The sequence below is a fragment of the Curtobacterium sp. SGAir0471 genome, from assembly GCF_005490985.1.
Classification (GTDB): Bacteria; Actinomycetota; Actinomycetes; order Actinomycetales; family Microbacteriaceae; genus Curtobacterium.
Window position 1 is genome coordinate 620,890 of sequence record NZ_CP027869.1, and the last position, 922,746, is coordinate 1,543,635.

Genomic DNA, 922,746 nt, shown 5'->3' on the forward strand with positions numbered 1-922,746 from the left:
ACGAGTGGGAGGGCACCTGTGCCGCGACGCCGGGGGACGCGAACTGCGATGCGTACGAGATCGACACCGACGAGAGCTGCACCGCGGTCGTCACGGTCGGGTTCTTCGCGGGCGAGGACGACGAGCAGCCGAGCCGGGTCGAGGAGCGGACGGTCACGCTCACGGCGGACGTGCCGCTCGTGCTGGTCGAGAACTACGACGAAGCGGTCTCCGACGTCGGGGACGTGTCCTGCGTCACCGACGGCGGGGCGGACAGCGACCGCGTGTCCGCGACGCAGCGGGCCGAGGACCACGTCGACGCCGACGCGCCGGAGGGGTGTGACGACGCGCACTGCGTCGCCTTCGCCGTGACCGCACCGGCGGACTGCGCCGCTGCGGCCGTGCAGTTCCGGGTCGCCGCGGCGATCGGGACCGTGCACGCGCCGCACGACCTCGCGGTGGTCACCGCCCTGCGGGCCGGGAAGGCGACCGACGTGTTCGTCGGCGGCACCCGGGACGCATCGGACGTCGTCGCGGACGGCGTCACCTGCCGGGCGACCGAGGACACCGGGTCGACGCAGTCGTCCTGAGTGCCGTGGTCCGACGGCAGGCCGCGTCGCGGGAGCACGGGGCGCTGCGGGAGGATGGGGCGGTGCGCAGCCTCGACGACCGGAGCCCGGACCTCGTCGTGCTGGGCGACAACCTCGACGTGCTGCCGACGTTGCCCGACGCGTCGTTCACCGTCGTCTACCTCGACCCGCCGTTCAACACCGGCCGGAAGCAACGCCGGCACGCGGTGACCGCCGAACGCCGGACCGCCGGGGACGCCGGGACGATCACGGGCTTCCGCGGTCGGACCTACGAGCGGATCCGGGGCGACCTGATGCGCTTCGACGACCGCTTCGAGGACTACTGGGCCTTCCTCGAGCCCCGGCTGCTCGAGGCCTGGCGCCTGCTCACCGACGACGGGACGCTGTACCTGCACCTCGACTACCGCGAGGCGCACTACGCCAAGGTGCTGCTCGACGCGCTCTTCGGCCGTGACGCGTTCCTCAACGAGATCATCTGGGCGTACGACTTCGGCGCGAAGTCCCGCTCGCGCTGGCCCACGAAGCACGACACGATCCTCGTCTACGTGAAGGACCCGGAGCGGTACTGGTTCGACTCCGAGACGGTGGACCGCGAGCCGTACATGGCGCCGGGGCTCGTCACGCCGGAGAAGCGGGAGCGCGGGAAGCTGCCGACCGACGTGTGGTGGCACACGATCGTGTCGCCGACCGGCAGCGAGAAGACCGGCTACCCGACCCAGAAGCCCGAGGGGGTGCTGCGCCGCATGGTGCAGGCGTCCTCGCGCGAGGGTGACTGGGTGCTCGACTTCTTCGCGGGGAGCGGCACGCTCGGTGCGGTGGCCCGTGACCTGGGCCGCCGGTTCGTGCTCGTGGACGACAACCCGGTGGCGGTCGACGTGATGCGGCGGCGGTTGCCGCACGCGGTCGTCGAGTCGGTGCCGGACCGGAAGGGCTGAGCGGAGGCGACATCGACCGGTTCGTCCGGCCGAGGACGACGGAGGCGACATCGTCGACGTCGTACGACGTCGGCGATGTCGCCTCACAGCGGCTCCGGCGGACTACTCCGCGGAGTGCCGCCCGTGGTGCGCGGCCGTCGTGTCCGGTTGCGCGGCCCCGTCCGACGCGGCGTGCGCCGGGTGCGTCCGGATGGTCGACGTCGTCGCCGGAGGCTCGTCCACCGGGGCCGCCGCAGCGTGCGCGCCGTGGGTGGTCGCGTCGGGGAGCGGCGCCCGCGCGCCGTCCTCGGGGTCGCGACCGGCGCGGGCGGCCTCACCCGTGTCGGAGGCGGGCTGACCGGCGGAGGAGGTGGAGCCTCCAGGCCGGTCCTGCGGCTGCTGCACCGTGACGTCCGGCGAGGTCGGAACCGCCCGCATCGAGCCCGTGTCCGGGGTGACCAGCGACCCGGTGTTCGCCGCCGCCTGCTGCGCGTCCGCCGTCAGGCGGTCGGAGTCGCCCTTCGCGGCGTTCGCCTGCTCCTGCAGCGCCGACACCTTGCGGAGCGGCGGGACCCGGAAGAACCAGGTCAGGACGAAGGCGAGCAGGATCACGCCGAGGCCGACGAAGTAGACGACGACGGCCGACTGGCTGAACCCGACCAGGAACGGACGGGTGAGCCGCTGGTCCGCGCCGTTCAGGAACGACGTGTCGCTCGTGGCCGAGCCGGCGGACGAACTCGCTGCCGTGTCGCCGCTCTTCAGCTGGTCGATCAGCTTCGGGGCGACCTCGTCGACCACGGCCTTCCGCTGGTCGGCGTTGCTGTAGTCGACCTGCAGCGTGCCGTCGACGACCTCGGCGTTCGCCTTCGACGCCGCGGTCTCGAGCGCCTGCTGCTCGGCGGCCGACTTGTTCGCGGCGACCTGCTCGGCGATGACCGAGTCGGCCGACGAGGCGGGGATCGCACCGGCGGCGACCTGCTGCTGCACCTGGGCAGTGACCTGCTGCGTCACGGCCTGGTCTGCGGCCTGCTTCGCGGCGGCGGCACCCTGGTCGAGACCCTGCTGCACGTTCTGCTGCACCGGGTCGACGATCTTGGACCAGATCTGGTCCATCACGCCCTTGTTCTCGGACGCGCTCGCGACCGAGGGGGTGAGCGCGGCGTTCAGCGCCGACTTCAGGGTGGTCTCGTTCTGCATCGCGCCGGTGATGTTCGTCGGCATGAGCGTGAACAGGACCGACAGGAGCACCGCGGTGCCCATGGTGCCGCCGATCTGGCGGAAGAACGTCGCCGCGCTCGTGGCCACGCCGATGTCCCGCGGCGATACCGAGTTCTGCGCCGCGAGGGTCAGCGTCTGCATGAGCTGGCCGAGGCCGAGTCCGATGCCGAACATGCCGAGCATGAGGAACCAGAGGGGGCTGTCCGCGGTGAGGAAGGTCAGCAGCGTGAAGCCGATCGCGGTGAACGCCGTGCCGGTGACCGGGAAGACGCCGTAGCGGCCGGTGCGCGAGATGATCTGGCCGGACGCGATCGAGGAGATCATCAGGCCGAGCACCATGGGCAGCATCGCGAAGCCGGACTCGGTCGGCGTGACGCCCTTGACGATCTGCAGGTAGAGCGGGATCGTCAGCATCGCGCCGAACATGCCGAAGCCGACGAGCACGGACAGCACCGCGGCCATCGAGAAGACCCGCGAGCCGAAGAGCTTGAGCGGGAGGATCGCGTCGTCGCCCATCGAGCGCTCGACGATCACGAAGGCGATCAGCCCCAGCGCACCGATCGCGTAGCAGGCGATCGCGCCGGGGGAGTCCCAGCCCCAGTCGCGGCCCTGCTCGGCGATGAGGAGCAGCGGCACGAGGGTCACGATGACCAGCGCGGCGCCCCACCAGTCGATGCGGGGCGTGCCGCGGTCGCCGAACTTCGGCAGGTGCAGGAACGTCGTCACCATGATCAGCGCGACGATGCCGACGGGCACGTTGACCAGGAAGACCCAGCGCCACCCGCTGACGAACAGGATCTGGGACGCGCCGGCGAACAGACCGCCGACGAGCGGGCCGATGACCGAGGAGATGCCGAACACGGCCAGGAAGTAGCCCTGGTACTTGGCGCGCTCGCGCGGAGCGAGCATGTCGCCCATGATCGCCAGGGGCAGCGACATCAGACCGCCGGCGCCGAGGCCCTGCAGGGCGCGGAACCCGGCGAGCATGAGCATCGAGGTCGAGAACGACGCGGCGAGCGACCCGAGGATGAAGATGCCGATCGCCGTGAGGAACAGCGGGCGTCGGCCGAAGATGTCGGAGAGCTTGCCGTAGATCGGCGTCGTGATCGTGGACGCGATCAGGTAGGCCGTGGTCACCCACGCCTGCTGGTCGAGTCCGTGCAGGTCGTCGCCGATCGTGCGGATGGCGGTGCCGACGATGGTCTGGTCGAGTGCGCCGAGGAACATGCCGGCCATCAGCCCGTAGATGACGAGCAGGATCTGCCGGTGGTTCATCACCGCGTTCGAGGACGTGGTGGGGGCCGCGGGTGCGGTCGCCGTCTGGGTCATCAGGTCTCCCGTGCGTACTGGTGCTCGCGCGTCGCTCGCACCCGGGCGCGGGGGAGCGTTGTTGCGCGCACTGCAAAAATACAACCAGCGCAAACGGATTGTTCCCATCCGCCTCGTTCCTGTGGACATCGGCAGGGTGCTCAGGCGGATGTGCAGGAGAGACCGCGTGAGCGGGATGCCGTGGCGGGACGACGAGGGCGTCACCGGACGGATCCGGTGACGCCCCTGGTCGGTCGTCGGAGACTACGCGCCGAGCGCGGCGTCCACGATCTCCTTCGCCTCGCGCTGCACCTGCTCCAGGTGCTCCTGCCCCACGAAGCTCTCCGCGTAGATCTTGTAGACGTCCTCGGTGCCCGAGGGGCGTGCGGCGAACCAGGCCCTGTCGGTGACGACCTTGACGCCGCCGACGGCCGCGTCGTTGCCCGGCGCCTTCGCGAGCTTGGCGGTGATGGGGTCGCCGGCCAGGGTGTCGGCGGTGATCGCGTCGCCGTCGAGCTTCGACAGCCGGGCCTTCTGCTCCTTGCTCGCAGCGGCGTCGACGCGCTGGTAGACCGGCGCACCGAAGCGCTCCGTGAGCTCGGTGTAGAGCTGCGACGGGCTCTTGCCGGTCACGGCGGTGATCTCCGACGCCAGGAGCGCCAGGATGATGCCGTCCTTGTCGGTCGTCCACGCCGTGCCGTCCTTGCGGAGGAACGAGGCGCCGGCGGACTCCTCGCCGCCGAACGCCACGGAGCCGTCGATCAGGCCCGGGACGAACCACTTGAAGCCGACCGGGACCTCCCACAGGCGGCGGCCGAGCGACTCCGCGACGCGGTCGATGATGCTCGACGACACGAGGGTCTTGCCGATCGCGGCGTCGTCGCGCCACTCGGGGCGGTGCGCGTACAGGTACTCGATCGCGACCGCGAGGTAGTGGTTCGGGTTCATCAGGCCGCCGTCGGGCGTGACGATGCCGTGGCGGTCCGAGTCGGCGTCGTTGCCGGTCAGGACGTCGAAGTCGTCCTTGTGGGCCAGTACCGAGGCCATGGCGGACGGGCTCGACGGGTCCATGCGGATCTTGCCGTCCCAGTCGAGGGTCATGAACGCCCACGTCGGGTCGACCTCGGGGTTCACCACGGTGAGGTCGAGGCCGTAGTGGTCGCGGATGCGCTCCCAGTACGGCAGCGACGCACCACCCAGCGGGTCGGCGCCGATCTTCACGCCCGCGCGCTTGATCGCGTCGATGTCGATGATGTGTTCGAGGTCGGCGACGTACGTGCCGAGGTAGTCGTACCCCTCGGCCGCGGTCTCGTCCTGGCGGCGGACGTCGACGTTGCCGCCGGCGATGATCGCGTTCGCGCGGTCGGCGATCCAGGACGTCGCGTCGCTGTCGGCCGGGCCGCCGTGCGGGGGGTTGTACTTGAAGCCGCCGTCGCGCGGGGGGTTGTGGCTCGGGGTGATCACGATGCCGTCGGCGGTGTCGCCGTGCTCCGCGCGGTTGTACGTGATGATGGCGTGGCTCAGCGCCGGCGTCGGCACGAAGCCGTCCTCGGCATCGGCGAGCACGCGGACGCCGTTCGCCGCGAGGACCTGCAGTGCCGTCTGCTCTGCGGGGGCGGAGAGCGCGTGGGTGTCACGGCCGATGAAGAGCGGCCCGGTGGTGCCCTGCTCGGCGCGGTACTCGACGATCGCCTGCGTGATTGCGGCGATGTGGGTGTCGTTGAACGCGGTGTCGAGCGACGATCCGCGGTGGCCGGAGGTGCCGAAGACCACCTTCTGCTCGGGGATCGACACGTCGGGGACACGCTCGTGGTAGGCCGCCAGGAGGGCGTCGAGGTCGACGAGGTCGTCTGCGGTCGCGGGGGTGCCGGCGCGGTCGTTCATGCGCCCATCCTGGCACCAGCACCCTCCGCGCGCCGGCGTGTGTCGCGCGGTCGCGCCGCCGGGCGCCGCGCAGCTGCGCCCGGCGTGTGTCGCGAGCGGCGGCTCAGGCGGTCCGGAACGACCCGGTCGCCGTCCGCAGCGAGCCGGTCACGGTCCGCGTCGAGGACGTCTCGGTGCCGGGGCGGCGGAACTGCACGTCCACGAACCGGCCGAGCGCACGGCCCGCACCGGTACCGGTGTAGCTGCCGACCGGGCGCCAGGCGGCCTCGACCGCGTATGCGCCGAGCTCGTCGCGCTGCTCGAGACCGGAGACGTAGGCGCCGCGGAGGGGGTTCTGTCGGTTCTGCACGGGTGCTCCTCGTCGTCGTGCCGAGGTCCCGGAGTCGCCGGACCGACGACCAGGGCGCCGTCGGCTGTACGAACGACGGTACCTCGTTGTCTTGCACTGTGCAAGACAATGAGGCGGATCATGCCACGAGCTCGCAGAACGTCCGTCCGTCGGTGGTCCAGCTCTGCCGCGCCTGCAGCCCGGCTGCGGTCGCGTGCCGGAGCAGTGCGTCGACGCCGACCTCGGCCCACGGGAAGCCCTCGCTCCGGTTGCCGTCCACGTCGACCACGTGCGCGGTGAACGCCCGGTCGGCGGTGCGGTCGACGTGGGTCTCGACGACCACGCGGCCGCCGTCGCGGACGATCTCGCCGCAGCGGGCCAGGAGGGCGACGGGATCGCCGCCGATGCCGATGTTGCCGTCGATCACGAGTGCGGTGTCCCAGCGGCCCTCGTCGGGGATGGTGTCGAACACCGACCCCTGCACCGCGGTGCCGCCGGAGCGTCGGGCGATGGCGACGGCCTCGGCGGAGACGTCCACGCCGAGCGAGGGGATGCCCAGCGCCCGGGCGGCGACGAGCATGCGGCCGGGACCGCACCCGATGTCGATGACGGGGCCGTCGGCGCCCTCGAGCAGCGACCGGTCGACGCGGTCGGCGGCGGCGCTCCAGCGGCCGACGTCCATCGTGACCTCGACGTCGGGACGGTCCGGGTCGGTCAGGCGCAGGTGGCCGTCGGTCTGCAGGGCGCGGGCGTACGGCTCGCCGCCGCCGGCACCGAACGTGACGGTGTCGTGCATCGTCATCGGGCACCTCCGGTCGTCGTGGTCAGGGTCGTGTCGCGCTCGGCGGCGAAGGCCGTGGCGAACCGCGAGGTCGGGGCGAGTGCGGCGACCTGCTCGGCGTCCGCGACCGTGTCGACGTCGAGCAGCGCCGGGAGCGTGCCGACCGAGAGGCCGGCGTCCGTCAGGCGGGCGAGCTGCACGGCGCCGGTGTCGTCCTGGGACATCGGGACGCCGCGGAGCAGGGCCCCGTCGGGCTCGCGGAGGTACAGCGACCAGAAGCCGCCGTCGTCCGCGGGGCCGAACCACGCGTCGCGCTCCGGGTCCTCGAACACGGGCACGAGGTGCTCCGGCGTGGCCTGCGGGGTGTCCATGCCGACGAGCAGCGTCGGTCCGGTCATCGCGTCGAACATCGCCCCGAGCCGCTCGTCGAGGCCGCCGCCGACCTGGTGCAGGACCTCGAAGTCGTCGGTGCCCTCGGGCAGCACGACGCCGTCGTAGAGCAGCACGCGACGCGAGGCGGGCAGGGCGCGCACCGTCTCGATCGTGTCGGCCAGCGCCGCCGAGGCGACGCGGGCCGCGCCCTCCGGTGTCAGAGCCGGCGTGAGCCGGGTCTTGACCTTGCCGGGCAGGCACTCCTTGGCGACGACGACCACCGTGACGTCCGTCATGAGCGTGCTCCTTCCGTGGTGGACCCGGCCACGTCGCGGGCCGGACCGGGCGCGACGACGCGGGGTCGTGCCTCCCGTCCGTACTCGCGCAGCAGGCGGGACATGTCGCGGACGGCGTTGACCGTGCCGCGGAGCGTGCCGGTGACCTTGCTGTCGCCGACGCGCTGGGCGTAGCCGATGTCGGACTCGTCGACCCGCCAGCCGGCCGCGTGCGCGGCCAGGACCATCTCGAGCGGGTAGCCGCTGCGGCGGTCCTGCAGGTCGAGGGCGACGAGGTCGACGCGGCGCATGACGCGCATCGGGCCGAGGTCGCGGAGTCGGTAGCCGGTGGCGCGGCGCATCAGGACGGCGAGCACACGGTTGGCGAAGCGGGCGTGCGGTGCCCAGGCGCCGCGCGTGGTGGGGACGCGGCGTCCGAGGGCGAGGTCGGTCCGACCGTCGGCCACGCGGGCGACGAGGTCGGGCAGCTCGGCAGGGTCCATCGAGGCGTCGGCGTCGCAGAACGCGACGTACTCGGCGGTCGCGGCGGCGACACCGGCGGCGCATGCCGACCCGAAGCCCTTGACCGGTTCGGTCACGACGGTCGCGCCGTGGGCGCGGGCGACGTCGGCGGAACCGTCGGTCGAGCCGTTGTCGACGACGATGGCGCGGTACCCCTCGGGCAGGCGGCCGATGACGCGCGGCAGCGCGTCCGCCTCGTCGAGGCAGGGCAGGATCACGTCGACGGTCATGTGGTCCATTCGGTGCGGGCCGCCCTGGCGACTGGGCCGGTCTCCGGTCGCGCGCGTCGCGTCCTCGTCGGGCTGGTCGCCGGCGGGTGGGGTTCGGTCCATGCTCACGACGTAACACGATGACACGTCCCGGGGTACAGGATTCCTGTCCCCCGAGCGTGTCGAGCGCGGCGAACGGACGGCCTGACCCGTGAACGGGGGACGGCCGGGAGGCGCGGGTGCCGTCGGCGGGCCGCCCGCGCGCGTGGGTGGTCGGGTCCCGGCGCGTGGTGCGCGGTCCGTGTCCGCTCGCCGTGCTGGCGGGTGCTCGCCGTCCGGGCCGGTGCTCGCCACGCCGGCGGCTGCTCGCCGTCCGGGCGGGTGCTCGCCACGCCGGCGGCTGCTCGCCGTCCGAGCGGGTGCCCGCCGGGCGGGCGGACGAGTCTCGCCTGGACGGACACGGCTCGCGCTGTCGGGCGCGAGCCGTGTCCGCTGAGACGAGTCTCAGGTGGCGACGTCCGCCGTGCGTCGCGTCAGCGCTGCACGGCGGCGCGCAGGGGCGCGGTCGCGAAGTCGCGCATGCCCTGCTCGAAGTCGACCTGCGCCTGCCAGCCCAGCTCCGACCGGATGCGCTCGGACGACGCCGTGACGTGCCGGACGTCGCCCAGCCGGTACTCGCCGGTGACGACCGGCTGGGGCCCGTCGGGGCCGGCGATGGCCGCGGCCATGTCGCCGATCGTGTGCACGACACCGGAGCCGACGTTGTACGCCCGGAAGGTCTCGGCGGGCAGCTCGGCCGTCGCGGCGATGGACGCGGCGTTGGCGCCGGCGACGTCGTCGACGTGCACGAAGTCGCGACGCTGTCGGCCGTCCTCGAACACGCGGGGAGCCTCGCCGCGGGCCAGGGCCGAGCGGAACAGCGACGCGACCCCGGCGTAGGGGGTGTTGGACGGCATCCCGGGCCCGTAGACGTTGTGGTAGCGCAGAGCGATCGCGGTGCCGCCGGTTGCGCGGGCCCACGACGAGGCGAGGTGCTCCTGCGCGACCTTCGTCTGCGCGTACACGTTGCGGGGGTCGAGGGCCGCCGACTCGTCGATCAGCCCGGGCACGAGGGGGCGACCGTCGGGGCCGATCGGGTCGAAGCGGCCGGCGTCCAGGTCCTCGCGTCGTCGGGCCGGCGGTCGCATCGGCTCGCCGTCGGCGGTCTCGTACGCGCCCTCGCCGTAGACGACCATCGAGCTCGCGACGACCAGGCGGCCGATGCCGTGCCGGTCCATGCCCGCGAGCACGTGCGCGGTGCCGGCGTCGTTCGACGACACGTAGTCGGGGGCGTCCTGGAAGTCGACCCCGAGGCCGACCTTCGCCGCCTGGTGGCAGACGACGTCGATGCCGTCGAGCGCTGCCTCGAGTGCGACGCGGTCGCGGACGTCGCCGTGCACGAAGGACAGGCCCTGCTGCTCGTGGGCGCGGAGGACCTCGGCCGGGTCGCCGTGCACGTCGTCGCGCAGCGAGTCGAGGATACGGACCTCGTGGCCCTCGGCGAGGGCGCGGCGGACGATCGCCGAGCCGATGAAGCCCGCGCCGCCGGTGACGAGCAGGCGGCTCACGCGGTCGCCCCGAGGATGCTCGCGCTGGCGGCGGCGGGGACGAGTTCGCGCGGGGTGTAGTCGTCGGGCAGTGCGGCGACCACGTCGCCGATCGCGCGGACGATGACCTCGTTCGCGCGGGCCAGGCGCTCCATGACGGCGCCGTGGGTGACGGGGGCGTCTCCGTCCGCCGCGGTGCCGTCGGTCGCCGTCTCGTCCGCTGCGGGTGCCAGGCCGGCATCGGCGTCGGTGACGAAGGACAGGTTGACCGTGCCGATGCCGAGCTCGGCCGCGAGCGGCACCTCGGGCGTCATCGTCATGTTGATCGTGTGGCCGCCGGCCTCGCGCATCCAGATGGACTCCGCGCGGGTCGAGAAGCGCGGACCCTGGATGACGACGCACGTGCCGGTCGGCTTGAACGGGACCTCGAGTGCGGCGACGGCGTCGATCGCGGCGCGGCGGAGCACCGGGTCGAACGGGTCGGCGAAGGACAGGTGCTGCACCTGGTCCTCGAAGAACGTGTCCTTCCGGCCCCAGGTGCGGTCGATGAGCTGGTCGGTGACGACGAACGTGCCGGGTGCGTAGTCCGGGTGCAGGCCGCCGACCGCGCTCGAGGACACGATCGCCCGGACGCCGAGGGACCGGAGCGCCCACACGTTGGCGCGGTGGTTGATCAGGTGCGGCGCGACCGAGTGCTCGCGGCCGTGGCGTGTGAGGAACGCGACCCGCTTGCCGGCCATCGTGCCGACCGTGATCGGGCTCGAGGTCTGCCCGTAGGGCGTGTCCACGGTGATCTCGTCGGCGGTGCCCTCCTCGAACAGGCGGTAGAGGCCGGAGCCCCCGATCACCCCGATGCGAGCCGTCGTTCCGTCCACAGGTGCGGTCGTGGTCACGTGGTCCTCCACAGGTCCTCCGGATGTCCTCGGCGCGTGGTGCGCCCTGGATACGCTACTGACGCCCCTCCGGCTCCGACCGGGAACGGGGCGACCCCACGATGTTCGGAGGCACACGTGCGCACGATCGGTCAGCACCGCGACGAGGTCGCCGCGCTCCTCGCGCCCGTGCTCGCCGAGCGGGGTGCGGAGACCGTCGTACTCGATGCCCTGGCGGACGGTGCCGGCGCGGGCCGCGGGTACCGCGTGCTCGCCCGCGGGGTGACGGCCCCGGTGCCGCTGCCGGTGTTCGACAACAGCCAGATGGACGGGTTCGCCGTGCGGTCGACGGAGGCCGGTGCCGTCGTCCGCGTGGTCGACCCGATCCCGGCCGGTGCCGTGCCGGTGCCCCTCGAGCCGGGCACCGCTGCGCCGATCATGACCGGGGCGCGGATCCCCGACGGCGCCGACGCCGTCGTGCCGGTCGAGGCGACCCCGCCGGGCGCCTTCCCCGCAGCCCTCGAGCTCGGTGCGCTCGCCGTCCCGGACGGCACGACCGCCGGCACGTTCGTCCGCCGGGTCGGCAGCGACGTTGCCCGCGGCGCGGAGCTCGCCCGCGCCGGTGATCCAGTGACCCCCGCGCTCCTCGGAGCCCTGGCGTCCGCGGGTGTCGGCGAGGTCTCCGTGGTGCGTCCGGTCCGGGTGCTCGTCGTGTCGACGGGCAGCGAGCTCGCCGACGGTGGCGCTCGGGACGACGGTGGCGCTCGGGACGACATCGGCGCTCGGAGGGACGGCCTGGACGGAGCGGGCGCGGTCATCCGCGACGCGAACGGTGTGGCGCTGCGTGCGGCCCTGGCCGAGGTCGGAGCCGTGGCCCGCGGTGTGCGGCTCAGCGATGCGGCAGAGGCGTTCCTGCCGGGGCTCGAGACGGCCGTCGGCGAGTGGGCCGACGTCGTCCTGACCACCGGTGGGATCAGCGCCGGAGCGTACGAGGTCGTGCGCCAGGTGCTCGAGCCGCGTGGCCTCGTCGTCACCCCGGTCGCGATGCAGCCCGGCGGACCCCAGGCTCTCGGACGCGTCGAGCTCGCCGGGCGACGGGTGCCGGTCGTGGCGTTCCCCGGCAACCCCGTGTCCGCACTCGTGTCGTTCGAGGTGTTCCTGCGCCCGGTGCTCGCCGCCGCGGTCGGCGCGCCGGACCGCCCGGCCGCCGAGCTGCCGGCCGCAGAGTCGGCAGACTCACCGGTCGGCAAGCACCAGGTCCGCCGCGGACGGGTCGCCGACGGACGCGTGCACTTCGTGGGCGGACCGAGCTCGCACCTGCTCGGGCACCTCGCCGCCGCCACCCACCTCGTCCACGTCCCCCTCGGCACCGACACCGTCGAACCGGGGGACCCGCTGACCGTCTGGAGCCTCCGATGACCGACGACCACCCGAACGGCGTGCGCGACGCCGAGCTCTCGCACGTCCGCTCGGACGGCACCGCCCACATGGTCGACGTGTCCGACAAGGACGTCACCGCCCGGTCCGCCACGGCCACCGCGACGCTGGTGACCCGCGCCGACGTCGTGGAGCGGATCCTCGACGGGTCGTTGCCCAAGGGCGAGGTGATCGGCACCGCCCGCATCGCGGCGATCATGGCGGTCAAGAAGACCTCGGACCTGGTGCCGCTCTGCCACCCGCTGCCGATCGCCGGCGTCGAGGTCGACATCACCGGTGACGGCGACCGGGTCCGGGTCGAGGTCTCGGTCCGGACGACCTCGCGCACGGGTGTCGAGATGGAAGCGCTGACCGGTGCGAGCGTCGCGGCCCTGACCGTGTACGACATGGTGAAGGCCGTCGACCGGACGGCCGTGATCACCGACGTCCGCGTGCTCGAGAAGCACGGCGGGCGCTCGGGGGACTGGAGCAACCGATGACGTCCGGACCCACCAGGGGTCGAGCCGGTGTGGTGGTCGTCTCCACGCAGGCATCGACCGACGCGGCGCTCGACAGCACCGGGCCGGTTATCGCGGCGTGGCTGCGCGAGCGCGGGTTCACCGTCGCCGAGCCGACGATCGTGCCCGACAGCGGCCCCATCGCCGACACCGTCTCCGCCGAGCTGCTCGCGGATGCGAAGGTCGTCGTCACCACGGGCGGCACCGGCGTCACACCGACCGACCGCACGCCCGAGGCGGTCGCCCCCCTGATCGACCTCGAACTGCCCGGCATCGTCGAGGAGATCCGTCGTCGCGGACTCGCCGGCGCTGGTCCGGCCGCCCTGCTGACCCGCGGAGTCGCGGGCATCGCCGGCGGCCGGGCGGTCGTGGTGACCCTGCCGGGGTCGCGCGGCGGTGTCGCTGACGGCCTCGCGGTGCTCGACGGGGTGCTCGACCACGTGCTCGCGCAGCTGCACGGCGCGGGACACGCCCCCAGGAGCGCCTCGTGAGCGGGGAGCAGGGGACCGACGGGCGGGTCGTCGTCGCCGACGTCGTGGACCGGGTGGTCACCGTCGACGAGGTCTCCGCGGCCGTCACCACCGACCGCGACGGCGCCGTCGTCACCTTCGCCGGGGTCGTGCGCGACCACGACGAGGGCAAGGGCGTCACCGCGCTCGACTACGAACGGCACCCGAGCGCCGGTGACGTCATCGCCGAGGTCGCCCGGTCGATCGCGGCCGACCACCCCGAGGTCCGGATCGCCGTGCTGCACCGGGTCGGCGCGCTCGGGATCGGGGACGTGGCGCTCGCCGCAGCCGTGTCGTCGCCGCACCGGGCGGAGGCCTTCGCCGCCTGCGCCGCGCTGATCGACCTGGTCAAGGAGCGGACGCCGATCTGGAAGCGCCAGGAGTTCACCGACGGCACCGACGAGTGGGTCGCCGCCCTGTGACCCGCTGAGCACGCTCGCCCGGTGGACACCTGTGGAACCGCGCAGGAGACCGACGCCCGATCGTGACCCCGCCACCCGTTCAGGGCATGGCCCGGCACTCGGCGCGTTCATAGACTCCGGGACATGAGCGTTCTGCTGTACGGCGCGGGGATCGTGCTGCTCGTCTTCGCCCTGATCGACATCATCACCCGGGGTGAGGACCAGGTCCGTGGGCTCCCGAAGTTCGCGTGGATCCTGATCTGCATCTTCCTGCCCCTGGTCGGCAGCATCGTGTGGTTCGCCGTCGGACACGACTGGAGCGCGAACGACCGGAACCACGGTCGGTACATCGAGCCGAACCGCCACGAGGACCGCTACGCCAGCATCGGTCACACCCGTGCCGCCCACGGGGACCGGCGCGTGAACGGCACCGAGCAGGAGCTCGCCGCGCTCGAACGCGAGATCGAGTACTGGGCGCGGTGGAGCTCAGAGCGGCGCGCCAGCGACGCTGCGACCCCAGCGCCGAGCGAGCCTGCGAGCGAGGGGGCGCGCCTCCGCCGTGCGAAGGAGGCCGCTGGCGAAGGCGAGCCGACCCCGGGGAGCTGAGCCGCGCCTCCCGGCCGATCGGTCCCCGGCGTCGCCGCGCTCTCGCTGGGTCGAACCACGTTCTCGACATCGAACCAGCCGCCCGCCCTGGTTCGATGTCGGATCCCTGGTTCGACACCTCCGGCCCGCGCCGCGCACCGCCCGCGCCGCCGCCCCGCGGCGCGCACACGCGCCCGCGCCGCCTACCCTTGACGGGTGGCTCATCTCCTCGGCGCCGAGAACGTGCATCTCGAGTTCCCCACCCGTGTCGTCTTCGACAGCGTCACCCTCGGCCTCGACGAGGGTGACCGCATCGGCGTCGTCGGCCGCAACGGTGACGGCAAGTCGACCCTGCTCGCCCTGCTGGCCCAGCGCCTCGAGCCGGACGCCGGCCGCGTCACGCACCGCCGCGGCCTGACCGTCGGGTACCTCGACCAGCGCGACGTCCTGCCCGCAGGGGCGACCGTCGGCAGCATCGTCGTCGGTGAGCTCGCCGAGCACGAGTGGGCCGGCGACCCGAAGATCCGCGACATCATCGGCGGGCTCGTGTCGGACATCCCGTGGGACGCCACGGTCGACGACCTCTCGGGTGGACAGCGGCGGCGGATCGCGCTCGCGAAGCTGCTCGTCGGCGACTGGGACGTGCTGTTCCTCGACGAGCCGACGAACCACCTCGACGTCGAGGGCATCCAGTGGCTCGCCGACCACATCAACCGCCGGTGGTCGTCGAACCAGGGCGGCATGGTCGTCGTGACGCACGACCGGTGGTTCCTCGACGCGGCGTCGACCGACACGTGGGAGGTGCACGACGGTGTCGTCGAGCCCTTCGAGGGCGGGTACGCGGCGTACATCCTGCAGCGCGTCGAGCGCGACCGGCAGGCCGCGGCGAGCGAGCAGCGCCGCCAGAACCTGGCCCGCAAGGAGCTCGCATGGCTCCGCCGCGGCGCCCCGGCGCGGACGAGCAAGCCGAAGTTCCGCATCGACGCGGCGAACGCGCTGATCGACGACGTGCCGCCGATCCGCGACACCGTCGCCCTGTCGCAGATGGCGACCGCCCGTCTCGGCAAGGACGTCGTCGACCTGCTCGACGTCGGCGTCACGTTCGGTGACGACGTCATCCTGCGCGACGTCGAGTGGCGGATCGCGCCGGGGGAGCGGACCGGCATCCTCGGTCCGAACGGTGCGGGCAAGTCCACGCTGCTCAACCTGGTGTCCGGCAAACTGCAGCCGACCACGGGCCGCGTGAAGACGGGCAAGACCGTCCAGGTCGCGGTGCTCGACCAGCAGCTCGCCGACCTGCAGCAGTTCGCCGACGACCGTGTCCGCGAGGTCGTGGCCCGCAAGAAGACGAGCTACGTCGCCGACGGCAAGGAGATGACGCCGTCGCAGCTGCTCGAGCGGCTCGGCTTCACCTCGGAGCAGCTGTCGACGCCCGTGAAGGACCTGTCCGGCGGGCAGAAGCGCCGTCTGCAGCTCATGCTCATCCTGCTCGACGAGCCGAACGTGCTCATCCTCGACGAGCCGACGAACGACCTCGACACCGACATGCTCGCCGCCATGGAGGACCTGCTCGACACCTGGCCCGGCACCCTCCTCGTCGTCTCCCACGACCGGTACCTGCTCGAGCGCGTCACCGACCAGCAGTACGCGGTCCTCGGTGGGCACCTGCGGCACCTGCCCGGCGGGGTCGACGAGTACATGCGGCTGCGTGCGTCGGGTTCCGTCCCGCAGACGGCAGCTGCGGCTGCCGCCGCCTCGGCCGGGAGGCCCGACACCGCTCCGGCGGGCGGCCCCGGCGGGGCTGCGGCCGGGTCGAGTGCCCCTGCCGCACCCGGTCTGACCGGTGCCGACCGGCGCGCGGCGGAGAAGGAGATGTCGGCGCTCGACCGGAAGATCGCGAAGGCGGGGCAGGACCGGCAGAAGCTGCTCGACGCGTTCGCGGCCCATGACCAGTCCGACTACGCGGGGCTCGGGGCGCTGCAGACGAAGCTCGGCACCCTCGATGCCGAGGTCGAGCAGCTCGAGGAGCGGTGGCTCGAGGTGGCGGAGCTGCTCGGGGTGTAACGGGGGCCGCCGGTCGGATACCCGTAGCCCGACCGACGCAGCGTTACCGGGTGGCCCGGTTCAGGAACCCTCGCAGCCGAGTTCGGTCGGCTCGAGGTCCTCGCCCCGGCCCACGCCGTAGGCGGACGGATCCGTGACCGTGCGCAGCCGTCCGAGCTGGTCCTGTTCGGTGACGACGACGGCGCGGACGAACCCGGCGCGCTGGTCCGAGTCGAGCACGAACCGACCGACGACGTCGAGGTGCCCGTGCGGCGGGACGACGACCCCGCTGTCGACCGGTACCGTCCGGCCGTACTCCGACGGGCGCACGGCGTCCTCGGTGACGGTGAGCCCGGCAGCGTCGGCGGTCGGGTGCGGCGCGAGCGCGAGGTGTTCGAGCCGCACGCCCTGCACGGTGTCGACCCGGACCGTGCGGACGTGCACGCCGTGGGCGGTGTCGTTCGCGAACGCCGTCAGGAACCAGGCGGCTGCGTCGCTGTCGTCGTCGGCGAAGGTGCCGCTCACGCAGCCACCCAGGATGTCCGTCGACAGTCCCCGGGCGGGTGCGAGCTCGATCGCGAGGCTCGCCGCGAGCACGAGTGCCCCGACGATGCTCGCTCCGACGACGGCCCGCCCTCTGTCCATGTCGCAACCGTAGGGCAGGTCAGGGTCGGGAGACGTTACTCGATCGACTCCGGGTCGATGCTGTCCTGCTCGGGGTCCGCTCCGGCCGGGTCACCGCCACCGGGGTTCGCCACGACCTCCCAGAGGTGGCCGACTGGGTCCTGGAAGAAGCCGGACCACATGCCCCACGGGCGCGTGTACGGCGCCGCGAGCATCGTCGCTCCGGCGGCTGCCGCACGGTCGAGGAACGCCTGTGCGGCCTCCTGCGACGGCTCGAAGTGCCCGATGGTGGTGCTCGGTGCCTCGGCCAGTGCGACGCCGGAGTCCTTCCGCATGTCCTCGCGCCCGTAGACGCTGATGATCAGCCCGTCGTCGAGCGTGAACATCGCGGTGGTTCCCCCGGCCTCCATGTCGCCCGACGGGTACTCGGTCCCGATGACGCCGCTGCCGTCCATGCCGAGGAGCGCGCGGTGGGACGATGCCGAGCGTCCGGCGTCGGCCACGGCGATGGTGATGGCGTGCATGCCGCGCAAGCTACGCCGGACCGGCTGCCGTCAGTCGCCGAGCCCGAGGATGAGTCGTCGGAGCAGCCCGGACAGCTGTGCCTGCTCGTCCTCGGACACCCCGGACAGGATCGCGCGCTCGGCCTCGAGGAGGTCCGCGATCGCGGCGTCCACGGCCGCGCGACCGCTCGCCGTGAGGGACACGAGGATGCCCCGACCGTCCCGCGGGTCCGTCCGCCGGTTCACGAGCCCTCGCGCCGCGAGCCGGTCGACCCGGTTCGTCATCGTGCCGCTCGACACCAGGGTCTGCTGCAGCAGCGCCTTCGGGCTGAGCTCGTACGGTTCGCCCGCGCGCCGCAGCGCTGACAGGACGTCGAACTCCCACGGCTCGACGTCGCTCGCGTCGAACGCGGCCCGTCGTGCGCGGTCGAGGTGCCGGGCGAGCCGGTCGACGCGGGACAGGACCTCGAGCGGCCCGAAGTCCAGGTCGCCCCGCTCCCGACCCCACGCTGCGACGATCCGGTCGACCTCGTCCTGCTGCGGCATCCCTCCATCTTGGCCGAACCGGTGCCGCGCGGCCAGCCTCCGAACGGCGGCCCCAGGATCAATGCGTCGTGCGCAGCGCGGAGCGTACGAGCGAAGCTCCATCTGCGAGCAGGCGTCGGCAATCGTCGCGGGTCAGATGCCGCAACGCACCTCCGACAGCGTTCTCGAGCGTGTCGACGTCCCACAGCGGAACGTCGACCGCACGACTGAGGACCAGGTCGAGCGCGCCCCGCATCGGCTGCGGCAGCATGGGGTGGCGGAGAGCAGTCGTCCGGGAGTAGGCGCGGTTGAACGCGAGTCCGTGTTCGTCGATCACCCGGTCCTCGCCTCCAGCCAGAGCGAGGAGCAGTGCGTCGACGGTCTCGAGTAACTCAGCCTTCGCCTCTGACACTCGTCGATGTGTGCTCCACAAACTCCTCACCAGGGCGGTGGCCCCCGCGAGGACGACCGTGGCGAAGACCGCCGTCGTTCCGAAACCAGCTTCCGCTGCGACGAAGATCGCCGCCGCTCCGTACGCGATCGCGACGAGACTGGTCACGAGTACGGGGAACAGGACGCTTCCACGTCGGAAACTCAGGACGCCGGAGTACTCGGGCGCTCTTGCTTGTGCAGTCGTGAACACCATCGCGAGCGACATGAACGCGAGCAACGTGCTGATCGCGACGGTGGTGGGGGCGGGAGGAGCATCGTCTCCGAACCAGAAGCGCTGCGGTCCACCCGGAACCACCGCCGCGAGCGTCCAGGCGCCGAACACGCCGAAGCAGACCGCCAGGACACCGCTCGACCAGAAGAGGACGACGAGGACGCCGTCGAGCGCCGAGAGCGCTCGACGCCGATGCGCAGCCGGGATACCGGCTGCCGCGCAGTAGGAACCCAACACGACGAGCACCGCAGCGACCGGAACGGTCAACAGGCCCGCGAGTGAGGGCGTCGTGAGCGCCGCAGAGAGGAGCGCGATGGACACCGCGACCTCGACCGCTCCGACCACGGCGGCAGCGGTCCGAATTGCCTGAGGGTGATTCGGCCGACGAGCGCGATCTGGCATCACGACCAGGTCGACGACCTGCGGGAAGGTAGGAACAGGTCGGTGCGAGGACGGCCGTCGCCCCGAGACGGTGAACATGCCGGAACTGTACGAGGCGCGACCGACAGAGCCGGGCATGGGAGGATGGTCGGGCACTCCACGGGGTGTTCCGCCTTGGTGTAACGGCAGCACGACGGCCTTTGGTGCCGTTAGGTCCGGGTTCGAATCCTGGAGGCGGAGCGCGGCGTCGGTCCGGTCGACGCCGGGCAGCCTCCCTCCTCGACGGCTGTCGCGACGCGCCCCGTCGCCTCCTCGAGAGCCCCGACGACGACCTGTGGTGCGCCGGGTCCACCTCCTCGCGGCTCGCGGGGGCGACGGGGCGGTGCTGACCCGTGAGCGTGGCGACGATCGCGTACTTCGAGCGACAACGGCACATGCACTCGCGCACAACGGCCGGAGAGTGCGCATGACGCGCAGGGCCATTGCGCACTTCGAGCAGGTCTGTCAGGATGAGCGCGCAGCACCGATCCTTCGGTGCCCACCGTCAACGTCGACTGGAGGACCCCCGCATGAGTGACTTCGACGGGCTGTTGCGAGCCCGGTCCGACGGGGGCGCAGAAGCGCTCCTCCCGACCCCGACGGTGCAGTGTCACGCGGCGAACCTCGCGTTCCTGCCCGGGGGAGACCTCGCCTGCGTGTGGTTCGGCGGCACCCAGGAGGGCGTCTCCGACATCTCGATCCACCTGTCGCGCCTCCCGGCCCGCACGGACCGCTGGCTCGAGCCCGTCCAGCTGAGCTTCGACAGTGCGCGTTCCGAGCAGAACCCGATCCTCTTCACCGCGCCCGACGGCGCCGTCTGGTTGCTGTACACCGCGCAGCTCGCCGGGAACCAGGACACGTCCGAGGTGCGACGACGTGTCTCCCGCGACGGCGGCGAGACCTGGGGGGAACCGGCGCCGTTGCTCGGTCGCGATGCTCCGGTCGGCGTGTTCGTGCGCCAAGCACCAGTCGTGCTCGAGAGCGGTCGGATCCTGCTCCCGGTGTTCAACTGTCGGACGGTGCCCGGTGAGAAGTGGGTCGGCAACGACGACACGGCTTCGGTCTGGTACTCGGACGACGGCGGGCAGACGTGGTCCGAGGTCGCCGTGCCCGAGTCGACCGGGTGCGTGCACATGAACATCGTGCCGCGCGAGGACGGGGTGCTCTGGGCGTGCTTCCGCTCCCGCTGGGCGGACCACGTGTACGAGTCGACCTCGATGGACGGCGGGATGACGTGGGAGCCGTGCCGTCCGATCGACCTGCCGAACAACAACTCCTCGATCCAGGCGCGTTCCCTCGACGACGGCCGGATCGCGATGGTGATGAACCACTCGAGCAAGGACGACGCGACGAGCCGCCGTGTCTCCCTGTACGACGAGATCGACGACGAGGGCCTCGCGGCCGACAGTGGTCCGCGGGTCGCCGAACCCGCGCTCGACGCTGACGGTCCCAGCGCGTTCTGGGGTGCGCCTCGTGCGCCGATGACGCTCGTGGTCTCGAGCCCGGACGGACGGTCCTGGCCGACCGCCTACGACATCGAGAACGGCGACGGGTACTGCCTCTCGAACAACAGCCGCGAGTCACGCAACCGCGAGTTGTCCTACCCCTCGGTGCTCCCCGACCCGGCCGGGGGACTGCACGTCGCCTACACGTGGCACCGCAAGTCGATCAAGCACGTGTACCTCCCTGCTGACGTCCTCACGGAGATCGTGTCGACGCCGTCCACCTCCGCCGGTCCGGACCTCACTGCGAAGGAGCAGCGAGCATGACCCTCCCCATGGTCTTCGCCCTCGCGATCACCGTCTTCATGATCGTGCTGATCATGATCGACCGCCTGCCGTTCGGCGTCCCACCGTTGATCGCCTGCCTGTTGATGGTGGTGTTCGGCGTCGTGCCGATCAACGTCGCCTTCAGCGGCTTCGCGAACGCGACCATCATCATGCTCGCGTCGTTCATGGCGGTGATCGCCGCGTTGCAGAAGACCGACCTCGTCTCGGGCTTCAAACGGATGATCACGAGACTCGGGACGAAGGGCGGGTTCCGGGCCTACGTCCTCATCGTCGTGTTCGTCATGGTGGGCTGCAGCATCTTCGGCACGGGGTCCACGGCCTACTACGTGCTGGTCATCGGCCTGCTGTCGACGCTCGCGTACAACAAGAAGCTGCCGCCGTCGAAGGTCCTCATGCCGGCCGGTTTCGCCGCGAACCACCCGATGCTGCCGTTCAACGTGGCGCTCCAGTACGGCATCGTCGTCGCGGTGCTCGAAGCGGCCGGTGTCCGCGAGAACATCGACCTCGTCCGGTTCTCGATCGTCAACCTCGTGCTCAGCCTCGGCTTCCTCGTCTGGTGCCTCATCGCGTACCGGCTGCTGCCCGACCACGCCATCACCGACGAAGATGCCGGCACCGCGAGCACGACCGGTGCGAAGGAGCCGGCCCTGGCCGGTGCCCGGACGACCGCCGCCAGGACCGACCGAGCCGGCACGGACGGCGACCCGGCGAGCGATCCTGCGGCGCCGGGCCCGCACGCGGCCGAGGCGAACGCCACTGCGACCGCTGCGTCGAGTGCGACCGCCACGGTGACCCCGCCGACGCTGGACCGTCGGAAGCAGCTGGCGACGTACGCCTGCTTCGTCCTGGCGATCGCCGGCATGATCTCGTACAGCTACATCGGCGACGCGGGCTACGCGATCACGGGGCTCTCCGTGGCGCTCCTCCTGGTGATGAAGGTCCTGGACTTCACCGAGATCCGCGACGCCATCAGCCAGCCGATCATCATCATGTCCGCCGGCGTCATCGGCATCGCCGAGGCGCTCGGCGCGACCGGGCTCACGAAGCTGGTCGGGGAGTCCGTCGCCGGTCTGCTCGGCGGCAACGTCAGCCCCTTCCTGCTGGTGTTCGCCTTCTGCGTCCTGACGAGTGTCCTCGCGACCCTCACGGGGTCGACGATCGGCACGGTCTACGTCTTCGCGCCCCTGGCGATCGCGACCTGCGTCAGCCTCGGGCTCAACCCAGCGGCAGCGGCCGTTGCCATCGTCATCTCCGGGTGGAACGGGCACTTCCTCCCGATCGATGGGCTCCCCGCGATGGTGATGGGCGTCGGGAAGTACTCGCTCCTCCAGTTCTGGAAGTTCACGATCCCGATGTACTTCATCCGCCTGCTTGCACTGACCGCCGGCGCCCTCCTGCTCTTCCCGATGTGATCGAGCCCGACCATGACCGCCACCCCGAACAGGAAGCACGGCCTCCCGTGAAGAACACCTTCGAGCTCGCCCACGTGGGCATCAACAACCCCGACGCCGCAGCCGCGCAGGAACTGTGCGACCTCTTCTGCCTGATGTTCAACCTCGACCCCCGCCAGGGGAAGAAGTCCGAGTTCGCCGGCACTCTCTTCGAGTGCGTGCGGTCGCAGTACCTCGGCACGCACGGTCACATCGGGATGTCGACGGCCGACCTCGAGGCAGCGATCGACGAACTCACCGCCAAGGGCTTCGCCTTCGACGAGGAGACGGCTGCCCGCTTCGACGACGGACGGCTGCAGAACATCTACCTCGCGGGGGAGTTCGGCGGCTTCGCCGTGCACGTGATGCAGCAACCCCGTTCCTGACCCCCCCCATCCGCCCCCTGGCAACCACGCCGACAAGGAGCACCCGAAGTGACCACCACGATCCGCGGCAGCATCCACGCACTCGTCACCCCCTTCCACGACGACGAGTCGCTCAACCTCGACCAGATGCGCGTGCACACCGACCGCGCCGTCCGGGCGGGCGCCGACGGAGTCTTCTGCCTCGGCACCAACGGCGAGTTCTTCCAGCAGACCGAGGACGAACGACTCGCCGTCCTCGAGGCCGTCGTCGACGCCACCGCTGGTCGCGTCCCGGTCTACGGCGGCGCCGGCGCCGTCGGGACCAAGGAGACCGTGCGCATCGCCCAGCGCATGCAGGCGGCGGGTGCGGACGTGCTCTCGGTCATCACGCCGTACTTCGCCGCCGCGTCGCAGGACGAGCTGTACCGGCACTTCGCCACGGTCGCCGAGGCCGTCGACATCCCGGTGCTCATCTACAACATCCCCGCGCGGACCGGGAACACCATCGCCCCCGCGACCGTCGCCCGGCTGGCGGAGCTCGACACCATCGCCGGTGTGAAGGACTCGTCGGGGAACTTCGACGCGATCCTGCAGGTCATCGAGTTGACCGACCCCGAGCACTTCGCGGTGCTCGCCGGGACCGACTCGCTGGTCCTGCCCACCCTGCAGGCCGGCGGCGCGGGCGGCATCACCGCCGTCGCGAACGTCTACCCGCGCACGATGGTGGAGATCTTCCGACGCTGGGCCGCCGGTGACCTGGAGGGCGCCCGCGCCGCGCAGGCGTCGATCCGGTCGCTGCGCAACCTCTTCACGCTCGGCAACCCGAACACGATCGTCAAGGCGGCGACGAACGCTGCCGGCGAGGCCGTCGGACCCTGCCGCGCACCCTTCAACCTGCTCGGTGACGCCGCGCTCGCGAAGATCGCCGAGACCGTGCGCGCCGACCAGGCGGCCGGGCTGGGCTGAGGCGCTCCACCACCGCGACCACAGACGGACGGGAGGCCCGGTGCCAGCTGGCACCGGGCCTCCCGTCCGTCGCACGGTCGCGTCAGCGGTTGTAGGCGGGCATCGGCCCGCGGAGTGACGCGGCCACGTCGTCGACGGCCCCCTGCACGTCCTCCGGGAGTGCGCCCGTCGCCAGCGCCGCGAGGTTGGCTGCGATGTTCGTGATCCGCGACCCCCCGATCAGGACCGCGTCGACGACGGGTCGGCCGATCGTCCACCGCAGTGCGAGCTCCGCCATCGGGATGCCAGCGCCCTCGGCGATCGTCCGCAGCTGCTCCACGGCGGCGAAGACCTCGTCGTTCCAGTACCGCGTGCGGTACATGCCGGCGAGGGGCGAGGACCCGAACCGCCCCTCCGACGGCTGCTCGTCCGCACGGTGCTTCCCGGTGAGGAGGCCGCCGCCGAGCGGGTTGTAGACGACCGTCCGCAGGCCGGTGCTCCTGGCGTACTCGGCGTACTCGTCGTCGATCCGGGTCGCGATCACGCTGTAGACCTGCTGCCCGAGGACCGGTGCACCGAGACCGAGTCCCTCAGCCGCGTGCCGCAGTTCCGCGATCTGCCACGCGGAGAAGTTCGAGACGCCCCAGGTGCGGACCTCGCCCGAGTCGACGAGTGTCTGCACAGCCGCCAGCGTCTCCGCTACCGGCGTCGACCGGTCCGGCTGGTGGAGGTAGAGCACGTCGACGCGGTCGGTGCGCAGCCGCCGCAGACTCGCGTGCACGCACCGGTCGATCGCCACGGCGGACAGGGGAGCAGCGCCCACGGCATCCGGGTTGGGGATGCCGACCTTCGTCGCGAGCACGACGTCGTCGCGGCGTTCGGCGAGCACCGAGCCGATGATCTCCTCGCTCCGGCCACCGGCGTACCCGTTCGCCGTGTCGACGCCGGTTCCGCCGGCCGCCAGGAAGCGGTCGACCATCTCGGCCGCGGTGGACTCGTCGACGCTGTCGCCGAAGGTCATGGTGCCGAGGACGGCGGGGGCGAGCCGGCGGCCTCGGATGTCGATGTCTCGCACTGGGTTCCTCTCGGTCGGGTACCGACGGGCGACGCATCGTCGTGTCGCGCGCGTCCCGACCTGTCGAGCACACCACTCTTGCGTGTTTCACGCAAGTCGTATAGCGTGTTTCGTGCACGCCGACTCCACAGGACCGGCGGAACCACCGAGCCCGAGGAGGGGTCCGATGTCGAACCGCCTCGCCGCGATCGCTGACGACCTGTCCGGAGCCGCAGAGATCGCCGCCGTCCTCGGGAACAGCTCGGCGACCGTCGCCCTCACACTCGCCGCCGCGCTCGAGCACATCGCGCACTCCTCGACCGACCTCGTCCTCGACTGCGACACACGAGCACTCGAGCCGACCTCGCGTCGCGCCGCCGTCGCGCAGGCAGCGCTGCGGATGCGAGCGGCAGGAGCACCGGTCCGGCTGGTGAAGACCGATTCGCTACTGCGCGGCGGCATGAGCGACGTCGTCGACGGGCTCGCCGACGCCGGCGCACGCGTCGTGGTCGCCTCCGCGCTCCCGGCACTCGGACGGACGGTCGTCGACGGTCGGCTCCTCGTCCGCGGCAGGCCGGTCGCGGACGCCGGACTGCACGGCCTGGAGGCACGGGTCGTCCCCGGTCCGCTGGCCGCGGTCGGACCGCGAGCCCGTTCCGTCCCGCTCGCGGTCGTGCGCGCCGGCGGCGACGCCGTCCTCGACGCGGTCGAGCGGTCGATCGGCACCGGTGAGGTCCCCGTGCTCGACGCCGTCACCGACGACGATCTCGACCGGATCGCAGCGGCGCTCGACGGCGCGGACTGCACGGTCGTCGGCTCCGGCGGGATCGCTGCGGCAGTCGGTCGGCTCCGCGGCGCGCAGGCTGCGGACCCGATCGTCGCGGATCCCCGGGAGCGGTCGGCGCCCACCGGTGGATGCCAGCCCGTCCTGCTCGTCGTGGGCACGGCCAGCACCGAGGCGACCGCGCAGCTCGAGGCCCTCGCCGTGGGCGGGGTCCCCGTCGTGCCCGTGCCGCGCGACGTCCTGCTCCGCGCCGTCGACCGCCGCGAGGTCGACGACATCGACCACCCCGCGATCACCGCCGCGCGATCGGCGTTGCGTGCCGGAGCCGTGGCGATCTGCGTCGAGGACCGGCACGACCCGGTCCCGCACCTCGCCCGCCGGCTCGCCGACGGTCTCGGCATCGTGGCCGCCGCCATCAGCGGCCGGTCTGCCCTGGTGCTGACCGGTGGCGAGACGGCGCGATCCGTCCTGACCCGCCTCGACATCGCCACCATCGTTCCCGAGGGTGCCGTCGAGGTCGGCTGCGTCGTCTCGCGCGCCGACGACGGCCGTCGTGTCGTCACGCGACCCGGCAGCTTCGGGACCGCCACCAACCTGCTCGACGCGGCCGCGTTCCTCCAGGCCGCCCGAGACGACCCGTCCGCGGCCACGAGCCGTGTCGAAGCGGCCGAGGGCCGCACGAACCGAAAGGCAGCACTGAGATGAACGCCACTCCGATCGTCGCCGTCACGATGGGCGACGGGGCCGGTGTCGGTCCAGAGATCGTCGTCGAGGCCGTCATGTCACCGGACGTCCGGGCGGTCTGCCGTCCCGTCGTCATCGGCGACCTCGGGCGTCTCCGCCAGGCCGCCGCGATCCGTGGCGTCGACGTCACGTTCAACGTCGTCGAGGACGTTGCCGACGCCGGGCACCACGACGGTGTCGTCGACGTGGTGGACCTCGGACTCCTGCCCGAGGACCTGCCGTGGGGAAAGCTCTCGCCGGTCGCGGGCGACGCGGCCTTCCAGTACATCCGTGTCGCCTGCAGGGCCGCGGCGGCGGGGACGGTCCAGGCGATCTGCACGGCGCCGTTGAACAAGGAGGCGCTGCACGCCGGCGGCCACGTGTTCCCCGGCCACACCGAGATGCTCGCGGAGCTCATGGGCGTCGACGAGGTCTCGATGATGCTCTCGACGGCGAAGCTGAAGGTCGTCCACGTGACCACCCACCTCGGGCTCATCGATGCCGTGGCGCGCATCGAACCGGGCCTCGTCGAGCGGACGATCCGGCGGGGCAACGAGGCCCTGGTGCGCGCGGGCAACCCGCACCCGAGGATCGGCGTCGCGGCCATCAACCCGCACGCCGGCGAGAACGGCCTGTTCGGCTACGGCGAGGAGGCCGAGAAGATCGCTCCGGGGGTCGATGCCGCACGCGCCGACGGGATCGACGCCGTCGGACCGCTGCCGGCCGACACCCTCTTCTTCCTCGCCGGCCGCGGGGACTACGACCTGGTCGTCGCCATGTACCACGACCAGGGGCACGGCCCCGTGAAGGTCCTGGGGATCGAGGCCGGGGTGAACATCACGGTGGGGCTCCCGGTCATCCGCACATCGGTCGACCACGGCACGGCGTTCGACATCGCGGGCACGGGCAAGGCCGATGTCGCTAGCATGATCGAGGCGCTCCGCCAGGCCGCCGAACTCGCCCCGACGTCGGGTGCACCGAGTCCGGCCCGGGTCGCCTGACAGGTCCCGAGTCCCCGCTGTCCGGAAGGTGCCCGTGTCGATCTCGGCCAGAGCTCGGCGTGACGCGATCGTCACGCTCGCGACGACAGTCGGACTCGCGAGCGTCGACGAGCTCTCCGAGCGCTTCGGCGTCACGGCGTCCACCATCCGGCGCGACCTCGCGACCCTGCAGGAACAGCGGAAGCTCACCCGGACGTTCGGCGGCGCGATGGCGGTGGCCGCGCACCCCGAGGCGTCGCTGCGGCAGCGGCTCGGTGAGCACTTCGACGCGAAGCGCGACATCGCCAGACGTGCAGCCGAGACAGTGGCACCCGGAACGTCGCTCTTCCTCGACAACGGCTCCACCGTCGCGGCCTTCGCCCACGCACTGCCCGTCGACGCCGAGCTCACCGTCACCACCACCAGCGTCGGGGTCGTCACCGACATGGCCGACCGTGACGACGTCCGACTGGTCATGCTCGGCGGTGAGTACCGGTCGCTGAGCAACGGGTTCGTCGGACCTCTGACCGAGGCAGCGCTCGAGTACCTGACGTTCGATGCCGCCTACCTCGGTGCCGACGCGGTGTCGCCGGAGCGCGGGATCTGCGAGGCGGACCTCGGTCAGATCCGTCTGAAGGAACTCATCGCCCGTCGTGCGACGGCGGTGTACGTCCTCGCCGACTCCTCGAAGCTCGCGCAGTCCGAGTTCCACGCGTGGACCCGACTCGGTGGCGGTTGGACCCTGGTCACGGACGACGGCATCGCACCGGACCTCGTCGAGCGGTTCAGCGCAGTGGACGTGACCGTCGTCACGGCCTGACCAGCCGTACTCATCGGCCAGCGGCTCGGCAGCTCGTGCAACTCCGCGGCTCGACGCTCACCGGCCCGGCAGCATCGACAGCGCCCCCGACCGCTGCGCGAGCATCTCGTCGTACGTGCCGTCGCGCTCGGACCAGCGGAGCGGCCGGGCCCGCTCGACCACGACCTCGTGCGGCGTCGGGTCCTGCGAGAGCAGGCCGACCACCTCGTCGAGGAACGCCTCGAGGGGCAGCGCGTTCGGGTTGAGCTGCTCCTGCCCAGCGGTCGCGACGGCCGGCGGGACGAGTTCGCTGACGCCGACTCCCGTGCCCGCGAGGTGCGCCCGGAGCGACTCGGTGTACGAGTGCACGGCCGCCTTCGTCGCGCCGTAGGTCGGCATCAGCGGGAACGGGGTGAAGCCGATCCCGGACGTCACGGTGAGGACGTCGCCGTGCCCCTGTGCGAGTAGGTGCGGCGTGAACGCGTCGACCACGCGGATGGTGCCGAGCAGGTTCACGGCGACGGACTGCTCGGCCTGCGCGACGTGCGCGGGGTCCCGCAGGTCCTCGGTGAGCATGACGCCGGACATCGTGATGACGAGGTCGAGGTCGGGGTGCGCGGCGAGGACCTCATCGCGGGCCGCGAGCACGGATGCGGCGTCCGTCACGTCGACGGTGACCGACTCGACGTCGTCGAGGTCGGCGGTGCGCCGTCCGCCGACGACGACCGTCGAACCGGCGTCGCGGAAGCGGCGGGCGAGACCGGCGCCGATCCCCGAGGTGCCTCCGGCGATGAAGACGGTGCGGTTGCTGATGTCCATGTGGGTCGTCCTCCCGGTTCGGTGGTGGTGCACCGATGGTCGCTCCGCGCTCGGCAGGTCCGACAGGCCGCCGTCTTCCGGGGGAGTGGCAGGGCCCCCGCTCCGCACGTCCTGCCGGGATACCGTGTGCTCCGTGGAGGAGCGCGCGGACGACAACCGGCTCGGTCGGTACCTGGCGGCCAGGCGGGCGGTCGTGACGCCGGAACAGGTCGGGCTCCCCTCGGGGCCGCGCCGCCGGGTCGCCGGGCTCCGGCGCGAGGAGGTCGCGCTGCTCGCCGGCATCAGCGCCGACTACTACCTGCGGCTCGAGCGCGGTCGCGACCGCAACCCCTCGCAGCAGGTCGTCGAGGCGCTCGCTCGGGTGCTCGACCTCGACGACGTGGAGCGCGAGTACCTCACCGACCTCGCCGCACCCCGGCCCCGGCGGCGCCGGCCCCGTCGGACCGATCGGGTGCCGGACCGCCTGCACCACCTGCTCGCCGCCGTGGGCGTGCCCGCCTTCGTCGAGAACCGCACGCTCGACGTCCTCGCGGCCAACGCCCTGGCGACGGCACTGTCACCGCGGATGACCCCCGGTCACAACCGGCTGCGGTCGCTCCTGCTCGACCACGAGGAACGCGCGTTCCAGCAGGACTGGGACCGCGCCGTCGTCGACATGATCGCGGCGTTCCGGCACACCCTGGGCACCGAGGTCGAGGACGCCCGGGCGATCGAGCTCGTCGGCGAGCTGTCGTTGGTGAGCGCCCGGTTCCGGGAGGTCTGGGCGCGGCAGGACGTCCGTCCGCTCGCCGGCAACACGACCGTGGTCCGGCACCCCGGCGTCGGGACCCTGCGCCTGCACCGCGACAAGCTCCCCGTCGACGACGTCGTCCTGGTGCTCTACTACGCGGACGAGGGGTCGGCCGACGCCGAGAAGCTCCGCCTGCTCGGCGCACTCGAGCGGTCGGACCGCGGGCCGTCGGACGGCGCATCAACTCCGTGAGGCCGAGCCGGACACACAGTGCTGCGGGTGCTAACTTTTTCTTGTTAGCACCCGTTGGTCGGTGCTCGGCCCGAAGGAGCGCACATGTCCGTCCGTCCACCCACCACGGCGCAGGTCGCCGACCTCGCCGCACGGATCGGCTACGCCGACATCGCCGCGGCGCCCGAGGAGTACACCGCGATGATCGCGGGGATGACCGGGGTCTACGACGCCCTCGACGCGATCCCCGACCCGCAGGTCTCGAGCGGACGCGACGCAGTCCGGTACTCGGTTCCCACGTCCGCCGGGGACCCGCACCATGCCTGGGAGGTACGCACCTCCGTCCACGGTGCCCCGTCCGGTCCGTTGCAGGGCGTCCGGCTCGGCGTGAAGGACAGTATCCTCGTCGCCGGCGTGCCGATGCGCAACGGCTCGGCGGAGCTGGCGACCTTCGTGCCGGACGAGGACGCCACGGTCGTCGCGCGAGCGCTCGCCGCGGGGGCCGAGGTGGTCGGCAAGACCACGAACGAGTACTTCTGCATGTCCGGGGGGAGTCACACCGCAGCGACCGGGGTGGTCCACAACCCACACCGCCGAGGGTGGTCCGCCGGTGGATCGTCGAGCGGGAGCGCGGTCGCGCTCGTGACCGGCGACGCCGACATGACCCTCGGCGCCGACCAGGCCGGCTCGATCCGGATGCCGGCCTCGTGGTGCGGCGTGGTGGGGCTCAAGCCGACGTACGGTCTGGTGCCCTACACCGGCATCGCCACGCTCGACGGCTTCTTCGACCACGTCGGACCGATGACGCGCACGGTGGTGGACAACGCGCGACTCCTCGAGGTCATCGCGGGTCCGGACGGGTTCGACCCACGGCAGCGCGGGGAGGTCGGCGGCGGGTACCTCGACACGATCGAAGACGGCATCGAGGGGCTGCGGATCGGCGTGCTCACCGAGGGGTTCGGGACGGAGCACGCCGAGGCCGAGGTCGACCGGACCGTCCGCGGTGCGGCTGAGGCGCTCCGGCTGCAGGGGGCGGTCGTCGAGGACGTCTCGATCCCGCTGCACGCCCTCGGCCCGGCGCTGTGGACCGCGATCGCCATCGAGGGCATGGCTGAGACGGTCCTGCGCGACCAGGGTTTCGGCTTCGGCCGATCTGACCGGTACCCCGTCGACATGATGCAGCACCTGTTCGACCACCGGACGCCCGACGCTCACCCTGCGAACGTCCGGCTCTTCACCCTCGTCGGCGCCCACGTGGACCAGCAGGCCGGACGACTGCACTACGCGAAGGCCGTCAACCGTGCACGGGTGCTCCGCGCCGCGTACGACGACGCCCTCATGCGCTACGACGTCCTCGTCACACCGACGACGCCGCAGACGGCCCGGCCGCTCCCGGATCCCTCGCACGGACCCGGGGCATCGATCGGTGCGTCGATCGAGATGTCGGCGAACACGACCCCGTTCAACGTCACCCACCACCCGGCGCTCAGCGTGCCGTGCGGCGCCGTCGACGGGCTCCCCGTCGGCATCCAGCTCGTCGGCGCGCACTTCGACGAGGCGACCCTGTACCGGGTTGGTCGCGCGATCGAGCGACGCTGACGACGCCGGACCGGTGGGATCATGGACGACAGCCCGGCCCCACCGGTCCGGCCAGGAAACGGAAGGCGTGGGCGTGACCCGATCCGACGAGATGCGGCTCCGGATCCTCGAGACCGCGCACGACCTGCTGAACCGCGACGGCCGTGACGCCGTCACGACCCGTGCCGTCACGAGCGCGCTGCACATCCAGGCGCCGACGATCTACCGGATCTTCGGGGACAAGCAGGGGCTCCTCGACCAGGTCGCTCTCCATGGCTTCTCGGCGCACCTGGCGACCTGGACCGGGTGGACGCCGGGCGCCGACCCCGTCGAGTCGATGCGGCAGGGCTGGGCGATGCACGTCGAGTGGGGGCTGCGGCACCCGCAGGTCTACTCGATCGCATACGGCGACCCGAGGGTCGGTTCGTCCTCCCCGGCGGCCGACGCGATCGACGCGATCCTCCGGACGCAGGTCGAACAGGCGGCGGCGAACGGTGTGCTCGCCGTCCCGGTCGAGGTCGCCGTCAGCATGGTCCGGGCGGCGGGTGTCGGCGTGGTGTTCACCCTGCTCGCGATGCCCTCGGACGCACGTGACCTCTCGCTCTCGGAACGGATCCGCGAGTCGATCTTCGCCGCGGTGTTCACCGATCGCTCGCCCGGTGCGGACCGGGGCGGTGCCGCGATGCAGCTCAAGCGCGAGCTCGAGGACGCGACCGCGCTCAGCCCGAACGAGCGCGCCCTGCTCGGCGACTGGCTCGACCGACTCGTGCAGTAGACGGCTGTGAGGAGCGAGCTGGCGAGCGGGCAGGCCGGCTGACGGACCGGCACCGAGGCGTCGGACGGGAGGCCCGGATCACCGCCGCCGGTCGGCGCACGGTGATCCGCGCCTCCCGTCCGGACCGATCAGAGGGCTGCGTGCGCCTCCTCACGGACCGGACGTGGAGCGCCACCGGCGGCCGCCGGTGCCGTCCGTCGGACCCCGGCCATCTCCTGCAGGACCCGGTGGGCCTGCCGGCTGTACCCGGACTCGTTGTCGTACCAGACGTACAGCACCACGTGCTCGGATCCGTCCGCGATGGTCGCGAGCCCGTCCACGATCCCTGCTCGTCGGCTGCCGAGCAGGTCCGTCGAGACGATCTCGGGCGACTCCACGTAGTCGATCTGCCGCCGGAGCACCGAGGTGAGCGAGGACTCCCGCAGCACCCCGTTCAGCTCGTCGCGTCCGACCGGGCGACCGAGCGTCAGGTGGAGGACCGCGAGCGAGACGTTCGGCGTGGGGACGCGGACGGCGTTGCCGGTGAGCCGGCCGCGGAGTTCGGGAAGTGCCTTCTCGGCGGCCTTCGCGGCACCGGTCGCTGTGATCACCATGTTCAGGCCCGCCGCCCGCCCGCGTCGGTCGGCGGGGTGGTAGTTGTCGACCAGGTTCTGGTCGTTCGTCGCGGAGTGCACGGTCTCGACGTGCCCGTGGACGATGCCGTAGGCGTCGGACACGACCTTCAGCACCGGGACGATCGCGTTCGTCGTGCACGAGGCGGCGCTCACGACCGCGTCGTCGCCGATGCCGTCGTGGTTGATGCCGTGCACGACGTTCGGCACGTCACCCTTCGCGGGCGCGGTGAGCAGCACGCGGGCCGCGCCGGGGGCGAGCAGGTGCTGCCCGAGCCCCTCGGCGTCACGCCAGCGACCGGTCGTGTCGACGACGATCGCGTCCTCGATGCCGTGTGCGCGGTAGTCCACGGCGCCGGGGGAGTCGGCCGAGATGAACTGCACCAGGGTGCCGTTCGCCGTGATCGTGTCGCGCTCGGTGTCGACCGTGACGGTGCCGGCGAAGGGACCGTGGATCGAGTCCCGACGGAGCAGGCTCGCGCGCTTGACCAGGTCGTCGGGCCCCCGGCGCCGGACGACGACGGCGCGCAGGGCGAGCGGGGCGTGCTCCCCGGCGCGTTCGAGCAGGATCCGGGCGAGCATCCGACCGATCCTCCCGAACCCGTAGAGGACGACGTCGCGCGGAGCGTCGCGGTGCGGTCCGTCCGCCGTGCCCCGGTGCAGGAAGAACTCGTCCGCCAGGAACTCGCGCAGGGTGCTGCCGAGACGGTCGCGTCGGTGGCGGGCCGCGAGGTCGCCGAGGTCCACCGACACCGACGACAGTGCCATCGTGTCGAGCTCGGTCAGGATCGCCAGGCTCGTCGCGACGGGCAGTTCAGTCTCGTCGACCCGGCGGCTCGAGCGGTGCGCCTTGACGATCCCGATCGGGGACTGCCCGACCAGGGGACGGCCGTGCACGGACGGCACGACGTCGTCCCGCCGGTAGAGCCGTCCGATGAGCGGCACCATCGCCTCGGCGGCCGCGAGCTTCTCGTCCCACGCGCGCTGCAGGTCCGCGCGCTCGGCGGCGGTGGACACCCCGGTCGTGGTCGGGACGCCGGCGGGCATCAGGCCGCCTGCCGGACGGACGCGGACGCGGGCGCGGACTCGGGTGCGGACTCGGGTGCCTCGGCGTGCAGGGCTGCGCGGCGCTCGTCGAGGATCGCGGTGAACACCGGGGGCGTACGGTCGCCGAAGGCGGCGAGGAACTCCTCGGTCAGGTCGCACTCCTCGAGCCACGGCTCGGGCTCGACGGCGAAGAGCGCGTCGAGCCGCGCTTCGGTCAGATCCAGGCCGCGCACGTCCAGGTCGTCGAGGTCGGGGAGCAGGCCGACCGGGCTCTCGACCGCCGGCACGCTGCCCTCGACCCGGCGGGCGATCCACTCGAGCACGCGGGCGTTCTCGCGGAAGCCCGGCCACAGGAAGCCGCCGTCCGCGTCCTTGCGGAACCAGTTGACCTGGAACACCGCCGGTGCCCCGGCGCCGAGGCGCGCACCGGTCTCGAGCCAGTGCGACCAGTGGTCCGCCATGTCGTACCCGCAGAACGGCAGCATCGCGAAGGGGTCGCGGCGGAGCTCCCCGACCGTGCCCTCGGCCGCGGCGGTGCGCTCGGACGACACCGTCGCGCCCATGAACACGCCCTCGGCCCAGGTCGGTGCCTGTGCCACGAGCGGCACGTTCGTCGAGCGGCGACCGCCGAAGACGACGGCGTCGAGGGGGACGCTGTGCTCCCACCCGTCGGCGAGCGTCGGGACGCGGTCGAGCGCCACGGTGAAGCGGGCGTTCGGGTGCGCCGCGGGCGTCGGGCTGTCGGGCGTCCAGTCGGCGCCGGTCCAGTCGACCAGGTGCGCGGGCGGCTCGGGTGTGAGCCCCTCCCACCAGACGTCGCCGTCGTCGGTCAGTGCGACGTTCGTGAAGATCGTGTCCGCCGCGATGGTCTCGACAGCGACGGGGTTCGTGTCGGGGCCGGTACCGGGCGCGACGCCGAACAGGCCCGCCTCGGGGTTGATCGCGTGCAGCCGCCCGTCCGCGCCGGGACGGAGCCAGGCGATGTCGTCGCCGATGGTCTCGACGGACCAGCCCGGCAGCTCGGGCTGGAGCATGGCGAGGTTCGTCTTGCCGCACGCGGAGGGGAACGCGGCGGCGACGTGGAAGGCACGGCCCTCGGGCGAGGTGAGCCGGACGAGCAGCATGTGCTCGGCGAGCCACCCCTCGTCGCGGCCCATCACGGAGGCGATGCGAAGCGCGAAGCACTTCTTCGCCAGGAGCGCGTTGCCGCCGTAGCCCGAGCCGTAGGACCAGACCTCACGCGTCTCGGGGAACTGCACGATGTACTTCGTCGCGTTGCAGGGCCAGGCGACGTCCGGCTGCTCGGTGCCGGCGTCGTCGCGCAGGGGCATCCCGACGCTGTGCACGGTCGCGACCCACGGCACGCCGGCGTCGATCGCCCGGAGCACCTCCGGCCCGAGACGGGTCGTCTTGCCCATGCTCAGGACGACGTACGCCGAGTCGGTGACCTCGACGCCGAGCTGCGAGATCGGCCCGCCGACCGGCCCCATCGAGAACGGCACGACGTACATCGTCCGGCCGCGCATGCTCCCGGCGAAGCGCTCCTCGAGCTCGGCGCGCATCGCGTCCGGCTCCCGCCAGTGGTTCGTCGGGCCGGCGTCCTCGGGTGTGCGGGAGCAGGTGAAGGTCCGTCCCTCGACCCGGGCGACGTCGTCGGGGTCCGAGCGGGCGAGGAAGCTGTTCGGTCGGAGCTCCTGGTCGAGGGCGACCAGCTTGCCCTCGTCGACGAGCTGCCGGGTCAGGTGAGCGGTCTCGTCGGCCGAGCCGTCGCACCAGACGACGCGGTCCGGGCAGGTGAGGGACGCGATCCGGGCGACCCACGCGTCCAGGGCGACGCGGGGTGAGCCGGGGACGGTGTGCGGGGCGGGACTCGTGTGGTTGGGGTTCGTGATCATCGTCGATCTCCTCGTGACGGGGGACTACCGGCGGGTGGTGGTGGAGTGCTCGGGCTCGACGATGGTGCGGACGGCCTCGGTCGAGATGCGCTCCTGCTCGGCTGACGCCGGCGTGGCCGGGGCGCCGTGGTCGTCGGCGGACATCGTCCGTTCGTCGAACGGGGCCGCACCGGACAGCACCCGCTCGACCTGCTGCTTGTCGATCTGCTTCGTCCACGTCCCGACGAGCACGGTGGCGACGGCGTTGCCGGTGAAGTTCGTCAGGGCGCGGGCCTCGGACATGAACCGGTCGATGCCGACGATCAGGCCGACGCCGTTCACCAGGTCCGGGCGGTGCGCCTGCAGACCGCCGGCCAGGGTGGCGAGCCCGGCGCCGGTGACCCCGGCAGCGCCCTTCGAGGCGATGATCATGAAGACCAGGAGCGAGATCTGCTCCGGGACGTTCAGCGGGGTGCCGAGGGCGTTGGCGATGAAGAGCGACGACATGGTCAGGTAGATCGCGGTGCCGTCGAGGTTGAACGAGTACCCGGTCGGCACGGTGACACCGACGACGGGCTTCGAGACGCCGAGGTGCTCCATCTTGGCGATGAGGCGCGGCAGGCTGACCTCGCTCGAGGACGTCGAGACGATGAGCAGGTACTCGCGGCCGAGGTACTTCATGAGCTTGAAGATGTTGACGCCGGTCACGACCCGGAGCAGGACGCCGAGGACACCGACGACGAACACGATGCAGGTGATGTAGAAGGCGACCATCAGCGTCCCCAGGGCGACGAGGGCCGCGACACCGGTGGCGCCCACGACCGCGGCGATGGCACCGAACGCGCCGACCGGGGCGACCCACATCACCATCGCGAGGATGCGGAACACCAGCGCCTGCAGGTGCCGGATGCCGGTGAGGATCGGCGCGCCCTTCTCGCCCATGGCCTGCAGCGCGAAGCCGACGAGCAGCGCGACGAACAGCGTCTGCAGGATGCTGCCGCTCGTCAGGGACGACACCAGCGTCGCGGGGATGATGCCGAGCAGGAACCCGGAGGTCGACGACGCGTTCTCCTCGGAGCCGGCCGGCAGCTCGTACGTGGCCTTCGACATGTCGAGGTGGTCGCCCGGGTGGATGAGGTTGCCGACGACGAGGCCGATCGCCAGCGCGAAGGTCGACATCGCGATGAAGTAGCCGAGTGCCAGGCCGCCGACCTTGCCGACGGTCGCCGCCTTCGCGATGGAGCCGACGCCGAGCACGATCGTGCAGAAGATGACCGGGGCGATCATCATCTTGATCAGGGCGATGAAGCCGTCGCCGATCGGCTTGAGTCCGACGGCGAAGTCGGGGGCCGTCAAGCCCACCACGATGCCGGCGAGCACGGCCACGATGACCGCGATGTAGAGCCAGTGCGAGCGATCGAGACCGCGCCGGCGGGGTCGGGCGGTGATCGAGTGCGTCGATGCCATGAGACTTCCTTGTCGTCAGGACCGGGCGGCGTCGCTCCGGTCGGCTCGTCCTCGGGGGAACGCCACACACCCTCGCTCGGACGGGCCCACCGGCTCGACTTGTGTTCACAACGTTCACGGCCTGCTGCGCGGACGGGCACTCGTGCGCGAGGATGGTCGTCCCGCAACGGAGCGAGGAGGCAGCACAGTGGTACCCCGTCGGTGGAGCATCGCCGCGCGACTCTTCGCGCTGCAGCTGCTGTTCGTCGTGGTCGGGGTCGCCGTCGGGGGCGCCTGGAGCTGGGCGTCCGCGCGGGCCGACCTCGAGGCGGACGCGGCCGAGAAGTCCACCGCCGTCGCTGTGTCCATCGCCCGCAACCCGTTCGTGCTCGACCAGGTCGACACCGCCGACCCCTCGCAGCAGCTCGAGCCGTACGCCCTCGACCTGATGCGGCGCACCCACACGGACTTCATCACGATCATGGCGCCGGACCGGACCCGGTGGACCCACCCCGACCGCTCGGAGATCGGCAGGCCGTTCCGCGGCACCGTCCAGCCGGCGCTCGAGGGACGGACCTTCACCGAGACGTTCTCCGGGACGCTCGGCCCGTCGGTGCGGGCCGTGACCCCGATCACCGACGCCGACGGGCGCGTGGTCGGACTCGTCGCCGCGGGTGTCACCGTGGCGAACATCTCGACCGCCCTGGTGCCCCGGCTCACCTCGGTCGTCCTGCTCGCCCTGGCGGTCGTCGCGGTGGCCGCGCTCTTCTCCTGGCTGCTGAGCCGCTACCTCGGTCGCGTCACCGCCGGGCGGGGGCCGGAGGAGCTCGCCCGTGTGTTCGCGTCCTACGAGGGCGTGCTCCACTCGGTGCACGAGGGACTCGTGGTGGTCGACCGGTCCGGCGCCGTGGTGCTGCACAACGACCGCGCCGCCGAACTGCTCCACCTGCCCGTGCCGGGGGAGCGCCAGGAGCCGATCCCGCTCGCGGCGCTCGACGTGCCGGACGCCCTGCGCACCCTGCTCGCCTCGGGCGACCGGGCCGTCGACGAGACGTACGCGACGAGCGACCGGGTGCTCGTCGTGAACCAGGAGATGGCGTTCCCGCGCGGGTCGACGAAGCCCCTCGGCACCGTCGCGACGATCCGCGACCAGACGGACCTGCTGCACCTGTCGGGGGAACTCGCCGCCACCCGGACGCTCACCGACGCGCTCCGCTCGCAGACGCACGAGTTCGCCAACCGACTGCACGCGGTGGTCGCGCTCATGGAGCTCGGCCGGGTCGACGAGGCGATCCGGTTCGCGTCCGACGAGATCGAGCGGCACAGCGAGGTCGAGCGGCGCCGTGCGGTCGGGCGCCCCGAGACGAACGGACCAGGCGCGGCCGACCACCCCGACGACTGCACTGACGACCACCCCGACGACTGCACTGACGACCGCCCTGACGACCGCCCCGACGACCCCGCCCGGACCGCTCCCGAGGTGCTCGACGCCCTCCTCGCCGCCAAGCGTGCGCAGGCAGCCGAACGCGGGGTCGACCTCGTCGCCGACACGAGCGGCCTGCTCGGCCCCGTCCCGGCGGCCCCCGGTGACGTCATCACCGTGCTCGGCAACCTCGTCGACAACGCCGTCGACGCCGTCGCCGGAGCCCGCCCCGGCAGGGAGCGGGGCCGCGTCGAGGTCGTCGTCTCCGGGGTCGACGGCCCCGGGCTCGACGGACGCGGGCTCGACGGACACGTCCGGCTCGTCGTCCGCGATGACGGACCCGGCATCGCCGACGTCAACGCCGTCTACCAGCGCGGCTGGTCGACGAAGCAGGCCGGGCCGGAGGGGCGGGGCATCGGCCTCGACCTCGTTCGCTCCACCCTCACCCGCACCGGCGGCACCGTGGACGTGACGACCGGGCCGGACGGCAGCACCTTCACGGTGCACCTGACCCCCCGGAGCGTGCCGACGTGACCGCACCCATCCGGGTCCTCGTCGTCGAGGACGAACCCCTGACCGCCGAGGCGCACGCCGCCTACGTCGCGCGTCTCGACGGCTTCACGGTGGTCGGCACCGTGGGCACCGGGCGGGAGATGCTCGCGACGGTCGCAGCGGAGCGGCCGGACCTCGTGCTGCTCGACCTGAACCTGCCGGACGCCCACGGCCTGCAGCTGGTCCGCGCCCTGCGCAGTGCGGGTTCCGCCGTCGACGTCATCGCGGTCACCGCCGCGCACGACGTCCGCGCGGTGCGGAACGCGATCGCCCTCGGGGTCGTGCAGTACCTCGTCAAGCCGTTCAGCTTCCGGTCGTTCGCCGACCGGATGACGTCGTACCGCGAGTTCCGGCGCGGGTTCGAGGACCGTCTGGCACTCACGCAGGCCGACATCGACCAGCGGCTCGGGACGCTGCGCCCGGTCGTGCCGACCGACCACGAGAAGGGCATCGCGCCCGAGACGCTCGGTCTGGTCCGCGACGCACTGCTCGAGCGCCCGGACGGCGGGTCGGCCTCCGAGGTCGCCGAGGCGACGGGGCTGTCGCGGGTGACCGCGCGGCGGTACCTCGAGCACCTGGCCGCCGCCGGGCAGGTCGGCAAGGACGTCCGCCACCGCGGGCAGGGCCGTCCGGAGTACGAGTACCGCTGGTTGCGGTGACGGGCGCGCTGCGGACGCTCGCCGGTCCGGACGGGAGGCACGGTGCGGTCCGTCGGGACACGCTGCGGCCGTGCGCGGCGCCGGACGGGAGGCGCGGTGCGGGCCGGTGCCGTGCCTCCCGTCCGGCGTTGTGTCGCGCGGGTGGGGTCAGCGGGGGCGGGCCGTGCCGGCGTCAGCCCCGCTGCCGTCGCGGTCCTGCCGGAACCACTGCAGCAGCTCCCGCACCGACCCGAGGTCCGGCGCCCCACCGTGGTCGTCCGGCAGGAAGTCGAGGTCGTCGAAGGTCGTGCGGTGCCCGGGCACCGCGGCGCGCTGCAGGGTCGCCTCGGCGGTGTAGCCCATCGACCAGTCGGGGAACTGCCGTGCGGGGACGTGCTCCTCGAGCAGCACGGTGACCCGGTCGTGCCGAGGGTCCTCGGCGATGAACGCCATCTTCTCGCGCACCGCCGCCGACGGACCCTCGAGCAGCTGCAGGAACCGGTGGTCACGGAAGAGCAGCAGACCGGTCACCCCGACGCGGGCGTTCGCGGTGCGGGCGTGCTCCAGCAGCTCGTCGAGGTCGTCGAGGCCGAATCCGACGACCGCACGGCTGGCGTAGACGAGGGACAGCAGGGGGCCGTCTGCCGGGGGCGGCGTCGGTTCGGGAGGTGACTGCACGGTCCCACTCAACCCGGGCGGCCCGGGAGCCGACCCGGCGACCGGGCCGAGCCGTCCCCCGGTTCCCTGGGACCGGCGACGAGCCGCTCTCTACGGTGGACCGGTGCGAGAAGAGCTTGAGGCGGTCCTGTCGGCGCACCGCGTCACCCCGCTGCCCGACGGCGTGGACCGTGCCAGCGCCTGCGACCCCGAGCTGCCGAGCGCGGAGATCGTCGGCTGGGCGACCCTCGTCGCCGCCGGGGTGCCGCTGTCGGCGACCGAGCAGGACCGGCTCGCGGACACGGCAGCGAACGCGTTCGCCCTGATCGCGCTGCTCCCCGTGGGGGCGCGGCCGTACTTCGCCCGCCTCGGCCTCATCGCGACCCTGGCGTCGGCGCTCGCCGTGGGAGCCCCTGCGCCGCGGTAGTCCCTCGCCGCGCCCGCGTCCGCCGAGTGCGTGACTAGGCTCAGCACGTGCGGTCCGCGGGTGGTTCCCGTGGAGCCGACGAGCCGGACCGGCAGAGGGCAGGAGACCACGTGGCGCGATCGACGAGCATCCGCGACGTGGCGGCCGAGGCCGGCGTGTCGATCACGACGGTGTCGCACGCCCTGAGCGGCAAGGGCACCGTGAGCGCACGGACGCGGCTGCGGGTCGAGGAGGCGGTCGAGCGCCTCGGGTACGCCCCGAACCCCATAGCCCGCGCCATGCGGACCGACCGCCGAGCGGTGCTGGGCTTCGTGTCCGAGGAGATCGCCTCGACCCCGTACGCCGGCAAGATCATCGTCGGAGCGCAGGCCGAGGCCGCCGCGCACGATCACGTCCTGATGATCGTCGACATCGCAGCGGGGGAGTTCGACGATCCGCGCATCGACGCGCTGATCCAGCGCCAGGTCGACGCGGTGGTGTTCGCCTCGGCGTCGAACCGGGTCATCCGGCTGCCGCGGTCGCTCGACCCGGCCCGGACCGTGCTGCTCGACGCCTTCGACCCGGCGGCCCCGGTGCCGTCCGTGGTGCCCGACGAGCAGGACATCGCCGCGACGGCGGTCCGGGCGCTGCTCGAGGCGGGGCACCGACGCATCGCGCACCTGACCGTCGAGGGCGCCGGTCCTGCCGTGACGGGTCGCGTCGAGGGGTACGAGCGGACCCTGGTCGACGCCGGCGGCACCCCCGTGGTGATCCGCGCGGCCGGCGAGGTCGCGGACGCCGCGGCCGGTCACCGGGCGGCGACGGAGCTGTTCGGGCCGGTGTCGCCGGGAGCGGCCGACCGGCACGACGGCGAGCGCCCGACCGCGGTGTTCGCCTTCAACGACCAGATGGCGATGGGCGTCTACCAGGTGGCGGAGGAACGGGGCATGCGGATCGGGCGGGACCTGTCGGTCGTGGGCATCGACGACCTCCAGCTCGTCGCGGCGGCCCTGCGACCGGGCCTGACCACCGTGGCGCTCCCGCACGAGCAGATGGGGCGTGCCGCCGTCCGTCGTGCGCTCGAGCAGACGGGGGCGCTGACGCCGCCGCTCGCGCCACGTGCGGGGGTCGAGCGGCTCCGCGGCGAGCTCGTCGTCCGCGACTCGATCGGACCGGGAACCGTTACTCGTTCGTGACCTCTGCCCGTGGCGAGCGGCGACGCCCTGTGTGATGCTCTTCCTCGACACAAAACGATTTGGGTTTGTGCGAGTGAAAGGTCGAAGTAATGAGGCTTCGTAAGGGCATCGCCGTCGCCGCCGCGCTCGCGGTCGGGACCGGCTTGACGCTGACCGGCTGCAGCGCCGGCGGATCCGGGTCGTCGTCGGACGGCACCGTCACGATCTCCGGTGGGTTCACCGGTGCACAGGCCACGGCGTTCCAGAAGGACCTGGACACGTGGGCCAAGGGCCAGGGCATCACGGTCAAGTACTCGGGCAGCGACAGCTTCCAGACGTCGATCGTCACCCAGGTGAAGGGCGGCCAGGCCCCCGACATCGCGATCTTCCCCCAGCCCGGTGTGCTGAAGTCGCTCATCAGCCAGGGCATCCAGCCGCTCGACGACCTCATCGACGTCAAGAGCGTCACGGCGGACGAGGCGAACGGCCTTGCCGACATCGCGAAGGTGAACGGCAAGACCTACGGCCTGCCCTACAACATCAACGTGAAGTCGCTCGTCTGGTACGACCCGGCGGCCTTCAAGGCGAAGGGGTACGAGGTCCCGAAGACGGACGCCGAGCTCACGGCGCTGCAGGACAAGATCATCCAGGACGGCTCCGGCTACCCGTGGTGCGTCGGCATCGCGTCGCAGGGCTCGAACGGCTGGCCGATGACGGACTGGCTCGAGGAGTACGTGCTGCGCTACGGCGGCCTGCAGAAGTACGACGACTGGATCACCCACAAGGTGAAGTTCGACTCGCCGCTGGTCAAGAAGGCCGCCGGCAAGGTCGAGTCGATGATCTTCGCCGACGGCGCGGTCAACGGCGGCGGCAAGGCCATGGCCTCGACCGACTTCGGCGCGGCGGGCAACAACCTGTTCGTCGACGGCGGCAAGTCGGCCGGTCAGTGCTACATGATGCGTCAGGGCACGTTCATCACCGGTAACTTCCCGGAGACGATCCAGCAGCAGATCGCGAAGGGCGACACGACGAACGTGAACGCCTTCCCGCTCCCGACCCCCGAGGGCGCAGCGACGTCGGGCACGCTCGGCGGTGGTGACCTGGTCGCCGCGTTCAAGAAGGACGACGCCACCAAGAAGGTCGTGGACTACCTGGTCGGCAAGGAGTTCGGCACGAACGGCTACGCCAAGAACTGGTCCGCCGCGCTCTCGCCGCACAACGACTTCCCGGCCTCGGAGTACACCAGCCCGTTCCAGAAGGTGGCGCAGCAGGCCGTGAAGGACTCGAAGGTCTTCGGCTTCGACGCCTCCGACCAGATGCCCGGGGCCGTCGGTGCCGGAACCGAGTGGACGAACCTGACTGCGTGGACCGCGGGACAGCAGTCCCTCGACCAGACGCTGAAGGCCATCGACGACTCCTGGCCGTCGCAGTAACACCCTCCACCCTCGCCGTGGCGGTGCCGAACCGGCACCGCCACGGCCCTCGGCGCCTGCACGCCGCGACAGCACACCCCGACAACGAAGTGAGGTGACCCCTCGTGCAGCAAGTCCTCAGCGTCCTCGTCTCCGTCATCGGCGGACTGGCCGTCTCGTTCCTGATCTACCTCGGGCTCAACTTCCTGGTCTCGAAGACGCACGGCAAGTGGCACGGTCGCCTCCTGCCCTACGTCTTCATCGGCCCGGTCCTGCTCCTCCTGCTCGTCTTCCTGGTCGTCCCGACGGTGCAGACCGTCATCCAGAGCCTGCAGAAGACCGACCAGTACGGGCTGACGTCCTTCGGCGGCCTCGACAACTACGTCTCGCTCTTCTCGACCCCGTCGTTCCTGTCGACCCTGCTCAACAACCTGCTGTGGATCATCGTCGTCCCCGCGGTGGTGGTCGTGATCGGCCTGCTCGTGGCCACCCTGGCGGACCGCCTCGGCCCGAAGCGCGAGAAGACCTTCAAGTCGCTGATCTTCCTGCCGATGTCGGTGAGCTTCATCGCCGCCGCGTCGATGTGGTCGTTCGTGTACGCGTACAACGCTCCGGGCCAGCCGCAGGTCGGCCTGCTCAACGGCATCTGGACCGCGATCACGCACCAGAACCCGGTCCCGTGGCTGCAGAACGACTTCCTGCGGATGAACAGCTTCCTGCTCATGGCGGTCGTCATCTGGCTCAACGCCGGCTACGCGATGGTGCTGCTCTCCGCGGCGATCAAGGCCGTGCCCGAGGAGACGATCGAGGCGGCGCGCATCGACGGTGCGAGCGAGCGCCAGGCGTTCTTCCGTGTGATCGCACCCCAGATCCGGACGACGATCATCGCCGTCGGCATCACGGTGCTCATCACGGTGATGAAGATCTTCGACATCGTCTTCGCGATGACGAACGGGCAGTTCGACACCAACGTGCTCGGCGTCGAGTTCTACTCGCAGTTCTTCGCGTTCAACAACCCCGGGAAGGCGTCCGCCGTGGTCGTCATCCTCATCCTCGCCGTGGTGCCGGTCATCGTGTACCAGGTGCGCACCTACCGTGAACAGGAGGCCCTCCGATGACCGAGATCGTCCCGGTGGCCGGTGCCCCGAAACTCGTCGCGACGAAGCGCGAGCGGGTCACGAAGACCAGCGCCGAGCGGCGTCCCCGTGTCCTGCTCAGCATCGTGATGGGCGTCATCGCGGTGCTCTGGATGGTGCCCGCGATCGGCCTGCTCATCACGAGCTTCCGCACCACGACCGCCGCGCAGAGCACCGGGTGGTGGACCGTCTTCGGCAACCTGTTCGGCACCGAGTGGACCCTCGACAACTACTCGAACGCCCTGACCGGGGCGACCTCCGGCACCGGGCAGAGCCTGGCTGCCGAGTTCCTGAACAGCGTCGCGGTCGCGGTGCCGGCCACGATCCTGCCGCTGATGATCTCGGCGTTCGCGGCCTACGCGTTCACGTTCCTGCAGTTCCGGTTCAAGGAGTTCTACTTCGCGGTGATCGTCGGTCTGCTCGTGGTGCCGGTGCAGATCTCGCTCATCCCGGTCCTGCAGCTGTACAAGTCGATCACGCAGGCGACGGGGCTGCAGATCACGGGCACCTTCCCCGCGGCGTGGATCGTGCACTCGGCGTTCGCGCTGCCGCTGTGCATCTACATCCTGCGGAACTACATGTCGACCCTGCCGGTCGCGCTGATCGAGGCCGCCCGCGTCGACGGGGCGTCGCACTTCCAGATCTTCTGGCGGCTCGCGGTCCCGATGTCGGTGCCGGCGCTGGCGTCGTTCGCGATCTTCCAGTTCCTCTGGGTGTGGAACGACTACCTCGTGGCGTACATCTTCATCGGCAACACGAACCCGGTGCTGCAGCAGGGCCTGCTCGGTCTGCTCGGACAGTACGGGTCGGGCTGGAACCTGGTCGCGGCCGGGTCGTTCATCGTGCTCATCGTGCCCCTCGTGGTGTTCCTGTCGCTCCAGCGCTTCTTCGTCCGCGGCCTCACCGCCGGGTCGGTCAAGTGAGCACCGTGACGGAGGAGGGGACCGCACGGGAGACCGCGGTGCTCCGGCGCCCGCGGCGGCACTTCACCCCCACCCGGAACTGGATGAACGACCCGAACGGGCTCGTCCGCCACGACGGGCGGTGGCACCTGTACTTCCAGCACAACCCGAACGGCATCGACCACGGCACGGTCGGCTGGGGGCACGCGTCGAGCCCCGACCTGCTGACCTGGACGGAGCACGAGGTCGCGCTCGAGGCCGACGACGACGGCCAGGTCTTCTCGGGCTCCGTCGTCTTCGACGCGGAGAACACGAGCGGGCTCGGGTCGGCGGAGCACCCGCCCCTGGTGGCGATCTGGACGCAGGCCGCCGAGACCGAGCAGTCGCAGGCACTCGCGTCCAGCACGGACGGCGGGTACCGGTGGCGGAAGCACCCGGGCAACCCGGTGCTGCGACGCGGGTCCGCCGACTTCCGCGACCCGAAGGTGTTCCGGTACGAGGGCACCGACGGCCCCTGCTGGATCATGGTCGCGGTCGAGGCCCAGGACCGCCAGGTGCTCGTGCACCGCTCGACGGACCTGCTGTCGTGGGCGCTCGTGTCCACCTACGGCCCTGCCGGTCCGGTCGGCGGGGTGTGGGAGTGCCCGGACCTGTTCCCGCTGGCCGTCGACGGCGACCCGGACCGCGTGGTCTGGGTGCTGCTCATCAGCCTCAACCCGGGCGGGGTCGCGGGCGGTTCCGGCACGCACGTCGTGCTCGGGCAGTTCGACGGCGAGCGGTTCGTCCCCGACGAGCCGCTGCCGGCCGAGACCCGGCTGCCGGACGGTTCGTGGCGGCAGCAGTCCACCGAGGAGCTCGCGACGTACCGGTGGCTCGACCACGGTCCGGACGCGTACGCCGGCGTCACCTTCTCGGGCACCGAGGGACCGGACCGGACCCTCGTCGCCTGGATGGACAACTGGGACTACGCGAAGGAGCTGCCGACCCGTCCGTGGCGCGGCGCGATGACCGCCGCCCGGGTGCTCGGTCTCACCGAGCGGGACGGCCGGCTCAAACTGGTGCAGCGGATCGTCGGACCGGCGAGCGGAGCGGAGGAGGTGCTCCGGCAGCAGGACGACGCGGCCACCGAGCACGACCTGCCCGGTGTGGTCCGCGTCGAGGTCGCGATCACGCTGCGCGAGGCATCGGGCGTGGTGCGGCTGGACGTCGACGACGCCGACGGCCGCCGACGGCTCGGGCTCCGGTACGACGCCGCCGACGCCTCGCTCCGACTCGACCGGCCCGCCGCCGACGGGCTCCCCGCGGCGTTCGAGCGGCACGTCGCCGTGACGGTCCGACCCGACGGCGACCGCGTGGCGCTCACCCTGTGGTTCGACGAGTCGTCGGTCGAGGTCTCGTCCGGTGGCGGTACCGGCTCGATGACGGCGCTGCTCGCCGGGTCGGCGACCGACGGCAGGCGCCGCCTGCTGGTGGACCCCGGTCCGCACGCGGTCGCGGTGACGGCGTCCGCCGACACGGACGAGCCGACCCCGGTCGGGTGAGCGGGACCCGGTGACGGACGGGAGGCCCGTGGCGGCGCCGCCACGGGCCTCCCGTCCGTCGTCCGTACCCGTCAGCGCGCGGTGCCCCGCTCCTGCTCACCGGCCCCGCGGTCCGGCGCGTCCGGCGCCTCGCGCCGCCGCCCGCGCAGCAGGTCCGCCGACCGGATGATCCGGAGCGACGTCACGAGCACGACCCCGCCGAGGACGTTGAACAGGAGCACGTAGCCGAACCAGGCGGCCCACTGGCCGTACGTGATCGCCGCGCCGGCCTGGATCGCGCCGAAGACCAGCAGCGAGTCCAGGATCGAGTGGAAGAGCTGCAGGCCGGCCAGCAGGAAGCCGCCGGCGACCGCCGCGACGAGCTTCGCCGGGTCCGAGTCCGTACCCTGCTGCATCCGCGTCACCAGGGTGATGGTGCTGCCGCCGAGCACGGCGAGCACCGCGGTCTGCAGCCCGAAGGGGGCGTCGACGTAGTGCCGGGCGGACTCCTCGAGCACCGTGTGCCACTGCGGGAACGCCTGCACGACGAGCCACATCACGACCCAGCCGCCGGCGAGGTTGCTGACCAGCGTGCCGAGCCAGAGCCGGAGGAGCTGCCGCACCGTGCCCTCGCGGGCGACGAGCGCCACGATCGGCATCAGGAAGTTCTCCGTGAAGAGCTCGCTGTGCGCCAGGTACAGCGCCACGAGGCCGATGCTGAAGGCGATGCCCGCGAGCAGGTGGCTGTCGGTCTCGTGCAGCACGGCGAGGTAGCCCATGACGCCGAGCCCGATCTCCAGGCCCCCCGCGAACCCCGTCGCCAGGACGACCCGGGTCGTGCGCTGCAGCCGTTCGGCGCCCTCGTCGACCACCGCGTCGAAGGACTCCTCGATCTCGTCCTCGACCGGGGCGTCGCTGTCGCCGACCTCGCGGCGTCGTTCGTCCGTCACCGGTCCGACGGTAGCCCCGCCGGACCTGGGCGGCGGCAGGGTGCGCGTCGGGGCTCGGCGCACGCGGACGGAGGTCACGCATCACCACGCTTCCGGGACGGATCCTCACTTCTGCTGACGTCAGGGTCGAGGCTGCCGACAGGGGTCCGTGCGACCCGACGCACGCACCGCCGCCGAACCTCCGCCCCCGGAAGGGACCCCTCCGTGCACCTGGTCCGCACCGTCGTCGTCACGCTCCTGCTCGGCGCGCTCTCGCTCGCGCCCGTCGTCACCGTGGATGCCGCGTCCGCGGCCACCCCGCCGCCGGACCCCGCGGCCACCTCGGCCGCCAGGTCGGGAACCGCCGATCCCGCGCACCCGCCGGCGGAGCGGCTCGCGGCGACCGCTGCCGACCCGGCCGCGCCGAGCGTCGACGGCGTGCGCGTCGGCGACGGGTCCTACGCGCCGACGCCCCCGGCCGAGATCGCGTCCATCGCCGACGTGCGGAAGACCGTCGACCAGCACCTGTACGTCGACCCGTCGCAGCAGGGCAAGCCCGTCCCCACGAACCAGTGGTGGACCGACCTGCTCGTCAGCAGGTACTCCGGCGACATGTGGGCGTACCCCTTCGTCTCGTCGAACAGTGCGCAGGGGGCGAAGCTCACGTACCCGACGGCCTGGAACGCCGACGGCACCGCGATGCGGCTCGACGCCCCGGTCACCGTCGGCGGCACGGTCGACCCGACGCCCGACGCGTCGGACCGCGTGCTCGCCGACTTCGAGGACGGCCTGCCCGACGGGTGGACCACCACCGGCGACGCCTTCGGCGGGACCGCCTCCGGCACCGCTCCCGGACAGAGCGCGGTGTCCGGCTGGCTCGGCCGTGGGTTCATCGACTCGTTCACCGGCCGTGACGGTGACGGCGCGACCGGCACGCTCACCTCGCCGGAGTTCACCGTCGACCGGTCGACCCTGGCCTTCCTGGTCGGCGGCGGTCGGCACCCCGGTGCCGAGGCGGTGCAGCTCCTCGTCGACGGCGAGGTCGTCGAGGAGGCCACGGGCGCGGACAGCGAGGAGCTGCGCTGGACGTCGTGGGACGTCAGTGCGTACCGCGGTGCGACGGCGCAGCTCCGGGTCGTCGACTCGCTCCGCGCCGGGTGGGCGCACGTCCTGGTCGACCAGGTTCTGCTCACCGACGCCCCGGACGGCATCGCGCAGCGGTTCACCACGGCGTTCTCCGCCGATCGAGCCGACGCCCTGCGCTGGGGCGACTGGAACGTCAGCTGGCGGATGCCGCAGGCCGGACCGGGCGGGCAGTACATGGACGTCACGAGCGTGCAGGGGTCGCCGTACGAGTGGTTCGAGTTCCACGGCATGACCCCGCGGATCACGCTGCAGGACGGTGCCGTGCTCACCGACGGTGACGGTGCCGGACTGGCGGCAACGATCACGACGGACCGGTTCGAGATCCGGCAGGACGGGCACGTGTTCGGCGTGCACGCACCCACCGGGACGACCTTCACCCGGTCGGGCAACACGCTCGAGGCGTCCGCGGGAACGCCCTTCCTCGTCCTCAGCGCCGTGCCGGAGCGGGGGCTGACGCTGGACGACCTGCACCGCACGGCCTTCGCCGTGCCGCGGGACACCCGGATGGACTACTCGTACGACCCCGCGGCGGGACAGGTCGAGCAGCGGTGGTCGCTGCAGACCGACGTGCTGCAGGGCACGGACCACGACACCGTCCAGGGGTGGTTGCAGCACCAGTACGCGGAAGCGACGCACGACCTCGACTTCACCGGTGCGACCTACGCGACACCGCGCGGCACGATGAAGACGACCGTCGGGCACGACGGCTGGACGCTCCGGTACGCCTTCAGTGGTCTGACCCCGATCGGTGCCGAGCCGATGAGCACGGGCGACGACCCGTACCGCGAGGACGTCATGCGGCAGTACCTGTCGGACTACGCCGAGAAGACGACCTACGGCGGCGACACCTACTGGGGCGGCAAGGACCTGCAGCAGCTCGGCGCGTACATGAGCGTCGCGGACCAGATCGGGGACACCGAGGACGCCGACCGGATGCGGGCGACCCTCGAGCATGCGCTCACGGACTGGTACACGTACAGCCAGGGCGAGCGGGAGCACTTCTTCGCGATGTACCCGACGTGGAAGGCCCTGATCGGCTTCAGCGACTCGTACGGGTCCGCACAGTTCAACGACAACCACTTCCACTACGGCTACTTCACGCTCGCGACCGCGCTGCTCGGACGGGCCGACCCGGAGTGGGCCCAGCGGTACGGTGACATGGCGACCCTGGTCGCGAAGCAGTACGCGAACTGGGACCGGGACGACGAGCGCTTCCCGCACTTCCGCACCTTCGGGGTGTGGACCGGCCACTCCAACGCCGGCGGGGTGTCGTCGCCCGGCGGCAACAACCAGGAGTCGTCGTCCGAGGCGATCCAGTCCGAGGCCGGGTTGTTCCTGCTCGGCACCGTGCTGGGTGACCGCGACATGCAGGCAGCGGGTGCGGTGCAGTACGTCACCGAGCGTGCAGCCGTGCGCGACTACTACCAGAACGCCCACGGCAACCCTGCGTCGGCTTCGTACGACGGGAACGGTGCGTTCCCCGAGGCCTACGACGCCGGCCAGGCGGGCATCCTGTTCGACTCCGGCCAGGCCGAGGCGACGTACTTCTCCGGCGACCCCGCGTGGATCTACGGGATCCAGTGGATGCCGACCGCGCCGTGGTTCACGTACTTCGGGTGGGACCCGGACTTCTCGAAGGCGATCATGCGGAAGATGATGGCCGCCAGGGGCGAGGTCGTCGGGCAGGACGGCGTCGTGAACGGCAACGCCGGGCACGTGCAGATGCTCACGAAGAAGTGGTGGGGTGTCGGCACCTACGGGGACGTCGTGATCACGCGGGACCGGGTCGCCGCCATCGGCGAGCTGCAGGACGCGATCCGCGCCGTCGAGCGGAACCACCCGGGCTACGTGACGGCGAGGACCGCGTCCAACCCGCTGTACGACCGGTCGACGGACTCGCTGTACGTCTCGGTCGACGACGACGGCACCGTCGTGTTCCCGTCCCGCTACTGGACGCCCGAGACCCTGCCGGCGGCACTCGTGCCCGCGCAGCTCGACGGCCCGACGGCGGATCGGCAGCCGGGGGACTGGCCGACGCCGTCGCCGCTCCTGCCGTTCCTCGTGACCGACTACCGGGCGGACCCCGCCACGATCGACCGGTTGTACGGCGTCGACCTGACCGATCACCGCCCGGGCACCGACACGGCCCACGCAGCCGCGGTGTTCAGCGAGATGGGCGACGCGCTCGGCAACGTCGTCCTCGGGTTCCTCGCGCAGTACGACCCGGACACGTACGCCGACGTGCACGCCGCACTGTGGGAGGCGCAGGACCCGGCCGTGACCGGTCGGTCGATGGCCGGGATGGTCTACCACCAGGCGATGTCGAACCGCACCGTCGGCCACGAGGTCACGGACCGCCACACGACGAACCCGCTGAGCCAGGTGTTCCGCGCTGCCGACGGCACGTACTCCTACGTGATCGACAACATCGACGACGTCCAGCGCACGTACGACGTGGTCGAGGGCCAGCGGGTCATCGGGCAGATCGCGGTGCCCGCACGGACGCAGATCACGTCCCACCTCGACGCCCGGCTGGCGAAGGTCGTCGTCGGGACCGAGGGCGACCCGCGGACGGTCACCCCGGGCAGCACGACCGTGTTCACCGCGACCGGCTACGACCAGTACGGCGCGACCATGCCGCTCGACGACGTGCGGTGGTCGACCAGCGCGGGGACGATCGACCAGGACGGCACCCTGCACGCGGGAGCGGCGGCGGACGAGGTGTCCGTCACCGCGACCGTCGGCACGGTCTCCGACTCGTACGACCTCCGCGTCGCGCCGGCACCGGTGCTCACCGGCATCACGGTGACGCCCGACGTCACGCGCGTCGTGGTCGGCGAGCGGACGACCTTCTCGGCGACCGGGCACGACCAGTACGGCGACCCCGCCCCGCTGCCGACCGTCGTCACCTGGAGCACCACCGCACCCGGCACGGTCACCGGCGACGGGACCCTCACCACCTCGGCCCCCGGCGCGGGCTGGGTCGTGGCGACCGTCGGTGACGTCGAGGGCGCTGCCGTCGTGTCGTCGATCGCGTCGGTGCCCGTCGTCAGCGGGACCGCCGCCGTGGCGAGCTCGACGGACGGGGGCAACGCCGCGGCGAAGGCCGTTGACGGGGACCCCACGACCCGCTGGGAGAGCGCGCACGGCGTCGACACGGTGGACCTGACGCTCGACCTCGGCTCCGTGCGGGACGTCGAGGACGTCCGGGTCACGTGGGAGAACGCCGCCGCGGCACGGTACGTCGTGCAGGTGTCCGACACGGACGACGGCCCCTGGCGGGACGTCCGGACCGTGACGAACACGGACGCCTCGATCGACACCGTGCCGGTCGGAGCGACGACCCGCTTCGTCCGGCTGCACCTGACCGACCGGCTCACCCAGTACGGCTACTCGGTGTGGGACGTGCAGGTGACCGGGACGCCGACCGCGGCCGACGTGGACGTCCGTGACCTGCTGGTCGCCCCGCGCAGCGCCACGGTGCTGCCCGGCTCGTCCGTCCGGCTCGCCGCGTACGGGTTCGACGCCGACGGGTACGGCGGTCTGCTGACCGGTGACGCCCGGCCCGCCTGGACCGCGGACGAGGGCACGACGGTGAGCGCCTCGGACGCGGTGACCGTGCCGGACCGCGGCGGCGTCACCACCACCGTCCGTGCCGCGCGCGGTGCCGCGACCGGGCAGGCCGTCCTCAGGACGCTCGACCAGGGCGGGGCACCGGCCGTGTCCCGCGACGTCGCTGTCGGCAAGCCGGTGACGACCTCGTCGGACGAGCGCGGCGACCTGTCCGGCGACGCGGCGGTCGACGACGACGACACGACCCGGTGGTCGAGCACCGCCCGCGACGGGGAGTGGCTCGCCGTCGACCTCGGTTCGGTGCTGCCGCTCGACCGCGTCGAGGTCGTCTGGGAGGCGGCAGCGGCCGCGTCCGACCACGTCGAGGTGCGCGACCGGACATCGGACCCGTGGCGTACGGTCGCGACGACGACCGACGGCAGGGGCGGGACCGAGACGCACGCCCTCGACGGCGTCCGCGCCCGCTTCGTGCGCCTGGTCGCCGACACGCGCACCACGCAGTACGGCGTCTCCGTGTGGTCGTTCCGGGTGTTCTCCACCGAGGGTGCACCGACGCCGGACCTCGCCCGCCGCGCCGCGGTGTCGTCGTCCGGCGACGAGTCGGCGGGGGTCCCGGCGCGCAACGCCGTCGACGGGGACCCGGGCACGCGGTGGGCGAGCGAGCACCGGGACGACGCCCGGCTCGACGTCGACCTCGGCGCGCGGCACGAGGTGCACGAGGCGACGATCCGGTGGGAGGCTGCGTACGGCCGCGCGTACCGCATCGAGGGACGGGACGGGACGACCGGCGAGTGGACGACGATCGCGACGGTGACGGACGGCGACGGCGGCACCGACCGGGTGCCGCTGTCCGGCAGCTGGCGACAACTCCGTCTGCAGGGTGTCGACCGGGCGACGCCGTACGGCTACTCGCTCTGGACGTTCGAGGTCCGGTGACGGCGGCGGGCCCACGCGCGTGCGAGGATCGGTCGGTGCAAGCAACGCCCGTCGCCGTCGTCATCGCCGCGATGACCGAGGAACTGTCCGCCGTCGCCGCCCTGCTCGGGGGCGTGGTCATCGACGACGGCCCGGTCGGCGGACACGACGAACACCACCTGCTCGACGTGGACGGCTCGGTGGTCGCCCTGCGGCGCAGCGGCATCGGGTTCACGAACGCCACGGCGGCCGTCGCGCACTGCTACCACGACTTCGGTGCCGTCCCGGTGCTCAGTGTCGGGACCGCCGGGGGCCTGATGCGCGGCGTCGAGATCGGTGACGTCGTCGTGGGTGAGCACTACGTCAACATCAACGCGGACGCGACGGCCTTCGGCTACGCGCTCGGGCAGGTCCCGGGGATGCCGCCGCAGTACGCACCGGATTCGCGGATGCTCGCCCGCGCGGCGGCTGCGCAGACCCCGTACCGCATCCGTTCGGCGACCATCGGGTCGAGCGAGGTCTTCGTGACCGAGGGACGCGCCCGCACCCTGCGCGAGGTCTTCCCGGCGGTCGCGGCGGTGGACATGGAGTCGGCTGCGATCGCCCAGTTCGCACACGTGCACGACATGCCGTTCCTGTCGATCCGGGGGATCAGCGACCTGTGCGCGCCCGACGGCGACGAGTTCCGTGAGCACCTCGACGACGCGTCGGCGCGCGCCGCACGCGTGGCACACGACGTGCTGCTCGACCTGGCGGCCTGAGCGTCGGCCGCGGGCCGCCGCGGTCGGTGACCGGCTCGGCTCAGCGACGGCGGCGGCTGGCGATCAGGCCGCCGAACACCAGGACGACCGCGATCACGAAGACGATCAGCTGGGCCGGCTCGAACCCGTCGAGGTTCATGGTGCACTCCTTCCGCGCGCGGGACGTCCGCGCTCGCGTCGTCCCGAACGGTAGGACGCGGTTCCTGTACGCGTCGAGGGGACGGGGTACGAGTCCTCCACACCAGCCGGTCTCCGCACAGTCCTGCACGGATGGGTGTCCGCCGAGAACACCGGAGCGTGAGCGGTGCGAGGATGATCCGCGGTCGTCGCCCGGACGACCCCGACGGAAGAGACGAGCGTGACCGAGACCCGCTCCCAGTCGCCGACGACCGACGCGGTCGACGACGGCGCCCACGGCCCCGCCAAGGGCGTCGCTGCCCTGGCGCTCGCCGCGCTGGGCGTGGTCTTCGGTGACATCGGCACGAGCCCGCTGTACGCCCTCCGTACGGTCTTCACCATCGACGGCGGCATCGTCAAGGCGAACCAGGAGGACGTGTACGGCGTCATCTCGATCATGTTCTGGAGCGTCACGATCGTCGTGTCGATCAAGTACGTGCTCGTGCTCATGCGCGCCGACAACGACGGCGAGGGCGGCGTGATGGCGCTCGCCGCGCTGGCCCGGCGCCTGTACGCGAAGCGTCGCGGGGGAGCGACGGTATTCCTGGTCATCGGCATCATCGGCGTCTCGCTGTTCTACGGCGACTCCGTGATCACGCCGGCCGTGTCCGTCCTCTCCGCGGTCGAGGGGCTGTCGACCGCGGCGCCGTCGCTCGACCACCTCATCGTGCCGATCGCGGCGGTCATCCTGGTGCTGCTGTTCCTCGTGCAGCGGTTCGGCACCGGCAAGGTCGGCAACCTGTTCGGCCCGGTGATGCTGCTCTGGTTCGTCGTCATCGCGGTCGCCGGCGTGCCGCACATCGTGGCGCACCCCGGGGTCCTGCAGGGGCTGTCGCCGACGTGGGCGATCGCCTTCCTCGTCGCCCACCCGTACATCACCTTCGTGGCGATGGGCGCTGTCGTGCTCGTCATCACCGGAGCAGAGGCGCTGTACGCGGACATGGGCCACTTCGGTCGTCCGGCGATCCTGCGCGCCTGGTTCTTCGTCGTGTTCCCGGCGCTCGTGCTCAACTACCTGGGGCAGGCGTCGCTCGTCCTCGAGGACCCCTCGGCGGCGAAGGACCCGTTCTTCCTGCTCTTCCCCGATGCCCTGCAGATCCCGGTCGTGGTGCTCGCGACGATGGCCACGGTGATCGCGAGCCAGGCCGTCATCTCCGGCGCGTTCTCGCTCACGCGCCAGGCGATCCAGCTCGGGTTGCTGCCACCGCTCACGATCCGGCAGACCTCGCGTGAAGAGGGCGGCCAGATCTACCTGCCGGCGGTCAACCTGCTGCTCTTCATCGGTGTGCTGGCGATCATGCTCGCCTTCCGGTCGTCGGCGAGCCTGGCGACGGCGTACGGGGTGTCCGTCACGGGTGCGCTGGTCGTGGACACGCTGCTGCTGCTCCTGGTCGTCAAGCCGCTCTGGCACTGGGCGACGTGGAAGCTCGTGCTGGCCGCCGTGGTCTTCGGCGGTCTCGAGCTGACCTTCCTCGCCGGCAACCTGTCGAAGATCGTGCACGGCGGCTGGGTCCCGCTGCTCATCGCCCTCGCGGTGATCACGCTGATGACCACGTGGCGCCGCGGACGGCAGCTGGTGCAAGAGGAACGCAAGGAACGCGAGGGGTCGCTCGCCGACTTCATCGAGCGCATCAACACGAAGCACATCCCGCGGGTCGAGGGGATCGCGATCTTCCCGCACCCGAACAAGGAGACGACCCCGCTGGCGCTCCGGGCGAACGTCGAGCACAACCACGTGGTGCACCGGACCGTGCTCATCGTCTCGGTGCTCACCGCGAACGTGCCGCACGTGCCGCACGCGAAGGCGTTCTTCCGTGACGACCTCGGCTACGAGGACGACGGCATCGACCACATCACCGTGAAGTTCGGGTTCTCCGACGACCAGGACCTGCCACGCGCCCTGCACGCCGCCTGTCTCGCCGAGGTGCTCGACATCGACCCGGACGAGATCGCGAAGGCGTCGTACTTCATCTCGCGCGGCGCCCTCCGGCCGCAGCCGGGCAACCGGGGCATGGCTCGCTGGCGCAAGAAGCTTTTCGTCGGCCTGGCGCACAACGCGGCCGATCCTGCGGCCCGGTTCGGCCTGCCGGCCCAGCGCACGGTGACGATGGGCAGCGACGTCGAGCTCTGACCCTGGTCGCGCTCGACCCACCGTCCAGGTGGACGGCGTAGCGTCCGACGGGTCGTTCCGCCAACCGGGCTCCTGCGGCACCGAGCGGAAGCCGCCCCCCATGGCACACCGGAACGACCTCACCTGGCAGCAGGACGGCGACGACTCCTGGTCAGCGTGGGTCGACGGGAGGCCGGTCGCGCGGATCACCCACGGTCAGCAGTACGAGCTCGTCTCGCAGGACGGCACGGTCCGCGGCTCCCACAGCGCACTCGGCAGCGCACGGGCGCAGCTCGAGGCCTGGTACCTCTGGGCGACGACCACCGACCCGGACGCCTGAGTCCGCCGCCGTCGCAGGACGGAGGCGCGTCGGTCCCGCGATCAGTGCGTGCGACCGCGCAGCCGGCCGATGCCGAGGACGACGCCGACGACGACCATGCCGAGCACGAGCCCGAACACGGCCGACACGGCGGTGTCGACGATCCACGTGACGACCGGGCCGGCGGCCTCGACCGCGTGCTCGATCGCGTGCAGCAGGTGCTCCGGTCCGGCCCAGAACGTCTCGGCCAGGTTCGCGATCACCAGGTGCCCACCGACCCAGAGCATCGCGACCGTCCCCACGATGCTGATGACGCGGAAGACCGTCGGCATGGCGCGCACGATCCGCGCTCCCGCTCGACGGGTCCGTCGCGAGTCGTTCTTCATCATCTGGAGCCCGATGTCGTCGACCTTCACCAGCAGTGCGACGGCGCCGTAGACCAGCGCGGTCATCCCGAGCCCGATCAGCGCGAGGGCGCCGACCTTCGGCCAGAAGGCGAGCCCGGTGTCCAGGCTCGACAGGGCGATGAGCATGATCTCGGTGCTCAGGATGAGGTCCGTGCGGACCGCGCCGAAGACGAGCTTGGGCTCCGTGGTCGGTTGGGCGTCGCCGCCGGCCTCGTGGTGCACGCCGAACCACTCGGTGACCTTCTCAGCCCCCTCGAAGCACAGGTACGTCCCACCGATGACCAGCAACCACGGGAGCACCCACGGCGCGAACGCCGACAGCAGCAGCGCCAGCGGGATGATGATGACGAACTTGTTGAACAGGCTGCCGAGCGCAATGCGTCCGACCACGGGGAGCTCGCGGGCCGGTTGCAGCCCCTGAACGTACTGCGGCGTGACCGCCGCGTCGTCGATGACGACCCCCGCGGTCTTCGCGCTGGCCTTGAGGGCCGCGGAGAGGATGTCGTCCACCACTGCGAGCAACCCGACTGACATGTCGCTCACCCTACTGGAGCGGTCCCCGGCGCCAGGACCGGCGCCAGGACCGGCGTCAGGCCCGGCGCCGTCTCGCGCGCGAGGTCAGACCGTTCTGCCCGTGTGATCGGGGGACATCGCCGCGCCTTCCCTGACAGCTCGGGGTGGGTTCACTGACGGCAGCCCTTCCCGAGCCGACACAGCTGGGCACACCGAGCACCACCACGGTGCGGCGACGCCACCCACGTCGCCGCCCCCAGGCAGGAGCGCCCCATGCAGTCCTCGATCGTCGCAGCCCTCACCGTCGCCGTGCTCGCAGCCAGCACGGTCGCCGGTGTCTCGACCCCCGTGCCCGCGTCCGCAGCAGACACGTCGAGCGGCACGACCCTCGCGCCGTCGGGTGACGTCGTGTCGAACGGACGGACGTGGAAGCAGACCTCCGTGCAGGACTTCTTCCGGAACGCGCCCGCAGGCACCTTCCGGATGAAGTACCCGCGCATCGGCCTGTACGACGGGTTCTCCGACACGAGCGGGCAGGGGCGGTACACGCCCTCGAAGGTGTTGAGCGTGCACGACGGCGTGCTCGACTTCTGGCTCCGGTCCGACCGCGGGCAGCCGCTCTCGGCGGCGCTGATGCCCGACGGGTACGCCCCGCACCGCACCGGCCGGGTGTCGATCCGCTACAAGACCACCGCGACCCCTGGTTACAAGTTCAGCGTGATCCTCTGGCCGTCGAGCGACGACTGGGACCAGGGGGAGATCGACTGGCCCGAGGCCACCCTCGGCGCGGCGCCCCGTCCGGCGTCAGCGATCCCGGGCAGCCTGCGGAACGGTGCCATGACGTTCGAGCCGGAGCGCGAGACGTTCGCGGCGACCGACTCGACCAGCTGGCACGTCGCCACGACGGAGTGGGACGACGACGTCGTCCGCTTCTACTGGGACGGCACGCTGGTCGCGTCGACGACGAAGGCCGTGCCGACGGAGCCGATGCGGGTCACGCTGCAGGCCGAGACCGACACCGGCTCGCGGGTGCCGGCGACCGCCTCGGGGCACGTGAGCGTCGACTGGATAGCGATCTACGACTGACGGGAGGCACGGTGCCGGTGGGCCGATCCGCTCACCGGCACCGCGCCTCCCGGCTCAGCCCGTGGTACGTCTCGCGGTCAGCCGGCCCGCGCCGAGCGGCAGCAGCCAGCTGCGGTAGGCGAACCGGTCGGCGTCACCGACCGTGCTGCTGGCGGCGCCGAAGCGCCACAGGCGGTTGAAGCAGGACACCCCGATCCGGGTGGATCCGTCGTCGGCGACCGCCCACGTCCCGGTGCCCCACTGGGCGGGGTGACCGACGCCGTCGATCGTCACCGTCGGTCGGGCGCCCCAGGTCAGCAGCGGACGATCGAGGTCGAGGGTGATCCGGCGCTTCGTCGTGCCGGACGGCTGCGGGGTGTCCATGCGGTCAGGGTAACGGCGTCCCGCACCCTGAACGCGTCCCGGTGGCGGTCCGTAGGCTCCGCTGCATGGCTGACTTCACCGCTGCACAGGCTGCCGTCGTCCGCATCGAGCGCGCCGAGGAGGGGCGGTGGGACCTGACCGTGATCAGCGACTCCGGCGTGCGCATGGGGCACGGCGTCTACCTGTTCGACGCGGCGTCCGACGACGCTGAGGACGAGCAGGCCGCGGCACTCGACTTCGTGCGCGAGTACGGCTTCCGCTTCGAGCCCGACGCCGTGGTGGCGGACGGGTCGGACGCCTTCTGGGCACCGCTGCTGCCGCTCGGGGCCGACCGGCCCGCGGCGGGCTGAGGCGGCTCAGCCCTGCGGGTCGAGGGCGGAGCGTTCGAAGCCGATCAGCCAGGTGACGCCGAACGCGTCGCGCACCGAGCCGTCCCAGTCGCCCCACGGCCGTTCCCGCAGGTCGTCGACGACCGTGCCGTCCGTCGCCAGGTCGGTGAACCAGCGGCGGAGCGCCTCGGGGGCGGCGGTCCCGAGCAGCGCGAGCAGCAGGCCGGAGGCTGTGAACGGGGCGTCGTCGGGCCCGGCGTCGGCGGCGAAGAGCCGGACGGGGCCGTCGAGTTCGCCGTGCGCCACAGCCGCCGGGGGACCGTCCTCGCGGCCGGCGTCCTCGTACGAGGCGATCCGGACCGCGCCACCGAAGACCTGCTGCCAGCGGGCGAGCGCCGTGCGAGCGGTGCCGGGGAGCAAGAGGTACGGGGTGGGGGCGGTGCCGTCCGTGCGCCGACGCTACCGCCGGACCGGCCAGCCGGCCAGGGGCGGTCGCGGTCGATGCGGGGCAGGTTCATCCCCTCGCTGGTAGGATTTCACCAGAACCGGTAGTTTTCTACCTGGAGGGCCGATGCAGCTGCACGAAACGATGCGGACGGTCACGCCGACTGTCGACGGCGACGTCCTCTCCGCTGTGGTCCGTGCTGGGCGGCCGGTCACGCTCCGTGAGATCGTCGACCTGGTCGACGGCCGCTCCTACGCGGGTGTCCGGAACGCAGCGGAACGTCTGGTCGAGCAGGGGGTCCTGCTCGGCGATCGCGTGGGTCGGACCAAGACGTTCGTGCTCAACGCCGACCACCTCGCGGCGGGCGCGATCGTGGCCCTGGCTCGGCAACGTGACGAGTTGCTGCGACGGTTGCGCGACGGCTGTGCGGCGATCCCGCTACGGTTCGCGGCGCTCTTCGGTTCCGGGGCCCGTGGGGACATGCGCCCGGACAGTGACCTCGACCTCTGCTTCGTCGTGGTCGACGGGTACCGGGACGAGGCGGAGCCACTCGTCCACGAGCTCTGCGACCGGGTGCGGCGCTGGACGGGCAACGCGACGCACGCCGTGCTGTTCGACGAGGCAGACCTCGACCCACAGGACGAGCTGCTGTCCTCGGTGGCGTCGGAGGGTGTTGTCATCGCAGGTGATGGTCGTTGGCTGGTCCGGAGGCTCCGTACCCTGGCTGGATGACTCCGCGCACGGGCACGACCGCCGTTGGGGACGATGCCTTCCGGCGCGGTCGGCTGAGGAAGGCATCGTCGTTCCTCGAGGCGGCCGAGGTCCTGCGCGAGATCGGCGGTGATCGTGGGGTGCTCACTGCTGCCTCCACGTACGCCGACGCCTTCGTCGTGCAGTGCGTGCTCAGCGGCATCGCCTCGGCCGACGCGATCTGTGTCGCGCGCACCGGACGGTACTCGCGATCGGGAGCGCATGACGAGGCCGTCCCTGTACTGCGGTCGGCAGCGGGGAACGCCGTGGCGCGACACCTCGAGGTGCTGCTCGCGGTCAAGAACAAGGCCGAGTACAACGCGCGGTCGGTGAGCGACGCCGACGTCGCCCGCGCCCATGCCGCCGCCGCAGCGCTCGAAGCGTTCGCGAGGTCCCTGTGAGTCCCGCGCCGCGCTGGGGTGCCGGGCAGCGGTGGCGCGATCGGGCCGAGGTCAGCCGGCGGCGATCGCGCCCATCTCGGCGACGACGGACCGGAGCTTCGCCGCGAGCTCGTCGCTGTCGCCGACGGTGTCCCGGTGCGCGACCTCGGACAGCGCCGACAGCACGAGCCCGACGGCCGTTCGCGCGGTCTGCTCGTCGGTGCGCGCCGACACCGTGGCCAGGAGTGACTGCCGCGACTCGGCCATCCACTGCATGACCATCGGCGCCATCTCCGGACGGAGCACGAGGAGCTCCTTCATCCGGCGGCGGTCCTGGGAGAGCGGGACGGTCGCGGCGATCAGGACGCACAGGTCGTCGACGAGCCGACCGTCCGCCTCGGCGAAGCGCGTCGCCGCCCACTCCGGCACCTCGACGGTGTCGAGGCCGAGCGCGGCGTGCGCCTTCGACGTGAAGTAGTTGAAGAACGTCCGCGGAGAGACGTCGGCGTCGCTGCAGATCTGCTCGACGGTGACGCCGTCGAGGCCGTGCTCGGACACGAGCGTGAGGGCGGCGTCGTGGAGCGCCTGCCGGGTCTGCTGCTTCTTCCGCTCGCGCAGCGTGCACGGCGCGGTGGCCGGCTCCGGTGCTGCTGTGGTGGTCACGTGCACTCCTGTGGTGCTGGTCGGCCACCGTGTCCACCGGTGGCTCGGATCTCTGTGCCGGACGGGTCCGGCACGGGGAGGCCGCCCGCACCCCGGCGCGGGGTGCGGGCGGCCGGGGGTCACCGACGCTGGGTCGGCGTGGAGCCGGTCATCGGCCCGGTGAACGATCCGGCCTCGGCTGCGGCGAGTCCGGCACGGGCCTCGAGGTCGGCCTCGCCCGAGGGCGCGGAACCGTCCTCGTCGCCGGACGATGACCCGTTGGCGGCATCGTGCTGCTCCTGCAGCGCCGAGCGCTGGCGGAGCGGCGGCACCCGGAAGAACCACGTGAGCACGAAGGCGAGCAGGATCACGCCGAGTCCGACCCAGTAGATCGTCACGGACGAGGCGTTGAAGCCCGCCATGAACGGCCGGGTGAGGCGGCTGTCGGCGCCGGTGAGGAACGAGGTGTCGTTCGTGCTGGTCGCCGCGGAGTCCGAGCTGGCACCGTCGTCGATCTTCTCCGCGAGCGCCGGCGTCAGCTCGTCGACCCAGTACGCGCGCTGCGAGGCGTTCGACCAGTCGACGGACACGGTGCCGTCCTGCACGCTCGCGTGGGCCTGCTCCGCCACCGCGTCGAGGGCAGCGGACTCGGCGCCCGGCGTGGCCGCCGCGACCTGCTGGTCGATCACGCCCTGGGCAGCGGCTGCGGGCACGGTGCCCGCGGCGACCTGCTGCTGCACGGCTGCGGTCACCTGCTGGGTGACGGCCTGGTCGGCCGCCTGCTTCGCCTGCGCCGACGCGTCGTCGAGCTGGGACTGCACGGTCTGCTGGAGCGGGGTGGTGATCGGGGCCCAGATCTTCTCGATCGCGCCCTGGTTCGCCGGCTTGCTCGCGACGGACGGGTCGAGTGCCGCGGACAGCGCCGGCTTGAGGTCGGCCTGGTTCGCGGTGGCGCTCAGGATGTTGTTCGGCATCACCGAGAACAGGACCGACAGCAGGACGGCCGTGCCGAGCGTGCCGCCGATCTGCCGGAAGAACGTGGCCGACGACGTCGCGACGCCCATGTCCCGGGCCTCGACCGAGCCCTGGGAGGCCAGGGTCAGCGACTGCATGACCGAGCCGAGCCCGAGCCCGATGAGGAACATGCCGATCATGAGGAACCAGAGCGGCTTGTCGATCGTCATGAAGGTCAGGACGACGTAGCCGGCGGACACCAGGAACGTGCCGATGACCGGGAAGATCCGGTAGCGGCCGACCCGGGCGACGATCTGACCCGAGGTGATCGACGCGATCATCAGGCCGCCGACGAGCGGCAGCGTGGCGAAGCCGGACTCGGTCGGGGTCAGGCCGACGACGATCTGCAGGTAGAGCGGGATGGTCAGCATGGCGCCGAACATCGCGAAGCCGACCAGGAAGCCGATTACGGTGGCCATCGAGAACGTGCCCGAGCGGAACAGCTTGAGCGGGATGATGGCCGCGTCGCCCATCTTCGACTCGACGAGCAGCAGTGCGACGAGGCCGAGCGCGCCGATCACGTAGCTGGCGATCGCGGCGGGGGAGCCCCAACCCCAGGTGCGGCCCTGCTCGGCGACGAGCAGCAGCGGCACGAGGGTGACGATGACCGCGGCGGCGCCCCACCAGTCGACCTTCGGCTTGTCGCCCGTGCCGTGCACCTTCGGCAGGTGCAGGAACACGATCACCATGATCAGCGCGGCAACGCCGATCGGGACGTTGATGAGGAGCACCCAGCGCCAGCCGGTGATCCAGAGGATCTCGGACGACCCGGCGAGCAGGCCGCCGATGAGCGGGCCGATGACGGACGAGATGCCGAACACGGCGAGGAAGTACCCCTGGTACTTCGCGCGCTCGCGCGGGGCGAGGATGTCGCCCATGATCGCCAGCGGCAGCGACATGAGCGCGCCGGCGCCGACACCCTGCACGGCACGGAAGGCCGCGAGCATGAGCATCGAGGTGGACATCGACGACAGCACGGCGCCGAGGATGAACACGACGATGCCGAAGATGTAGAGCGGCCGACGGCCGAAGATGTCGGAGAGCTTGCCGTAGATCGGCGTCGCGATGGTCGACGTGATCAGGTACGCGGTGGTCACCCACGCCTGCTGGTCGAGCCCGTGCAGGTCGTCGCCGATGGTGCGGATCGCCGTGCCGAACACCGTCTGGCCGAGGGACGACAGGAACATGCCCGCCATCAGGCCGTAGATCACCAGGAGGATCTGGCGGTGCGTCATGAGCGGCTGCTGGCCGGGTGCGCCGGACACTCCGGGTGCCGCGTCGGCCCCGGCGCCGTGGCGGCCGGGCTGCACCGAGACGGGTGCGGTGGCGGTCATCGAACTCCTTTTTCGTACTGTGTAACTTTGCAGACCGCGCAACGATACATCGGATGGTTCCGGAACGCAACTAAATACGGGACGGACGGGAGGCGCGTGGCGGCCCCGCCACGCGCCTCCCGTCCGTCCACAGCGCACCTGTCCGCGTCAACGGACGTCCGCCGTCCGAGGTACCGTTTCCGCATGAGCACGGACACCGCCACCACCACCGAGACCACCGACGAGGGGCCCGTGGTGACCTTCGCCGACCTCGGCCTGAGCGACCCGGTGCTCAAGGCCGTCAAGGACATCGGCTACGAGACCCCCTCCGCCATCCAGGAAGCGACGATCCCGACGCTGCTCGAGGGGCGCGACGTCGTCGGCCTCGCGCAGACCGGTACCGGCAAGACCGCGGCGTTCGCGCTGCCGATCCTGTCCCGCATGGAGTCGGGCAGCAAGGTGCCGCAGGCGCTCGTGCTGTCGCCGACCCGCGAGCTCGCGCTCCAGGTGTGCGAGGCGTTCGAGCAGTTCGCGTCGCACATGAAGCACGTGCATGTCCTGCCCGTCTACGGCGGCCAGGCGTACGGGGTCCAGCTGTCCGCCCTGCGCCGTGGCGTCGACGTCGTCGTCGGCACGCCCGGTCGCATCATGGACCACATCGCCAAGGGCACGCTCGACCTGTCCGAGCTGAAGTACCTCGTGCTCGACGAGGCCGACGAGATGCTCAAGATGGGCTTCGCCGAGGACGTCGAGACGATCCTCGCCGAGACGCCCGACGACAAGCAGGTCGCACTGTTCTCGGCGACGATGCCCGCGCAGATCCGTCGCATCTCGCAGCAGTACCTGACCGACCCGTCCGAGATCACGGTCAAGACCAAGACGAAGACCGCCGCGAACATCACGCAGCGCTACCTGATGGTGTCGTACCCGCAGAAGGTCGACGCGCTCACCCGCATCCTCGAGGTCGAGGACTTCGAGGGCATGATCATCTTCGTCCGCACCAAGAGCGAGACCGAGACCCTGGCCGAGAAGCTCCGCGCCCGCGGGTACGCCGCGGCTGCCATCAGCGGTGACGTCGCGCAGGCGCAGCGCGAGCGCACGGTCAACCAGCTCAAGACGGGCAAGCTCGACATCCTCGTCGCCACCGACGTCGCCGCCCGTGGTCTCGACGTGGACCGCATCACCCACGTCGTGAACTTCGACATCCCCGTCGACATCGAGTCCTACGTCCACCGCATCGGCCGCACCGGTCGCGCGGGCCGCAAGGGTGACTCGATCAGCTTCGTCACCCCGCGCGAGCGCCGGCTGCTCTCGGCCATCGAGCGCCACACCAAGCAGCCGCTCACGCAGATGCAGCTCCCGACGATCGAGGACGTCAACGAGACGCGCCTGAGCCGCTTCGACGACGCGATCACCGCGGCGCTCGAGCAGCACGACCGCATCGAGAAGTTCCGCGACGTCATCGCGCACTACGTCCGCAACCACGACGTCCCGGCGGAGGACGTCTCGGCTGCGCTCGCGGTGGTGGCGCAGGGCGACTCGCCGCTGCTGCTCGACCCGAACGAGGACCAGCTCCGCAACCAGGTCGATCGCGACGGTCGTCGTGGTGAGCGCCGTGACCGGGACGACGACCGTGGTGGCCGTGAGGACCGCGGGCCGCGCCGTTCGCAGCCGATGACCGCGTACCGCATCGAGGTCGGTCGTCGGCACCGGGTCGAGCCGCGCCAGATCGTCGGCGCGCTCGCGAACGAGGGCGGACTGCGCCGCGACGACTTCGGCGCGATCCAGATCCGACCGGACTTCTCGATCGTCGAGCTGCCCGAGAGCATGGACCCCGGCGTGCTCGACCGCCTGTCGGACACCCGGATCAGCGGGAAGCTCATCGAGATCAAGCCGGACCGCCGCGGTGGTGCCCGTCGGTACGACCGCGACGACCGGGGTCCGCGTGGCCCCCGTCGAGACGACCGTGGTCCGCGTCGCGACGACGACCGTCCGCGCCGTGACGACCGGCGTGACGACCGTCCCCGCTACGACGACGACCGTCCGGCACGCAAGCCGCGCCACTGACGTCCGCGGGAGAGGTCGACCCGGCGGCTCCGTGACGCGACCGCGTGATCGGGCGGTCCGAGGTCGGGCGCAGACGGGAGTGCGCCGACCTGCCGGAGGTGGGTCGCGCCTCCCGTCCGTTCCGATCAGGCGGCCAGTCCGTCGACCGTGCGCCGGCAGACCTCGTCCCACGGCATCGGACCGAACCCGAAGTGCGCCCGGGTCTCGGTGTCGTCGACGACGTAGGGCGCCGTCCACTGGTACCCGAGCTGCGCGACCTCCCGCATGAACGGGACCACCGTGCCGACGGTGCGGAGCAGACCGATCGGCAACGAGCGCACCCGGACGGCAGGTCGACCGGCCGTCCGGAGCACGTCGGTCAGGACCTGCTCCTGGGTCCGCGGCGCGTTGGTCGGCACGATCCAGGTCCGGCCGTGCGCCCGCTCGTCGTCCGCGGCGGCGACGAGGAGCCGTGCGACGTCGCCGACGTCGGTGTACGAGTGCGGCTGGTCGGACCTCCCGATCACGGTGACGGGCTTCCCGCGCATCGCGGTCGGCAGCACGCGGGTGACGTGCCCGTTGTCCCCGGTGCCCGGGCCCACGTAGTCGGCGCCGCGGACCTCCACCGTGCGGACGCGACCGGCCTCGTGCGAGGCCAGGGCATCGGCCCACATCCTCGCCCGCAGGACGCCCTTGTGGTCGGTCGCGGCGTCGGGCAGGTCGGCGTGCATCGGACCGTCGACCGGGCCGTACGGGTACAGGTTGCCCGTGATCGCGTACACGGCGCCGGTGCGCTCGGCCGTGGTGAGGAGCGAGGACGCCAGCGGCGGCCACACCCGCTCCCACTGCGTGTAGTCGCCCGGGTTGGCGCAGTTGTGGAGCGCGGCGGCGCCGTCCGTGACGGTGGTCAGCGCGTCCGCGTCGGCGGCGTCGAGTGCGACGTGCCGGACGTCGGGCAGTCCGGTGTTGCGTCCGGAGCGGGTGACGACGACGACCTCGTCGCCGCGCTCGGACAGCAGTGCCGCGGTGTGGCGGCCGACCGGGCCGGCGCCGACGACGACGTGGTGACGGGACATGGTTCCTCCTGAGTTCGGGAGAGCACTGCTCTCGGAAGTCATCATGCGGCCTTGCCGCGAGCATTGCAAGAGCGGTGCTCTCGTTTGTGGTCGGTGCTCTCGCGTGGCACGCTGGAGACATGGCGGAGCAGGCGAGGACCGCGCGGTCCCGGGCACGGGAGGCCGTGCACGCGAGCATCCTCGCGGCTGCGCGCGCCCGCCTCACCGAGGAGGGGCCGGCGCAGCTGAGCCTGCGCGCCGTCGCGCGGGACGTCGGTCTGGTGTCCTCCGCCGTGTACCGGTACTTCCCGAGCCGCGACGACCTGCTCACCGCACTGCTCGTGCTCGACTACGACGAGCTCGGTGCCGCGGTCGAGGCGGCGGAGGCACCGATCGACCGTGCCGACCACGTCGGCCGGTGGGTCGCCGCCTGCCGCGCCGTCCGGCAGTGGGCGGTCGACCACCCCGGCGACTTCGCGCTCCTGTACGGCTCGCCGGTCCCGGGCTACGTCGCGCCGCAGGACACGATCGAGCCCGCCTCGCGCACGACCCACGTGCTCGTCCGCGTGGTCACCGACGCGTGGGCGGACGTCGCCGGGGCGGAGCTGCCGCCGGACTGGAGGCTCGGTTCCGGCCCGTCGATCGGCGCACGACCCGGGGCGCCCGCCTCCGTCGCCGACGCGGTCGCCTACACGCGGGCGCGCGGCTTCCACGACGACCCGTCGCCCGAGGTCGTCCTGCGGACCCTGATGGCCTGGACGACGGTGTTCGGCGTCCTGTCGTTCGAGCTCTTCGGCCACGCGGTCGGCTCGGTGACCGATCCGGAGGCCTACTTCGACGAGGTCGTCGTCCGCCTGGCGCACGACCTGGGGCTGGCGGACTCCCGCTGAGCCGTTCTCATCCCCCGATCGGGGCGTCTGGCTGACAGCGACGTTCGCCTGCGGTAGACAGGGCGGTACGGCGCACTCACCCAGCGCTGGCCGGCTGCAGCAGGAAGGACGCCGATGACCGCGCTCGACGTCAGCCGTCAGGACCGTCGCCGACTCACCACCGGCACCGCGACCAGGCGGCTCGTGACCGTGCGCACCGTCGCGCTGCTCGCGTCGATCGCCGGCGTGAACTACATCGTCTGGCGTTGGGCCGCGTCGGTGAACTGGCACTCGTGGTGGATCGCGGTGCCGCTGATCCTCGCCGAGACCTACAGCGTGATCGACTCGCTCCTGTTCGCCTTCGGGGCGTGGCGGCTCCGCGAGCGCGGGGAACCGCCGACGAAGCCCGCCGGTGACGTCACCGTCGACGTGTTCATCACGACCTACAACGAGCCGGTGGACCTGGTCGTCCGCACCGCCCGGGCCGCGAAGGCGATCACGCACCCGCACCAGACCTGGATCCTCGACGACGGCAACCGGCCGGAGATGCGCGCCGCCGCCGAGTCGCTCGGCATCGGGGTCATCACACGCGGCGCCGACTGGGTCGACCGGCCGCGCCACGCCAAGGCCGGCAACCTCAACAACGCGCTGCTCGCCACGCAGGGCGAGTTCCTGCTCATCCTCGACGCCGACCAGGTCCCCGAGCCGTCGATCCTCGACCGCACCCTCGGCTACTTCAAGGACGAGCGGATGGCGCTCGTCCAGACGCCGCAGTGGTTCGAGAACGTGCCGGAGGCCGATCTGCTCGGCAGCCAGGCGCCCCTGTTCTACGGCCCGATCCAGCAGTCGAAGGACGGCTGGAACGCCGCGTTCTTCTGCGGCTCGAACGCGATCCTGCGGCGCGAGGCGCTCATGCAGCTCGGCGTGACCCGGTACGTGCGCGAGGTCGAGGAGTCGGTCGAGCGGACGATCAAGACGTCGCGGAAGCTGCTCGCACGCGCCCGTGAGACCGAGACCGACCCGCGGGTGCTCGACGCGCTCGACGGGGCCGAGCAGGTCGTCGACCGGGCCCGTGACCAGATCGACCGAGGCGAACCGCTCGGCGACGTCACCTACGACTTCCAGCGCGGCATCGACGCGATCGCCTACCGGTTCGCGGCCGCCGACCTCGAGTCGGTGCGTCGCGACCTGCAGGAACTCGCGGCGATGTCGACCGAGGCGGACACGTTCGCTGGCCTCGACGACGCGGCCCTCGACGTGCTGGGCCGCCGCGACGCCTCGCCCGTGGCCGCCATCGAGTCGATCGCGGTGCTCGCCCGCGCGCTCGACGTCAACCGCGACGACGAGGCGCAGCCGATCATGCCGCTCGCCACGATCTCCGTGACCGAGGACATGGCCACCGCGATGCGCCTGCACGGGCTCGGCTGGCGGTCGGCCTACCACGACGAGATCCTGGCGAAGGGCCTGGCGCCCGAGGACCTGCCGACCATGCTCGTGCAGCGGCTCCGTTGGGCGCAGGGCACCATGCAGGTGTTCTTCCGCGAGAACCCCCTGGTGCAGAAGGGCCTGTCGTGGGGCCAGCGCCTCATGTACTTCTCCACGATGTGGAGCTACCTGTCGGGCTTCGCGGCGATCGTCTACATCGCGGCGCCGGTGCTCTGCCTGTCGTTCGGCGTGGTGCCGGTGCAGGCCTACAGCGTGGACTTCTTCGTGCGGCTCATCCCGTTCCTCGTGCTCAACCAACTGCTGTTCTGGGTGGTGGCGGCGGGCAGACCGACGTGGCGCGGCCAGCAGTACTCGCTCGCGCTCTTCCCGGTCTGGATCGAGTCCGTCACGAGCGCGTTCGAAAACGTCTTCCGTGGCAAGCCCCTCGGCTTCCGGGTGACGCCGAAGGTGCGCGAGGAGTCGGACCAGCGACCGCGGTGGGACCTCGTCAAGCCGCAGCTGTACGCGATGGGAGCGCTCGTCGCCGCCCTCGTGCTGATCGCGATCCGCTACGCGACCGGACAGGCCGACGGCATCGCGCCGCTCGTGAACACCGCGTGGGTGGTGTTCGACCTCTTCATCTTCAGCATCGTCGTCCGCGCGGTGCTCTACCGCGGACCCGAGGCAGGGACGGTGCAGTCCGAGCACGTGTCCTCGACGGCAGGAGGCCCGCTGTGACCGACCATCACCTGACCTTCGAGGTCCCGGCCGTCACGGAGTCGCTCGACGTCGTGCAGGACCGCTTCGGCGCCTGGTGGGACTCGCTGGGGATCGACGACGTCCGGCTCCGGTTCTCGCTCGAGACCGCCCTGGCCGAGATCGCTGCGAACATCGTCGAGCACACGCGCCGCACCGACGTCGAGGCCGGGCGCGGGTACTCGGTCACGCTCTCGGTGACCGACCACGAACTCGTCGCGGTGCTCGCCGACAACGGGCGCCCCGCGGACGTCGACCTGTCCGCGGTGACGATGGCCGACCCCGACGAGGAGAGCGGTCGCGGCCTCGCGCTCGCGATCGCCGCGCTCGACCGCCTCGAGCACGAGCACACCGGTGGACGGAACGTCTGGACCCTGGCGTGCAACCGGTGAGGGGCGCCCTGGCGAAGGCCGTCGCGTTCCTCGTCGTCGTGGGGACGCTGCTGCTCGGCGGCGCCCTGCCCGCCTCGGCGGTGTCCGCTCCGGACCGCGCCGGCGAGACCCCGTCCGACGGGCGCGTCTGGTTCGGTCCCGACCTCGACTGGGGGAGCGACGCCCCCGACGGCTACGAGGGCCGGCTCGGGGCGACGCCGTCGGTCTACGGCGTCGAGATCGAGTACCCCTTCGACCGCAGTGCGCGGGACGAGTTCCTCCGGGCTACCCGGGCCGCCGCGACCCAGGGTGCGGTGCTCGCCGTGAGCCTGGAGCCCTCGCGCTCGCTGCGGTCCCTCACGAAGGCCGACGCCACCGCGGCGAACCGGCTGTTCGAGGAGGTCCACCGGCAGTACGACACCCAGCTGCTCGTCCGCTTCGCCCCGCAGATGAACGGCACGTGGGTGCGCTGGGGCCAGCAGCCGACGGCGTTCATCCCGGCGTTCCGGACGCTCGCCGCGGCCGTGCACGCCGGCGACTCCGAGGCCGCGATGGTCTGGTCGCCCTCGTACGGCGCCGGCTACCCGTTCGGCGAGTCCGCCGGACGACTGCAGGACCTGTCGGACACCGACGTCGCCAAGCTCGACACCAACGGCGACGGTCGGCTCACCGCGGCCGACGACCCCTACGGCCCGTACTGGCCGGGCGCCGCGAGCGTCGACTGGGTCGGGTTGTCGATGTTCTCCTTCGGCAAGGGCAAGGCCACCGAGGCCGCCGGCCGCGACGTCCCGCTGACCAGCAACGAGGTCCCGGAGGACGGCGAGGTCGCCGGGCGCTTCGACGAGACCTGGGGCTACGAGCAGCCGCAGACCGAGGGCACCTTCACCGAGCGCTTCGCGCAGGGCGAGGACCGCCCGATGCTGCTCGACACCGGGGCCCTGTACGACCACTCGCTGCGCGGTGCCGCCGAGCTGTCGGTGAAGCAGGGGTGGTGGCGACAGGTCATCGCCGCGGTGCAGGACCACCCCGAGGTCCGGGGCGTGACCTTCCTCGAGACGAACCGTCGCGAGCCCGAGGCCGGCAACCGCGTCGCCGACTGGCGGGACACCGCGGACCCCGGCATCGCGGGGTCGTTCCGCACGGACCTCGAGCAGGCCGGGGACTTCGTCTTCGGGCCGGTGACCGAGCGCGTCACGCAGCAGGAGGGCGCGGCGGCGATCAGCCAGCAGTACGAGACCGGCGGCGACCAGATGGCGTGGATCGTCTGGTGCGCGTTCGGTCTGGCGGCGGCGTTCCTGCTCAGCGGCCTCGTCGGGCGACTGCTGCCGAGCTGGCGGTACCCCGACGACGGCAAGCCCGGCCGTGACCTGCGTCTCGACCTGTTCCGCGGGTTCATCATCCTGGCGGTGGTGATCACGCACATCGAGATCGGTGGGCCGTACTCGTACATCACGCTGCACGCCACGGGTGCGATCACGGGCGCGGAGATGTTCGTGTTCCTGTCCGGCATGGTGCTCGGCATGACCTACCCCTTCGCGATCAAGAAGTTCGGCGAGTGGGTCGCTGCGGTCGGCGCGTGGAAGCGCGCGCGGAAGCAGTACCTCGTCACCCTGGCGGTGATCCTGGTCGTCTTCGCACTGAGCTTCGTGCCGTTCCTCAACACGGACGCGATCACGACCTTCACCGACCGGGGGACCGGCACCGGGGGCGTCGGGGCCGAGGGTCGCGTCTACGACCTGTACCCGAACGCGATGCAGCTCCTGGCCTACCCGCCGCCCTGGTTCGCGATCCGGCAGTTCCTGCTGCTCGAGATGGGGCCGTGGCCGTTCAACATCATGGGCCTCTTCGTGGTGCTCAGTCTGTTCATCCCGCTGTGCATGTGGGTGATCAAGCGCGGCTTCTGGTGGGCGCTGCTCGTGGTGAGCTGGGGACTGTACGTGCTCCAGGCGCTGATGCCGGAGCTCCGGCCGCTGGACTCGCAGTTCGAGTCGGTGTTCCCGCTGCTGACCTGGCAGGTCGTCTTCACGCACGGGCTCGTGCTCGGCTACTACCGCCGACAGGTCATCGGCGCGCTGACCGGCCGGCTCGGCAAGGTGCTGATCGGCATCGGCGTCACCGGGTACGCGCTGTTCCTGGTCTACGTGTGGGCGGGGAACCACTTCGGCTTCACCCCGGTGCCGTTCCCCGCGTCGATGTACGACGACCTGTACAACACGGCCTACCAGCGCGTCGACCTGCAGTGGGGGCGTCTGGTCGACATCGCGTTCTTCGCGATCGTGTCGTACGCGATCCTCACGGTGTTCTGGAAGCCGATCAACGCCGTCATCGGGTGGCTGTGGATCCCGATCGGTCAGGCGAGCCTCTACGTCTTCGTCTGGCAGGTGTTCTTCGCGCTGGCCATCGCGTCGATCCCGGGCGTCGACTGGTTCAACGGCTGGATCGGCTTCGCGGCCCACACGGCCCTGATCCTGCTCGTCTGGTACATGATCCGGAAGCGGTTCATGTTCTCGGTCATCCCGCGCTGACCCGCGTGGCCGGCGTGCCCGTGCAGCGTCCCGTTCGTTCCGTGAAGGCGACAGCGTCCCGCGAACCATCCGCGGTCATCTGTCGCCTTCGCGGATGCGTGCGGCACCGCCTGACCGCATGACCGCCCGACCGCACGGACGGACCGGCCGATGCACGGGAGGCGCGGTGCGGGTCGGACCCGCACTGCGCCTCCCGTCCGTGCTCGCGTCAGGCGCGGCGGCGACGCACCAGGGCGATGCCCAGTCCCGCGGCCAGCGCCAGGGCGCTGCCCGCGGCGAGCGGCAGCACGTCGGCGCCGGTGAACGCGAGTGCCCCCGACTGCCGGTCGGCGGGTGCTGCCGTCCCCGGGTCCACGACGAAGGCGAAGGTGCCCCACGTGGCGACCGACCCGTCGGCGCGCTGGCCGACGAGCGTGTGCTCGCCCGCCGCGAGGTCGACCGGCAGCTGCAGGGTCAGCACCCCGTCGTCGTCGGTCGGGTCGTCACCGAGGTACTCGACGTCGGAGTGCACGAACCAGTCGAGCGGTGCGCCGGCGAGCTCGCGGGGGACGGTGACGGTCACGGTGCCCGCCTCCTCGTCGACGGCATCGACCCGCAGCGTGTGGGTCGCCTCGGTGAGCGTCGCGAGGTCAGCGGCGACGGGGACCTCGTCGGTCGGCGTGCCGGGGTCGGTCGGGTCGGTCGGCTCCGTGCCGGGGTCGGTCGGGTCGGTGCCCGGGTCCGTCGGGTCGGTGCCCGGGTCCGCCGGCTTCTGCAGCGTGACCCGGTCCACCACCGACACGTCCGCCGAGCGGTAGGTCGTCATCGTGATGGCGGCGTCCGAGACCTCCACGTTCGTGAAGTTCGGCGTGTACTCCTGGTTCTGCACCGCGGCGAAGTCGAACGGGCCGGGCTCGATGTCGTAGTACTTGCTCCCCGACGACGAGTTCGCCGTGACGTAGAGCACCTCGTCACCGGTCGGCGTGACCGTCTCCGCGGGGGCACCGGTACCGACCGGGGTCGTCCCGCTCATCAGGTAGCTGCGGACGTACACGTGGTCGTGGCCCATGAGCACCAGGTCGACGTCGAGCGCGCTGAGGGCCGGCGGCAGGTCGGCGCGTCGGGTGATGATGTCCGAGTCGTCCGAGTGCGACGCGGTGCTGTAGACCGAGTGGTGGAAGGTGACGACCTTCCAACGGGCCTCGTCGCCGTGCTCCGCGAGCACCTCCCGGGCGAACTCGGCGTGCCCGGCGTCGTCCGTGTCGTTCGAGTTGAACGAGATGTAGAGCGTGTCGCCGTACGTGAACCAGTAGTCGCCACCGGCACGGGCTGCGTCGGGCTTGCCGTGGTCGGCGGACACGTTCGGCAGGGTGAAGTGCTGCTCGTACGCCAGGCTCGCGACGTCGTGGTTGCCGATGTTCGTCACGAGCGGGATGCGCCGCAGCTGGTCGGGGGAGAGGAACCCCTCGTACTGCGCCTCGTTCGACGCGGTGTTCACCTGGTCACCAGCGGAGAAGATCATCTCCGAGTCCGGGAACGCTCGCTCGGCCACGTCGAGCGTGGCGTTCCAGCCCGCGGTGTCCGCATCCGCGTCGCCCGAGGCGCCGATCTGGGCGTCACCGATGAAGACGAACGAGTAGGCGCCGTCGCCGTCGCCGGTGCGGAACGTCGTCACGGGGCTCCAGCCGTCGGTGTCGCTGCCGACCCGGTAGGCGTACTCCGTCGACGGGGCCAGGCCGTCGAGGGTCGCGTGGTGGTACTGCTGTCCGTCGGTGGCGGTGCCGGAGGTGCTCGCGACCTCGGTGGCGCCGGACTCCGGGAACGCGCCGGCGACGAGCGACGACGCGGGGACGAGCTGTGCGACCTCGGCCGACGTCGAGTCCGAGTACCAGGCGAGGTTCCGCGAGCCCTCGTCGGACCCGACCGTCATGACCACGTCCGAGATCTGCGCGGGGACGTCGGCCGCCACGGGGACGAGCGACTCCATGTCGAAGTAGACGTCCGAGCTGTTCGAGCGGCCCTGGTACAGGGCGACGGCGACCTCGTTGGTGCCCTCGCGCAGGACCGAGGCGTCGACGGAGAAGGTGCTCTCGTCCGGGTCGCCGCCGTTGTCCCCGGCGTACTGCACGTTCTGGGTCACGCCGGAGTCCTCGAAGCCCGCGACCCGCTGGCCGTTGACGTACACGACCAGGGCGTCGTCGTAGGTGACGTCGGCGGTGAGGGACCTCCACGCGGCGAGGTCGGTGGCATCCGCCTCGAACGAGGTCCGGAAGAAGTACGTCGGTACGTCCTTGCCGTCGGCGAGGTACTGCTCGAGCAGGGTGTCGACGGCGTGTCCGCCGCCCATGCCCGTCGCCGCGCCGTTCTTCGCGCCGAACGAGCCCGTCCCGGTCTTCCACGCCCCCTCGGGCAGCGCACCCGTGGTCCACACGGTGCGGTCGGTCTGTCCGGCGGCGGGGTCGGAGCCGTCCTCGAGGTACTGCCAGGTCGTGGTGCCGGAGGCGATGAGCGGTGCCGCTGCGGCGGAGGCGCTCGGTGCAGCGCCGACCAACGTGGTCGCGGCGATCGCAGCGATGGTGGCGGTGGCGGCTCCGAGCGTGCGCGCGGTGCGTCGGCGTCGGGCGGGGTGGTGCGAGGTCATGGTGTCCTTGTCGTCGTGACCCCCTCGTGGGGGCCTCACGACATCCGACCCTGCTGCGTTGACGCACAGGTTTCCGGCGGTCGTACGGACATGGAACTGTCAGGACGCACAGCTCCCGTGGTCCGGTCCCGTGGGTGCGTCACGAGGACGGACGGGAGGCGCGGTGCCGGCCCGCACCGCGCCTCCCGTCCGCCGTGTGGTCGCGTCAGCGCGTGGCGGTGACCAGCGGCTGCGGGTCCACCGGGTCCGGCGGGACCGGCAGGGAGCCGCGGACCTGGTTCTGCGCCTGGCAGTCGCTCGTGCAGTTCGTCGCGCCCTGCGAGAGCTCGACCGCGTCCTCGCCGAGCACGCCGCCCATCCGGCCGCCGGGCTGGACCGTCCAGGTCGTGGTCGTCGCGGTCTGCGAGGTCTTGGTCGCGACCTGCGGGCTGTCCTTGCCGAGGAGCATCTGGTGCGCGTCGCTGCCCGAGGACACCGCCGCGACGCCGTCGCCGAAGTTGATCTTCCCCGTGTAGGGGTTGGTGAAGTAGAACAGCCCGGCTCCGAGGGTGTGCGTGAAGGTCACGGGCTGGGCGAACTCGGTCTCCATCTGGAAGATCCCGCCCTGGGCGCCGTCCTTCGCCTGGATCTTGAACTTGCCCGCGCCCGTGCCGAAGATCGCCACGAGCGTGTCGTCGCGGACCTCGAGCGAGGACAGCTTCGTGCCGGCGAGCTGCGCGGCGGTGAGCGACGGCACCTTCGACGCGAACACCACGGTCGGCTTCGTCACCATGCGCTGGGTGTCCGGTGCCCCGGTCAGCGTGTAGTCGTACACGCCGAGGTCGGCGACGCGGATGTCGAAGCCGTTGTGCTTGCCGCGGACCGCGATGGTCCCGGAGACGGCGACGTCCTTCAGCCTGAAGTCCTTGCCGACGGCGGGGTCGGTCGTGGTGCCGTTCACGGTGACGGAGTAGTCGCCGCCGGTCGACGTCTTGCCGGACGCGTTCGCGGGGGAGACCCCGACGAGTGCCGCTGCGGCGACGGCGCCGAGCGCGATCGCGGCGGCGACGCCGGTGGTGCGGCGGCGCGTGCGCTGGGTGGTCATGGGGTGCCTCCTGGGCTGGTCCGACGCGCCGACGGTGGTCGCGTCCCTCGCACCGATCGTCGCCCGACGGCGGGGGCTGCACCATCGGACCTTGGTACTAGTACCCGTCGGACCCCCGTGCACCGGTCCCGCTCGTCACCAGCCGTGGTCGCGGGCCCAGAGCGCCGCACTCGTCCGGTCGGCGACCCCGATGCGGCGGAACAGCGAGCCGACGTGCACCTTCACGGTCCGCTCGGCGATCCCGAGCTCGGTCGCGATCTGCCGGTTCGACAGGCCGCGTGCGATCCGGACGAGCACGTCGCGCTCGCGCGGGGGCAGGTCCGGGCCGCGGTCTCGTACCGGGACCGGGGTGCCGGGCAGCAGAGCACGTGCGACCCGGGGGTCGACGGGCACCTCGTCGCGCGCGGTCGAGCGGACCGCGGCGATCACCTCCTCGGGCGTCGCGTCCTTGAGCAGGTAGCCGGTCGCCCCGGCGGCCAGGGCTGCGCGCACCCGGTCGTCGTCGGAGAAGGTGGTGAGGACGAGCACCCGGACGGCCGGCATCGTGGTGCGGATCACCCGCGTCGCCTCCACCCCGCCGGCGCCCGGCATGGAGAGGTCCATCACGACGACGTCCGGGTGCAGGGACGCGGCACGCTCGACGGCGTCCTCGCCCGTTCCCGCCTCGCCGACCACGTCGCAGTCGGTCGTCGTCGCCAGCACGGAGCGGAGCCCCTGCCGGACCAGGGCGTGGTCGTCGACCAGCAGGACCCTCACCGCAGCGACTCCGTCCGCGCGGGCAGCGTCAGCTCCCAGACCGTCCCCGTGCCCGGTGCGGTCCGCAGCACCAGCGACCCGCCGGTGTCCTCGGCGACCTCGCGCAGGAGCGTCGTGCCGAGGTGCCCGGCGGGGGCCGGACCGTCGAGGAGCCGCGGGTCGAACCCCGTCCCGTCGTCGGACACGCGCACCACCAGGTCCCCGCGGTCGGCCCGCACCGACACCCGGATGCGGGCGGCGTCGGCGTGCTGCACGGCGTTCCAGACCGCCTCGCGCACGAAGCGCACGACCGCGGTCCGCGCGGCCGAGGAGGACTCGAGCGGCTCCGGCACGTCGACCTCCGTCACCACCCCTGCGGCCCGGGCACGGGCGCAGGCGTCGTCGAGCGCGGCACCCAGGCCGTCGCGACCGGGGGCGGCTGGGCGCATCGTCGCCATCGAGGTCCGGAGTGCGGACACCGCCTGCCGGAGCGTCTCGGCCGCGGCCCTGGTCTCGGGCACCGAACCGAGGGACAGTGCGAGCCCGGCGACGTCCTGCACGGGACCGTCGTGCAGTTCGCCCGCGAGCCGTCGGCGCTCGGCGGCCTCGGCGTCGAGCGCGCGTCCGAGCAGCCGCTCGCGGAGTCGCTGGCCCGTGCGGATCCGCACGAGCAGCCAGAGCAGCAGCGGCACGAGCAGCAGGAGGACGACCCCGACCGTACCGCAGGCCAGGGCGGCGAACGCGGCACGCAGGTCGGCGGCTCGGGCGAGGACCTGGTCGTACGGCCGGTACGCCTCGAACAGCAGGGCCTCGCCCGACGGCGTGTGCACCGCCTGGTACGCCTCGAGCAGCGGCCCGTGCCCGCGTTCGTACCGGTTCTCGGGCTCGTCCAGGTCGGACACCTCGGCGTCGGACCGATCGGTCCGGAGCGCCGCGAGGTCCTCGTCGGAGAGCGGGAAACGCTCGCCGACCAGCCGGGGTTCGTCGGACCAGAGCACGGTGCCGTCCGCACCCCAGAGCTTCAGGCGCACCGTCGAGCCGGCGCGGGACTCGCCGACCAGGGCGTCGTCGAGTCGTGCGCGGGCGACGGTTCGGGCGTCCGGGTCGCCGCTGGTGACGTCGTCCACGAGGGCGGGCTCCACCACCACCCGGGCGAGCGCGGCCGTGTCGGCGGTGGCGTCCCGGACGGCGAAGGACTCGGCGACGCGTTGCGACACGAGGGTGCCCGCGGTCGCGACGACGGCACCGCCGAGCAGCGCGGCCACGACGACCCCGACGAGGACCCGCCGCCAGGGGGTCCGTGTCGCGCGACGACGCGGGTCAGCGGTGACGAGCACGACCGGGGTCGGCTGCTCGCTGGTCGACGCCCGGTGTCCACGCACGGAGCAACCGTAATCGCCCTGAGCTGCACTCGCGTCCCGGTCGCGGCTGCCGGACGAGCGGGTCCCGCGTCGTGCCCGTTCATTCCCATGACGCCTGGAGTGGGAAGCGTGATCGGGCGTACCGGGTCGGGATGAACGACCCCGTACGCCCGATCCTGCTCGGTACGCCCGATCACGCCCAGCGTGCCAGCGTGCACGTGCTCGCGTCAGCCGGCCGGTGTCCGGTCCGGCGCGGAGGCGAGCGCCTGTCGGACCGACCCCCACGCGGCGAGCCGCTCGCGGACCGCGTCGTCCCGCTCGACCTCGAGCGCCGTGGCGTGCGCCTGCTCGAGCACGTCGTCGACCACGACCCGCTGTCCCGAGCGCGCCGAGGCGATCGCCGCGTCGACCATCACCAGGCTCATCACGTTGCCGTGGACCTCGCCGTCGGGGGTCGTCCCGGTGCGGACCGCCCGGACGAAGGACGCGAGCGCCCCGGCGATCTCCGTGCCGGCACCCGGCGCCGCAGCGGGGGCGCCGGGGAGACCGTCGACGACGCTCGACGGGTCGTGGTCGCCGTCCCACGCCGCCGAGCCCGATGCCCCGGTCGCCCGCCAGTCGCCGTTCCACGAGGTCTCGTCGCCGGGCGCGCACCACGACCCGTCGTAGACGTAGCGGACGTCGTCCTCGAAGGTGAAGACCGCCGAGGCGTTCGCGTCCCCGCGGTACCAGGACCACGAGGGGTTCCACGACTCGCAGTACACCGACACGGGTTCACGCTCGAGCACGTACCGGGCGGAGTCGAACGCGTGGATCGCCATGTCGAGGAGCAGCACGTCGTCCATCTCCTCGCGGAAGCCGCCGAAGTGCGGGGCCTTCGCGAAGCGGGTGTTCAGGCTGCCGACCCCGCCGAGCGCGCGGACGTGCTGCCGGAAGGCGACGAGCTGGTCGTTGTACCGACGCGACTGCGACACCATGAACAGCTGCCCGGTGGCCTCGGCGGCGGCGGCCAGCGAGAGCGCCTCGGCGACCGTCTGCGCCGCGGGCTTCTCGCCGAGGACGGGCAGCCCGGCGTGCAGGGCGTCCATCGTGACCGGGTGGTGGGCGACCGGCACCGTGATGTCGAGGACCGCCTCGGCGCCGGTCTCCGCCAGGAGTGCGGGCAGGTCACGACCGACGGGGACGGTCGGGGCGCCGGCGAGCTCGGCCCCGGCGCGCGCGGCGTCGAGGTCGAGGTCGACCACGCCGACGAGTTCGACGTCCGGGTCGGCGGCGACGGTGCCGAGCCAGGCGCGGCCCATCCCGCCGGCGCCCACCTGCACGACCCGCAGCGGGGCGTGCTCGGTCATGCGCGGGCCTCGGCGGTCGCCTCGGCCGCGGCGGTGTCGGTCGTCGCCTCGGCCTCCGGAGCGTCGTCGAACGGGCCGCGGTAGTGCTGGCCGTCGAAGTACTCGCCGAGGTCGTAGCGGCGCAGCGTCGGGAGTTCGCGCTCGCGCTCCGGTCGCGCCCACTCGGCCCCGTTGGCGACGACACGACGGACGTCCGGGTGGTGGTACACGGGGAAGTCCTGGTCGCCGGGGGAGAAGTAGAAGATCTTCCCGAGGCCGCGGCGGTAGGTCATGCCGCTGCGGAAGACCTCGCCGCCGGTGAACCCGGAGATGAAGACCAGCTCGTCGGGCGTCGGCACGTCGAAGTACTCGCCGTACATCTCCTGCTCGGGGATGACGATCGGGTTCGGCACTCCCCGCGTGATGGGGTGCTGCGGGTTCACCGTCCACACGAGCTCCTGGTCGTGCTCGCTCCGCCAGCGCAGGGTGCACGTGGTGCCCATGAGCTTGCCGAAGATCTTCGACCAGTGGCCGGAGTGCAGGACGACCAGGCCCATGCCGGACAGCACGTGCTTGTGGACGCGGTCGACCACGGCGTCGTCGACGTCGGCGTGGGCGGCGTGCCCCCACCAGGTCAGGACGTCGGTCTCGGCGAGCACGGCCTCGGACAGCCCGTGCTCGGGCTCCTGCATCGTGGCGGTGCGGACGACGGCGTCGGGCAGGTTCTCACGGATGCCGTCGGCGATCGCGCCGTGCATGCCGTCGGGGTAGCGCTCGGCGACGTGCTGCTCGACCTGCTCGTGGACGTTCTCGCCCCAGACGGTGATGCGCAGCGGGGTGGTGGTCATGGTGTGGGCCTTCCTGGAGGGGTGGCGGGGTGCACGGCGGGGACGGTCGTCACTTGACCGCGCCGCCGAGTGCACCGGCGGAGATGTAGCGCTGGGCGACGATGAGGAGCACGGCCGCCGGCAGCGACGCGAGGACCGACGTGGCCATCACGGGCCCCCAGTCGGTGACGTTCGAGCCGATGTAGTTGTAGATGCCGAGCGTGATCGGGCGGACCGCGTCGGTCGAGGTGAGCGTGAGCGCGATGAGGAAGTCGCCCCACGCACCGAGGAACGTGAACAGCGCCGCGGTGACGATCGCGTTGCGGCTGATCGGGAGCACGATCGAGATGAACGCACGCAGGTCGTTCGCGCCGTCGACGAGCGCGGCCTCGACCAGGCTCGGCGGGATCGACTCCATGAACGCCCGCATGAGCAGGATCGCGAACGGCACCTGCACGGCGCTGTCGGCCAGGATCAGCCCGACGTAGCTGTTGAGCAGGCCGACGTTGTTGAAGAGCGTGTAGAGCGCGTTCGCGATGACGATGCCGGGGATCATCTGGGTGACGAGCAGCACGAGCAGGAACACCTTCGTGCCGCGCATCCGGAACCGTGCCAGGCCGTAGGCGGCGGGAGTCGCGATCGCCAGCGTCAGGACCACGGTGCCGAGTCCGATGATCATGCTCGACACGAAGTTCTGCCCCTGCTGGGCGAACGCGGCCCGGTACCCGGCGAACGTCGGGTTCCACGGGAACCACGTGGCGGTGGCGGCGCCCGAGGTGGCCTGCAGGCTGGTGTTCACCATCCAGTAGACGGGGAAGATCATGATCGCCAGGAAGACGATCCCGAGGACGGTGAACGGCAGACCCTTCGCGGTCCGGCGGGGGCGTGGCGCTCGTGCGCTCCGCTTCGTCGTGATCGAGCGGGTGACGGTCACGGTCTGGTTCGCGAGTCCGACGCTCATTCGTCGACCGCCTTCCGGGAGATGGCGATGTAGACCATCGCGAACACGAACGAGACGACGATGAGCACGTTGCTCACCGCGGCTCCGATGCCGAACTGGAAGTTGATGAACGACTGGTGGTAGGCGTTCGTGGCGAGGGTCTGCGTCGAGTTCGCCGGGCCACCGCCGGTCAGGCCGAGGATGATGTCGACGACCTTGAGGGTGTAGACCACCCCGAGCACGACGACCACGCTGACGACCGAACGGATGCTCGGCCAGGTGATGTACCAGAAGGCCTTGAAGCCCGTCGCGCCGTCGAGGGCACCCGCTTCGTAGAGCTCCGGCGGGACCGACTGCAGCCCGCTGTACAGGATGGTCGTGTTGAACGGGATGCCGAGCCAGACGTTCACGCCGATGACCGCGATGAGCGCGAGGCTCGGGCTCACCAGCCACGGGACCGGGCCGATGCCGACGACGCCGAGCAGCTGGTTGAGGGCGCCGCTGTCCTGGTCGAGCAGCCACTTCCACACCGCGCTCGAGGCGATGAGGGGGAGCAGCCACGGCAGGAGGAGCAGGCCCCGCAGGAAGCCCGACAGCGGGAAGTGCCGCCGGAAGAACAGCGCGAGGCCGAGGCCCAGCACGAACTGCAGGACGATCGAGCCGGCGGTGAAGAGCGCGGTGTTGACGACGCTCGTGGTGAAGACGGCGCTCGTGAACACCGACACGTAGTTGCCGAGACCCACCCAGGGGGCCTCGCCGGTGAAGAAGGTCTTCGTCGTGTAGTCCTGGAACGACATCAGGACGTTCTTCACCACGGGGTAGCCGAAGAACACGGCGACGAACACCGCGGCCGGCACGACGAAGAGCCAGCGGGTGATGGACGACCGGAGGCGCGCGCGGCGCTGTCCGGGGCGGGCGGGGGCCGCGGGCGTCGTCGCCCGGGGCTGGATCTGTGTGGAGGCGCTCATGTCAGGTCCTTCCGTCGGGGGCGGGGAGCCGGTCGTGCGACCGGCTCCCCGGATCCGCTACTGGTTCTGGGACTGCGCCTGCTCGAGCGCCTGTTCGGGGTCGGCCTTGCCGGTCAGCGCGAGCTGGACGGCGGTGTAGATCTTCGTGGCGGCCTTGGGCCAGTCCGGTCCGAGCTCACCGGTGCGGGCGCGGGCGGTCTGCACCGTGGTCACGAAGGACGCGACGTCGGCGTGGTCGGCGGCCCACTGCTTGCCGACCTCGAGGTTGGTCGGCACGTTGCCGCTGACCCCGGCGAGGACGGCCTGCATCTTGTCGCTGTTCAGGCAGCCGACGAACTTGCCGGCGAGCTGCATGGTGTCCTCGTTGCCCGTCTGCGGGACGGTGAACGCCTCGCCACCGAGCGGCGCGACGGTCTCGGAGCCGGTGCGGGTCGGGATCGGGACGCTGTCGAACTCCAGGTCCTTCGCCTTCTTCAGGGCGGGCAGCTGCCACGGACCGTTGATCATCATCGCGGCCTTGCCGGCGATGAACTGGTTGTTGACGTCGGCCTGGGCCCAGTTGATCGAGCTCTTCGACATCGAGCCGTCCTCCTGCAGGTCCTGCACGAGCTGCAGCGCCTGAGCGGCCTCGGGCGTGGCGATGTCCTTCTCGTCGCCGCCGTTCGACCAGAAGAAGGGCAGGAACTGCCAGGTGCCCTCGTAGGTGTTGATGTTGCTCATCGCGAAGCCGTACGTCGACCCGTTCGTGAGCTTCTTCGCCGCCTCCTTGAGCTCGTCCCACGTCTTCGGGGGCTGGACGCCCGCGTCGGCGAGCAGCTTCTTGTTGTAGTACAGCGCGATGGAGTTCGTGTTCGGCTGCAGCCCGTAGAGCTTGCCCTCGTAGGTGTTCGCACCCTTGACGCCGGGGACGTCGTCGTCCGCGTCGAGGCCGTAGTCGGCGAGGTCGGACAGTGCGCCCGAGGCGGCGATCTGCTGCACGTCGGGGTTGTCGAGCATGAGCACGTCGGGCAGGGTGCGCGACGACGCCTGCTGCAGGACCTTCGAGATGAGGCCGGCACCGGCGACGTGGTTGATCTTCACCTCGACGCCGACGTCCTTCGCGCACTGCTGGTACACGGGGTCGTAGTTCGCGTCGTAGTAGTCCTCGATCGTGAGGGTCTTCCCGCCGCCGCCGGACGACGACGCGTTGCCGGAGCCGGAGCACCCGGCCAGGACGAGGGGGACCGTCGCGACGATCGCGGCGACGCCGACGAGGGCGCGGCCCCGGCGGGACGTGGAGCGGAAACCAGGCTTCATTGCACTGCTCTTCTCTTCGCGGATGCGGGGAAGGACACGGTGCGTCGACTCCACTGACGTCGTCGTCGCGGTGGTCCTGGGGCGAGAAGCTAGCAGGAAAGCGCTTTACCTGTAAAGCGCTTTTCTGGTTCCGGTGCGGGACTATGCTCAGGCGGTACCGATCGATCAGGAGGCTCCGATGGCCACGATGCAGCAGGTCGCCGACCGCGCAGGCGTCTCCATCGCGACGGTGTCGTTCGTGGTGAACGGCACGAAGTACGTCACGCCGGCGACCACGGCGAAGGTCACGGCGGCGATGCGCGAGCTGAAGTTCCGCGGCAACGTCGTGGCGCGGGCGCTCGCGAGTCGACGGACCAGGATCGTCGCGCTGCTGTTCCCGACCACGGGCAACCGGTTCAGCCCGACCACGTCGGAGTTCTTCATGAACGCCGCGGAGCGGGCCTCCGAGCGGGGGTACCACCTGGTGCTCTGGCCGGTCGACCCGGCAGGCGACGACCTCGACGACCTGGTCTCCGGCGGCCTCGTCGACGGCGTCGTGCTCATGGAGGTGCGGATGGACGATCCGCGCGTCGTCAAGCTGTCCGAGCTCGGGGTCCCGTTCACGCTGATCGGTCGGACACGCGACGCCGCGGAGCTGCCGTACGTCGACATCGACTTCGAGACCACGATCGAGGACGGCCTCGACCACCTGCAGGGTCTCGGGCACCGGCGCTTCGGGCTCGTGCTCGAGAACCTCGAGGGCACGCCCATGGCCGGGTACGCGCCGCACCTGCGGGTCGAGGACACCTTCCGCCGCTCGGTGGTCGAGCGCGGCTGCGCGGGCAGCGTCGTGTACGCCGGACCCGGCAGCGAGGGCGGCCGCGACGCCGCTCGGCGCCTGCTTGAGGCGGACCCCGACGTAACCGCGGTGCTCGTCATGAAGGACGACTCGTCCGCCGGTCTGCTGGTCGGGCTGTACGCCGCGGGTCGACGCGTACCGGACGACGTCTCGGTGCTGAGCATCGCGTCGTCCGCCGCCGCGGGGGACCAGCACCACCCGCGGTTGTCGACGATGATCGCGCCGGGTCGCGAGCTCGGCGTCCGTGCGGCGGACGCGCTGATCGACCGCCTCGACGGCACGTCGACCGAGCTCCCGCACTTCCTGCTGCCCTGCGTGCTCCGCCCCGCCGAGTCGACCGCCGCCGCGCCCTCGCGCTGACCCGCGCTCACCTGCCACCGTCGACGAGTCTCGCGCCCAGCGACACACCTCGGGGCGCGAGCCGCGAGAACGGTCGCGCAGTGCGAGTCTCGCCCGCGCAGTGCGAGTCTCGCCCGCGCCACCCGCCGGACGGGAGGCCCGTGGCGGGCCGGCACCGCGCCTCCCGTCCGACGCGTACTCACGTTCTCTGTGTGGTCGCTCAGGAGCGCTTGGTTCTGTGGGGCCACGTGATCGCCGGGTGCGTACGCACCCTTCGTCGAGGAGGACGGATGGCAATCGACCGCAGGCTCTTCCTGCTCGGGGGCGCGGGGGTGCTGCTGCTCGCCGGCTGCTCCACCCGGCCGGAGCGCACCACCGTCGAGGAGTGGCCCACCGACCCGCCCGAGGGCGACGTCACGATCAGCTGGTGGGCGGGGCAGGTGGCCTCGAAGGATGGCGGTGACCTCCGCCGCCGGCTCATCGCGGAGTTCCAGAAGGAGCACCCGAACATCCGCGTCCGCATCGTCAGCGCCCCGAGCGACACCGACACGAACCGCACCAGCCTGACGACGCAGATCGCCGCGGGCAGTCCGACGCCGGACGTGTACCTCGGCGACGTCGCGTGGCCCGGGCAGTTCGCGAAGAACAAGCTGGCGACCCCGGTGAACCGGCTCGTCGGCGAGGACTTCTTCGAGCAGTTCCCGGAGGGGCTCCGCCTGGCCGCGAGCGTCGACGGGACCTACTACATGTTCCCGCTCTACATCGACGAGTCGTTCTTCCTGTACCGGCAGGACCTGCTCGACAAGCACGGGTTCCAGGTCCCGCGCTCGTGGGAGGAGGTCAAGGACACCGCCGCGAAGCTCGTGGACACGGGCGACGTCGACTACGGGCTCGCGTTCCAGGGCGACGTCTACGAGGGCCTGACCTGCAACGTGACCGAGTTCGTCGCGGACGCCGGCGGGTCGCTGCTCAACGACGACCTGACGGCGCCGGCGACGACGAGCTCGGAGACCAAGCGTGCGTTCGAGTTCATGCGCTCGCTCATCACCGACGGCGCCGCGCCCCGAGCGACCCTGACGTACCAGGAGCAGGACACCAACGACGCCTTCGCGGGCGGTCGCGCCGCGTTCCTGCGCAACTGGTCGTACGCCTGGGGCATCGCGAACGGCCCGGACTCGGCCGTCGCCGGCAAGGTCGGCCTCGCGGCCCGCCCGACGTTCGACGGGATGGACGAGCACCACTCGACGATCGGCGGCTGGGGGAACTACATCAACCCGCACACCCAGCAGCCCGCGGCGGCGCTGACCTTCGCGGCGTGGATGTCGAGCGAGACGGCGCAGCAGTTCCTCACCCGCGAGGGCGGTGTCCTGCCGGCCCGCAGTGCGAGCCTGGTCAGCGACGACGCGAAGCGGCAGAACCGGCCGACCTACGACACCGCGGCGGGCATCACGCTCGTGCCCCGACCGACCTCGACGGCCTACTACCCGAAGGTCTCGCAGGGCGTCTACCAGAACGGCAACAGCATCCTCGGCGGCCAGGCCTCGGTCGACGGCGGCACCCGGTCCATGGCCTCGGCGATCTCCCTCGCCCTGACCGGGGACGCACTGTGAGCGCCGGCACCGCCGCCCGCCCGGCAACGCGGACGTCGGGCGCAGGGAAGCCCGACGGGTACCGCCCGACGAGCGCACGATCGCGGATGGAGCGGGTGCGGGCCCGCGGCGCGTGGGGCTTCGCGGCCCCGGCGCTCCTGGTCGTCGCGGCGGTCACGATCTTCCCGGTCGTCTACTCGATCGTCCTGAGCTTCGCGGACGTCGAGATCGGCTACGACGGCTTCTCGATCCAGGGCTTCGGCCTCGGCAACTACGCGGCACTGCTGCAGAGCGCCGACTGGTACCGGGCGCTCGGCTTCACGGTGCTCTACACGGTCGTCACGGTGTTCGTGGAGCTCGTGCTCGGCATGCTCGTCGCCCTGGTGCTCGAACGGCTCGGCGTCACCCGTGGGTGGATGCTCGCGCTGCTCCTCGTGCCGTGGTCGCTCGTCACGATCGTCAACGCGCAGCTGTGGAAGTACATCTACGACTCGACGTACGGCGTCGCGACGTGGTTCTTCGGCCTCTTCGGCGACGCCCCCGTGATCCTCGGCGAACCCGTGCCGGCGATCACGGGCCTGATGGTCGCGGACATCTGGAAGACGACACCGTTCGTCGCGATCATCCTGCTCGCCGGGCTCGTGCAGATCTCCGAGGACCACTACGAGGCTGCCGAGCTCGACGGTGCGAGCACGTGGCAGACGTTCTGGCGCGTGGTGCTCCCACAGCTCACCCCGACGCTGACGATCGCGGTGCTCTTCCGCATCCTGCAGGCGTTCGGCGTCTTCGACCTGCCGTTCGTGCTGACGAACGGCGGGCCGGGCACCGCCACCCAGTCGCTCGCGATCATGGGCTACAAGGTGCTCTTCCAGGACATCAACATCGGACCGGGCGCCGCGATCGCGACCAGCACCGCGGTCATCGTGGCCGTCGGGTGCCTGCTCTTCCTGCGGGCGTTCCGGAACCAGGCGAAGGGAGGGGATGCCTGATGCCCCGTCAACGTGTCCGCAAGGGCTGGCGGAAGTGGGTGAACACCGTCAACGTCAGCGGTGTCGTCATCGCCGTGCTCACCGCGCTGCCGCTCTACTGGCTCGTCTCCACGTCGCTCAAGCCGTCGTCGGAGATCGCGCAGTCGCCGCCGACCGCGGTCCCGCAGGCGCTGACGTTCGACAACTTCGTCGTGGCGTTCCGCGACAACGCCCTCGGGCAGTACATGGTGAACAGCGTGGTGGTCGCGGTGTCCACCACGGTGATCGTGCTCGCGCTGTCGTTCCTCGCCGGGTACGCGCTGGCGGGCCGGTGGATCAAGGGCCGGACGGCGATCATGACCTCGCTGCTCATGCTGTCGGTGTTCCCGGCGATCGCGGTCCTGACACCGCTGTACCTGCTCGAGCGGAACCTCGGGCTGCTGAACTCGTACCCGGGCCTGATCGTGCCGTACGTCGCGTTCAACCTGCCGTTCGCCATCTGGATCATGCGGAACTACCTGCAGGGGATCCCCTCGACCATCGAGGAGGCCTCCGAGATCGACGGCGCCGGCGCCTGGCGCACTGTGCTGTCGGTGATCCTGCCGATGGCGAAGCCCGGGCTCTTCACGGTCGGGGTGTTCACCTTCACCGCGTCGTGGAGCGAGTTCCTCATGGCGCTCACCTTCAACAGCGAGAACTCGTTCCGGACCATACCCGTCGGCATCGCCCTGTTCGGCACCCAGTTCACGGTGCCCTTCGCGCAGATCTTCGCGGCGAGCGTGGCGGCGACGATCCCGATCGTCATCCTCGTGCTGGTGTTCCGCCGGTCGATCGTCTCGGGGCTCACCAGCGGCGCGGTGAAGGGGTGACGTCCACGGCGTCGGTGACCGCGGACCGGTCACCGACCCCGTGACGGACGGGAGGCCCGTGGCGATCCCGCCACGGGCCTCCCGTCCGTCTGCGGTCCGGTGCGCGCACGGCGCGGCCGGACCCGTGTCGTGCCGTCAGCGACGTCGGTCGCGGGCGGTGTCGGTGAAGAAGTCGGCGTACAGGCCGTTCACGTCCTGCAGCTCGCCGTACTTCCAACGCTTGCGCATCCGGCGGAACGTCTCGATGCGCACCGGGTCGATGCCCGGCTCGGACTGGTACGAACCCATGGTCCCTCCCGTTTCCCTGATCCACCCCCGTGCGGGGGTACCCAGGGGTGACGGTACGTGGCACGCTGTCCCACGTCCGCCGATGTAGGTAGGGAAGTTACCTAACTGCGCTTGTTGGACAAATGTTCGAGGTGGGTCCTCGGCCGCCCGTAGCCTGCCGTCAGGGGGTCGGAGCGCCGTACTCGAGCGCCTCGACCACCCGGTCGATCACGCGGACGTACCGCGCGGTCTCTCGCTCGGAGAAGGAGGACAGGAGCTCGTGCAGGTGCTCGTTCGTGCTGTCCATCGCGGCGGCGTAGGCGCGCTGGGTCTCCGGGGTCAGCTCGATGTACCGGCTGCGACCGTCCTCCGGGTTGGGGACGCGGCACAGGTGTCCCGCGCGCTCGAGCCGGTCGACCGTCCCGGTCACCGCCGGGCTCGTGAGTCCGAGGTGCGCCACGAGGTCCTTCACCCGGACCCTGCGGTCGGCGGCGGCGGCCCGCGCGACGAACTGCAGCACCGTCAGGTCCGAGCCGGACACGGAGAGCCGTTCGCGCAGCCGACCGCGCAGCGCGCCCATGGCGGCTTCGAGCCGGGTCAGGGCAGCGGTCAGGTCGAGCTCACTCACGTGGTCGCCCCCTCCGTGCGGGTCGGTCGAGCGCGACACTACGCCGCACCCACCCCAGAACCGTATCCGGATAACGAGGAAGCATGCGCCATGTGGACAGGTGGTCGCGGACGGGATCGTCGTGGCTGATCCCCTGATCGAGGCGTTCGGCGCCGAGGAGACGATCGCCCCGGTGCGGTTCGAGGTCTCCGGCACGCGGCCGGACGCAGCCGTCCGCGACCTGGGCGGCATCTACGCGGGGGAGCGGTGGAGCGCCGTCCCGTCGCAGGGGCGGTTCGACTACCGCTACACGGCGATCGGCGACAGCGAGGTCACGATCCGTCGCTCGCAGATGCACGGCGAGATCCGGGGATGGATGCCCGCTGGGTCCGCCGACTACGTCGTCACCTGGATCACCACGGGCACGGGTGAGCTCGAGATGCGCGGGGAGCGCTGGCCGATGCTCCTGGACGTGCCGGTGATGTTCCCCGCCGACGACGAGTACAGCTTCGTCACGGCGGACTACGACCAGCGGCTCGTGCACTTCGACCGCGAGTTCGTCCGGCGGGTGGCCGCGATGCGGGCGGAGGTCGCGGACCGACCGCTGCGCTTCGGCCCGCGACGCGGTGCCGACGAGTCGATCGGGCACCGGTGGCAGGGTGCCCTGACGGCGCTCTCCCGCGCGCTCCGGGTGGGCGGGCCGGACTCCGACGTGTGGCAGGACGCCAAGGTGACCGCCGCCGAGGTCTTCCTCGACATGTTCCCGCCGCAGAGCGACAGCCTGCCGGACGTGCTCGAACAGCCGCGGAACGCCCGGCTCCGTGCCGCCGTGGAGTACATCCACGCGCACGCCGCCGAGCCCGTGTCGATCGTCGACCTGTCCGAGGCTGCCGGGCTCAGCGTCCGGTCCGTCCAGGAGTCCTTCCGGCGGGTGTTCGACGTCTCCCCGCTGACCTACCTGCGCCAGGTGCGGCTCGACCGCGTGCACGAGGAGTTGCTCGAGGCAGGGCCGCAGGCCGGTGCCGTGGGGGACATCGCGCGGCGGTGGGGGTTCGCGCACCTCGGGCGGTTCTCGGCGTCGTACGCGGAGCGGTTCGGCGAGTACCCGAAGCAGACGCTGCGGCGCTGACGCGCGGCGCGCGCTGCGCGGCCGCCGCTCGGTGTCCGGTGTCCGGTGTCCGGTGTCCGGTGTCCGGTTTCGAACCAGGTTCCCGACATCGAACCAGGCGGCTCGGCTGGTTCGACGTCGGGAACCTGGTTCGTTCTTGGGCGCGGGCGCCGCGGGGCCGCGCCGCTCAGTTCCGCGAGAGCGACACGCTTCCGTCTCCCGACGGCGGCGCACTGTCGCTTCCGCGGACGACTCGCCACCGCGCAGCAGGCGAGAACCGCCGGTCGGGAGGCGCGGTGCCAGGGGACCGCGCGCCTCCCGTCCGCAGGCTGGTCACGACGGCTGACCGGGCACGGAACGCCGCGGCCGAGCGTCGAGCGGGTGCCATCTGCTCCCAGCGGCGCCGAGCGTGACAGATGCGGCCCGCCCGTCGTGCCGACGGCGCGCGGCGCGCGGCGCGCGGGCGCGTCAGGAGCGAGCCGCGGGCGTCAGACGCGCGCCGGCGCCGTGCTGCTGCGGACGCGCAGCGTCGAGCGCAGCCGGACGTGGTCGCTCGTGGGCTCGCCGCGGAGCATCGCGAGGAGCATCGTGACCGCGCTCGCGCCGAGGTCGGCGAGCGGCTGGGCAACGGTGGTGAGCGGCGGGGTGGTCGTCGACGCCTGCGGGACGTCGTCGAACCCGACCACCGACAGGTCCTCGGGGACGCGCAGACCCAGCGACGACGCGGCGTGCAGCACGCCGATGGCCGAGGAGTCGTTCGCCGCGAAGACCGCCGTCGGCCGGTCCGGCAGCGTCAGGAGGTCGTGCGCCACGGCTGCCGAGCGCTCCTCCTGGTAGTCACCGGCGCGCACGAGGCGCTCATCGACCGCGATGCCCGCCGCGGCGAGGGCGTCCCGGTACCCGGTCTCGCGGAGCTGCGACGACGCCAGGTCCCCACGGCCCTGCACGTGGGCGATGCGCGTGTGCCCGAGACCGAGCAGGTGCTCCACGGCGTCCCGCGCCCCGGCGACGTTGTCGGTGTCGACGGTGGCGTGGCCCTCCGGCCCGGTGTGCGGGTCGATCGCCACGACGGGGATCGACGCGGCGGACATCGCCTCGGACGGGGTGACGACGATCGCACCGTCGATGAGCGTGCCGGAGAGTCGGGAGAGCGACCGCCGCTCCCACCCCGGTCGGCTCGACCCGGTGAGCAGGCCCGCGTAGGCGAGCAGCTCGTACCCGGTGCCCGTCGTCGCGGCGGAGATGCCGCGCAGCAGCTCGGTCGAGAACGGCTCGAACTCGGTGACCAGGATCCCGATCACGTTCGTCCGTGTGCTCCGCAGGCTCCTGGCGACGAGTGAGGTCTCGTAGCCGAGTCGCTCGACGACCTCCTGCACGCGCAGCATGGTCGCCGGTGCGACGCCGTCGCGGTTGTTGACCACCTTGGACACGGTCGGGATCGAGACGCCCGCGGCGCGAGCGACGTCCGCGATCGTGACCCGCCCTGGTCCGGGCGCGGGGTCGACGGCGGTCTGCATGTGCTCACCGTACCGCCGGAGCCGTGTTCCGCCAGCCTGCGCACCGCGGTTAGAAAACGTTATCGATAACGATTGACAAGGCTGCGCAGCACCTGGCACGCTCTCCGCAGCGGCATCGACTGCCGCGCACGTCAACGACGACACCGAGGAGTTCCACGATGACGAGGAAGATCCGTGCCGCGGCGGCCATCGCGCTGATCGGGGCGACCGCCCTGACGGCGGCGGGCTGCTCAGCCGGCGGCAACGCCGACCCTTCGAGCGACGGCGGGAAGGTCACGATGACCTTCTGGCACAACTCGACCACCGGCCCCGGCAAGGCGTTCTGGGACCAGACCGTCAAGGACTTCGAGGCGAAGAACCCGAACGTCACCATCAAGATCCAGGCGATCCAGAACGAGGACTTCGACGGCAAGCTCCAGACCGCCCTCAACTCGAACTCCGCGCCGGACGTCTTCATGCAGCGCGGCGGCGGCAAGATGGCCGCGATGGTCAACGCCGGCCAGGTGATGGACATCTCCGACGCGATCGGCTCGAACGCGAAGAGCGAGATCAGCAAGGGGTCGTTCAAGTCCTTCGAGCTGAACGGCGGGACCTGGGCGATGCCGACCAACGTCGACCCCGAGGGCATCTGGTACAGCAAGGACCTCTTCGAGAAGGCGGGCATCTCCGGGACGCCCACGACGATGGACGAGCTGAACGCGGATATCCAGAAGCTCAAGGACAAGGGCATCGCGCCCGTGGCCGTCGGAGCCAAGGATGCTTGGCCGGCCGCGCACTGGTACTACAACTTCGCGCTCCGCGCCTGCTCGTCGAGTGTCCTCACGAAGACCGCGCAGGACCTCAAGTTCGACAACGCGTGCTGGAAGCAGGCGGGCGAGGACACCAAGGCGTTCTTCGACACGAAGCCCTTCAACGACGGCTTCCTCACCACCTCGGCGCAGCAGGGTGCCGGCAGCTCCGCCGGTCTCATCGCCAACCACAAGGCCGCGATGGAGCTCATGGGTGCCTGGGACCCGGGCGTGATCTCCTCGCTCACGCCGGACGGCAAGCCGCTGTCCGACCTCGGCTTCTTCCCGTTCCCGGAGGTCTCCGGCGGCAAGGGCGCGCCCGGTTCGATGATGGGCGCCGTCGGTGGGCTCTCCTGCTCGGCGAAGGCCCCGAAGCCGGCCTGCACCGACTTCCTGAACTTCGTCACCCAGAAGAGCGTCCAGGAGGACTACTACAAGGCGTTCAACTCGATCCCGGCCAACCAGTCGGCCCAGTCGGTCGTCACCGAGCCGTACCTGAAGACCGTGCTGGAGGCCTACAACGACGCCCCGTTCGTCTCGAACTACCTCGACACGCTCTACGGCCAGAACGTCGGCAACGCGCTCAACACCAGCGTCGTCAACCTGCTCGCCGGCAAGGGGTCCGTCTCGGACATCGTGTCGACCGTCAACCAGGCCGCAGCGAAGGGCTGACACATGACCACCTCCGTCGCACCGCGCTCGAACGAGGCGCGGTCCGGGACGGGGCGTCGCACGGGCGGGGCCGACGGTTCGCCGTCGGCCCCGGCCCGCCGGGTCCGCAAGGGCACCGACGTCCGAACCCGGGTCGAGATCGCCGTCCTCGCCGGCCCGGCGGTCATCATGTTCGTCGGGTTCGTCATCCTGCCCGTCGCACTGGCCGCCTACTACGGCTTCTACAAGTGGCAGGGCTACGGCGCCCCGGTCGACTTCGTCGGCCTGCAGAACTACAAGGTGATCTTCACCGACCCGGACTTCCGGGCCGTGCTCTGGCACAACCTCTTCATCGTCATCGGCTCCCTCGTCGTGCAGGGCCCGATCGCGATCATCCTCGCGCTGCTGCTCAACCAGCGCATCCGCGGCCGCGGGCTCATCCGCGTCCTCATCTTCCTGCCCTACGTCATCTCCGAGGTCATCGTCGGTACCGGCTGGAGCCTCATGCTCCAGTCCAGCGGCGCGGTGAACGACCTGCTGCAGTCGCTCGGCCTCGGGTTCCTGCGCAACGACTGGCTCTCGAACCCCGACATCGCGCTCTGGACCCTGCTCGGGATCATCTCGTGGAAGTACATCGGCTTCGCGGTGATCCTGTTCCTCGCCGGCCTGCAGAGCATCCCCGAGGAACTGTTCGAGGCGGCGCAGCTCGACGGCGCGAGCTACTGGCAGATCCAGCGGCGCATCACGCTGCCGCTCCTCGGCCCGACGCTGCGCATCTGGGCGTTCCTGTCGATCATCGGGTCGCTCCAGCTGTTCGACCTCGTCTACATCATCTGGGGCCAGTACATCGCCTCGACCGCCGGCACCTCGACGATGGCGACCTACATGGTCGGCAACGGTCGGCTCTCCGGCAACTACGGGTACGGCAACGCCGTCGCCGTGGTCATCTTCCTCATCTCGCTGGTCGTCGCCCTCGTCTACCAGCGGTTCGTCCTGCGCCGCGACACCGCCGGTGCCCTGACCGAGAAGGGCGACCGATGACCGCCACCGCCTCCCTCGTCGCCCCGAAGCGCCGCCAGCGCGACAGCCGCCCCGTCAAGAGCGACCGCAACCTCGGCACCTACTTCATCGCGCTGCTGTTCATCGCGGTGTGCATCGGCCCGGTCGCGTACATCGTGCTCGGCGGGTTCCGCACGAACGCGCAGATCACGGCGAGCCCCGCCGGCCTGCCGAACCCGTGGCAGATCGGCAACTACGTCAACGTCCTGACGAGCGGCGTGTTCTGGCAGCAGCTGGGCAACTCCGTGATCGCGGGTGTGACCACCACGATCGGCGTCGTCGTGCTCGGGCTCATGGTCAGCTTCGTCCTCGCCCGCTACCGGTTCCGGGGGAGCGGCGCGCTCTACTCGCTCTTCGCCGCCGGTCTGATGTTCCCGATCACGGTCGCGATCACGCCGCTCTACATCCTCGTGAAGGACCTCGGCCTGACGAACAACCTCGCCGGCGTGATCCTGCCCCAGATCGCCTTCGCGCTGCCGACGACGGTGATCATCCTCGTGCCGTTCCTCCGCGCGATCCCGGACGAGCTCGAGGAGGCCGCCGCCATCGACGGCGCGAGCCGCATCGGGTTCTTCTTCCGCATGGTCGTGCCGCTGTCGCTGCCCGGCGTCGTCACCGTCGGCATCCTCGCGTTCATCGGCAGCTGGAACAGCTACCTCCTGCCGCTCTTCATCCTCAACGACGCGGCGACCTACACGCTGCCGCTCGGCGTGCAGGCGTTCGCGTCGCAGTACTCGGTCGACACGGCCCGGGTGCTCGCCTTCACGTCGCTCTCGATGATCCCGGCCCTGGTGTTCTTCGCGATCTTCCAGAAGCGCATCGTCGGCGGCCTGACCGGGGCGGTGAAGGGGTGACCACGCTCGACCACGCCGTCGCCACCGACGGCCAGGAGGCGCGTGGCGCAGCCGCAGCACCGGTCGCGTCCGCCGTCCGTGACGGACGCCAGGCCCGTGGCGGCGCCACCACGGGCCTCCCGTCCGACCCCGAGCACGTGACGGACGGCACCGCGTCCGACCCCGTCACCACGCTGCTGGCCGCGATGACCCTCGAGGAGAAGACCGCGCAGCTGGTCGGCTACTGGCTCGACCAGAACGGCGTCGTCGCCCCGATGCAGGGCGAGATGGCCGCGGCCCAGCAGGACACGACCCTCGCCGACGTCACACGGCACGGCCTCGGCCAGTACACCCGCGTCTACGGCACCCGTCCCGTCGAGCCCGACGAGCGCGCCGCCTGGTTGTGGGCGGAACAGCGTCGGCTGAAGCGCGAGACGCGGCTCGGCATCCCGGCGCTCGTGCACGAGGAGTGCCTGACCGGCCTCGCGGCGTGGAAGGCGGCGACGTTCCCGACGCCGCTGGCCTGGGGTGCGTCCTTCGACCCCGAGCTCGTCGAGCAGGTCGGCGCCGTCATCGGCCGCTCGATGCGGGAGCTCGGCGTGCACCAGGGCCTCGCGCCCGTGCTCGACGTGGTCCGCGACCCCCGCTGGGGCCGGGTCGACGAGTGCATCGGCGAGGACCCGTACCTGGTCGGCACCGTCGGCACCGCCTACGTGCGCGGCGTGCAGAGCGCCGGCGTCGACGCGACGCTCAAGCACTTCCTCGGCTACTCGGCCTCGCGGGCCGGACGCAACCACGCGCCGGTCCACGCCGGACCGCGCGAGGTCGCCGACGTCTTCCTGCCGCCGTTCGAGATGGCGCTCGTCGACGGCGGCGCCCGGAGCGTCATGAACTCGTACGCCGAGATCGACGGCGTACCCGTCGCGGCGGACCCGGCGCTGCTCACCGACCTGCTGCGCGACCGGCTCGGCTTCGACGGCACCGTCGTGGCGGACTACTTCTCCGTCGCGTTCCTCGAGGTGATGCACGGCGTCGCCCGCGACCGCGGTGAGGCGGCCGCGACCGCGCTCGCGGCGGGCGTCGACGTCGAGCTGCCGACCGGCGACGCCTACCTGGCGCCGCTCGTCGAGCGGGTCCGCAGCGGGCTCGTCGACGAGGCCCTCGTGGACCGTGCCGTGCTCCGGGTGCTCCGCCAGAAGGAGCGGCTCGGCCTGCTCGACCCGGACGTCTTCGAGGACGAGCCGCCGACGGGCATCGATCTCGACTCGCCGGAGCACCGGGCGCTCGCGAAGCGGCTGGCGGCCGAGTCGCTGGTGCTGCTGTCGAACGACGGCGTGCTGCCGCTCGGCGCTGCGGGCGGCGCCGGCAGTGCTGCTGCCGTTGCCGACGGCGTCGGCGGCGCTGCCGCAGTCCCCGTCTCCCTGACCCCGGGCGCCGTCCTGCAGGGCCCGATCGCGGTGATCGGCCCGAACGCCCACCGCGCCGAGGCCCTGCAGGGCTGCTACTCGTTCGCGAACCACGTGCTCGCCACCCACCCGGGCCTGGACCTCGGGTTCGCCATCCCGACCGTGCTCGAGGCGCTGCAGGAGTCGCTCGGCCCCGACGCCGTCCGGTACGCCCGCGGCGCCGAGGTCGAGGGCGACGACCGCTCCGGCTTCGCAGAGGCCGTCGCGACCGCGCGGGAGTCGGCCGTCGCGGTCGTCGTGGTCGGCGACCAGGCCGGCCTGTTCGGTCGCGGCACCGTCGGCGAGGGCAACGACTCCGAGTCGCTCGAGCTGCCGGGCGTGCAGCGCGAGCTCGTCGAGGCCGTCGTCGCCACCGGCACCCCGACGGTCGTCGTGCTGCTCACCGGTCGGCCGTACGCGATCGGCTGGGCGCTGGACGGCGAGCAGCCGGAGCCCGCGGCGGTCGTGCAGGCGTTCTTCCCGGGGGAGGAGGGCGGCACCGCAATCGCGGACCTGCTCACCGGTGCCGTCGCGCCGTCGGGCCGTCTGCCCGTCTCGCTGCCGCGGTCCGCCGGGGCGCAGCCGTACTCGTACCTGCACCCGCGCCTCGGCGGACCGTCCGACGTCACGGCGACGGACTCCACCCCGGTCCGACCGTTCGGTTTCGGCCTGACGTGGACGTCCTTCGCGTACGAGGACCTCACCGTGGCGGGGACCGCGACCACGGACGGGGCACTGACCGTTGCGGTCACGGTGCGGAACACCGGTGACCGTGACGGCGTCGAGGTCGTCCAGCTCTACGGGCACGACCCGCACGCGTCCGTCACGCGACCGGTCGCGCAGCTGCTCGGGTACGCGCGGGTCGCCGTGGCGGCGGGGGAGTCCGTGACGGTCCGGTTCGACGTGCCGCTGGCTCGGTTCGCGTTCACCGACCGAGCGATGCGGAAGGTGGTCGAGCCGGGTGACGTCGAGGTGTGGGTCGCGTCCGATGCGGGGGCGTCCCTGCCGGGAGGCCCGCTCGAGACCGGCGGGATCGTCGCGTCGGGCGACGGGCCGGTCCGGCACGAGTTCCCCCGGTCCGCGACGGACCGCGCGGTCGTGCGGGTGACGGGTACGGTGCACGAGGTCACGCCGGCCGACCGGAGGGTCGTCACCTGGACGACGGGTTGAGCGGGTCGGCTGACCGAGACGGCGACGCCGTTGCCGTCGCCGTCGCGGAGTGACCGGATCAGGGTCCTCCGCGACGGCGGCCGCACGCCCGGGGACGTCGGGCCGGTACGGTGGAAGGAGTCCCCCACGGGACCGCGTCCCACGGTGTGCCACCACGCACCGCGGCCCCGGTGGACCAGGAGGAGGACGACACCCGTGAGCACGGACGACCAGGCACGCGTGCGCAGTGCGCTCGTGGCGGCGCTCGACGTCGTCGACGCGGCCCCGTCGGAGCGCTTCGAGCGCATCGTCCGGGTCGCGCGCGAGGTCTTCGACGTGCCGCTGTCCTACGTCAACGTGCTCGACGACGACCTGCTGCACACCCTCACCCCGAACGTGCCCGACGAGATCGTCTCCGGGCCGGTCGGGTGGTCCTTCTGCCAGCTGACGGCGCAGCAGGCGGAGCCGACGATCGTCCCGGACACCACCGCCGACCCCCGGACCGCCGACCTGCCGGGTGTCACGCGGCGCGGCATCCGCTTCTACGCGGGCGTCCCGCTGACCGTCGCCGGCGGGGAGCCCGTCGGGACCCTCTGCCTGATGGACACCCGACCGCGCGCGTTCACCCCGCAGGACACCGCCGCGCTCATCGACCTCGGGCACTGGGCCGAGCGTGCCCTCGGGCAGGGGCTGCACCACGACCGCCTGCTCGAGGTCGCCACCGCACTCGCGCCGGACGCGGTCGCACCCGCCGGGTACCGCATCGCGGCGGTCACGGTGCCCTACGGGGACCTCAGCGGTGACCTGCACGACTGGTCCGTGGTCGACGGCGACCTCGTGCTGACCCTCGCCGACGTGATGGGCAAGGAGCAGCCGGCGGCGCTGCTCGCGGCGGGCATCCGCGCCGCCCTCCGCCAGCACCGGACCGTCGCGCCCGTGTCCGCGGTCGCCGCCGTCGAACCCGCGCTCGCCGAGGACCTCGGCCGGGCGAACGCCTTCGCCACCCTGTTCCACGCCCGGCTCGACCCGGACAGCGGGGTCGTCGACGTGGTGGACGCCGGCCACGGTCTGGCGGTGCACGTCCCGGCGGACGGGGCGCCGCGGGTGCTCCGGTCGCGCGGCCTGCCGCTCGGGCTGCACCCCGAGGGGGCCCCACGGCACGCGTCGAGCACGGTCCTGGCACCCGGCGACGCCCTCGTCGTCGTGAGCGACGGCGCACTCGACCTGGGCGACGGCACGATCGACACGCTCCTCGACCTCGCACGCACGCTGCGCGCGGCGTCCGGCATCGAGGCCTTCCTCGAGACGGTGCGGCTGCGCGCGGCCGAGCGGGCCGAGGACGACGTCACGGTCGTCGTCCTCAGCCGCGCCTGACCGCGCGCAGGGACCTCCGGTTCAGGCGGCCATCGGGCCGTACCGGCGGTGCCCCTTCACGTCGTAGCGGTCGAGCATCATGACCTTGTCCCACGCGGCGACGAAGTCCCGCACGAAGCGCTCCTGACCGTCGCTGCCGGCGTAGACGTCGACGATCGAGCGGAGCTGGGCGTTGGAGCCGAACACCAGGTCGTTCCGCGACGCCGTCCAGCGCTCCTCGCCGGTGGCCTGCACGGTCCCGGTGAAGGTCGTCTCGGTGTCGTCGGTCTTCTTCCACACCAGGTCGGTGTCGGTCAGGTTGACGAAGAAGTCCGTCGTCAGCGCACCGACCCGCTCGGTCAGGACGCCCGTCGACGAGCCGTCCCAGTTCGCGCCGAGCACCCGGAGCCCGCCGGTGAGCACCGTCCACTCCGGGGCGGTCAGCGTCATGAGGTTCGCACGGTCGAGGAACACGGCTTCCGGCGCGACACCGGGGGCGAAGTCCGCGAAGCGCTCGGACACGTGGTTCCGGAACCCGTCGGCGATCGGCCGGAGCCACTCGAACATCTCGACGTCGGTCTGCTCCTGCGAGGCGTCGACGCGGCCCGGGGTGAACGGCACCGTTACCTCGACGCCGGCGGCGCGCGCGGCGTCCTCGACCCCGACGCAGCCCGCCAGGACCACGAGGTCGGCGAGGGAGACGTGCTTCCCGCCCTGCTCGAACGTCGCCTTGACGCCGCGCAGCGTCTCGACGACGGGGACGGTGCGCTGGTTGATCGACCAGTCCTTCTGCGGCGCGAGCGCGATCCGCCCACCGTTCGCGCCGCCGCGCTTGTCGCTGTCGCGGTAGGTCGAGGCAGCCGAGTACGCGGTGACGACCAGGTCGGACACCGGCGTGCCGGTCGCGCGGATCGCCTGTCGCAGGGCATCGGCGTCCGCGTCGGTCAGTGGTTCGCCGACCGCGTCGGGCAGCGGGTCCTGCCAGAGCAGGTCGTCCGAGATCGTCGTATCCGGGCCGAGGTAGCGGTGCTTCGGCCCCATGTCGCGGTGCGTCAGCTTGTACCAGGCCTTCGAGAACGCCGTCGTGAACAGGTCGAAGTCGGCGAGGAAGCGCTCGCACACCTCGCGGTAGGCCGGGTCGACCTTCAGCGCGATGTCCGAGGTCATCATCATGAGCGCGTGCGTCTCCCCGGGCACGTGGGCGTCGGGGGTGCGCGGGGCGTCCGGGTCCGCCGGCGTCCACTGCAGGGCGCCGGCGGGGCTCTTCGTCTGCTCCCACTCGTGCCCGAACAGGTTCTCGAGGTAGCTGTTGTCCCAGCGGGTCGGGTCCTGGGTCCAGCTGCCCTCGATGCCGTTCGTCATGGTGTCCTTGCCGTTGCCGGCACCCTGCGGGTTGTGCCAGCCGAGGCCCATCGCCTCGATCGGGGCGATCTCCGGCGGCGGGCCGATCTGGGCCGCCGGCACCTGGCCGTGGCTCTTGCCGAACGCGTGGCCGCCGGCGATCAGGGCGACGGTCTCCTCGTCGTTCATCGCCATCCGGCTGAACGTGATGCGGATGTCGCGGGCCGAGCCCATCGGGTCGCCGTTCGCGTACGGGCCCTCGGGGTTGACGTAGATGAGCGCTTGGTGGGACGCGGCGAGGGGGCTCTGCAGGTCGTAGTCGGCGTCGCCGTTCTCGCCGTGCCACCGTTCGTCACGCTGCACCATGTCGTCGTAGCTCTCGACGTGGTGCGGGTCCCAGACCTCAGGACCCCACCATGTGCCCTCGTCCGGCTCCCAGGCGTCGAGGCGACCGCCGCCGAAGCCGTACGTCGGCAGGCCCATCAGCTCGAGCGAGCAGTTGCCGGTGAGGACCATCAGGTCGGCCCACGAGAGCGCGTTGCCGTACTTGTGCTTGATCGGCTGGAGCAGGCGCCGTGACTTGTCGGTGTTGCCGTTGTCCCACCAGCTGCTGATCGGGGCGAAGCGCTGCATCGCGGTGCCCGCGCCGCCGCGGCCGTCCGCGATCCGGTAGGTGCCGGCGGCGTGCCAGGCCATGCGGATCATCTGCGGGCCGTAGTTGCCGTAGTCGGCGGGCCACCAGTCGACCGAGGTCGTGAGCAGTTGCTTGATGTCGCGCTTGAGCTCCTCGAGGTCGATCGTGGCGAAGGCCGCCGCGTAGTCGAAGTCCGCGCCGAGCGGGTCGGCGTCGACCCCGTTGCGGTGCAGCAGCTCGACGCGGAGCCGCTGCGGGTACCAGCCCTCGAGCGACGACGGCGCCTGGCCGAACGTGCCGCCCAGGTGGTCGCCACCGGCGGGCAGCGAGCCGGCCATGTGGAAGCTGCAGGTGTCCGTGCCGTCGGCGTCCCGGGCGTGGCTGCCGTGGAACGAGGCGCCCTGCGGGGTCGCGGTGTCGTGGTGGCCGTCGTGCTGCTGGCCGGTGTCGTCCGTGCCGGTCGTGCTGTCGTCGCTCAACGCTGCTCCTGTTCGATGACTGTCCGCGGAACGCGGGGGTCACCCGTCACGCTCCGCCTCGCCGCTGTGAGGACGGCGGGAACGGTGCGCAACGCGGTGGGGGGTCCTGTCAGCCCTTCCAGACCGAGACGGCGCCGGCGTGGCCGATGACGACGACCTCGACGAGCGAACCGATGCCGGCTGCGACGAGCAGCACGGGGCCGACGATGCCCACCGCACGCACGAGCCCGGAGCTCGTCACCCGCGGGGCGGCGAAGCGGTGCCAGCCCCACCACAGCGTCAGCAGCACGAACACCGCGATCGACCACGGCAGCAGTCCGTCCGCGAGCTCCGTGTGCCGCTCGAGCAACGCGGTCTCCCGCTCACGGTGTTCGAGCCACTCCCCGGACGAGGTCGCGAGCGGCACCGACACCAGCGCCACCAGGGCGATGACCGGTGCGCCGACCGCGAGCCACCGTCGGGCCGCCGGCCACGCCGCGGTGACGATCGCGGTGAGGGCCGCGACCGGGACGCTGACCGTGGTCAGGTGCACGAGGAGCGGGTGGAGGGGGATGCCGTCGAACTGCCAGTCCATCGTGGCCTCTCGGGTCGCGCGCCGGTGGTTCCGACGACCTGCGACCAGCCAACCGGCCCGGTGCGCGCCCCGCTCGTCCAGCAGGCCGCTCGGCGCACTCCGCGATCACTCGAAACCTCACACGGAGGGACCGGGAGGCGGCTCCGACGCGACGCCGTCAGGGGCGGTGGTCGTACCGGCCCGGCGGCGGGTCGAGCGGCAACTGCCTGGGCGACTGCCCGCCGTTCCGCGCTGCGCCCACGGCGGTGACGGAGCGCGTCACGATGCTCACGGCCGTCGCGAACAAGCCGCGCTTCCGCGGGTACTCGAACGCGTCGTCGCCCCACGGTCGGTCGCGGTCCTGTTCTCCCATGACGCCCCTCCTGGTCCCGGTGGTCGTGAGGCTACACGGCCGCGGACCGCACCGGGAGGTCCGGGATCCGACGCCGTCCCGGGAACCCCGGGGGAGCGTGGGTACCGTGGCCCTCCTCACACCGTGAAGGAGCACGCCATGTCCGACGCACACGCCCCCCGCGACACCGTCAACGACCCCGAGGGCACCGAGAAGCCCGGCGGCCTCGGCGAGGACGGCACCATCCCCGCACACCCCGAGGGCGTCGCCGCCGGCTTCGCCGGGGACGACTCGCACTTCAACCCCGAAGAGGACGACGAGACGGCGGAGTAGCCGACCCGAGCACCGACGCAACGGGAGGCCCGTGGCGACGCCGCCACGGGCCTCCCGTCCGTCCCGGATCGCCGCGTCGTCGTCGGACCGCACCGTGGGTCGGTACCGTGTCGGGCATGGCCCGCTTCACGCCCCCCGCTGCCGACGCGATGCGCGCGACCCTGCTCGCCGCCGCCCGCGACGAGTTCGCCGCCCACGGGCTGGCCGGGGCGCGCGTCGAGCGCCTCGCCTCCGAGGCCGGCAGCAACAAGGCGCAGGTCTTCCACTACTTCGGCGGCAAGGACGGGCTCTTCGACGCGCTGCTCACGAGCGAGCTGACGGCCGTCCACGACGCTGCGCCGCTCGACACCGCCGACCTGGCCGCGTGGGCCGGGCGTCTGCACGACGTCCTGGTCGAGCGTCCGTGGGTGGAACGGCTCGCGACCTGGCACCGGCTCGAGCGGCCGGAGGTGCCGCTCGAGGCGCTCGCCGAGCAGTACGCGGACGCGGTCGCCGAGGTCGAGCGGGCCCAGCGCGCCGGGGTGCTCCCGCGACGCTTCCGCCCCGCGGTGCTGTACGGACTCGTCGTCCAGCTCGCCCGGGTCTGGCCGACGCTCCCGCCGGAGGCCGCCGCGTCGGTCGCCGCGGTGGTGCCGCAGCGTCGCCGTCAGGTCGTGGTGGACGCCGTCGGCGCGCTGCTCGGGGACTGACCCGTCGGCGGCGAGACCCGTCGCTGCAGGGTGGCCGAGGGGCGCTCGCCGAAGGCGCCGGCGTAGGTGCCCGCGAACCGGCCGAGGTGGGCGAAGCCCCAGGCCCTCGCGACCTCGGCGACCGTGGTGGTCGTCGGGTCCGCGGCCTCGAGCGCGGTGCGGATGCGGTGCAGGCGGACGTCGCGCAGGAACTGCATCGGGCTCGTCGCACCCGCCCGGTGGAAGGCCGCCTGCAGGCCCCTGGCACTGAGACCGGTCACGCGGCAGACGTCGGCGGTCGTCAGCGGGCGGTGGGCGTTCGCGGCGATCCACTCCTGGGCGGCCCGGACCGCTCCGCGCCCGGCCGCCGCGACGCCCGACAGCGGGGTCTGGTCGAAGGCCGCGAGGACGGCCTCGGCGATCCTGCGGTGCTGCGTGTCCCGGACGGACGGCAGGGCGGACGGGTCCCACAGCGTCGCCGCGGCAGCGGCGATCGTGCGGCGCAGCGCGGGCAGGGCGTCCTGGTCGGCGGTCGTCCGGAGGTCGAGCGGGCCGGGGAGGTCACCGCGGAGCGCGGCCGAGACCGATTCGAGGAAGTCGGCGTCGAAGCGGACCACGTGCTGGACCGCCGGCGCGGCGTCGAAGGCGAAGGGGCGCCCCACCGGGTAGGTGACGGGGACGTTCGGGTGCATCGTGATCGGGTCGCGGCGGTCGGCGTCGAGCACCATGCCGGGTCCGGTGGCCCAGGCCAGGGTGTACTGGCGTCCGGGGTTGATCGTGCCCCAGCGGTGCGCGGCGACCGCAGACGTCGCGATGGTGACCCGGTCGTCGCCGACCGCGCGGTAGCGGTAGGAGAACCCGTCGGACACCGGTTGCCCGACGTTGATGTCGTGACTGCTGTAGACGCCCTCGAACAGCTCGACCGCGTCGTCGACGACGGTGCCGTGCTGCGCGGTCGCAGTGGCGGTGGGGGTTCGGGGATCGGTACGCATGCGGGAGCCAGTCTGCGCCCCGCCGCCGGGAACCCGTTGGGCAGTGCGCGTCGCGGCGTTCCGTCCTCCGTCGCGGATCAGCGCACGTGCGGCCAGTCCGTGGACAGGTAGGCCTCGACGGCCCGGTTGCGGAACGAGTAGGGCTTGCCACGCACGATGATGCCCCGCACGGTGTCCAACCGCTGCGAGAACGGGCCGACGTTCGCGGCCGACGCCAGGCCCATCTGTTCGGCGATGGTGGTCAGTGTCCGTTCCGAGGGATCGAGTGCGGCCATCGCCTCCACGAACTCCCGCTCACGCGACGGCAACCGGTTGAGGATGCGTTCGACGTGAGCGGAGGCCTCGCCCTCTGCACCCTGCCAGCCGCTCCGGACGTCGTCGTCCGTGATCACCGGGGAGGCACCCGCGTTCCACGCCCGCTGGCCCGCGAGCTGGAAGAGGAACGGTTCACCGCAGCACAGCGCGATCAGGGCGCGGACCGCGTCCGGGGTCATGTGGACCACCTCGGTCGATCCGTCCGCGGCCGGGGTCGTCCACCCGTCGATCACGAACGGCTGGAGCGCCTGGGCGAGGTCGGGCTCGTCGATCGAGGTGAGGGTGACGGTGCGGAAGCGCCGGGCGAAGGTGGCTCCCTTGCGCGCCCCGGCCATGTCCTCGAAGTCGGGCAGCCCGGTCAGGTAGACCGCGATCGGGAGGAACCGTTCGATCACCACCCCACCGGGAGCGACGACGTCGACCTGGTGGGCGAGGGCGTCGCCGAGAGCGATGAGCAGCTGCGAGAGCGCCGCCTCGTCCGAGATGTTCTGCACCTCGTCGATGTGGACGAGGACGACCTTGTCCTGCTCGATCGCTGCCTGCCCGATCTCGACGAGCAGCTCGAAGAGACTGGTGAACGCCTCCGGGCCCTGACCCTGGCGGACGGTGACCGAGAATCCCGAGACGGCGAGTTGCTCGACCCGCGCGAAGAGGTCGAGCAGACCCTGCCGCGCCGAGGACCGGAGTCCGGCGGAGTCCGCGAGCCGGAGGAGTGCCGCAGCAACGATGCGGAGCGGATCGGCTCCCGCGGGCATCCTGAGCTGCGGCGTGACCCAGTCCCCGGAATCGATGGCGTGACGGGCGATCCGACGGACGAGACTGGACTTGCCCGTCCCTGGCTCGCCGAGGATCGTCCGCCCGGTCTCGTAGAGGCCGGCGTGCCGACGTGGACGGACGACGTCACGCCAGTCGGAGAGCTGCTCGACCCGCCCAGCCCACACATCAGGGACGACGTCGGAGCCAGGCTGGAACGGGTTGGTGACCGGAGAACGCACGCGTTAACTTTATCAACGACGCAGGCGCGCCGATAACTTTAACACTGCGACTGGTCATCCGAGCCGCTCGGCCAGGAACGCCGCCTGCCGTTCCCAGTGCCGGTGGCCGCCGCCCTCGTGGCCGTTGTACGGGTAGACCTCGATCTGCTTGTCCGCCGACGCGAGCGCGTTGTACGCCGCGAAGGTCGTGCGCGGGGGACCACGTCGTCCATGAGCGCGACGGAGAACAGCGCGGGGGCCGTGATCCGCGCGGCGAGGTTCACGCCGTCGAAGTACGCCGTGGTGTCCCACACGGTGTCGACCGCGTCCCGGTGCACGGCGAGGTACTGGGCGAGCTCGAGGTACGGACCGCCTACCGCGACGTCGGTGCCGTGCTCCCAGTCGGACAGGAACGCGACGTCGGGCATCACCGCGACGAGCGGTGCGGTGTGCGCCTCGACCAGGGCGGCGGCGGCGATCGCGATGCCTCCGCCCTGGCTGCCGCCGGTCAGCGCGATGCGGTCCCGGTCGACGCCGGGCAGCGTGCGGACCGCGTCGACGAGCCGGACGGCGTCCGTGTAGACCCGGCGGTAGTAGTGCTCGGCAGGCGAGGCGATGCCGCTCGCCATCCACCCACCGCCGTTCGGGCCCGAGCCGTGCGGGTCCGGGGTGTCGCCGCCGGAACCCCAGCCGCTGCCCTGCCCGCGGGTGTCCATCACGACGTGCACGTACCCGGCGAGAGCCCACGACACCCGCTCGCCCGGGAGACCCCGGCCTCCGCCGTACCCGATGAACTCGACCACGGCGGGCAGGTCGCCCGTCGCGCCGGCCGGACGCGAGACCCAGGCCCGGACGGGGTCGCCGGCGAAGCCCGGGAACATCAGGTCCTGCACGTCGAGCGCGGTGACCGGGGTCGTCGCGGGGACGAGCACGGGCTCGGTCCCACTGCCGGCCGCCCGGGCCCCGGCGATCGTGTCCGCCCAGAACGCGTCGAGGTCGTCGGGCTGCCGCACCGTCGGGCGGTAGGCGCGGAGCTGGTCCAGGGGCAGGTCGGTGAGCGGCATGGGGGTCCTCAGTGGTGGTGGGTCGTTCCGGGCGTACCCGGTCGGAACGGGCGTACCTGGTCGGAACTTCCGACCAAGTACGCCCGATTCCACCAGGTGGGCGGCTGCTGCGCGACCGTCGGGTCAGCGTGCGGCGGCGCGGTACTGCTCGAGCACCTCGGGGTGCGGGTCCGCGGGCACGACCGTCGCGGAGACCTCCCACGACGGCAGGCTCCCGGTCAGCACCCACGCGGCCTGTCGTGCGGCACCCGAGGCGACGTACTCGCCGGGCTCCGGGATCGACACGTCGCGGCCGAACACCTGCGCGGCGACGGCACGGACGGCCTCGTTCCGCGCGGCACCGCCGATGAGCAGCAGTCGCGACACGTGCACGCCGGTGTCCTCGACCGCGGCGAGCCCGTCGGCCAGGGCGCACAGCATGCCCTCGACGGCGGCGCGTGCCAGGTGCGCCCGGTCCGTCGTCGCGGGCGTCATGCCCACGAGCGAGGCGGTCGCGTCCGGCCGGTTCGGCGTGCGCTCACCGACGAAGTACGGCACGAGCACGAGTCCGTCTGCCCCGGCCGGCGCCTGGAGCGCGAGCTCGCCGAGCTCGCCGTGGTCGACGGAGAGGAGTCCGCCGATCACCTCGAGCACGCGGGCCGCGTTGAGCGTGGTGACGATCGGGAGGCGCGACCCGGTCCCGTCGGCGAAGCCCGCCACGGTCCCGCTCGGGTCGGTCACCTCGGTGTCGGTGACGCCGAAGACCGTCCCGCTGGTGCCGAGGGACACCGCGACGTCGCCCGGGCCGAGCCCGAGGCCGAGCGCGGCGCCCGCGTTGTCGCCGAGCCCCGGCCCGACGACGAGTCCGGCACGGGCGACCCCGCCGCCCGGCAGCTCGACGTCGGAGGACAGCGTGCCCATCGCCTCGTCCGGCGCCACGACCCGCGGCACCACGACCGCATCTGAGGAGCCCGCGGAACCAGGTTCCGGTCGCTGCACCGCGCTCTGCCGTGGTTCCTCGTCCGGAACCTGGTTCCCAGCGACCCGTGCGCGACGACCGAGCGCGGCCTCGAACAGCTCCCCGTCGTACTCCCGGCGCACCGGGTCCCAGTAGCCGGTCCCGCTGGCGTCCGAGCCGTCGGTCGCCAGTGCGTCGAGGTCCGGGCCGAGCGGGCTCTCGTCCGCCGGGCCGTACCCGCGCAGCCGCCACGACAGCCAGTCGTGGGGGAGCGCGACGGCGGCGACGCGCGCCGCGTTCTCCGGCTCGGCGTCGCGGAGCCACCGCAGCTTGGTACCGGTGAACGACGCCACCGGGACAAGACCCGTGCGGGCGACCCATGCCTCCCGGCCGAGCTCCTCGACCATCTGGGCGGCCGCGTCGGCGCTGCGGACGTCGTTCCAGAGGAGCGCGTCGCGGACCACGCGACCGTCGGCGTCGAGCGCGACCATGCCGTGCTGCTGCCCGGCGACCGCGACCGCCGCGACGTCGTCGAACCCGCCGGCGTCCGCGATCGCGGAGCCGAGCGCGTCCCACCAGTGGCGGGGGTCGACGGACGTGCCGTCCGGGTGGGACGCGCGCCCCTCCCGGACGACCGCACCGGTGCCGGCGTCACGGACGGTGACCTTGCAGGACTGCGTCGACGAGTCGACCCCGGCGACGAGGCGACGCTCAGCCACGAGCGCCCATCAGGTGCTCGATCGCGAGCTGCTGGAGGCGCACGAAGCCGAAGCCCTTGCCCCCGAAGTACGCGTCGGCGTCGAAGTCCTCGTACGCCGAGCGGTCGGCGAGGAAGTCGTCGTACGACTCACCGCTGTTCAGCGTCGGGGTGCTCAGCTCGTCGACCTTCGCGGCGGACAGGGCCTCCTGCACCTCGGGGTCGGCGCGGAACGCCTGCGCACGCTCCTTGAGGAGCAGGTACATGCGCATGTTCGCCTTCGCCGAGTCCCAGACGCCCGTGATGTCCTCGGTGCGGCTCGGCTTGTAGTCGAAGTGCCGGGGGCCGTCGTACGCCTGGCCACCCTGCGGGGCGCCGTGCTCGAGCAGGTCGACGAGCGAGAAGGCGTTCTGCAGGTCGCCGTGGCCGAAGACGAGGTCCTGGTCGTACTTGATGCCGCGCTGGCCGTTGAGGTCGATGTGGAAGAGCTTGCCCTGGTAGAGCGCCTGGGCGATGCCGGCGGTGAAGTTCAGTCCAGCCATCTGCTCGTGGCCGACCTCGGGGTTGATGCCGAACAGCTCCGGACGTTCGAGCGTCTCGGTGAAGGCGATCGCGTGGCCGAGGGTCGGCAGGAGGATGTCGCCGCGGGGCTCGTTCGGCTTCGGCTCGATGGCGAAGCGGATGTCGTAGCCCTTGTCGGTGACGTACTGGGCGAGCAGGTTGACGGCCTCGCGGTAGCGCTCGAGCGCGGCCTGCACGTCCTTGGCGGAGTCGTACTCGGAGCCCTCGCGGCCACCCCACATGACGAAGGTCTTCGCGCCGAGCTCTGCGGCGAGGTCGAGGTTGCGGAGGACCTTGCGGAGCGCGAAGCGACGGACGTTCCGGTCGTTCGAGGTGAAGCCGCCGTCCTTGAAGACCGGCGCCGAGAACAGGTTCGTCGTGACCATCGGCACGATGATCCCGGTGGAGTCGAGCGCGCCCTTGAGGCGGTCGATCTGCGCCTGGCGCTCGGCGTCGGTCGAGCCGAACGCGAACAGGTCGTCGTCGTGGAAGGTCAGGCCGTAGGCGCCGAGCTCGTCGAGCTTCTCGACCGCCTCGACCACGTCCAGCGCGGGACGGGTCGGGCCGCCGAACGGGTCGGAGCCGTTGTAGCCGATGGTCCAGAGACCGAAGGAGAACTTGTCGTCGCGGGTGGGCGTCGTTGCCATGGTGGATCACCGTTCGTCGTCGAAACAAAATGTTGCCGCGCCCAACATAAGCGGTAGGGTGGATCCTGGCAACACCGGATCGCAAAGGAGCGAGTGGATGGCACAGGACGGACACGGACCGGGACGACTGCGCGTCGCCATGGTCGGGCACGGTTTCATGGGAGCGGCGCACTCCCAGGCGTGGCGGACCGCACCGCGGTTCTTCGACCTCGGCGTGGAGCCCGAGATGGCCGTGGTCGTCGGCCGTGACGCCGAGCGCACCGAGGCCGCGCGACGGCAGTACGGCTGGCAGGCCGCGTCGACCGACTGGCGGCAGGTGGTGGCGGACCCCGACATCGACATCGTCGACGTCGTGTCGCCCGGGTCCTCGCACGTCGAGGTCGCGATCGCCGCACTCGAGGCCGGCAAGCACGTCCTGTGCGAGAAGCCGCTCGCCAACACCGTGGACGAGGCCGAGGCGATGACCGCCGCCGCGCAGGCCGCCGCCGAGCGCGGCGTCCGCGCGATGGTCGGCTTCAGCTACCGGCGCGTCCCCGCCATCGCGTTCGCCCGGCAGCTGGTCGCGGACGGGAGGATCGGGACGGTCCGCCAGGTCCGCGCGCTCTACCTGCAGGACTGGTTGGCCGACGAGGACGGTCCGATGACGTGGCGCCTGGACAAGGCGCTCGCCGGCTCCGGCTCGCTCGGCGACATCGGTGCGCACGCGATCGACCTCGTCGAGCACGTCACGGGCGCACAGCTGTCGACCGTGTCCGGCACGCTCGAGACCTTCGTGCACGAGCGCCCGCTGATGGCCGAGGGCGTCGGGCTCTCCGGCACCGCGTCGAGCGAACGCGGGCAGGTCACCGTCGACGACGCAGCGTTCTTCCTCGGTCGGCTGACCGGCGGCGCTGCCGAGGGCGCGATCGGCACCTTCGAGGCCACGCGCTACGCGACCGGCCGGAAGAACGGACTGACGCTCGAGGTCAGCGGGTCCGAGGGTGCGATCCAGTTCGACCTCGAGTCGATGAACGAGCTGCGCCTGTACGAGTCGTCGGCGCCCGCGGGGGAGCAGGGCTTCCGCCGCATCCTCGTCACCGAGCCGGAGCACCCGTGGATGGCAGCGTGGTGGCCGACCGGGCACCTCATCGGGTACGAGCACACCTTCAGCCACCAGGTCACCGACTTCGTGCGGGCGATCGTCGCGGGCACCGACCCGCAGCCCTCGTTCGCGGACGGCCTCCACGTGCAGCGGGTCCTCGATGCGGTCGAGCGCAGTGCGGCCGACGGCAGCGCCTGGACGGTGATCTGATGGCTCCGGACAAGAAGGCCCTCGTCGTGCGCGGCGGGTGGGACGGGCACATGCCCGTCGAGACCACCGACCTGTTCGTCCCGTTCCTGCGCGACAACGGCTTCGACGTGCGCGTCGAGGAGGGCACCGCCGTCTACGCCGACGAGGCCGCGATGGCCGACGTCGACCTGATCGTGCAGATCGTCACGATGTCGACGATCGCGGACGACGAGTTCGCCGGACTGCAGCGGGCGGTGCTCGGCGGCGCCGGACTCGCCGGGTGGCACGGCGGGATCGCCGACGCCTTCCGGAACACCGCCGACTACCTGCACATGGTCGGTGGGCAGTTCGCGCACCACGCGGGCAAGCACCCGTCGGAGCGCACCGGCGAGCAGTCCGACAACTACATCCCGTACACGGTGCACATCACCGAAGCGGGGCACGAGCACCCGATCACGCGGGGCATCGAGGACTTCGACCTCGTGACCGAGCAGTACTGGGTGCTCTCCGACGAGTACAACGACGTGCTGGCGACGACCACGCAGGAGGCCCGGGACTTCGACGCCTGGAACCGCCCGGTCACCGCGCCCGCGATCTGGACCCGGCAGTGGGGGCAGGGGCGCGTGTTCGTCTCGGCGCCCGGGCACCGGCTCGAGGTCGTAGAGTCGCAGCCGCTCCGCACGATCATCGAGAGGGGACTCCTGTGGGCAGCCCGGTGAACGACCGTCCGTTGCGGGTGGGGGTCGTCGGTGTCGGCGTCATCAGCCAGCAGTACTTCGAGCACTTCCCGGCGCTGCCCGGGCTCGCGCTCACCGCCGTCGCGGACATCGACGTCGACCGGGCACGAGCCGTGGGCGAGACCCAGGGCGTGCGGGGGACGAGCGTCGACGAGCTCATCGCCGCGGACGACGTCGACGTCGTGCTCAACCTGACGATCCCGGCCGCGCACGCCGAGATCGCCACGCGGGCGCTCGAGGCCGGCAAGCACGTCTACGGCGAGAAGCCGCTCGCGATGTCGACGGCCGAGGCGCAGCCCGTGCTCGACCTCGCCCGCCGCGCGGGCCTGCGGGTCGGCAGCGCGCCGGACACGGTGCTCGGGACCGGGATCCAGACCGCCCGCCAGGCGCTCGACAGCGGCGCGATCGGCACCCCCGTCGCGGCCGCGGTGTCGTGGTCGGCACCCGGGCACGAACTCTGGCACCCGGCACCCGCGTTCTACTACCAGCCGGGCGGCGGCCCGCTGCTCGACATGGGGCCGTACTACCTGACGAGCCTCGTGTCGTTCTTCGGCCCGGTCGTCCGGGTCAGCGGTGCCTCGACCCGGTCGGACCGCGAGCGCACCATCGCGACGGGGCCGGCGGCGGGCACCCCGCTCCGGGTGGACGTCGACACGCACGTGGTCGCCGTCCTCGAGCACGCGGACGGCGTCGTCTCCACGGTGACCGTGTCGTTCGAGGTCTGGGCGACCCGGGCGCCGCTGTTCGAGGTGTACGGCACCGCGGGCACGCTCGGCGTCCCCGACCCGAACCGGTTCTCCGACACGGTGTCGATCGCGGATGCCCACGGGGGAACAGCACAGCCCCGCGAGTGGCGGGACCTGCCGACGAGTGCCGGGTACGCCGACGCCGGGCGCGGGTACGGGCTCGCCGACATGGCGCACGCGATCGCGACCGACCGTCCGCACCGGGCGTCCGGGGAGCTCGCGTTCCACGTGCTCGAGGTGATGGAGGCGGTGTCGACCGCGGCCCGGGAGCACACGGTGGTCGAGGTCCGGTCGCGTGTCGAGCGGCCCGACACCGTCCCGGCGGGTGCCGCACCCGGGTCCTGGTGAGCCAGACTCGGCAGCAGCACGATCCGGCAGCAGCCGCGCTCGGCAGCAGCGCGGGTCGGCAGCACGACGCGAGACGACACACGACAGGCGAGGAAGGACGACGACGATGACGACGACGGACGGAACCGGCGAGACCGAGGTGGGCAGCGCCTCCAGGCCGGACGGCGGTGCCCGGTCGACCAGGCCGGTGACCCTGTTCACCGGGCAGTGGGCGGACCTGCCCTTCGAGGAGGTCGCACGCCTGGCGGGCGAGTGGGGCTACGACGGACTGGAGATCGCCTGCTGGGGCGACCACCTGGACGTCCGGCGCGCCGCGACGGACCCGGAGTACGTGACCGACCGGAAGGCGATCCTCGAGCGGAACGGGCTGCAGGTCTGGACGATCGCGAACCACCTGACCGGCCAGGCCGTGTGCGACGACCCGATCGACCAGCGGCACGAGGACATCCTCGCGCCGCACGTGTGGGGTGACGGCGATCCCGAGGGCGTGCGGCAGCGTGCGGCCGAGGAGCTGCAGTGGACCGCGCGGGCGGCCAGGGCACTCGGCGTCGACACCGTGACGGGCTTCTCCGGGTCGTCGATCTGGAAGACCGTCGCCGGGTTCCCACCGGTCCCGGCGAGCATGATCGAAGCCGGGTACCAGGACTTCCACGACCGCTGGTCGCCGATCCTCGACGTGTTCGAGGAGGTCGGCGTCCGCTTCGCGCTCGAGGTGCACCCCTCCGAGATCGCCTACGACTACTGGACGGCGAAGCGGGCGCTGGAGGTGTTCGCCGACCGGCCGTCGTTCGGGTTCAACTTCGACCCGTCGCACTTCGTGTGGCAGGACCTCGACCCCGCCGCGTTCCTGCTCGACTTCGCCGACCGGGTGTACCACGTGCACTGCAAGGAGTCGGTCAAGCAGCTCGACGGACGCAACGGTCGACTCGGGTCGCACCTGCCGTGGGGCGACCCCCGCCGCGGGTGGGACTTCGTGTCCGCCGGGCACGGGGACGTGCCGTGGGAGCGGGTGTTCCGCGTGCTGAACCACATCGGCTACGCGGGGCCGACCAGCGTCGAGTGGGAGGACGCCGGCATGGACCGGCTCGTCGGCGGCCCCGAGGCGCTGGCGTTCGTCCGCCGACTCGGCACGATCGCCCCGCCCGACGCCGCCTTCGACGCCGCGTTCTCCCGCTCGCGCTGAGCGACGCGCGTGCTCCGCGCGCGTCGGCACCGGGTGCTTCCGGGCGTACCGGGTCGGAACGGGCGTACTCGGCCTTCCGGAACGACCAGGTACGCCCGTTCCCGTCTCCCATCGCAAGCGTTCTGGGAAACTCCGTACGCCCCACACCACGACCACCCCACGAGGAGGACCCATGGCCCGACCGGCCACGACCACGCCCGGCAACGTCGCGCGCGTCCTCCGCATCGTGCACGAGGGCGGACCCGTCACCCGCGCCGAGCTCACCAGGAGCACCGGGCTCAACCGGTCGACGGTGCTCGCCCTCGTCGGGGAACTCGTCGAACGGGGCCTGGTGCACGAGGAGTTCCCGGCCGCCGGAGCCGCCGCTGCCGACCGTCCCGCCGGGGTCGGCCGGCCGAGCGCCGTCGTCCGGGCCTCCGCCGACGTCGTGGCCGCCGCGGTCACGGTCGAGATCGACACCGTCGCGGTGGCGCTCGTCGCCCTCGACGGCACGGTGCGCGACCGGCTCGTCGAACCGCAGCCGAGCGTCCCGACCGCGGCCGTGGCGATCGACGCCGTCGCCCGGCTGCTCGGCGTCCTGACCGCGCGCGCCGCTCCGGCGCTGCGGCTCGTCGGGGTCGGCGTCGCCGTCCCCGGCATCGTCCGGGTCGAGGACGGGGTCGTCCGCGACGCCCCGCACCTCGGGTGGCGGGACGAGCCCTTCGCCGGCCCCCTCGCCGAGCGTCTCGGTCTGCCGGTCCGTGCGGCGAACGACGCCAACCTCGGCGCATGGGCCGAGCGGCTCTACGGCAGCGCGCGCGGCGTCGACGACCTCGTGTACCTGAACGGTGGTGCGAGCGGCATCGGTGGCGGGATCGTCAGTGCCGGCCGACCGTTCAGCGGCGCCGACGGCTACGCGGGCGAGCTCGGGCACACCTTCGTCGCGGCGAACGGCATCCGCTGCCACTGCGGTGCCGTCGGGTGCCTGGAGACCGAGGCCTCCCGCGGGGCCCTGACCGCCGTGACCGGGACCGCGCCCGACGACCTCGACGCCCTCGCCGCGGCGCTCGCCGAGCGGCACGACGCGGTCGAACGCGTCGTCGACCGGCAGGTGGCCGCGCTCGCGACGGCGATCCGGAACGCCATCCACACCGTCGATCCCGAGGTCGTCGTGCTCGGTGGGTTCCTCGGGGTGCTGCTCGGGCACGTCGGGGCCCGCGTCGAGGACGACGTGCGGGCGCAGACGATGGCGGCGATGACCGACCGGCTGCGCATCGTCCCCGCCGAACTCGGGCGGGACGTGCTGGTGCGCGGTGCCGCCGAGCTCGGGTTCGCCGACCTGCTCCGCGACGGGGCACTCCCCACCACGACCGACACCGACCAGACCACGACCGACCGCGAGGACGCGATCGAGGAAGCGAGATCCGCATGAGCACCACCCCCGACACCCAGCGCGCGAGCGTCCTGCTCGGCACCGAGGACCTGACGGTCGAGGACCGCCCGGTCCCCGAGGTCGCCCCCGGCGACGTCCTCGTCCGCGTCGCCGCCGTCGGCGTGTGCGGCTCCGACGTGCACTACTACCGCCACGGCCGCATCGGCGACTTCGTCGTCGAGGAGCCCCTCGTCCTCGGCCACGAGCTCTCCGGCACGATCACCGCGGTCGGCGAGGGCGTCGACCCGGGACGGGTCGGCGAGCGCGTCGCCGTCGAACCGCAGCGTCCGTGCCACCGTTGCGCGCAGTGCCTGGCCGGCCGCTACAACCTCTGCCCCCACATGCGCTTCTACGCGACGCCCCCCGTCGACGGCGCCTTCGCCGAGTACGTCACGATCGAGGCCGAGTTCGCGCACACCCTGCCCGACTCGGTGTCCTTCGAGGCGGGCGCACTGCTCGAACCGCTGTCCGTCGGCATCGCCGCCGCGCGCAAGGCAGGGATCGTCCCCGGCTCCAGCGTCCTCATCGCCGGCGCCGGACCGATCGGCGTCATCTGCGCCCAGGTCGCCCGGGCGTTCGGCGCGACGCGCGTGGTCGTCAGCGACTTGGTCCCCGAGCGCCGCGAGCGCGCGCTGTCGTTCGGCGCCACGACGGTCGTCGACCCCGTGGCGGTGGACGTCACGTCGGACATCGTCCCCGTCGACGCCTTCATCGACGCCAGCGGTGCGCCGCGCGCCGTGTCGGACGGCATCAAGGCCGTCGGACCCGCGGGGGCCGCGGTGCTCGTCGGCCTCGGCAACTCCGAGATGGTGCTGCCGGTGGAGCACATCCAGAACCTCGAGGTGACGGTCACCGGCATCTTCCGCTACACGAACACGTGGCCGGTCGCCATCGGCCTGGTCGCCTCCGGCCAGGTCGACCTCGACGCGCTCGTCACCGGACGCTTCGGCCTCGACGACGTCCGCGAGGCCCTCGAGAGCGACACCGACCCGGCCTCGCTCAAGTCGGTGGTCTACCCGAACGGTGTCCCCGCGGGAGAGTGACGACGTGGGCCGACGTGCGCGAGGCGGGTCGCGCCGTCGGGTGACCGGTCGACGGACGGGAGGCGCGGTGCCGGCGGGTGCCGCGCCTCCCGTCCGTCGTCCGGTCACCACGGAGAGCCGTGGCCGGGTCGTCCCCGCCCGGCCACCGGGACGCGCTACGGTTCGGCCATGACCGCGACACCGGCGGCGGCAGTGCCGCAGCGCACCGACCGGCGGGCCCTCGTGTCCTGGGCGCTCTGGGACTGGGGGTCCTCGGCGTTCACCGCCGTCGTCACCACCTTCGTCTTCAGCACGTACCTGGCGAGCCGGGCGTTCGTCGACCCGCGACTCGTCGCTGCCGAGGACTCCTCGGCGACCGCCGCCCGGGCCGTGGAGCGGGAGCTCGCGCACAACGCGGCGACCGTCTCGACGGCGTTGACGCTCGCGGGGATCGTCGTCGCACTCGTCGCGCCCGCGGTCGGCCGGCTCGCGGACTCCTCTGGCCACCGCCGTCGGTCCGTGCTCATCGGCACGATCGGCGTCGCGCTGTCGATCGGAGCGATGGTGTTCGTCGCGCCGCAGCAGCCGTACCTGGTGCTCGGCGCGGCGCTCCTCGGCATCGGGACCGTCGCGTACGAGGTCGCCACCGTCGGCTACAACGCGATGCTCGGCCAGGTGGCGTCCGGACCGCAGACGGGGCGCGTGTCGGCGGTCGGTTGGGCGGCCGGGTACTTCGGCGGGATCGTGCTGCTCGTCGTCCTGCTCCTGCTCTGCATCCAGGACTTCGGCACCGAGGGGGTCGCCGGACTCCTGCAGCTGCCGTCGACCGTCGCGGACGGGTCGTGGGACGTCCGGGTCGCGATCGGCATCGCCGCGGTCTGGCTCGCGGTCAGCTCGGTCCCGCTCTTCCTGACCGTGCCCGAGGCGGCGCCGGACCGCTCCCGCACCGGCGGGCTGCTCAGCGCGTACCGCGACCTCGGCCGGCACGTCGCCCGACTGTGGCGCGAGCGTCGGAACGTCCTGGTCTTCCTGCTCGCGAGCGCCGTGTTCCGCGACGGGGTCGGCGCGGTGTTCACCTTCGGCGGCATCGTCGCCGCGCAGGTCTTCGGGTTCAGCCCGTCGCAGGTGATCCTCTTCGCGATCGCGGCGAACGTCGTGGCCGGTGTCGCGACCTTCACGTCCGGGCGGCTCGACGACCGGTTCGGCTCGCGGGCGGTCATCACCGTGTCGCTCGTCGGACTCGCGCTGACCGGCATCGGCGTGTTCCTCATCGGGAACGCCACCGCCGGGTTCTGGGTGCTCGGCCTCACGCTCGCGATCTTCGTCGGGCCGGTGCAGTCGTCGTCCAGGGCCTACCTGGCGCGGCTCGCCACCCCGGGGCGCGAGGGCGAGCTGTTCGGCCTCTACGCGACGACGGGTCGGGCCGCCTCGTTCCTGGCGCCGGCGCTGTTCGGCATCGCGGTGACGATCGGCGGGTCGACGCGGTTCGGGATCATCGGCGTGGTCGTGGTGCTCGTCGCGGGGCTCGTGCTCATGGCGTTCGTGCAGCGGGAGCCCGCGCGCGCGTAGTCCGCCGGTCGGGGCGGCCTGTCTGCGCGCCCGGTCCGCGCTCCTCGTCCGCGGTCTCGGTGCGGCCGCGGCACCCGGTCGGGGCGCATGCGCCAGGATGGGGGCATGACCGACCAGCGGATCGCCGTCGTCGTCCTCGCCGCCGGGCAGGGCACGCGCATGAAGTCCTCCACGCCGAAAGTGCTGCACCGCCTCGCCGGCCTGCCCCTGCTGGCGCACGTGCTGCGCACGGCGTCCTCCATCGAGCCGGAGCACGTCGCCGTCGTCGTGCGGCACGAGCGCGAGCGCGTCGCGGCCGAGGTCGCAGAGCGCGCCCCCGGTGCGATCGTGGTCGACCAGGACGAGGTCCCCGGCACCGGGCGTGCCGTCGAGGTCGCCGTGCAGGCGCTGCCGGCGGACTTCGACGGCTCGGTCGTGGTGCTCTCCGGCGACGTCCCGCTGCTCGACACGGCGTCCCTCCGGCGCCTCGTGGACGCACACGCGGGCAACGCGGTGACCCTGGTCAGCGCGATCGCCCCCGACCCCACCGGGCTCGGCCGGGTCGTCCGCGACGCCGACGGTGCCTTCGTCCGGGTCGTCGAGCACAAGGACGCCACCGAGGACGAGCGGGCCATCACCGAGGCGAACGCCGGCATCTACGCGTTCGACGTGACCCACCTCCGTGCGGTGCTGCCCTCGCTCACCACGGCGAACGCGCAGGGCGAGAAGTACATCACCGACGTCCCGTCCCTCGTCGCCGCGCGGGGCGGGACGATCGACGTCGTCACGCTGACCGACCCCTGGCTCGTCGCCGGCATCAACGACCGCGCCCAGCTCGCCGACGCCGCCCGCGAGCTCAACGCCCGCATCGTCCGCCGGCACCAGCTCGCCGGTGTCTCCGTGCAGGACCCGGCGACCACCTGGATCGACGTCGACGTCACCATCGAGGCCGACGCGGAGGTCCTGCCCGGCACCCAGCTCGTCGGGGCGACGGCGATCGCCGCGGGCGCGGTGGTCGGGCCGGACACCACGCTCCGCGACACCGAGGTCGGCGCCGGCGCGGTCGTGAACCGCGTGGACGCCACCCTGGCGGTCGTGGGCGACGGTGCCACGGTCGGGCCCTTCGCCTACCTGCGACCGGGCACGATCCTGGGCGAGCGGGGCAAGATCGGCACGTTCGTCGAGACGAAGAACGCGGTGATCGGTCGCGGCAGCAAGGTCCCGCACCTGTCGTACATCGGCGACGCCGAGGTCGGCGAGGACTCGAACATCGGCGCCAACACGATCACGGCGAACTACGACGGCGTGCACAAGCACCGCACCGAGGTCGGGTCGCACGTCCGCACAGGCTCGCACAACGTGTTCGTCGCCCCGGTTAGGATTGGTGACGGGGCGTACACCGGCGCGGGTACGACCGTCCGCAAGGACGTACCGGCCGGGTCGCTGGCGATCAGCTACGCCCCGCAGCGCAACACCGACGGATGGGTCGAGGAACACCGACCCGGTTCGCCGGCGGCCGAGGCGGCTCGGCGCGCGCACGGCGAACAGATCTGACGGCGGTCGGGTCGATCGAGACGGCCCCGAGCGGGTCAGGGAGTGAGCACCGCACTTGTCCGGAATCAAGACCACGGGCCAGAAACGACTCGTCCTCGTGTCGGGCCGGGCGCACCCGGAGCTCTCGGCGCAGATCGCCGAGGAACTCGGGGTCGACCTCGTCCCGACCGACGCCCGGACCTTCGCGAACGGTGAGCTCTACGCCCGCTTCGACGAGTCGGTCCGCGGCTGCGACGCGTTCGTCATCCAGTCGCACACCGCGCCGATCAACGAGTGGCTCATGGAGCAGCTCATCATGGTCGACGCCCTCAAGCGCGCGTCGGCGAAGCGCATCACCGTCGTCGCGCCCTTCTACCCCTACGCCCGCCAGGACAAGAAGGGCCGCGGCCGCGAGCCGATCTCGGCCCGGCTCGTCGCCGACCTGTTCAAGGCAGCCGGCGCCCACCGCATCATGAGCGTCGACCTGCACGCCGCACAGATCCAGGGCTTCTTCGACGGCCCCGTCGACCACCTGTTCGCGATGCCCGTCCTGCTCGAGCGCTTCCAGCAGATCCTCGACCCGGCGACCCTGACCGTCGTGTCGCCCGACATGGGCCGCGTGCGTGTCGCCGACATCTGGTCCGAGAAGCTCGGCGCCCCGCTGGCGATCATCCACAAGCGCCGCGACCCGCTCGTGCCGAACCAGGTGTCCGTGCACGAGATCGTCGGCGACGTCTCCGGCCGCGTCTGCCTGCTCGTCGACGACCTCATCGACACCGGCCGCACCATCGCCAAGGCGGCCGAGGCCCTGAAGGCGAACGGCGCGACCGGCGTCGTCGTCGCGGCGACCCACGCCGTGTTCTCCGACCCGGCGACCGAGCTGCTGCAGAGCGAGTTCATCGACCGCGTCGTCGTCACCGACACCCTGCCGCTGCCCGAGGACAAGCGGTGGGATCGTCTCGAGGTCCTGCCGATCGCGCCGCTCATCGCGCGCGCGATCCACGAGGTCTTCGACGACGGTTCCGTCACGTCCATGTTCGACGGTGCCGCGTAGCCGGACCGGCCACGTGCTCAGCGTGACCCGTCCGGTGCGGTGAGCCGTGCCTCCCGTCCACCCGGCGCGCGCCGCGCTGGCCGCCCGACTGCGGTCGGCGGGAAGCGTCTTCGCCGAGGACGAGGCGGACCTGCTGCTCGAGGCCGGTGACGGCGACCCCGTGAAGCTGCGCGGGCTCGTGCAGCGCCGGCTCGGCGGCGAGCCGCTCGAGGTCGTGCTCGGCTGGGCCGCCTTCGACGGGCACCGCGTCCGGGTCGCGCCGGGCGTGTTCGTCCCACGGACCCGGACCACCGTCGTGGTGGAGCAGGCGGCACGGCGGCTGCACCGCTACGACCGGGTCGTCGACCTGTGCTGTGGGGTCGGCGCGATCTCGGTGGCGTTGCTCGGTCGAGTCGGAGCGCTCGACCTGGTCGCAGCGGACGTCGACCCCGACGCGGTGGACGTCGCGGCGGAGAACATCGGTGACCGGGGATCGTCGTCCTGGGTGACCTCTTCGCGCCGTTGCCGGAGCGTCTCCGCGGAGCCGTCGACGTCGTCGCGGTGAACGCGCCGTACGTGCCGTCCGGGGCACTGTCGACCATGCCGGCCGAGGCGCGGGAGCACGAGCGGCTCGTCGCACTGGACGGCGGGCCCGACGGGCTCGACGTGCACCGACGGGTGGCGGCGGGAGCGGGGGAGTGGCTCCGGCCGGGTGGCGCGGTCGTCATCGAGGCGTCGTCCGACCAGGCGCCCGTGTCGGCGGCCGCGTTCGAGCGTGCCGGCTTCGCCGTGACGATCGCGTCCGACGCAGCGGTCGACGGGACGTGCATCGTCGCGGAGCTGCCCGTCTGACGCCTGCGCCGCGGTACCGTCACGGCGTGCAGTACTCGTTCACACCACCGACCGCAGCGGAGTTCCGGGCCCTGTACGACGAGACCGGGTGGGCTTCGTGGGACCTCGAGCGGTTCGACCGGGCACTGGCCGGCAGCTGGGTGGTGTGCAGCGCGCGGGACGAGGTGGGTCGTCTGGTCGGGATCGGGCGCCTGATCAGCGACGGTGCCCTGCACGCCTTCGTCACCGAGATGATCGTGTCGGAGGGCGTCCGTGGAAGGGGCGTCGGCGGCGAGGTCCTCGCACGGCTCGTCGCCGAGGCACGACGTCGCGGTGTCGAGGACGTGCAGCTCTTCGCGGCTCGGGGCCGAGCGTCGTTCTACGAGCAGCACGGCTTCGTCCGCCGGCACGAGGACGGACCGGGCATGGACCTCGACACGGCCCTCACGACGGCCGCGACCGGTGGCCGTGGCGACGGCGACGGCGACGGTGGTGGTAGCGGCGGCGACGGCGACGGCGACCCGGTCAGCCGGCGCTGACCTGCACCTCGTGCCACCCGGTGGCGCCGTTCGGGGCCGGCGGCCGCTCCACGCTCGTCTGCACCTGGCCGTCGGCGCTGACCGCCCGGACCCGGATCGTGTGCGAGCCCGCGTCCGGCGTCCAGCGGACCACCCACTGCCGCCAGGTGTCCGCCGAGACCGAGTCCGCCAGGTCGGCGTCCTGCCACTCGCCGTCGTCGATGCGCACCTGCACCGCCTTGACCCCGGTGTGCGGCTGCCACGCGACGCCGGCCACCGCGACCGGCTGTCCGGCGGTCAGCGAGGCACCGCCCCGAGGGGTGTCGATCCGCGACTCGAGCTTCACCGGCCCACGTTCCGACCAGCCGCGCGGGTCCAGTACCCCTGGGCGTCGGCGAACCGGGTGACCTCGAGCTCGGTGACCCACTTCGTCGCCGAGACGTAGCCGAACAGCCCGGGGACCACCATGCGCACCGGGAACCCGTGCTCGGCGGGGAGCGGTTCGCCGTTCATCCCGATCGCCAGCAGTGCCGCCGTGCTCTCGTCCTGCAGCACGTCGAGCGGTGTCCCGCGGAGAACCCGTCGATGCTGCGGGAGAGCACCATGTCGGCGCCGTCCTGCACGCCCGCGCGGGCGAGCAGATCACGGATCGGGTAGCCGAGCCACAGCGCGTTGCCGATGAGGTCCCCGCCGACCTCGTTCGACACGCAGCTGAGCGTGGCCATGTGCTCCTGCAGGGGAAGCGCGAGCAGCTCGTCCCAGGTCAGGACGACCTCGCGGTCGACGGCGCCGTGGATGCGGAGCGACCAGTCGGCCGGATCGATCGACGGAACCCGGAGCGCCGTGTCGATGCGGTAGAAGTCGGCGTTCGGGGTGACGTAGGGCGTGATCCCGTCGACGTCGAGCGACGCCCCGGAGGGGACGGCCGGAGCGGTCGTCGCGGCGCGGGGGAGCCGGACAGCGCGTCGTGCGGCCGCCGCAGCCTGCATCGCCGCCGTTCCGGCTCGCGACGCGCCGCCGACGACGATCGCCGCAGCGGCAGCCGTCGCGCTCCACACCAGGAAGGCGCGTCGTTCGGTCGCCGCGGGGCGCGGCGACGCCGACGGCACGGCGGCCGCGGCCTCCCACCGGCGGAGTCGACGCAGGAGCACGCGGAGCACGACGATCGCTGCGGCGACACCGAGCACCGTCGGAGCGCCGTCCCAGGTGCCGCTGCCCGAGCGGGTGGTGACGGCGACCAGCGCGAGGACCGCGCCGGCCGCCAGGACGAGCGCGCCGAACGGTGGCCGGGCACGTTCGAGCACGCCGGCGCCCGCGCTGATCGCTGCCGTGATGACGGCCATGAGCACGAAGAGGGCGATCTTGTCCCCGGTTCCGAACAGCCCGACCATCACGTCCTTCGCCGCCGGGGGAGCGAGGTCGATCACGGCGGAGCCGACGGCCACGAGCGGACTGCCCGCCCCGCCGAGCAGCAGCGCGCCGAACTCGGCGACCGCCAGGAACGCGGCGATCGCGATCACACCACACACGGCCGCGAGCAGGGCCGGACGCCGGACCCGTGTGGGAGTCGGTGCCTGCTCGGCGGTCGGTGTCGCTGTCGTGCTCACCCGTGCAGCGTAGGTCGACGTCGCCGCGGACGGGCTGACAGCCGCGTGCTCGTGGACGGCGGGCGTCCGCTCCGCGGCTGTGCAGGGATCGTCACCCCGACGGGTTCGTCGAGCGTTCACTGCTCACGGACAGCGCGGCCGACCGGACCCGTGCGAGGATCGGGAGCGTGTTGGACCGACCAGACCGCGTGCCCCGCCGCGGTCGCGTGCGGCGGTCGCGCTCCGCGTGGACGGTCGGACGGCGCTTCGCGGTCCTGCGCTGGAGCATCGTCGGCATCTGGACCGCACTCCTGGTCGGCCGGATCATCGTCGTCTCGACGGCGCCGCAGACCGACCTGACGTTCTTCGGCATCGCCGAGCTCGTCGCGATCACCGTCGGGGTGGTCGGCGTCGTCGTCGCCGTCGTGCGCGCCCGGGCGATCCGCCGTCGCCGTGCGGACGAAGCGCTCGCGCTGGCGATCCGTCGCATCGACCCGACCGTCTGGCTGGTCCCGGCAGCGCCGACTCCGGAGCTGCGGCAGGACGTGCAGCGGACCCGACCCGAGGCCACCCTGGGCGAGCGGGTGACCTGGGCGTTCGGAGCCACCGAGGCATCGCTGTGGGAGCTCGAGGAGCGCCGGGCGACCCGGTTGCTCGTGATCCGCTGGAGCCGCATGGTGCACGTCGGCGTCGAGGACGTCCTCGGGGAGCGGAACGCGAGCGCCGTGGCCATGCACTACGTGCGACCGGACGACAGCGCCGCCGTCGCGACCTTCTTCGTCCGCTCGTCCCCGGGATCCCGTCGACTGCTCGGGCGGGGTCCCAGGCTCGAGCGGCTCGTCGCCGACCTCGCGCGCGAGCGCATCGTCGCCTGACCCGCAGCGCCCGTCCGCAGGCGGGAGCGCGGGCGTGGGCGGTGGTGCTCGACCGCCTCGCACGCAGCAGGCCCCGTCGGATGACGGAGCCTGCTGCGCACCCGGGTCAGTGCGTGGAGGGTTCCTGCTCGACCTCGCGGCGGCCGTCCTCGGACCACAGCGTGTGGAAGGTGCCGTCCTTGTCGACGCGCTGGTAGGTGTGCGCGCCGAAGAAGTCGCGCTGCCCCTGGATGAGCGCCGCCGGCAGGCGGTCGGACGCCAGCGAGTCGAAGTACGCCAGCGCGGACGAGAACCCCGGGGCGGGGATGCCCGACGCCGCGGCGATGCCGACGATGCGGCGCCAGGCCGCCTCGCCCTCGGCGACGGCGTCCGCGAAGTACGGGTCGACCAGCAGGCTCTCGAGCGAGGGGTTCTTGTCGTACGCCTCGACGATGCGGTTGAGGAACTGTGCACGGATGATGCAGCCGCCGCGCCAGATCTTCGCGATGTCGCCCAGGTTGATGTCCCAGTCGTACTCCTTCGCCCCGGCGATGATGAGGTCGAAGCCCTGCGCGTACGCGACGACCTTCGACGCGTACAGCGCCGCGCGGACGTCGTCCTCGAAGGTGTCGGGCACGTCGACGACGTCCGGACGGCTCGTGACCGAGCGCTGCACGGCGGCGCGCTGGGTCGGCTTCGACGACACGGCCCGGGCGAACACGGCCTCGCCGATGCCCGACACCGGGATCCCGAGGCCGACCGCGTTCTGCACGGTCCAGACGCCGGTGCCCTTGGAGCCGGCCTCGTCGCGGATGACGTCGACGAGCGGCTTGCCGGTGTCGGCGTCCTGCTGCTTGAGGACCTCGCCCGTGATCTCGATCAGGTACGACTCGAGGTCGCCCTCGTTCCACTTCTCGTAGATCTGCACGAGTTCGTCGACCGAGTGCCCGCCGGCACGACGGAGCAGGTCGTAGGACTCGGCGATCAGCTGCATGTCGGCGTACTCGATGCCGTTGTGGACCATCTTGACGAAGTGACCGGCACCGTCGGTCCCGATGTGCGTCACGCACGGCTCGCCCTCCGCCACTGCGGCGATCGACTTCAGGATCGGTCCGAGGGTCTCCCACGCCTCGTCCGAACCGCCGGGCATGATCGACGGGCCCTTCAGCGCGCCCTCCTCGCCACCCGAGATGCCGGTGCCGACGAAGTTCAGGCCCTTCTCGCGCAGGTCGTGCTCACGGCGGATGGTGTCGTGGAAGTTCGCGTTGCCGCCGTCGACGATGATGTCGCCTTCCTCGAAGCGGTCGGCGAGCTGCTCGATGACGGCGTCGGTACCCTTGCCGGCCTGCACCATGATGATCGCGGTGCGCGGCTTCGACAGCGACGCGACGAAGCCGTCGATGTCCTCCGACGCGATGAACCCCATGTCACCGTGCTCGTCCATGAGCTCCTGGGTCCGTGCGTAGGTGCGGTTGTAGACCGCGACCGTGTTGCCCTCGCGCGAGGCGAGGTTGCGGGCCAGGTTCGAGCCCATCACCGCCAGACCGACGACACCGATGTTCGCTGTGCCGCCGTCGTGCTGTTCGTTGTCCGCCACCTGAGTCTCCTTCGTCCTGACGTGTCGCGGCCCACCGTACGACCGACACCTTGGGTCGGCACGGGTGTTCCCGTGACTGGGGACGGGAAGCGGACGACCCGTACTGTGGAGGGATGACCGACCACGACGTCCTCCCGCCCGTGCTCGTGATGGGCGTCTCCGGCTCGGGCAAGTCCACGATCGGCCAGGCCCTCGCCGACGCGCTCGCGGAGCAGGGCCAGCCGAGCACGTTCGTGGACGCCGACGACCTGCACCCGGCCGCCAACAAGGAGAAGATGCGGCAGGGCACGCCCCTCACCGACGAGGACCGCTGGCCCTGGCTCGACGCCTGCGCGGCGCGCATCGCCGAGGTGCAGGCTTCGGGTCACCGCTGCGTGATGGCGAACTCCGCGCTGAAGCGGGTCTACCGCGACCGCCTCCGCAGCGCGGCGCCCGACCTCGTCATCGCCTTCCTGGACGGCTCGTACGAGCTCATCGCCGAGCGCCAGTCGCACCGTCACCACGAGTACATGCCGTCGTCGCTGCTCGACTCGCAGTTCGCGACCCTCGAACGGCCGCAGCCCGACGAGACCGCCGTCGCGGTGTCGATCGAGGGTTCGGTCGACGACACCGTGGCGACGATCACGTCGGCGCTGTCGGTCACTTCCGGCTGAGCTCCGCGAGCCGCGAGCGGTACTCGTCAGCGTCGATGTCGCCGCGCGCGAAGCGGTCGGCGAGGACCGCCCTCGCGTCGGACCGCGCGCGCCAGCCGCCGCGGCGCAGGACGCCGAACACGACGGCGACGGCCAGGAGCACCAGCAGGAAGAACGCCGGGAAGAGGAAGAAGGGCGGGCCGCCGTGCCCGTACGGGCCGACGGCGGCGATGGTCGAGAGAGCGGTGTGCACGGTTGCCTCCTGTGCGGGTCGTGCCGCCCGGTCGGGCGACGTTCCAAGCGTCCGACCTGGAGGCTCGTCCCGCGTCCGCCACGAGGGCCCACTCCCGCCTGCTCCCCGCAGCCGTAGCGCCGTCCCTCCTGCACTCCCGGCTACTCCCCGGGGAGTAGTCCACAGCTCCTGCCACGGCCCGATGCCGTGGTGTCCGGCCGACCCTAGGCTCGGACCATGCACCGCACTCCCAGTGCCTCCGCCGAGGCGACCGACGACCAGCGGGACGGCGTCCGCCGCTTCGCCCGGGTCGGGCGGGTGCTGCCGGTCGCACTCCTGCAGATCGCGGGACATTGCTGGCGGCGCGTTTGCCGAGCGGTCCGGCCGACGGTTCCACCGTCGGCCCTCGCAGCGGCCCGCCGTGGGCGTCCCACGTCCTCGGGTCCTCGATCGCGGACCCGGCGGTCCCGGGTCCGCTCGCGATCGTGCTGCTCGTCGCCGGGGTGCTCGTCCTCCCGTGGCGGTGGCGGTGGCCGACGGCCGTCCTGCTGGTCACCCTCGCGACGACGATCGGCTACGCCCTGCTGGTCAGCCCGCGGGGACCGTTCGTGGCCGCGCTGACGATGGCCGCGGTGAACGCGTGGCTCCGTGGGCGCCGCACCATCACGGGGATCGCGCTCGGGGTGGCGGTCGCCGTGCTGCCGACCGCCGACGAATTCCTCGGACGGAAACCCGCGCGGGACCTCGACGCGGTGTTCCTCGCCGTGGCGTGGGCCGTGGTGACGTTGGCCATCGCAGAGCTCGTCCGGGTCCGACTCGAGCGCGTCGCGGAACGTCGTCGCCGACGTGCGGCTGCGGAGCGGGACCGTGCGCGTGACGAGCGCGTCCGCATCGCCCGGGAACTCCACGACTCCGTCGCGCACAGCATGTCGCTCATCAACCTGCAGGCGGGTGTGGCGCTCCACCTGGGGTCCGAGCTCCCCGAGCAGACGCGCAGTTCGCTCGCCGACATCCGCGACACCAGCCGCGAGGCCCTGGTCGAGCTCCGGACGATCCTCGGGGTCCTGCGGTCGGTCGACGGACCCCGCGATCCTGATACGGGCGAGTCGGGCGAGTCGGGCGAGTCGGGAGAGCCGGGCGACGAGTCGCGCGACGGCGGATCACCGAGGGATCCGTCGATCGGCATCTGGGCTGCTGGCGGAACGCCGGCCCCGAGCGCTCCGGATCGTAGCCCCGTGCCCGGGCTCGACCGCCTGGCCGACCTGGTCGAACGGGCACGTGCAGCCGGTGTGGACGTCACGGCCGACGTCGAGGGCGACCTCGCGCAGCTGGACCGCACCGTCGACCGCTCGGCGTTCCGCATCGTGCAGGAGTCCCTGACGAACGTGATGAAGCACGCTCCCGAGCACCGCGCGCGCATCGCCGTGCGGGTCGAGCCGGACGTCCTCGAGCTGTCGGTGCAGGACACACCCTCCCCGGGCCGCACCGTGACCGCGGAACGGCGGACGCCGCTGCTCGGTCCGTCGGGCAACGGCGTCATCGGGATGCGCGAGCGAGCGACGTCCGTCGGCGGCACCCTGTCCGCCGGACCGACGCCCGACGGGGGATGGCGCGTCGCCGCTCGACTGCCGTCGGCTGCGGCTGCGGCTGCGGCTGCGTCGCCGTCCCGCCTGGCCGAGACCGAGGAGCGACCGTGACTCCAGCCGATGACCCGATCCGCGTCGTGCTCGTGGACGACCAGGTGCTCATCCGCGCCGGGTTGCGGGCACTGGTCGACGCCGAACCCGGCATGACCGTGGTCGGTGAGGCCGGCGACGGCGACCAGGCCGTCGCGACCGTCCGACGCGAGCGTCCCGACGTCGTGTTGATGGACATCCGCATGCCGGGGACGGACGGACTCGTCGCGACGCAGCGCATCTCGGCAGACCCGGACCTCGACGGCGTGCACGTGGTGATCCTCACCACCTTCGAGGAGGACTCGTACGTGTTCGAGGCGATCCGCGGCGGTGCGGCCGGGTTCCTCGTGAAGGACACCGAACCCGCGGAGCTGCTCCGCGCGGTCCGCACCGTGCACGCGGGGGAGTCCCTGCTCTCGCCCGGGCCGACACGGTCCCTGGTCGCCGCCTACGCCACGCACGCCAAGCCGTCGGCGCTCGCGCCCGCCCTCGACGTGCTGACGGAGCGCGAGCGGCAGGTGATGCAGCTCGTCGCCCTCGGCCTCACCAACACGGAGATCGCCGAACGGCTCTTCGTCAGTCCGATGACCACGAAGACGCACGTCTCCCGCGCCATGATCAAGCTCGGTGCCCGGGACCGCGCGCAGCTCGTGGTGTTCGCCTACGAGACCGGCCTGGTGACGCCGGGCTGGCAGCCGTGATCAGGACCGGCGCGCGATGACGGCGGCGTGCGGGCGAGCACCGACGTCGGCCCGTCGCTGCACCGTGTCGACCGTGAACCCGGCGTCCTGCAGGACGGCGACCATCCGCTCGACGGGCCAGCGGTACGCCGTCGTCACGGCGTGGTCGAACGGTTCGAGGGTCGGCCCCTCGAAGAACCCGACGAGCAGTGTGCCGTCCGGTGCCAGGACACGGTGGACCTCCGCAAGCGCTGCCGGCACCCGGGTCGGTTCGTGGTGCACGAGTGCGTACCAGGAGAGCACCCCTCCGGCACCGGCGTCGGGCAGCCCCGTCGCCTCCGACGTCCCCGGTCGGAACTCGACCTCGGGGGCGGCTGCACGCGCGAGCGCGACGAACCGTGGCACGGGCTCGATGCCGACGACGACGTGGCCGCGACGGTGCAGGTGCGCTGCCCAGTGGCCGGGGCCGTACCCCACGTCGAGCAGGAGTCCGGGCGTCGCGTCCGCCCACGCCTCGACGAGTGCCCGGTCCTCGGGGTGGACCGCGCGCATCGAGCCGAGGACCGCGGCGTACTCGTCCGCTCGGTCCCCGTAGGCGGCCACGACGTGGTCGACGCCGTGGCCCGGTGCGCTGGCCGCGTTCGGTGCGCTGGCCGCGGTCGCCGGTGGGTGCTGCACAGCTCGACGGTACCGACGGGCACCGACGTGACCGCGCTGACGTGACCGCGCTGACGTGACCGCGCTGACGTGGCCGCACTGGCGCGTCCGCACTGACGTGGCCGCGCCGGTGGGCCGCACCGACCAGGCCGCAGCGACCAGGCCGCACCGACGTGACCGCAATGACGTGGCCGCGCCGCCCCATCCGTCCCGACCTGTCGAGTCCGCGCTCGACCCCGGGCCGGACGCACGACGGCGAGGTCGGGCCGCCCGGCAGCGACCCGACCCCGCCGTGCGCGGTGTCCGACCGATGTCAGTCGGACGACGCCCGGGACCGACGACGGCCCAGCAGCAGGGTCAGCCCGGGCACGAGGAGCCCGAGCGCCAGGGCCACTGCGGCGCCGACAGCCGTGCCCGTCCAGGCGAGCCGCCCGGCCGTCGGAGTGTCCGCCGCTGCGTGCGGTGCGTCCCCGCTGCCCGTCGACGTGTCGCCTCCGCTCCCGGGGGCCCCGCCGGCACCGTCCTCCGGACTGCCCGGACTGCCCGGACTGCCCGGACCGCCCGGGTCGCCCCCGGGTCCGGGACCCGTCCCACCGTCGCCTCCGTCGCCCCCGTCGTCGCCCCCGTCTCCGGCCCCTGCAGCGACCAGTCCGGCGTCGACGGTCGTGTCCCGGCGCACCCCCTCGAGCGCACCGGTCGCACTCGTGACCCGGTCGATCGCGACCGGCGCGGTCTCGCCGTCCGGACCGGCGTCGGAGTCGAGCGCCGGATCGTCACCGACGTGCTCCTCGGTGAAGTGCGTGCCGTCTGGCGCCGTGAAGTGCACGCGGTAGTCACCCGGCCGCAGGCCGTCGAACCGGTACTCGCCCTGCTCGTCGGTGGTCGTCCGGCGCTCGACCTCGTCACCGCGGTCGTCCGTCCCGGAGAGCGCGACGGGGACACCGCCGACACCGCGCTCGTCGTCGTCCTGCAGACCATCGTCGTTCCGGTCGTCCCAGACCCGGTCGCCGATCGCCCCGGCGACGACCCGGACGGTCGAGGGGTTGGACTGCACCGGCAGCGCCAGGTCGGCCGTCCTGAGCCCGAAGCGGTTCACGTAGCGGTCGCCGTCCTGCTCGCCGCTCGTCGCGAGGGTGAGCCGGTGCGTGACCATGTCACCGGCCGCGACCGGGGTGCGCCGTTCGACCCTGACCGCGGTCACGTGCGCGAGTGCGTCCGGGCAGCCGTCCGCGCCGAACTCGTCCTCGGCGCACCAGCGGGTCGCTCCGCCTGGCTGGTTGCTCGGGTCTGCACCGTCCAGGGAGACAGCGGCGGGATCGGCGTCGGTGTACCGCACGACCTCGTCCCCGGCGGGGTCGGTGGCGACCGGCTCCGCGAGACCGACGCTGCCGTGGAAGTCCGAGCCCCGTGTGTCACCTCGGTGCGGCAGCACGTCGATGAGGTCGAGGTCGCTGATCGGGGTGTCGTCGGTGTTCGTGACGTCGAGGTCCCACTCGGGGTGGTCGCCGGTCACGACGACGGGGGCCGGTGTGCGCTTCTCGACCCCGACACCGCCGGTGGTCACGACCTCGAGTCCGCGCTGGGCGGTGCGCCAGCGTTCGTCGGACCGGTCGGCCGGTGACGCGACGGTCACGGTGTTGGTGACGCGCCCTCCTGGAGCCGAGCGGTCGATCCGCGCCGAGTAGGTGATCGGGGCGATGCGGCTGTTGGGGTCGACGTCGTGCAGGGTCCAGGTCAGGCGCTGGTGCTGCTGGCCGTCGTCGCCCTGTACGGTGTCGACCTCCGGCGTCACGGATGCGCTGTCCTCGACGTAGGACGTGTGCGCTGGCAGGACGTCGCGGACGGTGACGGTGGTCGGGTGTCCGTCGGCGAAGCCGTTCGTCAGGGTCGGTCGCAGCGCGTAGTCGACGGTGTTCCCCGGCACGACCGCGCTCGTCAGGTCAGGGGTGTCCGCGGCATCGTGCCCGGGGTCGACGACCACCTTGCCGACGCGGACCAGGTCCTCGGTGAGCACCACGCTGTCGGCCAGCCCGCCGGCGGCGTGCTCGGGGTCCTGCTGGTCGTGCACCCACCCGGGCTGGTGGTCCCCGAAGCGGGCGTGTCCGAAGTCCCGAGCACGGGTCCCGTCGGGAGCCCACTCGGTCGTCACGGTGGAGTACAGGCCGGCGGAGGCACCGCCGGGCAGGTCACCGGTCACGCGGACCGCCCCGACCGCGGCGATCCCGCCCGGGACGTCCGCCGGGTCGTCGTACCAGGGGCCGTCGCCGTCGTCGCACGTGCGCACCTGTCCGGCGGCGGGTGACACCATGTCGTACGCGGCGTACTGCACGTGGGCGGGTGCGAAGCCGCTCGTCCAGGCGGGTGCCCGCCCGCCGACCGCCGTCAGACGCTGCGTGCGACGGTCGAACGTGTCGCACAGGGCCGCGTTGCGGAAGGGCGCGAGCCCGGGGTTCGACATGGTGACGTCACTGCGGAGCCGCGTACCGGCTGTGGCCCACGGATCGCCGTCCTTCGCCGATCCCGCGGCGACGCTCGTGCCGTCGCTGCCGAGACGCCAGAGTCGCTTGCCCGCGGTGCCCGGTCCGAGCTCGACGAGGTTCCGCCGCGCGCTGTTGTCGGCCGTCGGTTCCGTACCGCCCGGGAAGTTCGGCGTCCCGCCGACGGACGTCGTCTGCAGCGGCGTGAAGGTGTTGACTGACTCGACGGACGTCGGGGCGGACGGCGTGGGCATCCACAGCGCGATCCACCCGCTCACGACGTACGGCTTCGCGCCGCCGCTGATCGGGCCGCCGCCGATGTTCCGCCCGGGCATCCGCGCGGCGTCCGTCACGGCGCCGTCGATCGCCACGTCGACGTCCCCGCCCGGCTCCGCCTGCGTGCAGGTGATGGTGCCGGAGTCGGCCACGGCGCGGTCGCCCCCGCCGCGGCCACCCGGCAGACCGCTGAACCGCACACCGTCCTCGCCGTTCCGGCCGCAGGCGGGCCGACCACCGTTCCAGAGCACCGCGTGCGACGGTCGGTCACCGAGCAGGTGGGACAGGTCGTCGGTGAAGTGCATGGCGCCCGTGCTCCGCTCGAACCCGAGCAGGCCCTGCCCGGGGACGGGCGACTGCCAGTGGACGGTCATCGGGTAGATCAGCTGGACGCCGGGTGTCCCGTCCGGACCGGGGACGTCGGTGCGCAGGGTCGAGCCGACCACGGCCTTGCTGAGGTCGTACCGCGGCGCGGCCGACACCACGGTCGTGGCCGAGGTGACCGGCGCGGTCGTTGCGGCGTCGTCCGCGGAGGCGGTGCCGGTCACGGCGATGCGGTCGCCGTTCCGCAGGTCGCCGGAGACGTCGAGCACTGCCGGGACGGCGACGGCGTGCCCCGAGGCGACGTCGCCGAGGTCACAGGTGAGCCGCTGGCCCTCGACGCCGGACCCGGAGCCGGTGCACGCGAGCGGGACGCCCGCCCAGCTCGTGCCCGTCGGGGCGTCGAGCACGAAGCGCTCGTGGTGCGCGGTGCCGTCGCCGGCGTTCACGGTGACGCGGTAGGTCACGGCGTCGCGGGTCCGGACCACGCCGTTCGTGGGACCCCGGTCGGAGCCGGGACCGTCCTCCGGGGTGAAGGGGCCGTGGCCGTCGGCGGCGACCTCGACGGCCAGGCCGATCACCGACTCCGGCGCGGTCACGGCAGCGGCAGCACCGGTCGGACCGAGCAGGACCGAGGGGACCGCCAGGGTGAGCGCCCCCAGGGCACCGGCCGTACGGCGGGACCGAGCGCGACGGACCGACGGCGCACGACGAGCGGACGGAGGACGCGGGGTGGGCGAGGGGTGGCGTTCGGGTGACGGGCGTCGAGACATGGCGCTCCTCGATCGGGATCAGGGTGGACGACGGACGCCCCACCTTGTGACCGTGAGGACCGCAGCGTCGAACACTCTGCATGTCACATACACGCAGTCCCGCTCAGAGCTTGAACGTCGCCTTCGGTATGTCCGACACGATCCGCCGTGCGGTGTGCACCGCGTCCTCCTCGCTGAGCTGGTGCGTCACCACGAGCGACGCCAGGTACGCCGCGTCCGCCCGACGGGCCATGTCGTGCCGCGCGGGGATCGAGCAGTAGGCCCGGGTGTCGTCGATGAACCCGGAGGTCTTCGTGAACCCGGCGGAGTCCGTGACCGCCGCCCGGTAGCGTCCGATCGCCGCCGGGGTGTCGATGAACCACCACGGGGCTCCCGCGTACACCGCCGGGTAGAAGCCGGCGAGCGGCCCGATCTCCCGCGAGAACACCGTCTCGTCCACCGTGAAGAGCACGAGGTGGAAGCCCGGTGCGGTCCCGAACGCCTCGAGCAGCGGGCGGAGCGGCTCGGTGAACGACCCCACGCTCGGCAGGTCGTGCCCGGTGTCCGGGCCGAAGCGCTCGAGCGTCGGCGTGTGGTGGTTCCGGAGCACACCCGGGTGCAGCTGCATGACGAGGCCGTCCTCGACGCTCATCTCGGCCCACCGGAAGAGCATGTCGTGGCGGTAGGCGACGGCCTCGGCCGCGGTGACACCCGACGGTCTCCGCATCGCCGCCGCGTGGATGCGCGCGCGCTCCGTCGCGGACAGCGGCGTCGACCCCGCGTCGAGCACCCCGGTGTCGGTCGCGGTCGCCCCGTGCTCGATGAAGTACCGACGCCGGTCCCGCAGCGCTGCCAGCAGCCCGTCGTGCGTACCCGTGTCGATGCCGGACGCCTCGCCGATCGACGCGACCACGTGCCTCCAGTCCGGACGCGACGGGTCGAACACGGCGTCGGCGCGGAACGTGGGGAGCACCCGCCCGCTGAAGGACGGGTCGGCGGCCAGCCGCGCGTGTGCGGCGAGGTCGTCGGCGGGACCGTCGGTGGTGGCGAGGACCTCGATGCCGAAGGAGTCGAACAGCGCGCGGGGGCGGAGTGCTGGCGTCGCCAGCGCCGCGGCGATGCGGTCGTACTGCTCGTCGGCGTTGGTGACCGACGGCTGCTCGGTCAGGCCGAAGACGTCGTGGAGCTCCGTCTCGAACCAGTACCGCACCGGCGTGCCGGCGAAGTCGTCCCAGTGCTCGGCGAGGCGGCGCCAGACCTCGCGGCCGTCGGGGAGCGGGTGCGCGCCCGATCGGTCGGGGCGTCCGAGGTCCTGCAGCCCGACGCCGTTCGCGTGCAACAGACGGAGGACGTAGTGGTCGGGCGTCACCAGCAGCGCGGCGGGGTCCGGGAAGGGCTCGTCGTCCGCGATGAGCGCCGCGTCGACGTGCCCGTGCGGCGAGATGATCGGCAGGTCGCGGACCGCGTCGTACACCGTGCGCGCGACGGTGCGGGCGCCCGGGTCGGCAGGGAACAGCCGGTCGGGGTGCGGTGCGAGCGGCGTGGTGGTGCGGGTGGAGGACATCATCGGCTCCTTCGGGCGTAGGCGGGACGGGCGAGGCGGGACGGGCGGTGAGCGGCGGGGCGGGACGGGCGGGGGCGGGCAGGGCCTGCTCGCGGTCAGCGGGGACGGACGGGCGCCGGCCCCGTGGACCCCCGGACGGTCAGGTGGGTGGGCAGCGCGACGGCGCCGGAGGCGTGCTCGCCCGGCACCTCGTCGGCGGGCAGGGCGTCCAGCCGTCCGAGCAGCATCCGGATCGCAACCCGTCCCGCACGCTCGATCGGCGAGGTCATCGTCGTCAGCGGCGGGTTGCAGAAGTCGGCACCGAAGATGTCGTCGCAGCCGACGACGCTCACGTCCTCCGGCACCCGGATGCCGCGCTCCCGGAGGCGGGTGAGCATCCCGATCGCAATGAGGTCGTTGAACGCGATGCAGGCGGTCGCACCGGCGTGCACGGCGGCATCGGCGGCTGCCGCTCCGGAGTCCACGAACGGTGCGTGCGGACCGATCCGGGCGACCCGCACACCCAGGCGCTTCGCGACGCGCACGAGCGCACGCCAGCGGCGCTCGTTCGACCACGAGCTGTCCGGGCCGGCGACGTACAGCACGTCGCGGTGCCCGAGTGAGACGAGGTGCTGGACGGCCTGCTCGACCCCGCCGGGGGTGTCGATGAGCACCGACGGCACCCCTGCCGGGCGCCGGTTCACGACGACGAGCGGCGTGCGCTCGGCGAACCGGGCGATCTGCGCGTCCGACAGGCGGGAGGCGGTGAGCACGGCACCGTCGGCCTTGCCGGCGACGGCGCTCAGTGCGGCGACCTCGGCCTCGGCGGACTCCTCGGTGTCGACGAGCAGCTGCGTCCACCCGGCGGCGGAGAGCTGGTGCTGCGTGCCCCGGATGACGTCGAAGTAGAACGGGTTCGTGATGTCGGACACCAGGACGGCGACCGCCCGGGTCCGTCCGGACGTGAGCGCCCGGGCCTGCGAGTTCGGGACGTAGCCGAGCTCGCGCGCCGCCTGCTGGATCCGCTGCTGCGTCGCGTGGTTCACGCGGTCCGGCAGCGACAGCGCGCGCGACACTGTGGACGGTGCCACCCCGGTCGCGTCGGCGATGTCCCGGATGGTCACCCGCCGCGAGGTGTCCGTGTCTGCGCTGCTCACGAGGCGAAGCTAGGCCGGGTTGGCAACAAGTGGCAACCGGTTGCCGGTTGTTGCCACGAACGGGACAGTGGTGGCACGTCGGCAGCGCAGCCGCCGTCCCGGGCACCGTCGCCCGGGGGAGATGTCGAGGAGGACACCCCCGCATGAGCACAGGAAGACGCAGGACCCGCGTCCTGGTCGGTGCCGCCGTCGTCGCCGTCGCCGCCCTCTCGCTGCAGGGCTGCGCGATCGTGGACGGCAGCGGTGACGACCCGGACACCCTCCGCGTGATGATGGGCGCGGACACGACCTACCCGAAGGAACGGGCGCAGTGGCAGCGGGAGACCGCCGCCGAGTTCGAGCGCACCACGGGCGCCGACATCCAGTGGGAGACCTACTCGACCCCGCAGGAGGAGCTCACCGCCATCCAGACCAGCGTCATCTCCGGCCAGGGTCCCGACGTGTACGCGATCGGGACGACCTTCACCCCGACGGCCTACGCCACCGGCGCGTTCGTCGAGATGGGCGCGGAGCAGTGGGACGCGGTCGGCGGCAAGGACCAGTTCGCACCGGCGTCGCTCGGCATCTCCGGACCGAGCACCTCGAAGCAGATCGGGATCCCCTTCGCCAGTCGGCCGTTCGTGATGGCCGTCAACACCGACCTCCTCGCACGCGCCGGGATCACCGACCTGCCGACCACCTGGGACCAGCTCACCGAGGACGCCCGGAAGACCACCGGTGACGGCACCTACGGCATGGCGATCGCCTACGCCGACGGCTTCGACCCGTGGAAGTTCGTGTGGGGCATGGCGCAGAACGCCGGCAACACGGTCGTCGACGGCGGGAAGGCCGAGATCGATGCTCCCGCGGTCGAGCAGGCCTACCGCACCTACTTCGACTGGGTGACGAAGGACGGCGTGGTCGACCCGGCGGCGATCGGCTGGAACAACCCGCAGGCCCTCGCGCAGTTCGCCGACGGCAAGGCCGCGTTCTTCCCGATGACGACGACGACGTCGCTCAACTCGCTGAAGGGCTCCGCGGTCGACGGCAAGTACGAGTACGCACTGCTGCCGACCGTGCCGCCGGGTGCGACCGAGCGCCCCGCCGACGGCATCGAGGCGGCGAGCATCCTGTCCGGGGACAACCTCGTCGTCGCCGACTACGGCTCGAAGCAGGACCTGTCGTTCGCGTTCGTGAAGCAGGTGTCGTCGCCCGAGGCGCAGGAACGCTACTTCGAGCTCTTCGGGCAGCTGCCGACGAACACCGTCGCCGCCGACCGCATCGCCGAGCAGAACCCCGACCTCGCCCCGATCGTCCGCGCCGGCGAACTGTCGAAGCCCACCGCCTTCACCGGCGCATGGTCCGACATCCAGCTCGACCTCGTCGACGTCGTCGTGCAGTCGATCCCGTCGCTGAAGAGCGGCGAGGTCAGCGACGACCAGCTCCGGAAGCGCCTCGCAGCGGCGCAGCGGGACGCCCAGGCAACGCTCGACCGCCAGAAGAACGGAGGGCTGTGATGACCACCACCGAGGCCCGGCCCCGCCAGGAGACCCCGCGCGAGGTCCGCCCGCACGGGAAGACCCCGCTGTACAAGCGCGAGCGTCCGCTCTGGATGCTCCTGCCCGGCGGCGTCCTCATGCTCGCCGTCATCGTCGTCCCGCTGCTCGTCGGCGTGTACATCGCGATGCTCGACCTCGACCAGTACACCCTCCGCCAGTGGTTCAGCGCTCCCTTCGTCGGGTTCGCGAACTTCGCCGAGGCCTTCACCGACTCGCCGCTCCTGCACTCGATCTGGATCTCGGTGTCCCTGTCCGTGCTCGTCACCGCGGTCACCGTGCCGATCGGCGTCGCCGCGGCGGTCTCCACGCAGAACCGGTTCCCCGGACGCGGACTCGTCCGGTCGATCTACCTCGTGCCCTACGTGCTGCCGGCGTTCGTCGTCGGGACGTTCTTCCGCACGATGCTCCAGCCGCAGGGCGTGGTGAACACCGTGCTCGGCACCGACGTCCTCTGGTTGAACGGCTCCGCGTCGTACTGGGCGCTCGCGGGCGTCATGGTGTGGACGAGCTGGCCGTTCGTCTACCTGCTCTCGCTCGCCGGGCTGCAGGCGGTCGACAACGAGGTGCACGAGGCGGCGGCGCTGGACGGCGTGACGTGGTGGGCGAAGCTCCGCTACATCGTGTTCCCGTACCTGCGCGGCCCGCTCAGCCTGGCGGTCATCATCTCGATCCTGCACAACATCAACAACTTCACGCTGCCGTTCGTGCTGTTCGGGAACCCCCTGCCGTCGAGCGTCGAGGTGATGCCCGTCCTGACGTACATCGCGAGCTTCCAGTCGTTCCGCTTCGGCCTGTCCGCGGCGATGGCGATCTGCTCCCTGGTGATCGTCGCGATCCCGCTCTTCGTCTACCTGCGGGCCGTCCGGCTCGACACCGGCGACGACGCGGGCCCCACCCGGAAGCAGCGCCGCGCCGACCGCGCCGTGCTCGCCGCCCCGGCCGCCGCCGACATCGAGGGAGCCCGCGCATGAGCGCCTTCAGCCAGATCCGCACCCGTCCGACCGCGACGCTCACCGAGAGCATCACCGCCGGCGGCGCGAGGCGTCCGAAGCGTCCGTACGACACCGACGTCACCCGGCTGCTGCCCCGGTGGCTGCTGGTCACCGTGATCGTGCTCCTGGTCGCGTTCATCGCCGTCCCGGTGCTGTACATCCTGTTCGGCTCGGTGAACTCCGACGTCGCGGTCGCCCGCGGCGAGTACTTCCCGTCCGAGTTCACGCTGTCGAACTACGCCGCGATCTGGGACACGGTGGCGCTCGGCCAGGGGCTGGTGAACTCGCTGCTCACCGCGGGTGCGGTCGCCGTCGCGAGTGCCGCGCTCGCCGTGTCCACCGCGTACGTGCTCGTCCGGTTCCGGTTCCTCGGCCGCCTGACGATCCTGCGCGGGCTCCTCGCCCTGCAGTCGATCCCCGGAACCCTGCTGCTCCTGCCCGTCTTCGTCGTGTTCGCCAACATCGCCAGCGCGACCGGCGTGCAGGTGATCGGGACCCGCTGGGGCCTCTTCGTCACCTACCTGACCTTCGCCCTGCCGTTCTCGACGTGGGTGATGGTCACGTACCTGCGCGGCCTGCCGAAGGAGCTCGAGGAGGCGGCCCGCATCGACGGCGCCTCGAGCACCCGCATCCTGCGGAGCGTCGTCCTGCCGCTCTCGTGGCCGGGCATCGTCGTCTCGGCGATCTTCGCCTTCCTGCTCGGCTGGAACGACGTGCTCTTCAGCACGATCATGACGACCCCGAACACCCGCACGGTCGCCGTGGTGCTGCAGGTGCTCGGCACCGCCCAGGAGGGCGGCGCCGTCCCGATCTACGGCCAGATGATGGCCGCCTCGATCGTCTGTGCGGTGCCGGTCGTCGCGCTCTACCTGGTCTTCCAGCGCTACCTGGTCGGCGGGCTGACCGCCGGCTCCGTCAAGTAGCGAACGCAACCAGACGACGGACGGGAGGCGCGGTGCCGGCCCGCCCCGCGCCTCCCGTCCGGTCTCATGAAGGGAATGCAATGACCGACCAGCCAACGTGGGAGCTCTCCGGCTTCGGCGACGAGATCGACGCCGACCCGGTCGTCCAGGTCGCGGTGCTGCAGGCGCTCGGCGCCAGCGCGATCGAGGTGCGGAGCGCCTGGGGAACGAACGTCATCGACCTCGACGACGACCAGCTCGCCGGCCTCCACCGCCTGTTCGAGGAGCGCGGACAGACCGTCTCCGCCATCGCCTCGCCGATCGGCAAGGTCGTCGTCGACCGGCCCGTCGAGCACGAGGTCGAGCGGCTCGGCCGCGCGATCGCCGCCGCGCACGCCCTCGGCACGACGAACATCCGGATCTTCTCGTTCTACTTCGACGGCCGCACCGCGGACGAGGTGCGCGACGACGTCATGGTCCGGATGCGTGCGCTCGCCGACCTCGCCGAGCGCGAGGGCGTCACCCTGCTGCACGAGAACGAGAAGGACATCTACGGCGACGTGCCCGAGCGCGTGCTCGACATCGTCGAGAGCGTCGGGTCGAGCGCGCTCCGGCTCGCCTGGGACAACGCGAACTACGTGCAGTGCGGCGTGGCGCCGTTCACCGACGGATGGGCGCAGCTCGCACCGTACGTCGACTACCTGCAGGTCAAGGACGCCCTCGCCGCCGACGCCTCCGTGGTCCCGGCGGGGGAGGGCGACGGGGAACTCCTCGAGACCCTCACCGCGCTCCGCGACGCCGGGTACTCCGGGTACGCCTCCCTCGAGCCGCACCTCAGCGACTTCACCTCACTCGGCGGGTTCTCCGGCCCCGCGGCCTTCGGCCGTGCCGGACGGGCCTTCCGCTCCCTCACCGACCAGATCGGAGTCACCCTGCGATGAGCACCCCCCTGAAGTTGGCCGTCGTCGGCGCCGGCGTCATCGGACGCCACCACGCACGCGTCGCCGTGCAGCACCCGGACCTGCAGGTCGTCGCCCTCGTGGACGCGGTCCCGGCGGCCGCCACCGGCGCCGCCGACGAGCTCGAGGCCGCAGGCGCCGACCGCCCGATCACCACCGCGACCATCGAGGAGGCGATCGCGCAGACCGACATCGACGTCGTCGCGATCTGCTCACCCTCCGGCATGCACGTCCAGCTGGCCGAGGCGGCGCTCGCCGCCGGCAAGCACGTCGTCATCGAGAAGCCGCTCGACACCACGATGCCCCGGGCCCGGCAGATCGCGGCGCTCGCGGCGGACGCCCGATCGCGGGGGCTCGTCACGAGCGTGATCAGCCAACACCGCTTCGACCCGGCGTCGGTCGCCGTCGCGGGGGCCGCGCACGGCGGCGACTTCGGCACGGTGACCTCCGGTGTCGCCAGTGTCGCCTGGTACCGCTCGCAGGGCTACTACGACTCGGGTGACTGGCGCGGCACCTGGGCGCTCGACGGTGGCGGCGCGGTGATGAACCAGGGCGTGCACACCGTCGACCTGCTCGTCTGGGCGCTCGGCCGTCCGGAGGAGATCTCGGCGCAGGTCGGGCTCCTGGCGCACGACCGCATCGAGGTCGAGGACACCGCGGTCGCCACCGTCCGGTTCCGGAACGGTGCCCTCGGGGTGGTCCACTGCACGACCGCCGCGTACCCGGGACTCTCGGCGCGCTACGCGGTGTACGGCACGCACGGCTCGGCGATCGTCGACGACGACCGGCTCGCGTACTTCCACGTCGCACCGGACGCCACGACGCTGGAGTCGGCGTCGACCACGGCGAACGCCACCGCGGTCGCCGACGCCGTCGACCAGAAGCACGACGTCGTCCCGCCGGAGCACGTCGTCGGCGGCCCGGCCGAGCCCGACCACTTCGCCGCGGGACACGCCCGCCAGTACACGGACGTCGTCGCCGCGATCCGTGAGGGCCGCGACCCGGGGGTCACGGTCGACGACGCCCTCGTGTCGCTCGCCACCGTGCGCGGGCTCTACGTCAGCGCGACGCTCGGCCGGCCGGTCCGGATCGACGACGTCATCGAGGGGGAGTACGACGACGTCGAACCGGTCGTCGCTGCCCCGTCCACCGCCGCCGTCACCGAAGGGGCCAACCGATGAAGTTCTCCGTGTTCACCGCGTCCACCCCCGACTGGACCCCGTCACAGGCCGCGTCCACGCTGGCCGAGCAGGGCTGGGACGGCATCGAGTGGCGGATCGTCGACGACCGCACCGAGGACGGCTCGTCCGGCTTCTGGGCCGGCAACCGGTCGACCTGGCAGTACACCGGCATCGCGGACCGGGTCGGCGAGATCGCCCGCACCACCGAGGCAGCCGGTCTCGAGTACTCCGGCATCGGCGGGTACCAGCCGGTGTCCGACCACGAGGGCGTCGAGACGATGCTCCGCGTGACGAGCGAGCTGGGCGCCCGCCAGGTCCGCGTCACCATGCCCTGGTACCGGCGCGAGCGCGAGCGGACCGGAGCCACGTACGGTGAGCTCTTCGACCGCACGCGCGCCGACCTCGAGTGGGCAGCCGGACGCGCGGCCGACCTCGGCGTCAAGGCACTCGTCGAGCTGCACCACATGACGATCACCCCGTCGGCGTCCGCCGCACTCCGGCTGGTGGACGGCCTCGACCCCGAGCACGTCGGCGTCATCCACGACCTCGGCAACCTCGTGATCGAGGGGCAGGAGGACCACCTGGCCGCCTTCGAGCTCCTGGGGCCCTACCTCGCCCACGCGCACGTCAAGAACGCCCGCTGGGTCGACACCGGCGAGACCCGCGCCGACGGCAGCCGGATCTGGCGGAACGAGTGGGCACCGCTCCGTGACGGTCAAGCATCGGTGTCCGAGTACCTCGACGCCCTGCGGCAGCACGGCTACGACGGCTGGGTCACCATCGAGGACTTCTCCACCGACCTGCCGCTCGCCGAGCGCACCGCCGACAACCTGGCCTACCTGCGCTCGCTGGTCCCGGTGACGGCATGAGCCGTCGTCCCGGGATCGTGCACCTCGGCATCGGGGCGTTCGCGCGCGCCCACCTCGCCTGGTACACCCACCGCGTCGACGGCGAGACCTGGGGCATCACGGCCTTCACCGGTCGGTCTCCGTGGGCGGCCGCGGCCCTGTCGGCGCAGGACTGCCGGTACACGCTCGTGACCCGCGCGGCCGACGGCGACACCGCCGAGGTGGTCGACACGATCGTGGCGGCCCACCCCGGCAGCGACGACACGGCCTGGAGGCACCTGGTCGCGTCCCCGGGGACGACCGTCGTCACGCTGACGGTCACCGAGGCCGGCTACCGCGCCGACTCGGCCGTCCCGGCCCGGCTCGTCGACGGGCTCGCCGCCCGACGGGCCGCCGGTGGCGGCCGGATCGCCCTGGTGTCGCTCGACAACCTGACGCACAACGGCGCGGTCCTCCGCGATGCCGTGCTCGGGGCGACGGCGGACCCGGAGCTGGCGTCGTGGATCGCGTCGACGGTCGCGTTCCCGTCGTCGATGGTCGACCGGATCACCCCGGCGACGACGGACGACGACGTCGCAGCGCTCGCCGACCTGCCGGGGGCGTTGCCCGGTGATCGTGTACCCGTCGTCACCGAGCCCTTCGCCGAGTGGGTGCTCGAGGACACGTTCGACGGCGTCGAGCGTCCCGCGTGGGAGACCGCCGGCGTCCGGCTCGTGCCGGACGTCACCCCGTACGAGCAGCGGAAGCTCTGGCTGCTCAACGGGTCGCACTCGCTCCTGGCCTACCTCGGGCTGCTGCTCGGCCACGAGACCGTCGCATCGGCGATGGACGACCCCCGGTGCCGGAGCGCCGTCGAGCAGCTCTGGGACGAGGCCGCCGCCGAGCTCCCGCTGCCCGACGACGAGGTCGCCGCCGCCCGCGCCGCGCTCGTCGAGCGCTTCGCGAACCCGCGCATCCGGCACACCCTGCGCCAGATCGCCGCCGGCGGCTCGCAGAAGCTGCCCGTGCGCGTCGTCGACGTCCTGCGTCGGCGACTCGCCCGCGACCCGGGCGCCGGGGTCGGCCCGGGTGCCGCGACCCTGCTCGCCGCGTGGTGGCTGCACTGCACCACGCAGCCCGAGCTGGTGGACGACGCCGGAGGGCCCGGGCCAGACTCGGACGTGCACGACGTCCTGGGGGTCGTCGCACCCGACCTCGACACCACCCCCGTGGTGGCCGCCGTCACCGCGGCCGCCGAACGCATCCGCACCGCCGCGCAACCCGCACGCGGCACCGTCGACGAAGGAGTCCACGCATGACCGACACCGGCATCACGAAACCCGCCGCGCCCGTCCCCGGCGCGGCCGACGGCGGCGCGGCGACGGACCCGACCGCCGGACGCCCGGACACCTGGGCGTCGGCGGACCGCGGGCAGCTCATCGACCGGGCGGAGGTCGTCGTGACGAGCCCGGACCGGAACTTCGTGACGCTGAAGATCACCACCGTGGACGGGGTCACCGGCCTCGGCGACGCCACGCTGAACGGCCGTGAGCTCGCCGTCGCCGCGTACCTGTCCGAGCACGTCGTGCCGTTGCTCGCGGGCCGGGACGCCAGCCGCATCGAGGACGCCTGGCAGTTCCTCTACCGCTCGTCGTACTGGCGCCGCGGACCGGTCACGATGGCCGCGATCGCCGCCGTCGACATGGCCCTCTGGGACATCAAGGCCAAGGTCGCCGGGATGCCGCTGTACCAGCTGCTCGGCGGAGCGTCGCGCACCGGGCTCATGGCCTACGGGCACGCCTCCGGCAAGGAGCTGCCCGAGCTGTTCGACTCGATCCGCGAGCACCAGGCCGAGGGCTACCGGTCGATCCGCGTGCAGACCGGCGTCCCCGGACTCGAGAGCATCTACGGCATCGCGTCGAACAAGACCACCGAGGGCAACGCCGGCGTCCGGTACGACTTCGAGCCGGCGCAGCGCGGGGCGTTCCCGGCGATGGAGGACTGGGACACCCGCGCGTACCTGCGGCACGTGCCCACCGTGTTCGAGGCCGTCCGCAACGAGTTCGGCCCCGAGCTGCCGCTCCTGCACGACGGCCACCACCGGATGACCCCGCTGCAGGCAGCCAAGCTCGGCAAGAGCCTGGAGCCGTACGACCTGTTCTGGCTCGAGGACTGCACCCCCGCCGAGAACCAGGAGGCGCTGAAGCTCGTCCGGCAGCACACCACCACGCCGCTCGCGATCGGCGAGGTATTCAACACGATCTGGGACTTCAAGGACATCGTCCGCGACCAGCTCATCGACTACGTGCGCGGTGCCGTGACCCACATGGGCGGCGTCACCCCGCTGCGGAAGACGATGGACTACGCAGCGATGTACCAGATCAAGTCCGGCTTCCACGGGCCGACCGACATCTCCCCGGTCGGCCTCGCGGCCCAGATGCACCTCGGCATGGCGATCCACAACTTCGGCATCCAGGAGTACATGCAGCACGGGCCCCGGACGAACCAGGTGTTCCGGCAGACCTTCACCTTCGCGGACGGCTACCTGCACCCGGGCGACGAGCCGGGCCTCGGTGTGATGCTCGACGTCGACGAGGCGGGGAAGTACCCGTACGAGCAGGCGTACCTGCCGTTCAACCGCCTGGCCGACGGCACCGTCCACGACTGGTAGTCCCGCGCCCGGCCCGGTTCGTCCCGCGCCCGGCCCCGGCCCGAGCCACGGCCCGCGACGCCGAGCGGGCGAGATCCGTCACGGTCGCGCACCACAGTGACGGATGTCGCCCGCTCGACGGACGACGCGCGGCGTGTCGTGCCCGGTCGCGTGCGCTTCCGGCGAGAGCGGGGATGCGCCGGCGGGCATGCTGGGGGCGTGGAGTTCGCGGACGAGGCGAGGGAACTGCTCCTCGTCGCGCCCGCGGACTTCGTGCGGGAACGCACTGCGCGGCAGCGGTCGGTCCGGAAGGACGACCGCGCCCTCGCAACCCGCATCGGCGGCCTGCGCAAGCCCGCGCCCGCAGCCTGGGTGATCGACCTGCTCGCACACGACGGGTCGCTCGACGAGGCGGTCGAGCTCGGGCCCGCGATCCGGCAGGCACAGGCGGACGCGGACCCCGACGAGATCGGGCGACTGCGCCGCCAGCGGTCGGAGGTCGTCGCCGCGCTGGCCCAGGCCGGAGCCGATCTCGCGTCCGATGCCGGCCACCCGGTGACGCCGGCGGTGCTCGACCAGGTCCGCGCCACGATCGAGGCCGCGATGGCCGACCCGCACGCCGGTGCCGCCGTCCGCTCGGGGCTGCTCGTCCGACCGCTCGAGAGCGCAGGGTTCGACGCCGTCGACCTCGACGGAGCGCTCGCCGACCCCGATGCCGTACCGGACGCGTGGTCCGGCACGGACGCCGAACCGATCTCGATCACCAGCGCACGCCGATCGCGGAAGGGGCGCCGCGCCTCCAGGCCGCAGCCAGAGTCGGAGCAGGAGCCCGAGCCGGAGCCCGAGCCTCGCGTCGACCCGGCTGCCGAGCGCCGTGCCGCTCGCGAAGCGGAGGCCGCAGCGCGCGCCGAGTCACGCGACGCCGACGCGGCACTGGACACCGCGGAGCAGGACCTCGAGTCCGCCGAGGACCGCCGAGCCGACATCGAACGGCAGCTCGCCGAGGCCAGCGCCGAGGTCGAGCGGGCCGAACACGCTCGTGACCAGGCGGAGGAGGCGAGCGACCGCGCACGGGATCTCCTCCGCGCCGCACAGCGCCACCGCCGCGACGTCGGTCGCTGACGTCCGCAGGACTCATCCCCTCGGATGAAAGCCGGCGCCGTCGCTCGCAGCCGCGTCAGCGCCCGCCCTACGCTCGCCGACATGACCTCCTTCCTGCGACGCCGAGCCCGGCACCTGCTGCCCCCGGTCGTCGGCGCCGTGTACCTGGTGCTCTGGACCGTCGCCGAGGCCGGACGCTCCGACCTGACCGGTCACGTGCTCATCGTCGCCGCCTTCGCCGTCGCGATCGGCCTGGCGGAGTGGATGCCGGCGACGGCACTCGGCCTCGTGGTGGTCGTGCCGGTCCTGCAGACACTGCACCTGCTCGACCGGCCGCGGGCCTCGACGTGGCCGGAGTACCTGGCGATCGCGATCGTCGTCGGCGTGGTCGGGGCAGGGCGCTCGGGGCTGCTCCGCTGGCTCGCCGTCCCCGTGCTCGGTGTCGCGAGCATCGCCGCCGCCTGGGCGATGGCGGTGCCGACGGTCGCCGACCCCGACGTGTGGGGGAGCTGGACCGGGACGCACTCCGGGACGCGCAGCGACCTCGTGCTCCTGTCGCTGGCGATCGCCGGTGCGAGCGGGATCGCCTGGGCCGTCGGTGTCGCGATCGGAGCCGCGTGGCGCACCACCCTCGCCCGGACCCGCGTCGTCGCAGCCGAACGGGAGACCGAGGTCACGATCGCCGAACTCCGCGCGGAACAGGAACGCGCCAGGATCGCCCGCGACGTGCACGACTCGCTCGCGCACTCGCTCGCCGTGGTCGTCTCGCAGGCCCAGGGCGCGGCGGCGATCGCCGGCCCAGGCGCCCCGGCTGCCACGGCCCTTCGGGACATCGCCGACGTGAGCCGCAGCGCCCTCGGCGACGTGCGGGCGCTGGTCGAGCGGATCCAGGGCACGGGACCGGCGTCGGTGCACGGCCTCGCAGACGTCCCGGACCTGGTCGAGGACATGCGTGGAGTCGGCATGCGGGCGTCGTTCGAGCAGCACGGTGCGCCGACCAGCCTGGGCACGGCGACCGGGGGCGCGGTGCACCGCATCGTGCAGGAGAGCCTGACGAACGTCCTGAAGCACCAGGGCCGGACGGCCTCGGCCCGCGTCGTGCTCGACTGGCGCGGGCCCGGGCTCGGGATCGTCGTCACCTCGCGGGGCGACACGCCCCTCGTGCAGCTCGACGGCGCGGGTTCGGGCATCGAGGGCATGCGGGAGCGCGCGCGGCTCGCCGGAGGGTGGCTCCGCGCCGGTCGGGGTGACGACCCCGACGAGTTCGTCGTGACCGGCTGGGTGCCCACCGAGGACGCCCGGTGACCGCGATCCGCGTCGCCGTGGTCGACGACCAGCACCTCTTCGCCTCCGGCATGCGGATGCTCGTCGAGGCCCAGGACGACATGACCTGCGTCGGTACGGCCGCCGACGGCGCAGCCGCGCTCGAGCTCTGCGCGGACGAGGAACCCGACGTGCTGCTCCTGGACCTCCGCATGCCCGTGCTGAACGGCATCGAGACCACCGCACGCCTGGCCGATCGTGGCGGCGACCGACCGCGGGTCGTGGTGCTGACCACGATCCGCCGCGACGAGGCCGTGCTCGCAGCGCTCCGTGCGGGCGCGGCGGCGTTCCTGACGAAGGACGCGCTGCCCGAGGTCGTGCTCGCCACGATCCGCGACGTGCACGAGGGCCGCCCGGCACCGACCGAGACCGAGGCCCTCGACCTGCTCCGTGCCGACGGGACGCTCGTCGAGACGCCGCGTCCGGACGAGGTGCTCGACGTCCTCACCGCCCGTGAGCGCGAGGTGTTCCTGCTCGTGGCGAAGGGGCTCAGCAACCAGGAGATCGCGTCGACCGTCTTCCTCAGCGAGGCCACGGTCAAGACGCACGTCCGCGCGGTGCTGACGAAGCTCGGACTCCGGAACCGGATCCAGGTCGTCATCACCGCACACGAACGCGGCCTCGTCCGTGCCTAGGGGGAACACCATGCGCATCACGCAGCGCGCCGCGAAGTCCGGCGCCTTCGTCCTCGTCCTCGCCGGCCTCGGGGGAGCGGTCCTGCACAGCCTGCCCGAGCCCGCCGACCACGCGGTCCGACCGACCGTGGAGCGGGACACCGACACGTGGTCCATGCCGCTCGACGGGTACGTGCAGCCAGCGGTCGACGAGACGTCCTACGCCGAGGAGCTCGTCGCGGCGCCGTGCCTCGAACGGCTCGGCATCGACGGGACACCGCCGTGGGCGACCGTGGCGGGACTCCAGGCCGCGAGCGAGGCGGACGATCCGGCGGTCCGCGGCAACACCGCGCCGGCGCTCGCGACGACGAAGCCGCTGCTGCCCGCCCTGGCCGAGCACCGCGGGTACCACCCGACCTCGACCATCGGCGCGAACGGTGAGGCCAGGCGGTCCTGGGCGGGCTCGGCCGATCGGACGGCGGTGCTCGCGGCAGCGCCCGGGACGGCCGTCGACGGCTGCTGGCGTGCGGCCCGTCGGACCCTCGGCACGGACGGTCGCGGTGTCGAGCAGGCGACCGAGATCGCCGAGCGGCTCACCTTCCTCGCTGCCGTCGACGCCCGGCGGGACCCATCGGTCACGGCGACCACGGGCGCGTGGCACCGCTGCATGCGGTCCGCCGGTCTGGTCGACCTACCAGCGGCGCCGAGCGACCTACCGTCGCAGTCGATGCTCATGGACTTCGGTCTGAACTTCCGCGAGGGCGAGGTCACCACGGCCGAGATCGCCCTCGCGGAGCACGACCTGTCCTGCCAGGAGTCCTCCGGGTACCGTGCGGCGCTCTACGACGCGCAGTGGTCCCGACTGCTCCACGTCACCGCCACCGACGCCGCCGTGCTGGCCGCCGCCAGGCCCGACCAGGTCGCCGTGGCCGAGCGCGTCGATGCGACGATCGAGCGGCTGGCGCCGGAGGCGCCCGAGGGCGTCGACTGACGCGCCTCGCCGACAGACCCGCGGTCGTGGGCAGGTGGACCTGGGGGGACCGGCCCGCGACCGCGAGCAGGGACGGACGGGAGGCACGTGGCGGCATCGCCACGAGCCTCCCGTCCGTCGTCGGTCGCTGTGGCCGGTGCGACACGCCCGACCACCCCTGCTAGACTCACAAACCGACTTCGGCGAGGGCCGCGCTGCGCGCGGCCGTGATCGACGCGGTAGGGAGACCCGGCCCAGTCCTGGGAGCGTTCCTCACGCGTGCACGCGTTCGAGTTGCAACACCACAGACCCCCCGATGCCGGCACCCCGGCGTCGACCCCGACACCAGGAGGCACCATGGCCGACTACACCAAGCTCGCAGCGGAGACCCGCACCAAGTTCGGCAAGGGCGCTGCACGCAAGCTCCGCGCCGCCGACAAGATCCCCGCGGTCGTCTACGGCCACGGCACCGAGCCGCAGCACATCACCCTCCCGGGCCACGAGACGATGCTGCTCGTCCGTACCGCCAACGCGGTCGTCGACCTCGACATCGAGGGTGCGGCCCAGCTCGCCCTCGTCAAGGACGTCCAGCGTGACCCGGTGCGCCAGATCATCGAGCACATCGACCTCGTCGTCGTGCGTCGTGGCGAGAAGGTCACCGTCGACGTCCCCGTCGTCGTCGAGGGCGAGTCCTTCTCCGGCACGATCCACGTCCAGGACCTCGCGTCCGTCTCGCTCCTCGTCGAGGCGACGAACATCCCGGAGCACGTGACCGTCGACGTCGAGGGCCTCGAGGACGGCGCACAGGTCCTGGCCTCGCAGCTCGAGCTGCCGGCCGGTGCCGAGCTCGAGACCGACGGTGAGGCGCTCGTCGTCCAGATCGTCACCCCGCGTGCCACCGCCGACGACATCGCTGCCGACGAGGAGTCCGCCGAGGCGGGCGCCGAGGCCGGTGCCGAGGGCGAGGCCGCCGAGTCGACCGACGCCGACTCCGAGTAACACCCCACTCCGCGGAACGTCTGGCCGACGCTGATGACAGGAACGACCCTCGTGGTGGTCGGGCTCGGGAACCCCGGGCCCGGCTACGCGGGGAACCGTCACAACGTCGGCCAGATGGTCCTCGACGAACTCGCTGCCCGCATGGGCGCGACGTTCAAGAAGCACAAGACGCCGAACCAGGTCGCCGAGGGGCGCCTGGTGCCCGGCGGACCGAAGCTGGTCCTGGCGAAGCCGGGATCCTTCATGAACACCTCCGGTGGCCCGGTCTCGAGCGTGCTCGGGTTCTACAGTGCGACGCCGGAGGACCTGATCGTCGTGCACGACGAGCTCGACCTGCCGTACGACACCGTCCGCCTCAAGGGCAGCGGTGGGCACGGCGGCCACAACGGGCTCCGCGACATCATCAAGGCGACCGGCACGAACGAGTTCACCCGGGTACGGATCGGCATCGGCCGACCCCCGGGACGCCAGGACCCCGCCGACTTCGTGCTGCGTGACTTCTCGCCGACCGAGAAGAAGACGCTGCCGAACCTGCTCGCCGACGGCGCGGACGCCGTCGAGGCGATCGCGGAGCTCGGGCTCCTCGCCGCGCAGCAGCGCGTGCACGCCCCCTCCTGACCCGTCGAGCACGTCGCTCGGGCGCTCCGCCCTCGGCCTGGAGGCGCGCCCCGCGTCCGCCTCGTCGCTGTCCGGAAGACGTCCGGTCCCCGAACTGGGGGACTCTCACGTACCCCGGGCGTCGGTACGTTCGCCACGGGGTGACCATCCCCGACGACGAGGGGGACGACCGTGGGACGAGCAGCACACCGAGCACGACGGACGGGCGGACTCCGGACGACGGTCGCCGTCGTCCCCGCCGCGATCGTGGTGATCGCCGTGGGCCTCGGGTCGCTCCTCACGCAGGACGGCGCCGTCGCCGCGACCGAGACCTGGATGCCGACGGCCGCCGAGTCCTCCGCGCCGCCGGTCACGTCGACGTTCGGCGCGCCCAACGACGTGCACCACGAGGCCGACGGTGCGTTGCTCGTGGCCGACTTCTCGGCGAACGGCCTGCTGCGGCGGGCGGTCGACGGCCGGTGGAGCGTGGTCGCACCGTTCGGCACCGGACCGGGCGACGTGTGGAACCCGTCGGCGGTGACCACCACCGGTGACGGCCGGATCCTCGTGGCCGAGGCTGGGCGCCCGTCCGTCACGGTGCTCGACGCGGACGGCACCGTGCTCTCGCGCGCCGCTCCGCCGACACGACGTGCGGTGTCCGAGCTCGCCGTCGCCGGTTCGACCGTCTGGGCCGCGGTCCCGGGCAGCGGCACCCTGTTCACGACCGAGCTCGGGAGCGGGTCCTGGACGGCGGTGCCCGGCCCGTGGACGGACCCGAGCGGTGTCGCGCTGTCCGCTGACGGCCGGACGCTCACGGTGTCCGACGCCGGCGCCGACCAGGTGTGGCAGGTCGACCGCTCCTCGGGCGCGATCACGTCGCTCGGGTTCCCGGGCGATGCGCAGACCCGGCCCAGGGGAGTCGCCGTCGACGACGGGGACGTCTTCGTGGTGGACAACGGGCGCGGAGCCGTCTGGGCGCTGACCGGAGGTGCGTGGACGGAGGCCTTCTCGAACGCACCGGACGGCTCGCCGCTGGTCAACCCGACGGCGGTGTCGGTCGGGCCCGGGCGGAGCCTCGTCGTGTCGGACTACAACCGTCAGCGCATCGTGACGGCTGCGTCGTCGGGGCGCGCCGTGGTGGTCCCCGGCCCCACGCCGACGACCGCGGAGCCGACGGCCGGACCGACGGCCGAGCCGACGCCTGCGCCGACCGTCGAGCCGACGGACGAGCCGACGACTGAGCCGACGCCTGCGCCGACCGTCGAGCCGACGGCCGAGCCGACGGCCGAGCCGACGACTGAGCCGACGAGCGTGCCGACGAGCGAGCCGACGTCCGGGTCGACCGTCGAGCCGACAGCCGAACCGACCGTCGAGCCGACAGCCGAACCGACCGTCGAGCCGACAGCCGAACCGACCGTCGAGCCGACAGCCGAACCGACCGTCGAGCCGACGAGCGAGCCAACGGCCGAACCGACGAGCGAGCCAACGGCCGAACCGACGGCCGTGCCGACGAGCGGACCGACGGCCGAACCGACGAGCGAGCCGACGAGCCTGCCGACGGCTGCGCCGACGACGGTCCCGGGGCCGGAGGCGACCCCCTCGATGACGGTGGCGGCGCCGGGTGACGACACCGCGCCTCCCGGCCGACCGCTGACCGACGCACCGGTGACCGACGCGCCGCTGTCCGACGCTCCGGCCGCGGGGCGGCAGGCAACCCTTGCCTGGACCGGTGCCGGCCCGGTCCTGCCCGCGCTCCTCGCCGCCGCGGCCCTCGTGGCGGGCGGTCTGCTCCTCGCCCGTCGTGCGCGTCGTCGCCGGAGCTGACCCGTGTTCGCCACCCGCGCACGCCGGGGCGGGTGTCGGACGCCGCCGGTACCATCGTCTGAGTGACGATCTCGGGCATCATCCCTGCGCTCTCGCGCGCCTCCGCGTTCGATCGCGTCCTCCGCGCTGCCGGGCGTGACGCGGACTTTTCCGTCGTCGACGGCCTGCGCGTCCCGCTGCTCGGTGCCCTGCTCGCCGAGCGCAACGGTCCCCAGTGCCTCTTCGTCGTCACCGCCACCGGGCGCGAGGCCGAGGCGGTCCGCGGTGCCTTCACGTGCACCGTCCCCGATGCCGAGGTGCTCGAGTTCCCCGCGTGGGAGACCCTGCCGCACGAGCGACTGAGCCCGAGTGCCCAGACGGTCGGCACCCGCATCGCGACGCTCCGGAAGCTCGCGGCGTGGCAGGACGCCGACCCGGCCGACCGTCGCACGACCGTCGTCGTGGCGAGCGTCCGCGCCGCGCTGCAGCCGATCGCGGGGAACCTGACGTCGCTCGCACCGGTCGCACTGGTCACCGGCTCCCGCGGCAACGACCTCGCGGCGATCGCGTCGCAGCTCGTCGACCTGGCGTACGCCCGGGTCGACCTCGTCACCCGCCGTGGCGAGTTCGCGGTGCGCGGTGGCATCCTCGACGTCTTCCCGCCCGGGGCCGACCACCCGGTGCGCGTCGACTTCTTCGGCGACGAGATCGAGGCGATCAAGGCCTTCTCGGTCGCCGACCAGCGCACCACCGACGACGACCTCGGCTCGGTCGAGCTCACGGCCTCGCGTGAACTCCTGCTGAGCGACGACGTGCGGCAGCGTGCGCGCGAGATGCTGCACGAGTTCCCGAACCTGTCGCAGATGCTCGCGAAGATCGCCGAGGGCATCCCGGTCGAGGGCATGGAGTCCCTCGCGCCGGCCCTCGTGCAGGACCTCGTCCCGATCACGAGCTACCTGCCCGAGGCCGCGACGATCGCCGTGCTCTCGCCGGAGCGCGTGGCCGGCCGAGCGCACAGCCTCGCTGAGACGAACACCGAGTTCCTGCAGGCGGCCTGGAGCGCCGCGGTCGCCGGGGCCCAGGCGCCGATCGACCTCGACGCCGGCAACTTCCTCACCGTGCAGCAGCTGAAGAACGGTCGCGGCCAGCGCACCTGGTGGACCGTCACGCCGTTCGACTCCGGGCTCGACGAGGGCGACCGCGAGCGCGTGCTCACCGACGCCGAGGCGGCCGCCGAAGCGGGGGAGTACATCCGCGTCCGGGCCGAGTCGATCCCGAGCTTCGCGGGCAGTGCCGACGGCGCCGTCGCGCACGTGAAGCAACTGGTCGACGACGGCTGGGCCGTGGTCGTCACCGCGCAGGGCAAGGGCCTCGTGGAGCGCGCGGTGCAGGTCCTCGCCGACGCGGGTGTCGCCGCGCGGGCCGACGACCTCACCGCGCCGCCGGAGCCGGGGATGACGATCGTCACGACCGCCACGGTCGAGGCGGGCTTCGCGACCCCCGATCCGCGGATCGCCGTCCTGAGCGAAGCCGAGTTCTACGGCCGCAGCGTGCAGCAGGGCGCGCGCACCGTGAAGAAGCTCGCCGGGCGCCGCAAGAACGTCGTCGACCCGCTGCAGCTCAAGCCGGGCGACGTCGTCGTGCACAACACCCACGGCATCGGCAAGTTCGTCGAGCTCGTCTCGCGCGAGGTCAGCTCCGGCGGTCGCAACGCCGTGAAGACGCAGCGCGAGTACCTCGTGCTCGAGTACGCGCCGTCGAAGCGGAACTACCCGGGCGACAAGCTCTTCGTGCCCACCGACCAGCTCGACCAGCTGTCGCGGTACGTCGGCGGCGAGAACCCGACGCTGTCGAAGATGGGCGGTTCGGACTGGTCCGCGGCGAAGTCCAAGGCCCGCAAGGCCGTCCGCGACATCGCCGTCGACCTGGTGAAGCTGTACTCGGCGCGCATGGCGTCGAAGGGGCACGCGTTCGGCCCGGACACCCCGTGGCAGCGTGAGCTGGAAGAAGCCTTCCCGTTCGCCGAGACCGCCGACCAGCTCACCACGATCGACGAGATCAAGCGCGACATGGAGAGCCCGATCCCGATGGACCGGCTGCTCTCCGGCGACGTCGGCTACGGCAAGACCGAGGTCGCGATCCGCGCGGCGTTCAAGGCCGTGCAGGACGGCAAGCAGGTCGCCGTGCTCGTGCCGACGACACTGCTCGTGCGCCAGCACATGGAGACGTTCCAGGAGCGCTTCGCGGGCTTCCCCGTGCACCTGCGCGCCCTGAGCCGGTTCCAGACCGAGAAGGAGTCGAAGGAGACCATCGCCGGCCTCGCCGACGGCACCGTCGACATCGTCATCGGCACGCACCGCATCCTGTCGCAGAACATCCAGTTCAAGGACGTCGGGCTCGTCATCATCGACGAGGAGCAACGCTTCGGCGTCGAGCACAAGGACCAGCTCAAGAAGCTCAAGACGAACGTCGACGTCCTGGCGATGTCCGCAACGCCGATCCCGCGCTCGCTGGAGATGGCGGTCACGGGCATCCGCGAGATGTCGACGCTCGCGACCCCGCCGGAGGACCGCCACCCGATCCTGACCTTCGTCGGTCCGCAGTCCGACCTGCAGGTCGCCGCCGCCATCCGGCGCGAGCTGCTGCGCGAGGGCCAGGTGTTCTACGTGCACAACCGCGTGAAGGACATCCAGTCGGTGGCGTCGCACCTGGCCGAGATCGTCCCGGAGGCCCGGATCCAGGTCGCGCACGGGCAGATGTCCGAGGGCACCCTCGAGCAGGTCATGGTGGACTTCTGGGAGCGCAAGTTCGACGTGCTCGTCTCGACGACCATCGTGGAGACCGGCCTCGACATCGCGAACGCGAACACGCTCATCATCGACAAGGCAGACAAGTACGGGCTGTCGCAGCTGCACCAGCTGCGTGGTCGCGTCGGCCGTGGTCGCGAGCGCGGCTACGCGTACTTCCTCTACGACGCCGACAAGCCACTGTCCGAGACCGCGCAGGACCGCCTCGAGACCATCGCCGCGAACAACGAGCTGGGCGCCGGCATGCAGGTCGCGATGAAGGACCTCGAGATCCGCGGCGCGGGCAACCTGCTCGGTGGCGAGCAGTCAGGCCACATCGCCGGTGTCGGGTTCGACCTGTACCTGCGCATGATCGGCGAGGCCGTGTCCCAGTTCCGCGGTGACGTGGCCGAGGGGCAGACGGAGCTCCGGCTCGAGATCCCGGTCGACGCGCACATCCCGGAGGACTACGTCGAGTCCGAGCGGCTCCGACTCGAGGCGTACCAGAAGCTCTCGGCGGCCTCGGCCCCGGCGGCGCAGCCCGAGGCGATCGACATGGTGCTCGACGAGCTGACCGACCGCTACGGCCAGCCCCCGCAGCCGGTGCTCACCCTGGTCGAGGTCTCGCGCCTCCGCCGCATGGCCCAGCAGGTCGGTCTGTCCGACGTCGTCGTGATGGGCTCGAACCTGCGGATCGCCGGCAAGGAGCTCGCCGACTCGGCCCAGGTCCGGCTGAAGCGCATGTTCCCCGGCGCGCGCTGGTTCCCCCAGCAGGACGCCGCGAGCATCCCGCTGCCGAAGCCGCACGGCGAGACGCTGCCCGACGACGGGCTCATCCAGTGGGTGGAGAGCATCCTGACGGCGGTCTACGGCGCGTCGAAGGCGCCCGCGGAGACGCCCGCGGGCTGACGCGCGACACGTGACGGTCGGGAGGCGCGATGCCGGCTGGCACCGCGCCTCCCGTCCGTCCGGTGGTGCGGTTCCGTCCGCGTCGCTGCGGGACGACGGATCCGCTGTCGTTCGACATCGCACCGGTCGTTCGACAGGTGCGGTGTCGCTCCATGCACGCGCAACAGATGTGGGCGCATCGAGCGACTCTGCACGCGTCGATCGACGCATGCGATGTCGCAGTCGCGCGGAACGGCAGCGCCGTCGCGTCGCGCGTTACTCGGTCGCCTCGGCCTCGGAGAGCTCGCGCCGCGTACGGTAGCGACGCGCGCGCAGGCTGACGACGACGGCCGAGGCCAGGATCGCGATGCCCGAGCCGACGAGCACGGCGAGGACGCCCTCGTCGAGGATCTCCTCGTTCCGGGCGAACGCCAGCTCGTTCATGAGCAGTGAGACGGTGAAGCCGATCCCGCCGAGCACCCCGACAGTGACGATCGACCAGAACGACAGCGTCGAACGGCCCGGTGCGCGGAAGATCCGCGTCGCGACGGCGCCGAAGAGCGTGATGCCGATCACCTTGCCCACCGGCAGCGCGAGCACGACGGCCCAGAACGTGGGGGAGAGCTCCCCGATGCCGACGGCCGGGATCACGACCGCGGCCGAAGCGAACGCGAACACCGGCAGGACGATCGCGTTCGACCACGGCTCCACACCCTCGTGCAGCGTGTGCCCCGGACGACGGGGCAGCACGAGACCGAGCGCGACGCCGGCGATCGTGGCGTGCACGCCCGAGTGGTACACGAGCCACCACGTGACGAGCCCGACCAGCACCATCGCGGCGATGATCCACACCTGTCCGGTGCGGTTCGGGCGGAGCAGCCGACCGAGCACCGCGAAGACGGCGAGTGCGACGACCGCGGCGCCGAGCGCGAGGAAGTCCGTGCCGTGTGCGAAGACGACGGCGATGATGACGATCGCGATGAGGTCGTCGAGCACCGCGAGCGCGAGCAGGAACACCCGGATCGTCGACGGCAACCCCCTGCCGAACATCGCGAGGACCCCGAGCGCGAACGCGATGTCGGTCGCCGTCGGGATCGGCCAGCCGTGCTGGTACGGCGTGCCCGAGGTGACGAGGAGGAAGATCCCCGCCGGCACGAACACACCGCCGACCGCCGCGATCGCCGGGATGACCGCCGTCTTCGCGTTCGACAGCTCACCGTCGAGCAGCTCCTGCTTGAGCTCGATCGCGACGAGCAGGAAGAACACCGCGAGCAGCCCGTCGCTGATCCAGTGCGACACCGACAGGTCGAGGCCGATCGCTCCCCACGGCGAGTGCGCGTCGAGGGCTCGTTCGAGGCCGGGCCCGAGCGGCGAATTCGCCACGAGCAGGCCGAGCACGGCGGCGGTCAGGAGCGCGATGGCGCTGAAGCGGGGGGAGCGGACGAGTGCCGACATGAATCTCCGACGGTGAGCGGGTACGGGCGGGTGACCGTCGACCAGACTTCCCGACACACCAGGGGCGATCATACTGGAGCGCCCTGCGTGCGAGCATGGCGCCATGACCGCCGTCACGGACCTCGTCGAAGTCGTCGACCGCCTGCTCGCTCCCGAGGGTGGCTGCGTGTGGAACCGGGCACAGACCCATGCGTCACTCGCGCGGTACGCCGTCGAGGAGTCGTACGAACTCGTCGACGCGATCGACTCCGGGGACGACGTCGAACTGCGCGAGGAGCTCGGCGACCTGCTCTACCAGGTCGTGCTGCACGCGGGTCTCGCTGCGACGGAAGGACGCTTCGACCTCGAGGACGTCGCCGCCGGTGCCCGGGACAAGATGGTCCGGCGCCACCCCCACGTGTTCGGTACGGAGCGAGCCGACACCGAGGACGAGGTCGTCCGGGTCTGGCGTGCGGCGAAGGTGGCCGAGAAGGCCTCACGGACGAGTGTGGTCGACGGGGTGCCGCGGGCGATGCCGCCGCTCGAGCGGGCCGTGAAGCTGCTCGAACGCCTGGAGGAGCGTGGGGACGCCGCCACGGTCGTCGCCGCCGTCGTGCGCGCACAGGAGCAGGCGGGTGCGGGCGCGAGCGCGGACGGTTCGGCGGGCGCGAGCGCGTCGGGAGACGTGGTGGACGAACGGTGGGGCGCGGGGATGCTCGCCGAGGTCGCGGCTGCGCGGGAGGCGGGCATCGACGTGGTGGCGAGCCTGCGGGCTGCGGTGACCCGGCTGGAAGCCGAGGCGCGCGTCGGGGAGTGAGTCGTGCCTCCAGTCCGGGCCGGACAGGGTCGGGCAGACGAGTGAGAGAGCGGGCACCCTCCCAACCCGAAAAAGGAGGGTGCCCGCGAGCGGGTACGACGCACCAGGGAAGTTGCGTCGACAGGGACACCCGCTCGAACCGCGGGGCGCCGTTGCAGCACACCGTCCCCGCGAACGATCTGGTGATCGGATCAGCGGACCACCAGACCGAGGTTCTGCATGTAGCGTATCAGCGGGTCGGAGCGCGTGCAACCGTCACCGTCCGCTCTGGCAGGATTGGCGCATGGCAACGACCGTGACGGCTCCCCGTGGCATGCGTGACTTCCTCCCGGCGGAGAAGGCCCGTCGCGAGCACGTCCTCGGGGTCGTCCGCGACGTCTACGCGCGACACGGGTTCGACGAGATCGAGACCCCCGTCGTCGAGGACGCCGCACGACTGCACTCGGGCCTGGGTGGCGACAACGAGAAGCTCGCGTTCGCGGTGATGCGCCGCGGGCTCACGACCGAGGACCTGCAGCAGGCGGGTGCACCGCTCGACCTCGCGGACCTCGGGCTCCGCTTCGACCTGACCGTCCCGCTCGCCCGCTTCTACGCCTCGCACCGTGCCGAGCTGCCGTCGGTGTTCCGCGCCGTGCAGATCGCACCGGTCTGGCGTGCCGAGCGTCCGCAGAAGGGGCGCTACCGGCAGTTCGTCCAGTGCGACATCGACATCCTCGGCGAGCCGGGGCAGCTCGCGGAGATCGAGCTCATCCGCGCGACCACCGCGGCGCTCGACGCGCTCGGCATCGCGGACACCACGATCCGCATCAACGACCGGCGGATCCTGCTCGCGCTGCTCGCCTCGTGGGGGATCACGGACCCCGGCGCCGCGGAAAGGGCCCTGATCACGGTCGACAAGCTCGACAAGATCGGTGCCGACGGCGTGGCCGCCGAGCTCCGGTCGACGATCGGTGCCGACCTGCCCGGCCTCGAGGACACCATCCGCGCGCTCGAGGCAGCGGGCTGGGACTCGGTCGAGGGCGCGGCGTGGCTCGACGCCGAGGCCTTCGCCGACCTGCTCCGGCTGCGCGAGGCCCTGCCCGGCGTCGACCTCCGCTTCGACCCGACGCTCGTGCGCGGCATGGGCTACTACACCGGGACGATCTTCGAGGTCGCCCACCCGGACTTCGGGTACAGCCTGGGCGGCGGCGGTCGCTACGACGGCATGATCGGGCGCTTCCTCGGGCAGGACGTCCCCGCGGTCGGGTTCTCGCTCGGGTTCGAGCGGCTCGTCGACCTCGTCACGCTGCCCGAGTCGGCGGAGTCCGACGCGGTCGTGCTCCTGTACGACAAGGACGTCGACCCGATCCGTCTCGCGGCGCTCAAGTCCGAGGCCCTCGAGTCGCACCGCCGCGTGCGCCTCGAGCGCCGGCCGAAGAACACCAAGAACCTGCTCGCCGGGCTCGCCGAGCAGGGCTTCGCGGCCTTCGCCAGCGTGCGCGCCGACACCGAGACCCTGGAAGGTGTCGAGTTCCGCCCGCTGGCGTGAACTCCTCCACACCCGACGTCATCCGCGGCGAGACGTCCACCGCGCCTCGGTAGGATCGACCCGCTGTCCACCACAACCGAACTCGTAGGGAGTACCCCGTGGCCCAGATCGATGCCGTAGGCGCACGCGAAGTCCTCGATTCCCGAGGCAACCCGACGGTCGAGGTCGAGGTCCTCCTCGACGACGGCGTGGTCTCGCGCGCGCTCGTCCCGTCCGGTGCATCCACTGGTGCGTTCGAGGCGTACGAGCTCCGCGACGGCGACGCGAACCGCTACGGCGGCAAGGGCGTCCTGAAGGCCGTCGACGCCGTCCTCGACGAGATCGGCCCGGCGCTCGAGGGCTTCGACGCCACCGACCAGCGCCTCGTCGACGCCGCGCTCATCGAGCTCGACGGCACCGAGAACAAGTCCCGCCTGGGCGCCAACGCGATCCTCGGTGCGTCCCTCGCGGTCGCCCGCGCCGCAGCCGACTCGGCCGACCTGCCCCTGTTCCGCTACCTCGGCGGCCCGAACGCGCACACGCTGCCGGTCCCGCTCATGAACGTCGTGAACGGTGGCGCGCACGCCGACACCAACGTCGACATCCAGGAGTTCTTCCTGGTGCCCTACGGCGCCGAGAGCTTCTCCGAGGCGCTGCGCTGGGGCGTCGAGACCTACCACGCCCTCAAGGGCGAGCTGAAGAAGCAGGGTCTCGCGACCGGCCTCGGCGACGAGGGTGGCTTCGCCCCCGAGCTCGCCTCGAACCGCGCGGCGCTCGACTTCCTGCTCGCCGCGATCGAGAAGGCCGGCTTCACGCCCGGCAAGGACATCGCGCTCGGCCTCGACGTCGCCGCGACCGAGTTCTTCCACGACGGCAAGTACGCGTTCGAGGGCAAGCAGCTCTCGAGCGAGGAGTTCACCGGGTACTTCTCGGACCTCGTCGCGAACTACCCGCTCGTCACCATCGAGGACGCCCTGGCCGAGGACGACTGGGAGGGCTGGAAGCACCTCACCGCCGAGCTCGGCTCGAAGCTCCAGCTCGTCGGCGACGACCTGTACGTCACGAACCCGAAGCGTCTGCAGCGGGGCATCGACGAGCAGGCCGGCAACTCGATCCTGGTCAAGGTGAACCAGATCGGCACGCTGACCGAGACCCTCGACGCCGTCTCCCTGGCACACCGCCACGGCATGACCGCGATCCTGTCGCACCGCTCGGGCGAGACCGAGGACACCACCATCGCCGACATCGCAGTGGCCGTCGACGGCGGTCAGATCAAGACCGGCGCCCCGGCCCGTTCGGACCGCGTCGCGAAGTACAACCAGCTGCTCCGCATCGAGGAGGAACTGGGCGACGCCGCCGTCTACGCCGGCCGCACCGCGTTCCCCCGCGCCGCCGCGCTCTAGGTCGCACACCGCACGGCTCGAGACGCCGTCCTCCTTCCGGGAGGGCGGCGTCTCGCCGTTCCCGGGCGGTCCTGCCGCCGCCGACGCCGGTACGGGTCACTGCCGTCGGCCCGGGTTCCGGTCGCACGACCTGCCGCTCGACTTCGGCGCCGGCGGCAAGTCGTGCGACCAGGACGTCAGCGGGCGGCGAGTCCTGCGACGGGAACCGTCGGGGCCGGGACGGGAGTGCGGCCGGACCGACCGTCGGACGGGAGGCGCGTGGCGACCGTGCGCCGCGCCTCCCGTCCGCTGGGAGGGTACCGAGCGACGCGTGCCGGCCCGCGTGCCGGGCCACGCGACCGACCGGGGCCGGGTTATCGTCGAGCCGTGCCCAGCCAGAAGCCCCGCGTCCGCCGCATCCCCGTGGCCGTGCCGGAGTCCGGCGCGCACGAGCAGCCCTGGTACCGGTCGATCCGGTTCTCGGGGTTCAGCCTGCTCATGCTGGCGATCATCGTGCTGTTCGTCGTCGTGCTCGCGCCCTCGCTGCGTACGCTGATCCAGCAGCAGGAGCAGATCGCGCAGCAGCAGCGCGAGGTGGCGGCGCAGAAGGCGGACGTCAGCCAGAAGAAGCAGGACGTTGCACGGTGGGACGACCCGGCCTACATCGAGGCGCAGGCCCGTGACCGGCTGCTCTACGTCTACCCGGGCGAGGAGAGCTACCTCGTCATGGGCGCCGAGCAGGCGAAGGGGTCCGACCGTGCCGAGACGGACTCCGGCAGCCCGGTCAGCTCGACCGTGCAGACGCCGAAGGTCGACTGGGTGCAGGCGATGCTCTCCAGCGTCCTGCAGTCCGGCCTGACGGAGAAGACCACCGAGGAGCTCGTCGCTCCCGACGTCTCCGGCACCGGGGACCCGACCGGCGCCGCCACCAGCGACGGCAAGTAGGGCCCGAGCGGCTCCGCCGTCACGGAGTAGGACGGCGAGCGGGTCTCGGGTAGGCTCACGTGCCCGTGACGACCCCTCCCTTCGACCCGCCGTCCGACCGCGACATCCAGGTCGTCTCGGCGCAGCTCGGGCGACCGGCCCGCGACGTCGTCGGGATCGCGGCACGGTGCGTGTGCGGCAACCCCACCGTCGTGTCGACGAAGCCCCGACTCGCGAACGGCACCCCGTTCCCGACGTTCTACTACCTGTGCCACCCCGCCGCCACCGCGGCCGTGAGCACGCTCGAGGCGAACCACGTCATGCCCGAGCTCGCCGCCCTGCTCGAGGACGAGACCGTCGCGGCGCAGTACCGCGCGGCCCACGAGTCCTACCTGGCGGACCGCGAGTCGATCGAGCACGTCGACGAGATCGACGGCATCAGCGCCGGTGGCATGCCCACCCGCGTGAAGTGCCTGCACGCCCTCGTCGGCCACGCCCTCGCTGCCGGACCCGGCGTCAACCCCATCGGCGACCTCGCGCTCGAGCGCGTGGACTGGTCGCCCTCCCGGTGTGAGTGCCGGGCGTATGATGGCATCGCAGACGCTGGAGTCGGGGCGGGTGGCGGCGAAGTCTGACCAGCCTCCCGGCAAGCAACCACCCCACTCCAAGGAGATCATCCCCCGTGCCCAAGATCCTCGTCGTCGGCGGCGGCTACGCCGGTTTCTACACCGCCTGGAAGCTCGAGAAGCACCTGCGTCAGGGTGAAGCCGAGGTCACCATGGTGGACCCGCTCCCGTACATGACGTACCAGCCGTTCCTGCCCGAGGTCGCGGCCGGTTCGATCGAGCCGCGTCACGCGATCGTGTCGCACCGTCGCCACCTGAAGAAGACGCGCGTCGTCACGGCGAAGGTCACGAAGGTCGACCACGCCACGAAGACCGCGACGATCACCCCGGCCGAGGGCGAGGCGTGGGAGGAGTCCTACGACCAGATCGTGATGACCGCCGGTGCCGTCTCGCGCACCTTCCCGATCCCGGGTGTCGCGGACGAGGCCATCGGCCTGAAGACCATCGAGGAGGCCGCGGCGATCCGCGACAAGATCCTCACGAACTTCCACAAGGCGGCGAACCTGCCGGCCGGTCCCGAGCGTGACCGCCTGCTCACCGTCGTCGTGGTCGGTGGTGGCTTCGCCGGCATCGAGGTCTTCGCCGAGCTCCGCTCCTTCGCGTCCGACCTGCTGAAGAGCTTCCCGCAGCTGTCCTTCGACGACACGCACTTCCACCTGGTCGAGGCGATGGGCCGCATCATGCCCGAGGTGTCGCTCGAGACCTCGCACTGGGTGCTCGAGAACCTGGCGTCCCGCGGAGCCACGGTGCACCTCGAGACCCAGCTCGCCTCGGCCGAGGGCGGCGTCTGCCAGCTCAAGGCCAAGGACGAGTCGATCCAGACGATCGAGTCCGACCTCATCATCTGGACCGCCGGCGTCATGGCGAACCCGATGGTCAAGGGGACCGACTTCCCGCTCGAGCAGCGCGGTCGCATCCGTGTGCAGCCCGACCTCCGCGTGGTCGACGACAACGGCGTGATCGCCGACGCGTGGGCCTGCGGTGACGTCGCGGCGGTCCCTGACCTGACCGGCGGCGGTGTCGGCGGCTTCTGCGTGCCGAACGCCCAGCACGCCGTTCGCCAGGCGAAGCAGCTCGCGAAGAACCTGGTCGCGGTGATCCGCGGCGAGGCGACGAACGACTACAAGCACGAGAACCTCGGCGCCGTCGCGGGCCTCGGTCTCGGCACCGGTGTGTTCCAGTCCGGCAAGTTCGCCATGAAGGGCTTCCTGGCCTGGGGTGCGCACCGTGGCTACCACGGCCTCGCGATGCCGTCGTGGGAGCGCAAGTGGCGCGTCATCGGCGACTGGGTGGGCGGCTTCTTCCTGGGCCGTGACATCGCGTCGCTCGACGACCGCGAGACCCCGCGTGCCGCGTTCGAGGCCTTCGCGTCGCGTCCGAAGCCCGCTGCTGCCGAGGAGCCGAAGGCCGTCGCTGCCCCGGCTCCGGAGGAGGGCAAGCCCGCCGACGCCGCCGGCCCGGCGTACGCCACCCCGGCGGAGGACGTCTCGAAGGACGCTGCGCCGGTCGCAGCTCCGGCCGACGCCAAGTAGCACCGGCACCAGACGACCGACGGCCGTCGCCCCCGCGTGGGGCGGCGGCCGTCGTCGCGTCGGTAGGCTGTTGCGGCCCGCCCCCGTGGCCCAATCGGTAGAGGCATGCGACTTAAAATCGCCGAGTTGTGGGTTCGAGTCCCACCGGGGGTACGACGGCGGCGTGGTCGTTCTCCCAGAGCGGCAGTGTTCGCCCGACAGTCGGGGCGAACTGTCGCTTTCGCGGAGCCCTCGCGTGGCCCCTACGATCGTCCCGTGGTCGGACTCGGAAGCGCCCTCGCGAACCTGCGCAACGCACTCAACCGACCCGAGGCGCACGTCGAGGTCGTCGACGGCGAGACGGTCCCCACCGGCATGCTCCTCGGCACCCTCGGTGCGCTGCTGCTCGACGCCGGCAGCTCCGTGACCGACGTCCGCTCCGCACTCGAGAAGGCCCGCGACGCCGCCGGGGTCGGCCCGACGCTCGCCGTGGGGGTCCTGCCCGCGCTCGTCATGGTCAGCGAGGTCGCCACCGGCGCCGCCACGATCGTGAACGCCGAGGGCGTCGAGCTCTCCTCCCGCCAGGCAGCACGCGCGAACCGACTGGTGCTCGGCCTGGAGCGCGGGTCGATCGCCCTCGCCGAGATCCCCGCCCGCGTGCGCGCCATCCGTGCGGGCACCGTCCCGCCGCCCGCGCTGCCCTGGATCGCCGGCAACGCCCTGACCTCGGTCGGGCTGGCGGTCGTGTTCCGCTGCCCGTGGTGGGCGATCGTGCTCGCGCTCGTCGTCGGCGCCCTGGTCGGCGTGCTCAGCCTGGTGCTCCGTCGCTTCCGCGAGGCCGTCGCGATCATCCCCTTCCTCGCCGCCTTCATGTCGACGAGCGTCGTCGGCATCGTCGCCGCCGGCACCGGCTTCGACCACGTGCCGCTGTTCGCCGTGTGCGCACCCGTGGCGGTGTTCGTGCCCGGTGCGCTCATCACCAACGCGCTGCTCGAGCTCACCGCGGCCGACATCGTGACCGGTGCCTCGCGGCTGGTGCAGGGGCTCATCACGCTCGGCTTCATGGCCGCGGGCATCGCCGCGGGCAGCGCGCTGACCGGGCTGCGCGTGGACCCGTCGTCCGCCGCGCTCGTCGGCGAGGTCGCCGGCGTCGGCACCCTCCGCGGCGGTTGGGAGGCCGTGCCCTCCTACTGGGTGTCCTGGGTCGCGGTGGTCGGGCTGGCGGTCGGACTCGGGCTGGTGTTCCGCTCCGGCTGGCGGCTCACGCTCGTGTCCGTCGCCGTCATGACGAGCGCCTACGCGGTCGTCAGCGGCACCACGCCCGTCTGGGGGAGCGTCGTCGCCACGGGCGCTGCGGCCGCACTGCTGTTCGTCGCGACGCGCCTGCTCGAACGCCTCGTGCCGGTGATCCCGGCGACGGTGTCGTTCTTCCCCGCGTTCCTGCTCCTGGTGCCGGGCACCGTGGGGCTCGTCGCGGTCACCACCTTCGACCCGGTCGCGCTCGGCACGCCGCTCGCGACCTTCGTCAGCCTCTGCATCGGGACGAAGATCGGTGGGCTGCTGCCCGGGCTGTTCCGGCGGAACGCTCCGCACCACATCGCCTGACGCGGGTCGTCGGTCGGCGGGCGGGAGGCGAGCGGCGGTAGGTCGTGCGCGTCGCCTCCGGCACGTGCGGGCCTGGAGGGGCGTGGCGGCCGTGCGCCGCGCCCCCTGTCCGGCACGTGTGGGCCTGGAGGGGCGTGGCGGCCGTGCGCCGCGCCCCCTGTCCGGCACGTGTGGGCCTGGAGGGGCGTGGCGGCCGTGCGCCGCGCCTCCTGTCCGGCACAGGCGGGCCTGGAGGGGCGTGGCGGCCGTGCACCGCGCCTCCCGCCCGGCGGATGCGTGCCGGTGGTGCGTGGCGGTCGAGCCCGGTGCCTCCCGTCCGGCCGACGGCGGGACCGTGGCCCGTCAGCGCTGCGGCGCGGCGGCGCGCGACCGGCGAACCCAGACCCAGCAGCAGGCGACTGCGAGGGCCGTGAGCCCGGCGGCGACCGCGGTCTCCGTCGGCGAGGGGACGGCGGGGGCGGGTGCGCCCGTGGTGAGTGCCGCGAGCGCGACCGCGCCGGCCGTGAGGGCGACCCAACGGGCGCGTGCCCCGGTGACGAGCGCCGGGCCCGCCGACCCGGGGAACGGCAGCAGGGTGACCACGAGCGCGCCGACCGCCCCGACGCACAGCGTGGTGGCGAACTCGGCCGTGAGCGTCGTCCAGAACCCCGAGCCGCCGACGAGCGAGTGCAGCACCCAGCCGGTGGCGGCGACCGCGAGCAGCGCGACCGAGCGGGCGGTGGCGCTCCGCACCCCGCGGGCGACGCTCGACCCGAGACGCAGGGCGGCGGTGTCGGCGCCCGGTCGTCCGACGGGCACGAGGACTGCGCCGACGACCAGGGCGGGGGAGAGGTCGGTGACCCGGGTCAGGGCGCAGCCCAGGACGGCGGCGAGCACGAGCCAGGGCGAGACGCGGAAGCCGACGGCGGTGCGGTCACGGCCGGCGGCCCAGCGGGTGGCCAGGACGACGGCCGCGGTCGTGACGGCAGAACCGGCCAGCACCCCGAGGGCGAGGCGGACGTACCGGGCCTCGAGCGAGATGCCGACACCGAGGAGCGTCGTCACGACGACGATGCCCACGCCGAGTGCGGCGGCGGCCCAGGTCGGCAGGGTCTCGTCGCCGAGCCGTCGGTCACGCCGCGAGCGGTTGCGGCCGAGCAGGGCGGTGAACGGGTTGCGGAGGCGACCGCGGACGGCGGCACCGGCCACCGCGAGCGGGACGGCGACGAGCACGAGGAACCCGGCTGCCACCCCCGTCGCGAGCAGCACGGTGCCCCACGAGAACGACGCCTGGACGGTGCGGACACCGCGGTCGTAGGCCGTGCCGGCGGTCCAGTCGCCGGCGGGGCCCGACCAGTCGGGCACGCCGCTCGGGGTGCTGCCCGCGCCGCCCTCCGCCGCGCCGGTCGTCCCACCGCCCGTGCCGGTGCCCGTCGGGTCGCTGCCCGTCGTGCCGGTGCCGCCACCGGCCGTCGCCCCCGGTGTCCCGTCGGGCGAGCCCGGTGCGGCGGACGACGACGTCGGTCCGATCGTCGGGCCGGACGCGCCCGCGCTCGAGCCGTCGGTGGGTGTCGAGCCGGACAGTGCCACCCGGACGCCGGTCGACGACGCTGAGGAGTTGCCCGCGGCGTCCTGCTGCATCGCGCTCAGGGTCCGGGTCCCGGCGGCTGCGGTCGTGCCGGTCGTCGTGCACGACCACCGGCCGTCGGCGCCCACGTCGGTCCGGCACACCGGTGACCGGTCGAGGTACACCGTCAGGACCGCACCGGCCTCACCGGTGCCGCGCACCGTGAACGGCTGGGAGCGGACGCGCTCGTCGGCGCCCGGCGCGGTGACGACGGGCGCTGCCGGGGCGGTCCGGTCGACGACGATCGTGCGCGGGGACGACGGGGCGCTCCGCAGGTCGGAGCGGAAGCCGTTGCCGGTGCTCGCGATCTGGGACGCGGAGACCGTCGCGCGGCCGTCCCGGGTGCTGCCGGGGAGCGCGACGGTCCAGTGGCCGCTGGCGTCCACCCGCGCGGTCCGGTCGGCCGGCGTACCGGAGACGGACACGGCGACGGTCGCGCCGGGCAGGCCGGTACCGGACACGGGCCCCGACGTCGGGTGGTCGGTGGTGACGACCGGGGGGACCACGACGTCGGACGCCGGCGCGCGGGAGGACCCGAGCGCGGTGTCCGTCTCGTCGACCACCGTGAAGACCTGCTGCGGACCCGAGTGGACGGTGGCGATGCACGCCCACGACCCGTCGGTGGCCACGGTCGCGGTACAGCCGGTCGCGCCGGTGACCGCGGGTCCGGCGACGCGCACGCGGTGCCCGGGGGTGCCGCTGCCGTGGAGCCGGACGGTCGCGGTCGTGACGTCGCCCGGGTCGGCGATGGTCGGACGGACGGCGGGGCGATCGGTCGGCGTCGGCGAGGGGGAACCGGTGTCGGGTGGCAGGGTGCCGAACTGGGGAAGGGCGTCGGGGAGGCGGTCCGGGAAGCGTCGTCGTCCGGCTGCGGTTGCGGCTCGGTCTCGGTGCTCGTGGTACTCGTGCTCGGGGCGTCGACGGTGCGCTGGGATGCAGCCGCGGTGGTCGTGGTCGTCGTGGAGGTCGCTGTCGCGGAGGCGGGCGGCGCACCGAGCAGGACCCCGCCGGCCGTCATCGCGATCGCCAGGGCCGCGGTCAGCAGCCCGGCGTGGAACCGGGGTCGACCGACAGGACCGCCGTCGCCGACGGTCCCCTGCTGCACGTTGTCCCCGAGCGTGTCCACCGGCTCCATCAGACGTGAAGATCGGGCGTGGGTCAATCCGCCACCCGGATGATGTGTCCCACGACGTGTACCCGAGAGGGTCCGGGGACAGCGGTCGCCGGACGGCGGGTGTACGCCACTCGGGAATCACCCGTGAACCGCACTGCGCGAACGGGTCGTCCTGGTGCGCCTCGGTACACTCGTGGACGGTCGTCCCACGGCCACGCACCGGTCGCAGTCCCACCGCGCCGGACCCGACGCGCAAAGGAGTACGCCCAGATGGACACCGGACTCGTCACGACGCTGATCGTCGTCGGAGTGGTGGTGGTCCTGCTCGTCGTGATCGGGATCTACCTCTGGGTGACCTACAACTCGCTCGTCACGCTGAAGCTGCGCGTGGACGAGGCATGGAGCGACATCACGGTGCAGTTGAAGCGCCGCGCGGACCTCATCCCCACCATCGTCGACACGGTGAAGGGGTACGCCGCGCACGAGAAGTCCGTGTTCGAGTCGGTGACGCGTGCCCGGGCCGAGACGCTCGGTGCCGGTGACGCCTCGAGCGCCTCGGTGGCCGAGGGACACATGCAGAAGGCCCTGAAGAGCGTGTTCGCCGTCGCCGAGGGCTACCCGCAGCTGCAGTCGAGCCAGAACTTCCTGCAGCTGCAGTCCGAGCTCGTCGACACCGAGGACAAGATCCAGGCCGCACGGCGCTTCTACAACGGCGGCGTGCGCGAGCTGAACACGAAGATCCGCGTCTTCCCCAACTCGACGTTCGCGAAGAGCAAGGGGTTCACCGAGGCGTCGTTCTTCGAGACGGCAGAGCCCGCGGCGATCGCCGAACCGCCGCGCGTCCAGTTCTGACCGCGACCGGGGCGGCCTGACCCGTGTACAGCGCCATCGCGCGGAACAAGCGCAACACCGTCGTCATCGTCCTGGTCTTCCTGCTCGTCGTCGGGGCGCTCGGGTTCCTGGGCGGGTACCTCGCGGGCAACGTCTCGATCGGGGTGATCGTCCTCGTCGTCGCCCTCGGGTACGCGCTGCTCCAGTACTTCCTGGCCGGGCGTCAGGCGACGGCGATCGCGGGCGGCATCGAGGTCGACCGCACCACGGAGCCGCGGCTCTGGCGGACCGTCGAGAACCTGGCGATCACGAACGGCATGCCGATGCCCCGGGTGTTCGTCATCGAGGACCCCGCGCCCAACGCCTTCGCCACCGGCCGTGACCCGGAGCACGCCATCGTCGCGGCGACGACCGGGCTGCTGGCGATCATGGACGACAGCGAACTGCAGGGCGTCATGGCCCACGAACTCGGACACGTCAAGAACTACGACATCCGCGTCTCGACGATCGTGTTCGGCCTGGTGGTCGCGGTCGGGTTCCTGGCGGACGTGCTCCTGCGCATCTCGATCTTCAGCGGGTTGAGCGGTCGCGGACGGAACAACGACAACGGCGGCGGCGGCAACCCGATCCTGATCATCGCCGGGATCGTGGCGGTGCTCATCGCGCCGATCGCCGCCGCAGCGGTGCAGGCGGCGGTCTCCCGGCAGCGCGAGTACCTCGCGGACGCCACGGGTGCGATGACGACGCGGTACCCCGAGGGACTCGCCCGTGCGCTCGAGAAGCTCCAGGCGTACGGCCGACCGACCCGCACGCAGAACTCGTCGATGGCGCACCTGTGGATCGCCGACCCGATGCGACCCGGCGTGATGGACCGGCTGTTCTCGACGCACCCACCGCTGCCCGACCGGGTCGCGCGACTCCGGGGGAGCCTGGACCGGTTCTGACGGACGGGCGTCGAGACGCCGGCGTCGGTGGGTGACGGCCTCACGCTGTCCAGAAGCCGGCGTCCGGATGGGCGGTCTCGTCGCGTCGAGACGCCGGCGTCGGTGCGGGACGGCCTCGTCGCGGCGAGACGCCCCCGGAAGTCGCGGCGTCTCACGCGGATCGCGGCGTCTCGCCTGCGTCGCGGCGCTTCGCGAGCACGGCGTGCCAGCGCGACCACCGGGCCGGACAGAGCCGGGCAGGGCCGGACCGGACCTGCGCGGCGGAGGTGCACCGTGCCTCCCGGCCGGACCTCAGGCGACCGCGTCGTCGCCCGGAGCCGCCTCGGCCGCATCGGCGTCGTCCGCCGCCACGTGCGGGACGAGCGCGACCCCGAGTGCTGCCGCGACCGCGGTGGCCGCGGTGCCACGGTCGGTGACCTCGACACCGTCGAGTCCCTGCCACGCCGCCGCCCGCCGCAGCGTCTCGGCGAGGCGCTCCGCGTCCAGGCGCTCGCCCGGCTCCTGCCACGCGGTCCGCACCCGGAGCACGCCCCGCTGCCGGTCGCTCTTCAGGTCGACGCGTCCGGTCAGGCGGTCGTCCTGCAGGACGGGCAGCACGTAGTAGCCGAACACCCGCTTCGGCGCCGGCGTGTAGATCTCGATCCGGTAGTGGAAGTCGTACATGCGCTCAGCGCGGCGACGGAACCACACGACCGGGTCGAACGGGCTGAGCACCGCGTCGGCCGTGACGTGCCGCGGGACCCGGGCGTCGACGTGCATCCACGCGCGGTCCCGCCACCCCTCCACCCGGACCGACGCGAGCTCGCCGCGCTCCTCGAGCTCCGCGATCGCGGCGGTCGTGTCGTCCGCGCGCAGACGGAAGTAGTCGGCGAGGTCCGCCCGGGTCCCGACACCGGACGCGCGTGCGGCGCGCCGGACCAGCTCGGTGACGGCGGTGTGCCGGTCCGGAGCGCCCTCGAGCGTGCCCGGCGGCAGCACCTGGTCGGGCAGGGCGTACACGCGCTCGAACCCGGCGCGGCCGGCGCTGACGACCTCGCCCCAGCGGAACATCTGCTCGAGCCCCGCCTTCACGTCGCTCCAGCCCCACCACGGGCCGCGGCGGACGTTCGCCTCGTGCTCGACGGCGCTCGCGGGCAGGGGGCCCTCGGCGGCGAGCAGGGCGCGGAGCTCCCGGCGGACGCCCGCGGTGCGTTCGACCCCCGCGATCCGGTTCGGTCGGGCATCGCGGTCGCGGTACGCGTCCATGCGCCAGCGGAAGAGGGGGAGGTCGGCGCGCGCCAGGAACGCGGCCTCGTGTGCCCAGTACTCGGCGTACGGGCCGGTGCGCCGCATCGTGAGTCGGTCCAGCGCGGCCTTGTCGTAGGAGCCGAGGCGGGCGAAGAGCGGCAGGTAGTGACTCCGCTCGAAGACGTTCACCGAGTCGATCTGCAGGAGCCCGAGCCGGCCGATCGTGCTCGTCAGCGTGCGGGTGCCGACCACGTCACGGGCGGGAGCGCCGAAGCCCTGCGCCGCCAGGGTGACGCGGCGGGCCTCGGCGGCGGAGAGCGTGGACCTGACCATGGCACGACGCTACCGATCCGCGCCGACACCCACGTCGGACGGACGTATGCCGCATCTGGAACACGCTCCGGTACCCGTCGGTACACTCGCCGCATGGCCTGGGGAAAGAAGACGCATCCGGATCCCGTCGTCGAGCAGGTCGTGCCGACGGGCATGCGGATCGCAGGCGCCTGGTCGTGGCGCGTGCTCGTCGTCATCGGCGTCGTCGCGGTCTTCATCTACCTCGTCACGCTCTTCAGCGAGGTGCTCATCCCGTTCCTCATCGGGATCGTCGTGGCAGCCCTGCTCGTGCCGCTGTCGAACTGGATGCAGCGCCACCACGTGCCGAAGTGGATCGCCGTCGTGGTCAGCCTGGTCGGTGGGCTCGCGGCCGTCGGCGGGCTCATCTGGCTCGTCATCGACCAGATCGCGGCGGCCTACCCCTCGCTGCGCGACCGGACGCTCGCGCAGTACGACACCATCCGCGACTTCGTGCTGAACTCCGGACTCGGCATCAGCCAGTCCGACCTCAACAACTACCTGAACCAGGCGACCGACTGGCTGTCGAGCAACTCCGGCTCGATCCTGTCCGGCGTCGCGAGCGCGGGCTCGTCGCTGACGCACCTGCTCACCGGGCTCTTCGTGGTCATCTTCACGGTGATCTTCCTGCTCATCGACGGCAAGAACGTCTGGCGCTGGACGGTCCGGCTGTTCCCGAAGAAGGCCCGGCCCGCCATCGACGGTGCCGGGGTCGCCGGGTGGACGACGCTGACGAGCTTCATCCGCGTGCAGATCTTCGTCGCCTTCGTCGACGCCGTGGGCATCGGCATCGGGGCCGCCGCGCTCCAGCTGCCGCTCGTCATCCCGATCGCCGTGTTCGTCTTCCTCGGCGCGTTCATCCCGGTCGTCGGCGCCATCGTGACCGGATTCCTCGCGGTGTTCATCGCGCTCATCTTCAACGGCTGGGTCGCGGCGCTCATCATGCTCGGCGTCATCCTCGTCGTGCAGCAGGTCGAGGGGCACATCCTGCAGCCCCTGGTCATGGGCAGCGCCGTCAAGGTGCACCCGCTCGCCGTCGTGCTCGGCGTCACCGCGGCGTCCGGGCTCGCGGGCATCGCCGGCGCGTTCTTCGCCGTCCCGCTCATCGCGACCGTGAACTCGATGGTCACGACGATCGCCAGCGGCCGGTGGAAGGGGCTCGACTCCGACCACGTGCTCGAGGCGAAGCAGCGCGACCACCACGCGAGCGTCGAGGCCAAGAAGCGCCGCCGCTGGCGGAAGCGCCACCCCGAGGGCGTCCCTGCGCCGGGCAGCGACGAGCAGCCCACCGCGACGAAGGGCACCGCGGGCTGAGCGGGCGCTCACCGCAGGATCGTCACGAGTTCGCCGTCGACGCCCTGACGGACGATGATGGGACCGTGACCGACACCTCCGTGCCCCAGCAGCAGACCGCGGCGTTCCCCTCGCTGGCGGACATCGAGGCCGCGCAGCGGACCATCGCGGGCGTCGCACGCGTCACGCCGATGGAGACCTCCCAGTTCCTGGCGGAGCTGCTCGGCTCGCCGGTGCACCTGAAGTGCGAGAACCTGCAGCGGACGGGCGCCTACAAGGTGCGCGGTGCCTACAACCGTCTGGCCGCGCTCGGCCCCGAGCAGCGTGCGGCCGGCGTCGTCGCCGCGAGCGCCGGCAACCACGCGCAGGGTGTGGCACTCGCGGCCCGCGAACTCGGCATCCCGGCCACGATCTTCACGCCGGTGGGGGTCGCGCTGCCGAAGCTCCAGGCGACGCGGCACTACGGCGCCGAGGTGGTCCTGCGCGGCCACTCGGTGGAAGAGGCCCTGAGCGCCGCCAAGGACTTCGCCGCCCGCACCGGAGCGGTGTTCATCCCGCCCTTCGACCACCCGGACGTCATCGCCGGCCAGGGAACGCTCGGGCTGGAGATCATCGACCAGGTGCCCGACGTCGACACCGTCGTCGTGCCGATCGGCGGCGGCGGGGTCATCTCCGGCATCGCCCTTGCGGTGAAGGGGATGGCCGAGCGCCTGGGCCGTCCGATCCGGGTGATCGGCGTGCAGGCGGAGAACGCCGCGGCCTACCCGTCGTCGATCACCGCCGGCGAGCCGGTCACGATCACGACGAAGCCGACGATCTCGGACGGCATCGCGGTGGCCCGACCCGGCGACCTCAACTTCCCGATCATCCGCGACCTGGTCGACGACATCGTCACCGTGTCGGACGACGACACCGCCCGCGCGCTGCTCGTCCTGCTCGAGCGGGCGAAGCTCGTCGTCGAGGCGGCCGGCGCCGTGGGTGTCGCGGCGATCATGTCCGGCGCCGTCCGTGACACCGGCCGCACGGTCGTGCTGCTGAGCGGCGGCAACATCGATCCGCTCATGATGGAGCGCATCATCACCCGCGGTCTCGTCGCCGCGTCGCGCTACATCGGCATCCGGATCATGCTGCCGGATCGCCCGGGTCAGCTCGCCCGTGTCGCGCAGGTCATCTCGGATGCCGGCGCCAACGTCGTCGAGGTGCTGCACACCCGGCACGGGCAGGGTCTGGTGATCAACGAGGTCGCCCTGGACCTGTCGATCGAGGCCCGCGGCCCCGAGCACGCACAGGAGGTCATCCAGCGCCTCCACGAGGTCGGCTTCCGTCCGGAGCTGCTCGAGAACTGACCCGACGGCCCCGGTCGCTGCCGTTCAGCGTGCTGCGACGACGGTCGCCCGCGTGGGTGTCAGGGGCCCGCACGGGAGGGCCGCGCGCGCGTCAGGGTCGCGTGAGCGACACCGCGGACGGCCTGGAGGCGCGTGATGCTCCCGTCATGACCCTCACGTCGATCCTGCCCTCGCTCCGTGCCTCGCTGCCCGATCCGCTCGACCCGACCGTCTGGCCGGCGCGCACCGAGGCGACCGTCGACGACGTCCGCGTGTGCGCCGTCTCGATGCAGCGCCTGGCTGCGGTGGCCGGGACCCCGTGCGTGCACACCGCGGAGCAGGCACCGCCGCGGTACCGTCCGCGCGACTGGCACCCCGCCGACGTCTGCGTCACCGTGGCGACCGTCACCCGTGTGCGGCGACCGTGGGGCGTGGTCTTCGTCGAGCTCGACGCGGCGGTGCCCGACTGCGCCGTGCTCACCGAGGTGCGCCTGATCGGCCGGCGCAGCGTCGCTCCCGTGGCCGAGGTGACGGTCGCGACGAACACGACCGGGACGGCTGGGCACGAGGTGCTGCTGCCGGGGGACGTCCGGGTCGGGGACCTCGTGTGCTTCCCGTGCGTCCGGCCGCTCGCGCACCGCGACGTCGTCCCGCGCTGACGCTGCCCGGGGTCGGGCGTCCGGGCGCCGCTCGGCCCGACGCAGCGCGACCCGCAGTCGAACCAGGAAACCGACGTGGAACCAGGCTCGGTGCCTGGTTCCACGTCGGCTTCGTGGTTCGATGCAGCGCACAGCCCGGCGGCGCAGCGCGGCCGCGCCTACGGCTGGTAGCGCTCGACCTTCGTCACCTTGACGCTGATCTCCTTGCCGTTCGGCGCCGTGTAGGTCGTCTCCTCGCCCTCGCGCAGCCCGAGGATCGCGGCGCCGACCGGGCTGACCGGGCTGTACACGGTCAGGTCGGACCCCTCGGCCACGATCTCGCGGTTGCCCACGAGGAAGGTCGACTCGTCGCCGGCGATGACCGCCGTCACGACGGTGCCCGGCTCGACGGTGCCGTCGAAGTCCGCCTCGCCCACGGTGGCGTGCTTGAGCAGCTCGGTGAGCTGGCGGATGCGGGCCTCGATCTTGCCCTGCTCGTCCTTCGCGGCGTGGTAGCCGCCGTTCTCCTTGAGGTCACCCTCTTCACGCGCCGCCTCGATGCGGTCCGCGATCTCCTTGCGGGCCGGGCCCGACAGCTGCTCGAGCTCGGCCGTGAGACGGTCGTGAGCCTCCTGGGTCAGCCAGGTGGTCTGCGTGTCGTTGCTCATCGGTCTCCCTTTCGACAAAGGACGAGACCGGCCGGTGTGGCCGGTCTCGTCCGCGAATCAGTCGAGTCTAGGGAACCCAGCAGTCGTGGATCAAGCCGGTCACGCCGCGGGTCGTGGTGTTCACCGAGGTCGAGATCGAGCGGGTGCGCTGATCGGATGCCGGCAGCGTGACCTCCTTCCACCCGACGATCGAGTACGACCTGTCGAGCACCTGCACGGCGCAGCGGACCTCGGTGCCCGGGTCGGCCGAGACCTGCGAGTGCACGACCGTCTGGTGGTCCGAGACGACGGTGTAGCCGAGCTCGGTGTTGTCGAGGCCGTGCGACTCCTGGTCGAGCCCGGCCCAGACCACCCACGCGACGAAGACCAGCACGACGGCGATCGCGGCGACGATGCCGACCAGCCTGCTGCGGCGCCGGCGGTCCGGCGTGCGCCCGTACCGGTCGTCCAGCGACGCGACCGTGCCCGGGGCAGCGGTCGGAGCGGTGACGGTGGGGTGCAGCGGTTCGGACAGTTGGGGGCTCCCGGGGTGATTATCCTGGTCCCAGGGTAGTTCACGCCCCGCTGTGCGCTGCCCCCACGCCCGCGGTCGACGCGTGCGCGCCCCGCTCGACCCGCTCCCGTGAGGATCCTCGTGCCGTTCCGCCTGCTGGCCGTCCACGCCCACCCCGACGACGAGTCGAGCAAGGGCGCCGGGACCTCCGCCCGGTACGTCGCCGAGGGCCACCAGGTGATGGTCGTCTCGTGCACGGGCGGCGAGGCCGGGGACATCCTCAACGACCAGCTCGGCGAGCCCGCGACGAGTCGTGCACACCGCGACATGGCGGGCTACCGCCGGTCCGAGATGGCGGCGGCGCAGGCAGCGCTCGGCATCGAGCACGTGTGGCTCGGCTACCACGACTCCGGACTGCCGGACGCGGAGAAGGGCGAGACGGTCCGACCGGGCACGTTCTCGACCGTCCCGCTGGAGTACTCGACCGAGGCGCTCGTCCGCGTGGTCCGCCGCTTCCGCCCGCACGTGCTCGTCACCTACGACGAGAACGGCGGCTACCCGCACCCCGACCACATCCGCACGCACGAGGTCTCCGTGGCCGCATGGCGCGACGCCGCCGACCCGACGAAGTACCCGGCCGCGGGGGCGCCGTGGGCGGTCAGCAAGCTCTACTACGAGCGGACCATGAACCCCCGCCGCTTCCGCACGATCTACGATGCGCTGCGCGACCGCGACCCGGACAGCCCGGCGATCGAGCAGCTCCGCGAGTGGGTCGAGCGCTTCGCCGACCGACCCGACCTCGCGACGACGCACGTCGACGTCAGCGCGTACTTCGACGCGCGCGACGCCGCCCTGCACGCGCACGCGAGCCAGGTGCCGCCGGACAGCTTCTTCTTCTCCTGGCCGAACGACCTCCTCGCGACGGTGTGGCCCACCGAGGACTACCAGCTCGTCGAGGCACGCGTGCCCAGCGACCTGCCGGAGTCCGACCTGTTCGCGGGGCTCCCTGACGACGAGGACACCACCGCGTGAGCACCATCCTGACGGCCATCGCCGCCGCCCCCAGCCCGAGCCCGACCGTCGTGCCCGACGTCGACGTCACCCCCGGGGTCGCCGGCTTCGTGGCGATCGCGGTCGTCGCGGTCGTGACGATCCTGCTCGTGGTCGACATGACCCGACGCATCCGTCGGACCCGCTACCGCGCGGAGATCCGCCAGCGGCTCGAGTCCGACGCCGGTGGTGCGAGCACCGACGAGCCGATGCGTCGCGCCGATGAGGACGGCCGGACCGACGTGGGCGACGACACCGAACGCGGCTGACGCGCCGACGGCACCGGCGCCGAGACGGGACCAGCAGACGGACGGGAGGCCCGTGGCGAGCGTGCCACGGGCCTCCCGTCCGTCTGCGGTCACCCGGGTCGCCCCCCCTGCCGCGGTCCGCGGCGGCTGCGGTCAGCGCACCGGGTGCAGCGCGACGATGAGCACGCCGACCCACTGCGCGGCGAACGCGACGACGGTCAGGGCGTGGAAGACCTCGTGGAAGCCGAACACGGTCGGGGCGGGGTCGGGGCGCTTGAAGCCGTACACCAGGGCGCCGAGGATGTAGGCCAGTCCGCCGGAGAGCACCAGCACGGTCATCGGCACGCTCGCGGCGAAGAACTGCGGGAGCAGGCCGAGCGCGGCGCACCCGAGCACCAGGTAGATCGGCACGTAGAGCCAGCGCGGGGCGCCGATCCACAGCACGCGGAAGGCGATGCCGAGCGCGGCACCCGACCACATCACCCACAGCACGACGACCATGAGCGTGTGCGGCAGGGCACAGATCGCGATCGGTGTGTAGGTGCCGGCGATGAGCAGCAGGATGTTCGTGTGGTCGATCCGCTTGAGGACCTTCTTGACCGTCGGGCCCCACGGGAAGCGGTGGTAGGTCGCCGAGACCCCGAACAGCAGCAGCGACGACGCCATGAACACGGCGCTGCCGGCCTTCGCCGCCGCGCTGTCGGCGAGGCAGATCAGCACCACGCCCATGGCGATCGCGAACGGGAACGTGCCGAGGTGGATCCACCCGCGCCAGGCCGGGCGCGGCGGCTCGGTGGTGGCGGCTTCCTCGGTGAACGGGACGTGGGGGAGCGTGGCGGTCTCGTCCTGCATGCGGCGACAGTAGGGCCCCTGGCCGAACGGGAGCAGGGAGTGCACGACCCGGCGCGGACCCGGCTGCCGTGCACTACAGTCGTGGCGTGACCGGCAGGGTGGGATGGGCAGGGCGCGGTGTCCTCTACCGCGCCTACCAGCGTCGTATCCGCCGGCAGATCGACGGTCAGGCGATCCCGAAGCACGTCGCCATGATCGTGGACGGCAACCGTCGCTGGGCGAAGCAGCTCGGGCTCGAGTCGGCCGCGCACGGCCACCGCGCGGGCGCCGCGAAGATCCCGGAGTTCCTCGACTGGTGCGACGACCTCGGCATCGACGTCGTCACGCTCTACCTGCTGTCCGCCGACAACCTGACCGGCCGCGGCGGCGAGGAGCTCGAGCAGCTCGTCGGGATCATCGGCGACCTCGCCGGGACGCTCGCCGGGCACCGCGACTGGCGGGTGCAGCACGTCGGCTCCGACGAGGGACTGCCGGCGGGCCTCCTCGGTGCGCTCGCCGACGCGGAGGCCCGGAGTGCGGCCCACACCGGCCTGCACGTCAACCTCGCGGTGGGCTACGGCGGCCGACGGGAGATCGCGGACGCCATGCGCAGCATCGTCCGGGCGCACGGCGAGGGCGGCGGCACGCTCGACACCCTGGCCGAGGTGCTGACGCCCGAACTCATCGGGGACCACCTGTACACCCAGGGCCAGCCGGACCCCGACCTGGTGATCCGGACCTCGGGGGAGCAGCGGCTCTCGGACTTCATGCTGTGGCAGAGCGCGCACAGCGAGTTCTACTTCGTCGAGGCCTTCTACCCGGACCTGCGCGAGGTCGACTTCCTGCGTGCGGTCCGCGACTTCGGTCTGCGGTCGCGGCGCTTCGGCGGCTGATCGTCGCCCGCTCCTGGAGTCTGGCGACTCGAGCGGGGACGCATCGTGGTGCTGCTGCGAGTGCGTCGAGTGGCCCAGGTTCGCCCGCGCGGGGTCGGTCCCAGTAGGCTCACAGGGTTTTCGTCCCACGGAAGGTTGCGCCTGTGAACATCGCCGAGTACGCGGCGGGCTTCGACGAGGAGTCCGGCTACCTCGACCACGCCGCCTTCGGGCCCGTGCAGACCGCCGTGCTCGAGGAGCAGCGTGTCCTCGGCACGATCCAGGAGCGCATGCGCTTCGGCGCGATGGAGACGCTCGACGAGCAGGACGCCCGGGTGCGCACGGTCGCCGCCCGGCTCGTCGGCCGTCGCGAGGACCAGGTCGTCTCGCAGACCGCGACGACCCCCGGACTGCTGCACACCGCGTTCGGCCTGACCGGTGGGGTCCTCGTCGCTGCCGACGAGTACCCGTCCCTGCCGCTCGCACTCGCGAGCGCCGCGTCGGCCACCGGCGGTCGTGTGCAGCCCGTCGTGGTCGAGTCCGGTGCCGGCTGGATGACGCCGTCGCTCGTCCGGGAGCGCCTGACCGACGACGTCACCGCGGTCGCCGTGTCGCTGGTCGACTGGCAGACCGGGTACCTCGCCGACCTCGCCGCGATCCGGGAGGTCATCGGCGACCGCCTGCTCGTCGTCGACGCCATCCAGGGCTTCGGGGTCGTCGACGCCCCGTACGAGGTCGCCGACGTCGTCGCCACCGGCGGGCAGAAGTGGCTCCACGCCGGGTGGGGCACGGGCTTCGTCGCGTTCAGCGACCGGGCACTGGGCCGCCTGCGTCCGGCGCTGTCGGGACCGCACGGCACGACCGGGTGGCCGACCGAGGTGCCTTCGGTGAAGCCGGGTGCCGCGGGCTACCAGATGACGCGCGTCGACCCCGTCGCCCAGGCCCGTATGGCCGTGTCGCTCGAACGCCTCGTCTCCGTCGGGGTCGCGGCCGTGCAGGAGCGGGTCGCCGACCGGGTCGAGCGGGTCCTCGACATCGCCGACGAGTTCGGCCTGTCGGTCGAGTCGAGCCGGGACCCGCGCGAGCGTGCCGGCATCGTCGTGCTGCGTCCGCCGCAGGGCCGGCTCACCGCGCTGTCCGCCGCGCTGCACAACCACGGGGTGACCGCGACGACGCGGCTCGGGGTCGCACGGGTGTCGGTGTTCGCCTCGACCACGGACGCGACGCTCGACATGTTCCGCGACGCCTGCCTGTCCTACGCCACGATGCAGTAGCGCCCGCGCGGCCTGCGTGCCGCTGCCGCACGGTCCGTGCCGCTGCTGCCGCGCACCGTCCGCCGCAGCCTGTCGCTTTCGCGGAATGAACCGAGCGAGCGGGCGGGTCGGAGCGGGAGGCGTGCGACCGAACGTGACACGGGGACGGACGGGAGGCGCGTGGCGGGCCCGCACCGCGCCTCCCGGCCGCCGCGGTGCGCGTTCACGCGACCGTAACCTGCGGAACCGCGTGTCGCGGCACCCCTGTCAGGGGCCGGTCGTAGCTTGGCCCCATCGGGCACAGTGCCCGGTCGAAGCGGCCAGGCAACGGTGCTTCGGGACCGCTCAACGGCCGCGTCGAGGACAGTGACCGGGCCGAGTGCGGCCCGGGGATGGAGTGGTCGTGACCTCTCGTAACGTCTCTCGCGAACCCGCCCAGCGGCCCACCGCGGACTCGTCCACATCGGTCGCCCAACGCACGTACGTGCTCGACACCTCGGTGCTCCTCAGCGATCCGCGGGCCCTGTTCCGCTTCGCCGAGCACGCCGTGGTGCTGCCCGTGGTCGTCGTCAGCGAGCTCGAGTCCAAGCGCAACGACCCGGAGATCGGGTACTTCGCGCGGCAGGCACTCCGGCTGCTCGACGAACTGCGCATCGAGCACGAGCGACTCGACTTCCCCGTCGCACTCGACGACGGCGGGTCGTTCCGCGTCGAGCTGAACCACTCGAACCAGTCCGTCCTGCCGTCCGGGCTGCAGCTCGGCGACAACGACTCGCGCATCCTGGCGGTCGCGTCGAACCTGGCGAACGACGGGCTCGACGTGGTCGTCGTGTCGAAGGACCTGCCCTTGCGGGTGAAGGCGTCGTCGATCGGCATGGCTGCCGAGGAGTACCGTGCCGAGCTCGCCGTCGACTCGGGCTACACGGGCATCACCGACCTGCAGGTGTCCGGCGAGCAGATGAGCGACCTGTACGAGCACGAGGAGATCCGGTCCTCGCGGCTCGACGGCGTCCCCGTCAACACCGGAGTCGTCATCCACTCGGAGCGCGGGTCCGCCCTCGGACGGGTGCACGAGGCCGGTGCGGTGTCGCTCGTCCGCGGCGACCGAGAGGTCTTCGGCCTGCGCGGCCGCTCCGCCGAGCAGCGGCTCGCGATCGACGCCCTGCTCGACCCGGAGATCGGTATCGTGTCCCTCGGCGGCAGCGCCGGCACGGGCAAGTCGGCGCTCGCGCTCTGCGGCGGACTCGAGGCCGTGCTCGAACGGCAGCAGCACAAGAAGATCATGGTGTTCCGGCCGCTCTACGCGGTGGGCGGTCAGGAGCTCGGGTACCTGCCGGGTGACGCCTCCGAGAAGATGAACCCCTGGGCACAGGCCGTGTTCGACACCCTCGGTGCCCTGGTGTCCGACAACGTCCTCGACGAGGTGGTCGAGCGCGGGATGCTCGAGGTCCTGCCGCTGACGCACATCCGCGGACGGTCCCTGCACGACGCGTTCGTGATCGTCGACGAGGCGCAGTCCCTCGAACGGAACGTCCTGCTCACCATGCTGTCGCGCATCGGGCAGAACTCGCGCGTGGTGCTCACGCACGACGTCGCGCAGCGGGACAACCTGCGGGTGGGGCGGCACGACGGGGTCGCCTCGGTGATCGAGCGGCTCAAGGGGCACCCGCTGTTCGCCCACGTGACGCTGACCCGCTCGGAGCGGTCCGCGATCGCGGCGCTCGTGACCGAGCTGCTCGACTCGCCCGACCTCGGGTAGCGCGCGCGGGGGCACGCGTGCGCACGCCGCGTGCTTTCGCGCTGAGCGACAGTTCACGGCCCGTTGGCGGCGTGAAGTGTCGCTCAGCGCGTGAGGACGTCACCGACGACGGACGGGAGGCGCGGTGCCAGCCGGCACCGCGCCTCCCGTCCGTCGTGTGCGTCCGTCAGTTCGGGTGCGTCATGGACAGCACGTCGAGTGCGCTGTCCAGCTGCTCCTCGGTGACCTCGCCGCGCTCCACGTGGCCCAGGGCGACGACGGCCTCGCGGACGGTGATGCCCTCGGCGACGGCGTACTTCGCGACCTTCGCGGCGGCCTCGTAGCCGATGACGCGGTTGAGCGGCGTCACGATCGACGGCGACGACTCGGCGAACGCGCGGGCGCGCTCGAGGTTCGCCTGCAGCCCGTCGATCGTCTTGTCGGCCAGCACCCGCGAGCTGTTCGCGAGCAGGCGGATCGACTCGAGCAGCGCCGTGCCCATCACCGGGATGGCGACGTTGAGCTCGAAGGCTCCCGACGCACCGGCCCAGGCGATGGTCGCGTCGTTGCCGATGACCCGTGCCGCGACCATGAGCGTGGCCTCGGGGATGACCGGGTTCACCTTGCCGGGCATGATCGACGAGCCGGGCTGCAGGTCAGGGATGTGCAGTTCGCCGAGGCCCGTGTTCGGCCCCGAGCCCATCCAGCGCAGGTCGTTGTTGATCTTCGTCAGGCTGACCGCGATGACCTTGAGGGCACCAGACGCCTCGACCAGGGCATCCCGCGCGCCCTGCGCCTCGAAGTGGTCGAGCGCTTCGGTGATCGGCAGCCCCGTGTCCTCGGCGAGGCGGGCGATGACCTGCTGCGGGAAGCCCGTCGGTGTGTTGATCCCGGTGCCGACCGCGGTGCCGCCGAGCGGGACCTCGGCGACGTGGGGGAGCGTGGCCTGCACGCGCTCGATGCCGAGTCGGACCTGGCGGGCGTAGCCGCCGAACTCCTGGCCGAGGGTGACCGGCGTGGCGTCCATCAGGTGGGTGCGCCCGGACTTCACGGCGTCGGCCCAGAGCGTCGCCTTGGCCTCGAGCGACTCCGCCAGGTGCTCGAGTGCGGGGACGAGCGTGCGGATGAGGGCCTCGGTCACGGCGACGTGCACCGAGGTCGGGAACACGTCGTTCGACGACTGCGACGCGTTCACGTGGTCGTTCGGGTGGACGTCCGTGCCGGCGATGCGGGTGGCCAGGGTCGCCAGGACCTCGTTCATGTTCATGTTCGACGAGGTGCCGCTGCCGGTCTGGTAGACGTCGACCGGGAACTGGTCGTGGTGCTCGCCGCCGATGATCGCGTCCGCGGCCTGCGCGATGGCGTCGGCGACGGCCGGGTCGACGATCCCCAGGGACCCGTTGACGACCGCCGCGGCCCGCTTGATGCGCGCGAGGGCGACGATCTGCGCCGGCTCGAGGCCGCTGCCCGAGATCGGGAAGTTCTCGACGGCGCGCTGGGTCTGGGCACGGTACAGGGCCGAGGCCGGGACCCGGACCTCGCCCATCGTGTCGTGCTCGATGCGGTACTCGCCCTCGGGAGTACCGTTCGTGGCTGTGGTCGCGGTGGTGTCGGTCACGTCGTCGTGGTCCTTCCTGTGGTGCGCCGGCGCGGTCGCGTCGGTGCGGTCGTGGTGTCCCGTCGGTGTCGGGACGGTCGTCGTCGGTGCCGGTCAGGCCTCGCCGACGACGGTGTCGACGGAGACCTCGCCGGTCCCCAGGTCGTAGGTCGCGCCGACGACGGCGAGCCGGCCCTCGGCGATGGCGTCGGAGACGACACCGGAGCGTTCGATCACCTGGCGGAGCGTGGCCTCGAGGTGCGCGGCGCCGACGGACTCCTGCGGCAGCTCGGCGTCGGTGGCGCGGACCTGCTCGACGCTCGGCGCGATCGCGTCGACCAGGGCCTGCAGGTGCGGCGCGGGCACGGGCTCGCCGGAGCGGGCAGCGGCCACGGCGCCGCACTTCGTGTGCCGGAGCACGACGACGAGCGGGGTACCGAGGGCGACGACCGCGAACTCGATCGACCCGAGCACGACGTCGTCGACGATCTGCCCGGCGTTCCGGATCGCGAAGAGGTCACCGATGCCGGCGTCGAAGACGTGCTCGAACGGCACGCGCGAGTCCGAGCAGCCGAGCACCGTCGCGAAGGGCGCCTGCGAGCCGGTGAGCTCCCCGCGGCGGTCCGGGTCGATCCGGCCGGTGCGGCGCTTGTCGGCGGCGAAGCGGGCGTTGCCCTCGACGAGCAGGCGGAGGGCGTCGGACGGGGTGGATGCGGCGCGGTCGGGCATGGTCTTCCTCGTGCTTCGGGTTCGGTCGGGCGGGGTCAGTTCGCGAGTTGCTCGGTGACGGCCTTCGCGACGGTCGTGAACGACGAGTCGTCGGCGGTGCCGGACAGGACGATGGTGTCGCGACCGAAGGTGTGGACGAGCGAGTACGCGTGGTTGCCGGCGTCCTTGCCCTCGTCACGGCGGTCGTACACGGTCCACTTCGTGCCGTCGATCGTGCGGTCGCCGGTGGCGGGCTTCTGGTCGAGCTGGTTCGCCACCCACGACGCGTTCGCATCGATGCCCTGCTGCAGGCCGATGTACTGGCGGTCCGGCGTGACGAGGCCGACGGTCCAGACCCGGACGCCGTCCGACGTCTTGTCCTGGAAGTCGGCGCGGTTCGAGGTGAAGCCGTCGGGCAGGTCGGGCGCCGCGAGCGTCACGCCGGGCACGTCCGCGCCGGCGGCCACCTGCTGGTAGTCGACCGAGCGGTCGACGGTCTGGTCGGGCCGGACGACGACGGCGACCAGGAAGAGCACGATGCCGAGCGACGCGATGAGCGCCAGGACGAGGTTGAAGGCGGTCTGGTGCTCGCGGCGGCTGCGGCGGGCGGCGTCCTTGCGGGCCCAGGTCTCCTCGGGGGTCTCCGGGCGGCCGAGCTCGGCGACGATCGGGCGTCCGTCGGGGTCGGTCACCGTGCCGCTCCGTCCTGGTCCGTCGGGGCGTCCGGGGTGCCCTCGCCGGTCGACGCGGCGCGGGCGGCGTCCAGGCGGGCACGTGCGCCGACGAGCCACTCCTCGCAGCGGGCCGCGAGTGCTTCGCCACGCTCCCAGAGGGCGAGCGAACGCTCGAGTGTCGCGGACCCCTGCTCCAGCTCGCTGACGACGCGCACGAGTTCGTCGCGCGCTGCCTCGTAGCTCAGCGACTGCACGTCGGACGGCACGGGTTCCTGCTGGGATGACACACCTCGATCCTACCGAGCACCCTCCGACGCGGCCGACCGCGTCCGAGGGTGTGGAGGACGGGCTACGGTGCCGAGGCGTCCGCGCCGGAGCCGTCCGGCCCGGGACCCTCCGGCTCCAGCGTGCCCGTCGCCGTGCCGGCACCGAGCGTGACGTGAACCGGGGTCACGCCGTCGAGGTCCTCGGTCCCGCGCACGACACCGCCGTCCTTCCGCTGCACGATCGCGTACCCGCGGCGCAGGGTGTCCCGCGGCGAGAGCGCACGGAGCCGTCCGGTCAGGTGCCCGACCTCGCTGTGCGAGCGCTCGAGCCGTCGGTCGAGCAACTCGCGGGCACGGGACAGGTCGCGGGCGACCTCCTCTGCCCGGGTGTCGACGAGCCACGCGGTCGACGCCAGTGCCGGGCGGGACCGGAGCGCTGCGATCCGGTCGGCCTCGACCGACAGGGTGTGCGAGAGCCGGAGGCCGAGCCGCGCCCGGGCCTGCCGCACGTTGGCGAGTTCCTCGGCCACGTCGGGCACCACGCGCTTCGCGGCGTCCGTCGGGGTGGAGGCGCGCAGGTCGGCGACCTCGTCGAGGATCGGGCGGTCGGCCTCGTGCCCGATCGCCGAGACGATCGGCGTCGTGGCGGCAGCGGCGGTCCGGACGAGCCCCTCGTCGCTGAAGCCGAGCAGGTTCTGGAAGTCGCCGCCGCCCCGGGCGACGATGATGACGTCGACCGTGGGGTCGGCGTCGAGCTCGACGATCGCGGCGGTGACCTCGCCGACGGCGCGTTCGCCCTGCACCGCCGTGTGCACGGTGCGGAACTCGACCTGCGGCCAACGCAGCTGCGCGTTCCGCTTGACGTCCTTCTCGGCGTCGGAGTCCTTGCCCGTGATGAGGCCGATGCGGTGCGGCAGGAACGGCAGACGCTTCTTGCGGGAGGGGTCGAACAGCCCCTCCTCCGCCAGGGTCCGGCGGAGCCGCTCCAGCCGTTCGAGCAGGTCACCGAGCCCGACGTGCTTCATCTCGACGACCTGCATCGTCAGCGAGCCGCCCTTGACCCAGTAGTTCGGCTTGACCGCGGCGACGACCCGGGCGCCCTGCCCCAGGTCGGCCGGCACCCGCGACCGCACGCTCGACCAGATCGAGAACGACACGGTCGCGTCGACCTCGACGTCCTTGAGCTTGCCGTACACGTTGCCGCCGGCGACGTTCCACTGGGTGATCTCACCCTCGACCCAGGCGGTGCCGAGCCGGTCGATCCAGTCGCGGAGCTTCGCGCCGAGCAGGGCGACGGGCCACGGGTTGTCGGCCGTCGGCGGGCCCTGTTCGATCGCCATGCCCACCATCGTGCCGCATGCCGGCGACAGCGCCGACCCGACCCTGCCACCCCGGCCTCGCTGCACCCAGGCCCCACGCCTGCCCGGCACCTATCATCGGGGGCGTGACGATCACCAACGGCCGCACGGTCCCGCTCGCCCCGCCCCGGGTGCACGCAGCGCGCGGTCGCCTGCGGGACGAGCCGGTCGCCGGCACCAAGAAGGTCCTGCTCGCCGCCCCCCGCGGCTACTGCGCGGGCGTCGACCGCGCCGTGGTCGCGGTCGAGAAGGCGCTCGAGCAGTACGGCGAACCCGTCTACGTGCGGAAGCAGATCGTCCACAACGTCCACGTCGTCTCCACGCTCGAGCAGCGCGGTGCGGTGTTCGTCGACGACGTCGCCGAGGTCCCGCGCGGCGCCCACGTCGTCTTCAGCGCCCACGGCGTCTCGCCCGCCGTCGTGGCCGGTGCCGCCGAGCGCGACCTGCACGCCATCGACGCGACCTGTCCCCTCGTCACCAAGGTCCACCGCGAGGCCACCCGCTTCGCGAAGGCGGACCGCACGATCATCCTCATCGGTCATGCCGGCCACGAGGAGGTCGAGGGCACCATGGGCCACGCCCCCGAGCGCACGATCCTGGTCAACGGCCCCGAGGAGGTCGCGGCGCTCGAGGTCCCCGACCCCGACAACCTCGTCTGGCTCTCGCAGACCACGCTGAGCGTCGACGAGACGATGGAGACCGTCCGGCTGCTCCGCGAGCGGTTCCCGTCGATCGAGAACCCGCCGTCGGACGACATCTGCTACGCCACGCAGAACCGCCAGGTCGCGGTGAAGAAGGTCGCACCGGACGCCGACCTCGTCATCGTCGTCGGCTCGGCGAACTCGTCGAACAGCGTGCGACTCGTCGACGTCGCCCTCGAGTACGGTGCAGCCGCCGCCCACCGCGTCGACTACGCCGAGGAGATCCGCCAGGACTGGCTCGACGGCGTCCGCACGGTGGGCGTGACCAGTGGCGCCTCGGTGCCCGAGGAACTCGTCACCGAGGTGCTCGAGCAGCTCGCGGACGCCGGGTACGGCACCGTGGAAGAGGTCGTGACGGCGCACGAGGACCTCATGTTCTCACTCCCCAAGGAGCTCCGCACCGACGCCTCGGGCAAGCCCACCCGCGCGCTCGGCGGGCGGCGCTCGTGAGCGGCGACTGGTCGTCGGCACCGGCCCGCGAGCCGGGTCACGTGGACGATACCGCGCTCGGCCGGGAGGCCCGCCCCGCGTCCGCCGCGCCGGCCACCGGTCGACGGGACGGCCGGGTCCACGGCACGCCGGCACCCGAGTACGGCGAGTACGCGCCCGCGGGGTGGGTGAACCCGGTGCTGGTCGAGCAGGAGCGGCAGGCGGCCCAGGACCGAGGTCGGGACGAAGCGCAGCGGCAGGACGCCGCCACGCGTCGCGCACCCGATCCGACCGGGTCGGGTCCCGACGGGCGTGACGCCCGACGGACGCACGGACCCGGGTCCCCTCGTGGTTCGAGTGCCGCTCCCACCTCCGCGACGACGAGCCCCTACGGCGCCTCGCGGCTCGACTTCGTGCTCACCGTCGGGCTGCTGTTCGTCGGCCTCTGGTCCGTCTTCGGCGCGCTGTCCACCGGCACGGTCGCGAGCGTCACCCGTGAGTACGTGGCGGGGCAGTTCGGCGAGATGTCCTCGCCCGCTGCCCTGTCCTCCGCCGCGGTCGTCCGCGTGGTGATCCTCGCAGTGGTCTTCGCCCTGGTCGCCTGGTGGTCGGTCCGACGCCTGCGTGCCCGCCGCTGGACGTTCTGGGTGCCGTTGGTCGGCGGGGTCGTCGCGAGCGCGCTCGGCGCCGTGCCGATGCTCGTCGTGGTGTTCCAGGACCCCGCCGTGCAGGAGGCGATCCGTCGGGCGTCCGGCGGGTAGGCGCCGGAGCGCGCCGTCGCCTACTCTGCGAGACCGCGCCGTCGCCTACCCGGCGAGGAAGGCCGCGACGGCGCCGTGCAGCGCGGCGAGGTCGTCCACGTGCACGAGCTCACGGACCGAGTGCATGGACAGCAGGCCGACGCCGATGTCGATCGTCGGGATGCCGAGTCGCGTCGCCGCGATCGGACCGATGGTCGAGCCGCCGGGGATCGTGTTCACGTTGACGAACGGCTGCCAGGAGACCCCGGCGGCGTCGCACGCGGCGGACCAGACGGCCTCGCCCTTCGCCTCGGTCATGTAGCGCTGGTTCGCGCTGATCTTCAGGAGCGGGCCGCCGCCCGGACGCGGGCGGTTCGTGGGGTCGTGCTTCTCGGGCTGGTTCGGGTGCACGAGGTGCCCGGCGTCGCTGGAGAGCAGCCACGAGGCGCGGAAGGCACGAGCGGCCTCGGACCGCGTCGCACCGAGCCCCTCCTGCACGCGGCCGAGGACGTCCTCGAGGAACGGCCCGCCGGCGCCGGACGGGGTCGACGAGCCGATCTCCTCGTGGTCGAACGCCGCGAACAGCGGCACGTGGTCACCGTCGGCCGGTGCGTCGATGATGCCGCGGAGCCCGGCGTGCACGCTCGTCAGGTTGTCCATCCGGCCGGAGGCGAGGAACTCCCGGTCGATGCCGATCCGAGCCGGCGCCTGGGTGTCCGCGAGGAAGAGGTCCCACGAGACCGCGTCGTCGCCGAGCCGGCCGCGGAGCCAGGCGAGCACGTCGGTGCCGCCGGCGGTGCCGTCCGTGCCGACGACCGGCAGCGTGTGGCGCTGGCGGTCGATCTCCTTGCCGTCGTTCACGCCGCGGTCGAGGTGGATCGCGAGGTTCGGGATCCGGGCGACGGCGTCGGTCGACACCAGGCGCACCGAGCCGTCGGCGTCGACCACGCGCCCGGCGATGCGGAGGTCGCGGTCGAACCACGTCGAGAGGAGCGCCCCGCCGTAGACCTCGACGTTGAGCTGCTCCCACCCGCCGACGCGCACGGCCGGGTTCGGCTTGATGCGGAAGCCGGGGGAGTCGGTGTGGGCACCGAGGATGCGGAACGGGGTGGTCGGGGTGGCACCCGAGGGCAGACGCCACGCGATGACGGCGCCGTCGCGGACGACCACGTACGCTCCCGCCTCGGTCGGCCAGGCGTCGAGCTCCGACAGCTCCGTGAACCCTGCCGCGACGAGCTGGTCACGCGCGACCGCGGCCGCATGGAACGCGGTGGGGGACTCGGTGACGTACTGGGCGAACGAGGAGGCGATGGCGTCGGTGGTCACCTGCCCATCGTGGCACGGGCGGTGGACTCGACCGGACGAGGAACGGGGCGCGTCCGTCGGACGCGCCCCGTTCCTCCCGACCGGGAGCCCGCGATCAGCCCTTGCTGTTGCCGGCCGAGCCGAGCACCTTGGCGGCCTCGACCACGCGGGCCGCCATGGCGGTCTCGGCGACCTTGCCCCAGGCGCGCGGGTCGTACTGCTTCTTGTTGCCGACCTCGCCGTCGATCTTCAGCACGCCCTCGTAGTTCCGGAACATCGAGTCGGCGATCGAGCGGGTGAACGCGTACTGCGTGTCCGTGTCGATGTTCATCTTGATGACACCGTTGCGGACGGCCTCGTGGATCTCGTCGTCGGTCGAGCCGGAGCCGCCGTGGAAGACGAGGTCGAGCGGGTTCTCGCCGGTGCCGTGCTTCTCGGCGACGGAGCGCTGGATCTCGCCGAGGAGTTCCGGGCGCAGCTTGACGTTGCCCGGCTTGTAGACGCCGTGCACGTTGCCGAAGGTCAGTGCCGCGATCCAGCGACCCTGGTCGCCCAGGCCCAGCGCGTCGACGACCTTCTCGACGTCGTTCGGGGTCGTGTACAGCGCGTCGTTGGTGCCCTCGTGCTGGACGCCGTCCTCCTCGCCGCCGACGACGCCGATCTCGACCTCGAGGATCGCGTTGATGTTGCGCGTCTTCTGGATCATGGTCTTCGCGATCTCGATGTTCTCGTCGAGCGGCACGGCCGAACCGTCCCACATGTGCGACTGGAAGATCGGGTTGCGGCCCTGACGGACCTCCTCCTCGCTCGCGGCGATGAGGGGCATGACGAAGCCGTCGAGGGCGTCCTTCGGGCAGTGGTCGGTGTGCAGCGCGACGGTGACGTCGTAGTTCTTCGCGACCTCGTGCGCGAAGCGGGCCATCGCGAGGGCGCCGGCGGCGCGGTTCTTCACGGTGTGCCCGGCGAAGTAGTCGGCGCCACCGGTCGTGACCTGGAGGATGCCGTCCGAGCCGGCCTCCTGCAGGCCCTGGAGGACCGCGTTGATCGTCTGGGAGGAGGACACGTTCACCGCGGGGTAGGCGAACTTGCCGGCCTTCGCTCGTTCGAGCATCTCGGCGTACTGTTCCGGCGTTGCGATGGGCACTGCGATCTCCTTCGACTGGTGGTTCCCCGCCGAGCCTAGTCAGGGCTCCTCGACGGGTTACAGCGTGCACGTCCGTGCACCCGTTCGGCCGGGCCGGAGCCCCGTCGGTAGGCTCTGATCGTGACTCCCACTACCCTGAAGTGGGCAGAGCACCGGCTCCCCGTCGGTAGGCTTCGGTCGTGACTCCCACTACGGAAACCGGCTCCCTGTTCCTCCAGCCCGACCGCAACCTGGCGCTCGAGCTCGTGCGTGCGACGGAGGCCGCCGCGATCCGTGCCCAGCCGTGGGTCGGTCGGGGTGAGAAGAACCTCGCGGACGGCGCCGCCGTCGACGCGATGCGCAAGTTCCTCGGCACGGTGAACTTCGACGGCGTGGTCGTCATCGGCGAGGGCGAGAAGGACGACGCCCCGATGCTCTTCAACGGCGAGCACGTCGGCAACGGCCACGGCCCGGCCTGCGACATCGCGGTCGACCCGATCGACGGCACCTCGCTCACCGCCGCCGGCCGACAGAACGCCATCTCCGTGATGGCCGTCTCCGACCGCGGGTCGATGTACGACCCATCGGCGGTGTTCTACATGGACAAGATCGCCGCCGGGCCCGAGGGCCGCGGGGTCCTCGACCTCGAGAAGCCGATCGGCGAGAACATCCGCGCGCTCGCGAAGGCGAAGCACAAGGACATCGAGGACATGCAGATCGCCGTCCTCGACCGCCCGCGCCACGACGAGCTCATCCGCGCGATCCGCGCCACGGGTGCCGGCACGCGCCTGCTGCTCGACGGCGACGTCGCCGGCGGCATCTCGGCGGCGCTGCCCGGGTCGAAGATCGACATGTGCGTCGGCGTCGGCGGCACCCCGGAGGGCATCATCACCGCCTGCGCGATCAAGGCGCTCGGCGGCGTCATCCTCGGCAAGCTCCAGCCGAAGGACGACGAGGAGCGCCAGAAGGCCCTCGACGCCGGACACGACCTCGACAAGGTCCTCGACCAGGACGACCTGGTGACGGGCGACAACACGTTCTTCGTCGCGACCGGTGTCACCGACGGCGTGCTCGTCGACGGGGTCCGCCGTTCGCGCGGTGTCATCCACACCGACTCGCTCGTGCTCCGCTCGCGCTCGAACACCATCCGCCGCATCCAGGCGGACCACCGCGCCGAGAAGTGGTTCTGATCCAGCCGGTGTGCTGACGTCCGACGTCGCGCGGAGGTCGGGACCGGACCACGGATCCGACGTCGAACCAGGTCGACCGACTGGTTCGATGTCGGATCCGTGGTTCGTCGGGCAGCGCGCGCCGGGCAGCGCGCGCCGGGCAGCGCGCGACGGGCCCCGCCGCGCGTCAGTCGTCGTCGAGGGCGCCGACGAGCTCGGGCGCGGTGAGCAGCCGCGGCTCGTCGTCGATCGTGCCCGGGTCGGCGAGCACCTTCGACTCGTCGAGCAGCGACAGGCGTCGGGCGCTCGGCAGCACCTGGCGCTCGAGCGACCCGACGAACCGGTTGTAGTCGACGACGGACCCCCGGATCGCCCGGCCGAGCTTGTCGACGTGTCCGCCGAGGGTCGCCAGGCGTCCGTAGAGCTCACGCGACACCCGGAACAGCTCGCGCGCCTCGGCGGTGACGACGTCCTGCTGCCACGAGAACGCCACCGTCTTGAGCACCGACCACAGCGTGACCGGTGACGCCAGGGCGATCCGCTTCCGGAAGGCGTGGTCGAGCAGGCCCGGGTCGGCGGCAAGGGCGCTCGAGATCAGCGACTCCGACGGGATGAACGCGATGGTCAACTCGGGCGAGGCGTCGTAGCCCGTCCAGTACTCCCGCGCGGCCAGGGCGTCGACGTGCGCTCGCAGTGCCTTGACGTGCTGCGCGATGAGCTGCTCGCGCCGAGCCCCCTCGGCCCCGGTCGCGCTCGCCGGGATCTCCGCCGCCCTCAGGTAGGCGCTGAAGGGGACCTTCGCGTCGACCGCGATCGTCTTGCCGCCCGGCAGGTGCACGACCATGTCCGGTCGGGCGGTGCCGGCGGCCGTAGTCACCGAGGACTGCACGTCGAAGTCGACCCGTTCGAGGAGCCCGGCCGCCTCGACCACGTTCCGCAGCTGCGTCTCGCCCCAGACGCCCCGGGTGCTGTTCGACGACAGCGCGCTCGCGAGCGTGTCGGCCGTGGCGCGGAGTCGTTCCTCGGACTCGGCGGCGGACCGCAGCTGGGCGGACAGTGCGCCGTACTGCTCGGTCCGCGACTGCTCGAGCTCGGCGATCTTCGCCCGCATCTGGTCGAGCGTCTGCGCGACGGGGCTGAGCGCCGACAGCACCTTCGACTCGCCCTGGGTCCGTGCCGCGTCGGCGCCGTGCATGCGCTGGACGAGGTGCTCGAGCTCGGCGCTGCGCCGCTCGAGGGAGTCGACCTGGCGGCGGTACTGGGCGTCCTGGGCGTCGAGCCGTTCCTCGGCGTCGGCGCGCACCGAGTCGAGCTGTGCACGCAGCACGTCGGCCGTCGCACGCGCTGCGGCGGCGTCGACGCCGGCGCGCGAGCGCGCGAGCGACCAGGCGACGACCGCACCGACGGCGACGCCGAGGACGAGTCCGATGACCAGCGCGAGGATCTGCATGACGCAACCGTGGCAGTGCCCACCGACACCGCGCCTCCAGGCCGGCCGCGAGTGTCGACAGAACGTCCGCGCCCATGTAATGACATTCGGCCAAACGCCGTGTACAGTCGTGACCGTCCGCCGATGAAGCCGCACGGAAGGTCCGCCCGTCGCATGACCAACGAAGCACCACACGTCCACGACGTCATCACGATGGGCCGTGTCTCGGTCGACATCTACCCGCAGCAGACCGGACCGCTCGAGGACGTCCCCACCTTCTCGAAGTCCGTCGGCGGCAGCGCCACGAACGTCGCCATCGCCGCGGCCCGACACGGCGCCGGCGCAGCGGTGATCACCCGCACGGGCAACGACCCGTTCGGCCGGTACATCGCCCGTACCCTGCCGGAGTTCGGGGTCGCGAACGACTTCGTGGCGACGGTCGAGGGGCTGAACACCCCCGTGGCCTTCTGCGAGATCTTCCCGCCGGACGACTTCCCGCTCTACTTCTACCGGGCCCCGAAGGCGCCGGACCTGATGATCACGACGAAGTCCCTGCCGCTGCACGCGATCGAGCGGACCCGGGTGTTCTGGACGACCGTGACGGGACTCAGCGAGGAACCGAGCCGCAGCGCCCACCACGCGGCGTACGCGGCGCGGAGCGCGTCGACGGCCCCCACGAGGTCGCACACCGTGCTCGACCTCGACTACCGGGCGATGTTCTGGTCGAACCCCGCAGCGGCGACGCGCGAGGTCGCCGTCGCCCTGGAGCACGCCACCGTCGCCGTCGGCAACCGCGAGGAGTGCGAGGTCGCCGTGGGGGAGACCGACCCCGTGCGCGCCGCCGACGCGCTGCTCGACCGCGGCGTCGAGGTCGCGATCGTCAAGCAGGGGCCGAAGGGCGTCCTGGCGAAGACGCGCGACGAGACCGTGGAGTTCCGCCCGCACACGATCGACGTGGTGAACGGGCTCGGCTCGGGCGACGGGTTCGGCGGCGCGCTCGTGCACGGACTGCTGCAGGGGTGGTCGCTCGACCGCACCCTCGCCTTCGCGAACGCCGCCGGCGCCATCGTCGCCACCCGCTTCGAGTGCTCGACGGCGATGCCGACGAGCGACGAGATCGAGCAGTTCCTGCAGGACAACCCCGTGCAGCCCACCAAGGAGGACGTCGATGCCTGAGATCAGCTCCGCCGACTTCGCCCGCCTGCGCGACCTGCGCGCCGGGTCACCGGAACGGGTCGCCGAGGTCCTGCGGACCCGGACCCGCCGTCCGCTGCTCGCCGACGACGGGAAGCTCTTCATCGTCGCCGCCGACCACCCCGCGCGCGGGGCACTCGCCGTCCGCGACGACGCTTCGGCGATGGCCGATCGGTACGACCTGCTCGAGCGACTCGTCGTGGCACTCGGCAGGCCGGGCGTCGACGGCGTCCTCGGTACGCCGGACGTCCTCGAGGACCTGGCGCTCCTCGGGGCGCTCGACGGCAAGGTCGTCGTCGGCTCGATGAACCGCGGCGGCCTGCGCGGTGCCGCGTTCGAGCTCGACGACCGCTACACGGCGTACTCCGCGCGGGCGATCAAGGACGCCGGGCTCGACTTCGCGAAGCTGCTGGTCCGGGTGGCACTGGAGGACGCCGGCACCGCGCCGACGCTCGAGGCGACGGCGAGGGCGGTCAGCGAGGCCGCCGCCCTGCAGCTGCCGATCATGCTCGAGCCGTTCATGTCCTCGTGGCGCGACGGCCGGGTTGTCAACGACCTGAGCGCCGACGCCGTGATCACCTCGATGGCGATCGCCGCGGGCCTGGGGGAGTCGAGCGCGTACAGCTGGCTGAAGATCCCGGTCGTCGACGACATGGCCCGGGTGATGGCCGCGACCACGCTGCCGACGCTGCTGCTCGGCGGCGACCCATCGGGCAGCCCCGACGAGACGTACGCCACGTGGGCCGACGCGCTCGCCCTGCCGGGCGTTCGCGGACTCGTCGTCGGCCGCACCCTGCTCTACCCGCAGGACGGGGACGTCGCCGCCGCGGTCGACGTCGCGTCCTCACTCGTCCACAGCCGGGAGGCGCGTGGCGAGTCCTCCACAACGGCTCGCGATCACGCCGACTCGCCTGCCCCGTCCACCACCCTGGACACGTCCGTCCCGGAAGGAAGCAACGCATGACCACCAGCACCCAGACCAGTACCGACGCCAGCACCGGAACCACGACGGTCGGGCACTGGATCGACGGCGAGCACGTCGCGTCGGCCTCCGGTCGGACGGCACCGGTCTACGACCCGGCGCTCGGCGTCGCCACGAAGCAGGTCGCCCTCGCGGACGAGGCCGAGATCCAGCGGGCGATCGCGAGCGCCAAGGCAGCGTTCCCGGCATGGAGCAACCTGTCGCTGGCCAAGCGGCAGCAGATCCTCTTCGCGTTCCGCGAGGTCCTGAACCGCGACAAGGCCGAGCTGGCCGAGATCATCACGAGCGAGCACGGCAAGGTCATCGACGACGCCCTGGGAGAGATCGCCCGCGGGCAAGAGGTGGTGGAGCTCGCCACCAACATCCCGAGCCTGATGAAGGGCGAGTTCTCCGACCAGGTCTCGACCGGCATCGACGTGTACTCGATCCGCCAGCCGCTCGGCGTCGTGGGCATCATCTCGCCGTTCAACTTCCCGGCGATGGTGCCGCTCTGGTTCCTGCCGATCGCGATCGCGGCCGGCAACACCGTCGTGCTGAAGCCGAGCGAGAAGGACCCCTCGGCGGCGATCTGGCTGGCCGCGAAGTTCAAGGAGGCCGGCCTGCCCGACGGCGTCTTCACCGTGCTCAACGGCGACAAGGCCGCGGTCGACGGGCTCCTCACCAGCCCGGACGTCGAGTCGATCTCGTTCGTCGGGTCCACCCCGATCGCGCAGTACGTCTACGAGACCGGGACGAAGCACGGTAAGCGCGTGCAGGCCCTCGGCGGTGCGAAGAACCACATGCTGGTGCTGCCGGACGCCGACCTCGACCTCGTCGCGGACAACGCGATCAACGCGGGCTTCGGCTCCGCCGGCGAGCGCTGCATGGCGATCTCGGTCGTCGTCGCCGTCGAGCCGGTGGCCGACGAGCTCGTCGCGAAGATCCGCGAGCGCGCGGCGACGCTGCGCATCGGTGACGGACGCCGCGGCTGCGACATGGGCCCGCTCGTCACCGAGCAGCACCGCGACAAGGTCGCCTCGTACATCGAGGTCGCCGAGCAGGACGGTGCGGTGGTCGTGGTGGACGGCCGCACCGTCCAGCCCGACGGCGACGAGAACGGCTTCTGGCTCGGCCCGACCCTGATCGACAGGGTGCCGACGACGAGCCGGGTCTACACCGAGGAGATCTTCGGTCCGGTCCTGTCGGTCGTGCGCGTGCAGTCGTACGACGAGGGTCTCGAGCTCATCAACTCCGGCGCGTTCGGCAACGGCACCGCGATCTTCACGAACGACGGCGGCGCCGCTCGTCGGTTCCAGCGCGACGTGCAGGTCGGCATGATCGGCATCAACGTCCCGATCCCGGTGCCCGTGGCGTACTACTCGTTCGGCGGGTGGAAGAACTCGCTGTTCGGCGACCACAAGGCGTACGGCGCCGACGGCGTCAGCTTCTTCACCCGGCAGAAGGCGATCACCTCCCGCTGGCTCGACCCCGCCACGCACGGCGGTGTCGACCTCGGCTTCCCGTCGAACGGCTGACGCGCAGCATGGCGAACGAACAACAGCAGCACGACCGCTGGTTCATCCCGGCGGGCTCACGCCCCGAGGCGGGCTGGACGGACGTCGTCGACGGCCGCATCGAGGGATGGGCGCACACCGGTCTGCGGACCGGCGCCCTGCAGGACGGGGGCGAGCTGCGCCTCCCGGCCGACGCGGTCGAACGACTCGTCGTCCCGCTCGCCGGCAGCTTCACCGTGTCGTACGACGACACCACGCAGACCCTCGACGGACGCGCCAGTGTGTTCGAGGGTCCGACGGACGTCCTCTACCTCGGCTCGGGCACCGCCGCGACGATCACCGGTTCCGGCCGTGTCGCCGTCGCCGAGGCGCCCACCGAGACGGTCAAGCCGAGCGTGTACGTCGCCCGCGACGACGTACCCGTCGAACTGCGTGGCGCCGGACAGTCGAGCCGACAGGTGCACAACTTCGGGACCCCGGCCGCGCTCGACGCGGCGGAGTTCATCGTCTGCGAGGTGATCACCCCCGCCGGCAACTGGTCGTCGTACCCGCCGCACAAGCACGACACGAACCGGCCGGGCGAGGAATCGAACCTCGCGGAGATCTACTACTACGAGTGCGCCGTCGCCCGCGGCGTGCCCGCCCCGCCCGAGGCCGACCCGTTCGCACTGCACCGGACCTCCGCGTCCGACGACCGGCCGATCGACGAGTTCCGCCAGGTGCGGACCGGTGACGTCGCCCTCGTGCCGTACGGCTGGCACGGCCCCGCCGTGGCCGCTCCCGGCTACGACATGTACTACCTCAACGTGATGGCCGGGCCGGACCCGGAGCGCGTCTGGAACATCACCGACGACCCCGCCCACGGGTGGGTCCGTCAGACGTGGACCTCGGAGTCGATCGACCCACGCCTGCCCTACGAGAAGGAGCCTTCCCGATGAGCCAGCACACCGGCCCGGAGCAGACCCGTCGGATGACCGTCGGGCAGGCGCTCGTCGAGTTCCTGGCGAACCAGTGGACCGTCGACGGCGACGTCCGCGAGCGCACGATCCCGGGGATCTTCGGCATCTTCGGCCACGGCAACGTCGCCGGCCTCGGCCAGGCGATCAAGCAGCTGCACGTCGAGCAGCCCGGTCTGCTGCCGTACCACCAGGCCCGCAACGAGCAGGCGATGGTGCACGAGGCCGTCGGCTTCGCCCGTATGCACCGTCGACGCGCGACGTTCGCGTCGACGGCCTCGGTGGGTCCCGGCGCGGCGAACATGCTCACCGCGGCGGCGCTCGCCACGACGAACCGGCTGCCCGCACTCCTGCTGCCCTCGGACACGTTCGCCACCCGGACGACCGACCCGGTGCTCCAGCAGATCGAGATGCCGCACGACACCTCGCTGCAGGTGACCGACGCATTCCGGCCGCTGTCCCGCTTCTTCGACCGCGTCGAACGGCCCGAGCAGCTGTTCTCGATCGCGCTCGCCGCGATGCGCGTGCTGACGGACCCGGCCGAGACCGGCGCCGTGACGATCGCCCTGCCGGAGGACGTGCAGGCCGAAGCGCTCGACGTGCCGGTGGCGTTCCTCCAGCCGCGCGAGTGGCACGTCCGGCGTCCGCTGCCCGAGCGCGGACCGCTGGCCCGAGCCGTCGAGGCGATCCGTTCAGCGAAGCGGCCGGTGATCGTCGCCGGTGGCGGCGTGCTGTACTCCGACGCGTCGGAGCAGCTCGCGGCCTTCGTCGAGGCGACCGGCATCCCCGTCGGCACCTCGCAGGCCGGCGGCGGCTCGCTCGTCTGGGACCACCCGCAGTACCTCGGCGGGGTCGGTGCGACGGGCACCGCGGCCGCGAACGCGATCGCCGCGCAGGCCGACGTGGTCATCGGCATCGGCACGCGGTACAGCGACTTCACCACGGCGTCGCGGACGGCGTTCCAGGACCCCGACGTGACGTTCGTCAACGTGAACGTCGCCGCGTTCGACGCCCACAAGCACGGCTCACAGCTGCCGCTCGTCGCGGACGCCCGGGAGGCCCTGGTCGCGTTGACCGAGGAGCTCACGGCAGGTTCGTCGTACGCCGTGTCCGCCGGGTACGCCGCCGAGATCGCATCGCGGAAGCAGGAGTGGGACGCCGTCGTCGACGCCGCGTTCGCGCCGTCCGGCCTCGCGGTCCCCGGCCAGTCCGAGATCATCGGCGCGGTGCAGGCGGCGACGGACCCGCGGGACGTCGTGATCCAGGCCGCCGGCTCGCTCCCGGGCGACCTGCACAAGCTCTGGCGCGTCCGCGACCCGCTCGGGTACCACGTCGAGTACGCGTTCTCGTGCATGGGCTACGAGATCGCCGGCGGCATCGGCGTCCGCCGGGGCGCCCCCGACCGCGACGCGATCGTCATGGTCGGCGACGGCTCGTACCTCATGCTGCACACCGAGCTCGTCACGGCCGTCGCCGAGGGCATCAAGATCGTCGTCGTGCTCATCCAGAACAACGGGTACGCGTCGATCGGGCACCTGTCCGAGACCGTCGGGTCCGAGCGCTACGGCACGAAGTACCGCTACCGGGACGACACCGGATCGTTCGAGAACGACGAGGTGCTGCCCGTCGACCTGGCGGCGAACGCGCGGTCGTACGGCGTCGACGTGATCGAGGTCCAGCCCGGGCCGGACGCGATCGCCGACCTGACCGCGGCCGTGAAGCAGGCGAAGGCGAACGACCACACCACGCTGGTGCACGTGCACTCCGACCCGCTCGTCTACGCCCCGGAGGGCGACGGCTGGTGGGACGTCCCGGTCGCCCAGACCTCGACCCTGCCGAGCACCCGACAGGCCCGAGCCGAGTACGAGCAGCAGGTCGCGTCGCAGCGCCCCCTGCTCGGCTGAACGAACCCCACCCCACGAAGGACGACGACGTCATGACCGACACCCGAACCGCCGACAGCACCGCCGCCGATGCAGCAGCCGCCCCCGCCTCGATCCGCATCGGCACCGCCCCCGACTCCTGGGGCGTCTGGTTCCCGGACGACCCCGGCCAGGTGCCGTGGCAGCGCTTCCTCGACGAGGCCGCCGCCGCCGGGTACGAGTGGATCGAGCTCGGCCCCTACGGCTACCTGCCCACCGATCCGTCGCAGCTCTCCGACGAGCTCGCGTCCCGCGGTCTCAAGCTGTCCGCCGGCACGGTGTTCACCGGGTTCCACAAGGGCGACGACCAGTTCCAGCGGGCGTGGGACCAGGCGGTCGCCGTGGCCGGCCTCGCGTCGGCGCTCGGCGCCGAGCACCTCGTCACGATCCCGGACCTCTGGCGGTCGGACGCGACGAACGAGGTCCTCGAGTCGCGCACCCTGACCGACGAGCAGTGGGAACGCCTCGGCAAGGGGCACGACCAGCTGGGCAGGGCACTGCTCGAGGAGTTCGGGGTCCACCAGCAGTTCCACACCCACGCGGACAGCCACGTCGGGACCTTCCGCGAGACCGTGCGGTTCCTCGAGGTGACCGACCCGCGGTACACGAACCTCTGCCTGGACACCGGGCACTTCGCCTACTACGGCGGCGACAACCTCCGCATGATCGCCGAGCACCCGGAACGCATCGGCTACCTGCACCTCAAGCAGGTCGACACCGAGCTGCTGTTCGACGTGCTGAAGAACGACGTCCCGTTCGCCACCGCCGTCGCGCAGGGGATCATGACCGAGCCCCCGCACGGCACCCCCGAGCTCGCCCCGATCATCGAGGCCGTCGCCCGGATCAACCCGGACGTCTTCGGCATCGTCGAGCAGGACATGTACGGCTGCTCGGTCGACGCCCCCGGCCCGATCGCCGAGCGCACGTTCCAGCACATCTTCGGGTCGACCTCGGCCGCCCGGGTCTCGTAGCAGCGCCGTCCGCCACCACTCGTCCCGAGCAGGAGAACCCCATGAGCACCACCGAGAACCTCCGCGTCGCCGTCGTCGGTGCCGGCGCGATGGGCAGCGACCACGTCCGTCGCATCACGTCCACGATCGCCGGCGCCGACGTCGTCGCCGTCGTCGACCCCGACACCGCCCGCGCGACGGCCGCTGCCGAGAAGGCCCCGGGAGCAATCACCGCCGCGTCGTTCGAGGACGCCCTCGACGCCACCGCGATCGACGCCGTGATCGTCGCGACCCCCGGCTTCCTGCACGAGCCGGTCCTCGTGCCGGCGATCGAGCGCGGGCTCGCCGTCCTGTGCGAGAAGCCCCTCACGACGAGCGCCGAGGACTCCCTGCGCATCGTCGAGCTCGAGCAGGCCAGGTCCGAGCGGCCGCGCATCCAGGTCGGCTTCATGCGCCGGTTCGACAAGGGCTACCAGGAGCTGCGTGCGCTCCGCGAGTCCGGCGCGAACGGGGCGCTCCTCGCCCTGCACCACGCGCACCGCAACCCGACGACGCCACCGAACTTCAGCGAGTCGATGCTCATCCACGACTCGGTGATCCACGAGATCGACATCATCCCGTTCCTGACCGGCGAGCCGATCGTCGCGGTCGAGGTGAAGAAGCCGCGCCGGAACTCGCTCGCGCCGGCCGACCTGCCCGAGCCGCAGTTCGTGCTGTTCACGACCGAGTCGGGGACGATGGCGATCGTCGAGATCAACGTCAACGCGCAGTTCGGGTACCAGGTGACCACCGACGCGGTGTTCGAGTCGGGCGTCGCCTACATCGGGCGCGAGACCACGATGAACGTCGTGTCCGCCGGTGTCTCCGGTCAGGGTGTCACGCCGTCGTTCGTCGAGCGCTTCGGTGCCGCCTACGACGAGGAGGTCCAGCGCTGGGTCGACGCCGCCCGCACCGGTGGCATCGACGGGCCGAGCGCCTGGGACGGCTACACCGCGTCGGTCGTCGCCGAGGTCGCCGTGCGCGCGCAGCAGTCCGGCGCCCTCGAGCAGGTGACCTACGCCACGGCGAAGCCCGCGTTCTACGAGACGACGACGGAAGCCGCGACCGCGCTCGCCGGGGCCTGACGCATGCCGAAGATCGCCCTCGACCCGACCCCGTTCCACCACGACCTGTCGCTGCTCGAGTTCCCGCGGAAGGTCGCCGAGCTCGGGTACGACCATCTGCAGCTCACGCCGCACAGGGACTTCATCCCCTTCTACCGACACCCGAAGGCCGACGACGACCTCGTGGACGCCTTCGCCGCCGCGTGCCGAGACGCCGGTGTCGGCATCGCCAGCGTGCTGCCGGTCCTGCGGTGGTCCGGCCCCGACCGCGACGCCCGCGAAGCCGCGGTGACGAAGTGGAAGCGCGTCATCGAGATCACGAAGCGACTCGGCGTCGACACCATCAACACCGAGTTCTCCGGCCGTCCCGAACGGGCGGAGGAGTCCGAGGACGCCTTCTACCGGTCGATGGAGGAGCTGCTGCCGATCATCGAGGCGTCGGGCATCCGGGTGCTCATCGACCCGCACCCCGACGACTTCGTCGAGAACGGGCTCGAGGCGCTCCGCGTCATCCGAGGCCTCAACTCGAAGCACGTCGGCTTCGTCTACGTCGCCTGCCACACGTTCCACTACGGCGGCAACCTGGACGAGATCATCGACGCCGCCGGTGACTCGCTGCAGCTGGTCCACGTCGCCGACGCCTACGACCACCGACGGTCGCACGGCCTTCGGTACATCTCCAATCCGCCCGGCAACACGGCGCGCGTGCACCAGCACCTGCCGGTCGGCCAGGCCGACGTCGACTTCGACGCCTTCTGGGCGGCACTCGACCGCGTGGGCTTCACGGCACGCGAGGACACCGTCGCGGTCTCCAGCGTCTTCGCCGAGGACGAGAACGCCGACGAGGTGTCCCGCTTCCAGCTCGACGCCATCAGGAAGGGACTCACCCGATGACCACGACTCTCCAGACGCCGACCTCGACCGGCGCCGACACCCGCCCCGTCACCCTGCGGGCAGCGGAGCAGACGCCCACCGCGCTCTGGAACGACTCCGCCGACCCTCGGGAGCTGTCGACCGCGATCCACGAGTACGGCGCCGTCGGGGCGACCTGCAACCCGGTGATCGCCTACACGTGCATCCAGCAGGACCCGGAGACCTGGATCCCGCGCATCCGCGAGATCGCCGCCGAGCACCCGACCGCGGGGGAGTCCTGGATCGGCTGGAAGGCGGTCGAGGAGCTCTCCGTCGCCGCAGCCGCACAGCTGCTGCCGGCCTTCGGGGCCTCCGGCGGACGCAACGGCCGACTCTCGATGCAGACCGATCCTCGTCTGCACCGCGACGTCGACGCCCTCGTCGAACAGGCCGTCCGCTTCTCGCAGCTCGCGCCGAACATCATCGTGAAGATCCCCGCCACGAAGGTCGGCATCGCGGCGATCGAGGAGGCCGCCTTCCGGGGTGTGTCGATCAACGCGACGGTGTCCTTCACCGTGCCGCAGGTCGTCGCGGTCGGCGAGGCGATCGAGCGGGCACTCGACCGCCGCGCTGCCGAGGGACTGCCGGAGCAGGAGTTCGGGCACGTCGTCACGCTGATGGCTGGTCGCTTCGACGACTGGCTCAAGACGGTCGTCGAGCGCGACCACGTGATGATCGACCCCGGGTACCTGGAGTGGGCGGGCGTCGCCGCGGTGAAGCAGGCGTACCGGGTCGTCCGCGAGCGCGGGTTCCGGTCGCGGGTGCTCGTCGCCGCGTTCCGGAACCCGCTGCAGTGGTCGGAGTTCCAGGGCGGGGACCTCGTCGTCTCGCCACCGTTCCAGTGGTCGAAGGACATCAACGACAACGCGTACCCGTTCCGCCCGGACGCGATCGACGACGAGGTCCCCGCGCACGTCCTCGACGCCCTCCGCGCGGCCACGCCGGAGTTCGCCCGGGGCTACGACGTCGACGGCATGACGATCGACGAGTTCGACCGCTTCGGCGCGACCGTCACCACGCTGCGCCAGTTCCTCGACGCCGACGCGAAGCTCGACGCCCTGGTGCGCGACGTCATCGTCCCGGCAGCATGACCGCGGACACCCTCGGCGTCGGGCTCGTCTCGGTCGGGTGGATGGGGCGGCTGCACTCCCGTGCCTACCGCGCGCTGCCCGACCACTTCCCGGAGCTCGGCGTCCGTCCGCGGCTCGTCGTCGCCGCCGACCCCGTGCCCGAGGCCCGCGACCAGGCCGTCGGACGCCTGGGGTACGAGCGCGCGGTCGCCGACTTCCACGAGGTCCTCGCCGACCCCGCGGTCGACGTCGTCTCGATCTGCTCGCCGAACTTCCTGCACCGCGAGATGGCGGTCGCAGCGGCGGAGGCCGGCAAGCCGTTCTGGATCGAGAAGCCGATGGGACGGTACGCGAGCGACTCCCGCGCGATCCACGAGGCCGTCGAGCGGGCGGGACTCGTCACGAGCGTCGGCTTCAACTACCGGCACGCCCCGGCGGTCCAGCGCGCCCGCGAACTCGTCCGGAGCGGTCGCCTCGGGCGCATCACGAACGTCCGCGGGTCGCTCCTCGCCGACTACTCGTCCGACCCGGAGGCCCCGCTCACCTGGCGGTTCGAGCGGGAGCGGGCGGGCTCGGGCGTCCTCGGTGACCTGCTGTCGCACGGCCTCGACCTCGCCCAGTACCTGGTCGGCCGGATCGCCAGCGTGACGGCGCTCGCCGAGACGTTCATCGAGAGCCGGCCCAGGCCCGGAGCGGGGATCGTCGACCGGTCGGCAGCGGCGACGGGCGAGCACGGCGCGGTCGAGAACGAGGACTACGCCGCCCTGCTGTTCCGCTTCGAGGACGGCGCGGTCGGCACCATGGACTCGAGCCGCGTGATGCGCGGCCCGCACGCCGAGTACACGCTCGAGGTCTACGGCACGCGGGGCTCGGTCCGGTGGGACTTCCAGCGGCTGAACGAGCTGCAGGTCGCGCTCGACGGGCAGGAGGTCGACGGGTACGTCACGCACCTCGTCGCGCCGGGCGACGGCCACTTCGCGCGCTTCCAGCCCGGCGCCGGGACCGCGATGGGGTACGACGACCTCAAGACGATCGAGGCGGCCCAGTTCGTCGCGAGCGTGCTGCGCGGTGAGCAGCTCGCGCCGTCGGTCGCCGACGGGCTGGCGGCCGCGTCCATCGTGGAGGCGGCGGAGGCGTCGCTCGTCGACGGCGCGTGGCACGACGTGGCGCGCGTGGACGGGCTGGTCACGACCGACCGTCCCGCTCCGACGCTGTAGACGCGCCGAACGTCGGACGGGAGGCGCGGTGCACGCTGGCACCGCGCCTCCCGTCCGCGACGGCGCACCACCACACCCCCACCTCACCACCCCACACAGGAGGCACCATGCCGCTCGTCCGCATCGATCTCGTCACCGGCCGCACCCCGGAGCAGGTGCGCGCCGTCGCCGACGCGATCCACACCGCCATCGTCGACGAGTACGGCATCCCCGAGCGCGACCGGTTCCAGGTGATCACCGAGCACCCGGCGCAGCAGATCATCGCCGAGGACGCCGGCCTCGGCTTCGAGCGCACCGACGGCGTCGTGATGATCCAGGTCTTCACCCAGGGCGGGCGCAGCGACGAGGCGAAGCAGAGCCTCTACCGGGCGGTCCACGACCGGCTCGCCGAGGTCGGTGTCGCGAGCGAGGACGTCTTCATCGGCTACGTCGAGAACGGCCCGCAGGACTGGTCGTTCGGCTTCGGCCGCGCCCAGTACGTCACCGGCGAGCTCGGCGTGCCGTCTGCGAGCTGAGGCGGCTCCGCCGGTCTACTTGTCGACGAGGGTGACCTCGAACGAGTAGCGGTCCGGGCGGTAGCAGTGCACGCCGTACTCCACCGCCCGGCCCGACGCGTCGTACGCGGTGCGGCTCATCGTCAGCACCGGGTCACCGTCCTCGATCTCGAGCAGCGAGGCCTCGTCGTCCGTGACCGCTCGCGCCCCGATCCGCTGCTTCGCGACCCGCATCGTCACGCCACGACCGCGCAGCAGCTGGTAGAGCCCGTGCGCCTGCAGGTCGGCGTCGGTGATGTCGGCGAACTCGGGCGGCAGGAAGTTCTCGAGGATCGCCATCGGCACGTCCTCGGCGAAGCGGACCCGACGGATGTGCGCGACGGTGGTGCCGGGCGCGAGGCCGAGCGCCTCGGCGACGGCGTCGGTCGCCGGGACGTCGTCGCGCTGCAGCAGCTTCGTCGCCGGTGCCTGCGCGCCCTGCGCCAGGTCGTCGTACAGGCTCGTCAGCTCGACCTTGCGCGTCACCGGGCCGTGCACGACCTGCGTGCCGATGCCGCGACGACGGACGAGCAGGCCCTTGTCGACGAGGTCCTGGATCGCTCGACGGATCGTCGGTCGCGAGAGCCCGAGGCGCTCGCCGAGGGCGATCTCGTTCTCGAGCCGGGCACCGGGCGGCATCGCGCCGGAGCGGATCGCCTCCTCGATGCGCGAGGCGACCTGGAAGTAGAGGGGCATCGGCCCCGACCGGTCCAGGTCCATGAACAGGTCGGACGGCAGCTGGCCTTCGTTGGTCATCGCGGTCCTTCGGGGGAGACGGCACCGACGGCGGTGCCCGAGCGGCAATGTCGTGACAATACCACCGGGGTCCCCGCGCCCCCGGGCGCGGCCCGCCCCGTCAGTCGGCGAAGATCATCGGGCGGTTCGACAGCCGCGGCTGGGCTGCCGCACGGGGCTGCTCCGGCCGCGGACGCACCGGCGCGATGTGCACGCGGGTCGCCGCACCGAGCGCCTCGACCGTGTCGCACCCGTGCTGCCCCGCTGCGTGCACGACGATCGCAGCGCAGGCCTCGGCGTCGGCGGCGGCGTCGTGGTGCTGGAACCCCTCGTACCCGGCCGCTCGCGCAGCCATCGGCAGGCGGTACGAGTCGAGCGTGTACGTCTTCCGCGCCACCTGGAGCGAGCACAGCGAGTGGTGTTCGGCGAGTTCGGTACCGGTCGCCGAGCACCCGCCCGCGATCACACCCATGTCGAACCGGGCGTTGTGAGCGACGAGGACGTCCCCCTCGGCGAACGCCACGATGTCGCGGTACTGCTCGGCCCAGCCCTTGGCCCCGACGACGTCCGACGCGACGATGCCGTGGATGCGCGTGTTCCACTCGAGGAAGGCGTCGTGCCCGACCGGTGGCTGGATGAACCAGGAGGCCCGCTCGACCACGCGGCCACCGCGGACCTTGACGAGTCCGACGGAGCAGGCGCTCGCGGGGGAGCTGTTCGCGGTCTCGAAGTCGATCGCGGTGAAGTTCAACGGCACGCCCTCGATGCTCGCACGGGGTTCCGACATCACCCGTGCGCGGCCCCGGCGTTGCGGCCCGGCACGGTAGCGTCCGAGGCGTGCCAGCTCCGACCTCCCAGCCGCTCGTCCTCGTCCTGCCCGGCTCCGGGTACGGCCAGCAAGCGCCGTTGCTCTGGTGGACGCGCGCGATCGCCGAGCAGCATGACATCGAGGTCGTCGCGCCCGCGTGGACGGTCGACTCCGCGGCGAAGGCGGACCCCGTGGCCTTCGTCGAGCGGCAGGTCACACGCGCACTCGACGGTCGCCGCCCCGACCTCGTCGTCGCGAAGTCGTTCGGGTGCTTCGCCCTGCCCTGGGCGGTCCGGCGCGGTGTCGACGGTGTGTGGCTCACGCCCGTCCTGACAGATCCCGCGGTGGCCGCCGCACTCGCCGCGGCCGGTGCGGAGTCGATCGCGGTCGGCGGGTCCGCCGACCCGATGTGGCTGCCGTCCGCGGTCGGGACGACCTGCGCCGGGCTGCACACCGTCGACGGAGCCGACCACGCGCTCGAGGTGCGTGGCGACTGGCGGCGTTCCCAGCGCCTCCAGTCCGACGTCCTGGGGCTGGTCGAGGAGCGCATCGCGACGCTGGTGCGGTGAACCGGTGCGACGTACAGTCGGCGCATGGGGAAGTCGGGGGACCTGGACGCGCTGCTGGCGCGCGCTGATCGCGTCGACGCGCAGCCGCACACCGTGCGCCGCGGGGTCGGCCTGGGCGTGACGCTGCTCGCGACGGCGGGGCTGGTCGCCTGCATCGTGCTCGGGATCGCGCAGGGCCTGCTGCTCACGGTCGTGCGCTTCGTGTACGGCATCTGGCCGCAGTGACCGCACCGGCCTGGAGGCTCGGGTCGGCTCCGGCGGGCCGCCGCCGGTAGGCTGTCCTCCCGTGGCTCTCACCATCGGAATCGTCGGTCTCCCGAACGTCGGCAAGTCGACCCTGTTCAACGCCCTGACCAAGAACCAGGTCCTCGCCGCGAACTACCCGTTCGCGACGATCGAACCGAACGTCGGCGTGGTGAACCTGCCCGACCCGCGGCTCGACCAGCTCGCGACGCTCTTCAGCTCCGAGAAGACCGTCCCCGCGCCGGTGTCGTTCGTCGACATCGCCGGCATCGTCAAGGGTGCGAGCGAGGGCGAGGGCCTCGGCAACAAGTTCCTCGCGAACATCCGCGAGGCCGACGCGATCGCGCAGGTCGTCCGCGGCTTCGCCGACGACGACGTCGTGCACGTGGCGAACAAGGTCTCGCCGAAGGACGACCTCGAGGTCATCAACACCGAGCTGATCCTGGCCGACCTCGAGACCATCGAGAAGGCCCTGCCGCGGTACGAGAAGACCGTGAAGCTCAAGCAGGCCGAGCCGATCGTCCTCGAGACCGCGAAGGAGGCGAAGGCCGCACTCGAGCAGGGCACCCTGCTGTCCGCGACCTCGATCGACCTGTCGCCGATCGCCGAGCTCGGGCTGCTCAGCGCCAAGCCGTTCATCTTCGTCTTCAACGTCGACGAGTCGATCCTGACCGACGAGTCGCGGAAGGCCGAGCTCGCCGCCCTGGTCGCTCCTGCGCAGGCCGTGTTCCTCGACGCGAAGATCGAGTCCGAGCTCATCGACCTCGACCCCGAGGACGCCGCCGAGCTCCTCGAGTCGACCGGGCAGACGGAGTCGGGCCTCGACCAGCTCGCCCGCATCGGCTTCGACACCCTCGGGCTGCAGACCTACCTGACCGCCGGGCCGAAGGAAGCGCGGGCGTGGACGATCGGCAAGGGCTGGAAGGCTCCCCAGGCTGCCGGCGTCATCCACACCGACTTCGAGAAGGGCTTCATCAAGGCCGAGGTCATCTCGTTCGAGGACCTCATGGAGGCCGGCTCCATCGCCGAGGCACGTGCGCACGGCAAGGCCCGGATCGAGGGCAAGGACTACGTCATGCAGGACGGCGACGTGGTGGAGTTCCGCTTCAACAACTGACTGCCGTTGCCCGGAGCGCCCGTGCAGCCGTCGGCTGCGCGGGCGCTGCCGTCTGTCAGACGCCGCCGACCGCCTCGAGGTCCCACACCGGCGGGACGTACTCCCGCGACCAGCCCTCGCGGAGCCGGGTGACCGCGCGGTCGAACGACTCGAGCAGGTCCATCTCCGGCCGGACCATCGACTGCAGCTGCAGCCCCTCGTACGTCGCGAGGAGCTGCTCGGCACCGCGTGCCGGCTCCATCGTGTGCGGCTCGCGCCCGAGCTCGACGTCCCGCTGCAGAGCCGCGAGCACGAAGGCGTGGAAGCGTCGCCAGCGCAGGTGCAGCATCGGTGCGAGCGGGTGGTGCGGCGTCGCGGCGATGTTGAGCGTGCACGTCAGGAACCGCATGAGCGACGGGTCGGCGACGTTCGCGCGGACGATGGCGCGGAGGAACACGATCGTCCCGCTGCGTTCGGCGATCGGCAGCAGCTCGGTCGTCCGCTGGTCGTTCCACTGGTCGATCGTGGCGAGCAGCAGCCCGTCCCAGGTCGGGAAGACCTCGGTCACGACGTCGAGTGGCCGTCCGGCCTCGGTGGCCACGTGCTCGTAGGACACCTCGTGCAGGGCGTTGGCGCGGAGCACGCGGATCATCGCGTCGACGATCTCGACCCGCAGCAGCGCGGACGAGTCGAGGGGTTGGAACGGTCGCATGGATCCAGTCCAGTGCGTTGCCACTGCCCTGACCAGTCCCCAGAACTGGGAAGAGCCGATCCGCGCAGCCGTGCCGTCCCGGCGTGGCGGACGAGCAGCGCGTCCCCCGGCGGCAGGCCAACCTGAGTGCCCGGCTCAGGCGGGGCGTTGAATGCACTGGTGAAGTACGTGGTCTACGGAGAGAACCGAGTGATGACCGGCGATGCGATCGCCGAGGCGGTGCTCGCCTACGCCGCTGCGCTCGGCGAGAACGGGACGACGGACATCGTCGAGATCCCGACCGCTGACGCCGAGGGCTACGGCACGACGGCGGAGGTGCTGCTCGGCCCGGCTTCGCAGATCATGGTCGAAGTGGCTCCGGACGACGAACTGGAGCCGGAGGACGAGGACCTCGTCAACGAGCTCGCGCGTCGTACGAAGGCCGTCGGTGGCGGCCGGTTCGAAGATGCGGCGTCGTCGCACTCCGACGAGCCCGAGGCGCGCCGACTGCGGACGGACCCGCCCCAGGTCTGACCGGATCGGAGCCCCTGTGGACGAGGGGCTCCGTCGTCACGCGGTCTGGTGCCGGGGTCACTCGACGATCGCGAGGATCACGCCCGGAATGTGCTGTTCGATGACGTCCCATACGATGTCCTTCCGGGCTTTCCGGTAGTCGTGGGACAGGATGTTCCGTGTCCGTCGAACTGCTGCCAAGGACAAGTGGACCGGCAGTCGAGCGCGCCGGTCCTCGGGCAGGCGACCCAAGAGGTCGTCGAAGTGGATGACGACCGCTTCGGCGGCACGGTAGGTCAGACTCCGTGGAGCTTCGAACGTGTCCCTCCCGTGCTCGACGATCGACGAGCACTCGGCGAGCAGGTCGATCAGGCCGTCCCGGATCGCCGGCCAGCGATCGCGGTCGTCGTGACGATCGGAGCGCGCCTTCGGGGTGAACCGGTCGGTCACAAGGGAACCGCTTCGTCGAGGACGTGACGGAAGTGCTCGTCGCCGACGAGATCGTCGGTGAGCACATCGGCCGCGAACCCGAGGAGGTCCTCGACCGCAGCGGCGAAGCCACCGAGGTCGAACAACGATGCGCCGGGTGCGAGGCCGACCAGCAGGTCGACGTCACTCTGCTCGGTGTCCTCACCGCGGACGGCGGAGCCGAACACCCGCACATCGCGGAGGTGGAAGCGTTCCGCTGCCCGCAGGACATCGTCCGCGTAGAGAGCGAGCGGGATGCTGGGACGGGCCCGCGCCGCGCGCAGAATGCGCTGGAGCGTCTCAGGGCGTGGCTGCTTGCGACCGCTCTCGTAGGCGGAGATGCTCGGCTGCTGCATGCCCGCTGCCGTTGCCAGCGCGCTCTGGGACAGGCCGACGTCCTCACGCGCAGCGCGGATCAGTTCGGCCGCTCGTTCGACGCGCATCGCAGACCTCCCATACCCCAGGACTATAACCTCCGGGGCTGGCCGCGCAACGCACACTCCGAACCTCCTCGCACAGGCGGAACCTACCGTCGATGACAAGACGAGGAGGACACGTGAAGTACATCCACTACGACGCGAGCCTGATCCTCACGGGGGACCTGATCGCGGACGCGGTCGCCGACTACGCGGCCGTCCTCGGAGCGAACTCCCGCACCGACACGATCACGGTGCCCAGCGTGGGTGACGACGGCTCGGTGTCGACATCGATCCTGCTGGTGGGCCCGGCGAGCGAGCTCTGCGTGACCGTCGCTCCGGACGACGAGCTCGAGCCCGAGGACCCGGCGTTCATCCGTCGGCTTCGTGACGCGGCACGACGGGCGGGTCCGGCGCTCCCGGTGAACGCCGACGGCGGGATGCGCTTCCGCGGGGCGGAGGAGCCGTCCTCGTACGACCGGGCCTGAGACGGCGACGAGCGCGCACGCGCAGCGCGCGACGACGGCACGCACGCCGCGCACGACGAACGCCGCCGGCACTGGGCCGACGGCGTTCGTGTGGTCAGGGGCCGCGCGAGCGGTCCAGTTCGGGCCCCTAGGCGGCCAGGGCGAGCTCGCCCCTGCGGATGCGGCGCGCGAGCAGGATGGTCCGGCTCGACTCGCCCCGCCAGGAGCGGCCGGGGACGGTCCAGCCGGCTTCGCCGTCGACGTCCACGCGTGCGTCACGCGTGACGAACAGGCGCAGGTCGTCGGCCGGGATGCGGACGAGGTACTCGCGCTGCGAGCGGTCGTCACGCACCGGGAACTCGGCGATGCGGTCGGGGGAGACGGTGGGCGCCGCGAGTGCGGTCCCGGTGATGGTGATGCGGTCGTTGCTGGTCATGGTTGTGCGGTACTTCCTGGTCGTTCGGCGCCCGGTCGTGCCGTGGTCGGCGGACTTCGTGGTCCGGCGCGACGCATCGGCTGCGGGCGCGCACGTCGTGTCTCGACGTGCAGCTCGTCCGGTCGGACTGAGCGGTGGTCTCGGTGGAATGCGACCCGGCGGGTCGGTGTCGAGACAGGTTGGTGTGCGCGAGTCAGATGGGTTCGCTGCAGTGCACCAGCTGAACAGTATACGTCGCCCCAGGCCGGACGTCCAGGGTCCTCGGCCCGTAACGCCGCGGAAACGTGCGACGTCGGTGCGCGAAACAGTGCGCCGTTAGCGTGCGGACCACTGAGTACCCGCTCAGACTCCCTCCCCTCCCACCCCTTCCCGAAGGACCTGCTCGGATGCAGCACCGAACCCTGCGGTGCCCTCGAGCCGCGATCGTCCCTGCGACGATCGCGGCCGGGGCCATCGGCCTCACCGTCCTCGCCGCGACGCCCGCGGCCGCGGCGCCCACCGCCACCACCGTCCGCATCGCGGCGCCGTCGAGCGCGACGGTCGGCGAACCGATCGACCTCGACGTCACGATCCCGGCGACGACCGACGTCTACGCCTACGAGATCACGATCGACACCGACGAGGACGCCCTCGCGGTCGTCGACGGCAGCGTCACCGGCCCCGACGGCGGCTTCGACCGCGTCGAACAGGACGCCGACACCATCACGATCGTGCACTCCCGGCTCGGCACCTCGCCGGCGTTGAGCGGCGACCTGGCCGCCTCGGTGGCGCTGACGCCGACGGCTGCCGGTGACACCGACCTGGCGGTGTCGAGCGTCGTGCTCGTCGGCTCCGACGGCAGCTCGACGACACTGACCGACCCGGTGTCGACGACCGTCAGCATCGCTGCCGTCCCGACCCCGACGCCGACCGCGACGCCAGACCCGACCGACGCACCCGACCCGGCACCGAGCACGTCCACCACCCCGACCCCCGGCAGCACCGCGACGGCGGTCCCGGCCGGTGCCGCGGGAGCACCCGGTCGTCCCGCCGGCGGAGCGCTCGCCTGGACCGGTGCGGACGTCGCTCCCTGGGCTGCCGCGTCCCTGGCGCTGCTCGCACTCGGGACCACCCTCGTCACCCTGCGCGCCCGACGTGCGCGCCGCGAGCGCAACGGAGACGCCGCATGACCGCCCGGAACCAGAGTGAAGGCCGCAGCGCTGCCCGGACCGGAGCGCGTCGACGCACCGCTGTCACCGGTGCCTCGTTGGTCGCCCTCGTCGGCGCGGGCATCGTCGCCGTCCCGAGCCTGACCGCTGCCGCCGCCCCGTCCGTGGACGCCCGCCCCGCCGCCATGCTCGCGCCGTACTACACGGAACTCGACCTCAACGGTGACGAGCAGGTGACCGAGGACGACCTCGCCGAGCTCGGTGACCACCTCGGCGTCTCGCGACCGGCCACGGGCACCGACCCGGAGTGGGACGCGGTCGCCGTCGCCGACACGGACGGCGACGGCACCATCACCGTCGCCGACCTCGCGGCGCTGTCCCAGCGGATCATCTACGACGACGGGCCGTTCGAGCTCGTCGAGGCCTCCACGATCGACATGCAGGCGGCGATGAACGCGGGGGTGACGACCTCCGTCGCCATCACGCAGGAGTACCTCGACCGGATCGCCGCCTACGACCGGACGAAGGTCGACGGAGCCACGAACGGCCGACCGCTCAACTCGATCATCACCACGAACGCCGCCGCACTGACCGCAGCGAAGGCCGCCGACACCGAGCGGGCGGAACACGGCATGACGAGCATGCTACTCGGCGTGCCGATCGCGGTGAAGGACAACTACGACACGAAGGACATGCCGACCACGGGCGGCTGCTCGTGCTGGAGCGCGAACCAGACCGACACCGACGCGACGATGGTCGCCGGCCTCCGCGACGCCGGTGCGGTCATCCTCGCCAAGGCGAGCCTCGACGAGTTCGCCTACGGCTTCGTCTCCGAGTTCTCGACCGGACAGCCGGCCGGTTCCTCGCTCCTCGTCGCGAGCCCGTACGTGACGTCGCAGAGCGCCGGTGGCTCCAGCGGCGGCACCGGTGCGGCGATCGCGGCGAACCTGGCCGGGATCGGGTTCGGTACGGACACGGGCGGTTCGATCCGCATCCCGTCGACCTACAACCAGCTCGTCGGCATCCGTCCGACGGTCGGGCTGGCCAGCCGTGACGGCATCATCCCGCTCGCCCTCTCGCAGGACACCGGCGGCCCGATCGCCCGGTCGGTGACCGACGCCGCGGTCGCACTCGACGCCGTCACCGGTGTCGACGCTGCGGACCCCGTCACGAACACCCAGTCCGGCAAGGTCCCGACGTCGTACACCTCGTCGCTCGACGCGACGTCGCTGCAGGGCGCACGGATCGGGTACGTCACGAGCATGGTCGGCACGAACGCCACGACGAAGCGCCTGTTCGACGAGTCCATGGCGAAGCTCACCGCGGCCGGTGCCACGGTCGTCCCGATCGCCCCGACGACGGCGTTCAACCGGGTGCTCTCCGAGGGCAGCGGCAGCACGAACGAGTTCGGGCACGACCTCGACGAGTACGTCGCGGAGCACCTCGACCCGGACGTCACCGCGCGGTCGCTGCAGGGGATCCTCGACTCCGGGCAGTACGTGCCGAGCCGGAAGTCCACCTACGAGTCGCGGAACACGATCACCGACGCGCAGTACCAGGCGTGGGCCGGCCCGACCGGATCGCACACGACGCAGCTCGCGGCCGGCAAGGCGCTCGTGACGCAGATGCTCGACGACCAGGACCTCGATGCCCTGGTCTACCCGTCGGGCACGCCGTACGGCACCCAGTCGACGAACATGCGGCTCAGCCCGAACACGGGCATGCCGGCGCTGACGGTCCCGATGGGCCAGGCGACCGCTGCCGACGGCACGGTCACCGGCGGTGGCGTCAACCTCGAGTTCCTCGGCCGGTCCTTCGACGAGGGCACGCTGATCGGGCTCGGGTACTCGTTCGAGCAGGCCACGAAGGCGCGCACCGCGCCGGCGCTGTACGGCCCGCTCGGCTGAGCCGGACGGTCCTGACGGACCACGAGACGGACGGGAGGCCCGTGGCGACACCGCCACGGGCCTCCCGTCTCCACGCGGTTCAGTTGAGGGCGGGGGTGTCCTCCGGCACGACGCCGTCGCCGTACAGGTCGGTCGCCAGGTCGCGCAGCGCCCGCAGCGCCACGCGCTGCGTCAGCGGGCCGTAGGAGATGCGCGCGACGCCGAGCTCCTGGTACTCGGCGGCGGTCAGTGCGCCGGGCAGGCCGATCACCGAGAGCCTGCCGCGGCCGAGCCCGTCGACGAGTCGCTCGACCACGTCGCGCTGGATCGCGCCCGGCACGAAGACGAGCGGCGCTCCGACGTCGAGGAACGCCTTCCCGCGGGCGATGGCGTCCTCGATGCTCTCGTCGATCGGGCGGTCCCCGCCACGGGCGATCGCGTCCGTGCGGGCGTTGAGCTGGAAGTCGACGCCCTCGGCCTCGACGGCGGCGGTGATCGCGGCGACGCGGGCCACGGCCTCGTCGAACGGCCGGAGCCGGTCCTCGACGTTGGCGCCGACGATCCCGGCGGCGATCGCGCGGCGGATCGTCTCAGCCGGGTCCTCGTACCCGTCGTCCAGGTCTGCCGTGACGGGCAGGTCCGTGGCGGCGGCGACGGTCGCGGCGCCCGCGAGGGCGACGTCGAGCGGCATCCCGCCGTCGTCGTAGCCGTGGCTCGCGGCGATGGAGTGCCCGGCCGTCGCGATGGCCTTCGTCTCCGGCAGGTCGCTGACGACCTTCGCGCTGATCGCGTCCCAGACGTTCACGACGCGCAGGATCTCGGGGGCTTCGTGCAGCTGCTTGAGGGTGGTCGCCTTGTCGGCGGTGCTCGTGCTCATGGTGCCGAACCTATGCGGCGGACGTGTGGCGCGACCGGGACCGGACCGGCAGACGACGTGGGATGACGTCTGGACTCGCCCCGCGCCTCCCGGTCGATGCATGCTGGGACGCATGGCTGACGACGAACAGGACCCGGTCGGCACGCTCCGCGGGGTCCGCACGAGCATCAAGTGGACGCGCTACGCGCCCGACGTGCTGCCCCTGTTCGTCGCCGAGATGGACCACGACGTCGCTCCGGCGATCCGGCAGGCGCTGGTCGAGCGGGTGCAGCAGTCCGACCTCGGGTACCTCGACGGCCCCGGGCCGCTCGCACCGGCGTTCGCGCAGTTCGCGCGCGACCGGTGGGGCTGGGCCGTCGACCCGGCGCGGGTGCACCTCGCGACCGACGTCAGCGTGGGGATCGTCGAGTCGCTGCGGCTCGCGCTGCCGGACGGCGGACGCGTCGCGATCACCCCGCCGGTGTACCCGCCGTTCTTCGAGCTCGTGGAGGAGGCGCGATGTCAGGTAGAGGAGGTCCCGCTCGCCGAGCAGTGGGGCGTCTACCGGCTCGACCTCGACGGGCTCGAGCGCGCCTTCGCCGGCGGCGTGCGCGTCTTCCTGCTCTGCAACCCGCACAACCCGATGGGGCTCGTGCACGACCGGGCCGACCTGCTCGCGCTCGCCGGACTCGCCGCCCGGTACGACGTGCTCGTCATCAGCGACGAGATCCACGCGCCGCTCACGCACCCCGGCGTCCGCTTCACCCCGTTCGCGATGGTCGCCGAGGCCGCCGGTGCCCGCAGCGTCTGCGTGACGAGTGCGAGCAAGGGGTGGAACCTCGCGGGGGTGAAGTGCTCGGTGATCGTGGCGGGGGACGACCGGACCGAGGCGCTCCTCGACACCCTGTGGGAGGAAGTGGCCTGCCGGACGAGCATCCTCGGGCTGCACGCGAACCTCGCGGCGTTCACGCTCGCCACGGACTGGCTCGACGACGTCGTCGCCCGGATCGTCGCGAACGAGCGGTTGCTCGGCTCGTTGCTCGCCGAGCACCTGCCGGGTGTCGTCTACACGCGGCCGCGAGCCGGCTACCTGGCGTGGCTCGACTTCCGGGGGATCGGCCTGGGGGACGACCCGGCGGTGCCGCTGCGCGAGCACGCCTACGTCGCGCTCAACTCCGGGCTGGGGTTCGGCGCGCAGGGCCGTGGCTTCGCGCGGCTCAACCTGGCGTGCTCGCCGGAGACCCTGCGCGAGGCGGTGCACCGCATCGCGGCGGCCTACCCGTCGAGTGCGCAGGAGGGGTTGGTCTGGCACGTCGCGTGAGCGGCGGGTGACGGGCTGTCGGCCTGGAGACGCGCGGCCGGCCGCGTGCTGCGAAGCTCGCGCTCAGCGACCCGTCTCGGCCCCGCGGACACGAGGAGCGTCGGTCAGCCCGAGTCTCGCACCAGCGAGCGCACGAGCTGGTCGCGGCGCCGGCGTCAGTCGGACGGGACGTCGACGTACTGGTTGCGGCCGACGACGCGGATGCGCAGGTCGTCGTCCCGGTCCATCGCGAGGAACTCCCGTGCGACCGGGCCGACCGACGACCACCGCAGCACCTCGGTGATGGGGGTCCCCTCGATGAACACCTGCCAGACGCCGCGCTCACGGACGGCCTGCACCTCGTACCTCGCCATGCCGCGAGCGTACCGGGCTGCGGTCACACCAGGTGCTTCTCGTACCACCGCATCGTCGGCACCGTTCCGTCCGGCTTCGCCCAGTCCGCGGGGGAGCGGTGGGTCAGCCGCCACCCACGCCGCTCGTAGAGCCGCCACGCGCCGGGGGTCTCCTCGGTCACGTCGAGCCGGAGGGAGGGCGCACCTCCGACGGCGTCAGCGCTCGCTCCGGCAGCGGCTGCAGCGGCTGCGGCGGCCGATTCAGCGGTCGCGAGCAGCGCGTCGGCGATCCCGCGCCCGCGGTGGTCCGGGTGGACGACGAGCCGGGTGACGAGCGGTGGCGCGACGGCGTCGGGGGCGGCGAGCCCGACGTGCCCGACGACGCCGGCATCGGACGACCACGCCGTCCAGGCGCCCAGGTGTCCGGGCGGTGTGAGCCACGATGCGGGATCGCCCGGCCAGTGTGCCGGGTAGCCGTCCTGGTCGTGCGTGCGCCGCAGCACCTCGGCCAGCTGCTGCAGATCGTCGTCGCTGCGCGGGCGGATGTGCACGAGCGCGACGCTACCGCCTCGTGGTCACACCAGGTCGAGCACCATGTGGACGTCGGCGCGGACGTACGGGCTCGGCGCGACCTCGTCGTGCTCCAGGTGGCGGAAGCCGAACGCCTCGTACAGGTGCACCGCGCTCGCCAGGGCGCTGTTGCTCTCGAGTGCGACCCGCTGCGCGCCGAGGGCCCGGGCGCGGTCGAGTGCGGCGGCGATGAGCTTCCGGCCGGTGCCGTGCCCCTGGTGCGCCGGCGAGACCGCCATCTTGACGAGCTCGAACACGCGCTCGCCGACCGGCATGATCCCGATGCAGCCGATGACCTCGTCGTCGAGCCGCGCGACGAACACCGCGCCGCCGGGTTCGACGATCCGGCCGGTCGGGTCGCCGAGGATCGCGCGGTCCTCGTCCTCGAGCGTGAAGTACCGCTCGATCCACGCCTCGTTGAGGGTGCGGAAGGCGGCGGCGTCGGCGGCGGTGGCGAGTTCGGCGATCGTGAGTGTCGGGGTCGTCTCGGGCATGGACCCATCTTCGAACGGGGATCCGATCGCGTCCAATACTCGTTCGTGCGGATCGATAAGCTGCGTGCATGGATGTCGACCTCCGGCAGCTGCGGGCGTTCCTCGCCGTCGCCGACGAGTTGCACTTCGGGCGGGCCGCCGAGCGACTGCGCATCGCCCAGCCCGCGCTCTCGCAGCAGATCCGACGGACCGAGCGGGACCTCGGCGTGGACCTGTTCGTCCGGACCTCGCGGAGCGTCGCCCTGACCGCGGCCGGTCGGGTGCTGCAGGGGCGGGCCCGGTCGCTGCTCGACCAGGCAGCGCGTGACCTGGACGAGGTCGTGCGGGTCGGACGCGGTGAGGCGGGGCGACTCGACGTCGGGTTCGTCGTCTCGGCGCTGCCCCTCGGTCCGATCGAGCGCGTCCAGGCCTTCCGGCAGCGGTACCCGCTCGTCCGCGTCGAGTTGACGGAGGGCTACTCGTCGTCGCTCCTCGCCCGCATCGCCCGGGGCGAGCTCGACCTGGCGGCCCTGCGCGATCCCGACCCGGACCCCGCCGTGCGCTTCCTGCCGTTTCGGAGGGAGCGGTTCGTCGCGGCGGTCCCGCGCGGGCACCGGCTCGCGGAGCGGACGTCGATCCGCGGCACCGAACTGGTCGACGACCCGTTCGTGTTCTTCCCGGCGGTCGCCGGTGCGGTCGCGACCGAACGCAACCTCGCTCCCGTGGTCGTCGACGGCCGTCGGCCCGAGATCGTGCAGGAGGCCACGACGTGGGCCACCGTGCTGCACCTGGTCGGAGCGGGGCTCGGCGTCACGGTCGCCCCGGAGAGCGCGACCCTCGCGGCGCCCGACACGGTGGTGCTGCTGCCCCTGCAGGACGACCCCGCCCGCAGTGAGCTCGTGTGGGCGGTCCGGGCCGACGACGACCGCGAGATACTCCGGAACTTCATCGCCGCCACCGAGCCCTGAGCCCCGCGCCCGCACCGCCGCGGATCGAACCAGGGATCCGACATCGAACCAGGGCGCGCGGTCGGTTCGATGTCGGATCCGTGGTTCGACACCGGGCTCCGCAGCAGCGCCGCTCAGTCCAGGGGCAGCACCGGGGCCCGCTGGTCGCCGAGCTCGTCCTCGTGCCACGGCCGGGCTCCGCGCAGGGTCAGCCCGAGCTGCACGAGCACGAACGCCACGTGCGGCTCGACATCCGGGTCCCACACGCCCTCGACCCCGAGGCCGAATGCCCCGACCTCGTCGTCGGCCTCGTCCCGGATGCTGAGCCGCCACCGGCCGTCGCCCGACTCCTCGACGACGGCCCAACGAGCGGTGTCGAAGCGGCTCACGCGGTCTTCGAGACGTCCTCGGTGAAGTTCCGCACGCGCTGCAGCAGCGCCTCGCCGCGCATGGCGATCGTCGCCGGCGGGTTGAGGTGCGGCGGCGCGGTGCGGATGAGCATCGAGCAGCCGAGGTCCTCGCAGATGTACGAGCCGATGGTGTTGCCGTTGCGACCGGACTCACCGGCGCGCGCGGCCGAGAACAACCGGACCTGCGTCGCCGGCTGCGGCGAGTGGCAGAACGAGCACATCGCGGCGATGCCCGGGCGCAGGGACCCACCGGCGGAGCGGACGACGATGCCCACCGGGCGGTCGTCGATCCACGAAACGATGTAGCCGCGGCGGGCGGCCTGGGGGTCGCGCCAGCCCAGGAACTCGCGTTCGTCCCACAGCATCTCGTGCAACCCCGGGATCGGGAGCTGCTCGAGCTCGTCCGGGGTGGCGTTCACGAACGACGAACGGATGTCTGCTTCGGTCAGTGGCTTCACGGTGCCCGCAAGCCTATGCCTCGCCGCCGACAGACGCGTCCGGTGGGTTCAGCCCAGCCGGGAGGCACGCACCGCCCCGAGCGCGCTCGTCCCGTCCGCCACGAGCACCGCCCGCCGCAGGGCGTCGCGTCCCACGCGTCGGGCCGCCGCGTCGTCGGCCGCGAACTCGACGAGCACGCGCGTCGACCGCGCCATGGCGCGCGCGCCCGGCACCCACGGGACCGCACGCTCGATCGACTCGGCGACCGCGACGGCCACCGCGTGGCGCTGGGTCAGGTGGGCGCGCTCGTGGGCGACCACGGCCTCCAGTTCGTCGGTCCGCAGCAGGTCCGCCAGCCCGGTGCTGACGAGCACCCCGCCGGACCGCCCGGGGACCGCGCAGGCGAGCGCGTGGTCCGCCTCGACCAGGGCGACGGTCGTGCCGTCGATCTGCCGGTGTGGTGCCGTACCGGAGCGCATCGCCTCGCGCACGGCCTCGTGCTCGGGGCCGGGACGGACCCGCACGGCGACCACGAAGGCGAGCACGGCGAGCAGCGCGACGCCGATGTCGAAGCCGTGCCTCGGGGACTCGCCGAGTCCGAACGGGTCCGTGAGGGGCCGGTCCGCGACGACCACCAGGGTGGTGCCGACGACGAAGCCGACCACGCCGAGCAGGACCGCGACGGACCAGGACACGAGCGCGGTGCGCGGGTGGTCGATCGTCCACGCGGACCGGGTCAGGACGCGCGGGGCGACCACCACGACGACGAGGGCGAGTGCGATGAGGACGACTCCGGCGACGACCACGCAGCGGCCTCTCTCAGGACTGGGCTCGGGCGTCGAGGGCGCGGCGCAGGACGTCGAGGTCGTCGGACGCGAGCGAGCCGGTGAACTGCAGCAGGGCGGCCTCGCGGTCCGACGCGGCGGCGAGCGCGCTCGACATCAGCGACGCGGTCTGCTGCTCGCGGCTGTGCACGGCGCGGAAGGTCAGCGGGGCGTCGTCGTGCTCCTGCCGTTCGACCTGGCCCTTGCGGCCGAGCCGGTCGAGCACGGTCAGCACCGTCGTCAGCGCAGGACGGGGTTCGGGGAAGGCGTCCAGCACCTGGCGGGCCGTGCACCCGTCCACGATCCCGCGGTCGGCCGCGGCGCGCAGGGTCTCGAGGACCGCCTGCTCGAGCTGCCCACGGGGGCGCGATCGCTGTCCTGCCATCCCCGCATTCTACGAGACGTCGAAGACGGTGCCGCGACACATGCCCGAAACGCGGGGTCGGTATGCTCGGGCCTGCACAACTCAACACCGGCCGCACACCCGCCGCGGGAGAGCCGAGCGCACGCGCACGGCACCGAAGGAGCAACCTCCCCGTCAATCTCTCAGGTCCCACACCGCAGCGGACAGGCCACTCTGAAAAGCAGACACGCGTCCCCGCCGGGCCCGCGCGGTGTCTCGCCCACGGTGAAAGCCGCCGGACCTCACGGGCCGCGGTGAAACTCTCAGGCCCATGACAGAGGGGGAGTTCCCACCCGACGACGGCCGTCGGGTCCTGCCGATGCCAGGAGAACTCCGTCATGCGTTCCTCCCCACTCGAACCCGCGCACGAGGCTGCGGGCGCCACCTTCACCGACTTCGCCGGGTACCGGATGCCCGTGCGGTACTCGTCCGACCTCGCCGAGCACCACGCCGTGCGCCAGGCCGCCGGCGTGTTCGACCTGTCGCACATGGCCGAGGTCGGGGTCGTCGGCCCGGGTGCGGTGCCGTTCCTCGACCACGCGCTCGCCGGGTCGTTCGGCGCGATGCCGGTCGGCCGTGCCAAGTACTCGCTGCTCCTCGCCGAGGACGGTGGGATCCTCGACGACCTCGTCGTGTACCGCACCGGCGAGGACGTCTTCCTGGTCGTGGCGAACGCCGCCAACCGGTCCGTCGCGGTGTCGGCGCTGCAGGACCGCAGCGCCGGGTACGACGTCGAGGTGACCGACGACTCGGACACGACGGCACTCGTGGCGATCCAGGGTCCGGCCGCGGCGGGCACGCTCGACGCCCTGGTCGTGGCCGACCGCCTGCAGCCGGAGACGCCGCTCGACGAGCTCCGCTACTACCGCGTCCTGCACGCGCTGTTCGACGGCGCCGAGGTCCTGGTCGCCCGCACCGGGTACACCGGCGAGGACGGCTTCGAGATCTACAGCGGCACCGAGGTCGCGTCGTCGATCTGGGACGCCCTGCTCGAGACCGGTGCCGACCGCGGTGTCGTCCCCGCCGGGCTCGCTGCGCGGGACACCCTGCGCCTCGAGGCCGGCATGCCGCTCTACGGGCACGAGCTCTCCACCGACGTCCGTCCCGCCCAGGCCGGGCTCGGTCGGGTCGTCGCGACCTCGGGCTCGTTCGTCGGGGACGCCGGTGTGCAGCCGGCCCCCGACGCCCGCGTGCTCGTCGGACTCGTCACCGAGGGTCGTCGTGCCCCGCGTGCCGGCTACGACGTCGTGCTCGACGGCGCCGTCGTGGGCACCGTGACGTCCGGTGCGCTGTCGCCGACGCTCGGCCACCCGGTGGCGATGGCGTTCGTCGACCCGTCGGCGCTCGCCGCGGCGACCGACGGGGGCCAGGTCCTCCACATCGACGTCCGCGGCACCGCCGTCCCCAGCACCGTCACCCCGTTCCCCTTCTACCGCCGCACTCCGAGAGGCTGATCCCGTGACCGACCAGACCGCACTGCAGTACACCGCCGACCACGAGTGGATCCTCGTCGAGGGCGACACCGTGACCGTCGGCATCACCGACCACGCCGCCGAGCAGCTCGGGGACGTCGTCTACGTCGAGCTGCCCGCCGTCGGCACCACCACGACCGCCGGCGAGCAGATGGGCGAGATCGAGTCGACCAAGAGCGTCGGCGAGCTCTTCGCCCCGATCGAGGGCGAGGTCGTCGCGATCAACGACGCCGTGGTCGATGCACCCGACACCGTGAACCAGGACCCGTTCGGCGCCGGCTGGCTCGTGAAGCTCAAGGTCGACGGCACCTCGTTCCCCGAGGACCTGATGGACCACGACACCTACCGGGCGTCCCTCGCATGAGCGTCGCGCAGCAGAACCTCCAGACGTCCTTCGCCGACCGGCACATCGGCACGACGAGCGCCGACCAGCAGGTCATGCTCGACGCCGTCGGCCAGCCGTCCCTCGACGCGCTCGTCCGCGCGGCGATCCCGGAGTCGATCCACGCCGCTCCGGTCACCGACTCGGTGATCCCGGCGGCGGTCGGGGAGACCGAGGCCCTCGCCGAGCTCCGCGCGAAGGCCGGGCGGAACACCGTCCGCCGCGCCATGATCGGCCTGGGCTACCACGGCACGCACACACCCGCGGTGATCCAGCGGAACGTGCTCGAGAACCCGAGCTGGTACACGGCGTACACCCCCTACCAGCCGGAGATCTCGCAGGGTCGACTCGAGGCGCTCATCAACTTCCAGACGATGGTGTCCGACCTGACCGGCATGGCCACCGCGGGCGCATCGATGCTCGACGAGGGTACGGCCGTGGTCGAGGGCATGCTCCTCGCCCGTCGTGCGTCGAAGGTCAAGGGCGACGCGTTCCTCGTGGACGCCGACCTGCTGCCGCAGACCCGGGCGCTCCTCGACCACCGCGCCGACGCCGTGGGCATCACGCTGCGGGAGTTCGACGCGGTCGACGGGCCGAGCGACGCCGACCTCGACGGCGCCTTCGGCGTGATCCTGCAGTACCCCGGTGCCTCCGGACGCGTGGTCGACCCGTCCGCGACGATCGAGCGCGTGCACGCCGGCGGCGGCATCGCCGTGGTCGCTGCCGACCTGCTCGCGATGACGCTGCTGGCGAGCCCGGGCGACCTCGGCGCCGACGTCGCCGTGGGCACGAGCCAGCGCTTCGGCGTCCCGCTCGGCTTCGGCGGTCCGCACGCCGGGTACCTCGCGGTCCGCGCCGGCCTCGAGCGCCAGCTGCCGGGCCGGTTGGTCGGTGTTTCGTTCGACGCCGACGGACAGATGGCCTACCGCCTGAGCCTGCAGACCCGCGAACAGCACATCCGTCGTGAGAAGGCGACGAGCAACATCTGCACCGCGCAGGTCCTGCTCGCCGTGATGGCGTCGATGTACGCCGTCTACCACGGCCCCGAGGGACTGCGCTTCATCGCTGACCGGGTGGGCCGGACGACCTCGGCGCTCGCCGACATCGCCCGCGCGGCGGGGCTCGAGGTGGTGCACGAGCACTGGTTCGACACGCTCACGCTCCGGGCTCCCGGCCGTGCGGCGGAGATCGTCGACGCGGCGCGCGACGCAGACCGCCTGCTCCACCTGGTCGACGCCGACACCCTGCAGCTGTCGGTGGACGAGACGACCACGCCGGAGGACGTGACGGCGCTCGCCGGCGTGTTCGGGGCTGTGGACGTGACCGTCCCGGCGACCGAGGGCGCCGTGCGCGACGCGGCCACGGGCCTCCCGTCCGACCTGCTGCGCAGCAGCGAGTACCTGTCGCACCCCGTGTTCAGCGCGCACCGCAGCGAGACCCGCATGATGCGGTACCTCAAGCACCTGGCGGACAAGGACTACGCGCTCGACCGCGGCATGATCCCGCTCGGCAGCTGCACGATGAAGCTCAACGCGGCGACCGAGATGGCGGCGGTGACCTGGCCGGAGTTCGCGAACGTGCACCCGTTCGCCCCGCGCGAGGACGTCGAGGGGTACCTCGACATGATCGGCGACCTCGAGTCGTGGCTGGCCGAGGTCACCGGGTACGACACGGTGTCGCTGCAGCCGAACGCCGGCAGCCAGGGTGAGCTCGCGGGGCTCCTCGCGATCCGTGGCTACCACCGGTCCCGCGGTGACGTCGACCGCACGGTGTGCCTCATCCCGTCGAGCGCGCACGGCACGAACGCCGCGTCGGCCGTGCTCGCGGGCATGAAGGTCGTCGTCGTGGCCTGCGACGAGGACGGCAACGTCGACCTCGCCGACCTCCGCGCGAAGACGGCCCAGCACGCGGACACCCTCGCCGCGCTGATGATCACGTACCCGTCGACCCACGGCGTCTACGAGCACGACGTCCGCGACGTCTGCGAAGCGGTGCACGAGGCCGGCGGCCAGGTGTACGTCGACGGCGCGAACCTCAACGCGCTGCTCGGGCACGCCCGCTTCGGCGACTTCGGCGGCGACGTCTCGCACCTCAACCTGCACAAGACCTTCTGCATCCCGCACGGCGGTGGTGGCCCCGGCGTCGGGCCGGTCGCGGCGAAGGCGCACCTCGCGCCCTTCCTGCCCGCGCACCCGATGGCGCAGCAGGCGGACCGGCGGCCCGGGTCGTCGGCGGTCGCATCGGACGACGCCGACGGTCGGCTCGCCCACGCGGGCGGCCCGGTCAGCGCAGCGCCGTACGGCAGCCCGAGCATCCTGCCGATCACGTGGACCTACGTGCGGATGATGGGGCTCGAGGGGCTGACCCGTGCGACCGAGGCGGCCGTGCTCGGGGCGAACTACGTCGCTGCACGGCTCCGCGAGGCGTTCCCGGTCCTCTACACCGGGGAGTCCGGCCTGGTCGCCCACGAGTGCATCCTCGACCTCCGGCCCCTGCGCGAGTCCTCCGGCATCACCGTGGACGACGTCGCGAAGCGCCTGGTCGACTACGGCTTCCACGCGCCGACCATGTCGTTCCCGGTCGCAGGCACACTGATGGTCGAACCGACCGAGAGCGAGGACCTCGCCGAGCTCGACCGGTTCGTCGACGCCATGCTCGCCATCCGGGCCGAGGCCGCGGCCGTCGAGCGGGGGGAGTGGCCGGCGGACGACAACCCGCTCGTGCACGCCCCGCACACGGCTGCCTCCGTGATCTCCGGCGAGTGGGAGCACGCCTACACGCGTGAGCAGGCCGTCTACCCCGTGCCCGGCATCAGCACCCGGAAGTACTGGCCGCCGGTGCGCCGCATCGACCAGGCGTACGGCGACCGCAACCTGGTCTGCGCGTGCCCGCCGATCGAGGCGTTCGCCTGATCCGACTCGCCGTTCGTGTCACACGGCGGCGATGCGAGCGCTGAGCGCGTAGCGTGTGCCCTGTCCGGAGCCCCGGGCAGGGCACACGTGCGTGCACGGGGTCCCGACCCGTGACGAGCAGCGGGACACGGGAGCGCTCCACGTCCCCGCGAGTGCTGCTCGACTAGCCCATCGGTGTGCGCTCGTGCAACAACTTCGTTGCAGAAGCAACAAACCCGCTCCGGCCCGATCGTAGCGCCCGAATCTTGCATCCTCCCGCAACGATCCTGCAACTTGGTTTCCGGTTTGTAACCGATGGCCGCAGGGTTTGGTGGGCGGTCGGAGCACTGCCTACAGTGCAAGGACAAACACGCCCGGCAGCACCTCTGTGCCTGGCGTGTCCCATGCACCAGGAGGAACCTTGATCAAGAAGCGCGCTGGGCTCTCTGCCCTCGCCGTGCTCGGGGCCACAGCAATCGCCCTGACCGGCTGCTCCAGCAACGGAAGCGGCAACGGCGGTGACTCGGGCTCGACGAACGCGTCCGGGATCGTCACCACGAACGGCTCCGAGCCCCAGAACCCGCTCATCCCCTCGAACTCCACCGAGACCGGTGGCGGCAAGATCATCACGTCGATCTTCGAGGGTCTCGTCTCGTACGACGCCGACGGCAAGCCGGTCGACGAGGTCGCGAAGAGCATCGACACCGATGACTCCAAGACCTACGACATCAAGCTCAACACCGGCTACACCTTCACCAACGGCGAGAAGGTCACGGCCGAGTCGTTCACCAAGGCGTGGAACTGGGCCGCCCAGAAGTCGAACGCGCAGGGCGCGAGCTACTTCTTCGAGAACATCGAGGGCTACAACGCCGACGCGGACTCGGAGCTCACCGGCCTCAAGGTCGTCAGCGACGACGAGTTCACCGTGACGCTGAAGTCGGCGCAGTCGGACTTCCCGCTGTCGCTCGGCTACTCGGCCTTCATGCCGCTCCCCTCGGAGTTCTACAAGGACACCAAGGCCTTCGGTGAGAACCCGATCGGCAACGGCCCGTACAAGCTCGACGGCAAGGGTGCGTGGACGCACAACCAGTCGATCAAGCTCGTCACCAACGAGGACTACGCCGGCAAGCGCAAGCCGAAGAACGGTGGTCTGACGATCACGTTCTACACCTCGCAGGACACCGCCTACGCGGACGTGCAGGGCGGCAACCTCGACGTGCTCGACGCGATCCCGGACAGCGCCTTCCAGACCTACAAGTCGGACTTCCCGGACTCGAACGTCAACCAGCCGGCTGCGATCTTCCAGGCGTTCTACATGCCGTACTACCTGCAGCACTGGAGCGGCGAGGAGGGCAAGCTCCGTCGCGAGGCCCTGTCGCTGTCGGTGAACCGCAAGCAGATCACCGAGAAGATCTTCGACGGCACCCGCACCCCGGCCAAGGACTTCACCTCCCCGGTGATCTCCGGCTGGAACGACAAGCTCGACGGGTCGGACGTCCTCGACTACAACCCGACCGAGGCCAAGAAGCTCTGGGCGCAGGCCAACGAGATCTCGCCGTACGACGAGACCCTCACCATCCAGTACAACGCCGATGGTGGCCACGAGGCATGGGTGACCGCGGTCACCAACTCGATCTCGAACACGCTCGGGATCAAGGCCGAGGGCAAGGCCGTGCCGACGTTCCAGGAGGCCCTGGACACGCAGACGCAGGACAAGCTCACGGGCGGTAGCCGCACCGGTTGGCAGGCCGACTACCCGTCGCTGTACAACTTCCTCGGCCCGACCATGGGTGAGGGCTCGTCCAGCAACTACGCGCGCTACGACTCGACCGAGTACAACGACCTGCTCGCCAAGGGCCGTTCGGCTGCGACCGTCGAAGAGGGCAACAAGTACTTCGACCAGGCCCAGGAACTCCTGTTCAAGGACCTGCCGGAGATCCCGCTGTGGTACTCCAACGTGACCGGCGTCTGGTCGGCTGACAACGTCAAGAACGTCAAGTTCGGTTGGGACTCCGTTCCGCTGTACTACGACATCGAGGTCACCAAGTAACACCGGTCCCACTGCGGTCCAGTACCGCTGGGACACACCGCGAGCAGGTATCCTGCTCCGCGGCCACCGGACGGGGGTCCGGAGACCACACGGTCTCCGGGCCCCCGTACCTCGGCGGCAACACAACCCCCACCACCGCGGGCGCCGCCGCCCGCACCGGACACCCGTGCCGACCCGCGAGCCGTCCACCCCTCACGACATGAACCAGAACGACACGCGCGCCGCTGCGCAGGACCGAGCGATCTGATGCTCTGGTACCTCGGCAAGCGCCTCCTGCAACTCATCCCCGTCTTCTTCGGGGCCACGTTCCTCATCTACTTCATGGTCTTCTCGCTGCCCGGCGACCCGATCGCCGCGCTGTTCGGCGATCGCCAGCCGTCGCCGCAGGTGATCGAGCAGCTCCGGCAGCAGTACAACCTGGACAAGCCGTTCCTCGTCCAGTACCTGCTCTGGATCGGCGGCGTCTTCAAGGGCGACCTCGGGGTCACCTACTCGGGCCTGCCGGTGTCGCAGCAGCTCGCGTCGGCGTTCCCGATCACCGCGCGCCTCGCGCTCCTCTCGCTGCTCTTCGAGGCCGTCGCCGGCATCGTCGTCGGCGTGATCGCGGGCCTCAAGAAGGGCAAGTGGTTCGACACCACCGCGCTCGTCGTCTCGCTCCTGCTCATCTCGGTGCCGACCTTCGTCGTCGGCTTCCTGCTGCAGTACGTCTTCGGCATCCAGCTCGGGCTGTTCCGCGTCACCGTGTCGGGTCAGGCACCGTGGTCGGAGCTCGTGCTGCCGGCGATCGTGCTCGCGACCGTGTCGTTCGCGTACATCGTCCGTCTGACACGCGCCAGCGTCGCCGAGAACATGAGCGCCGACTTCGTCCGGACCGCCACCGCGAAGGGCCTGCCCCGTCGTCGCGTGGTCGGGGTGCACATCTTCCGCAACTCGCTCATCCCCGTGGTGACCTACCTCGGTGTCGACATCGGCAACCTGATGGTCGGCGCGGTCGTGACCGAGGGCATCTTCAACATCAACGGCGTCGGCGGCACGGTGTTCCGCGCCGTCAAGCTCGGCGAGGGCCCCACGGTCGTCTCGTTCGTCGCCGTGATGGTCATCATCTTCATGCTCGCCAACCTCCTGGTCGACCTGCTCTACGCCGTCCTGGACCCGAGGATCCGCTATGCCAAGTAACGCCGAACCCCGCTCCGCGACGCACTACGTCGCGCCGATCGAGGAGACGCCGCTCCAGGCGGTCGACCAGGTCGACGAGACGGAGAAGACGCGCTCGACCTGGACCGACGCGTGGGACTCCATGCGCGTCCGCCCGACGTTCTGGATCTCGTCGATCCTGATCCTGCTCGTGCTCGTCGTCGCGATCTTCCCCGGCCTGTTCACGCACGTCGACCCGCGCGCGGCGAACCTCGACTTCAGTGACGAGGGCGCCCGTCCGGGCCACCCGCTCGGGTACAACCGCCAGGGCTACGACGTGTACGCCCGTGTCATCTGGGGCGCGCGCAGCTCGGTCATCGTCGGCCTGGTCGCGACGATCCTGGTGTCGCTCGTCGGCATCGTCATCGGTGCCCTCGCCGGCTTCTACGGCGGCTGGCTCGACACGATCGTCTCCCGCATCGGCGACATCTTCTTCTCGATCCCGACCATCCTCGGCGCGATCGTGATCATGTCGGTCATCCCGGCGCGCAACGCGTTCACGGTGGCGCTCGTGCTCGCCGCGTTCGCGTGGCCACAGATCGCCCGCATCATGCGCGGTGCCGTGCTGAGCGCGAAGCAGTCCGACTACGTCACCGCATCGGCGGCACTCGGCGTCAGCCGCTTCACCACGCTCGTCCGCCACGTGATCCCGAACGCGATCGCCCCCGTCATCGTGATCGCCACGGTGTCGCTGGGTTCGTTCATCGTCGCCGAGGCCACCCTGTCGTTCCTCGGCATCGGTCTGCCGCCGTCGGCGCTCAGCTGGGGCCTCGACATCGGCACCGCGCAGACGTCGATCCGCACCAACCCGTCGACGATCTTCTGGCCGTCCGCCGCCCTGTCCATCACCGTGCTCGCGTTCCTGCTCCTCGGCGACGTGGTCCGCGACGCGCTCGACCCGAAGGCGAGGGCCCGTCGATGACCGAGACGCTCACCGATCCCACCACCCGTCGTCCGGCCGGTTCCGGCGCCCCGCTGCTCGAGGTCTCGGGCCTGCAGGTCGGGTTCCGCACCCAGAGCGGCATGGTCCAGGCCGTCCGCGGCGTCGACTTCACCCTCGAGCAGGGCGAGCGCCTGGCGATCGTCGGCGAGTCCGGTTCGGGCAAGTCGACCAGCGCCCAGGCGATCATCAAGCTCCTCGCCGGCACCGGTGAGGTCACCGGCGGGTCGATCAAGTTCAACGGGCGCGAGCTCGTCGGGCTGTCCGACAAGGAGATGGCCGGCATCCGCGGGAAGGAGATCGGCTACGTCCCGCAGGACCCGATGTCGAACCTCAACCCGCTGTGGTCGATCGGCTTCCAGGTGGAAGAGGCGATCAAGGCCAACGGCATGGCGACCGGCAAGCACGCGATCCGCGCCCGCGCGGTCGAGGTGCTGCAGGAGGCCGGCCTCGGCGACGCCGCGACCCGCCTGAAGCAGTTCCCGCACGAGTTCTCCGGCGGCATGCGCCAGCGCGTGCTCATCGGCATCGGCCTGTCGAGCCGCCCGCAGCTGCTCATCGCCGACGAGCCGACCTCGGCCCTCGACGTCACCGTGCAGCGGATCATCCTGGACCACCTCGAGACGCTGACCCGCGACTTCGGCACCTCGGTCCTGTTCATCACGCACGACCTCGGCCTCGCCGCCGAGCGCGCGGAGAAGCTCGTCGTGATGTACAAGGGCCAGGTCGTCGAGTCGGGTCCGTCCAAGGAGATCCTGGCGAACCCGCAGCACCCGTACACGCAGCGCCTCGTCGCCGCGGCGCCCTCGCTCGCGAGCCGTCGCATCCAGTCGAAGGTGCAGCACCAGCGGGTCGACATCGCCGAGGCCGGCAGCGAGGACGACGAGCTGATCGCCCGCGCCCAGGAGCGCGAGCACCGTCCGGCGCAGGACCTCATCGTCGTGAAGAACCTGCAGAAGGTCTACAAGCTCCGCGGCAAGAACCTGCAGTCGCGCGAGCTGAAGGCCGTCGACGACGTGTCGTTCGCGATCCCGAAGGGCACCACCACGGCGCTCGTCGGCGAGTCCGGTTCGGGCAAGTCGACCGTGGCGAAGCTGGTGCTGCAGCTCGAGTCGATCACCGGGGGTTCGGTGACGTTCGACGGCATCGACATCGGCGCGCTCAAGGGCAAGGACCTGTTCGACTTCCGCCGCCGCGTGCAGCCGGTGTTCCAGGACCCGTACGGCTCGCTGGACCCGATGTACAACGTCGGGAACACGATCGCCGAGCCCCTCGCCACGCACAAGGTCGGCGACAAGGCCAGCCGCCGGGCCCGCGTGCTCGAGCTGCTCGACCAGGTCGCGCTGCCGAAGTCGATGGTGAACCGCTACCCGAACGAGCTGTCCGGTGGGCAGCGGCAGCGCATCGCCGTCGCGCGTGCGCTGGCGCTCAAGCCCGAGGTCATCGTGCTCGACGAGGCGGTCTCCGCGCTCGACGTGCTCGTCCAGGGCCAGATCCTCGACCTGCTCACCGAGCTGCAGACCGAGCTGGACCTGACGTACCTCTTCATCACGCACGACCTCGCTGTCGTCCGCCTCGTGGCGGACAACGTGTGCGTCATGCGGAAGGGGCAGATCGTCGAGAAGGCGACGACCGACGAGGTCTTCGCCGACCCGAAGGAGCAGTACACGAAGGACCTGCTCGCCGCGATCCCGGGTGCCGGGTTCGAGTTCGGGCGCTGATCCCGCTGCACCACTCCGAGGCCGGACGTCCCGTCGTCCTCCGCGCAGGTCGCGGAGGGGCGGTGGCGTCCGGCCTCGTCGCCGTCCTGGGACTCTTCCTGCTCGTCGACGCGGCGGCGCGGGGGAGCTGGGACGTGGTCTGGTCGGCGGTCGGTCCGGTCGTCGCGGTCGTGTGGGTGCTCTGGCTGCTCACGGTCCGACCCGTCGTCCGGCTCGACGACGACGCCCTCACGGTCGTGAACCCGTTGCGCACGACCCGCATCCCGTGGGCGGCCGTCGCCGACGTCCGCCTGCGCTGGCAGATCGTCGTGCAGACCGCCGAGGGGAACACCGTCACCTGCCGAGGCGGGCCGTCGATCCGCGGGTCGCGTCCGGGCCGCCGCGGGGAGCTCTCCGTGCCGCACGAGCCCGAGGAGCTGCGGACGATCCGTCGCCGCTGGCACTCGCGTCGTGCGTCGAGCCCCGCCGACATCGCCGTCCGCCGCGAGTGGGACCGCCCGGCAGTGGTCGCCGGAGCAGCGGCCGCGGTCCTGCTGGTCGTCTCCGTGGTCGCGCTCGCGACCTGACCGACGGACGGTTCCGCCGCACGACGGGGCGGACAGGAGGCGCGGCGCGGTCCCGCCACGCGCTTCCGGACCGCACACGCGTGTGTCTGGAGGCTCGGCGTGGTCCCGCCACGCGCCTCCGGACCGAGCACCCATCGGTCGGGAGGCTCGGCGTGGTCCCGCCACGCGCCTCCCGTCCGGGGCGGGGCCGGTCTAGAGCTGTGCCGCCGCCATCGACGCGGCGACGCCGAGCACGATCATCGCCGTGACGGACCAGCCGTGCACACGGTGGGTGATGATTGCCGCTTGGACCGTCGCCGGTGGCGGCCCGTCGTGCACCACGGGCGACGGGACGTGCGCGCGGAGGACGTCCGCGACCTGCCGGACGTCCGCAGCCGTGGTCGCGCCGCCCCCGGCGTGACGGATGCCGAGTGCAGCGGTCGGCCGCGTGGCGAGCCAGGTGCGGCGCACGCCCTCGGTCGTGACGACCTCGATGCCGTACTTCGTCCGGACCTCCTGCACGCGGCGCCAGGGGTAGGTGCTGGTGCGACGGACGTCGATGATCGTGAGAGCCTCGTCGGTCACCTCGAAGCGCGGCCGCCAGAGGATGGCCCAGGCGAGGAACGCGGTGAAGACGCTCGGGACGGGGATCAGCCACGGGTTGCCGCCGGTCAGCAGCGCGAGGGGTACCAGCACGAGCGCGACGGCCCACAGGACGACGGCGAACAGGCGCATCCGGGGCGCGACGACGGTGCTCATCCAGGCCATCGTAGGCGAGCAGGACAGGTCGAGAGCGCCTCCCCGGGGACGCCCGGGAGCGGGTGTGACACACCTGCGCGTACCGCCGGGCGACCCGGTTCCCCGGGGAGGCGGGTCCGTTGCGGACCTCGTCCGTCCATGGTCGGCACACCCCGTTCGGGTGTCAACACCCCGGCCGCGATCTTCAGGAACGAGAGCGCCCCGGCGTGCTCGGACGGGCGCGCGGACACGGGACGGGCCCGGTCGCGTGGTGCGACCGGGCCCGTCCTGGTGTCGTGCTGCTACTTCGTGAACCCGACCTTGGTCCAGTCGTAGGCCATCGCTCCGGAGCGCGCGCCGTAGTTCGCGAGCTTCGGGTTCTGCGCGATGACTCGCGGCGACTGCACGATGGGCAGGGAGTGACCGATGGCCCACACGTCCTTGTCCACCTGGTTCCAGAGCTTGTTCGCCTTCGACGCGTCGGTCTCCGAGATCGCCTGGTTGACCAACTTGTCGATCGCGTCGTCACCGACGCGGCCGTAGTTCTGCCCCGTGTCACCGGTGATGAAGATGCTCGCCCCGCTGGCGTGGTACCCGGTGCCGCCCCAGAGGAAGAGCGTCATGTCGTAGTTCCCCGGGGTGACGTACTGCGGGAAGAAGTCGTCGCTCGACACCGACTTGATGGACAGCTTCACGCCGACGTCCTTGAGCTGCGCCTGCACGACCTCCGCGATCTTCTGCGAGCTCGTCGCGCCGGACGGGATGGTTATCGAGATCGCGAGGGTCTTCCCGTCCTTCTTGCGGTAGGTGCCGTCGGTCTTCCAGCCGTCGTCGTCCAGGATCTTCTTCGCCTTCTCGACGTCGAAGGTGCCGTTCGGGCTCGAGTTGTCCTGGTAGCCGTTGTCGGTCGCCAGGAACACGTGGTTGTTCAGCACGGGCAGCTTGTACGGCAGGGTGCCGCCGATGACGGACGCGAGCGAGTCGCGGTTGATGGCGTGCTGCAGCGCCAGTCGGAGCTGCTTGTCCTTCAAGGTGCCCTGCGACGAGAAGTCGATGTGCGTGTAGGACGCCGACTGGGACGCGTAGATCTTCGTGTCCTTCGCGTCCTTGACCCGGGCGTACCGGTCGGAGGTGCCGGCGGAGACCGAGTCGAGCTCCTTGTTGAGGTAGGCGTCGATGTCGGCGTTGCCGTCGAGGCTCCGGAAGATCACCTGGTCCAGCTTCGGCTTGTCGCCCCACCAGTTCTCGTCCGGCACGAGGGTGACCGTGCCGGCGGTCTCGTCGAGCTTCGAGACCTTGTACGGACCAGCGGACACCGGGACCTTGTCCTTGTAGCCGTTGTTGAAGCCGTCGGGGGTCCCGATGACGCTCGCCGGGTAGAGCGGGCTGAAGAGGGACTTCCAGTCCGAGAACGGCGTGGAGTACTTGACGACCGCCTGCCGTTCGTCGGTGCCCTGGGTCACCGACTCGATGTCCTTCCAGCCGGTGCTGTCACCGATCTGGTAGCTCGTGTCGGTGCCGTTGTTGGCCTTCCAGAGCGCCTCGAAGTCCTTCCAGGTGATCGGCGTGCCGTCGTTCCACACGGCCTTCGGGTTCACGGTGTACGTGATCGTCAGCGGGTCCTCGCTGGTGACCTCGGCCGACTCGAGCGTGTCCTTGTCGAGCTGCGGCTTGCCGTCGGAGTCGATCACGAACGTCTGCGGCATCGTCGCCGCCTCGATGTCCGCGGCGTCCTGCAGGGTGCCGTCGAGCTCGAAGTAGTTCCACTGCGAGATCCACTGCGAGATCGGCAGTCGGAGCGTGCCCCCCTGCTGCAGGTCGGAGACGGGCTTCTCGTTGATCTGGGCAGTGGACGGCAGGGCCTCCTTGCCCGAGTCACCGGAGCCGCCGGACCCGCCGGAGCCACCGCTGGAGCATCCGGTGGCGACGAGGGCGAAGCCGGCGAGTGCCGCCGTCAACGCCAGGGCTTTCCTGTGCTTCATGTTCTTCCTCCCGTGAAGATTGGCAACACCCTACGTCCCCTGGGCGGGGGCAGACGAGGGCTTCTGTTGCAAACGCCAATTCGTTACGTGCGGCGACCGAGCGTGTCATCTCCCGGAAACAAATCGAGTCGTAAGGTGATCCGCATGATCCGCTACCTGGCGCGTCGACTCGTGTACTACGTCGTGCTCGTGTTCCTCGCCACGTCGCTGACGTACTTCCTGGCGTCGGCAACGTTCAGCCCTCGATCCGTCTACGCGGAGCGCAATCCGGCACCGCCGACCGCCGTGGTCGACGCGAAGCTCGACCACATCGGGGTGAACGACAAGACGCCGGTCATCGTCCGGTACGGGCACTGGCTCGGCGACGCGGTGCAGGGCAACCTCGGCCAGACGATCCAGGACAAGAGCGTCAACGATGCGTTCTGGCCGCGCCTGGGCGTCAGCCTGCGGCTCCTGCTCGTCGGGTCCGTCATCGGCATCGTGCTCGGCGTGCTGCTCGGTGTCTGGAACGCGATCCGGCAGTACCGGCTGTCCGACCGGGTGAGCGCGATCATCTCGATCTTCCTCATCTCGACACCGGTGTTCCTGACCGCGGTGTTCCTGAAGATCGGGGCGACGAAGCTCAACCAGGACACCGGCACGCAGCTCATCAACTTCACCGGCGAGGCGACGCCGGGGCTGACCGGCAGCTGGTGGGACCTGTTCCTCGACCGCGGCGTGCACCTGCTCCTGCCGACGATCTCGATCGCACTCGGGCTCATCGCCATCTACAGCCGGTACCAGCGGGCGACGATGCTCGACGTGCTCGGCTCGGACTTCCTGCGGACCGCTCGTGCGAAGGGGCTGACGAAGGGACGTGCGACGTTCAAGCACGGTCTGCGCACGGCGCTCATCCCGATGACGACCCTGTTCGCGTACGGGTTCCTCGGCATCCTGACCGGTGCGACCTTCACGGAGAAGATCTTCGGGTGGAACGGGCTCGGTGCCTGGTTCATCGACGCGGTGCAGAACAACGACGTGAACTCCGTCACCGCGTACACCCTGTTCGCGGCCGTCGTGGTGCTGCTCGCGGGGTTCCTCGCCGACACCATGACCGCCGTGCTCGACCCGCGTGTCCGGAGGGCCTGACATGACCGACACCCGCATCGAACCGGTCGACGGGTCGACCGTCGCACGAGCGGACACTCCGCTCCCCGGAACGCCGGCACCGGGGCGGAAGCAGCGCAACCGCTTCGTGCAGACCGTCGTCCGCGTGTTCATGAACCGCGGCGCCGGGGTCGGCCTCGTGACCATCCTCGTGCTGTTCGCGTTCGCCTTCATCGGTCCGCTCGTCAGCCCGTGGGGGTACTCGCAGATCGACTACACCGCGTTCACCCAGCCGCCGAGCGGAACGCACTGGTTCGGCACGAACGGCATCGGGCAGGACGTCTTCACGCAGACCGCCCGTGCGATGCAGAAGAGCCTGCTCATCGGGCTGCTCGTCGCGGTGTTCTCCACCGCCCTCGCCGCCCTGGCCGGAGCCGCCGCCGGGTACTTCGGCGGTTGGACCGACCGCATCGTGATGTTCTTCGTCGACGTGCTGCTCGTGCTGCCGTCGTTCCTGATCATCGCGATCATCAGCCCGCGGATCCAGGACTCCGGCTGGATCGTGCTGGTCGTCCTCATCGCGGCCTTCGGCTGGATGGTCACCGCCCGCGTGGTCCGTTCGATGACGCTGTCGGTGAAGGAGCGCGAGTTCGTGCGCGCGGCGCGGTACATGGGCATCGGACCGTTCCGGATCATCGTGCGGCACATCCTGCCGAACGTGGCGTCGTTCCTGATCATCGACGGCACGATCCAGGTCGGTGCAGCGGTGCTCTCCGAGACGAGCCTGAGCTACTTCGGCTTCGGCGTGCAGCCGCCGGACGTGTCGCTCGGCACGCTCATCGCGCAGAACCAGGACGCCGCGCTCACGTACCCGTGGCTGTTCTACTTCGCGGCCGGCGCCCTCGTGGTCTTCGCGCTCGCGGCCAACCTGCTCGGCGACGGGCTGCGCGACGCGCTCGACCCGACGTCCGCGACGGGCAAGAAGCAGAAGCGGACCGGTCGGAAGCGCGACCAGGACCAGGCAGCGGTCGACGCCGCGACCATCACCACGCAGGCAGGGGCCGGCGCATGAGCACCACCACGACCACCACCGAGACCGTCCTGCGCGTCCGCGGACTCGACGTCCGCTTCCCGACCCCGCGTGGTGAGGTCCACGCTGTCCGCGGCGTCGACCTCGAGCTGCGTCGGGGTGAGGTCCTCGGCATCGTCGGGGAGTCCGGCTCGGGCAAGTCCGTGACGAGCATGGCGATCCTCGGCCTGCTCCCGGAGACCACGAAGGTCACGGGCTCGATCGAGCTCGAGGGGCAGGAGCTCGTCGGCCGCAGCGACAAGCAGATGAGCAAGCTCCGCGGCGCGAAGGTCGCGATGGTCTTCCAGGACCCGCTGTCAGCCTTCACCCCCGTCTACACGATCGGCGACCAGATCGCGGAGACCGTCCTCGTGCACCGCGGCGGCACCAAGCAGCAGGCCCGCGAGCGCGCGGTCGAGCTCCTCAAGCTCGTCGGCATCCCGCAGGCCGACCGGCGGGTGGACGCCTTCCCGCACGAGTTCTCGGGCGGCATGCGGCAGCGCGCGATGATCGCGATGGCGATGGCGAACGATCCGGACGTGATCCTGGCCGACGAACCCACCACGGCGCTCGACGTGACGATCCAGGCACAGATCATCGACGTGCTCCGGACCGCGCAGCGGGAGACCGGTGCGGCGCTCGTCTTCGTCAGTCACGACCTCGGGGTCATCGCCGGCATCGCCGACCGCATCGCCGTGATGTACGCGGGCAGGATCGTCGAGACCGCGAGTGCCGAGGAGCTGTTCGCCCGGCCGCGGATGCCGTACACGATCGGCCTGATCGGCGCGCTGCCCCGGCTGGACGAGTCGAGCGGCGGGCCGCTCGTGCCGATCCCCGGCTCGCCGCCGTCCCTGATCGGGCTCGCCGACGCCTGCCCGTTCGCCGATCGGTGCCCACTCGCCGCGGCGGTCTGCCGCGGCTCGGAGCCACCGCTCGCCGCGATCGACGTCGCGGCGGGTGTCCCCGGCGAAAACCCGATCGACATCTCGGTGCCGCACGCCGTCGCCTGCCACCGGTACGAGGAGGTCGCCGCGGCGCACGCCGATGCGGGCGCGATCTTCCACCTGCCGGAGATCCCCGAGACCGGCACCGCGGTGACCGGGCCGACCGATCGCGCCGCACGCGACGCCGTCGTCCGGGTGGAGGGCCTGACGAAGACCTTCCCGCTGCTGCGCGGTGCGCTCTTCAAGCGGAAGGTCGGTGAGGTCTTCGCCGTCGATGGTGTCGACCTCGACATCCGGAAGGGCGAGACCCTGGGACTCGTCGGCGAGTCCGGATCCGGCAAGTCCACGACGCTCCACCAGCTGATGGACCTGGACCGACCGGAGCAGGGCAGCGTCGAGTTGTTCGGTCGGCCCGTGGTCGCCACGAAGCAGCTGCGGCAGCGCATCTCGATGGTGTTCCAGGACCCGGCGGCGAGCCTCGACCCGCGCATGTCGGTGTACGACGTCGTCGCCGAGCCGCTCCGGGCGATCGGGGCGTCGTCCGACCGGATCGCCGAGCGCGTGCCGGCGCTCCTCGGACTCGTCGGACTCCGCGCCGCCGAGGCCGACCGCTACCCGCACGAGTTCTCGGGTGGACAGCGGCAGCGCATCTCGATCGCACGGGCGCTGGCCACCGAGCCGGAACTCGTCGTGCTCGACGAGCCGGTCTCCGCGCTCGATGTGTCGATCCAGGCCGGGGTGCTCAACCTGCTCGCCGACCTCAAGGCACGCCTGGGACTGTCCTACCTGTTCGTGTCGCACGACCTGTCGGTGATCCGGCACGTCGCGGACCGCGTCAGCGTGATGTACCTCGGCCGCACCGTGGAGGAGGGCGCCGTCGACGAGGTCTTCGAGCGGCCCATGCACCCGTACACGGCGGCGCTCATGTCGGCGGTGCCGGTGCCGGACCCCGTGGTGGAGCGGTCGCGGCGGACGATCCTGCTGCCGGGGGACCCGCCGAGCCCGACCGAACGCCCGACCGGGTGCCGGTTCCGCTCGCGCTGCCCGCTGTACGCGATGCTGCCCGAGTCCGAGCAGCAGCGCTGCCGTGACGAGGTGCCCGAGAAGGCGGCGCGCCGCGGCGCGGAGCGCGACCACCGCGCGGCCTGCCACTACCCGGAGAAGGTGCCACAGCTGGTCGCGTGACCAGCCGACGGACTGGAGGCGCGGGGTCGGCTGGCACCGTGCCTCCCGTCCGTCACCCGCTCACGTCACGACCGTGCGCGACTCACCGGAACAGCTGCGGGAACGCCTGCGCCACGAACGGGTACCCCACGAACACCACCGCGTCGAGCAGGCAGTGCGTGATCACGAGGGGGAGCAGCCGTCCCCACCTCGTGTAGATCCACCCGAACACGATGCCCATCACCGCGTTCCCCACGAAGGCCCCGAAGCCCTGGTACAGGTGGTAGCTGCCGCGCAGCACGGCGGTCGACAGGATCACCTGCCAGCGACCCCACCCGATGCCGCCGAGCCGCTCGTACAGGTACCCGATGACGATGACCTCCTCCTGCAGGCCCGACCGGACCGCCGAGAGCAGCAGCACCGGGATGGTCCACCAGTAGGTGTTCAGCGCCGCGGGGTCGACGTCCACGGCGAAGCCGAGCGCCCTGCCCGTGAAGTACAGCGCGAGCCCGGGGATGCCGATGCCGAGCGCGATGAGCGCCGCGCCCCCGAGGTCCGGTCGCACCCGGAACCGGTCGATCCCGAGTCGGTGCAGGTGGGGGCGGCGGGCGCTCCAGAGGAGGTAGCAGACGAGCGCGACCGGGGCGAGGTCGACCGCGATGCCGACGAGCTGCCGCGCGAGGTCGACGTACTGCACGGTCGTGGTCGACGTGTTGAGCGCGGTGGACTGCTGCCCGAGCGGGGTCGTCTGCGACAGGTCGTCGATGATCTGCAGCACCGAGTACAGCGCGCTGCCGCCCAACGAGAGCAAGAGGACGATCGTGATCTCGATCCACGTCCGCCGTCGCGTCATGCGCTGTACTCCTCAGGGTTGCGAACTACCGGTAGACTGGCGTGTCGGGCGTTCCAGCCCACCCACGGGCAGTGCCACCACGGCGCGAGAGCCGCCGTCGGCCGCCCGATCTTCTTACGAACACTTGAAGGATGTCCTGTATGGCGCTCGCCACCCGGTCCGACCTGCGCAACGTCGCCATCGTGGCACACGTCGACCACGGCAAGACCACCCTCGTCGACGCGATGCTCACGCAGACCAACTCGTTCGACGCCCACTTCGAGGGCGAAGACCGGATGATGGACTCGAACGACCTCGAGCGCGAGAAGGGCATCACCATCCTCGCGAAGAACACCTCGGTGCTCTACAACGGGAAGCACGCCGAGGAGTTCAACCCGGGCGGTCGCATCACGATCAACGTGATCGACACCCCCGGCCACGCCGACTTCGGTGGTGAGGTCGAGCGCGGCCTCTCCATGGTCGACGGTGTCGTGCTGCTCGTCGACGCGTCCGAGGGCCCGCTGCCCCAGACCCGCTTCGTGCTCCGCAAGGCGCTCGCCGCGAAGCTCCCGGTGATCCTGCTCGTCAACAAGACGGACCGCCCGGACTCGCGCATCGACGAGGTCGTCTCCGAGTCGCAGGACCTGCTCCTCGGCCTGGCCTCCGACCTGGCGGACGAGGTCGACGACCTCGACCTCGACGCGATCCTCGACGTGCCCGTCGTCTACGCGTCCGGTCGTGCCGGTGCCGCGTCGCGCAACAAGCCCGAGGACGGCTCGCTGCCCGACAACGACGACCTCGAGCCGCTGTTCGAGGCGATCCTGCAGCACGTCCCGGCCCCGAAGTACGACGACGAGCACCCGCTGCAGGCGCACGTCACGAACCTCGACGCCTCGCCGTTCCTCGGCCGCCTCGCGCTGCTGCGCATCTTCCACGGCACGATGAAGAAGGGGCAGACGGTCGCGTGGGTCAAGCACGACGGCACCGTCGCGAACGCCCGCATCACCGAGCTCCTCATCACGAAGGCGCTCGACCGCTACCCGGCCGAGTCCGCCGGCCCCGGTGACATCGTCGCCGTCGCGGGCTTCGACACGATCACCATCGGTGAGACGCTGTCCGACCCCGAGGACGTCCGTCCGCTGCCGACCATCACGGTCGACGACCCGGCGATCTCGATGACCATCGGCACGAACACCTCGCCGCTCGTCGGCAAGGTCAAGGGCCACAAGCTCACGGCCCGCATGGTGAAGGACCGCCTGGACCGCGAGCTCATCGGCAACGTCTCGCTCAAGGTGCAGGACATCGGCCGCCCGGACACCTGGGAGGTCCAGGGCCGCGGTGAGCTGGCGCTCGCCATCCTCGTCGAGCAGATGCGCCGCGAGGGCTTCGAGCTCACCGTCGGCAAGCCGCAGGTCGTCACGAAGCGTGACGAGAACGGCAAGCTCCTCGAGCCCTACGAGCACATGACGATCGACACGCCGGAGGAGCACCTCGGCGCGATCACGCAGCTCATGGCCGCGCGCAAGGGTCGCATGGAGAACATGACGAACCACGGCACCGGCTGGATCCGCATGGAGTTCATCGTGCCGTCGCGCGGGCTCATCGGCTTCCGCACGTCGTTCCTCACCGAGACCCGCGGCACCGGCATCGCGAACGCGATCGCGCACGGCTACGACGAGTGGGCCGGCCCGATCCAGACCCGCATCAACGGCTCGATCGTCTCAGACCGCGCCGGTGTCGTCACGCCGTTCGCCATCACGAACCTGCAGGAGCGCATGACGTTCTTCGTCAACCCGACGGAGGAGGTCTACGAAGGCATGGTCATCGGCGAGAACTCGCGCGCCGACGACATGGACGTGAACATCACCAAGGAGAAGAAGCTCACGAACATGCGTTCGGCGAACGCCGACTCCTTCGAGTCGATGACGCCGTCGCGCCAGCTCTCCCTCGAGGAGTGCCTGGAGTTCGCGCGCGAGGACGAGTGCGTCGAGGTCACGCCCGACAACGTCCGCATCCGCAAGGTCGAGCTCGATGCGCAGGCCCGCCAGCGCGCCTACGCCCGCCTGAAGCGCCAGGACGCGTAGCCAGCGGAACGGCACCAGCCTGGAGGCACGCCCTCCACGACCGGCCCGGTCACCTCGTCGAGGTGGCCGGGCCGGTCTCGGTTGTAGCGTGGGGTGCGTGACCCTCGACCTCCTCTCCCTGTACCAGGACCTGCACGCCCACCCGGAGCTCGGCTTCCAGGAGCACCGCACCTCCGGTGTCATCGCCGACCGGCTCGCCGAGATCGGCGGGATCGAGGTCACCACGGGCGTCGGCGGCACGGGCGTCGTGGGCGTCCTGGCGAACGGCGACGGCCCGGTCGTGTGGCTCCGCGCCGACATGGACGGTCTGCCGGTGCAGGAGCGCACCGGCCTGCCCTACGCGAGCACCCACACCGGTCGCGACGACGAGGGCGGCGAGGTCCCGACCATGCACGCCTGCGGGCACGACATCCACGTGACGTGGCTGCTCGGCGCCCTGGAACGGCTCGTCGCCGACCGTGGGGCGTGGCACGGCACGGTCGTGGCCGTGTTCCAGCCCGCAGAAGAGGTGATCTCCGGCGCCCGCGCGATGCTCGAGGACGGCCTCGTGGAGCGCTTCCCGCGGCCGGACGTCGTGCTCGGGCAGCACTCCGCCCCGGCTCCGGTCGGCATCGTCGCGGTCGGCAGCGGCCCCGTGATGGCGTCGAGCGACCGCCTGACCGTCACCTTCAACGGCCGTGGTGCGCACGGGTCGGCGCCGCAGGCATCGCTCGACCCGATCGTCACCGCCGCGAGCGCCGTCGTGCGCCTGCAGACCGTGGTCTCCCGCGAGGTCTCGCCCTCCGACGCGGGCGTCGTCACCGTCGGGAGCTTCCACGCCGGGACCCGTCCGAACATCATCCCGGACCAGGCGGTCATCGAGATCTCGACGCGGGCCCGCAACGAGGAGACCCGCGAGCGCATCATCGCTTCGATCGAGCGCATCGTCCGTGCCGAGAGCGCAGCGGGTGGCCTCGACGCCCCGACGATCGAGCGTGCTCCGGGCGCCGAGGTCACCGTGAACGACGCCGAGGCCGCTGCCCGCGTGCTCGACGCGCTCCGCGGTGCCGTGCCGGACGCCCGTGACCTGGAGATCGGTCTCGCGATGGCGTCGGAGGACGTCGGTCAGCTCGCGACCGCGGCGGGCGTGCCGCTCGTGTACTGGTTCACCGGCATCACCGACCCGGAGCTGTTCCGCCGCGGCGAGGAGATCCCGAGCAACCACTCGCCGTTCTACGCACCGCAGGCCGAGACGGCGATCCCGGTCGGCGTCGACGCCCTGACGGCGGCCGCGCGCGCCTGGCTGTCCTGAGGCGACCCCTTCCGCGAAACGCAACTCCGGCGGCAGCGCGCAGCGCCACAGCGCTGCGAGCAGCCGCCGTCGTTGCGTTCCGCGGGGCGCGGCGGGCGGGAGACTTCCCAGGGAACGCACGCCGCGCCTCCCGGCAGTCCACCTAGGGTGTCCGCATGCGCACGACCCGGACCCTCATCGCCGCCGTCACCGCGGGCATCGCCCTGGCGGGCCTGACCGGCTGCTCCGCCGACGCGGTGCAGCAGGCAACCGACCTCGGTTCGTCGGTCGCCTCGAACGTCAGCGAGACCGTGCAGGGGATCGACGGCAAGGCGATCCAGGACGGCATGGCCTCCGTCGCCGGTGGCATCGACGGCGCCCTCGACGCGGCGCTCTCGGGCACCGGGGTGACGAGCGACGGCAAGGTGCCGGACGGCTTCCCGACCGCTGACGTCCCGCTCGTCGACGGCACCGTCCTGGGCGGCGGGGCCGGCCCGAACGGCTCCGGGTGGGTGGTGCAGGTCCGCGTGGCCTCCGTCGACGACTTCCGGGCGGCCGCAGAACAGCTCGCAGCGGCCGGGTACACCGAGTCCGCGAAGCGCGAGGACGCGTCGAGCGCCTTCGGGCTGTTCCGCAGCGAGACGCACCGCGTGGTGCTGACGGTGTCCGAGTCGAAGGACGGCGTCACCGCGACGTACATCGTCACGCCGCGGTAGCGAAGTACCCTGGGACGCGATGTCCAAGGCTCCCGCACCGCGTCCCGAGCGCGTCCTGTTCGTGCACGCCCACCCCGACGACGAGACGCTGTCGTCCGGCGGCACCATCGCCACCCTGCTCGAGCTCGGCGCCGAGGTGACCGTGCTCACCGCGACCCGGGGCGAGCGCGGCGAGATGCTCACCGAGACTCTCGCGCCGCTCTTCGGCGACGGACCCCGGGTCGCCGCGCACCGTGAGACCGAGATCGCCGCCGCGCTGGCCGCCCTCGGGGGTCCGGCGCACCTGTGGCTCGGCAGCGGGGGAGCGCGCCCCACGGACCTGCCCGAGCGTCGGTACAGCGACTCCGGCATGCAGTGGGGACCCGACGGACGAGCCATCGCCGCCGACGACGCCCCGGCCGACTCGCTCACGGCGGCCGACCTCGGCGAGGTCGTCGACGACGTCCGCGCAGCGATCCGCTCGACGGGTGCGGACGCCGTGGTGAGCTACGCGGACGACGGCGGGTACGGCCACCCGGACCACGTGCGGGTGCACCACGCCGCCCGGTACGCCGCCCGTGCCGAGGAGGTCCCCTTCTCCATGATCGTGCCCGCGGACTCCGACGAGGTCGACCTGACCGTCGACGTCCTCCCCGTCCGGGCGAAGGTGCGCGCAGCCGTCGAGCAGTACCGGTCGCAGGTCACGATCGATCCCGTGGACCCGGCCGATCCGCAGCGCCTGACCTGGGTGATGCCGCACGGTGTCCGACAGGAGGCTCCCGCGGTCGAGGCCTTCCGGCACGACGCCGACCCGGTGCCGCCGGCACCGCAGACCTTCGCCGAGCTCTCCCGTCAGGGGAAGGTGACGGCGGTCGTCGTCGCCGCGGTCGCCGGGTTGGTCGTCGGCGCCCTCGGGACCGTCACCCACCAGCAGCGGCTCGGGGGCTTCCCGGTCGGCATGGTGCTCACGACCCTCATCGTGCTCGGCATGGTCGTCGGGCTGCGGCTCCTGTACCGCTCGCGGGCGATGGTCGCGGCGGCCGGCATCGCGATCATCGTCGCGACGCAGGTCCTGGTGAGCGTCGGCGGTCAGTCGTCACCGCTCGTGCTCGCGAACCCCGCCGGGTACGTCTGGACCTTCGCACCGGCGGTGATCGCGGCGTTCACCCTGGCGTGGCCCGACCTGTCCGGCCTCCGTGCCCGCGCGGCAGCGGCGTCGGCAGGTGCGGGCGCCGGACCGGCGGCGTCGGCTCCTGCGTCGTCCCCGGACCCCTCGGACCCTGCGGCGTCCGGGGCTCCCGGACGCCGCGGGTAGACTCGACAACGCTCAGTCCGAAGGGAGCACCCGCACCGTGACCTACGTGATCGCCCAGCCCTGTGTCGACGTCAAGGACCGCGCCTGCATCGACGAATGCCCGGTCGACTGCATCTACGAGGGTGACCGGTCGCTCTACATCCACCCCGACGAGTGCGTCGACTGCGGTGCGTGCGAGCCGGTCTGCCCGGTCGAGGCGATCTACTACGAGGACGACCTGCCGGACGAGTGGGCCGACTACTACAAGGCCAACGTCGAGTTCTTCGAAGAGGTCGGTTCGCCCGGCGGCGCCGCGAAGGTCGGCGTGATCCACAAGGACCACCCGGTGGTCATGGCCGAGCCCCCGCGCGGCTGACCCGGACCGATCCGTGGCGCTCGACCTCCCCGACTTCCCCTGGGACCAGCTCGTCCCGTTCAAGCAGCGCGCAGCGGCGTACGAGGGCGGCATCGTCGACCTCAGCGTCGGCTCGCCCGTCGACCCGACCCCCGAGGTCGTCCGACAGGCCCTCGCCCGCGCGACCGACGCGCACGCGTACCCGCAGGTCGCCGGGACGCCCGCGCTGCGCGAGGCGATCGCCGACTGGTACGGCCGTCGGCACGGCATCGCGCTGACCCCGGAGCAGGTCCTCCCGACGATCGGGTCGAAGGAGTTCATCGCCGGGCTCGCGCTCTGGCTCGGCATCGGTCCGGGGGACACCGTCGTGTTCCCGGAGGCCGCGTACCCGACCTACGAGCTCGGCGCCGCCCTCGTGCGTGCCGAGGCGCTGGCGTCGGACGACCCAGCCACGTGGCCGGAGAGCACGAAGCTCGTGTGGCTGAACTCGCCGGGCAACCCGGACGGCCGCGTGCTCTCCGTCGAGCAGCTCCGCGCCGCGGTGGCACGGGCGCGGGAGCTCGGCGCCGTCGTCGTCGGTGACGAGTGCTACGCCGAACTCGGGTGGGAAGCGCCGTACGACAGCGCCCCGACGCCCTCGATCCTCGACCCGCGGGTCGTGGGTGACCGGGTCGACGGCGTGCTCAGTGTCTACTCGCTGTCGAAGCAGTCCAACCTCGCCGGCTACCGTGCCGCGTTCGTCGCGGGCGACGCCAGGATCCTGGCCGATGTCCTGGCGGTCCGGAAGCACACCGGCATGATGCCGCCGCTGCCCGTGCAGGAGGCGATGATCGTCGCCCTGGCCGACGACACCCACGTGCAGCAGCAGAAGTCCCGGTACCGCGCTCGACGGAACATGCTCCGACGGGCACTCGAGGGAGCGGGCTTCCGGATCGACCACAGCCAGGCGGGCCTGTACCTCTGGGCGACCCGTGGCGAGGCCGCGCTCGACACCGTCGGGTGGCTGGCGGACCGCGGCATCCTCGTCGCACCCGGCACGTTCTACGGGTCGGCCGGGGCGGAGCACGTGCGTGTGGCGCTCACGGCGAGCGACGACCGGATCGCGGCGGCGGCGCAGCGCCTGGCGAGCGCCCGACGGCTCGCGGTCTCCTGATCCGGCCACCCGGGTTCTCCTGGCATACGAAATACCGACAGACTGGTCCGTTAGAACTCCTTCCGGTCGAACCGCACCCCGCGGTCCCACAGGAAGGAACACCGTGAAGCGTCCCGCACTGATCACCACCGCCGTCGCACTCGGCCTCGGCCTGGCACTCAGCCCGATCGCCGCGAACGCGGCCCCGGCCGACACGTCCTCGGTCTCCGAGGTCGCGTCGGCGGCGCCGGCCGCGCCGCGCGACACCACGAGCTACGAACAGCTCGAGGACGTCTACTACGACCTGCTCTTCGGCGGCTCCGGCGCGACGAGCATCCTCGTCAAGGCTGCGCCCGGTGCCGAGGTCGCCTACTCGGTGAACGGCGTCGCGCAGACGAAGCAGGCCGACGGCCGCGGGCGCGTCACCTTCGACGTGACCTTCGAGCGTGCCGTCAACGACGTCGCGCTCTCGCAGGCCGTGAACGGCGTCTCCTCTGCCGTGAAGACGTTCCAGTACGACTTCAGCTGATGCCGTCGGTGGGCGGAGCAGTCGTGCGGCGTGGTCCAGGACCGATCCCGCGGCTGTTCCGCCCGCCGCGCAATCCGTGGAATCCACCAGATCTCCGCCTCCCGGTGGTGCACGACCGACAGTCGGCGCAGTTAGGCTGTCACCGTGACTGACACTGCCAACGATGCTCAGAAGACGGCCACACCGCCCACCACGCCCGTCCCCGTCAGCCCCGCCGCCGCAGAGTCGACGGAGACGGCAACGCTGACGTTCCCGGGGGGCACGGCGGAGTTCCCGATCCTGCCGAGCGTCGACGGCGCGTCCGCCATCGACATCTCCTCCTTGAAGAAGCAGACCGGGCTCAACACGCTCGACTACGGCTTCGTCAACACCGGCGCGACGAAGAGCGCCATCACGTACATCGATGGCGACCAGGGCATCCTGCGCTACCGCGGGTACCCCATCGACCAGGTCGCCTCGGGGTGCACCTACCTCGAGGTCGCGTGGCTCCTCATCTACGGCGAGCTCCCCACCGCCGAGGAGCTCGAGGGCTTCGACGCCCGCATCCGGCGGCACACGCTGCTGCACGAGGATCTCCGTCGCCTGTTCGACGCCCTCCCGCACTCGGCGCACCCGATGTCGGTCCTGTCCAGCGCCGTCAGTGCGCTGTCCACGTACTACGAGGACGACATGGACGTCGACGACCCGGAGAAGGTCGAGCTGCAGACCGTCCGGCTCCTCGCCAAGCTCCCGGTCATCGCCGCCTACGCGCACAAGAAGGCGATCGGTCAGGCCTTCCTCTACCCGGACAACACGCTGTCGTTCGTCGACAACTTCCTCCGGCTGAACTTCGGCACCATGGCCGAGCCGTACAAGCCGAACCCGGTGCTGTCCAAGGCGCTCGAACGGCTCCTCATCCTGCACGAGGACCACGAGCAGAACGCCTCGACGTCGACGGTCCGCCTGGTCGGCTCGACCAAGGCGAACATGTTCGCGTCGATCTCGGCGGGCATCAACGCGCTGTACGGTCCGCTGCACGGTGGTGCCAACGAGGCCGTGCTCGAGATGCTCCAGCAGATCAAGGACTCCGGCGAGCCGGTGTCGCGCTTCGTCGAGCGGGTCAAGAACAAGGAACGCGGCGTGAAGCTCATGGGCTTCGGGCACCGCGTCTACAAGAACTACGACCCGCGCGCGAAGCTCGTGAAGGAGTCGGCGCACGAAGTCCTGCAGTCGCTCGGCGTGCAGGACGACCTGCTCGACATCGCGATGGAGCTCGAGCAGATCGCCCTCGAGGACGAGTACTTCGTCAGCCGGAAGCTCTACCCGAACGTGGACTTCTACACGGGCATCATCTACCGGGCGATGGGCTTCCCGCCGCGGATGTTCACCGTGCTGTTCGCCATCGGGCGTCTGCCGGGCTGGATCGCCCAGTGGCGCGAGCTGAACAACGACCCGCTGAACAAGATCGGTCGCCCGCAGCAGCTCTACGTGGGACACCCGGAGCGGGACCTCCCCGCCCGCTGACGCCACGATCGGCGGCTTCCGGCGCGAACGGAGCCGAGCGGGCCTGTTCTGTCACGCTCATGCTCGTAGCGCGACGTACTTCGCCCGTTCGGTCACGTCCGCGCGGCGTGTCCTGCACGCTCGGCGACGCGGGTGCGTCGGCGAGCGGTGTCGGACGGGAGGCGCGGTGCGGGCGGGCAGCGCGCCTCCCGTCCGACGCTCCGTCCGTTCCTTCCCATCACGAGCGTCAGGCAGGCGGAAGCGGACATCCCTGGCGGTTCCGGCGGACCAGGTACGCCCGGTTCGACCAGGTACGCCCGGTCCGGCCGGATTCTCCGGTGCGCGCGCTCCGGGCGCGCGGGCGGCAGAGTGCATGCGCGTCGCGCAGCAGACCGCCCTGCGCTACGCGTGCAGCGCCGTGTTGAGCTGGATGCCCTGACCCTGGCGCTGCAGGGCCTCGACGGCACCCGAGATCGAGTTGCGGCGGAACAGCACGTTCGGCACCCCCGACAGCTCCGCTGCCTTCACCGTGCGCGGCGTGCCGTCGGGGCTCGGCGCGGCGCCCACGAGGACGACCTTGGTGCCCGCCGTGACGTAGAGCCCGGCCTCGACCACGGAGTCGTCACCGAGGGAGATGCCGAGGCCGGCGTTCGCACCCAGCAGCGCCCGCTCCCCGAGCGACACCCGGTGCGTCCCGCCGCCGGACAGCGTGCCCATGATGGAGGCGCCGCCACCGATGTCGGTGCCGTTGCCCACGACCACGCCCTGCGAGACCCGGCCCTCGATCATGGCGTCGCCGAGGGTGCCGGCGTTGAAGTTCACGAAGCCCTCGTGCATGACCGTCGTGCCGGGGGCGAGGTGCGCGCCGAGCCGGACCCGGTTCGCATCGCCGATGCGCACGCGGTCCGGGACGACGTAGTCGAGCAGGCGGGGGAACTTGTCGACCGCGTGCACCGCGATGCCCGCGCGCTGCAGCACGGGACGCAGCCGCGTCAGAGCATCCGGGTGGACGGGGCCGGCGTTGGTCCACGCGACGATCGGAAGGTGGCCGAAGACGCCGTCGAGCGAGATCTCGTTCGGCCGCACGTGCAGGTGGCTGAGCAGGTGCAGGCGCAGGTAGGCGTCGGGCGTGCTGGCCGGTGCGTCGTCGATGACGATCTCGGTCGTCACGGCCTCGACCCGGACGTCGCGGCGAGGGTCGTCGCCGACGTGCGCCTCGAGCTCGGGCGGGAACACCGCGTCGGACGGTCGTGCGCCGAGGTGCGTCTCCGGGTACCAGGTGTCGAGGGTGGTGCCGTCCGCGGCGACGGTCGCGAGGCCGTGGCCCCAGGCGTGCGTGGGTCGGTCGGTGGCAGCGGTCGCGTCGGTCACGCCACCAGGGTAGCGAGCGGGCCGCGCGGCGACCCGTCCAGGGAGACGGTCTGTGGAGAACGCTCCGAGCGTGATCCGACCGGTCTGGAGGCGCGACCACCTGTGGACGGACGGCTCCCGTCCTCAGGTGGTCGCCGCACGGATCGCTGTGGGACACGGCCGGTACGCTGACCGCATGCCGGAGCAGCTCGACCTCACCGCCTCGTCCATCGACATCACGCGTGCCATCTGCGACATCGAGTCGGTGTCCGGGAACGAAGGGCCCCTCGCCGACGCGATCGAGGCGGCGCTGACAGCGCTGCCCCACCTCGAGGTGGTGCGCGACGGCGACGCGATCGTCGCGCGGACGCAGCTCGGCCGCGACCGCCGGGTCGTGATCGCCGGGCACATCGACACCGTGCCGCTCAACGGCAACCTCCCGACCGAGTTCCGCACCGCCGACGACGGCGCCGAGATCCTCTGGGGCCGCGGGACGGTCGACATGAAGGCCGGCTGCGCGGTGCAGCTCAAGCTGGCGCACGACCTCGCCGAGCCGAACGTCGACGTCACGTGGGTGTTCTACGACCACGAGGAGGTCAGCGACTCCCTGAACGGCCTCGGTCGGCTGGCGCGGACCCGTCCCGAGCTGCTCGCGGGCGACTTCGCGATCCTCGGGGAGCCGTCGGGCGCGCAGATCGAGGGCGGCTGCAACGGCAACCTCCGTGCTGAGATCCGGACCTCCGGCAAGCGCTCCCACAGTGCACGCAGCTGGATCGGCGACAACGCGATCCACAAGACGGCACCGATCCTGGCGACCCTCGCCGCGTACGAACCGCGCACCGTGACGGTCGACGGGCTCGAGTACCGCGAGGGCCTGAACGCCGTCGGCATCTCCGGCGGCATCGCCGGCAACGTCATCCCGGACGAGGCGATGGTCCACGTGAACTACCGGTTCGCGCCGTCGCGCAGCGCCGACGAGGCGGTCGCGCACGTCCGCGAGCTCTTCGACGGCTACGACGTGCAGATCGTCGACCTCGCCGCAGGGGCACGTCCCGGGCTCGACGCTCCGCTCGCGCAGCAGTTCGTGGCAGCGGTCGGCGGCCCCGCGCCGCGCCCGAAGTACGGCTGGACCGACGTCGCCCGCTTCTCGGCGCTGGGCGTCCCGGCGGTCAACTACGGCCCCGGCGAGCCCGTCTTCGCGCACCACGACGACGAGCAGGTCCCCGTCGAGCAGATCACCGCGGTCGAGGACGGCCTGCGTCGGTGGCTGACGGCGTGACGACGGGCCCCGCGCGCACCGTCGCGGGGCACCTGCCCGCACGTCGCTGGCGGGCGCGCTACCGACTCGTGCCCTGGTGGCTCCGGGTCACGGTGGTGTACGTCGCGGCGCGGCTCGTGACCGGGGCGATGCTCCTGGCGTTCGCCCGGGTGCAGACCGCGAACTCGTTCACCGTCGCGCACCCGTCGTACCTGTCCTTCGCCGCCATCTGGGACGGTGCCTGGTACCGGGTGATCGCGTCGAGCGGCTACCCGTCCGTCCTGCCGGTGGACGCTGCCGGGCACGTCACCGAGAACGCCTGGGCGTTCATGCCCGCCTACCCGTTCCTCGTGCGCGGGCTCATGGTGCTCACGGGCGCGTCGTTCGAGGCGGTCGCGGTCACGGTGTCCCTGGTCGCGGGCTGGGGTGCCGCGCTGGTGTTCCGACGGCTGATGGGCCGCTTCCTCGACGACGGCCGGGCGATGTTCGCCACGGTGCTGTTCTGCGTCGCCCCGGTGTCCGCCGTGTTCCAGGTCGCCTACGCCGAGGCGATGGGGCTGTTCCTGCTCCTGGTCGCGCTCCTGCTGCTGGTCGACCGGCGCTGGTGGACGATGCTGCCCGTCGTGCTGCTGCTCGGCATGACGCGGCCGACCGGCCTGGCGTTCGCGCTCCTCGTGGTGCTGTTCCTGGCCGCCTGGACGACCCGACCGTCCTGGGTGCGCGAGTCGGAGCGGCCGACCCTGCGCGCCGCGCTGCCGCCGCTCGTCGTGGGCGCGGTGTCGGGGCTCGTCGGGCTCGCGTGGCCGGCGATCGCGTGGGCGGTGACCGGGGTGCCGAAGGCCTACACGGACACCGAGCTCGCGTGGCGGTCGTCGTACATCGGGTGGAAGGAGCTCGTGCCCTTCGCACCGTGGATCCAGGGCGCCGGGTGGTGGTTCGGGCAGCCGGCGGGCGGGATCCTGCTCGCGGTCGCGGTCCTCGCCTTCACGGTCTTCGTCTTCCACCCGGCAGCGCGTCGTGTCGGCCTCGAGCTCCGCCTGTGGGGCGTCGCCTACGTGGTCTACCTGCTCGCGGTGTTCTTCCCGCAGTCGAGCACCTGGCGCATCCTGCTGCCGATCGCGCCGCTGCTCGGCATCGTCGCCCTGCCGCGGTCACGGGTGTACCGGGTGCTCGTGGTCGCGGTGTGCCTCGGTCTGCAGTTCGTCTGGCTGTACACGTGCTGGTGGGTCGACGGCTACGACTGGACGCCGCCGTGATCGGCGCGGCGGTGGTCGGCGCCGCCCTGGTCGACCTCGCGGTCGTCTGACCCGGCAGCGGGGGGCGTGTCCGACGGGTCCTCACCAGGGCGCCAGTCGGCGGCAGCGTGCACCATCGCGTTCACGGTCGCGATGAACGGCACCGCGAAGAACGCCCCGACGACCCCGGCGATCGTCGTGCCCGCGGTGACGCCGAGCACGACACCGAGCGGGTGGACGCGCACGGCTGATCCGGTCAGGAACGGGTGCAGGACGTGGCTCTCGAGCTGCTGCACCGCCACCACCACCGCGAGCATGATCAGCGCCGGTACCAGTCCGTTGAAGACCAGCGCGATGAGCACGGCGACGGTGCCCGCCACGATCGCGCCGACCACCGGGACGAACGCGCCGAAGAACACGATCACGCCGATCGGGACGGCCAGCGGCAGCCCCAGGGCGAGCGCGCCGATGACGATGCCGAGCGCGTCCGTCACCGCGACGACCAGCTGCACGCGGATGAAGCTCGTGAGGGTCTTCCACCCCGCCTGACCGGCCGCGTCGATCCGTCCGCGGGAGCGTCGGGGGAAGATGCGGACCACCCACGACCAGATCCGGCGACCGTCGATGAGCACGAAGATCGTCGTGAACACCACGATGAACAGCCCCTCGAGCGCGTGCACCAGGCCGCTGCCCGCCTCGGCCGCACCGGACAGGATCGACGCGACGTGGGTCTGCAGGAACTTCGTCGCTTCAGCGAGGTACTTCGTGACCTGCGCCGAGGTGATGCCGAAGGGTTCGGATGCGAGGAGGGTCTGGAAGGTCTGCACGTTGCTCGAGAGCCGACGTTCGAGGGTCGGCAGGTCGTAGCGGACCTGTGCCGTGACGACGAGCGCCAGGACACCGAGGAAGACCACGACCGCGAGGCACGCCGTCAGCACCGAGAGCCACTTCGGCCACCGGTGCCGTTGCAGGAACGCCGAGAACGGTGCGAGGAGCGCGCAGACGAGCAGGCCCACCAGGAACGGCACCACGATGTCCTGCAGCAGGACCACGAGGGCGACGACGACGGCCAGGGCGGCGACCGTCACGAGGAACCGCCACGAGAACGCTCCGGCGATGCGCATGCCCGTCGGCACGGCCTCGGCGACCGGGTCGGCCTGTGGACGGAGCATGGAGCGGATGTTCGGCATACGCATAGGTGACCACTCCGAGCCGCGAGAACGTCGCATTCCGACACCCCCAACCTGGGCGGTTTCGCAGTTGCCCCCTCGGTACGGGATAATGGGCGAGCATCTTCTGCACGAAAGGGGACATCTGATGGCAGCGATGAAGCCGAGGACCGGTGACGGGCCGATGGAGGCTGTCAAGGAGGGTCGACTCATCATCGTGCGGGTTCCGCTCGAAGGTGGAGGCCGCCTGGTGGTCTCGGTCAACGACGCCGAGGCCAAGGAACTCCACGACGCACTGGCAGAGGTCGTCTCCGCCTAGTCCGTCGACGCACCACGACAGGAGGCCCGGAGCGCGTACGCTCCGGGCCTCCTGTGCACCCCGCCGCCGGCGCAGCCGACGGACAGACACGGCCGACCGGCCGACCCAGGCGGCCGCCCGACCCATCCGATCGGTCGGGCTCGTCTGGTCGTCCGACGGGTCAGGCGGACACCTTCGTCATCTGCAGCAGCCCGTCGCCCGCGGGGGAGAGCGCGCTCCGGACCGCGCCCGAGGTGGACACCTCGGTCAGCAGCAGCCGGAAGTCGGTCGTCGCGCGGTCTCGACGCACCGGGTCCGCGACCCGACCGCGCCAGAGCGCGTGCGGCACGAGCACCGTGCCGCCGACGCGTGCGAGCCGGAGTCCGTGCTCCACGTACTCGATGACGTGCTCGGGGTCGGCATCGACGAGGACGACGTCGTACGACGCCTCGTTCATCCGGGGCAGCACCTGGTTCGCCCGACCCGGGATGAGTCGGACCCGCGACGGAGCGGTGCCGGCGGCGATGAAGGCGTCGCGTGCGTACTGCTGGTGGTCGACCTCGGCGTCGATCGTCGTCAGGGTGGCGTCGGGTGCACCGCGCAGCAGCCAGAGCCCGGAGACGCCGAGTCCGGTGCCGATCTCGATCATGCTCGTGGCTCGCGACGCCGCGGCGACCACGGCGATCTGCGCGCCGATCGCGGGGGAGATCGCTTCGACCCCGAGTTCGAGGGAGTGCTCTCGCGCTCGGGCGATCGCCTCGGGCTCCGAGACGATGTCCTCGGCGAACTTCCAGTTCGACTCTTTCTCTGACACGCACACTCCGTTCGGGAGACAACTCTACGGGTGTGGCGCAGTGGGACGGGTTACGCTCGTTGCCGTGTCCATCGACTTCAACAAGATCCTGATCATCGGGATCATCGCGGTGCTGCTGCTCGGGCCGCAGCGCCTGCCGATGTACGCGCAGAAGCTCGCCGAGTTCGTCAAGGCGGTCCGCCGCTTCGCCGACACCGCGAAGGACCGCATGCGCGAGGAGATGGGCCCCGAGTTCGACGACGTCGACTGGCAGAAGCTCGACCCGCGCCAGTACGACCCCCGGCGCATCATCCGCGACGCACTGCTCGACTCCGGCGGGACGACCGCCGGCAGCATGGCGGCCGTCGAGACCGCGCAGGTGACCGCGTCGAAGGTGCGGGCGACGGCACCGGTGGTGCCGCTCGCCGAGGGCGAGCCCGCCCCCTACGACACCGAGGCGACCTGACCCGTGCGAGTCGACCTGCGGCCCGTCCCGTGACCCGGTGACGGCCTGGAGGCACGGTGCCGGCCGGCACCGCGCCTCCCGGCCGTCAGTCCCGCGTCGCGACGATCGTGAACGTCGTCGGCATCCGGTCGCGGTCAGTGGCGGGCCAGACCCACGAGCCGTGCCCGTCCTCCTCCATGCGGGGGCTGAAGCGCCACGGCAGCGTCCGCCCCTCGTCGAGTCGGCGCAGTCGCAGTCCGGCGCCGAGCAGGGCGTTGACGACCTCGGAGAGCGGGTGAGGCCACTCGTACGTGCGGGTGTTCGCGACGGTGCCGTCGCCGACGTAGGTACCCGCGTCCTCCCACTGCTGCGCCGTCCCGTCGGGGAAGTAGCGGTGTCGCGTCACGAGCTCCGGTGCGTCCTCGTCCAGGGCGTACAGCGCCGGGTGGCCGTCGCGGATGAAGAAGACGCCGCCCGGCCGGAGGAGCCCCGCGACCTGTGCGGCCCAGCGGTCGAGGTCATCGAGCCAGCAGATCGTGCCGATGCTCGTGTAGACGACGTCGAAGTCACCCGTGACGGCGGCGCGGGCATCGAGGACGTCGGTCTCCACCCACGTCACGTCGAGGCCGAGCCGGTCCGCGAGGGCCGCTGCCGACGCGAGCGCCGGCGCCGAGAAGTCGACGCCGGTGAGTCGGGCCCCCTCGCGGGCGAGCGAGACGGTGTCGGTGCCGATGTGGCACTGCAGGTGGCAGACGTCGAGCCCCGCCAGCGTCCCGCCGGGCAGCCACGGCGTGAGCGCGGGCAGGTCGTCACGGACGACGTCCGACCGGTGCGCCGGGTCGTCGAGCGCGGTGACGTCGTACGCGCCCTCGTGGATGGGTACCCGGTCGTCCCAGCTCGCGCGGTTCGTCTCGCGGGCGGCGTCCCAATCGACGGTGACGTGGTCGGTGCTGTCCATGCCGTCACGCTACCGGGGGCGTCGCCGACCTCGTGACGATCACTCAGGACAGACTGAGCCCGAGCTTCCGTCCGGCGAGGCCCCGACCCATCGTGGTGATCGCCTCGGCGATCGACCGCAGGGCGAGGGCGGCGGGGTCGTCCGGTGCCCCGAGCACGACGGGGAGGCCGGCGTCGCCCCCTTCGCGGAGCGGCACCGAGAGCGGCACGCGGCCGAGCACGGGCACGGGCACGTCCTGCCCGCGGGACAGCCGAGCGGCGGTCTCGTCGCCGCCGCCCTCGCCGAACAGGTGCAGCACGCTGCCGTCCGGCTGCACGAGCCCCGACATGTTCTCGACGACGCCGATGACCCGCTGCCCGGTCTGCCGTGCGACGACACCGCTCCGCTCGGCGACGTCGGCGGCCGCGGCCTGGGGTGTCGTGACGACGAGGACCTCGGCGTGGGGGAGCAGCTGCCCGACCGAGATCGCCACGTCGCCGGTGCCGGGCGGCAGGTCGAGCAGGAGCACGTCGAGGTCGCCGAACCACACGTCGGTCAGGAACTGCGCGACCGTTCGGTGCAGCATCGGCCCGCGCCAGGACACCGCGGTGGAGACGTCGTCGACGAACATGCCGATCGAGACGACCTTCACCTCGTGGGCGACGGGCGGCAGGATCATGCTGTCCACGCGGGTCGGGCGGGGCGTCACGCCGTGCTCGTCGGTCAGGCCCATCAGCCCGGGGACGCTGAAGCCGTGCACGTCCACGTCGACGATGCCGACCCGCTGGCCGGCCGCTGCCAGGGCGACCGCCAGGTTCACCGTGACCGTGGACTTGCCGACCCCGCCCTTGCCGCTCGTGACGGCGATGACCCGGGTGAGCGAGTCCGGGGTGAACTGCAGACCGCGGGGTCGACCGGCGCGGAGCCGCTCGGTCAGTGCCGCACGCGTCGCCGGGCTCATCACGGAGACGTCGACGTCCACGTGCTGCACGCCGTCCACCGAACCGGCGGCCGAGCGGACGTCGCGCTCGATCGTGTCGGCGGCGGGGCACCCGACGATCGTGAGCTGCAGGTCGACGCGCACCCGTCCCTGCGGCTGCACGTCCACCCCGCGGATCATGTCGAGCTCCGTGACGGGCCTGCGGATCTCGGGGTCGAGCACGCGGCCGAGCGCAGCGAGGACCGCCGCACCCAGCCGTTCGTCCGGATGCTGCGGGTCAGCCACGGGTGCGGGCGCTCCCCGGCTCGTCGTCGAAGGCGTCGTCGGCGTCGCGGCGGTCGAGCTCCTCGAGCAGCGAGCGGATCTCCGCGCGGATGAAGTCCTTCGACGCCATCTCCCGCATCGCCAGGCGCAGGGCCACGACCTCGCGGGCGAGGTACTCGGTGTCCGCGAGGTTGCGCTCGGCCCGCTGCCGGTCCTGCTCGAACTGCACGCGGTCGCGGTCGTCCTGCCGGTTCTGGGCGAGCAGGATGAGCGGCGCCGCGTACGAGGCCTGCAGCGACAGCACCAGGGTGAGCGCGGTGAAGCCGATCGAGGCCGAGTCGAACTGCCAGTTCGGCGGCGCGACCGAGTTGTAGATCATCCAGACGGCGCAGAAGAGCGTCAGGCCGACCAGGAACCAGGGCGTGCCCATCGCGCGGGCGATGCCCTCGGTCGCACGACCGAAGGTGTCGCCGCGACCCCGGCGGCGGGTGGGGAGCACGCGCGTGCGCATGCCCTTGGGGGAGTCGAGCCGCTCCTGGCGGGCATCATCCGTTCGGGCCACGGGTGGTCCTCCTTCCCGTCGTCACGGGCGTCTTGCGCTGGCGTTGGCGGAGTCGCGAGGGGGCATCCCCCTCGCCCTGACTTCGCCAGTCGTCCGGCAGGACGTGGTCGAGGACATCGTCGATCGTCACCACCCCGACCAGGCGGTGGGCGTCGTCGACCACGGGGACGGACACGAGGTTGTAGGTCGCCATGACCCGGGTGACCTCGGCGGCGCTGGCGTCCACGCGGACCGGTTCGGTCTGCTGGTCGATGAGCGTGCCGAGGCGCTCGTTCGGCGGGTAGCGGAGCATGCGCTGGAAGTGCACGAGGCCGAGGAACCGCCCGGTCGGCGGTTCGTACGGCGGCAGCACGACGCAGACGCTCGCGCCGAGTGCGGGGGCGAGCTCGTGGCGGCGGATGAGGGCCAGGCCCTCGGCCACGGTCGCGTCCGCCGAGACGATGACGGGCTCCGTCGTCATGAGCCCACCGGCGGTGTCCGGCTCGTACTCCAGGAGCATGCGGACGTCCTGCGCCTCCTCCGGCTCCATGAGCTGCAGCAGGGCCTCGCTCCGGTCGTCGGGGAACTGCGCGAGCACGTCGGCGGCGTCGTCCGGCTGCATCTGGTCGAGGACGTCGGCGGCGCGGGCGTCCTCGAGCCGGGTGAGGATGTCGATGCGCTCCTGGTCGGGCATCTCCTCGAGCACGTCGGCGAGCCGGTCGTCGGGGAGCTCCTCGGCGACCTCGAACCGGCGCTCCTCGGGCAGGTCGAGCAGCGTCGAGGCCAGGTCGGCCGGCAGCAGGTCGGAGTACGCGGCGATGACGTGCTCGGCGGACTGTGCTTCACCGGGGAGCTCGTCCTCGGTGACCTCGTTCCAGGTCGCGAACGTCGTCGGGCCCTTGCCGAACGGCGACGGGGTCGTCTTCGGCTTCCGGAGGAAGAGCTGCGACACCTCCCAGTCGCCCTGGCCGCGGTCCTCGATCGCGACGTCCTCGATCGTCGCGCGGATGCGGTCACGGGTCAGCAGGACCTTGCGGCCGAGCATCTCCGCGATGACCCGGACCTCGCCACCGCGCTGCTCGAAGCGCCGCATGTTGACGATGCCGGTGGTGATGACCTGTCCCGCACCGATCGACGTGACGCGGCCGATGCTCAGGAAGATGCGGCGCTTGCCGGGCACCTCGACGATGAGCCCGACCACGTGGGGAGGGTCGACGCGACGGTAGACGACCAGGACGTCCCGGACGCGGCCCACGCGGTCGCCCGCGGGGTCGAAGACGGAGCACCCGGCGAGGCGGGCGACGAAGACCTTCGTGGCGCTCACCCGTCCAGCGTAGTCGCTGCCGCTCGGGCCGGAGACGACCAGACCCGGCGGACGCTGAGACGACACACGGGGTCGATCGGGTGCCGCCCCGGCGCTGCCCTCGGCGTCAGCGTCGTCCCCCCGGAGGTTCCCGGGAGGCGCACGTGCGATCGCAAGGTGCCCGGTGGATGATGGCTGGGTGAGCAACCAGAGCCCGTTCGCCGGACGCACCGCCCAGGCCTTCCCGACGCTGCCGCGCGGGGACGTCCTCGGCACCTACGACAGCTACCCGGACGCCCAGCGCGTCGTCGCGAAGCTCGCCGAGGCGGACTTCCCCGTCGCGAAGATCTCGATCGTCGGCAACGACCTGAAGACGGTCGAGCGGGTCACCGGCAAGATGACCTACGGCCGTGCGGCGATCGCCGGCGCGCTGTCCGGCCTCTGGCTCGGCATCTTCTTCGGCATCGTGCTGACCCTGTTCTCGCCGACCGCCGGTGGCCTCATCATCGCCGCCGCGATCATCGGCGCCGCGTTCGGCATGCTGTACGGCATCGTGTCGTTCGCCATCACCAAGCGGCAGCGCGACTTCACGAGCGTGCACCAGGTGCTCGCCACGAACTACCAGATCGTCGTCGACCCGCAGCTCACCGGCCAGGCGCAGCGGATCCTCGGACAGCACGGCGCGACGCCGTCCACGCACTGGAACGACGCACCGCAGCCGGGCGCGCCTGGCTCCCAGGCGCGTCCGTTCCAGGGGCAGGAGCCCTGGCGTCCGGGTCCGCAGCAGGGGTCGCCCTACGGCGGGCACGCGACGCCCCACCAGCCCCAGCAGCAGTCCCGCCCGGGAGGCCCGCAGCAGTCCGGTCCGTCGGCCGGCGGTCCGCAGGGTGGCGCGTCCCACCCTGGTGCCGGTCCCCGGTACGGCACGGACGACGGGCCGCGGTACGGCACGAACGACGGGCCGCGCTACGGCGAGACTCCGCAGACGGCTCAGCAGGCCGCGCCGTCGTCGGACCCGCGCCTCCCGCAGTCCCGGCCCGACCAGCCCCCGCAGTACGGGGAGCGCGTCCAGGGCGTCGACGGTGCGGACCACCGCTCCGGGTCGGCGCCCGAGGCCCGTCGCGACGACGACCGCGGCTGACACCCCCGACGTGTGCGGAACGCCCGCGCCGACGATGGTCGGCGCGGGCGTTCCGCGTCAGGTCGCCCAGCGGTGCACCAGAGCACCGCGGTGCGTCAGAGCACCTTGGAGTAGCAGATCGACCGGGCCGCGCCGACGTACGGCCCGAACTGCGCGATCCTCCGGAAACCCTCGCGCTCGTAGAACCCGATGGCGCGCTTCTGCTCGTCGCCGGTCTCGAGCACGAGCGCCGGGGAGCCGAGGTCGATCGCAGCCTCCTCGAGCCGACGGAGGATCGCGCTGGACACCCCTGCTCCGCGGGACTCCGGTCGCACGTACATCCGCTTGACCTCGGCGATCCCGTCCTGCACCAGGCGCAGACCACCGCACCCGAGCGGGGTGCCGTCCTCGTCGCGGGCGAGGAAGAAGACCGCGATCGAGTCCGCCGTCGGCTTCTCGCCCGGTTCCGTGTCCCCGCCGTACGCCCGGTCGATCTCCAGTCGCTGGGCGGCACGCAGCCGCTGCGCGTCGGGGGAGTCGAAGTGCTCGACGTCGATGACGAGTCCGCGGGGCACGGCCGTCCCCGTCCGGGCGTCCGGTTGGGCGGTGGTCGTGCTGGGGGAGGCCTCTGGCGTGGTCGTCACGTCCTCAGGCTAGCGGCCGGTGCGGGCGATCCACCCCTCCACTTCCGAGGGGGTCCGCGGGATGCCGACGGACAGGTTCTCGGCGCCGTCCTCGGTGACCAGGATGTCGTCCTCGATGCGCACGCCGATGCCGCGGAACTCCTCGGGCACGGTCAGGTCGTCCTGCTGGAAGTACAGGCCGGGCTCGATCGTGAACACCATGCCGGGCTGCACGATGCCGTCGATGTACATCTCGCGCCGGGCCTTGGCGCAGTCGTGGACGTCGAGCCCGAGGTGGTGGCTCGTGCCGTGCACCATGTAGCGGCGGTGGAACTGGTTGTCCGGCTGCAGCGACTCCTCGGCGGTGCCGGGCAGGAAGCCCCACTCGGCGGTCTTCCGCGCGATGACCTCCATCGCGGTGGCGTGCACCTCGCGGAAGGTGATGCCCGGCTTCACGATCGCGAACGCGGCATCTGCGGCCTCGAGCACGGCCTCGTAGACCATCCGCTGCACGTCGGTGAAGGTCCCGCTCACCGGCAGCGTCCGGGTGATGTCGGCGGTGTAGAAGGAGTCGACCTCGACACCCGCGTCGATGAGGATGAGGTCGCCCGGCTGCACGGCGCCGTCGTTGCGGGTCCAGTGCAGGATGCAGGCGTGGTGGCCGGACGCGGCGATGGTGTCGTAGCCCACCGTGTTGCCGTCGGCCCGCGCACGCCGGTTGAAGGTGCCCTCGACGATGCGCTCGCCGCGGGGGTGCGCCAGGACGGCGTCGAAGTCGGCGATGACGTCGTCGAAGCCGGACTTCGTGGCCTCGACCGCCTTGCGGAGCTCGTTCACCTCGTAGGCGTCCTTCACGAGCCGGAGCTCGGACAGGTCGCGGGAGAGCACGTCGTCGGTGGCGGGGGTGTCGTCCGCAGTCTCCGCTCCGCCGACGGTGGTGCCGAGGCGCGTGTCGATCGCGCGCGTCAGCTCGGTGTCGGCGTCGCGGACGAGGAGGACCGACGCGTCGAGACCGTCCGTGACCTCGGCGAAGGCGCCGAGGTCGGCCGTCGCGAGCCCGAGGTCCGCGGCGACCTCGTCGAGCGAGGGGCGGGGACCGACCCAGAACTCACCGATCTCGGGGTTCGCGTAGAACTCCTCGGAGTCGCGGCCGGCGGTGGCGCGGAAGTAGAGCGTGGCGTCGTGCCCCGAGCCGTTCGGGGTCATGACGAGCACGGAACCGACGACGGTGTCGGTGCCCCATCCGGTCAGGTGCGCGAAGGTCGAGTGCGGGCGGAACGGGTAGTCGCAGTCGTTCGAGCGGACCTTGGCCTGGCCGGCGGGCACCACGATCGTGCGCCCGGGGTGCAGCTCCGAGATCCGCGCGCGGCGCTCGGCGGCGAAGGTCGACTGCTCCCGCGGCTCGGGGGTGGGCCGCTCACGGTCCGCCCACTGCGACGCGATGTGGTCCTTGAAGGTCGAGGACCCGGGGGTGGTGGATCGGTTGCTCGTCGCGCGGGGAGTGGTGTCGGCCATGTCACCCATCATCGCACCGAGCTGACCCTTCGGCCTGAGCGGCCGTTCACGTGTCGGTAGCATGGAGGACGTGCCCGATCCGTTCATCGACCTGCACGCCCACTCGAGCGTGTCCGACGGCACCGAGCGGCCGGCGGACCTCGTCGCCGCGACCGCCGCGGCCGGCCTCGACGGTGTCGCCCTGACGGACCACGACACCACGGCGGGGTGGGACGAGGCGATCGCCGCCGTCCGCGACCGACCGATGTCGCTCCTCCCGGGCCTCGAGCTGAGCACCCGGGTCGGCCACCGCAGCGTGCACGTGCTCGGCTACCTCGTCGACCCCACCGACGAGGCCCTGGTCGCGGAGACCACCCGCATCCGCGACGGCCGGTTCGCGCGTGCACGGCGCATGGTCGAGCGCATCGGTCGCGACCACCCGATCACGTGGCAGGACGTCCTGGCCCAGGCGCGCGACGGTGCGACGATCGGTCGCCCGCACATCGCCGACGCCCTGGTCGCCCGCGGACTCGAGCCGGACCGCAGCGCGGCGTTCCGCGGGATCCTGCACCCGGCGTCCGGCTACTACGAGCCGCACGAGGCACCGACGCCCCTCCGCGGTGTCGAACTCATCCGCGGTGCCGGCGGGGTCCCCGTCATCGCGCACCCGGCCGCGTCCTCACGCGGGATCGTGATCGACGAGCCGATGCTCCGCGAGCTCGTCGACGCCGGCCTCGGCGGGCTCGAGGTCGACCACCGCGAGAACCTCGCACACGGCAAGCGCACGCTGCTCGACTGGGCGGAGCGGTACGACCTCTTCGTCACCGGGTCGAGCGACTACCACGGCACCGGCAAGCCGAACCGCTTCGGCGAGCACCGGACCGCGCGCGCGTCGTTCGACGCGATCGTCGACCAGGCCACCGGCAGCGCCCCGGTCCACGGTCCGGGGTCCCGCCTGGCCTGACGCCGCCGCGGTGACCGCGGCTCGGCCCGGGTCTCGCGCTGCGGGACACACCTCGCGCAGACGGACGCGAGGAACGTCGCCGGGTCCGAGACTCGGTTGCGCTGCACCGCCTCGTGCGCGCGGACGACGAAGGCCCCGTCACGTCGGTGACGGGGCCTTCGAACGGACGGGAGGCGCTACTCGCCCTCGCTGGTGCCCTGCGGTGCCGAGGCGGTCGCCTCGGCGGAGCCGCTCCCGCTGCTGCGACGACGACGACGGCGGCGACGCTTCGCGGCGCCGTCGGTGGAGGCGGCGTCGGTCGCACCCTCGGTGGACGGCTGCGCGGCGTCGGCGCCGGTGGACTGCTCGGCGGGGGCCGACGTGTCGGACTGCTGCGGGCCTCCCGACCGGGTGCGCGTGCGGGACCGCGAACGGGAGCCGCTGCGCTCGCCGCCCTGCCGGTCACCGCCGCGCTCACCACGCTTCGGTGCGGCGCCGGCCTCGGCCGCGTGCGAGGACACGCCGGGCAGGCGGCCCTTCGTGCCCGCGGGGATGTCGAGGTCGGTGAACAGGTGCGGCGACGACGAGTAGGTCTCGACGGGCTCGGGGACGCCGAACTCGAGGGCCTTGTCGATGAGCGTCCACTTGTGCAGGTCGTCCCAGTCCACGAAGGTGACCGCGATGCCCGTCTTGCCGGCGCGGCCGGTGCGGCCGGCGCGGTGCAGGTAGGTGTCCGGGTCGTCCGGGATCGTGTGGTTGATGACGTGGGTCACGTCGTCGACGTCGATGCCGCGCGCGGCGACGTCGGTCGCGATGAGCACGTCGCGCTTGCCGGCCTTGAACGCCGCCATCGCGCGCTCGCGCTGTTCCTGGTTGAGGTCACCGTGGACGGCGGCGGCGTTGAAGCCGCGGTCCTTGAGCTCCTCGACCAGCTTCGCGGCGGCGCGCTTGGTGCGGGTGAAGATCACGGTCTTGCCGCGACCCTCGGCCTGCAGGATGCGGGCGATGACCTCGTCCTTGTCGAGCGAGTGCGCGCGGTAGATGACGTGCTTGATGTTCGCCTGCGTCAGGCCCTCGTCCGGGTCCGTCGCGCGGATGTGCACGGGACGCGTCATGAAGCGACGTGCCAGCGCGACGATCGGAGCCGGCATCGTCGCCGAGAACAGCATCGTGTGGCGCACCGCGGGGACGGCCTGGAAGATGCGCTCGATGTCCGACAGGAAGCCGAGGTCGAGCATGCGGTCGGCCTCGTCGAGCACGACCTCCTGCACCTTCGACAGGTCGAGCAGGCGCTGGCGCTGCAGGTCGATCAGGCGACCCGGCGTGCCGACGACGATCTGGGCGCCGGCCTTGAGCTGCTCGATCTGACCCTCGTACGCCTTGCCGCCGTAGATGGACACGATCGTGGTCGGGCGGTTCGAGGTGGCGAGCTCGAGGTCCTCGGTCACCTGCACCGCGAGCTCTCGGGTCGGGACGACGACGAGCGCCTTGACCCCCGGCTCGGGAGCGGCACCCAGGCGCTGGATCAGGGGGAGGCCGAAGCCGAAGGTCTTGCCGGTACCCGTCTTGGCCTGGCCGATGATGTCCTGGCCGGTGAGGGCGAGCGGGATCGTCTGCTGCTGGATCGGGAAGGGCTCGGTGATGCCCTTCGTCGCGAGCGCGTCGACGATGTCCTGCTCGATGGTGAGGTCTGCGAAAGTCAAAGAAGCACCTTAGTCCTGGTGGAGGTCGACGACAGTCTACCGACGGCCGACGACGGCAGCGCCCGCCGGGCGGGAGCGGTGCCCGCTGCCCGTATGCTTGGGGCGTGGTGTCGTGGTGGAACCGGAAGCGCGCTGCGCAGCTCGCCGCCGCGTGGCTGGCCTCGCGCAACCCGCGGAACGCCTCGCCCGTGGAGCGCCTGCAGCTGGACGACGTGAGCCCGGAGCTCGACGTCTACCTGGGGCAGGCCGCCTACCTGCAGCTGTCGCTCTACGAGACGATGGGGCGCGCCGGTGCCGCGGCGCCGACGATGTCCGGACGCCTCGTCACGGGCGTGCTCGCGACGACGGCGCTCGAACGGCACCGCACGATCGTGGCCGAGATCGAGCGGACCGGCGGCGAGCCGGCGACCCTGATGGAGCCGCACCGCGAGGCGATCGACCGGTTCCTGCTGCGCACCAGCGGCGCCGACTGGTACGAGTCGATGCTCACCGGGTACGTGACGGCGGGCATCCTCAACGACCTGTTCGGCAACATGCTCCGGTCGCTGCCGCTCGACGTCCGACAGCGCCTGCGGACCGTGTTCGACGCGCGCGAGGAACCGGCGGTCGTGCAGGAGCTGTCGTCGCACATCGAGCAGGACCCGCGCATCGGATCGCGCCTGGCGATGTGGGGCCGTCGACTCGTGGGCGACACGTTGCTCGTGGCACGGTCCGCGCTGGCGGTCCACGCGCGGGAGGACCAGGAGAAGCTCGAGCCGGTGTGGACGGAGCTCATCGCAGCCCACACCCGGCGGATGGACGCCCTCGGGCTGACCGCCTGAGGGGTCGACCGTGCGGCCGGGGTCGGACGTGCCCGGCGCCGGCTCGGTCGCCGTCAGGCGCGCTCGGCGGGGGCTGCGTTGTCGCGGGCGCGCTGCGCTGTCGCGGGGCTCAGACGCGCTCGGTGCGGGCCCGCTCGAAGAACGCCTCGTCCGCATCGGTTCGGCGGCGACCCAGGACCCACTCGGTCACGACGGCGACGACGCCGGCACCGACCAGGGCGAGGACCCAGATCCAGCCGCCGTCGTACGGCCAGCCGGCCCAGGTCAGGGCCTCCCACACGACGGCGGCCACGATGCCGCCGACCGCCGGACCCAGCAGTGCACCGCGGGTCGAGCGCCACGGCACGACGACGTGCGCGACGGCCCCGGCGATGAGGCCGCCGAGCACGGCGAAGAGCAGCTCCACGTCAGGCGACGAAGCCGATGCGGCGCGACTCCTCTGCGCCGACCTCGACGTAGGCGAGCGAGGCGACCGGCACGATGAAGCGACGGCCCTTCTCGTCCTTGAGGGAGAGGTGGGTCGACTGCGACTCGAGGGCCGCGGCGACGGCCTGCTCGATCTCCTCGGCGCTCTGGGCGGTCTCGAAGGCGATCTCGCGCGGGCTGTTGATGATGCCGATCTTGATGTCCACGAGCACAGCGTATCCGAGCGGCACCCGCCGGCACCGGGCGTTCGCCCGAGGCGCACCGCGGCGGTCGCAGCGGGTGCGTGCGCCGTCGTCCCGGGGCACGGCGCGGAGCCGGAACCGGTGCGTCGACCGCTGCTGTCGGCCGCGGTCGGTACCGTGTCCGCGTGCCCAGGACCACGCTGACGACCCTCCCCGAGGACGTCGGGGTCGCCCGCGCGCTCGTCACCGATCCCGCGCAGGACGCCGTCCTGGCCCTGCCCGACGGCCGGCACGCCGCGGTGATCGGTGCACCGGGCACCGGCAAGACCACGACGCTCACCCGGCTGGTCGCCGACCGGTTCGCCCGTCCGGACGCGGTCTCGGCGGACGGCCACGCCACGGTGCTCGCGCTGACGTCGGCCCGCACCGCGGCGACCGCGCTCCGCGACCGCCTGGCCGCGGCGGTCGACCGGGTCGTGCCGGGGGCGCTCGCCCGGACCGTCAACTCCCTCGCCTTCCAGGTCGTCGCGCACGCCGCTGCGCTGCAGGGGCAGGAGGCCCCGACGCTGTTGACCGGTGGAGAGCAGGACCGCATCATCGCCGACCTGCTCGAGGGGCACGAGGCCGACGGCGGCGGGCCCGCGTGGCCGGCGCCGATCACCGCCGTGGTGCGGGAGCGCGCCGGGTTCCGCACGGCGCTCCGCGACGTCATGATGCGCGCGGTGGCCGCCGGCGTGGAACCGGACGACATGCGCGAGCTGGCCGACGAGCGGGGACGCCCCGAGTGGCGTGCGGTCGGTGACTTCGTGGACGACTACCGCGCTTCGGTGACCGCCTTCCGCGGCAGCAGTCTCGACGCCGCGGAACTGGTGGCGTTCGCGACCGCGGCGGTGCTGCGCCACGAGGTCCCGGCGAGCGTCGCGGCGCTGCGACTGATCGTCGTCGACGACACCCAGGAGCTCGTCGAGGGTGAGATCGCCCTCCTCGGGGCACTCGCGCGCTCCGGGGTGCAGGTGGTCGCGTTCGGCGATCCGGACATCGCGGCCTCGGCGTTCCGCGGTGCCGAGCCGGACGTGCTCGGGCGGCTGGCCGTCCGGCTCGGGGTGGAGCGCGTCGACGAGGTCGTGCTCGGTACGGTGCACCGGCACGCGGCTCCGATCCGGGCGCTCGTCGGCGCGGTGACGGCACGGATCGGTGCCGCTGCTGCCGGGCGGCAGCGGACCGCCGCGGCGTCGACGACGGACGCCCGCAGCGACGCCGTGCTGCACCTCGAGGCCGGAAGCCGTTCGGCACTCGTCGTCGCGGTCGCCCGGCGCCTCCGCGAGCACCGGCTGCTCGACGGCGTCCCGTGGCACCGGATGGCGGTCGTCACCCGCAGCGGTGCGGCGATCCCGGAGCTCGTCCGGGCGCTGTCCGTCGCCGAGGTCCCCGCGACGGCGGGTGCCGCTCCGGTCCGCCCGCGGGACGACAGCGCCGCGCGGTCGCTGCTCGACGCCGCCGCGGTCGCCCTCGGGGTGCTCCCGCTCGACGCCGACCTCGCCACGTCCTTCGCGACCGGACCCCTCGGCGGCCTCGACACCCTGGCGATGCGGCGGCTGCGGCTCGCCCTGCGTCGCGAGGAGCTCGCGGGCGGCGGGACCCGTACCGCCGACGAACTGCTCGTCGAGGCGCTCGGTGCGCCCGAACGGCTCGCCACCGTCGACGCCGGGTTCGCCCGACGCGCCACCCGGCTCGCGCGGAGTCTCGTGCAGGCGCGGGCGGACGCCGCGGCCGACGCCAGCATCGAGGAGATCCTCTGGGGGCTCTGGGAGCGCAGCGGTCTGGCGACCACGTGGGGCGCACAGTCTGCGGCCGGCGGGGTGAGCGCCGCCGAGGCCGACCGGCACCTCGACGCCGTCGTGGGGCTCTTCACCGCCGCGAAGCGCTTCGTCGAGCGGACGCCCGACGCACCCGCGCGGGTGTTCGTCGACGACCTGCTCGGCGCCGACCTGCCCGAGGACTCGATCGGCCCCGACCGCACGGCGGGCCGCGTGCGGGTGCTCACCCCGTCGGCCACCACCGGGCTCGAGTGCGACGTGGTCGTCGTGCTCGGGCTGCAGGACGGCGTCTGGCCGAACACCCGGGTGCGGGGGAGCCTGCTCGACCCGGACGGGCTGGTCCGCGCTGCCGCCGGTGTCGACGACCGGACCGTCGACGACCGGGCGGCGGTGGTCGCGGACGAGCTCCGGCTGTTCGCCCGGGCGGTGTCCCGTGCGACGACGCAGGTCGTCATCGGCACGGTCGCCAACGACGACGAGGCCCCGTCGCCCTTCGTCCGGCTCGTCCCGGTGCCGCCGGACCGGCAACCGACCGTGCACCCGCTGTCGCTCCGGGGGATGGCCGGGTCGCTCCGGCGTCGGGTGGTGACCTCGGGCGACCACGAGGCAGCATCCGCCCTCGCGCGGCTCGCCGAGGCCGGCGTCGCCGGAGCGTCGCCGGACGAGTGGTACGGGACGGCCGAGCCGACGACCGAGGACCCGCTCGTCGACCTCGACGCCCCACCGGCACCCGAGCACGAGGGCGGCGAGCCGGTCCCCCCGACGGTGTCCGTGTCGCCCTCGCGCATCGGGACGTTCGAGGAGTGCCCGGTGCACTGGTTCGTGCAGACCTTCGGCGGCGGCGCGCCGAGTCCGGCGATGGGCATCGGGACGATCGTGCACGAGGCGATGGAGCAGGCCACCGCGGTCGACGTCGAGTCGCTGTGGGAGCACGTCGAGGGCCGGTGGGACGAGCTGACCTTCGAATCGCCGTGGGTCGCGGACCGCGAACGGGCCAGGACCCGGCGGATGATCGAGGGCCTCAGCGACTACCTGCGCACGTTCGCCAGCGCCGGGCGGCGGCTGCTCGGTGCGGAGACGTCGTTCGCGCTCGTCACCGGTCCCGCCCGGATGCGTGGCAGCATCGACCGCATCGAGGTCGACCCGGACGGCCGCGTCAGCGTCGTCGACCTGAAGACCGGACGATCGATGCCGAGCGAGAAGAACGACATGCCCGAGCACCCGCAGCTCGGCGCGTACCAGCTCGCGGTCGAGGACGGTGCGGTCGACGGTGTCCCGGCCGCCGCACCGATGGCCGACGCCCGACTCGTCTTCGTGCAGAACCCCCGTGCCGGACGGGCCTTCTCGGAGCGCACGCAGCACGCCTTCGACGACGAGGCCCGCGAGGCCTACCGCGAGCGGCTGCACGGGGTGGCGCGGGGGATGGCCGGACGGACGTTCCTGGCGAACGTCGACGACCACTGCGACCGCGCCCGCACCGGCGTCGAGTGCCGCATCCACGTGGTGGGAGAGGTGACCTGGTGACGAGCGAGACCGACACGCAGACCGAGGCCGACCCGGCGACCGAGGTCGACCCGCAGACCGAGGCCGCCCCGCGATCGGAGTCGGGGTCCGACGTGCGCGCCGCGTCCGCCGCGGCCCACGACGCCGACGCGTCCGCCGCGGTTCACGACGCCGACACGTCTGCCGCGGCCCACGATGCCGACGCGATCGCCGACGCCCTCGGCCGCCCCCGCCCCACCGACCAGCAGCGCGCGGTCATCGAGTCACCCCTCGCCCCCGCACTCGTCGTCGCCGGCGCCGGCAGCGGCAAGACCGAGACCATGGCGTCGCGTGTGGTGTGGTTGCTCGCGAACGGCTTCGTCCGTCCGGCCGAGGTGCTCGGCCTGACGTTCACCCGCAAGGCCGCCGGCGAGCTGTCCGTGCGCATCAACGACCGGATCCGGGCGCTCGAGGACGTCGGGCTCCTGGCCGCGGGCGACGCCTTCGAGGCGCCGACGGTCTCGACCTACAACGCCTTCGCCAACGCCGTCTTCCGTGAGAACGCCCTGCTGGTCGGGCGGGACGGCGAGTCGCAGGTGCTCACCGAACCGTCCGCCTGGCAGCTCGCCCGCCGCGTGGTCGTCGGCGCGCGGGACGACCGGCTCGCGGGACTCGACCGCGACGTCGACACCGTGACCGCCGCCGTCGTGTCGCTCGCGGGAGCCGTGTCCGAGCACCTCGTCGACCCGGCCGACCTGCGGCGCTTCGCGATCGACTTCGGTGCCCTGCTCGAACTGCCGGGGAACGCGAGGGGCAACCCCTACAAGGCGGTGAGCGACGCCGTGGCGGCGATCGGGGCCCTGGAACCCCTGGTGGACCTGGTCGAGGAGTTCCGGCGGCAGAAGGTCGACCGCGGCTTCGTGGAGTTCTCCGACCAGATCGCTCTCGCGCTCGCCGCGGCCGAGTCCGCCCCGCGCGTGGTCGACGACCTACGGAGCCGGTTCCGCGTGGTGCTCCTCGACGAGTACCAGGACACCTCGGTCGTGCAGACGCGGTTCCTCGCCCGGCTCTTCCGGGGCCACCCGGTGATGGCGGTGGGGGACCCGCACCAGTCGATCTACGGCTTCCGCGGTGCGAGCGCGGCGAACCTGGCCCGCTTCCCCCGGGACTTCGGCGGACGGACGGACGACGGCGGTCCGGCCGCGGCACCGGTCACGTTCGCCCTCTCCACGAGCTGGCGCAACCCGGTGGACGTGCTCGCCGGCGCGAACGCCGTCGTCGACCCGCTGTCGGCGGCCTCCGACGTGGCGGTGGAGCGCCTCGCGCCGCGACCCGGCGCGGACCGGGGCACGGTGACCGCCGTCTTCCCGGAGACCCTGCCGGAGGAGGCGGATGCCGTCGCCCGCTGGTTCGCGGAGCGCCGGAGTGCCGCGCCGGAGGGCTCGATGGCCCTGCTGCTGCGTTCGCGGAAGGACCTGTCGGCCTTCACCGCCGCGCTCGGAGCCCAGCGGGTGCCGTTCCACGTGCTCGGGACCGGTGGTCTGCTGCAGCGTCCCGAGATCGTCGACCTGGTGGCGTGCCTCCGGGTCCTGCACGACCCCGCGGCGGGCAACGACCTCATCCGCCTGCTCGCCGGCGCACGGTGGCGGGTCGGGGCGGCGGACATCGCCGCACTGCACGAGCTCGCCCGCTGGCTGTTCCGCCGCGACCACACCCAGCAGCGCCTCGACGACGAGCTGACCGCGGCCTTCCGGGCCTCGGTCGCCGCCGGGGAGCACGGGTCGATCGTCGACGCCCTCGACTTCGTCGCGAGTGCCCCGGACGACCACGGCGCCCTCGAGGGCATCAGTCCCGCCGGCAGACAGCGGATGCGCGACCTCGGGCAGCAGCTCGCAGCACTCCGGGCCCGCGCTGCCGGGGACCTCGTCGACTTCGTCACGCTGGTGGTGCAGGAGATGCGGCTCGACGTCGAGGTCGCCGCGCACGAACAGGGCAGCGCCGCGTTCCTCGACGCCTTCATCGACGAGCTCGCGGGTTTCGTGACGACCGACGACCGCGCCGACCTCGGGGCGTTCCTCGGGTGGATCGACGCCGCTGCGCGCCGCGACGACATGGGCCCGCGCTCCGAGGAGCCCGAGGCCGGCACGGTGCAGATCCTGACGATCCACGGGTCCAAGGGGCTCGAGTGGGACGCGGTCGCCGTGCCGCGGCTCGTGGAGGGCGCACTGCCGGCCCGGCCGCAGGAGGGGTCCTCGGGGTGGCTCGGCTTCGGTCGGTTGCCGTACGAGTTCCGCGGGGACGCCGAGGAGCTCCCGCGGCTCGACTGGCGCGGCAACGAGGACCAGAAGGGCGTCGTCGACGCGATCGAGGCCTACAGGGACCAGGTGAAGGCCCGCAACGAGGACGAGGAACGTCGACTGACCTACGTGGCGCTGACCCGGGCCCGGCACGACCTGCTCGTGTCCGGGTCGTCGTGGGCGGGTGGCGTCAAGCCGACCGCCCCGAGCCGGTACCTGCACGACCTGGTCGAGGCGGGGGTCGTCCCCGCGGACGCCGTGCCCGACGGCACCGCGCACGAGGAGAACCCGCTCGGCGGGGACGGTGCGACCCAGACCTGGCCGCACGTGCCGTTCGGGCAGCGGGGCGCGCGGGTCCTCGCCGCCGCGGACCGGGTGCGGAACGCGAACCCCGGCGCGGCCGGGCGCTTCGCGGCGGACATCGACCTGTTGCTCGCCGAGCGGCAGGCCGCGCGGTCCGCGCGGCACCGCGTCGCGATCCCGCACCGCGTGCCGGCCTCGGGTTTCAAGGACTACGTCGGCGAGCCGGACGCGGTCGCCGAGCGCCTGCGTCGACCCATGCCGGAACGACCGTACCGCGCGACCAGGCTCGGCACGCTCTTCCACCAGTGGGTGGAGCAGCGCGCGCGCAGCGGCGGCTCGCTCGAGACCCTCGACCTGTGGGACGACGAGCGCGACCTCGACGCCGACGAGGCCGTGGACGCCTCGACGGACGCCGCGGTCACGGACGACGACGCGCGACGGCTGGCGGTGTTCCAGGCGACGTTCGCCCGGTCACGCTGGGCCGACCTGACCCCGGTCGAGGTCGAACGCGAGATCCACATCCCGTTCCTCGGCCACAGCGTGGTGTGCAAGCTCGATGCCGTGTACGAGATCGATGGTCGCGCCGAGGTGGTCGACTGGAAGACCGGCAAGGCTCCTACCGGAGCGGACGACCTGGCTGCGCGGCAGCTGCAGCTCGCGCTCTACCGGGTGGCGTACGCCGAGTTCACCGGGCGACCGGTCGACGAGGTCGACGCGGTCTTCTACTTCGTCGCGGACGACCTCGAGGTCCGGCCCGACGCGCTGCTCGACCGTGCCGGCCTCGAGCGCGCGTGGCAGGACGCGCTCGGCTGAGCCCGCACCGTCGGTGCGGACGACGTGACGGACGGGCGGGAGGCGCGGGGCAGGGTCGCGCCGTCGGTGCGGACGGCGTGACGGCCGGACGGGAGGCGCGGGGCAGGCTCGCGCCGTCGGTGCGGACGGCGTGACGGCCGGACGGGAGGCGCGGGGCGGGGCCGCGCCGTGCCTCCAGACCGGTGGGTGGTCGCGACGGACGCAGGACGCCCGACGGAACCGCGCCGCCCCGGTCCGTGGGCGCTCGCCTCGGATCGCTCCGGGGGTCAGCCGTGTCGACGCTCGGTCGACGACAGGAACTGCTCGACCTCGCCGATCTCCATCGTGTCGGGGGAGACCGACTGCAGCGGTTCCGCACTCGGCGTCTGCACCGCGTCGACCAGACGGTGCATCATCGCGACCGCGTCGTCGACGACCTCGGTGCTCTTCGCCTGCACGCCGTGCAGCAGCCACTGCGCGGTCTCGAGCTCGTGGTACACGCGGGCCCGCTGGGCGAGCTGCCGGTCACGGCCGCCGCCGTTCGCCTCGTACGCGCTGAGGACGGTGTCGAAGCCCTCACGACGACCGGCCAGCACCCACGCGAGGTCCTTCGCGGGGTCCCCGAGCCGGAGCTCGCCCCAGTCGAGGATGCCGGTGACGGCGTCGCCGTCCACCAGGACGACTCCGGTGCCGAGCGCGCCGTGCACGACCGTGGGCGTGAACTGCCAGAGCTGCTGGTCGCGCGCGGCGCCCTCCCACCGCTCGACCAGGGCGGCGGGCACGAGCTTCGTCGCGACCGCGCGGTCCATCACCGAGACGGCAGAGCGCAGGACCTCGAACGGGGTGAGCGACGGCAGGCCGGCGTCGGTGACGAAGCTCGTCGGGAGCTGGTGCACGGCGGCGACCGCCCGGCCGACGGAGGTCGCGAGCTCGGGTCGATCGCCCAGGTCGCGCAGCGTCGGGTGGGTGCCGGGGACGTAGGTGGTGACGATGGCCCTGGTCGAGCCGATCGGTGCCTGACCGCGGTACTCGGCGACGGCGAACGGGAGTCGCGAGCGGATGCCGGCGCTGAGGGCACGGATCGCGACCAGGTCGGCGGACTGCCGGGCCTCGGCCCGCTGGTTGCGCGGCCGGCGGATCGCGCTGAGCGTGCCGTCCGCGTCGCGCAGGACCGCCGACTCGTAGTCCCCGGAGGCGGCCGAGCCGAGCGTGCGCGTGCCGGTCAGGACCAGACCGGGAACGGCCGTGGTCGCCAACGCGGCTAGAGTGAACTGGGATCCCGCCATGCCCTTCAGGGTAGGTCCGCGTCCGGTGCCGGAGCGCACGCCACGCTGGCCTGTGCAAGCCCGGGCACCGTCCACAGGGTCCCGCTGAGAAGCCCGTCCCGACCGAGGAGCACCCCGCCGTGACCGTCGAGTTCGCCGCCAGACTCCCGCTGTCCCGCAACGAACTCGACCGCGACGCGGAGTTCCGGACGACCCAAGATCTCGACCGTGTGCTGCGCGCCGACCCGTCGGTGCGGTGGCTGCCCGTGCGCGGTGCCGAGCTCCTGCGCGAGGACGGCGGTGCGCTGCGCTTCGTCGACGCAGCGGCGGTGCCGGAGGACGCGGTGACGCTGTACCTGGGCCGCGCGGTCGCGGACGCGCCGGACGCCCCGGCGGGCACCCGCTTCGTCGCGGCGCTGCTCGGCGCCGCCGCCGCGGCCGCGATCGAGCCGGACGACGACGCCTGGGTCAGCCTCCGCATGTTCGGCACCGAGCTGTCCGCCCGCGACCAGGGGCTCGCGGTCGAGGCCGTCGCGATGGCGAACTGGCACGCGGTGCACGGGTTCTCCCCGCGCACCGGCTCCCCGTCCGAGGTCGTCAGCGGCGGGTGGGTCCGCCGCGACCCCGAGGGCCACGAGCTCTTCCCGCGAACCGACGCGGCGATCATCGTCGGGGTCACGGACGCCGACGACCGCATCCTGCTCGGGTCGAACGCGGCCTGGGACGCCGACCGCTACTCGCTGCTCGCCGGCTTCGTCGAGCCGGGGGAGTCGCTGGAGGACGCCGTCCGCCGTGAGGTCTGGGAGGAGTCCGGCGTCCGCGTCGAGGAACCCGAGTACCTCGGGTCGCAGCCCTGGCCGTTCCCTGCCTCGCTCATGCTCGGCTTCCGTGCCCGAGCGGTGGACGGCGACCCGTCGACCGCCCGGCCCGACGGCGTGGAGATCCTCGACGTCCGGTGGTTCACGCGGGACGAGGTCCGCGAGCGCGCCGGCGACACCCTGCTGCTGCCCGGCCGCACGTCGATCGCCCGCGCGATCATCGAGGAGTGGTACGGCGGGCCGCTGGACGTTCCGTGAGCGACCCGCGTGCCGTGAGCGACCCGCGCGCTGTGGGTGACCCCGGTGCCGTGACCGACCCGCGTGCGTCGGCCGGTGCCCCGCCGGTGCGGCCGCCGTCCCCGGACGAGCTGCTGGCTGCGCTCGACGCCGAGCAGCAGACCGTCGCCCGGACGCTGCTCGGCCCCGTCGCGGTGCTCGCCGGCGCGGGCACCGGCAAGACCCGGGCCATCACCCACCGCATCGCGTACGGGGTGGCGACGGGCACGTACTCGCCGAACCACGTCCTCGCGCTGACCTTCACGACCCGCGCGGCCGGCGAGCTGCGGTCACGGCTGCGCGCCCTCGGTGCCGGGACGGTCCAGGCGCGCACCTTCCACGCCGCGGCCATGGCGCAACTCAGCTACTTCTGGCCGGACACCGTCGGCGGACACGCGCCGCGGATCGTCGAGTCGAAGGGCCGGGTCATCGCACACGCCGCCGACACGGTCGGGATCCACGTCGACACCCCGGTGCTCCGGGACCTGGCCGCCGAGGTCGAGTGGCGCAAGGTGCAGATGCTCACGTACGACGAGTACGAGGCCGCCGCCGCCGACCGGGTGATGCCGCGCGACACCCCGCCCCGGCGCGTGGTCGACCTGATGAAGGCGTACGAGCAGCTCAAGGACGACCGCCGGCAGCTCGACTTCGAGGACGTCCTGCTCGCGACGCTCGGCATGGTCGAGTCCGAACCGCGGGTCGCCTCGTACGTCCGGCAGCAGTACCGGTTCTTCGTCGTGGACGAGTACCAGGACGTCTCACCGGTGCAGCACGACCTGCTCCGCGCGTGGCTCGGCGGCCGCGACGACGTGTGCGTGGTCGGCGACGCCAGCCAGACGATCTACTCCTTCGCGGGCGCATCGAGCCGGTACCTGTTGGGCTTCGGCTCGGAGTTCCCGCGCGGGTCCGTGCTGCGACTCGAGCGCAACTACCGGTCGACGCCCGAGGTCGTGCACGCCGCGAACACCCTGATGCGCGGGCAGCCCGGCGCGCTCGACCTCGTGGCGCAGTCCGCCGACCGGGGCACAGAGCCCGAGGTGCTGCCCTGCATGCACGACGGCGACGAAGCCCAGACCGTGGCCCGGCGCATCGGCGAACTCGTGGCGGCAGGAGCGGCGTACGGTGACTGCGCCGTGCTGTACCGCGTCGGGGCGCAGTCCGCCGCGCTGGAGTCGGCGCTCGGCCGTGCCGGCATCCCCTACCGCGTGCAGGGCGGCACGCGGTTCTTCGACCGGCCCGAGGTGAAGCTCGCGGTGCACCACATGCGCGGCGAGGCCGTGCGGCAGACCGACGACGAACTCACCCGTCGCGTCGGGCTCGTGCTGCAGCTGAGCGGCTGGAGCCCGACGCCGCCGGACGGCACCGGCGCGGTCCGCGACCAGTGGGAGGCGCTGCAGGCGATCATGGGCCTGGCCGAGGCCGCACCCGCCGGGACGACCATGCAGGAGTTCACGAAGGACCTGGTCGACCGCGCGGCGACCCACCACGAGCCGGAGCTCGACGCGGTCACCCTGGCCACGCTGCACTCGTCGAAGGGCCTGGAGTGGCCGCACGTCGTGGTCGTCGGCGCCGCCGAGGGCCTGCTGCCCATCTCGCACGCCACGACCGACGCCGAGGTCGACGAGGAACGCCGGCTGTTCTACGTCGGACTGACCCGCGCGCGCCGCTCGGTCACCGTCACGTGGTCACGGCAGGGTTCCACGCGCGGGGGTGCCCGGGCGCCGAGTCGGTTCCTGGCAGCGCTCGACACGCACACCTCGGGTGCGGTGCCACCGGTCGCAGGCTGACCGCGAGGTCGTCCCGGTCGAACACGACCTGGTCGGTCCCGGGCTGCTGCGTCCGCAGGGGCAGGCGCTGCACGAGCACCCGCACCGCGGCCGACGCGATCGCGGCGAGACGCCACGGCGACAGCGGGGCGGCAGGGCGGCCCCAGACCTGCGCGGCGAGCGTCGGCCACGCCGGGTCCTCGTCGACGCGGGCGTACTCGACGCACTGCAGGCACGGGCCATCGCCCGGGACGACCACCGGCCCGAGCCGGACCCGTCCGTCGCCGACGACGAGCGACAGGTGCGGGGTCCCTCGCCGCGCCCACGCCGACCGGAGCGCCGGGTCGACGACGTGGTCGGCGACGACCACCGCGATCGACGGCGGCGGGTCGGGCAGCACGATCGGTCCACCGCGGGGTGCGGCGGTCCGGGCGACGGTGACGCCCTCGCCCGAGAGCATGTCGGCGACCACGTCGGCGAGGGCCCCGTCCCCGTGCACCTCGACCCGGGCGAGCGGCTCGGGCAGGACGTCGACGACCGCGGGGGAGGCGTCGCCGAGCACGCGGGCAGCGACCTCGGGCCGGCACCCGGTCGTCGCGGCGAGGGCGGTCAGCGCGTCGCGGCTGGTCTCCCGCCGCAGCGCGCAGAGGAAGCGTTCCTCGGCCACGGTCGGCACGGGGACGACCGCACGCGGCGGGTCGACGCCGAGCTGGACGGTCCCCGGGTCACGCCAGACGAACTCGAGCGTGGGGTCGATGCGGATGCCCATGCACCCACCGTGACGCAGGTGACCGGCCCCGTGGGACCGGTCACCTGCGATCTGTGGAGAACTAGCGGGGCCCGGCACCGGGGGTGCCGTCGCCCGCAGCTCCGTCGTCCGCGGGGCCGTCGTCCGCGGGGCCGTCGCCCTCGTCCTCGATCCCGCCGTGCTCGTCCTCGCGCGGACGATCGCCGGAGGCGTCGTTGAGCAGGTCCTCGAGCGCCTTGTCGAACGCGTCGTCGTCGGCCGAGCGACCGGGGTTGCGCAGCCGCAGCACGAAGGCGTCCGGGTCGTCCACGTCCTCGGAGGTCGGTACGGCGTCGAAGTGCGACCAGAGCGCGTCGCGCTCCTCGGCGCCGAGCTCTTCGGTGACCCGCTGCCAGAGCGCCGCCGCCTCGCGCAGTCGGCGGGGACGGAGCTCGAGGCCGACGAGCGTGGCGAAGGCGGACTCCGCCGGGCCACCCGCCGCACGGCGACGGCGGACCATCTCGGCGATCGCGTCGGACTTCGGCAGCCGCACGGTCGCCGCTGCGGTGACCGTGTCGACCCAGCCCTCGACGAGTGCGAGCATGGTCTCGAGCCGGCCGAGCGCGGCCTCCTGCTCGGGCGTCCGCGGCGGGATGAGCGCACCGGACGCGAGCGCGTCCCGGAGCTGCTCCTGGTTCGTCGGGTCGATCTCCGACGCGAGCTCCTCGACACGGTCGAACGGGATGTGGATCCCGCGCGCGTAGTCGGTGATCGACGAGATGATGTGCAGTCGCAGCCACCGAGCCGACCGGAAGAGCCGGGCGTGCGCGAGCTCGCGCACGGCGAGGTAGATGCGGACCTCGTCCTCGGGGACGTCGAGCCCGTCCGCGAACTCGGCGACGTTCTGCGGCAGCAGCGCCGCGACCTGCTCATCGAGGAGCGGCACGCCGACGTCACCGCCCGAGACGACCTCCTTCGACAGCTGTCCGACGACCTGGCCGAGCTGGATGGCGAAGAGGGCGCCGCCGACGCCGCGCATCGCCTTCGAGACGTCGCCGAGCATGGCCTTCAGCTGCTCCGGCGCACGCTGCTCGATCGCCTCCGTCAGGGCGTTCGAGATGCTCAGCGCCACCGGCTCGGCGATCTGCGCCCACACCGGGGTCGTGGCCTTCGCCCACTGCTCGCGCGTGTAGAGGCTCGGTGTCGCCGTCAGCTCGGGGACGCCGGTGGCCTCGTCCAGCCACAGCGCGGCGACCTGGAAGGCCTGGTCGGAGGCCTGGGCGGTCGCGGGGTCCACCGGGTGGCCGCCGTCGCGGGCGATCGCGGTGGCCCGCTCGGACGCGACCGAGAAGTCGATGGCGTCCCCGCCCGACTGCGCCGCCCGCTGCAGCTGGCTCATCAGGTTCGCCACGAACGCCGGGTCGTTCGGCAGCCCGGCGGCGCCCGCGAGCTGCGACGGGTCGATCTGTCCCTCTCCGGAGAGCAGCTTGCGCAGCATCTCCTGGAAGTCGTCGTCCGGCCCCGGCTGCGGTTGATCAGGCATGACGACTACGCTAACCGCTGCTCACGGGGCCGCGCCTGGGATGCTCCCGAGGGGACACCAGGACCGCTGCGCCGAGGGCGAACAGCCCGCGAACACGCGGGCGAACCGCCCCGTGGAAGGACGTCCGTGACCCTCTTCGCCCCCGCGCCCCGCCGCCGCTCCCGTTCGCGCACGGTGGGTTGGGCGTTCGTCACCGGGGCCGTGGTGCTCGCGCTCCTGGCGAGCTTCCTGCCCAGCCCGTACCTGATCGAGGTGCCGGGCCCGGTCTACAACACGATCGGCACGCAGCGGCAGGGCCAGGGGAAGGACGCGAAGGACGTCGAGCTCATCCAGATCGACGGGGCGACGACCTACCCGACCTCCGGCGCCCTCGACATGCTCACCGTCGGCATCCAGGGGGACGCGACGAACCGACCGTCGTGGGGGAGCGTGATCCGTGCGCTGTTCTCGCGCTCGGAAGCGGTGATCCCGGCGAGCGCGATCTACCCCGAGGGCACCACCACCGAGCAGGTCAACCAGCAGGACGCCGCGGACATGCAGTCCTCGCAGCAGTCGGCGGTCGCCGCGGCGCTCATCCACCAGGGCGAGGAGCTCCCGACCCGGCTCGAGGTCGGCTCCGTGCAGCCCGGGTCCGCAGCGGACGGCACCATCCGGAAGGGCGACGTCATCACGGCGTTCGACGGTGAGCAGCTCACGACGAACGTCGACGCCGGCACCCTGCGCGCCGCCGTCGCGAAGCACGGCACCTCGTCGCCCGCGACCGTGACGATCGAGCGGGACGGCACGAGCCGCCAGGTCGAGGTCACCCCGCGCGAGGAGCAGGGCACCCCGCTCCTCGGGGTCGGTGTCACGGAGCGGTACGACTTCCCCTTCGAGGTGAAGATCGCGCTGCAGGACGTCGGCGGCCCTTCGGCCGGCATGATGTTCGCACTCGGGATCATCGACGAGCTGACGCCGGGGAAGCTCAACGGCGGGAAGCACGTGGCGGGGACCGGCACGATCACGGCCGACGGCGAGGTCGGTCCGATCGGTGGGATCCGGCAGAAGCTCTACGGCGCGAAGGCCGCCGGCGCGACCGTCTTCCTCGCGCCTGCCGACAACTGCGACGAGGTCGTCGGGCACGTCCCGGACGGGCTCGACGTCTACGAGGTCGCAACGCTCGACCAGGCCGTCACCGACCTGCAGACGATCGCATCGGGGAAGAGCACCGCCGGGCTCGCGCGCTGCGGCTCCTGACCCGGCCGCGCGCACGGCGTGACGTGCGCACACGACGCGGGCCGTGCCTCCAGGCTGACGGTCTGGAGGCACGGCCCGCCTTCCTGAGTCCCCGCACAGTTTCGCGGTCGGTCCGGACCAATAGGATCGGTGCACTGACGGCCCGCCGTGCCGGGCCCGCCGGTCCGACACGTCTGGAGCACATCAAGTGACGACAACCTCGTCCACCTCGGGCCCTGCTGGGCGGCGTTCGCCGCGGGTCCCGATCGTGGTCACGATCATCGTGCTGGCCGCACTGGTGATCGGCTTCTTCATCTTCGCCAGCCTGTACACCGACTACGCCTGGTTCGCGCAGCTCGGCTTCCAGCAGGTCCTCACCACACGCTGGATCGCGGGCACGCTCATGTTCGTGGCCGGGTTGCTCGGCATGGCGGTGCCGGTGTACGTGAGCATCGCGCTCGCGTTCCGGTTCCGGCCCGTCTACGCGAAGCTCAACTCGCAGCTCGACCGCTACCAGCAGGTCATCGAGCCGCTGCGCCGCGCGGTGATGATCGGCATCCCGGTCGTGCTCGGCCTGTTCGCCGGACTCGCCACCGCGGGGCGCTGGAGCATGGTGCTCGAGTACTTCAACCGGACGTCGTTCGGCAAGAAGGACCCGCAGTTCGGCCTCGACATCGGGTTCTACGTGTTCGAGCTGCCGTTCTGGCGCTCGATCGTGGCGTACTCGTCGGCGGTCGTGCTCATCGCCGGCATCGCCGCGCTCGCCGCGACCTACCTGTACGGCGCCCTGCGCTTCGGTGGGCGCGAGGTCCGCATCTCCAAGGCCGCTCGCATCCAGCTCGCCGTCACCGCGGCCGTCTACGTGGCACTGCAGGCCGTGAGCCTGTGGCTCGACCAGTACGCCGCACTGACGAAGGACAACCCGCTCATCACGGGTGCGCAGTACACCGACGTCAACGCCGTCATCCCGGGGCGCGAGATCATGGCCGGCATCGCGGCGATCGTCGCGGTCCTGTTCATCGTCACCGCGGTCATCGGCCGCTGGCGGATCTCGATCGTCGGTACCGGGCTCCTGCTCGTCGCGGCGATCGTCATCGGCGGGGTCTACCCCTGGATCATCCAGCGCATCCAGGTGAAGCCGTCGGAGCGCACGTACGAGTCCGCCTACATCGAGCGGAACATCAAGGCCACCCGCGACGCCTACGGCGTGAGCGGCGTCGAGGAGCAGAACTACGACGCGACGACCGAGGCGAGCTCGGGCGCCCTGGCACAGGACGCCCAGACCACCGCCAACATCCGCCTGATCGACCCGAAGATCGTCTCGGACACCTTCAGCCAGCTGCAGCAGTACCGGCAGTACTACCAGTTCCCGGACCAGCTGGACGTCGACCGCTACGACATCGACGGCCAGACCGAGGACACGGTCATCGCGGTCCGCGACATCGACCTCGCCGGCCTCAGCTCGCAGGCGAACACCCAGTACAACCGGACCTTCGTCTACACGCACGGCTTCGGCGTGACGGCGGCGTACGGCAACCAGCGCGCGAGCGACGGCAAGCCGGTGTTCCTCGAGTCGGGCATCCCGTCCAACGGCAAGCTCGGCAACTACCAGGAGCGCGTGTACTTCGGCGAGACCTCGCCGCCGTACTCGATCGTCGGTGGGCCGGAGGGCTCGAAGAACATCGAGCTCGATTACCCCGCCGGCTCGGACGACAGCGACGGCGGCAATGCGACGACGACGTACCAGGGCAACGGCGGGCCGAGCCTCGGCGGCTTCTTCAACCGCCTCGTCTACGCCGCGAAGTTCCAGTCCGAGCAGATCCTGCTGTCGGACGCCGTGAACCGCGACTCGCAGATCCTCTACGACCGCGACCCGATCCAGCGCGTGCAGAAGGTCGCCCCGTACCTGAAGCTCGACAGCGACGCGTACCCGGCGATCGTCGACCACCGCATCCAGTGGATCGTGGACGGCTACACGACGAGCGACGCGTACCCGTACTCGCAGAGCCAGAGCCTGTCGGACACCGTCGCGGGCACCGACTCGTCGGCGTTCAGCACCGACCAGGTGAACTACATGCGCAACTCGGTCAAGGCGACCGTCGACGCGTACACGGGCAAGGTGACGCTCTACGCCTGGGACACCCAGGACCCGGTGCTCAAGACGTGGCAGAAGATCTTCCCGTCGACGACCGAGCCGGTGTCGCAGATGAGCGCCGAGCTGCTCGACCACGTGCGCTACCCGACCGACCTGTTCAAGGTGCAGCGCGCGATCCTCGGCACGTACCACGTGACCAACGCGAACTCGTTCTACTCGGGTGACGACGCGTGGAACACGCCGCAGGAGACGACCACGGGCACGAACGACTCCGAGGCGAACTCCGACACGGTGTCGCAGACGACGACGAACGCGCTCGGCACCCGGACCACGCCGTCGCAGGGCAACCTGCAGGACCCGTACTACCTGACGATGAAGGTGCCGGGGCAGGACACCGCGTACTCGCTCTACACGACCTACATCCCGCAGCAGTCCGCGGGGGCGAACAACCGCAACGTGCTGACCGGCTACCTGGCGGTCGACTCCGACGCGGGCGGCGCCGGCAAGGGCGAGAAGGCGGCGAACTATGGCAAGCTCACGCTGCTGACGATGCCGAAGACCGACAACATCCCCGGTCCGGCGCAGGTGCAGAGCCTCTTCAACGGTGACACCACCGTGTCGCAGGAGCTGAACATCCTGAAGCGCGGCAACTCGACCGTGAAGCAGGGCAACCTGCTCACGCTGCCGGTCGGTGGCGGGTTCCTCTACGTGCAGCCGGTCTACGTCCAGTCCACTTCGAGTGGTTCGTACCCGCTGCTGCAGAAGGTGCTCGTGGCGTTCGGCGACAAGATCGCGTTCGAGGACACCCTCGACCAGGCCTTGAACGAGCTGTTCGACGGCAACTCCGGTGCCGCTGCCGGCGACCAGGGAGCTGCGGACGGGTCGGGCTCGTCGGGCTCCGGCTCCGACGCCTCGGGCTCGGGTTCGTCGGGCTCGGGTTCGTCGGGTTCGGACACGTCGGGTTCGGAACCGTCCGGTTCGGGTTCGTCGGGCGGCTCGGGCTCGGCGGCCGGTGGCTCGAGTGGCTCGTCGAGCGGTTCGGGGAACCAGGCGCTCGAGCAGGCGCTGGCCGAAGCCCGCAGTGCGCTGCAGGACCGCCAGCAGGCCTACGCCGAGAACGACCTGGTCGCCGCGGCCGAGGCGGACAAGCGCCTGCAGGACGCCATCGAGGCCGCGACCGAAGCCGAGAACGGCAACTGACACGCCGTGGCGGGGCACTCGATTTGTGCCCCGCCACGGGGGTGTGTAGGCTATTGGATGTGCCGCGGGGTGGAGCAGTTCGGTAGCTCGCTGGGCTCATAACCCAGAGGTCGTAGGTTCAAATCCTGCCCCCGCAACCAAGCGTCACCGCGAAGAAGGCCCCGGTCCTGTCGGACCGGGGCCTTCTTCGTTCGCCTGCACCAGGTCGAGTCGTGTCACTGAGTGTCGTGTGGTGTCGTTGCGTGGCTACGCTCGGAGCATGGCAACCCTCACCGTGGCCGCCGCCCAGTTCGCGCCCGTGGACGATGCCGCGGCCAACCTCCGGACGGTGCAGGCAGCCGCCGAGGACGCCGCGCGTCGCGGTGCCGACCTGCTCGTGACGCCTGAGTACACCTCGTACTTCACGGCAGCGATCGACGACCGATTCGTTGCCGCAGCGGAGCCGCTCGACGGTCCCTTCGTCAGCGGGCTGCGGGAGATCGCACGGCAGCACGCGATCGCACTCGTGGTCGGAGTAGCCGAGACCGCGGAGACGAGCGGGCGGTTCCGGAACACCCTGGTCGCGGTGCTGCCCGACGGGTCGATCGCCGCGACCTACCGGAAGGTGCACCTGTACGACGCGTTCGGCTCGAAGGAGTCCGACCGCATCGAGTCCGGCGCCGCTGACCAGCTGCCGGTCTTCGAGCTCGGCGGCCTCCGTGTCGGACTCGAGACCTGCTACGACCTGCGGTTCCCCGAGGTCACCCGGCGGCTCGCCGCACCGGAGGTCGGCGCAGCGGACGTCGTCGTGCTGCCGGCGGAGTGGGTGCGCGGTCCCGGGAAGGAACACCACTGGCGCACCCTGCTGACCGCCCGGGCGATCGAGAACACCGTCTGGGTCGTCGGGGTCGGACAGACCGGGTCGATCGGCATCGGCGACTCCGTGGTGATCGACCCGTCCGGGGTCGCGGTCGCCGCTGCCGGCGCGAGTGCCGGGACCGTCGTCGCGACGATCGACACTGCGACCACCGAGGCGGTCCGCGCGGTCAACCCGTCACTCGCGCTCCGTCGCTTCGACGTCCACCCGCGCTGAGCCGTCCCGGACGCGCCGTCCGGGTGCGCGGTCGTACCGCGGGAACTCGTCCGACTCCCCGAGCGGGCGGAACCGGCAGCGTGCCCGGACACCCCCGGAGCCGATTCCGCCCGCCCGCAGCACCTGGCGCGGCGCCCCGCGTGCCGCGAGCCGGGCGGGACTGACACCGAGCAGACGATCCGGGCCGGGCCGGGCCGGTCGGGCCGGGCCGGTCGGGACCGGACGAGGCGCGGCGGACGTCACCATGTGAGCGCGAGCGGGCGGAACCGGGTGGTGCTGGCGCTCGTCAGGTGCAGGGAACGCCCGCTCGGCGTGCCACTGGGGACGGTCCCGTGTGTGAGCGCGAGCGGGCGGGATCGGGTGGTGCTCGCACTCGTCAGGTGCAGGGAACGCCCGCTCGCCGTGCCACCGAGGGGACGATCGGCGGCCTGATACCTGCGCTGTCCCGAGCGGGCGGAACCTGCTCGGATCTCGGGCGACGGATGCAGCAAGGGCCCGCTCGATGAACCGGCGGTGCCTCCACGGCAGCATGTGCTGTGGAGCGACGATGCGAGCGGGCGGAACCGGGGCGCCTCAGGCTCGAGGGGCACGGAAACGGCCCGCTCGACGGGACGACGGACGAATGAAGGGACGGCGGGACGACGGGACGACGGACGAACGACGGCGGGACGGCGGGACGACGGATGGGATGACGGGCGCGCGGCGCGATGTCGGAACGGATTCGCGGGGGGACAGCGTCTCCGGTCAGCGGGGGGCGGCGAGGGCTGCGAGGCGCGAGGCGGCCTCGGACAGCACGTCCCGCCGCTTGCAGAAGGCGAAGCGCACGAGCGACCGGTAGCCCGCGGCTCGCTCGGGTCGGACGAACGCCGACACCGGGACGCCCACCACGCCGGAGAGCTCGGGGAGTCGGAGACAGAACTCGCGGGCATCGTCGTACCCGAGCGGCGCGGTGTCCGCGAGGACGAAGTAGCCGCCGTCCGGGCGCATCACGTCGAACCCGGCGGAACGGAGTCCGGCTGCGAGCAGGTCGTGCTTCTCGGAGAGGTCGCGGGCGATGCCGTGGAAGACCTCGTCGGGCAGTCGGAGTCCGGTCGCGACCGCGGGCTGGAACGGGGCACCGTTCACGAACGTCAGGTACTGCTTGACCGAGACCACGGCCTCGACGAGCGCGGGGGCAGCCGTGAGCCAGCCGATCTTCCAGCCGGTGGTGCTGAAGGTCTTGCCAGCACTCGAGATCGTGATCGTCCGGTCCGCGGCGCCGGGCAGGGTCGCGACGGGGACGTGCGGAGTGCCGAAGGTCAGGTGTTCGTAGACCTCGTCGGTGACGACGAGGGCGTCGTGGCGCTCGGCGAGCTCGAGCACGGTCGCCAGGACCTCGCGGGGGAGCACCCGGCCGGTGGGGTTGTGCGGCGTGTTCACGAGCACGATCCGCGTGCGGTCGGAGAAGGCGGCACGGAGGGTGTCCTCGTCCGGCAGGAAGTCCGGAGCGGTGAGGGAGACCGTCACGTGCGTGCCCCCGGCGAGGCGGATCAGCGCGCCGTAGGCGTCGTAGAAGGGCTCGAAGGTGACGACCTCGTCGCCCGGTTCGACGAACGCGAGCAGCGTCGCGGCGAGGGCCTCGGTGGCGCCGGCGGTGACGAGGACCTCACGGTCCGGGTCGACCGACAGGCCGTACCAGTGCGACTGGTGCTCCGCGATCGCATCGCGCAGCTCCGGGGCGCCGCGGCTGGGAGGGTACTGGTTCACGCCGCGGCGGATCGCCTCGACCGCGGCGTCGAGCACCTCGACCGGGCCGTCCTGGTCGGGGAACCCCTGGCCGAGGTTGATCGCTCCGGTGGCGGCAGCGAGTGCGCTCATCTCGGCGAAGACCGTCGGGGCGGGGACGCCGTCGGGGCCGAGCAGCATCGCCCCCTCGGCTGCGCGGAGCCAGGGTCCGGTGCGGTGCATGGTGGGTCCCTCCGGTGCGTCGGGCGCAGACGGACGCCCTGGAGGCCCCCAACCTAGTCGGACGGACCGGCTCGCTCGCTCCAGTGCGTCACGACGCGTCGCTCGACCGGGAGGACGCCCACAGGTCACGCATAAGATCGCCATAGGTCGCTTGCAGCCCCAGCAGGAGCACCGCACAGGTGGACGCGGAAGACTGCAGGAGCTTGAAAGGAGCACGTCCAGCATGACCGACACCACGCCTCACGGCCAGGGCGACGAGAACCGCCCCCAGGACACCGACCACCGGGCCGCAGCCGAGGACGCCTCGCGCGACACCTCCGGCGAGGGCACGTCGACGCAGGACGTCTCCGGACACCCCGCCGACCGGCACGCGGACCACGACCACACCGATGTGATCGACCATGCCCGGGCCGGCGAGACCGACGTCATCCCGACGGGGACCGACAACACGACGGACCGCTACACGGCGCCGTACCCGACCATCGACGGTGACAGCAGCGGGTCCGGGCAGAAGGCCAGCCCGTACGGCTCGGACAACGCGCACCACGCTCAGTCGACGACCGGCGCCTCCGGCCAGGGTCAGTACGGCCAGAGCCAGTACGGCCACGACCAGTACGGCCAGAGCCAGTACGGCCAGAGCCAGTACGGCCAGGACCAGAGCCAGTACGGTCAGAGCCAGTACGGCCAGAGCCAGTACGGCCAGGACAAGAGCCAGTACGGCCAGGACAAGAGCCAGTACGGCCAGGACCAGAGCCAGTACGGCCAGAGCCAGTACGGCCAGAACCAGAACCAGAGCCAGTACGGCCAGGACCAGAGCCAGTACGGCCAGAGCCAGTACGGCCAGAGCCAGTACGGCCAGAACCAGGACCAGTACGGCCAGGGCCAGTACGGCCGCCCCCGCTACGGCGAGTACGCCCAGGGGACGTCGCAGTACGGCAGCCAGCACGACTCGCAGTACGCCGCTCCGCAGAGCGCCTCCTACCCCGGCTCCGCCCAGGCGCCCTCGTCGGCCAGCGCCTTCGGCGACGTCGACGGCTCGAACCAGCGCAACGGCCACTACTTCGGCGGTGCCGCCGCCGGCGCAGCGACCGGGGCCGCAGCGGGCACTGCCACCAGCACGGACGGCAAGCAGGGCCGCAACAAGCTGGTCCTGCCGATCGTCGCGGGGCTCGTGCTCGCCGGCCTGGTCGGTGGCGGCGCGGGCTGGGCGGCGGGTGCGTCCCAGTCCGGCACGACCGTGATCGGCTCGGGCTCGTCGCAGAGCGGCGGGAACCTCACGGTCAACGACTACAACAACGCCACCGTCGTGACCGCCGTCGCCGCGCAGGCCACGCCGTCGGTCGTGACGATCAACGTGTCCTCCGGCTCCGCGGGCGGCACCGGTTCCGGCGTCTTCTTCACGAAGGACGGCTACATCGTCACGAACACCCACGTGGTGACCCTCGACGGTGACAGCTCGAACGGCACCATCACGGTCACGACGTCCGACGGCAGGATCTACCCGGCGAAGCTCGTCGGCACCGACCCGACGGTGGACCTCGCGGTGATCAAGATCGATGCGACCGGCACCAAGCCGATCTCGTTCGCGGACTCGTCCGACCTCAACGTCGGCGACACCGCGGTCGCGATCGGTGCACCGCTCGGCCTGTCGAACACCGTCACCGACGGCATCGTCTCGACCCTCAACCGCAGCATCCAGGTCGCCTCGAGCGCCCCGAACCAGGGCGGCGACTCGAACGAGGGCGGGAACGGCGACAGCCCCTTCGAGTTCCCGGGCAACGGAGGATCCTCCACCTCGACGACGGTCTCGCTGCCGGTGATCCAGACCGACGCGTCGATCAACCCCGGCAACTCGGGTGGCGCCCTGCTCGACTCGAAGGGCAAGTTGATCGGCATCAACGTCGCCATCGCGAGCGCCGGCAGCTCGCAGTCGTCGGACGCGCAGTCCGGCAGCATCGGAGTCGGGTTCGCCATCCCGTCGAACCTGGTGGAGCGTGTCGCGAACGAGATCCGCGAGAACGGCTCCGCCTCGCACGGCCTGCTCGGCGCCACGGTCGGTGACGCGTCCGAGGACGCGAACGCGACCCAGACGGGAGCGCTCATCAAGTCGGTGTCCTCCGGTGGAGCGGCAGCGGCCGCCGGCCTGGAGAAGGGCGACGTCGTGACGAAGATCGGGTCGGCCTCGGTGGCGGACGCCACCGACCTGACCGCGCAGGTCCGCTTCTTCGCCGGTGGTGCGAAGACGACGATCACCTACATCCGCGACGGTCAGACGCGCGAAGCCGACGTCACGCTCGGGACGTACAAGAGCTGACGCGACGACCGACGGACGGGAGGCGCGGTGCCGGCTGGTACCGCGCCTCCCGTCCGTCGTGTGGTGGTCACCCACCGACGGTCGCGTCCCGCGGTCCGGTCGCGACGCAGGTGGGCGCTCCTGCCGCTTGATAGGCTCATGGCTGCTCTCCGGGGCGGTGCCGGTCCTCGGTGCGCTCCGCGCATCAGCCACGACCCCGAGGACCGCATGCAGACAGACGGACAGCCCCTGCCGGGGGTCTCGTACGTGATGCCGGTGCTCAACGAGGTCACCGAGGTCCGCGCCGCGGTCGGGAGCCTGCTCGACCAGGACTACGAGGGGCCGTTCGAGGTCATCCTCGCGCTCGGTCCGTCCATCGACGGGACGAACGAGCTCGTGGCCGAGATGAGCGCCGCCGATCCGAGGGTCCGGGCCATCGACAACCCCGTCGGGTCCACGCCCGCCGGGCTGAACGTCGCCATCCGCGCATCGGTGCACCCGATCGTGATCCGTGTCGACGCCCACTCGGTGCTGCCGTCCGACTACACGCGGATCGCCGTGCGGGTGCTGCTCGAGTCCGGCGCGGACAACGTCGGCGGGATCATGCACGCCGAGGGACGGACGCCGTTCGAGCGGGCCGTCGCGCACGCCTACGGCAGCCGGGTCGGCCTCGGCGGGACCCCGCACCACGTCGGCGGCAAGGCCGGACCGGCCGAGACCGCGTACCTCGGCGTGTTCCGACGCGACCGGCTCTTCGAGGTCGGGCTGTTCGACGAGGGCATCAAGCGCGGCCAGGACTGGGAACTCAACCGACGGCTGCGCCAGACCGGCGGCACGGTGTGGTTCACCCCGGAACTCGTCGTCACGTACCGCCCGCGCCCGAGCCTGCGACGACTCGTCCGGCAGTTCGTCGCGACGGGTCTGTGGCGCGGCGAGCTCGCGCGACGGTTCCCCGCGAACAACGGCCTGCGCTACTTCGTCCCGCCAGCGATGGTCGCGGCGATGGCGCTCGGGATCGTCGCGGGCATCGTCGGGATCGTCGGGGCCGCGCTCGGCTCCCCGGTCGCCTGGGCGACCCTCGGCTTCGTCGTGCCCGCGGTCTACCTGCTCTTCGTCGTGCTCGGTGCCCTCGCCGTGGCGCGGCGCTCCGGCCTGCCCACCATGCTGTGGCTGATCGTGGTGCTGCCGTGCATCCACGTCGGCTGGGGCATCGGCTTCATCATCGGGTTCCTGACCCGGACCTCCGAACTGACAACGCACACGGGACGGTGACCTGACCCCTTGACCGACGACACCACCGGCCGCGGCGCGACCCGTCCGGCCTCGATCGCCGATCTCCGCGCGGTCGCCCAACCCGACGAGGTCCGCTCCCGCGCGAACGCCGAGCACTGGACCGCGTCGCTCTACCTGCGTGACGTCTCGCCCTACCTGACCTGGCTGCTGCTGAAGACACGCGTGTCGGCGAACCAGGTGACCGGCCTGATGATCCTGGTCGGGTGGAGCGTCGCCGCGGCCCTGTTGATCCCCGGCATCTGGGGTGCGCTGCTCGCGCTCGTGCTCGGTCAGCTGCAGATGCTCGTCGACTGCTGCGACGGTGAGGTTGCTCGCTGGCGCGGTACCCGCTCGCCCGCCGGGGTGTTCCTCGACAAGGTCGGGCACTACACGACCGAGGGGCTCATCCCGATCGCCCTCGGGATCCGCGCCGCGACCTGGCCGATCCACGGCGCAGACTGGATGTGGACGACGATCGGGTGCGCGCTCGGCCTGGTGATCGTGCTCAACAAGGCGCTCAACGACATGGTCCACGTCGCCCGGGCCAACGCCGGCCTCGAGAAGCTCGTCGACCGTCGCGACGCGGGTACCGCCCCGTCCGGTCGACGCCTCGCGACGCTCCGCCGTGCGGCGCGCTTCCTGCCGTTCCACCGCCTGTACCACTCGGTCGAGCTCACGATCCTGGCGTTCGTGTTCGCGCTCGTCGGGCTCGTGGTCGGCGACCCGCTCGCGGACCGGATCCTGGTCGGGGTGCTGCTGCCGCTCGCGGTCCTGGCCACGGCCGGTCACTTCGTCGCCATCATCTCGTCGAAGCGGGTCCGTGCATGACCGGATCGACCCCGGACCTGCCGCAGGGGCAGCGGGCGGACGTGACACCGGGTACCCGGCGTCGGGACGCTCCGCCGCACCGGGAGCGACCGCGCATCGCCGTGGTGAGCCTGAGCCAGGGCACCCGGCCGGACGAGTTGCGCGGAGGACTGGCCAGCGTGCTCGCGCAGCAGGACGTCGAGCTCGACGTGGTGTGCGTCGGCAACGGCTGGGAGCCGTCGGGGCTGCCGGAGGGCGTCCGTGCGCTCGCCCTGCCGGAGAACCTCGGGATCCCCGCCGGTCGGAACGCCGGGGCCGAGGTCGTCGACGGCGATCACGTGTTCTTCCTCGACGACGACGCGTCGATCCCGTCGCCGACCTTCCTGCGCGACGCCGTGGCGCTGCTCGACGGCGACCCGTCGCTCGGGCTGGTGCAGCCGCGGGTGGTCGACCCGACCGGTTCCGCGAACCCCCGCCGCTGGGTACCGCGGATCCGCAAGGGCTCCGCAACCGACTCGTCGCCGGTGTTCTCGGTGTGGGAGGGCGCCGTGCTCCTGCCGATGGACGTCTACCGTGCCGTCGGCGGCTGGGGAGCGCCGTACTTCTACGCGCACGAGGGCATCGAGCTCGCGTGGCGCGTCTGGGACGCCGGTCGACGTGCCTGGTACGCCGGGGACCTCGTCGCGCACCACCCCGCGATCGATCCCGCGCGGCACGCCGAGTACGTCCACCTGAACGCGCGCAACCGCGTGTTCCTGGCCCGGCGCAACCTGCCGGTCGCACTGCGTCCGCTCTACGTCGGGTCGTGGGCGGCGATCCAGGTCGCCCGCTGGTGGCGGCACCCGCTGCGCCTGCGGACCTGGTTCGGCGGCGTCCGCGAGGGATGGACGGCGGACTGCGGACCGTCGCGGCCCATGGGCTGGTTGACGATCGCCCGGATGACGCTCGCCGGTCGCCCGCCCGTCGTCTGACCCAGCCCCACCCCGGACCAGGACCGCCGTGACCGGCGTCGGTGGCGCGACGTCCGACGTCGTTCCCGCCGACGAACGCGCCACCGAACAGTCCGTCCAACAACCGCCCGTAGCCTGAGGACCACCATGCCGATCACCAAGGACGTCCGGACCGCCGTCCGTCTCGCCCGCCGCCTGCTGCGTTCGCGCCGGAACCGTCGAGAGCTCGCCCGTCGTCTGCCCGAGGCACCGCGGCTGGCGCCGCGGTCGATCGAGGTCGCGGTCTACTTCGCGGACGCCGCGGTCAACATGTACCAGCTCCGTCAGTGGTACGCGCCGCTGGCGGAACTCGCCCGCGAGCACCCCGTCGCGATCATCTCGCGCAGCCCCGGGACGATGACGACGCTGCTCGACGAGTCGCCCGTCCCCGCGGTGTACGCCCGTCAGGTCGTCGACCTCGAGCGCTTCGTCGAGGAGCAGGCACCGAAGATCGTCCTGTACGTCAACCAGAACGCCCGCAACTTCCAGATGATGCGGTACGGGCGGATGTGGCACGTTTTCGTCAACCACGGCGAGAGCGACAAGATGTACATGACGACGAACCAGTTCAAGGCGTACGACTACGCCCTGATCGCGGGCGATGCCGCACGCGACCGCCTTCGTGCTGCGCTGTGGGACTACGACGTCGACCGTCGCACGATCGCCATCGGCCGTCCGCAGGCAGACCACTTCGCCGGCGCGGTGCCGTACCCGCAGGACGACCGCACCGTGGTGCTGTACGCGCCGACGTGGGAGGGCGACCGAGCCGCGGCCGCCTACGGCTCGATCGCGTCGCACGGTGTCGTCCTGGCCGAGCGTCTGCTCGCCACGGGGCGGCACCGGTTGGTGTACCGGCCGCACCCCCGGAGCGGTGTGCTCGACCAGGACTACCGGTCGGCGCACGATCGCATCGTCGCCGCCATCGCCGCCGCGAACGCCGCGGACCCGTCTGCCCACCACGTGTACGACGACGGGCCGCAGCTCGGTTGGCAGCTCGCGGACGCCGACGTCGCGGTGACCGACATCAGCGCGATGATCTACGACCGGCTGGCCGTCGGCAAGCCCCTCATCGTGACGCGTCCGGCAGCGTCCGGTGCGGACGTGGACGAACGCGGCTACCTCGGCGACGCGAACTGGCTGCTCGCCGAGGACGCCGCCGACGTCGTCGCGCGGGTGGACGCCGCGGCGAACGACGCCGACGAGCTCGCGAAGCTCCGGCACTGGGTGCAGCGGTACTTCGGCGACACCACCCCGGGCGTCGCGACGAGCCGACTGCACGCCGCCGTGGACCGACTCGTGGCGCGCTGGCACGAGGTCGCCGCGGAGCGCGGCGACGCCTGACCCGGCGGGCAGCGTCACGAGGCGAGCCCCACGAGGCGGTCGCCGACCAGGGACATCCGCCACAGGTACTCCGACCGGTCCGGGCGCCGCCACCGGACGACCACGATGCCGGTCTGCTCGGGATCGGCGCCGAACACCGCGATCGACAGGGACCGCCCCGGGTCGAGACGGTTCACCGCGAGCGGCGGACAGTAGCCGCTGCCGAGGTGCGTGAACGAGATCGCGTGCAGCGGCTCGGTGCCGGTGTTCACCAGGTCGTAGCGACGTGGTGCCCCGGAGCGGTCGACGGTGAACGGGACTGCGTATGCCGTGGGTGGGTGGTGCATGCGGGTCACGCTAGGGGGAGGGGCCGACGTCGGGGCCTCGGGGGAGCGGTGCGGGGCACCTGCTTGTGGAGGAGCGGACAGCGGGCCCCTGGTGTGGAGGAGAGGGCTCAGGCCCCGTGGTCCGCCTCGTACTGCGCCAGCGCCGCCTCGATCGTGTCGTCGAGCTGCAGTCGCCCCTCGTCGAGGTAGAGCCCCCGGTCGCAGAACCGGCGCAGGTCCTTGTCGCTGTGCGAGACGAAGAACAGCGTCCGGCCGCCGGCCAGCAGTTCCTCGATGCGCTTGTAGCACTTCTCGCGGAAGCTCTTGTCACCCACCGCCAGCACCTCGTCGACCAGGATGACGGGTTCGTCCAACCGGGAGATCACGGCGAAGGCGATGCGCACCTTCATGCCGCTCGACAGGTGCTTGTACGGGGTGTCGACGAAGTCCCCGATCTCCGCGAAGTCGATGATCTCGTCGAACGCGTCACGGATCTCCGACCGGGACATCCCGTGCAGACCCGCTGTCAGGTAGACGTTGTCCCGGACCGTCAGGTCGCCGACGAAGCCGCCCGTGATCTCGATGAGCGGTGCGACCCCGGCGTTCACGCGGACGCGGCCCTCGTCCGGCAGCATGACCTGTGCGACGAGCTTGAGCAGTGTGGACTTGCCCTGGCCGTTGCGCCCGACGACCCCGATCGCCTCGCCCGGCCGGACGTCGAAGGACACGTGCCGCAGCGCCCAGAACTCGTCCGCGCGCTTCCGCCGGTTGCTGCCCGCGAACAGGTCCTTGAAGCTCCGGCTCGCCCGGCGGTTGCGCTTGAAGCGGATGCCGGCGTCACGAACCGAGATCACGGGGGTAACGGTCGTCGACGGCGCGGTGGAGTCGGTGGCGGTCATCACAGCTCCTTCAGGACGCGGTGCTCGCTCCGGCGGAACACGACCAGCCCGACCCCGAGCACCACGGCGGTGACGAGGACCGAGACGGCGACCTCTCGCCAGTCGAGCTGACCGGGGAAGAACGCGGCGCGGTAGATGCCGAAGATGCCGCTGAGCGGGTTCAGCGCGGCGATGTCGTGCAGCCGTTCGGGTAGTGCCTGCGTGCCGTAGATGATCGGCGAGGCGTAGAAGAGGAACCGCAGCACGAGCTTCACGGCGCGTTCCAGGTCGCGGAAGAAGACCACCAGCGGCGCGACGATCAGGCCGAGTCCGTAGACCAGCGCCCCTTGCAGCACGATGGCCAGGGGGTAGAGCGCCAGTTCCCAGTGCAGGTGCGCGCCGGTGGCGATCGCGAACACCGCGAGCACCGGCAGGCTCAACAGGAACTCGATGCCCTTCGACGCGTTGACCCGGGCGACCCAGATGCTCCGCGGGATCGTGGTCGACCGGATCAGCTTCGCTTCCTTGGTGAAGGCGCGCGTGGAGTCCGACACCGCCCCGGTGAACCACATCCACGGCAGGAGCGCCGACAGCAGGAAGACGATGTACGGTTCCTCACCCACCGATCCGCGGTGGAAGACCTGGGTGAAGACGAACCAGTAGATCGCCGACATCACCAGCGGGTCGAGGATCGACCACAGGTACCCGAGCGCGGACGTCGAGTACCGGACGCGCAGGTCGCGCACCGTCAGCAACCAGAGCGCCTGGCGGTAGCGTCGACCGGCGCTCCGGGGCGCCGTCGATGCGGTCGTCGCGGGCGCGGTCGGCGCACTCGCTGTGGTCACGGCTTCCCTCCGGGCGGAACCGCCGAGGGGTCCTGACGGTGGTTCAGGCGAACAGGTCGTTCGCGCGCTCGAGGTCCTCGGCGAAGTCGATCTCGACCGCGTACAGGTCGGAGATGTCGATCGGCGACCAGCGTAGCCCGTCCTCGGCGATGGCAGCCTCGATGCCGCCCTCGAAGTACTCCTGGTCGTCGACGCGGCCGAGCTGACGGATGAGCGCCTGCTTGTCCCGCGAGGAGACGTAGTTGATGCCGACGGCCTCGCCCAGGCCACCCACGACTCGCTTCGAGAGCTCCTTGATGCAGCCCTGGGCGTCGACCGTGTACTTGACCTCTTCGTCGGACACCTTCTCGGTGTTGACGCTGACGAAGGACCGGTCCTGGTCCATCATGTCGGCGGCGCGGACGAGGGCGCGCGGGTCGAAGACGACGTCGCCGTTCATCCAGAGGACGCCGCTCTTGCCGGTGGCCTTCAGCGCGCGGAGCAGGCTCTTCGAGGTGTTCGTGGAGTCGTAGGACTCGTTGTAGACGAAGTTCGCCTCGGGGAACGCCTCGACGATGTACTCGGACTTGTAGCCGACGACGATCGTGACGCGCGCGCTGGAGCCGAACGCTGCGCGGATGTTGTCGAACTGCTGCTGCATGATGGTGCGGCCGTCGCTGAGTTCGGTGAGCGGCTTCGGCAGGCTGCGGCCGAGCCGGCTGCCCATCCCCGCTGCGAGGATGACGATCTGCGTGGTCATGCTGGTCCCTTCTGGTGTCCGCCCGCGCGCCGCGTGGGGCACGGGCGGGCCTCGTCGAGTGTGCTCGCACCGGTTCGGAGTTCGCCGTGAGCGTGCGCATCCTGCACCTTCGCGCGGGGGACGAGCGGCCACGGCGGAGCCCGTCCGAGCAGGTTTCCATGTGGTGAACACTTCGTCGTGCCCTGGTGAATGATACGGAACGAGTCCGCTCCGGGGTACACCGGTGCGCGCTTCGTACTCATTTCGTGACCCTGTGACCGGTTCGGTACCGGAGCCCACGCGGACGCGCCGACGGTCGAGGTCGGGGGCGTCCGGCGCGTTGGTACGGTGGGGCGGTGGCTGCAGCTGATGACGACGACGTGTACGCGACGTCCGACGCCGCCTGGCTGGCCGAGGCGGACGAACCGCCCGGTGACGCGGCCGACGACGACACGGGGGACGGGGATGCGCGCGACGACGCCTCCGATGATGACGAGATGACCGACGACACGAGCACGACGGCCGTCGCGGTCGACCAGGGCGAGCGCCCCGACGGCCAGGCCGACGCCACGACCGCGGGCCTGACCACCGCGGCGACGACCACCGAGTCGACGACCACCGACGCGGCGATCACTGCGGCGGCGGCGACGACCACTGCGGCGGCGACGACCGCGGCCACGACCGCTCCGACGGAGCGCACCCCCCGCAAGGGCAAGGGCAAGGGCAAGGGGAAGGGCCGCGCCGCGCGCCCCGGCGGCCCCGGCACGCCCGCGGCGGCCCCCGCGACGACCGACGGTGCCGCGACCGGCAGCACGACCCTCAGCACGACCGCGACCGCCGACGGCAGCGCGCCCGAGACCGCCGGCGACGACGCGGGGACGACCACCACCCCCGACGCGAGCACGACGACGAGCACGACGACCCCGACCACGGCCGGCGGGACCACGACGAAGAAGAAGCGCACCCCCGGACGCCAGCCGACCGCCACCGCTGCCGCGACGCAGACCGCGCAGGCGCAGCAACCCGTCGTGCTCCGGGCGAGCGGCCTGGTCAAGCGGTACGGCCAGACGCTCGCCGCGGACGAGGTCGACCTCGAGATCCGCCAGGGCTCGATCTTCGGTGTCGTCGGCCCCAACGGCGCCGGCAAGACCACCACGCTCTCGATGGTCACCGGTCTCCTCCGGCCCGATGCGGGCACCGTCACCGTCCTCGACCACGACGTCTGGTCGGACCCGACCGCCGCGAAGCGTGCCCTCGGCGTGCTCCCGGACCGCCTCCGGCTGTTCGACCGGCTCACCGGCGCGCAGCTGCTGCACTACTCGGCCACCCTCCGCGGGCTCGACGGCGCGACCGCCAGGAAGCGCAGCGCCGACCTGGCCGAGGCGTTCGGCCTGGGCGAGGCGCTGGGGCGCCAGGTCGCGGACTACTCCGTCGGCATGGCGAAGAAGATCGCGCTCGCCGCGACCCTGATCCACTCGCCGCGCGTGCTCGTGCTCGACGAACCGTTCGAGTCGGTCGACCCGGTGAGCGCGGCGACCATCACGGACATCCTGCGGCGCTACACCCGCGGCGGTGGCACGGTGGTGCTCTCCAGCCACTCCATGGAGCTCGTCCAGCGCACCTGCGACTCGGTCGCGATCATCGTCGGCGGCAAGGTCCTCGCCTCCGGCACGATGGCGCAGGTCCGCGGGCGCAAGAGCCTCGAGGACAAGTTCGTCGAACTCGCGGGCGGCCGCGTCGTGGCAGAGAGCATGGAATGGTTGCACAGCTTCTCCGACTGAGGGTCGACCTGCTCGCGGGCGAGGTCCGCGGGGGAGCCCGACGGTCGGTCCTCGTCGTGCTGGGATCCCTGCTCGGCCTGGTCGCCGCGGTCGTGGTCGCGGGGGAGCTCCTCGCGCTCCGGTCGGCGCCAGCCGAGGTCGCCCGCTCCGTCGCGGTCCCCGTGGGCACCTTCGTCTCCCTCGCGCTCACCCTCGTCCCGCTCGTCGTGGGCCGCTCCGACCAGTTCGACCCGCGACGGTTCGCCGTGTACGGCATCGACCGTCGTCGGCTCGCCGTCGGGCTCGGGGTCGCCGGGCTCGTCGGCGTCCCGGTGCTCGCCGTCGCGATCGTCGCGGTCGGACAGGTCGGCGCCTGGTCGCGGACCGGTGGCACCGCTGTGCTCGCCGTCGCCGCCGCGCTGCTCGGCACGCTGACCTGCGCCCTGCTGCTCCGCGTCGGCAGCGCCGTCGGTGCGACGTACGTCGGCCCGCACCGGTCGCGCGACGCCGGCTGGCTCGCCGCCCTGGTCATCGTCGTCCTCGGGCTGCCGGTGGTGTCGCTGCTGCTCCGCAGCGACTGGCTCGACCCCGCCAGCGCAGAGCTGCAGCGGGTCGCCGACGTCGCCGGGTGGACCCCGTGGGGCGCCGCCTGGGCCGTCCCGGCGGACGTCGCCAGCGGCCGTGTCGGCGAGGGGGTCCTGAAGCTCCTGGTCGCCCTGGTCACCGTCGCACTGCTCGCACTGGCGTGGTGGGCGCTCGTCGGTCGAGCGCTCGAGGCCGCCGACGGCCGCGCCGGTACCCGTCGCTACCGCGGGCTCGGCTGGTTCGCCGGGCTCGGGTCCACCCCGGTGGGCGCGGTCGCCGCCCGGGCGCTGACCTACTGGGGCCGCGACCCGCGGTACCGGATGTCCTACCTCGTCATCCTGTTCGTGCCGATCGTCGTGCTCCCGCTCGGGGTCGCCGGCGTGCCGTGGCACTGGACCGCGCTCGTCCCGCTGCCGCTCATGGCGCTCATCGCCGGGTTCCTGCCGCACAACGACGTCTCCTACGACAACACCGCGGTCTGGCTGCACGTCGCCTCGGGCGCTCCCGGGTGGAGCGACCGACTCGGCCGTCTCGTGCCGTTGCTCGTCGTGGGGCTGCCGCTCGTGGTGGCCGGTGCCGCCGTCTCCGCCGCGCTCTTCGGCGACCCCGTCGCCTTCCCGGTGCTGACCGGCATCGCGGTCGGCGCCCTGCTGGCCGGTCTCGGACTGTCGAGCATCGTCTCCGTCCTGCTGCCGTACCCGACGGTCCGCCCGGGCGACCACCCGTTCCAGCAGCCGCAGGCCGCCGGCACGACGGCTGCGGTCGCGCAGACGACGATGATCGTCGGCATCCTGGCGTCGCTCGTCCCCGCGGTGTGGCTCGCGGTGCTCACCGCGGTGGACGGTCCGGAGCCCTGGGCGACCGCGACGCTCGTCGTCGGCGTCGCCGTGGGCGTCGTCGTGCTCGTGGTCGGCGTGGCCGTCGGCGGTCGGCTCTTCGACCGGCGCGGTCCAGACCTGCTCGCTGCGGCGCAGCGCAACTGACCGCCCGCCGGACGGGAGGCACGTGGCCGGGCGGTCACGTCGGCTCCGGTCCGGATGCGCCGTCGGACGGGAGGCGCGTGACGGGGCCGCCCCGTGCCTCCCGTCCGCGCGCGGTGCGGGTGGGTCGTGTGGCGGAGCCTGCCCGTGCCTCCCGTCCGTCGCGGCGTCAGCCGCATCGTCGTACCCTGGACGCATGAGCATGACGGAACCCGGCGGCGGCCTCGACGTGATGGACCGCGAGCTCGAGAAGCTCCTCGAGGAAGAGGCGATCGAGCCCGGCGACCACGAACGGTTCTCGCACTACGTGAAGAAGGACAAGATCCTGCAGTCCGCGCTGTCCGGCAAGCCGGTCAAGGCGCTGTGCGGCAAGAAGTGGGTGCCCGGGCGCGACCCCGAGAAGTTCCCGGTGTGCCCGGACTGCAAGGCCATCTACGAGAAGATGAAGGCCGAGTAGACCGCTAGATCACCAGGGTCGGGATCGCCGGGTCGCCGCGTCCGATGCGGGACGCATCCGCCGGCAGCTCGGCCTTCGCCCGCTTGTGGTGCGCCCGCGCGGCCTCGACGCCGGCGACCCCGAGGAAGGCGGGGTCGACCTCGCCGTGCTCGACCACCGGGACGAGCAGGGGACGCTCGTCCGGGCCGACCCGGCCCGAGGTCAGGACCACCTCGGCGGTCGCGATGCCGTTGCGGAGGCGACGGCCGGCCTCCTTGCGGCCGCCGGTCGACACCTTGTCCGCGGACTTCTTCGCGACGGGGACCCACTCGTCGCCCGCCGGGGTCTGGTGCGCGACGAGCTTGAACACCATGCCCGCCGCCGGGTGGCCCGACCCCGAGACGACGCTCGTGCCGACGCCGTAGGAGTCGACCGGAGCGGCACGGAGTGCGGCGATCGTGTACTCGTCCAGGTCGTTCGTCACGGTGATCTTCGTCGCCGGCGCGCCGAGGCGGTCGAGCTGGGCGCGCACGGCGGCGACGACGCTCGGCAGGTCGCCGCTGTCGATGCGGACCGCGCCGAGTCGGCCGTTCGTCAGACGGACGGCGGTCTCCACCGCTGCCTCGATGTCGTACGTGTCGACGAGCAGCGTCGTTCCATCGCCGAGGGCGTCGAGCTGGGAGCGGAACGCGGCCTCCTCGGAGTCGTGCAGGAGCGTGAACGCGTGCGCGGCGGTGCCCATCGTCGGGATGCCCCACGTGCGGCCGGCCTCGAGGTTGCTCGTCGCGCCGAAGCCCGCGATGTAGGCGGCGCGGGCGGCGGCGACGGCGTTCCACTCACCGGTGCGGCGCGAGCCCATCTCGGCGAGCGGTCGACCGTCGGCGGCGGACACCATGCGGGCGGCGGCGCCGGCGATCGCGGAGTCGGCGTTGAAGATGCTCAACGCGAGGGTCTCGAGGACGACGGACTCGGCGAAGGTGCCCTCGACCTGCACCACGGGGGAGTTCGGGAAGAAGACCTCGCCCTCGCGGTAGGCACGGACGTCTCCCGTGAACCGGTAGTCCGCGAGCCAGCGGGCGGTGCCCTCGTCGATGACGCCGCGGTCGCGGAGGAAGCCGATCTCCTCGTCGCCGAACCGGAATTCCGTCAGCGCTGTGAGGAAGCGGCCGAGGCCCGCGGCGACGCCGTAGCGACGGCCGTCCGGCAGACGGCGGGCGAACACCTCGAACACGCAGCGTCGATCGGCGGTGCCGTCCTTGAGGGCGGCGTCCACCATGGTGAGTTCGTACTGGTCCGTGAGGAGCGCGCTGGTCACGCCTCCGACACTAGTGACGTCCGGGTGCGGACGGGCGGAGCCGGCGGGCGGGACGGGCGGGCGGAGCGGGCGGAGTACGTGGGGGTCGACGGCGGCGCGCGGTGCCGTGTGCGTCGTGCGGGAGTGTGGCGTGCGGGGAGGGGGCATCCCGGCTGGCCGCGAACGGGCGGAAGACGTGCGCCTCGACGGTGCATGCTGCGCATCCGGCCCGCTCGCGGAGCAGGTGGCCGTCCGGACGAGTGCCGCGTGGGGCGGACGCGGGTCGCGCCTCCCGGCTGGTCGCGAGCGGGCGGAACCGGATTCCTTCCGCTGCTCGTTCCGCGAGTTCCGCCCGCTCGGCGCGTCGCGCTCGTCTGCACGCGCGCGGCGGCCCGGCCGGGAGGCGCGGTGCCGGGCCGCCACGCGCCTCCCGCAGCCGGGTGGTCGCGCCGACGAGCGGGCGCAACCGACACGACGGTCGTCGCGAGCGCGCGGCTTCCGCCCGTTCGCGGAGCGGCGGCGGCCCGAACGGGCGGACTTGGTGGGTGTGGTCGCGCCGGGGCCGCAGGTTCCGCCCGCTCGCGAGCGCTGGAGCGCGGGAGCGCTGGAGCGCGGGAGTGCGGGCGCGAGCGGGCGGAAGCGGTGGGGCGTCCGGTGCGTCGGTGCAGGTTCCGCCCGCTCGCGCGTCGGGGAGCCCGCGCGCGACGCCGCGGAGCTCGGGGTGCGCAGGCGCAGAGCGGGCGGGCGGAGCGGGTGCGGCTCGGTACGCTGGTGGCGTGACGGATGCACCGATCGGAGTCTTCGACAGCGGGGTCGGTGGGCTGACGGTCGCGCGGGCGATCATCGACCAGCTGCCGCGCGAGAGCATCCGGTACGTCGGGGACACCCTGCACTCGCCCTACGGTCCGAAGCCGATCGCCGACGTCCGGCGGTATGCGCTCGAGGTGATGGACGACCTCGTCGACCAGGGCGTGAAGGCGTTGGTCATCGCGTGCAACACCGCGTCCTCCGCCGTGCTCCGCGACGCCCGCGAACGCTACGAGCAGGCGTACGGCATCCCCGTCGTCGAGGTGATCCAGCCGGCCGCCCGCGCCGCCGTGAAGCAGACCCGCACCGGGCGGATCGGGGTGATCGGCACCGTGGGGACGATCGCCTCGAGGGCGTACGAGGACGCCTTCGCCGTGGCCGCGGACGTCACCCTGGCCCTCGCCGCGTGCCCGCGCTTCGTCGAGTTCGTCGAAGCGGGGGACACCTCGTCGCCCGCACTCCGCGAGGTCGCCGCGCAGTACCTCGCCCCGATCCGCGCGGCCGACGTCGACACGCTCGTGCTCGGTTGCACCCACTACCCGCTGATGTCGGCGGCGATCCAGTACGTGATGGGTCCGGACGTCACGCTGGTGTCGAGCGCCGAGGAGACCGCGAACGACGTGTACCGCCGGCTCGTCGAGCACGGGCTCGAGCGGACCACCCCGGAGCCGCCGACCTACGCGTTCGAGGCCACCGGCGACGACAAGAACGGCTTCATCCGGCTCGCCCGGCGCTTCCTCGGTCCCGAGGTCTCGAGCGTCGGACACCTCCAGACCGGGGCGATCACGCTGCCCCGAACCGAAAGGACCCAATGAGCACCCGCATCGACGGCCGCAGCGCCTCCGACCACCGTCCGGTCAGCATCGAGCGGGGGTGGAGCACGCAGGCCGAGGGCAGCGCGCTCATCTCGTTCGGCAACACGAAGGTGCTGTGCACGGCGTCCTTCACGAACGGCGTCCCGCGCTGGATGGCCGGCAAGGGCACCGGCTGGGTGACGGCCGAGTACTCGATGCTGCCGCGGTCGACGAACGAGCGCATGCAGCGCGAGTCGATCAAGGGCAAGGTCGGCGGACGCACCCACGAGATCTCGCGGCTGATCGGCCGCTCCCTGCGCGCGGTCGTCGACATGAAGGGCCTCGGCGAGAACACCCTCGTCCTCGACTGCGACGTGCTGCAGGCTGACGGCGGGACCCGCACCGCGTCGATCACCGGCGCCTACGTCGCGATGGCCGACGCGATCGAGTGGGGCCGCGACAAGGGCTTCATCGCGAAGAAGGCCACGCCGCTCACCGACAGCGTGCAGGCCATCTCGGTCGGCATCGTCGGGGGGGAGCCGATGCTCGACCTCGCCTACACCGAGGACTCGGCGGCGGACACCGACATGAACATCGTCACGACCGGTTCGGGGAAGTTCATCGAGGTGCAGGGCACCGCGGAGCACGCCCCGTTCGACCGCGACGAGCTGGACACGCTGCTCGACCTCGGCCTCGCGGGCAACCGGTCCCTCGCGGCCATCCAGCGCGACGTGCTGGGGCTGGCGTGACCGGGCACACCGTCGTCCTGGCGACGCACAACCAGGGCAAGGTCGTCGAGCTGCGCGGGATCCTCGGCGAAGCGCTCGGACAGGGTGTCGAGCTCGTCGGGTACGACGGCCCGGAGCCGGTCGAGGACGGCGACACCTACGCGGCGAACGCCCTGATCAAGGCGCGTGCGGCGGTGGCGCACACCGGGCTGCCGGCGCTCGCCGACGACTCCGGCATCGCGGTCGACGCACTCGGCGGGGCGCCCGGCATCCACTCCGCCCGGTACGCCGGGACCCGCGTGGACGCGGACAACATCGCGCTGCTCCTGACGAACCTCGACGGGGTCGTCGAGCGCACCGCCGCCTTCGTCTGTGCGGCGGCGTTCGTCACCCCGGACGGCACCGAGCACCTGTTCGAGGCGGTCTGGAACGGCGAGGTGCTCTCGGAGCCGGTCGGGGACGGGGGACACGGGTACGACCCGGTGTTCCAGCCCGACGACGCCGACCGGTCTGCAGCGCAGCTGACCCGCGACGAGAAGAACGCGCTGTCGCACCGCTCGAAGGCGTTCCGGGGGATCGCGCCGATCGTGCGGGACTACTTCGGGGTCTGACGACCGCAGGGGTCCGGCTCCGGCAGAAGTCGGTCAACGGCACAACGGGAAGCACCCCGCGCCACGATGTTCCGTGGCGCGGGGTGCTTCCGGTTGTGCTGCCTACTGCTCGGTGGGCCAGGCAGGGCCGTCGGCCGGGCGCTGCGCCGCTGCCTGCTCGGCCTCGGCTGCGTGCTTCGCCTTCCGCGCGGTCCGCCAGTAGTGCAGCCCCGCGGGCACGACCGTGACGAGCACCGCGAGGATGAGGATCACGTCGATGTAGTTCCGCACGATGTAGGCGATCGGCGGGATGTAGCCGAGGAAGTACCCGAGGAAGGTCACACCGACGCCCCAGATGACCGCGCCGACGGCGTTGTACAGCGAGTACTTCTTGTAGTTCATCCGCCCGACCCCGGCCGCGATCGGCAGGAAGGTGCGGACGACGGGGACGAAGCGGGCGAGGATGACCGCGAGCGGGCCGAACCGGTGGAAGAACGCGTTCGTCCGGTCGACGTTCTCCTTCGAGAACAGGCCGCTCTCCTTGCGCTCGAAGATCGGGGGTCCGGCCTTCTTGCCGATGTAGTACCCGAGCTCACCGCCCAGGAACGCCGCGGCGCCGATCATCAGCGCGGCGACCCAGATGGGGATGCCGCCGATCTGGCCGCCGCGGTCGAAGGCGAAGAGGCCCGTGATGACGAGCAGGCTGTCGCCCGGGAAGATGAAGCCCACGAGCAGGCCGGTCTCGGCGAAGACGATGGCGCAGACGATCAGCACGGCGATGGCCCCGAAGTGATCGAGGATGTACTGCGGGTCGAGCCACGGGATCAGGGCGAGTGCGACGGAGTGCATGGTTCTTCCGGTCGTGGACGGGCGAGGTCACGGGGGACTCCCGCGTGACGAGGGTACCGCCCGGGGAGCGTCGGCCCATCCCCCTGCGGTGTGACTTCCCCCAGCATCAGGTACGACCGTGCTTCGGGTACGACCGTGCGGAAGGAGGGACTCGAACCCTCACGCCTGGGGCACAGGAACCTAAATCCTGCGTGTCTACCGATTCCACCACTCCCGCGAGCAGCGGCAGTCTACCGAGCGCGACGTGCGGAGCGGACGTGATCCGCGCCTCCCGACCGCGCCGACGGGACCGACGGGACCGACGTCGTCAGCGCAATCGACGGGGCAGGTACCGCGGCACGTACCGCAGCAGCACCCCCGCACCGACCAGACCGAGCACGCCCATCACCCCGCTCGCGAGCGCGAGCGACGCGACCGCGGTGACCCCGGAGATCAGCAGCGGCGCCGCCGCGGACCCGAAGTCCCCGGTGAAGCGCCAGGCTCCGAGGAACGGAGCCGGGTTCCCGCGGGGCGCGAGGTCCGCGCCGAGCGTCATGAGGATGCCGCTGCCGACCCCGTTCGCCAGCGACATGCCGATCGCGATGGCGACGAACCAGCCGACCCGCGCGTCGAGGTGCCCGCTCCAGGCGAGCAGGAAGTAGGACACCGCCAGCCCGAGCATGCACGGCAGGGCGCTCGCGAGGCGGCCCCAGCGGTCCATGATCTGCCCGCTCGTGTAGAAGAGTGCGAAGTCGACGGCGCCGGCGATGCCGATGACGAGCGCGGCCGAGGCGTCGTCGAGGCCGACGCTGACCGCCCAGAGCGGCAGGATCACCTGGCGCCCGGCGCGGAGCGCGCCGATCAGGGCCGCGCCGCTGCCGAGCCGTGCGAGGACGGCCCGGTTCTCGCGGATGGTGCGGAAGAGGCCGTGTGCCTCGCGCTCCACGAACTGCGCGCCGGTGTCGGTCGGCGGCTCCTCGGGGTGCGGGGTGGGTGCGGTGCGTGCGCCGGTCGCGGCCGTCCCGTCGGTCTTCCGTGCGCTGTCGGTCGCGTTCGGTGCGTCCGTCGTGTCGGTCGCGTCCGGTGCGTCCGGTCTGGAGGCCCGGCTCGGCAACCGCAGACCGCGCTCGCCCGTCGCGGGGTCGCGCAGGACGAGGAGCACCACCGCGGCCGCCAGGCAGCAGACCACGTGGATCCAGAAGGCGCTCTGCGTCGTGCCGGTCAGGTGGACCACGCCGGCGGAGACGAACGGGCCGACGAAGTAGCCGAAGCGGAACACCCCGCCCAGGCTCGACAGCGCGCGCGCCCGGATCCGCAGGGGGATCGCGGTCGTCATGTACGCGTGCCGGGCGAGCGCGAAGACCGCCGTCGAGACACCGACCAGGAACACCCCGACCGCGAGCACCCAGGCGTTCGGCGACACGACGCAGACGAGCAGACCGACGACCGACACCACCGCGGCGCCGATCATCGCGTTCCGCTCGCCGATCCGTCCGACCACGACACCGGAGGGCACGTCGCCGATGAGCTCGCCGACCAGGATGAGCGCCGCGACGAAGCCCGCGAACGCCAGGCTGGCGCCGAGGGAGTCCGCGGCGATCGGGATGATCGGGATGATCGCGCCCTCGCCGATCGCGAAGAGCGCCGCGGGCAGGAAGCCGGAGAGCAGGACGCCGCGGCGGTCGAAGGCGTCGTTCGTGGTGCTGGTCATCGTCGAGCAACGGTACGCCTGGCCCGGTCGGGGGATGCGCTTACCCTGGAGGCATGCGTGTACTTGCGGCGATGAGCGGTGGGGTCGACTCGGCGGTGGCCGCGGCGCGGGCCGTGGACGCCGGGCACGACGTGGTCGGCGTGCACCTGGCGCTGAGCCGGATGCCCGGCACGCTCCGGACCGGCAGCCGCGGCTGCTGCACGATCGAGGACTCGATGGACGCGCAGCGGGCAGCCTCGGCGCTCGGGATCCCGTACTACGTGTGGGACTTCTCGGCGCGGTTCAAGGAGGACGTCGTCGACGACTTCGTCGCCGAGTACCAGGCCGGTCGGACCCCGAACCCCTGCATGCGGTGCAACGAGCGGATCAAGTTCGCGGCCCTGCTCGAGAAGGCGCTCGCCCTCGGGTTCGACGCCGTCTGCACGGGGCACTACGCCTCGATCGTGACCGGGGCCGACGGCGCGCGCGAGCTGCACCGCTCGGCGGCGTGGGCGAAGGACCAGTCGTACGTGCTCGGCGTGCTGACGGCCGAGCAGCTCGAGCACGCGATGTTCCCGCTCGGTGCGACCCCGTCGAAGGACGAGGTCCGGGCCGAGGCCGCGGCGCGCGGACTCACGGTGGCGCAGAAGCCCGACTCGTACGACATCTGCTTCATCCCGGACGGGGACACCCGCGGGTGGCTGGCCGACCGCGTCGGTGCCGAGCCGGGGTCGGTCGTGGAGCGCGACGGCACCGTCGTCGGCGAGCACGAGGGCGCGACGGGCTACACGGTCGGCCAGCGGCGCGGGCTGCACCTCGGACGCCCGGCACCGGACGGCAAGCCGCGCTTCGTGCTCGAGATCCGGCCGAAGGACAACACCGTCGTCGTCGGACCGAAGGAGGCCCTCGACGTCCGGTCGATGGCCGGGTCCCGCTTCACCTGGGCGGGCACGGCGCCGATCGACCCGTCCGAGCCCTTCGCCTGCGACGTGCAGATCCGGGCCCACGCCGACCCGGTGCCGGCGACGGCGCGGGTGGCCGACGGCGAGCTCGTGATCGACGTCGACGAGCCGTTGTCGGGGGTCGCTCCCGGGCAGACCGCGGTGGTCTACGTGGGGACCCGGGTGCTCGGCCAGTGCACGATCGACCGGACGGTGTCGGCGGTGCCCGCGGCCGTCTGAGTCGGCTGCGCGCGGAGTGCTGCGTCCGCTGCGCCCGGGCCCTGGCGCCCGCTGCGCCCGGGGTCGGCGGTGCACGGTAGAACTGAGGCATGAGCGACACGACTCCCGACTCGGCCGACTCGACGTTCGAGACGCTGGCCCCGGCCGACCTCGACGCCGCGCAGGCCCAGCGGGAGGTCGACCGTCTGCGGGTCCGTGTCAACGAGCTGCGCGACCAGTACTACGAGGGCAACGGCTCGACGGTGTCGGACGGCGAGTACGACGCGATGGTGCGTCGCCTCGACGCGATCGAGCAGCGCTTCCCGGACCTGCTCACCCCGGACAGCCCGACGCAGACCGTCGGCGGCCAGGCCCAGACCGTGCAGTTCGCGCCGGTCGAGCACGCCGAGCGGATGCTCAGCCTCGACAACGTCTTCAGCCCCGAGGAACTGACCGAGTGGGCCGACAAGGTCCAGCGCGACGCCGGTTCCGAACGGGTCCGCTTCCTGACCGAGCTGAAGATCGACGGGCTCGCGATCAACCTCCGGTACGAGCACGGACGGCTCGTGTCAGCGGCGACCCGCGGTGACGGCGTCGTGGGCGAGGACGTCACCGGCAACGTGCGCACGATGGGGACCATCCCGGACCGGCTCTCCGGCGAGGGGCACCCCGCGATCGTCGAGGTCCGCGGGGAGATCTTCTTCCCGGTCGCGCAGTTCGACGAGCTGAACGCCCGGCAGCGCGAGGCGGGGGAGCGGGTGTTCGCGAACCCGCGGAACGCCGCCGCCGGGTCGCTGCGCCAGAAGGAGGAGGGCAAGTCCGAGGCGAAGCGCGCGCTCATGGTCGACCGCCTGCGACGCCTCCGCATGCTCGTGCACGGCATCGGCGCCTGGCCGGTCCGCGAGCTCGAGCGCGACACCGAGGTGCACTCCCAGTCCGAGGTCTACGAGCTGCTGCAGACGTGGGGCCTGCCGACGAGTTCGCACTACCGGGTCTTCGACACCGTGGACGAGGTGCTCGGCTTCGTCCGGTCCACGGGTGAGCGTCGCGCGTCGGTCGAGCACCAGATCGACGGCGTCGTGGTGAAGGTCGACGACCTGGCCCTGCACGAGGAGCTCGGGTCGACCTCGCGGGCACCGCGCTGGGCGATCGCGTACAAGTACCCGCCGGAAGAGGTCCACACGAAGCTCCTCGACATCGTCGTGAGCGTCGGCCGGACCGGTCGCGCGACGCCGTTCGCCGTGATGCAGCCGGCCGAGGTGGCTGGCTCCGTCGTGCGCCAGGCCACCCTGCACAACCAGGACGTCGTCAAGGCGAAGGGCGTCCTGATCTGCGACACCGTGGTGCTCCGGAAGGCCGGCGACGTCATCCCCGAGGTGCTCGGTCCGGTCGTCGAGCTGCGCGACGGCTCCGAGCGCGAGTTCGTGATGCCCGCCGCGTGCCCGGAGTGCGGCACGCCCCTCGCCCCGGCGAAGGAGGGCGACAAGGACCTCCGCTGCCCGAACGCCCGGAGCTGCCCCGCGCAGGTCCGCGGCCGGGTCGAGCACATCGCCTCGCGCGGCTCGCTCGACATCGAGGGCCTGGGCGAGGTCGCCGCCGCGGCGCTCACCCAGCCGCTGCACCCGGAGCAGCCTCCACTCGTCACCGAGGCCGGCCTGTTCGACCTGACGATGGAGGACATCGTCCCGATCGAGGTGATCGTGCGGGACGCCGAGACCGGCATGGAGAAGTCCGACGACGACGGCACACCGAAGCGCGTCACGCCGTTCAGCCGCGCTCGCAAGAAGACCGACCCGCCGTTCGACCCCGACGCGCGCGGCGCCGAGTACACCGGGGAGCCGAGCCGCTACCCCTCGAAGAACGCGTTCGAGATGCTCGCGAACATCGAGGCCGCGAAGACGAAGCCCCTCTGGCGCATCATGGTCGGGCTGAGCATCCGACACGTCGGGCCGGTGGCCGCCCGGGCGCTCGCGAACCACTTCGGGTCGCTCGACCGGATCCGGAACGCCTCGCGCGAGGAGCTCGCGGCCGTCGACGGCGTGGGCGGGATCATCGCCGACGCACTGCTCGACTGGTTCGCCGTCGACTGGCACCGCGAGATCATCGACCGCTGGACCGCGGCCGGCGTGCAGTTCACCACACCGGACCACCCGGGTCCCGGTGCCGCCGTCGAAGGGGGCGTCCTCAGCGGGGTCACGGTCGTGGCCACCGGCTCGCTCGAGGGCTACACCCGCGAGGGCGCGCAGGAGGCGATCATCGCCGCCGGCGGCAAGGCCGCCTCGAGCGTCAGCAAGAAGACGGACTTCGTCGCAGCGGGGCCCGGTGCGGGGTCGAAGCTCACCAAGGCCGAGCAGCTCGGGCTGCGGATCATCGACGCCGAGCAGTTCCGTCTGCTCGTGACCGAGGGCCCCGGTGCACTCGGGACGGACCAGGCCGACGAGGCGGAGCCGTCGGACGCGGACTGAACGCGCGGTCGAGCAGCACGGCGGGCCGCGGCTCGCCGTGAGCGACGCGCCGCCGACCGCAGGCGAGCAGCCGCAGGACGCACCCAGTTCGAGGGACAAGTTGCAGGACGCATCCCCTCGCGAGCACATTCTCCTTACACTCGAAAGGGCATCAATCGTCGCCTGAGGGGGTCGACGACACGGCCTTCCCGGGGAGACCTGATTGCTGCTCATCGCCGCGGCCCTGCTACTCACCGCCTCGATGCACTCGATGGGAGTGGTCGAGGCCCCCGCCGTGCCCGGTCCGGAACCGCAGGGCGCGCGCACGGTCTCGCAGGTCGTCCTGCGCGAGGTCCCGTCGGCTCCGGTCGGTGCCCACGCCGTGGACGTCGACGCGCTGGCAGCGGCGCGGGGTACGGCGTTCCTCGACGCGCTCGGCACGGCCGGCCCGGACGACCTGGTGCGTGCCGACTCGGACGAGCAGGTGCTCGCGACCGCCCAGGACCGACCACCGACGGCCGTCTCGGTCGCACGGTGGTGGGGAGCGCTGGGCGCTGCGGCCCAGGAGCGTCTGGTCGCGTTCGCCCCGGCGGTCGTGGGCAACCTGGACGGGGTGCCGTACGACGTCCGTGACCGGGCCAACCGGAGCACCCTCGACGACGAGCTGGCCGACGACGCGGGTCGGACCACCGCCCGCACCGCGCTGCTCGAGCAGGTCCGGGACGCCCTGCGCCAGGAGCTCGGCGAGGGCCCGCGGCACCTGGTCGTCCTGGACACCCGCGACACCGGGCGAGCGGCCATCGCCGTCGGGGACCTGACGAGCGCCCGGGACGTCACGGTCGTCGTCCCGGGGATGTTCTTCACGGTGACCGGGCAGATGCACGACTTCACGGACACCGCGAGCGACCTGTACGACGAGCAGACGGCGGTGTCGGCGCTCGCCGCGACCCGGACCGGTCGGGTCGCAGAGGACGCCTCGACGGAGGGCACGGCGGTGCTCGCGTGGATGGGCTACCGCACACCGGACATGTCCAACATCCTGTCGCTCGGACTCGCGCGCACCGGGGCGGACCGGCTCGAACGCCTCGTCGACGGCCTCGATGCCGTCCGCGGTGCCGACCGACCCCGGTTGAACGTCGTCGCGCACTCCTACGGGTCGACGACGGCGCTGATGGCCCTGGCGTCCGGGCGGGTGCAGGCGGACTCGCTCACGGTCTTCGGCTCACCGGGCAGCGACGTGCGGTCGGCCGCGGACCTCGCGGTCCGGACCGGTCAGGTCTACGTCGGCGACGCACACAGCGACCCGATCGCCGGCTCCGGGTACTTCGGCACCGACCCGGGATCCGCGGGGTTCGGGTCGACGCTCCTCGACCTGTCGGCGGACACCGTCGCGACGGACGCGGGCGTGTTCCGTCGACCCGTCGGCCACAACGACTACCTGAAGCCCGGGACGGCCTCGCTGCACGACGTCGCCCTCATCGGCATCGGACGCGGGGACCTCGTCCGGCACCAGGCTCGTCGCGGCCAGGGTGGCGGCGGCAGCGCGCAGTCCATGCCCGACATGTACCTCCTGCGTCCCCAGGACCTGCACCCCCGCGACTGACGGCCGGGGTCCGGGGTCGCGCTCGTCCCGATGACGGCCTGTCGGCATCCCTGTGGACGTTCCTGTGCGCCGCCGCAGCCCCCGACCGTTCCACGGCAGAACGACCCCAGTCCCGACCCGTACCGTGCCGCCATGCGTGCGATGCGGTGGACCGGTGCCCTCACGACCTTCGTCGCCATGTCCGGCCTCGCGGGCCTGCTGGTGGCGGTCGCGGTGACCCCGGCGGTCGCCGTCGCGGGCGAGGGCGCCTCCGGCGCGGTGTCGTTCTTCGAGGACCTGCCGAGCTACCTCGACATCCAGACCCCGCAGCAGGTGTCGTCGGTCTACGCCACGAAGGACGGGCAGCAGGTCAAGATCGCCTCGTTCTACGCGGAGAACCGCACCGACGTCGCGTCGAACGCGATGGCCGACTCGCTCAAGCGCGCCGCTATCGACACCGAGGACCCGCGGTTCGAGGACGAGGGCGGCATCGACGTCCTCGGGACCGTCCGCGGCGTCGCGGCGACCGTCGTCGGCGGCGACGTGCAGGGCGGGTCGAGCATCACGCAGCAGTACGTGAAGAACGTCCTCGTGCAGCAGTGCGAACAGCTCACCGGTTCGGACGCTGCGGCCACCAAGGCGAAGATCGCGGCGTGCTACCAGGACGCCGCGGGGGTGACGCCGCAGCGCAAGCTGCAGGAGATGCGCTACGCCATCGCGGTGGACAAGAAGTACACGAAGGACCAGGTCCTCACCGGCTACCTGAACCTCGTCGGGCTCGGTGGCCGCGTCTACGGCGCCGAGGCGGGTGCCGAGTACTACTTCGGCGTGCACGCGAAGGACCTGTCGCTCCCACAGTCCGCGACGCTCGTCGCGATCCTCAACAACCCCGCCAACCTGCGCATCGACGAGCCGGACGACAAGGACAACGGCGCCGCGAACGGCTACGCCGCCACGAAGGCCCGGCGGGACTACGTCCTGCAGCGCATGTACGTCCACCACGACATCTCGAAGGCGCAGCTCGACCAGGCGAAGGCCACCCCGATCACGCCGCACGTCACCGACACTGCGAACGGGTGCTCGGCGGCGGCGAGTGCGTACGACGCCGGGTACTTCTGTGACTACGTCCGCGACCAGGTGCTGCAGGACCCGGCCTTCGGCAAGACCGCGGCGGAGCGCATCGAGACCCTCGACACGAAGGGCCTCGAGATCCACACGTCGCTCGACCTCGACCTGCAGGCCCAGGCCCAGTCGGCGCTCTCGTCGTACGTCCCGACGACGATGGCCGGTGTCGACCTGGGCGGCACGAACGTCACCGTGGAGCCGGGGACGGGTCGGGTGCTCTCCATGGTGCAGAACACCACGTACACGCAGAGCGACAACGCGGGCCCCGGCGCGACCGCCATCGACTACAACGCCGACACCGCGTACGGCAACTCCGGTGGGTTCCAGACCGGCTCCACCTACAAGGTCTTCACCCTGGCGGAGTGGCTCGCCTCCGGACACACCCTGTCCGAGTCGGTGCCGACGGGGGAGCACCTGTTCCAGCAGTCCGAGTTCACGAACTCGTGCGAGGCGCTCGGCGGGTCCCCGTGGCCGGTCTCGAACGCCGAGGCCGTCCCGGCGAGCATGAGCGTCCAGGCGGCGACCTCGGAGTCGATCAACACCGCGTTCGGGGCGATGGCGAAGCAGCTCGACCTCTGCAAGATCAAGGACCTCGCGCAGGCGATGGGCATCCACCAGGCGGACGGCTCCGCTCCGGCGTCGAACCCGGCGTCCGTGCTCGGCACCAACCCGCTCTCGCCGATCGACCTGGCCGAGGCGTACGCCGGCTTCGCGAACGGCGGCGTCGTGTGCACGCCGACCGTGATCGACTCGGTGCGCGAGGCCGACGGCACCACGATCACACCCAGCCCGTCGAGCTGCACCCGTGGTGTCTCCGCCGAGGTCGCCGGGACGGTCGACTACGCGCTGCAGGGCGTGCTGACCGGCAGCGGCACCGCGGCGTCGGCGAACCCGGGTGACGCCACCCCGAAGTTCGCCAAGACCGGCACGACCGACGCCGACACGCAGAACTGGCTCGTCACGTCGAGCACGAAGTACACGAACGCGACGTGGATCGGCAACGTCACCGGACTGGTCGGCCTGGCGAACGTCTCGTTCCCGCACGGCACGACCGGGTACAGCGCGAAGTTCGGCGTCGGCCGCTCGATGATGTCCTGGCTCGACCAGCGGTACGGCGGAGGGACGCTGCCCGAGCCGGACCCGGCGATGATCGGTTCCGCACCGCGGTCCACCGGAGGAACGGCGTCGGGTGCGGCGACCGGCGGGGACCCGTCGGCGCCGGGGACGAGTGCTCAGGGGCAGCCGGCCCAGGGTCAGCCGGCCCAGGGACAGCCGGCCCAGGGACAGGCAGCTCAGGGGTCCTCGGGTACGGGCACGACGGCGGGCACGCCCGCTCAGGGCGGCGCCGCCGGATCCGGGTCGCAACCGGGCACGGGCACCGGCGGGACGTCGACCGGGACGGGTGGTGCCCAGGGGACGTCGGCGGGCGGCACGACCCAGCAGCCGCCGGCGCACGGCTAGGTGACGACGACCAGGAGGTGACGGTCTGGAGGCCCGGTGCCGGTCCGCCCGACCGGCACCGGGCCTCCAGACCGGTTCTCCACAGCCCCGGTCACCGTGGCACCGCCGCCGGACACGGCCAATAGACTGGTGCGCATTCCACGAACCGATCGACGGAGCACCATGCCTGACATCACGAGCGAGCAGGTCGCCCACCTGGCGAACCTCGCACGTATCGCACTCACGCCCGACGAGATCGAGAAGCTGACCGGGGAGCTGTCGCACATCGTCGAGAGCGTCGCCAAGGTCGCCGAGGTCGCGACCGACGACGTCCCGGCGACGAGCCACCCGGTGCCGCTCGGCAACGTCACCCGACCCGACGTGGTGGGGCAGACGCTGACCCAGGAGCAGGCGCTCTCCGGTGCGCCCGACTCCGACGGCGAACGGTTCCGCGTGACGGCCATCCTGGGAGAAGAGCAGTGACCGACGACCTGACCCGCCTCAGCGCGGCCGCCCTCGCCGACGCCCTCGTCGCGCGCGACGTCTCGAGCGTCGAGGCCACCCAGGCCCACCTCGACCGGATCGCAGCGGTCGACGGCGACGTGCACGCGTTCCTGCACGTCAACGAGAACGCCCTGGCGGCGGCGAAGTCGATCGACTCGCGCCGTGCCGCGGGCGACGACCTCGGCGCGCTCGCCGGCGTGCCGATCGCGATCAAGGACGTCCTGTGCACGCAGGACATGCCGACGACCTCGGGGTCGAAGATCCTCGAGGGCTGGCGACCGCCCTACGACGCCACCCCGGTCGCCAAGCTCCGCGCCGCCGGCCTCGTGCCGCTCGGCAAGACGAACATGGACGAGTTCGCGATGGGCTCGACGACCGAGTTCTCGGCCTACGGTCCGACCCGCAACCCGTGGGACCTCGACCGGATCCCCGGCGGGTCCGGCGGTGGTTCGGCCGCCGCGGTCGCCGCGCACGAGGCGCCCTTCGCCCTCGGGTCCGACACCGGTGGCTCGATCCGCCAGCCGGGTGCGGTCACGGGCACGGTCGGGGTGAAGCCGACCTACGGCGGGGTCAGCCGCTACGGTGCGATCGCGCTCGCGTCGTCGCTCGACCAGATCGGACCGGTGTCGCGCACCGTCCTCGACGCCGCGCTCCTGCACGACGTCATCGGTGGGCACGACCCGAAGGACTCGACGTCCATCCCGGACGCCTGGCCGTCGATGGCCGCAGCTGCGCGCGAGGGTCTGCAGGCCGACACGCTCCGAGGGCTCAAGGTCGGCATCGTCAAGGAGCTCGCTGGTGGCGAGGGCTTCCAGGCCGGCGTCACGCAGCGCTTCCAGGAGACGGTGGCGATCCTCGAGCAGGCGGGTGCAGAGGTCGTCGAGATCGACGCGCCGTCGTTCGCGTACGCCATCAGCGCGTACTACCTGATCCTGCCGGCCGAGGCCTCGTCGAACCTCGCGAAGTTCGACTCGGTGCGCTTCGGCCTGCGCGTCACGCCCGAGGGTGGCGCCACGGTCGAGGACGTCATGGCCGCGACGCGCGAGGCCGGGTTCGGCCCCGAGGTGAAGCGTCGCATCATCCTCGGCACCTACGCGCTCAGCGCCGGGTACTACGACGCCTACTACGGGTCCGCGCAGAAGGTCCGCACGCTGGTGCAGCGCGACTTCGCGGCCGCGTTCGACCAGGTCGACCTGCTCATCAGCCCGTCGGCACCCACGACGGCCTTCCCGCTGGGGGAGCGCCTCGACGACCCGCTGTCGATGTACCTCAACGACCTCACGACGATCCCGGCGAACCTCGCCGGCGTCCCCGGCATGAGCATCCCGAACGGCCTCGCGCCCGAGGACTCGCTGCCGACCGGTGTGCAGCTCATGGCCCCGCAGCGCGAGGACGCCCGGCTGTACCGGTACGGCGCCGCGCTCGAGCGCCTGCTCGAGCAGCAGTGGGGTCGCCCGCTCATCGACAGCATCCCGGACCTCGACCAGTCTCAGCAGTCCGCTGCGCAGGAAGGTGTGATCTGATGGCGCAGAAGGACGCGCTGATGGACTTCGACGAGGCGCTCGAGCGCTTCGAGCCGGTGCTCGGCTTCGAGGTCCACGTCGAGCTCGCGACGAAGACCAAGATGTTCTCGGATGCCCCGAACTTCTTCGGCGGCGAGCCCAACACGAACGTGACCCCGGTCGACCTCGGCCTGCCCGGGTCGCTGCCGGTCGTGAACGAGCAGGCCGTGCGGTACTCGATCCAGCTCGGGCTCGCGCTCGGCTGCTCGATCGCCGAGTCCTCGCGGTTCGCCCGGAAGAACTACTACTACCCGGACAACCCGAAGAACTACCAGATCTCGCAGTACGACGAGCCGATCGCGTTCGAGGGCGAGGTCGAGGTCGAACTGGCCGACGGGACCATCTTCCAGGTGCCGATCGAGCGCGCCCACATGGAGGAGGACGCCGGCAAGCTGACGCACGTCGGCGGTGCCACGGGCCGCATCCAGGGCGCCGAGTACTCGCTCGTCGACTACAACCGCGCCGGTGTCCCGCTGGTCGAGATCGTCACGAAGCCGATCTTCGGCGCGAAGGACCGCGCCCCGGAGCTCGGTGCCGCGTACGTCCAGGTCATCCGCGACCTCGTCCGCGCGCTCGGCGTCTCCGAGGCCCGCATGGAACGCGGCAACCTGCGCTGCGACGCGAACATCTCGCTGCGCCCCTGGGGGCAGGAGGAGCTCGGTACCCGCACCGAGACGAAGAACGTCAACTCGTTCCGCGCCGTCGAGCGCGCCATCCGCTACGAGATCCAGCGCCAGGCCGCGATCCTCGCCGCGGGTGGCGCGATCACGCAGGAGACGCGCCACTGGCACGAGGACACCGGCCGCACCTCGGCCGGCCGCCCGAAGTCGGACGCGGACGACTACCGGTACTTCCCGGAGCCCGACCTGCTGCCGGTCGTGCCGGACCCGGCCGTGGTCGAGGAGCTCCGGGCATCCCTGCCCGAGGCACCCGTCGCACGTCGCCGTCGACTGAAGGGCGAGTGGGGCTTCAGCGACCTCGAGTTCCAGGACGTCGTCAACGGCGGGCTGCTCGACGAGGTCGAGGCGACCGTGGCCGCCGGTGCCTCCTCGCAGGCTGCCCGCAAGTGGTGGACGGGCGAGATCAGCCGCGTCGCGAACGCGCAGGACACCACGCCCGGTGACCTCGTCTCGCCGCAGCACGTCGCCGAGACCATCGCGCTCGTCGAGTCCGGTGATCTGACCGACCGCCTGGCGCGCCAGGTGCTCGAGGGTGTCATCGCGGGCGAGGGCTCCCCGGCGCAGGTCGTCGAGGCCCGTGGGCTGAAGGTCGTGTCGGACGACTCCGCGCTGACCGCTGCCGTGGACCAGGCACTCGCCGCCCAGCCGGACGTCCTCGCCAAGATCCGTGACGGCAAGGTCCAGGCAGCCGGCGCGGTCATCGGTGCCGTCATGAAGGCCATGCAGGGCCAGGCCGACGCCGCACGTGTCCGTGAGCTGGTGCTGGAGCGCGCGCAGCAGTCGTAGACCGACCGCCCGACGGACGGGAGGCACAGGGCGGACCTCGCCACGTGCCTCCCGTCCGTCGTCGTGCCGGTCCGCGATCCTGGGGACGCGTCAGCGACCCGGTGACAGGATGAGGAGTGACCGCAACGATCCGCGCCATCGGGACCGCCGTCCCCGACACCACCCTCGACCAGGGTGCGGTGCGTGACCTGTTCGCCGGACAGCCGGACCTCGGTCGGTTGGGCGCGCGGATCGTCCCGGCGGCCTTCGACGCATCCGCCGTCGAGCACCGGCACACCGTCATCGAGGAGCTCGACGCCTCGCGGCCCGGCGGGCTGTTCCGGCAGGGCACCGGCGCGCTCGTGTCGCCGTCCACCGGCACGCGCAACGACCGCTACGGCGAGCTCGCCCCGGCGCTCTTCGTCGCAGCCGCTCGGGACGCCGTCGAGCGTGCCGGGATCGCGCCCGACCGGGTCACCCACCTGGTCACGGTCTCGTGCACGGGGTTCACGCAACCCGGGCCGGACATCGACGTCGTCGACCAGCTCGGGCTACCGGCCGGCGTGTTCCGCCACCACATCGGCTTCATGGGGTGCTGCGCGGCGTTCCCGGCGCTCCGGATCGCGGCGGCCTTCGCCGAGGCGGACCCCGACGCGGTCGTGCTGGTGGTCTGCGCCGAGCTCTGCACGCTGCACGTCCGCGCATCGGACGACCCGGACCAGATCGTCGCGAACAGCGTCTTCGGGGACGGTGCCGCGGCGGCGGTCGTGACCTCGGGTGGATCGGGCCTGCGCATCGAGCGCTTCGCCACCGCAACGGTGCCCGAGGGGGCGTCGGAGATGGCCTGGAACATCGGCGACGAGGGCTTCGAGATGGTGCTCTCGACCGCGGTCCCGAAGCTCGTCGGTGTGCACGTGCCCGCCGCCGTCACCGCGTTGCTCGGTGAGGGCGAGACCTTCGCCGACCTGCCGGTGTGGGCGGTCCACCCCGGCGGACGGGCGATCCTCGACCGCGCCCAGGACGCCCTCGCGCTGCCCGACGGCGCCGTCGCCTCCAGTCGCGCCGTGCTGCGGGACCACGGCAACATGTCCAGCGCGACGGTGCTGTTCGTGCTCCGGGACGCCGTCGAGCAGGGCCTCGCACCGGGATCCCCGGTCGCGGCCGTCGCGTTCGGACCCGGGCTGACGGTGGAGAGCGCGAGGCTCACGGCGGTCGAGGCGTGAACGACCGGACCTGGTCCGTGCGCGGCGCGGACGACGGTCGCGAGCCCGGGCTCCGAACCGTGGATCTACGTGCGCGGGACACGGCGCTGCAGGAGCTGATGGACGACCCGGGGTGCGACCCGCGTGTGCTCGACCGGACGTTCCGAAGGTTCGCCGTGGTGAACGCGCTGGTCAGCGGATGGCGAGCGGTGTGGCGCACGCACGTCGTCCCGGCGCTGCCGCCGAGCGGTCGCGCCCGCGTGCTCGACCTCGGGTGCGGCGGCGGGGACCTCGCGCGCTCGCTCGTGCGGTGGGCCGGCAGCGACGGGTTCTCGCTCGAGGTCGTCGGGGTCGACCCGGACGAACGTGCGATCACCGCGGCTCGGCGGTCGACCGCCCGAGGGGTGACCTTCCGCCAGGCGTCGAGTGCGGACCTCGTCGCGGCGGGGGAGCGGTTCGACGTCGTCGTCTCGAACCACGTGCTGCACCACCTGAACGACGACGCCAGGGCCGGGTTCCTGGCCGACTCCGAGCGACTCGCCACGGGGCGGAGCCTGCACTCCGACATCCGACGGTCGCGGCAGGCCTACCGGGCGTACGCGCTGGCGTCGCCGCTGGTGTCCGCCGGCACGTTCGTCCGGGTGGACGGGCTCCGCTCGATCCGACGGTCGTTCACGGTGCCCGAGCTGCAGGAGGTGCTGCCCGTGGGGTGGACCGCCGAACGGGCCGCACCACACCGGGTGCTCGCGGTCCGGGACGCCTGACGGGCGCCGGCGGACGCATCGGCGCCGCCGCCGTGCCCGCAAGACGCGCGCATGGGAATCGCGGCCGTGCCCGCAGGGCGTGCACATCGGCGCCGCCGCTGTGCCCGCGAGACTCGGCCCGGCAGACAGATCCGCGCAGGTCGTGCTGCGAACGTGTTCGCGGGGCCGAGGCTCGTGCGAGGCCGCCGGCCCGCTTGTCCGCGAGCGGCCCGGCCGGCCGGCGCCGTGGCGGCGCTACGGGCGCAGCAGCACCTTGATCGCGCGCCGCTCGTCCATCGCCGCGTACGCCTCGGCAGCCTGGTCGAGGGGCAGCTCGAGGTCGAACACCTTGCCCGGCTCGATCGTCCGCGACAGCACGTCGGGGAGCAGCTCCTCGATGTACGCGCGTGCCGGGGCCATGCCGCCGCCCACGGTGATGTTCTTCGCGAACAGGAACGGCATCGGCAGCTCCGGGTCACCCGCGGGGACGCCGACGTAGCCGACGTTTCCGCCCGGGCGGACGACCCGAAGCGCCTGGTCCATGCTCTCCGCGGTGCCGACGGCCTCGAGGGCGCAGTCGGCGAGCTCCCCGCCGAGCAGCTCGCGCACGGCGGCGATGCCCTCGTCACCGCGGGTCTCGACGATGTCCGTCGCGCCGAACTCCCGCGCTAGCGCCTGACGGTCGGCGTGCCGGCTCATCGCGATGATGCGCTCGGCACCCAGGCGCGAGGCCGCGAGCACCGCGGACAGGCCGACCGCGCCGTCGCCGACGACCACGACGGTCTTGCCGGGACCGACCTCGGCCGACACCGCAGCGTGGTGCCCGGTCGAGAACACGTCGGACAGCGTGAGGAGCGACGGCACGAGGTCGTCGTCCACCGGGCCGGGGACCTTCACGAGCGTCGCCGCGGCGTCGGGCACGCGCACGTACTCGGACTGCGCGCCGCCGATGGGGTGGCCGTACGCGTCGGTCGTGCCGCCGAAGATCGAGCTGTGCTCGCAGCCGCTCGTCATGCCGTGGGTGCACGCCTGGCAGGTGCCGTCGTTGGTGGTGAACGGCGCGATGACGAAGTCGCCCACGGCGAGGTCGGTGACGACCGCGCCGACGGACTCGACGACGCCGACGAACTCGTGCCCGATCGTGTGGGCCTGCTCGGTCCCGCGGACGCCGCGGTAGGGCCAGAGGTCCGACCCGCAGACGCAGGAGGCGGTCACCTTGACGACGGCGTCGGTGGGGTCGATGAGGACGGGGGTGTCGCGCTCCTCGACGCGGATGTCGCGAGGGGCGTGGATGACGGTTGCGCGCACGGTGTGGCCTTCCGATCGTGGGGGTGGACGCGGCGCGTACCGTGACGCGCCAGGGTGCCGGCGCCGTTGCGGGACCCGTCGACACTACGCTTCCCGGGTGGACGAGGACCGCTACGGCAGTGACGTGCTCTCGGGTGACTGGCGCTCGAAGGGCGTCAAGAAGGTGCGGCAGGTGCCGCTCGAGCGCGACATGGTGCTCGAGGACCCGGACTCCGGGTGGGCGGGCGCCGTCGTGGGACTCGAGGCAGGCAACGTCAGCCTGGAGGACTGGAAGGGTCGCACCCGCGCCTTCCCCTTCACCGGGCAGTTCCTGCTCGAGGGCGAGCTCGTCACCCTCGGTCGTCCGCAGGCTCCGGTGGGCCGGTCCGCTGCTGCGGCGCCGCCCGCGCGGTCCGTGGGGACGGACGGGAGGCCCGGTGCGGCTCCGGCGGTCCGGCACGCCTCCGACGGTGGCCGGCTCCGCACCGCGTCCGGCTCGTTCGCCGTCGAGCAGCAGCGGGCACGCGTGGCGCTGCCCTCCCGGATCATGGTCGAGGGCAAGCACGACGCCGAACTCGTGGAGAAGGTCTGGGGCGCCGACCTGCGCGTCGAGGGCGTCGTCGTCGAGGAGCTCTCCGGCGTCGACAACCTGGCGGACGTCCTCGAGGAGTTCCGCCCGACCAGGGACCGACGCGTCGGGGTCCTGGTGGACCACCTCGTGCCGGGGTCGAAGGAGTCCCGCTTCGCCGATGCCGTGATGCGCGGGAAGTGGGGCGCGCACGTGCTCGTCGTCGGACACCCGTTCGTGGACGTCTGGCAGTCCGTGAAGCCGGAGCGGCTCGGACTGCGCGCGTGGCCCACGATCCCGCGCTCGATCGAGTGGAAGAAGGGCATCCTGCAGCACCTCGGGTGGCCCGCCGACGACCAGGCCGACGTCGCCAGGGCCTGGCAGCGGATCCTCGGGCAGGTCCGGACCTTCGCCGACCTGGAGCCGCAGCTGCTCGGACGCGTCGAGGAGCTCATCGACTTCGTGACCGAGCCGGAGGCCTGACCCACCCGCCCACCCTGCCGGCGCTCGCGGCGGGGCGGAGGCTCCCCGCGCCTCCCGGCCGCGCCGTCCGAGCCGTCCGCTCCCGTGTCCCCGCCCGTCCACGCTCCCGAGCGGGCCGATCCCGCGCACCCGCGTCCGGTGGCGCCCCCGTTTCCGCCCGCCCGCCGTGTGCGGCGGGTGCGTACCGGGCGTGTGCGGTGGGCGGGCGGAACCCGCGCCTCCCGGTCGGATGGCGTCCCCGTTTCCGCCCGCCCGCGGTCTCTGGTGGGCGGGTGCCGTGCGTGCGGTGGTGGGCGGGCGGAACCCGCGCCTACGGGTCGGGTGGTGTTGCCGTTTCCGCCCGCTCGCGCGGTGTGGTCGGCGGGTGCCGGGCGTGCGGTGGTGGGCGGGCGGAACCTGCACGCGCCTCTGGACGAGCGGTGCGTTTCCGCCCGCTCGGGCGCGCTCCGGGGGGAAGCGCGCCGCGCGGCCTACTGTTGAGGGATGGACGGCATCGACGGTCGCGTACGGAGCGCGGTCGACGTGTGGTTGCGGTGGCTGCCGCGGTGGCAGATCGGGACCGCACGGCCTCGGACGCGGATCTGCCGGAAGTGCACCGGGTCGCCGATCGCCTCCGCCGCGGGGTTCGGGCCGGACGTGCCGCATGCGGTCCAGCACGCGCTGATCGGTCGGATCTCGACCATCGTCGAGGACGCCGTCGACGAGTACACCGCGAAGAACCTCCCGCTGCTGCAGCGCGAGCTCGAACGGGCCGCCGCCCGGAAGCGGCACGCGGGCTACCAGCCGACCGAGGGGCTCTCGCCGGAGTTCCAGGGGCTGGACGTGGACCCGGAGCCCTCGCCGGGGGAGCCGTTCCTCTTCACCCTCGACGAGATGACGGGCACTGGCGCGGGCGAGCAGACGCCGCGCGAGCCGCTCTCCGACGAGGCGAAGGCGGCACTGCGGCACGAGATCGCCCTGTCGGACGAGTGTGCCCGGGCGACCGGGACGGCCGTGTGCCTGGCCCTCGTCGAGCACCGTCCGCGCATCGCCGAGGCCGTCGAGCGGCTCGTGGAACCGCAGATCGCGACGCTGGTGTCCGACATGTTCCGCGGGTTCGACGGACCGGAGGAAGCCGGCCGGCCGGGGCTCTTCTGACGGCGGCCCGCGACGGCTGGACCGCTGGCCCACGACGGCTGGATCGCCGGCTCTGCGATGCGCGGGCGTCGCCGGAGCGCCTCCGGCTGCGGGAGGATGGACGGGTGACTCGTACCTGGGGCTGGATCGCAGCCGTCGTCGACATCGTCCTCATCGTCGTGTTCGCGCTCATCGGGCGGTCCTCGCACGCCGAGGCCACGTCGTTCGCCGGGACCTGGACCACGGCCTACCCGTTCCTGGCCGGTTGGCTGGTCGGCTGGCTGGTCGTCCTCGGGTGGCGTCGCCCCCTGCGCGTGTGGCCGACGGGCGTGGTCGTCTGGGTGGCCACGGTCGCGATCGGCATGCTGCTCCGGGTGCTGACCGGGCAGGGCGACGTCGCGGGCGACCCGCTGCCGCTGTCGTTCGTCATCGTGGCGACGATCGTCCTGGCGGTCTTCCTGCTGGGGTGGCGTCTCGTCGCCGGGCTCGTCCTCCGCGCCGGACGCCGGGGCCGCGGACGCGCCTGACCGTCCGTCGCACCACCGCACTCGCCGCACCGGAGCACCACCCCGCGCCGCCGCGCCGCCGGACCCGCCGCACCGGAGCACCGCCACGCCATCGGACCGCACTCGCCGCAGCACCGTAGCGCCGCAGCATCGCAGCATCGCAGCACCGCTGCGCCCGCCGCGCCACCGCATCCGTTCACCCGCCGGTCACCCACCCGCCACCCGCTGCCGGGAACATGCCCGGATGACGACCCTCGACCACGCCACCGTCGGCCCCGACCCCGACGGGCGTGCAGCGAGGGCCCTCCCGCGACTCGTGGCCCGTCGTGGCGCACCCCGGGTCCGACGCGAGGACACCCTGCCCTCGATCGCCGTCGCCGAGGCTCTCGGCGCCGACGTCGTCGAGGTCGACGTCCGCCGCACCGCCGACGGCGTCGCGGTCCTGCTGCACGACGAGACCCTCGGTCGGCTCTGGGGCGACCCGCGCCGCGTCGCCGAGGTCTCGTGGTGCGAGGTCGCCCGGCTCGGCAACGGCCTCGACCGCATCCCGCGCCTCGACGCCGTGCTCGAACGGCTCGACGGCTGCCGGGCCTCGCTGCTGCTCCACGTCGTCGATCCCGCCGACGCCCTGGTCGCGATCCGCACCGTCGCCGCGTCCACCTGGGACACCACGGTCGCGTGGACGGGGACGCCCCCGGTGCTCGCCGCGGTCCGGGCGGCGCTGCCGACCGCCGACACCTGGCTGCCCTGGGAGTCACTCGACGTCCCCACCGCCGCGGACACGACCGGGCTCCGGCCGTCGACGCTGGTCCTCGACGACGTGTTCCTGACGCCGGACACGGTCACGGCGGCGCACGACCTCGGCATCGCGGTGGCGGTACGGACCGTCGACGAGCCGGGACCCGTCCGTTGGGCGGCGCGCACCGGTGCGGACCTCGTCGCCACGGAGGACGTCGCCTCCGCCCGAGCCGTGCTGGCCGGTGGGGAGCGGGACGGCTGGGCGCTGTCCGAGCGCGCACCGACCGAGGAGGAGGTGGGCGTCCGTGCGCAGGCGCTCGCCCACCGCATCGCACACGAGGCCATCGCCTTCACCCGCGAGCACCCGATCGGGCAGGTCACGACGAAGCGCGGCGACGGCGATCCGGTCACCGACGTCGACCGTGCGGTCGAGCGACTCGTCCGGTCCCGCGTCCGCGCGGCCTTCCCCACGCACGGCTTCACCGGCGAGGAGTACGGCACGGCACCGGGGGACCGGCACCACTGGTGGCTCGACCCGGTCGACGGCACGACGAACCTGGTCAACGGCGTGCCGTGGACGGCGATGTCGCTCTGCCTGACCCGCGGCGGGCAGCCCCTCGTCGGGGTCGTGGCCGACCCGTGGCGCGGCGAGGTGCTCGAGGCCCGGCGCGGCCGGGGCGCTGCCCTCCGCGACGCCCCGCTGCGGCTCGACGACGCGCCGCGGGCGCTCGCCGGTTCCGTCGTCGGCGCCGAGTTCGGCGGACAGGGCGCACGGGACGGACTCGGGAGGCTCGTGGCCGCGCTGGCAGAGCGCTCCTGCGCCGTGCGCGTGATGGGTTCCAGCACGCTGACGCTCGCGCAGGTCGCCGCCGGTCGCGGGGTGGGTGGCTGCGTGCCGTCGTTCGACCCGGTGGACCACGGTGCGGCGGTTCTGCTGGTGCACGAGGCCGGGGGAGTGGTGCTCACGCTCGACGGACCCGTCGACGGCTTCCCACGGGCCGGGGAACCCCTCCTCGTCGCGCACCCGGGCGCGGCCGACGAGCTCTTCGCGATCTGGTCGACGGCGCTCGGCGCTCGCTGACCACCGGCGCCGACACCGTGCGCTGACGTCGCTCTCGGCTGGTTCTGTGCGGTCGTACAGTCAGCGGTCGACGGCGCTGCCTAGTGTGGCTGCGACGGACCCTCCCGACCCGGGCGGACCGCACCGAAGGAGCAACGACATGGGATTCCTCGACCGACTGCTCGGCCGTCCCGACCGTGACCGCGACCAGCAGGGCGCGTGGGGTCAGCCGCAGCAGCCCCGGCAGCCGGCCCAGCAGGGGTACCGGTACGGGCAGCAGTCGTACCAGGTGCCGCCGGTCCAGCAGGACGGCGTTCAGCAGTACGGGACGCAGCCAGGTCAGCAGTACGGCGGTCAGCAGTTCGGGACGCAGCCAGGTCAGCAGTACGGCACCCCGCAGTGGGGTCCGGGCCAGCCCGGTGGCCAGCAGCCGGGCGGTCAGCAGGGTGCGGCCTCGACCGAGGACGAGCGCGCCGTCGAGCGCTACCGCTACCTGCTCCGCACGGCACCTCCCGAGCGCATCGAGGAGGTCCACGCCGAGGCCTTCGCGACCCTGTCGCCCGAGCAGCGCCGCATGGTCTACGAGGAGTTCACCCGCAGCGCCCCCGACGGCGAGGCACCCCGCGGTGACGACCCGCGCTCCCTGGCCCAGGCGGCGACCCGCTCCGAGATCCGCCAGCCCGGGTTCATGGAGCGCTCGCTGGGCGGGATGAACGGCGGCGCCGGTGCGATGGGCCAGCGCGGCGGTCCCTCGTTCGGCCGGATGATCGGTGCGTCGATCCTCGGCACGGTCGCCGGGTACGTCATCGGTTCGGCGATCATGAGCGCCTTCCTGCCCGACCCCGGATCGTTCGACGGCGGTACCGATGCTGCGGGAGACGGCGCTTCGGAGGACACTGGTGCCGACTCCGGTGACGGCGGGGCGTCCGATGCGGGCGCGGCCGACGGCGGCGGGTACGAGAACGCGGGCTGGGACGACGGCGGCGGTGACTTCGGCGGCGGCTTCGGCGACTTCGGCGGTGACTTCGACGTCTGACTGACGTCGTCGCTCCCGCCGACCCCACACCACACCGACGTGGCCGACGAGGGAGCGACATGGCCATCATCGAGGCCTCTGGGCTGACCAAGACCTACCGATCGCGCTCGGGCCCGGTGCACGCACTGGCCGGGCTCGACCTGTCCGTCCCCGAGGGCACCGTCACGGCGCTGCTCGGTCCGAACGGCGCGGGCAAGACCACGACCGTCAAGGTGCTCACGACGCTCGTCACCCCGGACGCCGGGCGCGCCACGATCGACGGCATCGACGTGGTCGCCGACCCGCAGGCGACCCGGCGCTCCATCGGGGTGTCCGGGCAGTACGCCGCGGTCGACGAGAACCTGACCGGGGCCGAGAACCTCGAGATGATCGGCCGGCTGTACCACCTCGGCCGACGGGCGGCCCGGCAGCGTGCCCGCGAGCTCATCGAGGTCTTCGACCTGTCCGAGGCCGGGGACCGCCCCGTGAAGGGCTTCTCCGGCGGCATGCGCCGACGCATCGACCTCGCCGGTGCGCTCGTGACGAACCCGCGGGTGCTGTTCCTCGACGAGCCGACGACCGGCCTCGACCCGCGGAGCCGTCTGACGCTCTGGGGCATCATCGAGGGCCTGGTCGGCGACGGCGCGACGGTGCTGCTCACGACGCAGTACCTGGAAGAGGCCGACCAGCTCGCCGACGACATCGCGGTGATCGACGACGGTCGGGTGATCGCCGAGGGCACCGCCGACCAGCTCAAGGCCCAGGTGGGCGGCCACCGGGTCGTCGTCACCCTGGTGGACGGGGACGACCGGGAGGCCGTGGTCACCGCCCTGCGCCGGTACGGCGTGGGGGACGTGGAGACCTCGGCCGACGGGCGGACCGCCGGCATCGCCGTCGAGGCCGGACCGCAGGCGCTCCAGCGCGTGCTCGCCGACCTCGGCGAGGCCGGGATCCGGCTGCACGACGCCGGCATGCGCCGGCCGACGCTCGACGACGTGTTCCTCCGCCTCACGGGGCACGCGGCCACGGCGGGGGACGAGGACGCGCCGGACGGTGGCGGCGGGGCGGGCGCGGGGCGGGCCTCCAGGCCGGGTCGTCATGACCCGGTGCCGGCGGCCGGCGACGCGAGCGACACGACGCCGGAGCGTGTCCGGTGACCGCCGTCGGCGCGCCGCGGCAGCAGCTGCCGGTCGTCGTGACGTCGCCCCTCGCGATCTGGTTCGAGGACGGCTGGACGGTGACGAAGCGGAACCTGACGAAGATCAAGCGGTCGCCGGACATGCTCGTCTTCGCGGTCCTGCAGCCGATCATGTTCGTGCTGCTCTTCAGCCAGGTCTACGGCGGCGCGATCCAGGTCCGGGGGACCGACTACACGCAGTTCCTGATGGCGGGGATCTTCGCGCAGACCGTCGTGTTCGGGGCGACGTTCTCGGGGTCGGCGATGGCGCAGGACCTGAAGGAGGGCCTGATCGACCGGTTCCGGACACTACCGATGTCGGCGTCGGCGGTGCTGGTGGGTCGGACGAACTCGGACCTGGTGCTCAACGCGATCTCGATGGTGATCATGATGCTGACCGGGCTCGCGGTCGGCTGGCGGGTCGGGTCGGCGCCGCACGAGTTCCTGGCGGGCGTCGGGCTGCTCCTGCTGTTCAGCTACGCGTTCAGCTGGGTGATGGCGCTGCTCGGGATGAGCGTCCGGACGCCCGAGGTCATCAACAACGCGTCGTTCATGGTGCTGTTCCCGCTGACCTTCATCTCGAACGCGTTCGTGCCGAGCGAGACGATGCCGCTGGTGCTGCGGGTGTTCGCCGAGTGGAACCCGGTGTCGTCGCTCGTGCAGGCCGCGCGGGAGTTGTTCGGCAACGCCGGGAGCGCGCCGGTGCCCGACGTCTGGACGATGCAGCACCCCGTCGCGACCGTGCTCGTCGGCATCGCGGTGATGCTCGTCGTGTTCGTGCCGCTGGCGGTGCGGAAGTACACACGGATCAGTGCGGGCTGAGCCGCTTCCCACAGACCGGGACGCGGCGTCCCCGAGCGTCGCCGGGACCGCTTACCATCGACTCTCGTGACCGCGACCGAAGCCGAGCGTGCTGCCCAGGGCGGCGCCAGTGGGCGACCCTCCGACCGCAGCGTGCGACTGCGCCGCTGGATGCTGCACGGAGCCGACCAGGGTGCCTCGCACCAGGGCCCCCACCAGGTCGAGGTCGAGAAGACCCACTCGTGGTGGCGCGTGATGTGCCTGACCGGCGTCGACTACTTCTCGACGCTCGGGTACCAGCCCGCCATCGCGGCGCTCGCCGCGGGGTTGCTGTCGCCGATCGCGACGATCGTGCTCGTGCTCGTGACCCTGTTCGGCGCCCTGCCGGTCTACCGTCGGGTCGCCCAGGACAGCTTCAAGGGCGCCGGCTCGATCATGATGCTCGAGAAGCTGCTGCCCTGGTGGGCCGGCAAGCTGTTCGTGCTCGTGCTGCTCGGGTTCGCCGTGACCGACTTCATGATCACGATGACGCTCTCGGCGGCCGACGCCACCGCGCACATCGCCGAGAACCCCTTCACGCCGCACTGGTTCACCGACATCCCGGTGCCCCTGACGCTCGCGCTGCTCCTGCTGCTCGGCGTCGTGTTCCTCCGCGGCTTCAGAGAGGCCATCGGCATCGCGGTCGGGCTCGTCGCCGTCTACCTGACGCTCAACGCCGTCGTCGTGGGGGTCGCACTCTGGCACGTGTTCGAGCGTCCGGTCGTGGTCGACGACTGGTGGACCGGCCTCACCACGCAGCACAGCAACCCCCTCGTGATGATCGGCATCGCGCTCGTGGTGTTCCCGAAGCTGGCACTCGGCCTGTCCGGCTTCGAGACCGGCGTCGCGGTCATGCCGCAGGTCCGCGGCGACGCCGCCGACGGCACCAGCGCACGGCCCGAGGGTCGCATCCGGGGGACTCGTCGCCTGCTCACCACGGCGGCGATCATCATGAGCTCGTTCCTCATCACCTCGTCGATCGCGACGACGTTCCTCATCCCGCAGCGCGAGTTCCAGCCCGGCGGGCAGGCGAACGGCCGTGCCCTGGCGTTCCTGGCGCACGAGTACCTCGGCAACGTCTTCGGATCGGTGTACGACTTCTCGACGGTCGCGATCCTGTGGTTCGCGGGGGCGAGCGCGATGGCTGGCCTCCTCAACCTGGTGCCCCGGTTCCTGCCCCGCTACGGGATGGCGCCGCAGTGGGCCCGTGCCACGCGTCCGCTCGTGATCATCTTCACGCTCATCGCCTTCGCCATCACGATCCTGTTCGAGGCGAACGTCGACGCGCAGGGCGGGGCGTACGCGACCGGTGTCCTCGTGCTCATCACGAGTGCCGCCTTCGCCGTGACGCTGTCCGCGCGCCGGAAGCAGCAGCGGAAGCGGATGGTGGCCTTCGGGGTCATCACCGTCGTGTTCGTCTACACGACCGTCGCGAACATCATCGAGCGACCGGACGGCGTCCGGATCGCCGCGGTGTTCATCGTCGCGATCGTGGTCGTCTCGCTGGTCTCCCGTGTCCGCCGGTCGTTCGAGCTCCGGGCGTCCTCGATCGAGCTCGACGCCGTCGCCCGGCAGTTCATCGAGGCCGACGCCGACCAGTTCAGCTCGGTCTGCATCATCGCGAACGAGCCGGGTGCCGGCACGGCCGAGGCGTACCGGTCGAAGGGGCGCGAGGAACGCCGCGACTCGGGGATCCCGGCGCGCGTGCCGACGATGTTCCTCGAGGTGCTGCCCGCCGACTCGTCCGACTTCGAGGAGGACCTGGTCGTCGAGGGGCACGTGGTGCACGGGCACCGGGTGCTGCGCGTCCGGTCGGGCAACGTGCCGAACACCATCGCGTCGACGCTGCTCGCCGTGCGGGACATCGCCGGCGTGGTACCGAGCATCTACTTCGAGTGGAACGAGGGCAGTCCGATCCAGAACGCCCTGCGCTTCGTGTTCACCGGCGTCGGCGACGTCGCCCCGGTGACGCGTGAGGTCCTGCGCGAGGCCGAGCCGGACGTGCACCGACGGCCGACCGTCCACGTGTCGTGACCGACGCGGCGGCGGCGGGGCGTGCCCGGCGTCCGGTGGGCGGCCCGGTGGCGGTCCTCGTCGCCGCCGCGGTCTGGGGGACGACGGGGACGGCGACCCACTTCGCGCCGGGGGTGCCCGCGTTCGTGTTCGGAGCGGTCACGTTCGGCCTGGGTGGGCTCGTGTTCGCCGCGACGACGGGTCGCGCCGCGCTGCGTGCCGTCGCCGGTCCGGGTCCACGGCGCTGGGTGCTGCTCGGTGCGGCCTCGCTCGTCGTCTACGCGGTCGCGTTCTACGCGGCGCTCGCCGACGCCGGGGTCGCGCTCGGCACGACGGTGGCCATCGGGTCGTCGCCGGTGTTCGCCGGGCTCGTGGAGTGGGTGGCGGACGGGAGGCGCGTGACCGGTCGCTGGGTCGTCGCGACGCTGGTCAGCGTGGTCGGCATGATCGTCGTCACGCTCGCGCGGTCCGAGGCACCGGGAAGCGGATCGCTGCCCCTCGGTCTGGGGGCGGCCCTCCTGGCCGGGCTCACGTACGCGACCTACTCGTTGGCGGTCGCGCGGGGGATGCACGTGGCGTCTCGGCCGGTGCCGGCACCGTTGCCGCTGCCGGACACCGTGCCCGGCAGCGCGACCGGGGCCAGCGGGCGCGGGGTGGTCGGTGCGGTGTTCGGGCTGGCGGCCGTCCCGCTCGTCGTGCTCGCGGTGGTCGCCGGGGGAGACGTCCTGGTGGTGGGGACGAACTGGCCCGTGTTCGTCTACCTCGCGCTCGTGCCGACGGTGCTCGGGCACTCGCTGTACGCGGTCGGACTGCGGCGGGTGAGCGCCTCGGTCGCGACCCTGCTGTCGCTGTTCGAGCCCGTGGTCGCCGCGGTGCTCGCCGTGCTCGTGGTCGGCGAACACCTCGGCGCCGCGGGGTGGGTCGGGATCGGGCTCGTCGTCGCCGGCCTCGCGTTGCTCGCGCTGCCGGTCCCGCGACGGGGATTCCTGCCTACTTCGCCGTGATCTGGTCCCGCACCTTGCGGCGGAGCACCTTGCCGATCATCGAGCGCGGCAGGTCCTCGACCACGACGATGCGCCGCGGCACCTTGTAGGCCGCGAGCTGGTCCCGCGACCACGCGCGGAGGGCCTCGGCGTCGAAGGTCCCCGGGTCCTTCGGCACGACCGCGGCGACGACCTGCTCGTTCCCGCCCTGCGTGATGCCGACGACGGCCACCTCGCGCACGCTGGGGTGCTTGAGCAGGGCGTCCTCGACCTCGGACGGCGAGACGTTGAAGCCGCCGGTGATGATGAGTTCCTTGAGTCGGTCGACGATGCTGACGAAGCCGTCCGCGTCGATCGACACGACGTCCCCGGTACGGAACCAGCCGTCCGGGGTGAAGACATCGTCGGTGGCCTCGGCCTTGCCCCAGTACCCGCGGAACACCTGCGGACCCTTGACCTGGAGCTCGCCGGCCTCGCCCGTGCCGAGCACCTTCGTCGGGTCGTCAGGGTCCACCACGCGGGCCTCGGTCGACGACAGTGGCAGGCCGATCGCACCGAGGCGGCGTTCGGTGGAGACCGGGTTCGCCATGAGGACCGGGGAGCACTCGGACAGGCCGTAGCCCTCGACCAGGTAGCCGCCCGTACGCGCCTCCCACGGCTCGACGACGTCCTGCGACAGCGGCATCGCGCCGGAGATGCCGATCTCGATGCCCCGCAGGGACACCTTCGCCGAGTCCGCCGCGTGCTGCAGGCGGGTGTAGATCGGCGGCACGGCCGGCAGGAACGTCGGCGGGTGCTTCTTCATGGCCTTGAGCACGAGAGCCGGGTCGAACGCCGGGAAGAGCACGAGCCGCGAGGCCATGCTCATCGCGAAGGTCAGGCACAGCGTCAGGCCGTAGGCGTGGAACATCGGCAGAACCGCGTACACGGTGTTGTCGCCCCGGCGGATCGTCGGCACCCACGCGCGGGCCTGGGCGGCGTTGGCGAGCAGGTTCCGGTGGCTGAGCACCGCACCCTTCGGTACACCGGTGGTTCCCGAGGTGTACTGGATGAGCGCGACGTCGGTCGTCGCCGGACGCGGGTGGCGCTTCGACAGCTTGCGGGTGGACACCAGGTCGTCCCACTTCGTCGTGCCCCGGACGCTCGTGGTCAGCTTCGCGCGGGACTCCCGCGCCTTCGCCACCGGCAGCGCCAGGGCCAGGCGGGTCGCGCGGGGCATCGCGCGCGTCAGGTCGACGGAGACGATCGCGTCGAGGCGGAGGTCCGCGGGGAAGTCCTGGAGCGTGGCGACCGACTTGTCCCACGCGATCGCGACCTTCGCGCCGTGGTCCTCGAACTGGTGGCGGAGTTCGCGCGCCGTGTACAGCGGGTTGTGCTCGACGACGATCGCGCCGAGCCGGAGCACCGCGTAGAACGCGACCACGTGCTGCGGGCAGTTCGGCAGCACGATCGCGACCCGGTCACCGGCGCCGACGCCGAGCTTCCGCAGACCGTTCGCGGCGCGGAGGATCTGCTCCTGCAGATCGGCGTACGACGTCGTCCTGCCGAAGAACTCGAGCGCCACCTTCCCCGGGAAGCGGTCTGCGGACTGCTCCACGATGTCGGAGAGCGAGCCAGTCGGCTCGTCGATGTCGTGCGGGACCCCCGGGGCGTACGAGGCAAGCCAGGGACGAGGCGTGTCGATGCTCACCCGGCCAACCTACCGGCGGAGTCGTGCTCGTTGTCAGGGCGCACTGTCAGGGCCCACTGTCAGGGCCCACTGTCAGGGGCACGACGGACGATGGGTGCATGGCTTCCGTGTCCGACGCGTTCCGCTCCCGCCTCAACGACACCTTCACCAACGGCGCGACCGAGCGTCCCGCCTGGATCGACGAGCTCGAACAGGGCTCCGACGCGGGCTTCTTCGGGCCGGGCTCCGCGACCTGGGCCGTGCACGGCGGCAACCACACCGTGCTCGCCGGCGTCCGAGCGCTGCTCGTGCAGGCGCTCCACCCCGGGGCGCTCGCCGGCGTCGCCGACCACTCCCGCTACCGCGAGGACCCGTTCGGCCGCCTCGCCGGCACCATCCGGTGGATCTACACGGTGTCGCACGGTGACACGCAGCAGGCCACGCACGCCAGCCAGTGGGTCCGCAAGCTGCACGAGCGCGTCGTCGGCGAGTACGTCGACGGGCACGGCGTGACGAAGCCGTACGCGGCGAACGACCCCGACCTGGCGCGGTGGGTGCACCTCGCGTTCACCGACGCCTTCCTGCGGAGTGCCCAGGTCTGGGGCAAGCCGATCCCCGGCGGTGCCGATGCCTACGTGCGGGAGTGGGCGGTCGCAGGACGTCTCATGGGGGTCGAGGACGCTCCGGAGTCGGATGCCGAGCTCCGCGCGCAGATGAACGGGTACCTGGACCGCGGGGAGCTCAAGGCCGACGCCAGGACGCACGACGTGGTCCGGTTCATCAAGGACCCGCCGCTCGCCAGGCTCCTGCGGCCGGGCTACCGCGCGCTCTTCGACGGCGCGGTCGCATCGCTCGACCCGCGGCACCGCTCGATGCTCGGGCTGCGGACACCGGGGGTCGGTCCGGTGCAGCTGCCGGTCCGCCAGGTCGCGGGGGTCGTGCTCGACGGGATCGGTGCGGTGCTCGGGACGACCCCGGGCACCGAGCGCGCGGCGCTCGTGCGGATCGCCCGGTTGGAGCAGGAGTCGCGACAGGACCTCACCGCCTGACCGGGGGTGCGGCGGGCTGGTCGGCGGCCCGCCAGCTGCTCACCTCGTGCAGGACGCACCCCCGACGGACGGGAGGCGCGGTGCCAGCCGGCACCGCGCCTCCCGTCCGTCTCGTCGCGCGTCAGAAACCGGACGGCACCCGGGGCGTGTACGCGGACTCGAGTCGCGACACCTCGTCGTCGGTGAGCTCCATCGCAGCCGCGGCGACCGCGTCGTCGATGTGGTGCTCCTTCGTCGCGCCGATGATCGGTGCGGTGACCGCGGGCTTGCCGGCCACCCAGGCGAGAGCGACCTGGGCCATGCTCGCACCGCGCGCCTCGGCGACCTGCTGGACGGCGTCGACGATCGCGCGGTTCGCGTCCTCGTCCTGGCGGTAGAGCGTCTTGCCGAACTCGTCGGTGTCCGAGCGGCTGCCGGACCCCTGCGCGTCCCAGGGACGGGTGACCTTGCCGCGGGCGAGCGGGCTCCACGGGATGACCCCGACGCCGGTCGCCTGCGCGAACGGGTGCATCTCGCGCTCCTCCTCGCGCTCGAGCAGGTTGTACTGGTCCTGCATGCTGACGAACTGCGTCCAGCCGTGCAGCTCCGCGACGTGCTGCATCTGCGCGAACTGCCACGTCCACATGCTGCTCGCGCCGATGTAGCGCGCCTTGCCGGCCTTGACGACGTCGTGGAGGGCCTCCATCGTCTCCTCGATCGGCGTGTGCGGGTCGAAGCGGTGGATCTGGTACAGGTCGACGTAGTCGGTGCCGAGCCGGGTGAGCGAGGCGTCGATCTCGTGCATGATCGCGGCGCGGGAGAGCCCGGCGCCGTTGGGGCCGGGGCGCATGCGGTTGAAGACCTTGGTGAAGACCTGGACTTCCTCGCGCGGGGCGATCTCCTTGAGGAGCTGGCCGGTGATCTCCTCGCTCGAGCCCGCGGAGTAGACGTTGGCGGTGTCGAACGCGGTGATGCCGGCCTCGTAGGCGCGGCGGACGAACGGGCGGGCGTCGTCGATGTCGACGCTCCACGGGTGGGCGCCCTGGTCCGGCCTGCCGTAGGACATCATCCCGAGGACGATCCGGCTGATCTCGAGGCCCGTGCGCCCGAGGCGGGTGGTGCCCACCGAGCGTGCGGCGTGGGGTGCGTCGTCGCTCGAGGTGGCGTCGTGTGCGCCGTCCGCGGCTCGGCTCGAGCGGGCGTTGTCTGTTGCGTCCGCGTAGGCCGGGCGGGCGTTCTCTGTCGTGTCCGTGATGGCTCCCTCGTCGTTTCCGCCCGCCGGGTGTCGGGCGGGCGGTTCCTGCTGATTGACGGCCGGTCCGGCGTCGATTTCGTCCGCCGGGTGTCGGGCGGGCGGTTCTTGCTGGTTGACGGCCGATCCGACGTCGATTCCGCCCACTCGATGTCGGGCGGGCGGAACCTGCTCGTTCCCGCGGCGGGCAGTTCCGAATCCGCCCTTCGGCGTCAGACGAAGGGATCGGTCCTCACGCCTTCACCCTGGCATCGCGACCTGTGACCGCGAGCAGGCGGACCTGCAGTGGCGCGTCGTCGTCGACCTCGACGGGCGCGGCGTAGAGCCCGGTCGCCGCGAGGTCGTGGATCTGCGGCTCGAAGTACTCCCAGACGGCGCGGACGAGTTCATCGGGCAGCGCCTCGTCCGTGCCGGTGGCGCGCGCGAGGTCCCACGTGTGGATGGTGATGTCACTCGTCTGTTCGGTGAGGTACTGGTCGGCGCGAACGACGTCGGTGCTGAGGTGCACGGAGGTGTCAGCGGGCGCCTTCTGCCAGGCGCTGGTCGCGGCCGTTGCGAACTTCGCCCACTCGCTGGCCAGGTCCTGGCCGATCGGTTCGAGGTCAGCCTCGGCTTGGGCGTAGTCGCATCCCGTCAGGAGCTTCGGGATCCAGCGCTGCTCGTCGATGACGTGCGTGACCAGATCGCGCGTCGTCCACTCGGAGTCGGGGGTGGATGCATCCCAGTCGGTCACGGCAGCGACGCGGCGGCCGAACTCGGCTACGGCGAGCGACTGCAACCGGATCCAGTCGGTGGCCATGGCGGTGCTCCTCTTCAGTCGGTACGGGTGCGGGGTGCAACGGGACTGGCGAGCGGGCGATTCCCGTGCTGCTACAGGAGACAAGTTACGCCCGCTCAGGAACAGCACGCGCGACCGCCGTCTCGCCCCGGAATGCGATCCGATCGGAGCAGAGCGGCAAGGCTGGCGATCGGGCAGAAGAACACGTCAGCGGCGGTGTCCCCCACAGAGAAGGCCCGCTCGTCGCCGGTGCCTCGGTCGGCGCATCGGACCGGTAGCGGACGAGGTGGGACGAGTCGCACGAGGAGGTTCATCCGCGCTCGGGCGGGCGGAACCTGCGCGAGGCAGGCACAATGTGCGCGGGATTGGCCCGCTCGTGGTTGCGCAGGGTTGAACGACCGGCCGGTCGTTCGACCTCCGGCTCCGCGCGCCGCACGAACGCATGCGGGAACGCCGAACGGCCCGGCTCCGTGGGGGAGGAGCCGGGCCGTTCGCCGGGTACTGCAGGTACTTCGTTCGGTGTCCGCGGTCGCCCCCAAGATCGGGAAGGAGGACGACCGTCGGTCAGTGAGTCGGAGGTCAGGCCGCCTGGAGGACGAACTGCACGTCGAGGTTGATCGTCACGTCGTTGCCGAGCGTGAAGCCACCGGCCTCGAGCGCCGCGTTCCAGTTCACGCCGAACTCGGTGCGGTCGATCTTCGTGGTCGCCTCGGCGCCGAGCTTGACCTGGCCGTAGCCGTCGGTGGTCACGCCACCGAACTCGGTCTTCAGGGTGACGTCCTTCGTGACGCCGCGCAGGGTCAGCGTGCCGTCGATGAGCATGTCGTCGCCGTCCTCGCGGATGCCGGTGGACTTGAAGACCATCTGCGGGTGCTCCTCGGTGAGGAAGAAGTCACCGGTGGCGAGGTGCTGGTCGCGCTGCGCCTGGTTGGTGTTGATGCTCGCGACGTCGATCGAGGCCTCGAGCGACGAGTCGAGCGGGTTCTCGGCAGTGACGAGCGTCGCGTCGAAGCGCTCGAACGAGCCCTTGACCTTGCTGATCGCGAGGTGGCGGACCGAGAAGGTGACCTCGGAGTGGGTCGGGTCGATCTTCCAGGTGCCGGTCTGGTAGCCCGGGATGGCGGAGGCGGTGAGCGTCATGGTGACTCCTTACGAGAGCGTTGGTCTGCGGTCCCTGATGAGACACACAACTTCATGCGCCTGCATCGAATTGAACTGTAGCCCATTGTGCACCCGATTGGTTGAAGCGTCAACCAATGTTCACGAGATCGTCGCGGGATGATGTCGGGAACGCGTGTCGTGCCTCCCGGCCGCACCCGTCGTGAGCAGCTTGCGGATGCGGTGCGCGAATGCGTCGGCCAGCGGGCCGACGTCATGGGCGGTCGCGCGGACCAGCCACCAGTCGACGTCCTTCAGATGCTCGCCGCGAGTCAGGTCCTTGCGGAAGGTGCGCGGATCGGACCGGTGCAGGTCGCTCTCGTACTCGATCGCCACTCGCGCATCCGGGTACGCGAGGTCGACGCAGGCGATCCACCTGCCGGCGACGACCACGTCGTGGTTCAGCGTCGGCTCGGGGAGTCCGCGTCGCAGCAGGGCCAGGCGAAGGCGTGTCTCTCCGGGGCTCCGCGAACCCGGTCGCACCTCGGCGAGGGCTGCGCGCGCCTTCCTGATGTGCCTCCCGCCCCGGTGCCGACCGACGGCGGCCGCGAGTTCGTCCACCGTGCACCAGTTCAACCAGCCGACGAGTGCGTCGCCGACGATGACGAGTTCGTCGAGGGTGAGGACCGCCGCCAGCATGACGAAGGTGGTCGCCGGGTCCACGATGCGCGTCGTCCCGGATCGCACCACGCTCGCGAGGTGCGCTCGCGTGCGGTGCCCGACGGTGCCGCGCACGCGGAGCGCCTGGTCCTTCCCGATCGTCGTCACGTGGACGCGCCGGTCGGCCTCGAGCCTGCGGGGCAGCGGGATGCCGAGGAGCTGCGCGGCCGTGGTGTGGCTGAACGCCTGGTCATGACGGAGCCGCGGGGCGACTGCTCGTGCACGTTCCGCGTGGGAGGTGGGAGGGGTCCAGCAGCGCGTGCCGTGGAACGGGCGGCAGAGCCGTCTCGAGCGGAGGCGGCTGGCCGGGACGCCGCGGCGCAGTGCCTCGCGGACGCGGAACGGGCGTCCCCGGAGGGCTGGTGGGAAGCGGTCGGCGATGGACATGTGCCGAGCGTGGCAGCGTCCTCCGGCTGGTCGGGGTGCGTGGTGGTCGACTGTGGACAGGTGCGGGAGGAGGCTCGCTGTGCAGGACTCGGCCGGGGTCGTCGGTGAGGTGGCGAGCGGGTCGCGAGCGGGCGAATCCGGACTGGGCTGGGAGGCGCGTGGTCCCGATCTCGCCCGCCGACGCGAGCGGGCGGATCCGGACGGGGAGAGGCGGTGCGTGCTTCCGATTCCGCCCATTCACGTGAGCGGGCGGATCCTGACGGGGCCGGGAGGCGCGTGGCCCCGGTTCCGCCCGCTCGCGCGGACAGCGCATCCCCGCACGCCGACGCAGCTGTCCACAGGTACTCCCACACCCCCTCACGAGAGCGCTCACTCCACTAGCGTCGGGAGCATGGAATTCAGGTACCTGGGCAACTCCGGACTCAAGATCTCCGAGATCACCTACGGCAACTGGCTGACGCACGGCTCGCAGGTCGAGAACGACGTCGCCACCCAGTGCGTGCGGGCAGCGCTCGACGCCGGCATCACCACGTTCGACACCGCCGACACGTACGCAAACACCGCGGCGGAGACGGTCCTCGGCGAGGCGCTCAAGGCCGAGCGCCGCCAGTCGCTCGAGATCTTCACGAAGGTCTACTGGCCGACCGGGCCGAAGGGGCACAACGACGTCGGCCTCTCCCGCAAGCACATCATGGAGTCGATCGACGGGTCGCTCGAGCGCCTCCAGACCGACTACGTCGACCTCTACCAGGCGCACCGCTACGACCACGAGACCCCGCTCGAGGAGACCATGCAGGCCTTCGCGGACGTCGTCCGCCAGGGCAAGGCGCTCTACATCGGCGTCAGCGAGTGGAACGCCGAGCAGATCCGCGCCGGCGCCGCACTGGCGAAGGAGCTCGGCTTCCAGCTCATCTCGAACCAGCCGCAGTACTCGATGCTGTGGCGCGTCATCGAGGGCGAGGTCGTCCCCGCCTCGAAGCAGCTCGGCCTCAGCCAGATCGTCTGGTCGCCGATCGCCCAGGGTGTGCTGACGGGCAAGTACAAGCCGGGCCAGCCGGCCCCCGAGGGCTCGCGCGCCACGGACGAGAAGGGCGGCGCGGACATGATCAAGCGGTTCATGCGCGACGAGGTCCTCGAGGCCGTGCAGCGTCTGCAGCCCGTCGCCGACCAGGCCGGCCTGACGCTCGCCCAGCTCGCGATCGCGTGGACGCTGCAGAACCCGAACGTCGCGTCCGCGATCGTCGGTGCGTCCCGCCCGGAGCAGGTCACGGACAACGTCAAGGCAGCGGGCGTCACCCTCGACGCCGACGCGCTCGCCGCGATCGACGACGCCCTCGGGGACATCCCGGAGCGCGACGCGAGCAAGACGGTCAGCCCGGAGAAGCGCCCCGCGTAACGCGCGACGAACCGACGGACGGGAGGCACGGTGCCAGCTGGCACCGTGCCTCCCGTCCGTCGTCCAGCCGCCATCCGTCTTCGGCGACCGTCCAGACGGACGGTCAATCCGAGCCGTGATCAGCCGAAACGCTGACGGATGTTCACTGATGAACAGCAGGTGTCGCGGAACTGGCAGGGTCCTGGCAGACCCTGTACCCCACCCAAACCACCCTGTCACGTGCCCCCGAAGAGGGGGCATGACCCGAACCGACACCCCCGTTCTGGTGCCACCCGGCACCGGGTCGGTGCCGACCCCCGTTGCAGTCCCCGCTGCACGCGCCGCCCACCCAGCGGCGCCCGCCGGCCCTGCGCTGACCGTGGATCGGCCGGCGCTCGCCTCCCGCATGCGCGCCACGGCGACGCAACTCGCCTCGTTCGGCACCATCGGCGCCGTCTGCTTCCTCATCGACCTCGGCGTCTACAACCTGCTGCGCGCAACCGTCCTGCCGGACGGCCCGATCGCCGCGAAGATCGTCTCCGTCGTCGTCGCCACCGCGGTCGCCTGGTTGGCGAACCGCTCCATCACGTTCCGCTCGCAGCGGCAGGTCGGCCGGAAGGAGACCGTTCGCGAGGGGCTCCTCTTCGCCGTCACGAACGTCGTCGGCCTCGGCATCGCCGCGGCCTGCCTGTTCGTCTCGCACTACGTCCTCGGCTTCACCTCGACCCTCGCCGACAACGTCGCCGGCAACGGGGTGGGCCTCGTCCTCGGCACCGTCTTCCGGTTCGTCGCGTACAAGGCCCTCGTCTTCCGTTCCACCGACGCTCACGCGAAGGAGCACGCCGCATGACCATCACCGCCACGCTGCTGACGGCCGCCGGGCCGCTGCTGCAGCCGAACGAGGGGACCGGGCCCGCCGGGAACCTCCCGAACCGCGGGACCACGGACGTCCCGACGGGAGGCTCGGGGCAGGCCCCGCAGGTCGCCTGGTCGCTGGGTGAGTGGATCGGGTACTCCGCGCTCATCGCCGTCTCCGTGCTGCTCACGGTGATCGCGCTCACCACGCTCTGGTGGATGCTGCACGCCTGGCGGTCGCGCGACGCGCTCAAGTCGACGAGCTTCAGCCAGACGCCGCTGCCGGCGGCGCACCGCTTCACCTTGCTGGTGCCCGGTCGGCACGAACAGGACGTCATGGGCGAGACACTCGACATGCTCGCGAAGCAGGACCACCCCGACTTCGAGATCATCGCGATCGTCGGCGAGGACGACCCTGAGACCGACGCGGTCGTCCGCGCCGCCGCCGCCCGCCACCCCGAGCTCATCCGCGTGGTCGTCGACGACACCGCGCCGAAGAACAAGCCGAAGGCGATGAACCTCGCGCTGCAGCACGCGACGGGCGACATCGTCGGGGTGTTCGACGCGGAGGACGAGGTCTACCCGAAGCTCCTGTCGCTCGTCGACTCGCGCTTCCAGGAGACCGGCGCCGACGTCGTGCAGGGCGGCGTGCAGCTGATGAACTTCAAGTCGAGCTGGTGGTCGCTCCGCAACGTGCTCGAGTACTACTTCTGGTTCCGCTCGCGCCTCCACTTCCACGCCGGCTCGAAGTTCATCCCGCTCGGCGGCAACACCGTGTTCGTGACCCGCGAGCGGCTCGAGTGGTCGAACGGCTGGGACGCCCACTGCCTCGCCGAGGACTGCGAGCTCGGCGTCCGGCTCTCCGCCGACGGGGCGAAGGTCGTCGTGGCCTACAGCCCAGAGGCCGTCACCCGCGAGGAGACCCCGCCCACCTTCGCGTCCCTGCTCAAGCAGCGGACCCGGTGGAACCAGGGGTTCCTGCAGGTCCTCGGCAAGGGGGAGTGGAAGAAGCTGCCGTCCTTCCGTCAGCGCTTCTTCGCCCGCTACATGCTGACGATGCCGTTCATCCAGGCGGCGACCGGTCTGCTCATCCCGCTCAGCGTCCTGATGATCCTGTTCGTCAAGGTGCCGACCCCGGTCGCGCTCATCTCGTTCATCCCGGTGGCGCCGACGCTCATGCTGCTCGCCGTCGAGGTCGTCGGACTCAACGAGTTCGGCCGCATCTACAAGGAGAAGGTCCGCATCCGCGACTACGTGAAGCTCGTCCTCGGCCTCGTGCCGTACCAGGTGTTCCTCGCCGCCGCAGCCGTCCGTGCCGTCGTCCGCCACGTGAAGGGGCAGAACGGGTGGGAGAAGACCGAGCACACCGGGCAGCACCGCACCGGCGGCGGCCAGTCCGAGGTCGTCGGGTTCGCGTCCGAGCTGACCGGCTCGTCGTCCGCAGCTTCGTCCGCCTCGTCTTCTTCGTCCTCGTCGTCCGAGCGTGAGCTCGCCGGCTCGACCACCGGGGGTACCCGATGACCGCCAGCCTCACCCACACCACCGGCATCCCCGTCCGCGGCGCCGGGTCGCTCTCCGGGGTCCGCGGTTGGTTCCGCGTCCACGCGGCGAGCCTCGCCTGGCTGCTCCCGGTCCTCGCCGTCACCGTCGCGGTGCAGCTCTGGAACATGTCCGGCACGCCGCAGCGCATCGACGACGAGGGGACCTACACCGCCCAGGCGTGGGCGATCACGAACCTCGGCGAGATCACCCACTACACGTACTGGTACGACCACCCGCCGCTGGGCTGGATCCAGATCGCGGCGTACACGTCGCTGACCGGGGCGTTCACGCGCTACCCGTTCGCCGTCGAGGCCGCCCGCGAGGCGATGGTCTTCTTCGCCGCCGTCTCGAGCCTGCTGCTCTTCGTGCTCGCACGTCGACTGGGCGCAGGTCGTGCGACGGCGGCCGTGGCGGGGCTCGTCTTCGCCCTCTCGCCGCTCGCCCTGCAGTACCACCGCACGGTCTACATCGACAACGTCGCGACGCCGTGGCTCCTCGCCGCGTTCGTCCTCGTGCTCAGCCGTCGGCAGCAGCTCGCCGGGTTCGCCGGAGCGGCCGCGTGCCTCGGCATCGCGGTGCTCTCCAAGGAGACGTACCTGCTGGCACTGCCGTTCCTGATCTGGATGGCGGTCCGTCGGGCCGACCGGAGCACGCGTCGCTACACGCTCAGCGTGGCCGGGGCGGTGCTCGTCGTGATCGGTGGCGGGTACCTGCTGCTCGCCGCTGTGAAGGGCGAGCTCCTGCCAGGTGCCGGTCGGGTCAGCCTGTTCGAGGGCATCACCTACCAGCTCGGGTCGCGCACGGCGTCCGGCTCGGTCTTCGACGCGGGCAGCTTGGCGAACCAGGCCGCTTCGCAGTGGTGGGCGCTCGACCCGGTGTTCATCGTGCTCGGCTCGGTCGCCGCGGTCGTCGGACTCTTCCTGCGCCGGGTCCGCCCGATCGCCGCGATGCTCGTGTTCCTGCTCGCGATGATGTTCCGACCGAACGGGTACCTGCCCGTGCCGTACGTGATCATGCTCGTGCCGTTCGCGGCCCTGCTCGTGGCGTACACCGCCGAGCGGGCGGTCCTCGCCCTGGCCGGTCGGACGCGCAGCAGCGCCCGGACCCGCGTCCGCGGCGTCGCCCGTCGCGGTCTCGGCGCCACGTGGGCCCTGGTCACTGCCGCGGCACTCGTGGTCGCCGTCCCGCTGTGGGGCACCCAGCTCCGCGGGTTCCTGTCGAGCAACCTCGACCTGCCGATGCAGCAGGCCGAGCAGTGGGTCGGCGACAACGTCCCGAAGTCCTCGCGGCTGCTCGTGGACGACGCCATGTGGGTCGACCTCGTACGGGACGGCTTCGCCCGGAACAACGTGATCTGGTACTACAAGCTCGACACGGACGCCGCCGTGCAGCGCCAGTCGCCGAACGGGTGGAAGGACTCCGACTACGTCGTCACGACGGACTCGATGCGCACCGGCGGGAACTCCTCGCAGGACGTGACGCAGGCCATCCGGAACTCGACGAGCGTGGCCACGTTCGGCACGGGTGACCAGCAGGTCGACGTCCGGCGCATCCACGCCGAGGGATCCGCCGCTGCCGACCGGGCCATCACCGCCGCGACCAACGGGCGGAAGACGATGGGCACCGAGCTGGCGCAGAACCCGGCGCTCCGAGCCGATGCGGGAACGGCGTCGCAGTTCCGCGCCGGTCAGGTCGACTCGCGCGCGATGCTCGCCCTCGGACAGGTGCTCGCGGACCAGTCGGTGACCGTCGAACGGTTCCGCCCGCTCACGGGTGAGGACGGCCAGCCCTTCCGTCGGCTCGTCGTGCAGACCGCCGATCGGGCGGATGCTGCTCGCGCTGCGGCCACATTCGAGTCGATGAGCGACGGGATCCGCCCGGCCGACGTGGAGCGCGACGGCGACCGCGTCACCGTGACCTACGCCCCGGCCGACCCCACGACGACGCCGACCAGCGCGTCCTGACCCGGACCCCGTGCGAGCGGGCGGAACCGGCAGCGCGGGCTCCGTGCCCGAGCAGGAACCGCTCGCTCGCGGGACCGGCCGGCGCTCCCGTACCTCGTCCGGGGCCGAGCGGGCGGAACCGGCAGCGCGGGCCCCGGATCCGAGCGGGAACCGCCCACTCGCGAAACCGCCGCCAGTACCAGCCAGCACAACCCAGCACCAGCCAGCACAACCCAGCACAACCCAGCACCAGCCAGCCAGCCAACCCAGCACCAGCCAGCCAACCCAGCACCAGCCAGCACAACCCAGCAACCGCCAGCACCAGCAACCGCCAGCACCAGCAACCGCCAGCACCAGACAAGTGCCGGCACCCAACACCGCCCGAACCGAAGGAGCACCACGATGCACGCACGCACCTCCGCCCCGAACGCCGCGCCCAGCACCACCGCCCGCACCACCGCCCGCCGCACGGCCCGCCGCCCGGTCGTCGTGGCCGGGATCGCCGCGGCCATCGTCGCCGCCACCGTCGGCCTCGCCGCACCGCAGACCGCCTCGGCCGCGACCGGCACCGACGAGGGCTGGCTCCGCGTCGGCCACCTCTCCCCGGACACCAAGGGCGTCGACGTCGAGCTCACGAGCCTGTCCGGCGGCAAGACGGTCTTCGAGCTCGACGACGTCACGTACGGCCAGGTCAGCCCGTACCAGGAGCTCCCGGTCGGCACCTACGTCCTGTCGATGCGCGCCGCCGACGCCCCCGACTCCACCCCGGTGATCTCGACCGACGTCCAGGTGCAGGAGGGCAACGCGAGCACGGTCGTCGCCTACGGCAAGAACGCCGACCTGAAGACCACGGCGTTCTCCGACGATCTGCAGCAGCCCGGCGACGGCAAGGCAAAGCTCCGGCTCGTGCAGGCTGCGACCACCGCGAAGGCGGTCGACGTCAGCACCACCGACGGCACCGCCATCGCCGAGGACGCCGCCTTCGGTACCGCGACGCAGTACGCCACTGTCGGCGCCGGCAAGTGGGATCTCGACGTCTCGGGCAGCGGCCAGCGCGGCACCGCCGAGGTCGACCTCGCCGGCAACACCGTCTCCACGCTCTTCGTCCTCGACGACAGCAAGGGCGACCTGACCGTCGTGCCCGTCACCGACGCGGCCGCCACGGCAGCGACCCCGTCCGGCGGCGTCCAGACCGGTGGCGGCGGCGCGGCCGCCGACCGTCCCTTCACCGAGTTCACGCACGCGGTCGTCGCGGCGTTCCGCTCGCTGTTCCACTGACCGACGGGCCGCCGACGGGTCGCGTGACCCGTCGGGCCCGGCCTGGAGGCGCGGATCACCGCAGCCGGTCCGCCCACGTGCACCGCGCCTCCCGTCCGACCGTCCCCGACCACCCCGGAAGAGGTGCCGGCATGACCCGCAGGACCTGGATCCCCATCACCGCCGCGGCGGCGCTCGTCGTCGCCGTGGGCGTCGCCCTCGTCGCCGTCCGTCCCTGGGGCGACTCCGCGCCACAGGCCGGGACGACGTCGAGCGCGACCTCGTCGCCGGCGCCCGACGTCGACCGCAGCGCGGCGCAGCTCCGCACGGACTTCCTCGACGACTACGTGCGGGACGGGCGCGTCGTCCGCACCGACCAGGGCGGCGACACCGTCAGCGAGGGGCAGGCGTACGGCCTGCTCATCGCGTACGCCAACGACGACCGGAAGACCTTCGGGGAGATCTGGTCGTGGACGGAGCGACACCTGGTGACGGACGACGACCTGCTCGCGTGGCGGTGGACCCCCGAGGACGGCGTCGCCGACGAGCAGTCCGCGAGCGACGCCGACCTCGACACGGCCAGGGCCCTCGTGCTCGCGGGGGAGCGCTGGGACGACGAGCGGTACACGACGGCGGGGAAGGCCGTGGCGTCGGCGATCCTCGAGCACGAGACCGCGACGACCGACCTCGGCACGATCCTGCTGCCGGGGCCGTGGGCGGACAGCGAGCCCTACCGGTACAACGCCTCGTACGCGTCGCCGGCGGCGTTCCGGATCCTCGAGCGGGCCACCGGTGACCGGCGGTGGACCGAGCTCGAGCGGGGCTCGTCGGCCGCGACCGCCGCCGTGCTCGACGAGAGCGACCTGCCGAGCGACTGGTCGCAGGTGCACGCGGACGGCTCGGTCGACCCGATGCCGGCCACGGGTGACCAGGGGAGCGTCGTCTACGGGTGGGAGGCCATGCGCCTGCCGCTGCGCTACGCAGAGGCCTGCTCCGCGGACGACCGTGCCCTCGCCGGCTCCGTCGCGCCGACCCTCGAACGGAGCACGCAGCTCGCGGCGCAGCTCGACCTCGGCGGGACGGCCGTGACCGGGGACACGAGCGGGCTGGCCTACGCGGCCCGAGCAGCCGCGGAGCAGGCCGCGGGATCCTCCGCGGCTGCTGCCGCCGACCTGCGTCGGATGGACCGGACGGCGGCGACCACGCCGACCTACTACGGCGATGCGTGGGCGGCGCTCGGTGCGACCATGCTCACGTCGGACGTCCTCGGAGGCTGCGCGACCGAGGCGGGAGGAGCCTCGTGACCGGGCGTCGCGCCGCGGCGGAGCCGATCCGCTGGTGGTCCGGCCGCCGCGGTGCGGTCGTCGGCGGGGTGCTCGCCGCGGTGCTGGTCGGCGGCGGCATCGCCGGGGTGGCCGTCGCGACCACGGGGAACGGCGACACGGCCGCACGACCGGCAGCGGGCAGCAGCGCGTCCGCGTCGACCGATCCCGGTGCGGCCGCGAACGGCTCCGGCACCGGGGACACGTCGGGCTTCCAGGATCCGGCAGCGCCGGCGGCTCGCTCGTCCGCGACGCCCGTGCGGGTGGAGATCCCGGCGATCGGGGTGTCCTCGGGGCTCGAGGACCTCGGGCGCGGGGCGGCCGGCGAGCTCGACCCGCCGAAGGACTGGGACAGCGCCGGGTGGTTCGCCGACGGCATCGTGCCGGGTCAGGTCGGACCGGCCGTGATCGCCGGGCACGTCGACAGCCCCACGAGCGCCGCGGTGTTCTTCCGCCTCGACGAACTCGTGGCGGGGGACGAGATCCACGTCGTCATGTCGGACGGCACGACCCGCACCTTCACGGTCGAGCGATCGGAGCGCGCGGCGAAGTCGGCGTTCCCCACGAGCGACGTCTACGGCAGCGCCCCCACACCGCAGCTCCGGCTGATCACCTGCGACGGCACGTTCGACACCGCCACGGGGCACTACACCGACAATCTGATCGTGTTCGCAGACCTCTCGTCGAACTGACGCAGGAGCGACCCGATACCCTTCGATGCGAAGCGCAAGGAGCACCATGAGCACGTCACTGGTCATCATCCCGACCTACGACGAGGCGGAGAACGTCCGCCCGATCGTCGCACGCACCCTGGCTGCCACCGACGACAGCGTCCACGTCCTCGTCGTGGACGACAACTCGCCGGACGGCACCGGTGACATCGCGGACGAGATCGCACGTGAGACCGACCGGGTGCACGTGATGCACCGCACGGTCAAGGACGGCCTCGGCGGGGCGTACCTCGCCGGCTTCGCCTGGGGCCTCGAGCACGGCTACGACAAGCTCGTGGAGATGGACGCCGACGGCTCGCACCACCCCGAGTACCTGCCGTGGATGCTCGAGCTCGCCGACACGAACGACCTCGTCCTCGGCTCCCGCTGGATCAAGGGCGGCGAGGTCGAGAACTGGCCGTGGTACCGCGAGCTGCTCTCGCGCGGCGGGAACCTCTACACGCGCATGGCGCTCGGCATCGCGGTCCGCGACGCGACCGGCGGCTTCCGGGTCTTCACGTCGACGGCGTTCGAGCGCATCGACCTGGCCGGGGTCGCGTCGAAGGGCTACTGCTTCCAGGTCGACCTGTGCTGGCGTGCCCTCGAGGCCGGCCTCCGCGTCGTCGAGACGCCCATCACGTTCACCGAGCGCGAGTTCGGCGTCTCGAAGATGAGCGGCAACATCGTCCGCGAGAGCCTGACCCTGGTCACGAAGTGGGGCATCGACCGACGCCTGCGCGAGGTCCGGTCGGTCGTCAAGAACCACCGCCGCCTGCCCTCGGTCCGGAAGAACGCCCACGCCGTGGCGGACCAGTCGGCCTGAGCCGGTTGCTCCGTGCCCGGTCGCGCTGACCGGGCGGGGCCATGCGGTCTCCGTGCCTGGTCCGTGCCCGGTCTGACTGGCGGGGGCGACAGGCTGGTCTGATCCGCGAAAGCGACAGTCCCCCGTGGAGGTTCCACGGGGGACTGTCGCTTTTGCGGGAGGGTCGAGGACGGCCGTCGAGGACGGCCGTCAGCGCAGGACGGCCGTCAGCGCAGGACGGCCGTCAGCGCAGGACGGCCGTCAGCGCAGGACGACCACGCCCCGTGACGCGAAGCGGACGAGGCCGGCCTCGACGGTCGCCTCGCCGAAGCGGTAGAGCTCCTCGCCGGTCGAGTCGGGGACGGGCACCTCGGCAGCGTCGTCGGCGAAGTTCACCACGACGTGCACCGGCTTCGCATCGGGCCCGAGCAGGCCGCGGGTGAGCACCAGCCACCGGTCGTCCCCGTCGAAGCGGACGGCGTTCGCCTCGTAGCGGTGATCGACGAACGCCTGGTCCGTCCGGCGCAGCGCGACGAGCACACGGTAGGCCCGGAGGATCCGGGCTCCGCGATCGGACGTGACGTCCGCCCAGTCGAGCTTCGAGTTCGTGAACGTGGTCGGGTCCTGCGGGTCGGGGACGACCGACTCGTCCCACCCGTGCTCCGCGAACTCCGCGATGCGCCCCTTCGCGGTGATCTCGCCCAGGGCCTTCTCCGGGTGCGAGGTGAAGAACTGCCACGGCGTGGTCGCCGCGAACTCCTCACCCATGAACAGCATCGGGGTGAAGGGGCCGAGCAGCGTCAGCGCCGCGGCGATGACGAGTGACTCGTCGTCGAGCGTCGCGGCGAGGCGGTCGCCCGCAGCGCGGTTGCCGATCTGGTCGTGGTTCTGGTTCGCGACGACGAGCGCCGTCGTGGGTGAGGTGCCACGGTCGATCGGTCGTCCGTGTCGCTTCCCCCGGAACGACGACCACGTGCCGTCGTGGAAGAACCCGTGCTCCAGGACCTTCGCCAACGCGGACAGCGGTTCGAAGTCGGCGTAGTAGCCGTTCGTCTCACCGGTGACGGCCACGTGGACGGCGTGGTGGAAGTCGTCCGACCACTGGCCGGTGAGGCCGTAGCCGGAGGCCTCCTGCGGACGGAACATGATCGGGTCGTTGAGGTCGGACTCGGCGATGAGCGACAGCGGGCGGCCGACGAACTCGGAGTACGCCTCGGTCTCGGACGCCATGACCTGCAGCACGTGCGGGCGGGTGGTGTCCCGGATCGCGTGCACGGCATCGAGCCGGAGCCCGTCCACGTGGTGGTCGCGGAACCACATCCGGACGTTGTCGAGCACGTACCTGCGGACCTCGGGGTGCTCGACGTTGACCGAGTCGCCCCACGTGTTGCCGAGGCCCTGCAGCAGGTACGGACCGTACAGCGGCAGGTAGTTGCCGCTCGGACCGAGGTGGTTGTAGACGACGTCCTGGATGACGCCGAGACCCAGCGCGTGGGCGGTGTCGACGAAGCGGTCGTAGGCGTCCGGGCCGCCGTACGGGTGGTGCACTGCGAACCAGCCGACCCCGTCGTAGCCCCAGTTCCACTCGCCGTTGACGGCGTTGACCGGGAGGAGCTCGACGAACTCCACGCCGAGCTCGACGAGGTGGTCGAGCTTGGCGGCGGCGGCGTCGAGCGTGCCCTCGGGGGTGTACGTGCCGATGTGCATCTCGTAGATGACGGCCCCGCGCGCGGGACGACCGGTCCATGCCTCGTCGGTCCATGCGAACCGCTCGGGGTCGACGACCTCGGACGTGCCGTGCACGCCGTCCGGCTGGTACCGGCTGCGGGGGTCCGGTCGGACGTCCTCGTCGTCGTCGATGCGGAAGCCGTAGCGTGCTCCGACCACCGGGGCGATCTCGTCGGTGCTCCACCAGTCGTCGTCACCGCGGGTCAGCGCGTACTCGACGTCGTCGACGACCAGGCGCACGCGCTCCGGGTTCGGCGCCCAGACGGCGTAGCGGGCGGGAACGGTCATGCGTGACCCTCCAGGATCTCGATCTCGGCCTGCTGGTCGGAGACGGCGGCGCCGTCGGACCCGTCAGCAGCGGGTGTGGTCGACGACGTGGACGAGGCGGCAGTGGTCGCCCGGTCGTCCGCCGTCGCGGTGTCGGCGAGGTCGGCGGGCACGAGGAGCGCCACCGGCAGGTCGGCGAGCAGCTCGGCGAGCGCGATCCCGCGGGACGCCGGGAAGCGCCGGCCGGTGAGCAGGTCGACCCGGTCGAGCGGCACCGGGTGCACGAGCGTGTCGCCCCAGCCCCCGACCCGTTCGAGTCCGACGGGCAGACGGGTCGCGACGGTCACCGCACCACCGCGGTCGAACGCCAGCACGTGGTCGGCGGCGCTCCCCGTGGCCTCGAGGCCGAGGTAGCGGGTGAACAGCTCGGGGTGGTCGCGGCGCAGGCGCAGGGCGCGGCTCACCACGAGGGTCTTCACGGCACCGTCGAGCCCGATGGCGGGAAGCTGCTCCGGGCCGTCGTCCTCGGGGCCGTCGAGCCCGGCGAGCACGTGTCGGAGTTCCGCGTAGTCGACGGGTCGGCGGTTGTCCGGGTCCACGAGCGAGCGGTCCCAGCTCTCGGTGCCCTGGTAGACGTCCGGCACACCGGGCATCGTCAACTGCACGAGCTTCTGGCCCAGGCCGTTCGACCAGCCGGCGGCGTCCACCACCCGGTCGAGCTCGTCGAGCACCGCCACGACCTCGGGGTCGTCGAACGACGCGTCGACCAGGGCGTGCATCTGGCGCTCGAACGCCTCGTCCGGTTCGGTCCACGTCGTGCTGTCGCCAGCCTCGCGCGAGGCCTTCTCGGCGTAGGCGTGCAGACGCTCGCGACTGGCGGGCCGCGCACCGACGATCGCCTGCCAGAGCAGGTCGGCGAACACGGCGTCGTCGAGCGGGGCGAGCGACTGCAGGCGCTCGAGTGCAGCGGTCCACTCGGACCCGAGCTCGGCGAGCACCGTGATGCGTGCGCGGGTGTCCTCGCTGCGCTTGGTGTCGTGCGTGGTGAGCGTGGTCATGGTGTGCGGCCAGCTGCCCTGGCGGTCCCGCTGTGCCTGGTGGAAGTCCTCGACGGACACGGCGAACAGGCTCGGGTCCGCGCCGACCTCGCTCAGGGTGGTGAGGCGCGACGTGCGGTAGAACGCGGTGTCCTCGACGCCCTTCGCCATCACCATGCCCGACGTCTGCTGCAGCCGCACGGCCGCCGCGTGACCGGGGTCGACGAGCGCCGGGGCGATGCGGTCGATCACGTCGTCGAGGTCCGGACGGGCCTCGGCCGCGCGCTCGAGGGCGTCGACGAGGTGGTGGACGCCCTCGGGCAGGTACGTCCGGTAGACCTCGAACGAGGCGACGATCTCGGCGACGGCGTCCACGATCCGGTCCTCGGGCACATCGGGCGCCACCGGGGCGAGGAGCCGGGCGAGCCGACGGACCTCGCTGCCGAGGATGCCGTCCGCGATCCCACGTCGGGTGTGGTGCGTGAGCTGCTGCCAGTCGGTCGGCTCGGCACCGGAGGCGGCGCTGAGCGGCTGTTCGCCGGCGGGGTCGACGAACACGCGGTCGACCACGGCGAGGGCGTCGTACCCGGTCGTCCCGTCGACCGGCCACGACGACGGGAGCTGCTCGCCGGGCTCGAGGATCTTCTCGACGAGCGTGTACGCACCGCCGGTCAGTTCGTGCAGGTCCTGCAGGTACCCGGCGGGGTCGTACAGGCCGTCCGGGTGGTCGATGCGCAGGCCGTCGACGAGCCCGTCGCGGAACCAGCCGCCGATCGTGGCGTGCGACGACGCGAACACCTCGGGCTCCTCGACCCGGATGGCGGCGAGGGTGTTCACCGCGAAGAACCGGCGGTAGTTGAGGTCGTGGTCGGCACGCTTCCAGTGCACGAACTCGTAGTGCTGGCGGGCGTGCACGGTCTCGACGTCGTCGCCGTCCTGCACGGTACCCTCGGCGGTCGGGTACGCGGTCTCACCCACGTACAGCCGACCGTCGCGGAGCTCGACCGCGTCGAGCAGCCGGTCGTCGAGCACCGGGATGCGGATGCGACCGTCGCCGGCCTGCCAGTCGACGTCGAAGGCCCACGCGACGGGGGAGCCCTGGCCGGACTCGAGCAGCGACCACCACCACGGGTTCGCCTCGGGGGTGGCGACGCCGACGTGGTTCGGCACGATGTCGACGAGCACGCCCAGACCGGCGGCGTGCGCGGCCTCGGCGAGCGCCCGGAGCGCGGCGTCGCCGCCACGCTCGGTGTCGACGTGCGAGTGGTCGACGACGTCGTAGCCGTGCTGGGACCCGGGTTCGGCCTGCAGCACGGGGGAGAGGTAGACCCAGTCCGCACCGAGCGTGCGGATGTGGTCGACCACGCCCCGGGCGGCGGCGAGGTCGAAGTCGGCGGTGACCTGCAACCGGTAGGTGGACGTGGGGACGCGGTGAGCGCTCACGCGGTGGCTCCTGTGGATTCGGGTTCGGGTTCGGTGTCGGGCGAGTCGGTGTCGGTCGCATCAGGGTCTGCAGCAGGCGCAGCGGATGCGGGCGGGGATGCGGGGGAGGCCGTGGACCCCGGGTCGGTCGCGGATGTGGCGGTCGACGCCGCCGGGTTGGTCGGGGTGGACTGCCGCCCGCCCTCGACCGACTCGACCTCGGTGGTGGTGACCTCGTGGTCGGGTTCGGCGCGGAGCACGATCATCGAGCGCGCCGGCACGTCGAGCGGGGTTCCCGCGTCGAGCACGGTCTCGCGCGCCCCGGGCTCGGCCGTGTCGATCCGCACGGTCCACCCGGGGGAGTACTCCTCGGGCGGCAGCGTGAACGTCACGACGTCGTCGTGGGCGTTGTAGTAGGTCAGGAACGCCACGTCGGTGACGCGCTCGCCCCAGCGGTCGCGCCCGCGGATGCCCTCGCCGTTCAGGTACATGCCGACGCTCTTGCCGAATCCTGAGTCCCAGTCCTCCGGGTCCATCGCATCGCCGGAGGGGGTCAGCCAGACGACGTCGGGCAGGGGCTCGCCTTCGCCCCGGCGCACCGGTCGGCCGTTGAAGTAGCGGGTGCGCCGGAACGTCGGGTGGTCGTGCCGCAGCTTCACGACGTCGGCGGTGAACTGCACGAGCTCGTCGTCGGCGTGCTCCCAGTCGATCCAGCTGATCGCGGAGTCCTGCGCGTACACGTTGTTGTTGCCGTGCTGCGTCCGGCCGAGCTCGTCGCCGTGGGCGATCATCGGCACGCCCTGGCTGAGCAGCAGCGTGGCGAGGAAGTTCCGCCGACGCTGGAGCCGGAGCGCCGCGACGTCGGGGTCGTCCGTCGGTCCCTCGACCCCGGAGTTCCACGACCGGTTGTGGCTCTCGCCGTCGTTGTTGTCCTCGCCGTTGGCCTCGTTGTGCTTCTCGTTGTAGGCGACGAGGTCGTACAGCGTGAAGCCGTCGTGCGCGGTGATGAAGTTGATGCTCGCCTTGGGCGTCCGGCCGTCGTGCTCGTACAGGTCCGCCGACCCGGAGATCCGCGAGGCGAACTCGCCGAGGGTCGAGGGCTCACCCCGCCAGAAGTCGCGCACGGTGTCGCGGTACTTGCCGTTCCACTCCGACCACTGCGGCGGGAAGTTGCCGACCTGGTACCCGCCGGGCCCGACGTCCCACGGCTCGGCGATGAGCTTCACCTGCGACACGATCGGGTCTTGCTGCACCAGTTCGAAGAAGGCCGCGAGCCGGTCGACCTCGTAGAACTCGCGGGCGAGCGCCGCGGCGAGGTCGAAGCGGAACCCGTCGACGTGCATCTCGGTGACCCAGTAGCGCAGGGAGTCCATGATCAGCTGCAGCGAGTGCGGGTGCCCGACGTTGAGCGAGTTCCCCGTGCCGGTCGTGTCCATGTAGTACCGCTTGTCGTCCTCCACCAGGCGGTAGTAGGCGGCGTTGTCGATGCCGCGGAACGACAGCGTCGGGCCGAGGTGGTTGCCCTCTGCCGTGTGGTTGTAGACGACGTCGAGGACCACCTCGATGCCCGCACGGTGGAGCTCGCGCACCATCGCCTTGAACTCCTGCACCTGCTGGCCGCGGTCGCCGGAGGACGAGTAGTGCGAGTGCGGGGCGAAGAAGCCGATGGTGTTGTAGCCCCAGTAGTTCGACAGCCCCTTCTCCTGCAGCGTCGAGTCGTTGACGAACTGGTGCACGGGCATGAGCTCGAGCGTCGTGATCCCGAGCCGCTTGAGGTGCTCGATGACGGCCGGGTGGGCGACGCCGGCGTAGGTGCCGCGCTGCTCCTCGGGCACGTCGGGGTGCGTCTCGGTGAGGCCCTTGACGTGCGCCTCGTAGATCACCGTCTCGCCGTAGGGGATCCGAGGTGCCCGGTCGCCCTGCCAGTCGAAGAACGGGTTGATGACGACGCCCTTCATCATGTGGGACGCCGAGTCCTGGTCGTCGGTCGAGTCCGGGTCGCCGAACGTGTACGAGAACAGCGCCTGGTCCCAGTCGATGTCGCCGCTCGTCGCCTTGGCGTACGGGTCGAGGAGCAGCTTGTTCGGGTTGCCGCGCAGCCCGTTCGCCGGGTCGTACGGGGCGTGCACGCGGAAGCCGTACTCCTGCCCCGGGGCGACGTTCGGCAGGTAGGCGTGCCAGACGTGGGCGTCCACCTCGACCAGGTCGACGCACTCCTCGTTCCCCGCGTCGTCGAAGAGGCACAGTTCCACACGGTCGGCGACCTCGCTGAACAGGGCGAAGTTCGTGCCGCTGCCGTCGTAGGTCGCCCCGAGGGGGTACGGGTTGCCGGGCCAGGTGTGCAAACGGTCCTCCAGGTGTGGGTTTCGTCAACATATCGGCGCGAGCCTCCGGCGTCCGCAGACAAGCCACAGCCGTGGACACCGCGGGCCCGACCCCACCCTGTGGAGGAACCGCCGAGTAGCCTCGCGCGCATGGCCAACATCGTGAGTCAGATCGCAGACAAGGTGCGCCCGGTGGGCGTCTCGACGAACTACGGGGAGCCGGTCGAGGTCGGCGACCAGACCCTGATCCCGGTGTCGATCGGCTGGTTCGGCTTCGGCGCCGGCGGCGACGACGAGAACGGCGGTGGCGGCGGTGGCGGCGCATCGATCCCCGTCGGCGCCTACGTGCGCCGCCCCGGACAGGACCTGCAGTTCGAGCCCAACCTCATCTCGCTGCTCGCGGTGAGCATCCCGACCATCTGGGTGACCGGCAAGGCCCTGAGCAAGGTGATCCGCGCCCTCAAGAAGTGAACCACCGGACGGGAGGCCCGTGGCGACGCCGCCACGGGCCTCCCGTCCGTCACGTGCACGCGTCACACGACGTGACCGCGTCTAGACTGCTGCCACACACACGGGAGTCCGGGACCGCCGGGCTGAGAGGGAGCGAACGGCGCTCCGACCGTCGAACCTGATCCGGGTCATGCCGGCGCAGGGAGGAGTCAGCAACCATGCCTGCAACCACGCAGTCCGCAGTACCGTCCACCGCCCCGAAGCGCTCGTTGCGCTGGCGGGTCGTCGACATCGTCGTCGCCAGCGTCCTCGCCGTCGCGATCGGCGTCGTCTTCAAGCTCTGGGAGTTCGGCTACGAGCCGATCAGCGCCGTCGCCGGTCTGGTCCTGCCCGGCACCCAGGCGCTCTTCGGCGGGGTCTGGCTGCTCGCCGGACCGGTCGTCGCGATCGTCGTCCGGAAGCCCGGCGCCGCGCTCTACGCCGAGATGGTCGCCGCCAGCGTCGAGGCGCTGCTCGGCACGCAGTGGGGGTGGCTGACGCTCGAGGCCGGCCTCGTGCAGGGCCTCGGTGCCGAGCTCGTGCTCGCGCTGTTCCTGTACCGCGCCTACCGCCTGCCGGTCGTCGTGCTCGCCGGTGCCGCCGCCGGCCTCGCCCTCGGCATCAACGACACGGTGCTCTGGTACCCGGGCCTCGACGCCGCCTTCAAGACCGTCTACGTCGTGTCCGCCGTGGTGTCCGGCGCCGTGATCGCCGGACTCGGCTCGTGGCTGCTCGTCCGGGCGCTCGCCGCGACCGGGGTGCTCTCCTCGTTCGCAGCGGGGCGTGAGCACGCTCGACGGTCGCAGGCCCCGGGGACGACCTCGGCGGACGCGGTGGCCACCGACACCGAGACGCCTGCCGCCGAGCAGGCCGAGCGCGGGTCCCGCGCCGCCCGGTGACCGCCGTGTCGTCCTCGGGGGCGGCGCGCGTCGTCTTCCGTGACTGGGGCTGGCGGTACGCCGGGCGCGACGCCTGGGCCGTCCGCGGCCTGGACCTCGTCGTCGAGCCGGGTGGGCGCGTCGCGGTCGTCGGTCCATCGGGCGCCGGCAAGTCGACGGTGCTCCGTGCGGTGGCGGCGGTCCTGGCCGACGAACCCGACCCCGACGACGACACCGCGGCAGCCGTGCAGGGCTCCGTCCTGGTCGACGGTGCCGACCCCCGCGCGGTCCGCGGGCGCGTCGGCCTCGTCATGCAGGACCCCGAGGCCCACACGGTGATGTCGCGCATCGGCGACGACGTGGCCTTCGGCTGTGAGAACACCGGGGTGCCCCGGGCCGAGACCTGGGAACGGGTCCGGCACGCGCTCGGGGTCGTCGGACTCGACCTGCCCCTCGACCGGTCCACGAGCCGGCTCTCCGGCGGGCAGCGGCAGCGTCTGGCGCTCGCGGGGGTGCTCGCGATGCGTCCGGGGGTGCTCGTGCTCGACGAACCGTGCGCGAACCTCGACCCCGAGGGGGTGGCGCAGGTCCACGACGCCGTCCGGGCGCTGCTCGACACCACCGGCGCGACCATGCTCGTGGTCGAGCACCGGATCGGCACCTGGCTCGACCTGGTCGACCGCCTCGTGCTGCTCGAACCCGGCGGCGGCGTGGTCGCGGACGGGGCCCCGGCGACGGTGCTCGCGGAGCACGGCGCTGCGCTCACCGCGGCCGGCGTGTGGGTGCCGGGCGCCGAGCCGGCCCGGGGCTCGTCCCGAGCAGGCGGGGTCCCGTCGCGCGCGGCCGGCGGCGCGTCGCCAGGGAGCGGGGGCGCGTCGCGAGCGGGCGGCGCTCCTGCGCCAGCGGACCGGGCCTCCTCGCGAGCGGGCGGAACCGCACCGGGTGCACCGCCCGACGAGGGCACGTTCCGCCCGCTCGACGGGGGAACGCTGCTGCTCGAGGCGCTGGGACTCGCGACCGCCCGCGGTGGGCTCCTCGGACGGACCGGCGGCACCCGCGTCGGCAGCGACATCGACCTCGGGGTCCGGCGCGGCCGGGTCCTCGCGATCACCGGCCCGAACGGCGTCGGTAAGTCGACGCTCGGCCTCACCCTCGCGGGACTCCTGCGACCCGCGGGCGGCACGCTCCGGGCGACGCCAGGGCTGGCCGAGGACGCCGGTCCCGCACCACACCGGTGGACGAGCCGACAGCTGGCCGCCCGGATCGGCACGGTGTTCCAGGACCCCGGGCACCAGTTCGTCGCACGCAGCGTCCGCGAGGAGCTCGCCGCAGGCCCGCGCGCGCTCGGCGTGACGGACGTGGACGCTCGGGTCGAGGAGCTCCTCGACCTGTTCGGGTTGCGGCACCTCGCCGACGCCAACCCGTTCACGCTGTCCGGTGGTGAGCAGCGACGGCTCGCGATCGGGGCCGTCGTGGCCTCGAGGCCGCCGGTGGTCGTGCTCGACGAGCCGACCTCGGGACAGGACCGCGCGACCTGGCAGGCCGTGGTCGACCTGCTCGGGGCGACGGCGGACGCGGGGACGGCGCTCGTCGTGGTGACCCACGACCGTGACCTCGTCCGCGCGCTCGACGCCGACGAGGTCGTGCTCGCTGCCGACGGCGCACACCCCGTGGCGACGACGAGCGGCGGCGACGAGTGGTCGGCGGACGCACGGGCCGAACCCGTGACGCGCGGCGGTGACGAGGCGTCGGCGGACGCACGGACCGGGGCGGCGGACGGTGCCGACCTGAACCGACCGACCACGGAGGTGCACCGGTGACCACCTCGACCGCGCACGCCGACGAGGGTGGGGGAGCCGTGCCTCCCGTCCGGACCCGACGCGGGGTCGCCGGAGTCCAACCCGTGGCGGCGATGCTCGGTGTGCTCGCGCTCGGCGTGTGCCTCGTGACGAGCCTCGACGTCGTGTCCGCATCGGTCGCGCTCGCGCTGGAGCTCCTGCTCCTGCCGGTCCTCCGGATCCCACCGCGGACCGCGCTACTGCGGGCGTCGCCGGTGCTCGTCGCCGTGCCCCTGACGGCGCTGAGCATCGCACTGTACGGGCGGCCCTCCGGGCGGGAGTGGTTCGACCTCGGCTTCGCGCACGTCACCGACGGATCGCTGGCGCTCGCGCTGGCGACGGCGCTGCGGGTCCTCGCGGTCGGGCTGCCGGCGGTGCTGCTCTTCGTGGGGGTCGACCCGACCGACCTGGCGGACGGGCTCGCACAGCTGCTGCGGCTGCCGGCGCGGTTCGTGCTCGGGGCCCTCGCCGCGGTGCGGATGACGACCCTGCTCGGCGAGGACTGGCGCCAGCTCGCGATGGCGCGACGCGCGCGCGGGCTCGCCGACCACGGTCGACTGCGTCGCGGGGCGTCGATGGCGTTCGCGCTGCTCGTGCTCGCGCTCCGACGGGCGACGACCCTGGCGGTGGCGATGGAGTCGCGCGGGTTCGGCGCTCCCGGTCCGCGGACGTGGGCGCGGCCGGCGCGGTTCGCGGGACCGGAGTGGGCGATGGTCGCCGTGCTGGTGGGCATCGGTGTCGTGTCGACCGCCGTCGCCGTGGCCGTGGGGAGCTGGCGTGCCTGAGCTCGGGCGGCCCGCGCCCACCGCGCACGCGACGCCCGACGCTGCGTCGGGCTCGGCGCCCGACGCTGCGTCGGGCCCGGCGCCCGACGCTGCGTCGGGCTCAGCGCCCGACGCGGCGCTCGTCGAGGGGCTCGCCGCCGCCGCGGCCGGGACTGCTGCTGCCGCCGGAAGGCGCCTCGTCGTGCTGGTCGACGGGCGCTCGGGCACCGGGAAGACCACGCTGGGGGACGCCCTCGCGGCTCGGCTCGGCGCAGGAGTCGTGCACCTCGACGACGTCTACCCCGGGTGGGACGGTCTGCGGGCGGCCGCGGACGCGGTGGTGTCGGACGTGCTCGGGACGCGGTCCGGGTACCGACGGTGGGACTGGGGGCGGTCCGAGCCCGCGGGGTGGGTGCCGCTCGAGCCGGACGCGCCGCTGGTGGTCGAGGGGTGCGGGGCGCTCTCCCGGGCGTCCGCACCACTCGCGACGCTCCGGGTGTGGCTCGAGGCCGACGACGAGGTCCGGCGCGACCGGGCGATCGGTCGCGACGGCGAGGTGTTCGCCCGCGAGTGGGAGCGCTGGGCGGCGCAGGAGCGGGCGTTCATCGCGGCCGAGGCGCCGCGTGCGCTCGCCGACGTGGTCGTCCGGACGTAGGGAGGGGCGGGCCGGCGGCGACTCGTCCGGCGAGTTCACGCGCCCAGCGACACCTCACGCCCGTCGGGACCCGTGAAGTGTCGCTGAGCGCGTGGAGTCACTCGGCGCGACCGGCGCCGCCGCGCGGACTGACGTCCACCCGCCGCGCGTCCCGCACCGGGTCCACCGCGAACACCGCCGCCACGACCGAGAGCACCGCGTACACCCCGAGGTACGCGCACAGGATCCACGGCGAACCCCCGCCCACCTCGACGAACACCGCCGCGAGCAACGGCGTCAACCCCACCGAGAAGATCGACCCGATCTGGTAGCCGAGACTCATCCCCGAGTAGCGCCGACCCGTCGGGAACTGCTCCGCGAACCACGCCGCCTGCGGCCCGTAGATGCTGTCGTGGAACACGCTCATGCCGATCAGCGCCACGAGGGGGAGCAGCACGAGGGGCCCGGCGTCGAGGAACGCGAAGAACGGCCAGATCAGCACCGCGATCCCGACCGCCGACCCGATCGCGAGCGGCCGGCGCCCGACACGGTCCGACAACCACCCCCAGAACGGCGTCGACACGAGGGACACCGCCGAGATCACGAGCACCGCCTGCAGGCCTGCGGCCGACCCCTCCTCGCCGCGCTTCGCCCCGAGGTACGTCAGCGAGTACGTCGTCAGGATCGAGTACAGCGCCGGCTGCACGAGCCGCAGCCCGGCGGTCACCAGGATCGACCGCGGGTGTCGGCGGACCGCCTGCCACACCGGGAACCGCTCGACACCACCGGACGCGCGCAGCTCCTGGAACACCGGGGCGTCCTGGACGCCGAGCCGGATGACGAGCCCGACCGCGACGATCACCGCCGAGAACAGGAACGGCAGTCGCCAGCCCCACGCCAGGAACGCATCGTTGCCGAGCACGGTCCGCACGAGCGTGAAGACCCCGGTCGCCAGGAGCATCCCGCCCGCGGATCCCATCTGGGTGAACGCCCCGAACAGACCCCGGTGCCGCACCGGCGCGTGCTCGACCGACAGCAGCGCCGACCCGCCCCACTCGGCACCCGCGGCGACACCCTGCAGCAGCCGCAGGACCACGAGCGCGACGACCGCCCCGACGCCGATCGTCGCCGCAGAGGGGATCACCCCGATGAGCGTCGACGCGATCCCCATGAGCACGAGCGACGCGACGAGCAGCTTCTTCCGCCCGATCCGGTCACCCAGATGCCCGGCCACGATGCCGCCGAGCGGCCGCGCCACGAACCCGACGCCGTAGGTCGCGAACGACGCGATGACCCCGACCGCGGGCGTCACGGTCGGGAAGAACGTGGGTGCGAAGACGAGCGCCGAGGCCGTCGCGTACAGGTAGAAGTCGTAGTACTCGACGGTCGTCCCGACGAACGACGCGAGGGCGACGCGACGTCGGGTCGCGTTCGTCGACGGATCGGTGGGACGGACGGGAGGCGCGGCTGCGGTCGTCTGGATCGGCATGACCCAGGAGCATGGTCGCCGCCCGGCCCCGACGGAACACCGCCCGTAACGCGAGGTCACGTCACGTCGCCGGCGCGGCATCGGTCGACACCATGGATCCATGAGCGATGCACCGATCCGTCCGCTGCGCTTCGCGGCCTTCGTCATGAACACGACGTCGCACATCCAGCACGGCCTCTGGCGGCACCCCGAGGCGCGGCAGGCCGACTTCGACGACGTGACGCTGTGGACCGACCTCGCGAAGACGCTCGAGCGCGGAAAGTTCGATGCGATGTTCTTCGCGGACGTCGTCGGCACGTACGGGCCCGCCCGCGGCGACTACTCGACAAACCTCCGCGAGGGCCTCCAGATCCCCTCGAACGACCCGTCCGTCCTGCTCTCCGCGCTCGCCGTGTCCACGGAGCACCTCGGCCTGGCATTCACCTCGAGCGTCATCCAGGCGCACCCGTTCGACTTCGCCCGCAAGGTCTCGACGCTCGACCACATCACCCGCGGCCGCATCGGCTGGAACGTCGTCACGAGCGCCCTCGACAGCGCCGCCCGCAACTTCGGGGCCGACCGGCTCGAGGAGCACGACGAGCGCTACGCCTGGGCCGAGGAGTACCTCGAGGTCTGCGCGAAGCTCTGGGAGGGGTCGTGGGACGACGGTGCCGTCCTCAAGGACCCGGTGCGCGGGTACGCCGACCCGGAGAAGGTGCACCGCATCGACCACCACGGGAAGCGGTACGACGTGCAGGGTCCGCACCTCAGCGCCCCATCGCCGCAGCGTACGCCGGTGCTGTTCCAGGCAGGGTCCTCGCCGGCCGGTCGGGCCTTCGCCGCGCGGAACGCCGAGGCCCAGTTCATCCTCACCTCCAACCGCGACGCCACCGAGCAGCTCATCCACGAGACCCGCGACCTCGCGGCCGCAGCCGGCCGACGCCGGGAGGACATCGCCTTCTTCCTCGGCCTGACCTTCGTCACCGGGTCCACCGAGGCCGAGGCGAAGGCCAAGGAGGCGGAGATCGACGAGTACCTCGCAGCCGACGGGTTCCTCGTGCACTCGAACCTCGGCTTCGACCCCGACACCGGCGAACCGCTCGACCCCGCGACGCCGCTGTCCGAGGTCCGGACGCACGCCGGGCAGTCGCACCTCCAGTGGCTCCGCGAGGCCGCCGGCGACCGTGAGCCGACCATCGCCGACCTCGCCCGGCTGTCCGCCAAGCTCCGCGCCCGCGTCGTCGGGACGCCCGAGCAGATCGCCGACGAGCTCGCCGCGTGGCAGCACGTCGGTGTCGACGGGGTGAACGTCATCAACTGGACGCTGCCCGGCTCGTACGAGGAATTCGTGGACGACATCGCGCCGACCCTGCAGCAGCGGGGACTCATGCAGTCCGAGTACCGGGAGGGCAGGCACCCTGCGCGAGAAGCTCTTCGGCCACGCGCAGCTGCCGGACTCCCACCCGGCCAGGCGGTGGCGCGGGGCGTTCTCCGGCGGGTCGAGCGGGTCCGGCGGGTCCGGCGTGACTGGCGTGACTGGCGGGTCCGGCGCGTCCGGCGACGCGACGGGCTCGGACGGCGGGCGCGACGCCGTGGAGGTGACCGCGTGACCGACGCGACGACGACCGACGGGGCTGCTCCGCGCCTCCAGACCGACCGGCTGACGGCCCTGCGGAACCACTTCGCCCCGGTCTTCGGCCGCATCCGCGAGGGGGCCGTCGGGCGCGAGCTGGCGTCCGGGAGCCCGGGGGAGCGGCAGCTGCCGCACGCCGAGGTCCGGGCACTCGCGGAGGCGGGCTTCGGTCGCCTCCGCGTGCCCGAGGACCGCGGCGGCTTCGGTGTGACGCTCGTGGAGCTGGCGCACCTGGTGGCGGACCTCGCGGCGGCGGACTCGAACATCGCGCACCTGTGGCGCGGGCACTTCGGGTACACCGAACTCGTGCTCCTGCGTCCGGATTCGCCCGGTCGTGATGAGTGGCTGCAGCGGATCGTCGACGGGGCGGTCGTGGGGAACGCGACCTCGGAGCGGACCGGCACCACGCTCGCGGACATCTCGACGACCGTCGCGCCCGACGCCGACGGGACGTGGCGGCTCGACGGGCGGAAGTTCTACTCGACCGGCACGCTCTACGCCGACTGGATCTACCTGGCGGCCGACCGCGACGGCGAGCGGGTGACGTTCGCGGTGCCCACGGACGCGCCCGGCGTCACCGGGGTCGACGACTGGGACGGGTTCGGGCAGCGGCTCACCGCCTCGGGGACGACGGTCTTCGACGGCGTCGCGGTCGACGAGTCGGTGATCTCGGGGTACCGGGACGCGCCGCTGTCGCACATCCAGGCCTTCTACCAGCTGTACCTGCTGGCGGTGCTCGCGGGGATCGGGCAGGCCGTCGTCGACGACGCGGTGGCGTTCGTCCGACCGCGGACCCGGACGTACATCCACGCGAACGCCGCCGTACCGGGGGACGACCCGCAGGTGCTCGCCGTGCTCGGGCGCCTGTCGTCGGGGGCGTTCACGGCTCGGTCGCTCGTCGCTGCGGCGGCCGGGCTGCTCGACGGGGTCGTGGCGACCAACGTGCCGGGGGTCGGCGTCGACCACGCGGTGCTCGACGCGGCCGAGAACGCCGTCTACCAGGCGCAGGTCGAGGTCGGGCCGCGGGTGCTGCGGGCGGCAACGGAGCTGTTCGAGGTCGGCGGGGCCTCGGCGGCGGACCGGACCCGGGCGCTCGACCGGCACTGGCGGAACGCGCGGGTCGTGGCGTCGCACAACCCGGCCGTGTACAAGGAGCGGCTCGTGGGCGAGTACGTGCTGCACGGGCGGGGGCCGGTCGACGCGTGGGAGCGGTACCACGAGGTTGGGCCGACGCGGTTCTGAGGGCCAGGCGGCGCGGCGCGCGTGCGCGGGTGCGCGGGTGCGCGGGTGCGCGCGTGCGCGCGTGCGCGGGCGAGTCTCGCGCTCAGCGACGGTTCTCGGGCTCGTTCGCCCGCGATGCGTCGCTGAGCGCGGGCCTCGGTCGACCACTGCGCTGCGCCGCGCTGCGCTGCGGCTACGCCCAGCCGAGCTCGTGCAGCCGGGCGTCGTCGATGCCGTAGAAGTGCCCGATCTCGTGGACGAGCGTGGTGTGCACCTCGTCCCGGAGCTCCTCGACGGTGTCGCACTCCTCCAAGTGCTGCTTGCGGAACACCACGATCCGGTCCGGCAGCTCACCGAACCCGTACTGCCCGCGCTCGGTCGCGGCGACCCCCTCGTAGACGCCGAACAGGTCGGAGCCGTCCTCGGGTTCGTCCTCGACGACGAACACCACGTTGTCGAGCCCGTCGACCATCTCGTCGGGCAGCAGGTCGAGCTCGTCGGTCACGAGCTGCTCGAACTCGTCGGCGGACATCTCCATCACGAGGTCGATCGTGGCACACCGGCATCGGAGAACGACGAAGGCCCCGTCCTGTCGGACGGGGCCTCCACGAACTGGGGTGAGTAACGGGTCTCGAACCCGCGACCTCCTAGACCACAACCAGGCGCTCTACCAACTGAGCTATACCCACCATGTACGCGCTGGCGGACCGGCGCGACCACTCAATAGTAGTACATGCCGGAGGCTCCTCCGACCAGGCGTGTCGCCGTCGCCAGCCAGCGGGCTCGCTGCCTCGTCACTGCTGCGTTGCTGCTGGGCGACAGCGCCCGTCGTCACTCTGCAGCCGGCTGCGCGAGCCGGGGCTCCCAGCGCTCGACGACCTCGGCCGCGACGGCGCGGACGTCCTCGGTGGTCGGGCCGGGCTCGGCGACGAAGCCCGCGCGACGGTAGTACTCGAGCTCACGGATCGACTCGAGGATGTCCGCGAGTGCACGGTGCCCGCCGTGCTTCTCCGGCGCGTTGAAGTACACGCGCGGGAACCAGCGACGGCAGAGCTCCTTGATGCTCGACACGTCCACGCTGCGGTAGTGCAGGTGCCCGTCGACCCGCGGCATGTACTTCGACAGGAACGCGCGGTCCGTCCCGATCGTGTTGCCCGCCAGCGGTGCGCTGCCCTCGGCCGGGACGTGCTGGAGGATGTACTCGAGCACCTGGTACTCGGCGTCTGCCAGGGAGACGCCGTGCGGGATCTCCTCGAGCAGACCCGAGGTCGTGTGCATGTTCGTCACGAACTCGTTCATGTTGTCGAGCGCGGACTGGTCCGGCTTGATCACGATGTCGAAGCCCGGGTGCACGGGGACGAGGTCGAAGTCCGTGATGACGACAGCCACCTCGACGAGCTCGTCGACCCCGAGGTCGAGACCCGTCATCTCGCAGTCGATCCAGACGAGGCGGTCGTTCGCAGTTGCCATGCCCCGATCCTATTCCGCGCCTGTGACGCTCCCGCGCCCCGGCGGTGCGGCTGTGGGGGGGCGCTGCCCGCCCGGCGACCACGAGCGGGCGGAACCGGCACGGGCGCGCTCGCGGGTCGGTCGGAATCCGCCCGTTCGCAACCGGACCCGTTGGCCGAGCGTGATCCGTGCCTCCGGTCCGTCGCGGTCAGGGCCCTGCGAACGGCGGGATGCGCTGGCGCGCCCGTGAGCGGGCGGGATCCGCGATCAGAGCCGTGCGCAGCCGACCGTTCCACCCGTTCGCGACGGAACCGGGCCGCCCGACGCGTCCCGCGCCTCCTGGCTGCCGTGAGCGGGCGGAACCCGCTTGCAACCGCCGCGGAGGGGACCGGTTCCGCCCGTTCGCTACCGGGGCTGTCCCTCGGGCGCGATCCGTGCCTCCAGGCCTGCCCCGGTCCGGGCCTCGCGAGTGGGCGGAACCGGCCCGGACAGGGGATCCTGCGTGCCGGTTCCGCCCGATCGCCAGCGTCTGCTGCCGCGCAACATCCCCGACCGCCCCTGGCATCTCGCCTGAGCTGGAGGCCTGCCATCGGTCCGTGGGTCCGGCCGCCACACCCTCAGATCACGCGAGCGGGTGGAATCGGAGGCGCGGTCCGCCCCGCCCTCACGGCTTCCGCCCGCTCGCGGAGAACGTCCGTCTCACTCAGCCGCACCGACGGCACCCAGCAGCCTGGAGGCGCGCCCACAGCCCGGCGGTCCGTCCTCCCCGCCCTCGGGTCACGCGAGCGGGCGGAGTCGGCCACCCGGTCCGCCCCGACCCGCGGGTTCCGCCCGCTCGCCGACGCGCGCCCGACCGGTGCTCGGGCGTCCACAGCCGGCCCTGACCCGACACGCCGGCCGGAGCCCGCCCCGCCCGCCAGAGCCCACCGCGCCTCGCCGCCTCCGCCGCGCCGCACCCACCCCCGCCTCCCCGCCCACACGACGAACGGGCGGGAACCACGACCGGACCGCAGTCCGCTCGCAGTTCCCGCCCGGAGCGAGAGCGAGAAGCGCCTCAGACCATCTCGCCCGCCGAGATCGCCTCGGCCTCGACGCGCTCCGGCTCCGCGCCGTCGTCGACCCGTCGCAGCACCTTCGTCGTCAGCACCACGACCACGAACGCGATCGCCACCGAGACCCCGGCGAACACGTACGCCGCCGACGGCGAGAACGAGTCCGCGAGCAGCGTCGCCACGGGCGGAGCGATCGCACCACCGATGAAGCGGACCGCTGAGTACGCGCTCGACGCCACCGAGCGGGGGAGGTCCGTCGCCTCCATCACGCACTCCGTCAGCACCGTGTTGAGGACACCGAGCACGAGCCCACCGATGATCACGCAGATGATCAGCCCGACCTGCGACGTCACGACGACCGCCGCGGCGAACAGGTCGAGGGCCAGCAGCGGCAGCGCGATCTTCAGCACGGTCGTCCGACGCAGGCGAGCGGTCAGGATCGGCGCCACCCACACGGAGGTGATCGCCAGCCCGACGCCCCAGCCGAAGAACGTGAAGCCGATGCCGAGCGCACCGAAGCCGAGCGGGAACGGCGTGTACGCCAGGAGCACGAAGAAGCCGATGTTGTAGAAGAGCGCGGTGACCGCGAGGGCGGCGAGTGCCGGCCGTCCGAGTGCGCGGAAGGGTGCCGAGAGCTTCGTCGGTGTCGGCTTCTCGAGCCCCGAGGACTTGAGCAGCGTCACCACGGCGATGAACGCGACGGCCATGAGCGTCGTGACGCCGAAGAACGGTCCGCGCCAGCTCACCGATCCGAGCAGCCCGCCGACGAGCGGACCCACGGCGATGCCCAGGCCGAGCGCGGCCTCGTACAGGATGATCGCCGACGCGGTGCCGCCGGAGGCCGCCCCGACGATGGTCGCGAGCGCGGTGGAGATGAAGAGCGCGTTGCCGAGGCCCCACCCGGCGCGGAAGCCGATGATGTTCCAGACGCTGCCCGAGGTCGCAGCCAGCACCGAGAACACGACGATGAGCGCGAGCCCGATGAGCAGCGTGTTCTTCGCGCCGATGCGGCTCGACACCCAGCTGGTGAAGAACATCGCGACACCGGTGACGGCGAGGTAGCTCGTGAAGAGCAGCTCGGTCTGCGCTGCCGTCGCCTTGAGCGAGGTGGCGATGGCGGGGAGGATCGGGTCGACGAGGCCGATGCCCATGAAGGCGACGACGCATGCGAACGCGATCGCCCAGACGGCGGACGACTGCTTGAGGATGCTGCCGGACGCAGCGGGTGCGTGGGCGTTCACGCGGGGATCTCCGTTCTCGTGGGGTTCGTGGTGGTGCGCGAGGCGATGATGGCGGCGGCGCCCCGCAGGACGTCCCAGTCGTCGTCGTCGAGGTCGGCGAAGACCGCTCCGACCGAGTCGGCGATGGTCGCGCGCCAGGCGAGGAGCCGCTCGCGCCCGGTGTCGGTGAGCTCGATGAGCTGACCGCGGGAGTCGTCGGGGTCGACGGTGCGTGAGAGCAGTCCGTCGGCGAGCATCCCGGAGACGATCCGGGTCATGGTGGGCTGTGCCACACGCGACGCGGCGGCGAGTTCCCCGAGGCGCAGCGGCTGCTCGGTCTCGAGGATGCCGAGCGTGCGCCAGACCGCGGCTGAGGTCGCGTCGCCCGAGGCCCGCGCCGCTGCGCGGACCAGGCGGTTGACGGAGACGACGAGCGTCTCGAGTGTCTGCGCCCGTGTTTGTTCCATGTCTGAACTATATAGCGGTGCTATGCATCCGTCAACAGGGCGCCCCTGGTACAAGGGACGCATGAGCGACATCACCATCCACGAGGGCGACGAGTACACCGCGATCTTCCACGGCGGTCCCTTCGACGGCACGACCGACACCCGCACCGCCACGAGCGACGCGGTCGACGACGAGGTCACGGTGTACGCGGACGTCGAGGGCCTGCAGACCGCCTTCACCTACAAGGCCACGAAGACCCGTCAGGTGCTCGACCAGACCTCCGTCGAGTACGAGTACGACGCCGCCGACTCCGACCCGGTCGACGACCTGCAGGACCGCGGCGACCGCAGCGGCGAGTTCGACCGGGAGTAGATCCCGCGCCGCGGACGTTGCACCGTCCCGTGCAGCTCGACCTCTGGACCTCCGCCTTCTGCGCCCCGTGCGCGGCCGCCCGCCGCGTGACAGGTGAGGCTGCGGCGCTCGTCCCCGGGCTCCGGGTCACGGAACGCGACGTCGCGGCCCACCCCGACACCGCAGAGGACCTCGGCATCCGCTCGACTCCCACGATCATCGTGCGGCGCGACGACGGTGCCGAGGTCTTCCGTTCGCCGGGCGTCCCCTCGCGCGACCAGCTGCTGGTGGCGGTCGCGAAGGCGCTCTGACCCGGCCTGGAGGCGCGGCCCCCTCCGCCCCGTCCGTCACCCCCGCCGCGTCGCGCCGACCGGCGTCTGGTCGCGTTGCGACCGCGGCGGCCCGACGACCGGCGACGGAAGCGGTGCCGGGCGGACCAGCCCGCGCAGCCGTCGGACGGCGCGCTTCGCCGTCCGCACCGGGGTCCCGAGCACGAGGGCGACCACGCCGAGCACCGAACGATCGTCCGGCCCGAGGGCGTTCTTGCGCTCCCATGCCCGGCGGAGCGCCCCACCCCGGCTCCGCCGAGCGGCCGGTCGGTCCACGAGCGTTCCGGTGTCCCGCGCGCGCATGAGCGCTTCCGCCCGCTCGGCCCAGTCGTCGTCGGCGGGCGGGTGGAAGTGGTTGTCGTGCATCCACCCGGGCCGGACGGTACCGAAGCGCCCCGCCACGAGGTCGGTGGCGTCGCCCGCGAGGCCGCTGTCCACGAAGACCTCGTTGATGAGCGTCCTCGAGACGCCGAAGTCGGTCAGGGTGAGCGCCGGCACGCCGCGGGCCACGGCCTCGAGCACGGCGGTCGAGCTCACCGTGACGAGGGCGACCGCGCGGTCGAGGTGCTGCGCCATCGGCCCGCTCGCGACCACGAGGTTCGGCGGAGCGTCGGCGGGGAGCAGCGCGGGGTAGGGGTACTGCTCGCGGTGTGTCTGGTGCTCTCCCGACACTGCCCGCACCTTCACGACCACGCGCCACTCCGGGTGCCGCAGCGCCGTCTCGACGAGCCAGCCGACGACCCGACGCCGATCCTCTTCGTCGGCGGGGACGCTCGGCTGCGCGGCGAAGACCACCGCGTCACGCGCGCCGTCCGTGTCGCGGACCGTCCCGTCGCCCGCTGCGCCGTCGCCCGCTGCGCCGTCGGACGCTGCCCTGTCGGACGCACGGCCACGCGTCGAGCGGGCGAAAGGGAGCGTCGCGAGCGCGAAGTGCGGTTCGGTTCCGCCCGCTCGCGCGAGGTCGCGGTAGGCACGCACCTCGCGGTGGCTGTGCAGCACGAACAGGTCGGCACGGGCGCGGAAGAACACGCCCTTCCACTTCGCCGGGAACGAGATCCCCGGCAGCCCGGTCAGCAGCACCGGTCGGCGCGGCAGGCGTCTGTGCACCTCGTCGATCACGAGTTCGGCGACCGGCCCGATGCACGCCACGAGGACGGCGTCCGGCGGGTCCTCCCGCAGTCGCCGGAGGATCGCGTCGACCGGCACCGGCTCGGGAGGCTGTCCGGCGAGGTGCCGCAACCGCGCATCCAGCCCGCGGAAGGCCGCCGTCAGCTGCGCGCGGCTCGCCGTCCGCGGGGTCGCCACGACGAGGAGTTCCAGGCGCCAGTGCGCCGGAGCCGTGGCGAGCAGGTGCGCACCCCACTTCGCGAAGGAGTCCGTGTCGACCAGGCCGACCACACGACGGGCGCGGGGCGGCGGGTCGGACGGGAGGCGCGCCTCCCGTCCGACCGTCGACCCGCGACGAGCGGTCCCCGCCGGTTCCGCCCGCTCCCCGGATCCGTCCGCTCGCGTGGGTGTGGTCCCCGGTTCTGCCCGCTCGCCGGTTCCGCCCGCTCGCGTGGGTGTGGTCCCCGGTTCTGCCCGCTCGCCGGTTCCGCCCCCTCGCGTGGGTGCGGCCTCCGCCGGCTCCGCCCGCTCGTGCACGCGACGGGTCAGGCGCCGACGCGGCGGAGCTTCGCCATCGGAGCCTGCTCGCCGGGGAAGATCCGCTTGATCCCGTCGCCCAACGCGGTCTCGATGACGCGGACGTCGCGGGCCAGGGTCTGCAGTCCGTGCGGCTCCAGGGACGCCGCGCGGTCGGACCCCCACATGGTGCGGTCGAGGGTGATGTGCCGCTCGACGGCCGAGGCGCCGAGGGCGACCGCGGCCAGCGAGATCTGCAGACCGGGCTCGTGCCCCGAGTAGCCGACCGGCACACCGGCGTAGCGGAGGGCGAGGGTGTCGATCATGCGCAGGTTGGCCTCCTCGGCGGGCATCGGGTAGGTCGACGTGGCGTGCATGAGGACGAGCCGGGCCGTGCCGAGCGTCTCGACCGCGCGGTCGATCTGCTCGAGCGTGGACATCCCGGTCGACAGGATCACCGGCTTGCCCGTGGCCGCGACGGCGCGCAGGAGGCCGAGGTCGGTGACCGACGCCGAGGCGATCTTGTACGCGACGACGTTGAGGTCCTCGAGGAAGTCGACGCTCGGCTCGTCCCACGGCGAGGCGAACCAGTCGAGGCCCCGGAGCGTGGCGTGGTCGCCGATCTCGATGTACTGGTCGCGGTCGAACTCGACGCGGTACCGGTACTCCAGGTAGGTCATCTCGCCCCAGGGGGTGCTCCGCGGAGTGGCCTTCATGTGCTCCGGGGTGGCGATCTCCGGGGTGCGCTTCTGGAACTTGACCGCCTGCAGGCCGGCGTCGGCGGCGACGTCGATGAGTCGCTTCGCGATGTCGACGTCGCCGTTGTGGTTGAGACCGATCTCGCCGATCAGGTAGGCGGGGTTGCCGGCGCCGATGGTCGACGTGCCGATGGTGACGGTCATGGTGCTCCGTTCGGTGCGGGTGCGGGTGCCGGGTCGTGCTCGTTCGCGAGGGCGTCGGCGAGCTCGAGGTCGTGGAGGTCGTCGATGTCGATCGCCGTTCGGGGGTCGGTGACGGCGACCTCCACACGACCGTGGAAGCGGTGGCGGTGCGTCCGGAGGGCCGCCGCCCGGAACGTGTAGAAGGCACCGGTCTCCCGGTAATCCGGCTCGCGGTCCTGGCGGCGCGGTCGTGCGGCGGCGTCGTGGTTCACGGCGCGCGCACTGCCGTCCGCAGCGGTGCGCCAGAGGAAGGCGTGCGACGGGGTGGCCGCGAACACGGCGTCCGCAGCGCCGCTCTGCACGCGCCGCACCGCGCGGTCGAGGTCGGCCGGGTCGATGAACGGTGAGGTCGCCTGCAGGAACACGACGATCTCCGGTGTCTGGCCGTCCGCGATCAGGGCGTCGAGGGCGTGCAGGAGCGCGGACTCCGAGGAGGCCTCGTCGCCGGCGAGCTCAGGCGGACGTCGGACGACGAGTGCGCCGGCGTCGTGGGCCGCCTCGGCGATGGCGTCACCGTCGGTCGACACCACCACGGTGTCGATCGTCGAGGCCGTTCGTGCAGCATCGACCGCTCGGCGCACCAGCGAGCGACCGCCGACGGTGCGGAGGTTCTTGCCCGCGATGCCCTTCGACCCCGCGCGGGCCGGGACGATCGCCACGACGGCCCCGGAACCGTGTCCGTGTCCGTCTCCGTGTCCGCGAGGGTGCATGTCCCGGACCGTACGGAGGGGCGGTGACCCTGAGACGAACGACAGGGAGACGGGCGTCGAACGCTCTGCGACCCGGCCGGACGCGATCGGGCGAGCGTCCCCCCCCCCCCCCCGTGAGCGGGAGAGCGTCTCCCCGTGAGCGGGCGTTCCCTGCTGCTCCGGCGGACGCTCGCTGCCGGTTCAGCCCGCTCGTGCCTGCCTGACGAGGTGCTCTTCGTCGGCCGTCCTCGGTGTCGACCGCTCGGTGCAGCGCCACGCCGACCGACGGCGGTAGAATCGTCGGCGCTCGCCTCCGTAGCTCAGTGGATAGAGCAGGTGGTTTCTACCCTCCGTGTCGCGGGTTCGATTCCTGCCGGGGGCACGTGCGACGAGAGGCCGCCATCCGTTGGGATGGCGGCCTCTCGGGGTCCTGACGTCGGACGGTCAGTCGTCGTCGGATGCTCGGCGACGGAGCTCGCTCGCGCTGATCGGCTGCGTGTAGGGCGAGCCGTCCTCGTGCCCGTCCTCGTGCCCGTCCTCGTCGTCGTCCGCTCGTGCGCTCGCCGGTGCGCCCGACGCCGGGGAGCGGTCGAGCCCGCTCGCCGAAGCAGACGCACGGTTCACGTGCGCGTCAGCGGACGTGGGGCTCGCGACGCGCGGCGCTGCGTTCGGTCGGACGTCGGAGCGTTCTCCCTGGTCACGGTCGGTCGGGTCGACCTCGCCGGAGTCAGAGGTGTCCACACCGCGGGTGCCCAGGTCGTTCCTGGTGCTCGGCGCCGTGCTGCTGCCGGGGCGTCCGGACGCGATCGGCGAGCCCAGCTGCGGGCGCACGGGCGTGCCGTCGAGCGGCACGGTCTCACGGTCGCCGTAGGGCCGCGTGCGGTTGTCCGACGAACCGCGCACGTCGTCGATCGGGGTGGTGGCGTCCTGGTCGGTCGTCGAGGCCGCGGCCGCACCCGACGACCACGGAGCCGGACTCCCCGGCGCCGAGCTCCCGGGCGCCGTGGCCCCGGCGGGGGCGCCGGACTGCTGCGGTGCCGGGCGGAGTGAGGTCGTGGTCGGCGTCGGGCGCGCCGGGGTGGTGTCCGCGTCGGCCGATCGCTGCTGCTGGCCGGCGTTCCAGTCCTGCTGCCGGGCGATGAGTTCGGCGTCGGGGTCCGGCGAGTCGAACTTCCACCGTTCGAGATCGGCCTTGAACAGCTTCTTGGCACGACCGGGCCGGCCGTTCCACTCGAGCAGGCGGTCACGGAGCTCGGCGAGGGACTGGTCTGCCTGCGAGGTGAAGGTCGAGGAGTTCCGCTTGATGTCGGCGAGCTCGTGCTGCACCCAGTCGGCGGCCAGCGGAGCACCGCTCATCGGCAGGAGGCGCAGCCGCACGTCGGCGTCCTCGGCGAGGTGGTCGGCGTACGCGCGTTCCTCGTGTCCGAGCGCTCCCCAGCGGGAGGCCTTGCGCGCCGCGGTGACCACGCCCGCGACCGCCGAGTTCCGGCTCTCCCGGTCGTGGAGCGCGACGACGCGTTTCGCGGCCGCTCGTCCGATCAGCGCGGCGATCACTCCGGCGACGACGATCGCGACGAAGGGGATGATCGCGCCGGACAGCACGCGCCAGCCCTCGTCGGATGCGCTCCAGCCGGTCAGGTCGTTCCACCAGTCCATGCGCGAACCCTACGCAGCGCACGGCCCGGAACCGCGGAGGCGGATCGGCGTTCCGTCGAGCCGTTTCCGTCGGGCCGACCGGTGCCCGGGCGGAGCGACCGGTGCCCGGGCGGAGCGACCGGTGCCCGGGCGGAGCGACCGACGGACCGTCGACCATGCGGACGCCCTGCAGGTCTGCAGCCCGCGGGTCAGCCCCAGCGGAGGCAGTCGACGGCGTCGTCGGCTGACCACACGTTCGGCAGCTCGACGAACCGACGCTCGGTCGCCACGTACCGCCGCGCGCGGTACGCCGTGCCGCCGGCGACGTCCACCCGGTCGACGTACCCGACGATCTCGCCGTTGGCGCGGGTGACCCGGCTGAGATCGTCCCGCACGTCGAGCACGCGCAGGTCCCCACGGCTGCGTGCCACCGGCGTGGAACGGATCCGGAACGCTGGTTCGGTGCTCGTCTGCACGGGTGCCTCCTGCAGGTCGGTCGTGGTCTCGTTGCCTCGACGCTACGGGGGGCCACCGACAGCGCAGGGGCGCGCTGGGCCGCCGGGGAACGCGCGTTCGAGGACCCGATCCTGTGGAGGAGCCGTACCCCGCCGGCGTGCGCCCGGAGCGGCGGAGGGTACGGTGTCGCGCATGACGACCTTCGTGCTTGCAGGTGGATGCTTCTGGTGCCTCGACGCCGTGTACCGGACCCTGCAGGGCGTACAGGACGTGGTCTCCGGGTACACGGGCGGTGCGACGGACGATCCGACGTACGAAGCGGTCTGCACCGGGACGACCGGTCACGCCGAGGCGGTCGCGGTGACCTTCGACGAGACGGTCATCCCCGCCGACGTCGTGCTCGACGTGTTCTTCACGCTCCACGACCCGCGGCAGCTGAACCGCCAGGGCGCGGACGTCGGCACGCAGTACCGCTCGGCGATGTTCCCGGCGGACGACGAGCAGCGAGCCCTGTTCGAGCGGGCGATCCAGCGCGCTGCGGACATCTGGGACGGCGGCATCGTGACGACGATCGAGCCGCTCGGTACGTTCTTCCGTGCGGAGGAGTACCACCAGGACTTCTTCGCGAAGAACCCCGGACAGGGCTACTGCCTCGCGGTCGCCCTGCCCAAGGTGAACAAGGTCCGCAAGGCCTACAGTCAGTACATCCTGGCGTCCTGAGACGCGGACGCCGGGGCCACGAGGAGGTGGTCGAACGATGATGGACAACACCGGGACCTGGGTGGCCGTCGGTCCGGCGGGCGCGGTCGGCAGCATCCGCCGCGCGCCGGACGGGTTCCAGGTCGAGCTCTACGGTCGGCGTGGTCGCGGCGGGACGTACCCGTCGCTGGAGTCCGCGAAGGGCGCGGTGCACGCAGCCCTCGGACCCCTCGCGGACCGTCCCGAGTTCCGCGCGCACTGATCGGGTCGGACGGGAGGCTCGGGGGACTCGTCCTCCACAGCCCACCTCGACGAGACGGTGAGTCACAGATCGAGCCCCGGGTCGCGTCCGCGACCCGGGGCTCGATGACGATCGAGTCATGAACGACACGATCACCGTCTGCGGCATCGTCGCGACCGAACCCCGGCACCTCGTCACCGACACCGGCATCGCCATCTCGAGCCTGCGCCTGGCGTCCCCCTCGCGACGATGGGAGCGCAGTACCTCGTCCTGGACCAACGGCCCGACCAACTGGTACACCGTCACCGCGTTCCGCTCCCTCGCCGCCAACGTCCACAAGTCCCTGAAGAAGGGCGACCGGATCGTCGTGACGGGGCGAGTGCGGATCCGAGCGTGGGAACGTGACGGACGGGGCGGCACCTCGGTCGAGATCGACGCCGACGGCATCGGGCACGACCTCGCGTGGGGCATCAGCAACTGGATCCGCGTCCCGCGGCACGTCGGCGACTCGAACGCTGGTCCCGGGGTCCCGCCGGGGGTGCCGACGGTGAACCCGGACACGGGGGAGGTCACGGGCACGGTCCCGGAGGACGACCACCTGTCCACCGTCCCCGGGGCGGACGGTGGACCTGCGGTGGCCGGGCCGGTCGTCGGACCCACGCTGCCGCACCACGGGATCGACCACGACGAGGGCGCCGACGCGCACGTCGCGGCAGCGGGCGACGGGGACGAGCCCGCCGCGACCGCGCTGCGGGACTCCCTCCCCGACGAGGACCCCCGTGCCGTCGCGTGAGCGGACGGTCGCCGGGCCGGTCGTGGGCAAGGAGCGGCGACCGTGCCGTGGATCGCCGCCCCCCGGACCGGTCGGCGGCGGCGCAGGGGGAGCGGTGGCGCGCCCGGGTCAGTAGACTTGCGCCGATATGGCTGAGTACATCTACCAGATGGTCCGCGCCCGCAAGACGGTCGGCGACAAGCTGATCCTCGACGACGTCACGATGTCGTTCCTCCCCGGCGCCAAGATCGGCGTCGTCGGGCCGAACGGTGCGGGCAAGTCGACGATCCTGAAGATCATGGCGGGTCTCGACCAGCCGTCCAACGGCGAGGCGAAGCTGACCCCCGGCTTCTCCGTCGGCATCCTCATGCAGGAGCCCGAGCTCGACGAGTCGAAGACCGTGCTCGAGAACGTCCAGATGGGCGTCGGCGCGATCAAGGGCAAGCTCGACCGCTTCAACGAGATCTCCGCGCAGATGGCCGAGCCGGACGCCGACTTCGACGCGCTCCTCGCCGAGATGGGCACCCTGCAGGAGGAGATCGACGCCGCCGACGCCTGGGACCTCGACTCCCAGCTCGAGCAGGCCATGGACGCACTGCAGTGCCCGCCGGCGGACGCGCAGATCGCCAACCTCTCGGGTGGTGAGAAGCGCCGCGTCGCGCTCTGCAAGCTGCTCCTCGAGAAGCCCGACCTGCTCCTCCTCGACGAGCCCACCAACCACCTCGACGCCGAGTCCGTGCTCTGGCTCGAGCAGCACCTGTCGAAGTACCCCGGCGCCGTGCTCGCCGTCACCCACGACCGGTACTTCCTCGACCACGTCGCGCAGTGGATCGCCGAGGTCGACCGCGGCCGTCTCTACCCGTACGAGGGCAACTACTCGACCTACCTCGAGAAGAAGCGCGAGCGCCTCGAGGTCCAGGGCAAGAAGGACGCCAAGCTCGCGAAGCGTCTGTCCAGCGAGCTCGAGTGGGTCCGGAGCAACTCGAAGGGCCGTCAGGCGAAGTCGAAGGCGCGCCTGGCCCGCTACGAGGAGATGGCTGCCGAGGCCGAGCGCACGCGGAAGCTCGACTTCGAGGAGATCGTGATCCCGGTCGGCCCGCGTCTGGGCTCCCAGGTGATCGATGCCGAGAAGCTCCACAAGCAGTTCGGTGAGCGTGTCATCATCGACGACCTGTCCTTCACCCTGCCGCGCAACGGCATCGTCGGCGTCATCGGCCCGAACGGCGTCGGCAAGACCACGCTGTTCAAGACCATCGTCGGCCTCGAGCCGCTCGACGGCGGGCAGCTGAAGGTCGGCGACACCGTCGACATCTCGTACGTCGACCAGAGCCGTGGCGGCATCGACCCGAACAAGAACCTGTGGGAGGTCGTCTCGGACGGCCTGGACTTCATCCAGGTCGGCAAGACCGAGATCCCGTCCCGCGCCTACGTGTCCCAGTTCGGGTTCAAGGGCCCGGACCAGCAGAAGAAGGCCGGTGTGCTCTCCGGTGGTGAGCGCAACCGCCTGAACCTGGCGCTCACGCTCAAGCAGGGCGGCAACCTGCTGCTCCTCGACGAGCCGACGAACGACCTCGACGTCGAGACCCTCGGCAGCCTCGAGAACGCCCTGCTCGAGTTCCCGGGCTGCGCCGTCGTGATCACCCACGACCGCTGGTTCCTCGACCGGATCGCGACGCACATCCTCGCGTGGGAGGGTCTGAACGAGGACGGCACCCCGAACTGGTACTGGTTCGAGGGCAACTTCGAGGCCTACGAGGAGAACAAGCTCGTGCGCCTCGGCCCGGACGCGAACAAGCCCGGTCGTTCGACGTACCGCAAGCTCACGCGCGACTGACCCGTGGCGAGGCTGCACGTCCCCGTCCGCATCCGGTGGAGCGACATCGACGCGTACGGCCACGTCAACAACTCCGCGATGCTGCGTCTCCTGGAGGAGGCGCGCATCGCGGGGTTCTGGGGCCACGACGCCGGCGACGTCGCGCCCGAGGACGACCTGCCGGACCCGATCATCGACGGCCGCCCTGGCTCGGGCACGATAACGGTGATCGCCGCGCAGCGTCTCGAGTACCTCGCATCGATCCCGTACCTGCGTCGACCGCTCGACGTGCAGATGTGGATCGGCCGGATCGGAGGCGCGAGCATCGACGTGTCGTACGAGATCTGGTCGCCCGCGGGGGTCGAGCCGCACGTGCTGTACACCCGTGCCACGACCGCCCTGGTGATGGTGGACACGGCGACGAACCGCCCCCGGCGTCTGTCCGAAGCCGAGCGCGCCGCCTGCGCGCCGTTCGTCGAAACCGCCGTGCAGTTCTCCCGCCCGTAGCGGTCGGACCGCCAGCGTGGTCCGACCGTCCGGAGCGGTCGGGCCGTCAGTGCGGGACGCGCATCATGCCCTCCTGCGCCACCGAAGCCAGCAGACGGCCGTCGCGGGAGAACATCCGACCGAACGCGAGCCCCCGGCCGCCCTGCGCGCTCGGCGACTCCTGCGTGTAGAGCACCCAGTCGTCCGCGCGCCCGTCGCGGTGCCACCACATCGCGTGGTCGAGGCTCGCGCTCTTCACGCCCGGCGTTCCCCAGGCGACACCGTGCCGACGCATGATCGGCTCGAGGATCGACAGGTCGCTTGCGTACCCGAGCACGGCGCGGTGGAGCGCTGCGTCCTCCGGCAGGTCGCCGTCGACGCGGAACCACACGGCCTGGTGCGGGACCCGCTCGCCCTGCACGTCGACGAACACCGGACCCTCGACGTGCCGCAGGTCGATGGAGCGCTCGGCCCAGGCCTGCGCCACGGGGTGGTCGATCCGCGACAGGATCGACGCGGCCGAGGGCAGCGACTCCGGATCCGGGGTGTCGACGGGGAACGGGTCCTGGTGCTCGAGCCCGTCGTCCGGCCGCTGGAAGGACGCGATCATCGAGAAGATCGGGACACCGCGCTGGTAGGCCTGGACGCGCCGCGTGGCGAAGGACCGCCCATCGTGGATGCGCTCGGCCGCGAACGTGATGGGCACGTCGATGTCGCCGGGCCGGAGGAAGTACCCGTGCATCGAGTGGATGACGCGGTCCTCGATGGTGTGCTGGGCGGCGACGATGCACTGCGCGAGCACCTGCCCGCCGAAGACCCGTCCGCCGGGGGACCAGTGGCTCGCGCCGGTGAGGATCGTCTCGCCCGTGCTCGCGCCGGTGTCCTGCAGGCGGAGGGTGCTGAGGAAGTCGGGTTCGCCGTTCACCCCCGCAGTCTACGAACCCGCCACCGGTAGGATCGGTGTCGACATGGGCACCACGTTCACGCTTCCCGACGCCGCCTCGCTCGGCGACCTCCGCACCTACCTCGGACGCGCTGCCCGGATCGAGGACGGCTCCGTGCGGCTCATCGCCGACTCGGGCGTCCTGGCGGTCTACACGGCGATCCTGTACCCGATCGGCCTGCTCGACGAACTCCCGACGGTGCTCGGTCTGCGCACCTTCTCGCTCACGGAGCCGGCGACGATCGACGCGGTCGTGCCGCTCGCGTCGCTGCAGGAGCGGCTGCGCGTGCTGGCCGAGGAACACGACGCAGCCGGAGCCGACGGCGCCGATCCGACGCGGCCGACCCCGATCGAGGTCGAGCTCCCGCACGAGGTCAACACCGTCACGTGGGCCGCGATCTCGCCGCCGCGCGGTGGCTGGGTGCCGCTGCCCGACGTCTCCCCGGAGCTGCTCCGTCGCGCCGCACGGGACGGCATCGCCGAGGTCGCGGACGCCGTCCCGTCGAACGCCGGCGAGGCCATCGTCCGTCGCATCCGCGCAGAGGTCTGGGGCCGACCCGTCCCCGGGATCGAGCACGTCCCGGCAGCAGCCGGGTTCGCGGGGGAGAGCCTCGGGTTCCTCGGGCACGACCCGGTGCGGCTGTTCGAGACGGGACCGTGGAGCCGGTTGACGTCGTCGCGCGGGCACATCCTGGTGAAGCGGCGCAGCTGGAACCTCGACCGGTAGCTCCGGCACGGCCCGTCCCTGCACAGCGGGCCAGGTCAGCACCGCCGTCCACAGGCCCTGAGGATGCCCACCCGGCACCGTGACCGGCGTGGTTGGGTTGCACCATGAACGTCTTGCTCACCGGCGCATCCGGGTACATCGGGTCCTCAGTCCTCCGCGCACTCGTCGCCCACGGGCACCGGGTCACGGCGGTCGTCCGTTCCGTCGAGAAGGCCCAGGCGGTGCGTGCGGCCGGAGGCGACGCAGTCGTCGGCGACGTGACCGACACGGACCTGGTCCGACGCCTGGCACACGAGAGCGATGCCGTCGTGCACACCGCCTCGGCGGAGGCCGTCGACCCGGACTTCACAGCGACGGTGACCCAGGCCTTCTCCGGCACCCCGAAGCCCTTCGTGCACACCGGCGGCATCTTCACGTTCGGTGACTCGACCGACATCTCGGAGCAGTCGCCCGTCTCCCCGCCGGAGCTCACCGCGTGGCGCGCGCCGATCGAGGCGCGGGTCCGCGCGAGTGCGGCCCGGACCACCATCATCGCCCCGGGCATCGTGTACGGCCGTGGCGCGGGCATCCCGATGATGTTCGTCGGGGACGGGGAGCACGAGGTCCGGCTGGTCGGAGACGGGTCGCAACGGTGGACGACGGTGCACGTCGACGACCTGGCCGAGCTGTACGTCCTCGCCCTGGAGCGCGGCGAGCAGGACGGCTACGTCGTCGCTGCGACGGGCGACAACCCCACGGTCCGCGAGATCGCCGAGGCGGGCGCCCACGGGTCGCCCGTCGTCGCAGAGAGCGTGGTCGACAGTCGCGAGCGACTCGGCCGCGCCTTCGCGGACGCGCTGTTGCTGCACCAGGAGGCGTCCGGCGCGCACGCGCGCGCCGCCTTCGGCTGGGGCCCGACCCGGCCGTCCCTGGTCGAGGACCTGGCGGCCGGTTCGCCCGTCCAGTAGTCCGGCAGGCGGCAGGTGACAGGCGGCAGGCGGCACGCGGCAGGCGGCAGGCGGCAGGCGGCAGGCGGCAGGCGGCAGGCGGCCGGCGGCGAACGGGCAGGCGGCTGGCGGCCGGCGGGCGGGCAGGCGGGAGACGACCGACGACGGACGAAAGACGGCAGGCGGCGGACGGCGGACGGCGGACGGGAGGCTCGTATCGGCCCCGCCACGCGCCTCCCGTCCGTCAGTCGAACGTGTTCGTCATCGCGTGGGCCGCGCGGTCGAGGTACGCCCAGAGCTCGGCCTCGTCGAGGGGCGCCAGGTCCAGGGACTCGACGGCCTCGTGCATGTGGTGCAGCCAGCGCTCCCGGGCCTCGGAGGTGATGCGGAACGGGTTGTGGCGCATGCGCAATCGGGGGTGCCCACGCTCCTCGCTGTAGGTCCCCGGGCCGCCCCAGTACTGCTGCAGGAACGCCGACAGCCGCCAGATCGCACCCTCGAGGTCGTCCGCCGGGTACATCGGCCAGATGACCTCGTCCTGCTGCACGCCCTCGTAGAAGCGTCGGACGAGCCGATCGAAGGTCGGTGCGCCGCCGATCCGTTCGTACAGCGACCCGGTGGCAGCGGCGCCGCCGACACCGACCCGGAGCGTGATCGGCTGCGCGGGCGTGCCCGGGCGGGCAGGCGGGGTGAGGTCGGTCACTGGTGGTCCTTCCCGGGCTCCTGGTCGCGGCCCGTGTCATCCGTTCGGATCGCCCGTCCGAACAGGTTCCCACGCTTCCCGCCACGGGACTTCGTGGGCGCCGGGGTCGGCTGCGTCCGCACGGTGCGGAGGCCGTTGATCGACGTGGCGTTCTCCCACCCCTCGGGCATGATCATCGCCATCGCGGGCAGCGTGACCCCGAGCTCGTCGACGGCACGCTTCAGCCGCACGCGCATCTCCCGCCCGACGACGTCGAGCTCCGAGGCCCGCGTCTTCACCACCAGGCGGAACACCATCCCGGTGTCGGTGATGGACTGCAGCCCCCAGATCTCCGGCTTCTCGACGATGCGCTGGCGCCAACGGGGCTCCTGCGACATCGTGACGGCGGCACGGAGCAGCGCGTCCTGCACCGCGTCGATGTCCGTGTCGTAGGGCACCGTGATGTCGACGAGGACCCGCGACCAGCCCTGGGACAGGTTGCCGACGCGCAGGATCTGCCCGTTCGGCACGAACCAGAGGATGCCGTTCACGTCGCGGATCTGCATGACGCGCAGGCCGACGTTCTCGACGACGCCCGTGGCCGGGCCGGTGTCGACGACGTCCCCGACGCCCGCCTGGTCCTCGAGGATCATGAAGATGCCGGACAGCAGGTCCTTCACGATGCTCTGCGCGCCGACGGCGAGACCCGCGGCGACGACGGAGGCGCCACCGACGATGCCGACCGCGGCCGTGGGGAACGACGTGGAGATGATGACGGCCAGTGCGATGATGGCGACGACCACGGTCGCCAGGTTCTCGAGCACGCTGCCGAGCGTCCGCGTCCGCTGCACCACGCGGGCGGTCTGCACCGGGGACGCGATGAGCGCCTGGGTGTCGTCGACGTTCTGGCGACGCTTCGCCCCGGTCACCACCTGGTCGACGACACCCTTGATCACGCGACGCAGGATCAGCCGCAGGATGATGGCGGCGATGATCGTGATGACGATCGTGATCGGGATGTGCCAGGTGTCGACGAACTGGGTGAAGGCATTGGACGCCCACTTCGAGACGTCGTCGGTCGTGTTCGCTGCCGAGTTCATGATCCGAACGATGCTAGAGGGCGGGGCCTCGGTGACCCTTGAGGATCACCGAGGCCCCGCCCCTGCGTGGTCGTCCGACCGAGATCAGGCGTCGGCCGCCTGCACCCGCAGCGCACGCTCGGTGCCCGCGAGGTTCTCGGTGACGATGCGACGGAGCGCGGGCGTCTCCGGGTGCGCCTCGAGCCACGCGTTCGCGGCGTCGCGGAGCTCGACCGACGCGAGCGGCGCCGGGTACAGGCCCGTGACGATGGTGTCGGCCATGTGGTAGCTCCGCTCGGCCCAGATCCGCGTCAGCACGTCGAAGTACTTCGACACGAGCCCCTCGAGCACGACCGGGCTGTTCGTGTGCTGGAAGCCGACGGTCGTCTGCCGGACGATGGCGTTCGGTGCCTCGGACGAGTCCACGAGCGACGAGAACGCCGCGAGCTTGCCCTCGGCGGTCGGGATCGTCGCACGCGCACGAGCGGCGGCCTGCTCACCGGACGCGGTCTTGTCCGCCGCGAGCTCGGCGTCGACCTCGGCGTCACCGGCGGCACCGGCGAGCACGAGGCCCTCGAGCAGCTCCCAGCGCAGGTCCGTGTCGATCTCCAGGCCCTGCAGCGTGACGGAACCGTCGCGCAGGCCCTGCAGCGTCGCCACGTGCTCCGGCGTCGAGGCGATCTGCGCGAAGAACTTCACGAACTGGAACTGGGCGTCGGACCCGGCCTCGGCCGAGGACGCCAGCTGCCAGAGCGTGTCGCCGACGGTGCGGACCGTCGCGTCGACCTTGGCCGGCGCGACGTAGCTGCGGGCGGTCAGCAGCAGCTGCGAGAGCGTGGTGCGGATCGTCGTCGACTCGGTCTCGGTCGCGATGTTGCCGAGCACCAGGCGGACGTAGTCGCTCGCGGGCGACTCGGCGTCGCGCGTTGCGTCCCACATCGCACCCCAGACGATCGAGCGGGCCAGCGGGTTCGCGATCGCGGCGAGGTGCTCGATCGCGGTGCGCCGGGACTGCTCGTCGAGACGGATCTTGGCGTACGCCAGGTCGTCGTCGTTCAGGAGCACGAGGTCGCCGCGGTGCACGCCGACGAGCTCGGGGACCTCGGTGCGGGCGCCGTCGACGTCGATCTCGACGCGGTGCGTGCGCTCGAGCTTGCCGCCGGCCGAGGCGGTGTCCGCCCCGAACGGCGCCGACTCGTCCGTCGCGAACCCGTAGACGCCGATCGCCAGGCGGTGCGGGCGGAGCGTCGGGTGGTCGGCGGGGGCCTCCTGCAGCACGGCGAACGAGTTGATCACACCGGACTCGTCGACCTCGATCTCGGGACGCAACGTGTTGACGCCGGCGGTCTCGAGCCACAGCCCCGACCACTCGGACAGGTCGCGGCCGCTGGTCGCCTCGAGCTCGACGAGCAGGTCGCGGAGCTCGGTGTTGCCGTGGTGGTGCTTCTTGAAGTACTGCGAGACGCCCGCGAAGAACGCGTCGATGCCGACCCACGCCACGAGCTGCTTCAGGACGGACCCGCCCTTGGCGTACGTGATGCCGTCGAAGTTGACCTGCACGTCCTCGAGGTCGTTGATCGTCGCGACGATCGGGTGCGTCGAGGGGAGCTGGTCCTGGCGGTAGGCCCAGGACTTCTCCATCGCCTGGAACGTGGTCCAGGCCTCGGTCCACTCGGTGGCCTCGGCCGTGGCGATGGTCGACGCCCACTCGGCGAACGACTCGTTCAGCCACAGGTCGTTCCACCACTTCATGGTGACGAGGTCGCCGAACCACATGTGTGCGAGCTCGTGGAGGATCGTGACGACCCGGCGCTCCTTGATGGCGTCGGTCACCTTCGACCGGAAGACGTAGGTCTCGGTGAAGGTGACGCAGCCCGCGTTCTCCATCGCGCCGGCGTTGAACTCCGGCACGAAGAGCTGGTCGTACTTCTCGAACGGGTACGGGACGTCGAACTTCTCCTCGTAGTAGGCGAAGCCCTTCTTCGTCGTCTCGAACACGTACTCGGGGTCGAGGTACTCGGCGAGCGAGCGGCGTGCGAACACGCCGAGCGGGATGGTCCGACCGTCGCGGCTCGTGAGCTCGTCGCGCACGACCTCGTACGGGCCGGCGACGAGCGCGGTGATGTAGCTCGAGATCTTCGCGGTCGGGGTGAACGACCAGGTGGCGACCTCGCCGTCGACGTGCGGCTCGGGCGTCGGGGAGTTCGAGACGACCTGCCAGCGGGCCGGCGCCGTGACGGTGAAGGTGAACTCGGCCTTGAGGTCGGGCTGCTCGAACACGGCGAACATGCGGCGCGAGTCCGGGACCTCGAACTGCGAGTACAGGTAGACCTCGTCGTCGACCGGGTCGACGAAGCGGTGCAGGCCCTCGCCCGTGTTCGTGTACATCGCGTCGGCGACGACGACGAGCTCGTTCTGCTCCTGCAGGTCGTCGAGCTGGATCCGCACGCCGTCGTTCACCGCGGCGACGTCGAGCGCCGTGCCGTTCAGCGTGATCGAGTGCACGGTCTTCGTGATCGCGTCGATGAAGGTCGAGGCACCGGCCGTCGCGGTGAACCGGACGCGCGTGGTGCTGCCGAAGGTCTCGGCCCCGCGGGTCAGGTCCAGCTCGACGTCGTACGTCTGCACGTCGACGATCGCGGCGCGTTCCTGGGCTTCGGTTCTGGTGAGGTTCTCTCCGGGCACGGACGCTCCAACTTCGCTTGCGGCGCGGACGATCGATGTCCGCGGTGAGGGGGTTCCCGGCAGGCGTCGTGCGCCGTCGGGACGATGGGATCAGCCTAGCGAGCGCGCGTACGCTCGCAGCGTGACCGAGACGACTGTGGACAACACCGAGACCGCCCGCACCGCCGTGGAGTTCTGGTTCGACCCGAACTGCCCGTGGGCCTGGATGACGAGCCGCTGGGTCGGCGAGGTCGAGCGCCAGCGCCCGATCGACGTGACCTGGCGGGTGATGAGCCTGTTCGTCCTCAACGAGGACCAGGACATCCCGGACGAGTACCGGGAGCGCATCCACAAGGGGCAGGTCTACCCGCGCATCGTCACCGCCGCGCTGCTCCGCCACGGCCAGGAGATCGTCAAGCCGCTGTACGACGCGCTCGGCGAGCACGTCCACCACCGCCAGGAGTCCGACCCCGACCAGGTCGTCCCCGCCGTGCTCCGCGAGCTCGACCTCGACGAGGACCTGCTCGAGTACGCCTGGACCGACGAGGTCGACCAGGCCGTCCGCGCGAGCCACCAGGACGGCATCGACCGGGTCGGCCAGGACGTCGGTACCCCGGTCATCGCGGTCGAGGGCACCGCGTTCTTCGGCCCCGTCATCTCCCCGGCCCCGAAGGGCCAGGAGGCGCTCGACCTGTGGGACGGCGTCGTCGCGGTCGCCAAGTACCCCGGCTTCTTCGAGCTCAAGCGCTCGCGCACGGTCGGCCCGATCTTCGACACGGTCGCGTAGCCCGGCCCGCGTCCTCGACGCGACCGTGGACGGTCTGGAGGCGCGGGGCGGGCCCGCCCTGCGCCTCCAGACCGACACGTGCCGCGTCAGGACAGCGGCAACCGCATCAGCGTCAGGTCCAGCCAGCGGTCGAACTTCCGGCCGACCTCGGGCAGCACCCCGACGGTGGTGAATCCGAGCCGCTCGTGCAGCGCGATCGAGCCGGTGTTCGACGAGCAGATCCCCGCCATCACGACGTGCACGCCCGCAGCACGTGCGTGTGCGACGAGCGCGTCCATCAGGACCGTCGCGATGCCCCGGCCGCGGAACGCCGGCACGACGTACACGCTGTGCTCGACCGTGTGGCGGTAGCCCTGGTGCGGCCGGAAGGCGCTGTAGGTGACGTAGCCGGCGACGGTGCCGTCCACCTCGGCGACCAGCACGGGCAGCCCCGCCGCACGGCGCTCGGCGAGCCAGGCATCGAAGTACTCCCGCGGGTGCGGCTCCTCCTGCCAGATCGCGGTCGAGTGCAGCACGGCGTCGACGTGCAGGGCGTGGACGACGTCCAGGTCGCGCGGCTCGCAGTCCCGGACCGTGACCGGGGACGCCTCATCCGTCGCATATGCTGTCGCCATGTCTCAGATCGTAGACGACAGCGCGGCGGCAGTGGAACCCGGAGTCGAGCACCCGGACGACGCCGACCAGCGCCGCCTGGGGGAGCGGTTGCAGCGACTGCGGACCGAACGCAAGTGGAGCCTGACCGAGCTCGCCGAGGAGTCCGGCGTCTCCCGCGCCATGATCAACCGTGTCGAGCGCGGGGTGTCGAGCCCGACGGCGACGATCCTCGGGCGGCTGTCCGGCGCCTTCGGCCTGACGATCTCGCAGCTCCTCGACGAGGCACTCGAGCACGACGTGCCCAGGGCGACCGATCCCGACCAGGCCAGGGGTGTCCAGCGCGGCGCGACCGCCGACTCCTGGACCGATCCCGAGACCGGGTACCGCCGGCGTCCGGTCTCGAGTGCGGACTTCCCCGCGGACGTGACCGAGGTGCGCCTCCCGGCCGGTGAGCAGGTGGCCTACCCGGCGTCCGCCTACGCGTTCCTGCGGCACTGCATCTGGGTGGTCGACGGCGTGCTCGAGGTCGTCGTCGGCGGGGAGCCGACGCGCCTCGGCGCGGGCGACCGCATCGAGCTCGGCGAACCGGCCGACGTCGTCTACCGGAACCCGGGCACGGAGCCCGTGCGGTACGTCGTGGTGGTGGTCCGGGCCGCGCGGGGCCGGGAATAGGATCGGAGCCATGCGCATCCACCTCGGAACGGACCACGCCGGCCTCGAGTTCACCAAGACCCTCGCCCAGCACCTCACCGAGGCGGGGCACGAGGTCGTCGACCACGGTCCGACCGAGTACGACGCGCTCGACGACTACCCCTCGTTCTGCATCAACGCGGCACACGCGGTCGTGCAGGACCAGCGCGCGGGCGTCCAGGCGCTCGGTGTCGTCTTCGGTGGCTCGGGCAACGGCGAGCAGATCGCCGCGAACAAGGTCGAGGGCATCCGCGCCGCGCTGGTCTGGAACGAGTCGACCGCGCTCCTGGCGCGTCAGCACAACGACGCGAACGTCATCTCGATCGGTGCGCGCCAGCACACCGAGGACGAGGCGATCCACTTCGTCGACCTGTTCATCGCCGAGCCGTTCTCGGGCGAGGAGCGCCACGCACGCCGCATCGCGCAGCTCGCCGAGTACGAGACGACGGGGCACATCGCCGGTCGGCAGATCGACGAGTAGGCCGGGTAGACAGGACCGATGCCAGAGGGTCACTCCGTCCACCGCATCGCGAACCAGTTCTCCCGGCACTTCGTCGGCAAGCGGTGCGAGGTCTCCAGCCCGCAGGGTCGCTTCGCCGCCGGAGCCGCCCGGCTCGACGGCAAGCGCATGGTCGCCGCGCGGGCCGTGGCGAAGCAGATGTTCCTCGAGTTCGAGGACGACCTGTTCCTCCGCGTCCACCTCGGGCTCTACGGTGCGTGGGACTTCGCGGGCGTGATCTCGTCCGCCGAGGCGCTGTCCGAGGACGGCGACGGCGAGGAGTCCCTGTCGTCCATCGGGGCACCGCGACTCGCCCGCTACCGGATGGCCGAGCAGGAGAAGGCCGAGGACCCGATCGAGTCCTTCCCGCCGGACCCCGTCGGCCAGGTGCGCGTGCGCATCCTGACCGAGGACACGGTTGCCGACCTCCGCGGACCGACCGCCTGCGTGGTCGAGGACCCGGCCGGGGTGCAGCGTGCCCTCGACAAGCTCGGACCGGACCCGATCAACGACGACGGCCCGGAGGCCGAGCAGACCTTCGTCGACAACGTCCGGAAGCGCAACGTCGCGATCGGGCAGCTGCTCATGGACCAGGCCGTGGTCGCGGGCATCGGGAACATCTACCGCGCCGAGCTGCTCTTCCGCCAGCGGATCGACCCGTACAAGCCCGGCAAGAAGATCACGGTGAAGCAGGCGAAGGCGCTGTGGCAGGACTGGTCGAAGCTGCTGCACGCCGGGGTCCGTGACGGTCTCATGCTCACGATGGACGACCTGTCCGAGGCCGACCACGCCAAGGCACTCCGTTCGCGGAAGGACCGGCACTGGGTGTACCACCGCCAGGGGGAGCCCTGCCGCGTCTGCGGCACCGAGATCCGGATGGCGGACATGGCCGGGCGCAAGCTCTACTGGTGTCCGAAGGACCAGAAGTAGGGGCGTCCGCTACAGGTCGCGGTGGGTGAACCGCCCCGCGATCGCGGTCCCGAGCACCTCGGTGTGCCGCAGCGCTGCCGAGTCGGCGACCGCCAGCGGGTCCGCGGCGAGCAGCACCAGGTCGGCGACGTCCCCGACGGCCACCCCGACCCGGCCGCCCTCGGTCGATCCGCGCCACGCGGTGAGCGCGGACAACCGTTCCGCAGGTTGCCACGGCGCGCGGCCGTCGCGGTCCCGCCCGACCGCCGCCGCCATCGACACCCACGGATCGAGCGGTGCCACGGGCGCGTCCGACCCGAGCCGGAGCTCCGCCCCGGCCCGGTGCAGCGACCCGAACGGGAAGGCCCGGTCGGTCACGTCCGCCCAGTACCGGTCGGCGATGTCCCGGTCGTCCATCGCGTGCTCGGGCTGCACCGACGCCGCGACGCCGAGCCGGGCGAACCGGTCGACGTCGGTGTCGACGAGCAGCTGCGCGTGCTCGATGCTGCCCCGGGCACCGACGGCCTCGAACACGTCGAGCGCCAGGGTGTTCGCCCGGTCGCCGATCGCGTGCACGGCCGGTACGAGCCCGGCGTCGACCGCGCGCCGGACCATCGCCACGAGGTCCGCGAACGGGTACGCGAGCACGCCCTCACCCGACGTCATCGCGGCGGTGCGCGTACCGAGCGAGCCGTCGGTGATCACCTTGAACGGGCCCATCCGGACCAGCCCGCGGGTGCCGTCCACGACGTCGCCGGTGCGCAGGCCACGGGCGATCGCCACGTCGAGCTCGCCCGGGTACACGCCGGAGTCGACCCGCAGGCCGTCGGTCCCAGCGTGCACCCGCCGGGTCCAGCGGTCGAGGCCGAAGACCATCTCGAGGTCGACGACGCGGGTCACACCGCGGGCCGCCGCCGCGTCGACCGCCTCGGCCACCCAGCCGTCGAGCACGTCGTCCGGCACCCGCGACAGCACCGCGGTCACGTCGAAGGCGTCCTGCTCGCGCAGCACCCCGTCGTCGCCGGCGTCGAGCGGCCGTCCGAGGAGCGCCGAGCAGTGGGCGAGCGCGAGGGCGTTGCACCAGACGGCGTGCAGGTCGGCGCTGATGACGACGACCGGGAGGCCCGGTGCGGCCCCGTCGAGCAGCTCGCGTCGTGCAGGGCGGGGCCAGGTGCCGTCGCGGTAGCCGTGACCGACGAGCACCAGGTCCGCCACCCCGGTGCGCGCGACCGCGGCGAGCGCGTCGGCGGTCGCCTCCGCCGACGTGCAGGCGGAGACGTCGACGCGTCGGCGGACGAGGGCCCACTGGTCGAAGTGCACGTGGTGGTCGACGAGCCCGGGACCCAGCCACGCGCCGTCGGTCTCGACGACGTCGACGTCGGCGTCGGCGCCCGGGGCCGGGTCCAGGGTGCCGGCGGGGGCGACCGCCTCGATGCGGCCGCCGACGACGCGGACGTCGCACGGAGCGCCGGAGGTGCCCACCCGGCGGACGGTGCGGAGCAGGAGGTCGGTCACGATGCCTCCCGACCGACCGTGCGGGCCACCTGCGCGCGCTCGACGGCGTCGGCGAGCGCCGGCGACGCGTAGGGGCCGTCGCCGCGGAGCCCCGCGACGATCCGCTCGACGACCTCGGGGGCCTTGTTCTGCGAGAGCTTGGCGCGGGCGTCGAACCGGGCGACCCGGATGCGGATGCCGACGGTGCCCTTCGCCATGCGCCGTGCCGTGTCCTCGTCGACCTCGAGGGACACGGGCTCCTGCATGACCCGCTCGAAGTGGTCGACCAGCTCGCCGAGCACGCGGAAGTTCTCGTCGTCGGACAGGATCTCCGGCGTCCCCCAGCAGTGCGCCGTCACGTGGTTCCAGGTCGGGACGAACTGCTCCGGCGGGTACCAGGCTGGGGAGACGTACCCGTGCGGACCCTGGAACACCACGAGGACCTCGTGCTGCCCGAGCTCGTGTGCGACCTCGTCCGGCCGGCCGACGTGCGACACGAGGACGATCTGGTCGGGGTCGTCGTCCGGCCCGGGTGCCTCGAGCAGGAACGGGTAGTGCGAGGCGACGAGCCCCGCGGCGGTGTGCGACACGATCGTGGCCCACGGGTGCCCGTCGATCAGGCGTCGCACCTCGTCGACGTCGGTCATGAGGAAGTGGGGTGTGTGCCGCATGCGACGAGCGTGGCACATGCCAGGCTGGTCGGCATGGAGAAGCGCGCCGCGTACGAGTCCGTCCTGCCCTACGTCCGTGAGTGGATCGACTACAAGGTGTGGCAGCTCCGGCTCCCGGGCGTGCAGGTCGCGATCGGCTTCGAGGACGAGGTGCTGTTCTCCGAGGCGTGGGGGTACGCCGACGTCGAGGCCGGGCGCCGCCTGACGACCACGGACCTGTTCCGGATCGCGTCGCACTCGAAGACGTTCACCGCGACCGCGCTGCTGCAGCTCGCCGACGCCGGGGCGCTGCGGCTCGACGACACCGTCGGGTCGTTCGTCCCCGCCCTGGTCGAGGCCGGGTCGCCGATCGCCGACGCGACCGTCCGCGAGCTGATGGAGATGGGGGCCGGGGTCGTCCGCGACGGTGCCGACGGCGACCACTGGGCGCTCGACCACCCGTTCCCGGACGCCGACCAGCTCGTCGCGCTCGTGGTCGAGGGTGGCGCGAAGGTACCCGTCGGCTCGGCCTTCAACTACTCGAACCTCGGCTACGGCCTGCTCGGACTCGTGATCGAGGCCGTAACCGGCACGACCTACGCCGAGCACGTCCGGAGCGCGATCGTCGAGCCGCTCGGCCTGACGGGGACCGGGCCGGAGTTCGACCCGGCCCGCGAGGGCGAGTTCGTCGTCGGCTACACGAGTCTGCACGCCGCCCGCACCCGCCAGCGCGTCCCACACGTCACGACCGGGGCCCTCGCCGCGGCGACGGGGTTCCACGGCACCGCGTCCGACCTCGTCCGGTACTTCTCGGCGCACGTGCCCGGCCGGGGCTCGTTGCTGTCCGACCACGCGAAGCGCCTGGCGCAGCGGAAGGCCTGGAGCGCGCTGGACACCGACCCGGCAGCGCGCGGCTACGGTGCGGGGTTCATCGTCGACCGGATCGGCGGGCGCGAGGTGCGCGGCCACTCCGGCGGCTTCCCCGGCCAGATCACCCAGACGGTGTTCGACCCGGCGTCGTCGCTCGTCGTGTCCGTCCTGACGAGCAGTGCGACCGGTCCCGCGGGCATGCTCGCCACGGGCATCGTGCACCTGCTCGACGCCGCGGCCGACGAGCAGGCTCCCGGTCCCGAGCTGCCCGAGGGCGTCGACACCAGCCGGTACACGGGACGGTTCACGACCTTCGAGGGCATCACCGACGTCGCTCGGGTCGGGGCCCGGCTGCTCGCGATCGATCCGACGCAGCCGGTGCCGACCGAGTCGCCGGTGCGCCTCCGGGTCGTCGACGAGGACACGCTCGTGATGGCCGCGGGCAACCGCTTCGGCTCGGTGGACGAGCGGATCACCTACACGCGCGACGACTCCGGCCGGGCGGTCTCGTTCCGCGGTGACAGCGGCATGACGCACCGTCCGTGGTCGGTGCCCGAGGAGACGCCGGAGGTCGCCGCCGCCCTGGTCTGACCGGGACGGCACGCGCTCGGGCGCAGGTCGCGCGGCGCGGTCCCGTCTCAGCGCACCTCGGCCGTCTCGCGGAGGTGCCGGACGCCGCGGCCGATCCCCGTCCAGACCGGCCGCGCGACCAGGACGACCGCGACGAGGTAGGCGGCCGCCTGGAACGCGTTCGGCGCAGCGAACCAGGTGAGGAGCACGGCCTGCGAGTCCGTTCCGAGCGGCACACTGGACGTGGCGAGCAGGGCGACGAACCACAGCGCGGCGAGCGCGGCCAGGACCAGCCCGAGAGCCCGGTGTGCCGACGGTGCCTGCTCCGACCGCTCCTGGCCCGGCCGCTCCTGTCCAGGGCGGTGTGCTCGACGGGCCAGGACGCCCGCGGCGAGCAGCGCAGCCTGGGCGACCGCCACGAGCACGACGACGAACACCCCGGGGACGAACCACGACACCGCGAGGGCGAGTGCCGACAGGGCGACGGCCGACCGCACGGGGGCGCGCCATCGGACCCCCAGCCCCAGCACGACCAGCGCGGCGACCCCGGACACCGCGGCGCCGACCACCAGCGCCCGTACGGAGACGTCCACCGGTGAGACCGGCAGCGCGCGCGACGCTCCGGCGAGTGCGGGGAGCAGGGCTGCGAGCACTGCGCCGCCCACGGCGAGACCTTCCTGAGTGCGACTCTGCATGTGAAACACCGTACGCCGAGCGGCTGTCGTTGTCGACCGTCGACCGGCGCCGGCGACCGTCGCTGCTCGTACCCCTCCCGTCGGTCTTCCGGTGCCCGGCGGGAGCTCCGGAGATGCCGTCCCATCGCGGAGGCCGAGGCAGATCTCGGTTCCCGCCGTGACGATCGCGGTGCACGGATCCCGATGTCCGAGCACCGGGATCGTCACGGCACGGAGTGATCGTGCTGATCCGCCGCCCGTGTTGGTCCGCCGCCCGTGTCGGTCCGCCGCCGTGGTGTTCCGGGTGGCTGGGCGTGGCGGGCGATTGACGGCGCGGCCGCGCGGCACCGAACCCGTCGTGGTGTTCCGGGTGGCTGGGCGTGTCGGGCGATCGACGGCGCGGCCGCGCGGCACCGAACCCGCCGTGGCATGCATGCTCGCGTTCGTCCGTCGGGTTCGGTGCCCTCCGTGACGATCTCGGTGCACGACTGTCGGCTCGCGCGCACCGGGATCGTCACGACGCGAGGGGATCGAGCGCATCCGCCGTGATCGGCGGGCGTGCGCGGGCGAGTGCTCGGCGGAGCGACCCGACACCGGCGAAGGCGAAACGGTGCGCGACCTCGTGCTCGTCCGCGCCGTCGAGGAGCGCCTGTCTGACCTGTAGCGAGCGGTACCAGCGTCGGAGCTCGTCCGGGGTCCGGCCCGTGCTCTCGCGGAACCGACGCTCGGCCGTACGACGAGAGCACCGCATCGTCGCCGACACGACGTCGCCGGTCGTCCGACTCGGCTCGGCCGCGAACAACGTGTCGATGCACCGCGCGATGCTGCCGTCCGCGAGAAACGGCGGCTGCTCGTCGCGCAGCACCGTCAGCACGATCGTGCGCGCCAGTGCGTCGCGGTGCGCGGACGCTCGACGGGCAGCGGTCAGGGAGTCGAGGTGCCCGAGGGTGCGGAGCACGTCGTCCGACAGCGCGTCGCGGGGCCGGGTGCGCAGGACGTCCGGCAGGTCGAGTGCCTCCGCAGCGAGGGTGCCGAAGCGTGCGGTGCCGAGGTGGACGCCCGTCGCGTCGAAGGGGTCGGTCGGCGAGCCGTCGGGTGGCTCGTGGCGGTCCGGGCTCGTGCCGATCGCGATCGGGGCCGCGGCGCGCACGAGCAGGGCGCTGCCGGCGCGGACCACCTCGTGGTCGGGCCCTGACCACACCCACACGGTCGTCGCCCGCGATGCGACCCACACGTACCCGTCGCTGGGCCCGAGGTCGAGGGTCCAGTCCGGCGTCGCGGAGACGATCGCGCGGCCGTCCCGGACATCGAGTCCGACCGTGTCGAGCAGGCAGGCGAGCGCATCCACGAGGCCACCGTGTCACCTCCGGGGTCGCCTTCGGGACAGCGCCGGAGGAACTGTGGAGGGCGATCGGGGGTGGGGACAACCCCACCCCCGATCCGGGAGACGGCAGGATGGGACGCGGGGACGGGCTCCGAGAGGCTGGACCCATGACCGACACCGACCGCCTCGACCAGGCCCAGACCGTCCCGCTGGACGACCACGCCGCCGATCGCGCACAGACCGTCCCGCTCGACGGTGCCGTGCCCCAGGGAGCCACGAAGCCGATGCCCGAGCAGCCCCGCACGCCCGCCTCCGGCCCGTCAGGGGCGTCGTCGGGCTGGAGCGCCACGCCGACGCCGGGCGCACCGGCGACGGGCGCGCCCGCGGCGGGCGCGCCGACGAGCGGCGGCACGGGCTCCGGCATGACCGCCGGCCGGTTCTACCGCGAGGCCTGGCGCCGCCTGCCGCGCGACTTCGGGTACATGGCGCTGACGGCCGTGCTCCTCTGCACGCTCTACGCGGCGTTCCCCGCGGCGCTGTTCGGACGGGGTCTGCGGGACCTGTTCAACCCGTTCGTGCTCCTCATGTTCTTCATCGCGCTGTTCGTGGCGCGGTGGCTCGGCCAGTTCGAGAAGCTCCGCATCGGGTGGGCCGACCCCCGGCCGATCCGCCCCGTGGACTGGACGCCCCGGTGGCAGCAGAACTGGTGGACGCGCACCGGGTCCGCGGTGGCGAACCCGCACTACTGGCTGTACCTGCTGCACGCCGCCGTGGTCTACCCGCTCGCGTCCCTGGTGACCGTGGGTGCCGGCGTCGTGCTCCTCGCCGGGTTCGCCTGGCCGTTCGTCGTCGCGGTCGCGTGGGGCTTCCTCGGCGTGGGCGGCATGTACCTGCCCAGTTCCGACAGCGGCGCACTGCTCGCGATCGGACTCCTCGGCCTGCTGTCGATGGCCGCGTCGGTGGCGCTCCTGCCGCTCTGGGCGCGCGGTGCCGTCCTCGCGCACTACTGGATCGACCTCGGCCTGCTCGGCGGCTTCCGTGCCGAGCAGCTCGAGCAGCGCGTCGCCGGGCTGCAGGCATCCCGTGCCGGTGCCGTGACCGCCGAGGGCCAGGCGCTCCGCCAGATCGAGCGCGACCTGCACGACGGCCCGCAGCAGCGCCTCGTGCGCCTGCGGATGGACCTCGCGGCCGCCGAACGCGCCCTCGACCGCGACCCGGAGAAGGCGAAGCAGCTGATCGGCGAGGCGACCGAGCACGCCCAGGACGCCCTCGACGAACTGCGGGCCCTGTCCCGGGGCTTCGCACCGCCGATCCTGCTCGACCGCGGTCTCGTCGCCGCGCTCGAGGCCCTGGTCGCCCGCACGCCGATCCCCGTCGGGCTCGACGTCCGCCTGCCCGAGGGACTCGAGCTCGCGACCGAGATCCAGCGCAACGTGTACTTCACCGTGAGCGAGCTGCTGACGAACACCACGAAGCACGCCGGTGCCTCGACGGCCGGCGTGTACCTCGGCCTCATCGTCGACGCCTCGGGACTCTGGTACCTGACGGTCAGCGTCACCGACGACGGCCGCGGCGGCGCACGACCGCAGGAGGGCCACGGCATCGAGGGCCTGATGGGCCGCATGCGTGCCCTGGACGGCGAACTCGTCGTGAACAGCCCCGAGGGCGGGCCGACCGAGGCCACCGCCCGGATCCCGCTCGGCGCCCTGAACGGCGTCCCCGTCGCCCGCGGGTGACGACACCGGGAGCGGTCGGACGCCCCGTCCGGCGCGACCGCTCCCACTAGGCTGGTCGGCATGAGCGACGGCCCGGGTGCAGCACGCATCCGGGCCGTCGTCGTCGACGACGCCGTGCTCCTGCGCGAGGGGCTCGCCCGCGTGCTCGACGAGGCCGGCATCGACGTCGTCGGCCAGTACGCCGACGCCGACTCGTTCCTCGCCACGCTGCCGCACCACGCCCCGGACGTGGTCGTGATGGACGTCCGGATGCCGCCGACCTTCACCGACGAGGGCGTCCGCGCCGCCGTCGAGACCCGCCGCGTCGCACCCTGCACCGGGGTCCTGCTGCTGTCGCAGTACGTCGAGGCCACGTACGCCGAGGACGTCCTGGCCGCCGGGGCGACGGGCATCGGGTACCTGCTCAAGGACCGCGTGACCCGGCTCGAGGAGATCGACGACGCCGTCCGCCGCATCGCCGCCGGCGGCACCGTGCTCGACCCCGAGGTCGTCACGCAGCTGATGGGCCGTCGTCGGGACCCGCTCGCCGCCCTGACGCCCCGCGAGCGCGAGGTCCTCGGGCTGATGGCCGAGGGCCGCACGAACGCCGCGATCGCCCGCGCGCTCGTGATCGGCACCGGTGCGGTCGAGAAGCACGTGTCGAGCATCTTCGGCAAGCTCGCCCTCGAGGACACCGGCGAGGACCACCGCCGTGTCCTCGCCGTGCTCGCCTACCTCGGCTGACGACGAGCGCACGTGGCGACCACATCGTGACCCGGGTCCCCGCGCCGCTCCTGGCGCTCACCGCGATGCTCTCCGTGCAGATCGGCGCCGCGCTCGCGAAGACCCGCTTCGACGAGGTCGGGTCCGTCGGCGCCGCCGCGCTCCGGCTCGTCATCGGCGCGCTCGTCCTCGTGCTCGTCGTCCGCCCGCGCGTCCGGCACTGGACCCGTGCGCAGTGGACGGCCGCGGTGCTGCTCGGCCTGGCGCTCGGCGGGATGAACGTCTTCATCTACGTGGCCTTCGCCAGCATCCCGATCGGGGTCGCCGTGACGATCGAGTTCCTCGGGCCGCTCGCCCTGTCGCTCGCGCACACCCGCCGCTGGCGGGACGTGACCTGGGCGGCTCTCGCGCTCGCCGGGGTCGTCCTGCTCGGTGTCGGTCCGGCCGCGGTCACCGCCGTCGGGGGCGTCGTCGCCGCGATCGCCGCCGCCGCGTGCTGGGCGGGCTACATCGTCATGAACCGACGCGTCGGCGCGGCGATCCCCGGGGTCGACGGGCTCGCGGTGTCGATGGTCGTCGCGATGCTCGTGTCCCTGCCGACCGGGCTGCGTCCGGCGGTCGCGGGCGTGGCGCAGGACCCGTCGCTGCTGCTCGTGTTCGCGGGCGTCGCCCTGCTGTCGACCGTGCTGCCCTACGCCCTCGAGATGCTCGCCCTCCGTCGGATGCCGACGCGGGTGTTCGGGGTGCTGCAGAGCCTCGGTCCGGCGATCGCGGCCCTCGCGGGCCTGGTGGTCCTGCACGAGGGGCTGGCGACGCAGGAGGTCGTCGCCCTCGCGTGCGTGAGCGTCGCGAGCATCGGGGTCACCCTGTCGGCGCGACGCGGTCGCGCGCGACCGGATGCGGGTCGGACGGGAGGCGCGGGGCAGGTTCCCTGACGTCGGGGACGTCCGTCGTGCCTCCCGGCCGGCCGCCTACTCGGCGCGCAGGAAGTCTGCGTACGTGGGTTCGGTCTGCACACCCGACAACAGGGCCGGGTCGTTGACCCGACGCTCGACGTAGGCCGCGATGACCTCCGGCGGGGTGAGCACGTGGGCGACCCAGGACGGCACCTCGTTCTTCTTCATCGTGCCTCCTTCCATCGGGTCGTGTCTTCGGGTCGTGGCAGGCGAACTTCTCGATGATCGAGTAGTTCGTCGAACCGGCGTGTGGGGAACGATCCTCGGGATCGGGCTGGAAGTCAATGCGGTGCGTTCCCCGGATGCCGATCTGCGCGGTCGGCCCGCAGCGTGCGGTGCTTCACGGCGGACCGCCAGACCCAGGCATCGGCCTGCTGACCGAACTGCGCCCACTCGACGAGCACGGCGTCACGGGTCCAGCTCTTCGCGAAGCCCTTCACGCGGATGTGGAACGTGGGGAACTGGACCCAGGCCCACACGGGGGCGGGTGTGACGGCGTGGCAGACGTCGGGCCCGCGGGCGTCCTCGGACAGGGAGTACGCGCGCGGGCGTTCGACCTCCGGGTGTTCCGGGGGCTGCCACCGGTTCTCGCGACGCCGTCCCACGGCGCTATTCGAACGTGTGTTCGAACCGTCGTCAAGTCCGGCGTGCAGTCAGTGCGCCCGGCGGCCCCGCGGTGGGCGTGTCGAGACTCGCCCGGTGGAGTCGCGCACGCTGAGCGTCAGTGCGGGTCCGGGGCGTGACGGCAGCACCGCGCCGACGTCGATCTGCTCGCGCAGGAGCACGGCCGCGCGCTGCCCGAGCTCGACGGTGTCGCGGGTCAGGGACGTGATCGTCGGCCGCACCAACCGGACCATCGCCGAGTCGTCGAACGACACCAGCGACACCGCGCCGGGGACCGCGACGCCCATCTCGCTCGCGACGCCGAGGCCCGCGACGGCCAGCACGTCGTTGTCGTACACGATCGCGGTCGGCCGGTCGGGCCCCGACAGGAGCGTCCGTGTCGCGCGGGCGCCGGCCTCGGCGGAGTAGTCCGTCGGGACGGTGATCGGCTGCTCGAGCCCCTCGGCCTCGGTGAAGGTCCGGACGCGGGCGGTGCGCATCGCCGTGTGCTCGAACTCGGGTGGCCCGGCCACGTGGGCGAGCCGCCGGTGACCGAGCGCGTGCAGGTAGCGCAGGACGGTCTCCGTGGCGTCGGAGTCGTCGATCCAGACGCTCGGTGCCGTTCCCTCCGGTGACGGGTGGGACCCGACGATGACGGCCGGCATCCCGAGCTCGGCGAGCAGGGACAGTCGGTCGTCGTGCCGACGCGGGTCGATCACGACGACGCCGTCGACCCGGTGCCCGCGCCACCAGTCCCGGTAGGTCTGCAGTTCCTCCTCGGCATCGCGCGCCACGAGCAGGGTCATGCCGACGTGCGTGCCTGCGAGGCCGAGCTGGATGCCGGAGATCAGGTCACCGAAGAACGACTCCGTGCCGAGGGTCCGTGCCGGTCGGTTCAGCACGAACCCGATCGAGCCCGCCCGGGCGCCGCCGAGGGCGCGTGCCGCGGTGTGCGGTTGCCAGTCGAGCTCGCGGGCGATCTCCTGGATCCGTCGACGGGTCTCGGGGGAGACCCCCGGTCGGTCGTTGAGCGCGAACGACACCGCGCTGATGGAGACCCCGGCGCGTGCGGCGATGTCGGCGATGGTCGTCCGACGGTGTGGTTGCACGGGGTTGACTATAACGCTTTAGTCCAGCACAGTGGCACGCAACCCCGGTTGCAGCACACGTCAGCTGAACCGCTTGAGCAGGATGACGAAGGAGTCACAACGCCATGAGGACCACACCACGACCGACGAGGGGCCGCGCGGCAGCGCTGCTCGCGACCGCAGCTGCCACCGCCCTCGTCCTGACCGGCTGCTCGAGCGGCAGCAGCGGCGCGACCGGCGGGGGGAACGGCAAGGTCGAGGGCACCATCACCCTGCAGACCTGGGCGCTCACGCCGACCTACACGGACTACCTGCAGGGCGTCATCGACGGCTTCGAGAAGGAGCACCCGGACGCGAAGGTGAAGCTGCAGGACCAGCCGGGCGACGGCTACGCGGACAAGGTGCTCAGCCAGGCGTCGTCGAACTCGCTGCCCGACGTGATCAACCTGCCGCCGGACATCGCCCTGCCGCTCGCGAAGCGCGGGTTCCTGCAGGACGTGTCGAAGGACGACAGCGGGCTCGCGAAGACGTACGTCGCCGGCGCGCTCGACTCGTACAAGTACAAGGGACTCGACGGCACCTACGGCTACCCCTGGTACCTCAACACCGACGTCGACTACTGGAACAGCGACATGTTCGCGAAGTGCGGGCTCGACGCGAACGACCCGCCGAAGACCACCGACGAGCTGTTCACGCAGGCGAAGACCATGCACGAGAACTGCCCCGACGACTACCTGATGAGCCGGAAGCCCGGCCTCGGCGACTTCACCCTCGCCGGCGTGAAGGTGCTCAACGCCGACGGCACGGAGTTCACCTTCGCCGACTCGTCGAAGGCCGCCGACCTGATCGACCGCTACAAGACCGCCTACCAGGACGGCTACATGCCCTCGAACGTCCTGAACAGCGACTACCTCGGCAACTCCACGCTCTTCACGCAGGGCAAGGTCGCCTGGACCACCGGTGGCGCCACGAGCCTCGCCGACTTCGAGAAGAACAACCCCTCCCTGAAGGGCAAGGTCACGGTCAGCCCGGCGCTGGACACCCCGCCGCTCTACGTGCAGGGCCTGTCGGTGTCCAGCAAGTCGAAGCACCTCGCCACCGCCGAGGCGTTCGCGCAGTACATGACGAACGCGGAGAACCAGGAGGCGTTCGCCCACCAGGTGAACATCTTCCCGTCGACCGTCTCGTCGCAGTCCGACCCGTACTTCTCGAAGGACGACGGCACCGTGAACGGCAAGGCCCGCGTGCTCGCGAACGAGGCGCTCAAGGAGGCGAAGGTCCTCAACCCGGTGGAGGCGAACTCCGCGATGACGGACTTCCTCGACCAGCAGATCGCCCTCGCCATGAAGGGGCAGGTCTCGCCGGAGAAGGCCCTGCAGACCGCGCAGGACAAGATGAACTCGCTCTTGGCCAACGGCTGATGCGCGCCAACCGCTGGTTCACGCCCTGGCTGCTCGTCCTGCCGGCACTCGTCTGGCTCCTCGCGTTCAGCCTCTGGCCGTCGATCAACACCGTCCGGTTGTCGTTCACGAACGCCAGCCCGCTCGGGGGCGTGAGCCAGTGGGTCGGCGTCCGGAACTTCCAGACGCTGCTCGGCGACCCGCAGGTGTGGGAGGCGCTCCTCAACAGCGTCATCTACATGGCGGTCTGCCTGCCGCTGCTCACCATCGGCCCGCTGCTCATCGCCGTGCTCGTGCAGCAGAAGCTCCCCGGCATCGCGTTCTTCCGCACCGCGTACTACACGCCGGTGATCGCCAGCGCGGTGGTCGTCGGACTCATCTGGACGTGGATCCTCGACGACCGCGGCGTCGTCAACGAGATGGCGCAGGCGCTCGGCATCGTGCAGGGCGCCGTCCCGTTCCTCACCGACCGGTGGCTGCTGCTCTTCAGCGCGATCAGCCTGACGGTCTGGAAGGGCCTCGGGTACTACATGATCATCTTCCTCGCTGCGCTCGGGAACGTCGGGAAGGACCTGCACGAGGCCGCGGCGCTCGACGGCGCCGGAGCGGTTCGTCGGTTCTGGTCGGTCACCATGCCGGGCGTGCGCGGCACCATGACACTCGTCGGGATCCTGGTGTGCGTCAGCGCGCTTCGCGTGTTCAGCGAGCTCTACATCCTCACCAACGGCACCGGCGGACCCGGCGGGCAGGACAACTCACTCGTCATGCTCATCCAGCAGTACGCCCGCGGCTTCACCGGCAACCTCGGCTACGCGTCCGCGCTCAGCCTGCTGCTCTTCGTGGTGACGCTGGTGCCGATGCTCGCCCTGGCGCGCATGAACAGCAAGGCGGACAAGTGACGAACACGACCGACACCACCGAACCGGTCATCGGGGGCGCCGCCGGCGTCGCCGCACCCACACCGGACGTGACCGGCGCGACGGACGCCGGACGGGCCTCCCGGCCGAACGGACGGGACGGACGAGACGGACGGGACGGACGCAAGCGCCGCCGCCGCGTCTGGGGCGTCATGTCCACCCGCGAGAAGGTCGTCCGGTACGTCCTGCTCGTCGTGGTCCTCTTCATCACGATCGGCCCGTTCCTCTGGCAGCTGTCCACGTCGCTCAAGGGCGCCGGCGAGGACATCTACACCGCGAACCCGTCGTTCATCCCGACCGAGCCGACCATCGAGAACTACCTCAAGGTCGCGGCGGCCATCCCGGTGTGGCGGTACATCGGCAATTCGCTGCTCGTCGCGGCGATCGACGTGTTCGGCAACATCGTGTTCGCGACCCTCGCCGGGTTCGCCCTCGCCCGCCTGCAGTGGCGCTTCCGCAAGGTCGTGCTCGGGCTGTTCCTCGCCACCCTGGTGCTGCCGGGCGAGGCGACGATCATCAGCCAGTTCGTGACGATCAAGGACCTCGGCCTCGCCGACAACCTGGTCGGTGTCGCACTGCCCGGCATGATCGCCGCGCTCAACGTCCTGCTCATGTTCAACGCCTTCCGGCAGATCCCCGAGGAGATCGACCAGGCGGCGGTCGTCGACGGTGCGAACGCGGTACAGCGGCTTCGCTACATCTCGCTGCCCGCCGTGCAGGGCACCATAGCCGTCATCGCGATCTTCTCCTTCATCGGCGCGTGGGACGACTTCCTCTGGCCGCTCATCGTCCTGCAGTCGCCGGAGAACCTCACCCTGACGGTCGGGCTGCAGTACCTGCAGGGCACGTTCGCCACCGACCAACGGATGATCGCGGCCGGCACGATGATCGCGTTCATCCCGATCGCCGTGATCTTCGCCGTCCTGCAGCGCTTCTTCTTCAAGGGCGTCGAAGAGGGCGGGGTGAAGGGCTGATGCGCTTCGGTGTCAACCACACCCCGTCGGTCGGCTGGTTCCACTCGTGGCTCGACTTCTCGCCGTCGGACACCGCGCGCGACATGGAGCAGATCGCGTCGCTCGGTGCCGACCACGTGCGGGTCTTCCCACTGTGGCCGGTCGTCCAGCCGAACCGGACGCTCATCCGGCGGGCCGCCCTCGACGACGTCGCGACCGTGGTCGACATCGCCGGGTCGTTCGGTCTCGACGTCAACGTCGACGCGCTGCAAGGGCACCTGTCGAGCTTCGACTTCGTGCCGTCGTGGCTCGACAGCTGGCACCGGCGGAACATGTTCACCGACCCGGAGGTGGTCGCCTCGACGGCGGCCTACGTCGAGGCGCTCGCCGCGGCGGTCGCCGACAAGCCCAACCTGCTCGGCATCTCGATCGGCAACGAGGTCAACCAGTTCGCGCACGCACCGCACCCCGCTCCGCACGACACCACGGCGGCGCAAGGACACGCATGGGCGGCGGCGATGGTCGCGGCCGCCCGGCGTGGACTGTCGGCCGGCCGGGAGGCACGCAGTACCTCCGCCCAGACGGTCGCCACCGGTGCCGGGTCGCGTCCGACCCCGCTGGTCACCGTCGCGCAGTACGACGCGGCCTGGTACGACGACGCGCAGCCGTTCGGTCCCGAGCATGCGGCGGACCACGGTGACGCCACGGTCACGCACTCGTGGGTGTTCAACGGGGCCGCGGCCCTGCACGGTGCACTCGGCGCCGGGTCGGTGCGGCACGGGGAGTACCTGCTCCAGCTCGCCGCGGCCTGGAACCGTGCGCCCGCTCGGCCGAACTGGCTGCAGGAGGTCGGCGCGCCGACGAACGTCGTCGACCCGGCCGACGCCGCGGCGTTCACCGAGCGGACCATCCGGCACGTCGCCGGCGCCCAGGACCTGCTCGGGGTGACCTGGTGGTGCTCGCACGACGTCTCCCGGACGCTCGCGGACTTCCCCGAGCTCGAGTACGACCTCGGGCTGTTCACCAACGACGGACGGCTGAAGCCCGCGGGGGAGGCGTTCGCCGCCCTCGCCCGGTCCGGTCTGCCCGCACCCGCGGCACCGCCGTCCACCGCGGTCGTGCTGGACGACGTGCTGCCCGACGGCTCACCCCGGTACGGCGTCCGTGCCGACTGTGCCCCCGGTGGCCGGTTCGCCGCCGCGTGGCTCGCCTGCGCCGAGTCCTCGGCGGACGGCCGCGGACCCCAGGTCGTCCTGCGTTCCCGACTGTCCGACACCGCGCACACCGTGGCCCGGGGCATCAGGAGCACCGTGGAGGTGCCCGACGACCTCGCCGGCACCGCGCTCTCGGTCGCGCACCCCGCGACCATGCCCTGACGCTCCTGTCCCACCCGACCTTGCCCTGATCCGTCCCCCGGAAGGACCCCATGCACGACGACATCCCGCTCACCACCGGACGCGCCCGACGGGTCCTCGACGAGCGGATCCTGCCCGCGGTGCACGCGACCGCGGTGCCGCTCGAGACCGCCTGGCACGAGCTGCCGGGGGAGCCGGTCCCGCCCGCCGCGGGTCTGCAGCTCGACTTCACGCCGTACGAGGTGGGGACGCCGTGGGGCGCGGCCTGGGGCACGACGTGGTTCCGGCTGTCCGGCACGGTCCCGCAGGAGTACGCCGGGCAGCGCGTGGAGGCGGTGATCGACCTCGGCTTCGACAAGAACATGCCCGGGTTCCAGTGCGAGGGGCTCGTGTACCTGGCCGACGGCACGCCGGTGAAGTCGATCAACCCGCGGAACCAGTGGGTGCTCGTCACGGAGCGGGCCGAGGGCGGCGAGACCGTCGAGCTGTTCGTCGAGGCCGCGTCGAACCCGGTGCTCCTCGACTACCACCCCTTCCTGCCGACGCAGGAGGGCGACGTGCAGACCTCGTCGTCGAAGCGGCTGTACACGAGCCGCCGCATGGACCTCGCGGTGTTCGCGTCCGAGGTGCACGAGCTGTCGCTCGACCTCGAGGTGCTCCTCGAACTGCAGGCGCAGCTGGCGGACGGCCCGCGGCGGATGCGGATCCTGCAGGCGCTCGACGACGCCCTCGACCGGCTCGACCTGCAGCACATCGCCGAGACGGCAGGGGACGCCCGCGCTGCGCTCGCCGACGTGCTCGCGGCGCCGGCCGACGCCTCGGCGCACACGATCTCGGCGATCGGCCATGCCCACATCGACTCCGCCTGGTTGTGGCCCGTCCGCGAGACGATCCGGAAGGTCGCCAGGACGACCTCGACGATGACCGAGCTCATCGACCAGACCGACGACTTCCTCTACGGCATGTCGAGTGCGCAGCAGTACGCCTGGATCAAGGAGCACCGGCCCGAGGTGTACGCCCGGGTGCGTGCCGCGGTCGAGGCCGGTCGCTTCCTGCCGCTCGGCGGCATGTGGGTCGAGTCGGACACGGTGATGCCGACGGGCGAGAGCCTCGTGCGGCAGTTCTCGCAGGGGCAGCGCTTCTTCGAGCGGGAGTTCGGCATCCGGCCGAAGGGTGTCTGGCTGCCGGACAGCTTCGGGTACTCGCCGGCACTGCCGCAGCTCATGCGCCGAGCGGGCTTCGAGTGGTTCTTCACCCAGAAGATCTCGTGGAACCAGGTGAACAAGTTCCCGCACCACACCTTCCTCTGGGAGGGCATCGACGGGTCGCGGGTGTTCTCGCACTTCCCGCCGATGGACACGTACAACTCCCGGCTCTCCGGGGAAGAGGTGGCGAAGGCCGCCCGGCAGTTCCGGGAGAACCGCCTCGCCACGGGGTCGATCGCCCCGGTCGGCTGGGGCGACGGCGGTGGTGGCACCACGCGCGAGATGACCGGCACGGCCGCTCGGCTCGCGGACCTCGAGGGCAGCGCGAAGGTCCGGTGGGAGCACCCGGACGCGTTCTTCGACCGGGCGAAGGCCGAGCTGTCGAACCCGCCGGTGTGGGTGGGGGAGCTGTACCTGGAGCTGCACCGCGCCACGCTCACGAGCCAGCACCAGACGAAGCAGGGCAACCGCCGGTGCGAGCAGCTGCTCATCGAGGCCGAGCTGTGGGCCGCGACGGCCGCCGCCCGCGTCGGGGCCGCCTACCCGTACGACGAGCTCGACGCCCTCTGGCAGCAGGTCCTCCTGCAGCAGTTCCACGACATCCTCCCCGGCACCTCGATCGCCTGGGTGCACCGCGAAGCGGTCGCGAAGTACGCCGAGACGGCCGCAGCGCTGACCGCGATCATCGAGGACGCGCTGTCGGCACTCGCCGGCCCCGGAACGGAGACCGTCGTCGTCAACCCGGCCCCGGTCCTCCAGGCCGGTGCTCCCGCGCAGGGCGCGGTCCCGGCGGCCGACGTGCCCACCGCTGAGCCGGTCTCGCTGACCCAGCAGGACGGCGGGTACGTGCTCACCAACGACCTGGTCCGGGTCGTCGTCACCGCGCAGGGCCTCGTGACGAGCGCCGTCGACCTGACCACCGGGCGCGACGCGATCGCCCCGGAGCAGGCCGCCAACCTGCTGCAGCTGCACCAGGACTTCCCGAACATGTGGGACGCGTGGGACGTCGACCGGTACTACCGGAACCGGACCGAGGACCTGGTCGTCGTCGACTCGCTCGACGCATCGGTGGACGCCGCCGGAGTTGCTCGCGTCGTCGTGTCGCGCTCGTTCGGTGACTCCTCCGTCACACAGGAGATCGTGCTCGCGCCCGGTTCCCGCACCCTCGAGTTCGACCAGACGACCGACTGGCACGAGACCGAGAAGTTCCTCAAGGTGGCGTTCCCGCTCGACGTCCGCGCCGAGCACACGATCGCCGAGACGCAGTTCGGCGCACAGAAGCGCGTCACGCACACGAACACGTCGTGGGAGGCCGCGAAGTTCGAGACGTCGATGCACCGCTACGTGCTGGTGGAGGAGCCCGGGTTCGGTGTCGCGCTCGTGAACTCCTCGATCCACGGGTTCGACACCACCCGGGACGCCGTCGACGGCCACGTCACCACGACCGTGCGGCTCTCGCTGCTCCGCGCGCCGCGGTTCCCCGACCCGGAGACCGACCAGGGCGTGCAGACGCACCGGTACGGCATCGTCGTCGGGACGGACCAGCTCGGTGCGACCGCGGCCGGCATCGTGATGAACGCCCCGGCGCGGCGCGTCACAGGCGCCCACGGGTTCGAGCCGCTCGTGCAGGTGTCGGGGGACGTCGTGCTGTCGAGCGTCAAGCTCGCCGACGACCGCTCGGGCGACCTGGTCGTCCGCGTCTACGAGCCGAGCGGGCGACGGGGGACCGGCGGCATCGCCGTCGACGGGCCGTTCGGCGAACCGGCCGAGGTGACCCTGCTCGAGGAGGCTGACGACGCACTGCCGGGTGTCGCAGCGGTCACGGACGGTGTCGCCGCGTTCCCGGTGGACGCGTACGAGGTCCGGACCTTCCGCTACCCGCGCGGCTGAGACCCCGCCGCCGGGACGCTCGGGTGTCCCGGCGGCGGAGCCGGACGGCTCGTGCCGTCCGGAGCCGGACGGCAGCAGCCGTCCGGTGCTGGGCGGCAGCAGCCGTCCGGCCCACCACTCGATGAGGAGTGTCATGCAGAAGAAGACGCAGATCGGCATCGTGGCGGCGCTCGCCGCGGTGCTCGCGGCCCCGATGATCCCGGCGGCAGCATCCGCCGCACCGTCCACCGCGTCCGCGACGAAGTCCGGCCCGACGAGCATCGCCTACGTCGAGGTCAACAACGACCAGCTCGCGAACGTCGGCCACTACCGGCTCGCCAACGGTGCGAACGCCTTCGACGTCGCGATCATCTTCGCCGCGAACATCAACCGCGACGCGGACGGTGACGCGGTGCTGTACGCCAACGAGAACGTGCAGCGCACGCTCGACGACGCCGCCACGCAGATCCGCCCGCTCCAGGCGAAGGGCATCAAGGTGTCGCTGTCGATCCTCGGCAACCACCAGGGCACGGGCATCGCGAACTTCCCGACGCAGGCAGCCGCCGAGGACTTCGCGGCGCAGGTCTCCGCGACCGTCGCACGGTACGGCCTCGACGGGGTCGACCTCGACGACGAGTACTCCGACTACGGCACGGACGGCACCCCGCAGCCCAACCAGCAGTCGATCGGCTGGCTCGTCAGCGCCCTGCGCGCAGACATGCCCGGCAAGCTCATCTCGTTCTACGACATCGGCCCGGCGTCCGACGCCCTGTCGTCGTCGAGCAGCACGATCGGGTCGCAGCTCGACTACGCCTGGAACCCCTACTACGGCACGTACTCGGCGCCCTCGATCCCGGGGCTCGGCAAGGACCGGCTCTCGGCGGCGGCGGTCGACATCCAGAACACCCCGCGGTCGACGGCGGTCTCGCTCGCGCAGCGTTCGAAGGCCGACGGGTACGGCGTCTTCATGACGTACAACCTGCCCGACGGCGACGTGAGCTCGTACGTCTCCGGGTTCACGAACGTGCTCTACGGCCAGACCACGATCCACGAGTGAGGACGACGATCCATGAGTGCTGAACGCCGTGGCGGCCCGACCGGCCCCGTGACCGCGGTCGCGGCCCGGAACGGGGTCGGGTTCGTCTCGCAGCAGGCGACCCCGATCGAGCAGACCGACCCGACGGGGACCGTGCAGGTCCTCGACGGGCATCGAGGTCACGACGTCGGGCCGACCGACGTCCTGACCTGGGTCTGGTTCCCGGAGCGGTCGCTGCCCGACGGGCGGACCGAGCCGACGACCACGGACCTCGACCGGTTCTGGGCCGCCACGGCGTTCGCACTCGACGTCGTCTTCACCGACGGCACACGACTCAGCGCGGGCGGCGCCCGCGACCAGTACGACGACCTCGTCACCCCCGAGGCGCAGGACGACGCCCGCAAGCAGTGGGTCGACCAGTGGAACCGGCGGACCGTCGACCTGTCGGCGCACGTCGGCCGGACGGTGGACCGTCTGGAGGCGCGGCTCGGCCGAGCCGACCGGCCCACGCCCGACGACGACACCGGCAGGACCGTGCGCGGCTGGCTCGACGACGTCCGGATCGCACCCGCGGGGCACGCGACCGGTCACCTGCCGCAGGGCGCTCGACCGCTCGACCACGTCCGCACCACGCGCGGCACGCACTCGTCCGGCCGGTTCTCCCGCGGCAACACCGCGCCCCTCGTCGGGCTCCCGCACGGCGGCGTCCTCGGCCTGCCGATGACCGACGCATCCGACAGCCGGTGGCCGTACGCCTACCAGGAGCACAACCGACCGAGCGACGACCGGCCTGCGATCCAGGCGTTCGCGACGAGCCACCTGCCCTCACCCTGGATGGGCGACCGCGGGGTCTTCCAGGTGATGCCGTCGCCGCTCGCCGACCCCGACGTCGACCGGACCGCCCGCGCGCTCGGCTTCGACCGGGTCGACGAGGCCGACGGACCGCACCGCTACCGGGTCGCCCTCGACGACGGCGTCACCGCCGAGATGACCGCGGGGGAGTTCGCCCTGGGGTGGCGGTTCACCGGGGTCCGCAGCATCGTGCTCGACCACCACGGCGTGCTCCGCTCGTGCACTGTGCGCATCGAGGACGGCACGGCGGTCGTCGACGTCCTGCTCGACGACCGCGCCGAGACACCACCGCACCACGTGCACGTGCGGATCGGGAACGCGCTCGCCGACCGGACGACGTTCGTGGACGGCGAGCTCCGCGGCTGCATCGAGGTCGGCGGGGACACCGACGTGCTGCTCGGGATCTCGACCGTCTCCGCCGAGGACGCGATCGCGAACCTCGAGGTCGCGGGGGACGTCGACCGGATGCGTCGGCACGCCGAGGAACGCTGGACCGCCGCACTCGACACGCTGCAGGTCGGGGGCGCCACCGAGGACCAGCTCGTCTCGATCTACTCCGGGCTGTACCGGGCCTTCCTGTACCCGACGCGTGCGGGGGAGACCGCGCTGACCGGGGCACCACGGCACCGGTCGCCGTACGGGGAGGTCCTGTCCGAGCCGATCCGCGACGAACCAGGACCCGAGGTCGTGGACGGCCCGCTCACCACCACGAACGGGTTCTGGGACACCTACCGGACCGCGTGGCCGCTGCTCGCGCTCCTCACGCCGGACACCGCGGCGGACCTCGCCGAGGGGGTCGTCGCGCACTTCACCGACGGTGGGTGGACCCCGCGCTGGAGTGCACCCGGCGCCGAGGACGTCATGACCGGCACGACGAGCGACACCGTGTTCGCCGACCTCGTGGCCAAGGGGATCGACGGGTTCGACGTCGGTCAGGCCTACCGGTCCGCGGTGCGCAACGCGACCGTCCCGTCGCCGGACCGACGCGTCGGACGGAAGGGGAGCCTCCCGGGCGACCTCCGCGGGTACGTCGACACGGCGACCGGCGAAGGGATGTCCTGGACCCTCGACGCCGCGATCAACGACTGGGGTGTCGCCGTCCTGGCGGACGCGATGGCGACGCGGGCCGCGGCTGCCGGCGACCCGGACGGCGAGCGGCGGTACCGGGCGGAGCACGAGTGGTTCGCACGCCGCTCCTTGCGGTACCGGAACGTCTTCGACCGGGAGCGCGGGTTCTTCATCGGCCGCACACCCGACGGTGCCTGGCGAGCGGGCGACGACTTCGACCCCGACGTCTGGGGCGGCGACTACACCGAGACCAATGCCTGGGGGACGATGTTCACCGCGCCGCACGACGGTGCCGGGGTGGTCGACCTGCACGGCGGACCGGCCGGCTTCGACGACGCCGTCGCTCGGTTCCTGCAGCGGCCCGAGACCGGTACCACCGACCGGTCCGGGTCGTACGGGTTCGCGATCCACGAGATGACCGAGGCGCGCGACGTGCGGATGGGGATGCTCGGCCTGTCGAACCAGCCGGCGCACCACATCCCGTTCTTCCCGATGTTCACCGGACGACACGACGACGCGCACCGCATCGTCCGCGAGTGCCTCGACCGGCTCTTCGTCGGTTCCGACCTCGGGCAGGGGTACCCGGGTGACGAGGACAACGGCGAGATGAGCGCCTGGTACGTCCTCGCCACGATCGGCCTGTACCCGCTGGCGCCGGCGACCGGCACCTACGTGCTCGTCCCGCCGTCGGTCCGGCGGACGGTGCTGCGGCGGCCTGGAGGCGCGACCACCGTCATCGAGACCGCCGGCGACGGGCGGTTCATCGCCTCCGTCACGGTCGACGGCGACCCGTGGGAGTCGATCAGCATCCCGCACGCGGTCGTCGTCGGGGCATCGTCGATCGTGGTGGAGCTGTCGGCGACCGCTACCGGGTGGGCGTCCGACACCCGACCGGTCTCCGCGTCGGAGCTGCACGGCTTCCTGGACACCCCGGACGACGTCCTGCCCGTCGGGGCATCGCCGCTCACCGACGACACGGGGCTGACCCGTGTGGCGCTCGCCGCGGGGGAGTCGGTGTCCGTGCCGGTCACCGCCCCGAGGACGTCCCTGGTCGCCGTCACGGTGGCCGAGCCGGTCACCGCGTCGTGGCGCACGGTGCTCCGTGACGCGGGCGGCACCGTCGTGCACGACGTCGAGGAACACGACGCGGCGTTCAGCTGGACCGGGCAGACCCGCGTCTTCCGGTTCGACGGTGGCGCGGTCACCGACGGGACCCTCACGCTCGAGGCCGCGACCCCCGTGGTGCTGACGCAGCTGCAGCTCATCGCGGCCGACGGGGGCTGACGCGCCACCGGTCGCGGCGGGTCCACCACGAGGGGGACCCGTCTGTACCCCGTTCGTGGGCTGTCGCGTCCTGGGGGCACGGGGTGGAATGGACGGTGCAGGACACCCCCTGCGTGCTTCACCCGGAGGAGCCGCATGACCGTCACGCTCTCCCGCCCGCACCCGGTGCCGACCGGTGCGGTGCCGGCACCCGCACCGCTGCGCCCGCTGCCGCCCGTCGCCGTCCGGTGGTCCCTCCGCGCCGCGTTCGCGCTGCCGTACGTCGTCCTCGCACTGGTCGCGGCGCGCGGCACACCGACGCCGTCGCTCGGACTCACCGGGAACCAGGTCACGTTCGACCGGGCGACGGCCGCACTCGACGGTGGCGTGGTCCAGGCCATCGGGCAGCTCTGGCCGCTGCTCTCCGGGGTGCTGCTCCGGTTCATGCCGTTCGGCGTGCAGGGTGCCGCGGTGCTCGGTGGGATCGTCGCCGGCGTGCTGCTCCAGCTCCTCGCCCAGGACATGCTGCGCCGCGGCCTGCGGATGCGCGAGGTCGTCGCGTTCACGATCGCCCTCGGTGCCAACCCGCTGTACGCCTTCATCGCGCTCGACGACCTGCAGGCCTTCCTCGGCATCGCACTCTTCGCCCTGGCGGTCGTCGACATGGTGCGGTTCTTCGCGTGGGGGGACACGCAGGCGGGGTTCCGCGCCGGACTCGCGCTGATGCTCTCCACGCTGGTCGACCCGATGGGCTTCGTCTACGTCGGCATCGCGGCGCTCGCCGCACCGCTGCTCGACCTGGCGCGCCACGACCAGCGGGGCATCCGTCGGGCGAACGTGCTCGTCCTCGTGTTCCCGAGCGTCGCTGTCGCGCTCTCCACCGCCCTCCTCGACCTGATGGTGCTCCACGACCCGTTCGCGGCGATGCGCAGGACGATCCACGTCTCCGCTGAACGCCTCGACGCCCTGCGCCACCTGTTCGCCACGGCGGACGGCCTGCTCCTCGTCGCGATGCTCGTCGCCGGCGCCACCCTGGCCCTGCTCGTCCGCCGGCCAGGCGCGATCGCCCTCGTCGCGGCGCTCTTCGTCGGGACCATGGGCGGGTACGCGATCGGGCTCGTCCCGGTGGCGACGGCAGGCAACGTCTTCGTCACCATGCTCAGCGTGGCGATCGCCATCCTGCCGCCGGTCGAGGGCCGGGTCACCAGCACCCTCGTCGTCGTCCTCGCCGTCCTGCAAGTGCCCCTCGCGTGGGCCGCGGCGTCCGAACGTCAGGTCGTCGTCGAGTGGATGCACGCCGTCACCGCGGTGGTGCTCCGGTGACCGCGCTCGGACCACGGCCCGCGGTCGTGTCCGGTGGTCGGCACCGCGGCGAGGAGACCGACTGGCGCCCGCGCCACCGGTGCTCCGTGCAGCGGCACGTCGAGGAGGGCTGGGTCGCGTCCGCGCGCATCCGCGAGGGCGTCCTCGTCCTGACGAGCGGCAGGTCCGACCCGGACGTCCTCAGCGCGGCGCTCACCGAGGAGTTCGGCGAGCCCGTCGTCCTCCGCAGCGCGTCCGAGGCGGACGTCCGCCAGCGCGTCGCGTACGAGCTCGAGGAGGAGGTTGCCGACCTCGCCGCGCACGGCCTCGCCCGGACGAACCCGGCGCTGTCCGCACGGACCGTCCTCTCACGCGGGCAGCAGGTCGGTGGCGTGGTCGCCCTGCTCGTGTTCGCGGCGTGCCTCGTCCTCGCCCCCGGCAGCACGGTGGCGATCGCGACGGCGGTGCTCTCGCTCGGCTTCCTCGCCGGCATCCTCTTCAAGTTCTGGGTGTCGATGGTCGGCGCGCGCTTCGACCTGGTCGAGCAGGTATCGGCCGAGGACGTCGCCGCACTGGACGACGACGCCCTGCCGACGTACACCGTGCTCGTGCCCGTCTTCCGCGAGGCGAACATCGTGCACGACCTCGTCCGGAACCTCGAGGTGCTCGACTGGCCGAAGGACCGGCTCGAGGTCCTGGTGCTCGTCGAGGCCGAGGACCACGAGACCCGCGAGGCCGTCATCGACGCCGCGCCACCGGAGTGGATGCGCATCGTCATCGTGCCACCGGGGTCACCGCAGACGAAGCCGCGCGCCTGCAACGTCGGACTGGCGATCGCGCAGGGGGAGTACGTCGTCATCTACGACGCCGAGGACCGTCCGGACCCCGACCAGCTGAAGAAGGTGTTCCTGACCTTCGACCGCGCCGGGGACGACACCGTGTGCGTGCAGGCGGCGCTGAGCTACTTCAACGCCGACGAGAACGCACTCACGCGCATGTTCACGCTCGAGTACTCGTACTGGTTCGACTACATGCTCGCCGGACTCGACGCCCGACAGCTCCCGATCCCGCTCGGCGGCACGTCGAACCACTTCCGCGCCGACCTGCTCCGCGAGCTCGGTGGATGGGACCCGTACAACGTCACCGAGGACGCCGACCTCGGCATCCGGGCGTCCGCCGTCGGGTACCGGGTCGCCGTCGTCAACTCGACGACGATGGAGGAGGCGAACACCTCGATCCCGAACTTCGTCCGGCAGCGCTCCCGCTGGATCAAGGGCTACATGCAGACGGCGCTCGTGCACGCACGGCGTCCACGGGCGCTCGTCAGGGAGATCGGTCCGCGACGGGCAGCAGCCTTCGCCCTGCTCATCGCGGGGACGCCGCTGACGTTCCTCGGGATGCTGCCCGGCGTCGTCGTCACGATCGCGACGCTCGTGCTGCCGGCGGACTGGACCGCGCCGCTGTTCCCGGCGCCGGTCCTGTGGCTCTGCGTGCTCGACTTCCTGCTCGGCAACGCCACGATGATCTACCTGACGATGATGGGGCCGTACAAGCGCGGCCGCTTCGACCTGATGGGCTGGGCGCTCCTCAACCCGCTGTACTGGATCCTGCACTCGGTCGCCGCGTACAAGGGGCTGTGGCAGCTGATCACCCGGCCGCACTACTGGGAGAAGACCGAGCACGGCCTGACGAAGACCACCGCGTGAGTCCTACGATGCCCGCGTGGACATCGAGTTCGACGCCGAGGTGATCGAGTGGCGGGGGCCGGCACGACGACGTCGCTCCTCCCGAAGGACGGCGGCTACCTCGTGCCCCTGCGCACGGCGGAGCGTCGTCGCGCGGCCGTGGAGGTCGGCGACGTCGTCCACGTGACCCTGACGTTCGCCGCCCCCTGATCCTCCGCCGCTGCGGATCGGCCTCGGCTCGTGTCGGATCGGCGCGCCGGATCATGACGTTCCGTTGTGCTCGTGACGATCCCGGTGTGCGGATGCCGGGTGCTGCGAACCGAGATCGTCACGGCACGAGCTGCTCGGCGGTTTCCTTGCCGGCGACGACCCGCGTGCCGGCGCAGTGCGAGCTGGACGATGCCGGGGGGAGGAGAGAGGGGATGACGGGAATCGAACCCGCGTGACCAGTTTGGAAGACTGGGGCTCTACCATTGAGCTACATCCCCGCACTGCGGCACGAGTCCGCAGCGCCACCATCGTAGCGGACGAACGGCCCCCGACATGCCATCCACCGTGCTGCCGCAGCCGGACGGCTCCGACACGCGCCGGATCAAGCGCTCCCGCGTGCTCTCGTTCGTGCTCCTCGCCGTCGCCGCCGTGGTGTTCTCGCTCCGTCCCGAGGCCTTCGGCGACCCGCACGCCCAGCCCTGGCACGTCCTGCTGCACGTCTGGCGGATCGTCCTCGGCGTCGCGCTGATGGTCGCCGCGCTCGGGGTGCAGGTCGCCGTGGGGGTGCGCTGGCGGCAGGCCCTGCGGCGCAGCGCCGAGCAGGAACCGTCCACACCCGGCACGCCTCCCGGGAAGCAGCCACCGCGGGACCGCTAGACTCGTCGCGGTCGTGCGTGCCCTCGGGCGTGCGCGGCCACCTGGCCCAGTCACGGGGCGTAGCTCAGCTTGGTAGAGCGCCCGCTTTGGGAGCGGGAGGTCGCAGGTTCGAATCCTGTCGCCCCGACCAGGTCCACTCGAACGTCAACCAACAGGAGTACATCCCTTGGCCACCAGCACCGTCGACAAGGTGAGCGACACCCGCGTCAAGCTCACCGTGAACGTGACGCCGGACGATCTCAAGCCGAGCATCGACCACGCCTACAAGCACATCGCCGAGCAGATCAACATCCCCGGCTTCCGCAAGGGCAAGGTCCCGCCGGCGATCGTCGACCAGCGCGTCGGCCGCGGCGAGGTCCTGAACCACGCCGTCGGTGACGCCATCGACACCTTCTACCGCCAGGCGGTGGAGGAGCAGGAGCTGCGCATCCTCGGTCGCGCCGAGGCCGACGTCGCCGAGCTCCCGAACGTCAAGGACTTCTCGGGTGACCTCGTCCTCACCTTCGAGGTGGACGTCCGTCCGGAGTTCGACCTGCCGGCGTACGACCAGTACGAGCTCACGGTCGACGCCGTCGAGGTCTCCGACGACGAGGTCGAGGAGGAGCTGCAGAACCTGCGCACCCGCTTCGGCACGCTCGTGACGGTCGACCGTCCGGCGAAGACCGGTGACTTCGCCCAGATCGACCTGACCGCCACCATCGGTGACGACGAGGTCGACTCGGCCACCGGCGTGTCCTACGAGATCGGCTCGGGCGACCTGCTCGAGGGCATCGACGAGGCGCTCGAGTCGCTCACCGCCGGCGAGTCGACCACGTTCGAGTCCACGCTGGTCGGTGGCGACCGCGAGGGCGAGACCGCGCAGATCGCCGTGACCGTCACCGCCGTCAAGGAGCGCGAGCTCCCCGAGGCCGACGACGAGTTCGCGCAGATCGCCAGCCAGTTCGACACCATCGAGGAGCTCAAGGCGGACCTCAAGGAGCAGATCGCGAAGTCCAAGACCTTCGGTCAGGGCGCCGCGGCTCGCGACAAGCTCGTCGAGAAGCTCATCGAGGACGTGCACATCCCGATCTCGGAGCAGCTCATCGAGGACGAGGTGCACCGTCACCTCGAGCAGGAGAACCGCCTCGAGGACGACGAGCACCGCAAGGAGGTCTCCGAGTCCAGCGAGAAGGCCTTCCGTTCGCAGCTGCTCCTCGACGCCATCGCCGAGAAGGAGGAGATCCAGGTCTCCCAGGAGGAACTCACGCAGTACCTCATCCAGGCGGCGGCGCAGTACGGCATGGAGCCGGCCGAGTTCATCAAGGTCATCGACCAGAACGGTCAGATCCCCGGCATGGTCGGCGAGGTCGCCCGTTCCAAGGCGGTCGCGACCGTCCTGTCGAAGGTCACCGTCAAGGACACCAACGGCGACGTCGTCGACCTGTCCGCCTTCACCGCCGGTGTGGCGCAGGAGTCGGCTGACGACGAGTCGGCCGACGCCGACGAGGCCGCGGAGGCCGACGCGAAGTAACGCGACACGCTGACGGACGGGAGGCACGGTGCCAGCTGGCACCGTGCCTCCCGTTCGTCGTCCACGCGGTTTCCGCGCCCGCGCACCGCCCACAGCGAACAGGCGCGAACTGCCGCGTTGCACCCGATAAGTTCGACATCAAGCGACAACTGAACGGGAGCTTTTCCATGGCCGAAGCGACACTGAACCCCAGTGTTTTTGACCGCCTTCTGAGAGACCGGATCGTGTGGCTCGGCTCTGAGGTCCGCGACGAGAACTCGAACGAGATCGCAGCGAAGCTGCTGATGCTCGCCGCCGAGGACCCTGAGAAGGACATCTACCTCTACATCAACTCGCCCGGTGGCTCGATCACCGCGGGCATGGCGATCTACGACACGATGCAGTTCGTGCCGAACGACATCGTCACCGTGGGCATCGGCCTCGCCGCCTCGATGGGGCAGTTCCTGCTCTCGTCGGGTACGCCGGGCAAGCGCTACATCACCCCGAACGCCCGCGTGCTCCTGCACCAGCCGTCCGGTGGCTTCGGCGGCACCGCTGCCGACATCCAGACGCAGGCCAAGGTCATCCTCGACATGAAGCAGCGCATGGCGGAGCTCACGGCCGAGCAGACCGGCAAGTCGATCGAGCAGATCCTCAAGGACAACGACCGCGACAACTGGTTCACGGCGCAGGAAGCCCTCGAGTACGGCTTCGTCGACCACCTCCGTGCGTCCTCGAACGAGGTCATCGGCGGCGGCGGCACCGTGGGCGACGGCGAGACGCCGACCGCTGCAGCCGAGCCCGAGTCCAACTGACCACCACCGAAGAGAAGGAAACGAGAATGCACCTCCCCATGCTCGGTGGCGCGCAGAACGTCCCGGCTCCGTCCGATCGCTACATCCTCCCCAGCTTCGAGGAGCGCACGGCCTACGGCTTCAAGCGGCAGGACCCGTACGCGAAGCTCTTCGAGGACCGCATCGTGTTCCTCGGCGTGCAGGTCGACGACGCGTCGGCCGACGACGTCATGGCCCAGCTGCTCGTGCTCGAGTCGATGGACCCGGACCGCGACATCGTGATGTACATCAACTCGCCCGGTGGCTCGTTCACCGCGATGACGGCGATCTACGACACGATGCAGTACATCCGTCCGCAGATCCAGACGGTCTGCCTCGGTCAGGCTGCCTCGGCGGCGTCGGTGCTCCTCGCTGCCGGTACCCCCGGCAAGCGTCTGGCCCTGCCGAACGCCCGCGTGCTCATCCACCAGCCGGCGACCCAGCAGGGTGGCGGTCAGGCGTCGGACATCGAGATCCAGGCGGCGGAGATCCTCCGCATGCGCACCTGGCTCGAGGAGACGCTGTCGAAGCACTCGAACCGCACCCCGGAGCAGGTCAACAACGACATCGAGCGCGACAAGATCATGTCCGCCGAAGAGGCGCTCGAGTACGGCCTGATCGACCAGGTCCTCACGAGCCGCAAGAACCTGCCGGCGCTCGTCAAGTAGCCCAGCACGCGCGAAGGCCCCGCACCGATCGGTGCGGGGCCTTCGTCGTGTCCGCTCGGACGGGCATCCCCGGCCGGGAGGCGCGGTGCCGGTCCGGTGGGACGCCGTCAGTCCTCGTCGTGGTCGTCGGTCGCCGGTGTGCCCGTGCGGCGTCGGAGCAGCAGCAGGACGGCCACGACGACACCGGCGAGCACGATGCCGCCGGCGCCGATGAACAGGGCGTCGGTCGCGCTCGAGTCGCCGCCGGTGTCACCGGCTGCGGCGTCGGGTGCGCCGGACCCCGCGCCTGACGCCGCGCCGGACCCCGAGCCGCCCCCGTTGCCGGTCGTGCAGGTCGCCGGCTCCGCCGTGCCGCGGTCGGGGGAGAAGCCCGTCGGCGCCTTCCACGTGAAGTCGTACCGGTCGGAGACGGTGTGGCCGTCGGCGGACACGATCTGCCACTCGACCTCGTACTTCCCCGACTCGCCGAGCGCCGCCTTCGTGGTCATCGAGGGGCCGTCCACGGAGACGCAGCCGTCCTCGTGGTACCGCCCGTCCGGTCCGATGACCCGGAAGGCGAAGCCCGAGTCCGACCCGCCGATCGCCAGCAGCCGGTCGTTCGTGGTGATGTCGAAGCGGTCCGGCAGCTCGGTCAGCGTCCCACCGACCGCCGGGGTCGAGGACACCAGGTAGTTGTGCGCGCTGGCGGGCGCGGCGAGCCCGAGGACCGCACCGCCCGCGACGGCGAGGGTCGCGGCGGCCGCGGCCACGGGCCTCCAGGCCAAGCGGCGGGATGCGCCGGACCGGCGGCCGCCCGTCGGACGTGCGCGACGGGTCACTTCGCGGCGTCCCGGCGGCGGGTGGCGGCGACGGCGACGACCAGGCCGACCGCGCCGACCACCAGGCCGCCGAGGCCGAGGAACCGGCCGACGAGGTCGGGCTGCGCCGCGGTGGTCGTGGTGTCGCTCGCGGTCGCGGTCGTGGCGTCGTCGTCGTCACCGCTCGCCGAGCTGGCGGCGGTCAGGACGATCGACGGCGCGGGGTGCTCGGGCTCGGCCTTCCCGCTCTCCTGGACCTGGTCCCAGTCGGTCGAGCCCTGCTCGCAGGTCTGCACGACCGGGAAGGAGACGCGGTCGCCGGGCTTGCCGTCGGGCAGCGCGAAGGAGAGCGAGAAGGTGTCGCGCTCGTCGGCGGGGAGCGGCGTCTTCGCCGTGTAGGTGACGCTCGTGACGCGCTCCGCGCCGGCCTCGGACTCCTCGTCGCTCGCGGCGCTGCTCGACGGGGCGGTGTACGGCTCGGTGGCCTTCGTGATCGTCCAGTTCGGGTTCACGGTCGGCGTGACCTCGATGACGGACTCGGGCACCTGGAAGACGAGCTTCGTCGTGGGGGAGCCGTCGCAGCCGTGCGGGACCGAGAAGGTCGCCGTGGTGTACGAGTTCGCCGCGGTCGAGGTCGCGTCGGCCTCGACGTGCGCGCTGGCGGCCGCCGCGGTGCCGAGGACGATCGCGGCGGTGACGCCGATGGTTCCGGTGCCGAGCAGGGCGAGGCGCTTCGTCATGGGGTCCTTCCGGTTCTCTACAACTTGTAGAGGAACAGGGCAACGGTACCAGGTGTGCACGCCCTGGGCGAACGGGCGGGGACAGGCCGGGCGGCGTCACGGTGGCTGTCACCGGATGCGGTTAGAGTCGATCACATCGGGCGGGACACCAGCCTGCACCGGTCGACCGCACGGGTCGACCGCACCGGTCATCGGCATCGGTCATCCAAGGAGGGCACCGACATGGCACGCATCGGGGAGAGCGCTGACCTGCTGAAGTGCTCCTTCTGCGGCAAGAGCCAGAAGCAGGTCCAGCAGCTCATCGCCGGACCGGGGGTGTACATCTGCGACGAGTGCGTCGAGCTGTGCAACGAGATCATCGAGGAGCGCCTCGCCGAAGCGGGCGAGGACACCACCAGCGGCGACTTCGAGCTGCCGAAGCCCCGCGAGATCTTCGACTTCCTGCAGGAGTACGTGATCGGGCAGGACCCCGCGAAGCGTGCCCTGGCCGTGGCCGTCTACAACCACTACAAGCGCATCCGCGCGCAGGGGCAGATCACCGCTGCCGAGGACCGCGACGACGTCGAGATCGCGAAGTCGAACATCCTGCTCATCGGCCCGACCGGCTGCGGCAAGACCTACCTCGCGCAGACCCTGGCCAAGCGCCTCAACGTGCCGTTCGCCGTCGCCGACGCCACCGCGCTGACCGAGGCCGGCTACGTGGGCGAGGACGTCGAGAACATCCTGCTCAAGCTGATCCAGGCCGCGGACTACGACGTCAAGCGCGCCGAGACCGGCATCATCTACATCGACGAGGTCGACAAGATCGCGCGCAAGGCGGAGAACCCGTCGATCACCCGCGACGTGTCGGGCGAGGGCGTGCAGCAGGCGCTGCTCAAGATCCTCGAGGGCACGACGGCATCGGTCCCGCCGCAGGGCGGTCGGAAGCACCCGCACCAGGAGTTCATCCAGATCGACACGACGAACGTGCTGTTCATCGTGGCGGGGGCGTTCGCGGGGCTCGAGGACATCGTGTCCTCGCGGGTCGGCAAGCGGGGGATCGGCTTCGGCGCTCCGCTGCACAGCCCGCTCGACCAGCAGGACCTGTTCGCCGACGTCCTGCCCGAGGACCTGCACAAGTTCGGGCTCATCCCCGAGTTCATCGGGCGTCTGCCGGTCGTCACGACGGTGTCGCAGCTCGACCAGGCGGCGCTCATGCAGATCCTCACCGAGCCGAAGAACGCGCTCGTGAAGCAGTACCAGCGGATGTTCGCGATCGACGGCGTCGAGCTCGAGTTCGACCGGGGTGCCCTCGAAGCCATCGCCGACCTCGCCGTGCTGCGCCAGACCGGTGCCCGCGGGCTCCGGGCGATCCTCGAAGAGGTCCTCGGCCCGGTCATGTTCGACGTGCCCTCGGACGACGACGTCGCCCGCGTGGTGATCACCCGCGAGTCCGTGCTCGAGAACGCGGCGCCGACGATCGTGCCGCGCCCCCGGGCGAAGCGCGTGGAGAAGTCCGCGTAGCGTCCGACGCTCGCAGATCGACGGCCCGGTCCCCGTGCGGGGCCGGGCCGTCGTCGTGTGCGTCGCCCCTCGCGTTCCGCCGTGGTCCTCCGGCCCTCGCGTCCGACCGCGGTCGGCAGGAGTCGCCATTCGGAGACGTGCTCGAAGACCGCCCCGCCTCCAGGCTTGTCAGCGGCCGTCCGGCCCGACAGTGATCTCTCGAGAGGAACCTTCATGCGCATCGTCCGACCAGCCCTCGCCACGTGCATCGCCGCTGCCGCGGTCGGAGCAGCGGCGCTCGTCCCGTCGACCGCCTTCGCACACGGCTACGTCGGGACCACCGACCCGTCCGGCACCGCGCTCACCGCCCGAGCGGCGCTCGCGGCCAACACCGGCCTCGGCGGGATCCAGTACGAGCCGCAGTCGCTCGAGGCGCCGAAGGGCTTCCCGGCAGCCGGCCCGGCCGACGGACACCTCGCGTCGGCGGGACAGTCGGTGGCGACTGCGCTCGACGAACAGCGCGAGGACCGCTGGGTCAAGAACGAGGTCGAGGCAGGCCCGGTCACGGTCGACTGGACCTTCACCGCGCCGCACCCGACCTCGCAGTGGCGCTACTACATGACGAAGGTCGGGTGGGACCCGAACGACGAGCTCGACCGCGGTGACTTCGAGCTCATCGGGACCGTGGAGCACGACGGGTCGGTGGCATCGAACAACCCCAGCCACGAGATCACGATCCCCGCGGACCGCGAGGGCTACCACGTGATCTACGCCGTGTGGGACGTCGCGGACACCGCGAACGCCTTCTACAACGTCATCGACGTCGACGTGCAGCCCGGAGACGACGGCGACACCGGTGGTCCCGGCGGCGAGGACACGACCCCGCCGTCGCCGGCCCGCGACGTACGGGGGACGGCCGTCTCCCCGACCGAGGTCCGCCTCGACTGGGGCGCGGCGAGCGACGACGTCGGCGTCGACCACTACCGCATCTGGGACGCCGCGGAGCGTGCCTACGTCGCGACCCTGCCGGCCACCGCGCGGACGGCCACGCTCGGCGACCTGACACCGGACACGCGGCACACCTTCGGCGTCGTGCCCTTCGACGCGGCAGGGAACCACTCGAGCTACGAGATCGTGGTGGTCCGGACGCCCGCACCCGACGAGCAGACGCTCAGCGCACCGACGCACCTGCACAGCATGGGCACCACGAGCTCGTCCGTCGACCTCATGTGGATGGCGGGAGACGACACCGAGGGCGTCCGGTACGAGGTGCTGCGTGACGGCGAGCTCGTCGGCACCACGTCGGACCGGACGTTCACCGACCGCGGGCTCCGCGCCGCCAGCGAGTACCGCTACGAGGTCCGTGCGGTCTCCGGCGACCGTCGCTCCGACCTGTCGAACGTCCTGACGGTCACGACGGACACGGAGACGGCACCGGAGCCGGGTCTGCCGACCTGGGACGCCTTCGCCCAGTACGTCCAGGGTGACCGGGTCGTGCACGACGGCACGGTGTACGAGGCCGTGCAGACCCACCAGGGCTACGGCGACCCCGCCTGGATCACCGCGCTCTCCCTGTGGAAGCCGGTCGCCTGACCCTGCTCGGTACACGACGGACGGCCCGTCGGCGACACCCGTGTGTCGCCGACGGGCCGTCCGTCTGCTGATGTCCTCGGTCCCGCCCGGGTCTCCTCGGTCGCAGACCGACGGCCCGGCCCGCGTGCGCGGTGGCGCCGTCGCCACGTCGCCACGTCGCCACGTCGCCACGTCGCCACGTCTCCGATCGGCGACGTCCGTCGATCGCCCGCGCTCCCTACCGTGGTCTGGTCCCACCGACCACGAGGAGCACCATGTCACGTCCCCGGCCCCGATCGACCCACCTCCCCGCGCACACGCGTCTCCGATCCGTCCCCGCCCGGCTCCTCCCCGGTCTCGCCGGCGCGCTGGTCCTGAGTACTGCTGCACCCGTCGTCGCGGTGGCCGACACCGGTGCCGAGCGGGGGACGAGCACCGTGGAGGGCTCGCTGCAGGTGACCTCCGCCACTGCGTGGAACACGTCGGGGGAGTTCACGCTCCGGAACACCGGCGACGCGCCCGCCGACTGGACGCTCCGCTTCTCGGTGCCGTCCGGTGTCTTCTCGAACTGGGCCGGGTGGATGTCCGACACCGAGCAGTCCGACGACGTCGTCACGATCCGCTCCCGCCCCGACCAGCGACTCGCGCCGGGCGCCCGGGTGTCGCTGTCCTTCGGCATCCAGGGCGACGGGACCGCCGTGCCGGTCGTCGAGCAGTGCGCGATCGACGGCGCGGACGTCGCCGGCTGCAGCGCCGCGGAGGACGACGGCGACGACGAGTCCGAGCACCAGGACGTCCAGCCGCCGACCGCCGTCGGCGGGCTCACGGCGACGCCGGGCTCGCCGACGTCGGTCGACCTGGCCTGGACGGCCGCGACCGACGACACCGGGGTCACCGGGTACGAGGTCACCCGACCGGGCGCCGAGCCGGTGCTGCTCGACGGAGACACGACGGGGACCACGATCCACGAGCTGCCGGCCGACACCGACCTGGTGTTCTCCGTGACCGCCCGGGACGCCGCCGGGAACCGCGGCCCGGCGACCGACGTCACGGTCCGGACACCCGCGCTGCCCGTCGAGCAGCCTGCGGCGCTCCGGGTGCACACCGACCGGTCGGAGGTGCCCGTGGAGGCGCTCGGCAGCGCCGAGGCCGCCCGGATCGCCGAGGGGCGGTACCGCCGGCACACCGAGCTGCAGGTCACCGGTCGCTACGTCGAGCGGGGCGACGTACTCGAGGTCGACGTCCCGGAGGGCGTGGCAGGGCTCGAACTCGTCACGGGGCTCTACGGCGTCCACGACGGCAAGAACGACGGCCAGGACGTCGGGATGCGCGCGACCGCTCTGCACACGGGGACGAACCGCCTGACGGCAGAGCGCGACGGTCTGGTCTACCTGCGGACGACGACTGCCCAGGCGACGCAGGTCGAGGTCCGCGGGGGCGACCCCGTCGCGACGTACGTCCAGGGGTCGACGCCGCTCGAGGAGTTCCGCGCCCAGATCACCGAGTTCAACTCGGCGTTCGTCACGCTGGTCGGCGACCGCGTGCAGGCCGACTTCCAGGCCTGGAAGTTCCGGCAGACCCTCAAGACGCTCGACGTGGACGCCCGCCTCGCGATGTGGGACGACGTGCTCCGGACCACCGACCGCGTGTACGGCTTGTCGGAGCAGGGCGAGGGCAGCACCGCCAAGGCGCCGCACCGCCTGCACGTCGTGAACCCGACCCGCGTCCAGGACGGGTGGAACGCCTCGGCGAACCACGAGTACGTGAAGATCCCGATCCGGAACGGGATCGCGGAGAAGTTCCTCACCGGCGCCGTGACCGACCAGTGGACGTTCTGGCACGAGGTCGGGCACACCTACCGGCCGGACTGGGCCCGCTGGGACGCCGTCTCGGAGAGCTCCGTGAACATCTCCGCACTGTCGCGACAGGAGTCCCTCGGCGCGCCGAACCGTCTCGACACCGCCGCGATGCGGAAGCAGCTCGCCGACTTCCGGAAGACGCCGATCGGTCAGCGCTCGTTCGACGACATCGAGAGCAGCTTCCTCAAGACCCTCATGTTCGACCAGTTCCGGCGGGCGTTCGGTGAGGACGTCTACGCCCGTGCGACACAGCAGGTGCGGGTCGACCGAGCCTTCGGCGCACCCGCCCCGACGACGGACGACGCCAAGCGCACGGACTTCGAGCGGATCATGGCGAAGGCGACGAACCGCAACCTCATCCCGTTCTTCGAGGAGTGGGGCGTCCCGATGACCGCCGAGGTGCGCGAGGAGCTCGCGGGCTACCCGGCCCTGCGTGAGCGGATCTGGGAGAACCACGACCGCGCCACCGACCGCGTCGAGCACGTCGTGTCCTACTCGCCGACCCTCGACGGTGCATCCATCACGGGCGAGGCCTGGGCAGCCCAGCGCACGCTCGCCGAGGGCGCTGACGGACGGGGCGCGCGACTCGTGCACGAGGGCGCGGCGGAGGTCGGCCGGACACAGCTGCTCACCACCGGTGGCACGGCGGCGGCGGCGGCGGAGATCATCGCCTCGGACGGCACGCCGAACCTGGTGCGCGCGGTGCTGCCCGCCGGTCGCGGGTCGGCCGTCGAGTTCCGCGGTGCGGGTGACCTGGCGATGAGCGGCATCGGGCTCGACCCCTCGGCGCAGCGCCTCTGGGTCGAGAAGATCCGGACGACCAAGGCGGACCCGAGTGTCGATGCGCGGTACTTCGGCGCCACCCTCGTCGACACCGACGGTACGGTGATCGGCTCCGGCTACCAGAAGGGCACCGAGACCTCGGGCGCCTTCCACCACCGGTTCGACGGCACGCGGTACGCCCAGGGGCAGTACCTGGTGCTCGACCACGTGCGGCCGGAGCGGCTCGTGCTCTGGAGCGACGGCGAGCAGCTCCCGGCGTCCGACGACTCCGAGCGGGCGTTCCGCATCGACGGTGACGCGCTGGTACCCGTCGCGCTCTCGGAGGTCCCCGGCCGCTGACGCGCGCTGCGGCGCTGGAGCGCGTTGCGCGCGCTGCGCGTCGTGTCGCTGAACGACGCGGGGCACGTCGCGCCACGATGTTCCGTGGCGCGACGTGCTCCGCGTCGTGCGCGCTGCACCCGACGCCGACCGTGCCACCCGGCGCCGACCGTGCCCGACCGGCGCCGCTGCGCGCTACTCGAGCCCGCGGCGCCGCAGCAGCGGTCCGACCTCGGCGTCGCGGCCGCGGAACGACCGGTAGGCCTCGAGGGGGTCCTGCGCCCCGCCGACCCCGAGCACGAGCGACGCGAAACGCCGCCCGGCCTCGCGTGAGAGCCCGCCGTGCTCGCGGAACCACTCGACGGTGTCGGCGTCGAGCACCTCGGACCAGATGTACCCGTAGTACCCCGCGTCGTACCCGCCCGAGAAGGTGTGGGCGAAGTACGTCGACGAGTACCGCGGCGGGACGCCGGCGACGTCCACGCCGGCGGCTGCGAGGGCATCGCGCTCGAACGCCTCGACGTCGGTCACCGCGGCTGCCTCGGCGGCCGACAGTCGGTGCCAGGCCTGGTCGAGCAGCGCCGCGGCGAGGTACTCGGTGGTCGAGAAGCCCTCGTTGAAGCCGGCCGAGTCGCTCAGCCCGAGCACGAGCTCGGGCGGCAGCGGCTCCTCGGTCTCGTGGTGCTTCGCGTAGTTCGCGAGCACCGACGGCCAGGTCACCCACATCTCGTTCACCTGCGACGGGAACTCCACGAAGTCCCGCTCGACGTTCGTGCCCGAGAACCGCGGGTACGTCGTCCGGGCGATCAGCCCGTGCAGCGCATGGCCGAACTCGTGGAACAGCGTCTCGACCTCGTCCTGGATCAGCAGCGTGGGGGAACCGGCGGCGGGCTTGGCGACGTTGAGGTTGTTCACGACGACGGACAGCGTGCCGAGCAGGTGCGACTGCTCGACGACGGGGTTCATCCACGCTCCGCCGCGCTTGCCGTCCCGCGTGTACAGGTCGAGCAGGTAGAGCCCGACCTCCGCACCGTCCTCGTCGCGCACCTCGAAGACGCGGACCTCGTCGTTGTAGCCGTGCAGGTCCGGGCGCTCGGTGAAGGTCAGCCCGTACAGGGCGCCGGCGGCGTGGAACACCCCGTCGTGCAGCACGCGGTCGGCCTCGAAGTAGGGGCGGAGCGCCGAGCTGTCCGCGGCGAACTGTTCCCCGCGCAGGACCTCGGTCGCGTAGGCCCAGTCCCATGCCTCGACGTCGAAGCCGACCGTGCGGGAGCGCACGGCACGCTCGTCCTCGGCGTTGGCGGCTGCGGCCGGCACGAGCGACGAGAGCAGCCCGTCCACCGCTTCGGGCGTCCCGGCTGTCTCGTCGGCGGTGACCACCGCGGCGTGGTTCGGGAAGCCGAGCAGTTCCGCCCGCTCGGCGCGCAGGCGCACGATGCGCAGCAGCACGTCGCGGTTGTCGTGCGCGTTGCCGCGGCGTCCGCGGGACAGGGAGGCGCGCATGATCCGCTCGCGCAGACCCCGGTCGGTCAGCGACGCGAGCCACGGGTGGCCGGTGTACAGCGGCAGCGTCACGAGCCAGCCGTCGAGCCCGCGGTCCCGCGCAGCTGCCGCCGCGGCCGACTTCGCACCGTCGTCGAGTCCGGCGAGTTCGGCCTCGTCGGTGACGTGCACGGCGAGGTCGTTGGTGTCCTCGAGCAGGTTCCGCTCGAACGCCGTGGTGAGCGTCGACAGCTCCTGGTTCATCGCGGTCAGACGCGCCTTGCCGTCGTCGTCGAGGCCGGCCCCGGCGAGCGTCATCTCGGTGTGCACCCGCTCGACGAGTCGTCGATCCTCGTCGGACAGGTCCGTGCGCTCACCGAGCGCGGACCGCACGGCCTCGATCCGCGCGTACAGGCGCGCGTCGAGGGTGATCGCGTCGCGGTGCGCGGCGAGGAGCGGCGACACCTCGGCCTCGAGGTCGTGCAGCTCCGGCGTCGAGTCGGCGGAGGACAGGGTGGAGAAGACGTGCGAGACGCGCGTCAGCAGCTGCCCCGAGCGTTCGAGCGCCACGAGGGTGTTCTCGAACGTCGGGGTGTCCGGGTCGGCGGCGATGCCCTCGACCTCGGTACGCTGCTCGGCGATGCCGGCGTCGAACGCGGGGCGGAAGTGCTCGAGCCGGACGTCGTCGAACGGCGGCAGGGCGTAGGGGAGGGTGCTCGGCTGGTCGAACGGGGTGTCCATGACCCCACACTACGGACGCCGGCGCATCCCCCACCCGGCGAGCACGACGATCCCGGCGACGAGGACGACGTTCTTGATGATGTACTGCCCCTCGAGCGTGCCGACACCCGGCGAACGCCAGGTCTCCTCGGGGAACAGCACGAGCGGCGCGGTCGTCCCGCAGAGGTGACCGAGCAGGACGAGCAGGACGAGCGGCATGCACCGACCGAGCAGCAGCGCCAGCCCGAGCGCGATCTCGAGTCCGGCGACGAGGAGCCGTGCGCCGTCACCGTGCAGCAGTCCGCCGGTGAGCGCACCGACCGTCCGCACGGCGAGGCCCTCGGCGGGACTCGCGCCCGGCACGGCCTTCGGCAGGCCGAACCACAGGAACACGACGGCCATCGCGATCCGGACCGTCGGGACCGCGGCCCGGCGTGCCGTGCTCTCCACGCCGTCGAGGACGACCCGCCCGGTGCGCACGATCGACCGGGTCACAGCCGAGGCGAGCGGCGCGGAGGCGCCCGCGGTCGGGCGGATCTGGTGGCGTCCCGGTGCCGGGACGGTCCTGGTGTCGGTGGTGGTCACGGGTCCTCCTGGTGTCGGCGGCAGGGACGGGCACCGAGCGTAGGTCGCGGGCATGGACGCCCCACGTCGCCGGAAGAGGACACCTCCGCCATTCTCCTGCCGACCGCTTGCCGTACCATCGATGTGTGACATCTTGGATGGGAGACGCTCCGGCCCTGCTCGGACGCCCGACACCACTGGTCGAGCGACTGACCGATCGGGCTACACCGCGTGTACGGCGCTCACTCCGGATCGCGGCCCTCGTGGCACCCGTCGCCGTCACCGCCTACAGCGTCTGGTACGACGCACTGGCGGCCGACGAGGCCCCCGACCCCCTGCAGCTCCTCGTGTTCGTCGCCGGGGGCGCCTCGCTCTGGCTGTCCCGGAGGGCACTCGCGGTGCCGACGCTCGTGGCCCCGCTCGTGTGGGCGATCACCGGGTCCTGCTCGTTCGTGGTCGTGACGAGCGCCCTGGTCGCCGCGCGGCGTCCGGTCGGGTGGTGGGCGGTCCTGGCGGCGTACACCGTGCTGCACCCGCTCGGGCTCGTCCCGGACCCGTGCATGTTCCGAGCCGGACACGTGGTGGCGCCGGAGGAGACCGCGCCCCTCTTCGGCGTCGTCCTCCCGGCTCTCGTCGGCGGCGCGGTGGGGGAGTCGCGGAGACTCGTCCGGATCCGGGAGGACCGGCTCCGGCTCGCCGCCGAGGCCGCGGCAGCCCGAGCGGCGGACGCGGTCGCCCACGAGCGTCTCCGGATCAGCCGGGACATGCACGACGTCGTCGGCCAGGGGGTCAGTCGGATGACGCTGCACGCCGCGGCACTCGCGACGACCGCACCGGACCCGGCGACCCGGCGGTCGGCCGAGCGCATCGCCGCGACCGGCGCCGACCTGCTCGAGGACGTCCACTTCGTGGTGGGGCTGCTGCGCGACGGTGCGGCGCCCGCGCCCGTCCGCCCGACCGGGTGGGAGGAGACGTTCCGTCGGGCCGCCGACGACGGTCTCGACGTCCGCCGCCACGGCCCCGCCCGCGGTCCGCTCGCCCGCACTGCCGGGCTCGACGACGACCGCGCCGCTGTCCTCGACGCGGTGCTCGCGGAGGCGCTGCACAATGCGCACAAGCATGCTCCCGACGCCCCGGTCGACGTCCGTGCCGCGGTGCTGCCGGACCGTGTCCGCCTGACCGTCGAGAACCCCTGCCAGGGTGCCGGGCGGCCCCCTGGCCCCGGCGGACACGGGCTGGCCGTCGCGACCGAGCGCGCGGTCGAGGTCGGTGGCACGCTCGGGCAGCACCGCACCGAGGGTGGTCGCTTCCGGCTCGAGCTGGAGCTCCCGCGGTGATCCGGGTCCTGATCGTGGACGACGACCACGAGGTCCGCGCGAGCCTGCGCGTGCTGCTCGAGGCAGATCCGGGGATCGTCGTCGTCGCCGAGTGCAGCGACGGGGAGCGCGCCGTCACCACCGCTCGGCGCCTCCGTGCCGACGTGGCCGTCGTGGACCTGCGGATGCCGGGGATCGACGGGGTCGAGACGACGGAGCGGCTGCTCGCCGAGACCCCGACGGAGCGGGTGCTCGTCCTCACCGCCTTCGAGCACGACGACGCGGTGCTCCGGGCACTCGCGGCCGGGGCGTCCGGGTTCCTGCTCAAGGGGTCCCGGCCCCGCGAGCTCGCCGCGGCCGTGCACGACGTGGTGGCGGGGCGGTGCGTCCTCGCCCCGGCCGTCACCACCGCGGTCGTCGCCCGGGCGGTGCTCCGGGATCAGGAACGGCCCCCGGAGCCCGTCGACGACCTCGTCGACCTGACCGAGCGGGAGCGCGAGCTGGCCGTCGCCGTCGGCGAGGGGCTGACCAACGCCCAGATCGCTGCCCGTCTCGGCGTCACCCCGTCGTCGGCCAAGACCTTCGTGTCCCGCCTGCTCGAGAAGCTCGGGCTGCAGAACCGCACGCAGCTGGCGATCGCCGCGCACCGCGCCGGCCTGGTGTGAGCGGCGTGACCGGGGGGCGGTACGGACCGGACGGGAGGCTCGTGGCGGGCTCGGCCACGAGCCTCCCGTCCGCCGTGTGGTCGGGTCAGCGCGCCGGGTCGGTCGCTTCGTGCATCGCCACGTCGATCAGCGTCGCGGCCGCACGCCGCGCGTGCCGCGCGGGCGTCGTGGCACCGGCGATCGCGGCGGTCGTCTGCGCGCCCTCGGCGAGGAGCGCGAGCTGAGCGGCGAGTTCCTCGGCCGCGTCGAGGTCCGGCACCGCCGCGGCGGCCAGTCCGGCGACGTACCGTTGGAAGGAGTCCTTGTGCTCGCGGGCGATCTCGGCGACCGCGGGGGAGGTCCCACCGAGCTCCCCGAAGGCGTTGATGAAGCCGCAGCCGCGGAAGGTGTCGTCCCCGAACCACTGCTCGAGGAAGTCGTACACCGCGAGCAACCGGTCCCGCGGGGACTCCGCCGCGGCGACGGCCTGCTCGATGCCGCACTCCCAGTACTCGTGCCGACCGCTGAGGACCGCGGCGATGAGCTGCTCCTTGCCGGGGAACACCGAGTACAGCTTCTTCAGCGAGACGCCGGCGGTGGTCCTGATCTCGTCGATGCCGACCGACTGGAAGCCGCGGGCGGTGAACAGCGCGTCGGCGGCGTCGATGATGCGGGAGCGGACCTCCGGGTCCACGGTGCTGCTGCTGCTGGCCACGGGCGTCCCCTTCCCTGTGCGGCGGATCCCGTCCCCACGTCTCCAGCGGGAACGGGCGTTCTCGATACTACGCGCGCATCGTCCAGGCGATCGCGTCCGCGGCGAGGGGACGTGCTGGCTCCTTCGTGCGACGTGCTTGGTCCGTCAGGCCACCCCGAACGGGACCAGGCGCTCCATGTGGCTCTCGGTTGCGTTCCGCATCGCCGGACCTTGCCTGAATCGCCACCAGGACCCCCTCGCTGTTGCTGGAAATCCTCCCTCATTCGTGGTCAGGGATCGAGCAACCTCGTGTTCAGTCCTCCTCCGGCGCGTCGTCCGGGTTCGTCACCTGTGCCCGTCCGGCGGGATCGAGGTGGATCGCCGTGCCGTCGTCCAGCTCGACGATCGGCTTGCCCTCCAGGTACGTCAGTGTCCAGCGCCAGGTCGACGCGTCGACCGACTCCGCGGCGAGCTCGTCCTCGACGCCCCGGACGGCGACGACCACCGCCTCGGGGAGCCGCTCGGGTGGCTGCCCACCGACGTTCCAGCGTGTGCCCAACTGCATCCGTGCCTCCTGTCCGGTCGTGGACGGGCCGGGCCGCACGCGCGACCCGGCCCGTCGGGAGCGACGCTACGCCTGCTGCTCGGCGAGCTCGATCTCGGTCACCGCGAGCTCCTCGCCGTCCGTGAACGACAGGTTCTCGATGCGGCCGACGGCGGCGAGGTCGACCGCCGCGCGCTCGATGAGCGCACGCTGGTCGGCCGGGGCGGCGACGACGGCGCGGGTCACCGGCGTCTTCTGGGACGCCTTGGCGGCGGTCTTCGCACCGCGGATCCCGATCAGCGCCTGGCCGACGGCCGCGAGCAGCCCGGTCGGCTCGGCCTGCGTCGGCAGCTCCGCGACCGTCGGCCACGCCGCCGTGTGCACGCTGGTGTCGTGGGTCCAGGCCCACACCTCCTCCGTCGCGAACGGGAGGAACGGTGCCAGCAGTCGGAGCAGCGCGTCGATCGCGGCGCGCAGCGCCAGGACCGCGCTCGCCTGGGTCTCGTGCGTCGCGTCGGGTGCGGTGCCGTAGGCACGCTCCTTGACGAGCTCGAGGTAGTCGTCGCAGAAGGTCCAGAAGAACCGCTCGGTGACCTCGAGTGCCCGGGCGTGGTCGAAGCCGTCGAAGGCCGCGGTGGCCTGCTCGAGCACGGAGCCGAGCTCGGCCAGCACGTCGACGTCGAGGGGCTCGGTGACGCTCGTCGCGCCGCTCGGCAGCTCGAAGCCGTAGACGAACTTCGCCGCGTTGAGCACCTTGATCGCCAGGCGACGACCGACCTTGATCTGCTTCGGGTTCTGCGGGTCGAAGGCCGCGTCGGTGCCGAGCTTCGACGAGGCCGCCCAGTACCGGACCGCGTCGGCGCCGTGCTGCTCGAGGATCGACAGCGGGGTGACGACGTTGCCCTTCGACTTCGACATCTTCTTGCGGTCGGGGTCCACGATGAAGCCCGAGATGCTCGCGTGCTTCCACGGTGCGACGTCGGCCTCGAGCTGGCTGCGCAGCGCCGTCGTGAAGAGCCACGTGCGGATGATGTCCTGCGCCTGCGGGCGGACGTCGTACGGGAACACCAGGTCGTACAGCGCCGGGTCGGTCTCCCACTTGCCGGCGAGCTGCGGGGTGAGCGACGAGGTCGCCCACGTGTCCATCACGTCGAGCTCGCCCTGGAACCCGCCGGCGACGCCGCGCTGGTCCTCCGTGTAGCCGGGGGCCGGCTCGGACGCCGGGTCGACGGGCAGCTGGGCCTCGGTGGGGACGATCGGCTGGTCGAAGACCGGGTTGCCGTCGGCGTCGAGCGGGTACCAGACCGGGATCGGCACACCGAAGAAGCGCTGGCGCGAGATGAGCCAGTCGCCGGACAGACCGCCGACCCAGTTGTCGTAGCGGACGCGCATGAAGTCCGGGTGGAAGGCGATCTCCTCGCCGCGCTTCCGCAGGGTCTCCTTGAGCTGCTCGTCGCGGGCGCCGTTGACGATGTACCACTGGCGGGTCGAGACGATCTCGAGCGGCTTGTCGCCCTTCTCGAAGAACTTCACCGGGTGGTTGATCGTCTTCACGTCGCCGACCAGCTCGCCGGACTCGGTGAGGGCGTCGACGAGGACCTTCTTCGCCGAGAACACGGTCTTGCCGGCCATCTCGGCGTAGAGCTCCTTGCCGCGAGCCGACTCGATCCACGCGGGCTCGTCCGAGCGCACGCGACCGTCGAACCCGATGATCGCGCGGTTCGGCAGCTGCAGCTCGCGCCACCAGACCACGTCGGTGGTGTCACCGAAGGTGCAGACCATCGCGATGCCGGCACCCTTGTCCTGCTGGGCCAGGTGGTGCGCGAGCACCGGGACCTCGACGTCGAACAGGGGGGAGCGGACGGTCTTCCCGAACAGGTCCTGGAAGCGCTCGTCGTCCGGGTGCGCGACGAGGGCGACACACGCCGGCAGCAGCTCGGGGCGGGTGGTCTGGATCACGACGTCGCCACCGCCGTCGGTGCGGTGGAACGCCAGCCCGTGGTACGCGCCGGGCATCTCCTTGTCCTCGAGCTCGGCCTGGGCGACGGCGGTGCGGAAGGTGACGTCCCAGAGCGTCGGAGCGTCCGCCTGGTACGCCTCGCCGCGCTCGAGGTTGCGGAGGAACGCACGCTGCGCGCTCGCCCGCGAGGTGTCGTCGATGGTGCGGTACGACTGCGTCCAGTCCACCGACAGGCCGAGCGTGCGGAAGAGGTGCTCGAACTGCTGCTCGTCCTGCACGGTGAGGCGCTCGCACAGCTCGATGAAGTTGCGGCGCGAGATCGGCAGCTGGTCGCCGGCCTTGCTCGACTTGCCGTCGCCGCCCTCGAACGGCGGGACGAAGGCCGGGTCGTACGGTAGCTGCGGGTCGCAGCGGACGCCGTAGTAGTTCTGCACGCGGCGCTCGGTGGGCAGGCCGTTGTCGTCCCAGCCCATGGGGTAGAAGACGTGCTTGCCGCGCATGCGCTCGTACCGGGCCTTGAGGTCGGTGTGCGTGTACGAGAACACGTGGCCGATGTGCAGCGAGCCCGAGGCGGTCGGCGGCGGGGTGTCGATCGAGTACACCGTGTCCTTCGTGGCGCTGTCGCGGTCGAAGCGGTACGTGCCGTCCTGCTCCCAGACCGTACCCCAGACGTCCTCGAGGCCGTCCACCGTGGGCTTGTCGGGCATGGGCTTCGTCATGGCAGGGCCTTCCGATCGATGTGTGCGGCACCGAGTCCGTGGTGAGGTGCCTGAGTGTTGCGCGTACCGTACGCGGTGGTCTCATCGTAGCGGCCCCCGGCGTGGGAGCGCTCCATCTGGTAGGCTGTCGGAGTTTGTCCGGCGGACGCGGTGTTCGCGAGGACTGCACAGTCGCTCTCCGCCGGATGCCCGAAGGCAAGACACAGCACTACCGGAGGAACGAACGTGGCACCGAACGAAGCACACCAGCACGGCGATCGGCCGCTGCGCACGAAGGCCCAGGCCAAGCGCGCGCGTCGCAAGCTGACCGAGGACGACGTCACCGTCGTCGAGGAGTCGCTGCTCAAGCGTGCCGTCGCCGCGGCGGCCCTCGGCAACGCGATGGAGTGGTTCGACTTCGGCATCTTCGCCTACCTGACGGTCACCATCTCGAAGGTGTTCCTGCCGGCGGGCGACCCGACCTCGAACCTCGTCGCGACCTTCGGGTTCTTCGCGGCCGCGTTCATCGTCCGTCCGATCGGCGGTGCCGTCTTCGGCCCGATCGGCGACAAGATCGGCCGCCAGAAGGTCCTCGCGCTGACGATGATCCTGATGGCCGCCGGCACGCTCATGATCGGCCTGATCCCGTCGTACGCGACGATCGGCTTCTGGGCTCCGGTGCTGCTCCTCGTCGCCCGCTTCGTGCAGGGCTTCTCCACCGGTGGTGAGTACGGCGGCGCCGCGACCTTCATCGCCGAGTACTCGCCGGACAAGCGCCGCGGGTTCATGGGCTCGTGGCTCGAGTTCGGCACGCTGGCCGGCTACGTGCTCGGCGCCTCGATCGTCACGATCCTGCAGTACGCGATGCCCGAGGACACCCTGCTCAGCTGGGGCTGGCGCATCCCGTTCATGATCGCCGGTCCGCTCGGCCTCATCGGGCTCTACCTCCGCCTGAAGCTCGAGGAGACCCCGGCGTTCCAGAAGCAGCAGGAGCAGGCCGCCGAGCGCGAGTCGCAGAAGACGCCGTTCCTCAAGCTGTTCGCCGAGAACTGGCGCTCGCTCCTCATCTGCATCGGCCTGGTGCTCGTGTTCAACGTGACCGACTACATGCTGCTGTCGTACATGCCGACGTACCTCGAGACGAACCTCGGACAGAACGCCACGTTCGGCCTGATCCTCATCGTCATCGTGATGATCCTCATGATGGTCGTCATCACCTTCGGTGGTCGCCTGTCCGACAAGTTCGGACGTCGGCCGGTCCTCGCCGCGGGCTGCATCGGCTTCCTCGTGCTGTCCTGGCCGGCGCTCAAGCTCGTCCAGACCGGCAGCGGCGCTGGTGTCTTCTTCGGCCTGCTGATCCTCGGTCTCGTGCTCGTCACGTTCACCTCGACCATGCCGTCGACCCTGCCCGCGCTGTTCCCGACGATCATCCGCTACGGTGCCCTCGCGATCGCGTTCAACGTGTCCGTCTCGCTGTTCGGTGGCACCACCCCGCTCGCCACGCAGGCGCTCATCGCCGGCGCGAAGGACGCCGGTCTGTCGTGGGCCGAGGACATCCCCGCGTTCTACCTGATGCTCGCCGCCGTGATCGGCCTCGTCGCCGTGTTCTTCACCAAGGAGACCGCTGCGACCCCGCTCATGGGCTCGGGTCCGACGGTCGCCCACGAGGACGAGGTGGCCGACGTGATCAAGGACTACAACGACCCGACCTCGGAGCTCGCACAGTCCGACTGGGCGAAGGACTTCTCGACGAGCGAGATCCCGATCATCTCGGGTGACGCCCCGGCGCCGGGTTCCGACAAGGAGCCCGCGGGCTCGTAGTCGCCCCTCGTCTGTTCCGCGAAAGCGACAGTGTTCCGCCGTTGTTCGGCCGGACTCTGTCGCTTTCGCGTTTCGATCCGGCGTGACGGACGACGGACGACGGGCGACGGACGACGGACGACGGAGCCCGGCGCGCCGCGCTCAGGCGCCGCGGGCGAGCCGGGCGGCGGCGTCGACCAGGCGCGCGGTCGCAGGGTGCTCCGGGGCGCCGAGCACCCGCTCCGCCGGACCCTGCTCGACCACGCGGCCCCGGTCCACGACGAGCGCGTCGTCGGCCATCCGCCGGACGGCCCGCAGGTCGTGCGACACGAACACCATCGCCACGCCGGTCTCGTCGCGCAGCCGTTCGAGCAGCGTGAGCACCGCGTCCTGCACGGTCGCGTCGAGTGCCGTCACGGGCTCGTCGAGCACGACCACCTCGGGCGAGGTCGCCAGCGCCCGGGCGATCGCCAGTCGCTGCCGCTGCCCGCCGGAGAGCGTGCGCGGGGCACGTGACCGCAGCGCGGGGTCGAGTCCGACCTGCTGCAGCGCTGCGTCGACCTGCGCCGACAGAGCACCGGACGCCCGGCGTTGCTGCCCGTCGGTCAGGGCGTCCGCGAGCACGCGGTCGACCGTCCACCGCTCGTCGAACGTCGCGGCGGGGTCCTGCACGACGGCCGCGACCCGGCGCCGTCTTCCCCGACGCTCGCGCTCGGACAGCGGGACCCACGGCTGCCCGTCGAGCGTGATGGTCCCGTCGTCGGGTGTCTCGAGCCCGAGCAGCATCCGCGCGACCGTGGTCTTGCCCGACCCGGAGGCACCGATCACCCCGGTCACCCGACCGGGTCGGACCGTGATCGAGACGCCGTCCACCGCGGGCACCCCGTCGAAGGACCGGGACAGCCCGACCCCGTGCAGCACGGGCTCCTGAACCGCCGCGGTCGGCGCCGCAGCAGGAGCGACGGGCCGCTCGTCGCCCGCCCGGGCTGCTCGCACCAGGGCCTGCGTCACGGGGTGCTCGGGCGCGCCGAGGACGTCGGCGACCGGCCCGTGCTCGACCACCGTGCCGGCGTCCACGACCAGCACGCGGTCGGCCCACCCGGTCACGAGCCCGAGGTCGTGCGTGATGACGAGGAGCCCGGCGCCGCGCTCCTGCACGGCGCGGAGCTGCTCCATCACGGTGACGGCCACCGCCGCGTCGAGGGCGGTCGTCGGCTCGTCCGCCACCACGAGCGCCGGGGAGGCCACGGTCGCCGCCGCGATGAGCGCCCGTTGCCGCATCCCGCCGGAGAGCGTGCCGGAGCGTCGGCCGTCGGTCGCCATCGCCGGGTCGAGTCCGACGCCGGACAGTGCCGCGCGGACGGCGTCGACCCGTTCGGCTGCCCGCAGGTCGGTGTGCAGGCGCAGCGCGTCGGCGACCTCGCGGCCGACGGGGCGCAACGGGTCGAGGGCGCCCAGGGCCTCCTGTCCGACGTAGCCGACGGACCGCCCGCGGAGTCGACGCCAGCGACGCTCGGGGAGCCCGCGCACGTCCGCGCCGACGAGGTCGAGCCGGTCGGCGGTCACGTCGGCACCCGCGGCGGAGAGGCCGAGCACCGCCCGGGCGGTCACGGTCTTGCCGGAGCCGGACGCCCCGACGAGGGCGACGCACTCGCCCGCGTCGACGTGCAGGTCGACGTCGTGCACCACCGTCGTGCCGTCGATCGACACCGAGAGTCCCCGGACGTCGAGCACGCGCGTCCCCGTGGGCGGGACGGCACCAGGCGGCGTCGGGACGTCGCCGGACACCCGCTCCGCGCCCGTCACCGCGCGGCCCCCGTCCGACGCAGGGCGCGACCGAGCACCGTCACGGCGGTCGCCAGGACGACGATCGCGAGACCGGGGAAGGTGCTCATCCACGGCGCGGTCAGCAGGTAGGTCCGGCCGTCCGCGAGCATCGCGCCCCACTCCGGTGCGGGCGGCGGGGTCCCGACGCCGAGGTAGCTGAGCGCGGACGCCCACACGATCGCCTGACCGACCCCGAGCGTGGCGACCGCGACGACTGGCCAGAGCGCCGCGGGCAGCACGTGGCGGACCAGGATCCGGCCGGGGGAGCGGCCCAGCAGCACGGCGGTCTCGACCACCTGCGACGACCGGGCGCTGCGGACCAGACCACGGACGATCCGGGCGTACCCGGGCGCGGTCGCGAACCCCACCGCCAGCGTCGCCGGCACCGGTCCGGGTCCGGTGACCGCGATGACGACGAGTGCGACGAGCAGCAGCGGCAGCGCGAACGCCACCTCGGTGACCCGGCCGACGACCGCGTCCACGATCCGGCCACCGAGTCCGGCGAGCGTGCCGAGCAGGATCCCGGTGAGACCGCCGACGAGCGTCGCGGCGACCCCGACCAAGAGTGACGCCCGTGTCCCCGCGACCACGCGCGCGAGCACGTCGCGCCCGGACTCGTCCGTGCCGAACGGGTGCGCCGCACCGGGTGGCACCAGCGCGTCCGTCGGGTGCACCGCGAGGGGGTCGCCGCCGCCGAGCAGCGCCGGCCACACCGCCGCCACCACCGCCACCGCGACGACGACCGCCGCGACCGTGCCCGCCGGTCCGAGCGTCCCCCCACGGAACCGCTCGGACCGCCGGCTGTGTCGCTCGGGTGCACCGGCCTGGAGGCCCGGGTCCAGCACGCCGCTCACTGCGCGTCCGCCCCGTGCTGCGTCCGCACGCGCACACGCCCCCGCCGCACACGTCCGGTCCGACGTCGGTCGCGGGTGCGCGGATCCACCGCCTGCTCGACGAGGTCCGCGACCGCGAGCACGACCACGTAGGCCGCGGCGGACACCAGCGCGATCCCGGCGACGAGCGGCATGTCCCGCTGGGTGACCGCGGTGACCAGGGCGCGACCGATCCCGGGCAGCGCGAAGACCGACTCGACGACCACGGCGCCGGACACCAGCGACCCGAAGGCCCAGGCGGACAGGGCGATGCCGGGGAGTGCGGCGTGCCGGAGCAGGTGCCGCCCGAACAGCCCGACCCGGGACTCGCCACGACCGCGCGCCGCCAGGGCGAACGCGGAGTGCTGGGCGTCGACCACGCCGTCGCGGACCGTCTCGGCGAGGTACCCGGCGACCGGCACGGCGACGGTGAGCACGGGCAGAACCCACCCGCGCAGGCTGCCGTCCGACACCGCCGGCACCCACCCGAGCGCGCTCGCGAAGACGACGATGAGCACGCTGCCGAGCCAGAAGTGCGGCACGACGCTGGCGGCGACGGTGATCGCCCCCGTGAGCGCCGCGGCGACCCGACCCCGCTGCGTCGACCACCACGCGGCACCGATCGCCAGGACCCAGGCGACGACGAGCCCGGCGACTGCGAGCGTCAGCGTCACCGGTACCTGCTGCGCGAGGAGCTCGGACACCGGCGTGCGGAACGCGTACGAGTCGCCGAGGTGCCCGGTCGCCAGGCGCCCGAGGAACACCGCGTACTGCACGAGCACCGGCTGGTCGAGCCCGTACTCGCGGCGGACCGACTCGACCGCCGCGGCCGAGGCCTGCGACCCGGGGCCGCCGAGGATCGCCAGCGCCGGGTCACCGGGGATCAGCCGGATCGCGACGAAGACGATCGTGGCGACCGCCCACAGCACCCCGACACCGCCGGCCAGTCGACGGAGTCCCCACAGGGCCCACACCGACCACCCGCGACGGGTGACGGCGCGTCGCGGGGGTGGGGCGGGCCTCCCGGCCGGGTCGCCCGTCAGCGCGCGATCCACGCGGTGCCGAACCACGGGGTGGAGACCGACGTGGTCTCGATGCCGTGGACCGACGAGCGGTACAGGAAGTGGTTCTGCTGGTCGTAGAGCGGCAGGACGGTGCCGCTGGCCAGGATCCGCTGCTGCGCCTGTCGGTACAGGGCACGGCGCTCGTCGGCGTCCGACGTGCGCGCCGCCCGCTCCACCAGCTCGTCGACCGTCGGGTCGTCCAGCTGCGCGAGGTTCGCGAAGTAGCCGGAGGGGGCGGGCTCGATGCTCGCGCTGTCGTAGAGGATGCGGAGGACGTCCGGGCCGACCTTCGTGTACGGCGCGCTCACGACGTCGTACTCGTTCGCGGCGAGCGCGGCGTACCAGCTCGACAGGTCGAGCTCCTCGAGCCGGACGTCGAAGCCGACGGCCTTCTCGGAGGCCTGGACCTGCTGGAACAGGCTGCGCTCCGCCGGCACCGACTGGTTCGTCGACACCGGGAAGGTGACCGTGAGCCGCTGCCCGTCCTTCTCGCGGACGCCGTCACTGCCGACCTTCCAGCCGGCCTCGTCGAGCAGCCGCTTCGCCGTGCTCGGCGAGTACTCGAAGAGCGCGGGGTCGGAGTACCCGTCCGGCTCGACGCTGGAGAGCACCGAGTACGAGCGCTTCGCGGTGCCGAGGAACAGGCTCTGCAGGCCCGGGTCGATCTCGGCACCGGCGATGAAGGCCTTGCGCACGGCCTCGTCGCGGAACACACCGTGCCCGGAGTTCAGCTCGAGACGGTTCGAGGCGCCGGGACGCGGGGCGTCGAGGTCGCGGATGGTGCCCTTCGTCGAGGCGCTCTTCAGCTGGTCGGGCTGGGCGTTGTCGATGACGTCCACCTGGCCGGCCTGGAGTGCCGCGTACCGGGACGTCGAGTCGGGCAGGAAGCGCCAGGTGATGCCGTCGAGGCGGGGCTTCGTCGAGCCGGACAGCGGCGTGTAGTCGTCGTTCTTCGCCAGCGTGATGCGGTCACCGCGCTGCCACCCCGTCACGGTGAACGGGCCGGTGCCGACCGGGGCGGCGCAGTTCGTGGCCTGCGGGCGCTGCAGGGCCTTCGGTGACTCCATGCCGACCCAGGGCTGCGAGAACGACTCGAGCAGCGCGCTGTCCGGACGGCTCAGCGTCAGCGTGACCGTGTGGTCGTCGGTCGCCGTGGCCTTCGTGATCGACTGCAGGGCGAGGTAGCCCGTGCTCGACGCCGTCGTCGGGTCCTGCACGTGCTCGATGTTCGCCACCACGGCGTCGGCGTCGAACGGTGTGCCGTCGGAGAACCGCACGTCCGTGCGCAGGTCGAGCGTCAGGGTCTTCCCGTCGTCGCTCGTCGTCCACCGCGTCGCCAGGGCCGGCGTCGGCTGCCCGTCGCGGTCGAGGCCGGTGAGCATCTCGATGTACTGCGTCGACAGCAGGGCCTGCGGGTAGTTCCCGCCGACGTGCGGGTCGAGGCAGGTCGGCTCGGCGTCGCCGGAGGCGTAGGTGAGCGTGCCACCGCTGACCGGGGTGCTCGCGTCCGTGGCGGTGCCGCCGCCGGTGCAGGCGGTCAGGGCCAGCAGGACCGCGGTGGCACCCGCGGCGGTGAGGAGGGCGCGGGCGCGTGTTTTCTGTACTCGGTCCAAGATCATGGCGGACCGAGTCTAGCGGTTTACTGAGCACATGGACGAGACGATGCGCCGCGGAGGCCGCCCGCGACGGTCGAGCGCCGAGGTCCTCGCCGACGCCGCCGCCGAGCTGTTCCTCGAGCAGGGCTACGCGCGCACGACCGTCGACCAGATCGCCGCACGGGCCGGGGTGAGCCGGGCGACGTTCTTCAACTACTTCGGGGCCAAGTCCGACGTGCTCTGGCTGGAGCTCGACGCCGCGGTCGCCGACCTGCCCGCGTTCCTCGCTGCCTCGACGGAGCCCTCGCCCGTGCGGGCCGTCGAGGAGGCGCTCCTCGCCGCGGCGCGGGCGCACGACCCGGAGCAGGTCCCGTGGGCCATCGCCCAGGCCGAGGTGATGGACATCGGTTCCGAGCTCGTGGCGAGCGTGGCGGCCCGGGTGATGGCGCAGCACGGCGCCGTCGCCGCGTTCGTCGGGTCGCGGACCGGCGAGCACCCGATGTCCCTCTGGCCGCAGACCGTGTCCGGGGCGATGCTCGGTGCGGCGGCTGCGGCCTTCGGGGTCTGGGTGGCGGACGGGGTCGGGCGGCGCACCCTCGTCGAGTACGTCGGCGCTGCGCTCACCCCGGTGGCGGTCGGACTCGACGCACACCGCTGACGGACGCGGGCAGTCCTCGTCGCGGAGCGCTGTGCGAGGATCGTCCGGTGCGTCGACGGTCGGGTCTGGTCCAGTGGAGTGCGTTCGGCGCGGTTGTGCTGCTCGCGGTGTGGACCTGCTGCTGGCACCTCGGTCGCCAGGGCATCAACGTCGACGAGCTCGTCTACGTGCAGGCTGGCTGGGAGTACGTCCACGGCACGGTGACCGCGAACCTCGAGCACCCACCGACCGCGAAGTACCTCTACGGGCTCGCGCAGGTCCTGTTCGGGCAGGGGGTCTACGCCCCACGCCTCGTGGCCGCCGCCGCCGTCCTCCTGACCGGACTCGTCCTCTTCGTCTGGCTGCGCCGCCCGCTCGGGCACTGGGGCGCCCTGTTCGCCGCCGGACTCTGGTGGCTCACCCCTCGCGCCGCCGGTCTCGACGCCTTCGACCCCGCGTCGGCGACGCCCGTCCGCGTCGACCGCATCGCGCTGCTCGAACCGGTGATGGTGCTGTTCGCCGTCGTCGCGATCGCCGCCGCATGGGCGTGGATGACCACGGACGGTCGACGTCGGTGGTGGTGGGCCGGGCTCGCCGGCACCGCGCTGGGCCTCGCGGTCACGTCGAAGGTGACCGCGGCGTTCGTCGTGCTCGCGATCGTGCTGCTCCCGGTGCTCTTCCGCCGGTGGTGGGACCTGCTCACCGGAGGGGCCATCGCCGCCGTGTCGGCGATCGTGACGTTCTGCCTCGCCTACGCACCACTCGGGCTCGTCTCCGCGGTGTCGTACATGATCGCCTTCCAGACCCGGCACGACGACGGGGGACACCTCGTCGACCTCGGCGGGACGACCTACCGGTTCGCTCCGTGGTGGACGCAGTTCTGGTGGGCCACGCAGGGCACCGGCCCGGTCCTCGTGGCGGTGGTCCTCGTCGGCGCGGTCGCGGCGGTCGTCCTCCGCCCGGACCGGCTGGTGCTCACCCTCGTCGCCGCGTTCGTCCCGCTCATGGTGTTCCTCGCACTGTCCACGGTGTCGCTGCCGCACTACTACGACGCCTGGATGCCGTTCGTGCTCGCGCTCGCCGCGGTCGGGTGGACGCGGCTGGGCGTGCTCGCCCGGGACGAGCTGGCGCGCCGACGGGCCGGTCGTCGGGACGGAGCCGGTGCCCGACGACGAGCCGGCCGGCCCGGTCGTCCCGGACGGGTGCCGGTGCTCGGCGTGGCGCTCGTCGCGCTCGTCTCGGCCGGCGTCGTCGCGTCCGCGTCGACCACCGCGGCGCTCGCCGTGGCCGTCGCCCACGTCAGGCCGGCGGGCATCGCGGTGCTCGACACCGAGCTCCGCGCGCACGGGGTGGAGAGCGGGACGATCCTGTTCACGTCGTACGGCGCTCCGGCCTGGCGCCCGTACTTCGCGCAGCGCGGGTCCGACGTGCTGGTCGACGGACGCTACGCCGCGATCGTGCAGGGGACCGACGGACGGTTCCCCGTGCCCGAGGCGGTGCGGGCGTTCACGCAGGACGAGGCGGACGCGCTCGAGTCCTTCCGGGTCGACGACCTGCGCGTGTGGGTCCCGCGGGGCGGCGGCGTCGTCGTGGTCTCCGGGTCGACCCTGACGATCGAGCGCTGACCCGGGCGCACGGGCTCCTCCGCGCGCGTCACTCGGTGCGGAGCGTCCCCGCGCCGCCGGCCGCGACGTCCTCGACCGTGCCGTCCCGGACGGTCGCCGGCACCTCGCCGTCACCACGGGCAGCGAGCGACGCGTCGCCCGGGATGCTCAGGGTGAGCACGGCCTCCTCGATGTACTGGCTCTCCTCGAGCGAGGCCTCGACCCGGCGGAGCCGCACCGCGACGTGGTCCTCGAGCTCGTTGCCGGTCAGGTCGACGGCGGCCACGAGGAACACCCGCGACGGCCCGACGAACTCCAGGTGCAGGTAGGTCACGCGCTCGACCTCGTCGCGGCGGAGCAGCTCGGTGAGCACGGCGTCCTCGAGCTCGGGCGACGTCGCCTCGCCGACCAGGAACCGGCGGTTCCGCTCGATGAGCACGATCGCGACGACCCCGAGCAGGAGGCCGACCGCGATGGAGCCGATCGCGTCGAACACGGCGAGGCCGGTCAGCTGGTGCAGGAGCACGCCGAGGAACGCGATCACGAGCCCGATCAGCGCGGCGGCGTCCTCGGCGAAGACCGCCCGGAGCGTGGGGTTCGACGACTGCAGCACGTGCCGGAGCACCGGGACGCGGCGCTTCGTCGCGGCTCCGTGCGCCTGGCGGTAGGCCTGCAGGAAGCTCGTGCCCTCGAGCAGGAACGCGATCCCGAGCACGACGTAGTTGAGCACGACGTCCTCGGCCGGACCGGTCTCGCCGAGCTCGGTGATGCCGTGCCAGATCGACACGACGGCACCCGCGGTGAAGAGGCCGAAGGCCGCGAACATCGACCAGATGTAGGTCTCGCGGCCGTAGCCGAGCGGGTGCTTCCGGTCCCGCTTCTTCGCACCCCGCCGCTCCGCCACGAGCAGGAAGATCTCGTTGCCCGTGTCGGCCCACGAGTGCGCGGCCTCGGCGGTCATCGACGCCGAGCCCGAGATCAGGGAGGCGACGGTCTTGGCGACGGCGACGAGCAGGTTGGCGGCGAAGGCGATGACGACGGTGAGCAGGGACTCCGGACGGTCCTGCTTCTCGGACGAGGGCATCGCTCCAGCATGCTCCGACTCTTGTAGACTCGTCCCATCAGGCGTCGACCCGGCCATCACCGGCGAGCCTCCGGAAGAACGCGGCAGCCCCACCGCCGTCAGTAGAACCGGGCGGACCGGACCGCGCCCCCTCCGGCGAACGAGCGGTCGGTCGCAGCGCGAGCAGCGATCGGCAAGCGAGGTGGTACCGCGGAGCACGCTCCGTCCTCGTGGCAGAGAACCCCGACCACAGGAGCCATGCGGTGCGCTACCCCTTGAACTCGAACGCCGACGGCGTCACGCCCTCGCCGAGCTTCCCCGCCGTCGAGCAGGGGATCCTCGCCTTCTGGAAGGGCGACGACACCTTCCAGGCGTCGATCGACCAGCGCGAGGGCTGCCCCGAGTGGACGTTCTACGACGGCCCGCCCTTCGCGAACGGCCTGCCGCACTACGGCCACCTGCTGACCGGCTACGCCAAGGACGTCTTCCCGCGCTACCAGACCATGCGTGGCAAGCAGGTGCACCGCCGGTTCGGGTGGGACACCCACGGCCTGCCCGCCGAGCTCGAGGCCATGCGCCAGCTCGGCATCACCGAGAAGCACGAGATCGACGACATGGGCGTCGACGTCTTCAACGCGGCCGCCAAGAAGTCCGTGCTGCAGTACACCGACGAGTGGCAGGCCTACGTCACCCGCCAGGCGCGCTGGGTCGACTTCGAGGACGACTACAAGACCCTCGACGTCACCTTCATGGAGAGCGTCCTGTGGGCGTGGAAGCAGCTCTGGGACAAGGGCCTGGCGTACGAGGGCTTCCGGGTCCTGCCGTACTGCTGGAACGACCAGACGCCGCTGTCGAACCACGAGCTCCGCATGGACGACGACGTCTACAAGACGCGTCAGGACCAGTCGGTCACGGTCGCCTTCCCCCTGCAGGGGTCGCGCGCCGCGGCGCTCGACCTGACGGGAGTCCGCGCGCTCGCCTGGACGACGACCCCCTGGACCCTGCCGACGAACGCCGCGCTCGCGGTCGGTCCGGAGATCGCGTACGCGGTCGTGCCGGCCGGGCCGGGAGGCGCGGCTGACGGTGGCGCCGCCGGTTCCGCCACCTACCTGCTCGCGTCCGACACCGTGGCCGCTCACGCGAAGGACCTCGGCTACGAGAGCGCGGACGACGCCACCGCCGCCGTGCTCCGCACGGTCGCCGGCGCCGAGCTCGACGGCGTCGAGTACGAGCGGCTGTTCGACTTCCTGGCGGACACCGAGGGCTACGAGCACGCGTGGCGGATCCTCGTGGCGGAGTACGTCGAGACGGGCGAGGGCACGGGGATCGTGCACCAGGCCCCGGCCTACGGCGCCGACGACCAGGAGGTCTGTGCGGCCGCCGGCATCCCCGTCGTGCTCTCCCTCGACGAGGGCGGCCTCTTCACCGCGCAGTTCGGCGAGGTCGCCGGCATGCTCTGGTCGGACGCGAACAAGCCGCTCACCAGGGCCGTGCGCGAACAGGGCCGACTGCTCCGCCAGGCCTCCTACGAGCACAGCTACCCGCACTGCTGGCGCTGCCGCAAGCCGCTCATCTACAAGGCGGTCTCGTCGTGGTTCGTCCGCGTCACCGAGTTCCGCGACCGGATGGGCGAGCTCAACCAGGACATCAACTGGGTGCCGGACAACGTCAAGGACGGCCAGTTCGGCAAGTGGGTCGGGAACGCCATCGACTGGTCGGTCTCCCGCAACCGCTACTTCGGCACGCCGATCCCGGTGTGGGTGTCCGACGACCCGGCGTACCCGCGCCAGGACGTCTACGGCTCGCTCGAGGAGCTCGAGCGCGACTTCGGCCGTCTGCCGGTGAACGCCGACGGCGAGGTCGACCTGCACCGCCCGTTCATCGACGAGCTCACCCGCCCGAACCCGGACGACCCCACGGGGCAGTCGACCATGCGCCGCATCTCGGACGTGTTCGACGTCTGGTTCGACTCCGGCTCGATGCCGTACGCCCAGGTCCACTACCCCTTCGAGAACCGCGAGTGGTTCGAGGAGCACAGCCCGGCCGACTTCATCGTCGAGTACATCGGGCAGACCCGCGGCTGGTTCTACGTCATGCACGCGCTGTCGACCGCGCTGTTCGACCGCCCCGCCTTCCGGAACGTGATCAGCCACGGCATCGTGCTCGGCTCGGACGGCCAGAAGATGTCGAAGTCGCTGCGGAACTACCCGGACGTGTCCGAGGTGTTCGACCGCGACGGCGCCGACGCGATGCGCTGGTTCCTCATGTCCTCGTCGGTGATCCGCGGCGGCAACCTCGTCGTCACCGAGGAGGGCATCCGCCAGGGCGTCCGCGAGTTCCTGCTGCCCCTGTGGTCGACGTACTACTTCTTCACCCTCTACGCGAACGCGTCGGGTGACTCGGGGTACCAGGCACAGCGCCGAACCGACAGCACCGACGTGCTCGACCGGTACCTGCTCGCGAAGACCCGCGTGCTCGTGGCGGACGTGCAGCAGCACCTCGACGCACTCGACACCCCGCTCGCGGCGCAGGCCGTCCGCGACTTCGCCGACGTGCTGACGAACTGGTACGTCCGTCGGTCGCGTGACAAGTTCTGGCTCGGCGCGGAGTCGTCGCCCGAGGCCCGGGCCGCGTTCGACACGCTGTACACCGTGCTCGAGACGCTCACCCGCGTCGCCGCCCCCCTCGCGCCGCTCGTGACCGAGGAGGTCTGGAAGGGCCTGACCGGCGGGCGCAGCGTGCACCTCGAGGACTTCCCGGACGCCGCCGAGTTCCCCGAGGACGATGCCCTGGTCGCCGCGATGGACCGTGTGCGCGATGTCGCGTCGAAGGGGCTCGCGCTCCGCAAGGCCACCGGCCGTCGCGTCCGCCTGCCGCTCGCCACGCTGACCCTCGTCGTGCCCGATCCCGCAGGCGTCGAGCCGTTCGCGGACATCCTCCGCGACGAGCTCAACGTCAAGCGGGTCGTGCTCGAGCAGCAGGAGGAGTCCTCGCTCGGCCGCTACGGCATCGAGCGGAAGCTCACCGTGAACGCCCGCGCGGCCGGACCGCGCATCGGGAAGCAGGTGCAGCAGGTGATCCCGGCTGCGAAGAGGGGCGACTGGGTCGCGACCGAGTCCGGCGTGACCGTCGGCGGCGTGGACCTCGTCGAGGGCGAGTACACGCTCGACCTCACCGTGGCGGACGACTCCGTCGCGGTGGCGTTCCTCGACGGCGGCGGCTTCGCGGTGCTCGACACCGTGACGACCCCCGAGCTCGAGGCCGAGGGTCTGGCGCGCGACGTCGTCCGAGCCGTGCAGCAGGCCCGTCGCGACGCCGACCTCGACGTCAGCGACCGCATCGCGCTGACGCTCCGGGTGTCGGACGACGCCGAGGCAGCGGTCCGCACGCACGAGCAGCTCATCGCGGGGGAGACCCTCGCGACGAGTGTCGAGGTGACCACGACGACGTTCGCTCCCGGCGAGGGCTCGGACGTCGGCGACGGTGCGAAGGTGTCCGTGGAGGTGGCACGCGCATGAGCGACAGCGAGCAGTACGACCACGACGACCCGTCCGCGGACGGCATCGAGATCCCCGTCGGTCCTGCCGGTGACCAGGCACCTGCGGAGGCGCTCCCGTACGGCGGGGAGGACGCCGAGGTCCGCCGGGTCGAGGCAGCGCTGTACGCGCGCATCGGCGAGCAGGCCCCCGAGCGCCGGCTGACCGCCACGCGCCGCGCGGTCGAGCTCTTGGGCGACCCGCACCTGGCCTACCCCGTCATCCACGTCACCGGGACGAACGGCAAGACCTCGACGGCGCGCATGACGGAGAGCATCGTCCGCGCGCACGGGCTCCGGACGGGCCTGATGACGAGTCCGCACCTCGTGTCCATCCGGGAGCGCATCGTGATCGACGGCGAGCCGATCGCCGCGGACCGCTTCGTGGAGAACTGGGACGACATCACCCCGATCCTCGAGATGACGGACCAGGAGCTCACCGCGAAGGGCGAGCAGCCGCTCACCTTCTTCGAGGCCCTCACCGTCCTCGCGCTGGCGTGCTTCGCCGAGGCGCCGGTGGACGTCGCGGTGATCGAGGTCGGCATGGGCGGCGAGTGGGACTCCACCAACGTCGTGCAGAGCCAGGTCGCGGTGTTCACCCCGATCGCGATCGACCACGCCAAGCAGCTCGGCAGCACGGTGGCCGAGATCGCCCGTACGAAGTCGGGGATCATCAAGCCGTCCTCGTCGGTCGTGTCGAGCGCGCAGACGCCCGAGGCACTCGCCGAGCTCGAGCGCGCCGCCGAGCTCACCGAGTCGACGCTCGCGGTCGAGGGCACCGGGTTCTCCGTCGTGTCCGACACCCCGGCGGTCGGCGGGCAGCTCGTCTCCGTGCAGGGGATCGCCGGACGGTACGACGACCTGTTCGTGCCGCTCTTCGGTCAGCACCAGGCCCACAACGCCGCCGTCGCGATCGCCGCGGTCGAGTCGTTCCTCGGACGCGGGTCCCAGGCCCTCGACGAGGACGTCCTGTCCGAGGGGCTCGCCGGCGCGACCAGCCCCGGGCGCCTGCAGCCGATCGCCCAGGAGCCGACCCTCGTGGTCGACGCCGCGCACAACCCGCACGGCGCACGAGCGCTGGCCGAGGCACTGCCGGTCGCGTTCCCGTCGGAGCACGTCGTCGGCGTCGTCGGGATCCTCGGCGACAAGGACGCCCGTGGCTTCGTCCGGGCGCTCGCGGACACCGTGCAGACCTTCGTCGTGACGCAGCCGCCGGGGGACCGCGCGATGGACGCGGATGCGTTCGCGCGGGTCGTCGTGGCCGAGGTCGGCGAGGACCGCGTCGTCGTCGAGCCCTCGCTCGAGCAGGCACTGCAGGAGGCCCGTGACCTGGCGGACGAGGCGGACGCCGAGGACGCCCTCGTGCTCGTCGCCGGCTCCATCGTGATGGTGGGGAAGGTCATGGACCTGGTCCACGCGGAAGGCGGGGCAGCGTGACGGACGCACCACGGGCCTCCCGGCCGGGCCGACAGCCGCGCGTGCGGAAGCCGCGCCCGCAGCGCGGAGCCCGCGAGAGCCTGCTCTCGATCACCCTCGGACTCGAGGCCGTGATGTTCTTCTTCCCGATGCTCGTCGTCTACGGGAAGGGCACGCTGCCGCCGCTCGCGGCGTTCGGCGGGGGCATCCTGGCGATCATCGTCCTCGCAGCTGCCTCACGCCTGACGGGCAAGCCGGCCGGTGTATGGTTCGGATGGCTGCTGCAGGCGGCCATCCTCGCCACCGGGTTCATCGAACCGTTCATGTTCGCGGTCGGCGCGGTGTTCCTGGCGCTGTGGGTGTTCTGCTTCGTCAAGGGCGGTCAGCTCGACCGGCAGAACGCCGCGTTCCGGGCCGCCCAGGCCGAGGACTGACCACCACCGAACCACAGGAGAACTGCGTGTCCGATCTCGAAGAGACCCTCGTCCTCGTCAAGCCCGACGGCGTCGCCCGCCAGCTCACCGGAGAGGTCCTCCGTCGCATCGAGACCAAGGGCTACGAGATCGTCGACCTGAAGATGGTGACGGCGTCGCGCGAGCTGCTCGACCAGCACTACGAGGAGCACCAGGGCAAGCCGTTCTTCGAGCCGCTCGTCGAGTTCATGCAGTCCGGCCCGGTCGTCGCCGTGCGCGTCGCCGGCAACGGTGTCATCGCGGGCTTCCGCTCGCTCGCCGGCACCACGGACCCGACCTCGGCCGCGCCCGGCACCATCCGTGGAGACCTCGGTCGCGACTGGGGCCTGAAGGTGCAGCAGAACCTCGTGCACGGCTCGGACTCCCCGGAGTCGGCCGCCCGCGAGCTCGCGCTCTGGTTCGCCTGATCGACGGAAGCGGAGCACAGACGCGATGACGAACAACGACCGTCCCACCAAGAACGAGCGTCGCCAGCACGCCCGTGAGGTCGCCCGGCAGCGGGCCGACGCCGAGAAGCGCCGCAAGCGCCGCAACAAGTGGTTCCTGCAGGGCGGTATCGGCTTGGGCATCGTGGCCGTCGCGGCGATCATCGCGATCGTCGTGGTGAACGTGAACAGCGGCGGCACCACGTCGGCTGCCGGCCCGAAGAACATGGTCACCGGGGGCATCCAGTTCACCGGCGGCGACGGGAAGATCACGCCCGTCACGACCGGAGCGGTCTCGGCGGACGGCACCCCGTCGCCGGTCGCGACCGCCGACAGCGACGGCAAGGTCAAGGTCGTCGAGTACGTCGACTGGGCCTGCCCGGTCTGCAAGCAGTTCGAGGGCGCTTACGCCGACCAGATCACCGACTTCGTGAAGAACGGGCAGGCGACGCTCGAGATCCACCCGGTGTCGATCCTCGACCGCAGCTACCTCGGCTCGCGCTACGCCAGCCGTGCCGCGAACGCCGCGATGTGCGTCGCGAACTACGCGCCGGACAAGTTCCTCGACGTGCAGACGCAGTTCTTCGAGAAGCAGCCGGAAGAGGGCACGAAGGGCCTGACCAACGCCGAGATCGCCGACCTGGTGAAGGCCGGGGGAGCGACCGGCTCCGACGTGTCCGAGTGCCTGTCGAACGAGACGTACAAGGGCTGGGTGACGAAGATCACGAACCAGGTGACCTCGGACCCCGCGGTCGCCGGTCCCCAGGGCTTCGGCACGCCGACGATCCTGGTGAACGGGCAGCGTGTGAGCACCCTCACCGACGTCGTCCCGACCATCGAGGCCGCCGCGAAGTAGTCGGTCCCGCCCCACGCGGCCCCTCGCTCGGCCCCGTGCTCCCTCCCCGGGAGCGCGGGGCCGCGTGCTGTCCCCGGGTGCGCGGCGACCGGTCCCGCGTGCGTTCGCTGGCGGCGGGACATCTGTGCGTTTCGGGCACACCGAGTGGAACCGGGCGTACCTGATCCGTCGGTCCCACCAGCAATGCCCGTTCCCACACGGCACTGCACGTGTCATGGGAAGGAACGGGCGCGCTGCGGAGTCGGCGACGGCGTCGTCGGCGGAGTCGTCGGCAGGGACGAGGCCCGCGTCGAGCGCTGACGGGAACACCGGGGCCCGGGCGATCTGCCACCTGAGAGCCCGTCGCACGTCCACTGATCTGGAAGGACGTGCCAGCGCTGACACGCCGAGCGGGCAGGACACGCCGTCGGCGTCCACGGTGCGGGCAGGACACGCCGTCGGCATCCACGGTGCGGGCAGGACACGCCGTCGGCGTCCACGGAGCGGGCACGAGCTGTCGCCGGGAGCCGTCGAACGTGACGGATCCGGCCCGCTCGGCGCACGAGCCCGCTCGGCGCACGAGCCGACCAGCGCGCCGCGAGCGCGCCGGGCCGATCAGCGCGTCGGCGTCAGAACGGCAGCGTCGAGAGGACCCGCGGGAACACGATGAGGATGCAGACCACGATCACGGCGTAGTTCGCCAGCACGAACGCCCACGAGTAGGGCAGCAGCGTGCGCCCGAGCCGCTGGAGTCCGGCACCGAAGCGTCCCTGCGCCGCGTTCCACGTCGTGAAGATCCAGAACATCGGGATCGTCACGCTCCACACCAGCAGGCACCACGGGCAGAGGTAGCCGATCACCCAGACCGTCTGCGTGAACAGCCAGGTGACGAACACCCACGCCAGGAACACCCCGGCGTTGAACAGCACCCAGAACCAGCGGTGCCCGCCCCGCATGCCCGCGAGGAGCATCACGCCGACGGCGATCGGGGCGACGAAGCCCATCACGCCGAGCAGCGGGTTCGGGAAGCCGAACAGGGAGCCCTGCCAGCTCGTCATCACCTGCGAGCAGTTCACGAACGGGCTGACGTCGCAGCTGAGCGCCTTCGAGGGGTTCTCGTACTTCGCGAACTCGTCCAGCACCAGGTTGAACGCGGCGAAGAGGCCGACTGCTCCGGTGACGATGAGGAAGACCGCCATCGCGACCGGGCGGCGGGGCGTGGTTGCGCTCGTGCTCACGGCGTCATCATCGCACGAGCGTTCCGGACCTTTCCTGGCACCTCGTGCGACAATGACAGCAGTCGCGCGGCCGATCCGTGCGGCGAGAGAGCTCCCCGGGCGCAGCCCGGACGATCAGGCGCGGTGAGAGCGTGCCGTGACCGGGACTCGCGTCACCTCCGGTGCCGAGCCGGTCGGGCCGGGTGCCCGACGCGGAACGACACCGGACCGCACGCAGGGTCACACGGTCACGAGAACGAACGCGGGGGCGTGGACGCCACCCGTGACAACCACAGAATTCCCGCCGTCCGACAGGACGCGAGTGGGGCCGAGGAGTGCACCAGATCCATGGTGGAGCAGAACACCGACAACCCGAACAACGAAGAAGTCGCACCGAAGCGCCGAGGCCGCCTGTTCGGCAGCCGTCGCGCCCGGTCCACCGGCCAGGAGGCCCGTGGTGACGTCGACACCGACACCTCGGGTGTCGAGACGGTCGCGCTGACCGGCGACGCACCGGACGCGGAGAGCGCTGCGGCTGGCGAGACCGCGGCTGACGAGACCGTCGAGCAGGAGACCGCGCCGGCGGACGGCGCCGTCGAGGTCGCGGTCGAGCAGGTCCCGGCCGCCGCTGCGGAGCCCCAGGACGTGTCGACGGTCACGGGCAGCCTGCCCGTCGTCGAGGAGGCGGGCGCCACGGCACCGACGGACGACGTCGCTGCCGAGGCAGCCGGCGCGCCCGCGGCGGCCGACTCGGACGAGGTGACCACCGTGTCCGAGCCCGCCGCTGCGGTGGCGACGGACGCGGACGACGCGAGCGGTGCCTCCCGGCCGGAGCCCGCCTCCGCGCCCGAGGCGGACGAGCCCTTCGTGCCGAAGGCGACCAGCACCCTCAGCCTGATCTTCCACGCGCCGGTCCTGCCGGACCTGCCGGTCCGCGCCGCGCGCGACGAGGACGACGACGAGGACGACGAGCAGGGCGGCAGCCGCCGTCGCTCGCGACGTCGTGGCAGCAGCGCGGACCGCCAGGAGCGCGGCGTCCGCGAGCCCCGCGACCACCAGGAGCCGCGCCGCCGCGAGCCGGAGCTCATCACCGAGCCGCAGCGCATCAAGGGGTCGACCCGACTCGAGGCGAAGAAGCAGCGTCGTCGCGACGGCCGTGACGCCGGTCGCCGTCGCACGGTGATCACCGAGGACGAGTTCCTCGCCCGTCGCGAGAGCGTCGACCGCCAGATGATCGTGCGGTCGAGCTCGTCGAAGATCGAGATCGGCGTGCTCGAGGACAACGTCCTCGCCGAGCACTACGTCACCAAGTCGCACAACGTCTCGCTCATCGGGAACGTCTACCTCGGCAAGGTGCAGAACGTGCTGCCCTCGATGGAGGCGGCGTTCGTCGACATCGGTCGCGGCCGCAACGCCGTGCTGTACGCCGGTGAGGTCGACTGGAACTCGGTCGACACCGGCAACCACGGCCGTCGCATCGAGGCCGCGCTCAAGCCGGGCGACAAGGTCCTCGTGCAGGTCACGAAGGACCCGGTCGGGCACAAGGGCGCGCGCCTGACCTCGCAGGTCTCCCTGCCGGGCCGCTACCTCGTCTACGTGCCGAACGGCTCGATGAACGGCATCTCGCGCAAGCTGCCCGACACCGAGCGCGCGCGCCTGAAGAAGATCCTCAAGGAGGTCCTGCCGGAACACGCGGGCGTCATCGTCCGCACCGCGGCGGAGGGTGCGACCGAGGAGCAGCTCACCCGCGACGTGCAGCGCCTCACCAGCCAGTGGGAGGCGATCCAGAAGAAGGTGCAGAACGGGCACGCCCCGGTGATGCTGCACTCGGAGCCGGACCTGCTCGTCAAGATCGTCCGTGACGTCTTCAACGAGGACTTCACGAAGCTCATCATCGACGGCGACGCGGCCCGCGGGACGATCGAGGACTACCTCGACGCCGTCGCGCCCGACCTCAAGGACCGCGTCGAGATCTACGACGGCCCGGACTCGTTCGAGGAGTACCGCCTCAACGAGCAGATCGAGAAGGCCCTGGACCGCAAGGTCTGGCTGCCCTCGGGTGGGTCGCTCGTGATCGACCGCACCGAGGCCATGACGGTCGTCGACGTCAACACGGGCAAGTTCGTCGGCTCCGGCGGCAACCTCGAGGAGACCGTCACCAAGAACAACCTCGAGGCGGCCGAGGAGATCGTCCGGCAACTCCGCCTGCGTGACATCGGCGGCATCATCGTCATCGACTTCATCGACATGGTGCTCGAGTCGAACCGCGACCTGGTGCTCCGTCGACTCGTCGAGTGCCTGAGCCGCGACCGCACGAAGCACCAGGTGGCCGAGGTCACCTCGCTCGGGCTCGTGCAGATGACCCGCAAGAAGATCGGTGTCGGCCTGCGCGAGTCGCTCGACGAGGTCAACGCCAAGGTCAACGACAACAACGCGGACCCCGGCCCCTCGAAGTCGCGGCGCAAGGGCCGCGGTGGCAACGGCTCCACCGGCGGCAACGGCAACGGCCAGGGAGGCACCGGGCACGCCGGCAACGGCGGCTCCGGCAACGGGTCGGCCGCTCAGTCGTCGCAGGCCCACCAGATCACCGAGGACGTCAAGAACGCGCTGTCCCGCATCGCGGCCTCGACGCTGCCGCACGACGAGGCGTCGTCCGGTACACCGGTGACCGGTGTGGCGTCGCCGCGCGGCGGTGCCGCGACGCCGGAGGCCGAGGCCGGTGTGTCCTCGGCTGCCGACGCACCCGCGTCGAGCGCCTCCCCGGTCTCCGCGCCCGAGCGCGGGTCGGAGGGCGCCACCGGCGCGGGAGACCGTGACAGCGAGCAGCCGTCCGGCTCCAAGCGTCGTCGCCGCCGTGGTGGTCGTGGTGCCGGCAGTGCTGCACCCGAACAGCGCGGGGACGACGAGCGCGGTGCCCACGAGCACGGAACCGAGCGTGGGGCCGAGGAGCGTGCCGTCGAGCGTGTTGCCGACGACGCCGTGCCGGACCGCGACGCTCGTGCCGGGACCTCGGCGTCCGGGGCGGCTCCGGCGCGGGGGACCGCTCCAGAGGCGCCCGCGCAGGACCCGGCTCCCGCGAAGACCGCGCCGGCCCGTCGCCGCGTGAGCTCGAGTGCTCCCGTCACCCCGACCGAGAACACCGTCGCGATCCTCGACATCCCGGTGGCCGTGACCAAGCGTGAGCCCCGACCGTCCCGCGACGACGCCGAGTCGCTGCTCGACTCCGTGCTGCAGGCGCTCCCGGAGCCCAAGCAGCCGGGGCAGGGCCGTTCTCGGTCGCGCCGCGTGTCGTCGCCGAGCATCAGCGCGCCGGCGACGTCCGACGGCGACGGGCAGGACGACGGCTCCGTGATGGTGGGGAACTGACGTGACCGACGGGGGCGACCCGCACGGTCGGCAGCCGGACCGCGGGTACTACGGTGCGGGCTGGTCGCAGCCCGCACCGCCCGCGGCCGGGCAGCCCGGTGGGCAGGCGTGGTCCGGCCAGCAGCCGCAGTTCGGGCAGCAGCCGTACGGCCAGCCGCAGCAGCCGGCTGGGCAGCAGCAGTACGGGCAGCAGCAGCAGTACGGCCAGCAGCAGCCGCCGCAGTACGGCCAGCCGCAGCAGCCCTCCGGCGACCAGGGTCGGCTCCGGGCACGCGCCTCGAGGACGCCGGACCCGCGACGGGCGTTCGCGCCGGGAGCGTCGGTGGCCAACACCACCGGTGCCCTCATCGCGGTCGTGTCGATCGTGCTCGTCGAGGTGGTCTCCGGGGTCCTCGGGCTGCTCGGCACGTCCCTCGTGGTGCACCCCTTCGCGACGTACGGCACGGGCGCGAGCCTGCTCGGGAGCTTCGTGTCCGGCGTGTTCGCCGCGCCGTTCCCCTTCTACGCGGGGGCGTTCCTGGCCCTGGCGTTCCTGACGCCGATCGCACGACGCAGCCCGCTGCCGACGGTGCTCCTCCGTGCCGTGCTCGCCGGTGCCGCGGGAACGGTCGCCCTGGCGCTCGTCGGGGTCTTCACGGGGTCCTACGCGGCGGTCAGCACCGGATCGGGGGCGCGACTCGTGATCGACGTGCTCACCGGGCCCCTGCAGAACGGGATCCCGTTCACCCTCATGCTCCTCGCGACCTCGACGGCGGCGTGGCTGTGGCTCGGGCGTCCGCGTGGCGGGCGCGCGGCGCAGGGGACCGCCGGGGGACGACCCGGCACGGTGCGTCCCGCCGATGCGATCCCGCCGTCGACGGTGCGCCCCGCTCCGCAGCCGTACGGTACGCAGCAGCAGCAGCCGTACGGTCAACCGTTCGGCGCGCGTCCGGCGGCCGGCGAGCAGCCCGCACAACGCCCCGACGACCGGTGGGCGCCGCCCACGCGCTGACGTCGCGGCGGCCGGTGCGCCGCCCCGCTGACCAGTGACCGGTGACTGGTGACCGGCGGCCGCGTGGTTCGAGCTGCCGCGGCACGACGGCGAGCACGTCGCACGACGGATCTCCGTGGCGCGACGTGCTCGCCGTGGTGCGGACGGCGCGCGGGCGCCCCTGCCCGCCGGCCCGACTGCCGAGCGGCCCGCCAGCACGCCTGCCGGGCGGCTCGCCAGCCTGGCGGCCCGCTGGCTGCGCGCCCTGGCGGGCCGAGCGTGCCGGGTGGAAGGCGCCGAGCGCGCCGAGCGCGCCGAGCACGCGCGACGGACCCCGCTGGTCCGATCGGCCGTGTGCCGGCGCGACCCGGTGTGGCAGCGGCGGGGTGCGCCTCCCGGCCGGCAACGCACGCGAGGTGCGGGGCGTGGCGGCTGTGGGTCGTGCCTCCCGGTCGGCCGCCGGAGGTCACCCGCACGCGGTCCGACGGCCGCCCCACGGGGAGCGCCGCAGCGCACTCGGTACGGGCACCCCGCCGCGCGACCCGGGCAGGACCTCAGTGCGCGCGCCGGCCCTTCCCGCGCTTGTCGCGCTGCGGCACCCGCAGGCCGCTGGCGATGAGCCGGAGCACCAGCTCACGACCGGTGACCGCCGTCGCCCCCGCGGCGACGAGGTCGTCGTAGCGCGAGCGCGGTACGTCGTAGTGGTCGTGGTCGAACGCACGGCGAGGGATACCGGCCCGTTCGGCGAACGCGTGGAGCTCGTCGTAGGATGCGTCACTGACGAGGTGCGACCAGACGGTGTCGTGGGCGGGCCACGTCGGCGGGTCGATCAACACGGTCACGCGGGACATCGTACGTGTGTCGCCGTTTGACCGGACCCGGGGGCATCGAGTATTCTCGATCCCTGGTGTCAGCGGGCCGTTCTGCCTGCGTCGCCGATCGGGCCCGGCCTCCGGGAGCCGCTCGTGCAGAAGTGGGCACCCGAGACTTCCCTCAAGCAGAGTACGTAAGGAATTCCACGTGGTTTACGCAGTAGTGCGCGCCGGCGGCCGTCAGGAGAAGGTCGAGGTCGGCACGATCCTCACGATCGACCGTGCCAAGGCCGACGACAAGGGCAACATCGACCTCGCCCCGGTGCTCCTCGTGGACGGTGACACGGTCACGTCGGCGGCTTCCGAGCTCGCGAACGTGACCGTCACCGCCCAGGTGCTCGAGGACCTCCGCGGCCCCAAGGTCGTCATCCAGAAGTTCAAGAACAAGACCGGGTACAAGAAGCGCCAGGGCTTCCGCGCTGAGCTCACCCGCGTCAAGATCACCTCGATCGCGTAAGGCGGGAGTAGAAGATGGCACACAAGAAGGGTGCGAGCTCCACTCGCAACGGTCGTGACTCGAACGCACAGCGCCTCGGCGTGAAGCGCTTCGGTGGCGAGGTCGTCAACGCCGGCGAGATCATCCTCCGCCAGCGTGGCACCCACTTCCACCCGGGCGCCAACGTCGGCCGCGGTGGCGACGACACGCTGTTCGCCCTCTCGGCCGGTTCGGTCGAGTTCGGAACCAAGGGCGGCCGCAAGGTCGTCAACATCGTCAACGCGTAACACCAGCGACGACAGACTCTGCGGGAGGGGCGGGCCACGTGCCCGCCCCTCCCGTTCTTTCGTGCACGACCTCGTGCGCCGCGGCACCGTCCGTGCGCCCGAGCCAGAACCAGGAGTGGAACCATGGCGACCTTCGTCGACCGCGTGACCCTGCACCTCACCGCGGGGAACGGCGGCAACGGCTGCGTGTCGGTCCGCCGTGAGAAGTTCAAGCCCCTCGCCGGCCCCGACGGCGGCAACGGTGGCGACGGGGGCGACATCGTCCTGGTCGCCGATCCGCAGGTGACGACCCTGCTCGGGTACCACCGCTCGCCCCACCGCTCGTCGCGCAACGGCCAGCCCGGCATGGGCGACATGCGCAGCGGTGTGAGCGGCGAGACGCTCGAGCTGCCCGTCCCGATCGGCACGGTGGTGCACGACGAGGACGGCGAGGTCCTGGCGGACATGACCGAGCCCGGCATGCGGGTCGTCGTGGCACCAGGTGGCCAGGGCGGTCTCGGCAACGCGGCCCTCGCGACCACCAAGCGCAAGGCCCCCGGCTTCGCGCTCCTCGGCACCCCGGGGTGGACCGGCGACGTCAGCCTCGAGCTGAAGACGATCGCCGACGTCGCCCTGGTCGGGTTCCCGAGTGCCGGCAAGTCCTCGCTCATCGCCGCGATCTCCGCCGCGAAGCCGAAGATCGCCGACTACCCGTTCACGACCCTGACGCCGAACCTCGGCGTCGTCGAGTCGGGTGAGGTCCGCTTCACCGTCGCCGACGTGCCCGGTCTGATCGAGGGCGCGTCGGAGGGCAAGGGCCTCGGCCTCGAGTTCCTCCGTCACGTGGAGCGTTGCGAGGCGCTCCTGCACGTCATCGACTGCGCCACGCTCGACCCCGGTCGCGACCCGATCAGCGACCTCGACGTCATCCTGGGCGAGCTCGAGCGCTACCCGGTGCCGGAGGGGCAGACCCCGCTGCTCGAGCGTCCGCAGCTCGTCGCGCTGAACAAGGTCGACGTGCCCGAGGCCGCGGAGCTCGCCGAGTTCGTCACCGCCGAGCTGGAGGAGCGGGGCTACCGCGTCTTCCCGATCTCGACCGCGTCCCGCAAGGGTCTCCGGGAGCTGACGTTCGCCCTGGCCGAGGTCGTCGAGCAGGCCCGCGCCGACCGTCCCGCCGCGCCCGAGCAGGAGCGCATCGTGCTCCGCCCGAAGGCCGTCGACGAGAAGCCCTTCACCGTGCGCGCCGAGGGCGGCGAGGAGCACCGCTTCTACCGGGTCCGCGGCGCGAAGCCCGAGCGCTGGGTCGTGCAGACGGACTTCACCAACGAGGAGGCGATCGGCTACCTGGCCGACCGTCTGGCGAAGCTCGGCGTCGAGGACGGTCTGTTCAAGGCCGGAGCCGTCGCCGGGTCCACCGTGGTCATCGGTGGCGACGGCGGCATGGTCTTCGACTGGGAGCCGACGCTGACCTCGACCGCGGAGCTCATCACGAGCGCCCGCGGCACGGACGCCCGCGTCGGTGGATCGTCGCGCCCGACCCGCAACGAGCGCCGCGAGGAGTACTTCGAGCGCATGGATGCCAAGGCCGCCGCGCGCGCGAAGCTCGAGCAGGAGCGCGTGTCCGGCCTGTGGGCCGACGACGACCGCGACGACCAGGACTGACCGACGCATGACCGACACGCACGCGCGCACCGAGCTCGGCCCCGTCAGCCGGCGGCAGGACGTGCCGCGTGCGCGTCGGCTCGTCGTGAAGGTCGGTTCGTCGTCGGTCAGCGGCGACAACACGGGGCAGATCGCCGCGCTCGTCGACGCCCTGGCCGCCGCGCACGCACGGGGCACCGAGGTGGTCCTGGTGTCCTCCGGCGCCATCGCGACCGGCTTCCCGTTCCTCGGGCTCGAGGGACGCCCCGAGGACCTGGCGACCCAGCAGGCAGCCGCGGCGACCGGGCAGAACGTCCTCATGTTCCGGTACCAGAAGGAGCTCGACCGGCACGGCATCGTCGCGGCCCAGGTGCTGCTCACCGCGGGCGACATGCAGAACCCGACCCACCGGGTCAACGCCCAGCGGGCAGTCGACCGCCTGCTCGCGCTGCGGGTGCTCCCCATCGTGAACGAGAACGACACGGTCGCCACCCACGAGATCCGGTTCGGTGACAACGACCGGCTCGCGGCGCTCGTCGCACGACTCCTCGGCGCCGACGCGCTCGTGCTGCTGTCCGACGTCGAGTCGCTCTACACGCGGCCGCCGGAGCACCCGGACGCCGAACCCATCGACGAGGTCCCGTTCGGCGACGAGCTCGCCGGGGTCACCTTCGGGTCGGTCGGCTCGGCCGGCGTCGGCACCGGGGGAGCGGGGACGAAGGTCGCCGCTGCCCGGCTCGCGGCCGAGGCGGGGACGTCGGTCCTCGTGACCGGTACCGCGCTCGTCGACCGGGCGCTGGCCGGCGAGCACGTGGGCACCTGGTTCCAGGCGGCGCCCAGGAGCTGACGGGCTCGGTGTCGGCCTGGAGGCGCGGCGTCGGTCCGGCAGGTCTGCCCATGATCGACGTGGGGGTCGGCCAGGAGGCACGGTGCCGGCCCGCAGCGTCGGCATGCGGACGTGTGTGGTCGGGGCTGCCGCGGGCTCTCGCGATGACGGGGTTCGTCCGAGACGCCGGCGTGCGCTCGAGACCCCGGCGTGCGTCCGAGACGCTGGCGCTCGCTCGGGACGCCGGCGTCAGTACCAGACGCCCTGACGGGCGCGAGACGCCGCCGTAACCGGGCCCGTCTCGGTGGAACCGGGGCGTCTCGCGCCGACGGTGGCGTCCCACGATGGCCCGACGCGGTGCGCGGACCCAGCCCTCCGGCCGGACCGGAGCCGGACACCGGGTGGCCGCGTGGGGACTCCTGCACACGAGCGGCGCCTCCAGACCGTGTCCACAGGTGTGACGCGGTCAGCGTCATGCGGAGGGCGGCCGACCTAGTATCGGACCATGTCGTCGACCGTCACCGCCCCCTCGCTCACCGACAAGCTGGTCGCGTCGCGTGCTGCCTCGGCGGCGCTCGCCACGGCCACGACCGCAGTCAAGGACCAGGCGCTCCGAGCGGTCGCGGCCGCACTGCGCGACGGCGCGGACGCCATCGTGGCGGCGAACCACGGAGACCTCGTCGCGGGCGAGGACAGCGGGCTGTCCTCGGGCCTCCTCGACCGCCTGCGACTGGACGCCGCACGGATCGACGCCCTGGCGGCCGCTGTCGAGCACGTCGTCGGGCTCCCGGACCCGGTCGGCGACCTCGTCCGCGGGTCGCGGCTCCCCAACGGACTCCAGCTCACCCAGGTCCGCGTGCCGTTCGGCGTGGTCGGCGCCATCTACGAAGCACGCCCGAACGTCACGGTCGACATCGCCGCGCTCGCGTTGAAGAGCGGCAACGCCGTCGTGCTCCGCGGTGGCTCGGCGGCGCAGCGCACCAACGCCGAGCTCGTCGAGCGCATCCGCGGCGCGGTGGTCTCGGTGGGCCTGCCGGCGGACCTCGTGCAGACGATCGACGAGTTCGGACGCCAGGGCGCAACCGACCTCATGCGCGCGCGCGGACTCGTCGACGTGCTCGTGCCGCGGGGGAGCGCGTCGTTGATCCAGACCGTCGTCACCGAGTCGCAGGTGCCCGTGATCGAGACGGGCGCGGGTGTCGTGCACGTGTACCTCGATGCGTCGGCGCCGCTCGAGCGCTCCATCGACATCGTGCTGAACAGCAAGGTGCAGCGGCCGAGCGTCTGCAACGCCCTCGAGACGCTGCTCGTGCACGAACGGGCGGCCCAACGGCTGCTGCCGGTCCTGGCCGACCGCCTCCGCGCGGCCGGGGTGACCCTGCGCGGGGACGATGCCACGCGGACCATCGTGCCCGGCGTGCTCCGAGCGACCGAGGCGGACTGGGCGACGGAGTCGATGGACCTCGACCTGTCGATCCGCGTGGTGCCGGACGTCGACGCGGCCATGGCGCACATCGCCCGGTGGTCCACGCACCACACCGAGTCCATCGTGACGGACGACGTCGACACCGCCGAGCGCTTCCTGGCCGAGGTCGACTCGGCAGTCGTCATGGCGAACGCGTCGACCCGGTTCACCGACGGCGGCGAGTTCGGCTTCGGGGCCGAGGTCGGCATCTCGACGCAGAAGCTGCACGCGCGCGGGCCGATGGGCCTGCCCGAACTGACCAGTACCAAGTGGATCGTGCGCGGGCACGGACAGATCCGCGGCTAGACTGGGCGGCGACTTCCCACCCGATCGAACGGAGCACCGGACCGATGACCTTCCTCGCTGAAGCCGCTGAGCACGCCTCCGGAGTGCCCGCGTTCGTCTTCCCGATGTGCGGCGCGCTGTTCTTCACCTTCCTCGGGTTCGTGACCTGGAGCTTCCGCGACGTCGCGTACCGTCACTCGCACAAGTTCGAGGCCACCCGCCACCACGAGACGGGTGTCGACGAGTTCGGTCACACCAAGCTCTGACACGCCGCTCGATGCTCGAGAGCACGGGGCGCCCACGCATCGGCGTGATGGGCGGCACGTTCGACCCGATCCACCACGGGCACCTCGTGGCGGCGTCGGAGGTCGCCCGTGCGTTCGACCTGGACGAGGTCGTCTTCGTCCCCACCGGTCAGCCGTACATGAAGTCGGACGTCACCGACGCCGAACACCGGTACCTGATGACCGTCGTCGCGACCGCATCGAACCCGATGTTCACGGTCAGCCGGGTCGACATCGACCGTCCCGGACCCACGTACACGGTCGACACGCTCCGCGACCTGCGGGACCAGCGACCGGATGCGCAACTCGTCTTCATCTCGGGCGCGGACGCCGTTCAGCAGATCCTCGACTGGAAGGATCATGATGGGCTCTGGGACCTCGCGCACTTCGTCGCGGTCACCCGTCCGGGCCACGATCTGAGCATCACCGGACTCCCCGAACGAGACGTGAGCTTGCTCGAAGTCCCCGCACTGGCGATATCCTCGACCGATTGCCGCGACCGGGTCAGGCGCGGCCACCCCGTGTGGTACTTGGTCCCAGACGGAGTCGTCCAGTACATCTCCAAGCACCACCTGTATCGGAGCGTTGCATGAGTTCGTCCGACGCGCAGCCGCCACTCTCGCGGCGCGAGGCGCGCGAGCGGGAGCGTGCCGCCGCAGCCGGCGGGCAGCCCGTCACCCCGCCGCCGACCGTCGCCGCACCCACCGACCAGTCCGGGGCCCGTCGTCGGCCGGGTTCGCACGTCGCGCCCTCGCCGAGCGGCCCCGCGCGGTCCGCGGTCCGTCCCACCTCCGGCAGCACCGAGCCTGAGCAGCAGCCCGGACCGGTCTTCCCCCTCGCACCGGCGCCGGCCTCGGCGACCGAGATCGTGCCGGGGACCGGGGGCCTCACCCGCCGCCAGCTCCGCCTGATGCGCGAGGCCGAGGGGCAGGCCGTGCAGCCCGTGCCGCTGCAGGCGCCGACCCCGCAGTCGTCGGACCGCACCGTGCAGGACGTCATCGGGTCGGTCGACCACCTCGGACAGGACGCCGAACGTCGGCACCCGGCACCGACCGACGCGTGGTCGTCGGCCCAGGTGCGTCCGGTCCCGGCCCCTGCGGAGCGTCCGACGTCGGCGCAGGACCCGGCTCGTTCCGCGCAGTTCCCGCTCGCTCCGACCCCGGTCGTCGACGCATCCGAGGCGTCCGACGACACGGACGGCCGGGGTGCGGCTCGGGAGGCGCCGGACCACGACGGACCGGGCGAGGAGCCCGCCGCCGAGACCGAACTGCTCGACCCGGCGGCCGTGGCGCAGGCGACCGAGGCGGACGGCTCGCCCGACGCCGTCGAGCCCCTGAGCGAGGCCGCCGCGCACGCCGAGGAGCCCCGGCGCCACCGGACGACCTGGGCCCCGCCGGAGACCGACGACACCGAGGAACCCGAGTCCGAGGATGCTGCCCGGGTGTCCGCCCCGGCGCCGACGGCGTCGACCCCGGTCGTGTTCCCGCTGTCGCTCGACGACGACACGAACGAGGTCCCGATCCAGCTCCCGACGCCCGCGACCGCCCGTCGGTCCGACGACGGTGCCGGTCGGGGCGACGACGCGGATGCCGACGCACCGCGCGTCCCGGCGGCCTTCCGTCGGGGTCCCGAGCCGAAGCCCGTCACGACGGCCTTCGAGCCCCCGGCGGGCCACTGGACCCAGCAGGCCCGTGACGCCGACGATGCCGAGGTGCACGACGTGACGGGCACCCGCCGCGTCGCCGTGCAGGACACCAACTCGATCGTGCTGCCGAACTCCGCGCTGGCCGACCCGACCGGCGCGCTGAACGCCACCGGCGAGGTGATCCTGACCGGCTCGATCGACCTGCCGGCATCGCTCTCGTCCACCGGGTCGCACCGACCGATCGACGGAGCCGAGGTCGACCGACTGCTCGAGCAGCACGACGAGCAGCCGGAGACCGACGCGAGTCCCGTCCGAGCGAGTCGTGCGATCTCGAGCCACACGTCCACGCGCCAGGTCGTGCTCGCCGCCGCGAAGCCGAAGGAGTCCCGGACGCCGGTCATCCTCGGCGTCACCGTCGGGGCCGTCGGCCTGGCCGCCGCGGGCGTCATCATCGTCGCCCTGCTCACCACCCACTTCGGCGGCTGACCGCCCGCCGGACTCCTCGCACCCGACCGCCCCGTCGTCCGTCCCGGCCCACCGGCCTGGCCGCTGTCGGCGGGGTGGCCTATGATCAGGACCCATCACACGGACCCGCAGAGTGCGGTGCCGACGACCGGAAGGACTCCGTGACCGCCTCCTCACGCGCAGTGGAACTCGTACAGATCGCCGCTCAGGCGGCCGACGCGAAGCAGGCCGAAGACCTCGTCGCCCTCGACGTGACCGGGCCGCTGCAGCTCACCGACGTGTTCCTGCTCGCGACCGGTCGGAACGAGCGCAACGTGCTCGCCATCGCGGACGAGGTCGAGGAACGCCTGATCGCTGCCGGGGCCAAGCCGCTCCGTCGCGAGGGCCGGACCGAGGGCCGCTGGGTCCTCATCGACTTCGGTGACATCGTCGTGCACGTCTTCCACGAGGAAGACCGCCAGTACTACTCGCTCGAGCGCCTCTGGTCGGACTGCCCGACGATCCCGCTCGAGCTGCCCGTCGACCACACGGCGTAGACGCGACGCGCCCGGGTGACGGAGTCGATTTCGTCACCGGGCGTTCGCGTGGTGTACGCTTCCATGGTGCCTCCGGGAACGGGGAACACACCGAAGAAGTGAACATGGGTCTGTGGCGCAGCTGGTAGCGCACCTGCATGGCATGCAGGGGGTCAGGGGTTCGAGTCCCCTCAGATCCACCGAAGAACACGAAACCCCGTCGGGGTTCCGTCGTTCGTGCGCCCATCGGTGGCCGGGTCCGTCCGGGCTTCCGCGTCCCACTACGCTGTTGCGCATGAGCAACGACGCGCCCCTGGCCGGAGCCCCGCTGTCCGGATCCGCCCTGACGATCACCGCCGGCGGGTACATCGCCGAGATCGCCTCGGTCGGGGCGTCGCTCCGGACCCTCCGCGCCGAGGGACGCGACCTGGTCGTGCCGTTCTCCGCCGACGAGGTCCGTCCGGCCTTCCGCGGCGCCGTGCTGGCACCCTGGCCGAACCGGGTCGTCGACGGCCGGTACGCGTTCGGCGGGCAGGACCACGAGCTCGCGCTGACCGAGCCGAAGCGGCACCACGCGCTGCACGGCCTCGTCGCGTGGACGGACTTCCGTGTCGTCGCCCACGAGCCCGACCGAGCGGTGCTCGCCACGACGGTCCCCGCGCAGGAGGGGTACCCGTACCGCGTCGAGGTGCTCGTCGAGTACCGCGTGGACGCCGACGGGCTGCACACGACCGTCACCGGGACGAACACCGGTGGGGACGCCGCGCCGTGGGGTACCGGTCCGCACCCGTACCTCGTCGCCGGCGAGGGCCGTGTCGACGACTGGACCCTGACCCTGCCCGCCGCCGAGGTGCTCGAGGTCACCGAGGACCGCCTCGTGCCGACCGGCCTGGCCCCCGTGCACGACGAGTTCGACCTGCGCACGGCGACCCCGATCGGGGAGCGGTTCATCGACCACGCGTTCACCGGGTTCGACCGCGACGCCGAGGGCCTGGCGACGATCGAGCTCACCGCGGCGGACGGCCACGGCGTGCGGGTGTCCTTCGGGCCGGAGTGCGGCTGGGCGCAGGTGCACACCGCCGACCACGTCGTGCCGGAGTACCACCGTGTCGGCCTCGCGGTCGAGCCGATGACCTGCGCGCCGGACGCCTTCAACGCGGGCGAGGAGGCCGGCCTCGTCGTGCTCGCCCCCGGTGCCGCGCACGCCGCCTCGTGGACGATCGCCGCGGTCTGACCCGAGCGCGGGTCCTCACGCGACGGCTCGACGTCGCGCCCGACCTCGGCGCGCTGGCGGCGGCCACCGGGTCCGACGTCGTCTGGCTCGACTCCGGGCTGCCCGAGGGTGCGCCGGAGGCCGCTCGGGGGCGCGCCCTGTGGTCGCTCCTGGCGCACACGGACGGACCGTTCGCGACCCGGTTCCGGCACGAGGACCGACGCGCGGAGCTCGAGGTCCCGCCCGCGGCCCGGCGGTGGTTCGGGACGTCGCGCTCCGAGGACCGCCCGGCGTTCGCCGTGCTCGACGACCTGCTGTCGCGGACGCCCGTGCTCGCCGCCCCGGTGCCGGGCTGCGGGTTCGCGCTCGGCTGGGTGGGGTTCCTCGGCTACGAGCTCGGTCGGGAGTCCGGTGGCCCCGACCGCACCGCGGCACACGCGGACGCCGACCTGCGCTTCGTGGACCGCGCGGTCGTCGTGCACGCCGACGGTCGCGCCTGGGCGCTCGCCCTGGTGACCGACGACGAACCGGCGGCCAGTGCCGCGAACCGTGCGTGGCTCGACGGGCCGCACACGGGACGGCCGCCGGTCGACGTACCGGACGGTTCCCCGGGCCTCCCGGCCGTCGCCGTCGGTCGCGTGTCCCGCACCGCGTACGAGGGCGCGGTCGAGGCGTGCCGCGCCGAGATCCGTGACGGGAACGCGTTCCAGGTGTGCCTCACGACCGCCTTCGCGGTCGGCGCGTCCGGACGGGAGGCCCTGCTCGCGCCCGCCACCGACCCGCACCTGGTCGAGTACCTGCGTCTGCGCCGTGCGGACCCCGTCCCGTTCGGCGCCTGGCTGCGGCTCGGCCCGCTGCGGATCGCCAGTCGGTCGCCGGAGCGGTTCCTGCGGGTCGACGCGGACGGCACGGTGGTCGCGGAGCCGATCAAGGGCACCCGGCCCCGCGACGCGGAACCGGCACGGGACGCCGTCGCCCGTGCGGCGCTCGCAGCGAGCACGAAGGACCGCGCGGAGAACGTCATGATCGTCGACCTGCTGCGGAACGACCTGCTGCGCACGGCGGTGCCCGGGTCGGTGCACGTCGAGCGGCTCTGCGACGTCGAGACCTACGCGACCGTGCACCAGCTCGTGTCGACGGTGTCCGCCGTGCTGCCGGCCGGGGCGTCCCGAGCGGCGGTCGTGCGCGCGGCGTTCCCACCGGGGTCGATGACCGGGGCGCCGAAGATCAGCGCGATGGCGATCGCCGACCGGCTCGAGGGGGCGCCCCGCGGCGTGTACTCGGGGGTCGTCGGGTACTTCTCGGCGGACGGTTCGGTCGACCTGTCGGTGGCCATCCGCACACTGGTGACGGTGCTGGACGACCGAGGGGTGGAACCCTCGCGGACGTTCGGGGCCGGCGGTGCGGTGACGTGGTCCTCGGTCGCGTCGGACGAGGCGGACGAGGTCGAGACGAAGACGCGGTCGGTGTTCGGGGCGCTGGGGGTCACCGCCGGCTGGTGACCCGGGACGGCGCGGGTTCCCGGTCGTCGGCTGGGCCACCGGGCGTGTCGAACGGGTGTTCGATCCGGTTGTCCACCGGATGTCGGACCCGGTTGACATCATCGAACACATGTTCGAATATGAGGGCATGCAGACGGCGGCCGCACTCCTGTCGCCCGGGCCCGAGGGGGCGACCGGGCCCGACGGGTCTGCTCGTCCCGACGGGCCCGCCCGCTCCGGGGGCCGGCCGGGGGCGACCCGCCCGACCCGGCGCGTCGACCACCTGGGGGATGCCCGGGCGGCGCTCGAGCGCATCACGGCGCTGCGCTCCCGCGTGTCCGAGATGGAGGCGCCCCGCGTCGACGTCCAGGGGCTCCCCACCGCCGACGCCCTGCAGCCGCTGCTGCCCGGTGGCGCGATCCGGGTCGGCGGGTCCTACGCCGTGCAGGAGTCCGTGCTGCTCGCGATGACCATGCTGCAGGCGGCCTCGGCCGAGGGTGCGTGGTGCGCCGTGGTCGGGGTGCCGTCCTTCGGGGTCGAGGCGGCTGCGGCGATGGGCATCGACCTCGAGCGGCTCGTGCTCGTGCCGGACCCGGGCGACCAGTGGCTCACCGTGACCGCGGCCCTCGCCGACGTTGCGCAGATCGTCCTGACACGGCCGCTCGGCCGGGTGGTGCCCGGCGACGTCTCACGACTGTCCGCGCGGTTGCGGCAGCGCGGCGGGGCGCTCGTCGCACTCGGGACCTGGCCGGGCGCCGACGTCACACTCCGGGTGAGCGGCTCGGTGTGGAACGGCATCGGCGACGGCCACGGGTACCTGGCAGAGCGTCGTGCCACGGTGACGGCGTCCGGTCGCGCCGGGGCGGGGCGACCCGTCAGCGCCGACCTGCTGCTGCCCGCGGCGGACGGTGCGGTGCGCCCCGCTGCGCCCCTCGTCGCCCAGGCGGGCGGCACCGACGCGGGCGTCACCGGTGCTCCCGGTACCGCCCCGGTCGTCCCCGGTGTCGCACCGGCCGACGGTGCGGGGACGTCCCGGGTGCTGCGTCCGGTCGCGGTGGCGTCGTGAGCCCGCGGGGGCGAGCGCGTGCCGCCTCGCCGCGCGGTGCGGTCCGGGGCACGGCCGGCGCGGGGGTTCCGGGGGCGGGAGCCGTCCGGGCCGACGCCCTGGCCCGTGGCGGTGCCCTGCCGGAACCGCCGCCCACACGGACGATCGTGCTCTGGTGCCCGGACTGGCCGGTGATCGCGGCGGCCCGGGCAGCGGGGTCACCGCCCGAGCACCCCTTCGCGCTGGTGGCCAAGGGGCTGGTGTTCGCCAGCTCGGCCAGTGCGCGGCAACAGGGGGTGGTCCGTGGCCTCCGTGTGCGCGAGGCCCAGGCCCGCTGCCCGGAGCTCGTGGTCGAGCCCTACGACGACGCGCTCGACCACCGTGCGTTCGAGCCGGTCATCCGTGCGATCGAGGGGGCGGTCCCCGGGGTCGAGGTCCTGCGTCCCGGCACGGTCGCCCTGCGCTCCCGTGGGCCGGCGCGCTACTACGGCGGCGAGCGGGCAGCGGCGGCGACGCTGGCCGGCATCGCCGCCGACCACGGTGCCCCCGGTGTGCGTGCCGGGGTGGCGGACACCCCGTTCGCGGCGGAGCAGGCAGCGCGGGCGCGCCCGGTGCGGCCGGGGGAGCGGGTGCGCATCGTGCCGGTCGGCGGATCGGCGGCGTTCCTGGCGGACCTGCCGCTCGGGGTGCTCGGCGACCCCGACCTGGCGATGGTGCTCGGGCGGCTCGGCATCGCCTCGCTGGGCGACTTCGCCGCACTCGGCGACGAACAGGTGCGCGACCGGTTCGGGGTCGCCGGTGCGTTCCTGCACCGGTTGGCGGGCGGCCGCGATCCGCGCGAGGTCGCCGCGCGGGCGGTCCCGCCGGAGCTCCGGGTCGAGGCGTCCTTCGAGCCGCCGCTCGACCGTGCCGACCAGGTCGCGTTCGCCTTCCGCCGGTCGGCCGACGACTTCGCCGCCCGGCTGCGCTCGGCCGGGCTCGTCGCGACCACGATCCGGGTGGGCATCGTCGACGAGCGCGACCTGCTGCTCGAGCGGACCTGGGTGCACCCGCGCTGGTTCGACGCGGCCGACGTGGTCGACCGCGTGCGCTGGCAGCTCGCGGGTGGCGTCGACCCCTCGGGACTCGAGGCGCCCGTGGTCCAGGTGGTGCTCGAGCCGGTCGCGGTCGACGACGCGTCGAACCACGAGCGCGGGCTCTGGGGGACCGGGCCCGACGAACGAGTGCACCACGCCCTCGCGCGGGTGCAGGGGCTCGTGGGGCACGAGGGCGTGGTCACCCCGCGGATCGGCGGCGGCCGGACGCTGGCCGAGCGGGTCGTGCTCGTGCCGTGGGGCGACACCCCCGTCGGTGGCGAGCGGGCGCTGGCGACGGTGCGCGACCGGCCGTGGCCGGGCAGGCTGCCGGGCCCGCCGCCGGCGACCGTGCTCGAGCGTCCCCGTCCGGTGGACGTCGTGGCGGCGGGCGGCGACACCGTCGACGTCGACGAGCGCGGTGCCCTGACCGGGGTGCCGGAGCGGTTCCGGGCCGAGGGCGAGCGGGGTGGCCGGTTCGCGCCCGTGACCGCGTGGGCGGGGCCCTGGCCGCTCGTGGTGCGCTGGTGGGAGGCCGGCGGACGACGCCTGCACCGACTGCAGCTCGTCGACGACGACGGCCGCGCTTGGTACCTGGTGCTCGCCGACCACCGGTGGTGGGCCGAGGCGGTCGCGACGTGAAGGAGACCTGATGGGCTACAGCAACCCGCCGATCCCGTGGTCGCAGTTCGAGCGTGCGCTGTCGGACAAGCGCCCGGACAGCGCGCACGCCGGTGACGGCGGGGACAGTCCGGCCTGGTCGCGCAAGCGGTCCCGGTACGTCCCACCGACGCCCGCGGCCGACGACGATCTCCCGGTCGTGCCGTACGCCGAGCTGCACGCGCACTCGACCTTCAGCTTCCTCGACGGTGCCAGCGGTCCGGAGCACCTGGTCGAGGAGGCTGCACGGCTGCACCTGCACGGCCTGGCGCTGACCGACCACGACGGGTTCTACGGCGCTGCCCGGATGGCCGAGGTGGCCGAGGCGTACCCGACCGTCACGACCGTGTACGGCACCGAGCTGTCGCTCGGGCTGACCGAGCCGCAGAACGGCGTCCCCGACCCGGAGGGCACGCACCTGCTGCTCCTCGCCGACGGGCAGGACGGCTACCACCGGCTCGCGGCAGCCGTCACGCGGGCGCACCTGGCCGCGGGTGCCGAGAAGGGACGGCCGCAGTACGACCTCGACGAGCTCGCGGCGCAGGCCGACGGGCACTGGCGGGTCCTCACCGGCTGCCGGAAGGGCACCGTGCGCCAGGCCCTCGAGCGCGGCGGGGAGTCGGCGGCGGACGAGGCCCTGCGGGCGCTGCTCGACCGGTTCGGCACGGCCGGTGTGGTCGTCGAGCTGACCGACCACGGCGAACCGCTCGACACCGCCAGGAACGACGTCCTCGCGACGCTCGCGGCGCGGCACGGGCTGCCGGTCGTGGCGACCGGGAACGTGCACTACGCGACCCCGGACCGCTTCCCCGTGGCGACCGCGCTGGCGGCCGTACGGGCCCGGCGCAGTCTCGACGAGATCGACGGCTGGCTGCCGGCGGCGCCGACCGCCCACCTGCGGTCGGGCGCCGAGATGGCCAGGCGCTTCGCGCGGTGGCCGGGAGCGGTCGAGACGAGCGTCGAGCTGGCGGACGAGCTCGGCTTCCGCCTGCGGACCGCCAAGCCCGGGCTGCCCGACGTCGAGGTCCCCGAGGGGCACACGACGATGTCGTGGCTGCGGGAGCTCACCTGGCAGGGCGCCCGGCGGTTCTACCCGGGCAGCGCCGACGGGGTCGACCCGCAGAAGCGCGAGCGGATCGAGCGGGAGCTCTCGGTCATCGCGGACAAGGACTTCCCGGGGTACTTCCTGATCGTGCGGGACATGGTGCAGTACGCCCGGCAGCGGGGCATCCTGTGCCAGGGGCGCGGCTCGGCGGCGAACTCGGCGGTCTGCTACCTACTCGAGATCACCGCGGTCGACTCGATCCGGTACGGGCTGCCGTTCGAGCGGTTCCTGTCGGCGATGCGCGACGAGGAGCCCGACATCGACGTCGACTTCGACTCGGACCGTCGCGAGGAGGTGATCCAGTACGTCTACGAGAAGTACGGACGGTTCAACGCGGCGCAGGTGGCGAACGTCATCACCTACCGGCCGAAGGGTGCCGTGCGGGACATGGCGAAGGCACTCGGGCACAGCCCCGGGCAGCAGGACGCCTGGTCGAAGCAGGTCGAGCGGTGGGGGTCGGTCACCGAGAGCCAGGACCACGACATCCCGGACACCGTGGTCGACATGGCGCAGCAGGTGCTCGGCTTCCCGCGGCACCTCGGCATCCACTCCGGGGGCATGGTGCTCACCGACCGACCCGTGGGCGAGGTCGTGCCCATCGAGCACGCCCGCATGGACGGCCGGACCGTGCTGCAGTGGGACAAGGACGACTGCGCCTTCATGGGGCTCGTGAAGTTCGACATGCTCGGGCTCGGGATGCTCGCGGCGCTGCAGTACTCGTTCGACCTGGCCGACGAGCACTGCGGGGAGCGCTGGGACATGCACTCCATCCCGAAGGAGGAACAGGGCGTCTACGACCAGCTCTGCCGCGCGGACACGATCGGGGTGTTCCAGGTGGAGTCCCGCGCGCAGATGGGCACGCTCCCGCGGCTGCTGCCCCGGCGGTTCTACGACCTGGTGATCGAGGTCGCGCTCGTCCGCCCGGGCCCGATCCAGGGCGGTGCCGTGCACCCGTACATCCGGCGCCGGACGGGCGAGGAGCCGATCACGTACATCCACCCGTCGCTCGAGCCCGTGCTGGAGCGGACGCTCGGGGTCCCGCTGTTCCAGGAGCAGCTCATGCAGATGGCCATCGCCGTGGGCGGGTGCTCCGGGGACGACGCGGACCTGCTCCGGCGGGCGATGGGGTCGAAGCGCGGCCTCGAGAAGATCGAGCGGCTGCGCGAGAAGCTCTACGCGGGGATGGCGGCGAACGACATCCACGGCGAGGACGCCGACGCGATCTACGCCAAGATCCAGGCGTTCGCGAACTTCGGGTTCGCGGAGAGCCACTCGATCAGCTTCGCGCTCATCGTCTACGCGAGCGCGTGGATGCGGTTGCACTACCCGGGCGCGTTCCTGGCGGCACTGCTGCGGGCGCAGCCGATGGGGTTCTACTCACCGCAGACCCTGGTCGCCGACGCCCGACGGCACGGGGTGCAGGTGCTGCGGCCGGACGTCCTGCGCTCGGCGGTCGACGCGACGCTGGAGCCGCTGTCCGACGGCGAGGCCGGTCCGACGGGCGCCGACGCCTGCCTGGCCGAGGAGCAGCCGCCCGTGCTGCCGTTCGACGGCTCGTCGCCCGACGACACCGCTGACCACCGTCGTGACGGTGCCTTCGCCGTCCGCCTGGGCCTGGTCGAGGTCGCCTCGCTCGGCCGGCGGAGCGCCGAGGCGATCGTCGCGGAGCGCGACGCGCACGGACCGTTCACCGACATGTCCGACCTGGCCCGACGGGTCCGGCTGACGACCGCGCAGCTCGAGGCCCTGGCCGCGGCGGACGCCTTCGCCGGGCTCGGCATCGACCGGCGCAGTGGCATGTGGTCGGCGGCGCAGGCGGCGGCGGAGCGGCCCGACCAGCTGCCCGACACGCAGGTCACGGTGCAGCCGCCGCTGTTCGGGCAGATGACGAGCGGCGACGTCCTGATCGCGGACATGTGGTCGACGGGCATGTCGACCGACGACCACCCGGTGCACCACGTCCGACCGCGGCTGCGTGCCCGCGGGGTGCTCAGCGTGCAGGACACCGCGACGGCGGAGACCGGACGGCGGGTCGAGGTGGGCGGTGTCGTGACGCACCGGCAGCGTCCGGCGACGGCGTCGGGCATCACGTTCCTGAACGTCGAGGACGAAACCGGGCTCGTGAACGTCATCTGCAGCGTGGGCGTGTGGGGCCGGTACCGACGGGTGGCGCGGGAGTCCCCGGCCGTGGTGGTGCGGGGGATCCTGGAGCGGTCGCCGGACGGCGTGGTGAACCTGGTGGCGGACCGCATCGAGCACCTGCCCTTGGCGGTGCGGACCCGGTCGCGGGACTTCCAGTGACGGGTCAGGACCCGGTCTGCTCGCGCACCGCGGGGATGCGCACCGTGACCTCGAGACCACCGGAGCGGACGTTGCGGAGGGCAGCCGTGCCTCCCGACCGTTCCGCGATCGCGCGCACGATCGCGAGCCCGAGGCCCGAGCCGCCCGGTACCGGGACCCCGCCCGTCGCCGGGTCCGGGTCGCGGCGTGAGGTCCGGGCCTCGTCCGGGCGGGTGAAGCGGTCGAACGCGACCGGGATGAACGACTCCGGGACACCCGGACCGTCGTCCGTGACCTGCAGGACGCCCTCGTCGCCCTCGACCCGCCACGACACGAAGACGCCGCCGCCGCGGGGGAGCGCCGCGACCGCGTTGCTCGCCGTGTTCGTGACGAGCTGCGCCATGCCGCCGGTGTCGAGGCGGAAGCGTGGCTCCGACGCGTCGGACGAACCCTCGGACCGCTCGAGGTCGAAGTCCACCGTGATGTCCTTCGCCGAGGCGATGAGGCGCACGCGGTCGACGGCGGCCATGACCTCGTCGCCGAGGTCGCTCCAGGTGGCGGTCGGGTGCGCGCCGTCCTGCTCGCGCTCCTCGGCGTCCTCGATGCGCGACAGCGTGAGCAGGTCGTTCGCGAGCCGCGAGAGCCGGGCGACGCTCCGCTTGGCGCGGTCGATGTGCGCCGCGAGCGCCGCGGCGTCGTCGCCGTCGAGGGACGCCAGGTCGAGCTGGGTGGTGAGGATCGCGAGGGGGGTGCGCAGTTCGTGGCTGGCGTCGGAGACCATCTGGCGCTCGCGCTCGGTCACCTGGCGGGTGCGGGCGAGGAACGCGTTCAGCGTGGTGGCGAGCGAGGCCAGCTCGTCCTGCGCCGGACCGACGGGCAGCTCGGCGCGTTCGGGGGCGACGGAGAGCCGTTCGGCTTCGCGGCGCATCCGGTTCACCGGGCGGAGTGCCGCGGTCGCGAGGGCCCAGGACGCGATGCCGAACGCGATGAGGATCGCGAGGCCCGTGAGCGACAGCGTGGTCGTCAGGTCGTCGACGACGATCGCCTCCGCCTGGGAGTTGCGCGCCGCGACGACGGTCCAGCGCCCCGCGGCGTTGACCGGGTGCTCGATGACGACGCGGTACTCCGATCCGGAGACGGTGATGAGCGACGTGCCCGACTCGGTGGACGTCAGGCTGCCGAGTGCCCGTTCGACGCGGGGTGGCATGGTCGACAGCCGGATCTGGCCCGAGGGCGCCACGACGGCGACGAGCTGGGCGTTCCCCGGCGCGGACAGGTCGGGGTCGCTGTCGACCTCGAGCGTCGCCACGTACGGGTCGACGTCGGCGTCGAGCAGGGTCCTGGTGGCGCTCGCGACCACGCTGACGACCTGGAAGCGCATGACGAGCACGAGCAGCAGGATCACGACCGCGGCGATGGCCGTCGAGCCGATGGTGATGCGTGCACGGAGCGAGAGCACCCGGAGGGGCCGGGGCAGTCCGCGTCCGCCGCGGACCGTCCCGGTCGTGGGTGCCGTCCCGGTCACGCCCCGAGCAGGTCGAGCCGGTAGCCGCGGCCCCGGACCGTCGCGATGGCGACCGTCGCCTCGTGCGAGGTCAGCTTCTTGCGCAGGTAGGAGATGTACTGCTCGACGACGTTCGGGTCGACGTGCTGCGAGCCGTCCCAGACCTCCTCGAGGATCTTCGGGCGGTCGACGACCGTGCCCACGGAGCGGGCGAGCAGTCGGAGCAGGGCGAACTCGGTCGGGCTGACGGCGACGCGCTGGCCCTTGATCGCGACGCGTCGGGCCTCGGAGTCGATGGCGACGTCGCCGACCTCGATGACCCGCTGCCCGGCGGCCGACTCACGGCGACCGAGTGCGCGGAGGCGGGCGGTCAGCTCGGCGAATGCGAAGGGCTTCGTGAGGTAGTCGTCCGCACCGGCGTCGAGCCCGAAGACCCGGTCGTCGACGGCGTCGCGCGCGGTGACGAGCAGGATGCGGACCGGGTCCTCGCGCTCGCGGATCCGGCGGGCGAGCTCGAAGCCGGACATGCCCGGCATCATGACGTCGACGACCGCGAGGTCGAAGGCCTGCTCGCCGAGGGCGATGAGCGCCTCGACACCGTTCTCGACCGCCGTGACGCGGTACCCCTCTGCCGCGAGACCACGCTCCATGAGCGCGCGCATCTCGTCGTCGTCCTCGACCACCAACAGGCGCATGATCGACCTCCTCGGCCCCCATCGTGGCAGGGAACGGGCACCAGTGGGCCATTCCGGGTGGGAAGTCGCTGAATCTCGTCACAGTGACCCCCGTTCGACCGCGATGTGAGCGGTCGTGCGGATCCGTCACCCGGACGAGGGCAGAACGCCCTGTCCCGCAGAGGGGGGTATCGGCCCGACGAGCGCCGCGTTGCTAGGCTCCGCACCGGACACGGCGTACCCGACGCAGTGTCCCGAGGGGGCACCATGCAGGATCAGGAGAACCGTCCGTACCGTCCGGACGACAGCGACCACCCGGCGATCGTCCGGTTGCACGCGGAACTCGACGCGGCGCGGCACGGCATCGACGTGCTCGGCGAACTGGAGGACGATCGGCGCGAGCGGGTCGTCGCGGAACTGCTGAGCGCCGTGCCGGACGTCGCGAGCCGCGCGGCGTACGAGGCCGGCGCGGACCGGGCGGTGGCCACCATCCAGCGCTTCGAGGGGAGGCGGGCCGACGACCACGAGTCGGCGACGGCGCTGTGGGACCGGCTCGTGCTCAGCGCCGTCGAGGCGGCCGCCGCCGTCGAGCCGACGGAGACCGACCCGGCGACCTCGGGTCGCGGACCGGCGTCAGCACCCGTCGGTACCGCGAGCGGTGCCAGGGTCTGAGCCCAGCCGGCCACTGCGGCGCTGCGCTCAGTCGTCCTCGCCGAGGAGCTCCTCGCGCACGCGCCGGATGTCCTCGAGCAGGGCTCCGATCAGCACCCAGTGCCGCGAGTTCGGCCGGACGACCTCGAGCGGCGCCGTCAACGCGTGGTCCGTGGCCGCAGTGTCCTCGCCACCGGTACCGGTGAAGCCGTCCCGCTCCACGTGGTGCAGCCGCGTCGCCTCGACCCGTGCACTCAGCGCCCGGACGTCCGCACCGATCCGGGCGACCTCGGTCGCGATGCTCCCCACCACCGGGTCCGACCGGAGGTCCGGGGCGGTGTTGTCCCGGATCGCCCGGGTCATCCCCGTGACGCGCGTGACGAGCACGCGCAGGTGCTCGGCGATCGCCGTGTCGCGCTGCAGGATCGTCCGGTGCCGGCCGCCGCGCGGGTTCATCGTGAGCGACTCGCCCGCAGCGGTGAGCGAGGCCTCGGCCCGGGCGTGCTGCTGCCGGAGTGCCCGAGCCTGCCGCAGGGCCTCGTCCCACCGGCCGGCGTCCCAGCCCTCGGTGAGGCCGATCGCGATCCGTTCGTACGCCGCCGCGGTGTCGCGCGCGAGCCGGGCGACCGCGAGGTGCGCCGGCTCGAGCAGGACCGGCGGCACGATCACGGCGTTCACGGCCAGCGCCACGACCGCCCCGACGACCGTCTCGAGGATCCGGTCGGCCGAGTAGTTCGGCGTGACGACCCCGGCGGTGAGCACGAGCATGCCGCTGATGCCGACCTGGGTGGCGGAGGTCGGGGTCAGCCGGAGCGCCCAGCTCAGCAGGATCGCCAGGACGATGACGACGAGCACGACCCACACCGAGTCGCCGAGCAGCAGGTGGAACGCGGTCGCGAGCACGACGCCGAGCACCACGCCGGCACTGCGCTCGAGACCCTTCACGAACGACTGGTTGATGCTCGGCTGCACGACGAGGAGCGCAGCGATCGCGGCGAAGGTCGGGAAGGGCCCGTCGATGAGGACCCGGCAGAGCAGCACCGCGGCGACCACCGCCACCGCCGTCTTCACGACCTGCAGGAACGGCGTGCGGCTGGAACTGCGGAGACGCGCGACCGGGTTCACGACGACCACGGTAGCCACCAGCCGCACGCCGAGCCGTGCACGATGGCGACGAAACCGCCGCGGCACGGTTGACTGGTCCGGTGTGGCCCAACCACGAACGCGTCATCCCGCAGGCCTTCGCCGGCTCCGGGACCTCCGTCGTGGCCGCACGCGCGCACTCGGTCGAGCCGTCGGGCAACGGCTACCTGTACGGCTACGAGGTCGACACCGTCGACCGGACCGGTCAGCGCGCCACCGTCCTGACCTACGTCGACACCGGTGGCGCCCACGACCAGAACAGCGCGATCGTCACCGACCCGGCCACCGGTGAGCCGGTCTCCGTCTGGGCGTACCCGAACGACCCCGGGCTGCCGGTGCTGCCGCAGGTGACGTACCGCGACGCCGTCGCCGAACTCCTCGCGGGCGTCGGCATGCCGGTCACCGACCCGGTGCTCTCGGTGGCAGCCTACCGCCCGGGCAAGCGGGCGGTGGTGCGCGTCGACGCCCCGGAGCGCGTGCTCTTCCTGAAGATCGTCCGCCCGCACCGCGTCGCACCGATCGTCGAGACCCACGGGCAGTTCGTGGCCGCCGGACTGCCGGTCCCGCGGGTGCTGTCGAGCCGGGGCGACGGGCTGCTCGTCCTCGAGCGCATCCGGGGCGTGCCGGCGGGCAGCCGCATCACCGAGATCGCCGACGACCCGCGCTTCGTCGCGTCGCTCGCCGCCCTGACCGGTCGCATCGCGACGGTCCCGATGACGCAGCAGGCGCGGGCCGACGCGATGGACCACGCGGACTGGCACCGCCGCACGCTCGTGGCCGCACTGCCGCAGGATGCCGCCGAGGTCGACGAGCTCTACGACGCCATCGGCCGACGGTCCGTCGGGTGGGGTGCCGCCACGAAGCAGGTGGTGCACGGTGACCTGCACCTCGAGCAGGTCTTCGTCGACGAGGACGAGCCGTGGCGCATCTCCGGCCTGCTCGACATCGACACCGCCGGCTGGGGCTTCCCGGTCCGCGACGTCGGTGCGGTCGTCGCCCACCTGGTCGTCACCGGGCTGTGGCACCGGTCGCGTGGGGACGCCGAGCGCGGGGCCGCTGCCGAGCGGCTCGCCGACGCCGTCGCGCGCGACTGGGTCGCGCGGAACCCCGGTGAGGCCGACCGCATCGGTCCGGCCATCGGTGCGCAGCTCCTCGCCCACGCGGGCGGGCAGGCGACGACCGGCTCGGAGAACGGGATCCGGACCGCCCGGCAGCTGCTGGCGGCGACGCGCGCCGCGCTGGCCGAGGCGACGCCGACCGTGCCGTCGGACGGCGTGCTCCGTCCGCGGTCCGCACCGCAGGCCTGACCCGGCCGTCCGCCGGGCGCGGACGAGCGGGTGGAGGGGAGCCGCGCCTCCCGGCCGACGTCCGTCCCGGCCACCCGACCATCGGACGGGAGGCACGACGCGCGCGGGTCCCGTCGAGTCGCCTCCGTCGGGGGTGCGGGAGTAAACTGACGGCAGCACGCACCGTGTCGTCGCGTGCCGCGTCGTTTCCGGACGCGGCAGTCGGTCGCTTGATCGACGTGGGGACCGGATCCGTGGGCGTCCGACGGGCACCACGTGCGTGCGACGGCGCCGGGTCCCGGCGCGGATCGTCGTGCCGAGCACCCGAGTGTGCCGGCCGCACGGGCCGCGGGATTCCACCGGACGTCCCTCGACGGGACCGGCGCACGAGCGGGCCAGGGTGGCCCGTGGACCGGGGTCGCGCCAGACACCGGTCGAGGACTTCCCGCCACCACGGCGGCCCGCCCGTGCGGAACGGGCGCAAGGAGGAGGAGCGTTGGCTCGATCAGGCACCCGGCGAGCAGCCGGCGGGACGCGGACCGCGTCGCGTCGCACCCGCCCGCTGGACAACGACGGCGTCATCCCGGTGCTCGCCCGCGCGGTGCGCGAGGTCGAGGCCGCAGCGCAGCGCGGACCGCTCAAGGCGTCCAACCGGTCGAAGTTCCAGGCGGTGGCCCTGCTGATGCGCGAGGAGCGTGCGCGGGTCAAGGCCGACCCGGAGCTCACCGACGCGCAGCGCGCCGAGCAGCTGAAGCGCCTCGACGGCGTCGCCACCATCCTGGCGAAGACCGCGGCCCGGGACACCAGCGTGATCCAGCTGCTGACCGAGGAGGCCTCGGTGAGCGAGGCGACCCGGACGGTCAAGCGCGACATGATGATCGCCGGTGGCATGGAGCTGCAGCCCGAGGAGCTCGTCATCGCGGCGGAGCCCTCGCCGGTGGTCGAGTCGCCCGTGCGGGCGGTCGTGCCGCAGGCGGTCGTGCAGCGGCAGCTCGCCAACCCGTTCCTGCCGCCGGACTTCGCCCTCGCCGACCAGCCCGTCGCGCACCCGCGTCGCCTGGCGAACTGGGAGCTCTTCGGTCCGCTGTTCAAGTCGTTCGAGTACGGCGCGGGCGGGGGAGCGGCGTCGATGCCGCTGCCCGAGCCGACGTCGCTGCACTCGCGGTCCGGCACCACGCTGATGAAGCACCAGGCGGAGCTCGTCGCCGCCGCGTCGCAAGGGCACCGGACCTTCCTGCTCGCCGACGAGCCCGGCCTCGGCAAGACCGCGCAGTCGCTGCTCGCCGCCGACGCCGCGAACGCCTTCCCGCTGCTCGTCGTGGTGCCGAACGTCGTCAAGACGAACTGGGCGCGCGAGGCCGAGCGCTGGGTGCCGAACCGGACGGCCACCGTCATCCACGGCGACGGGGACGACCTGGACGGCTTCGCCGACATCGTCATCGTGAACTACGAGATCCTCGACCGGCACGCCGGGTGGCTCGGGTCCTTCGGGTTCAAGGGCATGGTCGTCGACGAGGCGCACTTCATCAAGAACAAGGAGTCGCAGCGCTCCCGGTTCGTGCTGCAGCTCGCCGAGCAGATCCGCTCGAGGGTGTCCTCGCCGCTGTTCATGGCGCTGACCGGTACGCCGCTGATCAACTCGGTCGAGGACTTCCGCACCATCTGGGAGTTCCTCGGGTGGATCGACGACAAGAAGCCCCGCGCGGCGCTCATGAACGAGCTCGAGGACATCGGGCTCACCCCGGCGGACCCCGGCTTCTTCGTCGAGGCGCGCAAGGCCGTCATCGACCAGGGCATCGTGCGCCGCCGCAAGGTCGACGTCGCCGCCGACATCCCCGCCCGACGCATCGCCGACATCCCGGTCGAGCTCGACGGCGAAGAGGGCCGCTCCATCCGCGACGCCGAGCGCGAGCTCACCGCGAAGCTCGTCCGGCGCTACCACCAGGCACTCGACGCCCGCACCGGGCAGGACCCGGTCATCGGCATCGACCACAAGCTCGTGCGCCAGGTCGCACGGTGGGAGCTCGAGGACCAGGACGCCTCGTCCACCGGCGAGAACGTGTTCTCCATGGTCCGGCGGATCGGTCGCGCCAAGGCACAGCTCGCGGCGGACTACGCGGCGCAGCTCGCCTCGAACGTCGGCAAGGTCGTGTTCTTCGCGAAGCACCTCGACGTGATGGACCAGGCGGAGGAGGTCTTCGCACGCCGGCACCTGAAGACCGCGACCGTCCGCGGCGACCAGACGCCCGCACAGCGCACCGCCGAGATCGACGCGTTCGTGAACGACCCCGACGTGGCCGTGATCGTCTGCTCGCTCACCGCCGCCGGCGTCGGCCTGAACCTGCAGGTGGCGTCGAACGTCGTGCTCGCCGAGCTGTCGTGGACCTCGGCCGAGCAGACGCAGGCGATCGACCGCGTGCACCGGATCGGACAAGAGGAACCCGTCACCGCGTGGCGCATCATCGCCGCGCAGACGATCGACACCAAGATCGCCGAGCTCATCGACTCGAAGGCGTCCCTGGCCGCCCGCGCGCTCGACGGCTCCGACGAGGAGATCGACGACTCGGGCGACATCCAGCTCGACGCGATGGTCGCGCTGCTGACGGAGGCGCTCGGCGGCTGAGCGCTCGGGCGGCGCCGCCTTCGAACTACGAAACCGACATTGAACCACGGCCTCGGCCTGGTTCGATGTCGGTTTCGTGGTTCCGCTGGCTCGTCTCAGCCGGTGGCGTCCGGCGTCAGATACGCGACTGCACCTCGGCCAGGGACGGGTTCGTCGCCGTGCTGCCGTCCGGGAACACCAGCGTCGGCACGGTCTGGTTGCCGCCGTTGACCTCGGCGACCAGCTCGGCCGTGCCCGGAATGCGCTCGATGTCGACCTCGCGGAACGGCACGCCCGCCTTGGTCATCTGGTTCTTCAGCCGGGCGCAGTAGCCGCACCAGGTCGTCGTGAACATCGTGACGCCGCCGGCCTCGGGCACGAACGCGTCGCGGGTGACTGTCTCGCTCATGGAGCCAGGCTAACCCCGCCGGTTCGGGGAACCCCGGTGTCCCCTGGTAGACAGGAGCGCGTGACGGACACCCACCTCGAGATCGAGCGTACGTACGACATGCCCGAGGGCGACGCCCTGCCCGACCTCATCGGGGTCGGCAGCATCGCCAGGACCGAGCACCAGGAGCAGTTCGAGCTCGACGCCACCTACTGGGACACCGAGCGGTACGACCTCGTCGCCTCGCGGGTGACCGTCCGTCGGCGGACGGGCGGCCCGGACGCCGGGTGGCACATCAAGCGCGCCGCGTCGGACACCGTCCGGCACGAGCAGCACTTCCCCCTGACCGACGACGCCGACACCGTGCCCGACGAGGTCCTCGCCGCGCTCTTCACCGAGCGCCGTGGGCGTGGCCTGCGTCCCGTCCTCCGCCTCACCACCACGCGGGCGGTCACCCGGCTGCTCGACGAGGACGACGACCAGGTCGCCGAACTCGCCGACGACCGCGTCGTCGCCCGGCGGCTGGACGACCAGGCACCCGCGACCCCGCGCACCTGGCGCGAGGTCGAGGTCGAGGTGGCCGAGGGCGTCGACGAGCAGGTGGCGCACGAGCTGTTCGCCTCGCTCGACGGACGCTTCGCCGACATCGGCGCGCACCCCGCGGCGGTGACCTCGAAGCTCGCGCGGGGCCTCCAAGGGGCCCCCGCTGCGCGGCTCCGGACTGCGGACAAGCCCGAGAAGCACACCGCCGCGCGGGCCCTCACCAAGCGCCTGCGCAAGCTGCGCGCGGCCCTGCTCGCCCTGGAGGCGCAGCTGCGGTCCGGTGCGGACGCCGACCTCCGCGAGACGGCCCGGGCCGCCCTCGACATCGCCGCCGTGCTGGGCTCGTACCGTCCCGCCTTCCCCGCCACCCCGGCTGCCGACCGTGCCGCCGAGGCGGCGGACGCCCTGGCCGCCGTGACGGCACGCGCCGCACTGGCCGACTACCTGGTGGAGCGGCTGCCGTACGCGTCCACGCCGGCGCAGGACCTGCTCGTCGACGCGATGACCCGGGAGCGCGTCCTCGCCGCCACCCGCGAGCGCCGCGCCGTCGCGGTCGGCGAGGTCACGGCGTTCCTCCACTCGGAGCCGTACCTCGAGCTCCTCGACGCCCTCGACGACGCCGTCGAACGACCGGCGCCGACGGACTGGGCGCTGCGCTCCCCGAAGCACGTGGCGCAGGACATCTCGGCGGTCGAGAAGCCGCGCGTCCGCGAGCTCGTCCGGAACGCCGTCGGGGACGACGACGAGAGCGTCGGGCTCGTCGACCGCGAGGCCGCGGACCGTGCCGCGACCGAGGACGCCTGGCGTGCGGCGACGCGTGCCCGCGCGGCGATGGACGTGCTCGGGGACGACGCCTTCCCGCACGCACTGTGGAAGCGCATCGGCGACGCCGCGGACGTGCTCACCGAGCGGGTGCGCTCACTGCACGCGCTCGACGTGCTGCGGGTGCACTCCGGCATCGCCGAGCGTGGCGGCGAGGGGACGTTCGGGTACGGCGTGCTCGCGGGGGACCGGGTGCGGCTCGCTGAGGACTCCTACGATCAGGCGGTGCACGCGCTCAACCGCGTCTGAGCCCGCGCGGCGCGCGGCGCGCGGCGGCGCGCGGCGAGGACCGGGCAGCCCGGCCCGCGCGCGCCCGGCCCGCGCGCGCCCGGCCCGCGCGCAGCGCGCTGCGCGCTGCGCGCTGCGCGCAAGTGTCCCGCGAAAGCGACAGGACTCCGCCGAACTTCGGCGGAGTCCTGTCGCTTTCGCGGAACGATCGCCAGCGTGCAGCGCGGCGCGCGGCGAGCGGCAAGCCCGGCAGCCGCGCGGCGCTCAGCCTGCGGCGATCGGCTCCGCCGCGGCCGCCGCCGGGTTGACGTCGGCCAGCCCGAGCACGTCGAGCAGCCAGGCGAGCTCGAACGCCCGCTCGCGCCAGGAGTCGTACCGACCGCTCACACCGCCGTGTCCAGCGGCCATCTCGGTCTTCAGGAGCACCGGAGCGCCGACCTCCCGCAGCTTCGCGGTCCACTTCGCCGGTTCGACGTAGAGCACCCGCGTGTCGTTGATCGACGTCACGGCGAGGATCTGCGGGTACTGCACGTCGTCGCGCACGTTCTCGTACGGCGAGTACTCGCTCATGTACCGGTAGACCTCGGCATCGTGCAGCGGGTCGCCCCACTCGTCCCACTCGATCACCGTGAGGGGCAGGTCCGGGTCGAGGATGCTGGTCAGCGCGTCGACGAACGGGACGGCTGCCAGGATGCCGGCGAAGCGCTCGGGCGCCAGGTTGGCGACGGCGCCCATGAGCAGGCCACCGGCGCTGCCGCCCTCGGCCACCAGGCGGTCGGCGCTCGTCCGGCCGCTCGCGATCAGGTGCTCGGCCACCGCGACGAAGTCGGTGAAGGTGTTCTTCTTCGTCAGCGTCTTGCCGTCCTCGTACCAGTGGCGGCCCATCTCGCCGCCGCCCCGCACGTGGGCGACCGCGAAGACGACCCCGCGGTCGAGCATCGACAGGCGCATCACGCTGAAACCCGGGTCGATCGAGTGCTCGTACGACCCGTACCCGTACAGGTGCAGCGGCGACGGGACGTCGGCGTCGACCGCGTCACGACGCCAGACGAGCGAGACCGGCACCTTCGTGCCGTCCGGGGCCGTGGCCCAGTCGCGCTCCTGAACGTAGTCGGCCGGGTCGTAGCCGCCGAGGACCGGCTGTCGCTTGAGGACCGTGACCTCGCCCGTCGTCAGGTCGAGGTCGCTCACCTCGGACGGGGTGACGAAGGACGTGTACCCGATGCGCAGCGTCGGCTGCTCCCACTCCGGGTTGCCGCCGAGCCCGGCCGAGAAGAGCGCCTCGTCGAAGGGGACCTCGTGCGCGTCGCCGTACCCGTCGCCCTCGATCGGGATGACCGCGACGCGGGGGAGCGCCTCGGCCCGGTACTCGAGCGCGAGGTGCCCGGCGAAGGCGTCCACGGACTCGATGCGACGCTCGGGGTGGTGCGCGACGACGACACGTCGGTCGTGCTCCGAGGTCGGGTCGTCGGCGGGGACGTCGACGAGCTCGAAGTTCTCGGCACCGTCGTTGTGCAGCACGAGGAAGCGGTCGCTCCCACCGACGATGGCGTGCTCGATCTCGTACTCGACACCGTCGCGCCGCGGCCACACGACGCGGAACTCGCCGGTCGGGTCGGCTGCGTCGAGCACCAGCGCCTCGGACGTGATCTTCGAGCCGAGCTCGATGACGATGTACTGCGACGAGCGGGTGACCCCGACGCCGACCCAGTAGCGGTCGTCGGGTTCCTCGAACACGACGACGTCGTCGCCCGTGGCGCTGCCGACGGCGTGCCGCCAGATGCGGTCCGGACGCCAGGACTCGTCGACCGTCGGGTAGAACACGTACCGCCCGGACGGGTCGAAGGTGGCGCCGGAGCCGGTGTCGGGGATCTCGTCGCCGAGGTCCGTGCCGGTCGTGAGGTCGCGCACGTGCAGCGTGTACCGCTCGTCGCCCTCGACGTCGACGCCGTAGAGCAGGCGGGTGCCGTCGTCGCTGATGTCGTAGCTGCCGAGCGAGAAGAAGTCGTGTCCCTCGGCCAGGGCGTTGCCGTCGAGGACGACCTGCTCCCCGGGCAGGGCCGCAGCGCCCTCGTCGACCGCGGGTGGCGTCCAGTCGTCCGGGCCGCTGATCGGGGCGCGGCAGTGCACGCCGTACTGGCTGCCCTCGGCCGTCCGCGTGAAGTACCACCAGTCGCCCATCCGCACCGGCACGGAGAGGTCGGTCTCCTGCACGCGGTTCTTCACCTCGGCGAAGATGCGGTCGCGGAGTCCGGCGAGGTGCGCCGTCCGTGCCTCGGTCCAGGCGTTCTCGGCCTCGAGGTGGGCGAGGGTCTCCGGTGACTCCTTGTCCCGCAGCCACTCGTAGTCGTCGACGAACTCGATGCCGTGGTGGGTCCGCGTGACGGGCCGCTTCGCGGCGGTCGGCGGGGTGGCCTGGACGTGCTCACTGCTCACCACGCCACCCTATGCGCCCGGGCCTCGACACCCGCCCGCACGCGCTCGGAGAAGGCGTCGAGTTCGGCCACCACCGCCGGTGCGATCCACGCGCGGCGCCGTCGACGAGCGGTCACCGGCCGGAGGACCCCGGCCCGGCAGAGGTCGGCGACGGTGGTCTCGAGCAGCGTTTCGATCGTGCCCACGGCGGCACCGTGCGCGATCGCGCGCCGGAGGAGCTCCTCCGCGTGCTCCTCGGTCAGCACGGCGTCCTGTTCGAGCGCCCGTCCGAGCACCGCGTGCGGGCCGGTCGCGCAGACGGTCGCCGCACGGTCCCGTGCGACCTCGTCGAGCAGCATGCCCGCCACGAGCGCCTCGTCCGCGCCGGCACCGACGGCGATCGCCACGTCACGGACCCAGCCTTCGACGAACCCGTCGCGGTACCGCGCCAGGTGGGCGAAGTACCGCGCTCGCTCGGCCACCAGGACGGACGACACCGGCGGACTCGCACGCCGCGTCGCGCCCCGACGACGCAGCACCGCGGCCACGAGTGCGCGCCCCGTCCGACCGTTGCCGTCGGTGAACGGGTGGATCGACTCGAACTGCGCGTGTGCGATCGCCGCCTGCGCCACCGGGTGCAGGTCGTCGCGCTCGAGGAACGCGAAGAGGTCCGTCATGAGGGCGGGCACGAGCTCGGGCGGCGGTGGGACGTGGTCGGCACCGGACGGTGTGCGCCCGCCGCCGATCCAGTTCTGCACCGTGCGGTAGCGACCGGCGTGGGGCCCGTCGACCGGCTCGCCGCGCAGCAGACCACGGTGGGCGTCGAGCAGTGCGGTCTCGTCGAGGTGCCCGGCCCCGGCGGCCCGGACCAGGCGCTCGAGGGCGTCGCCGGCCTGCACCATCGCCGAGGCGCTCGTGTTCGCCCGGACGCCCACCAGGGCCCGTGCGACGTCCTCGGCGGTGGCGTCCTCGTGCTCGATGCGCGAGGTGGCGACCGCCTCGGTCCGGGTGAGCAGCCGGTGCAGGGGCCCCGGACCACCGGGACCGTCGTCGAGGGCCCGGAGCGCGTCGAGGCTGCGGTCGAGCAGGGCAGCGGTCGCCGGGTCGGGCTCCCAGTGCGCGTCGGCGATCCGCGGTGGAACCGAGGCCGTGACGGCCGTGGTCAGGCGGACGGTCCGGTCACCGCGCACGGCGCTGCGCCAGGGGCGGACGACGGTGCTGTGAGCGGGCCATGGTGGTCGGGGTCGGGACACGGAGCCTCCTGCGTCGGTGGTCGGTGCCGGGACGGTAGGACGATCCGGCGAGCCGACGCCAGGAATCCGCATTTCGCGAGCGGCGTCACCGGGCCGCCGTACCGTGGTGGCATGCGCAACTCCTTCGTCGTCACCGGGGCGCACGTCGTCCCCGTCACCGCTGCACCCTTCGACGGCGGTGCCGTCGTCGTCGAGGACGGCCGCATCACAGCGGTCGGCCCCGACGTCACGCCGCCGCCGGGCCTGCCAGTGGTCGACGCCGCCGGTGCCTGGCTCGTCCCCGGCTTCGTCGAGTCGCACGGCCACGTCGGCATCCACGAGGAGGCGAACGGCTGGGCCGGCAACGACACGAACGAGATGACCGACCCGAACCAGGCCGCGGTGCGGGCGATCGACGCCGTGGACATCGACGACGAGGGCTTCCGCGACGCCCTGTCCGGCGGCATCACGAGCATCGTCGTGAAGCCGGGCTCGGGGAATCCGATCGGCGGACAGACCGTCGCGATCAAGACCTGGGGCGGTCGGACGATCGACGAGCAGCTCATCTCCGACGCCGTGAGCGTGAAGAGCGCCCTCGGTGAGAACCCGAAGCGGGTGTACGGCGAGAAGGGGAAGACGCCGTCGACGCGGCTCGGTGTCGCGAAGGTCATCCGCGAGGCCTTCGTCGCCGCCCAGGACTACCGCGCCGCGCGGGACGCCGCCGCGGCGAAGGGGGAGCCCTTCACCCGCGACCTGACGAAGGAGACGCTCGTCCGGGTGCTCGACGGCGAACTCGCCTGGGACCAGCACGTGCACCGGCACGACGACCTCGCGACCGCGCTCCGCCTCGCCGACGAGTTCGGCTACCGGCTCGTCGTCAACCACGGCACCGAGGCGCACAAGATCGCGGACCTGCTCGCCGAGCGCGACGTGCCGGTCATCTACGGCCCGCTGTTCACGAGCCGCTCGAAGGTCGAGCTCCGCGACCGCGGCATCCCGAACGTCGTGACGCTCGCCGCCGCCGGGGTGCGGGTGGCGATCACGACGGACGCGCCGGTCGTGCCGATCGCGATGCTCGTCGACCAGGCCACCGCCGCGGTCAAGGAGGGCCTGCCGTGGCAGACCGCCCTCGAGGCCCTCACGATCAACCCGGCGGACTTCCTCGGCTTCGGCGACCGCGTCGGCCGCATCGAGCCGGGCTTCGACGCCGACCTGGTCCTGTGGGACGGCGACCCGCTCGCCGCGACGAGCCGCGCGACGCGCGTCTGGATCGAGGGCGCGTCCGTCTACGAGTGGGCCGACGGGACGGGCGTCACCACCCCGCGCTGGTGACCCGGTGACGGACGGGAGGCTCGTGGCGGGCCCGCCACGGGCCTCCAGTCCGGCTACTGGTCGCGGGAGAGCAGGAAGTCGTTGATGCGCTCCGTCATCGGCAGGTCCATCGACCGCGCGACACCGTTCACCGAGCGGATCGGCGCGGCCTGACGCACGCTCGACAGCAGCCAGAGGGCGTCGGCGGCCTCGAGGTCGGCGAGGGTGAGCAGCTCGTAGGAGGTCGCGATGCCCTCGCCCTCGGCGAACCGGAACACGTCGGCCTGCGTCGTCCCGGCCAGGATCCCGATGTCGGTCCGCGGCGTCACGAACCGCCCGTCCACGGACAGCACGAGGTTCGCGCGGGTGCCCTCGAGCACGTAGCCGTCCGTCGACACGAAGAGCGCGTCGTCGGCGCCGCGACGCTCGGCCTCGCGGAGTGCCGCCATGTTCACCGCGTACGACAGCGTCTTCGCGCCCTGCAGCAGCCACGGCGAGGTCCGCTCGACGTCGTGCCGGTAGCCGCGGTCGAGCGTCACGACGGCGATGCCCTCGGTGCGCGCGGGTGTCTGGTCGCCGGACGGTACCGCGTACACCCAGCCGGTCGGGCGACCCGAGCCCTCGACACCGCGGGTCATGACGGTCTTCGCGAAGGCCTCGTGCACCGGGTCGAGTCGGGCGCACACGGCCTCGATCGCCTGCCGCCACGCATCGACGTCGGGGGCCGGGAGGTCGAGCATCGCCGCGGAGCGGACGAAGCGCGCCAGGTGCGGCTCGAGTGCCTGCGGCCGACCGTCGACGACCGTGATCGTCTCGAACACCCCGTCGCCGCGGATCGCACCGAGGTCCTGCACCTGCAGGTGCTCCTCGAGCGGCGTCGCCCACGTGAAGGCGTCGGCCTCCGGGTCGTGCGGGGCGGCGTCGCGCGAGGGCTGGTTGAGGACGGCGAGGACGGTGTCGGTCATGGCTCCATCCAACCGCAGCGCCGGGTGGGCGGACGTCAGTCGCGGCCGGGGAGCGACCCCATGAGCTTCCACACCGCGGGCGTCAGCTCGGGGTGCTGCAGGGCGATGCGACGGAGACGGTGGTACTCCTCGCCGAGCTCGGTGCGCTGCCCGGACGCCGGGTGCCCGGCCCAGTGCGCGCTCCGCTGCCCGATCGCCGCGTCGAGCTCGACGGCGTCCGCGCGCAGGATGAGCACGACCTGCTCGTCGACGGTCGGCAGCGTCGGCATGAACTCCCACGGGTCCTCACCCGCGCGGCTCCGGTGCTCGACAATCATCGAGATCTCCTCGGCGGCCTCGGCGCGCAGCACTTCGAGGCTGCGCCCGGTCCTGCGGGGCTCAGCCATGGTGCCCCCGCAGCACGCCTGCCATGCCTGCGATCGTACGCCAGCGTGGAGCGTCCACCGGACACGTCCGCCAGACTGGGGACCGTGACCGCACGCGACGAGACGAAGTCCCAGCACGCCCCGGTCGTGGTCGTCTACCTGCTCCGCGACGGTGCGGGCGGCCCCGAGGTGCTGCTCGGCGAGAAGCGTCGAGGACTCGGTGCCGGCCGGCTGGTCGGCCCCGGCGGCAAGCGTGAGCCGGGGGAGCCGCCGGTGGCGGCAGCGGTCCGCGAGGTGGCCGAGGAGGTCGGCCTGCGCCTCGACACGGACGACCTGGAGGCGCGTGGCACGTTGGACTACCGGTTCCCGTTCCGCCCGTCCTGGTCCCAGGTCTCGGACGTCTTCGTGTGCCGCCGCTGGCAGGGGGCACCGTCGGGCAGCGACGAGCTGGAGCCCCGGTGGATCCCGGTCGACGCGGTCCCGTACGACGCGATGTGGGACGACGCCCGCTACTGGTTGCCGGGTGTGCTGGCCGGCGGGAGCGTCCACGCTCGCTTCACGTTCGCGGAGGACAACGCGACCGTGTCGGGTTTCAGCGGCGCGGGCGTCTGACGCGCGCGGGCGTTCAGCGGGCGCCCGCGCGGCCCTGCTGCACGCGGGTGCTGCCCGTGCGCGCCTCTTCGGCAGCGGCCAGGACGTCCGCGTCCCCGCTGCGGCCACCGAGGGGGCGGACGAAGAAGTCGACGATGCCCGCCGCGATCGCACCGAGCACGGCGAACATCGCCCAGCCCACGAAGAGCCCCGCGGTGTTCCGGCCGTCGGCGGGCGCGAGGAAGACGCTCGCGGCGTACAGCGCGGCCGCGAGCACGAGGAACGCGACGACGGCGGTGACGAGGACGCGGTGCCAGGCGGTGCGCGGGTGCATGCGGAACAGGATACGCGCGCGTCAGCGCTCGGCGTGCCGCCCGTGCTCGCGTTCCTCGGGCGCACCGGAGCGCGTCGTGCGCGATCCTGCCGGGGCCGGGCGGCGACCGGACGCGTCCACGCGCGGGACGGGACGGGTGCGCGGCCCGTTGGACGGGCCTCCCGGTCGACCGGGACCGGACCGGTCCGCCTGCCGCACCACGGGGATGCGTCCGGTCGGGGTGGTCTCCTGCTCGAGGCCGTCGCGCCCGCCGGTGAAGACGTCGCCGGAGACGCGGTCGTCCTCCCAGTCGTCGTCGCGCAGGACGCTCAGCGTGCCGGTCTCGGTGGAGGTCAGGCCGTGGCGCTCGAGCTCGGCGTCCCGCTGCTTCCCCAGGAACTCGCGGTTCGCGTTCTGCGCGTCCTGGAACATCGTCGTGCGGTTGTTCACGATCGCGGAGATCCGACGGCGTTCCCACCACTGCTTGCCGAAGAACATGAGCACGAGCCCGGCCGCGGCGTAGCAGCCCATGGTGATCAGCCCACGGCCGAACCCGGGGCCGACGCCGTAGATCTCGTGCTTGATCATGTCGACCATGCTCGAGCCGACCACGACGTGGTTGAGCCATGCGAACGGCTCCGGCATGAACCACTTCGGGTAGGCCCCGCCGGAGGACGGCATCGACAGGAAGACGAAGCAGATCATGGCGGGAGCGGCGATGAAGCGGCCGACGAAGTAGCTCAGCCCGTTGACCGCGAGACCGATCGCGACGATCCAGCCCCACGCGATGAGGACGAGTTCGATCCAGTGTCCCCGGATGGCACCGACGACGGGGCCGGCCAGCGTGTTCGTGATGAGGGAGATCACGAGGCCGCCGACCACGATCACGGTCATGCGGGTGCGGTGCCGCAGCGGGCCGCCCATGATGCCGATGAACATCGCGACCATGTAGCCGCCGATGCACCAGGCGAGCATGACGTACATCGCGACGGTGCCGTACTCGTCGTACGCGGGCAGTGGTGCGAGCTCCGTGACCGTCGGGGCGGCGACGCCGATCCCGGTGAGCACGGAGCTCAGCGTCGCGGGGACGAGCGACGCGACCTGGAACTGGTGGGCGCTGGCCTTGAAGACCTCGTTGGCGGACGGGTCGTAGGCGACGGCGACCGTGCCGGCGAGGACGTCCTGCTTCGCCCGGGCGAGGGAGTCGTACACGTGGAAGACGTACTCGCCGGGCAGGGCCTTGTCGACGGCGGCGACGAGCGTCGGGTCGCTGCCGACCAGGGCGACGGGGACGTCGTGCGGGTGCGGGGCGTGGAACGCGAAGACGTAGCAGAGGCAGAAGCCGACGATGAAGAACAGCGGCATCCAGAGCTGCAGGCCGATGAGCTGCAGGGACGGGTGGAGCGTGCCGTACCAGCGGCGGTAGCGGCTGATCCGCTGCGGTTCGGGCACGGGTGCCTGGCGCACCCGGGCTGCGCGGTGTCCGCTGGGGCGGCTGCCGGCCACGGGTGCACCACGACGGGGCCTCGAACCGCCACGCGTCGAGGGGCGCGTCTGCCGGGGCCTCGGCGCGGACGACCGCGGCGCTCCGTCGCGATCGGGGAGGTCGCTGTTCCTGGGGACGTCGTTCCGCGGTTCGCTCACTCGGCGCTCTGCTCCTTCTGCTGCTCGGAGCATCACGGTACGCCGAGGGCGCTCACCGCGCGCCGGGAGCGGCTCAGCTCCGGCTGCGGGACGCCTGGGCCGAGTCCATCGCGAGCTCCTCGGCGTCGAGGGTCACGAGCACGCGCCGCATGACCTCCTCGTCGAGGTTGCCCTTCTCGCGCTCCTCGAGCACGATCTCGCGGCGTCGGTCGAGCAGCTCGCGGCGGATGTCCTGGATCTGCGCCCCGCGGAGCCGCAGGGGCGCGTTCCGCTCCTCGTCCTCCTCTTCCTCGGCGTCGCGGCGGAAGGTCTCGGCCTGCCGTTCGAGTCGTGCCTTCAGCCGGTTCACGACGCTGTCCGATGCCTCGGCGCCGTACTGCTCGGCCCACGCCGGCCGCCGCCGCTCGAGCAGCGCGATCGCGGCCTCGGTCGTCCGCTGGTTGAGGCGCATCTCGCTGCGGACGTCCTCCTCGCCCTCGGCCGGGTCCTGCACCTTCAGCGCGCGGATCACGAAGGGCAGGGTCAGGCCCTGCAGCAGGAGCGTTCCGACCGTCACCACGAAGGCGATCACGAAGATGGTGTCCTGCGCCTTGATCTGGACCGAGTTGCCGACGACCGACACCGCCGCGGCGAGGGTCACCACCCCGCGCATGCCGGTCCAGGAGATGACCGTGAGCTCCCGCCAGTTGAGCTTCGGCTCCGCGGATCCCCGCAGCCAGCGGAGCGACGGGTGCCCACGGGACAGTCGGACGCGCAGCGGTCGGAGCCACCGGCCGTTGATGCGGTTCCGCACGTAGGACTCGAACACGAAGAGCGGCCGGACCAGGATCACGACGACCAGCACGACGGCCGCCGCGGTGAGCGTCTGGGTCAGGCTCCGGTCGCTCTCGACCAGGTCCTGCACGACGGTCTTCAGCTGCAGGCCGATCAGGGCGAAGACGAAGCCCTCGAGGATCACGTCGATGCTCGTCCACAGCGGGCGCTCCTGCAGTCGGGTCGCGTAGCCCTCCTTCGGCGAGTTGTAGCCGATGTAGAGGCCGGCGGTGACGACCGCGATGACCCCGGAGCCGGAGAGGTCCTCGGCGACGATGTAGGCGACGAACGGCAGCAGGATGCTCATGATCGTCTCGACGACCGGGTCGTTGATGCGCATCCGGATCCAGTGCACCGCGACGCCGAGCACGATCCCGACCGCCAGGCCGACGCCGATCGCGAGCCCGAAGATCCCGAGGTCCTGCCAGATCGTCAGCGAGGTCCCCGCCGCGATGAGCGTGAAGACCCGCACGAGGGTCAGCGACGCCGCGTCGTTGATGAGGCTCTCGCCGGACAGCACCGTCATCACGCGGCGGGGGAGCCCGAGCTTCCGGCCGATGGCCGCAGCCGACACGGCGTCCGGCGGCGCGACGACGGCGCCGAGCAGGATCGCCGCCGGCCAGTCCATGTCGGGGATGAGGACGTACGCCGCGACCGCCACCGCGAGGGCCGTCACGATGACCAGGAAGATGCCGAGCCGTCGGATCTGCTTGATGGACTGCCGGAAGCTCTGCCACGACACGTCGAGCGCCGCCGAGTACAGCAGCGGCGGGAGGATGACCGTGAGGATCACCTCGGAGTCGATCTCCATCTCCGGCAGACCGGGCAGGAACGACGCCGCGAGGGCCACGGCCGTCACGAGCAGCGGAGCGGGGAGTCCCTTCGCCCGTGCGAACCCGGTCACCGCGAGTGAACCGATCAACAGGATGAGGAGTTCCGCGGTGTCCATGGGAGCAATCCTCCCATCCGGATGGTTCCGAACCTGAACGACTGCGCAGGCGCGGTGAACGGCGGGTGAACGACAGGGTTTGTGCTCAGCGGTCGGGCCTGGGACACTTGCCCGCGGTGGACATCACACTCATAGTCGTCCTGGTCATCGCGTTGGCCCTCTTCTTCGACTTCACAAACGGATTCCATGACACCGCCAACGCGATGGCGACCCCGATCGCCACGGGTGCCATGAAGCCGAAGGTGGCCGTCACGGTCGCCGCGGTGCTCAACCTCGTCGGTGCGTTCCTCAGCACCGCCGTGGCGACGTCGATCTCGCACGGGCTGATCAACGAGGGCCCCGGCGGCGTCGCGATCACCCCGGAGATGATCTTCGCGGGCCTCATCGGCGCGGTGGTGTGGAACATGATCACCTGGCTGCGCGGTCTGCCGTCGTCGTCCTCGCACGCGCTGTTCGGCGGGCTCATCGGCGCCGCGATCGTGGGCGCGGGGTTCGGATCCGTCAACTACGCGGCACTGCTGACCGTCGTGATCATCCCGGCGTTCCTGTCGCCGGTGATCGCGGCGCTGGTGTCGCTCCTGGCGACCCGGATCGCCTACCGTGTCACCCGTCGTCCGGTGTTCCCGAACGAGCGCGGCGGCTTCCGCATCGGTCAGGTGTTCACGAGCTCGATGGTGTCGCTCGCGCACGGTACCAACGACGCGCAGAAGACGATGGGCGTGATCACGTTGACGCTCATCGCCTCGGGTGCGCAGTCCGCCGACCAGGGCGTGCAGTTCTGGGTCGTCGTCGCCTGTGCGCTCGCGATCGCCCTCGGCACCTACACCGGCGGTTGGCGCATCATCCGGACGCTCGGCTCGGGCATCACCGAGATCCGAGCGACCCAGGGCTTCGCGGCCGAGGCGTCCACCGCGGCGACCATCCTGGCGTCGAGCCACCTCGGCTTCGCCCTCTCGACGACCCAGGTGTCGTCGGGCTCGATCATCGGTGCGGGCCTCGGTCGACGCGGCTCGAAGATCCAGTGGTCGACCGCGGGCAAGATCGTGATCGCCTGGTTCATCACCCTGCCGGCCGCGGCGGCCGTCGGCGCGATCGCCTCGGGCATCGCCCGACTCGGCGTCGGTGGTCTCGTCGTCGACGCGGTCGTCGGCGCGGCCGTGATCCTCGGGCTGTACCTGTGGTCGCTCCGCAAGCCGCACGAGCAGGCCGCGGCCATCGAGGTCGACGTGGCCGCCAACGCGGTCTACACCCGCAAGGAACTGCGTGACCTGCAGCGCAAGAAGCGTGCCGCGCAGGTCGCCGAGCGCCGTGCGGAGCTGAGCCGCGAGCGCACCCTGCGCCGCATGGCCGGACGGAACGGAGGACGCCGCTGATGGGCATCGACTGGTTCGCATTCCTGACCGTCGCGATCGTCGCGGTCGTCTCCGCGTGCTTCGTGGTGCTCGTCTACTCGATCGGCCTGCGCCTCTGGAGCGCCGCCGACACCCGCGCCGGCAAGTACACCGTGAAGGACGACGGCACCGTCGGCCCCGCCACGGCCGGCTTCCCGCAGCCCGGCACGGTCCAGCCCGGCGTCCGCGCGTTCCGCACGCTCGCCGTCGCCTGCTTCGCCGTGTCCGGCCTGGCCGTGCTCTACGGCATCTACCTGATCGTCCCGCAGTTCCACTGACGTCGGGCGACCCACAGACGGACGGAAGGCCCGTGGCGACGTAGCCACGGGCCTCCCGTCCGTCTCGCTGCCGGTGCCGACCCGTCGCACGCGACCTCCGCACACGCGCAGGCGCCTGCCGGACCCGACCGACCGGACGGGCTAGCCTCGGACGGGTGACCGGCAACGAAGCACCACGAACGCGCACCGAGACCGACTCCCTGGGATCCCGCGAGGTCCCGATCGACGCCTACTGGGGCATCAACACCCTGCGGGCGCTCGAGAACTTCCCGATCACGTCGGTGCCGATCGCGGTGTACCCGGACCTCATCGAGGCGCTCGCGACCGTGAAGCAGGCCGCCGCCCGGGCGAACAAGGCGATCGGGGTGCTCGATGCCGAACGTGCGGACGCCATCGACCAGGCGGCGCAGGAGGTCCGCGACGGGGCCCTGCGCGACCAGTTCGTCGTCGACATCGTGCAGGGCGGGGCGGGGACCTCGACGAACATGAACACGAACGAGGTGCTCGCGAACCGGGCCCTCGAGCTCCTCGGGCGCGAGAAGGGCGACTACGCGTACCTGCACCCGATCGACCACGTGAACCGCAGCCAGTCGACGAACGACACCTACCCGACGAGCATCAAGCTGGCGATGATCCTGGGTGTCCGGCGGCTCACCGGGGAGCTCGAGCGGCTGTCGGACGCCTTCGCCGAGCGGGGCCGGGCGTTCCAGGACGTGCTGAAGATCGGCCGCACGCAGCTGCAGGACGCCGTGCCGATGACCCTCGGGCAGGAGTTCACCGGGTTCGCGCACACCATCCAGGAGGACGTCCTGCTCCTCCGTACCGTCTCACCGCTGCTCGCGGAGACGAACCTCGGTGCCACCGCGATCGGCACGGGCATCACGGCCGACCCGCAGTACCGCGACGAGGTGCGTCGGCAGCTCCAGGTCGCGAGCGGGCTCGACATCGTCACCGCGCCCGACCTGATCGAGGCGACGAGCGACGCCGGTGCCTTCATGACGCTGTCCGGGACGGTGAAGCGCAGCGCCGCGAAGCTCTCGAAGATCTGCAACGACCTGCGCCTCCTCGCCTCGGGGCCGCAGGCGGGACTCGGCGAGATCACGCTGCCCGCACGCCAGGCCGGCTCGTCGATCATGCCCGGCAAGGTGAACCCGGTGATCCCCGAGGTCGTCAACCAGATCGCGTTCGCCGTCGCCGGCGCCGACACCACGGTGACGATGGCGGCCGAGGGCGGGCAGCTGCAGCTCAACGCGTTCGAGCCGATCATCACGCACTCGATCCTGCAGTCACTGCAGTGGATGGCGAGCGGGTGCGCCACGCTCCGGGTGAACTGCGTGACGGGGATCGAGGCGAACGAGGCGAAGCTCGCCGCGCAGGTCGACACCAACGTCGGCGTCGTGACCGCCCTGACGCCGTACATCGGGTACGCGGCCGCTGCGTCGATCGCGCACACGGCGTTGACGACCTCGACGCCGATCGCGACGCTCGTCACCGCTGCCGGGCTGATGGACGAGGACCAGGTGCAGCGTGTGCTCTCGCCAGCGCGTCTGTCGGGCATCGAACTCGCGACGGGCGCGATCCCGGTCGTCACCGAGGCCATGCTGGACGCCGAGGCCGAGCGGATCGCGCGCGAGCGCTGACGCACGCGACCGCCGGGCACTAGGGCAGCGGGGGCTCGCCGACCCGCACCTGACGGGACATCGCCCGCAGGTGCTCCTCGGTCGGCGAGGACTCCTCGTCCTCGGCGCGCTGCTGGGCGGCGATCCGCACCCGGTGCGCCGCCGCGATGTCCTGGTCACGCCACCGCGCGAGCGTGAAGTTCCGCGTGACGTCGCGGAGCGGCAGTCGGATCGACTCGTCCGCTTCGATGCCCGCGAGCAGCTGCCGCATCCGGATCACCTCGGAGTCGAGCTCCCCGCCGACCACGAGGACGAAGTTCGAGATGTACAGGTACACGAGCAGCAGGATCGCGCCGCCGAGCCAGCCGTAGGCCCGGTTCCCGCCGCTGCCGACCGTCTCGACGTACACCGAGAAGCCGACCGTCGCCAGCGCCCAGGTCACGATGGCGAACGCCGCTCCGGCGGACACCCACCGCAGCTGCGGGGTCTTCACGTTCGGGGTTGCGTAGTAGAGCACCGCGACCATCACCACGAGGACGACCGCGAGCACCGGCCACTTCGCCACGTTCCACAGGTCGTCGATCCACGGCGCCCACCCGAGCTGCCGGACGATCGCCGCCGAGATCGTGGGGGTGCCGAGCAGGATGACGATCGCGATCGCTCCGCCCACCATCACGAGCAGCGTGACGAGGAGCATCATGCTGCGGAACTTCCAGATCCGGCGGCCCTCCTCGACCTCGTACGCGGTGTTCATCGCACGACCGAACGCGGTCGCGTAGCCGGAGAGCGACCACAGCGTCAGGACGAGCCCGATCGAGAAGCCGACCCACGGGTTGTCGAGCGTCAGCAGCTGTCGGAGCGGCCCCTCGAGGTGCTGCGCGGTCTCCGGCCGGACGATGAACCCGAGTACCTGGATGATGTCGGTCAGGCTGTCGCCCTGCCGGTCGACGACGGACAGGGCCGAGACCACCGCGAGCGCCGCGGGGAACACCGTCAGCAGGGCGAAGAACGTCAGCGAGGCCGCGGCGTCGACGACCCGGTGGCGGATCACCGAGTGGTAGGTGCGCCGGACGACCGCGCGGACGCCGGTCCGCTGCAGGTCGCGCGAGGCGCTGTCGGGCATGCGATGTACGGTACCCGACCCCGTGACGGCCTGGAGGCGCGATGCACCGCCGCCACGCGCCTCCCGTCCGTCCCCCGGTCGCGTCGCCACCGTCGCCGGCTCCACGAGACTCGGCCCCGCGGACACTTCCGCGGAGCCCGCGCGCGAGTCTCGTCCGCCAGGGCGAGTCTCGTGCTCCCGTCGGAGCGCGCGGACCGCGCCCGCCGGGGGCGCGCCGGTCAGTTCGCGTGCGGGTCGAGCGCGTCGTAGCGGCGGAAGGACGGCACCAGCCGGAGCAGCAGTGCCACCAGCCCGATGATGAGCACGCCGCCGATGATCGGTGGGTACGCGATGCCGGCCGCGACGACGAGACCGGCGTACAGGTCCCCGAGGCGCGGGCCGCCGGTCACCACGACGATGAAGATGCCCTGGAGTCGACCGCGCATGCCGTCCGGCGACGCCGCCTGCAGGATCGTGTTCCGGAACACCGAGCTGACGTTGTCCGCACCGCCCGCCGCGGCCAGGAACAGTGCGGCGAGCCCGAGCGCCGGCAGGATCTCGACGCCGAACGCCTCGCCGGACCGACCGCCGAGCAGGTGCGCGACCGCGATGACGACACCGAACGCCGCGATCGCCCCGCCGTAGGCCGTGATCGCCCAGCCCACCGCCTCGCCCTGACGGCGCACGTGCCCGAGCGGACCGGAGAACACGCTCGACAGCAGCGCACCGACGGCGTAAGCGGCGGTCAGGGTGCCGACCGTGATCGACCCGCCGCCGATGACGAGCGCGCCGATCGCGGGGAAGAGCACACGGGGCTGCCCGAACGTCATCGCGACGATGTCGAGCACGAACGTCATGGTGATGTTGCGGGATCGCTTGAGGAAGCGCGCGCCCTCGATCAGCGAGCTCAGTCCGGGGCGCAGGGCGTCGCGGTCCGCCGCCATCCGGGGCAGGGTGAAGACGCCGAGGAACGCGAAGGTGAAGAGCACGACGTCGATCGTGTAGGTCGGCGCGAACCCGACGCTCGCGATCAGGACTCCGGCGATCGCCGGACCCACGGTCACCTGGAGCCCGGACGCGATGCCGCCGAGGGCGCTCGCCGCGGGGAGCAGATCGGTCCCGACGAGCCGGGGGACGATCGCCGATCGCGAAGCGTTGCTCACGGTCGCGGCCACGGCGTTCACCGTCGCCAGGACGTAGAGGAGCGCCACGCTCTGCAGTCCGAGCCAGGCGTGCGTGGCGATGAGCGCGACCGCGACCCAGGCGACGATCGCCGAGACCAGGGCCACGAGGCGCCGGTCGAACGCGTCGGCGAGCATCCCGCCGTAGAGCCCCGCGACGATCATCGGGACGAGGGCGATCACGCCGACGAGTGCGACGGCGAAGGTCGAGCGGGTGATCTCGTACACCTCGAGGCCGACCGCGACGGTGGTCATCTGCGTGCCGATGCCGGCGATCGCCGTGCCGGCCCAGAGGCGTGCGAACGCGGGGGAGCGGCGGAGCGGGGTGAGGTCGGCGAGCAGGCGGCGTCGGGGTGCGGTGTCAGGTCGTGTCACGGTGGAACCATTCTGCGGGTTGCCGGGCACGAGCGGGCAGAACCGGCACCATCGCCGGCGCGAGCGGGCGGGATCCGTCGCGTTCGTCCGCCGAGCGTGGCGGATCGTGCCCGTTCGCGGGGAGCGAGACGTCCGTGCCGCCCGGGATGCCCCCGCACCCCACCTGGTTGACTGACGACCATGACTGACCTCAACAGCAAGCCCGAGTTCGACGCTCCCGAGGGCCCGGCCCCCACCGAGCTCGTGATCACCGACATCGTCGAGGGCGACGGCGACGTCGCGCAGCCCGGCTCGACCGTCAAGGTGCACTACGCCGGCGTCGAGTACGAGTCCGGCGAGGAGTTCGACAGCTCGTGGAACCGCGGCGAGCCGATCGACTTCCCCCTCGCGGCGCTCGTCCGCGGCTGGCAGGAGGGCATCCCCGGCATGAAGGTCGGCGGTCGCCGCAAGCTGACCGTCCCGCCGGAGCTCGCCTACGGCCCGGCCGGCGGCGGCCACTTCCTGTCCGGCAAGACCCTGATCTTCATCATCGACCTGCTCGGGGTCCGCTGATGCAGGTCGGCGCGCCCACCATCGAGCTGAACGACGGTCACCGCTTCCCGGAGCTCGGCCTCGGCACGTACGGGTTGAACGGCGACGAGGGCACCGCGGCGGTCGGTGCGGCGATCACGAGCGGCTACCGGCTGCTCGACACCGCGCTGAACTACGGCAACGAGGACGCCGTCGGCCGTGCCGTCCGCGAGTCCGAGGTCGACCGCGAGGACCTCGTCGTCACCTCGAAGCTCCCCGGCCGGCACCACGGCTACGACGAGGCGCACCGCTCGATCGACGAGACGCTCGGCAACCTCGGGCTGGACCGCGTCGACCTGTACCTCATCCACTGGCCGAACCCGTCGGTGGGGAAGTTCGTCGACACCTGGAAGGCGTTCGTCGACCTCCGCGACAGCGGCAAGGTCCGCTCGATCGGCGTCTCGAACTTCACGCCGGAGCACTTGAAGGCCATCATCGACGCCACCGGTGTCGCCCCGGCCGTGAACCAGGTGGAGCTGCACCCGTACTTCCCGCAGGCCGAGCTCCGCAAGGTGCACGCCGAGTACGGTATCGTCACCGAGAGCTGGAGCCCGCTCGCGAAGCAGTCCGAGCTGCTCACCGAGCAGCCCGTGCTCGACGCGGCGGCCGCACACGGCGTGACGCCCGGCCAGGTCGTGCTCCGCTGGCACGTCCAGCTCGGTGCCGTACCGGTGCCGAAGTCCGGCGATCCGCAGCGGCAGCGCGAGAACCTCGACGTCTTCGGCTTCGCGCTGACCGACGACGAGGTCCGCGCGATCTCCGGACTCGAGCGCGGCCGCCTCTGGGACGGCGACCCGGACACGCACGAGGAGATGTAGGACCGACGGGAGGCGCGTGGCGGGCCCGCCACGCGCCTCCCGTCCGTCCTCCGGTCGCGGTGCGTCGCTGCGCCCCCGCCGGTCGCGCAGCAGGACTACACTGGACACCCCTGTTTCCCGAAGGGTGGCGTGTGTCCGAACCGACCGAGACCGACCGTGAACGAACCTACGTCGACGGTCTCTTCACCCGTCTCGACGAGCTGACGGCCGAGGCCGAGCAGCGTCTGGCCGAGACCCGCCGCCAGGCGGTCGGCGGCAACCACCAGAGCCGCAGTGAGCGCGACGCCTACGCGCGGCTCTACGAGGACACGATCGCCACGCTCGACCGCGTCGGTGACCGTCTGGTCTTCGGCCGCCTCGAGGTCGCCGAACCGGACGCACCGGACGACACGTTCCGCTACATCGGGCGCGTCGGCCTGCGGGACGACGAGCACCGTCCGCTCCTGCTCGACTGGCGCGTGCCCGGTGCGAGCGCCTTCTACCAGGCCACCGCGGCGCACCCGATGGGGATGCGGGCACGCCGACACCTGACGCTCGAGGGCCGCACGGTCGTGAACGTCGAGGACGAGGTCTTCGACGCGACGCTGTACGACGACGAGCGGACGCACCTGCAGGGCGAGGGCGCGCTGCTCGCGGCCGTCACCGCCGAGCGCACCGGTCGGATGACCGACATCGTCGCGACGATCCAGGGCGAGCAGGACCGCATCATCCGCTCCCCGCTCGAGGGCGTCCTGATCGTGCAGGGCGGCCCCGGGACGGGCAAGACCGCCGTGGCGCTGCACCGCGCCGCCTACCTGCTCTACACGCACCGCGACCGGCTCCGCGGCTCGGGCGTGCTCATGGTCGGGCCGTCCTCGGCGTTCCTGACCTACATCGAGCAGGTGCTGCCGTCCCTCGGCGAGACCGGTGTCGTGATGGCCTCGCTCGGCTCGCTCTACCCGGGCGTGCACGCCACGACGCACGACCACGGGGACGTCGCCGCGGTGAAGGGGTCGGCGCAGATGGCGTCGCTGCTCCGCCGCGCCGTGCGGTCCCGCCAGGTCGTCCCGACCGAGTCGGTCGTGCTCGACGTCGAGGGGGAGCGGCTCACGGTGCCGCCGCAGCTCGTCGCCGACGCGCTGAAGCGGGCGCAGGACCGCGGGAAGCCCCACAACGTCGCCCGGGTCACCTTCAACAGGATCGCCCTCGACGCGATGACGCGGCTGCTCGCCGACCAGCTCCGGGCCCGCGGGACCACGGTGGACGAGGCCGACGAGAAGGTCCTGCGCGAGGACATCCGCAGCTCGTACGACGCCCGGGTCCTGCTCAACACCGCCTGGCTGCCGCTCCCGCCGGAGAAGTTCCTCGAGGACCTCTACGCGCGCCCGAACTGGCTGGCCTCGCTGACCCCCGACTGGACGCCCGCCCGCCGGGCACTCCTGCAGCGTCCGCGCGGCGCCGGCTTCACGATCGAGGACGTCCCGCTCCTGGACGAGGCCGCCGAGCTCCTCGGTCCGTTCGACCCGACCGGCGGAGCCGCCAAGCGCGCGGCCAAGGCCAGCCGGAACCGGGACATCGAGAACGCCCGCCAGGCGATCGAGAACATGGGCGTCGAGGGCATCGTCACCGCGGAGCAGGTCGCCGGGTCCTTCGCCGAGGGCGGTGACCCCCGCACCACCGCGGAGCGCGCGGCCGAGGACCGTGAGTGGACCTACGGGCACATCGTCGTCGACGAGGCCCAGGAGCTCTCGCCGATGCAGTGGCGGGTCCTCGCCCGCCGCAACCCGCTGCGGTCGTTCACGATCGTCGGGGACATGGCGCAGGGCTCCTCGCCGGCCGCCGCCCGCACGTGGGACGACGTCGTCGGTGCGCTCGCACGCCGTCGTCGCGGACGTGCACCCGTGGTGCCGCTCGACCACCGGATCGAGGAACTGACGGTCAACTACCGCACCCCGCGTTCCATCGTGCAGGCCGCCGGTGCGTTCGCCGACGCCGCCGGGCTGGCGGTCACCCGGACCGAGGCCGTGCGGGACGGGGATCCCGTCGACCGCGTGGCGGTGCCCCGCGCGGCGCTCCTCGACACAGTCGCGGAGCGCGTCGAGGCCGAACGCGGGCGGATCGGCTCCGGTACCGTCGGGGTCATCGTGCCCGAGGCCGACGTCGCCGCGATGCGCGAGCGCCTGGCGCGGACCGACGCGGACGTCCGCGGGCTCGGCTCGCCGCGGCCCGGGTCGGTGACGGTCCTGACGGGGGCGGACGCGAAGGGGCTCGAGTTCGACGGCGTGCTGCTCGTCGACCCGGACCGGGTCGGCGCCGACGCGGCGCGGGCCGCAGCCGCCGTCTACGTGGCGATGACCCGCCCGACTCGGCGGCTCGTCGTCGTCGACGTCACCGACTGATCGACGTCACCGACTGAGCGGTTCGCCCTCGTCGCGCACCCGCCGGACGAGCGCTGCCCACGGGCCCTCGAGCTGACTGCCCGGGATCTCGACGGTGGTGCGGGCGACCGTCACGGTCCAGGTGAAGTCGTCGGGCACGGTCTGCCGGTGCCGGACGGGCGCCTCCCGCGGGAGCGCGCCGACCAGGTCGTCCCAGGCGCCCGGGTCGTCGCACGAGTCGGTGTCGATCCGCCAGCCGCGCGAGAGACCGGCGAACCCACCACTGCGGCGGACGACGATGTGCATGCTCCGGTTCTACGCCGTCACGGAGCGGTGAGCACGCCGACGGTCCGCCAGGCGTCCGCGACCGCGGTGTGCGCCGTCGAGCCCTGTCCGAACCGGGCAGCGGCGGCGTCGACGGTGACCCGGGCGAAGCCGACGAAGTCGATGTCCGCGGACGTTTCCGGCGCGGTGAGGGCGTCCCACCAGACGGCTCCGGCGCCCTGCCACGCGTACCCGCCGATCGCCGTCGCTGCGAGGAAGAAGGCGTGGTTCGGGATCCCGGAGTTCAGGTGGACGCCGCCGGAGTCCTCGGTGGTCTCGACGTAGTCCGCCATGGTCGCCGGCTGCGGGTCCTTCCCGAGCACCGGGTCGTCGAACGCGGTGCCCGGTGCCCGCATCGACCGGAGCGCGACACCGTGCACGGCGTCGGTGAAGAGTCCCTCGCCGATGAGCCACGTCGCCTGGTCGGCGGTCTGCCCTGCGGCGTACTGCGCGACCAGCGAGCCGAAGACGTCGCTGACCGACTCGTTCAACGCGCCGGACTGCCCCTGGTACGTCAGATCGGCCGTGTACTGGGTGACGCCGTGCGCGAGCTCGTGGCCGATGACGTCGAGGGCGATCGTGAAGCGCCGGAACACCTCGTCGTCGCCGTCGCCGAACACCATGCGCTGGCCGTCCCAGTACGCGTTGTCGTAGTCCTGCCCGTAGTGCACCGTGGCGTCGAGGGGGAGTCCGGCGCCGTCGATCGAGACCCGCCCGAACACGTCGAGCCAGAACGCGTGCGTCGCGCCGAGGCCGGCGTACGCCTCGTCCACCGCGGCGTCGCCCGAGTCCGCGTCGCCCTCCCGCCGGACCACCTCGCCCGGCAGCGTCGTCGTGCCCCGCGCGTCGGCGATCGTGCGCTGCGGGGACCGGTCGACCGTGCCGCTGATGCCCTGCGGCCGGACGCGGTGGTCGTGCTTCGGTGCGGCGACGACCTCCATCTCGGCGAGGGCGGTCCGGGCCGCCGAGGCGGCTCGGGGGTGCTCCGACGCGGCGGCGACGGCGCGCAGGAGGTACGGCGGGACGACGGAGTGGCGACGGGTGGCGGTCATGGCGCCATGGAACCACCGACGACCGACGACGGGCCGCGCCGGGTTCAGTCCTGGCGGCGGTGCTCCACGAGCGCCAGCGCGTACGACTCCCACCACTGCCCGGCCGCCGGCCCGCCGTTGCACGTGCCGTCGCTGAGTCCGGGGGTCTTCACCCAGAGCAGGGCGTCGAGCCGGGAGGACCCCGCGGTGACGTGGGGCGCCTGTCCGAGTCCCGCACCCTCGGGGTTGCACCATGTCCCGCGCCAGCCCTGCCCGTTCCGCGAGACGTCGATCACGAAGTGCGGGTCGCCGCCGATCGCGTCCGCCAGCCGGTCCGCGTACGCACGCTCGGTGTCGACCCGGTAGAAGTTCGAGACGTTCGTCGCGAAGCCCTGCGTGCGGTCGACCCCGGCCTCCCGCAGCCAGCGCGCCATCGTGGCGACGGGGACCCGGTCCTCGTTGCCGCCGTCCAGGTACACCGTCAGTCCGTGCCCGGTGAGCTCGTCCACCGCGCGGTCGAGCAGACGCAGCCGGTCCTGCCCGAGGCGTTCGCACACGTGGATCTGCGCGATCGAGTCCGGTTCGACGAGCACGACCGCGTGCGAACCCGCCATCGCGCGCACGGCCGACCGGACCCACGGCAGGTAGGCGTCCTCGGCGGTGCCGCCCGCGGAGTAGCTGCCGCAGTCGCGGTCCGGGATCGCGTACAGGACGAACACCGGCGTGCGGTGCTGCTGCTCGGCGCTCCGGACGACCCGCCGGACGACCTGGCGGGTGGCGGACTCGGAGGGGTCAGCGAGCCAGGTCGCCACCGGCTGGTCCGCGATCACGTCGATCCGGTCGGCGGTGGTGCGGTCGCCGTCCGCCCGGGCGTCCGCCGCGCGGCGCGCCGCCTGGTCGTCCTGCTCGGGCTGGTGGGCCAGGCCGCCCGGGAACGCCGACGCGGCCGACTCGCGAGCAGCGAGGGTCCGGTCCGTGCCCGCACCGCCACGCCCGCCGCCGTCCGGACCGCCGTCGGGTCCGGTCACCGTGGCGAGCACGAGCGCGACCACGGCCACCGCGACGACGCCACCCACGGCGAGCACCGCCCACTGTCGTCGTCCGCTGCCCCTGGTGCGGCCGCGCGTCCCCTGCTCCGGCATGCGTCCATGCTGGCAGCAGTCCACGGCGTCCCGCCAGGGTGGCCCGGCGTCCGCCCAGGTGGGGTGCGGCCGCCTGCCAGGACCCGGCAGCGATACTGACCGGATGTTCCGGAAGCTCCTGCTGCTCGCCCTCACCGCCGGCTACGCCTGGGTGATCTGGCGGATGACGTTGACGCCGCGGGTCTTCACGCACGCGCAGGACGCGTTCGTGCTGCACGCCATCGCCTGGCTGCAGCAGCTCCCGCGCGGTGCCTGGTTCACCTACGACCGGGTCGAGTTCCTCGCGAACATCGGGATGTTCGTGCCCGTCGGGATGATCGCGGCGCTCTGGTTGCCGCGCCGCTGGTGGCTGGCGGGAGCGGTGGTCGCGGTCGTGCTGTCGGTCGGGATCGAGCTCGCGCAGGCCCGGTTCCTGCCGTACCGCGTCGCCGACCCTCGGGACGTGCTCTCGAACGGCCTCGGCGGACTGCTCGGGGCAACCCTCGTCGGGCTCGTCCGGAGCCTGCTCCCGGTGCCGCGACGGCAGCGCCTGCGTGCCCGCACCGCCTGATCTCTGGTAGTCTCGTCCGGTTGCCGTCGAACGGCCGCGGATCAAGAGCGCTCGTGCATCAGGTACGGGCACCGCGCAACGGACAGGAAAGGGGATCATCCATGGCACTTGACGCGAAGGTCAAGCAGGAGATCATCGAAGAGTACGCGACCCACCCGGGCGACACCGGATCCCCCGAGGTCCAGGTTGCCGTTCTGACGCGTCGCATCAACGACCTGAACGAGCACCTCAAGGAGCACAAGCACGACCACCACTCGCGTCGTGGTCTGCTGCTCATGGTCGGTCAGCGTCGCCGTCTCCTCGGGTACCTCTCCGACGTCGACATCAACCGCTACCGTGCGCTCATCGAGCGCCTCGGCCTGCGCCGCTAGTCGACTCGCAGACACTGCGTGACCGAACGCCCCGGTCCTCCTCGTGAGGACCGGGGCGTTCCTCGTTCCCCGGTCGCAGAGGACTGGGTCGCCGGCCGACAGGGACCGGGAATGGTTGCGCAGACGGCTCGGTTCGGTAGGATGTTCATGCAAACGCATCGAAAGTCGGGAACTGCCATGACCACCATCGCCGTCGTCTCCGCCGGGCTCTCAGAGCCCAGCTCCACCCGCCTGCTCGCAGACCGGCTCGCCGCCTCCGCGGTCGCCGCCGTCTCGGCCGACCAGCCGGGAGGCACGGTGGACGTCCGCCACGTCGAGCTGCGTCCGATCGCGCACGAGATCGTCGACGCGATGCTCACCGGGTTCGCCGCACCCGGCCTCGCCGCCGCCCAGCGCACCGTGCTCGAGGCCGACGCGCTCGTCTTCGTCACCCCGGTCTTCACCGCGGGGGTCAGCGGTCTGGCGAAGTCGTTCCTCGACGTGCTCGACAAGGACGGCGTGACCGACCTGCCGGTGCTGCTCGCCGCGACCGGGGGGACCGCACGGCACTCGCTCGCGATCGACCACGCCCTGCGCCCGGTGTTCGCGTACCTCCGCGCAGCGGTGGTGCCGACCGGCGTGTTCGCCGCGACCGACGACTGGGGGAGCGAGGCGGACGCCGCCGCGCTCGACGCCCGCATCCGACGGGCCGGGGTCGACCTCGCCTGGGCGATCCGCGCCTCCCGGCGGACCCCGCAGCAGGAGACGCTCGCCGCGCCGACCGACTTCGCGTCCCTGCTCGGCGGCCTCGGCCACTGACCAGGGCGCCCGGGCGGGCGCTCAGTACCAGTGCGGGTTGACGCTCATCTCGTGGTTCCACGCCGCGCAGGGGGAGCCGTAGGCGTCGTGGATGTAGGCCAGCCCCCAGTTGATCTGCGTCGCCGCGTTCGTCCTCCAGTCCGCACCGGCAACCGCCATCTTGCTCGCGGGCAGTGACTGCGGGATGCCGTACGCGCCGCTCGAGGCGTTGAGGGCGTTGGCCCGCCAGCCGGACTCCTGGGTCCAGAGGGACACGAGGCAGGAGAACTGGTCGCCGCCCCAGCCGTAGGCGCCGATCGCGCTGCGGGCGTACGCCTGCGCGCCGGCCGGGTCGACGGTCACGCCGCCCGTGCTCGGGTAGGACGTCCCGGAGCCGCCGCTCGTGGCGGCCGCCGCCGAGGACGACGGTGCGGCGGCGGCCGCCGCCTGCTGCGCCGCTGCTGCGGCCGCCTGCTCACGGGCCCGCTGCTGGGCGGCCTGTTGGGCGGCGACCTGCACGCCGAGCTCGTACTGCTGCTCGGTCGTGGCGGTGGTGTCCTTCAGCGCGGCCAGCTGCGCGTAGAGCTCGTCGCTGTGCTGCTGCGTGTCCGCGACGGCCCGCGCGGCGGCGTCGGACGCGGTGCGGGCGGTGGCGGAGCGGTCCTCCGCGGCTGCGGCGAGGGTGCTCCGCTCGGACTCCGCACGCTCGGCCTGGTCGTGCAGCGACTCCGCGGTGCGGCCGGCGACCGAGGCGTCCTCGAGGACCCCCTCCCACGTGCTCGAGAGCTGGTCGACCGCGCCGAGCTGGTAGAGCAGCTGGTCCGGGTCGTGCGTCGTGGCGATCCGCGTCGTCATGGCGTTCTGGCTGCCGTCGCGGTACAGGGTCGCGGCGAGCTGCCCGGCGCGGTCCTGCGCCTGGGCGGCGGTGCGCTCGGCGTCGTCCGCCTGGGTGCGGAGGGTCGACGCGGTCTGCGTCGCCGCGGCGAGGTCCGCCTCGGCGCGGTCGGCTGCTGCGGAGGCGTCGAGTGCGCGCTGCGACTTCGCGGCGGCGTCGGCCTGCACCGACTGCAGCGCCGCCTGCACCTTCGCCGCCTCGGCAGCGGCGGCCTGCTCGTTGCCCTTCGCCTGCTGCACGTCCTGCCACGTCGGGTACTGCGTCGACGCGGCGCTCGCGGGCAGGGGGGTGAGGACCGGAGCGACGAGCGCGCCCACGACCACGGCGGCCGCGACGAGCACGCGCCGGGAAGGGCTGGTGCGCATGGCGGCAAGCTACCGGGGACACGCCCGTTCGCCAGGAGCAACACCCGTCCGGCGCCTGAGGACTGGTAAAGTCCTCATCGTCCGGGGACCGTTCTCCGGGCGTCACGCTCCGCTGTCACACCCGCGGGGCTGGCACACAACACTGCGCAGACCGGGCACGGAGCTGGTCATCGGTGGTGGCTCGCGGGCCGTTCGGAGTCCCGAGTGCTTCTACTGCTGGCCAGACATGCGCCCCGACCCCTCGGCGTGCACGCACCACGGGTGCCGTCGCCCAGGTCTGCCGAACACGTCAAGGAGGCACCCTTTTGGAGGGTCCCGAGATCAAGTTCGCCGAAGCCGTCATCGACAACGGCAAGTTCGGCAAGCGCGTCGTCCGGTTCGAGACCGGCCGCCTCGCGCAGCAGGCCCAGGGCGCGGTCGCCGCGTACCTCGACGAGGAGACCATGCTCCTGTCGGCCACCAGCGCCGGCAAGCACCCGCGCGAGGGCTTCGACTTCTTCCCGCTGACGGTCGACGTCGAGGAGCGCTCGTACGCCGCCGGCAAGATCCCCGGCTCGTTCTTCCGTCGTGAGGGCCGCCCCAGCACCGAGGCGATCCTCGTCTGCCGCCTCATCGACCGGCCGCTGCGTCCGTCGTTCGTCGACGGCCTGCGCAACGAGGTCCAGATCGTCATCACCGTCCTGAGCATCGCGCCGGACGAGTTCTACGACGCGCTCGCGATCAACGCGGCGTCCGCGTCGACGCAGATCTCCGGTCTGCCGTTCTCCGGCCCGATCGCCGGTGTGCGCCTCGCGCTGATCGGTGACCAGTGGGTCGCGTTCCCGAAGGCCTCGCAGCTCGAGGAAGCGGTCTTCGACCTCACCGTCGCCGGCCGTGTCGTCACCGACGAGCAGGGCAACGAGGACGTCGCGATCATGATGGTCGAGGCCGAGGCGACCGAGCACGCCTGGGGCCTCATCCAGGGCGGCGCGACCAAGCCCGACGAGGCGATCGTCGCCCAGGGCCTCGAGGCGGCCAAGCCGTTCCTCAAGGTCCTCGTCGAGGCGCAGGCGAAGATGGCCGCGCAGTCGGCCAAGGAGATCCAGGACTACCCGGTCTTCCCGCCCTACGCGCCCGAGGTCTACTCCGCCGTCGAGGCGATCGCCCTCGACGAGCTCAAGGACGTCTACCAGATCGCCGGCAAGCTCGAGCGTCAGGACAAGGACGACGCCCTCAAGGCCCGCGTGAAGGAGGCCGTCGCGGTCAAGGTCGAGGCCGGGGAGCTCCCCGAGTCCGCCAACGGCCAGGTCAGCGCCGCCTACAAGTCGGTCACGAAGAAGGTCGTCCGCGGCCGCATCCTGACCGAGCAGGTCCGCATGGACGGTCGCGGCCTCGCCGACATCCGTCCGCTCGACGCCGAGGTCGCCGTGATCCCGCGCGTCCACGGTTCGGCGATCTTCCAGCGCGGCGAGACGCAGATCCTCGGCGTCACCACGCTGAACATGCTCAAGATGGAGCAGCAGATCGACTCGCTGTCGCCCGTCACGAAGAAGCGCTACCTGCACCACTACAACTTCCCGCCGTACTCGACGGGTGAGACCGGTCGCGTCGGTTCGCCGAAGCGTCGCGAGATCGGCCACGGCTTCCTCGCCGAGCGCGCCCTCGTGCCGGTGCTGCCGTCGCGTGAGGAGTTCCCCTACGCGATCCGTCAGGTGTCCGAGGCCCTCGGCTCCAACGGCTCGACGTCGATGGGCTCCGTCTGCGCCTCGACCCTGTCGCTCCTCAACGCCGGTGTGCCGCTGCGCGCCCCGGTCGCGGGCATCGCGATGGGCCTCGTCTCCGACACCGTCGACGGTCAGACCCGCTACGCGGCGCTGACCGACATCCTCGGTGCCGAGGACGCCCTCGGCGACATGGACTTCAAGGTCGCCGGTACCTCGGAGTTCGTCACCGCGATCCAGCTCGACACGAAGCTCGACGGCATCCCGTCGTCGGTCCTCGACGCCGCGCTGAAGCAGGCCAAGGAGGCCCGCTCGGCCATCCTCGGCGTGCTGACCGAGGCGATCGACGCCCCCGACGAGATGGCGGACACCGCTCCTCGTGTCATCTCGGTGCAGATCCCCGTCGACAAGATCGGCGAGCTGATCGGCCCGAAGGGCAAGACGATCAACGGCATCCAGGACGAGACCGGCGCCGACATCTCGATCGAGGACGACGGCACGGTCTACATCGGCGCCGTCGACGGCCCGTCGGCCGAGGCCGCCCGTGCCCAGGTCAACGCGATCGCGAACCCGACGAACCCGGAGATCGGGGACCAGTTCCTCGGCACGGTCGTCAAGATCGCGACGTTCGGCGCGTTCGTGTCGCTGCTCCCGGGCCGCGACGGTCTGCTCCACGTCTCCGAGGTCCGCAAGCTCGCCGGTGGCAAGCGCGTGGAGAACGTCGAGGACGTCCTGGGCGTCGGCCAGAAGATCCTGGTCGAGGTCACCAAGGTGGACGACCGCGGCAAGCTGTCGCTCGCGCCGGTGGTCGCGGACGAGGTCGACACCGAGGGCCGCGAGGGTCACGAGAAGCACACCGAGGACAACGCCGAGGGTTGATCCCCGGCGCCTCGCGCTGCTGACACCGCAACGGCCGCCGCTCCGATCGGAGTGGCGGCCGTTGCCGTCGGTGCGGGGGCGTCAGGAGGCGGGGGTCTCCTGCGTGCCGGTCAGCTGCGCGCGGCCGAGCAGGTGCTCGCGGAGCAGGAAGCCGACGACGGCCGGGGTGGCGTCGGCGGGCGCCTCGAGCACCGGCACGTCCAGCGCGCTGACGGTGAACACGTAGCGGTGCGGACCGTGCCCCGCGGGCGGCGCGGCGCCGAGGAACGTGTCCGTGCCGTACTCGTTACGGCGACGGAGCGCCTCCGCGGGCAGCAGCGCGTCGTCGGTACCGGCGCCCTGCGGCAGCGAGGTCGTCGACGCCGGGACGTCGGTCAGGCTCCAGTGCCAGAAGCCCGAGCCGGTCGGGGCGTCGGGGTCGTACACGGTGAGGACGTAACTTTGCGTGCCCTCGGGAGCGCCCGACCACTCGAGTGCGGGGGAGCGGTCCTCGCCGCCCACGTCGGAGCCGCGCGCCCAGTCGGGCAGACGGTCGCCGTCGCTGAAGTCGGGGCTGGTCAGGGTGAACGTGGGGACCTCGGGGAGGTTCCAGTTGGGGTCGTTGGCCATGCGACCAGCCAACACCCGCGCCCTGGAGTGCGGGTGCGACGGACGGGAGGCACGTGGCGGCGCCGCCACGTGCCTCCCGTCCGTCGCTCGCCCGGTCAGCGCGTGATGACGCGCTCGACGACCCGCCCGAGCGCTGCGGTCGCCGCGATCGCGTCGCCGGCGTACGCACCGGCCATCACGCCGTCGCGTGCGAGCATCAGCTCGTCGGCGCCGTCGCCCGGCATCGGGTGTCCGGCGCGCTGCAGCAGCGCGAAGAGCTGATCCGTGTACCAGTCGCGGTGCGCGGCGACGACCTGGCGGACCGGGTCGCGGGGGTCGTGGTACTCAGCCGCCGCGTTCAGGAAGGCACAGCCGCGGAAGTCCGGTCGGCCGACGTCGTCCGAGACGGCGGCGACCCAGGCGCGGACGGCGTCGGTCGGCGTCGGGGCCTCGGCCACGATGCGCCCGAAGGCCTGCTGCACCCGCTCGTCCTGCGTGCGGATGTAGGCGAGGATCAGGTTGTCCTTCGACCCGTAGTGCTTGTAGAACGTCGCCTTCGTGACGCTCGCCTCGGAGATCAGACGGTCGACGCCGACGCCGCGGATGCCCTCCTCGTAGAAGAGCCTCGACGCGGTCTCGAGGATGCGGACCTTCGCGCCGCCGGAGCGGGGAGTCGGGGGGACGCTCGACCCGTCCGGCGACGCGAGGTTCGTGCTCGGGCCGGGGAGACGCTGGACGGTCGGTTGGGGGGAATCGACCGTCACAGCGCTGCTCCTCGGACTCATCGGCTCCGCGGGGGAGTGGGGGGACTCCGCCGCGCAGGACTGATGTCCCGAGCCACCGGGTCGGAATCTAGGGGGGCTTCCGACCCGATGTGACGACTGTACCACAGTGAGGACAGACAGACGAGTCTTTCTATCCTCCTCGGCCGTACCCCACTTCGGGGCACGCGCCGCGAGCCTGTGGAAACTGGATGAGCGGCCCCGACGGGTCAGTAGGCTCTCCTGCGATGAACCAGCCAGTGCCGTTGCCGCTCGAGGCCCAGGACACGTCGTTCCTGACGTCCGGTGGTGCCTTCGTCCGTCGATCCGTGCTGCCGTCCGGCGTCCGCGTCCTGACCGAGTCGGTCCCGGGGGCGAGCTCGACGAGCCTCGGCTTCTGGGTCGGCGTCGGCTCCCGCGACGAGCGTGAGGGGCAGTTCGGCTCCACGCACTTCCTCGAGCACCTCTTGTTCAAGGGCACCGCACGTCGCAGTGCGCTCGACATCGCCATCGCGTTCGACTCCGTGGGCGGTGAGCACAACGCCGCGACCGCCAAGGAGTACACCTGCTACTACGCCCGCGTCCGGGACACCGACGTCCCGATGGCGGTCGAGGTGATCGGCGACATGGTCACCGGGTCCGTGCTCGACGAGGACGCCTTCGCCGTCGAGCGCGGCGTCATCCTCGAAGAGCTCGCGATGGCCGCTGACGACCCCGCGGACGTCGCGGGCGAGGCCTTCTTCGCCGCCGCCTTCGACGGGCACCCCCTCGGCCGTCCGATCGGAGGGACCCCGGAGAGCATCCGCGCGGTCGGCCGCGACCAGGTCCTCGACCACTACCGCGAGCACTACGCACCGAACGGCATCGTCGTCACCGCCGCGGGTGCGGTGGACCACGACCGCTTCCGCGAGCTCGTCGAGCGGGTCTTCCGCGAGGCGCCGAAAGCCTCGCCGCTCGCCCGACGCACGCCGCAGACGGTGGCGGACCCGGCCGTCCCGCGCCTCGCCGTCGCGCACCGTCCGACCGAACAGGTCAGCATGCTCCGCGGCTCGCAGGGCCTCGACCTGCGCGACGACCGCCGCCCGGTCCTCAGCGTGCTGAACGCCGTGCTCGGCGGCGGCATGAGCTCCCGTCTCTTCCAGGAGGTCCGCGAGCGCCGCGGCCTCGCCTACGCCGTGTCGTCCTTCGCCCCGGCGTACCTCGACAACGGCGCGTTCGGCGTCTACGCGGGTTGCGCCCCGGACAACGTCGCCGGTGTCGTCGAGATCATCGACGCCGAGTTCGCGCGCATGGTCGACGACGGCATCACGGAGGACGAGCTCCACCGCGCCAAGGGGCAGATCGAGGGCGCCCTGACGCTCTCGCTCGAGGACTCCGACGCCCGGATGACCCGCCTCGGCCGATCCGAGCTCGGCACCGGGGAGTTCACCGACCTCGGCACCGCGCTGCAGCGGGTCGACCGGGTGACCGCCGGCGACGTGCTCGACCTGGCGCGCGACCTGCTCACCCGCCCCACCATCACCTCGGTGGTCGGTGCGGTGCAGCGGGACGAGCTCGCAGCGGCCCTCGGCGTCGAGGGGTGACGGACGTGTCGCACTACCTGTACCTCGTCCGGCACGGTGAGCACCAGGACGCCGAGCACGGCCTCCGGGACGGCAAGCTGTCCGAACGCGGCAAGCGCCAGGCGGTGCTCGTCGCCGACCGGCTCGGCGGGGTGCCCTTCGACGGCGTGTACCACTCGCCGCTCGACGCCGCGAGCGAGACCGCCGCGTACCTCGCGCAGCGCCTGCCGTCGATCCAGCCCGAACCCTCGACGCTGCTCTTCGACTGCATCCCGTCCGGGCCGACGCCGGACATGCCGCACGCCTACCAGGGCTGGTACGGCGGCGTCACGGAAGAGGAGATCGTCGCGGGTCAGGCCCAGATGGGCGACGCGGTGGCCGAGTTCTTCACGCCCGCTCGGGAGGACCGCCACGACCTGCTCATCACGCACAACGCCGTGATCGGCTGGTTCGTGCGCGAGGCCTTCCAGGCCCCGGAGTGGCGCTGGATGGGCACGAACGTCGCCCACACCGCGCTGACGATCATCCGGATCCGTTCGGCCAAGCCGGCCGAGGTGGTCACGCTCAACGACCTGGCCCACCTGCCGGTGGAGCTCCGCACCGGTCTGCCGGTCGACCAGCCCGTCTAGCGGCCGCCGGCTGCCCGCGTCGCTGCGTCGGCCGGGAGGCGCGGCCCCGGTCAGTCGACCGGCCTGCGGTACCAGGCGGTCGCGTTCGGGTTCGCGTTGAACGGCTCGACCCGCTGGTAGCCACGACTGCGGTACATCGCGCCGGCGGCGACGAGCGAGTCGTTCGTGTCGAGGACGACGCTGGTCGCGCCGAGGTCCCGTGCGGCTTGCTCGAGCGCGTCCATCACCGCGGTCGCGACGCCCCGCCCGCGACCCTCCGGGGCGACGTAGACGTGCTTCACCTCGAAGCGGACGTCGTCGCCGTCGTCCGCGATCCGCCGCAGTCCACCGCACCCGACGGGCTCCACCGCGTCGCCGTCAGCCTCGTAGGCCACCACGAAGACCCCGTTCGGCGCCGTGAACTCGACGGCCGGGGTGCGCTTCCGCGAGTACGAGCCCTGCGCGCTCGGGAACGTCGCCTCGCGCTCGTCGAGGTAGGCGTCGAGCAGTGCGTCGACCTCGGGCGCGTCGGCGGGCACGGACCTGACCTGGAGCGGCATGCGTCGATCCTAGGATGGAGCCATGGTCACTCCCGTCGTCGTCGTCGGCGCCACCGGTCGTCTCGGGGGCCTCGTGGCCTCCGTCGTGGAGTCGCTCGACGGCTTCGAGCTCGTCGCGTCGCTGTCCTCGCGGGACGCCGTGCACGAGGCACCGCCGTCGGTGTTCGGGGGAGCGGCCGTCGTCGTGGACGTCACCGTCCCCGCCCTCAGCCCGGCGATCGTCGAGCACGCCCTGGCCAGCGGCGCGAACGTCCTGGTCGGGACCTCGGGCTGGTCGCTCGACCGCCTGGCGAAGCTCCGCGCCGGACTCGAGGCTCGACCCGACCAGGGCGTCCTCGTCGTGCCGAACTTCTCGATCGGCTCGGTGCTCGCGACGCACCTCGCCACGATCGCCGCGCCGTGGTTCCCGTCCGTCGAGATCGTGGAGACCCACCACGCGGGCAAGATCGACAGCCCGTCGGGCACCGCCGTCCGGACCGCAGAGCTCATCGCGGACGCCCGGCGCGAGGTCGGTCCCGTCGAGGCCCCGCACGTCGACCAGCGCGCCCGCGGGCAGCAGGTGGCGAGCGTGCCGATCCACTCGCTCCGCCTGCCGGGCGTCAAGGCCGTGCAGGACGTGCTGCTCAGCGGCCCCGGCGAGACCGTCACGATCCGCCACGACACGAACGACGACGTGGCGTACGACGCCGGGGTCCGGGCCGCCCTGTCCGCCGTGGTCGACGCCCGCGGCCTGACCGTCGGCCTCGGCAGCGTCCTCGGCATCGGTCAGCCGTGACCTCGACCTGGCGGTCCCTCCGCTCCCCGTTCTGGGGCGCGGCACTGATGACCCTGCTGCTCGCGCTCTACATCGGCCTCGTCGGGCAGCGTGCGGTCGCGTTCGTGCAGACCGGTCAGCCGATCGGGATCGGCATCGGCGTCGCGCTGTTCGTCGTCGCTGCGATCGGCGCGCTGCTGCTCGTGCTCGAGGTCCGCTTCGGCGTGCGCATCACCCGGCTCGGTGCGCGGCTCGAACAGGAGGGCGCGACGCCGGACGAGGTCGTCCCGGTCCGACCGTCCGGCCGGCCGACCCGCGAGGCGGCCGACGAGCTGTTCCCGCGGTACCGGGACGCCGTCGAGGCCGACCCGGAGGACTGGCGCGGCTGGTACCGGCTCGGCGTCGTCTACGACGCCGCCGGCGACCGCAGGCGGGCGCGAGCGGCGATGCGGACCGCGCTCGCGAAGGCTGCGGCGACCCACTGACGGACGGGAGGCCCGTGGCGGTGTCGCCACGGGCCTCCCGTCCGTCGGGTGGTCGCGTCGGGCCCTGTGGTCGACCCGGGCCGTCGGGTCGTGCCGTCGGGTCAGAAGGCGGCGTCGACCGCGTCCTCGGCGGTCGTGTGCCGGAACCGGTACCCGGACTCGGTGAGCTTGCGCGGGACCATGCGCTGGCTGGAGAGGAGCATCTCGTCGGCGGCCTCGCGGAGCAGCGTGCGCAGCGCGAAGGCCGGGACGCTGAACAGGTAGGGACGGTGCAGGTCCTCGGCGACGCGGCGGGTGATGCGGTTCGACACCGCGGCCTCCGGGCCGGCCAGGTTCACCGGACCGCGCACGTCGGCGGCCTCCGGGCTGGTGGCGAGGTGCACGATCGCGCCGACCTCGTCCTCGAGCGCGATCCACGGCCAGAACTGCCCGCCGGTGCCGAGCTTGCCGCCGAGGCCCGCCTTCGTGAGCGGCACGAGGGGCGCGAGCGCGCCGCCGCCCTGGCCGACGACGATGCCGGTGCGGAGCAGGACGACGCGGACGCCCTCGGGGGCGGCGGTCGCGGCGGCCTCCCACTTGGTGCAGACGTCGGCGAGGAAGCCCCGTCCGGCCTCGGCGTCGTCGTCGAGGACGTCTACGGGACGGTCGCCGTACACGCCCGAGGCCGACCCGGACAGGAACAGCGCCGGCGGCTTCGCGGCGCGGTGCATCGCCTCGACGAGGGTGTCCGTCGCCTGCACCCGCGAGTCGAGGATCTGCTGCTTGTAGGAGTCGGTCCACGGCAGCTTGCCGATGTTCGCCCCGGCGAGGTTGATCACGACGTCGGCGCCGTCGAGCACCGCCGGGTCGAGCGGGCGGGTGCCGGGGGACCAGCGGAACGCGCTCGCGGTGCGGGGTTCGCTGCGGGTGAGCGTGGTGACGTGGTGCCCGGCCTCGCGCAGGGCGTGGACGAGGGGGGTCCCGATGAAGCCGGACGCACCGGCGACGAGGATCGAGAGCGGCTGGGTCGACATGGGGGCCACGGTACTCAGCGCGCTCCGGGTTCTCCTTGTGGACGTAGGCTCTCCGTGTGAGCGAGACCGTGCAGCCCGACCCCACCGTCCCCACCCCTTACGAGGATCTGCTGCGCCGGGTGCTCGAGGAGGGCACGCCGAAGGGCGACCGCACCGGCACCGGCACGCGCAGCATCTTCGGGGCACAGCTCCGCTACGACCTGTCGCAGGGCTTCCCGCTCGTCACGACGAAGCGCGTGCACTTCAAGTCGGTGGCGTACGAGCTGCTCTGGTTCCTGCGCGGCGACGGCAACGCCCGCTGGCTGCAGGAGCACGGCGTCCGCATCTGGAACGAGTGGGCGGACGAGGACGGCGACCTCGGCCCGGTGTACGGCGTGCAGTGGCGCTCGTGGCCGACCCCGTCCGGCGAGCACGTCGACCAGATCGCGCAGGTCATCGAGCAGATCCGCACGAACCCGGACTCGCGTCGTCTGATCGTCTCGGCGTGGAACGTCGCCGACGTGCCGGAGATGGCGCTCGCGCCGTGCCACGCGTTCTTCCAGTTCTACGTCGTCGACGGCAAGCTCTCGTGCCAGCTCTACCAGCGGAGCGCGGACATGTTCCTCGGCGTGCCGTTCAACATCGCCTCGTACGCGCTGCTCACCCACATGATCGCGGCGCAGACCGGGCTCGAGGTCGGCGACTTCGTGTGGACCGGTGGCGACTGCCACGTCTACGACAACCACGTCGAGCAGGTCCGCGAGCAGCTCTCCCGCACGCCTTACCCGTACCCGAGGCTCGAGCTCGCCCCGCGCGACTCGATCGACGACTACGTCTACGAGGACCTCACCGTCGTCGGCTACGAGCACCACCCCGCGATCAGAGCCGCGGTCGCCGTCTGATGGGCACCGAGTCCGCCTGGACCGAGCCCGTGCGCGGTGTCGGGATGGTCTGGGCACGCACGGCGTCCGGGATCATCGGTGCCGACGGGGGCATCCCGTGGCACGTGCCGGAGGACCTCGCGCACTTCCGACAGGTCACCGGCGACGGCGTCGTCGTGATGGGCCGGCGCACCTGGGACTCGCTGCCGCCGCGGTTCCGGCCGCTGCCCGGACGGCGGAACGTCGTGCTGACGCGGGACGACTCCTGGTCGGCCGAGGGCGCCGAGGTCGTGCACGACCTGGCGACCGCACTCGACACCGACGAACCCGTGTGGGTGGTCGGCGGGGGAGCGGTCTACGCCGACGCTCTGCCCTTCGCCGACCGGGTGTCCGAGACGATCGTCGACCTCGAGGTGCCGGGTGACACCCGCGCGCCGGAGCTCGACGACGCGTGGGAGCTCGCCGACGAGGGCCCGTGGCATGAGTCACGCGTCGACGGCACCCGCTACCGCTTCCTGGAGTGGCGCCGCCGCGCGGAACGCGCGTAGCGCGCGTAGCGCGCCCGCGGCACCCGCGCCGCCTGCCGAGCGTCCTTCCGTCCCGCTGGAACCAGGTTCCGGACACGACACCGCGCTTCTTCGCGGTGCTGTGTCCGGAACCTGGTTCCCGTGCGGAGGCGTCGCCGGGCGGGACCGGCGTGACGGGGGTGCGCCGTGCCTCCCGGCCGGAGCAGCGCGGACAGCCGCGCGCCGTCCGCGAGCCGCGCACCGTCCGGGCGGACGGCGGTCCGCGCGCGCATCCCCGGTACGCTGGAGGGCGTGTCCCCGCGTGAGAATCCCTTCGGTCAGGTCCTCGTCGCCCTCGTGACGCCGTTCACGGCCGACGGCGAGGTCGACTGGCCCGGCGTCGAGCAGCACATCGACGACTGCATCACCGCCGGCGCCGACGGCATCGTCGTCACCGGGACGACAGGCGAGACGAGCACCCTGACCGACCCCGAGAAGCTGCGGCTGGTCGAGGTCGGCAAGTCCGTCGCCGCGGGCCGCGCGAAGATCATCACGGGCGGCGGCTCGAACGAGACCGCGCACGCCATCCACCTCTACAAGCAGAGCGAGAAGGCCGGCGCCGACGGCGTGATGATCGTCACGCCGTACTACAACAAGCCGACGCAGGCGGGCGTCCTCACGCACTTCCGGATGATCGCCGACGCCACCGACCTGCCGGTGATCCTGTACGACATCCCGGGCCGCACGGGCATCCCGATCACGTACGAGACCATCGTGCGGGCGTCGCACCACCCGAACATCCTCGCCGTGAAGGACGCCAAGGGCGACTTCGCCGAGGTCTCCCGGGTGCTCAACAACACCGACCTCATGTACTTCTCGGGCGACGACACGAACGTGCTCCCGCACCTGTCGATCGGCGCGACCGGACTCATCGGCGTGACCGCGAACATCACGAGCACCCCGTACCGCACGATCGTCGACGCCGTGAACCGCGGCGACCTGGCGACCGCGACCGCCGAGCACAAGCGCGTCGAGCCGCTCGTCCGCGCGATCATGACGCACGTCCCCGGCACCGTCGCCGCGAAGTACGTCCTGCACGGCCTCGGCCGCATCGGCAGCCCGCGCGTCCGGCTGCCGCTCGTCGGCCCCGAGGACACCGAGGCCTACGCCATCGAGACCTCACTCGAAGCGGTCCGGGACATCCCCGGCGCCGACTTCTCGAACTTCCGCCCGGACCGCAACGCGGCGGCCGGCGGCGCACTGCCGAAGGTGCCAGGCACCACACGTTAGGAAGACCGCGGCGCCGGAGCGCGTCGCACGACAGTCAGGACCGAATGCCCACCCAGATCTCCACACCGCAGCCGCTCGAACCCGGCACCCTCCGCGTCATCCCCGTCGGGGGCCTCGGCGAGATCGGTCGCAACATGACCGTCTACGAGTTCGACGGCAAGCTGCTGATCGTCGACGCCGGCGTGCTCTTCCCGGAGGAGCACCAGCCGGGCGTCGACCTCATCCTCCCCGACTTCGGGCCGATCCGGGACCGCCTCGACGACGTCCTCGGCGTCGTGCTCACCCACGGGCACGAGGACCACATCGGCGCCGTGCCGTACCTGCTCAAGCTCAAGGGCGACATCCCCCTGATCGGCTCCACGCTGACCCTCGCGCTCGTCGAGGCGAAGCTCAAGGAGCACCGGATCAAGCCCTACACGCTCGTCGTGCAGGAGGACCAGACCGAGCAGCTCGGCCCGTTCCACCTCGAGTTCGTCGCCGTGAACCACTCGATCCCGGACGCCCTCGCCGTCGCGATCACCACCCCGGCCGGTCGTGTCCTGCACACCGGTGACTTCAAGATGGACCAACTGCCGCTGGACGACCGGATCACCGACCTCCGTGCCTTCGCCCGTCTGGGCGAGCAGGGCGTCGACCTGTTCCTGCCGGACTCGACCAACGCCGACGTGCCGGGCTTCACCGCCCCCGAGCGCGACATCGGACCAGTGCTCGAGAACGTCATCTCGCGTGCCCGCAAGAAGGTCGTCGTCGCGAGCTTCTCCTCGCACGTGCACCGCGTGCAGCAGGTCCTCGACGCCGCCGCCGCGACCAACCGCAAGGTCGCGTTCATGGGCCGCTCGATGATCCGCAACATGAACATCGCCGCCGAGCTCGGCTACCTGCGGGTGCCGGACGACGTGCTCATCGACACGAAGAAGGCGAAGAACGTCCCCGACGACCAGATCGTCTACATGTCGACCGGGTCGCAGGGCGAGCCGATGGCCGTGCTCGCGCGCATGGCGAACCTCGAGCACCAGATCGAGATCGGCGAGGGCGACACCGTCATCCTCGCGTCGAGCCTCATCCCGGGCAACGAGAACGCCGTCTACCGCGTGATCGACGGGCTGACGAAGCTCGGCGCCAAGGTCGTGCACAAGGGCAACGCCAAGGTGCACGTCTCCGGGCACGCGTCCGCCGGTGAGCTCCTGTACTGCTACAACATCCTGCGCCCGCGCAACGTCATGCCCGTGCACGGCGAGCACCGCCACCTGTACGCGAACGCGGACCTGGCGATCCAGACGGGCGTCCCGCCGCGCAACGTGATCCTGGGGCAGGACGGCATCGTCGTCGACCTGAAGGACGGCGTCGCCAGCGTCGCCGGACAGCTCGACATCGGCTACGTCTACGTCGACGGCTCGACGGTCGGCGAGATCACCGACGCCGACCTCAAGGACCGTCGCGTCCTGGCGGAGGAGGGCTTCATCTCGATCTTCTGCGCCGTGGACTTCACCACGGGTCAGTGCGTGGTCGGGCCGGAGATCCAGTCGCGCGGCTTCGCCGAGGACGACTCGGTCTTCGACGACGTCCGCCCGCAGATCGCCAAGGCGATCGCCGAGGCCGCGGCGAACGGCACGCGCGATGCGCACGCCTTCAGCCAGGTCGTCCGCCGGACCGTCGGCCGCTGGGTGAACACCAAGCACCGTCGTCGCCCGATGATCGTCCCGGTGGTCATCGAGGCGTAGACAGGCGCACTGCAGCCGGCCGGGAGGCACGGCGAGCGTTCCCCGGGAACGCTCGCCGTGCCTCCCGGCCGTTCCCGTCCCGTGGCGACGTCCTGATCACCGGGACCGGTCCGGCGGGTCAGCCTTGATCGGCCCGGGTCCGGCCGGTCCCGGCCGGGCGGCCATCCTGCGTCATCCCTCAGGCTGATGCTCGCTCGGTATGTCAGCCAATACCGTCCGAGGGTGACCGTCCTGCGTCGCTGGGTGTGGCCCGGCCTGAAGTTCCTCGTGTTCGCCGCCATCGCGGTGTCGCTCGTCCGCCTCGCCTTCTTCGCGGCCCAGCCCGACGAGGCCGAGACGCTGCCGACGGCGCAGCTCGAGGACCCGACCGTCACCGTGGAGACGGGTGACATCGTGAACGACGTCGAGGCGACCGGGACGATCGAGTCCGTCGCGTCGACACCGGTGCGGTCGACCGCCGAGGGCACGGTGAACAAGGTGTTCGTGGCGAACGGCACGCACGTCGAGCAGGGCGCGCCGATCATCGACCTGCGGGTCGAGACGCCGGCGACCGGGACGACCGAGGACGGTGACCCGCTCCCCGCGGTCGTGACGTTCGCGACCGTCGTGGCGTCGTCGTCGGGCACGGTCTCCGGCCTCGACCTGGTGGCGAAGCAGCCCGTCGCGATCGGGGACACCGTCGCGCGCGTCGCTCCCGAGGCGTACCGCGTCACCGCCACGCTCAAGGCCGCGCAGCTCTACCGGTTGACCTCGCGTCCGTCGGAGGCGACCGTGACGATCACGGACGGGCCGGCGCCGTTCACCTGCACGAACCTGTCGCTCAGCTCCGCCGTCCCCGCCTCCGACTCCGCGTCGAGCAGTGCGTCCGGTGCGGCACCCGACGGCACGGACGACGGCTCGGCGTCGGGCGGCGGGTCGACGCAGCTGCGTTGCGACGTCCCCGGGGACGTCACGGTCTTCCCCGGGCTCGAGGTCACGGTCGCCGTGTCGGCGGGCTCGGCCCAGGGCGTGCTCACGCTACCGACCACCGCGGTGCAGGGCACCGCGCAGCGCGGTGTCGTCACCGTCGTCGACGACGAGGGGAAGCGCTCCGAGCGCCAGGTCACCCTCGGCCTGAACGACGGCGAGCACGTCGAGATCGAGGACGGACTGACCGAGGGAGACACCGTCCTGCAGTTCGTCCCCGGCAAGGAGGCACAGCCTGACGACGGGTCCGCCGAGGACGGCACGGTGGTGGGCGGATGAGCCTCGTGCGCGTCCGAGACCTGCGGAAGTCCGTCGCCCTGCCCGACGGCTCGACGCTCGAGATCCTGCGCGGCGTCGACCTCGACGTCGAGGCGGACAGCCGCGTCGCGATCGTCGGCCGCTCGGGGTCGGGCAAGTCGACGCTCCTCAACGTCCTCGGTCTCCTCGACATCCCGACCGAGGGACTGCACGAGTTCGACGGGCAGGACCTCGGCCGCGCCGGGTCCGTGCGCCGCGACCGCGTCCGCGGTGCGGACGTCGGGTTCGTGTTCCAGCAGTTCAACCTGCTCCAGGGCCGGACCGCCCTCGAGAACGTCGAGGTCCCCCTGCTCTACGCGACCGGCCGTGCGTTCTGGTCACGGCGTCGGCTCGCCCTCGCGATGCTCGACCGTGTGGGGCTGGCCGACCGGGCCGACACCCAGCCGCACCGCCTCTCGGGCGGGGAGCAGCAGCGGGTCGCGATCGCCCGGGCGCTCGTCCGCTCGCCGCGGCTCATCCTGGCCGACGAGCCGACCGGGGCGCTCGACGTCGACACCGGCCGGGTCGTCATGGAGCTGCTCGAGACCGTGGCGGCCGAGACGGGTGCCGCCCTCGTCACCATCACGCACGACGCGGCGGTCGCGGCGCGTGCGGACGTCGTGCACCGCATCGACCACGGACTCGTCGTCGACCCCGCGGCCGTGGCGAGCGGGGTGGTGGCGGCGTGAACCGGCTGCTCACCACGGTCGTCGGGACCGTCGTCGAGTCGTGGCAGGAACTCCGGGTGCACCGGGGCCGGGTCGTGCTCAGTCTGATCGGCGTGACCATCGCGGTCGCGTCGCTCGCGGTCGTCGTCGGCTTCGGGGCGCTCGCGGAACGGGTGACGGCGGCGTTCAACGAGCAGTACGGCGGCCGACCGGCGACGTACCAGGTCACCGGGTCCTCGTCCGCCGCTGGTGACGGCACCGGCGCAGCGGCGGCCGCGGACGCCGACGCGCTCGACCGGGAGCTCCGCGCCGGGGCCGAGCGCTACCGCGTCCGCTTCGCCACCGAGGCCTCCTTCACCCAGCGCCCGGTGCAGTTCCCGGACGGGGTCACCCTGGCGCAGGGCATCACCGTCGACCCCGCGTACGCCGAGATGCACCGCGTGCGGATCGACGACGGCTCGTGGTTCACCGAGGACGACCGGGAGCGCCTCGCGCCGGCGCTCGTCGTCAACCAGGCGTTCCTGGACCGCCTGGGCAGCCCGGACGTCGTGACCCACCCGGTCGTGCGCCTGCCGGGGACGCCTGACGTGACCGCCGTCGTGATCGGCCGGTACGCGTCGTCGGAGTACGACACCGAGCCGATGTTCTACCAGCTCGCCGACTCCGTCGCGACGGCGAACGCCGTGGCCTCGCCCGACGACGGGTCGCAGCGGCTCTTCGAGGTCTGGGTGCCCGAGCACGACGGCAAGGCGGTGGCGCAGCGGATCGCCTCGGACGCGGAGCGTGCCCTCGGTCCCGGGTGGACCGTGGACGCGACGCGCTCCGACGCGGCCGGCTCGGTCGACGGCGACCCGCTCGGGGCACTGCGGTGGGTGATCGCGGGGGTCGCGGTCCTGGTCCTCGTGCTCGGCGGACTCGGGCTCCTCAACGTGTCGCTCGTGAGCGTTCGCCAGCGGATCCGCGAGATCGGCATCCGTCGCGGTGTCGGTGCGACCGCCGGACGGATCTTCGTGGCCGTGCTGCTCGAGAACGTGCTCGGGACGCTCGTCGCCGGTGGTGTGGGCGTGATGATCGGCGCGGCGGTGCTCGGCAACGGGACGGTCCGCGGGCTGATCACGAACGGTGTCGACGTCGGGGGAGCGCCCTTCCCGGTCGAGGCAGCGCTGATCGGGGTCGGCTCGGCGCTGCTCGTCGGGGCGCTCGCCGGGTTCCTGCCGGCGATCGTGGCGGTGCGGGTCAAGGTCATCGACGCGATCCGGTACTGAGCAGGCGGGCGCCAGGACGCGGCGGGGCATCCACGGAATGTCCCGAGCGGGGATTAGGCTCCGTCGCATGGCCGGAGGCACCAAGTCGACCACGCGCTCGCGCGCGTCCACGTCGTCCCGCGGGAGCGGGTCGCGCGGGACGTCGCGCACGCAGGCCACCACGAAGAAGCTGCCGCAGGCCGCACCCACGCCCGTGTTCCGCGAGCAGAACCCGGTCGTGACCGCCTGGCTCGCGATGGCGCACGGCGTCGGCGCGCTGTTCCGCCTGCTCGGCAAGGAGACCCTCGCCAAGGACGAACGTCGAGACGGCTTCCCGTTCCTGCTCTTCGTCCTCGCGCTCGCGGGCGGGGTCGTCGAGTGGCTCAACCCCACGAACCCGCTGTCGGTCACGCTCGACGCCTACACGTTCGGCGGCCTGTTCGGGCGCCTGGCGGTCGCACTGCCCGTCATCATGATCGTGTTCGCCGGCTGGCTCTTCCGGCACCCCGCGTCGGTCCACGACAACACCCGGATCGGCATCGGCCTCGGGCTGATGCTCGTGTCGATCGCGTCGCTCTGCCACGTGTTCGGCGGGCAGCCGAGCGCGTCCGACGGCATGGTCGCCCTGGCCGCCGCGGGCGGTGTGCTCGGCTGGGTCGTGACCAGCTGGCTCGTCGCGGTCGCCACGGTGTGGGTCGCGGTACCGGTCGCGGTGGTGCTGCTCGTGCTGTCGCTCTTCATCATCACGAAGACCCCGCCGAACAAGACCGGTCGTCGTCTGCACGAGCTCTACGCGTACCTGTTCGGTGCACCGGCACCCGCTGCCGAGGACGACGTCGCCGCCGAGCCCGACGCCGCACCGACCGCACCGCGGGCGCGCACGTCGAAGCGCCGCACGAAGGACCAGACCGACTTCCCGCTCTTCGAGGACCTCGGCTTCGAGGACGAGCAGCGCGCCGACGACGGCGACGCGGCCGAGAGCACCGTCCCGTGGTGGCGGCGGAACAAGTCCGGACGCGAGGAAGACCCGGCGTACGACAGCCCCGTGCTGCCCGCGTCGGCGACGCAGGCGACCCCGGGCGCTCCCGCGGCGAGCCCGAACGCCGGCGCTGCCGCCGGGCTCGTGGACCACACACCCGCCGTGCCGGCGTCGGTGAACCTCAACGACTCCGTCGAGCACGAGGACGTGCACGGCGAGCAGCAGGTGGAGCAGGACCTCGCGGTGGCCGAGCAGGCCCTCCGCGACTTCGGCACGCCCGTGCCGGAGCAGCCCGCCGCAGTCGCACGCCCGGACGCCGGGGTGTCGCCGGTGGTGTCGCCGACGGCACCGGAGCCCGAGGCGGCGTCCGCGTCCGCCGACGACGGACTGCCCACCGCCACCGCCGCCGACGAGGACCCGGCCGCCCCCTACCGCCTGCCCGCGGCGACCACCCTCAGCGCCGGCACCCCCTCGGTCGCGCGCAGCCAGGCGAACGACGACATCGTCGCGGCGATCACCGGCGTGCTCACCGAGTTCAAGGTGGACGCGAAGGTCACCGGCTTCTCCCGCGGACCGACCGTCACGCGGTACGAGATCGAGCTCGGCCCCGGTGTGAAGGTCGAGCGCGTCACGGCGCTGTCGAAGAACCTGTCCTACGCCGTCGCCTCGAACGAGGTGCGCATCCTGTCGCCGATCCCCGGCAAGAGCGCGATCGGCGTCGAGATCCCGAACACGGACCGCGAGATCGTCTCGCTCGGTGACGTCCTGCGCTCCGGCGCGGCCACGAAGTCGAAGCACCCGATGACCATCGGTGTCGGCAAGGACGTCGAGGGCGGCTTCGTCGTCGCCAACCTGGCGAAGATGCCGCACCTGCTCGTCGCGGGCTCCACGGGCTCCGGCAAGTCGGTGTTCATCAACTCGATGATCACCTCGCTGCTCATGCGTGCGAAGCCGTCCGAGGTCCGCATGGTCCTCGTCGACCCGAAGCGCGTCGAGCTGTCGATCTACGCCGGGGTCCCGCACCTCATCACGCCCATCATCACGAACCCCAAGAAGGCCGCCGAGGCGCTGCAGTGGGTCGTGAAGGAGATGGACATGCGGTACGACGACCTGGCGTCGTTCGGCTTCCGGCACGTCGACGACTTCAACAAGGCCGTCCAGAACGACGAGATCGTCCTGCCCGCCGGCAGCGAGCGGAAGCTCAAGCCGTACCCGTACCTGCTCGTCGTCGTCGACGAGCTCGCGGACCTCATGCTCGTCGCCCCGCGCGACGTCGAGGAGTCGATCGTCCGCATCACCCAGCTCGCCCGCGCCGCCGGCATCCACCTCGTGCTCGCCACGCAGCGTCCGTCGGTCGACGTCATCACCGGTCTCATCAAGGCCAACGTCCCGTCGCGCGTCGCCTTCGCGGTGACGAGCGTCACGGACTCGCGGGTCATCCTCGACCAGCCGGGCGCGGACAAGCTCATCGGTCAGGGCGACGGGCTCTTCCTGCCGATGGGGTCATCGAAGGCCGTCCGGGTGCAGGGTGCGTGGGTGCAGGAGAGCGAGGTCGCCGAGGTCGTCGCGCACGTCACGCGGCAGGCCCGTCCCGAGTACCGGCAGGACGTCCAGGCGGTGGTCGAGCGCAAGGAGATCGACGCCGACATCGGCGACGACCTCGAACTGCTGCTCGCCGCCGTCGAGCAGGTCGTCTCGACCCAGTTCGGCTCGACGTCGATGCTGCAGCGCAAGCTCCGCGTCGGCTTCGCCAAGGCGGGTCGCCTGATGGACCTCATGGAGTCGCGGGACATCGTCGGTCCGTCCGAGGGGTCGAAGGCCCGCGACGTGCTCGTCACGCCCGACCAGCTCCCCGGCGTGCTCGCGAAGCTCCGCGGCGAGGAACCGCCTGCCGATGCCGCATCGCCGTCCCGGCCAGGAGGCCCTGCACCCGCCGACGGGACCGGCTCGGCTCCGACCGCGGCCGGCTCCGGGGCTCCTGCCGCACCCGCGGCGTCCGGCTCCGGCGGACAGGACGACCACCGGTACGGTGCCGACCCGGTGGCGGACATGACCCGCGGGTACCCTGAGGTGGAGGACGACGGACCGGACGAGGACGCGTGGGGACTGACGGGCAGGGAGTGAGCGACATGACCAGCTCGGAGACCACGCACGGGGCACGGTTCCCGTGGCGCGGACGGCTGCTGCGCAAGGGCGAGGGCCCCGCATCGACCGCCAACGTGGCGAACGTCATCACCGTGGTGCGCATCCTCATGGCGCCGCTGTTCTTCGTGATGCTGCTCGCCGACGGCGGTCAGGACACCTCGCTGCGTGTCTGGGCGGCCGTGGTGTTCGTCGTCGCGATCGTGACGGACAGCGCCGACGGGATCATCGCCCGTCGCCAGAACCTGGTGACGGACTTCGGCAAGCTCGTCGACCCGATCGCGGACAAGGTCCTGATCGGCGGCGCCCTCGTGGCGCTGTCGATCCTGGGCGAGCTGCCGTGGATCGTGACCGTGCTGATCATGCTCCGCGAGATCGGCATCACCGTCTTCCGCTTCGCCGTGCTGTCCGACCGGGTGATCCCGGCCAGCCGTGGAGGCAAGATCAAGACCGTGCTGCAGGCCGTCGCGATCACGCTCGCGCTCTTCCCGTGGTGGAACGTCGTCGGTGACCTGGCGCACTGGGTGAACGGCATCCTGATGACGTCGGCGCTCCTGGCGACGGTGCTCAGCGGCGCGGACTACCTGTGGCAGGCATGGAAGCACAACCGCAGCGCATCGTGAACCCCACTGGCCCCGAACCGGTGCCGTCGTCCTCCGTCGAGGAACTCGCAGAGCGGGTCGTCAGGACACTCACCGCCCGTGAGGAGACGGTCGCGGTGGCCGAGTCCCTCACCGGCGGACTCGTCGTGTCGACCCTCGTCGGCGTCCCCGGCGCGAGCGCGGTCGTGCACGGCGGGGTCGTCGCCTACGCCACCCCCGTCAAGGCGTCCGTGCTCGGGGTCGACGCCGACCTGCTCGCCGCGAACGGTGCGGTCGATCCCGAGGTCGCCCGGCAGATGGCCGCGGGCGTCCGGACCGCGCTGGCGGTCGACGGCAGCGCCGCCACGTGGGGGATCAGCACGACCGGTGTCGCCGGACCGGACCCGCAGGACGGCAAGCCGGTGGGGACCGTCTTCGTCGGCATCGCGTCCGCGGAGCGCAGCGTGGCCGCGGAGCTGCACCTCGAGGGGGACCGGTCAGCAATCCGGTCCGCCACCGTCTCCGAACTCCTGGCACGGATGACGATCGAGATCGAGAGCGGGGAATAGCCCCTGTTGCCACTGGGTTACATCCCACGCAATCTCCAGCAGAGCGGCAGCCGACGTGGTTAGCATGCTGCGAACGGCAACGCTACTGTTGCTGAACCCGACCCCGGTCACCCGGACCAGGCGGGCGCGGAGACGACAGAGAGGAGGAGTCCCCATGGTTCTCGTTCGTCAGGAGATCGGCGATGTCCTGCGAGACTTCCGCTTGCAGAAGGGCCGGACCCTCCGTCAGGTCGCGTCCAAGGCCAGTGTGGCGCTCGGGTACCTGAGCGAGGTGGAGCGCGGGCAGAAGGAAGCCAGCTCCGAGATCCTCGCCTCGGTGGCCGACGCTCTCGACACCCCGATCTCGACCATCATGCGCGAGGTCGGCGACCGTCTCGCCGTCGTCGAGGGGCTCACCCCGGTCCCCGACACGCTGCCCGACGACCTCGTCGCCGAGTTCGACAACGACCTCGCGGTGCGCTGACGCACCACCCCTCGAACGCCCCCGCCGGACTCCGGCGGGGGCGTTCGTCGTTACGCTGGTCCGATGCGCGTGAGTGAGTTCTGGCGAGCCGTCGATCAGGTGTTCGGCGAGGCCTACGGAGCCGTGGTGGCCCGCGACGTCGTGCTCGAGGAGCTCGGTGGGCGATCGGCGGCGGATGCGCTCGACGCCGGCATCGACGCGCGCCGGGTCTGGGAGGCCCTGTGCGACTCGCAGGACGTGCCGCTCGACAAGCGGCACGGCAAGGGTCTGGCGGAGCCGCGCGACTGACGTGCTCGTCCGAAACTGTGTTCGGCGTGTTGCTCGAACGCGTGTTCGATCGGTGCTAGGTTCCTGCACAACGGCGCTGTCCCGGACCCTCGTCCACAGATCGCGCGGCTGCAGGCAGTGATGTCGGTGGCCCGCCCTAGGTTCGAGGACATCGGGAACAGCCCGAAGCCTTGTCGCCGAGCACCAGCCCTGCACCACCGGCTGGGGTGGACGCGACAGCCTACAGGCGGCCGACACCGAGCACGAAGGAGCACCCCATGCCATCACCCGCAGACCGCGAGAAGGCCCTCGAGACCGCACTCGCCCAGATCGACCGGCAGTTCGGCAAGGGGACGGTCATGCGTCTCGGCTCGGACGAGCGCGCACCGGTCGCCACCATCCCGACCGGGTCCGTCGCACTCGACGTCGCGCTCGGCATCGGCGGACTCCCGCGTGGTCGCATCATCGAGATCTACGGGCCGGAGTCGTCGGGTAAGACGACCCTGACCCTGCACGCCATCGCCAACGCCCAGCGCGCCGGCGGCATCGCGGCGTTCATCGACGCGGAGCACGCACTCGACCCCGAGTACGCCAAGAAGCTCGGCGTCGACATCGACGCGCTGCTCGTCTCGCAGCCCGACACCGGTGAGCAGGCGCTCGAGATCGCCGACATGCTCGTCCGCTCGGGCTCGATCGACCTGATCATCGTCGACTCGGTCGCCGCCCTGGTGCCGCGCGCCGAGATCGAGGGCGAGATGGGCGACTCCCACGTGGGTCTCCAGGCCCGCCTGATGTCCCAGGCCCTGCGCAAGCTCGCCGGTGGACTGAACCAGACGCAGACCACCATGATCTTCATCAACCAGCTGCGCGAGAAGATCGGCGTGTTCTTCGGCAGCCCCGAGACCACCGCCGGCGGTAAGGCGCTGAAGTTCTACGCCTCGGTCCGCCTCGACATCCGTCGCATCGAGACGCTGAAGAGCGGCACCGACGCCGTCGGCAACCGCACCCGCGTCAAGGTCGTCAAGAACAAGATGGCGCCGCCCTTCAAGCAGGCCGAGTTCGACATCCTGTACGGCACGGGCATCTCGCGAGAGGGCTCGCTGCTCGACTTCGGTGTCGACCACGGCATCGTGAAGAAGTCGGGTGCCTGGTACACCTACGACGGCGACCAGCTCGGGCAGGGCAAGGAGAACTCGCGGTCGTTCCTGATCCAGAACCCGGACATCGCGGCCGAGATCGAGGGCAAGATCCTCGCGAAGCTCGGTGTGGGTGGCGCCAAGGCCGACGCGGCTGACGCTCCGGTCGAGTCGATCGCGCCGAAGCTGGCGGAGCGCAAGGGCGCGTGACCGGCGCAGGCGACCACGACGAGGGCCTCGCTCCGGTCACCGACCTGTTCGGTGCGCGGTCCCGTCGCGGTCGACGCACAACCCCGGCGGACCCGAACCCGAATCCAGGCCCGGATCCGATCGGACCGGACACCGTCGCCGAGCGTGACGTGCCAGGGGATGCGCATCGACCGTCCGACGACGACTGGGCACCCGACTCGATGCTGCTCAGTGACGACGAGCGGCGCTTCGGGCCCGTGCCCACCCGTGCTCCGGCAGAGGACGACAGCCCCACAGCGATCCCCTTCCGCGGGCAGCAGCCCGAGGCCGAGTGGGTGTCCCCGGTGGTCGGCGACGGTTCGGGCCGGAGCGCCCGTGCCGAGCAGCGCGGGTACGACGACGACACCGCGGACGCCGCGACGGCATCCGTCTTCGCCATCGCGAGCGGTGACGAGATCGACCCGGCTGACGCCCCGCGACCGCTCGACGAGCAGCGCGCCGACGCCGAGCGCGTCAGCATGCGGGCGCTCGGTCGCAAGGGGGTCAGCGAGTCCGAGATGCGGCAGCTGTTGACGAAGCAGGACCTCGACACCGCGGTCGTGGAGCACGAGGTCGCCCGGTTGGTGCGGGTCGGCCTGCTCGACGACGTGGCCCTCGCGACCGACCTGGTCGACCGGCTGCACGAGCGCAAGGGCCTCGGTCGTCAGGGCGTGATCGCCGAACTGCGGCGGCGCGGAATCGACCAGGCCGCGATCGACGCCGCGCTCGAGGCCTCGGCGGACGACGCGGACGACGAGTTCGTCCGCGCGAACGAGCTCGCCGAGAAGCGCGCGCGACAGCTCCGCGGCCTCGACCGTGCGACCGCCGAGCGGCGCCTGAGCGGCTTCCTCATGCGCAAGGGCTACGGCGCAGGAGTCGTCCGCGTCGCGGTGGAGCGGGCGCTCGACGGGCCGCCGCGGCGCTCTCCGTCTGGTGGCGGGACCGTCCGGTTCGAGTAGCGGGGCGCCACCCGCACCGTGCCGCCCGGGCATCGGTCGGGGGCCCGCACCGCGCGGTCCTGCGTCCCGACCGGGCGTCTGCTCAGACGCTCTCGCGGGGGCCGTGGTCGACCTACACTGGGACGATCATGGCCACCGTCGAAGCCCGCCCCAGAACCTACGAGGTCCGCACCCACGGGTGCCAGATGAACGTCCACGACTCGGAGCGCCTGAGCGGGTCGCTGCAGGCCGCCGGGTACGTCGCGGCCGACGGCGGTCAGGCCGACGTGGTCGTCATCAACACCTGCGCCGTGCGCGAGAACGCCGACAACCGGCTCTACGGCAACCTCGGGCAGCTCGCGGGGATCAAGCGCGAGCACCCGGGCATGCAGATCGCCGTCGGCGGGTGCTTGGCGCAGAAGGACAAGAACGTCATCCTCGAGAAGGCACCGTGGGTGGACGTCGTGTTCGGCACGCACAACATGGGGTCACTGCCGACCCTGCTCGAGCGGGCGCGGCACAACGACGAGGCGCAGATCGAGATCCTCGAGGCGCTCGACGTCTTCCCGTCGACCCTGCCCACCAAGCGGGACTCGACGCACAGCGGCTGGGTGTCGATCTCCGTCGGGTGCAACAACACCTGCACGTTCTGCATCGTGCCGTCGTTGCGTGGCAAGGAGAAGGACCGCCGCCCCGGCGACGTGCTCGCCGAGATCCAGGCGCTCGTCGACGACGGTGCGATCGAGGTCACGCTCCTCGGGCAGAACGTCAACTCGTACGGCGTCGAGTTCGGCGACCGGCAGGCGTTCGGCAAGCTGCTCCGCTCTGCCGGGCAGATCGAGGGCCTCGAGCGCATCCGCTTCACGAGCCCGCACCCGGCCGCGTTCACCGACGACGTCATCGACGCGATGGCCGAGACGCCGAACGTGATGCCGCAGCTGCACATGCCGCTGCAGTCCGGCTCGGACCGGGTGCTCAAGGCGATGCGCCGGAGCTACCGCAGCGAGCGCTTCCTCGGCATCCTCGACCGCGTGCGGGCGAAGATCCCGCACGCGGCGATCTCGACGGACATCATCGTGGGGTTCCCCGGTGAGACCGACGAGGACTTCGAGGACACCCTGCGGGTCGTCGAGCAGTCGCGGTTCGCCTCGGCCTTCACGTTCCAGTACTCCATCCGCCCCGGCACGCCGGCGGCGACGATGCCGGACCAGCTGCCGAAGGCGGTCGTCCAGGAGCGCTACGACCGTCTGATCGCGCTGCAGGACCGCATCACGGCCGAGGAGCACGCGAAGCAGGTCGGTCGGAGCGTCGAGGTGCTCGTCGCGACGGGCGAGGGCAAGAAGGACGAGACCACGCACCGGCTGTCCGGCCGCGCCGAGGACTCGCGCCTCGTGCACTTCGCCGTGCCCGCCGGTTCCGACGTCCCGCGTCCCGGCGACGTCGTCACCGTCGAGGTGACCCGCTCGGCCCCGCACTTCCTGATCGCCGACAACGAGGGCCCCTTGCGCATCCGTCGGACCCGCGCCGGCGACGCATGGGACCGCGCGCAGGCCGAGAGCTGCGGCGTGCCGACCCCGCCCGCCCCGGGCGCCGGACCTCGTCCGGTCTCGCTCGGGCTGCCGAGCCTCCGTGTCGGACGTTGACGCGGCGGGAGCGGCGGCCGGACCAGACCGGGACGGGATCCCCGACCTGATCGCGGTGGTCGGTGCGACCGGCACCGGGAAGTCCGAGGTCGGTCTCGCCGTGGCCGAACGACTGCGCGCGTCCGGTCGCCCCGCCGAGGTCGTGAACGCCGACGCCATGCAGCTCTACCGCGGCATGGACATCGGGACGGCGAAGCTCTCGGTCGAGGAACGACGGGGCATCCCGCACCACCAGCTCGACGTCCTCACCGTCACCGGCGAGGCGAGCGTCGCGGCCTACCAGCGCGATGCCCGCGCCGACGTCGAACGGATCACGGCGGACGGCGGCACCGCGGTGCTCGTCGGCGGCAGCGGACTCTACGTCTCCGCCGTCCTGTTCGACCTCGCGTTCCCGGGGACCGACCCCGAGCTCCGCGCCGAACTCGAGCGGGAGCACGCCGAGCAGGGCCCGAACGCCCTCCTCGCGCGCCTGCGCGCCCTGGACCCGGCGGCCGCCGCCGACGTCGACGCCCGCAACCCCCGTCGGCTGATCCGCGCCGTGGAGATCGCGAGCCGGTCCGAGGTCGTGACCCCGCGCCTCCCGTCCGCGCCCCGCGCGTGGCGACCCGCTCGGGTGCTGCACCTGCACCGCGAGCGCAGCGGACTCGTCGCGGCGCTGCACGCTCGGGCCGAGCGGATGTTCCGCGACGGGCTCGTCGACGAGGTGGCGGCGCTCCGGGCCCACGGTCTCGAACAGGGACGCACCGCGCGCGCGGCGATCGGGTACTCGCAGGCGCTCGACGTGCTCCACGGCCGTGCGACGACGGTCGAGGCGGTCGAGGCGACGGCGGTCGCGACCCGCAAGTACGCCAGGCGGCAGGTGTCGTGGTTCAAGCGGTACGACGCCGAGGTCGTCGACGTCAGCGGTGCCGACGTCGCGGGGCTGCAGGCCGTGGCCCGTAGGATCGTGCCGTGACCGAGCTGCACTTCACGAAGGGCCAGGGGACGGGCAACGACTTCGTCCTGTTCGCCGACCCCGACGCCACGGTCGACCTGACCCCCGAGCGCATCCGCGCGATCGCCGACCGACGCTTCGGTGTCGGGGCCGACGGGGTCATCCGGGCCGTGCGGTCGGACGCGCTGCCCGAGGGACGTCCGCTCGTGGCGGTCGAACCCGCGGCGACGTGGTTCATGGACTACCACAACGCCGACGGCTCGGTCGCGGAGATGTGCGGCAACGGCATCCGTGTGTTCGCCCGCTACCTGACCGAGTCCGGACTCGTCGACCTGGCACCGGGGGAGACACTCACGGTCGGCAGCCGCAAGGGACTCGTCGACGTGCAGCGCACCACGAACGGCTTCTCGGCGGACCTCGGGCGCTGGGGGCTCGGCATCGAGGGCGGCGGGGCGAACGACGTGACCGTCCGGGCGAAGGAGCTCGACGGCGCGCGGCCGGGGCTCGGCATCGACGTCGGCAACCCGCACGTCGTCGTGGCCGTCGCGACCGAGGACGAGCTCGCCGAGGTCGACCTGACGTACGTCCCCGTGCTCGACCCGGCTCCCGAGGCGGGCGCGAACGTCGAGTTCGTCCTGCCCGGCGACCCGCTCGTCAAGGACGGGGTGGGGCAGATCACCATGCGCGTGCACGAGCGGGGGAGCGGCGAGACGCTGTCCTGCGGCACCGGCGCGGTCGCCGCAGCGCTCGCGACGCGGTACTGGGCGGGCCCCTCGGCGCCGGACACCTGGCGGGTGCGGGTGCCGGGCGGGGTCGTCACGGTGCGGATGTTCGCGGCCGAGGACGGCGAGCACGTCGCGCTGGCCGGGCCTGCGGAGCTCGTGTTCTCGGGGGACCTGACGGTCTGACGCCGCTCCCGGTGGCCGGCGCTGCGCCGGTGGCCGGCACTACTCCGCCGTCCGTCGCACCCGGATCACCCGGAAGCCCTTGTCCGTCGAGGCCCGCGCGACCTGGAATCCGTCGCCGAGCGCGTCGCCGAGCCAGCGCTGCAGGGAGTCCCCGCCGAGGTCCTTCGACACCACGAGCCAGGCGTCGCCGCCGACCTCGAGCCGGGGCAGCCACGTGAGCAGGATCGTGTGCAGCTCGTCCTTGCCCACCCGGATCGGCGGGTTCGACCAGATCGTCCGGAAGCGCAGGTCGGCGGGGACCTCGTCCGGCAGGCCGACCGTGACGTTCGACACCCGCGCCGCGACGGCGTTGCGTGCCGCGAGCCCGAGGACGCGTTCGTTCACGTCCACACCCCACACCTGCGCGTCCGGGGACTCGAGCGCCATCGTGATCGCGATCGGGCCCCACCCGCACCCGACGTCGAGCAGCGCGCCGTCGGGGGCGGGCGGCGGCACCGAGCCGAGCAGGACCTTCGTGCCACGGTCGACGCCGTCCGGGCTGAAGACGCCGGCCGCGGTGGACAGGGTGAGCGGTTGCCCGGCGAGCGTGACGTGCACCTGGCGCTCACGGATCTCCGAGGACGGGTTCGCGGAGAAGTAGTGCTCGTTCGCCATGGAAGAACCGTAGCGGGGAGCCCGTGTGTCCCGGGCGTGGCGGCGGTACCCTGTGGAGAAGATGACGGAAACCACCATGAACGACGGACGATCCGACGACAGCGCCGAGGGTGTCGTGGAACGCGTCCTCCGCAATGCCGAGACCAGGGCCTCGTCGGCGATCTTCGCTCCCGCCCAGGCCATCCAGACACGATCGGTCGACGAGCACGGCTGGTCCGGCGACGGCGACCAGTACGAGCGCGAGGACCGCGCCGCCCTGCGCCGCGTCACCGGCCTCTCCACCGAGCTCGAGGACGTCACCGAGGTCGAGTACCGGCAGCTCCGGCTCGAGCGGGTCGTCCTGATCGGCGTGTACCCCCAGGGCGACGCCCAGGACGCCGAGAACTCCCTGCGCGAGCTCGCCGCCCTGGCCGAGACCGCGGGCGCCGTGGTGCTCGACGGGCTCCTGCAGCGTCGGCCCACCCCCGACCCGGCGACCTACCTCGGCAAGGGCAAGGCCGAGGAGCTCGCCATGGTCGTCAAGGCGACCGGCGCCGACACGGTCGTCGCGGACACCGAGCTCGCCCCCTCCCAGCGTCGTGCGCTCGAGGACGTCGTGAAGGTGAAGGTGATCGACCGCACCGCGGTGATCCTCGACATCTTCAGCCAGCACGCCACCACCCGCGAGGGCAAGGCCCAGGTCGAGCTCGCGCAGCTGCAGTACCTCCTGCCGCGTCTGCGTGGTTGGGGTGAGTCGATGTCCCGTCAGGCCGGTGGTCAGGTCTCCGGCGGTGCGGGCATGGGTTCCCGTGGTCCCGGTGAGACGAAGATCGAGCTCGACCGTCGTCGCATCAACACGCGGATGTCGAAGCTCCGTCGCCAGATCGCCGGGTTCCGCCCGGCCCGCGAGGCCAAGCGCGCCGACCGACACCGCAACGAGGTGCCGAGCGTCGCGATCGCCGGCTACACGAACGCCGGCAAGTCTTCGCTGCTGAACCGGCTGACGAGCGCGGGCGTCCTGGTGCAGAACCAACTGTTCGCCACCCTCGACGCCACCGTGCGCCGGACCGAGAGCAGCGCCGGCCGCGAGTTCACCTTCGTCGACACGGTCGGCTTCGTGCGGAACCTGCCGCACCAGCTGGTCGAGGCCTTCCGCTCGACCCTCGAGGAGGTCGGTGAGGCCGACGTCATCGTGCACGTGGTCGACGGATCGCACCCCGACCCGGCCGCGCAGCTCGCCACCGTCCGTGACGTGATGGGCGACGTCGGTGCGCGCGACATCCCCGAGGTCGTCGCGTTCAACAAGGCGGACCTGATCGACGCGGCACAGCGGCTCGTCCTGGTCGGACTCGTCCCCGACGCGGTCTTCGTGTCCGCCCGCACGGGCGAGGGCGTGCCGGAGCTCCTCGCGGCGATCGAGGCCCGACTGCCCGAGCCGGACGTCGAGCTCACCGTGGTGATCCCGTACGACCGCGGCGACCTGGTGTCGTCGCTGCACGACGCGGGCGCGGTCGAGACGACCGACTACGTCGAGGACGGCACGCGCCTGCGGGTGCGCGTCTTCCAGCGCCAGGTCGCGGAGCTCGACCCGTACGTGGTCGCGCCGGTCGCGACGGTCTAGACCCCGGACCCACACCGGGACGGACGGGAGGCGCGGTGCCGGCTGGCACCGCGCCTCCCGTCCGTCGCCGGTGCCGTCGGTACCGTCCTCGGTGCTGTCGGTGCTGTCGGTGCCGTCCTCGGATGCCTTCCGATCCGGACGAACCACGGATGCGACACCGAACCAGCCGATCGGCCTGGTTCGATGTCGGTTCCGTGGTTCGACGGCGGGGGACCGGGAGTGTGGTCCCGGGAAGGGTCAGATCGAGCGGAGCACCGCGACGACCTTGCCGAGCACGGTGGCCGCGTCGCCGAGGATCGGCTCGAACGCCGAGTTCCGCGGGAGCAGCCACGTGTGGCCGTCGCGCTGGCGGAACACCTTGACGGTCGCCTCCTCGTCGAGCATCGCCGCGACGACGTCACCGTTGTCCGCGGTCTGCTGCGACCGGACGACCACCCAGTCGCCGTCGCAGATCGCTGCGTCGATCATCGACTCGCCGACGACCTTGAGCATGAAGAGGTCACCCGTGCCGACCAGCTGGCGGGGGAGCGGGACGATCTCGTCGACGTGCTGCTCCGCCGTGATGGGGACACCGGCGGCGATGCGACCGACGAGCGGGACGAGGGTCGTGGCGTCGACGTCCGGGGTGTCGACGTCGGGGGTCGGCTCGTCGACCAGGACCTCGAGCGCCCGCGGGCGGTTCGGGTCACGGCGGATCCACCCGCCGAGCTCGAGCTGGCCGAGCTGGTGGGAGACGCTGGAGAGCGAGGAGAGCCCGGCCGCGTCGCCGATCTCGCGCATGCTCGGCGGGTAGCCCCGGCTGGCGATCGACGCACGGATCGCGTCGAGGATCGCCTGCTGCTTCGCCGTCAACGGCTTCTGGACCCGCAGTTCGTCCGCCACGTCGTACCGCCCTTCGTCGGTGCCGGGCGGTCGGGCAGGGAATGTCGGTGGTCCCCGCTTGACTCGTCCCAGTCGATCGAAACAGTATCCGACCGCATCGGGCCGGACAAACACCTGTTCGAGCGTGTCGGCAAGAAATCCCGCAGGAATACCTTCCTGGGACTTGTGCGGGGTGTGATTCGAAACTATGTTCGGTACACGACTTCGGTTCATCCGAACGGGAAGGCAAGAACGACATGAGCACCATCGCCATCGCTGACCAGCGCACCGCGACGCCCGCCGTCCGTACGCGCCTGCGCATCACGCGTCGCGGTCGCATCGTCCTGACGACGCTTGCGGCCCTCCCCGTCTTCCTGGTCGTCGCCCTCTCCGTGCTGAACGGCGGACAGGCATCGGCCGGCGACTCCTCGCGTGCCGGCGCTCCGGTGCACTTCGAGACCGTCACCGTGCAGCCGGGTGAGACCCTGTGGCAGCTGGCGGAGGAGACCGCCCCGCAGGCCGACCCCCGTGACTTCGTGCAGGACGTCGTCAGCCTCAACGCGCTCGACGGTTCGACGCTGCAGGCCGGCGAGCAGATCGCCATCCCGGCCAAGTACACCGTCGGTAACTGACCTGGTCGGCGGACGCCGCTCGCCGGACGGTCGCCGGGACACAGGCCGCTCGTCCGCCCGCCGTGCCACCGTCCGGACGGCCGGTCGTCGCCCCGGGGCCGCGGCCTACGATGGATCGGTGGACACCACGCTCGAAGACCTCCCGATCCGTGACGACCTCCGCGGGCAGAGCCCGTACGGCGCCCCGCAGAAGCACGTGCGCGTGCAGCTCAACGTCAACGAGAACACGCATCCCGTTCCCGAGGACGTCGCCGAGGACATCGTCGCCTCGATCCGGCAGGCCCTGACGACCGTGAACCGCTACCCCGACCGCGAGTTCACCGAACTCCGCGAGTCCCTCGCCGGCTACCTCAACGGCGGGCTGTCCGCCGAGCAGCAGCTCAGCCCTGCGCAACTGTGGGCCGCGAACGGGTCGAACGAGGTCCTGCAGCAGTTGCTCCAGGCCTTCGGTGGCCCGGGCCGGTCGGTGCTCGGCTTCCCTCCCACGTACTCGATGCACTCGATCCTCGCGTCCGGCACCGGCACGCGGTGGATCCCGGCCCAGCGCGACGACGAGTTCCGCATCGCGCCGGAGACCGTCGTGGCGGCCATCGAGGAGCACCGGCCCGACATCGTGTTCCTGTGCGGTCCGAACAACCCGACGGGCACCCCGCTCGACATCGAGACCATCCGCGCCGCCTATGACGCAACCGACGGCATCGTGATGGTGGACGAGGCCTACGCCGAGTTCATGCCGGCCGACGCCCCGAGCGCGATCACCCTGCTGCCCGGCCGTCCGCGACTCGTGGTGTCCCGCACCATGAGCAAGGCCTTCGCGTTCGCCGGGGCCCGCGTCGGGTACCTGGCGGCGGACGCGGCCGTCATCGACGCCCTCCGCCTGGTACGCCTGCCGTACCACCTGTCCGCGCTGACGCAGGCGGCAGCCGTCGCCGCGCTCCGGCACGCCCCTGCCATGCTCGCGATGGTCGACGACATCAAGCAGCAGCGCGACCGCATGGTCACCGAGCTGCGGGCGATGGGGTACCGCACCTACGAGACCTGGTCGAACTTCGTGCTGTTCGGCGGGGTGGCCGACCCGCACGCCGCGTTCGAGGCCCTGCTCGACCAGGACGTCATCGTCCGCGACCTCGGCATCCCGAACCACCTCCGGGTGAGCGCGGGGACCGAGGAGGAGACCACCGCGTTCCTCGACGCCATGCGCCGCGTGGCCGCCGACCAGCCGCCGGTTAGGGTTGACGCATGACCGCCCGCACCGCCTCGATCAGCCGGAGCACGAGCGAGTCGAGCATCGAGCTCTCGCTCGACCTGGACGGCACCGGTTCGTCCGACATCTCGACGAGCGTGCCGTTCTTCGACCACATGCTGACGGCCTTCAGCAAGCACTCGCTCATCGACCTGCGCGTGCGCTCGACGGGCGACACCGACATCGACGTGCACCACACCGTCGAGGACACCGGCATCGTGCTCGGTCAGGCGCTGCAGCAGGCCCTCGGCGACCGTGCCGGGATCGGCCGCTACGGCGACGCACTCGTGCCGCTCGACGAAGCCCTGGCGCAGGCCGTGGTCGACGTGTCCGGGCGCCCGTACCTCGTCCACTCCGGCGAGCCCGAGGGCTTCGCGTTCCACCGGATCGGTGGGCACTTCACCGGGTCGATGGTCCGCCACGTGTTCGAGGCGATCACGTTCAACGCCGGCATCACCGTGCACGTCCGCGTGCTCGGTGGCCGTGACCCGCACCACATCGCCGAGGCCGAGTTCAAGGCCCTCGCCCGCGCGATACGCCGCGCCGTCGAACTCGACCCCCGGGTCGACGGCATCCCGTCCACGAAGGGGAAGCTGTGACCGCGAAGCCGAACGTCGTCGTCCTCGACTACGGATCGGGCAACGTCCACTCGGCGGCCAAGGCCCTCGAGCGCGCGGGCGCCGAGGTCACCCTGACCGCCGACAAGCAGGCCGCGCTCCGTGCTGACGGACTGCTCGTCCCGGGCGTCGGCGCGTTCGCAGCGGTCGTCGACCAGCTCGAGGGCGTCCGCGGCGGCGAGATCGTCGACCACCGCCTGGCTGGCGGACGACCGGTCCTCGGCATCTGCGTCGGCATGCAGGTCATGTTCGCCTGGGGCGTCGAGCGCGGCGCCGACGTCGAAGGACTGGGCCAGTGGCCGGGCGTCGTCGAGGAGATCCAGGCCGAGGTCCTGCCGCACATGGGCTGGAACCGGGTCGAGGCGCCCGAGGACTCCGTGCTCTTCGACGGCCTGCACGACGAGCGGTTCTACTTCGTCCACTCGTACGGCGTGACGGACTTCCCGCTCGACGCCTACGGCCCGTTCCGTGCCCCGCGCCTGACCTGGGCGGAGCACGGGCAGCGGTTCGTCGCCGCGGTCGAGAACGGGCCGCTGACGGCGACGCAGTTCCACCCGGAGAAGTCGGGGGAGCCGGGGATCCGGCTGCTGCGGAACTGGGTCGACTCGCTCTGACCCGGCCGTCCGCCGGACGCACGCTGGCGAACGGACGCGCACCGCGCCTCCCGGCCGCCGCAGCCACAGCACGGCCGCACCCCATCAACCGAGAACCGACAGGACCATGAACGACCTCACCGCGACCCCGCCCCTCGTCCTGCTGCCCGCCGTCGACGTCGTCGACGGACAGGCCGTCCGCCTCACCCAGGGCGAGGCCGGCAGCGAGACCTCGTACGGCGACCCGGTCGCCGCGGCCCGCACCTGGCGGGACCAGGGCGCGGAGTGGATCCACCTCGTCGACCTCGACGCGGCGTTCGGGCGCGGGGACAACCGCGAGGTGATCGCGAAGGCGATCCGTGAGGTCGAGGGCGTCTCCGTCGAGCTCTCCGGCGGCATCCGCGACGACGCGTCCCTCGAGGCGGCGCTCGCCACGGGCGCGGCGCGCGTGAACCTCGGCACGGCCGCACTCGAGAAGCCCGACTGGGCCGCTCGGGTGATCGGGGAGTACGGCGAGCAGATCGCGGTCGGCCTCGACGTGCGCGGGACGACCCTGGCGAGCCGCGGGTGGACCGAGGACGCCGGTGACCTGTGGGAGGTGCTCGACCGGCTCGAGGCTGCCGGGTGCGCCCGCTACGTGGTCACGGACGTGACGAAGGACGGCACGCTGCAGGGGCCGAACGTCGACCTGCTCCGCGCGGTCTGCGACCGCACCGACCAGCCCGTCGTTGCCTCCGGCGGGATCTCGACGCTCGACGACCTCCGTGCGCTGCGCGAGCTCGTGCCGCACGGCCTCGAGGGCGCGATCATCGGCAAGGCCCTGTACTCCGGCGCCTTCACGCTGCCGGCCGCCCTCGACATCGCCTCCGAGTAGCCCCGTGGCGGGCATCTCGAACGGCCGCGGCGCCGGGCCCGACGCTCCGGAGCCGGGCGCGCACGACGACGCCCACACCCCGGGCGGTGCCGCGGACTCGGCGGGCAACCCGTGGGCCGGACGGACGTTCGACGCACACGACGACGCCTACGCCGACGACGACGGCCTGGCGGACCCGGCGCTCGTCGCGGCGATCACGGCCCTGCAGCAGGGCGGGTCGCAGCGTGCGGTCGTCGAGGCCCTGCGCGGCGCACGGCTGCTCATCCCGCTCGTCGCCGAGGCCGGTGACGTCGGGCACACCGCCGAAGGGAAGCTCGTCGACAAGACCCAGGAGCTGTCGATCGTCACGGTCGCGGGGCCGGACGGGCGCAGCGTGATGCCCGCCTTCACCTCGGCCGAGGCGATGCGGTCGTGGGACGCCACCGCGCGTCCGGTACCGGCGGACTCGCGTCGGGTCGCGATGGCCGCGGCGAGCGAGGAGACGCAGCTCGTCGTCCTCGACCCGACGGCGCCGACCGAGTTCGTGCTCCGACGCCCGGCCGTGTGGGCGATCGGGCAGGACCTGCCGTGGACACCGTGCTTCGAGGACCCGGAGGTCGGGCAGGCATTCGCCGCCTCGGTCGCCGACGAGCCCGCCGTGGCACGCGTCGAGCTGTCGCCAGGCGACCCGCTCGGCCGGTTCGCCGGTGCCGAGCTGACGGTCGGCCTGGCGCTGCGCCCGGGGCTCGACCAGGCGGCGGTCCAGGCGCTCGTCGGTCGGTTGCAGCAGCGGTGGACGGCGGACGCGGTCGTCGCTGACCGGGTGGACAGCATGCGCGTCGCGCTGCGGCCCGCCTGACCCCGTCGGTGCGATCGCGCGTGGTGCGATCGGTGCGGCGGGCGCGAGTGGTCCGCGAAGGCGACAGTGTCCGCCCGACGGTTGCGGGGACACTGTCGCTCCGCCGCACGACTCGAGGACGGGTGACACGGCCGGGAGGCACGGTGCAGCGCCGCCCCGTGCGCTGCGGCCCGCCGCGGCGGTGCGACCGGGGCCCCTGGCGGCACGCCGGTACGATGACCGGGTGAGCACGAACCCGACGACCACCCCCGGCACCGAGCAGACCCCGGTCGGCCCCACCGGTCGGCCCGTCCGGCAGTTCCCGGTGCCCGCGCCGCTCGACGGCCACGGCCCCGCTCGCATCATCGCGCTCTGCAACCAGAAGGGCGGCGTCGGCAAGACCACGACGTCCATCAACCTCGGCGCCGCGCTCGCCGAGTACGGACGCCGGGTCCTCGCCGTCGACTTCGACCCGCAGGGCGCCCTGTCCGCCGGGCTCGGGGTCCGCACGCACGACGTCCCCACCGTCTACGACCTGCTGATGGGCTCTGTGAAGGACCCGCGCGAGGTCATCCGCCAGACGAACGTGCCGCTGCTCGACGTCATCCCGGCGAACATCGACCTGTCCGCCGCCGAGGTCCACCTCGTCAACGAGGTCGCCCGCGAGCAGATCCTGGCGAGCGTGCTGCGCAAGGTGTCGAACGACTACGACCTGATCCTGGTCGACTGCCAGCCGTCCCTCGGGCTGCTGACGGTCAACGCCCTGACCGCGGCGCACGGCGTGCTCATCCCGCTCGAGTGCGAGTTCTTCGCGCTGCGCGGTGTCGCGCTGCTGATCGAGACGATCGACAAGGTGCGGGACCGGCTCAACCCGGCACTGCGGCTCGACGGCATCCTGGCGACGATGTACGACTCGCGGACGCTGCACTCGCGTGAGGTCATGGAGCGGGTCGTGGAGACGTTCGACGAGAACGTGCTCGACACGGTGATCAGCCGGACGGTGAAGTTCCCGGACGCCACGGTGTCGGCGCGGCCGATCACGCAGACGGCGCCGGAGCACGCCGCGGCGCACGCCTACCGGGCGCTCGCCAGGGAGCTCGTCGAGCGTGGCGCCGTCGCCTGACCCGTCCGCATCCTCCTCCGGCGCGACAGCGCCGGTCGACGACGACGGCGTTGCCGGTTCCGCGCCCGCGGGCACCACGACCGCGCCCGGGTTCCGCGTCCGGCTGCGCAACTTCGACGGTCCGTTCGACCTGCTGCTCTCGCTCATCACGAAGCACGAGCTCGACATCACCGAGGTGTCGCTCGGCGCCGTCACGGGCGAGTTCATCCAGTACGTCCGCCAGGCCGAGTCCGCCGACGAGCTCGACGAGGCCAGCGAGTTCCTCGTGGTCGCCGCCACCCTGCTCGACCTGAAGATCGCCGGGCTGCTGCCGCAGGGTGAACTCGTGGACGCCGAGGACGTGGCGTTGCTCGAGGCCCGGGACCTGCTCTTCGCACGACTCCTGCAGTACCGGGCGTTCAAGCAGGCCGCCGAGTGGTTCGGGGAGCGGTGGCAGCAGGAGTCCCGCCGACACGTCCGCCGGGTCCGGCTCGAGGAGCGCTTCCGCGCCCGCACACCCGAACTCGTCTGGACCCTCTCGGTGCAGGACTTCGCCGCGATCGCGACGCTGGCCTTCGCGCCGCGGGAGATCCCGACCGTGGGGCTCGACCACCTGCACGCCCCGCTCGTGAGCATCCGCGAGCAGGCGGCCATCGTCGTCTCGATCCTCCGCACCCGGGCGGACGAGGACGTGTCGTTCCGCGAGCTGGTCGCCGGCGTCTCGGAGACGGGTATCGTTGTGGCTCGCTTCCTGGCGATCCTGGAGCTGTACCGGAACGCATCGATCTCGTTCGAGCAGCTCGAACCGCTGGGGGAGCTGACACTCCGCTGGACCGCCGAGGACTGGTCCGACGAGAGCCTCGCGAACCTGGGAGCCGACTATGACGGATGACGCACGCACCGCCGCGTCGAGCGCCGAACCCGGGGGAGCGGACGAGGTCGCCAACGCCCGCGCGATCGAGCAGGAGCTGCACGCCCGCCAGGCCACGCACCCCGATCTGCCCGTCGACCGGCAGCTCGAGGCCATCCTGATGATCGCCGACGAGCCCCAGTCGCTCGTCTCGCTCGGCGCGGCGGTCGGTGCGCCGGTGCCGGCGGTCCGTCAGGCGATCGAGCGGCTCGTCGCCGACTTCGACGGCATCGACGGCACGGTCCGCCGCGGCTTCGAACTCCGCGAGGTCGGCGGCGGCTGGCGCTTCTACGTCCGGCGCGAGCTCGACGACGTCGTCGAGCAGTTCGTCGAGGCGGAGCGTCCGGCCCGGCTGTCGCAGGCCGCGCTCGAGACCCTCGCGGTGGTCGCCTACAAGCAGCCGATCACCCGCTCGCAGATCGCCTCGATCCGGGCGGTGAACGTCGACGGTGTCGTCCGCACCCTCGTCGCGCGCGGCCTCATCGAGGAGTCGTTCACCGACGCCGAGACCGGCGCCATCAACTACGTCACGTCCGACCTGCTGCTCCAGCAGCTCGGCATCAACTCGCTCGACGAACTGCCGCTGATCTCGCCTCTGCTGGAGGACGGCGCGGACGGCTTCGGGCACAACGAAGGGATCCCCGATGGCCGCGTATGAGAACGAACGACGAGGTGGGTCCCGAGGGGGATCGGACGGCCGCTCCGGCTCCGGTCGGCCTGGAGGCGCGTCGCGCGACCGCACCGCCGGCTCCGGCCGCGCGGGTGGCCGGCCCGGCGCGGACCGTGGCGGGTACCGCGGGCGCGACGAGCGCCCGACAGGTGGTGGCGACCGTGGTGGGTACCGCGGGCGTGACGACCGGTCCGGTGGCGAGCGCGGCGGGTACCGCGGTGGCTCGGACCAGGGCGGGTACCGCGGGCGTGACGATCGACGGGGTGGCGACCGTGGTGGGTACCGCGGGCAGGACGACCGCGGCGGTGAGCGTGGTGGGTCCCGCGGGCGTGACGACCGGTCCGGTGGCGAGCGTGGTGGGTACCGCGGCGGGTCGGACCAGGGTGGGTACCGCGGGCGTGACGAGCAGCGGGGTGGCGACCGTGGTGGGTACCGCGCCGGTCCTGACCAGGGCGGGTATCGCGGGCGCGACGAGCGCGGCGGTGAGCGTGGTGGGTACCGCGGGCGCGACGAGCGCGGCGGTGAGCGTGGTGGGTACCGCGGGCGCGACGACCGCTCCGGTGGGGACCGCGGCCGCTTCGTGAGCCGCGACGCCGACCGCCGCAGCACCGACCGCGGCGGGTTCGTCGGACGCAAGGACGACCGCTCCGGCGGGTACCGCGGGCGTGACGACCGCCAGGGCAGCGACCGTGGTGGGTTCCGCGGGCGAGACGAGCGTCCGGGTGGTGACCGTGGTGGGTACCGCGGGCGCGACGACCGCGGCGGCGAGCGTCCTGGTGGGTACCGCGGGCGCGACGAGCGTCCGGCTGGTGACCGTGGTGGCTACCGCGGCCGCGACGACGACCGTCGCGGCACCGACCGCCGCGACGCCGGGCGCCGGCCGGAGCGCCGTGACGACCGCCGCGACGATCGCCGCGACCCCGCCCGCGAGGACCGCCGCACCCCCGACGGCCGACCGAGCACCGTCTGGCACAACGGCCGCCGCTACGTCGGCGGCACGACCACCGCACGCAACGGAGACCGGCCGGGTGCGGGCGGACGCGGACGCATCCCGAGCGGCGCCGAGCGCGGGACGACCCCGCGCCCGGAGGGTGCGCGTGACGACCACGGCATCCCGGTGGAGGGCACGCCCGAGCGGCCGATCATCCCGGACTGGGACGCGGACGAGGCGGGGGCGCCCGCCGGGGGTGCGGCGAGCCTCCAGGCCGACGGTGAGCGTCTGCAGAAGGTGATCGCCGCTGCGGGCGTGGCGTCCCGACGGGTCGCGGAGAACCTGATCGTCGAGGGGCGCGTCACGGTGAACGGCGAGGTCGTCGAGGCCCTCGGACGGCGCGTGGACCCGGAGTCGGACGAGATCGCGGTGGACGGTGTGCCGGTGCAGGTGGACACCTCGCGGCGGTACGTGTTGCTGAACAAGCCGGTCGGGATCGTGTCGAGCCTGCAGGACGAACGCGGTCGACGCGACCTGTCGGAGTTCGTCGACCGGTACGAGGAACGCCTCTTCAACGTCGGTCGGCTCGACGCCGAGACGTCCGGGCTGCTCCTGCTGACGAACGACGGCGACCTCGCGCACGTGCTGGCCCACCCGTCGTTCGGCGTGACGAAGACCTACATCGCGAAGGTCGCGGGCAACGTGAACCCGGCGACCGTGCAGCGGCTGCTCGACGGCGTGGAGCTCGAGGACGGGCCGATCGCCGCGGACAAGGTGCGCCTGCTCGAGTCCGCCCGTGGTGAGTCCCTGGTCGAGATCACCCTGCACTCGGGGCGCAACCGGATCGTGCGACGCATGCTCGACGCGGTCGACCACCCGGTGCTCGAGCTCGTGCGTCGGTCGTTCGGACCGCTGCAGCTCGGATCGCTGCCGATCGGCAGGGTGCGTGAGCTCTCCACCGTCGAGCTCGGAGCACTCCTGCGCATCGCCCGCGACGCGAAGGGTTCTGCACAGGGCGACTCCGACGAGGAGACTGCCGACTGACGCTCGGTAGGCTGAGGCCCGTGACCGACGCCCCCGCCCCGCTCGCCGAACCGGACATCGACCGGCGGCTGCGCGGACCCGTGCGGGTGGTCGGTGCCGGGCTGCTGGGCGCGTCGATCGGGCTCGCCCTGCGCGAGAAGGGCGTCGACGTCGTGCTCGACGACGTCTCACCCGCCGCACTGGCGCTCGCCGTCGACTACGGTGCGGGCCGGCGACCGGCGGACGGCGACGACCCGGAGCTCGTCGTGGTGGCGGTCCCGCCGGACGTGGTCGCGACGGTCGTCGAGCGCGAGCTCACTGCCTTCCCGCGCGCGGTCGTCACCGACGTGGCGAGCGTGAAGACGGGACCGCTGGAGCGACTGCGGGCCTCGGGCGCCGACGTCGGTCGGTACATCGGATCGCACCCGATGGCCGGTCGCGAGCGGAGCGGGCCGACCGCGGCGCGGGCCGACCTGTTCGTCGGTCGCCCTTGGGTGATCGCCGGGCACGACGCGATCTCGTACCAGCGTGCCGCGGTGGTCGAGGACCTCGCGCTCGACGTCGGCGCGACCGTCGTCCCGATGGAGCCCGACTCGCACGACCTCGCCGTCGCGTACGTCTCGCACGCGCCGCAGCTCGTGTCGACCCTCATGGCCGCGCGGCTGCAGGAGGCCCCGGACGGGTCGCTCGGCCTCGCCGGTGGCGGCGTGCGCGACGTGACGCGCATCGCCGCGAGCGACCCCGGCTTGTGGGTGCAGATCATCGGAGCGAACGCCGCGAACATCCGGCCGGTGCTCGCCGACCTGCGCGACGACCTCGACCGGGTGCTCGCCGCGCTCGGTGATCCCGACGGGCAGGGATCGCCGCGGACGATCGCGGAGACCATCGCCGCAGGCAACCGCGGGGTCGAGCGGCTCCCCGGCAAGCACGGCACCACCAAGCGCTTCGCCCAGGTGGTCGTCCTCGTCGACGACACCCCCGGGCAGATCGCCGCGCTCCTGCAGTTCATCGGGGAGATCGGCATCAACCTCGAGGACATGCGCCTCGAGCACTCACCGGGCGCACCGATCGGCATCGTCGAGGTGTCGGTCGTGCCCGAGCAGGAACAGCGACTCGTCGAGGAACTCGAGGGGCGCGGATGGAGGATCGCAGCAGCATGGGCCTGAACGACGACACGCACGTCACGCCGGACGACTCCGGCGTCACCGGGGGTCCCGAGGGGCCCGACTCCGGTCTGCCCACCCCGACACCGGGCGACGGTGCTGCCGGCGGCGCCGACGGCGGTGCGCTCGGTGGGCCCGCCGGTGGGCTCGGCACCCCGGGCGGCGAGCCCGGGTCGACCAGCGCCCCGGTGCCGTCCGGCCTGCCGCAGGGCGCGTTCGTCGCGAAGACGGTCATCGCGGTCGACGGTCCCGCCGGCAGCGGCAAGTCCAGCGTCTCGCGCGCGGCGGCCCGTGCCCTGGGCTTCGGGTACCAGGACACCGGCGCCGCTTACCGTGCACTCGCTTGGCACGCGCTGCAGCTGGGCGTCGACCTCGACGACGCCGCGGCGGTCGTGGCGAGCTGGGACACCTTCGACTACTCCATCGGCACCGACCCGGACGACTACTTCGTCCGCGTCGGCGACACCGACGTGACCGAGGCGATCCGCACCCCCGAGGTGACCGCGGCGGTCGCGCACATCGCGAAGCTGCCCGAGGTCCGCGAGAAGCTCGTGCAGCTGTTCCGGCAGGTCATGCGGAAGGCCGACGCGCAGGGCATCATCACCGAGGGCCGCGACATCACCACGGTCGTCGCACCCGACGCCGAGGTCCGCATCCTGCTGACCGCCGACGAGTCGGTTAGGATGGCTCGGCGCTCGGCAGAGGTCACCACGCAGTCGGCCGCCGAGACCTCCGCCGCACTCGCCCGCCGAGACGCGGCGGACGCGAAGGTCGTCGACTTCATGAACGCCGCGGACGGTGTCACGACGCTCGACTCCACCGACCTCGACTTCGACCAGACCGTCCAGGCGGTCGTCGACCTGGCCCGAGCGGCCACGCACTGACGCACGACCGGGCGCCGTCCGGTCACCACGACCGGGTCGCCCGGTCACCACGGCCGGGGAACCGGCCCGGCCGGCACCGGCCACCGACACCGCGGCTCCGGTCGCACACGAGGAAACCCACCATGGCCCAGCAGGACAGCCACGACAACGACGACTTCCCGGAGTACGACGACGCGCTCGGCGAACGGCTCGCCGGACTCGACGACGCCGAGGCGGACCAGCGTGCGAACGCGCTCCGCGCCGGGCTCGACGAGTACGAGCTCGACGACGAGGACGTCGCGCTCCTCGACGCCGGTGAGCTCGGCGAGGACGGCGTCCACTACCTGCCCGCGTACCCGGTGCTCGCCATCGTCGGACGTCCGAACGTCGGCAAGTCGGCGCTCGTCAACCGCATCATCGGCCGTCGCGAGGCCGTCGTCCAGGACGTCCCCGGCGTCACGCGTGACCGCGTGAGCTACAGGGCCGAGTGGAACGACAAGCGCTTCACGCTCGTCGACACCGGCGGGTGGGAGCCCGACGCCCGCGGCATCAACGCCTCGGTCGCCGCCCAGGCCGAGGTCGCGGTCGACCTCGCCGACGCCGTGCTCTTCGTCGTCGACGTCACGGTCGGCATCACCGCCACCGACGAGCACGTCGTGAAGATGCTCCGCGGGACCGACCGCCCGGTCATCGTCGTCGCGAACAAGGCCGACGACGACCGCCGTGACCTGGACGCCTACGAGCTGTGGAACCTCGGGCTCGGCGAGCCGCACCCGGTCTCCGCGCTGCACGGCCGAGGCGTCGCGGACCTGATGGACCTCATCATCAAGACGCTCCCCGACACGTCGGCCGTCGCCAAGCAGGAGGTCGGCGGACCCCGTCGCGTCGCGATCCTCGGCCGCCCGAACGTCGGCAAGAGCTCGCTGCTCAACAAGGCCGCGGGCGAGGAGCGCGTCGTCGTCAACGACCTCGCAGGGACCACCCGTGACCCGGTGGACGAGCAGATCGAGCTCGGCGGCCGCGTGTGGCGCTTCGTCGACACCGCCGGCATCCGGAAGCGCGTGCACCTGCAGCAGGGCGCGGACTTCTACGCCTCGCTCCGCACCACCGCGGCGCTCGAGAAGGCCGAGGTCGCCGTCGTCGTGCTCGACGTGACCGAGCCGATCTCGACGCAGGACCTCCGCATCATCGACCTGGTGCTCGAGTCCGGCCGTGCGCTCGTCCTCGCCTACAACAAGTGGGACCTGCTCGACGACGACCGGCGTCGCTACCTCGAGCGCGAGATCGAGCAGGACCTGGCGCACGTCGCCTGGGCCCCGCGCGTCAACATCTCCGCCCGGACGGGCCGTCACCTCGAGAAGCTCGTGCCGGCGCTCGAGACCGCCCTCGAGTCGTGGGACACCCGCATCCCGACCGGCAAGGTCAACGCCTTCATCGCCGAGCTCGTGCAGGAGCACCCGCACCCGGTCCGCGGTGGCAAGCAGCCCCGCATCCTGTTCGGGACGCAGGCGTCGAGCCAGCCGCCGACGTTCGTGCTCTTCACCTCGGCGTTCCTCGACCCGCAGTACCGCCGCTTCATCACGCGTCGTCTGCGCGAGGTGTGGGGCTTCGAGGGCACCCCGATCAACGTCAACATGCGGGTGCGCGAGCGCCGCAAGCGCACGTAGCGGTCGGACGACGACGTGGGACGGCGAGCACGGCGAGGACCCCTGGCGGGCCTGCTGGCGCTCGCCGTCGTCGTGTCCGGGCTCGGCGCCGCATGGCTCGTCACCGGGGACGGAAGCGCCACCGACTGAACGGGACCGGAGCGGCACGGCCCTCCGACGGGCGCCGGATGCGGCACCATTGACTCGTGCGTCTCCCCGTCCTCGCCGACCGTCTCTGGTGCCGGCTGCACCTGGACCGCCTGGCCGGCGGTCGGCAGGCCGACTACGTGATCCGCGAGGACATGCTCGCCCACCCCGACACCGTGCGGTCGTTCCGGTGGATCCGGTGGCTGCTCGTCGCCGAGACGGCGGTCGGACTCGCGGCGATCGTCGTCGCCGTGCTGCTCACCCGCGCGGGGGAGACGGTCGTGTGGGCGGTCTGGTTCCGGGCGACCGTCGTGCTCCTCATCACCCTGACGCTCTACGTGTTCGCCTGGCGGGCGCAGCTCGGCTACTACTGGGCGTACCAGCGGATCCGGCTGTTCAGCCGGATCTTCCCCGTCGTGACCCTCGTCGTCGCAGCGATCCCGGGGCTCTACCCGTTCTGGATGGTCATCGAGCAGATCCTCTTCTCGCTCCTGATGATCGGCATCGGCGACGTGCTGACGAGCGACCACATGCGGGCGACCTTCCCGAAGCCGGTCCGTGCGGGTCGACAGGAGCACTCCACGGAGTGACGGGTGACGGTGCCACGGTCGGACGGCGCCCGTACGATGGTGGGCACGGGGGTGGTGTGTGAAACTCAAGGTGACCATCGCAGGGCCGCGGGCAGACCGCGACGTCGTGGTGACGGCGGACGTGACGGCGACCATCGGCTCGCTTGCCGACCGGTTGTCCCGTGGGCGGACCGCGGCCGACGGCGTGCCGCTGACGCTGCGCGTGTGGTTCCCCGACCGACCGCAGCCACGCCTGCTCAACCCGTCGGCCACGGTGCACGAGTCGTCGCTCCGGTCCGGCTGCCGGGTCGAGGTCGTCGCGGCGACGGACCGACGGCGCGGCGACGACGTCGAGGACGCCCCGGCGGCGGTCGCGCAGGTGCTCTCCGGCCCGGACGCCGGCAATGAGTACACGCTGTCCCAGGGGGTCAACCTCGTCGGTCGCGACGCGATGGCACAGGTCTGGCTCGCGGGCGACGACCTGGTCTCCCGACGCCACGCCACCGTGACGGTCGGCGAGACCGTCGAGGTCGTCGACCTCAACTCCGCGAACGGGGTCGAGGTGGACGGGCGGCTCGTGGCGCGTGCCTTCGTCGATCCCGACACCACGATCCGGATCGGTGACACGACGCTGCGCATCCGATCGCTGCCCACCGCGCCGTCCGCGCTGGTCGCGGACGCCTCCGCGTCGGCGGTCCCCGAGGCGGACTTCAGCCGTTCGCCCCGCGTCGAACCGGCGCACCGCGGCCGTCAGTTCACCCTGCCCGAGATCCCGGTGCCGGGCGAGAAGCCCCGGCTGCCGATGATCGCGATCATCGCGCCGATCATCCTCGGCGCGGTCCTGTTCCTCGTCACGAAGCAGCCGTACACGCTGATCTTCATCGCACTGTCGCCGGTCATCATGATCGGCACGTGGATCGACCAGCGTGTGCAGGCCCGGCGGAGGCGTCGCGACGAACGCCAGCGCTTCGAGGAGTCGCTCGCCGACTCCCGCGAACGACTCGCTGCGGTCCGCGCGGCCGAGATCGAGGCGCGGACGGCCGAGTCACCGGCCCCGGCGGTCGTGACGGCGGCGATGCGCGACCGCTCGGCACTGCTCTGGACCCGGAAGCCCGAGCACACCACCTTCCTCGAGGTCCGCTTCGGTGCCGGCACCCAGCCGTCCCGTTCCACCGTCACCCTGCCGTCGAAGAACTCCGGCAGCGTCGACGACTGGAACCGCGCCGAGGCGCTCGCCGACGAGTACGCCACGGTCGGGCCGGTGCCCGTGGTCGAGACGTTCGAACGGGCCGGCGCGATCGGTGTCGCCGGCACCGGGCTGGCGGCGGATGACGTCGCGAGGTCGCTCGTGGTGCAGCTCGCGGGGCTGCACAGCCCGGCGGACCTCGTGCTCACCGCGTTCGCCGGGGGCACGACCACCGACCAGTGGTCGTGGCTCAAGTGGCTGCCGCACGTGGACTCGCCCTACAGCCCACTGCGGTCCACGGGGCTCGTGCACGACTTCGCCGGCGCCTCGACGCTGCTGGCCGAGCTCGAGGGCCTCGTGGCGACCCGCCGTGCAGCCGGCTCGGGCCGCGGCGAACAGGTCCGGTCGCGCATCGACGAGTCCCGCGCCCTCGACGAGGACCACGGCGAGTCGGTGGACCGTCTCCCCGCGACCCCGGCCGTGGTCGTGCTCGTCACGGCCGAGGCGCCCGCCGACCGTGCCCGGCTCGTCGCCCTGGCCGAGGAGGGACCCGACCTCGGCGTGCACGTCCTCTGGCTCGCACCCACGCTGCAGGCGCTGCCCGTGGTGTGCCGCACGCACATCGTGCTCGACCGGGCGAGCGGCACCGCCACGGTCGGCTTCGTCCGGTCCGGACAGTCGGTGGTGCTCGACGAGCTCGACCGCGTGGACAGCATCGAGGCGGCGACGGTCGCCCGCGCGATCGCGCCGATCCAGGACTCCGGCGCGCGGGTCCTCGACGAGACCGACCTGCCGCACAGCGTGGCGTTCGTCGACCTGTACGAGGGCGACGTCGCCGGTGACCCGTCCGCGATCGTCCAGCGGTGGTCGAAGAACGACAGCCTGACCGCGGCGTGGCAGCCGGGGTCCGGGCGGGAGAGCGGCGGGGTGCGCGCCGTCGTCGGACAGGGACCGAGCGAGCCGCTGGCCCTCGACCTGCGCGCCCACGGACCGCACGCGCTCGTCGGCGGGACCACGGGCGCCGGCAAGAGCGAGTTCCTGCAGACGTGGATCATGGGCATGGCGACGGAGTACGCGCCCGACCGACTCACGTTCCTGCTCGTCGACTACAAGGGTGGTGCCGCGTTCGCCGAGTGCGTCGGCCTGCCGCACACCGTCGGGCTCGTCACCGACCTCAACCCGCACCTCGTCCGTCGCGCGCTCACCTCGCTGCGGGCGGAGCTCCGGTACCGCGAGCACCTGCTCAACGACCGCGGGGCGAAGGACCTCGTCACGCTCGAGCAGCGCGGCGACCCCGCGGCGCCGCCCGTCCTCGTCATCGTGATCGACGAGTTCGCCGCCCTCGCCACCGAGATCCCGGAGTTCATCGACGGCGTCATCGACGTCGCGCAGCGCGGTCGGTCCCTCGGCCTGCACCTCGTCATGGCGACCCAGCGCCCGAGCGGGGTCATCAAGGACTCCCTGCGCGCCAACACGAACCTCCGCATCGCACTCCGCGTCGCCGACCCGGTCGACAGCGAGGACGTCCTCGGCGTGGCCGACGCCGCCTTCTTCGATCCGGGCACGCCCGGTCGTGCGGCCGCCAAGATCGGCCCGGGGCGTGTGCTCGACTTCCAGACCGCCTACCTCGGCGGCCGTTCCGTCGACGTCGTGCACGAACCCGACGTCGACGTGCAGGACTTCCCCTTCGGTCCCGGCAGCACCTGGCCGAGTCCTCCGCGCGCGCCGCGGGACTCGACGCGGGCCCGTGACATCGAGCGGCTGGCCGCCACGATCGTGCGCGCCGCGGACCGGCAGGGCCTCGAGGTCCCGCGGAAGCCGTGGCTCGATCAGCTCCCCGACGCCGTCGGCCTGGAGGCACTGCCCGCCTCCGACGGGTCGGCACTCGTCATCGGGACGGTCGACCTGCCCGAGTCGCAGCAGCAGACCCCGTTCCGTCTCGATCTCGACGCGGTCGGCAACGTGGCCGTGCTCGGCGCCGGCGGAGCCGGCAAGTCCGCGGCGCTCCGCGCCGTGGCGGTCGCGGCCTCCGCCGTCGCGGACCGGTTCCCGGTCCGGATCACCGGGCTCGACTTCGGCGGTGGCGGTCTGCACATGCTCGAGGCGCTGCCGACGGTGGGCACCGTCATCAGCGGGCCGGACGACGAACGGATCACGCGCCTCCTGGCCGACCTCGAGGCGACCGTCGCCGACCGCTCCGCACGGTTCGCGGCCGCCCGGGCGGCGAACCTCACCGAGTACCGCGACGTGACCGGCACCGCCGAACCGCGCATCCTCGTCCTGGTCGACGGCATGGGAGCGTTCCGCAACGAGTACGAGTTCCGTCTCGGTACCCAGCCGGTCTTCGACCAGCTCGTCGCGATCGCGGCGACCGGACGTGCGCTGGGCGTGCACCTGGTGATGAGTGCGGACCGCACCGCGGCCTTCCCGTCGAACCTGCAGGCCGCGATCGGGGAGCGAATCGTGCTCCGCCTGGCGACCGAGATGGAGTACCACGCCGCCGACGTGCCGGCAGACGTGCTCGAGGACGCCGTGCCCGGCAGGGGACTCGTCGACGAGCACGAGGTCCAGGTCGCGGTGCCCGGCGGCAGCGCCGACCTCGTCGCGCAGGCCGCGGCGGTCGAGGCGCTCGCCGCCGACCTGCTGCGCCGGGGGGTCGAGGCGGCCCCGCCGATCCGCCGTCTGCCCGAGGACGTCGACCGAGCTGCGCTGCCGGTCGCCGTGGGCGGGCGCCCGACGATCGGGCTGGCGGACGACACCCTCAGCCCGGTGGGCGTCCCGACCGACGGGCTGTTCGTTGTCACCGGGCCGTTCGGGTCCGGTCGCTCGACGACCATGCGCACCGTGCTGCGGTCCGTGCGGGCGACGTGGCCGGAACGGCCGGCGCACCTGGTGGTCGGGCGCCGGTCGACGCTGCGGGACGCGACCGACTGGGCGTCCGCAGCGCAGGACGCCACCGATGCCGAGGCGATCGCGTCACAGCTGGCGACCGCGCTCGAGAGCGGGGTGTCGAGCGGACCGGACCCGGTGATCGTGATCGAGAACGTCGGCGACTTCGAGGGCCTGCCGGCCGAGAGCCAGGTGGCCAGGCTCATCAAGGCCGCCCGCCGTGCCGGGGTGTTCGTGCTCGCCGAGGCCGACACGGTTACGGCACCGAACGCGTGGCAGCTCTTCGCCGAGCTGAAGACCGCACGCGCCGGGATCGCCCTGCAGCCGGAGGAGACCGACGGGCTGACGCTCTTCCGGACGGCCTTCCCGCGTGTGACCAGGACCGACTTCCCCGTGGGTCGCGGCATCATGGTCGACTCCGGGCGGATCACCCGCGTGCAGGTCGCTCGGGACCTCGGGTCCTCCTGATCGGGGAGAGAGATGATGCTCCCAAAGATCCTGCCTGTGATGTGCGCGGTCGTCCTGCTGAGTGGATGTGCCACGAAGAGTGCGTTGCCGGACGCTCCGGAAGACCGACTCGCGTCGGCGAAGACCATGACCCAGGGGGCTGAGGACACGATCATCGAACTTCTTCCGGAGTCCGCCGTCGAGAATGTTCGTCAACTCGAGGAAGGGACGATCCTCCGCTGCGGGGATGCGTACCGGTGGACGGGGAACGTGCGTGTGGAGTTGTCGGCCAGCGTCGAGGCGGGCGATGTGAGAGATGACATCGCCCAAGGCGCTGCGGGTCGAGGCTTCACGGTCGGTGAGGACAAGACGGTCACGGGAAGCAAGCGTTTCGAACTCGTCGACGCTCGAGGAGTCCAACTCCTGCTCACGAAGTGGGTCGAGGGCAACGCGATCGACATCGACTCTGCCTCGCCTTGCTTCGCTCTCCCGCGGGACTTCGACGTTCCCGGTGAGTACTGACCTGGGGTGCTCGAGTTGCGCGAGATCGCTGCGTCGACGGACGAAGGGGACCACGAGACGCTCCCCGTTGTGAGCGGTCTTCCGGAGAGGATGACGCAGTGAAGAAGATCGGCACCGTGATCGCGGTCCTGGCCGCCTTCCTGTTGACGGCATGTGCTGTGGGTTCCGAAGGTCACGACCCGCCCGAGCGTCGCTTGCTCTCCGCGAAGGACACGACGCGGGCGGCAGAACGTTCCCTGCTCGATCTCGTCCCGGCGAACGAGGTCGAGAGTGTGCGGCAGCCCGACGACGGCGCCGTTCTGCAGTGCGGGAGCAAGTACCAGTGGTCCGGCAACGTCCGGATCGGACTCGTCCCCGGCACACGAGCCACCGAGGCACGTGATGCGCTCGCGCGCACTGCGGCGGACCACGGATTCTCCGTCTCGAAGGACGAGATGTTGTCCGGCGACGTCCGTTACCAGATGTTCGACGATGACCGCGTCCAACTGATCGTCACGGTGTGGAATGACGGGAGTGCCCTCAACGTCGACTCGGGATCGCCCTGTTTCGACCTTCCGAGCGACTTCGACGTGCCGTTGAACTACTGAGGGCAACGGCATTCCCGCGCGTGACCAGGACCGACTTCCCCGTGGGTCGCGGCACCGCGGCCGACTCCAGGTCGACCACCCGCGTGCAGGTCGCTCTGGACCCCGTGTCCTCCTGATCGGGGACCGACCCGTCCCCCTCGAACGGGGGTGTGGACATCGCATGGGTGATTTGTTCCGGACCGGTGTTACCGTAGTCGCGGTCGCCGGAGGGGCTGGCGATCCAGACCACCGTGAAGGGGTGCAACGTGGCCAACATCAACGTCTCCTACCAGGAGCTCAACAGCAACGCCGATCGTCTGCTCGCAGGGCGGGACGAGATCAACGCGACCCTGTCGAAACTGCAGGCGCAGATCGCGTCGCTCACCCAGGCCGGGTTCCAGACGGACCGTTCCTCCGGTGCGTACAACGAGGCCTACAACCGCTTCACGAGCGGCGCGCAGAACACCATCGGTGGCCTGAACGACCTCGCGCAGTTCCTCCGCACGACCGCGCAGACGCTGGGCGACGTCGACCAGCAGCTCGCGTCGCGACTCGGGCGCTGATCGGGACGACCGGACCAGGGACGGCCGGCGCTCTCGGTGCCGGCCGTCTCCTCCGTTGGGGGTAGAGCATGTACGGGGAGATGACACAGCTCCGGGCAAAGGCCCGGGCGCTGCGCGACGACGCCGACGGCTTGCGCTCGCGCGCGAGTGCGCTGGTGGCGCAGGCCGATGGGTTGTCGTCGGCAGGGAAGGCCGCGGACGCCGTGCGCCGTCGCGTCCAGGAGTCGGGGGCCGAGCTGGGCAAGAAGGCTCAGCTGCTCGACGAAGCGGCTGACGCACTCGACGCGCACGCCAAGGCGGTCGACGCTGTGAAGGCGCAGATCGCCGAGGCCGAGCGCGTCGCACGCGACCTGTGGAACCAGGCGGCGCACCTGGCGGCGAACGTCGTGAACGCGGTCAAGGACGTCGCGTCGAATGCGGTCAACGGGTTCATGCAGGTGATCGGGGCCGCGGGCTCGGGGGAGCCCGACCACGTCCGGGTATCCGTGCACGAGCTCGGTGGGCAGCAGGTCTCCGACGGGCAGGTCGCCAGCGCCAAGTCGTTCATCGCGCAGGTGCCGTCTCCGCCGCCCTCCGGGTCGAAGGACTGGATCGACGTGCGTGGCGCGGCCATCCGGAACGGCATCGGATGAGCGGCGCACCGGCGACCGACGTCATCGACTGGGACCTGACCGTCGACGAGCTGCGCACCGTCCGCGAGCACTTGCCCGGGCTGGTCCTGCCGTCCTTCGTGCCCTCGGGCGCGCCGGAGCAGCAGTCCGTGGATGCACTGGTCGAGCGCGGTGTGCTCGCGCGACAGCCCGATGCCGGTGCTGCATCGTGGGCGGAAGACCTCGACGCACCGTTCCTGCTGACGCTCGCTCTGCAGAACGCCGGCTCGATCGTCATCCAGGTGAGCGCCTGGGATGCCGACACGACATCGGCGCACTCGACCGTCATCGGGGGTGACGCCGCGTCGCACCTCACCGTGCGGAGCGCGCGCGCTGGAGACGGCAGCGGCGCACACCTGCGCGGGTCGGTGCTCGATCAAGCGTGGTCGGCGCTCGTCGAACTCCTCCCGTCACTCGACGTCCCCGATCCGGTCCGTGGGACGACGACGGTGAGCACGGTGGCGTCCCAAGCGCTGGTCGATGCGATCCAGCGCGGCGACGCCCGAGTGCTCGACGCCGTGGTGGCCGAGCTGCACGTCCCGGCCGAGGCGGTCAGCCTGTTCCGTGGCTTGGCTGAGCCCGTGCAGCACGGCTTCCGTGTGAAGGCCTTCACCGCGGACCGCGGCTCGGTCTTCGTTGCCGACTGGTTCGGCACCCGGCGTGGCTGGCTGCGGATGAGCGTCGGTCTCGACGCGGAAGCGCGTGGCGCAGAGGTCACGCCCGAACTCATCACCGATGCCGGTACGGTCACCGTGACGGCGCAGACGGACCAGGAGATCCGCACGGATCTGCTCGGGCTCGTCGCTGGACTCATCAGGGATCGAGATGTCTGACGGGATCAAGGTCGACTACGCGGAGATCGACCGGCTGACCACGGGAATCACCGCGCTCAACACGTTCGCCGGGCCGCTCGTTGCGAAGGTCGGGGCGCTGTCGGCGGACGGGGACCTGCTCGCGTCGGCGATCCTCTCGCCTGGCACCGCGGTGGCCGCCGAGGGAGCCGTCTTGAAGGCGTCGGCGCAGCTGAGCGTGACGATCGTCTCCACCGAGGCGCTGGTGATCATCACCGCGTCGTTCTCGAAGGTGTACGAGGCCGCGGAGTTGACCCTTCGCGCTGCTGCGCTCGGGCTTCGCGTTGCTTGGTCCGTGACTGGCCCGTTCCTCGCGGAAGTGGGCACGCACGTCGGCGAATCGCTGCTGTTCGCGGCAACCGCCAACACGACCATCACAGCTACGCTGGTGATCACGATTGCATCGGCTGTTCGCGGGGCGGCGCAAGATCTTTCCCTCACTGCTGCTTTCAGTCTCGCAGAAGCTTTCATCCAGGTAGATTCACCGGAGGACCTCCTCAACGGCTCATTTGCGTCTGATTTGGCGAAAGCCTGGGAGCGCAACTTCTCGTGGTCGAACATGTGGACGGACGTCACCGGTTCCTTTGAGAGTGCCCTCGGATCAGTGCCAGGCGGCTACGAAGCTCTTATGTTCCTCGTGTACCACGACGGGCATGCCATCGGGCTGTTCGATGATGGGCACTTCGAACGGAGCCACGTCGATCCGGACGAGGCACGGGCCCGGGCCGGGAAGACGCTTCGCGACCTGCAAGCTACGGTCCCTGAGATCGCTGATGGCGTCGACATCGACCCGGTGACGAAAAGCATCATTCCCCATTCTCTTGCCGATGTTTTTGCAGGGGCGGCGCAGATTGACAATGTGGGCAAGAAGGACTTCGCGGACATCCGAGTAATCGAACGCTACGAAGACGGCAAGAAGTACTTCACGGTGCAGATCCCGAGCACGCAGCGGTGGTTCCCCATGGGGAACGGGAATCCCTGGGGGCAGCAGGCACCGAATGACTTCACCTCGGATGTGATCGCGCTCCAACAAGGGGACCAGACCGCCCTTGCTGAGGCCGTGAAGGACGCGATGAGGCAGGCCAACGTTGGTCACAACCCAGTGATGTTGACAGGTTTCAGCCTCGGTGGCATCACTGCCGGCGCAATCGCGGCGGGCAACGACGGTGAGTTCAACATTCAGCAAGTGGCCACAGCCGGAGCTCCGATCGGACGAATGGACATTCCCTCTACTGTGCACGTCACTGCTCTGGAATCTCCACAGGACGCCGTCCCGAAACTCGACGGAGCCAGCAACCCCAGTAACTGGGATGCCGGTATTTCCAACCAGGAGACTGCACGGTTGAATGGAGAGGATGGAAGCACCACGATGTCCCCAAAAAATGTGCATGACGCCGCGCGGTACGCGCAGATGGCTCGGAACTATTCGTCAGATGTTGATCCGGAGCTTCAGGAGTACCTGGCTCGACCTCAAGGGGAACATGACTACATGAAAGTGACCGACTATCAGGCGATCAGAAAGTGATGAGGCGCATGGCCTGCGCGGCGCTTCTGACGTTGGCGGTCGTCGCGTTCGCCTCGGGTTGTTCCTCGCCGAAGAGTGCCGAAGGGCGATCCCTGGAAGACGCGTCTCGGCTTGTAGCCGCCCATGAGGGTGTGACTGATGGCCGCGTCGAACTCCGCAATTACACATCGGGGTTCACCTCACGATGGGGCGTTGACGTGTACTTCAAGCCTGCGGAGAACGCATTGCAGAGCGGCGACAAGACACTTCTTCGTGACTTGCTCCGTATCGGCTGGTCAGTCCACGACCATGCGATCGACGGTGGAGTTTCGCTAGTGCTGGAAGACACCCCGGGGGTTGATCTCGCCGCCGTGGCAGGTGATGACGATCTTCCACCGTTCACCGCGAACCCCTCGTTACCAGGAGAATTGACGGTCTCCTCGCAGGACATGAGTAAAGCATTCGGGCAGTGGCCTGGGCGTTGATGACGACGTCCGGGGTCATGCTCATGGCATCGAGCTCGATCAGCCCGTCCCAAAGCAAGAGCTGTAGCTATCTGGTGCGCGCGCGACGAAGAAGTACGAGGGCAATGCTCGTTTCTGCGGTCGTCATTGCCGGCGGTCTTCTGATCTTGTTGAGCGGCTGTTCTTCGTCGAGCGGCCTCAGCCCGCTCGCAGCGCGCGATGCGGTTGAGGACGCGCCAGGCGTGGAGAGCGCGACGGTCACCACGGCGACGGATCGGGAGACGCTCGGCACGAGCTACTTCATCGACGTTCGAGTCGAGCTGCGGGACGGTCTCTCGTCCGCCGAGCAGCAACGCCTCGTCGATCGAGCTGCGGCCACTGGATGGGCCACTGACATCCACCACGAGCCGTACGGGCTTCGCCTTCGGGTGACCTCGTCCCCCTCCATCGATGTGCGGAAGGTCCTGCAGGGCATGGGAGTTGCTTCGGCTCCTGCTCCGAACGACACGTCCTCCGTCCTGATCTCAGCGAAGGACATGGACGAGAGGTGGGGCGACTGGCCCGCTCAAGCGCCGTCGTGATGAAGTTCGTTAGAGAGACGTGCGAAATGTGGCCGGTGATCCGGAGGGCCCTCCGTTCATGACGCACGACGACCAGGAGGTCGACCGATGAGTCCCTTGAGAAGGGCCTTCGCGGTCGCGGCCTCCGTGAGTCTCGCGGTCTTGCTCAGCTCGTGTGCGGCGGGTGATCAGCGTGGTCAGACTCTCGATCAGGCGTCCGCTGCTGCGGCGGCGGTCCGGGGAGTCACCGACGCGTGCGTGGAGATGCGGCACTACCGTTCCGGCTTCACGTCTGAGTGGGGGACGACGGTGTACTTCTCACCGTCCCCGGACTTCGAGGAGGACAACGCGAGTGCGGCGCTCCGAGAACTGCTGCGTATCGGGTGGTCCGTGAACGAGCACGAGCTGACCAACGGAGTCGCGCTCTCGGTCGGTCGTACCTCCGGCGTCGACCTCGTCGCGCTGGTTCGGAGATCCGACCTCCCGCAGTTCGCGAGCAACCCGAATCTGCCGTACCAGATCACGTTCTCCGCGACGGACATGGAGCAACTGTTCGGCGCTTGGCCGGGCAGTTGAGCGTGACGCACCCGTCGTTCCCGGCTGCTGATCGAGCCAAGAGGTACTACATGATCATCAAGGCATTGTCCCTCCTCGCCTCCGCCGTTCTCTTGAGCGGTTGCGCGACAAAGGTCGATCTCCCGGAGGACCCCGAACAGCGGCTTGCCGCAGCGAAGAACCTGACGCAGGACGCCGAGCGTCGCGTTGTCGGGTTCCTGCCCTCATCGGACGTGCAAGAAGTTCGCCAAGTCGAGACGGGCACGCTGCTCCGATGCGGGCGCGGACAGTACCTGTGGTCGGGCAACGTTCGCGCGCACCTGAAGCCAGGCGTTCTTGGGGACGACTCTCGGGATCTGTTGGCTCGCAAGGCGTCGTCGGAGGGTTTCGGCGTCTCGTCCGACACCACGTCGACCGGGAAGATACGCGAGCAGCTCGTCGACTCCCGAGGGGTGCAGCTCCTCGCGACGGTGCAGGACGGCGGATCTGTCGTCGACATCGATTCCGGATCGCCGTGTTTCGCGCTGCCGGACGACTTCGATGTGCCTCGTGAGTACTGAGTTGACGAGAGCGGACCAATCGGGCGTTCTCGCTGACGAGCACCGTGGTCGTCCGGTGACCCGAACGGCCAGCGGACGTTCCTCGAGTGGTGCACCGCCTGGCGGACGAGGTGTCCGAGTCTGGTGGGTCGTTGCGGCATTGCTGTGTGGTGTGCTCGTCCTGCCGGGCTGCACGCCTGCTTCTCCTGCGCGGGGACAGACTCCTGAAGACGCGGAGGAGTACCTCCGGACGCTCCCGGGCATCGCCGCTGCTGCGGTGTCGGTCGAACACAGCACGTCGGGGCTCGACGTCTCGAACTCGAACCGGGCGTTGATCATCCTGACCCTGGAACCAGAGTCCACGAACGAGACGATCACCGACGCGGAGATCGATGCGATTATTCAGACGGCATGGTCGTTGCACGCGAGCAGAGAACTCGCGAACGGTGTCGGTGTCGGCATGCGGGGCGCGCCCGACGTGAGCGTGGGGAAGCTCCTGCAGCGGTCCGGCTGGGTCGAGGAAGGAGCCGCCGTCCCCGGCAGGACGTCAACGATCATTCCGGCGCGTCACCTGCGGGAGCGCCTGGGCGAGTTGCCCGCCGCTGCACCGAGGGCGACGCAGTGCAGGGTGAGCTCGTGCGGAAGCTGATCGCGGCGGGCGTCCTGCTGTCGCTCATCCCTGCGGTCAGCGGGTGCTCGGCGTCTGGCACGGACGCTGAAGTGGTTGCATCGCGCGAAGCGGTCGCTGCCGAGATCAGCGCCCTGCCCAACGTGTCGACTGTGACGGTCGACGAGGAGAAGACCACGGACGGCCTCTCCGCGCACCACCGGATCGCCGTGGACTTCTCGGCCCCCGCAGCAGGGCGCTCGGAGGAGGACGTGGCAGAGCTGATCGACGCGGTCCTTCCCCTAGCCTGGTCCACCCGCGGACACACGCCCGACGCAGGCGTCGTCCTGCGGATCAGGACCGAGCCGCAACTCGAGATCGGTCGGATCGCCCGGGACTCGGGATGGCTGGACGTCGGTTTCTCGTCGAACCCGCAGCTCATCGAGAGGATCGGCAACCAGGCGTCCTTCGGCCGCCGATCCCTCGACGAACAGATCGGCACCTGGCCCGTCGACGCGCCGAAAGGCACACCGACCGGGGGCTCGCGGACCAGGGGACAACCAGGGCCAGGCACACCGCAGTGATCGGGAGCAAGGTCGAACCATGACGACGAACAGCCTCCCCGGTGGCACCTACGACCTCGGCGACCTCGAGGTCACCCGCTTCGGCTACGGCGCGATGCAGCTCGCCGGCCCGCACGTCTTCGGGCCGCCGGCCGATCGTGACGAGGCCGTCCGTGTGCTGCGCACGGCGGTCGAGCTCGGCATCACCCACATCGACACCGCGGACTTCTACGGCCCGCACGTCACGAACGAGATCATCCGCGAAGCCCTGCACCCGTACCCGGAGCAGGTCCACATCGTCACGAAGGTCGGGTCGCGCCGGAACGAAAAGGGGCAGTGGCCGCCCACGCGCAAGCCCGAGCAGCTCGTCGAGGACGTGCACGCGAACCTCGACCGGCTCGGTCTCGAGCAGCTCGACGTCGTCAACCTCCGTGTCGGCGGCTTCGATGCCCCGGAGCCGGGCAGCATCGCCCCGCAGTTCGAGGCGCTCGCCGAACTGCAGCAGCAGGGCAAGATCCGGCACCTCGGACTGTCGACGGTGACGGGCGCGCAGCTCGTCGAGGCCCTCCGGATCGCCCCCGTGGTGTGTGTGCAGAACATGTACAACGTGGCGCAGCGCGGGGACGACGACCTCGTCGACCTCACTGCAGCCGAGGGCATCGCCTACGTGCCGTACTTCCCGCTCGGGGGGTTCTCGCCCATCCAGTCGGAGGCGCTCGACAAGGTCGCGGAGCGGCTGGGGGAGTCGCGCCTGTCGGTCGCCCTCGCATGGCTGCTCCAGCGCTCGGACAACATCTTGCTCATCCCCGGCACGTCGTCCGTCGAACACCTGCGGCAGAACGTCGATGGCGCGGGCATCATCCTGCCGGCCGACGCGATCCGCGAGTTGGACGCGATCGGCGCCGCCTGAGCCGCCCGACGCGTGCGAGCGGGCCCACGCCGGAGTCGGCGCGCTCCGTCGCTGGCGCAACCGGGAGCACGTCGCACCACGGGAAACCCTGGCGCGCCCTGCTTCCGGTTGTGCGGGAGCACCCCGCAGCGCGGGAGCACCCGCAGCGCGGGAGCACCCGCAGCGCGGGACGCACCCCGCAGCGCGAGACGCACCCGCGGGATCGCCCGCCCAGGCGTGCCGTCGTCAGGCCACCGTCGCGAGCGCGAACGGCAGCACGGCCGACGCCCCCGCACGCCGGAGCTCCCGTCCGGCGACGGTCATCGTCCACCGGCTGTCCACCAGGTCGTCGACGAGCAGCACCGGGCCCTGGTGCGACGCCAGCGCCGCAGCGAGCGCCGGGTCCACCACGAAGGTGTCCCACACCCCTGCCAGCCGGTAGGCGCTGTTCGTCGCACCGTCGCCGCGGGGCTCCCCACCGCTCCGCCCGAGCGTCCCGAGGAACTGCAGCCGCCCGATCGAGGACAGCGCCTGCGCCAACGACCCGACGAGCTCCGGCCGCGACCGCGAGGACATCGCCACGACGCCGGTCGGTCGCTCGGCCCAGGGCCAGTCCTTGAGCGCGCGGATGCAGCCGTCGACCAGCTCCCGGGAGACGGGACCGTCCGGCGTCGCGGCCGAGAAGAGCGCGCGGAGCGGCCCACCCCAGCCCAGGTCGGTGAGTCGGGCGACGGCCCGCCCCGACTCGACGAGCTCCCCGGCCGGGATCTTCCCCTTCACGGGCACGCCGAGCGCGGACATGCCGGACGGCCACTGCGCGCGTGGGGCGAGCTCGACGCCGACCTTGTCCAGCGTAGCGGCGGCTCCCGAGGCGTCCGAGTCCGACACCGACGTCGGGTACCAGACGCCCGCGCAGTTGTCGCAGCGCCCGCAGGGCTCGGCAGAGGGGTCGTCGAGGTCCTGCTGCAGCAGCTGCATGCGGCACGCCGAGGTGGACTCGTAGGCGAGCATCGACGCGGCCTCGGCCTCACGCGCGGCAGCGACCCGCTCGTACCGCGCGGCGTCGTACTGCCACGGCTGCCCGGTCGACACCCAGCCGCCGGCGACCCGACGGACGGCGCCGTCGACGTCGAGCACCTTGAGCAGCAGTTCGAGGGTCGAGCGCTTGATGTCGACGAGCCCCTCGAGGGCCACGGTCGACATCGCCGAGTCGGTGGAGAGCGCACCGAGCACGGCGGACGCGCGGGCCTCGGTCGGCATCGACGCGCTCGCGAAGTACTGCCAGATCTCGCGGTCTTCGCGCCCGGGCAGCAGCAGCACGTCGGCGTTGTCGGTCGCACGCCCGGCGCGGCCGATCTGCTGGTAGTAGGCGACGGGTGACGAGGGCGCGCCGACGTGCACGACGAACCCGAGGTCCGGCTTGTCGAACCCCATGCCGAGCGCGCTCGTGGCGACGAGCGCCTTGAGTTCGTTGCCCTTGAGCTGCTGCTCGAGCTGCTCGCGCTCCTCGGTGTCGGTCCGTCCGGTGTAGGCGCGCACGGCGTACCCGTTCTCACGCAGGAGTCGGGCGATGTCCTCGGCCCCGGACACGGTCAGCGTGTAGATGATGCCGCTGCCGGGTAGGTCGCCCAGGTGGGCGAGCAACCAGCCGAGGCGCTGCCGGGCGTCCGGCAGGGTCAGGACGCCGAGCCGGAGCGACGCCCGCGCCAGGGAACCGCGGATGGTGAAGACCGGGGCGTCCGGCCCCGCGGTGAGCTGTTCGGCGACGTCCTCGACCACGCGCTCGTTCGCGGTCGCCGTCGTCGCGAGCACGGGGACGCCCTGGGGGAGCGAACGGATGAGCTCGGCGAGCCGTCGGTAGTCCGGGCGGAAGTCGTGCCCCCAGTCGGAGATGCAGTGCGCCTCGTCCACCACGAGCATGCCCATCCGCGCGATCAGCGTCGGCAGCTGCTCGTCACGGAACCGCGGGTTGTTGAGGCGCTCGGGGGAGACGAGGAGCACGTCGACCTCGTCCCGCGCCAGGGCCGCCTGCGTGTCCGCCCACTCGTGCGCGTTCGCCGAGTTGATCGACACCGCGCGGACCCCGGCCCGCGCAGCCGCTGCGACCTGGTCGCGCATCAGGGCGAGCAAGGGCGACACGAGCACGGTCGGGCCGCCCCCGCGACGGCGCAGCAGCAGGGTCGCGAGGAAGTACACGGCCGACTTGCCCCATCCAGTGCGCTGCACCACGAGGGCGCGCTGCCGGTGCTCGACGAGGGCCGAGATCGCCTCGAGCTGGCCCGGGTGGAAGACCGCGTCCGGCCGCCCGGTCAGGGCGGCCAGGGCCTCCTGTGCCTCCGACGCGATCTCGGCGGACGGCGGAGCCGCCGCGGGGGCAGGCGAACCGACGGGGGCAGGCGAGCCGACGGACGAACCGACACCGAGACCAGACATGCCCCCATGCTGTCAGCTGCCGCCGACGGGCCGCGCCCCGCGCCTCCAGGCTGTGGAGAACGCGACGCGACGCGACACGACGCGAAGCGGCCCGACCCGACACCCCTACTGGTACGTGATCAACGACGGCGCCGGCTGCACGTCCGCCATGGTCTGCTCCGGCGACAGCATCGGCGTGTCCTCGTCGAAGAAGTTCTTCCAGCCCCAGTGCACGCCCTCCGGTGCGCCCTGGTGCAGCGCCTTCCACGTCGCCTGCTTGTCCGGCTGCGAGCCCTGCCCGTCGACGTGGATGAGCACGTCGAGCTCCGGGTGCGACGCCAGCGACGACCGGTCCTGGACCATCGACAGCCGGAACTGGTGCAGCACGAGCGCCTTCGGCGGCAGCCCCTTCGTCCGCACCAGGTCGGCGAGCCACGACGAGACCTCGTTCACCTCGGCCGCCGAGACGCTCCCGATCTGCTTCAAGGGCACCTGGTCCGCGGTCAGCCGCCACTCCGGGTCGAGCGCGAGCCACACGTTCGGCTTCGCCAGCAGCGACTCGTACCGCTTCGCCTGGGACAGGAAGTCCGACCGCCCCGGTTGCAGGTCGAGGACGACCGGCATCCCGGCATCGGTCGCCGCGTCGACGTAGGGCTCCAGCGTCGACACCGGCAGCTCGGTCGAGTAGTCGCCGTCGGCTCCGGCATCACCGGCGGCGACGGTCGCGATGACCTCCATCGCGGGCGTCACCGGCTCGTCGCCGAGCCCGTCGTAATCCTCCGCCATCCCCTCGGCCCGGCGCACGGTCGCCGCCGGGTCCTGCTCGCCGAGCACGCCGAGCACAGGCGCTCCCGGGGCACCGTAGAGCGCCACGTAGCGGTGCCCGTCGAACGGCCGCTGCCCACCGTGCGGCAGCTGGCACCCGCTCTCCGCGGCGCGCACCGTCCAGTCGGGGTCGGGCAGGTCTCCGAACGCCGACCCGACGAGCACGGTCGGGTGCGCCGCGCGGTCGTGCAGTGCTGACACGACGTCGGGGGCGGCAGCGGGGTCGGTCACGCCGCCCGGCATCGTGACCACACGGGCACCGGCAGCCTCCGCCGTCGCCACGGCCGCGGCGTCCGTGCGACGGTCCGCCACGACCACGGTCGCCGTCCTGGAGGCCCCGCTCGCCTCGGGTGCGTCGCCCCGCTCCGGCGCGTGCCGCTCGGGGACGTCGGTGTCGACCGACACGTCGCCCTCGGCCTGGTACCAGTCGGCGCCGAGCCGACGGAGCTCGGCGGCCACCCGGTCGCCGCCGCCGCTCGTCCCGCCGGTCGGTGACGCCGTCGGAGCGCCGTCGTCGTCCGCCAGCAGCAGCGGCACGTGGGCGGCCCGAGCGGCGCTCGCCGCGGCACGCAGCGCGCCCGTGTCGGACGCCGCCACGACGACCGCACCCGGAGCGGACGCGAACAGTGCTCGGCTGGCGGCGACGGAGCGTGCCGAGGGGTCCCGTTGGGCCGCCACGGCCACCGAGTCGGCAGAGGACCGCGTCAGTTGTGCGACCGTCGGCGCCTCGTCGTGGGTGGTGCAGCCGGCTGCACCGAGCAGGAGCCCGGAGACCGACAGCGCGAGCAGGACACGGATGGGACGGGCGGAACGCATCCGAGCCACCCTACGAGGGGTCGTCACGACACCCTGTGAGCGCAACAGGTGTCGTCTCGTAGACAGGGTGCATGCCAGCCGCGCCGGACGACCACCCGACGATCGGGGCGGTGGTCGCCCCCGAGGTGCACTGCGCGACCCTCAACCTCAGACGCCGGGTGCCGCACGCAGCCGGTCACCCCGACGCGTGGGAACGCCGCCGCGACGCCGTCGTCGCGCTCGTCACCAGCGAGGAACCGACGGTGCTGGCCGTCCAGGAGGCACTGCCCACCCAGACCGTGGACCTCACCGCCCGTCTCGGGTCGCGCTGGGAACCCGTGGTCGTCGGTCGTGGAGCACGTGGCGGTGGCGAGGCGGTCGGGCTCTTCCTCGACCGCGAGCGCCTCGACGTCGTCGAACGGCGCACCTGGGCGCTGTCCCGCACGCCGTCACGTCCGGGCTCGCGGGCGTGGGCGACGGCCTTCCCGCGGCACGCGGTCGGGGCCGTCGTCGCGGACCGCGGCACGGGGCAGCAGTTCCTGGCCGTCGCGACGCACCTCGACGTCGCCTCGCCGTGGGCGCGGCTGCGCGGAGCCCAGCTGCTCGGACGCATCGTCCGCGAGCGCGGACTGCCGGCCGTCGTGATGGCCGACTGGAACTGCCCGGCCGGGTCGGCGCCCTGGCGAGCCCTGGCGGAGGCAGGGGTCGAGGACAGCTGGGGGAGCGCCTCCAGGCTGGTGGGGGAGGCCTACGGGACGTACCCGCACTACCGGGCGCCGCGAGTCAACGGCCGGCGGATCGACGGGGTGCTCGTCACCGAGGACGCCGTCGTCGAGCGGGTCGCCGTGAACGTGCGGCGGCCGGGCGGGGTGTGGCCGTCCGACCACGCGGCCGTGCACGCGGTCGTGCGGTGGGACTCGTGATGCGCTCGCTCGGGCTGACGTTCCTGCGTCGGCGCTTCCAGCCCGCCGACGTGGTGCGTGTCCTGACGCTCCTCAGCATCCCCATCGCCACGATCGGGTGGGGGAGCACGTCGTTCGCGGTGATGTCGCTCGCGCTGTTCGGGGTGGTCCTGCCGCGGATGCTCGGGCTCCGGCCGGCGTTCGACCTGGCGGTCTGCGTGCTCGTGCTCGTCGCCGGGTGGTCGAGCGCCCTCGAGTGGTACACGTCGGTGTTCCTCTGGGACAAGCTGATCCACGTCGTGCTGACCGGGTTGCTCGCGGCGCTGCTGGCCGTGATCGCTGCGGACCTCCGGCTCGTGCCGCACGCCCCGGATGCAGGGCGGATCTCCGTGTCGCTCCTGGTGTTCACCCTCGGGCTCGCGATCGGCTCCGTGTGGGAGATGTGCGAGTGGCTCGGACACGAGTTCGTCGACTCCAAGATCTACGTCGGGTACGACGACACCATCGGGGACCTGGCCGCCGACGGCCTCGGTGGGCTGCTGGTGGGGCTCGTGCTGCCGTGGCTGGCGGCGGAGCGGGACGTGGTGCGGCCGTCCGGGCGCTCGCCGCGGGGCTGACCGGCCGGGCCCATCGCTCGAGCCCACTGCGCGCTCCGATCGAGGCGGCGACGCGCCGTGGCGCGAGCAGGGTCCGGCGTCCGCTATGCTTGACGGGCTGCTCGCGCTCCGGTCGGACGCGGGTGGTGGAGCCTCGGTGACGGGGTTCCGAGCTCCTCGGAGCTCACGGGCTGTGGCGCAGCTTGGTAGCGCACTTGACTGGGGGTCAAGGGGTCGCAGGTTCAAATCCTGTCAGCCCGACCGGAAGAAGCCCCGATGAGGCCATCGCCTCGTCGGGGCTTCGTCACGTTCAGCCTCGGTGGTGCAGGTTGCTGCGTTACGCTCCCGCCATGCTCTGGGGGAGACGACGCATGCGATCCACCGCGCTCACGGCGACCACGTTGACCGCGCTCCTGCTGCTGACCGGCTGCTCGGCGCACGTCAACGCGGGCAGTGCGGGCGCCGAGAAGGCAGAGCGCGAGCTGTCGGCGCTCGACGGCGTGCAGTCCGTGCGCGGCTCGGGCACGAACAACCTGCCGTTCGCCGGAGAGGTGTCCGTCAGGGTGACCGCCGACGACGACCTGACCGACGCCGACCTGCGTCGGGTCACCCACGAGGTCGGACGCTGGATCCACGACGCCTCCGGCCCGGGCACGACCTACCACGGCTCGATGGAGGCCGACGGGTTCCGGTTCTCCCTGGAGGGACGCGCGTCCGAGAACGACGGGCTGCTCGCCGTCGTCGATCGGCTCCGCGGCGACGACCGCTGGGTCGGCGGCGACGTGGACGCACCGTCCGCCTCCGGCACCGCTGGAGGAAACATCGCACTCACCGTCCGCGAGGCCGACGACCTGGTGTCCGGTTGGGACGCAGTCCGGAAGGTCGCCACGTCGTCTCGCTGGGACACGGCCTCGACGTCGGCGTCCTGGTCGGCGGACCAGTCGGACGACCTCCCCGCGTACCACGCGCCGGACCTGCGGATCGCGAACGACGTCGCCGGGACCGACGACACCGTCGGCGACCCGACACCGGAGATCGCAGCGTACGAGCGTGTGCGCGCCGCGCACGAGGTGACCCGTGCCTCCGTCACGCCGGGCCGGCTCCTGATGCACCTGGTGGACCTCGACGACGTCGGGGACGCGACCGCGATCGCGCAGCAGGCAGCGCCGGACGCGCAGGTCATCGTGGACGGCGGCATCGTCACGAAGGACGAGCCCCAGGGTGACGACGACCTGCCCGACGCCGACGACTACGCCGAGGCGGACCGACTCGCGGCGGTCGCCGTCCGGCCGGGCGTCACCGCGGTGTCGCTCACGCCGACCCTGGTCGACGTGACGGTCGCCGACCCGGACGCGGTCCTCGCGACGGCGACGGCGCTCGCCGCCGCTGCTCCGGCCGACCCGGTGACGTCGATCCGGGTCGGACCGAAGGTCGACACCACGAACGGGGCCGACGGCGCTGACCGGGACGCTGCGGACGACACGGACCGGCTGTCGGTGGACGGTTCCCCGGCGATGCTCGGTGCGTCCATCCAGGTCGGCACGGCGCTGCGGGCGTTCCTGCCGGCGTCGTCGGAGCAGTTCAGCACGAACCAGTCCGTCGCGGCGACGCTGTCCGACGCGGGCCAGGTCCCGGCGTTCGTCGCGGCCGTGCGACCGGTCCTGCCGGAGGGCAGCGGGCTGCACGTCCGTCTCGCCGACCGCGGCACCGGCGGCACCACGGACCTGACACTCCGCGACGGGCAGCTGACGGCCGAGCCGCTCCGCGACGGGGAGGAGCGGGGAGCGGACCGCGCCGACCTGGAGCGCGCGCTGCTGGACGCCTGGAACGGCTGATCGTCCGGACCCGGCGCGGCCGCAACGGCGCGTCGGTGGGACGTCGCGGTCGCCGTCGCGCAGGCGCTACTGTCGGCCCATGGGGACCAGGGGCATCTACGTCGAGACGATCATCGACGCCGACCTCGAGCGCGTCTGGGCCGCGACGCAGGACCCCGAGCAGCACGTCCGCTGGGATGTCCGGTTCTCGGAGATCGTGCCCGAGGGTGCCGAGGACGGCGCACCGACCCACTTCCGCTACGTCCGACGCTCGCCGCTGCACGACGTGCACGGCACCGGCGTGAGCATCGGGGAGCGCCGACGCCCGGACGGGTCCCGAACGTCGGCGCTGCGCTTCGGCACCGCCGACCGTCTCTCGCCGATCCGCGCCGGCCGTGGCTACTGGCGGTACGTCCCGACCGACGACGGACGAACCCGGTTCATCACCGGCTACGACTACGACAGCGCGTGGGGGCCGCTGGACGTGGTGGTACGACCGCTCCTCGGCTGGGCGACCGCGTGGAGCTTCGACCGCCTCCGTATCTGGCTCGAAGGCGGACCCGCACCGGAGGCCTGGCCGCTCACCTCGGTCCTGCAGCCCTGGCGCCGGGACCGGCCACGAGCCTCCAGGACGCTCCGCGCACCCGCCGGCGGCACTCGACGGACCGACCACCTGCACGACGCCCCGGCCACGCTGGCGACGCTGCCCGACCCGAGGAGTGACCGATGACGTCCGTGTTCGAGGAGGCGCTCGGCGCCGACTTCCAACGACTCCACCCGATGATGCGGCGACGCTTCGGCGTGGGTCTCGACGCCGGCGAGGCCTGCACCGGACGCGGGGTCATGTCCTCGATCCGGCGCGGCCCGTGGTGGACCGTGCCGTTCCTGCAGATCGGACGACTCCGGAACATCCTCGTGCCCGACGTCGGCGAGGACGTGCCGTTCACGATCGAGAACTACCCGTACCGCGACGCGCTCGGCCGCGAGACGGTGACGTTCGTCCGGACGTACACGACCAGGCCCGGGCGGACCGCGCGGTTCGACGCGACGATGGTGCTCGTCGACGGCCGGGTGCTCGACTACCTCGGTTCGCACCAGCACCTGGCGGTCGACCTCGACCTCGCGGTGGACGAGCGTGGCGGGCTCGTGCTGACGTCCGACGCGCAGCGGTTCCACGAGGGACCGGTGTCGTTCCGGTTCCCGATGCTCCTGAGCGGACGCGCGACCCTGCACGAGTGGTGGTCGGACGAGGACCAGGCGTTCCACGTCGACCTCGAGGTGCACAACCGCGTCTTCGGGTTCCTGTTCGGCTACCGGGGCACCTTCACCTGCGAGTGGACACCCGCCACCGACGCCCCGGACCGGTTGAAGCCCGTCCGGACCGAAGCGCGGACCTGACGCCGTCGGGCCGTCAGCCCTCTGCGGCCGGAACCGAACGGGTGGCGCGCACGACCTGGACGACCGCGATCGCGACGACGACGACCGCGACCGAGCCGGCCTCCCACGATCCGGCGACTCCGAGCACCGGCCCGCTCGTGCACCGGCTCGTCCCACCGCCCGGTGGCGCGTCCACACACGAGGTCACCTGCGTGACGGCGAGGAGCGCCGCCGGCACCGCCGTGACGAGTGCCAGCACGACCCACGCGATCGCTCGGTCCACAGCCCCCTCCGTCCGCTCCCGTGGTCAGGTGCGACCAGGCTCGCACGGGGAAGGACGATGGCGGATCTCGATCCTGCAACGGGGGGTCCCAGGCGTTCTCCCGGTTCCGTGACCCACGGTCCTCGGAAGCGCGGATGCGTGAACTCTCCGGACCGATCGAAGGATGGCTCACCCCGCTCGCCCCCGGTTCCGCCCGGACCCGTCCCGGTCCGGGCAGCCGCAACGGCACGTCGACCTACTTCGCACTGCTGGCGCAGGTGAAGGAGCACGGCCTGCTCCGTCGTCGCACCGGCTTCTCCTGGTCCCCGTTCAGCAGCCTGGTCGTGGGACTCGCGCCCTGAAGCAGGCCCGTCTGCTGGTGCGGGACCACTGCGACACACTCGACGTGCCGTACACCGAGACGACGCTGCTCCGCTCGTACGGCATCGTCGTGCGCTACCTGAACCGGGTGGGTCTCAGCGCCCGCGACCCCTTCTTCTGACCGACCGGAGCGCACCGGCGCTGTCCGGTTGCGCACCACAACGCCCTTCCGGAGCGCCGATCGGGGTACAAGAACGGCCCCGGATGCCCGTTTCCTGGGGAAACGCCCGATGTGGATCGGGGGACGTGACGAACCTCGGTGGCAGCCCGTCTCATCCGTGAACAGCAACCGCTGGGAACGAGTCCCGGCGGGCACTCGAAGGGAGCAACCAATGGCTGACACCACCACGACCACCCCCGCGACCACCTCGGCCGCGACCCGCTCGACCGGCACCCACGCGTCCGGCTCGGCCTCGGGCAAGACCACGATCGACGACACCGTCGTCTCGAAGGTCGCCGGCATCGCCGCCCGCGAGGTCAACGGCGTCTACTCGCTCGGTAACGGCGCAGCCCGTGCCATCGGCGCGATCCGCGACGCGATCGGCCAGCGCGACCACGGCCAGGGCGTCAAGGTCGAGGTCGGCGAGAAGCAGGTCGCCGCGGACATCACGATCGTCGCCGAGTACCCGGCTCCGCTGCAGCAGGTCGCCGACGGCGTCCGCCAGGCCGTGACGCGGTCGCTCCAGCAGATCGTCGGCATGGAGGTCGCCGAGGTCAACGTGACCGTCCAGGACGTCCACATCGAGGGCGACGACGACAACGACGACGACAAGAAGGAGTCCCGCGTTGAGTAACACACTCGTCGGCGCACTCATCGGCGCCATCCTCGCCGTCGTGGCACTGCAGTTCGGGTTCTGGGGCTTCGTCCTGGTGATCGTGTTCGGTCTGATCGGTGCCCTCGTGGCCGCGATCTCGACCGGCAAGATCGACCGCGGGGCCCTGACCGACGTGCTGACCGGACGCCGGAGCTCCCGGTGAGCGCCGGCCCGGTAGGAGTCGACGCGACTGCCGTCCCGGGCCGCGTCGAGATCACCTCACGAGCGCTCACGGCGCTGGCGCGGGCCGCCGCAGCCGAACAGCTCGGCGTGCCCGCGAAGCGCCTGCGCGTGGGACTCGACGACGACCGGGGGTCCATCGCCCTCGACGTCACGGGACCCGTGCGCGAACAAGCCGACATCGTCGGGGCGGCCACAGCGGCCGCCGACGCCGTGGGCCGCAGGGTCGGCCAGTTGTCGGGACGTCACGTGGGTCGGACCCACATCGAACTGACCGGGATCGTGCGTGAGCACGAGGGCCGGGTCCGGTAGGAGGAGCCATCATGAGCACCGAACAGCTCGAGAAGCGGCTGCGTCGTCGCAGCGTCCACCGGTCCCGGTCCACCGCCCTGGCCGTCACCCTGATCATCGTGGTGGTGGTCGCGGCGTGGGTCGGCACCGAAGCGGTCCTGAAGGCCATCGGGCAGCGCCCGTTGCTGGCGGACCCGCAGACCGTCGCCGACACCGCCCTCAAGCCCGACGCGGCGTTCACGACCATCGCCGAGGTCATCGCCGCGGTCCTGGTGATCCTCGGCATCATCCTCATCGTGTTGGCGGTCAAGCCCGGCCGGCAGCCCCGGTCCGGGATCGACCGGGACCGCGGCGCGGTCGTGATCGACACCCGCATCCTGGCCTCCACCGCCGCGAACGCCGCCGCCCTGGCAGCAGGCGTCCCCGAGTCCAACACCAGTGCCTCCGCACGCGGCCACCACACCGAGGTGCACGTGGTGCCCCTGTCCGGTATCCCCGTCGACCGCACCCAGGTGGAGCACGCCGTGCAGGAGCGGCTCGGCCGGCTCGGCGGCAAGCACGGCTCGTCGGTGAAGGTCACCGTGGAACAGAAGGGAACCCTGGCATGACCACCACCAACCGCGGCTTCAACCGGGTCCTGCTGTTCCTGATCGGCCTGATCAGCATCATCGTCGGTGTCGTCATCGGCGCCGGCGTCCTGCAACCCGTCCGCGACGCACTCCGGCAGTACGTGACCCTGCCGACGAAGGTCACCGTCCCCGACACCGCACTGTGGATCATCGCCGCCGTCTGCGCGGTGGTCATCGTCCTGGCGGTGATCGTGGTCGTCACCCGCGGCGGCGGCGGCACCAGTGTCGCCGTCCGGGAACGCTCCGGCGACGACCAGGTCACCGTGAACGTCGCCCTCGTCCGGGACGTCATCGACCACGAACTCAACGGTGTCCACGACATCGTCGGATCGAAGGTCGACACGTACCTGGTCAAGAAGACCCGCGCGGCACGGATCAAGGTCCACGTCCGCCGCGGCGGGGACGCGGTCACCGTCCTCGACGCCGTCGACCACGCACTCACCACCCTCGACCACACCCTCGGCCGGCAGATCCCGGTCCTGGTCCACCTCACCGGCGGCACCCGCACCGCACTGGCACGCACCACCCGCGTCCAGTAGGGAAACAGCAACAGCAACAGCACCAGCACCAGCACCAGCACCACCAGCACCACCACCGGCCGGGGGACGCCCGACGTCCCCCGGCCGTCCCATGCCCGGAAGCGGCCGCCCGCACGGCCGCAGACGATCCCGGGAGGCGACCCGAGCCTCCCGTCCGCACACGCCTGAAGGAGGCACCCCATGGCACGGAACAACGAACCCGTCAGCGCGTCGACCTCGGAGCAGCGTCGTGAGGACGCCGCCGACTGGTCGCCGCTCGCCCGCTACCTGTCCGAGTTCTTCGGCACGTTCCTGCTGGTGCTCGGCGGCGTCGGGACGGCACTCTTCGCCGCGAACTTCCCGAGCGACACCGACAACCAGTCCGGCGTCGGCTTCCTCGGCGTCGCGCTCGCGTTCGGTCTGACACTCGTCGCCGGCATCGCCGCGGTCGGACACATCTCCGGCGGACACTTCAACCCGGCCGTCACCCTCGGCCTCCTCGCCGCCGGACGCACCGACCTGAAGCACGTCCCCGGCTACATCGTCTCCCAGGTCCTCGGCGGTCTCGCCGCGACGAGCATCATCGCCATCGTGCTGTCCGGCAAGACCGGCGCGTTCCAGGCTGCGCACGACGCCGGCTTCGCGTCGAACGGGTACGGCAGCGCCAGCCCGGGCGGCTACGGCCTCGGCTCGGTCTTCCTGACCGAGGCGGTGCTCACCGGGGTGTTCCTCGCCGTGATCCTGTCGATCACCGCCAAGAAGGAGTACCAGGCGCTCGCCCCGATCGGCATCGGCCTGACCCTGACCCTCATCCACCTGGTGAGCATCCCGGTGAGCAACACCTCCGTGAACCCCGCACGCTCCATCGCGGCTGCGGTCTACGGTGGGGCCACGCCGCTCGCGCAGCTCTGGGTGTTCATCGTGGCGCCGATCGTCGGCGCACTCGTCGCCGGCCTGATCGTCCGCGTCGGCGGCCGTCGACGCATCACCGGCTGACCCTCCCGGGCCACGCCACACCGCGAGAAGGAGAACAGCATGCGCAACCGCATCATCGTCATCGGGCTCATCGCCCTGGTCGGCATCTGGATCGGCTCCCGGTCGAACCGTCCGGTCGTCAAGAAGACGACCACCGCCGAGACCATCCGCAAGGCCTGGAACGACCCGCACGCGCGGAAGCAGCGCGCGAAGCTCCGCAAGAAGATCGAGAAGGCCGCCTCGCGCTGACGAGGCGACCCTTCGACGGACGGGAGGCGCGGTGCCAGCTGGCACCGCGCCTCCCGTCCGTCCTGGTGTCGCCGCTACTGCGACCCGTCGGGATCCGTGAGCGCGGCGGCGTACGCGCGGACCGACCGGTTGTAGCGGGGGAGCGTCGGCTCGACCGCCTCGATCGCGACCCGCAGCGCCTCGTCCACCCGACCCGCGCTGTGCAGCGCGAGTGCGAGGAAGACGCGCGGTGCCGAGCCCGTCGCGGGGTGCAGGGGAGCGTCCCGCAGCATCGCGATGGCCTCGTCGGTGCGCCCGAGGTTCCGGAGCGTCGACGCGTGCTGCACCACGAGCTGCGCGGCACGGTCCGGGTCGACCTCCGCCAACCCGGAGGCCGTCGCTGCCGCGTAGTGCTCGTGCGCTTCGGCCTCGCGGCCGCCGGAGTCGTGCGCACCGTCGAGCTCGAAGGCACCGAGGGCCGGGTGGGGAGCCTCGGCGGCGAGCAGCCGCATCCGCTCGATCCGGACCTGGTCGTCCACGGTCTCGTCCGCCCAGAGCGCGTCGACCCGGTCCTCCCACTCGGCATCGGACGGTCGGGTCTGCGGGGTCGTGGAGTCGGTCACGGTGTCACCGTAGCGGGGGTCCGACACGTCGAGCATCCGGGGAACGTGCCTTCACGCACGCACGCGCGACGGGATGCGAAGATGCATCGTTGCCCACCGACAGGACGACGAGGAACCCATGGGACACGACGACGCGGCGCCGCTGCTCGACGGGCGCTACCGGCTCGAGCAGGAGATCGGGCGGGGCGGGATGTCCGTCGTGTACCGCGCGACCGACGAGGTGCTGCACCGTCCGGTCGCGGTGAAGCTCTTCCACCCGGGCTCCGTCGACCTGGCCCGGCAGGAGGCTGAACTCGGCGTCCTCGCGGCACTCGAGCACCACGGTCTGGTCGGACTGCTCGACGCGGGGGTGGTCGACGTCGTCGGCAGTGGTCCGCGGCGCTTCCTCGTGATGTCGCTCGTCGTCGGCCAGGACCTGGAGGCCCGGCTCGAGGTCGGGCCGCTCTCCGCGAAGCACATCGCCGAGATCGGCTACGACATGGCCGAAGCGCTCGAGTACATCCACCCGCACGGCGTCGTGCACCGCGACATCAAGCCCTCGAACATCCTGCTCGTGGACTACGGCACGGGCTCGGAGCGGGCCCGTGCACGGCTGACGGACTTCGGGATCGCCCTCGCCGCCGGGGTCGAACGGCTCACGGCCGACGGCGTCACGACCGGCACCGCCGCCTACCTCAGCCCCGAGCAGGCCCGCGGCGGCGACGTCGGTCCCGCCAGCGACGTGTACTCGCTCGGCCTCGTGCTGCTGCAGTGCTTCACGCGGCGGCGGGAGTTCCCGGGGTCGCTCGTCGAGTCCGCGATCGCCCGGCTGTCGCGGGACCCCGTCGTGCCGGAGCCGCTGCCGGAGCACTGGAAGCACCTGCTCCGGGTGATGACGGCACAGGACCCGGCGGACCGGCCCCTCGGCGCGCAGCTCGTCGCGATGCTGCGGGACGTCGTGATCACCGAGAGCGCGGGAGGCGACACCGCGACCCCGGGCACCAGGACCGCTGCTGCTGCGACCACTGCACCGTCCGACGCCGCCCCGTCCGACGCCGCCCCGTCCGACGCCGGCCACGGCCACGCGGCCCCGGGCGACGCGGCACCCGCCGGGTCCCGCCCGGCCACCCTCGACTCGCTCCCCGAGGAGTCGCTGCAGCGCACGGTCGCGATGGCGGCACGGCTCTTCGACGCCCCGATCGCCCTGGTCGACGTGCTCGACGAGGACCGCGAGTGGTCGCAGTCGTGGATCGCCGAGGGCGTCGACGAGGCGGCTCGGAACATCAGCTTCCGCAGCGGCTTCGCGCCGGTGCCGGTGCCCGTGGTGATCCCGGACGGTTCGGTGCACCCGGAGATGCGGCAGAGTCCGCTCGTCACCGGGCCGCTCGGCATCCGGTTCTACGTGAGCGTCCCCCTGCTCCGGCACGACGGCACCGCGGTTGGGACGCTCGCCGTGCTCGACGTCCGCGCGCGCGAGGCGTCCGAGGCCGACCTGGCGAACCTCCGCGACCTCGCCGCCCTGGCCGTGACGCAGCTCGAGCTCCGCCAGGAGGGGCTGCGGACGACGAGCGACGCGCTCCCGCTCGACGGCGCCCACTGAGCCGCACCACGCAACGGCACGGACGACGGCCCGCCGGCGTCAGGAGCGCGGCTGGTCGTCCGACCAGGCCACGGCGCGATCGGCCTGCTCCGCGGTGATGCTGGTCACGGCACCGCAGTTGACGCACTCGTTCCGGTGGGACCGCGAGAGCGGGATCAGCGGCACGAAGAACAGGCTGAGCTTCGTCGTCCGTCGCACCACCCGCTGCGCCGCCAGGACCCCGCACACCCCGCAGACGAAGCGGACCACGGTGAGCAGGGTGTCGGTGCCACGGGTACCGAAGATCAGGAACACACCGCGAGGCTACGCGAACGACCGCCGCGGACCGTCAGACGTCCGACACCGTCAGACGTCCGACACCGTCACGCGGAACGACCGCACGAGCGGCTCGTCCGGAGTGACGACGGTGGGGGCGTCCCAGGCCAGGGCCGAGCCGATCGCCGGGTACTCGGCGACCCGGACGAACCACGGATCGCGGTGGTCCAGCGCCTCGACGAGCACGCGCGCCCGTCCGCCGTCGAAGGACCCGGTCCACGACACCGAGGGCGCGACCGACCCGTGCACCTGGTCCTCGCCCGAGCCGTCGGGTGTCCGGACCACGACGTCCGTGCAGCGCGCGAAGCGCAGGAACCAGCCGCCGTACCCGGCCCCGGTGCGGCCGTGGCTGCCCGGACTGCCGAGCACCACCCGTCGGCCGCCGGCTGCGCGGAACGACGAGGTCCACTCGAGCTGCCACCCCTCGAGCGCCGGACCCCAGGCGAGGGTGCGGTCCTCCTGGAGCAGCGGGTCACCGCCCGGGCTGCGCCAGACGATCCCCACCCGCAGCCGGGACCGGTCCGACGCGCCGCACTCCACGGACGCAGACGCCACGGACGCAGACGCGACGGACCCGGACCCGGACGCGACGGACCAGGACCCGGACTCGACCGTGGCGACGCCGTGGTCGTCCTGCCACCGGTAGCCCGCACCGGGCACGTACGTCGGACCACCCCAGCAGTTGACGCCGTCGACGTCGGGCAACGCGATCCCCAGACCCGAGTGCCACGCGTGGTCGTCGGGGCCCCGGTCGGTCAGCACCACGCCGCCCAGGGTGCGCACGGGGTGCACGAACGGCCGCGGCGCCCAGGCCCTGGGGAGGTCCATGCCGTCGAGCACCTCGCCCACCTGCACCCCAGCGACCTCCAGGGACCCGAGCGCACGGCGCGTGCCGCCCACTCCCGCCGGTCCGTCCGTTCCCACTGGCCCGACGCTACGCGCCGACCTGCCCGGGTCGCCGCCGCACGAGCACCACGCTGTCGACGGTCTCGTGTCGCTCCCCGTCCGGCCCGGTGCTCGACCGCAGCCGTCCCTCGGCCACCACCACGTCCCACCCGTCGTCGAGCTGGAGTGCCGCGAGGTCCTGCTCGGGCGTGGGGAAGCGGTACGCCCGCATCTCCTCGGGCAGGTCACCGTGCGGCGGTGCGGCGTGCGCCGTGACGAGCAGGTGCCCGCCCGGAGCAACGGCCGCGGTCGCCCGGTGCAGGATGGCCGCGCGCGGGATCTCCACCGGCCACGACTGCAGGAACGACGCCGTGACGAGGTCGAACCGTTCCTCGGCATCCGGCGCCCAGGTCGCGAGGTCGGCGGCGACGAACCGCGTCCGCTCGGCCACCCCGGCGGCCTGCGCCGCACGCTCGCCGCGCTCGACGGCCGTCCGGGACAGGTCGACACCGGTCACGGTCCAGCCCTGCTCCGCGAGCCAGACGACGTCACCGCCCTCACCGCACCCGAGGTCGAGTGCCCGCCCGCCCCCGACCGGCAGTCCGGCGACGACGTCGGCGAGCACGGCGTTCACCCGGCCGGACCAGATCCCGTCCCGTTCCGCGTACCGGGCCTCCCACCACTCGCGGGCCGTCCCGACCTCGGGAGAGTCGTTCGAGGAGGCGGCGGAGTGGGAGTGGTCAGGCTCGTCGTGCGCGTGCATGCGCCCAGTGCACCGCGCGGCGGCGCAGGCCGCAAGCATCCTTGCCGGACCGGCAACGTGGATCGTCGCGAGCAACCGACGGACGGCAAAGCGGACCAGCGCGAGCATCCCCGCCGGACCGGCAACGCGGACCGCCGCCAGCAACCGTCCGACGGGAGGCAAACGGCCGCCCGCCGCGCGCCTCCCGTCCGTCGCACACCGGACCCGCACCCGACGACGTTCCGTCCAGAGTGCGCGGTCTGCGCGTCCGGAGCCCGTCACGCCGCGCAGCGGCGCGTACCGTCGCCGGCACGACGAGATCGTCCGGCGCCCACGCCATGCGGGAGCCGCCAGGGTGGGCAACGCCGCCCCGACGCTCCGGACGGCGCAGGACGCCAGGCGGTCGTGATGCAGGGAGCACGACATGTCGACGTACCAGGCAGACGAGCGGGTCGAACCGGTCCGCGTCACCACCTACCGCCACCTCCGCCGCGCCGCACGCCGCGGCTGGGCGGTCCCGGAGGGCACCCCGGCGCCCTCGCTCGCCGACCTGGCGCGGGTCCGCGGACTCGGCCGCGGCGACCGCACGTGATCACCGCGACCCAGGACCCGCCCGCCGAGGACCGGACGATCGAACAGCGCCGGACCTCGGTCCGCCAGGTCGTGCACAGCGGCACGGAACCCGGCGAGGCCCGCGCCCTCCACGAGGGCGTGTACGACGGTCGCGACCTGTGGTCCCGTCCCGACGGCGACACGCCCTTCTCCTACCGGTACCGCTCGACCGGGGACGGGCGCGTCAGCCTCCGGACCTCGTCGGTCTCGGCGCACCACGGCGGCGTGCTCGCCCCCGGCCGGCAGTACCTGCTGGCGTGGTCGGTCGAGGGCGGCATCGTGCTCGACCCGGACCGTGAGGACGGGGTCACCCTCCGCCCGGGTGTCCCGGTGATGTGCCCGGCCGGTCGTCCCTTCACGGTGGCGGCGCCGCCCGGCACGGTGCACCTGGTGCACTTCGACGCGGACTTCGTCGAGGCCGTCGCGGTCGTCGGCGGGACGGCCGCTCCCGTGCCGCTGGCCTTCCCGATCGCCGTCCCGACCGCCCGACTCGCGCCGCTGCAGCGCACGCTGCGCGAGCTCGCCGCCCCGATGCTCGACGTCGACGTGGTGGACGGCCCACGGGCCGCGCTCGACCTGCGCCTCGCCGAGGCCGTCCTCGAGGCGTTCCGCCCCGACCCCGACGGCGGGGTCCCGGACGTGCCCGTCGCGACGCTCGAGCGCGCAAAGGCCTACATGTACGCGCACTTCGCCCGACCGCTCAGCGCCGCCGAGATCGCCGCCGCGGCCGAGACCAGCGTGCGGACGCTCCAGGAGACCTTCCAACGGCAGGAGGAGTCGACGCCGACCACCTACCTGCGGGACCTCCGGCTCGAGAAGGCCCGGCTCGCGCTCCAGTTCGCCGACGCTCGTGAGACCACGGTGGCGGCCGTCGCGACCTCCTGCGGCTTCCGGCACATGGGGCGGTTCGCCGGCGCGTACGCCGCGCGCTTCGGGGAACCGCCGGGGGAGACGTTGCGCGGGCAGCGGCGGATGATCGCGGTGGCGGGGACCCCGGGGCGGACACGGTGGTCCCACGCTGGCTGAGCGGGCGGCCGCCCGTCGGCTGTCCGGATCCGCAGGTCGGCCGGGAGGCACTCGGCGCGTCCATCGCGCAGCCCCGGACCGCCCCATGGTGCGCTGGGTAGCGTGCAGGGATGCAGCGGACGTCACCGAGCACCGGGACCGGCGGGATCGCGGTCGCCGTGCGCGGCACCGGCGCCCCGGTCCTCGTCCTGCACGGCACCCCCGGCGGCATCGCCGCCGCAGAGGCGATGGCGCGCTTCCTGCCCTCCGACCGCTTCCGGGTCGTGACGCTCGCCCGACCGGGCTACGCGGGTACGACCCTCGAGCCGGACCAGCCGTCGCTCGACGACGAGGCCGACCGGTACGCGGCGCTCCTCGACGAACTCGGCATCGACCGCGTCGCGGTGCTCGCCTGGTCGGGAGGCGGCCCGACCGCCTACCGGTTCGCGGTCCGTCACCCGGACCGGGTCAGCGCGCTCGTCGTGGTCGCCGGTCTCTCGGCCCGGTGGGTGCCGCCCGCGCCGTCCTTCGCGGAGTGGCTCGTCACCTACACACGCGCGGGTGCGGCGCTCGCCGCCTTCGCCGCGCGACTCCTGCCGTCCGTCGTCGTCCGCACCGCCGAGGCCGGCGTCAGCTCCTTGCGTGGCCGTGCCCTCACCGCGCACGTCACGGACGTCCTGCACGACCGGCCACGCCGCCGGGTCCTGCTCGACCTGTCGTCGAGCGGCAACGCCGGTGGTCGCAACCGACCCGGGTGGGACAACGACGTCCGGGTGCTCGGCGCGGTCGACGACCTCGAGCTCGGGGCCGTCCGCGTGCCGACGCTCCTGGTGCACGGCGACGCGGACACCGAGGTCCCGATGGAGCACAGCGCCCGCGCCGCCGCAGCCGTTCCGGACGTCGAACTCGTCACCCTGCCGGGTGGCACGCACTTCGGGCTCTGGGACCACCACGAGGCCGCTGCCGTGCAGGCACGGGTGCGGGACCACCTCGCTCGGAGCTGACCGCAGCCGCCGAGCCTGTGACGAACCGCAGGGAACCGGGGTCCCTGCCCAGCCGGTCACAGGTTCGTGACCAATACGTTATCTTCCCGAGTCGGTCGATCACCCTGTCGCCGACCCGGAAGGAACCATGGGACGTCACGCCCTGCCCGCAGCCCCCGACGGCAGCACGTCGACCGCACACGAGGCGGTCGCCCCCGCGCCGACCCGGACGGCGGCGACCCCGACCGGTCCCGCCGTAGCTGCTCCGGCAGTGGCGGACACGGCCGCACCGCGTCGTCCCCGTGGCCGTCGTGCCGCCCTCGGTCCCGCGGTCGCCCGTTCCTCCTTCGTCCAGCCGGCGAAGCCCGCGCGCACCGTCGCGCTCGCCACACCGCGTCCGGTCGCCTCGACCGCCGTCGCCGGCGCCGCCGTGCTCTCGCGGTCCGCGGCCCTGCGCGCCGAGCGCGCCGCCGACCCACGGCACGTCCGCCGCGCCGCGAACGCCAAGCGCGCGGCGATCCTGCTCGCACCGGCCATCGCGGTCACCTCGTCCCTGACGCTCGCGGTCCCCGCGAACGCCGCTCCGCAGGCCACCTCGCACGGCACGTCGTCCTCGTCGATCGCCGCGTACGACGCGCAGTCCTTCACGGTCGCCCGCGACGTCGAGGTCCCGGTCGTGCAGACCGACGGCATGACGACCACGACGACGATCGTGTCCTACCCGACCATCGTCACGAAGTACGGGGTCACCACGCAGCAGGCCGAGGCCGCCATCTCGAAGGTGCTCTCCGCCGGCGGCAAGCGCGCCACGATCGTGTCGACAGCGCTGCAGTACATGGGTGACCCGTACGTCGAGGGCGGCGCGAGCCACTCCGGCATCGACTGCTCCGGTCTCACGATGGTGGCGTACGCGGCCGTCGGGATCCCGCTCGTGCACTACGTCCCGTCGCAGGACGCCGTGGCCACGACGATCCCGCAGTCCGAGGCCCTGCCCGGCGACCTCGTGGTGTTCGACAACGAGGACCACGTCGGCATCTACCTCGGCGACGGCGTCGTGCTGCAGGCACCGCACCCCGGCGACCCGGTCGACATCGTGCCGGTGTACCCGAACGCACACCACTTCGCGCGGCTCCTGCCCGCGGGGGAGTGACCCGTCCACGGGGAGTTGCGCGCCTCCCGTAAACTGGAGTGATGGCCACCGAGACCCGCACCCCCTTCGAGGAGCAGCGCTCCGCTCGTCCGCAGGTGCGCCCGCGCACCGAGGGGTGGACCCAGGCCCAGGACTCCGAGGGGCGTCCGCTCCTGCAGTTCGCGTCACCGAAGCGTGGCAAGCCGCCGGTGCACCTGGCCGACATGACCGTCGAGGAGCGCGTCGAGAAGGTCAAGGAGCTCGGCCTGCCCGGCTTCCGTGCGAAGCAGCTGTCGACGCACTACTTCACGCACTACTCGTCGGACCCGGCGACGATGACCGACCTGCCGGCGGCCCAGCGCGAGGAACTCGTGGCGGGGATGCTGCCGCCGCTCCTCACCGAGACCCGACGCCTGGCGACGGACAAGGGCGACACGATCAAGTTCCTCTGGAAGCTGCACGACGGCGCCCTGGTCGAGTCGGTGCTCATGCGCTACCCCGGGCGCATCACGCTCTGCGTCTCGTCGCAGGCCGGCTGCGGCATGAACTGCCCCTTCTGCGCCACCGGCCAGGCGGGACTGACGCGCAACATGTCGACGGCCGAGATCGTCGAGCAGATCGTCCGGGCGAACGCCGCGATCGCCGCCGGTGAGCTCGGGGGCGACCCGCGGAAGGGCGGGCAGGACCGCGTCGACGCCGAGCGCGTCACGAACATCGTGTTCATGGGCATGGGGGAGCCGCTCGCGAACTACAAGCGCGTGATCGAGGCGGTCCGGACGATGATCGCCCCGCAGCCGCACGGCCTCGGGATGAGTGCCCGCGGCATCACGGTCTCCACCGTCGGGCTGGTACCGGCGATCAAGAAGCTCGCGGACGAGGACATCCCGCTCACCTTCGCGCTGTCCCTGCACGCGCCCGACGACGAGCTGCGCGACGAGCTCATCCCGGTGAACTCGCGGTGGAAGGCCGACGAGGCGATCGACGCCGCGTACGAGTACTACGCGAAGACCGGCCGACGGGTCTCGATCGAGTACGCGCTCATCAAGGACATGAACGACCACGCGTGGCGCGCCGACCTGCTCGCCGAGAAGCTCAACGCCCGCGGCAAGGGCTGGGTGCACGTCAACCCGATCCCGCTCAACCCGACGCCCGGTTCGGTCTGGACCTCGTCGGAGCCCCACGTGCAGGACGAGTTCGTCCGCCGGCTCAACGCCGCCGGCGTCCCGACGACCCTCCGAGACACCCGCGGCAAGGAGATCGACGGGGCTTGCGGTCAGTTGGCTGCGGCCGACGAGACCGACGTCTGAGCAGACGATCGGTCGAACGGGAGGCGCGGTGCGGGTTCGCACCGCGCCTCCCGTCGTTCCCGGGTTGCGTCTGCCCCGCCCGCCGTCCTCGGCACGCGCCGGTACCCCGCCATCCGCGAGTTCTCGGGGAAGTCGGGGGACGACACGCCCGGGCGGTGGGTCGGTTGGCCGTGGTGGTGGGGCGTGTGTAAAGTAATCACTCGTTGCCGCTGAGGCGGAGAACGGAACGGCCGAGTGGCTCGCTTCCGAGTCTCGCCCGGGCAGCGAACTTCCAGCCCCTCTGATGAGACGCACTGTGGTGTGTCGAGTGGGGGGTGCGTCTGGTCCTTGAGAACTCAACAGCGTGCACATTGTCAATGCCAATTATTTTGACCCCGTGCCTGGTCGGTTTGCTGACCGGGTCGGAGACAATTCCTTTTGGATTGAATTGATTGTCCAGTGGACAGTCTTTACAGTCAAGATCAACTCGGCCTGCTGCTTTTGGTGGTGGGTTGGTAATTTTTTACGGAGAGTTTGATCCTGGCTCAGGACGAACGCTGGCGGCGTGCTTAACACATGCAAGTCGAACGATGATGCCCAGCTTGCTGGGTGGATTAGTGGCGAACGGGTGAGTAACACGTGAGTAACCTGCCCCTGACTCTGGGATAAGCGTTGGAAACGACGTCTAATACTGGATACGACTGCCGGCCGCATGGTCTGGTGGTGGAAAGATTTTTTGGTTGGGGATGGACTCGCGGCCTATCAGCTTGTTGGTGAGGTAATGGCTCACCAAGGCGACGACGGGTAGCCGGCCTGAGAGGGTGACCGGCCACACTGGGACTGAGACACGGCCCAGACTCCTACGGGAGGCAGCAGTGGGGAATATTGCACAATGGGCGAAAGCCTGATGCAGCAACGCCGCGTGAGGGATGACGGCCTTCGGGTTGTAAACCTCTTTTAGTAGGGAAGAAGCGAAAGTGACGGTACCTGCAGAAAAAGCACCGGCTAACTACGTGCCAGCAGCCGCGGTAATACGTAGGGTGCAAGCGTTGTCCGGAATTATTGGGCGTAAAGAGCTCGTAGGCGGTTTGTCGCGTCTGCTGTGAAATCCCGAGGCTCAACCTCGGGCTTGCAGTGGGTACGGGCAGACTAGAGTGCGGTAGGGGAGATTGGAATTCCTGGTGTAGCGGTGGAATGCGCAGATATCAGGAGGAACACCGATGGCGAAGGCAGATCTCTGGGCCGTAACTGACGCTGAGGAGCGAAAGCGTGGGGAGCGAACAGGATTAGATACCCTGGTAGTCCACGCCGTAAACGTTGGGCGCTAGATGTAGGGATCTTTCCACGGTTTCTGTGTCGTAGCTAACGCATTAAGCGCCCCGCCTGGGGAGTACGGCCGCAAGGCTAAAACTCAAAGGAATTGACGGGGGCCCGCACAAGCGGCGGAGCATGCGGATTAATTCGATGCAACGCGAAGAACCTTACCAAGGCTTGACATACACCGGAAACAGCCAGAGATGGTTGCCCCCTTGTGGTCGGTGTACAGGTGGTGCATGGTTGTCGTCAGCTCGTGTCGTGAGATGTTGGGTTAAGTCCCGCAACGAGCGCAACCCTCGTTCTATGTTGCCAGCGCGTTATGGCGGGGACTCATAGGAGACTGCCGGGGTCAACTCGGAGGAAGGTGGGGATGACGTCAAATCATCATGCCCCTTATGTCTTGGGCTTCACGCATGCTACAATGGCCGGTACAAAGGGCTGCGATACCGTAAGGTGGAGCGAATCCCAAAAAGCCGGTCTCAGTTCGGATTGAGGTCTGCAACTCGACCTCATGAAGTCGGAGTCGCTAGTAATCGCAGATCAGCAACGCTGCGGTGAATACGTTCCCGGGCCTTGTACACACCGCCCGTCAAGTCATGAAAGTCGGTAACACCCGAAGCCGGTGGCCTAACCCTTGTGGAAGGAGCCGTCGAAGGTGGGATCGGTGATTAGGACTAAGTCGTAACAAGGTAGCCGTACCGGAAGGTGCGGCTGGATCACCTCCTTTCTAAGGAGCATCTGACCGGCCCTCTTGCAGGTGATCGGTTCAGGCGCCGATGCAACCCGAGTGTGGTTGCCGGTAGCTCATGGGTGGAACATTGACAGTGCAGTCGGGAGCGTAGCTTCCGGTCTCAGTACGCCAGCTTGCTGGTTGGAAGGGGTCGGGGTGAGCGGGTCGGCTGGTGCACGTTGTTGGGTCCTGAGGGACCAGGCTTCCCGGTCGTGATGATCGGGGGTTGAGCCGGCGGACGGAAGTCTGCTTGGTTCTTCGAGTGGGCTGCATGAAGCGAACCGGTTGGTTCGGGGAGTGTGGTGCCGATCGTATGTTGAGAACTACACAGTGGACGCGAGCATCTTAGATCGCTCGAGACGGTGATCATCTCTTTTCGGGGGTGGTCGGGTGTCGAGTCGATCGCAATTTTAATCTTTGTGGTCAAGTTTCTAAGAGCAAACGGTGGATGCCTTGGCATCTGGAGCCGAAGAAGGACGTAGAAATCTGCGATAAGCCTCGGGGAGCTGATAATCGAGCTGTGAGCCGAGGATTTCCGAATGGGGAAACCCCGCCAGGCGACTTGTCGACCTGGTGACTCCCGCCTGAATATATAGGGCGGGTAGAGGGAACGTGGGGAAGTGAAACATCTCAGTACCCACAGGAAGAGAAAACAACATGTGATTCCGTGAGTAGTGGCGAGCGAAAGCGGATGAGGCTAAACCGATCATGTGTGATAGCCGGCGGGCGTTGCATGGTCGGGGTTGTGGGACACGTCGCTCAGTTCTGCCGGACTGGGGCGGTTACAGCGCATCATAGTCGAACCGGTTTGAAAGCCGGGCCGTAGTGGGTGCCAGCCCCGTAGACGAAATGGTGTCATGGCCGGATGTGTATCCCAAGTAGCACGGGGCCCGAGAAATCCCGTGTGAATCTGTCAGGACCACCTGATAAGCCTAAATACTCCCAGATGACCGATAGCGGACAAGTACCGTGAGGGAAAGGTGAAAAGTACCCCGGGAGGGGAGTGAAATAGTACCTGAAACCGTTTGCTTACAAACCGTCGGAGCCTCCTTGTAGGGGTGACGGCGTGCCTTTTGAAGAATGAGCCTGCGAGTTAGTGATATGTGGCGAGGTTAACCCGTGTGGGGCAGCCGTAGCGAAAGCGAGTCTGAATAGGGCGATACAGTCGCATGTCCTAGACCCGAAGCGAAGTGATCTATCCATGGCCAGGTTGAAGCGACGGTAAGACGTCGTGGAGGACCGAACCCACTTCAGTTGAAAATGGAGGGGATGAGCTGTGGATAGGGGTGAAAGGCCAATCAAACTTCGTGATAGCTGGTTCTCTCCGAAATGCATTTAGGTGCAGCGTTGCGTGTTTCTCGCCGGAGGTAGAGCTACTGGATGGCCGATGGGCCTCAACAGGTTACTGACGTCAGCCAAACTCCGAATGCCGGTGAGTGAGAGCGCAGCAGTGAGACGGTGGGGGATAAGCTTCATCGTCGAGAGGGAAACAACCCAGACTACCAACTAAGGCCCCTAAGCGTGTGCTAAGTGGGAAAGGATGTGGAGTTGCACAGACAACCAGGAGGTTGGCTTAGAAGCAGCCACCCTTGAAAGAGTGCGTAATAGCTCACTGGTCAAGTGATTCCGCGCCGACAATGTAACGGGGCTCAAGCACACCGCCGAAGTTGTAGATTTCGCACACAGACAAGCCTTCGTGGTTCAGTCGTGCGGAGTGGTAGGAGAGCGTCGTGTGGCGAGTGAAGCGGCGGAGGAATCCAGCCGTGGACGCCACACGAGTGAGAATGCAGGCATGAGTAGCGAAAGACGGGTGAGAAACCCGTCCTCCGAAAGACCAAGGGTTCCAGGGCCAGGTTAATCCGCCCTGGGTAAGTCGGGACCTAAGGCGAGGCCGACAGGCGTAGTCGATGGACAACGGGTTGATATTCCCGTACCGGCGAACAACCGCCCAAGCTAATCCAGTGGTGCTAAGAGTCCTAACCCGGTACATCCGGATCCCTTCGGGGTGATGGTGTCCGGTCTAACGCTCGACCCCATGCTGGTGCGGCTAGCGTATGAACAGGTGTGACGCAGGAAGGTAGCTGAGCCAGGCGATGGTATCCGTAAGGTGAACCTGGTGTAAGGATGTAGGGCTGACGATAGGCAAATCCGTCGTCTGCGTGCCTGAGATCCGACGCGTACCCGTCAAGGGGAAATCAGTGATCCTATGCTGCCGAGAAAAGCATCGACGCGAGGTTGCAGCCGCCCGTACCCGAAACCGACTCAGGTGGTCAGGTAGAGAATACCAAGGAGATCGAGAGAATCGTGGTTAAGGAACTCGGCAAAATGCCCCCGTAACTTCGGGAGAAGGGGGGCCGGACACGTGACACGACTTCTCGTTGTTGAGCGTTGAAGGCCGCAGAGACCAGTGGGAAGCGACTGTTTACTAAAAACACAGGTCCGTGCGAAGTCGCAAGACGATGTATACGGACTGACGCCTGCCCGGTGCTGGAAGGTTAAGAGGAAGGGTTAGCCCTTACGGCGAAGCTCTGAATTTAAGCCCCAGTAAACGGCGGTGGTAACTATAACCATCCTAAGGTAGCGAAATTCCTTGTCGGGTAAGTTCCGACCTGCACGAATGGCGTAACGACTTCCCAGCTGTCTCAACCGCGAACTCGGCGAAATTGCACTACGAGTAAAGATGCTCGTTACGCGCAGCAGGACGGAAAGACCCCGTGACCTTTACTACAGTTTGGTATTGGTGTTCGGAGTGGCTTGTGTAGGATAGGTGGGAGACTGTGAAGCGGGCACGCTAGTGTTCGTGGAGTCATTGTTGAAATACCACTCTGGTCACTTTGGATGTCTAACGTAGGACCCTGATCGGGTTCATGGACAGTGCCTGATGGGTAGTTTAACTGGGGCGGTTGCCTCCCAAAGAGTAACGGAGGCGCCCAAAGGTTCCCTCAACCTGGTTGGCAATCAGGTGGCGAGTGTAAGTGCACAAGGGAGCTTGACTGTGAGACTGACAGGTCGAGCAGGGACGAAAGTCGGGACTAGTGATCCGGCAGTGGCTTGTGGAAGCGCTGTCGCTCAACGGATAAAAGGTACCTCGGGGATAACAGGCTGATCTTGCCCAAGAGTCCATATCGACGGCATGGTTTGGCACCTCGATGTCGGCTCGTCGCATCCTGGGGCTGGAGTAGGTCCCAAGGGTTGGGCTGTTCGCCCATTAAAGCGGTACGCGAGCTGGGTTTAGAACGTCGTGAGACAGTTCGGTCCCTATCCGCTGCGCGCGTTGGAAATTTGAGAAGATCTATCCCTAGTACGAGAGGACCGGGATGGACGAACCTCTGGTGTGTCAGTTGTTCTGCCAAGGGCACCGCTGATTAGCTACGTTCGGACCGGATAACCGCTGAAAGCATCTAAGCGGGAAGCCGTCTTCGAGATGAGATTTCCATGCACCTTGAGTGTGAGAGGCTCCCAGCAGACTACTGGGTTGATAGGCCGGATGTGGAAGCGGGGACCAACGACCCGTGGAGCTGACCGGTACTAATAAGCCGAAGACTTGACAACACAACTATTACCCACACTTTCGGGTGGGGGGCTCGCGTCCACTTTGTGGTTCCCGACAGACGATCGGGAATCAAACTGAATACTTCAGCAATGCTCTGAAGGAACAATGGTTTGATCCAGGATCTGGGTCGACAGTGTTCCGGTGGTCATAGCGAGAGGGAAACGCCCGGTCACATTCCGAACCCGGAAGCTAAGCCTCTCAGCGCCGATGGTACTGCAAGGGGGACCTTGTGGGAGAGTAGGACGCCGCCGGACTCAACGTTCAGCAACACCAGGAAACCCCTGACCGTTCACGGTCAGGGGTTTCCTGCGTTCTCCGGGCATTTCGAACTGTGGGCAGTTCATGGGGCGTTGCCCGGCCTCGCTCAGCGAAGGATGCCGAGCTCCATCGCGCGGGTCACGGCACGGGTGCGGTCGTTCACGCCGAGCTTCTCGAACACGTGCCCGAGGTGCGTCTTCACCGTCGTCTCGCTGACGAAGAGCGCGCGGCCGATGGCGGGGTTCGAGTTCCCCTGTGCGACGAGCTGCAGCACCTCGAGCTCGCGTGGGCTCAGTGCCGGGCCGAGCGGCACCTTCGCGGTCGTCCGGCGGACGAGCGCCGCAGCCGCCGAGGGAGCGAGGGCGGTCTCACCCCGCGCGGTCGCCCGCAGCCCGGCGAGGATCTCGGACTCCGGCGCGGCCTTGAGCAGGTAGCCGGACGCGCCGGCCTCGATCGCGGCGAGGATCTGGTCGTCGGACTCGTACGTGGTGAGGATGAGCACGCGAATGTCGGGCTCGCGGGCGAGTATGCGCGCCGTCGCCTCGTCACCGGTGCACCCGGGCATGCGCAGGTCCATGAGCACGACGTCGGGGCGCTCCGCCAGGGCCGTCGCGACGGCGCCCTCGCCATCGCTGGCCTGCCCGACGACCTGCACGTCGTCCGCGTCCTGCAGCAGGGCGACGATGCCTGCGCGGACGATCGGGTGGTCGTCCGCCACGACGACCCGGATCACCGGGTCACCTCGGTCGGCGCTGATGTGACAGCCGGGAGGCGCGGCTCGGCCCCGGTGGGCAGGTCCACGGTGACGACGGTGCCGCCTCCGGCGTCGCTCGTGATCGTGCAGGTGCCGCCCGCGAGGGCCAGTCGTTCGCGGAGCCCGCGGAGCCCGTGACCGGCGGTGGGCAGGGTCGGGTCGAAGCCGGCGCCGTCGTCCGCGACACGGAGCGCGGCGCGGCCGTCCTCGACCTGCAGGACGACCTGCACCGATGACGCCGCGGCATGCGCTCGGACGTTCGCCAGCGCCTCTTGCGCGACACGGAGCAGCACGACCTGCGCGTCGCGGTCCAGCGCGCAGTCGGACGCCTCGACCCGCACCGGTGTGCCGGTCTCGCGTCCGAAGCGTTCGCCGAGGCGGTGCAGCGCGGCGCCGAGTCCGTCGCTCGCGACACCGGCGGCACCGGCTGCGACGAGTGTGCGGGACTCCTCGAGCGCGGTTCGGGCCGACTCCTCGAGCACGGCGAGGCGGTCGTGCAAGCGGTCGAGTCGGTCGCCGGTCAGGTCGCCCCGGGCGCGCTCGGTGAGCATGACGATCCCGGCGAGGTCCTGCGCCACGGTGTCGTGGAGCTCCCGCGCCAGCCGCGCCCGCTCGCTGGTCACGCCGGCAGCGCGGTTCGCCTCAGCGAGCGAATGCTGCGTCGCCTCGAGCTGCTCGATGAGCCTGCGGCGCTCGTCGGACAGTCGGGCGATCCGGAAGATCCAGAGCCCGAGCGCGCATGCGCCGAGGACGCTGATCGCCTCGATCAGGACCGTGCCGCCGAGGGCGTCCGGGCCGGATGCGATCTGCAGGCCGACGCCCGACGCGATGCCGATCGCGACCGAGACCCAGACGGCGGTGCGGATGCGCTCGACCTGGCACCACGCCACGGGGAACAGGACGGACTGGATGAACGCGGTGCTCGGGACGACCGCGGGCAGGACGAGGGCGACGACCACGAGCAACGGCACGAACGCCGCTGCGGCGCGGGGCTCGTCGTACCCACGCCAGCCGTACGTCACGTACGCCAGGGCGAGCAACCCGAGGGCGACGAAGGCCGGCCAGCGTGACGGCCAGGGCGACCAGTCGGTCGCGGCGATCACCGACACGAGCGCGACGGCGACTGCGACCGCGACGTGCAGTCCCCAGTTGCGGTGCCTGGTGATCCGGTCCATGCCGACAGCATCCCATCGACTGCGGCCGTTGCGCGGTTCCTCCACAGCCCCATCACCCGTCTCGCCGGTTCCACCGGAACGTCAGGAGGCAGGCGACGGTGCCGAGGACCAGCCATGCTGCCAGGACGAGGGTTCCGAGTCCGAGGTGCCACGCGCCTCCCGGCTCGGCGGACGCGAACGCGCCCGGCAGGAACACCGAGCGCATCCCGGACGCCATCCAGCGCAGGGGGAACACGCTCGCGACGGTCTGCAGCCAGTCAGGGAGCTGGGTGAAGGGGAGGTACACACCGGAGATGAACTGCAGGACCAGGACGACGGGGACGATCGTGGCGGTGGCGCGGCGGCCCTCGCGGGGGAGCGCCGAGATCGCGATGCCGAGGACGCTCGCGGTGGCGACGCCCAGGAGCACGAGACCGGCGAACCGGGCCCACGCACCGCCGTCGGTGGGCAGGTCGACGCCGAAGACGACGCCCGCGACGAGGAGGAGCAGCGCGGTCTGCACGATCGAGGTCACGAGGACCATGCCGATCTTGCCGACGAAGTAGCTCACGACCGGCAGCGGCGTGCCGCCCAGACGCTTGAGCGTGCCGTCGCTGCGCTCGCCGGCGATGTCCACGCCGAGGGACTGCGTGCCGGAGAGCAGGAAGCCCGTGGCGACGAGCCCGGGCAGGTAGTAGGTGGCGTAGTCGACGCTGACGCCCGGGCCCGCCTGGATGTCGGCGGCGCTGCTGAACGCCACCGAGAAGAGCGCGAGCATGACGATCGGGAAGAGGAAGGTGAAGAAGACCGAGTCCGGCGCGCGGAAGTACGACCGGAGTTCGTACGCGATGCGGTGGGCGCCGAGGCGGATGCCGGGTGCGGGATTCATGCTGCGTGCTCCGAGATCATGGTGAGGTAGACGTCCTCGAGCGAGGGGCGGACGACCTCGAGTGCGTGCATAGGGGCCGTCGTGCTCCGGACCAGGGTGGTCGGGTCGGGCGTGCGGCGCTCGTGCCGTGCTCCGGTGTCGTCCTGCCACCGGACGATGGGTGTGCGTGCGTCCGGTCCGCCGATCGCGTCGATCGGTGCGACGTCGAGCAGGCGACCGCCGGCGAGCACGGCGGCGCGGTCCGCGAGGTGCGCGGCCTCGTCGAGGTAGTGCGTGGTGAGCAGGACGCTGGTGCCCTCGTCGCGGACGCTGCGGATCAGCTGCCAGAACTGCCCACGGGCTTCGGGGTCGAAGCCCGTGGTCGGCTCGTCGAGGAACAGGACCTCGGGCCGGCCGATGATCCCGAGGGCGACGTCGACGCGGCGGCGCTGCCCTCCCGACAGGCGGCTGATGCGGGTGTTGCGCTGGGCCTCGAGTCCGGTCGCGGCGAGGAGTTCGTCCACGGGGCGGCTCCGCGGGTACAGGTGGCGGAAGTGCTGCAGTTGCTCGGCAACGGTGACGTTCGGGGACTCGGCACTGGTCTGCAGGACGATGCCGACGCGGGCGTTGTGGCTGCGACTGGCGTGCGCGGGGTCGTGCCCGAGGACGCGGACCTCGCCGCCGGTGCGGGAGCGGAACCCCTCGAGGATCTCGACCGTGGTGGACTTGCCGGCGCCGTTCGGCCCGAGCAGCGCGAAGGTCTCGCCCTGCTCGATCGTGAAGGAGATGTCGTCGACGGCCCGCTTGCCGTCGGGGTACTGCTTCGTGAGGTGCTCGACCGTCACGGCCGGTGAGGTGGACATGCGTCCAGCCTCGTCGGCCGGCGCCGCCGACGGATCGGAGGAGTGGGCGGACGTGCATCCTCCGATCGGAGGATGCGGCGTTCGGCCGAGCCGGCTGGCCCGACCCTGGCGGAGCCGTTCCGCACCCAGCGCGTCGGACGGCTCGCTGGGATGCTCGATCTCGTCCGCGTCGTGACGATCCTGGTTCGCGCGACACGGGTTCCGCGAACCAGGATCGTCAGTTGCCGCGCGGGGAACCGTGTCCCCGTCGGGACCTGCTCGGGAGTGAACGTGGACGCGGGTGGCGGACGGACGGGAGGCGCGGGGCGGGCTGGTCGCGCGCCTCCCGTCCGTGCGGTGCGCTGACCGGTGTGGTCGGCGATGGGGCCGTCTGTGTGGTCGCCACGGCGTTCGCCTCCGTGGTCCCGCTGACCGGGCTGCCCCCGGTCAGGACCCGAGGGCGGCCCGCAGGTACGGCGCGGTACGGCTCGCGGCGGACGCCGCGACCTCGCTCGGGGTGCCGGAGACCACCACCTGACCGCCCTCGTCACCGCCTGCCGGGCCCATGTCGATGACGTGGTCGGCCTGCGCGACGACGGACATGACGTGCTCGACCACGACGACGGTGTTGCCCGCGTCGGTGAGCCGCTGGAGCTGCGCGGTGAGGAGTTCGACGTCCGCCGGGTGCAGGCCCGTGGTCGGCTCGTCGAGCAGGTAGAGCGTGTGGCCCGTCCGGGCACGCTGCAGCTCGGTCGCGAGCTTGATGCGCTGGGCCTCGCCGCCGGAGAGCTCGGGCGCTGGCTGCCCGAGGCGCAGGTAGCCGAGGCCGACGCTCCGCAGGGCGTCCAGCGCGCGGGCGGCGGCGGGCAGGTCGGCGAGGGCGTCCGATGCCTCGTCGACGGTCATGCCGAGGACGTCGGCGATGGTCGAACCGTCGCGTCGGACCTGCAGGGTCTCGGCGTTGTACCGGGCGCCGTGGCACTCCGGGCACGGCGCCCAGCTGCCCGGCAGGAACAGGAGCTCGACGGAGACGGAGCCCTCGCCCTGGCACACCTCGCAGCGGCCGCCTTCGACGTTGAACGAGAACCTGCCGGCGGTCCAGCCGCGCTCGCGTGCGTCGTCGGTTGCGGCGAAGGCCTGGCGCGCCGCGTCGAACATCCCCGTGTAGGTCGCGAGGTTCGACCGGGGTGTGCGACCGATCGGCTTCTGGTCGACCTCGACGACGCGGGTCACGAGCGGGTGCTGTGTCGCGACCGCCGGCAGGACGCCGCCGACGAGCGAGGACTTGCCGGAGCCGGAGACGCCCGTCACAGCGGTCATCACACCGAGGGGCAGGTTGACGTCGAGCCCGCGACCGGTCGTGCCGCCGCTGCCGGTGCCGGTGCCGGCGCCGGCGCCGCGCAGGTTGTGCAGCGTCACGTCGCGAAGCTCGAGCACGCCGACGGGGTCGCGCTGCTCGTGCTGCACGGGCTCGGTCCGGGGCTCCAGGTACCGACGGGTGACGCTCTCCGGGACGTCCGCGAGTCCTTCGGGCGGGCCGCTGTACAGCACGCGTCCACCGCCCGACCCGGCGCCGGGGCCGACGTCGACGATCCAGTCCGCCCGCCGGACGATGTCCATGTCGTGCTCGACCACGAAGACGCTGTTGCCACTCGCGCGGAGGTCGTCGAGGACCTGCACGAGGGACTCCGCGTCGGCCGGGTGCAGGCCCGCGCTCGGCTCGTCGAGCACGTACACCACGCCGAACAGCCCCGACCGGAGCTGCGTCGCGATCCGGAGGCGCTGCGTCTCACCGGGCGAGAGCGTTGGTGTCGCACGGTCGAGCCCGAGGTACCCGAGGCCGAGCCCGACGAGCACCTCGATCCGGCCGAGCAGGTCCGCGGCGATCGACTTCGCGACCTCGGACCGCTCCCCGGAGGTCACCCGGCTCTGTGCGGGGGACGGGTCGGTCAGCTCGGCTGCCGGGCGCAGGACCTCGGCCACCTGTGCGAGCGGCAGCGCGTTGAACGCGGCGATCGACAGGCCCCCGAACGTCACCGCAAGGGCGGCCCGGGTCAGCCCGGTGCCGTGGCAGAAATGGCACGGACCGGACTCGACGAAGCGCAGGGCCTTGTTCCGCTGGGTCTCGCTCTGCGAGTCGGCGAAGGTGTGCAGCGTGTACTGCCGCGCGCTCCAGAACCGGCCCTTGTACGGCTTCGCCACGCGGTCGCGCTTCGGGTGGACCTCGACGACCGGCTGCTCCTCGGTGAAGAGGAGCCAGTCGCGGTCCTCCTGCGGGAGCTCCCGCCACGGCCGGTCGATGTCGTAGCCGAGCACCGCCGTCACGTCGCGGAGGTTCTTGCCCTGCCAGGCGCCGGGCTAGGCGGTGATCGCGCCCTCACGGATGGACAGCGACGGGTCGTGCACCGCCGAAGCCTCGGTCACCTCGTGTGCCGTGCCGAGGCCGTGGCAGCGCGGGCACGCACCGGCGACGGTGTTCGGCGAGAACGAGTCGGAGTAGAGCTGCTCGGCGCCCTCGGGGTAGGTGCCGGCGCGCGAGTAGAGCATGCGGACCGAGTTGCTCAGCGTCGTCAGGGTGCCGACGGTCGAACGGGTGCTCGGGGCTCCGCGGCGCTGCTGCAGGGCGACGGCAGGGGGTAGGCCGGTGATCTCGTCGACGTGCGGGGTGCTGCCCTGGGCGATGAGCCGGCGGGCGTACGGGGCGACGGACTCGAGGAACCGCCGCTGTGCCTCGGCGAAAACCGTGCCGAACGCCAGGCTCGACTTGCCGGAGCCGGAGACACCCGTGAAGGCGACGATGCGGTCGCGGGGGATGTCGACGTCGACGTCTTGCAGGTTGTGCTCGCGGGCGCCGCGGACGCGGATGAACCCGTCGTGGGACGGCGGCTGGTCGGCAGGGTGGTGCGGTGCGGGCATCCGTTCGAGCGTAGGCGGAAGTGTCGGCCGGTGTTCCGGAGGCGACCGCGAGGCGGACGGGAGGCGCGGGGCGGGCCGGCAGCGTGCCTCCCGGCCGGCACGTGCGGACGGGAGGCACGGGGCGGGCTGGGCACGTGCCTCCCGGCCGGTCGGTCGGTACGGTGGTCCCGGGGAACGGGGGATCGATGGTCGACGACGTCGCGTGGTCGCCGCCGAGGCGGCGGAACGGCATCTGGTGGATCGTGGCGAGCGGGCTGCTGCTGCCCGCCGGGTGGGTGGCGTGGCTGCTCGTCGCGCTCGCCGGGTACAACGGTGCCGGGATGTCGACGCACTCGCTCGCGGGCCAGACGATCGGCAGTGCCGTCGTCACGGTCGTCTGTGTCGGCGTGCCGCTGGCCGGGTTGGTCCTGCTGCTGGTGCAGCGGCGGCGGGACCGGGCGGTGACGCTGGTCGGGCCGGTGGGCTGTGCGGTGTTCGTGGTCCTCGCTGCGGTGTCGCTCGGCTACCCGACCGTCAGGATCGGGCAGGCCTGGGCGGAGGAAGAGGAGCAGCGGGCGCAGCCCCTGACCCCGCGCGAGACGAGCCGGACGCAGGCAGAGGCAGAACAGGACCTCGCGGACGTGGGGGAGCGCGCCGTGCGGGCGATGGGCGGCGACCCGGAGAGCGGAGACGTCGTGCAGTTCCCGCGCGGGTGCCCGCTGTCGAACCTCGAGCAGGGCACGGAGTACACGTGGCGGTGGTCGTTCCCCGCCGATGCCGACGCGGCTGACGAGCCGCAGACCGAGGCGGAGCGCAAGGCCGACCTCCTGCCCCAGGACCAGGCCGAAGGGCGTCTGGCTCCGGTCCGCGAGGTCTTCCTCGACGCCGGACTCCGTGACGCCGATCCGCTCGGGTGGGACATCAGGGTGGTCGGTGACGACTGGCTCGCGGAGGGGAACGCGGGTGTGACCCGGACCTCGGGTGACGTGATGGTCGAGACGACCTGCCTGGCCGGAGGGCCCGGCGACGGCTACGACGAAGATGAGTGAGCACGTGACGGTCGGTCCTGGAGCACGTCGCGCATCGGTCGGCGCGTGGGTCGCACTCGTGGTGGCGGCCGGTTGCACCGTGTACGAGGTGCTCGCCGGCGCGCTCGTCGAGTGGACCGGGCTCGGCTTCGTGCCGCTGCTGTTCGTGCCGCCGCTCTACATCGCGGCGATCCTGCTCCTGATCTGGGTCGGACAGCAGGGGTTCCGGGTGCTGCGGACGCTGGCGATCGTCGTGGGGATCGTGCTCGCCGTGTCGTTGCCGGTCGCGGTGGTGGTGGCGGTGCGGACGTGGAGCTGAGGTCGAGGGGGAACCATGACGACGGACAACAGCGGGACCAGGGGTGAGGGTCAGCCGGGGGACGTCGGCCAGTCGGGTAGCGAGGCGCAGCCGGGCGAGGCGCAGCCTGGCGGCGAGGACCTCGCGAGCACCGGGTGGATCGCGGGCAGCATCGTCTCGCTCCTGATCGGGTGGTCGTTGGCACTGGCGTCGATCCTGTCCACGTCGGGCCCCTCGTCGAGCCAGTGGCCCGACGGTGGCAGGCTCCTCCTGGGCGTGATCGCCGTGCTCATGGGCGTCGGGGTACCCGCCCTGGGGTTGCTGCGCGTTCGGCGGCAGGAGCGGCTCGGCCGGCCGACGGGCGATGCGGTGCCGGCCGTGTGTGCTGTCGTCATGCTGCTGGGCGTCTGCACGCTCCTGCCGATGCTCGTCCTCCAGTTCGCACAAGTCGTGTCGTAGCGGTCGCTCCCGCGGGTGTTCGCTCCTGCAACGTCCGCTGAGTCCGCGCGCTCCGGCGCGCGTAGACCGGAGGGCATGAAGGTCGTCGGAGTCGAAACGTTCGGAGGGCCCGAAGCCCTCGCCGTCCACGAGGTCCCGGAGCCGCACGCTGGCCCCGGCACCGTCCGCATCAAGGTGCAGGCGTTCGCCGTGAACCCCACCGACACCGGGGTGCGTGAGGGGCAGCGGGACTCGTCCGAGGCCTCGCCGCCGTACGTGCCCGGGATGGACGCCGCCGGGGTGATCGACGAGGTCGGACCCGACGTGCATGACTGGCAGGTCGGTGACCAGGTCATGGCGATCGCCCTGCCGCTGTCCGAGCACGGCGGCGCTTACGTCGAGCACCTCGTCGCACCGCTTGGCTCCTTCACGCGGATCCCGGCAGGCCTGTCGATCGAGGAGGCCGCGACAATCCCGATGAACGGGCTGACCGCGCTGCAGATCCTCGCGCGCGCCGATCTGGCGGAGGGCGACACGCTCGCCGTCACCGGGGCCGCCGGGCTGCTCGGCAACTACGTCGTGCAGCTCGCGGAGAAGCGCGGCATCACGGTCATCGCCGACGCAGCACCCAAGGACGAGGACCTCGTACGTTCCCTCGGGCCGTACCACATGGTGCGGCGGGGTGATGGGTTCGCGGCGGCCGTCCGGGGTATCGAGCACGACGGGGTCGACGCGCTCGCCGACGCCGCGGTGCAGCGGGACGAGGTCGTCGACGCGGTACGGGACGGCGGGTTCTTCGCGGACGTCCGAGGCTGGGAGGGCAACGGCGCCCGCGGCATCCGGTTCGAGCGGATCATGGTGTTCTCGGAGTACACCTCGTTCGACCTGCTCGAGGAGCTGCGGCAGGCCGTGGAGGACGGGGTCCTCACCCCGCGGGTGGCGGAGGTGCTGCCCGCTTCGCGGGCCGCGGAGGCGCACGAGCGGCTGGCCGCCGGTGGGACGCGCGGGCGGTTCGTACTGACCTGGTGAGGGACGGTCGCGGTCGCGTCCACGTGTCGTGAACAGGCCCAGTACGGACGGGAGGCGCGGTACCGGCTGGTACCGCGCCTCCCGTCCGACACACGGCCGTCAGGCCGCTGGTCGCCCCGAACGGAACAGGCCGACCCGGACGAGCCACACGTACATCAGGCACCCGATGCAGACGTCGAAGACGGCGTTGAGGAACGCGGCGACGAGCGCGATCGCGGCACCGACCGGTGCGGCGTACGGCACACCGACCATTGCCAGCACGAGGGCCAGTGCCGTGATGACCAAGCCGACCCGCTGCGCGAAGGTCGGGGGTTCCGGCGCCTCGAGTTCGGCGGGCGGACCGAGCCGCGGGCGGACGAACCGGCGGAAGATCGCACCGTAGGGATGGCGGCGGATCCCGGCGATGCCGCCGACACCGAAGAGCACGACGATCACGGCGAGCAGGACGATGCCGACGGGCCACGTCGCGGGGACGAGGGTGAGGACGATCGTCGCGGCGAGGAGCACCGTCGTGATCGCGGCGCCGAAGCGAGGGGAGCGGGGGTCGATCCCGCGCGCGGTGTCGTTCGTGGTGGTCATCGTGTCTCCGGGGAGTCGGCGGTCAGGACGGAGTCGAGGGCGGCAGTGAGTTCCGCGGGGCGGGGCGGCCCGCCGAAGCGTGTCCGCACGGTTCGCTGCGCGTCGAGGAGGAGGACTGTCGGTGTCTGCATGACGTCGAAGCGCTCCGCGAGGTCGGGGCGTTCGGCGAGGTCGACCTCGATGCGACGGACCCCCGTGTGCCGGTCGGTGAGGACGTCGAGTTGTCGCCGGGTTGCGGGACAGCGTGCGCAGGTGGGCGTGGAGAACTGGACGAGCGTCGCTGTGGTGCCGTAGTCCTCGGCGGCAGCGAGGTCATCGGCTCCGAGTGCAGCCGTGCTGCGGGCACGCCCCGTCTGGCGTCGGAGGACCAGGCCGAGGACGGTCGCGAGGGCGAGCACCCCCACGAGGACGGCGATCGCTGCTCCGACGGTCATGCGGTGACCGTACGCCTGACCGGCGACGCTCGCGACACCGTGACCTGGTGTGACGGATGGGATCTCCTGCGGGCCATGGACATGTTCGCTGAGGGCTGGGGCCGGGACGTCTCCGACACGGTGCCGTCACGATCGCCTCCGCCCCGGGTGCCCCGTGACGATGGCGCTCCAGCGGTCGAGTTCGTGCTCGACCTGGTCTGCGACCGTCGCGGGGTCGTCGTGTTCCCACGAGCGGACGACGCGCCAGCCCTCGGCCGTGAGGATCGCCTGGTTCCGAGCGTCGCGCAGCCGGTTCGCGAGGAGCTTCCGGCGCCGCAGCTCGGCGTTCGCCTTCGGCAGGTGGGTGTGCTCCTCGCAGAGGTGCCAGAAGCAGCCGTCCACGAACACCGCCACCCGGGCGCGGGGGAAGACGAGGTCGGGGCGGACCCGACAGCGTCGGCTCACCTGCCGGTCGACGAAGAACCGACGGCCGCGGCGATGGAGTTCACGTCGGACGGCGAGCTCGGGTGCGGTGTCCCGTCGGCCGAACCGCGCCATGTGTCGGCGGCGCGCGTCGTCTGCTTCCCACTGCTCCACATCGCGACGGTCGCACAAGACCCTCGCCGCGGCACCACCGTCGACAGCGTCCGTGGAGAGCGCCCTCCGGAGGTCTCAGTGTGCAGGGGAGCTGACGCTGTCCTTCGTTGCGTCGGTGTCGAGCGTTCCGAGAAAGCGACGGACGCGAGCGAGGTTGCGACGCAGCACCACGAAGGCGATGACACCGGTGACGGCCAGGACCGCGATGAGGACGATGCGGAACCAGTTCAACGGATCCGCAGACGCGAGGCCGATGACCTGCGACCCGATGATCCCGAAGTACAGGAGGACGAACTGCGCCATCGCGAGCGGAAGCGTTGCCGCGAGCACCCGCGCCTGAGCGGCCGCCCTCGGTTCGAGATCTGGAGCGATCGACGCACGGGACAAGATCGCTCCTTGGACGGCTCGCTTCTCGGCGACGGTGAGTGCAGCCGTCGGAGCACTCGTCATGCTCCTCATCCGGAACTGCGCGATGACGATCGTCATCGCTGCTTCAAGGCCACCGACCGCCGACGTGCCGCCCACGACGAGGAAGAGCACCTCGTCGGGCCGCTCGCCGAGGCTCAGCCAGATCCCGATCGCCGCTCCCACGACGGCGCCGACGACTCCGACCCAGGTCGCTCGGCGTGCGGCGCGGCGGACGGCGCCAGGAAGTCGGGGATCCACAGGGCTGACAGTACGGTGCGGCTGGTCTCGGTGACCGTCTCGGTACGATCAGCGGGGTGAGCGACAACGTGGCCCCTGGGCGGTACCGGCACTTCAAGGGCGGGGAGTACGAGGTGGTCCTCGTGGCGAAGGACGTCGAGACCGAGGAGCCGGTCGTCGTGTACCAGGCGCTGTACGGCGAGCGGGGGCACTGGGTGCGGGCACTCGCCGACTTCACCGCGTACGTGTCGCGGGACGGGTACGAGGGGCCGCGGTTCGTTCACCTGGTGTGACTGGGGCACGCGCGTCAGGACGAGTGCGTCAGCGCGGCACTCACCCGAAGTCGCTGGCGTTGCCCTCGGCGCAGTCCGACGAGAGTTGGAGGACGGTGTTCAGGGCGCTCGAACCCAGCCCGATCTTCGGGCGTCCCTCCCCGTCGGCGCCGAGGTAGTGGAGCGGCCGCCCGTCGTTGAGCGAGGTCGTGGTCTGGTGCGTGGAGTAGCCGTTCTCCTTGAGCACGACCTCGGCGCGGTCGATGTAGTCCTGCGGGTTGGAGGGTGGCGCGCCCTCGACCGACCAGCTGAACTTCACTCCTTCGTCGGAGCGTGGTCCGCACTCGGTCGCAGTCGGCTGCCGAAGCTCCGGTAGAGCCGCTGCATCCAGTGCGCGGAGCTTCTCGACGATGGCCAGGCTCTCTCTGCGGACTTGGTCAGGGGTCATGCGCGTTTCCGATCGAGTGGTCGTTGGTGCCGTCTGTGGAGTTGCTGACTGGCCCGCGCAGCCGCCCACGAGGAGCACCGCGGCAACGACGAGGGCCGTTGCCCCGTGTTTCGGGAGAACGTTCATCGCGTTGTGGCCTCCGCCGTGTTCAGGAGTGAATTCGTGCCTTCATCGAAGTATCCCCAGCTGCCCTGGTTCTCGTCGTCGTCGTGCCGCAGCGGATCATGAGCATTGACGCCCTCGTGCCCATCGCCGGGACCCACATCGAGGTGCTCGGCGCCGAAGCCGAACGAGTCAGGATCGTTTCGACCACTTCCGATGCGCCCTCCCGGAGCGACCCATTCGTCGCCGGTACCCGCATACACGTGGTCAGCATGCAGCGACGCAGCGTTCGGGACGTCGATGGGGATGCCCGCAGAGCCGAGAGCGACGTAGCTGTTCACGCCGAGGTCTGGCGATTGGCTGACGGCGATGCTGCTCATCGTCGTTCCGTAGGAGTGCGCGACGACATTGAGTTTCGTGTCCGGACCGACTGAAGCGCGGTAGCCCTCCAGTTCGGCGCTGAGCAGCGGGGCGCCCTTGTGCGCCTTGCCGTCGTACAGGACCGAGGGGTCGCCGTCAGAGATCGGTCCGGGCGTCTCGTAACCGATCCATGCAACGACCGCGGTGTCGTCGGTCGTGAAGAGGGACTGCGCGTTCCGGAGGTTTGCTGCAGCGAGGAGGAGTCGCGTGGAGTCCTGCAGCGTCGTCCCCATTCCGGGCACGACGTACGTGGCGTTCGCGGCGGTGTCAAGATCGCCGATGCTGATCGCGCCGAGCGGGGGAGGACCCAGCGTGAGGGACGTGAGCTGACGGACGCCCTCCCGGTTCAGGTCGTAGTGCTTCCTGCGGCCCGCGTCGAAGTTCTGCAGCTGGTCGCGGTACTTCGTGGCGTCAGCCAGCCGCGACTCCAGGGCAGGAGACCATCCGGGTCCGTTGCGCTGCGCCTCCAATGCCTGCACTCGCTGCTTCGCCGCGGCGAGCGCAGACTTCAGGGTGATCCTGTTTGCAGAGTCGCGCGCCCAGTACGCGACTCCGTTGAGGTTGCCTACCACTGCAGGGAAGGCCGCGACGAATGCCTCCTGGACAGCCGAGTGCGCATCCCGCGAGCCCTTTCCGTCGGCGCCGCCGAGCGCGGACCACCATTGCGAAACAGCCCTGGGATCGTCGACCTTGCGAAGCCGGTCAGCGAGTGCCGTGTTCCCGGCGATCGCGACGATCTCCTCTGGTCGCAAGCCGCTGAGGAAGGAGAGCAGCTGCTCGTCGGTCATCCCCGTGATCGCGGCAGCACTCGTCGCGAATGCGCCGATCACCTCGGACTCGCCGAGCTTCGCCGCGGCCTCCGCATCAGCCGCCCGGCGGCGTGCAACGAGGTTCTGCCAGGACTGCTCGAGCGCGACCTTCGACACCTGCAGTCCGGCTGCCACCGTGGAGAGACCGAGCATCCGGACCGAGGCGTCATCGGCGACCGATTCCCGCAGCTTCTCGACTGCCCGGGCATTCGCAGTCAGGTCATCGTGATTCCGTTCCTGAGCCGCCTTGATGGTCAGAGCTTCGGACTGGATCTGCTCGATCCTCGTTGCGTAGGCGATCAGGACTGTGGCAGCTCGATCGACGTGGCTGGCGATGCGCTCGCCGCTTCCGCCGACTTCGGCTGCTGCCGCGGCGAACGACGTCTTGTTCTTTGCTTTCCACTCACCGTCGGTGACGACCTCCGCCTGCCGGCGTACCTCGTTGGAAGCCGAGCGGATCCCCGACGATCGCTGTTGCAGGCGCTGTGCGACGGAACGAATCGACCGTGGGTCACCGGCGGTCGGATCCGCGATCATCGGCGGGCCGCCCGAGCACGGGAAGCGTCCCAGTCCTCGAACGCTGAGACGACCCCGTGCGCCTGCTTCGCGACAGCGCCGGTGGTGGCCTCGAGGGCGGCGATCGTGTCGGCCTGGACGCGTAGCGCGGTCTCGAATGCGGAGTGCACCTCGTCTGCGCCGAAGTCCGCAATGCCGAGCACGGTGACCGCGATGCTGCTCAGCTGCGTCTGACTCTGTTCGATCTTGCCAGCGATGCCCCGGATAGCCCTCGCGTCAATGACGACATCCGTCACGGTGTTCCTTCCCCCGAAGTGGTACGTCCGGCAGCATATCAGCGCTCCACGGCCTGGTTGCTCCCGCTTGTCGGCTCCGTCAGCTTGGCCTCGGTCAGCCCAGCCGCGTGGAGGCGATGCCGCCGTCGACGTCGATGGTGCCGCCGGTGACGAACGCGGCCTGATCGGAGACCACCCAGCGGACCGCGCGGGCGATGTCGACCGGCTGCACCGGGACGCCCGCGGGGGTGCCCTGCGTCATCGCGGCGAGGACGTCGGCCGAGTCGGCGTTGCCCGGGGTGGCCGTCGCTCCCGGGGCGACCGTGACGACGCGGATGCCGCGGTGGCCGTACTCGGCGGCCCAGGCGCGGGTGAGCTGTTCGACCGCGGCCTTCGTGGCGGGGTAGAGGGCCATGAAGGGGACGCCGACGCGGGCCATCCACGAGCCGATGTTGACGATGTGGCCGCTGCCGCGCTCGGCCATGCCTGGGGCGAGGGCGGCGACGAGGACGTGGGGCGCGCGGACGTTCGTGGCGAGCAGGGCGTCGACGGTGTCGTCGTCGAGGGACTCGGTCGGGCCTCCCGGGTAGACGCCGGCGTTGTTCACGAGGACGTCGACGTGGCCGCCGAGCTGAGTGCGGGCCTCGGTGGCGAGGACGCGGACGACGTCGGGGCCCTGCGACAGGTCGGCGGTGAGGGCGACGGCGCGGCCGCCCTGGCGTTCGATGTCCTCGGCGACGGCGCAGGTGCGCTGCTCGTCGCGGCCGTGCACGGCGACGACGAGTCCGGCGGCGGCGAGCTCCCGCGCGATTGCCTCGCCGATGCCGCTCGAGGCGCCGGTGACGAGGGCGGTGCGTGATTCGGTCTGGGCGGTGGGTGTGGTGGTCATGGGTCGATGGTCCGGCGCGCTCGGTCGCTGCGGCTTGCCCGGATCCGCGAGGAGCTTGCCGGATCCCGCAGCGGAATGGCCGAGCGCTGTCGGGGTTGCTGGCGCGTAGGTAGCGTGGCGGCGTGGACGAGCGGATCACGCAGCACCTCGACCGTGCGGCGGCCACGGCGTCCGCGCACGCAGCGGTCCCCGGGCGGGACAGGCAGGACGCCGTCGCCCGTGTCGGGTCGGCGCACCACGCGGAGACGCTCGGGTTGACCGTGTCGAAGGTGCACGAGCCGACCGGGTTGTTCGACCGGCGGTACGAGCCGTCGATGTCGGTCGTGCTGCGGGGTCGGAAGCGCTCGATCGTGGGGGACGACGACCAGGTGTGGGGCAGCGAGCGGTTCATCATCACGCCCGTGGACCTGCCGGTCGTCGCCGGGGTGGTGGACGCTGCGGGGGAGCAGGGCTTCGTCGCCGTGGTGTGGCGGCTTGACCCGGCGGTGGTGGGGGAGGTCGTGGCGTCGATGACGGTGCCGGCTGGTGCTGCGGGCGCTCCGGGTTCTGCTGCTGCTTTTTCGGCTTCGTCGCTCGCGGGAGCGGTGTCGCCGCTGCCTCGACTGGGGAGCTGGACGGCGCCGCTCGCGGATGCATTCGCCCGGTTGGTCGGGCTGCTCGACGCACCGGAGGACATCCCCGTGCTCTTCCCGCTCGTGTCGCGGGAGGTGGTGCTGCGGTTGCTCCAGACGGAGCAGGCGCCGCGGATCACGGCGGCTCTGGACGGGACCGGGCGCACGGTGGTGGCCGGAGCCACGGCGCTGCTGACCGGGCGGATGTCTGAGGCGTGGTCGATGGAGCGGCTCGCGCGGGAGCTGCGGGTGAGCGAGTCGACGTTGTTCGCCCGGTTCAAGGAGGCGACGGGGATGACGCCGGCGCAGTACCTCAAGCGGACGCGGCTGGGGGAGGCACGGCGGCGGATGGTGGTGCACGGGGACACTGCGGCGCAGGCCGCGGCGGCGGTGGGGTTCCGGAGTGCGTCGCACTTCTCGCGGGACTACCGGGAGGCGTACGGGAGGCCGCCGGCGGCGGATGCGGTGGTGGTGCGGGGGCAGTTGGCGTTGGCTACTGCGCTGTAGTCACGCGGGTGCGGCGGGACGGACTGGAGGCGCGGGGCAGCGCGGCGGGCCGTCTTCCGTCCGGCGGGTGGTGCGGTGAGCAAGGTCGCCGGGCGACCATGCGCGTGCCGGAAGGTCAGCCGTGTTCGCGGCCGGGGAGCGGGGCACCGTCGAGGAAGGCGTCGTAGTCAGCGCGGGCATCGTCGTCGACGGCGGGGGCGCCGTGGCCGTACCGTCGGTGCGGTCGCGCTTCGGGCCGGAGAGCCAGAACCACTCATCGGTGTCGACGTCGCGGAAGTTCGCGTCCCACGACTGCTCGCGAGCCAGAGTGCGGCCGTGGAAGTACGCGGTCTTCCACGTCTTCGTGAAGCGCACGCGGCTGATCCATGCGGGGCCGGCGTCGAGGGCGTGGCCGGTCTTCAGCTGGACGTACGTGATGCGCTCGGGCATGGGGAGAGCGTAGCGGCGTGCTGTCGGAGCGTCGGCGATCGCGAGCTTGTTGCGTGGACGCGCACTCCTTCGATCGGGGGGTAGCACCGCTTGAATCGAGTCCGACAAGATGAGCGAGTGTTCATAAGTGAAGATGGCGTGGATGCCAGCCCGCAGATGAGTCCCTACGAGCAGAAGGCGTGGGACGCCCTGCACAACCACTGGGATCGCCGCGACAATCGCCGCGGAATACCCAACTGGGCGAGCACGGCGCTCGACCGCACCGGCGCGGCCGCTTCCTCGGCCGCGGGGCAAGTCGTTCGCGTCGTTCCTGAGGTGGTGAAGAAGCCGATCCGTCAGGCGAGCACCGCCGTCACGGAGGCCGCTCTCAAGCCCGCTATCGAAAGCGCGGCCGCCCTCCTCGAGCTCGTCAACGACTGGGCGCTCGAACTCAACGACCCGGAGGCGGTCGTCAAGCTTGCGCGGAAGCGCGACATCGAGATCGAGCACTTCACCGAGCTGCGCGCACAAGACCTCAAGTCGTGTGACCGTCTCTTGACGACGAACACCCTACAGTGGCGAACGGCCGGTGCGGCGGAGGGGGCGACGATGGGAGCCCTCGCGCTCGTCCCGATCGCAGGTCTTCCGGCCGCCATCACCGCCGACATCATCGTCATTCAGGTGCTCAGCACGGCGATCGCTGCTCGGGTCGCGTACTCGTACGGTTTCGACGCGAAGGACCCGGAGGAGCAAGAGTTCATCCAGCGTCTGGTCCGGCGCTCCTTCCTCGCGCAGGCGGGCAAGGCCGCTCCGCTACGCGAGGTGAGCCATGCGGCGCAAGCAGTCAAGGGGCGAGTCAACTGGTCTGCGAAGTTGCGCGCCGACAACCGCCTCTTGGCCGCGCTCGAGAAGGTGATGAAGCACCTTGGTCCGTCAGGAGCACACGTATCCGTCCAGAGCGCAGCGAAGTTCCTCCCGGTCATCGGCATCGTCATCGGCGCTGGCGTGAACTCCGCCGTACTCGGTCGAGTCGCGGAGGATGCGAAGCGGTACTGCCAGACGCGCTTCCTCAGCGAGAAGTACGGTCTGCCCCTTCCGAGTGCTCTGGCTTTCGACTCCGAGGACGAGCTGCTCGAGGACGACTCCGAAGCAAGCTCCGCGTCTCCTTCCGCATGGCCGCACACAACGGGTCTGAGGGGACGATCTGATGACTCGAACTGAGAACCGACTCGAACGACTACGGGCGGCGCTGCAGTACCTGGCGGATCACGGCTCCGGTCGGCGGATCGAGGTGTGGGAACACGTCGAATCGCGCGTCCCGCTGGGGGACGATGAGCAGCAGTTCAACACCGCTGGTCAGCCGCAGGGCCAGTCGGACTTCCTCTGGGGGACGACCGCCCTCGTGCACGCCGGTTTCATGGAGAAGCCGCGGCGCGGTGAGTGGACCGTGACCGATGCTGGACGGGCGATCATCCAGCCCGAGGTGTCGCTCGAGGAGTTCGGGCGAGAGCTTTCGGACCGTCGTCGGGCCTTTCAGAGGGCCCAACGCGACGACCTCGAACTCCGGCTGCGTTCGGAGATCGTTCCGCCGGACAGCCGTGCCGAGACCATTCGGATGACCGAGCAGCTCTTCGTCGAGCGTGGTCTCCGGGACCTCGACTCCGTGTTCGCACCGGGACGAGCTGTGTGGCGAGCGGAAGTTGCCGCGGAGCTGCGCGAGCACTTCTTGGAGCAACCCGAGATCGAGGGTGATGACTTCTTGTCGAAGCTGCGCAACCAGTTCTCGGCTGCCAGCGACGATGCGCGGTTGCTGATGGCAGAGATCATCTGCTGGCAGATCCTTCCCCTCCAGACACCCGGGGAACGGAAGAAGCGTGAACGTGTCACGGCGCTCCTCGACCTGATGGCACACCCGGTAACGATCCCGGCCGAGATAGAGCGCGCCTTCCGCTCGTGGTCGTTCAATCCCGGTACCGGTATGTCAGTACAGCTGTTCCGTGCGCTGTCCATCGTGGTCGAAGCGGTGGTGCGATGGATCAACTTGCCTGCTGATGACCGAGCACGAGCGCTCGACGATCCGTGGGCCTGGCGCGACTTCGTGCAGAGCCTCCCCGGATCGTCCTTTCCGACACAGCGCAACGAGCTGTTGTACCTCGTGCACCCCGGTGTGTTCGGCGAGGTTGTCTCGGGGGACAACCGGGAGGCCATCCGTGCGGCCTTCATCGGTGAGATCAACGGCCAGGCCGAGGACGACCCCGATGCCGCGTTCCAGCAGATCACGATCGCCCTGCAGCAGAAGGTGAAGGGCCCGGCGTTGTACTACGTCGATCCGCTCGTATCTCGGTGGCAGAATCAGGCTGCCCCGAAGCCGGTCACACCATCAGTTCCGGAACCACCTGAACCGAAGCCGATTGGCGATCCTGCGCGTTCGACATTCCCTCTGGTCTCGATGGGCCTGGCCGACCGCCTCCACATGCCCGCAGCCTGGCTCCAAGACACCCTCGACCTCATCGAACGCCGGAAGCAGGTCATCCTCTACGGCCCGCCCGGCACCGGCAAGACATTCCTCGCGCAGGCACTGTCGAAGCACGTGACGGACGGGACCGACGGCGAGACCACAATCGTGCAGTTCCATCCGACGTACTCGTACGAGGATTTCTTCGAGGGCTTCCGTCCCGTCGCGAACGACGACAGCGGGAACCTCGCCTTCAGCCTCCGGAAGGGGCCGCTCCGACGCCTCGCCGACAGCGCCGCCGCCAACCCCGAGGCGAACTACTTCCTCGTCATCGACGAGATCAACCGCGGCAACATTGCGAAGGTCTTCGGCGAGCTCTACTTTCTCCTCGAGTACCGCGACAGCGAGATCTCGCTGCTCTACAGTGACGAGCCGTTCACGCTGCCGAGCAACATCTTTGTCATCGGCACGATGAACACCGCCGATCGCTCGATCGCGATGCTCGACGCCGCCATGCGGCGTCGCTTCGCGTTCATCGAGCTGCACCCGGAACGCGACCCCGTCCGCGACGTGCTCGCCGGCTGGGCGGCGACCAAGGGCCTCCAGGACGACCGTGCGGACCTGCTGACGCGACTCAACACGGCCATCGCCGACCACGACGCTAAGGTGGGGCCGTCGTTCCTGATGCGCGACCTCGACGCGGACGGCCTGGCGGACGTGTGGCGGTACGAGATCCTGCCGCTCCTCGCGGAGCACCACTACGGCGACGGAGTCGACCTGGAGGCGCGGTACGGCCTGGCAGCGCTGCGTCGCCAGGCGACGCCCTCCGCCGCGGACGGGGCCGAAGGTGCCGACACCGCGGATTGAGCTGCGGGAGGCGGACCAACCGACGCTGCACCGGATGCCGCGTGAGGTGGCTGCCGGCCTCGTCGCGGCACGGATCGCGGACGTCTCGCCGACGTTCGTGGCGGACGAGTACCGCATCAGCAGTGTGCGGAAGGTCGGTGTCGTGCGGATAGCCGGTCACGACGTGTGGATCCGACCGAAGACGCCGGTGCGGCGGCTGTTCGCGATGCTCGGCTACGCGCGGGCGGGGAGCGCGATCTGGGAGGACGAGGATTTCGGCTTCGCGGCCGACGAGGACCTCGTGCCGGCGCTGGCGCATGCGTTCGAGCGGCAGGCCTCGCGGGCACTCGCAGGAGGGGCGCTGCGCGGGTACGTGACGCGGGACGATGCGCTGCCGCTGGTGCGCGGACGGTGGCGCATCGGTGACCAGCTCACGCGGCGGGGTGGGCAGCCGCTACCGGTCGAGGTGTCGTTCGACGATTTTGTGGAGGACATCGCGGAGAACCAGCTCGTGCTGACCGCGGCGACGCGGTTGCTCCGGCTGCCGGGAGTGCCGGCCGACGTCGTCGGTCGGCTGCGGCGCGTGGTGCGGGTGCTCGACGGGGTGACGGTGGTCCCGGTCGGGGCGACGGTGCCGGCGGTGCGGTCGGATCGTCGTAACACACGGTACTCGGCGGTGCTGCCGCTGGCGTCGCTCGTGCTGTCGGGCGCGTCGATCAAGCAGCGGGCCGGGTCACTCGTGGGCGCCGGGTTCCTCGTCGACATGTGGTCGGTGTTCGAGGACTTCGTGACGGCTGCGCTGCGGGAGGCGTTCCGGCCGTACGGGGGAGAGCTCGTGGCGCAGTACATGTCGACTCTCGACGTCGAGGGGAGGGTGAAGATCGCGCCGGACCTGGTGTGGCTCGTCGACGGGGAGGTGCGGGCGTGCATCGACGTGAAGTACAAGGTCGAGAAGCGCGGGCAGTACCCGAACGCTGATCTGTCCCAGATGGCGGCGTACTGCCGGAGGTTCGGGTTGGGAGAGGGGCGGCTCGTGTATGCGGCGGGCGCGTCAGACTCCGTCGGGCGAGTGATGCTCATCGATGGGCCCGTCGTCCGTCGCTCGGCTGTTGTCCTGGACAAGCCGAGCGCGAGGATCGTGGACGACATGTCGCGCTTGGCTCGCGATCTCGCGAACGGCGACGCGAGCGTCACGGCGCTTCTCGACGGCCGGGGACACGTTCGTAGGTGAATGCACGGACGTCTCCCCTTGCCCAACAACTCCGCAAGGTGAGAACGGCGTTGCGTAGTCGAACGTCTCAGCGTGTCGGCCGGAGCTGGCATGATCAGGTGAGTCTTCTTCAGAGGGGAAACCGCAGGTGCGCGATCACGGTGACTTCACCACCGAGCAGTCCGTTCTCGATCAGAGCTACGACCTTCTCGAATACCTTTCAGCGGTTGCGCGTGAGATCGGTCCGAAGCCAGTGCGAGATGTACGGCGTTACGCGACGTGCATCCTTCCGTCAGCTGTTCCTGAACACCAGGCGGTCATCCTCGGACCGAGCGACAGCCGAACCGCTTGGTTGTCGATCGATCGAGTGCCGGCGCCGGCCCCGCTCGAAGTTCCGCCGCCGTTGGAAGGCCTTGTGGTGCCCGAGGCGGCCCTTCTATCTGCGAGCGGGAAACCTGCACTCGATGAGGAACGAGCAGCCCAGCGTGTTGAGGAGCAGCTGACGCGCCGGCTCGGAGAACCGCCAGAGGAACCGGATCTTGAAACCCGCGAGGTTCGCGCAGCACTCCGCGACGGCTTGAGTCAAGCTCTTCGGGTCGAGTTCGATGTCTGGTCCGCTGAATTGTGGTCCCCGTGGGCGCAGGCCAACCGGCCGTCCTTCGCCGCCCGTGAGCTCTACTCTGCGCTATACGACCTACACCTCGAGGCGGAGGCGTCGTCGGCGACGCATGAGGTCGTATGGGGCCATGTGGTCATGTCTGCGCGTGACGGAGAGACGGAGATCATTGCGCCGATGCTCACGACTCCGGTGTCGGTTCAGCTAGGGCCAGAAGACTCCGTCATCCGCGTGATTCCGGAGCAGGCGGTAGAACTCGAGCTCGACAGCGTTGAGGGCACTGACCTGAATGGCCGAGACGGCCTGGTGAAGCTTCGCTCTGTCCTGCGGGAAACGCCTCCCGACCCTTGGGACAGTCAAGAGCGCCTCGCCGTCCGGCAACAGATCGCGGCGCCCCTCGGTGTCGATGCGACGCTGACGGAATCCGCGGATTTCGCCGAGATGGGCGCTGGACCTGTGATCAACGATGGCTGGGTGCTCTTCATCCGGAAGCGGCCCCTTCGCCAGGAGCGCTTCTACGACGAGCTCGCTCAGAAGATCCGGAGTGAGCAGTTCCTTCCGGAAGGTCTCGCCTCGGTCGTGGCAGATCGCGATCGGGTTGATGATGCCCTGTTGCGACAGGGCCACGAGCTCACCGCGAATGACGGGACGGCGGACCGTCTGCTCATGCCGTTGCCGGCGAACGCTGAGCAGGAGCGGATTGCGACACAACTCGCGACGTCGCGGGGAGTGACGGTCCAAGGCCCGCCGGGCACCGGCAAGTCCCACACGATCGTCAATCTCGTGTCTCACCTCGTCGCTCAGGGGAAACGGGTCCTCGTGACCGCTGAGAAGGAACAGGCGTTGTCCGTTCTGCGAGAAAAGATCCCGGTGGAGCTGCGGGACCTCTCGCTCGCGGTCTTGGGGTCGACCCCCGCGGCCCTGGAGGATCTCCGGACTGCGGCTCAGTCGATGCAAGACTCGCTCTCAGCGCTCGACGTCCCTCGGGAAGAGCGACGGATCGCTGACATCGCGGCGAGGGTCGACGAACTACGCGATTCAGTGGCCCGGACTGACGCTTCCCTCGTCAGAGCGCTGCAGAGCGAGCAGCGCGAGTACGAACTACCGGAAGGGCCGAGCAAGGCACCTCAGGTCGCAGCCTGGCTCGCTCGCGATCGCGAACTCGACGTGATCTCCGATCGGATTCCCGTCCACACAGCTTTCCCGGTCACTGTAGAGGAGTTCTCCGAGCTGATCGAGTTGGTGCGCGGGATCTCTGAGGACGACAGCCGGGCAGCTGTCCTGAATCTGCCGGACGCGCACTGGTTGCCCAGCGGCGCCGAGCTTCGAGCCAAGTTCGATCGTCTCGAAGACCTGCGGGCGCGGGTGACCACTTTGGAGGATCAGGGCCTTCGGCTCGACAGGGTCGACGGCTTGACAGTTGAGATCGTAGATCGAGAGGTCGCTGATCTCCGGCGAGCTGCTGCGACGGTCCGAGAGCTGTCGGGCGACTGGGAGAACCCATTCGCAGCGGCAGTGCGAGGTGGCGATCAGCGACACATCTGGGTCGCGGGACACCAGCCTGGAGTGAAGCAGAAGATCGGCGAAGCTCGCGATCTCTCAATGCGCATGGCTGGGCACGTCGTGGCGGTACCCGACGGCGACCCCACTGTCCAGTTCAGCATGGTGCACGCTTGGGCCGAACGGCTCGCCGCCGGCAAGAAGTTGTCGATGTTCGCAGCGAAGGAGCTCAGGGACTTCGCGACTCAGACCACCGTCGACTCCTTCCCGGTGACGACCTCGGCGCAACTCGATCTCGTCGGCGTTCAGATCGCTCTGCGCGTCGCTCTGCGTGAGGCTCATGTCAGGATGACGCAGGCATACGCAGCCGTGGGGATTCCGGTGCCGCCGCTCGATGGGTCCTTCCTGTTCACCGCCGACCATCTGGCCGCTCGGGTCGACACTGTCGGACGATGGTGGTCGGAGGCGTACCCGCTCCTCGCGGAGCGGGTCGAGCACTTCATCGGACATGTGCCGTCGGCCGTCGGCACCTCCGAGTTCTTCACGAGCGCGGCGGAAGTGCTCCAGCGAGCGGGCGCTCGGCTGGAAGAACGAATATTGACGGCTGAGCTCGAAGCGCTCGAGTCCCGGATCCGAAGTGAACGCGCCGCAGAGGACGCCTCACCGCTGTGGTACATACTCCTGGATGCGCTCGAACTTGCGGCCCCTGACAAGTGGGATGAAGCCGTCGAAGAGACACGCCGCCTGATCGAGGTCCGCGCGCGCGTGCTCCGAGCAGAGGAACTGGCCGAACGCATCGAGGGCGCTGGTGCGAAGGCGTGGGTGCGCTCCATACGTGAGACGCGTGCAGAGTCGGCCGTCGTCGGCAACGCCGAGCTTGCTCCGCTAGCTTGGGAACGGGCGAGGGCCCGCACGTGGTTGAGTTCGCTGCACGCCGAGACCGACACCGAGTCGTTGATGACACGGTCGCACGCTGACGCGATTGAGCTGCGTCGGGCAATCGTCGACCTTGCAAGTCGGTCTGCGCGTGTCGAGCTGAAGAAGAACTTCCAAGATCGCAAACGTCGAGCGCTCGAGACCTGGCTCTCGGCCGTCAAGCGCGTAGGGAAGGGCACCGGTAAAAACGCTCCGCGCTTCCAAGCAGCGGCGCGCGAGGCGCTGCCCGCGGCAATGGGTGCTGTCCCGATCTGGATCATGCCCATTTACCGAGTAATGGAAAACTTCGACCCGCGGGTTTCCGATCTGTTCGACGTCGTCGTGGTGGACGAGTCGTCGCAGTGCGACCTCCTGTCACTCGGAGTGCTCGCGCTCGGCAAGAAGACCGTTGTCGTCGGGGACGACCGACAGACAACCCCGGAGCGGGTCGGAAACCCTACGGAACGCATCGCAGCGCTGCAGGACCAGCATCTGAAGAGCATTCCCGAAGCGAAGCTCCTCACTCTCGACGATTCCCTCTACTCGATCTCTGGCCGTGCCTTCCCTTCGACGATTGCGCTCAGGGAACACTTCCGGTGTGTGCCGGAAATCATCGAGTTCTCGAATCGCTACTACAATGGAGCAATCCTTCCGCTGAAGGAAGTGCGAGTTCCGCAGATCGGTGACCCGCTGAAGGTCGTGCACGTCGAGGATGCGATCTCGGTGCAACGAGGTTCGAGCCGTGTCAACACAGACGAGGCGAAGGCGATTGCGGCCCAGGTTGCTCAGTGCGCGGAGGACCCGTCCTACGAGGGCCTCACTTTCGGCGTCGTGACGATGATGAGCGGCCCGCAAGCGCAGATATTGCAGGACATGATCCGGGAAGCGATCGGCGACGAGGAGTTCGAACGCCGTCGGGTGCGGGTCGGGAACCCGCCGCTCTTTCAGGGCGACGAGCGCAACGTCATGTTCGTCTCGATGGTTGCACACGACGCATCGTTCGCGGCGACGACGTTGCGGTACGCGCAATGGGCGAATGTTGCCGCGTCGCGCGCGCAGGATCAGTTGTGGATCTTCCACAGCATGGACGCATCCACGCTCCATCACGAGGACCACCGCCGGGCGATGATCGAGTACGCCCAGAGCTATCTGCGTCGCGACCAGACCTCGGGTCTTTACGAGCTGACGGAGTCGAAGTTCGAGCGCGACGTGTTGAAGCAGATGCTGGACCGAGGTCACGACGTCCAGCCGCAGCATCGCGTCGGTAGCTACCGCCTCGACTTCGTCGTGCGCGTCGCACCGGGTGAGCGTCTCGCGGTCGAGTGTGACGGGGATTCGTTCCACGGGCCCGACAAGTGGGACGACGACGTACGTCGCCAACGCGTTCTCGAACGGATGGGTTGGTCGTTCTGGCGAATCCGTGCCTCGAAGTACTACCTGGACCCTGAGGAGGCGATGAAGCCCCTCTGGGCTCGCCTCGAGATGATGAAGGAGCGAGCAGCAGAGGCAGCAGACCTGGTCCGCGTGCGGGAGGTCCACGCAGAGACCGAGCGCCTCGAACGGCTTCGAGCTCACGATGCCCCCGCCGCCGAAGCCTCAGACGACTCGGCCGAACGACTCTCCATTCAGGAGGGCAGCTCTTCGAACACTGCTCTCGAGGAGGCAGCTGTTGCATCTGAGCAACCCACGACGGATCATCTGGAGCCCCCTGCAGCACGGAGCACTGGCGAAGAGGCAGTACCCCAGAAGGCGCTGGTCACGGATGTGGACGCAGCTTTGTCAACGGCGGTGATCCCGAGTTCAGGCGGGCAGCGAAGTTCTGAGCGCGCGGCACGCTTCGCGCCTCTGCTCCCCGCGCCCGTCCCAGCGCTCCGCCGTTGGGCGAGAGCGAACGGCTTCGCAGTCGGAGAACGCGGGAGGATCTCGGCGGAGATCGTGAGCGCTTGGCGCCGCGCACACGCTGACGACGTAGTTGATCGGACAGGTCCACACGATGAGAGCAGCATCGCGTCAGAGCGCGACTGGACGCCCGCTGAGGTCAGCCCCGTGCATGGATCTGAACCTGGCGCCGGCACCCGAGCACGAGCGGCTTGGGAAACCGGCGCGGCTTACCAGCTCGACACGGAAGGCAACATCCTTCCGCTGTACAGCCGTCGGACCCTCGCGAGCTACATCGGTGAGGCCTCGACGTGCGCGCTTCGGGAAGTCATGCGGAGCGTCCGTCCGAACGGCGGGCGTTTCAAGGTGGACGAAGCCGGCACGATGGCCACGCTGGTCGATGGTGAACCGGTCTACGTCTGCACGGTGCAGCCGGACGCCTGGTTCCCCGCACATTGGTCCAACGCATCGAGCTGACATGGCGAAACTGGGGGACTTGCATCCGCGATGATCCGGTGGGCAGGGCGTATCCCTGCAATGCCTACCGGTCAGTCCCTCCGACCAGCGATACGACAACAAGTACGAGCCGATTGTCATCCGGACTGAGCCCCGCGAGGACCTCTTCGAGCGTCACGTCGGTCTGCACGATGCGGTCGATCCCCGCGCCTGCTTGCCGCGTGACGAACACCCTCGAGTAGTCGGGGTGGCTGACGGGCTCCGGAGCTCGCTCGTTCTCCGTCACGGCTGTCGGCCCGAACTCCAGGAAGATGTTCGGCTCACCGTCCGCTGTCACGAGCGTCGAGCTCCACTCCCACTGCCCTTGGTAGTTCGCCGACACGGAGCGGACCGCCTCACCGCCGAGGAGCTCGTTGACCCTTCGGCGAACCACTCGATCGGCGTGCTGTCGCAAGGAACGTTTGACCGAGCCGAGCGTCCGCCGGCCGTCCTCGAACTGCCGCTGCGCGTGTTGGGCGATCTGCTCAGCGAACTCCTTCGCGACGACGTCGTTCGGGCGTCGCCCGTACCGAGCGGATTCGCCCGTCTCGCACATCGTCTTGATGAACGTCAACTGGTCATGCAGCGTCATCGCCTGTGGTCCCTCCACGAATTGGTCGACGAACTCGTTGATGAACGCGTCCTGCCGGGGGTTGTCGGTACGCCACCGGCGGTTTGCATCGAGATGCGCCCGTAGATCGCCCAGTACCTCGGCGTATGTGATGACGACCGCGTCCTCCCAGCCCATTGATAGGCGCTGGCGTTCCTCACGTGCACACAGCATGACGACGACGCTCCGTCGTCCGTTCGCGCTGCCGTAGGTGCGGTAGTTCTCGTAGTCGTGCCCGTGGCCGTCCGACGTCTCGAAGTTCTCGATCATGACCGCTGCGTCGTCCCGCAGCAGCACGATGTCGGCGATGTCCTTGCCGGGTGCGGAAGCGATCGTCGTGTCGACCTCCTGCAGCACGCGGAACCCGGTGAGCGGCAGCTGCTCGCTCGGAGGAAGGGCCGAGTTGACACGGGAGAGCAGGATGCGTTGGAACGTGTCCCCGAGATGGTGCGTGGCGTCGGCTCGCAACAGCCAGGCAAACACGTTCGACAACTGCTTCTCGTGCGTGCCGTGGTGCATGACCCGGAACACGTTGAACTGCTCGGCCAGGCTCCGCGACATCGTCGGGACGAGCGAGGTGACCATCTGCGTGAGTGCCGCTTCGTCCATCACCACGATCTGGCCATCACCGTGCCAGGAGCGGAGAGGGCGCTCCCTGCCAACTGACGACGAGTTCGTCGCGCGCGCGGCTTGCGGCGACGTAGAGCAGAGAGCGCTCCCGGAGCTCGGCGTCGGCCTGCTCCTCAGGCGCGGCGTGCTGCAGCGCCAGCTTGTTCGGGACAACGCCCGCAGACACGTCGAACAGGACGACTCGTGAGAACTCCAATCCCTTGGCGCTGTGCATCGTCATCACCCGCACCTTGTCACGTGCGGACTTCTCGGTCGAGGGGACGTCGCGCGTCGCGAGCTGCTGGACCACGGTTTCGGTCGCGCCCTTCGTCCGGACGAGCACCGCGATCGACTCCACATCGCTGGACGCAGCTCTCCAATCCTTGAGCTGTTGCGCCAGGCCGTCGTACTGCGCTGACGGCGTCTGGTGTCCTCGGACCCGCACCTCGGGTCCGAGTCGTGCGGACCGGTAGCCCTGCTCGTCCTGCGGGCTTCCCTCGCTGTCCGTGAACTCGCCGCCTTCGAGCACGCCGAGCGCATACCGCAGGTTCTGCTGCGTCGTCCGGTAGTTGAGAGTCAGACGTCGTGACCTGCCCACGATCTTGATGCCGAGACGCGACAGCACGACCCGCTGCCCGTAGATGCGCTGGTGCGAGTCCTCTGCGACGAACAGGTCGTTGCCGTGCTCGCCGACGAGCGCGCGGAGCATGGTCCAGTGGCTCGGCGTCAGGTCCTGGGCTTCATCGACGAGGACGTGGTCAGCGGGGCGCTCCTCGGGGTGAGCGTCGAGGTACGCGGCCGCCACGGACGAGAGCTCCGCCCACGAGAGCCGGCGATGTGCTCGTGCGTTGCGCCGGAACTGCTCGATGACGGACCACACCTGTGCGCGCTTCGCACGGTCGAGCGCCACTCCGCGGCCGGGGCGTCGAGCGGCGAAGTAGTCTGCCCTCGACGTCACGCCGTTCGGCAGGACGACCTGGAGGTACTCGCTCTCCATGAAGGCGGGCGACCGCAGCTCGCTCGGTAGGTCGGGCTTGGCATCGAATACCGCCTCGTCCCAGCCGATCGAGTTCGAGACCAACGACGCGGAACGCTCTGCGTCCCATCCGATGGCGTCGATCGAAGCCCGCTCCCACCCGTCTGGCTCAGCGGTGTCACGGACGGCATGCGCAAGCTGATCGATCCCGGCGGTGAGGATGCCGGTCTCGCCCAGCTGCGCTGCACGCGAGGGCCGCGGGTCAAGACGTCGAAGGTCTCGGTCGAGCATGCTCGCGAGAGTCCTGGTGAACGTCGTGAGGATGACACGCGCGTCCGCGTCCGCCGCGAGTTCTCGAGCTCGATGCAGCAGGACCACGGTCTTGCCGGTACCGGCGCCTCCGGTCAGGCGGAACGGACCCTGGTAGGTGCGCGTCGCGTAGGCGCGCTGCTCGGGGTGCAGGAACACGCGCCATGCTCCGAAGTCACCGCCCTCGATGACGCGGCGGAGCTCCTCGTCGTCATCGACGAAGGTGAACTGCATCTGCGACGCCGGGCGCTTGAGGGATTCGAGGAGCTCCGACGCCTCGGCCTGCTCCAGCGAGACACTCGGGGTCGCCTCCGCGGGGCGTCCATCCGCCGGCGGGACAGTGGCGTCGAACTCGTCGCTGCCGAGCCCGAGTGACGTCTTGATCCCGTCGATCGAATCGCCGACCGCGAGTCCCAGCGCGGCGTTCTGCTGCCACTGGTTTGGCAGCGATTCCGCGAACGCCAGGAATTCGTCCTCAGCGGCGAACGCGAGGAGCCGTTCGGCGGTCTCGAGGTCGAAGCCGATGGAACTCGTCAGGTCCTCGGCGGTGTACCCGAACTGCTCCAGGAATGGCTTTGATTCTGGCGGCGTCTCTGGGACCCAGCGGTTCGCCTGCTGAGCCGGAGCAGCGGGCGCCGGGGCAGCGATCAGTTCCGCCACACCGTTCACGGGATTGACGCGGAGCACCTGCGACTTCGCGATCTTGATCGCTTCATCGTGCTCGTACACGCCCGCGCACACGTATGTCGTCGGCCCGGAGGGCACCTCGATCTTGTAGAGCACCGCCCGCAGCCCCTGGTCGACACGGCCCGTTCGGGCGCGCGCGTCGGCAGCGTTGACCATCGGCTCGATGTGCAAGCCGGGAAGGGCGTCGTCGGCCTGCAGTTTGGCCATGAAGGCGAACAGCTTGAGCTGCACGACCTTCTCGAGCTTCTGCTGCATGTTCGCCATGACGAGCAACGGCATGTCAGGAGTCCTTCCGATGGCGCGGGATTCGAAGGAGTGCAGGATCGTCCGAGGGGGACACGAGGGTCCAGCCCTCGCCGAGGAGGTCGTCGCGGACCGCGTCGCTCAGCAGCGCGTCGAGCGCGATGCGTTCCTCTGGCCACGCGACCGGGACGGGAATGCCGCTGGTCGTCTCGTGACCGAGGACGGGGACGGAGACGCCCAGTTCCGCGAGCCTCTCGAGGACCGCTGCCTCGTCCGGTTCGGCCAGCGCGATCAGCTCCTGCCATTCCGTGGTCAGATCCGTGCGGGACTCTTCACTGACTGGCAACGTCGGCTCCACCGCGACGCTGGCGGCGGCACTGGCGGTCGTGATCGTGACCGGCTTCGCCAAGCGTGCCCCGAGCAGGTTCGACAGCCGCAGCCACCGTTGCCAGGCCTCCCGGAATCCGGGTGCGGTCAGGGCTTCCGGCCCGTCGTCGAGCACGAGCGCTGTCTCTGGCGGCGTCGCTCCCGTCACGCCCACCGGACGACGCGCGAGCATCGCGAGGTGCGCGGACCGGAGCGCCCAGGACGTCGGGCCCGCCGTGAGCGGTCCGGTCCTGTCGAGCGCGAGTGCGAGTGCCTGCTCCACGATGGACCGGTTCTCAGTGACCATCTTGCTCTTGGGGATCGCGAGCATCGGGAGCGCATCGGCGAGACGCTCGGTCCGTGCTGCAGCGTCCTCAGGGCTCTGGATCCAGCCCATGAGCGTCGTGATGGGATTCTCGTCGAGCATATTGACGTCCGCCGGGGTCAGCTGGAACGGCCCGGTGAACTTCAAGGACATCGACGGGTCGTAGACGTCGAGATCGGGTTCTGCTTCGTCGTCCCGCAGACGGCGCAGGTCGTCCCACGTCAGTGCGATGACGCGGTACCCGAGATCGCGCAGGCCCTGGCGCTTCGTGGCGTCGTCAGCCAGTCGCAGATGCGCCGGCGATGCGTGGTAGGCGAACCCGTCCGTGTAGATCGCGACCGGAGGAACGTGCGCTCCGGATGCCTCGAGCACGAAGTCCGGCCGCGTACCTCCGACGAGTTGCTGTGGCCGCAACGACCACGTCCGATGCTGTCCAGGCAGCGTGACCTGGATCGTCGACCCCCACTCGCCCGGGATCTCCTTGAGACTGGCGCCGAGCGCCGTGACACGCTCCTTGAACATCTTCCGGAACCACTGCTCCAAGTGGGACTCCGGATCCTGGACGCCCGGGTCGACCTCGGTCGTGGACCACTCGGACGCGCTCCCGTCCCGATACTGCAGCAACACCTGGAGGTTGTGGAGCGCGCTCGTGCGCGACACACTGCCCACGTCGCCGCCGGGGGCGAAGGGCAGCAGGCACTTGTCACACGCCGCTCGGACCGGGTCCGCTGCGCAGTCGCATCGATCCAGCACGGACAGGGCCCGCTCGAACACCTCGCGGATGCGCGCTGGGTCCGCGAGGTCGGCGAGGTAGCCGGTCCCACCCGGCACGGTGTCGTGGATCAGCAGCGCGAGGTTGTTCACGTCCTCACCAGGGACGGGCTCGACGATGGTCGCGAGCTGGAGGTGGTCGGGGTCGCCGCCGATCAGCTCACGCAGACCGAGCTGGATCGCGGCGGACAGGCTCGGCATCGACAGGGCGTCGCCGACGGTCATCGACGGCGGGACACGGAGCACGATGGCCTGCGTCGTGAGCGTCCGCGTGAGAGCGATCGTGTCCGTGTGCTCGGCCCGGTCCTTCCGGAAGCGACACCACGCACGGTGTTCCCATGCGTTGTTCGTGTCGCCTTCCCGGTCGAGCTTCCCGCAGCCCTTGCAGACGCGGAACAGCGGAGCGGCGTGCTCCGATCCGGCGACGAAGCGACTCGCGCCGAGCCCGGCACGACCGAGGTTCACCCAGCGCAGCGTCATCGAGCGCGCGAACTTGCACCCGAACCCGACCTCGTCGACGTACCACTGTGCAGACACGTCAGCGTCGTCGAGGTCTGCGGCGAGCTGGACGGTGAAACGGACGCGGTCGCGCTCCTCGTTGACGTCGCTGATGCTCGACTCGTCACGGCGGACCTCGGCCGAGACGTGCTCGATCTCGACGACCCGGAGGCGCTGGTCAACGTCCGCGATGGCGGTGCTCGAACACCGCGGGCACGTGGCAACCGCGCCCTCTTCCAGGTCGCGGGCGAAGCCGCACTCAGGGCAGAACGCCATGGTTCGGACCTGCTCACCGTCGGTCCCGAGATCGACGGCATCGATCGTCACGTCGAGGCCTTGCGCGTAGAAGTGGGCGCCCGGTGCGAACTCACTGATCGCCCGGCTGCGTCCCCGCTCGTAGCTCCGCTGTTCCTCCGCGAACTCACCGGACTCGGGGTCGATCCAGGTGAGACCGACATCGAGCTGCACGCGGTCGTCGAGCAGCGTGTAGTTCGGGAGCACGCCGTACCGCTCGAGGGCCGCGACCCAGAACTCGGTCCGCCGTTGCCCCGCCTGTTTCCTCGCGAGGCGCAACGAGGCTTCAGCTGCCCTGGCGGCGGACACGTCCTCGCTCTCATTCGTCAGCTCGGCGAGACGCTTGAGTTCCGGAAGCGACTCTTCGATCGTCCCGATCCGGATCCGGATCCGCTCGATTTCCTGGTTCCAGTGCAGGCTCGCGTCGAGCAGCGTCCGCGCGAGCTGACTCGACCGCTCGGCTGCACCCTCCGGCCGAGCCCAGTCGGACAGCCCACCGATCACGTCCTCGTTCAACGATCCGAACGCGCCGGTGAAGCGAGCGAGATGCTCCTCCGCGTGTTCTTCCGCATGGCTGATGACCAGGTCGAGGAACGAGCCCGCAGCGGAATCGCCGAGGACCTTCGGCGCGTACTGGATCTCCGGGATCGCTCCGGCGGCAGCGAGTTGGTCGATGACGAACGCGGTGTACTGCCGTCGTAGGATCTCGACCGCATTGAGGTAGGTCGCGGGTGGACGGACCGCGCCGTTGATCACGGAGGTCGGATCACCGATCTTCGGCAGCTGGTCTCCTCGTCCGAGGACGAACGCGAGGATGAGGGCGTTCCCCGTCAGACGTCCGGCCCGTCCGACACGCTGCAGGTAGGACGACACCGTCCGGGGGAGTCCCGCGAGGAAGACTGTCGACAGGTCACCGATGTCGATGCCCATCTCGAGCGTCGGGGTCGCGACGAGGACGTTCGGAGCGTCCGGCTGCGCGTCGCTGTTCTTGAACTGGGTCTCGTAGTCGAGCCGGAGCTTGTCCTCGAGCAGGCTCGTGTGTTCGCGAGCGACGACACGGCGCATCTTCCCGTTGTCGTACTGATCACGGTAGAAGTTCTCCGGCGCAGCGTCCTTCCGCAGCAGCGTGCCAGGGCAACGCGCCATGGTGCACGGGCCGCCGGCGAGTTGCTCCACCGTCGTGCGCGCGGACGGTGTCTCGGTCTCGCACGTGTCGCACACGAGCGTCTGCCCGGTGCCGTCACTGACGACCGGCGTGATGATGATGCTGCTCGGCGCGAGTCCGTAGGCACGCGTGTCGCCACCAGCGATCGGCCGCGACGTCACGATCGCCTCGCGGTCGAGCGTCTCGAAGAGCCGTCGCGCGAGCTTCTCGCCCGCAGACGGCACGACGCCGAGGCAGCGAGCCGTCCAGCGCGCGTACCAGCTCTGCGACGAGGTGACCGTGTCGAGCGCCGACTCACGCGCGCCGGTCGTCTTCTTGCCCACCCGCGCAAAGGCGGGCGCTTCGCGCCCCTGTGGGAAGGCGGGCATGCCCTCGTGCCTCGGCCGGCCGCCCCACACCCAGTGACGGTTGCCGTCGTTCTCGACGTACTTGTCCAGCCAGGGGTGGTCGATCGCGCCGCGCTCTCGCAGCCGTTCGAGGGTGCCGCGCACCCAGCGGACGATGGATGCGGCGTCGAGGAGCCCGTCACGGGTGTCGTCGAGCGACCAGGCGACTTCGAGACCTTCGACGGCTGCGCGACCCACTGCCTCCAGGCGGGTTGCCGGCCCCGCTTCGACGTGCGCGGCCAGGCTGCCGGTCTCCTCGAGCGTGCGTCCGACCCGCGATTCGAGCCCGAACTCGAGCGCGAGGTCGAAGGCGAGTCTGCGCTGCACCCGCTTCTTGACGACTGCTGACACGGCCTTATCCGTGTCCCAGAACCCGCGGAAGCCGTTCCGCTCGGCGAGGTCGGGCGGGAGGAGCCGGTACCGCTCGCTGGGCGTCCGCGCGGCGGCCATCATCGCTGCCGGGATGTCGTCGAGCGTCGTCTCTTCGACGACCGCCTGTCGGACGGCGTTCCGCAGGTTGAAGACCCGAGCTCGGCTTTGAATGAAGCCTGCGCGGTGCGCGGCGTCCTGCACGCTGTCGGTGAAGACCAGCGCCTTCTTCTCACCGACGTCGAGGTGCCGATCACCGAACAAGGTCGTCACCACCGTGGAGAGCTGTGTGGCGATCGCCGAGCCCAGGAAGCGGATGCCGTTCGTCTTGCCGCAGTTGGGGCAGACGTCGTCGCGGGACTCGTCGTCGGCGTCGTTGCCGGTGAGCGTCAGGACCGGCACCGCCACGCCCTCGTCGTCCGCGGGCGGGCGTTCGCTGGTGATCTGCCGGTCGGCGACGCGGAACCACCACGGACCGGTGGTCAGGCCATCGTCGTCATTCTCGCCGGCGAGGGCGAGTTCTCCTTCGCGGGGTGCGTGGATGAGCGCTCGGAACCGGCTCTTCGACTGCTTGGTGGCGTGGTTCCGGCGGATGTTCGCATCGGTCTGCGCCAGGTCCAAGCCGGTCGGGGCCAGTTCGACACCCCAGCCGCTGCGACCGCAGTGTCGGCAGTAGAGGGCGGGGAAGGCGGGCGCGATCTCAGCGCCGGCCGGCCCGACACCAGTGTCGGTGCGCAGCTCGCCGTCGTCGGCCCAGCGGAATTCGGGCAGCGCCTGTGCCGCCCGGTCGACGCGCGTGAGCGAGCGGACCCAGAGGTGCAGGTCGACCGACACCGACCGGCGTCCGACCTCCTTGCGGAGGTGGCTGAGCGCGGCGAGCACCATCACGATCGTGGTGCGGCGGGCGTCGTCCCGGTCCGCCGGCCGCTCACCTGAGACGAGTTCGTCGGGGAACAGCGTCCGCGCGAGCTCGGCCAGCGACGTCGCCTGCTCGCTCGCGATCACGAGCGAGCGGACGAACGGGTGCGCCAACACGAGGGTGAACTCGAGCTCGAGCCGGTCAGCGGCGTCCGTCGCCGAGGCAAGTGCTTCCGCGTAGCGCTCCTGCCCGTCCTCGTCCTCCACCGCGACGTAGAGCAGCTCGAGCACCGCCGCGGTGATCTCCTCCGGGCTATGCCGATGACCGGAGAGCTGCTCCTGGAGCTGCGCGGCGCGAGCATCGATCAGCGGAACCGGTGCCAGGCCCAGCTCCTCGACCGCCTCGATGGCCTCGCGGGCCCACTCATCGACGGACAGTCGGGTCTCTGTGACGACGCTCGACGCGTCGAACCCGCCGCCGAACACCGTGTTCGCGAACGCGATCATCGCGCTCGGGTCGCTCCCGTCACCGAGCGTCGCCGATGTGGCGACCGGCGTCACGACGCCGAGCGCGCGCTGCCGCGCCGCATCGTCGAACTGGTCGTCTGCCCAGCGCCCCTTGAGCGCGAGTCCGAGGCGGCGCAGCAGCATCGCAACGTCCGTCCCCTGCGCGCCGTCGTACGTGTGGAACTCGTCCAGGACCAGGTACTGGAGGCTCGTGGCGCTCTGGTCCCAGAGGGTCGCGTCCGACGGACGCAACAGCAGCTGGTCCAACATCTTGTAGTTGGTGAGCAGGATGTCCGGCGCTTGCTCCCGCATGGCGGGACGGGAAGTGATCAGCCCGTCCTTCGTCACGGCCGAACGCTGTGGGCCCTCTTCGCCGACGTAGAGCGCCGCTCGGATACCGCCGAGTGCCGAGTCGGTCATGATCAGGTCGGTGATGCGCCGAGCCTGGTCGTTCGCCAGGGCGTTCATCGGGTAGAGGATGAGCGCCTTGATCCCCTCGATGCCCTGGCGCTTCGCGCGTAGGACGTGGTCGACGATCGGGTAGAGGAACGCCTCGGTCTTGCCCGACCCGGTTCCGGTCGTGACGAGCGTCGGCTGCGGACGGTCGTGTTCGGGCGTCTCCAAGCTCGAGAGACGTGCGATCGCCTCTGCCTGGTGCCCGTACGGGGCAACTGGGGGAGTCCACTCAAGGGCTGCCTCCCAGCCGGGATCTGCCGCGCGGAACGGCAGGCGAAGTCGGACGTAGGGACCTCGGAAGATCCCGTCCTCCGGGTCCTGGAGGAACTGCTGCAGCGTCGTCTGTGCCTCGGGCTCGGACAGCGCGAACGTCGTCGTCAGGAAGTCGACGAGTCCCTTCGTGATCTCGCCGGCCTGCACGGAGGGGAGCAGCTCGCTCATGCTTCGTCCTTCAGGAGCTTCTCGAAGTGGGCGTACGCCTGGCGCATGTCGGCCTCGCGATCGAGCGTCCGGAACGGCAGCTCGTACGTGTAGGTGTTGCCGGATGCGTTCGTCGCGGTCCGTTCTTCCTCACTGATCGCGTCCTGCTTCTGACGCCACACCTTGAGGACCTCGTTCGGCACCAGTCGGCCGTTCGCATCGTAGAAGTACACGTTGCGGTCGTAGCCGTACAACACGGCGAACTGGGTGCGATATACGCTACAGAGTTCGTCCGCGGTCGTCCCGAAAGCGAGGGCGACAATGGCGTCAATCTCTACAAGTGCTTGACGTCGATCCAACGCGCGCCGAAGGGGCACTGACGAATCCCACTCAGCGCCCAGGCACTCGGTCTGCTGCGCCTTTTCGCCAAGATTGATGTTGCTAGCGCTCTCGACCGCACGCGTCTCGAAAGCGCATGCCCAAAGGTCTCTGAAGGCCCTGGTCTGACAGACCAGACGGCCAACACGCAGGTTGATGGCGGAAGCCAATACCGGATTGGAGACTGCGGGTAGTCTCGCTACTGTTCCTGCGCGGATAGTCGACTTAGGGGCAACTCGGATACAAAAGTCGGCGAGGAGAGACATCATTGTGCCGGCGATGGTCAGAAGGCGGGCTGGGTCCCCGGCGGGTGTGCCGGCCGAAAATAGTCCATCCACATGCGTAGCTCCTGGCGGCATGATCGTTGGGATGAGTGTCCGTTCGCCGGTGTTTGCGGCCATGGTGCGCCAGACGACACGATAAAAGTCCCTGGCCGAATGCCTCTGGACGCCCCACTGTGTGTATACGTCATCGTAGGCGGCGCGGTTGCCGGCTGGCTTATAAGCGGTGATTGGCATCGCGTCAGGGGCGAGTGTCTCGAGGTCGACTGATGACCAATCCTTGTTGCTCGACATGCTCTCGTTCGGCCACTTGTAGAACGGGTTGCCGACGAAGATGTGCGGACCCTGGAGGATGGTGTCGTCCCACGTCGCAGTAGACCCCCATTCCTTCTTGAAAAAGCCGCGTTTGAAGTCGGTCGTTTCATTCCATCCGGCGGAATATTCGAGTTCGAGGTCGCCAATGCGTACACTCTTTGAGAGCTTGTCGAGCACGGCGGCAGTGGAGTGGTTCACAGCGTAGACCATCCGCGTTCGTCGCACCGGAACCGACTCGTCCTCGAGAACCGCGTGCCACGTAGAGAGCGTCTCTTCGGTGACGGTAATGATCCTGGACTTGTGCGGCCGGAGGTCCCAGTTGCCTTCACGGTCCTTCAGACCGGGTTCTTCCCCCTCTCCTGTGTGGCGGAGCGATCCGATTACGGTCTGAGGGTGATAAAGGCTCGTCGCTTGAGAAAAGTCGACTTCGCCGAAACTCGAGTACACGTGGATGCCATAGGTAACGAGATTGTGGATTTCGAACAGTCGGAGTTCGTTGACAAACTGCCAATGGCGCCGCAAGCGGGGGTACGTAGCGGCTCGAAGAGGGCCCGCCTTTTCGTCCGTGAAGTGCGACTCCGGATGGATGAGCCCGATCGTTCCGGAACGGTTGCTGTGGCCCCACGTCCGTGCCATGAAGCAGCGGTAGAGGTCTGGTCTCAGTCCGTCGAGCAGAGGGTATTCCGTGCACGCCGACACCGCGGACCTCGTCGCCACGACGGCCGTCAAGCTATCCAAGAATTCAGCTCGGAAGCTGGCGTCGTTCAGCGCTTCGAATTTACGCCGTTCTGCGTCGGCAGTGGGTGGTTTCGGGGTGAGCGCCCACCAGGCATCGGCTTCCGCGAGCATGGCAGCCTCATCCCAATCTGGCCTCACCCAAGGAGGGTTGCCCACCTGCAGGTCGAACCCACCGCGCTCGAACACGCTCGCGAAGTCGAGCTCCCAGTGAAAGAAGCCCTGCTGTTCAGCGACATGCTGCGTCGCCGCGAGCCACGAGTGGTCCTGGAGCACGTCTTCGACATGGCGTGCGCTCGCGAAGTCGCGGTCATCGCGCTCCTCGTCGTTGAGTGCCTCCCAGCCGGATCGCGATGATCCGAGGGTGATCTGGCCGTGGGCAACCTCCTTCGGCTTCGCAACCGTGTGCTCTCCGAGTAGTTCGCGAAGAGTCGCAATCCACTCATCGAGCGTCGGTGGCTTCGCCCCGTCGGTGAGCGTGTCCGTGAGCGGCCAGAACCAGATCGCGCACCATGCGTCCATCACGCGCCGAAGTCGCTGGTACGCCCCGTCGGGATCGTTGAGCGTCCGCTCGATCTCCTCGCGAGAGACAACAGGCTTCCGCGGCTGCTCCGGCCGCTCGCGGCCCCACAGCGGGATGTCGCGTCGGATCTCCTGCTCGGCGATAATCAGTCGGCGCCGGGCTAGGCTCCACAGCGTTTCGACTCGGTAGGCGAGCGCGATGAGCTGGTCGATCTGCTTCGAGGTCGGCTTCGCCAGGATCCCGCGTCGCCATGTCTTCAACGCCGCGAGCGCTTCCGGCGCCACTTCCTTCGCTTCCTTCGCGTCGACCGCGCTGCCCCAACCCTCAGCAGGCAGGAGGAAGTGGTGCACGGCACCGGCGGTCGACGCGCGGAGCTGGCCCTCGCCGAGTTCGACCTCGTTGCGGAGCGGGACGTCCCGCGGCACCTGCTTGAGCCACGCCTTGCTCGTGATCGATGACTTGTCGTACACGGCGCGGCGGGCTCCGATCAGCGAGTTCCCGCGACGGAGGTGCAGGCCGAACCACGGGGCCTCGAGTCCCTCGGACATGGTGTCGAGCCACAGCGTGATCTCGGCGAACTCGACGGCTGTCGCATTGAGGTCGACGCCGTACACCTGGTGAAGCGCGATCGCCGCCTTGATCTTCTGCAACTGGCGCGGCCGGTCGTCCGGGTCAACGCGCTCGCCGAGCTCCTCCTCGCGGCGCTTCAGGTACTGCTCCGCGAGCTGACGGACGGCCTCGATCGCGAACGCGCCCGAGCCGAGCGCGGGTTCGCAGACCGTCAACGAGAGGATGTCTTCCGCGCTCGTCCGTTGGCCGTCCTGGTCCAGCAACTCTTCGAGTGCCTGTGACACCGTGAACTGCGTCAGCACCTCCGGCGTGTAGTACGACGCCGACTGCTGGCGTTCGCGACCAGCGAGGCGGTATACGAAGGAGCCCGCGGGGTGCCGCACGCGCTTCGGCTGACCCGTGTTCGGGTCCTCGCGCGTCACGAAGTGGTGCGACTCGATACCGCTCTCGCGTCCGACGGGAACGACCCACGAGCCCTTCGACGGATCGCCGTTCGGCGCCACCTCGAACAGGTCCTCCTCGGCGAAGAAGCCCGTGTACGACATCAGGCCCTCGTAGACCGCACCGAGCTGGTTGATCCCGAGGTCGGCGTAGCTGATGTACCCCCGGTCCCGGCCCTTCGTCTCCTTGCTCAGGAGCAGCCGACGCAGCACCTGCTGCAGATTCCGGTCACTGAGACCGACTTCGCCGATCAGGGCGATCGCCTCCGGCTTGAACAGGTCCGCGCGCAGGCTCTCGAACCGGAGGCCCGGCTCGGCCCCGTCGTCATCCCTCGCCTCGGGCGCGTGGCCGCGGTCCACGAGGCGGAACAGCACGTCGAGCGACTGGTACAGGTGCGTCGCACGCTCGCCCTGCGGGCTCTCGATCACGACGAGCGCGAGCTCCCGGAGACGGTCGAGGCTGTAGCCGTTCTCGTACTCCGGCGCGTTCACCGGCAGGACGCCGAGCTGGGGCGAGGCCTCGGCGTAGAGGAGGAACAGGATCCGGTAGAGGAACCGCAGCGACTGCTTCGCCAGCGGCTGGGCCTGCTCCTTCGGCAGGGGCTCGAGGCCCTGCTCCAGACGGCGCTGCACGACGTCGTTCGCGATGATCTCGATCGACTCCCGGACACCCTCGCGGAGGTCCTCCGAGACACCGACGGTGTGCTTGACCGCGTCTTCGAGCGTCCCGGTCCACCACACGTCGCCGTCACCGTCGGGGGCGAGTGATGCCGCTTCCACGCAGGTCAGGACACGATCGATCTCGCCGCCGCGCTTGGCGTCGTTGCGCTCGCACACGAGCTGCAGGTCGAGTGCGAGGTAGCGGCCCTCGTACCACCGGTCCCGTTCGGCGACCAGCAGCCAGCGGCCAGCGAACACGAGCGCGAACTTCGCCGTCCCCTCGAACACGACCGACAGCGCGCGGACCACCGAGGTCAGCGGCTTCGGGTCGTCATCGTTCGGCGCCCAGCTCGAAAGCAGCGTGTCGCCGTCCTTGGCGAGCAGATCTTCGATCTGCGCGACCGGCTTGGCGTCGATCAGTGCCAATGGCGCTCCGTCCTCCAGCCCGTGGATGGCGACGTGCCGGACCGGACCCGTCTCGCCGAGGTGGAAGACGCCCTGGACGTACCCGAGGACGGACCGCAGCTGCGTCGACAGCGCGTGGAGGGCCTCCCGGCCGTCAGCGGCGTCGTCGACGCCCTCCGGGTTGACGACTGCCAGCAGCCCCATCAGCTCGGCGCGCTTCGCTGTGAAGCGAGCACGTGTGGACGGGCCGCCACCCGCGTCCTCGGCGTCCCAAGCCGCACGTCGCTCCAGCACGCGGCTCTGGAAGGACTGCGACTTCGCGTCGGTGGTGAGGTAGTGCTCGCTGATCCAGTCTTCGCCGACGACGATCGCTTCCGAGGTGAGGGTTCCCACGGGTCAGTGCTCGCTTCCAGGGTGTTCGGGGGCTGCCGGGCTGTCCTGCGGGACGACGACCAACAGGGGGCGCACGAAGTGCTGGTTCGGTGTCATGCGGTCCACGAGCTTCGATTCGTCGTCGACACGGTCTCGGTGCTCGCGGAGCCCGCGCAGTTGTGCCTGTTCCGCGGCAGCGCCCTGCCAGTCGTCGATCCGTGCTGCCCACTCGTGCACGCGACGGCGTATGTCGTCTGCTGTGGCCTCCATCTGCTGGACCGCCTGGTTGCGGGCGGCCTCGACGGCCACGGGGATGAGGTGCTGCAGCGGTGCGGCGTCGACCGCTCCCGCATTGGTCTTGATCTCGGAGGTGAACCCGACGTGCGCCAGGGCGGAGCGTGCGTCGGCGTGCGGCTGGGTGAAGTGGAACGAGTGCTCCGCAATGTCGGGGAAGTCGACGGTGAGGAACGACCCGGCGACGACCTGGCCGGCGCGGTTCGTCAGGGTGGCATGCACGACGACGACGGGGTGGTCGACGGCGCCGCGGACGGCGTACACGCGGTTGCGGCCGAGTCGGGAGAGCGCACTGTCCGCGGCCCAGTCGAGCACCGGGTGCAGCGGGCCGAGGAAGTGCGCGTGCGGCCAGGTCGAGGGGCTCGACTTGTCGTTGACCGCGTTGACGACCTCCGCCTTGCCCTGGATCGGTGTGGTCGCCAGGAGCAGTCGTTCCGTGACGCGCCGGTCGCGGAGGTACGTCTGTGGGAGGACCTCGAGGCGCTGGCGGAGGTCGGCGGTCGGTTCGAGCTGCGCGACCGCGTTGGTGCGCGACCACGCGACGCCACCGTGTCGTGCGTCGGCAGTCGGGGTGGTGAAGCGTTCGGCCAACGCCGTGTCGAGGAACGAGACGAGGTCCGAGAACAGGCCGGTCCCGATGTCCGCCTTGTCGTGGTGGCCTGGGGTTGTGGGTTCGTGCTCGGCTTTGTGCGCCGGGTCCCGGTTGCTCTCGTCGGCTTGTTCGGCGGCGAGTTCCGCCATCAGCCGGGTGATGTCGTCGCCTTCCTCGAGCGTTGCCTCGACGGTGGGGACCGCGTCGTCGAAGCTGCGCTTGCGGAGGAGCACGTCGCGGATGGCGGACTCCTCGGCGGCCGCGCTGTACTCACCCATGAGCGATGCGACGTCGCCGAGCGCGGTGTGTGCCTCGGTCTCGCGTTCGAGGAGCTTCGTGAGCACGCGGACGTCTCCGGAGAACTCGTCGTCGTCGACGTCGAGCAGCAGCGTCGTGATCCGGGGTGCGTGCCTCTGGCCGTACCGGTCGATGCGGCCGTTCCGCTGCTCGATGCGGATGAGGCTCCAAGGGATGTCGAAGTGCACGAGTTCGTGGCACTGGGAGTGGAGGTTCACCCCCTCGCTCGCGACGTCGCCGGTGATCAACACGCGTATGGGGGAGGCGGACTGCTTGAAGCTGTCCACTAGCTCCTGCTGCTCCTGGTCGGTCAGCCCGCCGTGCATCACCCGGATCTGCTTGTCCGACAGCTTGAGGTCCTTCGCGAGCTTCTGCCGGAGCCAGTGGAGGGTCGCGACCCGCTCGGAGAACACCACCAGGCGTTCCTCGGACTTTGGGCCGACGCCGATGTCCTTCGCGTGCTGAAGCAGGGCGTCGTACTTCGCGGAGCTGGAGTTCAGCGCGGTGACGGTGAGCTGTTCGAGTCGCTCGAGCGCGTCGATCTCTCGCCGGACTTCGCTGACGGCGTCGCCCTTGCGGAGCCGCTTCAGGCGCTCGCGAACCGATTCGTCGAGGGCGCTCGGCGACGACAGGAAGGCCTTCGCGAGGGTCCAGGGGAACAGCGACGCGTTCTCGCCCGAGTACGGGGTTCGCCCGCCCTGCGGGTGGAGCCACACCGTGGAGAGCTCCTTGGCGATCGCCGCCTCCGCCGGAGACGGCGCCACCAGGACGTTGTTCGGCTCCTGACGTTCCATCCAGTCGGCGCCGACCTCCATCGCGACGGCCGGACTGTGCCGGTGTCGGCGGATGATGAGCCGCTTCACCTCGTCCTCGATCAGGTCACCGTCGGGGGTGACCGCGGTCGGGTCGAGCAGGCGCACGAGCCGTGCGAACGAGTCCTTCTTGCCGTTGTGCGGCGTCGCGGACGCGAGGATGAGCGCGTCCGTCTGCGGGGCCAGGCGCGACGCGAGCTCGCCGTTCAACGTCGTGTTGTTCATGACGTTGTGTGCTTCGTCGATGACGACGGCGTCCCAGCGCTGCTTCTCGAGGTGGCTGCGGTACTGACTCTGCTTCAGCGTGTCGACCGAGATGATCGCGCGCTTGTACATGCTGAACGGGTTGCGGGTCGCGGGGAGCTTCTGTCGCACGCGCTGAATGCCGAGCGAGTCGAGGCGGACGAAGGGGAGGGCGAACTTCGTCCACATCTCCTGTTGCATCTGCTCGAGGACGTGCTTCGGCGTCACGATGAGGATGCGCTCGCCCCGACCTCGACGGACGAGCTCGGAGAGGATCATCCCGATCTCGATCGTCTTGCCGAGGCCGACGGCGTCCGCGATCAGGATGCGGGGACGGAGGTTGTCGCGGTCGAGGGCCTTGCGGACCGCCGCGCGCTGGTAGTCGAGCGGGTCTGCGAGCATCTGCGTGCTGACGGTCAGAGCGTCCTCGTGCAGCGGGACCGGGGTCTTCCGCAGCGTCGCCTCGAGCCAGAGCTTCGCACGACGGTAGCCGGACGACTCGTCTGCTTCGACCTTCGCCTGAGCGGGGTCGAGTGGCTCGATGTCGTCGAGGTCGCTGTAGAACGTCGCGGTGGTGTCGCGCACGAGCTCGGACAAGCCCTGCGCGGTGACGAGGAGACCGGAGCCGGTCGGCGCGGTCGAGAGTACGAGCCACTCGGCGTCGCGGACGAGGACGACGCTTCCGGGAGCCACGTTCGGCCATGCTCGGTCGGCGGTTGTCGAATCGACGTCGATCAACGACACGTGTTGCACCCTCTCACCCCTGTGCCGTCAGCTTCGTCGACTGCACCGACATTCAGCTTACGGGGCACCAACCGGCGTCTGGGTTCGCTCGCTGAGCGAGTGGCGAGTGAGCCGCTGTCAGGAGCGCACTCCGCTGACGAGCAGGTCACAGCGGAAGGAAGTCGAACCTCCGCACCTTCGCCGAGACCGCCCACGTGCCTGCGAGGGTGACGGCAACGAGCAGGTTCAGGAGGATGGACAGCCCAGTGATCGGCGGCAGGAACCCGTCGCCCGGTCCGGTGAGCGTCAGCGGCAGGATGTTGGCGTACAGGTTCACGGTGAACACATCCCCTCCCACACCGATGAAGAAGTCGTGCGTGTTCGGTGCGCCGATCCTCCACAGCACGATCGCCTGCGCTGCGACGACGACGAGCATCCCGCCCGCGAAGAACGTGGTTGCGCCGCCCCGACCACGGAACGTCTTCGCCAGCGTTGCGACGAGCGTCACGGAACACAGGAACACCAGGATGGACACGATCTTCGCGACCACTACGTAGCCGATGGCTGCTCCAACGTGGGGACCGGCAGACTTCGACAGGTCGGCCACCTGCCAGACGAGCGTCAGCGCGTGCTGGACCAGGAGCAGCACCGCCAGCACGCTCAGCTTGACACCGGCGAGCTGCCATCGGCTCCTGGTGCTCAGGTGGAAGAGGAGGTCTCGTCCGAGGGTGAGGAAGGCGAAGACGACCGAGGCGGAGTAGATCGTCGTCGCTGTCCAGCACAGCAGCACACACAGCGCCTGGATCACCTGGAGGGTGAGGACATCGGGGTTCAGCGCCCTGACCGCTCCCATCGACGTCGTGACGAGGGAGACGGTGCCGAACAGGGGTAGGTGCTTCCGGAGTTCAACGAGCCAGAGCATCGGCCGCGATCACCTCCTTGATGCGCGTCTCGAGACCGCCGCGCTCAGCGACCGCACTGACGTCGTCGTGCAGGACGAGCCTGCCGTCGTGCACGACGACCGCCTCGTCGAACAGTTCCTCCAGGCCAGCAACGAGGTGCGTCGAGATCACTGCCGTCGAGCCGGGTGACCGGTACTCCCTGATCAGACCCACCAGACGGTCGCGAGTGAACGGGTCCACGGCTGCGAGGGGTTCATCGAACACGTAGAGACGGCAGCGCCGGCTGAGGACGAGTCCGAGGTGGATCTGTTCCGACATGCCCTTCGAGGCTCGACGGATCCGAAGGTCATCGGGCAGGCCGAGTTCCGCGAAGATCGCTCGGGCGAGATCCGGGTCGAAGTCGGTCCAGAGGTCCTGCGCGAGGGCGACGCACTGGTCGAGACGGAGGTGGCCGTAGAGGAACGGTGCGTCCGGCAGGTACGCAACGCCGCCGACCGGGCCGCGGACCCTGCCCCGGTAGCGGTTGACGACGCCGCAGATCGAACGGATGAGGGTGCTCTTGCCCGCGCCGTTCTGGCCGAACAAGCCGATGACGTGGCCACGGTCCTGGACAGTCAGCGACAGGTGGTCGACTGCGAGGCGTCGACCGAGCCGGACGGTGAGGTCTTCGATGGTGAGTACGTCAGGCAAGGGCGCTCCTCGTGAAGGTGAAGACGGTGTGGGTCACGACGGCGATGACGAACAGGACGCCGACGATCTTGAGGCTGATCAGCCAGAACGGGTTCGCCCGGAGCTCGCGGGTGGCGTTGGTACCCGTCAGGGACAGGAGGACGCGGTAGCCGTCGGAGTTCAGGAAGGGAACGACGTTCCACGCTGCGGCGACGAAGACCGCACTCGCGGCGAAGTCGAGCGCCGGCGACTGCCAGCTCCAGCGATTGCAGACAAGCGTGACCGCGTTGACCACGAGGTTGACGAGCAGTCCGGCGGCGTGCACGCACACCTGCTCCTGCCGACTGAGGAGCAGGCTCTGGTTCATGCGGACGGAGAACGCGGGGAAGACCCAGTGGTTCATCCTGAAGCCGATCTTGTCGATCGAGCGACCGAAGGTGCGCAGCGCCGCGACGTGGCTCGCCTCGTGCAGAGCGATCGACACGGCGAGGTAGACCGCCGCTGTGATCACCTCTGGGACGTGGGGGTGACCATCGAGCGACGGCACGAGCAACGTGTTCACCACGAGCAGGGCGACCAGGAGTCCGACGAGGCACCAGGCCGCCCAAGTGGGCACGGTCGATGGTCGCGGCCGCGCTGCGTGGATCACGGCCGGCGGCACGGCTTCGAGGGGTGCTCGGTAGTACGTCCTTCGTCTGCGATCGAAGACCACGGCGTTCCTGCCCGAGATGCGGCATTCGCACCGCTCGTCGGCGTAGACCAGGTCAGGACGCACGGATCGCTGCCCAGTACTCGTCGACCTGCGGTCGGATGAGCGCCAACGACGTCTCGTCGCGGAAGATGAGCGAACAGAGCTCACAGGCGGAGACGACCTCGGTTGCCTGCGCTGCCGGTGCCGCCGGCGCAACTGACCGGATGGCATCGATGAACCACTGGAAGCCCTCCCGCTGCATGATCCCGAGGAGTGCGTTCCGTTCGAAGGCGTCGACTGCTTCGCGGAACGATCGCTCATCGGCTCTCCCGAGGGTCATCCGCGTGTCGAAGATCGGCGGCGAGCAGCAGGGGTAGATGTTGCCGTCGTTGTGGAAGATGACCTGGTTACCGGGGCAGTGCAGCATCCCACGCGTGATCGGCCGCCGGTGGAACTCGTCGTCAGGCAGCGATCGTGCTTCACCGGCGGGCACGACGGGGAACTGCGTGACCTGGATCCCGTGCAGGCTCTCGCCGAGTTCCGCCAGGAGTGCGCGCGAGTCGAGGGAGCGGCTCACGCACACGTTGAGGATCACCTCGACGCGTCGATCCCGAGCTGCATCAAGGATGTTGCGGATGCGCTGCGGCTTGACGTACGGCGAGTGGAAGTCGTCGTAGCTCAGCGTGAGTCGCCGCAGGCCGGCCTCCTCGAACTGTGCGAGCACGCGGTCGGCGGCGCGCGATGTGACGCCCCAGAATCCGTTGGTCACGCAGGAGGCCACACGGCCGCTCGCGGTGATCCTCGCGATGACGGACATCGCGCGCGCCCGACGGAGGAGCGGCTCTCCGCCGGTCAGACCGATCTCGCGGACGTTCGGATCGTCCAGGAGCTCGTCCATAATCCGGTCGACGAGCTCGTCGTCGAGGTTGGCGGTGGCGTCCGGTGAGCTGCTGACGCAGCAGTGCGCGCAGCGTGCGTTGCACTTCGCGTCGAAGTTGATGCCGACGCTCCAGCGTGGCTCAGCCATGGTGTGTCCTCGTGTTGCTCTCAGGATCGGTGGGCCCCCGCCCCGAATCCTCGATCGCGATCAGCCGCTGCCGACGATCACGCCGCCGCTGCTCCCCACGACGAAGTACCAGAGGTCGTCGACGACCTCGAGCTCGGCGACGCGCTCGTCGAGCGTGAAGCTCTCGAGCATGCTTGCGCCGTCCTTGTCCTGCATGTTCCCCTCCTTCCCCTGGTCTCGATCCGGCATCGGGACGGGGGCGAGACCACCCTACTCATATCCAGAACATCATGCGTGGCCGGATCGTCGGCGGGTGGCCCTAGGGTGAGACCGTGCAGATCACCACCGACCGCCAGGTCCTGCTCAGTCCGAGCGACCTCAGCACGTGGGCGACCTGCGAGTGGGCCTTCCTCCGCCGCCTCGACGCCAAGCTCGGCCGCGGCGGCCCCGTGCCCGATGAGCACGACGACATGCTCGTGCGCACCGCCCGCCTAGGGGACCAGCACGAGCTCGACTACCTCTCGATCCTCAAGCAGGCCCGCCAGGTGGTCGAGTTCGAGCGACCCGCTCCGCGCGACTACAACACAGCAGCGCAAAAAGCGTTAGACGCCTTCAACATCGGTGCCGACGTCCTCTACCAGCCGACCTTCCACGAGTCGCCCACCCCCGACCGTCCGGGCTTCATCGGCTTCGCCGACTTCATCCTCCGCAACGACGACGGCGCCTACGAGGTCTACGACACCAAGCTCGCCCGCCACGCCAAGATCAGCGCCCTCCTGCAGCTCGCCGCCTACGCCGAACAGATGCATGCGCACGGCATCCCCACCGGCGAGCAGGTCCACCTCGTCCTCGGCGACCGGACGACGACCACGCACGACCTCGCCGACATTGCCCCGGTGTACCGCACGCAGCGCGCCGAGCTCGAACGGGTCATCGCCGAGCGCATCGCAGACACCGAGGAACTGCACTGGGGTGACCCCCGCTACTCCAGCTGCGGCCGCTGCACGATCTGCCAGACCCAGGTGCAGCAGCACCGCGACCTGGTCCTCGTCGCCGGCATGCGCCTCGACCAGCGCACGAAGCTGATCCGGCAGGGCGTGCGGACGATCGACGACCTGGCGGACCGCACCGCGGCCGTGCCCGGCATGTCGCGGTCGACGCAAGACAGGCTGGTGCGTCAGGCGCGCCTCCAGACCGAGACGGAAGCCGAGCAGCAAGCGGGCCGAGCCAACAAGACCAAGCCCCGCTTCGAACTCCACGACCCTCGCGCGCTCGACGCGATCCCCGAGCCGGACCCGGGCGACGTCTTCTTCGACTTCGAGGGCGACCCCCTGCACACCGAGGACGGCGTGCACTGGGGCCTCGACTACCTGTTCGGCCTGGTCGACGACCGCGCCGACTTCACCGCCTTCTGGGCGCACACCATCCGCGACGAGCGGCAGGCGCTGATCGACTTCCTCGCCTTCGTCAAGGAGCGTCGCGCGCAGCACCCGGGCATGCACATCTACCACTACGCCGCATACGAGCGCACGCACCTGCTGTCCCTCGCGGCCCGGCACGGCGTGGGGGAGGACGACGTCGACGACCTGCTCCGCGCCGGCGTCCTCGTCGACCTGTACCCGATCGTCCGCAAGGCCCTGGTGGTCGGCAGCCACAGCTACTCGATCAAGAAGCTCGAGCCGCTCTACATGGGCGAGGACCTCCGCCTGAGCGACGTCACGAACGCCGCCGACAGCATCACCGCGTACGTCGAGGCGATCGAGGAACTCCGGGGCGGCGACCCCGCCACGGGCCAGCGCATGCTCGACCAGGTCGCCGACTACAACGCCTACGACTGCCGCTCGACGCTGCGGCTCCGCGACTGGCTGCTGTCGCTCCGGCCCCCGCGGACCGAGGAGTCGAGCGAGGAGCCGCTCCTCCCGCCGATCCCCGTCGAGCGCGAGCCGAACCCCGTGTACACGGCCCTCGCCGCGCAGATCGCGGACGTCGACCCTCTCGACCGTGACGCCGACCAGACCGCCCTGGCGCTCGCCGCCGCCGCGATCGACTACCACCGCCGCGAGGCCAAGACCTTCTGGCAGGACCACTTCGACCGCCTCCGCAACCCCGTCGACGACTGGGCCGACACCCGCGACGTCCTCGTCGTCGAGCGTGCGTCCGTCGAGCGGGACTGGGACACACTGCCGCGTGCCCGCTCGCAATCTCGTGAGATCCGCCTGTCGGGGACGCTCGCGCCCGGTTCGCGGATCCGGCCGGGAGGCACGCCCCACCTCGTCTACGACGACCCACTCCCGCCGTCGGTCACCGCTCCGGCGCCGGGTTCAAAGGGCGCGTCGGCTCGCGCGGTCGTGCTGGAAGCGGCCGACAACGGCGACGCGTTCGAGGTCCTGGTCAAGGAGAGCCTGCCGGTCGGCGGCGGCGAGCCCCACCACGACTTCCCGGTCGCGCTCGCACCGGCCGCCCCGCCGCGGGCGAAGCCGCAGCCGGAGGCGATCGCCGAGTGGGGGCAGGAGGTCCTCGACGCCCTGCCGTCGATGCTGCCCGACCCGGCGCTCGACCTGCTGCGCCGGGTGCCGCCCCGTGGCGCGCTCGCGCCCGTCGCCGGCGACGACACGGTGTCCGCGGTCGTCACGACGCTGCTCGGGCTCGACCGGTCGTACCTGGCCATTCAAGGCCCTCCCGGCACGGGGAAGACCTACGTCGGGTCGAACGTCGTCGCGCGGCTCGTCCGCGAGCACGGCTGGCGCGTCGGGGTGGTCGGGCAGTCGCACGCAACGTCCGAGAACTTCCTGTCGTCGGTCGTCCGCGCCGGGGTGCCCGCCGACCGTGTGGTCAAGGTGCCGAAGTCCGACGCGACCGAGGACGAGCTCGAGGCCGCGGCATGGACCCCGGTGAAGAACAACGCCGCCGTCTCGGCCTTCCTGTCGTCGTGCGCCGAGACCGGTACCGGGGGAGTCGTCGGTGGGACGGCGTGGACGTTCGCGAACGAGGGCACGATCCCACGGCGCTCCCTCGACCTGCTCGTCGTCGACGAGGCCGGGCAGTTCTCGCTCGCGCCGACCATCGCGTCCTCGATCGCCGCGGAGCGCCTGCTGCTACTCGGCGACCCGCAGCAGCTGCCGCAGGTCTCCCAGGGCTCCCACCCCGAGCCGGTCGACCAGTCGGCGCTCGGCTGGTTGGCGGACGGCGAGCACGTGCTCCCGCCGGAGTTCGGCTACTTCCTCGCGCACACCCGGCGGATGGAGCCCGCGCTGACCGCCTCGGTCTCGGGCTTGTCGTACGACGGGCAGCTGACCTCGATCGTGAGTGGTCGGCACCTCGACGACCTCGACCCGGGCGTCCACCCTATGCCGGTCGTGCACAGCGGGAACACGACGTCGTCGGCGGAGGAGGCAGCGCGGGTCGTCGAGCTCGCGCAGAGCCTGATCGGCCGCCGGTGGGTCGACGCCGACGTGTCGCGGACGCTCACCGACGAGGACGTCATCGTCGTCGCGCCGTACAACGCGCAGGGCGCCCTGATCCGCGAGGCCCTCGACCGCGCCGGACTCCGTGGCACTCAGGTCGGCACGGTCGACATGTTCCAGGGGCGCGAGGCCGTGGTGTCGATCACGTCGCTCGCGGCCTCGAGCGCGGCGGACATCCCGCGCGGACTCGACTTCCTGCTCATGCCGAACCGGCTCAACGTGGCGCTGTCCCGGGCGCAGTGGGCGGCGTACCTCGTCTACTCGCCGGCACTCACCACGGGACTGCCCCCGTCGATCAACGGGCTGTCGCTGCTCTCCCGCTTCATCGAGCTGGTCGAGCCGCGTCGCTGACGCCCGAACGTGGGCTTCCCTCGGCTCAGGTGCGCTGCCACGGTCGAAGGGTGACGGATCGAACGACGATGCTCGGGCACGACGGACCCGTCGAAGGAGCGGAGTCCCGAGCGACCGCCATCGGCGCACTTGCGATGACCCTGCGCGCAAGGCGTCCCGGGTACGGGGTCATGCAGGAGTGCCTGCGGCTCCAGTCCGAGGCACCAGGACGATCGCGGGCGCAGCGGTTCTGGGGCGTCGATCCAGTCGCACCAGCGGCGCGGTCCTGGTTCAAGGGGGCCCTGGGTGAGCGCCGTGTCGCCGCCGAGCTCGACCGTCTGGGCCCGGCCTTCACCGTGTTGCACGCGGTGCCGGTCGGTACCGGCTCCACGGACATCGACCACCTGGTAGTCGGCCCCACCGGGGTGTTCTCGATCAACACGAAGAACCACAGCGGACAGCGGGTCTTCGTCGGTGGCGGTTCGTTCATGGTCGGCGGCGGGAAGACCTCGCACATCGGCGCCGCCCAGAGCGAAGGGCGGAAGGCCACCCGACTCCTCTCTGCGGCCGCGGGTGGATCGTTCCCCGTGCAGCCGCTGCTCGTCGTCGCGGCGGATCGGATCACGTTCGGCAAGAAGCGTGCTCCTGTCGTCGTGCTCCGGCCTGACCAGGTGCGCGAGTGGATCCTCGGGCAGCGTCGGGCGTACTCGGACGACGCCGTCCGGTACCTGTCGATGGTCGCCGAGGAACGAGCCACCTGGCACACGACCGCGTTCGCGCCCGACGACACCCTGCGGCTCGAGCAGCGCTTCGACCGGCTGCTCCGCGAGGTCGAGGACGCGCGCAAGCGACGGCGTCGGGCGGCGCTCGCGGTGGTCCTCGCGGCGGTCGGGCTGCCGGTCGCGGGGCTGTTCGCGCTGGGGAGCGTCGCGACTGCGCTGCTCGGTTCGTGACCACGGTGCGGCGAGCAGGCTCGCAGCTTCCGGCATGACGATTGCGGTGCGCGATGGCCGGGGATCCTGAACCAGGATCGTCAACCGCGCATCGACGTCACCACGTCGGTCACGCCCGCCCTGGCCAGGGTGGCAAGACCCAGGACGACCGGCGGGACTAGCCCTGAGCGGGCTCCGAGCCCTCGGCGTCGTCGTCGTCGGTGGGGATCTCGCCGCGCATCTGCGCCCGTATCCCGGCGAGCACGTCGGCGTGCAGGAAGTTCGCGTCCTCGGCGCTGGTCGGATCGACGACGATGCCGAACTCCTCGGGCACGGCGGTGACGAGCTCGGCCATCCGGACCGGGCGGGCCTCGGTGCCGGGGACGCCCTCGGTGAGCTGCGCGGGGTCGGTGAACACCGGGACGAAGGGCAGGTCGCGGATCATCACGTGCGCGATGCTCCCGCCCTCGGGGTCGCCCGCGGGCTTCCACGGCACCCACGCGGCGCTGCCGAGGAACCCCTGCGCCGACGATGCCATGCGGCGCCGCAGGGCTCCGGCGGGCGACTCGGTCTTGCCGGCACCCGGGCCGAACGCCGACCCGCTCGTGTCGCTGCTGCTCATGGGGTTCCCTCCGACGTGGTGTGCCCGGCCATGCTCCCACGTCCCGGGAGCGGAACCGAATGCGCACTGGGGCCACCGGTGTCGGCGCTCGCGTCTACAGTCCGAGCAAGTCCGCACTTCCAGGTCAGGAGCACCGTGCCACCACTGCAGTTGACCCGACGGTCGCTCCTCGCGGGCGCCCTCGGGCTCGGCGCGGCCACCGCCCTGAGCGGGTGCGTCGCGAACAACGGTCCGCAGCCGAGCTCGGCGGCGCCCGGGTCGAAGGCCGACATCGGCGAGGTCGAGGGGACGCTGCGCTTCGCGTTCTGGGGTGGCAGCGACGGCGAGAACAGCGGGTTCGCGCGCGCCAAGGCCGGCTTTGAGAAGCGGCACCCGAAGGCGACGATCGAGTTGCAGACCCTGCCGTACGACGGGTTCTTCTCGGGCATCGACCGGGGCATCCTGTCGCGCACGGCGCCCGACGTGTTCCGGGTCGACTACACGAGCATCGGGAAGTACACCTCGCACGGGGTGCTGCTCGACATGACGCCGTACCTCAGCGCGTCCGAGGCGAAGGGCTTCCTGCCGGCGCTGTACGACGCCGTGCGGTTCGAGGGACGGACGTACGGCGTGCCGCACCAGACCGACACGTCGGCGATCGCGTTCAGCCGGAAGGCCCTCGACGAGGCCGGTATCGGCGCCGTGCCCGACCGGCTGGAGGACGCGTGGACGTGGGAGGAGTTCTCCGACGTCAGCACGAAGCTCCGGAAGACCCTGCCCGACGACAAGTACCCGTTCGCCTACGACTGGACGGCCGCCGGTGCCTACCGTTGGGCGAGCTTCCTGTACCAGGCGGGCGGGTCGCTGCTCACGGAGGACCTGCGGCACTCCGCGGTCGACGGGGACCCGGCGCGCAAGGCGATGGCGTTCACGCAGCGGTTCTTCGACGAGGAGTGGGTGCCGGCGAACAACACCATCAAGACGACGGTCTACTCGGACAACTTCTTCCTCAACCAGACCGTGGCGATGACGTTCATCGGGGACTTCCTCGTGCCCGAGCTCGCCGACGGAGCGAACGGGTACCAGGGCGGCGAGTGGGCGACGACCTACATGCCGCGGGACCGGGCGGCGGCGTCCGACCTCGGCGGCAACGCGATCGTCGCGACGCGGGACACCGAGAACCCCGAGCTCGCGGCCGCGTTCCTCAAGTTCCTCGTGGAGGAGGACCAGATGCGCGACTTCTGCCAGCTCGCCAACGAGCTCCCGACGCTGCGGACCCTGGCGGACCAGACGCTCGACTACGCGGTCCGCCCGGACGTGATGGGCGTGTTCACGCAGCAGGCGACGACGATCACCGAGACGGCCGTGCGCGAGACCGTCGTGCCGGGCTTCGCGTCGATCAACACCGCGCTGCAGGACCAGCTCGAGCTCGCGTTCCACGGCCGGGGCACCGAGCAGGCGGTCCGGGCGATCGACGCGGCCGTCGACCGGGCGGTGTCCGCGTGACGGGCGCGACCGAGCGCATCGGCGGCGCCACGGCGGGTGGAGCCGTGCGGCGCGGACCGCGGCGGTCTGCCGGGGTCTTCCGTGCCTCCAGTACGGCTGCGGCGTCCGCGTTCCTGCTGCCGAACGTCGTCCTGATCGTCGTCTTCACGCTGCTGCCGCTCGTGTACGCGCTGGTGATCAGCTTCCAGGACCTCGACTCGCTGGGCGGGACGAGCTGGGCCGGTCTCGGCAACTACGTGCAGCTCGTCACCGACCCGGTGTTCTGGCAGTCGGTGTGGAACACCGGCGTCTTCACGCTGTTCACGGTGCCGGTCGGGATGGCGATCGGGCTCGGGATCGCGGTGCTGCTGAACGGCGTGCTGCCGGGGCGGACGGTGTTCCGGACGATCATCTTCCTGCCGCTCGTCGTGTCGGGTGTCGCCACGGGCGTGCTCGGCGCGTGGATGTTCGACCAGAACAACGGGTTCATCGACAAGTTCCTCGCGACGCTGGGACTGCCGCAGGTGGACTGGCAGTCGAGCGGTGGGTGGGCGATGACGGCGGTCATCCTCATGACGCTCTGGCAGCGCATCGGCTTCGACATGCTCATCTACCTGGCGGGGCTGCAGGGCGTCGACCCCGCGGTGCAGGAGGCCGCTTCGACCGACGGTGCGACCGGCTGGCAGCGCTTCCGGCTCATCACGTTCCCGCTGCTCGGGCCGTCGACGTTCTTCCTGCTCGTGATGAACCTCATCTACTCGTTCCAGGTGTTCGACACCGTGTGGGCGATGACCCGGGGCGGGCCCGGGTACGGCACGACCACGGTGGTGTCCTACGCATACCGGGTCGCCTTCGACGAGCACGGGCCGCAGCTGCTCGGCTACGGCGCGGCGGTCGGCATCGTGATCTACCTCGTGACGCTCCTCATCACGGGACTGCAGTGGCGCTTCAACGCCGGACGGGACCAGACGGACTGATGACCTCATCGACGTGGGACACCGGCGCTGCTGCGTCGGGTCGGTCCGCAGCGGCTGCGAGCACCACCGCCACCCGGTCGCCCCGGAAGCGCGGCGGCAAGCTCCTCTGGCTGCGCCTGACCGTGGCGGTGGTCGTCACGATCGTGATGGCGTTCCCGCTCTACTGGATGGTGCTCACGGCGTTCTCGACGCGCGCCGACCTGTACGCACCCGGGCTGCAGCTCTGGCCGCAGCACCCGACGCTGCAGAACTTCGTCCGGCCGTTCCAGGAGTTCCCGGTCTGGCGGTGGTTCGCGAACTCGCTGCTCGTGGCGGTCGTCGTCACCGTCATCACGGTGTTCTGCAACCTGCTCGCCGGGTACGCGTTCGCGAAGCTGCGGTTCCGCGGCCGCAACGCCCTGTTCCTCGTGCTGCTGTCGACGCTGATGATCCCGCCGCAGGCGATCATCGTGCCGCAGTTCTTCATCTCGATCGGCCTGCACCTGTACGGCGGGCTGTGGGCGGTGATCCTGCCCGAGGCGGCGGCGATCTTCGGGGTGTTCCTGGCGCGGCAGTTCTTCCTGGCGGTGCCCGACGAGCTCATCGAGGCGGCGCAGCTCGACGGCGCCGGACGCTTCCGCACGTTCGTGTCCGTCGTGCTGCCGCAGTGCCGACCGCTCCTCGCCGTGCTCGTGCTGCTGACGTTCATGGGGGAGTGGAACGCGTTCGGGTGGCCGCTCGTGGCGCTGTCCGGCAACCAGGACCTGTTCACGGTGCCGATCGGCATCGTCGGGACCCTGCAGGGGCAGTACACGTCGGACTACGGCGCGATCATGGCCGTCAACCTGCTCATGATCCTGCCGATCGTCGCGCTGTTCCTCGCCTTCCAGCGCTACTTCGTCGAGGGTCTGTCGCGGAGCGGCCTGCGGTGACGCCGGGCAGCCGTCCGATGTCGGGCAGCCGTCCGACGTCGGACGACGTCCGGCGCTGGGTCGCCGAGGACTTCGGCGTGCACGCGGTCGTCGTCGACGAGGTCACCGGCGGCACCGACACCTCCGCCGCGGTCTGGCGGGTCATCGACCGCGAGGGCACCGCGTGGGCGGCGAAGTGGACCACCCGTCCGAGCCGCACCGGCACGCGGCTCGTGTCGTCGATGGCGGCCGCCGGCCTCGAGGGCACGCCCGCCACCCGCACCACCGCCGACGGACGGCGCCGCAGCCGCCGGGCCGGCGGCAAGCTCGCGCTCACCCGGTGGTCGGACGGCGAGGACGCGGCGACCGTCGGACTCGGCCTGGAGGCATGGCGTGCGTACGGCGCGCTCCTCGCGGACGTGCACGCCCACGCCTTCCCCGCGCCGCCCCGCCGGCAGGGAGCGCGCCGGGGCATCCGCCGCCGCAGGCGCCGGTACCGCGCCGAGATCCGCGCGCTCGACGCTGCGGCCGTGTCCGGGTCGGACCCGGTGCTCGACCTCTGGCGGGACGCCCGCGATCGCGTTGATCTGCTGCTGCGTGGGACGACGCTCGAGTCGTCCGCGCCGTCGATGCCCGTGCCGTGTCACGGCGACCCGCACCTCGGCAACGTGCTCGTCGAGTCGGACGGTGCACTCCGGCTGGTCGACTGGGACGAGGCCGTCGTCGGACCGCGCGAGATCGACCTGCACCTGGTCGAGTTCAGCGTGCTGTTCACGCCGGCGACGTCCGAGCAGCTCGCGGCCTTCCGCGCCGGGTACGGGCCGGTCGAGCTCGACGAGTGCCGACTCGTGCGGTACGCCTGCATCCGGGCGCTCGAGGACCTGACCTCGACGATGACGGCTGCGCTGGCGAGCACGGGCGCCGACCGGGACGAAGCGCTCCGAGTGTTCACGGGCATCCTGGCGCCGACCGGATCCGCGTCGCTGGTCGAACCACGGCTGCGGCAGGCACTGGACGCGCAGACCGTCTGACGATCCTGGTGCGCGATCCCCGGGAGGCACGAACCGGGATCGTCACGGCGCAGGGCGATTCGCGGGCCCCGCCAAAGCCCGGCCACGTGCGCAAGGTGCGGAGCGCGACGGAGGCGGGTCGTGCCTCCAGACCGACGACGGCGCCCGACACACGACGTGGGCCGGGCGCCGGACAGCGTCTGCTCAGTACTTGGCCGACTGCCCGCCGTCGATCGGCACGACCGTCGCGTTGACGTACGACGCGTCGTCCGACAGCAGGAAGGCGACGACGGCGGCGATCTCGGGGGCCTCGCCGTAGCGCTTCGTGGGGTTGACCTGGATGAACTCCTCGGCGGCCTTCCGCGGGTCCTCCGGGTCGAGCTGCTTCATCGAGTTCTCGACCATCGGCGTCCAGATCGCGCCCGGGGCGATGGCGTTGATGCGGATGCCGTACTGGCCGTACTCGACGGCGGAGTTGCGGGTGAGGCCGACGACGCCGTGCTTGGCGGCGGCGTAGCCCGACTGGTTGCCGATGCCGCGGATGCCGCCGACGCTCGCGGTGTTCACGACCATGCCGGAGCCCTGCTCGCGCATCACCCCGAGGACCTTCTCGAGGCCGAGGAACACGCCCCGGAGGTTGATCGACACGACCTTGTCGAACTCGGCGGCGGTGAAGTCCTCGGTGGGGTTCTGCTTGCCCTCGATGCCGGCGTTGTTGAAGAAGCCGTCGATGCGGCCGAAGCGCTCGGTGGTCGCGGCGACGTAGGCGTCGACCTGGGCCTCGTCGGAGACGTCGGCGACGGTCGTCAGGACCTGCGCGTCGGGGGTCGCCTCGAGGACGGCGGACTTCGTGGCCTCGAGTCCCTCGGCGGAGACGTCGACGAGGGAGAGCTGCGCGCCCTCGGCGGCCAGACGGACGGCGGTCGCCCGGCCGAGGCCGGAGCCGCCGCCGGTGATGAGGACGACGCGGTCGGTGAAGCGGGTGGTGGATGTCATTAATGGCCTCCTGCGGTCTTCGACGGTGAAGGGCTCGGGTCCGGCGGGTGGGGCGACGAGTCCGATCGATGCGTCTGCATCGATTTCGTCTAGACTACACCTGTCGTTCAGCGGGCGCGACCCGCGCTCAGCAGCGGGCGAGCACCCGCTCCATCGCATCGTGCTCGGCCGGCGCCACCCAGAGCCGGTAGGTGGTCTTCACCGCGATCTGGTGCTCGACGTACGTACAGCGGAACGCCGTGTCCGCGGGCAGCCAGGTCGCGGCGTCGCCCGAGCGCTTCTGCGCGTTCGAGTGCCCGTCGACCGCGAACAGGTTCACCGGGTCGTTCGCCAGCGCCTCCCGCTGCTCCTGGCTGAGCTGCTGCGCACCGGTGCGCCACGCGTTCTCGAGCGCAACGACGTGGTCGATCTGCACGAGCGTCGAGGTCGTGTTCCCCCGCACGAAGTCGACGCGGTCGCCGGTGTACGGGGAGACGAGGGTGCCGCGCAGGACCGTGCACGGCCCCTGCCGTTCGACGTCGGTGAGGTCGCGGGCGAGGACGTCGTTCCGGGTGTCGCAGCCGTTGTGGTCGACGTCGAGCCAGGCGGTGCCGAAGCGGGCCTCGCGGTCGTAGCCGGTGGCGGGGGCCTTGCCCTTGACGGGCAGGGCGGCGAGCTGGCTGCGGGCGGTGGCGGCTGCGGTCGCGTCGGCCGGGCTGGTCGCGTCGGCGGGGTCGGTCGCGTCGGCGGTCGGCCGGGAGGCGCTGCCAGCGTCGGTCCCGTTGCTTGGCTCGGTCGTGGGGGCGGCCGTGATGGTCGGTGCGGCCGTCGACGAGGGCGCTCGGTCCGTCGCCGCGTCGGCGTCGCCGTCGGTCACCCCGGTGGTGTGCAGCAGCCAGCCGGCCAGGGCGACCACCGCCACGAGCCCGAGCGACGCGAGCGAAGTCCGGGCCGTGCGGCGCGAGGAGGTGGGACGGGAGGAACGCGGACGGCGTCGACGGGACGTCATGGGGAGAGCCTTCGGTGGTGCGGTGGAACGGGCCCGGGTGGACCGTCGTCGATCATCCCGTGAAGCACCGACGGAGCACGGCGTAGACACGGGGCATGACCGATCACGCGAACCCCTCCGTGCCCGTCACCGGTGGATCGATGCCGCTCCTCGGCTTCGGCACCTGGCAGATCCCGGACGCCGACGCCCCCGCCGCGGTGGGCACCGCGCTCGAGGCGGGCTACCGCCACATCGACACCGCGACGGGCTACTCGAACCAGCGCGGCGTGGGGAAGGCGCTCGCCGACTCCGGCCTGGCGCGCGACGACGTTTTCGTCACGACGAAGCTCCCGCCGGACAACGCCGACCGGGTCCGGCAGACCATCGAGGAGAGCCTCGAGCAGCTCGGGCTCGACCACCTGGACCTGTGGCTCGTGCACTGGCCCCCGAACGGCGAGGCCCGACCCGACGTGTGGGAGCAGGTCGTGCAGGCGCAGGCTGACGGGCTGACCCGGGCTGTCGGTGTGAGCAACTACTCGCTCGCGCAGATCGACGAGCTGACCGATGCGACCGGGACGACCCCGGCCGTGAACCAGATCCGGTGGAGCCCGGCCGAGTACGACGCCGAGGTCGCCGCCGGGCTGCAGGAGCGCGGCGTGGTGCTCGAGGGGTACAGCCCCTTCAAGGCGAGCAACCTGCAGGACCCGACGCTCGTCGAGATCGCCGAGGCACACGAGGCCGACAGCGCGCAGGTCATCGTCTCGTGGCACGTGGCGCACGGGTTCGTCGTGATCCCGAAGTCGTCGAACCCGGAGCGCATCCGCTCGAACGCGCTCGGAGCACACCTCGAGCTGAGCGCTGACGAGGTCGCGCGGATCGACGGCCTCGCCGGCTGATCCGGTCCGGCGGCGGGCTCAGGTCGGGAACGGCCAGGGCCCGCCGTCGTCGTACGGTTCGGCGAGGTCGATGCCCTCGGCCTGAGCGATGCGGCGGAGCTTCCGGTCGAAGGTGGCGAGCTGACCGTGCACAGCTTGCGCCGTGACCAGGACGACCGCATCGGGCATGCGGAGACGAGAGCTGGCGCGGATGTCTGCCGCCCGGCGTGCGGTACGACCCGTGACCGGGACGATCCTCACGCCGAGCCGCTCGATGGTGCCGCGCTCTCGATCGGCGTGCCCGCGGGAGGCCGGTCGCACGAGCATCTCGGCGAGGGTCAGAGCCGAGGTGCAGAACTCGTCCCACGCGTGGTCCTCGACCAGGTCGTACGCCCGCTCGTGCAGACCGTCACCCTCGTCGAGGAGCGCGATCACGACGTTCGCATCCAGGACCATCACCGCGTCAGTTGCCTGCGCCGGGGTCTCGCCGGCCCGTTCGACCAGACACCTCGGCTGTCGCCGAAGGACCCGCCGAGGGTGATCTCGGCGCCGTTGCGCAGGCGGAACGTGGACGTCGCCGTGGTGCGGTCATGCCGGACGACTCCGGCTCGCGGGGGTTCGAGATCGGTGTGGGAACCGACGTCCGGATCGCTGTCGGGCTCGGCAGGGGACGGCGTCAGAAGGCTGACGATCGGGGTCTGCGGCGCGGGACGCGGCTGGGCGGAGCGGCTGGGTTCGACGAACATGCGGCGACGGTACCGGCGCAGGCACCCGGTCACGAAGGAGTTCGTATGTCGCCGCTCAGGTGAGCAGGGACCGGATGTCCTCGGCGGTCAGGTCGTCGGCGAACAGGGCGTCGTCGTCAATCATGGTCGCGAAGAGCTCTGCCTTCTTGGCCGCGAGGGCGAGGACCTTCTCCTCGATGGTGTCCTCGGCGATGAAGCGCTGCACGTTCACCGACCGGGTCTGTCCGATGCGGTGCGTCCGGTCCACCGCCTGCGACTCGGCGGCCGGGTTCCACCACGGGTCGAGCACGAAGACGGTGTCCGCCTCGGTCAGGGTCAGCCCGAAGCCGCCGGCCTTCAGCGAGATGAGGAACGCGGGCGCGCTGCCGGTCCGGAAGCGGTCGATGACCTGTGGGCGCTTCCGGGTCGACCCGTCGAGGTACTCGTAGCCGATGCCCCGGGCGTCGAGCGCCTCGGCGACCATCCGGAGGAACGTCGTGAACTGGCTGAACACCAGGGCGCGGCGGCCCTCGGCGGCGAGCTGTTCGAGCTCGTCGAGCAGCAGGTCGAGCTTCGCCGAGGGAACGGGCTCGGCAGCGACGTCGCCGTCGGCGTCCTGGTCCGCCTGGTGCACGAGTGCCGGTGACAGCGCGAGCATCCGGAGGAGCGTCAGCGACCGGAAGACGATCATCCGGTTGCGCGCCAGGTCGTCGATGAGGTCGAGGACCTTCAGGCGCTCCCGGTTCAGGGTCGTCTCGTACAGCGCGCGGTGCGCGGGGTCGAGCGTCACCCGGACGACCTGTTCCTGCTTCGGGGGCAGGTCGGCGGCGACGCTCTCCTTCGTCCGCCGGAGCATGAGCGGGCGGATCCGACGCCGGAGTCGATCGGTGAGCTCCTTCCGCGCGTCCCCGCGGAGGTCGGGGGAGCCGAGCGGCTTGACGTAATCGTCCCCGAAGCGCGACCACGACGACAGCAGCCCCGGCGCGACGATGTGGAACAGCGCCCAGAGGTCGGTCAGCCCGTTCTCGAGCGGCGTCCCGGTGATCGCGAACTTCACCGGCGCGGGCAGGTCGGCCGCGACGCGGTGGGTCTGCGACTGCGGGTTCTTCACGAACTGTGCCTCGTCGAGCACGAGCGCGGACCAGGACACCGCCGTGTACTCGGCGGCGTCGAGCCGGAGGAGCGCGTACGAGGTCACGACGACGTCCGACTCGGCGGCGGCGCGGGCGACCCGGGCGTGGTCCTTGAGCGAGGTCGCGGTGACGGTGGTCACTCGCAGCGACGGGGTGAAGCGTGCTGCCTCGTCCGCCCAGTTGCCGACGACAGACGTCGGCGCGACGACGAGGAACGGCGGCGCGTCGGGCTCGGAGGCGCGTGCTGCGGCGATCATCGCGAGCACCTGCAGGGTCTTGCCGAGGCCCATGTCGTCCGCGAGCACCCCACCGATGCCGTGCTCGCGGAGGAAGCGGAGCCAGGCGTACCCGGCGTGCTGGTACGGCCGGAGCTCGGCGTGCACGGTCTCGGGAACGGGCACCTCGTCCGGCGGCGCAGCGTCGAGCAGGCCCGCGGCGATCCGCTGCCAGCGTTCGTCGTGCTCGGTCTCGTCGGCGAGCTGGTCGAACTCGGACCACAGCCCGGCCTGCAGTGGGGTCACGGTCAGGGCCTGGTCGGGCTCCCACTCGTCGAGTTCGCGCGCCTCCTCGATGAGCTCCTTGAGCCGGTCGAACGTCGGGTCCGCCAGCGACAGGTACGAGCCGTCGATGAGCTTCATGCGGCGGTCGCGCTTCGCCAGCGCGCGGAGCAGCGGGGTGAAGGGGATCTGCCGCCCGTTCACGGTGACGAAGATGCCGAGGTCGAACCAGTCGTGCTTCTCGGACGGCATCGTGGTGACGCGGATGTGCGGTCGCCCGGTCAGCCGTTCGTGGTCGCCCGGCTCACCCTGCACGACCGTCCGGACGCCGTGCGCGGGCAGGGCCGGCAGCAGCTCCGTCGCGAAGACGGCGACGTCCGCACCGTCGACCGTGCCGTCCTCGAACCAGGCGAGACCACCGCCGGGGCCGGGAGGCGCGGATCGCCCGCCGTCGTCGGCCTGCGTCGACGGGTCGGCCGGGTCGTCCGCGGCGCGCACCCCCGTCAGGTCGGGGAGCGGGCCGTGCAGGGCGACCGGGTCCTTCCGCCCGTCGACGTGCCACCGCCACTGCAGGTGCAGGCGGTCGTCGGTGCGCGGTGCCCGGGCGGGCTCGAACGTCGCCGTCAGGACGAGTTCGGGCGGGGTCCGCTCGGGCAGTTCCACCGAACCGTCCGAGCTCACGAGACCGAGGGCACCACGGAGCTTCGGCGACCAGTCGGCGAGGAACTCGTCCACCGCGTCGGCCGGCACCGTGATCCGCGCCCCCTCGACGAGCATCCGGCGCTGGTCGGCCGGGACGGGCGCGGCGGTCGGCGCGAGGGTGACGTGGAACTCCGGGCTCTCGCGGAACGCGTAGACACCGCGGTCGCCGATCGTCCGCGCCGACCCCTCGGGCACCGGCCGTCCGTCGACGACCGCGCTCGCGCCGATGACCAGCGCGCCGTCGTGTCGGACCGCGTCGAGCAGCACGCGCGCCTCGGCCCCGAGGACCGCTCCGCCCTCGCGCTTGCCGGTCACGAAGGTGATGCCGAGGTCGTGCGCCTGCTGCAGGAGCGGCCAGAGCAGCGGGCTGCCGAAGTCGTCGAGGTGGATCCAGTCGCTCTCGCCCGGCAGCCCCGCGAGCTGTCCGGCGCGGTGCAGCGCGGAGAACTGCAGGAACCAGGCGTGCTGCTCGGGGGCGATGCCGAGTCGGTTCATCGAGTAGGGGAGCGTGCCCCAGGTGAGCTGCCCGCGGACCCAGTTGCCGGCGGCGCTGCGGGTGACCGGTCGGACGCCGAGCCGCACGCTGCGTGCGCGGGACGGGAGCGGCCGACCGGCGGCTCGCGCACGGGAGGCGAGCGCGGCGGGGACCGCGTCGCGCAACTCGAACTGCAGTCCCATCGGCGTGCCCTGCGGGGCGACCGCCTGGTCGTCGTCACCGGCGAGGCGGGCGAGGTCGAGCCTCCAGTCCGGGGCGGGTGGAGCGGTCGGCGGCGTCGCTGCCCGCGGCTCGGCGGCGAGGGCCCGCGCGTTGATGGTGAGGAGCGCGGCGGCGACGTGCTTGCAGTCGCCGCCGAGCGGGCAGGAGCAGGTGCTGCGGACCGGGCGGACGAACTCGCCGCGGGCGACGGTCGTCTCGACGCGGAGCTCGTACGGGTCGTCGGCGGATCCGGAGACGGTCGCGGTGACCGTGCCGTCGTCGTCGTGCCAGGTGGCGTCCTCGACCAGACCGGCGCGGACGACGTCGCGGGCGCGGCCGAAGGTCTGCGGCCCGACGAAGCGGATGACGTCGACGGCGTCGATCATCGGGGCGGCGGGCACGGGTCCATGCTGCCAGTCGCTACCGACCTCCGCTGCTGGCCCTCCGCTGCCGGCCCTTCGCTGCTAGCGTGGGCGGGCGCCGGACGGCGCGCGACACGAGGGGGATCGCATGGGGAACGCAGCGCGCGGAGCAGTCGTGGTGGCAGGGGCGGTGGCGACGGTGGTCGCCCTGTCGGGGTGCAGCGTGCTGGGCACGGGGGCACGGACAGGCGAGGCGCCGGCCTCGAGCGCGAGCGCGACGACGGCGGCGACGCCCGGCAAGGCGTCGTGCGACCTGGCGTCCGGGACCGGGTCCGTGTCGATCGAGGAGACCGCGGACGCCTACCGCGTCGAGTGGAGTGGCGTGCCGACGGACGACGACGGGGCACGGCAGGAGTACCAGGTGCAGCTCGGCACCGCGTCGCAGGACGACCACGTCACGATGTACATCGAGTTCGACAGCATCACCGGGGCGACGACCTACGGGTGGTTCGACCCGGACACCCTCGACGTCGATCCGGTGCCCGGTGAGCCGGACACGTCGGCCGGCACCATCGTCGGTACCTTCCCCAAGCAGCACGAGATCGACGCTGCGTGGTGGTCGCCGTCCTGGTCGAAGACCGGCGGCGGGGACTCGACGACCACCTACTGCAGCGAGGACGGCCAGGTCCTCGACTGGACGCCGCTCGCCTGACGGGACGTGTCCGCGTCCCGTTCTGGGGGCGTCGCTGACAGCGGCTCAGGTGCAGGATCGATGCGTGCTGCAGTCGCTGGTCTACATGAGTTCCGCCACCGAGCCCTTCGACGAGGGTGACCTCGAGGCGGTGCTCGAACACGCCCGGACGCGGAACACCGCCGACGGCCTGACCGGCATGCTCGTGCACCGTGGCGGACGCTTCATGCAGCTGCTCGAGGGGCCGTACGACGCCGTGATGGCGACCTACGCGCGGATCGTCGCTGACGAACGGCACGACGAGCTGCGGCTGCTCGTGGAGGAGTCGATCCACACGCGGCGGTTCCCGGACTGGTCGATGGCGTACGACCGCGAGACCGACGGTGTCGACGTGCCCGAGGGGTTCAGCACGTTCCTCGACCAGGGGGACCAGAGCGCTGACCAGAGCCGCTCACGCGAGCTGCTGCGGTGGTTCCGGAACCACCCGATGGCGGACCCGACGGCGGCGAAGGGCAAGCACCGGCGCGATGGCTGAGCCCGGCTGACGACCGGTGGAGCGGCTGGTCCGGGGGCGGTGGGTCGTCGGTCCATACTGGTTCGGTGACGACACTGCGAGGCAGGATCCGCTCGACCGAGACGCGTGAGGCCGAGGGCTACGCCGACTCCGTCGTGGCCGCCAAGGAGGCAGCGATCGCCGCACTCGACCTGGACGGGTTCGAGCTGACGCAGACGAACGCGGTCGAGAGCAAGGCGACGGGGGAGACCACGATCAAGGCGACCGCGCGCTCGACGGAGACACGCGAGCACGAGGCGTCGGGGCCGAACTACGAGGCGGCGCTGGCGGCGTACCGGAACACGGTGCCCGAGGGGTGGCAGGCGCAGCACGTGTGGGTGGTGGCGGAGTAGCCGTCCCGGCGCTCAGCGCTGGTCCGCAGCGAGCTTGCTGTGCTTCCGCGAGTACCCGAAGTACACGCCGAGCCCGATCGCGAACCAGATCGCGAACCGCACCCACGTCTCCCACTGCAGGAACGTCACGAGCCACAGCGACGCGATGACCCCGATGATCGGCACGACGGGCATGAACGGGAGCTTGAACTGCCGGTCGAGGTCGGGCTGTCGGTAGCGGAGCACGATCACCGCCGAGCAGACGACCACGAACGCGAGCAGGATCCCGATGTTGGTCAGCTCTGCGACGACCCCGATCGGCAGCACGCCCGCGAGCACCGCCGACGCGATGCCGAGGATCCAGGTCACCCGGGTGGGCACGTGCCGCTTCGGGTCGGTCTTCGCGAACCACTTCGGCATGAGCCCGTCCCGGCTCATCGAGAACCAGACGCGCGAGGCACCGAGCATGAACGTCACGAGCACGGTCACGATGCCGACGATCGCCCCGATCGCGATGACGTTCGCGACGCCGCCGAGCCCGACGGACGCGAACGCCGACGAGAACCCGGACGCGGGGTCGATGTCGGTGTACTTCTGCATGCCGGTGAGCACGAGCGTCGCCAGGACGTAGAGCACCATCGCGATGCCGAGCGACAGCAGGATCGCCTTCGGCATGTGCTTCCGGGCGTCGGTGGACTCCTCGGCGGCGGTCGACATGGCGTCGTAGCCGAACACGGCGAAGAACACGGTGGCGGCGCCGGTCATCACCCCGCCGAAGCCGAACGGGAAGTACGGCGAGTAGTTCGCGCTGTTGATGTGGAACACCCCGAGCACGACGATGAAGACCACGAGGCCGACCTTGATCGCCACGGCGACGAGCTCGAACCGGGCCGCGCTGCGGATGCCCCGGGTCAGGACGAACGCGGTGAGCAGGCAGAGCAGGATCGCGAACACGTCCACGACGTGGCCGTCCCCGGTCCCGGGCGCGCCGAGCATCCACGCGGGCAGGTCGACGCCGATCTGCCCGACCAGGAAGCCGACGTAGCCGGAGATGCCGATCGCGACGACGGCGACGATCGCGGTGTACTCGAGCAGCAGGTCCCAGCCGATGAACCAGCCGACGACCTCGCCGAGCACGGCGTACCCGTACGTGTAGGCGCTGCCGGCCTTCGGGATGAGCCCGGCGAACTCGGCGTAGGACAGTGCGGCGGCGGCGCTGGCGACCCCGGCGATGAGGAAGCTGATGAGCACGGCGGGCCCGGCGACCCCGTTGGCGACGGTGCCGGCCAGGGTGAAGATACCGGCGCCGATGATGCCGCCGATGCCGATGGCGGTGAGCTGCCACAGCCCGAGGTGCCGTTTCAGGCCGCCCTCGCCCTCGGGCCCGTCGTCGATCGTGTCGATGGGCTTCCGTCGGAAGATCCCCTGTGTCGTCGTCGTCACGCGCCCACTCTGCTCCTTCTGCGGCGGCGGTGGTAGACCCGGCAGCATGCGTCGTGCAGCTCGTGTCGAACCCGGTCCCGGTCAGGAGTCCGTCTGGGACTACCCGCGTCCTCCTGCGGTGGAGGCGGTCCCCGAACGGGTCGTCGTGCGGCTCGGCGGCGAGGTCGTCGTCGACACGACCGATGCGGTCCGGGTGCTCGAGACCTCGCACCCGCCGGTGTACTACGTGCCGATGTCGGGGGTGGAGCTGCGTCCGGCGCAGGGCTCGAGCATGTGCGAGTTCAAGGGACGTGCCCGCTACTTCGACGTGGTCGGCGGGGACGGGGTCGTCGCGCCGCGGGCGGCCTGGAACTACCCGACGCCCGAGCCCGGGTACGAGGACCTGCGCGACCGGATCGCGATCTACCCGTCCGCGATGGACTCGTGCGAGGTCGGTGGCGAGGTCGTGCAGGCGCAGGAGGGCGACTTCTACGGCGGGTGGATCACGTCGCGGGTGGTCGGACCCTTCAAGGGCGGGCCGGGCACGCTCGGCTGGTGACCACGCGCCGAACCGAGCCGCGTCGGGCGGGCCGGGCACGCTCGGCTGGTGACCTTGCGCCGGACCGGACCGGCGGGGCGGACGTGCCCCGAGCCTCCATGCCGACGTCGAGCGGTGGTCGGCCGCCGTCAGCGGCGTGCGTAGGGCGACCAGAACGGCGGTGGGAAGGCCCCGTCCGTCGCGAAGGTGAGCAGCTGCCAGCCCATCATCACCAGGCCGAGTGCCCCGAGCACCAGGCCGATCCACGCCCAGGCGCGCACCGCTCGTCGGCGCCCGGCGAGGTGCGCGGCACGGAGACCGCAGAGGACGCAGACGGCGCCGAACACGACTTCGAGGGTGACGTGCCGCGCCATGTCGGCGGCAGGCACGATGATGCCCATCCAGAGCGAGAGGGGGGCGAGCAGCACGGCGACGGTCGCCAGGACGGCGGGCGGTTCGTGGTCGCGAGCGCCGGCTGCCATGGGTCCGAACCTACCGACGTGACGTGCGTCTCGCGCGCCGACGCGGACCGCCGCGTTGCGCGCTGCCCTGCGACGCGCCGGACGGCTGTCGAACGAGCGAGCACGATGGGGGCATGCGTTCCTTCGTCCGTGTCCTCCTCGGCGCCGCGCTCGTCTTCGCGGGCACCAGCCACCTCACCTTCGCCCGTCGTGACTTCCGTGCCCAGGTGCCGGACTTCGTGCCGCTCGACACGGACACGACGGTGCTCGCCTCGGGCGTGGCGGAGATCGGGCTCGGGAGCGCGCTCCTGTTCACGCCGCGTCGCCGCCGGAAGACCGTCGGCACGATCGCGGCGCTGTTCTTCACGGTGATCTTCCCGGGGAACCTGTCGCAGTGGGTGAACCGCCGCGACGCCTTCGGGCTCGACACGGACGAGAAGCGCGTCGCTCGACTCTTCGGGCAGCCGCTGCTCATCTGGGCGGCGCTCTGGTCGACGCGCGGGTCCGGGTCGCGCTGATGTCCGCCCCGGCTGCGTCGCAGGACCCGGACGTGACGTCCGGGTCGGTCGGCGTGGCCGGTACATCTGGTCGTGCTGTGTCGTCGGGGTCGGCAGTGGCGTCGGGGTCGGCAGTGTCATCGGGGTCGGCTGCGTCGGCCGCGTCGGCTGCTTCGTCGGTTGCGTCTGCGTCGTCGCCCGGATCGTCCGGCCGGGAGGCACGGCTCGCCGCCCGCACACCCCGTCATGTCGTCGACGTGGTCGCCACGGTGCTGCTGCTCGCCCTGCTCGCGGTCGAGTCGGTGGCCGCCGGGGGCGGCATCGTGTTCCTGTCGCTGGCGTTCCACTCGTGCGCCGCCCCGGGCAACACCTGCGACGCCGGCCTCGGTACCGGGGTCGTGACCGTCGGGCCGGTCCTCGTGGCCCTGGTGCTCGTCGGCACGGTCGTCGGCTGCGTGCTGCGGCTCGTCCGTCGACGCCTCGCCTGGCCCCTGGCACTCGTCGGGATCGCGGCGCAGGTCGTCGTGTTCTTCGCCGCGTTGCTGCTCGTCGACGCTGCGGTCCAGCACGGGTTCTGACCGTCCTCCTGCACAGGCAGTCGTCGCCGCGCGTGCGTCCACAGATCATCGATCGGCGCTGCTGCCGAGCGAGGTCGTCCCGCAGGCTCGGAGCATGTCAGGAACCGATCTGCTCGACCAGCTGTTCACCACGTCCGCCCGGACCGACGCCGACGTCGTCGCGCTCGCCTCCGGCGTCGTCGGACGCCCGATCCGGAGGCAGTGCTGGGTGCTCTTCCTCGACGAGCGGGCCGTCCCGGTGCCGTTCCTGCTGCCCGTGTCCGATCTGCCGCTGCAGCCGGACGAGCACGTCGAGGACTTCGCCACGCTCGTCGCCGAGGTCTGCGTCGACAACGCCGCGGCCGAGGTCGTGCTGGCGTGGGAACGGCCGGGCGAGACGCAGCTGTTCCCGGTCGACTGGGAGTGGATCGACGCCTGCGCGTGCGCCTTCGCGGAGCGGGCGGTGCGCCTGCGCGGGCAGGTCGTGGTGAACGCCACGGGGGCGTCGATGGTCGAGCTCCACGACGCCGAGGAACTCGGGCCGATGCTGCGGTGACCTCAGCCCTGCGGAGCGGTGTCGGGCACGGTCTGCCCGGTCAGTCCCTCGACGACGGCCTTCGCCTCCGGCCAGAACTTCGCGTAGTGGTCCGGGTCTGCGTTGATCTGCACCGCGTGCGCCATCTGCGTCGGGGTCATGGTCTTCCACCCCGGCGTCTTGACGAGCTTCGTGTAGAACATCGTCGCGGCGGTGTACGGGTCCATCCGCTGCTCGTACGTGCCCCACGCGCCGTTGTCGCGCTGCTGGAACAGTCCGCGGCTGTCCGGTCCGACGGCGTCCCCGTGGTCGAGGTTCACCAGGCTCGACTCACCGATCGCGGTCATCACGCCGACGGCCTGGGTGTGCGGGCCGATGCCGAGCGCCTGTGCGGCCTCGATGACGTAGGCCGCGTTCACCAGGCGGTCCTGGCAGAAGCCGGCGACGGGGCCCGCGGGCACCACGATCCCGCCGACGGTGCGCGAGGCGACCTCGGGGCACGCAGGTTCGGCGGAGACGGACTTCGCGGCGCCGGTCAGCGAGTGCACCGCGATGACGACGACCACGACGACCCCGATGACGGCTGCGACCACGCCTGCCCCGAACACCGAGGCGATGGTGATGCCGGCGCGGCGCATGTCGGGGTCCTTCCGGGCGGGTGGTCCGTCCGGAGTGCCGGACGGGCGGGAGCAGAGCACGACGAGCGTACGGTCACCGGCTGGGAACCGCAGCCGCCCGATCGGGGGTGTCGGCGGCCGTGACCGCTGCCCGCCTGCGTTCGGCTCCCCGCACGTCGGCCCGTTCGTCCGCTGCTCAGTCGCGCTTCCGCCCGTCGCGCTTCCGCCCGTCGCGGAAGGCCATCGACAGCGAGATCACGACGATCGCCCCGATGGAGATCGCGAAGATGATCTCGCTCGCGTCCATCAGCCGTCCCGTCGGTCGTCGTGCCGCCCGTCGTGCTTGCCGTCGCGCCGCCCGTCGATGCGCTCGGCGCCGTCGACGCGCTCGGAGTGGTCCCCGTCCTCGTGGTGGCGGTGTCCGGTTCCCGGTCGGACGACCGCGGTCGGCTCGGTGACGAGGCCGGTCGGTGCCTTCTCGGTCTGCTTGCGCCCGTGCGTGAACCAGGTGAGGAGCCAGAGCAGGACGCCGAGTCCGAGCAGCGCGCCGGCGATCTGGTACTGCTGGGGATCACGACCGGACGAGAACGGCAGCACCAGCCACAGACAGGTCACGACACCGATCACCGGGATCACGACGCCGGCCCGGAAGTGCTCGTGCCCGACGCGATCTCGCCGCAGCACGAGCACCGACAGGTTCACGACCGCGAAGACCGAGAGCAGGAGCAGCGACGTCGTGCCGCCGAGGACCACGACGATGGGGGAGTCCGGGTCGAGCGAGACCCACCCGATGAGCAGGAGCGAGATGAGGGTGGTGAAGACGATCGCGGTCGAGGGGGTGCGACGGGCCGGCGAGACCCGCGACAGGAACCCGGGCAGCACGCCCTGCTTGCTCATGCCGTACAGCAGTCGGGACGCCATCATCATGTTGATCAGCGCCGTGTTGGCGACCGCGAACATCGAGATGAACGGCAGCAGGTCGGCGATGGGGAAGTCCGGTGCCGCGGTCTGCACGACCGTGACGAGCGGGGTCTCGTTGCCGGCGAGCTCACCGATCGGCACGACGGCGACGGCGCAGATCGACACGAGCACGTAGATGACCGCCGTGATGCCCAGGCCGGTGAGCATCACCTTCGGGAAGATCCGCGACGGGTCCTTGGTCTCCTCGGCCATGTTCACCGAGTCCTCGAAGCCGACCATCGCGAAGAACGCCAGCGAGGTCGCGGTGGACACCGACAGCAGGAGGGTCTTGTCCTCGGGGGTGTCGAACATCACCACGCGAGAGAAGTCCGCGTTGCCGCCGGCGATCGCCCAGAACCCGATGAGGATCACCATCACCAGACCGGACAGCTCCACCAGGGTGAGCACGACGTTCGTCTTGACGCTCTCGCTGACGCCCCGGAAGTTGACCGCCATCACCGCGAGCATGAAGCCCATCGCGATGAGCATCACGACGCTGTTCGGCAGCTCGAGACCGAAGCCCGCGCCGAGGTTCGCCGCGAAGGCCCGCGACGCCGTGCTCGCCGACGTGATGCCGGAGCACATCACGATGAACGTGACGATGAAGGTGACGAAGTGGATGCCGAACGCCTTGTGGACGTAGAGGGCGGCGCCCGCGGTCTGCGGGTACTTCGTCACGAGCTCCAGGTACGAGAACGCGGTGAGCAGGGCGACCGCGAACGCGATGAGGAAGGGGAGCCACGCGGCACCGCCGACCTCTGCGGCGACCTGACCGGTCAACGCGTAGACACCCGTTCCGAGGATGTCGCCGACGATGAAGAGCAGCAGCAGCTTGGGGCCGATGACGCGCTTGAGCGTGGGTTGCTCCTGCTGCGTCGCGTCCGACTTGGTGGTGGTCATACGTCAGCCTTTCCCGAGGGATGGCACTCTGTCTACTCTCACAGGAAGATCGCCGCTGCCTGCAACACGCCCGTTGCCTGGATCACGCGGCCGCTCTCGGGTGCCGATCGCTACGCTCCGGGACATGTACGACGATGCCGACACCACCGAAGAACCCGTCGAGTTCGCCGACTTCAACGCCAAGCTGCTCGTGCTCGACGTCCTGTGCTACGACCTCGACGTGCTCGAGCCCTACGACGGTGACGCGGACGAGGACGCCGGCGAGGACCTCGACGTCGAGGGGCAGGACGACCGCGCCCGCGAGTACTACGACGACCTCGACCTGTTGCCGTCCCACCTGGCGCTGGTGACGGAGCTCACCGTCGACTCCGACCTCGAGGTCCTGCAGGACGTCCACCCCGGCTGGGACGGTTCCGACGACCGGTACGACCCGCAGAACTGGGACGACGTGCTCGACCTCCCGGCGCTGACGACCGTGTACGCCGCCGCGCCGCTGCCCGCGCACGTGGCCGAGCGCCTCGCTGCGAAGGGCGTCGAGGTCCGCTCCGCCTGACTCCGGGCGCGTGCGCCCGGGCAGCGACAGCTCGTGCGACATCACACGCGTCGAACGACACGTGCAATGTCCATCCATGCGCCCGCATCGGTTGCGTGCGCATGGTGCGACATCATCCTCGTCGAACGACGCGTGCGATGTCGACGTCGGCGTGCGAACAAGCCGCCCGGAGCCCGCGCGCCCCGCCCTACCGCTGCAGCGCCCGCACCTGCTCGGTGAACTGCGCGGCACCGCCCTGCGCCGGGTGCCGCACCGCCACGGCGTCGATGCCAGCCAGCGCGAGCGCGCCCTGGGCCTTCCGCCCGACGGCGACGACCCGCACCGGGTGTCCGGCGCCACGAGCGGCACGCAGCGCCTCGAGCAGCGCGAGCGCGACCGGAGCGCCCGAGCGCACCTCGGCCGGGCGCGGGGTCCGGTTGGTCAGCCGGTCGCCGGCGACGAAGGGGTGGTGCGGGAAGATCGCCCACGCCAGGGGGAGCGGCCCGGACCAGTCCTGCAGTGCCGCGTGCACGACCCGCGACGAGGCCTCCCACGGCGCGGTCGGCTCCGGCGGCACGAGCACGTCGAACCCGAGCATGTCGAGCTCCCGCATGCTCGTGAACGGGATGCCCGTGTTGGTCATGCCGCGCCAGCCGGGAGCCTCGGCGACGAGCACGGTGTCGGCCAGCGCTCCGACGTGGGACAGGTAGGACGCCAGGTTCGCCCGACGCAGCCGGCCCTCCGCCGAGTCGGTCGAGTAGAGCGCCTCGGCGTCCTCCGCCACCGGGACGGCATCGAGCGCCGCCCAGAACCCTCCGAGGTCGAGCGCCGTCACGAGCGCCCGACCTCCCGGCGGTAGACGTCCTCGAGCCCGGCTGCCGAACGCTCCCAGCTCAGTCGCTCGGCGTGCTCACGGCCCGCGGCGGCGAGCCCGGCGGCGTAGGAGGCGTCGGTCAAGATCCGCTCGATCTCGGCGGCCCAGTCGGCCGGGTCCCGCGACTCCAGCACGACGCCGGTCTCCCCGTCGACCACGGCCTCCCGCAGTCCACCGGCAGCGGCGGCCACGACCGGCACCCCGGAAGCGGAGCCCTCGAGCGCCACGAGCCCGTACGTCTCCGAGTGCGACGGCACGAGCACCGCCGCTGCGCCACGGAACAGGAAGGCCAGGTCGGCACGCGACTGCGGACCGACGAACGTCACGCGGTCGGCGATGCCGTGCGCGGCGGCGAGCCGACGCAGTTCGTCCACGTAGTCCCCCGCCTCGCTCGAGGCGTCGCCCGCGATGACGAGGGTGGGGCGCGCCTCCCGGCCGATGCCTGCGACCGCCTCGATCGCCAGGTCGAGCCCCTTGAGCGGCTGCACGCGTGCTGCGGCGACGACGTAGGGTGTCTCGGCACGGCGCGCACCCGCACCGGCGGGGCGGAAGACGGACCCGTCGACGCCCGGCGGGACGATCCAGGTGCGCGACTCGTCCCCGCCCAGCCGGGTGCGGACGGTCGCTGCCTCGGCCGACGACACCACGACCACGGCGTCGGACTCGCGCGCCAGCATGCGCTCACCTGCGGGACGGCCGGCGGACTCGGGACGCTCGCCCTCGGACAGCGGGGTGTCCGACTCGGCGGCGATGGAGTGGAAGGACTGCACGTGCGGGATGCCCCGCTCGCGAGCCACGGGCAGTGCAGCGACACCGGAGAACCAGTGGTGCGAGTGCAGCACGTCGTACGGGCCGAGCTCCTCGAGACCCGCCCGGAACGGCTCGATGAACGCGTCGTGCTCGCCCTTCGGCACCGGCTGCGCGGGACCGGCGGACAGGAACCGCAGGCACACGCCCGGCACGAGCGACACGCTGTCCGGCTGGGTCGGCGACGACCGCCGCGTGATGATCTCGACCTGGTGGCCGCGGTCCGCCAGGGCCTCGGCCTGGTGCCGGACGACGACGTTCATGCCGCCGACCTCGCCGGATCCGGGTTCGTCGCCGGGAGAGGTGTGCAGCGACACCAGCCCGATGCGCAGGGGTTCGGTCGTGGTGCTCACGGCGTCGAGCCTAGCCGCGCGGCCGCCGCTGGGACCCACGGGCGGGCGCCACCACGACGGGCCGGCGGCCCGCCTCGTCCGGCGGGTCGGACGGGAGGCCCGGATCGCCTCCCAGCAACTGCACCCGTCCGTCGCCGTGCCGCTCCCAGAACGCAGCGGTCCACGCACAGAGGGCGCCGTCGAGCAGGTCCTCCCGGTGCTTGTGCGTCGGCCCGTGCAGCACCGAGGGATCGGCGAGCCCGGCCGTCAGCGGGTGCGAGTCGAGCAGCAGCGGCGGGTCGAGCGGGGTCGTGCGCAGCCGGTGCACCAGGTCGTCGAAGGCCTCGGCGCGCCGCTGCCGGGCGACCGCGGCCGGGAGCTTCAGGTCGAGGCGCTTGTACCGCGGACGCTCCTCGTCGTAGCCGAGCTCCTCGACGCCCACGAGCGTCGTGTACGGGTAGCACTCGAACGCCGCCGGTCCGGTGCGCTCCCGCATCGCCGCCGTCGAGGACACGTACCCGACGCCGAGCTCCGTCAGCCGGTCGAGCAGCCGGGCGCCGGCGCTCGCCGCGGAGGCCAGGTTCGTCGGGTTCGCCGCGACCTTCCACCGGCCGTAGCGCTGTCCGACCTGCCGTTCGGCCTCGCGGATGCCGCTGGGGTTCGTCACCACGAGGGAGGCGTCGACCGCGATCAGGGTCCGGGGGCCGAGGTGCGCGGCGATCCAGTCCGTGACCGCATCGACCCCGCGGGCCCACCCGGCGTCGGTGATCGTGCCGTCGGCGTCCATCGCGACGAGCCCGGTCTCGTTGGCGGGCTTCCGGTCGCTGCCGAGTCCCCACGCCAGGTCCACCCCGAGGTACGCCGTCACCCCTCCATCGTGCCCGGAGTCGCCCCGTCCCGCCCGTGCCCCCACTCCTGTCTCGGCTGGACCGTCCCGAGCGGCCGGTTCCCGACGCCGAACGGGCAGGACACGCCGTAGGTCCTGCGCCGAGCGGGTGCAACCCGTCGCCCGCGGGCGTCGAGCGTGACAGATCTGGCCCGCTCGGCGGGAAGAGGGCGGAACGACGGCGGGACGACGGTGGGCACCGGAAGTCGGGGGCGACCGCAGCGCCGGCCGTGTACGGTCCGCTGCATGGCGAGCGAGGCGACGACGCTGACGGTCCCGGGCCCGGACGGCGACCGGGAGGTCCGGATCAGCAGCCCGTCGCGCGTCCTCTTCCCCGAGGTTGGCATCACGAAGCTCGACCTCGCCGAGTACCTGGTTGCCGTGGGGGAGCCCTTCGTCCGGGCGAACGGGGACCGCCCGGTCTCCCTGCAGCGGTTCGGGTCGGGCATCGACGGCGAGTCGTTCTTCTCGACGAACCCGCCGAAGGGCGCCCCCGGGTACGTCCGCGACGTCACGGTGACCTACCCGAGCGGCCGGTCGCACCCGCAGCTCGTGATCGACGAGCCGGCGGTCGCAGTGTGGGCAGCGCAGATGAACACCGTCGTGTTCCACCCGTGGGCCTCCCGCGCCGAGGACAGCGACCACCCGGACCAGCTCCGCATCGACCTCGACCCGCAGCCGGGCACGGACTTCCGAGACACCGTGCCGGTCGCGCACGAACTCCGGACGGTGCTCGCCGAGGTCGGGCTCACGGCGTGGATCAAGACGAGCGGCAACCGCGGCCTGCACGTCTTCGCCCCGATCCGCCCCGAGCACGAGTTCCTCGACGTCCGGCACGCGGTGATCGCGGCGGCGCGGGAGCTCGAGCGGCGGATGCCCGACCGGGTCACGACGGCGTGGTGGAAGGAGGAACGCGGGCAGCGCGTGTTCGTCGACTTCAACCAGGCGAACCGCGACCGCACGATGGCCGGCGCCTACAGCCCGCGGGCCCTCGCCCACGCGAGTGTGTCGACGCCGATCACGTGGGACGAGCTCGACGTCGCTGACCCGACGACCTTCACGGTGCGGACGGTTCCGGAGCGCCTGGCGGCCGTCGGCGATCCGTGGCAGACCATGCACGAGGAGCCAGGCGACATCGCCCCGCTGCTCGCGTGGTGGGACCGTGACTTGGCGGACGGACTGGGCGAGCTGCCGTTCCCGCCGGACTTCCCGAAGATGCCCGGTGAGCCGCCGCGCGTCCAGCCGTCACGCGCGAAGAAGGCCTGAGCGTCGGAGCAGACCCGGGCGGAGCGGCAGCCCAGGGCGGGTCAGGCCGCGGCGACGTCCTCGGCGCGCTGCTCCGGCTTGGCGACCCGGCTGGTGTGCATCGGCAGGGTCACGCTCGCCGTGTGCAGCCGCGTCAGGCGGGACCAGGTGCCGCGGTTGGCGTCGCTGATGCCGTCGATGATCATGTCCCGCTCCCGTCTCCTGCGCGCCTCCGGATCCCCGTCCGGAAGTCACTAGTTAGCCTAACTACTGCGAGCATATTGGCGAGCGACGGGTGGTGCAAGCGCTAGGACAAGACGTCGCGGAGGTCGTACGCAGAAGGGACATCGAGCTGCTCGAACCCGCACGACCGGGCGTCGCGATCCGGCCGCCACCGCTCGAACTGCACCGTGTGCCGGAACCGGTCGCCCTCCATCTGGTCGTACCGCACCTCGAGCACGCGCGACGGTTCGAGCCGGACGAACGAGGTGTCGCGACCCGACGAGAACCGCGACCGTTCCCCGTCACCGGTGACGGGCCTCCCGTCCGCATCGCGGAGCACGACGGGCTCGAGTTCCTCGACCAACTGCTGGCGACGACGGTCGGTGAAGGCGGAGACGCCGCCGACCTGCCGGATCTCGCCGTCCGCGTCGTACAGCCCGACGAGCAGCGAGCCGACCCCGCTGCCGCTCTTGTGCACGCGGTACCCGATCGCGACGACGTCGGCGGTCCGGTGGTGCTTCACCTTGAGCATGGTGCGCTTGTTCGGCTCGTAGGCCTTCGCCCGCGGCTTCGCGACGACGCCGTCGAGCCCGGCGCCCTCGAACGTGGTGAGCCACTCCCAGGCGAGGTCGACGTCGAGCGTGGTCCGGGTGACGAACAGCGGGTCGGTCATGCCGTCCGCGAGGGCCTCGAGCCGCGCACGCCGCTCGTCGAACGGCAGGTCGAGGAGCTCCGCGCCGTCGGCCGCCAGCAGGTCGAACGCGACGAACTGCGCCGGGGTCTCGACGCTGAGCTTCCGGATCCGCGACTCGGCGGGATGGATGCGCTGCGACAGGGCCTCCCAGTCGAGGTGCTCGGCGCCCGACTCGCCGCTCCGCAGGACCACCTCGCCGTCGAGCACGACCGGGTGCTCGCGTCCGCCGAACTGCGCGCGGAAGGCCTCGACGAGCTCCGGGAAGTACCGGGTCAGCGGCTTCGACCCGCGGCTGCCGATGGTGACGTCGTCGCCGTCGACCGTGACGACCCCGCGGAAGCCGTCCCACTTCGGTTCGTACCGCAGGCCGCCGCGGACGCTGTCGGGGTCGGGCACGGTGGCGACGGCCTTGGCGAGCATCGGTGCGATCTCCATGCGGCCTGTCTACTCGCGGGTGCTCCGGTGGACGGCCGGGCGGCGCGGCTCGGCTCGGTAGGTCCGCTCCGCTCTGCTCGTGGTCCGGCCGGGAGGCGCGGCACGGCCCCGGCACGCCCGCCCGGCCCTAGGGTGGTCGCGTGACGACCGTGCCCCCGCCGGCAGCGCCGGCACCGGAACCGATCAGCCCCGTGCAGGCCGCCGCGCTCCGCGTCGGCGTGCTGCCGCCCGTCGAGCAGGTCCGCCCCGGCACCTGGACGATCGCGGTGCCGTTCCGCGGAGGTGTGCCGGACGCGACCCTGTCGTACGTGCTCGAGGGGACGGACGGCGTGCTCACGGTGGTCGACCCCGGTTGGGCCGAGGACGACGACCTCGGGGTGCTCCGGGCAGGGCTCGCGGCGATCGGGCGGTCCGTCGACCAGGTCGGGCTCGTCGTCGTGACGCACCTGCACGCCGACCACCTCGGTGCTGCCGCCGCACTCCGACGTGCGAGCGGAGCCCGGGTCGCGATGCACCGGCTCGAGGTCGAGGCCCTGCACCGGGAGCGCGAGGACGCCGCCCGGAACGACGCCGACATCGCCCGATGGGGGCTGCCCGATGCGCTGGTCGCCGGTGTGGTCGCCGCCTGGGGGAGCGGGCGACGGATGGGGCTCGGGCGGACCGAGGAACCGCTCGCCGACGTGTTCGTCGAGGACGGCGACGTGCTGCCGATCCCCGGGCGCGAGGTCCGGGCCCTCTGGACACCGGGGCACACCGCCGGGCACCTCTGCCTCGTCGACGAGGCCGACGGGCTGCTGTTCACCGGCGACCACGTGCTGCCCCGCATCAACCCGGGCATCGGCCTCGGCGGGCGAACCGCGACGAACCCGCTCGGCGACTACCTGGCCTCGCTCGCGCGGCTCGAAGCGCACGCGGACCTCGAGGTCTGCCCCGGGCACGAGTACCGCTTCCGGGACGTCGTGACGCGTGCTCGGACCCTCGCTCGGCACCGCGAGGAGCGCTCCAGGCACGTCGCCGCAGCGCTCGACACCCTGACGGCACCGACCCTGTTCGAGGTGGCGTCCCGCGTGCCGTTCAGCGGCGGGATCGACGCGATGACGGGGTTCCTGCTCGCGAGCGCGCTGACGCAGACGGCCTTCCACGCCGACCTGCTCGGACGGGCGGACGAGATCCGTCCAGCCTGAGCGTCGGCGACGGCCGGCGGTGTCGGGAACCCGGCGGTGTCGGGCGACCGGCGGTGTCGGGCGACCGGCGGTGTCAGGCGACCGTCGCTGCGAGACGTTCGAGCGTCGTGCGGGCGTCCGCGAACTCGGCGGATGCGTGCTCGGCGAGCGGGGCGAGGTCCGGGATCCGGTCGGCGAGGGTGGCGCTGACGGTCACCGGGTACAGCTTCATGCCGAGCGCCGTCCCGAGGATCAGGTGCAGCACGGGCGAGCCGTGGTCCCAGGTCTCGGTCGGCGAGCCGGCGTCGTAGGTGGCTCCGCGGCTGACGACGCTCACGACGGGACGACCGGCGAGCGGCTGGACGTCACCGGCCAGCACCCCGGGGACGTGGATGCGGTCGATCCAGGCCTTGAGCGTCGACGGCACCGTGTAGTTGTACAGCGGCGCGCCCACCACGACGGCGTCGGCCGCGAGGAGCTCGTCGATGACCTCCTGCCGGAGTGCCTCGGCCTCGGGCGCGACGGACTCCTCGGGGGTGCGGTCGGCCGCTGCCCAGTGCAGCGCGGCCGACTCCAGGTGCGGGAGCTGGTCGACGTGCAGGTCCCGGCGCACCACGGTGTACTCCGGCCCGCGGGCGCGCCAGGCGTCGGCGAACGCGGCGGTCAGTGCGCGCGAACGCGAGTGGGCGAGGTCGGCTGAGGAGTCGATGTGCAGCAGGGTGGGCATGCGCCCACGCTACCGACGCCGGGGCGTGCCGGCGGGGAACGGAGACGGCCCCGTCGCACCGGGAGGGGTGCGACGGGGCCGTGGAGTGCCTCCCGTCCGTCACACCGGAGTGCGACGGACCGCAGGCGGCGTGATCAGCGCTGGGCGCGGCGGCGGCGCAGCGCGCCGGCACCGAGGAGCCCGGCGCCCGCGGCGACGAGGCCGAGGGCCCAGGGCAGCGCGTCCGTGGCGTCGGTACCGGTGAAGGCGAGCTGCCCCTTCGGCGCGGTGGCGACGGTCGGCGTCACGGTGCCCACGGTCGTGGCGGGTGCCGCGGTCGGGACGACCGTCACGGGGAACGAGACCGAGACGGACTGTGCGGCGACGGTCAGGACGTGGGTCGACGCGTGCGGGAACGTGACCTTCGTCGAGAAGGTGTCCTCGTCGAACGCGATCTGGTCGGTCGCGTGGTCGCTCGTGACGGTGACCGGGTCGGCGTTCCCCTCGTCGTCGTAGCGGGTCGTGTCGTTGCCGAACTCGTCCACCGGCGAGCCGTTGATCCAGAGCGACTGGCCCTGCTGCACCGTCGGCTGCCCACCGTCGGTGATGGTCGGCTCCTGGTCCGGGTCGCCCGGGAACACGAACGTCGTGATGTGCCCGTCCGGCTCGATGAGCCACCCGGTGAAGGGGTGCTCCCCGTCGAACAGGTCGGACGGCGAGGTGTTGGTCGTCTGGGCCATGACGCCCACGGCCTTCGCCGGGTCCACGACGACCTCGACGTACTCCGTGGCCGTCGAGGTGCCGTTCGTCGCGACGACGGTGAAGTCGAAGTACGAGGCTACCGTCACGCGGCCGGACAGCGTCGCGGTGGCGGCGTCGAACGTCGTGTCGTACGGGAGGTACGACTCGGGGGTGTCGGTCTCGGGGTCGACGCTCTCGGGGTCGGCGTAGCCGATCGAGTAGGTGACCGGGCCGCTGCCCTTGCTGACGGCGAAGACCTCGTCGAGGGTGTCGCCGGCGGTGAGCTCGATCGTGCGCGGGGCGTCGTACGAGGTCTCGGTCGCGAACGCGACGTCCTCGGTGACGGCGTCCGTCGTCGGGGTGTCACCGGTCGGGGCGACCTTCGTCGTCGTGCTCGGTGCGGGCGAGGCGGTCGTCGGCGCGGGTGTCGTTGCGTCGGTCGTGGCCGGTGCCGTCGAGGCATCCGCCGTCGTGCCGGTGGTGGCCGGCGTCGTCGTGGCATCCGTCGGCGTGGCCGTGCCGGAGGCGTCCTTCGCGGTCGTGTCGGTGCCGGTGGTGTCCGTCGCGCTCGACGGAGCGCCCGTCGACGAGGTGTCGGCCGGTGCGACGGCCGAGGTCGGCTCGTCGGCGGCGAACGCCGCGGTCGAGGTGAAGACCCCGAGTCCGGTCGTCAGGCCGATGAGTGCGACGGTCGTCCCGAGCGCGCAGGCGCGACGGGCCGAGGAGGTGCTGCGGTGCACGGGTCCCCCAGGGGTCAGGTCCGGTCGGGTGCCGGATCGTGTGAATCTGCCGAGAATCTCGGCGTGCTCGGATCGTACTGGCACAGCAACCCGGGCAGGGGGCGGTGTCCGAAATGTGACCTGGGTTGGGGGTCGGGTGCCGGAATCGTGCGTGCGGTTGCGGTGTCACGCAACCGGATGGCGGACGGGAGGCGCGGTGCGGTCCGGCACCGTGCCTCCCGTCCGCCCGTGGTCACCCGCTCCGCGTCGGGACGCGACCGTCCGGGTCGGTCACGTCCCGGCGCAGCAGGAGCGTCGTCAGGCGCGTCGGCGCGCGCGGTGGAGGAGCAGGCCGCCGCCAGCGGCCAGGAGGCCGAGGGCCCAGCCGATCGGCGCCCCGGTCTCGACGCCGGTGTACGCGAGGGAACCCGTGGTGGGGTGCTGGGCGTGGGTGGTCGCGGCCGTCGTGCCCGTCGTGACGGTCGTGCTGGTCGCCGGTGCGTCCACCACCTGCACCGTGAAGGTCAGCGTGAGGTCGCCGAGCCGAGCGGTGATCTGGTGGTCGCCCGTCCCGACGAAGCGAGCGGAGATGATCGGGGTCCCGACGGTGCTCGTCGTCTCGAGGACGTCGGCGTCGACGGACGACGACCACGTCGGCCGCTGCGGATCGGCGTTCAGGTCACCGTTCCGGTCCAGGGTGAGGAGGTCGATCTCGACCGTCTCGCCGTTGCGGACGCGGAGGGGCGTGGTCGGGTCCCCGTCCTGCACCTCGGGGCTGCGGCTGTACTCGGTCGAGCCGTCCGACCGGACCAGCCACGTCCCGGAGCCGCGCACGACCGCGTTCAGGGACTCGGTCTCGCCCGGTGTGATCACGAGCTCGACCCGGGAGGCCTCGCCGCCGTCCGGCCGGATGCTGGACGACGTGCGCAGCCAGAACTCGACCACCTGGGCGCGCGTCGGGGTCCCGGACAGGGTGCCGTCCGGGGCGAGCCGCAGACCGTCGGGCAGCTGGAACGTGTTGCCGGCCGCACCCCACGAGTCGCTCGCCGAGTAGACGAGCCCGTCGCCGTCGAAGGCTGCGAGCGGGATGCTCGTGGACTCACCGACGCGCAGGTCGAAGCTCCGGAAGCCGAGCAGTCCCCAGCGGATCTCGGGCGCCTCGTCCACGGGTGCCGTCGTCTCGCTGATGACGGTCGTCGGTTCCGCGCCGGGGGCGGTGCCGGTGACGCGGACGGCGTACCGGTCGAGGGCGCCCTCCACGGAGCCGATCACGAACGTGCGCTCGGTCGTCGCGCCGACTTGCTCGACGAGTGGGCCGCCGTCGTACGAGTGGAGCCACTGGTAGGCGAACGTGGTGCCGGCGGGCCACCCGGCGGTCTCGGCGGTCAGGGTGCCGAGACGCTGCACGCTCCCGCTGACGGTCACGGTGCCAGCCGGCGTGGCGGCGGCGGCGGACGCCTGGTCGACGGCGGCCGTCGGAGCCGGGGAGGTCGTCCCGCTTGCGCCGGTGATCGGGACGGTGGCGGTGGGAGCGGCGGTGCCCGGGTCGGAGGTGCCCGCGTCGGCTCCGGCCGGTGTGTCCGCATCGGGGCGGGGCGTGGCCGTCCCGGAGTCCGTGGCGGCCGACGCAGCGGCAGCAGGGGCTGCTGCGGTGTCGTCGGCGACGTCGGGAGCGGTGGCGGACGTCGTGCCGGCGTTCGTCGAGTCCGGCGCGGCCGTGGTCGCGCTCGTGTCCGTCGGTTCAGCGGCGGTGGCCGTGGCGGCGCCGATGCCGAAGGCGGACGAGCCGACGGCGACGACGACGGCGGCGGCGCCGAGTGCAGCGGTGCGGCGGAGTGCGGTTCGGCAGGTGTGCTGGTGCATGGGTTCCCCTCGTGGTGGCGGGCGTCGTGGTGTGCCCTCACTGAGTGGTGTCGCGACCGGACGGATCCTCACGGCGATCAGGTCACGGCTCGGTCACGGTTCGCCGCACCCGTCACCGCTGCGCGGCAGCCGCGTCCTCGAGGGCCGCCCGGAGCGCCGTCACCGCGGGGGAGTCGGCGCCCGACATCCGCTGCGCCGTGAAGATCGTGCGGCGTGCCGGGTCCGGCAGTTCGAGCAGTCGGCACGACGTCGAGCGGCCCGCCCAGACCAGGTCGGGCATCAGGCCCACGGCGTTCCCGGACTCGATCAGCCGGATCTGCGCCTGCAGGTCGGCGGTCTCGTAGCGCACGTCCGGCTCGAACCCGGCACGGCGGCAGGTCTGCTCCGCGAAGTGCCGGGACGCCGCGCCGCGCGGCTCCATCACCCACGGCATCTCGGCCGCGTCGACCAGCGCGACGGCCGGGTCGTCGTCGGTCAGGGGGCGGAGGCTCGTCCCCGTCGGCGGCAGGGCGAGCCGCACCGCGTCCCTCGTCAGGACCCGCTGGTCCAGCCCCGGGAAGCGCGGGGCAGCGTGCGCCGGGTACTGCTCGGCGATCACCATGTCGAAGTCCCGCGCCCAGGTCTCGTTGAGCGCGGTCTCCGGTTCGCGCTGCACCATCTCGACCCGCACGTCGGGGTGCTCGATCGCCATGGTGCGGAGCGCGGTCGGCATGAGCGCGAGCGCCGCGGACTGGAACACCGCGACGCGGATCCGCCCCTGCACGTTGGTGAGCGTCGACTCGACCGACGACTGCGCCCGCTCGAGGACGTCGAGCACCTCGCCCGCGGCCGCCACGAGCACCTCGGCCTGCGGGGTGAGCTGCAGGCGGCGCCCGACCCGGCGGACGAGTTGCACGCCGGCCTCGCGTTCGAGCACGCCGAGCTGCTGCGACACCGCCGACGGCGTGAGGTTCACGGCCTCCGCCACGGCCGCGACGGTGCCGCGGATCGAGAGTTCGCGGAGGAGGACCAGGCGCCGGACGTCGAGCATGCTCGAACAGTAGTTCTTCTTCACGGTATGCGTCAGAACTCCTTGCTTCCGCTAACGATTGGCGGGCATCACACTGATGCCATGACCGACGTCCAGCCGCGCACCGATGCGCATGCCACGCCTGCTCCCGACACCCTCGCCGACGCCTCCGTCGCGCTCGTCCGGCAGTGGCTGGCCGAGGCCGAGACCTACCCGGTCGACGGCTCGGCGAAGCAGCTCGCCGGCGTCCTCGCCGACCCGGCCGGCCTCGACTTCGCGGTCGGCTTCGTCGACGGCGTGGTCCGACCCGAGGACCTCGGTGTGGCCGCCCGGAAGCTCCGGCAGATCGCGCCGGGTGCACCGGGGTTCCTGCCGGCAGCGCTCCGCGGGCTCGTGCGCCTCGGCGGGGGTATGGCACCGGTGCTGCCCGGCGTCGTCGTCCCGATCGCACGCCGGGTGCTCCGTGAGATGGTCGGGCACCTCATCGTCGACGCGACCGACGCCAAGCTCGGCCCGGCGATCGCCAAGATCAAGCGCGACGGGGTCCGGCTCAACGTGAACCTGCTCGGCGAGGCCGTGCTCGGCGAGAAGGAGGCCTCGCGTCGACTCGAGGGCACGCAGCGGCTGCTCGCGCGCGACGACGTCGACTACGTGTCGATCAAGGTCTCGTCGACCGTCCACCCGCACTCGCCGTGGGCGTTCGACCACGCGGTCGAGGACATCATCGCGAAGCTCCGCCCGCTCTTCCGCCGCGCCGTGCAGAGCTCGCCGCGCAAGTTCATCAACCTCGACATGGAGGAGTACAAGGACCTCGACCTGACGATCGCGGTGTTCACGAAGCTCCTCGACGAGCCGGAGTTCACCGACCTCGAGGCCGGCATCGTGCTGCAGGCGTACCTGCCCGATGCGCTCGCCGCGATGCAGCACCTGCAGGAGTGGTCGGCGGCTCGTCGCGCCCGCGGCGGTGCCGACATCAAGGTCCGGCTCGTCAAGGGCGCGAACCTGCCGATGGAGCAGGTCGAGGCCTCGGTGCACGGGTGGCCGCTCGCCACCTGGCACACCAAGCAGGACTCCGACACGAACTACAAGCGCGTGCTCGACTGGGCGCTGACGCCCGAACGCATCGCGAACGTCCGCGTGGGCATCGCAGGGCACAACCTGTTCGACGTCGCGCACGCCTGGCTGCTCGCCGGGGAGCGCGGTGTCCGCGACGGCATCGAGTTCGAGATGCTGCTCGGCATGGCGCAGGGGCAGGCCGAGGCGGTCCGTCGCACGGTCGGCTCGCTGCTCCTCTACACGCCGGTCGTCCACCCGGGCGAGTTCGACGTCGCCATCGCCTACCTGATCCGACGGCTCGAAGAGGGCGCCTCGCAGGAGAACTTCATGTCGGCGGTGTTCTCGCTGGCGTCGTCGCCCGAGCTCTTCGCCCGCGAAGAGGCACGCTTCCGCGACTCCCTGCTGCCGCTCGCGCAGCCCGGCGGGCTCGACGCCCCCGCACCGCACCGTGTCGCCGACCGGTACGCCGCGGTCGAGCGACCCCGCCCTGGGCACTTCGACAACACGCCGGACAGCGACCCGTCGGTCGCGGCCGTCCGCGAGTGGGGTGCGGCGATCACGTCGCGCGTCGCCACGTCGACGCTCGGTGAACGTGCCGTCCAGGAGGCCCGGCTCACCTCCGCCGAGCAGCTCGAGTCCGTCCTGGGTCGCGTCCGCGCCGCCGGCGCCGAGTGGGGCACGTGGTCGGGTGCCGCCCGTGGCGCCGTGCTGCACGCCGTCGGCGACGCACTCGAGGCGAACCGTGCGGCGCTCGTCGAGGTCATGGCGGCCGAGGCCGGCAAGACCATCGACCAAGCCGACCCCGAGGTGTCCGAGGCGATCGACTTCGCCCACTTCTACGGTGAGCTCGCCGCGCAGCTCGACGACGTCGACGGCGCGTCCTTCACCCCTGCTGCCCTGACCCTCGTCACGCCGCCGTGGAACTTCCCGGTCGCGATCCCGGCCGGCTCGACCCTCGCCGCGCTCGCCGCCGGTTCGGCCGTCGTGCTCAAGCCCGCGCCGCCCGCCGAGCGCTGCGGCGCCGTGCTGGCGTCGATCATCGAGACCGCACTCGACGCCCACGGGGTCCCCGCGGACGTCCTCGCCTTCGTGCAGGTCGCCGAGGACGACCTCGGCAAGCAGCTCATCGCCGCACCGCAGGTCGACCGGGTCATCCTGACCGGTGCCTACGAGACGGCCGAGCTGTTCCGGTCGTTCCGCCCCGACCTGCCGCTGCTCGCGGAGACCTCGGGCAAGAACGCGATCATCGTCACCCCGTCGGCCGACCTCGACCTCGCGGTGAAGGACGTCGTCGCATCGGCCTTCGGGCACGCCGGGCAGAAGTGCTCCGCCGCCTCGCTCGTCGTGCTCGTGGGCTCCGTGGCGACCTCGCGCCGGTTCCGCTCGCAGCTGCTCGACGCGGTGTCGTCGCTCACCGTCGGGTACCCGACCGACCCGACGACGCAGATGGGCCCGGTCATCGAACCCGCCGCGGGCAAGCTGCTCGAGGGGCTGACGACCCTGGGCGCGGGGGAGTCCTGGGCCGTCACGCCGAAGCGCCTCGACGACACGGGCAAGCTCTGGAGCCCCGGTGTCCGTGACGGCGTCCGACGTGGCTCGGCGTTCCACCGGACGGAGTACTTCGGCCCGATCCTCGGCATCATGACGGCGAAGACCCTCGACGAGGCGATCGCCATCGTCAACGAGGTCGACTACGGCCTGACCTCTGGCCTGCACTCCCTCGACGCCTCCGAGATCGGCACCTGGCTCGACCGGATCGAGGCGGGCAACCTCTACGTCAACCGTGGGATCACGGGCGCCATCGTCCGCCGGCAGCCGTTCGGCGGGTGGAAGAAGTCTGCCGTCGGTGCAGGCACCAAGGCGGGCGGGCTCAACTACCTGCTCGGGCTCGGGTCGTGGTCGCCGGCGCAGGCATCGGCGGACGCGGCGGTGTCGGCTCCGGTGCGCTCGTTCCTCCGGGCCGCAGGTGTCACGTCGGAGTCGATCGACCGGGCGACCGCGTCCGACGAGCAGTCCTGGTCGTCGTTCTTCGGCGCAGCGGTGGACGTCTCGGCGCTCTCCGCCGAGCGGAACATCGCGCGGTACCTGCCGTACCCGGGCGTGCACGTCCGTCTCGCTTCGGCGGAGGAGTCCGCGGTCGCCGACCTCGTGCGCTCCGTCGCCGCAGCGGTCCGGGCCGGTACGACGATCGACGTCTCGGCCGTGGCCGCGCTGCCGTCCGAGGTGGCATCGGCGATCCGTGCGCTGCCGAACGTGCGCTCCGTCGCCGAGGGACAGTCGGACGACGCCTTCGCGAAGCGCGTCGAGCGTGGTGCGTCCACGCGCGTCCGGCTGATCGGCGGCGACACCGCGGCGCTGACGACCGCGATCGGTGGACGGCCGGACGTCGCGGTGTACGGGGAGCCGGTGACCGAGGCCGGGCGGATCGAGCTGCTGCCGTTCCTCCGTGAGCAGGCGGTGTCGATCACGGCGCACCGCTTCGGTACGCCGAACCACCTCACCGACGCGCTGATCTGACCGGCTGCGAGCGACACGCCGCCGGCGACCTCGGGCATCGAACCACGGACGCGACATCGAACCAGCACCGCCGCTGGTTCGGTGTCGTGATCCTGGTTCAACGTGCCTCTCGGAGCGCCGAGTGCGTGTTCCGGATCGTCGAGCGTGCGGCGGACGCCGCGCCGTACCACCCGGTAGCCGCGCTGCGTACCGTCGGTCCCATGTGCGAGTCCGTCCAGTGCCCGGTGTGCGGCAAGACCTCGTGGACCGGATGCGGGGAACACGTCCGCGACGTCTTCCGCGGTGTCCGTCGCCGGGACCGCTGCACGGGCCACGGACTCCCGCGGCACGTCTTCGACACCGCCGGCTTCCGGTGAGCACCGCCGACGGCGGGATCGTCGACCCGCAGGGGTTCGCGCACGTCCGACTCACGGTGACGGACATCCGTCGGAGCAAGGCCTTCTACCAGCAGCTGTTCGGCATGCCGCCGGGCAGTGACTTCAGCGACCAGATCGACGACCCGACGATCCACGACGACCCGTGGCGGACCTACGGCGGGTGCTCGTTCACGTTCCACGGGCAGACGCTCGGGCTCCGTCCGGTGGCGCGGGCTGGCGACCGCTTCGACCCCGACCGGGTCGGTCTCGACCACCTGAGCCTGCGGGTCGGGTCCGTCGACGACCTCCACCGCGCGGCCGAGCGGCTCGACCAGGCGGGCATCGTGCACGGCGCGGTCACGGACCTCGAACCGTTCGGACTCGTCATCCTGTCGCTGCAGGACCCGGACGACATCAACCTCGAGCTCGCCGCACCGCGCCCGGTGGACGCCTGAGCGGCCGACGGACGGCAGGGCTGGCCGGTTGCCGCACGACAGACGGTGCCGTCCAGCCGGACCGCGTTGGCTCGACGGCATGAGCGAACAGATCGTCAAGCCCCTCGGCCTCGCGCACGTCCGGGTCACCGTCACGGACATCCACCGGAGCAAGGCCTTCTACGAGCAGCTGCTCGGCACCGCGCCCGCGATGGACTTCAGCGACTTCATCGACGAGCCCGGGATCACCGAGGACCGTGAGCGCCTGTACGGCGGCGCGATCTTCCCGGTCGGTGACCAGCTCTTCGGACTGCGGCCGGTCGCCCCGAGCGGGCAGCGCTTCGACCCGGACACCGTCGGCCTCGACCACGTGAGCTTCGTCGTCGGGTCCGTCGACGATCTGCACGCTGCTGCCGAGCGCCTCGATGCCGCCGGCATCGAGCACGGCGAGGTCACCGACCTCGGCGACGCCGGCATGGTCATCCTGTCGGTGCAGGACCCGGACGACATCAACCTGGAGCTCGCCGCGCAGAAGTAGTCGCGCAGCCCTCGTGGCACACGGTGGCCGGACGGCTGTCGCCCCCGAGCGTCAGGGCCGCAGGATGTACTCGAACGTCGTCCGGGCGCGCTCGGGGTCCGGCGTCTCGCCGGAGATCAGGTCCGCGTACGTGAACGACTCCGAGACCCGGACGAGCAGCCGCGCGAGCTCCTCGGCGGACAGGGGCGCCGGGTCGAACGCGCCGGCGTCCTGTTCGGTCCCGATCACCGCGGTCATGACGGCCACGAACCGGCGCTGCACGTCGCTGTCGGTCGTGGTGAGCAGGCGGAGCGCTCGGGTCGGCTCCCGGGTCAGGAAGGCGCGGAAGTACGGCGCCCGGATGAGGTCCGCCGTGAAGTGGTCGAGCACGTCGACGATCCGCGCGGCGCCGGAGGGTGCGGCCGCCCGCCCCGCGGCGTCGAGCGTCGGGACGGCGAGCGACCAGAGGATCTCGGAGAGCAGCTGGTCGCGGTTGCCGACCCAGCGGAACAGCGACGTCCGGTCGACACCGAGCGACGCGGCGACTGAGCCCATGTCGATGCGTGCCCCGTCGATGAACGCACGACGTGCGGAACGGAACGCGCGCTGGGAGTCGCCGTGGGCCTCCAGTCTGGCGGCCAGCGCGCTCGGGACGAGCGTCGATCCGAGTGTGCCGAGTGGTTCGTTCCTCACCGTTCCCCCTGAGTGCCGACGCCGGTCTTGCAACGTTTTCGAGAATGATGCATCGTTGGTGCCATGTCAACGTCGATCACCGACACGCCCCTGCTCGAATCCGACTTCTACCGGTTCCAGGAGGGGCTCACGCCCAGGGAGCGGGAGTCGCTCGGGGAGCTGCGCGCCTACCTCGAGGCCGAGGTGCGCCCGATCGCCGACCAGTACTGGGCGCGGGCGGAGTTCCCGACGCAGACGATCGCGCCGCTCGCGGAGCTCGGCATGTACGGCCCGAGCATCCCGCTCGTGCGCCACTTCGAGAACTCTGCGGTGTACCGCGGCTGGGCGGCGCTCGAGCTCGGCCGCATCGACGCCGGCGTCTCGACGTTCATCGGGGTGCAGTCCGGCCTGGCGATGAACTCGATTGCGGTCGGCGGCAGCGACGAGCAGCAGCAGGAGTGGCTGCCGCGGATGGCCCGTGGTGAGGTCGTCGGGGCCTTCGGGCTGACCGAGCCGCTGTCCGGCAGCGACTCCGCGCGCGGGCTCCGTACCACCGCTCGGCGCGAGGGCGACACGTGGGTGCTCGACGGCGAGAAGCGGTGGATCGGCAACGCGACCTTCGCGGACGTCGTCGTCATCTGGGCGAAGGACGTCGCCGACGAGCAGGTCAAGGGCTTCCTCGTCACGACGGACACCCCGGGCTTCACCGCCACGAAGATCGAGGACAAGATCGCCCTGCGCACCGTGCAGAACGCCGACATCGTGCTCGACGGCGTCCGGGTGCCCGAGTCGCGCCGACTGCAGCGCGCGGACTCCTTCCGCACCACGGCCGCGGTGCTCCGGCTCACGCGCACCGAGGTCGCCTGGCAGGCCATCGGCATCGCGATCGGGGCCTACGAGGCAGCGCTCGACTACGCCCGCGAGCGCATCCAGTTCGGCAAGCCGATCGCGGCGCACCAGATGGTCCAGGACCTGCTCGTCCGGTCGCTCATGAACATCACCGCGTCGATCGCCCTGTGCACGCAGGCCTCGGCGATGCAGGACCAGGGGATCGGCGGTGACGAGCACTCCGCGATGGCGAAGGCGTTCGCGACGGCGAAGATGCGCGAGACGGTCGGCTGGTGCCGCGAGGTCCAGGGCGGCAACGGCATCGTGCTCGACAAGGGGGTCGCGCGGTTCTTCTCGGACGCCGAGGCGATCTACTCGTACGAGGGCACGCGCGAGGTGAACACGCTCATCGTCGGTCGGGCGATCACGGGGCAGGCCGCGTTCGTCTGAGTAGTGACCGGCGGTGCGCCGGGGCGGGCGGGACCCCGGCGCAGCGCACGCTTCTTCGACGTTGCACGTGTCGATCGACGCGCGGAATGTCGATCCGTGCACCCGCATCCAGTGCGTGTGCATCGTGCGACATCGCACTCGTCGATCAACGCGCGCGATGTCGCCAGCGGAGCGGCCACCCAGCGGTACCGCGCACCGCCGCGCACCGCCGCGCACCGCCGCGCGCCGCGCCCCGCGCCGCTGTCCGCCGCCTACGCCCAGAACGCGGCGATCGCCTCCGCTGCCGCCTCGCCCTGCCGCCGCCCCTCGGTCGCCGAGGGCGCCTGCGTCGACAGCGACAACGAGTTGTCCCCGAACGCGTGCTGCGACGCACTGTCCGCCACGATCGTCTCGACCGAGCTCCCGCCGGCCCGCAGGGACTCCACCGCCAGGTCGAGCCACGGCCCGAGCGGCGACGGACCCTCCGGCCCGCACGCCACGACGAGCACGCGCTCGTACCCTGCGGCGACGTCGGCGTTCGTGGCCGAACGGAGCCCGCCGTCGTAGTGCGGCACCCCGTCGATGTGCACCGGCGACCACACGAACGGCACCGAGCAGCTCGCGGCCACGGCGCGGGGGAGCGGCACGCCCGACTCGGCGGTCAGCACCCGGAACGCGCCGTCGAGCGCATCGATCGTCGTCAGTGCGAGCGGCTTCGCCGGCCACTCGTCCGACGGCAGCGTCTCGCGGAACGTCGCGACCCGCTCCTCGTCGGACTGCCCGGTGACGACCTGCTGTGCCACGGCACCGAGCCGTGCGCGAGCGTCCTGCTCCGAGGTCGCCCCTGCCAGCACCTGCAGCAGTCGGTCCTGGTAGTCATCGCCGGCGATCCGCTCCGGCTCGACGTAGGTGCTCGGCAGCGGTGCGTGCTGCTGCTCGTACGCCTGGGCCACGGCGCCGGCGCGCACGAACGAGCCGACGACACTGCCGGCACTCGTCCCGATCACGAGGTCTGCGGCGTCGAGGTCGACCCCGGCGTCCTGCAGGGCGGAGAGCACCCCGACCTCCCACGCGATGCCGGCGACGCCGCCTCCGCCGAGGACGAGTGCTCTGGTTCCGGGCGTGGGCGTCGCGAGATCCGTCATGCGACCTGTGTACCAGGTGGGCACGCGACGGCCGGGAGGCGCGAGGCGGACCCGCCACGCGCCTCCCGGCCGTCAGCTGGTCGCGTTGGTGACCCGTGGTCGGGTCGCGGGTCGCGCCTCCCGGCCGTCACCCGGTCACGGCGGCGACCCGTGGTCGGGTCGCAGGTCGCGCCTCCCGTCCGTCACCGGTCGCGACGGCGACCCGTCGCTACTCGCCTGCCACGTCGATCAGGACCTTGCCGACCGCGTCACCCTCGACGGCGTCGTGCGCGGCGGCGGTGTCCTCGAGCGCGAAGCGCGTCAGGGGCAGGCCGGCGTCCTCGCCGACGGGGAGCACGCCGTCGCGCAGTGCGGCGGTGACGTCCTCGGCGGCTGCGGCCAGGGCACGGTCGCCGATCGTGTAGAGCAGCAGGAACTGGTACCGGGCGTTCACCGACATGTTCGGGCGGATCGGGAGCGTCGCCTCGTCGCCGCCGTTGTTCGCGTAGATCGACACGACGCCGTGGTTCGCCAGGACGTCCGCGACGAGCTGCGCGTTCTGGGGGATCGAGACCTCGACGACGATGTCCACGCCGTCAGGGGCGATCTCGCGGATGCGTGCGGCGGCGTCCTCGTCGCGGTAGTTCACGGTGTGGTGGGCACCGGCGGCGGTCGCCAGGGCGGCCTTCGCGTCGGAGCTGATCGTGCTGATGACGGTCGCGCCGGCCCAGCGGGCCAGCTGGATCGCGGCGTGGCCGACGGCCCCGGCACCACCGGCGACCAGCACGGTGCGGCCCTCGAGCGCTCCGGGTGCGAGCCGCGACGGGCCGTCCTCGTGGGTGGTGAGTGCTCGGTGCGCGGTCATCGCGGGGACGCCGAGCGAGGCGCCGACGTCGAGGCTCGTGCCCTCGGGCAGGGCCACCGCGCGCGATGCCGGCACGACGGTGTACTCCTGCGCGGTGCCGGTGGGGCGGCTGGCGGCGGCCATGTAGAGCCAGACGCGGTCGCCCTCGTGCAGCGTGTCGACGCCCTCGCCGACGGCGTCGACCACACCGGCGCCGTCCTGGTTCGGGGTGATCTCGGGGAAGGGCAGGCCGTCGCCGTAGGTGCCGCCGGCGCGGGCCTTCCAGTCGGTGGGGTTCACGCCGGAGACGGCGACGCGGACGCGGACCTCACCGGGGCCGGGCTGCGGGACCTCCCGCTCGACCAGGTCGAGGACGCTGCTGTCACCGGGCTTCGTGTAGACGATCGATCGCATGTGTCCAGGCAACCACCGCGGGGCCCCGGGTCTTCCTGGGGACGGTCAGCGGGCGCGGCGGCCGCGCGTGTCCGGCGCGTGCGGCGTCGGCGGGGCGTGTCGGCTCAGCGCGTGTCGCTCAGCGCGTGTCGCTCAGCGCGCGTCGGCTCAGCGCGCGTCGTACGCGTCGCGGGAGTCCTGCACGTCGGCCATGTGCGACGTCGCCCAGTCCTCGAGCGGCTCCAGCACGGAGCGCAGGGACCGCCCGCGCTCGGTGAGCTCGTACTCGACCCGCGGCGGGATCTCGGGGAACACCGTGCGCGTCACGAGCCCGTCCCGCTCGAGCGCGCGCAGCGTCTGCGTGAGCATCTTCTGCGACACGCCCTGCACCCGCGCAGCGACGGCGGAGTAGCGCTGCGGTCCGTGCGCGAGCGACCCGATCACCAGGACGCTCCACCGGTCACCGATGCGGTCGAGCAGCTGCCGCGAGGGGCAGTCCGCCGCGTAGGGGCTGTACTCGAGTGCCGACATCGTGACCTCCTGTACGCACTGTGAGGTGCCTACTTCCCACGAGAGAGTAACGCGAGTACGGTCAGCTGCACCAGTCACGGAAGGACACTCATGACCAACATCGTCGTCTTCGGCGGCACCGGGTACGCCGGCTCCGCCATCGTCCGCGAGGCCCTGTCCCGCGGCATCGCCGTCACCGCCGTCGCCCGCGACACCTCGAAGCTCGACGCCGCCGAGGGACTCACCCTCGCGCAGGGCGACGCCTTCGACCCGTCGTTCGTGGCGGACGTCACGAAGGGCGCCGACGTCGTCGTGGTCTCGTTGCACGCGGTCCAGGCGGACGGCAGCGAGCTCAAGGACAAGTTCCAGCACTTCGTCGACGCGGCGGCTGCTGCCGGCGCCCGGCTCGGCATCGTCGGCGGCGCGGGTTCGCTGCTCGTCGCCGAGGGCGGCCCGGCGCTGTACGACACCGCGGAGTTCCCCGACGCCTTCAAGGGCGAGGCGAAGAGCCACGGCGAGATCCTCGACCGGCTGCGTTCCGGCGGGTACACCGGCGACGTCGATTGGTTCTACGTGAGCCCGGCCGCGGCCTTCGGCGGGTACAACCCCGGCGAGCGTCGGGGCACGTACCGCACCACGGACGACCTGCTCCTCACCGACGCCGAGGGCAACTCGGACATCTCCGGCGCGGACTACGCGATCGCGATCGTCGACGAGATCGAGCGCCCGGCGCACCACCGGGCGCGCTTCGGCGTCGCGTACTGACGCGAGCGGCCGGCGCGACCGGCTGACGGACGGGAGGCGCGGTGCGGGCTCGCACCGCGCCTCCCGTCCGTCACGTGGTCCCGTGCATCTCTGGTGCCTGCCGCGCGGAACCAGGTTCCGGACACAGCACCGCGAAAAAGCCCGGTTCGGTGTCCGGAACCTGGTTCCGAGGACGCCGCCGACGCCGCCGCCGACGCCGCCGACGCCGCCGCCGCCGTCCGCCCCCGCCGAGCGCCGCAGCTACCGCGCCTCGATCGCGGGCAGCGGCACGTGGTGCCGCATCCGCACCGCGAGGTGCAGCCCACCGCGCCGCGCGAGCACGACCCCGGCGACGACCGCAGCCAGCGCGGGGATGCCCCCGGCGACGACCATGCCGACGTGCGCCCCGAAGTGGTCGACGACCTGCCCCATGACCGGCCCACCGACCGCCTGACCGCCGAGCAGCACGAGCACGTACAGCGACATCACCCGGCCGCGGATCGCGACGTTCGACGACAGCTGCACGAGCGAGTTCGACGCCGTCATGAACAGCAGCTGCGACATCCCGACCGCGACGAGCGCCACCGTGAACGGTGCGATCACCGGGATCGAGCCGCTCACCACGAGCAGCACGCCCGTCCAGAACACCCCGCCGACGATCGTCCGGAGCCGCACCGTCGCACGCCTGGTCGACAGCAGGGCACCGGTCAGCGCCCCGACCGCGACGGCGGAGTTGAACACGCCGTAGCCACCGGCGCCGACGTCGTAGACCTCGGACGCGAAGGCCGAGAGCAGCACCGGCATCGTCAGGGCGAACACCGAGAAGAACGCCATGAGCACCACCGGCACCAGGATCGTCGGCTTCCGGACCGCGTAGCGGAGGCCCTCGACGAGCTGCCCCTTGGCACGGGGCATCGGCGGCGTCCGGTGGAGCTCCGAGGTCCGGAGGAACCCGAGCGTGACGACCACGGCGATGCAGGCGACGGCGTTCACCCCGAACGACCACCCCGCCCCGACGGCCACGAGCAGCGCTCCGGAGAGCGCGGGACCGATCATCCCGCCGAGCTGGAACACGCTGGAGTTGACGCTGATCGCGTTCCGCAGGTGCTGGTGGCCGACGATCTCGGTGACGAACACCTGACGCGCCGGGTTGTCGATCACGGTGACCATCCCGACCAGGAACGCGATCACCCAGATGTGCCACGCCTCGACCACGCCGGTGAGCGTGAGGACGGCGAGCAGGGCGGAGAGCACCGCGAAGGCGCCCTGGGTGAGCATCATCAGCGCGCGCTTCGAGAACCGGTCGACGAGCACCCCGCCCCAGAGCCCGAACAGCAGCATCGGCGCGAACTGGCACGCCACGGTGATGCCGACCTGCGCGACGGAGCCGGTGAGCTGCAGCACGAGCCAGTCCTGCGCGATCCGCTGCATCCACCCGGCCGTCATCGCGACCAGGTTCGTCGCGGTGAAGAGCCGGAAGTTCGGCACCGAGAGGGCGATGAGCGTGTGCCGCCAGGGCGGGCGCTCGGCCTGGATCGGCAGTGGTTCGGTGGGCGGAGGGAGGGTCGTCGATGACGCACTCACGGTCGTGGGGCTCCGGATCGTCGGGGGTGGATTCGGTACCCGTTCGAAACTACGTGGCACCGACCCATTCGACACCCCTATGGTGGCTATCACTCCATTGCGATGTCGAATGGCGGCGGTCCGTCCGCCGGAGGAGGTCACGTGCTCGACCCGGTGCTGCTCCGCACGTTCCTCGCCGTCGCCGAGACCGGCAGCTTCACCCTCGCCGGTCAGCGGCTCGGCATCAGTCAGCCGACCGTCTCGCAACACGTGCGGCGGCTCGAGACCGCCGTGTCCCGGACCCTCGTCGCGCGCGACACCCGCGGGGTCGCGCTCACCGACAACGGGGACGCGATGGCCGGGTTCGCCCGCTCGATCCTGGCGGCGCACGCGACCGCCGACGCCTACTTCTCCGGAGCGGCGACCCGCGGGCGACTCCGGTTCGGCGCCGCCGACGACCTCGCGATCACGCAGCTGCCCCGGATCCTGCGGGACTTCCGCCGGCTGCACCCGCAGGTGAACCTCGAGCTGACGGTGAACCAGTCCGCGCCGCTGCTCCGTCGGGTGCACGCCGGCCAGCTCGACCTCGTCTTCATCAAGCAGACCGCGGGGGAGTCCGCCGAGGGCACCCGAGTCGCGACCGACCAGATGGTGTGGATGGCGCAGGACGGCATCGCGCTCGAGGCCGACGAGCCCGTCCCGCTGATCGCCTACCAGGCGCCGAGCATCAGCCGGCAGATGGCGATCGACGCGCTCGAGGCCGCCGGCCGCACGTGGCGGATCACCTGCAACACCCGCGACGTGAACGGGGTGCTCGCCGCCGTGCGCGCGGGGATCGGGGTCGCGGTGTTCCCGCACTCGCTCATCCCGGCGGACCTCGTGAAGGTGTCGCAGCGGCTCTCGCTGCCGGACCTTCCTGCGGTCGACTACGTCCTCATCGCGAACCCGACGGTGCAGCGCGAGCCGATCGACGCCCTGACGAGCGCGATCCTGTCCCGCGGGGTCGTGCGCGCCGTCTGAGCGCTCCGGCCGCCCTGCCGCCGGCACCGCTGCCGCCGCCCTGCCGCCGGAGACTCCCGGCAGAGCGACAGGCTGCCGCCGATGTTCCGCGGCGCACTGTCGCTTTCGCGGGATCGATCGGAACCGGGCCGCGCCGGGCCGCGCCGGGCAGGCCTCGCCTGGCCGCACCGCGCCGTGCCTGGCCGGGAGCGGCCCGCTACGGCGCGACGGTCGGCGTGGTCCCCGTGCCGGTCAGGTCGGGCAGCGCCACACCCGCCGGCGCCAGCAGCGCCGCGGCGACCGCCCAGAGCAGCACGAGCGTCCCGACCCCGCCGAGCACCGCCCCGAGGAGCCCCACCGGTCGCTGCCACGTCGCCGCGGGGCTCCGCAACGCCGTCCCCGACAGTGCGAGGGCGAGCACCCCGAGCACCAGTCCCGTCGCGTGCACCGTCGCCGGCGCCGTGAACCACCAGGCGGCGAGGGCGATCGTGGCGACCCCGGTCACGGCCCCGAGCGCGGCCGCCGGCGTCACACCGATCGCGGTGCGGCTGCGGTCACGAACGGTTCCGCGTCCGGTCTGGAGGCCCCGCTCACCCCCGTCGTCCTCGCCCACTCCGGCGTCGATCCCGGTCTGCACCGTGGTCGGCCCCGACCGGTGGCCTCGCCCGCGGGTCCCGGCCCCCCGGCGCCGCACCGGAGCGCCGGCCGTGCTCGGTTCGGCGGGGACGACCGGAGCGGCCGTCGTGCCCGTTGGGCCGGTGACGGCTCGGGCAGCGGCGGGGAGCGTGCCGGGGAAGACCGACGGCGCCGGGGCCGGGGCCGGCGTCGACGTCGACGCCGGGGCGGGTGCTGCGATCACGGCGTCGAAGTCGCTCGGCGCGGGCTCGACGACGACCGGCCGCGGTGCCTGCTGTCGGGCGAAGCGCGCTGGCGTGCGGTACCCGATCGGACCGGAGGGCTCGGGCTCCGTGCCCTCGACCAGGACGTGCTCGAGGCCGGGCACCGAGAAGCGTGGCTGCCCGACCGTGGGAGCGGCCGGTGCGGGGGGCTGCACCGGTGCCGGGGCGTGGGCGCTGTGGGTCGGGTCGACGGGCGGCGTGAGGGGACCGTTCGCCTCCGCGGCGTCGGTGGGCGACACCGGCAGGGGAGCGGTGTCGAACGGCGGCACCTGGACGGCGGGCGAGGTGGGAGCGGGCGGGAGCAGGTGTTCCTGCGGCGGGTAGTCCGGGACGACGACCTCGCCGACGGGCAGCGACCCGGCAGGACCCGACGGCGACACCGAGCCGGACGGCGGCACCGAGCCGGACGGCGGCACCGAGCCGGACGGCGACACCGAGCCCGACGGCGACACCGCGCCCGCGGCGGCCGGTCCGGCGCCCGCGGCAGCCCCGATCGCGGCCGCGGGCGACCCGGCGACGGCGGTGCCGTGCGGGCCGGGAGCGGCCGCGGGGACCGACGCACCCGTGTCGACGACGGGAGGGTGCGCGGCGGGGGCGAGTGGTGCCTCCCGGCCGGTCACGGTGTCCTCCGGGGGCGCGACGACCCACGCAGGGACCGCTCGACGCGGCCGGTCTCTGTCCGGCATGCGGTGCGACGCCACTCGTGCTCCCTCGCTCTTCTGATCCATCGTCATTTCTATCCACGTGCATGGATCCGGGAGCAGCCCCAGTTCCGGGGGCGCACGGTCCACTTCGCGCAGGACGCCCTCGCACAACGCCCTCGCAGAACGCAACGACGGCGGTTCCTCGCAGGGCTGTACCGCTGCGAGGAACCGCCGTCGTGGCGTGTTGCGGAGGGGGAGTGGCTACATGTCGCGGTAGCGCTTCGCCTCGGCGAGCTTCGTGCGGAGCTCGTCTGCCGTGAAGCGCGTGACGTACCCGGGGGTGTCTCGCTGGATCCGCCAGCCCTCGGCGAGGGGACCGGCGTCGACGACGTCGAACCCGAACTGGTCGATCAGCTCGGACACGACCCGCTTGGCCTCGGCGTCGTCACCCGCGACCACCAGGGCGCGGCGGTCGGGCGTGCCGGCCGGGGTGGCCTCGTCGGTGAGCGCGGGGGCGGCGATGTGGTTGAACGCCTTGACCACCCGGGCGCCGCGCAGGTGGTCCTGCAGGAGCTCCGCGGTGGTGGTCGTCTCGTCGTCGAGGGACGCGATGTGGCCGTCCCGTTGCGGGTAGTAGTTGTTCGTGTCGATGACGACCTTGCCGACCAGGGGCTCGACCGGGATCGTCTCGATCGCCGCGAGCGGGGTGGTGACGACGACGATGTCGCCCGCTGCCGCCGCCTCGTCGCGGGTCGCTGCTCGGGCGTGCTCGCCGAGCTCCGATACGAGGTCCTGCAGGGTCTCGGGGCCGCGTGAGTTGGCGATCACGACCTCGTGACCGTGCTGCACGGCGAGGCGCGCGAGCTGAGAACCGATGTTGCCTGCTCCGATGATGCCGATCGTTGTCATGCGGTCGTGCAACGCGGCTCGGTGCGGAGCATTCCCACCCGAGCGTGCGCCGAGACGCGCGGTGCGTCCACTCCGGTGCGGACCACCGTACGGCCGCTGTCGCTCGGGTGCATGATGGCGCCATGGCCCACGAGTTCCGCGACGAAGCCGACCGCGACCGCTACGCGATGTACGTCGACGGCGAGCTCGTGAGCGTCCTCGACTACCGGGCCGGGGACGACGCCGTGTCGTTCCCGCACACCTACACGGTCCCGAAGCACCGCGGACACGGCTACGCGGCGGAGCTCGTCGCGCACGCCGTCGGCGACGTCGAGGCCAGGACCACGAAGCGCATCGTGCCGATGTGCTGGTTCGTCGGCAAGTGGTTCGACGAGCACCCGGAGAAGGCCGACCTGCTCAGCCGCGGCGCCGCGGACTGACACATCCGACGGTCCGGTCGCAGCGTCGCTGCCGGACACGAACACCCGGAGACACCGTGCCCACCATCACCCCGTTCCTCTGGTTCGACGACCAGGCCGAGCAGGCCGCCACGTACTACACGGAGCTCTTCCCGGACAGCCGGGTCGACAGCGTCGCGCGGACCCCGGAGGGCACCGCCCTCGTCGTCGAGTTCACCCTGCTCGGCCAGCCGTACCGGGCGATGAACGGCGGCCCGGGGCACCCGCACACCGACGCCGTGTCCTTCCAGGTCGACGTCGACACCCAGGAGGAGCTCGACCGGATCTGGGACGCGCTCCTCGCCGACGGTGGTCGGCCGCTCGCGTGCGGATGGCTCCACGACCGCTGGGGGCTGACCTGGCAGGTGACCCCGTCGATGATGGGCGACCTGATGACCGGCGGCGGCGACCCGGAGGCGAACGCCCGGGTGTTCCGCGCGATGCAGGACATGGTCAAGCTCGACATCCCGGCGCTGCAGGCCGCAGCGGCCGGCGGATGACGAGGAGCCGGGGTGTCCGCCGGTAGGGTGGCGGGACCCACCAGTGCCGGGAGACCGGCGCACCCGGTCACAGGCTGGAGGACCCGATGAGCAGCCCGAGTGCAGACGTCCGCGGCGGCCGCACGACCGACGACGTCCGCAACACGGACATCGGCCGCGCCTACACCGAGCTCTCCCGCATCACCCGACGTGCGAGCATCCGGGCACGCGGCGACGACCTCGTGCTCAGCGTCGTCGACCAGTCCCTCGTCGACTTCGTCGTCCAGCACCCCGGCTGCATGGCGATCGACATCGCCCGCTACCTGCGGCTGAACCGGTCGACGATCTCCCGACAGCTCTCCGGCCTGCTCGCAGCGGGGCTCGTCCGCACCACCGACGGCGGCTCCGGCAACGCGAAGCCGCTCGAGGCGACCGACGCCGGCCGTGCCGCACTCGAGCGCTCGGTGCGTCTGCACCGCGACGCGCTCGAGGAACGGCTCGCCGACTGGTCCGACGACGACGTCGCGCTCCTCGCCGGCCTGCTCGAACGACTCGGCGCCGCCGACGAGGCCGGTCTCCCCATGCCCGCGCGCGCGACCGACGACGGCGCCGGCGCCGACACCGGTCACGGCGGCGACGGCGACCCCGGGCGCGACGGTCCCACCGCCTCGTGACCACCTCGTTCGTCCTGCTCTCCGACACCCACCTGCCGAAGCGCGCGAAGGACCTGCCCGCCGGGCTCTGGGCGGACATCGACGCCGCGGACCTCGTCGTGCACGCGGGGGACTGGGTGGACCTCGCCACCCTCGACGCCGTGCAGGGACGGTCCCGCCGCTCCGAGGGCGTCCGCGGCAACAACGACGGCCCCGAGTTCGACGACCGACTGCCGCTCGTCGCGCGGTTCACCGTCGAGGACCTGCGGTTCGCCCTGGTGCACGAGACCGGTGCCGCGACGGGCCGCGAGCGTCGGGCCGACGCCGCCTACCCGGACACCGACGTGCTCGTCTTCGGGCACTCGCACATCCCCTGGGACTCGGTCGCGCCCTCGGGCATGCGCCTGCTCAACCCCGGGTCGCCGACGGACCGCCGTCGACAGCCCGACTTCACCTGGATGCGGGGCACGGTGGACGGGCGCGCACTGACGGTCGAGACGGTCCGCCTGCCCCCGGCAGCCCGCTGACGCGACGCAGCGGTCGGGACGGCGGGCAGGGACCGCGCGGACGCTCCGGACGGGAGGCGCGGCTGCTGTCCGCCCCGCGCCTCCCGTCCGTCCCGTGGCGGGTGCCACCGCCGTGGTCCGGTCAGCCGCGCCAGCAGGGCGGCTCCGTGGGCATCCGGAAGAACGCGAGCTCCCACTCGGTCGACTGCCGGTGCGCCCGCGCCATCCGCCCCCGCTCCGCCGGGTCCGCAGCCGCGGCGAGTGCCTCGACCCGTGCGGTCGCCGCGGCGCTCGCCGCCGCGAACGTCGGGTCCCCGTACGCACCGAGCCAGTCCGCGAACGGGTGTCCCTCCGGAGCGTGCCCGAGCTGCGTCCCGACCCAGGCGTAGACCCGGAAGCACGGCAGCACGGCGGCGGCGAGCACCCCGACCGACCCGCTGTCGGCCGCGTCCTGCAGGTGGGCGAGGTACCCCGCGCAGGTCGGGTGGACCGGGTCGTCGGCGTGGGTGCCGGCCAGATGGCGGTGGTGCAGGTCCCGTGCCTCGTCGGCGCAGCCCTGTGCGGCTGCGGCCCACTCCGCTGCGGCGTCGCCGTCCGAGGCCGTTGCCAGGCGCCGGAGGTGCTGCTCGTAGGCCCGCAGGTAGTGGAGGTCCTGCGCGAGGTACCCGGCGAACACGTCCGGGTCGAGCGTGCCGTCGGCGAGGCCCTCCAGGAAGCCGCACGAGAGCGTCGCGTCGAGGGTCTCCGCGACGTCCGTCCACCACCGGTCCGTCCAGGTCACCGCGGGCAGGGCCGCACGGGTACGGGCGCCGTGGTCGACCGGGCCGTTGCCCGTCCCGACGTGCAGGGCGTCGGCACCGCGGAGCGCCTCGGTGAGCCAGGACTTCGCCTCGCCGACCGCGAGCTCCCAGTCGCCGTCGCGTGCCGCCAGCGTCGCGATCGCACTCGACAGCGAGCACCCCGTGCCGTGCGTGTTGGTCGTGGCGACCCGCGGCCCCCGGAAGGTCCGGGCGGAGCCGTCGGGCCGGACGAGCACGTCGTCGGAGGTCGGGCCGGTGTCGTGGCCGCCCTTCGCGAGCACCAGGACGTCCCAGCGGCGGGCCACCAGAAGTGCGGCCTCCAGGGGTGTCGCGGCGGTGCCCCCGGCGAGCGCGACGAGGTCGGTCAGCTCCGCGCGGTTGGGGGTCACCAGGTCGGCGAGGGCGAGCAGGTCGCCCATCGCGGCCGCGGCCTGCGGGTCGAGCAGCCGATCGCCGCTCGTTGCGACCATCACCGGGTCGACGACGACCACGGGTGGGCGGTGCTCGCGGAGCCAGTCGGTGACCGTGCGGACGACCTCGACGGTGCCGAGCATCCCGACCTTGACCGCGTCGACCACGACGTCGTCCGACACGGCGTCGAGCTGCTGCCGGAGGAACCCGACGTCGGGCACGTGCACCGACCGGACCCCGTGGGTGTTCTGCGCGACGAGGGCCGTGACGACCCCCATCCCGTAGCCGTCGTGCGCCGCGATCGCCTTGAGGTCCGCCTGCAGCCCCGCGCCGCCGGTCGGGTCGGTGCCCGCGATGCTGAGGACACGCGGGACGAGCAGCCCGCCCGGTCGAGCCTGCACGACGTGCCCCGTGCGCCCCGACGCTCCGGTGCCGGTGCCGGTTCCTGCGCCCGGGGCGGTCATGCCCCGCTCCACGCGCGGACGTAGGCCGCTGCCGCCGCGTGCGGGTCGGCGGCGGCGCAGATCCCGGCCACCACCGCGACGCCCGCGGCACCGGCCGCCCGCAGCGGCGCGACGTCGTCGAGGGCGACCCCGCCGATCGCGACGCACGGGAGCCCGAGCGGCCGAGCAGCGCGCACGATCCGGGCGACGCCGTCGACGCCGAGCGCCGGCGGGTGGTCCGGCTTCGTCGCGGTGGGGTGGACGACACCGACCCCGAGCAGGTCCACCGTGCCGCGGGGCAGCGCCGCGACGGCGGCGAGGTGCTCCGGCGTGTTCGCGGTGAGCCCCACGTGGGCGTCCGGCCCGAGGAGCGCCCGGGCGGCGGCGACCGGCAGGTCCGACTGGCCGAGGTGGACGCCCGCGACCCGGCGTCCGGCGCGTCGGGCTGCGAGCGCGACGTCGGTCCGGTCGTCCACCACGACGGTCGCGCGGTCCCCGACGGCGTCGGCCACCGCGGCGGTCAGGGCGAGGAGGTCGCGGACCGGCGCCTGCTTGTCCCGCACCTGCACGAGCCGCACGCCGGCGTCGACCGCGGCACGGACGACGCCGAGCACGCCCCTGCCGTGCCGGTCGACGAGCACGGGGTCGGTGACCAGGTAGACGCCGAGGTCCACCGGGGCGCTCACGGTCGGACCGCCGCAGGTGCCGTGACGTGCGTCGTGACGCGAGCCACCCGGACGACGTCCTCGGGGGTCAGCGCTGCCAGGCGGTCGAGGAACAGTGGCTGGAACGTGCCGGGCCCGCCGGCGTCCCGTGCGGCCAGCTCGGCGGCGACCGTGTGGACGAGGGTGCCGGCGACGGCGGCCGTGCCGGGGTCCTCCGGGACCACCGCCGCGAAGGCGGCGATCACGGCGCCGAGCGCGCAGCCGCCCCCGGTGATGCGCGTCAGCAGCGGTGTTCCGTTCGCGACCCGCACCACGCCCGTACCCGGCGCGACCAGCAGGTCGACGGGACCGGACACGGCGACGGCGCCCACGAGCCTCCCGTCCGACGCCCGGAGCGCGGCCTCCCGTGCCTCGTCCGTCCCGGCGGTGCTGTCGACCCCGCGGCCCCCGTCGGCGGCGCCGAGCAGTGCGAGGACCTCCGAGGCGTTGCCGCGGAGCACGGACGGCCGGAGCGCGAGCAGCTCGTGGGCGAGGGCGGTGCGGACCGGCAGCGAGCCGACCGCGACGGGGTCCAGGACCCACGGGGTGCCGGCGTCGACCGCGGCGGTGACCGCCTCGACCGACGCCGCGCGCGGCTCGGGATGCGGTGTGCCGGTGTTGACGAGCAGGGCGTCGGCCACCCGGGCGAACGGGCCGGCCTCGGTGGTGACGTCGACCATCGCGGCGGAGGCGCCGAGGGCGAGCAGGACGTTCGCCGTCACGTTCTGCACCACCGTGTTCGTGATGCACTGCACCAGGGGGCTGCGGGCGCGCACCTCCTCGAGCAGCGTGGCGGTGCGGGCAGCCCAGTCCGGGGACGGGGCGCCGGCGGATCCGGGTACGGGCGCAGCAGTGTGCATGGACGATCCCTTCGCGAGTACGAGCTCGAGCAGGTTCGACGGGTGTGATCTCAGCCGCTCGGTGCGGCACCCCGTGTCTCGGACGACACCGTACACGACGTCCGACTTCGTCCTCCGGGCACACCGGGGGTGCGGTGTGCCAGTGTTGACGGGTGCCTGACGTGACCCCTCCCGGACCGCCGCCCGGACCCCGAGACCCCGGCGACGCGTGGGCCGTCGGACCGGACGGCACGAAGGCCTGGGGACGCTTCGGCGCGGCCGGACTGCTCGTCGACGACGGCGCCGGACGCGTGCTCCTGCAGCACCGCGTGGAGTGGAGCCACCACGGCGGCACGTGGGGCATCCCCGGCGGAGCACGGCACCAGGGCGAGGACGCCGTCACCGCGGCGCTCCGCGAGTCCGCCGAGGAAGCGGGGGTGCCCGAGGACGGCATCGACCTCCGGCACGCCGCCGTGCTCGACCTCGGGTTCTGGACCTACACGACCGTCGTCGGCCGGGCCCGGACCCCGTTCGAGCCGGTGATCGCCGACCGCGAGAGCCTCGCACTGTCGTGGGTGCCCGTCGCCGAGGTCGACGCGCTGCCGCTGCACCCGGGCTTCGGTGCCTCGTGGCCGGCGCTCCGAGCCGCGATCGAGACCGTCCCGCACGTGGTGGTCGACGCGGCGAACGTGGTCGGCAGCGTGCCGGACGGCTGGTGGCGGGACCGCGCGGGTGCGGCGGAGCGACTGCTGTCGTCCGTGGCGGCGCTCGCCGCACAGGGCGTGGACGCGGGGGAGCTCGGGCTGCCGTTCGCGCGGTGGTGGCCTCGGTGGACGGTGGTGCTCGAGGGTGAGGCACGTGCCGCAGCGGCGACGGGGAACGGTGCCGGCGGGACGGCCGGGGTCGGCGCGGACCACGGCGGCGCCTCGGTCGCGGTCGTCCGGGCCGAGGGCTCCGGCGACGACGCGATCGTCGAGGCCGCCCGCTCGGCGCTCGACGACGGTCACGCACCGGTCGTCGTCGTCACGGCGGACCGGGAGCTCCGGACCCGCGTCGAGGCCCTGGGCGCCGAGGTGCGCGGCCCGGGCTGGTTCCGCGAGCAGTAGCCCCGACCGCCGCTCCGTCAGTCCTCGGGCACGTAGCGCCGCGACGACACCAGCAGCGCCACCCACGACACCACGCCGAGCCCGACCACGACGGCCAGGACCACCGACACCGGCACCCCGGCGCCACCCACGACCGCCGCGATGACGGCCGGCGCGAGGAACCCGCTGTAGGCCACCGCGTAGAACGCCCCCGTCAACCCGGCCAGGTCCCGCGACCCGGCGATCCGCTGCACCTCGAGCAACGACGAGACCAGCGCGGTCCCCATCCCGACACCGATCACCACGTTCGCCACGAGCCCCACCCACACCGACTGCAGCTCGATCGCCAGGAGCACGATCGCGATACCGACGGTCACCACCGCGACCGCGGTCACGAGCCCGCGCGCCGAGGACACCGAGTGCACCCGCTTCGCGAACGGCTGCACGGCGCTCGACACCCCGAGCGCCACGACGGTCGCGGCCGTGGCGAACACGAGCCCCCACTGGCCGGTCGCACCGGCCAGCCGGGTCGGCAGGTACCCGTAACCGATCGCGGCCGACCCGAAGATCCACGGCGCGGCGACGACGACGACCCGCGTGAACCGGCGGTGCCCGGCGCTCGGGATCGCGAGCTGCCGCCACCACGGCCCGGCCAGACCGCCGTGCACCGCGGTCTCCGGCGCCCGCCACACCACGAGGGCGAACGGCGCCGCGACGCAGACGTGCACGAGGAACGGCAGGACCTCGGGCGCGGGACCCCACTGCGCGATCCCGCCCGCGACGAGCGCACCGATCCCGGACCCGAGCGTGAACGCCAGTGATGCACGCCGTGCTCCCGAGCCGACGTCGGCTCCGGGGTCGTGCCGTCCCTGCGAGAGCTCCTTCACCCAGCTGTTGCCGACCGCCATCGCGATGCCCACCGTCACCCCCGAGAACAGCCGTCCGGCCGCCAGGAACCCCGGCCCCAGCGGCCCGAGTGCCAGGAGTCCGCTGCCGACGACCGCGGCGCCGATGCCGACGAGCATGAGCGGCTTCCGTCCGTGCCGGTCGGACAGTGACCCGGCGACGAGCAGCGCGGGTGCGAGCCCGAGCACGTAGACGCCGAGGAAGGCGTTGACGAGCAGGGACGAGTAGTGCGCCCGCTCCTCGTACATGAGCAGCAGCGGCGAGAACTGGTTGCCGCCCCACGAGCACACGAAGACCGCACCCCAGACCATCGCCCACGGCGCCACCCGGCTCGCCGGCACCGCGACCGACCCGGTGGTCGGGATGCTCCCGGTCGCACCGCTCACAGCGCACCCCGGTGCGAGGCCACGTGGGCGCGGAGGACCGCGGCGTACCGCTCGGCGTCGCCGTCGTCGAGTGCGGCGGCGAGTGCGCGGTGGTCGTCGAGCGACGCCTGCAACTGCTCCGGCCGGAGCCGCATCAGCTGGTGCCGGAGCCGCTGCTGCCGGTCGCTCAGCGTCCGGGCGAACAGGACCGCGATCGCGTTGCGCGACGCCGCGATCACGGCCGCGTGGAACGCCGCGTCCCGCTCGACGAACCGGTCGACGTCACCGGCCGCCACCGCCGCCTCCTGTTCCGCCAGCTCGGCCTGGAGGCGCGGTGCCAGTTCCGCAGCGCGGCCGTCGGTGACGACGCGGGCCGCGGCCGTCGACTCGATCGCCTCGCGCATCTCCAGCACGTCCGCCGCCTCGTTCGGGGACATCGGGCGCACGACGGCACCCCGGCGCGCCCCGAGCAGGATGAGTTCCTCGGCCGCGAGACGCAGGAACGCCTCGTGCACCGGAGTCCGTGAGACGCCGATCTCCTGGCACAGGGCGTTCTCGCTGATCGCGGTGCCGCCCGGCAGGTCCCCGCGGATGATCGCCCGCTTGACGTGCTCGTAGGCCCGTTCGGCCGCGGGGAGCTCGGTGTTGGTGTCGCTCACGACAGCCGATCCTACGCCTTGCATGCAAGCTTGCATCCCGAGCGCAGCGAGAACGTCACACGGCGTTCGTGACCGGATCGAGACATTCTCCGGCCACCGTCGCTACGCTGACCCTCACGTCAACGGAGACGTACCGATCAGGAGGTCACGATGGAGCGTGTCACCAGAGCCGACGACCGCGTCCACCGCCCCGCGGGGCCCTGGACGCCGACGGTCCACCGGCTGCTCGCGCACCTGCACGAGCAGGGGTTCGTCGCGGCCCCGGAACCGATCGCCGTCGGCGGCGCGGTCGAGACGGTGAGCTTCGTACCCGGCACGGCGGGGAACTACCCGTGGAGCACCGAGATCGCGAGCGAGGCCGCCCTCGTCACCTCCGCGCGGCTGCTCCGCCAGTACCACGACGTCGCGGCGACCTACCCGCGCGACGCGACGGTCGACGTGTGGTCGCAGGCGGAACGACTGCCGGTCGAGACGATCGTGCACGGCGACTTCGCGCCGTACAACTGCGTCTACGACGGCATCGCTGCCGTCGGGCTCATCGACTTCGACACTGCGCACCCCGGACCGCGGGTCTGGGACGTGGCGAGCGCCGTCTACCGCTTCGCGCCGTTCACCACCGGACTGGTCGAGGGCGGCACCGCGCCGGGGCTCGACGAACGCCTCGACCGCGCGGTGGAGTTCTGCCGCGCCTACGGGCTCGACGACCGATCCCGCGGGGTGCTCGTCGAGACGATGACGGCGTCGCTCGTCGCCCTCGTCACGACGATGGAGACCGAGGCCGCGGCGGGGAACCCGAAGTTCCTCAGCGACCTGGAGCACGGACACGCCGACCTGTACCGCGCGGACGTCACCTGGATCGAGTCGCACGCCGACGCGATCCACGAGGCAGTCACCGCGGGCTGACCCCCATCGACACGGGTGTCGAGGCGAGACGCCGACGAGGACGCGAGACGCCGGCGTGGACGCGAGACGCCGGCGTGGACGCGAGACGCCGGCGTGGACGCGAGACACCGCCCAGCACGCGAGACGCCGCTGGATCCCGCGGCGTCTCGACCGGCGCGCGGCGTCTCCACCGGACACCGGCGTCTCGAGGACCCGGCGCAAGCGTCGGGTCGAGGCGTCTCGTGCTGACGCCGGCGTCCCGGGGACCGGACGCACGCGTCGGACGTGCACCGGGCCTCCCGGCAGCTCCCAGCGCGCACGCGGCGGACTCCGATGCTGCAGCGGGTAGTGTCGCAGGGCCATGACCGACAGCCCGGCCGACGCCACCCCGTACGAGGTCCTCGGCGTCCCCGCGACCGCCGACGACGACGAGCTCCGTCGCGCCTACCGCCGGGCCGCCCGCGAGACCCACCCCGACCTCGGCGGCGACGCCCGACGCTTCCGCCAGGTGCAGATCGCGTGGGAGCGCATCGGGACCCCTGCCGCCCGGCGCGCGTACGACGCGGGGTCGCGCGCGTCGGCCCCACGTACGGCGTCCGGCCCGTCCGGCTCGTCCGTCTGGTCGCACGACGACGGCGGGGGCTTCGCGCCCCCGACCGCCCGCCGCGACTCCCGGCCGCGGGCGCGTTCGCACGGCCACCCGGGTGGTCGCTCGCGCGAGGTGTTCCTGCAGGCCGAACGCGAGTGGGTCGGCCTCGGCGACCCGATCGAGGACCCATACGACCCCGCACTCGTCCGCTCGGCGCCTCGGCACATCCGGCGCCTCCTCGCCGAGGCACTCGCCGAGGAGGCGACGGCCGCGATCGTGTCCGAGATGGGCATCGGCGTGAGCGTCTGGCACGACCTCGACGCCGGTGCCGAGGGCAAGCTCGACCACGCCGTCCTCACCCCGAGCGGACTCTGGGCCGTCGAGTCGATCGACTGGGGAGCGCCGGTGCGCATCGAGCACGGCGAGATCGCCGGCGAGACCCTGGCACCGGGGGAGCGCCCGGTCAAGGAGCTCGTGCGGGCTGCCCGGGCCGTCCAGAAGCAGACGCGTGTGAAGTTCACCGGGCGGCTGATGGTCGTACCGGACGCCGCCGTCGACGAGGACGTCCAGGTCGTCGGCCCGGCGCGGAAGCCCACCGCGCTCCTGGTCCGGCGGAGCGCCCTGGGACAGGTCCTGAACGGGGTGTTCTCGCCGGAGGGCTCCGTCGACGTGTTCGAGATCCGCGACCGCCTGCAGCAGACCGTCCGCTTCGTCTGAGGCGGCCGACCCGGGACTCAGTACCCGCGGAGCTTCTCGAGGTCGCGGCGCTCCCGCTTGCTCGGACGCCCGGCCCCGCGGTCGCGCGTCGGGACGAACCCGGCCTCCTCGCGGGGGAGCCGCGGCGGGGTGCGGTCCTCGAAGTGCTTCGCCGCCTCGGTCGCACTCGTGCGCTTGAGGATGATGCCCCGCACGACCACCACGCGGTCGAAGCCGTGCTGGCGGACCCGGACCTCGTCCCCGGGGGCGATCGGCTGGGCCGGCTTCGCGCGCTCGCCGTTCACCCGGACGTGGCCGGCCTTGCACGCGCTGGTCGCCGCGGAGCGGGTCTTCGTGATCCGCACCGCCCAGATCCAGCTGTCGACGCGTGCCTTCTCCATCCGCCCAGCCTAGGCGGCCCGGTCCTGCGAGCAGGCCCTACGCTCGACGCGTGCAGGAACCGCGGCAGCAGGACGCCCTCGCCCGGGCACTGGCGCTCGGCGTGCTGTCCGACGCGGCGCTCGGTGACCGGCTCGTGGTGCGGGCGCGGCACGGCGGCGGCGCGCAGGACGCCCTCGGCACGCTGACCGCCCGCACCGCCGACACGGTGACGATCGAGACACGCCGGGGGGCCCTCGAGGTCCGGCTCGCCGACGTCGTCGCGGCGAAGCCCGTGCCCCCGCCACCCTCGCCCCGGCCCCGCCGACCCTGACGGCGCCGTCGCCGTCGCCGCAGCCCTCGCCGCCGGTCACCGGCGAGCCGTCGGCGTCCCCGCAGCGGCCGCCACGTAGCCTCGACGCATGGCCGTCCCCGCCCCGCTCGGCACCGAGGACCGAACCTCCCGCCTCACCCTCCGCCGTCCCGACCGCTGGCGCCGCGAGGACGCCCCGCAGGCCGACCTCCGGCTGACCGGCGACGACGTGGTGCTGACCGTCCGCTCCCGCCCCTCCGAGCGCATGATCGCCGAGGAGCACACGAGCCTGCTCGAACGCCTGCCCGGCTCCGTCGAGGGGCTCCGGCTCATCGGCTGCGACCCGTGGACCGCCGCCGGAGCGCCGGCCCGCCTGGTCGAGTACGTCCGCCCCGACGAGGAGGGCGACGTCACCGGCACCCACCTGCTCTTCGTCACCGGCCGTCACCGCGTCGACCTCACCGTCGAGCGGCCGCTCACCCGGATGCTCGCCACCGACGACCTGGTGTCGAGCGTGCTCGAGTCCGTCCGCGCCACCGAGCCCGCACCGTCCCGACCGCAGCGCGAGCTCGAGGCCCTGCCGGTCGCCGCGCCGGCACCGCAGCTCGACGGGACGCACCTGGGGCCCGACGCGCTGACCACCCTGCGCAGCCTGGCCGGCCGCCGGTGGGACCCGATGCTCCTGCGCTCGCCCGCCGGTCGCGAACTCGTCCAGACCGGGCTCGTCGGTCGCCTCGGGACGCTCCCGGAGGCCACCCAGGAGCTCCTCGCCCCCTGGGCCGACGACACCCAGCCGGTCACCCTGGAACAGCGGCTGCCCGACGGGCGGGCCACGCGCCTCCAGGCCTGGTCGGAGACCGTCGTCGACGGGACGGACGAGACGGGCGGCACCGTCGCCCGGCTGCCGGTCGAGCGCGTGGTCGCGTTCGCGGCCGGGAGGCTCGGCATCCGCCCGTCGTGGACCTTCCCGTTCCGCACGGGGTCGGTCGGTGCGGACCTGCTGTCCCGCAGGACGGGGACCGCCGCGACCGCGCCGGACCTGCCGGCGGCCGTCGCCGAGGCCGACCCGCGCCTGGCGCGCTTCTGGGCGGCGCCGTGGACGGTCTCGTCGATCCGTCGGCCGGGGCGGCCGGCACCGGTCGTCGTCGTGCACGCCGAGGGGATCGGCTTCGCCAGGGTCGGACGCACGGAGGCCGGGGAGACGGCCTTCCGGTCCGACTCCCCGGCCAACGTCTACCGGTCCCTGGTGCGGGCGTTGCTGGTCTGACGACGTGCCGGTCCACTGTGCCCGCTGGGCCAACGTGTACCGGTCCCTGGTGCGGGCGTTGCTGGTCTGACGACGTGCCGGTCCACTGTGCCCGCTGGGCCAACGTCTACCGGTCCCTGGTGCGGGCGTTGCTGGGCTGACGACGTGCCGGTCCACTGTGCCCGCTGGGCCGACGTGTACCGGTCCCTCGTGCGGGCGTTGCTGGGCTGAGCCTGCGGCTGCTGCTGCTGGCCCTGCTCGCTAGGCGGCGGGGCCCGCGGTCAGCGTCACGGTCACGGTGTGCGCTGCACCGGACGCGTCGGTGTAGCCGACCTGCACGCGGTCGCCGACGGCGTGCGAGCGGATCGCCGCCGTCAGCGCGTCGTTGCTCGCGACCGCGGTGCCGTCGAGGCTCGTGATCGTGTCGCCGGCGACCAGACCCGCTGCCGCCGCACCCGAGCCGTCGACGGTCCCGGCGACCGGGACCCCCGCGGTGGTCTGCGACGTCGCGGTCGACGCCACCTCGACGCCGAGGAACGCCGGCAGGCCGATCGTGATGGTGTCGGAGGACTCCCCGGCGAGGATCTTGTCGGCGATCGCCTTCGCCGTCGTGATCGGGATCGCGTACCCGGTGACCTCGGCGGACCCGGACGACGCAGCGGTCGCCATGCCGACGACCTCGCCCTCGCTGTCCAGGACCGGGCCGCCCGAGTCGCCCGGCACGATCTGCGCGGCGACCTGGATGAGGCCCTGCAGCGACTCGGTGCCGGTGCCGGACTCGCTCTGCACCTGGATGTCCTGGTCGAGCGCGGTGACGGTGCCCGCTGCTGCGACGAGGTTGCCCGTGCCCTCCGCGTTGCCGACGTCGGTCACGGCGTCCCCGGTGGACGGTTCGCCGTCGTCGTCGAGCGCCACCGTGGACAGGCCGGAGGCGTCCTGCAGCTTGAGGACGGCGACGTCGTGCGTGGCATCGGTGCCGACGACCTCGGCCCGGTACTGCTTGCCGGTCGTCTCGTCGGTGACCGAGATGCTCGTGGCGCCCTGCACCACGTGGTTGTTCGTCAGGACGAAGCCGTCCGAGGTGAGGATCATGCCGGTGCCCGCGGCCTGCGACGAGGTGTCGTAGTTCATGACCGTGTCGATCGTCACGACGCCCTTCTTCTGGGCGGTCGTCGCCGGGGTCGCGGCGGTCTGCGTCCCCGTACCGCTGCCGCTGCCGCTGCCGCTGCTCCCGCTGCTGCCGTCGCTGCCCGAGCCGCCGCCGTAGCCGGGGACGGTGAAGCCGTTCGTGCCACCGGTTCCGCCGTTCGTACCGGAGCCGCCGCCGGGCAGCGTCGTCGAGCCCTGCGACTGGCTCGACGTGGTCGTCGTGCCGTGGGAGGACAGCCCGAGGGCGGTGCCGCCGGCCGCGCCGATGATGGCCAGCGCGGCGACACCCGAGCCGATGACGAGCCCGAGCCGCCGCGGGCGCTTCGTGCCGGGGTGGTTCGCCGCCGCCGCGCCCGAGGTCCAGCCCCAGGGCGTGGAGCCGACGGTGGGAGCCGCGTTCGTCGCACCGTGCGCGGTCGTGCCGTACGCGGTGGCGACCTGGTGGGAGGTGCCGCCGAGGGCGGCGCTGCCGACGAGGTAGGGGCCGCGGCCGTCGGGCGTGTAGGCGTAGGGCCCCGAACCGTCGGTGCCGTACAGCCACGGGCCGCTGCCGTCGAAGGCGTATGCGGGGCGGAGGGTGTCGCGGTCGGCGTGCGGGGCCTCCCAGCCGGGGCGGTCGGTCGCGCGCTGGTCGTCGGCGGGGTTCTCGTTCATGGGTGCTCTCCGGTCATCCCTCGACCACCCGGGGGTGGCGGTGTGTTCCTCGACGACCCGGTCGGGCGTCGACGGAGACCAGTACAGGAGCCGAACCCATGACGACCCTATGAACGGGCCCGGTGGCTGCTCCGGGCTTCCTCGGGGGCCGCCGAACGGGGTGCGGGATTAGGCTTGCCGCACCTCCCATGCGCGCGTCCTCACCCGTCACCCCCGTCGTCCGGCCCCGCCCGGCACCTGCCTCGCGGTCCCGTCTCGTCGGGGCGGCGCTGCTCGCGGTCGCCGTGCTCGTGGTCGCCGTCGCGCTCTCCGTGGCGTTCGGCTCGCGCCCGATCCCGCTCGGCACCGTGGTCGACGTCGTCCTGCACCCGGACCGGAACGACGACGTCGGGCTGATCGTCCTCGGCAACCGCGTGCCCCGGACGATCGTCGGGCTGCTCGCGGGCGCCGCGCTCGGGGTGGCCGGCGCCGTGATGCAGGGCGTCACCCGGAACCCGCTGGCCGACCCGAGCATCCTCGGCATCAACGCCGGGGCGGCCCTCGCCGTCGTCGTCGGCATCGCGGTGTTCGGCATCAGCGGCACGGCCGCGTACCTGCCCTTCGCCTTCGTCGGTGCCGGACTCGCGGCACTGCTCGTCTACGGCATCGCCGCCGTCGCCCGCCGCGGTCTGTCACCGGTCGGGCTCGCGCTCGCTGGGGCGGTGGTCGCCGCCGCGCTGTCGTCGATCACGACGGCGGTCCTCGTCTCGAGCCAGAGCCTGCTCGACCAGCTGCGCTTCTGGCAGGTCGGCGCGCTCGCCGGCAAGGACCTCGGCACCGCCGGGGTCGTCGCAGTCCCGGTGCTCCTCGGGCTCGTCGTGGCCGCCGGACTCGGACGTTCGCTGAACACCCTCGCGCTCGGTGACGAGCTCGCCGCGTCGCTCGGCCAGCGCGTGGTCCTCGTCCGCGTCGTGGGCGGGGTCGTGACGGTCCTGCTCGCGGGCTCCGCCGTGGCCGCCGCCGGACCGATCGCGTTCGTCGGCCTCGCCGTCCCGCACGCCGTCCGCCGACTGAGCGGACCCGACCAGCGCTGGACGATCCTCCTGTCCGCGCTCGTCGCACCCGCGCTCCTGCTCGTCGCCGACGTGATCGGGCGCGTCGTCGCGTACCCGGGGGAGCTGCAGGTCGGCATCGTGACCGCCCTCATCGGCGCCCCGGTCTTCATCTGGCTCGTCCGGTCGCGGGTGGTGACCGGCCTGTGACCGCCCTCCGCCGCGAGCTCGTCGTCCTCGGCGCGGTGCTCGTGCTCCTGGTCGCCCTCGTGCTCGTCGGCCTCGGGGTGGGGGAGATCCCGCTCTCGCCGCTGCAGGTCGCCGGCGCACTGGTCGGTCACGGTGACACCGTGTCGGACTTCGTGATCGGGCAGCTCCGCGGGCCCCGGGTCGCCGGTGCCGTGCTGGTCGGTGCCGCGCTCGGAGCGGCCGGCGGCATCGTGCAGAGCGTCGTCCGCAACCCGATCGCGAGCCCCGACGTCATCGGCATCACCTCGGGCGCGAGCGCCTCCGGCCTGACCGCGATCGTGCTCTTCGGGGCGAGCGGCGGGGTGCTCTTCGGCTCCGTCGTGGTCGGAGCCGTGCTCGTGTCCGTCGTCATCGCGGCACTCTCGTGGCGTCGGGGCATCACCGGCAACCGGGTCGTCCTGGTCGGCATCGGGGTCGCCGCGATCTGCCTGAGCGTCACCGGGTGGATGCTGACCGCCGGCACCGTGCAGCAGGCCGGCACCGCGCTCCTCTGGCTCTCCGGCAGCCTGAACGCCGTCGACCGGACGCTCGTCGGCATCCTCGCGGTCGCCGTCGTCGTGCTCCTGGCCGCCGCCCTCGCGCAGTCCCGACGGCTGACGGTCCTCGCGCTCGGTGACGAGGTCGCGGCCGCGCTCGGCCTCCGGCCCGACCGGGCGAAGGTGCTCCTGCTGCTCACCGCCGTGGGGCTGACCGCGGGGGCGGTGGCGACCGCCGGACCGGTCGCCTTCGTCGCGCTGATGGCCGCCCCGATCGCACGCCGGCTCGTCGGCAACGGTCGCGTCGCGCTCGGGGTGGTCGCCGTGGTCGGCGCCGTCGTGACGCTCGCGAGCGACCTGGTGGCGCAGTTCGCGATCCCCGGCAACGCGCTGCCGGTCGGGGTGGTCACGGGGGTCGTCGGGGCGCCGTACCTGCTCTGGCTGCTCGCGCGCGGCCGGTAGCGGCCGCGCCCGAGCCCGGGCGTACCTGGGCCTGCCGGGCGTACCTGGTCGTTCCGGGCGTACCTGGGCCTGCCGGGCGTAGCTGGTCGTTCCGGGCGTACCTGGTCGTCCTCATCCACCAGGTACGCCCGCTTCCGCATCCCATCTCAGTCGTTCTGGGAAGGAACGGGTGTCCGGCCGGACGCCAGGCGCGGGGCGGGCCGGTGCCGCGCCTCCCGTCCGGCGCATGGTGATGTCGTTCCGTGCCGCCCGGCAGCGCTCGGTCCAGGCCTCGAAACGGTCGCGCCGTGCGGCCCTGCGGCCCGTGCGGGGAGCCGCGTGCGGCCCACGCGATGCGGCACCGCACTGCGCGATCCCGCACACAACGCCCCCGACCCCCCGTTCGGGTGTCGGCGTCCGCCGGGATCCCTCGTACCGTCGTCCCGACCGACCGGACACCCGACAGCGCCCGACCCGACGGAGCGCTGGTCCGTGAGGAACGAAGGACTGCCATGCCTGATCTGCCCGCCGGCGCACCGACGCGCCGTCGTCAGTGGGGTGCCGAGCGCCGGACCCGTCCGCTCGACACCCTGCACGCCCGCCCCTCCGACCGGAAGCTCGTCTCCGGGCGGGTGGCGATCATCCTGACCATCGCCTTCTGGCTGGCGTACGTCGTCTACACCGTGATCCGCCAGTTCCTCGACTACGGCACCGAGAGCTTCCGCTTCACCACCGAGGCGATCTCGTACCTCGTGGTGGTCACCTTCCTGACGTTCTCGGCGCTCATGCACCTGGTCGCCCGCCAGGGCGCGATGGAGCGCTTCGCGGCCCACGTGCGGGTCCCGCGCGCCGAGCTCGACCGGCACTTCGCGACCGGCCACGACGCACCGATGACCGTCCTCGTGCCGAGCTACGCCGAGGAGCCGGACGTCGTCGCGACCACCCTCTGGTCGGCGGCGCTCCAGGAGTACCCGGCCCTCCGCGTCGTCCTGTTGGTCGACGACGCGCCCTTCCCGACCGACCCGGAGACGCTCGACAAGCTCGAGCGCACCCGCGCGGTCGCGGGCCGCATCCAGGCACAGCTCGAGGCGCCCTCGCGCCGCTTCCAGGAGGCGCTGTTCTCCGCCGAGGTCGAGGCGGACGCGGCACCGTTCGCCAGCACGCACGCCCTCCGGACCCTCGTCGAGCACCACCGCTGGGCGGACGCGTGGCTGCGCCGCAACGCCCGCGAGCACGAGGTCGCCGACCACGTCGACCGGTTCTTCCACGACCAGGTGCTCGTCGGGCTCGCGGACGAGTTCCGCCTGACCGCCGAGGCGCTCGAGGCCGCGATCGCCGACGCCGTCGCCCTGGGGCAGGACTTCAGCGAGGTGACCTCCGCGCGGGCACTCGAGCTGCAGCGCCGTCTCGCCTGGACCTTCACGGCCGAGCTCACGACCTTCGAGCGCAAGCGGTACGTGAACCTGTCCGACGAGGCCAACAAGGCGATGAACCTCAACGCCTACATCGGTTTGATGGGCGGGGCGTACGCGTTCGACGAGACCGCGTCCGGCACCGTCCTGCGCACCGTCGCCGACCCGGCCGCCGCCGACCTGGTGGTCCCGGCCTCGGACTACCTCCTGACGCTCGACGCCGACTCCGTCCTGCTGCGCGACTACTGCCTGCGCCTGGTCTACTTCCTCGAGCAGCCGGAGAACGCCCGGGTCGCGGTGACGCAGACCCCGTACTCGTCCTTCCGCGGGGCCGCGACGCGCATCGAACGGCTCGCGGGTGCCACCACCGACATCCAGCACATCCTGCACCAGGGGATGTCCCGCTACGACGCCACCTTCTGGGTCGGGGCGAACGCCGTGATCCGCACGCAGGCGCTCCGCGACATCGAGGAGGTCGAGACCGTCGGCGGCTTCGAGGTGAAGCGCTACGTGCAGGACCGCACCGTGATCGAGGACACCGAGTCGAGCGTCGACCTGGGCATGCACGGGTGGACACTCGTCAACTACCCGGAGCGCCTGTCCTACAGCGCCACACCGCCGGACTTCGGGTCGCTCGTCGTCCAGCGCCGACGCTGGGCGAACGGTGGTCTCCTCATCCTGCCGAAGTACGTCCGACAGGTCCGCGAGCGCCGGGCCCGTGGCGAGCGGGTGGGTCTCGTCGAGATGGCGCTGCGCGTCAACTACATGGCGTCGATCACCTGGGCGTCGTTCGGGCTCGTCTTCCTGCTCGCGTACCCGTACGACTCGCGCCTGCTCAGCCCGATGGTGCTCCTCGCCGCGCTGCCGTACTTCTGGCTGCTGTCGAGCGACCTGCAGTACTGCGGGTACAAGCGCACCGACGTCCTCCGCATCTACGGCTTCAACCTCATCCTGACCCCGGTGAACGTCGCGGGCGTGCTCAAGAGCATCCAGCAGGCACTGACGGCCAAGAAGATCCCGTTCGCCCGGACGCCCAAGGTGCGGGACCGCACCGCCTCGCCGGCGCTCTACGTGCTCGCGCCGTACGCCATCGTGGCGTTCTCGGTCTTCACCTTCGTCCGCGACTACGGCGCGCAGAACTGGGGCAACGCGGTCTTCGCCGCCTTCAACGCCCTGCTCGCGACGTACGCGATCGTCGCCTACATCGGCGTGTGGAACTCCGTGGTCGACGTCTGGCTGTGGGCCACCCGGTGGATGTACTACGACCCGTCGGCGCGCGCGGCCCGCCGTGCCGCTCGTCGCGCCGCCCGCGCGGAGCGTCGCCACGGACGTCGTCGTCACGGGGTCGGCCCGGTCCCGGAGCCGGTCACCGAGGACTGGCACGCGGTCCTCTACTTCGGCCACGGCGGCGGCAACCTGCCCGTGCGCCACGACGCCGACGTCGTCGGTGCGACGGGCACGCGCCCGGTCGCGTCCACCCGGGCCGGCACGACCGGCACCCAGCAGGAACGGAGCGCAGCCTGATGTCGACGACGAGACGACTCTCCCCGGTCCGGGTCGCCATCGCGGTCGTGGTCGCCGCCGCCGTCGCGGTCGCCGGGTACGCCGGCTTCGACCGCTGGCACGCCGCGCAGGCGACCGAGCGGCAGCCCGCGTGGTTCGGCGCCTACACGGACGTCACCGCGACGCCGGCCTTCGCGTTCGAGGACGTCAAGTCGGCGAAGGGACGCAACGTCATGCTGTCCTTCGTCGTCGCCGACCACGACGACGCCTGCTCGCCGACGTGGGGGTCCTACTACTCGCTGCAGGGTGCGGCGGACCAGCTCGACCTCGACCGCCGTGTCGCCCGCCTGCAGCAGCAGCACGGCGAGGTCGGGGTGTCGTTCGGCGGCCTGACGAACGACGAGCTCGCAACCACCTGCACGAACGGGTCCGACCTGCTCGGCGCCTACCGCCAGGTCGTGGAGCGCTACGACCTGTCGACGGTCGACTTCGACGTCGAGGGCGACGACCTGACGAACCGCACCGCGGGGGAGCGCCGGGCGAAGGCGGTCGCGGCGCTGCAGGAGCAGCGTCGGGCGGCCGGCCACCCGCTCGCGGTGTGGCTCACCCTGCCGGCCGCACCCTCGGGCCTGACGTCCGACGGGACGACCGCGGTGTCGCAGTTCCTCGCCGCCGGTGTGGACCTCGCCGGCGTGAACGCCATGACCATGGACTACGGCGAGGCGAAGGGCTCCAGCCAGAGCATGTACTCGGCCTCGGTGCAGGCGCTGCAGGAGGTCCAGCGCCAGCTCGGCGTCCTGTACCAGCGCTCGGGCACGCCCCTCGGCGACGGCACGCTCTGGCACAAGGTCGGCGCGACCCCGATGATCGGGCAGAACGACGTCCGCGACGAGGTCTTCTCGCTGAGCGACGCCCGGAAGCTCAACGCCTGGGCGCGGGACCGCGGGCTGGGGCGGATGTCGATGTGGTCGTTGAACCGGGACACCACCTGCGGCTCGAACTACGTCAACCTGTCGACCGTCTCGAACTCGTGCTCGGGGGTCGACCAGCACGGACTGCTGTTCGCCGACGTGCTCGGCAAGGGCTTCACCGGCGGGATCGTCGCGGCAGCGTCCGACGTCACCGAGGCCGAGCCGTCGGCCACCGAGCAGCCCAACGACGACCCGAAGACCAGCCCGTACCCGGTCTGGGACCAGGACGCCTCGTACCTCGAGGGCACGAAGGTCGTGTGGCACCACAACGTCTACCAGGCGAAGTGGTGGACCTCGGGCGACCTGCCCGACGACCCGGTGCTCAGCGCCTACGAGACGCCGTGGCAGATCATCGGGCCGGTCCTGCCCGGTGAGAAGCCGGTGCAACCGCTCACCCTGCCCGCCGGCTCCTACGCCGCGTGGTCCGGCACGGCGCAGTACGACACGGGTGCCCGCGTCCTGTTCCACGGGATCCCGTACCAGTCGAAGTGGTGGAACACCGGCGACAGCCCCGAGGCGTCGACGAGCGACCCGGACGGCTCGCCCTGGGTGCGGCTGAAGGACGCCGAGGTGCGCCGGATCCTCGACGCCCTCGCTTCCGGGCAGCCCGCCCCGTCCGCGACGGCGACGCCGGCTCCGTGAGCGGTCGCACCGACGTGACCCGGTTCCGGTCTGGAGGCGCGGTGCGGGTCCGCCCCGCGCCTCCCGTCCGCCAGCTGGGTCACCTCGGTGCGTTCGCTGTGCGCGTGCTGGCGAGTTCTCCCCAGCCCCGTTCGGGGCTCCCGCGAGGTCACCCGTTTCCGATACGCTGGGGCGCCAAGAGGAGGAGGTCCACGATGCCAGAGCCAGTGGCCCCGCAGCCGGGCGGTCAGAAGACTCCGGAACAGCGGCTGGTCGACACCACCCTGACCTTCAGCATGGACATGGGAGCGGCCCTCACGGCCGAGTCCGGTGTCTCGACGGAAGAGCGCGAGGCGATCAACGCCCTGCCCTCCGGTTCGGCGTTGCTGGTGGTCCGTCGTGGCCCGAACGTCGGCGCGCGGTTCCTCCTCGACTCGGACGTCACGACGGCCGGGCGGCACCCCGCCGCGGACATCTTCCTCGACGACGTCACGGTCTCCCGCAAGCACGCCCAGTTCCTGCGTCACGGCACGGCCTTCAGCGTCAAGGACAACGGCTCCCTGAACGGCACCTACTTCGACGGCGTCCGCATCGACGAGGCGCTGCTCACCGACGGTGCCGAGGTGCAGGTCGGCAAGTTCCGCCTGACGTTCTACGCATCCCGGGTCGACCTGGCGCGCCTGGCGACCGCGTAGTGGCTGCGCGGTCCGCCGCAGCCCGGGCCGGTGCTGCGGTACCGGACCTGCTCACCATCGGGCAGGTCATCGCCCGGTTGAAGCCCGAGTTCCCCGACCTGTCGAGCTCGAAGCTCCGCTTCCTCGAGGAACGTGAGCTCGTCACACCGATCCGCACCGCGAGCGGGTACCGGAAGTTCTCGGCGGCAGACGTGGAGCGGCTCCGGATCGTCCTCGGACTGCAGCGCGACCACTACCTGCCGCTCAAGGTCATCAAGGACTACCTCGCCGACCTCGACGCCGGTCGCGAGCCCGTCCTCCCCGGTGGTGGGGACGCACCGAAGCCGTCGATCCTCGGTCGCGAGCGCCGGTACACCCGCGACGAGACGGTCCGTGCCGCGGGCGCCTCGCCGATGCTCCTGACCGATGCGGTCTCGGCGTCGCTGCTCCCCGCAGCGGACACCTACGGCGACGACGCCGTGGCCGTGCTCAAGGCCCTCGTCGAACTCCAGCGCACCGGAATCGAGCCGCGGCACCTGCGCACCATGCGCGGGGTCGTCGAGCGCGAGGTCGGGCTGATCGAGTCCGCGCTGATGCCGGTGTCCCGGCGCGGCGACGCCACGTCCCGCGCCAAGGCGACCGAACTCGCGCGGGAGATCGCCGGGCAGCTCGAGGTCGTCCGGTCGAACCTGGTCCGCGCGGCGATCGGTCGCCTCGACGCATGACCGGTCGTCGGGCGGCGTCCGGACTACGGGTGACCCCTGTCGACCGTCGGTGGTCAGGGCGTATCCTCGACACGCCGGACGCGCCGGTGCGGATGTGCCGGGCAGACCGTGCCCGAGTCGCTACCGTGGACCTCGAAACAACTCTCAACCCGTCGTTGAACCTTCTGGTGGGAGCTCGAACGTCGTGGAAGGCATGCACATGAGTGGGACTGACACCCCCGGTACCGAGTCCGAGATGACTCGGTACGACCTCGGCCTGCTCTTCACCGACGGCCTCCCCGAGCACGACGAGCAGAACGGCTACCGCGGCACCGTCGCCGCCCGTGCAGCCGGCATCTCCTACCGCCAGCTCGACTACTGGGCCCGGACCGAGCTCGTGCAGCCGACCATCCGTGGCGCTGCCGGCTCCGGTTCGCAGCGGCTCTACGGCTTCCGCGACATCCTCGTCCTCAAGCTCGTCAAGCGACTCCTCGACACCGGCATCTCGCTCCAGCAGATCCGCACCGCCGTGAACCAGCTCCGCGAGTCGGGGGTGTCCGACCTGGCCCAGACGACGCTGATGTCGGACGGGGCCTCGGTCTACCTCTGCACCTCCGACGACGAGGTCATCGACCTGGTGTCCCGCGGCCAGGGCGTGTTCGGCATCGCCGTCGGCAAGGTCCTGCGCGAGGTCGAGAGCTCCCTGGTCGAGCTCGACGCCACCCCGGCGGCCGACCCCGACGACGAGCTCGCCGCGCGCCGAGCCTCCCGCGCGTCCTAGCCGCCCCTCGCACGCACGCACGCTCGGCCTTTTTCCTCGGCCGGCGCTGTCATCGAAGCGCGCACGAGCGTGCACGATCCGTCACGCTCCCGCCCGCTGACGACGGGTCGCACCCGCTCGGCGTCCGACGCGCGGCGACGGCGTCCGGAAGACCGCCAGCTCCGGTCGCACGACCTGCCGCCTGCGTCCGCTGAGGTCGCACGACTTGCCGCTCAGCTTCCGGTGCGACGGCATGTCGTGCGACCAGGGCGGTAGCGCGAGTGCGGGATCGCCGGCCACCGCCCGACGCTGTACCGGCGCCGACCGAAGACCGACGACTTCCATTCGCCAGACTTCGACCTCCGAAGCCCGGATCGTCGACGCTTCCGGTCGCACGACACGCCACCGGCGTCCGCTGTAGTCGCACGGCATGCCGCCCGCAAGCCCTGTTGTCGCACGACCTGCCGCTCAGCTTCCGACGCGACGGCATGTCGTGCGACCAGGACGCGAGTGCGTGAGCGACGGCCGATCGCCGACCGTCGATCGACCGGCGCGGACCGACCGCCCACGCACGGTTCGTCGCCAGTTCCGGTTGCACGACATGCTGCCTGCGAGCGCCGTGGTCGCACGACCTGCCGCTCAGCTTCCGGCGCGACGGCATGTCGTGCGACGAGAACGAGCCGGGGCCCTGCCCCAGGCTAGGCAGGCCAGGCCATGCAGGCCGCGCCGGGCAGGCCAGCCCAGGCCAGGCAGGGCCTAGGCGGCGCCGCCCTCGGCGTAGGGGCCGATCTTGCCCGTGCGCATGATGCGCTCGAGCAGCTGGTCGAAGTTCTTCGCCATCTCCTGCGCGGACTCGCCCGGCCACACGTGCAGGGGCTTCGCCGCACCCTGCGCCTGTTGCAGCGACGTGCGCTCGGGCAGCTGCGGCGAGAGCACGAGCGGCCCGAACATGTCCCGGAGCTCCTTGATGCGGAACTGGTGCTCGAGCGACTGCACGCGCGCCCGGTTCACGATGATGCCGAGCGGCTGCAGCCGGGGGGAGAGGCCGCGGCGGATCTCCTCGATCGCGCGGAGGGCCCGGTCGGCGGCAGCCACGGAGAACAGACCCGGCTCGGTGACGACGGTCACGCGGTCCGACGCTGCCCAGGCGGTGCGGGTGAGGGCGTTCAGCGACGGTGCGCAGTCGATGAGCACGAGCTCGTAGTCCTGCTCGACGTTGGCCAGCGCCTCCTCGAGCTTCCAGATGTCCCGGATGGAGGGGTGCGGCCCGTCGAAGTTGATCGCCGAGGGGGAGCCGACGAGCACGTCGACCTTGCCCTGCGAACCCTTCGTCCACCCGGACGGGGCGATCGCCTGGCGGACGATCTTCTCCTTCGGGTTCTCGAGGACGTCGGCGACGTTGAGGTGGCCGGAGATGTCGATGTCGAGGCCCGTGGAGACGTCGGACTGCGGGTCGAGGTCCACCACCAGCGTGCGCAGTCCCTTGGCGAACGCGGCCGAAGTCAGGCCGAGCGTCACCGTCGTCTTGCCGACACCACCCTTGAGGGAGCTCACGCTGAGTACATGCACGGTGAGCCACGTTACCGCCAGTAGGGTTGTGACACCTCAACCCGGGCTGAAAGGGACGTCGTGTCCAGCAAGATCTCGGTCGCGAACCGTGGCCGGATCGCCCTGCACGCGTCCCGTGTCGCACCGTCCTCCGGTGCGGTCGTGCCCGAGGTCGCCGTCGGTGACGCCGTCGGCCGTCCCACGCTCCCGGCGTCCCCGCAGGTGGACGCCGCCGACCTCCTGGTGGTGCTGCACCAACATGACCGTCCGTCCCATCCGCCTGTTCGGTGACCCCGTCCTCCGTTCCCCCGCTGACCCGATCGCGCCCGGTGCGCTCGGCTCCCAGGGCGTCCGTGACCTCGTGCAGGACCTCCTCGACACCGTGCGGGAACCCGGTCGCGCCGGCGTGGCCGCCCCGCAGATCGGGGTCGGCCTGCGCGCGTTCTCGTACAACGTCGACGGCGAGGTCGGGTACGTGCTCAACCCCGAGGTCGTCGAGGTCCGCGGCGAGGTCGAGCTGATGGACGAGGGCTGCCTGTCCGTGCCCGGCCTGTCCTACCCGACGCCACGTTCCCCGTACGCCAAGGTCCGCGGCGTCGACGTCGACGGGGCCGAGGTCGTGCTCGAGGGCACCGGGCTGATGGCCGAGGCGCTGCAGCACGAGGTCGACCACCTCGACGGCACGGTGTACGTGATGACCCTCGACCCCGAGGTCCGCCGCGGGGCGCTCCGCGACATCCGCGCGCAGGCCTGGTTCCACTGAGCGCGAGCGTCCGGAACGCAACCGGACGAGCCGCTCTCGGCGAACAGGGCGTGACACCCCTTCGTGGGATTGTCCGGACATCCCGACCACGAGGTACCGTGTCCGCGTCGGCTTCCCACCGACGCGCATCCCACACCCTCAGGACACCCAGCATGACCGTTCAGAACGACGAGCTCAGCTCGCACCGTACCCGCACCAACCGCCGCCCGGACCCCGCACCGACGACGTCGTCGGTCGCCGTCCTCGACGCACCGGAGGTGCAGCAGGCCCCGGAGGCCTGAGCCGGCGTGCGGTCGCGTCCCGACGACGGGTCGCGCCCCGCGCGCACACGACACACGGGAGGCTCGGTGTCGGTCCGTCGGACCGGCACCGGGCCTCCCGTCCGTCGTCCCTACGCGCGGTTCCGTCGTCGGGACGCGACCACCGGGGTAGCCGTGGTCTGGACCTTCGAGCCCGAGTAGATGTGCTCCACGTCCGCGGCGAAGTCGCGCAGGACCACCGCGCGCTTGATCGTCAGCTTGGGGGTGAGGTGCCCCGACGCCTCCGTCAGCTCGGTGTCGACGATCGTGAAGGACCGCACCGACTCAGCGCGGGAGACGCGCTGGTTGGCGGTGTCAACGGCCTCCTGCACGGCGGCGTGCACGCGCTCGTCGTACGCTGCCGCGCGCGGGGTGAGCGCGGGGGAGATCCCACGGGCCTCGCACCAGCCCGGCAGCATCTCGCGGTCGAGCGTGACGAGCGCTGCGACGAACGGCTTGCCCTCGCCGACGACGACCACCTGCCCGACCAGCGGGTGTTCGCGGATGCCGTCCTCGAGCGGCGCCGGCGCGACGTTCTTGCCGCTCGCGGTGACGATGAGCTCCTTCGCCCGGCCGGTCACGGTGAGCACGCCGTCGGCGTCGAGCCGGCCGAGGTCACCGGTGCGGAACCAGCCGTCGGCGAAGGCCTTCGTCGTCGCCTCGTCGTTGTGCCAGTACCGGTCGAACACGTCGACGCCGCGGATCAGGATCTCGCCGTCGTCGGCGATGCGCACCTCGACGCCGGGGAGCGCGCGCCCCACCGTCCCGATCCGCAGCTCGTGCGCCCGGTTCACGGTCGCGGGGGCCGTCGTCTCGGTCAGCCCGTAGCCCTCGAGGATGTGCACGCCGATCGAGCGGAAGAAGTGCGAGAGGCGGGGGGAGAGCGGTGCGGACCCGCTGATCGCGTACTGCACCCGGCCGCCGATCGCGTCGCGGAGCTTCGCGTAGACGAGCTTGTCGAACAGGGCGAACCGGAGCTTCAGGCCGAGCGGCACCCGGCCGTCGGCGACGGCCTCGGAGTGCGCGACCGCGACGTCGGCGGCGGCACGGAAGACCTTGCCCTTGCCGCCCAGGTCGGCCTTCTGCTCCGCCGAGTTGTAGATCTTCTCGAACACCCGGGGGACGGCGAGCAGGAAGGTCGGCCGGAAGGTCGAGACCGCCCGCATCAGGTCGCGGGTGTCGGGCTCGTGGCCGACCAGCACGCCGGTCGAGATCGACATCACCGCGATGAACCGGGCGAACACGTGGGCCATCGGGATGAAGAGCAGTGTCGAGGACCCGTCCGCGACGACCTCGGGCATGGCCTCGGTGGCGCCCTCGACCGTGCCGGTGAAGTTGTCGTGGCGGAGGACGCAGCCCTTCGGGCGTCCGGTCGTGCCCGAGGTGTAGATGATCGTCGCGTCGTCGTGGCCGTGCACGTCCGCCGTCCGGGCGTCGAGTTCGGCGTCGGTGACGGTCTCGCCGAGGCGGACCAGGTCGTCGAGCCCACCGCCGTCGATGGTCCAGTGCTGGCCGAGGTGCGGCAGGTCCGGTGCGACGGCGGCCACCCGGCGGGCGTGCTCCTCCTGCTCGACCACGATCGCGACGGTCTCGGAGTCGGACAGGATCCAGCGGACCTGGTCGGGCGAGCTCGTCTCGTACACGGGCACGGACACGAGCCCGGCGGTCCAGACGGCGAAGTCGACGAGCGTCCACTCCATCCGGGTGCGGGACAGGATCGCGACGTGCGCGCCCGGTTCGAGCCCGGCGGCGACGAACCCCTTCGCGATGCCGCGGACGCGCGCGAGGGTGTCGGCGGCGCTCACCGTCGTCCACGTGTCGCCGTGCCGCTGGGCGAGGATCGGCCGGTCGGGTGTCCGACGTGCCCGTTCGGAGAGCAGCCGGCCGGCGGAGCCGTGGTCGGGTGCGGGGGTGGGTGCGGACTGCCGCTGATCGTTCACGGTTGACTCCCTCGTCGGCCGGTTCGACACGAGGACGCCTCGACGATGAGACGTCACCGCCAGCATACGGGCGTGGGCGTGCGGCACGGAGGGGGCGCAGCCGGGTTCGCAGCACCTCGTCAGCCGAACGGGCGTTCGGCACCGCTACGCGGAGGCGGTAGGCTCGACGCTCGTGCATGCCATCGGAATCGACATCGGGGGCACCAAGATCGCGGGAGCGGTCGTCTCGGAGCTCGGCGAGATCCTCGCCGAGGACCGCGTCGCCACCAACGCGGCGGACCCGGACGCCATGCTCGACGACGTCGTGACGATGGTCACGCGCCTGCGAGCAGCCCACGACGTGGGAGCGGTCGGTGTCGCGGCACCCGGGTTCATCGACGCCTCGCAGTCGATCGTCTACTACACGCCGAACATCCGGTGGCGGAACGAGCCCCTGCGGCAGAAGCTCCAGGAGCGCCTCGGCGACCTGCACATCACCGTCGACAACGACGCGAACGCGGCCGGCTGGGCGGAGTTCCGCTTCGGTGCCGGTCGACTCGTGTCGGACATGACCATGCTCACGATCGGCACGGGCGTCGGCGGCGCGATCGTCACCGAGGACCGGCTCTTCCGCGGCGGCTTCGGCACGGGCGGCGAGATCGGGCACCTGCGGATCGTCCCGAACGGCCTGCCCTGCGGGTGCGGCGCCCGTGGCTGCATCGAGCAGTACGGCTCCGGTCGTGCCCTGCAGCGCATGGCGAACGACGTCGCCGACGCCGGCGGCATCGGGTCGGCGCTCGCGGACGCCCGCGAGCAGAACGGCGGCCAGCTCGACGGGAAGATCGTCGGCGACCTGATCCTGGCCGACGACCCGGGGGCCCTCGCGGCGCTCCGTCGCCTCGGTCGGCACCTCGGCGAGGCGTGCGCCTCGCTGTCCGCCGTCCTCGACCCGCAGCTGTTCGTCTTCGGCGGCGGGGTCGCGAGCGCGGGGGACCGGCTGCTCGAGCCGATCAAGCAGGCGTACCTGAACAACCTGCCGGCGCGCGGCTACCACCCGGAACCCGACTTCGTGATCGCCGAGCTCGTGAACGACGCCGGTGTCGTCGGCGCCGCCGACCTCGCCCGCATCCACGCCCGCACGGCGTAGGGTCACCCCCGACGGTACGCGCGTCCCGAACTGGAGTCGACGGTGACCTACTGGCTGCTCAAGAACTTCCTGCTCGGCCCGCTCATCCTCACCCTCTTCCGGCCGTGGGTCGTCGGTCGTGAGCACGTGCCCGCGAAGGGTCCGGTGATCTTCGCGTCGAACCACATCTCGTTCATCGACTCGGTGATCCTGCCGGCGGTGCTCGACCGGCGGATCTCGTTCCTGGCGAAGAGTGACTACTTCACCGGCCGCGGCCTCAAGGGCTGGGCGACGAAGACGTTCTTCAACGCGATCGGACAGCTGCCGATCGACCGCTCGGGCGGCAAGGCCTCCGAGGCCTCGCTCCACACCGGGCTCCAGGTCCTGGCGCGCGGTGAGCAGCTCGGCATCTACCCCGAGGGCACCCGGAGCCCGGACGGCAAGCTCTACCGCGGCCGCACCGGCATCGCCCGGATGATCCTCGAGGGTCGGGTGACCGTCGTGCCGGTCGCGATGATCGGCACGCGCGAGGTGCAGCAGATCGGGCAGAAGTTCCCGAAGTTCAAGCGCGTCGGCGTCGTCTTCGGCAAGCCGCTCGACTTCTCGCGCTTCGAGGGGTTCGAGACCGACCGCTTCATCCTGCGCAGCGTCACCGACGAGGTCATGCACGAGCTCGCCGGGGTGAGCCGCCAGGAGTACGTCGACGTCTACGCGACGAGCGTCAAGGAGCGTGCCAGCAGTGCGCGCGAGCAGGTCATGAAGGACCGCCGGACGCCCACGGCCTGACGGACGACCGTCGCCACCGCTGCCGCGTCACGCGGGAGCGGGGCGTCCTGCCCGGACGGTAGGATCTGAGGACTCCGGCCCCGGCCGGACCGGCCTGCGCGCAGGCCATCCGCTCCCGCCCGACCCAGAACACCGAGGTACCGCCTTGATCGAGTCGACCGACGTCGTCGCCCTGCAGGATCCGGACGTGATCGAGGGCCTCGACCACTGGCGCACCCTGCCGATCAAGCAGCAGCCGACGTGGCCTGACCGTGCCGCTGCCGAGGCGGCCTCCGCCGAGATCGCGACGCTCCCGCCGCTCGTCTTCGCGGGCGAGGTCGACAAGCTCCGCGAGCGGCTCGCCGCCGCCGCCCAGGGCAGGGCCTTCCTGCTGCAGGGCGGCGACTGTGCCGAGACCTTCGCCGGCGCCACCGCGGACTCGATCCGCGACCGCGTCAAGACGATCCTGCAGATGGCCGTCGTGCTGACCTACGGCGCCTCGATGCCGGTCATCAAGATGGGCCGCATGGCGGGGCAGTTCGCCAAGCCGCGGTCGAGCGACTTCGAGACGCGCGGCGACGTGACGCTGCCGGCCTACCGCGGCGACATCGTGAACGGCTACGACTTCACGCCGGAGAGCCGCCAGGCCGACCCCCGTCGCCTGGTGCAGGGCTACCACACAGCCGCGTCGACGCTGAACCTCGTCCGCGCCTTCACCCAGGGCGGGTTCGCCGACCTGCGGCAGGTCCACTCGTGGAACAAGGGCTTCGCGTCGAACCCGGCGAACGCCCGCTACGAGCACCTGGCGAAGGAGATCGACCGCGCGATCCGCTTCATGGACGCCTGCGGTGCCGACTTCGAAGCGCTCAAGCACACCGAGTTCTACGCCTCGCACGAGGGGCTGCTCATGGACTACGAGCGCCCGATGACCCGCATCGACTCGCGCTCCGGCCTGGCCTACGACACGTCCGGGCACTTCATCTGGATCGGCGAGCGGACGCGTGACATCGACGGCGCACACGTCGACTTCCTGTCCCGCGTGCGGAACCCGATCGGGGTCAAGCTCGGCCCGACCACGAGCGTCGACGACATGAAGGCCCTGGTCGACACGCTCGACCCCGAGCGCGAGCCCGGCCGCCTCACGTTCATCACCCGCATGGGCGCCGGCAGGATCCGCGACGAACTCCCGAAGCTGCTCGAGGCCATCAAGGGCATGGACGCGAACCCGCTGTGGGTCACGGACCCGATGCACGGCAACGGGCTCACCACGCCGACCGGGTACAAGACCCGGCGCTTCGACGACGTGGTCGACGAGGTCCTCGGGTTCTTCGAGGCGCACCGACAGGTCGGGACCTACCCGGGCGGCATGCACGTCGAGCTCACCGGCGACGACGTCACGGAGTGCCTCGGCGGCTCCGAGCAGATCGACGAGGCGACCCTCGCGACGCGGTACGAGTCGCTGTGCGACCCGCGGCTCAACCACATGCAGTCGCTCGAGCTCGCCTTCCTGGTGGCCGAGGAGCTCAGCGCCCACCCGTACCAGCGGCCGTAGCCGCGACGGACGGACGGACGGGAGGCGCGGGGCCAGCTGGCACCGCGCCTCCCGTCCGTTCCGGCGCGCTGTCGGCCCGGCCCGGCCCGGCCCGGCCCGGCGTCTCGTCGGGCGCTGCCCTGGGCGCACGACCTGCCGCTCAGGTTCCGTCACGGCGGCACGTCGTGCGACCGGAACCGCCGCAGGCGGCACGTCGTGCGACCGGAACGGCCGCCGACACGGCGCGCACGGCGGCACGTCGTGCGACCGGAGCGACCGGCCCGACCGGTGCGGCCAGGCGTCTCGTGCGCCTACTGCTCGTAGGACAGCGTGATCGTGTCACCGCGGTGCACGGTCGACCCCTTGACCGGGTCCGTCGCGGTGACCGGGAGCGCCGACTTCCAGTCGTAGAAGCGGCAGAGCACGTTCGTGCATTCGGGGACCTCGACGTCGAGCCCGAGGTTCTCGAGGGTGGAGGTCGCCTCGTCGATGGTCTTGCCGGCGACGTCGGGCAGCGTGATCGGCGTCGGCCCCTTCGAGAGCACGAGGTCGACCGCCGAGCCCCGGACGGCGGGGGAGTCCTCGACGCTGGACGACACGACCTGGCCCTTCGGCACGTCGTCGCTGTAGCGCTCCTGCTGCGCACCGACGACCAGGCCGACCTCGTCGAGTGCCGCGGTCGCCGCGTCGAGGGTCTTGCCGGTGACGTCGGGCACCGCGCCGAGCGACACGGTGAGCGTGACCGGACCGCGCTCGGCGTACTCGCCGACCGACGCCAGGTCGACGGTCTGCCCGTCGGTACCGAGGCCCTTCGCCGCGATGACGGTGTCCTTCGGTGCGTCGGCCGAGAACTCGTACTGGTCGTCCTGCAGCTGGAAGTCGTCGTCGAGCGCCGCCGTCACGGTCGACAGGGGCTGCCCGACGATCGCGGGCAGGGCGATCATCCGCGGGCCGTCCGACACGACGATCTGCACCGGCGTGCCCTTGCGGACCTCGCGTGCTGCTGCGGGCTTCGTCGTCGACACCTGGCCCTTCGCCACCACGGCGTCGTACCGGCTGTCGGTGCGGGCCGTCGGCTCGAGGCCCTGGGCCTGGAGCAGCTGCCTGGCCTGCGCCACCGACTTGCCGGTGACCTCGGGGATGCGGACGTTGCCCCACGGGCCGGGGCCGAGGGCCCACCCGATCACACCGGCGAGCACCGCGAGCACGACGACGACCGCCAGGACGATCCACCCGCGCTTCCGGCGCTTGGCGGACTTGTCGGCCAGCCGTTGCCCGGCGGGGGAGAGCGCGCCGGGCTGGGAGCCCGTGCGGCGAGGCCCGGGTGCGCCGCGGCGACCGGGTGCTGCGGGAGCGCCGCCGGTGGAGCTCGCGATGACCCGTGTGGCGTCGTCCGGTGCACCGCCGTCGCGTCGCCCGGTGTCTGCCGAGGACGGCGCCGCGCTGCCGGCCGGCAGGATCGCGGTCGCATTCTCCGGCCGGAGTACGGCGGTGCGGTACTGGCCGGTCGCGCGCTGCTGGTTGCCCGAGATGTGGTCGAGCATCTCGCGGGCGTCGCGGGGACGGTCCTCGGGGTCGCGCGCGGTCGCCCAGGCGACGAGGTCGTCGAGCTCCGGCGGGACCCCGGGTTCCGCGGCGCTCGGCACCGGGACCGTGTCGTTGGCGTGCTGGTAGGCGATCTGCATCGGCTGGTCGCCCTTGTAGGGCTGCTCGCCGGTGAGCATCTCGTAGAGCATGATGCCGAGCGCGTAGATGTCGCTGCGCGAGTCGGCGGCGCCGCGCGTGACGAGCTCGGGGGACAGGTAGGCGATCGTCCCGAGCAGCGCCGCGCCGGTCGCGGTGTTCGCGGTCGTCGCCCGCGCCAGGCCGAAGTCGCCGAGCTTGATCCTGCCGTCGTCGGCGAGCAGTACGTTCTCGGGCTTGAGGTCACGGTGGACGATGCCGGCCTTGTGCGCCGACGCCAGGCCGGCGAGCACGGCGCGCAGGATGTCGGTGGCCTGTTCGGGGGTGAGGGCCCGGTGCTCCTGCAGGAGGTCCCGCAGCGTGATGCCCGGGATGTACTCCATGACGATGTACGCCGTGTCGTCCTCGGCGCCCTGGTCGTACACCCCGACGAGGTTCGGGTGCGAGAGCCGGGCGGCGGACCGGGCCTCCTGGATGAAGCGCTCCCGGAAGGCCTGGTCGTCGGCCAGGTGCCCGTGCATGATCTTGATCGCGACACGACGCTCGAGGCGGACGTCGGTGGCGAGGTACACGGTCGCCATGCCGCCGCGGGCGATGCGCGAGCGCACGCGGTACCGCTGGTCGATCATGCGACCGATCATCGGGTCCGTGGCGGCGTTCGTGGTCATCGGCGGCATTCTACGAAGCGCTGCCCGTGCGGCCCGACCTGACGCACCGACCGTGACCCAATCTCGATCTCGAGGATGAGTCGGCTGACCGGCCGACCACGTCCGCGCGTCAGAGCGAGGCCAGCAGCGCGCGCGCCGTCTGCTCCCACTTCGCGTACTCGTTCGGGTACGCGGAGACCTGGACGGCCTGGGCGGCGTCGGTCAGGGCCATCGACGACCAGCCGCGCACGCCGAGCAGCCCGCGGGTCTTGCCGGGGTTGCCGACGTAGAACAGCTCGGCGGCGGTGGCCGGGTCCTGCAGTGCGGCCTTCGTGCCCCAGCCCTGGCTCGGTCGCTGCTGGAACAGGCCGACGGAGTCGCGATCGCCGTGCGACAGGTTGCGCAGGCTCGACTCCTGGAGTGCGGCCGCGAGGGCGATGACGATGCCGCGGTCGGGGACGCCGAGGGTCCGGCCGACGCTGACGATCGTCGCCGCGTTGCGCCGCTGCTCGCCGGTCAGCTCGACCCCGTTGACGCTGCCGACCGCGGTCGTCACGGCGCCGCCGGTCGGGGTCGTGGTCGGCTTCGAGGTCGCGGCGGGCAGCACCAGGGTCTTGCCGGCGTAGATCGTGCTCGTGTAGCTGAGGCCGTTCGCGGCGAGGAGCGCCTTCACCGACACCCCGTGCTTCGCGGCGATGGCGCCGATGGTGTCACCGGTCGCGATCTTCACGCTCGTCGCAGCAGCGGGAGCGGGAGCGGCAGCCGGGGTGGACGCGACCGGAGCAGCCGCGGCGGGCGCGGACGCCGAGGCGGTCGTGCCGGCGCGCGGGATCGTCAGCGTCTGACCGGGGTAGATCAGCGCGCGCTGCGAGAGGTTGTTGGCCGCGAGGACCGACGAGGTCGACACGCCGTTGCGGGCGGCGATGCTCGACACGGTGTCGCCGGACTTCACGTGGTAGCTGCCGGTCGCACCGGTCGACGCCGGGGCTGCGGCGGGAGCGGCGGGCGCCGATGCCAGGTGGAGGGTCTGGCCGGGGTGGATGATCGTGTTCCACCCGAGGCCGTTGCGGACCAGGACCTCCTGCGCGGAGAGCCCGAAGCGCGCGGCGATCCCGGAGACGGTGTCGCCCTGGCGCACCGTGTAGGTCGTCGGGGCCTTCGACACGCTGGCCACCGTGGTGACGGTGGTGGTCGACGGGCGGGCGACGGCGGTGCCGAACACCGGACGGTCGCCGACGTTGCGGTCCTCGTCGACGTGCCGCTTCTTCGCGGCGTCGTCGTCGTGCCGGGGTTCGGCGTGTGCGACCGGGCCGGTGAGGCCGGCGGTGACGGCGATCGTCCCGGCGAGGACGATGGGCATGGTGGCGAACCGGGCGGATCGAGCGCGCCGGGCGGCGTCGTCTGCAGCGTTGTCCACGGGTTGTCTCCTGTCCTGGGTGAGCCGAGCGCGCGAGCGAGCACTCACAGGTGGCTCCACGCTGACATGGCGTGATTCCCAAGTCAACCAGAGAGTCGCGTGTTGCGTGTGTGACTCGTGTGACGGACGGGGCGGCGTCAACAGTGACCGCCGCTCTGGCAACATGGGGCGCGTGAGTGATGGACCCACCGACGACACGACCCTCTCCGAGCGCTGGCTGACGGTGCCCGACCTCGTGGACCTGCTCGGGGTGACCCCCGGGCGCATCCACCGCCTCTTCGAGCAGAAGACGCTGCTGCCCGCTCGCGTGGACGGCGTCCTGCGGGTGCCGAGCGAGTTCCTCGACGACGCCGAACCGCTGCCGGAGCTGCGCGGCACGCTGATCGTCCTCGGGGACAACGGGTTCTCCGACGACGAGGCCGTCCGCTGGATGCTCTCCGAGGAGCCGGCGCTCCGCACCTCGCCGATCGCCGCGCTGCGCGCCGGCCGCAAGGCCGAGGTGCGCCGCGTCGCGCAGTCCCTGCTCTAGCGACACCGGAGCCCCGCTCGGCGCGGGCCGCAGGACGGTCCGCGCCACGCTGGTCGCCCGACCGGGGCGACCGGACGACGGACGGGAGGCACGCGGCGGTGTCGCCACGGGCCTCCCGTCCGGTGTGACCCGCGTCTACGCGACGCGGCGGCTGACCGTGTCCGCCAGCGACAGCAGCTGGCCGCGCGCCGACGGGCTGAGCGGGGTGGCCTCGAGCGCTGCCTTGGCGCGCTGCACGTGCCGGTCGATCGAGCGCTCCACCGCGGCGACCGCACCGGACTCGGTGAGGGTCGCACGGAGCATCTGCACCTGCTCCTCGGTCAGGTCCGGGTCGCCGAGGAGTTCGTCGAGCAGCTGGCGGGGACCTGCCGACAGCGACTTGCGGGCGGAGGCGATGAGCACGGTGCGCTTGCCCTCACGGAGGTCGTCACCGGCGGGCTTGCCGGTCACCTCCGGGTCGCCGAAGACGCCGAGCACGTCGTCGCGGAGCTGGTAGGCGACGCCGAGGGGCAGACCGAACGAGCGGAGGCCCTCGAGCTGCGCCTCGGACGCGCCGGCGACCAGGGCGCCGATGACGAGCGGGGCCTCGATCGAGTACTTCGCCGACTTGAAGACGATGACGCGCTGCGCACGCACCAGGTGCTCGGACTCGTCGATCGACGGCCAGGCGGTCTCCTCGTGCACGTCGAGGTACTGCCCCGCGGTCACGTCGAGCCGCATCGTGTGGAACTCCTGGCGGACGATGCGCGCCCGCGCGGGGTCGAGCAGCGCGAGTCCCTCGTCGAAGACCGCGTCGCTCAGCGAGAGCAGCACGTCTCCGAGCAGCAGCGCCGAGTTCGTGCCGTACAGCGCGCGGTCGCCGACCCAGCCGGACTCCTCGTGCAGGGACTCGAAGCGCCGGTGTGCGGCGGGACGACCGCGACGCGTGTCCGAGCGGTCCATGATGTCGTCGTGCACCAGCGCCGCGGCGTGGAAGATCTCGAGCGCGGCGGCCACCGTGACGATCGCCTCGGCCGTGGTCTGGCGGGAGCCCTCCGCCAGGGGGTCGAACGAGCCGGAACGGCCGGCGACGGACTGCCACCCCCAGTAGCAGAACAGTGCCCGGAAGCGCTTGCCGCCGGACAGCAGGTCCCGGGCGTACCGGTCGAACGGCGCGAGGTCGGGGCTGATCGCGAGGAGCCGGTCACGCTGCTCGTCGAGTGCCCGGCCGACCCGTGCCGAAACGAGGTCCACTAATCGCGTACTCTCAGCCACGACTCCTACCCTAGTGGAGCGGCTGAGACGTAGGATCGGTCCACTTCAGCGATGCCACAACCCGGCGGCAACGCGGCACACCAGCGGTCACCCAGACAGCATCCCCAGGAACAAGAGGGAAACGAGATGCCACTCTCGGAGCAAGAGCAGCGACTCCTCGAGGAGATGGAGCGGAGCCTCTACCAGAACGACTCCGACTTCGTGGCGCGGGTCACGCGCCGCCAGGGTCGCGCCAGTTACACGTCGATCACGCTCGGGGTGCTGGGTGCACTCGTGGGGATCGCGATCGTCGTCGTCGCGCTCGTGATCAAGCAGCCGTGGCTCGGCCTGCCGGGCTTCATCGTGATGCTCGCCGGCGTGCTCTACGCGCTGCGCCCGGGCATGCGGATGCCGAAGTCGGGGGCGAAGGCGCCCAAGGCCGGCAAGGCATCGACCGGCCGCTCGCAGCGCTCGTCCTCGGGCGGATCGTTCATGGACCGCATGAACGAGCGCTGGGACAAGCGCAACGACCCCGGGCAGCAGTAGCCGTCCGGCAGCTCCTCCACACGCCTCCACGGGGCCGGTCCTTCGGGACCGGCCCCGTTCTCGTGTCCGGGGTCCGTCACGTGTTGCTGTGGCGGAGCGCAGTGCACGTGCCTGGCGGAGCCGGGCGTACTCGGCGGAACCGGGCGTGCCTCGCGGTACCGGGCGTACCTGACGGAACCGGGCGTACCCCGCGAAACCGGGCGTACCTGGCGGAATCGGGCGTACCTGGTCGGACGGAACCACCTGGTTCGCCCGTTTCCGCCTTCCATTGCGGGCGTTGTGGGAAGGAACGGGCGACGCGGGCGCCGGCGCGAGCGATGGCGGACGGGAGGCGCGGGGCGGGCAGGCGCCGTGCCTCCCGTCCGGCGCGCCCCCGCTCGCTCCTGAGACTGCGAAAGTCCTCCACTTCCCTCCACTGCCTCCACTTCGCTCCACGAGCCCATCGTTCCGCGGATCCGCGAGGCTGTCGGCGCGCTCCGGCCGCCCTCGGGATGCCCCAGTCCGGGGGATTCGGCGGTATTCGGGAGCGCCGACCGTTCCGCGGGGAGCGAAGTGGAGTAAAGTGGGGGTCACGACGGTCCGGTGGAGCGGAGGGGAGGCCCCGACGTGCTGCTCGGTACCCATGCCCCGAAGCTCGACGAGAAGGGTCGCGTGATCCTCCCCGCCAAGTTCCGGGACGAACTGTCCGGGGGACTCGTGATGACCCGCGGACAGGAGCGCTGCGTCGTGGTGTTCAGTGCGGACACGTTCGAGCAACTGCACGAACGGATCCGGACGGCTCCGATGACGTCGAAGCGCACCCGGGACTACATGCGCCTGTTCCTCTCCGGAGCGAGCGCGGAGACCCCGGACAAGCAGAACCGCGTGACGATCCCGCAGAACCTCCGTGAGTACGCGGGGCTCGAGCGGGACCTCACGGTCATCGGCAGCGGTGACCGTGCCGAGATCTGGTCGACCCCCGCGTGGGAGGCCTACTACGCCGAGGTCGAAGAGGGCTTCGCCGACAACGACGAGGAGGTGATCCCGGGGATCTTCTGATCCGCGGATCGGGACTCCCAGCCGTGGTGCCCTGACACACCTTCCCCGGTGTCAGGTCGCATGGATGGGGATCCGGATGCGTGGCCCGGAGGACCAGAGGGGCTGCACATGGCCGAAGACCAGCCGAAGTTCCCGCACACGCCGGTGATGCTCCAGCGCATCGTCGACCTGTTCGTCCCCGCCCTCGACGGGCCCGACAAGGTCGTCGTCGACGCCACCCTCGGCATGGGCGGACACTCAGAGGCGCTGCTCGAGCGCTTCCCCGAGCTCACGCTCATCGGGCTCGACCGCGACACCGACGCGCTCGGCATCGCGGGGGAGCGGCTCGCGCGCTTCGGCGACCGCGTACGGCTCGTCCACACCGTGTACGACGGCATCGTCAAGGCGGTCGAGGGCGAGGGGTTCGACGCGGTCGACGGTGTGCTGTTCGACCTCGGGGTCAGCTCCCTGCAGCTGGACCGTGCAGAGCGAGGCTTCGCCTACAGCCAGGACGCCCCGCTCGACATGCGGATGGACCGGACCGAGGGGCAGACCGCCGCGGACGTCCTCGCGACCTACGACGAGGGCGAGCTGCGCCGGATCTTCCAGCGCTACGGCGAGGAGAAGCTCGCCGGGCGCTACGCCCGCGCCATCGTCGATCGCCGCGCCGAGCGCCCCTTCACGATGTCCGGGGACCTGGTGCAGGTCCTGCACGACGCCACCCCCGTCGCCGTGCAGCGGCAGGGACACCCGGCGAAGCGCGTCTTCCAGGCGCTCCGCATCGAGGTGAACGCCGAGCTCGCCGTGCTCGAGCGGGCGATCCCGGCCGCGCTCGACGTGATCGCCGTGGGTGGCCGCATCGTCGTCGAGTCCTACCAGTCGCTCGAGGACCGCCTCGTGAAGCGGGCCCTCGTCGAGCGCACCACCTCGAGCGCCCCGGCCGGCCTGCCGATCGAGCTGCCGGAGCACGCTCCCACCTACTCCCTCGTCGTCAAGGGCGCGGAACTGGCCGACGAGGCCGAACGCGCCGCCAACCCCCGAGCCATCCCCGTGCGCCTGCGCGCGGCCGAGCGGATCCGGAAGTGACATGAGCACGAACCTCGCACTCGTCGACCCCGTCGGCGCACCGTCGCGTGCCCCGCAGCCGCCCCGCCGGGCGCGCCCCGAGCTCGTCGAGGTCGCCCCGTCGAAGGCGCAGCGTCGGGCACGGCCGAAGGTCGCCTACGCCGTGGTCGGGGTCGTCGCGCTCGGCGTGCTGCTCCTCGCGCAGCTCGGCATCAGCATGGTGCTCAGCCAGGGTGCGTACACGTTGGACTCCCTCGGGGCCGAGCAGACGAAGCTCTCCCGCACGCAGCAGTCGCTGTCCGAGGAGCTCCGGGTGCTCGACTCGCCGCAGAACCTTGCACGCAACGCCAAGGCGCTGGGGATGATCGCGAACTCGACGCCGGTCTACCTCGACCCGAAGACGGGCCACGTCTACGGCACGCCGACCCCGGCGGCCCCGGACGAGGTGACCGCGAGCGGCGACAACCAGGTCCCCAACGCCCTGCTCGACCCGGTCCCGCTCGCCGCGGGGCCCGACGCCAGCGCCGGGAAGGCCGGCGCGACCGACGGCGGCACGTCCGCGGGCGGCGCCGGCTCGACCGCGGCCACGGGCAGCACGAGCACGACCGACGGCAGCGCGACGGCCGACGGCACGTCCGGCACCGCGGGCAGCACGAGCACCGCCGCCGGTGGCTCCTCGGCCACCGACGCTGAGAAGAGCGCAGGCGCCAGCGAGTCGGGCCGGACGGGCTCGACCACCGACGTAGAGTCCGACGCGAACCCGCTCCAGGCACCCACCACCCGGTGACCTGCGGGCGGGATCGGACTGCCGCACCACCCGGGAAGGACCGCACCGCGTGACGAAGACGATCCGCAACCCTCGACTGCGCTACAGCGTGGTGATCATCGCCGTGATCGCCCTCGTCGCGGTCTTCGTGATCCGCCTGGTCGACATCCAGGTGGTCCAGGCAGCGTCCCTGAACGAGGCCTCGAAGGCGAAGCGCAGCATCCCGGTGACCATCTACGGCAACCGCGGAGCGATCGTCGACCGCAACGGCACCGAGCTCGCCGAGAGCGTGAACCGCTACAACATCGTCACGTCGCCGCGGCTGGTGGCGGCCTTCGACGGCAAGCTCGGCGGCGAACGCACGAAGAAGGTCTCGGTCGACGACGCCCTGCAGGCGCTGGCGAAGGCGTCCGGCGGCGACGCGCAGGCGATGCGGAAGGCGATCCAGGCCGACCCGAAGTCCGACTTCGCCTACCTGGTCAAGGGCCTCGACGTGAAGCACTACGAGGCCGTCGTCGCCCTCGGCATCCCGTGGGTCTACAAGGAGCAGCAGTCGGCGCGCGTCTACCCGATGGGCGCGACCGGCGGTGCGCTGACCGGCTTCATGGGCACGGACGGGGCCCAGGCCGGCCTCGAGTACTCGTACAACCAGTGCCTGGCGGGCAAGAACGGCTCGGAGACCTACGAGCGCGGCGAGGACGGCGTGCAGCTCCCCGGGAGCACCCGGACGACGGAGCAGGCCAAGGACGGCGGCACGCTCGAGACGACCATCGACAGCGACCTGCAGTACATGGCGCAGCAGACGATCGCCTCGGCCGCCCAGTCGCTGGAGGCGGAGTCGGCGACCGCGACGGTCGTCGACGTCAAGACCGGTGAGCTCCTCGCCGTCGCGGACTGGCCCACGGTCGACCCGAACGACGTCGATGCGACCACGGACAAGGGCGCGTACGGCTCCCGGGCGCTGACCTCGACCTACGAGCCCGGCTCGACCATCAAGGCCGCGATCGCCGCTGCACTCATCGACCAGGGCAAGTCGAGCCCGACCGATCGTGCGGTCGTGCCGTACTCGCGGTCCTTCCCGTGGGGCGGCAAGATCCAGGACTCCGAGTTCCACCCGACCGAGAACCTGACGCTGACCGGCATCCTGCAGAACTCGTCGAACGTCGGCATCACGGAGCTCGGCGAGCGGCTCTCGCAGCAGCAGCGGTACGACTACATGAAGAAGTTCGGCCTGTTCGAGCCCGAGTCGGCGATCCAGTACCCGGGGCAACCCGCCATGCAGTACGGCGCATCGCCCGACTGGAGCAGCCAGACGAACATCAACTCGATGTTCGGGCAGGGCATCTCGACGACCGCGATCCAGGTCGCCAGCGTGTTCCAGACCCTGGCGAACCAGGGTGTCCGGATCCCGCTCCACATGGTGAAGGGCTGCAAGACCGCCGACGGCAAGCTCATCGACGCGCCCGACGTGCAGGGCACGCGCGTCGTGTCCGCCGCGGCGGCCGACCAGACCGTGAAGATGCTGCAGAGCGTGGTCACCGGCGGCACCCTGGTCGGGATGAAGCCGATCTCCGGCTACAACATCGCGGCGAAGACCGGTACCGCCGAGGTCGCCGAGGGCAGCAAGGGCTACGGCGGCCAGCGGATCACCTCCGTGGCCGGAATGGCACCCGCCGAGGACCCCCAGTATGTTGTCACGGTGACGTTCACGAAGCCGCAGACCAACAAGTGGTCCAGCGGAGCGGCTCCGGCGTTCCGCACACTCATGTCCCAGGTGCTCGAGAAGTACCGAGTAGCCCCCTCCACGGCCGAGGCGCAGCTGTACCCGTCCACGTGGTGAGGAAGAAGGAGCACTTGTCCGCACGGATCCCCCCGGTCCTCCGACCCGAACACCCGACCCCGAGGAGCGTGGCCGAGCTCGCGAACGCGTTCGGCATGCGCGTGGTCGGCTCCGTCGACGCCGTCGAGACGACGGGCGTCACGCTGAGTGCTGCCGAGGTGCAGCCGGGTGACCTCTTCGTCGGTGTGCACGGCGCGAACCGCCACGGCGCCCAGTTCGCGACCGAGGCCGCCGAGCGCGGTGCCGTCGCGGTGCTGACCGACGCCGACGGGGTCGCCCTCGCGGAGCCGTCCGGCCTGCCGGTGCTCGTGGTCGAGGACCCGCGCGCCGCGCTCGGCGACGTCTCGGCGTGGGTCTACCGCACCCACCCGGACGAGGCGACCGACCTGCCGCAGCTCTTCGCGACGACCGGCACGAACGGCAAGACCAGCACGTCGTACATCCTCGAGGGCATCCTCAAGCAGCTCGGCCTGGTCACCGGCCTCAGCTCGACCGCGGAGCGCCACATCGGCTCGCTCAGCGTGACGAGCCGCCTGACCACGCCCGAGGCCAGCGAGATGCACGCACTCCTGGCCCGCATGCGCGAGTCCGAGGTCCGCGCGGTCGCGGTGGAGGTCAGCGCCCAGGCCCTGAGCCGCCACCGCGTCGACGGCATCGTGTTCGACGTCGCCGGGTTCACGAACCTGTCGCACGACCACCTCGACGACTACGCCGACATGGAGGAGTACTACCAGGCGAAGCTCCCGCTGTTCCAGCCCGAGCACGCCCGTCGTGGCGTCGTCTCGCTGGACACCGACTGGGGCCACCGCGTGGTGCAGGACTCCCGCATCCCGGTCACGACGATCACGGTGCACCCCGAGGTCGAGGCCGAGTGGCACGTCGACATCGTCGAGGCGCACGCGGCCTACACCGAGTTCCGGCTGACCGGCCCGGAGGGCCGCGAGCTGACGACGCGCGTCCCGCTGATCGGCTGGCACATGGCGGCCAACGCCGGACTCGCGATCGTGATGCTGGTCGAGGGAGGCTTCGAGCTCGGTGCCATCGCACACGCCCTCGGGTCGAACCACCGCCGTTACGCGGACGAGACCGACGAGCACCCGGTCAGCGCGATCGAGTGCTACCTGCCCGGACGCACCGAGCGGGTGTCCGGCGACTCGGGCCCGAGCGTCTACGTCGACTTCGGCCACAGCGCCGACGCGTTCGAGAACACGCTCGCCGCGGTCCGGCAGTTCACGCCCGGCAAGGTCCTCATGCTCTTCGGCGCCGACGGTGACCGGGACAAGACCAAGCGCGGCGACATGGCGCGTGTCGCCGCCGCGGGCAGCGACATCCTCGTCGTCACCGACCACCACCCGCGCTTCGAGGACGCCGCGTCGATCCGGAAGACCCTGGTCGACGCCGCGCGCGAGGCGTACCCGGACCACGAGACCTACGAGGTCAGCCCGCCCGAGGCGGCGATCCGCAAGGCCGTGAGCCTGCTCGGCGAGGGCGACTCGATCCTCTGGGCCGGACCCGGCCACCAGGACTACCGCGACATCGAGGGCGTCCGCACGCCGTACTCGGCGCGTGACGAGGCCCGTCAGGCTCTCCGCGAGGCCGGCTGGGAGCCGAACTCCGGCCCGGCGGAGGAGATCCGATGATCGCCCTGACCCTCGCCGAGATCGCCGCCGCGATCGGCGGCGAGCTCGTCAGCGGTGCCCCGGAGCAGGTCGTCGACGGCAGCGTCGAGACCGACTCGCGCCTGGTCGGCGCCGGCAGCGTGTTCTTCGCCCTGCTCGGCGAGGAGACCGACGGCCACCGCTTCGTGCCGAACGCGGCCGAGGCCGGTGCGGCGCTGGTCGTGACCGAGCGCGCCGTCGCGCTGCCGGAGGGCTCCGCCACCGCGCAGGTCGTGGTGTCCGACGGGTACGCCGCCCTCGCCGCGCTCGCGCACGAGGTCGTCGCCCGCGTCCGCGCCTCGAGTGCCGACCGCGTGGACGACCAGGGTCGCCCGGCGCCGCTCCGCGTCGTCGGCATCACCGGCTCGAACGGCAAGACGAGCACCAAGAACATGCTCCGGACGATCCTCGAGCAGCACGGTGCGACCGTGGCGCCGCAGGGGTCGTTCAACAACCACGTCGGCGCCCCGGTCTCGATGCTCCGGATCACGCACGACACCCGGTTCCTCGTCGTCGAGATGGGTGCGAGCGGCAAGGGCCACATCGCCAAGCTCGTCTCGATCGCGGAGCCGGACACGGGCGTCGTGCTCAAGGTCGGACTCGCGCACGCCGGCGAGTTCGGCGGCATCGAGGCGACGCAGCGCGCGAAGTCGGAGATGGTCACCGACCTGCCGGCCACCGCGACGGCCCTGCTCAACGTCGACGACGACCGCGTCGCGTCCATGCGCGCGATCACCGATGCGACCGTCGTCGGGTTCGGCACGTCCGCCGGGGCGGACTACCGCATCTCCGGCATCGAGACGGACCGCAGCGGCACGCGCTTCACGCTCACCGCCCCTCCCGTCCGCCCCGGAGGCGACGGTCTCGCCGACGCGACGGACCAGCCGGGAGGCACCACCCGCTTCCCCGAGACCGTCGACGTCCGCCTCGCCATCCTCGGCGAGCACCACGCGATGAACGCGTCGGCCGCCCTGACCGTGGCCCACCTGTGGGGCATCCCGCTCGCCGCCGGCGCCGAGGCGCTCGCGTCGATGACGCGGGCCGAGCGCTGGCGCATGGAGCTCCTCCAGGGCGGACCGGAGGGCGTGACCGTCATCAACGACGCCTACAACGCGTCGCCCGACTCGATGGCAGCCGCCCTCCGGACCCTCGCGCAGATCGTGCGCCCGGGGGAGCGCTCGGTCGCCGTGCTCGGCGAGATGGCCGAGCTCGGGGAGTTCTCGACGGAGGAGCACGACCGCATCGGCCGGCTCGTCGTCCGTCTCGGCATCGGACAGCTCGTGGTCGTCGGACCCGGCGCCGCGCCGATCCACCAGGCCGCCACCCTCGAGGGATCGTGGGACGGCGAGTCCGTGTACATCGAGGACGTCGACGCGGCCGTCCACGCCCTGCAGGAGATGGTCCGCCCCGGCGACGTCGTCCTCGTCAAGTCCTCGAAGTCCGCCGAACTGCGATTCCTCGGCGACCGCCTCGGAGGTGTCACCGAATGATCGCGCTCCTCGTCGCCGGCGCCGTGGCGCTGGTGTTCACACTGCTGCTCACACCGCTGTTCATCAAGCTGTTCCACCGCCTCGGCTGGGGACAGTTCATCCGTGACGACGGCCCGCAGTCGCACCACACCAAGCGCGGGACGGCGACCATGGGCGGCATCGTCCTGATCATCGGCGCGGTGCTCGGCTACTTCGTCGGGCACCTGGTCGGCCGCGACTCGGTCACGCTGTCCGGGCTGCTCGTGCTGTTCCTGATGGTCGGGCTCGGGTTCGTCGGCTTCATCGACGACTTCCTCAAGGTGCGCCGGCAGCGGAGCCTCGGGCTCGGTGGCTGGGCCAAGGTCCTCGGGCAGGTCATCGTGGGCGTGGTGTTCGCCACGATCGCGCTCGTCGTGCCGACCGGGAACGGCAAGCCCCCGGCGTCGACGATGATCTCCGCGATCCGCGACGTGCCGTGGCTCGACTTCATGGTGCTCGGCACCGTGATCGGCACGATCCTGTACCTCGCGTGGATCGTGCTGCTGACCGTCTCCACGTCGAACGGCGTGAACGTCGCCGACGGGCTGGACGGTCTCGCGACCGGCTCGAGCATCCTGGCGATCGGCTCGTACGTGATCATCGGCTTCTGGCAGTCGAACCAGATCTGCGGAGGTGTCCGCCTCGACGAGAGCACCAGGCACGCCTGCTACAGCACGTCGGACCCGCTCGACCTCGCCGTCGTCGCCGCCGCCGTGTGCGGTGGCCTGATCGGGTTCCTCTGGTACAACACGTCGCCCGCGCAGATCTTCCTCGGCGACACCGGCTCGCTCGGCCTCGGCGGTGCGCTGGCCGGCCTCGCGATCCTCAGCCGCACCGAGCTGCTGCTCATCCTGATCGGCGGCCTGTTCTTCATCGTCACCGGCTCGGTGATCCTGCAGCGCGCCTACTTCAAGATCACCCACGGCAAGCGCATCTTCCGGATGAGCCCGCTGCACCACCACTTCGAGCTGAAGGGGTGGGCCGAGGTGACCGTCGTCGTCCGGTTCTGGATCATCGCGGGACTCTGCGTTGCGGCCGGTGTCGGACTCTTCTACCTGGAGTGGATCGCCCGTGTCGGCTGACGCCCGCCTCGAAGGACTCGACAGCTGGTACGCCGAGGGCTGGAAGGGCCTGCGCGTCGCAGTGCTCGGCCTCGGCTCGACCGGGTTCTCGGTCGCCGACACCCTCGTGGAGCTCGGCAGCGACGTCGTCGTCTACGCACCCGACGGCCCCGCCGACACGGTGGAGCTGCTCGACGTCATCGGCGCGCGGTTCGAGCGCACCCCGCTCGAGACCGTGCCGGCCGCGCTCGAGCAGCAGGCCCCGGACGTCGTGGTCGTCTCGCCCGGCCTGCCCCCGCACAACGCGTCGGTCCGCTGGTCGGTCGAGCACAGCACCGTGTGGGGCGACATCGAGCTCGCCTGGCGCGTGCGTGACAAGGTCGTCCGCGGCCCGGTCGCCGCGCCGTGGGTGACCATCACGGGCACGAACGGCAAGACCACGACGACGCAGCTGACCACCGCGATGTTCGCCGCCGCCGGGCTCCGCGCGGTCGCGTGCGGGAACATCGGCGTGCCGGTGCTCGACGTCGTCCGCGACCCGGAGGGCTTCGACGTCCTGGTCGTCGAGCTGTCCAGCCACCAGCTGCACTACATGCCGACCACGGGCGACGGCGCGGTCGTGCCGCTCGCGAGCGCCTGCCTCAACATCGCCGACGACCACCTCGAGTGGCACGGCTCCGCCGAGGCCTACCGCGCCGCGAAGGCCAAGGTGTACGAGCGCACCGTGACGGCCTGCGTCTACAACACCTCGGACGAGGTCACGCGCCGGATGGTCGAGGGCGCGGACGTGGTCGAGGGCTGCCGGGCGGTCGGCTTCACGCCTGGCGTCCCCGCGCCGGGCGACGTCGGGATCGTGGACGACGTGCTCTGCGACCGCGCCTTCACCGAGGACCGGCGGAACAGCGCGCTCGAGCTCGCCACCGTCGCGGACCTCGAGCAGGCCGGACTCGCCAGCCCGCACATGACGATGAACGTGCTCGCGGCGGCCGCACTCGCCCGCGCGGCCACGGTCGAACCGGCGCACATCTGCACCGCGGTGCAGGGCTTCCGCGCCGACCACCACCGCACCGAGCACGTCGCGACGGCCGACGGGATCGCCTGGGTCGACGACTCGAAGGCGACGAACCCGCACGCGGCGACCGCGTCGCTCGCGTCGTTCGAGACCGTCGTGTGGGTCGTCGGCGGCCAGTTCAAGGGCGTCGACATCGACGGTCTCGTCGAGCGGTTCGGCCCCGGCGCACGAGCAGTCGTCGTGATCGGCACGGACCGCACCCCTGTGCTCGAGGCATTCGCGCGACACGCGCCGGCGGTCCCGGTCCTGCAGGTCGAGGCGACGGACACTGATCAGGTCATGCCCGAGGCGGTCCGGCATGCCGCCTCGGTCGCACGACCGGGCGACACGGTCCTCCTCGCCCCGGCTGCCGCGTCGTTCGACCAGTTCGACTCCTACGCCGACCGGGGGCGCCGGTTCGCGGCGGCGGTCCACGAGCACCTGGGAGGCACAGCCGATGGCGACCACGGATCTCCCGAGCGGCCGTAGCGGCGGCCGGACGACGGGCAGCACCGGACAGGACGGCACCCGTCACGACGGCACCGGTCAGGGCGGCGCAGGTCAGGCGGGTGCCCCCCGTCGTGCGCGCGGCGCCGTCGTGGCGGTGAAGAACGTCTTCGTCGCCGAGTCGAGCACGTTCTACACGATCCTGGGCGTGACGCTCTTCCTCGTCGTGTTCGGCGTGGTGATGGTCCTGTCGTCGTCCAGCGTCGAGCAGTACGCCGCCACCCACGACTTCTTCGGCGCGGCCTCGAAGCAGGGGCTCTACGCGGTGCTCGGCGTCCCGCTCATGCTCGTCGCCAGCCGCGTGCCGGCCCGGCTCTGGCGGAAGTGGGCCATGCGGATCCTCGCCGCGGCGCTCGTCCTGCAGCTGCTCGTGTACACGCCCCTCGGCATCGAGATCCAGGGCAACCGCAACTGGATCAAGCTCGGTTCGTTCAGCGCCCAGCCGTCCGAGGCCGTCAAGCTCGGCATCGCCCTGGCCGTCGGCGCGATCATCTACGTCAAGCGCGACCGCCTGCGGGACTGGAAGGAACTGTTCGTGCCGGTCGGCATCGCGACGGTGCTCCCGCTCGGCATGGTGCTCCTCGGCGGCGACCAGGGCACCGCGATGATCATGCTCATCCTGCTGCTCGGCGCGCTCTTCATCGGCGGAGCGCGGGCCAAGCACCTGCTCGTCATCCTCGGGGCCGTCGCGGTCGTCCTGCCGTTCGTCACGATGACGTCGGCGTCGCGGCAGTACCGCATCAACGCGTGGCTCTCCGGGTGCACGGACTCGAACCAGTACCAGGACCTGTGCTGGCAGCCGGTGCACGGCATGTGGGCGCTGGCGTCCGGCGGGGTGTTCGGCGTCGGCCTCGGCAACTCGAAGGCGAAGTGGTCGTGGCTGCCCGAGGCGGACAACGACTACATCTTCGCGATCATCGGCGAGGAACTCGGGCTCATCGGCGCCGTCGTGGTGCTGGCCCTGTTCATCGTGCTCGCGGTCAGCATGATCAAGGTGATCCGGCAGTCCGACGACCCCTTCGTGCGCACCGTCACCGGCGGGATCATGGCGTGGATCATCGGGCAGGCACTCGTGAACATCGCCGTCGTGCTCGGTCTGCTGCCGGTGCTCGGGGTACCGTTGCCCCTCATCTCCGCCGGTGGATCGGCACTCATCATGACCCTGCTGGCGATCGGCGTCGTGCTGTCCTTCGCCCGTGAGCTCCCGGGCAAGGGTCGTCCGACGCTGCCGCGCGGTGGCTCCGCACCACAGAACGGAGTGCTCCGGTGAGCACCTACCTCTTCGCCGGCGGTGGCACCGCCGGCCACGTCAACCCGCTGCTCGCGGTCGCCGACCGGTTGACCGAGCAGGACCCCGACGCCCGGGTGCTCGTCCTCGGCACCGCGGAGGGCCTCGAGGCCCGGCTCGTCCCGATGCGCGGCTACGAGCTGCTGACGGTCCCGCGTCTGCCCTTCCCGCGGAAGCTCGACGCCCGAGCGCTCCGGTTCCCCGGCGGCTTCCTCGGGGCGGTCCGGCGCACCGAGCGCTTCATCCGCGAGCACGACGTCGAGGTGGTCCTCGGCGTCGGCGGCTACGCGGCGGCTCCCGCGTACATCGCCGCGAAGCGGACGGGCACCCCGATCGTCGTGCACGAGCAGAACGCCAAGCCCGGGCTCGCGAACCGGCTCGCCGCCCTGCTGACCCGCCACGTGGGCCTGACGTTCTCGAACACGCACCTGCGGCACGGTCGCCTGGTCGGGATGCCGCTCCGCAGGGAGATCGAGTCGCTCGACCGCCGGGCATCGCGGGCCGAGGGCCTCGCCGAGTTCGGCCTCGACCCGGACCGTCCGGTCCTGCTCGTCACAGGCGGCTCGTCCGGCGCGCGGAGCATCAACACGACGGTGAACCGCTCGGCGACGGCGATCGTCGACGCGGGCTGGCAGGTCCTGCACGTCGTCGGCGGGAAGTCCGACATCGGGCCGAGCGACCTCGACGGCTACCACGTGCTGCCGTACTGCGACCGGATGGACCTGGCCTACGCGGCGTCCGACTTCGTGGTGTCGCGGTCGGGCGCCGGGATGGTCTGCGAGCTCACCGCGGTCGGACTGCCGAGCGTGCTCGTGCCGTACCCGGTCGGCAACGGCGAGCAGCGGCACAACGCGGCGGACGTCGTCGACGCCGGGGGAGCGGTCCTCGTCGACGACGCGGCGTTCACGGACGAGTGGGTGACGTACCAGCTGCTGCCGATCCTGCGCGACCGGGCCCGGATCGCGGACATGGCGGTCCGCGCCGGCAGTGTCGGGCACCGCGACGGGGCGGACCGGATGACGGCCCTCGTGCGCGAGGCGGCGGAGCGCAGCAGCGGAGCACGCCCGGACCGCAGCAGCGGAGCACGCCCGGACCGCAGCAGCGGAGCACGCCCGGACCGCAGCAGCGGGGCACGCCCGGACCACAGCACCGGGCCCGGCGCGGACCGCACGAGCACCAGCACCACGGAGGAACGATGACCATCAAGCCGGACCTGACGCAGCCGATCCCGGACGACCTCGGCACGGTCCACTTCGTCGGCATCGGCGGCTCCGGCATGAGCGGCATCGCACGGATGTTCCTGGCCGCCGGGCACCGTGTCACGGGCAGCGACTCGCGCGAGACCGCGACGACCGGCACGATGCGCGACCTCGGCGCCGAGGTGCACGTCGGCCACGACGCCGCGAACGTCGGCGACGCGGACACCGTGGTGGTCACGAGCGCCCTGTGGCCGGACAACCCCGAGCTCCTCGAGGCCCAGCGCCGGGGGCTCCCGGTCCTGCACCGGTCCCAGGCCCTCGCCGCACTCATCGCCGACCACCGCCTGGTCGCGGTCGCCGGTGCACACGGCAAGACGACCTCGACGGGGATGATCGTCACCGCCATGGTCGAGCTCGGCCTCGACCCGAGCTTCGTGAACGGCGGTGTCATCCAGTCGCTCGGCACGAGCTCGGCTCCGGGCGGCAGCGACCTGTTCGTCGTCGAGGCGGACGAGTCCGACGGGTCCTTCCTGCTCTACGACGTTGCGGTCGCGCTCATCACGAACGTGGACGCCGACCACCTCGACCACTACGGCAGCGAGCAGGCGTTCATCGACGCGTTCGTCGAGTTCGCCGGCAAGGCGAGCGAGCGCATCGTGGTCTCGAGCGACGACGCCGGTGCGAAGCGGGTCACCGAGGGTGTCCGCGCGCGTGAGCACGCCCCGGAGATCGTCACCTTCGGCGAGGCCGCCGACGCCGACGTCCGCATCGAGCGCATCGTCGAGGCGGCGAGCGTCGAGGTCGACCTCCGCGCCGGCGGTCAGCACCACCACATGACGCTCCGGGTGCCCGGTCGGCACAACGCGGTGAACGCCGTGGGGGCCTTCGCGGTGCTCACCGGGCTGGGCGTCGAGCCCGCCGACGCCATCCGCGGCATCGAGGCGTTCGGCGGCACCGAGCGTCGCTTCGAGCTGCACGGCGTCGAGCGCGGGGTGTCGGTGTACGACGACTACGCGCACCACCCCACCGAGGTGGCGGCCGCGCTGCGCGCAGCACGGAACGTCGTCGGCGACGGTCGGATCATCGCCATCCACCAGCCGCACCTGTACTCCCGCACGCGCCTCATGGCCGGGGACTTCGCCCGCGTGTACGAGGAGCTCGCCGACCACACGGTCGTGCTCGACGTCTACGGCGCCCGTGAGGACCCGGAGCCCGGCGTCACCGGCGCCCTCGTCCAGGAGCGCTTCACGGACCAGTCGAAGGTCGAGTTCCTGCCGGACTGGGGCGATGCCGCTGCCCGTGCGGCCGAGGTGGCCCGCGACGGCGACATCGTCATGACGCTGAGCTGCGGCGACGTGTACCGGATCATCCCGCAGGTCCTCGGTGCGCTCCGCCAGGACGGCTGCGGGGACCGCGCGCAGTGAAGCGACCCGAGGGCTTCGACGGGCGTCCGGAGGAACCGGACGCCCCGGCCGACGACGCCCGCGCACCGCGGCAGCGTCGCGGTCGGCTGACCTCGTGGCGCGCGGGGCACGGAGCAGCCGCGGGGCACGGAGCAGCAGAGCCTGGAGCAGCGGGCGACGGCCGGGAGGCCCGACCCGCCTCCGCGACGTCGGCGCCGGTCGACGGGGCGGTCGCCCCCACCGCCGCACCGGCCCCCGAGACGCACGATGCGGTCCGGACACCGGGAGCGGCAGCGACGCAGGCGTCGAGCCAGCGCGAGCGTGCGAGCGCCCTCGCCGGCGCCGCCGGGCGGCGCCTCGGCGCCGGCTGGTCGAGCGTCGCGGAGCGCCTGCGCGAGTACACCCCGGACGAGGACCACGCGGGCAGCGCGTCCGCCGGCGCCCTCGACGGTGGCGTCAGGTCGCACCACGACGCGACCGGCGCGGACGACGCGACCGGTGCGGACGACGCGACCGGCGTGGCCACGGTGACCGACGTGATCGACGCGCACCGTGCCTTCAGGCCGTCCGCCGTCGATGCGCAAAGCGCCCCGATCGGCGCCGGTGTCCGTGCTGCCGAGACCGCCCGTGAGGCGCGCGTCGCGAAGCGCCGCCGTCGGCTGCTCGAACGCGCCGAGGTCCGACGCTTCACCCGTCGTGCACGACACCGCCGCGCCGCGTGGATCACCGCGGGGGCCGTGGTGGTCGTGTTCGGAGCGTCCATCCTGGTCGCCGTCTACTCGCCGCTCATGGCCCTGCGCACCATCCAGGTCCGCGGGACCGAACGGGTCGACGCGACCGCGCTGCGCCAGGCGCTCTCCGACCAGGTGGGCACGCCGCTCGCGCGCATCGACTTCGGCGAGGTCAAGCGCGACATCGCCGGCTTCCCGCTCATCGAGAGCTACGTGACCGAGGAGGTCCCGCCGCACACCCTCGTGGTGACCGTGACCGAGCGGACGCCGGTCGTCGCCGTGCAGTCGGGCGACTCGTACGACCTCGTGGACCCGGCCGGCATCGTGGTGCAGTCCTCGCCGGACCGTCCCGAGGGGGTGCCGGTCGCCGACGTGCAGCGGGCCGAGCTCGGCTCCCCGGTGTTCCGGACGATGACCGAGGTGGTGCTCTCGCTGCCCTCCACGGTCCGTCGGCAGGTCACCGACGTCCGTGCGACGACCGCGGACGACGTCACGCTCACCCTGGACGACGGATCGAGCGTGGTGTGGGGGAGCCCCGACGACTCGGACGCCAAGGCGTCGCTCCTCGCGGCGCTCGTGGCGGACCACGCCTCGCGGGACCCGGGCACCAAGGTCGAGTTCGACGTCTCGGCGCCGGACAACGGGATCGTCCGTCCGGCGCAGTGAGGACGAGCGCACTCGACACCCGCGGCGCCGGGGCTGCGACGACGGCAGCGACAGCGGCAATCTCGGCGACACGATCGGCGACACGCGGCGTGGCGGGGCGACAGCGTGCGGAGCGCACCCGTAGCGTCGTGGCAGCACCACAACTACCAGCAACGCCCCTGAACTTCAAGTAGAGGTTGAGGGTTCGACCGGAGGCCCGACTGACGTGACCACGAACCACAACTACCTCGCCGTCATCAAGGTCGTCGGCGTCGGCGGCGGCGGCGTGAACGCCGTGAACCGCATGATCGAGCTCGGCCTCCGCGGCGTCGAGTTCATCGCGATCAACACCGACGCGCAGGCACTCCTGCTCAGCGACGCCGACGTCAAGCTCGACGTGGGCCGCGAGATCACCCGCGGTCTCGGTGCCGGCGCGGACCCGGAGGTCGGCCGTCGTGCCGCCGAGGATCACGCGGAGGAGATCGAGGAGGCCCTCGCGGGGGCCGACATGGTCTTCGTCACCGCCGGCGAGGGCGGCGGGACCGGGACGGGTGGTGCGCCCGTGGTCGCCCGCATCGCGAAGTCGATCGGTGCGCTCACCATCGGTGTCGTCACGAAGCCGTTCAGCTTCGAGGGCAAGCGCCGCCAGTCGCAGGCCGAGAACGGCGTCGCGTCCCTGAAGGACGAGGTCGACACGCTGATCGTGGTGCCGAACGACCGGCTGCTCGAGATCAGCGACCGCGGCATCTCGATGGTCGAGGCCTTCGCGACCGCCGACCAGGTGCTGCTCGCCGGCGTCCAGGGCATCACCGACCTCATCACCACGCCCGGCCTCATCAACCTCGACTTCGCCGACGTGAAGAGCGTCATGCAGGGTGCCGGTTCGGCCCTCATGGGCATCGGGTCGTCCCGCGGTGCCGACCGCGCGATCAAGGCGGCCGAGCTCGCCGTCGCGTCGCCGCTGCTCGAGGCCTCGATCGACGGTGCGCACGGCGTGCTGCTGTCGATCCAGGGTGGCTCGAACCTCGGCATCTTCGAGATCAACGACGCCGCCCGCCTGGTGCAGGAGGCCGTCCACCCCGAGGCGAACATCATCTTCGGTGCGGTCATCGACGACACCCTCGGCGACGAGGTCCGCGTGACCGTCATCGCCGCGGGCTTCGACGGCGGCGAGCCGGGCGCGCAGCAGAAGGAGCGTCGCTCGAGCTGGGTCGACCCCGAGTCCGGCGCCTCGGCCTCGGCCGGTGCGACCGGCACCGGTGCGATCGAGGACACCGCGACGAGCGCTCCGTCCTGGTCGACGCAGGAGCACGAGGCGCCCGTGCGTCGCGCCGCCGACCCGGCGTTCGACGACGACGACGAGCTCGACGTCCCCGACTTCCTGAAGTAACCCGTCCCGTGGCAGGTGATCCGCGCCTCCGGTCCGTCGATCCTGACGGACCGGAGGCGCGTCTCGCGTCCGTCCGCGCGTCCATCGCCGACGCCGCGCGGGCTGCCGGCCGCTCGGCGGACGAACTCACGCTCATCGTCGTGACGAAGTACCACCCGGCATCGCTGGTGCGGGAGCTCGCCGCGCTCGGCGTCACCGACGTGGGGGAGAACCGGCACCAGGAGGCGCAGGCCAAGGCCGCCGAGCTCGCCGACCTCGGCCTGACGTGGCACTTCGTCGGGCAGCTGCAGTCGAAGAAGGCGCGGCAGGTGCGTCGGTACGCCGACGTGGTGCAGTCGCTCGACCGCGACTCGGTCGTCGACGCGTTCGCCCCGACCGAGATCGAACCGGACCCTCGGGTGGTCGACGGTTTCGTGCAGGTGAACCTGACCGAGGACCCCGGTCGTGGGGGCGTGCAGCCGGACCACGTCGACGCCATGGTCGAGCGGATCCTCGCCACCGGCACGATCCGCCTGCGCGGGGTGATGGCGGTCGCGCCGCTCGACGAGGAGCCCCGTCGCGCCTTCGCCCGACTGCGCGGGATCTCGTCGCGGGTCGTCGCGATCGCCCCGGACGCGAGCGACATCTCGGCGGGGATGAGCGGCGACTTCGCCGAGGCGATCGCCGAGGGCGCGACACACCTCCGGATCGGGACCGCAATCACGGGAAACCGGCCGGCCGCACCCTAGCCTCGTTGCAGGGCACCACGAGCACCGACCTCCGGAGGAACCATGGCTAACCCGCTCAAGAAGACGATGGTCTACCTCGGCCTCGCGGACGAGGAACTGTACGAGGACGAGCAGCAGCAGTCGGCCGCACCGACCCGCCAGGCCGCCGCCCCTGCAGCGGCTCCCGCGGCAGCGCCGGCCGCCCAGGCCCCGGCTGCCGCCGCACCCGCCGCCGCGGCGCCGGCAGCAGCCCCGGCCGCCGCGCCCGCGGAGCCCAAGACGCACACCCACCAGCGCGGCGCCCAGGTCACCCCGCTCCGCCGCTCGCACACGACCGCACAGAAGGCGACCCCGGTCCAGGAAATGAACGAGATCCTCACCGTCCACCCGCGCGAGTACAAGGACGCCCAGTCCATCGCCGAGAGCTTCCGCGACGGCATCCCCGTCATCATCAACCTCTCGCAGATGACCGAGTCGGACGCTCGCCGCATGATCGACTTCGCGTCGGGGCTGTCGCTCGGCCTGTACGGCAAGATCGAGCGCGTGACGAACAAGGTCTTCCTGCTCTCGCCGGCCCACGTCGCGGTGAGCGGTGAGCCTGCTGAGGTAGAGTCCGACATCGAGGCGTCCTTCTTCGCCCAGTCCTGAGCCGGAGTCCGGTTCACCCCGCCCCGTGCGGTCGCCGTGACGGCGGACGCACCCGAGCCGAGCGAGCCCCATCGTGTCACTGGTCTTCGGGATCCTCTCCTTCGCCCTCCTGCTCTACTTCTTCGTGATGTGGGGCCGGTTCGCCTTCGACATCGTGCAGGCGTACAACCGCACCTGGCGTCCCCGGGGCGCGATGCTCGTGGTCGCCGACGTCGTCTACACGCTCACCGACCCGCCGATCCGGTTCGTCCGACGACTGCTCCCGCCGCTGCGGCTGGGTCCGGTCGCGCTCGACTTCGGCTGGACGATCGTCATGCTCGTGGTGATCATCCTCCGGGTCATCGTCGGCGGACTCGCCCGCGGTTTCTGAAGCAGCACCCCGCCGCGACACGCGCCGCGCCGCGGTCAAGGTCACGGTTCCGATCCGGCCCCGGTGTACGGTGGTCGGGATCGATGTCCGCTCCGGTGGACATCCGCACCGCTCGTCGCGGCTGGTACATTCGGTCGCGACGCAAGTGGTTCCACACGTTCAGCAGTTCTATTGAGGTGACGGCAATGGCTTTGACGCCGGAAGACGTAGTCAACAAGCGGTTCCAGCCGACGAAGTTCCGCGAGGGCTACGACCAGGACGAGGTCGACGACTTCCTGGACGAGGTCGTCGTCGAGCTCCGCCGCCTGACGGCCGAGAACGACGAGCTCCGCCAGCGCCTGCAGGCAGCCGAGTCGGCGCCGAAGCCGGCCGCGGCCGAGCAGCCCGTCGAGCAGCAGCCCGAGTCGACCCCCGAGCCCGAGCCGGCCCCCGTCGCCGCCGCTCCGGAGCCCGCGCCGGTCGCCGCCGCCGCTCCGGCCCCGTCGACCGTCCCGGCCGACGAGGACACCGAGGGCACCACGAACCTCCTCACGCTCGCTCGCCGCCTGCACGAGGAGCACGTCCGCGAGGGCATCGAGAAGCGCGACGCACTCATCGCCGAGGGCACCGCGCAGGCCGCCCGCCTGGTCTCCGAGGCCGAGGCGAAGCAGCGCCAGATCATCGCCGACACCGAGAACACCAACCGCCAGCGCGTCGCGGTGCTCGAGGGCGAGCAGCGGCAGCTCGAGGGCAAGATCGACGAGCTCCGCACCTTCGAGCGTGACTACCGTGCGCAGCTCAAGAGCTACATCCAGGGTCAGCTCGCCGAGCTCGACGGGTCCGGCTCGCAGGAGTCCGGCCTCACCCCCGCGCCCGCTTCGGCGCAGGGCTTCGGCAACTGACGTTGGTCAGACCAGCACCGACGGCGAAGGTCAGTGTCCGCGCGATCGCGGCACTGGCCTTCGCCGCTGTCGTCGTGGTGGCGCTCGACCAGGGCGTGAAGGCCCTCGTCGTCGCGAACCTGCCCTACGGCCAGGCCGTCCCGGTCCTCGGTGACGCGCTCCAGCTGCTGTACGTCCGGAACCCCGGCGCCGCGTTCTCGTTCGCGGTCAACATGACGTGGGTGTTCTCGATCGTCTCGACGGCGGTCGTCGTCGCCATCATCGTGTTCGCCCGGCGCATCCGGTCGATGTGGTGGGCGATCGTGCTCGGCATGCTGCTCGGCGGTGCGCTCGGCAACCTGCTCGACCGGCTCTTCCGTGAGCCGGGCTTCGGCCGCGGGCACGTGGTCGACTTCATCTCCACGCCGTGGATGATGCCCGCGATCTACAACATCGCCGACTCGTTCATCTGCGTGAGCATGGTCGTGTTCGTGCTCCTCGTCATCCTCGGGGTGAACCTCGACGGCACCCGCGCGCTGACCACGAAGCAGCAGCGCGCTGCTGACGCGGCCGCCCGCTCGGACGCGGCCGACGGGACGGAGTCGCCCCGTGCCTCCCGTCCGGTTGTGGCGGAGCCGGACCCGCGCGCGCCGCGCGACGGTCGCGACGTCCTCGGGCACGACGCGACGTGAGCGAGCAGCGTTCCCTGCCCGTGCCGGACGGACTCGCCGGCGAGCGGGTCGACGCGGCGATCGCGAAGCTGCTCGGGTTCTCGCGGTCCTTCGCGGCCGAGGTCGTCGCGGCCGGTGGTGTCCGGGTCGACGGCGTCGAGGTCGGGAAGTCCGACCGTCTGCACGCCGACTCGTGGCTCGAGGTCGAGTGGTCCCCGAAGGAACCCCCGCGCATCGTGCCGGTCGAGGTCCCCGGCATGCGGATCGTGCACGACGACGAGGACATCGTCGTCGTCGACAAGCCGATCGGCGTCGCCGCGCACCCCTCGCCCGGCTGGGACGGGCCGACCGTCCCCGGTGGGCTCGCCGCCGCTGGCTTCACGATCGCGACCTCCGGCGCCGCCGAGCGCGCGGGCATCGTGCACCGGCTCGACGTCGGTACCTCGGGCCTGATGGTCGTCGCGAAGACCGAGCTGGCGTACACGCACCTGAAGCGGGCGTTCAAGGAGCGCACGGTCGACAAGGTCTACCACGCACTGGCGCAGGGGCACCCCGACCCGACTGCGGGGACCATCGACGCCCCCATCGGTCGGCACCCGTCGAGTGACTGGAAGTTCGCGGTCACGGCCGACGGCAAGCCGAGCGTGACGCACTACGAGACCCTCGAGGCCTTCCGGTCGGCGAGTCTGCTCGAGGTGCACCTGGAGACCGGGCGGACGCACCAGATCCGCGTGCACATGGCGGCGACGAAGCACCCGCTCGTCGGCGACACGATGTACGGCGCCGACCCGGTGCTGGCCTCGGAGCTCGGGTTGACGCGGCAGTGGCTCGACGCGGTCCGGCTCGGCTTCGAGCACCCGCGCACGGGGGAGTGGGTCGAGTTCGAGGCGTCCTACCCCGACGACCTGCAGCAGGCGCTCGACCGCATCCGCGCCGCCTCGGCGTAGGCCGGCGGGGGGCCGGCGGGGCCGAGCTGGCTCGGCGATGGCCCGCTCGGCTCGCCGAGCGGGCCAGATCTGTCACACTCGGCGTCTTCGCGCGACGATCCTCGCCCACTCGACGAGTGACCGACGGCGTGTCCTGCCCGCTCGTTCGGCGGCCAGGTGATCCGCGTCGGCCTGGAGGCGCGTGGCGGCGCCGCCCTGCGCCTCCAGACCGACGTCGGGTCACGTCTGCCGCCTCCCTCGCCGCCGAGCGGCCCGGTTCCGTCGCGCTCGGCGCCGTCGGACGACGCCTTCCGCCGCTCGACGAACCGGCCGCGGCGTGTTCCGCCCGTTCGCAGGCGACCGCCGCTTCGGGCGGCTCCGCCTTCGCCGGCGGCTCCGCGCCCGGCGGCTCCGTTTCCGCCTCCGCCTCCCGGGCGCGGCGCAGCCGAGCGTGCAGTATCCGTCGCGGTCGACGGCATCTGCTGATGCCTTCCGCCCGCTCGGCGGAAGGCCTGCGGCGTGTTCCACCCGCTCGCAAGGCAGTGGCGCCGGGCGCCCGACGGCAGGCGCGCCGGACACGCGGGGGCCGTCGGTGCTGCCGGTTAGGCTTGTCCCGCCCCGCAGCAGTCCCCGTCGAAACCGGAGGTCCCGTGTCGGATTCCGACTCCTTCGTCCACCTGCACGTGCACAGCGAGTACTCGATGCTCGACGGCGCCGCCCGGTTGAGCGACCTGGTCGCCGAGACCGCCGCGCAGGGCATGCCCGCCGTCGCGGTCACCGACCACGGCAACATGTTCGGCGCGTTCGAGTTCTGGAAGGCGGCGAAGGCCGGCGGGGTCAAGCCGATCATCGGGACCGAGGCGTACATCACGCCGCGCACGCACCGGTCGGACAAGACCCGGGTGCGCTGGGGCGACGGCGGTGGGGACGACGTGTCCGGCTCCGGCGCGTACACGCACATGACGATGTTCGCCGAGAACACGACGGGCATGCACAACCTGTTCCGGCTGTCGAGCCGGGCGTCGATCGAGGGCTACTACTTCAAGCCCCGCATGGACATCGAGCTCCTCGACCAGTACCACGAGGGGATCATCGCGACGACGGGCTGCCCCTCCGGCGAGATCCAGACGCGCCTGCGGCTCGGTCAGTACGACGAGGCGCTCAAGGCAGCGGCGGACTACCGCGACATCTTCGGCAAGGACAACTACTTCGCCGAGATCATGGACCACGGGCTCGAGATCGAGCGCCGGGTGATCGAGGACGTCGTCCGCATCTCGAAGGACCTCGGCATCCCGCTCGTCGGCACGAACGACCTGCACTACACGCACTCGCACGACGCGAAGTCGCACGCCGCGCTGCTCTGCGTGCAGTCCGGTTCGACGCTCAACGACCCGAACCGCTTCAAGTTCGACGCCGACGAGTTCTACCTGAAGACGCCGCAGCAGATGCGCCACGTCTTCCGCGACCACCCCGAGGCCTGCGACAACACGCTCCTCATCGCCGAGCGGTGCAACGTCGAGTTCGACACCGCGGCGAACTACATGCCGAAGTTCCCGGTGCCCGAGGGCGAGACCGAGCACTCCTGGTTCGAGAAGGAGGTCGCGAAGGGCCTGCAGTACCGGTACCCGGACGGCATCTCGAAGGAGGTCCAGGACCGCGCCGACTACGAGGTCGGGATCATCAACCAGATGGGCTTCCCGGGCTACTTCCTGGTGGTCGCCGACTTCATCAACTGGTCGAAGAACAACGGCATCCGCGTCGGACCCGGCCGTGGTTCGGGTGCCGGCTCGATGGTGGCGTACGCGATGCGCATCACCGACCTCGACCCCATCCGCCACGGGCTGATCTTCGAGCGCTTCCTCAACCCGGACCGCGTCTCGATGCCCGACTTCGACGTCGACTTCGACGACCGGCGCCGCGGTGAGGCGATCAAGTACGTCACCGAGAAGTACGGGTCCGAGCGCGTCGCGCAGATCGTCACCTACGGCACGATCAAGGCGAAGCAGGCGCTCAAGGACTCCTCGCGCGTCCTCGGCTTCCCGTTCGGCATGGGCGAGAAGCTCACGAAGGCGATGCCGCCGCCCGTGATGGGCAAGGACATTCCGCTCACCGGGATCTTCGACAAGGACCACCCCCGCTACAAGGAGGCGGTCGACGTCCGCACGGTCGTCGAGACCGACCCCGAGGCGAAGACGGTCTTCGACACCGCGCTCGGGCTCGAGGGACTGAAGCGACAGTGGGGCGTGCACGCCGCCGGCGTCATCATGTCGAGCGAGCCGCTCATCGACATCATCCCGGTGATGAAGCGGGAGCAGGACGGCCAGATCGTCACGCAGTTCGACTACCCGGCAGCGGAGTCGCTCGGCCTGATCAAGATGGACTTCCTGGGCCTCAGGAACCTGACGATCATCAGTGACGCCCTCGACAACATCAAGTCGAACCGGGGGATCGAGCTCGACCTCGAGACGATGGGCCTCGAGGACGAAGCCGCCTACCAACTGCTGCAGCGCGGTGACACCCTCGGCGTCTTCCAGCTCGACGGCGGCCCGATGCGTGGTCTGCTCCGACTGATGAAGCCGGACAACTTCGAGGACATCTCCGCGCTCATCGCCCTGTACCGCCCGGGCCCCATGGGTGCGAACTCGCACACGAACTACGCGCTCCGCAAGAACGGCGAGCAGGCGATCACGCCGATCCACCCGGAGCTCGAGGAGCCCCTGCAGGACATCATCGGCACGACCTACGGCCTGATCATCTACCAGGAGCAGGTCATGGCCATCGCGCAGAAGGTCGCCGGGTTCTCGCTCGGCCAGGCGGACATCCTCCGCCGCGCGATGGGCAAGAAGAAGAAGTCCGAGCTGGACAAGCAGTACGCGGGCTTCGAGAAGGGCATGCAGGACAACGGCTACTCGGCCGCGGCGATCAAGACGCTCTGGGACATCCTGCTGCCGTTCTCGGACTACGCGTTCAACAAGGCACACTCCGCCGCGTACGGCGTGGTGTCGTTCTGGACTGCCTACCTGAAGGCGCACTACCCGGCCGAGTACATGGCGGCGCTGCTGACCAGCGTCGGTGACGCCCGCGACAAGCTCGCGCTGTACCTGAACGAGTGCCGCCGCATGGGCATCCGGGTCATGCCGCCGGACGTCAACGAGTCGATCGGCTTCTTCGCGGCCGTCGGCGACGACATCCGCTTCGGCATGGGCGCGATCCGCAACGTCGGCTTCAACGTCGTCGACGACATCGTGCAGGCCCGGACGGAGAAGGGCCCGTTCGAGTCGTTCCACGACTTCCTGCGGAAGATCCCGATCTCGTCGGCGAACAAGCGGACGGTCGAGTCGCTCATCAAGGCGGGTGCCTTCGACGAGTTCGGCGACACCCGACGTGCGCTGGTCGAGATCCACGAGGGCGCGGTCGAGGGCGCGGTCAAGGTGAAGCGCGACGAGGCCAACGGCAATGTCGGCTTCGACTTCGACTCGCTGTTCGCCGAGGTCGCCGAGGAGACGCCCGCGTCCGCGCCGGTGTCCCAGGTGCCGGACCGGCCGGAGTGGTCGAAGCGCGACAAGCTCGCCTTCGAGCGGGACATGCTCGGACTGTACGTGTCCGACCACCCGCTCGCCGGCCTCGAGATCGAGCTCGCGAAGCACCAGTCGATCACCATCGCCGACCTGATCGCCGCCGACGACGGCATCGAGGGCGAGACGGTGACGGTCGCCGGGCTGCTGACCAGCGTGCAGCACCGCGTCGCGAAGTCGAGCGGCAACCCGTACGGCATCGTCCAGATCGAGGACTTCGGCGGCGAGATCGGCGTGATGTTCCTGGGCAAGACGTACCAGGAGTTCGGCCCGTCCCTCATCGCCGACTCGATCGTGGTGCTGCGCGGCCGGGTCAACGTCCGCGACGACGGCAAGGCCCTGCACGCGGTGAGCATGTTCCAGCCGAACGTCGGCGATGCGATGGGCTCCGGACCGCTGACGCTCTCACTGCCGGAGCGCCAGGCGACGACGTCGACGGTGACCGAGCTCGCCGCCGTGCTCGGTCGGCACCAGGGCGAGACCGAGGTCCGGCTCCGGCTGCTCAAGGACGACGTCGCGCGGACGTTCGAGCTGCCGTTCCCGGTGAACCTGACGCCCGACCTGTTCGGCGAGCTGAAGAGCCTGCTCGGCCCGCGCTGCCTGGTCTAGGTGTCCGACGTGACCGTCCCCGGAGCACCGCGGCCCTCGGCCGCGGTGCTCCGGGCGTTCGGCGCGGGGGAGCGGGACCCGCTGCTCCTGCCCGGCGGGCAGGGCGCGACGTGGCGCGCCGGCGAGATCGTCCTGCGTCCGCACGGTGACGTTCGGGAGGCGCGGTGGCGGTCCGCCACGCTGGCCCGCCTCACGCACACCGACGGCTTCCGCACGCCACGTCCGGTCCCCGCAACCGACGGTGACTGGCTCGTCGACGGCTGGGAGGCCTGGGCGTGGCTGCCCGGTGCGACCGACCCGACCCGGGTCGAGGACGTCCTCGCCGCGGGGGCCGCCTTCCACCGTGCGGTCGCGCACCTGCCCCGTCCGGCGTTCCTCGACCCGGTCGACGACCCGTGGAGCCGGGCGGACCGGCTCGTCTGGGGACCCCGGCCCCTGCCGTCGGAGCCGCTGCTCGACCGGCTCGCCGCGGCCTTCCGCCCCGTCCGTGCGCTGTCGCAGCTGGTGCACCGCGACCTGCTCGGCAACGTGCTCTTCGCCCCGGGAGAGCCGCCGACCGTGTTCGACTGGGCGCCCACGTGGCGGCCGGTGGGCTTCGCCGCCGCGGTCGCCGCGGTCGACGCGGTGTGCTGGCACGGCGTTCCGGTCGAAGGACTCCCGGCGCTCGGGCAGCTCGCGACCGTGTCCGGGTGGCCCCAGTCCGCGTGGCCGGTGTCCGAGTGGCCGCAGTTCCTCGTCCGGGCGCTGGCGTTCCGCGTGCTCGTCCTGCAGCTGCTCGCGGCGTGGGACGACGACCAGGCCGCGCGCCACCGTCCCCTGGCGGACGCCCTGCTGTCGGGCGCCGCCGGTACGCTTGACGCCTGATGATGCAGCGAATCGACCTCCGCGGCGGCCTGCCCGCCCGTGCCGACCTCCTCCGCCTCATGCCGCGCGCCGTCGGTGACGTCTCGCACGCCGTCGACGCGGCGCGGGACCTCGTGGACGCGGTCCGGCAGCACGGTGCCACGGCGCTGCGCGAGCAGGCGGAGCGCTTCGACGGGGGAGCGCCGGAGCACGTCCGGGTCCCCGCAGCCGAGATCGCCGCAGCCGTCGCCGGCCTCACCCCGGACCTGCGCGAGGCCCTGGACGAGGCGATCCGCCGTGTCCGCGCCGCGAGCGCCGCGCAGGTCCCCGCCGGGTCGGTCACGTGCCTGGCCGACGGCGCCGAGGTGCACCAGCGCTGGCAGCCGATGCGACGGGTCGGGCTCTACGTGCCGGGCGGCAAGGCCGTCTACCCGTCGAGCGTCGTCATGAACGTGGTCCCCGCGCAGGTCGCCGGCGTCGGGTCGATCGCCCTCGTCTCCCCGCCGCAGCGCGACCACGGCGGGGGGGTGCACCCGACGATCCTCGCCGCAGCCGGACTGCTCGGCATCGACGAGGTCTACGCGATGGGCGGGGCCGGTGCGGTCGGCGCGCTGGCGTACGGCGTGAGCGAGATCGGCCTCGAGCCGGTCGACCTGGTCACCGGGCCGGGGAACAACTTCGTCGCCGCGGCCAAGCGCCTGGTGCGCGGTGTCGTCGGCATCGACTCCGAGGCCGGTGCGACCGAGATCCTGGTCATCGCGGACGACACCGCGGACGCGGGCTACGTCGCCGCCGACCTGGTGAGCCAGGCCGAGCACGACGAGCAGGCGGGCAGTGTCCTGGTGACCACCTCGCCCGCGTTCGCCGACGCGGTCGAGGCGGCGATCCCGGAACGGGTGGCGGCGCTGGGGACGGCTGCGCGCCTCCAGACCGCGCTCGACGGGCCGCAGTCGGCGATCGTGCTGGTGGACTCGCTGGCCGATGCCGCGACCGTGAGCAACGCGTACGGGCCGGAGCACCTGGAGATCCAGACCGCGGACGACGACGCCGTGCTGGCCGACATCGACGCGGCCGGTGCCGTGTTCGTCGGACCGAGCACGCCGGTCAGTCTCGGGGACTACCTGGCCGGGTCGAACCACGTGCTGCCGACCGGCGGTCAGGCACGGTTCGGGTCCGGGTTGTCGGCCTCGACGTTCCTCCGGCCGCAGCAGGTCATCCGGTACACGCCCGCGGCCCTGGCCGAGGTCGCGCCGCACATCGTGGCGCTCTCGACCGAGGAGCAGCTGCCCGGACACGGGGCCGCCGTCACGGAGCGGACCGCCCGAGCCTGAGCGCAGGCGTCGTCCACAGGATCGTCACCGCGCCCTGTGGATGCCGTCGAGCCGATAGCCTGGGGAGCGCCATGTTCTGCCCCTTCTGCCGCCACCCGGACTCCCGCGTCGTCGACTCCCGAACGAGCGACGACGGCACCTCGATCCGTCGCCGCCGCCAGTGCCCGAACTGCGGGCGCCGGTTCTCGACGACCGAGACCGCCTCGCTCAACGTCGTGAAGCGCAACGGCGTCACCGAGCCGTTCAGCCGCGACAAGATCGTCTCCGGCGTCCGCAAGGCGTGCCAGGGGCGCCCGGTGACCGACGGCGACCTCGCCGTGCTCGCGCAGCGCGTCGAGGAGACCGTGCGGTCGTCGGGATCGAGCCAGATCGACGCGAACGACATCGGTCTCGCCATCCTGGCGCCGCTCCGCGAGCTCGACGAGGTCGCGTTCCTGCGCTTCGCGAGCGTGTACCAGGCCTTCGACACGCTCGAGGACTTCGAGGACGCGATCGCGCAGCTGCGCCGCGACCACCACGCGGCCGTCGCTTCCGGTGGCGCCGACTCGGGCAGCGGCGCGTGAGCGGCGTCGCGGAGCGCGTCGTCCGCAACGGCTACGCGGTCGTCTTCCGGACCGTCTTCGCCAACATGGACCCGGAGCGGGCGCACCACATCGCCTTCGCGGTGATCCGGGCGCTGCCGAGGGTGCCGTTCCTGAGCGGGACGATCGAACGGTACGCCAGGCCCTCGGCCGCCGACGGCATCACGACGATGGGCATCCACTTCCCCTCGCGCTTCGGTCTCGCAGCCGGGTTCGACAAGGACGCCAAGGGCATCGCCGGACTCGGACTGCTCGGGTTCGGGCACGTGGAGGTCGGGACGATCACCGCGAAGGCGCAGCCCGGCAACGAGAAGCCCCGGCTGTTCCGGCTCATCCGAGACAGGGCGCTCGTCAACCGGATGGGCTTCAACAACCACGGTGCCGCCCGGGCCGCGCGCCGGCTCGAGCGGGCGCGACGCCACCCCGGCCGGCCGGTCATCGGCGTGAACATCGGCAAGAGCCGGATCGTCGCGGTCGAGGACGCCGTCGACGACTACCTCGAATCGACGCGTCTGCTCGCGCCGTTCGCGGACTACCTCGCGGTCAACGTCAGCTCGCCGAACACGCCTGGGCTCCGGGGTCTGCAGGAGGCCGACCAGCTCCGGCCGCTGCTCACCGCCGTGCGCGATGTCGCGGGTCGGACGCCGGTGCTGGTGAAGATCGCGCCCGACCTGACCGACGAGCAGATCGACGCGATCGCCGGGCTCGCCGTTGACCTCGGGCTCGCCGGGATCATCGCGAACAACACCACGATCGCGCGCTCCGGCCTGACCACGCCGGACGCCGAGGTCGAGGCGATGGGGGCCGGCGGGCTGTCCGGCGCACCGATCGCCGCCCGGTCGCTCGAGGTCCTGCGCCGGGTGCGCGCCGCGGTGCCGCAGGACTTCTGCGTCATCGCCGTCGGGGGAGTGACGAGCGAACAGGACGTGCAGGACCGCATCGACGCGGGTGCCACGCTCGTGCAGGGCTACACGGCGTTCCTCTACGAGGGGCCGACCTGGGCGATGCGCATCAACCGCCTCCGTCGTCGGCGGCTGCGGCGCGCAGCGCGGTAGTCGCCGGTTCCTGCCGTCCGGCGCTCGGCGCCGGGCGGTAGCGCCGACGCTCGGCGCCGCCGTGCGCTGTCGAGCGTCGCTCGGCGCCGCGCCGGGCCGCTCCGGTCGCACGACATGCCGTCCGATGCCGTTCACGTCGCACGACATGCCGCTCACCTCCGTCGCGGACGGCAAGTCGTGCGACCTGCACTCGTGCGACGGCCGCCCCAGCCCTGGTGCGGACAGCGGTGACCACGTCGCAGGCCGGAGTGGTGCGGCGGTGCTGTGCCGTGCCTCCAGACCGACAGCGACCGTCTCGTGGCGTGGCGTGGCGTGGCGCTGCTCGCCGACCGGGCAGGACATGCCGCTCGTGTTCGGCGAGCGGGCGAGATGTGTCGGCGCAGGGCACCGAGCGTGACAGAAGATGCCCGCTCGCCGGGGCCCGCGTCGGCGATCCGGACCGGGCGTCGGCGATCCGGACCGGGCGTCGGCGATCCGAACCGGGCGCGCGCCGGCACCTGCTGCTCACCGACCGGGCAGGACATGCCGCGCGTGTTCGGCGAGCGGGCGAGATGTGTCGGCGTGGAGTGCCGAGCGCGACAGGAAGTGCCCGCTCGCGGGAGCCCGCTGGGCCCGACGGACCACACCCCCGACAACGACGAAGCGCCGCCCGGCTCGGCCGGACGGCGCTCGTACGGAGACGTCGGAGGTGACTACAGCGAGGGGTACTGCCCGCGGCGCACCTGCGGCTTCGGCAGACGCAGGAAGCGCAGCTGCCACGCCCGGGTGAGGATGTAGAGGAAGGTCCCGCGCTGCATCTCACCGAACTTCGCGGTGAGCTTCTTCCGCAGCGACAGCCAGAGCACGATGCAGTCGAGCACGAAGAGTGCGACGAACGCCCACACCAGCAGGAGCGAGTACGACGCGAGCACGGTCTGCGCCGCGGCGAACCCGACGATCAGGAACAGCACGAGCACGGGCATCATGACCTCGCCCACGTTCCAGCGCGCGTCGATCCAGTCACGGACGAACTTCCGCTGCTCGCCCTTGTCCTTCGCGGGGAGGTAGCGCTCCTCGCCGTTGGCCATGCCGACACGGGCCTTCTCGCGCTCGGTGTTGAGGCGTGCGCGAGCGGCCTTCTTGTCCTGGGGGCTGTTGCCGACGAGCGGGCGACGATTGGCGGCCTCGCGCTCACGACGCGACGGCGTCGGACGACCCTTGCCGGACTCGAGGAGTTCCTCGTCCGACGGGGTGACGGTCGTGTTGGTCTTGGGGGCTGCCTTCGCCACGGTGCGTTCCTGACTGCGGTTGCGTGCTGGATCTCCTCTAGATTACGGGACATGACCGACACCGACCAGCACAGCCCCGCGACCGACCCCGCGCTCCTCGACGCCCTCCGCGAACACGTGCAGGGAGGCCTCCCGACCACGATCGCGGACCTCTCCGCGCTGGTCCGGCTGCCGTCGGTGTCGTGGTCGGCGTTCGACCCGGCGCACGTGCAGGCCAGTGCCGAGGCGGTCGCGGACCTGGCACGGTCGACGGGCGTCTTCGCCGACGACGCCGTCCGCATCGTCCGGTCCGCGGTCGAGGGGGAGACGGCCGGTGCCGAGGAAGCCGGCCGCGAGCTCGGGCAGCCCGCCGTCCTGGCGGTCCGGCCCGCCCGGAACGGGAAGCCGACCGTCATGCTCTACGCGCACCACGACGTGCAGCCGCAGGGCGACGACGCGCTCTGGGAGACCCCGCCCTTCGAGCCGACGCTCCGCGGCGACCGGCTGTACGGTCGCGGCGCCTCGGACGACAAGGCCGGCGTGATGACCCACATCGCCTCGCTCCGCGCCCTGCGCGCGCAGTTCGGCGACGACCTCGACCTCGGCGTCGTGCTGTTCGTCGAGGGGGAGGAGGAGTTCGGCTCCCGGTCGTTCCGCACCTTCCTCCGCGAGCAGAAGGAGCACCTTGCCGCGGACGTCATCGTGGTCGCCGACAGCGACAACTGGTCGGTCGACGTCCCCTCGATCACGGTGTCCCTGCGCGGCAACGTCACGTTCCGTGCGACGCTCACGACGCTCGAGCACGCGAGCCACAGCGGCATGTTCGGCGGCGCGGCCCCGGACGCGATGATCCCGATGGTGCGCCTGCTCGCCTCGCTGCACGACGACGACGGCTCGGTCGCCGTCGAGGGGCTCACCGCGTACGACGCCGACGTGCCCGAGCGCTCGGAGGCCGAGCTCGCCACGGACGCGGCACTGCTCGACGGCGTGCAGCCGGTCGGGACGGGCCCGGTGCTCTCGCGCATGTGGTTCCAGCCGTCGATCACCGTGACGGGCATGGACGTGCCGAGCGTCGCGAACGCGTCGAACACGCTGCTGCCGAACGTCGCGGCCCGCGTCTCGGTGCGCGTGGCCCCTGGTCAGTCCGCCACGGACGCGTACGCCGCCGTCGAACGGCACCTCCGCGCCCACGTGCCGTTCGGCGCGAAGCTCGACATCACGGAGGTCGACACGGGCGACGGCTTCCTCGTGGACACTGCAGGCTGGGCCGTGCAGGAGGCCCGCACCGCCATGCACGAGGGCTGGGGCGCGCCCGCGGTCGAGCAGGGCATCGGCGGCTCGATCCCGTTCGTGTCCGACCTCGCCGCGGAGTTCCCCGAGGCGCAGATCCTGGTCACCGGCGTCGAGGACCCGGACACCCGCGCGCACAGCCCGAACGAGTCGCAGCACCTCGGTGTGCTGCACCGCGCGATCGCCTCCGAGACCATCCTGCTGGCGCGTCTGGCGATGCGCGCCTGACCGGGGGACCGGCGCGGGACGCGACCGGGCCGGTGACGGACCGGGACAGCGGCAGGCCGCGACGGTGACGGGATGGAGCAGTGACGGACGGGAGGCCCGTGGCGACGCCGCCACGGGCCTCGCGTCCGTCGTCCGGTCCCGCCCTGTGGACGGCGCGCCCGTCCTGTCGGCTCCCGTGCTTACAATCGACCCAGGCGCGGTGACCGACACCGCCCGGAGGGAGACGCGCGGATGAGCGACACCATCATCGACAACGCACCGGCGACGGACGCACGCTCGCACGGCGTCGCGCTCAGCGACGCGGCGGCGGCGAAGGTGGCGAGCCTGCTGGAGCAGGAGGGCCGCGACGACCTCCGCCTGCGTCTCGCGGTCCAGCCCGGCGGCTGCTCGGGCCTGATCTACCAGCTCTACTTCGACGAGCGTCTGCTCGACGGGGACGCCACGGCCGAGTTCGGCAGCGGTGTCGAGGTCGTCGTCGACAAGATGAGCGTGCCGTACCTCGACGGAGCGACGATCGACTTCGAGGACACCATCCAGAAGCAGGGCTTCACCATCGACAACCCCAACGCGCAGGGCAGCTGCGCGTGCGGCGACAGCTTCCACTGACGCCTGCGGCGGAGCACTGTCCGCCCACCGAACCGACACGCGAGCGGGGAGCGACCGATCTGGTCGCTCCCCGCTCGTCGTCGCTGCCCGCACCGGGCCGCAGACCGGGGGAAAGCTGCCGACCGCGACCGTCGATCCCGCGCCGGACCGCGTCGGGTGTGCGCGAGACGTCACCGGCTGCGAGTAAGCTAGGAGTGTTCCAACCAAGCTGGGAACCAGCAATGTGCGGGCTTGGTGCGCCCCTCGCGGCGCACGACGCTTCCGCCTCGCCGGTTCCGGGCAACGTCTTCCGAGAGGTAACAGTGCGTTCGAATCGCCGTATACGTTGGGCGGCCGTCCCGGTGGCCGTCGGTCTGGTCATCGCACTGGCTGGCTGCACGCAGCAGCAGATGAACGGATGGCTCCCCGGGACCGAGGAGACGAAGGACGTCACGAACCACACGAGCCGCGTCGTCGGCCTGTGGACCACCAGCTGGGTCGTCCTGCTCGCGGTCGGTCTCATCGTGTGGGGCCTGATCATCTGGGCGGCGATCGTCTACCGCCGCCGCAAGGGCCAGACCGGCCTGCCGGTGCAGATGCGGTACAACATGCCGCTCGAGATCTTCTACACGATCGTGCCGCTCATCCTCGTGCTCGGCTTCTTCGCCTTCACCGCGAAGGACCAGTCGGCGATCGAGAAGCCGTTCACGGACCCGGACGCCACGATCCACGTGTACGGCAAGCGCTGGGCGTGGGACTTCAACTACATCAACAAGGACAACCCGCAGGACAGCGTCTACTACCAGGGCATCCAGGCCCAGGAAGAAGAGAACGGCAACGGCGCGATCGACGAGTCGCAGCTCCCGACGCTCTACCTGCCGGTCGGCAAGAAGGTCGAGATCGAGCTCTCCTCGCGCGACGTCGACCACTCCTTCTGGGTCATCGACTTCCTCTACAAGAAGGACATGCTCCCGGGCAAGACGAACTACGAGTACTTCATCCCGCAGAAGGAAGGCACCTACCAGGGCAAGTGCGCCGAGCTCTGCGGTGAGTACCACTCCCTGATGCTCTTCCAGGTGAAGGTCGTCTCGGACTCGGAGTACCAGCAGTACCTCGACACGCTGCGTGAGCAGGGCAAGGTCGGTCTCCTCGGCAACGAGTACGACACCAACACGAACGAACCGAACAACCAGGCGCCGGTCGAGGCGTCGAGCGAGAACAAGTAGGGGTCCGTCAGATGACAACGTCACTCGTCGGCCAGCCGACAGCGCCGACGACGCCGGACTTCCAGGCGTCGAAGGTCGGTCGGAAGGGCAACATCATCGTCCGGTGGATCACCTCCACCGACCACAAGACCATCGGGTACATGTACCTGATCGCCTCGTTCATCTTCTTCCTGCTCGCGGGCGTCATGGCGCTCGTGATCCGTGCGCAGCTCTTCGAGCCCGGCCTGCACGTGGTCGAGACGAAGGAGCAGTACAACCAGCTCTTCACCATGCACGGCACGATCATGCTGCTGATGTTCGCGACGCCGCTCTTCTCGGGCTTCGCGAACGCGATCATGCCGCTGCAGATCGGTGCGCCGGACGTCGCGTTCCCGCGTCTGAACGGGTTCGCCTTCTGGCTGTACCTGTTCGGCTCGCTCATCGCCGTCGGTGGCTTCCTCACCCCGCAGGGCGCCGCGTCCTTCGGGTGGTTCGCCTACGCGCCACTGAGTGACACGACGTTCACACCGGGCCTCGGCGGGACGCTCTGGGTCTTCGGCCTCGGCATGACCGGCTTCTCGACGATCCTCGGCGCGGTGAACTTCATCACGACGATCATCACGATGCGTGCCCCGGGCATGACGATGTTCCGCATGTCGATCTTCACGTGGAACACCCTCGTGACGTCGCTGCTCGTGCTGATGGCCTTCCCGGTCCTCGCCGCCGCGCTCTTCGGCCTCGGCCTCGACCGCGTGTTCGACGCGCAGATCTACAACCCGGCCAACGGCGGTGCCCTGCTCTGGCAGCACCTGTTCTGGTTCTTCGGCCACCCCGAGGTGTACATCATCGCGCTGCCGTTCTTCGGCATCGTGTCCGAGGTCTTCCCGGTCTTCAGCCGCAAGCCGATCTTCGGGTACAAGACCCTCGTCTACGCGACCATCTCCATCGCGGCCCTGTCGGTCACGGTGTGGGCGCACCACATGTACGTCACCGGTGGCGTCCTGCTCCCGTGGTTCTCGCTCATGACGATGCTCATCGCGGTCCCCACCGGCGTGAAGATCTTCAACTGGGTCGGCACGATGTGGCGCGGTTCGGTCACCTTCGAGACCCCGCTCCTCTGGGCCGTCGGCTTCCTCATCACGTTCACGTTCGGTGGTCTCACCGGTGTGATCCTGGCGTCGCCGCCGCTCGACTTCCACGTGTCGGACTCGTACTTCGTCGTCGCGCACTTCCACTACGTGGTCTTCGGCACCGTCGTGTTCGCGATGTTCTCCGGCTTCTACTTCTGGTGGCCGAAGTGGACGGGTCGCATGCTCAACGAGCGCCTCGGCAAGATCCACTTCTGGCTGCTGTTCATCGGCTTCCACACCACGTTCCTCATCCAGCACTGGCTGGGCGTCATCGGCATGCCGCGTCGCTACGCGACCTACCTGCCGAACGACGGGTTCACCTGGATGAACCAGCTGTCGACGATCGGCTCGATGATCCTCGCGATCTCGTTCCTGCCGTTCATCTTCAACGTCTACGTGACGGCACGGAACGCACCGAAGGTCGCCGTGAACGACCCGTGGGGCTACGGCCGCTCGCTCGAGTGGGCGACCAGCTGCCCGCCGCCGCGCCACAACTTCACCTCCATCCCGCGGATCCGTTCCGAGTCCCCGGCGTTCGACCTGAACCACCCCGAGGCCGGTGTGCCGATCGGTGTGGGTCCGGCGAAGGACGCCCCGGACGCTCCGACCTACGACGCCGCGAAGGGCGAGGTGAAGTAAGGCGATGCGCGCCAACACCAACCTGTTCTGGATCCTGTTCGTCTTCTTCGTCCTCGCGGACGCCGCGTACACCATCTGGGCGCTGATCTACTACGGCCGCCCGGAGTGGGTCGGCACCGTGGCGATCGGCCTCACCGGGATCATGTCCGCGTTCATCGCGTTCTACCTCGGCAAGGTGATGTCGTCGCAGGGCGGTGTCCTCCCCGAGGACCGTCCGGACGCCAACATCGAGGACGGCGACGCCGAGCTCGGGCACTTCAGCCCGTGGTCGTGGTGGCCGATCCTGCTCGCCGGTTCGACGGGCATCTGCTTCCTCGGCCTCGCAGCCGGCCTCTGGATCGTGCCGATCGGGCTCGCGCTCGTCACCGTCACGCTCGTCGGCTGGGTCTACGAGTACTACCGCGGCAACTTCGGACACTGATCCGATCCACCTGACACCTCGGGCGGCACCACATCCGGTGCCGCCCGAGGTGCGTCCGGGGCCCGTACCCCACCCGGACCGAGCTCTCGGCCCGGAGCGGGTATCCCGGAACCACAGGGAATCAACCGGCCCGCGCGCGGCTTGACCCGTGCGGACCCCGCAACCACAGCGAAAGGACTCACCTCCGGTGACCGACAAGCGCACCCTCATCATCTTCGGCGCGACGGGCGACCTCGCCTCCCGCCTGCTGCTCCCGGGACTCGGAACGTTCCTGCAGAGCGGTCGAGCGGTCCCCGTCCAGCTGATCGGCACGGGCCGCAGCGCCCGCAGCGCGGAGCAGTGGAAGGACGTCGTCACGAAGTCCTTCGCGTCGCAGGACGTCAAGGGTCCCGAGGTCGACGCGACCCTCGAGTCCACGACCTTCATCCAGGGCGACCCGACCGACCCCGAGCACCTCAAGGCGCTGCTCGACGCGGCCGACGCCGAGCCCATCCTGTACTTCGCCCTGCCGCCGCAGATCGCGTCGGACATCTGCGAAGCGCTGCAGGGCGTCGAGCTCCCCGAGGGCACGACCCTGGCGTTCGAGAAGCCGTTCGGTACCGACGTCGCGAGCGCCGAGGCACTGAACAAGACGGTCCTCGAGCTCGTCCCCGAGGAGCGCGTGCACCGCACCGACCACTTCCTCGGTCGCACCACGGTCCTGAACATCATCGGTCTGCGCTTCGCGAACCGGCTGTTCGAGCCGATCTGGAACGCGGACAACATCGAGAAGGTCGACGTCTTCTACGACGAGACCCTCGGCCTCGAGAACCGCGCGCAGTACTACGACGAGGCCGGCGCCCTGGTCGACATGATCCAGTCGCACCTGCTGCAGATCCTCGGCCTCGTGACGATGGACGCCCCGGCCGCGATCGACGCGGTCGAGTTCCGCTCGTCGCTCGCCCGGGTCCTCCGTTCCACCCGCCTCAAGGGTGACGACCCGAAGATCGCCTCGCGCCGCGCCGTCTACACGGCCGGCACGATCGACGGCAAGGAGCTGCCGTCGTACCAGGACGAGGACGGCGTCGACAAGTCGCGTGGTACCGAGACCCTGGCGGAGATCGAGGTCGAGGTCGACACGGCCCGCTGGAAGGGCGTCCCCTTCACCCTCCGTTCCGGCAAGGCGCTCGGCGCCAGCCGCAAGGAGGTCCTCATCACCTTCAAGCCGGTGACGCGTCTGCCATCCGGTCTTTCCGGTCGCCCGAAGGCGGACACGCTGCGCATCGTCCTCAACCCGGACGAGATCGAGCTGAGCGTGTCGGCGAACGGCGGTGGCAACCCGTTCGAGATGGGGCAGGTCACCCTGTCGTCGTCCTTCGACGACGGCGAGCTCACCCCGTACGGCGAGGTCCTCAACGGGATCTTCCACGACGACCCGCTGCTGTCGATCCGCGGTGACGTCGCGGAGCGCTGCTGGGAGATCGTCGAGCCGGTCGTGGACGCCTGGAAGTCGGGCGACGTCCCACTCGAGGAGTACCGCGCGGGCTCGCGCGGCCCGGCGGACTGGGAGTCGTCGTCCTGACCGACGCGGTCTCCTGACGGAGCCCCCTGACGGACGGGAGGCGCGGTGCCGGCTGGCACCGCGCCTCCCGTCCGTCCGTGTGCCGGTTCCCGTCCGTCTGCGCGCCGGTTCCCGCCCGCCGCACCGGGCATGGGGGGCCGTTGCGCGCATCGGAGGCGCGGCGGGACGGCTCGCGATGGGCGGATCAGCCTCCTCCGCGCAGTGCGGCCCGGGCTCAGGACGGGGCGCCGGCCCGGCGGCCGCCACCCGTCCACGAGCGCGTGCCCCCGTCGTGCACGGCGAGGCGCGTCCGGTGCCCCGACGAGGTCCCTCGGGCCCGGGCGATCGCGTCCGCTGCGGACACGAGCGTCAGGTGGGAGAGCACCTGCGGGGTGTTCCCGATGTGGTGCCCGGTCGCGACGTCGATCTCCTCGGAGAGCATGCCGACGTCGTTCGCGTACCCGACGAGCACGTCCATCAGGCGTTCGGCGTCCTCGACCCGTCCGGAGGCGGCGTACTGCTCGACGAGCCAGAACGAGCACGCGAGGAACGGGTGCTCGCTGCCGGACAGCCCGTCGAACCCGGAGGTCGTCCGGTACCGGAGGACGAGCCCGTGGTCGCCGACGCGCAGGTCCTGCTCGATCGCGGCGACCGTCCCGGTCATGCGCGGGTCGTCGGCGGGCACGTACCCGATCTGCGGCAGGACCAGCAGGCTCGCGTCGACCTCGTCGGTGTCGTAGTGCTGCCGGTAGCTGCCGCGCTCGGCGTTCCAGCCGTGCTGCTCGATCTCGGCGCGGACCTCGTCGCGCAGCTGGCGCCACCGGTCGACGGGGCCCTCGAGCCCGAACTCCTCGACGGCGGCGACCCCGCGGTCGAACGCGGCCCAGATCATCGCTCGCGAGTGCGTGAAGTGCCGCCGCGGCCCGCGCATCTCCCAGATGCCGTTGTCGGGCTGCTGCCAGTGCTCCTCGACGTAGCCGAGCAGGGCGCGCTGCAGCGCCCACGAGTCGGCGTTCTCCTCGACGCCGAGCTCTCGGGCGTCGTGCAGGGCAGCCAGGACCTCACCGAAGACGTCGCCCTGGTACTGCGTCGATGCGCCGTTGCCGAGCCGCACCGGGGTCGAGTCGAGGTACCCGGGCAGCTCGTCGAGCGTGCGTTCGGGCAGTTCGCGTTCGCCCGCGATGCCGTACATGATCTGCACGTCGGCGGGGTCGCCGGCGATCGCGCGGAGCAGCCAGCCCCGCCAGTGCATCGCCTCGTCCCGGTAGCCGTGGGCGATGAGCGAGGCGAGCGCCAGGGAGGCGTCGCGGAGCCAGACGTACCGGTAGTCCCAGTTGCGTTCACCGCCCGGGTCCTCCGGGAGGCTCGTCGTGGCCGCCGCCACGACGCCGCCGGTCTGCCCGTGGGTCATCGCACGCAGCAGCAGCAGGGAGCGTCGGCTCGCCTCGGCGTAGGGACCCTCGGTGTGCGCGGTCGCCATCCAGTCACGCCACCAGTGCTCCGTCGCCTGCAGTGCGGCGTCGACGTCGAGCGGCTCCGGCGGCTCGCGGTGCGACGGGTACCAGGTGAGCACCGTGTCGACGACGTCGCCGTCGTGCACGGTGACTGCGTGCGTGTGCCGGTGGTCGTCAGCGCGGAATCGCACGCCGCGGACGACGACGGAGCCGGGGCCGGCGGTCGCGAGGAGCGCGGGGTCCTCGTCACCGCCGATCTGCCGGACCCAGGGGAGCGCCCTGGCGTAGTCGAAGCGGATGCGCAGGGTCTGTTCGACCTCGACCGAGCCCTGCAGGCCGCGCACCCGACGGATGATCGCCGCTCGATGGGCGCCGATCGGCATGAGGTCGGTGACCTCGACGACGCCGGTGGACGTGGTCCACACGGTGGAGAGCACGAGGGTGTCGGGGTGGTGGTGCCGTGTGCTCGTGGCCTCGGGGTCGGTCGGGCGGAGCGACCAGTGCCCGTGGTCCTCGGTGCCGAGCAGCGACGCGAAGGTCGAGGGGCTGTCGAAGCGGGGCAAGCACGCCCAGTCGATCGTGCCGTCGCGGCCGACCAGGGCTGCCGTGTAGGTGTCGCCGATGAGGGCGTGGTCCTCGATGCGGTTCAGCGGGGTCGCGGTGCTCATGGCTCGATCCTGGCACCGGCGACCGCCGAGCGGCCCGACGGCGCTGAAGGTGTGCACAGCGCGGGCGTCGGAGCAGCCTGTGCAGGGTTCAGAGCGGGGCTGACGGGTCCGCGTCAACCAGGCCGACCCGGCTGAGCTCCGCCCACATCCCGGCACCGTCCGGCGCGTACACCCACGGAGCGGATCCGGCGCGCGTGCGTTCCTGCGCGCGGGACCGCCCACCGGCGAGGACCGCCTCGCTGGTGGACAGCTGGCGGATGGCGACGCCGGCGACGTTCTCCGGGTGCTCCCGGGCGAACTCGCCGTAGAGGGTCTCGTCGTGCTGCCCGTCGTCACCGACCAGCAGCCACTGCACGTCCGGGAAGTCGCTGGCGAGCCGCCGGAGGTTCTGCTGCTTGTGGAGCTGCCCGCTGCGGAAGAAGCGGTCGTGGGTCGGGCCCCAGTCCGTCAGCAGGAGCGTGCCGGACGGGTACATGTTCCGGGTCAGGAAGCGCTGCAGGGTCGGCGCGACGTTCCACGCCCCGGTCGACAGGTACACGGTGGGGGCGCCCGGGTGCTGCGCGAGGACGCGTTCGTAGAGCACGGACATCCCCGGGACCGGGCGGCGCGCGTGCTCGGTGAGCACGAACGAGTTCCACGCCGCGAGCATCGGGCGGGGGAGCGAGGTGACCATGACGGTGTCGTCGATGTCGGAGAGCAGGCCGAAGCGTGTCTCCGGGTCCACGATGAACACGTCGGCCTCGACGTCGCGCATCCCACCGGCCGAAAGGCGCACGGTCTGCCAACCGGGTTCGAGGTCGATCGGGACCTTCACGTCGACCACGCCGCCGCGGTCGGACTGCACCACGTGCGTCGTCCCGCCGGCCGTCACGGTGACCTCGGCGTCGTCGACGGCCACGCTCGTGAAGCTCCGCCAACCGCGCACGCCGTAGTACGAAGCGTCGGACGCGAGACCTCGACGCGTCAGCAGCACCCGGCAGAGCACGCGGATCCAGCCCGGTGCGCCGTAGCCCGTGTACGGGATCACGGTCGGCACGAGGCCACGCCGACGAGCCCGGTGCTCGCGGAACTCCTGGACGGCGTCCTCGATCCGGGCGGCCCGGTGGAGGATCGGTTCGGCCAACGACGGCTCGTGGGGCGTCGGGTCGGGCATGGCCCCATCCTTCCACGCGAGGAGCGCCGACGCCGGTCGCGCGACCGCGCCACAGGGGTGAGTCGCAGCCACGTTCCAGCCGGTCTGTGCGAGAGTCCTCTCCGTCACATCCCACATGACCGCGCTCCGCCGGGAGCGCAAGAGGAGAACACGTGCTCGTCACCGAGGTATCGAACGCACTGCCGGGGGGATCATCACTGCTCAGGAACGAGCCGGTCCAAGCCCGCAGTTCGGCGCGCCTCGCGGGACTCCTCGACGCCGCGGCGGCCGTGATCGACGAGATCGGGTTCGAGCGGCTGACCACCGCCATGGTGGCCGAGCGCGCGGGGGCGTCGATCGGCACGGTCTACCGGTACTTCCCGGACCGCATCGCCGTGGTCGAGGCACTGGCGATCCGGAGCACCCAGCGGCTCGCCGAGCGCTTCCTCACCGCGCTCGACGAGAGCGACGCCACGACGTGGCAGGACGCGCACGACGCGCTCATCGACGCGACCGTCGAGATGTACCGGTCGGAGCCGGGCTTCCGGGCGATCCGCTTCGGTGACCCCGCGGACACCGGCACCGGTGACGCCGAGGACCGCATGGCCGCGCTGGGGGCGGCCGTTGCGCAGATCCTGCACGACCGGTTCGGCTACCCGCTCGGCGAGCGTCCGGAGCGTGCGTGGGTCGTGCTGGCGGAGTCGGCCCACGCCGTGATCGCTCGGGCGCTCCGCGACCGGTCCGCTCCCGACACCGCGCTCATCGAGGAGTACCGCACGATGAGCCGTGCCCACCTAGAGGCGGTCGCCGCAGCAGCCTGACACGGAGCCGCCCGGTCCGCAGTCGCCCGCGCGACGCGCCCGACCGACACACCGGACCATCCACCGACGCCCGTGCTCCCGAACAGGGAGTGCGGGCGTCGTTGTCCGCGAGCCGTCATGACCGGTCACGGTGGAACGCTGTCCTCGATGCGCGGGTACGCTCGTGCGGAGTCGGGCTACCTCCGAACAGAAGGGCACCCACATGATCGAGTTCCGCTCGGTGCGCAAGACGTACCCGGACGGCACCAACGCGGTCGACGACTTCAGCCTCGTCATCCCGTCGCGGACGACCACCGTCTTCGTCGGCTCCAGCGGCTGCGGCAAGACGACCCTGCTCCGCATGATCAACCGGATGGTCGACCCGTCGTCGGGGACGGTCGAGATCGACGGCGAGGACGTCGCCGGGGTCGACCCCGTGCAGCTCCGTCGCCGCATCGGGTACGTCATGCAGAACGCCGGGTTGCTGCCGCACCGGAAGGTCGCCGACAACATCGCGACCGTCCCGCTGCTGACCGGCGTCTCCAAGGGGGAAGCGCGTGCTCGTGCGCTCGAGCTGATGGACACCGTCGGCCTCGACCGGGCCTTCGCGGACCGGTACCCCTCCCAGCTCTCCGGCGGCCAGCAGCAGCGCGTCGGCGTGGCGCGTGGTCTCGCCGTCGACCCGAACGTCCTGCTCATGGACGAGCCGTTCGGCGCCGTCGACCCGCTGGTGCGGAACGACCTGCAGGACGAGCTCATCCGCCTGCAGCGGGAGCTCGGCAAGACCGTCGTCTTCGTGACGCACGACATCGACGAGGCGTTCAAGCTCGGCGACCAGGTCGTCATCCTGAAGAAGGGCGGCGAGATCGCGCAGCTCGGCACCCCCGCCGAGATCCTGGCCGAGCCCGCTGACGACTTCGTCGCGAACTTCATCGGTGCCGGGCGCGGACGGCGTGCCCTGCGCGTCGAGCAGACCCCGACCGGACCGATCGTCGTCGACGGTGACGGTCGGGCGGCCGGCGTGCTGACGGGCCCGGTCCAGGTGGTCGACGCCGCAGCCGCGGTGCCGCAGGCAGCAGAGGCCGGGGCGCGTGACACCGCCCCGGGTGCTCCGGCGCAGGGTGGGGGACCGCGGTGAACTGGATCCTGTCGAACCTCGACACGATCAGTGACGCCACGATCGCGCACCTCGCGATCGCGATCCCACCGATCATCATCAGCTTCCTGCTCTCCATCCCGATCGGCTGGGTGGTGGTCCGACTGCAGCGGCCGGGCGGATCGCGCTTCGCCGCCGGGCTCGGCAGCGGCATCGTGACCTTCGCGGGACTGCTCTACGCGATCCCGTCGCTGGCGCTCTTCGTCGCGCTGCCGGGCATCATCGGGACGAGCCTGCAGAGCCCGGTCAACGTGATCATCAGCCTGACGATCTACGGCCTGGCGCTCATGGTCCGCTCGACGGTGGACGGCCTGACCTCGGTCGACGCCGGCACGAAGGCGGCCTCGACAGCCATGGGCTACTCGACCGTGCAGCGCTTCTTCCGTGTGGAGCTGCCGCTCGCCGGCCCCGTCCTGCTCGCGGGCCTGCGGGTCGTCACGGTCTCGACGATCTCGCTCACGACCGTCGGCGCCGTGCTCGGCATCCAGAGCCTCGGATCGCTCTTCACCGACGGACTCGCGCGTGGCATCTACGAGGAGATCCTCTCCGGCATCGTCATGGTCCTCGTGCTCGCCTTCGCGCTCGACGGCCTGCTCGTGGCGCTCGGCCGACTGGTGATGCCGTGGACGCGCCGCGCACCCCGGAGCCGTCGCACCGCGCGCCGGGTCCTGCAGCGGGCGGAGGTCGTCTCGTGATCATCGGTCAGGCCTTCGGCTGGGTGTTCGACCCCGCCAACTACACCGGCTTCAACGCGATCCCCGAGCGGCTCTGGGAACACGTGTGGATCACCCTGCTCGCGGTCGCCATCGCGTCGCTGATCGCGGTCCCGATCGGGTACGCGATCGGGCACACCGGCCGGGCGCGCGGCTTCTCGATCGCCCTGTCCGGCGGCATCCGCGCACTACCCACGCTCGGCGTGCTGTCGCTCTTCGGCCTGTTGCTCGGCATCGGGCTCGAGGCACCGCTGCTCGCCCTCGTGGTCCTGGCGATCCCGTCGGTGCTCGCCGGAGCGTACGCGGGCATCGAGTCCGTCGACCCGGTGACGATCGACGCCGCGAAGGCCCAGGGCATGACCGGCTGGCAGGTCCTCTGGAAGGTCGAGGTCCCGCTGGGCCTCCCGCTGCTGATCGGCGGCATCCGGTCGGCCGTGCTCCAGGTCGTCGCGACCGCCACCCTGGCCGCCTACGTCGGCGCCGGAGGTCTCGGCGGCTACTTCTTCCTCGGCCTCAAGACCCAGGACTACGCCGAGATGCTCGGCGCGTCCGTCCTCGTGATCGCACTCGCGATCGCGTTCGAGATCGTGTTCGCCGCACTGCAGCGGGCGTCGGTGCCGAAGGGCACCCTCGACCCGTCCGCGCGGCAGCGCCAGGGATCGCGCGAGCGAGCCCGCAATCCCATCCCGGAAGGAAACCCATCGTGATCACAGCACGGATCCGCGTCGCCCTCGCCGCCGCAACGGCACTCGGCGTCGCAGCAGCCCTGACCGGCTGCTCGTCGGGAGACCCGCTCAGCAGCGGCTCCAGCGCGTCCTCCGACTCGAAGACGATCGTCATCGGCTCGCAGCAGTACTACTCCAACGAGATCATCGCCGAGCTCTACGCCCAGGTGCTCGAGAAGGACGGCTTCACCGTCCAGCGCAACTTCAACATCGGGCAGCGCGAGGTCTACATCCCGCAGCTCGAGAAGGGCGCCATCGACGTCATGCCGGAGTACAGCGGCAACCTGCTGCAGTACTTCGACAAGGAGTCGACGGCCAAGAGCGCCGACCAGATCGACGAGGCGCTCGAGAAGGCCCTGCCGAAGGGCCTGCGCGTCCTCGACGAGGCCGAGGCGACGGACCAGGACAGCTACACCGTGACGAAGCAGTTCTCCGAGGAGAACGACGTCACGAGCCTGTCCGACCTGAAGAACGTCAAGGAGAAGCTGACCGTCGGCGCGAACTCCGAGTTCCAGACCCGCCCGTACGGGCCCGAGGGCCTGAAGTCGGTCTACGGCGTGGACGTCGACTTCACGGCGATCGAGGACTCCGGCGGCGCCCTGACGGTGAAGGCGCTCAAGGACGGCACCGTCCAGCTCGCCGACATCTACAGCGCGGACCCGAGCATCAAGGCGAACGACTTCGTCTCGCTGAAGGACCCGGAGAACCTGATCCTGCCGCAGAACGTCATCCCGGTCGTCTCCGACAAGGTCGACGAGAAGGCTGCCGACGCCATCGACGAGGTGAACGAGAAGCTCACGACCGACAAGCTCATCGAGCTGAACGAGAAGAGCGTCACGGACAAGGAGAAGGCGTCCCAGATCGCCAAGCAGTTCCTCCAGGACGAGGGTCTGCTCTAGTCGGCCGGCGCGCGGCGCCGACCAGGATCGAACGACAGGTGTCGGGCTTCGGCCCGGCACCTGTCTTCGTTCGTGGACGGCGTTCCCAGGCACCGTCGTTCCGCACGGTTGTGCCGACCAATGCCGCTGCACGTTCGTGCAGAGTGCGTCTCTACAACTTGTCGAAGCAGGTGTCCGGCCGGTAGCGTGGAGGTGTCCCGACGGGGTGACAAGTACTAGTTCCTCCTCTCGGAAGAGGCATCTCTCGTGCACGAACAGCGCGCGGCGGACCGGCTCGGACACGCCGCATGAACGACATCCTCGACCCCCTGATCCTGTCGCGGTGGCAGTTCGGTCTGACGACGATCTACCACTTCCTCTTCGTCCCGCTGACCATCGGCATGGCGCTCGTCGTCGCCGTGTTCCAGTCGGCGTGGGTGCGGACCGGGCGTGCGCACTACCTGCAGCTGACCCGGTTCTTCGGTCGCATCTTCCTCATCAACTTCGCGATGGGCGTCGTCACCGGCATCGTGCAGGAGTTCCAGTTCGGGATGAACTGGTCGAACTACTCGCGGTTCGTCGGTGACGTGTTCGGGGCGCCGCTCGCGCTCGAGGGCATCCTCGCGTTCTTCTTCGAGGCGGCGTTCATCGGCATCTGGATCTTCGGCTGGGACCGCCTGCCGCGGGCCCTGCACCTGGCGAGCATCTGGTGCGTCAGCGTCGGCACGATGATGTCGGCGTACTTCATCCTGGCGGCGAACGCCTTCATGCAGCACCCCGTCGGCTTCGCGATCAACGAGGCGAAGGGCCGCGCCGAGCTCACCGACATCTGGGCCGTCCTGACGAACAAGGTCGCGCTGGCCGCCTTCCCGCACACGCTCTTCGGTGCGTTCATGGTCGCGGCCTCGGTCATCATCGCGGTCGCCGCCTGGCACCTCGCCCGCAACCAGAACCTCGAGACGATGATGCCGGCGCTCAAGTTCGGCATGTGGACGATGCTCGCGTCCGGTGCGCTGACCGTGCTGTCCGGCGACCAGCTCGGGCTGACGATGGTCGACACGCAGCCGATGAAGATGGCCGCGGCCGAGGCGCTGTACAACACCTCGACGGGCAAGGACGCCTCGTTCTCGATCTTCACGCTCGGCACCCCCGATGGGGTCCACGAGCTGTTCTCGATCCGCATCCCGTACCTGCTGTCCTTCCTGTCGACCCACACCTTCACCGGCACGGTCGAGGGCATCAACGACCTGCAGGCGCAGTACTCGCAGGTCTACGGCCCCGGTGACTACAAGCCGATCATCTGGGTGACCTACTGGTCGTTCCGCTGGATGATCGCCCTCGGTGTCGGCGCGGTCCTCGTCTCGGTCGTCGGCCTCTGGCTGACCCGCAAGGGCCGGTTCCCCACGCAGCGCTGGGTCTGGCGCGTGGCGACCTGGTCGGTCCCGCTCCCGATGGCCGCGATGATCATGGGCTGGGTCTTCACCGAGATGGGTCGTCAGCCGTGGCTGGTGTTCGGCCTGCTCCGCACGGCGGACGGTGTCTCGCCGAACGTCACCGGGGTCGAGGTCCTCATCTCGCTCGTGGTGTTCACGCTGATCTACGGTGCGCTCGCGGTCGTCGAGTTCAAGCTCATCAAGAAGGTCGCGCAGGAGGGCCCCGCCGCCCCTGCGGAGGTCGACGAGGCCACCGGCGAGGTCAAGCACGAAGTGACGGTGTACTGAGATGGACCTGCCCGTTCTCTGGTTCGCGATCGTCGGACTCTTCTTCGTCGGGTACTTCGTCCTCGACGGCTTCGACTTCGGCGTCGGCATGTCCCTGCCGTTCCTCGGCAAGGACGACACCGACCGCCGTGTCCTCATCAACACGATCGGCCCGGTCTGGGACCTCAACGAGACGTGGGTGATCGTCGCCGGGGCCTGCCTGTTCGCGGCGTTCCCGGAGTGGTACGCGACGATGTTCTCCGGCTTCTACCTCGCGCTGCTGCTCATCCTGGTGGCGCTCATCGCCCGCGGGGTGTCGTTCGAGTACCGCCACCAGCGGAAGCACCCGGAGTGGAAGCGCCGCTTCGACCTGATGATCGTCGTCGGCAGTGCCGTTCCGGCGTTCCTGTGGGGCGTGGCGTTCGGCAACGTCGTCCGGGGCATCCCGATGGACGCCGGACACAACTTCACCGGCACGTTCCTCGACCTGCTCAACCCCTTCGCGCTGCTGACCGGGCTCGCCACCCTGCTGGTGTTCTTCACCCACGGCGTGGTGTTCGTCGCGCTGAAGACCGAGGGCGACATCCGCGAGCGGGCGAAGCGCCTGGCGACCCGGGCGGGCGTCCTGACGATCGTCGTCGCCGCCGCGTTCCTGGTGTCCATGGCGTTCGTCCGCGCGACCCCGGCCAGCCTCGTGCTCTCGGTCGTCGCCGCACTCGCGCTCGTCCTGGCCGTGCTCTGCACCGTCTGGGGCAAGGAGGGCCGCGCGTTCACGCTGATGGCGGTCACGATCGCCGCGGTGGTCCTCGCGATGTTCACGGCGATCTTCCCGGACGTCATGCCCGCGTCGAACGACCCGGCGAACAGCCTGAACGTCACGAACGCGTCGAGCGGCCAGTACACGCTGACGGTGATGAGCTGGGTGGCGCTGGTCTTCGTGCCGCTCGTGCTCGCCTACCAGGCGTGGACCTACTGGGTGTTCCGGAAGCGCGTGTCCCGGGCGCACATCGACCAGGCCGCGCACTAGGAGACCCCGGTGAAGCCGCTCGACCCCCGCCTGCTCCGCCTGTCGCGTGCCGCGCGCTGGTCCGTCGTCGCCTCCGCGGCGACGGGCCTGGTCCGCACGCTCGCGACGATCGGCATCGCGTGGGGGATCGCCACGGCGGTCACGCTCGGCGTCGACGCGGTCCGGGACGGCCGGCTCGCCAACGGGGACGTCCCCGCCGCGTTCGTCCCGACGCTCGCGCTGCTCGCCGGCGCGTTCGTGGTCCGGGCCGTCGCGGCCTGGGCGACCGACGACCTCGCGGCCCGGGCCGGCGCGACGGTGAAGAGCGAGCTGCGCGCGACCGTCCTGGCCCGCGCGGCGGAGCGCGGCCCGTCCTGGCTCGCAGAGCGGTCGAGCGCGGGCTTCGCCACGGCCCTCGGCCCCGGGCTCGACGCCCTCGACGCCTACTTCGGGCGCTACGTCCCGCAGCTCGCGCTCACCGCCGTCGCGACCCCGGTCCTCCTCGTCGCGATCGGGCTCGGCGACCTGACGAGCGCGGTCGTCATCGTGCTCGCGATGCCGGTGATCCCCGTCTTCATGGTGCTCATCGGTCTGGCGACCCAGGCGCTCCAGCGGCGGCAGTCCGACGCCCTCACCCGTCTCGGTGGCGCGTTCACGGAGGCGGTCGAGGGCCTCGCGACCCTCAAGGTCTTCGGACGTGCCCGTCGCCAGGTCGGGCGGATCGCCACCGTCACCGACGAGTACCGCCGCGGCACGATCGGGGTCCTGCGGCTGTCCTTCGTCAGCGGATTCGCCCTCGAGCTCGCGGCCAGCCTGTCCGTCGCCCTCGTCGCGGTGTCGATCGGCGTCCGGCTCGTCGACGGGTCGCTCGGCCTCGGTGCCGCGATGTTCGTCCTCGTCCTCGCCCCGGAGGCCTTCGCGCCCCTCCGCCAGGTCGGCGCCGACTTCCACGCCGCCCAGGACGGCGTCGAGGCGTCCGGCGCCGTCCTCGACGTCCTCGACGACCGCGGCCGCACGGCGTCGACCGGCGTCGGCATCGAGGCGTCCGGCGCCGACGCCTCCGACGACCTCGCCGGCCCGGCCACAGACCTGGTGCTCGAGGGCGTGGTGGTCCGCCGGCCGGACGTCGTCGTCGGCCCGCTCGACCTGCGCGCCGCTCCCGGCACCGTCGTCGCGCTCGCCGGACCCAGCGGCTCCGGCAAGTCCAGCCTCGTCGCCGCGATCCGCGGCGTCCTGCCGCACGACGGCACGGTGACCGTGCCCGGCCCGGCAGGCGCGTCCCGTGCGGACCGCACGACCTGGGGCGACCAGCGCCCCCGCCTGGTCCGTGGCACGGTCGCCGAGAACGTCGCCCTGCACACGCGACCCGACGACCACGACGTGCGCCGCGCCCTGGGCGAGGCGGGGCTGGGACTCGAGCCGGGCCTCCCGGTCGGACCTGGGGGAGCCGGCCTGTCCGGCGGCCAGGCGCAGCGTGTCGCGGTCGCGCGTGCCCTCTACCGGGCCCGTCGCGCACGCACCCCGCTCGTCCTGCTCGACGAGCCGACGTCGGCCCTCGACGCCGACGCGGAACGCACCGTCGTCGAGGCCGTGCGGTCGCTCGCGGCCGAGGGTGCGGTCGTCGTGGTGGCGAGCCACCGCCCCGCCGTGCTGGCCGCCGCGGACGTCCGCGTCGACCTCCGCCCCGGGGGAGCCGTGACCGTGACGCACCGACAGGAGGCACGCGCATGAGCCGGGAGGCCCGTCCCACCTCCGTCCTGCGGCTGGCCCTGCCGCACGGGGCCGGTTGGGCGAAGGCGGTGTCCGCCGGCACGCTCAGTGCGGTCTGCGCGGTCGCGCTCCTCGCCGCGAGCGGCTACCTCATCACCCGTGCGGCCGAGCAGCCACCGATCCTGTACCTGACGCTCGTCATGGTCGGGGTGCGCGCGTTCGCCCTCGGCCGTGCAGCGCTGCGCTACGTCGACCGGCTCGCCGGGCACGACGCGTCCTTCCGCCAGCTCGCCGTCGTCCGGACCGAGATGTACCGACGGCTCGCCTCGGTCGCGCCGGCCGGGCTCGGGGCCACCGGGCGCGGCGACCTGCTCACCCGGCTCGTCACCGACACCGACCGGCTGCAGGACCTGCCGATCCGGGTGGTCGGGCCGCTCGTCTCGGCGGCCGTCGTCGCCCTGCTCTCGGTCGTGGCGGTCGCGGTGGTCTGGTGGCCGGCGGCGGTCGTCCTCGTCGTCGCCCTCGCGCTCGCCGCGCTGCTCGGCACGGTCGCGACGCTCGCCGTCGCGCGTCGGTCGGACCGCGAGACGGCCGCCGAGCGAGGACGCGTGGCCGACCTGGTGCTCGACACCGTCCGGACCCTCGACGTGTTCACCGCGTACGGCACGCTGCCCGACCGCCTCGCGGCCGTGGCGGCGCTCGACGCACGCGTGACCCGAGCCGTCCGGCGTCGCGCGACCGTCGAGTCGCTCGTCGGGGCGCTCGTCAGCCTGGTCGGTGGGGGCGCGGTGGTCGGGGTCCTCGCGGTCGGCGCGCCCGCGGTCGTCTCGGGTGCCCTGGGCGGTCCGCTCTGGGCGCTCGCCGTCTTCGTGCCCCTCGCGCTCTTCGAGGTCGTCGGCGGGGTGCCGCTCGCCGTCCTGACGCTCCGACGGGTCCGTGCCGCCGCGGAACGCGTCGAGCAGGTCGTGCCCGCGGTGCTGCCGGACGGCATCGTGCCGGAGCCGGACGCACCGGCCGATCCGGCGGAGCTCGTCGTCGACGGGCCGGTCCGGGTGGCGCTGCGCGACGTGACGGTGCGGTGGCCCGGTGCAGCGACGCCGGCGGTCGACCGGGTGTCGCTCGACCTGCAGCCGGGTGAGGTCGTCGTGCTCGAGGGCCCGAGCGGCGCCGGGAAGTCGACGCTCGTGGACGCCCTGGTGCGGTTCGTCGACCACGAGGGCTCCTACACGCTCGACGGGGTCGAGGCCCGGACGATGCACCCCGACGCGGTCCGCGCCCGGGTCGGTCTGGTGGAGCAGGACCCGTTCGTGTTCGACCAGTCGGTGCGGCAGAACCTGCTGTTCGCGCGCGACACCGCCACGGACGCCGAGCTCGTCGACGTGCTCGACCGCGTGGGGCTCGGACCGTGGGGCGAACGGCGCGGCGGGCTGGACGCCCCGGTGGGGGAGCGTGGCGGGCTGCTGTCCGGCGGACAGGCGCACCGGCTCGCGCTCGCCCGAGCGCTGCTGCACGCCTTCCCGGTGCTGGTGCTCGACGAGCCGACGGCCGACGTCGACCCGGACCTCGGCGACGCCGTGCTGCGTGACCTCGTCGGTGCCGCGCGGCAGGCCGGTCGCACGGTCCTCGTCGTGTCGCACGTGCCGGTGCCGGCCGACCTCGTGGACCGGACCCTGCGGATGCGTGACGGGCGCCTGGTCACGGACGGAGCCGCCCGCTCGATCCGGTGACCGTCCGCCGGACGGGCGGTGCGTCGGCGGGGCCGGGGCGGGCCTCCAGGCCTTGTACCCTTGGTGATCGTGACCACCGAGCACTCCACTGCGCACTCGACCGAGCACGACGCCGTCGACCCGGACGCCTACGACTTCCGCCGCATCCAGGAGAAGTGGCAGCCCCGCTGGGAGGAGCTCGGGCTCTTCACGACCGACCTCGACGACTCGCGCCCGCGCAAGTACATCCTCGAGATGTTCCCGTACCCGTCCGGCGACCTGCACATGGGGCACGCCGAGAACTGGGCGCTCGGAGACTTCGTGGCGCGCTACTGGCGGCAGCAGGGCTTCAACGTCCTGCACCCCATCGGCTGGGACTCCTTCGGGCTGCCCGCCGAGAACGCGGCGATCAAGCGCGGCGTCGACCCGGCGGAGTGGACGTACGCGAACATCGAGCAGCAGAAGGCGTCGTTCAAGCGGTACGCGCCGTCGTTCGACTGGACGACCGAGATCCACACCTCGGACCCCGAGTACTACAAGTGGAACCAGTGGCTGTTCCTGAAGATGTACGAGAAGGGCCTGGCCTACCGGAAGGACAGCTGGGTCAACTGGGACCCGGTGGACCAGACCGTGCTCGCGAACGAGCAGGTGCTGCCCGACGGCACCTCGGACCGCTCCGGCGCCGTCGTCGTCAAGAAGAAGCTGACGCAGTGGTACTTCGCGATCACGAAGTACGCCGACCGACTGCTCGACGACCTCAACCAGCTCGAGGGTCGGTGGCCGGCGAAGGTCATCGCGCAGCAGCGCAACTGGATCGGCCGCTCGGTCGGTGCCGACGTCGACTTCGTCATCGAGGGGCGCGACGAGCCCGTCACGGTGTTCACCACGCGGCCGGACACGATCCACGGGGTGACGTTCCTGGTCGTGGCACCGGACTCCGACCTGGCGGCGGAGCTGGTGTCGTCTGCCGAGCCCGCGGTGCGCGAGGCGTTCGACGAGTACCTGACCGCGACGCAGAAGACCTCGGAGATCGACCGGCAGAACGCCGACCGGCCGAAGACCGGCGTACCGCTCGGTCGCTCCGCGATCCACCCGCTCACGGGGGAGCGCCTGCCGATCTGGGCTGCCGACTACGTCCTCGCCGACTACGGCCACGGCGCCGTCATGGCCGTGCCGGCGCACGACCAGCGCGACCTCGACTTCGCCCGGGCGTTCGACCTGCCGGTGCAGGTCGTCGTCGACACCAACCAGCCGGTGACCGGCGCGATCCCGGTGATCCCCGAGGGCGCGACGCTCGAGGACCTGCCCGCCCTCGACCCGGTGGCGACCGGCGAGGCGCTGACCGGCCAGGGCCGGATGATCAACTCCGGACCGCTCGACGGCATGTCGAAGCAGCACGCGATCACCGCCGCGATCTCCCTGCTCGAGGAGCGCGGGACCGGCCGGGCCGCGAAGACCTACCGCCTGCGCGACTGGCTCATCTCGCGCCAGCGTTTCTGGGGCACCCCGATCCCGATCATCCACGGCGCCGACGGCACCGAGCACCCCGTCCCGATGGACCAGCTGCCGGTGCGCCTGCCGTCGACCGAGGGCCTCGACCTGAAGCCGAAGGGGACCTCGCCGCTCGGCGGGGCAACCGACTGGGTGAACGTGCCGAACCCGGTCGACGGCACCCCGGCGACGCGCGACACCGACACGATGGACACGTTCGTCGACTCGTCGTGGTACTTCCTGCGCTTCCTGTCCGCCCAGGACGACACGCAGGCGTTCGACCCCGAGGCCGCGCGGAAGTGGGCGCCGGTCGACCAGTACATCGGCGGCATCGAGCACGCGATCCTGCACCTGCTGTATGCGCGCTTCGTCACGAAGGTGCTGTTCGACCTCGGCTACCTCGACTTCACCGAGCCGTTCTCGGCGCTGCTCAACCAGGGCATGGTGCTGTCCGGCGGCTCGAAGATGTCGAAGTCGAAGGGCGGTGTCTCGCTCGGTGACGAGCTCGACGCGAACGGTGTCGACGCGATCCGTCTCGTGATGGGCTTCGCCGGTCCGCCGGAGGACGACATCAACTGGGAGGACGTGTCACCGTCGGCGTCCGCGCGCTTCCTCGCCCGCGCCTACCGTCTGGCGCTCGACGTCACGTCGACCCCCGACGCCGTGTGGGCCGACGGCGACCGCGCCCTGCGCCAGGTGACGCACCGGTTCCTCGCCGATGCGCCGGGGATGATGGAGGCGTTCAAGTTCAACGTCGTGATCGCGCGCCTGATGGACCTGGTCAACGTCACCCGCAAGGCCGTCGACAGCGGCCCCGGTGCCGGCGACCCGGCCGTACGCGAGGCCGTCGAGACGATCGCCCTCGCCCTCGCCGTCTTCGCGCCGTACACCGGCGAGGAGATGTGGGAGAAGCTGGGCTACGAGGCGACCGTCGCCACGTACGGCTGGCGGAAGGCCGACCCGACGCTCCTCGTGCAGGACACCCTCACCGCGGTCGTGCAGGTCAACGGCAAGGTGCGGGACTCGTTCGAGGTGTCGAAGTCGATCGAGGCCGACGAGCTCGAGCAGCTCGCGCGCGCGTCGGCGAACGTGCAGCGGTACATCGGCGACCGCGAGATCGTGAAGGTCATCGTGCGGGCGCCGAAGCTCGTGAACATCGCGATCAAGGGCTGACACGGCGCCTGCTGCGGGGGTGGGCTGACGACCGGCTGGCTGACGACCAGCTGGCTGACGACCGGCTGGCTGACGGCCGGCTGGCAGGCGGGCTGACGGCCGGCGGGCTGACGGCCGGCTGGCTGGCCGCTCGCTGGCAGGCGGCAGTCCTCCCCAGCTGAGCGGCCCGGCGGGATCCTCCACAGGAGGGACCGCCGGGCCGTCGCCGTCCCCGCGGCCGACCTACCGTGCCGGGCATGACTGCTTCGTCTCCTGGACGGCCCGGTGGCGGGTCGTGGATGTCCCGGTTCGCGCTGTCGCCGCGGACGGCCGTGGTGCTGGCTGCGGTGGTGGTCGTGCTCGCCCTGGTGGTCGTCGCCCTCGGCACGCTCGGGACGCACTCGTCGGCCGGTGTGACGGTGACGAGCGGCCCGTCGTCGGCGGCGGTCAGCGGGGGCCCCGACGGCGTGCCGGATGCGGGTGCCTCGGCCCGGTCGAAGGCGGGCTCCGGCGAGGTCTCCGGCACGGCCTCCGGCTCGCCGACCCCGGCGGTGGTCTCCGTGTACGTGGTCGGCGCGGTCGCCCGGGCCGGGGTCGTCGAGGTCCCCGCCGGGACGCGCGTGGACGAGGCGCTGCAGCGTGCCGGGGGTGCCACGGGCGACGCCGACCTCGCGCGGCTCAACCTCGCTCGTCCGGTGGTGGACGGGGAGCGTCTGTACGTGCCGCGGATCGGCGAGGGACCGGTACCCGACGCGCTCCGGCCGGATGCGCCGGGGGTTGGTGGCTCGGGTGGCGGGGGGTCAGGCGCCGGCGGTGCCGCAGGGGGCAGCGGCGCGGGCGGTGAGGACGCCGCTGCGGCTGTCGTCGACCTGAACACCGCCGACCAAGCGACGCTCGAGACGCTGCCGGGCATCGGCCCGGCACTCGCGGCGCGCATCCTGGCGTGGCGGGAGGAGCACGGCGGCTTCACGGCCGTGGACGACCTGCTCCAGGTCAGCGGCATCGGGGAGACGCGGCTCGCCGAGCTGCGCGACCGGGTCCGGGTCTGAGCGTGGACGTGCGCTCGAGCGTCAGGGATCTGCGCCCGCGGGCGGCCGAGCTGCGTCTGGCGGTTCCGGTGGTGTTCGCGTGGGTCGAAGCCGTGCTGCTCGTCGGGACGCCGTGCGCCTCGTGGTGGTGTGCTGCGTCGGCCGGGGCGGTCGGCCTCGTCGTCGTCCTGGTGCTCGTGGTGCTCGCGCGGTCCGGACGGCACGACAGGTCCGGCACCGACGACGAGGGCGCCGTGGTCCCCGACCCGTCGTCGGGCGACCGCGGGGCGGCGGTGCGCGGTGTGCTCGGCGTCGCCCTGATCACCGCCGGTTGCTGTGCGCTGGTCGCGGTGGCCGTCGCGGTGGGTGCGCCCGAGCGGTCGCCGGGGGCACTCGTCGACCGGTCGGGGCGGACCGTGTCCGTCGAGGTCGTGCTCACCCGGGACCTCGCCGCCACCGACCGGTCCACGACGGGCACGATGCGTGCGCTCGACTCCGTCGGTGGGCTCGCTGTCCCGGTGCGCGTGGTTCCCGGCGAGCGGCTCCTTGCGGCGGCCGGGTCGACGCTCCGCGTGCGCGGGACGGTGCAGCTCGACGACGACGGGTCCCCGACCGCCGCGGTGGTCTTCCTGCGCGGACGTCCGCTGGTCGTGCCACCGACCGGGCTGCTCGCGTGGACGGACCGCGTTCGGCAGGCGTTCGTGACCGTGACGGACGGGCTGCCCGAACCCGGCGGTGCGCTCCTGCGCGGCTTGGCGATCGGGGACCGCAGCGGTCTCGATCCGGCGACCGAGGCCGCGATGGAGACCACCGCGTTGACGCACCTGACGGCGGTGTCCGGGTCGAACTGCGCCGTCCTCGTCGCGCTCGTCGTGGCCGGGTGTCGAGCGTTCGGGCTCCCGCGGGTGGTCCGGGTGGTCGTGGCCGTCGGGTTCCTCGTGGCGTTCGTGGTGCTCGTGCGCCCGGATCCGTCGATCGTGCGCGCGGCGGTGATGGCGGTCATCGTGCTGGCCGTCCGGCTCTCCGGTCGACCGCTCCGCGGGGTCCCGCTGCTGGCGCTGACGGTGCTCGGCATGCTGGTGGTCGATCCCTGGTACGCCAGGGCTCCAGCGTTCGCGCTGTCGGTGCTCGCTACGGGCGGCATCATCGTGCTCGCCCCGCCGCTGACCGCGCTGCTCGCCGAGCGGTGGGGTCGAGCCGTGGCCGCTGCCGTGGCGATCCCGGTCGCGGCACAGCTCGCGTGCTGGCCGGTGACGGTCGTGCTCGCCCCGTCGCTGCCGACCTACGCCGTGCCCGCGAACCTGCTGACGGAGCCCCTCGCGCCGGTCGTCACCCTGACCGGACTCCTCGCCTGCCTGCTCGCTCCGGTGTGGCCCTGGGGCGCCGGGGTGGTCGCCCACGTCGCCTGGGCGCCCGCCGCGGCGATCGGCGCGATCGCACACGGTGTCGCGGCGCTGCCCGCGGCGACACTCGACTGGCCGGCCGGACCGCTCGGCGCCGCGACGGCGGGGACGGCGAGCACGGCGTTGGCCGCTGCCGTGCTCGCGGACCGGCGCCGACGGACATCGGCGCTGGTGGCAGCCGGGGCCGTCGTCGCCATCGGCCTCGGGGTCGTGGCGGTCCCGCGGCTCGTCGTGCGGTCGACCGTTCCCGGGGACTGGTCGGTCGTCGCGTGCGACGTCGGCCAGGGCGACGCCGTCCTGGTCCGAGACGGCGCCGGGCCGGTCGCGCTCGTCGACACCGGGGACGACGAGGGACTGCTGCTCCGGTGCCTCGACCTGCTCGGGGTCGACCGCATCGACCTGCTGGTGCTCACCCACTTCGACCGCGACCACGTCGGCGCGGTCGGGGCCGTGGCGGACCGGGTGGCGCGGGCACTCGTCGGGCGGATCGGCCGGCCCGAGGACGACCGCGTCGTCGAGGAGCTCGACCGGGCGGGCGTCGAGGTCCACACCGCCGACAACGGGACGTCGGGCACCCTCGGCGCCCTGGACTGGCGGCTGGCGTGGCCGCCGGCCGGTTCGCCGGGCTCCGGCAACGACGCGAGTCTCGTTCTCGAGACGATGCGCGGCGCCGCGTGCACCGCGTGTGTGACGGGAGTGTTCCTCGGCGATCTCGGGGAGCGCGCGCAACGGCGGCTCCGACGGATCGTGGAGCCGCACCCCGACGTGGTGAAGGTCGCCCACCACGGGTCCGCCGACCAGGACCCTGCGCTGTACCGGCAGCTCGCGGCGCCGATCGGGCTCATCGGCGTCGGCGCCGACAACACCTACGGGCACCCCACGGCGTCGGCGCTCGACGCCCTCCGCGCGGCGGGGACGACCGCGTTCCGCACCGACGAGCAGGGCACCATCGTGGTCTCGCGCTCGGCCGACGGTGCACTGCAGGTCTGGACCGAGCGGACGGCTCCGCCGCCGTCGGCGCCCGCGCTGGGCGCGAACGTGCCGGCTGCTGCGACAGTCCGGATGGTGGCTGCTCCGTCGGCGACGGGCCGGCCGGTGGCTGTTCCGTCGGCAACGGTCAGGACGGTGGCGGCTGCGTCGGCGGCGGCCCGTAGGATCGGACCAGGCCCCGACCAGCTCGCCCCGGAGCCGACGGAAGGAACGCATGCCCGCCAAGAAGCCCACGCGCGCCGCCGCCAAGATCGACCAGGTGCCGTGGTCCGGCGTCCGACCGGCGCCCGTCGTGCTCGTCACCGGGCCCGAGCAGTTCCTGGCCGAGCGTGCGAGCAGCGTCCTCCGTGACCTGCTCGTCGGCGAGGACCCGGCGCTCGAGGTGCACGACCTCGAGGCGGACCAGTACGCCCCGGGCCTCCTGGCGACGCTCGCGAGCCCGTCGCTCTTCGGTGAACCGCGACTCGTGCGGGTGACGAACGTCGAGAAGTGCACCGACGCCTTCATCACCGAGACGATCTCGTACCTGCAGGCGCCCGCCGACGACGTCACGCTGGTCCTCCGCCACGGTGGCGGCGTGCGGGGCAAGAAGCTGCTCGACACCATCCGCAGCGGCGTCGGCGGGGGCGTCGAGGTCCAGTGCGACGAGCTCAAGCGCGACACCGACAAGATCGACTTCGTCAACGCCGAGTTCCGGGCCGCCCGGCGGAAGATCGCGCCCTCGGCGGTCCGCACGCTCGTCGCGGCGTTCTCGGACGACCTCGCGGAGCTCGCGGCCGCCTGTCGGCAGCTGCTGGCGGACGAGGCCGAGGAGATCACCGACCGGACCGTCGACAAGTACTACGGCGGCCGCGTCGAGACGAACGCGTTCAAGGTCGCGGACATCGCGCTCGCGGGCCGCTCGGCCCCGGCGATCGTCGAGCTGCGGCACGCCCTGGCGACGGGGGAGGCACCCGTGCCGATCGTCGCCGCGTTCGCGAGCAAGGTCCGCACGATGGCGAAGGTCAGCGCCTTCCGCGGGCCGAGCGGTCAGGCGGCGTCCGCGCTCGGCATGGCGCCGTGGCAGGTCCAGCGCGCGCAGCGCGACGTCGCGGGGTGGAGCGAGGCGGGGCTGGCGAACGCGATCACGAGCATCGCGGCGGCGGACACCGCGGTGAAGGGCGGGTCGCGCGACGCGCACTACGCGCTCGAGGTCATGGTCCGGACCATCGCTCGACGCGGCGAGGAGCGCTGAGCCGGGACGCGCCTCCCGGATGGAACCACGGACCCGACGTCGAACCAGCGAGCGTCGCTGGTTCGATGTCGGATCCCTGGTTCGTCGGCGATCGCTCGTCGGCGATCGCTCGTCGGCGATCGCTCGTAGGGCGTCGCACTGAATCAACCGCGACGCGCACAAGCCCGGAACGACGAGAGCCCCGCACCAACGGTGCGGGGCTCTCGTGCAGGTGTCAGACGCTCAGAGCGCGGAGACCTTCTTGGCGATGGCCGACTTGCGGTTCGCCGCCTGGTTCTTGTGGATGACGCCCTTGCTCACGGCCTTGTCGAGCTTCTTCGACGCGAGGGCCAGGGCCGCGACGGCCTTGTCCTTGTCGCCGGCGACGACGGCCTCGTTCGTGTGACGGATGACCGTCTTGAGCTCCGAGCGGTAGGCCTTGTTGCGCTCCTGGGCCTTGAGGTTGGTCTTGATGCGCTTCATCTGCGACTTGATGTTCGCCATGCGTGTTGCTCCTTGTTCGTCTGCTACGGGTGGTCGCGACGTCGGGTAGAGGGGCCCTCTGTCGCATCGCGTTCCACCCGTGGGCGGGGAACGCGGAAGCCAGCCACCAACCCTACCAGCAGACCCACGGACCACCAAAGCCCCGACGCGCCGAACGAGCGACGCGCCGAACGAGCGACGCGCCGGTCGAGCGAGGCACCGGTCGAGCGACGCGCCGGTCGAGCGCCACGACGCCGAATGGGTCCACGAGCGGCGGAAACGACCCCGCAACACGGACGGGCTACCGTGACGAGGTGCCCTCACTCGCCCCGCGCATCGACTCCGTCCCGGCCTCCGGCATCCGCCGCGTCTACGAGCAGGCCGCCCTGCTCCGCGCGGACGGCACCGACGTGGCGATGCTCGTCATCGGCGAGCCCGACGTGCCGGTCGCCCCGCACATCGGCGAGGCCGCCCGCCGCGCCTGGACCGAGGACCGCACCGACTACACGCCGAACGGCGGCGTCACGCCGCTCCGCGAGGCGATCCGCGACAAGCTCCGCCGCGAGAACCGCATCGACGTCGACGTCGAGCAGGTCTGGATGACGATCGGCGCGACCCAGGCGCTGTTCCAGGCGATGACCCTCGTGCTGAGCCCGGGCGACGAGGTCCTCGTGCCGGACCCCGGCTACACGACCTTCACGATGAACGCGCACATCATCGGGGCGACCCCGGTGCCGTACCGGCTCGAGCCACAGCACGACTTCGAGCCGGACCTCGAGGCGCTCGAGGCGAGCATCACCGAGCACACCCGCGCCATCGTGGTGAACTCGCCGTCGAACCCGCTCGGCTCGGTGTTCGGCGAGGAGACCCTCCGCGCCCTGCTCGCACTGGCGAAACGGCACGACCTCTGGGTGGTCAGCGACGAGGTCTACGAGTACTTCACCCACGGCACGCGCCACGTCAGCATCGCGGCGCTCGACGAGGACGACCGGGTCTTCACCGCCTTCTCGCTGAGCAAGACGTACGCGATGACCGGCGTCCGCGTCGGCTACCTGGTGACGCCGAAGGGCATGGGGCCGACGATGCGCACGACGCAGGAGGCCATGATCAGCTGCGTCGCCGAGCCGGACCAGTGGGCCGCCCTCGCGGCGATCGTGGGCGACCACCAGGCCGTGCAGGACGCGCGCGAGCACTACCGGGCGAACCTCGCCGTCGCGAAGGAGGTCCTCGACGCGGCGGGCATCCGCTACCTCGACCCGCGCGGCGCCTTCTACCTGTGGATCGACGTCTCGCACGCCTCGCAGGGCGACGTCGCTGAGTGGGCGCTCGCGTTCCTGCACCGCGAGCACGTCGCGGTCGCGCCGGGCAGTGCGTTCGGTCGCTCCGGCGAGGGCTGGATCCGGGTCTGCCTGGCGGCGACCGTCGAGGACCTGCGCCGCGGCCTGGGCGCGCTGCCCGCGCCCGTCTCGGTGACCGTCTGACGGACGGGAGGCCCGTGGCGACCCCGCCACGCGCCTCCAGGCAGTCCTGCACACCGTCGCGGTCCGTCCCGCGCCTCCACAGGTCGGCCGCCGGTGCGCGCTGCCCGCGTGCAACCGTGGGACAATCGTTCGACCGCACCGACCCCCTGAGGAACCGTGAGCCCACAAGCATCCGCGCCGCTCGAGCCCGCCGCGACCCCGGCCGAGGCGATCCGCAACTTCTGCATCATCGCGCACATCGACCACGGCAAGTCCACGCTGGCCGACCGCATGCTGCAGATCACCGGCATCGTCGAGGAGCGGGCGATGCGTGCGCAGTACCTCGACCGCATGGACATCGAGCGCGAGCGCGGCATCACGATCAAGTCCCAGGCCGTCCGCATGCCGTGGGAGCTCGACGGGCAGACCTTCGCCCTGAACATGATCGACACCCCCGGACACGTCGACTTCTCGTACGAGGTCTCGCGGTCCCTCGCCGCGTGCGAGGGCGCCATCCTGCTCGTCGACGCGGCCCAGGGCATCGAGGCGCAGACGCTCGCCAACCTGTACCTGGCGCTCGAGAACGACCTCGAGATCATCCCGGTCCTCAACAAGATCGACCTGCCCGCCGCCGACCCGGACAAGTACGCGGCCGAGCTCGCGCAGCTCATCGGCGGCAAGCCGGAGGACGTGCTGCGCGTGTCCGGCAAGACCGGTGCGGGCGTGCCCGAGCTGCTCGACCGGGTCGTGGGCTCCGTCCCGGCGCCCGTCGGCACCGTCGACGCCGAGCCGCGCGCGATGATCTTCGACTCGGTGTACGACAGCTACCGCGGTGTCGTCACCTACGTCCGCATGATCGACGGGACGATCAAGCCGCGCGAGAAGATCCAGATGATGTCGACGCGGACGACCCACGAGATCCTCGAGATCGGCGTCTCCAGCCCGGAGCCGAAGCCGACCAAGGGACTCTCGGTCGGCGAGGTCGGGTACCTCATCACCGGGGTGAAGGACGTCCGCCAGTCGAAGGTCGGCGACACCGTCACGAGCGCGCAGCGCCCCGCGACCGAGGCACTGCCCGGCTACACGGACCCGAAGCCGATGGTCTTCTCGGGCCTGTACCCGATCGACGGCTCCGACTACCCGGACCTGCGTGAGGCGCTCGACAAGCTCAAGCTCTCCGACGCCGCGCTCGTGTACGAGCCCGAGACCTCGGTCGCGCTCGGCTTCGGCTTCCGCTGCGGCTTCCTCGGTCTGCTGCACCTCGAGATCATCACCGAGCGCCTGTCGCGGGAGTTCGGCCTCGACCTCATCACGACCGCGCCCAGCGTGGTCTACGAGGTGACGAACGAGGACAACTCCGTGACCGAGGTCACGAACCCGTCCGAGTTCCCGGGCGGTCGCATCGTCGAGGTCCGCGAGCCGATGGTGCGCGCGGCCATCCTCGCGCCGAAGGACTACGTCGGCGCGATCATGGAGCTCTGCCAGTCGCGCCGCGGCTCCCTGCTCGGCATGGAGTACCTGGGCGAGGACCGCGTCGAGATCCGCTACGAGATGCCCCTCGGCGAGATCGTGTTCGACTTCTTCGACCAGCTGAAGAGCAAGACGCAGGGCTACGCCTCGCTCGACTACGAGCCCACCGGCGACCAGGCCGCGGACCTCGTCAAGGTCGACATCCTGCTGCAGGGCGAGCAGGTCGACGCGTTCAGCGCGATCGTGCACCGCGACAAGGCCTACGCCTACGGCACGCTGATGACCGAGCGGCTCCGCAAGCTCATCCCGCGCCAGCAGTTCGAGGTGCCGATCCAGGCGGCGATCGGCGCGCGGATCATCGCCCGCGAGAGCATCCGGGCGATGCGCAAGGACGTCCTCGCGAAGTGCTACGGCGGTGACATCACCCGCAAGCGCAAGCTCCTCGAGAAGCAGAAGGAGGGCAAGAAGCGCATGAAGATGGTGGGTCGCGTCGAGGTCCCGCAGGAAGCCTTCATCGCGGCGCTCTCCGGCGACGTGGAAGAGAAGAAGAAGTAGCTCGACGACCGCGAGCAGCACGACGAGCAGCACGACGGAGCCCCGCCACGAGCGGGGCTCCGTCGTTCCCGGAACCGTTCGCTCCGCTGCGGGAACCGGACGAGACCGGCGGCGCTGCGCGTCGGTCGGTGGGGCGGTCCAGCCCATCCCTCCGCGGATGCGGCGGGCGGACCGGTCTGTCTGCCCGCACTCTGGGGGACCGGGGCGGTCACCCGATCCGTACAGTCGCACCTGGACCGACGGGGAGTGAACACCCCTCAGTTCGGGGCGGACCCGGCCGCCCGACCCGTGCACGCTCCCGTGTCGCGGTGTCCCTGGACCCGGGGTGCACACGGAGGTGCGAACAACGATGTCCCGTCACGCAACGACCGTCACCCGCGCACGGCGACGGCGGTCCGAACTCGTCACCATCGCCGCCGGGGTCGCCGCCGCGGTGGTGCTCGCACTGAGCTTCAGCGGCACGCTCTCGGTCTTCACGCAGGCCTTCGTGCACGGCACCAACACGGTCTCGACCTCGACGATCCGGATCGTGGAGACCGCGGCGGACGGTTCGCCGGGCGCCTGCACGACCACTGCCGACGGCACGGCGAGCTGCACCGACCCGGACCTCTACGGAGGCGGCTCGCTGCGTCCCGGAGACTCGTCGACGACCCAGACGATCTCCTTCGCGAACACCGGGACCGCGACGCCCACCGGGTTCCGGCTCACCGGCGGCCCGTGCACCACGGCGCCGACCAGCGGATCGGACCTGTGCAGCCAGCTCGTCGTGAAGATGACTTGGCGCGGCGCCGACGTGCTGCCCGCCTCCACCACCCCTGCCTTCCTGGCGGCGAACGCGATCACGCTGCCGAACCCGCCCGCGGCGGGGGAGCGCTTCCCGCTCACCGTGCAGGTGTCACTGCCGGAGAGCGCGACCGCGCCGACGTCGGGCGTGACCCTCTCGCAGGCCCTCACGTTCACCTTCTCGGCGTGACGGTGTCGTCGTGAGCAGGCACTCGACCACCGTCCGGCGCGCCTCGGTGCCCACGGGCTGGCTCCTCACCGCGGCGGGGCTCGTCGCCTCGGTCGCGCTCGCGCTGACGACGACCGGCACGACGTCGGCCTACACGGCGTCGATCGCGAACACCACGAACACCGCGAACACGGTCTCGATCGCGATGACGCAGGGTCCGGACGCATCGACCGTCGCGTGCCGGAGCACCGCCACGGGCACCACGTCGTGCGCGACCGACCTGTACGCCGGCAAGGACCTGCGACCGGGGGACACGACGCGCGGGACCGCGACGGTGATCCGGAACACCGGGGGCGTCACCGCGTCTGCCTTCTCGCTCGCCCCCGGCACCTGCATCGGCACGGTCTCCACGTCGAACAGCATCTGCTCGTGGCTGCGCGTCACCGTGACGTGGACGACGACGGCGGGGACGACGACCGTGGTCTCGGGGGAGAGTGCCGGGGCGATCAGCGGCAGGACCTTCCCCATCGACCCCGCTCCGGCTGCCGGTCAGGGCGGCACCGCCACCGTCACGGTCGCCCTCGACCCGGCGGCCCCGAACGACTCGCAGGCGCAGAGCATGAGCCAGTCGCTCGTGTGGACCTTCACCGCATGACGGCGGGGACCGCGGACGCGCGTATCGTCCCGACGGCTCGTCGTCGGCGCGCTCCCGGCCGTGCCGTGCGGGTGCGGGTCGTCGTCGCCGTCGCCGTCGTCCTGCTCGTGCTGCTCGCGATCGGCGTCGCGATGGCCGCAGGCGTCCGGACCTTCGACGTCCGGACCCCATCGATGGGCCGCGCGGCGCCGGTCGGGTCGCTCGTCGTGACGGTGCCGCCGGGTCAGCACCGCCTGGCCGTCGGCGACGTCGTCACGTTCGTCCCGCCGGTCACGGAGGGTAGCGGGACGGCGGCGCGACTGCCCTACACGCACCGCGTCACCGCGGTCGTCGACGGAGCGATCACGACCAAGGGTGACGCGAACGGTGCTGCGGACGCGTGGACCATCAGCCGCGGCGACGTCGTGGGGCGGGTGGTCGCGGTGCTGCCCGGCGGCGGGTGGGTGCTCCGGATGGTGCCGTGGACCGCCGGTGGCATCGGCCTCGTGTGGCTCCTCACCGGCTCCATCGCCGCGCGTGCTACCCGGACGGCCGCGCGGCTCGTCGGCGTGAGCGCCGTCCTCGCGGTCGTGGTCGCGGTCTTCCGGCCGTTCGTCGCACTCGTCGTGACCGGGGTCGATCCGGGCGCGCGTCCGACGGCGCACGTCGTGTCGACGGGGCTACTCCCGATCCGGGCGGTCGGTCCGTCCGGCGCGTCCGACCGGCTCCTCAGCGGTTCGGTCGGACAGGTGGCGCTGCCGCCGGGGTCGGACGGCGCGGTCGCGCTCACCGCGCAGCTCGACCTCTCCCCGCTCGGCTGGGTGACGCTCGCCCTGGTCTGCGCCGTCCCGCTCGTACTCGGGGTGCTCCTCGCCCGCTCGTCGCGTCGTGCGCCGTCGGAACGCGTCGATGCGGCGGACGTCCTGACGGGTCGCCCGACGGATCGCACGCAGCCCCGCCCGACGGATCGCGCGGAGCCCCGCCCGACGGATCGCGCGGAGCCCCGCCCGACGGATCGCGGGACCGACCGCGGGACGGATCGCGCGGAGCCCCGCCCGACGGATCGCGGGACCGACCGCGGGACGGATCGCTCGACTGACCGCCCGGCGGACAGCGCGCCCCACCGCGTGGCGCACAGCACGACGGACGCGACGACCGGCCGCGCGACGACCGACCCCGCGATGACCGACCCCGCGACGGACGCGACGACCGATCTCGCGACGGAGTCGCCGGTCGTCCCGACGGTCCCGGCATGATCGTCCGGACGCCGATCGTGCTCGCCGTGACGCTCGTGGCGGCGGTTGCAGCGCTCACCGGGATCGCAGCGCCGACCCAGGGCACGACCGCGGCCTACACCGCGACGACGTCGAACCGGAGCACCGCCACCACGGTCGGCGACTACGCCGTGACGGGTCTGCCCTTCCGTGACTCCTTCGCGGGTGGCCAGGGCGCTTGGCGGACCTACGGCGGATCGTGGACGACACAGACCAGGTTCGGCTACGGCACCCTGACCGAGACGTCCGGCTCGTCGGACGGACCGAAGGCCGTCACCGGTGACCCCGCGTGGACCGACTACACGATGCAGGCGGACGTGCAGGTGAACAGCGGCACGGACGCCGGGCTCCTGGTCCGGGTCACCGCTCCCGGCACGGGCGCGAACGCCTTCACCGGCTACTCGGTCGGGCTCGGCCTCGGCGAGAACGCGCTGTCGATCGACCGGACCGCGAACGTGGTCACCACCCGGCTGGCGCAGTCGACCGTTCCCGGCACGCTGCGGAACGGGCAGTTCTACCACCTGGTCGTCCAGGCTGCCGGATGCGGCATCACCGCCTGGTCGTCGACCGTCGGCGCGAACGACTGGACGCGGGTGAGCGTCTCGGAGTCGTCGGCCGACTGCCTGACGACGGGCGCGATCGGCCTGCGCGGCAACGGCAGTGCGGCCGGCTACCGCTTCGTGACGGCCACAGCGGGCGCCCTCGCCCCCTCGCTCGCGTCGGACCCCTGGAACTCGACGCTCTCCACCGGTCGGCTCGAGGACGGTGCGCCCGCGCGGGTGTACGGCGGAGCGTGGGCGGTCGACCAGCAGGAGGAGCGGATCCGCAGCACCGCGTACGCGAACAGCGGGGACAAGCAGGTCCTGAACCGGACGTGGGGCGACATGACCCTGACGGGTGACGTGCGCCTCATGCGCACCCCGAGGTCGGGCACCGACGCGGGGTTCATCGTCCGGGTGAACGACCCGTCGACCGGGATCGACTCGATGCGCGCGTACTCGGTCGGGATCACCAGGACGGGCATGACCATAGGGGAGCACCGGAACCCGGGGTTCGCGGGCGCCTTCGTGCCGTTCGGACGGACGGTGCAGGCCGGGGAGTGGTGGCACCTGACCGTCGAGGCGGTCGGGTGCACGATCACCGCCACCGCGTCGCCGGCCGACGGCGGGACGCCGGTGCAGGGGCGGGCGGACTTCGGCGCCTGCTCGCTGACGACCGGTGCGGTCGGCATCCGCGAGCAGGGGACCGAGGCCGAGTGGCGGAACATCGCCGTCACGCCGCGCTGACACAGGTCGACCCGAGCGGCCCCGGTACGATGGCCCCATGAGTTCCCGCGGCACGTACCGGACCGCCCTGACCTACGGTGCCGTCGGCGCCACGCAGGCGGCGGACCTCATGACCTACCCGCCGGAGGGCTTCACCCCGGCGGAGTCGCGGGCGCGGATCGGCCACGGCGACGCGCGGTTCGAGACCGCGGTGACGCAGGCCTTGACATGGCAGATCCAGGAGCGCAGCGGCATCCGCGTGCAGGTCGAGGACCAGCCCGACGACGACGAGGTCCGCTACAACCCGGTGACGTTCGACGAGCACGGCGTCCCCGTCGCGCCGGCGTCGATCGGCACGCCCCGCGTCGAGAAGTTCGCGGCCGACGGAACACCGCTGCTCACGGCCGGCACCACGGCGACGCTCGAGATGCACGCGTTCGGGCAGACCGTGCACGCGCCGGTCCGCGTCGTGTCGATCATCGACGAGACCGACCGCAAGGGCTTCGCGTACGGCACCCTCGAGGGGCACCCGCTCTCCGGCGAGGAGTCCTTCGTGGTCGAGCGGACGAGCGACGGGTCGGTGTGGCTCCAGGTCCGGCAGTTCTCGCAGCCGTCCAGCCGGAAGTGGGCGTTCGTCGCGCCCCTGCTCCGTCGACAGCAGCGGGTGATGGCCGCCAAGTACCTCAGCGCACTCCGAGGCGACTGACGACGGAACGCGCCGCGGCGCACGGCCACGAGCGCGGCAGTGCACGGGCCACGCCCCACCGCGCCCCGCTCAGTGCAGCGGCGGCAGCGCGGCGATCGCGTCCTCGAGCAGCCGGGCGTCCTGCACGCAGTCCCGCGCGACGCACACCGCACTCGTCCCCCGCAGTGCGTCGACCTCGTACACCCCGGTCGCCACCGCGACGAACGGGATCCCCACCGCGTCGGCCGCCTCGCCGTCCCGCGGGGTGTCCCCGACGATCACGGCACGCTCCCCGGACAGTGCGGCGGCGGCGCGCGCGGTGACCCCGGTGCGCTCGACCTCCGCGTCCCCGAAGTACGAGTGCTCCCAGTCGAACGCGTCGAGGTCGAAGCCCGCTCCGCCGAGCTTCACCCGTGCGCGGTGCTCGGAGTTGCCGGTCAGCAGGCCGTTCCGCCAGCCGAGCTCGGCGAAACGTCGGACGAGCGCTGCGGCTCCCGGTGCGGGGGAGCGGCGTTCGCCCCGGCCGTACCGTTCGTCGGTCAGGTCACGGAGGTGCCGGCTGACGGTGGGGATGAGCGCGTCGTCGAGGTCGTGCGCCCGGACGTGGTCGGCGATGAGCCCCGCGTCGGTGCGGCCGTGCTGGTGCCCGACCTTCAGCACCAGGTCGCGGCCGACGGCACGTTCGACGGCCAGGTGGTACAGGTTGCCCGGCGACGCGGCGTTCAGGACGAGGGTGCCGTCGATGTCCCACAGCACCGTGGTGGGGACGGTGTGGTGCTCCATGGCTCCATCATGGCCGAGAATGGAGTCCATGCCGAGTGCGCTCCCGATCGCCGATCCCGCTCCCGCGGACGGCCTGCTCACCCCCGGCCCGGGCGCCGGCGACGTCCCCTTCGGGGTGTACGTCCACGTGCCGTTCTGCCGGGTGCGCTGCGGCTACTGCGACTTCAACACCTACACGGCATCCGAGCTGCGCGGTGTGCGCCGCGACGACTACGCCGGCCACGCGGTGCAGGAGATCCGCTGGGCGGCCGAGGTGCTCGATCGCTCCGGCGTCCCGCGACGCCCGGTCTCGACGGTGTTCTTCGGCGGTGGCACGCCGACGATGCTGCCCGCGGACGACCTCGTGATGATCCTCCGGGCGATCGACGACACCTGGGGGATCCTCCCTGGGGCCGAGGTCACGACCGAGGCGAACCCGGACTCCGTGGACGCCGACTCGATCGCCACGCTCGAGCGCGGCGGGTTCACCCGGATGAGCTACGGCATGCAGTCCGCGGTGCCGCACGTCCTCGCCACGCTCGACCGGACGCACGACCCCGAGCGCGTCCCGGTGGTGGTCGACCTCGCGAAGCAGCGGGGTCTCGACGTCAGCCTCGACCTCATCTACTCGACGCCGGGGGAGTCCCTCGACGACTGGCGCACCTCGCTCGACGCCGCACTGGCCTGCACCCCCGACCACGTCTCGGCCTACTCGCTCATCGTCGAGGAGGGCACGGCCATGGGGCGCATGGTCGCCCGCGGCGAGCTCCCCGCGCCGGACGACGACCTGGCGGCGGACATGTACGAGCTCGCCGACCGCACCCTCGCCGACGCCGGGTACGCCTGGTACGAGGTGTCGAACTGGGCCCGCACCGACGAGCAGGGCGGCCCGGACCGCCACGCGAGCCGGCACAACCTGTCGTACTGGAAGGGCCACGACTGGTGGGGCGTCGGCCCGGGCGCGCACTCCGCGGTCGCCGGCACGCGCTGGTGGAACGTGAAGCACCCGGCCGCGTACGCGAACCGGGTGCTCTCCGGCGAGTCCCCGGCGGCCGGGCGCGAGACGCTCGACGCCGACACCCGGTACGTCGAGCGGGTGCTCCTGGCGGCGCGCGTTCGCGGCGAGCTCGGCACCGCGGAACTCGGTCGGGAGGCCCGTGGCCGCGTCGCCGGCCTCATCGCGCGTGGTCTCGTGGACGGCTCGGCCGCGGTGCGGGGACGCATCGAGCTGACCCTCCAGGGCCGGCTGCTCGCGGACGCCGTCGTCCGCGAACTGCTCGACTGACGCGCGGGCTGCCGCCCGCGCGCTACTGCTTGATGAACTCGATGGTGAGCGGGTAGCGGTAGAAGTCCCCGCGGTTCGCCGCCACGGCCGCCAGGATCGCGAACACGATCACGAGCACGCCGATGATCGGCAGCAGGACGAACCCGATCACGACCAGGCAGAGCAACCACGCCACGACGTACGCGATCGCCATCGTGATGTGGAAGTTCAGCGCCTGGCGGGTGTGCTCCTTGATGAACTGCCCACGGTCGCGCAGCACCAGGTAGGCGATGATCGGCACGACCAGGCTGAAGAAGATGCCGCCGACGTGCGTCAGGGTCGCCCACAGGCGCTGGTCCTCCGGCGACATCGGCTGCGGCGGCGTGAAGCCGGCCGGGTACTGCGGTCCCTGCGGGTTCTGGGGTCCCCCCGCCTGTTGGCCGTACCGGCCGTCCTGCGGGCCGCCTGGTTGCTGTCCGTAGCTCATGCCGTGAGCGTACCGGCGCAGGCCCCCGCGGTCCCGGTCGGTCGGTGGTCGGGCGTAGGATCAGCAGTCGACACGTCCGAGTGCCAGCATCGAACGGAAGGGGTCCGGATGGTCAGCGAACGCTCCCTCGAGGTCCTCAAGGCCATCGTGCGGGACTACGTCGCATCGCGGGAGCCCGTCGGCTCGAAGACGATCGTCGAGCGCCACGCCTTCGGGGTCAGCGCGGCGACGATCCGCAACGACATGGCGCAGCTCGAGGACGAGCAGCTCATCGCGGCGCCGCACACGTCGTCCGGCCGGGTCCCGACGGACAAGGGCTACCGGGTCTTCGTCGACCACCTCGCGGCCGCGCGGCCGCTGTCGAGCGCGCAACGGCACGCGATCGAGACCTTCCTCGGCACGCCGAACGACCTCGACGAGGTCCTCGGGCGCACCGTGCGCCTGCTCAGCCAGCTCACGAACCAGGTCGCGCTCGTGCAGTACCCGTCGATGGTGCGCGCCCGCGTGCAGCACGTCGAGCTCGTCCGGCTCGGTGACACCCGGCTCATGGTCGTCCTCATCACGGACACCGCCCGGGTCGAGCAGCGCGTGGTCGAGACCGACGTCCCCCTCGACGAGGACTCCCTCACCGAGCTCCGCACCGTGGTGAACGGCGCGAGCGTCGGACTCCTGCTGCAGGACGTGCCCCGGGCCCTGCGCGCAGTGCCGCAGCAGCTCCGCCCGGACGCGCAGGCGCTCGGTGGGGTCGTCGTCGCGACGCTCATCGAGCAGGTGGCTGCGAACCGCCAGGACCGCCTGGTGATGGCCGGCGCGGCGAACCTGGCGAAGAGCGAGCGGGACTTCTCCGGCGGCCTGTTCCCCGTGCTCGAGGCGATCGAGGAACAGGTGACCCTGCTCCGGTTGTTCGGCGAGATGCAGGTGGACGACGTGGCCGTGGCCGCGAGCATCGGCGCCGAGAACGCCGAGTACGGCCTCGACGCGACGAGCATCGTGGCCGGCGGGTACCTCGCCGGCGGCGGGGCGGTCGCCCGACTGGGCGTCCTGGGCCCGACCCGCATGGACTACGGCACGAACATGGCCGCCGTCCGCGCGGTCGCACGGTACCTGTCCAAGCTGCTGGGCGAACATTGACCGGACCACGCGCCCGACGCGCGGTGTCCTGCGGACCGGCTCCGCGCCTCCAGACCGATCTGCGGCGACCGCCGCGACCCACCGACCGAACCGAAACCGACTGAGGGAACCGTGGCAGACCACTACGACGTCCTCGGCGTCCAGCCGGACGCCTCCGATGCCGACATCAAGAAGGCCTACCGACGGCTGGCGCGCGAGCTGCACCCGGACGTCAACCCGAGCCCGGACGCGGCCGAGCGCTTCAAGGACGTGACGCACGCGTACGACGTGCTGAGCGACCCGGAGCAGCGCCGGCGCTACGACGCCGGGCCGCAGGCCGACAGCCCCTTCGGCGGCGGCGCCGGCGGGTTCAGCGACATCTTCGACGCCTTCTTCGGCGGCGGGGGCGGCGGTGGACGTGGCAACGGTCCGCGGAGCCGGGCCGAGCGCGGACAGGACGCCCTGCTGCGCATCGAGGTCGACCTGGACGAGGTCGTCTTCGGCACGCACAAGGACGTCGAGGTCGACACGGCCGTCGTCTGCGAGACCTGCAACGGCTCGTGCTGCGCGCCGGGGACGAGCCCGCGCACCTGCGACATCTGCGGCGGCTCCGGGCACATCCAGCGCCAGGTCCGCTCCCTGCTGGGCAACGTCGTGACGAGCGCCCCCTGCGGGACGTGCCGCGGCTACGGCACCGTCATCCCGAGCCCCTGCCCGACGTGCCAGGGACAGGGCCGCGTCCGCGCGCGCCGCACCATCCCCGTCGACGTGCCCGCGGGTGTCGAGACCGGGCTCCGGCTGCAGATGCCCGGACAGGGCGAGGTCGGCCCGGCCGGCGGTCCCTCGGGTGACCTCTACCTCGAGGTCAAGGTGCGCCACCACGACGTCTACAGCCGTGACGGCGACGACCTGCTCGCGACGCTCGAGGTCCAGATGACCGATGCGATCCTCGGTGCCCACACCACGATCGACGGGCTCGACGGGCCGGTCGAGCTCGAGATCCGTCCGGGCGTGCAGAGCGCCGACGTCCTGGTGATCAAGGACCGCGGCGTGACCAAGCTGCGCGGCAACGGACGAGGCGACCTCCGCGTCGGGGTGCAGGTCGTGACGCCGACGAAGCTCTCCCACAAGGAGCGTGGACTGGTCGAGCAGCTCGCGAAGTCCCACAGGGCACCGGGACCGCAGCTCGCGCGCTTCCAGCAGGGCATGTTCGGCAAGCTCCGCGACCGCTTCTTCAACTTCTGATGGCCTCGCTCCACCTGGTCGAGCCGGGCGGGCTCGACGGCGTCGGTGTCGGCGACCCGGTGTCGCTCGACGGCGCCGAGGGGCGGCACGCGGTGTCCGTCGCGCGGGTCCGCGTCGGCGAGACGCTGCGCATCGCGGACGGGCGCGGGACGGTCGTGACCGGTGCGGTGGTCGCGACGGGCAAGGACTCGTTGACGCTGACCGTGTCCGACGTCTCGGTCGACGCGGCTCCGCGCCCCGCGCTGGTGCTCGTGCAGGCGCTCGCGAAGGGCGGACGGGACGAGATGGCGGTGCAGGCCGCGACCGAGATCGGCGTCGACCGGATCGTCCCCTGGTCGGCCGCGCGGAGCGTGTCCCGGTGGGACGGTGCGAAGGTCGAGAAGGGTCGCGCCCGGTGGGCGGCGATCGCCCAGGAGGCCGCGAAGCAGGCGGTCCGTTCGCGCGTCCCGTCGGTGGACGCGCCGGTGACGACGACGCAGCTGGCCGGGCTGGTCGGCTCGTCGTCGGGTGGTGCCGCATCGTCGGGTGCCGTCCCGTCGTCCGGGGCTGCCCGGTCGTCGGGTGCTGTCCCGTCGTCGGGTGCTGTCCCGTCGTCGGGTGCTGTCCCGTCGTCGGACGTCGGCCGGGAGGCGCGGCGTGCGGTGGTCGTGCTGGACCCGGTGGGTGCGGTGCGGCTCTCGGCGTGGGAGCCGCCCGCGGACGTCGACGAGATCGTCCTGGTGGTCGGCCCGGAGGGCGGCATCGACGGATCCGAGTTCGACCGGCTCGAGGCCGCCGGTGCGGTCCGGGTGCGGCTCGGTGACACCGTGCTCCGCACATCGACCGCCGGGCCTGCGGCCCTGGCGGTCTTGCAGACCCGGCTCGGGCGCTGGTAGCGGCGTCGGAGGCGGGTCCTACGATGGACACCATGAGCAGCAGCGAGCCGAGCATCTTCTCGAAGATCGTCGCGCGCGAGGTCCCGGCGACGATCGTGGCCGAGGACGACCGGGTGATCGCCTTCGAGGACATCGCGCCCAAGGCGCCCGTCCACGTGCTCGTGGTGCCCAAGACCGAGCAGTACCGCGACGTCTCCGAGCTCGCCGCCGGCGACCCGGAGCTGCTCGCACACGTCGTCGCCACCGCCCGTCGCATCGCCGACGAGCGGTCCGGTGGCCAGTTCCGTCTCGTCTTCAACACCGGCGAAGCCGCCGGTCAGACCGTGTTCCACGTGCACGCGCACGTCCTCGCAGGTGATCTGCACGAAGGGAATCTCCTTGCCGGTTGACGAACCCGTCCGTCCCGAACCCACCCAGCCCGGGGCCGACCGCCCCGTGGCGCGTCCCGTGACCGACCCGTCGGACGTCACCGTCGACATCCAGGTCGACGGCATCGCCATGGTGCAGCTCCTCGGCCCGCAGGACCGCCTGCTCAAGACGGTCGAACGCCAGTACCCGGGCGTCCGGGTGCTCGTCCGCGGGAACGAGGTGTCCCTGACCGGTGCCGAGCGCGACGTCGCCCGCGCACACGCCCTCGTCGACGAACTCGTCGCCATGGTGAAGCGCGGCCAGGACATCGGCCCGGCCGACATCCCGACGTCGGCGCGCATCCTCGACGAGGACCGCAAGCCCTCGGACACCTTCGGCACGCCGATCGTCTCGAGCCGCGGCAAGTCCGTGCGCCCGAAGACCGACGGGCAGCGTGCCTACGTCGACGCGATCGACCAGCACACCATCACCTTCGGCATCGGGCCGGCCGGTACGGGCAAGACCTACCTGGCGATGGCCAAGGCCGTCCAGGCGCTCCAGCGGCGTGAGGTCACGCGCATCATCCTGACCCGTCCCGCGGTCGAGGCGGGGGAGCGGCTCGGGTTCCTGCCGGGCACCCTGACCGACAAGATCGACCCGTACCTGCGACCGCTGTACGACGCGCTCAACGAGATGATGGACCCCGAGCTGGTGCCGAAGCTGCTCGCGGCCGGCACGGTCGAGGTCGCACCGCTGGCGTACATGCGCGGCCGGACGCTGAACGACTCGTTCGTCATCCTCGACGAGGCGCAGAACACCACGCCCGAGCAGATGAAGATGTTCCTGACGCGCCTCGGCTTCGGCTCGAAGATGGTCGTCACGGGTGACATCACCCAGGTCGACCTGCCCGGCAACCTGTCCGGTCTCCGGCTCGTCACCCGCATCCTGGGCGACGTCGACGACATCCACTTCGCCCGGCTCGGCAGCGAGGACGTCGTCCGGCACACCCTGGTCGGTCGGATCGTCGACGCCTACACGGTGTACGACGAGGAACGGCTGGCGGAGCAGGCCGGGCACCGACCCGGCGGCCGCGGGACCGCTCCGGTGGGCAACCCCGAGGGGGCGAACCGCGCCGAGCGCCGCGGGCGCCCACCGCAGGACCGCCAGCCGTCCCCGTACCCCCAGAACGACGCCCGAGGAGGCAACCGGTGAGCATCGAGCTCAACAACGAGTCCGGGGTCGAGGTCGACGAGCAGGCGATCCAGCGCCTCGCCGCCTTCGCCCTCGACGCGCTGCACGTCCACGCGGACGCCGAGCTCGCGATCGTCCTCGTCGACGAGGGGGCGATGGAGCAGCTGCACGTCCGGTGGATGGACGAGCCGGGGCCGACGGACGTCCTCAGCTTCCCGATGGACGAGCTCCGCCCCGGGACCGAGGACGAGCCGACGCCGGCCGGGCTGCTCGGCGACATCGTCGTGTGCCCGCAGGTCGCGGCGGAGCAGGCGAGGACCGCGGGGCACACCACGACCGACGAGATGCTGCTCCTCACCTGCCACGGCATCCTGCACCTGCTCGGGTTCGACCACGCCGAGCCGGAGGAGAAGGCCGAGATGTTCGGGCTGCAGGGCGAGATCCTCTCCGCCTTCGCCGCGCAGCGCCGCGGGCGGTGACCTGATGGTGCTCGTCGCCGTCCTGCTCGCGGTGGCGTTCGTGCTGGTCGTCGTCGGCGGTCTGCTCGCCGCGTCCGACGCCGCGCTGACCGTGCTGTCCCGCGCCGACCTCGACGAGATCGCGCGCGGCAGCCGCAACCGTCGTGCGATCGAGGCCGTGGCCGACGACGTCGGCGCGCACGTCAACGCGCTGAACTTCGTCCGGGTGCTCGCCGAGACCGCCGCCGCGGTGCTCGTCACGATCGCCCTCGTCACGGTGTTCGACACCTGGTGGGTGGCGCTGATCGTGTCCGCGGCGATCATGACGGCCGTGTCGTTCGTGCTCGTCGGGTCGAGCCCGCGCAGCGTCGGACGCGCCCACGCCGAGCGGCTCATCGGGGCGACCGGCGGTCTCGTGCGCGCCGTCCGCATCGTGCTCGGCCCGCTCGCCGGCCTGCTCGTGGCGATCGGCGACCGTGTCACGCCCGGGCGCGGACGCAGCGCGTCGACGGTCTCGAGCGAGGAGCAGTTGCTGTCGCTCGTCGACGAGGCGACCGAGAGCAACGTGCTCGAACAGGACGACCGCGAACTCATCCACTCGGTCTTCGAGTTCAGCGACACGCTGGTGCGCGAGGTCATGGTGCCCCGCACCGACATGCTCACCGTGGACGGCACAGCCACGCTCGCCGCCGGGATGGAACGCTTCCTCGTCGCCGGGGTCTCGCGGATGCCCGTCACCGGCAAGGACAGCGACGACGTGCTCGGCGTGCTCTACCTGCGTGACGTGTCGCGTGCGCTGTACGAGCGGCCGGGCAGCGAGCGCGAACCGGTGACGACCCTGCTGCGACCGGCCGAGTTCGTCCCCGAGTCGAAGCCTGCGGACGACACCCTGCGGCACATGCAGGTCGCGAAGAACCACCTGGTGCTCGTCGTCGACGAGTACGGCGGTGTCGCCGGGCTGGTCACGATGGAGGACCTGATCGAGGAACTCGTCGGGGACATCTCCGACGAGTATGACCGCACCGTCGTCGACCGCACCGAGGTCGGCCCGGGGGTCTGGCGGATCTCCGCGCGCATGCCGATCGACGAGCTCGGCGACCTGTTCGGCATCGAGCTCGAGGACGACGACGTCGACACCGCCGGCGGCCTGCTCACGAAGGAGCTCGGTCGGCTGCCGGTCCGCGGCGAGCAGGTCACCGTCTCCGGGCTCGAGCTCACGGCCGACCGGGTCGAGGGCAAGCGCCGCCACCTGATCACCGTCCTCGCCGAGCGGAGCGCCGCACTGCAGGACGCCGAGGACGCCCTCGACGACACCACTCCGAGCACGACGGGAACACCGAACGCATGACCGAGCACGAACCCGACCACGGCACCGACACGGGCACGACCGACGACGCGACGACGCAGCCGTACCGCGCGGGCTTCGTCTCCTTCGTGGGACGTCCGAACGTCGGCAAGTCGACGCTGACGAACGCGCTGGTCGGCGAGAAGGTGGCGATCACCTCGTCGAAGCCGCAGACCACGCGACGTGCGATCCGCGGCGTGGTCCACCGGACCGACGGCCAGGTCATCATCGTCGACACACCGGGTGTGCACCGCCCCCGCACCCTGCTCGGCGAGCGGCTGAACGACCTGGTGCAGTCGACGCTCGGCGACGTGGACGTGATCGGCTTCTGCGTCCCGGCGAACGAGCCGATCGGGCCCGGCGACAAGTTCATCAACGAGTCGCTCGACCAGTACCCCCGGGCGAAGAAGATCGCCATCGTCACGAAGATCGACCGCACGCCGAAGGACCGCGTCGGCGAGCAGCTCCTCGCGGTGTCGCAGCTGCGGGACTGGGACGCCATCGTGCCGACCTCGGGTACGAAGGGGCTGCAGCTCGAGGCCCTGCTCGGGGAGATCACGAAGCTGCTGCCCGAATCGCCGCAGCTCTACGACGCGTCCACCGTGACCGAGGAGACCGACGAGGACCGCATCGCCGAGCTCATCCGCGAAGCCGCCCTCGAGGGGGTGCGCGACGAGCTGCCGCACTCGCTCGCGGTGGTCATCGAGGACGTCGTCGAGCCGGACGAGGACGACGACCCGGACGGACCCCTGAGGATCTTCGCGAACCTGTTCGTCGAGCGCGACAGCCAGAAGGCCATCGTCATCGGTCGGGGCGGGGAGCGGCTCAAGGACGTCGGATCCCGAGCGCGCGCCGAGATCGAGTCCCTGCTCGCCGGCCGCCACGTGTACCTCAACATCCGCGTGAAGGTCGCGAAGGAGTGGCAGCGCGACCCGAAGCAGCTCGGACGCCTCGGCTTCTGACCGGGGTCATCCCCTGGTCGGACGCGCGCCGCCCGGCCGGGCCGTAGCGTGGGGTGGTGTTCCGTCCCATGCTGCGCGCGCAGCTCGTCACCGACGCCACCGCCGCGGTGCTGCTCGGGGGACTCCTGGTGCTCCTGCGCGTCTCGGCCGACCAGTCGTTCCTCTGGCTGGTGACCGTCGTCGGGCTGAGCGCAGCCCTGGCGATCCGTCGGCTCTCGCCCGGTCTGGCGCTCGCCCTCTGCTGGGTCGTCGCGGTCTTCGAGATGGCGACCTGGCAGACGCAGCCCGACCCGTCGAACGTGCTCATGGCCGGGGTCCTCTTCACCACGAGCGCCTACGGCAGCCGTCGCGTCCGGATCGCGGGGCTCGTCTCGGCCGTCGGTGGGTCGTTCGTCGCGGCGGGCTACATCGGGCTGCAGGACTACCAGCGGCGCTCCGGCATCCAGACCGCTTCGACACCGGCACTCGAGACCCTGCAGGTCGTCATCGCCGCCTTCGCAGCAGTCCTCCTGCTGCTCCTGCTCCCGTGGCTCGCCGGACTGGTCCGACGGGCACGCCGGTCCGCGAGCATGAGCCGCGAGGCCCAGCTCGTCGCCGAACGCGACGCGGCCAGGGCGGACCGTGCGGTCGCCGTCGAACAGGAGCGCGTGCGCATCGCTCGCGACATGCACGACATCGTCGCCCATTCGCTCGCGGTCGTGATCGCGCAGGCGGACGGCGCCCGGTACGCCGCGAAGGCGGACCCCGCCGTCGCCGACCAGGCGCTCGCCACCATCTCGACCACCGCGCGCAGCGCCCTCGGGGATGTCCGCGAACTCCTCGGCGCCCTGCGGCACGAGCAGGGGACGGTGCCGACGCCCGAGGCGGCCGACCTCGAGGTGCTGGTGGCCGAGATGCGCGAGGTCGGCCTCGACGTCCGCGTGGACCGGGAGGGCGACCCGTCCGGGCTGCCGACGACGACGCAGCTCGCCGTCTACCGCATCGTGCAGGAGAGCCTGACGAACGCGTGGAAGCACGGCGAAGGCGGCACGCCGGTCCACGCGTCCCTGACCTACCGACCCGACACCGTGGAGATCACGGTGGTCAACCGACGGGCCGACGACGGCACGCGCGGCCCCGGTACCGGACACGGGCTCGTCGGCATGCGCGAGCGCGTCGCGATGACCGGCGGATCGATGACGGCGGGGCCGCGCGGCGACGACTTCACGGTGGCCGTCCGCATGCCGGCGGTCCCCGCCAGCGGCCAGTTCCCTCGAGGCCGCATCACCCAGACGGAGCAGGAGCGCACCAGATGACCACGACCCAGCCGACCGGCAGCCCGATCCGGGTCGCCCTCGTCGACGACCAGGCGCTCTTCCGCACGGGCATCAGGATGCTCATCGACTCCCAGCCCGACCTGCAGTTCGTCGGTGAGGCCGGAGACGGGGCCGAAGGAGCCGAGCTCGTCCGCCGCACCGGCGCCGACGTCGTGCTCATGGACGTCCGCATGCCCGTGATGGACGGCATCACCGCGACCGCGAAGATCGTGGAGCAGGGCGGGGCGGAGGCCGCGAAGGTCCTCGTGCTCACCACCTTCGACTTCGACGAAGCGGCCGCGAAGGCGATCCGGGCCGGTGCGAGCGGCTTCGTGCTCAAGGACGCCGACCCGGAGTTCCTGCTCGCCGCGGTCCGCACCGTGCACGCCGGCACGGCCGTGTTCGCCGCCTCGGCCACCCGTGAGCTCCTCCGCCGCTACGACGACGGCGCGGCACAGGCCGCTGCGGTCCCGGCCGCCTTCGCCGAACTGACGCCGCGCGAGCGGGAGATCTTCGACCTCGCGGCGCGCGGCTGGAGCAACAGCGAGATCGCGCAGCACGAGTACGTCAGCGAGGCGACGGTCAAGACGCACATCTCGCGGGTGCTCACGAAGCTCGACCTGCGCGACCGCGTCCGGCTGGTCGTGTTCGCGCACGAGCACGGACTGGTGCCGAAGGCGGAGTGACGCCGCCTCCGGGCGGACGCACCGTCATCCGACAGGATGACCCCTCCACAGCAGGACGAGCCGAGCGGACCATCCACAGGAGCCGCGTGACGGACGCGGGGCGGGCCTCCCGGACGCGAAGCTCGGAGCATGACCACCAACCAGACCCCGATCATCCGGCTCGACCACGTCTCCAAGCACTACGGGGACGCGGCCCGACTCGTCACCGCGCTCGACGACGTCAGCGTCGACATCGGTGCGGGGGAGTTCACCGCGGTGATGGGGCCGTCGGGTTCCGGCAAGTCGACGCTGATGCACGTTGCCGCCGGGCTCGACTCCGTGAGCACCGGGCGCATCACCATCGACGGGGTCGACATCACCGGCCTCGGGGACCGCGAGCTCACCGAGCTGCGACGGCGACGACTGGGCTTCGTGTTCCAGTCGTTCAACCTCGTCCCGACGCTCGACGTGCGCGAGAACATCCGGCTGCCGTTCCTGCTCGGTGGGCAGCAGCCGAGCCGCGACGAATCGGCGTGGATCGACCGGCTCGTCGACCTGCTCGGCCTGGGCGACCGGCTGAGCCACCGGCCGCACCAGCTCTCCGGCGGCCAGCAGCAGCGCGTCGCCATCGCCCGCGCGCTCGCCTCGCGTCCCGCCGTGGTGGTCGCTGACGAACCGACCGGCGCACTGGACTCCCGCACCGGGCGCGACGTCCTCGCGATCCTCCGCGGCGCGGTGCAGGAGTGGGGGCAGAGCGTCGTGATGGTCACGCACGACCCGACCGCCGCCGCGAACGCCGACCGGATCCTCTTCCTGGCCGACGGACGCATCGTCGACGACCGTCCCGCGATGAGCGCCGCCGAGATCTCGGCGACCATGCTCGGGATGGAGGCAGCCGCGTGACCGGCCTGCGCACGTTCGCCCCGACGGTCCTCGTCGCAGCCCTCGGCACGACGTTCGGGTCCGCCCTCGTCATCGCCCCCGGGATCGTCACGCAGGCGATGGGGGCCACGGGACTCGACGACCTGGCACCCGTGCGGGCGATCCTGTCCGTCGTCGGCTGGCTGTTCCTCGCCATCGCCTTGTACGTCGGTGCGATCGTCACGGCGAACACCTGCGCCACGATCATCGCCGGGCAGACCCGCACGATCGCGCTGCAGCGGCTGATCGGCGCGACGGGGGCGGGGCTGCGTGCCAGGACGACCCGGACCGGACTCCTCGTCGGAGCGGTCGGTGGTGCCGTCGGGACCGTGGTCGGCACCGGGCTGTCCGCGATGTTCGTCACGGTGCTGCGGACCGACGGGTTCCTCCCCGACACGACCTACGACCTGGTCCCGTGGGAGCTCGCGCTGCCGCTGGTCGCCGTCGTCCTGGCGACCTGGGGTGCGTTCGCTGCGGGGTCGCGTCGCGTGCTGACGGTCACCCCGCTGCAGGCGCTCTCCTCCAGCGTCGAACCGAGCCGCGCCGACGTCCGCTCGGGCAGGGCACGCACGGTGTGGGCGGTCCTGCTCGTGACCTCCGGTGCGCTGCTGATGGTGCTCGGGCTCGTGCTCAGCCCCGCGACGCCCGCCGCCGTGCTGCCCGCGGCGCTCGGCGGCTTCGTCTCCTTCGCCGGCGTCGCGGTCGGCGCGACGATCGTGATGCCGCCGGTCCTGCAGCTCATCGGCAGGATCGGTTCGCGTGACCCAGTCGTCCTGCTCGCGGGTCGGAACGCGATGCGTGCCCCCGGTCGGTCGTCGAGGGCGACGATCGGGCTCGTCATCGGCGTGACGCTGCTGGTCACCTTCGCGGTCGCACTCGGGATCATGCAGCACGTGGTCGAGACCCAGATGGCCGCCATGGGCGACGGGTCGCTGCCGGCGGACGCGGTGCAGGCGCAACGGGACTTCTTCGTGCAGCTGAACGCCGTGGTGAGCGTCATCGTCGGGTTCTCCGCCGTCATCGCCGCGGTCGGCGTCGTGAACGCCCTGGCACTCGGTGTGCTCCAGCGACGTCGCGAGCTCGGTCTGCTGCGCGTGCTCGGGCTCACCGGGGCGCAGGTCCGTCGGACGATCGTCACCGAGGCCGTGCAGATGGTGGTCGCGGCGGTCGTCACCGGGCTCGTGCTCGGGACGATCTACGGGTGGGTCGGTGGGCAGACGATGCTCGGCTCGCTCGGGACCGTCGTCACCCCGGTGCTGCCGCCGGCGACCGTCGCGGTGGTGGTGGTCGGAGCCCTCGTGCTCGCGGTCGTCGCCACGGTCGCACCGGTCCGGCGGGCGATGCGGGTGTCACCGACCGAGGCGCTCGCCGTCGACTGAGCGCGCGCGGGTCGCGGGGAGCGCCGGGCGTCATCCACTTGCACCGCGCTGGTGTACCAGTGCTACGGTGGCAGCGATGTACTCGGCGCTCCTCCTCCTTCGCTGCCGCGACGAGGCCTGACACACGGCCCACCTCGTCGCGGAGTCCGTCGTGGCCCCCACAGCGCCGATGCCGGCGAGACGACGAAAGCGACGACCATGCAGAACACCCAGCGCCCCTCCGGGATGCCGATCCACAAGTACGTCCCCTTCCACGAGCAGATCCGCGTCGACCTGCCGGACCGCACCTGGCCGACCAAGCGCATCGACCGCGCGCCGCGGTGGTGCGCCGTCGACCTCCGTGACGGCAACCAGGCCCTGATCGACCCGATGGACTCCGAGCGCAAGCGCGCCATGTTCGACCTGCTCGTCCGGATGGGCTACAAGGAGATCGAGGTCGGGTTCCCCAGCGCGTCGCAGACCGACTTCGACTTCGTGCGGTCCCTCATCGAGGACGGCGCGATCCCGGACGACGTCACGATCCAGGTGCTGACCCAGGCACGCGAGCACCTGATCGACCGCACGTACGAGGCGATCGACGGGGCGAAGCAGGCCATCGTGCACCTCTACAACTCGACGTCGATCGTCCAGCGCGAGGTCGTGTTCCGCACCGACGTCCAGGGCGTCGTCGACATCGCCGTCGCGGGTGCCCGGATGTGCAAGGCGGCCGAGGCCCGGCTGCAGCTCGGCACGCAGGTCTTCTACGAGTACTCTCCGGAGTCCTACACGGGCACCGAGCTCGAGGTCGCGGCCCGCATCTGCAACGCGGTGCTCGAGGTGTTCGAGCCCACGCCCGACCGCAAGGTGATCATCAACCTGCCCGCGACGGTCGAGATGGCGACCCCGAACGTCTACGCCGACTCCATCGAGTGGATGTCGCGCAACCTCGACCACCGCGAGGACGTCATCCTGTCGCTGCACCCGCACAACGACCGCGGCACCGCCGTCGCCGCCGCCGAGCTCGGGTACATGGCCGGTGCCGACCGCATCGAGGGGTGCCTGTTCGGCAACGGGGAGCGCACCGGCAACGTCGACCTCGTCGCACTGGGCATGAACCTGTTCACGCAGGGCATCGACCCGGAGGTCGACTTCTCGGACATCGACCAGGTCAAGCGCACCGTCGAGTACTGCAACCAGCTGCCGGTGCCCGAGCGGCAGCCGTGGGCCGGTGACCTCGTCTACACGGCGTTCAGCGGCTCGCACCAGGACGCCATCAACAAGGGCTTCGAGGCGATGAAGGCGAAGGCCGCCGCGGCGGGCAAGTCCGTCGACGACATCGCCTGGGCGGTGCCCTACCTGCCGGTCGACCCGAAGGACATCGGCCGCTCGTACGAGGCGGTGATCCGCGTCAACTCGCAGTCGGGCAAGGGCGGCGTCGCGTACCTGCTCAAGACCGACCACGCGATCGACCTGCCCCGCAAGCTGCAGATCGAGTTCTCCGGCGTCGTGCAGCAGCGCACCGACACCGAGGGCGGCGAGTTCTCGTCCGAGCGCATCTGGGACCTGTTCCGCGACGAGTACCTGCCCGCCGACGACGAGTCGGACAAGTGGGGCCGGTACGAGATCACGAAGACGGCGACGTCGAGCGACTTCGACGGCACGACGAAGCTCAGCGTCGCGATGCGCGTCGACGAGGGCGCCGTCACCGCCGACGCGGTCGGCACCGGTCCGGTCGACGCCTTCCTCACGGTCATGCGGGAGCAGGGCGTCGCGGTCACGCTGTACGACTACTCGGAGCACACGATGAGTGCCTCCGGTGACGCCAAGGCGGCGGCGTACGTCGAGCTGGACGTCGACGGCACGCGCCTGTGGGGCGTCGGGATCGACGCCGACATCGCGACCGCTTCGCTCAAGGCGATCGTCTCCGCGGTGAACCGCGCGGTGCGCGCCGGCGCAGCGACCGGCACACCAGAGCTGGTCACGGCGTAGGTCGCCGGGCTTCACGTCGTCACCACGGACGGGAGGCGCGGTGCGGGTCCGGCCCGCACCGCGCCTCCCGCCCGTGCGTGCGCCCGCCGCATCGGTGCTGCCGCCGCGGAGCGCCGCGGCGCCAGCCGAAGTCGCACGACGTGCCGCTCACCTTCGCTCGCGGCGGCGTGTCGTGCGACCTCGACGTGCTGCACGCGGCCTGTCGTGCGACCCGGCGACGCCGACGCCGACGCCGACGCCGGCCGCCAGCCGCCGCCGCGGCCACCGGCGCGGCGCTGTCGGCGGGGCGGGGGATACTGGAGCCATGCCGCTGTACCGGGACGAGTGCGTCGTGCTGCGCACCCACAAGCTCGGCGAGGCCGACCGCATCGTCACGATGCTCAGTCGGCAGCACGGCAAGATCCGGGCGGTGGCCAAGGGGGTCCGGCGCACGGCTTCGAAGTTCGGCTCCCGGCTCGAGCCCTTCATGGTCGTCGACGCCCAGTTCTACGAGGGCCGCTCGCTCGACATCGTCACCCAGGCCGAGAGCCTCGGGTCCTACGGCGCGCAGATCGTCACCGACTACGGCGCCTACACGGCGGCCAGCGCCATGGTCGAGACGGCCGACCGGCTGAGCGAGGCGGACGCCGGACTCCAGCAGTACCTGCTGCTCGTCGGTGCCCTCCGGTCGCTGTCGCGTCGGGAGCACGTCGTCAGTGCGACGCTCGACTCGTACCTACTGCGGGCGATGAGCATCGCGGGCTGGGCGCCCTCATTCGGCGACTGTGCGGTGACGGGGGAACCAGGACCGCACACCGCGTTCGTCGTGCAGCTCGGCGGGGTGGTCGCCGATCGTGCTGCGCCTCCCGGGACGCCACGGCTCGACACCGACACCCTCGGGCTGCTCGGCGCACTGCTCGCGGGCGACTGGTCGACGGTCGACTCCTCCGACGAACGAACGCGGTCACGGGCCTCCGGCGTGGTGGCGGCCTACGCCCAGTGGCACCTGGAACGATCGCTCCGGTCACTGCCCCACGTCGACCGCAGCGAGCACCCCGCTCCGGTCGCACCGACCCCCGGTGGGGTGCCGGCAGCGGTGGCTGCCACCCCGGCGCCCGCCGTCCCCGTCCCGTCCGACCACGAAGGAACCCCTGCATGAGCCCACGCCGCTCCGCGTCCGAAGCCGTGTCCGAGGGACTGCGACCCGTCGACTGGACGGGGGAGCGGCCGCCGGCGATCCCCGCGCCGTTCGTCCCGGAGCACGTGGCGATCGTCATGGACGGCAACGGCCGCTGGGCGAACCAGCGCGGCCTGACCCGGGTCGAGGGACACAAGGCCGGCGAGGCCTCGCTGCTCGACGTCGTCGCCGGTGCGATCCAGATCGGCGTCAAGCACGTCTCGGCGTACGCCTTCTCGACCGAGAACTGGAAGCGTTCCCCGGAGGAGGTCCGCTTCCTGATGGGCTTCAACCGCGAGGTCATCCACCGCCGCCGCGACCAGCTGCACGCCTGGGGTGTGCGGGTCCGGTGGGCGGGCCGTCGACCCCGGCTCTGGCGGAGCGTCATCGACGAGCTGCAGACGGCGGAGCGGATGACCGCCGACAACGATGTCTGCACGCTGACGATGTGCGTCAACTACGGCGGCAGGAACGAGATCGTCGACGCGGTCCGGGACATGGCCGAGGACGTCGCCGCCGGTCGGATGAAGCCGAGCCAGGTGACGGAGAAGGCCCTGGCGAAGCGGTTGTACGTGCCGGAGCTGCCCGACGTGGACCTGTTCCTGCGGAGCTCGGGCGAGCAGCGCACGTCGAACTTCATGCTGTGGCAGTCCGCGTACGCCGAGATGGTGTTCCTGGACCGGCTGTGGCCGGACTTCCGGCGCACCGACCTGTGGGGCGCGATCGAGGAGTACGCGCGCCGCGACCGACGCTACGGTGGTGCGGTCGACGCACCCACCGCCTGACGGGAGGCGCGTGGCAGCGCCGCGACGGGCCTCCCGTCCGACGCCTGGTGGGCCGACCGCATCGCGTCGGACCCCATGCGCGCAAGCCCCGCCCCGACGCCGACCAGGCGGAGCCCCGTCGCCGACCACGCGAGCAGGCGGAGACCCGTCGCCGATCAGGCGAGCAGGCCCGCCACCCCGCGCACCGCGTCGAGCGCGGCCCGCACGCTGGGTACCCGGTCCGCACCGCGGGCGACGACGACCTCGACCCGACGCGCGAGCGCGTCGTCGGCCGGCGTGACCGCGACCCCCGGCGGCACGACGGTGGTCGAGAGCGCGAGCCGGGGCAGCAGCGCGACGCCGAGGCCGGCCGCGACGAGCCCGACGACCGCCGCGGCGTTGTCGGTCTCGAGCACGATCTCCGGCGTGAACCCAGAGGCCGCGCACGAGGCGAGCAGGTGCCCGCGACACCGCGGACACCCGCCGATCCACCGTGCGTCGCGGAACGCGGCGAGGTCGGCCACCGTGTCGTCCCGGGACACCGCGTCGCGGGAGACCGCGTCGTCGTGTGACACCGTGCCGTCGCGTGGAACCGCGTCCGCCGCGGTCACGAGCGCGAGCGGATCCCGCCCGAGGGCGCGCGTCGTGAGGGTCGGATCGCTCGCGGGGTCCTCCTGCAGCGCGTGCGAGAACGTCAGCGCGACGTCGACCTCGCCGCGGCGGAGCAGGTCGACGGCCTCGGGCGGTTCGGCCTCGACGTACGACGTCACCACCCCGGGGCTGTCCGCCGCCAGCGCGGCGAGCACCGGCGGCACGAGGGTCGAGGACGCGCTCGGGAACCCGGCGAGCCGGACGCGACCGCGGGCGAGGCCGCCGACGGCGTCGAGGTCCTCACGCGCCGCGGTCAGCGCCGCCTCGACGTGCAGGGCGTGGTCGGCGAGCACGCGACCGGACTCGGTCAGCGTCGCACCGCGACCCCCGCGGAGCACGAGGTCGTGCCCGAGGCGCTGCTCCGCGCGGGCGAGCAGCTGACTGACGGCGGGCTGGCTGTAGCCGAGCACGGCGGCGGCGCGACTGATGGACCCACCGTCACGCACGGCGAGCAGGACCCGGAGCAGCTGCGGTTCGATCGTCTCCACAACGCGATGTTATGGGACCCCGAAGAAAGCTGCCCTGGTGTGATGGTCGCGGGCGTCGGAGCCTGGACGCATGGACTCCTTCGTCGACGGATCGGGCTACCTCGCCGCGTGCACCGCCGGGCTCCCCACCCTCGGAACGCTGGCCGCGCAGCGGGCGGACCTCGACGCCTGGTCGCGCGCCGAGACCTCACCGGCGACCTACGGCGACCTGGTCGAGGAGGGCCGCGCGCTCTTCGCCGGCATCGTGGGCGTCGACGCGGGCCGGGTCGCCACCGGCTCGCAGAGCTCGGCGATGGTGGCGGTCGTCGCGGCCTCGCTGCCGGACGGTGCCGAGGTCGTCGTCCCCGAGGGCGACTTCTCGTCGATCGTCTTCCCGTTCCTGGTGCAGGCACACCGCGGGATCACCGTCCGCAGCGTGCCGCTCGACCGACTCGCCGACGCGGTGCGACCCGGTACCGCCCTCGTCGCCTGGTCGGCCGTGCAGTCCGCCACCGGCGCGGTGACCGACCCGCAGCCCGTCCTCGACGCTGCCCGTGCCGTCGGGGCCCTCACCCTCTGCGACCTCACCCAGGCGGCCGGGGTCCTGCCGGTGTCGGCGGCCCCGTTCGACGTCACGGTCACGCACGCCTACAAGTGGCTGTGCGCGCCCCGCGGGGTCGCCTTCGCCACGGTCTCCGACGCCGCGCTCGAGCGCATCCGACCCGCGCAGGCCGGCTGGTACGCGGGCGAGGACGTCTGGTCCTCGTGCTACGGCCCGGCCATGCGGCTCGCCACCGACGCCCGCCGCTTCGACGTCTCACCGGCCTGGCAGGCCTGGCCCGGGGCGGTCGCCGCCCTGCGGCACCTCGCGTCCGTCGACGCGGCATCGGCCTGGAGGCACGCGACCGGTCTCACGGACCGGCTCGCCGACGCGCTCGGTACGCCCCGGTCCGGACAGGCGATCACGACGTTCCCGGACTCGGACGGCTCGGCGCTCCGGGCGCTGGCGGACCGGGGCGTGACGGCGAGCGGGCGCGCCGGTCGGCTCCGGCTGGCGTTCCACCTCTGGAACGACGAGGAGGACGTGACACGCGTCGTCGACGCGCTCGGGGCACTCCCCGGATTCCGTCCCGTGGGGTGAGTCGACCTGTCCCCAGGTGCCGCGCCTCCCGTCCGCCGACGGCCGCGAGGCCGGTACGCTTGCCAAGTACGTTCCCGCACCGGGCACCCAGTCCGGCGACCCATGGAGTCCCTCTTGGCACAGTCCTCCCGTCTCGACAGCGTCATCGCCCTGGCCAAGGGCCGTGGCTTCGTGTTCCAGTCGGGGGAGATCTACGGCGGATCCCGCTCCGCGTGGGACTACGGGCCCCTCGGCGTCGAGCTGAAGGAGAACATCAAGCGCCAGTGGTGGCAGCGGTTCGTCCGCGGTCGTGGCGACATGGTCGGCCTCGACTCCGCCGTGATCCTGCCCCGCAAGGTGTGGGAGGCCTCGGGCCATGTGGCCACGTTCACCGACCCGCTCGTCGAGTGCCTGCACTGCCACCACCGCTTCCGCGCCGACCACCTGGAAGAGGCCTTCGAGGCGAAGAAGGGCCGGAAGCCCGAGGGCGGTCTGGCCGAGGTGCCGTGCCCGAACTGCGGCACCCGTGGTGAGTGGACCGAACCGCGCGAGTTCTCCGGCATGCTCAAGACCTACCTCGGCCCGGTCGAGTCGGAAGAAGGCCTGAACTTCCTCCGCCCCGAGACCGCGCAGGGCATCTTCGTCGACTTCGCCCAGGTCGTCACGACGAGCCGCATGAAGCCCCCGTTCGGCATCGGCCAGGTCGGCAAGGCGTTCCGCAACGAGATCACGCCCGGCAACTTCATCTTCCGCACGCGCGAGTTCGAGCAGATGGAGATCGAGTACTTCGTGCCGCCGGCCGACGTCGACGCCCACTACGAGCAGTGGATCGCCGACTCGGTGGCGTTCTTCACCGACCTCGGCATCGACCCCGAGAACCTCCGCCGCTTTGACGTGCCGGACGGCGAGCGTGCGCACTACTCCGACGCGACCGCCGACATCGAGTACCGCTTCGGCTTCGCCGGGTCCGAGTGGGGCGAACTGATGGGTGTCGCGAACCGCACCGACTTCGACCTCAACAACCACATCGAGTCGTCGGGCAAGGACCTCCGCTTCTTCGACCAGGCCGCGAACGAGAAGTACGTGCCGTACGTCATCGAGCCGTCGTTCGGTCTGACGCGTGCGCTCATGGCGTTCCTGCTCGACGCGTACCACGAGGACGAGGCCCCGAACGCGAAGGGCGGCGTCGACAAGCGCACGGTGCTGCGCCTCGACCCGCGCCTGGCCCCCGTCAAGGCCGCGGTGCTCCCGCTGTCCCGCAACGAGCAGCTCTCGCCGGTGGCGCGCGGCCTCGCCGACGACCTGCGGAAGTACTGGAACGTCGACTTCGACGACGCCGGTGCGATCGGCCGTCGCTACCGTCGCCACGACGAGATCGGCACCCCGTTCTGCATCACCGTCGACTTCGACACGCTCGACGACAAGGCCGTGACGGTGCGCGAGCGCGACACGATGTCGCAGGAGCGCGTCTCGCTCGACCAGCTGCAGGGCTACCTGGCGCAGCGCCTGCTCGGCGCGTAGCGCGTCGCGTCGCGTCGAACCACGAAACCGACATCGAACCGGGCTCCGCGCCTGGTTCGATGTCGGTTTCCTGGTTCGACCTCGGAATAGCGCCGTGCGTCCCGCGTTGCACCCGCCGTGAACGAGTCTGTGAAGGTCGATGTCTGGTCGGACATCGCGTGCCCCTGGTGCTACATCGGCAAGCGGAAGTTCGAGGCCGGCGTCGCCGCGTTCTCCTCGACGCCCGAGGCCCAGCCGGTCGAGGTCGAGTACCACTCGTTCGAGCTGAGCCCGGACACCCCGGTCGACTTCGAGGGCACCGAGGCCGAGTTCCTCTCGCAGCACAAGGGGCTCCCCGTCGACCGGGCGCAGCAGATGATCGACCAGGTCGCCGGCATCGCCGAGTCCGTCGGGCTGCACTACGACTACGACGCCCTGCGGCACACGAACACCGTCAAGGCGCACCAGGTGATCCACCTGGCCAAGCAGCACGGCAAGCAGCTCGAGATGGTGGAGCGGCTGTTCACCGCCTACTTCGAGCGCGGCGAGCACGTCGGGCAGGACGAGTCGCTCGCCGACCTCGGCGCGTCGATCGGACTCGACCGCGACGAGGTCCTGGCCACCCTGCGGGACGACGCCCAGCTCGCTGCCGTGCGTGCGGACCAGGCCCAGGCACAGGCCTTCGGCATCAACGGCGTGCCGTTCTTCGTCATCGACGGCAAGTACGGCGTCTCCGGCGCGCAGGACCCGGCAGCGTTCGAGCAGGTCCTCCGCCAGGTGGTGGCGCTGCGCGACACGACGCCCGAGGAGCTCGCGGCCCAGCAGCAGCGCGCTGCGGACGACGCGGCCGCGGACGCGGAGGTGACCCGGTGACGGGCGCGACGACGACCGGACCGGTCCAGCCGAGCCTCCAGGCCGACGGACGGGAGGCGCGACCCGCCCTCCTGACGCTCGTCACGCCCGGTGGGGCACCGGTCTGCGAGGGGGACAGCTGCTTCGTGCCCGGCGCGGAGGGGGACTGGACCGAGGTCCCGGACTGAGCCGACCGCTAGCGGACGGGTTCCTCGTCGGTGATGTCGGCGACGGTTGCGTCGTAGGCCGCGATGAGCGCGTCGCCGTCGACGAAGGCGCTCGCACCGTGGCGGCCGGCACCGAGCGCGATGCGGCGTCCGAGCACGCGCTCGTCCGCGAACACCGGCAGGTCGCCGGTCGCGCCGATCGGCGTGATCGTCCCGCGCTCGTAGCCCGAGGCCTCGAGCGCGGTGGTCGCGTCCGGCATCGAGAGCTTGTTGACGCCGACCACGGTGCGGAGCTTCTTCCAGGCGATGCTGCGTCCGCCGGGCACGAGGGCGAGCAGGAAGCCGCCGTCGTGGCGCTTCACGACGAGCGTCTTCACGATGTCGCCGGGCTCGATGCCGAGCAGGGCCGCGGCGTCCTCGAGGGAGTCGGCCGCGGGACGCTCGACGACGTCCACGGTCAGGCCCCGGGCGGCGGCGTCGGCGTCGAAGCGGGCGATCGCGGTGTCGGGCATGTGGAGAACGCTACCGGCCCGGACCGACGTGGGAGGATGGAACACGTATGACGATCACCGACACGCCCAGCACGGCGCCCCGCACGGCGAAGCCCCTGCGCATCGGCCCCATCGAGGTCGAGGCGCCGGTCGTGCTCGCCCCGATGGCGGGCATCACGAACATGGCCTACCGCCGGCTCTGCCGCGAGTACGGCGCCGGTCTCTACGTCTGCGAGATGATCACGTCCCGCGCGCTCGTCGAACGCACCCCGGTCTCGATGCAGCTCATCCAGCACCACGAGTCCGAGACGCCGCGGTCGATCCAGCTGTACGGCGTCGAGCCGAACACCGTGGCCGAGGCCGCGACGATCCTGGTGGGCGAGGACCGCGCCGACCACATCGACCTCAACTTCGGGTGCCCCGTGCCCAAGGTCACGCGCAAGGGTGGGGGAGCGGCCCTGCCGTGGAAGCTCGACCTGTTCCAGGACCTGGTCACCAAGACCGTCAAGGCCGCGGGTGACGTGCCGGTGACGGTGAAGATGCGCAAGGGCATCGACGCCGACCACCTGACCTACCTCGACGCCGCGCGCATCGCCCGCGACGCCGGTGTCGCCGCGATCTCGCTGCACGCGCGCACCGCCAACGAGCACTACTCCGGCCACGCGGACTGGTCGGCGATCGCCACGCTGAAGGAGACGATCACCGACATCCCCGTGCTCGGCAACGGCGACATCTGGTCCGCCGCCGACGCCCTGCGCATGGTCGACGAGACCGGCTGCGACGGCGTCGTGGTCGGCCGCGGGTGCCTGGGACGACCGTGGCTGTTCGGCGACCTGGCTGCGGCGTTCCGTGGCGAGGACGTCCGTGCGATGCCCTCGCTCGGCGACGTCGCGACCGCGTTCCGCCGGCACGCCGAACTGCTCGTCGAGTTCTTCGGGTCCGAGGACCACGGGTGCCGCGACGCCCGGAAGCACGTCTCCTGGTACTTCAAGGGGTACCCGATCGGCGGCGACGTCCGGTCGGCGCTCTCGATGGCGTCGAGCCTGCAGGAGATCGACGACCTGCTCGGGCAGCTCGACTGGTCCGCGCCGTACCCCGGGGCCGACGTCGAGGGTCCCCGCGGCCGCGCCGGACACCCGAAGCGCACGGCGCTGCCCGACCGCTGGCTCGAGTCGCGCGACGTCGACGCCGAGTTCCGCAAGGTGCTCGCCGCCGCCGAGCTGCACCACAGCGGCGGATGAGCGCCACCGCCTCGTACGGGCCCGCCGACGCCGAGCGCTGGTTGCCCGAGACCCACGGCAGCCGCCGTTCCGACTTCGCCCGCGACCGCGCCCGGCTCCTGCACTCGAGCGCGCTGCGACGCCTGGCCGCGAAGACCCAGGTGCTCAGCCCGACCACGGGTCTCGACTTCGCCCGCAACCGCCTGACGCACTCGCTCGAGGTCGCGCAGGTCGGGCGCGAGCTCGCCGACTCGCTCGGGCTGGACCCCGACGTGGTCGACACGGCGTGCCTGGCGCACGACATCGGGCACCCGCCGTTCGGCCACAACGGCGAGACCGCCGTGAACGCCTGGGCGGCCGACATCGGCGGGTTCGAGGGCAACGCGCAGACCCTGCGGCTGCTGACCCGTCTCGAGCCGAAGGTCTACGGCGAGGGTCCCGACGACGACCGGCCGTACGGCCTGAACCTGACGCGCGCATCGCTCGACGCGAGCTGCAAGTACCCGTGGCCGGCGGCACAGGGGGTCGCCGAGGCATCGTCCGGGCGCACGAAGTTCGGGTTCTACGACGACGACCACGACGCCTTCGAGTGGCTCCGCGCCGGTGCGCCCCGTCGGCAGCGGTGCATCGAGGCGCAGGTCATGGACCTCTCCGACGACATCGCCTACTCGGTGCACGACTTCGAGGACGCCGTCGTCGCGGGGTTCATCGACGTCGCCGCGCTCGGTGACCGGGTCGGCGAGAACGACATCGTCACCGCGATGCACGCGTGGGTCGGGTCGGACCTCAGCCGCGACGAGCTGCTCGAGGCGTTCGACCGCCTCCGGTCGCTGCCGCTGTGGATGACGTCGTACGACGGGTCGCGCCGGGACATGGCGCGGCTGAAGAACCTCACGTCGCAGCTCATCGGACGGTTCGCCCGGACGGCGACCGCCGCGACGCGGGAGTCCTACGCCTCCGGATCGCTCGTGCGCTTCGCGGCCTCGGTCGTGACGCCGCCGGAGATCATCGGGGAGATCGCGGTGCTCAAGGGCATCGTCGCGGCGTTCGTGATGACCCACGGCGACCGGCAGCCCGTGTACGAGGACCAGCGCCGGGTGCTCACCGAGCTCCTCGACGCGCTCGCGGCGACGGGGAGCGCTGATCTCGAGCCGGGATTCGCTGCCGACTGGCGCGCGGCGTCCGACGATGCCGGGCGGCTCCGGGCCGTGGTCGACCAGGTCGCGAGCCTGACCGACCAGGGGGCGTTGGCGTGGCACAAGCGGCTCGTGGTGGGGGACCGGGAGACGACGCACATCCCCGTCTGAGCCGCGGGCGCGCGTCGGCGCCGTACCTGAGTCGAGTGTGCGCGCGAGACGCCGGCGTGTGCGGGAGGCGCCGCCGAGCGAGACGCCGGCGTCTGCGGGGGACGCCGCCGAGCGCTCGAGACGCCGGCGTACCTGCGAGACGCCGTCGTGCTTGCGAGACGTCGCCGAACCGGGGACCGTCTCGCCGATGTGCCACCGTCTCGCGGAGAGGGGCCCGTCCCGCGGCGGCGAGACCGTCTCGTTCCGGCTCCGTCTCGCTGAGACGGGACCGTCTCGTCGACGGCAGCCGGCGTGCCGGTCCTGCACCGCGCCTCCCGGCCGTCATGCTCTCCACAGGCGGACGCCCGACGTCCGCCGGGGCCGGCCGCACGAACTAGGATCGAGGGGTGGCTGGCAGGATCGCGCGGAACGACATCGACGAGGTCCGCTCGCGTGTCAACATTGCCGACGTCGTCGGTGACCACGTCACGCTGAAGTCGGCGGGCGTCGGCTCGCTGAAGGGCCTGTGCCCCTTCCACGACGAGCGCTCCCCGTCCTTCCACGTGCGGCCGCAGGTCGGCCGGTACCACTGCTTCGGGTGCGGCGAGGACGGCGACGTCTTCGAGTTCATCATCAAGATGGACCACACCACGTTCCAGGAAGCCGTCGAGCGGATGGCCGCGAAGATCGGCTTCACGCTCCACTACGAAGAGGGCGACGGCCCCCGCACCGACTACAACCAGCGTGCCCGGTTGATCGCCGCGAACGAGGCAGCGCTCGAGTTCTACCAGTCGCAGCTCACCTCGGCGGCGGCTGAACCCGCACGACGCTTCCTCGGGGAGCGCGGCTTCGACCCCGCCGCCGCGCAGCACTTCGGCGTCGGCTTCGCGCCGCAGTCGTACGACGCGACGCGCGAGCACCTGCGCGGCCGGGGGTTCTCGATGGACGAGATCCTCGCGGCGGGGCTCGCGGGCCAGGGCGACCGCTCGCCGTACGACCGGTTCCGCGGTCGGCTCGTGTGGCCGATCCGCGACGTCACCGGTGCGACCATCGGGTTCGGCGCGCGCCGCCTGCTCGACGACGACAAGGGCCCGAAGTACCTCAACACCCCCGAGACGCCGATCTACCACAAGAGCCAGGTGCTCTACGGGCTCGACCTCGCCCGGAAGGACATCTCGAAGGGCAAGCAGGTCGTCATCGTCGAGGGCTACACCGACGTGATGGCGTGCCACCTGGCCGGCGTGACGACCGCGGTCGCGACGTGCGGAACGTCGTTCGGGGTCGACCATATCAAGGTGCTCCGGCCGATGCTCGGTGACTCCGCGAACGCGCACCTCTCGCAGCTCGGGGACATCGTCTTCACCTTCGACCCGGACGAAGCCGGTCAGCGCGCCGCGGCCCGGGCCTTCGCCGAGGAGAGCCGGTTCGCGTCGCAGACGTACGTCGCCGTCGCGCCCGGCGGCCTCGACCCGTGCGACCTCCGGCTCGCTCGGGGTGACGCCGCCGTCGAGCGGCTGATCGACACGAAGCGGCCGATGTTCGAGTTCATCATCCGGCGCCGCCTCGCTGCACACGACATCGAGACCGCCGAGGGGCGCGTCGCCGGCCTGCGCGACGTCGCACCGGTCGTCGCCGGTATCCGTGACCGGACCCTCGCGAGCGCCTACGTCCGCGAGACCGCCAAGTGGCTCGGTGTCGACATCCCCGAGGTGCGCCGCGCCGTCGACGCGGCCCGGCAGCGGTCGGGCTCGGCACCGTCAGACCGGACGGGAGGCCCGGTGCCGGTCGGACAGGCCGGTCCCGGTGGCGAGCTGGTCACCCCGGTCGAGGAGCCGGTGGCCGGCCTGCGGCTGCTGCCGAACGACCCGATCACGCGGATGGAACGCGACGCCGTGATGGCCATGGTGCAGCAGCCCGCGCACGTCGGGGCGTCGCTCATCTGGCTCGCAGCCGAGGCGACGTTCTCGGCGCCCATGCTCTCGGTCGTCCGCGACGCCGTGGTCGCAAACGTCGACGGGATCGGCGCGGGGGACTGGCTCGACCGCCTGCTCCTCGACGTGCCGGCCCCGTTCCGCAGCCTCGTGCAGGAGCTCGCGCTCGCGCCGATCCCGGCCCGCACCGACGAGGACCTGGCGATCTATGCGCGGAGCATCGTCGTCGCCCTGGTCGAGAAGGACCTGCTGGCGCAGAAGGCCGCGCTCCTCGCGAAGCTGCAGCGTGCCGATCCGTACGAGCAGGCCGACCGGCGTGCCGAGCTCCAGCGGCAGCTCGTCGACATCGACGACCGGCGGCTGCGGCTGCGCGCGGACGCCGAGGCGGCACCGCAGGGCTGAGCGCCGCGGTTCGGCTGGCACCGGGCACGGGCAGGACCCCGGTCGGAGCCCGTCGGGTGCGGCCGATCGCGGACGTTCCGGTCGCACGATCCCGCCGTCCGCGGTCGATCGCGGTCGCTGAGGTCGCACGACTCGCCGTCCACGGTCGTCCTGGTCGCACGACTCGCCGTCTCGACCCGAACTGAGCGGCATGTCGTGCGACCAGAGCCGCGACGAGCCACTCGCCGGGTGCCGAGCAGGCAGGACATACCGCGCGCGTGACGTCGAGCGGGCGGGACTCGTCGCTCGACGAGGACGAGCCTGAAGGATCTCGCCCGCTCGGTGTCGGGCCGCTGCCAGCCGTGCGCGCCGCTGTTCCGGGCGCACGACCTGCCGTCTGCGGTCGATCTGGTCGCACGACTTGCCGCCGCAACTCGAACTGAGCGGCACGTCGTGCGACCGGAGCCGCTCCGAGCTCTCCGGTCGGGCGACGAGCGGGCAGGACATGCCGCGTGCGCGCCGTCGAGCGGGCGAGATGTGTCGCTCGGGGAGGGCGAGCGTGACAGGTACTGCCCGCTCGGCATCCCGCCCCGCACCGGCGAGACCGCGACCCGGTCCCGAGCACCGCCGACCCCGCGCGTTGCACCACGCAATTATCCTGCGCGACACGCCGCACCCCTGCGCGTGCATCATGCGTCACCAGCGCCGATCGCGCATTACAAGGGTGTAAACAAATCTCCCTCGAATCGTGGAGTTCCGTGTCAGGGTGGTACCAATGAGCGTTCCCGGCGGACCTCACAGTCGAACCACCGCCCGCCGAGAACCCCTTGCGAACCAACAAGAGAGAGAGCGGACATGGCATCCGTGAACAAGTGGGGCAGGCGCGGCATCGCGCTCGGCGCCGGAGTGGCAGCGACGGCGCTGGTGCTGACCGGCTGCGCGAGCAGCAGCGTCTCCGACACCGAACTGAACGGCCTGAGCATCGGGACGACGGACAAGGTCACGTCCCTCGACCCGGCCGGCTCGTACGACAACGGCTCGTTCGCCGTGCAGAACCAGGTGTTTCCCTTCCTGATGAACACCCCGGTCGGCAGCCCGGACGTCAAGCCGGACATCGCCGAGAGCGGCGAGTTCACGAACGACACGACGTACACGGTGAAGCTCAAGAGCGGGCTGAAGTTCGCGAACGGGCACGACCTGACCTCGAGCGACGTGAAGTTCTCGTTCGAGCGCGAGCTGAAGATCAACAACGAGAACGGCCCGCAGTCCCTGCTCGCCAACCTCAAGAGCATCGACACCCCGGACGACACCACGGTCGTGTTCAACCTCGACCACGCCGACCAGACCTGGCCGCAGGTGCTCTCGAGCCCCGCCGGTCCGATCGTCGACGAGCAGGTGTTCTCGGCGGACAAGCTCACCCCGGCGGCGGACATCGTCAAGGGCAACGCGTTCGCCGGGCAGTACGAGATCACCTCGTACAAGGAGAACGACACCATCCAGTACAAGGCGAACCCGAACTACGACGGGCTCCTCGGCAAGGCGAAGACCGACGAGGTCACCGCCAGCTACTACACCAAGGAGACCGACCTCAAGCTCGCCGTGCAGAAGGGCGACGTCGACGTGGCGTACCGCTCCCTGACGCCGACCGACATCGCGGACCTCCGCAAGGACGACTCCGTCAAGGTCTACGACGGCCCCGGCGGCGAGATCCGCTACCTCGTCTTCAACTTCAACACGCAGCCGTTCGGCGCGAGCCAGTCCGACGCGGACCAGGCGAAGGCCCTGGCCGTCCGCCAGGCCGTCGCGGACGTCGTCGACCGCGAGAAGATCGCGAAGGACGTGTACAACAACACGTACTCGCCGCTCTACTCGATGGTGCCGGACGGCCTGACCGGCGCCGCGAAGCCCTTCGAGGAGCTCTACGGCAACGGCAGCGGCGGCCCCGACGTCGACAAGGCGAAGGAGACCCTGTCGAAGGCGGGCGTCAGCGGCAAGGTGCAGCTCGACATCCAGTACGCGCCGGACCACTACGGCTCGACCTCGGACGACGAGTACGCCGAGCTCAAGACGCAGCTCGAGAACTCGGGCCTGTTCACCGTGAACATCCAGTCGACGGTCTACACGACCTACGCGCAGGAGCGCACGAAGGACGCCTACCCCGTGTACCAGCTCGGTTGGTTCCCGGACTTCTCGGACGCCGACAACTACCTGTCGCCGTTCTTCACGAAGGACAACTTCGTGCAGAACCACTACGACGACCCGGAGATCCAGCAGCTCATCTCCGAGGAGCAGCAGGAGTCCGACAAGGACAAGCGCGCCGAGCTCATCGAGCAGGCGCAGGAGCGTGAGGCGACGCAGATCTCGACGCTGCCGCTCCTGCAGGGCAAGTCCGTCGCGGTCGCGGGCAAGGACGTCAAGGGCCTGACCCTCGACTCCTCGTACAAGTTCCGCTACGCGACCCTCTCCAAGTAACACCGGCGTCGGCCCACGGGGGCGTTCCCACGAGGAGCGCCCCCGTGAGCGCGTCCCGAACGGCACCGAAAGGCACCCGTCCCCGTGACCCTCAGCACCCCCGAGGCGACACCGGAGCTGGCCACCGACCCCACCAAGCCCCAGGCACAGCGACGTGCCCGCGGGCAGGGCGGCGGGCTCGGCCGGTACATCCTGGTCCGCTTCCTCCTCATCTTCCCGACGGTCTTCATCCTGGTGACCCTCGTCTTCTTTCTGATGCGTGTCATCGGGAACCCGATCACCGCGTCCGTCGGCGGGCGGCTCACCCCGACGCAGCTGCAGGAGCGCCTGCACGCCGCCGGGTACGACCGCCCGGTGATCGTCCAGTACCTCGAGTACCTCGGCAACATCGTCCGCGGTGACTTCGGCACGACGTCGACCGACAACCGACCGATCACCGAGATCATCGTCACGTACGGTGGTGCGACCGCCGAGCTCGTCTTCTACGCGCTCATCGTCGCGCTCGTGCTCGGCATCCCGCTCGGCATGCTCGCAGCGTACGTCCGCGACAAGTGGCCCGACGTGCTGTTCCGCGCCCTGGCGATCCTGACGTACGCGACGCCGGTGTTCTTCGGCGGCCTGCTGCTCAAGCTCGTCTTCTCGGTCTGGCTCGGCTGGCTCCCGCTCGGCGACCGTGCGTCGACCCGGGTCTCGCTCATCCTCGACAACATCCCCGGTGCGTCCGGCATCTACATCATCGACGCGCTCCGCACCGGCAACGCGCAGGTCATCGGCGACGTGCTGTCGCACGCCGTCCTGCCCGCGCTGACGCTCGGCCTGCTCACCGCCGGCATCTTCCTGCGGCTGGTGCGCGCCAACATGATCGGCTCGCTCGGCTCCGAGTACGTCGACGCGGCGCGCTCACGGGGCGTCCGGGAGGCGCGGCTCGTCCGGACGCACGCCTTCCGTCCGGCGCTGGTCCCGATCATCACCGTGATGGGTCTGCAGATCGCCATGCTGCTCGGCGGGTCCGTCCTCACCGAGACCACCTTCGGGTGGCGCGGGCTCGGCTTCGAGCTCAACCAGTACCTGTCGGCCCGCGACTTCGTCGCGGTCCAGGGCATCGTCGCGATGCTCGCGGTGATCGTCGCGGTGACGAACTTCATCGTCGACGTCGTCGCGGCGCTCATCGACCCGAGAGTGAGGTTCTAGCGATGGCCGACACCTCGCTCGTCGACCGCCACGAGCCGCTCTGGAAGCGGCTCCCCGTGGTGGTCCAGCTCCGCAGGAGCACCGGCTGGCAGCGCGCCATGCTCATCACCGGCGTGGTCATCTGCGCCCTGTACCTCGTCGTCGCGATCGCCGCGCCGCTCATCGCCCCGTACGGCTTCGGCCAGCTGCAGGGTGCCGACGGCCAGGGCTTCCCGCGCACCTCGCCGCCGAGCCCGGAGCACATCTGGGGCACGACGGTGGGTGGCTTCGACGTCTTCAGCCGCGTCGTGTTCGGCGCCCGGACCGCGGTCCTCGTGGTCATCGTCGCCGTAGTCGTGTCGATCACCATCGGCGTGATCCTCGGCATGGTGTCCGGGTACATCGGCGGGTGGCTCGACCGGATCCTCGTCGTGGTGGCGGACGCGATCTACGCGTTCCCGTCGCTGCTGCTCGCGATCGTCGTGTCCATCGTCATCTCGGGCGGCAACTCGAGCTACTCCGGCGGCATCATCGCCGCGGCCATCTCGATCACCGTGGTCTACGTGCCGCAGTACTTCCGGGTCGTCCGCGCCGAGGCCGTCCGCCTGAAGAACGAGGCGTTCGTCGAGTCCGCCCGGGTCATCGGCACCAACCCCTGGCGCATCATGACCCGGCACGTGCTCCGCAACTCCACCCGCAGCCTGCCGCTCATCCTGACGCTCAACGCCAGCGACGCGATCCTGACCCTCGCCGGCCTCGGCTTCCTCGGCTTCGGCATCGGTCCGACCAGCGGCGCCGAGTGGGGCTACGACCTCAGCCGCGCGCTGTCGGACGTCGCCTCGGGTGTCTGGTGGACCGGTGTCTTCCCGGGTGTCGCCATCGTGGTGCTCGTGCTCGGTGTGACCTTCATCGGTGAGAGCCTCAACGACATCTCCGACCCGCGCCTCCGCGCGCGCCGGCGACTGAAGCAGCTGGTGTCCCGCAAGCAGGCCGCCAGCACGGAAGGGGCGACGGCATGACCGACGCAACGAACGACCAGCAGGGCCGGCCGGTCGCGGTCGTGGACGACCTGACCGTCACGTTCGCCACCGACAACGGCGCGGTCGACGCGGTCAAGGGCGTCAGCCTCGACGTCCGTCCGGGCGAGGTCCTCGCCCTGGTCGGCGAGTCCGGTTCCGGCAAGTCCGTCACGGCCCGGAGCATGCTCCGACTGATGCCCGAGACGGCGACCCTCGGCGGTGCGGTGTACCTCGACGGCACCGACGTCGTCAGCGTCGGCGCAGCGAAGCTCCGCGAGCTCCGCGGCACCGCCGGCGCGATGGTCTTCCAGGAGCCGTCGACCGCGCTCAACCCGGTCTTCACCGTCGGGTGGCAGATCGCCGAGGGGCTCCGCGCGCACGGCGGTGTCTCGAAGAAGGAGGCCCGCGCCAAGGCGATCGACTACCTGCGTCGTGTCGGCATCCCGGACCCGGAGACGCGGGTCGACCACTACCCGCACCAGTTCTCCGGCGGGCAGAAGCAGCGCGTGGTCATCGCGAGCGCACTGGCCCTCGAGCCGAGCGTCATCATCGCCGACGAGCCGACCACGGCCCTCGACGTGACGGTGCAGGCGGAGATCCTCGACCTGCTCCGCCGGTGCCGCGACGAGTTCGGCGCGGCGATCGTCATCATCACGCACAACATGGGCGTGGTGGCCGACCTGGCGGACCGCGTCGCCGTGATGTACCAGGGCGAGGTGGTCGAGGAGGCCCCGGTCGCGCAGCTCTTCGCCGCCCCGGAGGCCGACTACACGAAGCGCCTGCTCGCCGCGGTGCCCCGGCTCGAGGCGTCGACCGGCGCCGCCCGCCGGGCCGCGATCGCGACCGACGTCGAACCGCTCGTCAGCGCGAAGGGGCTCGAGATCGAGTACCCCGGCCGCCTCGGTGCGCACGCGTTCAAGGCCGTGAAGGGCGTCGACCTCGACATCCGACCGGGCGAGGTCCTCGGGCTGGTGGGGGAGTCGGGCTCCGGCAAGACCACCATCGGTCGGGCGATCGCGGGCCTCACGCGCATCACGGGCGGGTCGCTGAACGTCCTCGGTACGGAGATGCTCGGGTACCGCGAGCGGGACTTCAAGCGGCACCGCAAGGACATCGGGTTCGTGTTCCAGGACCCGGCGACCTCGTTCAACCCGCTGCTGACGATCGCCGAGTGCGTCGCCGAGCCGCTCGTCGTGCACGGCGAGGTGTCGAACCCGCGGGCCGCCCGGAAGCGTGTCGGCGAGCTGCTCGAGATGGTGCAGCTGCCGGCGTCCTACGGCGACCGCTACCCGCACGAGCTGTCGGGTGGTCAGCGGCAGCGTGCGTCACTCGCCCGCTCGATCGCCCTGCGGCCGAAGCTCCTCATCGCCGACGAACCGACCAGCGCGCTCGACGTGTCGGTGCAGGCCCGCGTGCTGGAGCTCTTCCTCGAGCTGCAGCAGGACCTCGGGTTCGCGTCGCTGTTCATCAGCCACGACCTCGCCGTCGTCGGCGCGCTGTCCGACCGCATCGCGGTGCTCTACCGCGGGGACCTGGTGGAGACGGGCACCACGGCAGAGGTCCTCGGCGCGCCGCAGCACCCCTACACGCAGCGCCTGCTCGCGTCGCTGCCGGTCCCGGACCCGGCGGAACAGGCGGAGCGACGGCGTACGCTGGTGGAACTGGAGAACGCCGGGTCCTGACCCGACGCGACCAGCCTGGAGGCGCGACCCGCGTCGTCGACGCACGCCGCGCCTCCAGGCCGGTCACCTCCACGGCACCACAAACGACGCGACACCGGTCCGTCGCGCAGGCCGCCGCCAGGGGGCGGCGTGGAAGGGGACCCATGATCGCGGTGAACGGCCCGGCGGTCGTCGCAGACGACGTCTCGATCGAGTACCGGGGCGTGCGCGGCTCGGAGCCGATCCGGGCGGTCGACGGGGTCAGCCTGACCGTCCGCCAGGGCGAGATCCTCGCGCTCATCGGCGAGTCCGGGTCCGGCAAGAGCACCTTCGCCGCCGCGATCGCCGGTCAGCTCGGTGCGACCGGCGAGGGCGAGGGCGCGCACCGTCGGCAGATCGTCGGTGGCGAGCTCACCGTGCTCGGGCAGCACGTCCGCGGACTCCGTCCCTCGTCGCGGAAGGCGCAGCGCCTGACCGGCCGGATCGGCTACCTGCCGCAGGACGCCGCCGACCGGTTGAGCCCCGACCTGACCGTCGGCGAGGCGATCGCCGAACCGATTTACGTCCGCGACCGGCGGTTCGACCGCCGGGAAGCCGGTCTCATGGTCGCGCGGCTCGTCGACGCCGTGCACCTGCCCCTCGGCATCATGCGGCTCAACACCTGGGAGCTGTCGAGCGGCCAGCGGCAGCGCGTCGCCCTCGCACGTGCCCTCATCCTCGAGCCGCAGCTCCTCGTCGCCGACGAACCCGCTCGTGGCGTCGACGTCCTGGTCCGCCAGTCGGTGCTCGAGGCCCTGACCAACCTGCAGCGCGGCCGGCAGTTCTCGGCCGTCGTGGTGTCGAGCGACCTCCGCGAGGCCCGGGCCCTCGCGGACCGCGTCGGCGTGCTCGCCGAGAGCCGTCTCGTCGGCCTCGGCACCTTCGACGAGGTCCTCGACAACCCCGTCGACCCGTACGTGCAGACGCTCGCCGCGACGGCCTCGCGCCCCGTGAAGCGCCGCACCCCCGCCACCGGCGCACCGCGTCGTTCGTCCGCACCCCGTCGTCCGGTCGGCGCCGGTACGGGCCCCCGCGCCGAGCGTCAGGAGAACGCATGACCACCACCAGCGCACCGGACACGGCGAGCAGCCGAGGGCACCGCGCGGTCGTCACGGACGCCGGCGCGCCGCTGCCCGTCGACCCGCCTGAAGCCGGGCCCGTCGCGATCCTGCCGACGGCGGCGGACCTGCACGCGGACGCGGTGCGGGACGTAGGCGGCACGGTCGGTGCGCTCGACACGGACACGCGGGGGATCGTCTGGCTCGACGCGCGCGACCCCGACGGGCTCGAGGCCGCGCTGGCCGAGGCACCGGGTGTCGGTTGGGTCCAGCTGCCCTTCGCCGGGGTCGACGCGTTCGCGCACCTGATCCAGGAGCACGGGGACCGGGTCCTCTTCACGTCGGCCAAGGGTGCGTACGCCGAGCCGGTCGCCGAGCACGCCCTCGCGCTGACGCTCGCGACGCTGCGGGTGCTGCAGAAGCGCGCTCGTGCGACTTCGTGGGCGACCGAGCCCGAGGGCGTGTCGCTCTACGGGCGGAACGTCGTCGTCATCGGTGCCGGTGGGATCGCGCTCGAGTACCTCCGGCTCGTCGCGCCGTTCGAGGTGTCCGTCACCGTCGTCCGGCGCTCGGGCGACCCGGTCCCCGGCGCCGACCGCACCGTCACGACCGATGCGCTCGACGAGGTCCTGCCGGAAGCTGACGTCGTCGTGGTCGCGGCGGCGATGACCTCGGGCACCGCGAAGCTGTTCGACGCCCGCCGGTTCGGGCTCATGAAGCCGTCGGCGCGCCTGGTGAACATCGCCCGCGGGGGACTGGTCGACACCGACGCACTCGTCGCGGCGCTGCGCGAGGGCACGATCGCCGCCGCGGGTCTCGACGTGACGGACCCGGAGCCGCTGCCGGACGGCCACCCGCTGTGGGACGAACCGGGCGCGATCATCACGCCGCACCAGGCCGACACCCCGGACATGGTGGCGCCGCTGCTGGCCGAGCGCGTCCGCACCAATGCCAGGGCGTTCCTCGGCGGGACCGGCGACGGGTTCGTCGGCGTCGTGGACCCCGCTGCCGGGTACTGAGCGGCGACCGCGCGCGGGAACGCCCGGGGGAGCGCAGGGGCGGCGCGCCCGGGATGCGCGGCCGATGCGCGGAGCGGGCTCGGGGTGCTGCTATGCTGTTACCCGTTGTTCGCAAGACATTCGCCAGCGAACAGTGATCCTCGATAGCTCAATTGGCAGAGCAGCCGGCTGTTAACCGGCAGGTTGTTGGTTCGAGTCCAACTCGGGGAGCAGAACGGCCCTCGTCCTTCGGGATGGGGGCCGCTTGCGTTCCCGGCGCGCCCCGAGGCGCCGTTCGGCTTCCGGCTGGCTCGCAGGCGCCGTCCGGGCGGAAGCTGTTAGCGTTCACAGGTGATCACCGTGCGCCGAGCCCTCGCCGCGGTGGTCGTCGTCCTCGGCACGGCGGGGCTGAGCGCCTGCACCACCGGGCAGCCCGAGCCGGAGGACTCGTTCGACACCGCCGCTCGGTCGGAGGTCTCGGCGACGGGCAGCGCCCCGATCGTCTTCGCGTTCGTGTGCAGCGGCGCCGCGGACGGCAGCACCGACTCGGGCGACGAACCGAGCGACGATCCCGACGGCACGGCCGAGACGTACACCACCTACGCCGCCGTGTGGGAGGCCGAGCGCTCCGACTGCCGCGCCGAGCGCATCACCGGCACGGAGATGTCCGCGCAGCAGCGTGCCGCCGTGCGGGCGACCGACGGCGCCGCGACGCTCGAGGAGCTCGCGGCGACCTGCGCGGAGCGCGGGGCGTCGCCGTGGCGTGACGGCGTCTCGACGCCGGAGCAGGCCGACCTGGCAGCCGGACTCGTCGCGTACTGCCCCGGGCACCCGGACCGCGACCGTCTGCAGGACGCGTTGACTGCCTACCGGGGCTGAGCCGCGCCTCCAGGCCGGCCACCGTCGTCGGCGGGGCGCCGAGCGCAGGACCCTGCTCCGCGCGGAACGGGGTTCCGTGCGCAGAACACCGTTCCGTCAGCCCTCGGGGTGGTCGCGACCGGGCAGCCACGACTGCCCGGGCCCGCCCCAGCTGTTCTTGCGGATCGCCTTCGCGACCTGCTTGCCGTACGGGTGCACGAGCCGGTCCGCGTACAGGACGCCGTCGAGGTGGTCGTACTCGTGCTGGAACACGCGGGCGAGCCAGCCGTGCGCCTCGATCTCGAAGGGCTCGCCGTCCTCGTCGACCGCGCGGAGCAGGACGCCCTCGGCACGGCGGAGCGGGAAGCGCTCGCCCGGGATCGAGAGGCAGCCCTCGGACTCCTCGTCCTCGTCGAGCTCCTCGACCGACTCCGGCACGGGCGGGGTGGTCCAGAGCACCGGGTTCACGGCGACACCGCGGTGCAGGACCTCGTCGTCGTCGGTCCACGAGTACACGAACAACCGCTTGCCGACCCCGACCTGCGGACCTGCGAGGCCGACCCCGGGGGCCAGGTCCATCGTCTCGTACATGTCCTGCACCAGGGCACGGAGGTCGTCGTCGAACGCCGTGACCTCGGTCGCACGCTCGTGGAGGACGGGTTCGCCGGTGATGCGGATGGGGAGGACGGGCATTCACCCAGGTTATCCGGCCAGGACCGGTAGCCTCATCGCGTGACGACGGACCTCCCGATCCCGGACGCGGTCAACCTGACGCCGTTCCAGGCCCTGATGATCCCCGTCGCGCTCGTCGGCGCCGTCTTCCTGTCGCTCGGGGCGCAGTTCCAGAGCCGCGGGGTGCAGCGCGTCGAGGCCCGGCTCGGCCGGCAGTCGAAGGGCTTGTCGGTGCGGCACGTCCTCGGACTGCTCGGCAGCGGCTGGTGGGTCCTCGGCACGCTCATGCTCGGGCTCGCGGTCGTGCTCCAGCTCATCAGCATCACGAACGCCCCGCTCATCGTCGTGCAGCCGCTCGGCGCCGTCGCGCTCGTCATCACCACGTGGTTCTCGTCGCGATCGTCGGGCGTTCCGCTCGGGCAGCAGGCCCGTCGAGCCGTCTGGACCTGCATCATCGGCGTCGGCATCTTCGTCGGCATCGCCGCGGTGGTCGGTCGCGAGAGCGCGATCACGCACCAGCAGCTCGTCACGATCCTGGTGGTCCTGGCGGTCGTGCTCGTGGCCGTGCTCCTGTCGTTCCGGTTCGCGGCGAAGCGGGCGAGCGCCATGTACTACATCGTCGGGGCGGGGGTGCTCTACGGGTTCGTCGCGACGCTCGCGAAGGTGGTGCTGAACCGCTTCCTGCACGGCACGTTCGACTGGTCGACCGCGATCGCGATCGTCGGCGTGATCGTGGCGGCCGCGCTCGGCGGGTACTTCGTGCAGAACGCGTACTCGAGCGGGTCGGCCGACCTGGTGATCGCCGGGCTCACGGTCATCGACCCGATCGTGGCGGTGGGGATCGGTGTCATCGTGCTCGGCGAGGCGGCGGGGGCGCCGTGGATCGCGGTGGTCGGGTTCCTCGTCGCCGCGGTGATCGCCATCGCCGGGGTGTTCCTGCTGGCGAAGCACCACCCCGAGACGCGGCGCTGACGACGCCCGCGGTCGGTGCTCGCGGTCGCTGATCGCGGTCGGCGCCTCGTCGGCTCGTGGTCGGTGCTCGCCGTCGGCGTCCGGTCGGATCGCGGTCGGTGCTCACCGGCGGCGTCCGTCGTCGGCTCCGGGGGTCGTCCGCGAGGCTGACGCGTGGCCTCGGGCCCGTGCGGTACCGTCGAGGCCCGACCAGCAACCGCCCACGAGAGGACGATGCCAGCCGTGTCAGAGGACGCCACCACCGCCACCGCCGAGTCGACGGGTGCGACGGGCGGGTCCCGACCGCTGCGCGTCATGATCGCGGCGGACACCTTCCCGCCCGACGTCAACGGCGCCGCCACCTTCGCCGAGCAGCTCGCCGTCGGGCTCGCGGAGCGCGGGCACGAGGTCCACGTCGTCGCCCCCGCGTCGAGCGCCCACCACGGTACCTTCGACGAGGAGCACCGCGGGGTCGTGCTCACCGTGCACCGTCTCAAGTCCTACAAGTGGCCGTGGCACGCCTGGCTGCGGTTCGTGTGGCCGTGGAGCGTCCGCAAGTGGACCGCCCCGATCCTCGACGCCGTGCAGCCGGACGTCCTGCACATCCAGTCGCACATCGTGATCGGCCGCGGGATCGCGCACGAGGCCCACGAGCGCGGCATCCGCATCGTGGCGACGAACCACTTCATGCCGGAGAACCTGCTCGAGTACGTGCCGTTCGGCCGCCGGACCCTGCCGATCGCGCTGAAGATCGCGTGGAACGACGCAGCGAAGACCTACCGGCTGGCCGACGCCATCACCACCCCGACCGTCCTGGCCGCCGACTACCTCCGGCACGCCATCGCCGGACAGCGGGTGCTCGCGATCTCCTGCGGTCTCGACGCCTCGCGCTACACGGCCCGGAGCGGACGGCCCGCCGGCAACGACATCGTCTTCGTCGGTCGCGTCGCCCCGGAGAAGAACCTCGACGTGCTCGTCCGGGCGCTCCCGCTGCTGCCGGCGGAGCTCCACGCGACGCTCACCATCGTCGGCGGCGGCGAGATGATCCCGAAGCTGAAGACGCTCGTGCAGGAGCTCGGGCTCACCGACCGCGTCCGGTTCGCCGGGTTCGTCTCGGACGAGGCCAAGCGCCAGGCGCTGACGAACGGCACCGTGTTCGCGATGCCCTCGACCGCGGAGCTGCAGAGCATCTCGTCGCTCGAGGCGATGGCGTCCGGGCTGCCGGTCGTCGCCGCCGACTCGATGGCGCTGCCGCACCTGATCGACGGCAACGGGTACCTGTTCACCCCGGGGGACGTGCAGGACCTCGCGGCGAAGCTCACGCAGGTGCTGCAGGCGTCGGACGCCGACTACCGGGCGATGCGGGAGCGCAGCCTGGCCATGATCGAGGCACACGACATCAACCGCACGCTCGCGACGTTCGAGTCGCTGTATCGTGGGGAGCCGGTGGCCTGACGGTCCCCGACGAGGGGCGGTAGCCAAGCTGGTCAAGGCACTCGGCTCATAACCGAACGATCGCGGGTTCAAGTCCCGCCCGCCCTACCGAGCAGTCCAGAAAGGCTGGCCCGCCCGTGCACCTGCCCCGACGACGAGACACCCCCGACGACCACGGACCGACCCCGAACGTGACGTTCGAGGCCACCCGGGTCGGCACCGGTGTGCGCGTCAACGCCTTCCGGATCGGCTTCATGGGTGCCCTCGGCGTGCTCATCGCCCTGCTCGCCGGCGTGATCGTCCAGCAGCTCAGCACGGTGCTGGTCTACATCGGCGTCGCGCTCTTCCTGTCGCTCGGGATCGACCCGCTGGTCTCCTTCCTCGAGCGCTTCATCCCACGCTGGGCGGCGATCACCATCGTGGTGGTGGGCGTGCTCGCCGCCTTCGCCGGCGTGGTGTTCGCGGTCGTCCCGATCCTCATCCAGCAGGCGACGAACCTCGTCCAGAACTTCCCGGAGATCATCCAGGACATCTCGCGGCAGGAGTGGTTCCAGGACCTGTCGCAGCAGTTCGCGGGCGCGTTCGACGTCGACCACGCACTGCAGTCGCTGCAGTCCTTCGTCGAGGACCCGGGCAACCTCCTCAGCCTCGGTGGGGGGATCCTCGCGGTCGGTAGCGGCATCCTGTCCGGGCTGACCGGCGCCGTGATCGTCATCATCCTGATGCTGTACTTCCTGGCGTCGATGCGCGGCCTCAAGTCGATGGCGTACCGCTTCGTCCCGGCCACCCGTCGGCAGAACTTCATCGACGTCAGCGAGCAGATCACCCAGGCCGTCGGTCGGTACGTCGTCGGGCAGATCAGCCAGGCGCTGATCAACGGCGTCCTCAGCCTGGTGTTCCTGCTCGTCATCGGCGCGCCGTTGCCGGTGCTGCTGGCGACCTTCGCGTTCCTCGGCTCGCTCATCCCGCTCGTCGGCACCCTCGCCGCCGCGGTCGTCATCTCGCTACTCTGCCTGTTCGCCTCGCCGGCCACCGCCCTGGCCGCCGCGATCTACTACCTCGTCTACATGCAGGTCGAGGCGTACCTCATCTCGCCGCGCATCATGTCGCGGGCGGTGCAGGTCCCCGGCGCCCTCGTGGTCATCGCCGCGGTTGCCGGCGGCACGATCGGCGGAGTCCTCGGTGCGCTGGTCGCCGTGCCGGTCGCCGCCTCGGTGATCATCATCGTGCAGAAGGTCATCTACCCACGCCAGGAGCAGTCGTGAGCGGCCTCGCCGAGCACGTCGCCGCGCGGGACGCCTGGGCCAGGAGCGCCCGCGGCCCGCTCGCCCTGGTGAACGCGCAACACGTCGACCGCCCGCAGCCGGTGTGGCCGGTCGCGGGGCAGTGGGCACCGGCTCCGGGCGGGCTCACCGTCACCGCCGCCGCGTCGGACGGCGTCGTGGTCGACGGCGTCCCGGTGGACGGAACGGTGCTGGTCGCCGGCGACGCCGCGCTGGTGCCCTCGGCGGTCGCCTTCGCCGACGGGCTGGCCGGGACGGTGCACGGCCGGACGATCGACAGCCAGACGCTCGACAATCAGACGCTGGACGGCCAGACGCTCGACGGCCAGACGCTCCGGGTCTGGGACCCGGCGTCAGACGCGGTCTCCCGCTTCGCGCGGATCGCCCGTTTCGCCCCGCGTCCGGAGGGGTGGGTCACGACCGGCAGGTACGAACCCCGGTCCGGCCTGGAGGCACCCGGTCACCTCACTGACGCCGCCGGCGACCCCCTGCCGATCGCGGGCACGATCACGACCACCGTCGACGGCGTCACTGTACGGCTCACCGCGGTCCGGTCCGCGCCGTTCCACGGCCGTCCGCGGCTGCAGCTCATCGTGCAGGACGCCACGAGCGCCCTGCCGGAGGACGACCCCGGAAGCTCGTACTCGATGGGCCGCTTCCTGTACCTCGACGAGCCGGACGGCGCCGCCGACGTCACCCTCGACTGGGAGTGGCTCGTGCTGCCGCCGTGCGCGTTCTCGTACCAGTACGCCTGCCCGGTCCCGCCGGAGGAGAACCGGATCCCGGTGCCCCTGACCGCGGGGGAGCGGCACCCGGTCGACGCCACTGGAGCCGTGCTGCACTGAGCCCGTCTCCACACGTTGCCCGACGGGTGTGGCGTTCCCAGCGCGGACGCTGCATAATGGGCGTGTCCGCAGGGACATCACAATCTGATACCGATGGTTCCGCTACCGGGACTCCGCACCACAGGTCGATGGGGAAGTCGCACCTGACGAAGCGGAGGAATCGTGAACGGAACGACGACAGGGGTGCTCTACGTGCACTCCTCACCACGCGCGCTCTGCCCGCACGTCGAATGGGCGGCCGGTCGCGCGATGAGCCGTGCCGTGAACTTCTCGTGGCTCGACCAGCCCGCGCTCGACGGTTCCCGTCGGACGGAGTTCACCTGGACCGGGCAGGTCGGCACCGGCGCGGCGATCGCCTCTGCCCTGCGCGGCTGGGAGCACCTGCGCTACGAGGTCACCGAGGAGCCCACGGCGCAGTCCGACGGCGGCCGGTGGATGCACACGCCCGACCTCGGCGTCTTCTTCGCGCAGACGGACGTGTCGGGGAACATGGTCGTCCCCGAGGACCGCGTGCGCTACGCCATGGAGGTCGCCGGGAGCAACGCCCTCGAACTCCACCGCGAGCTCCGGCTCGCCCTCGGGCAGGCCTGGGACGACGAACTCGAGCCCTTCCGGCACGCCGCCGAGGGCAATCCCGTCGTCTGGCTGCACCGCGTCGGCTGACCGCTCGCGCTTCCTCCGCACCACCTCGGACGCCGCCCGCTCCCTCCGGAGCCGGCGGCGTCCGTCGTCCCCGCGGTAGTCCGGCACGACGGACGGCGCCTCCCACTGCCCCTGCGGTCGCACGACGTGCCGCCGGCGGACGTCCTGGTCGCAGGACATGCCGTCGACACAGGAGCTGAGCGGCACGTCGTGCGATGAGAGGTTCCTCACCTCGTCGGCCCACGCCCGCTGTCCGAGTCGCACGACGTGCCGCCGGCGGACGTCCTGGTCGCAGGACATGCCGTCGGGGCCGGAGGTGAGCGGCATGTCGTGCGACCGGAAGCGGCCACGACGGGGGACCGGGCCCCGGGACGACTGGAGGCCCGCCCTGCGGACGCAGGACGGGCCTCCAGGCCGACGCGGTGCCGGCGACGACGGATCAGGCCGTGCGGAACGTCACCACGGCGTTGTGGCCGCCGAAGCCGAACGAGTTGCTCACCGCGAGCAGGTCGCCCCCCGGCAGCTCGCGCGGCGCGGTCGCGACGTCCATCACGATCTCCGGGTCCTGCTCGGTCAGGTTGATCGTCGGCGGGGCGACGCGCTCGTGCAGCGCCATGACGGTGAACGCGGCCTCGATGGCCCCGGCGCCGCCGAGCAGGTGACCGGTCGACGCCTTGGTCGCCGAGACGACCACGTCGTCGAGGTGGTCGCCGAAGACCCGGCGCATGGCGTGGTACTCGGCCACGTCGCCGACCGGCGTCGAGGTGGCGTGGGCGTTGACGTGGACGACGTCCTCGCGGGCGGCGTCGGCGTGCTCGAGTGCCGTGATGACCGCGCGGGCGGCGGCGCTGCCCTCGGGGTCCGGCGCGGTGATGTGGAACGCGTCCGAGGTGATGCCGGCACCGGCGACCTCGGCGTAGATCGTCGCGCCACGGGCCTCGGCGTGCTCCTTCGACTCGAGGATGAGCGCCGCCGCGCCGTCGCCGAGCACGAAGCCGTCACGCGTGACGTCGTACGGCCGCGAGGCGGTCTCGGGGGAGTCGTTGCGACGCGACAGGGCCTGCATCGCGGCGAACGCGGCGAGGGGCAGCGGGTGCAGCGCGGCCTCGGCACCACCGGTGATGACGATGTCGGCGTCGCCGTCGGCGATGTGTCGGTAGGCCTCGGCCAGCGACTCGGTGGACGAGGCGCACGCGGACAGGTACGTGCGGGCGCCACCGCGGGCGCCGAACTCCATCTCGATGGCGGCGGCGGGGCCGTTCGCCATGAGCATCGGGACCGTCATCGGCATGACGCGACGCGGGCCCTTCTCGCGCAGGGTGTCCCAGGCGTCGAGGAGCGTGTTGACGCCGCCGATGCCGGTCGCCCAGTCGACGATGAGGCGCTCGGGCACGACGGTCTCGGGGTCGATGCCGGCGTCGGCCCAGGCTTCACGGGCGGCGACGAGCGACAGCTGCGACGAGGGGTCGAGGCGCTTGGTCTCCGGGCGGGTGAGCTGGTCGGTGAGGAAGCGGCGTGCCTGGCCGGCGAACTCGACGGGGATCTCGAGCGACGAGTAGCGCTCGTCCTCGATGCGGGTGATGCCGGACTTGCCGGCGAGCAGCGCCTCCCAGGTCTCCCGGGCGGTCGCGGCGAGGGGTGTGATCGCACCGATCCCGGTGACGACGACGGTCTTCTTGGTCATGGAACGACGTGTTCTTTCGTGTGGACGAGTCGGCGGGACGACCGCCGTGGTGAACGAGGAGAGCGCCGCGGACCGCGGAGTGTGCGCGGTCCGCGGCGCTCAGGAAGCTCGCGTCAGGCCTGGGCCTTGGTGATGTAGTCGACGGCGTCGCCCACGGTCTTGAGGTTCTTGACCTCTTCGTCCGGGATCTTCACGTCGAACTTCTCCTCGGCGTTCACGACGATGGTCATCATCGAGATCGAGTCGATGTCGAGGTCGTCGGTGAACGACTTGTCGGCGGCGACGGTGTCGGTCGCGATGCCGGTCTCGTCGTTGATCAGCTCGGCCAGGCCGGCGAGGACTTCTTCGTTGGACAGGGCCATGGGTGTTCTCCTTGAGGGGGGTGTCGTTTGACCGTGGACCAGCCTAGGGCACGAGTGGTACGGGTGCCCGGAGCCGAGCCGGGATGGGGGACTAGGGGAGGACGACGACCTGCGCGCCGAACACGAGACCGGCACCGAAGCCGATCTGCAGCGCGAGACCGCCGGAGAGCTCCGGGTGCTCCTCGAGCAGGCGGTGCGTGGCGAGCGGGATGCTCGCGGCCGAGGTGTTGCCCGTGGTGGTGATGTCGCGGGCGATCGTCACGGTGTCGGGCAGGCCGAGCTGCTTCGCGAACTCGTCGATGATGCGGATGTTCGCCTGGTGCGGCACGAACGCAGCGAGGTCCGAGGGAGCGACGCCCGCGGTCTCGAGTGCCTGGCGTGCGACCTTGACCATCTCCCACACGGCCCAGCGGAAGACCGTCTGACCGGCCTGGCGCATCGTCGGGCGCGGGGCGCCGGCGGCCCACTCGTTGTAGGTCGCGGTCATGCCGATGGCGTCCCACTTCGAGCCGTCCGACCCCCAGATCGTCGGGGCGATGCCGGGGAAGTCGCTCGGGCCGACGACCGCGGCGCCCGCACCGTCGCCGAGCAGGAACGAGATCGAGCGGTCGGTCGGGTCGACGACGTCGCTGAGCTTCTCGGCGCCCACGACGAGCACGTGGTCGGCGAGGCCGGACTTGATGAAGGAGTCCGCCTGGGCGATGCCGTACGCGTAGCCGGCGCAGGCCGCGCTGACGTCGTAGGCCGCGGCCGGCGTCGCGCCGATGCGCTCGGCGAGCAGGGACGCCATCGACGGGGTCGCGACGGTGTGGGTCACGGTGCTGACGAGCACGACACCGATCTGCTCCGGGGTGATGCCGGCCTTCTCGATGGCCTCGCGTGCAGCGGTCTCGGCGAGGTCGACCGCCTCGACGTCAGCGCCGGCGCGCTTGCGGGTGACGATGCCGGTGCGCTGCCGGATCCACTCGTCGGACGAGTCGATCGGGCCGACGAGGTCGTCGTTCGGCACGACGTTCTCACCGCGGGCGGCGCCGAACGCCATGATGCGGGTGTACTCGTGGCCGTGACGCTGCTGCAGCATCGGCCGGGAGGCGCGGGTCGCGTCCGTCCCGTCGGTCGCGGGGGACGGCGTGGTGGCGTCGGTCATGCGGTTGCGTCTGCTTCCTGGCCTGCGGTCTCGCTGTCGTGCTGCAGGAGCTCGATCGCGGCGGGCAGGTCGTCGGGGGTCTTCACGGCGACGGTGGGGGTGCCGCGCAGGCCGCGCTTGGCGAGCCCGACGAGCGCGCCCGCCGGCGCGAGTTCGATGATGCCGGTGACGCCGGCGGCCGAGAACGACTCCATGACGGCGTCCCAGTGCACGGGGTTCGCGATCTGGCGGACCATCAGGTCGACGAAGTGTCGGCCGTCGTCGATGCGCGAGCCGTCGGCGTTCGTCCAGATCGGCAGCGTCGGGTCCTGCACCGTGGTGGCTGCGGCGACGGGGGCGACCCGGTCGACCGCGGGGGCCATGTACCGGGTGTGGAACGCACCGGCGACGGCGAGCGGGACGACCCGGGCGCGTGCGGGCGGCTCGGCGGCCAGCGCGGCGATGCCCGCGGCGGGACCGGCGACGACGGTCTGCCCGCCACCGTTGTGGTTGGCGGGCACGAGGCCGTGCTGCTCGAGGGCCGCGGCGACCGCATCCGCGTCGCCACCGAGCACGGCGGCCATCGACGTCGGCTCGAGTGCTGCGGCGTCCGCCATCGCCCGACCGCGCTCGGCGACCAGCGCGACGGCGTCGGTGGGCTCGAGGATCCCGGCGACGCCGGCGGCGGTGAACTCGCCGACCGAGTGTCCGGCGACACCACCGACCAGGGCGCGACGACCGTCGGCGAGCAGGGCGTCGGCGGTCACGAGTCCAGCGGCGACGATGAGCGGCTGGGCGAGCGCGGTGTCCTTGATGGTGTCCGCGTCGGAGTTCGTGCCGTGCTCGACGAGGTCGACGCCGATCGCCTCGGACCACGCTCCGACGCGGTCACGGACGGCGGAGTCCTCGAGCCAGGGGGCGAGGAAGCCGGGGGTCTGGGAGCCCTGTCCGGGCGCGACGACGACGATCACCGGTCAATCCTTGCTGCCCCGATCGTTCCGGTCCGTGTGGACATCCGACAGCGATCCGGCGAGGACGTTGTGCGATCCCTACCGGGTCGGCTCATCAGCGTCGTTGTCGGCAGCGTCGTTGTCGGCAGCGTCGTCGTCGTCAGCGGCGGTTGGGCAGACGGCGTCGGCCGGCGTTCGACTCGGACATCGCGCCGAGGATGAGCGCCGACTGCACGATCAGGGCGTCGCGAGCGTGCGTGGCGTCCCACCCGATGACGTCGGCGACCCGGCGGAGCCGGTAGCGGACGGTGTTCGGGTGCACGAAGAGCTCGCGTGCCGTCGCCTCGAGCGAGCGACCGGTGTCGAGGTAGCACCAGAGCGTCTGCAGCAGCTCGGTCGACTGGTCCTTGAGCGGCACGTAGATGCGCTGGACCAGGGCCGACCGGGCGAGCGGGTCGCCCGCCAGGGCCCGCTCCGGGAGCAGGTCGTCGGCGAGGGCCGGACGGGGAGCACCACGCCACGCCCGCGCGACGGCGAACCCGGCGAGGGCGCCCTTCGCGCTGGTCGAAGCGTCGACGACCCCGGGGACCTCGTTGCCGAGCACCAGGTGTCCCTCGCCGAAGGACGGTTCGAGCGCCTGGGCGATGGCGGTGAAGGACACCGGTTCCTCGCCCTCGGGCACGTCGTCGCGCGGGGTGGCACGACCGATGACGACCACGAGCCGTGAGCCCTGCACGCCGATGAGCACGTCGGCGTCCATGTGCCGCGCGGTCCGGCGGATCTGGTCGACCTCGAGCTGCTTCGGCGCGTTGCCGACCAGGACCGCGACCTCGCCGTGGCCGTGCCAGCCGAGCGCGGCGATGCGGGAGGGGAGCTCGTCGTCGTACTCGCCGGACAGGATCGAGTCCACGACCAGGGCCTCGAGCCGGGCGTCCCAGAGCCCGCGGGCCTCGGCGGCGCGGGCGTAGACGTCGGCTGCTGCGAAGGCGATGTCGCGCGAGTACTTCAGGATCGCCTCCTGCAGCATCTCGTCGTCCTTCGCACGCTCCTCGACGACGGTCACCACGACGCGGATGAGCTGCAGCGTCTGCTGCAGGCTCACCGAGCGCAGGAGCTCCCGGGGTGCGGAGCCGAACACGTCGGCCGCGGCGATCCACGGCGTCGAGGCGGTGCCCTCGAGCCACGAGATGAACGAGGTGATCCCCGCCTGGGCGACGAGACCGACGGCGGACCGGCGCCCTGGTGGCATCTCGCTGTACCAGGGCAGCGTGTCCTCGAGCCGCTTGATCGTGGCGGTCGAGAGTTCGCCCGACACCTGCCGGAGCCAGGAGAGCGCGCGTTCGCGTTCCCTCTCCTGACTCGCGGCAGGGGCGGTGCGGGGTGTGCTCACCGGGGGATCAGGCCTCTCCGCCCGCGCTGCCGGTGGTGCCGGCGTTCACGTCGTGCAGGCGGTACTTGTCGATGGCCTGCTGGACGACGGCGCGGTCGACCTTGCCCTGCTTCGCGAGCTGCTGCAGCGTCCGCACGACGACTGAGGGGCCGTCGATGTGGAAGAAGCGGCGGGCCGCGGGACGGGTGTCCGAGAAGCCGAAGCCGTCGGCACCGAGCGTGGCGTAGTCGGTCGGGACGAACGGACGGATCTGCTCCTGCACGGCGTGCATGAAGTCGCTCACCGCGACGACCGGGCCCTCGGTGCCGAGCAGGCGCTCGGTGACGTACGGGGTGCGCGGCTGCTCGTCCGGGTTGAGGAACGCCTGCTGCTCGGCGTCGAGACCGTCACGGGTGAGCTCGCCCCAGCTCGTGACGCTCCAGACGTCGGCGGACACGCCCCAGTCCTCGGCGAGGAGCTGCTGCGCCTCGAGGATCCACGGCACCGCGACGCCGGACGCGAGCAGCTGGGCCTTCGGGCCGTCGTGCTCGCTCGGCTTGAGCAGGTACATGCCCTTGACGATGCCCTCGACGTCGACGCCCTCGGGCTCGGCCGGCTGCACGATCGGCTCGTTGTAGACCGTCAGGTAGTACATGACGTTCGGGTCGGCGTGCTTCGGCGAGCCGTCCTCGTTCGTGCCGTACATGCGCTCGAGGCCGGACTTGACGATGTGCCCGATCTCGTAGCCGTAGGCGGGGTCGTACGACACGACCGCCGGGTTCGTCGCCGCGAGGAGCGGCGAGTGCCCGTCGGCGTGCTGCAGGCCCTCACCGGTCAGGGTGGTGCGACCGGCGGTGGCACCGATCATGAAGCCGCGCGCCATCTGGTCGCCGGCGGCCCAGATGGCGTCGCCGGTGCGCTGGAAGCCGAACATCGAGTAGAAGACGTAGACCGGGATGAGCGGCTCGCCCTGCGTCGAGTACGACGTGCCGATGGCGGTGAACGCCGCGAGGGCGCCGGCCTCGTTGATGCCGACGTGGACGATCTGGCCCTGCGGGCTCTCCTTGTAGGCCAGGAGCAGCTCGCGGTCGACCGACGTGTAGTGCTGGCCGTTCGGGTTGTAGATCTTCGCGGTCGGGAAGTAGGCGTCCATGCCGAACGTGCGCGCCTCGTCCGGGATGATCGGGACCACGCGGTCGCCGAAGTCCGGGGAGCGGAGCAGGTCCTTCAGCAGACGGGCGAAGGCCATCGTCGTGGCGACCTCCTGCTTGCCGGAGCCCTTCTTGACGACCTGGTACTTCGAGTCGTCCGGCAGCGTGAACTGCGTGTACTTGGTGCGGCGCTCCGGGACGTACCCGCCGAGCGCGCGGCGACGCTCGTGCATGTACTGGATCGCCTCGTCGTCGTTGCCCGGGTGGTAGTACGGCGGCGTGTAGGGGTTCTCCTCGAGCTGCGCGTCCGAGATCGGGATGCGCATCTCGTCGCGGAACTGCTTGAGGTTGTCGAGGGTCAGCTTCTTCATCTGGTGGGTCGCGTTGCGGCCCTCGAAGCTCGGCCCGAGACCGTAGCCCTTGACGGTCTTCGCCAGGATGACGGTCGGCTGGCCCTTGTGCTCGGTCGCCGCCTTGAACGCGGCGTAGACCTTGCGGTAGTCGTGGCCGCCGCGCTTGAGGTTCCAGATCTGGTCGTCGGAGTAGCCCTCGACGAGCTGGAGCGCCTTCGGGTCGCGCCCGAAGAAGTTCTCGCGGACGTACGCGCCGTTCTCGGCCTTGTACGTCTGGTAGTCGCCGTCGGGCGTCGCGTTCATCAGGTTGAGGAGCGCACCCTCGGTGTCACGGGCGAGCAGGTCGTCCCACTCGCGGCCCCAGACGACCTTGATGACGTTCCAGCCCGCACCGCGGAAGAACGCCTCGAGCTCTTGGATGATCTTGCCGTTGCCGCGGACGGGGCCGTCGAGGCGCTGGAGGTTGCAGTTGATGACGAAGTTCAGGTTGTCGAGCCCGTCGTTCGCCGCGACCTGCAGCTGCCCGCGCGACTCGACCTCGTCCATCTCGCCGTCGCCGAGGAACGCCCAGACCTGCTGGTCGGCGGCGTCCTTGATCCCGCGGTTGGACAGGTACTTTGCCTGCTGCGCCTGGTAGATCGCGTTGATCGGGCCGATGCCCATCGACACGGTCGGGAACTGCCAGAAGTGCGGCATGAGACGCGGGTGCGGGTAGGACGACAGCCCACCGCCCGCGTGCGACTTCTCCTGGCGGAAGCCGTCGAGCTGGTCCTCGCTGAGACGACCCTCCATGTAGGCGCGTGCGTACATGCCGGGGGAGGCGTGGCCCTGGAAGAAGACCTGGTCACCGCCGGACGGGTGGTCCTGCGCGCGGAAGAAGTGGTTGTAGCCGACCTCGTACATGGCGGCGCTCGACGCGTACGTCGAGATGTGACCGCCGACCGCGACACCGGGGCGCTGGGCGCGGTGCACCGTGATGGCGGCGTTCCACCGGATCCACCGGCGGTAGCGGCGCTCGAGTTCCTCGTCGCCGGGGAACTCGGGCTCGTCCTCGGGCGCGATCGTGTTGACGTAGTCGGTCGTCGGGACCATGGGCACGCCGAGGTGCAGCTCGTTCGAGCGCTTCAGCAGGCTCTGCATGATCTCGCGGGCCCGCTGGTGGCCGTGCGTCGCGACGAGCCCGTCGAGCGACTCACGCCACTCTGCGGTCTCCTCGGGGTCCTGGTCGGTCCCTGCGGTGCTGCGCGGGTCCTGGTCGTTCACCGTCACCCTTGACCTCGTTCGTTCTCGTGGTGGTGGACATGGGGGCCACCGGTGGTCGGGTCACGACCGGATGGGGCCCACACCACCTTAGGCCCCACGACCGACGCCTTCGCTGATGGTGACGTGCAGGTGGACGGGTACTTGCGTCCTGGTGTCGTCGGCGTACGATTGCCGATCGTGCACGGGCGACCCGCACGTGCGCACGCGACACGGGCACACCCCACGCCCGAGGAAGAAGCAACGCACCGATGGCCCTGGAGATCGGCTCACTCGCGCCGGACTTCGAGCTCCCGAACCAGTTCGGTGAGCACGTCCGCCTCAGCGACTTCCGGGGCGTCCGCCCGGTCGCCCTCGTCTTCTTCCCGCTGGCGTTCTCGTCCGGCTGCACGAACGAGCTCTGCACCCTGCAGGACAACATCGCGATGTTCCAGGACCAGCGCGTCGAGCTGATCGGCATCTCCGTCGACTCGAAGGCCACGCTCCGGTCGTTCGCCGAGACGCACGGCTACGACTTCGAGCTGCTCGCCGACTTCTGGCCGCACGGCGCGGTGTCCAAGGAGTACGGCGTGTTCCTCGACAAGAAGGGCTTCGCGACCCGCGCGACCTTCGTCATCGACGTGCAGGGCCGCATCAAGGCCTCGATCATCACCGAGCCGGGGCTGCAGCGCGACGTCGCCGAGTACCGCGAGGCGCTCGACCGTCTCGCCGCGTGCACCGCGCCCGTCCCGGTCGCCTGAGTCCAGGAGCGGTCCCGGCCGCGAGCCCGTACGCGCCGTGGCCGGTGCGCGACGCGCCCGCCGCGTGGCGACTGGCGCGCACCGTGGTCGCCTCCGGCAGCGGACCCGTCGTGGTGCACCACCGACCGGGGCCCGATCCGGTGCTGCTGCTCCACGGTGTCGCCGGGTCGTGGACGACGTGGACGCCCCTGCTCGCCGCTGCGGACGGCTTCGGCGACCGGGGGCTCGTGCTCGTCGACCTGCCCGGCTGGGGCTCGTCGCCGGAGCCGTCGACGCCGTTCACCGTGGACGACGGCGTCCGTGTGCTCGTCGAGGTCCTCGACGCCCTCGCCGTGGGGTCGGTCGACGTCGTCGGGCACTCGATGGGCGCCTTCGTCGGACTGCACCTCGCGGTGGTGGCCCCGTACCGCGTCCGGTCGCTCGGGCTCGTGTCGGGGACGACGACCGCGACCGTGCGCGCCGCACGGCACCCCTGGAGGGCGCTCGTCTCCCTGCCCGCGTTCACGCTGCTGCGCGCCGGGCTCCTCGTGACGGGGCGGTCGGCTCGGCGGATCCTCCGCGCAACCGCGCGGGTCGGACTCCTCCCGGTGCTCGCTGCGCCCGTGTTCGCCCACGTGCGGCGTCTCGACCCGAGCGTGCTCGACGCCTTCGTGGAGGAGTTCCGGCCCGGGCGGTTCACGGCGGCCGCACGGGACGCCGCCGGCTACGACGTCGAGCGGTGGAGCGGGGTCACCTGCCCGGTGGCAGCGGTCCTCGGACGCGGGGACGTCTTCGCCCGGGTGTCCGACCTCGACGACCTGCGCCGCCTGGTGCCGGGAACCCGGACGGCCGTGCTCGAGGACTGCGGGCACTTCGCCCACGCGGAGCACCCCGAGGCCGTGGTGGCGTTCCTCGGACTCGTCCCGGCGCAGGGCTGACGACGCCGTCGGTGCACGGTCAGTGCATGGTCAGTGCACGAGCGTCCGCCGCGCCGGGAACGTGGTGGCCACCCGCGAACGCACCTCGTCCACGACCGCTCGACGCATCGCCAGCGAGAACAGCGCGTGGTCCCCGTCCGGCACCTCGACCACCGACACCCGGGCGCCCCACCGGCGGACGGCTCGACGGCCGCCGTAGCGCTCGAACCGCTCGATGTCCTCCGGGGCGGCGACCACGACGACGTCGGTGCCGTGCTCGACGAGCGGGCCGAGGTGCCCGACGACGCCGCCGAGCGCGCCGCGGCGCGCGATCGCGTCACGCACCAGCGCCGGCACGAGCCGGTTGTACGGGGCCCGGAGCGCGCGCCGCAGCCGGGAGGCGTCCGCGACCGCCTGCGCCGACTCCGCGTACGTCCCGGGCACGGCGGGCGTGCGCCGGTAGTCGTTCGGGCTGATCTCGACGACGAGCCGCGGGTTCTCGGCCACCGCGCGGCCGGCGATCCAGGCACCGGCGCACATGCCGACGATCGCGAGCCGTTCGGACGGGATGCGCAGTGCCCTGACCACCTCGTGCTGGTCGTCGACCCACTCCTGGGCGAACAGGAACGCGTCCTCGTCCGCCCGCACCGCGGAGCTCTCACCCGTCCCGCGACGGTCGACGCGCACGACGCGGACGCCGTCCCGGGCGAGGGTGCGGGCGAGCGCGACCTGGTAGTCGACCGCGCCGGTGCGGTGCTCGGCGCCGCCGTTGTGCAGCAGCACGACCGGGGCGTCCTCGTCCTGCGCGGACGACACGGTCTCCACGGCGAAGAGCCCGTGCGGGCCGAGCTGGAGCACCCGCTCGGACACGCGGTCGTCCACGTCGAGCACCTCGGCGACCGCAGGAGGCGTGGTCGGGACAGCCGCGGCGGGAGCCCAGCGGTCGAGCCACCGGGCGACCGCCTCGACGGCGACTCCGGGGATCCGGGCGTCGATGCTCGTGCCGTCGAGGAGCTCGGCGGTGCCGGGCACCTCGAGGACCTCGGCGGAGCCGAGCGCCCGGGGAGCGACGCCGCCGGGCCGGACGACCGCGACCGTCGTCGCGGCACGCGACGGGTACGTCAGCGCGCCGAGGGCCGTGAGCTCCTCCGGGCCGAGGTCGATGCCGACGAGCGACTCGATCCGGTCGAGGACCCGGTCGGGCCCGATCGCGATCGCTGCGAGGGCGCGCTGTCGCCGCAGCCAGGCGCGGCCGGACGCCGGGGCGTCCCACACCACCAGGGCGTCCTCGTCGGTCGCGGCGGCCGCGGCGACGAGGGCAGCCGAGGCGAGGCCCACGAACGCGACGTGCTCGACGCCGGACCGACGCAGCAGGGCCGCGGCGGCGCGTGCGGACCGGACCTGTGCGTCGGGGTCGTCGTCGTCCGCGGAGTCCCCACGGCCGGACGGGTCGTAGCGCACCGAGGCCACGCCACGCGCCTCCAGGCGGTCCGCCAGCAGGCGCAGCGTGCGGTACGCGATCACGCCCTCCTGGCCGAGCGGCGGGCAGAGGACGACGCCGGCGCGCGCGGTCGACGGCAGCTGCACGGCGACCCGCAGCGCGGGGGAGCCGGCCCAGCCGTGGTGGGTGGTCACAGCGCCAGGGCCGCGCGGACGTCCGACGTCCAGCGGTCCGGGTCGGTGCCGTGCGCGGCGAACAGGGCGATCGTGATGCGCTCGAGGCCGAACGCGAGGCAGGCGCTGTGCGCGACCTCGCCGTCGGCGGTGCGGAGCCCGAACGCGGTGCCGAAGTGGTCCTCGTGGAGGTTCGCCGACGAGATCGCCGTCGCGTCGTGGTCCGGCCCGTAGACCGGGGTGACGAACTCGTACTTGAGGGACTGCTCGACCTGGTTGCGGGCGAGCATCTGCCCGACGCGGCCGAAGAACGGGTCGTTGGCCGGGACGACGTCGATCGCCAGGCCGAAGGACTCCAGGAGCGCGCGCATGCCCGGGATCCGGCCGTCGCGGTGCGCCTTCGCCGACTCCGGGGTACCGACGTGCACGAACTCGTGCATGTGGAACGCCTGCAGCCGCATCGGGTCGAGGGACGGCTCGCGGCGGAACGAGTCGCCGACGATGTCGAACGCCCGGCCGCCCTCGGGGACGGTGTCGCCGATCAGCCCGTAGACCGGGTGGCACACGGCGGGGGTGAGCATGAGGTCGGCCGGCTCGAGGAACGTCTCCCAGCGCTCGCCGCGCTCCCGGGCGGCGAGCAGGGCACGGTGGGTGCGGTCGTCGCCGGTGAACCCGGAGATCGACGCGGCGAGGTCGGGGAAGGACGCGATGTAGTCGGTGCGCTCGAAGGCCGCGAGGGGCTCGACCGGCGGGAAGCGCAGGACCTCGGCGTCGAGGTCGGCCTGGCTCCGCACGGCTGCGGCGTCGACGGCCGCGTACACGCGCTCGAACACGCCGGTGCGTCCGTAGAGCCCGGGGGAGCCGAGGTCGATGAGCACGCCGTCGGCGAGCAGGCGCCCGCGCAGGTCGGCACGGGCGGCGTCCAGGGCGGACGCGGTGGTGGTGGGGTCGGTGATCGTCACAGGATCGCTCCGCTCATCAGGGCCAGTGCGGCGTCGTTCTGCAGGAGCCGGTCGTTGCTCACCATGACGGCGGCTCCGTGGGCGTCCCGGAGGTGTCGGGCGGTGCTCAGCGGCCCGGAGGCGGCGTAGCCGGCGATGCCGACGACGCGCATCGCCGCCGTCACGATGTCGACGACCCGCTCGGACGCGGCGACCTTGAGGGCGTTCGCGGCGAGCGCGGACGCCGGGGACTCGAGCACGGACGGGTCGTCGGCTGCCCGGTCGAACCGCTCCGCCGCGTGGCGCACGGCATCGGCGAGGGTCTGCAGCTCCACGAGGAGCTCGGCGAGCCGGAGGGCCCCGGGCGGGGTCGTCCCGACGGCGGCCCGGGCCTGCTTCCGGACCGCGCTGCGGGCACGGTCCGCAGCCGCAGCAGCGATGCCGGTCCACACGGACGCCCAGAGGACGTGCGAGACCGGCAGGACGGTCTGCGCCGAGATCGTGGCGTAGTCGTCGCGGAGCACCCGGTCCTCGTGCGTCTCGGCGTCGAGCACCCACCCGTGGCTGCACGTGCCGCGGAGCCCGAGGGTGTCCCACGTGGACGTCTGCGTCAGCGTCGTGTCCTCGGGCAGGCAGACGACCAGCCGCTGGTCCGAGGGGGCGGCGTCCGGGTGACGGCGTGCGGTGACGAACACGGCGTCGGCCTCGGTCGCGTAGGAGATCACCGGGGCCTCCTTGTGGAGGTGGATCCGGCCGGCCGCCGACGGCTCGACGGCGCAGGTGCTCCGTCGGGCGTCGCCGCCGATGCCCTTCTCGGTCGTCGAGGAGGCCACGAGTGCCCCCGCCAGCACCGCCTCGGTCATCGCGGTGATGCCGAGCCCCACGCCGCCGTGCCGCCAGAGCGCCATTGCCTGTCCGTGGTGCATCGCGAACACCATCCCGGTCGCCGCGCAGGCGCTCCCGAGGGTCGTCGCGATCGCGGAGAGCTCGGTGAGGGTCGCCCCCTCGCCGCCGAGCGCGGTCGGCACCGCCGCCGCCAGGAGTCCGTGCTCCTTCATGGCGGCGATCGCCTCGCGCGGGGGACGGGCGTGACGGTCGACCTCGTCGGCGTGGCGTGCGGCGACCTCGGCGACGCGTGCTGCGCGGGCGGCGAACCGGTCGGGCGTCGCGGCGCCGGCCGGCGCCCCGGCCGCGGTCGACCCGGTGCCGGTGCCGGTGCCGTCGTCGGTCAGCAGACGGCTGGTCACGCCGCGGCCCCTGCTGCGGCCGCGATCGACTCGATCGTGGCGAACGTCGACCGGTGCAGCAGGGCGTCCGGGAACTCCACGTCGAGTTCGTCCTCGACCGCGAGCATCACGTTCACGGTGGCGTGCGAGGTGAGCCCGAGGACGTAGAGGTCGGCGATCGACGCGACGTCCGACGCGTCGACGGTGAGGTGTCCGTGCTCGGCGAGGGCCCGTCGGACGGCCTGCTCGGCGCGGGGTGCGGCGAGGGCGACGGAGGGGGATGCGGAGGTCGGGTCCTGGTGCATGTGAGCAACCCTAGGGAGGGTGCGGACCCGGAAAACCGCCGTGCCGGTGCGTGATCCCGCACGTGCTCCGCAAGGTGGGCCGGGTCCCGCAGGCCGGCACCGGACCGGCGGTCGGTCAGCGCTCGGCGAGCGCGACGGCGGTCGCGACCGCCAGCCCCCGTTCGTGTGACAGGGACACCGCGACGGGGCCGCACCCGAGGGCGGCGGCGAGCTCGGCGGCGCGCCCGGACAGCTCGACGACCGGTGCACCGGCGGCGTCCAGCACCACCGCGACGTCGGTCGGCGGGACCGCGTCGTCCGGCGCGGGACGCAGGAGCTTCAGGACGGCCTCCTTGCCGGCGAACCGGGCCGCGAGGCGCTCGGGGTCGTCGCCGCAGTCGGCCCGCTCCCGTTCGGTGAACACCCGCGACAGGTAGCGCTCGCCGTGGGCGGTGATGCCGGCGACCACGTCCTCGACCGCGGCGAGGTCGGTGCCGGTCCGGATGGTCGTCATGGACGAAGCGTACGGTGCCCGGCGCGCTGCGACCGGGCAGGCCGCGACGACACGGCCGCGTCCGCGGCGACACTGCCGCGCCGCCGCGGCTGCGGCGCCGGCCGTGGGCCCACCGCCGGCTGCGGGACCGTCAGCGGTACTGCGGCGGCCAGTCGAAGGGTGCGGGCAGGTGCGGCACCTCGCCGATCGTCGTGACGGCGAGGACGACCTCACGCCGGTTCGTCAGCTCGATCGACCGCGGGTTGCCGAGGTACCGGTGGCCGTCGACCCACACCGTGAGCTCACCGCGCAGTCCGCCGACGTGCCCCGCGCCGAGCGAGACGTCCCACTCGTCGAAGAACTGCCCGAGCGTGAAGGGCTGCCGGGTGGGCGACTCGACGTGCAGGATGCCGGAGGTGTCGTGCGTGTGCAGCTCGGCGGCGAACCGCTCCCGCGACGAGTGCCCGACGTTCCCGGGCACGGTCACCGGCGTCGACCCGTCCAGGATCGTCAGGTGGGTGTGCACGTGCTCGGCGAGCGGCTCGCCCCACACGTTCCGCAGTCCGGCCGCCTCGGCACGCGCCTGCAGGTCGGTCGGTGCCGGCCAGGGAGGCGCGGTGCGGGTCGTCCCCGCAGCCGGCGCCGTGCAGAGCGCGAGCAGGACGACGGCCACCGCCGCCACGAGCGTCACGACGACGCTGCGGGGTGCCGTCCTTCCACCCCCGCGCGCTCCGGGGCGGCGTCCGCGCCCCGGACGGCGATCCACGCCGGCCGTGCGGGTCACCACTTGTCGTGCACGGTGGCGCGGAACCACCGGTCGTAGAGCTCGTGCACGGTGGTGTCGAGGCTGCCCAGGTCGAGGGCGCCGCCGGCGAGCAGGTCCGCCGCGCCGGCGTTGGAGCGTGCCTGCTCGGGGTTCCGCGCGCCGGGGATGGCGGCGGTCACGCCGTCCTGCGCGACGATCCAGGCCAGCGCCGCCTGCGGGACCGAGACGCCGTCGGGCAGGGCGGCGGCGAACGCCTGCGCTGCCTGCACGCCGTCCGCGAAGTCGACGCCGCTGAAGGTCTCGCCCTGGTCGAACGCCTCGCCGTGGCGGTTGTAGTTGCGGTGGTCGCCCTCGCTGAAGGTGGTCTCGGTCGTGTACTTCCCGGAGAGCAGCCCCGATGCCAGCGGGACGCGCGCGAGGATGCCGACACCGGCCTCCCGGGCCGCCGGCAGCACGCGGTCCAGCGGCTTGAGGCGGAACGCGTTGAGGATGACCTGCACGCTCGCGACGTGCGGCCGGGCGATCGCGGTGAGCGCCTGGTCGGCGGTCTCGACGGAGACGCCGTAGGCGGCGATCGACCCGTCCGCCACGAGCGCGTCGAGGGCGTCGTACACGGCGTCGTCCTCGAACACGGCGGTGGGCGGGCAGTGCAGCTGCACGAGGTCGAGGGTGTCCTGCCCGAGGTTGCGGCGGGAGCGGTCGACCCACTCGCGGAAGTTCGTCGCGACGTAGTTGGCCGGGACCTGCTCGGCGCGGCGGCCCATCTTCGTCGTGACCGTCAGCGGCACGTCCGGGTTCGCCCGACGCCAGGCCCCGATGAGCTGCTCGCTGCGACCGTCGCCGTACACGTCGGCGGTGTCGAAGAGGGTGACGCCGGACTGGACCGAGGCGTCCATCACGGCGGCGGCGTCCTGCTCGCTGACGGGGCCCCAGTCACCGCCGAACTGCCAGGTGCCGAGGCCGACGACGGACACGGAGCGGCCGGTGCGGCCGAGGGTGCGACTCTGCATGTCGCCCACCGTAGTCACGGCGGCCGCGGACGGCCCGGGACGGTCGCCTCGGCGCGGGAGCGCGGTGCGTGCTCGCCGATCAGGCCCCGTCGGTGAGGACCCGCCGGTCAGGCCCCGTCGGTCACGACTCGGTCGGATGCGGTTCGGTGGCGACACCGCGGCGGAGCAGAGCCCGGGCGGCGCGGGCGCGCGGGATGACCCAGAGGGCGGACCAGGCCCCGATACCGAGCCAGAGCGTGACGAGCATCCCGGTCAGGAGCGGGCCGTGCTGGTCGGCCATCGAGAGCGTCATGGCGGTCCACAGCACGCAGAGCACGATCTTGCCCCAGCCCGCGCCCTCGCGGTCGGCCTGCGCCTGGAGCGCCGGGATCCACTCGTCGGCCGTCACCCCGGGCGGCACGCGCCGGTCCGCGATCCACCGCTGCACGGCCACCGACCGTTCGTAGCCGCCGGCGGCACGCCACGAGCGCAGCTGCGTCCAGACGCCGATCGCCGCGCCGACGACCCCGGCGGGCACCCCGACGCCGACGAGCAGCGCCGTGGTGGTCGTCACCCACGACGACGCGACGAGCACGGCGAGCACCACGCCGAAGGCGGCACCCGCCCCCGCGTTGCCGAGCAGCCGCAGCCGCCCGGCCTCGTCCACCACGCCGACACCGTCCACGCCGACGACCGTACCCGCGTCGTGCGACGGTGCGCTGCGAGCGCGTCTGGATCCGGGTGGGGCATGATCGACCGGTGTCCTCCCTGAACCCGACCACGGTCTACCGTGCCGCCCGCGACGAGCTGCTCGCCGTCCTCGACGAGCCCGATGCCGCACGCGCCGAGGCCGCTCGACGGGCCTTCCGCTGGCCGGACCTGGGCGGGACGTTCAACTGGGCGACGGACTGGTTCGACGTCGTCGCCCGCGGGAACGACCGCGTGGCGCTCTGGATCGTCGACGAGGACGGCGGATCCCGCACGACCTACGCCGAGATGGCCGCCCGGTCGGACCGGCTCGCCGTGCACCTGGACCGGCTGGGCGTCCGGAAGGGGGACCACGTGCTCCTCATGCTCGGCAACCAGCTCGAGCTCTGGGAGACGATGCTCGCGGTGATGAAGCTCGGCGCGGTGATCCTGCCGACGTCGACCATGCTCGACACCGCCGACCTGCAGGACCGCATCGACCGCGGCGGTGTGGCGCACGTGGTGACGAACCAGGGCGAGACGCCGAAGTTCGACGGCGTCACCGGTGCCCCCTCGCGCATCGTCGTCGGGGGAGCGGTGACGGGGTGGACGACCTACCCGGACGACCTCGGCGACCCCGCACCGGCGGACGAGGTGCGGCCCGTCGTGACGACCAGCACCGACGACCCCTGCCTGGTGTACTTCACGTCGGGCACCACCTCGCGGCCGAAGATGGTCGTGCACACGCAGGCGTCCTACCCGGTCGGCCACCTGAGCACGATGCACTGGCTCGGACTGCGCCCCGGCGACGTGCACCTGGCGATCAGCTCGCCCGGCTGGGGCAAGCACGCCTGGAGCTGCTTCTTCGCGCCGTGGATCGCCGAGGCGACCGTCTTCGTGTACGACACCCCGCGGTTCGACCCCGCCGGGCTCCTCGCACAGCTCGACGAGGCCGGGGTCGACACCTTCTGCGCACCGCCGACCGCCTGGCGGATGCTGCTGCAGGCCGACCTCGGACCGAGGCCGCGTGCCCTGCGCGAGGTGGTGTCGGCCGGCGAGCCGCTGAACCCCGAGGTGATCGCCCGCGTGCAGGCGGCCTGGGGCCTGACGATCCGTGACGGCTACGGCCAGACCGAGACCACGGCGATCATCGGCAACGTGCCGGCCGCTGCCGTGACGCCCGGCGCGATGGGGCGCCCGCTGCCCGGCGTCGCCGTGACGCTGCTCGACCCGGTGACCGGCCGTGCCGGCGACGAGGGGGAGGTCTGCCTCGACCTGACCGAGCGACCGACGAACCTGATGGCCGGGTACCTCGGCGACCCGGAGCGCACTGCAGACGCGGTGCGGGACGGCTTCTTCCACACCGGCGACATCGCGAGCCGCGACGCCGACGGGCAGCTCACCTTCATCGGCCGGACCGACGACGTGTTCAAGTCGTCCGACTACAAGGTGTCGCCGTTCGAGGTCGAGAGCGCCCTCCTCCAGCACGCCGCCGTCGCCGAGAGCGCCGTCGTCCCCGCACCGGACGATGCCCGACTGAACGTGGTCAAGGCGTACGTCACGCTCGCCGCCGGGTGGGAGCCGTCCGCCGAGACCGCCCGCGCGGTGCTCGAGCACGCGCGGGTCGCGCTCCCGGCGTACGCCCGGGTCCGCCGGGTCGAGTTCGGGCAGCTGCCGAAGACGATCTCGGGCAAGATCCGCCGGGTCGAGCTCCGCGAGCGCGAGGAGGCCGCGGCATCGGCCGGCACGCCGGTCGAGGGGGAGTGGCGGGACGATCAGTTCCCGGAGCTCCGGTCGGTCGGCCGCGCTCAGGCGACGCGGAAGAAGTCGCCGTAGGTCGGCTCGGGCGGGACCGCACCGTGCGTGCGGTGGTGCACGAGGGCGTCGATCTCGTCGGGGTGCCGCAGCCCGCGGCGGTGCCACTCGTGCGGGTGGCGCTGGAGCTCGCGGAGTTCGGTGGCGGTGCGCATCGTGCTCACGCCCCGAGGGTGACGACGGTGACGGCGGCGGTGGCGACGGTCACGGCGACGATGCCGAGGCCCGTGGCGACGGTGGCGAGGAGCCGTCCACGGGCGGCCTCCCGGACCTCGGAGAACTGCGAGTGCGTCGCGTCGATGGTGCTCATGGCCGGCCCTTCCCGTGCGGTTGATCGTCGCCGATCGGTGACTGGGTCCAGCTTGCTCCGGTTTCTCTAGTTTGTCTAACTACCGACTTGGATGCGTACGCATATCGGCCATCGCACCGGGCTGATCAGCGCTGCTGACCCCGGCACCGGGGCGGTCGGCGCCGTCCGCCTCGTCGGCAGGGGAGTCGGCGCCCATCGCGTCGATCACCTCGGCGAAGAACGTCTGCATCTCGGCCACGGTCTGCGGTGACAGTCGGTCCGCCGCAGCGATCATGCGAGCGTGGACGTCGGTGAGCTCGGACCGGACCTCGTCGTCGCTGTGCACCGTCGCGACGAGGATCGCTCCGCGTCCGTCGGTCGGGTCCGCACGGCGCTCCGCATGGCCGCTGGCCACCAGTCGCTTCACGACGGCGGTGGTCGACGCCGACGTGATGCCGAGGTGAGCGGTCAGGTCGCCCGGGCGCACCGTGCGCCCCTGTTCGGCCGCCCGCAGCAGGAAGCGGACGGCCTCCATGTCGGTCGCGTTCATGCCCATCGAGCGGCGCTTGCGCTCGCGCATCGCCACCTCGGCAGCCCGGTAGCGGCGCATCGTCGTGAGCAGCTCGACACCGGTCCTGGCGGGCCGGTCCGGGTACCAGTACCCGGACGCCCCGTGCGTGCCGTCCTCGGTCATCGCAGCCTCCTCACGTCGTCGGATCGACAGTACCGAGCCGTGGCGGCGGGCTGGGGGACAACGGGGTACGGGACGGACGGGAGGCGCGGGGCGGACCCGCCACGGGCCTCCCGTCCGTCGTCGGGTGCCCCGTTCGCGGGGCCGGTCGGGCGCGCAGGCGCGCCTCGGCTCGAACGCGCAGGCGAGCGGCGGGAGACGGCGGCCGATCCGTGACCCGAACACAGACCGGCCGCCCGTGCCGTGGTGCCTGACCCGCACCACGACGGTTCGATTGAACACGATCCTGCTGGGAGCGCAAGCCCACAGCCGCTCCGCGCAGCGCGCGCAGCCGACGTCCAGGTGCCGCGATCGCGGTGGCACGCCCGGAGGCCCGCATCCGGTCCGCAGGCAGCCCGGAGCCGTAGGCTCCGTGAGGAGAACTCGTCACGGGAGACGGAAGGCCGGCATGACCAGCACCACCACCAGCAGCCACCCCGCACCCGGCGCCGCCGACGGTGCCAGGACGACCCAGGCCACCGCCTCGGTCGCCGCGATCCTCGCCGAGTCCGCCGCGCGGTTCCCGGACGACGTCGCGGTCGTGGTGGGCGACCAGCGGACCACCTACGCCGAGCTGTGGCAGCAGACCCTCGCGTACGCCGGCGGGCTGCGGGCGCGCGGCGTCCGCGAAGGGGACCGGGTCGCGATGCTCGTGCCGAACGTGGCCGACTTCGCGCGCGTCTACTACGCGGTCCTCGCGCTCGGCGCCGTGGTCGTCCCCGTGCACGCCCTGCTGAAGCGCGGCGAGATCGAGTTCGTGCTCCGTGACAGCGATGCGCGGCTGCTGGTCTGCGCCGCACCGCTGCTCGGTGAGGGCGCGGCCGGGGCGGAGCGCGCCGACGTCGACGTCCTCAGCGTGCTCGCCCCCGCAGACGCCGAGGGTGCCCGGGACCGGCTGGAGACGGTCGCGGCGGCGAGCGAGCCGCTCGACACCTACGTGCCCCGCCACCCGTTCGACACCGCCACGATCCTGTACACGAGCGGCACGACCGGGAAGCCGAAGGGTGCCGAGGGATCGCACTTCGCCCTGCTCGAGCAGGTCAACACGTGCCTGCTGACCACGTTCGACATGCGCCGGGGCGACGTGCTGCTCGGCGCGCTGCCGCTCTTCCACACCTTCGGGCAGACCTGCACCATGAACACCGGCTTCCGCGCAGGGGCGACCATCGTCATGCTGCCGAAGTTCGACGGCGACGCCGCCCTCGCGGCCATGGTCGAGCACGACACGGCGATCTTCATGGGCGTCCCGACGATGTACATCGCGCTGCTCGACGCCGCGACGCGGACGGACGCCCGGCCGCACCTCCGCTACGCGATCTCCGGCGGTGCGTCGCTGCCGCTCGCCGTGCTCGAGCGGTTCCAGCAGGTCTTCGACGCGCCGGTGCACGAGGGGTACGGCCTGACCGAGACCTCGCCCGTGGCGTCGTTCAACCACGTCGGCTCCACCCCGCGACCGGGCACCATCGGCACGCCGATCTGGGGCGTCGACATCGAGATCGCCGACCCCGAGGTCGCCGACCGCACCGTGCTGCTGCCGCGCGGCGAGATCGGCGAGCTGGTGATCCGCGGGCACAACCTGATGAACGGGTACCTGAACCGACCGGAGGCCACCGCCGAGGCGATCGTCGACGGGTGGTTCCGCACCGGCGACCTCGGCACGAAGGACGACGACGGCTACCTGACGATCGTCGACCGCACGAAGGACATGATCATCCGGAACGGCTACAACGTGTACCCGCGGCAGGTCGAGGAGGTCCTCGCCGCGCACCCGGACGTCACGATGGCCGCCGTCTTCGGGGTCCCGCACGAGGTGCACGGGCAGGAGGTCGCCGCGGCCGTCGTGCTCCGCCAGGGCGCCGAGGTGACCCCGGACGAGCTCGTGCGGTTCGTCGCGGACGAGATCGCGGTGTACAAGTACCCGCGGGTCGTGCACGTCGTGGATGCGCTGCCGCTCGGGCCGAGCGGGAAGGTGCTGAAGCGGGAGCTCGTCGAGCGGTTCGGCTGAGGGATCCGCGCGACGGCCGACGGTCCGGACGGCGCCGGTGAGCGTCTAGGATCGACGGCGGGGGCCTTTAGCTCAGCTGGTAGAGCGCCACGTTTACACCGTGGATGTCGTCGGTTCGATCCCGGCAGGGCCCACGCACTCCCGCTCGCCCGGACGACGATCCGCGTGATCTGGACCCAGCGGGTGCTCGGTGTCACGCCGATGCAGTACGTGCAGCAGCACCGGATGGAACGCGTCCGCGCGGACCTCCTCGAAGCCGACCCGGCGACGACGACCGTCGCCCAGGTCGCTCGACGATGGGGTACCTGCACGTCGGCAGGTTCTCGGGCGCGTACCGCGCACGCTTCGACGAGTTCCCGAGGGACACGCTCCACCGGTGAGCGGTCGGCGATCCTCAGCGCCGCGCGCGCAGCGTCTCGCTCGGCAGCTCGCCGAACCGCTTCGCGTACGCGGACGAGAACCGCCCGGCGTGCGCGAAGCCCCACCGCCGGGCGACCCCGGCGACCGTGGTCTCGCCGACCGAGTGGTACCGGAGCTCGGTCCGCACCCGGTCGAACCGGATCCCGCGGAGCATCGCGTTCGGTGACATCCCGACCTGGCGCTGGAAGCCCTGCTGCAGCCCGCGCACACTCAGCCCGACGTGTTCGGCGACGTCGGTGGTGGTGATCGGGGTGTCGGCGTTGGCGTGCATGTACTCGATCGCCTGCTGCACCCGCCCCCGGGCTCCGACCGGAACCGGTGCGGCCGGCGCGAGCGTCGCGTGCGGGAACGTCCGGAGCATCGCGACCGCGGTCCGCCTGGTGGCCTCGGCCATCGCGAGCGGGGTCAACGGGGTGCTGCCGAGCACGACCTGGGCGGTCTCCCGCAGTTCGGCGTTCCACGCTCGGACGTCCTGACGACGGGGGAGCGCGGCGTGGTCGAACACCAGCGGCGCCGGTTCCGTCCCGTGCAGCTCGGCCGCGGTGCGCTCGAGGGTCCGGCGGTCGAACTGCACCACGTTCTGCCGGACGTCGGCGAGGTCGAAGCGGTACGGGCGCTCGCTCGGGAACACCACCGGGCGCCCGGGGGCGAGCGCCACCTCGTCGCGGTCGATGTCCAGGAAGCCGCCGCCGTCGCTGACCCACGTCACGAAGTAGTGGCTCGTCGCGTCGACCTCGCCGGCCATCCGACCGTCGAAGCGCTTCGCGTCCAGCGACAGGGTGTCGTCACCGACGGACCGGAACCGGTAGCCGAAGTCCCGCTCCGTGCGCTCGGGGAGGAACCCGGACGCGCCGTACGCCGACTCGAACATCGCCCGCGCCGCGTCGAGGTCGTCACCGGAGGCTTCGACGACGTGACGGACGTCGGGCTCAGCGGTGCTCATGACCCGATGCTGTCACGTCCGCCTGGGTACCGCGCGCGCGTCGTGGTCAGGAGAGCGTCTCGAGCGGGTTCCGCGCGAGCTTCCCGACGACACCGCCGTCGACCAGGCGTCGCGCCGCGGTGTCGGGCTTCCGTGCGGCCTGGTCGACGACGCACGCGCCGAACTCGGCGGCGAGCGAGCCACGGGGGTGCACCGCCAGCACCTCGCGCAGGAACGGCTCCGGCAGCAGGTCGGCCCCAGCTCCCGAGATGTCGAGCCCGGTCGCCCGTTCGAGCAGGTGCCCCTCGAGGTCGAGGCCCACGTCGACACTCGGCCAGTTGTGGCGGACGATGACGTCGAGCACACGCTGCTGCCGCTCCACCGCCCACCCGGCGCCGGTCGTCAGCGCGACGGCGACGTGCCCTCCGGCGTGTTCGTAGGACACCGTGTGTGCGTCGAACTCGGTGGCGGTGCCGATGTCGTGCAGGAGTGCGGCGACCCAGAGCAGCTCGTGGTCGACGCCGGTCAGCCCGTCGAGCGCCGCGAAGCCGGTCGCCCAGTACCAGGACCGGACCGCGTGCGCGGTGATCGCGGGCGACTGGTAGCGCTCGGCGAGCGAGACGGCCGCGCGGGCGGCAGCGGTGTCCGGAGCGGGGAAGTCCTCGATGTGCACACCGGATCATGGCACGTGCACAGCGGCGTCACGTCGCCGACCCGGCCGCGCGTCGCCGACCCGGCCACAGGGCGGACGGGAGGCTCGTCGCCGGCCCGCCACGCGCCTCCCGTCCGGCACCTGCGTCCGTCGACGACGACGGGCCGGTCCCGCGGTGCGCCCGCGGAGACCGCTCACGGGTCCGGCTGGGCCGCGTCGGCCGGCCGTGGGGGCTCGTCGCCGTCGTCGACGGACGTCACCGGGTCCTCGACGAGGTGGACGGTCACGCTGACCAGGTCCGCCGTCGTGGTCGTGCCGCCGTCGAGCAGGTCGCGGACGCGCTCGCCGACCGCGCGGAGCGTGTCCGCGGCGGGTCGGTCGCCGTCGACGCTGATGCCCGTGACGACGTGCACCCGGCCGCCGTGCCGGTCGACGTCGACCAGGACGTCCGGGTCGTGCAGGCGGAGCGGCGCGGGTGTCACCGCGTCGACGACGGTCTCGGCGACGGCCGCGACGGGACGCGGCGGGTAGACGCCGGTGACGCCGGGGACGTGACGGATGCCGTCGGTCAGCGTGCGGGAGATCGCCTCGTCGTCCATGTCGTGGTCCTCGCTCCCGTGGTGGTCTCGGCTGCTGGTCTCGTCGGTGGTCCGGCGGATGGTGGTCGGCGGATGGTGGTCGGTGGTCGGTGGTCGGTGGTCGGTGGTCGGTGGTCGGTGGTCGCTGGTCGGTGGTCGGTCGTCGGCGGCTGGTGGTCGGGCGGATCGCGCTCAGGGCAGGTAGACGTCGTCGAAGTGGACGTCGACGGCCTCGACGCGCAGCTCGGTGTGTCGCTCGACGGCCTCGGCGACGGTCCGGCGGAGCCGCTCGGCGGTCTCGAGTGCCGATCCGCCGTAGACGAGGCCCGCGGTGACGTCGATGCTGACCGCGGCCCCCGGCTGCTCCACGTCGCCGCGGAGCACGCACCTGCCCATGACGACACCGCCCATCGTGTCCCCGGCGCGGCGGACGAGCCCGCGGACGGCCGCCTCGGTGACCGCCAGGCGGAGGCGCGGGTCGGGGTGGGCGACCGGGACGTCGCGGCCGGGCCGGAGCTCTGCCCGGATCGCCTCGAGCAGTCGGTCGACCCATGCGGTCTCCCGGTCGGGCTCGGCGTCGGCACGCTGTTCGAGGGCGCCGAGGGACAGCTCGCGGAGGCGCTGCATGTTCGTCATCGCCAGACGGCAGGCGGCGGAGCCCTCGATGGACGGGTCGACGGGGGTGCGACCGCGGTCGAGGTAGTCCGCGAGCTCCTCGATCGTGTGGCCGTCGAGGTCGTCCTCGGGCAGGGGGAGGTCGTCGGTCGTCATCGCCATCCCTCCATCTCCGCGGAGAGGAACCGTCGTGCCCGGGCGAGCAGACCCCGGACGGTCGAGGTCGGGAGCTCGAGTTCCTCGGCGATCTGCTGGTAGCTGTAGCCGGCGGTCTCGCGGAGGAGCCAGCACCGCCGCTGGTCGACCGGCATCCGGTCCAGCGCCGCCCACATCGCGTCGAGCTGCATCCGCGTCTCGACGGTACGCTCCGGCGCCTGCGACGGATCGGCCGCCCCGTCGAGGTCGTCCAGGTCGTCGTGGTGTCGTCGTCGTCGGAGCCGGTCGAGGGCGCGACGCGTGACGATCTGCATCATCCAGGGGCGGAAGCGCTCGGCGTCCTCGAGGTCGGCGAGCTTGCGCCAGCCGGTCAGGAAGGCCTCCTGCACGACGTCGTCGGACTCGACGTTCGAGCCGAGGACCTGCTCCGCGTACACGCGCATCAGCGGTCCGTGGCGTCGGGCGAGTACCTCGAACGCCAGGACGTCGCCGTCGGCCGCGCGGGCGACGAGCGTCGCGTCGGACGCGTGCTGCAGCGAGGTGCCGTCGCTCATCCCCGCCTTCCGTCCGACCCGGGCCGGTCGCTCGACCGGTCCCCTCCGAGCATGCACCGCCCGCACACGGCGCGCCCGAGTGCCGTCCGGTCGGTCAGTTCGTGACACATCGGGCCCTGGCGTCGTCCCACTGGTGAGATGCACGACGACACCACGGCGACGCCCCTGCCCGAGACCGACCCCCCGACGGTACCGGAGGAGCTCGACGACCCTGCGCCGCAGTCGCCGACCGTCGGCCCGGACCGTCCCGCGCGCGACCTCTGCATGAGCGTCTTCGACCGGTGGCGGTGCGGGTTGGAGGACGGCCACCGGGGGCTCCACACCGCGGTCGAGGTGGGCGCCACCACGTCCTGGAACGACGCCGTGTCCGGACGGATGCTCCGGGACCTCTGAACGGTGCTCGGCACGACGGTCACTCAGCGCTGAAGAAGTCGCGGTAGGCGGGATCGGCCGGGACGTTCTCGAGCAGCCGGGTGTGCACGAGTGAGGCGATCTCGTCCGGGTGGCGCAGCCCGCGCTGGTGCCACTCCCGGGGTTCGTCGTGCAGGTCGGAGAGTCTCGGTCGCACTCGTCGCACCTCTCCGTCGTCCGCGTCGGCCGTCCACGCTCGGTCTGCGAGCACGGGGTGCCGCCCGGTCGGACGACCCCGCCCACACTGCACGCGCCCGGGAGCGCCCGGCGGGTCCGGTCGCCTTCCGGACGCGGACCGGCCGGTCATCCGGTTTGCGCGCGGCCCTGCCTGCTGAGCGAGCGGTCCGGTCCGCTGAGCACGCGCGACCGGGGTCTTCCGCCCGGCCGCGGCGGTCTGCGATCATCGTGCCGGAGCGGACGCCGGGGTCCGCGTGACCCGAAGGAGCGACCGTGTCCGTCCACCTCAACCCCTACATCGGCTTCCGCGACCAGGCCCGCGAGGCGCTCGGCTTCTGGCACGAGGTGCTCGGCGGCGAACTGAAGACCATGACCTTCGCCGAGGGCGGCATGGTCCGGGACCCGGCCGACGCCGAGAAGATCATGCACGGCCAGATCGAGACCCCCGGGGGCCTGCTGCTCATGGCGTCGGACTCGCCGGCGAGCATGCCGACACCGACCGAGAGCAACGTGTCCGTGTCGCTCAGCGGCGACGACGAGGACCTGCTCACGGGCTACTGGGAGGGACTGGCCGACGGGGCGACGGTCATCGAGCCGCTGACGAAGGCGCCCTGGGGCGACACCTTCGGCATGCTGACGGACCGCTTCGGCGTCACCTGGCTCGTGAACATCAGCGGCGCGGCGGCCTGACCCGGGCTGGCCGCCGGCGGTGGGGGACGCCGGCGTCAGCGCGGCACGCCCTCGTCCCCGCGAGACGCAGCCGGATGCGGCGGCGTCTCGCGGACGGGACGGCGTCTCGGCCGGCTCACGGCGCCCGGCGCGAGCACGCACGGACGGGAGGCGCGGTGCCAGCTGGCACCGCGCCTCCCGTCCGTCGATCAGTGCTGACGCTCGATCAGTGCTGACCGGTGATCAGCGCTGTCCGTCGATCAGCGCTGACCGTTGATCTGGCCGAGCCAGCGGCCGAACGACTGCTCCTGCTGGTCGTCGTGCAGGGCGCGCAGGGTGCTGGTGGGCAGGCAGCGACGCTCGGTGTCGACGCTGTTCCCCTTGTGGAGGTCGAGGGTCATGATGTGCTCCTTCGCGTGGTGTGTGGATGGTTCGACACCGCCGGTGGCACGGGCATTCCCGCTCGGGGGAGCGGACTGTCCGGTTCGCGAGCCGGTGGGTGATGACAGCGGGGTCAGGGCGTGACCATGCCTCCGTTGACGTTGAGCGTCTCGCCGACGACGTAGCTCGACTCCTGCGAGGCGAGGAACACGTACGCGGGCGCCTGTTCCGCCGGCTGCGCGGCACGACCCATGGGCGACTCGCTGCTGCCGAACTCGGGCAGCGACTCGGGGTCGACCCCGCCGCTCGGCTGCAGGACGCTCCAGGTCGGACCCGGCGCGACGACGTTGACACGGATCCCGCGCTCGACGAGCAGCTGTGACAGCCCCTTCGAGAAGTTGTTGATCGCGCCCTTCGAGGCCGCGTAGTCCAGGCGGTCCGGGGCCGGCTTGTACGCCTCCATCGACGCGGTCGTGGTGATCGTCGACCCCGGCTGCAGGTGGGGCAGGGCGGCCTTCACGAGACGGAACAGCCCGAAGACGTTGACGTCGAACGTCGCCTCGAACTGGTCGTCGGTGATGTCGAGCAGGTCCGGCTGCCACCGCTGCTTGCCGGCGACGCTGACGAGCGCGTCGATCCCGCCGAGCTCGGCGACGGCCCGCTCGACGAGCTGCCCCGCGTACGCCTTGTCGCGGAGGTCACCGGGGACCGCGACGGCCTTCCGACCGGCGGCCTCGACCTGCTCGATCACGTGGTCGGCGTCCGACTGCTCCTCGGGCAGGTACGCCAGGACGACGTCGGCGCCCTCGCGGGCGAAGGCTATCGCGACGGCGGCCCCGATGCCGGAGTCGGCACCGGTGATCACCGCCTTGCGGCCCTCGAGTCGCCCGCTGCCGCGGTAGCTCGACTCGCCCAGGTCGGGGACGGGGGACATCTGCGACTGGAGGCCCGGCTCCTCCTGGGTCTGGGGCTCGGGGGAGACGTCGGGGTACCGGCTGCGCGGGTCGCCGAACGCGTACTGGTCGGCGGGAGCTGCCTGGTCGGACGAGGTGCTCATCGGGTTGCCTCCAGCTCGACCTTGATCCAGCCGGGCTCGCGCCGGTCGAAGGCCTCGTACGCGGCGATGGCGTCGCCGATCGGCTCGTGCTCGGTGATGAGTGCGGTCGGGTCGAACTGACCCGACGCGACCAGGTCGATGAGCGGCGGCGTGACCGAGTGGTGGTCGCAGTTGCCCATGCGGATCGTCAGGTTCTTGTTCATCGCCTGACCGATCGGGTAGCGCTCGGCGGTGGGGCCGTAGACGCCGATGATGCCGATGCGGCCGTACTTCGCGACCGACGCGACCGCCCACTGCGCGACCTGCGACGGGCCGTCGCCGGGCTTCCACTGCTCGAGGTCGCCGAAGCCGTCCGGCGAGGCGTCGGGCGCGACCTGCTGGACCTCGGCGTCGAACGCTGCGGCGTCCTCGTCGGACACCGCCGCAGGGCCGCGCTTCGGGCGCTCGGCGTCCACACCGACGGCGTCGATCACGGCGTCCGCGCCGATGCCGTTCGTCAGGTCCTTGATCGCCTGCACGGGGTCCTCGCGGTTGTAGTCGACGACCTCGCAGTGCTGCGCGAGCGCGGCGGCGAGTCGGGTCTCGTCGCCGTCGACGACGATCACGCGTGCCGCGCCGAGCTTGTACGCCGACGCGGCGGCGAACTGCCCGACGATGCCGGCACCGAACACCACGACGACGTCGCCGCGGGTGACGCCGGCGAGCTCGGCGCCGAACCAGCCGGTGGGGAAGATGTCGGAGAGCAGGATCGCCTGCTCGTCGCTGACGTTCTCGGGCAGCGGGTGCATGGTGTTGCGGGCGTACGGCACCCGGACGTACTCGGCCTGCAGGCCGTTCACCGGACCGGTCGACTGCGGGCCGCCGAAGAAGCTCGTGCCGGCGTCGGGTCCGTTCGGGTTCGCGACGTCGCACTGGGCGGTCTTGCCCATCCGGCAGTACCGGCACGCGCCGCACGAGATCGTGGAGTTGATGACGACGCGGTCACCGGCGCTGAACCCGCGGACGGCGTCGCCGACCTCGGTGACGACGCCGACGGCCTCGTGCCCGAGGATCGTGCCTTCCTCCATCGGCGCCATGGTGCCGCGGACGAAGTGCAGGTCGGTGCCGCAGATCGCACTGCGGGTGATCCGGACGATCGCGTCCTCCGGGTGCTGGATGGTGGGCTCCGGGACCTCGTCGAGACGGATGTCCCCGATGCCGTGCCAGACCACTGCGCGCATGTCGCTCTCGCTTCCTGTCGTGGGGTGTTCGGGGGACACACAACCCGGGACGGCCTGGACGGAAGCGGAGCGGCGTCCGATCAGCGCACGGGAACGGGGGACACACAGCGCTGCGTGGACACCCAGGCCGGACGCGTTCGCTGGCGCCCATGAGCGACGACCAGCACGACGAGAAGCAGACCCGTGACGACTTCGCCGGTGCGGTGAACATGACCGCGTCCGAACTGAAGAAGTGGCTCGAGACGGACGAGTCGAAGGAGGTCGGGCAGAAGTCCGACGGCGGCGGCGAGTCGACCGGGCACGAGAGCGGGCGGCACATCGTCCGCATCCTCGAGAAGAAGCAGGGCGACTACACCGACGACGACTACGCGCACATGCGCAAGGTGGTCGGCTACGTGGCACGCCACTCGAAGCAGGAGCCGAAGGGCGACTCGCACGACTCGAAGTGGCGGTACTCGCTCATGAACTGGGGCCACGACCCGGAGAAGTAGACCGTCCGACGGCATCGGGCAGAATGGGGTCGTGGACGACTCCGGCATGCCCCGCTTCCGCCGCATCTGGTCGACGATCCAGGTCGGCGTGCTCGCCGCTGCCGTGGTGTTCTGCGTCGTGATGCTCGTGATCGGGCAGGGGAAGCTCGACCGCGTCTACGCGGTCGCCGCCGTGTTCTTCGGCCTGGCGCTGGTCGGCCACGCGACGTACCTCTGGCTGCTGGCTCGCGCCCGGCGCTGAGCGGCGGACGGACGGGAGGCGCGTGGCGGGTCCGCCACGCGCCTCCTGGCCGTCGTCAGGACTGCTGCCAGACGCGCACCCAGTCGACCAGCATCTGCTGCGGGAACCGCGTGGTCGCGTCCGGCGACCCCGGCCACGTGCCGCCGACCGCGACGTTGAGCAGCACGAAGAACGGCTTGTCGAACACCCACGGCGACGACCCGACGTCGGCGCGGGTGACGGTGCGCTGCGCGACCCCGTCGACCGTCCAGGTGACGGACCCGGGCCGCCAGTCCACGCCGAACACGTGGAATGCGTCCGCCCAGGCCGCGCCGCCCGGGAGCGTCGCCGCGGCGGACAGCCCGTTCGCCCCGGAGTAGCCGGGGCCGTGCACCGTGCCGTGGACGGTGCCGGGCTCGTACCCGACGTTCTCCATCACGTCGATCTCGCCGCAGGCGGGCTAGCCGACCTGCCCGATGTCCGCGCCGAGCATCCAGAACGCGGGCCAGATGCCCTGCCCGCGCGGGATGCGGATGCGGGCCTCGATCCGGCCGTACTGCGCCGTGAAGGTGCCCTCGGTCTTCAGCCGGGCAGAGGTGTACGAGCCGTCGGCCTCCCGTCGCGCGGTGATGACGAGGTTGCCGGCGCCGTCCAGCGCGCTGTTGCGGCGCGAGTCGGTGTAGGTCTGCAGTTCGGCGTTCCCCCACCCGCCGGCACCGGTGTCGAACCGCCAGATGCCGGGATTGGGGGCGGTGCCGGCTGCGCCGTCGAACTCGTCGGCGGCGAGCAGCACGTCGCCCGAGGTCGTCGTGGTCGCTGCCTCGGCGTGCCCGTCGGCAGTCAGCGCCGCGGTGGCGGTGGCCGTCGCGACGGCCGCGCCGCCCAGGCCGAGCGTCAGGAAGCGTCGCCGGTCGACGACGTGGTCGGTGTCGGTCGGCTGGTGGTCGTGCGGCATGTCGTGGTCCCTGTCCTCGCGCCCGTCGACGGACGGGACGCACGATCATCACCCGTGATCGGGCCGACGACCAGTCCGCACTTCGAGGGACAACTGCGCGGGGCGAGTCGTCAGGGGCGGTAGCCGACGCAGAGCACGGTGACGTCGTCGGGGTGGTCGCCAGCGTGGGCGAGCTCGGCGATGCCATCGACCAGCTGCTGCGGGTGGTCGCGCTCGGCGACCCACGCCTCGAACCGCTCGAGCGAGTCGAGGTCGCCGCCGAACAGGTCCAGCACGCCGTCGCTCACCGTGACGATGACGTCGCCCGACTCGAGGAAGGTGTCCTCGGCGGTCCATGCCGTGCCGACACCGATCGGCAGGTGGCCGGAGCGCAGGGCGCGGACCGTGCCGTCGGCGCTCCGGAGCACGGTCAGGCCGTGCCCGGCGTCGACCCACCGGGCGTGGCCGTCGCGGTCCACCCGGACGTGGAAGCACGTGGTGAACTGCCCGCTCGTCAGGTCGGACGTGCCGGTGGCGAGCCCGGTCGCGGCGCGGCGGACGGCGACCGCAGGGTCGTCCTCGTCGACCGAGCTGCGGACGAGCGAGCGGACGGCCGCGGCGATCATGCCGGCACCGACTCCCTTGCCCATGACGTCGCCGAGCGTGAACGCGGCTCCACCGGGCGTCGGGAACCAGTCGTAGAAGTCACCGCCGACGGTGCGGGCCGGGATGCAGACGCCCACGGCGCGGAGCTCCTCGGGCAGGCCGGCGGTGGTGGTCGGCAGGAGGGACTGCTGCACGAGGGCCGCCCGGTCGATCTCGCCCTCGGCCACGCGACGGCGACGCTGCACCGCGGCGAGCTGCAGGCCGGCCTGGCGGGCGAGCTCGTTCGTGACGGCCGCCGTGGCGCCGAACACGAACACCACGATGAACAGCCGCACGAGCTCACTCGGTCGGGGTTCCGTCGGCGAGATGGCGTACGAGAGCAGCAGCGTGCCGGTCGTCCCGAGCACCGGCCACACCACGTGCCGTCTGCCCGGGTTCGCGGCGACCCAGACCACGGGCAGCACCACGATCGCGGTGAAGACCGAGGCGGCATCGCCGGTCCCGTACCGCAGGAACCCGACGGCGAAGAAGTCGACCGCGGGCACGAGCAGCTCGACCCGCATCGCCCACGACCACCGTGCGGCGACCGCGGCGAACACCAGGCCCGCGAGCGCGATCGCGACGCCGCTCCACATCACCGGCGCGTCGGTGACGTCGAGCCAGGGCGAGAACGTGCTCCCGACCGCGGCCCCGACGATCAGCGCGGCGATGATGGTCTGCTTCGCGAGCGGTGCCCAGGACGTGCGGAGGCCGGCGAGCACGATCGGACCGGTGTCGTCGCGCACGCTGGTCGTCCACGTCGCCGCCGACGACGGGCGGTCAGCGGTGCTCGTCACGCCGTCGAGTCAACCCCGGCGGGGGCGGACAGGCAACCTGTGGACCATCTCCGGGCGTGTTGAGCCACGCTCATCGGATGGACGGTCGCGGGCTCAGAGCCCGAGTCGGAACGCCAGCGGGACGAGCAGCCCGGCGACCCAGACGAGCACCATCACGAGGGCACCGGCCGCGAGCCACCGACGGCGCCGCCGGAGCTTCGGACTCCGGTCCTCGCCCCACATCTGCGCCCGGACCAGGGTGCGGTTCGCCTGCTCGACGACCCTGCGGACCTCGGGGTCGTCCAGTGGCAGCGACCCGGACCGGGCGTGCTCGGCGATCGCCGTCGCTTCCTCGACGGTCAGCTCGTCCTTCGGCATGCGCCCATCGTCGCACCCCGTGGTCGCGGGCGGGAAGAGTCGATCGTCCCCCGGCCTGGACACCACCGCAGCAGCCTCCGGGTACCAACGCAGACATGACCAAACGGTTCCGCGGGAAGATCGTCGTCGTCACGGGTGCCTCGAGCGGCATCGGGAGGGCCGCAGCCCACGAGTTCGCCCGACAGGGCGCCACGCTCGTGCTCGCGGCCCGGGGGGAGCAGTCCCTCGAGGCCGCCGCCGCCGAGTGCCGTGCTCTCGGCGTCGAGGCCGTCGCAATCCCCACCGACGTCGCCGACGAGCACGCCGTGCAGACCCTGGTCACCACCACGACCGCCCGCTTCGGTCGGATCGACGTGTTCGTCGGCAACGCCGCGCTGTTCGTCTACGCGCTGTTCGAGCAGACCCCGACGAAGGCCTTCAAGCGCGTCGTCGACACGAACCTCTACGGACACCTGCACGCGATCACCGCCCTGCTGCCGCACTGGAAGCAGCGTGGGAAGGGGACCTACGTCCTGGTCGGCTCCATCCAGTCGCTGCTGTCCGCGCCGTACCAGTCGGCGTACGTCACCAGCAAGCACGCCGCCCTCGGCCTGGTCGACGTGCTCGGCGACGAGTACGCCGGTACCGGCATCCGGTTCACCGCCCTGCTGCCCTCGACGATCGACACCCCGATCTACCAGAACGGCGCCAACTACACCGGGAAGACCTCGCACCCGCTGCCGCCCACCGTCTCGGTCCAGCGGGCCGGAAGGGCCGTCGTGCAGGCCGCGCTGCACCCGAAGCGCTACCGGTTCGTCGGGCGGGTCCAGGCGTCGCTCGTCCCGCTGCAGTACGTCTTCCCGGGCCTGTTCCACCGGATCACCAAGCCGATGGTCGAGACGTTCGCGCTGCGCGGCAGGGGCGTGCCCAGCGACGGGAACCTCTACGCCCCGGCCGACGCCCACAACGCCACCGACGGCGGCTGGGTCGCGAAGCGCCGTCGCGTCACCCGTCCGCTCGTCTGGGCGGGCATCGCCGCCGTGATCGGCACGGCGCTGCTCGGCCGCCCACGCCGCTGACGCACCGGGGCCACCGCCGGACGGGAGGCACGTGGGGACCCGGTCCGACCGCGCGCCGACCGGGCCACCGCCGGACGGGAGGCGCGGGACCGTCCGGTGCCGTGCCTCCCGTCCGTCGCCTGCTCGCCGTACGCTGAACGGGTGGAGTTCCCGGGGGAGGCGGCCGACGCGCGCGACGCGTCGACCTCTCCGGGGTCACCCCGGGACACGCAGGACCAGCACGACGACACGCCCCGAGCGGGAGAGCGCGCTCCGCGCGCCACGCCGCACGGAGGCACCGACGGGTCCCCCGGGAACCCCACGCCCCTGTCCGTCGTCGCGTCGGCGCTCGCCGACGCGTTCCTGACCGCCGACCGCTGGGCCGTCGACGAACTGACCGCGGCCGGGTACGCCGTCGTCGGCGTGGAGCGCGCCTACGTCGGACGAGCCGTGTCGGCGGCGCTCGACGCGTACCCGCGACCGCCCGCCGACGCGCCCCGCCAGCTCGCCGGGGTGCTCGCCGCGAACCCACGGCTCGCCGCCCTGCACCGCTCCCGCGAGGCCCGGCGTCCGGTCCGCGTCCTCGCCCGACGAGCGACCGCCGTCCGGGCGCGCCCCGTCACCGACAGCCCCCTGCTCGTCGACACGCTCCCGGAGCTCGCGCGGGCGCTCGACGTGACCGTCGGCCGGCTGCTCTGGCTCGCCGACACCCGGGCGTGGAACCGGCACGCCCCGGCGGGCAGTCCCCTCCACCACCTCCGGCACGAGTGGGTCGTCCGCCCCGGGCGGGTCCCGCGGCTGCTCGAGAAGCCGATGGACCTGCTCCGCCGGACCCAGCGGACGGTGCTGGACGGACTGCTCACCCGACTGCCGGTGCACGACGCCGCACACGGCTTCGTGCCCGGCCGCAGCGTCGTCACCGGTGCCGCCGTGCACACGGGCCAGCAGGTCGTGCTCACCGCCGACCTCACCACGTTCTTCGCCACCGTCAGCGCCCCGACGGTCTACGGCGTATTCCGGTCCGCCGGTTTCGCCGAACCGCTCGCGCACGTGCTCACCGGCCTCTGCACCCACCGTGTCCCGCCGCACGTCCTCGCCAGGATGCCCGCCGGTGGGACGCCCGAGGAACGGGCCGCCCTGCGCGAGGCGCTCGCCGTCGCCCACCTGCCGCAGGGTGCGCCCACGTCGCCGGCGCTCGCCAACACGGCGCTCCGGCACCTCGACGCGCGGCTCGCCGGCTGGGCGTCGGCGGCCGGCGGTCGCTACACGCGGTACGCCGACGACCTGACCTTCAGCGGTGACGACCGGCTGGCCGCCCGGTCCGAGGCCTTCCTGCGCGGGGTCGAGCGGATCGTCGCGGACCAGGGCCACCGGCTCAACCCGCACAAGACCCGCGTCCGCCGGAGGGGCACCAGGCAGTCGGTGACGGGTGTCGTGGTCAACGACCTCCCGTCGCCCGGGCGGCGCGAGGTCGACCGCCTGCACGCGGTCCTGCACAACTGCGTCGTGCACGGCCCGGCGTCCCAGGACCGCACCGGCCACCCGGACTTCCGCGCGCACCTGCTCGGTCGGATCGGCTGGGTCGAGCAGGTGCACCCCGGTCGTGCCCGCCGGCTGCGCGAGGAGTTCGCACGCATCCGCTGGTGACCGGTCGGCCAGCGGTGCGGTCGGGCCTGTCCGGAAAGCGAACGTGATCCGCCGGTCCTGAGACGATGCGAGCGTGACTGTGCAGGCAGCGGGGTCCGACCGCCCCACGTTCCGCCGGTTCCGGGTGGAGGCCGCCAGCGAGGACCGGGGCGACGAACTCGACACGATCTACGGGACGGCCGGCGGGATCGACAGCGCCCTCGACACCTTCCGCTACCTCGGCGCCGGCGACACCGAGGTCTCGGTCCGACGTGCCGAGGTCGAGGGGACGCGCGCCGGCACCATGCGGCCCCGCGACGAGCACATCGTCTTCTGGGTCGGGGACGGCAGCGCGACCATCGAGGACCTCGCGACCGGCGACGCACTCGACGTGCAGCCGGGCGTGCCGGTCCTGCTCTCCGGCTCCCGCTCCTACGCCTTCACCGCGGACGTGCGCACGGTGACGATGGTGCACCTGTCCGACCGTGTGCTCCGCCGGGCGCTCGTGCGCCGGGGGCACGTCCCGACGGGTCCGGTCGTCCTCGCGCTCGAGTCGGCGGACGAGTCCGCCCGGCGGACCCTGCGCGACGTGATCCGTGCTCACGGCGGTCCGGTGATGGACGCGGCGCTCGCCGACGCCGCCCGCCAGGCCGTCAACGCCGAGATCGCTGACGCCGTCGTGGCCGCCTTCCCGGTGATCCCGAACGTGGCGCCGACCGCGCGTGGCTCCGCGGCGCGCGCGGTGGAGTGGATCCGCACGCACGCCGACCAGCCCGTGACGCTCCGGGACATCGCGGACGCCGTCGGGATCAGCGAGCGCGGGCTGCAGAACGCGATGCACCGGCGGTTCGGGGAGTCGCCGATGGCGCGGCTGCGCGCCGAGCGGCTCGACGGCGCTCGACGCGACCTCGAGGGCTCCGGCGGTGAGCTCCTGGTGGCCGACGTCGCGCGGCGGTGGCAGTGGGCGCACCTCGGCCGGTTCGCGGCCGCCTACGCCGAGCGGTTCGGCGAGCACCCGAGCGACACCCTCCAGCGGAGTCGGCGGGACGACGCGCTGCGGTGACGCTCGGACGCCGCTCGACGGTGGCGCCGGGACGCCACCCCGGCTAACCTCACCGCCGTGACGACACACCGTGTGACCGCTCCCGAGCCGCCGGCCGACGGCTCGGAGCCGAAGGGCCCGGTCTCGTACTTCCCGAGCATCGAGAAGACGTACGGGCGTCCGGTCCAGGACTGGCTCGACCTCGTCGCGGAGCAGCTCGACGGACACCGGCACATGGAGGTCGTGGCCTGGCTCAAGAACGAGCACGGGTTCGGGCACGGACACGCGAACGCCCTGGTCGGGTACGTCCGGAACGCGCTCGACGCCTGACACGCGGCACCGGTCCCGACCCGCGGCGCCTGGTCCCCCGCACGGGTGCGGGTGTCGGAGGTGCTCCCTACGGTGGCACCGTGGTCGAACCGGTGGACGCGTGGTGGCGGCGGCGACAGTGGTCGCGCGGGGTCGCCGTGCCGTACGCCGTCGGCGAGTTCCGGGCGGCGTGGGCGTCCTGGCCGGTCCTCGTGCGGCAGTACCACCCGGAGTGGAACCACGGCGTGGTGCTCACGCAGGTCCCGCCCGCGGCGGAGGTCCTGTTGACCTGGGAGTGCGACGTCGGACACGTCTTCGTCGCGACTCCGGCCGAGCAGCGTTCCCGCCCCGGTCGGGAACGCCGCAGGTCGGTCTGGTGCCCCGAGTGCCACCTGCAGGCGACCCCGCAGCGGTGGCCGGTGCTCCCCGCGGACTGGCCGGCGGCGGTCCCGCCCCCGCAGCGGGCCGAGCGGGTCCGCGGTCGGCAGACGCTCCCCGCCGCCCCGGCTCGCGGTCCCGTGCCGGCACCGAGTGCGGTACCGACGCAGCTGCCGAGCGGCGCGGTCGCGTCGTCCCGGTCCGGTCCACGGTCCCCGGGTCGCCCGGGCCGGACCGGTGGCATGCGCTCGGCACGACCGGTCCCGCGGTCGGTCTGCCCGAAGACGCCGCGGCTGCCGTCCGGTGACTCCTTCACGAGCGTGTGTGCCCCTGCTCCGGCCTCGGCGGTCGAGGCCGACCTCCGACAGGCACTGCGGGACCGCTTCGCCTTCACGTTCGACCACACCGCGATCCGGCTCGACCGCCCGTTCTTCGACCACGTCGAGGCATGGCCGGACATCGTGCTCCCCGAGCTCCGCGTCGCGATCGAGTACGACAGCACCGGACGCCACGGACTCGAGCACGTCGGGCCGCGGCAGGAGACGGACCGTCGGAAGGACCGGGCCGTCCGCGCGGTGGGGTGGGAGGTCGTGCGGATCCGTACCGGTCGCCTGCCCGCGCTCGGACCGTACGACCTCGAGGTGTCCGGCATCTCCGGTCGGACCGTCGAGCGGCTCGTCGACACGCTGCGGGACCTCCGCGGGCCGCTGTTCGTCGACGCCTACGCGCGCTGACGGCCGGACCGGCGCAGGGTCTCCCGCGGGTACTCCCCGTGGCGCTGCTGGTACGTCGCGGAGAACCGGCCCGCGTGCGCGAAGCCCCACTCGCGCGCGACGTCGGCGATGTTCGTCGTGGCGGGGTCGCCGGCGAGCAGCGCGTCCCGGACCCGGTCGAGCCGGACCTGCCGGATGTAGGCGTTCGGCGACAGCTCGAAGGTCCGTTGGAAGGCGGTCTGCAGGGCACGGAGGCTGAGCGAGGCGACACGCGCCAGGTCGGTGCTCGTGATCGGGAGGTGCGCGTGCTCGTGCACGTACTCGACGGCCCGACGGACGTGCGCGTTGCGGGGGAGCAGGAGCTCGTCGGGGAGCGACGAGCTCACGACCGGGTAGAGCTCCAGCAGCGCGAGCGCCCCGAGCCGCCCCATCTCGGCCTGCAGCAGCGGGGAGGCACGGCGGTCGAGGACCGTGTGCGAGATCAGCTGCACGCTGCTGCGCCACACCGTGAGTGCGCGGTCGTCGGGACGGACGGTGTGGTCCAGCACGAGCTGACCGGGGGCCGTGCCGCGTTCGCCGGCGACCTCCTCGAGCGCAGCGCGGTTCACCTGGACGATGCGCTGCTCGTAGTCGTCGTACGAGAAGGCGGCACCCTGCTGCGGCCAGAGCTGGGGGCGACCGGGCTCCATGACGATCCGGTCGTCGCCGGCGCCGACCGTCGCCGATCCGCGCTTCGTCCACTGGACGACGAAGTCCTCGGACGGGGTCATCACGCCCTCGAGGTGGCCGTCGAACCGGATCGCGCGGATCGACATCGCGGCGTCCCCCACCGCGGAGTAGCGGAAGGCGAACGGCTGCCCGGTCGCGTCGGCGCTCCACTCGTTCCCGGCGTAGGCGGTGGCGAGGAAGTCGCGGGCTTCGTCGAGGTCGGTGCTCTGCGTCTCGACGTCGATGCGGGGCGGCGGTGTCGGGTTCATGGGTCCCGTGCATTCTGTCCGTGCGACGCGGTGTTGTCCGGACAGGCGTGTCCCCGGTCCGGGGGGTGGACGGCCCGTTCCGCGCGGAGCGGATGTCCACCGATCGTCGCCCGGACCGGCGTGGACGTCCGCGAATCGTCGTCGTCCGCCGATCGGCGTCCAGGGCGCCTCGCCGTCTCCTAGCGTCCTGGGTGGAGGAGTGCCGGAACCGCCGGCCCCGCAGACCCGAGGACGAGGACCGTGACCATCACCGCCGCCGAAGTGCACACCGGACCGAGGACCGCCCGCGACGCCGTCTCGTCGGCCGCGCGACGACGAGCAGCCGGAGCGGGCGCCGACCCGGTGTTCTCCGAGGTCCGCGGAGCCCGTCGTCTGCACGGCCTGCAGGTCGCCGCGGTGACGACCGGGCTGGTGTCGGTCACCGTCGCCGTCTCCGCCGCGATCGTGCTCGGACTCTCCGCATGAGCATCCCGCGCAACGAGCTCGGCATCCGCGGCTCCCGGCTGTCGCGCGGGACCCGCGCGCTGCCCGGTGCGGACCGCTCCGTGGCCGACACCCTGCTGCCGGTGCGCCGGTCAGCCGCGGCGGATGCCCCGACCCAGCCGATCGACATGCGCGCCCTGCTCGCGGAGGCGCTCGACGCGCCGAGCGTCTCCGCTCGCTAGGCTCGCGGAACCGACCACCGGGAAGCCCATGACCCTCCTCACCCTCACCCCCTCCACCCGCGAGACCGCCGCGCAGCGCAGGGCGTCGACCGCCGCGGACACGCTCTTCACCCGGCACGGCGTGACACCCGTGACGATGGACGACATCGCGGTCGAGGCCGGGCTCGCCCTCGACGAGCTCACCGCGGCCTACCCGTCGAAGCGTGCGCTCGTGGTCGCCGTGCTGCAGCGGTGGCACGGCGCCTGGCGTCGGGCACTCGACGGCATCGCCCGCGCATCCGACGACCCGCGGGACGAGGTCCTCGGTGTCTTCGGGTACCTCGAGCAGTGCTTCGCGGACGAGGGGTGGCGCGGCTGCGCGTTCATCAACGGCCACGCCGAGCTCGGGCGGACCGACCCGGCGATCGCCGAGCTCGCGCAGGCGCACTTCGCCGACGTCGAGGCGCACCTGACGCAGCTGTGCGCGCGCGCCGGGGTGCCGTCGCACGTGGCGCAGGCGCTGTCGTTGCTCGTCGAGGGAGCCCGGGTCGAGTCGGCCGTGCAACGGTCAGCGCAGCCCGCTCGTGCCGCCCGCCTCGGCGCGGCGATGCTGCTGTCCGTCTACGAGGCGCACCCCGCTGCCTGACGCCGTCCGGAGGGGTACGAGCCCGGGGTACAGGAGCCTGTGTCCAGCGCGATCCGGACGGTAGGAACGAAGGATGACAGCGACCGCCTTCTGCCTGCACGCGCTGGGCTCGAGCGCCGAGGAGTTCGCCCTCCTCCGCTCCGAGCTCGCCGGCACCCTCGACCTCGTCGGGATCGACCTGCCCGGGTTCGGCCGGAGCCCGGCGTCCGGCGGCACGACGGTCGAGGAGATGGCCGTGCTGGTCGAGCGGGCGATCGGCGCGAGCGGTGCCACCGAGTGGGCGATCGTCGGCCACTCGATGGGCGGCAAGGTCGCGACCGTCGTCGCCGACCGCACCGTCTCCGGCGCGAACGGCCTGTTCGGACTGCGCGCCGTCGTGCTCCTGGCCGCCTCGCCCCTGGCGCCCGAGCCGATGGACGAGAGCCGTCGTGCGTCGATGCTCTCCTGGGCTGCGGACGGTCCGATCGAGCCGCACCACGCGGCAGCGTTCGTCGACGCGAACACCGCAGCCGTCCTGCCGCCCGCCCGCCACGAGCAGGCCGTGCAGGACGTGCAGCGCACCGACCCGCGGGCCTGGCGTGACTGGCTGCTCCGCGGCAGCCGCGAGGACTGGTCGACGACGGCCGAGCCGAACCCGGTCCCGACGCTCGTGCTCGCCGGTGCCGAGGACGGCGACCTGGCCGCGGACGCGCAGCGTCGCCTGACCATGCCGCACTGGCCGGCCGCCGAACTGCACGAGGTCGCCGGCGCCGCGCACCTGCTGCCGTGGGAGCGCCCGGTGGAGGTCGCCGCGCTCGTCGGGGACTTCTGGACCCGCCGGATCGCACACGGCCCGGTGGTCCCCGCCGACCAGGCGCGGGTCATCGCCTCGCCGCGCGTGAGCGCCAGGACCCGCGGGGTGCTGGCCGTCCGCGCGCTGCCCGACGACCCCGCCGCGACCCCGGACGCCCTGACGCCGCGACAGCTCGACGTGCTCCGGGCCGTCGCGCGCATCGTCGTGCCGCAGCCGGGCGAGGGCGAGGTGGACCTCGCGCTCCGGACGGACCGCCAGCTCGCGGCGGGGCAGGGTGACGGGTGGCGGCCGGACGGCATGCCGACCGACGTCGACGCCTACCGCGGCGCACTCGACGTGCTCGCGGCGGTGTCCGCCGACGACCTGGCCGCAGCGCTCGAGGACGTCGCAGCCGGCCGGTACCGGTCGGACGGCGCGCTCGACGCCGAGCAGCTCCGCATCTGGTTCGAGGACGCGAGCGTGGACCTGGTGAAGCAGTGGCTCGCCCACCCCGCGACCATGTCCGAGATCGACTACGACGGCTTCGCCAACGGCGGCGACGGCGTCCGGAAGCAGGGCTTCCAGCTGCTCGGAGCCGGGCAGCGGGAAGCGTGGGAACCCGAGGGAGCAGGACGATGAGACTCGACGCACAGCGCCACCACCAGGACGACGAGGTCGTCGACGTCGTCGTCGTCGGGACGGGCGCGGGCGGCGCACCGCTGACCGCCCGGCTCGCCCGCGAGGGCCTGACCGTGGTCGCCTTCGAGGCCGGCCGGAACACCGAGCCCGGCGACCACACCCCGGACGAGGTCGAGGCACCGGCGGACATCAACTGGATGGACGAGCGGATCAGCGGGGGAGCCGCGCCGACGGCCTTCGGTCCGAACAACAGCGGCACGGGCGTCGGCGGGTCGACCCTGCACTGGGGCGCGTTCACCCCGCGTCCGAGCACGCACGACCTGCGCCTGCGCACCGAGAGCGGACAGGGCGAGGACTGGCCGGTCGACCACGCCGAGCTCACCGCGTACATCGAGCGCGTCGAGCACGAGGTGGGCGTCGCGGGCCCGGAGCACTACCCGTGGGACCCGGACCGCCGCTACCGGATGGGACCGCCGGCGCGGAACGCCTCGTCGGACATGATGATGCGCGGGACCGCGGCGCTCGGGATCACGGCGACGGACGCTCCGGTCGCGCTGACGACCGAGGACCGGGTGCAGGAGCACCACGGTCTGCGCCAGGCCTGCGTGTCCTGCGGTTCGTGCCACCAGGGCTGCCGCAACGGCTCGAAGGTGTCGATGGACACCACGTACCTGCCCGCAGCCGTCGCGTTCGGTGCCGAGATCCGTCCGGACTCCTTCGTGCACGGCATCGAGCTCGACGCCGACGGCCGGGTGTGCGCCGTGCTCTACACGCGCGACGGCCGGGAGCGTCGGCAGCGGTGCCGCTCCCTCGTGCTGGCCGCCGGCGGGGTGGAGACGCCGCGCCTGCTCCTGCACACCGGCCTGGCGAACAGCAGCGGCCAGGTCGGTCGCAACTTCACCGCGCACGGAGCGACCCAGGTGTGGGCGACCTTCGACGAGTCGATGCGCTCGTACCGCGGCTACCCGTCGTCGATCATCACCGAGGACTTCGTCCGACCGACCGACGCGGACTTCGCGGGCGGCTACCTGATCCAGAGCCTCGGCGTCCAGCCGCTGACCTTCGCGACCACGCTGGTGCGGGGCGGGGGGCTCCGGGGCGCCGAGCTCGTGAAGGCGATGCGGGACTACCCGCGGATGGCCGGGGTCGGCATCAACGCCGAGTGCCTGCCGTACGACGACAACCGGCTGGTGCTCTCCGACGACCTCGACGAGCACGGGGTGCCCCGTGCCCGCGTGACCTTCTCGCCGGGGTCGAACGAGGACGCCATCCGCGCCCACGCGGTCCGCACGATGACGGCGATCGTCGAGGCGGCCGGCGGCACCGACGTGCGGGTCCTCGAGCGGACCGCGCACACGATCGGCACCGCCCGGATGGGCTCCGACGCCGGGTCGTCGGTCGTCGACCCCGCGGGTCGGTCGTGGGACGTGCCGAACCTGTGGGTGTGCGACAACTCGGTGTTCCCGAGCGCCGTCATCGCGAACCCCGCGCTCACGATCATGGCGCTGTCGCTGCGCACCGCCGACCGGTTCCTGCGCGACGACCCGGCGGCAGACCGGCAGCGCGCCACCGCGGCGGCGGCCTGACGACCACCGTGGCGCCCTGACGTGCACCATCGCGGTCTGAGGGGAGCGGTGCTGCGCGCACCCCGCACCCGTGCTGCGCCAGCGTCTCGCCGGCGCGGCACGGCCCTCACCCGCGGAGCGCCAGTGCCTCGCTCGTCCACCGGGCGTGCAGCGTCCAGGGGTCGCCCACCCCGGCCGCGACCCGCGCGACGTGGTCGAGCAGCGCGGGCGTCGTCCGGAACCACTCCGTCCCGGGGAACCGGTCGTCGGCGAACGCCGTGTGCCGCCGTCGCTCGAGGTGCCGGTCGCCGCGCTCGAGCGCCAGGAGCTCCTGGTGCGGCACCGCCGCGAGGCGCTGCCGCGGGTTCGCGGTCGTCCCGATCTTCACCCGGTCACCGAAGTCGTCCCGCTGCCGCAGGTAGTAGACGACGTCGACGCGCGGCGGGGGCAGCTCGCCGTCCGGGACGTCGCCCCACGGCCACTCGCACGTGCCGCAGAGCACGGCGCTCGGCCAGCGCACGCCGACCCGCGAGCCGCACACCGGGCAGGGCCCCGGCAGGGCGTCCTCGGTGCCGACGTGCTCGGCCGCCGCGTCGGCGACCAGGGTCACGTGTCCGCCGCAGAGCGGCAGGACGGCGGCGAAGCCGTCGGCGCACGGCGCGTCGCAACCGGGGACGCAGCACGTGGGGACGGCGGGAGGGGTGACCACCCGTCGGACGCTAGCGCGCGCCACCGACGTGCCCCGGGCCTCCAGGCCGAGCCGCGGACCACGCCGCCACGGACCGGGCCCTGTCGCTCAGTCCGCGAAGATCACGCCGACGGGCTCGCGCTTCTCCTCCTGGAACCGGTCCTCGGCGCGGCCGAGCGCCCAGTAGGCCGACAGCGACATCTCCGCCTTCTCGAGGCCCCACTCGTCCTGCAGCAGCCGGCGGAGCGCCTTGACCGCGGTCCGCTCGCCGTGCGCGAAGACCTGCACCGGCCGGGAGGCACGGGGCAGTCCGCGAGCGGCCTCCACCAGCAGCGTGCCCGGCTCGGCGCCGGTGGCGTCGCGGTGCAGCCACCGCAGGTCGACACCGACCGGGTGGTCGAGCGGCTGCTCGTCGGCCGCGCCGCCGACCTCGACGAGCGCGACGCCGCGGGCGTCGGTCGGCATCGCGGCGAGGGCGGCGCCGATCGCGGGGAGCGCGCTGTCGTCGCCCAGCAGCACGTGCGTGATCGCCGGGTCCTGCGACGGGACGTACCCGCCACCGGGACCGGACAGCGCGAGCAGGTCACCGGGCTGCGCGGCGGCGGCCCACGGTCCGGCGAGGCCCTGGTCGCCGTGGACGACGAAGTCGATCGCGATCGTGCCGGCGGCGTGGTCGACCGAGCGCACCGTGTAGGTGCGGCGCGCGGGTCGCTCGTGCTTCGGCAGGGTCTCGCGCAGTGCCTCGAGGTCGTAGGGCGGGGTCAGGCCGCTCGACGGCGGCGCGAGCAGGAGCTTCACGTACTTGTCGGTGGCGGCGAGCCGGTCCGGGTCGGCGCCGTCGACGAAGCCCCGGAAGGCCGGACCACCCAGGTGCACGCGCACCATGTGCGGGGTCAGGCGCTCCGTCCGCTCGACGACGAAGACGTGCTGGGTGCGCTTGGGGCTCATCCTGGGATTCCTCTTCCGGTGCTCGACCTTGTCAGCTACTGAGGTTAGCCTCACCTCATGAGTCCGACCGTGACGCCGTTCTCCGAGCTCCTGCGCCGGCGCTCCCGCAGCGCTGCGGCCCCGGCCGTGTGGACCGGCGGTGCGCACGACCTGCTCGCGGGGGAGTGCGACGTCGCGGACTACGCCGACCTGCTCGGACAGTACGCCGTCGTGTACGACGCCCTCGAGCGTGCGGCCGAGCGGATGGCGGACCACCCCGTCGCCGCGCCGTTCGTCACGACGCAGCTCACCCGGATGCCCGCCATCCGCGCCGACCTCGAGTACCTGGTCGGTCCGGACTGGTCCGAGCTCTGCTGCCCGACACCCGCGACCACCGCCTACGTCCGCCGCCTGTGCGCCGTCGCGGCGACCTCGCCCGGGGCGTTCGTGGCGCACCACTACACGCGCTACCTCGGCGACCTGACGGGCGGCCCCACCCTGGCGCGGCTGCTCGAGGACCGGTTCGGCTTCGACACCAACGGAGTGCTCTTCACGATCTTCGACCAGGTCGCCGACCCCGCGGCGTTCGAGGACACCTACCGGGCCCAGCTCGACGCCGCGCCGTGGTCGGACGCGGAGCGCGAGGCCGTGCTCGCCGAGGTCGACCTGGCTGCGAGCCTGGACCGGGCGCTCGTGGCGTCGGTGCGTCGCCCCGGGGCCGGGGGCGACCGGACCGCGGCGCTGCTCCCCGCCTGACCGCGCCCGCGGCACGGTCGCTGCGAGCCGATCTCCCGCAGCATGGCGGTCCGTCCGGACGGTCGTCGTCACGGGTGTGCGTGCGCCGGTACAGTGCTGGAGACCCGGGACGTGCTCCCGGCGCAACGTGAGAGGAACCCATGACGGCGATCGACGGATCGACGCGCCACGGGCGCGCACGGGACGACGTCAGCGGCGCGGTCGACAGCGACCTGCGCGCGGACGTCCGGTACCTCGGCAACCTGCTCGGACGGGTGCTGCGGGAGACCGGGGGCGACGAGCTGCTGCACGACGTCGAGAGCCTGCGCGCCGCGGTCATCGACGCGTACGAGGGCTCCGACAGCGAGGGCGCCGCCCGCGCCGAGGCGATCGTCGCCGGCATGTCCGCCGAGCGGGCCGAGGCCGTCGCCCAGGCGTTCACGACCTACTTCCACCTGACGAACCTGGCCGAGGAGCACCACCGCGTCCGTGTCCTCCGTGCCCGCGGTGACGACGGGGGACTGCCGGGCGACTCGTTCCCCGCCACCTACGCCTCGCTCGTCGAGCAGGTCGGTGCCGACGAGGCCGCCGCACGCCTGGCCGACCTCCGGTTCCACCCGGTGCTCACGGCCCACCCGACCGAGGCCCGCCGCCGCGCGGTCACCACGGCCGTCCGGCGCATCACGGACCTGATCGACGAGCGCGACCGCTCCCGGAACGCCACCGCGCGCGCCGAGAACGAGCGTCGACTGCTCGAGGAGATCACGACGCTGCTGCGCACCTCGCCGCTCCGCACGACCCGTCCGACCCCGCTCGACGAGGTCCGCACGGCGATGAGCGTGTTCGACCAGACCCTGTTCGAGATCGTGCCGCAGGTCTACCGCCTGCTCGACGACCGGCTGCTCGGCGACGACGCCGGCCGGGTCCCGGTGACCGCCCCGGCCTTCGTGCGCTTCGGCACCTGGATCGGTGGAGACCGCGACGGCAACCCGCACGTGACCGCCGCCGTCACCAAGCAGGCCGCCGACATCGCCGCCGAGCACATCCTGCTCGGCCTCGCCCGCGCCGCGACCCGCATCGGCTCGGCGCTGACGCTCGACGCCGCCGAGACCCCCGCGGACGCCGGGCTGCAGGCCCTCGTGGCCGCCCAGGAGCAGCTCGACCCGGGCATCGCCGAGCGCATCGGCGTCCGCGCCCCGAACGAGACCCACCGCCGCGCACTGCTCTTCGTCGCCGCCCGCATCCGTGCGACCCGCCGCGGACAGGACGGCCTGGCGTACGGCGGCCCCGAGGAGCTCCTCGCCGACCTCCGGGTCATCCAGGCGTCGCTCGTGGCCGCCGGTGCCGTCCGGACGGCGAACGGTGAACTGCAGAACCTGGTGTGGCAGGTCGAGACGTTCGGGTTCCACCTCGCCGAGCTCGAGGTGCGCCAGCACTCCCAGGTGCACCGCAACGCGCTGGCGGAGATCCGTGCCGGCGGCGAGCTGAGCGACACGACCGAAGAGGTCCTCTCGGTGTTCCGCACGGTGGCCGACCTGCAGCAGCGCTACGGCGTCCGTGCCGCGCACCGCTACATCGTCTCCTTCACGCAGTCGGCCGCCGACCTGGCGAACGTGCACGAGCTCGCCCGTGCCGCCTGCGGTGACGGCGCGCCCGTGCTCGACGTCATCCCGCTGTTCGAGACCTTCGCCGACCTGCACGCGAGCGTCGACATCCTCGACGAGGCCGTGCGCACCGAGCCCTTCCAGCGGCGGCTCGCGGCGACCGGGCGTCGGCTCGAGGTCATGCTCGGCTACTCGGACTCGTCGAAGGACGTCGGCCCGGTGTCGGCGAACCTGGCGCTCTACGACGCACAGGCCCGGATCGCCGACTGGGCTCGCGACAACGACGTCGAGCTGACGCTGTTCCACGGCCGCGGCGGATCGCTCGGCCGCGGCGGTGGACCGGCGAACGAGGCCGTCCTCGCACAGCCGCCGGGCTCGATCGACGGGCGGCTCAAGCTCACCGAGCAGGGCGAGGTCATCTTCGCCCAGTACGGCGACCAGGACATCGCGGCCCGACACCTCGAGCAGATGGCCTCGGCCACGCTGTTCGCGTCGTCGCCGTCGAACGAGGAGCGCACGGCTGCAGCGGCGACCCGCTTCGCCGGCCTCGCGCAGCAGCTCGACGACGTCTCGCGCGGCGCCTTCTACGACCTGGTCAAGGCCGACGGGTTCGCGCCCTGGTTCGCCCGCGTCACCCCGATGGAGGAGATCGGCCTCCTGCCGCTCGGCTCCCGACCGGCCCGACGCGGCCTGAGCGTCGAGTCGCTCGAGGACCTCCGGGCGATCCCGTGGGTGTTCTCGTGGACGCAGGCCCGTATCAACCTCGCCGGCTGGTACGGCCTGGGCTCCGCACTCGAGGCCGTCGGCGACGTCGACGCCCTCCGCGCCGCCTACGCCGAGTGGCCGCTGTTCGGCGCGATGATCAAGAACGTCGAGATGTCGCTCGCGAAGACCGACGAGCAGATCGCCCGTCGCTACCTCGAGCTCGCCGACCGCGACGACCTCGCCGCGAAGGTGCTCGACGAGATGCTCCGCACCCGCGAGTGGGTGCTGCGGGTGTCCGGTGGCAGCGACGTGCTCGAGGACCGCCCGGTGCTCGCGCGGGCCGTGCGCCTGCGCAGCCCGTACGTCGACGCGCTCTCGCACCTGCAGCTCCGCGCCCTGCGGGCGATCCGCACCTCCGGCAGCACAGACCCGACGGACAGTGACCACCGGCTGCTCCTGCTCACCGTCAACGGGGTGGCGGCCGGCCTGCAGAACACGGGCTGAGCCCGGCGCGACCCGGTGACGGACTGGAGGCGCGGTGCCGGCTGGCACCGCGCCTCCAGTCCGTCGTCGATCCGCCCGGCGCGCCGGCTCTCGCGACAGGTCCGCTGTCGTCCGACGACGGACGCGTCGCGGGAGTCGCACGCGTCTCGTCGCCGCGGACCCTTGTCGAATCGATTCGTGCGGGCGTAGCGTGGCGTCGGTGACGACGGAGCGCGCGAGGACCGGACCGACGGCCACGACGAGCGGGGTCCTGCCGCCGATCGTCCCGCTGGCGCTCATCGTCGGGGTCTCGCCCTTCGCCACGGACATGTACATCCCCGCGCTGCCGACCATCGCCCGCGAGCTCGGTACGACCCCGGGCGTCGTGCAGCTCTCCCTCACGGCGTTCCTCGTCGCGTTCGCCGTCGGGCAGCTCCTCGCCGGACCCGTGAGCGACGGCATCGGGCGCCGACCGCTGCTGCTCGTCGGGACCGCCGGCTTCGCGGTGGCGTCGGTCGGGTGCGCGCTCGCGCCCGACGTCGGCACCCTCGTCGCCGCCCGCGTGCTGCAGGGGCTCGCCGGAGCGGCGGGTGCGGTCGCCGGACGCGCGATGGTCTCCGACACGACGACGGGACCGCGCACCGCCAAGGTGTTCGGCACCCTCGCCGCGATCAACGCCATCGGCCCGGTCGTCGCACCCCTGGCCGGAGGTGCCGTGCTCACGGTCGGGTCGTGGCGCCTGATGTTCGTCGTGCTCGCGGTGCTCGGCGCGGCCTTCACCGTCGCGGTCGTCCTGCGCTTCGGGGAGACCCTGCCGCCGGCTGCTCGGGGCGGCACCGGCTTCCGGGCGAACGGACGGCGCATCCGGGACCTGCTCGCCATCGGGCGCTTCCGGGCGTACGTGCTCACGGGGGTGCTCTCCACCATCGGCTTCTTCGCGTACATCGCGACGAGCTCGTTCGTGTTCCAGCAGCAGTACGGCTTCTCGGAGCAGCTGTACACGCTCGTGTTCGCCACGAACGCCTCGATGATGGTCGTCACGACGCTCGTGTTCCGCCGGGTCGTCGGCCGGTTCTCCGAGGACACCCTGCTGACCGTGGGGCTCGCCACGGGCACGCTCGGCAGCGCGGTGGTGCTGGTCGCCGCCCTCGCCGGACTGGGGCCCGTCCCGGTGTGGTGCGCGCTCGCGGTGGTCACCGGGGCGTGGGGCTTCGTGCTCCCCGCGGCGATGACCCGGACGCAGCACGTCGGCGCCGCGCACCCCGGCACCGCCGCCGCGCTGCAGGGCGGCCTGACGTTCGGACTCGGCGGACTGGGCACCCCGCTCGCGGGCGCGCTCGGCGGGACCGCGACCGCGATGGGGGCCGTGATGGCGTCGCTCATGGCCGCCGCCGTCGTGGTCCAGGTGCTCGCGACGCGGCGAGGCCGTACCGCTTGACGGCTCGCACCCGGTAGGTTGCAGGGTGCACCCCGCACCCAACCGAGGAGGCCCCTGCATGGACATCGTCGTACACGAGGCAACGGACGACACCGCCGTGCTCGAGTGCAGCGGACGGCTGAACATGGTGAGCGCGGGAGCCTTCCGCGAGACCGTGGCGAAGGTCGTCGAGGGCGGACGTGCGCGTCTGGTCGTCGAGCTCTCGGGTGTCGAGTTCATGGACTCGTCCGGGCTGGGGGCCCTGGTGGGCTGCCTGAAGACCGCTCGCCAGGCCGGGGGAGACCTCCGGCTCGCCGCACCCTCCGAGCAGGTGCAGATGGTGCTCAAGCTCTCCAACATCGACAAGATCCTGCGGACGTACCCGGACGGGGACGCCGCGGTGACGAACTGGGCATGACCGTCGCCATGGGCGAGCACGTCCTCGACCTCGCCTGCCCGCCCGAGGACGTCACGGCGGTGCACACGTTCCTGTCCTCGGTGTGGGACAGCGAACCCGACCTGTCCCTCGAGGACCGCATGGCGCTCGAGCTCGCCCTCGTCGAGCTCGCCTCGAACGTCATCGAGCACGGCTCCGGCGGCGGCCGGGTCTCCTGCTCGCTCCGGATGGACGTCGGACCGGACGACGTCACCGTGTCGCTGTCGGACGACGGTGTCCCGGTGCTCGTCGACCCGTCCGCGGCGCACCTGCCCGACGCGCTGGCCGAGGGCGGCCGTGGCCTCGCGCTCGTGCAGATGGTCGTCGACGACCTGCGGTACGAGCGGGTCGCCGACCGCAACCGGTGGACCGTCCGCCGCGGGCGGCACTGACGCCCGACCATCCGGTCTGCGCGCCGAGCCGGCCGGTCATCCGGTTCCCGCACGGCGGGAGCCGGTCCGCGCACGTCCGGCCGACGCGCGGACCGACGTGTCGTCGCCGTGACACGCTCGGTCCGGTGACGACCGAGACGCGCGCAGACCCCCGCATGCGCTACGAAGCCGTGGGCTCCGACCTGGGTGCTGCGCTGCAGCTGTTCTCGGACGCGTACGACGGCGCGCACTTCGCGGGCCGCAACACGTCGCGGTCGTTCGGGTACCGCTTCAAGATGATCGGCGACGCCTCGATGTCGTTCCGGTCGACGCACTTCGACGCACACGCCACGGGAGAGGCGTCGTCCGGTGACGACTACGCCGTCATGTGGACGACGGACGGCGGGGGCACGGTCGACGTCGGGCGGGACGAGGCACCGTTCGCCCCGGGGCACGCGCTCGTGTTCCCGGCCGGACGCCCGTTCGTGTTCGAGGTCGAGGACGTCCGCCAGAACCTCGTGCACTTCGACCGGCGGTTCCTCGAGGGCATCGCGGCAGAGGAACACGGCGGGGCCGCAGGCGCCATCGTCTTCGACCACACCGCCCGGCCCGGCACCGAGGACCTGCGCCGTTGGAACACCCAGGTGCGGCGGGCCGCGCAGGTCGTCCTCGGCGGGACGGCGCCGTCGCCGCTCGTGATGGCCGAGACCGCGCGCGAGACCGCCCTGGCGATGCTCCGCGCCTTCCCGCACGAGCAGCTCGCACCCGAGGTCCCGGTGCCGCAGGGTGCGACGAGCCGCGTCCGTGAGGCGATCGAGTACATGCACGCCTACGCGCACACCCCGATCACCACGACCGACGTGGCCGAGCACGTCGGACTCAGCGTGCGGGGACTGCAGCAGGCGTTCCAGCGGCAGGTCGGGACCGCGCCGAACGCGATGCTCCGGGGCATCCGGATGGACCGTGTGCGCGAGGAGCTCCGTCGAGGCGGCCCCGGCGAGCTGACGGTCGCCGCCGTGGCCGTCCGGTGGGGTTTCGCACACCTCGGTCGCTTCTCGGCCGCGTACGCGCAGCGCTTCGGCGAGTACCCGCGCGAGACCCTGCACGCCTGAGGTCCGTGGTCGTCCGGCGCGCCCGCTACGCTGCCCGGATGAACGAGCACGAGCGCCCCGCCGACCGGTACCCGTGGGTGGTCGTCCCCGGGATCTGGGGATCGGACGCCGAGCACTGGCAGTCCCGCTGGCAGGAGACGCGGGGCGAGCGAGCCGTGCGCATCGAACCCGCGTCCTGGTCGGAGCCAGAGCCGGCGGACTGGGCCCGGGCGATCGCCGAGGCCGTCGACCGCTGCGCGACGCCGCCGCTGCTCGTCGCGCACAGCCTCGGAGTGCTGGCGGTCGCCGAGTGGCTGACTGGGGGCCCGGGCCAACGGGCCGCCGAGCGGGTCGCCGGCGCGTTCCTGGTGGCACCACCGGACCCCGATGCGTCGGTGTTCCCCGCCGCGGCCGCCGCCTTCCGTGCGCCGCAGGGAGCAGCGACCGTGCCGACCGTGCTCGTGGTGAGCGACGACGACCCGTACTGCTCCGTCGACCGTGCCCTGGCGTTCGCCGACGAGCTCGGGGCGCGGGTGCTCCGGGTGGGGGACCGACAGCACGTGAACGTGGCCAGCGGTGTCGGTGCCTGGCCTGAGGGACGGCGCATGCTCGACAGCTTCGCGGAGTCCCTGCCGGGAGCGTGACACGCCGCTCACGTCCGGACCGGTACGTGACGTCCGGGGGCTCGGGATGCGCGACACACCGCGGATCTCCCGAGCATCGGCGGGTGTGATATCTATCCTGCGTCACATGGAGACCCAGCCCGGTGCACGCACCCCCCTCGTCGACCCGTTCGGTCGCGAGCTCGAGGAGTGGCTCCGCGACGTCCCGGCCACCCGCACGCCGTACCTGGCGGACCTCGTGGTGCCGCCGGTCACGGGTCCCGTGCAGCGCCCGGTGACGACGGATGCCGTCCCCGCGCAGGAGACCGTCGAGGCCGCCGAGACCGTCGCCGCGGACGCCCCGGCCTCGCAGCGACCGGACGCGCAGGACGCCGTCGACGCTGCGAGCACCGCGCAGCCCGCCGTCGACGCGCTCACCCTCGTCGACGCGCGGACCCCGGCCGATGCACCGACCGCGTTCCGCCGCCGTGACCGCGCCCGCCACGTCGCCGCCTGCGCTCCGTCGTTCCCCGAACCCCCGGCCCGCATCGCGCTGCGGATCGAGGACCTCGCGGTCGAGGTCGCCGCCACGAGCGGTCGCAGCACGATCGAGCGCATCGTCCTGCTCGAGGACGAGGTCGCTCGTCGCGACGAGGACCTCGCTCGCCTCGCTGCGTGGGAGGCCACCGTCGCGCACCTCGACGACGCCGAGGTGGAAGCCGCCCGCGCCTTCGCCCGTGCCGTGTTCGCCGACCTGCTCGCCGACGCGGCGGACGAGGCCGCGCGACGCGAGCGCTCCGCGGCCCGCCGTGCCGCCACGGCACCGGTGCCGACGCCCGTGCGCGCTGCCGTGGCGCCGCGCACCGCCGGTTCCCGCGCCGACGTGGCGACGCCCACGCGGCCGGTGCAGCGCGCCACGACGCCGTCGAGCGACGACCTCGTCCAGGCGGAACCGACCACGCGCACCGACGGCACCGCTGCCCGGGCGACCACCTCGGGACGTGAGGCGCCCGTCCGTCCGGCCCTGGGCCTCCCGGTCGGGTCGCCGCTGTCGGCCGCGACCCGTCCCACCCCGCTGGTGCAGCCCGCCACGGGTCCCACCGTGATCGACCGGGCCGCCTTCGCGGCGGCACTGACCGCGCACAAGGGTGTCACGGCCGGCACCCCGGTGGTGCTGCCCGACGCCGTGTCGCTGCCCACGGGCGCGAGCGTGACGGACCAGGACCACGACCGCGTGACCACGGTGACGACGGCCGGTGCCGACGGTGGCTGGTGGGCGCGACTCGTCGCCCGCCTGCGCTCCCTGTTCGGCCGCCGCTGAGCGTGCCGGTCCTGCGCGGGCGCCCTCGCCGCGTCCGCGCCTCGGTAGACTGACGGGATGCCGACGCTCCGCGAACTCCAGGCCGTCATCGAGGACCTGTGGCCCGCCGCCGGCGCCGAGTCCTGGGACGCCGTCGGGCTCGTCTCCGGTCACCCGGACCAGGTGGTCGAACACGTGCACCTCGCCGTGGACGCCGTACCCGCCACCGCGGACGAGGCCGTCGCCCTCGGTGCCGACCTGCTCCTCACCCACCACCCGCTGCTGCTGCGCGGTGTCACCACGATCGACGAGACGACCGCCAAGGGCCGGGTCCTCGCGACGCTCGTGCGGGGCGGGACGGCGCTGCTCGCGGCGCACACGAACGCCGACGTCGTGACGACCGGCACCTCCGCCGTGCTCGCCGACCGGCTCGGGCTCGTCGACCAGCGGCCGCTCGAGCCCGGAGCGGACCCCTCGACCGGCATCGGTCGCGTCGGGACCCTGCCGGAGGGCACCACCCTCGGCGCGCTCGCCCGCCAGCTCGTCGACCTGCTGCCGCCGACGGCGACGGGTGTCCGCGCCTCGGGCGACTTCGACCGGCCCGTGCGCACCGTCGCGCTCTGCGCCGGAGCCGGTGACAGCCTGCTCGGCGATCCGGCCGTCCGGGCCGCCGACGTCTACGTCACGAGCGACCTGCGGCACCACCCTGCCTCGGAGTTCCGCGAGCAGGCGATGCTCGCCGACGGCCCCGCGCTGGTCGACACCTCGCACTGGGCGACCGAGTGGCTCTGGCTCGACGTCGCGGCCGAGCAGCTCCGCCGGTTCGCCGGAGTCCGGGTGACCGTGAGCGACCTCCGCACCGACCCCTGGGACTTCGCGGTCCTTCCCGCAGCCGAGCCCGCGGCTGCCACCGGACCCGCAGCCGCCGCCGAGCCCGCAGCAGCCGCCGGGCCCGGACCTGCAGCCGCCGCCGCGCCCGCGGTGGCCCCCGGCACCCCCGCCCCCGCACCCGCCCACGAAGGAGACCGACCGTGAAGGCAGCACCCGAGGACCAGGTCGTCCTCCTCGACCTCCAGCGCCTCGACAACGACGTCACCCGTCTGTCGCACCGCATCACCGCCCTGCAGAAGGGCGACCGGCTCACCGAACTCGGGACGACGGCCGCCTCGCTGCGCGCCGAGCTCGCCGCCGCGACCGGTCAGGTCGAGGACGCCGAGCGGGAGCTCGCCCGCCTGGAGTCCGACACCGCCACCGCGCAGGCCCGCATCGAGCGCGACACCACGATGCTGCAGAACGTCGCGAGCGCGAAGGACGCCGCGGGCCTCGAGAGCGAGCTGGCGTCGCTCCGCCGTCGCATCGGCGACCTGGAGACCGCCGAGCTCGAGGTCATGGAGCAGCTCGACGTGCACCGCGCCCGCGTCGGGGACGTCGAGGGGAAGCTCGCCCAGGTCGAGGCCGACCGCGCCACGCTGGTCGCCGAGCGCGACACCGAGATCGCCCGCGTCGAGGCCGATCGTGAGTCCGCCGCGCAGAGCCGTGCGGCCGTCGCCGCGAAGGTGCCCGCGGACCTGCTGGCGCTGTACGACCGGCAGCGGGCGCGCTACGGCTTCGGCGCGTCCCTGCTGCAGGGCGGAGTGTCGACCGCTTCCGGCGTGACGCTCACGAACTCGGACCTGCAGGACATCCGACGGGCTGCGCCCGACGACGTCGTGCTCTGCCCGGACAGCGACGCGATCCTGGTGCGCACGGCCGAGTCCGGCCTGTAGACGCGGGTCCCGACGGACGGGAGGCTCGTGGCGGCACCGCCACGCGCCTCCCGTCCGTCGTCGGTCGGTGGGCGCGCACGTGGTGCGTGGGTGCGAACGGGCCGGCCGTACGCCGGGTTCTGTCCCGCTCTCGCGGTGACGGCCATCTCTCTCGGACCGACGTTGCCGCCGGCCTCCAGCGGTCCACCCGAGGACTCAGCGAGCAGCCTCGTCGTCCTCTGTCTGACCTTGCTCCGGGCGAGGTTTACCGAGCGGATCCGGTCACCCGGACCCCTGGTGGTCTCTTACACCACCGTTTCACCCTTACCGACGTCACCGCCGGCGGTCTGCTTTCTGTGGCACTGTCTCGCGGATTGCTCCGGGTGGGTGTTACCCACCGCCCTGCTCTGTGGAGCCCGGACGTTCCTCGGCACTCCCGGAGGAGTGACGCGACCGTCTCACCGACCCGTTCGCAGGACTGAGTCTACCGCTGCCCGCGCCGCCCGGCGCCCCGCGGCTGCCGCCTCGTCGTCGCCGTCCCGACTTTCGCCGCTTCCGGTCGCAGGACATGCCGCTCACCTTCAGGTCGAACGGCGAGTCCTGCGACCTGAACGGAGCCGGACGGGGTGTCGTGCGACGAGGACCACCGCCGAGGCCGCACCCCTACTTGCTGCGCGAGGCCAGGGTCGCCGCCCCGATGATGCCGGCGTTGTTGCGGAGCGTCGCGGGGATGATGTCCGCCTGCAGGTCGAGCAGCGGCAGGAACTCCTCGTGGTGCTTCGACACACCGCCGCCGACGACGAAGAGCTCGGGGGAGAGCAGGGCCTCGAGCGTCGAGTAGTACTTCTGCAGGCGCTTGGCCCAGTGCTTCCAGGAGAGCTCGTCGCGCTCCTTCGCCGCGAACGAGGCCTTCGTCTCGGCGTCGTGCCCGTCGATCTCCAGGTGGCCGAGCTCGGAGTTGACGATGAGCACACCGTCGTTGATCAGCGCGGTGCCGATGCCGGTGCCCAGGGTCGTGACGACGACCAGTCCGTCCTTGCCCTTCGCCGCACCGAACTGCTGCTCGGCGAACCCGGCGGCGTCGGCGTCGTTGACGAAGTGGATGGAGCGGCCGAGCTCCTTCTCGAACAGTGCCTCGGCCTCGAAGCCGATCCACTTCTTCGACACGTTCGCGGCCGACATCGTCTTGCCGTCGCGGACGATCGCGGGGAAGCAGACCCCGACCGGCACGTCCGCCGCCGGGGCGAGCTCGTCGAGGATCGACTTCGCCACAGCGACGATGTCGTGCGGCTTGCCGCCCTCGGGGGTGGCCTTCTTGATCCGGTCGGTCGTCAGCTCGCCGGTGGCGACGTCGACGATCGCGCCCTTGATGCCCGTTCCGCCGATGTCGACGCCGACTGCGAGGGAGGTCATGAGAAGCGGTGCCTTTCGTGGGTGTCCGTCAGGAGACGGTGAGGAGTTCCGCGCCGCGCTCGGTGACGACGAGGGTGTGTTCGAACTGTGCGGTCCAGGACTTGTCGCGGGTGCTGACGGTCCAGTCGTCCGACCAGATGTCGGCCTCGATCCCGCCGAGCGTGAGCATGGGCTCGATGGTGAACACCATGCCGGGCTCCATGACGTCGTCGAAGCGCGGTGCGTCGTAGTGCGGGATGATCAGCCCGGAGTGGAACGCCCGACCGACGCCGTGGCCGGTGTAGTCGCGGACGACGCCGTACCCGAAGCGCTTGGCGTAGGCCTCGATCGCCCGCCCGATGACGTTGACCTGGCGCCCGGGAGCGACGGCCTTGATCCCGCGTTCGAGCGCGGTGCGCGTGCGGTCGACCAGGTCCTGGACCTCCTGCGAGGCCTGCCCGACGACGAACGTGCGGTTCGTGTCGCCGTGCATCCCGTCCTTGTAGGCGGTGATGTCGATGTTGACGAGGTCGCCCTCCTGCAGCACGGTGTCGTCCGGGATCCCGTGGCAGATGACCTCGTTGAGGCTCGAGCACAGCGACTTCGGGTACCCGCGGTAGCCGAGCGTCGAGGGGTAGGCGCCGTGCGACACGACGAACTCGTGGCCGATCCGGTCGAGCTCGTCGGTGGTGATCCCGGGGCGGATGGCCTCGCCGACGGCGTCGATCGCCTGCGAGGCGATGCGCCCGGCGGCCCGGATGCGCTCGACCTCGTCGGGCGTGTAGGTGTCGCCGAGGCCGTGCTCGTGCGGCTCGGCACGCCCGACGTACTCGGGGCGCTCGATGTCCTTCGGCACGGGGCGCTGGGGGGAGATCCGGCCGGCGGTCAGGTGTCCGTGTGCGTCCCGGGGCATGCCGACCACTCTAACCGGGTGCGCGGCGCCCGCGGCGCGGGCGCTCGCGCGGCCGGCGCGTCCGTCGCGCCGGGCGGCGAGACGCCGCCGCCGGTGTGCGACACCGTGCAGCTCCACGTCGCGAGACCCCGGCGTCGGCGCGTGACACCGCGCGCGCGTCGAGACGCCGCCGGTTCCGGAGGCGTCTCGCACGCCCGAGGGCGTCCGGCGCGGACGCCGGCGTCCCGCGCCGGGCCGGACGCGAGCCAACGGGACCGGCACAGGAGGGTGCCCACTCCACGCGCCGCGCCCGAGGTGACGGTCTGGAGGCGCGGTGCCGGTCCGTCCGACCGGCACCGCGCCTCCCGACCGGTCGCCACCACCGCCGGGCCGGCCCCCACCTCCCCGTCCCCCGGTCCGCCCCGCGGACCGATCCGCGAGAGCGACAGGATCCCGTCGACCGTCGGCGGCGATCTGTCGCCTTCGCGTCACTGACCGGTCGCCAGCACGGCCGACGGCGGCAGGCGCGCGCGGGCGCAGCCCGGACCCCGTGGGTACGGTGGCGCCATGAGTGACGAACGCATCGAGTCCCAGTGGTGGTTCAACGAGAAGACGCACGAGGTGGAGCAGGGCCCGCAGTCGCCGCAGCGCGACCGCATCGGCCCGTTCGACACGCGTGAGGAGGCGCAACACGCCCTGGACCGCATCAAGGCGAACAACGAGCGCTGGGACGACGAGGACCAATAGGCTGGAGGCCCCAGCAGCACCACGGAAAGGGCGTCCATGGACAAGCAGACGGACTTCGTGCTCCGCACCATCGAGGAGCGGGGCATCAAGTTCATCCGACTCTGGTTCACCGACGTCATCGGCACGCTGAAGTCCGTCGCGATCGCCCCGGCCGAGGTCGAGGGTGCCTTCGCCGAGGGCATCGGGTTCGACGGTTCCGCGATCGAGGGCCTCACCCGCTCGTACGAGGCCGACGTCCTGGCACACCCGGACCCCTCGACGTTCCAGATCCTGCCGTGGCGGGGCGAGGTCGACCCGACCGCGCGCATGTTCTGCGACATCACGACGCCGGACGGCCAGCCCGCCGTCGCCGACCCCCGCAACGTGCTGAAGCGGACCCTGGCGAAGGCGAGCGAGCGCGGGTTCACGTTCTACACGCACCCCGAGATCGAGTTCTACCTCCTGAAGAGCCGCGACTGGGCGGACGGCGGCCCGCAGCCCGTCGACCAGGCCGGCTACTTCGACAACGTCCCCGGCGGCAGCGCGCACGACTTCCGCCGCCGCTCGGTGCGGATGCTCGAGGACCTCGGCATCTCGGTGGAGTTCTCCCACCACGAGGCCGGTCCCGGACAGAACGAGATCGACCTCCGCTACGCCGACGCGCTGACGATGGCCGACAACATCATGACCTTCCGCACCGTGGTGAAGGAGGTCGCCATCGAGCAGGGCGTCTACGCGACGTTCATGCCGAAGCCGCTGTCGGGCCAGCCGGGCTCGGGCATGCACACGCACGTCTCGCTCTTCGAGGGCGACCAGAACGCCTTCTACGAGGCCGGCGGCGAGTACCAGCTGTCGCAGACCGCGAAGCACTTCATCGCGGGTGTGCTCCGTCACGCTCCCGAGATCACCGCGGTGACGAACCAGTTCGTCAACTCCTACAAGCGGCTGTGGGGCGGCGACGAGGCCCCGTCCTTCGTCACCTGGGGCCACAACAACCGCTCGGCGCTCGTGCGCGTGCCGCTGTACAAGCCGAACAAGGGCCAGTCCGCCCGCGTCGAGTACCGCGGCATCGACTCGGCGGCGAACCCGTACCTGGCGTACTCGCTGCTCCTCGCGGCGGGCCTGAAGGGCATCGACGAGGGCTACGAGCTCCCGCCGGAGGCCGAGGACAACGTCTGGAGCCTGTCCGACGCCGAGCGCAAGGCCCTCGGCTACAAGCAGCTCCCCGCGAGCCTCGACCACGCCCTCGGCCTGATGGAGGACTCGGAGCTCGTCGCCGAGACCCTGGGCGAGCAGGTCTTCAACTTCGTGCTGCTCAACAAGCGGCAGGAGTGGAAGGCCTACCGCGACCAGGTCACGCCGTTCGAGCTCCGCACCAACCTCGGCGCGCTCTAGCAGCCGCCCGGAGCACCACGCATGACCGGTCGGACGAGGACGTCCCGTTCCGAGATGGCCCGCCTGGGCTTCGCGGAGCTGTCGGAGAGCCTGGAACGGATCGCCGGCCTGGAGGCCCGGTTCGGCCCCGACGTGCGGGTGCCGGTCACCGACGCCCCGGCGCTCTGGGAGTCCACGGCCGATCCCGACGGCGCGCTCCGGCTGCTCGAGCGGCTCCTCGAGCGCGCGCCGGACGCGGTCCGGCCGGTCCTGGCGGACCCGGCGGCCACGGAACGACTCGTCCGGCTGCTCGGCGCGTCGACGGGCCTCGGTGAGTTCCTGCACCGCCGTCCGGCCGAGATCGCGCTGCTCCTCGACCCGGTGACCCCGCCGTGGTCGCAGGAGGCGTACACGGCGTCGCTGTCCGAGGCGGTCGCCGAGACGACCGGCGAGGACGCCCGGCTCCGGCTCCGGGTGCGCTACCGACGGCACCTCGCGCAGATCGCCCTGTTCGACGTGCTGCACCCCGTCCCGACCGAGGCGTTCCCGGCGGTCGCCGCGGGGCTCGCCGACCTGGCGGGCGCGGCGCTCGAGGCGGCGGTCGCCGTCGCCCGGCGCGAGGTCCCGTTCCCCGCCGCCGACGTGGCGGCGACCCCGCTCGCGGTGATCGGCATGGGGAAGGCCGGTGCCCGCGAGCTCAACTACGTCAGCGACGTCGACGTCATCTTCGTCACCGAGTCGACCCGCGACGACGAGGCCGACACCGGCGTCGGCACCGACCGGGCGGTCCTCATCGCGACGCGCCTGGCCATCGCGGCGACGCACGCGATCACCGACCTCGCGGCCGAGCCCGCGCTGTGGGAGGTCGACGCGAACCTGCGGCCGGAGGGCAAGGACGGTGCGCTCGTCCGGACGCTCGACTCGCACGTGGCGTACTACGAGCGCTGGGCGAAGGGGTGGGAGTTCCAGGCGCTGCTCAAGGCGCGGCCGATCGCCGGCAGCCGTGACCTGGGGGAGCGCTACGCGGCCGCGGTCGCCCCGTTCGTCTGGAGCTCCGCGGGTCGGCCCGGCTTCGTGGAGTCGGTGCAGCGGATGCGGGAGCGTGTCACCGAGCACATCCCCGACGACGAGGTCGACCGGCAGATCAAGCTCGGGCCGGGCGGTCTGCGCGACGTCGAGTTCACCGTGCAGCTGCTGCAGCTCGTGCACGGCCGCGACGACGAGTCCGTCCGGGTCCGTTCGACGCTCGAGGCGATGGACGCCCTGGCCGCCGCCGGGTACGTCGGCCGGCCCGAGGCCGCGCGCTTCGGCCCCGACTACGCCCTGCTGCGTCTCCTCGAGCACCGGATCCAGCTGCGCCGGCTGCAGCGCACCCACCTCATGCCGAGCGACGAGGACGAGCTGCGGGTCCTCGCACGCTCCACCGGGCTCGCGACGTCGGCAGCCGCACTCGAACAGCGCTGGCGCGGCGTGAAGCTCGAGGTCCGCGGACTGCACGAGCGACTCTTCTACCGCCCGCTGCTGTCGGCGGTGGCGGCCACGGACGGCGACATCGTCCTCACGAGCGACCAGGCGGCCGACCGGCTCGGCGCGATCGGCTTCGCGGACCCGGCGGGCGCGCTCGGGCACATCCGTGCGCTCACCCAGGGCACGAGCCGTCGTGCGGCGATCCAGCGGAACCTGCTGCCGGTGCTCCTGCGGTGGATGGCGGAGGGACCGGCTCCGGACCGGGCACTCCTGGCCTTCCGTCGCCTCAGCGACACCCTGGGGGAGTCGAGCTGGTTCCTCCGGATGCTCCGCGACTCGTCGGGCGCCGCGCACTCCCTCACGACCGTGCTGTCCGAGTCGGCGTTCCTCGCCGGTCTGCTCGAACGCTTCCCGGAGGCGGTGGCGTGGCTCGACGAGCCGGACGCGCTGCTCCGACCGCGGCCGCTCGCGTCGCTCCTCGCCGAGCACGCCGCCACGACCGCCCGACACGGGGACGACGTCGACGGCGCCGCCGCGCTCGTCCGGTCCGCCCGTCGCCGGGAGACCCTGCGCCTCGGCATGGCCGCGGTGCTCGGCCATCTGGACGTCGACGCCCTCGGCCCGGCACTGTCCGACGTCACCGAGGCCACCCTCACGGGCGCGCTCGCCCTGGCCCGCCGCGATGCCCCACCCGGGCTCGCGTTCGGCATCGTCGCGATGGGCCGGTTCGGCGGGCGCGAGCTCGGCTTCGGGTCCGACGCCGACGTCCTCTACGTGTACCGGGCGTCGGAGGACCTCGCACCGGAGCAGGCGTCACGGGCTGCCCAGACGATCGTGCGCGAACTCTCGCGGCTGACGGACGACGCGATCCACCCGTTCGAGCTCGACACCGACCTGCGGCCGGAGGGCAAGAACGGCCCGGTCGTCCGGACCCTCGAGTCGTACGGCGCGTACTACGCCCGGTGGTCGCTGACGTGGGAGGCGCAGGCGCTCCTCCGGGCCCGCGGCGCGGTCGGCGACGACGCGTTGCTCCGCGACTTCGAGCACCTCGCCGACGGCACGCGGTACCCGGCGCGCATCGACGAGCAGGCGGTCCGCGAGGTCCGGCGGATCAAGGCCCGCGTCGAGTCGGAGCGGCTGCCCCGAGGCGCCGACCCGGCACGGCACCTCAAGCTCGGACGCGGGTCGCTCAGCGACGTGGAGTGGTTCGTGCAGCTGCTGCAGCTGCAGCACGCCACGACGGTGCCCGGGCTGCGGACGACCTCGACGCTCGAGGCCCTCGACGCCGCGACGGTGGCCGGGCTCGTCGCGCCGGAGGACGCCGAACGTCTCGGCGCCGCCTGGCGCTTCGCGTCCCGCACCCGGAGCGCGCTCGTGCTCTGGTCGGGGAAGACCACCGACGTGCTGCCCGTCGACCGCGTGCAGCTCGAGGGCATCGCGCGCCTGATGGAGTACCCGCCGGGGTCGGCATCGCGGCTCGAGGACGACTACCTCGGGGTCACGCGGCGCGCTCGCCAGGTGTTCGAGCGGGAGTTCTACGGGGCCTGAGCGGCTCGCGACACGCCCGGGGCGACGTGCCGCCGAGAACGTGACAGGTCGTCGATGGTGAATTCTGGGCGTCGCTGGGTGTCCCCCTGCCCCGCTCGTGACGTACCCCGCTCGGTACGGTCGCGCCCGCCTCGATCCGGCTGTGACCGGCCGCCGATGAGGCGGACGAGCGCGGTCCTGTGGAGACGCCCCCAGAACGGGGGGATGCGAGCGTCAACAGGGCTTTCCTGTCGACGTGAGCGGTGCCTCTCGGCTGTGCCGCACGCCGTGTTGCGCTCTGCACGATGGTGGACCGGTCCACCATCCTGCTGACAGCAGCAGTGCGGACAGGTGTGAGGTGCCCCGAGGGGGACCGACTTGTACCCCGTAACCTGCCGGTAACACCCCCGCTCGGGGGACGCGTTGCGACGACGTCCAGGTTCTGCATCAATTGGCTCACCCGAACCGTCCACGGTTCCTCGACGATGCGGAATCCCCACCTCGAACGTTGAAGCAGGGATCGATGTTCACCTTCATTCTGCAGATCCGGCAGATGGTCGAAGGGCACCCCGAGTTCTACCTCTTCGCCGTGTACTCCGCGGTGATCTGGTTGCTCTGGCTGCTCAAGGTCGTCCTGTCCGCCCGCTACCGCCCCTTCACCGGCACCTACTCCGGCACCACCAGCGTGGTCGTCCCCGTCGTGGACGAGCCGCTCGACCTCTTCCGCGACGTGATCGGCCGCATGGTCGAGCAGGGTCCCGGCGAGATCATCGTCGTCATCAACGGCGCCCGCAACGAAGCGCTCGAGGAGGTCTGCGAGGAGTTCGCCCCGCTCGTGCGCTGGACCCACACGCCCATCCCGGGCAAGCGCAACGCGGTCAAGGTCGGCACCGAGATGTCCACCGGTGACATCACGATCCTCGTCGACTCGGACACCGTGTGGACGCCCGGGACGCTCTCCGAGCTGCTGCGGCCCTTCGCCGACGAGTCGGTCGGCGGCGTCACCACCCGCCAGCGCATCCTCGAGCCGACGCGCTCGTGGATCACCCGCTGGGCCGACTGGCTGGAGAACTCGCGGGCGCTCTACTCGATGCCCGCGCAGAGCGTCCTCGGCCAGATCGGGTGCCTGCCGGGTCGAACGATCGCGTTCCGCCGCAACATCCTCGTCCGCGTCATGGACCGGTTCATGCACGAGAAGTTCATGGGCGTGTTCCTCGAGGTGTCCGACGACCGGACCCTGACGAACCTGACCCTCAAGGAGGGCTACCGGACCGTCTACCAGTACACGTCGCTCGTCTACACCGACGCTCCGCTGCAGGTGAAGAAGCTGTTCAAGCAGCAGCTGCGCTGGGCGCGCGGCTCGCAGTACAACACCCTGCGGATGCTCCCGTGGATGCTCGGGCACGCGCCGATCCTGGCGGTGTTCTTCCTCACCGACATCATCCTGCCGTTCATGCTCTTCGGCGTGATCGCCGGCTGGATCTACCGTGCCGTCACCGGGCAGGGCGAGAACCTGTACCAGGGGATCCTGCAGCCGTACGGCTTCTCGACGGGCTTCGTCTACGTCGCCGGCCTGATGGTGGTCTCGAGCGTGCTGAGCATGGCGATCCGCCAGATGCGACACCTGGCCGAGAAGCCGAGTGATTTCTTCCGGCTGCCGATGTTCATCATCGTGTCGACGTTCTTCCTCATGCCGATCCGGCTCATCGGCTTCTTCCGCCTGGCGCACGCGTCCGGCTGGGGGACCCGGGCCGGGGCGTACGCTGGCGGTCCGGTGGAGGAGGACCCCTCGGACACCGTCCAGCCGACCGCACTCGGCACGCCGCCGGTCGCCCTCGGTACTCCGCCGGTGGCCCTCGGTACTCCGCCGGTCAGTCCGGTGGACGTCGGTCTGCCGTCCGTGGACCGCACCGACGTGCTCCGTTCCCGGGTCGACGCGGACGACCAGGCAGCGGCCGACCGGGCGTTCGACGAGCTCTTCGGCGCCGACGCCACCACGAACTCGACCGCGACGGTGCTCGCCACGCGGCGGTCGGCAGCGGTGGCCGCGGCAGCTGCTCCCGCTCCCGCTCGCCCGGCGCCCGCCAAGGCCCGTCGTGTCAACCCCTACGCGGCGATCCCGTACCTGATCGGGTTCGCGGTCTTCGCACTGGAGGCGTTCCTCATTGTCTGACCTCATCCGTTCCACCAGCACGTGGTGGGCACAGTCCAGCAAGCACGCCCGTCGCACCGCGATCGGCACGGTCGCGATCGTCCTGGTGCTCGGCCTGATCACCTGGACAGTCTGGGTGTCGCCGGCCGGCCCCGTGTCGAGCGCCGTGCAGACCGCCCTCGGCGTCACCCCGCCGAAGGCGAAGCAGCCCAGCGCCGCCGAGCTGAGCGCGAAGCTCGAGGCCGCGCAGCAGACCATCTGGAAGCTCGAGGGCAAGCTCGACTCCTCGGGTGCGCAGGCCGGGTCGCGGGCCGAGGAGATCACCCGGCTCAAGGCGCAGATCGCCGCGCTGCAGTCCGACCTCGGTGCTGCGACGAGCGGCGGGAAGGCCTCGGCCGCGGGATCGCAGGCCGGCTCCGGCTCCGGCTCCGGCTCTGGCGCTGCCGGCTCGTCCTCCGGCGGGTCGGGCTCGGGCGGGAGTGCCGGCGGGTCCGCCGCCGGCAGCTCCGGCGGCGGCTCGGGCACCGGCTCGGGATCAGGGTCGTCCGGTGGGACCGGCGGCAACGCCGGACCGTCGAAGGACCCGGTCGCGTCCGAGCCGATCACGACCCCGTCGAAGGCGCAGATCCTCGGTCAGCAGTCCCGCTGGTACGGGCTCTACACGACGCAGTCGCCCTTCAACTGGGCCGAGTACGACCGGGTCACGCAGGAGGTCGGCCGGGCCACGAACATGGTCGGCTTCTTCCAGGGGTTCGACCAGGACTTCAACGCCAGCGCCGTCCAGCGGTCGTGGGCGAACGGCCGCCTGCCGCTGATGACGTGGGAGACCGTGCCCGCGAAGACCGGCAACGATCAGCCCTACGTCCCGGGCTACACGAACCAGGACATCGTCTCCGGGAAGTTCGACGACTACCTGGCGAACTACGCGAAGGCCCTGAAGGCGAACGGCATGCCCGTCGTCATCCGTCTCGACCACGAGATGAACGGCCAGTGGTACAACTGGTCCGAGGCCTCGAAGCAGCAGAACGCGCCGGGGTCGTACGTCGCGATGTGGAAGCACGTGCACGACGTCTTCCAGGCCAACGGGGCGAACGACTACGTCATCTGGAACTGGTCGCCGTCGCGCATCGACAAGCTCGGCAACCCGAAGTACCAGACGCTCGACTACATGCGGCAGTACTACCCGGGCGCCGACTACGTCGACTGGGTCGGCATGAGCGGCTACTACCGCACCGCCACCGAGCAGCCCACGTTCCAGACCACCTTCGGCGCCACCCTCGCGCAACTCCGGCAGGTGGCACCGGGGAAGCACATCCTGCTGAACGAGATCGGCGCCACCGAGACCGGCGGCACCGTCTCGAACAGTCAGAAGTCCCAGTGGATCGCTTCGCTCTTCGACGCCCTCGCCGATCCCGCGAACAGTGACGTCATCGGCTTCGCGTACTTCAGCCAGGTGGCCACCACCATCGTCGACGGCGCCCGCACCACGAACGACTGGCGCCTCGACTCCCGCGCCGACAGCCTGGCGACCTTCGCCGAGGGCATCGCCCGCACCGACACCGACTACGACCTGCAGGAGGTCAAGCAGTGACCGCTCAGAAGAAGACCGACGCCGCCGACGTGCGGCCGGCCCCCGTCATCAGCGTCATCGGCACCGGCTACCTCGGTGCCACCCACGCGGCCGCCATGGCCGAGATGGGCTTCGAGACCATCGGGGTGGACGTCGACCCCGCGAAGCTCGCCGCCCTGTCCGCCGGCGAGGTGCCGTTCTTCGAGCCCGGTCTGCCGGAGCTCATCACGAAGCACGTCGCCACCGGGAAGCTCCGCTTCACGGCCGACCTCGCCGAGGCCGTCGCCGCCGCGGACGTCCACTTCGTGTGCGTCGGCACGCCGCAGAAGGCCGGGTCGCACGCCGCGAACCTGACCTACGTCGAGGCCGCCACCCGGGGCGTCGCCGAACACCTGACCCACCCGGGGCTCATCGTCGGGAAGTCCACGGTGCCGGTCGGGACCGCCGAGCGGCTCCGCGGCATCGTCCGCGAGTTCAGCCCGGCCGGCATCCAGGCCGAGCTCGTCTGGAACCCGGAGTTCCTCCGCGAGGGCAAGGCCGTCGACGACACCCTGCACCCGGACCGCCTGGTCTGGGGCGGCGCCTCGGCCGCGGCGGACGCCGTCATCCGCGAGGTCTACGCCGCACCGATCGCCGAGGGCACCCCGGTCATCACGACCGACCTCGCGACCGCCGAGCTCGTCAAGGTCAGCGCGAACGCGTTCCTCGCCACGAAGATCTCGTTCATCAACGCGATCTCCGAGATGTGCGCGATCACCGGCGCCGACGTCACGACGCTCGCCGACGCCCTCGGTCACGACGTCCGCATCGGCCGGAAGTTCCTCAACGCCGGCCTCGGCTTCGGCGGTGGCTGCCTGCCGAAGGACATCCGCGCCCTGATGCACCGCGCGAACGAGATCGGCGCCGGTCGGGTCGTCGGGCTCATGCAGCAGGTCGACGAGATCAACATGGGGCAGCGCGAGCGCGTCATCGACATGACGATCGAGGCCCTCGGGGGGTCGGTGCTCAACCGTCGCGTGGCCGTCGTCGGAGCCGCGTTCAAGCCGCTCACCGACGACGTCCGCGACTCGCCGGCGCTCAACGTCGCAGCCGCGCTGCACCTCCGCGGTGCCCAGGTGACGCTGTGGGACCCGGAGGCCAACGAGACCGCCCGGCGCTCCTTCCCGACGCTGTCGTACGCCGCCACGAAGGAGGACGCCGTCGAGGCCGCCGACGTCGTGCTCGTCCTGACCGAGTGGGACGAGGTCGTGCAGGCGTCGCCCGTGGCGCTCGGGGCGATCGTCGGTCGTCGCGTCGTCATCGACGCGCGGAACTGCCTCCCGGTCGCCGACTGGGTGGAGGCGGGGTGGTCCGTCCGTTCCCTGGGGCGGCCCACGCCGGTCACGGGTGCACCCGTGAGCGTGGCGGCGGGGACGAACGACGTGCTGGCCACGGCGCGCTAGTCGTCACCGCCAGGAGCGGGGTCCGTGCCGGGGCGGCGCGGGCCCCGCTCTCGCGTGTCCGGGTGCTCCGCTTGGCCCGGGCGCGCGGTGGTCGTCCCTGGTCAGTCCGGGCACACCTGGTGATCCCGGGCGTACCTGGTGGTCCGTCCCGACCAGGTACGCCCGTTCTTCCTTGCCATCGCGACCGTGATGGGAAGGAACGGGCGAGCGAAGGCGACGGCCTGGAGGCGCGGCGCCCGCCCGCCGGGCCGGCACCGGTCCTCCAGGCCGTCGCCCTCCAGTGCCCCGCCCGCCTCCCGCATGCGTGCCGCGTGCCCAGCGCGCCGCGTGCCCAGCGCGCCGCCGGATCCTGGCGCGGAAGCGACAGCGCACCGCGAACGGTTCGCCGAACACTGTCGCTCCCGCGGTCGACTCACCCGCCCAGCGCGCCGTGCACGCGGAAGGGCCCCGCACCTGACGGTGCGGGGCCCTTCGTGGTGACCCGAGGGGATCAGCCGTTCGTGCGGAGGATCAGACGCCGAAGTACAGCTCGTACTCGAACGGGTGCGGACGCTGCGCGAGCGGGAGGATCTCGTTCTCACGCTTGTAGTCGATCCACGTCTGGATGAGGTCCTCGGTGAAGACGTTGCCCTTCGTGAGGAACTCGTGGTCCGCCTCGAGCGCCTCGAGCGCCTCGTCGAGCGAGCCCGGCACCTGCGGGATGCCCTTGGCCTCCTCCGGGGGGAGCTCGTAGAGGTCCTTGTCGACCGGCTCGTGCGGCTCGATGCGGTTCTGGATGCCGTCGAGGCCCGCCATCAGCTGCGCGGCGAACGCGAGGTACGGGTTGCCCGAGGCGTCCGGCGCGCGGAACTCGATGCGCTTCGCCTTCGGGTTCGTGCCCGTGATCGGGATGCGGATCGCAGCGGAGCGGTTGCCGGCCGAGTAGACCAGGTTGACCGGCGCCTCGAAGCCCTTGACCAGGCGGTGGTACGAGTTGATCGACGGGTTCGTGAAGGCGAGCAGCGCCGGGGCGTGCTTCAGGATGCCGCCGATGTACCAGCGCGCGGTGTCGGAGAGACCGCCGTAGCCGTTCTCGTCGTAGAAGAGCGGCTTGCCGTCGTTCCAGAGCGACTGGTGGGTGTGCATGCCCGAGCCGTTGTCGCCGAAGAGCGGCTTCGGCATGAACGTGGCGACCTTGCCCCACTGGTCGGCCGTGTTCTTGACGATGTACTTGAACTTCAGGATGTCGTCCGCGGCGTGGACCATCGTGTCGAACTTGTAGTTGATCTCCTGCTGGCCGCCGGTGCCCACCTCGTGGTGCGAGCGCTCGAGGACGAAACCTGCCTCGATCAGCTTGAGGGTGATGTCGTCGCGCAGGTCCGCTGTCTTGTCGACGGGGGAGACCGGGAAGTAGCCGCCCTTGTACGGGGTCTTGTTGGCGAGGTTGCCGCCCTCTTCCTCGCGACCGGTGTTCCAGGCGCCCTCTTCCGAGTCGACCGAGTAGAACGACTTGTTCTGGGTGACCGAGTAGCGGACGTCGTCGAAGATGTAGAACTCGGCCTCGGGGGCGAAGAACGCGGTGTCCGCGATGCCCGTCGACGCGAGGTACTTCTCCGCCTTCTTCGCCACCTGACGCGGGTCGCGGCCGTAGATCTCGCCGTTCCGCGGGTTGTAGATGTCGAAGATCATGATCAGCGTGCGCTCGGCACGGAACTGGTCGATGTACGCCGTCGTCACGTCCGGGATGAGCTGCATGTCCGACTCGTGGATCGACGCGAAACCGCGGATCGACGAACCGTCGAAGAGCTGACCGACCGAGAAGAAGTCCTCGTCGACCGTCGACGCCGGGATGTTGAAGTGCTGCTGGACACCGGGCAGGTCCGTGAAGCGGATGTCGAGGAACTTGACGTCCGTGTCCTTGATGAAGGCGAGCACCTCGGAGGAATCGCTGAACATGTGTGTCGATCTCCTGGGGGGTAGGTGATGGCGAGAGGTGCCGCGGGTGCACCCTCCGACGAGGCTATTGACACCGGGTTTCCCGGACATGACTGCATTGTTTCGTGCGTGTTACGGGGTCGCCGGTCGCCTACCCTTGGAGCATGGCCCGCAGCACCACCCCGCCCTCGGCGTCCTCCGCACACCCCGGTGGGGAGCACCCGGACGGCTGGCCCGGCAAGGACCTCGGCCTCCCCGAGGACGGTCCGCGCAGCGTCGGCCGCATCGGCCGCCGCGTGGTCGGACTGCTCATCGACGGGATCCTGGCCAACCTCGTCGCCTACGTCACGGGAGTGTGGTCGCCGCTCGAGGGCTCCGGTGACATCGCCCACACGTGGATCCAGCTCGCGATCTTCGCCGTGCTCCAGGTGCTGTTCATCTGCACGTTCTCGGGGTCGTTCGGCCACCTGTGCGTCGGGCTCCGCGTCGTCCCGATCCGCGGCGGCTACGTCGGGGTGTGGCGGCCGATCGTCCGCACGGTGCTGCTCTGCCTGGTCGTGCCGGCGCTCATCATCGACCGAGACAGCCGTGGCGCGCACGACCGCATCGCCGGGACGGTGCTCGTCCGGCGCTGACCGGCGGGAGCGCGCGGCGGCGCCGGGCGCGGCGCGCGCTTCGCTCGGCCGTGGCGGCTGCCGGGCGTGGTGGGCGCGGCGGCTCGGGTGTGCTGGGCGTCGTCTCGCCCGGTGCAGCACGCGGCGTGGAGTTCGACATCGCGCTGGTCGATCGACGCGCGCGATGTCGAACGATGCGTGGACATCTTGTGCGTGTGCATCATCCGACGTTGCACGCGTCGATCGACGCGTGCAACGTCGGCCAGGCGGGCGGACGGTCACGCGCGAGACGCCGGTGCCCGGGACGCCGGGCTCCCCGGAACGGGCGACGCCCCCGACCTGGCACGGTCGGGGGCGTCGGCGATCAGGGGGTCGGTCGATCAGCGCGGTCGGCCGGCACGCGCCCGCATCGGGTCCATGCCCTTCGGGATCGCCGCGGCCGGGCTGTGCGTCAGGGAGTCGAGACGGTTCGCGACCGCCAGGACCTCGTTCCGGTTGAGCGCCTTCTTGTACTTGTTCATCGCCCGGGGCAGCTTGTGCAGCGTCACGCCGTCCTCGTCGTCGTCCACGTGGACCACGTGCACCGGGACGTTCGGGACGATCCGCTGGACCTTGCGGCGCTCCTCGTCCACCTGGCGCTTCAGGTTGCCGCGCTGCCCCTCGGTGATGAGCACGACGCCGGGGGTGCCCACCGCACGGTAGACGGCGGCCTGCGACCGACCGTGCACCGCGACGGGCATCTCGCTCGAACGCCACTGACGACGCAAGGAGTTCGACAGGACCGCTCCCACGGCACCGGGCTGCCCGGCGATCTGCGAGTACGCGGCACGCTCGGCCAGGCGGCCGAGGACGATGAGGAAGAGCAGCACACCGAGCAGCACGCCGGCAACGATCCACAGCGTGATCGCCAGCCAGTTCTGCCCCGGCAGGAGCAGCGCGAGCAGCACGCCCGCCACGACGGGGCCGACGAACGCCAGCAGGAACCACCAGACGGACTTCGGGTCGGCCCGACGGGTCATCGTGAAGACCTGGTACATCTGCTTGAGACGACCCGGCTCCTTCGCCGTCGTTGCTTGGGGAGTGCTGCGTGCCATGCGACCAGGATACGGCCTCGACCATCGCTCGCAGACCGCCGACCACCAGGCTGTGGGCGAACACCGTCCTCCACAGATCCCGCCTTCCGGCCTGGAGGCTCCCCCCACCTCGGCGAGGCTCCTCACCATGGACACGACGGCAGCCAGCAGACGGTGGTGCGGCGCACGGGATCCGGTCGCGTTCTCGAGGTGGGTCGCGGACCGCGCGGCGGGCGTCGGCCCGCACCTCGCGCCCGTGACCCGCGTCGGCAGGTGTCCGCAGGGGCACCTCGCGGCCGAGGTGCTGCACCCGGCGACCCGTTCACTCGAGGACACCCTGGACGTGCTCGGGGTCCCGACCGAGGGCGTCGCCGTCACCCTCACGGTGCCCCTGCTCGAGCTCGCTGCGCGGGCACGATCGGGTGCCGTCGAGCTCGGTGTCGTGGCCCTGGGCGCCGTCGGGGTCGACGAGACCGGAGCGATCGTCGTGGCCGATCGCCCTCCCGGGGCGGTCGATGCCTGCGCCGACGGGCCGCCCGCGGCTCCCGGCGCCGAGAGCGGTGCGGAGCCAGGTCCGAGCGCCCGCGCGCAAGCCGGTTCCGACACCCGCGCGCAAGCCGGTTCGAGCACTCGCGAGCAGGCCGGTTCGAGCGCCCACGCGGGAGCCGGTCTGCCGCACCCTCGCGACCTCGACGGTGCCCGACAGCTGGTGACGGCCGCCCGGATGGTCTGGGACCGTGTCGACTCCCGGTCGGAGGCGCGGCACACCCTCGACCCGGCCCTCGACACTGCCCGTGACGGGGATGCCGACGCGGTCACCGGGGCGCTCGGCCTCGTCGTCGGCGCCGCTCCTCCCAGACCGGTGCGCTGGGACGTGCCGGCCCCGACGTTCCCGGACGAGGAACCCGCCGGAGCAGGAGCCTGGTCGGTCGACTCGATCGTGCCGACCGGCGTCGTCGGGATGCTGACCCGGGCGGTGCTCGACGTCCTCGAGCGAGGGGTCCCGGTGGGCCACCGGCACCGGGTGCCGGTGCGGCACGCCGTGGTCGGCGCGGTGGTCGCCGGCGGCCTCGTCACCGCGGCGACCAACCTCCGCTGACCGGCGCCGGACACCGGACGCCGACCGGAACGCCGGACGGTGCCCGGAACGCCGGACGGCCCCGAGCCGCCGGACGGTGCCCGGAACGCCGGACGGCCCCGGTCCCACGAGGGGAACGGGGCCGTCCGGCGCGGATCGGACCGTCGGATCAGTACCCGAGGTTCGGGCCGAAGTTGCCCTCCTCGAGGCGGTTCTTCACCGCGACGAGGTACCGCGACGCATCCGCACCGTCGATGATCCGGTGGTCGTACGACAGGGCCAGATAGACGAACGAACGGACCGCGATCGCCTCCTGCCCGTCGACCTTGACGACCGCCGGGCGCTTCGTCACGATGCCCGTGCCGAGGATCGCCGACTGCGGCAGGAACACGACGGGGGTGTCGAACAGCGCGCCACGCGAACCGGTGTTGGTCAGCGTGAAGGTGCCGCCGGCGAGCTCGTCCGGCTTGAGCTGGTTGTTCCGAGTGCGCTCGGCGAGGTCCGCGATCGCCTTCGAGAAGTCGGCGAGCGACAGGCCCGAGGCGTCCTTGATGACCGGCGTCAGCAGACCGCGCTCGGTGTCGACCGCGATCGAGACGTTCTCGTGGTCCGGGTAGACGATCTCGTCGCCCTCGACCGTGGAGTTGATCTTCGGGTGCGCCTTGAGCGCCTCGGACGCCGCGAGGGCGAAGAACGGCATGAAGCTGAGCTTCGAACCGGTCTTCTCGAGGAACTCCGCCTTGTTCGCGTCACGGAACTGCGCGACCTTCGTCACGTCGACCTCGACGACACTGGTGAGCTGCGCGGTCGAGGTCATCGACTGCACGGCTCGCTCGGCGACGACCTTGCGGAGGCGCGACATCTTCTCGCGGGTTCCGCGGAGCGGCGAGGTCTCGGCCACGAACGGACCGGCGGCAGCGGCGGCCGGAGCCGACGAACCGGCGGACGACGCCTTCGCGGCGGCGGCGAGCACGTCCTCCTTGCGGATGCGGCCACCGACACCGGAGCCGGTGACGGTCGACAGGTCGACACCCTGCTCGTTGGCGAGCTTGCGGACGAGCGGCGTGACGTAGCCGGAGGCCGAGGCGTCCTGGTTCGGGTTGGGCACCGACGCCGAGGCGGTCGCACCCGAGGCGGCCGGAGCAGCGGCCGGGGCCGGTGCGGCGGCCGGGGCCGGCGCGGCAGCCGGAGCCGGGACCGCGGCCGGGACGGCGGCGGGCGGCGGGACCGGAGCAGCCTGCGGGACCGGGGGAGCCGACGGTGCCTGCGGTGCGGCCGGCTGGGTCTGACCGTCCGGGGTCGGGTCGGCGCGCTGCGGCTCCGGAGCCTTCTGCTCCTCGCCCTGCTCGGTGCTCGGAGCCGTCTCCGGCTCGCTCTGCTCGGCGGCAGCGGCGTCCTGGTCCGCACCCTGCTCGTCGGAGGAACCGCCGTCGGAACCCGAGCCGGAACCGTCGCCGATCTTCACCAGCGCGGTGCCGACCTCGACGGTCTCGTCCTCCTGGACGAGGATCTCCTCGACGACGCCGGCGATCGGCGACGGGATCTCGGTGTCGACCTTGTCGGTCGAGACCTCGAGCAGCGGCTCGTCGACCTCGACCCGGTCACCGACGTTCTTCAGCCATCGGGTGACCGTGCCCTCGGTGACGCTCTCGCCGAGCGCCGGGAGGTTGACGGATTCGCTCATCGGGTGGGCTCCTGTTCGCGGGTTGCTGTGGTGGTGGATGTCATTGTCTCGGTGCGCACGGTGGACGTGGTCGTCACAGCGCGTGCAGCGGCTTGCCCGCGAGGTGGAGGAAGGCCTCGCCCAGCGCCTCGTTCTGCGTCGGGTGGGCGTGGACGAGCGGTGCGACGTCCTCCGGGTGCGCCTCCCAGTTCACCGCGAGCTGCGCCTCACCGATGAGCTCGCCGACGCGCGCGCCGATCATCGAGACACCGACGACCGGGCCGTCGACGACGCGGACGACCTTGACGGCACCCGAGGTCCCGATGATGTGGCTGCGGCCGTTGCCCGCGAGGTTGTACTCGTAGAAGTCGACCTTGTCCTTGCCGTACTGCTCCTCGGCCTTGGCCTGGGAGAGACCGACCGACGCGACCTCGGGGTCGGAGTAGGTGACCTTCGGGATGTTCGTGTCCGAGATCACGACGGGGTTCAGGCCCGCGATCTCCTCGGCGACGAAGATGCCCTGCTGGAAGCCGCGGTGCGCGAGCTGCAGGCCGGGGACGATGTCGCCGACGGCGTAGACGTTCGGCAGGTTGGTGGCGAGGCGCTCGTTCGTGGTGACGAACCCGCGGTCCATCGCGACGCCGACCTCGTCGAAGCCCATGTTCTGCGTCAGCGGGCCACGGCCGACCGCGACGAGGAGCACGTCGCCCTCGTAGGTCTTGCCGTCCTCGAGCGTGACGACCACGCCGTTCTCGTGCTGGTCGACGTGGTCGAAGCGGACACCGAGCGAGAACTCGATGCCGCGCTTGCGGAACGCGCGCTCGAGCTGCTTCGACATCGACTCGTCCTCGGCGGGGATGAGGTGGGGGAGGCCCTCGACGATGGTCACCTCGGCGCCGAAGGACTTCCAGACGCTGGCGAACTCGACACCGATGACGCCACCACCGAGGATGACGACCTTGTTCGGCACGTAGTCCATCTTCAATGCGGTCTCGGACGTGATCACGCGGCCGCCGATCTCGAGGCCCGGCAGTGACTTCGAGTAGGAACCCGTGGCGAGCACGACGTTCTTGCCGGTCACGGTCTGGTCGCCGACCTGCACGGTGTTCTGCGAGGTCAGGCGGCCCCAGCCCTCGACGACGGTGATGCCGCGGGCCTTCACGAGCCCCTGCAGGCCCTTGTACTTCGAGCTGATGACGCCCTGCTGGTAGTCGATGACCTTCGGCACCTCGACGCCGGCGAACTCGGCGACGACGCCGTACTTCTCCGCGTCGCGGGTTGCGTCGGCGACCTCGGCGGCGTGGAGCAGCGCCTTGGTGGGGATGCAGCCGCGGTGCAGGCAGGTCCCTCCGAGCTTGTCTCCCTCGATGAGCGCGACGCTCATGCCGAGCTCAGCGGCTCGGAGCGCAGCGGCGTAGCCACCACTGCCGCCACCGAGGACCACGACGTCGTAAGTCTGTTCCGTCACCTGGTGCAACTCCCTCGTGCGTGTCGGGATCCCGGTCGGACCCCACTGGACACCGCGGCGGCGGCGTCCGACGGTCGGACCGCATGGTTCCGGTCCCGTCCCGCTGGTTCCGGCGGACGCGCGTCGGTGCGCAGCCCGCCGGACACCAACCTACTACCTGGACTGGAGCTCTTCTGCGAGCCCGATGAGCGTCCGGACCATGACGCCGGTCGCTCCCTTGCCGAGCCAGCCGTACCCGCCGCCCTTGTGCTCGGAGGGCCCGGCGATGTCGAGGTGCGCCCACGGGATGCCCTCGCCGACGAAGCGCTCGAGGAACTTGCCGGCGAGGAGCATGCCGCCTGCCGGGTTGCCGACCGTCGCGTTGACCATGTCGGCCACGTCGCTGGCGAGTCGCGCGTCGAGCTCCTCGGGCAGCGGCATCGGCCAGATCGGCTCGGCCACGGCGTCGGCGACCGCACGGACACGGGCGACCAGGTCGTCGCTGCCCATCAGGCCGGTGGTGCGGTCGCCGAGTGCGACGACCTGCGCACCGGTGAGCGTCGCGACGTCGACGATCGCGTCGGGCTGCTCGAGCGAGGCGGCGGCCATGCCGTCACCGAGGACGAGTCGACCCTCGGCGTCGGTGTTGGTGACCTCGACGGTCTTGCCGTTCTTGAGCGTGAGCACGTCGCCGGGGCGCGTCGCGGAGCCGGACGGCATGTTCTCGGCGAGGCAGAGCCAGGCGGTGACCCTGGTGTCGAGCCCGAGGCGCGCGGCGGCGATCGTCGCGGCGAGCACGGTCGCGGCGCCGGTCATGTCGGTCTTCATGCCGAGCATCGACGCGGCGGGCTTCAGCGAGAGGCCGCCGGAGTCGAAGGTGATGCCCTTGCCGACGAGGGCGAGGTGCTTCGCGGCCGACGCCGGTTCGTAGCGGACGACGACCAGGCGCGGCGGTCGCTCCGACCCGCGCCCGACGCCGAGGATGCCGCCGAAGCCCT

At 71.9% G+C, this 922,746-nt stretch carries 811 protein-coding genes, 13 tRNA genes, 3 rRNA genes, 1 other RNA gene, 7 pseudogenes and 3 riboswitches (2 of these 838 cut by a window edge); of the genes and pseudogenes, 539 read left to right on the forward strand and 296 right to left on the reverse strand.

The genetic code is table 11. From position 1 onward, the window contains the following. Together C1N91_RS02965 and C1N91_RS02970 are read left to right on the forward strand one after the other, a co-directional pair. Positions 1–569 carry the 3' portion of a hypothetical protein gene (locus C1N91_RS02965; protein WP_137766537.1) on the forward strand. The gene continues 766 nt to the left of window position 1, outside the view, so only the last 569 of its 1,335 coding nucleotides appear in the window; its start codon lies beyond the left edge, outside the window; its stop codon occupies positions 567–569. Positions 570–631: 62 nt separating this feature from the next. Continuing rightward, a complete protein-coding gene (locus C1N91_RS02970) occupies positions 632–1,504 on the forward strand; it encodes a DNA-methyltransferase (protein WP_137766538.1) in 873 nt (290 codons plus the stop codon). Positions 1,505–1,606: 102 nt separating this feature from the next. Here the strand turns inward: C1N91_RS02970 and C1N91_RS02975 are convergent, their stop codons facing one another. The 8 genes from C1N91_RS02975 to C1N91_RS03010 form a co-directional block, all read right to left on the reverse strand. Continuing rightward, a complete protein-coding gene (locus C1N91_RS02975) occupies positions 1,607–4,030 on the reverse strand; it encodes an MDR family MFS transporter (protein ID WP_137766539.1) in 2,424 nt (807 codons plus the stop codon). Between the two features lie 243 nt (positions 4,031–4,273). After that, positions 4,274–5,893, reverse strand: coding sequence for a phosphoglucomutase (alpha-D-glucose-1,6-bisphosphate-dependent) (pgm, locus tag C1N91_RS02980; RefSeq protein WP_137766540.1), 1,620 nt, complete (start codon positions 5,891–5,893; stop codon positions 4,274–4,276). A gap of 103 nt (positions 5,894–5,996) precedes the next feature. Beyond that, positions 5,997–6,242, reverse strand: a complete 246-nt coding sequence (locus C1N91_RS02985; RefSeq protein WP_137766541.1) for a hypothetical protein — start codon at positions 6,240–6,242, stop codon at positions 5,997–5,999. Between the two features lie 118 nt (positions 6,243–6,360). Then, positions 6,361–7,023 (reverse strand): methyltransferase domain-containing protein, encoded by a 663-nt coding sequence (locus C1N91_RS02990; protein ID WP_058748665.1) that lies wholly within the window; start codon positions 7,021–7,023, stop codon positions 6,361–6,363. Next, positions 7,020–7,670 (reverse strand): TIGR04282 family arsenosugar biosynthesis glycosyltransferase, encoded by a 651-nt coding sequence (locus C1N91_RS02995; protein WP_058748664.1) that lies wholly within the window; start codon positions 7,668–7,670, stop codon positions 7,020–7,022. Before C1N91_RS02995 ends, C1N91_RS02990 begins: the two co-directional genes overlap by 4 nt. Then, positions 7,667–8,410, reverse strand: a complete 744-nt coding sequence (locus C1N91_RS03000; RefSeq protein ID WP_137766542.1) for a glycosyltransferase family 2 protein — start codon at positions 8,408–8,410, stop codon at positions 7,667–7,669. Before C1N91_RS03000 ends, C1N91_RS02995 begins: the two co-directional genes overlap by 4 nt. A 503-nt stretch (positions 8,411–8,913) precedes the next feature. Continuing rightward, entirely contained in the window at positions 8,914–9,987 is a 1,074-nt protein-coding gene (locus tag C1N91_RS03005; RefSeq protein ID WP_137766543.1) for an NAD-dependent epimerase/dehydratase family protein, read from the reverse strand. After that, positions 9,984–10,859 (reverse strand): MTAP family purine nucleoside phosphorylase, encoded by an 876-nt coding sequence (locus C1N91_RS03010; protein WP_254678318.1) that lies wholly within the window; start codon positions 10,857–10,859, stop codon positions 9,984–9,986. Before C1N91_RS03010 ends, C1N91_RS03005 begins: the two co-directional genes overlap by 4 nt. A 117-nt stretch (positions 10,860–10,976) precedes the next feature. Between C1N91_RS03010 and C1N91_RS03015 the strand changes: the two genes are divergently transcribed. The 6 genes from C1N91_RS03015 to C1N91_RS03040 all read left to right on the forward strand — a co-directional run bounded on the left by C1N91_RS03015 (position 10,977) and on the right by C1N91_RS03040 (position 16,331). Next, positions 10,977–12,257: a molybdopterin molybdotransferase MoeA gene (locus C1N91_RS03015; RefSeq protein ID WP_137766544.1), complete on the forward strand. Its 1,281-nt coding sequence runs from the start codon at positions 10,977–10,979 to the stop codon at positions 12,255–12,257. After that, on the forward strand, positions 12,254–12,754 hold the full coding sequence (gene moaC / locus C1N91_RS03020) for a cyclic pyranopterin monophosphate synthase MoaC (RefSeq protein WP_137766545.1): 501 nt from the start codon (positions 12,254–12,256) through the stop codon (positions 12,752–12,754). Before C1N91_RS03015 ends, moaC begins: the two co-directional genes overlap by 4 nt. Next, entirely contained in the window at positions 12,751–13,263 is a 513-nt protein-coding gene (locus C1N91_RS03025; RefSeq protein ID WP_137766546.1) for a MogA/MoaB family molybdenum cofactor biosynthesis protein, read from the forward strand. Before moaC ends, C1N91_RS03025 begins: the two co-directional genes overlap by 4 nt. Continuing rightward, positions 13,260–13,703, forward strand: a complete 444-nt coding sequence (locus C1N91_RS03030) for a molybdenum cofactor biosynthesis protein MoaE (RefSeq protein ID WP_058728512.1) — start codon at positions 13,260–13,262, stop codon at positions 13,701–13,703. Before C1N91_RS03025 ends, C1N91_RS03030 begins: the two co-directional genes overlap by 4 nt. Before the next feature lie 123 nt (positions 13,704–13,826). Continuing rightward, positions 13,827–14,288 carry a PLD nuclease N-terminal domain-containing protein gene (locus tag C1N91_RS03035; protein ID WP_137766547.1) on the forward strand — a complete coding sequence of 154 codons (462 nt, stop codon included), beginning with the start codon at positions 13,827–13,829 and terminating at the stop codon, positions 14,286–14,288. Between the two features lie 195 nt (positions 14,289–14,483). Then, complete coding sequence (locus C1N91_RS03040; protein ID WP_137766548.1) at positions 14,484–16,331, forward strand: ABC-F family ATP-binding cassette domain-containing protein; 1,848 nt, start codon at positions 14,484–14,486, stop codon at positions 16,329–16,331. A gap of 60 nt (positions 16,332–16,391) precedes the next feature. Here C1N91_RS03040 and C1N91_RS03045 read toward each other — a convergent pair whose 3' ends face one another. Genes C1N91_RS03045 through C1N91_RS03060 form a run of 4 tightly spaced genes read right to left on the reverse strand, consistent with a single transcriptional unit; the run spans position 16,392 to position 19,106 of the window. After that, positions 16,392–16,955, reverse strand: a complete 564-nt coding sequence (locus tag C1N91_RS03045; RefSeq protein ID WP_137766549.1) for a hypothetical protein — start codon at positions 16,953–16,955, stop codon at positions 16,392–16,394. Positions 16,956–16,990: 35 nt separating this feature from the next. Then, on the reverse strand, positions 16,991–17,458 hold the full coding sequence (locus C1N91_RS03050; protein WP_137766550.1) for a VOC family protein: 468 nt from the start codon (positions 17,456–17,458) through the stop codon (positions 16,991–16,993). Between the two features lie 30 nt (positions 17,459–17,488). After that, positions 17,489–17,983 (reverse strand): MarR family winged helix-turn-helix transcriptional regulator, encoded by a 495-nt coding sequence (locus tag C1N91_RS03055; RefSeq protein WP_137766551.1) that lies wholly within the window; start codon positions 17,981–17,983, stop codon positions 17,489–17,491. Between the two features lie 58 nt (positions 17,984–18,041). Further along, entirely contained in the window at positions 18,042–19,106 is a 1,065-nt protein-coding gene (locus tag C1N91_RS03060) for a hypothetical protein (protein ID WP_137766552.1), read from the reverse strand. Between the two features lie 69 nt (positions 19,107–19,175). Here C1N91_RS03060 and C1N91_RS03065 point away from each other — a divergent pair. From C1N91_RS03065 to dapA (C1N91_RS03085), 5 genes are all read left to right on the forward strand, one after another. Then, positions 19,176–19,247: transfer RNA gene (locus C1N91_RS03065), tRNA-Gln, on the forward strand. A 329-nt stretch (positions 19,248–19,576) separates the two neighbouring features. Further along, on the forward strand, positions 19,577–20,815 hold the full coding sequence (locus C1N91_RS03070) for a sialidase family protein (protein ID WP_137766553.1): 1,239 nt from the start codon (positions 19,577–19,579) through the stop codon (positions 20,813–20,815). Then, positions 20,812–22,248, forward strand: a complete 1,437-nt coding sequence (locus C1N91_RS03075; RefSeq protein ID WP_137766554.1) for an SLC13 family permease — start codon at positions 20,812–20,814, stop codon at positions 22,246–22,248. The genes C1N91_RS03070 and C1N91_RS03075 overlap by 4 nt, the downstream gene beginning before the upstream one ends. A gap of 47 nt (positions 22,249–22,295) precedes the next feature. After that, positions 22,296–22,652 carry a VOC family protein gene (locus C1N91_RS03080; protein WP_137766555.1) on the forward strand — a complete coding sequence of 119 codons (357 nt, stop codon included), beginning with the start codon at positions 22,296–22,298 and terminating at the stop codon, positions 22,650–22,652. A gap of 48 nt (positions 22,653–22,700) precedes the next feature. After that, positions 22,701–23,597: a 4-hydroxy-tetrahydrodipicolinate synthase gene (dapA, locus tag C1N91_RS03085; protein ID WP_137766556.1), complete on the forward strand. Its 897-nt coding sequence runs from the start codon at positions 22,701–22,703 to the stop codon at positions 23,595–23,597. A gap of 82 nt (positions 23,598–23,679) precedes the next feature. Here dapA (C1N91_RS03085) and C1N91_RS03090 read toward each other — a convergent pair whose 3' ends face one another. After that, a complete protein-coding gene (locus tag C1N91_RS03090; protein WP_254678319.1) occupies positions 23,680–24,651 on the reverse strand; it encodes an aldo/keto reductase in 972 nt (323 codons plus the stop codon). A 166-nt stretch (positions 24,652–24,817) separates the two neighbouring features. Between C1N91_RS03090 and C1N91_RS16835 the strand changes: the two genes are divergently transcribed. Genes C1N91_RS16835 through C1N91_RS03105 form a run of 3 tightly spaced genes read left to right on the forward strand, consistent with a single transcriptional unit; the run spans position 24,818 to position 27,937 of the window. Next, the gene (locus tag C1N91_RS16835; RefSeq protein ID WP_217496455.1) at positions 24,818–26,119 is read left to right on the forward strand and encodes a four-carbon acid sugar kinase family protein; all 1,302 of its coding nucleotides are present in this window, start codon (positions 24,818–24,820) and stop codon (positions 26,117–26,119) included. Then, positions 26,116–27,138 (forward strand): 4-hydroxythreonine-4-phosphate dehydrogenase PdxA, encoded by a 1,023-nt coding sequence (pdxA, locus tag C1N91_RS16840; protein ID WP_217496456.1) that lies wholly within the window; start codon positions 26,116–26,118, stop codon positions 27,136–27,138. Before C1N91_RS16835 ends, pdxA begins: the two co-directional genes overlap by 4 nt. Before the next feature lie 34 nt (positions 27,139–27,172). Next, positions 27,173–27,937 (forward strand): DeoR/GlpR family DNA-binding transcription regulator, encoded by a 765-nt coding sequence (locus C1N91_RS03105; RefSeq protein ID WP_254678320.1) that lies wholly within the window; start codon positions 27,173–27,175, stop codon positions 27,935–27,937. A 57-nt stretch (positions 27,938–27,994) separates the two neighbouring features. Here C1N91_RS03105 and C1N91_RS03110 read toward each other — a convergent pair whose 3' ends face one another. Continuing rightward, a complete protein-coding gene (locus C1N91_RS03110) occupies positions 27,995–28,735 on the reverse strand; it encodes an SDR family oxidoreductase (protein WP_137766561.1) in 741 nt (246 codons plus the stop codon). Between the two features lie 133 nt (positions 28,736–28,868). On the opposite strand from C1N91_RS03110, the gene C1N91_RS03115 reads away from it, so the two are divergent. From C1N91_RS03115 to C1N91_RS03125, 3 genes are all read left to right on the forward strand, one after another. Then, on the forward strand, positions 28,869–29,717 hold the full coding sequence (locus tag C1N91_RS03115; RefSeq protein WP_254678321.1) for a helix-turn-helix transcriptional regulator: 849 nt from the start codon (positions 28,869–28,871) through the stop codon (positions 29,715–29,717). A gap of 84 nt (positions 29,718–29,801) precedes the next feature. Continuing rightward, a complete protein-coding gene (locus C1N91_RS03120) occupies positions 29,802–31,295 on the forward strand; it encodes an amidase (protein ID WP_137766562.1) in 1,494 nt (497 codons plus the stop codon). 73 nt (positions 31,296–31,368) lie between these two features. Next, positions 31,369–32,049 carry a TetR/AcrR family transcriptional regulator gene (locus C1N91_RS03125; protein ID WP_217496457.1) on the forward strand — a complete coding sequence of 227 codons (681 nt, stop codon included), beginning with the start codon at positions 31,369–31,371 and terminating at the stop codon, positions 32,047–32,049. Positions 32,050–32,177: 128 nt separating this feature from the next. Here the strand turns inward: C1N91_RS03125 and C1N91_RS03130 are convergent, their stop codons facing one another. Genes C1N91_RS03130 through C1N91_RS03140 form a run of 3 tightly spaced genes read right to left on the reverse strand, consistent with a single transcriptional unit; the run spans position 32,178 to position 37,048 of the window. Further along, positions 32,178–33,707, reverse strand: coding sequence for a glyceraldehyde-3-phosphate dehydrogenase (locus tag C1N91_RS03130; RefSeq protein ID WP_137766563.1), 1,530 nt, complete (start codon positions 33,705–33,707; stop codon positions 32,178–32,180). Beyond that, entirely contained in the window at positions 33,707–35,602 is a 1,896-nt protein-coding gene (locus tag C1N91_RS03135; protein ID WP_137766564.1) for a phosphoenolpyruvate carboxykinase (GTP), read from the reverse strand. The genes C1N91_RS03130 and C1N91_RS03135 overlap by 1 nt, the downstream gene beginning before the upstream one ends. Positions 35,603–35,626: 24 nt before the next feature. Next, positions 35,627–37,048: a cation:dicarboxylate symporter family transporter gene (locus C1N91_RS03140; RefSeq protein ID WP_137766565.1), complete on the reverse strand. Its 1,422-nt coding sequence runs from the start codon at positions 37,046–37,048 to the stop codon at positions 35,627–35,629. A gap of 187 nt (positions 37,049–37,235) precedes the next feature. Here C1N91_RS03140 and C1N91_RS03145 point away from each other — a divergent pair, with 187 nt between their 5' ends. Both C1N91_RS03145 and C1N91_RS03150 read left to right on the forward strand, forming a co-directional pair. Further along, positions 37,236–38,984, forward strand: coding sequence for a sensor histidine kinase (locus C1N91_RS03145; protein WP_254678322.1), 1,749 nt, complete (start codon positions 37,236–37,238; stop codon positions 38,982–38,984). Next, the gene (locus tag C1N91_RS03150) at positions 38,981–39,661 is read left to right on the forward strand and encodes a response regulator (RefSeq protein WP_175415889.1); all 681 of its coding nucleotides are present in this window, start codon (positions 38,981–38,983) and stop codon (positions 39,659–39,661) included. Before C1N91_RS03145 ends, C1N91_RS03150 begins: the two co-directional genes overlap by 4 nt. Before the next feature lie 147 nt (positions 39,662–39,808). On the opposite strand, the gene C1N91_RS03155 is transcribed toward C1N91_RS03150, so the two are convergent. Continuing rightward, positions 39,809–40,318 (reverse strand): BLUF domain-containing protein, encoded by a 510-nt coding sequence (locus C1N91_RS03155; protein WP_175415890.1) that lies wholly within the window; start codon positions 40,316–40,318, stop codon positions 39,809–39,811. Positions 40,319–40,421: 103 nt separating this feature from the next. On the opposite strand from C1N91_RS03155, the gene C1N91_RS03160 reads away from it, so the two are divergent. The 6 genes from C1N91_RS03160 (at position 40,422) to C1N91_RS03185 (ending at position 46,869) form a co-directional block, all read left to right on the forward strand. Further along, positions 40,422–40,724 (forward strand): hypothetical protein, encoded by a 303-nt coding sequence (locus tag C1N91_RS03160; protein WP_137766567.1) that lies wholly within the window; start codon positions 40,422–40,424, stop codon positions 40,722–40,724. Positions 40,725–40,834: 110 nt separating this feature from the next. Next, positions 40,835–41,899: a LacI family DNA-binding transcriptional regulator gene (locus C1N91_RS03165; protein WP_175415891.1), complete on the forward strand. Its 1,065-nt coding sequence runs from the start codon at positions 40,835–40,837 to the stop codon at positions 41,897–41,899. An 89-nt stretch (positions 41,900–41,988) separates the two neighbouring features. After that, entirely contained in the window at positions 41,989–43,311 is a 1,323-nt protein-coding gene (locus tag C1N91_RS03170) for an ABC transporter substrate-binding protein (protein ID WP_137766569.1), read from the forward strand. Positions 43,312–43,415: 104 nt separating this feature from the next. Then, positions 43,416–44,408, forward strand: a complete 993-nt coding sequence (locus C1N91_RS03175; RefSeq protein ID WP_137766570.1) for a carbohydrate ABC transporter permease — start codon at positions 43,416–43,418, stop codon at positions 44,406–44,408. Then, positions 44,405–45,349 (forward strand): carbohydrate ABC transporter permease, encoded by a 945-nt coding sequence (locus C1N91_RS03180; protein ID WP_137766571.1) that lies wholly within the window; start codon positions 44,405–44,407, stop codon positions 45,347–45,349. Before C1N91_RS03175 ends, C1N91_RS03180 begins: the two co-directional genes overlap by 4 nt. Beyond that, positions 45,346–46,869 (forward strand): glycoside hydrolase family 32 protein, encoded by a 1,524-nt coding sequence (locus tag C1N91_RS03185; protein WP_137766572.1) that lies wholly within the window; start codon positions 45,346–45,348, stop codon positions 46,867–46,869. Before C1N91_RS03180 ends, C1N91_RS03185 begins: the two co-directional genes overlap by 4 nt. 71 nt (positions 46,870–46,940) lie before the next feature. Here the strand turns inward: C1N91_RS03185 and C1N91_RS03190 are convergent, their stop codons facing one another. Continuing rightward, entirely contained in the window at positions 46,941–47,798 is an 858-nt protein-coding gene (locus C1N91_RS03190) for a formate/nitrite transporter family protein (RefSeq protein ID WP_137766573.1), read from the reverse strand. 204 nt (positions 47,799–48,002) lie between these two features. Between C1N91_RS03190 and C1N91_RS03195 the strand changes: the two genes are divergently transcribed. From C1N91_RS03195 to C1N91_RS03210, 4 genes are all read left to right on the forward strand, one after another. Continuing rightward, positions 48,003–53,432, forward strand: a complete 5,430-nt coding sequence (locus C1N91_RS03195; RefSeq protein ID WP_137766574.1) for a discoidin domain-containing protein — start codon at positions 48,003–48,005, stop codon at positions 53,430–53,432. Between the two features lie 35 nt (positions 53,433–53,467). After that, positions 53,468–54,172, forward strand: coding sequence for a 5'-methylthioadenosine/S-adenosylhomocysteine nucleosidase (gene mtnN / locus C1N91_RS03200; protein ID WP_137766575.1), 705 nt, complete (start codon positions 53,468–53,470; stop codon positions 54,170–54,172). Between the two features lie 358 nt (positions 54,173–54,530). Further along, positions 54,531–56,480 carry a potassium transporter Kup gene (locus C1N91_RS03205; RefSeq protein ID WP_137766576.1) on the forward strand — a complete coding sequence of 650 codons (1,950 nt, stop codon included), beginning with the start codon at positions 54,531–54,533 and terminating at the stop codon, positions 56,478–56,480. A 100-nt stretch (positions 56,481–56,580) separates the two neighbouring features. Next, entirely contained in the window at positions 56,581–56,799 is a 219-nt protein-coding gene (locus tag C1N91_RS03210) for a hypothetical protein (protein WP_137766577.1), read from the forward strand. A 41-nt stretch (positions 56,800–56,840) separates the two neighbouring features. Here the strand turns inward: C1N91_RS03210 and C1N91_RS03215 are convergent, their stop codons facing one another. After that, entirely contained in the window at positions 56,841–57,719 is an 879-nt protein-coding gene (locus C1N91_RS03215; protein WP_137766578.1) for a DUF808 domain-containing protein, read from the reverse strand. A gap of 252 nt (positions 57,720–57,971) precedes the next feature. Between C1N91_RS03215 and C1N91_RS03220 the strand changes: the two genes are divergently transcribed. After that, positions 57,972–58,784 carry a glycoside hydrolase family 16 protein gene (locus C1N91_RS03220; RefSeq protein ID WP_137766579.1) on the forward strand — a complete coding sequence of 271 codons (813 nt, stop codon included), beginning with the start codon at positions 57,972–57,974 and terminating at the stop codon, positions 58,782–58,784. 54 nt (positions 58,785–58,838) lie between these two features. On the opposite strand, the gene C1N91_RS03225 is transcribed toward C1N91_RS03220, so the two are convergent. Beyond that, the gene (locus C1N91_RS03225; RefSeq protein ID WP_137766580.1) at positions 58,839–59,147 is read right to left on the reverse strand and encodes a hypothetical protein; all 309 of its coding nucleotides are present in this window, start codon (positions 59,145–59,147) and stop codon (positions 58,839–58,841) included. A 65-nt stretch (positions 59,148–59,212) separates the two neighbouring features. Between C1N91_RS03225 and C1N91_RS03230 the strand changes: the two genes are divergently transcribed. Continuing rightward, complete coding sequence (locus C1N91_RS03230; protein WP_137766581.1) at positions 59,213–59,497, forward strand: hypothetical protein; 285 nt, start codon at positions 59,213–59,215, stop codon at positions 59,495–59,497. Between the two features lie 6 nt (positions 59,498–59,503). Here the strand turns inward: C1N91_RS03230 and C1N91_RS03235 are convergent, their stop codons facing one another. Then, complete coding sequence (locus C1N91_RS03235; RefSeq protein ID WP_137766582.1) at positions 59,504–59,896, reverse strand: VOC family protein; 393 nt, start codon at positions 59,894–59,896, stop codon at positions 59,504–59,506. A 151-nt stretch (positions 59,897–60,047) separates the two neighbouring features. Between C1N91_RS03235 and C1N91_RS03240 the strand changes: the two genes are divergently transcribed. Then, positions 60,048–60,653 (forward strand): nucleotidyltransferase family protein, encoded by a 606-nt coding sequence (locus tag C1N91_RS03240; RefSeq protein WP_137766583.1) that lies wholly within the window; start codon positions 60,048–60,050, stop codon positions 60,651–60,653. Continuing rightward, positions 60,650–61,072, forward strand: coding sequence for a hypothetical protein (locus C1N91_RS03245; RefSeq protein ID WP_137766584.1), 423 nt, complete (start codon positions 60,650–60,652; stop codon positions 61,070–61,072). Before C1N91_RS03240 ends, C1N91_RS03245 begins: the two co-directional genes overlap by 4 nt. A gap of 51 nt (positions 61,073–61,123) precedes the next feature. Here the strand turns inward: C1N91_RS03245 and C1N91_RS03250 are convergent, their stop codons facing one another. Next, positions 61,124–61,714 carry a TetR/AcrR family transcriptional regulator gene (locus tag C1N91_RS03250; protein WP_137766585.1) on the reverse strand — a complete coding sequence of 197 codons (591 nt, stop codon included), beginning with the start codon at positions 61,712–61,714 and terminating at the stop codon, positions 61,124–61,126. A 119-nt stretch (positions 61,715–61,833) separates the two neighbouring features. Further along, positions 61,834–64,041: an MDR family MFS transporter gene (locus C1N91_RS03255; protein ID WP_137766586.1), complete on the reverse strand. Its 2,208-nt coding sequence runs from the start codon at positions 64,039–64,041 to the stop codon at positions 61,834–61,836. A 183-nt stretch (positions 64,042–64,224) separates the two neighbouring features. Here C1N91_RS03255 and C1N91_RS03260 point away from each other — a divergent pair, with 183 nt between their 5' ends. Continuing rightward, positions 64,225–66,087, forward strand: coding sequence for a DEAD/DEAH box helicase (locus C1N91_RS03260; RefSeq protein WP_254678323.1), 1,863 nt, complete (start codon positions 64,225–64,227; stop codon positions 66,085–66,087). Between the two features lie 125 nt (positions 66,088–66,212). Here the strand turns inward: C1N91_RS03260 and C1N91_RS03265 are convergent, their stop codons facing one another. Next, positions 66,213–67,142: an NAD-dependent epimerase/dehydratase family protein gene (locus C1N91_RS03265; RefSeq protein WP_137766587.1), complete on the reverse strand. Its 930-nt coding sequence runs from the start codon at positions 67,140–67,142 to the stop codon at positions 66,213–66,215. A 119-nt stretch (positions 67,143–67,261) separates the two neighbouring features. Here C1N91_RS03265 and C1N91_RS03270 point away from each other — a divergent pair, with 119 nt between their 5' ends. From C1N91_RS03270 to opgC, 4 genes are all read left to right on the forward strand, one after another. Continuing rightward, positions 67,262–68,011, forward strand: a complete 750-nt coding sequence (locus C1N91_RS03270) for a TetR/AcrR family transcriptional regulator (protein WP_137766588.1) — start codon at positions 67,262–67,264, stop codon at positions 68,009–68,011. Positions 68,012–68,125: 114 nt separating this feature from the next. Further along, positions 68,126–70,153 (forward strand): glycosyltransferase, encoded by a 2,028-nt coding sequence (locus C1N91_RS03275; RefSeq protein WP_254678324.1) that lies wholly within the window; start codon positions 68,126–68,128, stop codon positions 70,151–70,153. Further along, on the forward strand, positions 70,150–70,563 hold the full coding sequence (locus tag C1N91_RS03280; RefSeq protein WP_175415892.1) for an ATP-binding protein: 414 nt from the start codon (positions 70,150–70,152) through the stop codon (positions 70,561–70,563). Before C1N91_RS03275 ends, C1N91_RS03280 begins: the two co-directional genes overlap by 4 nt. Beyond that, positions 70,551–73,067: an OpgC domain-containing protein gene (opgC, locus tag C1N91_RS03285; RefSeq protein ID WP_137766590.1), complete on the forward strand. Its 2,517-nt coding sequence runs from the start codon at positions 70,551–70,553 to the stop codon at positions 73,065–73,067. Before C1N91_RS03280 ends, opgC begins: the two co-directional genes overlap by 13 nt. A gap of 208 nt (positions 73,068–73,275) precedes the next feature. Here the strand turns inward: opgC and C1N91_RS03290 are convergent, their stop codons facing one another. From C1N91_RS03290 to C1N91_RS03330, 9 genes are all read right to left on the reverse strand, one after another. Then, a complete protein-coding gene (locus tag C1N91_RS03290; RefSeq protein ID WP_137766591.1) occupies positions 73,276–75,687 on the reverse strand; it encodes an FN3 domain-containing metallophosphoesterase family protein in 2,412 nt (803 codons plus the stop codon). 205 nt (positions 75,688–75,892) lie between these two features. Beyond that, positions 75,893–76,771, reverse strand: a complete 879-nt coding sequence (locus C1N91_RS03295; protein WP_217496459.1) for a hypothetical protein — start codon at positions 76,769–76,771, stop codon at positions 75,893–75,895. Positions 76,772–76,906: 135 nt separating this feature from the next. Beyond that, positions 76,907–77,527: a response regulator gene (locus tag C1N91_RS03300; RefSeq protein WP_137766592.1), complete on the reverse strand. Its 621-nt coding sequence runs from the start codon at positions 77,525–77,527 to the stop codon at positions 76,907–76,909. After that, entirely contained in the window at positions 77,524–78,888 is a 1,365-nt protein-coding gene (locus C1N91_RS03305) for a sensor histidine kinase (protein WP_175415893.1), read from the reverse strand. Before C1N91_RS03305 ends, C1N91_RS03300 begins: the two co-directional genes overlap by 4 nt. A 206-nt stretch (positions 78,889–79,094) precedes the next feature. Next, positions 79,095–80,216 (reverse strand): Gfo/Idh/MocA family protein, encoded by a 1,122-nt coding sequence (locus tag C1N91_RS03310; RefSeq protein WP_137766594.1) that lies wholly within the window; start codon positions 80,214–80,216, stop codon positions 79,095–79,097. Next, positions 80,213–81,043, reverse strand: a complete 831-nt coding sequence (locus tag C1N91_RS03315) for a ThuA domain-containing protein (RefSeq protein ID WP_137766595.1) — start codon at positions 81,041–81,043, stop codon at positions 80,213–80,215. Before C1N91_RS03315 ends, C1N91_RS03310 begins: the two co-directional genes overlap by 4 nt. Positions 81,044–81,092: 49 nt before the next feature. Continuing rightward, a complete protein-coding gene (locus C1N91_RS03320) occupies positions 81,093–81,983 on the reverse strand; it encodes a carbohydrate ABC transporter permease (protein ID WP_137766596.1) in 891 nt (296 codons plus the stop codon). Next, positions 81,980–82,930 (reverse strand): carbohydrate ABC transporter permease, encoded by a 951-nt coding sequence (locus C1N91_RS03325; protein WP_254678325.1) that lies wholly within the window; start codon positions 82,928–82,930, stop codon positions 81,980–81,982. Before C1N91_RS03325 ends, C1N91_RS03320 begins: the two co-directional genes overlap by 4 nt. A gap of 57 nt (positions 82,931–82,987) precedes the next feature. Continuing rightward, on the reverse strand, positions 82,988–84,226 hold the full coding sequence (locus C1N91_RS03330) for a sugar ABC transporter substrate-binding protein (RefSeq protein WP_137766597.1): 1,239 nt from the start codon (positions 84,224–84,226) through the stop codon (positions 82,988–82,990). A 178-nt stretch (positions 84,227–84,404) separates the two neighbouring features. Here C1N91_RS03330 and C1N91_RS03335 point away from each other — a divergent pair, with 178 nt between their 5' ends. From C1N91_RS03335 to C1N91_RS03350, 4 genes are all read left to right on the forward strand, one after another. Further along, on the forward strand, positions 84,405–85,424 hold the full coding sequence (locus C1N91_RS03335; protein WP_254678326.1) for a LacI family DNA-binding transcriptional regulator: 1,020 nt from the start codon (positions 84,405–84,407) through the stop codon (positions 85,422–85,424). Between the two features lie 269 nt (positions 85,425–85,693). Continuing rightward, positions 85,694–87,013: an ABC transporter substrate-binding protein gene (locus tag C1N91_RS03340; protein ID WP_137766598.1), complete on the forward strand. Its 1,320-nt coding sequence runs from the start codon at positions 85,694–85,696 to the stop codon at positions 87,011–87,013. An 86-nt stretch (positions 87,014–87,099) separates the two neighbouring features. Then, positions 87,100–87,981 carry a carbohydrate ABC transporter permease gene (locus tag C1N91_RS03345; RefSeq protein WP_058728973.1) on the forward strand — a complete coding sequence of 294 codons (882 nt, stop codon included), beginning with the start codon at positions 87,100–87,102 and terminating at the stop codon, positions 87,979–87,981. Beyond that, positions 87,981–88,829, forward strand: a complete 849-nt coding sequence (locus C1N91_RS03350; protein ID WP_137766599.1) for a carbohydrate ABC transporter permease — start codon at positions 87,981–87,983, stop codon at positions 88,827–88,829. Before C1N91_RS03345 ends, C1N91_RS03350 begins: the two co-directional genes overlap by 1 nt. Positions 88,830–88,964: 135 nt before the next feature. On the opposite strand, the gene C1N91_RS16590 is transcribed toward C1N91_RS03350, so the two are convergent. Both C1N91_RS16590 and C1N91_RS03355 read right to left on the reverse strand, forming a co-directional pair. Next, entirely contained in the window at positions 88,965–89,117 is a 153-nt protein-coding gene (locus tag C1N91_RS16590; protein WP_175415895.1) for a hypothetical protein, read from the reverse strand. Positions 89,118–89,277: 160 nt separating this feature from the next. Beyond that, complete coding sequence (locus C1N91_RS03355; RefSeq protein ID WP_175415896.1) at positions 89,278–89,724, reverse strand: MarR family winged helix-turn-helix transcriptional regulator; 447 nt, start codon at positions 89,722–89,724, stop codon at positions 89,278–89,280. A 121-nt stretch (positions 89,725–89,845) separates the two neighbouring features. Between C1N91_RS03355 and C1N91_RS03360 the strand changes: the two genes are divergently transcribed. Further along, positions 89,846–90,832 (forward strand): AraC family transcriptional regulator, encoded by a 987-nt coding sequence (locus tag C1N91_RS03360; RefSeq protein WP_175415897.1) that lies wholly within the window; start codon positions 89,846–89,848, stop codon positions 90,830–90,832. A gap of 467 nt (positions 90,833–91,299) precedes the next feature. Here C1N91_RS03360 and C1N91_RS03365 read toward each other — a convergent pair whose 3' ends face one another. Beyond that, on the reverse strand, positions 91,300–92,328 hold the full coding sequence (locus C1N91_RS03365; protein WP_137766601.1) for a LacI family DNA-binding transcriptional regulator: 1,029 nt from the start codon (positions 92,326–92,328) through the stop codon (positions 91,300–91,302). A gap of 158 nt (positions 92,329–92,486) precedes the next feature. On the opposite strand from C1N91_RS03365, the gene C1N91_RS03370 reads away from it, so the two are divergent. The 5 genes from C1N91_RS03370 to C1N91_RS03390 all read left to right on the forward strand — a co-directional run bounded on the left by C1N91_RS03370 (position 92,487) and on the right by C1N91_RS03390 (position 99,627). Continuing rightward, complete coding sequence (locus C1N91_RS03370; protein WP_137766602.1) at positions 92,487–93,788, forward strand: ABC transporter substrate-binding protein; 1,302 nt, start codon at positions 92,487–92,489, stop codon at positions 93,786–93,788. Positions 93,789–93,791: 3 nt separating this feature from the next. Continuing rightward, a complete protein-coding gene (locus C1N91_RS03375; protein WP_137766603.1) occupies positions 93,792–94,808 on the forward strand; it encodes a carbohydrate ABC transporter permease in 1,017 nt (338 codons plus the stop codon). Continuing rightward, a complete protein-coding gene (locus C1N91_RS03380; RefSeq protein ID WP_137766604.1) occupies positions 94,805–95,680 on the forward strand; it encodes a carbohydrate ABC transporter permease in 876 nt (291 codons plus the stop codon). The genes C1N91_RS03375 and C1N91_RS03380 overlap by 4 nt, the downstream gene beginning before the upstream one ends. Positions 95,681–95,865: 185 nt before the next feature. After that, complete coding sequence (locus C1N91_RS03385; RefSeq protein ID WP_137768642.1) at positions 95,866–98,274, forward strand: glycoside hydrolase family 3 N-terminal domain-containing protein; 2,409 nt, start codon at positions 95,866–95,868, stop codon at positions 98,272–98,274. Between the two features lie 195 nt (positions 98,275–98,469). Beyond that, positions 98,470–99,627: a PP2C family protein-serine/threonine phosphatase gene (locus C1N91_RS03390; protein WP_137766605.1), complete on the forward strand. Its 1,158-nt coding sequence runs from the start codon at positions 98,470–98,472 to the stop codon at positions 99,625–99,627. A gap of 21 nt (positions 99,628–99,648) precedes the next feature. Here C1N91_RS03390 and katG read toward each other — a convergent pair whose 3' ends face one another. From katG to C1N91_RS03405, 3 genes are all read right to left on the reverse strand, one after another. After that, the gene (gene katG / locus C1N91_RS03395) at positions 99,649–102,060 is read right to left on the reverse strand and encodes a catalase/peroxidase HPI (protein WP_254678327.1); all 2,412 of its coding nucleotides are present in this window, start codon (positions 102,058–102,060) and stop codon (positions 99,649–99,651) included. Positions 102,061–102,169: 109 nt separating this feature from the next. Then, positions 102,170–102,634 (reverse strand): DUF2231 domain-containing protein, encoded by a 465-nt coding sequence (locus tag C1N91_RS03400; protein WP_137766606.1) that lies wholly within the window; start codon positions 102,632–102,634, stop codon positions 102,170–102,172. A 157-nt stretch (positions 102,635–102,791) separates the two neighbouring features. Continuing rightward, a complete protein-coding gene (locus C1N91_RS03405) occupies positions 102,792–102,986 on the reverse strand; it encodes a hypothetical protein (protein WP_137766607.1) in 195 nt (64 codons plus the stop codon). Positions 102,987–103,124: 138 nt separating this feature from the next. Between C1N91_RS03405 and C1N91_RS16595 the strand changes: the two genes are divergently transcribed. Both C1N91_RS16595 and C1N91_RS03410 read left to right on the forward strand, forming a co-directional pair. Beyond that, a complete protein-coding gene (locus C1N91_RS16595) occupies positions 103,125–103,298 on the forward strand; it encodes a hypothetical protein (protein ID WP_175415898.1) in 174 nt (57 codons plus the stop codon). Between the two features lie 116 nt (positions 103,299–103,414). Then, positions 103,415–103,987 (forward strand): TetR family transcriptional regulator, encoded by a 573-nt coding sequence (locus C1N91_RS03410; RefSeq protein ID WP_137766608.1) that lies wholly within the window; start codon positions 103,415–103,417, stop codon positions 103,985–103,987. Here the strand turns inward: C1N91_RS03410 and C1N91_RS03415 are convergent. From C1N91_RS03415 to xylA, 5 genes and pseudogenes are all read right to left on the reverse strand, one after another. Continuing rightward, positions 103,945–104,958 carry an AraC family transcriptional regulator gene (locus tag C1N91_RS03415; RefSeq protein WP_137766609.1) on the reverse strand — a complete coding sequence of 338 codons (1,014 nt, stop codon included), beginning with the start codon at positions 104,956–104,958 and terminating at the stop codon, positions 103,945–103,947. The genes C1N91_RS03410 and C1N91_RS03415 overlap by 43 nt on opposite strands. Positions 104,959–105,035: 77 nt before the next feature. Further along, the gene (locus C1N91_RS03420; protein ID WP_137766610.1) at positions 105,036–106,268 is read right to left on the reverse strand and encodes an ATP-binding protein; all 1,233 of its coding nucleotides are present in this window, start codon (positions 106,266–106,268) and stop codon (positions 105,036–105,038) included. Between the two features lie 54 nt (positions 106,269–106,322). Continuing rightward, positions 106,323–107,311: pseudogene (locus C1N91_RS03425) on the reverse strand (acetylxylan esterase). A 123-nt stretch (positions 107,312–107,434) separates the two neighbouring features. Next, a complete protein-coding gene (locus C1N91_RS03430) occupies positions 107,435–108,967 on the reverse strand; it encodes a xylulokinase (protein ID WP_137766611.1) in 1,533 nt (510 codons plus the stop codon). Next, positions 108,960–110,153: a xylose isomerase gene (gene xylA / locus C1N91_RS03435; RefSeq protein ID WP_137766612.1), complete on the reverse strand. Its 1,194-nt coding sequence runs from the start codon at positions 110,151–110,153 to the stop codon at positions 108,960–108,962. The genes C1N91_RS03430 and xylA overlap by 8 nt, the downstream gene beginning before the upstream one ends. A 97-nt stretch (positions 110,154–110,250) precedes the next feature. Here xylA and C1N91_RS03440 point away from each other — a divergent pair, with 97 nt between their 5' ends. The 12 genes from C1N91_RS03440 to C1N91_RS03490 all read left to right on the forward strand — a co-directional run bounded on the left by C1N91_RS03440 (position 110,251) and on the right by C1N91_RS03490 (position 122,354). Further along, on the forward strand, positions 110,251–111,444 hold the full coding sequence (locus C1N91_RS03440; protein ID WP_254678328.1) for a Gfo/Idh/MocA family protein: 1,194 nt from the start codon (positions 110,251–110,253) through the stop codon (positions 111,442–111,444). After that, entirely contained in the window at positions 111,444–112,142 is a 699-nt protein-coding gene (locus tag C1N91_RS03445) for a ThuA domain-containing protein (RefSeq protein WP_058728956.1), read from the forward strand. The genes C1N91_RS03440 and C1N91_RS03445 overlap by 1 nt, the downstream gene beginning before the upstream one ends. Then, a complete protein-coding gene (locus C1N91_RS03450; RefSeq protein ID WP_254678329.1) occupies positions 112,127–113,254 on the forward strand; it encodes a Gfo/Idh/MocA family protein in 1,128 nt (375 codons plus the stop codon). Before C1N91_RS03445 ends, C1N91_RS03450 begins: the two co-directional genes overlap by 16 nt. 106 nt (positions 113,255–113,360) lie before the next feature. Beyond that, positions 113,361–114,437, forward strand: coding sequence for a sugar phosphate isomerase/epimerase family protein (locus C1N91_RS03455; RefSeq protein ID WP_254678330.1), 1,077 nt, complete (start codon positions 113,361–113,363; stop codon positions 114,435–114,437). A gap of 172 nt (positions 114,438–114,609) precedes the next feature. Beyond that, a complete protein-coding gene (locus C1N91_RS03460; RefSeq protein ID WP_137766613.1) occupies positions 114,610–115,848 on the forward strand; it encodes an ROK family transcriptional regulator in 1,239 nt (412 codons plus the stop codon). Further along, complete coding sequence (locus C1N91_RS03465; protein WP_137766614.1) at positions 115,845–116,891, forward strand: NAD(P)-dependent alcohol dehydrogenase; 1,047 nt, start codon at positions 115,845–115,847, stop codon at positions 116,889–116,891. The genes C1N91_RS03460 and C1N91_RS03465 overlap by 4 nt, the downstream gene beginning before the upstream one ends. A gap of 168 nt (positions 116,892–117,059) precedes the next feature. Continuing rightward, positions 117,060–118,439 carry an MFS transporter gene (locus tag C1N91_RS03470; RefSeq protein WP_137766615.1) on the forward strand — a complete coding sequence of 460 codons (1,380 nt, stop codon included), beginning with the start codon at positions 117,060–117,062 and terminating at the stop codon, positions 118,437–118,439. 105 nt (positions 118,440–118,544) lie between these two features. Continuing rightward, positions 118,545–119,972 (forward strand): bifunctional UDP-N-acetylglucosamine diphosphorylase/glucosamine-1-phosphate N-acetyltransferase GlmU, encoded by a 1,428-nt coding sequence (gene glmU / locus C1N91_RS03475; protein WP_137766616.1) that lies wholly within the window; start codon positions 118,545–118,547, stop codon positions 119,970–119,972. A 55-nt stretch (positions 119,973–120,027) separates the two neighbouring features. Further along, positions 120,028–121,005 carry a ribose-phosphate diphosphokinase gene (locus tag C1N91_RS03480; protein ID WP_137766617.1) on the forward strand — a complete coding sequence of 326 codons (978 nt, stop codon included), beginning with the start codon at positions 120,028–120,030 and terminating at the stop codon, positions 121,003–121,005. Between the two features lie 46 nt (positions 121,006–121,051). Further along, positions 121,052–121,549: a methyltransferase gene (locus C1N91_RS17190; protein ID WP_254678331.1), complete on the forward strand. Its 498-nt coding sequence runs from the start codon at positions 121,052–121,054 to the stop codon at positions 121,547–121,549. Then, the gene (locus C1N91_RS17195; protein ID WP_254678332.1) at positions 121,546–121,836 is read left to right on the forward strand and encodes a hypothetical protein; all 291 of its coding nucleotides are present in this window, start codon (positions 121,546–121,548) and stop codon (positions 121,834–121,836) included. Before C1N91_RS17190 ends, C1N91_RS17195 begins: the two co-directional genes overlap by 4 nt. Positions 121,837–121,862: 26 nt before the next feature. Continuing rightward, on the forward strand, positions 121,863–122,354 hold the full coding sequence (locus C1N91_RS03490) for a GNAT family N-acetyltransferase (protein ID WP_137766618.1): 492 nt from the start codon (positions 121,863–121,865) through the stop codon (positions 122,352–122,354). Here the strand turns inward: C1N91_RS03490 and C1N91_RS03495 are convergent. Beyond that, positions 122,341–123,874: pseudogene (locus tag C1N91_RS03495) on the reverse strand (molybdopterin-dependent oxidoreductase). The gene C1N91_RS03490 and the pseudogene C1N91_RS03495 sit on opposite strands and share 14 nt — an antisense overlap. A 233-nt stretch (positions 123,875–124,107) precedes the next feature. Between C1N91_RS03495 and C1N91_RS03500 the strand changes: the two are divergent. Beyond that, on the forward strand, positions 124,108–124,794 hold the full coding sequence (locus C1N91_RS03500; RefSeq protein WP_137766619.1) for a hypothetical protein: 687 nt from the start codon (positions 124,108–124,110) through the stop codon (positions 124,792–124,794). Positions 124,795–124,900: 106 nt separating this feature from the next. Here the strand turns inward: C1N91_RS03500 and gndA are convergent, their stop codons facing one another. Next, a complete protein-coding gene (gene gndA / locus C1N91_RS03505) occupies positions 124,901–126,370 on the reverse strand; it encodes an NADP-dependent phosphogluconate dehydrogenase (RefSeq protein WP_082687415.1) in 1,470 nt (489 codons plus the stop codon). Positions 126,371–126,483: 113 nt separating this feature from the next. On the opposite strand from gndA, the gene C1N91_RS03510 reads away from it, so the two are divergent. After that, positions 126,484–127,023, forward strand: a complete 540-nt coding sequence (locus C1N91_RS03510) for a gluconokinase (protein WP_137766620.1) — start codon at positions 126,484–126,486, stop codon at positions 127,021–127,023. Here the strand turns inward: C1N91_RS03510 and C1N91_RS03515 are convergent. Further along, complete coding sequence (locus C1N91_RS03515; protein WP_058728948.1) at positions 127,010–127,255, reverse strand: hypothetical protein; 246 nt, start codon at positions 127,253–127,255, stop codon at positions 127,010–127,012. The two genes, C1N91_RS03510 and C1N91_RS03515, sit on opposite strands and share 14 nt — an antisense overlap. Positions 127,256–127,719: 464 nt before the next feature. Here C1N91_RS03515 and C1N91_RS16845 point away from each other — a divergent pair, with 464 nt between their 5' ends. Together C1N91_RS16845 and C1N91_RS03525 are read left to right on the forward strand one after the other, a co-directional pair. After that, the gene (locus C1N91_RS16845; protein ID WP_217496461.1) at positions 127,720–128,931 is read left to right on the forward strand and encodes a sensor histidine kinase; all 1,212 of its coding nucleotides are present in this window, start codon (positions 127,720–127,722) and stop codon (positions 128,929–128,931) included. Then, entirely contained in the window at positions 128,928–129,611 is a 684-nt protein-coding gene (locus C1N91_RS03525) for a response regulator (protein WP_254678333.1), read from the forward strand. The genes C1N91_RS16845 and C1N91_RS03525 overlap by 4 nt, the downstream gene beginning before the upstream one ends. Here the strand turns inward: C1N91_RS03525 and C1N91_RS03530 are convergent, their stop codons facing one another. From C1N91_RS03530 to C1N91_RS03545, 4 genes are all read right to left on the reverse strand, one after another. Next, positions 129,612–130,268 carry a class I SAM-dependent methyltransferase gene (locus C1N91_RS03530; protein WP_254678334.1) on the reverse strand — a complete coding sequence of 219 codons (657 nt, stop codon included), beginning with the start codon at positions 130,266–130,268 and terminating at the stop codon, positions 129,612–129,614. Between the two features lie 292 nt (positions 130,269–130,560). Further along, positions 130,561–134,094: an SdrD B-like domain-containing protein gene (locus C1N91_RS03535; RefSeq protein ID WP_137766622.1), complete on the reverse strand. Its 3,534-nt coding sequence runs from the start codon at positions 134,092–134,094 to the stop codon at positions 130,561–130,563. Positions 134,095–134,197: 103 nt separating this feature from the next. Continuing rightward, entirely contained in the window at positions 134,198–135,637 is a 1,440-nt protein-coding gene (gene uxaC / locus C1N91_RS03540; protein WP_137768649.1) for a glucuronate isomerase, read from the reverse strand. Positions 135,638–135,732: 95 nt separating this feature from the next. After that, positions 135,733–136,773: a LacI family DNA-binding transcriptional regulator gene (locus C1N91_RS03545; RefSeq protein WP_137766623.1), complete on the reverse strand. Its 1,041-nt coding sequence runs from the start codon at positions 136,771–136,773 to the stop codon at positions 135,733–135,735. Positions 136,774–136,916: 143 nt separating this feature from the next. Here C1N91_RS03545 and C1N91_RS03550 point away from each other — a divergent pair, with 143 nt between their 5' ends. The 14 genes from C1N91_RS03550 (at position 136,917) to pth (ending at position 151,447) form a co-directional block, all read left to right on the forward strand. After that, on the forward strand, positions 136,917–138,269 hold the full coding sequence (locus C1N91_RS03550) for an ABC transporter substrate-binding protein (protein WP_137766624.1): 1,353 nt from the start codon (positions 136,917–136,919) through the stop codon (positions 138,267–138,269). After that, positions 138,269–139,282, forward strand: a complete 1,014-nt coding sequence (locus tag C1N91_RS03555) for a carbohydrate ABC transporter permease (protein WP_137766625.1) — start codon at positions 138,269–138,271, stop codon at positions 139,280–139,282. The genes C1N91_RS03550 and C1N91_RS03555 overlap by 1 nt, the downstream gene beginning before the upstream one ends. Beyond that, positions 139,279–140,226 carry a carbohydrate ABC transporter permease gene (locus C1N91_RS03560; protein WP_254678335.1) on the forward strand — a complete coding sequence of 316 codons (948 nt, stop codon included), beginning with the start codon at positions 139,279–139,281 and terminating at the stop codon, positions 140,224–140,226. The genes C1N91_RS03555 and C1N91_RS03560 overlap by 4 nt, the downstream gene beginning before the upstream one ends. 80 nt (positions 140,227–140,306) lie before the next feature. Continuing rightward, a complete protein-coding gene (locus tag C1N91_RS03565; protein ID WP_137766626.1) occupies positions 140,307–141,146 on the forward strand; it encodes a sugar phosphate isomerase/epimerase family protein in 840 nt (279 codons plus the stop codon). After that, positions 141,143–142,345 (forward strand): Gfo/Idh/MocA family protein, encoded by a 1,203-nt coding sequence (locus C1N91_RS03570; protein ID WP_137766627.1) that lies wholly within the window; start codon positions 141,143–141,145, stop codon positions 142,343–142,345. Before C1N91_RS03565 ends, C1N91_RS03570 begins: the two co-directional genes overlap by 4 nt. Further along, positions 142,342–143,214 carry a sugar phosphate isomerase/epimerase family protein gene (locus C1N91_RS03575; RefSeq protein ID WP_137766628.1) on the forward strand — a complete coding sequence of 291 codons (873 nt, stop codon included), beginning with the start codon at positions 142,342–142,344 and terminating at the stop codon, positions 143,212–143,214. The genes C1N91_RS03570 and C1N91_RS03575 overlap by 4 nt, the downstream gene beginning before the upstream one ends. Further along, positions 143,211–144,491 carry a mannitol dehydrogenase family protein gene (locus C1N91_RS03580; protein ID WP_137766629.1) on the forward strand — a complete coding sequence of 427 codons (1,281 nt, stop codon included), beginning with the start codon at positions 143,211–143,213 and terminating at the stop codon, positions 144,489–144,491. The genes C1N91_RS03575 and C1N91_RS03580 overlap by 4 nt, the downstream gene beginning before the upstream one ends. After that, entirely contained in the window at positions 144,488–145,843 is a 1,356-nt protein-coding gene (gene manD / locus C1N91_RS03585) for a D-mannonate dehydratase ManD (RefSeq protein ID WP_254678336.1), read from the forward strand. The genes C1N91_RS03580 and manD overlap by 4 nt, the downstream gene beginning before the upstream one ends. Before the next feature lie 198 nt (positions 145,844–146,041). After that, positions 146,042–146,944, forward strand: coding sequence for a hypothetical protein (locus tag C1N91_RS03590; protein ID WP_137766630.1), 903 nt, complete (start codon positions 146,042–146,044; stop codon positions 146,942–146,944). 81 nt (positions 146,945–147,025) lie between these two features. Then, on the forward strand, positions 147,026–148,228 hold the full coding sequence (locus C1N91_RS03595) for a sensor histidine kinase (RefSeq protein WP_175415899.1): 1,203 nt from the start codon (positions 147,026–147,028) through the stop codon (positions 148,226–148,228). Further along, entirely contained in the window at positions 148,225–148,881 is a 657-nt protein-coding gene (locus tag C1N91_RS03600) for a response regulator transcription factor (RefSeq protein ID WP_137766632.1), read from the forward strand. Before C1N91_RS03595 ends, C1N91_RS03600 begins: the two co-directional genes overlap by 4 nt. Before the next feature lie 10 nt (positions 148,882–148,891). Then, positions 148,892–149,851, forward strand: coding sequence for a hypothetical protein (locus C1N91_RS03605; RefSeq protein WP_137766633.1), 960 nt, complete (start codon positions 148,892–148,894; stop codon positions 149,849–149,851). Between the two features lie 336 nt (positions 149,852–150,187). After that, a complete protein-coding gene (locus C1N91_RS03610; protein WP_137766634.1) occupies positions 150,188–150,829 on the forward strand; it encodes a 50S ribosomal protein L25/general stress protein Ctc in 642 nt (213 codons plus the stop codon). A gap of 33 nt (positions 150,830–150,862) precedes the next feature. Continuing rightward, positions 150,863–151,447, forward strand: a complete 585-nt coding sequence (pth, locus tag C1N91_RS03615) for an aminoacyl-tRNA hydrolase (RefSeq protein ID WP_137766635.1) — start codon at positions 150,863–150,865, stop codon at positions 151,445–151,447. A 1,076-nt stretch (positions 151,448–152,523) separates the two neighbouring features. Here pth and C1N91_RS17275 read toward each other — a convergent pair. Then, entirely contained in the window at positions 152,524–153,264 is a 741-nt protein-coding gene (locus C1N91_RS17275) for a glycine zipper domain-containing protein (protein ID WP_441307005.1), read from the reverse strand. 48 nt (positions 153,265–153,312) lie between these two features. Here C1N91_RS17275 and mfd point away from each other — a divergent pair, with 48 nt between their 5' ends. Next, a complete protein-coding gene (mfd, locus tag C1N91_RS03625; RefSeq protein WP_137766636.1) occupies positions 153,313–156,924 on the forward strand; it encodes a transcription-repair coupling factor in 3,612 nt (1,203 codons plus the stop codon). A 255-nt stretch (positions 156,925–157,179) separates the two neighbouring features. Here mfd and nhaA read toward each other — a convergent pair whose 3' ends face one another. Beyond that, a complete protein-coding gene (nhaA, locus tag C1N91_RS03630; RefSeq protein WP_137766637.1) occupies positions 157,180–158,358 on the reverse strand; it encodes a Na+/H+ antiporter NhaA in 1,179 nt (392 codons plus the stop codon). Between the two features lie 103 nt (positions 158,359–158,461). Between nhaA and C1N91_RS03635 the strand changes: the two genes are divergently transcribed. The 8 genes from C1N91_RS03635 (at position 158,462) to C1N91_RS03670 (ending at position 166,709) form a co-directional block, all read left to right on the forward strand. Continuing rightward, entirely contained in the window at positions 158,462–159,154 is a 693-nt protein-coding gene (locus C1N91_RS03635; RefSeq protein ID WP_137766638.1) for a MazG family protein, read from the forward strand. Positions 159,155–159,437: 283 nt separating this feature from the next. After that, on the forward strand, positions 159,438–160,682 hold the full coding sequence (gene hisS / locus C1N91_RS03640; protein WP_137766639.1) for a histidine--tRNA ligase: 1,245 nt from the start codon (positions 159,438–159,440) through the stop codon (positions 160,680–160,682). A gap of 98 nt (positions 160,683–160,780) precedes the next feature. Beyond that, complete coding sequence (gene eno / locus C1N91_RS03645; protein ID WP_058728084.1) at positions 160,781–162,064, forward strand: phosphopyruvate hydratase; 1,284 nt, start codon at positions 160,781–160,783, stop codon at positions 162,062–162,064. Between the two features lie 366 nt (positions 162,065–162,430). After that, positions 162,431–162,988, forward strand: coding sequence for an FtsB family cell division protein (locus tag C1N91_RS03650; protein ID WP_137766640.1), 558 nt, complete (start codon positions 162,431–162,433; stop codon positions 162,986–162,988). 65 nt (positions 162,989–163,053) lie between these two features. Beyond that, the gene (locus C1N91_RS03655) at positions 163,054–163,602 is read left to right on the forward strand and encodes a DUF501 domain-containing protein (protein ID WP_126890965.1); all 549 of its coding nucleotides are present in this window, start codon (positions 163,054–163,056) and stop codon (positions 163,600–163,602) included. A 47-nt stretch (positions 163,603–163,649) separates the two neighbouring features. After that, positions 163,650–165,125, forward strand: a complete 1,476-nt coding sequence (locus C1N91_RS03660) for an NAD(P)/FAD-dependent oxidoreductase (protein WP_058728086.1) — start codon at positions 163,650–163,652, stop codon at positions 165,123–165,125. Between the two features lie 79 nt (positions 165,126–165,204). Beyond that, positions 165,205–165,278: transfer RNA gene (locus tag C1N91_RS03665), tRNA-Leu, on the forward strand. Positions 165,279–165,380: 102 nt separating this feature from the next. Next, positions 165,381–166,709, forward strand: coding sequence for a threonine/serine exporter family protein (locus C1N91_RS03670; protein ID WP_137766641.1), 1,329 nt, complete (start codon positions 165,381–165,383; stop codon positions 166,707–166,709). 342 nt (positions 166,710–167,051) lie between these two features. On the opposite strand, the gene C1N91_RS03675 is transcribed toward C1N91_RS03670, so the two are convergent. Beyond that, entirely contained in the window at positions 167,052–168,944 is a 1,893-nt protein-coding gene (locus C1N91_RS03675) for an Ig-like domain-containing protein (RefSeq protein ID WP_137766642.1), read from the reverse strand. A 755-nt stretch (positions 168,945–169,699) separates the two neighbouring features. Between C1N91_RS03675 and C1N91_RS03680 the strand changes: the two genes are divergently transcribed. Then, positions 169,700–170,281, forward strand: a complete 582-nt coding sequence (locus C1N91_RS03680) for a LemA family protein (protein ID WP_137766643.1) — start codon at positions 169,700–169,702, stop codon at positions 170,279–170,281. Positions 170,282–170,304: 23 nt separating this feature from the next. Next, positions 170,305–171,204 carry a M48 family metallopeptidase gene (locus tag C1N91_RS03685; protein ID WP_137766644.1) on the forward strand — a complete coding sequence of 300 codons (900 nt, stop codon included), beginning with the start codon at positions 170,305–170,307 and terminating at the stop codon, positions 171,202–171,204. A 291-nt stretch (positions 171,205–171,495) separates the two neighbouring features. On the opposite strand, the gene C1N91_RS03690 is transcribed toward C1N91_RS03685, so the two are convergent. Beyond that, positions 171,496–172,764: a winged helix-turn-helix domain-containing protein gene (locus C1N91_RS03690; RefSeq protein WP_137766645.1), complete on the reverse strand. Its 1,269-nt coding sequence runs from the start codon at positions 172,762–172,764 to the stop codon at positions 171,496–171,498. A 93-nt stretch (positions 172,765–172,857) separates the two neighbouring features. On the opposite strand from C1N91_RS03690, the gene C1N91_RS03695 reads away from it, so the two are divergent. The 3 genes from C1N91_RS03695 (at position 172,858) to C1N91_RS03705 (ending at position 176,059) form a co-directional block, all read left to right on the forward strand. Next, positions 172,858–174,096, forward strand: coding sequence for an AI-2E family transporter (locus tag C1N91_RS03695; protein WP_137766646.1), 1,239 nt, complete (start codon positions 172,858–172,860; stop codon positions 174,094–174,096). A 65-nt stretch (positions 174,097–174,161) separates the two neighbouring features. Continuing rightward, positions 174,162–175,421, forward strand: coding sequence for a threonine ammonia-lyase (ilvA, locus tag C1N91_RS03700; RefSeq protein WP_137766647.1), 1,260 nt, complete (start codon positions 174,162–174,164; stop codon positions 175,419–175,421). 146 nt (positions 175,422–175,567) lie between these two features. Further along, positions 175,568–176,059, forward strand: a complete 492-nt coding sequence (locus C1N91_RS03705) for a hypothetical protein (RefSeq protein ID WP_137766648.1) — start codon at positions 175,568–175,570, stop codon at positions 176,057–176,059. A gap of 158 nt (positions 176,060–176,217) precedes the next feature. Here the strand turns inward: C1N91_RS03705 and greA are convergent, their stop codons facing one another. Both greA and C1N91_RS17100 read right to left on the reverse strand, forming a co-directional pair. Next, entirely contained in the window at positions 176,218–176,706 is a 489-nt protein-coding gene (gene greA / locus C1N91_RS03710) for a transcription elongation factor GreA (protein WP_137766649.1), read from the reverse strand. A gap of 67 nt (positions 176,707–176,773) precedes the next feature. After that, entirely contained in the window at positions 176,774–177,433 is a 660-nt protein-coding gene (locus C1N91_RS17100; protein WP_368074215.1) for a DUF4307 domain-containing protein, read from the reverse strand. On the opposite strand from C1N91_RS17100, the gene mca reads away from it, so the two are divergent. Both mca and C1N91_RS03725 read left to right on the forward strand, forming a co-directional pair. Next, a complete protein-coding gene (mca, locus tag C1N91_RS03720) occupies positions 177,341–178,231 on the forward strand; it encodes a mycothiol conjugate amidase Mca (RefSeq protein ID WP_137766651.1) in 891 nt (296 codons plus the stop codon). The genes C1N91_RS17100 and mca overlap by 93 nt on opposite strands. Further along, positions 178,228–178,518 carry a hypothetical protein gene (locus C1N91_RS03725; RefSeq protein ID WP_137766652.1) on the forward strand — a complete coding sequence of 97 codons (291 nt, stop codon included), beginning with the start codon at positions 178,228–178,230 and terminating at the stop codon, positions 178,516–178,518. The genes mca and C1N91_RS03725 overlap by 4 nt, the downstream gene beginning before the upstream one ends. Positions 178,519–178,650: 132 nt before the next feature. Here the strand turns inward: C1N91_RS03725 and trhA are convergent, their stop codons facing one another. Then, on the reverse strand, positions 178,651–179,349 hold the full coding sequence (gene trhA, locus C1N91_RS03730) for a PAQR family membrane homeostasis protein TrhA (RefSeq protein ID WP_137766653.1): 699 nt from the start codon (positions 179,347–179,349) through the stop codon (positions 178,651–178,653). A gap of 86 nt (positions 179,350–179,435) precedes the next feature. Here trhA and C1N91_RS03735 point away from each other — a divergent pair, with 86 nt between their 5' ends. From C1N91_RS03735 to C1N91_RS03745, 3 genes are all read left to right on the forward strand, one after another. Continuing rightward, a complete protein-coding gene (locus C1N91_RS03735; protein WP_175415901.1) occupies positions 179,436–180,221 on the forward strand; it encodes an isoprenyl transferase in 786 nt (261 codons plus the stop codon). Positions 180,222–180,364: 143 nt separating this feature from the next. Continuing rightward, a complete protein-coding gene (locus tag C1N91_RS03740; RefSeq protein ID WP_137766654.1) occupies positions 180,365–181,474 on the forward strand; it encodes an aminotransferase class V-fold PLP-dependent enzyme in 1,110 nt (369 codons plus the stop codon). 376 nt (positions 181,475–181,850) lie between these two features. Then, positions 181,851–183,212 carry a PhoH family protein gene (locus C1N91_RS03745; protein ID WP_175415902.1) on the forward strand — a complete coding sequence of 454 codons (1,362 nt, stop codon included), beginning with the start codon at positions 181,851–181,853 and terminating at the stop codon, positions 183,210–183,212. Between the two features lie 166 nt (positions 183,213–183,378). On the opposite strand, the gene C1N91_RS03750 is transcribed toward C1N91_RS03745, so the two are convergent. The 5 genes from C1N91_RS03750 to xseA all read right to left on the reverse strand — a co-directional run bounded on the left by C1N91_RS03750 (position 183,379) and on the right by xseA (position 187,776). After that, complete coding sequence (locus C1N91_RS03750; RefSeq protein ID WP_175415903.1) at positions 183,379–184,809, reverse strand: class II fumarate hydratase; 1,431 nt, start codon at positions 184,807–184,809, stop codon at positions 183,379–183,381. Positions 184,810–184,902: 93 nt separating this feature from the next. Next, the gene (locus tag C1N91_RS03755; RefSeq protein ID WP_137766656.1) at positions 184,903–185,517 is read right to left on the reverse strand and encodes a carbonic anhydrase; all 615 of its coding nucleotides are present in this window, start codon (positions 185,515–185,517) and stop codon (positions 184,903–184,905) included. A 35-nt stretch (positions 185,518–185,552) separates the two neighbouring features. Further along, on the reverse strand, positions 185,553–186,188 hold the full coding sequence (locus C1N91_RS03760; RefSeq protein ID WP_137766657.1) for a DUF4245 domain-containing protein: 636 nt from the start codon (positions 186,186–186,188) through the stop codon (positions 185,553–185,555). Continuing rightward, the gene (locus C1N91_RS03765; RefSeq protein ID WP_137766658.1) at positions 186,185–186,457 is read right to left on the reverse strand and encodes an exodeoxyribonuclease VII small subunit; all 273 of its coding nucleotides are present in this window, start codon (positions 186,455–186,457) and stop codon (positions 186,185–186,187) included. Before C1N91_RS03765 ends, C1N91_RS03760 begins: the two co-directional genes overlap by 4 nt. A gap of 62 nt (positions 186,458–186,519) precedes the next feature. Continuing rightward, entirely contained in the window at positions 186,520–187,776 is a 1,257-nt protein-coding gene (gene xseA / locus C1N91_RS03770) for an exodeoxyribonuclease VII large subunit (protein WP_137766659.1), read from the reverse strand. Positions 187,777–187,880: 104 nt separating this feature from the next. Between xseA and C1N91_RS03775 the strand changes: the two genes are divergently transcribed. Then, positions 187,881–188,945, forward strand: coding sequence for a 4-hydroxy-3-methylbut-2-enyl diphosphate reductase (locus C1N91_RS03775; RefSeq protein WP_394587241.1), 1,065 nt, complete (start codon positions 187,881–187,883; stop codon positions 188,943–188,945). Between the two features lie 41 nt (positions 188,946–188,986). Then, on the forward strand, positions 188,987–189,685 hold the full coding sequence (locus C1N91_RS03780) for a DUF6264 family protein (protein WP_137766660.1): 699 nt from the start codon (positions 188,987–188,989) through the stop codon (positions 189,683–189,685). A gap of 45 nt (positions 189,686–189,730) precedes the next feature. On the opposite strand, the gene C1N91_RS03785 is transcribed toward C1N91_RS03780, so the two are convergent. Further along, positions 189,731–190,990 carry a M18 family aminopeptidase gene (locus tag C1N91_RS03785; protein WP_137766661.1) on the reverse strand — a complete coding sequence of 420 codons (1,260 nt, stop codon included), beginning with the start codon at positions 190,988–190,990 and terminating at the stop codon, positions 189,731–189,733. Between the two features lie 94 nt (positions 190,991–191,084). Beyond that, positions 191,085–192,113, reverse strand: coding sequence for a class II fructose-bisphosphate aldolase (fbaA, locus tag C1N91_RS03790; RefSeq protein WP_058728103.1), 1,029 nt, complete (start codon positions 192,111–192,113; stop codon positions 191,085–191,087). 179 nt (positions 192,114–192,292) lie between these two features. Between fbaA and glpX the strand changes: the two genes are divergently transcribed. Next, positions 192,293–193,282: a class II fructose-bisphosphatase gene (gene glpX / locus C1N91_RS03795; RefSeq protein WP_081984693.1), complete on the forward strand. Its 990-nt coding sequence runs from the start codon at positions 192,293–192,295 to the stop codon at positions 193,280–193,282. A 166-nt stretch (positions 193,283–193,448) separates the two neighbouring features. On the opposite strand, the gene rmuC is transcribed toward glpX, so the two are convergent. Next, positions 193,449–194,711, reverse strand: a complete 1,263-nt coding sequence (rmuC, locus tag C1N91_RS03800; RefSeq protein ID WP_137766662.1) for a DNA recombination protein RmuC — start codon at positions 194,709–194,711, stop codon at positions 193,449–193,451. Between the two features lie 153 nt (positions 194,712–194,864). On the opposite strand from rmuC, the gene iolC reads away from it, so the two are divergent. From iolC to C1N91_RS03855, 11 genes are all read left to right on the forward strand, one after another. After that, complete coding sequence (iolC, locus tag C1N91_RS03805) at positions 194,865–195,866, forward strand: 5-dehydro-2-deoxygluconokinase (RefSeq protein ID WP_137766663.1); 1,002 nt, start codon at positions 194,865–194,867, stop codon at positions 195,864–195,866. Further along, positions 195,859–196,848, forward strand: coding sequence for a class I fructose-bisphosphate aldolase (locus C1N91_RS03810; protein WP_137766664.1), 990 nt, complete (start codon positions 195,859–195,861; stop codon positions 196,846–196,848). The genes iolC and C1N91_RS03810 overlap by 8 nt, the downstream gene beginning before the upstream one ends. Then, positions 196,845–198,380, forward strand: coding sequence for a CoA-acylating methylmalonate-semialdehyde dehydrogenase (locus C1N91_RS03815; protein ID WP_137766665.1), 1,536 nt, complete (start codon positions 196,845–196,847; stop codon positions 198,378–198,380). Before C1N91_RS03810 ends, C1N91_RS03815 begins: the two co-directional genes overlap by 4 nt. An 8-nt stretch (positions 198,381–198,388) precedes the next feature. Continuing rightward, positions 198,389–199,297, forward strand: coding sequence for a 5-deoxy-glucuronate isomerase (iolB, locus tag C1N91_RS03820; RefSeq protein ID WP_137766666.1), 909 nt, complete (start codon positions 198,389–198,391; stop codon positions 199,295–199,297). Then, positions 199,294–201,219, forward strand: a complete 1,926-nt coding sequence (gene iolD / locus C1N91_RS03825) for a 3D-(3,5/4)-trihydroxycyclohexane-1,2-dione acylhydrolase (decyclizing) (RefSeq protein WP_137766667.1) — start codon at positions 199,294–199,296, stop codon at positions 201,217–201,219. The genes iolB and iolD overlap by 4 nt, the downstream gene beginning before the upstream one ends. A gap of 32 nt (positions 201,220–201,251) precedes the next feature. After that, positions 201,252–202,208 carry a sugar phosphate isomerase/epimerase family protein gene (locus C1N91_RS03830; RefSeq protein WP_137766668.1) on the forward strand — a complete coding sequence of 319 codons (957 nt, stop codon included), beginning with the start codon at positions 201,252–201,254 and terminating at the stop codon, positions 202,206–202,208. Between the two features lie 41 nt (positions 202,209–202,249). Continuing rightward, on the forward strand, positions 202,250–203,311 hold the full coding sequence (locus tag C1N91_RS03835; RefSeq protein WP_137766669.1) for a Gfo/Idh/MocA family protein: 1,062 nt from the start codon (positions 202,250–202,252) through the stop codon (positions 203,309–203,311). Between the two features lie 3 nt (positions 203,312–203,314). Next, positions 203,315–204,184, forward strand: coding sequence for a sugar phosphate isomerase/epimerase family protein (locus C1N91_RS03840; protein WP_137766670.1), 870 nt, complete (start codon positions 203,315–203,317; stop codon positions 204,182–204,184). Then, on the forward strand, positions 204,181–205,293 hold the full coding sequence (locus tag C1N91_RS03845; RefSeq protein WP_137766671.1) for a transaldolase family protein: 1,113 nt from the start codon (positions 204,181–204,183) through the stop codon (positions 205,291–205,293). Before C1N91_RS03840 ends, C1N91_RS03845 begins: the two co-directional genes overlap by 4 nt. Beyond that, the gene (locus C1N91_RS03850) at positions 205,290–206,489 is read left to right on the forward strand and encodes a Gfo/Idh/MocA family protein (RefSeq protein ID WP_137766672.1); all 1,200 of its coding nucleotides are present in this window, start codon (positions 205,290–205,292) and stop codon (positions 206,487–206,489) included. Before C1N91_RS03845 ends, C1N91_RS03850 begins: the two co-directional genes overlap by 4 nt. Before the next feature lie 107 nt (positions 206,490–206,596). Then, positions 206,597–207,004 (forward strand): tautomerase family protein, encoded by a 408-nt coding sequence (locus C1N91_RS03855; protein WP_137766673.1) that lies wholly within the window; start codon positions 206,597–206,599, stop codon positions 207,002–207,004. A gap of 15 nt (positions 207,005–207,019) precedes the next feature. Here C1N91_RS03855 and C1N91_RS03860 read toward each other — a convergent pair whose 3' ends face one another. Together C1N91_RS03860 and C1N91_RS03865 are read right to left on the reverse strand one after the other, a co-directional pair. Further along, positions 207,020–207,778 (reverse strand): GntR family transcriptional regulator, encoded by a 759-nt coding sequence (locus tag C1N91_RS03860; RefSeq protein WP_137766674.1) that lies wholly within the window; start codon positions 207,776–207,778, stop codon positions 207,020–207,022. Between the two features lie 100 nt (positions 207,779–207,878). Next, complete coding sequence (locus C1N91_RS03865) at positions 207,879–208,514, reverse strand: exonuclease domain-containing protein (RefSeq protein ID WP_137766675.1); 636 nt, start codon at positions 208,512–208,514, stop codon at positions 207,879–207,881. 80 nt (positions 208,515–208,594) lie between these two features. Between C1N91_RS03865 and C1N91_RS03870 the strand changes: the two genes are divergently transcribed. The 3 genes from C1N91_RS03870 to ychF all read left to right on the forward strand — a co-directional run bounded on the left by C1N91_RS03870 (position 208,595) and on the right by ychF (position 210,494). Next, entirely contained in the window at positions 208,595–209,134 is a 540-nt protein-coding gene (locus C1N91_RS03870) for a hypothetical protein (RefSeq protein ID WP_137766676.1), read from the forward strand. 24 nt (positions 209,135–209,158) lie between these two features. Next, the gene (locus C1N91_RS03875) at positions 209,159–209,359 is read left to right on the forward strand and encodes a hypothetical protein (protein WP_137766677.1); all 201 of its coding nucleotides are present in this window, start codon (positions 209,159–209,161) and stop codon (positions 209,357–209,359) included. A gap of 61 nt (positions 209,360–209,420) precedes the next feature. Next, positions 209,421–210,494, forward strand: coding sequence for a redox-regulated ATPase YchF (gene ychF, locus C1N91_RS03880; RefSeq protein WP_137766678.1), 1,074 nt, complete (start codon positions 209,421–209,423; stop codon positions 210,492–210,494). A gap of 55 nt (positions 210,495–210,549) precedes the next feature. Here ychF and C1N91_RS03885 read toward each other — a convergent pair whose 3' ends face one another. Further along, positions 210,550–211,185 (reverse strand): TetR family transcriptional regulator C-terminal domain-containing protein, encoded by a 636-nt coding sequence (locus tag C1N91_RS03885; protein WP_137766679.1) that lies wholly within the window; start codon positions 211,183–211,185, stop codon positions 210,550–210,552. A 159-nt stretch (positions 211,186–211,344) separates the two neighbouring features. Here C1N91_RS03885 and C1N91_RS03890 point away from each other — a divergent pair, with 159 nt between their 5' ends. Beyond that, entirely contained in the window at positions 211,345–211,698 is a 354-nt protein-coding gene (locus C1N91_RS03890; RefSeq protein ID WP_137766680.1) for a hypothetical protein, read from the forward strand. A 57-nt stretch (positions 211,699–211,755) separates the two neighbouring features. Here the strand turns inward: C1N91_RS03890 and C1N91_RS03895 are convergent, their stop codons facing one another. Both C1N91_RS03895 and C1N91_RS03900 read right to left on the reverse strand, forming a co-directional pair. Further along, positions 211,756–212,127 (reverse strand): HepT-like ribonuclease domain-containing protein, encoded by a 372-nt coding sequence (locus tag C1N91_RS03895; RefSeq protein ID WP_175415904.1) that lies wholly within the window; start codon positions 212,125–212,127, stop codon positions 211,756–211,758. Continuing rightward, positions 212,124–212,588, reverse strand: a complete 465-nt coding sequence (locus tag C1N91_RS03900; RefSeq protein ID WP_137766682.1) for a helix-turn-helix domain-containing protein — start codon at positions 212,586–212,588, stop codon at positions 212,124–212,126. The genes C1N91_RS03895 and C1N91_RS03900 overlap by 4 nt, the downstream gene beginning before the upstream one ends. 113 nt (positions 212,589–212,701) lie before the next feature. On the opposite strand from C1N91_RS03900, the gene C1N91_RS03905 reads away from it, so the two are divergent. Then, entirely contained in the window at positions 212,702–213,049 is a 348-nt protein-coding gene (locus C1N91_RS03905; protein ID WP_137766683.1) for a hypothetical protein, read from the forward strand. 127 nt (positions 213,050–213,176) lie between these two features. Here the strand turns inward: C1N91_RS03905 and C1N91_RS03910 are convergent, their stop codons facing one another. Beyond that, entirely contained in the window at positions 213,177–213,464 is a 288-nt protein-coding gene (locus C1N91_RS03910; RefSeq protein WP_137766684.1) for a hypothetical protein, read from the reverse strand. 386 nt (positions 213,465–213,850) lie between these two features. On the opposite strand from C1N91_RS03910, the gene C1N91_RS03915 reads away from it, so the two are divergent. Next, complete coding sequence (locus tag C1N91_RS03915) at positions 213,851–214,633, forward strand: cohesin domain-containing protein (RefSeq protein WP_137766685.1); 783 nt, start codon at positions 213,851–213,853, stop codon at positions 214,631–214,633. Further along, positions 214,630–216,519 (forward strand): amidase family protein, encoded by a 1,890-nt coding sequence (locus C1N91_RS03920; RefSeq protein WP_137766686.1) that lies wholly within the window; start codon positions 214,630–214,632, stop codon positions 216,517–216,519. Before C1N91_RS03915 ends, C1N91_RS03920 begins: the two co-directional genes overlap by 4 nt. A gap of 79 nt (positions 216,520–216,598) precedes the next feature. On the opposite strand, the gene C1N91_RS03925 is transcribed toward C1N91_RS03920, so the two are convergent. Continuing rightward, positions 216,599–217,375: an isocitrate lyase/PEP mutase family protein gene (locus C1N91_RS03925; RefSeq protein ID WP_137766687.1), complete on the reverse strand. Its 777-nt coding sequence runs from the start codon at positions 217,373–217,375 to the stop codon at positions 216,599–216,601. 112 nt (positions 217,376–217,487) lie between these two features. Between C1N91_RS03925 and C1N91_RS03930 the strand changes: the two genes are divergently transcribed. Continuing rightward, entirely contained in the window at positions 217,488–218,675 is a 1,188-nt protein-coding gene (locus tag C1N91_RS03930) for a MalY/PatB family protein (protein ID WP_254678338.1), read from the forward strand. A gap of 155 nt (positions 218,676–218,830) precedes the next feature. Here C1N91_RS03930 and C1N91_RS03935 read toward each other — a convergent pair whose 3' ends face one another. From C1N91_RS03935 to C1N91_RS03945, 3 genes are read right to left on the reverse strand one after another with little or no spacing between them, the layout of a single operon-like run. Next, on the reverse strand, positions 218,831–219,028 hold the full coding sequence (locus C1N91_RS03935; RefSeq protein WP_137766689.1) for a hypothetical protein: 198 nt from the start codon (positions 219,026–219,028) through the stop codon (positions 218,831–218,833). A 23-nt stretch (positions 219,029–219,051) separates the two neighbouring features. Beyond that, positions 219,052–219,558, reverse strand: a complete 507-nt coding sequence (locus tag C1N91_RS03940) for a GNAT family N-acetyltransferase (protein WP_137766690.1) — start codon at positions 219,556–219,558, stop codon at positions 219,052–219,054. A 24-nt stretch (positions 219,559–219,582) separates the two neighbouring features. Then, entirely contained in the window at positions 219,583–220,071 is a 489-nt protein-coding gene (locus C1N91_RS03945) for a GNAT family N-acetyltransferase (RefSeq protein WP_137766691.1), read from the reverse strand. 68 nt (positions 220,072–220,139) lie between these two features. Between C1N91_RS03945 and C1N91_RS03950 the strand changes: the two genes are divergently transcribed. Further along, positions 220,140–221,018 carry a LysR substrate-binding domain-containing protein gene (locus tag C1N91_RS03950; protein WP_137766692.1) on the forward strand — a complete coding sequence of 293 codons (879 nt, stop codon included), beginning with the start codon at positions 220,140–220,142 and terminating at the stop codon, positions 221,016–221,018. A gap of 113 nt (positions 221,019–221,131) precedes the next feature. Here the strand turns inward: C1N91_RS03950 and C1N91_RS03955 are convergent, their stop codons facing one another. From C1N91_RS03955 to C1N91_RS03970, 4 genes are read right to left on the reverse strand one after another with little or no spacing between them, the layout of a single operon-like run. Then, positions 221,132–221,386 carry a hypothetical protein gene (locus C1N91_RS03955; protein ID WP_137766693.1) on the reverse strand — a complete coding sequence of 85 codons (255 nt, stop codon included), beginning with the start codon at positions 221,384–221,386 and terminating at the stop codon, positions 221,132–221,134. After that, complete coding sequence (locus C1N91_RS03960; RefSeq protein WP_058728205.1) at positions 221,383–221,865, reverse strand: FBP domain-containing protein; 483 nt, start codon at positions 221,863–221,865, stop codon at positions 221,383–221,385. The genes C1N91_RS03955 and C1N91_RS03960 overlap by 4 nt, the downstream gene beginning before the upstream one ends. 48 nt (positions 221,866–221,913) lie before the next feature. Beyond that, entirely contained in the window at positions 221,914–222,651 is a 738-nt protein-coding gene (locus tag C1N91_RS03965) for a M56 family metallopeptidase (protein WP_137766695.1), read from the reverse strand. A 13-nt stretch (positions 222,652–222,664) separates the two neighbouring features. Further along, positions 222,665–223,054, reverse strand: coding sequence for a BlaI/MecI/CopY family transcriptional regulator (locus tag C1N91_RS03970; RefSeq protein WP_137766696.1), 390 nt, complete (start codon positions 223,052–223,054; stop codon positions 222,665–222,667). 95 nt (positions 223,055–223,149) lie between these two features. Next, positions 223,150–223,240: riboswitch (glycine riboswitch) on the forward strand. 170 nt (positions 223,241–223,410) lie between these two features. On the opposite strand from C1N91_RS03970, the gene gcvT reads away from it, so the two are divergent. The 8 genes from gcvT (at position 223,411) to C1N91_RS04010 (ending at position 234,288) form a co-directional block, all read left to right on the forward strand. After that, positions 223,411–224,526, forward strand: coding sequence for a glycine cleavage system aminomethyltransferase GcvT (gene gcvT / locus C1N91_RS03975; RefSeq protein WP_137766697.1), 1,116 nt, complete (start codon positions 223,411–223,413; stop codon positions 224,524–224,526). 4 nt (positions 224,527–224,530) lie between these two features. Then, the gene (gene gcvH / locus C1N91_RS03980; protein WP_137766698.1) at positions 224,531–224,908 is read left to right on the forward strand and encodes a glycine cleavage system protein GcvH; all 378 of its coding nucleotides are present in this window, start codon (positions 224,531–224,533) and stop codon (positions 224,906–224,908) included. Further along, entirely contained in the window at positions 224,905–227,838 is a 2,934-nt protein-coding gene (gcvP, locus tag C1N91_RS03985; RefSeq protein ID WP_137766699.1) for an aminomethyl-transferring glycine dehydrogenase, read from the forward strand. The genes gcvH and gcvP overlap by 4 nt, the downstream gene beginning before the upstream one ends. A 400-nt stretch (positions 227,839–228,238) precedes the next feature. Beyond that, a complete protein-coding gene (locus C1N91_RS03990; RefSeq protein WP_137766700.1) occupies positions 228,239–229,867 on the forward strand; it encodes a peptide ABC transporter substrate-binding protein in 1,629 nt (542 codons plus the stop codon). 246 nt (positions 229,868–230,113) lie between these two features. Continuing rightward, a complete protein-coding gene (locus C1N91_RS03995; protein WP_137766701.1) occupies positions 230,114–231,043 on the forward strand; it encodes an ABC transporter permease in 930 nt (309 codons plus the stop codon). Then, a complete protein-coding gene (locus C1N91_RS04000) occupies positions 231,033–231,983 on the forward strand; it encodes an ABC transporter permease (RefSeq protein ID WP_058749296.1) in 951 nt (316 codons plus the stop codon). Before C1N91_RS03995 ends, C1N91_RS04000 begins: the two co-directional genes overlap by 11 nt. Next, positions 231,980–233,722, forward strand: a complete 1,743-nt coding sequence (locus C1N91_RS04005) for a dipeptide ABC transporter ATP-binding protein (RefSeq protein ID WP_137766702.1) — start codon at positions 231,980–231,982, stop codon at positions 233,720–233,722. The genes C1N91_RS04000 and C1N91_RS04005 overlap by 4 nt, the downstream gene beginning before the upstream one ends. A 62-nt stretch (positions 233,723–233,784) precedes the next feature. Then, positions 233,785–234,288: a PH domain-containing protein gene (locus tag C1N91_RS04010; RefSeq protein WP_137766703.1), complete on the forward strand. Its 504-nt coding sequence runs from the start codon at positions 233,785–233,787 to the stop codon at positions 234,286–234,288. Between the two features lie 192 nt (positions 234,289–234,480). On the opposite strand, the gene C1N91_RS04015 is transcribed toward C1N91_RS04010, so the two are convergent. Further along, the gene (locus C1N91_RS04015; protein ID WP_137766704.1) at positions 234,481–235,026 is read right to left on the reverse strand and encodes a PH domain-containing protein; all 546 of its coding nucleotides are present in this window, start codon (positions 235,024–235,026) and stop codon (positions 234,481–234,483) included. A gap of 281 nt (positions 235,027–235,307) precedes the next feature. Next, positions 235,308–236,987: an ABC transporter family substrate-binding protein gene (locus C1N91_RS04020; protein WP_137766705.1), complete on the reverse strand. Its 1,680-nt coding sequence runs from the start codon at positions 236,985–236,987 to the stop codon at positions 235,308–235,310. Positions 236,988–237,131: 144 nt separating this feature from the next. On the opposite strand from C1N91_RS04020, the gene C1N91_RS04025 reads away from it, so the two are divergent. Genes C1N91_RS04025 through C1N91_RS04035 form a run of 3 tightly spaced genes read left to right on the forward strand, consistent with a single transcriptional unit; the run spans position 237,132 to position 241,271 of the window. After that, the gene (locus tag C1N91_RS04025) at positions 237,132–238,115 is read left to right on the forward strand and encodes an ABC transporter permease (RefSeq protein WP_137766706.1); all 984 of its coding nucleotides are present in this window, start codon (positions 237,132–237,134) and stop codon (positions 238,113–238,115) included. A gap of 1 nt (position 238,116) precedes the next feature. Beyond that, complete coding sequence (locus C1N91_RS04030; protein WP_137766707.1) at positions 238,117–239,145, forward strand: ABC transporter permease; 1,029 nt, start codon at positions 238,117–238,119, stop codon at positions 239,143–239,145. Beyond that, a complete protein-coding gene (locus C1N91_RS04035) occupies positions 239,142–241,271 on the forward strand; it encodes a dipeptide ABC transporter ATP-binding protein (RefSeq protein ID WP_137766708.1) in 2,130 nt (709 codons plus the stop codon). The genes C1N91_RS04030 and C1N91_RS04035 overlap by 4 nt, the downstream gene beginning before the upstream one ends. An 82-nt stretch (positions 241,272–241,353) precedes the next feature. Here the strand turns inward: C1N91_RS04035 and C1N91_RS04040 are convergent, their stop codons facing one another. Further along, complete coding sequence (locus tag C1N91_RS04040; RefSeq protein WP_137766709.1) at positions 241,354–242,103, reverse strand: CPBP family intramembrane glutamic endopeptidase; 750 nt, start codon at positions 242,101–242,103, stop codon at positions 241,354–241,356. A 140-nt stretch (positions 242,104–242,243) separates the two neighbouring features. On the opposite strand from C1N91_RS04040, the gene typA reads away from it, so the two are divergent. The 8 genes from typA to C1N91_RS04080 all read left to right on the forward strand — a co-directional run bounded on the left by typA (position 242,244) and on the right by C1N91_RS04080 (position 250,944). Continuing rightward, entirely contained in the window at positions 242,244–244,166 is a 1,923-nt protein-coding gene (gene typA / locus C1N91_RS04045; protein WP_058749301.1) for a translational GTPase TypA, read from the forward strand. Between the two features lie 97 nt (positions 244,167–244,263). Then, on the forward strand, positions 244,264–245,457 hold the full coding sequence (locus tag C1N91_RS04050; RefSeq protein ID WP_137766710.1) for an amidohydrolase: 1,194 nt from the start codon (positions 244,264–244,266) through the stop codon (positions 245,455–245,457). Positions 245,458–245,612: 155 nt separating this feature from the next. Beyond that, positions 245,613–246,152 (forward strand): hypothetical protein, encoded by a 540-nt coding sequence (locus C1N91_RS04055; protein ID WP_137766711.1) that lies wholly within the window; start codon positions 245,613–245,615, stop codon positions 246,150–246,152. 19 nt (positions 246,153–246,171) lie between these two features. Beyond that, positions 246,172–247,446 carry a PIG-L family deacetylase gene (locus C1N91_RS04060; RefSeq protein ID WP_137766712.1) on the forward strand — a complete coding sequence of 425 codons (1,275 nt, stop codon included), beginning with the start codon at positions 246,172–246,174 and terminating at the stop codon, positions 247,444–247,446. Between the two features lie 37 nt (positions 247,447–247,483). Continuing rightward, positions 247,484–247,801: a ferredoxin gene (fdxA, locus tag C1N91_RS04065; protein ID WP_058728223.1), complete on the forward strand. Its 318-nt coding sequence runs from the start codon at positions 247,484–247,486 to the stop codon at positions 247,799–247,801. Between the two features lie 13 nt (positions 247,802–247,814). Next, on the forward strand, positions 247,815–248,933 hold the full coding sequence (dapC, locus tag C1N91_RS04070; protein WP_137766713.1) for a succinyldiaminopimelate transaminase: 1,119 nt from the start codon (positions 247,815–247,817) through the stop codon (positions 248,931–248,933). A 103-nt stretch (positions 248,934–249,036) separates the two neighbouring features. After that, the gene (locus C1N91_RS04075) at positions 249,037–249,441 is read left to right on the forward strand and encodes a hypothetical protein (protein WP_137766714.1); all 405 of its coding nucleotides are present in this window, start codon (positions 249,037–249,039) and stop codon (positions 249,439–249,441) included. Positions 249,442–249,585: 144 nt separating this feature from the next. After that, entirely contained in the window at positions 249,586–250,944 is a 1,359-nt protein-coding gene (locus C1N91_RS04080) for a citrate synthase (protein WP_269084447.1), read from the forward strand. 381 nt (positions 250,945–251,325) lie between these two features. On the opposite strand, the gene dapD is transcribed toward C1N91_RS04080, so the two are convergent. Next, positions 251,326–252,294 carry a 2,3,4,5-tetrahydropyridine-2,6-dicarboxylate N-succinyltransferase gene (dapD, locus tag C1N91_RS04085; RefSeq protein ID WP_137766715.1) on the reverse strand — a complete coding sequence of 323 codons (969 nt, stop codon included), beginning with the start codon at positions 252,292–252,294 and terminating at the stop codon, positions 251,326–251,328. 175 nt (positions 252,295–252,469) lie between these two features. Between dapD and dapE the strand changes: the two genes are divergently transcribed. Together dapE and C1N91_RS04095 are read left to right on the forward strand one after the other, a co-directional pair. Beyond that, positions 252,470–253,552 carry a succinyl-diaminopimelate desuccinylase gene (gene dapE / locus C1N91_RS04090; RefSeq protein WP_137766716.1) on the forward strand — a complete coding sequence of 361 codons (1,083 nt, stop codon included), beginning with the start codon at positions 252,470–252,472 and terminating at the stop codon, positions 253,550–253,552. Then, positions 253,549–254,787, forward strand: a complete 1,239-nt coding sequence (locus C1N91_RS04095; protein WP_137766717.1) for a hypothetical protein — start codon at positions 253,549–253,551, stop codon at positions 254,785–254,787. Before dapE ends, C1N91_RS04095 begins: the two co-directional genes overlap by 4 nt. Here C1N91_RS04095 and C1N91_RS04100 read toward each other — a convergent pair. Next, on the reverse strand, positions 254,766–255,938 hold the full coding sequence (locus tag C1N91_RS04100) for an AI-2E family transporter (RefSeq protein WP_175415905.1): 1,173 nt from the start codon (positions 255,936–255,938) through the stop codon (positions 254,766–254,768). The two genes, C1N91_RS04095 and C1N91_RS04100, sit on opposite strands and share 22 nt — an antisense overlap. Positions 255,939–256,083: 145 nt before the next feature. Between C1N91_RS04100 and C1N91_RS04105 the strand changes: the two genes are divergently transcribed. Continuing rightward, positions 256,084–256,254, forward strand: coding sequence for a DUF3117 domain-containing protein (locus tag C1N91_RS04105; RefSeq protein ID WP_017887054.1), 171 nt, complete (start codon positions 256,084–256,086; stop codon positions 256,252–256,254). 160 nt (positions 256,255–256,414) lie between these two features. Here the strand turns inward: C1N91_RS04105 and C1N91_RS04110 are convergent, their stop codons facing one another. Next, a complete protein-coding gene (locus C1N91_RS04110; RefSeq protein ID WP_137766719.1) occupies positions 256,415–257,047 on the reverse strand; it encodes an O-methyltransferase in 633 nt (210 codons plus the stop codon). A 64-nt stretch (positions 257,048–257,111) separates the two neighbouring features. Here C1N91_RS04110 and C1N91_RS04115 point away from each other — a divergent pair, with 64 nt between their 5' ends. Then, positions 257,112–257,492, forward strand: a complete 381-nt coding sequence (locus C1N91_RS04115) for a twin-arginine translocase TatA/TatE family subunit (RefSeq protein WP_137766720.1) — start codon at positions 257,112–257,114, stop codon at positions 257,490–257,492. An 85-nt stretch (positions 257,493–257,577) separates the two neighbouring features. Here C1N91_RS04115 and C1N91_RS04120 read toward each other — a convergent pair whose 3' ends face one another. The 4 genes from C1N91_RS04120 to C1N91_RS04135 are packed head-to-tail and all read right to left on the reverse strand — an operon-like array spanning position 257,578 to position 261,477. Then, positions 257,578–258,429: a class I SAM-dependent methyltransferase gene (locus tag C1N91_RS04120; RefSeq protein WP_137766721.1), complete on the reverse strand. Its 852-nt coding sequence runs from the start codon at positions 258,427–258,429 to the stop codon at positions 257,578–257,580. A 43-nt stretch (positions 258,430–258,472) separates the two neighbouring features. Continuing rightward, on the reverse strand, positions 258,473–259,633 hold the full coding sequence (locus tag C1N91_RS04125; RefSeq protein ID WP_137766722.1) for a P-loop NTPase: 1,161 nt from the start codon (positions 259,631–259,633) through the stop codon (positions 258,473–258,475). Then, entirely contained in the window at positions 259,626–260,174 is a 549-nt protein-coding gene (locus C1N91_RS04130; protein ID WP_175415906.1) for a DUF1003 domain-containing protein, read from the reverse strand. The genes C1N91_RS04125 and C1N91_RS04130 overlap by 8 nt, the downstream gene beginning before the upstream one ends. Beyond that, the gene (locus C1N91_RS04135) at positions 260,158–261,477 is read right to left on the reverse strand and encodes a magnesium transporter MgtE N-terminal domain-containing protein (protein ID WP_137766723.1); all 1,320 of its coding nucleotides are present in this window, start codon (positions 261,475–261,477) and stop codon (positions 260,158–260,160) included. Before C1N91_RS04135 ends, C1N91_RS04130 begins: the two co-directional genes overlap by 17 nt. A gap of 178 nt (positions 261,478–261,655) precedes the next feature. On the opposite strand from C1N91_RS04135, the gene C1N91_RS04140 reads away from it, so the two are divergent. Then, positions 261,656–262,597 carry a general stress protein gene (locus tag C1N91_RS04140; protein ID WP_137766724.1) on the forward strand — a complete coding sequence of 314 codons (942 nt, stop codon included), beginning with the start codon at positions 261,656–261,658 and terminating at the stop codon, positions 262,595–262,597. A gap of 95 nt (positions 262,598–262,692) precedes the next feature. On the opposite strand, the gene C1N91_RS04145 is transcribed toward C1N91_RS04140, so the two are convergent. Then, the gene (locus tag C1N91_RS04145; RefSeq protein ID WP_368074216.1) at positions 262,693–263,220 is read right to left on the reverse strand and encodes a GNAT family N-acetyltransferase; all 528 of its coding nucleotides are present in this window, start codon (positions 263,218–263,220) and stop codon (positions 262,693–262,695) included. 9 nt (positions 263,221–263,229) lie between these two features. After that, the gene (locus C1N91_RS04150) at positions 263,230–264,714 is read right to left on the reverse strand and encodes an aminopeptidase P family protein (RefSeq protein WP_137766725.1); all 1,485 of its coding nucleotides are present in this window, start codon (positions 264,712–264,714) and stop codon (positions 263,230–263,232) included. 61 nt (positions 264,715–264,775) lie between these two features. Here C1N91_RS04150 and C1N91_RS04155 point away from each other — a divergent pair, with 61 nt between their 5' ends. Next, positions 264,776–265,657 carry a PHP domain-containing protein gene (locus C1N91_RS04155; RefSeq protein ID WP_137766726.1) on the forward strand — a complete coding sequence of 294 codons (882 nt, stop codon included), beginning with the start codon at positions 264,776–264,778 and terminating at the stop codon, positions 265,655–265,657. A gap of 176 nt (positions 265,658–265,833) precedes the next feature. Here C1N91_RS04155 and C1N91_RS04160 read toward each other — a convergent pair whose 3' ends face one another. Continuing rightward, positions 265,834–267,339, reverse strand: coding sequence for a DEAD/DEAH box helicase (locus C1N91_RS04160; RefSeq protein ID WP_137766727.1), 1,506 nt, complete (start codon positions 267,337–267,339; stop codon positions 265,834–265,836). A 104-nt stretch (positions 267,340–267,443) separates the two neighbouring features. On the opposite strand from C1N91_RS04160, the gene C1N91_RS04165 reads away from it, so the two are divergent. Beyond that, positions 267,444–268,160 carry a ferritin-like fold-containing protein gene (locus C1N91_RS04165; protein ID WP_137766728.1) on the forward strand — a complete coding sequence of 239 codons (717 nt, stop codon included), beginning with the start codon at positions 267,444–267,446 and terminating at the stop codon, positions 268,158–268,160. Positions 268,161–268,269: 109 nt separating this feature from the next. Here the strand turns inward: C1N91_RS04165 and C1N91_RS04170 are convergent, their stop codons facing one another. Together C1N91_RS04170 and C1N91_RS04175 are read right to left on the reverse strand one after the other, a co-directional pair. After that, a complete protein-coding gene (locus C1N91_RS04170; protein WP_137766729.1) occupies positions 268,270–268,566 on the reverse strand; it encodes a hypothetical protein in 297 nt (98 codons plus the stop codon). 1 nt (position 268,567) lies between these two features. Further along, positions 268,568–268,792, reverse strand: a complete 225-nt coding sequence (locus C1N91_RS04175) for a DUF3107 domain-containing protein (protein ID WP_066657860.1) — start codon at positions 268,790–268,792, stop codon at positions 268,568–268,570. A 161-nt stretch (positions 268,793–268,953) separates the two neighbouring features. Here C1N91_RS04175 and C1N91_RS04180 point away from each other — a divergent pair, with 161 nt between their 5' ends. Next, positions 268,954–272,109, forward strand: coding sequence for an ATP-dependent helicase (locus C1N91_RS04180; RefSeq protein WP_137766730.1), 3,156 nt, complete (start codon positions 268,954–268,956; stop codon positions 272,107–272,109). Next, positions 272,106–275,480: an ATP-dependent DNA helicase gene (locus C1N91_RS04185; RefSeq protein WP_254678339.1), complete on the forward strand. Its 3,375-nt coding sequence runs from the start codon at positions 272,106–272,108 to the stop codon at positions 275,478–275,480. The genes C1N91_RS04180 and C1N91_RS04185 overlap by 4 nt, the downstream gene beginning before the upstream one ends. Before the next feature lie 266 nt (positions 275,481–275,746). On the opposite strand, the gene C1N91_RS04190 is transcribed toward C1N91_RS04185, so the two are convergent. Continuing rightward, on the reverse strand, positions 275,747–276,745 hold the full coding sequence (locus tag C1N91_RS04190) for a phosphotransferase (protein ID WP_137766731.1): 999 nt from the start codon (positions 276,743–276,745) through the stop codon (positions 275,747–275,749). A 119-nt stretch (positions 276,746–276,864) separates the two neighbouring features. On the opposite strand from C1N91_RS04190, the gene nudC reads away from it, so the two are divergent. Both nudC and C1N91_RS04200 read left to right on the forward strand, forming a co-directional pair. Then, on the forward strand, positions 276,865–277,800 hold the full coding sequence (gene nudC, locus C1N91_RS04195; RefSeq protein WP_137766732.1) for an NAD(+) diphosphatase: 936 nt from the start codon (positions 276,865–276,867) through the stop codon (positions 277,798–277,800). A gap of 14 nt (positions 277,801–277,814) precedes the next feature. Beyond that, entirely contained in the window at positions 277,815–279,605 is a 1,791-nt protein-coding gene (locus tag C1N91_RS04200) for an ATP-dependent helicase (RefSeq protein ID WP_254678340.1), read from the forward strand. On the opposite strand, the gene C1N91_RS04205 is transcribed toward C1N91_RS04200, so the two are convergent. Both C1N91_RS04205 and C1N91_RS04210 read right to left on the reverse strand, forming a co-directional pair. After that, positions 279,496–280,353 (reverse strand): TOMM precursor leader peptide-binding protein, encoded by an 858-nt coding sequence (locus C1N91_RS04205; protein WP_137766734.1) that lies wholly within the window; start codon positions 280,351–280,353, stop codon positions 279,496–279,498. The genes C1N91_RS04200 and C1N91_RS04205 overlap by 110 nt on opposite strands. 61 nt (positions 280,354–280,414) lie before the next feature. After that, positions 280,415–281,854 (reverse strand): zinc-dependent metalloprotease, encoded by a 1,440-nt coding sequence (locus C1N91_RS04210; protein WP_137766735.1) that lies wholly within the window; start codon positions 281,852–281,854, stop codon positions 280,415–280,417. A gap of 126 nt (positions 281,855–281,980) precedes the next feature. On the opposite strand from C1N91_RS04210, the gene C1N91_RS04215 reads away from it, so the two are divergent. The 4 genes from C1N91_RS04215 to C1N91_RS04230 all read left to right on the forward strand — a co-directional run bounded on the left by C1N91_RS04215 (position 281,981) and on the right by C1N91_RS04230 (position 287,436). Beyond that, positions 281,981–283,090 carry a YlbL family protein gene (locus C1N91_RS04215; RefSeq protein WP_137766736.1) on the forward strand — a complete coding sequence of 370 codons (1,110 nt, stop codon included), beginning with the start codon at positions 281,981–281,983 and terminating at the stop codon, positions 283,088–283,090. A gap of 247 nt (positions 283,091–283,337) precedes the next feature. Then, positions 283,338–286,364 (forward strand): UPF0182 family membrane protein, encoded by a 3,027-nt coding sequence (locus tag C1N91_RS04220; protein ID WP_175415907.1) that lies wholly within the window; start codon positions 283,338–283,340, stop codon positions 286,362–286,364. 63 nt (positions 286,365–286,427) lie between these two features. After that, positions 286,428–286,504 (forward strand) — tRNA-Met (locus C1N91_RS04225). 119 nt (positions 286,505–286,623) lie between these two features. After that, positions 286,624–287,436, forward strand: coding sequence for a carbon-nitrogen hydrolase family protein (locus C1N91_RS04230; protein WP_137766737.1), 813 nt, complete (start codon positions 286,624–286,626; stop codon positions 287,434–287,436). A gap of 744 nt (positions 287,437–288,180) precedes the next feature. Here the strand turns inward: C1N91_RS04230 and C1N91_RS04235 are convergent. Next, positions 288,181–289,383, reverse strand: coding sequence for an aminotransferase class I/II-fold pyridoxal phosphate-dependent enzyme (locus C1N91_RS04235; protein WP_137766738.1), 1,203 nt, complete (start codon positions 289,381–289,383; stop codon positions 288,181–288,183). Positions 289,384–289,606: 223 nt separating this feature from the next. Here C1N91_RS04235 and C1N91_RS16850 point away from each other — a divergent pair, with 223 nt between their 5' ends. From C1N91_RS16850 to C1N91_RS04260, 5 genes are all read left to right on the forward strand, one after another. Continuing rightward, a complete protein-coding gene (locus C1N91_RS16850; protein WP_217496462.1) occupies positions 289,607–291,697 on the forward strand; it encodes a S1C family serine protease in 2,091 nt (696 codons plus the stop codon). A 207-nt stretch (positions 291,698–291,904) separates the two neighbouring features. Further along, positions 291,905–292,948, forward strand: coding sequence for a glycosyltransferase family 2 protein (locus C1N91_RS04245; protein ID WP_137766739.1), 1,044 nt, complete (start codon positions 291,905–291,907; stop codon positions 292,946–292,948). 9 nt (positions 292,949–292,957) lie between these two features. Next, positions 292,958–293,776 (forward strand): CDP-alcohol phosphatidyltransferase family protein, encoded by an 819-nt coding sequence (locus tag C1N91_RS04250; RefSeq protein ID WP_137766740.1) that lies wholly within the window; start codon positions 292,958–292,960, stop codon positions 293,774–293,776. Continuing rightward, positions 293,773–294,726: a glycosyltransferase family 2 protein gene (locus C1N91_RS04255; RefSeq protein WP_137766741.1), complete on the forward strand. Its 954-nt coding sequence runs from the start codon at positions 293,773–293,775 to the stop codon at positions 294,724–294,726. Before C1N91_RS04250 ends, C1N91_RS04255 begins: the two co-directional genes overlap by 4 nt. Positions 294,727–294,852: 126 nt before the next feature. After that, positions 294,853–296,085 (forward strand): CDP-glycerol glycerophosphotransferase family protein, encoded by a 1,233-nt coding sequence (locus tag C1N91_RS04260; RefSeq protein ID WP_137766742.1) that lies wholly within the window; start codon positions 294,853–294,855, stop codon positions 296,083–296,085. A 14-nt stretch (positions 296,086–296,099) separates the two neighbouring features. Here C1N91_RS04260 and C1N91_RS04265 read toward each other — a convergent pair whose 3' ends face one another. The 4 genes from C1N91_RS04265 to C1N91_RS04280 form a co-directional block, all read right to left on the reverse strand. Then, positions 296,100–296,411: a hypothetical protein gene (locus C1N91_RS04265; RefSeq protein WP_137766743.1), complete on the reverse strand. Its 312-nt coding sequence runs from the start codon at positions 296,409–296,411 to the stop codon at positions 296,100–296,102. 107 nt (positions 296,412–296,518) lie between these two features. Continuing rightward, positions 296,519–297,289 carry an ABC transporter ATP-binding protein gene (locus tag C1N91_RS04270; RefSeq protein ID WP_137766744.1) on the reverse strand — a complete coding sequence of 257 codons (771 nt, stop codon included), beginning with the start codon at positions 297,287–297,289 and terminating at the stop codon, positions 296,519–296,521. After that, the gene (locus C1N91_RS04275; RefSeq protein WP_137766745.1) at positions 297,289–298,113 is read right to left on the reverse strand and encodes an ABC transporter permease; all 825 of its coding nucleotides are present in this window, start codon (positions 298,111–298,113) and stop codon (positions 297,289–297,291) included. Before C1N91_RS04275 ends, C1N91_RS04270 begins: the two co-directional genes overlap by 1 nt. A 43-nt stretch (positions 298,114–298,156) precedes the next feature. Beyond that, positions 298,157–298,852, reverse strand: a complete 696-nt coding sequence (locus C1N91_RS04280; RefSeq protein ID WP_058728890.1) for a phosphocholine cytidylyltransferase family protein — start codon at positions 298,850–298,852, stop codon at positions 298,157–298,159. Positions 298,853–299,187: 335 nt separating this feature from the next. On the opposite strand from C1N91_RS04280, the gene C1N91_RS04285 reads away from it, so the two are divergent. The 3 genes from C1N91_RS04285 (at position 299,188) to C1N91_RS04295 (ending at position 302,613) form a co-directional block, all read left to right on the forward strand. Then, complete coding sequence (locus C1N91_RS04285) at positions 299,188–300,612, forward strand: ABC transporter ATP-binding protein (RefSeq protein ID WP_254678341.1); 1,425 nt, start codon at positions 299,188–299,190, stop codon at positions 300,610–300,612. Beyond that, on the forward strand, positions 300,588–302,159 hold the full coding sequence (locus C1N91_RS04290) for an ABC transporter permease (RefSeq protein WP_137766746.1): 1,572 nt from the start codon (positions 300,588–300,590) through the stop codon (positions 302,157–302,159). Before C1N91_RS04285 ends, C1N91_RS04290 begins: the two co-directional genes overlap by 25 nt. A gap of 193 nt (positions 302,160–302,352) precedes the next feature. Then, positions 302,353–302,613, forward strand: coding sequence for a DUF3039 domain-containing protein (locus C1N91_RS04295; RefSeq protein ID WP_111228526.1), 261 nt, complete (start codon positions 302,353–302,355; stop codon positions 302,611–302,613). 4 nt (positions 302,614–302,617) lie between these two features. Here C1N91_RS04295 and C1N91_RS04300 read toward each other — a convergent pair whose 3' ends face one another. After that, on the reverse strand, positions 302,618–303,907 hold the full coding sequence (locus C1N91_RS04300; protein ID WP_137766747.1) for a nicotinate phosphoribosyltransferase: 1,290 nt from the start codon (positions 303,905–303,907) through the stop codon (positions 302,618–302,620). Positions 303,908–304,662: 755 nt separating this feature from the next. Between C1N91_RS04300 and murI the strand changes: the two genes are divergently transcribed. The 3 genes from murI to rdgB are packed head-to-tail and all read left to right on the forward strand — an operon-like array spanning position 304,663 to position 306,826. Continuing rightward, entirely contained in the window at positions 304,663–305,508 is an 846-nt protein-coding gene (murI, locus tag C1N91_RS04305) for a glutamate racemase (protein ID WP_137766748.1), read from the forward strand. Next, positions 305,505–306,236, forward strand: a complete 732-nt coding sequence (rph, locus tag C1N91_RS04310; RefSeq protein WP_137766749.1) for a ribonuclease PH — start codon at positions 305,505–305,507, stop codon at positions 306,234–306,236. Before murI ends, rph begins: the two co-directional genes overlap by 4 nt. Continuing rightward, a complete protein-coding gene (gene rdgB / locus C1N91_RS04315) occupies positions 306,233–306,826 on the forward strand; it encodes an RdgB/HAM1 family non-canonical purine NTP pyrophosphatase (RefSeq protein WP_137766750.1) in 594 nt (197 codons plus the stop codon). Before rph ends, rdgB begins: the two co-directional genes overlap by 4 nt. A 102-nt stretch (positions 306,827–306,928) precedes the next feature. On the opposite strand, the gene C1N91_RS04320 is transcribed toward rdgB, so the two are convergent. The 3 genes from C1N91_RS04320 to C1N91_RS04330 form a co-directional block, all read right to left on the reverse strand. After that, positions 306,929–307,654: a DedA family protein gene (locus C1N91_RS04320; RefSeq protein ID WP_137766751.1), complete on the reverse strand. Its 726-nt coding sequence runs from the start codon at positions 307,652–307,654 to the stop codon at positions 306,929–306,931. Between the two features lie 136 nt (positions 307,655–307,790). Further along, positions 307,791–307,871: transfer RNA gene (locus C1N91_RS04325), tRNA-Leu, on the reverse strand. A gap of 90 nt (positions 307,872–307,961) precedes the next feature. After that, on the reverse strand, positions 307,962–309,344 hold the full coding sequence (locus tag C1N91_RS04330) for an MFS transporter (protein WP_137766752.1): 1,383 nt from the start codon (positions 309,342–309,344) through the stop codon (positions 307,962–307,964). 53 nt (positions 309,345–309,397) lie between these two features. Here C1N91_RS04330 and mnmA point away from each other — a divergent pair, with 53 nt between their 5' ends. The 9 genes from mnmA (at position 309,398) to C1N91_RS04375 (ending at position 322,551) form a co-directional block, all read left to right on the forward strand. Continuing rightward, a complete protein-coding gene (gene mnmA, locus C1N91_RS04335; protein ID WP_137766753.1) occupies positions 309,398–310,504 on the forward strand; it encodes a tRNA 2-thiouridine(34) synthase MnmA in 1,107 nt (368 codons plus the stop codon). 89 nt (positions 310,505–310,593) lie between these two features. Further along, a complete protein-coding gene (ligA, locus tag C1N91_RS04340; RefSeq protein WP_175415908.1) occupies positions 310,594–312,948 on the forward strand; it encodes an NAD-dependent DNA ligase LigA in 2,355 nt (784 codons plus the stop codon). Positions 312,949–313,150: 202 nt separating this feature from the next. Then, positions 313,151–314,530 carry an alpha/beta hydrolase gene (locus C1N91_RS04345; protein ID WP_137766754.1) on the forward strand — a complete coding sequence of 460 codons (1,380 nt, stop codon included), beginning with the start codon at positions 313,151–313,153 and terminating at the stop codon, positions 314,528–314,530. Positions 314,531–314,662: 132 nt separating this feature from the next. After that, positions 314,663–317,095, forward strand: a complete 2,433-nt coding sequence (locus C1N91_RS04350; RefSeq protein WP_137766755.1) for a transglycosylase domain-containing protein — start codon at positions 314,663–314,665, stop codon at positions 317,093–317,095. A 162-nt stretch (positions 317,096–317,257) separates the two neighbouring features. Then, positions 317,258–317,557 (forward strand): Asp-tRNA(Asn)/Glu-tRNA(Gln) amidotransferase subunit GatC, encoded by a 300-nt coding sequence (gene gatC, locus C1N91_RS04355; protein ID WP_058728900.1) that lies wholly within the window; start codon positions 317,258–317,260, stop codon positions 317,555–317,557. Further along, positions 317,554–319,101: an Asp-tRNA(Asn)/Glu-tRNA(Gln) amidotransferase subunit GatA gene (gene gatA / locus C1N91_RS04360; protein WP_137766756.1), complete on the forward strand. Its 1,548-nt coding sequence runs from the start codon at positions 317,554–317,556 to the stop codon at positions 319,099–319,101. The genes gatC and gatA overlap by 4 nt, the downstream gene beginning before the upstream one ends. Then, entirely contained in the window at positions 319,101–320,606 is a 1,506-nt protein-coding gene (gene gatB / locus C1N91_RS04365) for an Asp-tRNA(Asn)/Glu-tRNA(Gln) amidotransferase subunit GatB (RefSeq protein ID WP_137766757.1), read from the forward strand. Before gatA ends, gatB begins: the two co-directional genes overlap by 1 nt. Positions 320,607–320,722: 116 nt before the next feature. Beyond that, positions 320,723–321,808, forward strand: coding sequence for a type III polyketide synthase (locus C1N91_RS04370; RefSeq protein WP_137766758.1), 1,086 nt, complete (start codon positions 320,723–320,725; stop codon positions 321,806–321,808). Positions 321,809–321,867: 59 nt separating this feature from the next. After that, positions 321,868–322,551 (forward strand): methyltransferase domain-containing protein, encoded by a 684-nt coding sequence (locus C1N91_RS04375; RefSeq protein WP_137768662.1) that lies wholly within the window; start codon positions 321,868–321,870, stop codon positions 322,549–322,551. 234 nt (positions 322,552–322,785) lie between these two features. Here the strand turns inward: C1N91_RS04375 and C1N91_RS04380 are convergent, their stop codons facing one another. Beyond that, positions 322,786–323,838 (reverse strand): zinc-dependent alcohol dehydrogenase family protein, encoded by a 1,053-nt coding sequence (locus C1N91_RS04380; protein WP_137766759.1) that lies wholly within the window; start codon positions 323,836–323,838, stop codon positions 322,786–322,788. A gap of 97 nt (positions 323,839–323,935) precedes the next feature. Here C1N91_RS04380 and C1N91_RS04385 point away from each other — a divergent pair, with 97 nt between their 5' ends. From C1N91_RS04385 to C1N91_RS04425, 9 genes are all read left to right on the forward strand, one after another. Beyond that, the gene (locus C1N91_RS04385) at positions 323,936–324,868 is read left to right on the forward strand and encodes a DUF3097 domain-containing protein (protein ID WP_254678343.1); all 933 of its coding nucleotides are present in this window, start codon (positions 323,936–323,938) and stop codon (positions 324,866–324,868) included. Positions 324,869–325,351: 483 nt separating this feature from the next. Then, a complete protein-coding gene (locus C1N91_RS04390; protein WP_137766761.1) occupies positions 325,352–326,005 on the forward strand; it encodes a spermidine/putrescine ABC transporter substrate-binding protein in 654 nt (217 codons plus the stop codon). A gap of 104 nt (positions 326,006–326,109) precedes the next feature. Then, positions 326,110–326,511, forward strand: a complete 402-nt coding sequence (locus tag C1N91_RS04395) for a DUF3054 domain-containing protein (protein ID WP_137766762.1) — start codon at positions 326,110–326,112, stop codon at positions 326,509–326,511. 223 nt (positions 326,512–326,734) lie between these two features. Continuing rightward, positions 326,735–328,309: an inositol monophosphatase family protein gene (locus tag C1N91_RS04400; RefSeq protein WP_137766763.1), complete on the forward strand. Its 1,575-nt coding sequence runs from the start codon at positions 326,735–326,737 to the stop codon at positions 328,307–328,309. Between the two features lie 139 nt (positions 328,310–328,448). Continuing rightward, a complete protein-coding gene (locus C1N91_RS16950) occupies positions 328,449–329,324 on the forward strand; it encodes a hypothetical protein (protein ID WP_254678344.1) in 876 nt (291 codons plus the stop codon). 59 nt (positions 329,325–329,383) lie between these two features. Then, a complete protein-coding gene (locus tag C1N91_RS04410; RefSeq protein ID WP_137766764.1) occupies positions 329,384–330,460 on the forward strand; it encodes an ATP-binding cassette domain-containing protein in 1,077 nt (358 codons plus the stop codon). Beyond that, a complete protein-coding gene (locus C1N91_RS04415; RefSeq protein ID WP_137766765.1) occupies positions 330,457–331,302 on the forward strand; it encodes an ABC transporter permease in 846 nt (281 codons plus the stop codon). Before C1N91_RS04410 ends, C1N91_RS04415 begins: the two co-directional genes overlap by 4 nt. Before the next feature lie 66 nt (positions 331,303–331,368). After that, positions 331,369–333,354 (forward strand): amino acid transporter, encoded by a 1,986-nt coding sequence (locus C1N91_RS04420; RefSeq protein WP_137766766.1) that lies wholly within the window; start codon positions 331,369–331,371, stop codon positions 333,352–333,354. Beyond that, positions 333,351–334,337, forward strand: coding sequence for a DMT family transporter (locus C1N91_RS04425; protein ID WP_137766767.1), 987 nt, complete (start codon positions 333,351–333,353; stop codon positions 334,335–334,337). Before C1N91_RS04420 ends, C1N91_RS04425 begins: the two co-directional genes overlap by 4 nt. Here the strand turns inward: C1N91_RS04425 and C1N91_RS04430 are convergent. After that, a complete protein-coding gene (locus C1N91_RS04430; protein ID WP_137766768.1) occupies positions 334,324–336,006 on the reverse strand; it encodes a long-chain-fatty-acid--CoA ligase in 1,683 nt (560 codons plus the stop codon). The genes C1N91_RS04425 and C1N91_RS04430 overlap by 14 nt on opposite strands. 98 nt (positions 336,007–336,104) lie before the next feature. On the opposite strand from C1N91_RS04430, the gene C1N91_RS04435 reads away from it, so the two are divergent. Then, on the forward strand, positions 336,105–337,034 hold the full coding sequence (locus tag C1N91_RS04435) for an oxygenase MpaB family protein (protein WP_137766769.1): 930 nt from the start codon (positions 336,105–336,107) through the stop codon (positions 337,032–337,034). A 121-nt stretch (positions 337,035–337,155) separates the two neighbouring features. Here the strand turns inward: C1N91_RS04435 and C1N91_RS04440 are convergent, their stop codons facing one another. From C1N91_RS04440 to C1N91_RS04455, 4 genes are all read right to left on the reverse strand, one after another. Continuing rightward, positions 337,156–338,139, reverse strand: a complete 984-nt coding sequence (locus C1N91_RS04440; protein ID WP_137766770.1) for an aldo/keto reductase — start codon at positions 338,137–338,139, stop codon at positions 337,156–337,158. 358 nt (positions 338,140–338,497) lie between these two features. Next, positions 338,498–339,064, reverse strand: coding sequence for a TIGR03086 family metal-binding protein (locus C1N91_RS04445; RefSeq protein WP_137766771.1), 567 nt, complete (start codon positions 339,062–339,064; stop codon positions 338,498–338,500). 558 nt (positions 339,065–339,622) lie between these two features. Further along, complete coding sequence (locus C1N91_RS04450; protein ID WP_137766772.1) at positions 339,623–340,183, reverse strand: YceI family protein; 561 nt, start codon at positions 340,181–340,183, stop codon at positions 339,623–339,625. 120 nt (positions 340,184–340,303) lie between these two features. Then, positions 340,304–341,248, reverse strand: coding sequence for a hypothetical protein (locus tag C1N91_RS04455; RefSeq protein ID WP_137766773.1), 945 nt, complete (start codon positions 341,246–341,248; stop codon positions 340,304–340,306). 391 nt (positions 341,249–341,639) lie between these two features. On the opposite strand from C1N91_RS04455, the gene C1N91_RS04460 reads away from it, so the two are divergent. From C1N91_RS04460 to C1N91_RS04495, 8 genes are all read left to right on the forward strand, one after another. Then, on the forward strand, positions 341,640–342,644 hold the full coding sequence (locus C1N91_RS04460; protein WP_058750614.1) for an aldo/keto reductase family protein: 1,005 nt from the start codon (positions 341,640–341,642) through the stop codon (positions 342,642–342,644). A gap of 238 nt (positions 342,645–342,882) precedes the next feature. Beyond that, complete coding sequence (locus tag C1N91_RS04465; RefSeq protein ID WP_254678345.1) at positions 342,883–343,473, forward strand: GtrA family protein; 591 nt, start codon at positions 342,883–342,885, stop codon at positions 343,471–343,473. Continuing rightward, on the forward strand, positions 343,470–344,999 hold the full coding sequence (locus C1N91_RS04470) for a glycosyltransferase (RefSeq protein WP_175415909.1): 1,530 nt from the start codon (positions 343,470–343,472) through the stop codon (positions 344,997–344,999). The genes C1N91_RS04465 and C1N91_RS04470 overlap by 4 nt, the downstream gene beginning before the upstream one ends. Next, a complete protein-coding gene (locus C1N91_RS04475; RefSeq protein WP_137766774.1) occupies positions 344,996–346,984 on the forward strand; it encodes an ArnT family glycosyltransferase in 1,989 nt (662 codons plus the stop codon). Before C1N91_RS04470 ends, C1N91_RS04475 begins: the two co-directional genes overlap by 4 nt. A gap of 381 nt (positions 346,985–347,365) precedes the next feature. Beyond that, positions 347,366–348,241 carry a DUF4397 domain-containing protein gene (locus C1N91_RS04480; RefSeq protein ID WP_137766775.1) on the forward strand — a complete coding sequence of 292 codons (876 nt, stop codon included), beginning with the start codon at positions 347,366–347,368 and terminating at the stop codon, positions 348,239–348,241. A 131-nt stretch (positions 348,242–348,372) separates the two neighbouring features. Continuing rightward, complete coding sequence (locus tag C1N91_RS04485) at positions 348,373–349,524, forward strand: glycosyl hydrolase family 8 (RefSeq protein WP_137766776.1); 1,152 nt, start codon at positions 348,373–348,375, stop codon at positions 349,522–349,524. Beyond that, positions 349,521–350,234: a class F sortase gene (locus tag C1N91_RS04490; RefSeq protein ID WP_137766777.1), complete on the forward strand. Its 714-nt coding sequence runs from the start codon at positions 349,521–349,523 to the stop codon at positions 350,232–350,234. The genes C1N91_RS04485 and C1N91_RS04490 overlap by 4 nt, the downstream gene beginning before the upstream one ends. A gap of 46 nt (positions 350,235–350,280) precedes the next feature. Next, positions 350,281–351,075 carry a polyprenol monophosphomannose synthase gene (locus C1N91_RS04495; RefSeq protein WP_217496463.1) on the forward strand — a complete coding sequence of 265 codons (795 nt, stop codon included), beginning with the start codon at positions 350,281–350,283 and terminating at the stop codon, positions 351,073–351,075. A gap of 240 nt (positions 351,076–351,315) precedes the next feature. Here the strand turns inward: C1N91_RS04495 and treZ are convergent, their stop codons facing one another. The 3 genes from treZ to glgX are packed head-to-tail and all read right to left on the reverse strand — an operon-like array spanning position 351,316 to position 357,853. Then, positions 351,316–353,070, reverse strand: a complete 1,755-nt coding sequence (gene treZ / locus C1N91_RS04500; protein ID WP_137766779.1) for a malto-oligosyltrehalose trehalohydrolase — start codon at positions 353,068–353,070, stop codon at positions 351,316–351,318. After that, positions 353,067–355,529 carry a malto-oligosyltrehalose synthase gene (gene treY, locus C1N91_RS04505; RefSeq protein WP_137766780.1) on the reverse strand — a complete coding sequence of 821 codons (2,463 nt, stop codon included), beginning with the start codon at positions 355,527–355,529 and terminating at the stop codon, positions 353,067–353,069. The genes treZ and treY overlap by 4 nt, the downstream gene beginning before the upstream one ends. Continuing rightward, the gene (gene glgX, locus C1N91_RS04510; protein ID WP_137766781.1) at positions 355,526–357,853 is read right to left on the reverse strand and encodes a glycogen debranching protein GlgX; all 2,328 of its coding nucleotides are present in this window, start codon (positions 357,851–357,853) and stop codon (positions 355,526–355,528) included. The genes treY and glgX overlap by 4 nt, the downstream gene beginning before the upstream one ends. A gap of 129 nt (positions 357,854–357,982) precedes the next feature. Between glgX and C1N91_RS04515 the strand changes: the two genes are divergently transcribed. The 5 genes from C1N91_RS04515 (at position 357,983) to C1N91_RS04535 (ending at position 362,456) form a co-directional block, all read left to right on the forward strand. Next, positions 357,983–358,303: a hypothetical protein gene (locus C1N91_RS04515; RefSeq protein ID WP_058727630.1), complete on the forward strand. Its 321-nt coding sequence runs from the start codon at positions 357,983–357,985 to the stop codon at positions 358,301–358,303. 90 nt (positions 358,304–358,393) lie between these two features. Beyond that, a riboswitch (TPP riboswitch) is annotated at positions 358,394–358,505 on the forward strand. Then, complete coding sequence (locus C1N91_RS04520) at positions 358,501–359,220, forward strand: ECF transporter S component (RefSeq protein WP_137766782.1); 720 nt, start codon at positions 358,501–358,503, stop codon at positions 359,218–359,220. Its footprint overlaps the riboswitch before it by 5 nt. Continuing rightward, positions 359,217–361,019: an ABC transporter ATP-binding protein gene (locus C1N91_RS04525; protein WP_137766783.1), complete on the forward strand. Its 1,803-nt coding sequence runs from the start codon at positions 359,217–359,219 to the stop codon at positions 361,017–361,019. Before C1N91_RS04520 ends, C1N91_RS04525 begins: the two co-directional genes overlap by 4 nt. Continuing rightward, positions 361,016–361,822, forward strand: a complete 807-nt coding sequence (locus tag C1N91_RS04530; RefSeq protein ID WP_254678346.1) for an energy-coupling factor transporter transmembrane component T family protein — start codon at positions 361,016–361,018, stop codon at positions 361,820–361,822. Before C1N91_RS04525 ends, C1N91_RS04530 begins: the two co-directional genes overlap by 4 nt. Next, positions 361,815–362,456, forward strand: coding sequence for an ATP-binding protein (locus C1N91_RS04535; protein ID WP_137766784.1), 642 nt, complete (start codon positions 361,815–361,817; stop codon positions 362,454–362,456). The genes C1N91_RS04530 and C1N91_RS04535 overlap by 8 nt, the downstream gene beginning before the upstream one ends. Before the next feature lie 97 nt (positions 362,457–362,553). Here C1N91_RS04535 and C1N91_RS04540 read toward each other — a convergent pair whose 3' ends face one another. After that, the gene (locus C1N91_RS04540) at positions 362,554–363,924 is read right to left on the reverse strand and encodes an MFS transporter (RefSeq protein WP_137766785.1); all 1,371 of its coding nucleotides are present in this window, start codon (positions 363,922–363,924) and stop codon (positions 362,554–362,556) included. 100 nt (positions 363,925–364,024) lie between these two features. Between C1N91_RS04540 and C1N91_RS04545 the strand changes: the two are divergent. Then, positions 364,025–365,396 (forward strand): annotated as a pseudogene (locus tag C1N91_RS04545) (NtaA/DmoA family FMN-dependent monooxygenase); the annotation flags it as partial. A 113-nt stretch (positions 365,397–365,509) separates the two neighbouring features. Continuing rightward, entirely contained in the window at positions 365,510–366,778 is a 1,269-nt protein-coding gene (locus tag C1N91_RS04550; protein WP_137766786.1) for an acyl-CoA dehydrogenase family protein, read from the forward strand. A 172-nt stretch (positions 366,779–366,950) separates the two neighbouring features. Here the strand turns inward: C1N91_RS04550 and C1N91_RS04555 are convergent, their stop codons facing one another. The 5 genes from C1N91_RS04555 to C1N91_RS04575 all read right to left on the reverse strand — a co-directional run bounded on the left by C1N91_RS04555 (position 366,951) and on the right by C1N91_RS04575 (position 370,945). Then, positions 366,951–367,295, reverse strand: coding sequence for a metallopeptidase family protein (locus tag C1N91_RS04555; RefSeq protein WP_111227606.1), 345 nt, complete (start codon positions 367,293–367,295; stop codon positions 366,951–366,953). 75 nt (positions 367,296–367,370) lie between these two features. Beyond that, positions 367,371–367,446 (reverse strand) — tRNA-His (locus C1N91_RS04560). A gap of 142 nt (positions 367,447–367,588) precedes the next feature. Continuing rightward, positions 367,589–368,227: an oligoribonuclease gene (gene orn, locus C1N91_RS04565; RefSeq protein ID WP_058750810.1), complete on the reverse strand. Its 639-nt coding sequence runs from the start codon at positions 368,225–368,227 to the stop codon at positions 367,589–367,591. A gap of 1,033 nt (positions 368,228–369,260) precedes the next feature. Continuing rightward, entirely contained in the window at positions 369,261–370,499 is a 1,239-nt protein-coding gene (locus C1N91_RS04570; protein ID WP_137766787.1) for an MFS transporter, read from the reverse strand. After that, complete coding sequence (locus C1N91_RS04575) at positions 370,496–370,945, reverse strand: MarR family winged helix-turn-helix transcriptional regulator (protein WP_175415910.1); 450 nt, start codon at positions 370,943–370,945, stop codon at positions 370,496–370,498. The genes C1N91_RS04570 and C1N91_RS04575 overlap by 4 nt, the downstream gene beginning before the upstream one ends. A gap of 61 nt (positions 370,946–371,006) precedes the next feature. Between C1N91_RS04575 and C1N91_RS04580 the strand changes: the two genes are divergently transcribed. Both C1N91_RS04580 and C1N91_RS04585 read left to right on the forward strand, forming a co-directional pair. Continuing rightward, positions 371,007–371,297, forward strand: coding sequence for an oligoribonuclease (locus tag C1N91_RS04580; RefSeq protein WP_126892530.1), 291 nt, complete (start codon positions 371,007–371,009; stop codon positions 371,295–371,297). Positions 371,298–371,326: 29 nt separating this feature from the next. Next, positions 371,327–371,587: a thioredoxin family protein gene (locus C1N91_RS04585; RefSeq protein WP_137766789.1), complete on the forward strand. Its 261-nt coding sequence runs from the start codon at positions 371,327–371,329 to the stop codon at positions 371,585–371,587. 36 nt (positions 371,588–371,623) lie between these two features. Here C1N91_RS04585 and C1N91_RS04590 read toward each other — a convergent pair whose 3' ends face one another. The 3 genes from C1N91_RS04590 to C1N91_RS04600 form a co-directional block, all read right to left on the reverse strand. Then, on the reverse strand, positions 371,624–373,003 hold the full coding sequence (locus C1N91_RS04590; RefSeq protein WP_137766790.1) for a DUF6716 putative glycosyltransferase: 1,380 nt from the start codon (positions 373,001–373,003) through the stop codon (positions 371,624–371,626). Positions 373,004–373,257: 254 nt separating this feature from the next. Next, on the reverse strand, positions 373,258–374,130 hold the full coding sequence (locus tag C1N91_RS04595; protein ID WP_137766791.1) for an N-acetylneuraminate synthase family protein: 873 nt from the start codon (positions 374,128–374,130) through the stop codon (positions 373,258–373,260). Then, entirely contained in the window at positions 374,127–374,879 is a 753-nt protein-coding gene (locus C1N91_RS04600; protein ID WP_254678347.1) for an acylneuraminate cytidylyltransferase family protein, read from the reverse strand. Before C1N91_RS04600 ends, C1N91_RS04595 begins: the two co-directional genes overlap by 4 nt. A 288-nt stretch (positions 374,880–375,167) precedes the next feature. Between C1N91_RS04600 and C1N91_RS04605 the strand changes: the two genes are divergently transcribed. Then, positions 375,168–375,240: transfer RNA gene (locus C1N91_RS04605), tRNA-Arg, on the forward strand. A 62-nt stretch (positions 375,241–375,302) separates the two neighbouring features. Here C1N91_RS04605 and C1N91_RS04610 read toward each other — a convergent pair. Further along, complete coding sequence (locus C1N91_RS04610) at positions 375,303–376,514, reverse strand: hypothetical protein (protein WP_137766792.1); 1,212 nt, start codon at positions 376,512–376,514, stop codon at positions 375,303–375,305. 188 nt (positions 376,515–376,702) lie between these two features. Then, positions 376,703–376,969, reverse strand: a complete 267-nt coding sequence (locus C1N91_RS04615; protein ID WP_137766793.1) for a hypothetical protein — start codon at positions 376,967–376,969, stop codon at positions 376,703–376,705. Between the two features lie 172 nt (positions 376,970–377,141). Here C1N91_RS04615 and msrA point away from each other — a divergent pair, with 172 nt between their 5' ends. The 5 genes from msrA (at position 377,142) to C1N91_RS04640 (ending at position 380,981) form a co-directional block, all read left to right on the forward strand. After that, positions 377,142–377,669: a peptide-methionine (S)-S-oxide reductase MsrA gene (msrA, locus tag C1N91_RS04620; RefSeq protein WP_137766794.1), complete on the forward strand. Its 528-nt coding sequence runs from the start codon at positions 377,142–377,144 to the stop codon at positions 377,667–377,669. A 37-nt stretch (positions 377,670–377,706) separates the two neighbouring features. Then, a complete protein-coding gene (locus C1N91_RS04625) occupies positions 377,707–377,910 on the forward strand; it encodes a hypothetical protein (RefSeq protein WP_082687396.1) in 204 nt (67 codons plus the stop codon). Between the two features lie 118 nt (positions 377,911–378,028). Then, positions 378,029–378,682 (forward strand): single-stranded DNA-binding protein, encoded by a 654-nt coding sequence (locus C1N91_RS04630; protein WP_137766795.1) that lies wholly within the window; start codon positions 378,029–378,031, stop codon positions 378,680–378,682. A gap of 127 nt (positions 378,683–378,809) precedes the next feature. Continuing rightward, on the forward strand, positions 378,810–380,495 hold the full coding sequence (gene ettA / locus C1N91_RS04635) for an energy-dependent translational throttle protein EttA (protein ID WP_137766796.1): 1,686 nt from the start codon (positions 378,810–378,812) through the stop codon (positions 380,493–380,495). A 3-nt stretch (positions 380,496–380,498) separates the two neighbouring features. Beyond that, the gene (locus tag C1N91_RS04640) at positions 380,499–380,981 is read left to right on the forward strand and encodes an acyl-CoA thioesterase (RefSeq protein WP_137766797.1); all 483 of its coding nucleotides are present in this window, start codon (positions 380,499–380,501) and stop codon (positions 380,979–380,981) included. A gap of 46 nt (positions 380,982–381,027) precedes the next feature. Here the strand turns inward: C1N91_RS04640 and C1N91_RS04645 are convergent, their stop codons facing one another. Next, positions 381,028–381,885, reverse strand: a complete 858-nt coding sequence (locus C1N91_RS04645; protein WP_137766798.1) for an acyl-CoA thioesterase — start codon at positions 381,883–381,885, stop codon at positions 381,028–381,030. Between the two features lie 43 nt (positions 381,886–381,928). Here C1N91_RS04645 and C1N91_RS04650 point away from each other — a divergent pair, with 43 nt between their 5' ends. Together C1N91_RS04650 and C1N91_RS04655 are read left to right on the forward strand one after the other, a co-directional pair. Beyond that, entirely contained in the window at positions 381,929–382,630 is a 702-nt protein-coding gene (locus C1N91_RS04650; protein ID WP_137766799.1) for a hypothetical protein, read from the forward strand. Positions 382,631–382,734: 104 nt separating this feature from the next. Then, complete coding sequence (locus tag C1N91_RS04655; protein WP_137766800.1) at positions 382,735–383,577, forward strand: NAD-dependent epimerase/dehydratase family protein; 843 nt, start codon at positions 382,735–382,737, stop codon at positions 383,575–383,577. A 223-nt stretch (positions 383,578–383,800) separates the two neighbouring features. On the opposite strand, the gene C1N91_RS04665 is transcribed toward C1N91_RS04655, so the two are convergent. From C1N91_RS04665 to pepN, 3 genes are all read right to left on the reverse strand, one after another. Next, complete coding sequence (locus tag C1N91_RS04665) at positions 383,801–384,259, reverse strand: globin (RefSeq protein WP_368074217.1); 459 nt, start codon at positions 384,257–384,259, stop codon at positions 383,801–383,803. Then, entirely contained in the window at positions 384,256–385,338 is a 1,083-nt protein-coding gene (locus C1N91_RS04670; RefSeq protein WP_137766801.1) for a mechanosensitive ion channel family protein, read from the reverse strand. The genes C1N91_RS04665 and C1N91_RS04670 overlap by 4 nt, the downstream gene beginning before the upstream one ends. Positions 385,339–385,422: 84 nt before the next feature. Further along, positions 385,423–388,002: an aminopeptidase N gene (gene pepN / locus C1N91_RS04675; protein WP_137766802.1), complete on the reverse strand. Its 2,580-nt coding sequence runs from the start codon at positions 388,000–388,002 to the stop codon at positions 385,423–385,425. Between the two features lie 121 nt (positions 388,003–388,123). On the opposite strand from pepN, the gene C1N91_RS04680 reads away from it, so the two are divergent. Next, positions 388,124–388,768 carry a mycothiol-dependent nitroreductase Rv2466c family protein gene (locus C1N91_RS04680; protein WP_394587295.1) on the forward strand — a complete coding sequence of 215 codons (645 nt, stop codon included), beginning with the start codon at positions 388,124–388,126 and terminating at the stop codon, positions 388,766–388,768. Between the two features lie 86 nt (positions 388,769–388,854). Here C1N91_RS04680 and C1N91_RS04685 read toward each other — a convergent pair whose 3' ends face one another. After that, positions 388,855–389,382, reverse strand: coding sequence for a GNAT family N-acetyltransferase (locus C1N91_RS04685; protein WP_137766803.1), 528 nt, complete (start codon positions 389,380–389,382; stop codon positions 388,855–388,857). Here C1N91_RS04685 and C1N91_RS04690 point away from each other — a divergent pair. From C1N91_RS04690 to C1N91_RS04700, 3 genes are read left to right on the forward strand one after another with little or no spacing between them, the layout of a single operon-like run. Next, positions 389,381–390,034 carry a helix-turn-helix domain-containing protein gene (locus C1N91_RS04690; RefSeq protein WP_137766804.1) on the forward strand — a complete coding sequence of 218 codons (654 nt, stop codon included), beginning with the start codon at positions 389,381–389,383 and terminating at the stop codon, positions 390,032–390,034. The two genes, C1N91_RS04685 and C1N91_RS04690, sit on opposite strands and share 2 nt — an antisense overlap. 10 nt (positions 390,035–390,044) lie before the next feature. Next, positions 390,045–390,533, forward strand: coding sequence for a ribose-5-phosphate isomerase (locus tag C1N91_RS04695; protein ID WP_137766805.1), 489 nt, complete (start codon positions 390,045–390,047; stop codon positions 390,531–390,533). An 18-nt stretch (positions 390,534–390,551) separates the two neighbouring features. Further along, a complete protein-coding gene (locus C1N91_RS04700) occupies positions 390,552–391,481 on the forward strand; it encodes an Fpg/Nei family DNA glycosylase (protein WP_137766806.1) in 930 nt (309 codons plus the stop codon). 9 nt (positions 391,482–391,490) lie between these two features. Here the strand turns inward: C1N91_RS04700 and C1N91_RS04705 are convergent, their stop codons facing one another. Continuing rightward, on the reverse strand, positions 391,491–392,975 hold the full coding sequence (locus tag C1N91_RS04705) for an amidohydrolase (protein ID WP_137766807.1): 1,485 nt from the start codon (positions 392,973–392,975) through the stop codon (positions 391,491–391,493). Next, complete coding sequence (locus C1N91_RS04710) at positions 392,972–393,625, reverse strand: FMN-binding negative transcriptional regulator (protein WP_137766808.1); 654 nt, start codon at positions 393,623–393,625, stop codon at positions 392,972–392,974. Before C1N91_RS04710 ends, C1N91_RS04705 begins: the two co-directional genes overlap by 4 nt. 33 nt (positions 393,626–393,658) lie before the next feature. Between C1N91_RS04710 and C1N91_RS04715 the strand changes: the two genes are divergently transcribed. Further along, complete coding sequence (locus C1N91_RS04715; RefSeq protein WP_137766809.1) at positions 393,659–395,065, forward strand: serine hydrolase domain-containing protein; 1,407 nt, start codon at positions 393,659–393,661, stop codon at positions 395,063–395,065. 47 nt (positions 395,066–395,112) lie between these two features. On the opposite strand, the gene C1N91_RS04720 is transcribed toward C1N91_RS04715, so the two are convergent. Further along, positions 395,113–395,739, reverse strand: a complete 627-nt coding sequence (locus C1N91_RS04720; protein WP_137766810.1) for a hypothetical protein — start codon at positions 395,737–395,739, stop codon at positions 395,113–395,115. 493 nt (positions 395,740–396,232) lie between these two features. After that, complete coding sequence (locus C1N91_RS04725) at positions 396,233–397,066, reverse strand: helix-turn-helix domain-containing protein (RefSeq protein WP_137766811.1); 834 nt, start codon at positions 397,064–397,066, stop codon at positions 396,233–396,235. Positions 397,067–397,209: 143 nt separating this feature from the next. Here C1N91_RS04725 and C1N91_RS04730 point away from each other — a divergent pair, with 143 nt between their 5' ends. The 3 genes from C1N91_RS04730 to C1N91_RS04740 are packed head-to-tail and all read left to right on the forward strand — an operon-like array spanning position 397,210 to position 400,415. After that, entirely contained in the window at positions 397,210–398,778 is a 1,569-nt protein-coding gene (locus tag C1N91_RS04730) for a sensor histidine kinase (protein WP_137766812.1), read from the forward strand. 60 nt (positions 398,779–398,838) lie between these two features. Further along, on the forward strand, positions 398,839–399,501 hold the full coding sequence (locus C1N91_RS04735) for a response regulator transcription factor (protein WP_137766813.1): 663 nt from the start codon (positions 398,839–398,841) through the stop codon (positions 399,499–399,501). Positions 399,502–399,527: 26 nt separating this feature from the next. Next, complete coding sequence (locus C1N91_RS04740) at positions 399,528–400,415, forward strand: EamA family transporter (RefSeq protein ID WP_137766814.1); 888 nt, start codon at positions 399,528–399,530, stop codon at positions 400,413–400,415. 36 nt (positions 400,416–400,451) lie between these two features. On the opposite strand, the gene C1N91_RS16605 is transcribed toward C1N91_RS04740, so the two are convergent. From C1N91_RS16605 to C1N91_RS04750, 3 genes are all read right to left on the reverse strand, one after another. After that, positions 400,452–400,604 (reverse strand): hypothetical protein, encoded by a 153-nt coding sequence (locus tag C1N91_RS16605; RefSeq protein WP_175415911.1) that lies wholly within the window; start codon positions 400,602–400,604, stop codon positions 400,452–400,454. A gap of 113 nt (positions 400,605–400,717) precedes the next feature. Then, positions 400,718–401,041, reverse strand: coding sequence for a hypothetical protein (locus C1N91_RS04745; RefSeq protein WP_137766815.1), 324 nt, complete (start codon positions 401,039–401,041; stop codon positions 400,718–400,720). 48 nt (positions 401,042–401,089) lie between these two features. Next, positions 401,090–402,148, reverse strand: coding sequence for a LacI family DNA-binding transcriptional regulator (locus C1N91_RS04750; RefSeq protein WP_137766816.1), 1,059 nt, complete (start codon positions 402,146–402,148; stop codon positions 401,090–401,092). Positions 402,149–402,252: 104 nt separating this feature from the next. Between C1N91_RS04750 and C1N91_RS04755 the strand changes: the two genes are divergently transcribed. The 10 genes from C1N91_RS04755 (at position 402,253) to C1N91_RS04800 (ending at position 417,242) form a co-directional block, all read left to right on the forward strand. Beyond that, a complete protein-coding gene (locus C1N91_RS04755) occupies positions 402,253–403,548 on the forward strand; it encodes an ABC transporter substrate-binding protein (RefSeq protein WP_137766817.1) in 1,296 nt (431 codons plus the stop codon). Continuing rightward, complete coding sequence (locus C1N91_RS04760; protein ID WP_137766818.1) at positions 403,548–404,426, forward strand: carbohydrate ABC transporter permease; 879 nt, start codon at positions 403,548–403,550, stop codon at positions 404,424–404,426. The genes C1N91_RS04755 and C1N91_RS04760 overlap by 1 nt, the downstream gene beginning before the upstream one ends. After that, entirely contained in the window at positions 404,423–405,418 is a 996-nt protein-coding gene (locus tag C1N91_RS04765; protein WP_137766819.1) for a carbohydrate ABC transporter permease, read from the forward strand. The genes C1N91_RS04760 and C1N91_RS04765 overlap by 4 nt, the downstream gene beginning before the upstream one ends. Further along, positions 405,418–406,773 carry a glycoside hydrolase 5 family protein gene (locus C1N91_RS04770; protein ID WP_137766820.1) on the forward strand — a complete coding sequence of 452 codons (1,356 nt, stop codon included), beginning with the start codon at positions 405,418–405,420 and terminating at the stop codon, positions 406,771–406,773. Before C1N91_RS04765 ends, C1N91_RS04770 begins: the two co-directional genes overlap by 1 nt. A gap of 50 nt (positions 406,774–406,823) precedes the next feature. Continuing rightward, entirely contained in the window at positions 406,824–409,847 is a 3,024-nt protein-coding gene (locus tag C1N91_RS04775) for an alpha-mannosidase (protein ID WP_137766821.1), read from the forward strand. A gap of 133 nt (positions 409,848–409,980) precedes the next feature. Then, positions 409,981–410,883: an endo-beta-N-acetylglucosaminidase H gene (locus C1N91_RS04780; protein WP_137766822.1), complete on the forward strand. Its 903-nt coding sequence runs from the start codon at positions 409,981–409,983 to the stop codon at positions 410,881–410,883. 12 nt (positions 410,884–410,895) lie between these two features. Then, positions 410,896–414,066, forward strand: a complete 3,171-nt coding sequence (locus C1N91_RS04785; protein ID WP_137766823.1) for a GH92 family glycosyl hydrolase — start codon at positions 410,896–410,898, stop codon at positions 414,064–414,066. 135 nt (positions 414,067–414,201) lie between these two features. Continuing rightward, positions 414,202–415,368, forward strand: a complete 1,167-nt coding sequence (locus C1N91_RS04790; RefSeq protein ID WP_137766824.1) for a hypothetical protein — start codon at positions 414,202–414,204, stop codon at positions 415,366–415,368. 86 nt (positions 415,369–415,454) lie between these two features. After that, positions 415,455–417,053 carry a glycosyltransferase gene (locus tag C1N91_RS04795; RefSeq protein ID WP_254678348.1) on the forward strand — a complete coding sequence of 533 codons (1,599 nt, stop codon included), beginning with the start codon at positions 415,455–415,457 and terminating at the stop codon, positions 417,051–417,053. Positions 417,054–417,101: 48 nt separating this feature from the next. Then, on the forward strand, positions 417,102–417,242 hold the full coding sequence (locus tag C1N91_RS04800) for a DUF1905 domain-containing protein (RefSeq protein ID WP_137766825.1): 141 nt from the start codon (positions 417,102–417,104) through the stop codon (positions 417,240–417,242). 207 nt (positions 417,243–417,449) lie between these two features. Here the strand turns inward: C1N91_RS04800 and C1N91_RS04805 are convergent. Continuing rightward, positions 417,450–417,520 (reverse strand) — tRNA-Gly (locus C1N91_RS04805). Between the two features lie 55 nt (positions 417,521–417,575). On the opposite strand from C1N91_RS04805, the gene C1N91_RS04810 reads away from it, so the two are divergent. The 5 genes from C1N91_RS04810 to C1N91_RS04830 all read left to right on the forward strand — a co-directional run bounded on the left by C1N91_RS04810 (position 417,576) and on the right by C1N91_RS04830 (position 420,889). Beyond that, the gene (locus C1N91_RS04810) at positions 417,576–417,899 is read left to right on the forward strand and encodes a hypothetical protein (RefSeq protein WP_137766826.1); all 324 of its coding nucleotides are present in this window, start codon (positions 417,576–417,578) and stop codon (positions 417,897–417,899) included. A 53-nt stretch (positions 417,900–417,952) separates the two neighbouring features. Next, positions 417,953–418,029 (forward strand) — tRNA-Pro (locus C1N91_RS04815). Positions 418,030–418,065: 36 nt separating this feature from the next. Next, positions 418,066–419,409, forward strand: coding sequence for a trigger factor (gene tig / locus C1N91_RS04820; RefSeq protein ID WP_137766827.1), 1,344 nt, complete (start codon positions 418,066–418,068; stop codon positions 419,407–419,409). Positions 419,410–419,576: 167 nt separating this feature from the next. Then, entirely contained in the window at positions 419,577–420,203 is a 627-nt protein-coding gene (locus C1N91_RS04825; RefSeq protein WP_137766828.1) for an ATP-dependent Clp protease proteolytic subunit, read from the forward strand. A gap of 26 nt (positions 420,204–420,229) precedes the next feature. Beyond that, the gene (locus tag C1N91_RS04830) at positions 420,230–420,889 is read left to right on the forward strand and encodes an ATP-dependent Clp protease proteolytic subunit (protein WP_058728413.1); all 660 of its coding nucleotides are present in this window, start codon (positions 420,230–420,232) and stop codon (positions 420,887–420,889) included. Between the two features lie 107 nt (positions 420,890–420,996). Here C1N91_RS04830 and C1N91_RS16610 read toward each other — a convergent pair whose 3' ends face one another. Then, entirely contained in the window at positions 420,997–421,653 is a 657-nt protein-coding gene (locus tag C1N91_RS16610; RefSeq protein WP_175415912.1) for a copper resistance CopC family protein, read from the reverse strand. 50 nt (positions 421,654–421,703) lie between these two features. Beyond that, complete coding sequence (locus C1N91_RS04840; protein ID WP_137766829.1) at positions 421,704–422,426, reverse strand: YcnI family copper-binding membrane protein; 723 nt, start codon at positions 422,424–422,426, stop codon at positions 421,704–421,706. A 222-nt stretch (positions 422,427–422,648) separates the two neighbouring features. Between C1N91_RS04840 and clpX the strand changes: the two genes are divergently transcribed. From clpX to C1N91_RS04855, 3 genes are all read left to right on the forward strand, one after another. Next, positions 422,649–423,929 (forward strand): ATP-dependent Clp protease ATP-binding subunit ClpX, encoded by a 1,281-nt coding sequence (clpX, locus tag C1N91_RS04845; protein ID WP_058728416.1) that lies wholly within the window; start codon positions 422,649–422,651, stop codon positions 423,927–423,929. A 213-nt stretch (positions 423,930–424,142) separates the two neighbouring features. Next, on the forward strand, positions 424,143–425,501 hold the full coding sequence (locus tag C1N91_RS04850; RefSeq protein WP_137766830.1) for a lytic polysaccharide monooxygenase: 1,359 nt from the start codon (positions 424,143–424,145) through the stop codon (positions 425,499–425,501). Between the two features lie 380 nt (positions 425,502–425,881). Further along, positions 425,882–428,461, forward strand: coding sequence for a M60 family metallopeptidase (locus tag C1N91_RS04855; protein ID WP_137766831.1), 2,580 nt, complete (start codon positions 425,882–425,884; stop codon positions 428,459–428,461). A 174-nt stretch (positions 428,462–428,635) separates the two neighbouring features. Here C1N91_RS04855 and C1N91_RS04860 read toward each other — a convergent pair whose 3' ends face one another. Both C1N91_RS04860 and C1N91_RS04865 read right to left on the reverse strand, forming a co-directional pair. Further along, positions 428,636–430,663 (reverse strand): M3 family metallopeptidase, encoded by a 2,028-nt coding sequence (locus tag C1N91_RS04860; protein ID WP_137766832.1) that lies wholly within the window; start codon positions 430,661–430,663, stop codon positions 428,636–428,638. A 9-nt stretch (positions 430,664–430,672) separates the two neighbouring features. Beyond that, entirely contained in the window at positions 430,673–431,227 is a 555-nt protein-coding gene (locus C1N91_RS04865; protein ID WP_137766833.1) for a DoxX family protein, read from the reverse strand. Positions 431,228–431,469: 242 nt separating this feature from the next. Between C1N91_RS04865 and C1N91_RS04870 the strand changes: the two genes are divergently transcribed. Together C1N91_RS04870 and C1N91_RS16615 are read left to right on the forward strand one after the other, a co-directional pair. After that, positions 431,470–432,543, forward strand: a complete 1,074-nt coding sequence (locus C1N91_RS04870) for a sensor histidine kinase (RefSeq protein ID WP_175415913.1) — start codon at positions 431,470–431,472, stop codon at positions 432,541–432,543. Then, on the forward strand, positions 432,540–433,187 hold the full coding sequence (locus C1N91_RS16615; protein ID WP_175415914.1) for a response regulator: 648 nt from the start codon (positions 432,540–432,542) through the stop codon (positions 433,185–433,187). The genes C1N91_RS04870 and C1N91_RS16615 overlap by 4 nt, the downstream gene beginning before the upstream one ends. A gap of 85 nt (positions 433,188–433,272) precedes the next feature. On the opposite strand, the gene C1N91_RS04880 is transcribed toward C1N91_RS16615, so the two are convergent. The 3 genes from C1N91_RS04880 to valS form a co-directional block, all read right to left on the reverse strand. Then, positions 433,273–433,881: a TetR/AcrR family transcriptional regulator gene (locus C1N91_RS04880; RefSeq protein WP_254678349.1), complete on the reverse strand. Its 609-nt coding sequence runs from the start codon at positions 433,879–433,881 to the stop codon at positions 433,273–433,275. A 292-nt stretch (positions 433,882–434,173) separates the two neighbouring features. Further along, a complete protein-coding gene (locus tag C1N91_RS04885) occupies positions 434,174–434,425 on the reverse strand; it encodes a hypothetical protein (protein ID WP_137766835.1) in 252 nt (83 codons plus the stop codon). A 66-nt stretch (positions 434,426–434,491) separates the two neighbouring features. Further along, entirely contained in the window at positions 434,492–437,083 is a 2,592-nt protein-coding gene (gene valS, locus C1N91_RS04890) for a valine--tRNA ligase (protein WP_137766836.1), read from the reverse strand. A 225-nt stretch (positions 437,084–437,308) separates the two neighbouring features. Between valS and proP the strand changes: the two genes are divergently transcribed. Next, the gene (gene proP, locus C1N91_RS04895; protein WP_254678350.1) at positions 437,309–438,883 is read left to right on the forward strand and encodes a glycine betaine/L-proline transporter ProP; all 1,575 of its coding nucleotides are present in this window, start codon (positions 437,309–437,311) and stop codon (positions 438,881–438,883) included. A 141-nt stretch (positions 438,884–439,024) separates the two neighbouring features. Here proP and C1N91_RS04900 read toward each other — a convergent pair whose 3' ends face one another. The 4 genes from C1N91_RS04900 to C1N91_RS04915 all read right to left on the reverse strand — a co-directional run bounded on the left by C1N91_RS04900 (position 439,025) and on the right by C1N91_RS04915 (position 444,244). Further along, positions 439,025–440,596 carry an ATP-binding cassette domain-containing protein gene (locus C1N91_RS04900; RefSeq protein WP_137766837.1) on the reverse strand — a complete coding sequence of 524 codons (1,572 nt, stop codon included), beginning with the start codon at positions 440,594–440,596 and terminating at the stop codon, positions 439,025–439,027. Between the two features lie 68 nt (positions 440,597–440,664). Next, positions 440,665–441,543: an ABC transporter permease gene (locus tag C1N91_RS04905; protein WP_137766838.1), complete on the reverse strand. Its 879-nt coding sequence runs from the start codon at positions 441,541–441,543 to the stop codon at positions 440,665–440,667. After that, positions 441,540–442,535, reverse strand: coding sequence for an ABC transporter permease (locus C1N91_RS04910; protein ID WP_254678351.1), 996 nt, complete (start codon positions 442,533–442,535; stop codon positions 441,540–441,542). Before C1N91_RS04910 ends, C1N91_RS04905 begins: the two co-directional genes overlap by 4 nt. 65 nt (positions 442,536–442,600) lie before the next feature. After that, a complete protein-coding gene (locus C1N91_RS04915) occupies positions 442,601–444,244 on the reverse strand; it encodes an ABC transporter substrate-binding protein (protein ID WP_137766839.1) in 1,644 nt (547 codons plus the stop codon). A gap of 31 nt (positions 444,245–444,275) precedes the next feature. Here C1N91_RS04915 and C1N91_RS16620 point away from each other — a divergent pair, with 31 nt between their 5' ends. Both C1N91_RS16620 and C1N91_RS04925 read left to right on the forward strand, forming a co-directional pair. Beyond that, a complete protein-coding gene (locus C1N91_RS16620) occupies positions 444,276–444,878 on the forward strand; it encodes a TetR/AcrR family transcriptional regulator (protein WP_058728421.1) in 603 nt (200 codons plus the stop codon). A 47-nt stretch (positions 444,879–444,925) separates the two neighbouring features. Continuing rightward, positions 444,926–446,482 (forward strand): ArnT family glycosyltransferase, encoded by a 1,557-nt coding sequence (locus C1N91_RS04925; RefSeq protein WP_175415915.1) that lies wholly within the window; start codon positions 444,926–444,928, stop codon positions 446,480–446,482. Between the two features lie 28 nt (positions 446,483–446,510). On the opposite strand, the gene C1N91_RS04930 is transcribed toward C1N91_RS04925, so the two are convergent. After that, positions 446,511–447,545, reverse strand: coding sequence for a cation diffusion facilitator family transporter (locus C1N91_RS04930; protein ID WP_137766841.1), 1,035 nt, complete (start codon positions 447,543–447,545; stop codon positions 446,511–446,513). A gap of 242 nt (positions 447,546–447,787) precedes the next feature. Here C1N91_RS04930 and ileS point away from each other — a divergent pair, with 242 nt between their 5' ends. From ileS to C1N91_RS04955, 5 genes are read left to right on the forward strand one after another with little or no spacing between them, the layout of a single operon-like run. Beyond that, a complete protein-coding gene (gene ileS / locus C1N91_RS04935; protein WP_137766842.1) occupies positions 447,788–451,042 on the forward strand; it encodes an isoleucine--tRNA ligase in 3,255 nt (1,084 codons plus the stop codon). Next, positions 451,039–452,496, forward strand: a complete 1,458-nt coding sequence (locus tag C1N91_RS04940) for a bifunctional folylpolyglutamate synthase/dihydrofolate synthase (protein WP_137766843.1) — start codon at positions 451,039–451,041, stop codon at positions 452,494–452,496. Before ileS ends, C1N91_RS04940 begins: the two co-directional genes overlap by 4 nt. Then, entirely contained in the window at positions 452,493–452,909 is a 417-nt protein-coding gene (locus C1N91_RS04945) for a DUF4233 domain-containing protein (protein WP_058728425.1), read from the forward strand. Before C1N91_RS04940 ends, C1N91_RS04945 begins: the two co-directional genes overlap by 4 nt. Positions 452,910–452,935: 26 nt before the next feature. Beyond that, complete coding sequence (gene ndk, locus C1N91_RS04950; protein WP_058728426.1) at positions 452,936–453,355, forward strand: nucleoside-diphosphate kinase; 420 nt, start codon at positions 452,936–452,938, stop codon at positions 453,353–453,355. A gap of 25 nt (positions 453,356–453,380) precedes the next feature. Continuing rightward, positions 453,381–454,229: a DsbA family protein gene (locus C1N91_RS04955; protein ID WP_058728427.1), complete on the forward strand. Its 849-nt coding sequence runs from the start codon at positions 453,381–453,383 to the stop codon at positions 454,227–454,229. Positions 454,230–454,837: 608 nt separating this feature from the next. Here C1N91_RS04955 and C1N91_RS04960 read toward each other — a convergent pair. Continuing rightward, positions 454,838–455,446 carry a vitamin K epoxide reductase family protein gene (locus tag C1N91_RS04960; protein WP_254678352.1) on the reverse strand — a complete coding sequence of 203 codons (609 nt, stop codon included), beginning with the start codon at positions 455,444–455,446 and terminating at the stop codon, positions 454,838–454,840. Between the two features lie 327 nt (positions 455,447–455,773). Here C1N91_RS04960 and C1N91_RS04965 point away from each other — a divergent pair, with 327 nt between their 5' ends. Together C1N91_RS04965 and C1N91_RS04970 are read left to right on the forward strand one after the other, a co-directional pair. Then, complete coding sequence (locus C1N91_RS04965) at positions 455,774–458,791, forward strand: Rne/Rng family ribonuclease (protein WP_137766844.1); 3,018 nt, start codon at positions 455,774–455,776, stop codon at positions 458,789–458,791. Between the two features lies 1 nt (position 458,792). Continuing rightward, the gene (locus C1N91_RS04970; RefSeq protein ID WP_137766845.1) at positions 458,793–459,782 is read left to right on the forward strand and encodes a hypothetical protein; all 990 of its coding nucleotides are present in this window, start codon (positions 458,793–458,795) and stop codon (positions 459,780–459,782) included. Positions 459,783–460,315: 533 nt separating this feature from the next. On the opposite strand, the gene C1N91_RS04975 is transcribed toward C1N91_RS04970, so the two are convergent. Next, complete coding sequence (locus C1N91_RS04975) at positions 460,316–460,603, reverse strand: DUF4031 domain-containing protein (protein WP_058728447.1); 288 nt, start codon at positions 460,601–460,603, stop codon at positions 460,316–460,318. 178 nt (positions 460,604–460,781) lie between these two features. Between C1N91_RS04975 and rplU the strand changes: the two genes are divergently transcribed. From rplU to C1N91_RS05050, 15 genes are all read left to right on the forward strand, one after another. Further along, on the forward strand, positions 460,782–461,090 hold the full coding sequence (gene rplU, locus C1N91_RS04980; RefSeq protein ID WP_137766846.1) for a 50S ribosomal protein L21: 309 nt from the start codon (positions 460,782–460,784) through the stop codon (positions 461,088–461,090). 14 nt (positions 461,091–461,104) lie between these two features. Continuing rightward, positions 461,105–461,356: a 50S ribosomal protein L27 gene (gene rpmA / locus C1N91_RS04985; RefSeq protein ID WP_022905368.1), complete on the forward strand. Its 252-nt coding sequence runs from the start codon at positions 461,105–461,107 to the stop codon at positions 461,354–461,356. Positions 461,357–461,479: 123 nt separating this feature from the next. Continuing rightward, a complete protein-coding gene (gene obgE / locus C1N91_RS04990; RefSeq protein ID WP_137766847.1) occupies positions 461,480–462,997 on the forward strand; it encodes a GTPase ObgE in 1,518 nt (505 codons plus the stop codon). Positions 462,998–463,004: 7 nt separating this feature from the next. Continuing rightward, complete coding sequence (gene proB, locus C1N91_RS04995; RefSeq protein ID WP_137766848.1) at positions 463,005–463,823, forward strand: glutamate 5-kinase; 819 nt, start codon at positions 463,005–463,007, stop codon at positions 463,821–463,823. A 484-nt stretch (positions 463,824–464,307) separates the two neighbouring features. Then, complete coding sequence (locus tag C1N91_RS05000; protein WP_137766849.1) at positions 464,308–465,573, forward strand: glutamate-5-semialdehyde dehydrogenase; 1,266 nt, start codon at positions 464,308–464,310, stop codon at positions 465,571–465,573. Between the two features lie 44 nt (positions 465,574–465,617). Further along, positions 465,618–465,818 (forward strand): hypothetical protein, encoded by a 201-nt coding sequence (locus C1N91_RS05005; RefSeq protein ID WP_058728434.1) that lies wholly within the window; start codon positions 465,618–465,620, stop codon positions 465,816–465,818. 11 nt (positions 465,819–465,829) lie between these two features. Continuing rightward, positions 465,830–466,429: a nicotinate-nucleotide adenylyltransferase gene (gene nadD, locus C1N91_RS05010; RefSeq protein ID WP_082687387.1), complete on the forward strand. Its 600-nt coding sequence runs from the start codon at positions 465,830–465,832 to the stop codon at positions 466,427–466,429. Beyond that, the gene (locus C1N91_RS05015) at positions 466,426–467,967 is read left to right on the forward strand and encodes a hypothetical protein (RefSeq protein WP_137766850.1); all 1,542 of its coding nucleotides are present in this window, start codon (positions 466,426–466,428) and stop codon (positions 467,965–467,967) included. Before nadD ends, C1N91_RS05015 begins: the two co-directional genes overlap by 4 nt. Positions 467,968–468,107: 140 nt before the next feature. Next, positions 468,108–468,482 carry a ribosome silencing factor gene (rsfS, locus tag C1N91_RS05020; RefSeq protein ID WP_058728436.1) on the forward strand — a complete coding sequence of 125 codons (375 nt, stop codon included), beginning with the start codon at positions 468,108–468,110 and terminating at the stop codon, positions 468,480–468,482. Positions 468,483–468,588: 106 nt separating this feature from the next. Further along, positions 468,589–468,661, forward strand: a tRNA-Ala gene (locus C1N91_RS05025). 95 nt (positions 468,662–468,756) lie between these two features. Next, complete coding sequence (locus C1N91_RS05030) at positions 468,757–469,695, forward strand: aldose 1-epimerase family protein (RefSeq protein WP_175415916.1); 939 nt, start codon at positions 468,757–468,759, stop codon at positions 469,693–469,695. Next, positions 469,674–471,176 (forward strand): anthranilate synthase component I family protein, encoded by a 1,503-nt coding sequence (locus tag C1N91_RS05035; RefSeq protein WP_137766851.1) that lies wholly within the window; start codon positions 469,674–469,676, stop codon positions 471,174–471,176. Before C1N91_RS05030 ends, C1N91_RS05035 begins: the two co-directional genes overlap by 22 nt. A gap of 109 nt (positions 471,177–471,285) precedes the next feature. Continuing rightward, entirely contained in the window at positions 471,286–472,221 is a 936-nt protein-coding gene (locus C1N91_RS05040; RefSeq protein ID WP_137766852.1) for a hypothetical protein, read from the forward strand. Between the two features lie 146 nt (positions 472,222–472,367). Next, positions 472,368–473,915, forward strand: a complete 1,548-nt coding sequence (locus C1N91_RS05045) for a DNA polymerase Y family protein (protein WP_254678353.1) — start codon at positions 472,368–472,370, stop codon at positions 473,913–473,915. Positions 473,916–473,925: 10 nt separating this feature from the next. Then, on the forward strand, positions 473,926–477,339 hold the full coding sequence (locus C1N91_RS05050) for an error-prone DNA polymerase (RefSeq protein ID WP_137766853.1): 3,414 nt from the start codon (positions 473,926–473,928) through the stop codon (positions 477,337–477,339). A 4-nt stretch (positions 477,340–477,343) separates the two neighbouring features. Here C1N91_RS05050 and C1N91_RS05055 read toward each other — a convergent pair whose 3' ends face one another. Beyond that, entirely contained in the window at positions 477,344–478,843 is a 1,500-nt protein-coding gene (locus tag C1N91_RS05055) for a sensor histidine kinase (RefSeq protein ID WP_137766854.1), read from the reverse strand. Further along, positions 478,840–479,517 carry a response regulator transcription factor gene (locus tag C1N91_RS05060; protein ID WP_058728778.1) on the reverse strand — a complete coding sequence of 226 codons (678 nt, stop codon included), beginning with the start codon at positions 479,515–479,517 and terminating at the stop codon, positions 478,840–478,842. The genes C1N91_RS05055 and C1N91_RS05060 overlap by 4 nt, the downstream gene beginning before the upstream one ends. Before the next feature lie 246 nt (positions 479,518–479,763). Between C1N91_RS05060 and C1N91_RS05065 the strand changes: the two genes are divergently transcribed. Further along, positions 479,764–480,168, forward strand: a complete 405-nt coding sequence (locus C1N91_RS05065; RefSeq protein ID WP_137766855.1) for a hypothetical protein — start codon at positions 479,764–479,766, stop codon at positions 480,166–480,168. A 27-nt stretch (positions 480,169–480,195) separates the two neighbouring features. Here the strand turns inward: C1N91_RS05065 and C1N91_RS05070 are convergent, their stop codons facing one another. Continuing rightward, the gene (locus tag C1N91_RS05070) at positions 480,196–481,272 is read right to left on the reverse strand and encodes an FUSC family protein (RefSeq protein WP_137766856.1); all 1,077 of its coding nucleotides are present in this window, start codon (positions 481,270–481,272) and stop codon (positions 480,196–480,198) included. Between the two features lie 80 nt (positions 481,273–481,352). Between C1N91_RS05070 and C1N91_RS05075 the strand changes: the two genes are divergently transcribed. After that, entirely contained in the window at positions 481,353–482,597 is a 1,245-nt protein-coding gene (locus tag C1N91_RS05075; RefSeq protein WP_137766857.1) for a phosphotransferase enzyme family protein, read from the forward strand. Positions 482,598–483,072: 475 nt separating this feature from the next. Then, positions 483,073–485,199 (forward strand): DEAD/DEAH box helicase, encoded by a 2,127-nt coding sequence (locus tag C1N91_RS05080; protein ID WP_175415917.1) that lies wholly within the window; start codon positions 483,073–483,075, stop codon positions 485,197–485,199. 115 nt (positions 485,200–485,314) lie between these two features. On the opposite strand, the gene C1N91_RS05085 is transcribed toward C1N91_RS05080, so the two are convergent. Continuing rightward, complete coding sequence (locus C1N91_RS05085) at positions 485,315–485,587, reverse strand: glutaredoxin domain-containing protein (RefSeq protein ID WP_137766858.1); 273 nt, start codon at positions 485,585–485,587, stop codon at positions 485,315–485,317. A 60-nt stretch (positions 485,588–485,647) separates the two neighbouring features. Here C1N91_RS05085 and C1N91_RS05090 point away from each other — a divergent pair, with 60 nt between their 5' ends. Continuing rightward, on the forward strand, positions 485,648–487,180 hold the full coding sequence (locus C1N91_RS05090) for a CYTH domain-containing protein (protein WP_137766859.1): 1,533 nt from the start codon (positions 485,648–485,650) through the stop codon (positions 487,178–487,180). A gap of 243 nt (positions 487,181–487,423) precedes the next feature. Here the strand turns inward: C1N91_RS05090 and C1N91_RS05095 are convergent, their stop codons facing one another. After that, positions 487,424–489,595 carry a S9 family peptidase gene (locus C1N91_RS05095; protein WP_137766860.1) on the reverse strand — a complete coding sequence of 724 codons (2,172 nt, stop codon included), beginning with the start codon at positions 489,593–489,595 and terminating at the stop codon, positions 487,424–487,426. After that, complete coding sequence (locus C1N91_RS05100) at positions 489,592–490,764, reverse strand: Fic family protein (protein ID WP_175415918.1); 1,173 nt, start codon at positions 490,762–490,764, stop codon at positions 489,592–489,594. The genes C1N91_RS05095 and C1N91_RS05100 overlap by 4 nt, the downstream gene beginning before the upstream one ends. 174 nt (positions 490,765–490,938) lie before the next feature. Here C1N91_RS05100 and C1N91_RS05105 point away from each other — a divergent pair, with 174 nt between their 5' ends. Beyond that, on the forward strand, positions 490,939–492,138 hold the full coding sequence (locus C1N91_RS05105) for an amidohydrolase (protein ID WP_137766862.1): 1,200 nt from the start codon (positions 490,939–490,941) through the stop codon (positions 492,136–492,138). Between the two features lie 53 nt (positions 492,139–492,191). On the opposite strand, the gene C1N91_RS05110 is transcribed toward C1N91_RS05105, so the two are convergent. After that, positions 492,192–493,082 (reverse strand): aminodeoxychorismate lyase, encoded by an 891-nt coding sequence (locus tag C1N91_RS05110; protein WP_137766863.1) that lies wholly within the window; start codon positions 493,080–493,082, stop codon positions 492,192–492,194. A 35-nt stretch (positions 493,083–493,117) separates the two neighbouring features. Further along, positions 493,118–493,468 (reverse strand): hypothetical protein, encoded by a 351-nt coding sequence (locus C1N91_RS05115; protein ID WP_058728788.1) that lies wholly within the window; start codon positions 493,466–493,468, stop codon positions 493,118–493,120. Positions 493,469–493,552: 84 nt separating this feature from the next. Here C1N91_RS05115 and C1N91_RS05120 point away from each other — a divergent pair, with 84 nt between their 5' ends. Next, on the forward strand, positions 493,553–494,059 hold the full coding sequence (locus tag C1N91_RS05120; RefSeq protein ID WP_175415919.1) for an 8-oxo-dGTP diphosphatase: 507 nt from the start codon (positions 493,553–493,555) through the stop codon (positions 494,057–494,059). A gap of 13 nt (positions 494,060–494,072) precedes the next feature. Here C1N91_RS05120 and C1N91_RS05125 read toward each other — a convergent pair whose 3' ends face one another. From C1N91_RS05125 to C1N91_RS05135, 3 genes are all read right to left on the reverse strand, one after another. Continuing rightward, on the reverse strand, positions 494,073–494,372 hold the full coding sequence (locus C1N91_RS05125) for a hypothetical protein (protein ID WP_066653223.1): 300 nt from the start codon (positions 494,370–494,372) through the stop codon (positions 494,073–494,075). A 21-nt stretch (positions 494,373–494,393) separates the two neighbouring features. Further along, positions 494,394–495,803: an ABC transporter permease gene (locus C1N91_RS05130; protein ID WP_137766865.1), complete on the reverse strand. Its 1,410-nt coding sequence runs from the start codon at positions 495,801–495,803 to the stop codon at positions 494,394–494,396. A 265-nt stretch (positions 495,804–496,068) separates the two neighbouring features. Then, positions 496,069–497,757: a cation:proton antiporter gene (locus tag C1N91_RS05135; RefSeq protein ID WP_137766866.1), complete on the reverse strand. Its 1,689-nt coding sequence runs from the start codon at positions 497,755–497,757 to the stop codon at positions 496,069–496,071. A gap of 116 nt (positions 497,758–497,873) precedes the next feature. On the opposite strand from C1N91_RS05135, the gene C1N91_RS05140 reads away from it, so the two are divergent. The 3 genes from C1N91_RS05140 to C1N91_RS05150 all read left to right on the forward strand — a co-directional run bounded on the left by C1N91_RS05140 (position 497,874) and on the right by C1N91_RS05150 (position 501,066). Continuing rightward, positions 497,874–499,130 carry an inorganic phosphate transporter gene (locus tag C1N91_RS05140; protein WP_058728793.1) on the forward strand — a complete coding sequence of 419 codons (1,257 nt, stop codon included), beginning with the start codon at positions 497,874–497,876 and terminating at the stop codon, positions 499,128–499,130. After that, complete coding sequence (locus C1N91_RS05145) at positions 499,130–499,426, forward strand: hypothetical protein (RefSeq protein ID WP_137766867.1); 297 nt, start codon at positions 499,130–499,132, stop codon at positions 499,424–499,426. Before C1N91_RS05140 ends, C1N91_RS05145 begins: the two co-directional genes overlap by 1 nt. Before the next feature lie 155 nt (positions 499,427–499,581). Next, positions 499,582–501,066: an aspartate ammonia-lyase gene (locus tag C1N91_RS05150; RefSeq protein ID WP_058750101.1), complete on the forward strand. Its 1,485-nt coding sequence runs from the start codon at positions 499,582–499,584 to the stop codon at positions 501,064–501,066. Positions 501,067–501,085: 19 nt separating this feature from the next. Here the strand turns inward: C1N91_RS05150 and C1N91_RS05155 are convergent, their stop codons facing one another. Continuing rightward, positions 501,086–502,168 carry a YihY/virulence factor BrkB family protein gene (locus C1N91_RS05155; RefSeq protein ID WP_137766868.1) on the reverse strand — a complete coding sequence of 361 codons (1,083 nt, stop codon included), beginning with the start codon at positions 502,166–502,168 and terminating at the stop codon, positions 501,086–501,088. Between the two features lie 218 nt (positions 502,169–502,386). Beyond that, the gene (locus C1N91_RS05160; RefSeq protein WP_137766869.1) at positions 502,387–503,703 is read right to left on the reverse strand and encodes an MFS transporter; all 1,317 of its coding nucleotides are present in this window, start codon (positions 503,701–503,703) and stop codon (positions 502,387–502,389) included. Between the two features lie 180 nt (positions 503,704–503,883). On the opposite strand from C1N91_RS05160, the gene C1N91_RS05165 reads away from it, so the two are divergent. From C1N91_RS05165 to C1N91_RS05175, 3 genes are all read left to right on the forward strand, one after another. After that, positions 503,884–504,255: an FKBP-type peptidyl-prolyl cis-trans isomerase gene (locus C1N91_RS05165; protein WP_058728797.1), complete on the forward strand. Its 372-nt coding sequence runs from the start codon at positions 503,884–503,886 to the stop codon at positions 504,253–504,255. Further along, positions 504,255–505,091, forward strand: coding sequence for an aldo/keto reductase (locus C1N91_RS05170; RefSeq protein WP_137766870.1), 837 nt, complete (start codon positions 504,255–504,257; stop codon positions 505,089–505,091). The genes C1N91_RS05165 and C1N91_RS05170 overlap by 1 nt, the downstream gene beginning before the upstream one ends. A 131-nt stretch (positions 505,092–505,222) precedes the next feature. Next, complete coding sequence (locus tag C1N91_RS05175; RefSeq protein WP_137766871.1) at positions 505,223–507,469, forward strand: HelD family protein; 2,247 nt, start codon at positions 505,223–505,225, stop codon at positions 507,467–507,469. 6 nt (positions 507,470–507,475) lie between these two features. Here the strand turns inward: C1N91_RS05175 and C1N91_RS05180 are convergent, their stop codons facing one another. The 3 genes from C1N91_RS05180 to C1N91_RS05190 are packed head-to-tail and all read right to left on the reverse strand — an operon-like array spanning position 507,476 to position 509,945. Then, positions 507,476–507,754, reverse strand: a complete 279-nt coding sequence (locus C1N91_RS05180) for a protealysin inhibitor emfourin (protein WP_137766872.1) — start codon at positions 507,752–507,754, stop codon at positions 507,476–507,478. Between the two features lie 17 nt (positions 507,755–507,771). Continuing rightward, entirely contained in the window at positions 507,772–508,824 is a 1,053-nt protein-coding gene (locus tag C1N91_RS05185; RefSeq protein ID WP_137766873.1) for a M4 family metallopeptidase, read from the reverse strand. Positions 508,825–508,868: 44 nt separating this feature from the next. Next, positions 508,869–509,945: a glycoside hydrolase family 6 protein gene (locus C1N91_RS05190; RefSeq protein WP_137766874.1), complete on the reverse strand. Its 1,077-nt coding sequence runs from the start codon at positions 509,943–509,945 to the stop codon at positions 508,869–508,871. Between the two features lie 103 nt (positions 509,946–510,048). Between C1N91_RS05190 and C1N91_RS05195 the strand changes: the two genes are divergently transcribed. The 3 genes from C1N91_RS05195 to C1N91_RS05205 all read left to right on the forward strand — a co-directional run bounded on the left by C1N91_RS05195 (position 510,049) and on the right by C1N91_RS05205 (position 511,664). Next, the gene (locus C1N91_RS05195; protein ID WP_175415920.1) at positions 510,049–510,495 is read left to right on the forward strand and encodes a VanZ family protein; all 447 of its coding nucleotides are present in this window, start codon (positions 510,049–510,051) and stop codon (positions 510,493–510,495) included. 101 nt (positions 510,496–510,596) lie between these two features. After that, positions 510,597–510,866: a 30S ribosomal protein S15 gene (gene rpsO / locus C1N91_RS05200; RefSeq protein ID WP_022902140.1), complete on the forward strand. Its 270-nt coding sequence runs from the start codon at positions 510,597–510,599 to the stop codon at positions 510,864–510,866. Between the two features lie 177 nt (positions 510,867–511,043). Continuing rightward, positions 511,044–511,664, forward strand: a complete 621-nt coding sequence (locus C1N91_RS05205) for a CE1759 family FMN reductase (RefSeq protein ID WP_137766876.1) — start codon at positions 511,044–511,046, stop codon at positions 511,662–511,664. 21 nt (positions 511,665–511,685) lie between these two features. Here C1N91_RS05205 and C1N91_RS05210 read toward each other — a convergent pair whose 3' ends face one another. Beyond that, on the reverse strand, positions 511,686–512,903 hold the full coding sequence (locus C1N91_RS05210; RefSeq protein WP_137766877.1) for a coiled-coil domain-containing protein: 1,218 nt from the start codon (positions 512,901–512,903) through the stop codon (positions 511,686–511,688). 305 nt (positions 512,904–513,208) lie between these two features. Here C1N91_RS05210 and C1N91_RS05215 point away from each other — a divergent pair, with 305 nt between their 5' ends. Beyond that, positions 513,209–515,482, forward strand: a complete 2,274-nt coding sequence (locus C1N91_RS05215) for a polyribonucleotide nucleotidyltransferase (RefSeq protein ID WP_137766878.1) — start codon at positions 513,209–513,211, stop codon at positions 515,480–515,482. Positions 515,483–515,563: 81 nt separating this feature from the next. Here the strand turns inward: C1N91_RS05215 and C1N91_RS05220 are convergent, their stop codons facing one another. Continuing rightward, positions 515,564–516,091, reverse strand: coding sequence for a YbhB/YbcL family Raf kinase inhibitor-like protein (locus C1N91_RS05220; protein ID WP_137766879.1), 528 nt, complete (start codon positions 516,089–516,091; stop codon positions 515,564–515,566). Positions 516,092–516,186: 95 nt separating this feature from the next. Further along, positions 516,187–516,834, reverse strand: coding sequence for a TetR/AcrR family transcriptional regulator (locus C1N91_RS05225; RefSeq protein ID WP_175415921.1), 648 nt, complete (start codon positions 516,832–516,834; stop codon positions 516,187–516,189). A gap of 245 nt (positions 516,835–517,079) precedes the next feature. Between C1N91_RS05225 and C1N91_RS05230 the strand changes: the two genes are divergently transcribed. Continuing rightward, positions 517,080–518,414, forward strand: a complete 1,335-nt coding sequence (locus tag C1N91_RS05230) for a M16 family metallopeptidase (RefSeq protein ID WP_137766881.1) — start codon at positions 517,080–517,082, stop codon at positions 518,412–518,414. Positions 518,415–518,419: 5 nt separating this feature from the next. Continuing rightward, the gene (locus tag C1N91_RS05235; RefSeq protein WP_058728809.1) at positions 518,420–519,022 is read left to right on the forward strand and encodes a histidine phosphatase family protein; all 603 of its coding nucleotides are present in this window, start codon (positions 518,420–518,422) and stop codon (positions 519,020–519,022) included. 50 nt (positions 519,023–519,072) lie between these two features. Here the strand turns inward: C1N91_RS05235 and C1N91_RS05240 are convergent, their stop codons facing one another. Beyond that, the gene (locus C1N91_RS05240; RefSeq protein WP_137766882.1) at positions 519,073–519,561 is read right to left on the reverse strand and encodes a GNAT family N-acetyltransferase; all 489 of its coding nucleotides are present in this window, start codon (positions 519,559–519,561) and stop codon (positions 519,073–519,075) included. Between the two features lie 22 nt (positions 519,562–519,583). Between C1N91_RS05240 and C1N91_RS05245 the strand changes: the two genes are divergently transcribed. Continuing rightward, positions 519,584–520,336: a 4-hydroxy-tetrahydrodipicolinate reductase gene (locus C1N91_RS05245; protein ID WP_137766883.1), complete on the forward strand. Its 753-nt coding sequence runs from the start codon at positions 519,584–519,586 to the stop codon at positions 520,334–520,336. A gap of 47 nt (positions 520,337–520,383) precedes the next feature. Further along, on the forward strand, positions 520,384–520,800 hold the full coding sequence (locus tag C1N91_RS05250; RefSeq protein WP_137768678.1) for a hypothetical protein: 417 nt from the start codon (positions 520,384–520,386) through the stop codon (positions 520,798–520,800). A 101-nt stretch (positions 520,801–520,901) separates the two neighbouring features. On the opposite strand, the gene C1N91_RS05255 is transcribed toward C1N91_RS05250, so the two are convergent. After that, the gene (locus C1N91_RS05255; RefSeq protein ID WP_254678354.1) at positions 520,902–521,813 is read right to left on the reverse strand and encodes a TIGR01777 family oxidoreductase; all 912 of its coding nucleotides are present in this window, start codon (positions 521,811–521,813) and stop codon (positions 520,902–520,904) included. A 56-nt stretch (positions 521,814–521,869) separates the two neighbouring features. Here C1N91_RS05255 and C1N91_RS05260 point away from each other — a divergent pair, with 56 nt between their 5' ends. The 17 genes from C1N91_RS05260 (at position 521,870) to dapF (ending at position 540,153) form a co-directional block, all read left to right on the forward strand. Beyond that, positions 521,870–522,694, forward strand: coding sequence for a thymidylate synthase (locus tag C1N91_RS05260; RefSeq protein ID WP_137766885.1), 825 nt, complete (start codon positions 521,870–521,872; stop codon positions 522,692–522,694). Continuing rightward, complete coding sequence (locus tag C1N91_RS05265) at positions 522,694–523,221, forward strand: dihydrofolate reductase (protein ID WP_137766886.1); 528 nt, start codon at positions 522,694–522,696, stop codon at positions 523,219–523,221. The genes C1N91_RS05260 and C1N91_RS05265 overlap by 1 nt, the downstream gene beginning before the upstream one ends. A 270-nt stretch (positions 523,222–523,491) precedes the next feature. After that, positions 523,492–524,469, forward strand: coding sequence for a 4-hydroxy-tetrahydrodipicolinate synthase (gene dapA / locus C1N91_RS05270; protein ID WP_058730183.1), 978 nt, complete (start codon positions 523,492–523,494; stop codon positions 524,467–524,469). A 44-nt stretch (positions 524,470–524,513) separates the two neighbouring features. After that, positions 524,514–526,190, forward strand: a complete 1,677-nt coding sequence (locus C1N91_RS05275; RefSeq protein ID WP_137766887.1) for a ribonuclease J — start codon at positions 524,514–524,516, stop codon at positions 526,188–526,190. Positions 526,191–526,412: 222 nt separating this feature from the next. Continuing rightward, positions 526,413–527,435, forward strand: a complete 1,023-nt coding sequence (locus C1N91_RS05280; protein WP_175415922.1) for an efflux RND transporter periplasmic adaptor subunit — start codon at positions 526,413–526,415, stop codon at positions 527,433–527,435. Further along, complete coding sequence (locus C1N91_RS05285; RefSeq protein ID WP_137766889.1) at positions 527,432–528,142, forward strand: ABC transporter ATP-binding protein; 711 nt, start codon at positions 527,432–527,434, stop codon at positions 528,140–528,142. Before C1N91_RS05280 ends, C1N91_RS05285 begins: the two co-directional genes overlap by 4 nt. Next, positions 528,139–529,386 (forward strand): ABC transporter permease, encoded by a 1,248-nt coding sequence (locus C1N91_RS05290; RefSeq protein ID WP_137766890.1) that lies wholly within the window; start codon positions 528,139–528,141, stop codon positions 529,384–529,386. Before C1N91_RS05285 ends, C1N91_RS05290 begins: the two co-directional genes overlap by 4 nt. 67 nt (positions 529,387–529,453) lie before the next feature. After that, a complete protein-coding gene (locus C1N91_RS05295; protein WP_137766891.1) occupies positions 529,454–532,468 on the forward strand; it encodes an FtsK/SpoIIIE family DNA translocase in 3,015 nt (1,004 codons plus the stop codon). 5 nt (positions 532,469–532,473) lie between these two features. Next, entirely contained in the window at positions 532,474–533,109 is a 636-nt protein-coding gene (gene pgsA, locus C1N91_RS05300) for a CDP-diacylglycerol--glycerol-3-phosphate 3-phosphatidyltransferase (RefSeq protein ID WP_175415923.1), read from the forward strand. Next, positions 533,082–533,636: a CinA family protein gene (locus C1N91_RS05305; protein WP_137766893.1), complete on the forward strand. Its 555-nt coding sequence runs from the start codon at positions 533,082–533,084 to the stop codon at positions 533,634–533,636. Before pgsA ends, C1N91_RS05305 begins: the two co-directional genes overlap by 28 nt. A 154-nt stretch (positions 533,637–533,790) precedes the next feature. Continuing rightward, positions 533,791–534,099: a helix-turn-helix domain-containing protein gene (locus C1N91_RS05310; RefSeq protein ID WP_058742950.1), complete on the forward strand. Its 309-nt coding sequence runs from the start codon at positions 533,791–533,793 to the stop codon at positions 534,097–534,099. 63 nt (positions 534,100–534,162) lie between these two features. Next, entirely contained in the window at positions 534,163–534,387 is a 225-nt protein-coding gene (locus C1N91_RS05315; protein ID WP_137766894.1) for a DUF3046 domain-containing protein, read from the forward strand. A gap of 257 nt (positions 534,388–534,644) precedes the next feature. Beyond that, positions 534,645–535,712, forward strand: a complete 1,068-nt coding sequence (gene recA / locus C1N91_RS05320; protein ID WP_137766895.1) for a recombinase RecA — start codon at positions 534,645–534,647, stop codon at positions 535,710–535,712. Further along, positions 535,709–536,689, forward strand: a complete 981-nt coding sequence (locus C1N91_RS05325) for a regulatory protein RecX (RefSeq protein ID WP_137766896.1) — start codon at positions 535,709–535,711, stop codon at positions 536,687–536,689. Before recA ends, C1N91_RS05325 begins: the two co-directional genes overlap by 4 nt. A gap of 128 nt (positions 536,690–536,817) precedes the next feature. Further along, on the forward strand, positions 536,818–538,311 hold the full coding sequence (miaB, locus tag C1N91_RS05330; protein ID WP_137766897.1) for a tRNA (N6-isopentenyl adenosine(37)-C2)-methylthiotransferase MiaB: 1,494 nt from the start codon (positions 536,818–536,820) through the stop codon (positions 538,309–538,311). After that, entirely contained in the window at positions 538,298–539,266 is a 969-nt protein-coding gene (gene miaA, locus C1N91_RS05335) for a tRNA (adenosine(37)-N6)-dimethylallyltransferase MiaA (RefSeq protein ID WP_137766898.1), read from the forward strand. Before miaB ends, miaA begins: the two co-directional genes overlap by 14 nt. Continuing rightward, on the forward strand, positions 539,263–540,153 hold the full coding sequence (gene dapF / locus C1N91_RS05340) for a diaminopimelate epimerase (protein WP_137766899.1): 891 nt from the start codon (positions 539,263–539,265) through the stop codon (positions 540,151–540,153). The genes miaA and dapF overlap by 4 nt, the downstream gene beginning before the upstream one ends. 39 nt (positions 540,154–540,192) lie before the next feature. On the opposite strand, the gene C1N91_RS05345 is transcribed toward dapF, so the two are convergent. Then, positions 540,193–540,807, reverse strand: a complete 615-nt coding sequence (locus C1N91_RS05345; protein ID WP_137766900.1) for a class I SAM-dependent methyltransferase — start codon at positions 540,805–540,807, stop codon at positions 540,193–540,195. A gap of 61 nt (positions 540,808–540,868) precedes the next feature. Here C1N91_RS05345 and hflX point away from each other — a divergent pair, with 61 nt between their 5' ends. Further along, entirely contained in the window at positions 540,869–542,407 is a 1,539-nt protein-coding gene (gene hflX, locus C1N91_RS05350; protein WP_137766901.1) for a GTPase HflX, read from the forward strand. A gap of 237 nt (positions 542,408–542,644) precedes the next feature. Here hflX and lexA read toward each other — a convergent pair whose 3' ends face one another. Continuing rightward, positions 542,645–543,289, reverse strand: coding sequence for a transcriptional repressor LexA (gene lexA / locus C1N91_RS05355; protein ID WP_137766902.1), 645 nt, complete (start codon positions 543,287–543,289; stop codon positions 542,645–542,647). Positions 543,290–543,525: 236 nt separating this feature from the next. Between lexA and C1N91_RS05360 the strand changes: the two genes are divergently transcribed. From C1N91_RS05360 to C1N91_RS05495, 29 genes are all read left to right on the forward strand, one after another. After that, complete coding sequence (locus tag C1N91_RS05360) at positions 543,526–543,900, forward strand: LysM peptidoglycan-binding domain-containing protein (protein WP_137766903.1); 375 nt, start codon at positions 543,526–543,528, stop codon at positions 543,898–543,900. A 118-nt stretch (positions 543,901–544,018) separates the two neighbouring features. Further along, entirely contained in the window at positions 544,019–545,143 is a 1,125-nt protein-coding gene (locus C1N91_RS05365; RefSeq protein ID WP_137766904.1) for a histidinol-phosphate transaminase, read from the forward strand. Beyond that, positions 545,140–545,742 (forward strand): imidazoleglycerol-phosphate dehydratase HisB, encoded by a 603-nt coding sequence (gene hisB, locus C1N91_RS05370; protein ID WP_137766905.1) that lies wholly within the window; start codon positions 545,140–545,142, stop codon positions 545,740–545,742. Before C1N91_RS05365 ends, hisB begins: the two co-directional genes overlap by 4 nt. Further along, positions 545,739–546,374: an imidazole glycerol phosphate synthase subunit HisH gene (gene hisH, locus C1N91_RS05375; protein ID WP_137766906.1), complete on the forward strand. Its 636-nt coding sequence runs from the start codon at positions 545,739–545,741 to the stop codon at positions 546,372–546,374. The genes hisB and hisH overlap by 4 nt, the downstream gene beginning before the upstream one ends. Before the next feature lie 106 nt (positions 546,375–546,480). Next, positions 546,481–547,227: a bifunctional 1-(5-phosphoribosyl)-5-((5-phosphoribosylamino)methylideneamino)imidazole-4-carboxamide isomerase/phosphoribosylanthranilate isomerase PriA gene (gene priA / locus C1N91_RS05380; RefSeq protein ID WP_137766907.1), complete on the forward strand. Its 747-nt coding sequence runs from the start codon at positions 546,481–546,483 to the stop codon at positions 547,225–547,227. A gap of 4 nt (positions 547,228–547,231) precedes the next feature. Further along, on the forward strand, positions 547,232–548,065 hold the full coding sequence (locus tag C1N91_RS05385) for an SseB family protein (RefSeq protein ID WP_137766908.1): 834 nt from the start codon (positions 547,232–547,234) through the stop codon (positions 548,063–548,065). Positions 548,066–548,288: 223 nt separating this feature from the next. Next, complete coding sequence (locus tag C1N91_RS05390; protein ID WP_137766909.1) at positions 548,289–549,167, forward strand: ParA family protein; 879 nt, start codon at positions 548,289–548,291, stop codon at positions 549,165–549,167. Further along, positions 549,151–550,038, forward strand: coding sequence for a segregation and condensation protein A (locus tag C1N91_RS05395; protein WP_394587338.1), 888 nt, complete (start codon positions 549,151–549,153; stop codon positions 550,036–550,038). Before C1N91_RS05390 ends, C1N91_RS05395 begins: the two co-directional genes overlap by 17 nt. After that, positions 550,028–550,714 (forward strand): SMC-Scp complex subunit ScpB, encoded by a 687-nt coding sequence (gene scpB, locus C1N91_RS05400; RefSeq protein ID WP_137766910.1) that lies wholly within the window; start codon positions 550,028–550,030, stop codon positions 550,712–550,714. The genes C1N91_RS05395 and scpB overlap by 11 nt, the downstream gene beginning before the upstream one ends. Beyond that, positions 550,711–551,310, forward strand: coding sequence for a hypothetical protein (locus C1N91_RS16955; protein WP_254678355.1), 600 nt, complete (start codon positions 550,711–550,713; stop codon positions 551,308–551,310). Before scpB ends, C1N91_RS16955 begins: the two co-directional genes overlap by 4 nt. 635 nt (positions 551,311–551,945) lie before the next feature. After that, positions 551,946–552,701: a pseudouridine synthase gene (locus C1N91_RS16960; protein WP_254678399.1), complete on the forward strand. Its 756-nt coding sequence runs from the start codon at positions 551,946–551,948 to the stop codon at positions 552,699–552,701. A gap of 11 nt (positions 552,702–552,712) precedes the next feature. Continuing rightward, positions 552,713–553,846, forward strand: a complete 1,134-nt coding sequence (locus C1N91_RS05410; protein WP_394587503.1) for a prephenate dehydrogenase — start codon at positions 552,713–552,715, stop codon at positions 553,844–553,846. Between the two features lie 185 nt (positions 553,847–554,031). Beyond that, positions 554,032–554,727 carry a (d)CMP kinase gene (gene cmk, locus C1N91_RS05415; protein ID WP_254678400.1) on the forward strand — a complete coding sequence of 232 codons (696 nt, stop codon included), beginning with the start codon at positions 554,032–554,034 and terminating at the stop codon, positions 554,725–554,727. A 122-nt stretch (positions 554,728–554,849) separates the two neighbouring features. Continuing rightward, on the forward strand, positions 554,850–556,373 hold the full coding sequence (gene der, locus C1N91_RS05420; RefSeq protein ID WP_137766914.1) for a ribosome biogenesis GTPase Der: 1,524 nt from the start codon (positions 554,850–554,852) through the stop codon (positions 556,371–556,373). Positions 556,374–556,558: 185 nt separating this feature from the next. Further along, the gene (locus C1N91_RS05425; RefSeq protein ID WP_137766915.1) at positions 556,559–557,089 is read left to right on the forward strand and encodes a hypothetical protein; all 531 of its coding nucleotides are present in this window, start codon (positions 556,559–556,561) and stop codon (positions 557,087–557,089) included. A gap of 70 nt (positions 557,090–557,159) precedes the next feature. After that, positions 557,160–561,611 (forward strand): FtsK/SpoIIIE domain-containing protein, encoded by a 4,452-nt coding sequence (locus tag C1N91_RS05430; protein WP_175415924.1) that lies wholly within the window; start codon positions 557,160–557,162, stop codon positions 561,609–561,611. Positions 561,612–561,623: 12 nt separating this feature from the next. Then, complete coding sequence (locus C1N91_RS05435; RefSeq protein WP_137766917.1) at positions 561,624–562,112, forward strand: hypothetical protein; 489 nt, start codon at positions 561,624–561,626, stop codon at positions 562,110–562,112. A gap of 98 nt (positions 562,113–562,210) precedes the next feature. After that, entirely contained in the window at positions 562,211–562,699 is a 489-nt protein-coding gene (locus tag C1N91_RS05440) for a hypothetical protein (RefSeq protein WP_137766918.1), read from the forward strand. Positions 562,700–562,944: 245 nt separating this feature from the next. Next, positions 562,945–563,241: a WXG100 family type VII secretion target gene (locus tag C1N91_RS05445; RefSeq protein ID WP_058728075.1), complete on the forward strand. Its 297-nt coding sequence runs from the start codon at positions 562,945–562,947 to the stop codon at positions 563,239–563,241. A gap of 80 nt (positions 563,242–563,321) precedes the next feature. Next, entirely contained in the window at positions 563,322–563,873 is a 552-nt protein-coding gene (locus C1N91_RS05450; protein ID WP_137766919.1) for a hypothetical protein, read from the forward strand. Continuing rightward, entirely contained in the window at positions 563,870–564,724 is an 855-nt protein-coding gene (locus C1N91_RS05455; protein WP_137766920.1) for a hypothetical protein, read from the forward strand. Before C1N91_RS05450 ends, C1N91_RS05455 begins: the two co-directional genes overlap by 4 nt. Further along, entirely contained in the window at positions 564,717–566,267 is a 1,551-nt protein-coding gene (locus tag C1N91_RS05460) for a hypothetical protein (RefSeq protein ID WP_137766921.1), read from the forward strand. Before C1N91_RS05455 ends, C1N91_RS05460 begins: the two co-directional genes overlap by 8 nt. Next, positions 566,267–566,731: a hypothetical protein gene (locus C1N91_RS05465; RefSeq protein ID WP_137766922.1), complete on the forward strand. Its 465-nt coding sequence runs from the start codon at positions 566,267–566,269 to the stop codon at positions 566,729–566,731. The genes C1N91_RS05460 and C1N91_RS05465 overlap by 1 nt, the downstream gene beginning before the upstream one ends. Continuing rightward, on the forward strand, positions 566,716–567,291 hold the full coding sequence (locus C1N91_RS05470; RefSeq protein ID WP_137766923.1) for a hypothetical protein: 576 nt from the start codon (positions 566,716–566,718) through the stop codon (positions 567,289–567,291). The genes C1N91_RS05465 and C1N91_RS05470 overlap by 16 nt, the downstream gene beginning before the upstream one ends. A gap of 87 nt (positions 567,292–567,378) precedes the next feature. After that, positions 567,379–567,846 (forward strand): hypothetical protein, encoded by a 468-nt coding sequence (locus C1N91_RS05475; protein WP_137766924.1) that lies wholly within the window; start codon positions 567,379–567,381, stop codon positions 567,844–567,846. A gap of 50 nt (positions 567,847–567,896) precedes the next feature. Then, complete coding sequence (locus C1N91_RS05480; RefSeq protein WP_137766925.1) at positions 567,897–568,385, forward strand: hypothetical protein; 489 nt, start codon at positions 567,897–567,899, stop codon at positions 568,383–568,385. A 256-nt stretch (positions 568,386–568,641) separates the two neighbouring features. Beyond that, the gene (locus tag C1N91_RS05485) at positions 568,642–569,013 is read left to right on the forward strand and encodes a hypothetical protein (RefSeq protein WP_137766926.1); all 372 of its coding nucleotides are present in this window, start codon (positions 568,642–568,644) and stop codon (positions 569,011–569,013) included. Next, the gene (locus C1N91_RS05490; protein ID WP_137766927.1) at positions 569,001–569,555 is read left to right on the forward strand and encodes a hypothetical protein; all 555 of its coding nucleotides are present in this window, start codon (positions 569,001–569,003) and stop codon (positions 569,553–569,555) included. Before C1N91_RS05485 ends, C1N91_RS05490 begins: the two co-directional genes overlap by 13 nt. Positions 569,556–569,574: 19 nt before the next feature. Beyond that, entirely contained in the window at positions 569,575–570,444 is an 870-nt protein-coding gene (locus C1N91_RS05495; RefSeq protein WP_137766928.1) for an oxidoreductase, read from the forward strand. Positions 570,445–570,669: 225 nt separating this feature from the next. Here C1N91_RS05495 and C1N91_RS05500 read toward each other — a convergent pair whose 3' ends face one another. Both C1N91_RS05500 and C1N91_RS05505 read right to left on the reverse strand, forming a co-directional pair. Further along, positions 570,670–572,856, reverse strand: coding sequence for a RecQ family ATP-dependent DNA helicase (locus C1N91_RS05500; protein WP_254678356.1), 2,187 nt, complete (start codon positions 572,854–572,856; stop codon positions 570,670–570,672). Between the two features lie 105 nt (positions 572,857–572,961). Further along, the gene (locus C1N91_RS05505; protein ID WP_137766929.1) at positions 572,962–574,476 is read right to left on the reverse strand and encodes a hypothetical protein; all 1,515 of its coding nucleotides are present in this window, start codon (positions 574,474–574,476) and stop codon (positions 572,962–572,964) included. Positions 574,477–574,547: 71 nt separating this feature from the next. Here C1N91_RS05505 and C1N91_RS05510 point away from each other — a divergent pair, with 71 nt between their 5' ends. The 6 genes from C1N91_RS05510 (at position 574,548) to C1N91_RS05545 (ending at position 579,165) form a co-directional block, all read left to right on the forward strand. Next, positions 574,548–575,378 carry an endonuclease/exonuclease/phosphatase family protein gene (locus C1N91_RS05510; RefSeq protein ID WP_137766930.1) on the forward strand — a complete coding sequence of 277 codons (831 nt, stop codon included), beginning with the start codon at positions 574,548–574,550 and terminating at the stop codon, positions 575,376–575,378. Continuing rightward, on the forward strand, positions 575,375–575,974 hold the full coding sequence (locus tag C1N91_RS05515; RefSeq protein ID WP_137766931.1) for a hypothetical protein: 600 nt from the start codon (positions 575,375–575,377) through the stop codon (positions 575,972–575,974). The genes C1N91_RS05510 and C1N91_RS05515 overlap by 4 nt, the downstream gene beginning before the upstream one ends. Positions 575,975–576,140: 166 nt before the next feature. Then, positions 576,141–576,214: transfer RNA gene (locus C1N91_RS05520), tRNA-Pro, on the forward strand. 110 nt (positions 576,215–576,324) lie between these two features. Continuing rightward, positions 576,325–577,788 carry a hypothetical protein gene (locus C1N91_RS16625; RefSeq protein WP_175415925.1) on the forward strand — a complete coding sequence of 488 codons (1,464 nt, stop codon included), beginning with the start codon at positions 576,325–576,327 and terminating at the stop codon, positions 577,786–577,788. A gap of 79 nt (positions 577,789–577,867) precedes the next feature. After that, positions 577,868–578,497, forward strand: coding sequence for an SRPBCC family protein (locus C1N91_RS05540; protein ID WP_137766935.1), 630 nt, complete (start codon positions 577,868–577,870; stop codon positions 578,495–578,497). Further along, positions 578,494–579,165, forward strand: coding sequence for a DUF4166 domain-containing protein (locus C1N91_RS05545; RefSeq protein WP_137766936.1), 672 nt, complete (start codon positions 578,494–578,496; stop codon positions 579,163–579,165). The genes C1N91_RS05540 and C1N91_RS05545 overlap by 4 nt, the downstream gene beginning before the upstream one ends. A gap of 13 nt (positions 579,166–579,178) precedes the next feature. On the opposite strand, the gene C1N91_RS05550 is transcribed toward C1N91_RS05545, so the two are convergent. Continuing rightward, positions 579,179–579,427 (reverse strand): hypothetical protein, encoded by a 249-nt coding sequence (locus C1N91_RS05550; RefSeq protein WP_137766937.1) that lies wholly within the window; start codon positions 579,425–579,427, stop codon positions 579,179–579,181. Between the two features lie 134 nt (positions 579,428–579,561). Between C1N91_RS05550 and C1N91_RS16630 the strand changes: the two genes are divergently transcribed. From C1N91_RS16630 to C1N91_RS05590, 9 genes and pseudogenes are all read left to right on the forward strand, one after another. Continuing rightward, positions 579,562–579,768 carry a hypothetical protein gene (locus C1N91_RS16630; RefSeq protein WP_175415829.1) on the forward strand — a complete coding sequence of 69 codons (207 nt, stop codon included), beginning with the start codon at positions 579,562–579,564 and terminating at the stop codon, positions 579,766–579,768. Then, positions 579,765–579,908, forward strand: a pseudogene (locus C1N91_RS05555) (acyl-CoA desaturase); the annotation flags it as partial. The gene C1N91_RS16630 and the pseudogene C1N91_RS05555, both read left to right, overlap by 4 nt. 211 nt (positions 579,909–580,119) lie before the next feature. Continuing rightward, positions 580,120–580,581, forward strand: a complete 462-nt coding sequence (locus tag C1N91_RS05560; protein WP_137766938.1) for an Asp23/Gls24 family envelope stress response protein — start codon at positions 580,120–580,122, stop codon at positions 580,579–580,581. Beyond that, on the forward strand, positions 580,574–580,765 hold the full coding sequence (locus C1N91_RS05565) for a DUF2273 domain-containing protein (RefSeq protein ID WP_058750405.1): 192 nt from the start codon (positions 580,574–580,576) through the stop codon (positions 580,763–580,765). The genes C1N91_RS05560 and C1N91_RS05565 overlap by 8 nt, the downstream gene beginning before the upstream one ends. Then, a complete protein-coding gene (locus C1N91_RS05570) occupies positions 580,762–581,094 on the forward strand; it encodes a hypothetical protein (RefSeq protein ID WP_137766939.1) in 333 nt (110 codons plus the stop codon). The genes C1N91_RS05565 and C1N91_RS05570 overlap by 4 nt, the downstream gene beginning before the upstream one ends. Before the next feature lie 11 nt (positions 581,095–581,105). Beyond that, positions 581,106–581,681 carry a DUF6286 domain-containing protein gene (locus tag C1N91_RS05575; RefSeq protein ID WP_137766940.1) on the forward strand — a complete coding sequence of 192 codons (576 nt, stop codon included), beginning with the start codon at positions 581,106–581,108 and terminating at the stop codon, positions 581,679–581,681. After that, positions 581,678–582,241 carry a hypothetical protein gene (locus C1N91_RS05580; RefSeq protein ID WP_137766941.1) on the forward strand — a complete coding sequence of 188 codons (564 nt, stop codon included), beginning with the start codon at positions 581,678–581,680 and terminating at the stop codon, positions 582,239–582,241. Before C1N91_RS05575 ends, C1N91_RS05580 begins: the two co-directional genes overlap by 4 nt. 180 nt (positions 582,242–582,421) lie before the next feature. Beyond that, a complete protein-coding gene (aqpZ, locus tag C1N91_RS05585) occupies positions 582,422–583,216 on the forward strand; it encodes an aquaporin Z (RefSeq protein ID WP_137766942.1) in 795 nt (264 codons plus the stop codon). A 39-nt stretch (positions 583,217–583,255) separates the two neighbouring features. Then, a complete protein-coding gene (locus C1N91_RS05590; protein ID WP_058750437.1) occupies positions 583,256–583,444 on the forward strand; it encodes a hypothetical protein in 189 nt (62 codons plus the stop codon). Between the two features lie 74 nt (positions 583,445–583,518). Here C1N91_RS05590 and C1N91_RS05595 read toward each other — a convergent pair whose 3' ends face one another. Further along, complete coding sequence (locus C1N91_RS05595; protein WP_254678357.1) at positions 583,519–584,046, reverse strand: tetratricopeptide repeat protein; 528 nt, start codon at positions 584,044–584,046, stop codon at positions 583,519–583,521. Positions 584,047–584,164: 118 nt separating this feature from the next. Between C1N91_RS05595 and C1N91_RS05600 the strand changes: the two genes are divergently transcribed. Further along, positions 584,165–585,625, forward strand: coding sequence for a protein kinase domain-containing protein (locus tag C1N91_RS05600; protein WP_137766943.1), 1,461 nt, complete (start codon positions 584,165–584,167; stop codon positions 585,623–585,625). A 39-nt stretch (positions 585,626–585,664) separates the two neighbouring features. Here the strand turns inward: C1N91_RS05600 and C1N91_RS05605 are convergent, their stop codons facing one another. The 3 genes from C1N91_RS05605 to C1N91_RS05615 are packed head-to-tail and all read right to left on the reverse strand — an operon-like array spanning position 585,665 to position 587,588. Further along, a complete protein-coding gene (locus C1N91_RS05605) occupies positions 585,665–585,919 on the reverse strand; it encodes a hypothetical protein (RefSeq protein ID WP_058728065.1) in 255 nt (84 codons plus the stop codon). A 51-nt stretch (positions 585,920–585,970) separates the two neighbouring features. Beyond that, complete coding sequence (locus C1N91_RS05610) at positions 585,971–586,864, reverse strand: DUF6807 family protein (protein ID WP_137766944.1); 894 nt, start codon at positions 586,862–586,864, stop codon at positions 585,971–585,973. 10 nt (positions 586,865–586,874) lie between these two features. Continuing rightward, positions 586,875–587,588, reverse strand: a complete 714-nt coding sequence (locus C1N91_RS05615; protein WP_137766945.1) for a class I SAM-dependent methyltransferase — start codon at positions 587,586–587,588, stop codon at positions 586,875–586,877. Positions 587,589–587,991: 403 nt separating this feature from the next. Between C1N91_RS05615 and C1N91_RS16635 the strand changes: the two genes are divergently transcribed. The 8 genes from C1N91_RS16635 (at position 587,992) to rrf (ending at position 598,436) form a co-directional block, all read left to right on the forward strand. After that, positions 587,992–588,159 carry a hypothetical protein gene (locus C1N91_RS16635; protein ID WP_175415926.1) on the forward strand — a complete coding sequence of 56 codons (168 nt, stop codon included), beginning with the start codon at positions 587,992–587,994 and terminating at the stop codon, positions 588,157–588,159. Beyond that, positions 588,156–589,205: a helix-turn-helix domain-containing protein gene (locus tag C1N91_RS05620; protein WP_137766946.1), complete on the forward strand. Its 1,050-nt coding sequence runs from the start codon at positions 588,156–588,158 to the stop codon at positions 589,203–589,205. The genes C1N91_RS16635 and C1N91_RS05620 overlap by 4 nt, the downstream gene beginning before the upstream one ends. A 110-nt stretch (positions 589,206–589,315) precedes the next feature. Further along, positions 589,316–590,188 carry an alpha/beta fold hydrolase gene (locus C1N91_RS05625; RefSeq protein WP_137766947.1) on the forward strand — a complete coding sequence of 291 codons (873 nt, stop codon included), beginning with the start codon at positions 589,316–589,318 and terminating at the stop codon, positions 590,186–590,188. Positions 590,189–590,315: 127 nt separating this feature from the next. Next, positions 590,316–591,317 carry a C40 family peptidase gene (locus C1N91_RS05630; protein ID WP_137766948.1) on the forward strand — a complete coding sequence of 334 codons (1,002 nt, stop codon included), beginning with the start codon at positions 590,316–590,318 and terminating at the stop codon, positions 591,315–591,317. A 41-nt stretch (positions 591,318–591,358) separates the two neighbouring features. After that, the gene (gene rlmN, locus C1N91_RS05635; protein ID WP_137766949.1) at positions 591,359–592,603 is read left to right on the forward strand and encodes a 23S rRNA (adenine(2503)-C(2))-methyltransferase RlmN; all 1,245 of its coding nucleotides are present in this window, start codon (positions 591,359–591,361) and stop codon (positions 592,601–592,603) included. A 501-nt stretch (positions 592,604–593,104) separates the two neighbouring features. Next, a 16S ribosomal RNA gene (locus C1N91_RS05640) occupies positions 593,105–594,626 on the forward strand. A 424-nt stretch (positions 594,627–595,050) separates the two neighbouring features. Further along, a 23S ribosomal RNA gene (locus C1N91_RS05645) occupies positions 595,051–598,181 on the forward strand. A 138-nt stretch (positions 598,182–598,319) separates the two neighbouring features. Then, positions 598,320–598,436: ribosomal RNA gene (gene rrf / locus C1N91_RS05650) — 5S ribosomal RNA — on the forward strand. The 16S, 23S and 5S rRNA genes sit together here, the layout of an rRNA operon. Positions 598,437–598,546: 110 nt before the next feature. Here the strand turns inward: rrf and C1N91_RS05655 are convergent. From C1N91_RS05655 to C1N91_RS05675, 5 genes and pseudogenes are all read right to left on the reverse strand, one after another. Beyond that, a complete protein-coding gene (locus tag C1N91_RS05655) occupies positions 598,547–599,173 on the reverse strand; it encodes a response regulator transcription factor (protein ID WP_137766950.1) in 627 nt (208 codons plus the stop codon). Then, positions 599,170–600,369 carry a sensor histidine kinase gene (locus tag C1N91_RS05660; RefSeq protein ID WP_137766951.1) on the reverse strand — a complete coding sequence of 400 codons (1,200 nt, stop codon included), beginning with the start codon at positions 600,367–600,369 and terminating at the stop codon, positions 599,170–599,172. The genes C1N91_RS05655 and C1N91_RS05660 overlap by 4 nt, the downstream gene beginning before the upstream one ends. A gap of 52 nt (positions 600,370–600,421) precedes the next feature. Next, the gene (locus C1N91_RS05665; protein ID WP_137766952.1) at positions 600,422–601,237 is read right to left on the reverse strand and encodes an ABC transporter permease; all 816 of its coding nucleotides are present in this window, start codon (positions 601,235–601,237) and stop codon (positions 600,422–600,424) included. Next, positions 601,234–602,079 carry an ABC transporter ATP-binding protein gene (locus tag C1N91_RS05670; protein WP_137766953.1) on the reverse strand — a complete coding sequence of 282 codons (846 nt, stop codon included), beginning with the start codon at positions 602,077–602,079 and terminating at the stop codon, positions 601,234–601,236. Before C1N91_RS05670 ends, C1N91_RS05665 begins: the two co-directional genes overlap by 4 nt. A 426-nt stretch (positions 602,080–602,505) precedes the next feature. After that, positions 602,506–604,974, reverse strand: a pseudogene (locus tag C1N91_RS05675) (ATP-binding cassette domain-containing protein). Between the two features lie 185 nt (positions 604,975–605,159). Between C1N91_RS05675 and C1N91_RS05680 the strand changes: the two are divergent. The 4 genes from C1N91_RS05680 to C1N91_RS05695 all read left to right on the forward strand — a co-directional run bounded on the left by C1N91_RS05680 (position 605,160) and on the right by C1N91_RS05695 (position 607,746). Beyond that, complete coding sequence (locus C1N91_RS05680; RefSeq protein WP_137766954.1) at positions 605,160–606,002, forward strand: hypothetical protein; 843 nt, start codon at positions 605,160–605,162, stop codon at positions 606,000–606,002. After that, a complete protein-coding gene (locus C1N91_RS05685) occupies positions 605,995–606,300 on the forward strand; it encodes a hypothetical protein (RefSeq protein ID WP_137766955.1) in 306 nt (101 codons plus the stop codon). The genes C1N91_RS05680 and C1N91_RS05685 overlap by 8 nt, the downstream gene beginning before the upstream one ends. 15 nt (positions 606,301–606,315) lie before the next feature. Further along, positions 606,316–606,738 carry a hypothetical protein gene (locus C1N91_RS05690; RefSeq protein ID WP_137766956.1) on the forward strand — a complete coding sequence of 141 codons (423 nt, stop codon included), beginning with the start codon at positions 606,316–606,318 and terminating at the stop codon, positions 606,736–606,738. A gap of 75 nt (positions 606,739–606,813) precedes the next feature. Next, complete coding sequence (locus C1N91_RS05695; RefSeq protein WP_137766957.1) at positions 606,814–607,746, forward strand: NADP-dependent oxidoreductase; 933 nt, start codon at positions 606,814–606,816, stop codon at positions 607,744–607,746. A 99-nt stretch (positions 607,747–607,845) separates the two neighbouring features. On the opposite strand, the gene C1N91_RS05700 is transcribed toward C1N91_RS05695, so the two are convergent. From C1N91_RS05700 to C1N91_RS05715, 4 genes are all read right to left on the reverse strand, one after another. Next, a complete protein-coding gene (locus C1N91_RS05700) occupies positions 607,846–608,325 on the reverse strand; it encodes a DUF4395 domain-containing protein (protein WP_137766958.1) in 480 nt (159 codons plus the stop codon). After that, positions 608,322–608,759, reverse strand: coding sequence for a TlpA family protein disulfide reductase (locus C1N91_RS05705; RefSeq protein ID WP_137766959.1), 438 nt, complete (start codon positions 608,757–608,759; stop codon positions 608,322–608,324). The genes C1N91_RS05700 and C1N91_RS05705 overlap by 4 nt, the downstream gene beginning before the upstream one ends. A 126-nt stretch (positions 608,760–608,885) precedes the next feature. Then, complete coding sequence (vsr, locus tag C1N91_RS05710) at positions 608,886–609,335, reverse strand: DNA mismatch endonuclease Vsr (protein ID WP_254678358.1); 450 nt, start codon at positions 609,333–609,335, stop codon at positions 608,886–608,888. Positions 609,336–609,410: 75 nt separating this feature from the next. Beyond that, the gene (locus C1N91_RS05715; RefSeq protein WP_137766960.1) at positions 609,411–610,001 is read right to left on the reverse strand and encodes a hypothetical protein; all 591 of its coding nucleotides are present in this window, start codon (positions 609,999–610,001) and stop codon (positions 609,411–609,413) included. A gap of 56 nt (positions 610,002–610,057) precedes the next feature. On the opposite strand from C1N91_RS05715, the gene C1N91_RS05720 reads away from it, so the two are divergent. Continuing rightward, positions 610,058–610,273 carry a DUF1653 domain-containing protein gene (locus C1N91_RS05720; protein WP_254678359.1) on the forward strand — a complete coding sequence of 72 codons (216 nt, stop codon included), beginning with the start codon at positions 610,058–610,060 and terminating at the stop codon, positions 610,271–610,273. A 40-nt stretch (positions 610,274–610,313) separates the two neighbouring features. On the opposite strand, the gene C1N91_RS05725 is transcribed toward C1N91_RS05720, so the two are convergent. The 4 genes from C1N91_RS05725 to C1N91_RS05740 form a co-directional block, all read right to left on the reverse strand. Beyond that, complete coding sequence (locus C1N91_RS05725) at positions 610,314–610,700, reverse strand: hypothetical protein (RefSeq protein WP_137766961.1); 387 nt, start codon at positions 610,698–610,700, stop codon at positions 610,314–610,316. Positions 610,701–610,822: 122 nt separating this feature from the next. Continuing rightward, the gene (locus C1N91_RS05730; protein ID WP_137766962.1) at positions 610,823–612,568 is read right to left on the reverse strand and encodes an alpha/beta hydrolase; all 1,746 of its coding nucleotides are present in this window, start codon (positions 612,566–612,568) and stop codon (positions 610,823–610,825) included. Next, entirely contained in the window at positions 612,565–612,843 is a 279-nt protein-coding gene (locus tag C1N91_RS05735; RefSeq protein WP_137766963.1) for a hypothetical protein, read from the reverse strand. Before C1N91_RS05735 ends, C1N91_RS05730 begins: the two co-directional genes overlap by 4 nt. A gap of 94 nt (positions 612,844–612,937) precedes the next feature. Beyond that, positions 612,938–613,711 carry an SDR family NAD(P)-dependent oxidoreductase gene (locus C1N91_RS05740; RefSeq protein WP_137766964.1) on the reverse strand — a complete coding sequence of 258 codons (774 nt, stop codon included), beginning with the start codon at positions 613,709–613,711 and terminating at the stop codon, positions 612,938–612,940. Positions 613,712–613,833: 122 nt separating this feature from the next. Here C1N91_RS05740 and C1N91_RS05745 point away from each other — a divergent pair, with 122 nt between their 5' ends. Continuing rightward, on the forward strand, positions 613,834–614,829 hold the full coding sequence (locus C1N91_RS05745) for an AraC family transcriptional regulator (protein WP_254678360.1): 996 nt from the start codon (positions 613,834–613,836) through the stop codon (positions 614,827–614,829). Here the strand turns inward: C1N91_RS05745 and C1N91_RS05750 are convergent, their stop codons facing one another. Continuing rightward, positions 614,830–615,258 carry a hypothetical protein gene (locus C1N91_RS05750; protein ID WP_254678361.1) on the reverse strand — a complete coding sequence of 143 codons (429 nt, stop codon included), beginning with the start codon at positions 615,256–615,258 and terminating at the stop codon, positions 614,830–614,832. A 117-nt stretch (positions 615,259–615,375) separates the two neighbouring features. Here C1N91_RS05750 and C1N91_RS05755 point away from each other — a divergent pair, with 117 nt between their 5' ends. The 4 genes from C1N91_RS05755 (at position 615,376) to C1N91_RS05770 (ending at position 625,134) form a co-directional block, all read left to right on the forward strand. Next, positions 615,376–616,458 (forward strand): EcsC family protein, encoded by a 1,083-nt coding sequence (locus C1N91_RS05755; protein ID WP_254678362.1) that lies wholly within the window; start codon positions 615,376–615,378, stop codon positions 616,456–616,458. Continuing rightward, positions 616,445–618,559, forward strand: a complete 2,115-nt coding sequence (locus C1N91_RS05760) for an AAA family ATPase (RefSeq protein ID WP_137766965.1) — start codon at positions 616,445–616,447, stop codon at positions 618,557–618,559. The genes C1N91_RS05755 and C1N91_RS05760 overlap by 14 nt, the downstream gene beginning before the upstream one ends. A gap of 34 nt (positions 618,560–618,593) precedes the next feature. Next, on the forward strand, positions 618,594–619,769 hold the full coding sequence (locus C1N91_RS05765; RefSeq protein WP_137766966.1) for an McrC family protein: 1,176 nt from the start codon (positions 618,594–618,596) through the stop codon (positions 619,767–619,769). 127 nt (positions 619,770–619,896) lie between these two features. Next, positions 619,897–625,134, forward strand: a complete 5,238-nt coding sequence (locus C1N91_RS05770) for an AAA domain-containing protein (RefSeq protein WP_137766967.1) — start codon at positions 619,897–619,899, stop codon at positions 625,132–625,134. A gap of 64 nt (positions 625,135–625,198) precedes the next feature. Here the strand turns inward: C1N91_RS05770 and C1N91_RS05775 are convergent, their stop codons facing one another. The 10 genes from C1N91_RS05775 to C1N91_RS17105 all read right to left on the reverse strand — a co-directional run bounded on the left by C1N91_RS05775 (position 625,199) and on the right by C1N91_RS17105 (position 646,125). Beyond that, a complete protein-coding gene (locus tag C1N91_RS05775; protein ID WP_137766968.1) occupies positions 625,199–626,371 on the reverse strand; it encodes a PD-(D/E)XK nuclease family protein in 1,173 nt (390 codons plus the stop codon). 16 nt (positions 626,372–626,387) lie between these two features. Then, positions 626,388–628,622: a 3'-5' exonuclease gene (locus C1N91_RS05780; RefSeq protein WP_137766969.1), complete on the reverse strand. Its 2,235-nt coding sequence runs from the start codon at positions 628,620–628,622 to the stop codon at positions 626,388–626,390. A 1-nt stretch (position 628,623) separates the two neighbouring features. Then, entirely contained in the window at positions 628,624–635,022 is a 6,399-nt protein-coding gene (locus tag C1N91_RS05785; RefSeq protein WP_137766970.1) for a DEAD/DEAH box helicase, read from the reverse strand. Then, on the reverse strand, positions 635,019–639,701 hold the full coding sequence (locus tag C1N91_RS05790) for an Eco57I restriction-modification methylase domain-containing protein (protein WP_137766971.1): 4,683 nt from the start codon (positions 639,699–639,701) through the stop codon (positions 635,019–635,021). The genes C1N91_RS05785 and C1N91_RS05790 overlap by 4 nt, the downstream gene beginning before the upstream one ends. 3 nt (positions 639,702–639,704) lie before the next feature. Continuing rightward, positions 639,705–642,611 (reverse strand): SNF2-related protein, encoded by a 2,907-nt coding sequence (locus C1N91_RS05795; protein ID WP_137766972.1) that lies wholly within the window; start codon positions 642,609–642,611, stop codon positions 639,705–639,707. A gap of 196 nt (positions 642,612–642,807) precedes the next feature. Further along, positions 642,808–643,563, reverse strand: a complete 756-nt coding sequence (locus C1N91_RS05800) for a hypothetical protein (RefSeq protein WP_137766973.1) — start codon at positions 643,561–643,563, stop codon at positions 642,808–642,810. Beyond that, positions 643,547–644,233, reverse strand: a complete 687-nt coding sequence (locus C1N91_RS05805; RefSeq protein WP_137766974.1) for an ATP-binding cassette domain-containing protein — start codon at positions 644,231–644,233, stop codon at positions 643,547–643,549. Before C1N91_RS05805 ends, C1N91_RS05800 begins: the two co-directional genes overlap by 17 nt. Then, positions 644,226–644,828 carry a hypothetical protein gene (locus C1N91_RS05810; RefSeq protein ID WP_137766975.1) on the reverse strand — a complete coding sequence of 201 codons (603 nt, stop codon included), beginning with the start codon at positions 644,826–644,828 and terminating at the stop codon, positions 644,226–644,228. The genes C1N91_RS05805 and C1N91_RS05810 overlap by 8 nt, the downstream gene beginning before the upstream one ends. A 148-nt stretch (positions 644,829–644,976) precedes the next feature. Next, the gene (locus C1N91_RS05815) at positions 644,977–645,930 is read right to left on the reverse strand and encodes a radical SAM protein (RefSeq protein WP_137766976.1); all 954 of its coding nucleotides are present in this window, start codon (positions 645,928–645,930) and stop codon (positions 644,977–644,979) included. Between the two features lie 60 nt (positions 645,931–645,990). Then, the gene (locus C1N91_RS17105; RefSeq protein WP_302642005.1) at positions 645,991–646,125 is read right to left on the reverse strand and encodes a hypothetical protein; all 135 of its coding nucleotides are present in this window, start codon (positions 646,123–646,125) and stop codon (positions 645,991–645,993) included. A gap of 116 nt (positions 646,126–646,241) precedes the next feature. On the opposite strand from C1N91_RS17105, the gene C1N91_RS05820 reads away from it, so the two are divergent. Continuing rightward, positions 646,242–649,724, forward strand: coding sequence for a TM0106 family RecB-like putative nuclease (locus tag C1N91_RS05820; RefSeq protein WP_137766977.1), 3,483 nt, complete (start codon positions 646,242–646,244; stop codon positions 649,722–649,724). Positions 649,725–649,774: 50 nt separating this feature from the next. Beyond that, positions 649,775–650,656, forward strand: a complete 882-nt coding sequence (locus C1N91_RS05825) for a nuclease-related domain-containing protein (RefSeq protein WP_137766978.1) — start codon at positions 649,775–649,777, stop codon at positions 650,654–650,656. Positions 650,657–650,813: 157 nt separating this feature from the next. Here the strand turns inward: C1N91_RS05825 and C1N91_RS05830 are convergent, their stop codons facing one another. Next, complete coding sequence (locus C1N91_RS05830) at positions 650,814–651,257, reverse strand: SseB family protein (RefSeq protein ID WP_137766979.1); 444 nt, start codon at positions 651,255–651,257, stop codon at positions 650,814–650,816. A gap of 135 nt (positions 651,258–651,392) precedes the next feature. On the opposite strand from C1N91_RS05830, the gene C1N91_RS05835 reads away from it, so the two are divergent. The 4 genes from C1N91_RS05835 to C1N91_RS05850 are packed head-to-tail and all read left to right on the forward strand — an operon-like array spanning position 651,393 to position 655,619. Beyond that, positions 651,393–652,742 (forward strand): ABC transporter substrate-binding protein, encoded by a 1,350-nt coding sequence (locus C1N91_RS05835; RefSeq protein ID WP_137766980.1) that lies wholly within the window; start codon positions 651,393–651,395, stop codon positions 652,740–652,742. After that, positions 652,739–653,698: a carbohydrate ABC transporter permease gene (locus C1N91_RS05840; RefSeq protein ID WP_254678364.1), complete on the forward strand. Its 960-nt coding sequence runs from the start codon at positions 652,739–652,741 to the stop codon at positions 653,696–653,698. Before C1N91_RS05835 ends, C1N91_RS05840 begins: the two co-directional genes overlap by 4 nt. Continuing rightward, complete coding sequence (locus C1N91_RS05845) at positions 653,698–654,609, forward strand: carbohydrate ABC transporter permease (RefSeq protein WP_137766981.1); 912 nt, start codon at positions 653,698–653,700, stop codon at positions 654,607–654,609. Before C1N91_RS05840 ends, C1N91_RS05845 begins: the two co-directional genes overlap by 1 nt. A 17-nt stretch (positions 654,610–654,626) precedes the next feature. Next, complete coding sequence (locus C1N91_RS05850) at positions 654,627–655,619, forward strand: aminoglycoside phosphotransferase family protein (RefSeq protein ID WP_137766982.1); 993 nt, start codon at positions 654,627–654,629, stop codon at positions 655,617–655,619. A 183-nt stretch (positions 655,620–655,802) separates the two neighbouring features. Here C1N91_RS05850 and C1N91_RS05855 read toward each other — a convergent pair whose 3' ends face one another. After that, positions 655,803–656,594 (reverse strand): SDR family oxidoreductase, encoded by a 792-nt coding sequence (locus C1N91_RS05855; RefSeq protein ID WP_137766983.1) that lies wholly within the window; start codon positions 656,592–656,594, stop codon positions 655,803–655,805. Between the two features lie 127 nt (positions 656,595–656,721). Next, positions 656,722–657,582 (reverse strand): HNH endonuclease family protein, encoded by an 861-nt coding sequence (locus C1N91_RS05860; protein WP_137766984.1) that lies wholly within the window; start codon positions 657,580–657,582, stop codon positions 656,722–656,724. Positions 657,583–657,677: 95 nt separating this feature from the next. Here C1N91_RS05860 and C1N91_RS05865 point away from each other — a divergent pair, with 95 nt between their 5' ends. Continuing rightward, positions 657,678–658,457: an aldo/keto reductase gene (locus tag C1N91_RS05865; protein ID WP_137766985.1), complete on the forward strand. Its 780-nt coding sequence runs from the start codon at positions 657,678–657,680 to the stop codon at positions 658,455–658,457. Positions 658,458–658,475: 18 nt separating this feature from the next. On the opposite strand, the gene C1N91_RS05870 is transcribed toward C1N91_RS05865, so the two are convergent. Genes C1N91_RS05870 through C1N91_RS05880 form a run of 3 tightly spaced genes read right to left on the reverse strand, consistent with a single transcriptional unit; the run spans position 658,476 to position 662,591 of the window. Next, positions 658,476–658,892: a type II toxin-antitoxin system VapC family toxin gene (locus C1N91_RS05870; protein WP_254678401.1), complete on the reverse strand. Its 417-nt coding sequence runs from the start codon at positions 658,890–658,892 to the stop codon at positions 658,476–658,478. Continuing rightward, positions 658,892–659,182, reverse strand: coding sequence for a hypothetical protein (locus tag C1N91_RS05875; RefSeq protein ID WP_137766987.1), 291 nt, complete (start codon positions 659,180–659,182; stop codon positions 658,892–658,894). Before C1N91_RS05875 ends, C1N91_RS05870 begins: the two co-directional genes overlap by 1 nt. Before the next feature lie 55 nt (positions 659,183–659,237). After that, positions 659,238–662,591, reverse strand: coding sequence for a DEAD/DEAH box helicase (locus tag C1N91_RS05880; RefSeq protein ID WP_137766988.1), 3,354 nt, complete (start codon positions 662,589–662,591; stop codon positions 659,238–659,240). A 109-nt stretch (positions 662,592–662,700) separates the two neighbouring features. Between C1N91_RS05880 and C1N91_RS05885 the strand changes: the two genes are divergently transcribed. The 3 genes from C1N91_RS05885 to C1N91_RS05895 all read left to right on the forward strand — a co-directional run bounded on the left by C1N91_RS05885 (position 662,701) and on the right by C1N91_RS05895 (position 664,149). Beyond that, the gene (locus C1N91_RS05885) at positions 662,701–663,264 is read left to right on the forward strand and encodes a hypothetical protein (RefSeq protein ID WP_137766989.1); all 564 of its coding nucleotides are present in this window, start codon (positions 662,701–662,703) and stop codon (positions 663,262–663,264) included. Between the two features lie 64 nt (positions 663,265–663,328). Then, positions 663,329–663,778 carry a BLUF domain-containing protein gene (locus tag C1N91_RS05890; protein WP_254678365.1) on the forward strand — a complete coding sequence of 150 codons (450 nt, stop codon included), beginning with the start codon at positions 663,329–663,331 and terminating at the stop codon, positions 663,776–663,778. Between the two features lie 65 nt (positions 663,779–663,843). Beyond that, positions 663,844–664,149: a hypothetical protein gene (locus C1N91_RS05895; RefSeq protein WP_137766990.1), complete on the forward strand. Its 306-nt coding sequence runs from the start codon at positions 663,844–663,846 to the stop codon at positions 664,147–664,149. A gap of 12 nt (positions 664,150–664,161) precedes the next feature. Here C1N91_RS05895 and C1N91_RS05900 read toward each other — a convergent pair whose 3' ends face one another. Further along, complete coding sequence (locus tag C1N91_RS05900; RefSeq protein WP_137766991.1) at positions 664,162–665,571, reverse strand: amino acid permease; 1,410 nt, start codon at positions 665,569–665,571, stop codon at positions 664,162–664,164. A 46-nt stretch (positions 665,572–665,617) separates the two neighbouring features. On the opposite strand from C1N91_RS05900, the gene C1N91_RS05905 reads away from it, so the two are divergent. Then, positions 665,618–666,109 (forward strand): DUF427 domain-containing protein, encoded by a 492-nt coding sequence (locus C1N91_RS05905; protein WP_137766992.1) that lies wholly within the window; start codon positions 665,618–665,620, stop codon positions 666,107–666,109. A gap of 128 nt (positions 666,110–666,237) precedes the next feature. Here C1N91_RS05905 and C1N91_RS05910 read toward each other — a convergent pair whose 3' ends face one another. Beyond that, a complete protein-coding gene (locus C1N91_RS05910; protein ID WP_137766993.1) occupies positions 666,238–666,570 on the reverse strand; it encodes a hypothetical protein in 333 nt (110 codons plus the stop codon). A 113-nt stretch (positions 666,571–666,683) separates the two neighbouring features. Between C1N91_RS05910 and C1N91_RS05915 the strand changes: the two genes are divergently transcribed. The 3 genes from C1N91_RS05915 to C1N91_RS05925 all read left to right on the forward strand — a co-directional run bounded on the left by C1N91_RS05915 (position 666,684) and on the right by C1N91_RS05925 (position 668,159). Beyond that, positions 666,684–667,067, forward strand: a complete 384-nt coding sequence (locus C1N91_RS05915) for a DoxX family protein (RefSeq protein WP_058727385.1) — start codon at positions 666,684–666,686, stop codon at positions 667,065–667,067. Between the two features lie 236 nt (positions 667,068–667,303). Further along, positions 667,304–667,624, forward strand: a complete 321-nt coding sequence (locus tag C1N91_RS17205; protein WP_137766994.1) for a hypothetical protein — start codon at positions 667,304–667,306, stop codon at positions 667,622–667,624. A 94-nt stretch (positions 667,625–667,718) separates the two neighbouring features. After that, complete coding sequence (locus C1N91_RS05925) at positions 667,719–668,159, forward strand: hypothetical protein (RefSeq protein ID WP_137766995.1); 441 nt, start codon at positions 667,719–667,721, stop codon at positions 668,157–668,159. Between the two features lie 2 nt (positions 668,160–668,161). Here C1N91_RS05925 and C1N91_RS05930 read toward each other — a convergent pair whose 3' ends face one another. Both C1N91_RS05930 and C1N91_RS05935 read right to left on the reverse strand, forming a co-directional pair. Beyond that, positions 668,162–668,776, reverse strand: coding sequence for a hypothetical protein (locus C1N91_RS05930; RefSeq protein WP_137766996.1), 615 nt, complete (start codon positions 668,774–668,776; stop codon positions 668,162–668,164). 285 nt (positions 668,777–669,061) lie between these two features. After that, positions 669,062–670,615: an APC family permease gene (locus C1N91_RS05935; protein ID WP_254678367.1), complete on the reverse strand. Its 1,554-nt coding sequence runs from the start codon at positions 670,613–670,615 to the stop codon at positions 669,062–669,064. A 124-nt stretch (positions 670,616–670,739) separates the two neighbouring features. Here C1N91_RS05935 and C1N91_RS05940 point away from each other — a divergent pair, with 124 nt between their 5' ends. Continuing rightward, positions 670,740–671,168 carry a DUF6892 domain-containing protein gene (locus tag C1N91_RS05940; RefSeq protein WP_137766997.1) on the forward strand — a complete coding sequence of 143 codons (429 nt, stop codon included), beginning with the start codon at positions 670,740–670,742 and terminating at the stop codon, positions 671,166–671,168. 187 nt (positions 671,169–671,355) lie between these two features. On the opposite strand, the gene C1N91_RS05945 is transcribed toward C1N91_RS05940, so the two are convergent. The 3 genes from C1N91_RS05945 to C1N91_RS05955 are packed head-to-tail and all read right to left on the reverse strand — an operon-like array spanning position 671,356 to position 674,028. Continuing rightward, positions 671,356–671,982, reverse strand: a complete 627-nt coding sequence (locus tag C1N91_RS05945; protein ID WP_137766998.1) for a uracil-DNA glycosylase — start codon at positions 671,980–671,982, stop codon at positions 671,356–671,358. Next, on the reverse strand, positions 671,979–673,181 hold the full coding sequence (locus tag C1N91_RS05950; RefSeq protein ID WP_137766999.1) for a glycosyltransferase: 1,203 nt from the start codon (positions 673,179–673,181) through the stop codon (positions 671,979–671,981). The genes C1N91_RS05945 and C1N91_RS05950 overlap by 4 nt, the downstream gene beginning before the upstream one ends. 10 nt (positions 673,182–673,191) lie before the next feature. Then, on the reverse strand, positions 673,192–674,028 hold the full coding sequence (locus tag C1N91_RS05955) for a DUF429 domain-containing protein (RefSeq protein ID WP_137767000.1): 837 nt from the start codon (positions 674,026–674,028) through the stop codon (positions 673,192–673,194). 264 nt (positions 674,029–674,292) lie between these two features. Here C1N91_RS05955 and ligD point away from each other — a divergent pair, with 264 nt between their 5' ends. Beyond that, the gene (gene ligD / locus C1N91_RS05960; protein WP_137767001.1) at positions 674,293–675,312 is read left to right on the forward strand and encodes a non-homologous end-joining DNA ligase; all 1,020 of its coding nucleotides are present in this window, start codon (positions 674,293–674,295) and stop codon (positions 675,310–675,312) included. Positions 675,313–675,353: 41 nt separating this feature from the next. On the opposite strand, the gene C1N91_RS16640 is transcribed toward ligD, so the two are convergent. Continuing rightward, positions 675,354–675,497 carry a hypothetical protein gene (locus tag C1N91_RS16640; RefSeq protein WP_161968408.1) on the reverse strand — a complete coding sequence of 48 codons (144 nt, stop codon included), beginning with the start codon at positions 675,495–675,497 and terminating at the stop codon, positions 675,354–675,356. A 101-nt stretch (positions 675,498–675,598) separates the two neighbouring features. Next, the gene (locus C1N91_RS05965; RefSeq protein ID WP_137767002.1) at positions 675,599–676,642 is read right to left on the reverse strand and encodes an ATP-dependent DNA ligase; all 1,044 of its coding nucleotides are present in this window, start codon (positions 676,640–676,642) and stop codon (positions 675,599–675,601) included. A gap of 140 nt (positions 676,643–676,782) precedes the next feature. Here C1N91_RS05965 and C1N91_RS05970 point away from each other — a divergent pair, with 140 nt between their 5' ends. Beyond that, the gene (locus C1N91_RS05970; RefSeq protein WP_137767003.1) at positions 676,783–677,826 is read left to right on the forward strand and encodes an MBL fold metallo-hydrolase; all 1,044 of its coding nucleotides are present in this window, start codon (positions 676,783–676,785) and stop codon (positions 677,824–677,826) included. Between the two features lie 73 nt (positions 677,827–677,899). Here C1N91_RS05970 and C1N91_RS05975 read toward each other — a convergent pair whose 3' ends face one another. From C1N91_RS05975 to C1N91_RS05990, 4 genes are all read right to left on the reverse strand, one after another. Continuing rightward, positions 677,900–678,532, reverse strand: coding sequence for an FMN-dependent NADH-azoreductase (locus C1N91_RS05975; RefSeq protein ID WP_137767004.1), 633 nt, complete (start codon positions 678,530–678,532; stop codon positions 677,900–677,902). 134 nt (positions 678,533–678,666) lie between these two features. Continuing rightward, the gene (locus C1N91_RS05980; protein ID WP_137767005.1) at positions 678,667–679,992 is read right to left on the reverse strand and encodes a hypothetical protein; all 1,326 of its coding nucleotides are present in this window, start codon (positions 679,990–679,992) and stop codon (positions 678,667–678,669) included. A 297-nt stretch (positions 679,993–680,289) separates the two neighbouring features. Beyond that, a complete protein-coding gene (locus C1N91_RS05985; protein WP_137767006.1) occupies positions 680,290–681,834 on the reverse strand; it encodes a hypothetical protein in 1,545 nt (514 codons plus the stop codon). A gap of 112 nt (positions 681,835–681,946) precedes the next feature. Beyond that, positions 681,947–682,864 (reverse strand): LysR family transcriptional regulator, encoded by a 918-nt coding sequence (locus C1N91_RS05990; RefSeq protein ID WP_137767007.1) that lies wholly within the window; start codon positions 682,862–682,864, stop codon positions 681,947–681,949. 81 nt (positions 682,865–682,945) lie between these two features. Here C1N91_RS05990 and C1N91_RS05995 point away from each other — a divergent pair, with 81 nt between their 5' ends. The 4 genes from C1N91_RS05995 (at position 682,946) to C1N91_RS06005 (ending at position 687,744) form a co-directional block, all read left to right on the forward strand. Continuing rightward, the gene (locus tag C1N91_RS05995; RefSeq protein WP_137767008.1) at positions 682,946–686,416 is read left to right on the forward strand and encodes a proline dehydrogenase family protein; all 3,471 of its coding nucleotides are present in this window, start codon (positions 682,946–682,948) and stop codon (positions 686,414–686,416) included. A 200-nt stretch (positions 686,417–686,616) separates the two neighbouring features. Then, positions 686,617–686,772, forward strand: a complete 156-nt coding sequence (locus C1N91_RS16645) for a hypothetical protein (RefSeq protein ID WP_175415927.1) — start codon at positions 686,617–686,619, stop codon at positions 686,770–686,772. Next, positions 686,769–687,227: a VOC family protein gene (locus C1N91_RS06000; protein WP_175415830.1), complete on the forward strand. Its 459-nt coding sequence runs from the start codon at positions 686,769–686,771 to the stop codon at positions 687,225–687,227. Before C1N91_RS16645 ends, C1N91_RS06000 begins: the two co-directional genes overlap by 4 nt. A gap of 79 nt (positions 687,228–687,306) precedes the next feature. After that, positions 687,307–687,744 (forward strand): VOC family protein, encoded by a 438-nt coding sequence (locus C1N91_RS06005; RefSeq protein WP_137767010.1) that lies wholly within the window; start codon positions 687,307–687,309, stop codon positions 687,742–687,744. Between the two features lie 51 nt (positions 687,745–687,795). On the opposite strand, the gene C1N91_RS06010 is transcribed toward C1N91_RS06005, so the two are convergent. Continuing rightward, on the reverse strand, positions 687,796–688,416 hold the full coding sequence (locus tag C1N91_RS06010) for a QsdR family transcriptional regulator (protein WP_175415928.1): 621 nt from the start codon (positions 688,414–688,416) through the stop codon (positions 687,796–687,798). A 63-nt stretch (positions 688,417–688,479) separates the two neighbouring features. Here C1N91_RS06010 and C1N91_RS06015 point away from each other — a divergent pair, with 63 nt between their 5' ends. Continuing rightward, positions 688,480–689,673, forward strand: coding sequence for an acyl-CoA dehydrogenase family protein (locus tag C1N91_RS06015; protein ID WP_137767011.1), 1,194 nt, complete (start codon positions 688,480–688,482; stop codon positions 689,671–689,673). Positions 689,674–689,924: 251 nt separating this feature from the next. Here the strand turns inward: C1N91_RS06015 and C1N91_RS06020 are convergent, their stop codons facing one another. From C1N91_RS06020 to C1N91_RS06030, 3 genes are all read right to left on the reverse strand, one after another. Further along, entirely contained in the window at positions 689,925–690,797 is an 873-nt protein-coding gene (locus C1N91_RS06020; RefSeq protein WP_137767012.1) for a patatin-like phospholipase family protein, read from the reverse strand. Between the two features lie 208 nt (positions 690,798–691,005). Next, positions 691,006–692,034, reverse strand: a complete 1,029-nt coding sequence (locus C1N91_RS06025) for an NADPH:quinone reductase (RefSeq protein WP_137767013.1) — start codon at positions 692,032–692,034, stop codon at positions 691,006–691,008. A 147-nt stretch (positions 692,035–692,181) separates the two neighbouring features. Continuing rightward, positions 692,182–692,544 (reverse strand): winged helix-turn-helix transcriptional regulator, encoded by a 363-nt coding sequence (locus tag C1N91_RS06030; protein ID WP_137767014.1) that lies wholly within the window; start codon positions 692,542–692,544, stop codon positions 692,182–692,184. Between the two features lie 90 nt (positions 692,545–692,634). On the opposite strand from C1N91_RS06030, the gene C1N91_RS06035 reads away from it, so the two are divergent. After that, complete coding sequence (locus tag C1N91_RS06035; RefSeq protein WP_137767015.1) at positions 692,635–693,288, forward strand: NAD(P)-dependent oxidoreductase; 654 nt, start codon at positions 692,635–692,637, stop codon at positions 693,286–693,288. Between the two features lie 240 nt (positions 693,289–693,528). Here the strand turns inward: C1N91_RS06035 and C1N91_RS06040 are convergent, their stop codons facing one another. Beyond that, on the reverse strand, positions 693,529–694,851 hold the full coding sequence (locus tag C1N91_RS06040) for an MFS transporter (protein WP_137767016.1): 1,323 nt from the start codon (positions 694,849–694,851) through the stop codon (positions 693,529–693,531). 141 nt (positions 694,852–694,992) lie between these two features. On the opposite strand from C1N91_RS06040, the gene C1N91_RS06045 reads away from it, so the two are divergent. Then, positions 694,993–695,850, forward strand: a complete 858-nt coding sequence (locus tag C1N91_RS06045) for a LysR substrate-binding domain-containing protein (RefSeq protein WP_137767017.1) — start codon at positions 694,993–694,995, stop codon at positions 695,848–695,850. A gap of 196 nt (positions 695,851–696,046) precedes the next feature. Here C1N91_RS06045 and C1N91_RS06050 read toward each other — a convergent pair whose 3' ends face one another. Next, positions 696,047–697,348 carry a hypothetical protein gene (locus C1N91_RS06050; protein WP_137767018.1) on the reverse strand — a complete coding sequence of 434 codons (1,302 nt, stop codon included), beginning with the start codon at positions 697,346–697,348 and terminating at the stop codon, positions 696,047–696,049. 285 nt (positions 697,349–697,633) lie between these two features. Next, positions 697,634–698,281, reverse strand: coding sequence for an NADPH-dependent F420 reductase (locus tag C1N91_RS06055; protein ID WP_137767019.1), 648 nt, complete (start codon positions 698,279–698,281; stop codon positions 697,634–697,636). 122 nt (positions 698,282–698,403) lie between these two features. Between C1N91_RS06055 and C1N91_RS06060 the strand changes: the two genes are divergently transcribed. The 4 genes from C1N91_RS06060 to C1N91_RS06075 all read left to right on the forward strand — a co-directional run bounded on the left by C1N91_RS06060 (position 698,404) and on the right by C1N91_RS06075 (position 700,377). Continuing rightward, positions 698,404–698,700 (forward strand): GNAT family N-acetyltransferase, encoded by a 297-nt coding sequence (locus C1N91_RS06060; protein ID WP_058727411.1) that lies wholly within the window; start codon positions 698,404–698,406, stop codon positions 698,698–698,700. Between the two features lie 56 nt (positions 698,701–698,756). Then, positions 698,757–699,218: a VOC family protein gene (locus C1N91_RS06065; RefSeq protein ID WP_137767020.1), complete on the forward strand. Its 462-nt coding sequence runs from the start codon at positions 698,757–698,759 to the stop codon at positions 699,216–699,218. An 86-nt stretch (positions 699,219–699,304) separates the two neighbouring features. Continuing rightward, positions 699,305–699,871, forward strand: a complete 567-nt coding sequence (locus tag C1N91_RS06070; RefSeq protein WP_137767021.1) for a MarR family winged helix-turn-helix transcriptional regulator — start codon at positions 699,305–699,307, stop codon at positions 699,869–699,871. Continuing rightward, positions 699,868–700,377, forward strand: coding sequence for a metallophosphoesterase family protein (locus C1N91_RS06075; protein ID WP_137767022.1), 510 nt, complete (start codon positions 699,868–699,870; stop codon positions 700,375–700,377). Before C1N91_RS06070 ends, C1N91_RS06075 begins: the two co-directional genes overlap by 4 nt. Before the next feature lie 121 nt (positions 700,378–700,498). On the opposite strand, the gene thiD is transcribed toward C1N91_RS06075, so the two are convergent. From thiD to thiM, 3 genes are all read right to left on the reverse strand, one after another. Next, positions 700,499–702,031 (reverse strand): bifunctional hydroxymethylpyrimidine kinase/phosphomethylpyrimidine kinase, encoded by a 1,533-nt coding sequence (gene thiD / locus C1N91_RS06080; RefSeq protein ID WP_137767023.1) that lies wholly within the window; start codon positions 702,029–702,031, stop codon positions 700,499–700,501. Beyond that, positions 702,028–702,696 carry a thiamine phosphate synthase gene (gene thiE, locus C1N91_RS06085; protein WP_137767024.1) on the reverse strand — a complete coding sequence of 223 codons (669 nt, stop codon included), beginning with the start codon at positions 702,694–702,696 and terminating at the stop codon, positions 702,028–702,030. Before thiE ends, thiD begins: the two co-directional genes overlap by 4 nt. Further along, positions 702,693–703,574, reverse strand: coding sequence for a hydroxyethylthiazole kinase (gene thiM, locus C1N91_RS06090; RefSeq protein ID WP_137767025.1), 882 nt, complete (start codon positions 703,572–703,574; stop codon positions 702,693–702,695). The genes thiE and thiM overlap by 4 nt, the downstream gene beginning before the upstream one ends. Continuing rightward, positions 703,563–703,658, reverse strand: a riboswitch (TPP riboswitch). Its footprint overlaps the gene before it by 12 nt. 68 nt (positions 703,659–703,726) lie before the next feature. Between thiM and C1N91_RS06095 the strand changes: the two genes are divergently transcribed. Further along, positions 703,727–704,659, forward strand: coding sequence for an NUDIX domain-containing protein (locus C1N91_RS06095; protein WP_137767026.1), 933 nt, complete (start codon positions 703,727–703,729; stop codon positions 704,657–704,659). A gap of 17 nt (positions 704,660–704,676) precedes the next feature. Here the strand turns inward: C1N91_RS06095 and C1N91_RS06100 are convergent, their stop codons facing one another. Both C1N91_RS06100 and C1N91_RS06105 read right to left on the reverse strand, forming a co-directional pair. Next, a complete protein-coding gene (locus C1N91_RS06100) occupies positions 704,677–705,930 on the reverse strand; it encodes an MFS transporter (protein WP_217496464.1) in 1,254 nt (417 codons plus the stop codon). Beyond that, a complete protein-coding gene (locus tag C1N91_RS06105) occupies positions 705,927–706,568 on the reverse strand; it encodes a GntR family transcriptional regulator (RefSeq protein ID WP_217496465.1) in 642 nt (213 codons plus the stop codon). The genes C1N91_RS06100 and C1N91_RS06105 overlap by 4 nt, the downstream gene beginning before the upstream one ends. A gap of 150 nt (positions 706,569–706,718) precedes the next feature. Here C1N91_RS06105 and C1N91_RS06110 point away from each other — a divergent pair, with 150 nt between their 5' ends. Together C1N91_RS06110 and C1N91_RS06115 are read left to right on the forward strand one after the other, a co-directional pair. Continuing rightward, positions 706,719–707,471 (forward strand): phosphotransferase, encoded by a 753-nt coding sequence (locus C1N91_RS06110; protein ID WP_137767028.1) that lies wholly within the window; start codon positions 706,719–706,721, stop codon positions 707,469–707,471. Between the two features lie 340 nt (positions 707,472–707,811). After that, positions 707,812–708,756: a J domain-containing protein gene (locus C1N91_RS06115; RefSeq protein WP_137767029.1), complete on the forward strand. Its 945-nt coding sequence runs from the start codon at positions 707,812–707,814 to the stop codon at positions 708,754–708,756. Between the two features lie 17 nt (positions 708,757–708,773). Here the strand turns inward: C1N91_RS06115 and C1N91_RS06120 are convergent, their stop codons facing one another. After that, complete coding sequence (locus tag C1N91_RS06120; protein ID WP_058729205.1) at positions 708,774–709,136, reverse strand: RNA-binding S4 domain-containing protein; 363 nt, start codon at positions 709,134–709,136, stop codon at positions 708,774–708,776. A gap of 50 nt (positions 709,137–709,186) precedes the next feature. Here C1N91_RS06120 and C1N91_RS06125 point away from each other — a divergent pair, with 50 nt between their 5' ends. Beyond that, a complete protein-coding gene (locus tag C1N91_RS06125) occupies positions 709,187–709,447 on the forward strand; it encodes a hypothetical protein (RefSeq protein WP_254678368.1) in 261 nt (86 codons plus the stop codon). A gap of 88 nt (positions 709,448–709,535) precedes the next feature. Continuing rightward, positions 709,536–710,693: a hypothetical protein gene (locus C1N91_RS06130; protein ID WP_137767030.1), complete on the forward strand. Its 1,158-nt coding sequence runs from the start codon at positions 709,536–709,538 to the stop codon at positions 710,691–710,693. 240 nt (positions 710,694–710,933) lie between these two features. On the opposite strand, the gene C1N91_RS06135 is transcribed toward C1N91_RS06130, so the two are convergent. Beyond that, the gene (locus C1N91_RS06135) at positions 710,934–712,475 is read right to left on the reverse strand and encodes a S1C family serine protease (RefSeq protein ID WP_175415929.1); all 1,542 of its coding nucleotides are present in this window, start codon (positions 712,473–712,475) and stop codon (positions 710,934–710,936) included. 188 nt (positions 712,476–712,663) lie between these two features. Between C1N91_RS06135 and C1N91_RS06140 the strand changes: the two genes are divergently transcribed. From C1N91_RS06140 to C1N91_RS06170, 7 genes are all read left to right on the forward strand, one after another. Beyond that, positions 712,664–713,716, forward strand: coding sequence for a FecCD family ABC transporter permease (locus C1N91_RS06140; RefSeq protein WP_137767031.1), 1,053 nt, complete (start codon positions 712,664–712,666; stop codon positions 713,714–713,716). Further along, a complete protein-coding gene (locus C1N91_RS06145; RefSeq protein ID WP_137767032.1) occupies positions 713,713–714,693 on the forward strand; it encodes a FecCD family ABC transporter permease in 981 nt (326 codons plus the stop codon). The genes C1N91_RS06140 and C1N91_RS06145 overlap by 4 nt, the downstream gene beginning before the upstream one ends. 491 nt (positions 714,694–715,184) lie before the next feature. Next, on the forward strand, positions 715,185–717,608 hold the full coding sequence (locus C1N91_RS06150) for a glycosyltransferase family 2 protein (RefSeq protein ID WP_137767033.1): 2,424 nt from the start codon (positions 715,185–715,187) through the stop codon (positions 717,606–717,608). Next, positions 717,608–719,200: a chitinase gene (locus C1N91_RS06155; protein WP_137767034.1), complete on the forward strand. Its 1,593-nt coding sequence runs from the start codon at positions 717,608–717,610 to the stop codon at positions 719,198–719,200. The genes C1N91_RS06150 and C1N91_RS06155 overlap by 1 nt, the downstream gene beginning before the upstream one ends. Positions 719,201–719,394: 194 nt before the next feature. After that, the gene (locus C1N91_RS06160) at positions 719,395–719,874 is read left to right on the forward strand and encodes an FHA domain-containing protein (protein WP_137767035.1); all 480 of its coding nucleotides are present in this window, start codon (positions 719,395–719,397) and stop codon (positions 719,872–719,874) included. Further along, positions 719,874–720,578, forward strand: a complete 705-nt coding sequence (gene ftsR, locus C1N91_RS06165; RefSeq protein WP_137767036.1) for a transcriptional regulator FtsR — start codon at positions 719,874–719,876, stop codon at positions 720,576–720,578. The genes C1N91_RS06160 and ftsR overlap by 1 nt, the downstream gene beginning before the upstream one ends. A gap of 199 nt (positions 720,579–720,777) precedes the next feature. After that, positions 720,778–721,338: a MerR family transcriptional regulator gene (locus tag C1N91_RS06170; RefSeq protein WP_058729221.1), complete on the forward strand. Its 561-nt coding sequence runs from the start codon at positions 720,778–720,780 to the stop codon at positions 721,336–721,338. Between the two features lie 735 nt (positions 721,339–722,073). Here C1N91_RS06170 and C1N91_RS06175 read toward each other — a convergent pair. After that, complete coding sequence (locus tag C1N91_RS06175) at positions 722,074–722,886, reverse strand: ParA family protein (protein ID WP_058729211.1); 813 nt, start codon at positions 722,884–722,886, stop codon at positions 722,074–722,076. Between the two features lie 60 nt (positions 722,887–722,946). Between C1N91_RS06175 and C1N91_RS06180 the strand changes: the two genes are divergently transcribed. The 3 genes from C1N91_RS06180 (at position 722,947) to C1N91_RS17110 (ending at position 723,909) form a co-directional block, all read left to right on the forward strand. Further along, positions 722,947–723,156: a hypothetical protein gene (locus C1N91_RS06180; RefSeq protein WP_137767037.1), complete on the forward strand. Its 210-nt coding sequence runs from the start codon at positions 722,947–722,949 to the stop codon at positions 723,154–723,156. Next, positions 723,125–723,628: a peptide deformylase gene (locus tag C1N91_RS06185; RefSeq protein WP_058729212.1), complete on the forward strand. Its 504-nt coding sequence runs from the start codon at positions 723,125–723,127 to the stop codon at positions 723,626–723,628. The genes C1N91_RS06180 and C1N91_RS06185 overlap by 32 nt, the downstream gene beginning before the upstream one ends. Positions 723,629–723,780: 152 nt before the next feature. Continuing rightward, a complete protein-coding gene (locus tag C1N91_RS17110; RefSeq protein ID WP_263480178.1) occupies positions 723,781–723,909 on the forward strand; it encodes a hypothetical protein in 129 nt (42 codons plus the stop codon). A gap of 110 nt (positions 723,910–724,019) precedes the next feature. Here C1N91_RS17110 and C1N91_RS06190 read toward each other — a convergent pair whose 3' ends face one another. After that, positions 724,020–725,867: an AMP-dependent synthetase/ligase gene (locus tag C1N91_RS06190; RefSeq protein WP_254678369.1), complete on the reverse strand. Its 1,848-nt coding sequence runs from the start codon at positions 725,865–725,867 to the stop codon at positions 724,020–724,022. A 172-nt stretch (positions 725,868–726,039) separates the two neighbouring features. Here C1N91_RS06190 and C1N91_RS06195 point away from each other — a divergent pair, with 172 nt between their 5' ends. The 3 genes from C1N91_RS06195 to C1N91_RS06205 all read left to right on the forward strand — a co-directional run bounded on the left by C1N91_RS06195 (position 726,040) and on the right by C1N91_RS06205 (position 729,289). After that, positions 726,040–726,993: an ROK family glucokinase gene (locus tag C1N91_RS06195; RefSeq protein WP_058729214.1), complete on the forward strand. Its 954-nt coding sequence runs from the start codon at positions 726,040–726,042 to the stop codon at positions 726,991–726,993. Positions 726,994–727,035: 42 nt separating this feature from the next. Then, complete coding sequence (locus C1N91_RS06200) at positions 727,036–727,758, forward strand: lysophospholipid acyltransferase family protein (protein ID WP_058729215.1); 723 nt, start codon at positions 727,036–727,038, stop codon at positions 727,756–727,758. 187 nt (positions 727,759–727,945) lie between these two features. Continuing rightward, on the forward strand, positions 727,946–729,289 hold the full coding sequence (locus C1N91_RS06205; protein ID WP_137768692.1) for a class II 3-deoxy-7-phosphoheptulonate synthase: 1,344 nt from the start codon (positions 727,946–727,948) through the stop codon (positions 729,287–729,289). A gap of 290 nt (positions 729,290–729,579) precedes the next feature. Here the strand turns inward: C1N91_RS06205 and pknB are convergent, their stop codons facing one another. Together pknB and C1N91_RS06215 are read right to left on the reverse strand one after the other, a co-directional pair. Then, complete coding sequence (gene pknB, locus C1N91_RS06210; protein WP_175415930.1) at positions 729,580–731,619, reverse strand: Stk1 family PASTA domain-containing Ser/Thr kinase; 2,040 nt, start codon at positions 731,617–731,619, stop codon at positions 729,580–729,582. Between the two features lie 109 nt (positions 731,620–731,728). Further along, positions 731,729–732,958 (reverse strand): LysM peptidoglycan-binding domain-containing protein, encoded by a 1,230-nt coding sequence (locus tag C1N91_RS06215; RefSeq protein WP_137768693.1) that lies wholly within the window; start codon positions 732,956–732,958, stop codon positions 731,729–731,731. Positions 732,959–733,178: 220 nt separating this feature from the next. On the opposite strand from C1N91_RS06215, the gene C1N91_RS06220 reads away from it, so the two are divergent. Continuing rightward, positions 733,179–733,544, forward strand: a complete 366-nt coding sequence (locus C1N91_RS06220; RefSeq protein ID WP_137767039.1) for an Rv2175c family DNA-binding protein — start codon at positions 733,179–733,181, stop codon at positions 733,542–733,544. A 135-nt stretch (positions 733,545–733,679) separates the two neighbouring features. Here the strand turns inward: C1N91_RS06220 and C1N91_RS06225 are convergent, their stop codons facing one another. Beyond that, positions 733,680–734,777, reverse strand: a complete 1,098-nt coding sequence (locus tag C1N91_RS06225; RefSeq protein WP_254678371.1) for a polyprenyl synthetase family protein — start codon at positions 734,775–734,777, stop codon at positions 733,680–733,682. A 147-nt stretch (positions 734,778–734,924) separates the two neighbouring features. On the opposite strand from C1N91_RS06225, the gene C1N91_RS06230 reads away from it, so the two are divergent. From C1N91_RS06230 to C1N91_RS06350, 25 genes are all read left to right on the forward strand, one after another. Next, a complete protein-coding gene (locus C1N91_RS06230) occupies positions 734,925–735,323 on the forward strand; it encodes a DUF3040 domain-containing protein (protein WP_137767041.1) in 399 nt (132 codons plus the stop codon). A 606-nt stretch (positions 735,324–735,929) separates the two neighbouring features. Further along, a complete protein-coding gene (gene mraZ, locus C1N91_RS06235) occupies positions 735,930–736,361 on the forward strand; it encodes a division/cell wall cluster transcriptional repressor MraZ (protein ID WP_058729729.1) in 432 nt (143 codons plus the stop codon). A 108-nt stretch (positions 736,362–736,469) separates the two neighbouring features. Then, positions 736,470–737,426, forward strand: a complete 957-nt coding sequence (rsmH, locus tag C1N91_RS06240; RefSeq protein WP_137767042.1) for a 16S rRNA (cytosine(1402)-N(4))-methyltransferase RsmH — start codon at positions 736,470–736,472, stop codon at positions 737,424–737,426. A gap of 1 nt (position 737,427) precedes the next feature. After that, on the forward strand, positions 737,428–738,192 hold the full coding sequence (locus tag C1N91_RS06245) for a hypothetical protein (protein ID WP_137767043.1): 765 nt from the start codon (positions 737,428–737,430) through the stop codon (positions 738,190–738,192). A gap of 49 nt (positions 738,193–738,241) precedes the next feature. Continuing rightward, entirely contained in the window at positions 738,242–740,011 is a 1,770-nt protein-coding gene (locus C1N91_RS06250) for a peptidoglycan D,D-transpeptidase FtsI family protein (protein ID WP_137767044.1), read from the forward strand. A 14-nt stretch (positions 740,012–740,025) separates the two neighbouring features. Then, the gene (locus C1N91_RS06255; protein WP_058750355.1) at positions 740,026–741,651 is read left to right on the forward strand and encodes a Mur ligase family protein; all 1,626 of its coding nucleotides are present in this window, start codon (positions 740,026–740,028) and stop codon (positions 741,649–741,651) included. Beyond that, positions 741,648–743,159 (forward strand): UDP-N-acetylmuramoyl-tripeptide--D-alanyl-D-alanine ligase, encoded by a 1,512-nt coding sequence (locus C1N91_RS06260; RefSeq protein ID WP_137767045.1) that lies wholly within the window; start codon positions 741,648–741,650, stop codon positions 743,157–743,159. Before C1N91_RS06255 ends, C1N91_RS06260 begins: the two co-directional genes overlap by 4 nt. Next, a complete protein-coding gene (gene mraY, locus C1N91_RS06265) occupies positions 743,156–744,259 on the forward strand; it encodes a phospho-N-acetylmuramoyl-pentapeptide-transferase (RefSeq protein WP_137767046.1) in 1,104 nt (367 codons plus the stop codon). The genes C1N91_RS06260 and mraY overlap by 4 nt, the downstream gene beginning before the upstream one ends. Then, on the forward strand, positions 744,249–745,778 hold the full coding sequence (gene murD, locus C1N91_RS06270; protein ID WP_175415931.1) for a UDP-N-acetylmuramoyl-L-alanine--D-glutamate ligase: 1,530 nt from the start codon (positions 744,249–744,251) through the stop codon (positions 745,776–745,778). The genes mraY and murD overlap by 11 nt, the downstream gene beginning before the upstream one ends. Further along, positions 745,747–747,066: a putative lipid II flippase FtsW gene (gene ftsW, locus C1N91_RS06275; RefSeq protein ID WP_137767048.1), complete on the forward strand. Its 1,320-nt coding sequence runs from the start codon at positions 745,747–745,749 to the stop codon at positions 747,064–747,066. Before murD ends, ftsW begins: the two co-directional genes overlap by 32 nt. Further along, entirely contained in the window at positions 747,063–748,283 is a 1,221-nt protein-coding gene (locus C1N91_RS06280) for a UDP-N-acetylglucosamine--N-acetylmuramyl-(pentapeptide) pyrophosphoryl-undecaprenol N-acetylglucosamine transferase (RefSeq protein WP_137767049.1), read from the forward strand. Before ftsW ends, C1N91_RS06280 begins: the two co-directional genes overlap by 4 nt. Then, the gene (gene murC / locus C1N91_RS06285; protein ID WP_137767050.1) at positions 748,280–749,707 is read left to right on the forward strand and encodes a UDP-N-acetylmuramate--L-alanine ligase; all 1,428 of its coding nucleotides are present in this window, start codon (positions 748,280–748,282) and stop codon (positions 749,705–749,707) included. Before C1N91_RS06280 ends, murC begins: the two co-directional genes overlap by 4 nt. After that, complete coding sequence (locus tag C1N91_RS06290) at positions 749,704–751,083, forward strand: FtsQ-type POTRA domain-containing protein (protein WP_137767051.1); 1,380 nt, start codon at positions 749,704–749,706, stop codon at positions 751,081–751,083. Before murC ends, C1N91_RS06290 begins: the two co-directional genes overlap by 4 nt. A gap of 205 nt (positions 751,084–751,288) precedes the next feature. Beyond that, positions 751,289–752,452, forward strand: a complete 1,164-nt coding sequence (gene ftsZ / locus C1N91_RS06295) for a cell division protein FtsZ (protein ID WP_137767052.1) — start codon at positions 751,289–751,291, stop codon at positions 752,450–752,452. Between the two features lie 8 nt (positions 752,453–752,460). After that, positions 752,461–753,180, forward strand: coding sequence for a YggS family pyridoxal phosphate-dependent enzyme (locus tag C1N91_RS06300; protein WP_137767053.1), 720 nt, complete (start codon positions 752,461–752,463; stop codon positions 753,178–753,180). Between the two features lie 42 nt (positions 753,181–753,222). Next, the gene (locus tag C1N91_RS06305; RefSeq protein WP_137767054.1) at positions 753,223–753,807 is read left to right on the forward strand and encodes a cell division protein SepF; all 585 of its coding nucleotides are present in this window, start codon (positions 753,223–753,225) and stop codon (positions 753,805–753,807) included. Positions 753,808–753,880: 73 nt separating this feature from the next. Next, on the forward strand, positions 753,881–754,177 hold the full coding sequence (locus tag C1N91_RS06310; protein ID WP_082687673.1) for a YggT family protein: 297 nt from the start codon (positions 753,881–753,883) through the stop codon (positions 754,175–754,177). Between the two features lie 185 nt (positions 754,178–754,362). Further along, positions 754,363–755,058, forward strand: coding sequence for a DivIVA domain-containing protein (locus C1N91_RS06315; protein WP_058729743.1), 696 nt, complete (start codon positions 754,363–754,365; stop codon positions 755,056–755,058). A 2-nt stretch (positions 755,059–755,060) separates the two neighbouring features. Further along, positions 755,061–755,729, forward strand: a complete 669-nt coding sequence (lspA, locus tag C1N91_RS06320; protein WP_254678372.1) for a signal peptidase II — start codon at positions 755,061–755,063, stop codon at positions 755,727–755,729. Further along, positions 755,726–756,655: an RluA family pseudouridine synthase gene (locus C1N91_RS06325; protein ID WP_137767055.1), complete on the forward strand. Its 930-nt coding sequence runs from the start codon at positions 755,726–755,728 to the stop codon at positions 756,653–756,655. Before lspA ends, C1N91_RS06325 begins: the two co-directional genes overlap by 4 nt. Positions 756,656–757,335: 680 nt before the next feature. Beyond that, on the forward strand, positions 757,336–760,818 hold the full coding sequence (gene dnaE / locus C1N91_RS06330; protein ID WP_254678403.1) for a DNA polymerase III subunit alpha: 3,483 nt from the start codon (positions 757,336–757,338) through the stop codon (positions 760,816–760,818). 9 nt (positions 760,819–760,827) lie between these two features. Then, entirely contained in the window at positions 760,828–761,682 is an 855-nt protein-coding gene (locus C1N91_RS06335; protein ID WP_137767057.1) for a hypothetical protein, read from the forward strand. Next, the gene (gene hisD / locus C1N91_RS06340; RefSeq protein ID WP_137767058.1) at positions 761,682–762,992 is read left to right on the forward strand and encodes a histidinol dehydrogenase; all 1,311 of its coding nucleotides are present in this window, start codon (positions 761,682–761,684) and stop codon (positions 762,990–762,992) included. The genes C1N91_RS06335 and hisD overlap by 1 nt, the downstream gene beginning before the upstream one ends. A 71-nt stretch (positions 762,993–763,063) precedes the next feature. Continuing rightward, positions 763,064–763,555, forward strand: a complete 492-nt coding sequence (gene nrdR / locus C1N91_RS06345; protein ID WP_137767059.1) for a transcriptional regulator NrdR — start codon at positions 763,064–763,066, stop codon at positions 763,553–763,555. 65 nt (positions 763,556–763,620) lie between these two features. After that, positions 763,621–764,628 (forward strand): quinone-dependent dihydroorotate dehydrogenase, encoded by a 1,008-nt coding sequence (locus C1N91_RS06350; protein ID WP_254678404.1) that lies wholly within the window; start codon positions 763,621–763,623, stop codon positions 764,626–764,628. Between the two features lie 692 nt (positions 764,629–765,320). Here the strand turns inward: C1N91_RS06350 and C1N91_RS06355 are convergent. Further along, positions 765,321–765,896: a DUF3043 domain-containing protein gene (locus tag C1N91_RS06355; protein WP_137767061.1), complete on the reverse strand. Its 576-nt coding sequence runs from the start codon at positions 765,894–765,896 to the stop codon at positions 765,321–765,323. Positions 765,897–765,947: 51 nt separating this feature from the next. On the opposite strand from C1N91_RS06355, the gene C1N91_RS06360 reads away from it, so the two are divergent. From C1N91_RS06360 to C1N91_RS06385, 6 genes are all read left to right on the forward strand, one after another. Further along, positions 765,948–767,393 carry a dipeptidase gene (locus C1N91_RS06360; RefSeq protein ID WP_137767062.1) on the forward strand — a complete coding sequence of 482 codons (1,446 nt, stop codon included), beginning with the start codon at positions 765,948–765,950 and terminating at the stop codon, positions 767,391–767,393. Positions 767,394–767,624: 231 nt separating this feature from the next. Continuing rightward, the gene (locus tag C1N91_RS06365) at positions 767,625–767,999 is read left to right on the forward strand and encodes a HesB/IscA family protein (protein ID WP_058729751.1); all 375 of its coding nucleotides are present in this window, start codon (positions 767,625–767,627) and stop codon (positions 767,997–767,999) included. Positions 768,000–768,301: 302 nt separating this feature from the next. Beyond that, a complete protein-coding gene (ctaC, locus tag C1N91_RS06370; protein WP_137768695.1) occupies positions 768,302–769,204 on the forward strand; it encodes an aa3-type cytochrome oxidase subunit II in 903 nt (300 codons plus the stop codon). An 11-nt stretch (positions 769,205–769,215) separates the two neighbouring features. Further along, entirely contained in the window at positions 769,216–770,952 is a 1,737-nt protein-coding gene (gene ctaD / locus C1N91_RS06375; RefSeq protein ID WP_058729753.1) for an aa3-type cytochrome oxidase subunit I, read from the forward strand. 4 nt (positions 770,953–770,956) lie between these two features. After that, a complete protein-coding gene (locus tag C1N91_RS06380) occupies positions 770,957–771,373 on the forward strand; it encodes a cytochrome c oxidase subunit 4 (RefSeq protein ID WP_137767063.1) in 417 nt (138 codons plus the stop codon). A gap of 187 nt (positions 771,374–771,560) precedes the next feature. Further along, positions 771,561–772,934: a glucose-6-phosphate dehydrogenase gene (locus C1N91_RS06385; protein WP_058729755.1), complete on the forward strand. Its 1,374-nt coding sequence runs from the start codon at positions 771,561–771,563 to the stop codon at positions 772,932–772,934. 214 nt (positions 772,935–773,148) lie between these two features. On the opposite strand, the gene C1N91_RS06390 is transcribed toward C1N91_RS06385, so the two are convergent. Both C1N91_RS06390 and C1N91_RS06395 read right to left on the reverse strand, forming a co-directional pair. Further along, positions 773,149–775,035 carry a glycoside hydrolase family 15 protein gene (locus C1N91_RS06390; RefSeq protein ID WP_137767064.1) on the reverse strand — a complete coding sequence of 629 codons (1,887 nt, stop codon included), beginning with the start codon at positions 775,033–775,035 and terminating at the stop codon, positions 773,149–773,151. An 88-nt stretch (positions 775,036–775,123) separates the two neighbouring features. Then, positions 775,124–776,188: an App1 family protein gene (locus C1N91_RS06395; RefSeq protein WP_058729757.1), complete on the reverse strand. Its 1,065-nt coding sequence runs from the start codon at positions 776,186–776,188 to the stop codon at positions 775,124–775,126. Between the two features lie 152 nt (positions 776,189–776,340). Here C1N91_RS06395 and C1N91_RS06400 point away from each other — a divergent pair, with 152 nt between their 5' ends. The 13 genes from C1N91_RS06400 to holA all read left to right on the forward strand — a co-directional run bounded on the left by C1N91_RS06400 (position 776,341) and on the right by holA (position 793,859). After that, positions 776,341–776,988 (forward strand): TetR/AcrR family transcriptional regulator, encoded by a 648-nt coding sequence (locus tag C1N91_RS06400; protein ID WP_058729758.1) that lies wholly within the window; start codon positions 776,341–776,343, stop codon positions 776,986–776,988. 202 nt (positions 776,989–777,190) lie between these two features. Next, complete coding sequence (locus C1N91_RS06405) at positions 777,191–778,105, forward strand: ABC transporter ATP-binding protein (RefSeq protein ID WP_058729759.1); 915 nt, start codon at positions 777,191–777,193, stop codon at positions 778,103–778,105. Next, positions 778,102–778,818, forward strand: a complete 717-nt coding sequence (locus C1N91_RS06410; protein WP_137767065.1) for an ABC transporter permease — start codon at positions 778,102–778,104, stop codon at positions 778,816–778,818. The genes C1N91_RS06405 and C1N91_RS06410 overlap by 4 nt, the downstream gene beginning before the upstream one ends. Then, on the forward strand, positions 778,815–779,543 hold the full coding sequence (locus C1N91_RS06415; RefSeq protein WP_137767066.1) for an ABC transporter permease: 729 nt from the start codon (positions 778,815–778,817) through the stop codon (positions 779,541–779,543). Before C1N91_RS06410 ends, C1N91_RS06415 begins: the two co-directional genes overlap by 4 nt. Then, positions 779,540–780,460 (forward strand): ABC transporter substrate-binding protein, encoded by a 921-nt coding sequence (locus tag C1N91_RS06420; protein ID WP_137767067.1) that lies wholly within the window; start codon positions 779,540–779,542, stop codon positions 780,458–780,460. The genes C1N91_RS06415 and C1N91_RS06420 overlap by 4 nt, the downstream gene beginning before the upstream one ends. Before the next feature lie 287 nt (positions 780,461–780,747). Continuing rightward, positions 780,748–782,160, forward strand: coding sequence for a cytochrome ubiquinol oxidase subunit I (locus tag C1N91_RS06425; protein WP_137767068.1), 1,413 nt, complete (start codon positions 780,748–780,750; stop codon positions 782,158–782,160). 1 nt (position 782,161) lies between these two features. Continuing rightward, positions 782,162–783,166, forward strand: a complete 1,005-nt coding sequence (cydB, locus tag C1N91_RS06430) for a cytochrome d ubiquinol oxidase subunit II (RefSeq protein ID WP_137767069.1) — start codon at positions 782,162–782,164, stop codon at positions 783,164–783,166. Between the two features lie 9 nt (positions 783,167–783,175). Beyond that, positions 783,176–784,876 carry a thiol reductant ABC exporter subunit CydD gene (cydD, locus tag C1N91_RS06435; RefSeq protein WP_137767070.1) on the forward strand — a complete coding sequence of 567 codons (1,701 nt, stop codon included), beginning with the start codon at positions 783,176–783,178 and terminating at the stop codon, positions 784,874–784,876. Beyond that, on the forward strand, positions 784,873–786,582 hold the full coding sequence (gene cydC / locus C1N91_RS06440; protein WP_137767071.1) for a thiol reductant ABC exporter subunit CydC: 1,710 nt from the start codon (positions 784,873–784,875) through the stop codon (positions 786,580–786,582). The genes cydD and cydC overlap by 4 nt, the downstream gene beginning before the upstream one ends. 69 nt (positions 786,583–786,651) lie before the next feature. Further along, the gene (gene leuS / locus C1N91_RS06445; RefSeq protein WP_137767072.1) at positions 786,652–789,225 is read left to right on the forward strand and encodes a leucine--tRNA ligase; all 2,574 of its coding nucleotides are present in this window, start codon (positions 786,652–786,654) and stop codon (positions 789,223–789,225) included. Between the two features lie 236 nt (positions 789,226–789,461). Next, positions 789,462–790,253, forward strand: coding sequence for a ComEA family DNA-binding protein (locus tag C1N91_RS06450; protein ID WP_254678373.1), 792 nt, complete (start codon positions 789,462–789,464; stop codon positions 790,251–790,253). Between the two features lie 71 nt (positions 790,254–790,324). Further along, on the forward strand, positions 790,325–792,976 hold the full coding sequence (locus C1N91_RS06455) for a ComEC/Rec2 family competence protein (RefSeq protein ID WP_137767073.1): 2,652 nt from the start codon (positions 790,325–790,327) through the stop codon (positions 792,974–792,976). After that, complete coding sequence (gene holA, locus C1N91_RS16970; protein WP_254678405.1) at positions 792,885–793,859, forward strand: DNA polymerase III subunit delta; 975 nt, start codon at positions 792,885–792,887, stop codon at positions 793,857–793,859. The genes C1N91_RS06455 and holA overlap by 92 nt, the downstream gene beginning before the upstream one ends. A gap of 222 nt (positions 793,860–794,081) precedes the next feature. Here holA and rpsT read toward each other — a convergent pair whose 3' ends face one another. Further along, the gene (gene rpsT, locus C1N91_RS06465) at positions 794,082–794,342 is read right to left on the reverse strand and encodes a 30S ribosomal protein S20 (RefSeq protein ID WP_058729393.1); all 261 of its coding nucleotides are present in this window, start codon (positions 794,340–794,342) and stop codon (positions 794,082–794,084) included. Between the two features lie 293 nt (positions 794,343–794,635). Here rpsT and C1N91_RS06470 point away from each other — a divergent pair, with 293 nt between their 5' ends. From C1N91_RS06470 to C1N91_RS06500, 7 genes are all read left to right on the forward strand, one after another. Beyond that, complete coding sequence (locus C1N91_RS06470) at positions 794,636–795,802, forward strand: pyridoxal phosphate-dependent aminotransferase (protein ID WP_137767075.1); 1,167 nt, start codon at positions 794,636–794,638, stop codon at positions 795,800–795,802. A 156-nt stretch (positions 795,803–795,958) separates the two neighbouring features. Next, positions 795,959–797,806 carry a translation elongation factor 4 gene (gene lepA / locus C1N91_RS06475; protein WP_058748986.1) on the forward strand — a complete coding sequence of 616 codons (1,848 nt, stop codon included), beginning with the start codon at positions 795,959–795,961 and terminating at the stop codon, positions 797,804–797,806. Positions 797,807–798,155: 349 nt separating this feature from the next. Then, positions 798,156–798,779, forward strand: a complete 624-nt coding sequence (locus C1N91_RS06480) for a hypothetical protein (protein WP_137767076.1) — start codon at positions 798,156–798,158, stop codon at positions 798,777–798,779. 10 nt (positions 798,780–798,789) lie between these two features. Continuing rightward, positions 798,790–799,413 carry a hypothetical protein gene (locus C1N91_RS06485; protein ID WP_137767077.1) on the forward strand — a complete coding sequence of 208 codons (624 nt, stop codon included), beginning with the start codon at positions 798,790–798,792 and terminating at the stop codon, positions 799,411–799,413. Next, the gene (locus C1N91_RS16650) at positions 799,410–800,648 is read left to right on the forward strand and encodes a S26 family signal peptidase (protein ID WP_175415932.1); all 1,239 of its coding nucleotides are present in this window, start codon (positions 799,410–799,412) and stop codon (positions 800,646–800,648) included. Before C1N91_RS06485 ends, C1N91_RS16650 begins: the two co-directional genes overlap by 4 nt. Beyond that, complete coding sequence (locus C1N91_RS06495; RefSeq protein WP_137767078.1) at positions 800,645–801,952, forward strand: family 16 glycoside hydrolase; 1,308 nt, start codon at positions 800,645–800,647, stop codon at positions 801,950–801,952. The genes C1N91_RS16650 and C1N91_RS06495 overlap by 4 nt, the downstream gene beginning before the upstream one ends. A 37-nt stretch (positions 801,953–801,989) precedes the next feature. Continuing rightward, positions 801,990–802,637, forward strand: coding sequence for a DUF1990 family protein (locus tag C1N91_RS06500; protein WP_137767079.1), 648 nt, complete (start codon positions 801,990–801,992; stop codon positions 802,635–802,637). A 69-nt stretch (positions 802,638–802,706) separates the two neighbouring features. Here C1N91_RS06500 and C1N91_RS06505 read toward each other — a convergent pair whose 3' ends face one another. After that, entirely contained in the window at positions 802,707–803,399 is a 693-nt protein-coding gene (locus C1N91_RS06505) for an HAD family hydrolase (protein WP_137767080.1), read from the reverse strand. Between the two features lie 28 nt (positions 803,400–803,427). Between C1N91_RS06505 and hemW the strand changes: the two genes are divergently transcribed. After that, complete coding sequence (gene hemW / locus C1N91_RS06510) at positions 803,428–804,663, forward strand: radical SAM family heme chaperone HemW (RefSeq protein WP_137767081.1); 1,236 nt, start codon at positions 803,428–803,430, stop codon at positions 804,661–804,663. Between the two features lie 22 nt (positions 804,664–804,685). Here the strand turns inward: hemW and C1N91_RS06515 are convergent, their stop codons facing one another. After that, positions 804,686–805,129 carry a DUF4870 domain-containing protein gene (locus C1N91_RS06515; protein ID WP_254678374.1) on the reverse strand — a complete coding sequence of 148 codons (444 nt, stop codon included), beginning with the start codon at positions 805,127–805,129 and terminating at the stop codon, positions 804,686–804,688. Positions 805,130–805,237: 108 nt separating this feature from the next. Between C1N91_RS06515 and hrcA the strand changes: the two genes are divergently transcribed. The 15 genes from hrcA to C1N91_RS06590 all read left to right on the forward strand — a co-directional run bounded on the left by hrcA (position 805,238) and on the right by C1N91_RS06590 (position 820,832). Next, positions 805,238–806,260, forward strand: a complete 1,023-nt coding sequence (gene hrcA / locus C1N91_RS06520) for a heat-inducible transcriptional repressor HrcA (protein WP_137767082.1) — start codon at positions 805,238–805,240, stop codon at positions 806,258–806,260. Positions 806,261–806,371: 111 nt separating this feature from the next. Next, positions 806,372–807,484: a molecular chaperone DnaJ gene (gene dnaJ / locus C1N91_RS06525; protein ID WP_137767083.1), complete on the forward strand. Its 1,113-nt coding sequence runs from the start codon at positions 806,372–806,374 to the stop codon at positions 807,482–807,484. After that, entirely contained in the window at positions 807,484–808,359 is an 876-nt protein-coding gene (locus C1N91_RS06530; protein WP_137767084.1) for an RsmE family RNA methyltransferase, read from the forward strand. The genes dnaJ and C1N91_RS06530 overlap by 1 nt, the downstream gene beginning before the upstream one ends. Before the next feature lie 32 nt (positions 808,360–808,391). Further along, positions 808,392–808,748, forward strand: a complete 357-nt coding sequence (locus tag C1N91_RS06535) for a histidine triad nucleotide-binding protein (RefSeq protein WP_137767085.1) — start codon at positions 808,392–808,394, stop codon at positions 808,746–808,748. Between the two features lie 109 nt (positions 808,749–808,857). Further along, on the forward strand, positions 808,858–809,919 hold the full coding sequence (locus C1N91_RS06540) for a PhoH family protein (RefSeq protein ID WP_254678406.1): 1,062 nt from the start codon (positions 808,858–808,860) through the stop codon (positions 809,917–809,919). After that, entirely contained in the window at positions 809,916–810,377 is a 462-nt protein-coding gene (ybeY, locus tag C1N91_RS06545) for an rRNA maturation RNase YbeY (RefSeq protein ID WP_137767087.1), read from the forward strand. The genes C1N91_RS06540 and ybeY overlap by 4 nt, the downstream gene beginning before the upstream one ends. A 4-nt stretch (positions 810,378–810,381) precedes the next feature. Beyond that, the gene (locus tag C1N91_RS06550) at positions 810,382–811,704 is read left to right on the forward strand and encodes a hemolysin family protein (RefSeq protein ID WP_137767088.1); all 1,323 of its coding nucleotides are present in this window, start codon (positions 810,382–810,384) and stop codon (positions 811,702–811,704) included. Beyond that, a complete protein-coding gene (gene era, locus C1N91_RS06555; RefSeq protein ID WP_137767089.1) occupies positions 811,701–812,663 on the forward strand; it encodes a GTPase Era in 963 nt (320 codons plus the stop codon). The genes C1N91_RS06550 and era overlap by 4 nt, the downstream gene beginning before the upstream one ends. Before the next feature lie 56 nt (positions 812,664–812,719). Next, on the forward strand, positions 812,720–813,958 hold the full coding sequence (locus tag C1N91_RS06560) for a sensor histidine kinase (protein ID WP_254678375.1): 1,239 nt from the start codon (positions 812,720–812,722) through the stop codon (positions 813,956–813,958). Continuing rightward, on the forward strand, positions 813,955–814,644 hold the full coding sequence (locus C1N91_RS06565) for a response regulator transcription factor (protein ID WP_137767090.1): 690 nt from the start codon (positions 813,955–813,957) through the stop codon (positions 814,642–814,644). Before C1N91_RS06560 ends, C1N91_RS06565 begins: the two co-directional genes overlap by 4 nt. A gap of 129 nt (positions 814,645–814,773) precedes the next feature. Further along, entirely contained in the window at positions 814,774–815,526 is a 753-nt protein-coding gene (locus C1N91_RS06570; protein WP_137767091.1) for an ABC transporter ATP-binding protein, read from the forward strand. After that, complete coding sequence (locus C1N91_RS06575; protein WP_254678376.1) at positions 815,523–816,923, forward strand: ABC transporter permease; 1,401 nt, start codon at positions 815,523–815,525, stop codon at positions 816,921–816,923. Before C1N91_RS06570 ends, C1N91_RS06575 begins: the two co-directional genes overlap by 4 nt. A gap of 198 nt (positions 816,924–817,121) precedes the next feature. Continuing rightward, complete coding sequence (gene leuA / locus C1N91_RS06580; RefSeq protein ID WP_137767092.1) at positions 817,122–818,891, forward strand: 2-isopropylmalate synthase; 1,770 nt, start codon at positions 817,122–817,124, stop codon at positions 818,889–818,891. Positions 818,892–819,195: 304 nt separating this feature from the next. Next, complete coding sequence (recO, locus tag C1N91_RS06585; RefSeq protein ID WP_137767093.1) at positions 819,196–820,029, forward strand: DNA repair protein RecO; 834 nt, start codon at positions 819,196–819,198, stop codon at positions 820,027–820,029. After that, positions 820,026–820,832 carry an isoprenyl transferase gene (locus C1N91_RS06590; RefSeq protein ID WP_137767094.1) on the forward strand — a complete coding sequence of 269 codons (807 nt, stop codon included), beginning with the start codon at positions 820,026–820,028 and terminating at the stop codon, positions 820,830–820,832. The genes recO and C1N91_RS06590 overlap by 4 nt, the downstream gene beginning before the upstream one ends. 155 nt (positions 820,833–820,987) lie before the next feature. On the opposite strand, the gene C1N91_RS06595 is transcribed toward C1N91_RS06590, so the two are convergent. After that, the gene (locus tag C1N91_RS06595) at positions 820,988–821,950 is read right to left on the reverse strand and encodes a LysR family transcriptional regulator (RefSeq protein WP_137767095.1); all 963 of its coding nucleotides are present in this window, start codon (positions 821,948–821,950) and stop codon (positions 820,988–820,990) included. 70 nt (positions 821,951–822,020) lie between these two features. Between C1N91_RS06595 and C1N91_RS06600 the strand changes: the two genes are divergently transcribed. The 4 genes from C1N91_RS06600 (at position 822,021) to C1N91_RS16655 (ending at position 825,589) form a co-directional block, all read left to right on the forward strand. After that, on the forward strand, positions 822,021–823,070 hold the full coding sequence (locus C1N91_RS06600; RefSeq protein WP_137767096.1) for an aminotransferase class V-fold PLP-dependent enzyme: 1,050 nt from the start codon (positions 822,021–822,023) through the stop codon (positions 823,068–823,070). Positions 823,071–823,184: 114 nt separating this feature from the next. Next, positions 823,185–824,570 (forward strand): glycine--tRNA ligase, encoded by a 1,386-nt coding sequence (locus C1N91_RS06605; RefSeq protein ID WP_058749007.1) that lies wholly within the window; start codon positions 823,185–823,187, stop codon positions 824,568–824,570. 117 nt (positions 824,571–824,687) lie between these two features. Beyond that, the gene (locus tag C1N91_RS06610) at positions 824,688–825,422 is read left to right on the forward strand and encodes a DsbA family oxidoreductase (protein ID WP_058729416.1); all 735 of its coding nucleotides are present in this window, start codon (positions 824,688–824,690) and stop codon (positions 825,420–825,422) included. Then, positions 825,419–825,589: a hypothetical protein gene (locus C1N91_RS16655; protein WP_175415934.1), complete on the forward strand. Its 171-nt coding sequence runs from the start codon at positions 825,419–825,421 to the stop codon at positions 825,587–825,589. Before C1N91_RS06610 ends, C1N91_RS16655 begins: the two co-directional genes overlap by 4 nt. An 8-nt stretch (positions 825,590–825,597) precedes the next feature. On the opposite strand, the gene C1N91_RS06615 is transcribed toward C1N91_RS16655, so the two are convergent. Then, positions 825,598–826,080, reverse strand: a complete 483-nt coding sequence (locus C1N91_RS06615) for an aminoacyl-tRNA deacylase (protein WP_137767097.1) — start codon at positions 826,078–826,080, stop codon at positions 825,598–825,600. 47 nt (positions 826,081–826,127) lie between these two features. On the opposite strand from C1N91_RS06615, the gene dusB reads away from it, so the two are divergent. From dusB to C1N91_RS06670, 11 genes are all read left to right on the forward strand, one after another. Further along, positions 826,128–827,300 (forward strand): tRNA dihydrouridine synthase DusB, encoded by a 1,173-nt coding sequence (gene dusB / locus C1N91_RS06620; RefSeq protein ID WP_058729418.1) that lies wholly within the window; start codon positions 826,128–826,130, stop codon positions 827,298–827,300. After that, positions 827,297–828,586, forward strand: a complete 1,290-nt coding sequence (locus tag C1N91_RS06625; protein WP_137767098.1) for a deoxyguanosinetriphosphate triphosphohydrolase — start codon at positions 827,297–827,299, stop codon at positions 828,584–828,586. Before dusB ends, C1N91_RS06625 begins: the two co-directional genes overlap by 4 nt. 386 nt (positions 828,587–828,972) lie before the next feature. Beyond that, a complete protein-coding gene (dnaG, locus tag C1N91_RS06630) occupies positions 828,973–830,898 on the forward strand; it encodes a DNA primase (protein WP_137767099.1) in 1,926 nt (641 codons plus the stop codon). Positions 830,899–831,732: 834 nt separating this feature from the next. Further along, entirely contained in the window at positions 831,733–833,349 is a 1,617-nt protein-coding gene (locus C1N91_RS06635) for an ABC transporter substrate-binding protein (RefSeq protein WP_137767100.1), read from the forward strand. An 84-nt stretch (positions 833,350–833,433) separates the two neighbouring features. After that, positions 833,434–834,540, forward strand: coding sequence for an ABC transporter permease (locus C1N91_RS06640; RefSeq protein WP_137767101.1), 1,107 nt, complete (start codon positions 833,434–833,436; stop codon positions 834,538–834,540). A gap of 2 nt (positions 834,541–834,542) precedes the next feature. Then, positions 834,543–835,538, forward strand: coding sequence for an ABC transporter permease (locus C1N91_RS06645; protein ID WP_058729423.1), 996 nt, complete (start codon positions 834,543–834,545; stop codon positions 835,536–835,538). Next, positions 835,535–837,220: an ABC transporter ATP-binding protein gene (locus C1N91_RS06650; RefSeq protein ID WP_137767102.1), complete on the forward strand. Its 1,686-nt coding sequence runs from the start codon at positions 835,535–835,537 to the stop codon at positions 837,218–837,220. Before C1N91_RS06645 ends, C1N91_RS06650 begins: the two co-directional genes overlap by 4 nt. 143 nt (positions 837,221–837,363) lie before the next feature. Continuing rightward, positions 837,364–838,296 (forward strand): ATP-binding cassette domain-containing protein, encoded by a 933-nt coding sequence (locus tag C1N91_RS06655; RefSeq protein WP_137767103.1) that lies wholly within the window; start codon positions 837,364–837,366, stop codon positions 838,294–838,296. Beyond that, on the forward strand, positions 838,293–839,315 hold the full coding sequence (locus C1N91_RS06660; RefSeq protein WP_137767104.1) for a D-isomer specific 2-hydroxyacid dehydrogenase family protein: 1,023 nt from the start codon (positions 838,293–838,295) through the stop codon (positions 839,313–839,315). The genes C1N91_RS06655 and C1N91_RS06660 overlap by 4 nt, the downstream gene beginning before the upstream one ends. Positions 839,316–839,452: 137 nt before the next feature. Then, positions 839,453–839,525, forward strand: a tRNA-Asn gene (locus C1N91_RS06665). A gap of 120 nt (positions 839,526–839,645) precedes the next feature. Further along, complete coding sequence (locus C1N91_RS06670; protein WP_137767105.1) at positions 839,646–840,173, forward strand: hypothetical protein; 528 nt, start codon at positions 839,646–839,648, stop codon at positions 840,171–840,173. 96 nt (positions 840,174–840,269) lie between these two features. On the opposite strand, the gene def is transcribed toward C1N91_RS06670, so the two are convergent. Beyond that, the gene (gene def / locus C1N91_RS06675) at positions 840,270–840,845 is read right to left on the reverse strand and encodes a peptide deformylase (RefSeq protein ID WP_137767106.1); all 576 of its coding nucleotides are present in this window, start codon (positions 840,843–840,845) and stop codon (positions 840,270–840,272) included. A 39-nt stretch (positions 840,846–840,884) separates the two neighbouring features. Between def and C1N91_RS06680 the strand changes: the two genes are divergently transcribed. The 6 genes from C1N91_RS06680 (at position 840,885) to C1N91_RS06705 (ending at position 846,000) form a co-directional block, all read left to right on the forward strand. Then, positions 840,885–841,796 carry a multidrug DMT transporter permease gene (locus C1N91_RS06680; RefSeq protein WP_175415935.1) on the forward strand — a complete coding sequence of 304 codons (912 nt, stop codon included), beginning with the start codon at positions 840,885–840,887 and terminating at the stop codon, positions 841,794–841,796. 213 nt (positions 841,797–842,009) lie between these two features. After that, the gene (locus tag C1N91_RS06685) at positions 842,010–843,230 is read left to right on the forward strand and encodes a glycosyltransferase (protein WP_175415936.1); all 1,221 of its coding nucleotides are present in this window, start codon (positions 842,010–842,012) and stop codon (positions 843,228–843,230) included. Between the two features lie 13 nt (positions 843,231–843,243). Next, positions 843,244–843,317, forward strand: a tRNA-Ile gene (locus C1N91_RS06690). A 29-nt stretch (positions 843,318–843,346) separates the two neighbouring features. Further along, entirely contained in the window at positions 843,347–844,474 is a 1,128-nt protein-coding gene (locus tag C1N91_RS06695; protein ID WP_368074218.1) for an AI-2E family transporter, read from the forward strand. Further along, positions 844,471–845,337 carry a DUF1684 domain-containing protein gene (locus C1N91_RS06700; RefSeq protein ID WP_137767107.1) on the forward strand — a complete coding sequence of 289 codons (867 nt, stop codon included), beginning with the start codon at positions 844,471–844,473 and terminating at the stop codon, positions 845,335–845,337. The genes C1N91_RS06695 and C1N91_RS06700 overlap by 4 nt, the downstream gene beginning before the upstream one ends. Before the next feature lie 162 nt (positions 845,338–845,499). Continuing rightward, the gene (locus tag C1N91_RS06705; RefSeq protein WP_058729429.1) at positions 845,500–846,000 is read left to right on the forward strand and encodes a DUF3145 domain-containing protein; all 501 of its coding nucleotides are present in this window, start codon (positions 845,500–845,502) and stop codon (positions 845,998–846,000) included. 418 nt (positions 846,001–846,418) lie between these two features. Here C1N91_RS06705 and C1N91_RS06710 read toward each other — a convergent pair whose 3' ends face one another. The 6 genes from C1N91_RS06710 to aceE form a co-directional block, all read right to left on the reverse strand. Beyond that, the gene (locus C1N91_RS06710; protein ID WP_137767108.1) at positions 846,419–847,663 is read right to left on the reverse strand and encodes a beta-ketoacyl-[acyl-carrier-protein] synthase family protein; all 1,245 of its coding nucleotides are present in this window, start codon (positions 847,661–847,663) and stop codon (positions 846,419–846,421) included. Positions 847,664–847,776: 113 nt separating this feature from the next. Further along, positions 847,777–848,025, reverse strand: coding sequence for an acyl carrier protein (locus C1N91_RS06715; RefSeq protein WP_058729431.1), 249 nt, complete (start codon positions 848,023–848,025; stop codon positions 847,777–847,779). 91 nt (positions 848,026–848,116) lie between these two features. Beyond that, the gene (locus tag C1N91_RS06720; protein ID WP_137768703.1) at positions 848,117–849,106 is read right to left on the reverse strand and encodes a beta-ketoacyl-ACP synthase III; all 990 of its coding nucleotides are present in this window, start codon (positions 849,104–849,106) and stop codon (positions 848,117–848,119) included. A gap of 62 nt (positions 849,107–849,168) precedes the next feature. Beyond that, positions 849,169–850,122 carry an ACP S-malonyltransferase gene (locus C1N91_RS06725; RefSeq protein WP_137767109.1) on the reverse strand — a complete coding sequence of 318 codons (954 nt, stop codon included), beginning with the start codon at positions 850,120–850,122 and terminating at the stop codon, positions 849,169–849,171. A gap of 139 nt (positions 850,123–850,261) precedes the next feature. Continuing rightward, positions 850,262–851,491 (reverse strand): PucR family transcriptional regulator, encoded by a 1,230-nt coding sequence (locus C1N91_RS06730; RefSeq protein ID WP_137767110.1) that lies wholly within the window; start codon positions 851,489–851,491, stop codon positions 850,262–850,264. A gap of 7 nt (positions 851,492–851,498) precedes the next feature. Beyond that, positions 851,499–854,243 (reverse strand): pyruvate dehydrogenase (acetyl-transferring), homodimeric type, encoded by a 2,745-nt coding sequence (gene aceE / locus C1N91_RS06735; RefSeq protein WP_137767111.1) that lies wholly within the window; start codon positions 854,241–854,243, stop codon positions 851,499–851,501. A 242-nt stretch (positions 854,244–854,485) separates the two neighbouring features. Between aceE and C1N91_RS06740 the strand changes: the two genes are divergently transcribed. Both C1N91_RS06740 and C1N91_RS06745 read left to right on the forward strand, forming a co-directional pair. Then, positions 854,486–854,974 carry a peroxiredoxin gene (locus tag C1N91_RS06740; protein WP_137767112.1) on the forward strand — a complete coding sequence of 163 codons (489 nt, stop codon included), beginning with the start codon at positions 854,486–854,488 and terminating at the stop codon, positions 854,972–854,974. A 44-nt stretch (positions 854,975–855,018) separates the two neighbouring features. After that, complete coding sequence (locus C1N91_RS06745; protein WP_175415937.1) at positions 855,019–855,891, forward strand: alpha/beta fold hydrolase; 873 nt, start codon at positions 855,019–855,021, stop codon at positions 855,889–855,891. Between the two features lie 30 nt (positions 855,892–855,921). Here C1N91_RS06745 and C1N91_RS06750 read toward each other — a convergent pair whose 3' ends face one another. The 8 genes from C1N91_RS06750 to C1N91_RS06785 all read right to left on the reverse strand — a co-directional run bounded on the left by C1N91_RS06750 (position 855,922) and on the right by C1N91_RS06785 (position 862,868). Continuing rightward, positions 855,922–857,505, reverse strand: a complete 1,584-nt coding sequence (locus C1N91_RS06750; RefSeq protein ID WP_175415938.1) for an alpha/beta fold hydrolase — start codon at positions 857,503–857,505, stop codon at positions 855,922–855,924. Beyond that, entirely contained in the window at positions 857,502–858,446 is a 945-nt protein-coding gene (locus tag C1N91_RS06755) for an amino acid--[acyl-carrier-protein] ligase (RefSeq protein WP_137767115.1), read from the reverse strand. The genes C1N91_RS06750 and C1N91_RS06755 overlap by 4 nt, the downstream gene beginning before the upstream one ends. Next, on the reverse strand, positions 858,443–859,672 hold the full coding sequence (locus C1N91_RS06760; RefSeq protein ID WP_217496466.1) for an acyl-CoA dehydrogenase family protein: 1,230 nt from the start codon (positions 859,670–859,672) through the stop codon (positions 858,443–858,445). The genes C1N91_RS06755 and C1N91_RS06760 overlap by 4 nt, the downstream gene beginning before the upstream one ends. Next, positions 859,669–859,956, reverse strand: coding sequence for an acyl carrier protein (locus C1N91_RS06765; RefSeq protein WP_137767116.1), 288 nt, complete (start codon positions 859,954–859,956; stop codon positions 859,669–859,671). The genes C1N91_RS06760 and C1N91_RS06765 overlap by 4 nt, the downstream gene beginning before the upstream one ends. A 115-nt stretch (positions 859,957–860,071) precedes the next feature. Then, on the reverse strand, positions 860,072–860,449 hold the full coding sequence (locus C1N91_RS06770; protein WP_137767117.1) for a holo-ACP synthase: 378 nt from the start codon (positions 860,447–860,449) through the stop codon (positions 860,072–860,074). Positions 860,450–860,579: 130 nt separating this feature from the next. Continuing rightward, on the reverse strand, positions 860,580–861,119 hold the full coding sequence (locus tag C1N91_RS06775) for a hypothetical protein (RefSeq protein ID WP_137767118.1): 540 nt from the start codon (positions 861,117–861,119) through the stop codon (positions 860,580–860,582). Between the two features lie 89 nt (positions 861,120–861,208). Next, positions 861,209–862,204, reverse strand: a complete 996-nt coding sequence (locus C1N91_RS06780) for an aldo/keto reductase (protein WP_137767119.1) — start codon at positions 862,202–862,204, stop codon at positions 861,209–861,211. A gap of 121 nt (positions 862,205–862,325) precedes the next feature. Next, on the reverse strand, positions 862,326–862,868 hold the full coding sequence (locus C1N91_RS06785) for a hypothetical protein (RefSeq protein ID WP_137767120.1): 543 nt from the start codon (positions 862,866–862,868) through the stop codon (positions 862,326–862,328). 74 nt (positions 862,869–862,942) lie between these two features. Between C1N91_RS06785 and C1N91_RS06790 the strand changes: the two genes are divergently transcribed. After that, positions 862,943–864,706, forward strand: coding sequence for an AMP-binding protein (locus C1N91_RS06790; protein WP_394587424.1), 1,764 nt, complete (start codon positions 862,943–862,945; stop codon positions 864,704–864,706). Here the strand turns inward: C1N91_RS06790 and C1N91_RS16660 are convergent. The 3 genes from C1N91_RS16660 to C1N91_RS06795 form a co-directional block, all read right to left on the reverse strand. Beyond that, positions 864,679–864,849 (reverse strand): hypothetical protein, encoded by a 171-nt coding sequence (locus tag C1N91_RS16660; RefSeq protein ID WP_175415939.1) that lies wholly within the window; start codon positions 864,847–864,849, stop codon positions 864,679–864,681. The genes C1N91_RS06790 and C1N91_RS16660 overlap by 28 nt on opposite strands. Further along, positions 864,846–864,995 carry a hypothetical protein gene (locus tag C1N91_RS16665; protein WP_175415940.1) on the reverse strand — a complete coding sequence of 50 codons (150 nt, stop codon included), beginning with the start codon at positions 864,993–864,995 and terminating at the stop codon, positions 864,846–864,848. The genes C1N91_RS16660 and C1N91_RS16665 overlap by 4 nt, the downstream gene beginning before the upstream one ends. A gap of 79 nt (positions 864,996–865,074) precedes the next feature. Further along, positions 865,075–865,668 carry a MarR family winged helix-turn-helix transcriptional regulator gene (locus C1N91_RS06795; protein ID WP_137767121.1) on the reverse strand — a complete coding sequence of 198 codons (594 nt, stop codon included), beginning with the start codon at positions 865,666–865,668 and terminating at the stop codon, positions 865,075–865,077. A 445-nt stretch (positions 865,669–866,113) separates the two neighbouring features. Between C1N91_RS06795 and C1N91_RS06800 the strand changes: the two genes are divergently transcribed. Both C1N91_RS06800 and C1N91_RS06805 read left to right on the forward strand, forming a co-directional pair. Continuing rightward, the gene (locus C1N91_RS06800; protein WP_137767122.1) at positions 866,114–867,709 is read left to right on the forward strand and encodes a long-chain-fatty-acid--CoA ligase; all 1,596 of its coding nucleotides are present in this window, start codon (positions 866,114–866,116) and stop codon (positions 867,707–867,709) included. A 61-nt stretch (positions 867,710–867,770) separates the two neighbouring features. After that, a tRNA-Val gene (locus C1N91_RS06805) sits at positions 867,771–867,843 on the forward strand. A 260-nt stretch (positions 867,844–868,103) separates the two neighbouring features. Here the strand turns inward: C1N91_RS06805 and C1N91_RS06815 are convergent. The 5 genes from C1N91_RS06815 to C1N91_RS06835 form a co-directional block, all read right to left on the reverse strand. Further along, positions 868,104–869,072, reverse strand: coding sequence for a helix-turn-helix transcriptional regulator (locus C1N91_RS06815; RefSeq protein WP_137767123.1), 969 nt, complete (start codon positions 869,070–869,072; stop codon positions 868,104–868,106). 46 nt (positions 869,073–869,118) lie between these two features. Next, entirely contained in the window at positions 869,119–869,724 is a 606-nt protein-coding gene (locus C1N91_RS06820) for an HD domain-containing protein (protein ID WP_137767124.1), read from the reverse strand. 173 nt (positions 869,725–869,897) lie between these two features. After that, on the reverse strand, positions 869,898–870,302 hold the full coding sequence (locus C1N91_RS06825) for a hypothetical protein (RefSeq protein WP_137767125.1): 405 nt from the start codon (positions 870,300–870,302) through the stop codon (positions 869,898–869,900). A 171-nt stretch (positions 870,303–870,473) separates the two neighbouring features. Continuing rightward, positions 870,474–871,052 carry an Asp23/Gls24 family envelope stress response protein gene (locus C1N91_RS06830; RefSeq protein ID WP_137767126.1) on the reverse strand — a complete coding sequence of 193 codons (579 nt, stop codon included), beginning with the start codon at positions 871,050–871,052 and terminating at the stop codon, positions 870,474–870,476. Further along, entirely contained in the window at positions 871,049–871,606 is a 558-nt protein-coding gene (locus C1N91_RS06835; protein ID WP_137767127.1) for an RNA polymerase sigma factor, read from the reverse strand. The genes C1N91_RS06830 and C1N91_RS06835 overlap by 4 nt, the downstream gene beginning before the upstream one ends. A 138-nt stretch (positions 871,607–871,744) precedes the next feature. Between C1N91_RS06835 and C1N91_RS06840 the strand changes: the two genes are divergently transcribed. Next, on the forward strand, positions 871,745–871,999 hold the full coding sequence (locus C1N91_RS06840; protein WP_137767128.1) for a hypothetical protein: 255 nt from the start codon (positions 871,745–871,747) through the stop codon (positions 871,997–871,999). Between the two features lie 19 nt (positions 872,000–872,018). Here C1N91_RS06840 and C1N91_RS16670 read toward each other — a convergent pair whose 3' ends face one another. After that, on the reverse strand, positions 872,019–872,174 hold the full coding sequence (locus C1N91_RS16670) for a hypothetical protein (RefSeq protein WP_175415941.1): 156 nt from the start codon (positions 872,172–872,174) through the stop codon (positions 872,019–872,021). 293 nt (positions 872,175–872,467) lie between these two features. On the opposite strand from C1N91_RS16670, the gene C1N91_RS06845 reads away from it, so the two are divergent. Further along, on the forward strand, positions 872,468–872,884 hold the full coding sequence (locus tag C1N91_RS06845) for a VOC family protein (RefSeq protein ID WP_137767129.1): 417 nt from the start codon (positions 872,468–872,470) through the stop codon (positions 872,882–872,884). Positions 872,885–873,123: 239 nt separating this feature from the next. Here C1N91_RS06845 and C1N91_RS16675 read toward each other — a convergent pair whose 3' ends face one another. The 3 genes from C1N91_RS16675 to C1N91_RS06855 form a co-directional block, all read right to left on the reverse strand. Then, positions 873,124–873,264: a hypothetical protein gene (locus tag C1N91_RS16675; protein WP_175415942.1), complete on the reverse strand. Its 141-nt coding sequence runs from the start codon at positions 873,262–873,264 to the stop codon at positions 873,124–873,126. A 113-nt stretch (positions 873,265–873,377) separates the two neighbouring features. Next, positions 873,378–874,301 carry an SDR family oxidoreductase gene (locus tag C1N91_RS06850; protein ID WP_137767130.1) on the reverse strand — a complete coding sequence of 308 codons (924 nt, stop codon included), beginning with the start codon at positions 874,299–874,301 and terminating at the stop codon, positions 873,378–873,380. Then, entirely contained in the window at positions 874,298–875,521 is a 1,224-nt protein-coding gene (locus tag C1N91_RS06855; protein ID WP_137767131.1) for a zinc-dependent alcohol dehydrogenase, read from the reverse strand. The genes C1N91_RS06850 and C1N91_RS06855 overlap by 4 nt, the downstream gene beginning before the upstream one ends. Before the next feature lie 149 nt (positions 875,522–875,670). Here C1N91_RS06855 and C1N91_RS06860 point away from each other — a divergent pair, with 149 nt between their 5' ends. Both C1N91_RS06860 and C1N91_RS06865 read left to right on the forward strand, forming a co-directional pair. After that, on the forward strand, positions 875,671–876,012 hold the full coding sequence (locus tag C1N91_RS06860) for a DUF3140 domain-containing protein (RefSeq protein ID WP_137767132.1): 342 nt from the start codon (positions 875,671–875,673) through the stop codon (positions 876,010–876,012). A gap of 31 nt (positions 876,013–876,043) precedes the next feature. Next, the gene (locus tag C1N91_RS06865) at positions 876,044–876,253 is read left to right on the forward strand and encodes a hypothetical protein (RefSeq protein WP_058729470.1); all 210 of its coding nucleotides are present in this window, start codon (positions 876,044–876,046) and stop codon (positions 876,251–876,253) included. A gap of 55 nt (positions 876,254–876,308) precedes the next feature. On the opposite strand, the pseudogene C1N91_RS06870 reads toward C1N91_RS06865, so the two are convergent. From C1N91_RS06870 to C1N91_RS16680, 3 genes and pseudogenes are all read right to left on the reverse strand, one after another. Further along, positions 876,309–877,187: pseudogene (locus C1N91_RS06870) on the reverse strand (glycoside hydrolase family 16 protein). A 110-nt stretch (positions 877,188–877,297) separates the two neighbouring features. Next, positions 877,298–878,608 (reverse strand): PP2C family protein-serine/threonine phosphatase, encoded by a 1,311-nt coding sequence (locus tag C1N91_RS06875; RefSeq protein WP_137767133.1) that lies wholly within the window; start codon positions 878,606–878,608, stop codon positions 877,298–877,300. A gap of 93 nt (positions 878,609–878,701) precedes the next feature. Then, on the reverse strand, positions 878,702–878,965 hold the full coding sequence (locus C1N91_RS16680) for a hypothetical protein (protein WP_126892260.1): 264 nt from the start codon (positions 878,963–878,965) through the stop codon (positions 878,702–878,704). Between the two features lie 95 nt (positions 878,966–879,060). Between C1N91_RS16680 and C1N91_RS06880 the strand changes: the two genes are divergently transcribed. From C1N91_RS06880 to C1N91_RS06900, 5 genes are all read left to right on the forward strand, one after another. After that, positions 879,061–880,023 (forward strand): SDR family NAD(P)-dependent oxidoreductase, encoded by a 963-nt coding sequence (locus C1N91_RS06880; protein ID WP_175415943.1) that lies wholly within the window; start codon positions 879,061–879,063, stop codon positions 880,021–880,023. A 141-nt stretch (positions 880,024–880,164) separates the two neighbouring features. Further along, entirely contained in the window at positions 880,165–881,649 is a 1,485-nt protein-coding gene (locus C1N91_RS06885) for a reverse transcriptase family protein (RefSeq protein WP_137767135.1), read from the forward strand. A 73-nt stretch (positions 881,650–881,722) separates the two neighbouring features. Further along, positions 881,723–882,691, forward strand: a complete 969-nt coding sequence (locus C1N91_RS06890) for a helix-turn-helix transcriptional regulator (RefSeq protein ID WP_137767136.1) — start codon at positions 881,723–881,725, stop codon at positions 882,689–882,691. Positions 882,692–882,748: 57 nt separating this feature from the next. Further along, the gene (locus C1N91_RS06895) at positions 882,749–883,000 is read left to right on the forward strand and encodes a DUF4287 domain-containing protein (RefSeq protein WP_137767137.1); all 252 of its coding nucleotides are present in this window, start codon (positions 882,749–882,751) and stop codon (positions 882,998–883,000) included. A gap of 80 nt (positions 883,001–883,080) precedes the next feature. Next, on the forward strand, positions 883,081–884,091 hold the full coding sequence (locus tag C1N91_RS06900) for a hypothetical protein (RefSeq protein ID WP_137767138.1): 1,011 nt from the start codon (positions 883,081–883,083) through the stop codon (positions 884,089–884,091). Here C1N91_RS06900 and C1N91_RS06905 read toward each other — a convergent pair. Further along, the gene (locus C1N91_RS06905; protein WP_137767139.1) at positions 884,079–885,047 is read right to left on the reverse strand and encodes an AraC family transcriptional regulator; all 969 of its coding nucleotides are present in this window, start codon (positions 885,045–885,047) and stop codon (positions 884,079–884,081) included. The two genes, C1N91_RS06900 and C1N91_RS06905, sit on opposite strands and share 13 nt — an antisense overlap. Positions 885,048–885,287: 240 nt before the next feature. Between C1N91_RS06905 and C1N91_RS06910 the strand changes: the two genes are divergently transcribed. The 5 genes from C1N91_RS06910 to C1N91_RS06930 all read left to right on the forward strand — a co-directional run bounded on the left by C1N91_RS06910 (position 885,288) and on the right by C1N91_RS06930 (position 889,334). Next, positions 885,288–885,512, forward strand: coding sequence for a hypothetical protein (locus C1N91_RS06910; protein ID WP_137767140.1), 225 nt, complete (start codon positions 885,288–885,290; stop codon positions 885,510–885,512). Further along, positions 885,509–885,712, forward strand: a complete 204-nt coding sequence (locus C1N91_RS06915; RefSeq protein WP_137767141.1) for a hypothetical protein — start codon at positions 885,509–885,511, stop codon at positions 885,710–885,712. Before C1N91_RS06910 ends, C1N91_RS06915 begins: the two co-directional genes overlap by 4 nt. A 28-nt stretch (positions 885,713–885,740) precedes the next feature. After that, complete coding sequence (locus C1N91_RS06920) at positions 885,741–886,337, forward strand: TetR/AcrR family transcriptional regulator (protein WP_175415944.1); 597 nt, start codon at positions 885,741–885,743, stop codon at positions 886,335–886,337. A gap of 73 nt (positions 886,338–886,410) precedes the next feature. Beyond that, positions 886,411–887,748 carry an alpha/beta fold hydrolase gene (locus C1N91_RS06925; RefSeq protein WP_137767143.1) on the forward strand — a complete coding sequence of 446 codons (1,338 nt, stop codon included), beginning with the start codon at positions 886,411–886,413 and terminating at the stop codon, positions 887,746–887,748. Continuing rightward, positions 887,745–889,334 (forward strand): GMC family oxidoreductase, encoded by a 1,590-nt coding sequence (locus tag C1N91_RS06930; protein WP_137767144.1) that lies wholly within the window; start codon positions 887,745–887,747, stop codon positions 889,332–889,334. Before C1N91_RS06925 ends, C1N91_RS06930 begins: the two co-directional genes overlap by 4 nt. Positions 889,335–889,440: 106 nt before the next feature. On the opposite strand, the gene C1N91_RS06935 is transcribed toward C1N91_RS06930, so the two are convergent. Both C1N91_RS06935 and C1N91_RS06940 read right to left on the reverse strand, forming a co-directional pair. Then, positions 889,441–890,022, reverse strand: coding sequence for a GIY-YIG nuclease family protein (locus C1N91_RS06935; protein WP_175415945.1), 582 nt, complete (start codon positions 890,020–890,022; stop codon positions 889,441–889,443). Between the two features lie 87 nt (positions 890,023–890,109). Next, positions 890,110–890,949 (reverse strand): siderophore-interacting protein, encoded by an 840-nt coding sequence (locus C1N91_RS06940; protein WP_137767145.1) that lies wholly within the window; start codon positions 890,947–890,949, stop codon positions 890,110–890,112. Positions 890,950–891,006: 57 nt separating this feature from the next. Here C1N91_RS06940 and C1N91_RS06945 point away from each other — a divergent pair, with 57 nt between their 5' ends. The 10 genes and pseudogenes from C1N91_RS06945 to C1N91_RS06990 all read left to right on the forward strand — a co-directional run bounded on the left by C1N91_RS06945 (position 891,007) and on the right by C1N91_RS06990 (position 901,438). Next, positions 891,007–891,684: a biliverdin-producing heme oxygenase gene (locus C1N91_RS06945; protein ID WP_137767146.1), complete on the forward strand. Its 678-nt coding sequence runs from the start codon at positions 891,007–891,009 to the stop codon at positions 891,682–891,684. 140 nt (positions 891,685–891,824) lie between these two features. Next, a complete protein-coding gene (locus C1N91_RS06950) occupies positions 891,825–894,476 on the forward strand; it encodes a phosphoenolpyruvate carboxylase (RefSeq protein WP_137767147.1) in 2,652 nt (883 codons plus the stop codon). Positions 894,477–894,675: 199 nt separating this feature from the next. Further along, positions 894,676–895,893 (forward strand): multidrug effflux MFS transporter, encoded by a 1,218-nt coding sequence (locus C1N91_RS06955; RefSeq protein ID WP_254678377.1) that lies wholly within the window; start codon positions 894,676–894,678, stop codon positions 895,891–895,893. A gap of 58 nt (positions 895,894–895,951) precedes the next feature. Then, a complete protein-coding gene (locus tag C1N91_RS06960) occupies positions 895,952–896,290 on the forward strand; it encodes an STAS domain-containing protein (protein WP_058729488.1) in 339 nt (112 codons plus the stop codon). Then, positions 896,287–896,700 carry an ATP-binding protein gene (locus C1N91_RS06965; protein WP_254678378.1) on the forward strand — a complete coding sequence of 138 codons (414 nt, stop codon included), beginning with the start codon at positions 896,287–896,289 and terminating at the stop codon, positions 896,698–896,700. Before C1N91_RS06960 ends, C1N91_RS06965 begins: the two co-directional genes overlap by 4 nt. Positions 896,701–896,825: 125 nt before the next feature. Further along, positions 896,826–897,791, forward strand: a complete 966-nt coding sequence (locus C1N91_RS16685; RefSeq protein WP_175415946.1) for a helix-turn-helix transcriptional regulator — start codon at positions 896,826–896,828, stop codon at positions 897,789–897,791. Positions 897,792–897,829: 38 nt separating this feature from the next. After that, complete coding sequence (locus C1N91_RS06975) at positions 897,830–898,414, forward strand: RBBP9/YdeN family alpha/beta hydrolase (protein WP_137767149.1); 585 nt, start codon at positions 897,830–897,832, stop codon at positions 898,412–898,414. 106 nt (positions 898,415–898,520) lie between these two features. Continuing rightward, positions 898,521–899,693, forward strand: a complete 1,173-nt coding sequence (locus C1N91_RS06980) for a hypothetical protein (protein WP_137767150.1) — start codon at positions 898,521–898,523, stop codon at positions 899,691–899,693. A gap of 57 nt (positions 899,694–899,750) precedes the next feature. Beyond that, positions 899,751–900,557, forward strand: a pseudogene (locus tag C1N91_RS06985) (Nif3-like dinuclear metal center hexameric protein); the annotation flags it as partial. A gap of 146 nt (positions 900,558–900,703) precedes the next feature. Further along, positions 900,704–901,438 carry a zinc ribbon domain-containing protein gene (locus C1N91_RS06990; RefSeq protein ID WP_137767152.1) on the forward strand — a complete coding sequence of 245 codons (735 nt, stop codon included), beginning with the start codon at positions 900,704–900,706 and terminating at the stop codon, positions 901,436–901,438. 93 nt (positions 901,439–901,531) lie between these two features. Here the strand turns inward: C1N91_RS06990 and rnpB are convergent. From rnpB to map, 3 genes are all read right to left on the reverse strand, one after another. Beyond that, an RNA gene (gene rnpB / locus C1N91_RS06995) (RNase P RNA component class A) lies at positions 901,532–901,886 on the reverse strand. A 194-nt stretch (positions 901,887–902,080) separates the two neighbouring features. Next, complete coding sequence (gene ppgK / locus C1N91_RS07000) at positions 902,081–902,830, reverse strand: polyphosphate--glucose phosphotransferase (protein WP_058729958.1); 750 nt, start codon at positions 902,828–902,830, stop codon at positions 902,081–902,083. A 28-nt stretch (positions 902,831–902,858) separates the two neighbouring features. Then, a complete protein-coding gene (gene map / locus C1N91_RS07005) occupies positions 902,859–903,722 on the reverse strand; it encodes a type I methionyl aminopeptidase (protein WP_137767153.1) in 864 nt (287 codons plus the stop codon). Between the two features lie 546 nt (positions 903,723–904,268). Between map and C1N91_RS07010 the strand changes: the two genes are divergently transcribed. From C1N91_RS07010 to C1N91_RS07035, 6 genes are all read left to right on the forward strand, one after another. Beyond that, the gene (locus tag C1N91_RS07010) at positions 904,269–904,448 is read left to right on the forward strand and encodes an SPOR domain-containing protein (protein WP_058729959.1); all 180 of its coding nucleotides are present in this window, start codon (positions 904,269–904,271) and stop codon (positions 904,446–904,448) included. 36 nt (positions 904,449–904,484) lie between these two features. Then, positions 904,485–905,822: a type I glutamate--ammonia ligase gene (gene glnA, locus C1N91_RS07015; protein ID WP_137767154.1), complete on the forward strand. Its 1,338-nt coding sequence runs from the start codon at positions 904,485–904,487 to the stop codon at positions 905,820–905,822. A gap of 21 nt (positions 905,823–905,843) precedes the next feature. Continuing rightward, a complete protein-coding gene (locus C1N91_RS07020; protein WP_137767155.1) occupies positions 905,844–908,816 on the forward strand; it encodes a bifunctional [glutamine synthetase] adenylyltransferase/[glutamine synthetase]-adenylyl-L-tyrosine phosphorylase in 2,973 nt (990 codons plus the stop codon). 502 nt (positions 908,817–909,318) lie between these two features. Further along, a complete protein-coding gene (locus tag C1N91_RS07025; protein ID WP_137767156.1) occupies positions 909,319–910,968 on the forward strand; it encodes a glycosyltransferase family 2 protein in 1,650 nt (549 codons plus the stop codon). Further along, positions 910,961–912,538 carry a glycoside hydrolase family 26 protein gene (locus tag C1N91_RS07030; RefSeq protein ID WP_137767157.1) on the forward strand — a complete coding sequence of 526 codons (1,578 nt, stop codon included), beginning with the start codon at positions 910,961–910,963 and terminating at the stop codon, positions 912,536–912,538. Before C1N91_RS07025 ends, C1N91_RS07030 begins: the two co-directional genes overlap by 8 nt. Next, a complete protein-coding gene (locus C1N91_RS07035; RefSeq protein ID WP_058729964.1) occupies positions 912,535–913,959 on the forward strand; it encodes a UDP-glucose dehydrogenase family protein in 1,425 nt (474 codons plus the stop codon). Before C1N91_RS07030 ends, C1N91_RS07035 begins: the two co-directional genes overlap by 4 nt. A gap of 510 nt (positions 913,960–914,469) precedes the next feature. On the opposite strand, the gene glnA (C1N91_RS07040) is transcribed toward C1N91_RS07035, so the two are convergent. After that, complete coding sequence (gene glnA / locus C1N91_RS07040; protein WP_058728604.1) at positions 914,470–915,894, reverse strand: type I glutamate--ammonia ligase; 1,425 nt, start codon at positions 915,892–915,894, stop codon at positions 914,470–914,472. A gap of 143 nt (positions 915,895–916,037) precedes the next feature. On the opposite strand from glnA (C1N91_RS07040), the gene C1N91_RS07045 reads away from it, so the two are divergent. Further along, positions 916,038–916,508 (forward strand): RDD family protein, encoded by a 471-nt coding sequence (locus tag C1N91_RS07045; protein WP_137767158.1) that lies wholly within the window; start codon positions 916,038–916,040, stop codon positions 916,506–916,508. A 359-nt stretch (positions 916,509–916,867) separates the two neighbouring features. On the opposite strand, the gene C1N91_RS07050 is transcribed toward C1N91_RS07045, so the two are convergent. Next, positions 916,868–917,581: a DUF4191 family protein gene (locus C1N91_RS07050; protein ID WP_058728606.1), complete on the reverse strand. Its 714-nt coding sequence runs from the start codon at positions 917,579–917,581 to the stop codon at positions 916,868–916,870. Positions 917,582–917,708: 127 nt separating this feature from the next. Between C1N91_RS07050 and C1N91_RS07055 the strand changes: the two genes are divergently transcribed. Continuing rightward, positions 917,709–918,659 carry a hypothetical protein gene (locus C1N91_RS07055; RefSeq protein ID WP_137767159.1) on the forward strand — a complete coding sequence of 317 codons (951 nt, stop codon included), beginning with the start codon at positions 917,709–917,711 and terminating at the stop codon, positions 918,657–918,659. Between the two features lie 148 nt (positions 918,660–918,807). On the opposite strand, the gene sucB is transcribed toward C1N91_RS07055, so the two are convergent. From sucB to C1N91_RS07070, 3 genes are all read right to left on the reverse strand, one after another. Then, positions 918,808–920,322: a 2-oxoglutarate dehydrogenase, E2 component, dihydrolipoamide succinyltransferase gene (gene sucB, locus C1N91_RS07060; protein WP_137767160.1), complete on the reverse strand. Its 1,515-nt coding sequence runs from the start codon at positions 920,320–920,322 to the stop codon at positions 918,808–918,810. 73 nt (positions 920,323–920,395) lie between these two features. After that, entirely contained in the window at positions 920,396–921,769 is a 1,374-nt protein-coding gene (gene lpdA / locus C1N91_RS07065) for a dihydrolipoyl dehydrogenase (RefSeq protein WP_058728609.1), read from the reverse strand. A gap of 153 nt (positions 921,770–921,922) precedes the next feature. Further along, positions 921,923–922,746 carry the 3' portion of a leucyl aminopeptidase gene (locus C1N91_RS07070; protein ID WP_137767161.1) on the reverse strand. 658 nt of this gene lie beyond the right edge of the window, so the window shows 824 of its 1,482 coding nt (coding positions 659–1,482); its start codon lies off the right edge, out of view — the gene reads right to left on this strand; its stop codon occupies positions 921,923–921,925.

Excerpts from the sequence above, each read along its gene's own strand:
- C1N91_RS03365 (WP_137766601.1), bottom strand. The coding sequence starts at position 92,328 with ATGCAGACCGCCGTCGACCCCGCGCCCGGACCAGGGCGGGTCACGATC.
- C1N91_RS04035 (WP_137766708.1), top strand. The coding sequence starts at position 239,142 with ATGAGCACCACCACGACCACCACCGAGACCGTCCTGCGCGTCCGCGGA.
- C1N91_RS05575 (WP_137766940.1), top strand. The coding sequence starts at position 581,106 with ATGAGCACCGAACAGCTCGAGAAGCGGCTGCGTCGTCGCAGCGTCCAC.
- manD (WP_254678336.1), top strand. The coding sequence starts at position 144,488 with ATGACCGACACCGGCATCACGAAACCCGCCGCGCCCGTCCCCGGCGCG.
- C1N91_RS03440 (WP_254678328.1), top strand. The coding sequence starts at position 110,251 with ATGGCACAGGACGGACACGGACCGGGACGACTGCGCGTCGCCATGGTC.
- C1N91_RS06530 (WP_137767084.1), top strand. The coding sequence starts at position 807,484 with ATGGCCTCGCTCCACCTGGTCGAGCCGGGCGGGCTCGACGGCGTCGGT.
- C1N91_RS06535 (WP_137767085.1), top strand. The coding sequence starts at position 808,392 with ATGAGCAGCAGCGAGCCGAGCATCTTCTCGAAGATCGTCGCGCGCGAG.
- C1N91_RS03885 (WP_137766679.1), bottom strand. The coding sequence starts at position 211,185 with ATGCGACCGTTCCAACCCCTCGACTCGTCCGCGCTGCTGCGGGTCGAG.
- C1N91_RS05180 (WP_137766872.1), bottom strand. The coding sequence starts at position 507,754 with ATGCACATCGTCGTCCGCCGCAGTGGTGGGTTCGCCGGTCTCTCGCGC.
- C1N91_RS05505 (WP_137766929.1), bottom strand. The coding sequence starts at position 574,476 with ATGCGTTCCGCCCGTCCCATCCGTGTCCTGCTCGCGCTGTCGGTCTCC.
- C1N91_RS05925 (WP_137766995.1), top strand. The coding sequence starts at position 667,719 with ATGTCAGGAACCGATCTGCTCGACCAGCTGTTCACCACGTCCGCCCGG.
- C1N91_RS06135 (WP_175415929.1), bottom strand. The coding sequence starts at position 712,475 with ATGAACGAGAACCCCGCCGACGACCAGCGCGCGACCGACCGCCCCGGC.
- C1N91_RS04020 (WP_137766705.1), bottom strand. The coding sequence starts at position 236,987 with ATGAAGCACAGGAAAGCCCTGGCGTTGACGGCGGCACTCGCCGGCTTC.
- glmU (WP_137766616.1), top strand. The coding sequence starts at position 118,545 with ATGACCGACCAGCGGATCGCCGTCGTCGTCCTCGCCGCCGGGCAGGGC.
- C1N91_RS04755 (WP_137766817.1), top strand. The coding sequence starts at position 402,253 with ATGAGGACCACACCACGACCGACGAGGGGCCGCGCGGCAGCGCTGCTC.
- C1N91_RS06635 (WP_137767100.1), top strand. The coding sequence starts at position 831,733 with ATGGCATCCGTGAACAAGTGGGGCAGGCGCGGCATCGCGCTCGGCGCC.
- glnA (WP_058728604.1), bottom strand. The coding sequence starts at position 915,894 with ATGTTCAGCGATTCCTCCGAGGTGCTCGCCTTCATCAAGGACACGGAC.
- murC (WP_137767050.1), top strand. The coding sequence starts at position 748,280 with ATGACCATCAAGCCGGACCTGACGCAGCCGATCCCGGACGACCTCGGC.
- C1N91_RS03935 (WP_137766689.1), bottom strand. The coding sequence starts at position 219,028 with ATGGCGAGGTACGAGGTGCAGGCCGTCCGTGAGCGCGGCGTCTGGCAG.
- C1N91_RS03705 (WP_137766648.1), top strand. The coding sequence starts at position 175,568 with ATGACCCTCACGTCGATCCTGCCCTCGCTCCGTGCCTCGCTGCCCGAT.
- C1N91_RS04400 (WP_137766763.1), top strand. The coding sequence starts at position 326,735 with ATGACGACCCTCGACCACGCCACCGTCGGCCCCGACCCCGACGGGCGT.
- C1N91_RS05050 (WP_137766853.1), top strand. The coding sequence starts at position 473,926 with ATGGGCTACAGCAACCCGCCGATCCCGTGGTCGCAGTTCGAGCGTGCG.
- C1N91_RS04610 (WP_137766792.1), bottom strand. The coding sequence starts at position 376,514 with ATGGACTGGTGGAACGACCTGACCGGCTGGAGCGCATCCGACGAGGGC.
- C1N91_RS05205 (WP_137766876.1), top strand. The coding sequence starts at position 511,044 with ATGACCACCATCGCCGTCGTCTCCGCCGGGCTCTCAGAGCCCAGCTCC.
- C1N91_RS04670 (WP_137766801.1), bottom strand. The coding sequence starts at position 385,338 with ATGAACTCGGCAGCGAACACGACCGACGACGTCTCGAAGTGGGCGTCC.
- C1N91_RS03405 (WP_137766607.1), bottom strand. The coding sequence starts at position 102,986 with ATGGGAGAACAGGACCGCGACCGACCGTGGGGCGACGACGCGTTCGAG.
- C1N91_RS06230 (WP_137767041.1), top strand. The coding sequence starts at position 734,925 with ATGCCACTCTCGGAGCAAGAGCAGCGACTCCTCGAGGAGATGGAGCGG.
- C1N91_RS06830 (WP_137767126.1), bottom strand. The coding sequence starts at position 871,052 with ATGACGACCGACGACCTCCCCCTGCCCGAGGACGACCTCGACGGCCAC.
- iolB (WP_137766666.1), top strand. The coding sequence starts at position 198,389 with ATGGCGAACGAACAACAGCAGCACGACCGCTGGTTCATCCCGGCGGGC.
- C1N91_RS03575 (WP_137766628.1), top strand. The coding sequence starts at position 142,342 with ATGAAGTTCTCCGTGTTCACCGCGTCCACCCCCGACTGGACCCCGTCA.
- C1N91_RS05740 (WP_137766964.1), bottom strand. The coding sequence starts at position 613,711 with ATGACCACCACACCCACCGCCCAGACCGAATCACGCACCGCCCTCGTC.
- C1N91_RS03290 (WP_137766591.1), bottom strand. The coding sequence starts at position 75,687 with ATGACCTCGCACCACCCCGCCCGACGCCGACGCACCGCGCGCACGCTC.
- C1N91_RS04290 (WP_137766746.1), top strand. The coding sequence starts at position 300,588 with ATGGTTGCACAGCTTCTCCGACTGAGGGTCGACCTGCTCGCGGGCGAG.
- C1N91_RS05105 (WP_137766862.1), top strand. The coding sequence starts at position 490,939 with ATGCGCAACTCCTTCGTCGTCACCGGGGCGCACGTCGTCCCCGTCACC.
- C1N91_RS06960 (WP_058729488.1), top strand. The coding sequence starts at position 895,952 with ATGGACATCGTCGTACACGAGGCAACGGACGACACCGCCGTGCTCGAG.
- C1N91_RS16835 (WP_217496455.1), top strand. The coding sequence starts at position 24,818 with ATGTCGAACCGCCTCGCCGCGATCGCTGACGACCTGTCCGGAGCCGCA.
- C1N91_RS03275 (WP_254678324.1), top strand. The coding sequence starts at position 68,126 with ATGACCGCGCTCGACGTCAGCCGTCAGGACCGTCGCCGACTCACCACC.
- leuA (WP_137767092.1), top strand. The coding sequence starts at position 817,122 with ATGCAGAACACCCAGCGCCCCTCCGGGATGCCGATCCACAAGTACGTC.
- iolC (WP_137766663.1), top strand. The coding sequence starts at position 194,865 with ATGACCAACGAAGCACCACACGTCCACGACGTCATCACGATGGGCCGT.
- C1N91_RS16850 (WP_217496462.1), top strand. The coding sequence starts at position 289,607 with ATGACCGACACCACGCCTCACGGCCAGGGCGACGAGAACCGCCCCCAG.
- orn (WP_058750810.1), bottom strand. The coding sequence starts at position 368,227 with ATGGCAACTGCGAACGACCGCCTCGTCTGGATCGACTGCGAGATGACG.
- C1N91_RS06720 (WP_137768703.1), bottom strand. The coding sequence starts at position 849,106 with ATGCTGCAGCAGCGTCACGGCCACGAGTACACCCGCATCATGGCGTTC.
- C1N91_RS06060 (WP_058727411.1), top strand. The coding sequence starts at position 698,404 with ATGGCCCACGAGTTCCGCGACGAAGCCGACCGCGACCGCTACGCGATG.
- C1N91_RS16630 (WP_175415829.1), top strand. The coding sequence starts at position 579,562 with ATGCGTGAACTCTCCGGACCGATCGAAGGATGGCTCACCCCGCTCGCC.
- C1N91_RS05760 (WP_137766965.1), top strand. The coding sequence starts at position 616,445 with ATGACTCGAACTGAGAACCGACTCGAACGACTACGGGCGGCGCTGCAG.
- rpsO (WP_022902140.1), top strand. The coding sequence starts at position 510,597 with ATGGCACTTGACGCGAAGGTCAAGCAGGAGATCATCGAAGAGTACGCG.
- C1N91_RS03140 (WP_137766565.1), bottom strand. The coding sequence starts at position 37,048 with ATGGCATCGACGCACTCGATCACCGCCCGACCCCGCCGGCGCGGTCTC.
- C1N91_RS05580 (WP_137766941.1), top strand. The coding sequence starts at position 581,678 with ATGACCACCACCAACCGCGGCTTCAACCGGGTCCTGCTGTTCCTGATC.
- glnA (WP_137767154.1), top strand. The coding sequence starts at position 904,485 with ATGGACAAGCAGACGGACTTCGTGCTCCGCACCATCGAGGAGCGGGGC.
- C1N91_RS16620 (WP_058728421.1), top strand. The coding sequence starts at position 444,276 with ATGGACGAGACGATGCGCCGCGGAGGCCGCCCGCGACGGTCGAGCGCC.
- C1N91_RS05560 (WP_137766938.1), top strand. The coding sequence starts at position 580,120 with ATGGCTGACACCACCACGACCACCCCCGCGACCACCTCGGCCGCGACC.
- C1N91_RS05845 (WP_137766981.1), top strand. The coding sequence starts at position 653,698 with ATGACCTCATCGACGTGGGACACCGGCGCTGCTGCGTCGGGTCGGTCC.
- C1N91_RS04155 (WP_137766726.1), top strand. The coding sequence starts at position 264,776 with ATGGAGGACGTGCCCGATCCGTTCATCGACCTGCACGCCCACTCGAGC.
- C1N91_RS04715 (WP_137766809.1), top strand. The coding sequence starts at position 393,659 with ATGGAGAAGCGCGCCGCGTACGAGTCCGTCCTGCCCTACGTCCGTGAG.
- C1N91_RS03555 (WP_137766625.1), top strand. The coding sequence starts at position 138,269 with ATGACCACCACCGAGGCCCGGCCCCGCCAGGAGACCCCGCGCGAGGTC.
- C1N91_RS05015 (WP_137766850.1), top strand. The coding sequence starts at position 466,426 with ATGAGTTCGTCCGACGCGCAGCCGCCACTCTCGCGGCGCGAGGCGCGC.
- rph (WP_137766749.1), top strand. The coding sequence starts at position 305,505 with ATGAGCACCCGCATCGACGGCCGCAGCGCCTCCGACCACCGTCCGGTC.
- pknB (WP_175415930.1), bottom strand. The coding sequence starts at position 731,619 with ATGACCACGAACGCCGCCACGGACCCGATGATCGGTCGCATGATCGAC.
- C1N91_RS04520 (WP_137766782.1), top strand. The coding sequence starts at position 358,501 with ATGCCTGCAACCACGCAGTCCGCAGTACCGTCCACCGCCCCGAAGCGC.
- C1N91_RS04255 (WP_137766741.1), top strand. The coding sequence starts at position 293,773 with ATGACCGGATCGACCCCGGACCTGCCGCAGGGGCAGCGGGCGGACGTG.
- C1N91_RS05690 (WP_137766956.1), top strand. The coding sequence starts at position 606,316 with ATGACGACGGACAACAGCGGGACCAGGGGTGAGGGTCAGCCGGGGGAC.
- C1N91_RS05725 (WP_137766961.1), bottom strand. The coding sequence starts at position 610,700 with ATGACCCCTGACCAAGTCCGCAGAGAGAGCCTGGCCATCGTCGAGAAG.
- C1N91_RS06315 (WP_058729743.1), top strand. The coding sequence starts at position 754,363 with ATGGCTTTGACGCCGGAAGACGTAGTCAACAAGCGGTTCCAGCCGACG.
- aqpZ (WP_137766942.1), top strand. The coding sequence starts at position 582,422 with ATGGCACGGAACAACGAACCCGTCAGCGCGTCGACCTCGGAGCAGCGT.
- C1N91_RS05540 (WP_137766935.1), top strand. The coding sequence starts at position 577,868 with ATGGGGACCAGGGGCATCTACGTCGAGACGATCATCGACGCCGACCTC.
- thiM (WP_137767025.1), bottom strand. The coding sequence starts at position 703,574 with ATGCACACTGCTGCGCCCGTACCCGGATCCGCCGGCGCCCCGTCCCCG.
- C1N91_RS04230 (WP_137766737.1), top strand. The coding sequence starts at position 286,624 with ATGGCAACCCTCACCGTGGCCGCCGCCCAGTTCGCGCCCGTGGACGAT.
- C1N91_RS05310 (WP_058742950.1), top strand. The coding sequence starts at position 533,791 with ATGGTTCTCGTTCGTCAGGAGATCGGCGATGTCCTGCGAGACTTCCGC.
- C1N91_RS03920 (WP_137766686.1), top strand. The coding sequence starts at position 214,630 with ATGACCGCCCGGAACCAGAGTGAAGGCCGCAGCGCTGCCCGGACCGGA.
- mraY (WP_137767046.1), top strand. The coding sequence starts at position 743,156 with ATGATCGCGCTCCTCGTCGCCGGCGCCGTGGCGCTGGTGTTCACACTG.
- C1N91_RS05190 (WP_137766874.1), bottom strand. The coding sequence starts at position 509,945 with ATGCCGGAGCAGGGGACGCGCGGCCGCACCAGGGGCAGCGGACGACGA.
- C1N91_RS05885 (WP_137766989.1), top strand. The coding sequence starts at position 662,701 with ATGGGGAACGCAGCGCGCGGAGCAGTCGTGGTGGCAGGGGCGGTGGCG.
- C1N91_RS05295 (WP_137766891.1), top strand. The coding sequence starts at position 529,454 with ATGGCCGGAGGCACCAAGTCGACCACGCGCTCGCGCGCGTCCACGTCG.
- C1N91_RS04460 (WP_058750614.1), top strand. The coding sequence starts at position 341,640 with ATGGAATTCAGGTACCTGGGCAACTCCGGACTCAAGATCTCCGAGATC.
- C1N91_RS06160 (WP_137767035.1), top strand. The coding sequence starts at position 719,395 with ATGCCAGAGCCAGTGGCCCCGCAGCCGGGCGGTCAGAAGACTCCGGAA.
- C1N91_RS05435 (WP_137766917.1), top strand. The coding sequence starts at position 561,624 with ATGATGCTCCCAAAGATCCTGCCTGTGATGTGCGCGGTCGTCCTGCTG.
- mnmA (WP_137766753.1), top strand. The coding sequence starts at position 309,398 with ATGCGTGTACTTGCGGCGATGAGCGGTGGGGTCGACTCGGCGGTGGCC.
- C1N91_RS06655 (WP_137767103.1), top strand. The coding sequence starts at position 837,364 with ATGATCGCGGTGAACGGCCCGGCGGTCGTCGCAGACGACGTCTCGATC.
- C1N91_RS06070 (WP_137767021.1), top strand. The coding sequence starts at position 699,305 with ATGAGCAGCCCGAGTGCAGACGTCCGCGGCGGCCGCACGACCGACGAC.
- C1N91_RS04540 (WP_137766785.1), bottom strand. The coding sequence starts at position 363,924 with ATGCCGATCCAGACGACCGCAGCCGCGCCTCCCGTCCGTCCCACCGAT.
- C1N91_RS05060 (WP_058728778.1), bottom strand. The coding sequence starts at position 479,517 with ATGCGCCTGTTGGTGGTCGAGGACGACGACGAGATGCGCGCGCTCATG.
- ctaD (WP_058729753.1), top strand. The coding sequence starts at position 769,216 with ATGACAACGTCACTCGTCGGCCAGCCGACAGCGCCGACGACGCCGGAC.
- C1N91_RS06780 (WP_137767119.1), bottom strand. The coding sequence starts at position 862,204 with ATGCAGAGTCGCACCCTCGGCCGCACCGGCCGCTCCGTGTCCGTCGTC.
- C1N91_RS06980 (WP_137767150.1), top strand. The coding sequence starts at position 898,521 with ATGGAGACCCAGCCCGGTGCACGCACCCCCCTCGTCGACCCGTTCGGT.
- C1N91_RS04600 (WP_254678347.1), bottom strand. The coding sequence starts at position 374,879 with ATGCACCCTCGCGGACACGGAGACGGACACGGACACGGTTCCGGGGCC.
- C1N91_RS03315 (WP_137766595.1), bottom strand. The coding sequence starts at position 81,043 with ATGACCACCACCCCGCTGCGCATCACCGTCTGGGGCGAGAACGTCCAC.
- def (WP_137767106.1), bottom strand. The coding sequence starts at position 840,845 with ATGCCCGTCCTCCCCATCCGCATCACCGGCGAACCCGTCCTCCACGAG.
- hflX (WP_137766901.1), top strand. The coding sequence starts at position 540,869 with ATGACGGAAACCACCATGAACGACGGACGATCCGACGACAGCGCCGAG.
- C1N91_RS06130 (WP_137767030.1), top strand. The coding sequence starts at position 709,536 with ATGGCCGTCCCCGCCCCGCTCGGCACCGAGGACCGAACCTCCCGCCTC.
- C1N91_RS05135 (WP_137766866.1), bottom strand. The coding sequence starts at position 497,757 with ATGGACACCGCGGAACTCCTCATCCTGTTGATCGGTTCACTCGCGGTG.
- C1N91_RS16645 (WP_175415927.1), top strand. The coding sequence starts at position 686,617 with ATGTGCGAGTCCGTCCAGTGCCCGGTGTGCGGCAAGACCTCGTGGACC.
- C1N91_RS05230 (WP_137766881.1), top strand. The coding sequence starts at position 517,080 with ATGAACCAGCCAGTGCCGTTGCCGCTCGAGGCCCAGGACACGTCGTTC.
- C1N91_RS03035 (WP_137766547.1), top strand. The coding sequence starts at position 13,827 with ATGAGCGTTCTGCTGTACGGCGCGGGGATCGTGCTGCTCGTCTTCGCC.
- C1N91_RS03410 (WP_137766608.1), top strand. The coding sequence starts at position 103,415 with ATGGCCCGCTTCACGCCCCCCGCTGCCGACGCGATGCGCGCGACCCTG.
- C1N91_RS03945 (WP_137766691.1), bottom strand. The coding sequence starts at position 220,071 with ATGCCCGAGACGACCCCGACACTCACGATCGCCGAACTCGCCACCGCC.
- C1N91_RS04625 (WP_082687396.1), top strand. The coding sequence starts at position 377,707 with ATGATGGACAACACCGGGACCTGGGTGGCCGTCGGTCCGGCGGGCGCG.
- C1N91_RS03860 (WP_137766674.1), bottom strand. The coding sequence starts at position 207,778 with ATGACCAACGAAGGCCAGCTGCCGTCCGACCTGTTCATGGACCTGGAC.
- C1N91_RS06540 (WP_254678406.1), top strand. The coding sequence starts at position 808,858 with ATGGTGCAGCTCCTCGGCCCGCAGGACCGCCTGCTCAAGACGGTCGAA.
- C1N91_RS04690 (WP_137766804.1), top strand. The coding sequence starts at position 389,381 with ATGTCTCAGATCGTAGACGACAGCGCGGCGGCAGTGGAACCCGGAGTC.
- rpsT (WP_058729393.1), bottom strand. The coding sequence starts at position 794,342 with ATGGCGAACATCAAGTCGCAGATGAAGCGCATCAAGACCAACCTCAAG.
- pgsA (WP_175415923.1), top strand. The coding sequence starts at position 532,474 with ATGACCAGCTCGGAGACCACGCACGGGGCACGGTTCCCGTGGCGCGGA.
- C1N91_RS05935 (WP_254678367.1), bottom strand. The coding sequence starts at position 670,615 with ATGACCACCACCAAGTCGGACGCGACGCAGCAGGAGCAACCCACGCTC.
- C1N91_RS03855 (WP_137766673.1), top strand. The coding sequence starts at position 206,597 with ATGCCGCTCGTCCGCATCGATCTCGTCACCGGCCGCACCCCGGAGCAG.
- rsmH (WP_137767042.1), top strand. The coding sequence starts at position 736,470 with ATGGCCGAAGACCAGCCGAAGTTCCCGCACACGCCGGTGATGCTCCAG.
- C1N91_RS04825 (WP_137766828.1), top strand. The coding sequence starts at position 419,577 with ATGGCCGAAGCGACACTGAACCCCAGTGTTTTTGACCGCCTTCTGAGA.
- C1N91_RS05220 (WP_137766879.1), bottom strand. The coding sequence starts at position 516,091 with ATGGCCAACGACCCCAACTGGAACCTCCCCGAGGTCCCCACGTTCACC.
- C1N91_RS03135 (WP_137766564.1), bottom strand. The coding sequence starts at position 35,602 with ATGATCACGAACCCCAACCACACGAGTCCCGCCCCGCACACCGTCCCC.
- C1N91_RS03345 (WP_058728973.1), top strand. The coding sequence starts at position 87,100 with ATGGAGCGGGTGCGGGCCCGCGGCGCGTGGGGCTTCGCGGCCCCGGCG.
- C1N91_RS03900 (WP_137766682.1), bottom strand. The coding sequence starts at position 212,588 with ATGCGCGTCGAACGAGCGGCCGAACTGATCCGCGCTGCGCGTGAGGAC.
- C1N91_RS16680 (WP_126892260.1), bottom strand. The coding sequence starts at position 878,965 with ATGCCGAAGGACGAGCTGACCGTCGAGGAAGCGACGGCGATCGCCGAG.
- xseA (WP_137766659.1), bottom strand. The coding sequence starts at position 187,776 with ATGGCGATCGAACAGGGCCCGCCGACGGCCGACAACCCGTGGCCCGTC.
- C1N91_RS03755 (WP_137766656.1), bottom strand. The coding sequence starts at position 185,517 with ATGCCCGACCGCGCCGCATCCACCCCGTCCGACGCCCTCCGCCTGCTC.
- rlmN (WP_137766949.1), top strand. The coding sequence starts at position 591,359 with ATGGCCACCGAGACCCGCACCCCCTTCGAGGAGCAGCGCTCCGCTCGT.
- C1N91_RS06740 (WP_137767112.1), top strand. The coding sequence starts at position 854,486 with ATGGCCCTGGAGATCGGCTCACTCGCGCCGGACTTCGAGCTCCCGAAC.
- C1N91_RS03400 (WP_137766606.1), bottom strand. The coding sequence starts at position 102,634 with ATGGACTGGCAGTTCGACGGCATCCCCCTCCACCCGCTCCTCGTGCAC.
- C1N91_RS03605 (WP_137766633.1), top strand. The coding sequence starts at position 148,892 with ATGCGCATCACGCAGCGCGCCGCGAAGTCCGGCGCCTTCGTCCTCGTC.
- C1N91_RS05765 (WP_137766966.1), top strand. The coding sequence starts at position 618,594 with ATGCCGCGTGAGGTGGCTGCCGGCCTCGTCGCGGCACGGATCGCGGAC.
- C1N91_RS04320 (WP_137766751.1), bottom strand. The coding sequence starts at position 307,654 with ATGCACTCCGTCGCACTCGCCCTGATCCCGTGGCTCGACCCGCAGTAC.
- pdxA (WP_217496456.1), top strand. The coding sequence starts at position 26,116 with ATGAACGCCACTCCGATCGTCGCCGTCACGATGGGCGACGGGGCCGGT.
- C1N91_RS03385 (WP_137768642.1), top strand. The coding sequence starts at position 95,866 with ATGACCCTCGAGGAGAAGACCGCGCAGCTGGTCGGCTACTGGCTCGAC.
- C1N91_RS05615 (WP_137766945.1), bottom strand. The coding sequence starts at position 587,588 with ATGCACGCGCACGACGAGCCTGACCACTCCCACTCCGCCGCCTCCTCG.
- C1N91_RS05005 (WP_058728434.1), top strand. The coding sequence starts at position 465,618 with ATGACCTTCCTCGCTGAAGCCGCTGAGCACGCCTCCGGAGTGCCCGCG.
- C1N91_RS05750 (WP_254678361.1), bottom strand. The coding sequence starts at position 615,258 with ATGCCCGAGCGCATCACGTACGTCCAGCTGAAGACCGGCCACGCCCTC.
- C1N91_RS05545 (WP_137766936.1), top strand. The coding sequence starts at position 578,494 with ATGACGTCCGTGTTCGAGGAGGCGCTCGGCGCCGACTTCCAACGACTC.
- C1N91_RS03120 (WP_137766562.1), top strand. The coding sequence starts at position 29,802 with ATGTCCGTCCGTCCACCCACCACGGCGCAGGTCGCCGACCTCGCCGCA.
- C1N91_RS06905 (WP_137767139.1), bottom strand. The coding sequence starts at position 885,047 with ATGAACCCGACACCGCCGCCCCGCATCGACGTCGAGACGCAGAGCACC.
- C1N91_RS05265 (WP_137766886.1), top strand. The coding sequence starts at position 522,694 with ATGGGCACCGAGTCCGCCTGGACCGAGCCCGTGCGCGGTGTCGGGATG.
- C1N91_RS02995 (WP_058748664.1), bottom strand. The coding sequence starts at position 7,670 with ATGACGGACGTCACGGTGGTCGTCGTCGCCAAGGAGTGCCTGCCCGGC.
- C1N91_RS05815 (WP_137766976.1), bottom strand. The coding sequence starts at position 645,930 with ATGGCTGAGCCACGCTGGAGCGTCGGCATCAACTTCGACGCGAAGTGC.
- C1N91_RS04235 (WP_137766738.1), bottom strand. The coding sequence starts at position 289,383 with ATGCACCGCACCGGACCCTGGCTCCGCGCAGCCGAGGGGGCGATGCTG.
- C1N91_RS05245 (WP_137766883.1), top strand. The coding sequence starts at position 519,584 with ATGGTCACTCCCGTCGTCGTCGTCGGCGCCACCGGTCGTCTCGGGGGC.
- C1N91_RS06590 (WP_137767094.1), top strand. The coding sequence starts at position 820,026 with ATGAGCCCACGCCGCTCCGCGTCCGAAGCCGTGTCCGAGGGACTGCGA.
- C1N91_RS06365 (WP_058729751.1), top strand. The coding sequence starts at position 767,625 with ATGAGCGACACCATCATCGACAACGCACCGGCGACGGACGCACGCTCG.
- C1N91_RS06565 (WP_137767090.1), top strand. The coding sequence starts at position 813,955 with ATGACCACGACCCAGCCGACCGGCAGCCCGATCCGGGTCGCCCTCGTC.
- C1N91_RS04730 (WP_137766812.1), top strand. The coding sequence starts at position 397,210 with ATGACCGACACCGACCGCCTCGACCAGGCCCAGACCGTCCCGCTGGAC.
- C1N91_RS16590 (WP_175415895.1), bottom strand. The coding sequence starts at position 89,117 with ATGGGTTCGTACCAGTCCGAGCCGGGCATCGACCCGGTGCGCATCGAG.
- C1N91_RS05875 (WP_137766987.1), bottom strand. The coding sequence starts at position 659,182 with ATGTTCGTCGAACCCAGCCGCTCCGCCCAGCCGCGTCCCGCGCCGCAG.
- C1N91_RS06480 (WP_137767076.1), top strand. The coding sequence starts at position 798,156 with ATGTCCCGTCACGCAACGACCGTCACCCGCGCACGGCGACGGCGGTCC.
- C1N91_RS04445 (WP_137766771.1), bottom strand. The coding sequence starts at position 339,064 with ATGGCCACCGACTGGATCCGGTTGCAGTCGCTCGCCGTAGCCGAGTTC.
- C1N91_RS03110 (WP_137766561.1), bottom strand. The coding sequence starts at position 28,735 with ATGGACATCAGCAACCGCACCGTCTTCATCGCCGGAGGCACCTCGGGG.
- C1N91_RS06855 (WP_137767131.1), bottom strand. The coding sequence starts at position 875,521 with ATGCGCGCAGTGGTCTGGCACGGCATCGGGGACATCCGTCTCGACGAG.
- C1N91_RS04455 (WP_137766773.1), bottom strand. The coding sequence starts at position 341,248 with ATGTCCATCGCCGACCGCTTCCCACCAGCCCTCCGGGGACGCCCGTTC.
- C1N91_RS16675 (WP_175415942.1), bottom strand. The coding sequence starts at position 873,264 with ATGACCCTCGACCTCCACAAGGGGAACAGCGTCGACACCGAGCGTCGC.
- C1N91_RS06950 (WP_137767147.1), top strand. The coding sequence starts at position 891,825 with ATGACGGCGATCGACGGATCGACGCGCCACGGGCGCGCACGGGACGAC.
- C1N91_RS04515 (WP_058727630.1), top strand. The coding sequence starts at position 357,983 with ATGGCCAACATCGTGAGTCAGATCGCAGACAAGGTGCGCCCGGTGGGC.
- C1N91_RS05590 (WP_058750437.1), top strand. The coding sequence starts at position 583,256 with ATGCGCAACCGCATCATCGTCATCGGGCTCATCGCCCTGGTCGGCATC.
- C1N91_RS05040 (WP_137766852.1), top strand. The coding sequence starts at position 471,286 with ATGTTCGAATATGAGGGCATGCAGACGGCGGCCGCACTCCTGTCGCCC.
- C1N91_RS06940 (WP_137767145.1), bottom strand. The coding sequence starts at position 890,949 with ATGAGCCCCAAGCGCACCCAGCACGTCTTCGTCGTCGAGCGGACGGAG.
- C1N91_RS05975 (WP_137767004.1), bottom strand. The coding sequence starts at position 678,532 with ATGCCCACCCTGCTGCACATCGACTCCTCAGCCGACCTCGCCCACTCG.
- C1N91_RS04005 (WP_137766702.1), top strand. The coding sequence starts at position 231,980 with ATGACCGAGACGCTCACCGATCCCACCACCCGTCGTCCGGCCGGTTCC.
- C1N91_RS05730 (WP_137766962.1), bottom strand. The coding sequence starts at position 612,568 with ATGATCGCGGATCCGACCGCCGGTGACCCACGGTCGATTCGTTCCGTC.
- C1N91_RS03060 (WP_137766552.1), bottom strand. The coding sequence starts at position 19,106 with ATGTTCACCGTCTCGGGGCGACGGCCGTCCTCGCACCGACCTGTTCCT.
- ftsW (WP_137767048.1), top strand. The coding sequence starts at position 745,747 with ATGGCGACCACGGATCTCCCGAGCGGCCGTAGCGGCGGCCGGACGACG.
- C1N91_RS04150 (WP_137766725.1), bottom strand. The coding sequence starts at position 264,714 with ATGGCCGACACCACTCCCCGCGCGACGAGCAACCGATCCACCACCCCC.
- C1N91_RS05165 (WP_058728797.1), top strand. The coding sequence starts at position 503,884 with ATGACTGACCTCAACAGCAAGCCCGAGTTCGACGCTCCCGAGGGCCCG.
- C1N91_RS06380 (WP_137767063.1), top strand. The coding sequence starts at position 770,957 with ATGCGCGCCAACACCAACCTGTTCTGGATCCTGTTCGTCTTCTTCGTC.
- C1N91_RS06030 (WP_137767014.1), bottom strand. The coding sequence starts at position 692,544 with ATGTCGGCACTCGAGTACAGCCCCTACGCGGCGGACTGCCCCTCGCGG.
- recA (WP_137766895.1), top strand. The coding sequence starts at position 534,645 with ATGCCATCACCCGCAGACCGCGAGAAGGCCCTCGAGACCGCACTCGCC.
- greA (WP_137766649.1), bottom strand. The coding sequence starts at position 176,706 with ATGAGCAACGACACGCAGACCACCTGGCTGACCCAGGAGGCTCACGAC.
- C1N91_RS04775 (WP_137766821.1), top strand. The coding sequence starts at position 406,824 with ATGCACGACGACATCCCGCTCACCACCGGACGCGCCCGACGGGTCCTC.
- C1N91_RS05780 (WP_137766969.1), bottom strand. The coding sequence starts at position 628,622 with ATGCCGTTGCTCGTCATGGCGAACATGCAGCAGAAGCTCGAGAAGGTC.
- C1N91_RS04860 (WP_137766832.1), bottom strand. The coding sequence starts at position 430,663 with ATGGACACCCCGTTCGACCAGCCGAGCACCCTCCCCTACGCCCTGCCG.
- trhA (WP_137766653.1), bottom strand. The coding sequence starts at position 179,349 with ATGCAGGACGAGACCGCCACGCTCCCCCACGTCCCGTTCACCGAGGAA.
- C1N91_RS05985 (WP_137767006.1), bottom strand. The coding sequence starts at position 681,834 with ATGCACCAGCACACCTGCCGAACCGCACTCCGCCGCACCGCTGCACTC.
- ligA (WP_175415908.1), top strand. The coding sequence starts at position 310,594 with ATGAGCGACACGACTCCCGACTCGGCCGACTCGACGTTCGAGACGCTG.
- C1N91_RS06660 (WP_137767104.1), top strand. The coding sequence starts at position 838,293 with ATGACCACCACCAGCGCACCGGACACGGCGAGCAGCCGAGGGCACCGC.
- C1N91_RS03220 (WP_137766579.1), top strand. The coding sequence starts at position 57,972 with ATGCAGTCCTCGATCGTCGCAGCCCTCACCGTCGCCGTGCTCGCAGCC.
- C1N91_RS04840 (WP_137766829.1), bottom strand. The coding sequence starts at position 422,426 with ATGACGAAGCGCCTCGCCCTGCTCGGCACCGGAACCATCGGCGTCACC.
- C1N91_RS03270 (WP_137766588.1), top strand. The coding sequence starts at position 67,262 with ATGGCGGAGCAGGCGAGGACCGCGCGGTCCCGGGCACGGGAGGCCGTG.
- C1N91_RS06395 (WP_058729757.1), bottom strand. The coding sequence starts at position 776,188 with ATGCCCGACCCGACGCCCCACGAGCCGTCGTTGGCCGAACCGATCCTC.
- C1N91_RS04270 (WP_137766744.1), bottom strand. The coding sequence starts at position 297,289 with ATGACCGCCACCGACTCCACCGCGCCGTCGACGACCGTTACCCCCGTG.
- C1N91_RS07050 (WP_058728606.1), bottom strand. The coding sequence starts at position 917,581 with ATGGCACGCAGCACTCCCCAAGCAACGACGGCGAAGGAGCCGGGTCGT.
- treZ (WP_137766779.1), bottom strand. The coding sequence starts at position 353,070 with ATGACCGTTCCCGCCCGCTACGCCGTCTGGGCGCCGAACCCGGAGCGC.
- C1N91_RS04280 (WP_058728890.1), bottom strand. The coding sequence starts at position 298,852 with ATGACCACGCAGATCGTCATCCTCGCAGCGGGGATGGGCAGCCGGCTC.
- C1N91_RS06815 (WP_137767123.1), bottom strand. The coding sequence starts at position 869,072 with ATGAGCACCGCTGAGCCCGACGTCCGTCACGTCGTCGAAGCCTCCGGT.
- C1N91_RS03680 (WP_137766643.1), top strand. The coding sequence starts at position 169,700 with ATGGACACCGGACTCGTCACGACGCTGATCGTCGTCGGAGTGGTGGTG.
- C1N91_RS05500 (WP_254678356.1), bottom strand. The coding sequence starts at position 572,856 with ATGTCTGGTCTCGGTGTCGGTTCGTCCGTCGGCTCGCCTGCCCCCGTC.
- uxaC (WP_137768649.1), bottom strand. The coding sequence starts at position 135,637 with ATGTCCTCCACCCGCACCACCACGCCGCTCGCACCGCACCCCGACCGG.
- C1N91_RS03380 (WP_137766604.1), top strand. The coding sequence starts at position 94,805 with ATGACCGCCACCGCCTCCCTCGTCGCCCCGAAGCGCCGCCAGCGCGAC.
- C1N91_RS04685 (WP_137766803.1), bottom strand. The coding sequence starts at position 389,382 with ATGGCGACAGCATATGCGACGGATGAGGCGTCCCCGGTCACGGTCCGG.
- typA (WP_058749301.1), top strand. The coding sequence starts at position 242,244 with ATGGCGCTCGCCACCCGGTCCGACCTGCGCAACGTCGCCATCGTGGCA.
- C1N91_RS06975 (WP_137767149.1), top strand. The coding sequence starts at position 897,830 with ATGAACGAGCACGAGCGCCCCGCCGACCGGTACCCGTGGGTGGTCGTC.
- C1N91_RS04630 (WP_137766795.1), top strand. The coding sequence starts at position 378,029 with ATGAACGACACGATCACCGTCTGCGGCATCGTCGCGACCGAACCCCGG.
- nadD (WP_082687387.1), top strand. The coding sequence starts at position 465,830 with ATGCTCGAGAGCACGGGGCGCCCACGCATCGGCGTGATGGGCGGCACG.
- C1N91_RS06860 (WP_137767132.1), top strand. The coding sequence starts at position 875,671 with ATGAGCGACGACCAGCACGACGAGAAGCAGACCCGTGACGACTTCGCC.
- C1N91_RS05315 (WP_137766894.1), top strand. The coding sequence starts at position 534,163 with ATGCGCGTGAGTGAGTTCTGGCGAGCCGTCGATCAGGTGTTCGGCGAG.
- C1N91_RS16665 (WP_175415940.1), bottom strand. The coding sequence starts at position 864,995 with ATGAGCACCATCGACGCGACGCACTCGCAGTTCTCCGAGGTCCGGGAG.
- C1N91_RS04555 (WP_111227606.1), bottom strand. The coding sequence starts at position 367,295 with ATGGAGATGTCCGCCGACGAGTTCGAGCAGCTCGTGACCGACGAGCTC.
- C1N91_RS04810 (WP_137766826.1), top strand. The coding sequence starts at position 417,576 with ATGCCATCCACCGTGCTGCCGCAGCCGGACGGCTCCGACACGCGCCGG.
- C1N91_RS04655 (WP_137766800.1), top strand. The coding sequence starts at position 382,735 with ATGAACGTCTTGCTCACCGGCGCATCCGGGTACATCGGGTCCTCAGTC.
- C1N91_RS03415 (WP_137766609.1), bottom strand. The coding sequence starts at position 104,958 with ATGCGTACCGATCCCCGAACCCCCACCGCCACTGCGACCGCGCAGCAC.
- C1N91_RS06570 (WP_137767091.1), top strand. The coding sequence starts at position 814,774 with ATGACCACCAACCAGACCCCGATCATCCGGCTCGACCACGTCTCCAAG.
- C1N91_RS03850 (WP_137766672.1), top strand. The coding sequence starts at position 205,290 with ATGACCGCGGACACCCTCGGCGTCGGGCTCGTCTCGGTCGGGTGGATG.
- C1N91_RS03570 (WP_137766627.1), top strand. The coding sequence starts at position 141,143 with ATGAGCACCCCCCTGAAGTTGGCCGTCGTCGGCGCCGGCGTCATCGGA.
- miaB (WP_137766897.1), top strand. The coding sequence starts at position 536,818 with ATGGCCACCGTCGAAGCCCGCCCCAGAACCTACGAGGTCCGCACCCAC.
- C1N91_RS06055 (WP_137767019.1), bottom strand. The coding sequence starts at position 698,281 with ATGACAACGATCGGCATCATCGGAGCAGGCAACATCGGTTCTCAGCTC.
- C1N91_RS03835 (WP_137766669.1), top strand. The coding sequence starts at position 202,250 with ATGAGCACCACCGAGAACCTCCGCGTCGCCGTCGTCGGTGCCGGCGCG.
- C1N91_RS05195 (WP_175415920.1), top strand. The coding sequence starts at position 510,049 with ATGTTCCGGAAGCTCCTGCTGCTCGCCCTCACCGCCGGCTACGCCTGG.
- iolD (WP_137766667.1), top strand. The coding sequence starts at position 199,294 with ATGAGCCAGCACACCGGCCCGGAGCAGACCCGTCGGATGACCGTCGGG.
- C1N91_RS03265 (WP_137766587.1), bottom strand. The coding sequence starts at position 67,142 with ATGTCCCGTCACCACGTCGTCGTCGGCGCCGGCCCGGTCGGCCGCCAC.
- map (WP_137767153.1), bottom strand. The coding sequence starts at position 903,722 with ATGCCCCGGGACGCACACGGACACCTGACCGCCGGCCGGATCTCCCCC.
- C1N91_RS03340 (WP_137766598.1), top strand. The coding sequence starts at position 85,694 with ATGGCAATCGACCGCAGGCTCTTCCTGCTCGGGGGCGCGGGGGTGCTG.
- C1N91_RS03455 (WP_254678330.1), top strand. The coding sequence starts at position 113,361 with ATGACGACGACGGACGGAACCGGCGAGACCGAGGTGGGCAGCGCCTCC.
- C1N91_RS03580 (WP_137766629.1), top strand. The coding sequence starts at position 143,211 with ATGAGCCGTCGTCCCGGGATCGTGCACCTCGGCATCGGGGCGTTCGCG.
- C1N91_RS05695 (WP_137766957.1), top strand. The coding sequence starts at position 606,814 with ATGAAGGTCGTCGGAGTCGAAACGTTCGGAGGGCCCGAAGCCCTCGCC.
- C1N91_RS06925 (WP_137767143.1), top strand. The coding sequence starts at position 886,411 with ATGACAGCGACCGCCTTCTGCCTGCACGCGCTGGGCTCGAGCGCCGAG.
- C1N91_RS16605 (WP_175415911.1), bottom strand. The coding sequence starts at position 400,604 with ATGAAGAAGAACGAGGTGCCGTCCTGGGTCGCCCACGTGCTCACCCCG.
- C1N91_RS03025 (WP_137766546.1), top strand. The coding sequence starts at position 12,751 with ATGACGTCCGGACCCACCAGGGGTCGAGCCGGTGTGGTGGTCGTCTCC.
- C1N91_RS05910 (WP_137766993.1), bottom strand. The coding sequence starts at position 666,570 with ATGGCAGCCGGCGCTCGCGACCACGAACCGCCCGCCGTCCTGGCGACC.
- C1N91_RS04885 (WP_137766835.1), bottom strand. The coding sequence starts at position 434,425 with ATGCAGTTGGGCACACGCTGGAACGTCGGTGGGCAGCCACCCGAGCGG.
- C1N91_RS05905 (WP_137766992.1), top strand. The coding sequence starts at position 665,618 with ATGCGTCGTGCAGCTCGTGTCGAACCCGGTCCCGGTCAGGAGTCCGTC.
- C1N91_RS04030 (WP_137766707.1), top strand. The coding sequence starts at position 238,117 with ATGACCGACACCCGCATCGAACCGGTCGACGGGTCGACCGTCGCACGA.
- C1N91_RS06220 (WP_137767039.1), top strand. The coding sequence starts at position 733,179 with ATGGGGCGCGTGAGTGATGGACCCACCGACGACACGACCCTCTCCGAG.
- C1N91_RS03560 (WP_254678335.1), top strand. The coding sequence starts at position 139,279 with ATGAGCGCCTTCAGCCAGATCCGCACCCGTCCGACCGCGACGCTCACC.
- valS (WP_137766836.1), bottom strand. The coding sequence starts at position 437,083 with ATGACGAAGCCCATGCCCGACAAGCCCACGGTGGACGGCCTCGAGGAC.
- hrcA (WP_137767082.1), top strand. The coding sequence starts at position 805,238 with ATGGTCAGCGAACGCTCCCTCGAGGTCCTCAAGGCCATCGTGCGGGAC.
- C1N91_RS03375 (WP_137766603.1), top strand. The coding sequence starts at position 93,792 with ATGACCACCTCCGTCGCACCGCGCTCGAACGAGGCGCGGTCCGGGACG.
- C1N91_RS16625 (WP_175415925.1), top strand. The coding sequence starts at position 576,325 with ATGCGATCCACCGCGCTCACGGCGACCACGTTGACCGCGCTCCTGCTG.
- dnaE (WP_254678403.1), top strand. The coding sequence starts at position 757,336 with ATGCTCGACGGCGCCGCCCGGTTGAGCGACCTGGTCGCCGAGACCGCC.
- C1N91_RS03690 (WP_137766645.1), bottom strand. The coding sequence starts at position 172,764 with ATGGTCAGGTCCACGCTCTCCGCCGCCGAGGCCCGCCGCGTCACCCTG.
- C1N91_RS06625 (WP_137767098.1), top strand. The coding sequence starts at position 827,297 with ATGAGCGCCACCGCCTCGTACGGGCCCGCCGACGCCGAGCGCTGGTTG.
- gcvP (WP_137766699.1), top strand. The coding sequence starts at position 224,905 with ATGAGCGTCGCGCAGCAGAACCTCCAGACGTCCTTCGCCGACCGGCAC.
- C1N91_RS03465 (WP_137766614.1), top strand. The coding sequence starts at position 115,845 with ATGAGCACCACCCCCGACACCCAGCGCGCGAGCGTCCTGCTCGGCACC.
- scpB (WP_137766910.1), top strand. The coding sequence starts at position 550,028 with ATGACGGATGACGCACGCACCGCCGCGTCGAGCGCCGAACCCGGGGGA.
- C1N91_RS07055 (WP_137767159.1), top strand. The coding sequence starts at position 917,709 with ATGGACACGACGGCAGCCAGCAGACGGTGGTGCGGCGCACGGGATCCG.
- C1N91_RS06495 (WP_137767078.1), top strand. The coding sequence starts at position 800,645 with ATGATCGTCCGGACGCCGATCGTGCTCGCCGTGACGCTCGTGGCGGCG.
- C1N91_RS03000 (WP_137766542.1), bottom strand. The coding sequence starts at position 8,410 with ATGGACCACATGACCGTCGACGTGATCCTGCCCTGCCTCGACGAGGCG.
- C1N91_RS04475 (WP_137766774.1), top strand. The coding sequence starts at position 344,996 with ATGACCGCCAGCCTCACCCACACCACCGGCATCCCCGTCCGCGGCGCC.
- C1N91_RS06110 (WP_137767028.1), top strand. The coding sequence starts at position 706,719 with ATGGAGCGTGTCACCAGAGCCGACGACCGCGTCCACCGCCCCGCGGGG.
- C1N91_RS05480 (WP_137766925.1), top strand. The coding sequence starts at position 567,897 with ATGATCATCAAGGCATTGTCCCTCCTCGCCTCCGCCGTTCTCTTGAGC.
- C1N91_RS04105 (WP_017887054.1), top strand. The coding sequence starts at position 256,084 with ATGGCAGCGATGAAGCCGAGGACCGGTGACGGGCCGATGGAGGCTGTC.
- hisS (WP_137766639.1), top strand. The coding sequence starts at position 159,438 with ATGGCAACGACCGTGACGGCTCCCCGTGGCATGCGTGACTTCCTCCCG.
- C1N91_RS04025 (WP_137766706.1), top strand. The coding sequence starts at position 237,132 with ATGATCCGCTACCTGGCGCGTCGACTCGTGTACTACGTCGTGCTCGTG.
- cydB (WP_137767069.1), top strand. The coding sequence starts at position 782,162 with ATGGACCTGCCCGTTCTCTGGTTCGCGATCGTCGGACTCTTCTTCGTC.
- C1N91_RS06645 (WP_058729423.1), top strand. The coding sequence starts at position 834,543 with ATGGCCGACACCTCGCTCGTCGACCGCCACGAGCCGCTCTGGAAGCGG.
- C1N91_RS06945 (WP_137767146.1), top strand. The coding sequence starts at position 891,007 with ATGAGTCCGACCGTGACGCCGTTCTCCGAGCTCCTGCGCCGGCGCTCC.
- rpmA (WP_022905368.1), top strand. The coding sequence starts at position 461,105 with ATGGCACACAAGAAGGGTGCGAGCTCCACTCGCAACGGTCGTGACTCG.
- C1N91_RS05915 (WP_058727385.1), top strand. The coding sequence starts at position 666,684 with ATGCGTTCCTTCGTCCGTGTCCTCCTCGGCGCCGCGCTCGTCTTCGCG.
- C1N91_RS05665 (WP_137766952.1), bottom strand. The coding sequence starts at position 601,237 with ATGAATCCCGCACCCGGCATCCGCCTCGGCGCCCACCGCATCGCGTAC.
- C1N91_RS04210 (WP_137766735.1), bottom strand. The coding sequence starts at position 281,854 with ATGCCTGATCAACCGCAGCCGGGGCCGGACGACGACTTCCAGGAGATG.
- C1N91_RS06350 (WP_254678404.1), top strand. The coding sequence starts at position 763,621 with ATGGACCCGGAGCGGGCGCACCACATCGCCTTCGCGGTGATCCGGGCG.
- C1N91_RS04735 (WP_137766813.1), top strand. The coding sequence starts at position 398,839 with ATGAGCGACGGCCCGGGTGCAGCACGCATCCGGGCCGTCGTCGTCGAC.
- C1N91_RS04205 (WP_137766734.1), bottom strand. The coding sequence starts at position 280,353 with ATGGGCATCCGCATCGACCCCACGCTCGAGTTCGTCTGGCGTGACCCG.
- C1N91_RS05965 (WP_137767002.1), bottom strand. The coding sequence starts at position 676,642 with ATGGAGATCGCACCGATGCTCGCCAAGGCCGTCGCCACCGTGCCCGAC.
- C1N91_RS05125 (WP_066653223.1), bottom strand. The coding sequence starts at position 494,372 with ATGCACCCGCGCACCGCCTGGCACCGCGTCCTCGTCACCGCCGTCGTC.
- C1N91_RS05000 (WP_137766849.1), top strand. The coding sequence starts at position 464,308 with ATGTCGTCGACCGTCACCGCCCCCTCGCTCACCGACAAGCTGGTCGCG.
- C1N91_RS06020 (WP_137767012.1), bottom strand. The coding sequence starts at position 690,797 with ATGACGGATCTCGCGACGCCCACGCCCGGAACCAGAGCACTCGTCCTC.
- C1N91_RS03950 (WP_137766692.1), top strand. The coding sequence starts at position 220,140 with ATGGATGTCGACCTCCGGCAGCTGCGGGCGTTCCTCGCCGTCGCCGAC.
- C1N91_RS04000 (WP_058749296.1), top strand. The coding sequence starts at position 231,033 with ATGCCAAGTAACGCCGAACCCCGCTCCGCGACGCACTACGTCGCGCCG.
- C1N91_RS16640 (WP_161968408.1), bottom strand. The coding sequence starts at position 675,497 with ATGATCATCGACGGCATCAGCGACGCCAACCGCGGCACCTGGTCCCGC.
- C1N91_RS03210 (WP_137766577.1), top strand. The coding sequence starts at position 56,581 with ATGGCACACCGGAACGACCTCACCTGGCAGCAGGACGGCGACGACTCC.
- C1N91_RS05865 (WP_137766985.1), top strand. The coding sequence starts at position 657,678 with ATGACCGATCACGCGAACCCCTCCGTGCCCGTCACCGGTGGATCGATG.
- gatC (WP_058728900.1), top strand. The coding sequence starts at position 317,258 with ATGCCTGACATCACGAGCGAGCAGGTCGCCCACCTGGCGAACCTCGCA.
- C1N91_RS06035 (WP_137767015.1), top strand. The coding sequence starts at position 692,635 with ATGACCAACATCGTCGTCTTCGGCGGCACCGGGTACGCCGGCTCCGCC.
- C1N91_RS03815 (WP_137766665.1), top strand. The coding sequence starts at position 196,845 with ATGACCACCAGCACCCAGACCAGTACCGACGCCAGCACCGGAACCACG.
- C1N91_RS04260 (WP_137766742.1), top strand. The coding sequence starts at position 294,853 with ATGCCGATCACCAAGGACGTCCGGACCGCCGTCCGTCTCGCCCGCCGC.
- C1N91_RS06390 (WP_137767064.1), bottom strand. The coding sequence starts at position 775,035 with ATGAGCACCGCGACCCCGCTGAACCGCATCGAGGACCACGCCCTCATC.
- C1N91_RS06650 (WP_137767102.1), top strand. The coding sequence starts at position 835,535 with ATGACCGACGCAACGAACGACCAGCAGGGCCGGCCGGTCGCGGTCGTG.
- C1N91_RS17105 (WP_302642005.1), bottom strand. The coding sequence starts at position 646,125 with ATGCAGGACAAGGACGGCGCAAGCATGCTCGAGAGCTTCACGCTCGAC.
- C1N91_RS06710 (WP_137767108.1), bottom strand. The coding sequence starts at position 847,663 with ATGACCAAGAAGACCGTCGTCGTCACCGGGATCGGTGCGATCACACCC.
- C1N91_RS04830 (WP_058728413.1), top strand. The coding sequence starts at position 420,230 with ATGCACCTCCCCATGCTCGGTGGCGCGCAGAACGTCCCGGCTCCGTCC.
- C1N91_RS03995 (WP_137766701.1), top strand. The coding sequence starts at position 230,114 with ATGCTCTGGTACCTCGGCAAGCGCCTCCTGCAACTCATCCCCGTCTTC.
- C1N91_RS03045 (WP_137766549.1), bottom strand. The coding sequence starts at position 16,955 with ATGGACAGAGGGCGGGCCGTCGTCGGAGCGAGCATCGTCGGGGCACTC.
- C1N91_RS06825 (WP_137767125.1), bottom strand. The coding sequence starts at position 870,302 with ATGGACGACGAGGCGATCTCCCGCACGCTGACCGACGGCATCCGTCAC.
- C1N91_RS03610 (WP_137766634.1), top strand. The coding sequence starts at position 150,188 with ATGGCCGACTACACCAAGCTCGCAGCGGAGACCCGCACCAAGTTCGGC.
- clpX (WP_058728416.1), top strand. The coding sequence starts at position 422,649 with ATGGCACGCATCGGGGAGAGCGCTGACCTGCTGAAGTGCTCCTTCTGC.
- C1N91_RS04850 (WP_137766830.1), top strand. The coding sequence starts at position 424,143 with ATGCGCATCGTCCGACCAGCCCTCGCCACGTGCATCGCCGCTGCCGCG.
- C1N91_RS04410 (WP_137766764.1), top strand. The coding sequence starts at position 329,384 with ATGGCCATCATCGAGGCCTCTGGGCTGACCAAGACCTACCGATCGCGC.
- rmuC (WP_137766662.1), bottom strand. The coding sequence starts at position 194,711 with ATGCAGATCCTCGCGCTGGTCATCGGACTCGTCCTCGGCGTCGCCGTC.
- proB (WP_137766848.1), top strand. The coding sequence starts at position 463,005 with ATGACCGACACGCACGCGCGCACCGAGCTCGGCCCCGTCAGCCGGCGG.
- nhaA (WP_137766637.1), bottom strand. The coding sequence starts at position 158,358 with ATGTCGGCACTCGTCCGCTCCCCCCGCTTCAGCGCCATCGCGCTCCTG.
- C1N91_RS05495 (WP_137766928.1), top strand. The coding sequence starts at position 569,575 with ATGACGACGAACAGCCTCCCCGGTGGCACCTACGACCTCGGCGACCTC.
- C1N91_RS03565 (WP_137766626.1), top strand. The coding sequence starts at position 140,307 with ATGACCGACCAGCCAACGTGGGAGCTCTCCGGCTTCGGCGACGAGATC.
- C1N91_RS06850 (WP_137767130.1), bottom strand. The coding sequence starts at position 874,301 with ATGAGCACCTCGTCCGACCAGGCAGCTCCCGCCGACCAGTACGCGTTC.
- hisD (WP_137767058.1), top strand. The coding sequence starts at position 761,682 with ATGATGCAGCGAATCGACCTCCGCGGCGGCCTGCCCGCCCGTGCCGAC.
- C1N91_RS03260 (WP_254678323.1), top strand. The coding sequence starts at position 64,225 with ATGAGCACGGACACCGCCACCACCACCGAGACCACCGACGAGGGGCCC.
- C1N91_RS06150 (WP_137767033.1), top strand. The coding sequence starts at position 715,185 with ATGCCTGATCTGCCCGCCGGCGCACCGACGCGCCGTCGTCAGTGGGGT.
- gcvT (WP_137766697.1), top strand. The coding sequence starts at position 223,411 with ATGCGTTCCTCCCCACTCGAACCCGCGCACGAGGCTGCGGGCGCCACC.
- C1N91_RS04390 (WP_137766761.1), top strand. The coding sequence starts at position 325,352 with ATGGACGGCATCGACGGTCGCGTACGGAGCGCGGTCGACGTGTGGTTG.
- era (WP_137767089.1), top strand. The coding sequence starts at position 811,701 with ATGACCGAGCACGAACCCGACCACGGCACCGACACGGGCACGACCGAC.
- C1N91_RS03810 (WP_137766664.1), top strand. The coding sequence starts at position 195,859 with ATGCCTGAGATCAGCTCCGCCGACTTCGCCCGCCTGCGCGACCTGCGC.
- C1N91_RS06930 (WP_137767144.1), top strand. The coding sequence starts at position 887,745 with ATGAGACTCGACGCACAGCGCCACCACCAGGACGACGAGGTCGTCGAC.
- C1N91_RS06685 (WP_175415936.1), top strand. The coding sequence starts at position 842,010 with ATGCCAGCCGTGTCAGAGGACGCCACCACCGCCACCGCCGAGTCGACG.
- C1N91_RS06505 (WP_137767080.1), bottom strand. The coding sequence starts at position 803,399 with ATGGAGCACCACACCGTCCCCACCACGGTGCTGTGGGACATCGACGGC.
- C1N91_RS04915 (WP_137766839.1), bottom strand. The coding sequence starts at position 444,244 with ATGATCTTGGACCGAGTACAGAAAACACGCGCCCGCGCCCTCCTCACC.
- C1N91_RS03595 (WP_175415899.1), top strand. The coding sequence starts at position 147,026 with ATGACCTCCTTCCTGCGACGCCGAGCCCGGCACCTGCTGCCCCCGGTC.
- C1N91_RS06305 (WP_137767054.1), top strand. The coding sequence starts at position 753,223 with ATGGCTAACCCGCTCAAGAAGACGATGGTCTACCTCGGCCTCGCGGAC.
- sucB (WP_137767160.1), bottom strand. The coding sequence starts at position 920,322 with ATGAGCGAATCCGTCAACCTCCCGGCGCTCGGCGAGAGCGTCACCGAG.
- C1N91_RS03325 (WP_254678325.1), bottom strand. The coding sequence starts at position 82,930 with ATGAGCGCCTCCACACAGATCCAGCCCCGGGCGACGACGCCCGCGGCC.
- C1N91_RS06835 (WP_137767127.1), bottom strand. The coding sequence starts at position 871,606 with ATGAGCGACGGCACCTCGCTGCAGCACGCGTCCGACGCGACGCTCGTC.
- C1N91_RS05030 (WP_175415916.1), top strand. The coding sequence starts at position 468,757 with ATGAGCAACGACGCGCCCCTGGCCGGAGCCCCGCTGTCCGGATCCGCC.
- C1N91_RS03070 (WP_137766553.1), top strand. The coding sequence starts at position 19,577 with ATGAGTGACTTCGACGGGCTGTTGCGAGCCCGGTCCGACGGGGGCGCA.
- C1N91_RS06800 (WP_137767122.1), top strand. The coding sequence starts at position 866,114 with ATGACCAGCACCACCACCAGCAGCCACCCCGCACCCGGCGCCGCCGAC.
- C1N91_RS05775 (WP_137766968.1), bottom strand. The coding sequence starts at position 626,371 with ATGGACGAAGCGGCACTCACGCAGATGGTCACCTCGCTCGTCCCGACG.
- gatB (WP_137766757.1), top strand. The coding sequence starts at position 319,101 with ATGGCGCAGAAGGACGCGCTGATGGACTTCGACGAGGCGCTCGAGCGC.
- C1N91_RS05930 (WP_137766996.1), bottom strand. The coding sequence starts at position 668,776 with ATGCGCCGCGCCGGCATCACCATCGCCTCGGTGTTCGGGGCAGGCGTG.
- C1N91_RS06140 (WP_137767031.1), top strand. The coding sequence starts at position 712,664 with ATGCGCGCGTCCTCACCCGTCACCCCCGTCGTCCGGCCCCGCCCGGCA.
- C1N91_RS06515 (WP_254678374.1), bottom strand. The coding sequence starts at position 805,129 with ATGAGCTACGGACAGCAACCAGGCGGCCCGCAGGACGGCCGGTACGGC.
- ettA (WP_137766796.1), top strand. The coding sequence starts at position 378,810 with ATGGCTGAGTACATCTACCAGATGGTCCGCGCCCGCAAGACGGTCGGC.
- C1N91_RS04295 (WP_111228526.1), top strand. The coding sequence starts at position 302,353 with ATGAGCATGACGGAACCCGGCGGCGGCCTCGACGTGATGGACCGCGAG.
- C1N91_RS06015 (WP_137767011.1), top strand. The coding sequence starts at position 688,480 with ATGTCAACGTCGATCACCGACACGCCCCTGCTCGAATCCGACTTCTAC.
- C1N91_RS05850 (WP_137766982.1), top strand. The coding sequence starts at position 654,627 with ATGTCGGGCAGCCGTCCGACGTCGGACGACGTCCGGCGCTGGGTCGCC.
- C1N91_RS04350 (WP_137766755.1), top strand. The coding sequence starts at position 314,663 with ATGCGTGCGATGCGGTGGACCGGTGCCCTCACGACCTTCGTCGCCATG.
- C1N91_RS06185 (WP_058729212.1), top strand. The coding sequence starts at position 723,125 with ATGACCGTCCGTCCCATCCGCCTGTTCGGTGACCCCGTCCTCCGTTCC.
- C1N91_RS05510 (WP_137766930.1), top strand. The coding sequence starts at position 574,548 with ATGCCAGCCGCGCCGGACGACCACCCGACGATCGGGGCGGTGGTCGCC.
- C1N91_RS06450 (WP_254678373.1), top strand. The coding sequence starts at position 789,462 with ATGACTGCTTCGTCTCCTGGACGGCCCGGTGGCGGGTCGTGGATGTCC.
- C1N91_RS02990 (WP_058748665.1), bottom strand. The coding sequence starts at position 7,023 with ATGACGATGCACGACACCGTCACGTTCGGTGCCGGCGGCGGCGAGCCG.
- C1N91_RS07020 (WP_137767155.1), top strand. The coding sequence starts at position 905,844 with ATGACCGGTCGGACGAGGACGTCCCGTTCCGAGATGGCCCGCCTGGGC.
- C1N91_RS03230 (WP_137766581.1), top strand. The coding sequence starts at position 59,213 with ATGGCTGACTTCACCGCTGCACAGGCTGCCGTCGTCCGCATCGAGCGC.
- C1N91_RS03445 (WP_058728956.1), top strand. The coding sequence starts at position 111,444 with ATGGCTCCGGACAAGAAGGCCCTCGTCGTGCGCGGCGGGTGGGACGGG.
- C1N91_RS04480 (WP_137766775.1), top strand. The coding sequence starts at position 347,366 with ATGCACGCACGCACCTCCGCCCCGAACGCCGCGCCCAGCACCACCGCC.
- C1N91_RS03925 (WP_137766687.1), bottom strand. The coding sequence starts at position 217,375 with ATGAGCACGAGCACCGCCGACAAGGCGACCACCCTCAAGCAGCTGCAC.
- C1N91_RS04790 (WP_137766824.1), top strand. The coding sequence starts at position 414,202 with ATGACCGTCACGCTCTCCCGCCCGCACCCGGTGCCGACCGGTGCGGTG.
- hisB (WP_137766905.1), top strand. The coding sequence starts at position 545,140 with ATGACCGCCCGCACCGCCTCGATCAGCCGGAGCACGAGCGAGTCGAGC.
- C1N91_RS06215 (WP_137768693.1), bottom strand. The coding sequence starts at position 732,958 with ATGCCCATCGTCCTCGCCGGGACGATCGCCGTCACCGCCGGCCTCACC.
- C1N91_RS03320 (WP_137766596.1), bottom strand. The coding sequence starts at position 81,983 with ATGAGCGTCGGACTCGCGAACCAGACCGTGACCGTCACCCGCTCGATC.
- moaC (WP_137766545.1), top strand. The coding sequence starts at position 12,254 with ATGACCGACGACCACCCGAACGGCGTGCGCGACGCCGAGCTCTCGCAC.
- C1N91_RS06715 (WP_058729431.1), bottom strand. The coding sequence starts at position 848,025 with ATGGCCCTGTCCAACGAAGAAGTCCTCGCCGGCCTGGCCGAGCTGATC.
- pth (WP_137766635.1), top strand. The coding sequence starts at position 150,863 with ATGACAGGAACGACCCTCGTGGTGGTCGGGCTCGGGAACCCCGGGCCC.
- C1N91_RS03050 (WP_137766550.1), bottom strand. The coding sequence starts at position 17,458 with ATGCACGCCATCACCATCGCCGTGGCCGACGCCGGACGCTCGGCATCG.
- C1N91_RS05345 (WP_137766900.1), bottom strand. The coding sequence starts at position 540,807 with ATGGCGAACGAGCACTACTTCTCCGCGAACCCGTCCTCGGAGATCCGT.
- C1N91_RS05065 (WP_137766855.1), top strand. The coding sequence starts at position 479,764 with ATGCAGGATCAGGAGAACCGTCCGTACCGTCCGGACGACAGCGACCAC.
- C1N91_RS05210 (WP_137766877.1), bottom strand. The coding sequence starts at position 512,903 with ATGCGCACCAGCCCTTCCCGGCGCGTGCTCGTCGCGGCCGCCGTGGTC.
- C1N91_RS03635 (WP_137766638.1), top strand. The coding sequence starts at position 158,462 with ATGACCGCCGTCACGGACCTCGTCGAAGTCGTCGACCGCCTGCTCGCT.
- C1N91_RS05255 (WP_254678354.1), bottom strand. The coding sequence starts at position 521,813 with ATGTCGACCCAGCCGCTCTCGATCCTCGTCGCCGGTGCGTCCGGCTTC.
- thiD (WP_137767023.1), bottom strand. The coding sequence starts at position 702,031 with ATGACCGCCCCGGGCGCAGGAACCGGCACCGGCACCGGAGCGTCGGGG.
- dapE (WP_137766716.1), top strand. The coding sequence starts at position 252,470 with ATGCCGGAGCAGCTCGACCTCACCGCCTCGTCCATCGACATCACGCGT.
- C1N91_RS03875 (WP_137766677.1), top strand. The coding sequence starts at position 209,159 with ATGGGGAAGTCGGGGGACCTGGACGCGCTGCTGGCGCGCGCTGATCGC.
- C1N91_RS05855 (WP_137766983.1), bottom strand. The coding sequence starts at position 656,594 with ATGACATCCACCACCCGCTTCACCGACCGCGTCGTCCTCATCACCGGC.
- C1N91_RS05085 (WP_137766858.1), bottom strand. The coding sequence starts at position 485,587 with ATGAGCGAGACAGTCACCCGCGACGCGTTCGTGCCCGAGGCCGGCGGC.
- C1N91_RS05940 (WP_137766997.1), top strand. The coding sequence starts at position 670,740 with ATGTACGACGATGCCGACACCACCGAAGAACCCGTCGAGTTCGCCGAC.
- C1N91_RS03470 (WP_137766615.1), top strand. The coding sequence starts at position 117,060 with ATGACCGCGACACCGGCGGCGGCAGTGCCGCAGCGCACCGACCGGCGG.
- C1N91_RS05455 (WP_137766920.1), top strand. The coding sequence starts at position 563,870 with ATGAGCGGCGCACCGGCGACCGACGTCATCGACTGGGACCTGACCGTC.
- C1N91_RS04650 (WP_137766799.1), top strand. The coding sequence starts at position 381,929 with ATGGGCACCACGTTCACGCTTCCCGACGCCGCCTCGCTCGGCGACCTC.
- C1N91_RS04060 (WP_137766712.1), top strand. The coding sequence starts at position 246,172 with ATGTCCAAGGCTCCCGCACCGCGTCCCGAGCGCGTCCTGTTCGTGCAC.
- C1N91_RS03295 (WP_217496459.1), bottom strand. The coding sequence starts at position 76,771 with ATGACCACCCAGCGCACGCGCCGCCGCACCACCGGCGTCGCCGCCGCG.
- C1N91_RS03930 (WP_254678338.1), top strand. The coding sequence starts at position 217,488 with ATGGCTGACGACGAACAGGACCCGGTCGGCACGCTCCGCGGGGTCCGC.
- C1N91_RS06170 (WP_058729221.1), top strand. The coding sequence starts at position 720,778 with ATGAGTGGGACTGACACCCCCGGTACCGAGTCCGAGATGACTCGGTAC.
- C1N91_RS04245 (WP_137766739.1), top strand. The coding sequence starts at position 291,905 with ATGCAGACAGACGGACAGCCCCTGCCGGGGGTCTCGTACGTGATGCCG.
- C1N91_RS05705 (WP_137766959.1), bottom strand. The coding sequence starts at position 608,759 with ATGACCGTCGGAGCAGCGATCGCCGTCCTCGTGGGGGTGCTCGCCCTC.
- C1N91_RS04930 (WP_137766841.1), bottom strand. The coding sequence starts at position 447,545 with ATGCCCTCGTCCGAGAAGCAGGACCGTCCGGAGTCCCTGCTCACCGTC.
- C1N91_RS06115 (WP_137767029.1), top strand. The coding sequence starts at position 707,812 with ATGACCGACAGCCCGGCCGACGCCACCCCGTACGAGGTCCTCGGCGTC.
- C1N91_RS05360 (WP_137766903.1), top strand. The coding sequence starts at position 543,526 with ATGAGCACCATCGCCATCGCTGACCAGCGCACCGCGACGCCCGCCGTC.
- C1N91_RS03180 (WP_137766571.1), top strand. The coding sequence starts at position 44,405 with ATGACCGAGATCGTCCCGGTGGCCGGTGCCCCGAAACTCGTCGCGACG.
- ligD (WP_137767001.1), top strand. The coding sequence starts at position 674,293 with ATGGCGAGCGAGGCGACGACGCTGACGGTCCCGGGCCCGGACGGCGAC.
- C1N91_RS04595 (WP_137766791.1), bottom strand. The coding sequence starts at position 374,130 with ATGACCGTCACCATCGGCACGTCGACCATCGGCGCCGGCAACCCCGCC.
- C1N91_RS04040 (WP_137766709.1), bottom strand. The coding sequence starts at position 242,103 with ATGACGCGACGGCGGACGTGGATCGAGATCACGATCGTCCTCTTGCTC.
- C1N91_RS05630 (WP_137766948.1), top strand. The coding sequence starts at position 590,316 with ATGGGACGTCACGCCCTGCCCGCAGCCCCCGACGGCAGCACGTCGACC.
- C1N91_RS06360 (WP_137767062.1), top strand. The coding sequence starts at position 765,948 with ATGACCGACACCGACCAGCACAGCCCCGCGACCGACCCCGCGCTCCTC.
- C1N91_RS03225 (WP_137766580.1), bottom strand. The coding sequence starts at position 59,147 with ATGGACACCCCGCAGCCGTCCGGCACGACGAAGCGCCGGATCACCCTC.
- C1N91_RS03535 (WP_137766622.1), bottom strand. The coding sequence starts at position 134,094 with ATGTCTCGACGCCCGTCACCCGAACGCCACCCCTCGCCCACCCCGCGT.
- C1N91_RS06915 (WP_137767141.1), top strand. The coding sequence starts at position 885,509 with ATGAGCATCCCGCGCAACGAGCTCGGCATCCGCGGCTCCCGGCTGTCG.
- C1N91_RS05285 (WP_137766889.1), top strand. The coding sequence starts at position 527,432 with ATGAGCCTCGTGCGCGTCCGAGACCTGCGGAAGTCCGTCGCCCTGCCC.
- cydC (WP_137767071.1), top strand. The coding sequence starts at position 784,873 with ATGAGCCGGGAGGCCCGTCCCACCTCCGTCCTGCGGCTGGCCCTGCCG.
- recO (WP_137767093.1), top strand. The coding sequence starts at position 819,196 with ATGCCGCTGTACCGGGACGAGTGCGTCGTGCTGCGCACCCACAAGCTC.
- C1N91_RS03330 (WP_137766597.1), bottom strand. The coding sequence starts at position 84,226 with ATGAAGCCTGGTTTCCGCTCCACGTCCCGCCGGGGCCGCGCCCTCGTC.
- C1N91_RS03055 (WP_137766551.1), bottom strand. The coding sequence starts at position 17,983 with ATGCCGCAGCAGGACGAGGTCGACCGGATCGTCGCAGCGTGGGGTCGG.
- C1N91_RS05870 (WP_254678401.1), bottom strand. The coding sequence starts at position 658,892 with ATGGTCCTGGATGCGAACGTCGTGATCGCGCTCCTCGACGAGGGTGAC.
- C1N91_RS04770 (WP_137766820.1), top strand. The coding sequence starts at position 405,418 with ATGCGCTTCGGTGTCAACCACACCCCGTCGGTCGGCTGGTTCCACTCG.
- C1N91_RS02975 (WP_137766539.1), bottom strand. The coding sequence starts at position 4,030 with ATGACCCAGACGGCGACCGCACCCGCGGCCCCCACCACGTCCTCGAAC.
- C1N91_RS04720 (WP_137766810.1), bottom strand. The coding sequence starts at position 395,739 with ATGCAGAGTCGCACTCAGGAAGGTCTCGCCGTGGGCGGCGCAGTGCTC.
- C1N91_RS05305 (WP_137766893.1), top strand. The coding sequence starts at position 533,082 with ATGGAAGCACAACCGCAGCGCATCGTGAACCCCACTGGCCCCGAACCG.
- C1N91_RS05170 (WP_137766870.1), top strand. The coding sequence starts at position 504,255 with ATGCAGGTCGGCGCGCCCACCATCGAGCTGAACGACGGTCACCGCTTC.
- C1N91_RS04965 (WP_137766844.1), top strand. The coding sequence starts at position 455,774 with ATGGTGGAGCAGAACACCGACAACCCGAACAACGAAGAAGTCGCACCG.
- C1N91_RS04190 (WP_137766731.1), bottom strand. The coding sequence starts at position 276,745 with ATGGCGGGATCCCAGTTCACTCTAGCCGCGTTGGCGACCACGGCCGTT.
- priA (WP_137766907.1), top strand. The coding sequence starts at position 546,481 with ATGAACGACCTCACCGCGACCCCGCCCCTCGTCCTGCTGCCCGCCGTC.
- pgm (WP_137766540.1), bottom strand. The coding sequence starts at position 5,893 with ATGAACGACCGCGCCGGCACCCCCGCGACCGCAGACGACCTCGTCGAC.
- C1N91_RS06965 (WP_254678378.1), top strand. The coding sequence starts at position 896,287 with ATGACCGTCGCCATGGGCGAGCACGTCCTCGACCTCGCCTGCCCGCCC.
- C1N91_RS03840 (WP_137766670.1), top strand. The coding sequence starts at position 203,315 with ATGCCGAAGATCGCCCTCGACCCGACCCCGTTCCACCACGACCTGTCG.
- C1N91_RS05450 (WP_137766919.1), top strand. The coding sequence starts at position 563,322 with ATGACACAGCTCCGGGCAAAGGCCCGGGCGCTGCGCGACGACGCCGAC.
- C1N91_RS04695 (WP_137766805.1), top strand. The coding sequence starts at position 390,045 with ATGCGCATCCACCTCGGAACGGACCACGCCGGCCTCGAGTTCACCAAG.
- C1N91_RS04465 (WP_254678345.1), top strand. The coding sequence starts at position 342,883 with ATGACCCGAACCGACACCCCCGTTCTGGTGCCACCCGGCACCGGGTCG.
- C1N91_RS05830 (WP_137766979.1), bottom strand. The coding sequence starts at position 651,257 with ATGAGCAGCAGCGACACGAGCGGGTCGGCGTTCGGCCCGGGTGCCGGC.
- C1N91_RS06500 (WP_137767079.1), top strand. The coding sequence starts at position 801,990 with ATGAGTTCCCGCGGCACGTACCGGACCGCCCTGACCTACGGTGCCGTC.
- C1N91_RS04940 (WP_137766843.1), top strand. The coding sequence starts at position 451,039 with ATGAGCGACAGCGAGCAGTACGACCACGACGACCCGTCCGCGGACGGC.
- C1N91_RS03845 (WP_137766671.1), top strand. The coding sequence starts at position 204,181 with ATGACCACGACTCTCCAGACGCCGACCTCGACCGGCGCCGACACCCGC.
- C1N91_RS05785 (WP_137766970.1), bottom strand. The coding sequence starts at position 635,022 with ATGAGCGAGCTGCTCCCCTCCGTGCAGGCCGGCGAGATCACGAAGGGA.
- nrdR (WP_137767059.1), top strand. The coding sequence starts at position 763,064 with ATGTTCTGCCCCTTCTGCCGCCACCCGGACTCCCGCGTCGTCGACTCC.
- C1N91_RS06765 (WP_137767116.1), bottom strand. The coding sequence starts at position 859,956 with ATGCACCAGGACCCGACCTCCGCATCCCCCTCCGTCGCCCTCGCCGCA.
- C1N91_RS07010 (WP_058729959.1), top strand. The coding sequence starts at position 904,269 with ATGAGTGACGAACGCATCGAGTCCCAGTGGTGGTTCAACGAGAAGACG.
- C1N91_RS06550 (WP_137767088.1), top strand. The coding sequence starts at position 810,382 with ATGGTGCTCGTCGCCGTCCTGCTCGCGGTGGCGTTCGTGCTGGTCGTC.
- C1N91_RS03350 (WP_137766599.1), top strand. The coding sequence starts at position 87,981 with ATGCCCCGTCAACGTGTCCGCAAGGGCTGGCGGAAGTGGGTGAACACC.
- C1N91_RS04575 (WP_175415910.1), bottom strand. The coding sequence starts at position 370,945 with ATGGAACAAACACGGGCGCAGACACTCGAGACGCTCGTCGTCTCCGTC.
- C1N91_RS06795 (WP_137767121.1), bottom strand. The coding sequence starts at position 865,668 with ATGACCGAGGACGGCACGCACGGGGCGTCCGGGTACTGGTACCCGGAC.
- C1N91_RS16595 (WP_175415898.1), top strand. The coding sequence starts at position 103,125 with ATGTCCGACGCACACGCCCCCCGCGACACCGTCAACGACCCCGAGGGC.
- C1N91_RS05800 (WP_137766973.1), bottom strand. The coding sequence starts at position 643,563 with ATGCTCTGGCTCGTTGAACTCCGGAAGCACCTACCCCTGTTCGGCACC.
- C1N91_RS03310 (WP_137766594.1), bottom strand. The coding sequence starts at position 80,216 with ATGACCGAGCACGCCCCGCTGCGGGTCGTGCAGGTGGGCGCCGGCGGG.
- C1N91_RS04120 (WP_137766721.1), bottom strand. The coding sequence starts at position 258,429 with ATGGACAGCACCGACCACGTCACCGTCGATTGGGACGCCGCCCGCGAG.
- C1N91_RS03130 (WP_137766563.1), bottom strand. The coding sequence starts at position 33,707 with ATGCCCGCCGGCGTCCCGACCACGACCGGGGTGTCCACCGCCGCCGAG.
- C1N91_RS05115 (WP_058728788.1), bottom strand. The coding sequence starts at position 493,468 with ATGGCTGAGCCCCGCAGGACCGGGCGCAGCCTCGAAGTGCTGCGCGCC.
- C1N91_RS06245 (WP_137767043.1), top strand. The coding sequence starts at position 737,428 with ATGAGCACGAACCTCGCACTCGTCGACCCCGTCGGCGCACCGTCGCGT.
- C1N91_RS03245 (WP_137766584.1), top strand. The coding sequence starts at position 60,650 with ATGACTCCGCGCACGGGCACGACCGCCGTTGGGGACGATGCCTTCCGG.
- C1N91_RS05660 (WP_137766951.1), bottom strand. The coding sequence starts at position 600,369 with ATGGACCGGATCACCAGGCACCGCAACTGGGGACTGCACGTCGCGGTC.
- C1N91_RS03550 (WP_137766624.1), top strand. The coding sequence starts at position 136,917 with ATGAGCACAGGAAGACGCAGGACCCGCGTCCTGGTCGGTGCCGCCGTC.
- C1N91_RS03255 (WP_137766586.1), bottom strand. The coding sequence starts at position 64,041 with ATGACCGCCACCGCACCCGTCTCGGTGCAGCCCGGCCGCCACGGCGCC.
- C1N91_RS04435 (WP_137766769.1), top strand. The coding sequence starts at position 336,105 with ATGGCTTCCGTGTCCGACGCGTTCCGCTCCCGCCTCAACGACACCTTC.
- C1N91_RS03970 (WP_137766696.1), bottom strand. The coding sequence starts at position 223,054 with ATGGCAGGACAGCGATCGCGCCCCCGTGGGCAGCTCGAGCAGGCGGTC.
- dusB (WP_058729418.1), top strand. The coding sequence starts at position 826,128 with ATGACGATCACCGACACGCCCAGCACGGCGCCCCGCACGGCGAAGCCC.
- C1N91_RS07025 (WP_137767156.1), top strand. The coding sequence starts at position 909,319 with ATGTTCACCTTCATTCTGCAGATCCGGCAGATGGTCGAAGGGCACCCC.
- ppgK (WP_058729958.1), bottom strand. The coding sequence starts at position 902,830 with ATGACCTCCCTCGCAGTCGGCGTCGACATCGGCGGAACGGGCATCAAG.
- C1N91_RS06405 (WP_058729759.1), top strand. The coding sequence starts at position 777,191 with ATGATCGAGTTCCGCTCGGTGCGCAAGACGTACCCGGACGGCACCAAC.
- C1N91_RS05460 (WP_137766921.1), top strand. The coding sequence starts at position 564,717 with ATGTCTGACGGGATCAAGGTCGACTACGCGGAGATCGACCGGCTGACC.
- C1N91_RS07045 (WP_137767158.1), top strand. The coding sequence starts at position 916,038 with ATGGCCCGCAGCACCACCCCGCCCTCGGCGTCCTCCGCACACCCCGGT.
- C1N91_RS05155 (WP_137766868.1), bottom strand. The coding sequence starts at position 502,168 with ATGCCCGACAGCGCCTCGCGCGACCTGCAGCGGACCGGCGTCCGCGCG.
- C1N91_RS03370 (WP_137766602.1), top strand. The coding sequence starts at position 92,487 with ATGACGAGGAAGATCCGTGCCGCGGCGGCCATCGCGCTGATCGGGGCG.
- C1N91_RS05250 (WP_137768678.1), top strand. The coding sequence starts at position 520,384 with ATGACCCTGCTGCTCGCGCTCTACATCGGCCTCGTCGGGCAGCGTGCG.
- C1N91_RS05110 (WP_137766863.1), bottom strand. The coding sequence starts at position 493,082 with ATGACCGACACCGTCCTCGCCGTCCTCAACCAGCCCTCGCGCGACGCC.
- C1N91_RS06880 (WP_175415943.1), top strand. The coding sequence starts at position 879,061 with ATGACCAAACGGTTCCGCGGGAAGATCGTCGTCGTCACGGGTGCCTCG.
- C1N91_RS03695 (WP_137766646.1), top strand. The coding sequence starts at position 172,858 with ATGGCCTGGGGAAAGAAGACGCATCCGGATCCCGTCGTCGAGCAGGTC.
- C1N91_RS06120 (WP_058729205.1), bottom strand. The coding sequence starts at position 709,136 with ATGGAGAAGGCACGCGTCGACAGCTGGATCTGGGCGGTGCGGATCACG.
- C1N91_RS05990 (WP_137767007.1), bottom strand. The coding sequence starts at position 682,864 with ATGCTCGACGTCCGGCGCCTGGTCCTCCTCCGCGAACTCTCGATCCGC.
- C1N91_RS04700 (WP_137766806.1), top strand. The coding sequence starts at position 390,552 with ATGCCAGAGGGTCACTCCGTCCACCGCATCGCGAACCAGTTCTCCCGG.
- C1N91_RS03335 (WP_254678326.1), top strand. The coding sequence starts at position 84,405 with ATGGCCACGATGCAGCAGGTCGCCGACCGCGCAGGCGTCTCCATCGCG.
- C1N91_RS04265 (WP_137766743.1), bottom strand. The coding sequence starts at position 296,411 with ATGCACCACCCACCCACGGCATACGCAGTCCCGTTCACCGTCGACCGC.
- C1N91_RS05670 (WP_137766953.1), bottom strand. The coding sequence starts at position 602,079 with ATGTCCACCTCACCGGCCGTGACGGTCGAGCACCTCACGAAGCAGTAC.
- C1N91_RS03830 (WP_137766668.1), top strand. The coding sequence starts at position 201,252 with ATGACCGACACCCGAACCGCCGACAGCACCGCCGCCGATGCAGCAGCC.
- C1N91_RS05600 (WP_137766943.1), top strand. The coding sequence starts at position 584,165 with ATGGGACACGACGACGCGGCGCCGCTGCTCGACGGGCGCTACCGGCTC.
- C1N91_RS04785 (WP_137766823.1), top strand. The coding sequence starts at position 410,896 with ATGAGTGCTGAACGCCGTGGCGGCCCGACCGGCCCCGTGACCGCGGTC.
- C1N91_RS06155 (WP_137767034.1), top strand. The coding sequence starts at position 717,608 with ATGTCGACGACGAGACGACTCTCCCCGGTCCGGGTCGCCATCGCGGTC.
- C1N91_RS04580 (WP_126892530.1), top strand. The coding sequence starts at position 371,007 with ATGAGCGACATCACCATCCACGAGGGCGACGAGTACACCGCGATCTTC.
- C1N91_RS04485 (WP_137766776.1), top strand. The coding sequence starts at position 348,373 with ATGACCCGCAGGACCTGGATCCCCATCACCGCCGCGGCGGCGCTCGTC.
- C1N91_RS16955 (WP_254678355.1), top strand. The coding sequence starts at position 550,711 with ATGAGAACGAACGACGAGGTGGGTCCCGAGGGGGATCGGACGGCCGCT.
- C1N91_RS05275 (WP_137766887.1), top strand. The coding sequence starts at position 524,514 with ATGCCCACCCAGATCTCCACACCGCAGCCGCTCGAACCCGGCACCCTC.
- C1N91_RS06005 (WP_137767010.1), top strand. The coding sequence starts at position 687,307 with ATGAGCGAACAGATCGTCAAGCCCCTCGGCCTCGCGCACGTCCGGGTC.
- C1N91_RS16950 (WP_254678344.1), top strand. The coding sequence starts at position 328,449 with ATGGGATTCCTCGACCGACTGCTCGGCCGTCCCGACCGTGACCGCGAC.
- C1N91_RS04495 (WP_217496463.1), top strand. The coding sequence starts at position 350,281 with ATGAGCACGTCACTGGTCATCATCCCGACCTACGACGAGGCGGAGAAC.
- C1N91_RS04330 (WP_137766752.1), bottom strand. The coding sequence starts at position 309,344 with ATGACCAGCACCACGAACGACGCCTTCGACCGCCGCGGCGTCCTGCTC.
- C1N91_RS06260 (WP_137767045.1), top strand. The coding sequence starts at position 741,648 with ATGATCGCCCTGACCCTCGCCGAGATCGCCGCCGCGATCGGCGGCGAG.
- C1N91_RS05700 (WP_137766958.1), bottom strand. The coding sequence starts at position 608,325 with ATGACCACCACGAACGACACCGCGCGCGGGATCGACCCCCGCTCCCCT.
- C1N91_RS06025 (WP_137767013.1), bottom strand. The coding sequence starts at position 692,034 with ATGCGATCGATCGTCTACACGAAGCCCGGTGACAGCAGCGTCCTCGAC.
- C1N91_RS16650 (WP_175415932.1), top strand. The coding sequence starts at position 799,410 with ATGACGGCGGGGACCGCGGACGCGCGTATCGTCCCGACGGCTCGTCGT.
- C1N91_RS03460 (WP_137766613.1), top strand. The coding sequence starts at position 114,610 with ATGGCCCGACCGGCCACGACCACGCCCGGCAACGTCGCGCGCGTCCTC.
- C1N91_RS05685 (WP_137766955.1), top strand. The coding sequence starts at position 605,995 with ATGAGTGAGCACGTGACGGTCGGTCCTGGAGCACGTCGCGCATCGGTC.
- C1N91_RS03240 (WP_137766583.1), top strand. The coding sequence starts at position 60,048 with ATGCAGCTGCACGAAACGATGCGGACGGTCACGCCGACTGTCGACGGC.
- xylA (WP_137766612.1), bottom strand. The coding sequence starts at position 110,153 with ATGGCAACGACGCCCACCCGCGACGACAAGTTCTCCTTCGGTCTCTGG.
- C1N91_RS04100 (WP_175415905.1), bottom strand. The coding sequence starts at position 255,938 with ATGCTCCGTCCACAGGCCGACCCGGTCGCCGAGGCCGTGCCGACGGGC.
- C1N91_RS04760 (WP_137766818.1), top strand. The coding sequence starts at position 403,548 with ATGCGCGCCAACCGCTGGTTCACGCCCTGGCTGCTCGTCCTGCCGGCA.
- C1N91_RS05680 (WP_137766954.1), top strand. The coding sequence starts at position 605,160 with ATGGTCGACGACGTCGCGTGGTCGCCGCCGAGGCGGCGGAACGGCATC.
- obgE (WP_137766847.1), top strand. The coding sequence starts at position 461,480 with ATGGCGACCTTCGTCGACCGCGTGACCCTGCACCTCACCGCGGGGAAC.
- C1N91_RS06600 (WP_137767096.1), top strand. The coding sequence starts at position 822,021 with ATGGACTCCTTCGTCGACGGATCGGGCTACCTCGCCGCGTGCACCGCC.
- C1N91_RS03910 (WP_137766684.1), bottom strand. The coding sequence starts at position 213,464 with ATGACCAGCAACGACCGCATCACCATCACCGGGACCGCACTCGCGGCG.
- C1N91_RS03170 (WP_137766569.1), top strand. The coding sequence starts at position 41,989 with ATGAGGCTTCGTAAGGGCATCGCCGTCGCCGCCGCGCTCGCGGTCGGG.
- C1N91_RS05475 (WP_137766924.1), top strand. The coding sequence starts at position 567,379 with ATGAGTCCCTTGAGAAGGGCCTTCGCGGTCGCGGCCTCCGTGAGTCTC.
- C1N91_RS03510 (WP_137766620.1), top strand. The coding sequence starts at position 126,484 with ATGACCGACCACGACGTCCTCCCGCCCGTGCTCGTGATGGGCGTCTCC.
- C1N91_RS05860 (WP_137766984.1), bottom strand. The coding sequence starts at position 657,582 with ATGACGTCCCGTCGACGCCGTCCGCGTTCCTCCCGTCCCACCTCCTCG.
- C1N91_RS05240 (WP_137766882.1), bottom strand. The coding sequence starts at position 519,561 with ATGCCGCTCCAGGTCAGGTCCGTGCCCGCCGACGCGCCCGAGGTCGAC.
- C1N91_RS05625 (WP_137766947.1), top strand. The coding sequence starts at position 589,316 with ATGCAGCGGACGTCACCGAGCACCGGGACCGGCGGGATCGCGGTCGCC.
- C1N91_RS04780 (WP_137766822.1), top strand. The coding sequence starts at position 409,981 with ATGCAGAAGAAGACGCAGATCGGCATCGTGGCGGCGCTCGCCGCGGTG.
- C1N91_RS03215 (WP_137766578.1), bottom strand. The coding sequence starts at position 57,719 with ATGTCAGTCGGGTTGCTCGCAGTGGTGGACGACATCCTCTCCGCGGCC.
- C1N91_RS04015 (WP_137766704.1), bottom strand. The coding sequence starts at position 235,026 with ATGAGCACCGTCGTCGCGCCCCGGATGCGCCTGTTCGCCGTCGTCCTG.
- C1N91_RS05465 (WP_137766922.1), top strand. The coding sequence starts at position 566,267 with ATGAGGCGCATGGCCTGCGCGGCGCTTCTGACGTTGGCGGTCGTCGCG.
- C1N91_RS06840 (WP_137767128.1), top strand. The coding sequence starts at position 871,745 with ATGCACGACGACACCACGGCGACGCCCCTGCCCGAGACCGACCCCCCG.
- C1N91_RS04470 (WP_175415909.1), top strand. The coding sequence starts at position 343,470 with ATGACCATCACCGCCACGCTGCTGACGGCCGCCGGGCCGCTGCTGCAG.
- C1N91_RS03075 (WP_137766554.1), top strand. The coding sequence starts at position 20,812 with ATGACCCTCCCCATGGTCTTCGCCCTCGCGATCACCGTCTTCATGATC.
- C1N91_RS04450 (WP_137766772.1), bottom strand. The coding sequence starts at position 340,183 with ATGACGCTCACCGCCTCCGCCATCCCGGGCTACCAGACCGGCACCTGG.
- C1N91_RS04055 (WP_137766711.1), top strand. The coding sequence starts at position 245,613 with ATGCGCACGACCCGGACCCTCATCGCCGCCGTCACCGCGGGCATCGCC.
- C1N91_RS06920 (WP_175415944.1), top strand. The coding sequence starts at position 885,741 with ATGACCCTCCTCACCCTCACCCCCTCCACCCGCGAGACCGCCGCGCAG.
- C1N91_RS17110 (WP_263480178.1), top strand. The coding sequence starts at position 723,781 with ATGACCGTTCAGAACGACGAGCTCAGCTCGCACCGTACCCGCACCAAC.
- C1N91_RS03915 (WP_137766685.1), top strand. The coding sequence starts at position 213,851 with ATGCAGCACCGAACCCTGCGGTGCCCTCGAGCCGCGATCGTCCCTGCG.
- C1N91_RS06770 (WP_137767117.1), bottom strand. The coding sequence starts at position 860,449 with ATGACGACCATCCGGACCGGCACCGACCTCGCCGCGGTCGAGGACGTG.
- msrA (WP_137766794.1), top strand. The coding sequence starts at position 377,142 with ATGACGACCTTCGTGCTTGCAGGTGGATGCTTCTGGTGCCTCGACGCC.
- C1N91_RS16635 (WP_175415926.1), top strand. The coding sequence starts at position 587,992 with ATGTCGACGTACCAGGCAGACGAGCGGGTCGAACCGGTCCGCGTCACC.
- C1N91_RS04955 (WP_058728427.1), top strand. The coding sequence starts at position 453,381 with ATGACGAACAACGACCGTCCCACCAAGAACGAGCGTCGCCAGCACGCC.
- C1N91_RS04710 (WP_137766808.1), bottom strand. The coding sequence starts at position 393,625 with ATGCGGCACACACCCCACTTCCTCATGACCGACGTCGACGAGGTGCGA.
- C1N91_RS06425 (WP_137767068.1), top strand. The coding sequence starts at position 780,748 with ATGAACGACATCCTCGACCCCCTGATCCTGTCGCGGTGGCAGTTCGGT.
- C1N91_RS06615 (WP_137767097.1), bottom strand. The coding sequence starts at position 826,080 with ATGCCCGACACCGCGATCGCCCGCTTCGACGCCGACGCCGCCGCCCGG.
- C1N91_RS05995 (WP_137767008.1), top strand. The coding sequence starts at position 682,946 with ATGACCGACGTCCAGCCGCGCACCGATGCGCATGCCACGCCTGCTCCC.
- der (WP_137766914.1), top strand. The coding sequence starts at position 554,850 with ATGGCCCAGCAGGACAGCCACGACAACGACGACTTCCCGGAGTACGAC.
- C1N91_RS05145 (WP_137766867.1), top strand. The coding sequence starts at position 499,130 with ATGGGCATCGACTGGTTCGCATTCCTGACCGTCGCGATCGTCGCGGTC.
- hemW (WP_137767081.1), top strand. The coding sequence starts at position 803,428 with ATGCCGAGTGCGCTCCCGATCGCCGATCCCGCTCCCGCGGACGGCCTG.
- C1N91_RS05185 (WP_137766873.1), bottom strand. The coding sequence starts at position 508,824 with ATGACCGCCACCCGTCGCCACTCCGTCGTCCCGCCGTACCTCCTGCGC.